Source organism: Francisella uliginis, assembly GCF_001895265.1.
In the GTDB taxonomy this organism is placed as follows: Bacteria; Pseudomonadota; Gammaproteobacteria; order Francisellales; family Francisellaceae; genus Francisella; species Francisella uliginis.
This window is the reverse complement of sequence record NZ_CP016796.1, coordinates 1,499,456-2,237,379: the sequence shown is the minus strand read 5'-3', so window position 1 is coordinate 2,237,379 and position 737,924 is coordinate 1,499,456. Positions and strand designations below refer to the sequence as shown.

Below are 737,924 nucleotides of genomic sequence, written 5' to 3'. Positions count from 1 at the left end.
GTGGATAATTCTGTTAATTAATTTGTTTATTTTTTGTTCAACCTCTTGTTTATTAACTTATTCACAAATATGTTGATATTTTTGTTGATAATTCTGATTATATTTTATCCACATTTTTATTCATATTCTTTTTATGTTCTTTTTACATCCTTATACATTCTTTTTCATCATCTTAAAAACCTTTTAAAATCGACTTTTTAGAGAGTTATCAACACTTTTTTATACACATAATAAATAATAATATAAAAAAAGAAAAATATACTTTATATAAATAGATAAAAGAAAAAAGTATGAAAAATATAAAAAAAAAATTTTTTGTTTATAATAAATGTTAATAAAAATTTAAAATCTTTTCTAAATGTCTTTAAATACAGAAATTTTTCTAAATATAAATAAATATGAACAAAGAATAGCAGTTAAAGAAAATAATATTTTAAAAGAAATATTAATAGAAAGAGATAATCAAAAAAGGATAGTTGGAAATATTTACAAAGGAAAAATAATAAGAGTCTTACCAGGCATGCAAGCAGCTTTTGTTGATATAGGTTTAGAGAAAGCTGGATTCTTACATTTATCTGAAGTCATTCCTTTAGAAAGAGATTACAGTGAAACAGATGAAAATTTTAAGTTAAAAAAATTAAATACTGAAGATATCAATAAATGGCTACGTGAAGGACAAGAAGTTTTAGTCCAAGTAGTAAAAGAAAGTATTGGTAATAAAGGAGTTAAATTAACTTCACATTTATCAGTATCTTCGAGATTTTTAGTTTTTTTACCAGATCTAGATCATATAGGAATTTCATTAAAAATAAATAAAGAAGAAGAAAAACAAAGATTGTTAGATTCTATTCAAAAAATAACACAAAGTGAAAATCCACGAGGTTACATATTACGAACAGCTGCAGAAGGAGCAAGTTTTGAAGAATTAGAAAGTGATATAAAATTTTTGAATACTTTATGGCAAGATATTTTAGATATTTCAAGCACTATTATAAAACCTGGTATTGTTTATGAAGACTTTAGTTTAATAATAAAGACGATAAATATTTTTGCTAATGATAATCCTAATAAGATTCTTGTAGATAATATTGACTCATACAAAGAAATTTGTCAGTTTGCTGATAAATATGTGCCTGGTTTAAGAGATAAAATAGAACTTTATCAAAAGCATAATATTTTTGAAGAATTTGATATAGAAAATGAGATAAATAAAGCTTTAAATAAAAAAGTTTATTTAAAATCTGGAGGTTATCTGATAATAGAACAAACTGAAGCAATGATAACCATAGATGTAAATACAGGAGGTTTTATTGGTACTAAAAATCTTGAAGAGACTATATTTAAAACAAATTTAGAAGCTACAAAAGAGTTAGCTAGACAGCTTAGATTAAGAAATCTAGGAGGTATAATTATAGTTGATTTCATCGATATGATGGATCAATCAAATAAAAATCAAGTTTTAGAGGCTTTAAAGAAAGAATTAGAACTTGATAAGGCTAAGACTAGTGTAAGTGATATATCAGAGCTAGGATTGGTCGAAATGACGCGTAAAAGAGTTCAAGAGAGCTTAGCAAGGACTTTATGTGAACCTTGTGAGCATTGTAATGGCAAAGGAAGTGTAAAAACGCTTCAAACTCTTTGTTATGATATTTTTAGAGAAATAAAATCTGAAGCTATAAATTATCCAAATTATAATAATTTTTTATTAATATCTTCGAAGAAAATAATTGATTATATTGAAAGGGAAGAATCTATATGGCTTGCAGAATTAGAGTTAGATATACAAAAAAATATTCATTTAAAAGCTGAAAATAATCATATATATAATCAATATGACATAATTCCATTAAATTAGAAAAAAATACAAAAATATTATTGACAGTATTCGAAAACGATATATAATACTTCTCATAGTCGCCGACTTAGCTCAATAGGTAGAGCAACTGACTTGTAATCAGTAGGTCGCCAGTTCGATTCCGGCAGTCGGCACCATAAATACGGAGTGGTAGTTCAGTTTGGTTAGAATACCTGCCTGTCACGCAGGGGGTCGCGGGTTCGAGTCCCGTCCATTCCGCCATATTCTCATTAAGGTCTATTTCTTAAAACTCAGTTTTCCCCTTTTTACTTCTGATACGATTTAGACCTTAATTTATTATTTTATATTTTATTCAAATTTATTTTTTATATGATGTATATCTTTATTAATAATTAGTAATTTAGCTTATAAAAGCTATATATGGAGTTTTTTTGAAATTTTTATACTAGACCATACATTATTATTGAAATTGAGCATGATGAAGCTTAAATAATGAAAAAATCTTTTATATATAATATTATTTATATACTTACTTTAATTATTGATATTTTCTATGTATCTGTGTACCATTACATAATTACAAAATATTGAAACTTTATTTTTATGACATCATCAGATAGTGGCTGGAAGGAATTAATGGAAATTCTCGCTCAAAATGAAAAATCTCAAGATATAGAAACTATCTGTGATTTTTTATTAACTAAAGAAGAAAAAGAGCAATTAAATAAAAGGGTATTGTTAACAAAAGAGCTTATAAAAAAAGATAAATCTCAAAGAGAAATATCGAAAAGTTTAAAAATAAGTATTTGTACTGTAACAAGATGCTCAAATGCTTTGAAAGAATGCTCTATAAAAATAAAAGAGATATTTGGAAAATAAAATTAAAAAATTAGTAGGATAAGTAATGTCAGATACAAAAAAATCTAAACAAGAAGGTCAAAAAGGCTTTTTAGTATCAAATATCCATAAAATAGATTACCAAGAAGATCTAAATAGATGTTTTGCTAATTTATGTACAGATAAAAAAAATACTATTTTATTAGAATCAGCAGAGATAGATACAAAAGATAAACTTAAAAGTATTTTAGTATTAAATAGTGCTTTGAGAGTTTCATGTATAGGAGATAAAGTTTTTATAAAGTCTTTATCTAAAAATGGCGAAGCTGCCTTAAAGACTATAAAAGATAGAGTAAAAAATACGATACAAGCTAATTATAGTAATACTGAATTAGTTTTAACTTTTGATACTAAAAAAGATAGTAATCTTAATGAACATGAGAATCTTAAAAAAGAATCTGTCTTTGATGGTTTAAGATTAATAAAAGAAAGTTTTAAGATATCTAATGAGTTTAGTATATTTTTAGCAGGACTTTTTGCATATGATGTAGTCGGTAATTTTGAATATATAGGTGATGTAAAACGTAAGAATAAATGTCCTGATTATGTATTTTATTTAGCTGATACTATTATGGTTAGTGATCATCAGCAGAAAGAAACTTTTATTCAAACTAATATTTTTAATGCTAATAATATTAATGAACTAGATAATGACATTAAATTTATCAAAGAAAATATAAATAATAATACTGATATAAAAATTGAGAAATTTAATAATCTAAAAGTAAAAGAATCAATAAATGATAAGGATTTTTGTAATATTGTAGATCAATTAAAATCTCATATTATAGATGGAGATATATTTCAGGTTGTACCATCTAGAAGTTTCTTTTTGCCATGTCAAAATTCTTTAGAAGTTTATAAAGAACTTAAACGTACAAATCCAAGTCCATATATGTTTTATATGCAAGATGAAGATTTTATAATTTTTGGTGCATCACCAGAAAGTGCTTTAAAATATCAAAAAGACACTAACCAAGTTGAAATCTATCCAATAGCAGGTACACGTAGACGTGGTAAAAATATTGATGGAAGTATTAATCCTGATTTAGATAGTAGAATAGAATTAGAACTTAGATTAGATACAAAAGAAAATGCAGAACATATGATGCTAGTTGATTTAGCTAGAAATGATGTGGCGAGGATATCAAAAACAGGTACTAGATATTTAGCAGATCTTCTAAAAGTTGATAGATATAGTCATGTTATGCATTTAGTTTCTAGAGTAGTTGGCCAGCTTGCAGATGATTTAGATGCTCTTCATGCTTATCAAGCATCTATGAATATGGGTACATTAACAGGAGCTCCAAAAATAAAAGCTATGCAATTAATCTCTGAAGTTGAAAAACAAACAAGAGGTGGATATGGTGGAGCTGTAGGTTATATAAATGGTTACGGTGATTTGGATAGTTGTATAGTTATTCGTTCTGCTTATGTTGAAGATAATGTTGCAGAAATCCAAGCAGGAGCAGGTGTAGTTTTAGATTCTATACCAATAGCAGAGGCTGATGAAACTAGAACTAAAGCACAAGCTGTAATATCAGCTATTAAAAATGTACATGGAGTGTAGCTAATGGCAAATATTATATTTATAGATAATTTTGATTCTTTTTCTTATAATTTAGTCGATGAGTTTAAAGTTTTAGGAAATAATGTTGAAGTATATAGGAACAATTTATATCTAGAAGTTTTACTTGATAAGATTAACTCTGTAGAAAATCCTATAGTTGTTATTTCGCCAGGTCCTGGTAGTCCAGCTAATGCAGGATGTATAGTAGATTTAATTTCTTTGATAAAAGGCAAAATTCCTATTATAGGTATTTGCTTAGGACATCAAGCTATAATAGAGGCTTATGGTGGGATAGTCTCTCATGCTAATGAAATAGTACATGGTAAGATAGCTAGAGTAAAACATAATAAACATACTATATTTAATGATCTAGAATCTCCATTAACTGTTGCAAGATATCATTCATTGGTAGGGGTAAAAGTCCCTACTGGATTAGAAATTATAGCAGAAGTTAATGATCTTGTTATGGCTGTAGTGGATGATAAAAATAAAGTTTGTGGTTTACAATTTCATCCTGAATCTATAATGACAATACATGGTTCTAAACTTTTAGATAATGTAATTAAATGGGTGCAGCAATGAATGACTTAAGAAAAATAGTTGATAAATTATATGATTCAAAAGATCTAACTTACCAGGAAAGTTATCAGTTATTTGATTTTTTCATTAAAGGTGAAATTGAGTTAGCTTTGCAGACTAGTATATTAACTGCTCTTAAATTAAAAAAAGAAACGCCTTTAGAAATAGCAGCTGCAGCTAAAGCTTTGGTTGATAATACAAGAGGTTTTCCAGAAATTAAAGAAGATCTTGTAGATGTAGTAGGTACTGGAGGAGATGGTTATAATACTATCAATATCTCTACAACATCAGCTATAGTAGCAGCTACAGCAGGTTATAAAGTAGCTAAACATGGTAGTAGAAGTGTATCAAGTAAATCAGGGTCTTTTGATCTTTTAGAGTCTTTTGGAGTAAATATAGAGTTATCTCCAGAAAAAACAAAAGAATCTATACAAATAAATAATTTAGGTTTTTTATTTGCGCCTTTTTATAATTCTGGGTTTAAATATGTAAAACAAGCTAGATCAGTTTTAAAAACTAGAACTATTTTTAATATTCTTGGGCCTTTAATAAATCCAGCAAAACCAAATAAAATAGTTATAGGTGTTTATTCTAAAGATTTAATTTTGCCAATGGCAAAAACTTTAATCAATTTAGGGATACAAAGAGCATTAGTTGTACATGGTAGTGGTTTAGATGAGGTTGCTATACATGGTGATACTAATGTTGCAGAAATTAAAGATAAACAAATAGAAGAATATATAGTTTCAACACAAGATTTTGGTATAGATAAATTTACTATAAAAGATATAGAAGGTGGTTTACCTGAATATAATAAAAATATAATAAAGCAAATACTTTTAGGTAAAGGTAAAGATGCTCATAATGCTGCAGTTGCTATTAATGTAGCTATGTTGATGAAGCTTTATGATAAAAACGATATTAAACAAAATACTCAATATGTTTTAGAGTTGATTAAATCTGGTAAATGTTTTAAAACTTTAGAAGATGTTATAAGTTTTGGAAGTAGGTCATGAAAAAAATAATTTATAGTTTATCTTTATTATTGTGTAGTCTAGGTTTCTCAGCTAATAGTAATTTTTTATACGATAAGGCTGTTTTTGCAGGCGGTTGTTTTTGGTGTTTAGAGTCAGATTTTGAATATATGCAAAAACATGAAGGCTTAAGTCATAATGGTATTATAAAGGTTGTTTCTGGATATGATGGAGGTCAGCAGAAAGATCCAACATATAGAAAAGTATCTTCAGGGACTACAAACTATAAAGAATCTGTAGAGGTAATATATGATCCTAAAAAAATAAGTTATAAAGAGCTTGTTGAATATTTTTATCGTCGTATAAATCCTACTGATTCAAAAGGTCAGTTTTGTGATAAAGGTAAGCAGTATCAATCTGCAATTTATTATATGAATGATAATCAAAAAGATATTGCTGAAGCAGTTACAAAAGAGTTAAAACAAGTATTTAATAAAAATAATAAAAAAGTATATACACAGATTTTGCCATCGACAAAATTTTATGAAGCTGAAAAATATCATCAAGATTATCATTATAAAAATCCTAAAAGATATTGTTATTATCGTACAGGTTGTGGGCGTGATCAGACAGTAAATAAAGTATGGAAAAATATAAACTGGAAATATAGTAATGTAGTACCTTTTGATATACCATCTAGCTATGCAGAATGTTTAACTAGATAAAAGCTAGTTAATTATAATAATTTTTATAAAATTGTAGGAAAATATGAAAATAGTAGGCGTATCAACGAAAGTTTCAAATGATAGAGATGACTTGCTTGAGCAAGCATGGGAATTGTTTTTTAATAGTGAAGTTTTAGAGTATCTTAATGGTCAAAATCTATCACAAGATATAATATCTGTTTATTATGAATATGAAGGCGATCACACAGCGCCATATACTTTGCTAATAGGTTATGAAGTAGATGATAATTTTGATGTGCCAACAGGCTTAAATTCAGTTAATATTGAGTTAAACCATGAAGTTTTTAGAGTAGAAGGAGATCTTCCTGATGCTGCAATAGAAAAATGGCAAGAAATTTGGAATGATAATTCTAAAAAAAGAGCTTATAAAGCAGATTTTGATAGGTATAATCCTATTGAAGATTTTGTAGAAATAAATGTAGAGTATATCTAATAAAATATAAATAAATTCATAAGTATAAAAAATAAACTTTTATATTTTTTTCGTTTAAAATATCACTAAAAATTAAATAAAAAGATTAATAAATATGGAAACTATATTAGCAAAAATTGTTGAAGCAAAAAGAAAATGGCTTTTTGCTAAAAAAAGACTCTTTCCTTTAGATGTTTTTAAAGATGAAGTTACTAAAACAGATAGAAGTTTTTATGATGCTTTGACTTCAGAAAAAGCTGTATTTATTTTAGAGTGTAAAAAAGGCTCTCCTTCTAAAGGTCTTATTCGTAAAAAATTTGATCTAAATGAAATAGCTTCAGTATATAAAAATTATGCAAATGCTATATCAGTATTAACTGATGAAGAGTTTTTTATGGGAAGTTTTGCAAATTTAGAAATTGTAAGAAATCAAGTAACACAACCTGTTCTTTGTAAAGACTTTATTATAGATGAATATCAAATATACTTAGCAAGACATTATAAAGCTGACGCTATATTATTGATGCTTTCTATTTTAGATGATTCTGAATATAGAAAACTTGCTAAAGTTGCTAATCGTCTTGGCATGGGGATACTTACAGAAGCTAGTAACGAAGAAGAGCTTCAAAGAGCTATAAACCTAAAAGCAAAAGTAATAGGTATAAATAATCGTAATCTTAGAGATTTATCTATAGACTTAAATACTACTCGCCTATTAGCTCCTAAAGTACCAAAAGGCACTATAGTTATATCTGAATCTGGAATTTATAAAAACCAAGAAATAAGAGAACTTAGAAAATTTGTAAATGGTTTTCTTGTAGGTAGTTCTATAATGGGAGAGCGTAATTTAGAACTAGCTGTTAGAAAAATAATATATGGTTTTAATAAAGTATGTGGTCTTACTTCAGTAGAAAATGCTCAAAAAGCTTATAATGCAGGAGCTGTTTACGGAGGATTTATATTTGTTAAAAAATCACCTCGTTATGTAGATTTTGACATGGCAAAATCTATAACAAAAAAAGTCAAACTAAACTATGTAGGTGTTTTTGCTAATGCTAGTATTGAAGATGTTGTAGATGCATCGTATAAGTTAAAGTTAAGTGCTGTTCAGCTTCATGGTAATGAGGATCAAGAATATATAAATATTTTAAAATCTAAATTACATAGAAATTGTCAAATATGGAAAGCTTATGGTGTAGATAAAACTATTCCTAACTTCTTAGATAATGTTGATTATCACTTATTAGATGCTCAGATAGATGGACAATCTGGAGGTACAGGAAAGACGTTTGATTGGGATCTTATAAAAGATAAAAATAACATAATATTAGCTGGTGGATTAAACTCTAAAAATATAGCTAAAGCTATAGAGTTAAAATGCTCAGCTTATGATATTAACTCTGGTGTTGAATCACAACCAGGTCAAAAAGATCAAAAGAAATTAAATGAAGTTTTTGAAGTTATTAGAAATTATTAAGATTTTATAGTTATTTTCTTAGAAGTATTATCTTTTTCTTTTTTAGGGATGATTAGGTTTAGTACTCCATTGGTATATTTAGCCTCTATATTCTCACTATCTATATTTTCTGGTAAGTTTATCGTACGTTGATACTCGCCGTAGTAACGTTCTTGTATATGATGTTTTTTATCTTTTTGCGAGTGCTCACGTTTAGCTTTTATAGATAGTCTATTTTTATCTAATTCAATATCTATATCCTTTTCTTCTACACCTGCAAGATCTGCATGAATATTATAAGCAGAGTCATCTTCAGTTATATCTAAATGGATATTTTGTAGATATTTTTCTTCGTGATATTCTCTAGGGAAACTAAAGAAGTTATCAAAAAGATCATTTATCGAATGTTTTAATTCAAATGGATTGTATCTGATTTCTTTACTCATATCTATTCTCCTTATAAATATTTGTTTTCGCACCTTTCAATTTTTAATATATGATCTGATTGTAGGATTTCAAGAAATAAATTTTAAATTAGATTGAGAATGTTTTACTTATTGCATAATAATTGCAACTATTCCTAGCGACTGCTATTCTAAAGACAAATAGAATTAACTTAAATTTATTATGTCTCAGCCTGAAATTAAATATTTAAAAGACTATAAACCAAGTAATTATCTTATAAATGAAACTCATCTAACATTTAATTTGGATGAGTCAAAAACAATTGTAACAGCAGATTTACATATTACTAAAAATCCAGCTAATAATGACAGCAACTCGTTAATTTTAGATGGTGAAGATTTAAAATTACTATCAATTAAAATAGATAATAAAGATTTATCAAAATCTGATTTTGATGTAAATAATAATCAATTAACTATCCATGAAGCACCTGAAAAATTTATTCTAAACACTGTAGTTGAGATTAATCCATCTGCAAATACCTCTTTAGAAGGATTATATAAATCAGGAGATGTATTTTGTACACAATGTGAGGCCACTGGTTTTAGAAAAATCACGTACTATCTAGATAGACCTGATGTAATGTCTTCTTATACTGTTAAAATTATCGCTAATAAACAAAAATATCCTGTTATTTTATCTAATGGAGATAAAGTTGATTCTGGAGATATTTCAGATACTTTACATTTTGCTACATGGAAAGATCCTTTTAAGAAACCTTGTTATCTATTTGCTTTAGTGGCTGGAGATTTAGCTAGTATTAAAGATACTTTTACTACTAAATCAAATCGTAAGGTTAATCTTGAGATCTATGCATTTAAACAAGATATTGATAAATGTCACTACGCAATGCAAGCTGTAAAAGATTCAATGAAGTGGGATGAAGAAAGATTTAACCTAGAGTATGATCTTGATACATTTATGATTGTAGCTGTACCTGATTTTAATGCTGGTGCAATGGAAAATAAAGGCTTAAATATTTTTAATACTAAATACATCATGGCTAGTGATAAAACAGCTACAGATAAGGATTTTGAATTAGTTCAAAGCGTTGTGGGTCATGAATATTTTCATAATTGGACAGGTGATAGGGTTACATGTCGTGATTGGTTTCAGCTAAGCTTAAAAGAGGGTTTAACCGTATTTAGAGATCAAGAATTTACTTCTGATTTAAACTCAAGAGATGTTAAACGTATAGATGATGTACGTATTATTAGAAGTGCTCAGTTTGCTGAAGATGCTAGTCCTATGTCTCATCCTATCCGTCCTGAGTCATACATTGAGATGAATAATTTCTACACTGTAACGGTTTATCATAAAGGTGCTGAGATTATTAGAATGATTCATACCTTATTAGGTGAAGAAGGTTTCCAAAAAGGTATGAAACTATATTTTGAAAGATATGATGGTAAGGCTGTTACTTGTGATGATTTTGTAAATGCTATGGCAGATGCTAATAATCGTGATTTTAGCTTATTTAAGAGATGGTATGCTCAGTCTGGTACGCCAAAAATTAAAGTTACTGAGAACTATGATATAGAAAGTCAAACTTACAGTTTAACACTAGAGCAAACTACTCAACCAACAGCCGATCAAAAAGAAAAACAAGCTCTTCATATACCTGTTAAAATGGGACTTATCACTCCAAAGGGTGAAAATATAGTAGAGCAGGTTATTGAGCTTAAAGAACAAAAACAGACTTATACTTTTGAGAATATTTCAGCAAAGCCAGTAGTTTCATTGTTTAGAGATTTTTCGGCACCTGTGAAGGTTGAGCATAAGCGTACTGAAAACGAACTATTACATATTGTCAAATACGATAATAATGCCTTTAATCGTTGGGATTCTTTACAGCAGTTAGCTACAAATATGATTTTAGCTAAATCTGATGTAAGTGATGAATTTTTGAATGCTTTTAAATCAATCTTACATGATAAAGATTTAGATAAAGCTTTAATTAGTGATGCTCTACTAATACCAAGTGAATCTACAATTGCTGAATCAATGCCTGTGATTGCGGTTGATGATATTGTTTTATCACGCAAAAAAGTTGTAAATCAGTTAGCAGATAAACTAAAAGATGACTGGCTAGCTATATATCAAAAATGTAATGATGATAAGCCATATAGCCTATCAGCTGAGCAAATAGCAAAAAGAAAGCTAAAAAGCGTATGTTTAAGTTATCTAATGAATGCTAATGACCAAAGTCAAGGTACTGAGTTAGCGCAACAATTATTTGAAAATGCTGATAATATGACCGATCAACAATCAGCATTTTCAGCATTGTTGAAATCTAACGATCAACAAGTTCGTGATAATGCTATCAATGAGTTTTATAACCGTTGGAAGCATGAAGATTTAGTTGTAAATAAATGGCTAGTATCTCAAGCTCAAATCTCTCATGAGTCAGCTTTAGATATAGTTAAAGGTTTAGTTAATCATCCTGCATATAACTTTAAAAACCCTAATAAAGTTTACTCGCTTATAGGTGGTTTTGGTGCTAATTTCTCACAATATCATCGTAAGGATGGTTTAGGATATGCTTTTATGGCTGATACAGTGTTAGAGCTTGATAAAATCAACCATCAGGTTGCAGCTAGAATGGCTCGTAATCTAATGAGTTGGAAGCGTTATGATAGTGCTAGACAAGCATTGATGAAAAAAGAACTTGAAAGAATCAAAGTATCAAACCCAAGTAAAAATGTCTTTGAAATCGTTAGTAAGAGTTTAGAGTTGTAGTTTTTTGTATATCTATTATCAAACTACTTTCTTAAAATGAATTATTAGATTATTTTTTTATAGGTAATCATTTCTTTTTTTAAATAAAATCAGGAGGGATATTAAAAATACTCTCTAATTTAGTTATTAAATTTTTATAAATTTGATTTGTTTTGCTTAAACTTATATCTAATACATTGTTATTTTTTTCTAAAAAAATCTTTAAGTCATCAACTTTTTTTATCTCATAATGTAAATCAAGCAATAATTCTTGGGAATATATTTCATGGTAAAAATTATCATCATTAATATATTTTTTAATTATATTAGTAACCAGAGATATTTCATTAATATCATTAATATGCTTTATCACGTTATGTTTTTCTGAAAAATGTGCGAATGATAATATTCGTAGAATTTTTAATGCTGCATATTCTTTATTATTATTTTGACTCATTAAGTTAGTTAATTCTTGACATAAACATATTAGATCATTATCAGAGAAATAATTAGATACATTAGTCCAAAAAGTACGTTGATACTCTAAATATTTTGCTATATGTTTACTATATTCTAATACCATAATAGCAATTTTGTTAAAATAAAACTCCTGATGACTATTGCTGGACACTACTTTTACTAAATTATAAAATGAGACTGCTTTACATAAAGATATAGTTCCTTTTTGCTCTTCATTTTTTACAAAAAAATAATCGTCCATTTTTTCTTTAGTAGAAGTGTCAAAAACTCCTTGCAATAACTCTTTCTTAGTAATTTTAGAGTAAGTATTAATTTGATTAAGAAGATTATCTATATAAGAAAAAGATATTTTCTGAATCAATATATTATCATTTAATCTTACAAATTGATTTATATATTTATTATCCACTTTTTTTGATATATATGCTTTAAAAGCTCCATTAAGATACATCCCTGAATCAAACTTATCTGCTTGTTTAAGTGCTTCAAGAAGTTCTATGTCTTCATCTTTATTTTCTTCATTATATTTACGTTTAAATAATTCAAAATCTTTCATAATATGCTGAATATTAGGGTACTTAAACAATATTTCATGTGAATCTAAATAGTTCTTAAATTGATCTTTTAGTTTTAAATATTTATAGCAACTCTTTATATCATATATTTCGGTTATATCTTTTGTAATTTCAATATGAGTTGTTATTAAATCTATAATCTCACATGAATTTTCTTGTTTGTATATATTTGATAAGATTTTCGTAAGATTTCTTAGATTGATAGGATTGCCCTTAATTTCATCAGAGAATAAACCTATAAACCTTATAAGGGAGTCTTTATTACTTTCTAATTTATTTATTAATAATTGTACTTTTTCCTTAATTTCAGATCTATCACTACTTATATATTTCACAATTGTATTATTAAGCACGCTTATTATTGACCCTAACAAAATCTGCTTTTCTAATGTTATTTCTATAGGATTATAATCAACTAATTTTTCTAAATATTCTGAGATAGTTTGTTGTTTAATTTTAATGTTTGTGATGTTACAAGCTATAACGACTCTATTCTTTTGCTTCAATTTTTCTATAATTCCAATAAAATCACCTACTAAATTTTCATTACTAGGAAACCTCTCTAGGTCATCTATAAATATTAATTTATTTTCAGGAAGTTTGTCTTCCCAGTTAGATAGTATATACCCTGATAATAAACCATTTAAAGATATCCATCTGTTAATAAAGCTAAAGTTAACTAATTTTGTTATAAATTCTTCTCTGCTATATGAAAAGCAACTTAGTCTTAATGGCTCTATTTCACCAGTATACTCTGGTATGTGTTCTTTAATATATTCCTTATCAAAATAGTATGTTTTTCCACTACCCCAGTCACCTAAAATTATTTCACAGCCATAGTATTCTTTCTTTAAACTCTTATTATTACAGATATATTTTTCTACATGGTATATTAAGTCTGTTATGAAGAAAAAAGCTATTAAAGATACAATTATGCTCCCTGTAATATCTATTAGACTTGTATGAAAATGTGATATCAAAATAAAAAATACTATTACACTTAGTATAAATGTAAGAATAAATATATGACATTTACAATATAGATATTTCCTTAATGCTTTACATATATCATTAAATCGAGATTCGCAGTTATTCATGTTTTTTATTTTCCTAATTGTATTAATGGTTTTATAATAAAAGTATCTAATATCTGTGACTTTCTATCAGCTTTTACAACCTCATAATCAATCTTATAACAAAACAATCAATAAAGAAAACTGAGGTTAAGTTTATAAAAGATGGAAGAGGATATAAGAGTTTATTATTTTTTTAGTGAATTATTATCATTCTTATCTAAATAATCATAATTATAGCTATAACAAACATCATTAAAATATATATCATTTGTAAATGTTTATGTGAAAATAATGCTGTTACTTTAACACCAATATTTACACCTATTAGGCTTGGTATAATTCCTGCAAAAACAATAATTAAGTTTAGATAACCAATACAGTATGGTGGTAAATTAGATGCGTGTAAGCCAAAAGCTATAAAGAAAATAGTCATTACTAAGCTTATAAAAAAAGTAATAACTGTAGATGTGCCAATAGCTTTGCGAATATCTAAACCACATTTTGTGAGTAAAGGAACAAAAAACACTGATATACCTGAAAGCATAGTACACATTCCAGCAATAAAAGCGCTTGTTATTTTTAATATTAATGGAGCTTGCCAGATTTTTAGTGAGGTTTTTGTTTTACGCCACATCCATATAGCCATAACTATAAGAAGGATAGCAAAAATAGTTTTTAGATTACTACTTTTTATTAGAGTTACTAAAAATACGCCAAAAACTCCTCCTAGAAGTATGCTAATAAGAGCCCAGCGCAAAGTGTTATAACAAATTTGTTTGTATTTATGTTGTTTAATGGTCGCAAGTAAACCAACTAAAACACCAGAGCTAACAGCACAAGCAATGGCTACCTGCATTAAATGATCATACGCTGGATAATAGTAATCCAAAAGTAGATAAAACCCCGGTACATTAATAAGTCCTGAACCACCACCAAAAACACCTGAGATAAAGCCTGAGAAGATTGTTATTAAAAAGATAAGAGTGATAAATAAAAGTAAGTTCAATGTCTGTATTTCCTCATTATTGTATAAGAAGAAGTTATAGTCAATCCGACTGTATTGTGTAATATTATGCAGTCATCCTGAACTTGATTCAGGATCTCTTCACTTTGGCTTGGAGATTCCGGATCAAGTCCGGAATGACAGGTTTTATTTTACTTGAGTCATTCGGATTAATTATAATTCTATTTATTGATGAATGTTTAAACAATATTTTTATTGCAACTAAAGAATTTATATAACTAATTAGTTTACAAAATATAAAAAGATTAAATTTTAAGAAAAATATAATATCTAGCTTGCACTAGGAGCACATCCAGGAATATTATGATAAGTAGAAGAGTTTGGAGATAAAGCTCCTATTGTCTGTTTGCCATCTGAGACAGAAACATAATATTTAAATTCATTATTTGATGTAGAACCTGTACAGTGTCGCCAAACAGCACCTGTCACAACTTTTTCAAAAGCATCTCTAGGAACTTCAGATGTGATTTTATATGTATATACACCATCTTTAGGGCCAGAGATTTTCGTAACAGTTGAATTTGTTATATTACTAGTAGCTATTGCTCCACATCCAGTCCATGTATCCTTCTTAGAAGATATATATTGGCAATGAGATCCATTATTTGTGGACATAGGAGATAGATTAACATTATAAGTTTTTATCTCATCAGGAGTATTTTTTGTTGTAAAAGTAGCTGTTAATTTACAAGTTTTAACTTTTTTAGGATCTTTAGGTATTGTTTTACAAGTTTCTAAAGAACCAGAAGTAACAGCTGGAGTATCTACATTTATACTAGGACGAGGAGCTTTTCCAGGGTTAGTCTTAGGATATCCTTGCATATCATTAATAGTTACAGAAATGGTGCTACCACTAGTTACATTACTAGTAAGAGTACCATCCTGAGCTAAGAAATCATCAAAAGCAAACGTATATACTATAGGATATTTTTTATTAGCACTTGATGTTGATGGTGTACATTCTTTTTTAGTAGCACTATCATAGCAAATTGAATGTATTACTTTAGAGTATTGGCTAAACCAAGGACCTTTATCTTTTAATTGACCATTTGCAGAATTATCTTTATATAAGATATCTTTGTTATCATTAACAAGTTTATTTAAAGATGACTTACTTATCGCTGTATCTTCTATTTTTGAGTTTGATACAGGTAATAACCCAGCAGAGAAAAGAGCTGATAAGCCTTCTGCTATTAGACCTTTAGCAGGATGATTATCTTGGATAGTATCAACTGTTGTATAAACTTTTGGTAATATATTGTTATTATCAAAAGGCCATTGTCCAGGACTAAAGAAGTCAAATGAACTAACGTAATCCATAGGAATATATTCATCTTGTAATTTAGCTTGATCACCTTTTGTAGGAGCTTTACATTTTGATAAGTCACTTAAGTCACTACAAACTTTTGGAATAAACTTCCAACAACTACTACTGTTTGCATAATCTCCATATATTGGCTTACCTTGTCCATCATAGCTAGTTATTTGTTTACTACATTTTGCATTACTTGATATACCATCAGCAAAATATACTACATTTTTAAAAATAGCTGTTTGTGGATACTTTGTACCACTATATAACTGGCTTACATCAAAGGCTAGTTTATGTTTACTCGCACTTTCATAATAGCTAATTAAGTTTTGTAAATAAAAAGAAGATCCACTAGGTGTTTTTATAGAATCTAGTAAGTAACTAGATCCGGTAACAGCGGGTTTATTTGCCATATTTTTTAAAGAACCAAGAGAATTGTCAGCTCCTGTAGAAGTAGCTATTCCTGAAGGACTAATAATACGTATTGTAGATCCAGAACTATCGAATATTAAATCTTTCCATGTGTCTAAATTGCCTGAAGAAACTCCTTTTGTGAAGTTTGCAGTTGCTTGATCCATAATCTCTTTACGACTCATTCCTAAAGGATATCCTGATTCTGTTAGATCTGTAGCTTTTATAGGTTTAGGATTTTGCATAGTTAAAGGTATACTAAAGAAGTCTACACTCGTAGGATCTATATATAATACACCTTGATCATTATAAGTAAGCTCAAATTTATCGTATACAACTTGAGACATATAGTAATTGCTATCGCTAGAAGATTTACTATAGAAAGGAGCATTTGTTGCAACGCCACCTAAAGGATGTCCAACAGAAACATAAACTCTTCCTGAAATAAAAGGTTTTGGAATTTTTATAGTAAAGTCACCAGAATTGCCAATACTTTTTCCATAATCTTGGAAATAAGCTTTAGCTAATAAAGGACCTTTCGTTAAGCTTCCATCATCGCCAACTTTATATATATTTGTACCATCTACAACAGTTATATAAGTATCTTCTGAGACATTAGAGTTATTTACTATTTTTAAAGGATACGTAGTAACTTTAGTAGTTTTAGCTTTTGATTGAATTGTTTCAGAAGGCTTTTGAACAGAAGCTAAATTTATTTGTTCTGCTTGGCTTTGTTCTTTTGGTTGGGAGTAATCATTTTTAAAGTTTTCTGAGTTTGTTGAGGTTTGATTTTTATGGTTTGATCCACAAGATGATAAGAGTGTTGCAGATATTGCAACGGTTAATCCTAAAGGTATTTTTTTCATAAATGCTCCTTATGATTGTGTCATATAAAAAAATATATGTGTTTTCAGTTTAGCATATTAAGTAAAAGATTTTCTTAAATTATGTAACAGTTTATAATAAATTATTGAAAACAAATTTTTTTGAAAAATGTCGATATCTATAATAGGAAGCGCTAATAGAGACCTTGTTGTAAAGGTTGATGAGCTTGCACAAAAAGGTCAAACAATTATAAGTCAAGATTATGAAGAGTTTTGTGGAGGTAAGGGTGCAAACCAAGCTGTAGCAGCAAGAAGACTTGGAGAAAATGTAAGCTTTATAACAAATCTTGGTAAAGATAGCTTTGGTGATAGACTTTTAGAATTTTATAAAGAAGTTGGCTTTGATATTTCAACGATAAACCAGGATTCTAACAGTAATACAGGGTTAGCTTTTATTTCTGTAGATAAAATGGGTCAGAATATTATCAATGTTGTAATGGGAGCTAATGCTAAATTAGATGAAAAAGTGATAGATAGACATATCCAAAAAATACAGTCTTCGAAAGTTATTCTAACACAGTTAGAAACACCACTAGAAACAATTGAATACTTAGCAAATAGGGTGACAAAAGATCAGATTTTTATACTAAATCCTGCTCCCGCTAGAGAACTACCAGAAGAGTTATTACAAAAAGTCGATATATTAACACCAAATGAGACAGAAGCATCTATTCTTTCAGGTGTAGAGGTTAAAGATATTGAAACAGCTAAACAAGCAGCAAAAGAGCTACACAACAAGGGTGTAAAAATTGTGATAGTAACGTTAGGTGAGAAAGGTGCTTTATTATCAAAGAATGCTCAAGATCAAAAAGTTTTTGCTACTAGAAAAGTTGATGTAGTTGATACAACAGCAGCAGGAGATACTTTTAATGGTGTTTTAGCTTTTTGCTTAGATAAAGGTTTTGCTATAGAAAAATCTATAGAAATAGCAAATACAGCTTCAGCATTAGCTGTAACTGTAGAAGGAGCAGAAAATTCAGCACCAACTTTAGATAAATTAAATACTTATTTAGAACAAAAAATATAATAAATGGAGATTTAAAATGGTTGTATTACACTCATATGGTGTTGCAGTATTCTTTTGTATAGTGACTATGCTATGTTGGGGATCATGGGCAAATACACAAAAGCTTTCGACAAAAGAATGGCCTTTTCAACAGTACTATTGGGATTATGCATTAGGAATTTTGATAGTTTCTTTGATATTAGCGATAACTATGGGAAGTTTTGGTTCAGAAGGTAGATCGTTCTTTAGTGATATATCTCAAGCATCACCAGCGAGCTTTTTCTATGCCTTTATGGGAGGTGTAGTTTTTAATCTAGCTAATATTCTTCTTGTTGCAGCAATTGATATAGCTGGAATGTCTGTGGCATTTCCATTAGCTATAGGTTTAGCTCTGGTTATAGGTGTTATTACAAACTATATAGCAACTCCATTGGGTCAACCTATAGTGTTATTTTTAGGTGTCTTAAGTGTGTTTGCAGCAATAATAATAGATGCCGTTATATATAAGCGTATTTCTGATAATAAAAACAAAAATATGCTAAAAGGATTTATAGTTTCGATAATCTCGGGTATTTTGATGGGCTTTTTCTATCCGTTGGTTATAAAGTCAATATCTAGTAATTTTGTAACTCCTCAAGCAGGTTTAATGACTCCTTATACAGCTAGTTTTATATTTGCATTAGGAATTTTTATATCAAACTTTGTTATCAATGGTTGGATGATTAAATTCCCTATTTCTGGTAAAAAGCTTAAGTTTAAAGATTATTTCTCACAAGGAACTCCATGGTTACATATTATAGGTATTTTAGGTGGTGTAATTTGGGGAATAGGATCTTGTTTGAACTTTATAGCTTCAGGTATTGCTGGACCTTCTATTTCTTATGGATTAGGTCAGGGAGCAACAATGATAGCAGCATTCTGGGGAGTATTTATTTGGAAAGAATTTGCCAAAGCACCAAAAGGTACAAATAAGCTGATTCTTTTGATGTTTATAACATATATATTAGGTTTAACTTTAATTGTTTTAGCTAGGAATATTTAAAAGTTAGAAACTTCTAAATACATTAACAACTCTACCAATAATTTCGGCTTCAGAAGGTTGCTTTATTTCATCATTATTTTGAAAATCTGAATTAAGAGGCATTAAACACAGTTTTCCATCCTCTATATATACAAGTTTAACAGTAGCACCATCTGAGTTTTTAGCGACTATAACTTTTCCAACTAGATTCATAATATTTATATCATTAGGATCAACAATAATAGTTTCTCCCTCATCTAGAGAATACTTAGCATATTTCTTATCAAGTTTTTGTTTATCACTATAGTCGTAGTTCATACTATTACCTTTAACTTCTAATAAGAAACCATTTTTAGGTATCATGTTAACAGGTAGGTTTATATATCTTATAGGGTCTATTTCATCAGATGATTGAGTAAATTCACCAGCTTGAACATATGATAATACAGGTGCTTTGATAGACATATTATCTGTATCTGATTCCTCTATACCTAATATTTTCATTACCTCTAAATGCGTATCATAAGCAGGAGAATTAACACCTGCAACCCAATGCTTAATAGTTCTTTCACTTTTACCTAATATTTCAGCTAGTTCTTTTTGCTTCATTCCTATCTTTTTAAGAGTAGGTTTTAGATCTATAGAATACTTAAACATAAATAACAACGTATTTTGGGTTTTATATAATTATAAGATTATTATTTGAAGCAATCAATAATGTAATTATAAAAAAGTGCAATTAATATTCACTTTAGCAAAAAATGTGATATATTTTAGATGTAAGGTGAAAAAATAAGGCACTAAAAAACAAGGAAAGCAAAATTAAATTATTCAAAAGTTCTTTGATTAAGTTATTTTCTAGGCTTAAAGAGTAATTTATAGAAGAGGAGTTACTTATGCGTAAATATTGTATAATTCAAGAGAATAATAAAGTAAAGAAATTATTATCAATAATAAAAACTCATTATAAAGCTGAGTATGGAGATTCTTTAATACAAGAAGTTAATCTTAGTCATGTAATTAACAAAATTTATAATGAAGATATAAAAAAGTTAGTTAAAGATCTTTGGCAAGATTTAGAGCTTAAACTAGGATATGAAATAAGACTGTTAGAAGTTAATAGTAAAGTTAGCATCCTACATAAGTTTAATAGAAGATCTAGAGACTTATGTTTTATAGTAAAGATCAGAGCAGATATAACATCAAAAGATATTATTGACTCTATATATAATGCTTCTGATTTCAAAGTAAAATTAAGAGCGATAGAAGTATAGTTTTTTAGTAGTTTTATTTATTAACAGTAAAAACGCTCACAAAACTTTTACCTTGAATATGATCACCAGTATCTGAAGTATTTTTTGTATTATCAGACTTTATATAGTTATCTAAGGATGCAGAATATATTTTAACTTTTGGTAATTTATTTATCACATTTGTAATCAATTCATTTTTAGCTTCATTAAAAGACATATATAAATTACCACAATTTATGTTATCTCCTTTAAACCATGGAGACTCTCGAGAGATTGATATTGCATAGATAAATGTTTTTGCATTATCTTTTTCTTCTACATATGGACCCATAAGTCTAAAATGATCTGCATATTCATTAAAATCTTTCTCAAATGTGAAAGGAACATCCTTTTGATTTGTGTTTGTAGGTGTTCCAGATAATTGAGGATATAATTTATTATCAAAATATACGCCATAACCACCGCTATGGTTTATAGAATCTGTATTTGAATATCCAAGCTTAGCAACCATATTGATTAGATAGTTATTTGCTTGTTTAGCATTTGTAAATCCATTTAACACAAAAATACTATTTATAGGCTCAACAGTATAGTTTTGAGGCTGAGATACTCCATTAATAATAAAGCTTTTTTCACCACGCCAATATACCCAAGCAGCAGCAATATTTTTTGGTAAGTCTTTTTTATCATAGCCTTTGGTATTTACCATCATCCATTTGCCAATAGATGGAAGCAATTTAGCCATACTGTTAGTTATAGGAGTGATTGTATATTCTTTATTAGTAGTTCTAAATGTAATACTATTTTTAGTAGGTTTTAGCTTGCTTTGAGAGTCATTTTTTATGTCTTTACTTTTCCAATTTGCAGTATCTTCTAGGTTTATCGGCTCAAAAGTCATACCACATGCTTTTAGATTATTACCAAAATGATTATTTGCATAACCAAGTGTAATAGATAGAATGAATAGCATCGATATAGTTAGTTTTTTCATTTTATAAGCTCCAATGGTTCTTTTTAAGTAATATAAATTATTATTTAAAAGCTTTTAATAAAAGGGTAGTTGTTGTTTTAACAAAATCATTCTCTTCTAAAATGTCTTTATCAAGCTCATATGAGCGCATAAATGGGGCTAGTGTTGCAGATGAAATAAATAAAAGAACATATTTAGCAGAAAAATCTTTTGATAACTGTCCCATTTCTTGGAAATATTTTATTTTCTCTTCTAATTGATCGAATGACGCGAAGTTTTCTTGGCTTTTAATTCCAGCTAAAGAAGAGTTTTTTTCTAAACGTTGCCAATCTAAGATTTTTAACATATCAGGATTGTTTGCATGAATTTTAAATCTTGATTCAACTAGTTTTTTCACAAAGCTATCAAAAGTATCTTGTTTGATACATTCATTTATAGAGGAAAAAGTCTCTTGATTTATCAAAGATTCCTTAACTGTTTTCCATAAATCAACTTTATTTGAGAAATAGTGATAGATTAAAGAGCTTTGTACATTAGCTTTTTTGGCAATATCTCTAATGGATGTGCCATTAAAACCATTTTCAAGAAATAAAGCTTTTGCTGATTTAATAATTTTTTTTAAAGTATTATTTGCCTTTGTTTCCATAGTTTTTGAAGTTTTAAATTCTAGCTTTTTAGAATTATATCAGAGAGTATATGCTACTTTCTATTGAACGATCGATCATGTGGTGTTATTATTATTGATCAGTTGTTCAATAATTTCAAGATTATAAGATTAATAGTTATGAGATTTGTTAGAAAAAAACCTTTAGGAACAAAAGCATTAACAGCTTTCTCGATCGCGATAGCTTGCGGGTATTTTTTTGGAGCTATGATGTTTACTCCATCACTACCTGCAATAGCAAACTATTTTGATACAAACTCTTCTTTAACTAGAATGACTGTCTCAAGTTTTTTTATTACAATGGCTTTGTCTCAGCTTATCTATGGTCCAGCATCTGATAAATATGGTAGAAAGCCAATTATATTGTTAGGAAGTATAATATTTGCTCTTGGATCATTATCATGTTTTGTATCACAATCGATTACTTTTTTAATTATAAGTAGAGCTATACAAGGTTTTGGTGTAGGAGCTTTAATTACTTTGGCAAAAACAGTTGTTCAAGATTCTTTTACAAAAGAGCAGTTTTTAAAAGTGGTTGCATGGATGAGTATATTTTTTTCAATGGCTCCAGCTATATCGCCAGTTATTGGAGGTTTTTTTCAAGTTCATTTTGGCTGGCAAGCTAGTTTTGTATTTATGTTTATTTTTGCAATTGTTTTGAGTATTTTTATTATTTTCTTATTTCCTGAAACAAATAAGGAAAAAAATCATAAAGCTATGCATATAAACCATTTAATCAGAAGCTATTTGACTATCACAAAAAATAAAATGTTTTGGACATATATGATTTTAAATATTTCAGCTTTATCTGGAGGAGTTATTTTTGATGTGATTGGGTCATTTATATTGATAGATGATTATCACTTGACCGCGGCAACATTTGGTATAATTTCGACTTTGTTAATGGTTGTAATGATTTTCTCACGTATTTTAATGTCAGCACTTATATCTTCAAATATAAAGAAAGAGATAATTTTATTATTAGGCTTATTTATGATGTCGAGCGCTTGTGTTGTATTAGGGATTTTATACTTATCAAATCTTATAAATTTAGTTAATCTTTTGATTCTTTTTGGATTATTTTGTTTAGGTTGTGGGTTTATTTTACCTATTTCATCTGCAAGTGCATTGAGTTTATTCGATAATATGAAAGGAATAGCAGGATCTTTTTATGGTTCTATACAGATGGGAGGAGTTTTTTTAGTAAGTATTATAGCTTCTAGTTTGCAGCCATCTATTGGGTTTATGTTAAGTATTTTAAGTATACTGTCTTTTATTAGTTTACTTATAGGTATTAAAACATTTTATAAACAGAGTGGTATATTTAATTTTAAGGATAAGACAACTCAGCTAATCTAATTTGGTTGGAGAATATTAATACTAATAGTTTTTTTCATAAGATATATTTAAAATATATAGATTAATAAGGATGTAGTAGGTTAGTTATGAAAACGCTAAATTTTGAAAAATTATACTCAGATTTTACAAGTATGTTTGATTTATGTAGATATACTGATGAATCTCTAGAGGAAGAAATTATTAGAAGGGTTAAAGAAGATAATATTACTCAAGGTATGTTTCTCTTTAGATTTAAGTTAGTGATATTTAAATTTGAAGTGGTTGATGATTCTATCGAGTATATTGGTTATGAGAAGTAAGCATAGATAATAATGTGACAGCTTTATATATTATTTTAGGAGTTTTATTTTTAATTTTTTTACCTCTATTATTTGTTATATTTCAACCTCTTATAGATTTGTATGATAAAACAGTAAAATTTTTATATAAAGATAGTTATGGTGATCCTTATAAAATGAAAGCTGGTGAATCTATTCAAAACTACAATAAAAGATTATCTGGATGTTATTGTCCTAGTTATCTTTCAAATAAAAGACCCACATTTACATTAAAAAGCTTTTGTCTCACATTCATTATAGTACTTTTACTGCTTAGATTTTTTTTTCATAATTTTATTTTCTTAAGCTGTAAAAGTTAATACCTGCGGTCATTCCCGCGTAGGCGGGAATCTCTCAAGTCGTTAGGAGATCCCCGTGTCAAGTACGAGGATGACAGTGTTTTTAGTTTATGTCTCTTACTTATGAATTTGAAGAATAGACCTCTTGCGAAATACTACTTCAGAGGCATTTTATTTCTAAGTAGGTATTTTCTTTTTAGAATCCGTTTTGTAAATTAACTATTCCAGCCACTAAATTAAACCTAAGATTAGCTTTTTTACCAAAACTTCTATAGGTTTCACCCAGTATACGAAACTTTTTAATTTCTGCAATTTTATGCTCAACATAAATCCTAATCTTACTAAGCCATTTATTATAATTCTTCTGCTCTATACTTAAAGAACCTCCTTTGGGCTTTTTATAGGGGAGTTTTACTTTAGTAGATTCATTTTGAATACCTTGGTAGCCATTGTCACAATATTTATCAACATCACGAGCTAATTTATCTGATTTTCTGCGAACAGTTATATCATGAACACTGCCTGGATAAACCTTCGAAACATTAACTATTTGACCTGCTTCACTGATAGCTATTTCTACTTTCTGTGTATGGCTTTTTTTCTTCCCTGAATAGTTAGCCTTTCTTCGTTTTAATTTCTTAGGTCTCTGGATTGGCTGTTCTGTTGCATCTATTAAAAGTCTTTCTACTTTTTGATTAGTCATGCTTCTATCTTTTTTTATATGTATTTCTTTAACTAGTAGTAACTCTACTCGTCTAATTAGGCGATTTACATTTGATTCATCTAATCCTATCAAGTAGCCTAAAAATTCTTGTGTCATATAGCAACGATAATATATTAAAACTAACAATAATCTATCTGCATGATTATCAACTTTTGGCTTTCTGCCAATCCTTGGAAATCCTTCATCTAAGGATTTTGAGGCATCGGTTAAGATTTTATTGAAATGTTTTAGTTTTAAACCTGTTAGTTTTCTAAATATTCTGGCTTTCTTTGACAATATTGCGTAGCTTATTTGCACTTTTATGGATCTCTTAAGCAATCTTTCTATATATATGGTGAATAATTAGTATTTCGCAAGAGGTCTAATGATTAAACATTGGTATTACAATAACTTACCGTAAAGGTGCAAGAATATATCATATAGAATTTTATGTTTTTATAATCAATCTGCTATAATTTCCATATCTTAAAATTTCAAAAATAATTTTCATGGCTGAAAAATATATATACTCAATGCATAGGGTTGGTAAAGTTGTACCACCTAACAAATATATCCTAAAAGATATTTCTTTATCTTTTTTTGATGGTGCAAAAATTGGTGTACTAGGTCTTAATGGTTCTGGTAAATCAACGCTACTTAAAATTATGGCTGGTCTTGATACTGAGATTGTTGGTGAAGCAGCTCCGCGTAAAGGTGTCAAAATAGGTTATTTACCACAAGAACCAAAATTAGATGAAACTAAAGATGTGCGTGGTAACGTTGAAGAAGCTCTTTCTCACTTAAAAGACATGCTTACTAGATTTGATGAAATCAGTATGAAATTCTGTGAGCCAATGTCTGATGATGAGATGGCGAAACTTCTTGAAGAACAAGGCGAGTTACAAAATGCTATAGATGCTGCTGGAGCATGGGAAATAGAGCGTAAATTAGAAGTTGCTGCAGAGGCACTTCGTCTACCAGCTTGGGATACTGATGTTACTAAACTATCTGGTGGTGAGGCACGTCGTGTTGCTTTATGTAAATTATTATTATCAGCTCCTGATATTTTACTTTTAGATGAACCTACTAACCATCTTGATGCTGAATCTGTTGCTTGGCTTGAGAAATTCTTAGCAGAGTATAAAGGAACTGTTGTAGCTGTTACGCATGATAGATATTTCTTAGATAATGTTGCTGAGTGGATTCTAGAGCTTGATCGTGGCGAGGGCATTCCTTTCAAAGGTAACTATACTGAGTGGTTAGAGCAAAAAGAGAAGCGTTTAGAAATGGAAGAAAAACGTGAAACTGCTCATCGTAAGGCTTTACAGCATGAATTAGAATGGGTTCGTCAAAATGCTAAAGGTCGTCAAGCAAAATCAAAAGCAAGACTTGCTAAGTTTGATGAGTTAAGTTCACAAGAGTTCCAAAAACGTAATGAAACTCAAGAGTTATATATTCCACCAGGAGAAAGACTTGGAAAAAATGTAATCAAGGTTAATGATATCGTTAAATCATTTGATGATAGATTGCTTATCGATCATCTAAATATGGAAGTTCCCGCAGGTTCTATCGTTGGTATAATTGGTGCTAACGGTGCTGGTAAATCAACTTATTTTAAAATGATAACAGGTCAAGAGACACCTGATAGTGGTAATATAGAGCTTGGTGAAACAGTTCATTTAGCTTATGTAGATCAATCTCGTGATGCTCTAGATGATAATAAAACAGTTTGGGAAGAGATTGCAGATGGCTTAGATGTAATCACTGTTGGTAAATATACAATTCCATCACGTCAGTACGTAGGTAGATTTAATTTCAAAGGTGCAGATCAGCAGAAATATATTTCTCAGTTATCTGGAGGTGAGAGAAATCGTGTTCATCTTGCTAAACTACTTAGAAGTGGTGGTAACGTTATCCTACTTGATGAACCTACAAACGATCTAGATGTCGAGACTTTAAGAGCACTTGAGGAGGCTATCTTAGCTTTCCCTGGATGTATTATGGTTATCTCGCATGATAGATGGTTCTTAAACCGTGTTGCTACACATATGCTTGCTTTTGAGGGTAACAGTGAAGTGATTTGGTTTGAAGGTAACTATGATGCTTATATCGAAGATAAGAAACGCCGTCTTGGTGACAAGTATGATGCTATTACGAAGATTAAATATAAAAAGATTTCTGTAGACTAATTTCAAAAATATCTAAACTTACTTATAAAATTATTAATAATTTTAGCTCCTGTTTTAACTTTTATAGAATTCTTTATATAAATCAAGGGAGAATCTCTTTATGAAAATACTTTTTTATTCTACAAAAAATATGATAAAGACTATTTTACAGCTCTAAAGAATAAGCATTCTTTAGAGTTTGTTGAATTTTGTTTGAGTAAACAAACGGCAAATATAGCTAAAGGCTACGATGCTGTTTGTATATTTGTTAATGACGTTTGTGATGCTGATATTATAGATAAACTATATAGTTTGGGTATTAAGGCCATTTTACTTAGATGTGCAGGGTTTAATAATGTAGATATTAATTATGCAAAAAAGCTAGGTATACAGGTTGCCAGAGTCCCAGCATATTCACCCTTTTCTGTAGCTGAGCATACATTAGCACTCCTATTATGCTTAAACCGTAAAATTCATAAAGCATATAATAGAGTTCGTGAGAGTAATTTTAATATAGAAGGGTTAGAAGGCTTTGATATTCACAAAAAGACAATAGGTATAATAGGTTTTGGTAATATTGGACAAGCATTTGCACAAATTTGCTCTGGTTTTGGGGGACAAATATTAGTCTATGATCCATATGTTGATAAGAAGAAAAGCCCACGTTATATAAGTTTGGTTGATGATAAGAAGGAGTTATTTGAAAAAGCTGATATTATAAGTCTTCACTGTCCATTAAATGATGATACTAAATACATTATTGATGAACATGCTTTAGATATAATAAAATCTTCGGCTTTTATTATAAACACTAGCCGTGGTGCTTTAGTTGATACTCAAGCAATTATTAAAGCGTTAAAATCAAAATCAATAGCTGGATTGGCTATTGATGTATATGAGTATGAAAAAGATTTATTTTTCAAAGATATGTCTAGTGAGATTATTAAAGATGATATTTTTGGAAGGTTATTAACTTTTTCCTAATGTTTTAATAACAGCTCATCAGGCATTTTTAACAAAAGAAGCTTTAGAAGGGATTGCAAATACGACTTTAAATAATGCATCTTTAATTGAAGAATCAAAAAGAGATTCTAATTTCGTTTAGGATTTTTTTTATTGTTGTATCTATAGCATCCTTTACAATATCAGAAAGTATCTCATCTTTTTCAAAGATTCTTTGACCCTCTACACCATAAAACTCAACATTACTAATATCCATTCCAATAGCATCAGCTAATGCTAAAGATGGAGCAACGCCAACACTATGTGAAGATAAAAAACCTCCAAAACTTAGAATATCTTTTGCTTTAAAGTAGAACTCTGTCCCGGGTGTAACTTTGGCATATACAGCATCTATAAGAATAACTTTGTCGTAGTTATTATCTAAATAAGTCAGTAAGTTTAATCCAGGTCTGTCAGCACTTTCTACAATTACATTTTGGATATTTTTTTCTTTTACAATTTCAGCAAGTTTATCTGCGACAAACCAACCAAATTGATCATCTGCAAACGGAGAGCCAATGCCAAGTATTAGAGTTTTTTGTTTCATTTTTTACCTTTTATGTATAAGTCATCCTGAAGTTGTTTCAGGATCTCAATATGATTTATACTTGTCGTGAGATGCTGAAATGAATTCAGCATGACGGGGTTATTTTAAGTTTGATTATTTTCTTTTTGAATAATTATTTGCAAATTTAAACATAAAAAACATACAGAAGATAGCAACTAAGCTAAATCCAATAATAGGAGAATTGTTACCGATAAAGTCTGTAATTAGATTAACTATTGTTATATTTGTATTTAGCAACCCTAGTAGTTCAACTAATGCGATAATATAAGCAGCAGCTACTACAATAGATAATATTATAATGTTATAACGATAAAATCTTTGTTCTTTTGTATTTATCTTCAAAACTTTTGACATTAATCCAGCATCGATAGAATCAACTATAATCATACCAAGAGCAAATGAGAAAGGTAGTAACATAACATACCAAATAGATAAGCCATTTAGCACATTAGCAGCAGCCATACCTAAAAGAGCAATCTCAGTAGCAGTATCAAAACCTAAACCAAATAGAAAGCCAACAAAATACATTTTATATGGTCTATCTATCACCTTTATTAAAGGTCTAAAAAACTTTGTTAATATTGAATTTGACGTGTGATCATGTGCAGAATAATTATTATTTTTTAGGAGATTCTTTAGAGATATAAGACTCATTGTTCCTGTTAGCAGGAGAAATATGGCTGATATAATAGTTCCAAAAAATGCGCCAATATCCAAAGCGCTAGTTTTTTCGATACTTGTAAAGCTAAAGCCGATAATTATTAGTAGAGTAAGCAAAAAGACAATTGTTGAATGACCTAGGGCAAAAAACAATCCAGTTTTAAAACTAGCTCTATTTTGAGTTATTAGTTGTCTAGTTACATTATCTATAGCTACTATATGATCTGCATCAAAACCATGTCTCAGGCCCAGCATAAAGGCAATACCAATCATACTAAGCATTTTGAGATCTTGAGCTGCTAGAAATAATAGTAATGCTAAGATTAGTAAAGAGAAAATGGTTATATTTTTTCTCATGATATTATCCTTGTATTTGATATAGTTTAATAATTACAGAAGCTCATACATAAAATCATTGTCATCCTCGTGCTTGACACGGGGATCTTTTGAATATTCTAGAGATTCCCACCTACGTGGGAATGACTGTAGGTATTAAATCAATAATTTACTAATGTATTTTGTCGTTAAAAAGTTAGATTGATTATAATATAAACTTATAAATCTTAATAACTTTAACAGAGCAAATTATTAAGCTAATTTTTATGTAGTGGCAGATCATTGATCTGCCAGTTATTTAGTATAATTACAGATAGACAGCACATTGTGCTGTCACTACAATAAATCATTATTTAATCTCTATCAATATTCAAAGTTAAGAAATGCGCAGAACAAGATATACAAGGATCATAGTTACGAATAACCATCTCTGCATGTAGTCTTATATCATCCTCTGGTTTATCTAAACCAAAGTTTTCTAGAGCCATGCGTAAGTCAGCTTCTATACAAGGTAGGTTTTGTGATGTAGGTGCTGAGATTCTGATTTTCTCAGCTAAGCCTTGATCATTAACCTTGATATGATCTATCTGAATGCCACGAGGAGCTTCTACAGCACCCCAAGCATCAGCAGCTTTAACTGTATAGTCAACACATGGAGTATCTGAATATGAGTAGTTCTCACAAACTTGCAATGCTCTTTCGATAGCCCAATATCCCTCAATAGCTCTAGCAACTACTGAATGGAACATATTTCTACTAGGCCATTTAACACCAGTAGCATGAGCCATCTGTTGAATATGTTTAGGTAGTTTGTCAAAGTTTAGGTTGATCCTAGAAAGAGGGCCTAAAAGTATAGGCTGACCATCAACAGTTGTAGAGTGAAGAGCTGTAGATTGCACAGCATGAAACTCTCTAAAATGATCATCATATTCACTAATATGGAATTTTTCACCATCACTAGTGATTACATCATCGCCAAACACAGGGTATTCAGTAGGGTGGGATAAACTTACCATCTTAAATGGAATAGTTGTATCTGGGAATGATAGTGTCGATACCCACTGAATTACATCTTTAGCTTCTTTTAGAGCATCTTTCAGTTTAGGGATTAATGCATGGACTTCTTTAACTAAAGGAGCTTTGTAGAATCCACCAACTTTCATACCATTAGGATGAACAGATCTACCACCTAGTAGTTTAAGAATATCATTACCTAGATGTTGTAGTTTAACACCACGTACAACTTCTTTAGGATAATCTTTTGCCATCTCGATAGCTGATCTATAGCCTAAAAAATCAGGTGCCGCTAATAAGTGCACATGTAAATAGTGTGACTCTATCCACTCACCTAAAAACATCAATAGACGCATATCATCTATCCACTGAGTTCTAGTAATATCAAAAGCAGTTTCATAAGCTCTTGAGAAGCCTGCTTGATATGCCAGAGGGCAAATACCACAAATACGTGCTACAGCATCAATAATAGCATTTGGCTCTCTACCTTCGAGGAATTTCTCAAAGTAACGTGGAGGCTCATAGATTCTTAGATCACATTTATCTATTTTGCCATCTTTAATTCTTAAATCTAAAGCACCTTCACCTTCAACACGGGCTAAAATAGGTACTTCTATAACTGTTTCTCTACTCATAACTATACTCCAGCCTTTTTAAATACATCATCTTGGCTACTGATAAATCTATATTTATCATGAATCTGTTTATCTGATAAGCCTAACTCTTTTAGTTTACGTGTCATTGCATCTAAGTTTGCATATTTTGATGCACCAAAGCAGCCATAGCAACCACGCCCTAGTTTTGGACATATTGCACCACAACCATCTGCAATTACAGGGCCTAAACATGGCTCACCTTTAGCTACCATTACACAAGTAACACCAGCATGCTTACAAGTTGTACAAACAGGGTCAACAACTTTCTCAGGTTCTACACCAAAGAGTAGCTGACGAATAGCTTTAAGTATTTGCTCTGTAGTTATAGGGCAACCAGATATCTCAAAATCAACATTTACATATTCTTTGATAGCTTTTGCTGTTGGTAGATCTTCATCTATGATTACTTGAGTCTCTTGCGGGTAAACAGCTTTTTGCCATTCTAGAAGTTCAGCATCATTTGTGAAGTTTCTTAGAGCCTGGATACCTCCAGCTACTGCACAAGCACCTATAGATATTACATATTTTGCTTTTTCTCTGATTTTTTCTAAACGATGAATATCATGATGAGTGTTTACACTACCTTCGATAAATGCAATATCTACTTCAGCAAATTCATCTAAAGGACCAGCTTCGGCAAAGTGAACAATATCAACCATCTCTGCAAGGGTAAGAAGTGATACAGCATCGTTAATTAGTGCTAGCTGACAACCATCGCATGAGCTAAACTTATGCACGGCTATTTTAGGGCGAGGAGCTAAATTTTTTAATTTATCTTGAGCGGACATAATTATACTCCTTTTATTTCTAATAGTTTCTTAACAGCTGGATAAGCGTATACAGCACCATCCTTACAGACAAACTCTTTACCCATTTGGCAATGACCACAGTGTCCGATAGCACATTTCATGCTACGCTCTAAGCTGACAAATATTTGCTCCTCTGGTACACCAACTTTAGCAAACTCTTTAGCAACATTTTTCATCATAATCTCAGGGCCAACACTCATTACATAAGTATTTGCATAATCAATGTCTAAATCTGGAATTGCTGCAGTTACAAAACCATCATACCACTTCCATGGACCATGAGGCTCGCCAGCTGTGGCGGCTAGAAGTACTTGTGTATTTGGCTGGTTATTCCAGTTTGTATATTTATCTTGGTAAATAAGTCCAGAAGTATCACGAATACCTTGTACGACATACACTTTGCCATAGCTATCTCTATCTTTCATAATCTCTTCTGTTGCTGCAACTAGAGGAGCATTACCAAGGCCTCCGGTCATGATTACAACATCTTTACCTTTAGCTTGTTCTACTGGCCAAGAGCTACCAAAAGGACCTCTGACACCGATAGTTTCACCAGTTTTTAGCTTGTTCATACCTTTAGTTATACGTCCAACTACTTGGATAGTATGCTCAAAGATATCATCAGCAAAATTTCTATCATTAACAATAGATATAGCTACCTCTCCAACACCATATAGATACAGCATATTAAACTGACCAGGGTGAAACTTATAATTTTTGCGTAACTCTTCATCTACAAAGCGTAAACGCAGGGTAAAAATATCATGATCATCTTGGATAAACTCAATTATCTCAGCTTCATGAGGTAAATAAGCATCTTGTGGGTATATCATAATTATTTCTCCTCACAAATAGCGTTAATTTCTTCTGTAACATCAATTTTTACAGGGCACCATGTGACACAACGACCACAACCAACACAGCCTTTAGTTTTAAACTGCTCTCTCCAAGTACCAAACTTGTGAGTTAGCCATTGGCGATATCTGTGTTTTGGCTCTTCACGGTATAGTTCACCATGAGTGTAGCTATGATCTAATCCAAAGCATGAGTCCCATTCACGCGTATGCTCACTTTCTTTACCATCTAAGCTCGGCTGCTCTTTTTCTGTATGGCAGAAGCAAGTAGGGCATGACTGCGTACAGCTACCACAAGATAGACATCTCTCTGCAACATCTTCCCACTGTGGATGATCATATGAGCTAGTTAGGGCTTTTTCTACTTGAGCTATTGGCGGTAGAGTTTTCTCTTGCATACCATACACAGCTTTTACTTTTTGTTCAGCTTGATATGTTTGAGCACCTGTTGCTGGCTCTAACTGTAGTGCTAATATTACTTGTCTACCTTTATCACTACCAGTCTCGATAACAAAACCATGATCAATCTCTGTCATAGCTAAATCAAAACCTTTGTCAGCTTCTGGCTTATCACCTAGAGCGATGCAGAAACAGTTACTATGTGCTGTAGTACAGTTTGCAGCTACGATAAACATAGCTTCTCTTCTAGCTTTATAGCGTACATCTTGATAGGCATTTTCAACAAATACTCTATCTTGAATTTCAATAGCTCTTAGATCACAAGGTCTAACACCTAGTACAGCATATTTTTTATTATTTAAACTTTGATTGAATGTTAGCTTACCATTCTCATCACGTGAAACTCTCCAGAGTGTTTCTTTCTCTTCAAAAAGCATCGGCTTAACAGATTGAACAGGTACGCTCCAACCAAAAGCTTTTTTTGCATCTGTTTTGATGACTTCATATTTTGCAGGCTCTTGTATATCTTCATAGCCCCATGGAAGTTCACTTGCATTATTTATATTGTCATAAACAATAGATTTATCTCTAACTGCTGGCGCCATAACTTCATAGCCTTGCCCTGAGAAGTAAGAAATCATCCTATCTAGATCATCATGTTTTAAGAAATAAAACTGACTCATGTTACTCTCCTTAACATATTCTTGGTAATTGCTCACCACTTAACCAGTCCACGCGTCTTTTACCACCAAATGTGGTTTTCATAAATACATGTGGCTGTTCACTTTTTCTTACGGTTGCTATCACTTGGGCATTTTCTCCTAATGGATGACCCCTTAAGCAGTCTAAAACCTTTTGAGTTTGACTAGGCTTACAAGCGATTAAAACTTTGCCTTCATTGGCGATATACAATGGATCTAAACCAAGTAGCTCACAGGCTGATTGAACTTCAGTTGATATCGGAAGTTTTGCCTCATCTATTTCAATAGCTACACTGTGTTGGTTTGCCCATTCATTAAGTGTTGCGCCAACTCCTCCACGAGTAGGATCACGCATAGTTTTTACTTTACAGTTATTTTTATAAATTGATTCGACTAAATCATCTAGAGATGTTGCATCACTTACTACTTGGCATTGGAAATCTAGACCAGCTCGTTGTGACATCACTGCGACACCATGATCACCTAGAGAGCCATTTATGATAATCTCATCACCATCTTTAAGAATATCTCTAGTGACAAAATCATCATGAATTACACCAACTCCCGTTGTATTGATAAAGATACCATCACCTTTACCTTTTTCTACAACTTTAGTATCACCAGTTACAATTTGGACATTAGCTTTTTTAGCAGCCTCTGCCATAGAGTCTAAGATTATTTTTAGATCTTTAAGAGGAAGACCTTCTTCCAAAATAAGTCCTACAGATATATATAATGGTTTAGCGCCACCAACCACTAGATCATTAACTGTACCATGAATTGCAAGGCTGCCAATATTACCACCACTGAAAAAATACGGTGTAATTACATAGCTATCTGTAGTCATCGCAATCTTACCATTTATTTGCGGTAGTACAGCTTGATCTTCTGCTTGAGCTAAATATTGACTATCAAAACTTTTTTTAATCATCTGCTCTATTAAATGATGCATAGCTTTACCACCAGCTCCCATCGCTAGATCAACAACACCATTTTTGATATTTAATTTCACAGTCATTTTAGTCTCCGTATTGGTAATGTGCCGCACAGGCACCTTCAGATGAAACCATACAAGCTCCCATAGGTTGCTCAGGAGTACAAACTACACCAAATAACTTACAATCTTTTGGCTCTTTTAGGCCTCTTAAAATATCAGGGCAAGCACATTGCTTATGCTCTAGCCCTTGCACCTCGGGTATTTGATAGTATTTTTCAGCATCAAAGTTTGCATATTCTTCTTTTATTTCTAAAGCACTATTTGGAATATATCCAAGTCCGCGCCATTCAAAAGTATCTCTAATTGTTAGGTATTGAGATATTAAATCTTGAGCAAGTTGGTTACCATTTGGCACTACAGCCCTTGTATACTGGTTTTCTACACCAGTTTTACCAGCATTTATCATCTTGATAAGCATTAGTACAGATTGCAGTACATCTAAAGGTTCAAAACCTGCGACAACCATTGGTTTTTGATATTCTTTAGTTACCTTATCATAAGCATTACTACCGATAATTACACTAACATGAGATGGACCTAAAAAGCCATCGATCTTAACATCTTCAGATAGGATAGCTTGCATAGCTATAGGTGTAAGTACATGATTACAAAATATTAAAAAATTATCTAATTTTTTAGCTATCGCGAGTTGTATAGCTACAGCAGTTGGGGGCGTAGTTGTCTCAAAACCAATAGCAAAGAATATAATCTTTTTATTAGGATTCTCTTCAGCTAATTTTAGAGCATCTTCTACTGAGTAGATCATGCGCACATCAGCACCACGCGCTTTAGCTTTGATTAGATTATCTTGGTGAGATCCTGGGACGCGAAGCATATCGGCATAACTACAAAATATTACATCTTTTTGTGATGCTAAAAATATTGCTTGATCAACTCTTTTAATCGGTAGTACACAAACAGGACAACCTGGCCCATGTATCATTTTGACATTTGCAGGTAATAGACTAGGAATACCATAACGGTGCAAGGCGTGTGTATGCCCACCGCAGAACTCCATCAGATTGTATTGTCTATTAGGGTCAACTTCTTTAGCGATTTGTCGTAAAAGACTTTTTGCAACTTTCGGGGCCCTAAACTCTTGTATGTAATCCATAACATCACCCCTTACTTATATTGTAACATTTCTTCAAAATCTTTGAGAGTCTGCTGGGCCATTTCTTTGTCTAATTTGCTTAATGCAAAGCCAACATGGATTATTACAAAATCGCCGATCTCAACACTATCAGCAAGTAGTGCTAGAGAGACTTCTTTTTTGACTCCGCCAACATTTGCTACTGCTTGATTTTCTGGTTTTATTTCTACAATTTCTGCAGGTATTGCTAAACACATTTTACTTCACCTTTTTTAAATTTTTTGGCACCAAGCCAAGCTTGTCCAAGACTTATACCACCATCATTTAGTGGTACTTTTTCTGAGATATATACATCAAAACTCATGCTTTTAAGTTGAGTGTAAACCTCAGTTAGTAGTAGCTTATTTTGAAAACAGCCACCACTGAGTATTATTGTTTTTATATTCTTCTCTTGAGCTGATTTACTAGCCCACTCTACTAAAGCATAAGCTAGGCTTCCATGCCATAAACTACTAGCTATAGATTTATCACTAGATTTAATAAGAGCTTTAAATAATTTTTCTAAAACTAAGCTATTATCATCAGATATTTTAAATAGATCTTTTTCAATGATTATTTGATTAGCTAATGACTCTAACTCCGTTGCACCCTGAGCTTCATAGCTATTTATGTGGCAAATATTAAGTATGCTTGAGATAGCGTCAAAGAGCCTGCCCATACTAGTAGTTTTACCTTTTGGTAATGAGTCATTTTGTAAAAGTTTAATAAGATTTTCAGCTTGTGAAAATTCCTTAAGATGATTAGGTATCTCAAGATCGTATTTATGACATAATGCTAAAGCCATACGCCAAGGCTCTTTGGCAACTTTGTCGCCACCAATATAGTCAATAGGGTCTAACTCACCAACTCGATTAAACTCTAAATTATCAATATCACAATGATAAAGTTCACCACCTCGAGCTAAACCATCTTCACCTAAACCAAAACCATCTAGTACCAAGCCTATAGCGTGACCTTCTAAATTATGCTCAGCAATTATAGCTGTTAGGTGAGCTTGATGATGTTGAATCTGATAAATCGGTAGATTAAACTTTTGCGCAAAATGCGTAGTATAAATATCAGGGTGTAAATCACAAGCAACACCATTAAACTTAAGTCCAAACATATTTTGGAAATGCTCTAAAGAATGCTCAAAAAATTCTATATTCGCTTGGCTATCCATATCACCGATATGTTGCGACACAAAAGCTTGATTATCTTTGATAAAGCAAAAAGTATTCTTTAAAAATGTTCCTGTAGCTAATATGTTTGGCAAGCTTTCAGATAACGGTATTGATTGTGGTACAAGGCCTCTGGATCTTCTAATAGGTAGATTTTTACCTATCACAGTATGAAAGACGCTATCATCACTTTTTATCGCAATATCACGATTATCTGTAACTATTAGATCAGCAATATCTTTAAGTTTTTCGTGAGCTTCATTATTATCCGCTATAATGCTTTCACCAGAGATATTTGCACTAGTGACTATCAAAGCTAAATTGTGAGATTCTTTAAGCCAGCTAGCTCCCTGAGGTTGGTTTAATAAATGATAAAAAAGGATATAATCAGAGCCAGTTGTTGGTAGCATAAAACCAAGCTGATTTATATTAGGTGCAATGGCCTTACTAAGATTGTTCATAGCATTTCTTTTAAGTAAAACTATTGGTCTAGCAGTAGAGTTTAGTAACTCAGATTGTTGTGTGGTAACTTCTGCAAAATGCTTTTGTATACTTTGGGTGTTTAGCGCCATTAAAGCAAATGGTTTATTAGGGCGATGCTTTCTTCTACGCAATTCTTCGACTGCTTGAGTATTTGTAGCATCTACAGCTAATTTAAAACCATTTTGACTTTTTATGGCGATGATTTTACCAGCTCTGATCGCCTGGGATATCTCTGCAAAAGAGTGTGATAGTTTTGGCCCACATTTAAAGCATGCAACGGTTTGAGCATGATAATGTCTATCTAGTGGGTTTGTATAGCTAGCTATACAATCATCACATAATGGGAAATCTTTATAAGTCGTTTTATCTCTATCATAAGGTAGGCTTTGTATTGTACTAAATCGAGGACCACAATGCGTACAGCTAGTATATGGATATAGATAGTAGCGACTTTGTGGGTTAAAAATATCATCTAGACACAAATTACAAATAGCTGTATCAGCTGGAATTTTAGTCGTAGAGCTACCTTGTAGAGTCTCTAATATTTTAAAATCTGTAAATTTTGTTTCAGTTTGGAAAATAGTTTTTTCAATAGTTTCTATACTAGCTAGTGGAGGTAGTTTTGCCTGCATATTAGTTATAAAACTATCCGCGATAGATTCATCACATTGTAGAATGATTTCAACACCATTAGGAGTATTTTGCACCGAGCCACACAAATCCATATCTTTGGCAAGGCGATAGATAAAAGGGCGAAATCCAACCCCTTGAACTATACCATTGACGATAATTTTTGTTATGGTTTGTTGCATTTTTCCTCTTGTGGTGATTTTTCATCATCAGCTATATTTTAAAATTTACTGTAGTGACAGCACAGTGTGCTGTCTTCTAAATAGTTGACAGATCAATGATCTGTCACTACATATAAAATTATTAGTCATACTACTCGGTCACTGAGTACATTCGACTACGCTCAGTAACCACGGAGTCGAAGTGTGACCGTAGTATCCATTGTCTTTTTAAAACTATCTCATTCCCCTCTTGAGAGGGGTGCCAACTTGTTGGCGGGGTGTGGTCACCTCTCTTTTATTAAGAGAGAGGATGGGAGAGAGTTTTTATAGACTCCTCCTAACCTCCTCTAGACTAAAGGAGGGACACTAGTCAAAAGTACTACCCCGTCAGTCTTCGACTGCCACCCCTTCGTACCAAAGGGGAATTAAAATTATGAATTCTTATAATTCTCAATATACTCTAAGACAATCTCATGATGATCTTTTGTTTTAAACTTATTAAAGACATGATTGATCTTGCCATCTTTGTCTATAAAGAAGCTAATTCTATGGATACCATCATATACTTTGCCCATAAACTTCTTCTCACCCCAAACACCAAATTGCTCAGCAACTTTGTGATCTTCATCACTTAGAAGTTGTATTGTTAGGCTATCTCGTTCTTCAAATTTCTTGAGGCGTTTTGGAGCGTCTGGGCTAATACCAAGAACCACAGTATCAAGCTCTGTTAATTTGTCGCTAATGCTACTTAGACCTATAGATTGAGTAGTGCAACCTGGAGTCATCGCTTTTGGGTAAAAGTAGATTAAGACATTCTTTTTACCTTTAAAGTCGCTTAAAGATACTTCTTCATTATTTTGATTTTCTAATTTAAAATTTGGAGCTAGTTGCCCTTGTTCTAGTGTTTTCATATTTTCTCCTAAGTTTTTTATTAAGAAGTTTTATCATATATTTGTTTGTTATCGATTATCAGTTTTTGTTATGTTCAATTACTTCTTACAATTAATAACGTTAAACGTAGATGCCTTAATTGTAGGTCTTATTCCACTACTTAAATCTAAAACTCCTTTCACATTTATAAAATCACCCTTATGACATGAGAAAGCATCTGTTCTATGTTCCATGCCTAGTATTATTAATGCTGAATCTGCGAAAAGATCTTCTGGTAGCTTAATAGATATATGTATACATTCGTATGTATGCAATTTAAATTCAGATACATCCTGAATAAAACCCTTCCAATTAACCTCTACTCCATTAAGACTCTTAGAAAAACGTCTTAGTTCATTGAATCTCCCATCTAATTGCTTAATTGCAAGGAAGTATTCTTCCATTGTAATATCTGTAGGATTTTCATATATCGAACTGATATCTATTCGCTTTTCACTTAATGTATTGGCTTTAGCTTTGGTAGTAGGTTCATCAATATTATTATATGTTTCTTCTATAGGAATGGTTTTCTTTTCTTCCTCTTCAAAAAAATCAACCTTTTTGTATATTCCTATAACAGCTCCTCCTACCCCTGCAAGAACTATAGTAACTAATGGCGTAAGATATTCTACTTTTATGTGCAACACATTTGCAATACCAAGTAATGTAATAACTACTATCACGACAAACAGCAGTAAAAATGTATAAAATAAATGTTTCTTCATTATGTAATCTTAATTTGCTCTTTTTTCATATTTTATTACCATAAGTTTTATTAGCTATTGCGATGCTAGTATAAAAAGTATTTTATAATCATTTTTATTTTAACGATCTCAACCAATCTAACCAGTTATCAAAACCAGCACCAGTTTTTACAGATAGTTCAAATATTTTCACATTTGAACGAATCTTTCTAATATTTGCGATACATTCCTGGATATCAAAATCTACATAAGGCGATAGATCTATCTTATTGATAACAACAACATCAGCATAATAAAACATATCTGGATATTTAAGAGGCTTGTCAGCTCCTTCAGTAGTTGAGATAACTGCCACACGATGTTTTTCACCAAGATCAAACATCGCTGGACATATCAAGTTACCAACATTCTCAATCATTACAAAACCATCTTTGATTTCACCAAGATGTTCAAAAGCATGACCAACCATGTGAGCATCTAGATGACAAGCTTTACCAGTATTTATCTGATAAGCTTTTGCACCAGCTTTACGGATTCTCTCAGCATCAAGATCTGTATGCTGATCACCTTCAACAACCGCGATGGGGTGGATACTACCAAGCTCTTTGATAGTTCTCTCAAGTAGAGATGTCTTACCAGAACCAGGACTTGAAACAAAGTTAAGAGCAATATTATTATTCTTAGCTAATATATCTCTATTTTGCTCGGCATATTGATCATTTGCATCTAATATCGCTTTTTCTAGTTTTACAGCATCCCCTTCATGACCATGATGATGGTGATGACTACTATCTGTTCCACATCCGCAAGTTGTACACATATTTTACTCCTTAATTAAAAACTATAGACTCTACGAGCATATCTTTGCCTTTGAGTATATCTTTCTCAAAACTGCCGCAATTTGGGCATTGCTCATATAGCTTAGTTAGTTCAAATTCATGTTCACAAGTTTTGCACTTTGCTATAGCTTGTTCATGTATTATTTCTAGTTTTGCTTGTTCTAAAATACTTTCTTTTGCAGCCACAGGAAACCAAAACTCAAAAGATTCAATATCAACACCAGCTATAGTGCCTATTTTAACTATGACTTTAGCTATCTGCTTTGAGCTATCTCTAGGTGTTTTCTCAGCAATACTGATAACACTTTGACAGAGTGAGAATTCATGCATTCTTAGACCGAACAAAATAAATACCTTATAAATATATTATAACATATACATAAATTAGATATCTAAATTTAACACGGGAACCCTTATTTCATAAGGCTTTGAATGATAATAATAACCATTTAGAAAAATAACAATGTAATTAATTTTCTATCTATATATAATAAATGATATACATAAGAAAACATTAGTTAGGATGATACATCAACTAACTTTTAAAGATAAAGTAAAAACAGTTTCTATAATAAATTTAGGGGCAGTTTTAGAATGGTTTGAATTTTGTCTCTATGGTTATTTAACAACCTACTTAACTCTACTTTTCTTTCCGAAAGAAGATCAAGTTGCAGCGATGATTACAGTTTTTGGTATCTTTGCGGCTAGTTATATTATGCGACCGCTGGGTGGTTTTGTACTAGGCTCTATTGGCGATAGGTTTGGTAGGCGCTATGCTATCAGACTAAGTATGATTTTGATGTGTATTCCAATGTTATTGATGACTGTTATGCCGACATATCAGTCTGCTGGGATATGGGCTATTTTGATTTTACTATTTGCTAGGATGTTACAGGGCTTTTCAGTAGGTGGTGAATATACAGGTATTCTTGTGGCTTTAGCAGAGAGTGCTTCTGAGAAATATCGTGGTCTGACAACTGCATTGGCTGGGTTAGCATCACAAATAGGTGTGATACTTAGTGCAACAACAGTAGGGATTTTATCTAGCTTATTAACCAAACAGCAGATGCTAGCTTATGGTTGGCGTATAGCCTTTTTTATAGGTTTAATTTTGGCTATTTCATCAACGATACTTCAGAAAAAAGCTAAAGAATCGCCATTCTTTAAAGAGATGAAAAACAGTAATAAAATTAGTGGAAGTCCCTTAAAAGATGCTATATGTGGACCTAAGATGCCATTAGTTTGGACTTTTGTCTTAACAGGATATGTTGGTATAGCATACTATATGATGGCGACATTTTTACCGAATATTCTTATTTCAGATAGAGGCTTTGATGTTAACAAGATCATGTTTATAACAGTTGCTGTATCATGTTTTTATGCTGCAGTGTCACCGCTATTTGGTTGGTTATCTGATATCTACGGCAGAAAACCTCTTCTTTATATACCAATTGTATTGTTGGCAGTATTTGGCTATCCAATGTTTATCTTCTTTAACAAAGGTGGACTAGAAAGTATATTAGTTGCTGAAGTAATATTAGCGATTATAATATCGGCAATGACAGCATCGTTCCAAATAACGGTTGCTGAGCTTTTCCCAACAGATCATAGATATAGTGGTATGTCAGCAGCCTATAATACTGGTAATGCTCTATTTGCTGGGACAACACCGATGATATGTGTTTGGCTTTCAGGAGTATTTAACTCAAGCTATGCACCAAGCTTTTATTTGATAATATCTTCTATTATCACACTTTTACTTATTTATAAAATGCCTGAAACAAGACATTCACAAGAGTTTGAAATCATATAGAAAGATCTTTAATTTGAAGCTGATTTACTTTGAATAAATTTATTTATAATCATTGCTATAAGTGTAATTATTGCCCCAGCAGTAAGTATATAAGCAGGAGCTAATTTATCACCTGAGAACTTAATTGCACTAATAACTATCATTGGGGTTAAGCCACCAAAAACCGCAAAGCCTATATTATAAGAAAAGCCTATTCCAGTATAGCGAACATCTTGCTTAAATAGATCAATAAGCATAGCAGGAATGTTACCCCAACAAAGAGCTGCTAAAATAGCACTGATAACGATAGCTACAAAGTAGAAATCTTGGTTATAAATATATGTATTGTATATAACGAAACTAAAAACACATGTAGCTATAATACTTGTAAGTAATATAAATGTACGGTTTATCTTGTCTGCAAAGAAGCCAACAAGTACACAAAATATTGAAAGAATAATTACTCCAAGACTATTAATCCAAGTGAAATTTTCTATATGTAAATTAAGTATAGTTGTAAAGTAAGAAGGTAAGAATAAGAATAAAGTCATAAAACAAAGAGCCCCGAATGAAACTATTATCGAAGCATAAATTAAGTTCCAGCGATGAGTTAAAAGTAATTTAGTTACGGGTAGAGAGAATTCTTCTTTTATAAAAGGATTAAACTCTTTGATATCTATCAACTGGCGTCTAAGGTAGTAAGCGATAAGACCAAATAATCCACCTATGATAAAAGGAATACGCCAGCCATAAGAGAGCATTTGCTCTTTAGTAAAGCACTCTAACAACAAACCTTTAACGATAAAGCCTATTGCTACACCAGAGATTAAAAAACAAAAAATTACACCTGTAACAAAACCTTTCTTTTCTGGAACTGCTTCACCCACATAAGTGATAGCACCTGGAATCTCACCACCTACAGATATACCCTGAGCTATTCGACAAAAAACTAGTAAAATCGGCGCGATAATACCAGCATGCTCATATGTTGGCAGAAATCCGATGATAAATGTAGATAATGCCATAATAAGAATAGAAATTGTAAAAGTCTTTTTTCTACCATGTTTATCGCCAAAATGCCCAAAGATAATTCCTCCAAAAGGCCTAGCGAGATATCCTACAGCATAAGCACTAAAAGCGAATAATAAAGATGTGATAGCTGACTCTACTGGGAAGAAAAGTTCTGAAATATAGCTTGCCAGAAGCGCATAGATAATAAAATCATAAAACTCAAGCATACCACCTAAGCTTGATAGGAAGAGTGCTTTACGTTGGTTCTGCTGTAACATATCTTTATTAATTACTCCTTTTAATTGTTTATTTCATTCTAGTTAGAATATTATCTTTTAATATTAATTGATGATATAAGGCTGCAGCTATGTGTAGCACAACTAACACCAGTAAAATAGTAGCAAATATATAATGATAACTAAATATTCTTGCACCTAAAGGAAAATCTGTCTTAAATATCTCAGGGAAAGGGATTATAAAAAATATTTTCCACTGATAGCCCATTAGCATTGAGCCAAGAAGACCAGATAATGCCATTCCAAGACTACTGATGTATAAGCCTAAATGGACAATCTTAGCTATTATGTGTTGTATAAGAGGTAAAGGAGGGTTGTAGCTAAGTTTTTTACTAAAGATTCTAGCAATCACTAGCATTATTATTACAAAGAGTGTTAGTAATCCAAAAGACTTATGTAAAGCTATTACCCAACTAAAATCTAATATTTCAAAAGCAAAGCCAAAACCTAGTATAAGTTGAACGATTATTAAAGTTGCTAAAATCATGTGTAGTGATCTTATAGAAAAGTTATATTTCATAATAAATAAAAATATTGTTGTAGTAATAGTTTTATATCACTTAATATTTTGAACTAAAAGAGATTTATTAGTTTTTCCAAATTTTTCTGAACTCTTTGATTATCTGATCATGACGCAAGAGGAAGTCTTTGGTATTATAATCTTCATCGAATTTTTGTGTTTTGACAACTTTTTTATCTTCATTGAGAATGATTTTGTTAGTTATGCTAAATAGCTTATCAGCAAGAGGCTTTATAAACTTGCTTGTCATAAAACTGCGATAATTTACTAGATATAGTTTTGTTTCATGTTCATTTACTGGCACAAAGTAGACACAGATTTTTAGCTTATCAGAATTATTTAAAAGCCAAAAGTTTGGTAGGATATATTTTAACATTAGGTGATTATTCTTTATTGCTTCAATATACTCAGGTTGAATATTTAGAGTTACATTTTCTGGAATCTGATATCCTCTACCAATCGATTTCTTATGTACTGTTGCTAGATGAGTATAATCTAGTTGATTTTCTATACAGTGACGGATATTGTTTTGCCAGATATCTGTAAGAAGAGAGTATTGAGCTTTGAAGTTATCGTGAGTTTTTTGAATAAATTCAAAAGCATAGCTATTATCAATTTCTTCATCAAAAATGTTAATCCAAAGCATATCAGCAACTACTTTGATTGGATATGTTTTTACTTTTAGTTTTGGTATTGCACCTTTTGTTTCGGGAGTATATATACAGCTACCATTACTATCAAACTCAAAAGCATGAAAAGGGCAAACTATAGCATTATTGCAGATTTTGCCAGAACTAAGCTCTGCTCCTCTATGAGGGCAGCGATTTTCCATGACAATAATGTTGTCTAAAGACTTCCAGGCAACGAGATTTTTACCAAACCTTTGTAATTTGATAGGTTTATTTTTGATCTCTTTTATATGAGCTATGGCATACCAAAATTTTGGAATATTTTTCATTGCTGTGAAAATATTTTTCTTATAAGTAGAATTATACCTTAAGCTATTAGATAATAAATAAGATCGAGATATATAAATAATCGAGTGATATGAGTACAAATTCTAATAATCAAGAACTAGTTGGTGGAATAATTTTATTTTCAGCTGCTATTCTTGCTATCTTAGTCAACAATTCCCCACTATCTTTATATTATGGGATGTTAGATACTGTTAATGTCAAGCTTGGTGTAGAGAACTTAGTTATAGATAAAAGCATTACTCACTGGATAAATGATGGCTTAATGGCAATATATTTTCTATATATTGGTCTAGAAATAAAAAGAGAAGTAATTACTGGAGTATTATCGCGACCATCTAGCATAATAACGCCAGCTATAGCAGCTTTTGCTGGGTTGATATTACCAAGTTTAATCTATTTGTTGATAAATTTTAATAATCATCAACTTCTTGATGGTTGGGCAATTCCATCAGCTACAGATATAGCCTTCACACTTGGAATATTAGCCTTACTTGGATCAAGAATATCTCCAAAGCTAAAGTTACTAGTAGTTACAATAGCCATTTTTGATGATATTGCTGCAATAGTTATAATTGCATTTTTCTATTCAAAATCGTTATCTTTGGTTTCTTTAGTATTAGGGTCTGTATTTCTCCTTATGATGATTTTTTGTAGTCTTGTTTTAAAAGTTAATAGAGCTTCAATATATATCGTTTTAGGTTTTTTAGCGTGGTTTTGTACAATTAAATCTGGAGTTCATGCAACATTAGCAGGCTTTGTTACGGCACTATGTATTCCTTATCGAGATGGTGACTCAGACTCGCCAGCTAAGTTTATGGAGGATTCTCTTCATTCGTGGGTTATTTATTTTATATTGCCTATATTTGCCTTTGCTAATGCGGGTATAAACTTCTCTGGTATAAGTTTTTCAATAATCTTTGAACCATTAACTTTAGGAATAATTTTAGGCCTATTTATAGGTAAACAAATAGGGATTTTCTCTATATTAGCTCTTTTCAAAAAACTAAAGATCTTTAAGTTAGGAGAATCTTTCTCAAATTTACAGTTATATGGAGTTAGTATATTGTGTGGAATAGGTTTTACAATGAGTTTATTTATAGGGACTTTAGCTTTCGATGATACTCATTTGTTAAACTCAATAAAAATAGGTGTGATTATTGGCTCAGTATTATCAGGAGTTACAGGCTATGTTGTTTTAAGATTTTTTGCAACAAGCCCTAAGTAATTTAAGAGATATTAATATTTTCATATATAATGAAGTTATAGCTTAAAAAAATAAACATCCTAAATGTTTGAAGGTATACAGCAAGATAAGTCTAAAAACTTTTGTTTAATGAGTTGGAATACATATAAGATAGATCATAAAGATTCTCAAACATTTAACTCATATATTAATCAGGTTCATGCTGAGCATGATATTGATATCTTTTGTTTACAAGAGGCTGTTCACCATCATGAGACTAGGTTTCCTGTCGATAAATTTGATATTAACTTTGCTTCAAATATTGTATTGCGTTCGCATAATTATGGTGTAGCAACAGTTAGTCACTATCCTGTGATAAAAAATGTCAGGATACTTACAACTCATAAAGAATCAGTTATAAATACTCATAAAGCATCTTTGATTACTCATTTTAATATTGATGATACAAAAGTTGTTGTGGTAAATATTCATGCGATAAATTTTAAAAGTAATAAAGTCTATGAGTATGAATTTGAAAAGATAAAAGAAGTAATAAACCCAACAAAGTATAAATATCCAATAATAATTGCTGGAGATTTTAATTCTTGGAATAGAAAAAGAGTTAAGTTTATAAAAGATTTTTGTCGTGAATTTAACTTTAAAGTAGCGTTTCTTGAAGAAGCAGAGCTAATTAAATCTTTTCAAAAGAATCATTTGGATTTTGTCTTGTATCGAGGATTAAAATTAGAAAAAGCATGTGCTTTAGATTGTCAAAGAATATCAGATCATAATCCAATTATTACTAATTTTTCTATTGAATAATTTAGCCACCAAATGATTTTGTTTTATCATTTATAATGTCATAGCACAGATCAGTTAGCTCAGCAACAGAGTACTTTTTAGGGTCTATTTGTTCTCCAAAAGACATTCTTGCTATACCAGGTTTGATAAAATCTCCTTTTTTACGTCCAAAGAAAACGCCAAAATTATGTGCCACAGGAATTATTGGAACATCTGTTACAGTAGCTAACTTCATTGCTGAGCGATGGAACTTAGGATACTCACCAACTGGAACTCTTGTACCTTCTGGGAATATAATAATACTAAGCCCTTTATTTTTAACTCTATCTTTACCATCTTCTAGAACTTTCTTGATAGCAGAAAGTCCTTTAGATCTATCGATACCTATTGCTTCAGCAAAATGATTAGTCTTACCAAAGACAGGCTTTTCTAAGAGCTCTTGCTTCATTACAAAACAGCTTTTGCGAATTAGCCCATAAAAAACAAAAGTCTCTAGCATTGATTGATGTTTTGAGACATAAATACACGGGTAATCTGGGATATTCTCTTTTCCTTCTATTTTTACATAGATTTGTAGCAGAATAAACACACCTAGCCTATATAAACATGACCATAGCCAACATACAAAAAGTCGTACCCTTAGCGAAGCCCCTAAAACACCAACAATATTCATTAAAATACAGCAGAAAGCTAATACAACATTAGCATATATTTTAAATACATGCATTCTTGCTACTAATAGCAGATGAATAAGTTTTTTCATCTTTTTTCCTTAACCTTTAACCTTTGAACTCTTTTGTTTTTTCGGTTATCACTTTGTGGCAATAGCTTGTAAGCTCTTTAGAGTTAAACTCATGAGGGTCAATTCTTTTACCAAAGTCTATCCTAGCAATACCCGGTTTGATAACTTGCCCCCATTTTTTTGGGAAAAACTTACCAAAATTATGTGCTACAGGAATAATAAAAGCATTCGCATCTGAAGCTAGTTTCATTGCAGAGCGTTGAAATTCAGGATACTCGCCAACTTCAACTCTTGTTCCTTCTGGGAATATCACAACATTTATACCATCAGCTAAGCTTTGTTTACCATCAGTAACAACTTTTTTTAGAGACTCTCTTGGTTTGTTTCTATCAATAGCTATACTTCCTAAGTTTTCCATTGCAGAGCCAAATATTGGAGCTTCAAATAACTCTTGTTTCATAATAAAGTGACACTTACCAACTAGTCCGTAAAACATAAAGGTTTCAAGCATCGATTGGTGTTTTGAAACATAGATGCAAGGGTAATCCTTATCTATATTAACTTTACCTGTAACACGAATATAAACCTGCAAGAATACTAACATACCTATCCAGTAAAGATAAGTCCATACATAGCATACAGCCATTCTCCATGATATAGGTAATTTGAAAAAAGTAAAAATATTTATAAGAATACTACAGCCACCAATTACAGCAAAAGAGTAAAGTTGAAAGGCTGTCATTCTTATCCACATCAGGGCGTTCCAAATCTTTCTAAGAAAAGATTTCATTGAATAATCTCCATATAATTTTTTATAAAAAAATAGCTCTACATAAATATAGCACCCAAAACTAAGGTACAATTTTATCTCCACTATTATACACTTTTTGAAGTCATCTGCCGATAGAAAAATCAATAGAAAAAATATAAAAGTTATCACCAGGTGTTGAAAGCATTAGACCTCTTGCGAAATACTACTTCAGAGGCATTTTATTTCTAAGTAGGTATTTTCTTTTTAGAATCCGTTTTGTAAATTAACTATTCCAGCCACTAAATTAAACCTAAGATTAGCTTTTTTACCAAAACTTCTATAGGTTTCACCCAGTATACGAAACTTTTTAATTTCTGCAATTTTATGCTCAACATAAATCCTAATCTTACTAAGCCATTTATTATAATTCTTCTGCTCTATACTTAAAGAACCTCCTTTGGGCTTTTTATAGGGGAGTTTTACTTTAGTAGATTCATTTTGAATACCTTGGTAGCCATTGTCACAATATTTATCAACATCACGAGCTAATTTATCTGATTTTCTGCGAACAGTTATATCATGAACACTGCCTGGATAAACCTTCGAAACATTAACTATTTGACCTGCTTCACTGATAGCTATTTCTACTTTCTGTGTATGGCTTTTTTTCTTCCCTGAATAGTTAGCCTTTCTTCGTTTTAATTTCTTAGGTCTCTGGATTGGCTGTTCTGTTGCATCTATTAAAAGTCTTTCTACTTTTTGATTAGTCATGCTTCTATCTTTTTTTATATGTATTTCTTTAACTAGTAGTAACTCTACTCGTCTAATTAGGCGATTTACATTTGATTCATCTAATCCTATCAAGTAGCCTAAAAATTCTTGTGTCATATAGCAACGATAATATATTAAAACTAACAATAATCTATCTGCATGATTATCAACTTTTGGCTTTCTGCCAATCCTTGGAAATCCTTCATCTAAGGATTTTGAGGCATCGGTTAAGATTTTATTGAAATGTTTTAGTTTTAAACCTGTTAGTTTTCTAAATATTCTGGCTTTCTTTGACAATATTGCGTAGCTTATTTGCATTTTTATGGATCTCTTAAGCAATCTTTCTATATATATGGTGAATAATTAGTATTTCGCAAGAGGTCTATTAATAATTTTGTAAAAAATAGGGTTAAAAATTTTTGTAATAATCAACTTATATATCTATGCAATAAATAGCAAGGACCATTAAGTCTTATAAGTTACAAAATGTTACATTTAATAAATATCTTGGATAAATTTGCATATTAATATAATGATCGCATTTGAACAAAAAGTAATTAAAAATGGAGATTTAAAATGAAAAAGATTAAAATTTTATTATGCGCTATTGTAATATCTTTACTTGTTGGTTGTAGTACCACACAGATGGCAATAACTGGATTAGTGTTAGCTGGAACAGCTGTTGGATATCTTGCATATAATTGGATGAAGGACCCTGATGCTTCTAATGCTTATGCAAAATCACCTGAAGCAGTTACTAAAGCGGTTAAGGAAACCCTTAGTGAAAATCAATATAGTATTATTAAAACAGATGATAATAATAAAGATAATACTTATATGATAGAGGCTGAAAATACTCAAGGTAAGAAGGTTAATATTGCGATTAGCCCTGTTGAAAATAATCAAAATGAAGCAAAAGTTTATATTAAAGGTGCTACACATGATGGTGTAACTAAAGCTGAATCACAAATTTTGATGAATAGTATTAGTGCAAAACTAATGTGGTAATATAAGTATCTGACTTTTTATAAAGCTCTAAAGTAACTAAGAATCAAGTGTTCTAAAACATTATAGAACGAGCTTTTATTGATCAAGCTAGGCTTAAATATATCTTAGCAGATAGTTGGTTTTGCTCTAAAGATAATATTAGTTTGATACTTGGCATGAAATCAAATAGAGTTGAGATTTTAAGTTATTATGTAAGCAAAAATAACTATTTTATTAAATTCTCGGAACTTGATATTACTGATGGAGAATCTTTAAAAATATGGCTTAAAGGTGTGAATTTTCTTCAACTTTTAACAAAAAAGTTTTCATAAACGAAAATAGCACAAAAGGGATTTTATATTTTTTAACAAATAACTTAGAAATAGATTCTAATCAGTTATATCATGACTATAAAAAAGATAACAAATAAAGGTTTATAGTTAATCCGAATATCTTTTGCAAAATAGAGCCTGTCATTCCGGACTTGATCCGGAATCTCTAAAGTGAAGAGATCCTTAATTAAGTTCAGGGTGACCTCATAAAACTACATAATACAGTCGGATTGACTATATCATAAATCAATTAAGCAAAACTTCTTCTCTGCGTCATCGACAAAAGTAGAAAAAACACAAAGAAATCATTAGATAATCTGAGTAATGAGAGTGAATTAGTATAATTTAAAAGGACTATTAAACCCAAAGTTACAAAATGTTACATCTGATAAATATTTTAGATAAGTTTATACATTAATATCATAAATATTATAAATAACTTAATAGAAAAAATAATGAGATTGAATAAACTTTTTCAAATGAGAGAAACAACAGTACCTCAATTTGAAGATAAGACTAAAGTTATAAAAGATAGTATTAATTACAATGTACCTTTTGTATTTCAGAACCATATTAATCAATGTGGAGATGCTTGTGTGTATATGTTACTTCTATATTATGGACTACCACATACTTCTACATTTGCTATAGAACGACTAGAACTTAATCCATCATTTCCTGGTTTACAAGTTTTTCGTATTAGAAAAAATGATAGAGGAGTTCTAAAAGGTTCTACCACCGATGATCTTGTGGAAAGGATGGATAATTTTATTAGAATTAAGGATTATGAAAATAAATATCTATGCAAAAAAATAAATGAGAAATACGTAGGACTTAAGACGAATAATAAATTTCTTAGTTGTTTTTATTTAAAGTTTAATAATAGAGATGAAATTAAAAAGCAATTAGAAACTTTTGGGCCTTTTATTATTCAGATTAATGAACTTCACTTTGCACTTGTTAAAGGGTTAGAAGAAAATAGTGTAATTATCCATGATCCTTGGAGAGGGGGAAATAGGAAAATGGATGTAGATAAATTCATAAGTAGGAAAGTAAATATAAATAAAGAATCTGAAGTAGTGCGTTTATCTTATGGCTTTTTAGATCTTTTTAATAATATACCAGATGAAGTAAAAACAGCTGTAAATTATCTAAAATTTAGGATACAGAAAGCAAATTCGGCATATACTTATAGGTCTAAATCCTCATATCCTAAATCCACTGACAGAAGTCTTAATAACGTTACTAACAAAGGAGTATTTAATCGACATGGCAATGATGGAGTAAAACGACTAGAACAAGTTTATGTTGAAATTATTGGAGCAAGAACTTCGTCGGTAATTTTTAATATATTGGGTCAATTATTTAGTAAAACTGGGAGTTTTGAGGGAATGTCTGGGAGTGTTCAATATCATACTCACTCAGGAGCCTCATATCTTATTAACGCTCTGTTTAGTTACTATAATGACGTTAATTTAGGTATAGCAAGTCATGATAATGATACATATATATTAGAGTTAAAATCAATATTAGAGTCTCATTTAGGAACTAACTGTTTTGGAAGTCAAACCACCGAGCATAGTAGAAGGAAATGTGGAGAAATAATAATAGAGTATGGTAGATATGCTATTAAGCGACAGCATGGTAGGTATACGGATAAGGAGCTTTTATCTATATTGAAAGGAATTAACGATCGTCAAAGCATTAATGATGCACGTATTATCGCTGAGAAAGCAGAATGTGAAAGCGAGAGGTTTTTTGATAAATATTCTGATAAAAATATTACTTCATGTGGAATTGAACAAAAAACAACAAAATGGTTAAAAGAATACTCTTATGATAGTACTCATATTCAAAAAGAGGCTAGATCTTTTAAAGGAAATCCTGAAGATATTAGTAACCCATCATTTCATTATATAAAATTTCTTGGCATAGAAAGAGTTCTAAACTATTATCATAAATATTTGAACCAATACTTTCTCTTTTATAGACTTACTAGTTATAAAGATGGCAAGAATCCATATTTAAACATTTATAAAGGCTTAGAGGGTAAGCTAATACAAGAAAGAGGATTTATGTCGGTAAGCTTACATCGTAGATTTTTGATAGATGGAGTTAATAATGCTAAGTCTTGTATTTCATATAATAAAATCGCAATAATAGGGAGAGGAGCATTAAATTTTTCTAAATATTCTGCATATAATAATTCAAGTGATCCTCGGTATGTGGGACAAGCAGAGTTTATTTTTCCAAGAAATACGGTTATGAAGATTTTATCAATTTGTAAAGTCAAGAATGATGTCCATATGATTTGTAAAATAGATGAGAAAGAAAAAACAAGAAATGGCAAAGAAACAGTTTTTGATTCATTTTCATTAGAAAAGATAGTTTAAATTAATATTAGGAGTTACTTTTTTTTGAAAATTCTTTAAGGTTGTTAGACATTAGTATCTTAATATCCAAAATAAGATCAGATATAACAGTTGGGAAGGACATATTTTTTCTAATATCCCATGAGGTTTTTAAAAAATTATAGTTTAAGGAGTTGTTATGATTAAAATTATTTCTAAAAAGGTCTTAGAGTTAGCTTTCTCAAAAGGAATTGATAATTTTATTGAGATTTATAAATTACAAGCAAATAAGAACTATGTAAGTGAAACTTTGGGAAATTTTGCTATGAACTTTAAAAGTGAAAAAGCTGTTCATACAAACTATATATCTGATTCTGAAGTAGATCATGCTAATCGTATTAAAGCTATTTTAAATAGGGATGATAATCATGATGACTTTTTTCACCGTTTTGGTACAAAGTTACAAGAGCTTGCTAAAGAAAAGTCTAATGATTGCTTTATTACTAGTTACTATTCATTTATCGTTTTGGCTGTTTTTCATTATGCTTCGGTAATTCAAAGTGAAGATAAGTATAATAATTACCTTAATTACCTTAATTACCTTAATACGAGGGAATTAATGTCTTATTACTTAACACCAAATACGCGTAAAAAAGAAGTTATCTTACCGCTTTATAATATAGTTGGTGGCGCATTGTGTAATATTAATACAGGTCATTCACTACTTGATAATACTGATCAGCTAATTCAAATAGATAATCATGTTTCAGATACAGAAAAATTATGGGCATTTTTATGTAGTGATGGATCACCAATGAAGGAAAAGGTAAAATCATTTGTAGATAAAGATACATTTAATAAATACTCTAATTTAAGTACAGCTCTTTTAGCCAAGAAAAAAAATGATAATCAGCAATATGACCAACAATTAAAAGCGGATATTCAAGGAAGAGTAAAAGAAGCTTTTGATAGATCTCAAACTTTACTAAAAAAATTTGATAGCATAGCTAATGCTATTGCAGCATATAATTTAAAATTTGATCAAAATACTTCAGGTTCTATACCAGGGAAAGATCTTGCTAAGAAGTTATCGAATAAGTATTCTTATGAAATGATAGATGTGCCTATAACTCAGTTTCTAGCTGGAGTAGGGTCGGGTTCTCTTGGCTGTTTAAAAACAATGTTTCCACCAGCTTTTATTACTACACTAGTAACGGAACTTGGTTTTAAGCTAATAGAGATTAGTATGCAGTCCAAAGGTTATGGTGTTATAAATAGACATGGAATAACAGGTCAGCTTAGATCGCATTTATTAAAAGATTATATTGATATGATTTCAGTGTTTATTAAAAACCATTATTATTATATTTTTTCTCAAAAGAGTCCTGATGCTGTTATGCGTAGTTCTCATGTCCTTATAGCAACAATTAATTTTTTTAATGATAGCTATGATGAGGCTATAAAGCTTTTACCAAATCAAAATCAAAATGGTAGTTTATATTATTATCTTGATATGTATGTTAAAGGTAATAGAACTAAAATTGAGCAGTGGAATAAATCTAAATTAGGTAGTATTTATAATTAGTTAACACCATTAAGTATTATTTCTCTATTAGTCTATTTGATTTTTCAGTTAATCTAAATTCATTCTTTCAACAAGTAGTATTAACGTAGACCAACAAAAACTTATTTATTAAATATTAAGTTACAAAATGTTACAAATAAGAAAAAATTTAGTCATGTTTTGAAGATATGATCTCAAGAGTTTATATAGCTATAAATTAAAGAATAAAACAAAAAACATACTTTAAAACTAAAAGGAGATATCTCTAGTGAAAGACTACTCTGTAATATACAAAAATTATCACAATGATACAAATAAGCTTTTATTAGATGATGCTTATGAAAAAGGAAGATTTTGTTTTTCACCTAAGTTTTTTAATAAAATTTTCTCTCAAAAAAATGGCAAATTAAGCTTAAAAGAAAATCTTTCACAGGCGGTATATTTTATAGAAATTATCATGTCAGTTAATGCTGGGTTTATTACTTATGAGGATTCGAACGGTAATATTAATATGGAATTTAATACAGGCAATAAGTTCGATAAGTATCCTTTGAGCTCTACGCTGATTCTTAGGCATGATATTTTACGTAAAGCAATGCTTACTTGTTTGGGCTTACTTAACTATTCTAAATCATATTCTGTAATAAGCTATTTTCATGCTATTTTAAAGGATATTTGTAGTAATTTTTACACCTGTGGAGATCTTAAAATCAAAGAGATCAATAATTCATTTAGGAAAAATTTAATTAACTTTTCGGAAAAATATTTATTTATTTCTCAAGATCATGTGGAAAAGTTTTTACTGCGTTGTGGTGAGATAGGTTGTGCCTATAAAAAAATACCTAACAGGATTATAAGAGAATCAAGCTTTGAGGGTAGAGTTTTTAGAACAGTTACAACTCCACTTAAGCCGATAGCCCAAGATTTAGATGGGATTAAATATGATAATTTAATGTATCTATCGAGACAAAAAGCTTCTGCTATTAAATCTCTTTTAGGTAATAGTCTTGATACGGATAATCAGATATTAACTTCTCAGGCAAGGAAATTTATGCCTTATAGCTTTCGTAATACTTATGTTGTTGAGGTAAAAGGTTTAAATAATATTTGCTATCATTTTGTCCTTACAGCTAGCCCAAGTCCTGAAGTTGCAAATATTGATACTAGTGACTGTACATTAAAGTACTATGAAAGGTTGGTTAATGCAATAAAGGATAGGTATAGAAATATATCAAACGCAAATATTCAACTAATTTCTTTAGTATCAGAGTCACAGCCAGGCAAATTATACATTGGTAGAGATGGTAATAGGGCTGCAAGAAAATTAGGAATAAAGCGAGCAAACTTTCAAGTGACCTATACAAAAGGGCGTGGTATGCGTGACGCAACAAAAGAGGTATTCAAGCACCAGGAAAATCAAGGTACTTATGTTAGCATCTTGCACTGTGAGAGTGGAGTTGATCGTGCTGGGACATTGCTTGAACATATTCTTTATAAATTGTCAGGAGATTCTTGGCAAATGACTGGAGGGATGGCCCATGGAGCTTTTAATGCGATGCTTTACAATCTACAGTTTGGCATGAAAGCAAAAGGGATAGGCTATCCAGACCTAGAACGCTGTCAGAAGCGATTTCAAGCAGTACTTTCTGACAAAAATAAAGAATTTATGACTATGTAAATTATTTCAAAGCTTAGTGTTATAGCATTCCTAAAAGCTTATTCTGTTTAATCTAATAAAATTTAAACCCAAAAAATTCTTTGATGTTACAAATTGTTACACATTGTAAATATTTCAGATAATTCCGTCTATTAATATTATAAGTATCAGAAGATTAAATAATTTATCAACGAGGTAAATAAGATGATGTTAGATTTAATAAACAAAGTAAAAAATGAAGAAGAAGTTTGCTATAGAGCAGAGGTAAGTGAGTTTGAGGCGATATATGCAGCTTTAGAAAATGAAGAGTATTTAAATGTTAAAGATTTATCTTTGGAGCAAATTGATAAAGGATGCTTAGATCCTCGTTATGTTATATATACTGAATTTGGTTACTGGTATGAATCTACTAGTTTTAATGTTAATAGTGAAATTCTTGCTGAAATAGTTCAGGTTCATCAGTTCTTCTTAGAAAAAATTGAAGAAGGAAAAGTTCGTCCTAAAGTTTACTTAGCTATTGTTGAATGGTTACATGCTAGTATGCTGGCTCATGCTAAGTTTATAAAATCAAATCCTGATATTTATTTTGAAGAAGATAAACTAGCATTAGATAATGCTTTTGAGGAGTATATATCATTCATTAAAGCAAACTTTACAGATATAAATATAACCCAGGTCTATCAACTTAAAGATGTATATAAAACTTTTCAGGTTATGCAAGAGGTTGAAGAGGTAGATGAAGTTGAGGCTGACCAATGCGATGAGATAAGTGATATTAAAGAAGATGAGAACCTTTCTTTAAGCTCTAATAGTATTTATGTAAGTGACGAGTGGAGTAAGCTACTACGTAATATAAAAATTTATCGTAAGCTTGTAAATGAAAAATCTTGGCTTAAAGCTGCGGTTGTTTATCAGGTTATTAATACAGCTTTAAAAGATTTTGATCCGACTAAATATTTTCCTGAGACATTTTATCCATACCTTAAAGATACAGCAAATGCATATGATCATTTAATGCATCAGCTAAGTTTGTCTAACCATCCATTATGGTTAATGTTATCGCAGATGTTTAATAGTGATCCAGAGAGTTTTAGTACAGATGAATCATTAGGTGGTATTAGAGAAATATTAGTTAGACAAATTAATAATAATCCTCAGGATGACTCTCAGCAGTATGAGACAACTATGAATAATGATGAGCAAGATCAATTAAATTGGTAGAATGTTATGTTAGATAATTTATTTTTCGATGAAATTAATTTTGATAAGTTTAACGATCTAGAGTTAGAGGAGCTTAAATCACAGCTTAACTATAACGCTCCTAGTAGTATTGAAGAACTTAAGTTTGCACAACAATATAATAAATGGCTTGCGAGTAAACAGATAGGAAAAATTGCTAATGGGCGCTTACAAGTCAGTATTACTCCTTTAAATGAAAACTTATCTTTAAATACTGAGAAAGTAAAATATTTACATACAAGTCAAATCAAAGATTTGGATATTGATTTTGAACTTTATGGGTTTAGTGGAGAGTTATCATTTAATGTTCCATATGATCTTAGCAAGGAGACTTTATGGAGTGATTTAGCTAATTACCAAAATAAGTTTGTAATTGAGATAACATATCAAGAGAGCTTAAAAGATAGTAGTAACTGTCAACCTAATCCGGATAACTGTTGGAGTGTTAAAGGTTATGTTGATCTTGCAAAAAATAATGCTATAGAGCTAATAGATCAAGTAAGTAAAGTTGATAGTTATGTTGGTGTTAGACATTATCTATCTTGCAAACTATTTTTTACAGATGCTTTTGCATTCATTGCTAAACAGCATTATCCAGTTAAAGTGTATCCACAGTCTAGTTATGTCGACGTGTTCAATAATATCTTTGAGAATTTTAAGAATTTATTAAGCATTAACGATATTTATATTAGTAAGGATGTTACAGTCTTTGATACTCAATATAATTGGATATGTGTAAATTGTGATTATCCAAGACGTAGTTTTTATGATTTCTTTTTTTATACACTGAGACATTATCAGTTGCAACTGATCTATAACTATTCAAGTACAGATCCTAGTTATAGTATTGTTGATTTAACTAAACCTGAAACTAAAGGAGACACTAGTCCTGAGTTGTCTGCAGGTATAATCAAAAAAATTATAAACCAAATAGGAAATTATAGCTTTAGCAATACCAATCTGATAAATCAGCATTGGGCAACGCAAGAAGAGTCTCCCGTTGACAGTATATACGCATCGAGTAAAAGTGTGTTAGCTGGAAAAGATCATATATTTGGTTATGCTGTAGCATCAACACAGCTTGAAAGTGCTAAAGAATTTTATACAAAAGAAATTGAGAATACAGAAAGAAAATTAAAATGTGTAAATCTTGAATGGCATCGTTTTCCTGCAGAATTTACTATATTGCCAAAAAGTAAATTCACTCTATCTAAGTCATATAAACAAATCCTGCCTCAGTTTACTCAAGATCTGGTAATCTCTAGAGCAAAAATATCATTTAAAAATTATAATAAGGTTGCTATATATGCAGGACAGACATCTGTATATACAACTTGTGCATCTGATAAAGATATATCTAGTATCGACTATCAATTAAACCAAGGTATCGATATTAAAACACAGGTATGCTCTATAGATGCTATAGCATTATCTTTTCCAGAGTTTAAGAAACCTATTAAAAATCTAAATATTTATGGTTGGATTGATAGTCAAGCTTCTGGTACAGAGACGACTTATTCTATTGTTGCAGCAGATCAAACGGACACTCAAAAGGATATTAATAAAGATATTGCTGCTGAAAAAACTGCCTTTTTAATGCATGATCATACTACTAAAGAACTTTCTTATATAGTGAAGTTACCATCAGCTTTAAATGGTAACTCTAGCAAGCCATCGTATATAACCTTACCGTATTTTGTGTTGCATGATCATCAGGTTATGCCTTTACGTAATGGTACTCCAGTGGCAATTAGTTTAGGTCAAGAAAATGGCTCTATTGATAAGGTTATGTGGCATAGCATGTTAGATCAATCTTTTAATAAAGATTCTCAAATCAATAAAATGACGTTTGGCACTAATGATTCAGCGGGAGTTGTTCATCAAGCAGAAAATAAGAAACTAAAAGAAGGTTCTTTAGAGATATTTTCACAGACTTCAAGTAATAAAACTCAAATTATATCTGATAAAAGTCAGATGTCTTTGGTTTATAGTGAGGAATAAAAAATGAACGCAATATTCGAAAAACAAAATATATTATCTATACTAGTTATAAGTGTAGTAGTTATAGCTATATTTATAATAATAATCAAAATGTATAAAAAGCTTATCCAAAGGTTACTTTTTTATAAAAAAGGCCTTGGTAAGATAAATGGCTTTTTTGCTAAATTATTTAAAGTTAATGCTCTTAATGAAATATATCTTGAGTTCTATCGATCATTAAGCTTATGGAAGAAGTTCAGACTATATTTTGCAAAGAAAAATATACTGATTGATAATTCTCTTAAAATAGAAAATGAGTTTGGAATTTATTTTAAATTAGAATCCAACCAGCTTAGGCTCTATATTAATCCTGAGAAACTACATGAATCAGATATCAAAGAAGCAGATATTTTATGCTTATTTAATAAAGTATTTAAAGGATGTATAAATCTAGTTGTAGTTAATGTGAACTCTAAATTAGATAAGACTAACTTAACTAATTTAATGGATCCTATGAATAAGTGTTTTACTTATATTTCTAAATATTTATCTAGTAATTTTAACTATATAGTAAATATAGTTGAGCAAGATGATAATGTTCCTTATAAGACATGGTGTGAATATGCGCAACTTACTAATATTACAAACTTTTGGTCAAATGAGAAACCTTCTTCATCATGGTTTGATCTTGTTACTAATAAATATACAGATAAACAACTTTACCTAAGTGAACAGCCATTTAGCTCTGAGCAGGTTAGGGATTTATATTGTTTTTTAAATAATTGCCTTAGTCATGAGTATTTTATTAACTTATTACAAGCAGAAATACCCCATAAGATAGCTAGATATAGAGGGTTTAGTATTGACCTTTTTAAAAGAAATAAATTCTTAAAGAGTAGGTTAATAGAAAAGGCTTATTCCACTCAGAAGCTTACAAAAAAGCTAAAGAAAATGATCTGTTTTATAACTATGTTTTTATTAACAGGATGTTTCATAGCTGGTTGGTATCAGGTTAAAAACAATATTAAAAATATAGCTAGCCAAATACCATTGACTTGTAAATATTCAGGATATTTAAGTGAGATTAACTTAGAAAACTACCATAAAAGCTTAAATGAAGTTTTTTACAATAGTTTGATTGTTGAGTTAGCTTACCATAATGCTGGAAAGAAACGCTTAGATAGACTATGGGAAAAGTTTATCTACAATCATGTGATACTTAGAGCATTATCAAAAGCTGATAATCCTATACAAAAATTAGCTTTAAATATTCTTCAAAACCAAATAACAGATCCAAATGTAAGAGAATTAATTTCGGATAATTTATGGTTATGGTCTAAAGTCACTAAAATTCCTGAGAATGTTTTGAGTGTATGGTTAGAGATTGATCATGAAAAGACTAATGCTAAAAGTGTGTATGATATATCTTTTGATGGCCAACAAGATAATAAAACAATTGAGTATATAGATAACTTTGTTATGCAGGTATCTGAGCAAAAAGACCCTCTAAAAGTCTCATTAGATAAAACAGTAACAAATAAAGCTTTAGAGTTAACACTATTAGATCAACTATTAAATGATCATGATTTAAATATTCATATACATGATTCTAAATTAAGTAATCAACTATCTCTTTCATATGAACAAAGAGTAGTTTTAAATCATTTTGTTACTTACCTAGAGCTTAGAAATACTATTGAAACAGTTGTAGATGAAAAAAGTATTCAAGATAAAGTAAATCAGCTATCTAATATTAAAAATAGTATAAAGCAATTAGCTAAAACACCATGGGATAAAAGATTAGCTAGTTTTATGCTACAGAGCATTAGCGATAAGTTTTATTTAAGCTCGCTTAAGGAACATAAATACTACTATAGTTATAATTTCTATCAAAAGAACATAAAACCTGTTAACTCAGAACTTGCCAATACTGTTAAGGCTTATACTGAGATAGGGGCTGATATTAATCCTATATATGCTGAGTTTAAGTCATCATTAGATAAATATATAAAAGCTTATAGAAACTACTATTATCAGAAGGCTACAGAAGCGTTTGAGGTTAACTCTAGAGATATTGATACTTTGATATTGAGACTAAAAAGAATTAATACATCATCAAATCTAGAGTCTTCATTATCGGCTATCCAAAAGAATGTTTTACAGCTTAAAGATGTATTTATGACTGAAAAAGGCTTTAAAGGGGTTAGTAACTTCTATAATGATATTAAAAGCTATAACAAGCTTATGGATAAGTATATTGATATATTAGATAAAGCAAAATCAAATCCAGAAGTATTAATAGATCTTTATCAAAATGATAAACATCCTTTTGAGAAAGATATGGACGAGTTTTTGAAATCTATCAAAGCGACACCAAAACTTGCGAAGCTTCTTTCTCAACCTGCGGTAGTTAGTGAACAAGTAACAACTGAGTTATTACAGCAGGATGTTCAAAAATATTGGAATACAAACTTACAAGCAACATATAACAAGATTTTTGACTCTTTCCCATTTAAAGAAAATTCTAGTAATCCGATAAGTGTCGATACTTTAACGAAAACTATTGGTAAAGGCGGTGAGTTTTGGAAGTCTTATGCAAAGATTGCACCTCTAATTAAAAACTATGATACAAATAAATGGCTTACTGATAAGCAGTTTAAAGAGTATCAAAAGATAGATGAGTTATCTAGACTTCTTTGGGATGCTAATGGTAAACCAAAACCTATAAAGTTTACTTTAAAAACATCAGAGTCTTTGCCAAGCTATAGCCATGTTGAAAGCTCTTGGATTTTCTTTAAAGATAAAAAAGTATCTTATTATGAAGGTGTTTTATCAGTAGGTAAAAATAGTATTTCTGATATTGGTGTTGGAGGAGTCAAACAAACTTTTGAAGTTCAATGGTGGCTAAACAAAGTTGCATCGGTTGCTCTAGTTAGTGATAAGAAAAATCTAATAGCTCAGCAAGCAAAAGAGGGTGACTGGTCTTTTTGGAAGCTGTTAAAATCAGCAGATCATAAAGGTAATACTTTTTCTTGGAATTTTAATAATAACGAGACGAAGGTTTCGTTTGATATAGATTATTCAAACATTTGGTTTAATTAAAAGACTATTTAGGTAGGTATGTATTATGAATGAATTATCATCGAATAAGAATATTACTGTAAAGGAGATGATGAGTGCTCTTAATCAGCTACAAACACAAGTAGAAAAAGATTTTAAAAACTATACAAGCTGTTTATATTCTTCTAAGATAAAAACTCATTTTCCTCATATGTTAACACCAACTTTTCAAGGGTGTTATATTAAAATTTCAGATTGCTATTTAGAGGATGATAGTAACTACATTGATATAGAACAGCAGGTTGGGATAGACATATTAGAACAACAACAGGTTTTATATTCATCAATGTCAACAAGGATACTACCTTTTGATGTAATTAGCGTTGAAAATCAATTTCATGGTGTTGAACTAACATTTGCAGCTAAATCAGAATACTTTAGCCTACAAGATAATAATTTTAGCTTTTGGCTACATTCTGATTATATGCCTATAGAACAGCTTGTTAATATTTATAGAAAATTAAATAACATAGATAAGCTTTCTTTGAAAATAGAATTTGCTGATGATTCTGTGCTTGATAAAAAGGTAGATATTAGTTGTGGTTATGATTATGTACAGCATTCTAATCAGAGGTTTCGTCAAAACTTAGCTGATCCTAGGCTACAGTTTAGAATCAATGTAAATTTACACCAACATTTCTCACAGAAGATCAAATCCATAAGGCTATTAGTACAAGGTTTTTCTATTGAAGAGCTGTATGAAGATCAATTAAATGATCTATTTCATACAAATTTAATACCCGTGGTTAATCAATACCAGACGATTAGTGATAGCTTTGTTATGGATGGCGACTATGAAGTTTATTGGCTAAATGGCAAAGAAAAAATAAATGCTGATTTTTATATTCATGAAGTACTAACTGTATATGCAGATAAGCAGCCTTTAGCACCTATAGATTATAAAGTGATTTATAAAGATGGCAGAGTTGGTTTAGAGTTTAATCAAATCTCCCAAGTTTTTAATAAAACTATTTCGGCAGATATATATGTTAGTCATAAGCTCGATCAAGCATTGATGAATAATTATCATAAAGCAAGAGTGAAATGGTTAAACCAAAATATATCTACATATAAGTTAGAGGTTAAGAGCTTAATTACAACTTCTGACTCTCTATATGAAGCTCATCTAATAGAGCCCTTATTGAAAATTCTTAAAATACCTCATATCCATAGATGGCAGCTACAAGATTGGAAGGGGTTGTTGAAATTTACAGATATATCAGCACTAGTCGATATTCAACCATGGCTTAATGACATAACTATAGATGAGCAAATGCAAACATCTTTGTATTTTAAAAGCGTTTCTGAAAATTATCATGATTGGGTTAGGTTTTATCTTAGACAATTAGAGGTATTTTTGCAAAAAAATACTAAACATAACTTTAGATTAAAGGGAGTTTTTCAATGATACCTTTTCCACGAAATTATAAAAATTGTATTCGCTATATAAATGAGCAGTATCCAAATTATAGGAAACATTTGCATGCAAACTGGAAGCAAGACAATGCTGTTTATATTATCAAGGAAGTTACAGTTGAAGACAAAGTAATAAATATTTGGATTAATATTTGGTTATTAAATAAAGATCCTAAGAACTTAGCAATACTTAAGGGTTGTTTAGATGTTGCTGCAACTAGAAGTCTCAAGAGTCAAATATTAGAAAAATGGTTAACGCTATATAATTATGCTCTTTATCCTGAGTTATTAACCTATCAAAGTAATATTTATCGTAATGGCGAGATCTTTTTTTCTAAAGATGATTATAGTAATAAATCTATTTCGGCTATAGAACAGTTTATTCGCCAGTCGTTAGGTAAATACAGAGTTAGTGTTGATCTAGAATATGTCAATAAAGTTAGAGGCAGTTTCTTAGGTGTTGCTAAGCTGAATCAGCCATTATCAAAAACTTATACAGAGAGGTTAACTACTATAAGTGGCAAGATTACTTTTAGGATGTTAACGCAAGAATCAAGAGAAAAAGTTAGCCAACTTTATGATGAAGTAATAGAAAAGCTCACAAATCTTGCTTTTGATCTTCATGTTGTTTTTAAGAATATTCTATTAGTAATTGATAATGGTTTAGAAACACTAAACTTAGGAGACACGCTAAATAGAAGAAGTTTATCAGGAAATTTTGCATATAAGGTTATAGAAAATGAAAAATATTAGAATAAAAAATACTTACTTAAAAAATATAAAACTAGCATTAATATCAGCACTATTTTTAATCCTTTCAGGATGTGCAAGCTCAAGTTTTAATTTAACAGTTCAACCAAATAAGCTAAGCAATGATGGTCAACCTTTTTATGTCATTGTTAAAAAAGAACCAATGTTTAGTTATTTAGATAGTGATGTTGATAGTGTATATGATAGTTATCTTAAAACGGATAGCAAGGATGATAGTATTTTGGTATATCCAAGTAAAGGTAAACAGTCTATACCTATAGAAAAATCAGAAAAAGAAGGTGTATCGGTATATTTCCTATTCAAGAAAAAACCAAGTGAGGGGCACTGGAAACTTTATATTAATCCAGATAGCCAAAAAGATAAAACAGTTAACATCTCAAAAAATAATGTAATGAAGGTGTCATAGAAGTTCTGTAGCCAGGTCAAAACAAAGTGATAATAGAATAGAGAGGCTTATGATAGTTAAACATACAGTTACTCAAAAAACATTTTAGTTTATTTCTTCAAATCAATATTAATAACTTTGCTAAGAATATCTTATCTATATACATCTTTATTTATAGCAAATGAACCTTATAAAGCTAACTTTACTAATATGTAAATGATAAAAACAAGATTTTTTATCAAAAATAAGAGAAAGTTACAAAATTTTACAAATGCTTAATATTTAAGACACATCTAGTGGTTATCTTAGTGCATAGAAACTTTAAAAGAGTTTTTAACTTAAACATAGACAATACACAAGGGGAGTTTAAATGAAAGTTAATCAAGCCATTCCAAAGTCTCGTATCACAATTACATATGATATGGAAGTTGAAGGAACTAAAAAGAAAAAAGAGTTACCTTTTAGGCAGCTATTAGTAGGAGATCTTTCTTTAGGCAATTCACAGGAAAGAAAAAAAGAGCTATCTAATCGTGAAATTTATGAGTTAGCAAGTCCAAACTTATCAGATGTAATGGAACCTATGGGTATTAAATTAGATATCAGTGTTCCAAATCATATCAAAGAAGGTGGTGAGGATATTAAAGTAAATTTAGATGTAAATTCTATGAAGGTATTTGATCCAAATACTATAGCTCAGCGTATTCCTGAATTAGCGTCATTACTTCAGGCTAAGAAGTTAATTCAAGAGTTTAGTTCAACTATAGATAACAATAGAAAACTTAGAAATTTATTAAATAACGGGATTAATAGCTCACAAGCTATAGAAAAGATTCAAGAAGAGCTTCCTTTACTTGAGTCATACCAACTTAATAAAGATCTTTGATAAAAGGGGAATTTAGAATGAGTGAAACTACATATAAATGTGCAGATATTCTTTCAGCTGCTGGTTTTGAAGAGAGTAATACTTTTGAGCTTATAACTCAAGATCAACTAAGTGATAACAAATCACAAGCTAGTTATGAATCGAGATTAATGACGGCATTATCGATATTACTTAGTAATAAGAAGGATGAGACTGTTATTGATAAAAACTTGATTCATCGAGTAACAGATATGATTGATCGTATGATTAATAAGCAGGTATCAGAAGTACTAGCTCATCCAGACTTTAAGAAATTAGAATCTAGTTGGAGATCTGTTCAAGAAGTTGCAAATAGTGTTAATTTTCAAAATACACAGCTATCTATTATGGATGTTGAAAAAGATGAGTTAGCCGAAGATTTTGAGAATAATAGTGTAGATGTATCTGGTAGTGACTTCTTTAAGAAGGTTTATGTTGCAGAATATGATCAATTTGGTGGAGAACCATATGGTGCATTAATAGGACTTTATGATTTTGATAAATCTCAAGAAGACATTGAGTGGCTTACTGTTATGGGGAAAGTTGCAGAAGCCTCTCATGCACCATTTATTGCAGCGGCATCACCGAAGTTATTTGGTTGTGAGACATATAATGATTTAAGTGAAATCAAAGATATAGATGGTTTGATGGCGCACCCTAGATTTGGGCGTTGGAATGCATTTCGTAAGACTAGAGCAGCTGGATATATAGGTCTAACACTACCTAACTTTATGTTAAGAGCACCATACGATCCTGTTAATAATCCTGCTAGTAAAGGTCCTTTGAATAACTTTAAAGAAGAGGTGAGCTTAACAGCTCCAGATCAAAGTTGTCTGTGGGGTAATGCATCAGTGCTATTTGCTAAGAATTTAGCTAGATCATTTGAGATTACTGGTTGGTGTCAATCAATTTGTGGCCCTACAAGTGGAGGTAAAATTGAAGGTTTACCAGTTTATAACTTTAATGAACGTGATAGTAATGCCTTTGTGTTGCCTGTGAACTTATTAATTCCAGACCATAAAGAATATAGCTTAGCAAAAGCAGGCTTTATAGGTTTGGTTTATGAGAAGAAAACATCAAATGCTTGTTTCTTCAGCGCACAATCACTAAAAGCTAGTGAAGAGTTTGAAGATCCAAATGATAGTGAAAATAGTCAGTTAATTACGAAGCTACCATATACATTTTCAATCTCAAAAATAGCTCACTATGTGAAATGTATGGCTCGTGATGAGATTGGTTCAGAGGCGGATGAAACAATTTTGAATAATAAATTAAACACTTGGATTAGTAAGTATGTAACAACTGTACCAAATCCAAATGCTTTAACAACCTCTTATTACCCGTTTAAGGCAGCTATGGTCAACGTTGGCAAATCCCATGGGATGGCTGGTTGGTATAACTGCAATATCGAAGTTCTGCCTCATATTAAATTTGAAGGCATGGATGTAACCCTTAAGTTAGACACAAGACTAGCTTAAAAAAACAATAACTAAAAAAGGAGAATAAATTATGAGACAAGTTGATGATTATGTTTCAATTGATAACGATAGATTAAGTGCTAACCTTAGCTCATTACAAAATGCACAATCTATTAGCCCAGATGTAGCAATGGAACCAAAGATACTTTTAGGAAGTAGCTTTGCTATTAAAGTAGCAGGTAAAGATATTACATTAACAAAATTTGCGGCGATGTATCCTGGAGGAGCTACTGAGCCTAATAAAGATATTGTAGCAACACTTGAAGATCTTTCTGTTGCTAGTGCTACTATTGGATCAGGTGGATCTAACTCGATGACTTTTGCTGTAACAGCAGATAGTTATGAAGCTATCACATCAGCGTATAAGCAAGCTAGAGCTGGACGTCAGATGCTAACTATTGAAGCAAAAATTGCTACTGATTCATTAGTAACAGGACAGTTTTACTTTAAGTCTGCATCAGGAACTACAGAAGGTAAGTGGGGAGATATTTTAACATTCCAAACAGAAGTGACATTCTTATCTACAGATGAGCCTTCAATTCAGTTAATAGGCGGAGGAAATGATAGTTCAAATGCGATTGGACTAATTACTCTGAATAACATCCGTGCTAGTAATAATTTTGATGTTTCATTAACAACAGAAAACTCTAGTGATAGTGCTAAAGTTGTTACATCTATTCTAGCTAATAATACAAGTAGTTAATTAAGGAATTTATAATGAGTCAAGTACACTGGAGTATGGGACAGGCGTTACTGCCTGAGCATTTCATCTTACAACAAAAGTATATGCATCAATTAAATGGTCATGTAAATAATGTAATTAATGGTTACGATGATGGTGTACTTGATATTGTTATAGATGAGAAGGCCTTATCCTATAATATTTTAAAAATAACTGATTTAGCTATATTTATGCCAAATCAGATATTTGTATCTTTAAAATTCAATGCCATATGTAATGCTTATGAGTTAGACTCAGAGCAAATTAGTGATGGTAAATTAAGCTTATATCTGACTTTAAAAGACAATCCAGATATACAGCTAAAAAATATTAATAATCATGATGTTGAGATAGAATATTATGAGTTTTTCTTAAGTGACTCTTTAGTAACTAATGCAGAGTATTCAGTAAAGCTATTTGAACTAAGTTATATAGAGGATGAACAAAAATGGCAAATTGATAGATATATTCCAAAATGTATACTTTTGCCACAACTGTTTGCTAAATCATTTTTAGGATCTACAAAAGATAAGCTATCTAATATTAGAGAAAAGTTACAGACTATTTGTATAAATAAGAATTTATATGATAGATATCAGTCAGTATATCTTAAATTGTCAGAGATAGAGTTTTGGTTAAATTTACAGCAGGCTGATAGTAGACCAATAAACATACAGGATTTACGAAATAATTTATATCAGTTGTATCAGTGTGCTTCACTGGTATGGGATAATAAAACTTATCTTTATGAGAGTTGTTCACAACCTTTACATGATTGTAATAAGCTCTTAGATCTAATAGATAAATATTTTGGGGTGGAGTTAAAGAATCCAAATATCCACACTTTAACTTATAAACAAGGAATATATCAGTCAGGTATCTTGGATGATGAGTTTTTCACATCAGAATCTAAATACTTGGTATATGAGAGTAATAGCTCGTCAATATCAGATAAGAAGATGTTAGTTAAAGGTTTTGCACCATCTAAAGCTGAGAATATTTTATTAAAGGCTTTACCGGGTGTTGAGATAAAAGCAGTTGATGAGAAAGTAGTTTTAGATAATTTTCCAAATGCTGATCAGGTATTTGAGATTATACCATCTGGAGATCAGTGGCAAGCTGTAGCAGATGAAAAGGTTTTGTGTTTAAAGATCAATTTATTAAATGATGAAATATCTCAAATATATTTAAGCTGTATATAAAAATAAAAACTCATAAATAAAAATTTTTTAACCCAAATTATCTTCTTTAACTGATCAAAATGAAATACTCTAAAATTTAATATATAATTGTCTTTATAAGGTATTGCCGATGATATTTATTAAAAGGGAGTTAATATGCATATCTTGATAGTTGATGATGATAAAAAAATCTGTTCAATGCTTGAACTTTTTTTTAATAAATATAATCATAAAGTAGATATCGTACATTCAGGTGAAGATGCTCTTAAACTTTTAGAACCTAGTCATGATCAATTTGATGTTGTTATATTAGATATACATATGCAAGGAATATGTGGCATTGAGACTTGTAAGAGGATTAGGCAGTTTTCTAATATACCTATATTGATGTTAACCTCATGTCAAGAAGATGTTAGCACGATATTAGCGTTGGAAATAGGTGCGGATGATTATATGACTAAGCCTTTTAATGCTATGGTTTTGCATACAAGAATTAAAAGTATTCTTAGAAGATCTCATCAGCAGCCTCAAGTTTTAACAGATAAAAAATTTATCAGCTATACTTTCTCAGATTGCACTCTTTACACAGGTACACAAACGTTAAAATATAAAGATGAAATGATTCCAATAACAACAGGTGTTTACAGGATTCTTAAATATTTTCTAGAAAATCCCAATATTATTCTTTCTAGAGATCAATTAATGGAAAGTGTACAAAACAGGTCTCTAGAAAGCTTTGATAGATCAATAGATATTCAAGTTTCAAGGGTAAGAAAAATACTTAAAGATATTGGTATTAATGATGCTATAAAGACTATACATGGTTCGGGATACATGTGGACTTTAGCAGTACATCAAAAGAGTGACTAATGAGATCTACGCTTAGAATAATATTAAAAAATAAAATTTTTAGATTACTAACTATACTCATATTAATATTACTTATTTTACAAATTGTTATAGCATCATATTCTCTAGCCAACATAGGCCTTAATAAGAATGTTAGAACTCTTTATAAAGAAAATATCAGCATGCTTGATATGGTTTTAGATTATAAAGGTGAGGTCTTAAAAGGAAATATATTTTTTGATTTTGAGTTTAATGATGCGATTGTATCATTTACAGAAGAGCCCTTATGTAAAAGACATTTGAACCGGGAGGATCTTAGTAGCTATCGTAATGTTGGTAAAGATATTAAGTTTCGTCTTTGGTATTGTGTCTCTATTAAAGGTTATAAAGGCAGATGGTTAAACTATACTATTAAGCCGTCTTTACCTGAAGAAAAAGTACTATTATTTACTAACCTAATAACGACAATAGTTATAGCTACTATTGTTATATTTTGTTGGCTCTTATTAAAAGTTATTATCCCGACGAAAAAACTTGAAGATAATGTCTATGAGCTTGGTATGTCTTTAGTAGAAAAAGAAGTCAGAGCAAGTGGAATTAAGGTACTAGGAAGATTTGCTAACTCAATAAATTTTATACAAAAGAGATTATTCAAAGCACTGAATACGAGAACAAAAATATTGTCGATGATAACTCATGATCTAAAGTCACCTATAGCACGTTTAAAGCTTAGATATGAATTAGGTCTAGTAGATCATAAAGACAATATCGACGATATTGAGCTATTGGAAAAGTTATGCCATCAAATATTGCTAGAGGCAAAAGATGATATGTTTAGTCATGAGGTGATAGAAGATGTGGATATTTATTCTTTATTAAAAAGTATCGTAGATAAGTATAATAATATAGATATAAATGAAATTGATAGTATCTACTTAAAAGGACGAAAACTATCTTTACATAGGGCCTTTGATAATTTAATTTCAAATGCAAAGAAATATAGTGACAAAATATCTGTTAATATCTTGAAAAAAGATCATTTTGTTGAGATAGATATTAGAGATTATGGAAAAGGTATAAAAGAGAGCGAAATTAAAAATATATTTAGACCGTTTTACCAGATCAATAGCATGAAGCAAGGTAATGGTCTTGGGTTAACTATAGTTCAAGAAATTATCAAAAATCATAATGGTTCTATAAGTATAAGTAATCACTATGATCCTCATGGAGTAATTGTTAATGTCCAGCTACCACTTTAGAAACACTATCTTGATACTAATGGTAATAGTCTTAGAAGCTATACTAGGTATGTCTCCTGAAATAATTAATTATAAACCTTTAGTCTTTGAAAATAGCTATCGATATTTTAGGTTTTTTTATTTAACGGCTACATTCTTTCCTCTTCTAATATTAGTTTTGCCTGTAGCTTCTTTCTTCTCTTATAGAAATTTAAATAAGATTATAGGAATGAGTTTTTTGATAGGCTCCTTTCTTTTTTTCATAAATGCGGTGTTTTTTTATTCTAATTCTATATTTAAAATATTTTTTGTTATTTTATGTTTTGCAATCTTGCATACAAGCATGTTTATGTTGCTATATAAGCTTATTCTAAGATTGAAAAACAAAATTTTTGTAGTGGGATTATTCTGTGGTTTTCTTCCTCTAAGAAATTTAGCTATGTTGGTGACATCATCATTGTTTGTCCATGATCCCGTATTAAGAAGTAGAATAGTAGTATACGGTATGTCTGCTATATTTATGGTATTTTTTATATTATATTCTTTTATTACAAAAAATGAGCCTGTTGAAAAACAAATAAGCTATAAAAATTTTTCTATTAGATTTTTTGTGTATTTGATAAATATTTTGAAACAATATTCTGTATTAAGCCTAATTTTTTATCTATTTATGTGTGGAGCCATATTTGGGCTGATACAACAATATATGCTACATTATGTTGTATTTAGTAATACATATGCGGTATTTAGTGATAATATAACTTTTAGTACTTTCTTGCTTTTACAGAAACTAATATATTTAATATTATTTTTATTAATAATATTAATCTCAGTGTTTGTAAGTAAGAGGAGATTTAATACGATATTCTTTTTTTCTAGTCTATTATTAGCTTTGAACATTATATTTATTCTTATTTTCGGTGGGGATAAATATCTCTTAAATAGATTTCTATTGGTTAATTTCATATGGTATTGTACATTTGTATTTTTTGTGATTTTAGTTAAATATATAGATAAACGGAATATTAATAAGTTTAATATAGTCTTAAGTTTAGGTTTTGTCTCATATTTATTTGGATTTATCAATTCTGATTGGATAAATATTTTGTTTGTAAGTAAGTATATGCAGTTATTAATGGCACTATTCATAATAATTTTCATATACCTAAAAATAAGAGATCGCTAGATTTTAGGCTATCAATAAAGCTAATATTCAAATTGATAGCAGTTTCAAGCTGATATAGTTAATCCGAATGACTTATGTAAAATAAAACCTGTCATTCCAGATACTGAATCAAGTTCAGCACAGGCTTTGATCCGGAATCTCCTAGCCAAAGTGAAGAGATCCTGAACCAAGTTCAGGATGACCGCATAAAAGTACACAATACAATCGGATTGACTATATTATTCATCATAATTCTTATCTTAGCCTAACGTTTTTACGAATTTTTACAAGTGAGAAATATTTAAGTTACTTTTTTAACGTATTCTTTTACATCTATTGTTTGTAGGTAATGTTGATTAATTATTTAACTATAAATAAAAAGATTGTTGGTAAAATTAGAATGCAGAAAGGTAAAAGAAATGTTAGTAAAGTCTATCAATGCTGATGTGAATATTATTCAACAAGCTATTGATTCATATATAGCAGATCACAATAAATCACGATTATGTAATTGGCAACTACTTCATCGTTACACAGCGGAGCAAGAAAAATTAGAGTTGTTTTCAAAATGGCTAGCTGATGTTGAAAGAGCAGAAATACTTTCAAAATGGTTACATATTGCTGCGTATTCACAAGAGCAGCTAAATGCTTTTTTATATAACTTTATGTACGTTAAGTCGGTATCTAGCCTATCTAGTCAACTATTAAATATTGCTTATAAAACACAGTCTAAATTTGTAGATATAAATACTATTAAGAAAGAAGCAAAAATTTTAATAGGAGGTTGTAATACAACTGGTTCTCTTAGGGCTTATATAAAGAAAGCTTATGATTCGATTAGTGTAGGTAGCAGATATATACAGAGAACTAAGTTTGATGATTTTTTTACAAGTTAGAGTCCATATGGCTTTTACTTTTTATTCAAGATCTGAATTATATAAAGCTTAAAAATATTAATAAATATAAATAAAGTAAGGAGAAATAATGATAGAAGAATATAAGTTAGAAACTAGAGAAAATCCTAGTTTTGATGATCTAAAGCTGGAAGGTGAATATGTTTGTTTAGAGATTATGTCACAAGAAAAGTTAGTCGAAGGCGTGCCCACTACATTATATAGGAAGTGTGGCGAGGGGCAAAGTCAGGGCGGAAAGAATAATCGCGGTAATGTAGGTATTCTTCCGGGTTTATATAATGATTCTAAAAAAAACAGATATTATATTAAAATACCAAAGGATCCTAAAGAGATGTTTTGTGAAATGTTTCATGGGGCATTAGTAAATCAACTTAAGCTAGGTGGTTATTTAAATATTGAAGAGCCATATATTTCAGGAGCCGAAGGCATAGTCGTTGAAGTTGAAGGATCAAAAAAATTAGCTTTAAGTGTTTCTATTTTGCCTGATTTTAATGAACTATTTGGGTATTTAGGAACTGCAAAAAGTAGTGGAAAAGAAAGAGATAATGTTAAGGAAATAACAAATAGAGGTATTTATAGTAAATTTGTGGAGGGGAAATTAAAAGAAATCCCCAATGATAAAGAAGTTATGAAAAGATCTTTAGCTCTGTGCATATTACAGTCAGTAGCTTTCTTTGGTGATTATAGCTTTCACTCAAGTAATGTTGCCCTGTATGATAAAGACAAAAAGGTTGCAAAAATAGATGGAGGGGCCGCATTTAGAAGCTTTGCTAAAAACTCACCTGTTAATATATTATTTCCTCATGAATATACAGGAATGGGTTTCCATAATACTATCCATAAAAACTATATAGATTATTATACTCGGATTCCTGGACTGAAAGAATATTTACCAGGCTTTGCCTCTTATTATATAAATATGATCAATGTAGGAAGAGATCCAATATGTGATATAGTTTTAGAAAGTATTCGTATAGTGAAAGAAACTTACGCTAAAATACCTAGTGAACAATGCCCTTTTAAAAATAAAGCTTTTTCTCAGTATTTTGGTATGGATTTAAGTATTGATGAAACCCTTTTAGCGAAGCAGTTTGAAGGAATAATATATCGAAATATAAAAGGTTTTCAAAGGATAAAAACAGATAAAAAACAAAATAATAGTCTTAAGCCTGTTATAAAAGAGCAAAATAGCATTTATAGCATTCAGGCTGCGATTCTTCAAATGGTTCTTTCTCGAGGAAAAGATGTGAGATCAAAAGAAGGAAATGTTTCTCAAAAGGATAGAATTAAAAATACTCTTATGGATAATTTTAAGAATAGTTTCGAAATTAAGGATATCGATTTTTTCCTATATTTACATTTGTTATGTACTCCTAGCAGATTTATTTCATTTTCTTCAAAAACAGCTGATACGCTAGCATCCGGATTAAGTAGGTTAGCTAAAAATGATCCAGCTAGAAGATATCTTGGTATATCTCCAGGTAATCAAAAGGTTTCTAGCTCAGATTTGATGAAATCTATAAAGAAGACTTATGAAAAGGAACTAAACGCACTAAAAAATAATCCAAAAATGTATCCTGAATACTTAATTAGGCTTAATGGAAATAGTAAGGTTTGGTAAATACCACTTCTACTAATATATTTGCTTACTCTATGATACATAATATTTATATATTCAAGAATAAGAAGGTTATTAATAGATTAAAAAAAATATAAGGATAAATACAAAATGTTAGATGATCATATAACTCCTAATCAAGATGTTATACAACAAGCTATTAATGCATATATATACAATAGACCTCTTGCGAAATACTAATTATTCACCATATATATAGAAAGATTGCTTAAGAGATCCATAAAAATGCAAATAAGCTACGCAATATTGTCAAAGAAAGCCAGAATATTTAGAAAACTAACAGGTTTAAAACTAAAACATTTCAATAAAATCTTAACCGATGCCTCAAAATCCTTAGATGAAGGATTTCCAAGGATTGGCAGAAAGCCAAAAGTTGATAATCATGCAGATAGATTATTGTTAGTTTTAATATATTATCGTTGCTATATGACACAAGAATTTTTAGGCTACTTGATAGGATTAGATGAATCAAATGTAAATCGCCTAATTAGACGAGTAGAGTTACTACTAGTTAAAGAAATACATATAAAAAAAGATAGAAGCATGACTAATCAAAAAGTAGAAAGACTTTTAATAGATGCAACAGAACAGCCAATCCAGAGACCTAAGAAATTAAAACGAAGAAAGGCTAACTATTCAGGGAAGAAAAAAAGCCATACACAGAAAGTAGAAATAGCTATCAGTGAAGCAGGTCAAATAGTTAATGTTTCGAAGGTTTATCCAGGCAGTGTTCATGATATAACTGTTCGCAGAAAATCAGATAAATTAGCTCGTGATGTTGATAAATATTGTGACAATGGCTACCAAGGTATTCAAAATGAATCTACTAAAGTAAAACTCCCCTATAAAAAGCCCAAAGGAGGTTCTTTAAGTATAGAGCAGAAGAATTATAATAAATGGCTTAGTAAGATTAGGATTTATGTTGAGCATAAAATTGCAGAAATTAAAAAGTTTCGTATACTGGGTGAAACCTATAGAAGTTTTGGTAAAAAAGCTAATCTTAGGTTTAATTTAGTGGCTGGAATAGTTAATTTACAAAACGGATTCTAAAAAGAAAATACCTACTTAGAAATAAAATGCCTCTGAAGTAGTATTTCGCAAGAGGTCTAATCAAAATAAAGCTAAGTTATCTGATTGGCAACTATTTCATCATCATGGTAATTCAGGTGTAGAAAGAGCAAGAATACTTTCAAAGTGGCTAAGTAAGGCTGCAAATTCAGGAGGGTTATTTACTTTTTTAGATAGATATGTTGAACAATCTAGAGATATCACAAATTATTTAATGGCTTTGGATGCTCAAAATATAACTAGATCCAAAAAAGATCAAGAACATATTAAAAAAGAAGCAAAAATACTAATTGGAGGTAATAATACAACTAGTTCACTAAGAACCTATGTAAATAATGCTTATAAATCAATAAAAAAGCGTGAAGAACAAAATACCAGTGTATTATTCAAAAGTACCAATATAGATAATGATCTCTTCACTTGTGAAGAAAGTCAATTAGGAGAAGCGCCCAAAAAAGTGTCTAAAACCTCAGCCCATGAGATTAAAGTTTATAGAGGTGATAATAATTTATTTTTTATGAAACCTTTTAATCAATCCTCTAGAGAATACCAAAAGAATATAGATAATGGTATTGCAGAGGTCGTTTATGCTCAAATATGGCGTTATTTGATTGGTGAGAGAGCTTCCGAATCAAGGCTTGTTACTAAAAATGGCAACATAATAGGAATTTGCTCTAAAGGTTTAAAAGGCTTTACAGAGTATGGAAAAATGACAAATCAAGATAAGCTTGATACAAAAGGTTTGATATCTATTTTAGTTTTTGTTTATTTACTTATGGAAGACGATTTTCATATATTTAATTATGGTCAAATGAGTTTTGAAAATGATAAAGACAAGTATTTTGGAAAAATTGATCATGACTATATAGTTGATAAATGGAATATTTTGAGTAAAGATAGTACTAAATTTAAGATATCTGAACTATCAAAAGTTTTAAAAAGTAAAAACTTAGCCTCTTTTATTAATTTATTATCAGCTAACTCTAGATTTAATCCTGCTAGTGGTAATGATTTCATGTTGCGAGCTGCTCATACTGCTCGTGCAAAAATGAGCTCTCGTAAAAAAACAACAACTTCAAGATCTCAAGCAGCATTCTTTAGGTCTAATTTAGCAACTAGAGATAATGTTAATGAGTTTGATAAAACTATAAATACTATTAAGCAGCGTTGTAATAATCTAGAAAATGACTTGAGCAAACCACTTAAGAAACAATTAGCTAATTTTAAAGGAAAATATCCAGGTGTCAAAACTGATAAAGCTGAACAAATATTAACTTTTTTTATTCAAAGAATGCAAACATTAAAAAATGAACTCAATTGATAAAAATATAAATTTGGCTAAGTTAGGTTTGATTCATATAGTTAACCTGAAAGAAACATGTCATTCTACGACTTGATCGTAGAATCCAATTTCAAAACCTATATCCTTAGAGCTTAAAAACTTTTATTTCTTAAAAAGATAGATTTATCTATTAAATCAACACTTTCTACAAGATAAATCTAAGCTCTTAATTTCTTTTTTTTAAAATTACAATTTTTTACAAACAAGAAATATTTTAGTTATATTTTACGAGTATTATTTTATCTCAAGTCATTCAAGACTCTTACATATAGGTTAGCGTTGAGTGATTAACAGGTTAAATAATCGTATGATTTTTAGTCTGAGTTTAATGTAAAAAATAAAAAGTTAAGGAGATAATACATGGAAGATATATCTTTTAAAATACAACTAGGAGTTATTTTACCAAAGATGACGGAGGAGATCTCAGATCCTATACTTAAAATTTTCGATGAGCTTGTTGGATTTATAAAGTCAGCAGAATCTAGTGATGAGAGTATAAATAAGGATGAAATAAAAGAAATCTTGATAAAAGATTTTGAGATTTTCTTGGATAAAAAAATAATTCCAGAATCAAAGCTTCTACAGGAAAGCTCTAAGGATCTAGAAGAAAATCCAGAATCAGAAAATGAGACAGAGTAAATAAGTATAATAAGTCAAAATTAATAAGATCAAAAAAGGGGAGTAGTTTATTTAAGTCTGGGAGGTTAATTATTATGGTGATTCAACTTATACCTCTGATCTGTATCGTTGGAGGAGCATTTTTTGGCTCATGTATAGTAGTGATAGCATGTATTGAGCTAAAAAATATCATTCAAAAAATAATAATAAAACCACTTAATAAAATGGTGAAAAACATATATAAAACTTAATAATCTAAATATCTATATTTTTAAGTTTAAGTTTAAGTTTAAGTTCAATCAGAGTTTAAAATATGAATTTTTTTGCAAGATTTTTAATTATATTACTAGAACTAAGTATTATTTTTCTAAGTATTTTAATTTATCTGGTACTGATGCCCAGTTATCAGCATCTTCACACGGATCACATTTCTCTACTATATTTGGCCAAGTATTAGCAAGCTCTCTATTTAGATCAAGCATTTGCTCTTCGTTATCAGTCAGATCATCACTAGATTTGATAGCTTCAACAGGGCACTCAGGCTCACATAAAGCACAGTCTATACATTCATCTGGGTTGATTACAAGCATGTTTGGACCTTCATAGAAACAATCTACAGGACAAACTTCGACACAATCACCATATTTACATTTGATGCAATTTTCAGTAACTACAAATGGCATTTTATTTAAATCCTTTCGTTTTTTACTTAATTTTTTTGAAGAAAACCCACAAATTATAGCACAGATAAATCAAAGGTAAATATTATTCGTTTTATAAGGAGAACTATCTTAATATTAGAAATATCTATAAACTAATGATAACATAGCTTCTAGAGATTATATTGGAACTAATAAATATGAAAGCTGAATTTGACCCAAGAAAATTAATTGCAGTTACAACAATATCTGTAGCTATTCTTTTCTTTGTTACTTATCTTGTATCTATAGCAGATCATCATAATACGCTATGTAATCCTTTTATATCTGGATGCTCAGATATAACTCATGCAGGTTTTACATCATATGAGAAATATATGCTAAAGGCTATTTTAATACCTACAGCAACGCTTATGGCAGTTATTTTCTTCTTTATACAGCAACTTTTGGTACATATAAGTGATAATAGTAAAGCTGTTATTAAGCAAGGTAAGGTTATACTATTTTTAGCTATAGTTGGCTGTATAGGATTAGTGATAGGTACATCAGTAATTGATGGGCAGAATACACCGATGCAATTTCACTTAAAGAGTGTCGCGGTATTTTTTGCCTTAATGACAGCATGTCAGGTTTGGTACACAGCTATTGAATATAAATATACTGATAAAATAAACAAACTACCTGTATTGCTACGTAGGTTAGCTATATTAGTAACAGCGATAACTATGGTTGTATCAATATTTATGACACCAACTCACCAAAATCAAAGTATTATCGAATGGTGGGGTGTTTATGCTCTTATATTTTGGTTCTGGACATTCTCTATTACAAAGAGGATCTAAAAAATATTACTTCCTCTTTTTTTCATAGCATTGATCATTTATAGTAACTAATACGTATTTTCTTTTTTTGATAGTTTTATAATGTCGATAAAGTCACTATTTAGCAATTCTAATCTTAATCAATATATTGATAACAACTCTGTAAAACTAAGTGAAGTGGCAGAGAAACTTTTTAATAAAGCTAAGAATGATGAGTTTAGTAATATGCTTAGCTCACCTAATCAGCTTCAATTGATAAATCTATTTATAAAGATGATTGGTGCTAAAAATATCTTAGAAATAGGGGTTTTTCGTGGATTTTCTACTTTAGTTATGGCTCAATCCTTACCAGCTGATGGAAAAATAGAAGCTTGTGATATTAGTTATGAGTATATCGAGCCATATAAACACTTTTGGCAAGAAGCAGGCATTGATGACAAAATTAATTTAAATATAGCACCAGCTATAGAGACTTTAGATAAGTTTATGAAACTAGACAAAAAGTTTGATTTTGCCTATATTGATGCTGATAAAGAAAATTATATAAATTATTACGAGAAAACCCTAGATTTAATGAATTCTGGTGGGATTATTGCTATAGACAATGTCCTTTGGTCTGGTAAAGTTGCTGATAGCTCAGATAATGATTCAAGTACAGTTACTATTCGTAAGCTAAATGAACTGATCCATAATGATAATAGAGTAGAGGCTTGTATTATTCCTATAGGTGATGGAGTGAATTTAGTAAGAAAGTTATAAACTATTTTGCTAAATCAATATGTTTTAAAGCATCTTTAGTTGCATTTATTGTTTCTTTTATATTTTCTCCTTTTGCTAAAACAACGCCCATTCTACGCTTGCCGTGTATTTCTTTTTTACCAAAAATACGTATATCAACATTTTCTAGTTCTAAAGCTTTATCAATACCCTTAATATTTGGGTTATTAGACTCTCCCTCAAGAAGTATTGCAGCCGAAGCAGATGGTTGTAATGTTTTTATCTGAGGTATGGGTAACCCAAGTATTGCACGTAGATGTAACTCAAATTCATTTATGTTTTGCGATATTAGTGTGACCATACCCGTGTCATGAGGACGAGGAGATACTTCATTAAAAAACACCTCATCACCTTTTATAAACAGCTCAACGCCAAAGATACCATAGCCACCTAAAGCATCTGTTATTTTCTTAGCTATTTGTTGCGATTTTTCTAAAGCTTTTTCAGACATAGTATGAGGCTGCCAAGAGAAACGATAGTCACCATCTTTTTGGATATGACCAATAGGGTCGCAAAAGGAAGTACCATCTTTGTGACGTACAGTTAAAAGTGTAATTTCATAGTCAAAATCTATGAATTGTTCAACAATTACACCTTTTGCATGCCCTCTTGAATCACTTTGAGCATAGTCCCATGCTTCTTCGATTTGTTTAGAATCTTTAACTATAGATTGTCCTTTACCTGATGAGCTCATCACAGGTTTAATAACATACGGAAGACTTATCTTTTTAACAGCATCTAGATATTCTTCTTCAGAATTCGCAAATGCAAATTTTGAAGTTGGTAAATCAAGGTCTTGTGCTGCCAGAGCCCTTATACCTTGGCGATCCATGGTTAGTTTAGTGGCTTTGGCACATGGGATGATATTAAAACCTTGGTTTTCTAACCTTATCAAAGTATCTGTATTTATAGCTTCTATCTCTGGGACAATATGTGTAGGAGCTTTATCTAAAATCAGCCTCTCTAGCTCACCACCATCTAGCATGTTTATAACATAGCTCTCGTGAGCTACTTGCATAGCCGGAGCATTATTATAACGATCAACGGCAATTGTATGTATACCTAATCTTTGAGCTGCTATTATAAATTCTTTACCAAGCTCACCAGAGCCTAGTAGCATTATTCTAATATTATTCATAAATTCTTCTTATAAAAAATAGTTGTTATTCATATAATATCTTTAATTTTTATTAATTTCATTTGCTAAGTATTTGGCTATATTATATTTGTTAAATTTTATTGCTAAATCTAATGCTGTTTTTCCATTTTTATTTTTTATACCTAAATTAGCTCCTGAATTAACTAGTGCTTTAACTATTTCTATATCCCCTATTCTTACTGCTTGCATTAGAGCAGTTTCATCCTCTGGACTTAGGTAGTCAACTTTAGCACCAGAATTAATTAGAGCTTTAACAATATTTGAATTTCCTTTTTTAGAACAAGCATTAGATAAAACACTTTCTTCTAATATATTTTTTGATATGGCATTCACATTAGCACCTGAGTTTATCAAGACATTTACTGTTTTTAGATTACCACTCGTTGTGGCGTACATTAAAGGTGTAAATCCGTCTTGATCAAATGAGTTTACATTTGCGCCATGACTAATTAATAAGAGCACAACATCACTATGGCCGCCTAAGCAAGCTAAAGCCAAAGAGTTGTTGTCAATTTTAGCTCCCATATTAATTAAAGTTTGAGTATTTTGAATATTACCAGCAAAGCTTGCATAAGATAAAGCAGTAGAACCAACAGTATTTTTGGCATTTATATTAGAGCCGCTTTTAATTAATGCTTTTATAGTTTCAGATTGCCCTTTGATTGCGCTAACTTTCATTAAAGGAGTTACCCCATGACTATCATAGCTATAACAAAAAGTAATGAATAAGGAAAAATAAATTGTAATAATAGTCTTTTTCATATTTAGAAATACTTTTTTCTTTTATTATTAATGATAAAGAAGAAAAAAGATTTTAGAAGAAGATTTATTTAGAGAAAACTATATTATTGTTAGTGTCGACATCAACAACGATTTTCTCTTCAGCTTTAAACTCACCATCTAGTAGTTTAAGAGCTAAAGGATTCTCTAAGTTGTTTTGGATAGCACGCTTAAGCGGTCTAGCTCCAAACACAGGATCAAAACCAGCATCAGCTAGTTTATCCATAGCATTTGGTGTGACTTCTAGAGCAATTTCCAAATCAGTTAAGCGTTTTTCTAAGCGCTTGATTTGTATCTTAGCTATTTCTGTAATCATCTCTTTATTTAGAGGTTCAAATACAATAGCATCATCAACTCTGTTTACAAATTCTGGTCTGAAGTGGCTAAGCACCATTTCCATTACAGCAGATTTTACTGTTTCATAGTCTTGGTCTTGCATTTCTTGAATCTTATGAGATCCAAGATTTGAAGTCATAACTATTACAGTGTTTTTAAAGTCTACTGTTCTACCTTGGCCATCAGTTAAACGACCATCATCCAATACTTGTAGTAGTATGTTAAATACATCAGCATGTGCTTTTTCAACCTCATCTAATAGAATTACTGAATAAGGCTTTCTTCTGACATGCTCTGTTAAATAGCCACCTTGCTCATAACCAACATACCCTGGAGGAGCACCAATCAATCTAGCTACAGAATGTTTCTCCATAAACTCAGACATATCTACTCTAAGCATTGCATCCTGGTCATCAAACAAGAATTCTGCTAAAGCTTTTGTAAGTTCTGTTTTACCTACACCTGTTGGACCTAAGAACATAAATGAACCTATTGGTCTATTTGGATCAGATAAGCCGGAACGAGATCTTCTAACAGCATTAGAGACTGCTTTTATAGCTTGATCTTGACCAATTACTCTTTTATGTAAGAAGCTCTCCATATTTAGAAGCTTCTCTTTTTCTCCTTCCATCATTTTAGATACAGGTATACCAGTAGCTTTTGATACTACATCTGCTATCTCATTCTCAGTAACAGATGTTCTAACAAGCTTGTTCTCAGAAGGTTCTGCCTCAGTTTCTTCTATTTGTTTTATTTGAGTTTCAAGTTCAGGTATTACACCATATTGTAGTTCTGACATCTTTGTCAGATCACCAGCTCTTTGGTATTTTTCTAGCTCAAACTTAGCTTTCTCAAGTTTTTCTTTAAGCTTACTAGCTCCTTGCATCTTAAGCTTTTCAGCTTTCCATAGCTCTTCAAAACCTTTATATTCAGATTCTAAGCCTTTTATTTCTTCTTTAAGTATTTCTAGGCGTTTTTTTGTAGCTTCATCTTTTTCTTTTTTTAGCTGCTCACGTTGCATTTTAAGCTGGATGATTCTACGGTATAAACTTTCCATTTTCTCTGGTTTAGAATCTATTTCCATACGGATTTGGCTACCAGCTTCATCAACTAGATCAATAGCTTTATCAGGAAGTTGTCTATCGCTTATATATCTATGTGATAAAGTAGCTGCACTTACAATAGCAGAATCTGTGATATTTACACCATGGTGCAGCTCATATCTCTCTTTTAAGCCTCTAAGTATAGCAATAGTGTCCTCAACTGTAGGCTCATCAACTAGCACTTTTTGGAATCTTCTCTCAAGAGCAGGATCTTTTTCAACATACTCGCGATATTCATCTAGAGTTGTTGCACCCACACATTTTAATTCACCTCTTGCTAGAGCAGGCTTAAGCATGTTGCCAGCATCCATAGATCCTTCGGATTTACCAGCACCAACCATAGTGTGTAATTCATCGATAAATAAGATTACATTACCATCTTGTTTTGCTAGTTCTTTTAGTACAGATTTTAAGCGCTCTTCAAAGTCACCTCTAAATTTTGCACCTGCCAATAGAGCACCCATATCTAGAGATAGGACTTTTTTACCTTTGATACCTTCTGGAACTTCATTGTTTATTATTCTTTGAGCTAGACCTTCAACAATCGCAGTCTTACCAACACCAGGCTCACCAATAAGAACTGGATTATTCTTTGTTCTACGCTGTAATACTTGTATTGTTCTACGAATCTCACTATCTCTACCTATAATAGGATCTATTTTTCCTTTTTTTGCTAGATCTGTTAAATCAACAGTATATTTATCTAGCGCTCCTTTCATATCTTCTTGATTTTGGTTACTCACTTTTTCTCCCCCTCTATAATCATCAACTGCTTTGGTAATTTTTTCTTTTGTTATATTAAACTTATTATATAATCCTGCCAGACTCTTATCTTCTATTGATGCTAATAAGAAAATCTCACTTGAGATAAACTCATCGCCATTTTTATTTGCTAGATCTTGCATTTTATGTAATGTAGTTATTAAATCTCTAGATGGAGATACTTGTGAATTACCTTCTCCTGATAATACAGCTACTCCATCGACAATATCTTTAACTGCTTTAGTAAAATCTTTTGAGTTAACTCCACAGACACTTAGTATAGATGTCACCACACTGTCATTTTGCTCTAATAGAGCTTTTAACAAGTGGGCAGATGTAAACTCAGTAGCCTTTTGCTGAAATGCATATGATTGAGCTTCAGCCAAAGCTTCTTGTAGTTTTATTGTGAACTTATTTATATCCATTACTTAATTTCCCCTTAATAAAAAATTATGTACTATATATCTAGGGGCGTTAATTATTTTTTCAAGGAATAAGTTATTTTTATTAGAAAAAATATACATATAAGATTATCTATATTGTTAGATAGTGTTGTTATAGATTTATTAAATTTATTTAAGTAATATTGTTGCAAATCTATTAAAATTCTAAATTTAATATGCCGATTGGTTTATAGAGTATATAACTTTTCTATACTCAAAATATCTTTTGTCTATGCTGAGTAAATTCTGTTTTAAAAAGAGAAATGTATAAATCTTTTTTGAAAGAAAATCTAAAAAAATATTAAAGATTATGGTGTGACTTTTGTTAATTTATACCATTTTGGTAAAATATAACTACAATACCAACATAAAAGGAGTCAATATGTCACTCATAAAAGATAGAGAAAAAGAGAAAGAAAATAAAGAGGCTCTACATTTAGATATTGATGAAAGTGTGGTTGCTGAGTTACAAGAATATCTAAAGTGGGCAAAGATTGAAGATAAATCTCATTTTATAGAAGAAGCCTGTAAGTATATATTCCAGACAGATAACGATTGGAAAAAATTTAAAAAAGATCACTTTGAAGCTACAGGTTCTCACCTTATCGATAAAATAGAAACTGATTTTGATATTACTAATCAAATGGTTAAGACTGTTGATTTAATCTGCCAATAAATTTATGAATTTTGTAAAATATAGCTATAGCAGTAGATATTTATATTTTAACAGTTATGGATTTTTTCTTTTTAGGATTAGAAGAATCATTAGGTAGTGATAATAAGTTTGTAAAGCTAAACAAGTTAGTTACCTTTGAAAAGTTTAGGAAAACACTTAAAGGTATCTATACTCAAGATATGACAAGGCAAGGTAGACCCGCCTATGATAGTATAATGATGTTTAAACTTTTGTTACTAGGGCAGTGGTATAGTCTAAGCGATAGAGAATTAGCATCTAGTTTAAGGCTAAGAATTGATTTCATGTATTTCACAGGTTTTACGCCAACGTCTAACTTACCTGATTATAGTACTATTAATAAGTTCAGAAACTTATTAATAGAAAAGAAAAAATATAAAAGGCTACTTAAAGAATTTAACAAACAGCTAGAAGCATTAGGCTTATCGATAAATAATGCCAAAGGTGCAATTATAGATGCTACCTTAGTTGAATCTGCAGGCAGACCTAATAAGCATATGGATAATCCAGTAGAAGATAGAAAAGAAGACAAAACCTCTATTCCTGATATTTCATATGGTAAAGATGTAGATGCAAGATGGATTAAGAAAGGTAATAAGAGTCATTATGGCTATAAAGTTTTTGCTAGTGTAGATGATAAGTATGGTTTCATACAAACAATACATACAGAGTCAGCAGAAGTCTATGAGGCTCATAGATTAGAAACAATGTTAGAAGATATTAACTGTAAACAGTTATTAGCAGATAAGGCATATGATACTGCTGCTAATAGAGAATTACTAAAAGCTAACAAAATTAATAATCGTGTACTTAAAAAAGCAGTTAGAAATAAACCACTAACTAAGAGACAAAAATTACGAAACATTCTTATATCTAAAGTTAGATATAAGGTTGAACAATGCTTTGGCACGATGAAAAGAAAGTTTAACTTTACTAGAGCTAGTTACTTCTCTACAGTAAAAGTAAATGCACAAGCTTTGTTAAAAGCTATATGTTTTAACGCATTAAAAGCTGTCAATTTAATGGCTTAACTAGGATAGGTGTATTCATATCGGTACAAAATGCCGATATGAAACACAAAATAAGGATTTTAAAGTCAGATTTCTCTAAAAATACTCAAGATTAAGAGACATGAAAAAGGTCTTAGATTAACTCAACAGCCTTTGGTTGGTGAGGATGAAGGTATGATTAACCTTGAAGATGAGCATAACTTAGGTAATCAATTACAGAAGAAAAATAAATAAAGATACTTTTTATTTTTTATAACTTGTTTGAGCCAGTAGCTAGTTTAGATTATGACTAAAACAAAATCTGTTTTGCTACTTTGTTGTTTTTGATTTCATTTCTTTAACAAAACAACTAAGTTGTTTAAGCATTTCATCTTTATCAGATAAATTATTTTGAATTATTTTGACTGTTGCAGATCCTGATATTGCTCCAGAAGCACCAGCCTTTATTGCTTTAGCTACTTGTTCTGGGGTTGAGATTCCAAAGCCAAGTATTGGTTCTGGAGCATTATATTCCTTGAGTTTCTTAAGCACATCTTCAACAGGCATATTTGCAACAGTCTCTGCTCCGGTTACACCAACCCTTGAAAGAAGATAAGTATAGCCACTACCAAGTTGAGATACCTGTTTTAATAAGTTTTTATCAGCATCAGGAGGAGCAATAAATATTTGCGAGATACCAATTTTTTCAGCAATATCACGAAACTCTTTAGATTCATGAGCTGGTACATCAGCTATAAGTATAGAGTCAACACCAGCATTTAGACATTTTTTATAAAAATTTTCTATACCGTTTGCATAGACAAGGTTTGCATATAAAAGTAGACCTATAGGAATATCTTGGTATTTATTCCTGATTTTAGTCAAAATCTCAAAACAATCATCAGGAGTAATGCCACTGTCTAATGCTCTGATATTTGCTTCTTGTATAGTTGGTCCATCTGCTAAAGGGTCAGAAAATGGTATTCCTAACTCTAGAGCATCGGCACCAGATTGAACTAAGGTATCTATGATTTCAAAGGATAAATCTTTATTGGGATCACCGATTGTTACAAACGGGATAAAAGCGCCTTCATTCTTAGATTTTAATTTCTCAAATAAATTATTATAACGACTCATTATTGCACCTCCCCTTTTTGTTTCAAAATATCATGAACTGTGAAGATATCCTTATCACCACGTCCAGAGAGGTTTACAATAAGTGTCTGTTCTTTATTAGGATTTTCAAAAGCAAGCTTTAGAGCATATGCAAGAGCGTGGGAAGATTCTAATGCTGGGATAATACCTTCTTTACGACATAGAAGTTTAAATGCATCTAGTGCCTCATCATCTGTAGCTGAGACATATTCAGCTCGTCCAATTGATTGTAAATATGCATGTTGAGGTCCAACAGAAGGAAAATCTAGTCCTGCAGATACTGAATAAGACTCTTCTATTTGGCCATTAGTGTCCTGCATTAGAGGAGCTTTCATTCCAAAGAAAATACCTGTCTTACCATGCTTGAGAGGTGCTCCATGCTGATTTGTATCTATCCCTTTGCCTGCTGGTTCTACTCCAATAAGTTTAACATTCTCTTCATCAATAAAGTCAGCAAATATACCTATAGCGTTTGAGCCACCACCTACACAAGCTATTATTGCATCAGGAAGCTTACCTTCTTTTGCTAAAATTTGCTGTTTAGTCTCTTCACCAATGATTCTTTGGAACTCTCTAACAATAGTAGGGAAAGGGTGAGGGCCTGCGGCAGTACCAAGTAAGTAGTGTGCTCTACTATAACTTTCAGACCAGTCTCTTAGAGCTTCATTACAAGCATCTTTTAGTGTTGCTGAGCCACTATGAACAGGTATTACCTCAGCACCCATAAGTCTCATCCTAAAGACATTTGGATTTTGACGCTCAACATCTTTTGCACCCATGTAAACCTTACATTTTAGATCTAATAGAGCACATGCTAATGCTGTAGCTACCCCATGTTGACCAGCACCAGTTTCAGCAATGATTTCTTTCTTACCCATTCTCTTAGCAAGAAGAGCTTGACCTAAAACTTGATTAGTCTTATGAGCGCCACCATGAAGTAAGTCTTCTCTTTTAAGATATAGTTTAGTTTTAGTACTTTTAACTAGGTTTTTTGTTAGTGTTAGAGCTGTTGGGCGACCTGCATACTCTTGTAGAAGTTCTTTAAATTCCTTTTTAAAAGCTTCATCATTTTGTGCCTTTATGAATTCTTGCTCAAGTTGCTCAAGAGCTGGAACAAGTAGCTGAGGCACAAACTGACCTCCAAATTCACCAAAATAAGCATTTAGTTTTGACATTATAAATATATAGCTAATTAATTTTATTGCTTATATTATCGCTAATATTTTGCTCAAAGGCTAGGGTAGATGATGTGCTAAGATTAAAATTATTTAAGTTTATAAATATCAGAAAATTTGTTCTTTAGGTACTCAATATAGTATTTTGCATTTAAGTATTCGCCACACATATTATGTATCACTTTATTGGCAGGTTTTAGACTACCAAACTTATGGATATTCTCATTTAAAAATTTAAGAACTAAATTTAGATTGTTTTCCTCTATTGCTTGATTAACATCAAACTTCTTATCCATATAATGGAATATCTGAGAAGCATAGGCACTACCTAGAGCATATGTTGGGAAATAACCAAATAATCCAGCAGCCCAGTGAACATCTTGTAATATACCATTAGTATAATTATCAGAACTAATTCCTAGGTATTTTTGATATTTATCGTTCCAAAGTTTTGGCAGTTCTTTAACAGGTATATCTTTTTCAAAAATTTCTTTTTCTATTTCAAAACGCACAAGTATGTGTAGTGAATAAGTTAGTTCATCAGCTTCTACACGGATTAGACTTGGACTAACTTTATTTATCGCTTTATAAAAATCATCAATATCGACTTTTTTGAGGTTCTCTGGAAATGCCTGTTGAAGGTCTGTATAGTTAGCCTTCCAGAAGGATTTATTTTTACCAACCAGGTTTTCATAAAAGCGTGATTGTGACTCGTGCACTCCTAGGCTCACACCTGTGCCAAGAATTGTATTATAAATATCATCACCAATATTCTGCTCGTACATTGCATGCCCTGTTTCATGAATCGTACTAAACAATGATGATGTGAAAAGGTTTTCTATGTAACGAGTAGTCATCCTAACGTCATATTTATTGAAATTTAGTGTAAATGGGTGAGCACTTTCTTTTAAAACGCCACTTTCAAAATTAAACCCTAGTTGTTTTGCAATTTTATGAGAATATTTTTTTTGCTTTTCAATATTATAGTTTTGATCAATATATGTAGTATCGACCTGCTTAGTTGATTTGATTTTCTCTAATAATGGCACTATATTTTCTTTTAGGCTATTAAAAAAAGGTTCTAACTTAGCAACAGTCATTCCTTCTTCATATTCATCTAGTAGTACATCATAAGGATGCTCAGAATATCCTATCCGTTTTATATATTTTTTCTGATAGCTTATTATTTTTTCTAGAAATGGTGCAAACATTTCAAAATTATTGTTTTCGCGAGCCTCTGCCCAAATGCTTTGTGCTTGAGATAAGAGTTTGTTGTATTCTACATACTCATGTTTTGGTATTTTGTTAAGCTTATCTTTCTCTTTAGTAGTTAGATATACAATTCTCTTATTAATCTCATCAAGTTCGGCATAATCTTTATTTAAAAAATCTAAACAGTTATCAAGCTCATTATTATTGACAGTCTCGTAGACCTTTTCACTAAGAAAACCAAGAACTTCTGATGTGGTTTTTATTGAGTTTTTGGGAGCCTCTGTTTCCAGGTCCCAGTGCATTAAAGAGATTGCGTGATTATAATTCTTCTTTTGAGATAGCTTGCTCTGAAGTATCTGGAGTTTGTTTTTGATTTCGCTCATTCTTTAACTTCTCCTCTTGCTTTCTTTCATTTGAGATAGTTCGTCTTAGTAGAGTATCATATATTGGTTTTTGATGATGAATATATGTCAGCATTGATGCACTAAGACAAGTTATCATAAGAGGTAGTAATAATTGGTAGTTCCAAGTCATTTCAATTACAAGAGTGATACCTGTTAACGGAGCTCCAACTGTAGCAGTAAATAATGCGCTCATTCCAGCAACAGCAAAAACACCAGCCTCAACATTATATTGAGGGAAAAGTTGATTTACAGCAAGCCCATAAGCAAGCCCAAAAATAGTGCCTAGTGCAATCATCGGAGCAAATATGCCACCTGTAACACCAGTACCATAAGAGAAAATTACACCAGCGAAACGCAATGCAAACACAAGAAGTAACATTTTAATAGAAAGGTTATAATCAAGAGCATTTGCTATAACCACATATCCACCACCGACAGCATTAGGAGCAAGAACCACTCCTGTACCAAATATTACACAGACAATTACAACAAGAGTCCAATATCTTTTCTTTGAGCCATTCGAGAAGAAGTTAGCAACTTTAATCAGAGATTTATTAAATAATAATCCAAAGTATCCAAAGACAATACCTAAAACAACAAAAAGCCAAAGAGTGTTTTGCGGTACTGAACTAAATGTTTCAACTCTTATAGCTGGTGGATTACCCATTATAGCTCTAGAGACAACAGTACTCATGATACATGCTACAATGACACATTTAATCGCAGATACACTGAATCTAAATTTTCTATTCATTTCCTCTATTACAAAGACTATTCCGGATAGAGGTGTATTAAAGGCTGCTGCTAGACCAGCGCCAGCACCAGCTGATATAACAGCATTAGCATATTTTTTAGTTAACTTAAATTTATCAACAAAGAATTGTGCGATGGCTGCTGCCATGTGAATTGAAGGTCCTTCTTTACCTAAGCTTAGACCAGAACCCAATGAAAAAAGTCCACTGACAAATTTTACAGGAACTACGCGTTTGCGTAATTTTCTACAACCTTTTAGAGTCCCTTCAACTTCCTGAATACCACTTCCACCAGCTTCTTTAGCAAATCTTTTGACAATAAGTACAGATATTATTACCATCGCTGTAGTGATTGATATCGATATTAAGACTTGTAGTATAGTATTACCACCACAAAGTGAAAAAAGCACTTTTTTATATGATGATATTAAATCTAAAAGTAGCTGAAAGGAAGTCGCTATCAAGCCAATCATAATACCTATAAGAGCACCAGATAAAACTAGCACCCAAATATGTCTGTTATTTGTGTAATATCTATCTAATACCTTATTGCTCATGGGAAAATTAAACTTGACATAACTATTGCCACAAATTATACATTTTTAAATCTAATTAAAAAGGAAAAGTTTAGGAAAAAATAAAACAATAGTTGATTAGTTGATATTTTTCGTTATTTCATTTGCTAAATCAGCAGATTTTTTCTCATCTCCTAAAACTCCATAGCGAATTTTTATTTCAGTTGTACGGTTTTTTATACTCGTTAAATCTATAGAGATATCACTACCTGTTTTAGAGTCAAAAGCCTTAGACCTCTTGCGAAATACTACTTCAGAGGCATTTTATTTCTAAGTAGGTATTTTCTTTTTAGAATCCGTTTTGTAAATTAACTATTCCAGCCACTAAATTAAACCTAAGATTAGCTTTTTTACCAAAACTTCTATAGGTTTCACCCAGTATACGAAACTTTTTAATTTCTGCAATTTTATGCTCAACATAAATCCTAATCTTACTAAGCCATTTATTATAATTCTTCTGCTCTATACTTAAAGAACCTCCTTTGGGCTTTTTATAGGGGAGTTTTACTTTAGTAGATTCATTTTGAATACCTTGGTAGCCATTGTCACAATATTTATCAACATCACGAGCTAATTTATCTGATTTTCTGCGAACAGTTATATCATGAACACTGCCTGGATAAACCTTCGAAACATTAACTATTTGACCTGCTTCACTGATAGCTATTTCTACTTTCTGTGTATGGCTTTTTTTCTTCCCTGAATAGTTAGCCTTTCTTCGTTTTAATTTCTTAGGTCTCTGGATTGGCTGTTCTGTTGCATCTATTAAAAGTCTTTCTACTTTTTGATTAGTCATGCTTCTATCTTTTTTTATATGTATTTCTTTAACTAGTAGTAACTCTACTCGTCTAATTAGGCGATTTACATTTGATTCATCTAATCCTATCAAGTAGCCTAAAAATTCTTGTGTCATATAGCAACGATAATATATTAAAACTAACAATAATCTATCTGCATGATTATCAACTTTTGGCTTTCTGCCAATCCTTGGAAATCCTTCATCTAAGGATTTTGAGGCATCGGTTAAGATTTTATTGAAATGTTTTAGTTTTAAACCTGTTAGTTTTCTAAATATTCTGGCTTTCTTTGACAATATTGCGTAGCTTATTTGCATTTTTATGGATCTCTTAAGCAATCTTTCTATATATATGGTGAATAATTAGTATTTCGCAAGAGGTCTCTTTATTTCAGCAGATATTTTTGAGTATGAATTTTCCTTAAGGGAGTATTTACTGTTACTTTGTATTGCTTTTATCGTAGCATTATATACAGTCCTTAAATCACGAGGAATTTCTATAATATAGTTGCCGTTTATATAATACACTGTTCCACCAGCAACAACTGCTGTACCAATTAAGACAACCGCTAATACACAACTATTTAGGCAACAAACAGTCAGTATAGATAATATTATTAGGCGAAATTTTTTGTACATTATATAAGTATTAAGCTTTTTGGTGTACGTTAGCTTGGATTTGATCCATTAGAGTAGATGACATTTGTTGATTCCCAAAAGTACCAAATTTAATAGTAACCTTTGAGGCATTATTTGTAAGTTTCTCTATTTCTATAGAGAAGCTAGTACTATCTATTTTTGTAGCACCTTCAATATCAGCATTATTATTTGTATTATCAATAGTTTTAGAAACTAATACAAAGTCATTATTTTCTTTTACTGCTTTTAAAGCCGCTTTGTAAACATCCTTATAGTCTCCTTGGATGTTCATAGAGTAATTTCCATCAATATATGCGACTGTTCCACCACCAACAGCCACAGCAGCAAGTATACAGCTGTTTAATGTTATTAAAGAGCAAGATACTAGTGATATGAAAAAGAGTTTTCTAAGGAGTTTCATTTTTTATCCTATCTTATTTTACATTCTTCTGAATTTGATCCATTAGGGTAGATGACATTTGCTGATCTCCAAAAGTACCAAACTTGATAGTGGCCTTCGACACATCATTAGTAACTTTCGTTATCTCTACAGAGAAGCTAGTACTATCTATTTTTGTAGCACCTTCAACTTCAGCTTTATAATGTTTACTATCGATAGTTTTAGAAATTAATACAAAGTCATTATTTTTTTTCACCGCTTTTAATGCCGCTTCATAAACTTCTTTGTAGTTCCCTTGCATATTCATAGAGTAGTTTCCATCAGTATATGCGACTGTTCCATCACCAACAGGTACCGCAGTGTGTACACAACTATTTAATGCTATCACAGAGCAAGAGATAAGTGACATCAAAAGAAGTTTTTTGAGGAGTTTCATTTTTTATCCTATCTTATTTTACATTCTTCTGGATTTGATCCATTAATGTTGCTGATGCTGCACGATCTCCAAAAGTACCAAACTTGATAGTAACTTTTGATGCATTGCTTGTAAGCTTTTCTATTTCAATAGAGAAGTCTGTAGTGTCTACTTTTGTATTACCTTCTATTGTTGCATCTGTTGGAGTAATGTCTTTTTTAGTAATAACATAATCATTGTTGTTTTGTACAGCTTCTAAAGCAGCGTTATAAACATCTTTTAAGCTACCGTCCATATTCATAGAATATTTACCTTGAACATAAGCAATTGTACCAGCTCCGGCTGCAGCACCAACGATAAGCCAACAGCCACTAAGTGAAAGTGCAGATGTTGCTAATAATAACGCTGTGAATGTCTTTTTTATTGTCATAACTCTATCCTTTATAAATTTTTATAATTAATCCATAAATCATAATATACAGCGTTTTAAAATTAGTCAATTACTTATAATACTTCACAAGGTTTTACTTCTATAACATATTGCATAAAAAGTTTCAAAAAAAATAATTCACAGTTATTATACTGTCCATATATTTATCTATTATCCTTAAATAAATGCTTCATATATTTGATTTTTGCACAATGATTGTTAATTTGTTGTGTACTTTTTTACTAGCAGGACTTTATGTGGTCGGTTGGCCTATTGGTATATTAGGTTTTATTATGAGTGCTAGTTTATTCTCAATTAGTGGATTGTATGCTGATGCAATATTACAAGTAGTTTTATTATTTAGCTTTGGCTATGGTTGGTATGCTTGGCAGAATAATACAGGTAGTGGTAAAGCTATAGTACATAGGCTAAACATTACAGGATGGTTAAAGGTTTTATTCTTTATCGCGTTATTTGGGATATTTGCTTCACAGTTACTTATAGTATACACAAACTCAACAACTCCATATATGGATGGATTTACTAGTACTGCATCATTGATATGTGTGTTTTTAGCAAGTAGAAAAATAATTGATAACTGGATAATTTGGATTTTTGTAGATTCTACTTACGTATTTTTATATATCTATAAGAGTTTGTTTTTTGCTGCGGTTACTACTTTTGTATATTTAATAGTGGCAATATATGGGTATAAACATTGGCAAAAGGCAATATTATAATATGTTATTAGATGCTCATGTCCATACAGATAAATACTCATCAGCTGATATTAAGAAAGTCGCAATTGAATGTGAAGCATATAACATAAAACTTCTATCTGTTGCGATGTGTATTCCATCATACGAAAAAATAAAAAGTTTAAGTGAAAAGTATAAGTTTATTATTCCTTCATTTGGGGTTCATCCTTGGAAAGCAGAGGAATACTCTAATAAACTACCTATTTTAGATAAGTACTTATCCGAAAGTAGGTTTATAGGTGAGATAGGTTTAGACAAAAGGTTTTTAGAATATGCATCTCCTTATGACGATCAGCTAAAAGTGTTTGAATACATTGTTTCTCACTCTGAGACAAAAAGTAAGCTTTTAAACTTACATACAAGTGGAGCAGAAACAGAAGTAGTAAATCTTTTAGAAAAATATAATTGCAGTAGGTTTATGGTTCATTGGTACTCTGGAAGTTTGGATATTCTAGATAACTATTTGTCTCTAGGAGGTTTCTTTTCCATAGGTGTTGAAGTTTTATTTAGTAAACATATTCAAGAAATAGCATCGGCTCTTCCTCTTGATAGGATTTTGATAGAAACTGATAATCCTTCAGCTTACTCTTGGTTGTTAGGAGAGGAGGTAAATGATGGTATGCCATCACTACTCTTTAAGGTTATAAATAAGGTTTGTGAAGTTAAAAAGATTACGACTAATGAGTTTATGGTTCAACTAGAAAAAAATCAAGCAAATATCTTAGCAACTACTACAAACTTGGTTGTCTAACTAGTTTTTTTGATGAATAATTTAACTACTTAGGTAAGTAGAATAAGAAGGTTGTTTATGCCGTTATATCCAGAAATTGAACCGTATAATGAAGAGTATTTAAAAGTCTCTGATACTCATACAATATTTTTTGAGGAGTGTGGGAACCCTGAAGGTAAGCCTGTTGTGTTTATTCATGGAGGACCTGGTGGAGGAATACAACCTAGTTATAGGCAGTATTTTAATCCACAGAAGTATCGTATTATTCTAGTAGATCAGAGAGGTTGTGGTAAAAGTACACCATTTGCAGACCTACATGAAAATACAACTTGGTACCTGATAGAGGATTTTGAGAAGATTCGGAAAAAATTAAATATTAGACCTCTTGCGAAATACTAATTATTCACCATATATATAGAAAGATTGCTTAAGAGATCCATAAAAATGCAAATAAGCTACGCAATATTGTCAAAGAAAGCCAGAATATTTAGAAAACTAACAGGTTTAAAACTAAAACATTTCAATAAAATCTTAACCGATGCCTCAAAATCCTTAGATGAAGGATTTCCAAGGATTGGCAGAAAGCCAAAAGTTGATAATCATGCAGATAGATTATTGTTAGTTTTAATATATTATCGTTGCTATATGACACAAGAATTTTTAGGCTACTTGATAGGATTAGATGAATCAAATGTAAATCGCCTAATTAGACGAGTAGAGTTACTACTAGTTAAAGAAATACATATAAAAAAAGATAGAAGCATGACTAATCAAAAAGTAGAAAGACTTTTAATAGATGCAACAGAACAGCCAATCCAGAGACCTAAGAAATTAAAACGAAGAAAGGCTAACTATTCAGGGAAGAAAAAAAGCCATACACAGAAAGTAGAAATAGCTATCAGTGAAGCAGGTCAAATAGTTAATGTTTCGAAGGTTTATCCAGGCAGTGTTCATGATATAACTGTTCGCAGAAAATCAGATAAATTAGCTCGTGATGTTGATAAATATTGTGACAATGGCTACCAAGGTATTCAAAATGAATCTACTAAAGTAAAACTCCCCTATAAAAAGCCCAAAGGAGGTTCTTTAAGTATAGAGCAGAAGAATTATAATAAATGGCTTAGTAAGATTAGGATTTATGTTGAGCATAAAATTGCAGAAATTAAAAAGTTTCGTATACTGGGTGAAACCTATAGAAGTTTTGGTAAAAAAGCTAATCTTAGGTTTAATTTAGTGGCTGGAATAGTTAATTTACAAAACGGATTCTAAAAAGAAAATACCTACTTAGAAATAAAATGCCTCTGAAGTAGTATTTCGCAAGAGGTCTATTAACAAGTGGATGGTTTTTGGAGGTTCTTGGGGGAGTACATTGGGTTTAGCATATGCGCAAACCTACCCAGAGGTTGTTACAGAGCTTGTTCTTAGGGGTATATTTTTAGGAAGGCATAAAGAAATATCATGGTTATATCAACATGGTGCAAGTGAAATATTCCCTGATATGTGGGAAAAATATATAGATCCTATCCCTGTAGAGTCTAGAGATGATTTTATATCTGCATATCATAGTATATTGACTGGGAGCGATGATGATCTCAAGAAAAAAGCTGCAAAAGCATGGAGTGCTTGGGAAGCATCAACTAGTAAACTTTATGTAGATAAAAAATCAATAGATAGATACTCAGGGGATAAGTTTAGTTTAGCCTTTGCAAGAATCGAGTGTCACTTCTTTAAGAATGGACTTTTCTTAGAAGAGGCACAGTTACTTAAGAATGCACATAAAATAGAAAATATACCTGGAGTTATTGTGCAAGGGCGCTATGATATGGTTTGTCCAGCGACAAGTGCTTGGGACTTACATAAGGCTTGGCCAACAGCTAAATTAGAAATTATTGCTGATGCAGGTCATTCTATTAGTGAGCCAGGTATTATTGAAGCATTAGTTAAAGCAACAGATAGTTTTGTTTAAAAACACTCAAATTAATCTTATATTATTATTGCTAGCCGTTTTTTTAAAAAAGCATCTTGTTATTCTCATGAGATATGCGTTGAAAGGGTACATATATATAGTTTGTCATAAGCTAAATTTAAGCTAGAAATAAAAAAACCGAAAAACTTTGATTTTTTTTAAGAAAGTACTTGCAATTATGAGGAGTGATGCGTATTATATGTCTTCACCGGCTGACGAGTGATGTCAACGGTAGGAAGCTAAGGCTTTTAAGATATTTAATAGATATATTATATACAAACACTTTGTTAAAGAATTTGAGTATCAGTAGTTAGAGTCAGAATTTGAGAATTAAACTGAAGAGTTTGATCCTGGCTCAGATTGAACGCTGGTGGCATGCTTAACACATGCAAGTCGAACGGAAACGATACTAGCTTGCTAGTAGGCGTCGAGTGGCGGACGGGTGAGTAACGCGTAGGAATCTGCCCATCTGTGGGGGATACCAGTTGGAAACGACTGTTAATACCGCATAATATCTGCGGATTAAAGGTGGCCTTTGTGCTGCCGCAGATGGATGAGCCTGCGTTAGATTAGCTTGTTGGTGGGGTAAGGGCCTACCAAGGCTACGATCTATAGCTGATTTGAGAGGATGATCAGCCACATTGGGACTGAGACACGGCCCAAACTCCTACGGGAGGCAGCAGTGGGGAATATTGGACAATGGGCGAAAGCCTGATCCAGCAATGCCATGTGTGTGAAGAAGGCTCTAGGGTTGTAAAGCACTTTAGTTGGGGAGGAAAGCTTATGAGTTAATAGCTCATGAGAAGGACGTTACCCAAAGAATAAGGACCGGCTAACTCCGTGCCAGCAGCCGCGGTAATACGGGGGGTCCGAGCGTTAATCGGAATTACTGGGCGTAAAGGGTCTGTAGGTGGTTTGTTAAGTCAGATGTGAAAGCCCAGGGCTCAACCTTGGAACTGCATTTGATACTGGCAAACTAGAGTATAGTAGAGGAATGGGGAATTTCTGGTGTAGCGGTGAAATGCGTAGAGATCAGAAGGAACACCAATGGCGAAGGCAACATTCTGGACTAATACTGACACTGAGGGACGAAAGCGTGGGGATCAAACAGGATTAGATACCCTGGTAGTCCACGCTGTAAACGATGAGTACTAGCTGTTGGAGTCGGTGTAAAGGCTCTAGTGGCGTAGCTAACGCGTTAAGTACTCCGCCTGGGGACTACGGCCGCAAGGCTAAAACTCAAAGGAATTGACGGGGACCCGCACAAGCGGTGGAGCATGTGGTTTAATTCGATGCAACGCGAAGAACCTTACCTGGTCTTGACATCCTGCGAACTTTCTAGAGATAGATTGGTGCCTTCGGGAACGCAGTGACAGGTGCTGCACGGCTGTCGTCAGCTCGTGTTGTGAAATGTTGGGTTAAGTCCCGCAACGAGCGCAACCCCTATTGATAGTTACCATCATTAAGTTGGGTACTCTATTGAGACTGCCGCTGACAAGGCGGAGGAAGGTGGGGACGACGTCAAGTCATCATGGCCCTTACGACCAGGGCTACACACGTGCTACAATGGGTATTACAGAGGGCTGCGAAGGTGCGAGCTGGAGCGAAACTCAGAAAGGTACTCTTAGTCCGGATTGCAGTCTGCAACTCGACTGCATGAAGTCGGAATCGCTAGTAATCGCAGGTCAGAATACTGCGGTGAATACGTTCCCGGGTCTTGTACACACCGCCCGTCACACCATGGGAGTGGGTTGCTCCAGAAGTAGATAGCTTAACGAATGGGCGTTTACCACGGAGTGATTCATGACTGGGGTGAAGTCGTAACAAGGTAGCCGTAGGGGAACCTGCGGCTGGATCACCTCCTTAACGGAAATACGAAAAAAAGAATAAGCTCTAATTACATGTTTAAATGATTTAGCTTAGTGTTTGTAGATAATATATTTTAGTGTAAATAAGATACGGGTCTGTAGCTCAGTTGGTTAGAGCGCACCCCTGATAAGGGTGAGGTCGGTAGTTCGAGTCTACTCAGACCCACCAGTATATTAGGTTTAGTTGGGGCCATAGCTCAGCTGGGAGAGCACCTGCTTTGCACGCAGGGGGTCAGCGGTTCGATCCCGCTTGGCTCCACCACTATTTTATTTGCATGATGATAGAGATATTTAACAATTTAGTATAGAAATAGACTTAAGAAAATAAGTGCAAGCGGTGGATGCCTTGGCATTCAGAGGCGATGAAGGACGTGATAATCTGCGATAAGCTTCGGGGAGATGGTAAATAATCTTTGATCCGGAGATTTCCGAATGGGGGAACCCACCTAACACAAGTTAGGTACTCACTCGACATAGAGTGTAGAGCGAACGAGGGGAACTGAAACATCTAAGTACCCTTAGGAAGAGAAAATCAATTGAGATTCCCATAGTAGCGGCGAGCGAAGTGGGAAGAGCCTGGTATGATTTAGCTGTAATTATAGTAGAACAAGTTGGGAAGCTTGACGATAGAGGGTGATAGTCCCGTATACGAAATAATCACAGTGGAACTAAGCATACGAACAAGTAGGACGGGGCACGTGGAACCTTGTCTGAATATGGGGGGACCATCCTCCAAGGCTAAATACTCCTGAATGACCGATAGTGAACTAGTACCGTGAGGGAAAGGTGAAAAGAACCCTTATAAAGGGAGTGAAATAGAATCTGAAACCGCTTGCATACAAGCAGTAGGAGCATTATTTAGTAATGTGACTGCGTACCTTTTGTATAATGGGTCAGCGAGTTACTTTTAGTGGCGAGGATAACTGAATAAGGGATCCGTAGCGAAAGCGAGTTTTAATAGGGCGACTAGTCGCTAGGAGTAGACCCGAAACCGGCGCGATCTATCCATGGCCAGGTTGAAGGTTAGGTAATACTAACTGGAGGACCGAACCCAATAATGTTGCAAAATTATGGGATGAGCTGTGGATCGGAGTGAAAGGCTAATCAAGCACGGAGATAGCTGGTTCTCCCCGAAAACTATTTAGGTAGTGCCTCGTGTATAACTCATTGGGGTAAAGCACTGTTTCGACGATGGGGGTTTTACGACCTTACTGACTCGATGCAAACTCAGAATACGATGAAGTTCAATCACGGGAGACACACTGCGGGTGCTAAGGTCCGTAGTGGAAAGGGAAACAGCCCAGACCGCCAACTAAGGTCCCCAAGTCATAGCTAAGTGGGAAACGAAGTGGGAAGGCCCAGACAGCCAGGAGGTTGGCTTAGAAGCAGCCACCCTTTAAAGAAAGCGTAATAGCTCACTGGTCGAGTCGGCCTGCACGTAAGATTTAACGGGGCTAAGCTATGCACCGAAGTTGCGGAATATATAGTATATATTGGTAGGGGAGCGTTCTGTAAGCCGATGAAGGTGAATTGAGAAGTTTGCTGGAGGTATCAGAAGTGCGAATGCTGACATGAGTAACGTAAAATAAGTGAGATTCTTATTGGCCGAAAACCCAAGGTTTCCTACGCAATGTTAATCAACGTAGGGTAAGCCGGCCCCTAAGGCGTAGCTGAAGAGTGAAGTCGATGGGAAACAGGTTAATATTCCTGTGCCGCTTATATGAACGAAGGAGGGACGGAGAAGGTTAGGTAGGCCTGGCGGATGGTTGTCCAGGTGAAAGTATGTAGGTAGAGATGTTAGGCAAATCCGGCATCTTGTTGATCTGAGATACGAGACGAAGTCAAACTTGTTTGACGAAGCTATTGATACCAAGCTTCCAGGAAAAGCTTCTAAGTATATTGTATAAGCGACCGTACTCTAAACCGACACTGGTGGGTAAGTAGAGAATACTAAGGCTATGAGATAACTCTGGTGAAGGAACTAGGCAAAATGACACCGTAACTTTGGAAGAAGGTGTGCCCTTGATGGTGATAAGACTTGCTCTTTGAGCTGTTGGGGGTTGCAGATACCAGGTGGCTGCGACTGTTTATCAAAAACACAGCACTCTGCTAAATCGTAAGATGAAGTATAGGGTGTGACGCCTGCCCGGTGCTGGAAGGTTAATTGAAGGGGTTAGCGCAAGCGAAGCTCTGGATCGAAGCCCCAGTAAACGGCGGCCGTAACTATAACGGTCCTAAGGTAGCGAAATTCCTTGTCGGGTAAGTTCCGACCTGCACGAATGGCGTAACGACGGCCACACTGTCTCCACCAGAGACTCAGTGAAATTGAAATCGCTGTGAAGATGCAGTGTACCCGCGGTTAGACGGAAAGACCCCGTGAACCTTTACTACAGCTTTGCACTGGACTTTGAATATTTATGTGTAGGATAGGTGGGAGACTTTGAAGCAGTCACGCTAGTGATTGTGGAGTCGTCCTTGAAATACCACCCTTGAATATTTAGAGTTCTAACTCAGGAGAGATTCGAGGACAGTGTATGGTGGGTAGTTTGACTGGGGCGGTCTCCTCCCAAAGAGTAACGGAGGAGTACGAAGGTGCACTCGGTATGGTCGGAAATCATACCTAGAGTATAAAGGCAAAAGTGCGCTTGACTGCGAGAGTGACGGCTCGAGCAGGTACGAAAGTAGGTCTTAGTGATCCGGTGGTCCCGTATGGAAGGGCCATCGCTCAACGGATAAAAGGTACTCCGGGGATAACAGGCTGATTCCTCCCAAGAGTTCATATCGACGGAGGAGTTTGGCACCTCGATGTCGGCTCATCACATCCTGGGGCTGAAGCAGGTCCCAAGGGTATGGCTGTTCGCCATTTAAAGTGGTACGCGAGCTGGGTTCAGAACGTCGTGAGACAGTTCGGTCCCTATCTGCCGTGGGCGTTAGAGATTTGAGAAGAGTTGCTCCTAGTACGAGAGGACCGGAGTGAACGAACCACTGGTGTTCCGGTTGTTTCGCCAGAAGCATTGCCGGGTAGCTACGTTCGGACGGGATAAACGCTGAAAGCATCTAAGCGTGAAGCCTCCTTCAAGATTAGATCTCTCTAGCTATGCTAGTAAGGAACGTTGGAGACTACGACGTTGATAGGCTGGGTGTGGAAGTACAGCAATGTATGAAGCTTACCAGTACTAATGATCCGAGAGACTTAAGTCTATTTCTATGCTGAATTGTTAAATATCTTTATAAAAAGATATATAACCCAAAACACAGTTTTGGCGATGATAGCTTGTAGGAACCACCTGATCCCATTCCGAACTCAGAAGTGAAACTACAACACGCCGATGATAGTCTGGCATTTGCCCAGGTGAAAGTAGGTAGTCGCCATCTTATTACAAATAAAAGACTTATCGTGATAAGCAATAAAAAAAGCCTCGCCCTAAAAAGCGGGGCTTTTTCGTTTCTAATACTTTATAAATTTATTAACTTCGATGATTAGTCTAAAATTCATAGTTTTTAATTCAGGTATATTATTCTCATCAATTTTAACGTAGATAAATTCTGCTTGTGTTACTAGCTCTCTCATGTAACTATTTTTCCTAATAACATAAGTTCTTAGATTTAACTTTAGAGAGGTAGTGCCAATGTTAATTAATTTGGCATAAGCTCTAACAACATCTCCAAGAGCAACTGGTCTTATAAAAACCATAGAGTTAATAGCAACAGTTATTGTTTTGCTTTTGGCAATCTTATAGGCAAGTATTGAGCCTCTTTGATCCATATGGGATAATATCCATTCTCAAATATATCTTCATTTACATTTGTATTTTCAGGGACTGCTAGTGTTCTTATAACTAGCTCTAAAATGCCTGACTAAAATATTTCTTTTATATGATAATGCATTTGCTAAACCCTTGGTACTTATCGTCTTTCAACTTTTAAATAACTACGGTTTAGCTATTTTCAATCTAATCTATATGTTTGTTTTGTACAGAACCTATTTTATTTGTCTTTTAAAATACAAAATTTTATGAAAATTTTATACTTTCTTTATTATTTCCTAATAGAACTTTTATACCACTACAATCTATAATCTATCACCTTTGAAAAATTGATATAAATTTAAAATATAAAAAGAGGCTGATATGATTTTTCTTTCTGCAGTTGTAATGATAACTTTAGCAGTTTATATGACTTTAACTCTTATCTTTCCAGATAAATTTTAATTGATAGGGGTAAGAGATGTATCTAAACTTTATAATATTTGCAATCTTTATAGTAATAATAGCTTTGCTAACAAAGCCATTAGGAAACTATATATTTAAAGTTTTTAATAATGAAAAAACTAATTTAGACTGGTTTGCTAGACCGTTTCAGAGATTATATTTGTTATTTTTGGGAGAAAGCTCAAGAAAAGAGCAAACAGCGAGAGCTTACTTTTTTAGCTTATTAAGTTTTTCAATAATGGCTTTTATCTTTGTTTTTCTAATACTAGTTTTACAAGGAGTTTTACCTTTAAATCCTCAAGAGATAAAAGGTATGAGTCTTTCTCAGGCGTTTAATACAGCTATTAGCTTTGTGACAAATACAAACTGGCAAAGTTACTCTGGAGAAACAGGTGTTAGCTATTTTTCACAGATGATAGCTCTTGCAGTACAGAATTTTGTTTCAGCAGCTGTTGGATTATCTGTAGCAATTGCTTTGATAAGATCAGTAGCTAGACATGAAACAGCAACAGTTGGTAATTTTTGGAATGACCTTGGTAAAGGCATATTTTGGATATTACTACCTATATCAATAGTTATTGCCGTTGTATATGTATTTCAAGGAGTGCCACAAAATATAATGGCATATTTACATGTTCATACTCTAGCAGGTAGTGAGCAAATCATTCCTCAAGGTCCAGTAGCTTCTCAAGAGGCGATAAAGTCACTTGGAACTAATGGAGGAGGTTTCTTTGGTGCGAACTCTGCACATCCATATGAGAATCCAACACTAATAACAAATTATATTCAAATGATCTCAATATTTGCGATACCTGCAGCTTTAACTTACACATTTGGTAAGTGGGTTGGAAATACAAAGCAAGGCTGGACGATCTTTGGAGTAATGTTAGTTTTATTTGTAATTTCTTTACTTATCATGACAATCTCAGAGCTTCATGGTTTAGATTTTCTTGATAGTAAGCATATCCAAGATATATATGGTCAAGTAGGACATTTATCTAATATGGAGGGCAAAGAAACTCGCTTTGGTATATTTAATTCAACTCTGTATAACACAGTATCTACATCAGCTTCAGATGGCGGTGTAAATAGTGTAGTGGATAGTTATTCTGCTATTGGTGGGATGATGGCTATGCTAAATATGGCAATAGGTGAAGTTATATTTGGGGGTATTGGCGCTGGTTTTTATGGTTTCTTTATGTTCTTAATGTTAGCTGTGTTTATTGGTTCATTAATGATCGGCAGAGCCCCTAGCTTCTTAGGCAAGCGTATAGAAGCCAATGATATGAAATGGACAATGCTTGCTTTATTAGTTTCACCATGTTGTGTATTGGTATTTACTGGTGTGGCGAGTGTTATACCAAGTGTGTATGCATCTTTAACAAATAGTGGTGCTCATGGCTTCTCAGAAATATTATATGCTTATATTTCAGGAGCAAATAATAACGGTAGTTCTTTTGCAGGGTTAGCAGCAAATACTAGCTATCTAAATATAACTATAGCATTGAGTATGTTTATCGGTAGATTTGGCATAATTTTTGCGGTGCTAATGTTAGCAGGCTCTTTAGTTAAGAAAAAGCGTAGCTCACAGATATGTGAAATTAGTTCATTAGATACGACAAGTATTATATTTTCAGTGTTGGTGTTTTTCACAATATTAATAATTGGTGGTTTGACAATATTCCCAGCATTAGGTTTGGGTCCAATATTAGATCAATTAAATCTAACTTATTTATAGGTTGAAGTTATGAGTACAAAAAAATCTCCGAGTCTATTATCAAAAGAGCTATTAGTACCAGCTCTATCAAAAACTTTTACAAAGTGTGATCCTCGCCAGATGATCAAAAACCCTGTTATGTTCTGTGTTGAGGTTGTTACTTTATTATGTACATTATATTTAATTACAGAACTTTTTTCTGGTCAAAGCATTGGCTTTACATTACAAGTAGTTATTTGGCTATGGTTTACAATATTTTTTGCCAATTTTGCTGAAGGTATTGCTGAAGGTAGAGGTAAAGCTCAAGCAGATACGCTAAAAGCAGCTAAATCAAAGCTCTTTGCTATGAAAGAAGATAGTGAAGGAAATCTTACAAAAGTAGATGCGGAGAGCCTTAAAATAGGTGATATTGTCTTTGTCGATACTAATAATTTTATCCCATGCGATGGTGATGTTATTGAAGGTATGGCAACAATTGATGAGTCAGCAATAACAGGTGAGTCAGAACCAGTTGTTAAAGAGGCAGGTTCAGATAATTCAGCAGTAACAGCTGGAACAAAAGTTTTATCTGATAGTGTCAAAATTAAAGTCACATCTAATCCTGGTGAAAGTTTCTTAGATAAGATGATTGATCTTGTTGAGAATGCTAAAAGACTTAAATCACCAAATGAAATTGCTTTGACTATTTTGTTATCAGGGCTGACGTTGATTTTTATATTTGCAATATGTTCTTTATATGGCATGGCAATGTATAGCAAGACTCAGTTATCAGCAGTAGTATTGATAGCTTTATTTGTGACTTTAATACCGACAACGATCGCAGGTCTGCTTTCAGCTGTTGGGATATCGGGTATGGATAGATTATTAAAGTTCAATATAGTAGCTATGTCAGGTAGAGCTGTAGAATCTTCTGGTAATATTGATTTATTGCTTTTAGATAAAACAGGGACTATTACATTAGGGAATCGTTTTGCGACAGATTTTATTCCATTAGGGGCTGCTTCTCCAGAAGAGCTTGCTCATGCTGCATGGTTATGCTCTTTAGTAGATGAGACACCTGAAGGTAAATCAATAGTTAAGCTAGCAGAAAAGAACTTTGGTTTTGATAAAAAGAAAGTAGACCTATCAGAAGCAGAAATTATACCTTTCTCAGCATATACAAGAATGAGTGGTATAGATTATCAAAACTTAGAGATAAGAAAAGGAGCTATATCTTCTGTGGAGAATTATTTAGAAGGTAAACTTGATAGTGGTTTAGCTGCGATGTTTAAAAAAGTTACAGAACAAATATCTGAGCAAGGTGGTACACCTCTAGCGGTAGCTCAAAAAGATAGACTTTTAGGAGTTGTACATCTTAAAGATATTATTAAACCAAAAATTAAACAGCGTTTTGAAGAGTTACGTAAAATGGGTGTGCAAACTGTAATGATTACAGGTGATAATCCTTTGACTGCCGCAGCTATTGCAGCTGAAGCAGGTGTTGATGATTTTGTTGCTCAAGCGTCACCTCAAGATAAGCTAGATTATATTATGAAGGCTCAAGAAGAGGGCAAAACTGTAGCAATGTGTGGCGATGGAACAAATGATGCTCCTGCACTTGCCCAAGCTGATGTCGGTATTGCTATGGCTACGGGAACCTCTGCAGCTAGAGAAGCTGGGAATATGGTTGATCTAGATTCAGATCCTAAGAAAATCATAGAAATCGTTAAAATTGGTAAGCAGATACTTGTTACTCGAGGAGCTCTAACAACATTTAGTGTGACTAATGATATTGCAAAATATTTTGTGGTAATTCCTGCATTATTCGTGACAGCTTTTCCAAGTTTGGGAGCTATGAATATAATGAACCTTCATTCGTCTACAAGTGCGATATTATCAGCTGTGATATTTAATGCTTTAATCATTATATTTTTGATTCCAATGGCATTGATCGGCGTGAAAAATGTAGTTGCATCATCGCAAACCTTATTACGAAAGAATCTTTTATTCTATGGTTTAGGTGGCGTAATAGTACCATTTATATGTATCAAGTTGATTGATATGTTTATTACAGCTATTCATTTGGTTTAAGTAAGGAGATTATAAGATGTTAAATTTATTTAAATCATTTAAAGCGATGCTTTTATTTACTCTTGTATTAGGAGTAGTATATCCATTTTTTATAATGTCAGTTGGATATACTGTATCAAAAGATACAACAACTGGATCTCAAGAATATTATAATGGTAAGCTAATTGGATCTAAGTTGATAGGTCAGGTTATGCCGACAAATTTATTCCAAACAAGACCATCAGCATCAAATGATAACCCGCTAGCAACTGGTGGAACAAATTATGCTGTTAATAATAAAACTCAGCTAAAAGATGTTAAAGAAAGAGTTAGCAAGCTACAAGCTAGATACGGATCTAAGACTATTCCTGAAGATATGGTCTTTGCTTCAGCTAGTGGTATTGATCCTGATATAAGTTTACAAGCAGCTAACTATCAAGCTGAGTATGTCGCTAAGAAAAATAACTTATCAATCAAACAAGTAGAGCAGCTAGTAGAGAAGAATACAACTAAGCATTTATTGGGAATAGATACAGTGAATGTTCTTAATTTAAATATTGATCTGCTTAAAATTCTAAATAAAAGAGCTTCTTAGTTATAGATTTTAATGATTGTGATGTAAATCATTAGTTAGTTTCTCTGCTATAATTTTCTTAGAAGCTTCTAAGCTTTGTCAAATTCACTTATAGAGACTTAGATGGATAATAAACAAAAAGTAGATGCGTTATTAAATTTAGCGAATAAAAGCCAAGAGTCAAAAAAAGGCAAGTTAAAAATTTTCCTTGGATATGCTCCTGGTGTTGGTAAAAGCTATGCAATGCTAAATAATGCAAAATCTCTACAGCGTGATAATAAGGATGTTGTAGTTGGTCTTTTAGTAACTCATGGAAGAGCTGAGACTCAAGCATTACTTGATGGTTTAGAGGTTATGCCTCTTAAAAAAATAAACTATCGCGGCAAGGTTTTTGAAGAGTTAGATCTCGATGCGATAAAGGCAAGAAAGCCAGATGTGGTTATAATTGATGAGCTACCACATACAAACTTTGCAACATCAAGAAATAAAAAGCGCTATATTGATATAGAAGAGCTTCTTGATGAAGGTATATCTGTTTATACAGCTATTAATATTCAGCATATTGCTAGTTTATCTTATGAAGTTACACAAATAACCCAGGCTAATGTAAATGAGATTGTTCCAAATGACTTTATACAATCAGCAGATGAGCTAGTTGTTGTAGATATTAGTCCTGAGGAGCTTATAAAAAGGTTAAAACAAGGCAAGGTTTATAAAAGTGATGCTATAGATAGAGCTTTAGAAAGATATTTCCAGTATACAAATCTAACTATACTTAGAGACTATACCTTTAGAATGGCAGCAAATCATGTTGGCCAAGATATTCAGCAATATCGTAAACTCTATCAAAATGGCAGTGCTATTGCTACATCACCATATGTATTAGTTTGTTGTGGTTATGATGAGGCTACTCCAAGCTTATTACGCAAGGGTAAGCTTCTAGCTACGACATTAAATGCTCGTTTAATGGCAGTTTTTGTGCAAAAGCCAAACAAGATAGCTACTAAGCTTAGTTTTGGCGTGATCAGGCGCTATAAAATGTTAGCAAGTAGTTTAGGTTATAGTATAGATCATATTTTAGGAGATAGGGTATCTGACGGGATACTTGAATATGCAAACTCAATAGGAGCTACAGATTTAGTTATCGGTAAATCTATACGACCAAAGTGGAAGGATAAGCTTTTTGGTTCGGTTGTTTATGATATCATCCGCAATAATAATGGTATGCAGATACATATCGTTTCAATCAATAAAAAGGATCATAAGCTTGAGGTAGCAACAAAAACTAAAAAGAATAAATTTAAGGATCTATTCGTTGATACATTAAAGTCTGCTGTTATAACGGCTTTTGCAGGTGTTATTATATTCTTTAGTTTAGACTTTGCTGGACTTGTGTCTCAAACACTTTGCTTTTTAATAGTAATAGCTGCATGTGCTTATCGATATGGTCTAGTATCTTCAATAGTAACATCATTAGTAGGATTTTTCTTATATACATATTTATATCTAGAGCCAAACTTTGTTTTACATATTTCTAGTTTAGCGGAGTTAATTACTCTGGCTATATTTATGGTGATAGTCGTTTCTTCGAGTCAAGTCATTTTAAGGACAAAAAGAGCATTTACACTTCTTAAAGAAAGAGAAAATAATATATCTATATTATATCGTTTTACCAAAATGTTTAACGAAAAGAATTTAGATAAAGATCTACGTTCGATTTTTTTACAAGCATTAGAAGAGTATTTTAAATGCGACTTTGTTTTCTTAAGTGTTTCAGGTTCTGAACTTGATTCTGCTGCATTTCCTCAACACCCAAACTTTAATCAAAAAGAATTAGCCGCTGCAAAATGGAGTTTTAAATATAAAGTTAGTTGTGGAAAAGGGACAAATACTTTTGCGGGTTTAAATTGGGCTATAGAACCATTAGTGATTGAAAATAGAGTTTTAGGAGTTATTGCAATATATTTAAAATCTGAGGAGACTATAGAGAGAATAGTTTCTGATAGCGTACTTTTGAGTAATATGCTTTCCCATATTTCGCATCTACTTCTTAAGAGAAGCTTAGAAAAAGAAGAGAAGAGGTCACTACTCTTAGATGAACAGCGCAAATTACAAAAATCAATGTTATCATCTGTGTCACATGATCTTAAAACTCCTTTAGCATCAATAATGGGGGCTTTAAGCAGTGTTAAATCTTTTAGAGACTCATTTAGCCAAGAGCAACAAGATGAAATGTTAGATCTAGCATTAACGGAGTCTAAAAGGTTAGATAACTATATTGATAATATCGTGCAAATGTTGAAGGTAGATTCAGGTAAACTTTCATTAAAGATCCAGAGTGTGAATAGTAATATTTTCCTTGATGAGATCAAAGGTATTTGCTCGCGTGTTTATGCAGCACAAAAATTTAAGTTTATAGCTCCAAAAGAGTCTTTTGAAATAGAGATGGATCCAATATTGTTTCAACAAGTTATCTTAAATTTAGTTGATAATGCCGTAAAATTTACAGCTGATTTTGAGAAAGAAATAGTCATTAGTTTAAAAAGAAAAAATGATAATTGTTGTCTTTTTGAAGTTGCTGATCAAGGTATGGGATTAAGTGAGTTTGATTTAGAAAAAATATTTACAATATTTCACCGAATAGAGAAAAAAGATAGTTATACTCATGGTAATGGTTTAGGTCTTGCTATATGTAAAGGCATAGTTTCAGCACATAATGGCAAAATACAAGCATATAGTGATGGAGAAGGTAAAGGAAGTGTGCTTAAAATAATCCTTTCTTTGGTTTCAAATATTAAAGATAATTGATACTAAATCTAAATATAAGGCATATATAGAATGGTACAAAAAATATTACTAGTTGAAGATGAACCTCAGATAAGAAAATTATTAGAAAAAACTTTTTTAGTTTTAGGGTATGATATCGAGTCTGCTACAACAGCAGGTGAGGCTAGTAAACTTTTAAATAGTTATATTCCTAATGTTATAATTCTTGATTTAGGTTTGCCTGATCAGGATGGCCAAGAGTGGCTCAGATCTATGCGAGTACATAACTCTACTCCTGTAATAGTAGTCTCTGCACGTAATGATACAGAAGAAGTTGTAAAGGCTCTTGAAAGTGGAGCCAATGATTATGTCAAAAAGCCATTTGATATGCCAGAGCTAATAGCTAGAGTTAGGCGGCAATTAATTAGTTTAGATAGTTCTCAGAAAAAATCTAATTTATTTAAGTTTGCCAATCTGACGGTAGATCTTGAAGATCATAAGGTTATGCTTGATGAGCAAGAAATTCACTTATCAAAAAAAGAATTTATGATTTTATCTCATCTAGTAAATCATGCAGGCAAGCTTGTTATGCAAAATACAATTTTAAATGAAGTTTGGGGTAACTGTTATGGAGATGGAGCACAGTATCTTAGGGTTTATATTGGACAACTAAGAAAGAAACTATCCGCATGTAAAAAGCAACCATTAATAACGACTGAAAATGCTGTGGGGTATCGTTTTATTGAGGCTGATTAATTATATATTAATAAAATCTTTTTGTTATTTTTTAATAAGTTTAACCTTTTATTGCTTATGTTTTTAATAAAAATTATTTTTGTTAAAAAGGCTTGTAAATGGTTATTTTTTGCATACTATGATAGTGCTAATAAACTTAAATTAAGGATGAGAAAATGAAAAAAATAGTTGTAGGATTAGGCTTAGCAATGGCTGCAGCAAGTGGTTTTAGTACGGTAGCTGTTAGTAGTGGTAGCTCTGTAGATATGAAAACTTCCGGATGTGGCTTAGTTGTAACAAATGCAGAAGTTGAAAACTATGGTAAAGACCAAGCTGAAGTTAAAATGAATATAAAAAATAATACTGACAATATGGTAACTATACAAAATGCTATTTCAAGTGTTGATACTAAAACTGAATTACATCACTTTGTAATGCAAGATGGTAAACATGTTATGAAACCAGTTGGAGAAATAGATGTTCCTTCTCATAAAATAGATAAGCTAGGTTTTCATAGAACTCATGTAATGTTAATTGGGTTGAAGAATGCTCCATTAAAAGTTGGTAGTACAGTAGACTTAACTTTACTTGAAAAAGGTAACTGTAGAATACCCGTTCATGCAAAAGTTGTAAAATAACTTGATCTTCGATTAAAATAATGAAAGTTAAAAACTCTTTTATTTATTATCGTAGAAAATTTTAAATATCTCTTAAAAATAATTTCCATTAAAATGAAAAAAATTATAATAGCGATACTAGTATTTGCTAGTCTTAGCATGGCATTTGCTAATACGGATGGTAGCGATACTTCTTTAACAAATACAGCTAGCTCTAATACTTCAGGTAAGAGTATTTTAACAGATGTTATAAATCCATTTGCAAATACTTGGTCATCTCTTACAAATGAAGGTGATACCTGGGGTAAGATGTATAATAGGTCGGGTAAGTGGCACCTTGGAGTAATGTTTGGCGGAATGTTTGGTGGATCCAATATGAAAATGCGTGGCCCTACTGGTAATGTAATGATAATGCCAGGTTATACTATTAATAAGTATCTTACAATTCAGTATAACCAGATGATGAGTTATGGAGGGACTTTTACTGGTATAGGAGAAGGAATTCTTATGATTCCTACTGGTACTATGATTATGCCATATGCTGCTGGTGGGGCAGGATGGTCTAATATGTCAGGAAATACCCAAGGTGCGTGGGATGTTGGAGGTGGTATAATGATTCCGTTATCTAAATCTGTCGATATAAATATCAGTTATAGATATATTCAAACCATAGCTCCGCTTCCTGCAGGAGGAATGGGAGGGATGATGATGAATCAACCTGATGCAAGGGCTCATATGAGTATGGCTTCTGGTGGTTTAGTTTGGTTTTTTTAATAAAAATTATTAAATTTTTTAGCTTGAATACTTGTATTTTATTAGCTCATTCTTCTTCGGACCAGAAATTTTCCATATAAATTCGATAGTATTGTCTAAAATATTTAATTCTACAGAATATAAATCATCTACACAGACATGTTGTTTTTCACTATACCAAGAATTTTTATCTTTAGGTATTAGATCAAATAGTGTAACGAGATTATCATAACCAAAACGTGCATGAAATAGTCTGATGCGCTTAGAGTCTATTTTCTGCCAGATGTATTCATTTTCGATCTTAGTTTCTCGCTTGGTACAGTTTAGTTTGAAGCGGCCTTGCTCTTTAAAGTATATTAAGTCTTGTTCTATTTTTATCGTTACACTACCTTTAGCGCTTCCATTCCAACCTGTTTGAGATTTTTCACCGCTAGATGATTCAAACTCAAAATAGTTTATTTTTACTAGTCGAGAAAATAATTCCATACTATTAAAATAGTTATTATGTCTTTTATGCTTATCATTATAGATGATATTTCTTTAGTTAGTAAAATAAGATATCATTGATAGTCTAAGTGAGGAATTATTTATATATGAATTCTAGATTTATTGGCTCAGTTTTTCTTATAATCGGTACAACTATTGGTGCCGGTATGTTATCGCTGCCTTTGATTGTCGCATCATGTGGTTTTACTACAGCAATTATACTCTTAGTTTTGTCATGGAGTGTAATGTATATTACGGCTATAAAGCTTTTGAATGTTTGTGCTGAGTATCCTTTGGGTGTAAATTTTACAACTATGATGCAGGAAAAAGCTTCAAAAATATATCTAGTCTTTTTTAGTATTATTTACTTACTTTTACTTTATTCTTTGTTAGCTGCGTATACTACTCAGGGTTCTTCGCTTGTCTCGATGATAGGCGATGTAAATGATCCAAATAAATCTCAAATTGGTGTATCAGCGATTATCTTTATACTAATTTTTGGTGCTTTTATGTTTAGCTATAAAGTTAGTGATTATGCAAATAGAGTTTTTGTTATTCTAAAGTTTATCTTTTTTATAATAGCTGTGGTAATTATGCTATTTTATATAAATGTAAAATATCTAGCTGCCGCACCAGCGAGTATATCTGCCTTTATTTTTGCTTGGCCTACTCTTTTACCTGCTTTTGGTTTTCACAATATCATTCCAGTTATATATGAGTATCAAAAAGGAGATGTTAAAAGTATTAGAAAAAGTATATTTATAGGTAGCGTAAGTGTTTTGGTAATCTATATGGTATGGATATGTTTATCTTTAGCACTTATTCCGCAACATGGTTTATATAGTTATCATGAACTTTTTACATCAGGAAATAATACTCCCGAGGGCTTAGCTGGTGAAATTAAAAGAGTATCAGGGTCAAATACTTTAGAGATCGCTTTAAACCTATTTATACACATTGCGATAATAACATCTTTTATAGGTGTTGGAATATCTTTGATGCATTATATACGCGACTTATTTGTTAGATATAATAAGCAGATTGGTAATTTTGCTATTGCATTTATATGTTTTGTCCCTCCGTTAGTATTTACAGTATTCTATCCTCAGGGATTCATCTTAGCATTACAGTATGCGGCAATATTTGCAGTTATAATATTTGTTTATACTCCAGCGTTTCTAAGTACAAGGAAAGATCTTAGAGTATATTTTTCACATATATATGTTGTATCTATGGGAAGTGCAGTAATTCTTTTTGAGATATTTAATTTATGCTTTAACCTAAATCCTTTTATCAATTAGCCTAACTCTGGCTGAAAACTTTATTTACTCCATATGGTGAAGGTGCGTCACTAATATCGACTTGGCTTCCTGATGAGCTTATTAGTGTTCTAAATCTGCTAGGATCATAGGTGACTTCTATATCATTTGCAGAGCTTAGGTTATATTGTCCCAAAGATGTATTTGTGATGAGACTACGGATATCTGCTGTAATATTGCCTGTAGCAACTTCTCTAGAGATAACAGCTATTATGTTCTCATCAATAGGTATAATATCTTCGATGTCACTAAGGCTATAAGTTTGAGTTGCAACTTCTGATAAAGTGTTATTAGTAGTATTTAAGCTATATATTCGTAAGGTTGAATCTATAAGGTTGGTAGTTCCAATAATAATAAAGACACCTGAGTTATTACTAATTAGTATAGGTGTTGTACTTAAGGTTGGTGTAGTACCAATTATTCCTGAAACATTAATACTTTGCGGATTAGTAAGATCGGCATTAAGTACATGTATTGTTGCAAAAATATTTGCTGTGCTTAATGGTATTAGGATAATTTTATCAGTTATTTGATTATTACTAAGTGACACTGGTAGCACAACAACATTTATTACAGGGTCAGTAATGCTAAATCCGCTTGATATTTCTTCAGGGCCAGCTTCTGATGTAAATTGACCATTGGCAAGAGATTTTAGCTCTAGATCTAAGTTGGTTGATGTTGTAGCATTTTGTGTCGTCACTAGATTCAGTGTACTACCAGATGTAGGTATAAAACTTACATTAACAAAAGCCAGCAAAGTGGTCGGTACACAAAGAAGAAGATATATTATACTTTTAGTAATTTTATAAGTATGTTTCATCTAAAGCATTTATAATTATAGTTTTATAAAATCATTTTAGCATATTTTTAAATATCTTAAGTTTTCAGTTACTTTAAAGTTTAATAATTGGTAAGGTTTAATAAAAAAATAAGCATTTTAATTATAATAGTTGATATAATTTAAACGATTAATAATAATTGAAACTATTTATTATTAACTTATATTTAGATTGAAAAGAGGTTTTTTAGAGTGGTTTTATCAAGACAGCGAGGATTTTCACTGATTGAGTTAGTAATAGCAATGTTGGTTATATCTATAGCTGTATTATCGTATGAAATTATTCTCTATAGGGCTCAAAGCTCCGAAAATTTGTTAGTAAATGATGCGGAGCTGGTTGGAACTGCGGATAATAAATTTAATGAGTATTTAATTACAGGAAATTTAGATACTACTGTAAATAGTGGGACATCAGTTAGCATCAATTCATCTGGAAATAATAATTGGGTTTTCCAAAGTGATAATGATACCGATTTAAGAATGAATATGGATTTATCATGATAGTTAAACGATGGGATCAGGGCGTATCATTAACAGAATTACTAGTTACTATAACAGTAACATGGATTGTTATGGTTCTAATAGTGCAGTCGTTTTATCAGATGCGAGAACAAAATATAAGATCAGTAGAAACACTACACACTCATACAGAAGCTGTGGAGGCAGATAATATTTTTAGAAACTTAATTGATGGTGCTTATATATCAGGGAATGCGACATATTCGTTTTGGAAATTATCATCATTTCAAATAAGTAGTGGCTCACAAATAAATCCTCTTGATTATCCAATAATCTATGCACAAAGAGAGCCATTGACTACGGGGTTTCCTAGTGATGCTCAAGCAGGCACCGATATACTTGTTGTACAAACTATAGATGATCCGCAAGTTCTTACAACAGCTATAATATCTGGAGCATCTTCATTTACACGCCCAGCAGATGGAGCACCAGCGATTACTGCTTCTAAGTATATGTTACTATCTAGTGAAAGTTATCAAAACTTAATAACTGCAGCTAGTGATGTAGCAAGTGGTACAACAACAATTAACTTAGCAACAGCAATTAATCAAAATTTTCCCGCTGGGGCTACATTATATACTGATTATATCGTTAGAATTATTTATATTGCAGAAGAAACTGATAATCAAGGTAATGTCGAAAATGATCTAGTTCAGTTAAACTATGATGGTACAGGAAATCCTATCCGAACTACTTTACTTTCAGGAGTCAGTGATCTACAGATTAGATATAATATTGGTGCAGGATGGCAAAGAGTTACGGCGAATGATCCTGACAGACTATGGTATAAGCAAATTAGAGGGCTAGAGTTTAGTTATAACTTAAATGGTCAAAATCATCAGGTAATAGTTGCCTTTGGTGGAATTGGGGATAATACAATTCCAGCGGCGTAATAGGGTTTTTGAAACTTGATATAAGTTTTTTGAATAATATACGACAGTAGAGTCTCTTTAAAAATTATCAAAGATAAAAAATGATAAACTAACTACTCAACTCAAAGTATAGTTAGTAAAATTTATTACAGTGTATTTTCTATATTTGAAGTATTTCATTATTTAAATTTTTCTCTTCATAGAGGATTGTTCAAAATTAATATGTCTTGTTAAAAAAAGATATTCTTATCAATTAAAAATTAATGTTACTATTTGAAAAAACTATCCTTTTGTAAATAAAAGTTATAAATCTGTAAGGTAGTTATATTTGGTAATTTACCTAATCTAAGAGTAGTAATTTGTAGGGAACATAAATATAAAACAAACTTAGATTTAATCAAGAGGGGACTTCATAGTTATGTCAAATCATTTTCAAGTATTCATTACTAGTATAGTCTCTTTAATTCAGTAGGAGCTGTAGATCTATGAAGATTCGAAATAATGATAATGGCACAGCACTTGTTTTAGCTATTGTTATAGCGATTATTTTTTTATCAATGGGTTATTTAGTTTATTCTTTGACCAGTTATAACCTATTATTGGCGCAACAAGAGAATCAAAGTTTGCAAGATCGTATTGCCTTTCATCAACAATTTGTAAGCACAGTCAGTGGCTCAACTCTAACATATAATAGTAATATTCCTCCATCTGGATCTACAGCAATTCCAAACAATCATACTACAGGAGCTGAAAATGCAAGGTTTGACTCATTTATAATTCCAGAGCCTGGAACTGCTATGAGAACTATAGACTACTATATGAACGTAGTTAGTGGTCAAATTGCAAAAACAGTACAAATAAAAGTACCTAGTAATAGGCAATCCAGTGCCGATAGAGGTCTAAATAAAACAAGTTTAGCTCTAAATATTCCAGCTATAAACTTTGACAATCTTCAGCCTCAACACTTCAACTCAGGTAGCGGAGAGCTTACAGATGATCGTATTGGCTATATTGGGGATGTTTCAATTGATAGTAACTCTGAGGTGCTGACTCTTAGCAGGCCAGGGTTTGCAGATGCTACATTAGATGTATCTAACGAACTAACTGATGGTGGTAGTTATGCTTTATCACAAGGCTGGCGATTAAATGATGGTAATTGGGAGGTTTCTCTAGGAGTCTATGATACATCTTCTAATAGTGCAAGTGGTTGTCTGATCATGACTAGCTTGGATGATTTTACTACTAATTTTAGTGCGCAAAGCTGTATTCCAATAGCTGAATCATTAACTATGCCAGACTATACATATACTGATTGTTTTGGCACATTTCCTATTTTAGATAAATACTCTGTTTGCTCTTCTGGTAATCAGTATAGTGCTGGTGATAGATGTAGAGAAAATGATACAATATATCAAGCACAATCAGATACTAGTGATACGCCGTCAAGAGATAGTGTTTCATGGCGAATTTATTATGCAAACTCTGATTGGATTCAGAAATATGATGGTAGAGCAGAATATCAAATTGGCGATAAGGTTCTCTTTAATGATATGCGCTTTGTTCGAATCTCTTCTCCGGGCCAAAACAGGATATCTCCTTTTCATAGACAGAATGGAGATGCTTGGAGAGTCGATGATATTTATTTATGGAATGATAGAATCACATATCAAGCTGATGATATTGTTATATTTGATTATAAATTTTATCGTGCAAGAAGGGGGAGTCAAGGTAGCCAACCGCCAAATTTCTTTGACTGGATTAATTTAGGCTTCCATAATGATAATAAGACAGCCTTAGATCATTTAAATACATGCTATACGACCGTAACACCAACTCAAGATTATATTAATTGTTTTGGAGTGTATCCAGCAGTAGATGGTAATGAAATATGCTCATCAAGCTCGGATTATAATCAAGGAGATCAATGTATTTTCGAAGGAGCGCTTTTGGAAAAGTGGAGTTGGCTAGGTGCTTGGCCTGGAGCTAATGTAAATTGGTGGAGGACGGTTTATCCTCGTTCTAATTGGGTTATGCCATATAGTCAAGACTTAAGATATGATATTGGGGATAAGGTGATTTGGCGTAATAAGCGCTTTGAGTTAGTTTCTAATACAGGTGCAGGGACTAATCCAGGAACTACTTCTTCTAGTGGTAGAGTTGTTTGGCGTGTGGATGACATATATGAGTGGGATCCAAATGTATATTCGTATCTGGAAGGAGATATTGTCATTCATAACAAAGGTATATTTTATGAAGCTAGAAGAGATACTATGGGAGAGGAGCCCAAAAGAAATCCTCTTGCTTTCGATCGCTGGAGGAGGATTGGTAAAGACTTTAATGGTAGCAAGTCTAAAGATTTTTTAGGGGCTTGTGATGATGTAGTACCATATACAGAGGAAACAAATTCTTTACTTCCTATTTTAGGACCAGATGTTAATTTCTTAAATCTAGGTTATGAACTATCGTTTAATGCTCTAGATTTGGATCCTGGAAATCCTGTTGCAGGGTATTCTCTAGATGATGGAGTATATGGTTTAGTAGATAGATATGATGGACGTAGGCAAGAAGCAATAATGAAAACTAATAGAGAAACTAGTGAAGAATATTTACTAACTAGGAACACTAGAACACCTGATAATTGGACTTATTATACAGTAAAAAGAAATATATTTGGTATTGTTACACTTACTCAAAATGCATCAGTAAGTAACCAGTTTTTAGATGTTAATTTTGATACTGTAGACTTTAATTCAGGAGAGTTGCTGTAAGTTTTTAAGAAAGTTAAGTTTAAAAATGATAAATCAATAACTAAAGTATATAATATACAATTAGGATTTTTATAAATATAAGATTTGTCTAGTTATGAGATTTGTAGATGAAGTAGTTGTTAAGCTTCAAGCAGGTAAAGGTGGTAATGGTTGCGTTAGCTTCCGTAGAGAAAAATATGTCCCAAGAGGTGGTCCAGATGGCGGCGATGGTGGCCATGGTGGTAGCATATACCTCAAAGCAGATGAAAATGTGAATACGCTAATTGATTATCGCTACAAGAGAGATTATCAAGCAGAAAATGGTCGTCCTGGAGAAGGACGTAACTGCTATGGTAAAGCTGGTGAGGATTTATACCTTACTGTACCTGTTGGGACAAGTGTTTTTGATGCTGAGACAAATAAGAAAATAGGTGAAGTTCTCAAGCATAGTCAAACCCTTAAGATTGTCGAAGGTGGTAAAAGAGGAATAGGTAATACTCACTTTAAAAGTAGTACAAACCAAGCACCTAGAAAATTCACACTAGGAGAAGAGGGTGAGTATAGAGAAGTTCGCTTAGAGCTAAATTTATTAGCTGATATAGCTTTATTAGGATTACCAAATGCTGGTAAATCAACCTTGATTCGTTCTGTATCTCAAGCAACACCAAAAGTAGCAGATTATCCATTTACAACTATGTACCCACATCTTGGTGTAGTTAAAGTTGGTGTAGACAGTTTTGTTATGGCTGATATCCCAGGAGTTATTGAGGGAGCTGCTGAAGGAGCAGGTTTAGGTTTAAGATTTCTGAAGCATTTAACTCGAGCTAGATGTGTATTACATGTGGTTGATATCTGTCCATTTGATGATTCAGATCCTGTTGAGAATTATTTTGCGGTTGAAAAAGAACTTGAAAAATATAGTCAAGAGCTTTTTGAGAAACCAAGATTTTTGGTTATAAATAAAATAGATCTACTAGCTGACCAGGTAGATGAAAAGTGTCAGGAATTTGTTAATAGTATTGGCTATAAAAATAAGTATTATGTAATCTCAGCAGCCATGAATAAGGGAACACAAGAGTTAGCTAAAAAACTAAATGAATTCTTACAAAAGCAAGAGTAAATATAGATGAAAATAAGAAATCTGATATTTGGTTCACCAATTCCTACAACTAAGCAGCATGAGCAGAAAATAGGGCTACTTTCAGGCTTTGCAATTTTATCCTCAAATGCATTGTCATCAGTATCTTATGCAACCGGAGAGGTATTTATAGTTTTAGCAATGGCTGGAGCAACTGCGGTTTCAAAGTATGCTATCGGTGTTGGGTTAATGGTAATATTATTAATATTGCTAATGGGATTTTCTTATGCACAAGTAATAAAAGCTCATCCAGAAGGTGGTGGATCATACTCGATAGTAAAATCTCATTTTAATGAAAAACTACTTTTACTGACATCTGCATCGTTAATAATTGACTATATACTTACTGTAGCAGTATCTGTATCTACAGCATCTGTTGCTATAAGTTCGGCCTTTCCTGCATTAAATAACTATATTGTTGAGCTAGCTTTAGTCTTACTTGTACTTTTGATGGTTATCAATCTGCGAGGAGTGAAATCAACAGCAAAAATCTTTGCATGGCCAACCTATATGTTTATCGCTTCAATACTTATAATGATAGTCGTTGGAGTTTATCAGTATAGTGATGGCTCTTTAGCAAAATTTGAGTATACACAGAACTATTTTAATCAAATGCATACCTCAATAGGTGTATTAACAATTACTCTAGTTTTAAGAGCCTTTTCATCTGGTAGTGCCGCTCTTACTGGTATTGAGTCTTATGCTAATGGTGTTTCAGCATATAAATCACCTGTGATGTCAAAAGCTATATTTGGTATTATTTTGATGACATTGCTATCTATAGTCATGTTTGCGGGTGTTACATTTATTGCTACTAAAACAAAAATTTATCCTGGTTTTTCAGAAAGTGTCTTATCTCAAGTTGCTCATCAAGTTTTAGGAAATGGTATTTTATATTATTTTCTACAAGCATCTACTTGTTTGATTTTGCTTATGGCTGCAAATACTTGTTTTACAGGATTTCCTACTCTAGCATCAATTATGAGTAAAGACCAATATCTTCCTGAGCAGCTTCAGCGTGTTGGGGATAGGTTCGCTTTTAGAAATGGTATTATGATGTTGACAGTATTATCAGCAGTTTTAGTAGTTATTTTTGAAGCACAAGTTAGTAAGCTGATCCCTTTATATGCATTTGGTGTATTTATAGCATTTACTCTTTGTCAGGCTGGTTTAGTTAAATTTTGGTATAGAAATAAGCGCCAGTACAAAAGTTGGGGTTTTAGAGCCTTTATAAATGCTTTTGGTTGTGTAGCAACATTTGTTGTATTAATAACAATTGTTGAGAGTAAGTTTTTTGAAGGGGTATGGATAGTAATAATTGCAATTTTAATTATTATGTTTGGTTTATACTCGATTAAAAAACATTATATAAAAAGAGAAAATAGCTTAGCCTTGAGTGTTGATGAAGCTATTGTAAATGCTTGTGTACATGAAAATGCAGAGCCTAAGATTGTACTTTTAGTCTCGCGTATCCACCGAGGTACAATAGAAGCATTAAGATTAGCGAGAAATATATCTGATGATATAACGCCAGTATTTGTTTCAGCTAATGAGAAAAAAATAGCTAAGATAAAAGCTCAGTGGAAAAATCTAGCATTTAAAGAAAAGCTTTTGATAATGCGTCCTGTGTATAACTCTTTTATTACTCCTGTATTACAAATTTTACATAAGAATGACTTAAGAAATCCTGAGCGAGGTTATTCTGTGGTTGTGATTCCTGAAGTTGTTAATACTAAATGGTGGCATTTCTTACTTCATAATCAAAATTCTCGTATGGTTAAGTTAGCGATTGCTGCAATGGATAAAAAAGATAAAAAAACTGCAACTAGAGTAGTAATATCAGTACCGTATAAAGCAGAGTAATAAATGGAAGCCTTCTTTATAAATTACTGGGCAATATCTAAAGAGTTTTGGAAAAGTAAAGCGGGTATTTTCGCATTATTCATACTTACTATATGTGTGATTTTTGAGTTTGCTAGTGTTGGTTTGAGTGTATATTTAAACCATTGGTACGTAGCCTTTTATAATGCTATTGAACAATATGACAAGTCAACTCTTATTCATGAGTTAATAGTTTTTTCATTTATTACCTCAGCAGTGCTAATAAATGGCTTTTTGTCTTATTTTTTTGGCCAGTATTTGATTATATTTATTCGTAAGCCACTAACAGAAAGCTACGTTAGTAATTGGCTAAACTCAAAGGCTTATCTAAACTACTCTCGAAGTTATGATAATCCCGAAGAGCGTATAAGCTATGATATTTTACATTTTATCTCTTTGTCAAAGGATCTTTTTTTAAAAAGTATCCATAGTATTTCAACACTTATTTCTTTTTCGATTATTTTATGGGGCTTATCAGGAGTTTTATCATTTTCGCTATATGGACATCAGTTTCATATCTATGGTTATTTATTTTTAGTAGCTATTACATTGGGTGTAATTAATGTTATATTTGTTTTCAAAGTTGGTAGACCATTAAAAAAACTACTATACAGTCAGCAGAAATATGAAGCTGATTTTAGATATGGACTCTCTGTTATTAGAAACAATAAAACTGCAATATATGATAATCAGTCAGAAAAAAGAGAGTTTATTACATCAAGAAGAAACTTAAACAAAATAGTCCAAAACTTTTATCAGGTAACTTTTAGAAAAGCTAAAATAGATATTGTGAGAAGTTTTTTCATTCAGATTTATTCTTTGGCAGGTATTATATTAGCACTACCAAGATATTTTGCTAGGAGCATTAGTTTTGGACAGGTAATGCAGGTTAACTCAGCATTTTATAATGTTATTTCACCAATGTTATTTTTAGTTTTTTGGTATGAAGAGTTAGCAGAATTAAGAACTAATGTTTCAAGGTTAGCGGAACTTAAGAAAACTATAAATAACTCTAAAGATGATAGTAATTCAAGGCACATAGATCATTTACAGCATAGCCTCTTGATTTTAGATAATCTATCAATAACTAAGGATAATGAAATTCTGCTCAAAGGGATTAGTATTTCTTTAGATATGCAAGATAGTATCTTTATACATGGAAAAACAGGTATAGGAAAAACTAGTTTACTAAGAGTTATAAATGGCCATAGTGATAATTTTAAAGGAAAAATTATCTTTAATAAAACACCTAGAATACTTTTTTTATCTCAAAAACCGTATTTTCCAGAAGATGATTTTAAGAGGTCTATATTTTATCCTTCCTTTTCAAGTATTCCATCAGATAGTGAGTTTAAGCAAATATTAGATTATCTTGGGGTTTCGTATCTGGAGAAGTTTATAGGGACTATACATGATTGGCGCAATGTTTTATCTTCTGGAGAACAACAGAAATTACGTTTCTGTAAAATATTTACTAAAGATTATGATTTAGTACTTATAGATGAAGCTACATCAAATATAGATTCTGAGTCTGAAAAGAGGATATATAATTTATTAAAAGATAAAAAGATAGCTTATATTTCAGTTAGCCATAATAGTAGGATTAAAGAGTATCATAATAAAGTTATTGAGCTAACTAATGATTAATTAGCAAATGAACAGCAATACTAGCAAAATAACCAATAGCAATAACCCACGTCCATTTTAGGTGACCCATAAAAGTATATTTGCCTTTTGATTTGCCCATTACAGCTACACCGGCAGCTGATCCTATAGCTAGAAGACTTCCTCCTACACCAGCTGTAAGAGTTATTAATAGCCACTGAGCATGTTCCATCACAGGATTCATGCTTAATACAGCAAACATTACAGGGATATTATCTACTATTGCTGAAAGTATCCCTATTATTGTATTAGCTTGTGTATGTGCCGAGAATATACTTGGAGCTATAGATTGCATATCTGTATAGATATATTGCGAAGCTATTCCTAGATAGCCAAGAGCAGCAAGCCCTTGTACAGAAACTAAAATACCATAGAAGAACAGCAAAGTATCCCACTCAGCTTCCTTAACCTTATCAAAAATATCAAAAGCATGAGGAGGCATTTTACGACCTTTAGGATTTCTGTTTTCATGAGCTATTTTTAAACCATAGAAATAGTTATAAATCATTACATAGCCAAAACCAGTCATCATTCCTAAAGATGGTGGTAAGTGAAGAATATGCTCAAATGAAACCGCTGTAGCAATTGTAAGTATAAATAGGATGATTACTGGTATAGCTCCGCGTTTTAGTTCAACTTTGTCTTCGACTATTGATTGTGCTTCCATTTTTGGTAAAAAGAAGCTCATAATAATTGCAGGGACTAAGAAGTTAACTAATGATGGTAAAAATATAGCAAAGAACTCAGTAAAGCCAACAACACCTTTTTGCCAAACCATCAATGTTGTGATATCTCCAAATGGTGAGAATGCACCACCTGCATTTGCTGCAACTACAACGTTCACACAGGCCATTGTAACGAATTTTTTATTATCCTTACCTATAGAGATAACAACAGTGCTCATAACTAAAGCTGTAGTTAAGTTATCAGCAACAGCAGATAAAAAGAATGAGATAATCCCTGTTAGCCAAAAAGTACCTAAAAAACCAAACCCAGCCCTAAGTAGGGAGCTCTTTAGCTTAGCAAAAACATTTCTATCTTCCATAAGGTTTATATAAGCCATAGCTACTAATAAGAAAAGTAATAGTTCACCATACTCGGTCATGATATGATTGAAGTTACTATGAACAATGTTATCAGCACCAATTGTTTCACCAACAATTGCAACTAAAACCCAAATTACACCAGCTGCAACAATTACAGGTTTTGATTTGTTAAGCTTTGTAAAATCCTCAGTCATTACTAATAAGTAAGCTAAGATAAATACTACGATAGCAGCTATTGCTAAAGGGTGGCTTGTCGCATTAACACTAATAGCATTAAGTGTTGATTCACTATCACTTGCAAAAGATAGCAGTGGGAGCATTAATATTGGTAAGGTTAGTATAAGTTTTTTGAGCATTATTTAAATTAGAGAAATTATTTATGACGGATATTATAACATTGTGAACTATTTAGTTAATAAAAAATAAATCATTACTTATTTTATGATGTATAAAACATGAAAAGTTGCTGTATACTAAATTAGTAAAATATTTTAAATATTCTGTTATAATACTCCGTTATTCAATAAAAATATCAATATCGAGGTTCTTATGTGGAAGTATTCTCCATTAAAGACAATTCTTATTTTAGGGCCTATGGTTTTTGCTTTTGCATTAGCTATGGATGTTTATATGCCCGTTCTACCAGAGATGCGTGAAGCGTTGAATACTACTCAACAAATGGTACAAGTTACATTATCTTTGTTTTTGGTTGTTACAGGTGTGGGACAGCTATTCTTAGGTCCATTATCTGATCAGCTAGGTAGATTTAAAGTTATTTTATTATCATCAATACTATTTGTTATTGGATCTGTATTATGCGCAGTATCAACTACTATTGATTTCTTAATATTCTCAAGGGTTATCCAGGGGTTAGGCTGTTGTGGTCTATCTGTGTGTGCTTTTGCTATTATTAGGGATGGTTTCTCAGGTAAAACAAGCTCAATGATATATAGTTTTATCAATGCAATAATATCTGTCTCACCAATTATTGGCCCTCTTATTGGTGTCCAATTAGCTACACATTTTCAGTGGGAGTCTGCATTTATTTTTCTAACTGGTTTGGCGATTATAGCTTTTCTAATCGTTGTTATCTTTGTAAAAGAGAGCTTACCTATTGAAAGACGTAAAAAAATGTCATGGGATGTCTTTGCAAGATATTTGTATGTTGGAAGGTCTCTACAGTTTTGGGCTTATTCTTTAACTGCAGTTTCGGGAATGGCATCATTTTTTATATTATTTTCGATGACCCCTTATATTATAGATTATCTTGGTTATCCAATTTCAAAAATATATGTTGTTTTTGGTTCTGCAGGGATAGCATTTTTAGTAGGATCGTTATTATCTGGGGCAATAGTTAATAAGCTTGGTGTTTATAATACAGCAATATTTGGAGTTGCTTGTGTTTTTGTCGCTGGTATAACATCTTTAGTTGTATATATGATCTATGGTTTGACACTTTGGGGGTTCTTTGCGCCTTGTTTCTTTGCTACTTTTGGAGCGGCTTTTACTACAGGTACAGGAGCTAGTGGAAGTCTAGAGCCATTTTATGAGATAGCAGGTGTTGCCGCAGCACTATTTGGAACTATGGAGTTTGCAATTAGTGGTGTTATAGGAAGTATAGCGATGCTTTTCCCAGCTACAAGCTCTTTACCTATAGCTGTTACAATGATCATTATGTCAATAATATGCTTTATACTTCTTTTTTTAATAAAAGGTAAAGTGAAATAATAAAATGTGACGATATATTTTTTATTTTAGAAGTTAATTATGTTGAAAGTTTTGAAAACTATCCTTACCACAGTTAAATCTATATGGAACTATTACTGGAATTGGTATATAGATTCTTGGAGAAGAATAGCTCCGGTAAGATACCTTGGTGTTTTTATAATGGTACTGATAATAATTTATCAAGTTTTCTTTAAAGGCGCAGTATAAATCAGGAATTTAATCTTACTTTAGATTCTTTATCATTAGGGCAAATTTCATATCTTCAGGTGAAACATTATCAAATTTGACTTTAGCTTGATAACCACTTCCTTTGGCTTCTTCCATATGATTGCCATCTTTATCAAGCATATTATCTAGGATGATTTCACGACTACCTGAAGGTAGCATTAACTCTATACTATCGCCGATTTTCATCTTATTACGTACATTTACATTGGCATAACCAGTATGCTCGTCAAAGTCAGTAATTTCACCAACGAATTGTTGCGTTGAACTACGAGAGTCAGAGTTTTCATACTTTTGATATTCATCATGAACGTGGCGACGATAGAAGCCTTCGGTGTAGCCACGGTGAGCAAGCCCCTCAAGTTTATCCATAAGGCTCATATCAAAAGGTTTACCTGCTAGTGTATCTTTGATAGCTTGATCATAAAGTTGGGCAGTTCTTGCAGCATAGAAGAATGATTTTGTACGCCCCTCAATTTTAAAACAATCAACGCCCATTTTTGTCATTGCCTCGACATGCTGGATTGCTCTTAGATCTTTTGAATTCATGATATAAGTACCATGTTCATCCTCAAACATAGGGTTATACTGACCAGGTTCTTTGTCATTCTCTATTAGCACAACTTTGTCAGATGGTTGACCTATACCAAGAGTTGATTGTACTTGTGTAGGTTCAAAATCACCCCAATCATTTTGTTTTGCTTCTGCAACTTTATAGTTGTTTCTACATGCGTTGTTGCATACGCCTTGGTTAGGGTCTCTATGGCTATAGTATCCAGAGAGTAGGCATCTACCAGAATAAGCCATACAAAGTGAGCCATGAACAAAAGTCTCAATCTCCATATCTGGGACATTTTCTTTTATCTCTGCTACTTCGCGTAGTGATAACTCTCTAGATAAAACTACTCTTGTGATGCCAAACTTCTGCCAAAATCTTACAGTTTCATAGTTTACAGCATTTGCCTGAACTGATAGGTGTATTTCTTGATCTGGAAAATGCTCGCGGATAAGCATTATCATACCAGGATCTGACATAATCATAGCATCTGGTTTTAATGCCATAACAGGAGCTATATCTCTTATATATGTTTTAATTTTTGCATTATGTGGAGCGATATTATTTGCGAGCATTATTTTTTTGCCTTGAGCATGAGCTTCATTTATAGCAGTTTCAAGAACTTCTAATTTTGAGAACTCATTATTTCTCGCTCTTAAGCTATACCTTGGCTGACCAATATATACAGCATCAGCTCCATATGCAAAAGCGTAACGCATAGCCTTCAATGTTCCTGCTGGAGATAATAGTTCAGGTCTTTTCATCTGTTTATATCCTTTGATTTAGTATTTATCAATTTAATTCTTAGACTGTGAATAATTTACATTAAGGATTTTAACTTTTTATTGTTTATCTATAAAGTTTTATTTTTTGATAATAGAGTAAATGAAAAGCAGTTAATAGATAGTAATACAAGTATAATATAGGTAAGCTAAATAGCCACTTACGCTTGTAAAGATAAAAGTTACTTTGGTTTTGACATTCATATTTCAAAGAGGTTACTAAAGCGTTATGATAATTTAGATATTCACTCTTGCCAACATTTCCTCTTAAGCCATATGACAGAGAAAACTTGATTAGGGTAGATAACGGGGTGTCATTGAATAGTATTTATAGTTATTATGTTTATCGAACGAAAGAGCATGATAAACTTAATATTATTAATCAACTTTTTCAGGATTCTTGATGATATACGATAGCAAAAAAGTAGCAAGATTTCTTTTGCTATGGTATCATGATATTATCTTTTGTCTGAAAATAGTAGACGAAACCTACTTCTTAAATTTATAGGGTCAAATATGAATTTCGAGCTTGCTAGAGAAAATATGATTAAGCAGCAAGTCCTTACAGAAGGGCTTTCTTTAGATGGTGTTGCTAACGTTATGGCAGATATTCCTAGGGAAATCTTTTTACCAAGACATTTAAAATGTTTAGCATATTGTGATACAGCATTAATGATTGAAGATAAGCAACTAAGAAGCCCAATGCTTACTGCAAGGCTTATAGAGGCTTTGGATATAAAGTCTAGTGATAATGTTTTAAAGCTTGGTTTGGAATGTGGTTATCCAGCAGCACTTTTAGCTAAGCTAGCTAAAAATGTTGAGCTAATAGATTATGATGAGCAAAGACTTAGTCAAGTCAGACGTCAGCTTGCAAATATTGGTATTTATAACGTTGAGTTTAATAGTGCTGAGTATCTTACAAATATTAAAAAGAATGAAAAGAAATATAACTGTATATACATATCAGGCATTGTCGAAGAAAGTGAGATCGATGATTCTTTACTTGAGCTTTTAGAAGTTGGTGGTAGGGTTGTTTTTGTCGTTCGTAATGATGTGTGTGATAAAGCTTATATTATAAAGAAAACAGCTAATGAGAAGTATCAAAAGAGCTTTCTTTTTGATACTTACAATAAGTAAAGAAATATTATGAAAAAGCTTGGTATATATCTTGCAACTTTTTTTAGCTTTTGTTTTGCCTTAGCCAGTGAAGATACTCCTGTGCCTAAATATAATGGTGCGGGTAGGCCTATAGGTACTGATGTAGCTTCAGATCCATATAGTGTTGAAAAGCAGTATGCAAAAGCTGATGAAATAAAGAAGGATAATCAATTTTATAACCTTAAAAAAGCTACAAAAGTTGCCATGGTTGGTCAAACTAAAGATAAGTTTTATAGTTTGATTGATATATATGAACTAGCAGCTAAGCATAATGCTGAGTATCAAGCAGCAAGATCAACATTTGCTGCGAACGTTGAGACTGTACCTACAGCTTTAGGTGCATTATTACCACAAGTTGATTTTCAATATAATCTAAGAAGAGATTTATATAATCAGTTTGGTGGCCAGGTTGACGATACCTCAAATCTTTTAAATTTTCAGGGATCGCAGGTACTTTTTGATTGGAGTAAATGGAAGACCTATACACAAGCAACATATTTGCAAAAATCTTATGCAATGATTTATGCAAAAGCCGAGCAAACCTTGATTGTGGATACTGTGACAGCATATTTTGAGCTTTTAAGAGCAGAGCAGGCATTACAGTTTCAGTTTGCAAACGAAGCCTGGAATAAAAAGTTATATTTAACGCAAAAATATCAGTACGAATCAGGAATGGTTTCTTATGCTGATTTTAAAACTACAGATGCTCAATACCGTCAGGCAATAGCTGATAGAGTCAATGCCCAAAGAAATTTAGTTAATGCGAAAGCTGTGATGGCAAAACTCATAGGTAAACGTATAAGTTCTATTTTGTATATCTCAAAAGATACTGAATTTGGTAATCCTGTTCCTGATGATATTGATTATTGGCTAAATACTTCACAAAAATATAATCTTGATATTGCTCAGAAAAAGTTTCAGTACAAAGCAGCAAGTGAAGGTGTCGGTATTGAATGGGGTAACTTTTTCCCTCAAGTTAACTTGACTGGTGGTATACAGATGCAAAGGAATAATCTTTCTGGAGATCCTGCACAAGTTAATAGAATTCCTAAAAAGTTTGATGTTGCTAGTATTGGTGGAAGTGTTAATTGGAATCTACTACGCGGTGGATCTGATTATGCTAAGCTTAAAAAAGCAAGTTATGATAATCAAGCGGCAGATTATGCTTTGCTACAAACAAAAAGGGAAGTTTATGCTGGAACTGTTGAGGCATATCAAACGGTCGTGCTAGATGCTGTGAGGATAAAAGCATATAGAGAGTCAGTATACTCAGGTATTGCATCAGTAAAAGCTATTTTAGAAGGCTTTGAGGCAGGAACTCAGACGATTGTTGACTTACTTAACCGTCAAGCAATTCTTGTCCAGGCACAACTTTCGTTTGCGGACTCAATATTTAACTATGTTGAAGATTATGTTGCCCTTAAACAATATCAAGGTGGCCTAACATACAAGGATATTGCCTATATTAACAATATATTAGGTAAGACAGATATAATATCTGAAATAGCAACGGAATAGGTTTATTATTATGTCCAAAGTCTCAGTTTTTATTTTAGACTTTGAAAAACATCGTATAGAACAAGTTGTATCATGGTTAGAAAAAAAAGTTGATCAATCAAAGCTTACAAACAAGCAAAAAATATTTTCACAATTTATCAGATATTTTGTTTTATCAAAAAAATTCTCTATAGAAAATCCTTTATTTGCGACAAACGATGGCAAACCTTATTTGTGTAATAGTAATATTCATTTTAATATTAGTCATACGGGTAATAAAGTAGTAATAGCCCTAGCAAATCAACAGATAGGTATTGATACTGAAGAGATAGCGCAAAAGCGAAAGGTTTTAAGAATAGCGAAAAGATATTTTAAACCTGATGAGTACCTTTCTTTACAAAAAAGTGATGATTTATATAGGGACTTTTATACATTGTGGACATTAAAAGAATCCCAAGTTAAGAGAAGTTCTCTTGGGATTGCAAAAGGTTTAGGTACAGCAACCTTTAAATTAATCAACGATAATGATTGGGTTAGTGAAAACTATCCTAATGATTTTATAACTTTCTACTATGATGAATTAGTAATATCAGTATGTTCTAACAATATTAAGAACGAGGATTATAGCTTGTTTGAGATAGTAGATTTTGAGTTTAAAGAAATAAAAAAATAAAGGGAGGAACTATGGCTTTACATGGTAAAAAAAATATAATGGATGACTTTGACTTTTTTGAAGAGTCTTTACCAAAAGTTAGAATCCCAGTAGGGTCACAGGATCCACTTCAAACATATCAAGAGATAAAAGATGAGTTAATGTTAGATGGTAACTCAAAGCAGAATCTAGCTACTTTTTGCCAAACTCAAGTTGATGATTTTTCACATAAGCTTATGGATGATTGTCTTGATAAGAATATGATTGATAAAGATGAATATTCACAAACTGCAGAGATAGAATCAAGATGTGTTAATATTTTGGCAAATTTATGGAACTCTTCAGCAGAGAGTGCTATTGGTTGCTCAACTACTGGTTCATCTGAAGCTGCGATGCTTGGTGGTATGGCAATGAAATGGCGTTGGCGTGATAAAATGAAAGCCCAAGGTAAAGACTGTTCAAAGCCAAATTTAGTTACAGGTCCTGTTCAAGTTTGTTGGCATAAATTTGCAAAATATTGGGATATCGAGCTTAGAGAAATACCTATGTCTAAAGAAAGTCTAATAATGACTCCAGAAGCAGTTATAGAAAGATGTGATGAAAATACAATAGGTGTAGTTCCGACATTAGGAGTTACATTTACAGGGCAATATGAGCCTGTTGAAGAGGTTTGTAAAGCTTTAGATAAGTTTGAGCAGGAAACTGGCATTGATATTCCCGTACATGTAGATGGCGCTTCTGGAGGCTTTCTTGCCCCATTTATAGATCCTGAGCTTAAATGGGATTTTAGGCTACCTCGAGTTAAGTCAATTAATGCGTCTGGACATAAATTTGGTTTATCGCCATTAGGTGTTGGTTGGGTTATTTGGTCGGATAAAAAGTACTTACCGGATGATTTAGTTTTCAATGTGAATTACTTAGGTGGTGATATGCCTACTTTTGCACTGAATTTTTCTCGACCTGGAGGGCAAATAGTTGCTCAATACTATAATTTTGTTAGGTTGGGTTTTGAAGGGTACAGAAAAGTGCATCAAGTTAGCTATGATGTTACAAAATATATTGCTGGACAGCTTGATGATATGGGTATTTTTGAGATTATTCATAGTGGTCAAGGAGGTATTCCTGCAGTGAGTTGGTCTCTTAAGTCTGATAAAGAGTATAGTTTGTTTGATTTGTCTGAAAAGATTCGTTCAAAAGGCTGGCAAATAGCAGCGTACTCAATGCCTAAAGACAGGCAAGACCTAGTTGTGATGAGAGTTTTAGTCAGAAGAGGATTTACTTTTGATTTAGCTCAGCTAATGATTAGAGATTTAAAAAAAGCGATTCAATCACTTGAAAACAAAGAATCTAATAATAGGTCTAGTTTTTCACACTAAATTTATAAATAAGAAATTGGATATTGTAGGGGTTTACAATTGAATACTATGAATATGAGCTTTTTTGCTCGAGTAGTCCACACTGTTGGCTTTGAGGTTTTTGGAGTTGTGATTTTTACTCCAGTTGCGGTTTATGTTTTAAATGAAAGTGTTTTTGATATTGGCTTTTTAGCTATAGTTATATCTTTGATAGCGATGGTATGGAACCTTATTTATAACTATATCTTTGATTTTATAGAAGGATTCTTTGGTGGTCATAGATCAAAAAGAAAATTATTTATGCGTATCATGCATGCTGTTTCATTTGAGCTTGGCTTACTGGTAGTAACTTTACCAATAGTAGCGTACTGGCTAAGTATGAGCTTATGGAAAGCTTTGCTTACAGATCTTAGTTTTGTAGTTTTTTATTTGATATATGCTTTTGTCTATAACTATCTCTTCGATAAGATTTATTTTGGCATAGTTCATGCCAAAAAGCATAGAGAGGCTAATTAAAATTAAATTAGTTGCAACAGAGTTGGTTAAATATTGTTATAATATTTGTGTTTAATAATAGGTTAAAATTATTTGGTGAATTATGTGTGGAGTAATTGGGGTTGCAGGACCTAATCAGGTCAGTTATGCGCTGTTTTATGGTTTAAGTCTTTTACAACATAGAGGTCAAGATGCTGCAGGTATCGCGACTATGGATCAAGGCCATTTCTTTATGCGAAAAAATACTGGCTTAGTTAGTGATGTTTTTACAGATGAGAAGCTTGAGAAATCAAAAGGTAACATGGGGATTGGTCATGTTAGGTATCCGACTGCGGGAAGTCTCGGAGCTGCAGATAGCCAACCTTTCTATGTAAATAACCCTCATGGTATTGTTTTTGCACATAATGGCAATTTAACTAATGTACCTGAGTTAGCAAAGATGTTACATGATATTGAAAGACGTCATCTAAATACAACTTCTGATTCAGAACTTCTGCTAAATTTCTTTGCTTGTGGTATGAATAAATCTAAAGGTTGTCCTACTACACATGCTGTATATAAGGCATGTGAGTTTGTTTTTAAACACGCTAAAGGTGGCTATGCTTGTACAGCAATGATTGCTAACTTTGGTCTGGTAGCATTTAGAGACCCGTATGGAATTCGACCATTAGTTCTTGGTGTTAAAGAATATGATAATGGTGAAAAAGCCTATATGGTAGCTAGTGAAAGTGTTTCACTTGATATTTCAGGATTTAGAGTGCTACGAGATGTAGAGCCCGGAGAAGTTATTATTATTACTGAAGATATGAAGGTCCATTCAAAAATATGTGCTAAGAAACCTATTTTAGCACCTTGCTTATTCGAGTATGTATATTTTGCTCGTCCAGATAGTATTATGAACGGGGTTAGTGTTTATCAAGCAAGAGTAGATGCTGGTAAAGCTTTAAGTAAAAGAATAATAGATGCTTGGAAAGATAAGGATATAGATATTGTAATTCCAGTTCCTGAGACTGGTAGGGCATCAGCTCAAGAGATTGCAACAGCGTTAAAAGTTGAGTATAGAGAAGGATTTGTAAAAAATAGATATATCGGCAGAACATTTATAATGCCTGAAAATGTTGATAGAAAGAATTTTGTTAGAAGAAAACTAAATCCAATTCCAGCAGAGTTTAAAGATAAGAATGTTTTACTTGTAGATGACTCTATTGTACGTGGTACAACATCTAAGCGTATTATCGAGATGATTAGGGATTTAGGCGCAAAATCAGTATATTTAGCATCAGTATCGCCAGCTGTGTGTTATCCAAATGTTTATGGTATAGATATGCCAGTTAAGTCTGATCTTATCGCTCATGGTAAATCATTAGAAGAAATTCGCCAGTGGATTGGTGTGGATGGGCTTATATATTTGCCACTATCAGATTTAAAAGAGATTGTTCAAAAGCAAAACCCTGATATTACTGAATTTGAAGATAGTGTTTTCTCTGGTAACTATATTACAGGTGATGTCGATGAAGCATACTTAGATGAGCTTGAAAGACATAGAAATGAATTAAAAGAGTTAGAAAAGAAATATAAAGGGTTTGATAGCTAATGATTAAGATTTTTAAGGGTTTAAGTGCATTATCTCCATTTAGAAGAGAAAAGGTTTTAGCAGATGCTAAAAGAATATCTAATAAAGTTGAGTCTATTTCTGCTGAATATATTCATGTAGTTGAAAGTTCTCAAAATCTTAGTGATAAGCAGATAGAGATTATAAGCTCATTGCTTAACTACAACAAAGAGTATGGTTCAGCAGAGCCAAAGGGACATACTTTTATTACAGCTCCTAGAGTTGGCACAATTTCACCATGGTCATCAAAGGCTACAGATATTATCAAAAATACTGGTATTGATGTTGTTAAAAGAGTTGAAAGAGCAGTTCTTTTTGGTGTCGAAGGTAAGGTCTCTGAAAATGAACTAAAGCAAATTGAGGATCTTGTCCATGATCGTATGGTTGAAGAGGTTTTTGTTTGTGAAAAAGATCTTCAGCGTTTATTTGATGTTACAGCTCCTAAAGAGTTGGAGTTTGTCAATGTTTTAGAAAATGGTGCCGAAGCTATCAAAGATGCTGATAAAAAGCTTGGTTTAGCTCTAAGTGAGCAAGAAATTGACTATTTAGCTGATGAATATACAAAGCTTGGTAGAAATCCTACAGATACAGAACTGTATATGTTTGCCCAAGCGAACTCTGAGCATTGTAGACATAAGATCTTTAATGCAAAGTGGACTATCGATAATCAAGAGCAAGATAAATCGCTATTTAAGATGATCCGCAACACTACTGAGAAATCCCCCAAAGGCGTACTTTCAGCTTATAAAGATAATGCTGCTGTGATAGAGGGTGCAACGGCTCAGAGATTCTATTCAAATACACAAACAGGAGTTTATAACTTCAATCAAGAAGAAGTTGATATCCTGATGAAAGTTGAGACACATAACCATCCTACAGCTATTGCACCATTTAGTGGTTCTGCGACTGGCATAGGTGGCGAGATTCGTGATGAAGGTGCAACAGGTCTTGGAGCTAAACCAAAAGCTGGTTTAACTGGTTTTACAGTTTCAAACCTAAATATTCCAGGTTTTGAACAGGCTTGGGAGTGTAATAAATACGGCAAACCTTATCATATTGTAACACCGCTACAAATTATGTTAGAGGCTCCGATAGGAGGTGCTCACTACTCCAATGAGTTTGGTAGACCTAATATAAATGGTTATTTTCGTACTTTTGAGCAAGAGGTGAATACTTCTGCTGGTAAAGAGATGTTTGGTTATCATAAGCCGATTATGATTGCTGGTGGTATGGGTAATATCAAGAGGATGCATGTTGAGAAGGGCGATATCAATGTTGGTGCTAAGCTAATCTGTCTTGGTGGTCCTGCAATGCGTATTGGTCTTGGAGGAGGTGCTGCATCATCTGTTGTATCTTCTGATGCTAATTCAGAGCTGGATTTTGCATCTGTTCAGCGTGATAATGCTGAGATGGAGCGTCGTTGCCAAGAGGTTATCGATAGATGTTGGCAAATGGGTGAGCATAACCCAATCACATTTATCCATGATGTTGGTGCAGGTGGTATCTCAAATGCGTTTCCTGAGCTTGTGAAAGATGGTAATGTTGGTGGTCACTTTGAGCTTAGAAAAGTAAATGTTGGCGAAGAGGGACTTTCTCCGTTAGAGATATGGTCAAATGAGTCACAAGAAAGATATGTATTATCAGTTGACCCTGAATCATTAGAGCTTTTTGAACAACTTTGTAACAGAGAAAGATGTCCGTTTGCAGTTGTTGGTGAGGCAATCTCTGAGAAGCATATTACGCTAAATGATGAATATTTCGATAATAAGCCAGTTGATTTACCAATGGGACTATTATTTGGTAATACACCACAAATGCATATCGATGTAAAAACTGTCAAAGTAGAGCAAGATGCTTTTGATACGAGCGCTATTAAGCTTGATGATGCGATTGAAAGAGTGCTAAAAGTACCAGCTGTAGCTTCTAAATCTTTTCTAATCACAATTGGCGATAGAAGTATTACAGGTATGGTTGCTCGTGATCAAATGGTTGGACCATGGCAAGTACCTGTGGCTGATTGTGCTGTAACAACTGCTACAGTAGATAGTCAAGCAGGTGAGGCTATGGCAATGGGGGAGAGAACTCCTGTTGCGTCTATTAATGCAGCTGCCTCTGGTAGATTAGCAATTGCTGAGACTGTAACAAATCTACTAGCTTCTGATATTGAAAAGCTAAGTGATATTCGCCTCTCTGCAAACTGGATGGTTGCTGCAAATCAGGGCGATGAAAACCAAAAATTATATGAGACTGTAAAAGCTGTCGGTATGGAGTTTGCACCAGAGTTGGGTATTGCAATACCAGTTGGTAAAGACTCAATGTCTATGAAAACAAAGTGGTCAGATAACGGTCAAGCTAAATCGGTAACATCGCCATTATCGCTAGTGATTTCAGGTTTCTCACCTGTGACGAATGCACGTAAGACTCTTACACCAGTCTTAGTTGATGATAATGATACAACTGTTTTACATATTGATCTATCAAATGGTGCAGGTAGACTTGGAGCTTCATGTTTAGCCCAAGCTTATAATCAAGTTGGTAATGTTGCTCCTGATGTTGAAGCTAGTAAAGTAAAAGTGCTATTTGAAAATATCACAAAGCTAAAAGCTGAAAATAAAATCCTAGCATATCATGATGTATCTGATGGCGGTGTATTTGCAACTTTAGCAGAGATGTCATTTGCAGGGCGTAAAGGTTTAGATATTAAATTACAAACTCAAGATATATTAGCAAAACTCTTCGCTGAAGAAGTTGGAGCTGTTATCCAAGTTAAAAATAGTGATATGGCACTAGTTGAAGAGATGTTTAAAGACACTCAAATTCACCTGTGTGCAATAGCTAAGCTAAACTCTAGCGACGAGTTAAATATATTTGCAAATGGTGAGAAAGTATACTCAAACACACGTGTGAATTTACAAAGATGGTGGACTGAGACTTCTTATCAAATCCAATCAATCCGTGATAATAGCGAGTGTGCGAAGCAAGAGTTTGATAGTATTTTAAATACTGATGATAAAGGTATCCATGTTGATGCGAGCTTTGATCTTGAAGAAGATATTACAGCTAGGTTTGTCAACATTGAGAAGCCAAAAGTTGCAATTCTAAGAGAGCAAGGTGTCAACGGTCAAGTTGAGATGGCAGCAGCATTTACTACAGCCGGTTTTGAGGCTCATGATGTGCATATGTCAGATTTACATGCTGGGCGTGTAACTTTGGCAGATTTCAAAGTATTAGTAGCTTGTGGTGGTTTCTCGTATGGAGATGTTTTAGGTGCTGGCGGCGGCTGGGCAAAGAATATCCTATTTACCGAGAAGCTAAGAGATGAGTTTAGTAAATTCTTTGGACGTGATGATACTTTAGCATTAGGTGTGTGTAATGGTTGTCAAATGCTTGCACAGCTTAAATCACTAATCAAAGGTGCTGAAAACTGGCCAATATTTATCAAGAATAAATCAGAGCAGTTTGAGGCTAGAGCTTCTATGATTGAGATTCAAGAATCTGATTCTATTTGGTTCGCTGATATGGCAGGCACAAAAGCACCAATTGCGGTAGCTCATGGTGAAGGTCGACCATTATTTGAAAATGACAGTCAGCAACAAGCTATGTTAGCAAGTTCGCAAGTAGCTCTTAAATATATCGATGGACAAGGTCAAGCAACAGAAGTCTATCCATATAATCCAAATGGTGCAGTAAATGGTCTAACAGCTGTCACAGCTCTAAATGGTCGTGTACTTGCAATGATGCCGCATCCAGAGCGTGTCTATAGAGCAATTACAAACTCGCATATCCCAGCAGAGTATGATGAGTATTCTGTATGGATGAGAATGTTTAGAAATGCTAGGAAGTGGGTTCGATAATTTAATGAATTTTAAAAAAGTATTGCTAACACCTTTTTATATTGTAGAAATTTTTACTTGGAGCAAAAGCTTTAAGAGAAATCCTATTATAGGAAGTTATTTGTTAAATTTTTTTGGTTTGCATATTTTTCGAGTATGGGTTTCTTACATATTTTTTCGATTAAGGTTGTTACAATTATTTTGGCTTTTAGATAAAGATAATAGAAAAGAGTTTAGGCAGAAAGGATATTTGTTTTTTGAAAATATATTAAATCAAAAAGACTATGAAATAATAAAGAAAATGGTTTACTCAGATAAATTCGGTGAACATTTTATTAAGGAAGGTTCAACTCTTGTTAAGAGGCATTATGTTTCATCAGAAATACTTAAAAAAATTGAGAATAAAAAGTTAAAAAAGTTACTGAAGTATATTTCTTCTGTAGGGTCATATCCTCTAATGGGTTTTGAGAGTGTATGTCAGTCAAAACAAAGTACTAAGGTTAAAGATACTCAATCTAATTGGCATAGAGATACTTTTCATCCTTGTGTAAAAGGTTGGTTATATTTCAATGATGTGGATTCTAATAATGGGAGCTTTGAATATTTAGAAGGTTCGCATAAGTTAACATTAAAAAGAATTATATGGGAATATAAAGAGAGTCTTTTGGCATGTAAGAATCATAGTAGGGGATATGATGGAGCTTTTAGAATAAGTGAAAATGATATCAAAAGGAGTTTTAAATTAAATAAAAGTGTAACTTGTAAAGTTCCTGAAGGAACATTAGTTGTAGCAAATGTATTTGGTTTTCATAGAAGAGGAGATGTTTCTTTAAGGGGGAGTGAAGTTTCTAGGTCAAGTCTATGGTTTCAAGCAAGATCATATCCATTTTCACCATTTCCACTAAGAGCTTTATCAGGAGTTAGGACTTATATAGCACAATCATATAGGAAAAGAGAATATAAGCAAAAGCTTAGTAAGCATAAAGGTGATTTATAGTTTTTTGTAGCTAGAATTTTATAAGTCATGAGTTTTTGTTAAAAGTCATTTGCTTAAGGTATTAGATAGGATTTAAACATACTTTTGAGACAAACTCGTAACACTGGCTTATGGGATATGCTAGAATATTTATAATTATTTTAAACGTTTAAAATGCTTATCTTATTAGTAGAGATATTAAAGTTAACCCTGAAGAGGGTAGAGTTTGGTAAGTGGTATTTGCAGAAATAGATTCTAAAAACTTATTTCTTAGATTCCGCGGTCAAGCCTGACGGAATGACATACCACTTTTAATACAGTTACACCTCTTCACCAACAGCGAAGGGGAGTTCTTATGATTAGAATCAAAAATGATAAGTTATTAGCAGAGATTAGTGAACTAGGAGCAGAAGTCAGAGCTGTCGTAAATATCGAGACAGATCATCAATATATGTGGTCTGGAGATGGACGAGTTTGGGCTGGAGTATCACCAGTATTATTTCCAGTAGTTGGTAAATCTCATGATAATGAAATCAAATACCAAGGTAGAGAATATCCTATGGGTAATCACGGTCTTGCTCGCCATACTGTATTTAACATTGTTTTACATAGTGAAAATAGTGTTATCTTAGCTATGGAAACTAGCAAAGATAATTACCCTTTTAGATTAAGGTTTGAGGTTACATATACTCTTGAAGCTAATAAACTTATCACTGAGTATAATATCATAAATCTAGATGATGGTGTTGCATCATGTGGGTTTGGAGCCCACCCAGCGTTTGCTTGTCCTTTTGATGATAAACATAAATTTAGTGATTATGAGATTACATTTTCAGAGCAGAAATTAGATTTCCATACTATTACATCAGAGGCCTTTTATACTGGAGATATTAAGCATTTCAAACTATCAAGAGTTGATTTAGATAATCATACTTTCGACAATGATGCTCTTGTGTATAGTGGCTTCACAGATAAAAGAGTTAGACTTGCTGAGAAAGATTCTAATCGTTATATCGAGGTGACTTTTGACGGTTTTGAATATCTTGGCTTATGGTCAAAACCAAAAGCTAATGCGCCATATGTATGTATCGAGCCATGGTGTGGTAGAAGTGATACATTAGGTATGGATCTTGATATAGAGTATCGTATAGGTAATGTTGATATTGAACCTCAGCAAAATTTTTCTCGTTCATATACAATAGAGTTTGGATATTAACCTTTATGAAAAGCGAAACAAAATCTAAAAAGGAGATGGTGTGTTAGCTAATACTATAGGAGTTGGTGGAGATGTCCTTGTGATTATTGCCTTCTTCTTATTACAAATAAATAAAGTTAAATCTAATGATTTAAGTTACTTAGTACTAAATATACTAGGGTCTTTTGGGGTTTTGTTTTCATTAATTTATCATTGGAATTTACCAGCTTTTATCATAGAAGGCGCTTGGGTGATAATTAGTGCTTACGGTATATATAACTATTTTAAAAATAAGAATATTAAATCTTCAGCACAAAATTAATTATTTTTATGGGAAATGTTTTGAAGAGTATCAATATAAGTTGCTTTTAATACATAATTATCATAATTGGGGTTACTAACAGGGATAAGTGAGTAGATAGCCATCTCTTTTTTTACAGTACCAATATTCTTACAGTCTGTTTCATCAGTGACTATTTTTAGTTTTCTCTCTCCAAGAGGGGTGATCGTTTCAAATATGATGTTTAAACAGTTTTCATATTTATGATTATTGATTTCGAAGCTAGGAATTTCCTTGTGGACAATTAATTTTTCTCTAACATCGCCGTATCGTTCTGGATGTTGCATGTCTACTTCACGATTCAAGCGTAATTTCTCAGGAAGTAGGATGCTACTGTCTTTATAGAAATTATCAGTAACTCGAATGGATCCTTTGGTAAAAAATGAATCATCGTTGATTGTATAGTACATATTATATTTACCAATCATCTTATCTTGTGAGTTAAAAATTTTGGTTGTATATAGGCATTTTGTTTTGTCTGAATTACAGCTTTCTATTGTAATATCTAAGAAGATTTTTTTCTTTGTTTTTAGATCAACTCTCTTGTAATGATATGTTGAGCCAACATTAGTAGAAACATAGTTACTAGCTTTGAAAATAGGGCCATTATATGTAGAGCAACTTGTTATGAGGCTAGCTAATACTAGTAAGGATAACAAGTTTTTCATTAGCTTATGATTTTTTTATTGATGATAGGATACTCTTATAAACTATAGGTGAGTTATAACCATGAGTTTCTTTAAAGTTCTCTTTTACTAATCCAATACCTTTACAGTAGATCTCATGGCTTATTGTGTCAATTGGCTTATTATCTATTTTAATACTTGTTTTAGTTTCAAGTTCAATACAGTTTTTATAACTTGTGCCATTTACATTTATTTCAGGGATTTGTTTCGTAAATTCATAAGAGTTTTTAAATTTGCCAGTTGCATTTGTACCATTATCGTTTCTTACCTTATTGAACACAATATTTGCAGGGAGCAATAAAGTTTCTTTTTCTGAGTTTGGGTATTTAATATAAACAGCACCGTCTTTTTTTATATCATATGAGTAGTCAGACTCTGATTCATCAAAACTCTTTTTAGTAGGGTGCTTTATTTTACTGACGTATTTACATAAGGTTTTATCGCTATTACAGTCTTTTATCTTAGTTTCGATTAAGAAGTTGTCATTATCATTTGCCTCAACTCTTTGGTAAGTATAAGTTGTTCCTGTCTTAGTTGAAATATAGTCGCTGCCTTTTAAATCTGAACTATAGCCAAGAGATATAGATGCAACGATCGCAGTATATATAAATATTTGTTTTTTCATACTAATTTCTTCCATAATTTATCTAAGTTTGACTTTATCACATTTGAGATAAAATCTGTATTTATAACTACATAAATTGGTCAGTAATATTTGCTTAATAAGTTTTTCTTATAAGGAATTTTTGGTTATAAATCATACTCAAGCTAGCTGTTGTCGATATGATAAATAGGTTGACAATATTACTCTATTTGAGAAAATTAAAGCATATTTAACGTTGGTTTAGATAGTTCAATTAGGTTTTAGTTGTATGCTGGTGCTTTAGGTTTTTTGATGACTAAAGTATTTTAGGTATGTGCTTGCTTATAATTTATCAAATAGGGATAGTGAAATGATAAAAAGATATGATGTGGCAGAAATTTCAAAAATATGGGCAGATGAAAATAAATATCGTAAGATGCTTGAGGTTGAGCTAGCTATTTTAGAAGCTTTAGAAGATAAAATGGTTCCTAAAGGTACTGCTACAGAGATTCGCTCTAAGGCAGAGATCAAGCCAGATAGAGTAGATGAGATAGAAAAGGTTACAAAACATGACATTATTGCGTTTTGTACTTCAATTGCAGAACAATTTACAGCTGAGACTGGTAAATTTTTCCATTTTGGTGTGACATCATCAGATATTATTGATTCAGCTTTAAGCCTACAAGTTCGTGAGTCTTTAGAGTTTGTTGTTAAAGATCTAGAAGCTCTATGTGATTCACTATTAGCAAAAGCACAAGAAACAAAAGAAATCATTACTATGGGAAGAAGCCATGGCATGTTTGCCGAGCCGATGAGTTTTGGTCAGAAGTTCTTAGGTGCATATGTTGAGTTTAAGCGTAGGTTAAAAGATCTTAAAGAGTTCCAAAAAGATGGGTTGACTATACAGTTCTCAGGAGCAGTTGGTAACTACTGTATCTTAACGACAGAAGATGAGAAAAAAGCAGCAGATATCTTAGGCCTACCAGTTGAAGAGGTTTCTACTCAAGTTATTCCTAGAGATAGAATAGCTAAACTTATCTCTATCCACGGACTTATTGCTTCAGCTATCGAGAGATTGGCAGTTGAGATTAGACATTTACATAGAAGTGATGTTTTTGAGGTTTATGAAGGTTTCTCTAAAGGGCAAAAAGGCTCATCAACTATGCCGCATAAGAAAAATCCAATCTCTACTGAAAACTTAACAGGTATGGCTAGAATGCTTAGATCGCATGTGTCAGTAGCTTTAGAGAATTGTGTATTATGGCATGAAAGAGATATTTCACATTCATCGGCTGAGCGTTTCTATCTTCCAGATAACTTTGGCATTATGGTTTATACATTACGTAGAATGAAAAATACAATTGATAACTTAGTAGTTCAGAAAGATATCATTGAAGATAGAGTTAGAAGTACTAGTGCATATTTATCAAGCTTCTATCTACATTTCCTAGTAGCAAATACGCCGTTTATGCGTGAAGATTGTTATAAGATTGTTCAACAGGTAGCTTTTGATCTTAAGTCAGGAGAGTCTTTCTCTAAAAAATTACAAAAAGTTATGCAAGATGAGCATAATATTATCCTTGATATTCCTGAGATGGATTTTGAAGGTATCAAAAATACTTATCTAAAAGAAATTGATAATGTTTTTGAAAGAAGTATAAAGTAAGTTTGTTAATCAAAATAAATAATAGTTCTTTAATATTGTTAATCTTATAAATTTAAATTCTATAATAATTTACTAGTAAGTTATAAAAATTAAAATCTCTTCAGAGATATAGCCGTTCTCCTTAGTAAAGATATTAGTTACTTATGCTTTTTATGATGTTCCCTGGTATGTTCTTTATGATCATGTTGCTTTGTTTTATGATGCTTATGACTTGATGGATCAGAATGAGTTTGTACTGAATGTTTATTATGGCTAGGATCTCCACCATGTTGCGTATGTGGGTGTGATTTTTGATGATCTAAATGATCTTTGTTGTGTTTGTGATCCTTATTATCGTATTTATTATCCATTGTATTTGATGTGGATACTTTAGTTTTTTGCATTTTTTCTGACATAATATTCAACCTCAAGTTTGATTAGTGTCAAATTAATGGTAGCAAATAGTCATATTATATGGAAGAATCTAGAGTATGTTTGGGAATCATTCTTAACAAAAATTAATTCTCTGAAGTAGACTTTTAAAAAATCTAGACTATACTAAAGAAGTATAATTCATGACTAGTATTTACTATGTTATATAAGCAAATAAAAACTGTATTAAAAATACCGAGACATACTGTGTATACTCTCATAATATATAGTATATTACTAGGCTTTTTATCTCTTACTATTCCAGTATCTGTACAAACCTTGGTTAACTTGGTTGGAGTTAGTTTATCTATTCGACCTGTCATATCGCTTATTACTATACTTTTTATACTTTTAACGGCAGCTTTTTTTGTAAGAATATTTCAGTTAAAATTAGTTGAAGATATACAGCGAAAAGTTTTTGTAGAAACTGTTTTAAGAATTGTTTCTGCTATTCATAGAGTTGACTTTGAGAAGTTAAAAAAGATAAATATTAGAGAAAAGATTAATAGAACTTTTGAGCTAAAGTTTCTGCAAAAGTCAGTTGCTGTAATTTTTATTATCCTACTTGATATTTTTCTACAAACTTTATTTTGTGTGATTATTTTGGCATTTTATCATCCTTTATTTTTATTATTTGATATTTTGCTTGTTACATGTATCTTGCTTACGATATTTATTCCATTAAGAGCAGGTTATGAGGCGGGCCTTAAAGAGTCTAATGCAGTATATGATGTTGTTTACTGGTTTGAAGAAAAAACAGCAGAATTTCTATCGTTTCGCCAGCTTCCTGAAGAAAGTTCTGTAAATAAAGTTGATACGAAATTATGTGATTATCTAGAAAGTAGGAAAGATTTCTTTAGTGTTCTTTTTAGGCAGCACGTTTATATTGGACTAACTTATATTTTTATCAATATTTTACTTCTAGGTATTGGGAGCTATTTGATAATAAATGGTCAGCTTTCAATAGGCCAGTTGATTGCTGCAGAGCTTCTGGTAAATATAGTTTTATTAGGATTATTAAAGTTTAGTCAATATTTATATGATTGCTATGGCTTTTTAGTAGCAACTCGAAAAGTTTTAGATCTTTTAGAAGTATCAGATCAGCAAGAAATTTCATCTGAGCATAAGAATGCTGAACTTACGGTAGATGTGAGATTATTAGAGGTTAACTTAGGGGATGGAAAGGAATACTCTTTTGACTTTAATCAAAATCATTTCAATAAACTTTCTTTATCAACTCAAGCAGCTCAAGCTTTATTAAACGCTTTCTTTGATGATACTTCAGATAATACAGTTAAGGTTAATGGTGTTTGTATTAGAAACTATAGAAAAGATCAGGTCAGTGATAATATCCATATTGCTAGTGGTATAGAAGTCGTTGCAGGTACTGTATTAGATAATTTATGTGATGATCTTTCTCAAGAAAAGTTAAAGTACTTAAGTGAATTGTTGGATGTGTTTGAGATTAGCTTTTTAGAGAAAGAATTTGAGAAGCGTATTGACTCTCAGACAATCAAATATAATATCGTTTTTGATAGTGAAGTTGTGCTTAAAATGAATATTGTAAGAGCAATTTTGAAAGATCCTAAACTTTTAGTGTTAATTGATACGTATGGTTTGGCTAGTAAAGATAGTGATCTTACAATCACACAAATTTTGGCAAAATTAAAAACACCAACATTAATAATATCTATCGACTAAAGGGGCGGTTACTTAGATGCAATTAAAATCATATTCAATGCTAAAAAAAGACCCTAGTTTTAAAAAAATAATTTTTTTAGTGTTATTAAGTATTTTTGCTGTTGGAGTTATTTTAGCGATGATCCCTTGGCAGCAAACAGTTGATGGCTATGGAGATGTTACTACTTTATCGCCATCAGAAAGACAACAAAACATTTCTGCTCCTATTGGTGGAAGATTAGGTAAATGGTATGTTTTTGAAGGTGATAGAGTTAAAAAAGGTGATCCTATAGTTGAAGTTTTGGATCTAGATCCTGAGGTTGTATCTAGACTTGAAGATGAAAAAGCTGCTATAGAACTAGGCATAAAATCTGTAAAGCTAGCTATTAAAAATACTAAAAAAAATATTGAAAGACATAAATATCTTGTAACAAAAGGTGCAAGTACTCAAAGAATTTATGAGCAAGCTCAGATGGAGATGGTTAACTATACCAAAGATCTTGCCAAGGCAAATGTTGATTTAGCAAAAGTTAAAGTTCAGATCGCACGTCAACAGAGCCGTTTAGTTAGAGCTCCAGCAGATGGGGTTATTGTTGATCGTATCCATGGAATTGGAGGAGTGATAGTTAAAGCCACAGATGTTTTAGCAACGATCGTGCCAGATAGTAAGTCTCGAATAACTGAATTATGGCTAAATAGTATGGATATTCCTCTTGTTAATATTGGTGATAAGGTGATGCTACAGTTTGAGGGCTGGCCAGCAATACAGTTTAGTGGATGGCCTCAAGTTGCTATCGGTACTTTTGAGGGGGAAATAATATTTATTTCACCACAGAATAATGCTCAAGGGCAGTTCAAAATTTTTGTAAAACAAAGTGGCAGCCGTGATTGGCCATCTCCAGAAGTACTTAGACTAGGTACAAAAGTTCATGGCTGGGTATTGCTAAATAATGTTAGCTTAGGATATGAGTTATGGCGCAGGTATAATGGTTTTCCAATAAACTTAAATAGTAGTGAGCTTCATATTGGTGTTGACAAGAGTAAAGTAGTAAAGAAGCCGACCACTCTCAAAGAGCAAATTAATAGTCAGCCATCAAATATAAAATAACTTTAGTATATCTTTCTTTATTTTTATGAGTATTTTATAATTTTAAAGGTATTTATTTCTAAAAATTTATTTAGGTGTTTAAATGGACAAAAAATTAGTAAAACATATTGCTAAGTTATCTAGTTTTGATTTAACTGATACTCAGCTTGAGCAATATACACAAGATCTTACAAATATTTGTGAGATTTTAGATACAGTCAAAGATTTTGATGCACAAGGTGTACAACCTATGGTTTCACCTATTAGTATGGATTTTAAATTTCGTGAAGATATTCCTCAAGATCAAGATAATAGAGCAAGTTTTGATAAATTTGCTTGTGAAGTTGTTGATGATTATTTCATGGTGCCACAGGTTGTTAAATAGGGTGAACAATGTCATATATTAAAAAATTAAGAACACGCCTAGATAATGGCGAGGTAACTTCGGTTGAGTTGACTAAGCAGTATATAGCTAAGATAAAAGATCAAGATAAACAAATAAACTCTGTGATCACTTTGTGTGAAGAGCAAGCTATAAAGGAAGCACAAGAGGCCGATAGTATCATATCTGAGGGTAAACAAGGGCTATTAACAGGTATTCCTATTTTACATAAAGATCTTTTTTGTACAAAAGGTATAAAAACTACAGCAGCATCAAAAATGCTAGATAACTTTATCGCTCCTTATGATTCTACAGTAACAAAAAACTGTAAAGATCAAAGCATGGTAACGCTAGGTAAGCTTAACATGGATGAGTTTGCTATGGGCTCTACTAATGAGCATAGCTATTATGGTGCTGTAAGTAATCCTTGGGACTTAGAAAGAGTGCCAGGAGGTTCTTCAGGAGGTTCTGCTGCTGCGGTGGCTGCTGGATTTGCACCGGTTAGTACAGGTTCTGATACAGGTGGATCTGTTAGACAACCTGCTAGTTTTTGTGGTTTGACAGCTATGAAGCCAACATATGGTAGTACATCTAGGTTTGGCATGGTTGCTTTCTCATCGTCTTTTGACCAGGCTGGGATCTTTGGGCACTACGCAGAAGATGTTGCTATTATGTTAGATACTATTGCTGGTGAGTGTGAGTTTGATTCTACCTGTGTTGGTGCAGAGGAGAGTCTATTTACTAAAGATTTAGAAAAAGATATTGCTGGGAAGGTAATAGGTATAGATGAAAGCTTGATTAAAGATTTACCTGTACAAGTTCAAGATGCAGTACAAAAAACTCTAGAAAGGTTAAAAGAGTTGGGAGCTGAGATTAAACCTGTAAAAGTACCAGACTTAAAGGAGGCTTTATCAACTTATTATATTATTACTCCAGCTGAAGCGGCAGCTAATTTGGCTAGATATGACGGTGTTAGATATGGCTATCGTAATCCTGAAGCTAAAGATCTAGAAGAGCTATATATAAAATCACGCACTGATGGTTTTGGTGAAGAGGTTAAGCGTAGAATTATGATTGGTAACTATGTATTAGCATCTAGTCAGTATGATTCATACTATAACAAAGCTCAGCAATTACGTAGAATGATGACAGATCAGATTAATAAAATATTCACTGAAGTGGATGCTATATTTATGCCAGCATCACCAAGTGAAGCCTTCAAAAAAGGTGATAAATTAGATCCTGTTTCAGCTTACTTATCTGATATTTACACAATTACTGCAAATATTTCTGGTTTACCTGCTATATCATTCCCAATTGGCTTTGCAAATGGTTTACCTGTAGGTGGTCAACTTATGGCAAAAGCATTTAATGATAATGTTTTAACACAAATAGTAACACAGTATCAAAAGCATTATAGTGTTGAAGAATTTATTTTAGAACAAGCGAGGATTTAATAGTGAATTGGGAAATGGTAATAGGACTAGAAGTTCATATTCAGTTAAGTACTAAATCTAAGCTGTTTTCAACTTCTGCAACAAAATATGGACAGCATCAGAATACACAAGCAGCATTTCTAGACTTAGGTCTACCAGGAACATTGCCTGTAGTAAATAAAGAAGTTATTCGTAAAGCAACAATGTTTGGTTTAGCTATTGATGCAAAAATATCAAAAAACAGCTTCTTTGCGCGTAAGAATTATTTTTATCCAGATTTGCCGAAAGGTTATCAGATAAGTCAGTCAACAAACCCTATAGTTCAAGAGGGTACTCTAGATATTGAGACTTCAAAAGGACAAAAAACAATCCGTATAGAGAGGGCTCACCTAGAAGAAGATGCTGGTAAATCTGTTCATGGTTATATAGCTGGAGAGACTGGCTTAGACTATAATCGCGCTGGTACCCCTCTTTTAGAGATTGTGACACATCCAGATTTTAGATCAGCTGAAGAAGTTGTTGTGTATCTGAAAAAATTACACCAACTAGTTAAGCACCTAGGAATTTGTGATGGTAATATGCAAGAAGGATCTTTTAGATGTGATGTGAACCTATCTATCAGACCAGAAGGTCAAGCAGAATTTGGTACACGTGCTGAGTTAAAAAATATTAACTCATTTAGATTTATCGATAAAGCTATTGAGTATGAGTTTGAGCGTCAAGTTGCTGTGCTAGAATCTGGTGGTGAAGTTATTCAAGAGACACGACTTTATGATGCTGATGCTAATGAGACTCGTTCAATGCGTGCAAAAGAAGATGCTTTTGATTATCGTTATTTTCCTGATCCTGATCTTCTACCTTTAATAATTACTGATGAGTATATTGAGAATATAAGAAAGCAGATGCCTCTTAAACCAGAAGAGCGAGAGGCAGTGTATCGCGAGCAGCTAGCAGATCAAGAAGTAGAATTTTTATTGTCAAATCTTGAAATAGCGGACTACTATGATAGGGTTGCATTGGTAATAGGACATAAACCAGCGTATAATTGGGTAACAGTTGATTTAATATCAACATTAAATAGAGCTGAAAAAGAGTTCACTGCTGATATTGTTCCAGCTGAAGTTTTATTAGATATTATTAGTAATGTGCAAAAAGATGTTATTTCACAGGCTAATGGTAAAAAAGTTATAGCTGATTATATTGAATCAGCTGATTCGGTAGAGGCTATTATTGAGAGGCTAGGCTTAAAGCAGGTTTCTGATGAGTCAGCTATACGTGAGTTAGTTCAAAATATAATAGTAGCTAATCCACAGCAGGCAGCAGATTTTAAAGCAGGTAAAACTAAGCTAATGGGCTTCTTTGTTGGTCAAGCTATGAAAGCGAGTAAAGGCAAAGCAAACCCTAAACAGGTCAACCAAATAGTTCAAGAAGAGCTTAATAAATAGGAAGAATGTATTATGAGAAATACAAATAAATTTTACTATGATCTTATGAAGTTAAATGTTTTAAGTAGTAGTTATGTTGATGATGCTTATAAAGCTGCTTGGGAAGGTAATGTTTATCCATTCTTTCATGATAGCAAATATGAGTTTCACTATGAAACTGCAAAGTATTTTGATAGGGCGGATGAAAAAACCATAGATAAGCTTTGTTCATTACTTGATGATTATATTGATGAGAAAGCAGATTTTACTGACTTTGAGAAAAAAGTAGAAAAAATAGTAGGTAAAGGAAATGTGTTTTATGTCCTAAATTATATTTTTAAAGCAGGACAATATAAGAAGCTTCTAGCAAATATCCAGTTAAATAAGATGCATTTTAGTCAGCATTTCATTGATCGTTTTGAAGCACACGGTTACTGGATTTAAAATCTAAATATTTTCTAAAAGTTTATATACACAAAAGCCTATTTTATATATGGATATATCTATTATGGCTAGATGGAGATTTTTTGTTGAATACTTTATGAATAAGAGTTGTATGTTAGTCTTTTTAGCAGATAAAAAGCAACTAAAAAACTAGGTACTGATATAGCTCCTCCTAGTATAAAGAGCATTGAATAACCAATATTAGCAGCTAAGAAGCCACTAATAGACATACCTAGAATGTATATAAGAAGCTCGACACATACTAATATTGTAAAATCTGTACCAGCTTGATCTTTTGAGCTAAATTTCATAAATATAGTATATAAAACAACCATCTCCATAAGCCGAGAAGCCATGTTTAATAAAATAACACCAAATATGATTATTTGATTATCAAGATTATATAAACTAATAAATCCTAAAGAGAAGTAACAAAATCCTCTTATTATGGCTAATAAAGTTAAAAGAGTAGTTTCTCTATAGAAATTAAATAAATAACTTATCAAAGCAGCTCCAAAAATTCCAATAATAGCACTACCAGTTCCCATTATTATGCCTATTGTACTTAGAGGGATATTCGAGTCTACTAAAAATGATGATTGCATACCCATTACTAGCCCCTCACAAGCTCGATAGCTCAGGCAGATAATTAAAAGTATTCTTGTTTCTTTTCTTTTGAAGAAAGACTTTATAGAAGGAATGCTATGTTGATAGTTACTATTTTTATTTTCTTTTATAGATAACATATATAAGCATATACAAACACTTATTAGAGCCATATATAATGTTATATTTTGCCAACCAAGTACTTTATATAAAGCAATTAATGATGCTCCACCTATCATACTACCTAAAGTAGTACCAATTACTCTATAAAAATTACTCCATTGCAAACTTCTAGTATCAGTTTGCTCAATTGAAAACCCATCTACAGCAATATCTTGAGTTGCTGCAATAGAAGATAGTAAAAAAGCAAAGACAAAAATATAACTAGTATAATCTTTAGGATTATAAGCAGAGAATATCAAAAATAGTAATATAGTAAAAAATTGCATCATTAAAAACCAACTTTTTCTTCTACCTATTCTATTTACGCATCTCTTATCAACTAGTGGAGCCCATAAGAATTTCACAACCCATGGCAGTAGCAGAATACTAAAAAGTCCAATTTTTTCTAAAGAAACACCTTCTGATCTTAGGATTGTAGGTAATCCAAAAGTACAGAAATATAATGAAATAGCTTGGGCTAGATATAGTGTTGTGATATCAAAACTTCTTTTTTTCATATTAGATTATCTTGCATTAATATTTGTCGAGCTTTTTCCCAGGCGGCACTAGAGTTGTTAGTTACTATACAACGAAAGGGCATTCCTTTGGTCATAGCTGGAGCGTTGATTTTTTTGATCATTATAGGATCTTGTGTGATCCGAATCATACCTAGACACCACTTGGCTAATTCAGGTTTTGATTCTTTAAACCATTTAGCTTGCTTTATTCTAGCTTTATGCTCAAATTGATAGTTTTCTGAGAAGGAACTAATTACTAAGAATTTTTGTTTTTTTCTAAGTATTTCATTACAAGTTTTAAGCCAGTTAATAGCATCTTTATAGGTTGGCGAGCTACCAAAGTGCATTTTAACTATCGGCCATTTTGAGATATCACATTTAATCATGATAGGTTACCTTCAATAAAAGTATCTTTAGAACAACTAAATAGATAAGCTTGTTTTTCTGGTAATGTTATTTCTCCTTGATTACTATATCCTATTTTTGGAGCTATTTTTTGAAAAGGAGTAACTCTAATATCTGGTTCAAAGATAACCTTAGAGGCATTGAGGTTAGAAAAACAATATTTACTAAGAGCTTTAACAAGAAGCTTAGAATATCCTTTACCTACAGCATTTTCAGGGCCTATTAAAAGGTGCCAACCATAGTCACCTTCTTTAGAAGAAAAGTAGTTAGCGATACGATCGTCTTTAACCTTATAAACTTCAGCATAAGCTATTTCCTCGCCATCTACTGATAGTATAAATAAGTTCTGGTTTGGCTTTGATAGCATATTGCAGAAGTGTTTTTTAAGCTGTGACTTTGATTTATCTAGACTCCAAAACTTTGCAACATGGGGTTTATTCATCCATGAATGAATAGTATCTAGATCTTTTTCTAGATGAAAAGCTCTTAATGAAACTCTGTCATATCTAAATATATCGTTATTTATATTTTCAAAGTTCTTAGTAAGAAAAAGTGGATTATCAAGTTGACCTGTCGATATAACTTTTGGTCTTTCTGAATAATCACTATATCCTACCTCAAAGATTCTTAATCTATTTAAGCAAAGTTTCTCAAATTTTGGCTTGTATAGATCAAAACGTTTAAAGCGAGAGTGTAGTTCTGGTTGGCTAAATTGATAACGCTGTATGCATTCATGTAATTTTTGATAAAAAGATAGCTCTGGATAGTTTACTTTGTCAGCAAGTATCGATGATATATACCTATAATGAACGACAAATAATCCTGTGTGGATAAATTGCAATAAATAATCATCTTCAACTTGAGGGATTGCGTCTTTTACTTGCTGTGGTAATGATGCTAATTCATCTACAGGATTTTGACAAATATTTATATCATCAACAAAATCCTTCATGGCTAAACCGACAGGAAGATTATTTTTAGTAATTAATATACTATTTTCGCCATGTGGTGAAAAAACCATACCGTATTTATATAAGAAATGTAGTAGTGCCGGAACTGTATTTTCAAAGAACATTTCTAACCACTGATCTATACTTAAACAAGATTCATTTATCATTTCACAAATAATGCTTTTATCATTATGATCTATATGAGTTAAAGCAGCCATAGTTATAGCATTTTCATTCTCTCTTAATCGAGTATGGATGCTTTCTCTCCAGATTGCTCCTAACTGTTCTGTAAAGTAGTATGGAGTTTCTGATATCTCTGAGTAGTAAGGATGTTTACAGTAAGCACTGGCTAATTCTCCGAGTAAGATAAAATTTTGATTAGCTAAGAATTGGTCTTGTTTTGCTATATTTTTAACCCATTCTGTAAGTATAGGAGCATTAACTGTTTGATCTTTTGGAAGCCCTCTATAAATTGCAGTATTTAATATATTTAAAGGAAGCTTTATACTGTGCTTTTCTGGGTGAGATATATTTGACATAGTTCTTATGGATTGCATTGCCAAATGTTGATCTGTTGATTTGCCAAGAAATATAATATCTTTATCAGCGATATATTTAGCAAATTGTTGCATTAGAGCATTTTTCCATTGCCATGGATGAACAGGTAAAATATAAAAATCATTAGGATCTTTATCATTCATTTTGATCTTTTTATTAAAACTTTCTAAAGTTTCTGAGTTAATCTCTTTATTTGTTATCTGTGAGTAGTTTAGATTTGATACGCATGAGAAGGTCACTAAATCTTTATTTATAGCTATCCAGGAGAGATTTATGATTTTTTGCATTTCAGGGGTATAGTTGGCATAGTCAGAGGCATTAAAACCAACACGTCCTTTATTTATGACAAACCATGGGTGACCTGTCATATTTCCTTCTATATATGCATAAGGAAGTTTATAAATATCTTTAGCAGAAGGTTTATCTTTGTCTAGGATAGCAATGTCAGCATATATGGTATTATTAAGCTCTTTTATAAAATGAGCAGTTGTTGTGGGATTAATTTTTGTTATAGGTAATGTATCTATAATAAGTTTTATTGCATCATTAGCAATTTCAGAGCTATTATTTTGATATCTTGTAACAGAGTTTTTATGGACAATGATGTTTCCATAAATTCTTTTAGATGCTTTAAACTTGTAATATAAAGAAGAACTGATTTCTAGAGTATAAAGTTCTTGATCTATATCTTTTAGTACTGGGTTAAAGATTCCTTCATAACTAAATTCAGAAATTATTTTTTCTAATAAGCGTGTACTAGCTACTTTGTAATGATTTATTTTTTTATTCATAGAGATAATCTCCTAGTATTTTTATGCGACTTTAATATTTGTTTTTTGAATTAAATATTTTTTTGGTATTCCAAAGCTTGAAAAAGCGTTGTTTAATGGAATTTTATAAGCTTCTTCATTAAGAAGTCTATTGGCAATTATGGTGTTTCTGTATGCACCTAACCCTAAGTCAGGTGTACCAACACCATGGGTATGCATTTCAGCGTTTTGGACAAAGATATTTAGATTTATTTCTTGAGTTATCAGTTTGTAATCTCTAGTTATATTAAGTTGATTATTTTCATCACGCTTAATAAATTTATTTATATTTTTAAGAGCATTATTTATATCTGTTTTATATCCGGTTGCTGCAATAACTCTGTCTGTTTTGATTGAAAAATCTTTGCCTTGTTGATTGTGATAAAAAGAACAATAAAGTTTGCTACTATTATTTACTGTTATTAATTCACTATTTGCAATAAGTTCAGCACTATTTTTGTTTTGAATTGTTTCTTCATAGAGAACATCGTAAATATCTGAAATAGTCTCAGCACTTATACCCTTATACAATAAATCTTGCTCTTTTAGAAGTTCTGGTTTTTTTGTATCACGAAGGTTATAAAAGTAATCAATATAATCTGGTGAGAAGTGCTCTAATCCAAGTTTAGAGTATTCCATAGGGAAGAAACCTTTACTTCTAGTTAGCCAGGTAATCTTTGTTGAATCATTTTTCGATTTCATTAAATCTAAAAATATCTCACCAGCACTTTGACCAGAGCCTATAAGAGTTACATGTTGATCTTTTAGAGTTTCATTTTTTATATTGAGATACTCACTACTATGGTGGACATTTTTTGTATTAGCAATATGGCAAGGAAGTTGAGGTGATGTCCCTAGACCAAGTACAATGCTTCTTGTTAGATATGAGCTTTCATTATCATATTTATCCTTAACTGTTACATTCCAAAATTCATTATTGGATTCTTTTAGATAATCTATATTTGTGACTTCGTAGCCAAACTTACAAGAATCACAGCTTTTAGCAACCCATGAGCAGTAATCATTATATTCTTGCCTAGGAATAAAAAAGTTCTCTTTGAAATAGAACTTATAAAGTCGGTTTTTTTCACTTAAATAGTTTAGAAAAGTGAACTTATTCGTTGGGTCAGCCATAGTTACTAAGTCTGCTAAAAATGGTACTTGTAGCGTTGTCCAGTTCATCATTAGTCCTGGGTGCCAGCAAAAGTTTTCTTTTTTATCAAAGAAAATACTTTTTATAGGTTTATCATTTAAAAGAGCGGCCAATCCTAGGTTAAATGGCCCAATTCCTATTCCAATAACATCATAAATCTTCATATAACCTCCTTAAAGGGATTATTATTAGTATTAACGTAAATTGATTGGCTTGTTAAAGGCGCTTGTAATTCATCAAGACCATTAAGCCTTGTACGTAGGTTAGCTTTTAGTGGTAATTGATCTAGGTTTAGAATTTTTTTTACGAATCTATTACAAGTTTGGTATTTATCTAAAAAACCGTTTAAAAAAGAGATAGTTATTTTTATTAGGTCTCTCTCACTAATATATCCAGTGTTAGCTATAGCCTCAATAACAGAGATAAGCTGGTTAACTATAAAGTAATAGCAGAAATGATGGTCTATAAATTCCTGAGATTCTTCACACAAATCACTAATATTGCCAAAGTTAGCTTTATTAAGTTCGGGGTGATCTTTTATATAGTAATATCCTTGGCTATCACGATAGTAGCTTTCAACAGGTAAACCATGTTCTAATTTAACGAGTAAGTTTTGCTGATGCGCCTCTAGAGCAATACCATATTTTGAATATAGCCAAAGTATAGGAGCAATAGCAACTGATAGATATGTTTCAAACCAGTAAATAGCAGCATCATAAGTAGGGGCATTATTATGTACACTAAAATATTGAATTAGTGAGCTTATACGTGTTCTTTCATTAAATGGGTTAGGTTCAGTTAAGCTAGCAATACATGCAATATCATCTTGAGGATTAAAATCTGCATTACGAATGATACATATGCTTGGATCAAAAATTTCATTATTGATTTTAATTGCTGAGTAAGCAGGATCTGTAATTAAATTAAAATATGGGAACTCTTTATCTAATATAGGTTTTAGGTGATCTTTATATAATCTGTGAACAGCTAAGCTTCGACTACATTCTTTGGCTAAATTTATTCTGACTGAATTTGTAATAGCAATACTTAATGAAAACTTTAACATGATATTAAGTTCTGGTGAATATAGAGTCCTAATTGATGTAGTTGGATAAAACCATGGTCCCATGACTCCAATATCAATTATTTTACTTTCAGCTTTATATTTTTTTATTTCATCTTGTTTTGCTAAATATTTTGCTTGCCAAGGATGTAGTACAAAAACCTCGTAGTTTTTATCTTGTTTTATTAGAATGTTTTCCTTTTCTAAGAAGCTTAGAAAAATATCGTTAACACTTTTATCAAGTAGGGAATGTGTTTCTAATATATTCTTATCAACATACATATAATGAAGTTGTAGCTTACCATTTGTTTCAGGGGAATATTTGATAAATTCGTCTGCTGAAAAACCTTTTCGACTTTTTGGATCAGGTTGTAGTCTGTGTCCTCTTATAAGATTCTGTTCATTTGCGAGAAAAGAGCTTTGGCAGCCAAAGAACTCATCCAGCTTATGCTTTCTGTTTTGTAATATAGCTGTAATATTCATTGTAGAGTCTGATATTCTAGCTATAAAATCTTTAGGAGCATTTAGTTCTTTAGTGATTAAGAGTACTGCTTCAAGAGGATCTAATTTTAACCTTTCTTGTTGCTTAATTAGATAGCAAGGAAGCTGCCATATTGGTGATTTTAATATTGGAGAAATTTTTACTGAGATTTCAAATCTTGATTCTATAGAGTCTAAATTTATACTAAACTGATATCCGTCATCTAAGTTTTTATCTAAATTATAATTATCAAACTCACGATAATAGCAGTTAAGAAAATTTTTTAGAGTGATCTCATTAGCGTATTTAATCATTTTTACTTACCTCTATTTGATTTTTGAGTAAATCACCATGTATTTTTATTTGGCTAAGGCAATCATTGATTAACTCTTGCGTGATCATTGGATTAACCAGGGTGATTTTTAAATAGATGTTTTTATTAACTTTTGTTTGTGCAATAGCAAAACTGCCACTATGAAATATAAACTTATGAATCTTACTATTAATAGAGTTTAGGTTAGATAAGCTTATTTTTTTATCAAAATACCTAAAGACAATGGTATTAAGGCTATTATTAAGATGTTGATTTTTTTCATATGCCAGTTTTAAGCTTTTATCGTTGCTTACTATTTCAATAGTTTCTGTAGTCGTTTCAATAATATGGTTTATCCATTTTGAAAATAGATCTGTACCACTACACTGTAATGATATAAAAATCTTAAGAGCATCAAATCGACGTGTTGTTTGGATTGATTTATCTACTAAATTTAAGCAATCAAAACCATCATTATCTGGATTAAGATAATCTGCGTGGTAGTTAAGAAGCTCAAAGTTTGATTTATCTCTGCAGAAAAAAGCACCACAGCTAATTGGTTGGAAAAAAAGCTTATGAAAGTCTATTGTCACCGAATCAGCTAGTTCTAAACCAGTAAGTCTATGTTTATAGTTATCAGATAGTATTAGAGCACCACCAACAGCAGCATCTGCATGTAACCAAATATTATTTTTATTGGCGATTTCTGCTATTTCTTTAATATTATCAATACAGCCAAAATCAGTGTCGCCAACTGTCGTAACTATGCATATAGGGATTAAATTCTGTGCTCTAAGGTTAGCTATTTTGGATGTTAAATCTTGTGTATCTAGCTGAAGATTGTGATCTGTTTTTATTGGCTCAATGGAGTTTTTGCCTAATCCTAATATAGATAAAGACTTATGCACAGAGAAGTGCGTTTTTTCTGTACATAATATCCGAAACCTGTTAGCAATATTTGGTAATCCAATATCTGCTATTTTATGATTTAGAATGCTCTCACAATAATAATCTCTAGCTAGAAGTAGCCCCATTAGATTTGATTGAGTACCGCCACTTGTAAATATACCATCTGATTTTTTGTTATTTGTATAAATTAGTGAGCTTAGCCAATTGGTAATGTTTTGTTCAATATATGTGGCAATAGGGCTTTGATCCCAAGAGTCCATAGACTGATTTAATGCTGAGATAAACATTTCAGCAACTAATGATGGTATCATTACAGGGCAATGTAAATGAGCCATTGATGTTGGGGAGTTTATATTTAGAGAGTTTCTAAAAATATCATTTAATTGATTCTCTATAATATTTTCTAGATTTTTAGGTCGTTCACCTATTTTGAAATCACTGACCATATTTTCAAATTGTTTAGCATTTTTACCACTAAAGATAGTATTGTTGTTTAGGTTGTTTGTGATTATCTCTAGAGCATTTTGAATATTGTGCTTATACGAGTTAATACTTTCATTAGAGTTGTTTAAGAAATACTTATTAAGATCTAAGCTCATAGATTCTCCTTAATAGAGCTTTCTAATATTTCTACTACTTGATCAATTTGCTCTATAGTTATAGTTAGAGGAGGCAGAAATCTAATTGTTCCGCCAAAACGTCCTCCAAGCTCAACAATTAAACCTTTTTCAAAACAAGTTTTTTTAATACTTAGTGCCTTCTCTCCATCTGCTGGTAGACTTCCAATTACATCAGGAACAAGTGAAGTATCAACAATCTCCATACCAATCATTAGTCCTTCACCACGAACATCGCCAATAATACTATATTTAGTTTTTAGGTCATTTAGCTTATTAAAAAGATATTTGCCTGTTTTAGTTACCTGTTCTAAAAACTCTGGGTTGTTTACTTTATTTAAAATGACGCTACCGGCAGCCATTGCTAAAACATTGCCACGAAATGTTCCAGTGTGAGCTCCAGGCTTCCAAGTATCTAGATGACTTTTGTAGAGTATTACAGATATAGGAAGGCCTCCTCCAAGTGCTTTTGATAGAACTATCACATCAGGATCAATCCCCGCTTTTTCAAAAGCATATAAGTATCCAGTTCTTCCTATACCACATTGGACTTCATCAACAATTAGAGGAATATCTAGCTCTTTAGTAAGCTCTCTTATCGCTTTTAGCCATTTTACTGGAGCTGGAATTACACCTCCTTCACCTTGAACTGGCTCTAATATAATTGCAGCTGGCTTTTTTATACCACTCTCTGGATCTTTTAATAGGCGAGAAATCATTTGTATATTTACATCAATGCTTTGCTCGTCTTTTAAGCCAAAAGGGCAGCGGTATGAATATGGATAAGGAAGAAAATGGGTATAAGGAGTAAGTCCATAGATATTCTCTTTCGGCTCTAAATTACCCATTAGAGATAGCGTCCCTTGAGTCATACCATGGTAAGCACCATGAAAGGCTATGATGTTTTCTCTACCAGTTGCAGTTTTACATAATTTTATAGCTGCCTCTACTGCATCAGATCCACTAGGGCTACAGAACTGAATTTTTGTTTTGCCATAGTAAGAGGAAGGTAGGCTATTTAATAGTTGATCCATAAAGCTATGTTTTTCTTCAGTAAGTAAGTCTAATGTATGTATTGGAGTTTCCTTATCTAGTGTTGAAAGAATAGCTTCTTTGATCTCTGGATGATTGTGTCCAAGAGCAATACTTCCTGCACCTGCTAGACAATCTATATATTGTTTTCCTTGTATATCAGTTAGGTAGACTCCATGAGCCTTTTTTATAACGAGTGGGTTTTTTCGTGGATAGCTTCTAGCATTCGATTCCCAGTTAGACTGATTTTCTAGCATTGATTGTTGAAGAAAATGATTCATTAAAATATCCTGTTAATTAATATTGATAATCATTATCATTTAGAATATATTTAAATGCAACCATTAATTACAAAAAAATAATTTTATGAAAAAAAATATTAGTGTTGCCAAGTTTGGGGGAACTAGTGTAGGGGATATTTTTGCAATACAAAAATGTATTAATATAGTAAAAAAGAATAATGATATAGCAATTGTTGTAGTAAGTGCTCAAGCAGGAGTTACTAATTTGCTCGATAAACTTTTAGCTAGCAATATTACTGATTATAAAGAAATTATAGTCAAACTGCATGGCATTATAGATCCTATTGTTAATGATGTTGGAAGTATTATAAAGCGCCATATAGAAGTTCTATTTAGTGAATTAGATGTTTTATGTCTGACACTATATCAAGCTAAATCACAAAACCTAAAATTACATGCGCAAATATTATCTTTTGGAGAGAGAGTTTCGGCATGCATCTTTAATCAGGCATTGAAGAATAATAATATAAACTCAGAATATATCGATGCAAAAAAAATTATAAAAACTCAAGGCTGTTATATTAAAGCAAAACCTATTCTTGAGAATATTGCTAGGCAGGCAAAGAAATATCTAAATGACACTATTAAGATATTTGTATTAGAAGGTTTTATTGGCTCAAATAGACAGGGTGAGACAACAGTTTTAGGCAGAGGAGGGAGTGATTATTCAGCGGCTCTTGTAGCTGAGGCTATTAAGGCAAATATGTTATATATTTGGACAGATGTTACAGGAATTTACCAAGCAGATCCAAAGCTTATACCTAAATCACAGGTAATAGAAAAAATAAGTTTTGAGGAAGCTATTGAACTGGCAAATTTTGGAGCAAAAGTTCTGCATCCAGATACCTTACAACCAGTGTTAAGAAGCAATACTAAGGTTTTTGTAGGTTCTACTTTTTGGCCGGATAAAGGTGGTACTTATATAGATAATGATAAAGTAAATAAGAATAGTATGATTAAGGCTGTTACCGAGAGGAGAAAGCAAACTTTAATTAATATAAAATCTTTAAATCAAGATATATCGAGTATAGCGAATCAGGTGTTTTTAGTTTTAAAAAAGTATGATTTAAATGCTGAGATATTTAAGTTAACAGCGACGAATTTTTCTTTTGTTATTACTCAGATTGACTATGTTATAGAGCAGTTGATACTTAAAGATTTAGCACAGTTGAGAGAAGTAGAGATAAGTTTAGAGCATAATCTACTTTTAACAGCTATTATTGGAAATAATTTAGATAAAATACCAAGTTTACTAAATAATATTTCAGAGCGTCTAAATCCTTTGAATATAAAATTATCCGGCTATGGAGCTACTGGAAAGAGTCTATATTTATTAAGTGATAACCACAATTGCCTAGAGATGGTATATAAAGAGTTATTTTAGGCAGACTATAAACTAAAACTATTTTTCTCGGCAAGACTTACATTTGACATAAAGGTTTAAGCTGTGATCTATTAACTCTGCGCCAAATGATTCAGCAATTTGTTTTTGAAGTTTTTCTATTTCTTCATTGTAGAACTCTTGAATTTCATTGCATTCGATACATATGATGTGGTCATGATGGCTCCCTTGATTTAATTCATACATAACCTGGTCGTTATCTAACTTAAGCCGACTTACTATTCCAGCTGATTCAAACTGTCCTAGAACTCTGTATACAGTAGCTATACCAGTACTACTTCCTTGAGATTTAAGTTCAGAAAATACATCATCAGCACTAAAATGTTTTTCAAGATTTTCTTCAAATAGTTTTAATATTTCTAAGCGGGGTTGGGTGACCTTAAAGCCAAACTTTTTTAGATCAAAATTTTTAGGACTCATTTTTTATATTTTATGACTATTTCTAGAATGAATTTTGACATAGTTCTTACCTTTAATGCAAATATTAAAAGTATTTTAGATGATAGATTTGCTTAAAACGTCATCGATATGCTTTGTTTTAGTTATAAGTTAGTATTTTGTGAATTATATGTTAATTCAATGTGTTGTATGAATTTTTTGGTTATACATCTAGTGTTAATGCGCTTCTAATTTTGTACTTAGGGGTTAATTATGCTATCATTGGCTTACTAATTATATTTATAAAATCCTTCTATGGTTACTAGTGTTTATGAGCAATTTGCTCCGATTTTGATATTTCTTATTATTGCTTTTGGGTTGGGTGCTACTTTTGCAATAGTTGGTAAGGTATTATCTACTATTGTTGGTGCGAATAATCCAGGAGAAACAAAGGGTGAAACATTTGAGTGTGGCTTCCCAACTTTTGGTGATGCTAGAGAAAAGCTAGATGTACGATTTTATTTGATTGCGGTGCTTTTCTTAGTTTTTGATTTAGAGCTAGCGTTTATTATTCCTTGGGGGATAAATTTGAGAGCTAGTGCTGGCTTTCCAGCTATTTCAGGGCACGCATTTGTGGCGATGATTATATTTTTAGTTGTGCTGTTTCTAGGTTTGATATATGCCTGGAAGAAAGGAGCTTTAGAATGGGAATAGGTAACGAAAATAAAGGGTTCATAACAGCAAGTGCAGATGCGCTTATAAACTGGGTACGAACTGGATCTTTATGGCCTGTTACAACAGGTCTAGCATGTTGTGCTGTTGAGATGATGCACGCAGGTGCTGCAAGATATGATTTAGATAGGTTTGGAGTTGTTTTTAGACCTTCTCCAAGACAATCAGATGTTCTTATCGTGGCTGGAACTTTATGTAATAAGATGGCGCCAGCTTTAAGACAAGTTTATGATCAGATGCCAGATCCTAAGTGGGTAATCTCTATGGGTTCTTGTGCAAATGGGGGTGGTTATTACCATTACTCTTATTCTGTTGTTAGAGGTTGTGACAGGATCGTTCCTGTCGATATATATGTTCCAGGATGTCCTCCAACCGCTGAGGCTTTAGTCTATGGAATCATACAGCTGCAAAACAAGATTGTTAGAACAAATACTATAGCGAGGAAGTAGTAGTGGGCGTTTCTTTACAGGACCATTTTAATAATCTAAATAAGGTTTTAGATGGTTTAGGTGTTAAAAGCTATATTGCTTATAATGAAATTACGATTGAGGTGAAAGATCAAAGAGATATTCATCTTGTTCTTAAAAAGCTTAAAAAAGGATATTCTTTTGAGCAATTAACTGATGTGACAGCTGTTGACTATTTGACTTATGGTCAGTCTGACTGGCAGGTTGGTAAAGTCGTGTCACAGCAGGGCTTTTCAAGAGCGCGTCAGCAAGACTTTAAAACTGCAGATGTTACGAATAGATTTGAGATTGTTTATCAGCTATTAAGTATGGCAAATAATGCTCGTGTTAGAGTTAAATGTAAGCTAAAAGACTCGCAAATTATCTTGATAGACTCTGTTAGTGATCTTTGGCCTTCAGCTAATTGGGCTGAAAGAGAAGTTTATGATATGTTTGGAATTTATTTTAACAATCATCCTGACTTAAGAAGAGTTCTAACAGATTATGGTTTTGTGGGGCATCCTTTAAGAAAAGATTTCCCTCAGACTGGTTATGTTGAAATGCGCTACGATGAGAATCTTGGTAAAGTTGTGTATGAGCCTGTAGAGATTGATGACAGAGTAAATGCGCCAAGAGTTATTCGTAATTAAATAAAACTGTGGATTTATGAAATGGCAGAGTATAAAAACTATACATTGAATTTTGGTCCAGTTCACCCGGCGGCACATGGTGTTCTTAGGCTTATTTTAGAACTTGATGGTGAAAATGTTGTTCGAGCAGATCCTCATGTAGGGTTGCTACATAGAGGTACGGAAAAACTTGCTGAGTTTAAGCCGTATAATCAAAGTATTGGCTATATGGATAGGCTGGATTATGTATCAATGATGTGTAATGAGCATGCTTATGTCATGGCAATAGAGAAATTACTTGAGTTGGAAGTGCCAGAAAGAGGTCAATATATTCGAGTGCTATTTGCTGAAATGACAAGGATTCTTAACCATCTTTTATGGGTTGCTGCCTGTGGTATTGACTTGGGTGCAATGACTGTTTTCTTGTATGCTTTTAGAGTTAGAGAAGATCTTTTTGATTGTTATGAGGCGGTATCTGGCGCGCGTATGCATGCAGCATACTTTAGACCAGGCGGAGTGGCAAGAGATTTGCCGACACAAATGCCTCAATATCAGCAAACTAGGTTTACTAGTAAAAGAAAAAATAAAAAGATAAATGCTAATAGACAAGGTAGCATGTTAGACTTTTTAGACTCTTTTGTTGTTGATTTTGAAAAGTCACTTGATGAGATTGATACTCTTTTAACAGATAACAGGCTTTGGAAACAAAGAACTGTTGATATCGGTGTTGTTACTGCTGAGAGAGCTAAAGAACTTGGTTTTACAGGTCCTATGCTTAGAGGTAGTGGTGTTGCTTGGGATATCAGAAAAGCTCAGCCATATGAGGTCTATGATAAGTTAGACTTTGATATTCCTGTGGGAGCTAATGGCGACTGTTATGATAGGTATCTTGTTAGAATGGCAGAGATGCGTGAGTCAAATAAGATTATGAAGCAGTGTGTTGATTGGCTAAGAGCTAATCCTGGTCCTGTAATTTCTGAAGATTTTAAAGTTGCTCCTCCAAAAAGAAATGCGATGAAAAATAATATGGAAGAGTTGATTCATCACTTTAAGCTTTTTTCAGAAGGGTATTGTACTCCAGAAGGCGAGGTTTATGTTGGTACTGAACATCCTAAGGGTGAGTTTGGGGTGTATATAAGATCAGATGGTGCGAATAAACCGTATAGGTTGAAAATGAGAGCTCCAGGTTTTGCAAATATTAGTGCAACGGATGAGTTGTTGGCGGGACATATGTTGGCAGATGCTCCAGCAATTATCTCAACAATTGATGTTGTGTTTGGTGATGTGGATAGGTAGAGGAAAGATGTCTTTAGTAGATTTAATATCGCCGCAAGCGAGAGAAGATATTGATAGGGTTTTAAGTAAATTTCCAGCAGATCAAAGAAGATCTGCTATTTTAGAAGGTTTACATATTTTACAAGACCAAAACGGTGGTTTTTTAACTGATGATTTACAAACAGCTTTAGCAGAGTATCTGCAAGTTAGCAAAGTTGACGTTTATGAGGTTGCTACATTTTACTGTATGTATGATCTTAAACCAGTTGGTAGGCATAAGTTAAACCTTTGTACTAATGTTTCGTGTATGTTAAACGGAGCGTATGATATCTTAAAGCATATTGAGGAAAAACTTGGCATTAAACCTGGCCAAACGACAAAAGATGGTCGTATAACTCTGAAAGAAGTAGAGTGTCAAGGTGCGTGTTGTGGTTCACCAATGTTAGAGGTGGATAAAGTTTTTTATGAAAATTTGACTATAGAAAAAGTGAATCAACTTATTGATTCTTTGGAGTAGTTGTAAATGGCTAATGAAGTTTGTTTTCGAACCCTGCATTTGGATGAGTCACACAGTTTAGAGTCTTACTTATCTGTAGGGGGGTATTCTTATTGGAATAGGATATTAACTGAAAAAATCCCTCCTGAACAGATAATAGAAGAGTTAAAAATATCTGGTCTTAGAGGTAGAGGCGGAGCAGGTTTTCCTACAGGGTTAAAGTGGAGTTTCATGCCACGTAATACACCTGGGCAAAAATATGTAGTTTGTAATTCAGATGAAGGTGAGCCTGGGACTTGTAAAGATAGGGAGATCTTAAGAAGAAATCCACATCAACTTATTGAAGGTATGGCTATCGCTGGTTATGTGGTTGGCGCTACAGCTGGTTATAATTATACTAGAGGCGAGTTTTATGAGCCGATAAGAAGGTTTGAAGATGCTCTTATAGAAGCATATCAAGCAGGTATTTTAGGCTCTAACATAAAATCATCAGGAATTTCATTTGATTTGTATTCTGCTGTTGGTGCTGGCGCATATATATGTGGTGAAGAGACTGCTCTTTTAAATTCTTTAGAGGGTAAAAAGGGACGTCCAAGATTTAAGCCACCGTTTCCGGCGTTTGTAGGTTTGTATGGCAAGCCAACAAATATAAACAATACAGAAACTTACGCCTCAGTCCCTGCAATATTGCAGCATGGTGGAGAGTGGTTTAAGAAGTTAGGTACTGAAAAAAGTGGCGGTACAAAAATGTTTTGTGTTTCTGGACATGTTAAAAAGCAAAGAGTGGTTGAGATTGGTTTAGGGATGCCTTTTAAAGAGCTATTAGAGATGTGCGGTGGCATGCGTAATGGCAATAAGTTAAAAGCTGTGATTCCTGGAGGAAGCTCTTCAAAGATTTTAACAGGCGAAGAAATGATGAATGCTAACATGGATTATGAATCTATAGCTGAAGCTGGTTCAATGCTTGGTTCTGGAGCTGTTGTAGTTCTAGATGAAACTACTTGTATGGTAAGAACTTTAGCTAGGTTGGCTGATTTTTATCATGAAGAGTCTTGTGGTCAGTGTACTCCATGTAGAGAAGGTACTGGTTGGTTAGCTCGTACATTACATAGGATTGTTGCCGGTGACGGTAGGCCTGAAGATATAGATAGTCTTGTAAGAGTTGCGACAAATATCGAAGGAAATAGTATTTGTGGTTTAGGTGATGCAGCAGCATGGCCAGTGCAAAGTTATATAAACAAATTTAGAGATGAGTTTGTATATATGATTGAGAATAATGGTAAAAGTATAGTGGATCAATAGTTGATTGAGGTAGTTCTGTGTCAGACAATAAAGAATCCAAAAGAATAAATATAGAGATTGATGGTAAGAATTATGAAGCCTTGCCTAATCAATCAATTATAGAGGTTGCAGATGAGAATGGTATTTACATTCCAAGATTCTGCTATCATAAAAAATTATCGGTAGCTGCCAATTGTAGAATGTGTTTGGTCGATGTTGAGGGTGCTAGAAGAGCATCTCCAGCTTGTGCGACACCTATTATGGATGGTATGAAGATTAAAACTCGTTCAGAAGCTGCATTAAAAATGCAAAAAGATATGATGGAGTTTTTGTTAATAAACCATCCTTTAGACTGTCCTATATGTGATCAAGGTGGCGAATGTGAACTTCAAGATATCGCTATGGGATATGGTAAAACAGCTTCTGAATATGTTGAAACAAAAAGAGCTGTGGAAGATCCTGATTTAGGTTCATTAGTGGCAACTGATATGACGAGATGTATTTTGTGTACGCGTTGTGTTCGCTTTGGCGAAGAGGTTGCTGGGGTTAAGGAGCTTGGTGTTATGGGTAGGGGAGACCATTCTTCTATCAGTACTTATATTTCAGGAGACATGGTTGATTCAGAAGTATCTGGTAATGTCATTGATTTATGTCCTGTTGGAGCTCTTACATCAAAACCGTTTAGATTTAAAGCAAGATCATGGGAACTTAAGCAATATCCAGCAATTTCAGCAGGTGATGCTTTAGCTACTGAGATAAATGCCCATGTTTATCAAAACAAGCTAGTTAGGGTTGTACCTCGAGAAAGCGAGACGACAGGAACATGGATAGCTGATAGAGATAGGTTTGAGTATGCTGGCCTATATAGTCAAGAAAGAATTCAGCAACCAATGATTAAAAAATCAGGTGGTTGGTCTAATGTTTCTTGGGAAGAGGCTCTTGACTTTGTTAAAGTGGCTATTGAAAAAACTAAAGAAAAAGATGGAGTTGATGCTATTTCGGCTATTATGTCTGAAGCTTCAACATCAGAAGAAATGTTTTTGATGAAAAAGCTATTAGCCTCTGTAGGATCAAAAAATATAGATGCTCGTGTGAGACAGTATGCTGATATCTCAGGAATTAGCTCTGGTAAAGGCCTTAGTTGTTCTTTGGATGATATCAGAGAAAGTGACTTTATATTAGTCTTTGGCTCTAATATTAGAAAAGAATATCCATTGGTTAACTTAGCTGTTAAAGATGCGGTAGATAAAAACGGTGCTAAAGCTGTTGCTTGGAATGTTTGTGATTATAGTTTTAACTATGACGTTAAGCAGGTCAGATTAGCTGCAGATAATATTCAATACATAGCTTTATCATTGCTTAAAGCAATTTTTGTCAGAGCAAATCTACCTTATGGTGATTTAGATGAGATATTAAGGAAGGTTGATCCTGCTGCAGAAATAAGAGAAGCTGCGGATAGAATAATAGCTGCGGAAAATCCAAAGATAATTATTGGTCAAGATATCGTTAACTCTGATGGCTTTGAAACTGTTTTTTGTGTCTTAGATGTTTTAGAGAAAGTTACAAATATTAAAGGCGGTGTTTTAGCGAGTAGTGTTAACTCAGTGGCTGCAGATAGAATATTAAGTTCTTCTAAATCGAAGTTTAGCACTTATAAATGTCTAAATGGTCAAACTAATACAAAACTTCTTTTAACAGCTCATACTGAGTTAGCTAAGGATAGCCTGTATGGTGAACAGAAGCTTAGAAAAGCTTTAGATGATATAGATATAGTTGTAAGTTTTACTCCATTTGCAGATAAATTTACTAAAGATACCTCAGATATAATTATTCCAATAGCAACTCATTACGAAACTAGTGGTAGTTTTGTTGATATGTTTGGTACTAAGAAGGACTTTAAGCAGGTTGTTAAGCCTTATGCTGAAAATAAAGAGTTGTGGAGAGTGCTAAGAGTGATTGGTAATCTTCTTGATCTAGAAGGTTTTGAGTATAACTCTATAGATGAGGTTTCTCAAGATGCTTATGCTAATCGAGCTAGAGTGTCTATAAATCATGTTACTCAAATATTAAATGCCAATCTTGACTATCAAAAAAATATAGCATTTTTAGCATCTAATCCGACTTATGGTTCTAGTAGTTTGCTTAGAAGAGCTGAGCCACTACAGCAAACAAAAGATGCTAAAAGATTTGTTGGAGTAAGAATATCTCAAGAACTAGCTGATGATATAGGTTTAAAAACTGAGTCAGGGACTGTTAGGATTTATGATATAGATAATGAGATAAACCCGGAAGTTGTTGTTGATGCAAGTTTGCAGGCTAAAAATATTATGATTCCAAGAAGTCTGTTTAAAGATTTTATGCTAGGAGATAGTGTAAATATCAAACTAGTAGAAGAGGAGAAGTAATATGATAACGTATATTTTATGGACTGTACTGTATACATTGTTAATAATAATTCCTCTAATATTAGTTGTTGCGTATTATACTTATGCTGAAAGAAAAGTTATAGGCTATATGCAAGATAGATTAGGTCCAAATAGGGTTGGTTCATTTGGTTTATTACAGCCAATATTTGATGCTTTAAAACTTTTCTTAAAAGAAATAATTATTCCAAATAAGTCAAATAGATATTTATTTTTTATTGCACCTATTTTGGCTTTTGCGCCAGCGTATGCAGCATGGGCTGTTATTCCTTTTTCAAAAGGCGTTGTGCTATCAAATATGAACTTAGGGTTGTTGTATATATTAGCAATGACCTCATTTTCAATTTATGGAATTGTAATAGCAGGCTGGGCGTCAAATAATAAATACTCTTTATTTGGAGCTTTAAGAGCAGGCGCTCAAGTTATATCATATGAGCTAGCTATGAGTTTTTCTATTGTGGGTGTTGTGATTGCAGCAGGTTCAATGGGAATTACAGGCATTATAGAGGCTCAAGCTGGTGGGATATGGCACTGGTACTTTATTCCATTGTTTCCGCTATTTATTGTATATTTTATTGCTGGTATAGCTGAGACAAATAGAGCTCCTTTTGACGTTGTTGAAGGTGAATCGGAGATTGTTGCTGGACATCATATAGAATATACAGGAGCTAGATTTGCTTTATTCTTCTTAGCGGAATATGCAAATATGATCTTAATTAGTATTTTGACAGCTATCTTGTTTTTAGGTGGTTGGAATTCTCCATTCCAAGCGACTCCTTTAGAGCATCTATTTAGCTTTGTACCTGGTGTTATTTGGTTGTTTGGCAAAACAGGTATCTTTATGTTTATGTTTTTATGGGTAAGAGCTACATATCCTAGGTATAGATATGACCAAATCATGCGTTTAGGTTGGAAGATATTCATACCTTTAACATTTGTTTGGGTAGTAGTTGTTGCTTGTATGGTTAGATTTGGCTTAGGGCCTTGGTGGTAAAAGGATAGTGATATGAGAAATGTAACAAATTTTTTTAAAACCTTTTTACTGTGGGAACTTCTAAAAGGTCTTAAAGTAACAGGTAAGCACTTTTTTACGCGTAAGGTTACGGTACAGTATCCCGATGAGAAGACTCCAATATCTAATAGATTTAGAGGCTTGCATGCCCTTAGACGCTATGAAAATGGTGAAGAAAGATGTATTGCATGTAAATTATGTGAAGTTGTTTGTCCTGCTTTAGCTATTACAATTAATTCAACAGAAAGAGAAGATGGCTCGCGTAGAACTTCTAGCTATGAGATAGACCTGTTTAAGTGTATTTTCTGTGGCTATTGTGAAGAGTCTTGTCCTGTTGATTCAATTGTTGAGACAAACATTTTGGAATACCATTTTGAAGAGCGTGGTGAGAATATTATGACAAAAGCTAAACTTCTTGCTGTAGGAGATAAATATGAGTCGCAAATAGCTGCTGATAGACTGCAAGATAAGGATTTTAGGTAAGAAAATGATTGTGACAGATATTTTATTTTATATTTTTGCATCGTTAGCTATTATTTCTGCATTAGTATTAGTGTTGGGGAATAACCCAGTTAACTCTGTAATTGCGATGATATTTACATTTATATTTACAGCAGCAGTTTGGATTATTTTACAACAAGTATACTTAGCATTATTGCTTATAGTTGTTTATGTTGGCGCTGTGCTGGTAATGTTCTTATTCGTAGTGTTTATGTTGGATCTACATGTTGAGAAAGAAGGGAGAGTCGGTAGATTTTTCTATGCTTTAGCTGCTGTGATCGTTTGCGCTATATTTGCGACAATTATTAGCTATGCTGTAACACATGTTTTTGCAGATGCTACTATGCAAGGTGGTGTTGGTGGATTGAAAGTGATAGGTTCAACTATGTTTAATAACAATAACCTATATGTATTTGAGCTTATAGACTTTATATTGTTAGCGGCTATGACTGCAGCGATAACTCTAACGTTGCGACCAAAACGTAAAGATAATAAAGCGGTTAACCCAGCTAAGCAGGTTAAGGTTAGAGCAAAAGATCGTCTAACTATGGTGAAAATGCCAAGTAATAAAGAGGGTGCGAAAGATGGGCAGTAGTATCTCAGTTTCAGTTACAGATGGATTAGTTTTTAGTACAATTTTATTCGTTATAAGTGTTGCAGGCATTATTATAAATAGAAGAAGTATTCTTATACTATTAATGTCTATAGAGCTAATGCTTTTAGCAGTTAATACAAACTTTTTGATATTTGCTAATATGCATCATCAAGCGATGGGTGGAGTTTTTGTGTTCTTTATAATGGCAGTAGCAGCTGCTGAAACGGCAATAGGTTTAGCTATTGTTGTTGCAATATCGAGAAAACGCAAAACTATTGATTTAAGTAAACTTAATACACTGAGAGGTTAATCAAGCTATGATAATAAGTAATCAACTAGCAGCTGTATTAATCGCAGTTATAGTTTTAGCACCTTTACTAGGAGCAATAATTGCTGGTTTTGGTGGTAAATCTGTTAAAAATGCAGGTGTTAATTTTTTCACAATTTTACTATGTGGACTTTCTTTTGTCCTTAGTGTGATTTTAGCTTGCGGTGTATTTGGTGGTTCTGAAGTCTATAGTGTTAGCTATTATCAGTGGGCTCCAGTTTCAAATATGTTTTCTTTTGATGTTGGTTTTACTGTAAATAGAATTACAGTATATATGATGTTAATAGTGACATTTGTATCAACATTAGTACATATCTATTCTATCGGCTATATGAAAGGCGAAGAAGGGTATGCGAGATTCTTCTCATATATCTCTGGCTTTACTTTTGCAATGCTATGTCTAGTTATGGGTAACAACTTCCTACTTTTATTCTTTGGTTGGGAAGGCGTTGGTTTATTCTCATATTTACTAATTGGTTTTTATTTTAATAGAGATAACGCTAATGTGGCAAGCTTAAGAGCTTTTATTGTAAACAGAATAGGGGATCTAGGTTTCTTATTGGGTATTGGAGCAGTAATTTTATATACAGGATCTGTAGACTATACAACTGTTTTTGCGGCTTTACCAAATATTGATAATACTCAAGTTGTACACTTTTTAGGAATGAGTTTTAGTCCTGTTACTTTAATGTGTGTGCTTCTATTTATAGGCGCTATGGGTAAATCAGCACAGTTTCCATTACACTCTTGGTTAGAAGGATCGATGGAAGGTCCTACACCAATTTCAGCATTAATACACGCTGCAACAATGGTTACAGCAGGTGTGTTTATGGTCGCTAGGCTTTCTCCAATGTTTGTCCTGTCTGAAGCTGCTTTAAGTTTTGTACTTATTATAGGTGCGATTACTTGTTTATTTATGGGCTTAATCGCTATTGTACAAACAGATATTAAAAGAGTTATTGCTTATTGTACGTTATCTCAACTTGGTTATATGATGGTTGCACAAGGTGCTGGAGCGTTCTCAATTGGTATGTTCCACCTTATGACTCACGCAATGTTTAAAGCATTATTGTTCTTAGCAGCAGGTTCTGTAATTATTGCAATGCATCATGAGCAAGATATTCGTAGAATGGGTGGTTTAAGAAAATATATGCCAGTAACTTACTTATGTATGTTTATTGGTGCATGGGCGCTTGCAGCATTACCACCATTTTCTGGTTTCTTCTCTAAAGACTTGATCATTGAGGCAGCCCACACAACAACAGTGTTTGGTCATCAGTTTGCATATTATATGGTATTAGCGTGTGCCTTTGTAACATCTTTTTATATATTCAGAATGTTCTTCTTGGTATTTCATGGTAAAGAGAGAATGTCTGATGAAGAGAAATCACACCTTAAAGAGTCTTCTTTAAGCATATTGATACCTTTAATCTTATTGGCAATACCTTCTGCTTTTATTGGTGAGTACTTCTTTACTAGTATACTATCGCAAAGTCATGGGTTATTTGGTGACACAATAAGCTCATATGCTCAAGCAGGGTTACATGGTATGTCTGTTACAGCTGACTTAGCAAATGAACCAGATACTTTAAATGCATTTACTTTTATCAAGCATTCAGTTTCAACTGTACCTTTCTGGTTGGCTATCAGTGCTTTAGTATTATCGTATGTGCTATATATATGGATTCCGAGCATTCCAAGAGCCTTAGCTAGTACAAAATCTGGTATCGGAATTGTTTATCATATTTTAGTAAAAAAATACTTCATCGATGCACTATATGATGTTGTTTTTGTAGCTATTTTCTTAGCTATTAGTAACTTCTTGTGGAAAGTTATAGATATATTCATCATAGATAAAGCAATTGTGCAAGGCACATCTAGCTTAATTTATCATACAGGTGATAGTTTTAGAAAAATTCAACGTGGATATTTATTTGACTATGCATTTGTATTGATGATAGGTGTACTGTTGTTTATGATTTTGCTGATTTTGGTTTAGGCAGGTTAGGGGTAAATTTGTATTATGAATTTAGGAAATTATTTATTAAGTTTGATAATTTGGCTACCAATTGTTGGTGGCTTTGTTGTCTTAGCAACAAAAACTAAAGAGTTAAATGGTGATGCTGCTCGTTGGGTTGCGTTAGTATTTAGCTGTTTAACTTTAGTGTTATGTGTGCCATTAGTAACATCATTTGACTATGGTAGCTCTGCTATGCAGTTCCAAGAGTCTGTTACATGGTTCAAAGTTTTTGGTATGCATGATGTTTATTATAGTCTTGGTGTTGATGGTTTTTCAGTATTGTTTATAGTGTTGACATGTTTTGCAACACTAGTAATTGTATTAGCTGCATGGACATCAATCACTACTAAAGTAAGACAATACATGGCGATATTTTTGATCACATGTGGTCTAACAAATGGTGTTTTCTGTGCTACAGATTCTATACTATTCTATATTTTCTGGGAGGCGTTGCTTATTCCAACGTGTCTAGGTATAGGTATTTGGGGTGGTAAGAACAAAGCATATGCTGCAGTTAAATACTTTATGTATACATTCTTCGGTTCGGTGTTTTTATTAGCTGCAATACTATATATACAGACAAAAGTAGCGGCATCACCTTCTGATATATTAGTAAGTGCAGATACTTACTCTATTCAAAACTTTATTGCTTGGGCGACACATTCTCAGGCGTTAGCAAGTGGGGTTAACTTTACTCTTACTGCACAGTGGCTTGTTTTTGGAGCATTTTTCTTAGCATTTGCAGTTAAGATCCCAATGTGGCCATTCCATTCTTGGTTACCAGATGCTCACTCAGAAGCCCCAGCTGGTGGTTCTGTTATACTTGCAGCATTGATGCTTAAGCTAGGTGCTTATGGTTTCTTAAGATTTGCTATACCAATGTTGCCAGAAGTTACAGCATCTCTAGAATATGCTCTAATTATATTATCGCTGATTGCGATAGTTTATGTTGGTATAGTAGCTGTAGCACAAACTGATGTAAAAAGACTAATCGCATACTCATCAATCTCACATATGGGTCTTGTTACTCTTGGTCTGTTTTCGATCTTTATTCTAAAAGATGCAGATACGGCTCTAGGAACAACTCATGCACAGCTTGCTATTCAAGGTGCAGTGTTTCAGATGATAGCTCATGCATTTTCATCAGGAGGTATGTTTATAGGTATTGGTTACTTATATTTGAGAATGCATACAAGACAAATCTCTGACTTTTCTGGTGTAGCTAAAACTATGCCAATATTTGCAACGTTTTTCTTACTCTTCTGTATGGCTAATGTTGGTCTACCTGGTACAAGTGGCTTTGTTGGCGAGTTTATGATTTTACTAGCAGTATTCCAATATTCTCCTTTAATAGCCTTAATTGCAGGTTTAACTCTAATAATAGCTCCTATATATACATTATGGATGTATAAGAGAGTTTTCTTTGGAGAGGTTGTATCTACGCAGGTGGCTAATCTTACAGATTTGAATAAGATGGAGTTGTTTGTATTTATATTGTTAGCGGTGCCGACTTTATTGTTTGGTTTCTATCCAGAGCCGATATTGCATCTTTCAGCTGCTGCATCGGCAAATATTGTTGGTTTATCTCTATAAGGTGGTGTTTTGATTATGAGTTTATCAATACTTTACATATTACCGGAAATATTATTAGCTGTTGGTATTATTGCTATAATGTTTTCAGGATTATTCCTGCATGGAAAAATAAGAAATATAAATTATATATTTTTCCAAGTATTTGCAGTGTTAGCTCTTATAGCAACATTTGCTAAAAGCTACTTGCTTCAGTCAAGTGGATCTGTGTTTGAAGGACAGGTTGTATTTAGTGGTTTTGCCTATACTTTACAAATTACGATACTAGTTCTATCTCTTTTTGTAGCATTGTACTCAAGAGACTATGTCAGAGATAGAAAGATATCTGATGGTGATTTTTATACTCTCTTGATGTTGTGTATATTAGGAGCTATGGTTTTAACAGCAGCACATAGTTTAATAACTATATATGTTGGTTTAGAACTTTTATCATTACCTTTATATGCCTTGATAGCAATTTATAGAAACTCAGGTGAAGGTCTAGAAGCTGCTATTAAGTATTTTGTGCTAGGTGCGATTGCTTCAGCTCTTTTATTATTCGGTATGTCATTTGTTTATGGAATGACTGGCCAGCTAGATATCTCAGGAATAGCTCATGCTTTAGAACATAATAACTTTACAGGCTTAGAGCAGAAGTTCTTGCTTGTATGTTTGGTAATGATGATTGCAACATTCTTATTCAAGCTTGGAGCATTTCCATTTCATATGTGGTTACCAGATGTTTATCAAGGTGCGCCAAATGCAGTAGCTAATATTGTTGCAACTATTCCTAAAGTGGCTGCTTTTGCAATGCTTGTAAATATTCTTTTCGTAGGTTTCCCTTCATTAAAAGACTCTTGGGTGTACCTGTTTAAGGTGATTGGTATCTTATCAATATTCTTTGGTAGCTTAGTTGCATTATCTCAAACTAATATAAAAAGACTACTAGGATATTCTACAGTCTCACAAATAGGTTTTGTACTTTTAGCTACAACGTTAAATCCTCAAGGATATGCTTTAACAGCAGCAAGCTTCTATGTGGTGGTTTATGTATTTACCGCATTAGCAGCTTTCGGTGTTCTTACAACTATTAGTGTTGGTGGTTATGAAGTCCAAACATTAAGAGATTTAAAAGGGTTTAATACGAAGAACTCTTGGTTGTCATTTATTTTACTTATAGTTCTATTCTCAATGGCAGGTATTCCTCCATTTGGTGGATTTATAGCTAAGCTATTTGTTGTAATGGGTTTAATAAATGATGGTAATTATGTCTTAGCATGTTTTGTGTTAATGATGGCGGTAATAGCATCATTCTATTATGTCAGAGTTATTAGAACTATGTATTTTGATGAGCCTGAAGATGATCGTAAAGTTGAGGCTTCTCTATCAACACTTGTTGCATTAAGTGTAAATGGTTTAGTTTTATTATTCTTAGGTATTATGCCTATGCTTCTTTTAGGTGTCCTTTCTCAAGTCACAAACGTCATATAAAATCTAATCATTATTGCCTATTTATTTCATAGCTCTTATACTTCTAATTATAAATAATTAATTTTTGTTATTATGAAGGAAATTTTAGGTCCAATTAATGATGTTATCAAAAACTCTAAAGAGAACATAGTTAATAAAAGTCTTAAAAGACTTGATGTTGTTAGTAGAGAAGAATTTGAGACACAAAAAAAGATATTGTTAAAAACAAGACAAAAACTTGAGCAGATAGAAGCAAAGTTAGATAAGCTTCTTGATGAGAAAGGCTAATATGTCATTAGCAATTTTAAAGAGTAGAGCTCAGCTTGGGATTGAAGCTCTGTCTGTTTCTATAGAAGTTCATTTATCGAATGGATTGCCTGGGTTATTAATTGTTGGCTTGCCTGAGGCAGCTGTTAAAGAAAGTAAAGATCGTGTCCGTAGTGCAATTATAAATTCAGGATTTAATTTTCCAAATAAAAGAATAACTATAAATTTAGCTCCGGCTGATTTACCTAAAAGTAGTGGGCGTTTTGATTTGCCAATAGCTTTAGGGATTTTATATGCTTCTGGACAAATTAATCCATCAAAGAATATTGAAGAATACGAATTTGCAGGAGAGCTATCTCTAAGTGGTGAGCTTAGAAAAATATCTAGCGCTATTTCAATGGCAATAAAATGTGTACATGATGAAAAGAAACTAATTATCCCAGCTCACAATGAAAAAGAAATTGCACTTGTTGAAGATGTAAAAGCTTATGCTTTAGATGATCTTAAGCAGGTCGTTGATTTCTTGTCTGGGGATATGGATAAACAAAAAATCGAGTTTGAGACAGATATCAATTTTGATGAGTTATACGAAGATCTGGAGGATGTTAAAGGGCAGTATCAAGCTAAGCGAGCTTTAGAGATAGCTGCTGCAGGTGGCCATAATATTCTTTTGGTGGGTCCTCCAGGTACCGGTAAAACAATGTTGGCAAGTAGGCTAAATTCTATTTTGCCACCACTAGATAAAAAAGAAGCTCTTTCATCTGCGATGATCGCATCAATTAAAGGAGAGTCTGGTATCGCAGAGAGCTTTTATAAAAGACCGTTTAGACATCCTCATCACACTTCATCAGGAGTATCTCTAGTAGGTGGTGGAAGTAATCCAATGCCAGGTGAAATTTCTTTGGCGCACAATGGTGTTTTGTTTCTAGATGAACTACCAGAATTTGATCGTAAAGTTTTAGAGGTTTTACGTGAGCCATTAGAAACAGGTATAGTAAATATCTCTCGAGCAAGATGTCAGGTTGAATATCCTGCAAACTTCCAGTTAATCGCAGCAATGAATCCATGTCCTTGTGGTTATCTAGGATCACAGTTTAAAGAGTGTACAGATTCTATGCAGGCGATTCGTCGTTATCAGAGTAAGCTTTCTGGGCCTCTTTTAGATAGGATTGATTTGCATGTTGAGGTTCTAGAGCTTTCTAAAGGTGATTTGACAAACCAAGACTTACGCGGTGAAAAGAGTTATGATGTAAGGCAGAGAGTTGAAAAGGCTCGGCAGATCCAAATTGCAAGGCAAGATAAAATCAATGCGATGTTAAGTAGTAAAGAGCTAGATCAAGTTTGTAGTTTAAGTAAGGAAAATAAAGAGATGTTATCGCAAGCAATAGAAAAGCTCGGTTTATCAGCAAGAGGATATTATAAAATATTAAAAGTAGCTAGAACCATAGCTGATATTAATGGCAGTAAAGATGTTGATAAAGCAGCTATACAAGAGGCGATAAGCTATAGGAAAATGGATAAGTTTATTAAATAGCTTTAATTATAAAGTAATTAAAGTACTCTAAAGCAAAATCACCCTATGTTTAGGCTGCTTTATTTTCTATAATAATCATCAGAAATATAATTAAGAGTTAGTTAGCGTCTTTGAGACTAAGAGGTATTATTTTATGAGAAAACTTTTTTTGGATGCATTTAATCAAGAGAAATTAGAGAAGCCTCCAGTATGGATTATGCGTCAAGCAGGTAGATATTTACCAGAATACAGAGCTGTTAGGTCAAAATTTGAGAACTTTATGGATATGTGCCGTAACGCAGAGGCTTGCTGTGAGGTAGCTCTGCACCCGTTGGATCGCTATGATCTTGATGCAGCTATTGTTTTTTCAGATATTCTGACAATTCCAGAAGCAATGGGAATGGATCTTAAATTTATTAAAGGTGTGGGGCCTGTATTTTCAGATCCTATAGAGTCAGAGAAAGATTTAGAAAAGTTAAGGTCTGTAGAAGATAGCGCTGCAGATCTAGAATATGTTTATAATGCTGTTAAAACAACAAAATCAGCAATAAACGTGCCTTTAATAGGTTTTACAGGTAGTCCGTGGACTTTAGCTGCATATATGATTGAAGGTTCAGGATCAAAACAATTTAATAAGTTGCGAAAAATGATGTACGCAAATCCTCAGTTAATGCATGCTTTATTGCAGAGGTTGGCAGATATCACAGTTATATACTTACTCGAGCAGCTTAAATCTGGAGCTAGTTCTTTAATGATTTTCGATACATGGGGAGGTATCTTACCTTTAGAGCAGTATAAAGAATTTTCTTTAAAGTATATGGAATATATTGCTAGTAATGTTAAGAAAAAAGTAGATGTCCCTATAGTATTTTTTACAAAAGGTGGAGCAAACTTTTATGACGAGCTAAAAGGTAAATCTTGTGATGGTGTCGGAGTCGATTGGAGTGTTACTATAAAACAGGCTCGCCACAGAATTGGTGTTGGCAAAGTTCTTCAAGGCAATTTTGATCCGGCTTTCCTTTATGGGACTTCAGATAGTATTAGACAAACGGTAAAAAAACATATGGAGTTTATTCAATCAGATAAGCTAAATAATTATATTGTGAATCTAGGTCACGGAATTTATCCGGATATAGATCCTGATAATGTCAAAGTAATGATAGATGCTATTAGAGAGTTTAGTATTTAGAAGAGAACTATTTGTAATAAGATCTATTAAAAGTCTTGACATAGTGAAAAACACTGTTATTATATAAGGTTATAGACGCGGGGTGGAGCAGCTTGGTAGCTCGTCGGGCTCATAACCCGAAGGTCGTTGGTTCAAATCCAGCCCCCGCTACCAATCAGGAATTTTTTTATAAAGGCCCTTCAAGGGCCTTTTTGCTATCTGAGGATATGCAAAATCTAAGGGGTGAAAATGTTACTAGATGATTTATATGATATAGTAGAACCCATCACAGCTGACTTAGGCTATATTTTGTGGGGAATTGAAGTTGTAGGAAGTGGTAAGGTTACTATACGTATCTTTATTGATCATGAGGATGGTGTTTCTGTTGATGATTGTCAAACTGTCAGTAGAGAAGTTAGTGCAATCTTTGATGTTGAAGATCCTGTGTCTGGGAAATATGTCTTAGAGGTATCTTCTCCAGGGATGAATCGCCAAATTTTTAATATAACTCAAGCACAAGCATTGATAGGTTTCAATGTAAAAGCTGTTACTTTAGCACCTGTTGAGTCACAAACAAAGTTCAAGGGTTTGCTAAAAGAAGTTAATGGTAATAATGTTATTCTAGAGCTAGAGAATAACAAAGAGGTGAGCTTTGATTTTGATGAGCTTAAAAGACTAAGAGTATCACCGGATTTTAGTTAGATAGAAGGAATTAGATATGAGCAAAGAATTATTGTTAGTATTAGAAACTGTAGCTAATGAAAAAGATATTTCAAAAGATCTTTTGTTTGAGGCTATGGAAGAGGCTTTGGCTATTGTAACTAAAAAAGAGCTTGATGAGCAAATGAATATCGAAGTTACTATTGATAGAGTGACAGGTGATTTTACAGCTGATAGAGTTTGGCATATTGTTTCTGAAAATGAAGACTTAATAGACTACTCAAAAGAGTTATATGAAGATGTTGCTCAAGAAAAAGGCTATGATGTTAAAGCTGGCGATGTAATTCGTGAGCCTGTAGAAGTCGATGGATATGGTCGTATAGCTGCAACTATGGCTAAGCAGATCTTAATGAAAAAAATCAAAAACTTCGAGAAAGAAAAGACAGCAAAAATTTATCAAGAGAAGATTGGCGATATTGTTTATGGTGAAGTTAAAAGAGCTACATATGAAATATTGATTATTGATCTTGGTAACAATGCTGAAGGTATCTTACCTAAGAAAGATCTTATAGCTAGAGAAAGATTCCGTGTGGGCGACAAGATTAGGGCGTGTGTAGAAACTGTTGAGCAGGATGAATTTGGTAAGCCTAATACTGTGATGCTAAGCAGAGCAAGCGATACAATGTTAAAAGCATTATTTAAGTTAGAAGTTCCTGAAGTTGAAGAGGAGCTTATAAATGTAGTAAATGTTGTTCGTGAGCCAGGATTTAGATCTAAAGTTACAGTTAAAAGTAATGATCAAAGAATTGATCCTTGTGGTGCGTGTGTGGGAGTGAGAGGTTCAAGGATTCATTCAATCATGAGTGAACTAAATGGTGAAAAAGTTGATGTTATACTTTGGGATGAAGATACTGTGCAATATGCAATTAATTCTTTATCTCCGGTAGATTCTGAGGATATCTTGGAAGTTAATGTTGATGAAGAGTCAAGCGCTATGGATATCGTTGTTAAACAAGAAAGCCTATCTAAAGCTATTGGTAAAAATGGTGTTAATGTAAGGTTAGCTAGTGCTCTTATTGGTTGGAGAATAAATGTCTTATCAGATACTGAGCAAGAAGAAAAACAAATGTCTATAGTAGAAAAATTTGTTGAAGTTTTAGATATAGATCATGATTTTGCTTTAGTGTTGATAGAAGAAGGTATTGAAACTCTAGAAGATTTAGCTTATTTAGATAGAGATGAGCTTCTAGAAATCGAAGGCTTTGATGAAGATGTTGTTGATGAACTTCAAGAAAGAGCTAAGGCTGCTGTTTTATCAAAAGCTTTAGGAGATGGAGAGCCTGCAGAAGACCTGCTTAATATGCAGGGTATGAGTCAAGAATTAGCAAATCAATTAGCTCAGAACAATATAGTTACTATGGAAAATTTAGCAGAATTATCAGTTGATGAGTTGCTTGATATTGTAGCTATGGATGAGAAACAAGCAACAGATTTAATTATGCAAGCAAGAGCTCCTTGGTTTGAGTAAGAAAGTACGCGTATAATATAGAGTACAAGGGAGAGGGAAATGGCAGATATTACAGTTGGGCAGTTAGCACAACAAACTAACAAAGATGTAGATACATTACTAAAACAACTTAATTCTTTTGGTATATCTAAATCTAATGAAAAAGATACACTTACATCTGATGAGATGAAAACACTTTTAGCAAAAATTAACAGTGTAAAAAGCTCATCAGCTAGAAAAAAAGTAACAACTATGAAGCTTGATGGTAAGCATAAAATAAATGTTTCGGTTAAACGTAAGAGACGTGTTGCTAAAAAGGTCGAAGATGTTAAGCCAGTTGTTTCAGATAATAACGTACAAGTTTCAGAGCAGCCTGTTAAAGATACTCAGTCAGTTGTGAGTGAGGTCAAAAAAGAACAGGCATCAGTTCCTGTAGAGGAGAAAGTTGAAAAAGAAATTGAAGCTGTTGCACAAGAGACTAAAAAGGCAGCTGTAAAAAGCAGTGGTTTTAAGATAACTTCAATGCCTGAAGTCGCTCCAAAACCAAGTAATCAAGATGAAGATGCTTCTAAAACAGAGACTGCTAGTAAACAACCAAAGAAAAAGCCTGCAAAGAAAGCTTTTTCTGACTCAAATACTAGTAACACTAAGTACAAGAGAGAAGAAGAAGAAAAGCGCTCAAAAGCTAAGAAAGCTAGTGGCAAAGGCTTTAAAAAGGCTAATCCTAGACAGCTATCTCAACTTACTGGTGATTTAGATTCATTTGATGAGTTTGGCTCTAGAAAAGGTAAGCTTAAATCTTCAAAGGTTAAGAGACAAGAATTTACAAAGCCTGTTGAAAATACAGTGAAAACTGTCGAAATATATGAAGGAATCACTGTTAGTGATTTGGCACAGAAAATGGCTGTTAAAGGTGCTGAAGTTGTTAAAATTCTGTTTAATATGGGTGTGATGGCGACTATTAACCAGTCATTAGATCAAGATACAGCGATCTTAATAGTTGAAGAAATGGGTAATAAATATACTCTACATAATGAAAACGCTTTAGAAGAAGCTGTTACAACAGTTGATAGAAGTGGTCATGAGCAAATTTCAAGGGCACCAGTAGTTACTATTATGGGTCATGTTGACCATGGTAAGACATCTTTACTTGATTATATTCGTAATGCTAGAGTAGTTGATGGTGAAGCAGGTGGTATAACACAGCATATTGGTGCATATTCTGTAAAAACTAAGAAAGGATCTTTGACATTCTTAGATACTCCAGGGCATGAAGCATTTACGTCTATGCGTGCTAGAGGTGCTAAAAGTACAGATATCGTAATTCTAGTAGTAGCTGCAGATGATGGTGTAATGCCACAAACTGAAGAAGCTATTCAGCATGCTAAAGCTGCGGGAGTGCCGATAGTAGTAGCTGTAAATAAGATAGATAAGCCTGAGGCTGATCCAGACAAAGTAATTGGAGAGTTAGCACAGAGAAACGTTATTCCAGAATCTTGGGGTGGTGATGTAATGTTTGCTAATGTTTCTGCAAAAACAGGCGAAGGTGTACCTGATCTTCTAGATGCTGTATTGTTACAGTCTGAGGTTCTTGAATTAGAAGCTTTCGCTGATGGTAATGCAGAGGGTGTTATAGTTGAGTCTCGTTTAGAAAAAGGCCGTGGCCCAGTTGCAACAGTGCTTATCCAAAATGGTAGACTTAATCAAGGCGACATTATTCTTTGTGGTAAAGAGTATGGTCGTGTAAGAGCTATGTATAATGATCTTGGTGGTCAAATCAATGTAGCTGGCCCCTCTACGCCAGTTGAGATACTTGGTCTTTCAGGTGTTCCAGCAGCTGGTGATGAGATGATTGTTGTTGAAAGTGATAAGAAAGCAAAAGAAGTTGCAACTCAAAGAGCTCAAAAGCAAAAAGAAGCTAAAATTGCTCAAGAGCAAGCTCTTAAACTATCTAACATGTTCAATAACATGGGTAAAGAAGGTGAGCAACAAATTCTTAAGATTATTCTTAAGGGTGACGTTCAGGGTTCTGTAGAAGCTATTAGAGAGTCATTAAATAAACTTTCAACTGAAGAAGTTAAAGTTGATATTATCGCTAGTGGTATCGGTGCAATTACATCGTCAGATGTTACTTTAGCAGTTGCATCAACTGCTGTGATCGTTGGTTTTAATGTTCGTGCTGATGGCGCTGCTAAGAAGCTAGCTGAGAGTGATGGTGTTGAGCTTCGTTACTATAATATTATCTATGATTTAATAGATGATGTTAAAAAAGCGATGACAGGCTTATTATCTCCAGAGATGAAAGAGCAAATTATTGGTATTGCTGAGGTTAGAGAGGTTTATAGATCATCTAAGTTTGGCTCAATTGCTGGATGTATGGTTACTGAAGGAACAGTTAAGAGAACTAATCCTATACGTGTACTAAGAGATAATGTTGTTATTTATGAAGGAAGCCTTGAGTCACTGAAAAGATTCAAAGATGATGCTACAGAAGTCAAAAAAGGTATGGAATGTGGTATCGGTGTGAAAAATTATAATGATGTTCGCGCAGGTGATCAGATAGAAGTATTTGAGGTTATCGAAGTAGCTAAGGAGTTATAGTATTATGGCTGCAGAAGGTAGAGTGCAAAGAGTAGCAAGTGAATTACAGAAAGTAATATCTTTATTGTTACGAACTAAAATAAAAGACCCTAAACTTGCTATGGCAACTATTACAGAAATAGATCTATCTAGAGATTTATCTTATGCAAAAGTTTACTATACATGTCTTGTAGCAGAAGATGGAGAGTATATCGCAAAAGCCTTTGAAAAATCGAAAGGTTTCTTCAGATCATCAATCGCCAAATCTTTAAATCTAAGAATAGTTCCAAATCTTAAGTTTATCTATGATAGTTCATTAGATTACGGTATGGAAATGGAAGATAAGATACAAAAAGCCTTAGATGCAGATTCTAAGATAATCAAGCAAGATGATGAGTCTCTTGAGGAAAATTATAAAGACAGCAACAAAGAAGATAAAGCTGAAAAATTGAGGTAGATTTTCTATGAGCAAGCTTACTGCCATTAGAGGGTTTAATGATATATTGCCTGAGCAAAGCCATAAATGGCAATTTTTAGAATCTAAAATAAAATCCATTCTTAATAGTTATAATTATGATGAAGTTAGACTGCCAATATTAGAAAAGAGTGAACTTTTTCATAGAAGTGTTGGAGAGACATCTGATATAGTTTCAAAAGAGACGTATGATTTCCTTGATAGAAATAAAGATAGTCTGACTTTGCGTCCAGAAGGAACAGCTGGGTGCGTAAGAATGGTCATAGAAAATAGTTTGGCTAATAGAGGACAAACACAAAAACTTTGGTATTGTGGTCCTATGTTTCGCTATGAGCGTCCACAAAAAGGGCGTTATCGTCAGTTTTATCAGCTTGGCGTAGAGGCTTACGGTTTTGAGTCTATTGCGATTGATTTAGAGATTCTTTCTGTGGCGTGGAATTTGTTTAGGAAGTTAGATATTTCAGAATATGTTACATTAGAAATAAATAGCTTAGGATCTAATGCGAATAGACAAGAATATGTTGAAGCACTTTTAAAGTATTTAGAACCTCACCATAATGAGCTAGATGAAGATTCTATTAAAAGATTAGATAAAAATCCTTTAAGAATATTAGATTCGAAAATACCACGGACCCAAGAGATTCTTAAAAATGCTCCAAAGTTGGTCGATTTTATCGACGATGACTTAAAGCAGAGGTTTCAGCAAACTTGTGAATACCTTGATGCCATAGGTGTTAGATATATAGTTAACTATAATCTAGTAAGAGGATTAGATTATTATAGTGGACTAGTTTTTGAATGGACTACTGATAAACTAGGTACTCAAAGTGCTATTTGTGCTGGCGGAAGATATGATAGCTTAATAGAAAATCTTGGTGGGCAAAAAGCAGGCTCTATAGGTTTTGCTATTGGGATGGAACGTCTATTGTTGCTTTTAGAAGAACTTGGTAAGTTACCAACCCCAAAAGATACTTGTGATGTTTTCTTTGTGTTAGATAAAGAACAGTTATACAAATCTTTTGCAATAGTTGAAGGTGTTAGAGCAGCTCTTCCAAATTTAAGAGTTGGTATGGATCTTAAGAGTGGTGGCTTTAAATCACAGTTTAAAAAGGCTGATAAGTCAGGAGCAAAAATTGCTGTAATAATTGGCCATGATGAGCTACAAAATGGAGTTGCTAGTATTAAATATCTTCAACAAGATCATCCTCAAGAACAAGTTTCATTGAGTGGATTGGTAAACTTTTTAGAAAGATAGGCATATGAAATTACATAATATAAAAGGTTATGCTTGGATTGTCGTCATTCTAAGTTCATTTTTGTTGATAGACAAATATATAATGAATGTTTCTCCTAGTTTGATCGCAAATGATTTAATGAGTAGCTTTTCAATAAATGCTACTGAAATGAGTGCGATGGTCTCTTTATTCTTATGGTCTGTAGTATTTTGTCAGTTTTTTATAGCTGGACCAATTGTTGATAGATTGGGCTTTAGGAAGGTCAGTTTCTTTTCTTTAATTTTGTCTGCTGTTGGTTTGTTGCTATTTGTTTTATCAGCAGATATTCATAGTTTTGTTTTAGGATGTGCTTCAAGATTAATGATAGGTATTGGTGCATCTTTTGCGACAGTAGGGTATATAAAGGCCGCAGCTGTGTGGTTTAGTCCGCGTAAATTTGCATTTGTGTGTAGTTTTCTTATGACTGCTGCAATGACTGGGGCACTATTGGGTCAAGTACCCTTGGCATATCTTATAGAGTTGACTGGGTCATGGCATACAGCGTTAGTAAGTTACGCTTGTTTTAGTGTTGTTATGGCACTGCTTTATTTGGCTTTAGTTAGAGACTATAACCCTCATGCATCACATGTTAATGAGAAAACTTCTGATACAGGGACTCTTGCAGGAATAAAGAAAGTTCTCTTAAATAAAAATAACTGGTACCTTACTCTATATACTGGTCTGACATTTACAACGATAGATGTTTTTGGCGGGATATGGGGTAACAATTATTTTAGAGAGTTGTATGGAATAACTTCAAAAGATGCATCTTTTATTGTATCTATGATGTTTTTAGGTCTTGCAATAGGTTCTCCAGTTATAGGAAAGCTTTCCGAAAAATTTGATAATAGAATTGGGATAATGGTTGTATTTCATATTATTGCGACTATTTCATTAGCAACTGTTTTGCAGTTTAAGCTTACTCCGGCTTTTTCTGGAGCTTTGCTGTTTATATTTGGCTTCTGTTTGGGTGTTTATATGCTTGCATTTGCTATAGGAAATAGAATTAATCCAATAGTTGTCGCAGCAACAGTAGCTGCTTTAATAAATACAGGGGAGCCATTGCTAGGAGCCTTATTTGATCCTCTTATTGGGCATATGTTAGATATGACATGGACAGGTCAATATATTGACATACATAATAATATTACTAACGTAGTATCAGAGGGAGCTCATAGATACTTTGGGGTTCAAGCTTATCATAATGCCTTTTTGATATTGGTTTTAAGTATGATTGTGTCATTTTTCTTATTGATCCTGGTTAAAGATAGGGAAGTTAAGTAAATGATGAATCTTAAAGAAATATATTTTGAAAAAGTTAAAAAGCTTAATTTAAAAGCAGATTCTTTGCAAATTGAGGCTGTAGATAATTTACAGAATATAGTTGACCAACTTCTTTCAAAAAAAGCCCCAAAAATTAGACTCTTTACTAAAGCTATTTACCCACCTATTAATGGTCTATACATGTGGGGAGGTGTTGGTAGAGGTAAAACATTTATTATGGACATTTTCTATAATAACTTACCTATAGAGAAGAAAAGGCGCCAACATTTTTCACATTTTATGAAAAATATTCATGCTCAATTAAGAAAATATCAAGGCAAGAAAAATCCAATATCAAAAGTAGCTTATGATATGGCTAAAGAAATGCAAATAATATGCTTTGATGAGTTTTTTGTTGAAGATATTGCTGATGCGATGATATTAGGTAGTGTTTTCACAGAATTATTTAAATTAGGGGTGGTTTTGGTTGCAACCTCTAATATAGAACCTGAAAATTTATACCGTAATGGCTTACAGCGAGAGTTATTCTTACCTGCTATTGATATTTTGCTTGAGCATGTTAATGTTCTAAATTTAGATTCTGGTATAGACTATCGATTTCGACTTCCAACAGATTATATGAACTATTTATACCCATATAATGAGCAAAATAGGAAGAATTTTTTTGACAGGTTTTTTATAAGAAACAAACATTTTGATAAAGATTCTAAGATAGAAGTCTTAGGCAGAACTATCCCAGTGTTACTTTTAAGTCATAGTGATGTTTGCTTTGATTTTAAGGTTATTTGTGGTAATGGTAGAAGTTCACAAGACTATATAGATATTTGTGAGAGGTTTGAGCAAGTATTTATATATAACTTAGTTGGGTTTGATGAATATAATGAGGATATGGCAAGACGCTTTATTGCCATTATAGATGAGCTTTATGATCAAAATAAAAAAGTTGTGATTTTGGCTAACTATGACTTTAAAGATATGTATAAAGGCGAGAGATTAAAATTTGAATTTCAGCGAACGATAAGTCGACTTAATGATATGCAAAATTCAAAATTTGGAGCCTCAGATGAGTAAGGTTCAATTTCTTGAGGTTTCTGAAGATGTTGATAGTCAGCGCATAGATAATTTCTTAATTGGACAGTTTTCAAAACTGCCTAGGTCTTTAATATATCGCTGGATTCGCAAGGGTGAATTGAGAGTAAATAAAAAGAGAGTAAAGCAAACTTATCGAGTCACTGCTGGTGATATTGTGCGTGTGCCTCCATTTAGCCTTGAAGATGATCAAAAGCAAATAAAAGTCTCACAATCACATCTTGATTTTCTTGAGCAGAGAATACTGTATGAAAATGATGATTATATCATTATAGATAAACCATCGGGAATGGCTGTGCATGGAGGTTCTGGAGTCAACTCAGGACTAGTAGAGCGATTAAGACAGTTACGCCCGAAAACTAGGCGTTTAGATCTGGTACATAGATTAGATAAGGAAACTTCTGGCTGTGTTGTCTTGGCCAAAAAACATAGCTCATTGGTATATTTTTTTGACTTATTCAAACAGCGAAAAGTTAATAAGATTTACTATGCTGTAGTTCATGGAAAATGGGATAAAAATATTAAAGATATAGATTTACCCTTAAAAAGAACTGAAACTAAGGATGGTCAAAGGCTAGTTAAAGTTGATAAGAAAGAGGGTAAAAGAGCTCTTACTAGAATTATATCTGTCAAAGATTTAGGTGATTATAGTTTGCTTGAGATTAAGTTAGAAACGGGTAGAACTCACCAGATTAGAGTACATACAAAAACAATGGGTAACCCTATTGTAGCAGATAAGAAATATGGCAACGCAGATAAAGATCAAAAACTAGCTACAAAAGGCATTGATAAATTGTTACTTCATGCTGGCAAGTTAGAGTTTTTTGATGAAAAGCAACAGCAGAAAATATCGGTAGAAGCTAAGTTAGATGATAGATTTAACAAGTTTCTATAGTATTTTAGTCTTTAGTGTCTTTAATCATAAGTAGTATTATCAGTGATGCAATCATACTAACAACAAGTGTTGTGAAAGCAAAGTGGTAAGAGCTTAGGTCAAAATATTTAATGTCAGCTGAGCTTGTATGTTGAGATACTATTTCGCCAGCCTTGTTGATATATTTTCCAGTCCAAGACCAGTCTAAGAAATACCCTATTAATGGATCAAATACTGCTCCTAAAATGGGTTCTCCAGTATTAATAAAAGCAGCAACAGTGGCAGTGATTACAACTGGATTAATACGATTACCTATGGCAAATGAAAGCATGTAGATCCCCAGGCATAAACCAAAAATAAATAATAATATTGCTGATATTGTGGCACTAGTCTTTGCTAGTAATACAAAGCTAAGAGCAATTGTTCCTATTATATGGAAAAATATCATCACACCTTTTCTAGTATTAAAAAGTTCTGATAATTTACCAATGATTGGAGACCCTATGGCCATACCAATAAAGATCATTGAGATTATACTAGCGGCTTCTTCTCTAGAAACATGATAAGCTTCACGAAAGTAAGCATTACCCCAAAAGCCTGCAAAAGCATCAACAGCTGTAAAGCTTAATCCAACATAAAATGTTAAAAGCCAATTATTTTTATTTTTAACCACTTCTTTTAGGGCATCTATAGTTCTTAGTTGATTGCTAGGTGAACTGGCTTCAGGTTGTTTGGGGTTGAAATCGCGAACAACAATATAATATACAACACCCATTAGTAAGCTAGCTACAGAAAATAACAACATCGCCATTTTCCAGTCGCCACAGAGGCTAATTAAGTATGCTAGAGGAGCTTGAGCACAGAGTGCGCCAATCATCGCCGCAGTAGCTAAAAAGCTCGCAGCAAAAGCAAATTTACGTGGTTCAAACCAGACTGAAACCGCTTTTAAATAGGAGATTGTTGCAAAAGAAACTCCTAGGCCTGTTATTATTCTAGCAATATAAGCCATGCTAAGGCTACCTAAATTAGCTGCTACAACAAACAAAATAACCCCTATTGCCGAAATAGTTATTGAGATGGGGCTAATAAGCCTAAAGCCAAATTTGTCAATAATTGGCCCAGCTAGAAAAAGTTGACAAATAATAATTGACCAGAAAAAAGCGGACCCTAAAGCACCTGTCTCTGTAGCGTTTGTGCCAAAGCTTGACATCATATCATCTGTAATAAGGCTAGGAAAAACTTGCATGACATATTTATCAAACAATAAGAAAGAACTTAGCACAATTATTATCCAAGCATACCCGCGTATGTTGTGTATTTTTTGCTCCATAAATCTATTAATGTATTATCAAGATATAAATATAAACTTTAATTTTAAGCTTGAAAGCATACTAATTCAAGATAAAGCTTTTTCTTTTCTAATATAATGATTTTTGTTATGATAAAACATATTTTATTAATTGATGTGTATATTATGTTATCAAACATAAAAATTGATGCTAAAAAATTTGTATTAATCCAAATGGTATTGCTGTTAATTGGCTATATTGTCACACTTTCATTTTTTAATTATATATATGCGAAATCTTTTCTTATGGGGGCTGTGACTATGTTCATAGCTAATTTTGTATTTTTTGGTAGGCTTTTTATCAATAAACAGTTTTCTCCAGGTGTTGAGATTGTTATATTTTACTTAAGTGAATTGCTTAAATTAAGTATTGTTGCTGTGATAACTATCATGTTAGCAATTTATGTGAAACCGAAATTATTTTCTTACATTTCTGGATTAGTTTTGTTACAATTAGTAGTATGTTTTGTGCCTATCTTGTTCAAAAAGACTAGATAGGTTTATTTTTGTGGTTTAAAATAAAGTAATATTAAATTTTATATTGGTGGAAAGTTTAATGGCAAATACAGAGACGGGCTCTCAAGTAGCTACTGAATATGTTCAGCATCATTTGCATCATTGGCAAATAAGCTTAGGAAAAGGTGCATTTTGGCAGCTTAATGTTGATTCGCTTTTAGTCAGCGCAATCTTGGGAGTTGTTTTTATTCTTGCAATGTTTTTGGTAGCAAGAAGAGTTCATTCAGGTGTTCCAGGTAAGTTCCAAAATATGGTTGAAGCTATATGGGAGTGGATGGATGGTCTAGTGGCTGAAAACTACCATCACAAGCGAGACTTTGTAACCCCATTAGCTCTTACAATCTTTGTTTGGGTGGTTTTGATGAATCTTATGGATCTTTTACCTGTTGATCTTTTTGGCTGGATTCTAAGCTTTTTCGCTGGTGGTCATGAACCTTACTTTAGAGTTGTTCCTACGGCAGATCCAAATGTGACATTTGCTATGTCTATAGCTGTATTTTTCTTAGTTATTTTCTATAACCTTAAAGCTAAAGGCTTTGGGTTAGCGAAAGAGATTTTAAGTGCTCCTTTTGGTATTTGGTTATTTCCTTTAAATATATTCTTTAGATTAGTGGATGAGGTTGTTAAGCCAGTTTCTTTATCACTACGTTTGTTTGGTAATATCTTTGCTGGCGAACTAATCTTTATTTTGATAGCATTGTTACCGTGGTGGTTCCAATGGACACTAGGTGGAATATGGGCTATATTCCATATATTGATAGTTTTAATACAAGCTTTTGTATTTATGATGCTAACTGTGGTGTATTTAAATATGGCTCAGGAAGCTCATTAATTTTTAATTAACTTAAAAAATAAATCTTTAAAAAAAACAGGAGAAATAAAAAATGGATATGTCTTTACAAGTATTAGGAAATTTAAACGGTTTGACGGCAATCGCAGTAGCTCTATTGATTTCTTTACCAGCATTAGGAACAGCTATTGGTTTTGGTGTTCTTGGTGGTAAGTATCTTGAAGGTGTTGCGCGTCAGCCTGAGCTTGGTGGGATGTTACTTGGTCGTATGTTTATTGTTGCTGCTTTCGTGGATGCGTTTGCTGCAATTTCAATAGCTATTGGCTTCTTAGTTCTTTATGCAAACCCTCTAGCAATCCCTGGTTTAGCAGAGGCAGCTCAAAAAGTAGTTGGTGCATAAGTAAAATATAAAATCATAAATTTCATTATCTAAAGGATAAGTAGATGGATATTAACATAACCCTAATAGGCCAAATGATAACATTTGCAATCTTTGTTGGTTTTACAATGAAGTTTGTATGGCCCCCACTACGTAAAGCTTTAGACGAGCGTAGAGAGAAGATAGCTGAAGGATTAGCTTCTGCTGATAGGGCATCTAGAGAATTAGAAGTTGCTAAGAGAAAATCAGCTGAAGTTCTACGTGAAGCTAAAGCAAAAGCTACTGAAATAGTGGAAAATGCTTACGTTAGAGCTCATAAGGTTGATGAGCAAGCAAAAGAAGAAGCTATTGCAGCTGCTGATAAAATTAAAAGTATGGCTATGGCTGAGATTGAACAAGAAAAAATTAAAGCTAGAGAAGAGCTTAAACAAGAACTTGTTAGTCTAGCTATGGCTGGAGCTAGTAAAATCATATCAGCAGAAGTTGATCAGAAGGCTAGTCATAAAATTTTAAAAGACTTTGTAGAGAAGGTATAATTTTAATAAGGTAGACACATGGTAAATCTAAGTGTGATTGCTAAACCATATGCAAAAGCTGCATTTGAGTTTGCAGATGAAAATAATCTACTACAAGAATGGTCTAAGTCGCTCAAATTATTTGCTGAGTTAGTTAAGGATAGTTCTGTCAAAGAGATTATATCCAGTCCTGTTTTTTCGCAAATAGAAATTATAAATGAGTTAAAAAATCAACTAGATGAAGGCTTTTTTAATTTTCTTAATTTAATCGCTGAGAATAAAAAATTATTAGTTTTGCCAGAAGTAGCAGAGCAGTTTGAAGCTATTAAAAATATCCAAAGCAATACTAAAACAGCAAATGTTACTTTAGCATATGCTGCTGATGAGGATTTGTTGGCTAGCTTAAAAGAAAGTCTAGAAAAAAGATTTGGCTGTACTATAGATGTTAAAGTGGATGTTGATCCTGCAATAGTTGGTGGAGCGATAGTTAAGGTTGGCGATACAGTTATTGATAGTTCTGTATCTGGTCGTTTAGAAAGTTTAAAAAGTATTTTGTTGTCATAAATTATAGGAAGTGAGCTTATGCAATTAAGTCCATCAGAAATAAGTGGTTTAATAAAACAAAGAATTGAAAAGTTTGATAATGCTATCGAACTTAAGTCAGAAGGAACAATCGTCAGTGTGGCTGATGGTATTGTTACTATATATGGTTTGAATGATGTAACTGCTGGTGAGATGATTAAATTACCAGGAGATGTTTACGGTCTTGCTCTTAACTTAAATACTGACTCTGTTGGAGCAGTTGTATTGGGTGAGTATGATCATATTAAAGAAGGTGATAAAGCATACTGTACAGGTAGAATTCTAGAAGTTCCTGTTGGAGAAGCTTTACTTGGAAGAGTTGTAGATGCTTTAGGTAATCCTATTGATGGTAAAGGTGAAATAGATACTGATCACTCATCTCCAATTGAGAAAATTGCACCAGGTGTAATTTGGAGAAAATCAGTAGATCAGGCTTTACAAACTGGTATTAAATCAATCGACTCAATGGTTCCAATTGGAAGAGGTCAAAGAGAGCTTATCATTGGTGATAGACAGATTGGTAAAACTGCAATTGCAATAGATACTATTATTAACCAGAAAGGAAGTGGTGTTAAGTGTATTTATGTTGCTATTGGTCAGAAAGCTTCATCAATTGCTAACATAGTTAGACAGTTAGAAGAGCATGGAGCTATGGAGCATACTATCATCGTTGCTGCGACTGCTTCAGATTCTGCTGCATTACAATATATTGCGCCATATGCTGGTTGTTCTATGGGTGAGTATTTTAGAGATCGTGGTGAAGATGCTCTTATTATCTATGATGACTTAACTAAGCAAGCTTGGGCATATAGACAGATTTCATTACTATTAAGAAGACCGCCAGGACGTGAAGCATATCCTGGTGATGTTTTCTATCTTCACTCAAGACTTTTAGAAAGAGCTGCTAGAGTAAATGAAGAATATGTTGAAAAGTTTACTGAAGGTAAAGTTAAAGGAAAAACTGGTTCTTTAACTGCATTACCAATTATTGAGACTCAAGCTGGTGATATATCAGCGTTTGTACCTACAAACGTAATTTCTATTACAGATGGCCAGATATTCTTAGAAACAGACCTATTTAACTCTGGTTTAAGACCGGCGATAAACCCAGGTAACTCTGTATCTCGTGTAGGTGGTGCAGCACAGACTAAAATCATCAAGAAACTAGGTGGTGGTATACGTTTGGCTCTAGCTCAGTTTAGAGAGTTAGAAGCATTTTCACAGTTTGCTTCTGATTTGGATGAAGCTACAAGAGCTCAGTTAAGCAGAGGTCAAAGAGTAACTGAACTTCTAAAACAGAAGCAGTTTTCAACACTATCTATCGCTTTAATGGCATTATCATTATATGCTGTTGATAATGGTTATTTAGATAGTTTAGAAGTTTCAGAGGTTATACCTTTTGAAGCAGCTTTACATGCTTTAGCTGAAGATAAGTATGCAGATGTAATCGCAGATATTAACCAAACTGGTAAATATGATGCAGAAACTGCAGATAAATTAAAAACTATTGTAGAAGATTGCAAAGCAAATCAAGCTTGGTAGGGGTATAGACTATGTCTAATGCTAGAGAAATAAAATCCAAAGTAGCCAGTGTTAAAAATACCCAAAAAATCACAGGTGCTATGGAACTAGTAGCTGCAAGTAAGATGAGAGGTGCTATTGTTAAGATGAATAACGTGCGCCCTTATGTTGAAAGTGCAAATACGATTATAAAAAATGTCACTGCTGCTAGTATTGATTATCCTAACCCTTATCTATTTGATAGAGAAGCAAAAAGAGTAGGTTATATCATTGCATCAACAGATAGAGGTCTATGTGGCGGCTTAAATATTAATCTTTTCAAACATGTTTTAAAAGATATTAAAAAACATCTTGATAATAGAGTAGAAGTTGATGTTTGTGTTGTTGGCTCAAAAGCTGAGACTTTCTTTACAAAATTAAAAGATGTAAATATTGTAGCAACAGCACATTATAATGATAAAGATCTTGATGGTAGTGTAAGAGCTATAGGTGGCGCTGTTAAGGTAATGCTAGATAAGTTTACAAATGGTGAGATTGATAGACTTTATATGAGTAGTAACGAGTTTGTAAGTACTATTAAGCAGAAGCCAAGATTACAGACATTGCTACCAATTCAAGATATCTTCTCAGAAGAAGAGATGAAAGCTAACAAAGAACAAGCATCTAAAGGCCACTGGGATTATATCTATGAAAGAGATATAGAAGAAGTTCTAAATGCTCTTTGTATTAGGTATATTGAAGCTCAGGTTCGAGGAGCTATATTAGAGAATGCGGCATGTGAGCAAGCTGCTCGTATGATGGCAATGAAAAATGCAACTGACAATGCTAGTGATATTATTGATCAGTTGAAACTAGATTATAATAAAGTAAGACAAGCTATGATTACACAAGAGCTTGCAGAAATTTGTTCAGGTGCGGCAGCAGTTTAGGAGAGGTAAATGAGTACAGGTAAAATTATTCAGGTAATTGGTGCTGTTATCGATGTGGAATTTTCTCGAGATAACACTCCAAAAGTATATGATGCTTTAAATGTAGAAGAGACTGGTCTAGTACTAGAAGTACAACAACAGATTGGTGATGGTGTAGTTCGTACTATTGCTATGGGATCAAGTGATGGTCTTAGACGTGGTATGGAAGTTAAAAATACTAATGCTCCTATTTCTGTTCCAGTTGGACAAGGTACTTTAGGACGTATTATGAATGTTTTAGGTGAGCCTATAGATGAGGCAGGGCCTATTGAATATACTGAGACAAGATCTATACATCAAGCCCCTCCAGCATATGATGAGCTAGCACTGAGCACAGAAATCTTAGAAACAGGTATCAAAGTAGTTGACCTTATTTGTCCATTCGCTAAGGGTGGTAAAGTAGGTTTGTTCGGAGGTGCAGGTGTTGGTAAGACTGTAACAATGATGGAGCTTATCAATAACATTGCTAAAGAACATAGTGGTTATTCAGTATTTGCAGGTGTTGGTGAAAGAACACGTGAAGGTAATGACTTTTATTATGAGATGAAAGATTCTAATGTATTAGATAAAGTATCTCTAGTGTATGGCCAGATGAATGAGCCACCTGGAAATAGATTAAGAGTAGCTCTAAGTGGTCTGACGATCGCTGAAGGTTTCCGTGATGAGAAACGTGATGTATTAATGTTTATTGATAACATTTATCGTTATACTTTAGCAGGTACAGAGGTTTCAGCTCTTTTAGGTCGTATGCCTTCTGCAGTAGGTTATCAACCAACTCTAGCAGCTGAAATGGGCGCGTTACAGGAGAGAATTACGTCTACTAAGACTGGTTCAATTACTTCGGTTCAGGCAGTATATGTTCCAGCGGATGACTTAACAGATCCATCTCCTGCGACAACATTCTCTCACTTAGATGCGACAATTGTATTATCGCGTCAAATCGCTGAACTAGGTATCTATCCTGCAGTTGACCCTCTAGATTCCACATCTAGACAGCTAGATCCATTAGTTGTTGGTCAAGAGCATTATGAAACAGCTCGTGCAGTGCAAAAAGTACTACAAAGATACAAAGAATTAAAAGATATTATTGCGATTCTAGGTATGGATGAATTATCTGATGAAGATAAGAAGACTGTAGATAGAGCGCGTAAGATCCAGAGATTCTTATCGCAACCATTCCATGTTGCTGAAGTCTTTACTGGAAATCCAGGTAAGTTTGTATCATTAAAAGATACTGTTGCTAGCTTTAAAGCTATTGTTAATGGTGAATATGATCATTTACCAGAGCAAGCTTTCTATATGGTTGGTTCTATACAAGAAGCGATTGAGAAAGCAAAAACTCTATAAGTAGGGTAAAAATATGACAAAAAATTATCTAAAAGTTGATGTTGTAAGTCCTTTAGGATCAGTTTTTAAAGGTGAAGCTGATATAGTTAGCTTACGTGGAACTGCTGGTGAGATGGGTATCGCTTATGGTCATACTGAGCTACTATCAACTATGCCTGCTGGTGTTGTTAATATCAGAAAGGATGAGCATACAGATGTGTTATATGTGTCTGGTGGGATTCTAGAAGTTACTCCAACTCGTGTAACTATTATGGTTGATGATATGGAAAGGGCAGAGAATCTTAATCAAGCAGAAGCTGAAAAAGCGAAAGCTCGTGCACAAGAAGCTCTTAGTAATCCTGATGCATCTAAGCTTGATATAGAGGCAGCAAATAAGAGATTGAAAGAAGCCGATGCACGCCTTAAAGCTCTTAATTCTTCTAAAGGTTTATATTATTCTAAAGATAGTTAATCTCAATCATATATACTTCTAACTTTTTAGTTCTTACAAATACTTTCTTAAATTTTTTAACCTAGCTAAATATATCTCAAAGTTGTATAAAGAATTATATAAAGATATAATCAATTTTACGCTATATTCTAGTTTTGAAAAATGCAGCTTAAGAAAAATGTCTATAAAATAATATTTTTATCTTTTATATTTTTTAACTTTCTTTTTGCCGAAGAGATAAATAATTCTAGTACAAAACAATTGAGTTCTAAAAATTCTATAAGTGATAATCACAATAATTTAGGAGCCCCTTTGCCAGATAAAATGATTGCTGGTTCTTTAGATATCCGTACTCCTAGTTCAATGAAAAGAGTAGATATAAAACAAGCGAAAAAAGATGGCTATAATGTTATAGTTTTGGCTTTTGGGGAAGTTCATGGGAATAATATAAATTTTTATTCTTCTAGTAAATCAACTAAAAATCTAGAGCATATTGTTGTTAAGAAGATTAGGCAAGCTAAAGAAATGCATATGAAAGTATTAATAGCAGTTGGAGGTCTTCCGAATACTTTTCATCCTGGCATAAAAGAAGGTCAAAAAGATCCTATGATTTTGGGAAGAGCAATGCCTGATAAGCAGATAAATAAGTTAGCTGAGAATATAGTTGCTTTTCTTAATAAATATAATATTGATGGTATAGTTTATAGCTTTAAAAAACACACCTCTTCTGACCTTATAGATAAACTTTCTACTAAATTAAAAAAGATAGATCCTAATGTAATAATTTCTGCAGCTCCTGATGTAAAAGATTATCAATTAGTAACAACAGGTACAAACAATGATTATGATAAAACTATACAAGATGGTAATATCGATTACATTATGTTGGTAGAGTTTAATACCTATCCTGAAAATGATCCAAACTTTATTTATGATAGTTATGCAAAAATAATTAAAAAAGCCAAGATACCTTTAAAAACTAAAATATCTATTGTTGAACCAACAACAGCAGTGGCTGGTGGTGTTGATACTATATATCATCCTTATGGGAGTTCAACAAAACCGCTTACTACTCAGCAAGCGATTAAATTAATCCTTCCGCAGCTTGAAAAGTTAAGATTTAAACCTAGGTTTGCAGGTGTTGCAGGTTGGTCATTAAATATTGACTATGCTAGTGATTTATATGGCAGTTATGAACACACTCCTGGGGCTTTTGCAAAGGATCTTAGAAGTTGTATTTACAAAAATATTTGTGCTCCTATGCAGAATAAAATGCATGGGCCAGTTATTGCCAGTTTTTTACCTCTTTGGGGTAAAAATAGCTCATATAATATTTTTGGTAAACAAATAACTTCTAAGCCTATAGATCTTCAGATACCAAAAGAAAAAGAGTATTGTGATCAATATCCTGGTGTTTGTAAGAATAATGTAATAATAGCAGCATACTTAACCTATAGTAATAGTCAGGGTTTCAAGTTATCTTTTAGTCAGGAGAATGGCAGTTCAAAGAAAATATATACACCAGAACAGTTGAAAGCTTTTGTCAAATATATGACTGCCAAAAATAAACATGTATTAATTTCTTACGGGGGTGAAAGATCTCATATAGACTGGAAAACGGTTGATTTTAGTTCTGTTGAAAATATAGTGCAAGATTATGGTTTTAATGGTATAAATTTTAATTTAATTGGTACAGAGATTCCAAAAAATCAAAAAATGGCAGCTTTGGCAGCTAAGAAGATAAAAGAATTATCTAACTCTCTAAAACAAAAAGTACCAAATTTTTGGTTAACGTTTTCCCCTGAATGGGTTTATATAGTTGCTCCAGTAGCGAAGAACAATAAAGACAGTATTTTTGTCAATCATGGTTATATTGATCTTCTCAAAAACATTGGGATTGATAATATAAATTATATATTTTTGAATACTTACGCTGAGAAAGTAGCAGATGGAATCCTTGGTTTTGATAAAGATAAAGATGGTAATTATTTAAAAATTACACCACTAGATGGATATGACAGGTTCTTAGCTTCATTAGCTTGGTCTTTAACAACAAAGAGTGGCTACAAGGCAAATTTGTCAAAATATAGTAAAATTGATCAGCCTATTAATATTCCTGCTGATAAATTAGTATTTGTGATTCCTGCTACAAAAGGAGCTGTTCATGGTGGGATGACATATATACTAACAAAACAGAATATTGATAATGCTATTTCTTTAATGAAAGAGCATGATGCATCCTTTGCAGGTTTTGCTATTTGGAGTATGGATTTTGATTCAATGAGCATTGCAAAAGGTCAAATTGCTGGTGGCTATACTCATGAGTCATGGGCTACAGTGGATGCTATAACAAATATTCAATTACCGAAAATCTATCATAAGACAATCATGGAAAAGAAGAGTGTACCGAAGGCTTCTTTATTAAGAAAAAGTAAACAGCAAAAAAGTATTAATACAGGAGTTATTAATTACCCTAAAAATATAGGTATGTATAATGAAAACACAGTAGTTAGCTATCAAGGCAAAAAATATAAATGTAATTCTAAGTTAGATGTTACGTTATGTAATGATAAAAGATATATTCCTGATGGTTCTTTAGGACATCTTGCTTGGCACAAATTGTATGATAGTCGTAAGAAGAAACAAATTACAAAGAAAAAGGAAGAATTAATTAATAAAATCTTTGAGTATCCTAATAACATTGGTAATTATAAGTCTGGTCAGGTTGTGAAAGTTGGTAGTAGAGAATATAAATGCTTGATAGGTAAACAAAAAGAATGTAATGATTTAGTATATTCTCCTAATGGTAAAAAAGGATATATTGCTTGGAGTATTATAAGTAAAACTTTAATTCAGTCTGATGATAATAGCTCTGTTGGACAGACTGTACCAAAAGGGGCTGACTTTATATATCCAAATGGAATAAAGTATTATAAGGGCGGTACGATTGTTGCAGCTAATGATCAACTTTATAGATGTAAAATGGGTCCAGAATCAAGTTTATGTGCTCAGAAGGTTTATAGTCCATTAGGTCAATATGCAGATGATGCTTGGATAAAATTAGAAAATTCTTGATTAACTTAAATAAGTTAATTTATATAAAGTTTATTTAACTGTGTCTATTAGCTCTTGAAGTTCGCCAGAATCTTTCATTTCCATAATTATATCACAGCCACCAACTAGCTCGCCATTAACCCAAAGTTGTGGGAATGTCGGCCAGTCAGCATATTTTGGTAAAATAGCTCTAATATCTGGATTTTCTAAGATATTTACAAAAGCAAATGGCTTACCGCATGATCTTACAGCTGTTGCAGCATGAGCTGAGAAGCCACACTGAGGTAAGTTAGGAGAACCTTTCATATATAAGATAATATCATTTTCTTTTATTTGCTTTTCGATTCGATCTACAACTTTTTGCTCTTCAGGTGTATACATTGTAAAGTTTCCTTTTGTTTATTAGCTAAGTAAGTTTAGAAATTTAGTTTAAAAGATGATAGCATATTATATTAAATTGGTATAGTATCAAAATGTTACAAATATTTAAAAAAAGTAAGTAAAAGGAGTAATAAAATGAAGTTTGAATTACCTAATCTACCTTATGCTAAAGATGCGCTAGAGCCTGTGATTTCAAAAGAAACTATAGAATATCATTATGGTAAACATCACCAAACATATGTTACAAACCTAAATAACCTAATAGAAGGAACAGAGCATTCAGGTAAAAACTTAGAACAAATAATCAAAACATCTTCAGGTGGTTTATTTAATAATGCAGCTCAAGTTTATAACCATACGTTTTATTGGAATTGCTTCTCTCCAAATAAAACTGAGCCATCTAGTCAGTTAAAAGCAGCTATCGTAGAGACTTTTGGTTCTTTTGATAAGTTTAAGGAAGAGTTCTCTAAAACTGCAGTAACTACGTTTGGTTCTGGTTGGGCTTGGCTAGTTAAGGATTCAAAAGGTAAGTTAGAGATCGTTAGCACAAGTAACGCAGGTTGTCCTTTAACTGATAACAAGCATCCTTTACTAACTTTTGATGTTTGGGAGCATGCTTATTATATTGATTACCGTAATGCTAGACCTAAGCATGTTGAGGCTTTATGGGATATAGTTAACTGGGAATTTGTATCTGAGCAATTTGCAAAATAAGATCCTATGTTCAAAGGTAAATTATCTCTAATTTCTTTCATTGCCGGAGTGTTATTAATATTCTTTGCAATGTTGATAGTAATACTATTTCCGAGTCTTAAAATTACTAAAACTACAATGAATGTAGTTTTGTTGGTTCTTCTTGCTCCTTGGGCTGTTTTTATCGTATCGATATTATTTGGTAGTAAAAAATAAAAATTAATTTATCTAAGATTAGCCATTAACTTTATTTTCTCTTTAAATAAGTAAATAATAATAGAAACTACAATTCCTACTATAAAGCTAAATATAAATAGTCCCTCCCAACGATAAAGGCTTTGGATATATCCAGCAAGAGGGCCTACTAGTACTCTTCCTAGCGAATCAATAGAGCTTAAGATTGCAAATTGAGTAGCTGAGAATTTCACATTAACAAGACTCATTATCATAGCAACCAATATGGCTGTTCCCATAGCGCCACAGAAGTATTCTACGGCTACTGAAGATACCATTAGATAGTAGTTCTTACCAACTATAGCTAGTAAAGCATAAGTTAAATTTGCACAAGCCATAATAATGCTAAAATATAGAAAGCTCTTATAAACCCCTATTTTTTTCGCGATTAATCCTCCCACAACTAGCCCAGCTAGGGAAGGAAGTAGTGCAAAAGCCTTATATGCTACAGCAATTGTAGTTTTATCAAAACCTAAGTCAACAAAGAAAAGAGAGTTTAACGAGAATGCAATAGCATCAGCTAGTTTGTAGGCGATAATAATAAGAATTATAATAAAAGCTGTATAAAATCCTTGTCGTGTAAAGAATTCAATAAAGGGAAATATAAATGCATCTTTAAAGCTTTTAGGAGTGTCTTGGTATTGGCTTTCTTTTAGTATAAGTGTGTAAAGTGGACATATTATAAAGAATGGTATTATCATTAGCCATGCCAAGTTCCAGTTATTGTTTAGTTTCTCTACGATGATTAAGATAATTGATCCTGTCACAAGCATACCTATACGATATCCCATTACAGCGACAGCATTTCCCAGTGCTCTTTCTGACTCTGTTAGAATTTCTGTTTGGTATGCATTTATGGCAATATCTTGAGTAGCTGAGGTAAAGCATATTAAAAAACCAATAAAAGCTATTATAAAAGGAGAATTTGCAGGAGAAAATCTACTCATAGCGGCTATTAGCAAGACTAGTATAATCTGTGTTAGAAGAATCCAGCCTTTTCGACGCCCAAATTTGGGTATTCTTATTTTGTCTAAGAAAGGAGCCCATAAGTATTTGAATGTATATGGCACAGCAATAAGCGTTAGAAAGCCAATATCTTTAGTTTCTATACCGTTGTCTTTATACCAAAGAAATAAAGATGATGCTGTAAGCATCAAAGGAAAGCCTGATGCATAACCTAGAATAAGCATGCTAAACATTTTAGCTTGCTTAAAAGGAGCTGTTAACTTTTGTGTTAGAGTCGGTTTATTAGTCATTTGAATTCATATTAGCTTATAGACAAACTAGTAGAAGCCTAATTTAAATTAAAGAAGAAGTAAAGATTTTCATTGTACCTAAGTAGATAAAAGATTTGTAAATTAGGTTATTTATTTGATACTAATCTAACTTCATATTTGTTAAATCCAGCATTTTTTATAGTAAAAGTTGCTGGAATAACTGATCCATTACTTAATTTAGCTTTTATCTCACAAGTTCGTAAGCCGTCTTCCATGCTAATCTCTTTCGATCTTAAGATGCTGATATTGGTATCAATACCGAAGAGTTTTTTCTCTACTTTTATAAGAATATTCTGCATGGTTTCTTTTGTTTTGCTATCTTGACAAGAGGCGACAGAAAAAAATCCAGGTAGTAGTCCAATACTAAATATTATAATAACTATAGCTATAGAGCTTATACTTTCAAAGAGTTTCTTACGCTTTGGATTAAATTTGGCTAGTAATTTTCTTTGTAGGTAAAAGGCTATGAGAAACATAGCCATAAAGAAAAGAGTATTCATATATTAAAGTTAATTTGGCTTAGAATTCTCTACTAGTTTCACCAGTATATAACTGTCTAGGACGACCAATTTTTTGTGCTGGATCATTAACCATTTCAATCCATTGAGATATCCATCCAGATGTTCTAGCAAGAGCAAAGATTGCTGTGAACATATCTTCAGGGATACCCATAGCTTTTAAGATAATACCTGAGTAGAAATCTACATTAGGGAAGAGCTTTCTTTGGATGAAGAACTCATCTTGTAATGCGATCTCTTCTAATTTCTTAGCAACTGTAAGAAGAGGATTGTCACTATTACCAAGCTTAGCTAAGATCTCTTCACAGTTTTTCTTCATAGCTGTAGCTCTAGGGTCTGTATTTTTATATACTCTGTGACCGAAGCCCATTAGTCTAAATGGATCATCTTTATCTTTAGCTTTAGCGATATATTTATCGATATTATCAATGCTGCCTATTTTAGATAACATCTTAAGAACTGCTTCATTAGCTCCACCGTGAGCAGGTCCCCATAGAGCTGTAATACCTGCAATAATAGCAGCATATGGAGATGTTCCTGTTGAGCCTGATAATCTTACAGTAGATGTGGAAGCGTTTTGCTCATGGTCTGCATGAAGCATAAAGATTGTATCCATTGCTTTTACGTGTAGCTCATCTGGTTTATAGTTTTCATCATCAGCAAACATCATATAAATAAAGTTTTCTGCATAACCATATTCAGGCTTAGGATCAAGTAGTTTTTTACCTTGATTATGTCTGTAAGCCATAGCTGCAATTGTAGCAATTTTAGCAACGATGTTTTTAGCAACTTCTTCTTGAGTTTCTTTTTGACCGTCTTTGATGTGTTCTGCTGCTAAAACGTTAACACCAGCGATTAATCCTGACATAGGGTGAGTATGTTTTGGCATTGCTGATATCGCAGCTTTAACATGCTCACATACAGTCATTTTAGAAATAATCTCTTTTCTAAAACCTTCTCTTTGTTCGTCAGAAGGAAGCTTGCCGTATATCAATGCATAACAAAGAGTTCTATAGTTTGATTTTTCAGTCCATTCTTCGATAGGATAGCCTCTATGAAGAAGTACACCTTTGCCTCCATCAATATATGTTATGGTTGATTCACATGCAGCAGTTGACATGAATCCAGGATCATAAGTAAAAACGCCATGTTTTACTAGTGATGAAACATCTATGCAGTCATTACCCAGGCTAGGAGAGTGTACTGGTAATTCTATATCAATGTTTTTTTCTGCATATTTAAGAGTTGCGTATTTGCTCATTAAAATTGGCCTCCAAATAAAAGAGTTGATCAAAAAAACCTCATGCAAATTGTGTTTGCAATATAAAAAGATACCTTGAAATTAAAATAATAAATAATACACATGGTATCACCACAAATGAAAATAATAAGCTAAAGATCGCTCTTTTGCAAATAAAAATAAGTATATATATTACTTAGTGATAATTATAAATATAATTTACTGCTTTTATTGGCGGATAAAATTAAAGTCAAAACTTTGCTTAAATGTTTGAATTTGATTCTACAAAAATATATTATTAATGTGTTGTATAACATTGGTTTGAGTCTGATTTATTTATATATAAAAAATTGCTTCGGAGGGACATCGAGCGTGAAAAAAATTACCAACATTGACCTAATGTCAATAAAATCGTATAACTTCCCTGTTACTGCGATAAGTTCTATACTGCATCGTATATCAGGGGTGATTCTAATAATTGCTATACCATTAGCTGTTGTGGGGATGAATTATTCTCTTGCAGGGCCAAGTGGTTATGAAAATACTGTGGCAGTCTTAACAAAAAGCTGGGTTAGTATATTTTTCTGGCTGTTTTTGTCTGCAATAACTTACCATGTATATGCTGGTATTAGACATATGATCATGGATATTGGTTTTGGTGAAAGCATGAAAGTTGCTAAGCTTACATCTTTAATTGTGATTGTTTTAGGTGTTATATCGGCTATTTTATGGGGGTGTTACTTATGGCTGTAATTTCATTAACTTCTTCAGGTATTAAGGACTTTTTTGTCCAAAGAGTTACAGCTGTAATAATTGCTGTTTATTTTGCATATCTTTTAATTGAAGCATTGTGTTTGTCTCATTCAGGTAGTTTAAACTATGATAGCTGGAGAGGGCTATTTATGGATGGGATGTTCTTTAGGGTTGCTACACTTATTGCTTATCTGGCGATGTTTTTTCATGCTTGGGTAGGAATATGGATTATTTGTGGTGATTACATTAAGTGTGCTTGGGCTTCAGCTCTAGTTATGCTGAGTTTTGTATTAGTTTATGTATTCTGCTTTTTTTGGTTATTCGCAGTTTTATTTTTCTATTAAGAGGTTGTTTTTATGAGTATAGCTACGCAAGAATTTGATGCTATTGTTATTGGTGCTGGTGGAGCAGGCCTAAGAGCAGCATTTCAATTATCCCAATCTGGGTTTAAAACTGCTGTTGTTTCTAAAGTTTTTCCTACAAGGTCGCATACTGTTGCAGCTCAAGGTGGTATTGCAGCAGCTTTAGGTAATATTAAGTTTGACGATGATCTTCCTTCAGATGATTGGAAGTGGCATATGTATGATACAGTAAAAGGCTCTGACTATATTGGAGATCAAGATGCTATTGAGTATATGTGCGAGCATGCGCCACAGTCTATTATAGAGTTAGAGCATATGGGTATGCCTTTCTCACGTTTAGAAGATGGTAAAATATATCAACGTGCTTTTGGTGGTATGTCAAGAAATTTTGATCCTGGCAATCAGGCAAAAAGAACATGTGCTGCTTCAGATAGAACTGGCCATGCATTACTACATACACTTTATCAAGGTAACCTAGCACATAAGACTAATTTTTATACTGAATGGTTTGCTGTTGACTTAGTCAAGGCAGATGATGGTAGTGTGTCAGGTGTTATTGCTTTATGTATAGAAACTGGTGAAACAGTATTCTTAAAATCAAAACTGACTATATTGGCAACTGGTGGAGCTGGACGTATTTATGAGTCTAGTACTAATGCTTATATCAATACTGGTGATGGTATGGGATTAGCTTTAAGAGCAAATATTCCTCTTCAAGATATGGAGTTTTGGCAATTCCACCCTACAGGTATTGCAGGAGCAGGTGTTTTAGTTACAGAAGGTTGCCGCGGCGAAGGTGGTATTCTGCGTAATAAAGATGGCGAAAGATTCATGGAGCGTTATGCACCTAATGCTAAAGATCTTGCTTGTCGTGATGTTGTATCAAGAGCATCACAGCAAGAGATAATGGAAGGTCGTGGTGATACATTTAGTGGCTCAAAATGTGTATGGTTGGATTTAACGCATCTTGGTGAAGATGTGATTGATGAAAGGTTGCCTACAGTTAGAGAGCTTGCTAGAACATTTGCAGGTGTTGATCCTGTAGAGAAACCAATCCCAGTTGTGCCAACATGTCACTATCAAATGGGTGGTATTCCTACTAATAAGCATGGTCAAGTTATCACACAAGAAAATGGTAAAGATAAAGTTATTGGTGGATTATATGCAGTTGGTGAATGTGCATCAGTATCTGTCCATGGTGCTAATAGATTAGGTAGTAACTCTTTACTTGATTTGGTTGTGTTTGGTAGAGCAGCTGGTATGCATGCTGAACAAAGCTTAAAAGAAGGCATGGCTCTAAAAGAAACTTCCCAGGAGAATATTGAAAAAGCAACAGCTAGAATCAAGAAGTGGGATTCTTCTGAAGAAAGAGGTTGTAAAGAAAAAATCTCTGAGCTTAGAAAAGAACTTCAGCAAGTAATGCAACAGTACTTCTCAGTATTTAGGCAAGAAAGCACAATGAAAGAAGGCTTAGATAAGTTATATGCCCTAAGAGACAGGTTAGAAAATGCTGTCCTAGAAGATAACTCAAGAGTATTTAACATGATGAGAATCGAAGCGTTAGAGCTTGATAACTTAATGTTAACAGCAGTGGCTACAGCAAAACTTGCTCTAGAGAGAACAGAGTCAAGAGGAGCGCACTCAAGAGTAGACTTCCCTGATAGAGATGATGAAAATTGGATGAAGCATACATTATACTTCTTGGATGATGATAAAACATCTTCACGTGGTGTGAATATGTCTCCAACTAAAGTTAAAGCTTTCCAACCAGCAGAACGTAAGTACTAATTATAAGGATTTAATATAATGGACGTAAGATTTAAAATTTATAGATATAATCCAGAAGTTGACAAAAAACCTTATTACGATGAATATACTGTTTCAGTAGAAAATGAAGGAGTTAAAGTTTTAACAGCTCTTGAGCTAATCAAAGAGCAAGATCCTACTTTAGCAATGAGAAGATCTTGTCGTGAAGGTGTTTGTGGTTCTGACGGTATGAACATCAATGGTAAAAACCGTTTAGCATGTATTACTTCTATTGGTGAATTAAGACAACCTATCAAAGTAAATCCACTACCTGGCCTACCAGTTGTTAGAGATTTGATTGTTGATATGAAGCAATTCTACAAGAACTATGAAAAAGTTAAGCCTTATCTAATCAATGATGATGAGCCGCCTGTTAAGGAAAGGTTACAGTCACCTGAAGATAGAGCTAAACTAGATGGTCTGTATGAGTGTATTTTATGTGCTTGTTGTACGACGTCTTGTCCATCTTTCTGGTGGAATCCGGATAAATTTATAGGTCCATCTGGACTTTTACAGGCTTATAGGTTTATAGCGGACTCTAGAGATACGGCTACTGAAGAAAGACTTGATGACTTAAAAGACCCATTCAGTTTATTTAGATGTAGAACTATTATGAACTGTGTTTCAGTTTGTCCAAAAGGTTTAAACCCAACAGAAGCGATTGGTAAAATAAGATCTGCATTATTAAAAAAGAATGTGTAAAAAATTAAAACCTGTATTTAGGTATTTATATGGAAAAAAAACAATCAGAATTTAGTCAATGGCTAGATACCACCCAGTTCTTTGGTGGTAACCTAGAATATCTTGAATCAATATATGATGATTATATTTCGGGCAACTATGATGGGATAGATCCTAAATGGTTGTCCTTTTTTGATTCTGTAGCTACAGCAACAGATACTGTACATAGAGATTTAGTCGATGAGTTTAAAAGCTTAGCTAAACATAAAACTGGTAGTACTATTGTTGTTGGTGAAAATGATATAACTTTAAAAGCGAAATCTTTGATTAAATCATATAGATCTCATGGCTATAAATCAGCAAATATAGATCCACTAGGTCTTACAAGATTTGAAAGAGATGCGGGTCTTGAATTATCAGCGCATGGTTTGTCTAGTAATGATTTGACTGAGGAAGTTAATTTAGGAGATTTTACTAACAATAAATCAATGCCTCTAAGTCAGGTTATTGAAAAAGCAAAATCTATCTACGAGTCAAGCGTTGGTTATGAATATAGATATATCGGCAGTAAGGAAGAAAAGCTTTGGCTACAAGATAAAATAGAAAAATCATCACCTACTAGTAATGATGAAAAAAAATGGATCTTACAACAGCTAGTTGCAGCGGAAGGCTTGGAAAAATATCTTGCTCTTAGATATGTCGGGCAGAAAAGATTTGGCCTAGAAGGTGGAGAATCTCTTATTCCATCATTGCAACATATTATAGAAAAGTCAGTTGCTAAGCATGAAACACGTTTTGTACAGTTAGGTATGGCACATAGGGGCCGCCTAAATGTTCTTGTAAATATTTTAGGTAAAAATCCTAAAGAATTATTTGAAGAGTTTGAAGGTAAGCAAAGTGAGAAAACTCTATCAGGTGATGTAAAATATCACATGGGATATTCTAACTATAGAAGTATAGATGGTAAAGAGGCAAAGATCGCTTTAGCATTTAATCCATCTCATCTTGAGGTTGTTGATCCTGTTGTTGAAGGTGCAGCTAAAGCTATCCAAGATAAGCTTGAAGGAAATGTGCATAATAAAGTTCTACCTATACTAATTCATGGTGACTCAGCTTTTTGTGGACAAGGTATTGTAATGGAAACATTTGGTTTTTCACTTACTGATGCTTATGGAACTGGTGGTACTGTACATCTTGTTGTTAATAACCAAGTAGGTTTCACAACAAGTAGTAAATTTGGTGTTAATAGAAGTAGTAATTACTCTACTGATATTGCTAAGATGGTTGATGCTCCTATTTTCCATGTTAATGGAGATGATCCAGAGGCTGTTGTTAGGGTTGCTGATATTGCTTTAGAATATCGCATGAAATTCAATAAAGATGTTGTTATTGATTTGGTTTGTTATCGTAGGAATGGTCATAATGAAACAGATGAACCTTCAGGTACTCAGCCAGCAATGTATGAAGTTATTAAAAAGCTTCCAACGACTCTAAAACAGTATGGTGAAAATCTTGTAAAACAAGGTGTTACTGATACGGATGTTATCACTAAACTTACAGCGAACTATCGTAGCAAGTTAGATGAAGGTAAAGTTACTGTTGATATTCTTGATAGAAGTGCCATTAAAGATAAATTAAAAGTTTGTGATTGGTTACCTTATGTAGGTAAACAAGAGACTGAATATGATTATAAGCCAATAGCGAAACAAACTCTTAAAGAGCTTGCACTTAAAATGAGTGATATTCCTGAAGAAGTTAAAGCTCAAATGCAGGTCAAAAAAGCTATAGCGGATAGAGTTAAAATGGCAAATGAAGAGCTTCCACTTAACTGGGGCTTTGCAGAATCTTTGGCATATGCGACAATACTTGATCAGGGATATCCGGTAAGAATTTCTGGTGAAGATAGTGGTAGAGGTACTTTCTCACATCGCCATGCTGTAGTTAAAAATATGGATACTAAGTCAGCATTAAAAGAATATGTTCCGTTAGAGCATATTAATGAAAAAGCTAGATTTGATGTTATAGACTCAACTCTTTCAGAATATGGAGTTCTAGGTTTTGAATATGGTTATAGCTGTTATAGTCCAGACTCTTTAGTAATTTGGGAAGCCCAGTTTGGTGATTTTGTAAACACTGCTCAGGTTGTAATAGATCAATTCCTTGTTGCAGCTGAAGAGAAATGGGGAATATTATCTGGCTTAACATTGTTTTTACCTCATGGACAAGAAGGCGCTGGTGCGGAGCACTCATCTGCAAGATTAGAGAGATTTTTAAGCTCATGTGCTAATAAAAATATGCAAGTTTGTACGCCAACAACTCCTGCACAAATTTATCACTTATTAAGACGTCAAGTTATCAGACCTCTTAGAAAGCCTTTGATAGTAATGACGCCTAAGAGTTTATTGAGAAACCCTATGGCAGTTTCATCATTAGATGAACTTTCTAATGGTAAGTTTGAGCCAATAATTGATGATGTAAATGCTAAAGAAGATAAGGTTAAAAAGTTAATATTATGTAATGGTAAAGTTTATTATGATCTTATGGCTAAAAAACAAGATAAATATGAAGATGTTGCAGTCGTAAGAATAGAAGAACTTTATCCAATTGCACATGAGGAACTTGCACAAATTTTCAATAAATATAGCAAAGCCAAAGATGTAATATGGTTGCAAGAGGAGCCACAAAATAAAGGGGCTTGGTATCATATAAGACACTTTGTAGAAAAATTAGTTCATGATGACCAAAGATTAAGATGTGTTGCGAGACACAGATCTTCAGCACCTGCGGTAGGTTACCATGCTTTATATGTTAAGCAACAAGAAGAAATTATAAATAGAGCTTTAGAAATATAATAATAAATTATTACTAGGAGTAAAAAATGGTTGAATTAAAAGTACCTATGTTCCCAGAGTCAGTAGCAGATGGCACATTAGCTCAATGGAATAAAGCTGAGGGTGACTTTGTAAATGAGGGTGATATCGTAGCAGAAATAGAAACTGATAAAGTTGTATTAGAAGTCCCAGCGACTGCTAGTGGTGTGCTAAAAGGTATTAAAAAACAAGAAGGCGATACTGTTCTTTCTGAAGAAGCTTTAGCAGATATTGATACTGATGCTTCTTCATCTCAAGAAACTAAAGGGGACGATGCCCCTCAAGCAGAAGCGCCTGCCCAACAAGCTGCAACAGGTGCTGAAATGGATGTTAAAGCTCCAGTTTTCCCTGAGTCTGTGGCAGATGGCACAATCTCTGAATGGCATAAGAATGAAGGTGATGCTGTTTCAGAAGGTGATATCATAGCAGAAATAGAAACTGATAAAGTTGTATTAGAAGTTCCTGCTACATCAAATGGAACTTTAACAAAGATATTAAAACCAGCAGGTGAGACTGTTCTTTCAGCAGGAATGATAGCTAAGATTACAGAAGGTGCTGTAGCTCCATCTCAAGCAGCTGAATCTAATGAACAGCAAGCACCAGCTTCAGGTGATAATGATCCACATTTAGTACCATCTGCACGCAAAGCATTTAATGCTAGTGGTTTAGATTCTGCTGCAGATATACAAGGTACAGGCAAAAAAGGGCGCATTACATCTGATGATGTTAAAAAAGCTGCGACAGCTCCAAATAATGCTGGGCAATCTGCTCCAGCTACGCAACAAGGCCCTAGATTTGAAAAACGAGTTAAGATGACTCGTTTACGTCAAACTATCGCAAATAGACTAGTACAAGTTCAGCATACAAATGCTATCTTAACTACTTTTAATGAAGTGGATATGACAGCGGTTATGGAACTTAGAAAGAAATATAAAGATGTATTTATTAAAGAGCATGATACTAAGCTTGGCTTTATGTCCTTCTTTATCAAAGCTGCAACAGAAGCTCTTAAAAAATTCCCTGATGTTAATGCTTCTATTGATGGTGATGAGATTGTTTATCATAACTACTTTGATATTGGTATCGCGGTTGGTACAGACAGAGGATTAGTAGTGCCTGTTTTAAGAGATACAGATAACAAATCTTTAGCTGAACTAGAAAATGATGTACTTGATAAAGCAATCAAAGGTCGTGATGGTAAATTAGGTTTAGAAGATATGCAAGGTGGTACGTTTACTATTACAAATGGTGGTACATACGGATCTATGCTATCTACTCCAATTATTAACTCGCCACAAAGTGCTATCCTAGGCATGCATAATATCGTTGAACGTCCTATGGTTGTAAATGGTGAGATTAAAATACGTCCAATCATGTATCTAGCATTATCTTATGATCATAGAATTATTGATGGTGGTACTTCTGTGAGATTCTTGAAAATGATCAAAGAATTGTTAGAAGATCCAAATAGAATTCTTCTTCAAGTTTAATTTTTCTTTTTTAACTTTTTCTAAAAGGTATTTTTCTATGAGTTTAGATTTTATAAAAGATAAGATTGTTGCTGTGCCTGATTTTCCTAAGCCGGGCATTATGTTTAGAGATATAACTCCCTTATTGGCAGATCCAAATGGTTTAAAGCTAACAGCTCAAGCTATGGCGGATGATTTGAAAAAAAAAGGAGTTAAACCGACGGTAATCGCAGGTACAGAAAGTAGAGGATTCATCTTTGGTGTTGCACTTGCTGAAGTGCTTGGATTGGGTTTTGTGCCTGTTAGAAAACCTGGTAAGCTTCCTAGAGAAACTCATAAAATAAGCTATGAGTTGGAATATGGTAGTGATAGTTTAGAAGTACATAAAGATGCATTTGTAGCAGGAGACAAGGTTCTCGTGGTTGATGATTTATTAGCTACTGGTGGAACTGCAAAAGCAACAACTAAGCTTATAGAAAAGACACAAGCAGAAGTGGCAGCTCTTATCTTTGTTATGGAGCTTGATGGCTTGGGTGGTAGAGAAGCTCTAGAAGGTTATAATGTTTCAGCATTATTAAAATTTTAAGAGGTGAGTTATGGCAAAGTACTTTGGTACAGATGGAATCAGAGGTGAAGTTGGTAATTCAACTATCACGGCTGAGTTTATGCAAAAACTAGGCAATGCTGTTGGCTCTTTAATTAATGATAAAGACTATCCAAAGTTTGTTGTTATAGGTCAAGATACACGTAGTTCAGGTAGGCTCCTTAAATTTGCTTTAGTTTCAGGATTAAATGCTGCTGGTATTGATGTGATCGATTTAGGAGTTGTTCCAACACCAGTTGTAGCATTTATGACAGTTAGACATAAAGCTACTGCGGGATTCGTAATTACTGCATCGCATAATAAGTTTACTGATAATGGTGTTAAGCTGTTTTCATCCGATGGTTTTAAACTTGATGATGCCTTAGAAGAAGAAGTTGAGGTTAAGATAGATAGTGATTTTATTTATCAACCTGAATATAAGTTTGGTAGTTATAAAGTTCTAGAAAACTCAACTGATGAGTATATGTCAGAGATGTATGAGCGTTTTGGAAGTTTAGTAAAATACAAAGGTAAAGTAGTTGTTGATTGTGCTAATGGCGCGGCATCATATAACTTTGAAGCTTTACTTGACAAATTTGGTGTTGATTATGTTTCAATTGCATCTAATCCAGATGGTGTAAATATTAACGTTGATTGTGGTGCTACTTGTATAGATAACATCAAGAAAGCTGTTAGAGAACATAAGGCTGATTTAGGTATTTCTCTAGATGGAGATGCAGATAGAATAATCATAGTTGATGAGAATGCTCAAGAGATTGATGGCGATGGAATTTTAAATATTCTCGCTCAACATAGTGATATCTGTGGAGGGACTGATGGTATAGTCGGTACTCAGATGACAAATATGAGTTATGAAAATCACTATAAAGCGAACAGTATTCCGTTTATTCGTTCTAAAGTTGGTGATAGATATGTCCTTGAAGATCTAAAAAAATATGGCTATAAAATTGGTGGAGAGTCATCAGGCCATGTTATTAATTTAAATTTTGGTACTACTGGGGATGGGTTATTTACTGCTATACAGCTATTAGCAATTTTCTCACAAACAGATAAACCAGTTTCTAAGTTTAAGTTACAAGGCGAGCTTATGCAACAAACTTTGATTAATGTGCCTTTGACAAAAAAAGTTTCAGCACAAGACTTAGAAAAAATGGCAGATGATGTTAAAGAGGTAGAACAAAGATTAGCTAGTAGAGGTAGGGTTTTATTAAGGCCTTCTGGAACTGAGCCTGTATTAAGGGTTATGGTTGAGGCTGATGATGAAGCTTTAGCTTTAAAAGAAGCAGAATATTTAGTAGAACAAGTAAAACAAAAGTTGGTGTAGATATGCAAAAATTAATTATGGGAAACTGGAAAATGAATGGTAATTCTGCAAGCATAAAAGAGCTTTGCAGTGGTATCTCTCAAGTGAACTATGATAGCTCAAAAGTTGGTGTAGCTGTTTTTCCATCAAGTGTATATATTAAAGAAGTGATTTCTCAACTACCAGAGAATATAGGCGTAGGATTACAAAATATTACTTTTTATGATGATGGTGCTTACACGGGTGAGCTTTCTGCTGATATGCTGCATGATGTTGGTTGCGATTATTTATTAATAGGACACTCTGAAAGAAGATCTTTATTTGGCGAGTCAGATCAAGATGTTTTCAAAAAGCTTGAGAAAGTTGTAGATACATCTGTGACCCCAGTAGTTTGTATTGGTGAATCTTTAGAAGACAGAGAAGGTGGCAGACTAGAGCAAGTCTTAGCAACTCAGTTAGAGCTAGTTTTAAGTAAGCTTTCTATCGAGCAATTAGCAAAAGTTGTTGTTGCTTATGAGCCTGTTTGGGCTATAGGAACAGGGGTTGTAGCATCTTTAGAACAGGTACAAGAGACACATCAATTTATCCGTTCATTAGTTGCTAAAGTAGATGAAAATCTTGCTAAAAATATGAAAATAGTGTATGGTGGTAGCCTAAAAGCTGGAAATGCTAAAGATATATTAAGTCTCCCTGATGTTGATGGAGGTTTAATTGGTGGAGCATCTCTTAAAGCTTCTGAGTTTAACGAAATAATAAATCAAGCAAATAAAATATGTACGGAATAATTTTAACTATAGATATTATCGCAGCTATTGCAATTGTTGTATTAGTTTTATTACAACAAGGTAAAGGTGCTAATATGGGCGTATCTTTTGGTGGAGGAGCTTCAAATACAGTCTTTGGAAGTAAGGGCGCAGCTTCTTTCTTATTTAAAATGACAGTGTTTTTTACAGCATTATTTTTTGTATGCTGTCTTAGCTTAGGATACTTAGGCAAAAGTTCTAATTCACCAGTTGCTGCTAGTGGTAGTGCTACTAGCTCTGAAAAGTCTATAGCGAGTCAATATGATCAATATCAGCAAGAAGTTTCTAAAGCATCAGGAACTAAGCAGGAAACTACTCCAAAAAAATAATTCCAGAAATTGATCTTTTGCACTGGTGGTGGAATTGGTAGACACGCCATCTTGAGGGGGTGGTGTCCGTAGGACGTGTGGGTTCAAGTCCCACTCAGTGCACCAAATATAATTTCTAATAAGTTTTAATAAGTATTAAAAACCCTTTAAAATCAATGCTTTCAGCTAGTTTTATGGTTTTATCTAGTCCCAACTCATATCAACAAAGCCCTTGTTAAAGTGTATCCTAGACTGTATCCTAGTTATATCTGATAGGCTAAAAAATCAAAACTGGGATACACTTAGATGGCTAAAAACCTTACGGCAAGCAAGTTACAGAGTTTGAAAGCAACTGGTAAAGACTATAGATTAAATGATGGTAACGGCTTATATATCAAAGTTAGTAAAGTTGGTAGTAAATCATGGCAATTTAGATATAAAGGTAAATGGCTAGGTATTGGAAGCTATCCCGCAATAAGTTTAAAACAGGCTAGAGATGAGGCTTTTAAATATAATCAAATGCTTTCTAGTGGAAAAGACCCTAAGCTAGAAAAAGAGAGAACAGAGCATATAAATGAGGGTATTTTTGAAGTAGTCGTAAAGAATGCTTTAGAGTCAAAGCACCCAAGTAAACCAAGTGGTTGGAAAAATGAGGGTGTATATAAAAGAAACGTGTCTATATGTGATAGGTTTTTGTTACCAAGTTTGAAGACATATAATATAAATGAAATAGTACCAAGACAATTAGCAAAGATATTAGAGAAAGAAACCCCAGCTAATCAAAAGAAAATAAAAACAATCTTAAACTTAATCTTTGGTTATGCAGTAGGTAAAGGCATAGCTAATTTTAATATTGTTAGAGATATTCAAATAGATACAGTTAAAACAGATGGTTATCAGTTTATAAATCCTATAGAAGACAAATATAATTTTAGTCAATTACTAAATGATATTGATAACTACAAAGGACAATATAATACAAAGATGGCTTTAAAGCTTGCCGTATTAATAGGTTTTAGACCAAGTAATATTGTAGAAATGAAGTGGGAAGACATACAGGAAGCTAAAATAAATAGTAAAAAAGTACCTTTTGTATTTATATCGGCTGATAGTATGAAAATGAGCAGAGATTTTAGGCAACCATTAAGTAAACAAGCTATAGAGATAATAGAGCAAATGAGAGCTTATAATGGTGGTTGTGAATACGTTTTTTATTCTACAAGCTCAAAGAGTAGGCATATATCTATAGAAAGCTTATCTAAGGCTTTAAGAGATACTTTAGGTTACAATGGTAAAGATAAGCCAAAACAGGATACACACGGCTTTAGAAAGTCAGTAAGGACTTATATTAGTAGCATTAGAAGTAAATATAACTGGTGTAGTGATAGTATCAGAATGGTATTAAGCCATAGTAAAGAAAATGCTATAGATAATATCTATGATAAAAATGATTTTCTATTAGAGCGTAGCCAAATGCTACAGCTATGGGCTGATTATGTAGATGATGTAAAAGCTAATAGTAATGTTATTAGTATGGAAGTAAGTTAGATTTTAAAGGTTAGCATTGTCTAGGGTAGCTCCCGAAAGAATACAGCCCAAGTATTTTGGCAATGCTTAATATTTTGGGGATACTTTGGGGGTATTGGTTTGAATAATGTAAAGTTAAGATTTTTACTATCAAAAAAATATTTGAATATAAAAGATATAAGAGAAGTTTTATTATTACATGATATAGATTTAGATATTGAGCAAATTATAGATTGGTTAGAGCAAAACCAAGAAATTTATTGTGATATTAATTGTTTTTTGTTAATGCTTAAAGAAACTGGTGGCGATATATCTGAAATATCTAAAGAGTTTATAGGGGTTGAACAGCCTATACAGAATATTAAAGGTTATGATATTAGCTTATTAATTAAGCAAACTTTAGCAATAGAAACGCAATCAGAATCAGAAACAGAGTGCAACTATCCACCAATGTTTAAAGAGATAATTTTAAGTGATGAAAAGGAGAAGTATAGCCAGTTTGAAAGTATAAAGTCTTTGCTTATTGGATCTATTTATACAAAATCTAGTTTTATCGAAGAATATTTAAATAACTTACAAGACCACCAACGAAAGCCAGCTACTAATCAAGATGATAACTATAGATACAGTGAAGCTTTGAAGCCATATTTAGATACAAATCACCCTAATTATTCTAGTAGATTAGCTATATGTATAGATGTATGGAATTACTTATTTTTAGATGATAACTATGATAAAAATGTTAGTATCAAAGAGAATCTTAAAAGATGGAATAAAAAGACTAATCAACAATTAGAAATATCAGATAATCTATTAAATGCTATGCAGTCTATCCTAAACTTTGATAATAGATTAGATAGAACGGGTAAATTACTTAAAGGTTATACCCCAAAAATACAAAAAAATTAAAATTTATATCCCCTATTAAAATATCTATATATTTCAATATATACAACTACTAATATCCTATTAAAACCCTAATCCCCCATTTAATCCCCCATTTCTAATGGTAATTTTCAAACTCAAAAAAGACCTTATTATTTATAGCAAGTTAACTAAAACCACTCAAAAAAAAAGAGGTTTTAAACGGTGCTAATCTTAATTGTCGACAATTATTAACAAATACCCTAGCTAGGTTAAAAGACAATAAATATAAGGAAAAAAATGAATAATAAAATTTTAAGATTAAAACAAGTAGTAGAAATGACAGGAACATCAAAAACGACTATTTATAGATGGATAAATGCTGGTACATTCCCAAAACCAATCAATCTAAGCCATGTTAGTGTAGGTTGGTTGGAAGCTGATATAAACGATTGGATACAATCCAAAGTAGAAGCTAGGGGGTAAGTAATGAATATCACTAAATTTAATGATTTTGTATCAGATATAGGATACTCATTACCTAATAGCTTTAATTATAGCATAGGTTTAAATGAGCTAGTTAGATTTAAAGATACGAATAAAAATAAAGATAATAAAGATTTATGGATAAAAAATATTGATAATAATATCTTTGTCTTTGTCTTTGTCTTTGGCGATTGGAAAACAGGCGAGAAGTATACTTATATAGATAATGACAATCAGTATAACTACCATGAGAAAAAGCAAAATAGTTATAAATTGCAGCAACTAAAACAAGCTGAATTACAAGAAAAGAAAATGCTAGCAAGTAAGTTGGAAAGTTACTATTTATCTTTAGCAAATGCAGATGATAACCACCCTTATTTAGTTGCAAAGAGAATAAAAAACCATGAAGCTATCAAACAGGATAATGATAAATTAATTATCCCATGTATTGGAATAGATGCACCTTTTAGGGGGAAGCTACAGAGTATACAAACAATATTACCTAATGGTTTTAAGCAATTCTATAAAGGTGCTAATGCTAGTAGTAGTTATCTACCATTAAACAATCCTAAAGATATAGATTGTTTTGTATTTGTAGAGGGCTTAGCAACTGGTTTAAGTATATTAAATAGGCTTAATTCTATTTCTACAAAAGGAAGCTTATATAACCAAGAGGTTAATAATGATATTTGTATAATAGTTTGTTTTAACTGTAATGGATTAAAACCTATTATTAGTTATTTCTATGGCTTATATCCTAGATCAGAGTTTTATATATTTGCTGATAATGATTTAAGCGGTGTAGGTATTCAAAAATCCAAAGAGGTTGCTGCAATAGTCCCCAATATAAATATCAATCCCCCACCGCTAACAGATGAGCAAAAACAAAGCGGTTTATCTGATTGGAACGATTATTTAGAATCTAGGAGGGTTATATAATGAATGTTTTAAAATATGCAAGTGATATAGCAGAGCCTAAGCCTTTAGCATTACCAATCGATAGAAAAGAACTACCAAAGTTTAATACTGATTGTTTACCAAAAGTTATAGCTGATTATGTAGATAATTTAGCAAATGCAATGCAACAGCCAAAGCAATATATAGCTACTTCATGTTTAGTTAGTATCGCTGGTTTACTAGGTAATAAAGTTTGTTTAGATGTTGATGATAGAAAAGCCTATCCTATTCTTTGGGGTATGCTGATTGGTGATAGTGGAACTGGTAAGACCCCTAGCATTAATGAACCTATGCAACCAATAAAAGAAATAGATAAACAGCTTTTAGATGATTATTTAAAAGACTATGCTGATTATCAAACATCACTAGAGTTATACGATATTGAGCTGAAGACATTAAAGGCTAATCTCAAAGATTGTAAAGATGAGCAAAAGCAGAGTATTAAAGAAGAAATAGAAGCCTTTAAGAAGCTAAAACCAATAAAACCATATTCTAGGGAAATATGTATTAATACAGCCACTAAAGAAGCTTTACTAAGTCAATTAGCAGATGACAGCCCTAACGGTTTAATATTAGAAATTGATGAACTTATGGACTTTATACAATCAATTATTAAAAGTGAAAAGATAGAAGACCATAAACTATATGTAGAAGCTTATAATAATGGAAACTTTAAAAGTAAAACTATATCTAGGGGAACTCAATATATAGATAATGTAACAATATCTATAATTGGCGGGGTACAAACTCAAAGGCTGATAGAGTTTACCAATAAATATAATGGTAGTGGCTTATTAGCAAGGTTTCAATTAATCCCTATTGCTGAAAAACAGCAAAGAATATATAAAGATACTAAATTAGATTTTGGGATAAAAAGTAAGTATATAAATTTACTTAATAAGCTAAAGAATATCCCGCAGAGGTTTAATATAGTTGATAATGAAAAAGTCAAAGCAGAGCCTAAAAAGTACAGTTATACAAGTGAAGCCAAGAGCCTATATATTGAGTGGTTTAATAATACTGAAAAAGTAAAAAATGAGAGTGGACAGAGTGATTTAATGATTGAGTATCTAGGTAAAGCTACTAATACTTTTCATGCTTTGGCTTTGATATATCACTTAGCAGATAACCAAGATAGCGACCATATAAGCAAAGAAGTAGTACAAAAGGTTATAACTACCTTAGATTATTTCTATGATTGTGCAGATTATTTATATGGTTATAATTTCAATAAATCGTTAGATTTAGCTAAAAAGATTGTTAATATCAAAACTAAGCTAAAAAAGAAAAATGGTTTTAGTATTGGCGATATTACTAGAAGTAAAAATAGCTTTAGAGATTTAGACAAAGAGCTAGTACAAGAGGCTTTAGATATATTAGAGCAATACCACCATATAAAGAAAACTGATAAACAAGGAATTAAATATACTAAATATGATTGGTTATAATATCTTTTTTCTAATTCTCTAACACAACCAACACAATTAACACAATCACCTTAGAAGCCTTTTAAAATAAGGCTTTGCGATGTATTAGACCTTTAACACACAAAATCATAAAAATAACACAAACTAAATTAAATAAATGCAGATTTGCATTATGCTTTATATACACTAATATAAAAGTGACCACTCAAACCCTTGTTATCTAAGCTTTGTAAGTATAAAGTGACCGTTTCTACAGTAAAAATCAGCACGTTAATTAATAAAAAGTGAAAGGTTAAAGCCTTGTTATATAAGCTTTATAGCTATAAAGTGAATAGTACTAAAATAAAAAATCAGCATTAAAAGAATTAGTAAAAATTTAGTATTAAAAGTGAACAGTAAAAAAGCAACACTAAAAAAGTTTATCCAAGCTTTTATATAAGCAAGTTTTAGCAATAATATAAAATAAAAAACAACAGTAAAATATATCTGATTAGTCCGAAATATGTCCGATACCAAAATAGGATATTAGTTTTTAAAAGTTGTGTTAAATATGCTTTTTTATGTGTTAGTAAGTCAATCATCTAAAAGCTATATATATCAATACTTCTAGCTATGATGTGTTAATTGTGTTGGTTGTGTTAGAGATAAATAAGGTGATAATATATACATAAGACTTATGTTTATGAGATTAATTAGTCTTTTTCACAGATTCCAAATTAAAGTTACTGTCATATATACATTTATTACTACTAACATGTTTAATAGTAACACCGAAAGGATTTTTTACTTTATAGGTATATATATATATAAATGTATTTTTTCCTGCCCATCCTTCAAATCTATTATCTCTACCGTAAACTATCTCAAAGCTATCTTCTACTATCGCTTTACTTTTATCTCTTTTTTCCACAAATCTTATACACGCCCATTTACTATCATCATATTTTTTATACAATTGATAATATTTTTTATATTCGGGATTATTTTTTCTAATTCCTGTTAGCTTTTTATATATTTCAGAAATAGCTCCATATTGAAAAGGTTTAAGTTTCTTTAGGGATTCTAATAAATATTTTTCTTGCTTTTTGATAGCTTTATTTTTGTTTATCTCATCTAATTCAAATCTAGTGACCTGTATTACTTTTCCATCTTCTTGTTTATAATTTACCTTTTGATTTCCTCTTATATAGCCAATAATTGTAATTACAATTAAAAATATAACGAGTATTGTGGCAAATTTTTTATAGTTAATGTTAAATATTTTTATTTTTCCTCCATGCTTTTGAAATTTCATCATACCCATAGGAGTCACTCCATCTTTAATAAGATCTTTTCTGAAGAAGACCATGTTCTTAAATTGTTTTGTACTCCCACAATTAGGGCATTTATCACAACTTAATGAAATTTCTTTTCCACAATCTGCACAGTTTACTAGTTTCATATTTTTTATAACCTTTTGCTTGAGCAAATAAATTAATACTATAATATCTTATGATATACAGTTTAAATTATATTTAAAGTTATGAATAATTTAACGACTAAACAATTATCTTTTATAGAGCATTACCTAGAAACTAATAATGCTACTGAGAGTTATAGAAAATCCTATAATTGTGAAAATATGAAATATAGCACAATATCAAACAATGCTTATAAGTTACTTAAAAATAACGATATAGCAACGAGAATTAAAGAATATTATCAAGAAATAGAAAGTAGTATAGTATGGAATAAATCACAAATGATATTAAAATTAAAAGATATTGCTTATAGTAATAATAGTACTAATAACGAAAAAATAAATGCAATTAAACAGGCTAGTACTATGATAGGTTTAGATAAAATACAGGTTGATAATATTTCTAGTGATAATTCTATGAATACAAAAGTTTTAACTCTTGATGATTTTTATAAAGATGTTGCAAACAAATAGCATAAACTTATTTTATTAGTTTTATTAAAAAATAGGGGTACTTTGCTTAAAGTGTATCCTAAACTGTATCCAAGAACCATAAAGATAATTTAATTTGTAGGCAAATAAAGGCTTTTATAGAATAATTCGCATCCCACTCAGCACCAAAAAAAGTATTCTTTAGAAAAAACTATATTATTTTTTTAATTTTATAACTAATATATAACTATGCTTTATTATAAAGTTAAAAATCTAAGATGAAAGATATTATTAGAGAAGTAGTTGATAAAAATGTTATAGAAGGGACAAGATATTTTATATCCTTAGTAGAATTAGGTTCATATACTGCTGTTAAGAATTTTTATTCTGTTGAGATTAATACTGTTAGAAGTAAGTTAGAGCTTTTAGAAAACTATTTGGGTGTTAAGCTGACTCAACCAAATAGTAATAAGATAGAGATAACAAAAGATGGTATGAAATATTATTCATCTTGTCATAGATTATACACAGATTTAGAGCATAGTATTTTAAGTGCGAAATATAAAGGGATAGATACTTTAGATTATATACGTGTTTATGGTACTAGATTTTTTATAAATTATTTATTACAAAATTTACCTGAGCTTGAACAAAGTAAAAAGTATACATTTTCTTTTGATAGCTATTTGTTATATCATACGCATACTTATTTTCATCATCTAAATAATTATGATATAGCAATTATAACAGCAAGAGATCTAGAAAAAATTGATCAAGATCGTTGGTTGATATGTGCAAGTGTTGACTCAGCTAGTTTGCCATCTAAACTTTATGCTGGAGAAGAGTTAATTAAAGAATATGATCTTGATAATGAGCCTAGAAATATACTTAAAGTTCCTTTTATATTTAGGAGAGACCGTTTAGAAGATCAAAGTTTAGATTTTAAGTTTGATGATGATGATAGTAATTTTTTAATTAAGAATATTAAGTATATTGTTGAAGATGATGCTCAAAAGCTGAAACTTATACAGAATAATTTAGGTGTAGGTGTTCTTGCGGATAACTATGATCAAATTTCAAAATTACCTTCTGTCAGAAAAATAAAAGGTATTTCTGCTAAAACTTTTTACGATAGACAAACTATTATTGTCTCAAAGTATTTAAAAGATAGAACGAAAATAATGAAGTTTTTAAAGGATCAAGTTGATAAGTATATAAGTTTGGTTTTAAGAGGAGAAATGTAATATCTATAAGACATTTTTCTATATGTTAATCTATGGAATTGATTTTTAAGATTTCAGATGTTACGCTCAAGTTATTAAATTTGCATAAAATAAAGAGTTAATATGAAGAGGATAGTTTTAAGTTTATTGGGTACTTTCTTATCAATGCCTATATTATTATCAACAGCTATAGCTGATGATATTCCACCAACAACAGCTGTGCCAATAAGTAAGGTTGTTGCTAATATATATTCTCAGGGATATGATGGAATTAATAAAATAAAGTATGATGATGGTGTTTATAAAGCAAAAGTCATTAATAAAGATGGTCAAGAGCAGAATTTATATATAGATCCAACAACAGGAGCTGTACCAGCCCAGAAATCTAAAGTAAAAGAAATAAATATGAGCCAAGCAATAAAAGCTGTACCTAAAGATAGATGTAAAACAATTACAGAAGTTAAAAATTCTAGAGGAGCTTTTAAAGTAGAGTGCTTAGACTCTAATAATCAAGAAGTTAATGTAGTTATTGATGCGATAAGCGGCAAAGTTTCTCAAGTCAGATATGATGATTAAATAAAAAGATTAATACAATCATTTAAGAATAAATATCCCTTCTGTGTTGGTTTGACGTGGTTATCTATAATTTCAAATAAGCCTTTATTTAAACCAACTTCTAGTTTCTCTTTAATAGTCTCTCTAGATAAAAATGTTTGTTTTTCAAATATATCTAAAGAGAAGCCATTTTTTAGTCTGAGTGTATTTAGCATAAACTCATAGATTAGCTCATGCTTTGTAACGATAGTAGAATCTTTTACAAAGTTTTTTGCCTGTGTGTATATCTTTGGATGTTTATGTTTCCAAGATCTTTTTATTTCTCGTGTTTTAAGATTTGTAACTTTGCTATGAGCTCCGGCACCGATACCAATATAGTCACCAAACATCCAGTAAGTAGAGTTATGTTTTGATTGTAGGTTGTTTTTTGCATATGCAGAAATTTCATATTGTTTATATCCAGCACTATCAAGAAGTTCTTTACCTGTTATTTCAATATTTTCTAAAGTTTCTTCATCTGGTAATTTTGGAGGTCTTGCTGCAAAGAGGGTGTTTGGTTCGATAGTTAGCTGATACCATGAAATATGTGTTGGTTGCATAGTTATGGCTTCTGAAATGTCAAAGATTCCGTCATCAAAGCTTTGATTTGGTAGACCATGCATAATATCTATATTAAAGTTTGAGATTTTTGATTCTTTTATTTCTTCGATAGTATTATAAACATTCTCAGTATTATGGATTCTGCCTAGAATTTTAAGCTTTTCATCTAGGAAGCTTTGGACGCCCAGTGATATTCTATTTATGCCAATATCTTGATAGCTTGAGATAGAACCTCTTTCTACTGTTCCAGGATTCATTTCTAAAGTTATTTCACAGTTACTACTAAGACTAGCATTTTTGTTGATATGCTCTAAGACTTTTCCAAGATACTCGGGTTTAAATAAAGAAGGTGTCCCACCGCCTACAAAGATACTAATTACCTCTCGACCTTGTAGATCATCAATATGACTATCAAAATCTGCAATAAGCTGTTTATAATATTGCTCTGATAAGTATAAATCATCTTTTATAGCATGTGAGTTAAAGTCACAATATGGACATTTGCGCACACACCAAGGAAAGTGAATATATATTGCTATTTGTTTATCTATTTCAAACATTATTATGCCTTAAAGATTAAGAATTTACTTACGATGAATGTGTAGATAGCAACTAGCCCCATAGTTATAAATAGAGCTAATAAATATTGTATTTTTAGAAGATGTAGGAGTATATAGTAAATGAATTCATTTAAGCATAAACCAATCATAACATTTATGAAAAATTGTGATGCAGCTTTTTTATGAGATTGTGTAGTCGTTGAGAACGTCAGAAACCTATGACCAAAATAACTAACATTAAAGGCAATTAAAAAAGCAAAGAAGTTAGCTACTAAAGGCCTAAAGATCTCCAACTCTACAAGAATCCATACGATAACGAAGTTTGTTATTGAGGCTAAAATGCCGACAAGAAGAAAGAAGGAAAGTTGTTTTTTTATCATTGCTTATGGAGTTTTATGTTTATTGTTTATATTATAACTATTAGTAATGATTTTATAAGAGAAAGTTGGAATGCAAATAATAAAATATCAATTAGGGGTTGTAGAAAAATTACCTTCATCAGCTAAATATATGATGTTCAATCTTAAAAAGGATGTAGATATAAACTTTGGTTTAAAAGTTTTGCAAAGATTTGTTGATGGTAAACGTGTCGTGGCAGGATTTGGTAATGATCTTTTGAAAATGTTTGATATACCTAAAGATGAAGATTATCAAAGAGTTAGGTTTAATAGTGAAAGAATGTCAGATGATGATGGATATGATTTAGTATTGTGGTTGCGCAATGATGATAGAGGTGAGTTGTTTCATAATGCTATAGATATTAGAAAAGCCCTTGGTGATTATTTTGATTTTGAGAAATCTATTTCAAGTTATACATATCATGGTAAATATGATCTTTCAGGTTTTGAAGATGGGATAGAAAATCCAAAAGGTGAAGAGGAAGTGCCAGCGGCTATAGCAACGAATGGCGATTTAGAAGGATCAAGCTTTTGGGTGCTTCAACAATGGCTACATGACTTTGACTGGTTAAACAGTGTTAGTCAAACACAGAAAGAAGAATGTATTGGCCGGTCACTAGATGATTCACATCAGTTCAAGGATTTAAAAGATTTTGCCCATGTAAAAAGGTCTGCAAAAGAAAATTTTGAACCAGAAGCATTACTTCTAAGAAAGTCGATGCCTTGGTCAGATGATAGCTTAAATGGAGGGTTTATGTTTTCGGCATTTGCTCCTTCATTTAGATCTTTTAATTTACAGATGGGAAATATGCTTGGTGGGAGCGATGGTATAGTTGATGGAGTATTTAAATTCTCTAAAATTATTAAAACTAACTATTTATGGTGTCCATCTTTTAAAAAGGGCAGATTAGATTTATCTTTATTTAAAAATTGATTAAGGAAAAGAAATGCAAAGAAAAGTATTTAAATGCTTATTGGTAATATTAATAGCAATTGGTTTAGTGGCTTGTGGTGAAAGCAAGAAAGAAACAAGTCAAAGTGTTACTTTTGCAGGCGATTATGCTAAGTCAGGATTTAAGCTAGGAGAGTATGTGTCGCAGCAAGGAGCTTTAAGCTTATCCGCGACCGAAGCAAAAATAACTTGTCCAGATGGATATGTTATTCCTTCTACTGTAAAGTTACCTAGCTTTCGCTCTAAACTGCCTCAAGCTACTTGCGATAGAAAAGGAGGTTGTCAAGCAGTTATGATACTACTTATGAATCCTAAAATTCTTACTGTTAAGAAAGTATCTATACCTGCTGATAAGCTAACCGATATGCAGGCAAATAATAAGGTAGCATTAGGAGCTATGTGCGTTAAAAAAGATCAGGTGGAGAATTGGGTTTAATTTGATAAAAGCAATATTGATAAAGCTAATTTGCTGCAACTTTATCTGCATCATCTGCATTTAACGCTAATATTTTTTGTGCTTGATGTGATAATAGCTTCTTAGCAGAGATATCAAAACCATATTCATGCATTAGATTTTCTAAAGAATTAAATGATTTAGTCTCATATAGTTTAATTTCTAGCTCAGTTATTTTATGAGCTTTTTTGAGAAAAGAGTTTATTAAAACCTCATTTTCTGTAATTGCATTAGTTGAGGCAAGTTTCATAAGCCAATAGCCAGGGTTATCTAAAAAACCATTACCTCCACGACCCCATTGAGCGCCTGTTTTGGCTTTTTTACTAGATAGTAAATAGACAACATCTTCAGGTTGTTGATCAAGAATTGCTAATATTCTTCCTGCTTGAGCTTGTATAATTTCAGCAGGTCTTATTTTAAAACCTAATTCGATCGCGATATTAGCAACTTCAGCTAGAGTTTTTGTGTTGTATAATTGTTTTTGTAAATCAGTATCGTTTGTTACTTTTGTAAAGAAACGTTTTAACTCTTCAGACATCATATAAGATTTTGGATAGTGCTTAATATTTTCCACCTCCAATTTCCATTCTTAGAGTTTAAGTCTTTAAATATCTTTTCAGAATAATTGTTAAATGTATATGAAATATTTAGCAATTCTAAAAAATGTAACTTGTTAAGTTATTATCATAAGGTTGGAAATAATGTTTTATTTTAAATAGCCTGATGAGAGTTTGAATTGAAAGCAAAGCTTTGAAGAGTTTTATTTTATATACAAATAAGCTTTTACAGGTTAAAATATACTTGTATGCAAAAAAATATGGTATCTACGGAGGTTAATAGCATGTCTGATATTAAAAATATCACTAAGCTTAATATAGAGGATAAAGGAAATAAATATTCTTTATATAGCTTAAAAAAACTTTCTCAAGAACTTGGTAAGGATGTAAATCGTTTACCATACTCAATTAGAGTATTACTTGAAAACCAATTAAGAAATATTGATGGTTACAAAGTAAAAGAAGAAGATATGAATAAGGTACTAAACTGGGATGCAAAAGCTAGTTCTAGACCTGAAATTCCACATATGCCTGCTAGAGTTGTAATGCAAGACTTTACAGGTGTTCCAGCAGTAGTTGATTTAGCAGCGATGAGAAAAGCTATCAAAGATGCTGGTGGAGATGCTGATAAAATTAACCCTCTTGTAGATACAGCAATGGTTATTGACCATTCTGTACAAGTAGATTATTACGGTACAAAAACAGCATTAGCACAAAACGTAGCTAAAGAATTTGAAAGAAATGGTGAAAGATATAGCTTACTTAAGTGGGCACAAAAAGCTTTTGATGATTTCACAGTTGTTCCACCTGGAATGGGTATTATCCACCAAGTAAACTTAGAGTATCTTGCAAAAGGTGCATTGGTTAAAAACATAGATGGTGAAAATATAATTTATCCAGATACTTTAGTTGGTACTGACTCTCATACTACTATGATCAATGGTGTTGGTGTTGTAGGTTGGGGTGTAGGAGGTATTGAGGCTGAAGCTGTAATGCTTGGTCAACCATATTATATGGTACTCCCAGATGTGGTTGGTGTTAAACTAACTGGTAAATTAAAAACTGGTGTAACAGCTACTGATTTGGTACTTGAGATTACAGAAGCACTTAGAAAACATGGTGTTGTAGGTAAGTTTGTTGAATATTATGGAGAAGGTTTAGAAAGCTTATCTCTTCCAGATAGAGCTACTATTGCTAACATGGCTCCAGAGTATGGTGCTACTATTGGTTTCTTCCCAGTTGATGAAGTAACACTAGACTTCTTTAACAATACAAATCGAGGTGAGCTAGTTGATGCAGCTCGTGAGATGTATAAAGAGCAGTTATTATTTAGAGAAAACCCAGTTGAAGAGCCTGAGTATTCTAGTATTGTAGAAATTAATTTATCAGATATTGAATCTAACCTTGCTGGTCCTAAGCGTCCACAAGATAGAGTTGCTTTCCATGATATGAAAAAAGCTTTTGAAGAAGCTTTAGTACATGAACAGGGTCTACATGGCTTTGGTTTAACACAAGAGCAGTTACAAAAATCTGCTGAAGTAAAAGGCCTTGATGAGACTATTACTCATGGTTCACTTGCTATTGCTGCAATTACATCATGTACAAATACATCAAACCCATCACTACTTTTAGGTGCTGGTTTACTTGCTAAAAAAGCAAATGAAAAAGGTTTAAAAGTTAAACCTTTTGTTAAGACTTCTTTAGCCCCTGGATCTCAAGTTGTAACTCAATATCTTGAGAAAGCAAACTTACTTCCAGAACTTGAGAATTTAGGCTTTAACCTTGTAGGTTATGGTTGTACTACATGTATAGGAAACTCAGGACCATTAGATCAACCAGTTATTGATGCTATTGATGAAGCAGATCTTGTAGTTGCTTCTGTAAGTTCTGGTAACCGTAACTTTGAAGGTCGTATTAATCCTTATGTTAAGGCAAACTACTTAGCATCACCAATTCATGTTGTAGCTTATGCTTTAGCTGGTACAGTTGATTTTGATCCTGTTGAAGATGCTATCGGTGTTGATGCTGAAGGAAATGATGTATATCTTGCAGATGTATGGCCAACTACTGAAGAAATTGCAGCTATTCAGTCTGATGTGATTAACTCAGCAATGTTTGAAAAAGCATATGCAACAGTACTTGATGGTACAGAAGATTGGCAAAAACTTGATGCTCCTGAAGGTAAACTATATGAGTTTGATAAATCTTCAACATATATTCAATGCCCAAGCTTCTTTGAGAAGTTTGCTGAAGGTAATGATAATTTAGATATTAAAGGAGCAAGAACTCTTTTAATGTTAGGTGATTCTGTAACTACGGATCATATATCTCCAGCTGGTGCGATACCTGAAGAATATCCTGCAGGACAATATCTAAAATCACATGGCGTTGAGAAAAAAGACTTCAACTCTTATGGCTCTCGTCGTGGTAACCATGAAGTTATGATGAGAGGTACTTTTGCAAATATCCGTATTCGTAACTTACTTTTAGATAATGTTGAAGGTGGTTTTACTAAGTATCATCTTGATGGTTCTCAACAGTATGTATTTGATGCGGCAATGAAATATAAAGAAAAAGATATTCCTCTTGTTATCTTAGCTGGTAAAGAGTATGGTACTGGTTCATCGCGTGACTGGGCTGCTAAAGGTACTTTCTTATTAGGTGTTAAAGCTGTTATTGCTGAGAGCTATGAGAGAATTCATAGATCAAATTTAGTGGGTATGGGCGTGTTACCTCTTGAATACGTTGATGGTCAAACTGCAAAAACTCTTGGTTTAGATGGTTCAGAAATGTTTAATATTAAAAACTTAAACAATATTCAACCTCGCCAAAGAGTTGTTGTTGAAGCTGTACACCCTGAGACTGCTCATACGACAACATTTGAAGCAAAAGCTCGTTTAGATGCAGATGTTGACGTTGATTATCTGAAAAATGGTGGTATTTTACAGACTGTTTTAAAAGATATGATGGATCAAAAAAAAAAGTCTAATTCAGTAGGTTCTGACTCATGTTCTGAAGGATCTTCAGATACTTCTTGCCCATTTGCAAAAATGGCTAATTTCTTTAAAAAAATATTTAAATAATTAATCTATTAAATTTCTTTAATTATCTATTTTTTAGTCTTTAATAGTGATAAAGTTTTATTATTACTATTAATTCAGATTTTATTTTCATTATGATAAGAAAACTACTAACTATTTGTGTGCAAAAGAAAGCATCGGACTTACATTTATCTTCTGGCTGCAGGGCTAAATATAGAATAGATGGTGATTTGATTGATATAGAATCAGCTCCAGTTTTGAATGATAAAATGATTTCTCAAATGCTTTTAGAAATAATGACAGATGATCAAAAAGAAGAGTTAGTCGACACTTATGAGTGTGATTTTTCTATTGATGATAAAGAAAATGATGCCAGATTTAGGGTTAATGCATTTTTTCACAATAGAGGATATGGAGCAGTCTTTCGTCGCTTAGAAAATAAAATTCCAACACTTGATCAATTTGGAGCTCCTAGGATTCTTAAGGAAGTGCAAGCTAAAAAAGGTGGTTTAATACTTGTAACAGGTCCTACTGGTTCAGGTAAAAGTAGTACTTTAGCCGCATTAGTTAATGAGATAAATCAAAAAGAGGACTCTCATATTTTAACTATTGAGGATCCAGTTGAATTTGTTCATGTTAGCCAAAGAGCATTAGTAAATCAACGTGAAGTAAAAAGAGATACTAAGAGTTTCAATGCAGCATTAAAATCAGCACTTAGAGAAGATCCGGATTGTATTCTTGTTGGTGAGATGAGAGATTTAGAGACTATTCGTTTAGCATTAGAAGCAGCTGAGACGGGACATTTGGTTTTAGGTACTTTACATACAATGTCAGCTATTAAAACAGTTGATAGGGTTATCTCGGTATTTCCTCCAGCTGAGCAAGAGTTAGTGCGTAATATGTTAGCTGAATCTTTACAGATTGTTATTTCTCAAAGACTACTTAAGCGTAAGGGTGGAGGACGAGTAGCTAGTTATGAAGTGCTTATCTCTAACTCAGGTATTAGAAATATGATAAAAGAGAATAAGCTTTCTCAGATATATACAGCATTACAGACTGGTACTTCAAAAGGTATGTCAACAATGGAGCATAGTATAGAGAATCTACTTAAAGCTGGAACTATAACACCAGAAGAAGCAGCTAAGTATATAGTTGTTAGATAATAAATTTTAGTAATGTAATTTTTCTTTCGTTTTCCCTCTGAATATATAGTAAGCATAACCAGTATATAGCAATAGCAACGGTATCATTATAATAGCTGGTATTAGTGTGAATAATAAAGTTGTATCGCTAGCTTGAGCTTGTAAGTAAGTTATCTTATAAGGGATTATATAAGGGAAGATAAGAGTCAACATGCTCATATAAGTAAATATAAAGATAGCAACTGCTAACCAGTAAGGTAAAGCATGGTTTTTCACCTCAACAGCTTTTATTAATATAAATGCGCTTATTAGAGTAAGTGCAAGTAGCTCTCCTAAAATTACCATTTTATAAAGATTATCAAAAGGAAGTTTAATGTATAATGGCGTAATTACTCCAATTATAAGCATCATAATAACTAGAATTTTAGAGCAGTTTTTAGCAAACTGTTTTGCTTTTGTAAATAGCTCGCCTTCAGTTTTTAGTATTAAGCGCGTAGCTCCTAATAGAGCATAACCAAAAATTAAAGTAATTCCTGTTACAGAAGAAAAACCAACATCATATAAAGCATTATGAGGAAATCCAACTATTAGCTCACCAACGATATAACCTTGTAGGAAAGTAGCTGCAAAAGAAGATATGAAAAATAGACGATCCCAGTTTTTGATACCTTTTTGTGAAGATTTTAGTCTAAACTCGAAGCATATTCCTCTTAGGAGTATCGTAACTACAAGCAAAATTGCCGATAAATATATTTTTGGAAAGATATATGCAAAGGCAATCGGGAACATACCATAAAAGCATGCTAGAGCAAAAACTAACCATGTTTGGTTACCATCCCATGTAGGTAATAAAATACTAGTTGCTATATCCCTTTGATGATCATCTAAAAAAGGAAATAATATTCCCATACCTAGAGCAAAACCATCTAAAATGACATATAAAAGTAGAGCGAACGCAATTATCATTAACCAAATTAGTGCTAAATCCATGACTTATTCCTCCTCGCTTACATTTTTTTCAACAGATTGAAAGTATGAGTAAGGCATTCTTTCTTCCCCTGGAGAATTTGGTCCACCCTTAATAATTCTGAGTAAATACTTGAAGTAAAAGTAACCAAATATAATGAAGTAAACAATTATTATTGATGTTAGTGATGCAAAAACTTGCCAGAAATTAATATCACTTACAGAATATTGTGTTCTAAGAATATTGTAAACAACCCAAGGCTGTCTACCAAATTCTGCGGTAAACCATCCTGTAATAATTGCAACAAAGCCTAATGGTGTTGCTAAAGTACAAAGTTTAAGGAACCATTTTGCAGAGTATACTTTTTTTCTTGCTAATAAAGTTGTACCGGCTAAACCAATTAAGATCATTAGAGTTCCAATACCAACCATTATTCTAAAGCTATAAAATACTACAGCAACGACTGGTCTATCTTTTTCAGGTACTGATTTTAAACCAATTAATTTACCATCAAGCTCATGGGTATTTATTAAAGATGCAAGTTTAGGGATTTCTATCGAGAATAGATTCTTCTCTTGAGATTCACTTGGGTATGCAAAAACTACAAAAGGAGCTCCTTTTTGAGTATTCCAAACCCCTTCTATAGCGGCAGTTTTTAGTGGTTGATTTTCATGTACCTCTCTACCAACATCATCACCAACCATAAGTTGACTCAAGCTTAATACTAGTATTGATATTACTGAAAACTTAACACAAGTCTTCGCAAAAGAGTGGTGCTTATCTTTTATTAGATAGTATGAGCTGACACCTAGTATAACCATTAGCGTACTCAGATAAGCTGCTAAAAGCATATGTATATATCTAGGGATCACGGATGGGTTAAATATCACGTGATACCAACTATAAACCTCAAATCTGCCGTTTATGTAGTTAACACCATCTGGAGTTTGCATCCAAGAGTTTGCTGACAATATCCAAAAAGCTGATAATGTAACACCAACAAAAATAGTGAAGTTTGCTAGAAAGTGTATATATTTGTTGATTCGTCCCCAACCAAAAATCATTATACCTAAAGCACCAGCCTCAATAAAGAATGCTGTAAGAACTTCATAAGTAAATAACGAGCCAAGTACAGGACCTACTTTTTCGGCAAAGCCTGCCCAGTTGGCACCAAACTGAAACTCCATAACAATACCCGAAACTACACCCATACCAAATGTTAGAGCGAATATTTTTGTCCAGAACTTGACTATGGATAAGTATTTATCGTTCTTTGTTATTAGCCATAGAGCTTCAAAGATCATCAGAAATGTCGATAATCCAATACTAAAGGCTGGAAATAGTATATGGAAGCTCACCGTGAAAGCAAATTGTATTCTTGATAGAATCTCGACCCAGTACATGAGAAAACCTCTTTTTTGTTTAGTTATTAAAATCTAGCCTCGTGGGCTAATGGTTTTCAGCTGGGAGGGCTAAATTTGTAACTATAGATTCTCATATTGTGATGGTATACTCAAGCAGGTTTCAATAATATTAATAAAATGTAATGTTCATTAGTATAGTTTTATCAATATAATTGTAAGTGACAAGAAGAAAGTATTATGAGGTACATGAAATGAAAATATTAATAGCAGGAGGTTCAGGATTTGTTGGTAGAGAGTTATCTAAGTATCTGAGTGTAAAGTATGATTTAACTCTTTTAACCAGGTCAGAAAAAAGAAACCTAGGTAATTATCATAATATGATTACATGGTCTAATCTGACAAAAGAGAATATTGCTAACTATGATATTGTGATAAATTTATGTGGTTATAATATTGGAGAAAAACGCTGGAGTAAGACTGTTAAAGAGAAAATATTAGCAAGTCGTATTGAGCCAACAAGTAAGTTGGTTGAACTTATCGGAGATAAAAATATTTGGCTAATGAATGCTAGTGCTATTGGATACTATAATTTCTCTAAACTAATCCAAGATGAGGATAATCATAATAGAGAATATGATAACTTAACATTTGGTCAAGAGGTTGTTGATAAGTGGGAGAAGTGTGTAGTTAGTTCTAAACTACAAAGATATACAATTTTCCGTTTTGGCGTAGTTATCGGCAATGGCGGAGCTTTACACAAGATGACTATGTCGGCTAAATTTGGTTTTATGACTATGTTAGGAAATGGGCATAACTATATGAGTTGGGTGAGTATTTATGATTTATGTAGAGCTTTTGAATTTGCGATAGATAATAAGTTTGATAATAAGGAAATATTTAATCTTACATCTCCGAATGTATGCCAACATCAAGTACTGATAAAGTTACTAAGAAAGTATTTAGCTAAAAAATATATTTTTAAAATGCCAACTTTTGCCGTTAAACTATTGTTTGGGCAGATGGGTGAAGAGCTATTGCTCTCAAGTCAAAATATAAAGCCAAATAAGCTGCTATCAAAAGGCTTTGTGTTTGAAGATCTAAAAATGCAGAAGGCTTTAGAAAGATATTTTTAAAAACTAACTATAAAGTAAAATATTTGTTATTAATCTACCGTTGGCTATCAGAATTGTAATCTGTAGGTATTTTTACAGTTACAGTAAGTCCTTTTTGGTTAGCATTATTTTTAGCATAAATTTTACCATGGTGGAGTCTTACTATTTCTGTAACTATTGCCAAACCTAGTCCACTACCTTCTTCACCAGTTCCAGTTTCACGATAGAATCTATCAAAAATGCGGTCAATATTTTCTGGAGGAACACCTATGCCACTATCTTTTATATCAACAGTTATGACATTACCCTCTTGATAAGAATGTATCTCAATATTTCCTCCGTTTGGAGTATATTTTATAGCATTTGAAATTAGGTTTTTAAATAGTATTCCAAGCAAATAGTCATTACTGTAGCAATAAATTTGATCCTTACATGGAAAGAATGAAACTTCAATATCTTTTTCAATTGCTTTGATAGCACTATCTGCAATAAATGTTTCAAGGGTTTTATTGATCATTAGTTTTTTTCCAAATGTGATTTGTTCATTTGGTTGAATTCGACTTAATGTTAATAGTTGGTCAATAATATGTGAATATCTATTTGTTGAGCTTTTAATTTTTACTAATTTTTGTTTAATTTCTTCAATATTATCTGAAGCAAGTGCAATTTCAACTAGTGTTTTGACTCCAGCAATAGGAGTTTTTAGTTCATGAGCTGCATCACCAGAGAAACGTTCTTCTCTTTCTAATATTTCATGGAATTTTTCAATAAGAGAGTTTATTTGCTCAACTAAAGATTTTATTTCATAGGGAATAATATCTTCATCAAGTTTTTCATTTTTACGAGGATTTATTTTTGCAACACGTTTGTTTATACGTTCAAGAGGGTGAAGGGCAGTTTTTAAAATATAATATATGAAGGCGATTAAAATGATGTAGGTTGAAGCTAATAGTATTGCAAATTTAAAAATTATTTGCCTAGAAACTTTGTCTTTAACATCATTGCTTGCAAATATTGTTATAATTTTGCCACTGTCTGTTTTTAGCGTGTAGGTATACCAGTGTCTTTGTTTCCCAGATGCACTACTGTAAAACCAGTCAAAGCCAGTTTTTGAGGCTATATTTTGATAATCCTTGTGGAAAATGGGAAGATTAGAGGTTTTTAATAATAACCTCTTATGCTTAGGATCATAAACAATAAATCCAGCACTTTCATTATGGTTTTTAATGTCTAGAAATGAAGAAGATATTTTATTAGCAATCATGTTTGTAGCAAATTTATCACGTTCTAAAGGGTATACTTTTAGGACTGTTTCGATAAGTTGAGCTGCAGATTTTAATTGATAGTCAAAAAGAGCATCATTTTGATGTTTAACTTGATAAAAGCTAAATATCGATATTACAAGCATAAACACAGCAAAAAAACTTGCGAAAGAAACTACTAAAAAACTTAGAATTGAGCCTTCTTTCTTATTTTTCATAAACATGCTATTTGTAGATTATTTATTTCATTGTTACATTATAAAGAATTTTGAAATTTATTATTAGTTTTATAGTTGTTATAATAATTTATAATGGTTAAAAAATAACGTAAGAGTGTATAGTTTTACTTAAATTTATATGAGCAAAATAGCTAAGCCTTTCTACACAAAATACTATGAGTGTGCAACTTTGTATTTTTATACAGAGGAAAACCTTAGGTTTGATCTTGTTATAACCTGCCCTCATGCAGAGCTTGGAAATAATTTCATCGAATTTGACTATCCTGCTATAAAGCAGCTAGTAAAATTAGAAAAAGAAGATTTTTATGACTTTTTATCTATTGAATATGACTTTGGAACATATTCTCTTAGCCATGCTATAGCTCAGAAATTGTATTCAGAATATGGCTTATATACTTTGATTATGGAGCCAACTTTTCCTCGCTCAATATTAGATGCTGGCAGATTATATCCAAACTGTTTAAGAAATATTATTGATTATGATCAGCATCCTGAGCTGAAAAAATCTTTAGTAAAACTCTATGATGAGTATATGCAAAAGCTTTGTCATGTTGTTGCAGTTGCTAAAAGCTATAATGCTATGTCTATAGACTTACACACAATGTCTAGTTATTCACCAAATGTTATCCAAGAGAGGTATTCTGAGGCAATAATAGAGACTCCAGAGACATTAAATGATTACATTGATTTATACAAAAAAGCACATATAGAGGGTGAAAAAAGAATAACAGAGCTTTTTACTGGAGATGCTCGTAATGGTATTTTTGCTTCTAAAGAACTACTAGAGTCTCTATCTTACGAGTTAGAAGCAATGGGTATAGATATCCAGTATGATAAACCATATATTCTTGCTGAACATTTAGTAGCACATTATCTTGTTTGTGAACTAGAAACTGTCTGCATTGACATACCTAAAGATCTTGTATCTAAAATAACAACAGATGATGAAAAATATGATATAGCTAATTTAGAAGTTGATCAAAAGAAATTAATATCAATGGCTGAAGCTTTTGCTAAGGCTATTGCCAGTACGCGTAAACAAAAACAATTAAAAGGTGCATAAGTTATGGCAATAAAAACAACAAACTCTATTTCTGAAAAAATTTGGGGCAAAAAAGCTATTCATATACCTAATACGACAGATATATATGGTGCAGATTTAGTTAGCTCTTTTGTGGATAAATATGTTACGCGTACATTATGCTTACTTGCGAAAGATCATAAAATAGTTTTACCTAAGAAAACCCAAGATGAAGTAGAAAAAATAGTTTCTTACTTTAATAAGATTGGCCTTGGTTATATAAATATGGATAACTTCATATTTTTACATAATGAGCACTATAGATTTTCAACAATTGTTATGAATTATGCTGATCAGATTTCAGAGTTTAGTGATCCTGAGTATACAAGTCTTGTACCTTTTACTTCAGCTACTGCAGTTGAATTACTAGGTATTAAATATAAGAAAGATTACGGATTGTCAGAAGCTCTTTCGCAATTTTTAAATGATAAGTCTTTCTTGAGACAAATGTTACATGATAAAGGTATCTTAGTTCCTAGTGTAAATATTATTTCTACAGTTTCTGATGAGGATTATGTTAAAAAAGCATTGAAAATATATCGTAAGTACGAAAATAAAGGTATATATGAATGTGCTGTAATTATGCCTAGAGCTTGTTCAGGATATGGTATTCATCGTTTTCAAAGTGAAAAAGAGTTACGAGAAATTCTAAAACTTATGCGAAGAGTAGAAATATTCATGATTGATCCATGGTTAGATAATCTTGGATCTCCTGCTTTTCAAGTTAGTATCGCGGATAAGAAAGAAGACGATATTTGCTTAGGACTTAGTGATCAAATGCTAGATGGCCAGACTCATTTAGGAAACAAATATAAGTCCGAATTTAGTGATGAGCCGGCTGTTATTGAAATGTGTGATGAGGTGACAGAGATCCTACGTGATATGGGCGTTAGAGGAATTGTAGGAGTTGATCTTTTGATACGTAAGATAGATGGCAAAATAGTCCCATATATTTTAGAGGTTAATGCTAGGCAGACTGGAGCAATATATGCAGGATTCTTAGCTTATGAACTACGTAATGGAGAAGAAAAACCATGGGTTGGGCATAATAATGTAGTTGTACCCAAAGGTTCAAGTATAGAGGATTATCATGAGTATTTAAAATCAAAAGATATAGATTATACTTATGGTGATAATGAAGGAGTTATTATAACTTGTATAGGAAACCTTGAATTAAACCATAAGGTAATGATTTTAGTTATTGCTGATACGGATGACCGTTTAAATGAAATTCTTGATATAGCAACTTCTTTTGAATAAATATTATCCCTATATAATTTTTTACTCATGATATAGTTTGAAAATAGTCTAGAGATGTATTTAGGTATTTTTCAATTATTTTATTGCTTGAAGAATACCAGTAATTATCATTTGTGTGCCAATAATTGTTAGTATCATTCCCATAAGTCTTTCAACCGCTTTCATGCCTCTATTTCCTAAAATGCGTTTTAGAAAAGGAGCAATTAAAAGAATTAGTAACGTAGAAAAGCAAGCTAAGCTTATTGATAACCAACTTAATAGTGCGCCTATAGAGTTATGCTGAGCTATGATCATTACCATTGCAATACTTGAAGGGCCAGCCATCAATGGTGTTGCTAATGGTACAATAAAAGGATCAGAGTCATCTTCTTGCTTCATATTTTCATTAGTAGGGTATATCATTTTTAATGCCATAATAAATAAAATCACACCACCTGAAACTTGTACCGCTGCAACTGAGATATTCATCAAGCTTAAAATAGTTTTGCCACAAAAAAAGAACAAACTAAGTATAAGAAAAGCAATTATCATTTCTCTGATAATTATCTTTCTTTGATCAATACTATTGTATTTTCTAAGTATACTTAAAAATATAGGAATATTTCCAATCCCATCTGTTAATAGAAATATTGTTACAAATATCGTATAAAAGTTCATAATTTATTCTCAATGTATTATAAAAGTTGATTTATCTATTAGCTTAAAGTTTTTCAGCGTTCAAGGTCAATATTATATATTCAAACGTTCTTAAATCTATTTTTCTACTTTATTAGAGTCACTTTTAAATACTAGTGACGTCATATTTATTTGAATGTATGTAATCTACCATATCATTTTTATTGATGCTACTTCCTTTAGCATGTATCGTTTATATTGCTATAAAAAAACATAAATTAATAATAGTTAATAGAGCATCAATCTTCTTGCTTTAGTTTTGGGAGAGTGTCAAAATTGAGAATAATTAGTATTAATGGTTTTAATAATATTATATGAGTAAAATATCTATAGGTGTAAGTAGCTGTTTAGTTGGCAATAATGTTCGTTATAATGGCGGAAATTGCCATAAATCATATATTACAGGAGTATATGCAAATTATTTTGATTACAAAGTAGTTTGTCCAGAAGTTGCTGCAGGATTAGGTGTGCCAAGGCCAACACTATTTTTAGTTGAAGATATAGAAAAAGATATTTTAGCTGTTAAAACTAATAAAACTCATGTTGATGTCACAGATAAACTTAAACAAGCAGTTGATAAATTAGTATCAAATTTAGGTACTGTCTATGGTTTTATTTTAAAAGCTAAGTCACCAAGCTGTGGAGTAGCAACTGCTAGAGTGTTTGATGAGAGTCATGGTTATACTGGTAAAAAAGCAGATGGCTTGTTTGCTAGAGCTCTTAAGCAGTATGATCCACTCTTACCAATAGAGGATGATGGTAAGCTTACAGATAAGACACTAAGGGACCATTTTCTACGTAAAGTATTTTGCTATTATGATTTAAGAACTACTTTTATGGCTTGTTCAAACATTACTGAAATGATGGAATATCATTCAAAGCATAAAATTTTACTGCGGATGCATAATAATAAAGTAAAAAAAGTTTTAGGTCATATGCTTTCTGAAGCTGGCAATAGAGCTGATATAAATGAACTTAAGCAAAAATATGTAGAGTTATTTATGCAAGCAATAGCATCTCCAGCTAAAAGAGGGGCTCATTATATGGCGTTGCAGAATGTTTTACGTGAGATAAATAAAAAACTTTCTAAATCTCAACGTCAATACCTCCAAGAGATATTAAACAAATACAAAGATTGTAAGGTTTCGTGGGATGTTCCTGTTAGTATTATAAAAATGTATCTTTTAGAAATTGAGTTACCTTACTTAAATAAGCAAAGCTATCTAAATCCTTATCCGGAAGAACTTATAATTTAAGCATTAATCTCTTTTGGAAGGAAGAAAGCAAAAGGTATACAAATTAGCAGTAAACCCGATAAAATTGCTATGATTATATCAAAAGATTGATTATAGGATAGTGTATGAGCTACTCCCTGTGAAAGAGAAAGTATATAGCCAATACCTGGCAATAGAATAACAGGTAATATATTATTTATCATATTTACACCAGCAGTGCTTGATGCTGAAGTACCAGGAGGCGATACGATTTTTGCTATAGCAAAAGTTATTGCTTGAGGACCAGCCATAATGCCTAAAGCTAAATATGAAACTATAAAAACATTTTTGCTCATAGGTATATACGCTATAGCTATTATTAGTAAGCCTGATGATAGCAAGCTTAGAATCAATAAAAACCTAAATCGATTAGTGTAAGCACTAATAATTCCAAATACTGCAAAGCCGATAGCAGCACCGGCGAATAAAAAACTATTTAAATGAGATGCTATTGATTGAGTAACATTTAGCTTAACTTCTATTAGGTTAACTCCCCATAGAGACCCAAGAACATTTATAGGCATAAAAATACTAGCACCGATTAAGCTAGCAATCCAAAACTTAGGATTCATTATTATTTTAAATAATTTTATAATAGTTTCAGAAAAACTTGCTTGACTGAAGTGTGTAAATTTCTCGACATGTTTTTTGTTGTCTTTGATGAAGATAACTATTAGTAAGAAAAGAACTACTCCAAAGTATGTGAAGATATCGTTACCTTGTTTCCAGCCAAGATTCTCTACTAAGTTTGAAAGAAATACATCTGTGAATAATCCACCAAGGATACCAATAACAGTTGTAAAACCTATAAATGTTGAGAAAAATCTCTGTGGTAACCACATACCAGCCATCTTAGCAGCACCAATAAAGCCAAATGCTGAACCAACTCCCATTAATATTCTGCCAAAAAAAGCGATTTCATAATAGTTAGTAGCAGAAAATAAATAGTTTCCTAGAACACAAAGAGCTGTAGCAATACTTATTACTACTTTACGGTTATATTTATCTAATATAACTCCCGCGGGAATTTGCATAATAGTATAAGAAATAAAATATGCTGAGGAAAGCCAGCCAATCTTGGCATCACCAATATTAAAAGCAGTTTTAAGGTCTTCAGCCATTACCCCAGGAGCTGCTCGAATAAAGAAATCATAACTATAATTTAAAGTTGCTATTAAACATATTACCCATGCGATAGTAATCAAGAGTTTTGATTTAGGTAAGTGTGATTCATCCATAAGAAAATCATTAATTTAATGTTTCAAAGATATTAGCATACCAAAGAAATATTAATTATTCAAAACAGAACTTTTATTTGGCTTGTATATATTTAAGATTTTTATATTAAGTAATGAATATTAGGTAATGTTTATAACAAAGACTAAATTTAAGAGAAAGATAAATTTATTAGTGGCTTGAGTCGTTTTCGCTAAGTTCATCAACTATTTTTTGCTGTTCGATATCTAGCTCAACAGATTTTGATTTATCACTAGCGATATACATATAAACAACAGGCAGTACAAATAGTGAGAAAATCGCCCCAACAACTAGACCACTTGAAATAACAACACCGATACAGTTTCTACTTACTGCACCAGCGCCAGAAGAGGTAACAAGAGGTATTACACCAACAACCATAGCTGACACAGTCATTAATATTGGTCTTAGACGTTGAGATGATGATGTAACAATTGCATCATATTTGTTTAATCTTTCATGCTTTTGTAAATGGTTAGCAAACTCAACAACCATAATACCTTGTTTTGATATTAACCCTATTAGTGTTACTAGACCAAGTTGGGTGTAGATGTTCAGTGAGGCCCAGTTCGCACCAATATATTGTCCAAAATATAATGGTATCAAGGCTCCTGAAATAGCCATTGGAATAGTTACTAAAATAACTAATGAATCTCTAAAGCTTTCAAACTGAGCAGATAATGCTAAGAAAATTAGTACAATTGCAAAAGCAAAAGCTACCATCATAGTACTACCATTTTCGACATATTGACGAGCTGAGCCAGAGAAGTTGTATGAGAATCCTGCAGGAAGTTCATCTCTAACAGCACTTTTAACATAGTCAATAGCCTGTCCTTGGGTAACACCAGGTGACATAACGGCAGAGATAGTAGCAGAGTTTAGTTGTTGGAAAGTATTTTGTGTTAGTGGTTGACCTTTTGTTTTAAATGTCATTAATGCTGATAGTGGAACTTCAGAGTTAAATAGGTCTGAAGCATCATCTGAGCGGATAAAGATATTTCCTAGTTGCTCTTGCGTTAACATCTCATTTCTAGCTAACTGAGGAATTACTTGGAAACTATAGCCTCTAAGGAAGAAATAATTTATATAGCCACCAGCATATGACGAACCAAGTGTTTTGGCGATATCAGCCATTGTGATTCCTAAGATTCCCGCTTTTTCACGATCTATGTCTATATCAACAATAGGGTTATCAAATTTAAGGTCACTTTGTGCAAAAACAAATAACCCACTCTTCATCATTTTATCAATCACTTTATTAGTTATATCATTTATAGCTTCATAATCATTAACACTTTGAATAACTATAGAAATTGGAGCTCCTCGAGGAATTCCTGGTAGAGAAGGCATTTGTTGTACATATGTTTGTATACCTGGTAATTCAGTCACCTTAGATTGTATTAAATTAGCTGCTTTTTGCTGTAAAATTTTTCTATCATCCCAAGGTTGCATAATAAATCCACCAAAGATTACATTAGAACCCATTACACCATTTAGGATAAAAGTATCTTGCTTACCAGGTATTTCATCTAGAGATTTGTTTAGTTCTTTACCAAAGGCTTCTAAATAGTTAATATTCGCAGAGGAAGGTGTTTGACCCATTACTGCGATAAACCCTTGATCTTCAGTCGGAGCCAGTTCTGACTTTATGCCTGTACCCATTATGAAACAGCTAATAAGAACGATAACTCCCATAATAGCAATAGCTGGCTTTATATCTAAAACAAATATAAGTAAAGCCTTATATTTTGCAGTTAATTTACTAAATACTGAATCTACAAATTTTACTAATTTAGTGCTCATCATTTGGCGATTAAGTACTTTTGAACACATCATTGGAGATAGTGTGTAGGCAACTACACCAGATATGAGTACAGCGCCAGCAAGTGAATAAGCAAACTCAGTAAATAATTGGCCTGTAAAACCACCCATCATTCCAATAGGGGCATATACGACTAATAGGGTCAGAGTCATCAATATTACAGGGTTAGCAATCTCTCTAGCACCTTTGATAGCTGCTGGGAAAGGATCCATTCCTTCTTCAATGTGACGATAAATGTTCTCAAGTACAACAATAGCATCATCAACTACCAAACCTATGGCAAGAATCATTGCTAATAAGGTTAAAAGATTTATCGAGAATCCCATCATACTCATTAAGAAAAAGGAGCCTATAATTGATAAAGGAATAGCTATTACAGGTACAACAATTGCTCTTAATGATCCCAAAAATAGGAACATCACGACAGATACGATAATAATTGCTTCAACAAGGGTGTGAATAACTTCTTCAATTGAGCTTTCAATATATAATGTACTATTATAAGCAATATTAACATCTAAGCCATTTGGTAAGGCTGCTTTAATATTAGGCAACTCTTTTACAAGGTTGGCAACTACTGAAAGGGGGTTTTCTTCAGGTGAAACTACAGCACCTGCAAGTACAGCGTTTTTACCATCAAAGTATACTGATGAGTTATAGTCTTGAGCACCTAGCTCTACTTTTGCGACATCTTTTAGTCTAACGACTTGATTATCACTTTTTTTGATAATAAGGTTCTCATAGTCCTGAGCCTTAGACATACTTGTTTCAGGATTTAATGTGTAATTTAGATATGGCCCCTGTATTTGACCACCAGCTGAAACTAAACTATTGGATTCAATTGCCTGAGATAGCTCGCCAGGAGTTATGCCATATTCCGCCATACGTGATTTATTTGGATATATACGCATTGCATAAGGTTTATTACCCCATACATCTATTTCTGATAATCCGCCTTGGGCAAGTAGTTTTGGTGTTAACTCAGAATTTATATAAGCTGATATTTCTGAAGTACTCATTGTTTTACTCGTGAAAGCAAGAATTAATGAGGGGAAGTTATCTGCTGGATTTAACTTAATTGCAGGAGAGTAAGCATCTTTTGGGAGTTTGTTAAGTACTGAGTTTACGTTTTGTACAACTTCAGATAAAACATCGTTAGAGTTATAGCCAAGTTTAACATATACAGTAATTGTACTAGTTCCTAAAGCCGACTCAGATGTCATGTAGTCGATACCTTTTGATGAACCAACAGCTGATTCTATTGGTCTAGTTACAAATGCCTGAATTGTTGCTGGGTTTGCACCAGGGTATGAAGTGGTAACTGTAATAGTTGCACTATCGATATAAGGGTATTGTCTGATTTGAAGACCAAAAAATGAGCCGACTCCAACAACAATAATCATAAAACTGATTGAAAGAGATAAGACAGGTCTTCTTATGAAAATATCAATAAGACGCATTATTACATTCCTTGCTTATATATATTATTGTCTAATTTTACGCTGTTGTTTAGCATAGCATCACTTCCTTTGTGGACCTTGTTTTGTCCTGAAGTAACTATTGTTGTGCCAGGTTTTAAACCTTCAACTAAGGCTAGGTTATTTCTTGTTTCTATAACTTTAATATTATTTTGTCCAACTTTATATAGGGTTTTATCTAAAGTAACAGTTTTCATACCGCCTTCTGCTGTAGATGTGTATGAGACTTTTTCTTTTTTACCATCTTTGTCTAAAACAGGTTTTAAAGTAAATACAGATTCACCATATAAGCTATACGATATTGCATTTCTTGGGATTACAATAGAGTCTTTCTTTATTGGTAGATTTACATGTACTGTCAAAAACATCCCAGGAACAATCTGGTGTTTAGGGTTTTTATATGTTGCTTGCACCATTATTGATCTATTTGAATCATTAATGAAAGAGTTAATAGCGGTTATCTTTGCGGTAAATTTTTTACCAGGATATGAGTCAGAATAGAAGTTAATATTTTGTCCCATCTCTATTAGGCTAACTTTGTTTTGAGGTACAGAGAATGTGATAAAAATAGGATCTATTTTTGTAAGTGTCGCAGCATTATCACCATTATTAAAATATTGCCCTAAACTTATATTTCTAATACCTATTTTACCATCAAAAGGCGCTTTGACTTCTTTGAAGCCAATTTGAGACTCAATGTTTTGTACTTGTGCTAAAGCTGCTAAATAGTCTGCATTGGCTTTATCTGCTGTTTCTTTTGATGTAGCTCTTTGCTCTACAAGTTTGTTATAACGATCTGTAGTAATCTTGGCAAGTTTTAGTTTTGAAAGGGCTTCTTCTAAATTTGCTTTTAATTGACTAGTATCTAGCTTGAAGAGTAAGTCGCCTTTTTTTACTTCTTGACCACTTTTGAAATTAATCTCGCTAACTATACCGCCAGATTGTGATGAAATTTGCGTTGATTGAATTGCTTGAGCTTCACCAATAGTATTAATAACTTGTTGCCAGTCTGACTTTTTGACAACTGTTGATGTAACAGCAACGGGTTGAGCTACATACGAAGCCATGCCTTTTTTGATCATGCTTTGTACAAATTCTGCAAAACCGAAGATTCCTCCAAATATTAGTAATGTTGCTAGAACCACCACTACTGAGGCTACATTTTTATTTTGTAACTTAGCCAGTAGTGTCCTAATTTTTTTTATTTGGAATATGAAATAAACAATTGCTAAAGTTAAACCTAATTTTCCTAAGATTAGCCACGCAATTACCGCGACTATTACACTGAAAATAGCGTAGTTTTTTCTATTAGCGTTAATTTTTTGTTTAATTTTTTCAAAAGTTTTTTTGAAGTCCACAATCTTATCTCACTATTTTTTAAATATTTTAATAAAAAGACCAATGCAGTTGATTACTAGTAAGCAACTAAAAAATAAAAAGCTATAAACAGCTAAACTATATCCAGATATCTCTTCTGAGATTTCTGAACAGCTTTCAACCGAACCTGTAATTGATTTGGTAACATTAAGTAAAAACGGATTGTCTATACCACCACATGAAGCAATATTCGTTGTTGGAGGTGTATTGAAATACTGTAGATATATTTGATCACCAGCCACATACAAAGCTAAAAGTATAATTACTAAAATTATTGTCTGTATAGCTACTGAAAAGGCCTTTGGTGACTTTTTAATCCATCCTAATACACTTAAAACCAATATACATAACACTGATAACTGCTGCAAAAGGCACATAGGACAAGGCTTCCACCCAAGAATGGCCATTGTAAAGACAACTGCACATAGAGTTAAAATACAAACTATGGTATTGATAGGGAAAATATATCTATCGATTTTCTTCATTCTGTCAAATATCTACTTTACAAAAAAGGTTTTCGTAATTGTATCACAATTTTAATTCGTTTTTTATAGTATCAATATAGAGATTGTTTAACGAGTTTTTTAAATCACTTTTATGAGTGTTAGCCACAATGTTTTTGACATTTAAATTGTTAATAAGGTCTATAGCTTTTTGTAATGATTTGTGACTTCTTAGAGTTTTTTTTGCTTTAGTAATGCTTATATATTTTATGTATACTTCAATGCTGTCTTTGAGTAAGATTTTATTTCTCAATAAGTTTGCATTCTTTATAAGATTGAAAGCTGTTGAAGCATTTATTTCATCTTCCAGTATCTGTTTGATACTAATAGCTGCATTTAATATTTTAAATTGTTCATTTGTTAATAGAAGTTCTTTTTTTAAGTGTTCTAGATATATCTTGGGAGTTTCTAAAAAGCATAAGGTGATTTTTTGTTTTGTATCTGAATTTATATAATTAGGGTTATTAAAAAAAGTAGTGTTAGGTATTGCTATAAGTAAGCTTTTTATAGTTGGAAGTGTCTTTTCTAAAGAGCTGAGTTCATCTAAAGTTTCAAAAAATATTTTAGGGTTTGTAAGAGCTTTAATAAACTCTATGTGCAAACGTTCTTTTGTAAGGTGACTCAATTCATCGGTTTTTGAAATCTCTTTTACAAGTTTTTTGGTTTCAGGAGCTATTGAAAAGTTGAAATGAGAAAACTGAGCTTTAAATCGAGCTAAACGAATGACGCGTAAAGGATCATCAATGAAAGCTTTGGATGTATGTCGCAAGATTCTATCTTTAATATCTTGCTGACCATTGAAAGGGTCTATTATATTGCCATCTTTACTCATGGCTATCGAGTTGATGGTTAGATCTCTACGCTTAAGATCATCTTCAAGAGTAATATCTTTTGAGTAGAATGTTTCAAAGCCATGATATCCTTTAGCAACTTTTTTTTCTGCTCTGGCAAGAGCGTATTCCTCTTTTGTTTTAGGATTTATGAATACTGGGAATGATGCATTAATTTTGATATATCCTGCAGATAACATTTGTTGTTCTGTGGCTCCAACAACCACCCAGTCTTTGTCTTTGTGAGGTAGCCCTAGTAGTTTATCTCTAACTGCTCCACCGACTAGATATATTTTCATCATACAGATAGTTAATTTTGCTTAGCTTTATATTAACAGAAAAAAGTGTATAATTATTTGTTACTTAATGTTGTTTTAGAAGCATCTTTTTTTAAATTATGGCAAATATGATTGATAAATTAGACCTTAAATCTCAAGGTCCAGGCACTCTTAGCGGCGAAATGTCGAGTAAGGAAAAAGTAACTACTCTTTATAAGAGGTTGTTAGGACAAGTTAGGCATCTATGGCACTTCTTAGTTTTAGCAGCTATAGGGAGTATATTTTTCTCAGCAGCTGATGCTTCAATGATATATCTTATAAATCCTATACTAAACTATGGTTTTGGTGCCGGTGGTGATGTTACTAAACAAAGTGCTAGTATCTTGATGTTGATGGGTGTTGGTATGGTTGGCTTATTGACACTACGCTCTGTAGGATCTTTTTTATCAAATTATTTCATAGGTTCATTAGGACAAAAAGTTGTCTACAAGTTTAGAAAAGATATCTACAAAAGATTTATGAACCTACCAGCAACCTTCTTTGATAAACATTCTTCTGGTCAAATTATTTCAAGACTTTTGTATAATGTTGATCAAGTTACAGAAGCTACATCAACAGCTATCATAACAGTAGTTCAGGATGGTACTTTTGTAATAGGTCTTATAATAGTAATGGTTGTATCAAGTTGGCAGCTGTCTTTATTTTTGATAATAGTTGGACCATTTTTAGGTATATTTATATCCTTAATAAATAAAAAGTTCAGATCTCTAAGTAGAAATACTCAATCATCTATGGGTAATGTCACTCATACGGCAGAAGAGACTCTTAGAAACTATAAAGAAATAAGAATATTTGGAGCGCAAAATAAACAGCAGAATAAGTTTTTCAAGAATCTTGATTATACTTATTCTCAGCAGATAAGAACTATTGCTCTAGACTCTTTGACGTCTCCTATTATTCAAATTATAGCGTCACTTGTTTTAGCTCTTTCATTATTTACAATTGCCATTTTTGGAACAAGTGATGGTGGTGGATCATCTTGGCTAACAGCTGGTTCATTTGCATCATTCTTTGCTGCAGCGGCAGCGATCTTAAAACCAATTAAGAATCTTACTAAAGTAAATGTGGTTATTCAAAAAGCAGTCGCAGCAACTGAAGATATATTTTATATTCTTGATTATCCAGCAGAAGAAGAGACTGGGACTAAAGAGCTTAAAAATGTATCTGGTGATGTAAGTATTAAGGATGTAAGTTTTGCATTTAGTACACTTAATGTTCTAAATGGTGTAAGCGTTGATATTAAAGCTGGTGAAACCGTAGCATTTGTTGGTAAATCAGGTAGTGGGAAAACTACGCTTACAAGTATTATCTCGAGATTTTATAATCAGCATCAAGGTCAGATCTCTATCGATGGTGTAGATACTCGTGAATTATCTCTTGAGAATCTAAGATCTCATTTATCAATGGTTTCTCAGAATGTTCATCTATTTGATGATACTGTTTATAATAATATTGCTTTTGGTTTATCAAGAGATGTTTCAGAAGAAGAAGTTGTTGATGTTCTTAAAAGAGCAAATGCATATGACTTTGTCCAAGAGTTACCAGAAGGTATGCACACGAATATTGGTAATAATGGCTCTAAGCTTTCTGGAGGTCAAAGACAAAGAATATCAATAGCAAGAGCATTACTTAAAAATGCGCCGATACTAATATTTGATGAAGCTACTAGTGCGTTAGATAATGAGTCAGAAAAAGTTGTCCAACAAGCACTTGAGAGCTTAACTAAATCATGTACAACTATAGTTATAGCACATAGATTAAGTACTGTTGAAAATGCTGATAAGATTGTTGTTATGGATGGCGGAAAAGTTGTTGAATGTGGCAAGCATGAGGAACTCCTAGAACAAGGAGGACTTTACAGTAGGTTATATCAATCAGGACTTGAGTAATTAAATGATAGATAAATTTTGGTATCAACGAAATCCAAGTTTATTAAGTTCTACTTTGAAGCCTATTTCTACGATTTTTTCTAAAATTGCTACTAATCGTAAACTTAAACAGCAACAAAATCAATACAAATCAAAAATACCTGTTGTTATCGTTGGTAATATATCTGTCGGTGGTACAGGAAAGACCCCCGTAGTTAGAAAGCTCGCCCAAGAGTATCTAGCGAAAGGTAAAGCCCCTGTAATTATTAGTCGTGGCTATGGTGCAAAAGCTGAAAGCTATCCATTTGAAGTTGATGTAGATACTCCAGCTAGTAAGTGCGGCGATGAACCTGCAATGTTGTATGATGCATTGAATGCTCAGGTTCCAATCGTTATATCACCACAGAGAGTAGACTCTGTAAAGTATATTGAAAAAAAATATCCAAATACTGATGTCATAATCAGCGATGATGGTTTACAGCACTACAAGCTTGCCAGAGATAAGGAAATAGTTGTTGTCGATGCTAGTAGAATGTTTGGTAATCAATTATGTATTCCTGCAGGGCCTTTAAGAGAGCCTGTTGAAAGGTTAAAATTTGTTGATGAAGTTATTGTTATTGGGAACTGCTCTGATGATGATAAAAACTATATAAGAAATTATAACCAAAATATTACTTCTGCTAAGATTGTAGCAACTGAGTTTGTAAACCTTATATCTGGAGAGAGAGTTCCTAAGGATAGGTTTTTAGATAAAAAAGTTGTAGCTGTTGCAGGTATTGGTAATCCAACTAAATTTTTTCAAACTTTAGTAGATAATGATGTAGACATCTCTGATAAAAAAATATTTAAAGATCACCATAAATTTGAACAAAAAGATTTTGCTGATATTGAAGGTAATCAAATAGTTGTTATGACGTATAAAGATGCTATTAAATGCAAATCTTTTGCTAAAGATAATTGGTGGTATTTGGATATAGAATTGCAATATAATTCTTAATATTACCTGTTTCTTGTATTTAGAGTGATTTGAAAAATAAAAAAGTTACGATCAGTTATTGGTTGAAATAGTCTTTTAGAAAATTATATTTAAGTGCACTTATAAATCATAAAGCTAAAATAAGCTATACATATATAATTAATAGGCTCAATCAATTTGCTATACTTTGTTATATATATTACTATTTATTTGATATAAATATTCTAATAAACCTTTATGCAAAAAATAGTTTTAGTCGATGGTTCATCTTATTTATTTAGAGCCTACCATGCCTTACCAAATCTCTCTAATAGTCAAGGAGAACCAACGGGTGCTATTCTTGGGGTAATTAATATGCTCAAGAAATTACCAGCCATATATGATACTGAATATGTTGCAGTAGTATTTGACCCTAAAGGTAAAAATTTTCGTCATGAGATGTATCCTGAATATAAAGCTAATCGTAAAGCGATGGATGATGAACTAAGGGTACAAATCCAACCTCTGCATGAGATTATCAAAAAGATGGGCTACCCACTTATTATAAAAGATGGCGTAGAGGCTGATGATGTCATTGGGACATTGGCTAGAGAGTTAGAGCATCAAGGTTATGATGTGATAATTTCTACTGGTGATAAGGATATGGCTCAGTTAGTTACTGAAAAAGTAGTGTTATATGATTCGATGAAAAATGTAACTACAGATATACCAGGAGTTTTAGATAAATATCAAATTAGACCTGATCAGATAGTGGATTATTTAGCTCTTATGGGAGATTCTTCGGATAATATACCTGGAGTACCTAAAGTAGGTCCTAAAACAGCAGTTAAGTGGTTACAACAGTATGAAAACATTGATGGCGTTATAGAGAATGCAAGTGAGATAAAAGGAAAGGTTGGAGAGAATTTACGTAATAATATAGAACTTTTAAAACTTTCTTATCAGTTAGCTACAATTAAATGTGATCTTAATCTTAGTTTGTCTATAGAAGATCTTAAGTGTCAAAAGGCAGATACAGAATATCTAACAGAAGCTTTTACTCGATATGGATTTAATTCGTTACTTAGAAATTTAAATGTAGAGGCTAAGCCTGCTTCAGACAAAACACAACCTAAGTCTATAGAAGTTGATTATAGAACTGTTACATCCGAACAAGAGTTGGATAATTTAATAGTGGAGCTAAAAAATAGTGATACTTTTGCTTTTGATACAGAAACAGATTCTTTAAATACTTATGAAGCTAATTTAGTAGGTTTATCTTTTTGTGCTATAGAAGGTAAGGCTTATTATATCCCAGTCCAACACAGGTATTTAGGTGTTCCACAGCAGCTGGAGTTAGATGTGGTTTTAGAAAACTTAAAACCAGTATTTGCAGATTCTAAAAAAGCTAAAGTTGCACATAATTTTAAGTTTGATGAGAAGGTTTTATCAAAATATGGAGTTGATATTAAAGGTCAAATTCATGACACTATGATTATGGCTTATGTGCTAAAAAGTAGTGGTAAGCATGATATGGATAGTCTTTCTAAAGAGCATCTCGATATTTCACCTGTTCCTTACAGTGAAATAGCTGGTACAGGTAGAAAACAGCAAACCCTAGATCAAATAGAAATTGAAAAGGTTGCAAAATATGCTGCTGAAGATGCAGATATTACTTTTAGGCTTTTTAATCATTTTGATGGTTTGCTTAAAAAAGAAAAAATTCTTTATAATTTATATTCTCAGGTTGAGATGCCACTTACCCTTATCCTTAATAATATGGAAAAGATAGGTGTAAAGATTGATGCTGACAAGTTAGTTGAGCAAAGTGCAAACCTTGAGAAAAGCATAGGTGAAATTCAAGAGCAGTGCTATGAACTTGCTGGATCAGAGTTTAATTTATCATCTCCTGTACAGTTAAGAGAGATTCTTTTTGAAAAGATGGAAATTCCACCAGTTAAAAAAACAGCAAAAGGTCAAGCTTCAACATCTGAAGAGGTATTAGTCCAATTAGCTGAAGAATATGAAATAGCTGCTTTAATTATGAAATATCGACACCTCTCAAAGCTAAAAAATACTTATACTGATAAGCTTCCTAAAATATTAGATAGCAATTCAAGAGCTCATACTTCATATAATCAAACAGGAACTGTTACAGGAAGGCTATCATCTTCAGATCCAAACTTACAAAATATACCAATCAAAAGCCCTGAGGGTCGTAAAATCAGACAAGCATTCATTGCTGAAGAAGGGTGTTGCGTAGTTGCTGCAGATTATTCGCAGATTGAACTTAGAATCATGGCACATTTATCAAAAGATGAGAATCTTCTAAAAGCTTTTAACGAAGGTCTAGATATCCATAGTGCAACAGCTGCTGAGGTTTTAGGTATCCAGCTGGATGAAGTTTCAAGTGAGCAAAGAAGAAGGGCAAAAGCTATAAACTTTGGCCTTATCTATGGTATGAGTGCTTTTGGTTTAGCAAAACAGCTTGAAATACCTCGTGGTGAGGCACAAGAATATATCGATGTATATTTTAACCGTTATCCAAAAGTTAAAGAATATATGACTACTGCTAAAGAGTTCGCTAAAAAAAATGGCTATGTTGAAACAATACTAGGTCGAAGACTATATTTGCCTGAAATTAGTTCAAGAAATGTGATGCAAAGAAATGCTGCTGAAAGAGCTGCGATAAATGCTCCAATGCAGGGAACGGCTGCTGATATTATAAAAAAAGCGATGATAGAGGTTAACACTATGATTTCTCAGGAGTATAATAGCGAAGTTAAAATGGTAATGCAGGTTCATGATGAATTAGTTTTTGAAGTTCAAAGAACTAAAGTTGAAGAGATTTCTGCAAAAATAAAAGAAATAATGGAAGGTGCTGTTAAACTTAGCGTACCTTTAGAAGTCAATGTTGATACTGGCGATAACTGGGATCAGGCACATTAATATATATTAGGATTTATTATGCTATTAGTAATGGATGTAGGTAACTCTCATATACACATTGGAGTTTTTGAGGGTGAGCAAATAGTTAGCCAAATTAGATACTCAACGTCATCAGTTGATTCGACTTCTGATCAGATGGGAGTTTTTTTAAGGCAAGCTTTGAGAGAAAACTCTGTAGATTTAAATAAGATAGATGGATGTGCGATATCTTCTGTGGTGCCACATCTAAATTATTCATTAGGCTCAGCTGTTATAAAATACTTTGATATAAAACCATTTTTTATTAGTATGGATAATACGGGTCTTGACATGTCAGCAGTAGAAGCACACCAAGTAGGAGCAGATAGAATTGCTAGTTGTATTGGTGCTATAGCTGATCATCCAAATAAAGATCTACTAATAATAGATTTAGGAACAGCAACAACTTTTGATATTGTTACTAAAGATAGAAAATACTTAAGTGGTTCAATTATGCCTGGTGTTAAACTATCCTTGAATGCTTTGTGCCAAGGAGCATCTCAACTATCGTCAATAACTATTGTCAAACCAGAAGTTGCTATTGGTTATGATACAAAAACTAATATTCGTTCAGGATTATACTATGGGCATCTAGGAGCATTAAAAGAGCTTAAGAATAAAAGCTTGGAAGAGTTAAGTGATAAGGATGTCTACACTATAGCAACTGGTGGTTTTGCCAGTTTATTTAAAGATGAAGGAATATTTGATGAAATATCTCCGGATTTAATTCTACGTGGAATAAGAATTGCATTTTTAGAGAATAATTAAAAAATCAAAAGGTTTTTAAGATGTTAAAAAATAAAAAAGTAGTTATTTTATTATTTGATTCATTTGGTATTGGTCAAGCGCCCGATGCACCTCAATTTGGGGATCAAGGGTCGGATACTTTAGGCCATATCGTTGAATATTTTAATAAAAATGGTATGAATCTTAAATTACCAAATTTATCAAAAAGAGGTCTTAAGAAAGCTGCTGAGCATAACAGAGGTGCTGCGCTGGCTCAAGATATCTCAATATCTGATAATATTATAAATTCAAAATTTGGCTATTGTGCTGAAATAAGTAAAGGTAAAGATACTCCTAGTGGACATTGGGAACTTGCAGGTGTGCCTGTTATGTTTGACTGGTATTACTTCACTGCAAAAGAGAATCAAAGCTGTTTTGATCAAGAATTCATAGATAGATGGGTTGAAAAAGCAGGTCTTAAAGATGGCTTTATAGATGCTGGTCATGCATCAGGGACTGAGGTGCTCAAAGAGCATGGTTGTGAAAGTTGTGTAACTAAGAAACCTATAGTTTACACATCAGCTGATAGTGTTTTCCAGGTAGCCGCTCATGAAGATTATTTTGGTTTAGATAAGCTCTTAGATATTTGTAAAATTGCGCGAGAAATTCTTGATGATATGAATATGAAAGTTGGTAGAGTTATTGCGCGTCCATTTATTGGTGAAGCTGCAGATGAATATGTTCGTACAGGTAATCGTAAGGACTTTTCTATTTTACCACCAGCACCAACTTTATTGGATAAATTAAAGCAGGCTGGAGGTAAAGTTGTCTCAATTGGTAAGATTGCTGATATTTATGCAAATCAAGGTATTAGTAAGCAACTCAAAGCAACAGGTTTAGAGGAACTTTTTGATAAAACAGTATCTGAATATAAGTTGGCACAAGAAAATACACTCATATTTACTAACTTTGTCGATTTAGATTCGAGTTATGGACATCGTAGAGATCCTAAAGGTTATGGTAAAGCTCTAGAATATCTAGATGCAAGAATTCCTGATTTAGATAATTTATTAGATGATGATACGATTGTAATATTAGCTGCAGATCATGGTTGTGATCCAACAGCTCCAGGTTCTGACCATACAAGGGAATGCGTGCCATTTTTACTTTGGGGTAAAAATATAGAATCTGAATTTATTGGCCAGAGAGATACTTTTGCTGATATTGGTGAAAGTATTGCTGATTTTATGGGTGTCGAATCATTAAGTTTTGGGAAATCAATATTTGAGAAAAACTATGACGAGTAAACAAAAAATAGTATCGCTTATAGATTTAACACTATTAGGTGATAGTGATACAGACAAAGATATACTTAAAATATGTTCTAAAGCTAGGAATTCTCTAGGGAATGTGGCTGCTTTGTGCGTTTATAAGGAGTTTATTCCGGTTGTTAAAAAAGAACTTGGAGCAGATTTTAAAGTCGCTACTGTGGTTAACTTCCCTAATGGTGATTCCAGTATAGAAAATACTCTTAATGAAACAAAGCAAGCTCTAACATTAGGAGCTGATGAAATTGATCTAGTTATAGATTATAAAGAGTACATTGAAAAGTCATGCTCAGAAAAGTCAAAGCAAATGGTTTCTCAGGTCAAAACTCTTTGTGAAGATAAGACTCTCAAGGTAATAATAGAGTCTGGAGAACTTCAATCGCCAGAGCTAATTGAAAAAGTATCTTCTGATGTTATAAATGCAGGAGCTGACTTTATTAAAACATCAACAGGTAAGTCTCGTGTCGGAGCAACCATTGAAGCAGCTGAGGCTATGTTGAAAACCATTAAAAAGTTAGATGAAAAAGTAGGTTTTAAAGCTTCTGGTGGAATAAAGAATTATACACAAGCAGTTGCATATGTTGAATTAGCTGATAAGATACTCAGCAGTAATTATATAAATCCAAAAACCTTTAGGTTTGGTGTAAGTAGTCTTTTAGATAACTTACTTAATCATAAACAAGAGTGTATAAATGATTATTAGAACTTTATATTTTGTTTTAGGTCTTTTCGTAATTTATCTTTTGGCATATATTTGGAGTAATAATAGACACGCTATTAGATATAAAAATCTTTTTATAATCCTCGTAGTACAGCTTCTTCTAGCAAAATTCATGCTTAGTACAACAATAGGTATTGATATAATCAATTATATTAATGAAGGATTTAAGGTTATACTTGCGAGTGCTCAAGTTGGTGTATCTTTTGTTTTTGGAAATTTAGCTGATTCAAAAGGATTTATATTTTTCTTTAATGCTGCTATGCCAATAGTACTAATGTCTGCGATTATTGGGATATTGCAGTATTTTAAAATTTTACAAATACTTGTAGTTGCAATAGGAAGTATTTTGGCAAAAGTCACAGGTATGGGCAAGCTAGAATCATTTAATGCTATTAGCTCTCTAAGTGTTGGTCAGTCTGAGAATTTTCTTTATTATAAAAAGATAATAAAATACTTACCTTCAAATGTACTTTATACAATGGCCGCTACGGCAATGTCTACAGTATCACTAGGTACAGCAGCTGCTTATATGACAATAATTAATCCAACTTATGTTTGTGTAGCTATAATTATGAACATGTTTGGAGCATTTTTTGTTTTAAATATAATAAATCCTTATGAAAAAACTAAAGAAACATCATATCAGTTTTTAACTGAGCAAGTTGAGGATTTTGAAAAGCAAAGATTCTTTGAGATGCTATCAGAGTATATCTTGGATGGATTTAAGGTTGCTATAATTGTCTGTGTTATGGTTATGGGTTATATAGCTTTTCTTAATTTGGCAGATGCTATTTTTTCTAGCTTATTTGGTATATCTTTGCGAGATATTTTGGGATATGTTTTTTATCCAATTGCGTGGGTTTTAAATATTCATGGTAATGAGGTGTTTTTATCAAGCCAAATTATGGGCACCAAGATAGTTACTAACGAATTTGTAGCAATGCAAGAGTTAGCTCAGCATGCAAAACAACTATCAGCTCATACAATAGCTGTAGTATCAGTGTTTTTAGTTTCTTTTGCTAATTTTGCATCTATTGGAATTATTATCGGTGCTATCCAAGCACTTGATAAGGATGCTTCAGTTAAAGTAGCAAGATTTAGTTTGAAGATTTTGTATGGAGCTGTGTTAGTTAGCTTTTTATCAGCAAATATAGTTGGATTTGTTATATCTGGAACATAGAGAGGTAGATGTGTTTACAAAAGTGATATTTTTTTTAATAGGGTTAGTAACTGTTTATCTCTTAGCATTATTATGGAGTAGTAATAGAAAAAAAGTTAAATATAAAAACTTACTTATTATTTTGGTTGTTCAGTTAGTTGTTTGTTATTTTATATTACAATCAAGTGAAGGTATAAAACTTGTATCGCTTATTTCTGATGGCTTTAATAAGATACTTTTACACGCTCATCAAGGGACAGCATTTGTTTTTGGAAGCTTGGCTGATACTAAGAAAAATGGCTTTGTTTTCTTCTTTAATGTTGGTATGCCGATAGTTCTTATTTCTGGAATAATAGGTGTTTTACAGTATTTCAAAATTTTACCATTTGTTATTAGAATTATAGGTTTTATTCTGACTAAAATTACAGGAATGGGTAAGCTTGAGTCATTCAATGCAGTAAGTTCCCTAACTGTAGGCCAGCAAGAAAACTTCCTTATATATAAGAAAATAATTGGCCACTTACCAGCTAATGTACTATATACAATGGCTGCCACAGCAATGTCTACAGTGTCACTGGCAATTGCTGGATCTTATATGTCAATTATCCAACCAAAATATGTATGTACAGCAATTGTTTTGAATATGTTAAGTACTTTCTTTGTGCTTCATATTATTAACCCATATGACAAAGATCCTAGTCTAGACTATGATAGCTTGCATCAAGATTACGAAGAAGAAAAGCAAAGCTTCTTTGAAATGTTATCAGAGTATTTATTAGATGGTTTTAAGATTGCTGTAATTGTTTGTGCGATGCTTATTGGCTTTATAGCACTACTGAATTTGGTTGATAGTATATTTCAAGGGGTTTTAGGTATAACATTTAGGCAAATTTTAGGTTATATATTCTATCCTTTTGCATGGGTACTAAATATTCACGGAAGTGAGATATTTCTATCAAGCCAAATTATGGGTACAAAAATAGTTACTAATGAGTTTGTAGCGATGCAAGAACTAAGTAAACATGCAAAAGATCTTTCAGAACATACTCAAGCTGTAGTTTCAGTATTTTTGGTTTCATTCGCTAATTTTTCATCGATTGGTATTATAGTGGGGGCAGTCCAAGCTCTTAATAAAGAAGCTTCGGTTAAAGTAGCAAGATTTAGTTTGAAGATTTTATACGGGGCTGTGCTAGTTAGTTTATTATCAGCTGTTATAGTTGGCTTTGTTATTTAAAGGTTTTGAAAAATGCAGAGTAAATTTATTGTAATAGAAGGTCTTGATGGTGCTGGTAAGAGTACAGCTATTGAGTTTATCAGAAAGTATTTACAAGAGAAAAAACTACCAACTGTGTATACTCGTGAACCTGGTGGGACAAAAATAGCAGAAGATATTAGAAATTTAGCATTAAAAAATTATAGTGATGAATCGGTGCATTCTGATACAGAACTACTTCTAATGTATGCAAGTAGATTACAGCACGTACATAGTTTAATAAATCCATCTTTACAAAAAGGGCTAAACGTTGTTTCAGATAGGTTTTACTGGTCAAGTATTGCTTATCAAGGTGGTGGTAGAGGCATTGATCTGAAAAAGATCTGGGCTTTAAATGATTATTTTCTTAAGGATTGTGAACCTGACCTAACCATATACCTTGATATTGATCCTATAACTGGCTTGCAAAGAGCTAATAAGGTAGGTAGCCCAGATAGAATAGAGCAGGCAGGCCTTGAGTTTTTCAATAGAACTCGCGAAGCTTTTAAGGTACTCGTTAAAGAATCTGATAAGGCGGTAGAGATTGATGCTTCTCAGCCTGTAACTAGTATTGAAAAACAAATATACCAAATATTAGATAATCATTTTAGTTTTTAAAATGAAATATTTTTAGTAAACTTCTTTAATTAAATTATTATATCAAATTATAAAAAGTAAGAATTGTTATGAGTGAATATTTAAATGAAATTGCAAAACGTAGAACTTTTGCAATTATTTCGCATCCAGATGCTGGTAAAACAACTATTACAGAGAAAATGCTACTTTTTGGAAATGCTATCAAAACAGCAGGGACTGTGAAGGCAAAAAAAAGTGGTGTCCATGCAACATCTGACTGGATGGAGATGGAAAAGCAAAGAGGTATTTCGATAACAACATCAGTGATGCAGTTCCCATATAACGATCGAGTAGTTAATTTACTTGATACTCCAGGGCATGAAGACTTCTCAGAAGATACATATCGTACACTTACCGCGGTTGATTCTGCATTGATGGTCGTTGATGCAGTTAAAGGTGTTGAGGATAGAACTATTAAGTTAATGAATGTTTGTCGCCTAAGGGATACTCCTATTGTAACTTTTATGAATAAGTTTGATAGAGATACTCGTGATCCACTAGAACTTTTGGATGAGGTTGAGGATATTCTTAAAATCAAATGTGCTCCTATGAATTGGCCTATTGGTATGGGCAAGTATTATAAAGGTGTCTATGATCTCTATAATGATGAGGTTACTTTATTTGAAACAGGTCATGGTCATGAGATTCATCCTTATAAAAAGATTAAAGGTTTGGAAAATGCTAAAGATGCTATAGGTTTAGATTTGTATGATGACCTTGAAATGGAAATTGAGCTTGTTAGAGGTGCAAGTCATCAGTTCGATGAACAAGAATTTCTAGAAGGTAAACTTACTCCAGTATATTTTGGTACAGCGCTAAGTAATTTTGGTGTCAAAGAAATGATGGATGGTTTTACAAAGTATGCTCCAGCGCCACAGCATCGTGAAGCTGATCAAAGAGATGTCCAAGCTGACGAGAAAAAACTAAGTGGCTTCGTTTTTAAGATTCAAGCAAATATGGATGAAAAGCATAGAGATAGAATAGCATTTTTCAGAATATGCTCTGGTAAATATGAAAAGGGTATGAAAATTTTTCATGAAAGAACAGGAAAAATGATGCAGATATCAAAAGCTTTGACGTTTATGGCTGGTGAAAGAGAGCAGGTTGAAGAAGGTTATGCCGGAGATATTATTGGTTTACACAATCATGGTAGTATCCAAATAGGTGATAGTTTTACACAAGGTGAAAAACTAAAGTTTAAAGGTATACCAAATTTTGCTCCTGAGATATTTAAGAGAGTTAAACTAAATGACCCTCTAAAAATGAAGGCATTACAAAAAGGTTTGGTACAACTTTCTGAAGAAGGTGCAACGCAAGTATTTAAACCTATCATCTCTAATGATTTAGTTGTTGGGGCTGTAGGTGTTTTACAGTTTGATGTGGTTGCTCAACGCTTAGCAACAGAGTACAATGTTAAATGCTCTTATGAGGGCGTAAATGTTGCTTTAGCGCGTTGGATATTTTGTGATGATGATAAAAAGCTTAATGATTTTAAGAAAAAATATGAAGTTAATTTATCATATGATGGGGCTGGCTATTTAACGTATCTAGCACCTACTGGGGTCAATTTACAGTTGGCTCAAGATAAAAATCCAGATATTATCTTCAGTGCAACAAGAGAGCATTAAAATCATATGCTTTTTAAGCAGAAAAAATATGCTATAATTTTTAAGTCTTTGTTTATAGGTTATTAGGGTGCTAAATGTTTAAAGGTATCAATAAAATTCTTATTGCTGGAGTTGCTTTGGTTGCAATACAGCCAGCTTTCTCAATGGAAATATATACTGTTAAGTCAGGAGATTATTTATACAAAATAGCAAAAACTCATTCAGTTAGTGGGATAAGCAATTCTGAATTAACGGATGCGATAAAAGGTATAAATAAATCAGAAATACCAGGAATTGTAGATAATCGCATACAAGTTGGTGATAAGCTAGCTATTCCGACTACAAAAGGTGAGGTCGAAGATGGTTTGACTTTGGTTAGGAATCAGATGATTCAAGGTTCATATAATCAATCAAATGATAACTCATCGTCTACCCCATCTATTTCAAGTAATGCTAGTAAAACTAGGCTTGGTGATAAGTCGATGATTTCTACATCAAAAGAGGTAACTACACCAGAGAATAATGCCATTAGCCAAGATAAAATACCTGTATTAGTTCCAGGAGAGAATGGTTCTGTAGATAGTAGTAGTGCATCACAAACATATAGCAATAGTTTAAATAGTGGTATTGACTCTGATAGTATAAATGAGACGGAGTCTTCTGATGGTAATGAAAATTCTGGATCTTTTTTCTCCTCTTTATTTAAGTTAATAGTTTACATAGCTATTTTGGCAGCAGTATTTTTCATAGCTAAAAAGTTTTGGGAAGGTAGAAACACTAAAAAAGAACAAGAATTAGAAATACTAGGTAAAAGAAAGAGAGATCATCTTATGTCGAGGATTTCTCCAGTTGTATCAGATAATGATTTTTATAAGTCTGATAATGCAGATCAACAGACCCCACAAGAAGAATTTGATTTTTTTGCGAATAACCAAGGATCGCCAACTGAAGATGATATAGAGTTAGATCAGCAAGAATCTAATATTAAAGAAGAATCTGAGGATCTAAATTCTAAAAATCCAGAAGGCAGTTTTCAAAGTCAAAAAAATGTGGCTATTAAGACTGAAAAAGGTGTAGTTTTTGAAACTTCTAGTGATGATGTGATTATTGGCAGTGATAATAATGAAATTGAAGAGATTGACTCTCAGGATCAAGCAGAACAAGAGCTACAATATATAGATGAGTTGATTGAGCAGTATTTAGATAGTGAAAAATATCTTGAGGCTAGTATAACTATACAAGATGCATTAGAGAAAAACCCAAATAATATTGATTTACGTTATAAGCTTTTAGAAGTTTATGCTCAGGCTGGTGATGAAATTGCTTTTGAAGGAGAGGTTCATTTTATTAAGTCTAAGAATATAGTTAGTATGTTTGATCCATTGCATCAAAAGATTGCCAAGCTTAGAGACAAATATTTTGAATAAATTTATTTAACATAATTTTAGAGAAAAAGATGCTTTTTAGAAAGAAAAAAAATGTCGAAAACAAAGATGTTTCTTCGACTCAGCCAGAAGACAATAATAAAAAAGGACTATTTTCAAGATTACAATCAGGGCTTTCAAAAACAGCAAGTAAATTTGGAGGCGGGCTAAGCACTATATTAATGGGACAAAAAGTTGTTGATGAAGATCTTCTTGAAGATATTGAAATGCAGCTTTTAACAGCAGATGTTGGTGTTGAAGCAACTGATGAAATAGTAGAGCATCTACGTGATAAAGTCGCAAGGAATGAACTACAAACAGCTGATAAACTTAATGAAATAATTCAGCAAAAACTAACGGAAATAATCTTGCCTTGCCAACGACCGTTAGAAGTTGATTCACAAAAAACTCCTTATGTAATATTGGTCGTAGGTGTTAATGGAGTTGGTAAGACTACAACAATAGGTAAACTTACTAAGAAACTTCAATCTCAAGGTAAATCAGTTATGCTAGCTGCTGGAGATACTTTTAGAGCTGCTGCTGTAGAGCAACTTCGTGAATGGGGCGATAGAAATAATACTCAAGTTGTATATCAGAAAGAAGGAGCTGATAGCGCTTCTGTGATCTATGATGCTATTAGTTCAGCTAGATCAAAAGAGGTAGATGTTGTTATTGCTGATACTGCTGGTAGATTGCATAATAAAGACAACCTTATGCAAGAGCTTAAGAAAGTTGTCAAGGTTATTAAAAAAGTAGATGAATCAGCGCCTCATGAGGTTATGCTTGTGGTTGATGCAACTACTGGAGGTAATGCTCTTAGTCAAGCGGAAGCTTTTCATGAGATAGTTGATCTTACTGGTATAACTATAACAAAGCTTGATGGTACAGCTAAAGGAGGAATTATCTTCTCAATAGCTAGAAAACTGAGGTTGCCACTTAGGTTTATAGGTGTTGGCGAGAAGATTGATGACCTTCAGGTTTTTAATGCAAAAGACTTTACAAGAGCTCTTTTTGACGCCAAGTAAATTGATATAAATATTTCTTAATTCAGTATAGTTTTTTATCTGTTGATTTTATCTAATAAATATTGCAAACTTTGATTAATTTTTTATTCCATATATTGTTTAATGAGAAGAGCAATAGTCTTACTTTTTATTCAACTGATTGCTTCTGTAGCTTTTTTTATAGCAACAGTAATTATAGCTAGATATCTTGGTCCAGAGGATTTTGGAGACTTTTCTGCTGCTTATAGTGTTGCATCAGTTGCTTATATAGTGTCCCTTTTAGGAGCTGATGTCATTGTAATGAATGTAATAGCTGTTTCTATGAAGTATCAAAAAAAGGGAGAAGTAAAAGCTTTTATAGTATATGTATTTATTATAGTTGCTATTTTAAGTATTTTTTATTACTTAGTCGCGGTATCTGCTTACTGGATATCAAATAATATATTTTTATTAAAATATAACCATCCAGTTTTTGTTGCTGTGATTTTTATTCCTGTTATGGCGTTGACATTTTTCTTTTATAGAGTGTTAATTTCATTTTCTAAGCCAATATTAGCAAACGTGCTTTTTAAAATACTTATAAACTTTTCTATGCTATTTTTAGCATGTTTGATGTTTTTAGTGCAGGCTTTTCGAAACTCTCATATGGCCGTAATATTATTTATGCTGGCTTGGATCATAACATTTATAGTAATGTTATTTATATTAGCTAAAAAAATGAAAATATTTGCTGCAAATAGGGATGAAATAAAATATAAAAATTGGCTTAATTCTGGACTTTCTGGATTACCTTACACTTTAGCACTATTTACATTGCCATATTTAGCAGTTATTGGAGCAGAGGTTTTCTTAACTAATGAGGATAGTGTTGGAATTTTTGCTACAGCGGCATCTTTTTCACAGGTGATTGCGAATAACTTTATAGCATGTATACAGTCTGTTGCCCTAGCCCCTATTGCAATAGCTATCTATAACAAGAAATTTTTTGATGTTAGAAAGGTTTTAGAGAAAAACCTTATTGTTACAGGTAGTTTGTGTATTTTGCTTATAGTCATCGTATTCTTTTTTGGCAAAGAGTTTTTATTAATTTATGGTGAAAAATATACAGTTGGAAGTAATATTTTAACTATTTTCATGATAACTCAGAGTATTGTTTTAACAGGATGCTTGGCAGCTCCAGTACTTCTTTATTTTAAGAAAAATAAATTTGTCTTTTTGAGCTCTATAATGCTTATGGTTTTTTTAATTATATTTATCAGTATGTTAGGGTATATATATCAAGAAGAGGGGCTTGCAATAGGTGTTTTACTCGCTGTATTTGTTATCTTTTTAATCCAAAACATATATGCATATAGACTAACATTTAAAAATTCATTGTAATATTATTAAAGATTTAAGCTTCCTAAGCAACTGTATTTTTTTAACTAAAGCAATATCTAAACGCTAGATTTATAAAGCTCTCTAATATATGATGGAAATGAGTGTTTTTTATCTCTTCTCCTTTAGAGAAGCGGTTTGTGCTGTTAATTTTAAATATGAGGTAATCTAATATATGTCGGGAATAAGTAAAGGAAGTATTCGAGCTCCTTTTTGGGTTTTATGGACTCTTGAGCTATGGGAGCGTTTTGGTTACTATGGTTTACAGGCAATTTTAGCAATATATTTCGCTAAACATCTAGGCTTTAGTGATGCAGATTCAATGTTGATTTTTGGATCATTTTCAGCATTTTTGTATGGGGGACCATTAATTGGAGGCTGGATAGGTGATAATTATCTAGGAGCAAAAAGAACAATCTTTATTGGAGCGGGGCTTTTAGCTATATCATATTTCTGCTTAAGTATATCTGCAAATTTATCAGAGATATTAGGCATTAGTGAGAAAGCAATGGTTATGTACGCATTAGCTGGTGTAGCTATTGGCGGTGGATTATTTAAAGCAAATCCAAGCTCTCTTATTTCAAAGTTATTTGATAAAGGCGATCCAGCACTAGATGGAGCCATGACTCTTTATTATATGGCTATCAATATTGGTTCTTTTATTTCGATGCTGCTTACTCCGATTGTTGCTGCTAAGTATGGTTACATGCATGCATTCTTCTGTTCAGCTTTTGGTATGCTTTTAGGCTTGCTTAGCTACACTATCTTTTATCCTAAGATTAAGCATATTATGACTGAAGCAGGCTCAAGGAAGATGAGTTACTCAAAGATGGTTGTTGTAATCGTTGGAGCTTTTGTTGCAATACTGCTAGTTGGAAACATTCTTGAGAACACTAACCTATGTAGAATTATTGTTGCTGCAATAGCTATTGGAGCGTTAATATACTTCTTTATGCAATTGTTTCAGCAAGACAAACATGAACAAAAAAGAATGATTGTAGCCTTAATATTAATTATTCAAGGTATAATTTTCTTTGTACTATATCAGCAAATGCCGACATCATTAAATTTCTTTGCGGTAAATAATGTTGATACACATTTTCTTGGGATGAATTTAGAGCCAGAACAGTGGCAGGTATTAAACCCAATAGTTATTGTTTTGATGTCACCAGTATTGTCTGTTTTATACAAGAAAGTTCCAGGGACACATGTGACAAAGTTCTGTTTTGGTATGACTCTTTGCGCGATGGCATTCCTGGTTTTATACTTCCCTCAATTTACTACTTCTAATGGTATTGTATCTGGATGGTGGCTAGTTCTTAGTTATTGGTTACAGTCTACTGGAGAGCTTCTTATCTCTGCTTTAGGACTATCGATGGTTGCAGAATTATTTCCAAGAAAAATGGGTGGCTTTGCTCAAGGTATGTGGTTAATTACAACAATGATAGCAGGTCCTATAGGAGGTATTGTTGGTGCCTTAACAGCTCCTGAGCCAGGTCAACATTTTACTAAAGTTGAAAGTATATCTGTTTATGGCCATGTGTTTTTAGTAATAGGCCTATTTGTAGCAGCTGTGGCTATTATCATGTGGATATCTCGAGGATGGTTGAATAAAGTTATTGAGAGTACACGAGCTCATGTTAATGAAACTTTACATAATCCAAATGAAGACTTCTTCTTAGATAAAAGTCACGAAATTTAATCTAGATATCTTTATTCTAATATTTTTTGTTAAAATATATTCAGTTATTTTTAAAATATAATTTCTAATGTCTAATAAATTTTTATCAGGATTAAATACTCAGCAGCAAAAGGCGACTTTATTAGAAGATCGTAACTCTTTAATATTAGCAGGTGCTGGTAGTGGTAAAACAAAAGTTCTCACATCTCGAATAGCTTATCTTTGTCAAAATAAAGGTGTAGCTATAGATAATATCTTAGCAGTAACATTTACTAATAAGGCAGCTAGAGAGATCCAACAGCGTGTTGAGAGTATGCTAGGTATATCGACATTTGGTATGTGGATAGGAACCTTTCATGGGATTGCACACAGATTATTACGTAAACATGCTCATGAATTAGGGTTAGATAAAAATTTTAGAATCTTAGATCAAGATGAACAAGCTCAACTTATAAAAAAAGTTATCAAAAGCTTAGATCTAGATGATAAAAAATACCCTCCTAAATTATTGCAAAATTTTATAAATAAGCAGAAAGATAAGGCTATACGTAGTAACAAGCTTGCTAATCAGTATGATGCAAACTACAGTCATATTTATAAAGCATATGAAGAGCGTTTGCTATTAGATAATGCTTTAGATTTTGCGGACCTTCTTCTATATTTGTATGAGCTTTTTTCATTAAATCAACAACTAAGAGAGTATTACCAAAGTTTATTTAAATATATTCTTATCGATGAGTTTCAAGATACAAACCAAGTGCAATATATGTGGCTAAAACTTTTGGCTACAGATAATAACTATACTATGGCTGTTGGTGATGATGACCAGTCAATATATGGTTGGCGTGGAGCGGTTGTTGATAATATTCATAATTATGTCAAAGATATAAATAATGTTGAGGTTATAAAATTAGAACAAAATTATCGTTCAACTAAGAATATCTTAAAAGCTGCAAACTCAGTGATTAAGAATAATGATAACAGGATGTCAAAAGAGCTCTGGTCAGCAGCCGAAGAGGGTGAGAAGGTAGAGGTTTATTGCGCAGTAAATGAGCGTGATGAAGCTAAATATATTATTGAGAAAGTTCGTAATCTACATTCGCAAGATGTCGATTATAGTGATGTTGCAATACTATATCGCTCTAACTATCTATCGCGTGTTCTAGAGGAGAGTTTTATATATGCAAGTATTCCTTATAGAATTTATGGAGGTTTTAAGTTCTTTGATCGAGCTGAGATTAAAGACGCGTTGGCGTATCTGAGACTTGCTGTAACAAATAATGATAATTTAGCCTTCGAAAGAATTATTAATACTCCTACTAGAGGCATAGGTAACAAAACTCTAGAAACTATTAGAAACTTTGCTCAAATAAACTCGATTTCATATTGGCAAGCTACAATTGAAGTAATTCAAAGAGAGCTTGTGACTAAAAGAACAGCAGGACTATTATTTAAATTCATAGAATTAATTAATGAGATATCTAGTCAGATTAGTGATCTAAGTTTGGATAAGTTACTTGAGTATGTTATTAATAAAAGTGGTTTGTTAGCTTCTTATGAAGAGAAAAATACCGAAAAAGATCGCCAAAAAATAGATAACTTAAAAGAGCTTATCAGTGCAGCCAAAGATTTTGAGCCTCAGATAGAGCTACTTGATGATAATACAGATATTTTACAAGATTTCTTATCATTTGCTGTATTAGAAGCTGGTGATATGCAAGCTGATGAGACTGTTGATAGCGTTCAACTGATGACTATTCATGCTTCAAAAGGGTTAGAGTTTAAATATGTATTTATGGTAGCTGCTGAAGAGGGAGTCTTCCCACCAAGCTCAATTATTAACGCAGAAGAAGCTTTCGATAGTAAGCATTCTAAGAAAATGCAGGAGAAATTAGCAGAAGAAAGAAGGTTATTTTATGTGGCAATAACAAGAGCTATGAAAGCTTTGACTATTAGTTATGCTCAAGTGCGTAATATATTCGGCCGTAGTAGCTTTCAGGTTAAATCTCGATTTTTAGCAGAGATAGATGACGAGCATCTAAGTGAAGGTAAGAGCCATACTATAGATAAACCAAAAGCTAAAGTACGACAAAAATCTAATTTTGGCGTTTCGGCGTTTGATTTTCTTAAATCTAATAGTGCTGCAGGTAGTAGCTTTAATCCAGGCGATCGCGTCTATCATAAGGTCTTTGGTAAGGGAGTATTTGTTAAGTCTCAAGCACAGGGTTCAAAAGAGTTTTTTACAGTCGATTTTGGTAGTGATGTAGGTCAAAAGATTTTATTAGCGGATATAGCAAATTTAGTTAAAGTATAAATACTAATTTGTCTATTAGAGACTTTAATTAGACATGAACAATTTTGTGATATTTTTACTAATTTATATTTGGGTTGATATTATAGTTAATCCGAATGACTCATGTAAAATAAAACCTGTCATTCCGGACTTGATCCGGAACCTCCTAGTTAAAGTAAAGAGATCCTGAATCAGGTTCAGGATGACCTCATAAATGTACACAATACAGTCGGATTGACTATATGTATGGTATCTTCTTTAGAAGATATAGCCTACTAGTTTTATATGGTTTGATTAATATTCTTAACCATTCTTTGTAGCACAATAAAAGCAAAAAGTAGGCATATTATAAATATTGCAGTTATACTGACACTTGCCTGGATATTCATTAGGTTACCTATATCTATAGATGATCCAACAACAAGCTGACCTATTTCAATAACTAAGGTTATAATCATATTTGTTAGAGCGACACCTATTGCTGCAAAGTCTTTAGGGCATATCTTATTGAAATAGTACCAGACCAAAACTTGTGATGCTGAAAACATACCAAAGATAAATGTAATTATTATCGCCGAGTTTTTAAATATTCCTAAGTTTATTAGTATACAAGTGATACCAACTCCAAGTATTGAGAGATTAATTATATTTTTACTATTAAATTTATTACAAAGTAAGGTTTTTATTGGAGAGAAGATAATCCAACCTATAAATATTGAAGTAATAAGCGTAGTTGAGAATATATCGCCAAAGCCATATGATTGCTTAAAGTATAAAACTCCATATTGAGAGGTTAAAACTACAGTTGGTACGTATAGTAGTCCTCCCCAAACAGCATTCTGCCAAAGGCTTTTGTTCTTTATGAGTTGTTTACTTACTTCAAATATTTGATCAAATCTAGGCATTAGAGAGATTGTGTATCTTTCTTTAGGTAGAGCTAAAAAGAACAATAGTGCTAAAGGGAAAGCTATAAGCCCAGAGTAAATAAAAATATTTATCCAAGAAGTGTCATAACTAGATATTAAAACACTAATATTTTGAGAAAAAGCAGCAGCTAATGTGCCTAATGAGATAACAACACTTGTAACTATAGAGAAATATTTAGGATTTAGGTTTTCTAGAGTTAATTTTAGAACGCCAATAAATGCAAATGATGATCCAATACCAACAAGAAGTCTACCAAAAAGAGCTAACTCATAACCGCCTGATATGAAAATGATATTTCCAATACCACAAGTTATTGTCGCAAATATAAGAATTTTTTTGCTTCCAAATCTGTCGAGTAATATTCCTGCAGGAATTTGCATCAGAAGGTACGTGATGTTGTAGCTAGAAACTAAAAATGAGAATCCAACATGAGTTGAAATATTAAAATACTGGACTATTTGTTCTTGATAAACACCGGTTAATATTCTTAGAAAAAATTCATAACAGTAAAAACTTATACCAATAGTTAGTATAAGTGATAGTCTGAGTTGTTGCATCATATTTTATAAAAAAGTATTTACTATTTTAAATCTATACTTTTGTGTCTAGTTTGTCTAATTAACTTTTTGTAATTGATTTTTTTATTATAGCTACAGTTATTAAAAATTAATCAAAATATAAGACTTTAGAAATGCAAAATTAATTTAAAGTTAGATGAGAGAAAACTAAGTAATTACTTGTAAAATAAAATACTTAAATCGCGGTTCATATCTGCACTATCTTATTTACATAATAAGAGTTTTAACGCATAATTTTCTAAATTAATTACTAATTTTTTAACGTATATGCAAAAAATAACAAAAGTTGGTTTTACTATATGGTTCATGTGTGCATTCTTTTATGCTCTTGAGTTTATTGTAAGAGCTTCTGGAAATTCCTTATATAACAGTTTTATCATTGCACCATATGACTTAAGCCCAGAGCAAATCAGTATTTTTAGTTCAGCATTTTATTGGGCATATGTAGCTTCTCAACTACCTGCTGGAATTTTGATTGATAAGTTTGGTATTAAGAAAATTATGTTAGTCAGCACTTTTCTTTTTTCTGTTGGTGTTTTTATTGCAACAAGAGCTACATCTCAAGAGTATCTAGTTTTATATAGAGTTTTGGCAGGTATTGGTGGCGGCTTTGCTTTTTTATGTGCATTGAAAGCAATAGCAATATGGTTACCAAAGAGAACATTTCCATTATTTACAGGTGCTACGCAAATGTTAATGTATGGAGCTGGTACAATTACAGGTTTACCGTTAGTTATTTTGGCAAACCATTATAGTGTCCAAGTAATTATGTCTGTTATTCTAATAGTTTCAATATTACTTTTTCTAAGTGTAGTATTTTTTATACCATCTAATGAGCTACATGATCAAAAAGATACGGATGAGCTAGCAGATACACATACAAAAATAGAAGATATCCCTATTGTTTTCAAAATTAAGCAGATTTTACTTAACGGATTTTTTTGCTTTACTATCTATGGCACGACAGCTTTATTTGCTGACTTGTGGAGTTATAGGTTCTTAAGCTTAGATGGGTATCCTACTGAGTATGCTGGATTAGCTTCATCAATGATATTTATTGGAATTGCAGTTTTTAGTCCACTTTGGGGAGTTATTGCAACTATTTTAAATAAGCAAAAAATCCTACTAACTATCGCTTCAGCTCTTGGATTTTTTATAGTTACAGCTATTGTGTATATGCATCTTAATCCAGTCATAATGTGTGTTTTATGTGTTCTGTGGGGAGGGATGCAGGCAGTTCATGTACTGAATTTCACAATATTGAGAGCACATATTAGTCCACTATATATTGCAACAGGTCTTGCTATGGTTAATCTTTTTATTCCTTTAAGTGGAGCAGTGTTACAGCCATTTGTAGGATATATGGTGTCATTTTTAGAAAAAGCAGGTTTTGGGCACTTATCATCTTTTAAATATGCTTTGTTAATTCTACCTATACTAATGCTGTTATCAGTTATATTGTCTCTTTTTATTAAGGAGAAAAAAGCTTAAAATGTATTTTAATCCGTTGTAATTTTTAAAAGGAATATTAAGTTATGTCAAAAGAGTTTGTTTTAGCTGTAGATCAAGGCACAACTAGTTCACGTGCTATTATTTTTGATAAAAAAGGAAATATAAAAAAGATCGCGCAAAAAGAGTTTACGCAAATATATCCTAAGAGTGGTTGGGTTGAGCATGATGCCATGGAAATATGGGGAACTCAAAGTGGGGTGATGCGTGAGGCTTTAGAATTTGGTCGAGTTAAGCCAGAACAAATAGCTGCTATAGGTATAACTAATCAACGTGAAACTGTTGTTGTTTGGGATAAGGAAACGGGTGACCCTGTTTATAATGCAATAGTATGGCAATGTCGTCGTACTTCAGACATTTGTGATGAAATTAAAAAAGAACCTGAACTAGTCAAGTATATAAAAGAAAATACTGGACTTGTTGTTGATGCATATTTCTCTGGAACTAAAGTTAAGTGGATTTTAGATAATGTTGAAGGCGCTCGAGAAAAAGCTAATGCTGGTAGACTCTTAATGGGTACTATAGATACTTGGCTTATTTGGAATCTAACTAGAGGTAAGGTTCACGCAACAGATTATAGTAATGCTTCACGCACAATGCTATTTAATATTAATACTTTAGAGTGGGACAAAAAAATCCTTGAGTATCTAGATATTCCTGAATCAATGTTACCAGAAGTTAAAAACTCTAGTGAAGTTTTTGGCGTGACAGATAATCATACTTTAGGCGGTGCTGAGATCCCTATAGCTGGTGTGGCGGGTGATCAGCATGCAGCTTTATTTGGACACTGTTGTTTTGATAAAGGTATGGCTAAAAATACTTATGGAACAGGCTGTTTTGCGCTGATGAATGTTGGCGATAAACCAGTATTTTCTGATGCAGGACTTTTAACTACTATTGCATGGGCAGAGGATGGCAAGCCAACTTATGCTTTAGAGGGAAGTGTATTTATTGCCGGAGCAGTTATTCAATGGATAAGAGATGGCTTAGGGCTAGTGCGTTCAGCTGAAGACAGTGAGTACTACGCAACCAAGATTGACTCCACAAATGGTGTATATCTGGTACCAGCTTTTGTAGGGCTTGGTACACCATATTGGGACATGTATGCACGTGGGACAATAGTTGGTATAACTAGAGATACTAAGCGTGAGCATATAATTAGAGCAGCGCTTGAAGCGATAGCATATCAAGCAAAAGATGTACTTGATTGTATGAAAGAAGATACAGGTCTTGATTTAGCAGGTTTGAGAGTTGATGGTGGGGCAGTACAAAATAATTTCTTAATGCAGTTCCAATCTAATATTTTACAATCTGAAATTTCAAAACCCAAAATTAATGAAATCACTGGTTTAGGCGCAGTTTTCTTAGCTGGTTTAGCTGTTGGTTTCTGGAAAGATAAAGAAGAACTTAAAACTATTCTAACAACAGAGAAAACTTTTGAACCACAGATAGGTCCTGAAACAGTAGCTCATGATTATAAAGGTTGGAAAAAAGCAGTTGAAAGAAGTAAGGCTTGGGTAGAATAATAACATGCAAGATAATTACGATATTATAATAATTGGAGGTGGTGCAACTGGTTTTGGTTGTGCTGTAGAGGCAGTTTCTAGAGGTTATAAAACATTGCTTTTAGAAGCACATGATTTTGGTAAAGGTACTTCTTCGAAGTCCACGAAACTTATTCACGGTGGTTTAAGGTATCTAGAGAATTTTGATTTTGCTTTAGTTAAAGAGGGTTTAGAAGAGAGATTTTCATTTTTACATAATGCACCTCATTTGACACATAGACAATCTTATCTTATACCGACACGTAGTTATTTTGAAACTATCAAATATACTATAGGTGTTAAGTTATATGAGTTTTTATCAGGTAAATACAAGATTGGTAAAAGCTATAATTTGAACAAAAAGCAAACTTTAGCAGAGTTACCAAATATCGAAGACTCGAAACTTAAAAAAAGTTTAGTCTATTATGATGGTCAGTTTGATGATACAAGACTTCTAGTTTCTTTAATGAGAACTTTTGAGGCAAAGGGTGGTGCAGCATTAAATTACCATAGAGTTGAAAAAGTATTTAGCTCAACAGATTCAAAATTAGATACTGTCAAAGCAGTTGATACTTTAAGTGGTGAGCAAAAAGAGTTTACAGCAAAGCATATTATTAATGCTACAGGCACATTTACAGATAAGACAATAGATCTTGCTAATCAACAGGATTCTCATAAGTACGTGTCAGTGGCACAAGGAACACATATTGTTTTTGATAGGAATAAGTTCCCTACCGAGCATGCAATTTTGATCCCAGAAACAGATGATGGTCGTGTACTGTTTATTTTACCTTGGCATAATCATTTGATAGTTGGCACAACTGATATTAAAAAAGAAGCTCCAAGTATTGAGCCAAGAGCTGAAAAATCTGAGATTGATTTTATACTTGAGACATTCAATCAGTACGCTAAAGAAAAAGCTACTGTTGCAGATATTAAGTCAGTATATTGTGGTCAGCGTCCACTAGTTTCACCAAAAAATGCTAAAAATACCGCAAAAATATCACGTAAACATGAAGTAGTCGAATCAAAAGATGGTTTGATTACAGTTGTTGGAGGTAAGTGGACTATCTTTAGAAGAATGGGGCAAGATGTTATTGACTATATTGAGTCTAAAAAGATAGCACAAAAGATATCAAAAACTTCTGATGAATTACTTGTAGATGCTATAGATTCTAAAGAAACTTATCCTTTGAGGGTTTATGGTAAAAATGTTAATAAGATTAAAGATATTCAAACAGAAATTGATAACTCTGAGTTACTGCATAAAGACCTACCATACTATCAAGCCGAAGTTATCTATCATGCTAGATATGAAAAGGCTAAGACTGTTGAGGATGTATTAGCTCGTCGAACTAGAGCAGCATTTTTAGATATTAAGGCTAGTCTTGCAGTAGCTCCTATAGTTGCAAAACTAATGGCAAAAGAACTTGGTAAAGATAGATCATGGCAAAATCAGCAAATAGAGGCGTTTAAAGAGTTTGCTAAAAATTTTGATGTTAATGAGTTATATAGGTAGAAGCTGAGTATGTTAGAAGCATGTATCGCAGAATTTATAGGAACTATGCTGCTTATCCTTTTAGGTAATGGGGTGGTTGCAGGTGTAGTTTTAAATAAAACAAAATCACATAATGGTGGTTGGGTTGTTATTACTTTTGCATGGGGGTTAGCAGTTTTTATAGGGGTTTTGGTTGCAGGACCTATTAGTGGAGCTCACTTAAATCCTGCGGTGACTTTAGCATTAGCTTTGGCCGGTAAATTTTCATGGACTTGGGTTATCCCATATATTGTCTCACAGATTCTTGGAGCAATGTTTGGTCAGCTTTTAGTTTGGACTATGTATTATCCTCATTACTCAGCAACAGATGATACCGATCTAAAGTTGGCAACTTGTTGTACTGCTCCAGCTATAAAATTTATCCCATCAAATTTAATTAGTGAGATTGTGGGCACATTTGTATTGATCTTTGCAATATTGACAATGCATGGGGTTGTGGTTCACTCTGGAGATTCTAGTTTAACTACTGCTTATCCTGTTGATATGGGAGCTCTAGGTGGGATTCCTGTAGCATTTGTTGTAATAGCAGTTGGGATGTCTTTAGGAGGTACTACTGGTTATGCAATAAATCCAGCTCGAGACTTCGGTCCTAGGTTATTTCATGCTATTATGCCAATACAAAGTAAAGGTTCTTCGCAATGGGGCTATGCTTGGGTTCCGGTAGCTGGTCCAGTGATTGGAAGTGTAATTGCTACAGCTTGTTATCTAGTATTAAAGACAAAAGGGGTTTTTTAGGAGAGTATATAAAATGTGTAATCTTGGCTTTGTTTTAGTGCCTCTTGCCGATCCTTTTAGACTGACAGGGCTGTTTATTTTGTTTTTGTGTTGGTATGTTCTCCGCCAAATCGTTATTAATCAAAAAAAATGGGATGCATTATTTTGGTTATTTTTTGCATCATTTTTAGTTAGTTTAGTCAGTTATGGATATCTAAAGAATCACCTTTATGCTGAGAATATTTTTTCTTATGATGTTATTATCTATTGTGCTGTAGTTATTGTTGTTTGTGGTTTACTTTTTTCAAAAAACAGGCACATCAATTTTGAAAATAACCTTATGAGTAAGCGAGCAATATTTCTATTTATAACATTTGTTGGCTTTGCACTTTTGTATGTTTTGACTTTAAACTTTGATTTTAATTGTAGTACTACTCCTTATTTGGTATTTATAATACTACTCCAAATAATTGTTTATCCTTTACTTTTGTTGTTTGGGATAATAGCTTTTTTATATCGTTTTTCAGCTTGTTTTGCTGTGTTTATGGCAGCTATGGCATTATTTTTGGTTGAATGTGCTTTATTTATAGTTGATTCTATAATTAATTCAGCTAGTTATGGGATATTGCTGACAAGGTTATTTTTCTGCCTGATATATTTTATTTATGGAAGTGTATCGATTTATATTCTAAATGAGTGTAGGATTTCTGTAAGAAAAAGTTAGTTATATAAATGTTTTAAGATTATTTATAATGAAGTATATTTTTTTATAGATAATCTCTAGTAAAACTAAAAGGAGCCTTTGAGGTATGTGTAAGTTAGGTTTTGTTCCAATATTGCTAGATGATCTTCTGAGACTACTTGTTTCAATTTTTTTATTTATTTGCTGTGCTATTCTGGGATATATCTTCACTAAAAAGAAATCGTGGGATATTCCTTTTTGGATATTCTTTGCACTATTTTTATTTAGCTTGGGTAGTTACGGTTATGTAGTCCATCATATTTATTTAGAAAATACTTTCTCGTATGATGGCTTTATATCTGGTGCAGCATTTATAACAGTCTGTGGTCTTTTATTCTCAAAGCATCGTTATATTGATTTTACTAACAAGCTTTTTAGTAAAAAAGCCCCCATATTATTTGCAACATTTTTTGTTTTTGCTTTCATTTATGTTTTAACAATAAGGTATGATCCTGAATGTCAGGTTTTTCCGCATGAATTATTTATAACAATCTTACAAATAGTTGTTTATCCTTTATTGTTATTATTTGGGATTTCAGCATTTTTATACAGGTTCTCTATTTGTATCTCTATTTTTGCTATTAGTATGGCATTATTCTTAGTTGAGAATGTATTATTTATACTTCATGCGTTGATTTCTAGAATAACGCATGAACAATTACTAGAAGAGGTTACTTGTGCATCTATATCTGTTATTTTAAGTATTATAGCTATATATATACTTACTCACTCAAAAAAAGTTTATAAGGAGAGACTAAATGCAAACAATTAATACAGGGGGATCATTTTTAATGAATGTTTTTATTGCAATAATAATTCTAGTAGCAGGCTTTTTTGCTTCAAAATATGTTAGATCTCTAACTTATGAGTTCTTAAAAGAATATGATAATACTGTATCACAGTTTCTAGCAAATTTAATATATGCAATATTTTTGATTCTAGTTGTTGTTATAGCGTTAGCAAAGCTGGGAGTTCCGATATCGCCTATAACAGGAGTTTTAACAGGTATTGTTTTTGGTATTTCAATGTCTTTGAAAACATCTTATAGTATAGTTGCTTCTGGTATTATGCTTGCTTTTAGTAAACCTTTTGAGGTAGATGAGAAGGTTGATCTTGGAGGAGTGACAGGTACAGTTAAATCTATAGGTTTTTTATATACTAAACTTGCCGATGAAAACGGTAATGAAGTTGTTATTTCAAACAGTATGGTTATGTCTAGAGTTATTACAAGATTTACAGAATCTGAAAAGTAATGCAAAAAAACTTTTTTTCTACAGATAAAAGCCTCTACCTATCAAATGGTCAAAAAATACTTCTTAATGATCAGCAATTAGAAGCAATTAATCAGATTAAGAAATTCTTAAAAAGTCAGGATAGTTATTTTTTACTTTCAGGGTTTGCTGGCACAGGTAAGACAACAGTTGTAAAAAAAATTCTTGATGAATATCCTAAAAAGTCAGTTGTTTCAGCACCAACGCGTAAGGCTAATGCTGTTATATCTCAAGCAACAGTTTCTCATGGCTACACAATACACTCGTTACTAGGATTGCAACCAGATATTAATCTTGAAAATTTCAATCCTAATGATCCTGTGTTTGGGCAGATAAAAAAAGCTTCGATAGGTTATTATGACTTTATAGTTATTGATGAAGCTAGTATGATTAATAAAGATTTGCTTGATCTTATTACTGAAGAATTGCGAAGTTCATCAAAAGTTTTATTTTTAGGAGATGAAGCGCAGATTCCTCCAGTTGGTGATAAATCAAGTCCAGTTTTTGATTTAAAGAATAGGTATAATCTCACTACTTTAATGCGACAGGGTGAAGATAATCCATTAGCAGAATTGAGTCAAAAGTTAAGAGATGCTGAAGAAGATCTTCCTCGTTTTTTAGTTGAACGAGAAACATTGTTAAATAACTCTGATGAGGGAGTTGTTTTTAAGTCATCTAATGAAAGCTTTCGTGAAGAGCTAAAACGTGTTTTTAGCTCAAACTTTGCGAAGACAGATCCTAATTATGCAAAACTAATAGCTTGGCGTAATAAAACAGTAATGCAATCTAACCTTATTATTAGAGAATTGGTCTTCGGGAAAGATGCAAAGCAACTTGAAAAAGGCGATGTTTTAACGGGATATCGCGCGGTCAAAGCAAAACAAAGAGATGCTTTTTTGATTAATAATGGTGTGGATTATAAAGTTGTAGATGTTTCTAAAAAAATGAAAAATGCTAATGGAATATATGGTTATGATGTAAAAGTATTAGAAAAATCCAGAATATTTAAAGGTTTTGATGAAAAAAATATGTTTATTGTGGATGTTCAGGATTCTAGCAATTTACATGATTATGCAGAAATTCATGATGCTTTACTAGCGCAAGCAAGAGGTGATAGGAAGTGGAGTGCTTACAATAGTTTTCGCAGAGATAATGTTTTGATGAAAGATATAGGACGTTATAGAGACGGAAGCCTGAGGGAGAAAAACTGCTGGATAAGGAAAGATTTGGATTATGGTTTTGCTATAACAGTACATAAGTCTCAAGGTTCAACATATAAGAAAGTTTTTGTCTTATTAAAAGATATCCTTTTAAATAAAAATATTGCTGAAAGAAATCAAATTTTATATGTTGCTATGACAAGACCACAAAAGTTATGTGTGGTGCTATAAAAATTTCAGTTTAGGCTTTACATTTGAATATGCTCATAGTAAGATATGCTTAGTTTTTTGTAAAAGTAATTTCTATAAAAAACAATTATAGAATTAAGTACAAAAAAACTTGATTTTTGCTCAAATAAACTTTATAGTTATCTAAAAGTTTTAGGGGAGGGATTCCCGAGCGGCCAAAGGGATCAGACTGTAAATCTGACGGCTCAGCCTTCGCAGGTTCGAATCCTGCTCCCTCCACCATGCGGGTGTAGTTCAATGGTAGAACTTCGGCCTTCCAAGCCGATAGTGTGGGTTCGATTCCCATCACCCGCTCCACCTAAATCTAAATTTTTATAATATGTGAATTAAAAGCTCGCATGGCTCAGATGGTAGAGCACTCCCTTGGTAAGGGAGAGGTCACCAGTTCAAGTCTGGTTGTGAGCACCATGATTATGGTTTTTTGTTTTTGTTGAAAAAATGGAGTAAAAAATGGCTAAAGAAAAATTTGAACGTTCGAAGCCGCACGTAAACGTAGGTACAATTGGTCACGTGGATCATGGTAAAACTACTCTTACTGCTGCTATCACTAAAGTTATGGCTGAGAAAAACGGTTCTGCTGCTAGAAACTTTGATGAGATCGATAACGCACCTGAAGAAAAAGCGCGTGGTATTACTATTAACACTTCTCATGTAGAGTATGAGTCTCCAAGCAGACACTATGCTCACGTTGACTGTCCAGGACACGCGGACTATGTTAAAAACATGATTACTGGTGCTGCTCAAATGGATGGCGCTATTCTAGTATGTTCTGCTGCTGATGGACCTATGCCACAAACACGTGAGCATATCCTACTTTCTCGTCAGGTTGGTGTACCATACATTGTTGTTTTCTTAAACAAGTGCGATATGGTTGATGACGAAGAGTTATTAGAGCTAGTTGAAATGGAAGTTCGTGAACTTCTTGATCAGTATGAGTTCCCTGGTGACGATACTCCAATCGTTATGGGCTCTGCTCTTAAAGCTTTAGAAGGTGAAGAGCAATACGTTGAGAAGATTGTTGAGCTAGTTGCTGCTATGGATGACTATATCCCTGCTCCTGAGCGTGATACTGATAAGCCATTCATTCTTCCAATTGAAGATGTATTCTCAATCTCAGGTCGTGGTACTGTTGTAACTGGCCGTGTTGAGCGTGGTGTTGTAAACGTTGGTGATGAGGTTGAAGTTGTTGGTATTCGTCCGACTCAAAAAACTACAGTAACTGGTGTTGAGATGTTCCGTAAGCTTCTAGATAGAGGTGAAGCTGGTGATAATGTTGGTATCCTAGTTCGTGGTCTTAAGAGAGATGATGTTGAGCGTGGTCAAGTATTATGTAAGCCAGGTTCAATTACTCCGCATACTAAGTTTGAAGCTGAAGTATATGTTCTTTCAAAAGAAGAGGGTGGTAGACACACTCCTTTCTTCAAAGGATATAGACCTCAATTCTACTTCCGTACTACAGATGTAACTGGTGCTGTTGAGCTTCCAGAAGGTGTAGAGATGGTAATGCCTGGTGATAACATTAAAATGAATGTTACACTAATCGCTTCTATCGCTATGGAAGAAGGTCTACGTTTTGCTATCCGTGAAGGTGGTAGAACTGTAGGTGCTGGTGTTGTTGCTAAAATTATCGAATAATAGGTGATTTTAATTTAGGTCAGTAGTTCAATTGGTAGAGCAGCGGTCTCCAAAACCGCAAGTTGGGGGTTCGAGTCCCTCCTGGCCTGCCACACATAATTAAGGCGGTGTTGTAGATTTTGCAACATCGCCTTTTTTATTTCTTGATATTATATTCTCTGTGTGTTATTTTATAGGCTACGTTTATAAATTCCCTATGTTTAAGTTACTCTTTTTAAAGGATTATTTTTGTGAAAAAGAATCAAAATTTTAATAATAATAAAGTTTGGATTAGTGGGGCGACAAAAACTGCTGAAGTAGAGAAGATCTCTAAATCCAAGAATACTCTTCTGTGGGTTGTAGCTGCTGCAATAATAGTTTTTGGTGTTGTGATTACTATGTATTCAGACATCTTAGGTGCTGCATATAGTACTTTTAATACACCGTTGGTTGTTGTTGTGGTTTTGCTTGCATTAGTGGTTGCAAGATTTACAAACCAAGGACGTCGTTTTTGGGCGTTTTTCCAAGCATCTAAGCTTGAGTTAGCAAAGGTTGTTTGGCCAACTCGTAAAGAGACTATGACAATTACGGCTATGGTTATAGCTGTTGTTATAATTTTTGCACTAATAATATCTTTATTTGGTGTTATATTTGAAAGTTTTATTCAATATTTTCTAGGTTAATAAAAAAGGTATAAGTATGCTTTGGTATGTTGTGCAAGTGCACTCTGGTTATGAAAAAAGAGTAAAGACTCAGCTTGAAGAGAATATTGAAATAGCGGGTCTACAAAAAAGTTTTGGTAGGATTTTGGTTCCTACAGAAAATGTTGTTGAAATGAGGGGTGGTCAAAAACGTAAGAGTGAAAGAAAATATTTTCCTGGTTATGTTTTGATTGAAGCAGATTTAACTACAGAAGCGTGGGATGTTATTAAGGCAGTCCCTAGAGTGTTGACTGTGGTTGGTTCAAGAGGTAAGCCTATTCCATTAAGTAAGCCTGAAGTTGAGAGAATTTTAGGATTTATGGAAGGTGGTGAAGCTGCGGTTGAGCCTAGATTAAGAAAATCATATCAAGTTGGTGAAGTTGTTAGAGTTCTTGAGGGGCCTTTCAATGACTTTACTGGAGTTGTAGAAGAAGTTAACTATGAGAAATCAAGATTGAGAGTCGCAGTATCTATATTTGGTAGATCTACACCTGTTGAACTTGAGTTTTCACAAGTTGAAAAAGAATCTTAAGAATTATCTTAAGATAGTAGGGAGCTTATTTTATATAAGTGTTATTAACCTAAATTGGAGAAAAAAATGGCTAAGAAAAAAATAGAAGCTATTATTAAGTTGCAAGTAGCAGCTGGAAAAGCAAACCCAAGTCCACCGATTGGTCCTGCATTAGGTCAGCACGGTGTTAACATCATGGGTTTCTGTAAAGAATTTAATGCTAAGACACAAGGTATGGAGCCAGGTATGCCAATCCCTGTTGAAATATCTGTATATAGTGATCGTAGCTTTACTTTTGAAATGAAGACGCCACCAGCTTCTTTCTTAATTAAGAAAGCGGTTAACGTTAAGTCAGGTTCATCAAACCCATCAAAAGATTTTGTTGGAACTATTACTCGTGAGCAATTAGAAGAAATTGCTAAAGTAAAAGATCCTGATCTAACAGCTGCTGATATGGATGCGGCTGTAAGAATTATTGCTGGTTCTGCTCGTAGTATGGGCGTAAAAGTAGAAGGGGTTGAGTAATGGCTAAAATTTCAAAAAGAATGAAAAATATTGCAACTAAGATAGATGCAGAAAAGAAGTATCCTGTAGCAGAAGCTTTTGAGCTTCTAAAAGAAGTATCTTCAGTTAAATTTGTTGAGTCTATAGACGTTTCGGTTGCTCTTGGTGTTGATCCGCGTAAATCTGATCAAGTTGTAAGAGGTGCTTCTGTACTTCCTAATGGTACTGGTAAAACTGTTAGAGTAGCAGTTTTTGCTAAAGGTCCAGCTGCTGAAGCAGCTAAAGAGGCTGGTGCTGATGTTGTAGGTATGGAAGATCTAGCTGATGACGTTAAAAAAGGCAATATGGATTTTGATGTTGTGATCGCTTCTCCTGATTCTATGAGAGTTGTTGGTCAGTTAGGTCAAATCTTAGGTCCTAAAGGTCTTATGCCAAACCCTAAAGTTGGTACTGTAACTATGGATGTTGCTAAAGCTGTAACAGATGCTAAAGCAGGTCAAGTTAGATATAGGGTTGATAAGGCTGGTATTATACATACTACTATTGGCAAAGTTAATTTCGACACAGATGCGTTAAAGCAAAACTTAGAACAGTTATTAACTGATCTTAAAAAAGCTAAGCCTTCAGTATCGAAAGGTGTATATCTGAAGAAAGTTTCTGTATCTAGTACTATGGGTCCAGGAATTGGTGTTGACTTTTCAGATTTAAATATATAGAATACTACTTTGCAATTTCTTTGGGTTGTATGAAAATACAACGATCAAAGACCGTAGGAGCTAGGCTCGCCTAGCTTAATAGTTATCCTACGCAGACGATGTTGACAACCTTTTTGGTCTAAATATCGTGTTAAATTAAATAAAGTGTAGACAATAAATAAGGAGTCGATATGGCACTTAGAATAGAAGACAAGAAAGCAATTGTCGCTGAAGTTGCTGAAAATGTCTCTACAGCATTGTCTGCAGCAGTTGCAGATTACCGTGGCTTGACTGTTAATGAAATGACTTCATTAAGAAAACAAGCGCGTGAGTCTGGAGTTTATTTAAGAGTTGTTCGTAACAACTTAGCACGTTTAGCAATTAAAGGAACTGATTTTGAGTGTCTTGGTGATGCTCTTAAAGGTCCTCTAGTTCTTGCTCTTTCTAAGGATGAGCCAGGTGCGGCAGCTAAGCTATTTAAAAACTTCCAAAAAGACCATAATGTCTTTGAAGTTAAAAATTTAGCTATGTCTGGTGAACTGTTTGGTCCTGAAAAGTTAGATGACTTTGCTAAGCTTCCTAGTAGGGAAGAGGCACTTGCTACATTACTTAATGTTATGCAAGCACCAGTTACTAAGTTTGTTCGTACTCTTAATGAGATTCCTTCTCAAGCTGTACGAGTATTTGCTGCTGTTGGAGATAGTAAATAATTGCACTGGCTTTTTAGAAAGCTGAAAAAAAGAATTAATTGTTAAATAAATAGGAGTTATAAAATGTCTATAACAAAAGAAGATATCCTAAATGCTGTTGCTGATATGAGCGTAATGGATGTATGTGATCTAGTTAAAATGATGGAAGATAAATTTGGTGTTTCTGCTGCTGCTGCTGTTGCTGTTGCAGGTCCTGCTGCTGGTGGCGAAGCTGCTGCTGCTGAAGAGAAAACTGATTTTGATGTAGTTTTAACTGATGCTGGTTCAAACAAAATCGCTGCTATTAAAGCAGTAAGAGCTGCTACTGGTTTAGGTCTTAAAGAAGCTAAAGCTGCTGTAGAAGGTACACCTTTCACAGTTAAAGAAGCTGCTGCTAAAGAAGAAGCTGAAGAGCTTAAAAAACAACTTGAAGAAGCTGGCGCTAAAGTTGAGCTTAAATAATAAAATTCTAAAAAATAATTTTTAGAAACTTAAGACTAGTGGTCAATTTTGGCCCCTAGTCTTTCTAGTATTGAAAGATACATAGATATTGGCGCAAATATACTCATATTTGCTTTTTATTTTGTGTAAACAAAATCTTAGGGATGTTTTTGATGTCTTACTCATACGCTGAGAAAAAAAGAATTCGTAAAGAGTTTGGGGTTCTTCCTCATATCTTAGATGTACCATATTTGCTTTCGATTCAGACAGAGTCTTATAAAAAGTTTTTAAATGCTAATGAAGCTAAAGGTAGGCTTCATTCTGGGCTTGAATTAGTGCTAAAGCAATCTTTCCCAGTAGAAAGTAAAAATGGTCAATATGAACTTCATTATGTTGATTACCAAATAGGTGAGCCTAGTTTCGATGAAACAGAGTGTCAAGTGCGTGGTGCAACTTACGATGCTCCGTTAAATGTTAAATTAAGGTTAGTTGTATATAATAAAGAAGCTCTTCCAACAGAAAAAATAGTAGAAGATATTAGAGAAGAGTATGTGTACATGGGTGACATTCCATTGATGACAACAAACGGTACGTTTATTATTAATGGTACAGAGAGAGTCGTTGTATCCCAGTTACATAGATCACCTGGAGTCTTTTTTAGTAAAGATGATTCAGAAGAAGGTGCATTTTCGGCACGTATTATTCCATATAGAGGATCTTGGCTTGACTTTGAGTTTGATGCAAAAGGCATTGTATGGGCTAGAATTGACAGAAAAAGAAAATTCTGTGCAACAGTTATTTTAAAAGCTCTTGGATATTCACAAGAGGAAATATTAGAGAATTTCTCAGATAGTAAAACTATCACATTTAATAGTAAAGGTTTTGCCCTTAAGTTAGATGATTTACCTAGCATGAAAGGTGAGCTTCTTAAATTTGATATCGTAGATGATCAAGGCAAAACAATAGTTAAGAAAAATAAAAAACTTACATCTAGAGATATCAAGAAAATCAAAGATGCAGAGATTGATTCAGTTGCTATAGATTTTGATCTAGTAAGTACTCTTAGAGTAGCAAAAGATATTGTTAATGAAGCTACTGGTGAAGTTATAGCTTATGCAAATGATGATGTTACAGAGAGCTTATTAGAGGCATGTGTTGGTGTTGGCATGCTTGAGCTAGATGTTATCGATTTTATAACTACTGAAAAAGGTAGATATATTTCTGATACTTTAAAATATGATTTAACAAAAAATACTGATGAAGCATTAGTTGAAATTTATAAAGTACTAAGACCTGGTGATCCTCCAGCAGCAGCTTCAGTTAAAGCATTGTTTGAAGGCCTATTCTTTATCGAAAGTAGATATAGCTTATCTGATATTGGTAGAATGAAGCTAAATGCTAGATTAGGCTCAGATAAAGTTTCTAAAGATGTTTATACTTTAGAAAATAGTGATATTGTTGGCGTATTAGAAGAGCTAATTAATATCCGTGACGGTAAAGGTAAAGTTGATGATATCGATCACTTAGGTAACAGACGTGTACGTTCTGTTGGTGAGATGGTTGAGAACCAATTTAGAATAGGTCTTTATCGTGTAGAAAAAGGTATCCGTGAAAGTATGTCTTTAGTACATAAGGATAAGCTTATGCCTAAAGATATCGTAAACTCTAAGCCGATTACAGCTGCGATTAAAGAGTTCTTTACATCTGGTGCGTTATCGCAATTTATGGATCAAGATAACCCATTATCAGAAGTTACACACAAGCGTAGAATTTCTGCATTAGGTCCAGGTGGTTTATCACGTGATAGAGCTGGTTTTGAGGTTCGTGACGTTCACGCAACTCACTATGGTAGATTATGTCCGATTGAGACTCCAGAGGGGCCAAACATTGGTCTTATCAACTCATTAGCTAGTTATTCTAGAGTCAACGATTTTGGTTTCTTAGAAGCTCCATACAGGAAAGTTGTTGATGGTAGAGTTACGGATGAAATCGAGTATCTATCAGCTATCGATGAAGATAACTATGTAATTGCACAAGCTTCTACTGAACTTGATAAAGATAATCACTTTGTTGAAGATCTTATTCAATGTCGTTCAGGTGGTGAAGCAATATTTACAGAATCTAGCAGAGTTCAATATATGGATGTTTCTGCTAAACAGATGGTTTCAGCAGCAGCAGCACTAATACCTTTCCTAGAGCACGATGATGCTAACAGGGTATTAATGGGTGCGAACATGCAACGTCAGGCTGTACCAACCCTTAAAGCAGATAAGCCTTTAGTTGGTACTGGTATGGAGAAGATCGTTGCTAGAGATTCTGGTAACTGTATCATTGCTAGAAATGCTGGTGAAATTGCTGAAGTAGATTCAAATAGAATCGTAATTAAGGTAGATACTGACAAGTCTAAAAACAATAAGTTAGTTGATATCTATAGCTTAACTAAATTCAAGCGTTCAAATAAAAATACTTGTATTAACCAGCGTCCAATAGTTAACGTTGGTGATAAAGTTGAAGCTGGTGATATTCTAGCAGATGGTTTTGCTACAGATTTTGGTGAACTATCTCTTGGTCATAACCTAATGGTTGCTTTCATGCCATGGAATGGTTATAACTTTGAGGATTCAATCTTATTATCTGAAAGAATAGTAAAAGATGATAAGTATACAAGTATACATATTGAAGAATTTACTTGTGTGGCTCGTGACACTAAGCTTGGCCCTGAAGAGATAACTTCAGATATTCCTAACGTAAGTGAGTCAGGTTTAGCTAAGCTTGATGAGTCTGGGATTGTACATATTGGTGCTAATGTTGAAGCTGGTGATATTCTTGTAGCTAAGATTACACCTAAAGCTGAGCAACAATTAACACCAGAAGAAAGACTTCTAAGAGCTATCTTTAATGAAAAAGCTTCAAATGTTGCTGATAGTTCATTAAGAATGCCAAGTGGTACTTCTGGTACGGTTATCAATGTTCAAGTTTTTGAAAATGATAAAGGTGGTAAGAGCTTAAGAGCACTTCAGATAGAGAAAGAGCAAATAGATAAAGCTCGTAAAGACTTTGATGAAGAGTTCGCTGTAATTGAATCTGTAGTTAGATCTTCAGTAGAAAATGACATTGTTGGTGCTAAGGTTCTAAAAGCTAAAGGTCTTAAAAAAGGTGCTGTTCTAACTAAGGAATTCTTAGAGAAACTTCCATTTGCTAAATGGTTAGAGATATCCTTTGAAGATGAGAAACTTAATGACAGAGTAGAAAAAGCTAAAGAGTATTATGACGAAGCAAAAATAGCTGTAGATGCTAAATTTGAAGTTAAGAAAAAGTCTATTACTCAAAGTAATGAACTATCTCCAGGTGTGCTTCAAACAGTTAAGGTTTTTGTTGCTATCAAGAAACGTATTCAGCCAGGTGATAAAATGGCTGGCCGTCACGGTAACAAAGGTGTGGTATCACGTGTATTACCTGTTGAAGATATGCCATATATGGAAGATGGTACTCCTGTAGATGTTTGTCTAAACCCTCTAGGTATTCCATCACGTATGAATATTGGACAGATTCTTGAGGCTCATTTAGGTCTAGCATCTTATGGCTTAGGTAAAAGAGTTGAGCAAACATTAGAGCAAACAAGAAAAGTAGCTGAGCTAAGAAAAACTTTAGAAGAAGTTTATAATAGTGTTGGTAATAAAAAGGTAGACCTAGAATCTTTAAGTGATGAAGAAGTATTAACTCTTTGTGAAAACTTAAAGGGCGGTGTACCAATTGCAACTCCTGTATTTGATGGTGCAAGAGAAGAAGATATCAAATCTCTACTAAAAATAGGTGGTTTTGCAAGTAATGGCCAGATGAAGCTTTTTGATGGCCGTACTGGTCAAGCATTTGATAGACATGTAACAGTTGGCTATATGTATATGTTGAAACTTGATCACTTAGTAGATGATAAGATGCATGCAAGATCAACAGGATCTTACAGCTTAGTTACACAGCAACCTCTAGGTGGTAAAGCACAGTTTGGTGGTCAAAGATTCGGTGAGATGGAGGTTTGGGCATTACAAGCATATGGTGCTGCTTATACACTAAGAGAAATGTTAACAGTTAAATCAGATGATATAGCTGGTAGATCTAAAATGTATAAGAACATAGTTGATGGTAAATTGACTATGAGTGTTGATGTTCCAGAATCATTCAATGTTTTAAGAAATGAAGTTAGAGCATTGGGCATAGATATGGATTTTGACCATTCATCTGAGGAAGAATAAGCTATCTTAAAAAGCTACTTATTTTTTGTTATTAAAATAAAAGTATAGGAGAGTTACCTGTGAATAACGGTATCCTACATCAAAATTACAATAGTAAAAAGTTTGATATTATTAAAATATCTTTAGCATCTCCAGAGGTTGTTCGTTCATGGTCTCATGGTGAAGTTAAAAAGCCAGAAACTATTAACTATAGAACATTTAAGCCAGAAAGAGATGGTTTATTTTGTGCTAAGATTTTTGGTCCTGTTAAAGACTACGAATGTTTATGTGGTAAATATAAGCGTTTAAAACATCGTGGTGTGGTTTGTGAGCGTTGCGGTGTTGAAGTTGAGCAAACTAAAGTAAGAAGAGAAAGAATGGGGCATATTGATTTAGTTTGTCCTGTTGTACATATTTGGTACTTAAAATCTCTTCCTTCAAGAATAGGTCTTTTCTTGGATATGCCTCTTAAGAATGTAGAAAAGGTTCTATATTTTGAGTCATATATTGTTACTGATCCAGGAATGACACCATTAGAGAAAAAGCAACTTCTTACAGATGAAGAGTATGCAGAAGCTCTAGAGAACTATGGTTATGAGTTTGAAGCATCTATGGGTGCTGAAGCTATTAGAGATCTATTATCAGATACAGATATTGAGTCTGAAATAGAAATATTACAAGAAGAATATGCACAAAGTAAATCTACAGCTAAGAAAGAAAAAGCAATCAAGAGATTAAGACTTCTTGAGACTTTCCAAGCTTCAGGTAACAAGCCTGAATGGATGGTAATGACAGTATTACCAGTTCTTCCTCCAGATTTAAGACCTCTTGTACCTATCGAAGGTGGTAGATTTGCAACTTCAGATTTAAACGATTTATATCGTAGAGTAATTAACAGAAACAATAGACTTAAAAAGCTATTAGATCTTAATGCTCCAGATATTATTGTTAGAAATGAAAAAAGAATGCTTCAAGAGTCAGTTGATGCATTATTAGATAATGGTAGACGCGGTAGAGCTGTGACTGGTTCTAACAAGCGTCCACTTAAATCATTAGCTGATATGATCAAAGGTAAGCAAGGTCGTTTCCGTCAAAACCTACTTGGTAAGCGTGTTGACTATTCTGGACGTTCTGTAATCACTGTAGGTCCATCTTTAAGGTTGCATGAGTGTGGTCTTCCTAAGAAAATGGCTTTAGAGTTATTCAAACCATTTGTATACTCTAAGTTAAGACTAGGTGGTCATGCTACTACTATTAAGCAAGCTAAGAGAATGGTTGAGCTTGAAGAAGCAGCAGTATGGGATATTCTAGAGATTGTTATTAATGAGCATCCAGTGCTTCTAAACCGTGCTCCTACACTACATAGATTAGGTATTCAAGCTTTTGAACCTAAGCTTATCGAAGGTAAAGCAATACAGTTGCATCCTCTAGTGTGTGCGGCATTCAACGCTGACTTTGATGGTGACCAAATGGCTGTACACGTACCTTTAACTGTTGAATCTCAGTTAGAATCACGTGTATTAATGATGTCTACAAACAACATTTTATCACCAGCATCTGGACAACCAATTATCACTCCTACTCAGGATATTGTATTAGGTTTATACTATATTACTAGAGAAAGAGAGGGTGCTAGAGGTGAAGGTAAGCTATTTGCTAGTTATGAAGATGTAAGCAGAGCATATAATTCAGGAACTATCGATATTCATGCTAAAATAAAGCTAAGAGTTGATAGACAAGTCTTTGATACTAAAGGTAATACTTATAATGAGAAAGGAGTAGTAAATACTACTGTTGGTAGAGCTCTTCTTCTTAATATATTACCTGAAGGCTTATCTTTCTCTTTACTAAATAAAGTTTTAGTTAAGAAAGAAATTTCTAAAATTATTAACCAAGCATTTAGAGTGTTAGGTGGTAAAGCAACTGTAGTTTTAGCTGATAAATTAATGTATGCAGGTTTCAAATACTCAACTCTATCAGGTATCTCTGTAGGTGTTGATGATATGACTATTCCTGATGATAAAGAAGCTAAAGTAGAAGAAGCTGAAAAAGAAATTAAGCATATTACAGAGCAGTATCAGTCTTCACTAATTACAGAGAATGAAAGATATAACAATATCATTAATATTTGGGGTAAAACTTCTGATGAGGTTGGAGCTTCGATGATGGATGCTATATCTAAAGATACAATCACTGTAAATGGTGAAACAAAAGACACAGAATCATTTAACTCAGTTTATATGATGGCTAAATCTGGTGCTAGGGGTTCTTATAACCAAATGAGACAGCTTGCTGGTATGCGTGGTCTAATGGCAAAACCAGATGGTACGATGATTGAAACTGCAATTACAGCAAACTTTAGAGAAGGTCTATCAGTATTGCAGTACTTTACATCTACTCACGGTGCTCGTAAAGGTCTAGCAGATACAGCTCTTAAAACAGCTAACGCAGGTTACTTAACTCGTAGACTAGTTGATGTAGCGCAGGATCTAGTTGTTATTGAAGAAGACTGTGGTACAGATGAAGGTCTAATGTTCTCAGCTATCGTTGAAGATGGTGAGGTTAAGGTTCCTCTAGTAGAGAGAGCTCTTGGAAGAACATTAGCAGCTGACGTTGTAACTGAGAAAGGTATTGTACTATTAGAGGAAGGTACTTTATTAGATGAAAATCTAGTTGAGCTACTTGATGATAATGGTATTGATATGATCAAAGTTAGATCACCAATTACATGTAAGACACGTAGAGGCTTATGTTCTAAGTGTTATGGTCGCGACCTTGCTCGTGAAAGACAAGTTAACGTCGGTGAGTCTGTTGGTGTAATCGCTGCTCAATCAATTGGTGAGCCAGGTACTCAGTTGACAATGAGAACATTCCATACAGGTGGTGCGGCATCTCTAGGTGTTACAGTTTCTGATATCAAAGTTAAAACTGCTGGTAAGATTAAGTTCAAGAATATTAGAACAGTAACAAATAAAGAAGGTCAAGAAATTGTGATTTCACGTGCTGGTGAAATTATCGTTTCTGATACTATGGGCCGTGTTAGGGAACAACATAAAATCCCTATGGGTGCAAATGTTCCTTTGGCTAGTGGTAAAACTGTAGAGATCGGTGATGTAATCGCTACTTGGGATCCACATGCTCAGCCATTAATCACTGATATTGCTGGTAAAGTGGTTCTTGAAGATGTAATAGATGGTATAACATCTAAGCATACTTATGATGATCTAACTGGTCAGCAAACTATTGAGATCACTTCTATATCTCAAAGAACAACATCTAAGAATTTAAAACCTGTTGTTAAGATTGTTGATGAAAAAGGTAATGAACTTAAGTCAATATCTTTAGCAGTAGGTGCAGTATTAAGTGTTTCTGATGATACTCAGTTAGAGGTTGGTGATGTTGTAGCTAAGATTCCTCTAGAAGGGTCTAAAAACAAAGATATTACTGGTGGTCTTCCACGTGTTGCTGAGTTATTTGAAGCTAGACGTCCTAAGGAAGCTGCTGTACTTTCTCCATGTGATGGTATGGTTAGACTTGGTAACAGAGATACTAAAGAAAAACAAAGAATTGAGATTTTAGATAAGAATGGTCATATTGTTGAAGAAATTCTATTACCTAAATCTCGTCATTTAGTTGTTTTTGATGGTGAAAATGTTGTTAAAGGTGATGTTTTAGCAGATGGGCCTACTGATCCGCATGATTTACTTCAGTATAAAGGCTTAGAAGCATTTGCTGATTATATATTGATTGAGGCTCAGTCTGTATATCGTATGCAAGGTGTTGTAATTAACGATAAGCATATTGAGACAATCGTTAGACAAATGCTAAGAAAAGCTATTGTAATTGATGAAGGTGATAGTAAGTTTGTTAAAAATGAAAATATCGAACTTGTTAGAATCTTAGAAGAAAATGATAATCTGCGTGAGCAAGAAAAGAGAGAGGTTGAGTTTGAGCTTGTACTTATGGGTATCACAAGATCTTCTCTATCTACGGAATCATTCTTGTCAGCAGCGTCTTTCCAAGAGACAACAAGAGTTCTTACTGAAGCTTCTATACATTCTCAAGTAGATCAATTAAGAGGTCTTAAAGAAAACGTTCTTATCGGTAGACTAATACCAACAGGTACTGGTTTAGCAGTAAGAAAAGAATCTAAGAAGATTGATAAAATAAGAGAAGAGCTTGGTGTTGAAGATGGTATAGCATTTACTGATGCAGCAGCAGCTTTCAATATTGAAGAAACTACTACTGAAAATATCAAACCTCAAGAAAGTGAAAAAGATATCAATGAAGATATTGAAGAGTCTTTAAGAAATGCTCTAGAATCATTAGACTTCTAAATTTGTTCTATATTACTTTCTATCTAAAATAAAATTTTATTATTCAAACATTTTAAATTATAATATAAGCCATATTGTACTTATTAATACTTGTGGTAAATGTTTAGTATGTTAGCAAAACTCTTCTGGCAGATATTTTTTGGAATAGTTATAATTCTCATAGTAGTGCTATCTATATTGAATACTGATAGAGTAAGTTTTGATTATATTTTTGGAACTACAACACTACCGCTTATTGTTTTAATGTCGATAGCATTTGTTCTTGGACTCATATTGGGATCATTTATAACAAAATTTATCCAAATAACTAAAACAAGTGGTGGCACTAAGAAGTAATGCTTGTTTTAGGTATCGAAAGTTCATGTGATGAAACAGGGCTTGCCATTTATGATTCATGTTCTAAAAGAATAGTTGCTGATGCTTTATATAGTCAAATAGACCTGCATAAGGAATATGGTGGAGTTGTTCCAGAATTGGCATCACGTGAGCATATTGCAAAGTTAAATGTTCTTGCTAAGCAATTGTTTCTAGAATCAGGGCTTAGTTTCGATGATATAGACTGTATAGCTTATACAGCAACACCAGGATTGGTTGGTGCACTTATGGTTGGTGCAACTTTTGCTAAGACTTTAGGCTTTATTCATGATATTGATACGGTGGCTGTTCATCACCTTGAAGGACATTTGCTTTCACCTCTTTTAGATACTGATAGTGAGATTGAGTATCCTTTTGTTGCTTTGCTAGTCTCAGGAGGTCACACTCAATTATTTGAAGTTAGAGGTTTTGGTCAATATAGCTTACTTGGAGAATCAATAGATGATGCTGCAGGTGAAGCATTTGATAAGACAGCGAAGCTCTTAGGTATGGCCTATCCTGGAGGAGTTGAAGTTGCTAATTTAGCAGATAAAGCAACAGATAAGAAAAAATATCTGTTGCCAAGGCCTATGAAAAATAAGCCAAACCTTGATTTTAGTTTTAGTGGCTTAAAGACAGCGGTGTTAAATACCTGGTATTCAGAAGAGGATAAATCTCAAGAAAATAAGGCAAATCTTTGTTATGCCTTTCAAGATGCAGCTATAGATGTTCTAGTCTCAAAGTGTAATAAGGCTTTGAAACAAACAAAAAATAAAAGATTAGTGATATCTGGTGGCGTTAGTGCAAATAAATTATTACGTCAAAGATTAGAAAAATTATCAAAAAATAATAGTTATCAAATATTTTTTCCACCAATGAAATATTGTACAGATAATGGTGCTATGATAGCCCTTGCTGGTGCTTATAGGTATGATAATAGCTTTAAGGATTCTAACTTAGAAATTGATGTTAAAGCGAGATCGCCAATTTAGGCATATATAAAGGGCTATCTAAAAATATCAATGTGTGGTATAATGCAATCGTAAATTAAAAAGTTTTCAACATTCACTTAAAGTGGATTCAATACAAAAAGGGATAAAAAGGTTCTAAATGAGTAATAAAAAAGAGATCTATGAAATAGATCAAACTATAGAAAAAGAAGGTAGCATCGTCTGGAAAAGTGTTTTTGGACTACTGATTATACCTTTGTTTGCCGCAATAGTGATACCGTGGTACGGTATGACATACGGCTTTGTAACATCTGATTATGTTTGTCTTGCTATATTTTATGCTATAACTGGTATCAGTATTACTATGGGTTACCATAGATTATGGTCGCATAAGACATATAAGGCTAATAAGTTTGTAAGTTATTTTTTACTAGTTTTTGGTACTGCGGCACTACAAAACAGTGTGATACAATGGTCTTCAGATCATAGAAAACACCATAAAGATGTTGATGACCCTGTAAAAGATCCATATGCAGCTACTAGAGGTTTTTGGTTCTCGCACTTTGGCTGGTTACTTAGACATAATACTGCTGATGTTCAAGAAATCCGTGGTGTAAATGATCTTCTAAGAGATAAAGCTTTGGTGTTTCAACACAGACATTACACTATTTTAGCAATATTAGCATGTTTCGGTTTGCCTGCTCTAGCTGGGTTTATATTTGGCTTCCTAAGTGGTCATACTTTTACAGCTGCTTGGCATAGTGCTGTAAGCTTCTTGCTTTTAGGTGGTTTCCTTAGAGTTATACTTGTGCATCATGCTACTTTCTGTATTAACTCTCTGGCTCATACCATTGGTAAGAGACCTTATTCTAGAAAGAATACGGCTAGAGATAGTTGGATCACTGCTATTGTAACAGGTGGTGAAGGTTATCATAACTATCACCATGCTTTTGCTGGTGACTATAGAAATGGTATTAGATGGTTTGATCTAGATCCTTCTAAATGGCTTATTGCTGGTCTTGCAAAGATTGGATGGTGTTATGATCTTAAAACGACTCCTAAGCACTTGATAGAAATTGCAAAGGCTAAAGTTAAATTAGATGAAGCTTTAACTAAAAAGAATAAGACTTTCCATCTTGGCATAGAAGAGAAATATACTAAGCTTGTTGCTAACGTTAAAAATATGTATAACGCTAAGCAAGAATATCTTAAAGCTAAGAAAGAGAATGTTCTATCTAAGGCTGATATTAAAGCTATCAAGTCAAAATATAAAGATCTAAAAATCGAGTTTGTTGAAGCTAAGAAAAATTATAAGGCAAGTACTTTAGCTTAATTAATCAAATATATCTAATTCACCTATCTATTCTAATTGTTATTTTCCTTCAATTTTAAATCCATTTTAATGTATCTGTTAAGTCTCAGGTACTTATGATGAAATGTTAAGATAAATATATGCTAAACTTAGTTCGCAGTATCATATATTGTTAGCTATTTATAAAATTAGCTAAGTATTAAAATGATTATTTATCCTCACTAATTTGGTTTTTGTAATACGATTATTTTGAGATTAGACATATAAGCTTTATATTTACCATATAGATATTATTGTATAATTTTAATAGAAGGTATGATTGTTTGATCTTTAGAAATTGGTAGCTTTATATTCTACGACTACTTAAAAGAAGCAAGAAGATATTGCTTAAAAGGATTTTTATACTAATTTCCAACATAAATTTATACATCTTTACTTTACATTCTATACTTACTTTTTAGCTTTAAATACTTGCCAATAGAGTCATGCTATTAGCTAGATATGGAAAGCCCAAATTAGACACAACTATTTTGCGATATTTGTACTAATTCGTATCAGGATTATATTAATAAATCAGTTATAGTAACTTATAAGAAAAAATAGAAATTAAATATTAGCTAGAGACTTAAGATTATCTGCCTTATCAATTTTTTCCCAACTAAACTCAGGAAGTTCGCGTCCAAAGTGGCCATAGTTTGAGGTTTTTCTGTATATTGGGTTCAGTAGATCTAAGTTTTCAATAATCTTACCAACTCTAAGATCAAAAACCTCATTAACAAGTTTTTCAATAGTGCCATCTGCGATTTTACCAGTGCCAAAAGTATTTACCATTAGAGATACAGGTTTTGCAACACCAATAGCGTATGCAACTTGGACTTCACATTTATCTGCTAGACCAGCGGCAACTATATTTTTAGCGATATATCTACCCATATATGCACCAGAACGATCTACTTTTGATGGATCTTTACCTGAGAATGCGCCACCACCATGATGAGCAGCACCACCATAAGTGTCAACAATAATTTTTCTACCAGTTAGACCACAGTCACCTTGAGGACCACCAATTAGGAATACGCCTGTTGGGTTGATATGGTATTTAGTATTTTTTGTAATTAGGTCAGCAGGAATGACTTCTTTGACAATTTCTTCGATTACAGCGTCGTGCAATTCTTTTTGAGAAATTGATTCATCGTGCTGAGTTGATAAAACAACCGTATCAATAAACTTAGGTTTGTTATTTTCATAAGCAAGTGTAACTTGAGCTTTTGCATCTGGTCTTAACCAAGCTAGCTTGCCTGACTTTCTAAGTTCTGCTTGTTTTCTCATTAGTAAGTGAGAGTAATAAATAGCTGAAGGCATAAGAGTAGGGGTTTCATTTGTTGCAAAACCAAACATTAGACCTTGATCGCCAGCACCAAGATCTTCTAAAGATCCGCGATCTACACCTTGAGCAATATCACCTGATTGTTTACCTATAGCATTAATTACAGAACATGTTCTACCATCAATACCTTTATTGGCATTATCATAACCTGTTTCTGTAATAACATTTCTAACTAGTTCTTCAATATCTACCCATGCAGAAGTAGATATTTCACCAGCAACTAGTGCCATGCCTGTTTTTACTAAAGTTTCACATGCTACACGAGCGTTTTTATCTTGTTTAAGAATTTCATCTAATATAGCATCTGAAATTTGATCAGCAAGTTTATCTGGATGTCCTTCTGATACTGATTCAGAAGTGAATAAATAATTTTTTGACATATCAATTGGTTCCCTTTTAGTTTGTTTAGAGCTAAAAGGCTTCTAGGAATTTTTAAAAAATTAGTAGAAACGCTTTAGCTTATTGTTTAATGTCGCAAGCAAGTTGTTTGTTAAATACAGCGACTTCGTGTATTATATATTTATGTTTATATCAAGTCAACTATTGACTTTTTAGTCGAGAGACTTTAAAGTATTGCTATTAAATTTTTGCATAATTTTTTGCTAAGTTTATGGCTGCTAGACTTAGCTAGTAAAGTTAAATATTTGAAAAGATTAAAAATATAAAACCGGAGAACAATAAATGGTAGTAATTCGTATGGCTCGTGGTGGAGCTAAAAAGCGTCCTTTCTATAGAATCGTAGTTGCTGATAAAAAAAGCCCAAGAGATGGTAGATTTATCGAAAGATTAGGTTTCTTTAACCCATTAGCTAAAGGTGGTGAAGAAAGATTAAAGCTTGACTTAGCTAAAGCAGAAGCTTGGCTTGCTAAAGGTGCTCAACCTTCAGATAGAGTAGCTAGCTTGATCAAAGAAGCTAAAAAAGCCGCTTAATAAAATTTCATAATAAAAATAATTATCTTTTATGTCACAGGATTTTGTAGAAATAGCTAAAATAGGTTCTACCTATAAGCTTGATGGTGAGCTTAACTTGTATCCTTTGGCAAATTCAATAGAAACTCTTTTAAGTTATGGTGATTGGTATATCCAGTTGCCTGCTAATAATGTTTGGCAACCACTTAAAGGCGAAGGTGTCTTAAGACGAGCTGATAAACTTTATATCAAACTAGCTAATATTGATGATGCTGAAATAGCAAAAAAATATGTAAATGCTTTGATTGGTGTTCCTAAAGAGGCTCTACCTAAGTTAGGTAATGGAGAAGCGTACTTTAAAGATCTTATCGGTTGTAGCGTTGTAAATACTAATAATGATTCTTTTGGTGAGATTATAGATATTATAGAAACTGGTGCTAATGAAGTGTTAGTTTGTAAAAAAGAATCTTCTGAGTATCTAATTCCTTATGTTAAGCAATATATTATTAGTGAAGATCTTGATTCAAAGAAAATAATTGTTGATTGGGAATACGATTATTAGTTAATAATTATTTCTTAATCAGATTTCGCTACTTACTGCGTAAGTATTAGCGACATACTTTTTTTCATGGCGGAAAAAGTATGCAAAACCGCTTCGCACTTCGCTATCGTATTTTAAAATCAATGAAAATAGAAAACTCGCTTTGCTCAAACAGTTCTATTTTCTAATTATTGATTTTATAAAATACTAATCGCTAATGTGCATTCGTTGCTATAAAGTGTATTTTATCGCTCAAGTATTTGTGTTTATTTGTTCTAAGTAATACAATTTAGTCTGCTTATAAACTTATTTAAATAGAATCTTATCTAATGGCTGAGTGCGGTAAATATTATAATCCTGAATATCCTAATACATCTAATGATTGGACTAGAAAATGGGATAAGAGTTGGTTGTTGGCTAAAGATAAGTATTTATTAAATTTTGGTAGTGAAAAAGAACGAAAAGATTCTTATAGGCATAGAATGTTTAGAGTTTTTGTTATGCTTTTTATTCCTCAAATAGGTTTTTGCTGTTACCATTTGGATTGAGCATATATACGGTTTTAATTAGTATTTTAGGATATATTATAGGATGTCGATTATACTTGTTATTGATATCTGCTTTTAATATACTTGTTTTTATAATTCTTCCAACTTATGTTTTATAGGAAAGATTATTTTAGAAAAGATGTAAGTCGAAAGCCTATAAAAATTTTTACATATTTTATATTTTTTACATGTTTAATGTCTTTTACTTTTGTATGGATAATGATTTTAATGATGGTGCTTGGTTTTATATTTAAAATTTTAGGTATCAATTAAGGATAAAAAATGAAATTTGGCATAATATCAATATTTCCAGAAATGTTTAAAGCAATAAATGATTTTGGGATTACAGCTAGAGCAGTTAATGATGCGAAGGTATCTATAGATTGCTTTAACCCTCGTAATTATACGACAGACAAGCATGCTACTGTAGATGATACTAGTTTTGGTGGTGGAGCTGGTATGGTTATGAAATATGAACCTTTATCAAAAGCTATCAAAGATGCAAAAAGTACTTTAGGTTGTAATACAAAAGTAGTATACTTGTCACCTCAAGGTGGTGTATTTAATCATAAGAAGGCTCTTAAGCTTTTAGAAAATGATTCACTAATACTGCTTTGTGGTAGATATGAAGGGGTTGATGAGCGCCTGATACAAGATTATGTCGATGAGGAAATCTCTGTAGGTGATTTTGTTTTAAGTGGTGGTGAGCTCCCTGCTATGCTTGTTATGGATAGTCTGATTAGGCTATTACCAGAAGTGTTGGGTAATAAAGATTCTGCGATTGAGGATTCTTTCTATGATGGTCTGTTAGACTACCCACATTATACAAAGCCAGCTGTTTTATCTGATGGTAATGCAGTTCCAAGTGTTTTGTTGTCTGGTAATCATAAGGAAATAGCAAAATGGAGGCGTAAACAGAAGTTAATAAGAACTTATGAGCGTCGTAAAGATTTAATAGAGTGCCTATGCCTATCTGAAGAAGATAAGCAAATTATAAATGATTATAAAATAGATAAGGTAAGCACAAAAGGAGAATAATAATGAAAAATAAATTTGTTGAACTAGTAGAGAAGTCACAAATCAGAACTGATATTCCAGAATTCAATCCAGGTGATTCTGTAACAGTTAACCTATGGATTAGAGAAGGTGATAAGCAAAGAATCCAGGCTTTCAAAGGTTTTGTTCTTAGAAAAAGAAACAGAGGTCTTCACTCTGCTTTCACTGTAAGAAAAATGTCTTCAGGCATGGGTGTTGAGAGAACTTTCCAAACTCATTCTCCATTGATCGATAGCATCAAAGTAGAGAAGAAAGCAGATGTACGTAGAGCTAAGCTATACTACATGAGAGGCCGTACTGGTAAAGCTGCTAGAATTAAAGAAAAAGTATAATTCTAGGAAAGTCAAAAAGTGTCTACAGTCGTTGATGCTTTTCTTGATAATCTTTGGCTTGAACATGGTTTGAGTCAAAATACTATCTCGTCATATCGTACAGATCTTAAATTTCTACAAAGTTATTTCTCAAAAGCTAACTTAGTTAGTTTGGACTTTGAGCAATTATATGCTTTTATTTCATATCGTTCTAAAAATGGTTATAGTAGTCGTTCTAATGCTAGAATGATATCTACTTTGCGTAAATTTTATGCTTGGCTAGTTAGATCTGGTCAAACTGAGAATAATCCTACTGCTAAATTAACTATGCCAAAATTAGCTAAGAGCCTGCCTAAGGATATGACAGAGGCAGATGTTGAAGCATTGTTACAAGCACCTGATTTAACACAAGATATTGGAATCCGAGATAGGGCGATGCTTGAGCTAATGTATGCAACGGGCTTGCGTGTTAGTGAGCTAATTGGATTAGATGTTGAAAATGTTGATATTAACTTTGGAGTGATTCAAGTATTAGGTAAAGGCTCAAAAGAAAGAATTGTTCCTATGGGGGAATATGCTTTAGAGTTTTTACAAAAATATTTTACAGAGTCTCGACCTAATTTGGCTAAAAATTTCAAAGAAAAAGCTATCTTTATTAGTCAGCATTCTAAAAGGATGACGCGTCAATCATTTTGGCATCGTATAAAAAGTTATGCTCTTATCGCAGGGATAAGTACACAAATATCACCACATACTTTAAGGCATGCTTTTGCTACTCATTTACTTAATCATGGTGCAGATTTAAGGTCTGTACAGTTACTTCTTGGTCATAGTAGTGTATCTACAACTACAATTTATACGCACATATCACAAAATCGTTTACAGGAAATATACCAAAGGCATCATCCAAGAGGATAAATAATTATTGATCTCAAAAATATCTTTTGTAATGATTACAAATATAGCTGGCTTATTATGAAAGTGTTATGTTGAATAAAATGCTTCATTTATAAGTATTTATAGCTTAAGATGATTTAAAAAATATTATAGGGATTTTACTTTAGTTTAACTGATAGGTGATATATTGAAACTCAGAAAGTTCTTTGCAGTAAATAGAGGTAAGCGCTTTTATCTATTGCATAGGTACACTCGAAGAAAGTTATCTAATCCTTTTATTTTAGTATTATTCTTGCTGATTTCCTTTATTGTATTTATTCCTGGAATAATTATGTTATTTACTCCCGGGCCTGGCTTGTTATTTATGGTAATAGCATTATTACCATTTATTGCGATAAGTAAAAGATTTGCCCGATTGCTTGATAAAATGGAAGTCTTTTTCTGGGCAAAGCTTAAAAATAAGTCGAAATAAACTACTTTTTTAAACCAGCTATTAGAGTTAATCTAAGAGATGCAACAATATTGTATTATTGTTATAATAGTTACTGAAATTTTAGTGTTTTCTCTTAAAATTAATGGAGTAGTAATGAATATTCGTAGTGTTGACTATTATGCAGATAATGCGCCCGAAGAGTTTACAAAATCTTTGAAAGAAACTGGTTTTGCAGTTCTTAAAACTCACCCGATTGATTGGAGTCTTATCCAAACAGTTTATCAAGAATGGCAAAAGTTCCTAAAATCAGGTGATGCTGAAAAATATATGTTTGATGTTGAGAAGCAAGATGGTTATTTTCCTAAAGATGTTTCTGAAGTTGCAAAAGGTGAGACTGTAAAAGATATTAAGCATTTTTATCATTTGTATTTTCCTAATGGCAGATACCCTACAGAAGTAAGTAACGCTGCTCGTGAAATGTTTGAAAAAATGATGGAACTAGGTGAAACACTTTTACAATGGATAGATGATCACATGGATTCAGCTGTGGCAAGTAAGTTACCGCAAAGATTAAGAGACACTGTTTCTTATGAGAATACACTGCTTAGAATTTTACATTATCCAGCTATGCAAGGTGATGAAGAGCCAGGAGCTGTTAGAGCTGCTGCGCATGAAGATATCAACCTAATTACTCTATTACCGATAGCTTCTTCACCAGGATTACAAGTTTTATCACCTGTAAGTAATCAATGGTTTGATGTGCCATGTGATAGTGAGTCATTAGTTATAAATATTGGTGATATGTTGCAAGAAATGACACATGGTGAATATATAGCAACTAAGCATAGGGTTGTAAAACCTGAGGGCGAAATCGAAAATTTAGATAGAATATCAACGCCATGTTTTATACATCCAAAATCTGAGGTTTATTTATCAGATAAATATCCACAAGCTGGAATGTTTTTAGATGAGAGATTAAGAGAGTTAGGTTTAAAATAAAGCTTAAAAATGACAAAGCAAAATATTATTTCTTTCTATGAGAGTGATGCTCATAGCAATCAAGTCAGAGAAATTCTTGAACAAGCAAAAAAAGTAATTGGTTCACAAAAATCTTTACAAAGTTATGCCGTAGTTTTAGATATTGACGAGACGTCATTAAATCACTATAAGTCACTTAAAGAAGTTGGTTTTCCTCAAGAGGAAAATCATAGTATTTGGGATGAGTTAATTGCAAAGATAGATGTTGAACCAATAAAACCAACTCTAGATTTTTATCGATATTGTATTGAGAAGGGTATTAAAATATTTTTTATTAGCGCTAGATTTGCAACTTATTTAGATGCTACAAAACAAGCATTACAAAATGCTGGATATATTGGTTTTGAAGAAGTTTTTGTTTTTCCGGAAGATATCTCAACATACTCTTCTGAGAATTTTAAAAATTTTAAGGCTGAAAGAAGAGCATATATAGAATCTTTAGGCTATAGGGTGCTTGTTTCAATAGGAGATCAATCTTCTGACTTAAAGGGTGGCTATACTTTAAATACTTTCCAGTTACCAAACTATCTATATGGTGAAAATTCTGTGTTTTAGTATACTGATTTCGATTTGAAAATTAAAAAGTTGCCCAAAAAAATTAAAATAGCACAAATTATTAAAATGACTAAGTGAATATTTTGGTCAAATAGCACAAATGCAAATAGTGGTCCCCAAATAATATAAGTAATATTTAATGACATTGCCAGAGTTACATTAGAATGTTTAAAAGCTTGCATATATGATAGATCAGCAATATATCCAATAATCCCAATAGCTAATATTAGAAGTAAGATATAGATGCTAACAGTATCTATAATTAAAAATGTAAACGGTAAAAAAACAACAATAGTTGAGATTTTACGTAAGAAAAGCAAAGTGTTAACCTCAACGTTTGCATTAAGAATTAGTTTATAGATCACACCTTCTAATCCCCAGAATATTGCGGCTAAGGTTGCAAGAAATAGGCCAGTTAAACCATTTGCTTTGTCCCCTAATTCATTAGTAGCTGTTAAGGCTATACCAATAGCTACGACTATAAACCCTATTATTTTAAGCTTTGTTAGCGACTCTTTAAGGAATATTCTAGCACCAATCATCCCTACTGCAGGATAACATGATGATATTATAATAGCTGTTCCTGTGGCAATATCTTTGGTCGAAAGCATATACATAGTCATTGCTAAACCACCTGAGAGAGGTATACAGCAGATACTGATTATTTGCCATAGTTTTAGGTCTTTTACTTTTTTTACGGATGATTTGGAAATAATTCCTATAGTTCCAGCAACTCCTAGATCATGAATTGAAGTCAGCCACATAGAAACTAAGAAAGTCATTGTTAATAAAGTATGAACTTGTCCCGCTAGAGTATAATCAAGTCCCCAGAAAATGCCTGATAAAGCGCCAAAAAGAAATGCTCTTTTCTTAAAATCCAAATGTAATAACCGATATTTGTAAAAATTTACAATACTTTAGCGAATTGAGGTAGTTATTACAAGTTAATAATTTATTTTATAGGTTTTTCATTAACCACTAATAGGTTCTTTTTGAGGCTCTATAAGAATTTCATTTAAAGCAACATTTTTTGGTTGATTCATAGCAAACACTATCGTTTCAGCTATTTGTTGAGGTGTTATGAAACACTTAGTATCATTACTTGCATATTTCTTAACAGCATTGTTCTCGGATGACATATTTTGTAGAGGTGTTGCAACATTACCCGGTTGGATATTTATAACTCTAACATCTTTATCTACTAGCTCTTGACGTACTGCCCTTAGAGTATATTCCATAAATGCTTTTGATCCAGAATATATCGCTAGGCCTGGAAAAGCTTGTCTAGCAGCATCAGATGTTATATTGATAAGCATTCCTTTATTTTTGATTAACGATGGTAGAATTGAGTAAAGTAGATTTGTAAAACCAATTACATTGGTATTTATAGTTTTCATCCACTCTTCATAGTTTCTATTTTCTATACATTGATAGTACATCACCCCAGCACAGTTGACTATATAATCAAATTCGCCAAAGGTTTCTATAGAATTAGTGATAAAACTCTCCACAGAACTTAGTTCTTGAATATCTACAGATTGATAAAAAACATTATCGCCTGTGATATTTGCCTCGCGACGAGAGCATAAAGAGATTTTCATTTCTTTAGTAAGGCATAGCTCAGCTATAGCTTTACCCATTCCACTAGATGCTCCAACTATTAATATGTGCTTATCTTTGAGTAGATTCATTATTTCTCCCTAGGAAAATTTTACTTATGTAGTTTTCGGTTATTTCTGGATAATCAATATTTATCTCTGACATTAGTGATTCATAATTTGATCTATCATATAAATTTATTGAAGCATCAATATTTGCATGATCAGAAGCTAAGTATTTAGCAGAGTTATCTGTAATTGATTTGCTCCAAGTCTCTGAAGGAATAATCTCGTAATTAGAGACTTTTGCTAATGTCTGTGCATTAAGGAAATTCTTGTTAGTTATATTGTAGATATATCTATCAGCATGCGTCTCTAAGACAAGATGCTCTATAATCTTAGAAATATGATCAACAGGAGTCATTTCTAGATTTATATCAGTTGGTATTTTTTGTTGTGAATTTACTTCTTTGATTAGTATCCAGTTTGTATCAGAGTCATTAATATAATTATTAGATACAGGTGAAATATTACCTAATCTTAGTACTGTAGCATTTAAGCCTTCTTTTACTGAATTATGGATTAGTTTTTCAGCGGCCCATTTAGTTTGAGAATAGCCAGATTGTAGTGAGCCTAGCCATTCGATATTTTGGTTTTCGCTAAATTTTTTATTTAGATGTAAAGGGAAAATGCCATTTGTAGATATATGGATTAAATGTTTTGCTTTGCTTATAGAGCAAAAATCAATAATATTTGCTGTTCCAATAAAATTACTATTTCTCAAAGCATTATACGGAAGCAATAAATTAACAGATGCAGCGGTATGAATTATAGTATCAATTTTGTTAGCATAATTTAGATATTTACCTGATTGCCAACCAAATTCTTTTGCTGAAATATCACCTACGAGACAAACAATTTTATGAGATTTTTCAATATTGAGTTTTTTAAGGATATTTTTTAGTCTAGTATCTGCCTGTTGTTGGTTATCAGCTCTAACTAAACAATAAATAGCTTCTATATTCTTATTAGCAACTAATGTTTTAAGAGTGTGAGATCCAAGAAAGCCTGTTACTCCTGTAAGAAGTATATTTTTACATGATTCCTTATGATCTTGTTTAAGATTTTGTATTTTAGGCTTTAAATCTGTAAATAAGTTATTAATATCATCTAGGATTAGCTTTGAGAGATTTTGTTCAGAATCATTAGAAGATTCTGATAATAAGTTATAGCTATTACTAAGTTGGCTTGCGGCAATAAAATCGGTTATTTTAACTTCAAAACCAAGTTCTTTAAGTTTACTTATTAGTAACATCGTTGATAATGAAGAGCCACCAAGCTCAAAAAAGCAACTATCTAAATTAATATCATCTTTTGAGATATTCAGGATATTTGCCCATAGTAATTTATAGTCATCTAATGATTTAATATTTTTTATTTCTTGCTCGACATAAATAGTATTATCTTCTAGATTTAAGCTATTTCTATCTAATTTATTTGAGTATCTATTTAGAGGGATCTCATCAAGAAGAACTATATGTTTAGGAAGCATATAATGTGCTAAGAAAGGAGAGATTTTATCAAGAAGTATTTTTGAAGGCTTATTATCTTTAAGTTGCCATTTTTCACGAAAACTTTGTTGTTTATCATTTGGTATTTCTAAATATGCAACTAGATATTCTGACATTCTTGTCTCACCAGTTTTATTTACAACACAATGCATGATATCAAGCTTATCTTTGATAACTGATTCTATAAAAGGTAACGAAAGTGTATAACCCCGTAGTTTTATAATATAATCACAGCGACCATATATTGTGATTAATTGACCATCGTCAGACAGTTTGCCATAGTCACCAGTCTTATATAGACGTTTACCAATAGGACTATTACTAGCTTCAATAAAACGCTCTTTATTTAAATCTGGCCTGTTTATATATTCATTAGCCAAGCCTATCGCGTGTATATAAACTTCTCCTTTATCGCCATTTTTGACCATTTGTTTATTATCATCTAAAACTATAGCTTCAACTTTAGGTAGCACATGTCCTACAGGTACAATTCCATCAGCTTCAAGATTTTTATCATTTATATGTAGTTTATATGTAGCTACATCGTGACATTCTGAGATTGAATAGAGGTTATAAATATCTGTTTCAGACATAAACTCTTCTAAATGATGTTGTAACCAGCTAGAGACAACTTCACCATTAAGCCAGCAAGTATCTATATTTTTAAATATTTCTTTAGCAATATCTTTTGATGTTGAAAGTAATGTTTCTAGATATGATGGCGTAAAGAGTATCTCATTGATTTTTTTATCTTTAATATATTGTGATAGTGCTTTGAAGTCATAGAGGATATCATCTGGAATTATATTAGTTCGACCACCTTTAATCAGAGGTCTAAAAGCTTCCCAGAGGTAATAAATATTACAGCCAATTGAGCTATTCTCATTATATGCTTTGACTGTTTCTCTAATCTCATAAGAAGATAATATTGCTCTATGGGATATTGCTATACCTTTGTTTTTCCCAGTAGTTCCAGATGAATATACCAACCAAAATCCTTTTTCAGAATCAATTAGGGGATGTTTAAATTTTTCTACATCTTTTGAGTTATATTGACTAATTATATAAATATAGTTAAAACATTCTGCAGTTTCTATATTAGGTATTTCATCACATAGAATTAAATCTGATTGAGTATCTTCAATAATATTTTTTAGTAAAGGTAGAGGGAAAGATTTGTCTAACTGAACACAGCTTGCACCAATACTAGAGATAGCTAAAAAAGCTATAATAATTTCATAGCGTTTTGAACTATATATGGAGATTATACTTTGAGATGTATATCCTTGATTTTGTAAATATTGTGCTAAAAATTTAACTTGATCAGCAGTTTGTTGGTATGTTAGTTCAGTATCAGAGTCTGTAATGGCAATATTGTTAGGGGTTAAGCTTGCCTGCCTAAAGAAAAGTTCACTTAGTGTAGAATTCACGATTTTATCTTTTTGAATCACTATTAATGATTCCAACAATAATAAATTATTTATGATGTGATGTATATCTTAGATGGTAAATTCAGTTCGTAGATATTACAAAATCTACTAGATGATTTTTCAATTATCTTGAAACTTTTAATATTAGCTATTAAATTATTCGAACTAGAAAGTTAACAAACTATAAAAAATTAGTTTAAAATAAATCTTAGGTAGAAGAAATATTTCTTTAAATAATGATAGATAAAAGTGGGTATAGAGCAAATGTTGCTATAGTTTTACTTAATAGACAAAATAGAGTTTTTTGGGGACAAAGAAAAAACAGAGCTTCGTGGCAGTTCCCTCAAGGAGGAGTATCTGTAGGGGAAACTCCTTTACAAGCTATGTATCGTGAGCTTCATGAAGAGGTTGGTTTGAGACCTCAAGATGTTGAAGTTATAGCTTCTACAAGGGATTGGTATAAGTATGATATTCCAGACTCATTACTTAGAAGTAAAGAACCTGTATGTGTTGGCCAAAAACAAAAATGGTTTTTATTAAGGTTAAAAAGCTCAGAAAATAATATTGATTTAGAAGCTAATGATTCACCAGAGTTTGATAACTGGCGTTGGGTTAGTTATTGGTATCCAATAAATCATGTGGTTTATTTCAAGCAGGAAGTATATAGAAAGGCATTGACTTATTTTAAAGAGTTTATTTAGAATCTTGTTGTCTGCCTTCGACAAAAGATTTTGCCCATAGGTAACAAAATGATCCGATATATGCTGATAAGATAACATCAGAAACATAGTGATCTAGAACAATAATTCTACTTACGGCAACAATAATTGCTAAAACTATAGCAATGATAGTAATATATTTTTTCTCAAAAAAATTTGCTATGGCAAGTAAACCTGCAAATGATAAAGTAGTATGTCCAGATGGCATTGAGTTGTATGCTTTCTTAAAAGAGAAAAAGTGAAAGCCATATTCATTCTTAAATAAAAGCATTTCAGGTCTATATCGAGCAAGTAAAACTTTTAAACCACCAGCAACTAAGATAGCGAGTATCAAAGAAAGTGACATTGTATATAGCTTGTTAGAAGTTTTATTACGTAAATATCTAATAATACATGCTACAGTGACGATTAAAGTTACTATTAGCCAAACTTTTGATGATGCTATCTGTGACATTAAAGAAGCTAACGTACTTATTTTAGTGCCAAAAAAATCACTTGAGTGAATTGCTGTAGTTACTTTTATATCCAAAAAGTTATAGCTAAGTACTACAATGATTAACGTAATAATCCCATATACAACAGTATTTTTTGCAAGCTTACAATCTAAACACTTCATAATTAAATTATTTAAAACCACTAGTTTAGTTGATACAGTATAATATTATCATAACTAATTTTGAAAACCTAAGATGTTCAAACAAGGTTGGTATAAAAAAGCCAAGCATATCGCGAGTAAAAATTTTAATAAGCGACCTAATAATATGGATATTAGTCTGGTTGTGGTTCATTGTATAAGTCTGCCAGAAGGAGAGTATTCAAATCACAATGTTGAAAATTTATTTCTTAACCAGCTAGACTGTGATTCACATAAAAGCTTTGCTGATTTAAAAGAAGTTGAAGTTTCAGCGCATTTTTATATAAAACGGACAGGTGAAGTTATTCAATTTGTTTCTGTAGATAATAGGGCGTGGCATGCTGGTATAAGTAACTTTCAGGGAAGACAAGGCTGTAATGATTTTTCTATAGGTATAGAGCTACAAGGTACGGACAAGACAGCTTATGAATTTGAGCAATATAGAAGTCTAAATGAATTGTTAGTGGATTTAAAAGAGACCTATATTGAACTCAAAGCTATTACCGGACACCAAAATATAGCTCCGGGAAGAAAAACAGATCCTGGCAAATGCTTTGATTGGGATAAAGTAAATGATTTAGATGGGGTTGATAAGTATTCTTAAAAAGGAACTATTACTGGTTTTAATTAGTTTTTAAATTTAGTTGGAGAGTATAGTGAATAGAGAAAAACAGTTGTTAAATTTATTACAACAGGAGGTAGTTCCAGCACAAGGTTGCACAGAGCCAATAGCTTTAGCTTATTGCGCTGCTAAAGTAACTCAAATTTTAGGAAATGTACCTGATAAGGTCGAAGTTTATGCTTCTGGGAATATAATCAAAAATGTAAAAAGTGTTACAGTACCAGGTAGTAGAGGTATGATTGGTATAGAAGCAGCTGTAGCTATGGGACTTGTTGCTGGCGATCCTGACAAAGAGCTTATGGTAATTGCAGATATAACAACTTCAGAACTTAAAAATGTCAAAAAGTATCTAACAAAGAAATCTGTAAATATTCATATGTCAGATAAAAAGATTAAACTTTATATTCAAATCGTGGGTTATTATGGTGAAGATAAGGCTATTGTTGAAATCAAATATACACACAGCAATATAACCCTAATTCAAAAAAATGAAAAAATTTTATACAAAGTTGATGATACTTCCAATAAGAAAAATCTAGTGGATGAGATTATAAAGACATTTTCTATTAAGGAGATATATGAGATTGCAGCTAGTATAGATGTTAATAAGATTAAATCCTTATTTGATCTTATTGTTAAGGATAATACAAAGATTTCTCAAGAAGGTTTAAATAATAGTTATGGAGCTCAAGCTGGTAGAAATATTAAATCAGCTATAGAGCTGGGGCTTTATGGTGATGATGTGCGTAATAATGCAGCCGCAGCGGCTGCAGCAGGAAGTGATGCTCGTATGGGAGGGTCTGCTCTACTTGTAATGACAGTTGCTGGAAGTGGAAATATTGGTATAACTATATCTATGGCTTTAATAAAATTTGCAGAGTTTAATAAAAAGAGCCAAGAAGAACTTTATAGAGCAATATTTTTAGCATCTTTAATAACTGTTTATATTAAATCTCGTATAGGACGGTTATCTGCATTATGTGGTCCAACTTGTGCTTCTGCTGGAGTTGCTGCAGGACTGGCTTTGATGTTAGATCAACCTTTAGAAAAAGTTAATAAGGCTATAATTAATGCTCTAGCTAGTATTGTTGGGATTATGTGTGATGGAGCAAACTCATCATGCTCAATGAAAATAGCTAATTCAATATATACCGCTTATGATGCTGTTAATGCCGCAGTGTTAGGAAATAGTGTAACAGCTTATGATGGTATAGTTGGTAAGAATGTTGAAGAGACTATTGAAAACATAGTCTATATAGCAACAGATGATGGTATGTCTAAGACAGATATAAATATATTAAATATAATGACTAAACAGAGATAGGCTTTTATTCTATTTCTGCTTTATCACCATAGTTTTCTAACCAATCACGGCGATCTTTAGATCTTTTTTTAGCTAAGAGCTTATCTAATATTTCAGTATCGTCATAAACATCAGATATGGTTAACTGTAACAATCTTCTAGATGAAACATCCATCGCTGATTCACGTAGCTGTACAGGGTTCATCTCACCAAGACCTTTAAAACGCATAATATTAATTTTGCCAGTTAGCTTAGAATTTTCAGCTAAAATAGTTTCTTTTTCATCTTCATCTAGAGCATAGAAAGTATTTTTACCAATATCAATTCTAAATAAAGGGGGTTGAGCTATATAAATATGTCCATTTTCGATAAGTTTTCTAAAATGCTTTAGAAACATTGCACACAATAAGGTAGCAATATGTAAGCCATCAGAATCTGCATCAGCAAGAATACATATTTTGTTATATCTTAACCCAGATATATCATCACTATCTGGATCAACACCTATTGCTGTTGCTATATTATGAACTTCTTGAGAATTCATGATCGTATCTGCATCAAGCTCCCAGCTATTTAGAATCTTACCCTTAAGAGGCATTACAGCCTGAAAATTCTTATCACGTGCTTGTTTTGCAGAGCCTCCTGCTGAGTCTCCTTCGACAATAAAAAGCTCCGTTGAATTTACATCAGAGCTAATGCAGTCTGTTAGCTTCCCAGGTAAACGAATAGATGTATTCATTATGCGTTTACGCGCAGTTTTTTTATCTGCATTAATACGTTTCTGTGCAACCTTGTTGATATTCTCTATTATTTGGCGAGCTTCTTCAGTATTTTGGTTAAGCCATATAGTTAGTAGATCTTTTACTGTTGTAGCAACGAATGCAGTTACATCTTTATTGGAAAGCTTCTCTTTAGTTTGTCCAGCAAACTGAGGATTTGTTATTTTTAATGATATAACATAGTTTAATTGAGCAAATGAGTCATTTGCCGTAATTTTGATATTCTTAAGCCCAAGAGAATTTTTTTCTATATATGTTTTAATGGCATCATAAATACCGTTTTTAAGACCTGTAACATGAGTACCATCTTGAGGTGTTGGGATTAAGTTTACATAGCTATTTTTTATAACTTCTGCAGGAGCATCGCACCAGCAAAATACAGCATCTAAAAATGACTCTCCATTTGAAAAATTATCTATCATAAAAGGACTATTAGGCAGAGTCTCGGATTCTAGCTTATGATCTAGATAACCTTTTAGGCCATCTTCAAAATGCCATACTAACTTTTCTTTCTTAACCTCATTAGAATATTTGATTGTAAGGGCCTTACAAAGAATAGCTTTTGCTTCTAATAAGTTTTTTAAAGCCTTAAGATTTACTTTTATATCATCAAAATATTTTTTATCTGGCCAAAATCTAATCTTTGTCCCAGTATTTTTCTTACCAACAGTATCAATAACTTCTAAATCTTTAGTTTTAAAACCATCTTGAAATACAATATGATAAAGCTTACCGTCTCTTTTTATCTCAGCTTCAAGCCTACTAGATAAAGCATTAACAACAGAAACGCCTACACCATGAAGACCTCCGGAGTGAGTATAGTTCTTGTTACTAAATTTACCGCCAGAGTGAAGCTTAGTCATAATAAGTTCAATACCTGACATTTTATGTTCTGGATGAATATCTACAGGCATTCCGCGTCCATTATCAGAGATTTCTATACTATTATCTTGATAAAGAGAGATATCTATTTTATTAGCAAAGCCTGCCAAGACCTCATCAACACTGTTATCTACTATTTCTTGGATAAGATGATTTGGGTTTTCTGTATTAGTGTACATCCCAGGTCTTTTTTTGACAGGATCTAGGCCAGTTAGTACTTCGATTGATTTAGCATTATAGTTTTGCATTAATATTAATTAGATCAATAAATTATATTTACTAGGGGGAATTTTATCACATAATTTACTTAATTCGTAAGCTTAGCAAAGTGTTAATAATTATTTCCTTAGGAAGTAGCAACTATAAGGTAAAAATACTATTAGTCCAATTAAAGGTAATAATATAAATGCAAGTGAAAGTGTAAACTCACTTCCTAGGCTAATTTGACTCATAATCGCTGTTGTAATTGATGCAATTCCCATTTGCATAAAGCCCATTACTGATGAGGCTGCTCCAGCTGTTGTAGTAAAATTCTCCAAAGCTATTGGTGTAAGTAGAGGCACACTGAAAGATACGCCGACAAAAGTTAATGATAATATTCCTGTTAAGGCTAGAGATAACTCTAGCCCTGTAAGCTTTTTAAATGCATAAACTAATAATATTCCTGATATTAAAGTACAAGTCATACCAAAATTAATAAGATGTTTATATGCTATTATGCGACTAAGTTTTGAGCAAACAATAGAGCCTGAAACAACTGCAATAACCATTAAAGTGAGTAAATATAAAAAATTCGATTTCTCTAGTTTTAATATATTTACAAAAATATCAGGAGCAGTAACAAGACAGGCATAGATAATACTGATATTAAGACCTAATACAAAAGTGGCAAAGAAGAATTGATGATCTTTAAATAATAAGAAATAATTTTTAAATAGAGATTTTATAGTTAATGCTTCATAGTTTTTCTCTCTAATAGTTTCAGGGAAAAATATAGCGACATTTATAAATAGTAGGCTTGCTGCAACTAATAACACCCAAAATATTATTGATGGACTTAAAAATACTCCAAGCACAGCGCCAAAAGCAGGAGCTAATGCAAATGCTATATTCATAATAGCAAAAACTGCTCCTTGCTCGTTAGTCTTAAAAGCATCTTTAACAGCAACTGTTGCAATAACACCCCCAGCAGCAGCACCAAAGCCTTGCAGAAGTCTTGCATATATTAGAGTATCAATATGTTCAGTAAATAAGCATATTATTGAGCTTATTATAAAGAAGCATGAACCAATTAACATTATTGGTTTTCGTCCAAACCTATCAGAAAAAGGCCCATATAGGATTTGGCTAATAGAGTAACCTAATAAGTATGAGGTTATTGTAAGTTGAACATGAGGATAATCAGTACCAAGAATTTTCTTTAACTCAGGTAGAGCTGGGGCGTAGATAGTATCACCAAATGGTCCTAATGAAACCATTAGGATTAAAATGAATATCGATGGTCTTATACCTTTATACATTAGTAGGTTTACCTTTGCTAAAGTCTCCTATTATTATATTAACTTTTAAGCCTTTTGCATCTTCTTTTTTAGATTTCTCAACTGCTTTTGCTATAGCTACTGGTGTAATTGATGATTTAATATAATCAGTATTATTACCTTTATCAACTTTATAATCGCCAAGAATACTTTCATATATAACTTTATCACTATAAGCATCAACTAGGTATGTTGTACCATTCTCAGCTTCAACTAGAATCCCTTGCTTTGTTGGTACTAATTGAGCAGAGATTCCTGTGCTAGGGAATAATGCGGGTGTTGGTGTAAGCTTGTATCTTCCCAGATATTCACCATTTAGTGAGCTAAAAAAGTGTAAATATCCTTGGTAATCAGCAACAACTATTAAGCCTTTGTAGTAAACAGGTGCAGTTATTTTACGCCATTTTAATGTATCTTGAGTCCAAACAGTTTCACCATTTTGTATATTATATGCCTTAAGTTGGCTATCTGCTTGAGTTGTAAAGATAACATTGTTATCAATGGCCATATTATTGATTATAGATGCTTTTTTTGCCCATAGCATTTTTCCAGAATCTTTATCTAAAGCTACTATAGCTCCTTGGAATGCTGCAAAAATTAAATAGTGATGATATAGCATTGGATTTGCTGTTATATCAACCATCTTATCGGCTGGAGAAGATCCATGAGCAATAGCTATTGGTATGTTGATAGTCTTATCACCACTTTTAACAGTAAAGCCAAGAACTGTACCAAAAGCAGATCCTATCATTACAGTATCATTTAGTACGATAGGGGAAGAGTTTCCTGGCAAAGTTAATTCTGGAATATTATTTGAAGCACTCCACTCCATCTTTCCGTCTTTAGCATTAAAGGCAGCGACTGAACCATCATGAGTATGAGTGTAAATATAGTTATCATAAACAGTTGGTTGAGCAAATAAGCTACTAGGAGCTTCACTAAGCCATAAAATCTTGCCGGTCTTAGCATCTAAAGCAGTAAGTTTGCCTTTAATTGAGCCAAAAATAACAGCGTTTGCGATGGTGTTTGGTTCAGCAGATAGACTTGAATTAGTATCTTTTTTCCATATTACATCACCATTTTTCATTGATAGAGCATATACCATACCATTTTCATTAGGGACAAATACCATACCATCTGAATAAGTTGGTGCTAAGTTATAATTGCCTAAACCGTTATCACCATTGCCTGTGCTTTCTTTCCATTTAACTTTGATGTGAACCTGCTTAGGAGGTTTTTCATCAAGTGGTGTTGGAGGTGGGACATTACTTTTAGAACAACTAGCTATTAGAAAAGATAATAGTAGAGGTAATGTTAAAAAATAAGATTTTTTCATTGTTTCTAATTTAGTAGTTATTTATTAGTTGGGTAATTACTTGTTTAAACTCAGCTGAGCTATCAGGATCTTGTAGGGCTTTATGCCAAGCATCTAAAGCTTTAGTCTTATCATTTTTTTGATGGTAAGCTTGCCCTAGTAGCATTAGAGGATAGGCTTTATCTCCTAATGATCCTAAACTTTGTAAAGTTTTAATTGCCTGGTCAGGTTGATTTGATGCAATATAAAGCCTAGCAAGTCTAGTTTTAGTAACGTTAGTCAAGCTATCATCAGGATTACCTTTGATACTCTGTTGCAGTACTTTTATCGCTTTTGGTAAGTTTGCGATATTCATACTGAAGTTACTAGTATCTAACTTTGTTGGAGTTATATACAAGTCGGCTAATTGCCAACTAGCAAATATACCAAAGCTAGTGTTTGGGTATTTATCTACAACTGATGTGAATTTATATATCTTTGTATTTGACGAGGTATCTGAATTTTTACTAGCAATTAAAGCCTTTTGATATGCATTAGAGGCTTCCAAAATTCTTTTATGGTTATTTGAATTATAAAACTGAAATATTATTACGCATATAATTGCAACAATAATTATACCAACTATTGTATATAGTGCTTGGTTTTGTTTTTTTGTTAAGCCTTTAATACTCATATTTATGTTTTATTTTTTCAATAAATTTTACAACATCTTAACATAAAAGTAGTAAACGTTGTAAGTTTATTAATCAGATTAGAATGTAATGTCTAATACTTTATGGTAAAATATATTTTTGTTTTTCTAAGTTAAATTATTGTAATACGTTTTTATTTTTAATATGGCATTAATATCTTTAGCAATTGATTATAAGAAGTCTCCGATAGAGATCCGTAGTGAGTTTGCACTATCTGGGTTAGATGTATCTATGTTGTATAGATCTATACTTGCTATAGATAATGTCACACACGCAGTTATTTTATCGACTTGTAACCGTACAGAAATATATCTAGAAATATCAGATCTAAGAGTAGTTGATGATGTTTTGCTGTGGTGGCAAGGGTATGTTAGAAATCCTGAATATAAGATAAAAGATTATTTCAAACTAAGACAAGGTACTGAGGTGATAATGCACCTTATGAAGCTTGCATGTGGCTTAGAATCTATGGTTTTAGGCGAGCCGCAGATATTAGGACAAGTTAAAGATTCATATACCTTAAGTAAGAAAAACCATGCCTTAGGTAAAGAGTTAGACAGGGTTTTCCAGAAAGTTTTTGCTACTGCAAAAAAAGTACGCAGTGAGACAAGAATAGGACATTGTCCAGTTTCGGTTGCTTTTTCAGCAATTACTTTGGCTAAAAAACAATTAGACAATATCTCAACTAAAAATGTACTTATTATTGGTGCAGGTCAAACAGGCGAGTTACTATTTAGACATGTTACAGCTTTAGCACCAAAACAAATCATGTTAGCCAATAGAACTATCGAGAAAGCAGAAAAGATTACTTCAGCTTTTAGAAACGCAAGTTCACATCCTTTGACAGATTTAGAAGAATTAGTTGAAAGAGCTGATATTATAATTACAGCTGTAAATGCGCAAGATTATATAATCTCAGTAAATGATGTTGATACTAAACCTAGAATTTTTATAGATATCTCAATACCGCAAGCACTAGATCCTAAGTTAGGTGAGATAGGTGAAAATGTTTATTACTGTGTTGATGATATTAATGCGGTGATAGCTGATAATAAAGATAAAAGAAAACATGAAAGCTCTAGAGCACAAAAGATTATTGTTAAATCACTAGAGGAATATTTAGAAAAAGAAAAAGCGATTATATCAAATAGTGCGATTAAAGAGCTCTTTGATAAGGCTGATGGTCTTGTTGACTTGTCTTTGGAGAAAAGTTTAGCAAAGATTAGAAATGGCAAAGATGCTGAAGAGATAATGAAAAGATTTGCCTATGAAATTAAAAAGAAAGTTTTACATTATCCTGTAATGGGTATGAAAGAAGCTTCTAAGCAAGGAAGAAATGATTGCCTTGTATGTATGAAACGTATGTTTGGTTTAAATGTGGAAAAGTAAATGAAAGATTCAATTAAAGCAAAATTACAAAGTTTGATTGAAAGGCATGAGGAAGTAAGTGCCTTATTAAGTGATGCTGATATTATTTCAGATCAAAATAAGTTTAGGGATTTATCGAGAGAATATTCTCAGCTTGAGCCGATAGTAAAAGCATTTAAAGATTATTCTCAAGCCCAAGAAGATAAAGAAGCTGCTCAAGAAATGCTAAATGAGAAAGATGCTGAGCTAGTTGAGATGGCAAAAGAAGAACTTAAATTAGCAAATGAAACTATAGAGAGTCTTGAAGCAGAACTACAAATCCTTCTTTTACCTCGTGATCCTAATGATGATGCGAATGTCTTCTTAGAGATTAGGGCTGGGACTGGTGGCGATGAGGCTTCAATATTTTCTGGTGATTTATTTAAGATGTATTCTAAGTATGCTGAGCAAAGAGGCTGGAAAGTTGAAGTAATTTCAGCAAGTGAAGGTGAGCATGGTGGCTACAAGGAAATCATTTCAAAAATTAATGGTGAAGGGGCATACTCACAGTTAAAATTTGAATCTGGAGCTCATAGAGTGCAACGTGTGCCAGCGACAGAATCTCAAGGTAGAGTACATACGTCTGCTTGTACAGTTGCGGTTATGCCAGAGGTTGATGAAGTAGAGGGAATTGATATAAATCCAGCAGATCTAAAGGTTGATACTTTTAGAGCATCTGGTGCCGGTGGTCAGCATGTTAACAAAACTGACTCAGCAATCAGAGTTACGCATATCCCAACAGGCGTTGTTGTAGAGTGTCAGGATCAAAGGTCTCAACATAAAAACCGTGCTGCGGCAATGTCAATGTTAAAATCAAGATTACTTCAGGCTGAGATAGATAAACAACAAAAAGAGCAGTCTGATACACGTAAAAGCTTAGTTGGTAGTGGTGATAGATCTGAGAGAATTAGAACATACAATTATCCACAAGGTAGGGTTACTGATCATCGTATAAATTTAACGCTTTACAAGCTTGATGAAGTAATGGAAGGTAGTTTAGATAGTGTTATTCAGCCTTTAGTTCTAGAATACCAAGCAGATCTTTTAGCAACAATGTCAGATGAGTAATTATACAATTTCATCTTTTATTTTTTCAGTAGTCGAGAATTATAGAACATATAGCTGTCATACTCGCGAAGGCGGGTATCTTTCTAATCTTGCTGATAATCCTAGAGATTCCCATTTGCATGGGAATGACTATATGATGATTGATGAATTAGCTATATTAAAAAATGATATTCAAACAATTGTTTGTGATATCTTAGATGTTGATAGAACTTATTTATATCTAAATTCGGATAAAGTTTTAGATGAAGGTGTTGTTGAAAAAATAAATACAAAAATTTATCGATATTTTGATGGAGAGCCACTAGCTTATATTTTGGGTTATAAATATTTTTGGGATCAAAAACTTTTTGTAACACAAGATACTCTTATTCCACGTGCAGATACTGAAACTCTAGTTGAAGCGATTTTAATTAATATATCAAATAAAAATGCCAAGCTAGATATACTGGATTTAGGAACTGGAACAGGAGCTATAGCTTTGGCGTTAGCATCTGAGTTACCAAATAGCTATATTATAGCAGTTGATTTTTCTCATAAAGCTTTAGATGTAGCTAAAAAAAATGCTAAAGAAAATAAAGTATCAAATGTTGAGTTTATCCAAAGTGATTGGTATCAAAATCTAGATAATAAGAAGTTTGATATTATAGTTTCTAATCCTCCTTATATCGATTTTTGTGATGATGATATTACCCAAGAAGTGAAAAAGCATGAGCCTCAGAGTGCGTTATTTTCTCAAGATAATGGTTTGGCAGATATCAAAGTTATAATTTCGCAGTCTCATCAATATCTAAATAAAAATGCTCGCATATATATTGAGCATGGATTTAATCAGGCAGATGATGTAGCAGGTATGTTCAAATCTAATCAATTTATTATGGTTGAAACAGTTAAAGATCTAAATGGAAAAGATAGGTGCACACATGCTATATTTAACAAAAAAACCTAACAGAAAGTATTTTTAAATTATTCTTAATATAGAAGTAATAGTTTTTTTAAGATTACTCAAAAGTATTTATTTATTGAGTCAAAATCGCTTAAATAAAAAAGCTCAGATGTGTTATATGATAAAATTTATATACACAAATTATAAGTTTGTTAGGTTAATTAGTACATGAAGAGTATAAAAAATAAAGGATTTACAATACTGGAGGTGTTAATATCATCTGCTTTAGCTATGTTCTTATTTTTTGCGGTTTTTTATACTATAGGCAATATAATCTCTAAAGCAGTTTTAATAGAGAATAAAGTTGAGTTAGCTGATGAGCTAGATGATAGAGTTAATGACTTTATGTTGACGGGGGCTTTTGATGATAGCTCTCTAGGGAATATTACTTTTTTGAAATCACTAAGTCCTGGTGCGAGTATATTGGAATTTGTTGCTACTAATCCTGATATGTCGCTAACTGTTACAAAAAGAGTCTATGCAAGTAACCCAGTTGCTGATGTAATTAACCAAGAGTTAGGACCATATATGCAAAAGGCTAATGAAATATACATAAATGCCGAAGCTACCGTAATAGATGATCCTTCGATAATTACGCAGATAGATTCTGCTAGAGATAGCTTACTATCTACTAGCACGCAGAAGCATTCAAGTAGTACAGGAGTATTATTAAACTTAAGTAACACTCAGATTAATACAACACAACCACTGGATAATCCTCCTTTTGATAAGAGTGGTCCATATGTAGTAATTGGTCCTAGTACTAATGCAGATATTACACCTTCTGGAGTAGTATGGCACTGTACAGCTTATAATTTTGAGGCAGAACTTTTACCCGCATGGTGTAATGTATAAGATATAATAAAAGAGGTTTAGATGAGATTAGAGTTTAAAAAAAGTATGTCTAGAGGTTTTACCTTAATTGGTCTTTTAATCTCTACAGCTATATCAATGATAGTTGTTGCTGCTCTAATATCTTCTTATATTACAGTAAAGAACGAATATAATTCACATAAGGATAAAACTGAGGTCGAGGTAAAAGAATTATTAGTAAAAAGTATTATCTATGATTTTGTTAAAGATGTTGGTTTTGCCTGTAAGTTTGGATACTTTAACCAAGACTATTATGACAGTACGGCAGATTCACTAGATAACTATTTTACAAGTAATTCAGCGATTACGATAGGCCAACTTCCTTTTCCAAGTGGATCAAGCTTTTCAGGAGCTTTGGAAAAAGATTGTAGTGGTGAATGTTTTCAGGCTGGTACTGACTATATTATGGTTAAAAAAGAAGAAAGCCATACAGAGCTTAACGCAATAAATGCCTTAGATACGAAACTTAGTGTTAATTCAATAAGTGATATTAGTGTTGGGGATTACTTACTTTTGTGTAATAAAAATAGTATCAATCTAGTTAAGGCATCTAGTATAAATACTAGTACAAATATAGTAGGCTTATCTCGAGCTCCTCAAAGTACAGACTACTATCCTGGTGATTATGTTGGTAAGTATTCTTTAGAAATACTTTATATAAGAGATACTGGTCAAAAAAATGATGATGGTCAAAATATATATTCATTATATGTATATATAAAAGGAAATTCATCAACTGGTAAATCTTATGAATTAGTACGAGGAGTACAAGATATGCAAGTTGAATATGCAACAATAAGTAATGGTAATGTTATTTGGAATAGTATTTCCACAGATACTGCTATAGATACTATAGGATATTCAGCAATTAAAGTATCGTTTAGTGTCGATGGTAGGAATTTTAGTAAGGTGGTTAATTTATAGGTTTTATATGAGATTTAAAAATATAAGAGGATCTTCACTTTTAGCGGTAATTATATTTGCCTTTGTTGTAATGGTTGTAATATCTGCTTTGGCATATACCTTTAACATTAGCTCTCTTTCTATAAAAACTCAAATAGATGAAACAGAAAATATAAATGTTCATGAGGGGTATTTTAAGAATATTATAGGTTCAGCAGACTTATCAGCAGACTCTGAAGCAACTATTGATGAATTTAAATTTCTCACGCAAGTTAACAGCATCACTCCAGGATTTAATTTCGAGAATGCTAACATAATGCTATATAACTCGACACCATCGATAATTAGTTATAATTTAACGCATCAATTTTTTGATGAAAATATTCATAGATATTCGCGAAATTTTATTTTTAATATTTTACCAAATATAACAATGACACAATATGAAGAAACTACAATTCCACTAAATCTTCCATATATCAATACTGATGCTATGAGCAATGCTTTAAAAAATTATAAACTAGGGTTTCAAGATAATAAAATAGCTATATATGGAGGATATATAGGCTATATTGAGAAGCCTCTATTTGATAGTGAGCCAGGCTCAGATGTAGAGGTTGAATGTAATATAAATATAAATGGAAATGGAAATGGAAATGGAAATGGAAATGGAAATGGAAATGGAAATGGAAATGGAAATGGAAATGGAAATGGAAATGGAAATGGAAATGGAAATGGAAATGGAAATGGAAACTCAGATGAGAGCGGTAGCTGCGAGGCAATGCATGAACATCATATACTAATATGTCATAATCCAGGTCAGCCTAGTGAAAAAACTATGAGCCTAGCTGGAGCAAGTTGGGGTGCTCATAAAGACCATGGCGATTATAGAGGTCCATGTCATGATAATCCAAGTGAAACATTAGTCATTAATGCTTATGGTAATGATTTAGATATTGGTTTTCCATTAGTTTTATCTCTAAGTGATTATAGGCTTAGTATAGGCTGGAGCCTTGTTGGTGGCGAATGGATTTTTCACTTAGTGATATATGATTTTGATAGAGCATATACATCGTCGACAACGTTATCTAACCTTCGTACAAATCCATCACAAGCTAGAGTAGATTTATCTAACTGGGTGGAAGTTCAAGGTTTAGAATTTGCTGATGGTGATATAGAACTGGTTAAATGGTATTACGATAGTGCTCAAGAGCTACCTAAGCTTTTGATCTTAGAGAAATTTCTTAGAGATGGTAATTATGAATTAGATGCATATAACACTACATACGATAGCTCTAGTAAAGTTTATACAGCTGTTACAACAGATAAATATACAGTTGGTAGTGATGATTTTGATAGTTCTGATATTCATATATCTATCCCAGATAGTTTGTTTACATTAAACCCAGGGGCTCCTTTAATTTTTGAACAAAGAAATGTCTTGGACTTTAATTTAGGAGGTGGTCATCTTTTTGGAGATGGTACTGACTCAACTAAAGCTACTTTAGCAGCAGATGTACTTGATGATCCTATTTTAGTAAAGAAAAATACATCTCAATTTTATATAATCTATTTTAATAATGATCATCTTTATATATACCTTTATAGCCAGGGCGTATCAGCCCCAACTTTAGTTTCATCACAAGACTTTCCAGGCGAAGTTATACAGAAACTTATTGTGAAGTTTGGCGCATTATTTATTGTTACAGATAAGAAAATATATGTTGAAGATATTTCATCAAGATCTTTAATAAGTTCTGTATCCACTTCATCAGGATCAAGTTTTCAGATAAATCGTGATGGAGATGGCAAAATTTATGCGATGAAAGACGGTTTACAGTGCAGTATTGATGGCAACTGTAATAATGCTCTTAGAATATATTTAGATACAGGATGTGCAAATTATACAAATGGCTGTCAAGAGATGGCAAAGTTAGATGGAATTGGTTCACACCTTAATGTAGTATATAAAAGCTTTGAGCATTAAAAGTTCAAAAAAAATAATATTAGTTATACTGATAATCTATAATATGTAAATATATGAAAACTAGGCTATTTATTTTATGATTTTTTATAATTCCTTATCTGGAAAAAAAGAAGAATTTAAGCCAATTGAGGCTAACAAGATTAAAATGTATGCATGTGGTGTAACAGTTTACGATGATTGTCACATAGGTCATGCAAGAACTTATATAGCTTTTGATGTTATTAATAGATATTTTAAATATCGTGGCTTTGATGTTACGTTGGTAAGAAATATCACAGATATTGATGATAAAATTATCAAAAGAGCAAATGAGAATAACGAATCTACTACTGAATTAGTTGATAGAAATATTAAAGCAATGCATGATGTGTTTGCAAGGCTAAATATCCTTGAGCCAACAAAAGAACCAAGAGCTACAGAAACTATCGCTGAAATGATCGATATGATACAAACTTTAGTAGCTAAAGGCTATGCGTATCAAGGAACGAATGGTGATGTGTTTTATCGTGTAACTAAGTTTGCTGATTATGGTAAGTTAAGTAAGCAGAATCTTGAAGCATTACAACAAGGCTCAAGAGTTGATGTTGTTGATGAGAAAGAAAACCCTATGGATTTTGTACTTTGGAAAATGGCAAAACAAGGTGAGCCTGCATGGGATTCGCCATGGGGTGCTGGTCGTCCTGGTTGGCATATTGAGTGTTCTGCAATGTCAAAAAAACTTCTAGGCGAGACTTTTGATATCCATGCTGGCGGTTCTGATCTTAGATTTCCTCATCATGAAAATGAAATAGCCCAATCTGAAGCTTGTAATGGTTGTACTTTTGCTAATTACTGGTTGCACTCAGGTATGGTGAAAGTTAATGCTGAAAAAATGTCTAAATCTTTAAATAATTTCTTTACAATAGTTGATGTGTTAGATGAGTATCATCCTGAGGTTGTTAGATATTTCTTAGCTTCTACAGTTTATAGAAGTGAGATTAATTACTCGGAAGAAAATCTTGATAACGCAAGGGCATCTATCGAGAGGTTATTTAATGCTTTAAGAGATGTTGAACCTATTGAAGTAAATCTTCCCGATGATGCTAGTCAGTATGAAGAGAAGTTTATCAAAGCTATGGATAATGACTTTAATACTCCAGAAGCATTAGCTGTTTTATTTAGCCTAGCTAAAGAAATAAACACACTTAAAACTACAAATAAGTACAAAGCTAGTGGGTATGCATATCTTTTGCGTAAGCTTTGTGATGTTCTAGGTATCTTATTTACAGATATAGAAGAGTATTTCAAACAAGATGATGATGTCGATGCTGGCGAAGTTGAGAAATTAATCACAGAAAGAGCCGAGGCAAAAAAGGATAAAAATTATGCAAGGGCTGATGAAATTAGAAATCAGCTTCAAGCACAAGGAATAATATTAGAAGATAGTGCAACTGGCACTACATGGAAAAAAGGTTAGTAAATGTATAGTCAAGAAAAACAACAAGATATTATAGATAATTTACATACAATAAGAGACTATATCCGTTGGACAATCTCGGAGATGACAGTAAATAATGCTTATTTTGGTCATGGTTCAGAGTCTATATGGGATGAGTCTGTGCACCTTGTACTTAGCGCTATTAATGTATCTCATGATATAGATAGTAATATGGTTTCCTCTAGACTTTTGACTCAAGAAAAACAGCAGATAATAGAATATGTTTATCAAAGAGCATGTCAGCGTAAACCGTTACCGTATATTCTTAAGAAAGCATGGTTTGCTGGTATGGAGTTTGATATTGATGAAAGAGTAATTATACCTAGATCTCCTATTGCTGAGCTTATACGTAATGATTTTGCTCCATGGGTTAGTGATATTGATGGTGTAAAAAATGTTTTAGATTTGTGTACTGGAAGTGGTTGTATAGGTATTGCCTCAGCAACTGTTTTTGAAGAGGCAGATATTACTTTAGTTGATATCTCTGATGATGCTTTAGCTATAGCGAACCATAATATAAGAAAACATCAGCTCACAGATAGAGTTAAAGCTGTAAAGTCAGACTTATTTAGTAATTTAAAGGGGCAAAAATTTGATGTTATCGTGTCAAACCCTCCTTATGTAGATAAAGAAGACTTAGATAGTATGCCTAAAGAATATCATTATGAGCCAAAACTAGCTCTTGAGGCTGGTGACGATGGTTTAGATCTTGCCAAGAAAATAATATTAGAAGCAGATCAGTATATGACGGAAAATGGTGTATTGATTGTAGAAGTTGGTAATAGCCAATATGCTTTAATGGAAATGTGTCCTGATATTCCTTTTACATGGTTAAGTTTTAGTGATGGTGGCGATGGTGTATTTTTACTAAATTATGATGAGTTAGTTAAATATAAAAATTTATTCAAACAGTATTTTAATAATCACAATCAATTAGGTAATAAAAGTTTTGTAATTTAATATAACTTTGTAGGGGTTGTATATGACAAGTAGCCCATTCAGAAAGATATCTTCTGATAAAACTGTTATCCTTATAATTTGTTTTTTTGGGCTTATGTCTCAATTTGCTACAGATAGTTTTACTCCATCTCTACCACATATTGCAAGCTATTTTGGTGCAATAGCTAGAGATGTTAAGCTTACCGTTGGGATATATTTCTTGGGAATGACATGCTCTATGCTTGGGTTTGGCTATCTTTCTGATAAATATGGCCGTAAGCCAGCACTTTTAGTAGGCTATGTGATTTTTTGTTTAGCAAGTATCTTATGTATGTTGGCACAAAGTGAGAATCAATTACTATTTTTTCGCTTTTTACAAGGTGTAGGGATGGGAAGCTCATTTGTATCTTTTAGAGCTATTATGAAAGATGTGTTTAGTGATAGTCAGTCGTTAGCTAAAGCAAGCCTTGTGATTACGAGTATTGTATCTTTGACTCCACCGTTAGCTCCAATAACAGGGGGCTTTATTCAGGAATATATTGGGTGGCGTGGTAATTTTGCATTGCATTCATTAATGGCAATTACTATTATATTTTTGATTATAAAATATTTGCATTTGGAAGCTATTCCAAAGAGTAAATATAAGCTTTTAGAGTCGTATAAGAGAATTTTGTCAAATAAAACATTCATTTTAAATGCTATTTGTAGTGGTTTGGCGTTATCTCTAGTTTTTGTATTTGCAACACTTTCACCATTTTTCTTTCAAGTGCGTTTAAATTTTTCAGCAGTTGAATTTTCATTTCTATCAGCAGTAGTAATTATTCCTTCAGCAATATTTCTTATTATTTTTAAAAATATAATAAGTAAATTAGATATGAATAAAGTGATACTTTATTGTGGATGTTTTTCAACATTTAGTGGTTTAGTATTAGCGTTATCATATTTTGTCTTTGGAGTAGATCCTTTAGTAATAGTTGTATTATGTGCATTAGCTTTTTGTGGTAATGTTTTTCAGTATACAGCTACTTATGTATGCGCATATAAAGATGTTCATACAGAGGTTGGTGTAGCATCAGCTATATTTGGTTTTATACAGATAATTGTTACCACACTAGCATCATCTATTGTTTCCTATGTGAATTTAAATAATCAGGTTATTTTCGGAGTATTGATGGCTATTCCACCATTTTTAATAGTTCTACTAAAAATAATTGATATTAAAACGTTATTAAAATAATAAGTCATAATAGAATAGGTTAAGATTTATATATTTCTCGAGTAAATCTTTTTTGCAAAGTATATTTATAACCAATACAATGGTTAATATTGTACTTTTGTAGGAATGAAATATGAAAAAATCAAAACTTATACTAACAGTGCTAGTTTTTGGACTACCTACAATGTCTTTAGCAACTGACTATGCAGCATTAGAAAAAGAGCTGAAAACAGCGGGATCTACTAGTTCGCAATCAAATTTTAGTGGTGGGGATTCTATGCAACAAGGCTTTGGACAACACAAGCAGCAAAATATAGGTAGGTCAATATATGATCAAAATAGAGGTGTTTCTCAAAGCCAACAAGGTTATGGTAGAGGTCAAGGAAATAATATAAGTACTACTGAATTTGGAGGTCAACACAAGCAGCAAAATATAGGTAGGTCAATATACGATCAAAATAGAGAGAGTATTTCACAAAATCAGCAAGGAAATAATATAAAAACGACATATTTTGGAGATCAACAAAAGCAACAAAACTCGAATAGATCAGTATATGATGAAAATAGAGGTATTTCTCAAAGACAGCAATATGGTAGAGGTCAGGGAAATAATATAAGTACGTCTGAATTTGGAGGCCAACGGAAACAACAAAATATAGGTAGATCAATATATGATCAAAACAGAGGAGTTTCTCAAAGCCAGCAAGGTTATGGTAGAGATCAGGGGATTAGGGGACAACAGAAGAAGCAAGATATGGCTAGATCAATATACAATCAAAATAGAAATATTTCTTAAAAGCAAATAATAAGTCTAGCTCAGCTTAGAAGTTAGCAGAGAAGTTTACCTAATCATTAAATAATCCTAGAGAAAGCTTATTTGAGCCGAATCAATAAAAGATTTAAGCCTGTTCAGATATAAAAACCATTACATTATCTATCTAATCGACAAATATGCATTATTTTGCAATGCTAAATCAAATTATTCAGTATTTATTTTGATTGGGGAATCTATTTTAAAGATGAAAGCTTAGTTACTTTATAACTATTACTTTTAAGCCATACGATAGTAAAAAATGCTTGAATAATACATAAAAAAATAGATAGGGCATACTTGTAATTAAGAGTATGGATTTTTATAGAATTTAAAGTGAATAAAAATTCTAAAGAAATGAGGACTTAAGATTGGTTATTTTTTAATAACTATATCAGGGAAGTGAGCCTTTACACACTTAGTATAGTCACCTGGAGTAAATGCTGAATACGGAGTTTGGTATCCTACAAGTTTACAAGCATATGACTTACCGTCAGGGTTGTTAGCATTGTAACTGAAGTCTTGTTCCCAATAGATCTTAGTAGCACCAGCACCTTCAGCATCAAACTGTTTCATACCTTTACATCCTAGAACCTCATCATTTGGTATATTTACGCCAAGTTGTTTAGCGAAATTGTCATAATAGTCAATGCGGTTTTTAGATTGAGCTACTTCAACACTTCCACCACACTCAACACCACCATTAATGATTTGGGTAGTTACACCGAATCCTGGAGTTAGGCCATTACTAATATCACGCTCGTTTGGCTGCCATGTACCATCTATTACATGAAGCATAGATGGTTTTGGTGGTTGAGGGTAAACAAAGAAGAATACAGCCGAAGCTAAATTCAACCATGTGTCAGCTACTAGTTCAGGTTTATCTAGTAATGTTCTCACATCTCCATATATCGCTTGAGAGAATGGACCATAATTATAGTTGTAGCTTAGCTGTTTAGCACCACGACCAAAGTAAGATTTATAATCACCATTTTCAAAAGTGCCGCAAGGCCATGTCTGTCCTTGCCATACATCAGGATTACACTCACCATTATAGCCGCCACGCATAGTCTCATCCCAGCCCATTTCACGAACATGAACTAGTCCTTGGCGCCACTCAGGTACATCCCAGTGAGCAGTATGTCCACCTGTCTCTTGTGTGAAATGAGCAAACATAGTAGCTAGTGACTTACGACAAATTGCATCAGAATCTCTACCATCAGTATATGTACCACAGAATGCTGGGAATTTTGCAACAGCTTTTAAGAAGTTCTCATAAGTATACTCAGGAGATCTTTTCGGGAACATATAATCCCAGTCAGCTTCAGAGATTATACTTTCAACACGTTTTACGTTCTCAGGGTTATTAGGGTTATTAGCTGAAACAGCTTCTACAACTTTATTATCTCTTGTTACGATAGATTTTTTAACTTCGCTCATAACAGGTCCACTAGTTAACTCTTCTTCTTTAGCATCTAAATCTGCTTGAGTAGTTGTATATGTATCTCCAGGAGTTGGAGTTGGATCAACAGGATCCGTAGGGTCAGTAGGATCAACTGGGTCGACTGGATCAACAGGATCAACAGGATCTGTAGGGTTGTATATTTCCCAAGCAGTTTCCCAAGCTGTTCCAGAGCCTGGTGCATAAGCCCATGCTGCTGAACTAGAGCACCAAGCACCTACTCCAGATTTACATTGGTATAGTTTGCCATTTGAAGATACTACATCTCCACTTTTATACTGTGTGCCAGCACTATATGCTTGATAATCACCACTTGGGTCAGTAGGCTCAACTGGGTCTGTAGGTTCGACTGGATCAGTAGGTTCAACAGGGTCAGTAGGTTCAACAGGGTCAGTAGGCTCAACAGGATCAACAGGTCCTCCATTACCAACATGGAAATTTATAACATCAAATACAGGTTTACTAGGGGAGAAACTGAAGCTAATAGGTTGGCCAGCTTTTGCTATAGTAGGTTGACCACTCCATTGTTTTGATGTGATTGAGACTGTACCACTACCTGCTTCTGTTAGAGTATGGTTTCCTATACCCCAAACACTACCTACTTTACCATCACTTAATTTAAAGCTAATAGGGTTAGTTTCTAAATTGGTATCTTTATCACATTTGAAAGTGATTTTTCCTGTCCAACCTGAGGTAACATCTTCTAATTTACAATCAGCAAAAGCTACTGTACTTATTAAAGACAGAGTTAAAGCTGTAATTGTTTTCATACGCTTATGTATCATTTTAATACTCCTTATTAATATACATTTATACTAATCGCCACTATGGGCATATTTTGAGTTTATATGCTTTTTTTACTAAAACAACAACTTTTGATATATAAAATAATAGCTTAATTTAGAGCAAATTTAATATTGTTAAAATTAACAGGCATAGTTAAAAAATAACAAGTTTGTATTAATATTTAGTTAGGCTTTTCTTTATTTGTGGTATGGATGACCTTCTAAAATTGTATAAGCTCTATATAACTGTTCTGCGATAATAATACGCACAATAGGATGTGGAAAAGTCATTTTAGATATAGATATTTTTTCCTTAGCTAGATCTTTAATACTTTGATGAATTCCATCTGGACCCCCGATTAATATTACAACATTTGGATTATTAAATTTCCAGTTTTGCATTTTATCAGCTAGTTCTTCTGTAGATATGATTTTAGATTTTACATCAAGAATCACTAAGTGATCAGAATTGTTGATCTTGCTTAAAATTATCTTAGCTTCTTGCTCCATCCAGATACTTGGATTACCTGTTTTAGTTCTTTTTGCTATTGGCAGCTCTATTAGTTCAAGTGGGATAGTTTTACTAAGTCTTTTTTTATACTCATTAAATCCATCTATAACCCATTTAGGAGGCTTTTCTCCGAGAGATATTATTTTTATTTTCATAGTTATCTTGTAAAGCAAATAAGATCTTTTTTAGATAGATCTTGGTTAAATTCATATCCTGCAATATTAAACTTTTTAATGCCACTAATATCTTCTATTTGATTCTCAAGGATAAATCTTGTCATTAATCCACGAGCTTTCTTAGCATGAATGCCAATAGTTTTAAATGTGCCATTTTTGTTCTCTTTAAAATCTATATCTAACCATTTAGCATTAAGAGTTTTCTTATCTATTGCTTGTGAATATTCATTCGAAGCAAGATTAATTAGAGTTTTATTTTTCTGTGTAGTAAAAAACTTATTCAATTGAGATGTAATTTTATCTTGCCAGTATTTGTGTAGAATTTTTTCATCAATCTTTATTTTTGTCCCCATTTCTAGTCTATAAGCTTGCATTAAATCAAGAGGGCGGATAAGGCCATATAGCCCAGAGAGCATTAGTAAATGATCTTGAGCATATTTGATTGTTTTAGTATCAAGAGTCTCAGCATCTAAACCCTTATAAACATCACCACTAAATGTGAAAATAGCAGCTTTTGAGTTTGAAGTATTATAGTTATCTGGATCAAAAATATTGTGTTTATCAAATACTTCTTGAGCTAATTTAGGACTAATTTTCATAAGCTTTTCAATTTCATCTACTTCGTAATGCTTAAGCTTATTAATCAAAAGATTTATCTGATCTTTAAATATTGGTTGTGTAAATTTGTATTTTTCTTTTAAAGAGTCAAAGTTTTGACTTTTTGCTGGAGATATTACTATAATCATCTTTCATTGGTTTTGTGAATGCTTTTGGCTTAATAATACCAATTTATATTAGATAATGGAATTTGCTTTGATGGCTTGTAATTTATAGATATATCTAGTAACATATGCATTGCTAACTTGGTTTCCACGCAATGGTAGGTTGTGAACCCCGCCAGATCCGGAAGGAAGCAACGGTAACAGTTGATCCATGTGCCGTGGCAAGGCTAAGTTAGCACTTCAATTATATAAAATCTCTTTTGGTATGTTTTTTTATAATAAAATTGTTTCAGTGTGTGATTTAATATAAATCATAAGAAATTATTTTTTATCATGAAATGAGTTTTCCTAAATTAGAAAGTATTATTAATTATGATATCGAACATGGTTTTCCTGGAGCTACTATAGGTGTTTTACACCAGGATAAAGAAGTTTATAGAAATACTTTCGGTTATGCTTGTCGGTATGACAAAGAGGGTAAAAAGCTTAGAAACCCTCAAGTTTTAGAACCGGATATGTTATTTGATATTGCGTCTCTAACAAAAATTTTTGCTACAACTTATGCGATTATGTATTTTTATCAACGCAACCTTATAAATTTAGATGCTTTAATCACTGAATATATCCCTGAATTTAAATTTACTAATACAAGCTATATTCCAAGTGTTCGTGATTTACTTAGCCATACCAGTGGAGTCGCGCCATTTTTTGATTTTTATAATAATCATACTGCTGGTTCATTATATAGCCAAGATCGTAATACAACTGTAGAGTTTCTAAAAACAAAAATGGCAATATTAGAGTCGCCACATAAATATTGCATATATAGCGATATTGGCATGCAGATATTAGGATGTGTAATTGAAGCTATTATAAAGCAGCGACTAGATATTTTTCTTGAAGAGAATATTTATTCCAAATTAGGATTAAAATCAACATGCTTTAACCCTTTAGAAAAAGGCTTTTCACCAGAAGAAATTGTCGCAACGCAAGTAGATGGACATTGTAATTTTGGTACAACAAACTTTAATAATATAAAAACAGATACTCTAAGAGGCTATGTGCATGATGAGAAGGCTCTATATTCTATGGCAGGAGTGGCTGGACATGCAGGATTATTTTCAACAGTTGATGATATAACTAAGCTAGCGCAACTAATATATAAAGATAATACTTTCTTCTCACAAGATATAGTTAAACTTTTTAGTCAGCCATGCGATACAAACGAGGCTTTTGCTTTAGGATTTTGGACTGCAAAAGGTCGAAAAAATAGATATTTGTTTGGGGAAAGATGTAGTAATCAAACAATAGGACATACAGGTTTTACTGGACAATGTTTTATTTCAGATCCTATGAATAAAATTACTATAATGATTATGAGCAATAGCGTACATAGTCCTATTATTTACCCTAGAATATTTGAGGGCAAAACATTTAGAACAGGTTTATATGGGCAATTAATAGATTCAATTTATGATGAGTTAGGAATATAGGAGATATTTGTGAATTTAAGTTTTAGATATAGTTTTAAATATATATTGACTGTGTATATTATAGCTGCAATATTAGGTGGTTATGCTTTGGCTATCGTCGGCGGAGTTGGTGAGGAGATTAGCCATAGCTTTCATTTGAATACTCATCAGTTATCAATACTACTTGGTTTAGTATTTCTAGGTGGCGTTTTTGCAAAAATTATTTGGCTAGCTACTGATTATATTGGGCGAAAATTTATGATTTTAATTTTTGTTATATTTTATATTATCGGAACTTATATCTTTGTAATAGCCCAAGGGTATGAGACTTTGATCATTGCAAGGTTAATTCAGGGAGGATCTATTTTATTAGGATCTTATGCCTTTCCTATATACATAACAGAAATCTCTCCAGCAGATAGGCGTGGTAGGTATGTGGCATTGTTTCAGTTGTTATGGACTGCAGGTATGTGTCTTTCTGGGGTTTTAATATTCTTATTCTACAAATCATTTGACTGGAGTGAGTATTTTTACATAACTTTGAGCATTGGTATTGTTTTATTAATTACTTCTAGCTTTCTGCCATCTAGTCCAACTTGGTTAGTACTTAAAAATAGAATTGATACAGCGTATGATGTTATTAAAAAGACACAACCTAATCTAACAGATAAAGAGATTAACAAGCATATAGAAGATATTAAGGTTAGTTTAAGAACGCATGCTCCTAAAACACTTATGAGCAAGATTTTTATAGGCAAAGATATCTGGCCTGTAGCGATAGTTACTATAGTTTTAATTTTAAACCAGCTTACAGGGATTAACTTTATAGTTTTTTCATCTGAATTGATAATCGCACCATTAACAGCAAGTAGTTATGTTGCTCATGCTGCTAACTTTCTTATCTTAACTGTTAACTTCATTATTACAATTTTGACGATATTTTTTATTGATAAGTGGGGTAGAAAAAAGGTTATCTATACAGGCTTAACAGTTGGTTTAATTAGCATGTTAGGACTAGTTATTTTATATAGTCTTCCTAATTTTACATACAACTATATATTTGTGATTCTTTTATTAACAACATGTATAGCAGGATTGGCATTTGGACCTTCTGGAGTGATTGTAACTCTTATAAATGAATTATTACCAAATAGAGTAAGAATAATGGGAATATTTATGGCAGGAGTTATATCAATGTTGTTTTCATTTTACTTTATAGGTTACTTTTTAAAAGTAGGGCAAAACTGGGGCTTTAATGTAATGTTTAGCTTGCTATTTATAAGTTCATGCATTTATTTTTGGATTGTTAAAAGATTCGTTCCAGAAACAGCTGGTAAAACTCTTGAAGAAATTGAGAATGAATTCGAATGATTTTTTATTTAAATTTAATTTAAATTTGTAATATTAATCGTATAGTTATAATGATAATTATGAATAGAAATCTTCTTGCTATTATTGCTATATTTTATTACTAATATTTTCTTGCCATTAGTTGTCATTATAGCTCTTTGGTTTGCTTGTTCTGAAACTGTAATATCTGTATTAGCAAACATTTTTTGTACAACATTAATTGGAGCTTGGCTTATAATAAATTCAATAAGACTTTGCTTAACACCAATATTCTTATTTGGCATTGGTAGGCTACTACTTTGTATACTTGAACCATCATAATCAAGCTTAAATAAAGAGCTTCCCCAACCTGATAAAGCTATCATTACAATATGCTTAGAATTAACTTCAATAACCATATTAGAGGTTAGATTCTTTTGTTTACCATTTTTATCATAATATGTAGCAGAGACTATTTGAGAAATTGTTTTATTAAGCCCTAATTGATCTGGTTGTGGTAGTGTTACTGTGTTATTTGGCGTGATAGCTACTTTTACATCTATTTTCTGTTTTGTCTGAAATAAAGAACAACTACTTAGAAAAAAAAATATAAAAAAAATCACTAAAATTCTATTTTTCATAATACTGTACCTTAATTGCTATAGGAGCTAATAAGAATGCCACTGTAATTCCAACTAATACAGTTAAACCAAAATATTCAATAGCTGGGGTATTACTTAGTGCTAAAAGTCCAAATGACAGAATGGTTGTGATAGCGGATAATGATAGGGCTAGCATAGTACTACTGAACCTATTATCACTTTCAGCTATAAATAAAACATAATCCATACTGATTCCCAAAACAAGAATTGTTGCAAGTATGCTAAATAATGTAAGAGGAATATTAAATAACCCTAAGAATGCCACAGACAGTAGACATGATAATAATGGTACTAATATATATACTAGAGATTTTTTAATAGAATATCTAATTGCTAGGCCTAGCCATAAAAGCATAAATACAACTACCATAATATAAGAGATAACATTGCGATAATGACCAAAAATATTACTTATTTGAGTTACCTTATCAATAACATAAACATCATCTATGGAGCTAAGTAAATTCTGTAGCTTAGAAATATCTATATCTTTTGAAAGTGTTATAGCTAAGGCTTTATAGCCATTAGGCTGATTTGCCAACCATAGGAATCTAATTTGTTTTGAGACAGGTTGATTTAACCAGCTAGATAGTTCTAAAGGTTTAAATTTTGTGGTTTTAATTTTATCTAATATCTCTGTTTGTTGAGCTTTTGAAAAACCTATTTGGCTAAGATATTCTGAAGGATACTTAGTTTTAATAAACCTCTGTATAGCGTTATAGTTTTGTTGTTGTTGCTCTATACTTGGAATATAATCGCTTATGCTAATTAGGGGATTTTTAATATTGATGAAATTCTTGCGAATAATATTTGTTACATTATCTGTTTTAGTTAGTAAAGTATTATCATTTTTAGCCAAAACGATAATATAGCTAAGACCCATATCACTACCAATTATGCTTTTAAGTTGGTTTTCTTCATTTTTAAGTTTTTTAGGAGTTGATTGCAGTATGTGAATATCATCATTAGGTTTTATTTTATAGAGTCCAATAATGGTTATTATGCATAGAACTACTAATATAATGATGATCTTTTTTGTACTAATGTTTTTACATATATTTAGATATTTATCTGTAAGCTTTAATAACGGAATACTCTTATGAGCTTTTGATCTGGTATTAATGATATAAGGGAAAAAGCATATTACAGTTAAGTATGATACACTCAAACCAACAATGCCAAAAATTGCTAGTTGATGTAGTCCTGGGAAGGGAGCTACAGATATAATTAAAAATGCAATAATAACGTTTAAAAGGCCTAAGGTTATACCTTTGAAAATTCGGTTTAGACCTATTTTAGGTGTCCAGTTAGCATCAGCTAATAATTTCTCGGAGTAGTAGAAAAAAGCATAATCTACAGATATCCCAATTAAGCTTGCGCCGAAAACTAGTGTAAATAAAAAAACACTACCAAATATATAGTGTGTAACAACAAATGCAGCGATAAATCCACAAGAGATTGAAAGGAGTGTGAAAAATAAAGGAGTAATTGATCTAAATGTTAGAATTATTAAAAGCAAAACACCGATTATTGAGCCTATGCCGATAGTGTTTATTTCATGATGAGCATCTTCGGCTCCAGCATTTGCATAAAATAGCATACCAGTTTTTAGCACACTAACTTTATTTGAAGATACTTGCTTGATGGCATTATTAATACTTTTAATGATTTCTGTTTGAGTTGTTAAAGAAAAACTTTGTCCTTTAATTTCAGCTTTAATAAGCACATAGTAATGATTATCTTTCTTGGCTACCAAGAAGCCTTCTTTAAGCTTCAGGTTAGAGCTTGGCTTAGGTAAATCAAAAAGATAGTTTTGATATGTAAAGAAAGGGTCGTTATTAAGTAAGCTATGATTAACAATGCCTGTTGGATTATATATATTAGCAAGAGCATTTTGGTACAATCTTTTATAGTCTTTATTAGCTAATAATTCTTTGTCTTTATTGCTGAGTAATTGTAGTCTATATGGGAAGTAAAATTTTGCCCAAGATAGCTGTTGGCTTTGGCTTACACCTGCATTAATGCTTGTGAAATTATTACTTTGTTGTAGTAGTTTACTAAATTTTGCTGCGGAGTTTATCGCTTCGGGTTGATCTTTTGAGCTTATTAAAAAGACAACATCATTACTTATTCTATTAGAGAATTTATCTGAGGCAGCTGTTAGTTGAGGCGATGTTTGTTGATTGGGTAATAGTGCTAGTATATTTGTGTTTAGATTTAAGCCTTTAGTTATTATAACAATAAAGAGAAACAAGCTACTTAGAACTATCAATCCCCAGATAATCAGACGAATTAAATATTTATTAACCATAACTATTACTGTGTTGTAATGTCAAAAAGTTTTATCTTTATTATATTATCTTGGGTGTCAGCAACTTCAATATTTGTAATATATTTACCACCTTTAAGAGTTATTTCTTTTATAGCTTTATTTAATGGGCTAGCTTTCGGTTTAAGAGAAATGCTCCACTTTTGTGTATTACCTTTGAAATTCGCATCAAAATATTCAGATATAGTTTTTGTATCACCTTTAAATACTGACATGAAAACACTTGTAAAGGTAAAAACTACAGGTTGATCTTCACGAGTAAGAATTGTTGGAGGATTATCCATAATAGTTTGTGTAAGCTTATCTTTGGACATTTGCATCGTAGTTTTTATTGGTTTTTGCTGTTGCCATAATAAAGAGCCGTCATTACTTAGCTTGAAAGTACCTGATGATTTAAGATTAGAGCTTAAACCTGATATCTGTCTAACTTGTATAAATTTACCTGAGATGTTTGTATCTTTAGTTAGCTGTTTTTCAACGGCTTGGAAGTTTGAACTATTATCTATATTTGAAGCAAATAATGGTATTACAATAACAAACAAAGCACTAATTACGGAAAATATTTTTTTCATTTTTTTATAATCTCTTTTATTTTTTGTTGCCATTGATGGGGCGTCACAAAGCAAGTTTCTCTTTTATCAATATCTACAGCTAGCTGAATTGTATAACCTTGACATAATTTTATTTTAGTTAAGCTATCTGTAATTGTATAGTTTATTTTTAGCCTATTCTCAAACTCAACTAAGTCACAATAAATATTAATTTCCTGTCCAAATTTTGCAGGTCTTATAAACTTGGCTTTCAGATCAACTATAGGCCAAGCAAAACCATCATTTTTCATGTCCATATAGTCATATCCGATTTCTTTGAGCATACTACATCTAGCCATTTCAAAATATTTGACATAATTACCGTGCCAAACAATCTCAAGCATATCGACATCAAAAAATGGAATAGTCATTTTGTAAGTATGTGTAAATAGGCTATCTTTAATCATTTATCTTTCTCCTTGATGCCAGAAATCAAAAAAATTAAACCATTGTTTGGGATATTTTTTACAATACAATTCGAGCATATTTGCGTATTTCTGTGCATACTTTTCTAGATCTTTTTGCTTTGTTTTTCTATTTAATACAATCCCATCTTGCTCGAATTCTTTGAAAATAAAGTCGAAGTTATTACGATCTATTTTTGGGCATAGCATAAAATATGTAGGACATTTTAGAATACTAGCTAATATAAAAGCACCTTGAGGAAAAAATGCGGTGTCATCTAAAAAAGATAAGCTAAGGTTTCTCTCAGGTTTAGTTACAGAAGTCCTATCAGCTGCAATAACAACAAACTCACCATCTGCTATACGTTGATATAACTCGATTGCTAAATTAGGAGTGACTTCTTGGATACATATCATATTTATCGAGTATTTAGGATTTATCTTTGTAAGAAGTTTATTAAAAGTAGGAGCTTGTTTACTAAAAACTAAAGCATTTATTTTCATATCACTATCAAAGTCAGCTAACGATCTTGCAACATCTAAATTACCTAAGTGGGCAGTAAAAATAACACCACCTTTTTTAGATTTGATTGCCTGGCTCATAACTTCTCGAGTTTCTTCAGTGAAGTTTACGTTGTTTATAGTGATTTTATTACTCCAAACGGCAATTTTATCTATTATCATCTCACCAAAAGCTAAGAAGTGCTTAAAGCTATAAAGCCATAATTTTGATGATTTTATGTTTTTATTAAGATGTTGAATATATTTGAAAGAGTAGCTACGAGCACTTTTATAGAATAAGAAATAGTAAATCATAACTACAGACATGATTAAGTAAGTAAGTCTACGACCAAAGATATGGAATAAAATAAGTGTGGTTCTAAGTCCAAATAAGCCACCAGCTTCTTTTATCTTAGTCCAATGTTTCACCTAATCTTTCTCCATAGTAGTATCGGTAGTCTAAGGATCATGCCAGTAACTAATTTTGTATGAGTCCATGATATTCTGACATTATCTTTAAACATTCTAAAATTAGAGTAGCCATCTTGTGGATAAATTACTTTAGTATTTATATAGATGATAGGTAATCCTAACCAATACATTCTTACAATAACATCTATATCAAAATCCATTTTTATAGAGAAAGATCTTTTTTTCATTAACTTTATATAAGCTTGTAATGGATAGATACGAAAACCACACATTGACTCTTTTAAGTTAAATGATAAAGTTTCTATAGCTACCCAGAAATTAGTGATTTTTCGACCATGAAGCCTACTTTTAGGGATGCTATCATCGTATATCGGCATACCTGATATTAAGGATTGGGGATTATTTTGCATTGCCTGAATAAATTTAGGAATATCATTAGAGTCATGTTGACCATCGGCATCTATTTGTAACATATGGGTATAGCCCATTTCAAAAGCTAAGTTAGCTCCATAGCTTACAGCTACTCCTTTGCCTTGGTTTTTGTCAAATGACTCTGTCAGAATGATGTTTTTAAATTCGTTAGCAATCTTTTTAATAACTTCTTTAGTGTTATCTTGGCTTCCATCATCTATAAGTATAATTGGTAAATTATACTTACTAATATTTTCTATAGTATTTGGTAGCTGCTTACCATGATTATAAACTGGTATAACAATACACAAATTACATGAACTGCTAGCTTTCATATTTTATTTTACCTAGTGATGCAGTTTGGCCTTTTAATAGAAATTCAAATGAAACTATATTGTTTTTATTTGAGAGTTTTATGTCTAAGTTATCATCTGGTAGGATAGCTTTTTTGAATTTTATTTGTGGAATGTTACCAAAAGATGATTTATCGATATTAAATATTTCACTTGCTAAGTTTATAACAAAATCTACTTGAGCTATGCCTGGTAAAATAGGTTGTTCTTGAAAATGACCTTTAAAGAAATCACATTCTTTAAGTATTTGTGCAGATACCAAAGTAGTGTGATCATCAAGAGTCGTTATATTATTTATTTTAAGATGTTTGTTCATAGTTAGTTAATTCCACCATAATCTTTAATAAAGTTTCTCATAGAAGTTTAAATATTGTCAAACTTATCATTACTTGGGGCCATCCTCTAAAACCTCGATTAAAAGTTCCTGTGTTCTTTTACCTTGTGAGTTAGTAGGTATAGCAGCTACAAAACGCCATTGTTTTGGTATAGTGGTATTTGGATAGTAGTTTAGTAGATAGGTCTTTATTTTATTAATTAATTTTTGTTTATTAAATTCTTTTAGAAAATCATTTCCTTTTTGGTTTAGGCATATTAAAACAGCTATATATTCGCGATAGCTTTGACGTTTAATACATGCACAGTCTTGTATTAACTCATGTTTTAGAAGTATATTTTGCATTTGTGAGAGTGATAAACGATTTCCTGCTATTTTAACAATCTTATCGGCTCTGCCTTTTAACTTGAATTTATCATTGTGCATCTCAACGATATCTGGCATCAATAGTTTTTCTTGATTAAAAAAAGGAGATTTAACAATTAGTTGATTAGAATCAGTACTAATATCAACATTATTAAAAGCTTGCCATAAGCTATTACTAGGTGGTTGCCGATAAGCAATCACACCAGTTTCACTGCTACCATAAGTCTCAAGAATAGGTATGTTGTAGTCGTTTTGAAATTGTATTGCGACATTAGTGGGTAGTTCACTAGCAGCCGAAATAATAAGTGAATTTGTAATAGGTTTATTAATATTACCTTCAAGGTGAGAAATAATCACAGGAGTAGTTACCAATATACTATTATCTTGACATAGTTTTTTGTGTATAACTTCGGGTATAAATAGTCGTTCTGTGTGGATTATTTTTTTATAGAGTAATGGCCATATCAAAGCCCAACTAAAACCATATAAATGTTGATGTGAAACAGTTGTATATACATTTGCTTCTTTGAGCTTAAAATTCTCTATAGCTTTATTTATAGAATATGATTCTTCCTCGATATTATTGATAGTTTTTGTGCAACTTTTATAGTTGCCAGTTGATCCAGATGTGAAAAATATAGTTTCACAGCCTTTTATGGTATAGTTTTTAGTAGTTTCTGTGGAGAGTTTTAGATCATCTTCAGTTACAAGAATATCGTATTGCTCAGCAAGATTTGCGATTGTTCCAGACTTATTGTTCGGTAGCATAAGGGTTGTTTTACCTAAATACTGACAAGCTATCCAAGAGCAGCAAAATAGGTAGATATCATCTATACATAAGGCAATTATATTTTTGCTTTTTAGTTTAGTATCAAAATGATTAGCTAATGAGTTAATATTTTTAAGAAACTCTTTTGCAGAGATACTCTTAGAGTTTTTAATAAATACAGTTTTAGAAAGATTTTGTGCATAAAAGTCTAATGCGGATTTAAGCGATTCTTTCAAAGTGTCTCCTAACAATAGTTCTAATGATAATTTCAATAAGCATCATTGATCCTATTAAGATATAGCTAATAAAACCATTGTATAGTGTCCATATCTTTATTGATCCTATTATAACGCTAAGAATTGAGATACTTGCATTTATAGCAAAAAATATACACCATGCAAAAGTTACATACCATGTATATTTTATAGCATACATTGGTAGAGGTTCTTTACTCATACGAATTGCAAGTTTTGTAATTAAACTTTTTTCTTGAAATAGTGAGTAACAAAAAATGCACAATAAACTGACATTTACAAAAACAGGGTATAAAAGCATAGCAGTAATATTATTTATCAAGATAGTTACTACTGCTAATATTATTCCTACAATGGTAATAAGTTTCCAAGTAATATTAGAATCTTTTCTTAATATCAATAGCCTTAATATGAAAATTAGAATAACAATTAAGCTAACATACTTAATTGATAATGAACTTAAGCCTGCAAAAATAATAAATGGGTAAAGTATAATTACTAATATGATAAAGAATTTAGCTAGGGATTTCATTGAAAAAAATCTAGTCCTGTCCTAAAGCGGCAACTATAGTATCTACAACATCTCCTACAGTGCGAACAGATTTGAATTCTTCTGGTTTGAACTTACGCCCAGTAAGATCTTGAAGTTGTACTATTAAGTCAACAGCATCGATGCTATCCAAATCAAGTTCTTCATATAACTTTGAATCCAGAGTGATTTCATCTTTATCTATTTCAAAAAGATTATGAAGAATATCTTGTAATTGTGTGAAAATTTTTTCTTTAGAAAAGCTCATTGATATATCCTTAAGATTGATTTTCTTCTACAAACTTTGCTAGAGAAGATACAGATTCAAAATGCTTCTTGATATCTTCATTAGCAACTTCAAGATTTATATTGTAACGCTTTTTCAAGGCTACACCTATTTCTAAAGCATCTATCGAATCTAGGCCTAAACCATCACCAAAAAGTGGCGCATCAGCATCTATTTCATCAGCTGTTACATCTTCAAGATTAAGGATTTCAATAATCATTTCTTTTATTTCTTGTTGCATATTTTTTTTAATACCTTTTTATAAAAAGTTCAGTTTAGTAGAGAGACTATGTTGTAAAAATTTAGTTAGTCTTCGAGCAGCTAGAGATGGTACACCTTCTGCCTCATCTAGGAATTCTTGAGGATTTACCTTATCTCCAACAATTACCTTAAACAAAGGTGTTGTCTCAGCAATATTATACCATTTGGTATTTTTTGTTAAAGTGACTGGATTACATGAAATATGTATCATTCTAATAGCAGTATTAGTTCTGATTGCTAACTGTGCAGCGCCCCGCTTTAGTTTTGGGGGAGTGTTCGGGCTAGTTCTAGTTCCTTCGGGAAACATTAGTAAGTTTCTACCTTCTGCAAATATTTCATTAAGACGACTAAAAGTTTGATCTGGATCTATATTAGGAATATATCCTGCTGTTTCTATTACATGTTTATAGTATGGATTTTGCCATAAGCTTAATTTGACAATATTATCACAAAGTTTTAGCTTGGATACTATAGCGACATAGTCAATCAAAGTAGGGTGGTTAGCTATAAAAATACAGCCTTTGTCTTGATGAAGTTTTTCAATACCTTCAAACTTAAATCTAATAATTCTAAAATGGTGAAGAATTCCAATAAAAATCTTAAAAGCAATATTTATAGTGTGTTGTGCATGTATGGTACGAGTATTTTTATTTTTTATAAAAATTCTTACTAAGGGAAAGTATATATAACCTAATATGGCACCAAAGAAACTAAAGATAAAAAAGCAAAATCCCGTAAGGATGGTACGATAAAGTTTATTTAAATATTTATACATAACTTAATTAAATAGTTTTTCTATAGATATGCTTGGTAATAGTAGAGGCTTACGCTTTTCATTAGTATACCAGTTTGCAAAGCTAATTGCAGATGGTAATTTGCTGTACTCTTGTAATAGTGATTTTTTATGGTTAGTTTCTATATTTAAGGCTGAACTTAGATTTGAAATAGGTTTTTTTGATATAATAAAACTAATGCCGTAAGCAAGATTATTAGTGATATCAAGTTCTTCAAAAATTTCTGGAACATTATCATCATAGCAGGTAAATAAGATATTGTCATAATCTTGCAGCTGGGTAACAGCATCAATTAAAGCCATTTCAAATGTTTCTGTTCCAGCGGCTATTGAATTAAAAGGAATTTTTAATTTCTGCTGAATTGACATAAGTCCAGTAGGAGTGTTGTGTACAGATTGTGAGAATGCATTTGGTGATAGAATCTCGCGATTAGATATATCTTTAAATATAGTAATCGTATTTGCAAGCTCGCCATGTTGTGATGCAAATACAACAGCATCTACTTTATGTTTATGAATTTGCGGTATAGATATTGATAAAGCTATTTTACTAGATTTGCTACATCTTCTTCTCATTGCAGGGGCAATGGTACTAGTATCTATATTGATATCTTGATTTATCATTTCACTGTATGATATCTCTTTAAAATCTAAGATATTACTTTTCCCTTGGGCTATAGCTGCTACAGAATCTATATAAAACTTCATTTAATATCTTTTTAATTATTTTTTACTAAAATCTATCACATTGTAATAAAAAAATGTATTATCCTTGCGATATTTTAAATACTAAATGCTGTTAATATATATTTAATATGTTTAAACTAGTTACTATTGTATTTGTACTTATAGCTTTAGGTATTTAAAAGCCAAAATTAGACATGAATAGTAATGGAATTTATCTTAACTCATTAGGTATTATTAACTGCTTAGGTACTTCTAAAGAAGAGATGATAAAATCATTACTTAGTAATAAAACTGGCTTAATAACAACAAAAGAACTCTTGTCTAAGCGTAAGACAAAAATTGGCTATGTAGATGATAAAGTTCTTCCAGAGATTCCTAAACGATTTAAAAAATATGAGTGTCGTAATAATCAGTTGGCTTTACATGCTTGTATGCAAATAGATGAAAATATAAATAAGGTTATAAATAAATACGGTGTAGATAGAGTAGCTATTGTTTGTGGTACTAGTACCTCGGGTATAGATAATGGCGAAAAAGCTTTAGCTGATAAGTTTTTGTTAGATAAGTTTCCTGAAAAATTTGATTATAAGCAGCAAGAAACTGCGGGTCTTAGTGATTTTTTAAGAGAGTATTATCAACTTCAAAGTGTTGCTTATACAATATCAACAGCTTGCTCATCAAGTGGCAAAGCATTTGCATCAGCAGCTAGACTGATAAAACAAGATTTATGTGATGCTGTTATTGTTGTTGGGTGTGATACTATTTGTGAAATGACATTAAATGGTTTTGACTGTTTGGATGCTATCTCACAAGAGTTATGTTTACCTTTTCATAACAAAAGAGCAGGTATAAACATTGGTGAGGGAGCTGCAGCTTTTATTTTATCTAAAGAAGGCTCAGAAATTTCACTATTAGGTGTCGGAGAGTCTTCAGATGGGTATCATATAACTGCCCCAGATCCTAGTGGAGAAGGTGCTAAGTTAGCTATGATTAGAGCGTTGGAGTCAGCTCATTTAACTAATGATGATATTGGTTATTTAAATTTGCATGGAACAGCAACTATATTAAATGATAGTATGGAAAGTAATGCTGTAAGAGATGTGTTTAATACGAAAATAGTTTGTAGTTCAACTAAATCTCTTACTGGTCACACATTAGGTGCAGCAGCTGCTACAGAGGTTGGAATGTGTTGGTTACTTTTATCAGATATTTATAATCCGCAAAAAAAATTGCCGAAGCAATATAGTTCAGATGAAGATATTATTCAGGATATTGGTATAATAACTAGTGATATTGGGTACCAAAAACCAAACTTTATGAGTAATTCATTTGCTTTTGGTGGTAATAATGTGAGTGTAATTATAGGAAAAAAATAAATGTATAATATTGCTGAATTAATTCCTCAGAAACCACCAATGAGGCTTGTTGATGAATTTGTTAGTTTTGAGAATGATACCGTTCACTGTCGGACAACGATAAATGAGAATAATATCTTTTTTGATAAAGATCTAAGAGGTATACCACATTGGGTTGCGATTGAGATAATGGCTCAAACAGCAGCTTCTTATGGTAAAGCTAGTAAATTTAGTTCAAATGATTGTGAAAACAATGAACCTTCGATAGCTTTTTTGCTTAGTGTGAGAGGTTATAAGACAGATGTTAAGAGTTATAAGCTAGGCAGTGTTCTAGAGATATTTGCTGAATGTATTATACTTGATAAAGGAACTGGAGTATTTAGTTGTAAAGTAGTGCAAGATGGCCAACAGGTTGCATCACTTACAATTAATGCCTATCAGCCTCAGAATTATAAAGATGTAGAAAAGGTTATTAGTAGAGAAATATAAAAGATGAAAAAGGTATTAGTTACAGGGGCTAGTAAAGGAATTGGTAAGGCTATAGCTTTAAAACTAGCTGCTGAAGATAGACATATAACTATACATTACAATACAGATAAAGCTAGTGCTGAAAGTGTTCGTGATAGTATTCTTGAGAAAGGATATCAAGCTGATATCATAAGCTTTGATATTTCTAATAATCAGCAAACAGAGCAAGTTATCACTGAGTATATTCAAAATTATGGCGCATTTTATGGAGTGGTAAATAATGCAGGTCTTTGCATTGATACTGCATTTCCTGCTATGACAAAAGATGAGTGGTCAAATGTTATAAATACTAATCTTGATGGTTTTTATAATGTTTTGAAACCTTGTATTATGCCAATGATACAGCTAAGAAAAGGCGGAAGAATTATTACTATGGCTTCAGTCTCTGGTGTTGTTGGTAATAGAGGTCAGGTTAACTATAGTGCTGCTAAAGCAGGTATTATAGGCGCAACTAAAGCTTTGGCCGTTGAATTAGCTAAAAGAAAAATAACAGTAAACTGTATAGCTCCAGGTCTTATTGATACAGGGATGACTGATGATATTGAACATTATGATGAAATTATTAAGCATATACCGATGAAAAGAGCCGGTAAGGTAGATGAAGTTGCAAGTCTAGCAGAATATTTAATGTCGGATGCTGCTTCTTATATTACTAGACAGGTGATTTCTGTAAATGGAGGGATTGCTTAATGCATAGAGTTGTTGTTACAGGTATGTCGGGGGTGACAGCTCTTGGAAACGATATCGATACTATTTTTGATTCATTGTTAGCAGGTAAAACTGCGATTAAAAGAATGCCTTGGGATGATATACAAGGTTTAAATACTAAACTTGCTGCTCCTATAACAAATTTTAAAACACCAAATTATCCACGTAAAAAAGTACGCGGCATGGGGTTGGTTTCAAAGTTAGCAACGGTCGCAACAGAACAAGCACTAGAAGATGCCGGTTTACTAGATCAGACAGATATTTTAACTAAGGGTAGAACTGGAGTAGCATATGGATCATGCTCTGGTAGCCCGCAGCCTTTGTCAGATCTTTTGATGATTCTGACTGATAAAAAGATTGGTAACGTAAATGCAACAACATATATCAAAGGTATGAGCCATACTTGTGCAGTAAATGTTGCCTTGTTTTTTGGGTTAACTGGTAGGCTGATTCCAACATCAAGTGCATGTACTTCAAGTAGCCAAGCAATAGGATATGCTTATGAGGCCATTAAGTATGGTATGCAGGATGTAATGGTTGCTGGTGGAGCAGAAGAGCTTTGTATAAGTCAGGTGGCTATATTTGATACATTATTTGCTACAAGTCAGATGAATGATACACCAAGCATTGCACAAAAACCTTTTGATAGAGATAGAGATGGTCTTGTTATAGGTGAGGGTGGTGCTACTTTGATATTAGAGTCTTTAGAGCATGCACAACAGCGAGGGGCAAAAATTTATGCTGAAGTTGTTGGTTATGGTACAAACTGCGATGCTCAGCATGTTACACAACCAACAGCTGAAAAGATGCAAATAGCTTTAAATCTTGCTTTAGAAGATGCTCAAATCACACCAGATATGATTGGTTATGTTAATGCACATGGAACATCAACTGAAATAGGAGATATTGCTGAGAGTATTGCTACACGTGAAGTTTTTAATAGAGATGTTAATATCAGTTCACTAAAAGGTTACTTTGGTCATACACTAGGTGCTAGTGGTTCTCTTGAAGCATTATTAACTATAGAAATGATGAATAGAGGCGTGTTTATCTCTAATGCAAACTTAAAAAATGTAGATTCCAGATGTGCTAGCTTAAATTATCTGGTAAATAATCAACATATTGATACAGAATATGTGATGACAAATAATTTTGCTTTTGGTGGAGTCAATACATCTTTAATCTTTAAAAAATTCTAAAGCTTATTAATACTATAACTTATATACGTGCTTAGTTTTTTACAAAAAAATACACTCTTAATTATAAACTTGATATGATATTTATTATCTAAATTAGGTATATAATTTAATAAGGAAATTAAAATATGAAGAGATTCTTAGTTTCATTGGTTGTAGCTGGCTGTTGTATCTTACCTTTAACAAGTTATGCATCAGATGATATTTATAATATGAGTATCGAGAGTGCTATGAAATTAATGCCAGAAAAAGTAAAAAATCAATTAGGTGATTTTAAATTTTATTTTGGCAAAGATTCTAAGCCACTTACAAGTTCAGTTGTTGGGACAATACATACTAGTAATAGAACCAATGGAGTTCTAAAAAGTTATCAAAAATCATGTAATTGGGCTTTTTACTCAGCATTGATCGATCTTGAGAAGCAGGCTAAAGCTATGGATGGAAAAGGTGTAGCAAATATTGAATCTAACTGGAAAAATAATCCAACATCAAGTAATGAAACTTATGTTTGTGCAAATGGTCTTATGATGTCAGGAGTGGCATTAAAAGGTGATGTTATAAAATAGTTTCTTATGAGCACAGTTTTGATAATGCTTTAATTCCTTGTTTAGGGTTTCTCACAAAAGGGTTGTTTTTGTCCCAAGCATAGCCTGCCAAAATTGCTATGATTTGTTTTTTTATATTTGCGTTACTATTTTTATAGAATATGATGTTTTGTAAGCTTCCATCATACCAAGCATTGACAAACTCTTTAAAAGTATTAATTCCTGTATATAGTTCATCAACAAAATCTTTTTGCCAATCGACATTTACTCCTTTTAAGTGGTTATCAAGAAGATTAGCTGCTAGAGATGCAGATTTAACAGCTATTGTGATACCTGATGAAAAGACAGGATCTAAAAATTCAGCAGCATTACCAAGAAGAGCAAATTTATCACCATAGAGTTTAGAAACATTTGATGAATAGCCCTTAATCGTTTGGACATCAGATTCGAATGTTGAATTTGATGTTAGATTTGCTAAATAAGGCATCTGTTTTACAAAATCCTTTAGAATCTGAGTATTAGTATGCTTAGTGTTAAAGTTTTCTGGCTTTGCAACTACACCAAGAGAAGCTGTGCCATCAGCAAAGGGTATTAACCAATACCAAATATCTTGATGCTCTGGATGAACACTTATTAGGATTTTATTTCTATCGAAGCTTTTATCATCAATATTATCTTTAATATGACAAAAATATGATTGTCTCATAGGAAAATTAGATGGTTTTTCAAGGTTAAGTAGTTTAGGTAATACTTTTCCAAAGCCACTAGCATCAAGTATAAAATTAGCTTGTACTATATATTGTTGTTGAGTTTCTAAATTTTTAACAGTTAGAAATACATTATCTATTTGTTCAGATATACCAATAACCTCTGTATTGTAGAATATCTTAGCCCCAAGATCTTGGCTTCTATCGGCTAATGCTTTATCGAAAAGATCCCTTTTGACCTGAAAAGTATCTCCATATCCAGCAGTAAATTTTTGGTTAAAATCTATGGATACTGCATCATTATTATTGTTAAAGGCAGCACCATTTTTATGTTGAAATATTGTTTGTTGTTTAATTACATCAAGCATGCCAGCTTCTTCAAAATATTGCATAGATTGAGGCAAGAGACTTTCACCTATGGAAAATCTTGGAAATATCTGTCTTTCGATAATGATTACATTATGACCTTTTTTAACAAGTAAAGCAGCTGCAATAGAGCCGGAGGGGCCAGCACCAATTATAGCAACAGTAGTTTTTAGATTATTTTTGAGCATTTGTGCCTTTAAATATATATTTACATTATTATTTTAGCACTACTATATATTAATTAGAAACTGTATGATTAATTAGAGTGGCACACCCAGAGGGACTCGAACCCCCGCATCCGCCTCCGGAGGGCGACGCTCTATCCAGTTAAGCTATAGGTGCAGCATCTATATAATATAAGCAAAAAGGGCAAATCTCTAGTAAGTAGTTAAAGTATTTATTATTTATAATGAAGTTTCACTAAATTTTGCAATAAATACTAATGTTTTAATTGTATTTCTAAGAAAAATGTTTGATATTTTATATATTCAAATTTTCTTAAAGTGGGTTATTTTATAATATGTGGAAACATACGCCATTAAAAACAGTTTTAATATTAGCACCTATAATTTTTTGTTGTGAGTTAGCTATGGAAGCATATGTCCCAGTATTACCAATTATGGGAAAAAGCTTACATACGACACAATCCATGGCTCAGATGACAATATCAGTGTTTTTGATAATCTCAGGAGTTGGACAATTAATTTTAGGACCATTATCTGATCAGATCGGACGATATAAAGTAATTTTTATGTCAGCGATATTATTTTTAATTGGGACTTTATTTTGTATATTTTCTCCTGGAGTAAAGTTTTTAATTTTCTCAAGAGCTATTCAAGCTGTGGGAGCATGTGGGTTAAGTGTAGTAGCTTTTGTCATTATTCGAGATGTTTTTTCGGGGAAGCAAAGCTCAATGGTATATAATCTAGTTGATGCGATAGTCTCAATGTCTCCTATATTAGGACCTCCAATAGGTGTGACTTTAGCATTATTATTTAATTGGCAGTCTATCTTTATATTTTTATTTATTTTATCAATAATGACGCTTTTGATAATTATATTCTTTGTTAAAGAAAGTCTACCTGTTGAAAGAAGAAAAAAATTCTCTTTTGATATTATTTATAGATATTGGACAGTATCTAAATCTTTACAGTTTTGGGCTTATTCAATATCTGCTGTATCTGGGATGTCAGCATTTTTAATATTCTTTACAATGATTCCATATATAATTACATACCTAGAAGATCCTTATACAAAGATCTATATTATGTTTGGGTTTACTGGTATAGCTTATTTGATAGGTGCAGTATTTGCTAGCTTTATTGTCAACCATTTAGGAGTTTTTAAAACCACTATAGTTGGTATTGTGTGTGTATTTGTTGCGGGAATACTTTCTTTGGCATCTTATGTAGGTTTTGGCTTAAGTCTTTGGATGTTTTTTGCACCTTGTTTTTTTGCAGCTTTTGGCTGTGCTATTGCCGCTGGTACAGGTGCTAGCGGAAGTATGGAACCATTTTTTGAAATCGCTGGAGTAGCTTCGGCAATGTTTGGCACAATGGAGTTATCATTAAGTGCTATAGTTGTAGGCATCGCAATGTCATTTCCAGCAACTTCAGCATTACCTATTGCTTTAACAATGCTGATTACATCATCTTTTGCACTATTCTTATTGCTTATATTGAAAATTAAGAAAAAAGATCTTGATTAATTCTTTTATGCGAGAATATCAATAATTGTAGCTACTTTTGTTGATTGATCCCAGTCTATAGCATGTCCTGAATTATTGAGATAAATTACGCTTACAGCATCCTTATTTTTTACAGAAGTAATAGTTTTTTGAATATTATTAATATGTTCTATTTGATCATTTTTTGATAAAAAGATTACAGTAGGAATTTTAATATTAATAAAATTGTTAATAGAAGTTTTATTTGAAACCCAATTGTTTCTAGCAATTTTTTGTTTTGCGTAAACTTCTTTGCTAGGGAAAAGTGTACTTATATTTGGGTTTATAAATCTAGACTTTTCATTATCCAATTTCTTAGGAGTATAATGATATAGGTTATTATTAAATACATAGTTATAGATATCATCATTATTTTTAAATTTTGGAGCTTTTTTAAATTTGGCATCATCTTTGACTTTTGTCGGAAGAGGAGGTGATATTAAGAAGATTTTTTTATATGACTTAGGATTATCAAAAGCTGTTTGAAGTGCTATTGTTGAGCCCATTGACCACCCTAGAAGATATGTTTCTTTTAAGTTTAACTTTTTGATAAAGGCATTTGTATCATTAGCTAAATCATTAATAGAGTAGCTTAAATTTGAACTATCTTGATCGGTATTGATACCACGATAATCAAGAATATAAAGGTTGTATTTTTGAGACAATTTATTTATAAAGTCTTTTGGCCAGAAGTTAGCTGTAGTGCCAATGCCTGTTAGCATGATTAAGTTAAGCTTGCTTTTAGAGTTGTCAACTTTATAGTAGTGGATATTATTTTTATTTACTTCTATCTGTTTGCTTTGGATATCTAAAGCAAAAAGTTTTACTGAGAAGAATATTAGAGTTATTGATATAAAAATAAGTTTTTTCATATTTAGTAAGGCCTTATATTTAAGTGGTTAATTAAATTTTAACAAAAAATAGAAAAATTTCTTGAAAAAGAATCTTTTGACTCAATATGTAGAACTGCAGGTACTTAGAACTTAAGATTGTTCTAAGATGCAGACAAATTCAAAAACTTTAAAAAAACAATAGTCAATTTAACAAAGGAGTAAGATTGTTATGAACATTCGTCCATTACAAGATAGAGTATTAGTACGCCGTGCAGAAGAAGAAACAAAATCTGCAGGTGGGATTATCTTAACTGGTAGTGCTCAAGAAAAACCAAGTGAAGGTGAAGTTGTAGCTGTTGGTAATGGTAAAAAGCTAGAAAATGGCACTACACTACCTATGGATGTAAAAGTTGGTGATAAAGTACTATTTGGTAAATACTCTGGTAGTGAAGTAAAAGCAGGTGATGAGACTCTTCTTATGATGAGAGAAGAAGATATCATGGGTATTATTGGATAATTGAAAATACTATAAAAGTAGTACGTCATTCCGTCATGCTTGACCACGGAATCTAGCAAACATCTTGTTCAAGATATTTGCTCAATTACTACTTAGGACTAAAGATATTGAGATTCTGAATCAAGTTCAGAATGACATACAAGTTTTGAAACATTAAAAGTTTAAAAAATTCAAAGGAGAAATAAAAATGGCGGCAAAAGAAGTTTTATTTTCAGATGAAGCTCGTGCAAAAATGCTTGATGGTGTTAATACTTTAGCTAACGCTGTAAAAGTTACTTTAGGTCCTAAAGGTCGTAACGTAGTTTTAGATAAGTCGTTTGGCGCACCAAATATTACTAAAGATGGTGTGTCTGTAGCAAAAGAAATCGAACTAGAAGATAAGTTTGAGAATATGGGTGCTCAAATAGTCAAAGAAGTAGCATCAAAAACTGCTGATGTAGCAGGTGATGGTACAACTACTGCAACTGTACTTGCTCAAGCTTTACTTACAGAGGGTCTAAAAGCTGTTGCTGCAGGCATGAATCCTATGGATCTTAAAAGAGGTATCGATAAGGCAGCTGCTAAGCTAGTAGAAGAGCTAAAAGTACTTTCTAAGCCTTGTTCGGATGCTAAATCTATCGAGCAGGTTGGTACAATTTCTGCTAACTCTGATGCTACAGTAGGTAAGCTTATTGCTGAAGCTATGGCAAAAGTTGGTAAAGAAGGTGTAATCACTGTAGAAGAAGGTAAAGGCTTTGAAGATGAGCTTGACGTAGTTGAAGGTATGCAGTTTGATAGAGGTTATTTATCACCGTATTTTGCTACAAACCAAGAAAATATGACTACTGACTTAGAGAGCCCATATATCTTACTTGTTGATAAGAAAATCTCTAACATTCGTGAATTACTTCCAGTATTAGAAGGTGTTTCTAAGTCTGGTAAAGGCCTTTTAGTAATTGCTGAGGATGTAGAAAGCGAAGCTCTAGCTACTTTGGTTGTGAATAATATGCGTGGTGTGGTTAAAGTATGTGCTGTTAAGGCTCCTGGATTTGGTGATAGAAGAAAAGCTATGTTAGAAGATATTGCTATCTTAACTGGTGCTACAGTTATCTCTGAAGAGTTAGGCATGAAGCTTGAAGAAGCAGGCATGGAGCACTTAGGTACTGCAAATAGAGTACAAGTAACTAAAGATGATACTACAATTATTGATGGTGCTGGTGACAAAGAAGCTATCTCTAGTAGAGTAGCTCAGATCAAAGCAAACGTTGCTGAAGCTACTTCTGACTATGATAAAGAAAAGCTTCAAGAAAGATTAGCTAAGCTGTCTGGTGGTGTTGCTGTAATTAAGGTAGGTGCTATTACAGAAGCTGAGATGAAAGAGAAAAAAGACCGTGTTGATGATGCTCTACATGCTACGCGTGCAGCTGTAGAAGAAGGTATTGTTGCTGGTGGTGGCGTTGCTCTTATTAGAGCTCAAAAAGCTCTTGATGGCTTAACTGGTGACAATGATGATCAAAACCATGGTATCGCTCTGCTTAGAAAAGCAATCGAAGCTCCTCTAAGACAGATCGTACAAAATGCTGGTGGTGAGTCTTCTGTAGTTGTAAATGAAGTTAAAGCGAAAGAAGGTAGCCATGGTTATAATGCAGCTAATGACACTTATGGTGATATGGTTGAGATGGGTATTTTAGATCCAACTAAAGTTACTCGTTCAGCTTTACAACATGCTGCTTCAATTGCTGGTCTAATGATCACAACAGAAGCTATGGTTGGTGAGATCAAAGAAAATGCTCCAGCTATGCCTCCTATGGGTGGCGGCATGGGCGGTATGCCGGGTATGATGTAAAATCATCGATATATTTCTATAAATTATCTTTCTCATATATAAATATTTTTCAATTTACCTATAATAACTTTTATTCAATTTACAAAAATAAGAGTTATTTATGGGTTCAGTCTCAACTGATAATAAAGTTTTAGGTTTAAAAGATGTAACAATAATGGCAGTTACCGCTAACTTTGGTATTCGCTGGATACCTGTTGCAGCCTGTTTAGGAGCTTCGGCAATATTCTTTTGGATACTTGGTGCGATAATGTTTTTCTTGCCACTTGTTGTGATCGCAGTTCAGTTATCTAAAAAACATCCTGATGAGGGCGGTATTTACTCATGGACTGTTAGAGCCTTGGGTGAAAAGGCGGGTTTTATGGTAGCTTGGCTCTATTGGGTTAATACCGTATTTTACTATCCTGCTGTACTTATTTTCTTAGCAACAAATTTTGCATACTTTATTGGTAGGCCTGATTTAGTTAGCAATCACTATTATATTACAATCGTAGTTTTAACTGCTTTTTGGTTAGTGACCATTATTAGTTTTTATGGTCTTAAAGCAAACAAGTATCTAGTCGATGTCGGAGGTGTTTTAGGTTCATTTTTACCTGCGATTGCGATTATTGTTTTAGGTTTTATTGCATATTTAATGGTAGGGCAAAGTGCTACAGATTTTTCTCTAGGGAATATAATACCTCATGATAATGTTTGGCATAACCTATCAACTTTGACAATTATTATGTTTGCAATGGCGGGGATTGAAATTATTCCAACTTTTGCAAATTCAGTAAAAGATGCTAAACGTAATTTATATTATGGTCTGATGATTTCAGCTTTTATTTTATTAGGGCTATATATATTAGGAACAGTTGCTTTAAACTTAGTTGCTTCACCTGATACGATAAATAGTGCTTCTGGGCTTATGCAGGCCTTTGAAGTAATAGGTAATAGGTTTGGTTGGGATTGGTTCCCAAGGTTGATGGCTTTTTTACTTACATTTGCAGAGCTTGCTGCAGTAAGTATCTGGCTTTTAGCTCCAGTAGTTATGTTTTTTAAATGTACACCCAAAGGTATACTTCCTGAGTGGTTGCATAAAACTAATAAGCATGATTCACCTAAAAATGCTTTAATATTTATGGGAATACTTGTAACATTGATAGTTTTATTGACCAATTTCTTACCATCAGTAAACCTAATGTATCAAGCTTTAATACTTATGGCTACGGTACTTTATTTTATACCTTATCTATATTTGGTAGTTGCTTACATAAAGCTTATGGATAAGAGTTATAAATATATTCTAGGTGCTTTAGTTTTCATATCAACTTCTTTAGGTATTATCTTTAGTTTTCAGCCACCTGGAGATCTAAAAGGATTTTATGATATTGCGATATATGAATTTGAGTTGATTTTAGGGCCTATTGTGTTTATTTTGATAGGGTGGTTATTATTTAAATTTAGAAAAGTAAAGTAGTATAACTAGTATTTGTTTTTATTGATCAATATTTTGCCAGAACTTTATCAAGAGTTTTGGTTGAAAGTATTCTTTTAAATATTGACATAATCCAAGTAGCTTTTGTTATATAGTATCTCGGCTTAGGTTTATTAGTATTAATTATCTTTTCAACTACTTTAGCAACTGATAATGCAGGTTCATTAAAAGGTATAGGTTTATTCTGTCGCACAAGAATTCTATCATAGTTATTTTTATGAGCAGAGTTTTCGTAATCAACATTTTTTATAGTTTTGATAGAGTTCTCTCTAAACTTACTAGTTACAGGTCCTGTGTTTAAGCTGGTTATAAATATATTTGAACCTTGAAGCTCTAAGCGCATTGTATCAGTTAATCCTTCAATAGCATATTTGCTAGCATTATAGGCACCACGATATTTCATTGAAACAAGCCCTAATACAGAACTATGTTGAATTATCTTACCATAACCTTGTTTGCGCATTATTTTCATCGCTTTTGTTGTTAGATAGTGAAGTCCAAAAACATTTGTTTCAAACTGTTCTTTTAGGAATTTCGTTTCAATATCTTCTATAGCACCTGCTTGACCATATCCTGCATTATTAAATACTATATCAAGGGTTCCACCGGTTTTAGCTAAAATATCATCTAAAGCGTCATCTATACTTTGATAATTAGTTACATCAATTAAATATGTTTCAAAGCCTTCAGAGTTTAGAGCATCAACATCTTTTTGTTTTCTTGCTGATGCAAAAACTCGATGGCCGAGCTCTTTAAGATGAGCAGCTGTAGCATATCCTATGCCTCCATGGGAGCAGCCTGTTATTAATATTGATTGTTTTTTCATATTTTAAGCTATTTATTTTATAACTACTTGCTAGTTTAGTTTAAAATAATAATTATGTAAAACTCTATGGTTAGTATTAAATAGTTTATCATGAACTATTCTAAAGCCCGTAAGCTTGTAAAACTAAAAAAATCTCTTGGTCAAACAAAAGGTCTTAGATTTATAGAAGAGAAATTACTTAATAAGTCTCTGTGGCGTTTAAGTTATGGTTCTGTTGCAAGAGCTTTAATGATCGGCTTATTCTGGATGATGATTCCTATGCCTTTTCAAATGCTGCCAACAGTTATTATGTGTGTTTATTTAAGGGCTAATATTCCTATAGCGATAGCATGTGTATGGATTAGTAATCCAATTACATGGTTGCCGATATATTTTGCTAATTATATTTTTGGTAGTTTCTTGTTAGGGTTAAATATTAACATAGTTGATTGGCAAGTTTATGCAAGTTATATTATGCAAAATGTTAGCCAATTTTGGCGCCCTCTATATTTAGGTAGTATTGTAGGAGGTCTTATATTAGGATTAACAGCTTTTTTATTAGTATATTTAATTAAATTTTTAAGGAAGAACTAGCTTTTTTTCTTTTTGAATTTATCTAAAAATTTTTTAAAAAGTCCTTTGTTTTCAATACTTGGTTCTTCAGGTGGTGTGAAGTTTTGTTTTTTCTTTAATATTTTGACTTCTACTTCTTCACACTCTTCAGGCTCTACATCTACATGATCGTCAGTACTTTGTATATGATGATCTTTAATATGTACATATCTATTGTCTTCAAGATTTAGATTTTTTTCATCTTTGTAGGATAATTCAAGATCAGCCGTTTTGGGAATATTTGATGGTTTTATTGAGAATTTATTTGGAGAAATTATATAAACGCCATTTTCATTTTTTTGGATGAATCCTTGATCTGCTAGTTCTCTACGGTATTTGTAAATTGTACTTTTAGAGACACCGAAATTATCTGCTAATTTAGCAGGACTAACATTATTCTCTATAGCTTTTAAAATAGCTTTTTTAATTGCTAGCTCTCTTGAAGCGGGGATTTTCATACTATAATGGAAACTCTCTGTATCTAAGGGGTTATTATAGCGTAGCTTTTGATGTTATACAACTTGTCCAGCTGCCCATCCTGAAGCCCAAGCCCATTGAAAATTATAACCACCGAGCCATCCTGTAACATCAACGACTTCACCAATAAAATAGAGACCCTTGATCTTGTTGGATTCTAATGTTTTTGATGATAATTCATCACAGCTAACTCCACCTAGTGTTACCTCAGCTGTGCGATATCCTTCGGTAGTTTGAGGATATACAATCCATTCATGTAAACTATTATGAGTAGTCTCTATATCATCAGTAGATAAGTCACAAGCTCTTTTACTGAGTAGTTTTTCTGTAAAAAAAGTTGAGATAAAGTTTTTTGGAAATAGCTCTGATAATATATTTTTTATAATAGACTTTGATCCTTGTGCTTTTTTTTGACTTAAGAATTCATTAATATGAGTATTTGGTGATAGATCAATCTTGATAGGTTCGCCAGTATTCCAATATGATGATATCTGTAAAATAGCTGGTCCACTTAGTCCTTTATGCGTAAAAAGAATATTTTCATCAAAATATGTTTTATCATTAGATACTCTACAAAAAATAGAAATTCCTTTTAGTTGGGCAAATTTTTTCTGATCTTTTTGATTGAATATAAATGGCACTAGACCAGCTCTTTGAGAATTTATTTTTAAACCAAATTTTTTCGCAACTTTATAACCAAATCCAGTAGCCCCCATTGTTGGGATTGATAGCCCACCAGTAGCAATAATAATAGATTCACTTGTGTAGTTATTATCTTGAGTAGTTATATAGAATAGATCGTGTTTTTTGACTATATTTTCTACTGTTGTATGCAGCTTTATCTGAGCATTATATTTTTTGCACTCAGCTAAGAGTATATTAACTATATCTTTAGCTTTATTATCACAAAAAAGTTGCCCTAGAGTTTTTTCATGAAAGGGTATTTGGTAATCACTTACTAAAGATATAAAATCCCATTGAGTATAGCGAGATAAGGCGGATTTCATAAAATGTTGATTATCTGCGATATATCTATCAGGCGCAATATTATAGTTGGTAAAGTTACAACGTCCGCCACCAGACATTAGTATTTTTTTACCAACTTTATTGGCATGATCTAGCACAAGCACGCTACGATTTCTCTTTGCAGCCTCAATAGCACACATAAGCCCAGCAGCACCTGCGCCGATTATTATTACATCGAGTTTAGTATTTTGTATAGTCATTATAGAAAAAAATATTTTGTATTATTAATTATCTAAAAGAAAGTATATCAGTTGTTTGAATTTTTTAGGAAAAAGAAATAAAAGAAAAGTTATTAATATCTACCTTGTTGGATCATAGCTTCAGCTACTTTTTCAAAACCAGCTAAGTTAGCACCAGCAACCAGGTTGTAACCAAGGTTGTACTTACTACTAGCAAATTTACAAGCATGGAAAATGTTTGCCATAATTTGTTGTAGTTTAGCTTCAACCTCTTCAGATGTCCATGCTAGACGAGCTGAGTTTTGCGACATTTCTAAACCTGAAACAGCAACACCACCAGCGTTTGCTGCTTTACCTGGAGCTAGGTTTACTCCTTTTTTCATTAAGAAGTCTATAGCTTCATTAGTAGTCGGCATGTTAGAAGCTTCAACAATATATTTAACATCAGCTTCGATAAGTTTTTTAGCTTCTTCAACATCTATCTCATTTTGAGTTGCAGCAGGGATAGCTATATCAGCTTTTATACCCCAAGGCTTCTCACCTGGGTGCCAGCTAGCATTAAATTCTTTAGCATAATCTTGCATAGTTTTTTCACCATTACGGATTTTTAGCAAGAATTCAATTTTCTCTTCTGTAGTAATACCTTCTGGATCATGTACAAAACCCCTTGAACCAGAGATAGTAACAACTTTACCACCTAATTGCGCAACTTTTTTACATACACCCCAAGCAACGTTACCATAACCAGAAGTTACTATAGTTTTGCCTTCCATAGTTTCGCCATCATGCTTAAGCATTTCATCCAAGAAGAAGACAGCACCGTAACCAGTAGCTTCTGGACGGATTAAGCTACCACCAGATTCTAGAGACTTACCAGTTAATACACCGTTTTCAAAACTGTTACGGATTCTTCTGTATTGGCCGTACATATAACCAATTTCTCTACCGCCTACACCAATATCACCAGCTGGAACATCAATGTTTGGACCGATATGACGTTGTAATTCCATCATAAAGCTTTGGCAGAAGTTCATGATTTCTTGGTCAGTTTTGCCTTTAGGGTCAAAGTCAGCACCACCTTTACCACCACCCATAGGAAGTGTAGTTAAACTGTTTTTGAAAACTTGCTCAAAACCTAGGAATTTTATAATTCCTGAATATACGCTAGGGTGGAATCTAATACCACCTTTGAAAGGACCAATAGCACCGTTAAACTGATATCTAAAGCCTCTATTTACTTGAACATCACCTTTTCTATCAACCCATGGTACTCTAAAAGAGATGCCTCTTTCAGGCTCAACCATACGTGCTAAAATATTTTCTTCAATATATTTAGGGTTTTGTTCTAGAGCTGGCTTAAGAGTAGAGAATACTTCTTTCACTGCTTGAATAAATTCTTTTTCGTGACCGTCTCTTTTTTCAACATCAGCAATTACGCTATCAATGTATTTTTGAGCATTCATTTATGCATCTCCTTTGTGATTTATACTTATTGAGATTACTTGTTCATTTTTAAATGAGCAAATACCCTACATGCTTGATATAACAATAATAATACTATATATACAAGCTAAACTTAATATCAATCTATGATAATCCTTTATTATTAAAAATCAAATAGTATAGCTTCATATATAAAAATAAAAACACATTTAAGTTAATAGTTAAATTGATTTTGACAACAGCTCATGTAAGCTTGACTTTATTCGTATCTCAATTATAATCTCAGGTTTTTTAAAAGATGTAAGTGCCATGAAGAAATTACTATATATAATTGGCTTTTATCTAATTGCACTTAATTCTGCTAAAGCTGTTAACAGTGATAATTTCCAATCATGGAATAATATTACAGTTCTTGGTAATCTTGGGTTTGTAGATGATCGTTACTCAAAGATTCTGTATGAAATAACTTATCAGGAACGTTTGGCAAATGCATCATTAACATCTTTTCAGACACTTTACCGTGGCGGCTTGGGTTATAGTTTAAATAGTAAGCATAGTCTTTGGGTTGGAGCAGACTATTTAGTAACAAGGAATTTAGTCCCTGAAGAAGTAAATACAAACGCTATCTGGCAACAGTACTTGTATAAGGATGATTATAAAGAGCTTAAATATCTTTTCCGCGCTAGATTTGAACAACTATTAATATCAAGTGCTAATTACTTAACTCTGCGTGTCAGGTTAATGATTCGCGGTTCATATCCAATCTCAGAAAACAAAAAATGGAGTATTATTGGTTTTAATGAGTACTTCCAAAACCTTAATGGAGATGGTGTTGTAGAGAATGCTTCATTAATCCAAAATAGAGCTTTTGCGGGTTTTGGCTATAGCGCTACTAAGAATACTAATATTGAATTAGGGTATATGAATCAGTTTATTCATAGTAGTCAGAGAAATGATTTTATGGCAAATATTTTACTAGTATCATTGGTGTTCAACTTTAATTAAAAAATTATAAAGATCTTATGATTTATTTTGTGAAAATAAAATCAAACCTTAAAAGACAGATTTAGAAATGATAGATATACAAAAGATAAAAAAAGCCCATCAACTTATCGTGGTTACTACTAATGACTGGCAAAGTGTAAAGGGTAAGTTGTGGTTTTTTAATAAAGATAAGCAGGGTAATTGGTTGCCGATTAAGTTAGCTATACCCGTTGTGGTTGGTAAAAAAGGCTTAGCATGGGCAGATAGTTCCTTTCAAAAAATAGCAAAAGCTTCACTAAAACAAGAATCCGACAATAAAGCTCCAGCAGGAATTATGAATATTGGTAAAATTTTTGGTTTTGAAAATATGGAACTGATTAATAAATCTGATTATGTGAACATAGCTACAGGAATAGAATGTGTCGATGATAGTAATTCAAAATACTATAATCAGATAGTTAATGTTAATGAAGTAAAAAAAGATTGGCAATCTTCTGAGAAGATGTCAGAGATATCTTTGTATAAGTATGGGGTTGAAATTCAGTATAATAAAAATCCTACCAAACCTAGGAGAGGATCGTGTATTTTTATGCATGAGTGGCGATCTCAAGAAACAGGAACAGAAGGTTGTACAGCTATGTCAGAAAAAGATATTAAAGACATTACAAATTTATTAGTAGCTAGTAAATCACCTATATTAATTCAGTTACCCCAAGATATTTATTGTAAACTACAAGAATCATGGTGTTTACCATGTTTGTCTTAAGGAAATTAAAATGAAAGATTATATTATTTTTGATAATGAAAGATTGATTGATTATATAAAGAATAACTCTTTAATAACACCTTGCTATATTTATGATACCAAGTTACTAGATGATACTTTTAGTAGAGCAAAAGTAGAATTGGAAAAAAAATTTAACAATGCTGAAATCCACTATGCTATAAAAGCAAACCATAATCCTGAAATCATTAGTTTTGTTAAAAAATATGATATGGGCATAGATTGTGTAAGTGGAGGCGAGATAAAAAGGGCTCTAGAACAAGGTATTGATCCAAGTCGTATTGTGTTCGCTGGGGTAGGAAAAGCAGACTGGGAAATTGAGCTAGCGATTGATTCTAATGTTTTTATTTTAAATTGTGAATCACTAGAGGAAATAGAAGTTGTAAATGAAATTGCTAGGAGCAAAGATAAGCAAGTAAATATCTGTTTAAGGATAAACCCAAATATAGATGCTCAAACACATCATTATATTAGTACCGGAGAATTTGATGATAAATTTGGTATTGCATTTGTCGATGTTCTTAAATGGTTAGAAAACGATTTTGCAAAGTTTAGTAATATTAATTTATTTGGCTTGCATTATCATGTAGGCTCACAAATTTTAAATTATCAAGTTTTCCAATCTCTGGCAATTACGACAAATGAACATATTAAGCTGTTACAACAAAAAGGAGTTAATATAGAGCATATTAATTTTGGTGGAGGCTTAGGCATTGATTATGAGAATCCCAAGCAAAATCCTATAACAGATTTTGAACACTTTTTTGCAAGCTTTGCTCAGTTCTTTGAATATAGTGATGATATTAAGCTTCATTTTGAACTAGGTAGATCATTAGTTGGTCAATCAGGAATACTTTTATCACAAGTATTATTTAACAAAACAACCCAAGAAACAAACTTTCTTATAATTGATGCTGGAATGACTGAGTTAATTAGACCTGCTCTTTATCAAGCTCAGCATAGGATAGTTGGCTTAGTCGATGATATACATAATAAGCAACACTATCACGTTGTAGGTCCTATTTGTGAGTCAAGTGATGTCTTTGCTAAATACTATCCTTTACCTAAATTAAAAAGGGGTGATCTAATAGCTATATATTCAGCAGGTGCCTATGGTAAAGTTTTATCCAGTGAATATAATTTAAGACCAGATGTTAAAGAATATCTTATTTAAGGTTTAATAATTTATGAGTTTATCTAATAAAAAGATTTCTACTTTATCGCTAACGATGTTAAATATCTCGGCGATAATTAGTTTAAGTTCCATCGCATATATGGCGACAATTGGCTTACAAAGTATTTTCTTTTACCTAATTGCTGCAATTACATTTTTACTGCCAACATCACTTATATGTGCAGAACTTAGCAGTATGATTACACAAAATAACGGTGGTGTGTTTAGTTGGGTCAAGGCTGGCTTGGGTGAAAAAGCCGGAGTGCTTGCAATGTGGCTAGAGTGGTTTAATAATGTGGTGTCATTTCCTAGTTCTGTAACGGCATTAGTTGCGACTTTCGCTTATATTGGCTTTCGAGGTTTTGCAGAGAATGCTCATACAAGTGTTTCCTTTTGGCTGGTAATGGTATGTGTATTTATCGCTATAAGTTTATTTAATTGTTTACCTTTGAGAAAAGTTGTTATTTTAAATATCGTTGGTGCGGTATTTGGTATGATAATACCCGGTATATTATTGATCTTGGGAGCAATTTACTTTTTAGTGACAGGTCAAAGTAATTTAGAGTATCATGGGGTTGGAGATATTTTACCAGCATTTTCTTTAGGAACTTATGCTTTATTAGTTAAAACTTTATCTTCATATTCAGGTATCCAATCGGTAGCTTTTCATATGACAAATATTGATAAACCAGAGAAGAATATTCCTAAGTCAATTTTGATAGCTACTTTAATAATTGTTTCTTTAACTATTCTAACAACAGTAGGCTTAAATATTATTATTCCTGTAAAAGATGTAAATGTCTTAAATGGTCTAATACAGGGTATTTCACAGGTTTTAAGTATTATTGGCTTAGGTGGTGTTAAACCTCTAATCGTTATAATGATAAGTATTGGGATGTTGGCAGCTTTAAGCACATGGGTTTTAGGTCCTGCTAGAGGTATGCAAACAGCAGCGGAACAGCAGCTTTTTCCGAAAATAATGGCCGGTAAAAACAGGTTTAATATGCCGGTTAATATGCTAATGATACAAGTATGTATAGTTATAGTATTGTCGACAGCTTTTTTAATAATGCCATCGGTTTATGCAGCTTTTGCTTTATTGATTGCGATTACTTCACAATTTACAGTAGTTACATGGATTATGGTATTTGTAGCAGCAATTAGACTTAGATTTACTCAGCCAGATACTCATAGAGTGTTTTATGTAGGTAAAAGAAACTCTAATTGGCTATTGGTAACTATGTCTTTGGTAGCAATATTTATGTGTTCTTTAGGCTTTATACTAGGATTATTCCCACCAGGGTTTTCACATGTTAAAGATATTTTACGCTATACTACTATTTTGATTATTGCAGATGTAATAATTATCGCAATTCCACTTGTGTGGATTTGGTTACATAGAAAAAGAATTGTGTAAAAATTGTAGAATTATTTTTGATTTTTTTATAGAATAATGATTATTATATGAATGTTTAAAATTATTTTAACTAATAACTTTAGCATCCTTATCACCTCCTTAAACTTTTTGAGAGCTTAAGGTTGTAGTAGTTGTTTTGATGTAAGGGTTTAACTACACACAACAGTTGTTAATCACTTGCAGCTGGCTGAGTTGGCCGACTCAGCCAGCACTTCAAAACTGAAGCTCGAACAGTAATGAAAACAAGGCATTGGGCTTTAAAAGCTTTAGTGAAATTTTATCAATTTTTTTCGGTTTTAAAATACTAAATAGTTAAATATTATTCTTGACTTTATAGAATGAATCTTAAGATGTAGATAGGGTAAGGATTATCCATATCCTTAATAAAAAATTTATTTTGCTAAAATTTCATCAGCAGCATTGTTTAGTTCTTTAACTGCATCCATTGATATTTGTAATTGTTCTCTTTTTTTATCAGAAATCTCAATTTTTGTAGGTCTTACACCATTTGCAGAGATCTCGGTAGGAACACCAATAAATAGATCTTCATCCAGAACGTACATATTTGCTTTGACTTTAGTAGCACAAAGTAAGATCATTTTTTTGTCTTTTAAATGGATTTTAGTCATTTGGATACTAGCAGCAGTTGAATTTAATTTTCTTGCTTTTTTTAATGAAAAGCTACTGGAGAGTGAAATGGTGGTTTTATATATTTTTTTCTAAAGTTAATAAAAATTCTTTCTTCTCTAATCCTCCTGTATAACCACCAAGTTTACCATTAGCATTAATTACTCTATGACAAGGTATAATTATAGGTAAGAGGTTCTTGCCATTAGCATTTGCAACAGCTCTAAAAGCAGTTGGTTTACCGATATTTATAGCTTCTTGTTGATAACTAATAGTTTTACCATATGGAATTTTTAATAGTTCTTGCCAAACATGTTTTTGAAATTCTGTACCTGTTAGTTTAAGTGGGATAGAGAATTTTTCTAAACTCTTATTGAAGTATTGATCTAACTCAAACTTAGTTTTTTCTAAGATATTATTTTTTTGAAAAGTGAGTTTTGCAGAATATGTTTTAAGAAGTTTTTCTATTGATTGAAGCTTTGAGTCTTTTATATGGCAGCAAGTATATAAATGTTTATTATCTGCTATAGCTATTATAGTCCCTATTGGAGTGTTTATTTCTTGTGCTGAAAAGCTATTTTTATAGTCATCTTTATTTATTAAAGCTAAATGATTCTTTTGTGTATCTTTGAGCATGCCTTTAGCCTATGTGAAGCTTTGATAGTTAAATATTAATTAACTTTATCGAGATTCTCTAGTTTATTAGGTGATTTGTCTTGATTGAACTGTTAGGAAGATTTATATTCTTATAGGTGATTTATAAATATAAGAGAAGGGTATAATGATGAAAAATTTTCTAAATAACTCATTTGTAGGGTTTGTGTCAGGCTTAATTAGCGCGATGGTTTTATATTTTATTTTTACCTTTGTTCGTCAACAAGGTATTGAGCTTGATGATCAGTTTAAGTATACGCTTTATCGATTAATGGTATGGGGAGGTGTATGGGCTATACTATTTGCTTTACCTTTATCAAAAAACATTCTTTTAAAAAGCTCTGTTATAGGCTTAGCTGTTATTTTCTTTAACTTTTTAGTTCTTATGCCATTATCAGGTAAGGGTATTTTTGCATCAAATGCAGGTGTGGAAGTTTTTGTTATGAATATTGTATTTAATTATTTATGGGCTTTATTAGCAGGTTTTATATATAAATCAGTAAGTCTTAAGTAGCTTTATAGCAAATAAAACTTATCAACATAATTTGAGTAATTATAAAGAATATATTTATATTCCTTGTTTTTCTTTAAATAAACCTTATATCTACTAATAGGTAAATTTTACAAAGATTAAATTTAATATATCTGTAAGTTCTTATAGATATATTTAGGAAAGTTTTAGGAGTTTAAAATATGGCGGATTATTATTCTTTACTTGGGGTAGGTAGGGATGCCTCAGATGCTGACTTAAAAAAAGCATATAGAAGACTAGCAAAAAAATATCATCCTGATGTTAATAAAGAGAAAGGGGCAGAGGATAAGTTTAAGGAAATCCAAACAGCATATGATGTTTTAGGTGATAAGGAAAGAAGAAAGCTTTACGATACATATGGTGAAAACTGGGATAAAGTTCAGCAAGGTGGTTTTGGCGGCGGCGGTCCTGGAGGAGGCTTTGGTGGTTTCTCTCAAGGAGGAGGATCTCAAGGCTTTAACTTCGAAGATTTAGGTGATATCTTTGGTGATCTTTTTGGTGGTGGCGGTCCTAGTGGCGGCTTTGGTGGTGCCCAACCAAGAGCTCGTAAAGGTGAAGATATAGATATATCATTACGTTTGAATGTTGAGGATGCTATAAAAGGTGGTAAACGTTCAGTATCTTATAGCTATCAAGAAGCCGGTGCTAACGGTATGCCTACTATGCAACATAAGAGTGTTGATGTAAATATACCACCAGCGATAGGTAATGGTAAAAAACTTCGCGTTAAAGGTAAAGGTGGTGCAGGTGTTGGGGCAAATGCTCCAGCGGGTGATCTATATATAAAAATAGAAATAGTAGATCATAAAAATTATAAGGTTGATGGTAATGATGTTTATGAGCATATAAATATCGCACCATGGGAAGCGGCTTTAGGAACTAGTTTAGAGATTGAAACACCTTATGGTAAGAAAAAAATGAAGGTTCCAGAAGGAAGTCAGTCAGGTCGTAAAATGCGTATAAAAGGCAAGGGTCTTGGCACTGGAGACTTCTATATAGTTTATGATGTTAAATTACCTCCTGCAGATACTGATGAGAAAAAAGAATTCTACAAACAAATGCAAGAAAAGATGAATTTTGATCCAAGAGCTTAATTATATCAATTCCAATACAAGTTCTACTTTCTCATTTTGCATTTCATAACATTTTCATACTTTTAATATTTGCTAATAGGCTTACTATTACCGACACATCAAGATCACAAATCAGACATAAACTATGTTATTATAAATATAGTCAATCCGATTGTATTGTGTACTTTTATGCGGTCATCCTGAACTTGGTTCAGGATCTCTTCACTTTGCCTAGGAGATTCCGGATCAAGTCCGGAATGACAGGTTTTATTTTACATAAGTCATTCGGATTAACTATATATTAATTTATATTGGTATTATCTTCCTTTTTGCCTTCTTCTATTTCCAAATTCAATTATAAAATAACTTGTGAGTATCAATAGACCTCCAATGATCGTGGATAAGTATATTTTCTCATCATTAATTATTCTACCAAAAATAGTCGCAAAGATGGGTTCAAATGAGAATATTACAGCTACTTCTGCCATGCTTAAATACTTTTGATAGGTATTTTGTAGGTAGTAGCAAACAATAGTTGTAATTGAGCAGAAGGCCAAAGAAACTAGTAAAATATAGTTTAATTGTAAATGCATAAAAGGTATATCTGAAATAAGGGGGATAGGTATGCCAAAGGCTATTTGTAGTATTATAAGTAAGCGTAAATCTTTGAATATTTCAGTATTGCCATCTTTTCGAGTTTCATAACTTAGATAAACTACAGATAAGGCATAAGCTAATGCACATAGTATTGACCAAAGATATCCAATAGTAAAGTTGTTGAAACTAGCTCCAGAAAGAGCATATATTCCAAATAGCGAGACAAATGATGCAACTACACTATAAATAGTTAAACGATCAAGTTTGAAAATACTACCAATAAACGGAATCATAATAACACTCAATGCAGTAAGAAAAGCAGATTCACTTGATGATACTGTATATAGGCCATGAGTTTGGAAGTAAAAGCTTAAACCTTCTAAAGAGCCAAAAATAGCACCGACTTTTAGCAGATATTTTTTATGTTTAAAGTTTGCTTTCATGATGATAGGTATAAAAAATAATAATGAAAGACTAAGTCTAAATGTTACAAATAATCCTGGGGAGATATAAGCTAGGGAAATCTTTATAAGAGGAAAAGTAGCTCCCCAAAATATAGTAACTATAAAAAGAGCTAATATAGCTTTTCTTTGAAGGCTCATATAAAAAATAAATCTTTAGAAAAAATATGCAGATAGTTTGCAGATATTATCCGCTAAGATCAAGAAAGAAATTATAGACTAGATAGATTGTTTTTTTAGTAATGTCTCATGTTTTTGCAATCTAGGTAGTCTTTGTTGCCCATATCAGTATCTAGCATTCCAGTATAACGTTCGAAATGAGCAATTCTACCCTGAGCTTTTGCCTCAGCGGTAGATGAACGGTCAGTATCACACTCTATACCACCATTAATGATATTGATGGTCATACCAAAACCAACATCACGACCTTTGCTTTTATCATCTGCACTAGGCTGCCATAAACCAGTTATAGCATCATGAGCAGATGGTTTAGGTGATTGGTGTGTCATCCAAAACCATAATGCAGATGTCCAGCCAATTTTGTTATCCTTAAGAACTAACTCAGGATGGGCAACTAGATCGACATTATTACCATTGGCAATGTGGCTATTATAGTAGTCTCCAAATAGTCCATAATTGTAGTTCCAAGAAAGTTGTATCATACCTCTACCATGATAAGATACTCCAGCTACAGAACGGTATGATGGACTAGTGTAATCACATTCTCCTGGATATTTAACACAATGCTGTTCTTCAGTGAAGCACAATCCCCAAGCCCATTGACCTCCATTATGTGCATTAGGCCATCCGCCAGTTGTTTCTTGTGATACATTTGCAAGGAATGCAGCTAACTCTCTTTTAGCAATTATAAGTTTATCATCTTGTGATAAAAGTTTACCATTAATTGAATCTGGTAGAGCATTAGGGTTAGCAAAAGCTGGGAATCCAGCTGCTGCTGCAATTAAGCCGTCATATAATCCTCTAATACCATCAGTTTTTGCCGTACAAGCACCATCTGTAGCGTTGGGGAACATAGCTTCAAATTCGCTAAAAGGTAGAAGCTCTTCTAATGTAGATCCTGTCTCTAGCTTTTCAACTGTTAAGTTGATACCTTGGGCACTCTGGTCTGCAACAAAAGATGTAGGAGATACTGATATGTCATATCCTTCGACAGAATCAACGACAACAGTCCATGTAGTACCATCTTTTGGAACTTGAGTATCAATTACAGAGTTATTGTTTATTGCTAATTCTTTAGACTCACCATTTTCATTAGATAAAGTTAGGGTTGTAGTGCTATCTTGAGGTAGCTGATCTCCATATACGTTTATAGAAATATTTGTTGTAGGTACAGCTTCTTTTGTGAAATCAACACTAATATTCGAAGAGTTGTGGTTATAAACAGTTATAGAATAAGGTTGACCAGGAGTATATTTATATCCATTCTCAGTAAACTCTGCTACCGTTAGTGTATAAGTAACACCTTCACTAGATGATGGTATATTATCCAAAGTTGTTGACTTGTTTATTTCAAGCTCACCACTACCAACAGAGTTACCTTCTGAGTCTGTAAGCGTATAGCTTGTAATAGGATTGCCTATAACATCTGCGCTAGCATCTATTCTAATAGAGCCTTCACCCTCTACAACAGGTACAGATTCTTTTTCAAAATTTATATTGATATTTGAAGAATTATGATTATAAACCGTTACAGGATATGTTTGATTTGGTGTATAAATATATCCGTCTTGAGTAAATTCAGTTATCCTTAAAATATACATGTTACCATTTTCAGATGATGGAATATCTTTTAAAGTTGTAAGTTTATTTACTTCAATATTTCCTGCCTTGACAATTTTCCCAGTAGAGTCTTCTAGAGAATAGTGAGTAGTTGGGTTGCCTATAACATCTGCTTTAGCATCAATATTAATAATACCCATTGCTTTATCATTTACAGCATCTTTCTCAAAGTTGATGTTAACATTTGATGTACTATTATTTTGAACGGTAACTGAATATGTAGCTTGACTAGGTGTGTAGTTATGCTCTCCTGTAGTAAAGTCACTGACAGTTAATGTATAGTTAACTCCTTCACTAGATGATGGGATATTGTTCAAAGTGATAGAGCTATTTATTTTAACGAAACCATCACTAACAATTTTGCCATTAGAATCTGTAAGAGCATATGAAGCAACCGTATTGCCTGAGACATCAGCTTTAGTATCAATTTTAACAGATCCCTCTTCTTGTTGAGGATTCTCATATTTGATGGAAACTGATTGATTGCTTTGATTACTAAGCTTAAATGCCGAAGGACTAGCAGAACCGTTAGCTCCATCAATAGCTGGAACTTTTATCGTAATACTCTCTATTGAGTTTTCTAGAGGTACTTCTAGATTGGTAGTAGAACCCCATTGAGCATTTGTTAATTCAGCTAATGCTTGACCATTAGCGTTAAGAATTAGAACGGTAGCTAATTTTTCAGAGTTTATAAAGTCAGGTTTAGCTGGAATTGCTACGGATACTGTTCCTTGATATGCTTCTTGGTTTACTACTTCCCAAGCAGATTCCCAATTTTGACCACTACCTGGTCTATACATATATGATGAACCAGAGCATCGTGAAGGAGATGTACAACGATAAAGCTTACCATTGCTTTTAACTATATCACCAGCACTATAGCTTTGTCCAACTACATAACTAGGGTAGCCTATTGGTGCAGGAGTTGGTGCAGGAGTTGGTGCAGGAGTTGGTGCAGGAGTTGGTGCAGGAGTTGGTGCAGGAGTTGGTGCAGGAGTTGGTGCAGGAGTTGGTGCAGGAGTTGGTGCAGGAGTTGGCGTTGGCGTAACAGGTTCATTTTCCGTAACAAACCATGCATCTTCACCATACATTCCACTTGGTCTATAAGCTGCTTGTTGGCACCATCCTGATGCTGGCCATGTTTTACACTGGTATGCTTTACCATTATCTGTTACTACAGATCCAGCAACGTAAGTTGATAGATCAGATTCTGACCATGCATCAGCTGCATTTGCTATAGAGAAAGATCCTATCCCTATTAGTGAGCATACTAAAAATGGAGTTAGTTTAAATTTACTTTTCATTCATTTACCCTTTGTTTATTAACTTATTCTAAATATCTTCAAAAAAATAAAATAACTTTATTAGAACCCTATATGATAACTACTTTTAGGAGTTTGTGTGTTTGTTAAATTTGATACATCTTGTTAATTTTTGATAGTTAAAAGGGTTGTTTATTAATGCATTAATATGTAATGTTCGGTTTTTTGAGAGGTATAGAGTAAAAAAATCAACTTAACATGAAATATAAAATTGAGTTTTGATTATGAACTTTAATGACTTTAAATATTTGTTATTGTTATAATTTAATTATTTTTATAAATTTTGTCTTTAAAGAGAGTTGTTGATGAAAGATGTCTCATTTGTGAAACAAGTAGGAGCAGTAGCTATAATAGCCGGCACTGCAGTGGGAGCTGGAATGTTAGGTATTCCTTTTGCAGTAGCAGCAGTAGGTTTTAACTATGCGGTGATGGCTTTATTCCTTGTTTGGATAATTATGTACGCAACAGCTCTACTAATCGTTGAGGCAAATATATCTCAGCCTTTAGGCACGGATATGGATTCGATTGCTAACAATATATTAGGTAAGCCCGGTAGAGTATTAAATTTAGTTTTTTATTTATTGCTTTTATATTCGTTACTTACTGCTTATATTTTTATGGGAGGTCAACTTTTTAAAACATATATATTTAGCTGGGTTGGATTGGCTAATGTTAATGTGGCAAAAGCTTTATTTTGTTTAGTTTTTGGTTTTTTTATATATAAAGGTATTCGAATTGTTTTTAGAGTTAATGAATTGTTTTTAAGCCTGAAAATCCTAGCATTTGTTTTGTTTATAGCCTTTGTTGCTCCGAGTATACAAGTTACTCTTTTAGAAGGAGAGTCATTAGGTGAAGGATATATTTGGTTTGCTATACCTATCCTTGTTACCTCATTTGGTTTTCATATTGTTATTCCAGCAATTAGAAATTATTTTGAAAATGATAGGGTTTTTAAAAGAACTATTGCAATAGGAGCTCTTACGCCTCTACTTATTTATTTAGTGTGGGTTGTGGCTACTTTAGGTACTGTGAGTCTATATGGTCAAGGAGGATTTATTGAGCTTAGTGCTACAGGAAAAACTCTAGCAGCAGCTTATGAAAATTTAGGCCAACATAGTTCATTAATTTTTATAAAATTATTTGAAAATTTTGCAATTATCACATCTTTCTTAGGTGTTGCATTAGCATTATTTTCTTTTAATAGAGATCTTTATAGCATTGATACTGAGAGAAAAATCAAAAAACTTTTAGTCCTTGTTATAACATTAGTGCCTCCGTTAATATTTGCAATGTATTTTGTGAATAGTTTTATAGCGGCTTTAGGCTATGCAAGTATATTTGTAGCTGTCTTACTAGTAGTTCAGCCAGCTATGATGGTTTGGGTAGTTAGAACAAAGCAGTTGAGAAATAACTTTATAAGTAAAATATACCTTATAATAATATTATTTAGCGGCTTGAGTATTATAGGATTGCAATTATTAGTAGCCTTTGATAGATTACCACATATATAATTTCATTAACTTTTAAATCTTTTAATTATTTTCTTATGAAGAAACCTAGCTTTGATATAAAAAAGAAACCTAATATGGTGAATAAATCTACCAACTATAGATATAAAAAAACTCCTAGCGTAGAGAGTTTTAGTGTTGAAAAACTTAATCAGTTCTCTGATGAGTTAGTTGAGTTATTTAAGCTTATTCAAGCTGTCAGACATGATAGGGTAAACCTACAAGAAGAATATAATCAATGTCGTCTAAAATTAAATAATGATAGGATGAATTTAGAGTCTGAGATTATAAAAATAAAAAAACATTATAATTCTAAAATATCAGCTTTGCAGGAAGAATATAATTCGGTAAAATCTAATAAAGCTATTGAACTAACAAAAGTTAGAGAAAACTAATAAATACAAAGTTAATCGGACAGTCGCGCTTTTATTAAGTGAGGAAAGTCCGGGCTTTATAGAGCAAGATGCCAGATAACATCTGGGAGGCGTGAGTCTACGGAAAGTGCAACAGAAAATATACCGCCTTAAATTTTTTAAGGTAAGGGTGAAAAGGTGTGGTAAGAGCGCACCGCACTGGTGGCAACATTCAGTGGCATTGTAAACCCCATCTAAAGCAAGACCAAATAGCGTTACTAATGCGTTGCTCGCGCAGTAACAGGGTAGGTCGCTTGAGTTTACTGGTGACAGTAAACCTAGATAAATGACTGTTTATTACAGAACCCGGCTTATAGATTGACTTTGTATTTTTATATAAAAAGTGGGTATTTATGCAGGTTATTGACTCTAAACTTTTAGACAGTGATGGTCGGATAAGGGATGAGCTCTTAATTTCTGAGCTTAAAAGCTTTTATAGTGATGATAAGTTTGGAATTATAGCTGCAGCATTAGAGCTCTTGAAAGTAAAAAATGCTGAGTCAATACGACATCCTACTGGGATTAACTCTTTCTTATATGCTATTGAAATGGCATATGTCTTATTTAAGATTAAGGCTGATGAAGAATCTGTTTCGGCAGGAATACTCTATGAATTATATAATTTTGGAGATATTTCAGATGAAGAGGTAGAGCAGACAACCAACGCAACTGTTGTTAAAATTCTACAAGGTGCTCGTAAGATGTCAGCGATTAGAATGTATCGCTCAGATAATATTTCTCTTGAGCAAATTGATACATTTAGAAAAATGCTATTGACGATAATAGAAGATGTAAGAATTGTGCTTGTCAAAATTGTTGATAAGTTATGTACAATTCGACACCTAAAATCTTTGAATGCTAAAACTCAGCGTGTCATTGCTCGTGAGACATTAGATATCTATGCACCCTTAGCGAATAGGCTTGGGTTAGGTGCTATAAAATGGGAACTTGAAGATAGAGCTTTTTTCTTTTTACAACAAGATCAGTATAAAGAAATTGCTAAAAAACTAGGGCTAACTCGTAAGCAAAGAGAAAGTTTTTTAAATGATGTTATAGCTCAACTAAAATTAGCTTTGAAAAAATATGGTTTAAATGATGCTATACAGGGAAGAGTTAAGCATATATATAGCATATATAAGAAGTTAAAAAAGAAAAATTATAAAAGCCTTGATGAACTATATGATATTACGGCAGTCAGGGTTGTAACAGATAGTGTTGATGAGTGTTATAAAGTTTTAGCAGAGGTTAATAATCTTTTTTCTCCGATACCAGAAGAGTTTAGTGATTATATTGCAAATCCAAAACCCAATGGTTATAAATCAATACATACAGTTGTACACTATCAAGATCAAAATGTCGAAGTACAAATTAGAACGCATAAAATGCATGAGGAGTCAGAGCTTGGTTTTGCTGCTCATTGGCGTTATAAAGAGGGAGTTAAGTTTGATGCTTCATATGAAGCAAGAGTAGCATGGTTAAGATCTCTACTAGAATGGGAAAGAGAGATTAACGATGATGATAGCGACATTACTAAAGAACTTAATAAGAGACTGTACATATTTACTCCAGCGAATGAGTTAATTGATCTAGCGGAAGGGTCTACTGTTTTAGATTTTGCTTACTCTGTTCATACAATGGTTGGACACCGTACTAAAGGAGCTAAGCTAAATGGCAAGATAGTCCCACTGACAACTAAGTTAAGCACAGGTGATAAGGTTGAGATTCTAACCCAGAAAGAACCAAATCCAAGTAAAGATTGGGCCTCTGAAGGGCTAGGATATTTATCTTCAGCTCGTAATAGGTCTAGAGTTATAAAATGGTTTAATGAGCAAAATAAAGAAGACAATATAGCTCTTGGTAAAGATAGACTTACTAAAGAGCTTAGAGGTTATGATCTTAAAGAAATTGATTTTATAGAAGTTGCCTCTAAGTTTAATATGAAGAGCAGTGATAGTTTATTCGCTGCTATTGAGAATGGCACAGTTAGAATCAATAGTATAGTTAATCATATTATTGATATTTATTCAGCAGAAGAAAAACTTATTAAGAAGCAATCTAGAGCTACAGTTGGCAAACCAAAAGCCTTAAAAATTCTTGTTTCAGGCTTTGATGGTATGAAATATGAGTTAGCTAAATGTTGTCAGCCGGTATACCCAGACCAGATACAAGGTTATATGAGTGTTTCAAAAGGAGTTGTTATTCATACATCTAATTGCCCTAATCTAAGACATTTAAGAGAAAAAAATCCAGAGAAGTTTATACATGTGGAATGGGAAAAAGATTAAGTTTTTAAGATGAATATACAGGCTTATGAGCTTGATTATTTACTGACTGCGCTAACCAGCCATTTTTAACGAAAAATGTAACTTCATTTACTGAGTGAATATCCATTCCACTAGATGTTTGTCCTGCAATACTTAGTTTAACCTCTCCAGGATTAGGTCTTGGTATATTCCATTGTCCTTTCTGATAGCTTGCTGGTATTGTTGAGCCATTTACTACAAATATAGGCTTATCATCCTGAGGAATTTCAGGTGTAGTTATTACAGGAATATTTTCTTCTTTATTAAAAATATTAGCATCTTGTTTAGGAGATATTATTTTGACTTCTAAATCACTATTTTGATTATCATTCCCAAGAGTTTGCATATTTTTTTCAGCTAGAGGAGAATTTGAAAGTTTTTGTACGTCAGATTGGTTGATATTCACAGTTTTTGAGTTGCTAGCAGCTTTGGCAATGCTTTTTTTACCTTGAGGATTTATTACGGTTGGCTTACCAACTTCTATAACTTTATAATCAACATTGCCACTTGGCTTTGTTTCTGAGAAAACTACATTCCCAGTTTCTGATCGCCAAGAGTAGACTTGAGATGTACCATCATTTGCAAAAACTAAAGTGGAGTATGTTGCAAATATCAAAGTTAAGATGGTTTTATTAAATTTTGACATTTATTAAGCTTTTGATGTAATACCTAACTTAAGTATATATAAAATTATTTATAATCAAAAGCATTTGTAAATGAATTTTACCTGCCAAAGACTTGTTTTCTGTTAAAGTTAGTTTCTTGAGTTGAGTTTATAGTTTTATGATCTTTAGTGCTGCCCCTGACAGCAATACTAACTGGTCCAGGATTAGGCCTGTTAACTTTCCATACACCATTTTCAAAGTGGGCTGGGGTCGGTATTCCATTTAAAACAAAAATAGGATGGTCTTCACCTGTAAGAGTAGGCTCTAAGACTATTGAAAGTTTTTCATTGTGTATAAATCTATTTTCTCCATTTGCAGGAGAAATTATTTTAACATTCAAAACTCCATTTGGTTTATTATCGTTAGCAGAGATGGTATTTGTCTGCTCTTGAATGTACATGTTATTTTGCTTAAGGGAAGCTAATTGTTTCTCTGCTGGGGATTTTGCGTCAACTTCATTTTTAAAATGTACCCCAACTTCTTCATATTCTTCTTCGAAAATAGGAGCAGTTTGTGAAAATACAGTGCTACCATCTTTTGCTTTCCAAGTATATATACTCTCATCTGCGTAGCTAATACTAATAATTAGTAAATTAACAATTATCAGTGTTGAAATATTTTTTAAATAATTCATATATCTTTAATTTCTAAAAAACTTTATATTTATCATTATATATGTTTTTATATTAATAATAATCATTTCATTGTTAAAACTTGTGGGAAAGATATGATTACTCTTGATTATGTGCTTTATGATTTTATATCAAACATTCTTTTATTTTGTTTTGCATTTTTTGCTTTTAAGCAAATAAGGTTTGCCTGGATTTTAGTTTTATGTAGTTTAGCAATAAAAGTTTTTATTTATGGCAAATATGGTCTATCAAGCTCTCTTATTTACTTATCTGCACAGATAATTGTGTCAGTCTTGGCTGGACTTGTTTGGTTTAAAAATCCTGAGTATGAAGCTGCATCGTATAATAAGCAAATAGTAGGTCTAGCAATATCTATAGTATTTGTAGTGGCATGGGTAATACTGATGTATACATATATAAATCCTGCAATAATTAACTATGAAGTTTTATTTAGTTTTGATTATTTATGTTATATGTTATTTGTCATAGGCTCTGTTTTAATTGCGTTTAGGATGTCTGGTGGTTTATTATTTATTGCCGTAGAATTTATTAGCTATGCTGTAAGCTATGCTAATTCAGCTATGGCTATTAAGTCAGCTCCTGCGCATATTCAAGAATTTATACCTTATTATTGGGCTTCAGCGGTATGTTTGTTTGTTGCCGGTATTTTACTCGTTACCTCTTATACAAATGTGAAGAGAAATAGGTACTTATAAACTATAAATATCAAATCTATTAGTTTTTCCTTTAAGCTGCGAAGAGGGCTTTTTATTACAAAGAAGTCCAGCATGTATAGGTCTTTTAACAATGACCTTCTTAGCTTTTTTTGTCTCAAGAATATTTTTTAGAAGTAGAGAGTTATGGTTTTCATCATTAAATGCAATTTCGTGTAGAACTTGCATACCTTGTTTGACTTTTGCACTTTTTCTACGAGGAGGAAACATTGGATCAACGTATATGCAATCAAATATCTGATTAGTAGTTAGTATATATTTATTGCTATCTAAATTAACTAATGTAATATTTTTTGCTATGTGTGAGATAGAGTCAACATGCGATGCTCTGCGTAAGGCATCATAAAGTAGCAAATATATATAAATATCTTTTTCTATAGAAGTAACTAGATGTCCTCTAGATGCTAGGGTAAAAGTATCTCTACCTAAACCGGCTGTTGTATCTAAGACTCTTAATTTTTCCTTTGAGCGTCCTTCTATGGCTTGAACAACACTACATTTTTTTGATTTTGGATCTATTCTATTAAGAATTTCATTACTGTTGAAATCAATAAATAGCTCTTGGTTTTTATTAGAAAGCTTTAGTATGTTATTATCATAATAAAGATATTTGTCTGCTTTTGAATGATTATATTCAAAGCTATTTTCTATAAGTTTATCAATATGGTTTATTGTTGACTGGTCGAGAATATTTACTATCATTATTTTTTCTTTGCTCGAGGATGAGTATTATCAAAAACATCTGCTAATTGTTGGAAGTTTAGGTGTGTGTAAATTTGTGTACTAGAAATATCAGCATGCCCTAATAAATCTTTTACCGCAAGTAAGTCTTTAGATGAATCTAAAACATGGCTAGCAAAAGAGTGTCTAAGCATATGTGGGTGTATATGTTTTGTCGCATATTTTTGAGCAAATACTTCTAATCTTTTTTGAATAGATCTATTTGTAAGGTGAGTACCATTTTGGGAAATAAAAAGATAATCAGATTGTGGGTTAAAAGAGCCTCTAATATCTAGCCATCTTTTTAGGCTTATTAGTGTTTTAGAACCAAAATATACTACTCTTTCTTTATCTCCTTTACCAATAACTCGAACACTTTTATTTCCCATATTGATATCTTTGATTTGTATTGAAGATAACTCACTAATACGGATACCACAGCTATATAGAAGGTCAAAGCTAGCAATATCTCTAGCTTCAAGATCATTGCATGGAGCTATATCAAGTAAATATGCTAATTCATCTATGTTTATTGCTTTAGGAAGTTTCTTCTCGCCTTTGGGTGCTTTTATACCTAAGGTTGGATTTTTTGCTATTACTTCATTATTTAACAAGAAATTGAAAAAGCTTCTAATAGAACTAATTTTGCGTTGTATAGTTTTACTTGAATTTCCTTGAGAATGAAGTTTTTTTATCCATATTGAGATATCATTGTAGCTTAGATTTATTATAGGTCTATCATCCAGAGAATTATTTAGTTGGATTAAATCTCTTTTATAGTTGTTAATAGTTTCTTTAGAGTAGTTTTTAAGGTATAAAAGGTTATTTAGAAAGTTGTTTATATGCTCTATATTAGACATGTTGAATAATTAGCTTAAATTATAACGCATAGTATAACTATTACACCAGATGTAAAGGAAATTAGCCATAAGCTTTTATACCTTGATACGCTATAGTTAAAAGTTTCACCAAGATTATTAATTTTAAGAGCCATAAGAGCAGGCATTATCATCAGTAGTACAGCAATTGATAATCCAACACACGTCATGGCATATATGAATATGTCAGGATCAAGTTGATTTATAATTAAAGGTACAGCAAATGTTAAAAGTGTAGCTATCGAATAACCAATAATTTTTTTTGCTTTATATAGCTTGTATGTATCAAGGTTAAAGTGGAATAATGATAAATTAACACTTAAAAAAGATGTCATAATTGCAACATATGTGAATATATGTAATACAGCTGATGTAACTGGGGTTCTGACTTTATCGCCTAAAGCCGTTAAGATATCTCCAATATTAGCTTTATCTACAGGAATATGATTAAATATCGAATCCATAAAACTTACAGGGCCATGCAAAGGTAATACACCTAAGATTGTAGAAACCCATATTATGTATAATATAAGAGGTATAATGCTGCCAATTATAATTATCTTTTTCATATCTTTAGCGTTTTTATTAAGATAATCAGATAAAGCAGGTACAATGATATGAGAAGTAAAGGAAGTTGTAAAAACAGGTATTGCAATAACAAGTGATGCTCCAAGATCAACAGGAGCTACAAATAGGTTCTTTGCTTCTATATATTTATTAAAAACAACGCACAATATTACTAGGACAAGTATTTTTAGGATTATGAAAAATCTATTAGCATAATCAACAAACCTTGTTCCAAGTACTACAATGCTTCCAAAGATAATTACAAAAAGTAAAGAGGATATGTTCTCATTGATGTTTGGAAATGTTGTTGATAAGGATGATGCCGCAGCAGAAATATATGCTGTACTTATAAAATACATTAACACAAGAAAGGCTATACTAGCAACAACGCCGCCAGCTTTGCCGAGATATTTCTCAGCGATTGTTTTAAAACTGCTTCCATAAGGCATAGAGCAAGAAATATCCGCTATAACAATAGCAGTATAAGTCATTATGCTCCATACTAAAATTATAAGTATAGAACCAATTACAAAACCAAGTTTTGCTGTGATTATAGGTAAAGCTAAAATGCCGCCACCAATCATAGTGCCGACGATAATCATTATAGATCCTAGAATCTTGATAAAACTGTTTTGTGAGTTATTCATTTATATATTCTTAGTCGTTATTAGTGAGTTGGTTGCTCAGTTTGTTGAGCTTTTTTCTGCATATAAATTGCATCGAAATTAATTGGTGCTAAATTTAAAGGTAAAAAACCACCTTTCATAATTGAAGAGTCAAGAACTCTCTTAGCATAAGGGAATAATGTATTTGCACAATATGTATTAAGTACTGATTCAATTTGATCTTCAGGCATATTAGTTATTGTGAATATCCCTGCTTGAGTAACTTCAACGATATATGCATTTGCTTCATTGTTTTTTGTCGTTACAGTAACAGTTAAATCAAGCTCAAAATTCTCTTGGTCAAGTTTTTTAGTATTAATGTCTATATTAAAGTCAGAATTTGGATTCCATTGATCTTTGAAACATTCTGGTGAATTAATAGTTTCAAGAGAAATATCTTTTGTGTAAACTTTTTGAATTAAGAATGAAGGTTGGTTTTCATTGTTTTGCATAGTTTTTCCTAGAAAATTTATAAGTGTATATCTCAAAAATTATAACAAATTAGAAAAGCTTATGTAATAAATTAAGATTTTTTTAGTTCAAAAAGCTCTGTACACGACAAAAAAAGTTGAGTTAGCTGACTAAAGCCTTATATATTCATTATTTGGAACAGATGAAAAAGCACCTTAATCAGCTAACAGGAAGTTTATCTAAAATATTTGATTGGCACAAGTCAAGAATAGATTGCTAAGGCTGTTGAGTTAATCTAAGACCTTTTTCATGTCTCTTAATCTTGAGTATTTTTAGAGAAATCTGACTTTAAAATCCTTATTTTGTGTTTCATATCGGCATTTTGTACCGATATGAATACACCTATCCTAGTTAAGCCATTAAATTGACAGCTTTTAATGCGTTAAAACATATAGCTTTTAACAAAGCTTGTGCATTTACTTTTACTGTAGAGAAGTAACTAGCTCTAGTAAAGTTAAACTTTCTTTTCATCGTGCCAAAGCATTGTTCAACCTTATATCTAACTTTAGATATAAGAATGTTTCGTAATTTTTGTCTCTTAGTTAGTGGTTTATTTCTAACTGCTTTTTTAAGTACACGATTATTAATTTTGTTAGCTTTTAGTAATTCTCTATTAGCAGCAGTATCATATGCCTTATCTGCTAATAACTGTTTACAGTTAATATCTTCTAACATTGTTTCTAATCTATGAGCCTCATAGACTTCTGCTGACTCTGTATGTATTGTTTGTATGAAACCATACTTATCATCTACACTAGCAAAAACTTTATAGCCATAATGACTCTTATTACCTTTCTTAATCCATCTTGCATCTACATCTTTACCATATGAAATATCAGGAATAGAGGTTTTGTCTTCTTTTCTATCTTCTACTGGATTATCCATATGCTTATTAGGTCTGCCTGCAGATTCACTAAGGTAGCATCTATAATTGCACCTTTGGCATTATTTATCGATAAGCCTAATGCTTCTAGCTGTTTGTTAAATTCTTTAAGTAGCCTTTTATATTTTTTCTTTTCTATTAATAAGTTTCTGAACTTATTAATAGTACTATAATCAGGTAAGTTAGACGTTGGCGTAAAACCTGTGAAATACATGAAATCAATTCTTAGCCTTAAACTAGATGCTAATTCTCTATCGCTTAGACTATACCACTGCCCTAGTAACAAAAGTTTAAACATCATTATACTATCATAGGCGGGTCTACCTTGCCTTGTCATATCTTGAGTATAGATACCTTTAAGTGTTTTCCTAAACTTTTCAAAGGTAACTAACTTGTTTAGCTTTACAAACTTATTATCACTACCTAATGATTCTTCTAATCCTAAAAAGAAAAAATCCATAACTGTTAAAATATAAATATCTACTGCTATAGCTATATTTTACAAAATTCATAAATTTATTGGCAGATTAAATCAACAGTCTTTTGCTTTAGCAATCTATTACTTGGACTAATATCAGCTCAAACTGTTAATCTATCGAAGATAGCTAGATACTTTAAAAATAATAATCTGATAGAGTCAAACTATAGAAGAATCTACCGTCTTGAAAATCAAGCACTAAATTGCATATTTTGCTTAACCATAGCATTGAGAGTTACAAGCATTTTTCTCATAACAGCAACTATAGCAACCTTTTTGATTTTACCATTTTCTAATAAACGATTATAAAAATCCTTCATCCTAGAGTTAAACCTAGTAGCTACTAATGCAGCCATATACAATGTTTTGCGTACTTTAGAGCGACCATACTTAATTGCAGAATAGCCGCTTTTCATACCACTCTGATTTGTAATAGGTGCTACACCAACTAAAGCAGCTATTTCTTTATTGTTAATTCTGCCAATTTCAGGTAAATCACATACAATACAGCAGGCAGTATTTGCACCAATACCAGGCATCGATGTTAATATGTCAAACTTGTTAGCTAGTACTTTATCTTCATTTATGATTGCCATCATGTGTTGCTCTATTTTCTCTATCTCTTTCTTCAGGTATTTAAGCATTCTTTCACTCGATGATTTCAAGATTTTATCTTTAACCAAACCTAAACGACAAGCCTCTTGATGATGAGTCTCTTTAAGCTGACCTAGGCGAGAGCTTAGTGCATTCAACTCTAGATCTTGATCGCTAGGTAAGCCTCGTATATCATCGTCTTTAATAAACGCACCATAAGCCTTTAGTACTTTTGCATCTATAGCATCAGTTTTTGCTAAACATCCCATGGCTTTAGCAAATGAAACCACCTTGTTAGGGTGAGCTATGTGGACTTTTATGCCAAAGCTTTCTAAACATTTTGCTGGCAGAACTTCATAACCTCCAGTACTTTCTAATACTGCTAAAACAGCTTCGTTTTCTTCAAAATGCTTTTTTATGAAAGAGTTGATGCTACTCTTTTTCATGGCTATACGCTTAACTTTGCCTTTATCGCCATAGCAAACATCTATCCACTTTTTTGATATATCTATTCCTAAATACTTTATTGTTTTATCTGTCATGTTTGGTATCCTTTTTATTAGGCTCATAATCGCGGGATTGTACATTCGGTCTTTGATGACCTTTCTACCGTTCGCGTTTTAAAGTCGTGATTGAGATGAGCTTTTTGATTCTCACGGTTTTCAATAACCAATCCAAGGTCAAAGTCTCATCTCTTTCTTATATTTTATCAAGGATGATAGAATACAAGATTAATCACTGTTTATAAGATACAATCCAAAACTTCTTCAAGGAAGTAGAGTTTGATATTAATGATATAGCCCAATTCAGTATACAACATCTTTTATCAACTAAAGATAAATTATATCTAATTCTTGATAGGACAAACTGGCAGTTTGGAAAAACAGATATAAATATTCTAGTTCTATCAGCTGTGTATGAAGGTATAGCAATACCATTATATTATGATTTATTAGATCATAGAGGTAATTCTGATTCTGGATTTAGAATAGATTTAGTCAAAAAGTTTATTGCTAAATTTGGTAAACAACGTATTGGTTGTATATTAGGAGATAGAGAGTTTATAGGTCAAGACTGGTTAAGTTGGTTAGAATCTCAAAGTATTGATTATGTTGTTAGAATCAAAAACAACCTTATGACAACTAACACTAGAGGTTTCAGCGCTAAGGTCTCAACACTATTTGATGACTTAACTGTTCATGAGCATAAGGATCTTAGAGATCAAAGAAGTATTTGTAACCAAAGTGTTTATCTATCTGGCACTAGATCGCATACTGGTGAACTACTTATTGTAGCTAGTAATTCCAATAGTATAAAGAGACTGATACCTATTTATGGTATGAGGTGGGAGATTGAAAATTTATTTCAAGCTTTTAAGGGCAGAGGATTTAATCTAGAAGATACTCATTTGACTGATACTAATAAAATATCAAAGTTAATAGCTTTGATATCTATAGCCTTTGTATGGGCTCATAAGGTTGGAGAGTATAAAGATGCTAAAATAAAACCTATTCCTAGAAAAAAGCATGGAAGGTTGCAGAACTCTTATTTTAGGTATGGTTTGGATATGATTATTAATGCAATTCAAAAGATAGCTTTCTCTGTAAAAGACTTTTCTCTTTGCTTAAGAGTACTCAATAAAACAAATAAGGAACTCAAAATATGAAAATCATCGTGTACAGAGTTCAAAAAGTATATTTAATGCTTCAACAGGAGTTATATTGTTAATATCAATATTATCAAGTCTTTCTTTTAATAAATCTGATTGATTTGAATTATCGAAGTTTAAACAGGCTTGAGTCTGGTCGATATCTTTTATAATAGGTTGCTTGTTTTCGAGTTTATGTAAGTTTTGCTTAGCAGATTTTAGAACATCTGAAGGAATACCTGCTAATTTAGCAACTTGTATTCCATAAGATTTCTTTGCAGCACCTTCTACAGCCTTGTGCATAAAGTAAATATTGTCTTTGTATTCTTTAGCTTCAAAATGAATGTTTTTTATATTTGAATATTTATTTACAAGTTCCGTAAGCTCGAAATAATGAGTTGCAAAAAGTGTAAAGGCACCTATTTTGGCAAACTTTTCAGCACAAGCTTCTGCTAATGATAAACCATCAAAGGTACTAGTTCCTCGACCTATCTCATCCATTATGACTAAAGAATTGCATGAAGCGTTGTTGAGGATATAAGCTGTTTCTGTCATCTCAACCATGAATGTAGATCTGCCACTTGAGATATCATCTGAAGCACCTATTCTTGTATATATGGTGTCAATATTACAAATATCTGCATAGCTTGCTGGTACAAATGACCCTAAATGCGCTAGAAATATTAACTGAGCAACTTGGCGCATATATGTCGATTTACCACCCATATTTGGACCTGTAATTATTTCAAGCGTATGAGTATCTTTTGTTAGAGAAGTGTCATTTGGGATAAAAGGTTCATCAATATTTTGCTCTATAGCAAGATGGCGAACCTCTTTGAGATCTAATTTACCATGATTGTTAAAGCTTGGTTGCTTAAGGTTTAGTTTGATAGCTCTTTCAGCAAAATTAGCTAGAACGTCTATTTGGGCAATATTCTCGGCGGTCTGTTGAATTTGGCTGTAGTACTCTAACACTTTTTTTAGTAGAGAGTCATAGATTAGTTTTTCTCTAGCTAGGGCTTTTTCTTTTGATGAAAGGATTTTATCTTCAAAGTCCTTTAGCTCTTCTGTTATGTAACGCTCACTAGCCTTTAATGTTTGTCTTCTAGTATATTCAGTAGGAACTTGATCGGCATATTGTTTAGATAGTTCTATATAGTAGCCATGCACACGGTTATAGCCAACTTTAAGAGTGCTAATGCCTGTTTTTTGCTTTTGTAATTGCTCAAATTTCAATAAGAAATCATAAGAGTTATCTTTTATGCTTTTAAGTTCATCAAGTTCTTTATCAAAGCCTTCTTTAATAACGCCGCCATCGCGGATAGTTACAGGAGGATTATCTATAATAGCCTTATCTAAAAGTTCTACCAATTGATCAAGTTGATGTACGCCATTATTTAAGTTTTGTATTTCATTAGTCTTTTTTTCAGATAAAAGTGCTTTGAGTTTTGGCAACTGTTTAAGTGAGCTTTGTAGTGAAACTAAGTCTTTAGGTTTTACAGTTCCTAAGGCAACACGTGAAATTATTCTTTCAATATCACTAATATAGCTAAGAACTTCTTGAAGCTTTAAGAAATGATGGTTCTCTTTAAAGCTATCAATAATATTATGACGTGAGTGTATTTTACCTAGATCTTTAGTAGGGTTTCTAAAATATCTTCGTAGTAGTCGACTACCAAGGCTTGTTTTACACTTATCAATAATATTTAGTAGGCTACTTTTGGAGTTATTATCAAGCTCAAGATTTATTCTGCTATTAATATCGATATTTAGTATTTTCTCATCTTCGTTAAAGCTAATATCTGTGATATGTCTCGGGGTATCTTTAAGCGTGCTAGCAAGATATCCAAGTATTGAGCCTATAGATACTATCTGCTCAGCTTTGTACTGCTTTAAAATATTGGTTGCTAAACTTACATCAAGAGAGTCTGAAATATGTTTTTTTGCTTCAAAGTTGCTAAAGAACCATTCTTCTAAAACTTTAATAGGTTTTTGGAATATATCTTGTTCTTTAAGTTCTTTAGAATTAGTAATAATTTCTTGAGGAGAAAGTTTTAAGACCTCATTTTTTAATTCAATTAAATTGTTTATTTTATTTAATAAGAATATTTTACCTTGAGTGTAGCTAGTATAAGCTAGATGATATTTATTGTTTTTTACAAAAACACTTAGCAAAATACTATCTGTATTAGTATCTAGGAAAGCTTCTTCAGAAACTGTTGCTGGTGTTATTATCCTTACAACTTGTCTTTCTACAGGTCCTTTGGAGCTATTAGGATCGCCTATTTGTTCACATATTGCTATAGAAAGTCCTTTTTTGACAATTTTTGCAATATAGCTCTCTGCCGCGTGATAAGGAACACCAGCCATTGGTATTGGACCACCATTAGATTTACCACGAGCTGTTAGTGTTATATCTAAAAGATCAGCAGCTTTAGTGGCATCATCAAAGAATAGCTCATAAAAGTCTCCCATACGATAAAATAGTAGTATATCCTGGTATTGGGCTTTGATTTTCAGATACTGTTGGATCATAGGTGTATGATGAGAAATATCTTGCATAAAATTAATCTAGAATATTTTCTATGTGAATGATTATATTACATATGCTGAATATAACAAACTTAGAAAATCATCCGTTGCTATCTTTTTTATTTTATTAAAATACTTTAGAATATCATGTAGCTATTTTTATGAATTGATTTGCATTTGAAAGGAGAAAATAGAAATGAATTATTTAGACTTTGAGTCAAAAATTAAAGAAGTTGAAGATAAGATTACATCTTTGTCACATGTTTTTGAGGATGAAAAGACAGAAGGCGAGCTTAAAAAACTAAATAAAAAGAGACTTGAGTTGATGGAATCAACTTACGCTAAACTTACGGATTGGCAAGTAGTACAATTATCACGTCATCCTGATAGACCTTATTTTAAAGATCTTTTACCATTAGTTTTCACTGATTTTCAAGAGCTTCATGGTGATAGAGCTTTTGGTGATGATTTAGCTGTTATTGGTGGTCTTGCAAAGCTAAACAATGTCCCTGTAATGGTTATAGGCCAAGAAAAAGGTCGCGATACTAAGAGTAAAATTAAGCATAACTTTGGTATGATGCATCCTGAAGGGTATCGTAAAGCCCTACGTTTAATGAAGTTAGCAGAGAAGTTTAATATGCCTGTTATAACTTTCATTGACACTCCAGGCGCTTATCCAGGTATCAAAGCTGAAGAGCGTGGTCAAAGTGAAGCTATTGCTAGAAACCTTTTTGAAATGAGTGCATTGAAGGTTCCTGTAATTTGTACAGTAATTGGTGAAGGTTGTTCTGGTGGTGCTTTAGGTATAGGCGTTGGTGATAAGCTACTTATGCTTCAATATAGCTATTTTGCGACAATTTCTCCTGAGGGTTGTGCTTCAATTTTACATAAAACAGCCGAGAAAGCTTCTGAAGTTACACAAATGATGAATATAACTTCTGATCGCTTAAAAGAGCTTGAAATAGTTGATGATATTATTCCTGAGCCTTTAGGTGGAGCTCATAGAGATTATGATTCAACAGCTACAAACATAAGAAAAGCCCTGGCTGCCGAGTTAAAGGAGTTGTCAGCTATGTCTGTTGAGCAGAGAAACTCAAAAAGATACGATAAGCTAATGTCTTTCGGTCGATTTAAAGAGGCCTAATCTATAAGCTAAAATGATTTATGAATTTACAAGCAGTAAAATCACAAGCAGGATTTGGTATAGTAGAATCAATGCTTGCTGCAATGATTTTATTGTTTGTACTCTCTTCAGGTTTTCTTCTTTTAAATAGTGTCTTAGTTAATATAACTCTTGAAAATAAAAAAGATGAGATTGCTACAATTCTTGATGAAAGAGTAAATATTTATCGCCTTACAGGTGTTTTTGATGATTCTAAAACTAAAGATGGTATAGAATTTAAGAAAACAGTGGTGCTAGAAGTAGAAAAACAAGCAAAGCCAGTAGAAGAGAAAAAGTCTGTGGATAGATTTAATTCTTATAGTATTGCAGATATCAAAAAATTAGCTGAAAAAGCCGATAAAAAAGCACAAAAGAAAGCTGCAAATAATGTTAAAGTAATCTATAAATTAATTAATATAGCTGCTTTTGATGATACTATGGGAGTCGCTGATAGAGTCAAAATTATACAGCGAGAGGTAAAGCAAAGTGATAGTCAGAAAAAGCAATAAAGTATCTGGCTTTACCCTGCCAGAGCTAATGGTATCAATGGTTATAGCAGCAATAGTGATGTCTATGGCTCTAGGTATTTATATCAATATGAAGCAACAATATTCAAAGCTTAATGAAAAACATAGAATAAATTCTGACCAGTTAATGGTAAAGCAAATATTTTATAATTCTATAGGTCATGCAGGCTATATCACAAAATATGGAGATTTGCACCAACAGTTTGTGGATAACTCCGGGGATAACCTTGGAGATATTTTTGGGAAAATGGGGATTATTACTATAGGTAAGGCTCCCATTGAGGGAGTTTCGAGTCTACCTGAAGGTATGACCTTGTCTTTTGATGCTTGTAAACAACGAGAAAGTGATCAAGAAGATTTGAAGAGTATGGGTCTTGATAAAGAGATACATTGTGTTGAACCTGATACAGACTATCTTGTAATCCAAAGAAGTAGTTTAAATTCGAGTTTAAAGACTAACTCATCGAATAATATCTTTAAGGTTAATAACTTTCAAAAAAATATATCACCAGAAAGAGATATATCAATAGATGATTATTTAGTTTTATGTAACGCTTTTGAGTGTGATCTTGTCAAAGCAGGAGCTGTAACCGGAGATTTTGTCTCAACAACTACCCGTATAGAAAACAAATTTAAAGTTGGTGATTATGTAGGTAAGTATGTTTTAGAAATTTTCTTTGTTGCTGCTAATGGGGAAAAAGATAAAGATGGAAAAGAGCTCTACTCGTTATATGAGTATATAAAGCAAAACTCAAATGACTCATCAATGTATGAATTAATAAATAATGTTAGTGATTTGAAAATTGAATATGTCTTAAACTCTGATGTTCATAGAGGTAGTACTGAGCTAAATTGGCAACAAATAAAAAAAGAATCTATCAATGTAAGAAGTGATACAATTGCGGCATTAAAGATTTCTTTTAAAGTTTCTGGTCAACCGACTAGTAAAATATTTTTAGTAGGAGATGCATAGGTGCAAAAGCTACATAAAAGTTTAAACTCTAAAAGATCAGGTTCGGCATTATTAATGGCATTGATATTCTCATTTGTTGTTATGGTAATGTTAACAGGTCTTTTATATTCATTTAAAATGGGTTTGCTTACTACCAAAAGTATTATTAAAAACAGTAATGAGAAGGTGCTTGGTGAGACTTATATACTTAATGCTAAGGATGATATAGACTTTACCAAATCAAATGAGTTTGTAATAGGGGATAGCAAATTTGAAGTAGTTGTTAATGGTGATGATATATCATCCTTTTTCCCTAAAGGTAATAATGCGGAACTTTTTCAATCACAAGAATATAATAGTTATAAAGCTATATATAAATCATTGAATTTAGGAGCTGCTGTAGATTTAAAAGAAAGAATTATTTATAACGCGTTAAGCGCTAATCTTTATCAAAATTTTGGTGGAGAGTTTATAGCAATAAATGTGCCAATGATAAATACAGCAGCTATCACTGATTATAGAGCAAGAACGTATCGTTTAACTAATGATGGGACTATGGAGGATACAGCTAAAGGCTTTATTGGTTTCATTCAAAAGCAAAATAAACAGATAAATATATTTACTGAAAAAGCTAAAGTTGGTGTTCCTATTCCAGATTCTATGGGCGTTAATTACAAGGTTAAAGTTGGTTGGAATTTAGAAAAAGGTGAGTGGACTTTATATCTGCTTTTATATGATACTGATAAGCTATTTACTACGCACTTTCCATTGAATGATATTTTAAATGAAGATGTTAAAGGATTAGCCCCAGATAATGAAGAGTTAGGTAATGATATAGGTCAGTGGAAGGCTGTTATTCAAAAAGGTAGTAGAGGATCATCAGGAGGTCAGTTTCTTAAAGATAATATCTTTGATGTTGCATGGTATTTTGATGAAAATGATGAACCTCCTCAATTGATGTTAGTTCGAAAAGCGGATAAAAAGAAGGGTAATAGAGAAGTGCTGGAGGTTTATTCTTCAAAGTATTCAAGAACAAATGAAAACTATACCCTTAAGTTGGTAGATACATTAGCATTTAAGGCAAAATTAAGCGATAAAAATATTAAGCTTTTAGTACCAGATACTGCTAATAATCTTAATGCAAATATGATTCTTATCTTTCATCCTAATAGCCAAAGTAAAAGCCTTATGGGAGTAAGTGATTTTAACTACAATGGTGATCATAGGGTTGGTAAAAGCTTAGATACTTATATTGATGGTGAGACATTTGGTAATCCTGTTATAATCTCAAAAGATGAAGACTCTATGTATATTATAACATTTGAGCCAACTAAGATTCATAGGTATGAATATGTCAAAGGTTATGGAGGCTTTGAGACTCTTGATTATGGTTCGAATGGTTTAGAAAAAGAGTTTGATTTTGGAGGTAGTAATAATATGGTCGTAAATACCACAAAATCAGAAAATAATGAACAATCTGGCGATATAATTCAATTGGTTGTGCCAAAATTTGGTTATTTATTTGTCTTTACAAATAGCAAAGTGATGCAGTTAAACTACGACTTAGATATACTTCAAGAAGTTAATATTAGTAGTTTTGAGGCTCCTCAAATTCTAGCTGATTTTGATGCTGTCAAAAATACTGTAAATAGAATATATATTCAATCGAACGCCTTAATTTCAAAAGTGCAAGAAATCAGAGATGCTCTTGGGGATGAAGATGAACCTGAAGATGAGAATGAAATAAAAGATCAATTCCAAACTCAAGCTAATAGTTTTTCAGATACTGATGAAGCAGACGATGAAGAAGATGAAAATGTTGTTGGAGAACCTGTATATTTGGATAGCAGATATCTTTATCCATTAGGAATAGTTAAAAAGGTAATATTATGAGTATATTAGATAATGTAAATACTGAAAGAAGAAATAAAAAAAGTTTTAATCTTGACTCGATGCCTATTTCAGAGTCTATTAGTTTAATGATAGACGAAGAATATAATGTTATAGAAGCTCTAAAAGAGCAGCATGCTAATATCGTAGAGGTGATTACAGAAACTTCACAAACTTTGAAGAATGGTGGAAGGATAATATATGTAGGCGCTGGAACAAGTGGGCGACTAGGCATATTAGATGCTGTGGAATGCCCGCCGACATTTAGTGTTGATTATAATACTGTTGTTGGCCTTATAGCTGGTGGAGAAAAGGCTTTTATTGAGGCTCAAGAGGGTGCTGAAGATGCTCCTGAATTTGGAAAAAACGATCTAAAACAGATAGGTTTAACAAATAACGATATTGTTATTGGAATAGCTGCTAGTGGTAGAACCCCTTATGTAATAGGAGCATTAGAGTATGCTAATGCCATTGGAGCTCAAACAGTCGCAATTAGTTGTACAAAACAGGCAAAGATATCACAATATGCTAAACTTCATATAGAAGCTGTACCTGGCCCAGAAGTTTTGACTGGCTCAACAAGACTAAAAGCTGGAACAACACAAAAGCTTATTTTAAACATGATATCAACGTTATCTATGGTATCTGTAGGAAAGGTTTATCAAAATCTAATGGTGGATGTTAAGTCGACAAATGAAAAATTAGTTGAGCGTTCAAAAAAAATTATATGTGAAGCTACAGGTGTTGATTATGATATAGCTCAAGATTTTTATAATAAAGCTAATAAATCGGTTAAATTAGCAATAGTTATGATATTAAATGATTGTGATTATAATCAAGCTTTGGCAATATTAAAGAATAACAAAAATTTTATAAAAAGCTAAGATGAGAGTATTAGTATTATTTATAAGTATTTTAATTAGTTTGAATGCATATTCTTCTGTTTACCAAACCGAAGAGGGAGGTGTTCCAGATTTTTCTAATATTAAGTCAAAAGACTCTAAAAAACTTAATATGCAGAATGATCCTATATCTGTTGTAAGTATGAGTAATGTTTCAAAAAACTTATATAAAAGATATAGCTATAATCAACAACGTCCTGATTATTATGTGCCAAGAGGACAAGATACTCTTCAATCGTCTTTCCCAGAGCAGTATACAGATAATTATTATGATTTTTATGGTCGTAATCATCATTATGAGAGCCTGATGTCATCGACAGAAAGCTTCCAAAACTATGCGTATAATGGCGCAAATAATTCAAGATTACGAACTAATTACTAATTAAAGTTTATTTTATCTCAAGCCTTGAGTTCTTATTAGTTTTTTATAAAAGAGGTTGTATGAAAAAAATATTTTTATATGTGATTATATCTTTATTTCTTCTACTATTATTAGTTTTTATATTAATGTATTTCGAGGCAGGAAATAGTCGTTACGAAAAACGACAATGTGAAGTTATAGCTAAAAATATGAATACAGTTTCAAAATATGAGGATGGAATCTGTTTCTTAAAAATGAATGATATTTATATTCCTAAGGATATGATAAAAGAGATGTTTCTATAATAGTGGATTTATCAGAGATCTATTAGTTTAATGGCTTAAAAATTCTATTCTTATCTCGGTCGATAATTATATTTAAATGTTTTATAGTTTAGATATATCCGTTTATTTTAAATGAGATGTTGTGATTAATAGGTGTAATAATCATCTTATTCAGATATTCTAAATATAGGTTTTTTACATAAAGGTAAAGTTATGAAAAAAATATTTTTATATACAGCTGGTCTTGCTTTAGCTATTTCAAGTTTTGCAGGTGAGTGTCATCCACAAATAAATTCCAATGAGCAAAATTTTGTAGTTGGCTATGGAAGTTTAATGAATGATTCATCAAGGATGAGAACTAATCCAAAAGCTAAAAATGTTTATCCAGTAGAAGTTAAAAATTTTGAGAGAGTTTGGGGGCTAAGAGCTGGAGGGTCTTATAGAACAACTGCTCTTTTAGTTGTACCAAAGCAAGGAGCGCACTTAAATGCAGTTTATTATCCAGTTAATTCAGATGGGATGAAGTCAGCAGATAGTAGAGAAGTACACTATTGTAGATATAAAATCCCAACAAGTGATATACAATCATTGGGTCTAAAAAATCTACAAGAAGGTACTTACTGGATATATGCACAGCAACCAAATGCGATTAAAAAGCCTAGTCAAGAATTCCCTATTATTCAGTCATATGTTGATTTATTTATAACAGGCTGCATGCAAATACAAGATCGTTACTTGATAAAAGGTTTTGTTAAGGAGTGTATTGAGACTACTAAAGATTGGAATAATAATGCTTGGATTAATGATAGAGTTAATCCACGTAGACCAACTGATTCAACACCAGGGGCGATTCAGGTTGATAATTACCTAGTAAAATATCTTGGTAAAGCATACTATAATCATAAGTATGAGTAGGAAAGAATGATTTTGTCTACTTGTTTGCAGTATTAGCAGGTTTTTTAGTAAGATTGTGAGGGTAGATTGTATTTACAACTATTTTTAGAGTCGACCCTTGAGCTAATATTGAAAGGATTACAACAGTGTAAGTAATACTCACAATAACATGTCCCTCATCTGGTAGTGAAAGTGCTAATGCAAGAGAGATTCCTCCTCTTACCCCAGACCATGCAACTAGTAGATTATCTTTTGCTGAGCCTCTGGTTAGTTTTTTATCAATAGCTGTGATTGGTATTGATATACTAATTAGTCGTGCAAAAGTTACGATAAATATGCCAGCAACACCAACCCAGAAAGCTCCCATATTAAACGGAATACTAGTTAATTCTAAACCGATAAGTATAAATAAAAATGAGTTAAGCATATTATCGATAACCATCCAAAAATTGTCTACCTTATCAACTTGTTCAGGATAGTTCTTTTTACAATCAGATAGGTTATTGCCAATATATAAACCTGCAACAACCATGGCAATTGGTCCTGAGACATGCAAGCTGTGTGCTATTACATATCCCATGCTAGCTACAGCAAGAGTAACAAAGATAGATGTCTCTGAATCTCTATTAGTTTTTAAGAAAATAAGGGCAACTTTAGCGAAGATATATCCAAGAAGAATACCTCCACCAGCTTCGGTAGCAATCTGCTTAGTAATTAGCCAGATATAAGTATTAATGCTATTATTACCACTTAGGGTATGACCAAACTCACCGCCACTACCAAAGAAGAAAATATTCGAAAGTACAACAAAAAGTACAATACCAGTAGCATCATTAAATAACGATTCTCCAACCACACGAGTCTTTATGCGTTTTGGTATTGATTTGTTACCAGCTAATGTACTAATTACCGCTATTGGGTCAGTTGGTGATATCAATGCACCGAAAACTAAACAGTATCCAAAGCTTATATCAAAATTAACAAGCAAGCAGAATCCATATATTAAAACTGCCGTAGTAAGAGCAGATAGAAGTAAACCTATGCTTGCTAAACCAAAGACTGCTTTAAGCTCTTTTTTAAGATCAATCATATTAAAGTGTAGTGCATTGGCAAATAGTAAGAATGATAGCATTCCATCTAAAACTGTTGATTTAAAATCAAAACTTGATAGCGCAACTACAAGAAAGTTTGTATCACTTAAAAACGATGCACATAGTGCGGAAAATGTTATAGAAAGAATTGTTAAGCCAATGGCTTTAGGCAGTTTTAAAAACTTAGTATTAATATAGCTCATTAACGCTGCTACAACAGTTAATAAACTAAATAAAAAATATTCACTCATAATAAATGTCCTCTATAGACCACAGCTATATTCCCAGCTGCATGCCTTTGATAGCTCTTCTAAAATATTATTTTGTATAAAAAAATCATCTTTTAAGTTATTAAACTGATGATTATTAAACATAAAACTATTTGTCTTATTTTCTAGTTCAGTTACTTTTTTAATATCTTGCTTTGATATTTCTATAAACTCATTTTGTGTCATGTGAATGCAAGGTTGGCACTCTAAGCTATGATTAACAGGTTTAAATGGTAAGCGTTTGGTTAGTTTTAATATCTCATTATATCGTTTATCTAGAAGAGGGTAGATTAAAGCTCTATAATCATATTTTTCTTCTTCATCAAGATTTTTTAATAATTGTGATACTTTTGATAGGTCTTTACGATGGCTTAGTAGAATGTTTGCTTCACCATTAGGATCAAGTTCATCAATTTTATTTAACAAAGTTATACCTTTTAAGAATCCTGCACACCAACTAAATTGTTGTGATGGAAATTGCTTTCGTGCTAAAACTAGCTCCTGGAAAGTGTTTTCAGACTTTAGATGAAAATATTTTATATTTTCTTCTTTGAGCCAACTAAAAACCTTATTTAAATATTTATTCCAATTATCTGAAGCAAAACCAGTATCGACAGATAGAACGCAAAAGTTATCTGCTAAGTTCTGTTTTGCCCAACATATAAGCCCTAAAGAATGTATGCTGTAGTTAGCAATAACTATATTATCTAACTTTTGCATTGTAACCTACATCCCTATGATATCTTTGATTTCTTTAAGTTTATTAATAGCAGAAGGACGAACTTTTGCTGCGCCTTGAGAAAGTATATCATCAACAATTTTAGGGTTGTTTATATAGTATTCGTATTTTTGACGCGCTTCAGTTAAGTATTCATTTACTTTTTCAAAAAGAATTTGTTTAGCATCTCCCCAGCCAAGACCACCAGTTAGGTATTTATCTCTTAATGAAGCTATCTCGACATCTGTGGCAATACTTTTATATATTGAAAAAACTGTACAATTATTTGGATCTTTCTTTTCCTCAGGTAATTGAGAGTTTGTGATAATTTTCATTATTTGTTTTCTCAATTTCTTCTCTGTTGAGAAGATGGGAATAGTATTATCATAGCTTTTTGACATTTTACGACCATCTAAGCCTAATATCGTTTGGCTATCTTCATTCGTAAGAGCTTGAGGTGCCTTAAGAGCAGGCTTTTTATAAATATGGTTAAAACGATTTGCTATGTCTCTTGCAATTTCAATATGTTGGATTTGATCTTTACCTACAGGTACTAGGTCTGCATCAAACATTAATATATCAGCGGCCATAAGAACAGGGTAGTTAAAAAGCCCCATGGTTATGCCTTTATCTGGATCAACGTTTTCTTCTTGTAAGTTCTGGTCAACTAAAGCCTTATATGCATGAGCACGGTTTAGTAGTCCCTTTGCTGTTGTAGTACTAATTATCCATGTCAGCTCCATGATTTCAGGAATATCTGATTGACGATAAAAAGCAGCTTTTGCTGGGTCAAGTCCAAGAGCAAGCCAAGAAGATGCAATTTCATATATATATTGCTGGCGTAATTTCTTGTCCCATAATTTGATTAAAGAGTGCTGATCAGCAATAAAATATAGACATTTAAAATCTTCATTTTTAACCATGTCAATTGCTGGTTTAATTGCACCAATATAGTTTCCTAGATGAGGTGTTCCCGAAGGGGTAACTCCTGTTAAAATTATTTTTTGCGACATTTCAAGATTCCGTATTATAAAAAGAAAATATTAAAAATTTATCCAAATAAAATTTTATCACATTAAGAATCTTTTAATAAGAGAATTTATGAAAAAAGTGGAGCGGGAAACGAGGCTCGAACTCGCGACCCCAACCTTGGCAAGGTTGTGCTCTACCACTGAGCTATTCCCGCTTGAAACTATGGCACACCCAAAGGGATTCGAACCCCTAACCGCTCGGTTCGTAGCCGAGTACTCTATCCAGTTGAGCTATGGGTGCAAAAGTGAGATGTATTATAAATGCTTGTTATTAATTAGTCAAGTTAGTTATGTCATTAATTGTTTCAATTAACTTATTTTCTAACTCTTGATCACTTAAGTTTGTATTATCAATTACAAAGTCAGCAATCTTTTCTCTTTCAGTATCAGATATTTGAAGATTTATAAATGCAACAGCTTGCTGTCTATCTTTACCATCACGCTCCATAAGCCTTCTAATTCTAGTTTCAAGATCTGCCTTGATAACTATTACTTTCTTTAGATAGTCATAATGACGGATGTTATATGGGCCTAAAAGAGGTATATCTACTATAGTCATAGATGTTTCAGATTCTCTAACTTGTTTTTTTATCTCTCTGTTGATGACAGGATGTAGATAATCTTCTAACCATTTTTTAGCTTCCTTAGATTCAGTAATGATAGCACGTAACATTGCTCTATTTATTTGCTTATTTACGACTATATCACTGCCAAATTTCTCAGATATTTTTTTTATTACAGATGCTTTTTTAGTAATCTCTCGGCTTATGGTATCAGCACACACTACATTTAAATCCATCTTTTCTTTTAAAATTTTTGTAGCTGTTGATTTACCGCTAGCTATGCCGCCCGTTATACCAATAGGAAAAGTTTTTATTACACTCATTACATTAATAACTTAAGTAAACAAATTATCTGAGGACAAATTTTAATATTTTTTTTAGAAAAAGTCACATTTTTTTGATTAAAAACGATTTTAACTCTAAAATACAGCTAAATTTTTAGTTAATTAATAGAATATTTTGACATTAAAAAAGGTTATTTCAGATAAAATTAGACAAGCTAAGCAGATTTCATTTAGAGATTTTATGCAATTGGCTCTTTATTATCCAGAGTTAGGTTACTACTCTGGATCAAAAGACAAAATCTCATCTCAAGGAGATTTTATTACAGCAACAACACAAAGCTCACTTTTTGCCAGAACATTTGCAAGACAGTTTGCTCTAGTGTTATCTGAGCTTGGTGATAATACCTATATTATAGAGTTTGGAGCTGGTAATGGTAAGTTTGCTGCTGATTGTATGGATGAGTTAGAAAAGCTAGGGCAGTTGCCTAGTCAATATATAATTATTGAACTAAGTAATGACTTAAAGTTGAGACAACAGGAGTATATTAAGAAAAATATACCTAATTTATACGATAGGTTTAATTGGTTGTCTGAATTACCTAAGCAAAAAATAAAGGCAGTAATTTTTGCTAATGAAGTTTTAGATGCAATGCCTGTAGATGTTTTTAAATCAAATGAAGGTCATCTTTTTCAGCAAGGAGTTGCACTTAATGGTAATGATGATTTTGAATTTGTAAATATGTCGAAAAATGATAGTCGCTTTAATTCAGAAATTAGTAGGATTTTAAATGATGGTGTGACCTTTGAAGATGATTATACTAGTGAGGTTAATACATGGATACGGCCATGGGTTAAGGCATTAAAAGATAGCTTATCTCAGGGTATAGTTTTCTTATGTGATTACGGCTATCACCGCGCAGAGTACTATTCTAAAGAAAGAACTATGGGAACTTTGGCCTGTTATTATCAGCATAAATTTAATTTTGATCCATTTATTAATATTGGCGAACAAGATATCACTGCACATGTTGATTTTACAACTGTTGCTGAGGTTGCAACTGAAGAGGGCTTTCAACTTGATGGCTATATGACTCAGGCAAATTTTTTAAAAAGAGCAGGTATATCAGAGGTTTTCACTGAGCTTTCTAAGAGCTTAACTCCAAAAGAGCAGTTAAGGTATAGCAGCGACATGAAGGAGCTTTTATTGAATGATAAGCTTGCAGAAGTGTTTAAAGTTATAGGGTTTTCTTTAAACTTTGATTTTGTTATGGATGCTTTTGATAATAATGATAATATTGACTATATGCTGTAGTAAGATCTAAATATCTAAAATACTGAATAATTTCTTGTCTAGTTTATGTTAAAATTATTTTTAGATTATAGCGTTATATATAGAATAAAATTTTTATGAAAAAAGTTGCAATAGTAGGTTATAGCTTTATTTTGCCTAAGGGTATTGATAATGATGAAAGTTTGTGGGAAGCCTTAGAGCAAGGGCAAGATTTAGTCTCAGAAATTCCAGATTCTAGATTTGATAAAAGAAAATTTTTCCATCCATCTCGTAAGAAAAGTGGAAAGTCTTATACTTTTTCAGCAGGAGTTCTGCCAGATATTGATCAGTTTGATCCATCTCTTTTTAATATTAGCTCTAGAGAGGCTAATCAAATAGATCCGCAACAGCGATTATTATTAAATCATACCTACTTTGCATTACAAAAAGCAGGCTACTCTCCAGAGCAATTCTCTGGTAGTAATTGTGGTGTATATATAGGTGCATCAAATATTGACTATACATATTTTGCTGTTGAAGATTGTCATAAAATGACCTCTTATGCTATGACAGGTGGTGCAAAAAGTATTATAGCAAACCGTATATCTTATAGCTTTAATCTTAAAGGTCCTAGTATGGTTATTGACACTGCGTGTTCATCATCGCTAGTCGCTTTAGATCTGGCTGTGAAGGCTATACAGTCAGGTCAGCAGGATACTGCTATTGTTGGGGGTGTTAATGCTTTGTTACATCCTATGGCATTTGTGGGTTTCTCTAAAGCATATATGATGTCACCTACGGGGCGTTGTCGAAGTTTCTCAGCAGATGCAGATGGTTACGTCCGCTCTGAAGGCTGTATTGTGTTTGTTATAAAAGACTATCAAAAAGCACTTAAAGATGGCGATACTATTTACGGCCTTATAAATAAAACAGGTAGTAATAGTGATGGTAAAACATCAGGATTACCTTTGCCTAGTTTTGAAGCGCAAAGAGATCTGTTAAACGAGATCTACTCAGATACGGATTTAAATAAATTAGCATATTTAGAAGCTCATGGCACAGGAACTCCTGTAGGTGATCCATTAGAAATACAAGCTATAGCTGATGCTATTTCGCTTAAGAGAAAATCTTCTTTAGTTACAGGGTCTATTAAGTCGAATATCGGGCATTTAGAACCAGCCTCAGGCCTTGCGGGTGTATTAAAAGCTCTAATGGTGTTTAAACATAATAAAATTCCGGCAAATGTTCATTTTGATAAACCAAATCCAAAACTTAAATTGGATGATAATCAAATAACTATTCCTAATAAGACACTTCCAGTTGATATAACTCCAGAAAGTTTAATTGGGGTTAACTCTTTTGGCTTTGGAGGAAGTAATGCTCATGTATTATTACAAGCGCCATCTTCTGATAATTCTATAAAACGTAAATACCTAGATAGCAAATATTTACATGATAAACTGATAATAAAAAGCCATTTAGCTGAGACATTAGAAAAACAAAAGAACGCCCAAAGAGCGCTTGTTGATAATGAGGATGATTATCAAAAATATGCTTTAGTTTCTAAAGCTAATCGTGGTTATAAAGGCTTTTATACTATTTATGATAATTATGAGGATTTTCAAAAAAATAAGAGTCAGGATTATGAAGTAGACTTTCAAGCACGAAAAGTAGCTTTTGTTTTTTCAGGTAATGGCTGTCAATACTCGGGAATGTTAAAGGTTCTAAATGATTCTGATGAACTTTCAGTGTATTTTAAGAATGTTGTTGATGATTTATATTTAATTAGTCAAAAGAGTTTAGAGGATTGGTTAATAATAGATCAAGGATCTTATACTGATACAACAATAGCGCAACCAGCTTTATTTATTTTTCAGACTACTGTTGCAAAATATTTTTTAGATAGCGGGATTAGAGTAAATAATGTTTTAGGACATAGTATAGGTGAGTTAGCAGCAGCTTATGTGGCCGGACATATTTCACTTAGTGAAGCATATCAGCTAGTTATTGCTAGAAGTCAAGCACAAGAGACTACTAAAGGTAAAGGTTCAATGCTTGCAATCAATACTAGTGTTAATGATTTTGAGCAATTACAGAGAGAATTATCCTTACAGAATTTAGATATTGCTGCGATTAATACAAAAGACTCTTTAACAATAGCAGGAGAGTATAAAGATCTTGATATTTTGAGAGAGTATTGTGAAAAGCAGCAAATCTTTTGTCGCCATATAGATGTTGATTACCCCTTCCATTCATCATTTATGAATGATGATGTAAAGGAATTGTTCTTACAAGAAAATCCTAATTTGGATAGTACTACGGTGGATAATAATATTGAATTTATTTCAGCTGTTCTGGGTAAAAAGGTAAATCCTGAAATATTAAAGAATAGTAGCTACTGGTGGGATAATATTGCAAAACCTGTCAATTTTAACGCAGGAGTTGAAAGCTTGCTTTCAAGTGGTATAGATGTATTTGTTGAAATAACACCAAAGAGTGTTCTTAAGCATTATATTAGTGAAATATCACAAAAAAATAAGTCAATTTATTTAAGTGCTGTCAGAAATAATAAACTAGTCTTAGATGAGGTTATTCAGCGCTTATATCTTACTGGAGTTCCTTGGCATAGTAAAGTTATTGAATCTGAGAATATTCCTCTTGTTAAGTCTGAACTTAATTTACAGAGATACTGGTTTGAGATGAATAAAACCATTACATCAGAAGTTGATCATACTTTGATAGGTTGGCGAGTTAATGATAAGACAAATACATGGGTAAATCATATAGACTATAGTATAGCTACTGATTTTCAAGGTCATCGAATTCATGGAACTAGTGTATTACCAGCATCAGCATGGTTAGAGATAGTTTATCAATTAGTTAAACATGTTGAAAATTTGGAAAATGATGAAGTAGTTATATTAAAAGATGTACAGATTTATGCGCCATTATTGCTTCAAGAAGATGATATGAGAACACTGGTTAGTAGTTGCGATGCTGATGGTGTTATTACTATAAAGAGTTTATCTCAATATGGTGAAAATGAAACTATTCATCTTAAATCAAGATATCTACTACAAAATATTCAATCAAATTTTACTTTAGATACTAAAGATGATTTTAAAGCTGAGATTTTATCTGTTGATGAGCATTATAATAACGCAAATACTATTGGATTAAGTTATACTGAAAAGTTTCATATAATTGAAGAGTTAGAGGTTTCTGATGATATTGCGGTTGCATATTTTAATTTAGATAAGCAAACAAAGGATTATGCACTATCTCCTTTTGCTGTAGATGGCGGATTTCAGGCTATTATTTCAATCTTGTCTAAAAGGTTTAATGATGTACAAGCTTTATTTTTGCCTGTAGGTTTTGACTTTAATTACATTTTAAAGCCATATCAGTTTATTAAAAAAGCATTTATAAAACTGAAATATATAAGTGAAAATCTTATTGTAGCAGATTGCTATTACTATGATGTTGATAGTAGTTTAGTTAGTATAGTTAAAGGCGCAAGGTTTGAAAGTGTCGCTAACCAAAATATGACATTACTACCGAGTGATTGTTATATTGAGGATTTAAAGCCTTTACATAAAATTCAAGCAAGATTTTGTAATCAGCCTAAGTTATCCAATCAGTTACCGGACGAGCTATCTTTTGAAGAAGAAAAAATAATCGTAAGTTTCTTACGTCTATTAATAGTAAATAAAGCATACAATCTATATTTGGAAAATCCAAATTATCAATACTCCCGTGAAATAAAAGAGTTATTAGGCTCTTATTTAAATGAAGATAATACTTGGGAAAGTTTAGCTTTTGTTGATGAAATATACGAGATATTGCAGCTAGTATTTGTCGAATATCCAAACTTACTTAAGCTTTTATTACAGTTTTATACCAGAAGTCTACAACTAAATATTCAAACACTTTCTTTTGAAGAGTCGTTAGATGAATTAAATAGTTTTTGGCTAACATACTTAGGTTTGAATATTCAAAAAAGAGTTAGAGATACTATCAATGATCTGACTAATAGCTATGAAATAAATAAAATTCCACTGAAAATATTGGTAATTGGAGATGGTTTACAAGTAGAAGTATTAAAATCTTTAGATATGTATACTCTTGATCTTAGTATCAAAGATAGTTGGGCTGATCTTTATGAAGAACAAAATAATTATTATGATGGTGTTTTTGTTGAGAGTGCTCCAACTTTTATAAAGAAAGATTTCGTTGATTTATGTATTAGTAAACTTAAGCCTGGTGGAGTAGCAAAGCTCTATCTATGGTTGGATAGTTTAGAAGGGCAATTATTGCTAAACATGCTTAAGCCGGTTGTTAAGTGTATAAAGAAAAATGTTGTGGCAAATATTATTGATCATGCTAATGAGTATGATGCAAAAGTAGTTCAAAATGTTTTTAACCAAGAGATTCTTTTACAAAAAGATTTAAAAACTGAAAGTTTCGAATCATCTGAATTTAAACCTTTACAATGTCAGCTATCTTGTTACGGGAGAAAGCCAGTAATTATTTTTAGTGAGAACAGTGTAGGCTTACCATTAGTGGTTAGTGTCGATAAAAATATTTCTCAGCAAGATATTTGGAATATATTACAAGAAATATATAAATCTTCAGCAAAGGTTATTTTAGTTATACTTGAAAGTGATTGGGAAAAAGGAACCTTAACTTCTTCAATACATCAGTCATTACTGGCTACATTAAGAGTTGTTATAAATGAGAAGACATCGACATCAATAACTAGAATAGTTACTGATAACTTAGATTCTCAACAGGATTTGAGTTTTATTTTAGGTAATTATCAGGGACAAGAACTTTTCTTTAGAAATAATGTTTTATATAGTCATGAGATTGCACCATTAAATAATGTATCTTTAGATAAGGAATATAAGCTAAATATAGCCCATAGAGGCTCTTTTAATCATCTTGAATGGCTTGAGAAAGAAGATGCCATTTGTGGTGAAAAAGATGTACGTATTAAAGTGCATTATACAGGACTAAACTTTAGAGATGTAATGTATGCATTAGGCTTAATACCTCAAGAGTCATTGGAATTTGGCTATTTGGGTGCATATCTTGGTATGGAGTTTAGTGGCGAGGTTATTGAAGTTGGAGATGAAGTTTCTCAATTTAAGTTAGGAGATCGTGTTTTTGGTTGTGCTAGACAAAGTTTTTCAACAGAGTTAATTGTTGATAGTAACTATATAAGTCACTTACCTAAGCATTGTTCTATGCAGCAGGGCGCAACAATATCTGTGGCATTTATGACAGCTTATTATGCAATAAGTAGAGTCGCAAAAGCTCAATCAGGACAAAAAATACTTATACATGGTGCTGCCGGAGCGATTGGTCTGGCAGCTATTCAGGTTGCTCATCTTTTAGATCTTGAAATACATGCAACAGTTGGGTCTCAGCAAAAGCGAATATTACTTGAGTCGTTAGGTGTTGAGAATATTTATGATTCAAGAAGCACAGACTTTTTTGTTCAGATGAATCAAAAAGAGATTCAGATGGATATTGTTCTTAATTCACTTTCTAGTGATTTGTTAGAGGCAAGCCTTGCAGTGTTAGCACCTTTTGGACACTTTATAGAGCTAGGTAAAAGAGATATTTTTGAAAATAACACTTTGGCAATGAAAGTATTTCGCAATAATATTACATTTTCTGGGATTGACTTGGATCAGCTAATTAAATACAAGCCACAAGTAATTCAACAAATGTTGTCAGAATTGACACAATACCTCGATGAACAAGCTTTTGTAGCTTTACCATACCAAGAATTTTCAATGTCTAAAATTCAGGAAGCTTTTCGCTGTATGCAGCAGTCTCGACAGCTTGGAAAAGTTATTGTTAATATGCAAAATAAAGAGTCTATTAAAATAGATCAATGGTCTTCTGAATATGCTGCTATAAAAGGAACATATTTGGTTACAGGTGGAACTCAAGGGTTTGGTCTTTATACAGCTAAAGAGTTAGCAAAGCATGGTGCTGAACATCTAATATTAGTTAGTTACAGTGGTAAAATTACTCCAGAAAATAAAGAACAACTAGATGAATTAAATATTACTTATGAAACTCATGCTGTAGATGTAAGCAAAGAGTCATGTGTTAAAGAATTCTTGCAAGACTTATATCGTAATGATGTTGATCTACAAGGGATCATTCATGCTGCTGTGGTATATGATGATCAAGCATTAGATACTTTAACAAAAGATTCATTTGATAAGGTTTTTGATGTTAAGGCACAAGGTGGATTTTGGCTTGATAAGTTCTCACGTGTATGGGATCTAAAACACTTCATAGTTTTCTCCTCAATTGCTGCAACCGTTGGTAATCTTCATCAGGCAAATTATGTTGCTGCAAATGCTTATTTAGAAGGATTGATTGCTCAAAGGCAATTACAGAAGTTAGCTGGTCAATATATTGCTTGGGGACCTATTGCGGATGTTGGTTTGCTCACTAGAAATGAGTCTCTAAAACAGATAATGTCTGGAAGTTTAGGCCTTGTACCTTTATCTTTATTTGATTGTCAACATGTTTTAAATCAAGCTCTGAATGATGCTAATCAAAGCTTTGTAGCTACAAAATTAGAAGGTAATAAGTTAGCAAAAGCATTACCAATATTAAAGACTTCTCGTTATCACCAGTTCATTGATGAAATACAATCAGATTCTGTGACAAGCTTAGATGCGAATATGCTACGCCAAATGTCCAAAGAAGATGCTCAGATATTAATCCAAGATAATGTCATGGTACAAGTTGCTCATATTTTAGGTATTAATAAATCAGCACTAGATTTATCTGCAGATTTGAGAGACTTAGGTATGGATTCTTTAATGGCTTTTGAACTTGCTGTGAATCTGGAAGATAAATTTACAGGTGTTGCAATATCAGCAATGTCTATGGCTCAATTAAAAACTTCACAAGATATTGTGCAGATGATTGTGCGTAATATATATGGTGATGATAAAAATCAAGATGCTGATAATACTATAGAAATAATTAAACAAAGACATGGTGAAGAATAAGTGACAAAAAAATTATTTAATAACTTATCTAAGATTAAATCAAAAGTTATGGAAGCTGATAGTGTTACTCATAACACATCAACAAAACATAATAACTATGATTTTAAAAAACATCCGTTATATCAAGAGTTGAGTTATGGTCGTCAAACAGCCGAAAGGTTTAAGATAACCGATCCACTATATCGTAAATATAATGGGTTAGCGAATAACTATATTACTCAGCAGGATAGAAAGCTAGTTAATTTTGGCTCTTATAATTATTTAGGTTTAAATGGACACCCTCAAACTGCTAACAAAATTTCAGATATTATCAAGAAAGAAGGTACATCTGTGTCAGCAAGTCGGATTGTAGCAGGTCAAAGACCTATTCATGGACAATTAGAAAGTCATATAAGTCAGTTATACGAGACAGATGATGCTGTAGTTTTTGTTAGTGGTCATGCGACTAATGTTTCAGTTATTAGTTGTTTAACATATGAAAAAAGCTTAATTTTATATGATCAACTAGCTCATAATAGTATTATGCAAGGAGTTAAACTCTCTAATGCTAAAGCTATTGGCTTTCGCCATAATGATATAGGTCACTTAACACAGTTGTTGCAACAAAATGTACATAAGTATGAGCAAATATTCATAGTTATAGAAGGCTTATATAGTATGGATGGGGATATTCCAGATCTTCCGGCTATTATACGACTTAAAAAAGAGTATGGTGCTGTACTAATGGTTGATGAAGCTCATGGGTTAGGTGTGTTAGGTCAAAAAGGCAAAGGTGTTTTTGAACATTATGATTTATCTCCCAAAAGTGTAGATATCTGGATGGGGACATTGAGTAAAACATTGTGCAGTTGTGGTGGTTATATTGCTGCAAACCAAACTATTATTGATATATTACGCTATTATGCTCCTGGATTGGTTTATAGTGTAGGTTTATCACCATGTGATACTGCAGCTGCATTAAGTTCAATAAAGCTTATGCTTGATGAGCCAGATAGGGTTGTTAAGTTGCAAAAAAATAGTGAGTATTTACTTGAAGAATTTCAAAAATCAGGGCTTAATACTGGGGGTGCTATCGGTAGAGCTGTAATACCGGTTATTATTGGGAGCTCAAGGAAAGCGGTTATTTTATCAAATAAGTTATTTGATGATTATGCTATTAATGCTATGCCAATAATGTACCCAGCTGTTGAGGAAAAAAAAGCGAGATTGCGTTTCTTTGTTTCTAGTGATCATACTCAAGAGCAGCTAGATAATACAGTTAAAGCTTTGAAGGAGTTGATTTAGTGTCAAAAGATAAAGTAATCTTTTTTAGTCATGATAGTATCTTTGCGCGTTTAATGTTAGATTATTTGCTTTCTCAAGAAGATATTGAAATAGTGGGAGTTGTTTTATCAACTTGCATTATGAGGCGCGGTAAAATGCAAATACTTGATTATTGGAGGCTGTATAGAACTTGTGGTTTGGGTTATATTCTATACTTGTCATATGCAAATATCTTGTATCCCATATTAGGCCAGTCAAAGTTTCCAAGTATAAAAAAACAACAAAAAAAATATGGTTTTAAAATAATAAATACTCTAGACGTTAATTCGTCAAGTGTCATAAAACAGCTGCAAGTTTTAGACTCTGATTATTTCGTTTCAGGACATTTTAATCAAATTTTTTCTGAAGATTTATTAATGCTACCTCATAAAGATGCTATTAATATTCATCCATCACTTCTGCCTAAGTGGAAGGGGGTTGATCCTGTTGTATCTGCAATAGCTAATAATGATCATAACTTTGGTGTTACAGTACATCAGCTAACTAAAGATGTTGATCAAGGTGGTATTTATGAGCAAAAAAAATTATCTGCCAAAAAAAATAGTTTACTTGAAACTTATACGAGTTTATTTCAGTTAGGTATAGAAACTTTCGTTAAGGTTAGAGACCAGAGCAGTTTAAGTGAACAAAATAAGAACCAGGGGAGTTACTATTCCTGGCCTAGTTCTCAAGATTTTAAAAAATCAAGGATTTATTTTAAAAGCTGATACTGATCTAAACTAAATTTAAGTAAATTTTCAACATCAATATCTTGTTTACTCTTATAGTAATTATTGTTTTCTCCAAAAGAAATAAAATAATCTGTTTTATAGTAATCAGTTTGAGATAGATTATACTTTGATATGCTTGGCTTATGATCACCGTACCATATTAGAAGAGTGTCCTTATTAGAGCTCTTTAGTAATGATTTTAGCATTTCATTAGCTTTAAAATTTAAGTCTAAATATGTATCTACTTCATCATTTCCTGATTTTGCCTGATATTTTTTTGGATCTTGGCGAGGTAATGTGTATGGACCATGTCCTGCAATTGTTATTACAAAAGCAAATAATTTTCTATCTTTATTTATTTTTAAAAAATCATGTACAAATTCATTTAAGTCTGAGTCTGAAGTAAATATATCAGTTTTTTTAAATACTGATTCGTCAATAAACTCATCGAAGCCAAGATGATTAAAAACCTTATTACGATTAAAAAAAGCTTTTTTAAAAGGATGAATAACTACACAGTAGTACCCATCATCTTTTAGCTGTTTTATATAACTATTAGAGATATGTTTATATATTTTCCTATAAGGATTAAAAGAGTGATGTTTTAGTTGATCGGGTGAAACCCCTGTCAAGAAAGAAAATTCTGAGCGCATAGTATATGCTCCATAACAAGGAACATTTAATTTTCCTTGTATAGCCTTATCAGAGGCTGGGTAGTCAAATAATTGATTTGTTACTATAAAAGATTCAGATTGAATAGCTAATATAGTTTTTGGTTTTTTACTATCTAGGTTTGATATTTTAGGATTAAACTTTCTAGGTGTTCTTTGACTTGCGTAAAATAAAAGGCTCATAATTAAGCCTAGATCTTTAATATTTTCTTTAAAGGAATTATTTTTATATAGCGTTTTGATTATTAGTGTTGCCAGGCTTAGTAATAAGAATAAAATTAAATTAGTTATAAACGTTGTGTAGTTAAAAGGGTCTCTCCATAAATAACAAAGATAAACAATAACTATTGAAGTAAGAGTTATTGTAATAGCGATCAAAAAGAACTTTACAGTCCCTACAAAAGGAATATAAAATTTAGGGAAACGAAATACCTGACTATAGAGAAAAATATCTTCATAATGAAAGTGTTCCTTTAAGATTTTACGTTTTGTTATATCAATCATGATGACTATACTCAATAATAATATTATTATGCATAAGCTTAAAAAGTCATTTAATATGATTGAATCGATAAGTGTATATAGCCAGCAAATGGCTAATGTATTGTAAAAACTACGAGTGGATAAACCATTAATACTTAAATTAATAAGCAGTAATAGACAACCAACTATGATTATATCTAAGTTATTCTCTACTAGCATATACATATTATTTTCTACCATATCCTGATTTAATCATAAACCAATCAGCTATTTTATATGGAAGAATACTTTGTATTCTTATTGCAATTTGTAGGATAAAAGGAAAACGGATATAAGCTTTTCGAGCATTTATTTTTTTATAAATATATCTGGCGGCTTTCTCTGTAGATATCAGAAACGGTTTGGGCCTTATAAACTGCTCACTCATATTAGATTTAACAAATCCCATTGTAATTACAGAGATATTAATATTAGTTTTATAGCAATATTGTCTTACAGACTCTGCATATACTCGAATACCAGCTTTGCTTGCACAGTAAGATGGAGAGTATCCCATACCGTAGTATGAGGCTAAAGAAGAAAAATAAACAATATGTCCTATATTTCTTTCTAACATTTTTGGTAATAGATAGTTTGTTACAGTAATAGCACCGTTTAGATTCGTTTTTAATAATTTATCACAATGGTATAAGTCTTCAAATTCATTATTATTTATAAGTGATGTTATACCTGCTGCATAAATGCATAAATCAATTGGGTGTTTTGATAAGATTTTTTGTAGTATATCAGATAAGTTTTTTGTATTAGTCACATCACAAGGAAAATAGCCTATTGAGCCTACGCCAGTTTTTTGGCACTTATCTTGTACTTCTTTTAGACTTTCTTCATTGCGTGCGATAAGAATTAGATTATTACCTTTGGTAGCATAGTTTAATGCTATATGCTTGCCTACTCCGCGTGATGCCCCAACAATAAGTATGTTCATTATAAATTTACTTCTAATATTTTTTGAGTTACAAAAGGTATGGCAATACTTATTCCATGTTTACTATAAAAGCCACCATTAAACTGATTTTGATCTAGTAAATATTTTTTAAAATCATGAACTAGTTTTGGATTAGGTTTTTTAGGATTTTTCCAAAAGTTTTCTAATGGCTGCATATCTGTTAGACCTTCAAAGTTATATATTGCATTACCCAAGGCTTTTGTAGGCTTTCCATGAGATAATGACTGTAACCCCACTGTACTATTTATTACTATAACTCCTTTTGATTGATCAATAAGTGTTGGTAAGTGTCCTCCATCTAGTACTAGAACTCTTTTTTTTAAGTGTTTTTCCTTCTTAAGTTTTTTCTTAATATACTTTACGCTATCAACTATTAAAGTGTCAAAGGGGTGAATCTTAAATACTAAGTATATTTCACTAGATGTGTGTTGGTCAAAATTATTGATGACTTCATCTATCATTTCTAAAGTTGAGCTATACCTTGAGTGCTCTATTATCTGGAAATCATGACTTAATTGGAGGGGCACTAAGAAAAATTTTTTATCTTTTAAGTATTCTAACTGCTTAGGTAGATAAAATCTTGTTGTTATTTCTTTTTTACTAAAACGTCGTATCCAACCTATGTATTCTCTATATATTTTTGCTTTTCTATGATGTCTGTAGTTCCTAAAATAGAAAAAGTTTAAAATATTTATAACATGATAGTTTAAGTCCCACTTTAAACGTGTAAACAAAGAGTTTTGGACTCTTATTAATGGGTATTTTCTAAGTGGCTTGTATGATTTATAGAATTCTCTGTTTTTTGGGGTTTTACTATAGTTATTTGCGCCAGAATTATATTCTAATGTTATTGTATTTGGCCTTATATACCCTTCCTCAAAGATCCAGGTGTTAATACCCATGGATTTAGCTACTTGTATTGCCTTAATGTGATAAGGGCGACAATCTCCTAATAATAAGATATCTGTTATATTTGAAGCTCTTAAAGTATTTCCTATAAAATCTTCAAAATTTGTAAGTGTACCTTTATAAGGTATTAGTGCAAAATCCCACCATAAACTGTCACTATTGCATAATTGTAACTTGTAAATTCTACTATAACCTTCTCGGCATAGTTCATGAGCCAACTCATTAAAGAAAGGGGATATAGGTCCTTGCAGAAATAAGAAACTTCTTTTAAATGGAATTTTTGTATGCATCATCTATAACTATATAAAATCTTTTAGAGAACTTAAGAAGTGATATTAGTATTATTGTAGCATTTTTATTTTATTTGTTTTGAAATTATTTAATAAATATGAGCATGTTTGTTGTAAATAAAGATTTGAAAAAAGACAGATTTTAAGAGATAATGTCAAATCGATTTTTATTTAATAATTCTATTTTGTAAGAGTATGAAAGAAGTTATTTGTCTTAAAAAAAATATTATAATATTTTTTATTTTTTTATTTTTTACGCTGTCACAAGCTAATGCTGATGCCTTAACTAGTGCTGGCGCTTCTGCGAATTCGCTTACTGGACAGCTTGATTTTGGTCAAGGTGGCAAGTATCCTAATGCACAAAAAATGTCTTCTGGATCAACTGCTGGCTTACAAAATGCAGGTTTAGCATCAGTTACGGCGATGGATCCTGGACACAGGATAGAGGATAAGGATGGTAGTCAGTTTTCTAACAAGGTTATAAATGAAGACAATATTGGTCAACTAATGCATTTGAATGTATTTGGGGCTAATTTATTTAGTAATCAATGCTTAGGATTACCTCAGATTGCTTTATTTAATCCAAATTATGTGATAAGTATAGGAGATAAGATATCATTATCTTTATGGGGGGCTTTTGAGTATACAGCTGTTGTTGAAGTTGATAGTCAAGGTAATATATTTATCCCTAAAGTAGGTCCAGTACACGTTGAAGATATTCCTAATAAAGAGCTTAATAATGTTATAAGTACAGCGTTGAAGAAAACTTTTGAGAAGAATGTCACAGCATACGCTCATTTAATGAGTGCTCAACTGGTACAAATTTTTGTATCTGGATATGTAGCAAAACCAGGTTTGTATGATGGTATGTCATCGGATTCCATACTTTATTTTTTATGTCAAGCAGGAGGAGTCATACCATCTCAAGGTAGCTATAGAAATATTGATTTGGTTAGAAACGGTAAAGTGATATCGCATATAGATTTATATAATTTTTTATTAGATGGTGTTATGCCATTTTCTCAGCTTCAGCAAGGAGATAGTATAGTTGTTAGACCTAAGGAATCATCTATTAGTGTTATAGGTCAGGTTAAGACGCCTGCTCTATATGAGCCTAAAGATGGTAAGTTTGATTTATCTAGTTTGATTAAGCTAGCAGGAGTTAAGCCTGATGCAACGTATGCGTTGATTGAAGATAATAGAGGGTTAAATCCTACAAATAAATATATTCCATTGAGTGATGTTGCAGGTCAAACAATAGAAGGTGGTGAGGATGTTACATTGACATCGGATCAAAATATTAAACAGTTAACAGTTTCTGTAAGTGGAGCTATTTTAGGGCCACATCAGTTTGTTGTTCCTTTAGGGACTACATTGGAAGATGTGGTTGAGAAGTTGAAATTTAGGTCAACGGCAGATGTTAATAATTTACAGTTGTTTAGAAAGAGTGTAGCTGCGGCACAGAAGGCTGCTATAGATGCTAGTTTAAATTATCTTGAGCAACAAGCATACACAAAGAGTGCATTGACGAAAGATGGTTTAGCGATGCAACAGCAATATGCTGGCTTAGTATCTACATTTGTAGCAAAAGCTAAGAAAGTTCAGCCGAAAGGTCAGGTTATTGTTGGGCCTAAGGATAAATGGGCGCAAATAGCGTTACAGAACAATGATGTTATTAATATACCAAATGAGAATCAAGTTATTACAATTAGCGGCCAGGTTATGGCGCCTATGGCGATTAATTATAATAAGAAGTTTGGTATAGAAGATTATATAAATGCAGTTGGTGGTTATACTCCGAGTGCTGAGACAGGGTATGTATTATTGCTACATGAAGATGGCACTGCTGAGAAGGTTAGTATGGGTATGTTCTCATCATTCTTCTCACATTCTGTGGCGGTTAGGCCTGGGGATCAGATAATAGTTCCTAATGAGGGTATGTCTGAGGCGTTGCCTATAATGGCGACAATAGCGCAGATAGTATTCCAGATAGCGTTTGCTGCTAGAGTATTTATTGCTCCTGTGTAACCTATATAATCTTTATAGCGCTTAATATTTATTGTATGTGATAAGTATTTTCTCTAAAATATCTTTAATTTTTAAAGTAAGGTTATTGAAATAAATTTATGAAAAAGAGAATTTTTTTATCTATAGGCTTGTTAGTAAGTTTTGGTTCTTTATATGCAAAAGAGTTGTATTCACGAAATTGTGACTCTATTCCTGAAGATATTCCCATCTATAAAGGTATCGATAAAGGTAATTGGAATGGTTACTCAGAAGGACAGTTTATTAAGTTTAAAGATAAAATATATGAGCTTAAAGGAGATTGGTGGACCAGCAAATCTCCAGAAGAAAATAAATATTGGATGTTTTGTAAGAATATTGATAAGCCAGTACTGTTAATTACAATGCCTCAAAAACCATCATCTATTAATACTCGAGTAAAACCATTCGTTACTATTTATGAGAATAATACTCAGATTGCAAAGCTAGATAGTGTTGGGTGGGGCGATTCTACTAAATTAAAAGTTGAGCCTGGAACTATTAAAGTAAATGTAGCAAATATAGGATCAAATATAGGATATTCGTATCCATCTGAAACTAACGTTAGACGTGAAGGAAAGAAAAGTATAAATGTTTATTTTAAAAATATTGATGCTGGTTCAGTTAATATTAATGCTAAAATCAAGCTATCTTCAGGTTCTAGTCTAAAGTATGTACCTTATACTATTAAAAATATATCTGGAGATATAGTATCTAAAGGCAAACTAGCTTTAAACTCTAAAACACTATTAAGTGATCTTCCTGTAAAATCAAATAAGGGGACTGAATATATTATACAAACTGGCAAAGTTGTTAATGGGGGAAAGCTTATTAAGGCTCTTCCTAAGACTGTCGTAATAAATAAAGATAAAACTACTAATGTTAATCTTGATTTTGAAAGTTGGTCAACTGCTACAGAAAGAGTTGATATTGCAGTTTCAGATCTACCTAAAGGCAAGCAAGCAACTTTAGATCTTATAAGTAAAGAAGGAGATATTAAAAAGATTAAAATTGAGAATAATGGAACTCATACAGTACTACTGCCTAAGGATAATACTTGTTGGAAATTGTTAGTAGATAAAGATCTTCAGGGACATAAAGTAAATGTTACACCAAATTCTTTTGTGACTAATAAAAGTTGTTTGAATGGTAGGCTTAATGTTTCATAAAGTGATTTTATGTAATTATCCATTCATAATTACTTTCATCACTAAATATCTTTTTTAAAAGTTCAGTGTTCATCTCATGTGAAGTACTGTATGTTTCAAAATATCCTTGAATATGTCTTGAGCCACATAGCATTAAGTCTCCTACTAGATCCATCACTCTATGTCTAACATGCTCATTATTATAGCGTAATCCACCTTTTATAATAGATCTGTTTTTTGTTAGTAGTATGGAGTTTCTCCAGTTAGCTCCTTGAGCACAAGGTGTATTTGAGAATTTAGTTAAAACTTTTGCTAACATACCTTTGTATAATGGGCCAAATGTCCTAGCATCAATGCACTCATCAATTAATAGTTTGGGACTGATTTCATTGTTATAGTTTTGATAGCCACACTTTGGCTTTATTTGTAAGTTAATTTTGAAAGTTTTGCTCGGGCAGGTCTTTATGTAGCGGTTATCTTTTCTATACGCAATTGTTTTTTTTATTTTTAATATCTTTTGAGGAGCATTGGGGAATGAATTCATTCCCGCTGCTTTAATGCTTTTGTATAAGTCTATGCAGCTTCCATCTAATAATGGTATTTCTGAATCATTGGTATATATATATGCATTATCTATTTCAGCAGAATATAATGTAGCTAATAAGTGTTCAACTGTACGAATATAGATATTTTGGTTATATGCAAGACAAGTGCATAGTGGTTTATGAAGTACTTGTGCATAATTGGTTAGTATTTGTTTGCCTTTTACACAAAAAACTATACCTGTATTTATAGGGGCAGGAGAAATAATTATTTTATTTTTCTTACCATTGTGTAGACCTTTACCTTCAAGGAAAACTGGATTTTCTAAAGTGTTTTGCATATATGTTGAGGGTTACCTATTTTCAATTATTATTGTCAATATCATACGACCTAAACCATATAATGCACTTAATATCAAAAAGATTGTTATTAAGTTGTATATGGTTGATGGATATTGAGGGTAGTCGGGTAAGGTTGGTTTTACTATATCTACTAAGTAACTCTGCTGGCTTTGGCTGTCAAGTTTGGCCATTTCAAATGATTGTAATGCGGACTGATATTCGGTCATTGTGAACTCAGCATTTAGTTTTAGCCACTGATAATTTGAAACAAGATCTCCTAATTCTGATTTTTTATCTTTAGGATCTTCAGCTAAGAACTCAGTTTTTTCGCGATCTATTTGTGTCTTTAGTGCTAAAATTTCTTGCTCAGTAGCTTTTATTTCACTAGATTCTGGGTTCATATATGATTTTAGGTTTGTTAGTTTTGTTTCTGCGGTAGATAACCTGCCTTTGAGGTCAGCAATAACCGTACTTTTTGAAGTTACAGAGTTCTCAGGGTCAACAAATCCTTTCTTATTTTGAAATTCAATAAGTTGGTCTTGAGCATCAAGAGCTCTTTTCTTTATCTCATCAAGTTGTTCACGGTTAAATTTCATTCTGTTTTCTGCAAGAGTATGAGATATATAGTCTATAGCATCTTGACTTCGTTTGACAATATCGCTTAAAATTTTTTTAGCTTGTATGGCTGTGAAACCTTGTACATTAATAGTTATAGCATTTGATTGTTCATTATAACTTGTTGATATCATTTTATTATAATACTTTAGAAAATCCTGATCATCTGCATCATTAGATAGTCTTGAGAAGAAATCAATTTTATTGCTTTGATACATTGCTTTTAGGTTTAGGTCTTTTTGCAGGAAATATAGCATTTGTGAAGATTGAATATAGTCAATTAATAAATAGCTATGCACATTGTTTGGACTACTTCCTGCACCTATTAGGCTTGTTAAAGAAGAGTCAACGGGTGCTGCAGTATTGTTTTGATTAAGAGAAACCATAGCAGTACTTTCATATCTTGGAGTTGCTAGGAAAAGATAGTAAAAAGCAAATACCATAGTTGGTATTATTACTATTGAAATAAAGCTATGCTTTTTAATAAATCTTAAAGTTATATTACTGGTCGTTATTAAGAGTTTAGTCTTATTTATAAAACTTTTTCTTAATGATTTAGTTTTGAAAAGCTTACTTAACCTCTTGTATATAGTAATTACTTTCCTTTGATATATATATATTATTTTTTGTATACTTAATTTGCTCATTTTCTATATGCTATCTTATTGTAAATTATTTTTGGTATTCATTTATTGCATCATCTATATTTTCATAGATGGATATTTTTCCATCTTTTAACAGAACTCCGATGTCTACATTTTTTTTAAGTTCACTCATGCTATGGGAGACCATAATTACACATGAAGATTTTCTCTTTTTATCAAACTCTTTTTTTGCTTTTGCTTTAAATTTAGCATCCCCAACGGCTGTTACTTCATCAACAAGATAATAATCAAAATCAAAAGCCATCGAGAGTCCAAAGTTTACTCTATTTTTCATTCCAGAGCTATATGATTTTACAGGCATATCAAAGAAATCGTCAATTTCTGCAAAGTCATAGACAAAGTCGGCTATGCGTTTAGCTTCTTTAATATTCTTGCCATGTATTTGACATACAAATTTTATATTTTCTCTAGCAGTTAGGCTACCTTGGAATCCAGCGCTTAATCCTACTGGCCAAGATATACTACTAGTTGTTATTATCTTGCCAGCATTAGGTAATTCTATACCTCCTAGAAGACGCAGTAAGGTAGACTTTCCAGCCCCATTTGCTCCAAGTAAACCAATGCTTTTCCCTGAAGGAAATCTATAACTAACATTGTCTAATATATAATGTTTTTTCCCTTTTATATTGTAAAACTTAGTAGCATTTTTTAACTCTATCATTTTATTACCTTGAGCGATCGTTCTTTAATACATTGTTCCTAGCAACATAGTAAAATAAGGTGCCTAAGAATAGGTAAGCTATTGAAAATGTTATTGTATAATTATAGCTTAAATACTGAGGTAAATTATTTATATCAAAAGCAGATCTTATTATCTCAATACATTGAAATATTGGATTAAAAGAAAAGTAATAAGCAGCTTTTTGTGGAAGATCATTGAGGCTAAAAAAGACTCCTGATGTGAAATATAGAAACCTAAATAAAATACCTAAAAACTTATTTAGGTCTATGTAATAATAATCTAATATTGCAAATAAAAGAGAGAGTCCTAATGACATCATTATTAATGCAAAAAAGGAGAAAAATATTCTAAATGGATAGTAGATAGTTATAGTTTGATTTAGATATAGTGTCATTAAGCAGCCGCATAAAATGAAAACAGAAAAAGTTATAGCACACTCTAAAAGAATTCTAGCGATAATTGTATCTATTATTTTAACCTGCCTATATGATAGTAGTCCTTTATTGGAAGATATTGATTTTGAGCAAGCTATAACAGATTTTTGCAAGAAGTAAAATGGGATTATGCCTGTCAGAAGAAAAAGTACTATAGGTATGTTTCCTGTTGAACGCCCCATCCAGTAGAAAATAACAAAAAAAATTCCCACTTGTAATATTGGTTCTATTATTATCCATGCGTAACTGAAATAGCTATCGCCGAACTTTGTTGTTACTTCGCGGTTTAGAAGAGCCCAGATGACATTTTTATGTTGAATTAAGTTTTTTTTTAGTTCTGACATGTTGGTATTTAATCACTTACTTTTTAATAATGTTAAATTATGTTGTTGTTAAATTATTTTTAAATTGAATTTACAAAAACTTTAAGTAATAATATACTACATATTTTATTATTTATCTATAGCAGAAGTTCTTAGGATTCTATGACTAGAAAATTAGTTTTAACTTTGTTTTTTGTTTTTGCTGTTGTGGTAATCTCTTATGCTGCTTCAGATCTTACCATTCCAGGTATGGGAGAGTTTGATACGCTTGCAGCTGATGGGGCTGGTTTGCCAGATTCAAAAAAAAATCCTCCTAGGTCAATGGATGCAGGTTTAGCATCAGTTACGGCGATGGATCCTGGACACAGGATAGAGGATAAGGATGGTAGTCAGTTTTCTAACAAGATTATAAATGAAGACAATATTGGTCAACTAATGCATTTGAATGTATTTGGGGCTAATTTATTTAGTAATCAATGCTTAGGATTACCTCAGATTGCATTATATAATCCCAATTATCTAATAAGTATAGGAGATAAGATATCATTATCTATATGGGGAGCATATGAATATACAACAGTTGCTCAAGTGGATAGCCAAGGTAATATATTTATTCCTAAAGTTGGTCCTGTACACGTTGCGGATGTTCCTAATAAAGAGCTTAATCATGTAATAAGCGCTGCTTTGAAGAAGACATTTGAGAAGAATGTCACTGTATATGCCAATTTAATGAGTGCACAACCTGTGCAGGTTTTTGTGTCTGGTTATGTTGCTAAGCCTGGTTTGTATGATGGTATGTCATCAGATTCGGCACTTTACTTTTTATGTAAGGCTGGAGGTATATTAACTAAACAGGGTAGTTTTAGACATGTTGATTTAGTTAGAAATGGTAAAGTTATATCGCATATAGATTTGTATAACTTTCTATTAGATGGTGTTATGCCATTTTCTCAGCTTCAACAAGGTGACAGTATAGTTGTTAGGCCAAAAGAAGCATCTATCAGTGTTATAGGACAGGTTAAGACTCCTGCTTTATATGAACCTAAAGATGGTAAATTTGAATTATCTAGTTTGATTAAGTTGGCTGGTGCTAAACCTGATGCTACTTATGTGCTTATAGAAGATAATAGAGGTTTAAATCCTACGAATAAATATATTCCGCTTAGTGACGTTGTAGGTCAAACAATAGAGGGTGGTGAAGATGTTACGTTGACATCGGATCAAAATATTAAACAGTTAACAGTTTCAGTTAGTGGGGCTATTTTAGGGCCACATCAGTTTGTTGTTCCTTTAGGCACTACATTGGAAGATGTGGTTGAGAGGTTGAAGTTTAGATCAACGGCAGATGTTAATAATTTACAGTTATTTAGAAAGAGTGTAGCTGCAGCACAGAAGGCTGCTATTAATGCGAGTTTGAATTATCTTGAACAACAGGCATACACAAAGAGTGCATTGACAAAAGATGGTTTAGCGATGCAACAGCAGTATGCAGGCTTAGTATCGACATTTGTAGAGAAAGCTAAGAAAGTCCAGCCGAAGGGTCAAGTTATAGTAGGACCTAAGGATAAATGGGCACAGATAGCGCTACAGAATAATGATGTGATTAATATACCAAATGAGAATCAGGTAATTACAATTAGTGGCCAAGTTATGGCACCTATGGCGATTAATTATAATAAGAAGTTTGGTATAGAAGATTATATAAATGCGGTTGGTGGCTATACTCCGAGTGCTGAGACTGGGTATGTGCTATTGTTACATGAAGATGGTACTGCTGAGAAGGTTAGTATGGGAATGTTCTCATCATTCTTTTCGCATTCTGTGGCAGTTAGACCTGGAGATCAGATAATAGTACCAAATGAGGGTATGTCGGAGGCACTACCTATAATGGCTACGATAGCACAGATAGTATTCCAGATAGCATTTGCTGCTAGAGTATTTATCGCGCCTATTTAGGGTGAATGAAAAGGATGTTGTATGAGAAATCGAAGACAAGTTATTAGATATGAATCAAAAGATATAGATCAAGTTGGTAAGTATAAATCGAAGAATGTGAATAGATTGCTGATAGTGGGTCATCAGTTATCTGGATACGAGAGAGTTGAGAGGTTGCTTAATAGTGGTGGTATGGTTAAGGCAGCTGATCTTAGAAAAGAGCAGCTCAGGGCAACAGAGATTTCAAAGGTTATTAAGAAGTCTAATAATGTTAGTGAGCAATCGTATGATCAACTAGAGGTGGCTCCAGTGTGGAATAATTTGGCACTGGATCTTATGATGAGTAATATGGATAATAAGCTGTGGGGTTGGTCTGACTCTGATGCCGTATCAATATTGAACTATTGGAGGGAGGTAGACCCAAATTTGGCTTTTATACTTGTGTATAATTCACCACAGAGTTTTATCAAACGATTACTGAATGGTGTTGCTGATATTTCTAATAAGTTATTACAAGATAAGATATCTGATTATATTAAGTATAATGAGGCTCTACTACAGTTCTTTTATCAAAATATTGAGGAGTCAATATTGGTAAGTTCGGAACAAGTTAGTTGTAATGCTAAGGAGTATATTGAGCAGTTAGAGAGTCAGCTGTCACTAGTAAATATCTTATCGACTGACGCCGTAGTAAATGTAGATGACAAAGAAAAAAAGAGCTCAGGTTATGATGAGGTTAGTGATTATCTAATTGAACAGTTAATCAAGAAGAATACACAACTTACAGATATGTTTGATGAGTTGCAATCTGTAGCTGTACTGCCACAAGATTATGTGGGTTATGACAATAATGATAATCAAGAGTGTATTGTTAATGCTCTAATTAAAAGGAATAGTGATATTAAGGTTGTTAAAAACCTCGAGGTAAAATGCCAGCAAAGTGAAAAGCAACTACAAGTATTAAATGTTGAAAACTCTAGTATAAAAGAGCAGAAAAATAAGATAGATATGAAGTTGAAGCAGGCTGGTGATGAAAATGAGATTCTGATGGAAAGCTTATTTCAAGGACAGGAGGAATTGGAGAAGTTATATAAAGATAAAAATGTGGTAAAATCACAGTTACAGAACTTAGAGAAACAAAAGAATGATATTGAAAAAAGGCTAAATAATGTTGTAGATCAGACAAAACTATTAACAGAGCAAAATAAAAAGATAGATGAAGCTAGAAAGAATTTAGAAATTGAATATAAGCAAAAAAATTCTGATCTGGAGCAAAAAAATTCTGATCTGGAGCAAAAAAATTCTGATCTGGAGCAAAAAAATTCTGATCTGGAGCAAAAAAATTCTGATTTGGAGCAAAAAAATTCTGATTTGGAGCAAAAAAATTCTGATCTGGAGCAAAAAATTAAACAGCAAAGTGATGTTTTAGACTCTAGAAATAAGTTAGAAGAAAATGTGAGAAAATTAGCAGAAGAGAATGATTCACTGTTGTGTCAAATTCTTAGTATGCAAGAAGAGCTCGAGAAAGCTTATCTTACTGGTAAATTAACAAAAAATAAGCCAGTTGAATCAACTTCTATGTGTTATGGTGCTGCGAATAGATTTAAAGGTTATCTTAGTTATAGGTTAGGTGTGGTGATAATGGCTAATTATAATAGTGTCTCTGGTTGCTTTAAGTTGCCGTTTAAGCTCTTAGCAGAGAAAAGACGTTGGACAAGAGAACAAAAAGGTAAACCTAAACTTCCACCACTTTATACTTACGCTGATTACTATGAGGTTGAAAAACTAAAGAAGCATCTAACTTACCATCTTGGTAATGAGATTATGCATTGTTTTATGACGCCATTGGGCTTACTTACATGGCCTTTTGCAGTAAGAAAAGCTTTTAAAAAATATGTTAAGGGTAGAGAGTGATGTTTAAGAGTAAGATTGGATATATACTTCCTTATTTATGTAATCAATTTGAACCGTCAGATATTATTTTAATAGAATCAGATGTCTCTAGTTATATTGATGTATTAAATAATTATGATGCTAAAATTCATTATATTTCTAATAAAGTGAAAAATCGTCTTCCAAATAGTTGGAGTGACTACGAGATTATCTTATCGAATAAAGGGGGGGAGGTTGAGTTTTATGAAGTAGACATTAAGCATTTGAGTTCTACTATATCTCCTGAGATTTTAAAAAGTATAACGCCTGATATTAAGGTTCAATCCGTCAGACGATTGCATTCTAAAAGTTTAGGTGGTTTTTTTCAAGAAAATACTCGTAAGGGTGGGTCTAAATTTTTAATTGTCGATCAGATTGGAACTCTAGATAAAGTAAAAGATCTTGATTTAGATCAATTGGGCATAACAGTAATAGCTGCGAGAGTTGTGAAAAGAGGTATTCCAGAAATTTCTGAGGATGAACTATCAGTTTATCTAAGAACAAAAAATTTTAAATTGGTTACTTTTTTAGAAGATCATTTTTGTGCAATGGGCATGGCTGTATATGTTAGGGATTATAAAAAAGAACTTAATGAGACTAGAATCCAATTGGAGAATAAAAACAAAGAGCTTCAGCAGCAAGTTTTATATATTGAAAATGAAAAGAAGACAACAAAATCTATTTTAGAGCAAGCTAGTGATATTGTTTCTAAAAGACAATTGTTATTAATTTGTTTAGCTGAAATTGCACAGTATAGTCGTAACTATGATGAAGCTATTAGGTATTGGCAACAAGTGGCTTCTAGTTTGGAAGAAAATATGCCTCAATTTTTTTATGAAAGACTTTCTCAAGCTTACAAAAGAATTGGAGCATTTCCAAAAGGTACGAATGAAGAGGAATTTGTAAGAGGAACTGATGATAGATATAAAGTTTTACAAAAAATTCATCAGATTTTGAATCCTAAGTTATATTTGGAAGTGGGTGTTGAAACTGGTAGGAGTTTGGTTTTAGCTACATGCAGATCAATAGGCATCGATCCTATGCCAAGGATATGTCATAAGTTGGAGGCTAATCATGAAATTGTTCAGAAAACAAGTGATGTTTTTTTTGCTACTAATGCGAATGAAATATTAACTAAGTCTATTGATTTTGCTTTTATCGATGGAATGCATTTGTTCGAATATGCTTTAAGAGATTTTATAAATATTGAAAGATATTCTACAAAAGATACGGTAATTGCAATTGATGATATTTATCCAGGGCATCTTGCTCAAGCTGATAGAAGTAGGAGGACGAGGAATTGGACGGGAGATGTGTGGAAACTGTCGAGTATAATAGAAAAATATAGACCAGATTTGGAAATAATATATTTGGATGTTTACCCGACAGGATTGATGGTTGTAAAGAATCTTAATTGTCAAAATATGATTTTAATAGAAAATTACAAAAAAATAGTTGATGAATATATGAATAAAATAATAAATGTTGAAAAGTATATAAATAGAGAAGGATGTGTTTCTCCTGATATTTATTTTAAGGAGGATTTGTTGTTATGAGTTTATTGAAGAAAGCAAATATGGAGCTTATGGAAGGCAATTATGAGAAAGCTTTATCATTATATAGGCAGCTTAAACAGCAGGAACCATTTCTATCAACCATTATTAATTCTAACATTAAAATCGCTGAAGGAAGACTATTTCAAAAAACTGGCTCAATAAATGAACATATAACAAGTAATACTCATATAATCAATACAACAGAAGAAAATTGTGTTAATAATGTCAGTATTACTGAAAAGATTAGGGTGTGTGCTATTATTCCGGGTGGAATTAAGAAAGGTGAGGCTTCATCATATATAAGAATTATAAGTCCACTAACACTAGGGTATATTAAACATAAGGTTGAGTTTGATGTGCTAGAAGATAAATATAATTTGTCAGATATTATCGGTTACAATGTATGTATAGTCCAAAGATATGCTGTTACAGATTATTCAAAGGCTGTTGAACTAGTATCTTTTTTAAAAGCAAATAATATTCAATTGATTGTTGATGTTGATGATGCTCTAGGAAATACAACTAGGCATAAAAATAGTCAATATATCCAGAATCTTTCAAAAATAATTAAGTTTTTGTTGAATAATGCGGCAGTTAATTGGTTTTCTACTGAAAAAGTTAAGAATTTCTATAAGAGTACTTGCAAGAAACAATTGGTAATACCCAATGCACTTGATCCTAGGTTTTGGCCAAATAAATTTTCAGCATCCCAGAATATAGAAATAAAAGATAAAATAAAGTTTTTATATATGGGTACTAGAACGCATGAAGATGATTTTTATAGTTTAGCTTATCCAGCATTTGAAAAATTATATGAAAAATATCCTGATAAGTTTGAGGTTTCTGTACTAGGAGGGGTGTCTACTGAGAAAGAAAATTCTTGGCTTAAGTTTATTAAATTTTCTGATAAGAATATTTCTTACTACGATTTTATGAAAATAATGGATAAGCTAACAGGTTATCATGTTGGTATTGCTCCATTAGTAGATGATGATTTTAATATATGTAAAACAGATATAAAATTTTTAGATTACTTGGCTATTGGTATATTACCAGTTTTATCAGAATTAACACCATATAGTGGTGAAAAAATTGGGGAATATTCAGTAAGAGTTAATAATAATAGATGGTTTGAAGAGCTTTGTAATATTATTGAAAACAAAAATTTGATTTTAGATAAGTTAAAAGGTTCTAGAGCATACGTTTGGCAAGAACGCTCAATAGAGAGTATAGCTATTCAACAAATTCAATCTATGAATTATTCCAAAGAAATTGTTAAAAATAGTGGTTTATTTGATCAGTCATTTTATCTTGATGAATATGTTGATATTGCTAAAGCTAAAGTTGATCCTATATTACATTACTGTAATTTTGGCTGGAAAGAGAATAGATTACCAAGTTATAAGATAGATGTTTACTGGTATCAGGAGGAATATTTACAAAACTCTATTCATGATATAAATCCTATATTACATTATGAACTTATAGGTAAGAAGAAAGGTTATAAATTAAAACCAGATTACCCAAAGTTAAAGAAAAAGATAGTATTAAAGGAAAATCCTAAAAGAATTTGTCTTTTTGCAGGTTATGATAAAGATGGTGTTATTGATGAGAGTGTAATTATTTTTATAAAAGAACTTTCAAATTATTGTGATGTTTATTTTTTAAGTGATAGTCAGCTTCAAGATGAACAAATTGAGAAGTTGAAGCCTTATGTTAAAGGAGCTTGGGCATATAGGCACGGAGAATATGATTTTGGTTCTTATAAAAGATTAGCTAAATATCATATAGGATGGAATGAGATAGAAAAGTATGATGAGTTATTGTTTGTAAATGATAGTAGTTACCTTATAAATTCTCTTGATGAAGTGTTTAAAAAAATGGATTCGAAAGAAACTTCATGGTGGGGTATGCAAGCAACAAAGGGGTTATATGCTACAAGGAATAAACCTTCAAATAAATTCAAAAAGGAAATATTGATTTCAAAAATAAAGGAAAATTATTTAAAAGATTATTTTCAAGAGAATTTGTTTGATTTTCATATTGGTTCATACTTTTTATCATTTAGAAAAAATGTTATAAAAGATAAAAAGTTTCAGAATTTTATTAACAATATATCTAAACAAAAAGATAAAAAAAGATTGATTATGAAATATGAGATAGGTCTTACTAAATATCTTATATCAAGCGGTTACGATTTTGAAACTTTTATGGATCATTTATATCCATTTCAGCCTGTGTATACAAATAATATTTATAAAATGATTAAAAAAGGTTTTCCTTTTTTTAAAAGATTTTTTTTGACAGAAAATCATTATAAAGAAAAAAAATTATACACATGGGAGGATGAATTACAAAAACTTAGACCAAGCTTGGATATTGCGCCTATTAGAAGTAATGTCTATAGAGTAGCTGATGCATCAAAATTATATAAAAATCTTAATATTGATAATTATGGAGAACTTTTTACTGATGTTGAATTTTCTGAACTAGATAAGAAATCTAAAGTTAAAAAAGGGGTATGGATATTTCCTGTGTGTGCGTATAATCATGGCTTTGATGATAATACCAGAGCAGTTTTTGAAGAGGTTAAAAATGACAGTAAAATAAAAAAAATAATACTTTTTAGAAGTAGGCATGTAAATGTGGACGGTACTAATGTTGAAATTTTACCTCTTTATAGTAAAAAGTCTCAGGAATATTTATTAGTTTCTGAGTTTTTATTTGTTAAGCATTCACCAGTTATTAATATTCCTTTTCCATTAGATGACAAAAAGCATAAGTTCATAAATCTTTGGCATGGAATACCTTTTAAAAGAATAGGTGTTGCTTCTCTGGATACACAGAGCAAATTAGACAGCATAATTAATGTTCATAATTCTAAGTGCTATGCTGTGATATCGTCTTCGGATATAGATAGGTTAGCAATGTCTGCTAGTTTCTATCCTTTAAAGTATAGTGATATTTGGTTAACAGGTCTGCCGAGACATGACTTTATTATAAAGCAAGAGAGTGATTTACCTAAAGAGCTTCGTGATGATATATGTAGACTTAATAGGATTTTAGATGGCAGAAAGCTGATATTATATGCTCCAACATTTAGAAATGCTCAAAAAGAAGCTTACTATAACTTTTCTGAAGAAGAAAAGAAAGTTTTGTATAAATATTTAGAAAAAAATAATCTTGTCCTAGGGATTAGAGAACACATGGCTGATACATCTAATAGTTATAGTTCACAATTAGTAAACTCAAATGTGATTAATATGGGGAGTGCCAAATTTGAGACTATAGAGCCTATATATAGAAAAACTGATTTATTAATAACAGATTATTCAAGTTGTTTTGTTGATTTTATGCTGACAAATAAACCAATGATAAGTTTTGCATATGATTATGAAGCTTATAGAGAAAAGGAAAGAGGAACGTTTTATGATTTGAACTTTGTATTTCCTGGTGATATTTGTGATAATGTAGAACAATTAATAGAATCTTTGCAGAAGTATCATTATAATGGTTATAAGCCAAATGATAGTTCATATTTTATTAAAAAGCAGATCTTTCATAAATTTACAGATGGTAAAAGTTCAAAAAGGATTGTTGATTGTATAAACCAGATAGAGAGATAGTAAATGAAAAAGAAAAGAATTATTACTTATGGAACTTTTGATATGTTTCATATTGGACATTTAAGACTACTGGAGAGGCTTTCTAGAATGGCTGAAGAAGTTATTGTAGCAGTGTCTACTGATGAATTTAATCAAAAAAAAAATAAAAAAGTTTTAATCCCATATGAGCAAAGAGCTGAAGTTGTAGAAAGTATAAAATTTGTTAAAAAAGTTATTCCTGAAGAAACTTGGGAGCAAAAGATTGAAGATGTTCAAAAGTATAATATAGATATTTTTGCAATAGGTGATGATTGGAAAGGAGAATTTGACTTTCTAAAAGATTTTTGTGATGTTTGTTACTTAGAAAGGACAAAAAATATCTCTACTACACAGCTCAAAAAATCGTTGACATCTTTTTTATCAATTCCTAAAAATGAGATAATTAATGCTCTTAGTGTTTTAGAAGTGCTAAAAAAAGATTTAGAATAATAGATAAAATTTGTAAAGGGTGAAAGGAATAAGTATATGAAAGGGATAATATTGGCTGGTGGCAGTGGTACGAGGTTATATCCAATAACTAAAGGTGTGAGTAAGCAATTAACTCCGATATATGATAAACCATTGATTTACTACCCATTATCTGTGTTGATGCTAGCTGGTTTGAAGGAAGTTCTAATTATTACTACGGAGGCTGATCAACCTAGTTTCAAAAATCTTTTAGGAGATGGCTCAGATTTGGGTATTAAATTAGAATACGTAATACAACCTAACCCAGATGGTTTAGCTCAAGCATTTATATTAGCAGAAAAGTTCCTAGCAGGTGATGATGCTTGTTTGATCTTAGGAGATAATGTTTTTTATGGCCATGGTTTGTACAAGCTGCTTACAAAGGCTATTGTAAATGCTAAAGATGCAAATGTAGGTACAGTTTTTGGTTATAGAGTAAATGATCCACATAGATATGGGGTGGCAGATTTTGATGCTGATGGTAATGTTGTAAGTATTGAAGAAAAGCCAAAAAATCCAAAATCTAATTATGCAGTAGTAGGATTGTATTTTTATCCGAATGATGTCGTTGAAAAAGCAAAAATGGTTAAACCATCAGAGCGTGGAGAGTTAGAAATATCTAGTTTAAATCAAATATACCTTGAAGAAAAAAGACTAAAAGTTAAAACTATGGGCAGAGGGCATGCATGGTTGGATACAGGTACGCATGAGAGTATGCTTGAAGCTAGTAACTTTATTCAGACTATAGAACATAGACAGGGTTTAAAGGTAGCATGTCTTGAAGAGATAGCTTATGAAATGGGCTATATTTCAAAAGAGAAACTTTTAGAATTAGCGCAACCTCTTAAGAAAAATCAGTATGGCCAATATCTTATAAGAAGAGCAGAAGAAGGGACTATAGAGCGATGAATTTTACGCGTACAGCTATTGCAGATATAATAATCTGTGAGCCAACAGTTCATGGAGATGATAGAGGATACTTTGTTGAAACTTTCCGTGAGGATAAATTGTTTGACTTTTTAGGTTATAAAATTAATTTTTGTCAGGATAATGAGTCAAAAAGCTCCTATGGTGTAATAAGAGGCTTACATTATCAGTTGGCTCCACATGCACAAACTAAGCTTGTAAGAGTTATACAGGGACGCGTTCTTGATGTGGCGGTAGATATTCGGAAAGGCAGTCCTACTTTTGGTAAGCATGTTGCAGTTGAGTTAAGTGCTGAGAACAAAAAGCAATTACTAGTCCCAAGAGGTTTTGCTCATGGTTTTGTGGTATTAGAGGATGATACTATATTTGCTTATAAGGTAGATAGTTACTATTCACCAGAATGTGATAGAGGTATAGCATTTGATGATAGCGATATTGCTATAGATTGGCAAGTTCCAAATTCAGATTTAAGATTGTCAACAAAAGACAAGGCACAGCCTAAGCTTTCACAAACAAAAGATTTGTTTGAATATGGTGTTAATTACTATAAATAAGATAAGTTGGAAATGATGTATGAATGTTCTTGTAACTGGAAGTAATGGACAGCTAGGATCTGAAATTAAAGAGCTTGCTCAAAGCCTAAGAATCGAAGAACAAAAATATAAGTTTTATTTTATTTCTAGAGATTTTTTAGATGTTAGTGATAATGAAGCTGTAAAAGAATTTATTCTGAACAATAATATAGATGCTATTATTAATTGTGCAGCATATACGGCTGTTGATAAAGCAGAATCAGATTATGAAATGGCTAATAAAGTAAATCATCTAGCTGTTGTAAATATGGCTAAAATTGCGAAAGAGCATAATTTGAGATTAATACATATATCTACGGATTATATTTTTAATGGTGAAAGCTTTAAGCCTTATCTTGAGAACGATAAAACAAATCCGCAGAGTGTTTATGGCTCTACTAAGTTAGCTGGTGAGATGGCTATACAAAGTATAAACCCAAAGAAATCAATAATTATTAGAACTTCTTGGGTGTATTCATATTTTGGTACTAACTTTGTCAAAACTATGTTGCGTTTAGGTAAAGATAAAAATTCTTTAGGTGTGATTTTTGATCAAGTAGGCTCTCCTACTTATGCTAAAGATTTAGCTATGACTATACTAAAAATATTGCCTAAGCTTGATAATGAAAGTGTGAAAATATATAACTACTCTAATGAAGGAGTATTAAGTTGGTATGATTTTGCTAAAGAAATTATGACGTTAGCAAAATTGAATTGTGAAATTAATCCTATTGAAACAATAGATTTTCCAACACCTGCAAAGCGACCACATTATAGTTTATTAAATAAGAAAAAGATAAAACAGCATTTTGGAATATCTATTCCATATTGGAAGGATTCATTAAGTGACTGTATAAAAAGACTACAAAAGGATTTATAAAAAAATGTTTAATAATACAAATAAAACAATATTAGTTACAGGCTGTGCGGGATTTATAGGGGCTAATTTTGTACCATATTTTTTAGATAAGTATCGGGATTATAATATTGTAAATATTGATTTGCTAACCTATGCTGGTGATTTAGCTAATTTGACAGAGGTTGAAGATCACCACAGATATAAGTTTATTAAAGGAAATATTTGTAATAGGGATTTAATTGAGTTTATTTTTGAAGAATATAATATTCGTGGAGTGATACATTTTGCAGCCGAATCACATGTAGATAATTCTATTAAAAACCCAGGTCTATTCGTACAAACTAATGTAAATGGTACTTATACATTAGTAGATGTGGCTAAGAAATATTGGATGGAAAAGCCATTTAGATATAAGGATGGATATGAAGAGTGTAGATTTCATCATATCTCTACTGATGAAGTGTATGGAACACTTTCAGATGATCCAAATGATTTATTTACAGAAGCAACACCTTATGCGCCTAACTCGCCATACTCAGCATCTAAAGCATCTTCAGATATGATTGTTAGATCGTATGTGGAAACATTTGGTATGGATTGTGTGATTACAAACTGTTCAAATAATTATGGTCCTAAACAACATGATGAAAAATTAATTCCAACAATTATTAGAAATGCTTTAAAAGGTAATCCAATACCAATATATGGCGATGGTAAAAATATCCGTGATTGGTTGTATGTGTTAGACCATTGTAAAGGGGTAGATTTAGTATACCATAATGGTAAAAAGGGAGAAACATACAATATCGGCGGTAGAAATGAGAGGACTAATTTACAGATAGTAGATAGAATATGTTCTATACTTGATGAGCGCGTACCTAAAACTAAGTCATATAAAGAACAAATTACTTTTGTCGAGGATAGAGCTGGGCATGATAGACGTTATGCTATAGACGCTACTAAGCTTGAAAAAGAATTAGGTTGGCAGGCAGATGAAAACTTTGATACTGGTATTATTAAAACAATTGATTGGTATTTACTTAAATTTTTATATAGGTAAAAATGCATTATTTTTTTGTAGCATGTAATAAAAATAGCCGTTTATATATGAAGGATCCATCTTTTATATATAGATGCGAAAATTTATCGCTAGCTTTGGAAAGTATTGGGTCAAAGGTTACAATCTGTCATATAAGTGAATTACCTTTCTTATTAAATAGCAGCGTTGATGTTATAGTTTTTCATAGACCGTCATATTCGTGGAAATTATCTTTGGTTGTTAAAATCGCTTCAAAAAAGAGAACTCTTTGTATCGCAGATTTTGATGATTTAATTTTTGACTATACTTGGGCAAAATATAGCCCCGCGGTGATTAATGGAATCTTATCCTTAAAAAAAGTAAGAAAAATGTATACGAGAAATAAAAAAGCTCTTCAACTTTTTAAAATATGTACATTTTCAACAAAACCATTAATGGATAAGTGTGACTATATCTTTCCAAAGATCAAAAAATATCTTTTAACGAATAGTTTCCACTATAACTGGTTAGGCAAAAGCTTTGAAGAAAGTAAGTTAAGAATTAAGAAGATTACATATTTTCCAGGAACGAAAAGCCACGATAAAGATTTACTAATCGTGGAGAAAATATTAGCCGATTTTATTAATAAATATAGTGATGTCGAATTGCATATATGTGGTGCAATTTGCCAAACTCAAAAATTAATGCATAAAAGAATATTTTTCTATAATAAAGTGTCTTTTGGTGAATATTATAAAAGATTTAAAAATATATGGTTGAATATAGCACCATTAGAAATTACTCCTTTTACTGAATGTAAATCAGCTTTGAAAGTTATAGAGGCAGCATATTTTAATGCACCAACATTATGTTCAGACATTTGGGATAATAGGAGGTTTGTAGATAGCGGTGCGATTATAGCAAAAGATTTGAGTGAATGGAAAACTCTTTTAGATATGCTATATAAAGATAAAAGATATTATAAGTATATAGTAAATAATCTTAGGAGTAAAATAATAGAAAAGGCAAATATCTATAGTGTTGCTACATCTCTAAATCGTTTTGTATCAAAAGAGCTTAGTATGAGTAAGTATAAAAAAGGTAGAGAAAAGTATTTTCACAAGATAGCTGTAAATAAGAGAAATGCTGGGGAGTATAGTTTAAAAACATTAGAATTGTATAAAAAAGCATATATCCATAGAAAATCATTTAATAGGTATATTGATTATTGTGTTTTTCGTAGAGATCTTGGTTACCACCTTAATGAAAGGCAGTATAATAATCTTGTTAAGAAAAATTATAAAATTAATTATAAATATGATCAAATTGTAAGAGATTTAAAGAATGAATTTGAGAAATGTATGAATGAAGAGAAAAATATTAATTTTCTAAATGATATTTCTTATGCTAAAAACATATGTGTGGTGGGTAATGCATTAATAAAAAAAGATTTAAATGAATATATTGATGCACATGAGTTTGTGATAAGGTTTAATGATTGGTTTGATGGTTTCAATAAGTTTAGGGGTAATAAAATAGATATATGGGTATGTTCACCAGCCTTCAGAGATAGAGATCTATCTAGAAGTTCAAAATGGAGAGTTATAAGTGGGCCTCAAGTTTTGTACAAAGAAAGTGTAAGAAAACTTTTTTTAGGCAAGAAAAAGTTAAATACAATAGACTTTCCATTATATGTTTGGAAATATCTAGTTAAGCTTTGTGGTTCTCCTCCAAGTTCTGGTATTATGATGTTGTATTACTTATTTTGTATACGAGGTAGTTGGAATGAGATAAGTGCTGTTGGATTTGATTTGGATTTAGATAAAGAAAGCTACCATTTTTCGAGTGCTGAATATATGCCTAGTGAGAGACATAATTGGGTAAGAGAAAAAGAGATTTTAAAAAGCTGGCAAGGAAAGGGGCTACTTTTTGTATGAAATATACCACATCATCTAGCCTTATAGAAAATGTAAAAAATTTTTTATATATTAAGAGGTATATTTTTTTTAAAAAAGATCACACTTGTTTTTATGGCTGGGGTCGCAAAAAATCAGGGCGTAAGGCTGTAGAACTAGCAAAAAAACATAATTCCTCATATGTTCTCTTAGAAGATGGTTTTATTCGCTCTGTAGGACTTGGTATTGATAATAGTTCTAGCTTTAGTTTAGTAGAAGATGATGTGGGTATTTATTATGATGCTACAGTACCAAGTAAATTAGAAAATATTTTAAATTCTTATGATTTTTTAGCAGATAATGCTCTTATGACAAAGGCTAGAGAAGCGATATTTTTAATAAAAAAGTATAATATTTCTAAATATAACAATGCTCCGGATGTGGATCAGAGTTTTTGCGGAAGATATGGGTTGAGAAGTAAAGAGATTCTGAATCAAGTTCAGAAAGACATGGTGCGCAAAAAAAATATTCTCATTATAACTCAAACAGCTGGAGATAGTAGTCTTGAATATGGCTTAGCCAATCAGTTTACTACTGATTATATGATTAGAGAAGCAATCGAAGAAAACCCTAATGCTAAAATCTATCTGAAAGTTCATCCAGATGTTTTAAGCGGTAAGAAAGGCTCAGATATAAGAGTTGATAATATAAGTAATAGAGTGACTATTATTTCAGAAAATGTAAATCCAATATCTTTGCTTAAATATTTTGATAAAGTTTATACAAAAACTTCAGGGATGGGGTTTGAGGCTCTACTTGTTGGCTGTGAATGCGTGTGTTTTGGGATGCCATTTTATGCTGGTTGGGGAATTACCAATGATAGAATCACTTGTGAGAGAAGGAAAAGAAAATTATCTGTTGAAGAAGTTTTTGCAGCGAGTTATATTTTGTATACAAGATACTATAATCCATATTCTAAGAAAGAGAGTGATATTATAGATACTATAAAAACTATTTATAAATATAGGTCATTGAGTTTGAAAAGTGATAAAAAGGTTTATTTATTTGGTTTCTCTAAATGGAAACATGATTTTATTTTATCATTTCTTAAAGAGTATAAATCTGAAAATGTGTTTTTCATAAATCCTTCATTTTCTTGGCTATCATCTTACAGAAAAGCTATTCGAAGAGGTCTTGATAAAGAAAGTCAGATATTTATTTGGGGGCGAAAAAGCTTTCCAGAAGTGGAAGAATTTGCAATAAAAAATAAAATTAATATTACCCGAGTGGAAGATGGTTTTATTCGTTCTATAAGTATAGGGTCTAATTTTACTAGGCCATATTCTTTAGTTTTAGATGATGCAGGAATATATTTTGATGCGACTAAGCCTAGTAGGTTGGAAAATATTTTAAATACCTATGATTTTGATGACGAGATTTTGAGCCAAGCAGGACGTTTGCACCAAAAAATATTGCAAAGTAAGCTTTCTAAATATAATAATACATCACATAAGAGTTTAGATTTGCCATATGATAAGATTAAAATACTTGTTCCTGGTCAAGTTGAAACAGATGCTTCTATTGAGTATGGTGCAAAAGGGATGACTAATCTTGAGTTGCTTAAGAAAGTTAGAAGAAATAATCCAGATGCATATATTGTCTATAAGCCTCACCCAGATGTTTTAAGCAAAAATAGAAAAGGGGATGTCACAATCCAAGAAGCTAAAGTTTACTGTGACTCTATAATCAGTGATGTTTCTGTAGCATCTATACTCCAAGCAGTTAATGAGGTGCATACTATGACGTCTTTAGTTGGTTTTGAAGGATTATTATACGGGAAAAAAGTAGTCACATATGGTATGCCATTTTATGCAGGATGGGGATTAACTAAAGATTTCCGAACTGAGCCTAGGCGTAATAGAAAACTTACTCTTTCTCAGATGATCGCAGCAGCTTATATCTTGTATCCTAGGTATATAAGTCCTAAAACATTACAATACTGTTCTCCAGAGATTCTTATAGATGAGCTGACTCAAGAAAAGCATAGATTGGATAAAAGTTTTTTCTATAGAATGCTACGGACAAGAGTTTCACTGTGGAGAGTTTTTACCAGGTTTTTGTTTGGAGCAAAATAACCTATAAAAAGCTTTAAAAAAATATGAATTGTATTCGAGAAGCTCTTATATAGTTGATGTTGCTTACCTATTGACTTATAATCAAACAAATAAGTTTTTAATTTCGTTAATATTCGATTAATTCGGAGGACAAAGGATGTCGGATTTCACTAAAGATATTGATGCTTTGGAAACTCAAGAGTGGCTTGAGGCTTTTGAAGATGTCGTTAAAAGAGAAGGTGTTGATAGAGCTAAGTTTCTATTTGAGCAGCTTTTAAACAAAGGTTCTGAATTAGGCATTGAAAATGCTTACTCAACAGCTAAGGTTAAAAAGTATATTAACTCGATTGATGTTAGTGAACAGCCTAGTTATCCAGGAGATATGGAGCTAGAAGAAAAAATTGAAGCTGTTAATAGATGGAACTCAGCAGTTATGGTTGCTGCAGCTAATAAAAAAGATGGTTCAATAGGTGGCCATATTGGTACTGGTGCTGGTGCTATGACTCTTTATGAAGTTGGCTTTAACCATTTTTGGAAAGCTCCAAATGATAATCATGCTGGTGATCTTATATTCTATCAAGGACACCTTTCACCAATTGTCTATGCACGTTCTTTCCTAGAAGGTAGAATGACAGAAAAGCAATTAGAGAACTTTAGAAGACAGGCTTTTGACGGTGAAAACTCAGTATCTTCGTATCCGCATCCACATTTACAGCCTACATATTGGCAGTTTCCAACAGTTTCTATGGGCTTAGGACCTCTTCAAGCTATCTATCAAGCTAGATTCATGAAGTACTTAGAAGCTAGAGGGTTAGCAGAAACTGCAGATCGTAAAGTTTGGGCATTTTGTGGTGATGGTGAAATGGATGAGCCAGAATCAATGGGTGCTATCACTAGAGCTGGTAGAGAAGGCCTAGATAACCTTATTTTTGTTATTAACTGTAATTTACAAAGATTAGATGGTCTTGTAAATGGTAATGGTAATATCGTCGAAGAGCTAGCAGATGCATTTATGGGTGCTGGCTGGGATGTTATTAAAGTGCTATGGAGTAGTGATTGGGATAAATTACTACAAGATCAAAAAGGTGGTAAAAAGCTTGCTCAGAGATTAAGCGAGCTAAATGATGGTCAATTCCATACAATCAAAGCTCACGGCGGTGCGGAATGTCGTAGAGTTGTATTTAGTGGTGATGAAGACCTAGAAGCTTTAGCTAAAGATATGTCTGATGATGATATTCAGGCGTTACGTCGTGGAGGACATGATCCACTGAAAATTTACGCTGCTTATAAAAAAGCAACAGAAAATATGAATGGGCGTCCAACTCTTATTTTGCCAATGACTGTTAAAGGTTATGGTTTAGGTGAGTGGGGTGAATCTAAAAATATTGCTCATAATGTTAAGAAACTTGATACAGATGCACTTGAGCATATTAAAAATAGATTTAATGTTCCAGCAACAAAAGATGATGTTGAGAATTATAGACTTATTAAATTAGCTGAAGATTCTCCAGAGATGAAGTATCTTCATTCTAAAAGAAAAGATTTAGGTGGTTATATTCCTAAGAGGGTCGAAAATAACCAGGCTTTAGAAATTCCTAGTTATAAAGAGTTTGCTAAGAACTTATTAGATGATAGTGGTGATAGAGAGTTTTCAACTACTACTGCTTTTGTTAGGATATTGTCACATCTTGCTAAAGATAAAAAGGTTGGTAAGCATATTGTACCAATTACAGTTGATGAGTCACGTACATTTGGTATGGAAGGTTTATTTAGACAGTTAGGTATATATAATCCTAAAGGTCAGCAATATGTGCCAGAAGATAAAAAGCAAGTTATGTTTTATAAAGAAGCTATAGATGGTCAAATTCTTCAAGAAGGTATTAATGAGCAGGGCGGCCTAAGTTCATGGTTGGCTGCAGCTACTTCTTATAGTGTGCATAAAGTACCTATGATTCCATTTATGATCTACTACTCAATGTTTGGTTTCCAAAGATTTGGTGATCTTGCTTGGGCTGCTGCTGACTCTATGGCAAAAGGATTTTTACTTGGTGGTACATCTGGACGTACAACATTAAATGGTGAAGGTTTACAGCATGAAGATGGACATAGCCATATTCAAGCAGGACTTATTCCTGGTTGTATATCTTATGATCCTACATATGCATATGAGCTAGCTGTGATTATGGATGATGGTTTGAAGAGAATGTATGTGAATGGCGAGCATGTTTTCTACTACATTACTGTAATGAATGAAAACTATTCTCATAGAGCTATGCCAGAAGGTTCTGAGGAAGGTATTCTTAAAGGTTTGTATAAATTAGAAGATAGTAAGCCAGCAGACAAACATGTTCAGTTAATGGGTTCAGGTACTATCTTAAGAGAAGTTGAAGAAGCTTCTAAAATGTTAAAAGAAGAATATGGTATAACTTCTAATGTTTGGAGTATGACTTCTGCAAATGAGCTTTATAGAGAAGCTAAAGATGTAGCTAGAACGAATATGTTAAAACCAGCTGAGCAAAGAAAAGAAAGCTATATTGAAAAATGTTTCAAAAATGAGCAAGGTCCTGTTGTTGCATCTACAGATTATATTAAGCTATATACTGATCAGCTTAGAGAATTTATACCACAAACATTTGTAAACTTAGGTACAGATGGCTTTGGTAGATCAGATACTCGTGAAGCACTAAGAAGCTTCTTTGAGGTGGATAGATATCATGTGGTTGTGGCTTCGCTATATGCTTTATATTTAGATGGTAAGGTTAAAGCTAGTGAAGTTAAAGAAGCAGTTAAAAAATATAATATAGACCCAGAGCGCGTAGCTCCATTATATAGCTAATCGGTAAGGAGATATAAATGTCTGTAGAGATAGTTAAGGTTCCTGATATTGGGGATTATGATAGTGTAGATGTGATTGAAGTAAATGTTGCTGAAGGTGATGTTATTGCTGAGGAAGATTCTTTAATTACATTAGAAACTGATAAGGCTAGTATGGAGGTTCCATCTCCAGTAGCTGGTAAAATTGTTAAGCTAACTGTAAAAGTTGGTGATAAAGTTTCAGAAGGTTCGGCAATTATGGAAGTTGAACTTGAAGGTTCGGCTGATACAGCAGAAGACAAACCTGCGCAACAGACAGAATCTGCACCAGCTTCATCAGGTGCTACTGAGACTGTTGATGTTAAAGTTCCTGATATCGGCGATTACGATGCAGCTGAGATTATTGAAATATCTGTGAAAGTAGGCGATGAAATTGCTGAAGAAGATTCTTTAATTACGCTAGAAACTGATAAAGCTAGTATGGAAGTCCCATCATCGGCTAGTGGTAAGGTTGTTGAGATAGCTGTAAAAGTTGGTGAGAAAGTTGGTGAAGGTGATTTGATACTTAAAGTTGAAAGTGGTGCAAGTCAATCAGCTTCTGCTTCTACTTCTACTCAAGAGCAAACTCAACAGTCTTCAGCACCTGCACAAACTTCTGAAGAAGTTGTAGATGTAGAAGTCCCAGATATTGGTGATTATGATAGTGTTGATGTTATTGAGGTATCAGTAGCTGTTGGTGATAAAGTTGAAGAGGAAGATTCATTAATCACATTAGAAACTGACAAAGCTAGTATGGAAGTACCATCTCCAGTATCAGGTGAGGTTACAGAAATTATTACAAAGGTTGGTGATAAAGTTTCTCAAGGTAGTTTAATCCTTAAAGTTAAGACTCAAGGAGCTGCACCAGCGCCAGCTCCTAGTCAATCAGCTAAGCAAGAAGATCCTAAGCAAGACTCTAAGCCTGCTCCGACTCCAGCACCAGCTCAAAATAGTATTAATGAGTATGAGGTAGATAACTCAAATGCTCATGCTTCTCCAGCTGTTAGAAAGTTAGCTAGAATTTTAAATGTTGATTTAAGCAAAGTAAAAGCTACAGGTCGTAAAGGTCGTGTAACAAAAGAAGATTGTTATAACTATATCAAACATGCTGTAACACAAGTTCAAACGGGTAAAGTTGCTGCAAGTGGAAGTGGTTTAGATCTTTTAGATGATCCTGTTATTGATTTCTCTAAATTTGGTGAGATTGAAACTCAGCCTTTAACTCGTATTAATAAAATTAGTGCGAAAAACTTACATAGAAACTGGGTTAAAATTCCGCATGTAACTTTCTATGATGATGCTGATGTTTCTGATCTAGAAGAGTTTAGAAAGTCTAAAAAAGCATTTGCTGAGAAAATGGGTGTGAAAATTACTCCATTATCATTCTTGGTAAAAGCTGCAGCGGTAGCTTTACAAGAATTCCCAAGAATGAACAGTTCACTTTCAAATGATGGTGAGAATTTAATTCTTAAAAAATATTATAATATTGGTTTTGCTGCAGATACTCCAGCAGGATTAATGGTTCCAGTTATCAAAGATGCTGATAAGAAAGGTATTATTGAAATATCAAAAGATATTATGGAACTAGCAGGTAAAGCCCGTGATGGTAAGCTAGGCTCAAAAGATATGTCTGGAGCTACATTTACTATCTCAAGTATAGGTGTGCTTGGAACTACAGCATTTACACCAATCATTAATATGCCAGAAGTAGCTATTATGGGTGTGTCGAAGACTGCTGTTAAACCAATTTGGAATGGTAAAGAATTTGAACCTAGAACAATGCTACCTTTATCTATGTCTGCAGATCATAGAGTTATTGATGGAGCATTAGCTGCTAAGTTCTTAACAAGATATAGTCAGATTCTATCTGATTTACGTGAAATTATAATGTAAACACGGAGTTTTATAAAATGAGTGATATTAAAACACAAGTTGTAGTTTTAGGTAGTGGTCCTGGTGGATATAGTGCAGCATTTAGAGCAGCTGACTTAGGATTAGAAGTTGTTTTAGTAGAGAAATATGAAAATATTGGTGGTGTATGTCTAAATGTTGGTTGTATTCCATCAAAAGCACTTCTTCATATTGCTAAAGTTATTAATGAAGCAAGACATTTAGCTGCTGATGGTATCATCGAAATGGGTGATATGAAAATCAATAAAGACAAAGTCCTTAAGTATAAGAATGATGTTGTAAGCAAGCTTACTGGTGGTTTAAAAGGTATGGCTCAGATGAGAAAAGTAAAAATCGTACAAGGTTACGGTAAATTTACATCTGATAAAGAGCTTGCTGTAGAAGCTGCTGATGGTAAGGTTACAAAAATCGCATTTGATAATTGTATTATTGCTGCTGGTTCTAGTGTAATTAATCTACCATTTGTTCCTGAAGATGAGAGAATTATCGACTCTACAGGTGCTCTTGAAATGAAAGAAATCCCTGAGACTATGCTTGTAGTTGGTGGTGGTATTATTGGTCTTGAGATGGCGCAAGTTTATTCTGAGCTTGGTACTAAGATTACTGTTGTTGAGTTTGCTGATCAGCTTATGAACGGTGTTGATAAAGACATGGTTAAAGCTTATGAGAAAATGAACAAGAAATATGAAGTTCGCCTAAAAACAGGTGTTACAGCTATGGAAGCTAAGAAAGATGGTATCTATGTAACAATGGAAGGTGATCATTCAGCTAAAGATGAGCGTTATGATAGAGTGCTTATGTCTATAGGTCGTAAACCAAACGGTAAATTAATCGATGCTGAAAAAGCAGGTGTTAAAGTTGATGAAAGAGGCTTTATCGCAACTGATAAGCAGATGCGCACAAATGTGCCACATATTTTTGCAATTGGAGATATTGTTGGTCAACCTATGCTTGCTCACAAAGCTGTACCTGAAGGAAGAACAGCTGCTGAAGTGATTTCAGGTTTAAACCATAGTTTCGATCCTTTAGTAATTCCTTCAGTTGCTTATACTGATCCAGAAGTTGCTTGGGTTGGTGAAACTGAGACTTCTGCGAAAGCTAAAGGTATCAAGTATGAGAAGGGTGTATTCCCATGGGCTGCTAGTGGTAGATCACTAAGTATTGGTAGATCAGAAGGTATGACTAAGGTTCTATTTGATGAAAATCATAGAATTATTGGTGCTTCTATTGTTGGTACTAACGCTGGTGAACTTATTTCTGAAGCAGCACTTGCTATTGAAATGGGTTGTGATGCTGAAGATATTGCTCTTACAGTTCATCCACATCCAACTCTTTCTGAGAGTTTAATGATGGCTACAGAAGTATTTGAAGGTACTGCAACAGATCTTCCTCCACAAAAAAAGAAAAAATAAATCCTTTTAAACTATTTTCTTAATTTTTATCTCTTTAAAATTATAAAGTCTCACGATATTCTTAATAAACAAATCTAAAACTATTTATTACCTATTTATGAAGATATATAAATGTTGCTATATCCTGATTACATTTTTTCTTTTTGGCGTAGCTTTTGCTAATACTGAAGCTAAATCGCCACCAAATAAAACTGCTGAACAAATGCAACACTACATTGATACTAGTAAAGATTGTATGATTGTACAAAATAAGAAACAAATTGTATTAAAGTGTGGTGATAATATGATATTTGTAACATCTGAAGGTGTTGGAATTAAAACTCCAGGAGTATATAAGTTTTGGAGATAAATAAATCTTATATATTTATCAATGTCTTAATAGCCATAAAAGTAAGTTATATATTTCATTTTATAGGTATGCTTCATGATCTTAATAAAATAAATAACAATAAAATAAAGATGTGTTAAGTTTGATTAGCTACTTAATATAGTTTACATATATCTATACTTTATATTATTTAGATAATGTTTTTTCAAACCTATTGCATTCCATCCCACAAACAATTATAGACTGTTATTTGAATTATTATAATTTTCTACAAAATAAGAGATATGTGTTAGATAGTTTAAAAGAATTTATTTTCTTTATTTTCATAAGAACCTTCTATTGGTATGGTTATTTAGGTGTTTAGATATGTCTAAATATAGGTAAAAATAATAAAATATAAAAAACTTCAATTTTTTTTAAGAAAGTACTTGCAATTATGAGGAGTGATGCGTATTATATGTCTTCACCGGCTGACGAGTGATGTCAACGGTAGGAAGCTAAGGCTTTTAAGATATTTAATAGATATATTATATACAAACACTTTGTTAAAGAATTTGAGTATCAGTAGTTAGAGTCAGAATTTGAGAATTAAACTGAAGAGTTTGATCCTGGCTCAGATTGAACGCTGGTGGCATGCTTAACACATGCAAGTCGAACGGAAACGATACTAGCTTGCTAGTAGGCGTCGAGTGGCGGACGGGTGAGTAACGCGTAGGAATCTGCCCATCTGTGGGGGATACCAGTTGGAAACGACTGTTAATACCGCATAATATCTGCGGATTAAAGGTGGCCTTTGTGCTGCCGCAGATGGATGAGCCTGCGTTAGATTAGCTTGTTGGTGGGGTAAGGGCCTACCAAGGCTACGATCTATAGCTGATTTGAGAGGATGATCAGCCACATTGGGACTGAGACACGGCCCAAACTCCTACGGGAGGCAGCAGTGGGGAATATTGGACAATGGGCGAAAGCCTGATCCAGCAATGCCATGTGTGTGAAGAAGGCTCTAGGGTTGTAAAGCACTTTAGTTGGGGAGGAAAGCTTATGAGTTAATAGCTCATGAGAAGGACGTTACCCAAAGAATAAGGACCGGCTAACTCCGTGCCAGCAGCCGCGGTAATACGGGGGGTCCGAGCGTTAATCGGAATTACTGGGCGTAAAGGGTCTGTAGGTGGTTTGTTAAGTCAGATGTGAAAGCCCAGGGCTCAACCTTGGAACTGCATTTGATACTGGCAAACTAGAGTATAGTAGAGGAATGGGGAATTTCTGGTGTAGCGGTGAAATGCGTAGAGATCAGAAGGAACACCAATGGCGAAGGCAACATTCTGGACTAATACTGACACTGAGGGACGAAAGCGTGGGGATCAAACAGGATTAGATACCCTGGTAGTCCACGCTGTAAACGATGAGTACTAGCTGTTGGAGTCGGTGTAAAGGCTCTAGTGGCGTAGCTAACGCGTTAAGTACTCCGCCTGGGGACTACGGCCGCAAGGCTAAAACTCAAAGGAATTGACGGGGACCCGCACAAGCGGTGGAGCATGTGGTTTAATTCGATGCAACGCGAAGAACCTTACCTGGTCTTGACATCCTGCGAACTTTCTAGAGATAGATTGGTGCCTTCGGGAACGCAGTGACAGGTGCTGCACGGCTGTCGTCAGCTCGTGTTGTGAAATGTTGGGTTAAGTCCCGCAACGAGCGCAACCCCTATTGATAGTTACCATCATTAAGTTGGGTACTCTATTGAGACTGCCGCTGACAAGGCGGAGGAAGGTGGGGACGACGTCAAGTCATCATGGCCCTTACGACCAGGGCTACACACGTGCTACAATGGGTATTACAGAGGGCTGCGAAGGTGCGAGCTGGAGCGAAACTCAGAAAGGTACTCTTAGTCCGGATTGCAGTCTGCAACTCGACTGCATGAAGTCGGAATCGCTAGTAATCGCAGGTCAGAATACTGCGGTGAATACGTTCCCGGGTCTTGTACACACCGCCCGTCACACCATGGGAGTGGGTTGCTCCAGAAGTAGATAGCTTAACGAATGGGCGTTTACCACGGAGTGATTCATGACTGGGGTGAAGTCGTAACAAGGTAGCCGTAGGGGAACCTGCGGCTGGATCACCTCCTTAACGGAAATACGAAAAAAAGAATAAGCTCTAATTACATGTTTAAATGATTTAGCTTAGTGTTTGTAGATAATATATTTTAGTGTAAATAAGATACGGGTCTGTAGCTCAGTTGGTTAGAGCGCACCCCTGATAAGGGTGAGGTCGGTAGTTCGAGTCTACTCAGACCCACCAGTATATTAGGTTTAGTTGGGGCCATAGCTCAGCTGGGAGAGCACCTGCTTTGCACGCAGGGGGTCAGCGGTTCGATCCCGCTTGGCTCCACCACTATTTTATTTGCATGATGATAGAGATATTTAACAATTTAGTATAGAAATAGACTTAAGAAAATAAGTGCAAGCGGTGGATGCCTTGGCATTCAGAGGCGATGAAGGACGTGATAATCTGCGATAAGCTTCGGGGAGATGGTAAATAATCTTTGATCCGGAGATTTCCGAATGGGGGAACCCACCTAACACAAGTTAGGTACTCACTCGACATAGAGTGTAGAGCGAACGAGGGGAACTGAAACATCTAAGTACCCTTAGGAAGAGAAATCAATTGAGATTCCCATAGTAGCGGCGAGCGAAGTGGGAAGAGCCTGGTATGATTTAGCTGTAATTATAGTAGAACAAGTTGGGAAGCTTGACGATAGAGGGTGATAGTCCCGTATACGAAATAATCACAGTGGAACTAAGCATACGAACAAGTAGGACGGGGCACGTGGAACCTTGTCTGAATATGGGGGGACCATCCTCCAAGGCTAAATACTCCTGAATGACCGATAGTGAACTAGTACCGTGAGGGAAAGGTGAAAAGAACCCTTATAAAGGGAGTGAAATAGAATCTGAAACCGCTTGCATACAAGCAGTAGGAGCATTATTTAGTAATGTGACTGCGTACCTTTTGTATAATGGGTCAGCGAGTTACTTTTAGTGGCGAGGATAACTGAATAAGGGATCCGTAGCGAAAGCGAGTTTTAATAGGGCGACTAGTCGCTAGGAGTAGACCCGAAACCGGCGCGATCTATCCATGGCCAGGTTGAAGGTTAGGTAATACTAACTGGAGGACCGAACCCAATAATGTTGCAAAATTATGGGATGAGCTGTGGATCGGAGTGAAAGGCTAATCAAGCACGGAGATAGCTGGTTCTCCCCGAAAACTATTTAGGTAGTGCCTCGTGTATAACTCATTGGGGTAAAGCACTGTTTCGACGATGGGGGTTTTACGACCTTACTGACTCGATGCAAACTCAGAATACGATGAAGTTCAATCACGGGAGACACACTGCGGGTGCTAAGGTCCGTAGTGGAAAGGGAAACAGCCCAGACCGCCAACTAAGGTCCCCAAGTCATAGCTAAGTGGGAAACGAAGTGGGAAGGCCCAGACAGCCAGGAGGTTGGCTTAGAAGCAGCCACCCTTTAAAGAAAGCGTAATAGCTCACTGGTCGAGTCGGCCTGCACGTAAGATTTAACGGGGCTAAGCTATGCACCGAAGTTGCGGAATATATAGTATATATTGGTAGGGGAGCGTTCTGTAAGCCGATGAAGGTGAATTGAGAAGTTTGCTGGAGGTATCAGAAGTGCGAATGCTGACATGAGTAACGTAAAATAAGTGAGATTCTTATTGGCCGAAAACCCAAGGTTTCCTACGCAATGTTAATCAACGTAGGGTAAGCCGGCCCCTAAGGCGTAGCTGAAGAGTGAAGTCGATGGGAAACAGGTTAATATTCCTGTGCCGCTTATATGAACGAAGGAGGGACGGAGAAGGTTAGGTAGGCCTGGCGGATGGTTGTCCAGGTGAAAGTATGTAGGTAGAGATGTTAGGCAAATCCGGCATCTTGTTGATCTGAGATACGAGACGAAGTCAAACTTGTTTGACGAAGCTATTGATACCAAGCTTCCAGGAAAAGCTTCTAAGTATATTGTATAAGCGACCGTACTCTAAACCGACACTGGTGGGTAAGTAGAGAATACTAAGGCTATGAGATAACTCTGGTGAAGGAACTAGGCAAAATGACACCGTAACTTTGGAAGAAGGTGTGCCCTTGATGGTGATAAGACTTGCTCTTTGAGCTGTTGGGGGTTGCAGATACCAGGTGGCTGCGACTGTTTATCAAAAACACAGCACTCTGCTAAATCGTAAGATGAAGTATAGGGTGTGACGCCTGCCCGGTGCTGGAAGGTTAATTGAAGGGGTTAGCGCAAGCGAAGCTCTGGATCGAAGCCCCAGTAAACGGCGGCCGTAACTATAACGGTCCTAAGGTAGCGAAATTCCTTGTCGGGTAAGTTCCGACCTGCACGAATGGCGTAACGACGGCCACACTGTCTCCACCAGAGACTCAGTGAAATTGAAATCGCTGTGAAGATGCAGTGTACCCGCGGTTAGACGGAAAGACCCCGTGAACCTTTACTACAGCTTTGCACTGGACTTTGAATATTTATGTGTAGGATAGGTGGGAGACTTTGAAGCAGTCACGCTAGTGATTGTGGAGTCGTCCTTGAAATACCACCCTTGAATATTTAGAGTTCTAACTCAGGAGAGATTCGAGGACAGTGTATGGTGGGTAGTTTGACTGGGGCGGTCTCCTCCCAAAGAGTAACGGAGGAGTACGAAGGTGCACTCGGTATGGTCGGAAATCATACCTAGAGTATAAAGGCAAAAGTGCGCTTGACTGCGAGAGTGACGGCTCGAGCAGGTACGAAAGTAGGTCTTAGTGATCCGGTGGTCCCGTATGGAAGGGGCCATCGCTCAACGGATAAAAGGTACTCCGGGGATAACAGGCTGATTCCTCCCAAGAGTTCATATCGACGGAGGAGTTTGGCACCTCGATGTCGGCTCATCACATCCTGGGGCTGAAGCAGGTCCCAAGGGTATGGCTGTTCGCCATTTAAAGTGGTACGCGAGCTGGGTTCAGAACGTCGTGAGACAGTTCGGTCCCTATCTGCCGTGGGCGTTAGAGATTTGAGAAGAGTTGCTCCTAGTACGAGAGGACCGGAGTGAACGAACCACTGGTGTTCCGGTTGTTTCGCCAGAAGCATTGCCGGGTAGCTACGTTCGGACGGGATAAACGCTGAAAGCATCTAAGCGTGAAGCCTCCTTCAAGATTAGATCTCTCTAGCTATGCTAGTAAGGAACGTTGGAGACTACGACGTTGATAGGCTGGGTGTGGAAGTACAGCAATGTATGAAGCTTACCAGTACTAATGATCCGAGAGACTTAAGTCTATTTCTATGCTGAATTGTTAAATATCTTTATAAAAAGATATATAACCCAAAACACAGTTTTGGCGATGATAGCTTATAGGAACCACCTGATCCCATTCCGAACTCAGAAGTGAAACTATAACACGCCGATGATAGTCTGGCATTTGCCCAGGTGAAAGTAGGTAGTCGCCATCTTATTACAAATAAAAGACTTATCGTGATAAGCAATTCAAAAAGCCTCGCCTTAAAAAGCGGGGCTTTTTCGTTTCTAATACTTTATAAATTTATTAACTTCATAACTACTTTTAAATTCGTAACTTTATAGCTAAAGAAGTTTCTATTCACCATAATTACTAATAAATTGATAACTTCATTAAACTCTATTAAAAATGTTTGTAACTATTCCTAAAATGATTTGTCCAGTTTTTCTATTTCGTAAATATTACTAGTCTTTTGCTAAAAAAATTAGTATGCTATGGAATGTAAATCATTACATTTATAAACTTATCTGAAGGAGAGTTAGTATGAGAAGAAATTTAATATCAACAGCCTTAACAATGTTATTATTAAGTCCAGTTGGAGCTTTTACAGCTACAACACTTCAAATAAAAAATGAAGTCAAAGACGTTCATATTGGTACAATTAGTAATGTAGATGGAGATTGTGCCTTAAATAGTAATGATGGTACGAATGTAGAAGTTACATGTAATGCTAATATGTTTTCTAATAGCATTACTTTCCCATTAGTTAGTCGTGATGGCAATAATATAGCATTTATTAGTGCTTCAAATCCTTTATTTGGATCTGCTAAGTTTGAATTACGTGATCCTAAAAATAATGAAGTTTTATCCACTTGTGATTCAAGTGGTGAATGTGAAATAGCAAAACCAATAAATGTTCAAAATACTTCTGGTAATTATTTAGTTTCTAAAGATATACATGGTGAAAATGTTATCTTAATCAAAAATATTGATCAGTAAAATATCTAAATTAAGTTAACTTTTATTATCTAGTTTATGTTTTAATTAACTTCTAGTTGAAATATTCATTCTCATTAGGGTTATTTCGTACAACAACGTTATTATACATCACAAATGATGGCTGTTGTTTTTTGTTATCTTGTTTATTTATATTTTTAGCTTCAATTTGAAGATTACTAACCTCTTGTTGAAGTGATTTAATAATAGAGTCTACTGATCTATTAGGGTTAATATTTATATTAGGTGCTGCGTATGATTGTATACTTAGCATTAATAACAAGGTAATTTTGAAAACTTTATTTGCTCTAACCATAATTTATCATAGTATAGTTACTATATTATAATATTACTCTTTTGAGCATTTAACGCAAGTAAACAAGATAAAGAAGAAATATTAGGCCGATATAGGTTAGCGGAAATGCAGCTCTTGAAAAGATATCTACACCTTTAGCTAATGATTGCTTGTTTGTTTTGACTAGCCAATATACTATTAAACTCTCTAATACTGTAGAGAATAATATGGAGAAAGATAGTAATAAGAAACCATCAGTAAAAGTTAGATAATCAATATCTGGCATTTCTCCTTCAACTAAAAACTGATAAGCAATTACAGAAAGTATACCAATAAAAGAAATATTCAGTCTATCAGATAGAGCTTGTGTATCCATCCAAAAAACTGCCCACATTGCTAAAACTAATAAAGATAGAGGAACTAATACTTTTAACAATATATTTACAGGTTTTCTTTCTAATGAGATGTTAAAATCAAGCATAGATATTTTACTTGGTTTACCATAGTACTGTTTGACAGGAGTACTACTTTTTAGGTTAAAGTTTATAAGTTGCCATTCTGCAATATTAACATTAGGGTGATCTTTAATATAGTCTTTAACTGTAATTTTATAATCAGGATCTACTTTTAATTGAACTTCATTTGCATTGTATCCAAATGGAATAATATGAGCACTAAGTTTTTGTTTATCAAAAGGAAATTTTCTAAGTTGCATAGGTGTTTCTAAAACTAGAGTTCTTTGCTCTGTATAAAGCACATCACCATTAGGATAAATTCTAAGCTGCCTAGATTTTATTTGAGGATTTCCTATTTCATTTATTATAGATACTTGTGGTCTCCACCCTTCGAAAATTTCATCATGCTGGAAGTCTCCCTGATAAATTTTATATTCGGTATCTTCTTTTTTTGAGTCAAATGCTAATCTTGGATCATGCCATTTAAACTTAAATATAGTATCAGCTTGAATTTGTTCATTTACTTCATCAAGATTTTGAATATCTGTAATAAAAGCTGTTGTGTATACAGTCGTTGGCTTTTCCGGAGGTGTGCTACCATATGAAAATGCATTCATCGATAACATAATTAGCATAATAAATATTAGAGAGTTAGATAGTTTTAGCATCTTATGCCTTGTCTTAGAACCTAATATATAATATCAATATTATACTTGATTTGTATATTTAGGTCTAACTTGTAAAAACTTAATAAAAATAAGTTATCTAGGAAGTCATATATTAAATTATGTTTTTATGATAAAGAAGATGATTTTTATTTCTTTAGAAGACAATAAGTTGAATAAGATTTGTAATTGCTACTATAAATGGCTTCATAATATAGAACAATAAATTTGAGCCATTGAAAGGAATAATAATTAAGGCAAGTAAAATAAAAAAGCCATATCTTTGTATACTATTGTATTTGAATGCTAAAGACTGTGGTAGAAAAGCTGTCACTATCTTACTTCCATCTAGTGGAGGAATTGGTATTAGATTTAAAATCATTAGAACTATATTTATCATAATACCGTAAAAGGCCATGCCTTGTATATATGGGTGTAAGGTTATATATTTTGCTACTACAGCCCATAATATAGCCATTATAAAATTTGCTAGAGGGCCAGCTAGAGCAACTAGAGCCATATCTTGTCTAGGTTTTTTTAATTTATTATAATCTACAGGCACGGGTTTAGCCCATCCAAAAATAAAAGGGAATCCCGCAGCCATTGAAGATAATAACATCAATCCTGGAATAGCTATAGTTCCAATAGGATCTATATGTGAAACAGGGTTTAAAGTAACTCTACCAAGGTTATATGCTGTATTATCTCCTCTTATTTTTGCTATAAGTCCATGAGCAGCCTCATGCATAGTTATGGCAAATATCAATGGAATTCCTGCCATTAATAGAGTTATTAGAATGTGATTTATGTCCATGTTCAGTAGTTAGTAGTTAAAGTATTATGCATATGATTATAGTAGCTATAGTTGTTAATATGAAGAACTAATAAATGATTTTATAATTTGTAGACCTCTTGCGAAATACTACTTCAGAGGCATTTTATTTCTAAGTAGGTATTTTCTTTTTAGAATCCGTTTTGTAAATTAACTATTCCAGCCACTAAATTAAACCTAAGATTAGCTTTTTTACCAAAACTTCTATAGGTTTCACCCAGTATACGAAACTTTTTAATTTCTGCAATTTTATGCTCAACATAAATCCTAATCTTACTAAGCCATTTATTATAATTCTTCTGCTCTATACTTAAAGAACCTCCTTTGGGCTTTTTATAGGGGAGTTTTACTTTAGTAGATTCATTTTGAATACCTTGGTAGCCATTGTCACAATATTTATCAACATCACGAGCTAATTTATCTGATTTTCTGCGAACAGTTATATCATGAACACTGCCTGGATAAACCTTCGAAACATTAACTATTTGACCTGCTTCACTGATAGCTATTTCTACTTTCTGTGTATGGCTTTTTTTCTTCCCTGAATAGTTAGCCTTTCTTCGTTTTAATTTCTTAGGTCTCTGGATTGGCTGTTCTGTTGCATCTATTAAAAGTCTTTCTACTTTTTGATTAGTCATGCTTCTATCTTTTTTTATATGTATTTCTTTAACTAGTAGTAACTCTACTCGTCTAATTAGGCGATTTACATTTGATTCATCTAATCCTATCAAGTAGCCTAAAAATTCTTGTGTCATATAGCAACGATAATATATTAAAACTAACAATAATCTATCTGCATGATTATCAACTTTTGGCTTTCTGCCAATCCTTGGAAATCCTTCATCTAAGGATTTTGAGGCATCGGTTAAGATTTTATTGAAATGTTTTAGTTTTAAACCTGTTAGTTTTCTAAATATTCTGGCTTTCTTTGACAATATTGCGTAGCTTATTTGCACTTTTATGGATCTCTTAAGCAATCTTTCTATATATATGGTGAATAATTAGTATTTCGCAAGAGGTCTTGTAATAATGTTGAGCTATAGATAAACTGAGTTAAAGTTACTACTCTATTGTTTTTATGACAGTATGATAAGTGTATTGTTATAGTCTACTATGTTTTAAAAGTAGTACTTGATCAAATAGCTTGTATGCACGCTATTTGCTAGATTGTGTGGTCAAGCCTGGCACAATGACGTACTACTTTTATATGGTTTTAGCTATAATATTTATTATTTAATGATATTATTCAGACAAAACTATTTATAAATATAGTTGAGTAAAATGAATAAATCATAAGCTTGCCATTTTTATTAATTCTAAGTTAATTGTACTTTATTTAATTTTTTGTTATAAGTTAGTAGATTGTTGAGCTTTTTTGTAATAAAAGTTTTTAAAAGCTTAATTTTTGCTGTATAAAAACTTGTTGTTATAAATAAAAAAGGTAATATTTTTGTTGGGGGGAGTCATTTGCTTTTTAATTATAAATTAAAGGAGGCTCAATTTTATGGCAAATCAATATTCGGGGAACTTTGAACAAATAGTTGAAGATAAATTTAAGTGTTCAGCACGAGAAATGCTATTGAAATGTCAAAGGGAAGGTTTAAGTTATCAAGATGCGGAAAAAGTCTTAGGCTTTAAGCATGTAACTATTAGGAAATGGGCAAAAAGATTTGATATTAAGTTACCTCCACGATTTAGAATGAATGAGGATAGTGCGGATCTTAATAAAGAAGTAGCTTATGTTAATGAGTGTAAGTCGGAAAATCTAACGAGAACAAATATATTTAGTCGCTGTTGGATAAATATGAGTCTTTATTCAACTATAAAAGCTAAATCTTGATTAACTTGTATAGCTAAATCACTCTTATCAGATTTAAATGACACTTTTTCTCCTGGTGTTAGAATAATGACAGTTGAGCCGTAGTTGAACCAGCCTATAGTGTCACCTTTTTTAAATTTGATATCAAACTCACTACCTTTGTAATCCCATGTTTGGACATTTCTATAATAACTAGGAGCAACTTTACCATGCCATACAGTTTCTATGCCAGCTACTAAAAGAGCTCCAACAAAGATTACAGCAACTTCGCCAATTTGTGTATCAAAATAACAAACCAATCTTTCATTTTTGGCAAATAGGTTATCTATTTTACTTGTAGTTAATTTATTAACAGAATAGAGTTTACCGGGTATATAAACCATTTTTGTCAATTTACCGTCTATAGGCATATGAACTCTATGATAATCTTTAGGCGATAAGTATATTGTTGCAAATTTTGTGAAATCTGTTTGAGAACTATTTGCTATCAATGATTCTAAGGTAAAAGTTTTTCCTTTCGCTTGGATAAGGGTGCCACTTTCTATATTTCCAAATTCACTTAAAACACCATCGGCAGGAGATGTTATAATTTTTGGATCTTCGCTTAGAGGTCTTACATCATCTTTTAACTCTCGTGTAAAGAAGTCATTAAATGATAAATAGTTATCTGGATTAGTTTCTTTTGCTTCATCAATGTTTATTTTAAATTTCTTTATGGCTAAGTTAATTAAGTAGTTTTTTATAGCTTTATTTTTTGATTCAGCAAGTCTACTTACTAAACGTGATGTTAAACCATGTGGTAGTAAATATTGTAAAAATATAAATAAGTTATCTTTCATTATGTTTACTCGTGTTTTATTACTAAAAGCTTTTTATATATTAGTATATCACTGTGTTATAATATTTAGCTAACTTAATCAGTCAAATCATATGAATTTAAAATAATGAGAAATATATCTAAAACACTTGTGATATTAGGTTTTGCTTTTTTATTACAAGATTGTTCAACGAATAAAGTTGATAACGATTTTTCATATGAAAACCTTTCAGAAACTGTAAGCGGTGCGCCATTTAGGAATAGAAAATACGACTATGCAAGAGCTCAAGTAAGTGAGGAACCATCTTTAAAAATACCAACAGGCTTGAATGGTAATAAAATAAAGCCAGCGCTTAAACTTCCAGAAGGTAATAATAATTATGCCAAATCACAGGTTAGTGAAGCTCAAAAAGAGATGTTACCTCCTAACTATTCTGATAAGTTTAACATGTCGAAGATTATTGATGATCAAATTGCTAAAGTATCGATTAGTGTTCTTTATGATGATACTGGAGCATTGAAATTAGTATTTAGAGAACCTATAGCTATAACTTTAAATTTACTTGAAGAGTATTTTAAAGATAGACCAAAAGATTATAAACTACTGTCAGTGGATGATGAGATATTAGAGGGTAATCTAATAAGGGTTAAAGATATCAAAAAGAATCTAATATTTGTTATTAAAGCTCGTAAAGTTGATGATTTATCTAGTTTAGTAAAAATAAATGCAGTATTTACAGGTGATGGTAAAACCCAAGCACCAGATCATATAAATGAAAGTGTTAAACTATTGACTCAAATACGTAAAGCATTAAATGATACTAAACTTAAGAGTGATGCTAATATTAAAATAGTCAAACAGACAGAAGCTCAGCTAGATCCATCAGTGAAAAGTACAAAAGATAATAAAAATAGTATGAGTGGCATTTCGGGTTCTTCTAAGAAGAAGAGTAGTTTTGGTTTTGGCTCATATGATAGAACAATGAATAAATCAAACGCACAACAGCAAGAATCTCAATCATATCAAGACTATACTCAAATGACAGCACCGTCAGATAGCAAGGTTTATGATAGTAATACACAAGCTCAAGTATTAAATACATAGGTAATAAAATGTATAATATTTCAGTATTTATAGGTAGATTTCAGCCTTTTCATAAAGGACATTTACATAATATTTTAGTAGCTCTTTCAAAAAGTCAGAAGATAATAATAAATGTTGGTAGTTCTTTCAATGCGCCTAATATCAAAAATCCTTTTTCTTTTGAGCAAAGAAAGCAGATGATAAAAGAGGATTTAAAGGCTTCAGGGGTCGATTTATCTAGAGTTATGATAGAACCTTTAGCAGATTTCTTCTATGAAGAACAAAAGTGGGAAGAGGCTTTACGTAGAAATGTTGCTAAACATGTAAAACAGTATCAGACAGTTGCTATTGTTGGGCATATGAAAGATGACTCTAGTTACTATCTTGAAAGTTTTCCAGAATGGGGTTTTATTGCTGTTGATAATTATAAAAACTATAATGCAACAGATTTTAGGTTAGAGTTTTATAAAGGCTCTATTAAAGCTGATTACATGTGCAGTGAAGATCCTAATGTAGCTACGTATAAATTTCTTAGTGATTTTATGAAAACACAAAGCTATTATGATTTGGTAAAAGAAAATAATTATGTTATAGAGCACAAGAAATCATGGAAGCCTGCTCCATATAAACCAATTTTAGTAACAGTAGATGCTCTAGTCATAGTAAATGATCATATACTTTTGATTCAGAGAGATGGTTTTCCCGGTAAAAATCTTTGGGCATTGCCAGGAGGATTTTTAGATTATACTGAAACAGTATCTCAAGGAATTGTTAGAGAGTTATTTGAAGAAACAAATATTGATTTAACTATTGAGCAGTTAGCTATAGCAAAAAGGCAAGAAAAGGTCTTTGATTATCCTTCTCGATCTGTGCGAGGTAGAACAATTAGTCATGTGGGATTATTTATATTTGAAAAATGGCCAAGTTTACCTAAAGTAAAAGCAGCTGATGATGCAAAGAATGCTAAATGGCTACCTATAAGGTCAATTATTAATGATATGTATGATAGAATGCTAGAAGACCATTATCAAATTATAACAGTTTTATTAGAAAACTGTTGTATGAATAAAGTGTAGGGAGATTTTTATATTATGAGCTTATCAGTTGTAATTTTAGCGGCAGGTAAAGGTTCTAGAATGAACTCAAACAAACCGAAAGTTTTACAAACACTTGCAGGAAAACCTCTTATAGAGCATGTTGTTGAATCTGTTGAAAAATTAAATCCTGATAACATTGTTGTTGTAACAGGACATTTAAAAGAGCAGGTCGAAAATATATTAGATGGTAGAGATATAAAATTTGTATATCAAGAGGAACAGTTAGGAACAGGCCATGCTGTCTTACAAACATTACCACACTTAAAAAGTCAAAAAGTCTTAATATTATATGGAGATGTTCCTTTAATATCTCCAGAGGTCCTAGATAACCTTGTTTCTACGACTCATGACTATGATCTTGGAGTATTAACTGCTTTTGTTGAAAATCCAAAAGGCTTAGGAAGAATTGTGAGAGATAAATTCGGTTCGGTATCTGAGATTGTTGAAGAAAAAGATGCAAATGATGTGCAGCGCCAGATAAAAGAAATAAATACGGGTATTTATTGCGCACATAAAAATCTTTTAGAAAAATGGTTACCTAATTTAGAAGCTAATAATGCCCAAAAGGAATATTATTTAACTGATATTGTTACGTTTGCAAAGAATGATCGTTTATCTATAAACGTAACTCATCCTATTGATGAGTTTGAAATATTAGGTGTTAATGATAGGCAGCAGCTTGCAGATCTTGAGAGAACTTGGCAAAGAACTATAGCTGATAGAATTATGGCTAAAGGTGTTAGCATTGCTGATCCAAGTAGGTTTGATGTCAGAGGTGATTTGGAGGTTGGTAAAGACTGTTGGCTTGATGTTAATGTCATTATCAAAGGCGATGTGAAACTAGGTAATAATGTTGTTATTGGCGCAAATTGTATTTTAAAAAATTGTACCATTGAAGATAATGTTAAGATTAAAGCAAATACTATGGTGGACGGCTCTATTATAAGGAAAGGAGCTATTGTAGGTCCATTTGCTAGAGTTAGACCAGACTGTGATATAAAAGAAGAGGCTGTTATCGGTAATTTCGTTGAGACAAAGAAAACTGTTCTTGGTAAAGGTTCAAAGGCTTCTCATTTAACTTACCTTGGCGATAGTGAAATAGGGTCTAACTGTAATATAGGTGCTGGAGTTATTACTTGTAATTATGATGGTGTAAATAAACATAAAACGGTGATTGAGGACTATGCTTTTATTGGTTCTGACTCTCAACTAGTCGCTCCTGTGAGTATAGGCCAGGGTGCTACTGTTGGTGCTGGATCAACAATTGCAAAAGATGTTCCGGCTGATAACTTAGCAATATCGCGAGCTAGACAGCGTCATATTAATAGTTGGGAAAGACCTGTGAAAAAGACTGATAAATAGTATAGGTAGTGGGATTTTATTATGTGTGGAATAGTTGGTGCAAATTCAACAAGAAATGTTACAAATATTTTAATAGAAGGCTTAAAGAAGCTTGAGTATAGAGGCTATGATTCAGCTGGACTAGCTATAATTGATAATAAAAAAGATATAGATATATGTAAAGAAGTCGGTAAAGTTATTGAACTTGAAAAATCAGTGCGTGCCTTGCCAGATTTCAAAGGAAATATAGGTATAGCACATACTAGATGGGCAACTCATGGCAAACCATCAAAAGAAAATTCTCATCCTCATGCATCAGAAAAATTTTGTATTGTACATAATGGTGTTATAGAAAACTTTTCTGAGCTTAAAAATTCATTAATAGCAGATGGTTATGGCTTTAAATCAGATACTGATACAGAGGTTGTAGCTCATTTGTTAGATAGAGAGTGGAATGCTCAAGAATCTATAATAGATAATATTAAGCGTATTATAGCTTTATTAAAAGGTGCTTATGCTCTAGCAATTATATCGCAAAACTTTCCTGATAAAATTGTAGCCGTACGTTCTGGATCACCGTTAGTTATAGGTGTTGGTATTGATGAGAATTTTGTATCATCTGATGCTTTATCCTTATTACCAGTGACAAATAAGTTCTCTTATCTTGATGAAGGCGATATTGCGATAGTTTCTAAAGAGGATGTGGAAGTTTTTGATATTCAGGGAGCTCCAAAAAATCTTGAGGTTGAAGAATATAATTACTCATCATCAAGCGCTTCAAAAGATGGCTATAAGCATTACATGCTTAAAGAAATATATGAGCAGCCTGAAGCTGTTTCAAATACAATTTTAGCATCATTAAAAGATGATAATGAAATCAGCTTAGAGAATTTTGATAATAGGGCAAAAGAGTTATTTGAAAAGACTAAGCATATATGTATAGTTGCATGTGGTACAAGTTATAACGCTGGTATGACAGCCAAATATTGGATAGAAAAGTATGCAAAAATCCCATGTAGTGTTGAAATTGCAAGTGAGCTTAGATATCGAGATAATGTTGTCGTAGATGGCTCTTTATTTGTGAGTATATCTCAGTCAGGTGAGACAGCGGATACTTTAGAATCACTTAGAAAGAGTAAAAAACAAGGTTATGCTGGAAGTATGTGTATATGTAATGTACCAAACAGTTCACTTGTAAGAGAGTCTGATATTGCATTTATGACAAAAGCAGGTGTTGAGATAGGCGTAGCATCTACAAAAGCATTTACTACTCAGCTAATAGCATTAGCAATCTTTACATTAGCTATGGCTAAGCTTAGAAAGAGTCTAACAGATACAGAGATTACAAAATATACACAAGAGCTAAAAAATACTCGAGCTTTAGTTATGGGTGCTTTGAAGCTAGATTCTGAGATAGATGAAATCAGTGAGTATTTCTCAGATAAAGAGCATACGATTTTCCTTGGAAGAGGCTTATATTTTCCTATAGCTGTAGAAGGTGCTTTAAAGCTTAAAGAGATCTCTTATATTCACGCAGAAGCCTATCCATCTGGGGAGCTAAAGCATGGCCCATTAGCTTTGGTTGATAAAAATATGCCGATAGTAGCGGTAGTACCTAATGATGAACTGTTAGATAAAACTCTTTCAAACCTTCAAGAGGTTCATGCAAGAGGTGGTAAGTTAATTCTTTTTGTTGATAAGGCAATTAAAGATAGGGTTAATTTTGATAATAGTATTGTATTAGAGTTAGATAGTGGCCATGATTTTAGTGCACCAATAGTATTTACAATACCTCTTCAGCTTCTTTCATATCATGTTGCTATAATTAAGGGGACGGATGTTGATCAACCAAGAAATTTAGCTAAGTCCGTAACAGTCGAATAATCTTCATCATTATAAATATATAAAGTTTAATCCTTATGAATAATCTTTTGCTAAAGGAAATATAAAAAACTTTAGTACTATATGTTTTAATATAGAAATAGATAAAAAGTAGTTGACTCTATGGACTTTAATGAATCATTATCTTATAAAAATATTAGCCTGCAAATACTGCGCCGAGATGACTTTGATAAATTGTTTGAGGTAGCTAGTGATCCTAAAATCTGGGATCAACATGATGATAAGTTAAGATATAAAAGGGAAGTGTTTAAGAAGTTTTTTGATAGTGGTATAAGTAATCCTCAAAATTGCTATTTGATTTACTACAAAGGTGAATTAGTAGGTTCTACAAGATATTATGAGTACGATTCTGTTGCATCAACAATAAAAATTGGCTATACATTTTATGCAAAAAAATATTGGGGAACTAGCCTAAATAAGAAAGTTAAAAATTTAATGCTTAGCTATGCTTTTAACTTTGTTGAGACTGTATTTTTTGATGTTTGGATTGATAATTTTCGCTCTCAAAAAGCCGTCGAAAAATTAGGAGCTAGTCTTTATAAGAAAGATAGTTTACGTGAAAGATTTGTTTTTAAACTAACAAAAGAAGAGTGCCTGTTAGACCTTAAAAACATAAAGTAACAAACTTCTATTCTAAAAGATTATTTTTACTGTAAACTTTTTAGTAACATTATTATTTGAGTAATTACTTATGAAGCGTGATTTACAAAGTTGGCTGTATGAATACTCATTAAGTCATAAAAATGTTGTTAATCAAAAAATTCATACTATTTGTGTACCAGCTATTACTTTTTCAATTATTGGGATACTATACTCAATTAGCTTTTGGTTAGCTTTGATCTTGATAGTATTATCATTATGTTTTTATTTTTCATTATCTTTTAGATATGCTCGAGTTATGTCAGTGGCCAGTCTGATAATGCTTGGTGTAGCTATTGTTATTCCAAATATTTTATTGATTTCGATACTTATATTTATCATTGGTTGGGCTTTGCAATTCTATGGCCATCATCTAGAAGGTAAAAAACCATCTTTTTTAAAAGATATTCAGTTTCTATTAATAGGGCCTCTATGGGTTATACAGAAGTTTGATAAATAAAGTATATGCAATCTAGAATAAGTCGATTTTTCTAGATATGGAGTAATATTTGATCTATGTTGAAATAGAAATTAGAAATAAATTCTTAAGAAAAAATATTAGTGAATAAGAAGTAATTAACCAAAAGCTCTTCTTTGAGCAATTCTAGCTCTTTTTACAGCAGCTCTCTTAGCTATTTTTCTTTTTTCAGTTGGCTTAACGTAATGCTGTCTATCTCTAAGCTCTTGCTTGATTCCGGCTTTTTCGCAAGCACGTTTAAAGTTTCTTAAACTAATGTCAAAAGGTTTACGCTCATCTACTCTAATACTTGGCATTATAGTACCTCGATATTTATAGCTTCAGGGCCTTTTCTACCTTCTTGAGTTTCAAAAGTAACTTGTTGGCCTTCTAAGATTGTTTCGCCATTTAGTTTTGATATATGTACAAATACATCTTTACCGCCATTTTCAGGAGTTATAAAACCAAATCCTTTTTGGTCATTGAAAAACTTTACTGTACCTTGTGATTTATTATCCATTTTTATTCTCTTTAATTTTTATTTGGTTAGTTCTGTATAGCTTATTAAAAAGCTATTAATTTATTATGTATGGATTTATATGTGAATGACAATTTAAGAGATTAAGCAAAAACTGAAATTAATATAATGAAAATTAAATTTTTTGAAAATTTTCTTATCCTTACACGGTTAGTGTAGTATAAAAATGTTATAAAAGATATAGTTAGGTATAAAATATTTATTATAAGTATATGTATGCTTAATCAAGCTTTATTCTTTTTGCCTTAAGGAGCTCACTAGAGCTTTGCCATTGCTTTACTCGAGGTTCTAAACTTTGTATTTTTTTATTAAATTCTGATTCAAGATTTATATCATATAAATTAGCAATTTCAAGTACACATACCAAAACATCAGTTAACTCTGATTTGATTTTTTCATTATCAGAAATTTCTTCGTAAATTTCTTTTTGCATGATTTCATTAGCTAGCTCACCGACTTCTTCTGTAAGAGCAATAAAGCTAGCTAATCTTGGGTGAGAAATATTTTTAAAAAGCTTGTCTATAGTTTGTTGAGCTTCTTTGATTTGCATATGATTTGAGAATTAAATTTTATATTATTATTTATTCTACAACACTTATGTCCACAGAAGGGCGTAAAGTTGAACAAACAGCTAAAGCTTCGTGTACTGGATGGTTAGCAAATTTTTCAAAAGGAGCATCAGCACCTGCTTTAGTATTAATGCATGGGATAGTTTGTTGCATCAAGTTGTAATCAAATCTAGGTGCCCATTTACGTGAACCAAGTCTAGCAGTTGTTGAACAATTATCAACCATATGAGCAACACCTTTGAAGTGCATGTATGGATTTAGTGAATCTACAGCTTCAATAATAGACTCATTAACAATTTCAGAGTAAGCATGACCTTTTTGAGCTAAAACATCAGATTGGGCCATTATACAAGCAATATAAACACCAGCTGTAATTGGATCAATAGGAGTTGTGTGCTGATCACGTTCAGCTCTTACTTTTTCACCAACTTTCCATAGTTCAGTTTTATCAATTTTACCCATTGGTAAACGATCATGACGTGCGCCAGCCATTACAACTGAGCGGATTTCATTACCGCTTTCAACATCTTCATAACATTCAATTAAGATATCAAATAATGGAGTGTAAGCAGCATTATATGCATTCTCAAACTTTTGCTTGTCTTCAGCTGTTTCTAAACTTTCGTATACTTTTTTCATTCCTTGCGTTGAGATGATTTTAGAGATAGGTCCAGTAATTGCCTCAGCAGTACGACGGAAAGCTTCTTCTTTGTCCATACCATTATCAGTGAAGTAACGATAAAGTACTTCAATAATTCCGTGTACACCACCAAGTAGCACACCTCTTTCACCAAAGATATCAGAACGATATTCCATTTCCATAGTTGTTGGGAATACAAATGGAGCACCACAAGCTATAGCCCAAGCTAGAGCCTGTTCAGTTGCTTTACCATTAACATCTTGATAAACACCAATACTACTATTTATACCAGCACCATTTACTGTTTTACCCTGCTCGTATAGACGACGAACAGAAGGTCCCATACCTTTTGGACACATAGCAACAATATTTATATCGTCTCTAACTTTGTAATTAATACTTTCAATGAAACCAATTAAAAAACCGTGAGAAAAACCTAGAGTTGCACCAGGTTTAACAGCTGCAAAAATTTTATCATAAAGTTTAGCTTGAGCTGCGTCAGATATTAAGATAATAGCCATGTCTGATTCTTTAATAACATCAAACATTTCACCTAGAGTACCATTTTCTTTAGTAAAGCCAACAGCTTCTGCTTGTTTTTCTGAGCTTGAACCAGCACGTAAGCCAACTTTAACTTTGATATCAGTTGCTTCTAAAGAGTCGCGTAAGTTTTGTGCCTGCGCTGGACCTTGAGATCCCCAGCCAATTACACCAATCTGCTTAATTCCTTCAAATGCTTGAGGTAATTTTTCAAATAGATGACGACCACCAGCAACGATAGTTTCATTATGTCCGCCTAGGTTATATTCTTTAACTTCAAAAATATTGCTTTGAATTTTCATAACATTCTCCAGTATTTAGCTTTTTTATTATTTATCTAACTACAAAGTTATACAAAGAGTTGCTTGAAATAAAGTGAAAATTTTGCAACTATTTATTGCAGATAGTGCAAGAAAAGATGAATATGATTGATAAAAAAAAATTAAATGCCTTTAAGATTCTGGCTGAGACTCTACATTTTGGTAAAGCAAGTGAGAAATGTTTCTTAACACCGTCAGCCTTAACCCGCCTTATCCAACGTATTGAACAAGAAATGGAGGTGGTACTTTTTGAAAGAGATAATAGAAATATTAGGCTAACAGATGCAGGTAAAATTTATTATCAGTTTGCTAAAGAAATGTTACAAAAATATGAAGATCTAAATTGTATACTACATCCTAAAAAGGGCCAGGTAGTTGGCGATATTAGGCTATCTTGTACCGTGACGGCATCATATGTGGTTTTACCAAATATCATTAAGAAGTTGCATATTAATTATCCAGGTATAAAGATACAGCTAACTACAGGTTCAATAAAAAACTGTACTAGCCATCTTGAAGAGGATGCAACAGATGTAATTATAGCTATTTTGTCAAAAGATATTCCTAGTAATCTTTGTGTTAAAGAAGTCTTAACTACAAAAATGGTAATGATTGCTCCTGCTGTAAAGAAAGTTAATAGTTTGAAGCAGGCAATTGAAAAGATACCCTTTATAAAGCCAGCCCACTATATTGGTGGTAGTAATTTAGATGAATGGTTTCGCAAGCAAAAATTAAAACCTGAAGTATATGGTGATGTTGATGGTAATGAGGCTATTTTGTCATTGGTATCATCTGGTATAGGAACTTCTATCGTGCCTGAGGTGATACTAAAACATAGTCATTTATCTAAATCTGTAAATATAATAAAAACTCAAGGTCTACCAGATATATCTGTTGGAGTAGTAATGAGAAAAGAAGCATTAGCCTCACCAGTGAAAAAAATATTTTGGGAATTTGTTGAGAAGCAAGATGTGATCAAGATTTAGGATTATTGAAAAAGCTCCAAAGATAATATATTGCTTAGATTTTTCTTCATATAAGCATTGCTGAACTTTTATGTTTCAATACTTTTATACATACTTTTTTTAGCATCTGTATATTCATTATATGATAGTTTATAATATCTAATTAGATTTTTTGAAAAGTTTAGTATTGTAAAATGAGTGAAATAATTATAAAAACACCTGAAGAAATTGAAAAAATGCGTGTTGCTGGGAAATTAGCAGCTGAAGTTTTAGAGATGATTACTCCATATGTGAAAGAAGGTATCACAACTGGAGAGTTAGATAAGATATGTCATGATTATATTGTTAATGAGCAAGATGCGTATCCAGCGCCGCTTAACTATCATGGTTTTCCTAAGTCAGTATGTACATCTATTAACCATGTTGTTTGTCATGGTATACCCGCTGATAAAAAGCTTAAGAAAGGTGATATTTTAAATATCGATGTGACGGTTAAAAAAGATGGTTATCACGGTGATACTAGTAAGATGTTTATGATTGGTGAACCGTCTGTAATGGCTAAGAAATTAGTTGAAGTTACACATGAATGTTTATGGAAGGGTATTGAAGTAGTCAAGCCAGGGAATCATTTTGGTGATATTGGTGCAGTTATCGAGAAACATGCTAAAAAGTTTGGTTATTCGATAGTTGATGCTTTTTGTGGGCATGGTATTGGAGCTAGTTTTCATGAGCCACCTCATGTTATGCATCATGGTAAAGCTGGTACTGGAGATGAAATAAAAGAAGGTATGATCTTTACGATCGAACCAATGATAAATATTGGTAAAAGAGCAGTTTCAGTTTTAAAAGATGGTTGGACAGCAGTTACTAAAGATAGATCTCTTTCTGCTCAGTGGGAGCATACTATATTAGTGACTAAAGATGGTTATGAAGTTTTGACTTTAAGAGAAGAAGAAAAAGTATAAGATGTCGCAGAAAGTAACTCAAAAGCTCGTTAATCAAAAATGTGAATTATTAAAGTCACAGAATGAAGATATTACGGTTAATAAGGTCAGAAAGCTTATTGGCGGTAATATTTCTATTATTGATTTGGTAGAGAAAGTTACTTTGTATAAGCAAGATAAAAAAAATGCTCTTGCTAAAGCTGAATCAGAAGAGCAACCACTTCAAGATAAACCAGGAGATCAGCTATTAGATATTATTCAAACGACATTAAAAGAGTATTCAATTGAAGAAAATCAGGTGGCTTTTAGCTTACGTAGTAATCTAAAAAAATACATTGATCAGCAAGTATCTGAAAAATCTAAAAAATTAAAGCAAAAGCAAGTCGAAGTATCAAATAAAAATGATAGCTTAGAAATATCTAACTTAACGTTAAATAGACGCTATAATGAGCTTCTTGAAAAATATAATGAGCTTAAAGAAGAGTCTTATAATTTAAAGCAAAACTATAACTCAAAATCTATGCGTTTTATTGAAAAAGAAGCCGTAGAAAAAACTCTTTTAGCATGGGAAGATTTTAAAGATATAAAAGAGCAAATTTCAAGTTTAGGTGCTTATGCAAAGGTAGCTGTATATGACAAAAGAGGAGTTATTGCTATAAAATTCCCAGCTACAGATTTTTTGACTCAAGAATGTCGCTCAGGTGTTAGCAGATACTTAAAAGCTAAAACAACCTTCGATTATTCTATTCAGGCGTGGATTCTTTCGGCATTTACAGATATTCTAAAAACATTAGACTTTCTCAAGAGAAATAAATTTGTTTTTTCAAAAGAGCTAGAGACTATAGCTTATCATCGTAAGAAATCTTTAGATTAAGTTAGTTATAGCAAACTAGTATAGAAACTATAGTTGATATATAATTTAGGGATAAATTATTAATATTTTTCTGAGTAAATGGATTTATTCTCAAGTTTAGAAAACAAGCAATCTGTAGGAGAGTTTTCAGAACAGGCATATCTAAACTATTCAATGTATGTAATATTAGATAGGGCATTACCACATATATCTGATGGTTTGAAACCTGTACAAAGACGTATTATCTACGCAATGAGTGAAATTGGCTTAAGTCATTTGTCTAAATATAAAAAGTCAGCACGTACAGTAGGCGATGTATTAGGTAAATACCATCCTCATGGTGATAGTGCATGTTATGAAGCAATGGTTTTGATGGCACAAGATTTCTCTTATCGTTATCCTTTTATTGATGGTCAGGGTAACTGGGGATCAGTGGATGATCCAAAATCATTTGCGGCAATGCGTTATACTGAGTCACGTTTATCTAAATATGCCGTTTTGTTATTAGATGAGCTTAAAAAAGGTACTGTTGATTGGGTTAAAAACTTTGATGGTACTATGGATGAGCCTAAGCTTTTACCTGCTCAAGTACCAAATATTTTACTAAATGGTGCTATGGGTATTGCAGTGGGGATGTCGACATATATACCACCGCATAATATCACAGAGATTATTAATGCTTGTTTACACTTGTTGTCAAATCCTAAGTCCTCAATAGAAGATGTCTTAGAGATTGTTGAGGCACCAGATTATCCAGGTGGTGCAAATATAATTAGTACTAGAGAAGAAATAGCGGATGTTTATAAATCTGGTACAGGCTCAATCAGACAGCAAGCAGTATATGATTATGATAGTAATGGTAATGTTGTGATTACAAAGCTACCTCATCAAGTATCAAGTGCCTCGGTTATGGAGCAAATAGCAAATCAGCTTAAGCAGCAAAAAATTACCTGGATTAAAAATATTCAAGATGAATCTGATGATAAAGAACCTGTTAAGATAGTTTTATATTCTGGAACTACAAAGAAAAATATTAAGAAAATAATTGGACACTTATTAGCAACGACTGATCTTGAGAAAAGTTTCCGTGTCAATATGAATATGATCGGTTTAGACTATAAACCTAAAGTTAAAAACCTCTTAGATATTTTAACTGAATGGCTTGAGTATCGTAGACAAACTTTACGTAGAAGGTTACAAACTAGTCTAGATAAGGTACTTGCACGCTTACATATTTTAGAAGGTTTACTTATAGCATTTTTAAATATAGATGAAGTGATTGAGATTATCAGAAACTACGATGATCCAAGTATTGAGATGCAAAATAGATTTTCTCTTTCAGAAATTCAAGCTGAAGCAATCTTAAATATAAGGCTGCGTAAATTAGCAAAAATTGAAGAAATTGAGATTAAGAAAGAGCAAAAAGAATTAGCTAAAGAAAAAGAACTTTTAGAGGGGTATTTAAATAGCGAAATTAAGTTTAGAAACTTAATGAAAAAAGAGTTTAAGCAAATCTTAAAAGATTTTGGTGATGATAGGCGCTCTAAACTTATACACGTAGAAAAAGCCCAAGCATTAGAAGAAAAAGATCTAATACCTAGTGAAAAAGTTACAGTAATTTTATCAAAAGCTGGCTGGGTTAGATGTGCAAAAGGTGATAATGTTGATCCTAAAGGTTTGAATTATAAGCCAGAGGATAAACCTTTTCTTGCTGTTTCAGGTAATAGTAATATTAAAGTGGTATTTTTTACAAAGCTTGGTAAAGCTTATTCGATGTATATCGATAAATTCCCTTCAGCTAGAGGTTATGGCGAACATATAACTACATATATTCCATTAGATAAAAAAGATGAAATTATCAATATGGAATTTGTTAATATAGCTTCGCATTTCTTAATTGCAAGTGTTAGTGGTAAAGGCTTTGTTATTGCTGCAGAAGATCTTATAGCAAATAAAGTTACTGGTAAAAATATCTTTGATGGTGATGATGTATTTAAATTTATACCATTTGCTGAAAATTTAAAGATGCTTGGTGTAAGTTCTAATGGTCGAACAGTCATCCGAGATTTTGCTAATTTTGCTGTACTTAAAAAAGGTAAAGGTAAAGCGATTATTAGACTTGATAAAAAAGATAAGCTTAAGTTTGTAGAGCTGTTAAGTTCAGAACAAGAAGTTATCTTAAACGCAGGTAAGAGATTTATACGTATAGATAATAAAAATATGGAGACATATTTGACAGATAAACCTTCTGGTGGAGGAGTGCTTTTACCTCAAGGATTTAGAAAAGTAACAAAAATAGAGATAGAAGGTTAATAAGAATGAAAAAAATAGCAATTTTAGGAGCTATGGAAATAGAGATCCAACCAATATTAGCAAAGTTAGATAATTATGAAACAGTTGAATACGCGAATAATAAATATTATTTAGCAACATATAAGGATAAAGAACTTGTTATTGCTTATAGTAAAATTGGTAAAGTATTCTCAAGCCTAACAGCAACTATAATGATTGAGCATTTTGGTGTCCAGGCTTTACTCTTTACAGGTGTTGCTGGTGGCTTACAAGATTTAAAAGTAGGTGATATGATTGCTGCAACTGCTACTGTACAGCATGATGTTGATATTACAGCATTCGGTTATCCTCACGGTAAGATTCCTATATCAGAAGTAGAGATTAAAACTTCAGATATGATTCTTAGATATGCTAAAGATGTTGCGAAAGACCTTGGACTTGATCTTCATACTGGAATTATAGCAACAGGAGATCAGTTTATTAGCTCAGCAGAGAGGAAAGATTTTGTTGTTAATGAATTTGATGCAAAAGCAATAGAAATGGAAGGGGGCAGTGTCAATCTTGTATGCAATGAAATGAAAATTCCAAGTTTAATTTTAAGAAGTATTTCAGATACTGCAGATGGTGATGCTCCAGAAAATTTTGATGAATTTGCGAAAAATGCTGCGCAAAAGTCAGCAAATTTTGTTATAAATTTAGTTGAGAGGATATAAAAAGGAGATTAATTTGTGTTTTAAAAAGCTTGTTATTTGTAGTGTTAGTTTTTTCTGGATTTTATCTTACGGTCTAACAGATAGGCAAATTAATGATGTAAAACGGCAACTTAAACAAATACAGCAGAAACAAAACAACAATTATTTACAGACTAAATCAAGTTTAAAAGATATCAACCTAGATAGTTATCTTAAATATAAAGATATATCACAAAATCCAGAAGTATTCACACAAGAACAAATTACTAATTATATAAATGCTCATCAAAATGAGTACTGGGCATCTGCTTTATGTGATGATTTAGCTATACATTATGCTAAAAATAAAAACTGGAAGCTATTTAAAAAGTTTTATGATGGTAACTTAGAAACTGATGGTAAGTGTTGGATAGCTCAAGATAGTAAAGATGATAAATTTAGGCAGAATGCTATTATAGATTTTACTAAATTTCAAAAAGATCAGCCACCGTCAGCTTTAGAGTGTACAGATATTAGTACATACTGGAAAGGTTATTCAAATAAAGGCAAAGGTTGTGTTATAGATAAAGCTTATACTTTAGCTTTTAGTGATAGTTTTGATAATGCTCTAACATTACTTAATAAACATGTTAAACAGCCATCATATAATGATTATATAAATGCCTGGAAAGAGGTTACAAATAATCCTCAAAATTTAGATGAGTTTATTGCCAAATATCATGATTATCCTAAGTTTAGTGAGGTGTTGATAGAGATATCAGAAGATTTAACAAAACATAATCCACAGAAATATGCAAAAATATGGCAAGGATTAAAAAATACAAAATATTTAGATACTAAACTTTATAGCCAAGCTGTATTACCTATAGCTGTTAGCTTAGCTAAAAATCATGATACAGCTTCAGAGCAATGGTTTTCAAAAGTTGATAGTAAGTATTACAGTAATGATGCTTGGCAATGGTTATTAAGGGCAGACTTATATAATTCAGACTTTAAAAACTATATTAAAACATACCAAAAGTTACCTAAGCATTTACAAAAAGAAAGTGTCTGGAAATATTGGTTAGCATATAGTTATGCTAAAAATGGCTATAAGCCAAAGGCCAATGCTATTTATCAAAAACTTGCTAATAAAAAAGGTTTTGATTATTACGTTTTATTATCTGCAGATGCTCTAGGTCAACCATATGATTTAGGTTCTAAAAAAGCAGCTATAATATCTAAACCGAAGTATTCTGAACTATTAAAAGACAATAGTGTTCATCAAGCAGTAGCTCTTTACAATGCAAAGAAATATAAAGATTCTACTAAATTATGGCGTTGGATTATTAGGCATAAATTTAATAGTAAAGATAGATTTCAAGTTTATGATCTAGCAGAGTTAGCAGCATATAATAAAATGCACTATCAAGCTATTTTTGCTATGGGTATGTTAGGGGCTAAGAGCCGTTTGGAGCTTTTATTTCCTGATCCATTTGTAGATCTTGTAAGCCAACAGTCAAAAAAATATGATTTAGAAGAGTCTCTAATATTTGCAATTATGCGTAGAGAATCTTTATTTTATCGAGAGGCTAGTTCATCAGTAGGTGCAAAGGGGTTGATGCAAGTTACAAATTCAACAGCAGGTTTTATTGCAAAAAGATATAGACTAACTGATTTTGAAGAGCAACAAATATATAACTCTACTGTTAATATTAAAGTAGGTAGTGCTAATTTGGACTTTTTGGCAGGATTATTTAAAGATAATATAGTTTTAAGTATTGCTGCTTATAATGCAGGTCCAGGAAATGTTGCAAAATGGTTAACTGATAAAGAAATTCCTGCAAAACAATGGATAGAGAATGTCCCATTTGTTGAAACTAGAAACTATCTAAGACATGTTTTATCTAATATGGTAGTTTATGATAATTTGGTACTAAAAAATGACAATGTAAGGTTAAGTGATCTTTTGCAAACTAAGTTATCAGATAAACTTAGCTTTAAGAAGTAATCTAGTAATATTTGATTTTAGTATTATCTTTTTGCTTTTTACATAAAGAATATACAATCAGTGATCTTATTATTTCAATAATACAAATTATTAGTAAAGTAGGATCTAATAAATAATTCCAAATATTAGCTTGTAATATATTAGTAAATAGCATTGTTGATGATACAACAATTATGATGTTAAATAGTATAAATCTTTTAGATATAGATAATAGTACTAACGCATAGATGAAGATAAAAGGTGTAACTATATATGGACTAAAACCAAAATCATAAAGTTTATATGAAGATATAAAGAATAAGCTATAAAAAATAATTATAATTGGAAGAAAAGCTAAACTAGTATATGGAAAAATAGTATTTTTATCATTGATAAATATTGATGTGATAATAAAGAATAAAAGTAAGAAAGTTGAAAGACTAAAGTAGCTTGTAACACCTAGAGTAAAATAATATATAGTTTCATTATCTATAGTTACATTTATTAGATTGAAAACTAATAAAATAATAACAATTACTATTAATGTTTTCTTTTGTAGAAAACCAAATATTCTAAGAAAAAAATATATTGTAAAAAGATTTGCTGCTATAAGGTTATAATAATTAAGCATCAGTTTTTTCTCCTTGAATCTCAACAACTCTTATTGTTTTCTTTAACTTATCTGAGAATGATAAAATAATACTATTTTTATAAAAAGTAAAAGCTGGGTAAGATAGCTCACCTTTGGCCTTATTGGGAAAAGTATATATATTTTTCCAATCTTGCGAGTTATCTGATTTATAGGCTAGGCTAAGATTCGATCTACCAGAGCTAGCATTATTGTAAGCTAGAAGTATGCCATTTTTAGTTTTTATCGCAGCGATTCCTGAGTCTGGATTATTAAGTTTTGTAGGTTTTACTGTAGTCCAGGTTTGTCCACTATCTTGAGTTTGATTTGTGTAGATCTTTTTAATGGAACTATACATTTGTCTATAGAAAGCTAAAGCATGTGTTTTTGATAAAGGTACTACAGTTGGTTGTAAGTTTACGCCATCATTAGTCATTTCTGATACTTTTATAAGATGGCCTTCACCATCAAAAATAAACCATCTTCCATTGAGATTGTTAAACTCCTTATATACAGGCACTGCAAAATTACCATTATCTAATTTAATAGCAGAACCTCTAGTAAGAGTACTGAAGTTAAAAATAGGAGAAGCAATAACTAGTTTAGGTTTGCTCCAAGTTTTACCTTGATCTGTTGAATACATAGTATTTAAAGAAGATGTAACCCAGCCACCGGTAGATGAGGTGAAAATTAACCATATTTTTTTACCTTGGGCATATATGATAGGGTTGCCTAAGTGATGAATATGTTTTTTAAATATAGACTGAAATTCTTGGCGATTCATAACAGATCTTGTTTTAGAGAATTTCCAATGACCATCTATTTTCTTAGCTGTTGCTAGCATTATGTTTGTATTTGGAGCTGTCTCATGGTCACCACTATACCAAGTCACAAAAAGAGTATTTCCAGATGTTGTTACCGATGATGCATGGTTATATTTTAGATAATCTAAGTTAGCAATAGTCTTTACACTTATATCTTTTGAGATCTCTTTATTTGTTGGAGTTGAGATTGAAAAATGATAACTATGCTGATTATTTAAATTATAAAAAATAATCATTAAGATTAAATATATAAAACCAAATAGAACAACTAAACTTAGCTTGTTTTTCATATTTTAAAATCAATTTAAATAATATCTATTCCTATAATTGTAATCTAACCTAAGGTAAATGTACTAATTTTTAGTATATTAGATGTTTAAAACTTTAAATTTCAATAGGCTAGAGAGTTTTTAAAATATAATTTGCTAGCATATTATTTATAATGGTTAGTTTTTTAGCTTTAATAATGTTAGTATTTTTAGCAAAATAAATTTCTAATAATAAGTTATTGTGATTAATAAAAAGTTTGTAACAAGTTGTTTGTTATTTCTGTCTGTAGGTATTGGGTATAGCCTTACTACAGAGCAAGTTCAAGTTTCAAAAAAAGCATTGAAAGATTTAGAAGCAAAGAATTACAAGTCTTACTATTATCTAAAATCTAAGCTTAAAAATACTAGTATATATCCATATTTTCAGTATAAAGAAATCAGTAGTGATCCAGAAATTTTTAAACAAGATACAATTGATGCGTATTTTAAACAAGATAATAGTAAATATTGGCAAGATAAGCTTTCTGATGATTTAGCAGAATATTACGCACAAAAGCAAGACTGGAAGCTCTTTAAAAAGTATTATAAAGGAGATCTTGGTATCTCAGGTAAATGCTGGAGCATGCAAGCTGAATATGATTCAGGAGACAAGACGCAAGCATTAAAAGAGTATGGTAATATTTGGCAAAATCGTGTCTATATGCCTTCTAGTTGCTCAGTGATGCAAAAATATTGGGATAAATCAGACTATAAGCCAAAATCTTATTTAACAAACAAAGCTTATACTCTTGCATTTGCTAACAAGTTTAGTGATAGCTTGTGGTTGTTAAATACTTATGTTAAAAATAATGATGATTATGTTCGTTATATTACAGCATGGAAAGAGGCTACAAAAAATCCTGCTAAGTTAGATCAGTTTATAAATAGATTTCATAATTATAGACATTTTGACAAAATATTTTTTGATATATCAAAAGATCTTATCCGAAAAGATCCAACAAAATATGCAAAAATTTGGGACAACTTAAAAAACAAAAGATATTTAAGTAAAAAAGTTAAACAAGAATGTATATCTGTAATAGCTGTTAGTTTTGCAAGATCACAATCACCAGAAGCAAAACAGTGGTTAGCAAGAGTTGATAAACGTTATTTAGATGCTATAGCATGGGAATGGTTATTAAGAGTAGATTTGTATAATAATAATTTTGCAGGTTATATAAAAACATATTACCAGTTGCCAAAAAAATCTCAACAAGATGATGCTTGGAGATATTGGTTAGCATATAGCTATGATAAGCAAGGACAAGCTGCAAAAGCTAAAAAGATATATGAAGAGCTAATTAAAGAACCTTTAAATTATTATTCATTCTTAGCTTCTGATAAACTCAATAAGCCATATAACTTTGGTAATAATACTGCTGACAAATTAAGTAATAGTGAGACTAAAAAATTATTATCTCAAGATGCTACTGAGCAAGCTATTGATTTATACCAGATGGGTCAATATAAAGACTCTACAAGTATATGGCGTTGGAGCATAAGAAATAAATTAAAAGCAAACCAGATTACTGAAATTAAAGAGCTTGCACGTTTAGCTGAAGATAAACATATGTATTATGCAGCTATATTTAATATGGCTGTAATTGGTAAGTATGATAATATCGATATGCTTTTCCCTAAGGCATTTATAAGTATTGTTGATAAAAATACTAAGAAGTTTGGTATTGATAGAGATCTTGTACTTTCAATTATGCGTAAAGAATCTTTATTTAATATAGAAGCTGGATCTTGGGCTGGTGCAAAAGGTTTAATGCAAGTTACTGAACCTACAGCTAAATTTATTGCTAAAAAATATAAATTATCTTTAGCTGGGGATAAATCTAAAGGGATGAATAGTCAGATATTTATTCCTCAGAATAATATTAAGTTAGGTACAGCAAACCTATATTTCCTAGAGAAGTTATTTGATAAAAATACAGTGCTTGGAATAGCTGCATATAATGCAGGACCTGGTAATGTAGCTAAATGGTTGAACGAAAAAGAAGTTCCGGCACCAATTTGGATAGAAAATGTTCCATTTGGTGAGACTAGACATTATATAAGAAAAGTACTAATGTATATGATAGTTTATAACAACTTTGTCTTTAAAGACAAAAAGAATCATATTAGTACATACTTAGATTATAAATTATCTGAAAAACAGAGCTTTAGAAAATAAATCTTAAAAAGAGTACTGTAAACCTGATGTTACAAAGTTTTGTGACTCTCCCGAAAAAGAAATTGTATACGTATATGTGACCTTTAAACTGAGATTATCAACATATTTGATGGGAAACATTAAACCTACTGGAAATACAGCAAAACCTCCCCAAGTGTCATCTGTTGCTAAATAATCTTTTGGAGCATTTTGTTGGTTTTCTATTCCATTAATACTTGTATGACCAAGACCAACCCCAGCCGCTGCATATGCTGTTACATAATCGTTTATCTTATAGTAATATTTGGCAGCTCCAGCAAAGTAGTTATTATTCTGAGTTGTATTATATTCACTAACTAAGAAGTTCTGATAAACAAACTCTAAAGCAAAAGACTCTGTAAATCTATAGCCTAAGCTAGCTACTATTGTTGCACCACCTTTAGCCATATTTGTCTGTTGTCCCCAACCACCATTGACACTAATATATGCCATAGGCTTAAATGTCTTTTTTGTAACATCATCAAGATCATTAATGTTGTAGTAGTTTTTAGGTAGCTTATAAAGACCTTTTGCATCTTTTTCAACATGCTTTGTATCATTGCCTAGTTTTTTAGCATCAGTATTTATATCAGAGTCTATAGCTGCTACAGAATCAGCATCGCTAATTAGTGGTAATGCAAAAAAAGATAATATTATTAAAGAAAGCTTTTTTATATTCATTATTTTAAAGGCTAGTAATCTTAGATATAGTTAATCCGAATGACTTATGTAAAATAAAACCTGTCATTCCGGATACTGAATCAAGTTCAGCACAGGCTTTGATCCGGAATCTCCTAGCCAAAGTAAAGAGATCCTGAATCAAGTTCAGGATGACCGCATAAAAGTACACAATACAATCGGATTGACTATAGAAAAATCGTATGCCAATTATTTAAAAATATATTATGATAGCATAAATTAAAAATTAATTAATAGGTAATAATGAGTTATGAGGAATGCCTTCTTTACTTTTTATTTATATCAATTGTTTGCGAAGGAGCCAGTTTAATTCCCATTTTTTCAGCTATATCTAATACATCTATTATGAATTGCTCACGTTGCTCTAGCTCTTCTCCCCAGTCTTGAGAAACAAAAAATACATATATTAAAATCTCAATGGATGACGGTTTTAGATCGTTTACTCTTATATAATATCCCTCTTTTCTCATATATGGAGTATCTTGAACTAATTTATCTAGAGCATTTATATATGATTTAAGCTTATTTGTTGGGGTAGATTCATCAACTTCAAGCATAGTTGTATATCTACGATACTTTCTTTCTCCCATATTATTTATTTGTGACGTAACAAATGCAAAGTTGGGTATTATAAGAGCAGAATCTTCAAAAGTTCTAATAATAGTGCTTCTTAATCCTATCTTTTCTACTATTCCTTGCTGATCTTTTATTATTACCCAATCACCGATTTTTATAGGTCTTTCAGCGGCTAGAATAATTGAGCCAAAAAGGTTTTCGATTGTATCCTTACCTGCTAATGCTATAGCAAGTCCACCAATACCAAGTGCAGCTAAAAAGTGGAACATATCAATACCAAGCTGCTCTATTATATATCCGGTGATAATAAGTATTATGATAAGGTTGATGACCTTGTTAGCAATAATTATAGCAAAAGAAAATCTTGCCGATTTGTCCGAATCTTGAGCTTTTTTATACGATGAAATAATAAATGAACATAGAACGTTTAAGATCTCAGTACATAAAAACATTGTTATAATGCCATATGTAATTCTAAATATTAAGTCAAAATAGTAGCAAGCATTTTCAAAAACTATCATTGAGTTGAAGAAGAAAAAATATGCGATGTGTATTGATATTATTAGTGATGTTGCAATAGTTAGTTTTTTGATGGTTTTATAATCCTTATTCTCAAAGATATTTCCAAGGATTCTAAATACAGGATTTAAAATCTTAAAAAATATTTCATAAGTTAGGTATAAAAGCATTATTGATATTATAAATATAATGACTATATATGTTGATTGCCCATATTCTTTAAGAAGGACAGGTATATTCTCCCAGATATCTTGTTGTAGACTATTACTTATAGATGTTCTTACATTGTTATTCAAATCATTTAAGAAAATACTTATACCATTAATTTGAGCATTTTTTGTAAAAATCCAGTTATCAGTATTCTTACTATTATTTTTAACATTTTCTAAATATATACTATTGCCTGATTTAGGTGAGGTATATATCATTACCAAATTGCTACCGGGTAGAACTTCACCTGGTATATTTCTAATTGTGATTTTTGCATTTTCAAAGACTTTATTCATAGCGAAAGCTATAAAAGTTGCATATTCTTGTCTGATATTCTGAGGAATCCAGCTGATATTCATGGTGTCAAGAGCATCTTTTGTGGTAAATTTATATGTTTGATTTTCACCAAAAACAAATCTCATATATGACAAAATAGGCATTGAAATATTTCTTATGTTGTCTTCAGTAGAATTTTTTTCATTCTTATAAATATTAAATTTTTTATGTGTTTCTGGGTTTGTAAAGTTTTTCTGAGTAAAGTACCAGTCGCCATCATTTTTTTTAGCTAAGTAAAAAGTCTGCTTATTGCTACCTTTGCCTAGGGTTAGATTTAACTTATTTGTGCTTGTATTATTTGGAATATCTTTAAGTCTAAAATCAGTTTTAAGTAGAGCCACAAGCATTTTATCAATATTAATATCTTGTTCGCTAATTGTGTAATCATTTATTTTTACAGTTTGGGGTGAGATGCAATTTATTACATCATAATAGTATTTATGAGATCCCATCCATAAGCTTAGAGATTTATAGTAAAAATTTGCAAAGAGACCTCGAGGAGTATCATTGTGGAATTTTGTAATTTGATCTTTATTCAGGAATCCTAATGATTGATATTCAAAGGTTTTAAATTGTTTGCTGGATAGGTATGTAGCAGTTGTAAAAGGTTTAATATAAACAAATAAACATATTATAAAAAGAACTAAAAATATTAATTTAGAAAACTTTAAAGTAAGAGTATATTTTTTATTTGTTAACATATCTTATATCTTGGCTAACTACATTTATTGATTTTAAAGCAATAAATTTAGCTATTCAATTGTTTTTAAATCAGTTATTTAACTATCGGATGAAGTAATATATAAAGAGTTGATTATTCTAAAGCTAAGCTTATTGTAAAATGATAAGATTTTCTAAATCATTTATAATAACCTTTAAAGCTAAGTTTTATAGGTAAGTTATGCCTAATAAATTCTTAGAAATATTACGAATTGTTTATTTATCTGTATTAATTTTTAAAATAAAGAAAGTATAAATATGTTTAGAAATATTAAAAAAGAGAACTTACTGGCATATTTTCTAACATATGTTGGTTATATGACGCTAACTATATCAATGTCATTAATATCTGCCTTATCAACTAGCCTAGATATTTCTGAGGATGAGGCTCAAATGGCGATGAGTTTATCATTTTTTATGTTTAGTCTCTCGGCAATATTATTTGCAACTCTTTCAGATATATTTACAGCAAAGAAAGTACTATTTTTATCGCAGAGTTTATCAATATCTGGTTTAGTGATTTTAGGTATAGCAAATAATATTGATGTTACATACATAGGTTTTATTTGTTTGGGACTTGGTACAGGTTGTTATTCATCTATTGCTAGAGCTTTAATATCACGTAGTGCTGATGATATTACTCAGATGAAAAAGGCATATGCTATATTATCTACAATGATAATAGTTGCTCCAATTGTGAGTACTTATTTAGTTTTATGCATACTATCTATTTCATGGAGGCTTGCTTATTTTATTATGGCTCTAATAGAGGTTGCATTGTTTCTTTTTTCTATAAATATATTAAGAATAGATGCTCAAAATCAGGTTTTAATTCCAGCATCACAAATTCTATCAGGTTTTATTCATGCTTTATCAAAACCTAGATATTTGTTGAATGTCATGATTGCTGCAATACTTTTTTCTTTCTATCTTGGGGTCTTGATGAGCTCTTATAGGGGACTATTGGTAGATGAGTTAAGTGTATCTATTAATGTTTTCACAGTCATATTTTTATTAGCATCTGTTTTTTATATTTTAGGGATAATTAGCTTTCGAATGAAAGCTAGCTCTGCACATAAGAAACGCTATAGGCTTGGAGTCTTAGGACTGGCCTTTATCTTTATAATCTCATATAGCTTTTTAAAAGTATCATTATATAGTACTGTAATATCACTACAGTTGATATGTTACTTTTTAGGTTTCTTTGTACCTTTAGCAACAGGTGCAGCGATGAGTGATATTACCAAGAATCATGGTACAGCAGCAGCTATGGTAACATTCTCGGTTGGGTTTTGTATGTCTATATGGGGGTTCATAAAAGCACATATAGGTATGTCAAACTATCACTTAATTCTTTTAGCTTTATGGGTATGCTTTAGTTTAGCTCTTTTATTAAAGATTATTGTAGTTTTTATCGTTGATAGAAGAAGATAAAGTTTATTAAATTACAAAAAACATCAATATCGTAAAGTGATATGATTTTCTAAGCTATTTATAGTAATATTTGTAGCTAAGTTAATAAAATAAAATAGAATCAATAATGATTTCTCATCTTAGAGTCCATACAGGATTTTCTGTTGTTGACAGTACGGTACGTTTAGGGGATCTTTTTTCTCGTGCAAAAGATAAAGATATTGCTGCAATAGCGCTTACAGATGTTTGTAATTTATTTGCGGCGGTGAAGTTTTATAAGCAAGCTTTAGGAAGTGGTGTTAAGCCTATATTTGGTGTTGAGCTAAAAATTGATACTGAACTAGGTGTTTCTGATTTGATACTTTTAGCTGAAGATAACGATGGTTATCAAAACATAGTTGATCTAGTATCAAAAGCTTACCAAGAAGCTGATAGAGTAGGCTCAATACCACTTATCCCCAAAAGCTGGCTTAAAGAATCTAACCTAGAGAATGTAATATGCCTAAATGGTGGTCAACATGGTGAGCTTGGTAAGGCAATCTTAGCTAAAGATGATACTAAAGTCCAAGAGATTATCGCCGAGGATATAGCAATATTTGGTCAAGATAATTATGTTATTGAAATTCATAAGTTAGAGTATGAAAACGAAGGCTTGTATAATGAAAAGGCTCTTGAACTAGCAACTAAGCATAATCTAATTGCAGTGGTGACAAACCTTACAGTATTTATGGAGTCAGATGATTATGATATCCATGAGATTAGAGCTTGTATCAACGAAAAAACTACAATTCTTGATGAGTCACGTAAATCAAGATTCACACGACAACAGTATCTAAAATCAGCAGATGAAATGTATGAGACTTTTAACTCTTTATCAGTTTTGGTTGATAATACATTAGCGATTGCAAAACGTTGTAATGTGACATTTGATTTAGGTAAACCTTGCCTACCTACTGTAGATATTCCAGATGGTTTAACTGAGAAAGAATATTTCTCTAAACTATGCTATCAAGGCTTAGAAAATCGTTTAGAGAAAGTCTTAGCAAATAAACCACAGGATAAACACGATCATATTATAAAAGTCTATAAAGATAGATTACAAAGAGAGATTGATATTATCTGTGATATGGGATTCCCAGGCTACTTCTTGATAGTAGAGGATTTCATCAGATGGTCAAAAGAAAATGATATACCAGTTGGTCCAGGGCGTGGTTCTGGTGCTGGTTCACTAGTGGCATATTCGTTACTTATTACAGATATTGATCCTTTACCGTATGGACTACTTTTTGAGAGATTTCTTAATCCAGAAAGGGTATCAATGCCCGATTTTGATATTGATTTTTGTATTCAAGGTCGAGATAGAGTTATCAAATATGTAGAGCAAAAATATGGCAAACAAAGTGTTGGTCAGATTATAACTTACGGTACTATGGCGGCTAAAGGTGTTGTGCGAGATGTAGTGCGTGTAATGGGTCAAAGTTTTGGTTTTGGTGATAGGATTGCCAAGCTTATCCCTGAAACTCCTGGAACTACATTTAAAAAGATTCTCCATGAAGGTGAACCTTTATATGATGAGATGCAGGCAGATGAAGATGTTGCTGAAATTGTTGAGAAAGCTCAAAAGCTAGAAGGTTTACCACGTAGTTTAGGTAAGCATGCTGCAGGTATTGTAATATCACCAACTGTAATATCAGATTTTGCTCCGATATATTGTGAGGATAAGGGCGGTGATATTGTAACTCAGTTTGATAAAGGCGATGTTGAGGATGTTGGTCTTGTTAAGTTTGACTTCTTGGGATTAAAAAACTTAACGATTATTAAAAATGCTATTGCAAGTATTAATGCTAAACGACCTAGTGATGAGATTCCTTTAAATATCTCAGATATTCCTCTAGATGATGAAAAGACATTTAAGCTCTTACAAGCAGGTAATACTACGGGAATATTCCAGCTAGAGTCACAAGGGATGCGTCAGATTGTCAAAGATCTTGGCACTTCTAATTTTGAAGAGATTATCGCCCTAGTAGCACTATATCGTCCAGGTCCGATGGAGAATATTCCAACATTCATTGATCGTAAGCATGGTAGAAAAAGAACTACATATTTACATCCACTATTAGAAGAAGTTTTAAGAGAAACTTATGGTATTCCGGTTTACCAAGAGCAGGTAATGCAGATGGCGCAAAAGCTTGCTGGCTATACTCTTGGAGCAGCAGATTTATTACGTCGAGCAATGGGTAAGAAAAAGCCAGAAGAGATGGAGCAACAGCGTAAAATCTTTAAAGAGGGTGCTGCAAAATATCATAATATAGAGGCTGGCCTTGCTGATGAGATATTTGACCAAATGGAAGCTTTTGCTGGTTATGGATTTAACAAATCCCATGCTGCTGCATATGCTTTAATTGCTTATCAAACTGCTTGGTTAAAGGCGCATTATCCTGATGAGTATATGGCTGCTTTAATGTCAGGGGATATGGGTAATACTGACCAGCTAGTTAAGTTTATCTTAGATTGTAAAAACATGGGCATCACAGTTTTATCACCAAATGTAAATAAGAGTGTTTATGACTGTATAGCTATCTCAAAAGGTACAATTTTACTTGGCTTAGGAGCTATTAAAGGACTTGGTGGTGAGGCTATTAAAAGTATCCTTACAGAGCGTGATGCTGAAGGAGAGTTTAGTTCTATATTTGATCTGACGCGTAGAGTAGATTTGCGTAAGGTTAATAAAAAAGCTCTTGAAGCACTTTGCTTTGCAGGAGCTATCAAAGATATATCTAGAAATAGAGCTACAGCATTTAACTCCATTGAAAAAGCTATCAAAAATGCTGGTTATGTCAATGAAATGGCAGCGGCTGGACAAAATGATTTATTTGGTTTTACAGAGCAAGAGAGCGATACTGATAATGAGTTAGAAAGGGAGTGTATATCTGAGGAGTGGAGCCTAAAAGAACTGCTAATCAATGAGAAGAAAGCTTTAGGGATGTACTTTTCAGGGCATATTATTGATGAGGAAAGTCATTGGCGTAATCATGTTAGTTTTAGTGATTTGCAAAAGATCCAGCAGCCTAATATGGATGGTAATTCTGTGAGAATTATTGCCAGTATGATAACTCCAGCTATCCGTAGAAAAACCAAGACTGGTAGAATTCTATATATTATCAATATTGATGATGAGTTTGATAGAGCAGATTGCTTAGTCGGTGAAGATGTATTTGCTCTAGTAAAAGATAATATTCAAGTTGATGATATTGTTGTTGTAGAGGGTAAAGTTAGTCGTGATGTTCAACGAGAGTGTAATAAACTAAGTGTTGATAAGGTTCAACCGATATCACAATATATTGATGAGAACTTTAGTAAAGTTGAGCTAAATCTTAGAAGTAAAAATGTAAACCCTACAAACCTTAAAAAGGTTTTAGATAATCTAAAAACAAATATAGCATCAACTGATATTCACAAAGAAAATGTTTTAGAAATAACTGTTTCTCTAGATGATGTAGAAGGTAAGTTTGATTACTTACAAAAGCCTTTTTCTATTTATAAGTTTGTTAATGATATTAGTAGATTAATAGCTGAGGGTAGTACGGTTAGTTTGAGTGGGGTTTAAATTATATTAAAGTCACTATAAATTTATTTTATGATCTAACTAAAAGCTTTGAATATTGATGACTAAATAAAGATTTGTCTTTTATCTTATTAGACATTTTATAATAATTCCTTACTCCTAAAATCGGCACAAATACCTCAACATAGAATGTTAGTATGCCAGCAAGTGACATCGCAATTAGAAACATGTTTTGTGATAGGCACATTAAAACAAGTGGAGGCAAGTAAGTGCAAATTAGAACTTTAAGATAAGCATTTTGCCCTAAAGCATCTTTTAGCGCATCAATTACACCTATTGAGATACAGCAAAAAGAGCCTATCATAGATATTAATTGAAAAGCACTTAACATATTACTAATAGTATATGATTGAGTAAAAAAGCTAATACTATTATTAAAAGCTACAAGTTGATTTTTACTATTATAAATACTTAACATCCCATGACTACCTTTCGCAGGTATCGTAAAGAATATTGCTAAGATCCATGCTAGATAAATAAAAGCTATTAATGTTGTGCTAAAAATAAGTAAAAAGATGAATGACTTATATGAAATATTCTGATTATAAAATTTTACTAGGCTTGGAATAATAAAGTGGTAACCAAAAGCATTAAATAGTACAAATAAGAATGAAAATGCTCCTATAGATTCAATAGGGTAACCATCAACGTTTATAGAAACTTTTTTTGTCGTATAAATGATCAGAAATATAGCTATGATAATAAGTGAAAGCTTAGCCGTAACAAATAACACATTACTTTTAATCACAAGTTTAGAGTTATATGTTGTAATCCCACCTAGTATGAAGATAAGAGTTACCCCAGATAGTAAATAACTTAAATTACTATTTTGTGGGAAATATAAGCTTATAGATGAACTAATCCCTGATATATAAGTAGTTAGTGATAAATATAAGATTAATAAGTAGCTACCAAAAACACTAATCTTAGCGCCCTTAAAATTTAGAAATTTAGTAGACAAAGAGTAGTATGTGTTATGTTTAACAGGCATATTATATGAGATTTTTAATATACATAATCCTGTAAATGTCATTATTAACCATACTAAGCATATTGCTAATAGGCTTCCTACAAATCCTAAGTTAACAGCAGCTATAGGTAGGCCAATAATACCACCGCCTATAGTTGAACCAATAATCAAAAATATACCTACAAACTGCTTCATATTTCATTTATTTGAATAATTATTCTGTAATGGTAATTTAAAAACTACTGTATTGGAATATTTTTATGATTAAAATATGATATTTAACAAAGTTATTGTTGGAGGTTCGTTATGTATGAGGATATTTCTTCAATGAATAAAAATTCGAAAAATTGATAATTATATTTATACTAAATATAGGTTATAAGATTTATATAAATGCTACATATTAAATCTATATTTGTGTTTGTTAAAAATTGTATCTGATAAAACTATTTAATTTGATTATCTTGATGATATTATTGAAGTCAAATGATAATTTAGTATAAAGTCACTTAATATATTCTTTATCTAGAAAATATATCCTAATCGAGGTATCAAATGAATTCACAATTTATACAATATAATGATTCTAATAATGAAGTTCTATATCAAAAGTGTAAGCTTGTAACAGATATTAAAAGTGCTGAAATACAAGAAATTATTACAGAAATGCATCAAAAGATGAGTGGTAATGGGATTGGTCTGGCGGCTAATCAGATTGGCTATCCTTATCAAATATTTATGCTTGAATTTGATAGCTCTAACTCTAGATATCCTGTAGATTTTGCAGAAGTTCCATTCCAAGTATTTATAAACCCAAAAATAACAAAAGCTTCTACTAAAAGAGTTAGCTTTTGGCATGGTTGTTTAAGTGCTCTAGGTGAGAAAAGAGGCAAGCTTGCTACATACAAAGAAATTGAATATCAGGCATATAATCAATATGGTAAGAAAATAACTGGTAAGTTGGATTCGATTGCTGCAGTAATATTTCAACATGAGTTTAATCATTTGCTTGGCTCTGTATATGTTGATTTTGACACTGAATATATGGATAGTGAAGAACTTCAAGTAAAGTTTGCAAATGGAGAACTTCGTCCATACGAGGAGTGCAATGAAGAAACTCCTTTACTATTAGAAAAATATCAAATAGGTAATGCTGTCTAAATGATGTTAGTTTTTATTAAAAAAATTTTTAGTTGTTGACTTATAAATTAAGAAGAGTATCATAACACCCACTGACGATGATAGCAGTCTGGAACCACCTGATCCCATTCCGAACTCAGAAGTGAAACGGGCTCACGCCGATGATAGTCTGGCATTTGCCCAGGTGAAAGTAGGTAGTCGTCAGACCTTTTTCAAACTCCTTCCCAACATATTTTTATATTTTAGAGTTTTATAATATATCTATAACTAGCACACTATAAATCTGTCAGATTAGGATGTGCAAACTTAATCACGTAAAATTTATATTTCCAAAGGCTGTTGATTTAATCATTATTTTTATAAAATCAAGTTGGCTGAGCGGAGTCGAAGCCTTATTTTACTTGATTTATAAAAGTCATTTTGACAAGCTCAATGATCTTTTTAACATTAAATCAACAGTCTCTTCCATTTATTTTATAAATTCATTGTTTTTATTGCATATGTCTGCTGCCTAGAGTTAAGTGATACATAGACGCTCTTTTAAAGCTCGTATATCATCTCCCAAAATTATATAGTCAATCCGATTGTATTGTGTACTTTTATGCGGTCATCCTGAACTTGATTCAGGATCTCTTTACTTTGGCTAGGAGATTCCGGATCAAGTCCGGAATGACAGGTTTTATTTTACATAAGTCATTCGGATTAACTATAAGTCACTATTGTAATGCTACATATTAGCGTTAGACCATCTATTTTAGCTCTTAAAAATCATCTTATGCAAAATTGCACAGCAGTGTTCATTTTATAGTATTCCAGAGAAGAGTTATGCCTCTTATAATACTCACTATCAGCTAACAAATTGAAAAATGAAAAGAAAATAAAAAGGAGAAATAAAATGAAAACAATAAAGAATTTAAAGAAACTAACATCACAAACATTAGCAACATGTAGCATCCCACCGTGTGGCGGCTAATAAATAAGCGATAGAGATAAGATTTAAGATAACGATTAAAGAGGAGAGACAAAATGAAAACAATAAAGAATTTAAAGAAACTAACATCACAAACATTAGCAGCATGTAGTATTCCACCATGTGGCGGTTAATAAATAAGCGATAGAGATAAGATTTAAGATAACGATTAAAGAGGAGAGACAAAATGAAAACAATTAAAAACTTAAAAAAATTAAAATCAAAGACATCATTATCTTGTAAAGCTTGTGGAATGATGTGTGCAGCTTAATAACTATAGTTACAAAAATTGGTAAATAATAAGGTGATAGTATGCAAGAAATTAAACTTCCATCAAAGACAGATATTCTAAATTGGGATAATGAGTCAGTAGTATTAAGAGTTATGAAAGAGCTAAAAATGAATAGAGCACAAGCTAAGCAATGGTTTACAGATTTTATGTGTTGGCTTTATTCTGCACAAAGATGGCGTATCGAAAAACAAAAGTCATTTATGATGGACTCAATGAATTACTTAGATGAAGTTTGGCATGCATATATTTTACATACACGAGATTATTTAGCGATGTCAAAAGAGTTATTTGGTATCGAGTGTGTTCACCATAATCCAGAAAATCCATTTAAAGGTGAACCTATGGATCCGGAAGCCTTTGAGCAGCAGCTATTATTTTTAATGGATGATTGGGGTGAAGAGTATATTGATCGAGTGTGGGCATATGGTAATGATGTTGCAGAGGCTATTTAGATAGAAACTAATCCTAGGAGAGTAAAATGAGTTTAAACTATACTATACTTTATCATGATACTAAGAGAACTAGCTATACAGATGACTTAGTTAAAGGTATTTTAGATTATATACAGAGCCCATTAACTATAGAGAAATTTTATCAAAGAATATTTGAGCTGAAGTCAGATCATATTGTTTTTATAGATGAAAAAGAGACTCCTGTTGGATATGTTTTAGTTAAGAATATAGATAATAGAAATTCTCAATGTGAGTTACATCTGCATGCTTTTAAACCAAAGTATAGAATGCCAATGATGATGTTTATTTATAAATATAAGTTCACTCAGACAGTATTTTATAAGCTATATACTAATATTAACACTTTTCATTTATTCCCTTCGAAAACGTTGATTAAAAATGTAAAAAATAATTTTTTAACGCGTTTGTTTCAGTCATGCAAAGATATGCGTTTAACGAAACATCAATTACCAGAGTCAATAATAAGCAAAAGACCAGATATCGGAGCATATTTTATTTTATCAAGAGGCACTAGAAATGCGTAATTGGATCTTAGCTTTATTTATTGTTTTGATGTGTTATTTTACTGGGACCTTTGTAGTATTAGAGGGATTGTTTATATATCGATTAGTTAAGTTCTATAGAGCGGCTTTTATAGTCTATTTTTATCGATTAAAGCTTGCTGTTACTAATATTATAAATTTGTCTAAGAGGTTTTTTTTCTGTTTTTGAAGTCGCTTTCTGAAGTTAATTTTTAATAATAACAAACAAAAGCTCGAATAAGTTGATATTATTACTCTATATAGCCTTTTATAGTTTATATAGTGATGAAGAAAGTTTACGATAATTTATATTTTTTTAAGACATTAATAAACAGTGGTTCTTTTTCCCAGGCAAGCGCAGTGCTTGGAATAGCTCATACCACTATTTCAAGACAAATTTCGCAACTTGAAGATCAAATCGGTAAGAAATTAATAACACGCTCAAATAAAGGTATTGAGTTAACTTCTGCAGGTAGAATCTTATATAACTCGACATTAAACCATCTTGAGAGTATTGATAAAGCATTAGATGATGTAGAGGGAAATATTAGTAACCTTGATGATGAGAATATTCCTATCAAAATATTTTTATCTATTGGTTTCTCATACTTTTTTATTTATAACATTTATCCTAAGTTAAAAGAAAAAATTCCAAATATTAAAATTGAATTATCAACATATACATTTAATATGATGGAGCGTGAAATCCTTAAGCTTAAAAACTTTATTCAACATTTTGATATTTGTATAACAGAAGATTTGTTCTTTCATGCAATAAACCCTGATCACTGGAATATTGTTACACGACGTTCAGATATTATGAAGATTTTTGCTTCTAAAGAATATTTAAAACAGCATGGTGAACCAAAGAAATTAGAAGACCTGAAAGATCATAATTGTTTATATACAAATCTTTGGTCAAAAACTCGCTGGAATCTGCTTGATGATGATAATAAAGAGCATTCTGTTGTAATCAATGGTAACTTTGCCACGGATGTATTAGTTCAGTTAAGAGATCTTGTACGTTTAGGTTATGGAATAGGGTTGCTTCCTGAAAAATATTTTGATGAGCCAAGTGAGGAAAACTATGAAATAGTCAACTTACTTCCTGAATATAAAACTCGACCATTTGATACTATTGTATTAACAAATATTCATGCTCAAGATGTTGAAAAAGCCAAACAAACAGGCAAAGCTATAAAAGATATTTGTATGGAAATTTTTCAACGTTGGTAAATATCGTTTAGTTGTTAAAGAAAGGGTACTATTAAATTGTTTAAATACAGTTAGTATATTTTACGGGATTTATTATCTAGATGTCGCATAGAGTTATAGCGTGTGGGGCAACATCTGATTTATAAAATTAATACTAACTGTATTTAGAACATCGTCTCTAAGATTAATAATGATATACCTGTGTAAGTTATAACTAATCCTCCTAAGCAGATACAAAGATAGTTAAGTTGAGGTCTAAAAAACATTTTTATCCTATATATTGATTTTTTATCTAAAAATAATCTTTGCCACTATTATAAGATAAAAAAGAGCTATGGCAATTATGTAAAATTAACAAGGGCAATTAATTTTTAACAAAGGTTGCCAAAATTTAAATTAAATAAATATTTGGCAATTATTTTTGAAATGTTTTTTCAGAATCTAATATGTTATCCTATACTACAATTTTTCTGATTAAAAAATTAAATGTTTAGAAGTTTACCCTTATTTATTGGTTTGAGATATATTCGCGCTAAGAAGCGTAATAGGTTTATATCTATTATTTCAGCGATATCGTTTTTGGGAATATCCTTAGGTGTTGCGGTTTTGATTACAGTAATGTCTGTTATGAATGGTTTTGATCAGCAGATTAAAAGCAGAATTTTAATGATGGTACCACCATTAAAGGTTTATGAGATGGGTGGCAAGCTTGAAGATTGGCAGTCACTTTCAAAAAAAATATTAGCAGACAACCCTAAGGTTACAGCAACTGCACCAATAGTTGAATCTCAAGGATTACTTAGTGCTAATGCTGGCGGCAGTACTACGGCATTTGTTCAGATTCAAGGCATAGAACCAAAATATCAAACTAAAGTATTACCAATTAAAAAGCATATTGTTGAAGGGAATTTGTCATCTTTGGATGATGGTAAAGGATATAATATAGTCTTAGGTAGTGTCTTAGCAGGTAATTTAGGAGTATCTGTAGGAGATAAAGTTACTCTCATAGTACCTAAAGTCAGTCTAACTCCTGCAGGTATGATCCCACGTATTAAGCAGTTTACAGTAACAGGTATCTTCTCTGTGAGTTATCAGTATGATGCTTATTATGCGATGATTAATATCAAAGATGCTCAAAAAGTTTTTGAAACTGGAAATACTATTACATCGTTACAGTTAGGTACCAAAAATGTCTATGATGCTCCAGCCATTAAAAATAAGTTAAATGATGGTGGTTTATCATCATATTATTTCACGCGTGATTGGACAGATGAAAACAAATCATTTTTTGATGCGTTGAAGATGGAAAAAACTATGATGTTCTTTATATTGCTATTGATAATAACTGTAGCAATATTTAATTTACTGTCATCTTTGGTAATGGTCGTTACAGATAAGCGTAGCGATATTGCTATTTTAAGAACTATGGGAATGTCATCACGTCAAATTATTACAGTATTTATATATCAAGGTTTTATAATCGGTCTGATAGGTACAATTATTGGCGTATTATTAGGAGTGATATTATCAACTTATGCTACAGAGATCGTTAATTTTATCCAGCATGTTACAGGTAGACAGTTTTTAAGTGCAAGTGTTTATCTAATTGATTATATTCCATCAGAGCTAATGTTTTCTGATGTTGTTAAAGTAACTTTAGTTTCGATGTTTTTAAGCTTTTTAGCAACATTGTATCCAGCTTGGAGTGCTTCAAGAGTTCAACCAGTAGAGGCCTTAAGATATGAGTGATATTGTTTTAAGCTGTAAGAATGTTTCAAAGAAATATACTGAATTTAAGAATGATATAGCTATTCTTAAGGATATTAATCTTGAGATTAAAAAAGGTGAGAAGGTTGCTATATTAGGTCTATCAGGTTCTGGTAAAACTACTTTATTAAATGTACTTGGAGGATTAGATAAATGTAATTCTGGTGAGGTGCATTTAATGGGTGAAAGATTTGATAACCAATCTGTGAATAAAAGAGCGATAATGCGTAATAAACATTTAGGTTTTATATATCAATTACATCATCTTTTACCTGAGTTTACTGCTATTGAGAATGTTATGATTCCATTAGCAATCACTAAAAAATATAATAAAAAAGATTCAATAAAACGTGCTCAAGAAATTCTTGAAAAAGTCGGTCTAGATCATCGTGCGAATCATAAACCGGCAGAGCTATCAGGTGGAGAGCGTCAAAGAGTTGCGATTGCTAGAGCATTAGTAACTAATCCAAATTGTATTCTTGCAGATGAACCAACTGGTAATCTTGACAGTCAAAGATCAGAAAGCATTTTTCAATTAATGCAACAGCTAAGTGATGATTTTGGTACTAGTTTTGTGATTGTCACACATGATGAAAAATTAGCTCAAAGAATGAATAAAATCTATAGGCTAGTAGATGGCGAGATAGAGCTGGTTGAAAACTCTAAATAACTTTATTTTTTCTCTTTCTTTAATAAAAAAAATCATTTTTAATTTACTGACATTTAGTATACTGCATTAGTAGGTGGTTATATTTCTATAGGCTGTGTAAATTATGAAAACAGTAGTATTTGTCTACAATGATTCTTTAAAGTCATATAAAAAAAATTTTTTATTAAAGATCGAAAGAGATCTTAAAGGATATCAATATAATACTTTGATTATTGATAATATGTCAGAGGTTGTTGAGATACTTGAAGAGAACTCAAGAATATGTTGTATTGTCTTAGATAGGGCAAGCTTTAATGTGGAGGCTTTTCATAATATTGCGCATTTAAATACAAAACTCCCCATATTTGTTGCCTCTGATTATAATCAAAGTATCAAACTTAATCTCAGAGATTTTAATCTAAATATCAACTTCTTACAGTATGACGCTTTAGCTGGTGAGGACTCTGATTTTATTCATAAGACTATTACAAATTATTTTAATGATATATTACCGCCATTAACTTATGAGTTATTTAAATATTCAAGAGATTTTAATTCATCATTTTGTACACCGGGACATCAGGGTGGCTATGGTTTTCAAAGATCTCCAGTAGGTGCTTTGTTTTATGATTTTTATGGTGAGAATATTTTTAAAACTGACCTATCTATTTCAATGAAAGAACTTGGTAGTTTGCTAGATCATTCAGAGGCTCACAAAGATGCTGAAGAATACATCTCAAAAGTTTTTAAATCTGAAAGGTCTCTTATCGTAACTAATGGCACATCAACAGCAAATAAAATAGTAGGAATGTATAGTGTTGCTGATGGCGATACTATTTTAGTTGATAGAAATTGTCATAAGTCGATAACTCATCTTATGATGATGGTTGATGTTAACCCTATATATCTTAAGCCAACTAGAAATGCTTATGGCATAATTGGAGGGATACCTAAAAGTGAGTTTCAAAGAGAAACGATTCAAGAAAAAATAGATAATAGTAATATTGCAGATAAATGGCCTGAATATGCAGTTGTTACAAATTCAACTTATGATGGAATCTTATATAATACTGATACAATACATAATGAATTAGATGTTAAAAAGTTACATTTTGATAGTGCTTGGATTCCTTATGCAATATTTCATCCGATATATAAGCACAAAACTGCAATGCAGATTAATCCTAAACCTGAGCATATAATTTTTGAGACACAATCTACACATAAGCTTTTAGCCGCATTTAGCCAATCATCTATGCTTCATATCAAAGGTGATTATAATGAAGAAGTTTTAAATGAAGCATACATGATGCATACTTCAACATCACCGTTTTATCCTATAGTCTCAAGTACAGAAATGGCAGCCGCTATGATGGAAGGTGAACAAGGCTATAATCTTATAGACAAAACTATCAATTTAGCGATAGATTTTAGGCAAGAGTTAGTTAAATTAAAGTCTGAAGCCAATGGTTGGTTTTTTGATGTTTGGCAACCTGATAATATATCAAACAAAGAAGCTTGGCTATTAAGAAATGCTGAGAAGTGGCATGGTTTTAAAAATGTAGATGGTGATTTTTTATCACTAGATCCTATTAAAATAACTATTTTGACGCCAGGTATAAAAGATAATGATGTCCAAGACTGGGGTGTTCCGGCAGATGTTGTGGCTAAGTTCTTAGATGAGCATGATATTGTTGTTGAGAAATCTGGACCTTATTCTTTATTGTTTATCTTTAGTTTAGGAACTACAAAAGCCAAATCTGTAAGACTTATATCTGTGCTAAATAAGTTTAAACAGATGTACGATGAAAATACTTTGATAGAAAAAATGCTACCAACTCTATATGCTGAAGATCCAAAATTTTATGATGGTAAAAGGATACAAGAAATTAGTGAACAGTTACATCAATATATGAAAGATGCGAATTTACCAAACCTTATGTATCATGCTTTTAATGTTTTACCAGAACAAAAACTAAATCCGCATAGAGCTTTTCAAAAATTATTAAAGGGTAAAGTTAAAAAAGTTCCTTTAGCTGATATATACGAGCATATTTGTGCTGTTATGGTACTTCCTTATCCGCCAGGAATTCCAGTAATATTCCCAGGAGAAAGAGTAACAGCAGAATCAAAAGTAATTCTAGATTTCTTATTAATGTTAGAAAAAATAGGTTCGATGTTACCAGGATTTGATACGGATATTCATGGTCCAGAGAGAGCTAAAGATGGTAAGCTATATATAAAAGTTCTTGATGAACAAGAATAGTAAATTTTTTTGAGAAAAAATGCTTATAAAAGTGCATAAAAAGATGTATAGTGTCTTTTGTTAGAGTTCAAATTTAGTGGGTAATTTCTTATGTTAAAAACTCCTCTTTACGAAGCGCATGTAGCTGCTAATGCTAAAATGGTTGATTTTTCTGGTTGGTCAATGCCAATTAACTATGGCTCACAGATTCAAGAGCACAATAATGTTAGAGAAAATTGTGGTGTATTTGATGTTTCACATATGCTTGCTGTAGATATCAAAGGTAAGGATGCCGAAAAATTCTTACGCCATATGTTAGCAAATGATGTGGCTAAATTATTAAGCAATAAAGCGCAGTATGGCTGTATGCTAAATCATGAAGCTGGAATTGTTGATGATTTAATTACTTATAAAATTGATGAAGAAAATTTTAGAATCGTTGTAAATGCAGGTAATAGAGAATCTGATGTAGCATGGTTTAGAGAAAATGCTAAAGATTTTGCTGTTGATGTAACTCCTCAAGAAGATTTAGCTATAGTAGCAGTTCAAGGGCCAAAGGCAGCTGAAATAGTTGAGCATGTAGTAACATCAGATATTGCTGAACAGTTAGATCATCTTAAGCCTTTTTCATTTAAGTTTTTTAGTAAGTGGATGTTTGCTCGTACAGGTTATACTGGAGAGGATGGTTTTGAGATAATGCTTCCTGCAGATCAAGCTGTAGAATTTTGGAATAGCTTATTAAAATATGGAGCAACACCAGCGGGCCTTGGTGCTAGAGATACGCTTAGATTAGAAGCAGGTATGCACTTATATGGCTCAGATATGGATAGCTCAACAACACCTTTAGAAAGAGGTCTTGGCTGGAGCGTTGACTTATCTGATGAGGATAGAAACTTTATAGGTAAAAAAGCCTTATTGGCTAAGAAAGCAAAAGGTATAGATACTAAGTGGGCTGGCATAGTTCTTAGATCAAAAGGTGTTTTAAGATCTGGTCAAGAGATAGTTTTTGATAATGGTGAAAAAGGTTATATTACAAGCGGTAGCTTTTCACCAACTTTGAAAATTGCTATAGCTTTGGCGTATGTTCCTAAACAAGGAAGTAATCCTAAAGTAAATATACGTGGTAAAGAGTTAGACGTTGAGATTGTGAAACCTAGATTTGTCAAAAATGGTAAATCTTTAATATAGATTATATAAAGTACTCATGTCATTTTAGCTAAGTTTTAGAGTGACAATAAATTTTAAACTATTAGTATTGCAAGTTTTAAGTAAAAAATTAAATTGGTTAATTATTGGAGGTAAAAAATGTCAAATATTCCTAATGAATTAAAATATACAAAGTCACATGAGTGGATCAAAGTAGAGGGTGATGAAGTAATAGTAGGTATTACAGAGCACGCTCAGTCATTACTTGGAGATTTGGTATATGTTGAGCTTCCTGAGGTTGGAGAAGAGTTCTCAAGAGGTGATGATACATGTGTTGTGGAGTCTGTGAAAGCAGCATCAGATGTGTATTCTCCACTTGATGGTGAAATTATAGAAGTAAATGAGTCTTTAGTAGATGATCCTTCGCAAGTAAATCATGCACCATACAAAGATGGTTGGTTATTTAAACTAAAAATCTCTGATGAGTCTCAGCTAGGTGATTTATTAGGTGCTGAAGATTATGCAAAAAATATGCAAGACTAGACTAGTTTCTATAACACTATAAAGTCTTACTAATTTACTCTTTTAAGAAATTCTTATACAAAGGCATGGAGGAAGTATGTCTTTTATACCACATAAGTCTGAACAAATTAAAAAAATGCTGGATACTATAGGAGCAAGCTCTGTAGATCAGTTATTTGATGAGATTCCTGCTCAGCTAAGAGCCAATGCTCTAAAAATTCCAGACGGAATCAATGAAATACAATTAGCAAATGTTGCAAGAAAAAGAGCTAATAAGAATCACCATAATACTAACTACATAGGAGCTGGGGCATATAGTCATTATATTCCTTCAGCGATATGGGATATTGTAGCTCGTGGAGAATTTTATACAGCATATACACCATATCAAGCTGAGGCTTCTCAAGGTGGTCTACAAGTTATCTATGAATTCCAAACCATGATGGCAGGACTAACTGGTATGGATGTATCAAATGCATCTATGTATGATGGGGCAACTGCATTAGCAGAGTCTGTACTTATGGCGATTCGCTCTAATAAAAAGGCAAAATCACAAAAAGTCCTAATAGCTGAAGCGTTACATCCAACGTACTTAAATGTACTAGAAACAATTACGAAGCATCAAGGTATTGAGATTGATGTTGTAAACTTGGACTCTAAAAATGGTAAAACAGATATAGCAAAGCTAGCTGATTTTGCTGATACTCAATATGCTGCGGTAGTTGTCCAAAGTCCTAATTTCTTAGGTCAACTTGCAGATGTTGATAGTCTGACAGATTGGGCGCATGAACATGGAGCTTTAGCTATAGCTGTAACTAATCCAATGTCCTTAGCAATCTTAAAATCACCAGCTGAATGGGGTGAAAAAGGTGCTGATATAGTCTGTGGTGAGGGTCAGCCTATGGGTGTGCCTTTAGCTTCAGGCGGTCCATATTTTGGCTTTATGACTTGTAAAATGCCTCATGTGCGTCAAATGCCAGGTCGTATTGTTGGTAGAACTGTTGATCTAGATGGTAATGAAGGTTTTTGCTTAACTCTACAAGCTAGAGAGCAACATATTCGCCGTGCAAAAGCTACTTCTAATATCTGTACTAACCAAGGTCTTATGGTAACAGCTGCAACTATTTATATGAGTTTGCTTGGTGCTGAAGGTCTAGAAAGAGTTGCTAGTGTATCTCATGAAAATACAACAAACCTAGCAAATGAGTTATCTAAATTAGATGGTGTAAGTATTAGGTTTGATAAAGCATTTTTTAATGAGGTGGTTATTGATTTACCTGTAAACGCAACAACTTTCGTAACAGAAATGGAAAAAGAAGGTATTGATGCCGGATATTTCTTGGGTGAATATAGTAACGACTTAGAAAAATCTATTATGATTTGCGCTACTGAAATTCATACACAAGAAGATCTAGATGAATATATTGCAGCGACTAAGAAAGTTCTAGCTAGGTTAGGAGGTTAATTAAATGGTTATTTTTGAAAAAACTAGAGGTGTAAACTCACCAGCTGTAATGCCAAGTAAAAAAGGTGATACTTCGGATATTCCAGCAAATATGCTTCGTTCTAAAAAACCTATTTTGCCTGAACAAGCTGAGTTAGATGTTGTTAGACATTATACACAACTATCACGTAAGAATTTTTGTATAGATACAAATTTTTATCCACTAGGTTCTTGTACTATGAAGTACAATCCTCGTGCAGCACATAAGTATGCTTCGCTACCTGGTTTTTTAGAAAGACATCCGTATGCAAGTACACAAAGTGCTCAAGGTACTCTAGAGTGTTTATATGATCTACAAGATTTGATAAAAGAGCTAACAGGTATGACTGGTGTTTCACTTGCACCTATGGCAGGCGCTCAAGGTGAGTTTGCAGGTGTAGCTATGATCAAAGCTTATCATCATAAACGTGGTGATTTTGAGCGTAATGAAATTATTGTGCCAGATGCAGCTCATGGTACAAACCCAGCTACTGCAAAAGTGTGTGGCTTAAAAGTTATCGAGATTCCAACTAAGAAGTGTGGTGATATTGATATCGAAGCTCTTGATAAAGTGCTAGGACCAAAAACTGCTGGTATTATGCTTACAAATCCATCTACTGTTGGGGTATTTGAAAGAAGTATAGCTGTGATCGCAAAGAAAGTTCATGAGGCTGGCGGTTTACTATACTATGATGGCGCAAACCTAAATGCGATCATGGGTAAAGCGCGCCCTGGAGATATGGGCTTTGATGTTTTACATATGAATTTACATAAAACTTTTGCAACTCCTCATGGTGGTGGCGGTCCAGGTGCTGGTCCAGTAGCTGTTAATGACAAATTAAAAGAGTTTTTACCTGTACCAATGGTTGGTAAAAAAGATAATAAATTTGTATGGTTAGAGGAAAAAGATGTACCTAATACTATCGGTAGACTATCTGCGTTTAACGGTAATATTGGGGTGTTACTTAGAGCATATATTTATGGCGCAATGTTAGGTGGTAATGGCTTAACTGAAGCATCTGAAATAGCAACTCTAAACGCTAACTATATGATGGTGCGTTTAAAAGAAGAAGGCTTTACAATAGCATATCCTGATAGAAGAGCATCTCACGAGTTTATTGTGACATTAAAACCTGAATTTCAAAAGTATGGCGTGACAGCTACGGATTTCGCTAAGTGTTTGATAGATAGAGGCGTGCATGCTCCTACTATGTATTTCCCATTGCTAGTACCAGAATGCCTACTAATAGAGCCTACTGAAACTGAGAATGTTGATAGTATGGAGAAGTTTATCCAGGCAATGGTTGAGATTAGGAATATTGCAAAACAAAACCCTGAGTATCTTAAAAAAGCACCATATAGTTTACCATCTCGTCGTTTAGATGATGTCAAAGCAGCCAAAGAGCTTGATATTGTTTGGCAGCCTAAATAATAACCATCAAAAATTATTCCCACCATCATGTTTGATACGGGGATATATATAGTTAATTCGAAAGAAAAATGTCATTCTACGACTTGATCGTAGAATCCAAATTTAAAGCTCATAATAATTGGATCCTATGGTCAAGCCATAGGATGACAAAAATGGTTTCAAAAGTTATTAGAATTAGCTATATCTTAAAAGTAAAGTATTAAACTTTGTTTTTCGTTTAAGTCATACAGGTTTCGTTGCTTACTTCGTAAGCTATAACGACATACTTTTTGTATAGCAAAAAAAGTATGCAAAATTGCCTAGCACTACGCTGCCGCATTTTAAGCCAATGAAAAAATAGAAAACTCGTCCAATTGTATTGAACTCGGACAATTCTATTTTTAATTCATTGTCTTTAGTAAATGCTAATCGCTAATGTGCAGATATGATAATAAATACTAATGGAACTATCCAAAAATATCTGATTCTATTTTTTGATGAGAGTTTTTTTAGAAAAGTAAACTACATTTTCATATCAAATAATCTATAATCTTAATAATATCTTTTAGATTTTATAATTTTGAATGACAACTCAGCAATATCTCGAGCAACTTAACAAACGCTATAAAACTGGTATATCTCGTGAACATACATACCGCAAGGATTTAGAAGATTTGCTAGTATCTCTAGTAGCCGATATAGATGTCACAAATGAGCCGGCAAATGTTACAGACTGTGGTAACCCTGATTATGTGATTACCAAAAAAGATATACCAATTGGTTATATCGAGGCGAAAGATATTGGTAAAGATTTAGATTCAAAGAACTACAAAGAGCAGTTTAGTCGCTACCGCAAGGCTTTGGATAATTTGATTATCACAGATTATTTGCGTTTTCAGTTCTTCAAAGAGGGTGAGCTAGTTACACAGATTGAGATTGCGACTATTGAAAATGGCGAGATTAAACCAATCGTTAGAAACTTCCAACAGTTTGAAAATCTAATCAAAGATTTCTGTACATATATAGGTCAAACTATCCGCTCGCCGAAGAAATTAGCGGGGATGATGGCAGGTAAGGCAAGATTATTGCAAAATACATTAGAAAATGCACTAAACAAAGATATCGAAGATGAGCAAAATAGTGGGCTAAGATCACAATATGAAACTTTTAGAAATATTCTAATCCATGATTTGACACCAAAGGGCTTTGCGGATATTTATGCTCAAACGCTAGCGTATGGGATGTTTGCTGCAAGGTATCACGATAAGGTTTTAGACACTTTCTCGCGTCAAGAAGCAGCTGAGAAGATACCCAAGACAAATCCATTTCTAAGAATGCTGTTTGACTATGTCGCTGGTACAAATATTGATGGCAGGATTAAGCATACAGTTGATAACTTAGCGGATGTTTTCCGTGCGGTAGATTTACGCAAGATACTTTCAAAATTTGGTAGAAGTACCAAAACCCAAGATCCAATAGTGCATTTTTATGAGGATTTTCTATCTGAATATGACTCAAAGCTTAGAAAGGCAAAGGGAGTTTGGTATACACCTCAACCTGTAGTTAGCTTTATCGTAAGAGCAGTTGATGAGGTGCTAAAATCAGAGTTTGGACTAAGCCAAGGGCTAGCAGATACTACCAAGACAAAGATACAAATTGACAGTCAAACAACTGATAAAAGATCAAAATCTGGCTATAAACAAATAGAAAAAGAAGTCCACAAAGTCCAAGTTCTAGATCCAGCAACTGGTACAGGGACATTTTTGGCAGAGGCGATTAAGTTTATTTACAATAACAATTTCAAAGCTATGCAAGGTGCTTGGAGTGGTTATGTAGAGGAGCATTTGATACCTAGGTTAAATGGCTTCGAGCTACTGATGGCAAGTTATGCAATGGCACATCTAAAGTTAGATATGCTTCTAACAGATACCGGCTATAAGCCAAAATCTACCCAAAGCCAACGCTTCCATATCTATCTGACAAACTCACTTGAGGAGCATCACCCTGATACTGGGACACTTTTTGCTAACTGGCTAAGTAATGAAGCCAATGAGGCAAACCAAATCAAAAAAGATACTCCAGTAATGGTAGTGATGGGTAATCCGCCGTACTCGGTTAGCTCTAGTAATAAAGGCGAATGGATACAAGACCTAATTAAAGACTATAAGAAAAACCTTAATGAAAGAAAGATAAATTTAGATGATGATTATATCAAATTTACTCGTTATGGACAGCATTACATAGATAGAACAGGTGAGGGTGTATTAGCGTATATATCTAATAACTCTTTTATAGATGGTATAACTCATAGGCAGATGAGAAAGTCACTATTAGAGAGCTTTGATAAGATTTATATCATAGATTTACATGGTAATTCTAAGAAAAAAGAAATTTGCCCAGATGGCTCAAAAGATGAAAATGTCTTTGATATTATGCAAGGCGTATCTATCAATATTTTTGTTAAAACTGGAGCTAAGAAAAAAGGCGAATTAGCTGAAGTCTACCATTATGATTTGTTTGGTAAGAGAAACTATAAGTATGACTTTTTAAATCAAAATGATTTAAAAAATATTTCATGGAATAAATTAGAATATAGTAAGCCAAATTATTTTTTTGTGAAAAAAGATTTTGGTTTGATTAAACAATATGAGAGAGGGTTTAATGTAAGCTCATTATTTAAAGTTTATAGTTCAGGCATTGAAACCCAACAAGATAAGCTTGCTATAAATATGAATAAAGCAGAACTTATTAAAGTGTGTCAAGATTTTAAAGATTTAGATCAGGCAGCAATTAAAGCAAAATATGAAATAGTAGATAAGAGAGATTGGACTGTATTAAATGCAAAAGAAGATATAAAAGCAAATGGATTACATAGCATTGCTAAAATCGATTATAGAATATTTGATAGTAGATATTGTTATTTATCAAAATCATCTAAAGGCTTTAGTGCTTATTCTAGATATTCTACTATGAAACATTTACTATATGATAATATTGCTTTACTTGTACCTAGACAAACATCTCAAGACTATAGACATATTTTTATAACTAAAAAACCTGTAGATGGAAATACCTTATCAACTGCAAAAAAATTTGGTAGTGCACCAATTTTTCCATTATATCTCTACCCAGATGATGACTCACTAGATTCTAGCAGAGTACCAAATTTAGATATGAGTATTGTTAAAGAGATTGAGAAGAGCCTTGGCTTGGAGTTTGTTGCTGAGAAAACACACCATTCAAGTTTACTGAGCGGAGTCGAAGTGTTGAATGGTGATTTAGGTACTCAATCATGTAATAACGGCACTTCGACTCCGCTCAGTGACCTATCTAAAACATTTGCCCCAATAGACATACTCGACTACATCTATGCGGTACTTCACAGTCCTAGCTACCGTGAGAGATACAAAGAATTTCTAAAAATAGATTTCCCACGCGTACCATATCCAACTATAGATACTTTTTGGCAACTGGTAGAGCTAGGCGGACAACTTCGCCAAATTCATTTATTAGAGTCGCCAGTAGTTACAGGTTACATTACAAGCTACCCGATAGATGGCGATAATATTGTCGATAAACCAAGCTATAAAGATGGCAAAGTTTACATCAACAAAGGGCAGTATTTTGATAATGTCCCAGAAGTAGCTTGGAATTTTTATATTGGTGGTTATCAACCAGCTCAAAAATGGCTCAAAGATCGTAAGGGTAGAGAGCTAGGCTTTGAAGATATCTTACATTATCAAAAGATAATTCTAGCACTTACTGAAACTGATAAGTTGATGAAAGAGATTGATAAGGTTTATAGTGTGGCTTAGATGATAAGAAATATTTTCACAAGCTCGGCTATATTATTTTTTTGTACTATTTTAGCAAAACAATCATTTGGATATGCGCATACTCATTTAATGCTAGAAAATAATTGTAGTACAGATGCTATCTTTACTATCACAGATAAAGATAGTGGTTATAGTTTTAAGAAGGTTATTAAACCTTATCAGTATTATGTTACTAAAGAGTTATCTAATGATAATTTTCTACTCGCTACAACCTCAAACTATAATATAAATTTTAAGTCAAGAAATTCATACGGTTCTGTTAAATATGAATTATCAAATGCATTCTTTTATTTCGGTGAGAAGGGCGCAAATAAAGCATTATTTAAAGATGCGATTGGTAATATAGAGGTAAATCACAGATTACATAATGATAATTATGAATACTATTGGACTAATTATTCCGTCAACATAAAAACATTCATCAATGGCAGCTTAATTACGCCAAGCTTTACAATTTCAGCATGTCATAAAGAAATAGATACCTTTGATAGTTTATTATTTGGTGTTAAAAAAGTTTTAATATTTGGTGATAGCTTAAGTGATAAAGGGAATCTTTATAAATATTCATTACAATTGTTACCAAAGTCAACACCATATTATAGAGGGATGTTTTCTAATGGAGAAGTATGGTCAGAACAATTTGCAAATAGGTTATATCTAAATAATATTTCTGTTAATAACTATGCTGTTGGGGGTAGTTCAGTTATAGTATTTCCAGATTGGGCTGATAATGATACTCCATATGTGTTAGGTGATCAGGTTGGTTTATACCTTAATTTAGATTCGAATGAGAATATTAAAGATAAACTAGCAATATTTTTTGTAGGTGGAAATGACTACTTAACATCTAATCCAAAAATGGAAGATATTGATAATGCTGTTAAGCAAGTTACAGATGGCATTATATCTGCTATTGAGAGGGTTGGCGTAAAAAAAGTGGTTATTATAGGTTTGCCAGACCTTAGTATAACTGGTGAGTCTAAGTCTCTAAAAAATCAAGATGTCTTGAAAAAGATATATATAAAGCATAATGAAATTTTAAAAGCATATGCTAATAAACATAATATGAAATTTATAGATATCGCACCAGTATTTGATGAAATGATTAATAATACGAAGAACTTTAATAAGAAATATCATGCAAATATAAGCCTGAAGCATATCAAAGATTCATGTTGGTTGGGAGGGTATTTTTTATCTGAGAAAGCTAAAATAAACAAAGCATATAATGATTTAGAAAATAAGGATAGTTCTAGAGTTAAGATGACTGAGCTACTAGACCAACCTTCGATGCAAAGTATTATAGATGCAGGTTATACAGGAAGTATGTGTAATAATCCGCAAAACTATGCATTTTGGGATCATGTTCATCCTACTTACCAAATCCATCGAGCATTATATGATCATATTGTTAAAGAACTTGGGGCAAAATCTTACACAAAAGAAATTATGTAAAAATTTCTGAAAACTATCTCGTAAAAGTAATTATTTTCACCATATTTCTCATATATTATCAGTTATATAAAGCTATTGAAACGTAGGTTTTAAGGTGACAAGAGTAGTTTTATTTGTAATACTGTAAGTATATTCGTTATAGAGGATTTAATTGATGAACGAATTTAAATATAGTCTGCAAGATCTCAAAGAAAAGATCTTTACTCAAAAATATAATAAATATGCTCCTCAAAAAGGAGTACACCTATATCACTTTCCTGGTTCACTTTATTCACAAATTGCTAGACAAGCATTAGCTGAGAAAAAAGCTAAATATGAGAGTCATATCATCTTAATAAATAATGCTTATCAGCAGTATGAACCTGAGTTTGTAAGAATCTCACCATTTTGTGTTGTGCCTATTCTTGTTATAGATGGCAAAGTGACAAATGATGCATATAATATTGCTAAATTTGCAGATAAATATTTTTCTATACATGCTTCACTCTTTCCTACAGATAAACAACTACAAAAAGAGTTTGGATATTTGCAAACACTAGTGGATAAAATCAATGCTGAAGCTTTAACTTATGGAGATGTGTTGGTTGCTAAAAGGCCTTTTATGTTTAGGTTTCTTTCTAAAAATGGGCATCAGCATAAGATCGAAATTTTAGAGAAGAAAGTAAAGGAGTATTCAGGAGATCCTTTTTTAAGGCGAGCGTTTGAAAATAAGCTTAAAACAGTTTCGAAAACAAACAATATTGTCCATAATCCAGAGTCAATGGTGCAAATTTTACAAGGCACAAAAGAGGCTATAGCTAAGTTAAATGAGTATTTACAAAGTCATGATGGTAAGTTTGCTCTAGGTAAAGATTTCTCTGCGATAGATATTTATCTTGGAGTATTCTTATGGAGATTAGACTTTTTAAATCTTAGTAAATATTTGTGGGGCGATAGCCAGTGTATAAAGCGATATACAGAAACTCTTTGGAAGAGAGAATCATTTAAAGAAGCTGTTATTAAACCATGGAAGCAAATGAAAAAAGATATCCTTATTCCAATGGTTATTTCAAAATTCAAATCTAAATTAGGCTTTAAATCTTAGGCTTTCGATCTTATTGGCTTGAGAAGAATATATTTTTTTCATAGACTGATCTTATATCTGAGTGATTTTGTGCGAGTCTGAGTTGGTGAAAGATTGGAATAGTCTAGAAAAAGAGTATCAAAATAGAGTTAGCTCTATAAGTAAGTTTTTAGATGGTAAAGTTTGTAAGAGTAATGATTGTATATCACTATTAGAGAGTGCTATTTTACCAAGAGATAAAGTTTGTATTGAAGGAGATAACCAAAAACAAGCAAGTTTCTTGGCCAAGTCATTACTGGCTTGTGATGTTTCAAAAGTTAATCATCTTCATATGATACAATCTGCTATTTCATTACCACAACACTTGGATATTTTTGATAAAGGAATTGCTTCAAAGGTTGATTTTAGTTTCTCGAGTCCTCAGTCAATCAGACTGTCGCAGATGATTAAAAATGGTAAGATTGAGATAGGTAATATCCATACTTATAACGAGCTATATGCTCGAATGGTAATGGATCTAACACCAAATGTGGCACTTATTGTTGCAGAGCAAGCAGATAGAGAGGGAAATCTATATACTGGAGCAAATACTGAAGAGACTCCAGCTATTGTTGAGGCAACTTCATTCAAAAAGGGCTTGATAATAGTACAAGTTAGTAAGATTGTTGATAAGCTTCCACGAGTTGATATACCGGGTGATTGGATAGATGTGATTATAGAATCTCCCGAACCATGTTATATTGAACCACTATTTACTAGAGATCCTGCTTTGATAGATGAAATCAAAATTTTAATGGCAATGATGGTTATTAAAGGCATATATGCTCCATATCAGATTAATCGACTTAATCATGGTGTAGGCTTTAACACCTGTGCTATAGAACTTATTTTACCTACATATGCCGAATCATTAGGATTGAAAGGTAAGGTTTGTAAACATTGGGTAGTTAACCCTTTGCCAACATTGATTCCAGCAATTGAAGCGGGATTTGTGGAGTCTGTCTATTGTTTTGGTGGAGAATTAGGGATGAATGATTATGTCAAAGCAAGATCCGATATATTTTTTACAGGTAGGGATGAGTCACTTAGATCAAATAGGTTATTTGGTCAATTAGCTGGACATTATGGAAGTGATGCTTTTAATGGGGCGACTTTACAAATAGATTTACAAGCAAATAGTTCAACGGCAACAAAAGGGCGTGTAGCTGGATTTGGAGGAGCTCCAAATATGGGCTGCGACTCTTTGGGTAGGCGACACTCTTCTTATGCATGGTTAAAAGCAGGACAAGAACGAACACAAGCAACATCTAACAATATGCCACGTGGAAGAAAATTAGTTATACAAATGGTCGAGACATTTCAGGGTTCTGGTAAACCAACATTTGTTGAAAATCTTGATGCTTGGGATTTACAAAAAGAAATGAAAGCAGATTTACCTCCGGTAATGATTTATGGTGATGATATATCGCACGTTGTTACAGAAGAAGGTATTGCAAATCTTTTGATGTGTAGGAACACAAATGAGAGAGAGCAGGCAATTCGAGGTGTAGCAGGTTATACGCCAGTTGGATTAGCAAGAGATAAACAAAAGGTTGCTGAGCTAAGAGAAAGGGGAGTGATTCAGCGCCCAGAGGATTTAGGGATAAAACTTAGTGATGCAACTAGGGATTTGCTGGCGGCTAAATCTATACGTGATCTTGTTGATATTTCAGGAGGCTTATATAAAGCACCAAGTAAATTTAGAAACTGGTAGGTGAAATAGATATGCAAAAATTAAATTATATATTTGAATCTACAAATTCAACAACGAAAGGCTTAGCTTGTACTGTAGGTGTTGTAGGATCTGGAAATTGTGAAGTGTTAGTAGATAAAAGTAAGCAAGAAGGCAAAGTAACATTTGATATATTTACATCAGTGGATGGATTTGAGCAGTTATGGCAAGCAGTATGTACAGATTTTGTTGATGAGTATAGGCCAGAAGCATTAAGTTTTAGAATAAATGATAGTGGAGCAACACCTGCTGTTGTAGCTCTTAGGCTAAGACAAGCAATTGAAGTATACTATAAACAAGAAGTTCCAAAAGGTAGTAATTATCTAGAGCTTGATGCTAGAAGTAGAATAGCTTCTCTTTTTGATAATTTTGAAGAATTTAAGTGTAAAGGAGATTGCTATAGTAGCCATCTTAACGATCTCGGAATAACTGGTGAGCATGATGATGGTATTGTTTTAGGTAGGGCTAATTTAAAAAATAAAGAAGTATTCGTTGCTGCTCAGCAAAAAGATTTTATTGGTGGCGCTGTTGGTGAGATGCATGGTGCAAAGCTAAATGCATTATTTAAAAAAGCTGTGAAAGAAAATATTGAGGCAGTTATTTTACTGATTGATAGTGGAGGTGTTCGTTTACATGAGGCAAATGCCGGGGAAATTGCCATATCAGAAATTATTAGATCCATATTTATAGCGAGAAAAAATGGAGTTAAGACAATTGGTGTAATCTGTGGTAAAAATGGTGCCTATGGAGGCATGGGAATTATTGCTGCAACGCTAGATTGTCGAATTGTCTCTGAAGTATCTCGTATAGGAGTCTCAGGAGCAGAGGTTATTCAAGCAGTTAAAGGGATTGAAGCATTTGATGCTAATGATCGGGCTCTTGTATGGAGAGTTTATGGAGGTAAAACACGTTATCTAAATAGTGAAGCTGAACTTTTTGCTGATAATAATATAGATACGATTAGAATGAGAATCGGCGAAGCGCTTCAAAAAGAGGCTAGGTTAGATTTAGAAGTAGTTAAAGCTGAACAAAAACTGCTTAAACAAAGATTGTTAGACTCTGGAGATTGTAGAGAAGAAGCTGAGTATCTTAATGTAAATAATTATGATGAGTTGGCTGATAAGATTTTTGATATGAATTATAGTGATTTTCTAAAAATAGCTGAAGATATCAAAAGGAGTTGATATGAAAACAGATGATTTTTTAAATAGTGTGTTTGTTGAAGGTTGTGACTATAAAACTACTGATGGCGTTGTGTTTGGTCAAGCTATTTTAGATGGTAAACCTGTTAAGATATTGGGTGTTGAAAATGATACTTTCTTAGGTGTTAAACAAGCATTATTAATGGCTGAGAAGATTATTGAAATTATTGAAGAGGGTGAGCAGACTCCTATATTTATGCCTGTTGATGTTGCGGGACAAAAGCTAGCAATGCAAGATGAGTGGTTAAGTATGAATCAATACTTTGCTCATCTTTTAGAAACTTTAGAAGTAGCTAGAAATAGCGGTCACTCTTTGATATCTACAGTATATAATCAGGCAATTGGTGGTGGTTTTATTGCCTTTGGGTTAATGTGTGATCAAATCTATGCGCTTCCAGAAGCTAAAGTAGCAGTGATGTGGTTAGAAGGAATGGCTAAAGTTACAAAAATTCCTCAATCAAGATTAGAAGAGCTTAGTAAAACTTCTGCAGTATTTGCTCCGGGAATAGAAAATTTTAAAAACTTAGGTGGTATACATAAGGTTCTGGAAATTGAAGAAGTTGCAGAAAACTTAAAAAAAGATTTATATCTTGATTATGAGGCTGATGAGCGTGCAAAACTAGGTTTTGAGCGAGGAGGGAGGAAGTGGGCTTTACCTGTGATGGAGCAGATATTAAACAGCTAGAAAGTTTACTAGATCGTCATAATATTGCTTATGTGAAACCTAATGCTACATTTAAGCTAGATGATTTTTATAAAAATAATTTAGGTATTGTTAAAGCTTGGGTTGGAAACTCTTATCCATTAATTGTAGCAAGACAAGATAATGTTCAAAATGGAATTAAGCTTGCTGTCTCTACACTAGAAAAAAGCCATAAAATAAAAGCGGCAATGCTGTTTGAAAGTACTGATATTATTAAGATACAATTACCACCAACCTTAAGAGAAATATCTGAGTATTTTGGATGGCAGACTAAAGCTTTTGATCAAAACGAAATTTATGTTTATGGGTCTTATGCTATTAGTTATTTGACTAAAAAAGAACTTTTTACAGAAACTTCAGATATTGATATGCTTTTGATATATGGTGGACAAACTTTATTCTTTTTAAAAGGTCTTCTAGAGAGTCTTCAAACATGTCTAAGCTGTAAGGTTGATATTGAAATACGCTTTAATAATATTGGAGATATTAACCTAAGAGAGCTAATTAGTGATAAAACTAATGATTTAATATGTAAGACAAAATCATCAATATGTGTTATCAACAAAGCAAAATTATATGAGCTTGAGCCGACCTTGTATGAAAACTGATTATAAAAAAGTTGCTGGCTATGCTGTAAAGGCTCTTTTTTTAGAGTTAAAGAGCTATCCTAAGCCTGGTTTGGTTAGTTTTGTGGATAGTGGTGCCCATACTGATATGGATGCTAATACTTTCTATAAAAGTCTATTTGCTTTAAGGAATTATTTTTCACAAGTTGTTAGATATGGAAATAAAGGGTGTGACTTTTTTGCGCTTAAAAAATTAGCAATACAAGCTGAAAATACAATGTTACGAGTGACTAATGGTATAAATACTCACAAAGGAGCAATATTTGCCTTAGGGCTTATGAGTGCAACACTTGCATCTTTTGATGAAATTATAGGTTTGTCAGATTTAAAAGAGAATTTTATTTTACAGTGGCAAAAGCCGTTACAAATGCATGATACATTGATATCTAAATCACGTCAGCAGCAAAGAGAAAAATATAATATTAAAGGGGCTAAAGATTTAGCAATAGATGGTTATTCTATAGTTTTTGATTATTTTGATGAATTTATTTATGACTATAAACATAATAGCTTAGATATGGCTGTTATCAATGCTTATGTGTATCTTATGCAGAATATGGATGATACAAATATTTTAAATAGGTGTGGCTATGATACTCTTATATATGCAAAAAATCGCTCAAAGGATTTATTAAATTGTCAATCAACAGAATTATTGAACAAGGCAGTTTCTGTGCATAGAGAATTCTCTTCGGCAAATATTAGTCCAGGAGGGGTAGCTGATATGATAGCTTTACTATTGTTATTAGGACAGTATTATCATAAGGACTTAGTATGGCGATAATGTATGCTTTTAGTGGGCAAGGTTTACAAAATGCAGATATGTTTAAACTTTTATCCGGGGATGAAAGAGGCGTTACTTTTTTAGAGGAAGCATCAAAGCTAGTTGATATAAATCTTCTAAACAAGAATGAATTTAGTAAGTATTTATTTGATCAAAAATTTGCCCAATTATTTATAACTATACTGTCTAAAGGAGTTTTTGATTTATTGTCTATGAAGTCAGATAGTGGTCTTTGTGGCTATAGTTTAGGTGAGGCTATAGCATTTATTTGTTCTGCTAATTTAAGTTTAGATAAGGCTCTAGAGTTAGTAACAATGCGTGCAAGGTTTATGCTTGAAGCGATAGATAATGATGAGAGTAAATTTTCAATGGTATCAGTCAAAGATGGTCTTGATATTTCCCAAATCAAAGAAGTCGCAAATAAGTATAAATGTGAGCTTGCTATTTGTCTTTCAGATACTCATGCTGTAATTGCTGGATCAAATAAGGAGCTTGAGGTATTTGCAAATGCAGTTAAAGAGTTAGGAGCGAAGTTTGTTAAAAAAGTTAGTGTAAATGTTCCATCTCATACATATTTTCTAAAAGATGCGACATCTAAGTTTGCTAGTTATCTTAAACAGTATGATAATTGTTACCTTCGATACCCAATTATAGATTCTTTGAGCCTTAGTAAAAACTATACTTCAGCATCAGCTACAAGTTTTTTGGCAAAAGAGTTAAGTACAACTCTACAATTTGGTAAACTTTCTCAATGTGTATTTGAATATGGTTATTCTAATGTGGTTGAAATTGGACCAGGTTTTGCTCTTAAAAATATCTTTAATTCACATAATACCTATACTAATTGCTTAAGCTGTAATGATTTTAGTAGCATAGAAGGTATGAAAAAATATTTAGAGAATGTTCAATAATAATCTAAATTATAATTATTTCTAGATTATTTTTTTGGAAAAAACTTTAAAAAAGTGTGGTATAACTATTTGACAATAGTATCTCTAAAGACTAAGCTAAATAGTATGAAAGAAATTTCATATAGACTTATAAGCTAAGGCTTATAAACGTGTTGATTTGGTAACTCAGCTTGCGGACACGAAAAATAATCTGCTAAAAGGGTGCTGGATATCAATCCTCCATTCTCAGATTTTCTCCCAAGCTAAAGAGTTTTATAAATAGGAGAAAACTATGAGTAAATATTCTTTAGAAACTTTAGCGGTACATCGATCTATTCCAGAAAAAAGTGGTTCTGTACAAACACCGATACATCAAACATCTAGCTTTGTATTTGAAAGTACAGAGCATGCAGCTAAGCTATTTGCACTAGAAGAATTTGGTAGTATATATTCACGCTTAACGAATCCTACTGTAGATGAATATGCTTCAAGATTAGCCAATTTACATGGTGCAACTGGAGGGTTTGCTTGTTCATCAGGTCATGCTGCACAGTTGTTGATACTTTTGAACTTACTTCAAAGTGGAGATCATATTGTTGCTTCAAAATATTTGTATGGTGGATCTATAACACAACTAACACATACATTTCCAAGACAGTTCGGTTGGCAGTCAACTCTAGTTGATATAAATAAACTTGATGAAGTCAGAAATGCTATTCAAGATAATACAAAAGCATTGTATATTGAGTCGCAATCAAATCCATCAGGAGTTATTGCTGATATAAAAGCTCTTGCAGAGATTGCTCATGAGGCTGGTATTCCACTCATTGTAGATAACACTGTTGCTACACCTTATTTACTCAACCCAATTGAGCATGGTGCTGATATAGTTTCTTATTCTTTAACAAAATATTTAAGTGGTAATGGTTCTATAGTTGGTGGGGCAGTTGTTGATAGTGGTAATTTTGACTGGACAGCAAATGATAAATTCCCTTTATTATCAGAACCAGATTCATCTTATAATAATATCTCTTTTGCTAAGGCATTTGGAAAACTTGCTTTTACTGTTAGGGGATTAGCTGTAGGCTTACGTGATATTGGAGCTACACTTAGTCCACATACAGCATTTTTAGCAATTCAGGGTTTAGAAACTTTAGGTGCAAGACTAGATAGACATGTTAAAAATGCTGAAATAGTCGCGAAGTTTTTAAATGCTCATCCAAAAGTTAAAAAAGTAAATTATGCAGGTTTAGTAAACTCACCATATAATCTTCTAGCAAATAAATACTTCACGAAGGGGTTAGTTGGGCTTTTGACAATAGAATTAGAAAATGGTTTTGAAGCAGGTAAGAATCTTGTGGAGCAAACAAAGCTATTTACTCATTGTGCAAATATTGGTGATGCTAGAAGTTTGATAATCCATCCAGCATCTACAACTCATTCTCAATTAAGTGAAGAAGAAAAATTACAGTCAGGGATTTCTAATGGTTTAGTTAGATTATCTGTAGGTTTAGAAGATCCTAATGATTTGATTGAAGATTTAACACAAGCTTTAGAGTATTCGGAGGTGAATTATGACGGTCAATGTCAAAAAGTCATTTAATTACTTCAGTGATTTGAAAGTTAATTTCTCAAATCAAATTAGTTTTAAAAGTACTGGTATTAAACATCTTCGCATAGCTGTTGTTAATCTAATGCCAACTGTCAAAGAAACAGAAAAACAATGGAAAGATGTGCTTTCTCAGAATAGTTCTACGATTGTTGATTTTGTCTTCTTTCATTCTTTAGTAAGGCCTAGTACTCGAGTCCAGAAGAGTCATTTAGAGAAGAATTATTCCAATTGGCAAGATTATGATTTTGCCGAGTTAGATGGGATTGTTATTACTGGAGCACCAGTAGAACTATTAGCGTTTGAAGATGTAGATTTTTATGAAGAAGTTTGTGAAATTATCACAAAAAGTCTTGAATATGATTTATCTGTAATGCTAGTTTGTTGGGCTGCTCAAGCAGGTCTAAATTACCTGTATGATATTCAAAAAGAATGTTTAGATCATAAGTTATTTGGTGTCTATGAGCATAAACCTATTAAGCATGATCATCCATTGCTAAAAGGTGTAGAGGGTCAACTTAAAGCTTGTGTATCAAGACAAACAACAATAAAAGATAATAATGTCTTAAAATATACTGATGTTATCTTAGCATCGCCTATAGATGGTTTGGATTGTTTGGTTGATAAAACTCATAAAATCACATATATGCTTAATCATTTGGAGTATACGCAAGCTACTTTAGAAACTGAATATTTAAGAGATAAGGCTGCAGCTGAAAATATAACAAAGCCTTATGGCTATTATAATGATAATGGAAATATAGATTACTCTTGGCAAAATGATAGAGTAGCTTTTTATTCTAATTGGTTGGATACCTTAAAAGAAAATAAATCTTAATCCTTTATTTATCAAAAATATCTTTATGTAAATAATTTTCTGATTTGGCAATAACTGTTGATACAGCAAGATCACCGGTAATATTTACAGCTGTTCTAACCATATCTAATATCCTATCTATACCAATTATCAAAGCTATACCTTCAACAGGAAGTCCAACTTGCGATAATACTAAAGTTAAAGTAATAAGACCTATGCTAGGGATTCCAGCAGTTCCTATTGAGCTTAATGTAGCAGTTAATATAACTGTGATATATGCAGAAAGACTAAGGTCAATATTATAAATATGGGCTATAAATACTGTAGCAGCCCCTTGCATAATAGCAGTACCATCCATATTTATAGTTGCCCCAAGAGGGATTGAAAAGCCACATATTTGTCTATCGATACCAACTTTATTTTCTGCAGTATCTAAAGTTAAAGGGATAGTAGCATTACTACTAGCAGTTGAGAAAGCAAAAAGTTGAACAGGTAACAATTTACTAAAAAATTTGATAGGGTTTAATCTTGCGAGAATTCCTATTAAGATTCCATTTGTGATAAAAAGATGAATAATCAAAACTAGCAGTACTGTAAAAAAATAACTGAAAATATGTAGAAATTTGCTAAATTCAGTCGTTATAACTAGTTTTGAAATTAGAGCAAAGACACCGTATGGGGTAAGATTTATGACAATATTTGTTAGTGACATAATTACATTGTTTATATCTTGAAACCACTGGTTTATCCTTTGTCTAGAAGGCTCTTGTGTAAGGCTTATAGCTAAGCCAAATAAGATAGCAAAAACTATTATCTGTAATAGATTACCTTGTTCAAATGATTTAAAAGGATTTTCAGTAAATAGCCCTAAAATTGTCTGAGTTAAACTTTGAGCCTGACCTGTATTATAGTGTAAATCTGTTGTGGCTATATTTGCTCCAGCACCGATATTGAATAATAACGCGATTGAAATAGCTAATGAAATTGCTATAGCTGTTGTCATTATATAAAGACAAATGGCTTTACCACCAACTCGGCCAAGGATTTTTGGATCAGATATATTACTTGTACCACAAATTATTGATACTAGAACTAGTGGCACAACTAGCATTTTCATTAAGGTAATGAAAATTGTACCAACGATATCTAAAATACCGTTTACAAGGTATTGTCTAACCCAAAAGACATCAGAAAAAAAATGAAATATTGAGCCGAAAATAGCCCCTAAGATCATAGCTAGAATAATATTGCGAGTAAGCTTTTTATTCATAATTTATATCCTATCTTTTCAGTTAGAGTTTAACATTTAAGGATAAGATTTGCTATGATGTCTATTTTTACAATCCCCAAGCAGCGATTATATCCTCTTCAGAGATTTTCTTTTGATTGAGGTTTTCAAAATAAATCATATATTGCTTTATAAGTTGGGCAATATACATATCTTCACCTGAGATATAAAAGATACTGTTTTTATTACAATATTCTAGTAGATGATTTTTCTTATTATCCTTTTCAGGCATAGCATGACAAAATACTATTTTTGTATTCTTAACCAAATCTATAAATTGAGTATTTTGCTCTAGATTAGGCGATGATGAAATAGGAGTTGCATCAACTACTAGATCATAAGGCCCTTCAAAGTGGGGGATGTTTTCTATACCCAGCTCTTTTCTTTTTTGAGCTACTTTTTCAGCATTTCTACCGATGATAGTTACTTTGATACCTAAATCTTGCAGTACCTTAAAAGCAACACCAGAGACACCGCCATTACCGTAGATTATAGCAGTTTTGATATCTTGTTTAGATTCTTTTATACCTTTAGCTAAAGCTGTTTGTAAACCATGACAATCAGTATTATAACCATAAAGCTTGCCATCTTTATTAATAATAGTGTTTACAGCTAGAGTCTTCTGAGCAAGAGGCTCGACATAATCTAAGAAAGGGATTACCTTTGATTTTAGACCATTATGAGCTGTAACAGTGCCACCATTTATAAAAGGTGCTTTAATTGTATCAGTATAAGTCTTTGCTGAGATTTCTCCCTCAAATGTGAAGTAGCAAAGATTTAGCCCTAATTTTTGAATAGCTGTATTATGCCTAGTTATCGAAGAGTTACTACCTGATGTTGACAGTAACAGTTTAGTTTTAGTATTTATAGGGGTTTTAAAGATATCTAACATATATTTTAACCTATGATTTATTAACTATGGATAATCATTAATGAATGAGACCTTAAGCTTGGAAGTTCACCAACACTAACCTTTTGTATAGTTTCTGTACCTGCTTGCTTATGATTAGCAACAATATGCCACTCTTTACTATCAGGTTTTGGTAAAAGATCATTTATATCATAATTATCAATAGCTGTCGCATTATAGACAATAACGATATCTTTCCAACTATCACCATTAGCATAGTTTTTAAAGTGAGAAATGATAACTCCTGATTTACTATCATGATGGGCAGTTGTTATATTTAGGTTTTTATCAACAATTGCTCTATCATTTATTCTAAATGCAGGATGTTCCTTACGTAGCTTTATCAATCCTTTAACATAGTCAAAGAAATCTTTGTAATGTAGTTTATCAGACCAGTGAAAAGCATTTACATCATCGCCACTTTTATAACTGTTGTGATCACCTTGTTTAGTTCTTAGAAACTCTGCACCACCATGGATAAATGGTATTCCTTGGGCAGTTAAGATTATTCCTAATGCTAGAGCGTTTTGACGCACAAGAGTACTTTGGAAAATGTCACTAGGTATATTCTTTCTATAGCTGTTTGTTGCGATATTATGATTTTGACTCTTTTCTATTTGATCCCATAATGTATAGTTATCATGCGCATCAGCATAATTGACAGATTCGTTTGGTTTAGCGGTTAAGTTATGGATGGAGCCTCTTAGACCTTCAATAACATTACCTATATTTCCAGGGCAATGAGGATTGCCATTTATAAAGCCGTTACCAGGATTATTGTTACCACGAATAGCATCCCTAAAGGAATCGTTAAAGACTGAGAAATCTTGGTTTCTTTGCGTGCCTCTGTGAGTACCATTTGTTAGAGGTGAATTATCAGCTTTCCATGGCTCACCATATATTATTACATTTGGATCAACTTGTTTTGCCCTTGTAACTATATTTTTTATAGTATCTAAGTCAATCAGCTCCATTAGATCAAAACGAACCCCATTTATTTTATAGTTTTTGATCCAATGCACGACAGAATCTTGAACAAATTTACTTACCATAGGGCGTTCAGTCGCTAGTTCATTACCACAACCTGAGCCATTAGTGAAATTACCTAGCTCATCAGTTCTAAAATAGTATTTAGGTACAATTTTATCTAGATTTGATGTGTCAGTCATATGGTTATAAACCATATCCATCACAACACCAATACCTTTTTGATGGAATTTTAGAATCATTTCTCTAACACCCTTAATCCTTTGAGTAGGGTCGTAAGGGTCTAGTGAATAGCTACCATCTGGGGCATTATAGTTTTTAGGGTCATATCCCCAGTTTCTATTGTCTTCTTCATCAATTTTTTTCTCATCAACCGAAGAAAAATCAAAAATAGGTAGTAGATGTACATGTGTAATACCAAGCTCTACTAAACTATCAATTCCAGTTGATACTTGTTTATCACCATCGGTATAAGTAGTGTTTTCTTCTACAGCACCAAGGAATTTGCCACGAAGTTTTTCATCTATACCACTTTCAGGACTTATTGTAAGATCACGAAGATGTACTTCATAAAGAATAGCATCATTTTTGTTTGAAACATTCTCAGATTGGTCTTCTTGCCACTTCTCAGGCATTAGCTCAGAGCTATTTAAATCTACTAAAAAGCCACTGTCACCATTTATACCTAATCCACAAGCATAAGGATCGACAGCGTATGTTATTCTTGTATAGATGTTGCCTCTAGGGTCTAAATCATCAAAATATAACCTATATAAATAGTACTTGTTTTCATAGCTGCTACGATTTATTTCTACATGATGAGTTCCATATTCCGGTTCTGGAATTAGTTCATATGAGAAGTCAGGTTGCTTTTTGTTATTAGCTAAGTCTTGATTATATAAAAGAACTTCAACTTTTTTTGCAGTAGGTGCCCATAGTCTTAGAGATATTGTATTTTCATTAAAGATTACTCCCATATCATTTTTAGGGTAATGAAATTTATCTAAATAATTTCTCATCAATACCTTTGTTGGTAAAAAAGTATTATTTGCACGGATTTCAATTAGATCTGAGCCTTTTATATTTTCAGGAAGATTTGTAAATACTATCTGCTGAGCCTTTTCTTTTATGATAATATCAACATTATCAACTTTACTAGAGTTTAACCATAGTTCAAAAAGTGTTCCAACTTGCGGCTTATCAGATAAGTAAGCTTTGATTTTATCACTCTCATCCATTACAGCATATTCTATTCTAGGGTTTGTTCTATTAACCACATCTACAAGAGAAGTATAAATATGAGCATCACCCTGAATAATATAGTAGTTATTATATTGTTCAGATATATCAAAGGAGTTAGTTTGTTCGCTCCATTCATTATGCCAGTTTATTCCCCATGTTTTTTTTCTTGCAATAACGTTATCTTTATCGCACAGAGCATAAACTCCAAAATCACTTCGACTAGACAAAAATACTATTTCAGTTGATTGATCTTCACTATAAGTCCATAGATCCCAGCTAAAGTTTTCTCCATGATATTGACCATCTTTCTTAATAAAATGTACTAAGGCTCCTTGGCGTTTTTCTCTAACTATTTCAAAACTTTTTTCAGCAGTAATAGAAGGATCTTGTTTACTAAAACATTTAATGTCAATTTGAGATATTTCATCACTTATGTTTGGATCAACAAAAAGCTTGTTATCCGTTATGTGAATTTGATGCGTTTTGGGAAAGATTTCCCATTCGACATCTACAATCTTACAACGTTGGCTAACTGATTTAGTAACAGCGACTAAATCAACTTTATAACCTAAAGCTATAAAATTTTCAGATGATTTAATTTCTAGTTTATTTGAGTTAACAAGCCAGTTGAAACTTAAAGGGATAAAATCATTATCATTTATTGAAACTTTAAACTCATTACCATTTAAATCAACTAATATAAATGAGTACTGGTTTGTTCCTGGAACAAGATTTTCTATAGAAAATATATCTTTAGCTAGCCATAAACTGCCATCATCGTTATCTATAGTCCAATTAAGTTTAAGATCTTCTTGCTTTTGCCAATTGTTAAATTTCCCGACAACATACCCATGTAAAAATCCATTTGCTTGTATTCTAAATCTAATACTATTTGTTTCATAATCTAAGTTAATATCATGGGCAACATTTAGTAGACTAAAGTTTCCATGTTTATCTTGAATCCAGATATTTTGATCTATTGTTTGCATATAATATAATTCTCTTTCAATTAAAATATACGAATAATTATTCTTTTTATGAAGCTACCGGTTTTAGGACTAATGTAGCCATTGGAGGTATTTTGATACTCACTCTTTGATCGAATCCATGTGAACTTTCTTGTTCTGTAAATATTTTATCTTCGATAATCTGTCCAGAACCACCAAATTTATGCTCATCTGAATTAAATACTTCTTTATACGAGCCTGCTTTTGGAACACCTAAATGATAATCGTAGTATACCTCAGGTGTGAAGTTACATACAAAAATTAAATGATTACCAGCTTTATCACTTCTCACAAAAGATAAGATGCTTTGTTCAGAGTTATTTGCATCTATCCATTGGAAACCTTGATGATCATAGTCACATTCCCATAATGCTGTTTCATGGCGATAAAAATCATTTAACTCTTTGAAAAATGTTAATGTTTGTTTATGAGAGTCATACTCATCAACAACTTGCCATTGTAACTGCTCATACTCACGCCACTCAACAAACTGTCCAAATTCGCTACCCATGAAGATAAGTTTTTTACCAGGATGACCTATCATGTAAGTCATGTATAAGCGTAGGCCGGCATATTTATTCCACAAATCTCCCCACATCTTATTAATTAGAGACTTCTTGCCATGAACTACTTCATCATGAGATATTGATAAGATAAATTTCTCTGAGTAGTGGTATACCATTGAGAAAGTAATTAAATTGTGATGATATTTACGATAAACCGGATCTAATGCAATGTATCGTAACGTATCGTTCATCCACCCCATATTCCATTTGAAATCAAAACCAAGACCGCCATCTTCGACAGGTGTTGAGATATCTGGCCAAGATGATGATTCTTCAGCAATTGTCAAAACACCTTTGCATGTGTGTTTAAGTACGCTATTTAGCTCTTTTAAGAATGCTATGCCTTCTAAATTTTCATGACCACCATATATATTTGGCTCCCATTGACCATCTTCTCTATCATAATTTAGGTATAGAATGTTTGATACCGCATCAACACGAATTCCATCAATATGGAATTCACTTATCCAATACATTGCATTTGATATAAGAAAGCTTTTAACTTCATTTCGGCCTAGGTCAAAGTTTTTTGTACCCCAGCCTTTATTTTCTGCTTTATTATAGTTTTGGTATTCATAACAGGGGCTACCATCAAAGTTTATTAAACCATGTTGATCTTTACAAAAGTGTCCCGGAACCCAGTCTAAAATTACACCAATATTTTCATTATGTAATTTATCAATAAGAAGCTTTAGGCCCACGAGATCTCCATGGCGACTATTAACTGAATAAAATCCAGTAGGTTGGTATCCCCAAGATGCATCTAAAGGATGCTCGTGAAGTGGCATAAATTCAACATGGGTATATCCCATTTCTTTAACGTATTTTGGCAGGGTTTTAGCTATTTCATCATAACTCATAAACTCACCATCTTTAGTTTTCCAAGATGCTAGGTGTAATTCATAAGTGTTTATTGGAGTTTCGTAATGATTAGTTTTTGCACGCTTTTTAAGCCATTTATCATCACTCCATTTATATTTTGTTTTTGTATTGATAATAGAAGCGGTATTTGGTCTTAATTCAGAAAAAACAGCATAAGGATCACTTTTATGGACTTCTTGATTAGTGTGTTTATTTGTAACAACAAATTTATATTTGTCACCATTTTTTGCTTCAGGTATGAAAATACTCCATAGTCCAGATTCACTAACGGGTTTCATATAATATTTATCATTTACTCCCCACAGGCTGAAATCACCAATTACACAAATGCTTTTAGCATTAGGAGCCCATGTTGTAAACCTGATGCCTGTAACTCCGTTTTCTTGAGATTCGTGAGCACCCATAAAGTTATATGCGTAGATATGCTTACCTTCATGAAAGTAATATCTATCTAAATCGCTTATGTTTGTGTTTGTGTCAAAATCTTTTTTTAATTTTTTCATAAAAGCTCCTAATAAAATAATTCAAAACCAACAGCACCTTTTATAAAAAATAAGGTCTACTCAGTAAGTTTATAAATATCACTATTTTTATACTAACAAATTATTAACAGCTATAGTATTACTAAGTTTATATCAGCTTGATAAATTAGCTAAATTCTCTAAAAAAAATCTATAAATAATAAGTTTATTAATTATTCTAAATTGAGAAAGATAGTGGTAAGATGAATAGCATATTAGTTTTATTTATGGAATGTTGATTATGTATTAATCAATAACAAAACACTAAGGTAAAATAAAAAAATGGCAATTCAAACTGTATCGACAAAACCGTTTGCTAATCAAAAACCAGGAACATCTGGGTTACGTAATAAAGTCAAAGCTTTTAAGCAGCCTGGATATCTAGAAAATTTCGTTCAATCAACTTTTAATTCCTTAGATAATATAGCAGGAAAAACCTTAGTAGTAGGTGGAGATGGTAGATATTACAATAAAGTTGCAATACAAACTATTATCCGTATAGCAGCAGCTAACAAATTTGCTAAGATAATAGTTGGTCATAATGGTATATTATCAACTCCTGCAGCTAGTTATGTAATCAGAAAATACAAAGCTTTTGGTGGAGTTATCCTATCTGCAAGTCATAATCCTGGTGGGCCAAACGGTGACTTTGGTATAAAATATAATATTTCAAGTGGCGGCCCAGCACCGGAAAAAATCACAGAAAAAATTTATCAAGAAACTCAAAGTATTGATAAATATTATATAAGTGATGCTAGTCAAGATGCTATTGATTTAAGTAAAGTTGGTACATATGCAATAGAAAGTACAACTGTAGAGGTTATTGATTCAGTAGCTGATTATGCTGAATTAATGCAACAAATATTTGATTTTGATAAAATTCGTGATCTTTTCAAAAAAGGCTTTAAAGTTCGTTTTGATTCTATGAGTGCTGTTTCTGGTCCGTATGCAAAATATATTTTTGAAACTGCATTAAATGCTCCTGCTGGAACTGTTGTTAATGCAGAACCTCTAGAAGATTTTGGAGGTCTTCATCCTGATCCTAATCCAGTAAACGCTGCAGATTTAGTAAAACATATGCGTGGTGGTGAATATGATTTCGGGGCAGCCTCTGATGGTGATGCAGATAGAAACATGATCGTTGGTAAAAAGATTGATGTAGCACCTTCAGATAGTTTGGCTATTATGGCTGCTAATGCTAATCTTATTCCTGCATACTCGAAAGGTCTTAAAGGTGTTGCAAGATCTATGCCAACATCGGCAGCTGTCGATAGGGTGGCAGAATCTTTAAATATTTCTTGTTATGAGACTCCTACAGGTTGGAAGTTTTTTGGTAATCTTCTTGATGCTAATGAGATTACTCTATGTGGTGAAGAAAGCTATGGAACAGGTTCTGACCATATTCGTGAAAAAGATGGTGTTTGGGCTGTTTTATATTGGTTAAACTTAGTAGCAGCAACAAATAAAAATATAGATGATTTAGTGGCTGAACATTGGCAAAAGTTTGGGCGTAACTTCTATTCTAGACATGATTATGAGGCGATTGATATTGAAATTGCTAATGAAATTATGACTTCATTAAGACAAAAAGTATCACAGTTACAGGGAAGTAAACTTTGTGGTCAGATCGTAGAAAAAGCGGATGATTTTAGTTATAAAGATCCAATTGATGGCTCAGTTTCAAATCACCAGGGTATAAGAGTTATTTTAGAGGATGGCTCACGTATTGTATTTAGACTATCTGGTACAGGAACACAAGGAGCTACTTTAAGGGTATATTTAGAGAAATATGAAGCAGATGTTAATAATTTTGACATCCCAACACAACAAGCCCTAGCAGAGCTAGTAGATGCTGCAGAGAGTCTAACAAATATTAAATCTTTAACGGGAATGAAAGAACCAACTGTTATAACATAATTCTTAAGAAAAATATTAAACAAAGGAGTTAATAATATTATGAAAAATCCTGATACTTCACCAAATCATCAGTTGTATAAAAAAGCTATGGCGCTAGTTTTAGCAGGAGGCCGTGGCTCGCGTTTATATAATCTTACGGATACTCGTGCAAAGCCTGCAGTTTATTTCGGTGGTAAGTTTAGAATTATAGATTTTGCTTTATCAAACTGTTTGAATTCTGGAATACGTAAAATTGGGGTTGTGACTCAATATAAATCACACTCTTTATTACGTCATTTACAGCGTGGCTGGGGCTTTTTAAGAGGTGAGTTGAATGAGTTCATAGATCTGCTTCCAGCACAGCAAAGAGTAGATGAAGAGCATTGGTATAGAGGTACTGCTGATGCAGTTTATCAAAATATTGATATTTTACGTTCATACTCTCCAGAGTACGTCGTTGTATTGGCAGGTGACCATATCTATAAAATGGATTACTCTGTAATGTTACGTGATCATGTGAAAAGTGGTTACAAATGTACAGTTGGGTGTGTTGAAATCCCTAAAGAAGAAGCATTTGCATTTGGAATAATGGGTATTAATGAAGAGCGTGAAATAACAGGCTTTGTTGAGAAGCCACAAGAGAATGCTCCAACAATACCAGGCGATTCAGATAGATGTTTAGCAAGTATGGGTATTTATATCTTTAATTCAGACTATTTATATGACCTTCTTGAAGAAGATATAAAAAACGGCACATCAAGCCATGATTTTGGTAAAGATATAATCCCAAGAGCAGTAAAAGAACAACAAGCTTTTGCTCATCCATTTAGTATGTCATGTGTACCTAGAGGTGATGATGTTGAACCGTACTGGAGAGATGTAGGTACAATTGATGCTTTTTGGGCAGCGAACCTTGATTTAGCAGCAAACATGCCAGAGCTAAACTTGTACGATAAGGATTGGCCTGTTTGGACAGCTCAAGAGCAACTACCTCCAGCAAAATTTGTTCCAGATCAAAAAGGTAATCATGGTATAATTACAAATACCTTAACATCTGGCGGATGTATTGTACTTGGTTCAGAGCTTTCTAAGACACTAATGTTCTCAAAAGTTAGAATATCATCGTATTGTAAAATTGATCAGTCGGTTATAATGCCTGATGTTGTGGTAGGAGAGAATTGTCGTTTGAAGAAAGTTGTAATTGATAAAGGGTGTAATATTCCTGCTGGAATGGTGATTGGTGAGAATCCTGAAGAAGATGCAAAAAATTTCTTTAGAACTGATAAAGGTGTAGTTTTAGTTACTAAGCCTATGATTGATAAGTTAATAAAAAAATAAATTAATTGAATATAAGAGAAAATCATGCGAGTTTTACATGTCTGTAGTGAATTATATCCACTGCTAAAAACTGGAGGCCTTGCAGATGTTACAGCTGCATTACCTCCTGCGTTATCAGAAATAGGTGTTGATAGTAGAGTATTAGTTCCTGGCTTTCCAGCATTTATGAATAGTGTTGAAGAAAAAGAACTTTTAATAGAGCTATCAACTAAATTTGATGATCAAGTATCTATATTTCTAGCAAGAATCCCTAATACACAAATCAAAATATATGTGATTGATGCTCCTAGTTTATATGATCGACCAGGAAATCCTTATACTGATAAAGATAATAAGGAATATGCGGATAACTATAAAAGGTTTGCTTTATTAGGTTGGGTTGCTGCTGAGTTAGTAAAAGGTCTTGATTGTCAGTGGATTCCTAATATAGTGCATGGGCATGATTGGCATTCAGGACTAGTTCCTGCATATATAAAAGCAGCTGAAATTACAACAGGTATAAAAAGTGTAAAATCTGTTTTTACTATACATAATTTAGCATATCAAGGGCTTTTCCCCACAGATATTTTTCCAGAGCTAGGATTACCTAATGATTTCTTAGGTATGAATGGTATGGAGTTTTATGGTCAAATTTCTTTTCTGAAAGCAGGTTTACATTTTGCTGATAAGATAACTACTGTTAGTCCAACATATGCAAAAGAAATTCAGTCACATGAACAAGGCTGTGGTTTAGATGGGCTATTATCTAAAAGGAAAAATGACTTATATGGTATCTTGAATGGAGTAGATCCTAATGTTTGGAATCCACGTATAGATCCTGTTATAAAAAATAAATATACTAAAGAGTCTGCTGCTATTAGTAAAGCAAAAAATAAGTCATTCCTACAGAAATCAAAAGGTCTAAAGGTGCAAAATACTGCGCCTTTATTTGGTTTAGTAAGTCGTTTAACGGAGCAGAAGGGATTACATCTTGTTATTGCTGGATTAGAGGAAATCATCTCTAGAGGTGGCCAACTTGTCTTACTGGGAAGTGGTGATCGTATTTTAGAAGATGAGTTTAAAGCTATAGCAGAAAAATATCCTGAATCTGTATCTGTATATATAGGTTATGATGAAAAATATGCTCATGAAATTGTTGCAGCCTGTGATGTTATTTTAGTTCCTTCTCGTTTTGAACCGTGTGGTTTGACACAGCTTTATGGATTAGTTTATGGTACTTTACCTCTTGTTCATAAGGTCGGAGGTTTAGCAGATACTGTTACAGATACATCTTTAGAGAACTTAGCAGATAATACTGCTACAGGTTTTGTATTTGAGAAATTTACAGTGGAGGATTACAAACGAGCTATTCGCAGAGCTTTTGCACTATATGATCGCAAAGTTGATTGGCGAAAAGTTAGAAAAATAGCAATGCAACAAGATGTTAGTTGGAACGCAGCTGCTGACAGACTACATGGTATTTATCAACAGTTAATCAAAGAAATAGACTAAAAAAATCTCATATATCTTGTATAGAAAATGTTTTAATGACATTATATTGCCTAATTAAATCAATATTTTTAAACTAAAGTAAATTTCTTATTAAAGGTTTTATTAAAATGAATGAAAAAAATCAAATTGAACTATATCTTGAAAAAATACTAAATTGCGATGTTAGCCAAGCAAATGATCAAGATTTATACTATGCTTTGCTAAGTTATGCTAAAGAGCAAACAGCAAAGCTTCCTGAACAAGTCTATAAAAAGAAAATCTACTATATTTCTAGTGAGTTTTTAATTGGTAAAATGCTAATTAGTAATCTAATTAATCTAGGTGTTTATGATGACGTTTGCCGCATATTAAAAGACAGTGGCAAAAATATTGTACAAATTGAAGAGTTTGAGCCTGAACCATCTTTAGGTAATGGTGGTTTAGGAAGATTAGCAGCATGTTTCTTAGATTCTATAGCATCATTAGGTATTCCTGGAACAGGTATCAGCTTGAATTATCACTATGGTTTATTTAAGCAAAAGTTTAAAAATCACAGCCAAAGTGAAAAGCCAAACCCTTGGATAGAAAAGTTAGGCTGGTTAAATAAAAAAGATGTTAGCTATAACGTAGATTTTAATAACTTTAGTGTTGAGTCTCAGCTATGCGAGATTGATGTAGTCGGTTATGCAAATAATTTTGTAAATAAATTATGCTTGTTTGATATTACTAGCGTTGATCCTGATGTTATAGAAGATGATATTACATTTGATAAAACTGCTATTGAGAAAAACTTGACACTATTCTTATATCCAGATGATAGTGATGAAGATGGGCATCTTTTAAGAATTTTCCAACAGTATTTTATGGTTAGTAACGCTGTGAGTTTAATTTTCTCGGATATTACTAAAAATGGTTACTCATTAGAAAGTTTACCAGAGCACGCTGTTGTACAAATTAATGATACTCATCCAACTTTAGTTATTCCTGAATTAATTCGTCAATTAATAGCTAATGGTATCGATATAGATAGAGCTATAGAGCTTGTTAGTAAAACAGCTGCTTATACGAATCATACTATTCTAGCTGAGGCTTTAGAAAAATGGCCTTTAAGTTACTTAGAGAAAGTTCTATCTAAAGAAATGATAGATATTATCAAGTATCTAGATAAAAAAATTAAAGAGCAATACACAGATCATGAACTTGCTATAATAGATGAAAATGATTGCGTTCACATGGCGCATATTTGTATTCACTATAGCTTTAGTGTAAATGGTGTTGCAGCACTTCATACTGATATTTTAAAGAATTCAGAACTAAAACATTTTAATGATATATATCCAAATAAATTTAATAATAAGACTAATGGTATTACATTTAGACGTTGGCTATTACAAGCAAACCCAGAATTAGCATCTTATCTAAAAAGTTTAGTAGGTGATAGTTTCATTCAAGATTCTAAGCAATTAGAGAAGTTATTAGCATATCATAATGATAAAAATGTATTAGCTAAGCTTGATGAAATCAAAAAAACTAAAAAAGATCAGTTTGTAGAGTTTGCAAGTTATTACTCAGGTGTTGATCTATTAAAAGATGGTATCTTTGATGTTCAAATCAAACGTATTCATGAGTATAAGCGTCAACAGATGAATGCTTTATATATTATTCATAAATATCTTGAGATTAAATCAGGCCTATATCCAAAACCTAAGCGTCCAATTAACTTTATTTTTGGTGGTAAGGCTGCTCCTGCTTATACTATTGCTAAGCACATTATTCATTTGATTTTATGCTTACAAGAGCTGATTAATAATGATGAGGAAGTTAATCAATATATCCGTGTACTTTTTGTTGAGAACTATAATGTTAGTGTTGCTGAGAAATTGATTCCAGCTACGGATGTTTCTGAGCAAATATCTTTGGCTTCTAAAGAGGCTAGTGGTACAGGTAATATGAAGTTCATGCTAAATGGAGCTATTACTCTTGGTACTATGGATGGTGCTAATGTTGAAATAGCTGAGTTAGTTGGAAGTGCTAATATTTATACATTTGGTAAAGATAGTGATACGATTATTGATTTGTATAAAACTAGTGGTTATAAATCGATAGATTATTATCACAACCCAGTTATTAAAAATGTTGTTGATTTTATAATCTCGCCAACTTTATTATCTATTGGTGATAAAGATAAGCTAATTCCTTTATTTAATGAGTTGATAAGTAAAGATTGGTTTATGACTTTGATAGATTTAGTTGAGTATATTAAAGTTAAAGATCAAGTGTTTAGAGATTATGAAGATCGTGAGCATTGGTTAAGAATGAGTTTAGTAAATACAGCTAAATCTGGTTTCTTTAGTTCTGATAGAACTATTGGCCAATACAATAAGCACATTTGGAAGATATAGGTAACTATATTTTAATAAACTACTGTCATACTACGGCTTGACCGTAGTATCCATCCTCATTGACTGAATTATCAATGGATTCTATGGTCGATGCCATAGAATGACAATTTATATTGGAGTTTTTTGTGGAAAAAACTGGAGTCTTATTAGCGATATCAAGTCTTCCTAGTCACTTTGGTATTGGCGACTTAGGTAAAAATGCTTATAAATTTGTAGATATCTTAAAACAAGCAAATATTAAGATATGGCAAGTATTACCGCTTACACCGTTAGGCTATGGAAACTCACCATACCAATCTAGCTCTTCATTTGCTGGTGATGAAATATATATAGCTATTGATAGTTTAGTTGAGATAGGTTTACTAGATAAATCTGATATCAAATATTGTAATGCTGATTTAGATAAAGTTGATTACGAAGTAGTTAGGTTGCATAAAGATAAATTATTGCAGAAAGCTTTTGAAAACTTCAAAGCATCTAACGATGAGAGTCTTAAACTAGAATATAAAAAGTTTATTGATGAAAATAGTTGGGCATTAAACTATGCTATTTTTAAAGCTTTTCGAAAAGCTAATAATAATCAAGCTTGGAATCTTTGGCCACAAGAGTATAAAAATTGGATAAAGGATAAATCTATAGAGCTTGAAGAATATCAGTCAGATATTGATTATGAACTATTTTTACAATATGTATTTTATAAGCAATGGTTTAAGCTAAAAGAATACGCCAATCAAAATTCTATACAAGTCATGGGAGATTTACCTATTTATTTAGGTTTTGACTCTGCGGATGTATGGGAATATCAAGATGTATTTTTATTAGATAAAGATCAAAATCCAACATTTGTTGCTGGAGTTCCACCAGATTTCTTCTCTGCAACAGGACAGTTATGGGGAAATCCATTATACGACTGGGATAGATTAGAAGAGACTGGCTTTGAATTTTGGATAGAACGTTTAAAAGGAAATTTTAAGCTATTTGATATTGTTAGGATTGATCATTTTAGAGCCTTTGATACATATTGGAAGATTCCAGCAGGTGCTGAGACAGCTATCAATGGTGAATGGATAGAAGCTCCAGGATATAAGTTTTTTGATACTGTTTTTGAGAAATTACCTAATGCAAATATTATTGCTGAAGATCTTGGAGATTTACGTCCTGAAGTATTAGAGCTACGCGATCATTATAATTTAAAAGGGATGAAGGTTTTTCCTTTTCACTTTGATCTGAAGACTGGTAGTTTTATTGAAGATGCAAATATTGTTGCTTACTCAGGAACTCATGATAATAATACGCTAAAAGGTTGGTATTTTGATGAGCTAAATAGATACCAAAGAAAACTTTTAAAACGTTACTTTAGAGCTAATGATAGAAATATTTTTAGAAAAATTATTAAGTATTTGCTTCATTGTGACGCTAAATATGTAATATTGCCAGTGCAAGATATTCTTGAGTTAGATAGCAGTGCTAGACTAAATACTCCTGGTACAGTTGGCTCGCCAAATTGGCAATGGAAACTAGTTGATTTTGATGGGTTGTACCAATTTATATCTAGATTAGATTAATAGCCTCTTTTGCTTAAATATTTTATATATAGATGGGATTATCATATATAACCTATATGTAGTTAGGGCTGAACTATTGTAAGATAATTTGAATGCGTAGAAATATATAATTATAATTGGAGTTATACGAGAACACACGAGAGTAATTATGTTTAATAAACTAAAAACGTTTTTTTCAAAGAGCGAAAGTAGCCCTCAGGAGGTAGTCTCAACAGATGTACCTATTCAAGAATACTTTAAGGCCGAGGTAGAAGACTCTCCATATCTTAAGGAAGATTCTTATGATTTAGTAATGAAGCACTTGAATCATGAGATCAATATTACAAAAACAGAAAATAAGCTTAGTTCTGATGAAAAGAAAGCTCTAGGCTTAAATCCAAGGCAAGTTATAACAAAAGAGGTTGTCCAAGTTCTTAACAAGGATGGGTTAAAACTTAGTAACCCTAAAGCAGTTCTTTCTGATATTTACTATAAAGCTGCAATGGCAAAGTCCCGAGAAGATAGTTTTGCCAAAGCCTCTCGTATAGGGATAAAGAAATTTACTCTACTATTGGCTGGTGACGAGAGTGAATGTGCTTGGTGTAAAGAGAATTCCAATGTTCAGCTTGGTACTGACGCTCTTGAGGTTTTTAACAAAAATTGTTCTTGTATTCCATATAGCAAAACTATAATTCAGCCTGTAATTGAGTTCTAAATACGTATAACAAGTTGTAGGGACAGGCAATGCGTTAAAACACACGAAATCTTAAACGTGACAAATTATCCAAAAAGTAAGGAAAGAGTTAGTTATAAATAAAAATGTCATGCTGGATTTATTTCAGCATCCCTCTCTATAAGTATTGATTTCATTGAGATCCTGAAACAAGTTCTGGATGGCTTAGTTATATTTACATATATACTTTTTTGGATGGTATCCAATATTTGCTATTGCTTATATATCAAAAAAGCTTAAATTAGTTCAAATAAGAAGATGAAAATTAATCGGGTGATTATATATAAATAGGTAGGTCAATTGTATACTTTAATATTTCTGCACCAAAAATCTGATTAAATATAGGAACTGATGTAAGATTTCCTCTTAAAGGAGAAATATATTCTAAAAATATTTTTTCAGGAATAAATAAAGATAAGTTAGTTAGGCTATTAGCTTGTTTTAAGTCGATAGTATCTTTTAACTTTCTTTGCCATTCTGCAAATGCTGTTGCATAGTCACCCTTAGACTCATGTAATTCTCCAGCAAGAATATATGCTTCACATAATGCAAATATTGAGCCTTGACCTGCTAGTAATGAAGGGGCACTTGAAGCATCTCCTACTAAGGCTACTCTACCTTTATGCCAATTTTCCATTTTCACCTGGCCAACACTATCAAAAAATATATCATCAACGTTGTTAATACCTTTTAAAGCCTCATGTACTTTACCATCAAAGTCTTTAAATAATGATAATAGAATCTCTTTTTTCTCTTCTAGTGTTTCTGGTTTCTTTGTAATCAGAGATTTATCAAACGCAAAAGTAACTATAGTTTCTTGATTACCTAAGGATATTAATGAGACTTGTTTATCTTTATCTAGATATAAATCATAAGAGTTATTAGTATTTAGTTTAGAGCTATAGCTATAGAATGAAGCTATACAAGTTTCTATATCAACTTCATTATATTCATCTTTATCGAAAGCTATAGAGCGTGTATGAGAGTGAAAACCATCTGCACCTATAAATATATCAAAAGATTCTTTTTTACCATCTGAGCGTTCTATAATAACTGAGTCACTATTTTCTTCAAAGGTAACGATGTGAGTGCCAAAAACCACATTAGTTTTCTCAAGATTACCATAAATTATAGAAAGAAGGTCAACTCTTTTAATACTGATAAATTTGCCATAATTATTTTTTATTATTGATGAAATATTTATAGGAGTAGATTTTTTATCTGTATTGTCATGACATTTTAAATACTTTAATTCGATAGCCTTTTCTTTTATGTTATATAATAACCCCATTTTTGTTAATACTTCGTATCCAGATCCCCAGGAATTAATAAGATATCCTTCGGTTGGTAGTTTTTGCTTTTTTTCAAAAACAGTTACTTCAAAGCCATACTTTTCAAGCCACCAGGCTAGAGATAATCCCGCAACTCCTGCGCCATTAATAGCTATTTTCATAAAATTATATTTCTTATATTTTAAAAATTATATAATAGCAATTTTATATGACAAACAAGATAAGTAAAGTAAATAAAAGCGACTATCTCTAAATAGATAGTTAATAGATCCTTTAGTAGAATAAGAAATTTTATATATTAAATTCTTATAGATAATGCAAGATAGATATTTTTATATAATATTTATTAACACCCAAATATGATAGAATCTTTTACAAATTTATAGTTATGTGAAATTTTTAATTAGTATGCTTACATTTCAAGAGATTATTTTAAAGTTACATCATTATTGGGCATCTAAAGGATGTGCTATTATTCAGCCATTAGATATGGAAGTAGGTGCTGGTACCTTTCATCCAGCTACAACTCTACGAGCGATAGGTCCAGAGCCATGGACAGCGGCTTATGTTCAACCATCTAGAAGACCTACAGATGGTCGCTATGGTGAGAATCCAAACCGTACACAGCATTATTATCAATATCAAGTTGTGATGAAGCCATCACCAGATAATATTCAAGAGCTATATTTAGGTTCACTAAAAGAGCTAGGAATTGATGCTTTGGAAAATGATATTCGTTTTGTTGAGGATAACTGGGAGTCGCCAACATTAGGTGCCTGGGGACTTGGCTGGGAAGTATGGTCAAATGGAATGGAGATCACGCAATTTACATATTTCCAACAAGTTGGTGGACTTGAATGTAAACCTGTGATGGGAGAGATTACATATGGTCTAGAGCGTCTTGCAATGTATATACAAAATGTTGATAGTATGTATGATTTACTTTGGGCAAATACTCAAAATGGGCCTTTATACTATCGTGATGTATTTCTACAAAATGAAGTTGAAATGTCAACTTATAATTTTGAAGAGGCAAATGTAGAAGAGCTATTTAAACAGTTTGATTTGTTGGAAAAAGAAGGCTATCGTTTAGTTGAGAAGAATCTTCCTATTCCTGCTTATGAATTTGTATTGAAAGCTTCACATACTTTTAACTTGCTAGATGCTCGTCATGCAATATCTGTTACAGAAAGACAGGGTTATATTTTGCGAGTTAGAAAGTTAGCTTTAGAAGTTGCTAAAGAATACTATAATGCTAGAGAAAGGTTAGGTTTTCCAGCTTTTAAAAAGTAATTTTCTAATCTGTCATACTACGGCTTGACCGTAGTATCCATATATCTGTTAAAATTTGAATAGATTCTATGGTCAAGCCATAGAATGACACGTTGGGTTGGTTAACTATGAGATCTATCAGTCAAATATTGGAGTTTCTTGGTATTCAATACTTATCTAAAAGTGATTTTCAAATTGAGTCACTTTATCTAGATAGTCGTAAATGCGATAGTCAATCAGCTTTTGTCGCGCTAAAAGGTCAAACAACAGATGGAAATAAGTATATTGAAACTGTTATTTCTAAAGGAGTTAATTTAGTTTTAACTGATAGTATTGAATTTGAGGATAGGGATAAGATCTTTTGTGTCGAGGGTTTAAAGAATAAGCTAGCAAGTTTAGCTATATGGTTTTATGACTACAAAAAGCCAAAAAATATCATAGGTATAACTGGTACAAATGGTAAGACTTCAATTTCTAATTATATTGCACAACTTTTAGATTTAAATGCTCAGAAATCATTATTATTAGGCACAAATGGTAATGGTATTTATCCCAACTTAAAAGAAAGCTCTCATACTACACTTGATATCCTGTCGCTGTATCAAACAATAAACCAATATGGTCAAATAAATAGCTATTATCCAGAGCAATCCTACTGTCATCCTGAACTTGATTCAGGATCTCGCCAAGATAAACCAAAACTACCTCCGCAATCCACCCCTTCATACTTCGACTCCGCTCAGCAATCTGAAGGAGAATTAATGAATCTAGTAATGGAAGTATCTTCCCACTCATTAGATCAGAAGCGTGTTAAAGGTTTAGATTTTGATATTGCGGTGTTTAGTAATCTTAGTCATGAACATCTTGATTACCATAAAACTATGCAGAGTTACTTTGAAGCAAAAGCTAAACTATTTCAGTTTGAGAGCTTAAAAAAAGCAATTATAAATATAGATGATGCTTATGGTCAAAAGCTTTGTGATCTTTGTAGTTGTGAAGTTATAACAGTGAGTATGAGATCAAAACAAGCAGATGTTTATTTGAAAATAAAAACTATTGAAAATATGCAAACAAGTTTTGAGTTGTATGCTTCTCAGAAATATCTTGGGACTTATCAAACAGCTCTAGTTGGTGAGTTTAACCTAATGAATTTAGCTTTAAGTTTTGCTGCTTTAGATGGATATCTTGTTAGAGAACAACTTTTAGAGAATATAGCTAATATCCAGCCTGTAAAAGGGCGTATGGAAGTTATCCAGCTAGATAATGGAGCTAAGGTTATAATCGATTATGCACATACCCCTGATGCTCTAGAAAAAGCTTTGCAAACACTACAAAATTATTCTCAAAATACTTTATGGAGTATCTTTGGTTGTGGTGGAGATAGAGATACCACAAAGAGACCTGAGATGGCTAAAATTGCTGAAAAATATGCTGATAAGGTTATTGTTACAGAAGATAACAACCGATTTGAAAATATAGATAATATTTTTAGCGATATAAAAAAAGGCTTTAATAATGTAGATCAGCATAAGTTTATTCCATCGCGTAGGGATGCTATCAAATATGTAATTGAGAAATCTAATGCTGGCGATATTATTCTTTTAGCTGGAAAAGGTCATGAATGCTATTTAGATAAAAATGGCGTCAAAGAATATTTTGATGAACGAGAAGTTGTCAATAAGTATAAGTAATGCTTTTTGTTTTTAGTCTAAGATTTCTTTATAATGATTTTTATATATAGCTTTTCTCTAATAGATAATGCTTAAAACATTAACTTTGTTATTTTCTAGCTTATTGATTCTATCTGGTTGTAGCTCGGTTAGATTTAGCTCAACTCCCGGGAGTTTTGTAACTTTAGACTCTGAGAAAGTTAATTTCTAAATGGTATTTATTAGTAGCTTATTTTAAACTTAAGGATTATGTGTTTCTATAAGATATAATGTTAATGGAATATAGATATTTTGAAATTTGGGATAAGTTTATCCTGACACGAGATAAGTTATTTTCGGATATTAAATTTAAAAATCAGAAAGAAAAATTTATATTAGTGTTAGAGGCACGAATTAATTCTTTAACTGAAGAACTACTTTTCCTAGCTAGAAACTCAAGATATACTTCAAGTCAAATTCTAATGAGAAGCACAATTGAGACATATATAGATTTAAAATGCTTAGTTCAAGACGATTCTTTTATTGATGTTTTAATACAATCTGAAAGAGAATCTGAAAAAAAATATTTAGAAAATTTTAGTCCAAATAATAAGTATTATGGATTACAGTTTGAAAATGATGTTCAAAATAGGTTAAAAAAGCTTTATAAAGATAACGACAAGTCAAAGCATATTAGAATATATCAAAAGTTTGAGAAAGTGGGCGAGTTGGATTTTTATAGAACAGTTTATAATTATTTATGTCGACATACTCATGGCAATATTACGGCGCTTGCGTCTAAACACTTTGAGGATGATAAAATTAAATTAAATAGATCTTTAATAAGTAACTCTGAATTTACATTTATATTATCTTCATCAATAAATACAGCTATAGCATCGACACTCGAAGTTTTAGAAGAGTTTAATTTTAAAGCAGAAAATACTATATTATTTAGGGAATTTATTGATGATGTTAATAAACTTGCAAATATAGATAGTAATAGTAACAAATAATACTATTTTTGATAAAATTACAAATTAATGATTTTACAACTATTTACTCATTATAGGATATTAAATGATCAAATCACTAAAACAGCTAGCGATACAAGCAGGCTTAGAATATATCGGTGAAGATATTTTAATTCAAACAGTAGCTATTAACTCAAATGAAATAAAACAAGATGCTTTATTTGTAGCGATTGTAGCTAGTCGTGATGGACATGAATTTATTCCAAGTGCTATTGAAAATGGTGCTAAAGCGCTTTTAGTTTCAAAAAAACAAGACTTAGATATTCCGCAAGTAGTTTGTGCTAACACTATCAAAGGTTTAAGAGCTTTAGCAAAAGAATATCGTAAATCATTAAAGATGCCGATAATTTCTCTAACAGGAAGCTGTGGGAAAACAACAGTAAAGGAGATGATTGTAACTCTTTTATCTGGTAAAAAAGTGCATTTCACTCAAGGTAATTTTAATAACTATCTTGGTGTGCCAATGACAATATTAGAAACATCACAAGATGTTGATTTTGCAGTAGTTGAAGCAGGTACAAATGTTGGTGGTGAGATAAAAGCAGCTGCTGATATTATTCAACCAGATATCGCTATGATTACAAATGTTGGAGCAAGCCATTTAGAAAATCTAAAAACTTTAGATGGTGTGATGATAGAAAAGGGCGAGCTTTTGAAGGCATTACCTAGCCATGGCTATTGTGTAGTAAATCTTGATGATGAAAGAATTCCTACTTATGTAAATAAGTTGGACTGTCATAAGATAACCTGTTCAATGAGTAATAAATCTGCTGATATTTTACTTCTAGATTACCAAGTATCATCAGAGTATTATGATGTTAAAGTTAGAATATTTGATAAAGAATATAACTATAAGTTACCTAATATTGGTAAGCATAATTTACTGAATAGTATATTAGCTATAGCGAGCGTAGTTGCTACAGGTATTGAGCCAGCTGAATTTTTATCAAATACTCAAAAAATCAAGAGCTACAAAGGACGATTTACTAGTGAGAAAATAACTGATAAATTAACTTTAGTTGATGATACTTATAACGCTAGTGTTGCTGCAATGAAAGCTGCTGTTGATGATTTGACTGATTTTCAAGGTAAGAAAATACTTGTTGCAAGCTCTATGAGAGAGCTAGGTGATGAGGCTGAGAATTATCATAGACAAATGGGGCAGTGGTTAAAGCAAGCAAATTTAGATAGGGTATATCTATTTGGAGATAGTCAGCTAATGAGTTGTGTACTTAAGCAAGCGAATGATCATAGAGTAAGTTATTATGAGTCGAAGGAAAACTTAAATAATGACTTGCTAAATTTTATAAAAAAATCTCAGCTATCTGAGGCTAAAATAATAGTCAAAGGTGCTAGAAGTTATAAGATGGAAGAAGTAGTCGCTTTTATAAAACAAAATATAGGTTAATTTTATGAGAAAGATCTTTTTTGCAGTAGTATTTATTTTTTCAGGATGCTTAGTTTTTGGTAATAGTATTGTTAAATATCCATTATTTGAATCTCAGCAGCTGTGTGATAGTGTAAAGCCATTCTGTGGTGATAATTGTACTAATAGCCCATTTTATCCAACATTATGCAAACCTACAAAACACGGTTCAGCTTGGTCAGGAGGAGGTGCAACTAGTGAGACAAAACAGTTATACTGTGCTAATGCTACATATGCTAACTGTCACTATTCAGGACCGCTATCTCCAACTGGGATAAATCCAAATAATCAAGCGCTACCATGTAAGGTTTCTAAAGATGGTAAAACTGCAAATTGCCGATGTAAGGTATTTAAAGGACCAAATTATGTGAATATTGATGGTATTATGAACCTTGGGGTATATTATCAGACTGTAGCAGTATGTGGCAAAGATGGCTCTAAATGTAAAAATCTATCAACCTGCAAACCAGATGGCAGTGGTAAATGTAAAGGTGTAGAAGCACCTGTATGTAAGTATATAGCTAAACAAAATAGTAATGATGATAGTATTTCTTTCATACCTGGAGCAGATCTAATTTCTACATATGGTTTTGCTATGAATAAAGATTATGATATTGCTAAGCCAGGTCAAGGAGTTAAGTGCCAAAATATCGATGTAGCTGGTTGTATGACACAGCCTTGTAAGTATGAAAAGGGCTCAAAAGAGTATGCGACTTGTAGTTGTCCTATTACAAAAATGAAATCTGTAGTATTAAGTCAAAAAGGAGTTTCTTGTAATTTACCAAAGGGGTATGTTTGGGAGTAGTTTTATTAGATCTTAGTTTTGATTATATTTAAAACTCTTCTTAGAGGTTCAGCCGCGCCCCAAAGTAGCTGGTCACCTACTGTAAAACAATGAAATATATCATCAGCTAATAAAGATGATTTAATACGTCCAATAGCAATATCAAGAGTTCCAGAAGTTGCCTGAGGTGTTAGATCTTTTAAAGTATCTTCTTTATTGTTCTCAATTACCTTAACCCATTGATTACCTTTAGAGATTTTCTCTTTAATTTCTTCGATAGTTAGCTTTTCCTTAAGCTTTATCGTTAGTGCTTGTGAGTGAGATCTTAGACTAGGCACTCTGACACATACACCATCAACGGGAATAGTTTTTTTAGTATCAAGGATTTTATTAAGTTCAGTTGCTGCTTTATATTCTTCTTTAGTTTGACCATTATCCATAGCAACATCTATCCAAGGCAGAAGATTATAAGCAAGTGTTTGTCCTGTCTTTTGCTGAGGTATTAGATTATCATCTTTTGATAGTTCGCGTAGAGTCTTTTCTCTTGTTAGGATATCTTGGTTTAAATCATCTGCTTTATTTAGTAAAGAAGCTTGTTCTAATAACTCCTGCATTGCTGCAGCACCTGAACCTGAAATAGCTTGGTAAGTACTAGAGTTAACCCATTCAATAAGATTTTCTTTTAATAATCCTGCAATTGCAAGAGACATTAAACTAACTGTACAGTTACTGCCAATAAAATCTTTTTTACCATCACGTATAGCATTAGTTATTTGGTCTTGATTTAAAGGATCTAAAACTAGAGTACTATTCTCATCTAAACGCAAAGTAGATGCAGCATCTATCCAAAAACCTTGCCAACCACTAGCTCTAAGTTTTGGATGAATATCTTTAGTATATTCACCACCTTGACAGCTTAATAATATGTCCATTTTGCTTAGCTGTTCAATATCAAAAGCATTTTGTAATACCCCATATTTTTGCATAAATCCCGTTGGATTTTGTCCAGCCTGAGATGTCGAGAAAAACGTTGGGGATATGTCATTAAAATCTTTTGATTCAACCATCCTAGACATCAAAACAGAGCCAACCATTCCTCTCCAACCAATAAAACCAACTCTAAGCATAAAATCCTCCATAATTACTAGTGATAAAACTTAATGATCAAGTATAATACAAAACTAACTAATTTAATATTTGTTAAAGCGAAAGGATAAGCATGATAGTACATAAGTTTGGAGGTAGTAGTCTCGCTACAGCAGAAAAAATAAAAAATGTATCGAATATTATAGATTGTAATGATGAAGCAGTGGTGGTTTCAGCATCAGCAAAAACTACTAGTAATTTACAAAAGGCTATAGATCAAGCAATAGTTGGTAATGACTATGATGAGACTCTTAATACAATTTTAGATCATCATCGTGAAATTATCGGAGAATTGATCCCAGAAGATGAAAATCTAAAAGCTTCAATAGTTGCAGATTTACGTAATATAAAACATATTTTAAGTACTATTACTATTACAAACTTTTGTGCAGATAATTTAAGATTTTTTATTTTAGGTTTTGGTGAAATATGGTCAGCGAGTATTTTAACAGCATATTTGAAATCAAAAGATAAAGATGCATTTTTTATAGATGCTTCGAAATGTTTGATTGTTAATGATAGTCATTCTCCTGTTACTGTTGATTGGCAATCAAGTTTAGAAAAACTAGATGCTATTAAAAAACAAAACCCTGCAAATGTATATGTAATAACAGGATTTATAGCTCAAAATAAATATGGCAAAAGAACTATTATAGGACTAAATTGTAGTGACTATTCAGCAGCAATTTTTGCAAAAATGTTGCAGGCTAGTAAATTATATATTTGGACAGATGTAGCCGGTGTTTATAGTGCAAATCCGCAAGTTGTGCCAGAAGCAAAACCATTAACTCAATTAACATATAAAGAAGCTCTAGAGTTAGCATATTTTGGTGCCTCAGTAGTACATCCTTTGACTATTGCACCAATGGCTCTAGAAAAAACTCCTATATATATAAAAAGTAGTTATGCACCAGATGAAAGTGGTACAAAAATAAGTGCAGATAAAGATGAAAATCAAGGACTTATAAAAGGTTTAACTAGTGTGCCAGATGTTGCTATTGTTAGAGTTCAAGGTGCTGGTATGATCGGAGTCTCTGGCATCTCTCTTAAAGTGTTTAAAGCTCTTGATAAAGCTAAGATATCTGTGATGATGATATCTCAAGCAAGCTCAGAATATACTATATGTTTTGCAGTTGAGAACTCAAGTAGTGACCGAGCAATAGAGGTTTTAAGAAGTGAGTTTGAAGAAGAGATAAGAAATAATCTTATTGAAGATATTATCGTTGAAAAACATTATTCTCTAATCACTGCAGTTGGTGAAGGTATGAAGTCAATAACAGGCTCTTTATCAAAGCTAGTCAACTCCCTTAAATTAGCAAATATAAATATACATGCCATTGCTCAAGGATCATCTGAGAGAAGTGTTACTTTTGCTGTTAAATCAGAAGATGAAGACCGTGGTGTCCAAGCGATGCATCGCCATTATAATACTATAAGTGATGATATTGCTATTGTGGTAATTGGTGCTGGGAATATTGGTAAAGAGTTTATCAAGCAGATGAAACAAACTTATCAAAAATGGTATGAAAAAGGTATAAACCTTGTACTTATCGGTGCTACTAACTCTAGACAGATGAGAGTTGTATATGAAAACTTACTATTTGAAAATATCGATAATTTGCTTGAGGAAAATGTTGAGCCAGTAAATTTAGAGAAATTAGCAGAGTTTATGTCTCGTGCCTCAGCAGTTAAGAAAATTGTTATAGATGCTACAGCAAGTGAAGCTGTTTCGAAAAGTTATACTAATTTCTTACAAAAAGGTATTAGTGTTGTAACACCGAATAAATATGCAAACTCTGGCAATTATGAGTTCTATCAAGAGTTAAGAAAAACAGCTAATAAAAGTGGCTCGATGTTTTTTTATGAGACAAACGTTTGTGCAGGTTTACCACTTATTACTACTTTACAAAATATGGTGCAAAGTGGTGACCAAGTTAAATCTATCAGTGGTATTTTCTCTGGGACATTAAGCTATTTATTTACTCAGCTAAATAATGGAGTAATATTCTCAGATGCTGTAAAAATGGCATATGATGCTGGTTATACAGAGCCAGATCCGCGTCAAGACTTATCTGGTATGGATGTCGCGAGAAAAACTATCATTCTAGCAAGAGAGATAGGTTTAAATCTTAGTCTAAATGATTTGACTATAGAGAATCTAGTTCCCCAGGAGCTAAGAGATTGTAGTGTTGAAGAGTTCTTTGAAAAGCTACCAACATTTAATGACCAGATAATGAAGCAAATAAATGATAAAAAACAGGATCTTGCAGGCGTTCATTATTTAGGATCTATAGAAAATGGAAATGCAAGTGTAGGTATTCAGGCTTATGATGAAACTAGTCCTTTTGCTAACGTTAAAGGCACAGATAATATCGTAATGATAAATACACAAAGATACACTCAACCAATGGTTATCCAAGGAGCTGGTGCTGGTATTGAGGTTACTGCTGCAGGTGTTTATGCAGATGTTATAACTGTAATAAGAGAAAAATAACTATGAAACTAGCTAATATAAAGTCTGCGAAAGCTTTTGCACCGGCTACTAGTGCTAATTTTGCGGTTGGCTATGATCTTTTAGGTTTTGCTCTAGAAGGCGTGGGCGATACTATAGAGCTTATTAAAAGGGATGATAATAACTTAGTTATAAAGCAAATAACTGGTACAACAGGAGCCGATAAGCTTCCATATGATAGTGATAAAAATGTTGCTACAGCTGTTATTAAAAAATTCCTAGCTGATAAAGATATAAATATAGGCTTTGATGTTTATATTAATAAAGGGATAACTCTTGGATCAGGTATGGGAGGCTCTGCGGCATCTTCAGTAGCAGCATTGGTGGCTATGAATGCTTTTTTTGAAAAGCCATATACTTATGATGAGCTAATAGATTATGCTATCTATGGGGAAAGCTTAATAACTGGTGCTTTTCATGGTGATAATGCAGTGCCTTGTATGTTTGGTGGTTTAGTTTTATTACAAAGCTCAAAACCATGCAGAAAAATACAATTACCAATTGCTGATTGTAAAGTTGCTATTGTATGTCCTGATTTATCAATTGAGACAAAACAAGCCCGCGAACTTTTAAAAGAACCATATAGTTTATCAACAGTTGTTGAGCATAGCGCGTCTTTAGCAACTGTAATAAGTGCTTTATATACGAAAGATTTAGATTTATTAAGCAATAACTTAAAAGATATACTTATTGAGCCAAGAAGAGCAAATTTAATCACAGGATTTTATGATGTCAAAGCTGCCGCATATGAAGCTGGTGCGCTTGGATGTGGGATATCAGGTTCTGGTCCTACAATGTTTGCACTGGCAACAGAAGATAATATTGCAAAAGTTGCTCAATCTATGCAAAATAAATTTAATGAATTTAATTTAAAATCTGATAGCTGGATTAGCTCTATGAGTGAAAAAGGCGCATATTTACTAGAGAAGAAATAATAAAGGTTATATATGAATTTTATTAGTACAAGAGATAAAGATATTAAAGTTTCACTAAGCGAAGCTATGCAGTCAGGTTTAGCTCCAGATGGTGGATTATTTGTCCCAGAAAGGTTCCCAACAGTTGATTGGCAGAATTTTGATAAAAATATAAGCTATGCTGAGTTTGCGGCAAACACATTAAGAGAGTTTTTTGAGGGTGATGAGTTAGAAAGTTCATTAGACAAAATTTGTAAGAATGCATTTACTTTTGCTGTGCCAGTAAAAAGATTGGATGATAATACTTCTGTTTTAGAACTTTTTCATGGTCCAACTTTGTCATTTAAGGACTTTGGTGCAAGGTTTTTAGCAAATTGCTTAAGTTCTATAGATAGTGATAAACCTTTTACTATTTTAGTTGCGACTTCTGGTGATACTGGATCTGCTGTGGCAGCGGCATTTCATGGTAAGAGTAATATCAGAGTGGTAGTAATGTTTCCTCAAGGTAAAATTTCTCAAAGACAGGAAAAACAAATAACTTGTTGGAGTGATAATATCCAAGCTGTAGAAGTTGAGGGTGTTTTTGATGACTGTCAGACATTGGTAAAAGAAGCATTTAAAACATCTTGGTGGACAGATAAGACAAAATTAAATACATCAAATAGTATAAATATAGGTAGATTGTTACCGCAATCAACTTATTATGCATATACATCTTGGCAGTATTTCTTAAAAACAGGTAAAAAAGCTAACTATATCGTACCATCTGGAAACATTGGTAATATAACAGCTGCTTTTTGGGCTAAACAAATGGGCTTTCCTATCGATGAAATATCAATGAGCTTAAATGCAAATGATACTGTCATAGACTATTTAAATACAGGTGAATTTAATCCAAGAGCAAGTGTTGAGACTTTAGCAAATGCTATGGATGTAGGTAATCCTAGCAACTTTGAGAGATTACTATATTTACTAGGTAATTATGAGAATTTCAAAAATAATGTAAAGGCTACGTGTGTATCAGATTCTGAGATAAAGGATGAAATAAAGCAAGTTTATAAGCAATATAACGAAGTTGTTTGTCCTCATACAGCAACTGGCTTTGTAGCTAGAAAGCAAAGTGATAGCAACAAAGATTATATAATTGTAGCTACTGCACATCCTGCTAAGTTTGAATCTGTAATTGAGCCAGTATTAAATATAGAAGTTGCTCCAACAGAATCTCTACAGCAGCTATTGGATAAAGAGCAGCACAAAGTATCAATAGATAAATCCATGAGTGAGCTCTGTGAAGTTTATTCAAAGGCTTTTGATGTTTAGTTTAATTCAGTAAAATATATAAATTACGACTTATTCGTAGAATCTATTTGAAAACTATAATTTAATATTATCAATAATAGAAAGAATTCTATAAAAAATCATTGTCATCCTCGCGGTCACTGAGCGTAGTCGAATGTGGACACGGGGATCTCCTGACTATTTAAAAGATTCCAGCCTTCGCAGGGAACGATTGCGAGTCATTAAATCAACACTTTTGAGACATGTGATCAAGAACCTGTTTTTTTGAAGAAGATAGATTTACCCAAAATATAATCCAAAGAATAAAAGAGGCTAAAATTGCAACTAAGCCAATTAAAGGAATCATAGATAAGAAGCTAATACCAAAGTAACAATAAAACAAAGTTGGGTTGTAAATTGCCGTTGCACCGGTATTCTTAGAGAAAGTTTTTGCCTGTTCAGATATTTTAGTAACACAAACGATAATAGCTACCATATTCCATAATGGTACTAGTTGAGTCCAAAACCAAGCTCCACTAATTTTATCTGTTTGATTTGCATCACTATAAGCATTAGATAAGCTTTGTTGCGACATAATATATCTAACAGAAATAAATATGTAAATAGCAAAGAAGATTAGAAATATTATTATAGGAAGCAGAATCGCTCCAGCAGAATTTTGATAGTTATTATAATCTGCAGCCATTGCGATAGATGATAGTCCAGTTAGACTAGAAAAAATGATTAGCAAATTTTTAAACATTACCTTATTCCTTATTTATCATAGTATTTAGTTGATACTAGTTACTTGAGTAATATCTCCATCTTTAGATATTTTTATATAATTACCATTTTTAAACCAATCTCCTAATACATACCTAGTATACTCATCAGCAATATGTATTGCCATTTTATGCGTATGACCATGGATTACAATATCACAGTCTTTGCGATATTTATTGATGCCTTTAGTAGTTACATCAATATTAGGCTTTTGTGTATTTTTAGAATAGCTATGGCCACGAGCTGTTTTAGCTAATCTTTGGCGAAAAAATAATGGCAGTCTTAAAAATATAAATTGTAAAACCCTATTTCTAGCTAAAGATCTATAAAACAAATAGCTTTTATCATCACCACACATGCGATCTCCATGAGCTAAAACTATTTTTTTATTAGCGATATCTAAATAATAAGGATCTTTGATTAATTTAACACCAGTTTGTTGAGTGAATTTCTTACCAATTAGAAAATCGCGATTTCCATGCATAAAAAAGATTTCTAAACCTTTGTCATGTGCTTGTTTTAGGTATCCCGTAATTTGGTGATAAAACTCATCTGTATGATCATCACCTATCCAATAATCAAAAAAATCACCGAGAATATAAAGACAATTATTTTCAGATGAGATACTTTCTATGAACTTTTTAAATATCTCAGCAGTTTCAGTATGAGAAATATTTAGGTGTAAATCTGCGATTATATATATATCTTTATTATGAGCCATACTTTTCACGATAATCTTTAAATTTGTTAATCATTTCTTGATCAAGATTTTCTTTAACGTACTCAAATATAGTTTCAAAATTTGTTACTGCTAGTACTGGTATATTAAAGTCTTGAGAGATTTTTTTTGTTGCTGAGATATCACTATCTTTAGCTTTTTCTTGGCGGTCAATAGACAATATAACGCCAGCAATTTTTGCGTTTATTGTTTTAAGCTTATTATATGATTCATAGAATGCTGTGCCAGCTGTCATTACATCATCTACTAATAAAACCTTTTTATCTGTCATATTAGCGCCAACAAAAATACCACCTTCGCCATGAGCTTTTGCTTCTTTACGGTCAAAGGCATAAGGGATATCTATATCATATTTAAGAGCTAAAACTGTTGAAATAGCAGCGACCAAAGGTATTCCTTTGTATGCAGGACCGAATAAAATATCATATTTAATATTACTTTGAGCAATTTTCTGGGCGTAATAATCTGCTAATGTTGCAAGTTGATTACCAGAGTTAAACAAGCCAGCATTAAAAAAATAAGGACTTATACGTCCTGATTTTAGAGTGAATTCTCCAAATTTAAGAACTTCACTTTTAAGTGCAAACTCTATAAACATAATTCATCCTTAGAATACCAAAATATTGATATAAGTATAAATAATAATTTACATAATACCAAGATAATCTATATCACAACAATTGTTGCTTAGACTAGAAACTGTATAAAAAACTACAAGTATATTTAAAATTTATAAACTGTTATAATTTAGCTAATTGAAAAATCTTTAAAATGATTAATGTCAAAACATATTCATATCTTAGGTATCTGCGGAACCTTTATGGGATCTCTTGCAGTTTTAGCAAAACAAAAAGGTTATAAAGTCACAGGTTCTGATACTAATGTTTATCCTCCGATGAGCACTTATCTTGAGTCCCAAGGAATCGAAATATTACAAGGATTTGATTGTTCACAATTAGATATAAATCCAGATGAAATTATTATTGGTAACATTATGACTAGAGGTGTGCCAATAATAGAAAGAATCCTAGAAGAAAAATTAAATTATTTCTCAGGTCCTGAGTGGTTATATCAAAATATTCTTAAATATAAAAAAGTTATTGCGATAGCTGGAACTCATGGTAAAACCACTACCACAACGATGACTATAAAGATACTTGAACAAGCAGGTTTAAATCCTAGCTTTTTGGTTGGTGGTGTTAGTAGTGATTTTGGGGTTTCGTCTCGTTATACTGATTCTGAATATTTCGTTATTGAAGCAGATGAGTATGATACAGCATTCTTTGATAAGCGTTCAAAATTGATACACTATGATCCGAGTATTTTAGTTATAAATAACATTGAATATGATCATGCTGATATTTTTAAAGATATAGATGCGATATATTGGCAGTTTCATCAGCTTATTAGAAAAATGCCAGCTAATGCCAATATTATTTATAATGCAATAGATAAAAATGTACAAAATATTATAGCAATGGGCTGTTGGTCTAGAACTACAAAAGTTAATTCGCCTGAAGATATTCATATTTGTGAGAATTTACCTGATTTTTCTGAGTTTAAGCTAAGTAATAATAAGCAAGGTGTAGATATCTCGTGGGGATTAATAGGTCAACATAATGCATTAAATGCTATGAGTGCTTATGCTGTAGCAAAACAGCTAAATATCTCAGATGATTATATTAAAGAAGCTTTAGCGAGTTTTAAAGGTGTCAAAAGGCGTTTAGAAGTTTTATCTAACAAAGATAATATTACTTTGTATGATGATTTTGCACATCACCCAACATCTATAAAGCTAACTATAGAAGCTGTGCGTAACAAAGATCCAAAAGCTTATATTTTAGCTTTAATTGATCCTCGTTCAAATACTATGAGACAAGGTGATAACAAAGATAATCTTCCTATGGCAATAGTTGGGGCAGATCAAGTACTTTTATATAATCACAGCCTATTAAAATGGGATGCTAAAGAGCTTTTGAAAAACTCGAATAATGTTAGTTTTATGACTAGTGTGGAAGATTTTATTAAAAATATTAAAAACTTAATAACTAAACATCAAAATAGAAATATTCAGATTGTTATGATGAGTAATGGCTCATTTGATGGTTTAAGAGAAAAGCTAGTTGAGCTTGTGGAGGCATAAGTGAGTAGTTTAATTTATGGAATACATGCGGTAGATAGTTTGGTTGAGTCAAATCAAGCTAAAGAAGTGATTGTATTTAAAAAACAAAATGTCAATCATAAGATTGAAAGTATTATTGCTAATGCTAAATCAAAAGATATTAAAATCACTTTTGTTGATAATTTTAAAGCATTACCTAGCCGTATTAGAAAAGATGTTAATCATCAAAATATTTTTGCGATAGAAAAAAACAATTTTAAGACTTATTCAGAAAAGGATATCGAAAGTTTAATTCCTAGTGATAAAAATGCTTTTGTTCTAATACTAGATAGTGTTCAAGATCCTCATAATTTTGGAGCTTGTATTCGTAGTGCCCATTCTGCTGGAGTTGATTTTATTATTGTACCTAAAGATAATAGTGCACCAATAAATGCAACAGTTAAAAAAGTTGCTTGTGGGGCTGCTGAACATACAAAAATAATTGTAGTTACCAATCTAGCTAGAGCAATTGAAAAACTAAAAGAGCAAGGTGTTTGGATTATTGGTTTAGCTGGTGAGGCAGACGAGAGTTTATATGATATGAACTTAAGTGATTCTATCGCGATAATTGCAGGTGCAGAAGGTAGCGGTATGCGCCAGCGAACAAAAGCAAGTTGTGATTTTTTAGCTAAATTACCAATGTTTGGTGAGGTTTCAAGCTTAAATGTCTCAGTAGCTACTGGTATAGCCTTATATGAGACTGTAAGACAGAGGATTTAACTATCGTTAGGTTCTCTTGAAAGCTTTGCTAAATACAATATAGCTATTGTAATTAGTATAATAATTAACTGTTGTATGGGAAGGTTTGATAATAGCTTATGTCCAGCCGAAAGGCTCATTATAAAGTTTGCAAATCCTGCTAATGAGAATTTAAAGAAGTTATTTAGCGCTGTAGCAGCTCCAAAGTTAACAGAGACTAGCTGTAAAGATTCGCTTAATAGTGATGTTGAGCTTAAACTTACGCCATAACATATAATTAGCATTAAAATCATAAAAATGTATGCATGGTTAAATCCAGTATAATTATGTATCAGCATCATTAATACACCAGTAAGGGAAATGCTAAGTCCAGCATATGAAAATGCTTTTAGTGGGAAGGATTCACTAAGTTTTTTTAAAGTGAAGTTTGCTAAGACTAATCCTATTACAGTTATAGCAAAGTAGAGCATATATAAAACATACCCAGTATTATAAACTTTTAGATAGATTATTGAAGATGCTCCAACATAACTAAAAAAAGCAGCAAATAATAGTCCAGAACAGAGAGTATATGCTATAAATTTTATATTTTTAAAATGACAGAAATAAGCTGTGAATAATTTTTTTATAGATTTTTGTCTTTGTTCAATAGGATGTGTCTCGGGCATTATACTACAAAGAGCTAGTAGCACTATTCCAAAAATAAATAAAAAGTAAAATGAGCTTTGCCAACTTGCTGTTAGAACTATCAATCCAGTTCCAATCATGGGTGAAATCATAGGTGCGATTAGCATTATTATTGATAGGCTTGCTATAGTTGTTGTCAATTTTTTGCCATTATAGCAATCTCTGGCTATTGCTAATGCTATTACAGTTCCTGATGAATCTGTCAGACCTTGGATTAGCCTAAATATTGCAAGCTGTGAGAAGCTTTGGCTATGAGCACATAGTAAAGTACTTATTATGTACAGTGACATTCCTAAGATTAGACAACGCTTTCTGCCATATTTGTCAGATAGAGATCCCCATAAGAGCATACCGATTGAGAATCCTATGAAATATGTTGTAAATGTAAAAATTACATCATTAGGGTGAATATTGAAATGTTTGGCAATATTAGGAATTGCTGGAGCATAAGTGTTTACAGCAAAAGGAGGTAACATTGCTAAAAAAGCTAATGTTAGTAGAAATATTTTACTATCTTTTTTTACCATTATGAAAGAAACCCTTAAAGATCTACGAAAGTGATAATTTAACAGCTAAGTATTTTAGCAAACAAAGCTATTAAAGAAAGGATTTTATTTTAGCATGTTGATTATGTAAGTTTAGCTGTAGTTATTCGATATCAAGAATTTTCTTTATGTTAAAATATTAAGATAAATTTTATACTGCTTCTCAGACTTTATGCAATTTGCTTTTTTAAATAGTAATAAGTATGCGAAAATTAACGCTCTTAAAGCATCTATTGCTGTGATGCTAGGATATTCACTTGGCCGTTTTTTAGGTGATGCTTTAGATATTCAAAGAATGTATTTATGGATTGTAATAACCATATTAGTTGTTATGTCAACTCAGCCAAACTTAGGGGGAGCATTAGATAAGGCTCTTATGAGGTTTTTAGGTACAGTTGTTGGAGCTATAGTTGCAATAATAATTACAGCAATAATTCCTGTTGGATTTTCTCAGGTAACATTAGTTTTACCATTTATATTCTTAGCAGTTTACGTTGCAGGGGCTTCGAAATATAGCTATGCAGGAACTTTAGCTGGAATTACTCTATTAATTATAATTTTAAATCAACAACCTAGTTTGCAAACTGCTATATATAGAGCGGTAGAGATATCTTTAGGTATAACAATTTCCTTAATTGTAAATAGATTTATCTTGCCTATAAGGGCTGAGACTAGACTTAAAGAGAGCTTTGCCAAAACAATTTATCAAATACATGATTTTTTTGATATTCTTTTTATCGAGCGTAATCATTCGCATAGGAAGCTTAGAGAGAGTATTTTTCATGAGTTTGCTAAACACCTAACTCTCATTAAAGAGTTAAAGTATGAAAAATCTGCTAAAAATGTCCGTGAATTTGAAAAAATGAGTCTTTATATACGTAGGCTATATAGATATATGATTGTTATGTATGAATATATAGAAGCATCATTTGATCCCAAAACTATAGAAATTTTAGATAAAGAACCTGCATTTTTTGAGTTTAAGAAATATATTATGCAATCTTTAACAGATATTTCTAATGATATTAAAGCTAGGAAAAGAATAAGTTATACGGAGTTATTACGCTTTGAGAAACATATATTACCTTTATTAAAAGATGTGGATATTTTAAATCACAAAGATGAAAGTTTTACTTTTTATATCAATATGTTTCTTAATGCTCTAAAAAGGTTATCTTTAGAATACAATTATATTTTACAAATTTCAAAATATTGATTAAATAGAATCTTTAGGATACTATGTAGCCTTGAAATTTTATCATTACATTTTTATTTATATGAGGTTTAATATATTATGAATCTTCACTCAAGGAATGTTTTAATTCCGGTGCTTATAGTAACAATTATTGTTGATATTATGGGGGCTGGCTTAGTTTTTCCAATAATGCCATCTTTATTCTTTGGTAAAGCATGTATCACATTTGGCGACCCTGGTGGGAACTTCCAAAACTGGTATTATTCAATAGCTTTAGCTTGTTGGCCATTAGGCCTACTTATAGGCTGTCCGATAATAGGGGAATTATCAGATAAATATGGTCGTAAAATTATATTAACAGTCGCACTATCAACAACATGTATTTCATATATGTTATCGGCATATGCGATATATTCTCATGATTATTTACTATTTATTTCAAGTAGGTTTATTAGTGGTTTAGCTGGAGGAGCTTTTGAGATCGCTCAAGCAGCAGTTATTGATATATCCTCAGAAGAAGAAAAATCCAAAAATCTAGGGTATATTACAATGGCAGCATCTTTAGGTTTTGTAGTTGGGCCTATTGTAACTAGTTTTGTTTCAGTCATGAGTATTAATCACATAATACCATTTATATTTGCAGCTGTACTATCTCTTATTAATATTGTATTTATTACAATAATTATGAAAAAAGATCTGCCTAAAAACCCTGGTTTAGTAATTGAACTAGGAACAATATATAAAACTATATCGTTTTTATTATCAGATAAAAGAGTTAGGCTAATAGGAGTCGTTTATTTACTTATACAATGTGCTTGGGGATTCTATGGTCAAGGTGTGGCACTCTTCTTAAACTTAACTTACAATTATAGTATATCAATGACAGGTCTTTTCTATGCTGTTATGGGATTATCTACAGCTATTGCAAGTATAACAATTCAGCCTAAAATTTTTGCTAAATCAACAAAGCAAGTTGCTTTTGTCAGATCGGCTGTTATTTGTGGTATAGGTTTTGCGCTAGTTTCTATTTTAACTAGCCAAGGAGTACAATGGTTACTGGCTGTAGTGCTATCTGCTGCACAGTTAATTTGTTATACAGCATTGTTATCAATGATATCTGCGGCAGTTACGGATAAAGAGCAGGGTAAAGCAATGGGTGCAGCAGGAGCAGGATTTGGATTAGCTTGGTTCTTAAATGACATTATGATGGGGCATTTATCAGCAATATCGCCATCATCACCTATATCATTTGGTTCAATTATGTACTTTAGTGCCGCAATTATTTTTGTATTTTCTATTAAAATATTGCGTGAAAGGGTAAAATAATAGCCAATCTAATTAATATTGTGTTATTTTCTTAAATGCAGTTAATATCTTTAAAAAATATAAGTCTTAATTTTGGTACACATATAGTCTTAGATCAAGTTGATCTTGATATATCAAAAGGGCAAAGAATTTGCTTAATTGGTCGTAACGGTACTGGTAAATCATCTTTATTAAAAGTTATTGAAGGAAAGGTTACTCCAGATGATGGTGAAATTATAGTTCATAATAATGCTAGGGTTGCTAGTATGATCCAAGAGGTTCCTAGTGATATTGATGGGAGTATTGGCGATGTTATACTTCAAGGTTTAGGAGATCTCGGGAATAAGTTAATCTCATATCAGAACGTTTTAGAGTGTAATCCTCAGTCATTAGAGTTAGAATCTCTACATAAATATATAGATGAAAATCATGGTTGGGGTTATCTTAACGATACAGAAGTTTTGGCATCTAAACTTAGCCTTGATTCAAAAGCCCAATTTAAAGATCTTTCAGGTGGTATGAAAAGGCGAGTAATTCTTGCTCGAGCATTGATAAATAAACCTGATTTATTACTTTTAGATGAGCCGACAAACCATCTTGATATAGATTCTATTAAATGGTTAGAAGAATTTTTAGCTAATTTTGGTGGAGCTATACTCTTTATTACGCATGATAGAAAATTTTTAAATAGTGTTGCAAAAAGTATTATTGAACTAGATAGAGGACATTTATATTCTTTTGATGGGAACTACACTAAGTTTTTAGAGAAAAAAGAGCAGATTTTAGATGCGCAAGAAAAGGCTAATAGTGAGTTTGATAAGAAGCTAGCTCAAGAAGAAGCATGGATTCGTCAAGGTATAAAAGCTCGACGAACTAGAAATGAAGGACGAGTTAGAGCCTTAGAGCAAATGAGACGTGAGCGTAAACAAAGACGTGAAGGTGTTGGTAAAGCTGATATTAAAGTTGCTCAAGCTGAGAAATCTTCTAAGAAAGTTATCCAAGCAAATAGTATTGGTTTTGAGTATCAAGGTAATTACCTTTTTAAAGATTTCTCAGCGGAGATTCACAAATCAGATAAAATTGCGATAATAGGGCAAAATGGCTGCGGAAAAACTACTCTTTTAAACTGTTTATTAGGCGTTGAGAATCCAACTCAAGGTGATGTGGTATTAGCAGATAATATTAAAATAGCATATTTTGATCAGCTAAGAGACCAGTTAGATGAGAGCTTAAGTATTATTGATAATGTTAAAGAAGGTTCTGATTTTCTTAATATAAACGGTAAAGAAACTCATGTAATAACATATCTACAGAAATTTTTATTTACACCTGAGAGACTACATTCTCCGATTACACACTTATCAGGCGGAGAGAAAAATCGTTTATTATTAGCTAAAATCTTATCTAAGCCTAGTAATGTTATAGTTCTTGATGAGCCTACTAATGATCTAGATATTGAAACATTAGAAATTCTAGAGGAAATGCTAATAAACTACCAAGGTACTGTAATTTTAGTTAGTCATGATAGAGAATTTATAAATAACGTAGCAACAAGCTCAATAGTATTTGAGCAAGGTCAATTAAACGAATATGTTGGTGGCTATGATGATTGGTTATCACAACAAAAGCAAGTTGAGCAAACCAAAGCTCCTAAGAAAGCTGATGAGCCAAAAAATAAACTAACATATGAGCAACGTAAGCAATTACGAAACCTGCCTAATCAAATAGAGAAGTTAGAAAATAATATCTCTAAGATAGAGGCACAAATGGGTGAGTTAGATTTTTATCAAAAATCTCAACAAGAAATAACAAAAACTCAAAATCAATTAGATCAGCTCAATCAAGAATTAGAAGAAAAATACACACTTTGGGAAGAGCTTCTAGAGCTTGAATAGATCTCATCTGAAAGTATGCAATATTCACTTTATAAGAGTTTATATGTTATTATTCTAAGTAGTTTAGTTCAAAAACAGTATTAATGAAAACTTATAAACGTGACATTCATGATCAAGTAGAAGAAAGAAAGGTTCTATCAATAACGGCTTTAGCAGAATTTGCTGAAAGATATGGATACTATGTAGTTCAATCTTTGTTGATATTCTTTTTAATTGAAAGGTTTGGTATTTCGCAAGAGACATCAGCTTCTTTAGTTGGGACAACTTTAGCAATGATTTATATTTCGGCAATAGTTGGAGGATATATCGCGGAGAGATTTTTAGGATATTATAGGTCTGGTTTACTTGGTTCTGTTATGATGCTTTTAGGCTTTTTTCTTTTAGCTTCAACAACAAGTGAGAGCGCATTGTGTTTGGGGTTAAGCTTTATATGTATAAGTAGTGGGCTTATCAAATCTAATATGGCTGCTTTTATTGGTAGATTCTATGATAGATCATCTTTTGATAATTCTCGCAGAGATTTTGGATTTAATATTTTCTATATGGGTATAAATCTTGGTGGTTTCTTAGGTCTTGTATTAGCAATGTCACTTAAAGATCATTTCGGTTATGGGGTAGCGTTTTATAGCAGTATGGTTGTGAACTTTGTGATGCTTATATTTTTATCAATTGGTTATAGATTTATAAACAAACATATGATGGAGGTACAGATAACAATTACAACTATAGTTAGAGTAATGTTGATCTTGTTTTTATATATAACCTTATTGTTTTATGTTTTTAATTCACCAGATGTTGCTAACTTTTCTGTTTTGGCATCTGTAATAATTTCTTTATTTGTTTTGCTTTTTTCAGTTCGTAAGAGTAGTTGGAATAGAGTTTTTGTAGCAACTATATTCTTTTCTTTATCAATTGTTTATTGGGCTTTATATTTTCAAATGTTTATAAGTTTACTTTTATTTACAGAGTATGCTGTAAAAGAATATTTGTTGAATTCTAGTCAATTATTGAGTGTGGTATCTGTAACAATTCTTCTTTTCGCTGTAGTTATGGGTAAGCTTTGGATATTTCTAGGCCGTAAGGGCTATATGACTAATGATATTGATAAATTTAACTTAGCTTTTGTAATAATGACTGTAAGCTTCTTGGTTATTTTAATGTTTATTCATGCAACGCCAGTAGCTACAAAGGTCAGTCCATTTGCTTTTATTGTAGGATATTTTTTAATCGGAATATCAGAGTTATGTTTGTCTGCTATTGGCTTGTCACTAATTACAAAAATAGCCCCTAAAGGTTTTGTGGCTTTATATATGGGAATATGGTTAATTACTCTAGGAGTAGGAGGCAAGCTAGGAGGATTAATTTCTAGTTATTTCTATATTCCAGAAAATAATGTAGTTTTAGCAAAAACAAATATTGCTGATGCTCTTGATACATTTGTAGTAACTGCAGTTATTGTATCATTATCAATTTTATTAATTAGGAAATATGTCAATAAGTATGTAGGGTAAGTATAATTTATATTAATTATAACTATTTAGTTTCCCAAGTATTTCTAAGAGTTACAGTTCTATTGAAGACAAGTTTATTTTTTGAGCAATCTTGATTATCAGCTATAAAATATCCAGTTCTATTAAATTGAAAACGCTCTTCAGGCTTTACATCTTCAAGAGATTTTTCAACCTTAGCATTATTTATAATCTGTAAAGATTCTGGGTTAATAATATCTTCAATTTTATCGAAGCTACCAGGGTTCTCATCATTAAATAAACGGTCATAAACTCTTACTTCTGCGTCTAAACAATTGTTAGCATCAACCCAATGGATTATACCATTTGGTTTTTTACCATCTTTTGGTTTTTTGCCACCTAATGTTTCTGGCAAGTATGAACATTTTAGCTCAGTAACATTCCCAGATTCATCAGTTATAACCTCAAAACATTCTATTACATAAGCATTTATTAGACGAACCCTACCATTTGGACTAAGTTTTTTCATACCTTTTTCTAGCTCAAACACAAAATCATCTCTTTCGATAAAGATTTCTGAAGATATTGTAATATCACGACGACCAAAATCAGGATTTTGAGGATGATTTGGTACGTTTAGTTCATGAGTTGGTATATCTGTAATAGTTACTTTTATAGGATCTAGGACAGCATTTTTTCTTAATGTGTTTTTATTTAGATCATCACGAATAGATTCTTCCAAAACAGATACATCTATTACAGAGTCTTGTTTTGATATTCCGACTAACTCACAAAAGTTACGAATTGATTCAGGAGTATATCCTCTACGACGATAGCCTTTAATTGTTGGCATACGCGGATCATCCCAACCATTGACAAGCTTATTATCAACTAAATATTTTAGCTTTCTTTTACTCGTGATTGTATAATTTAAATTAAGCCTTGAAAACTCAATCTGTTGCGGCTTGGTTTCAAACTCTGTTTCAGAGACTATCCAATCATAAAAAGGTCTTTGATCTTGAAACTCTAAAGTACATAAAGAGTGTGTTATACCTTCAATAGCATCCTCTAATGGGTGGGCAAAGCTATACATTGGATAGATACACCATTTATCACCAGTTTTAGGATGATTTGAGAATTTTATTCTATATAAGGCTGGGTCTCTTAGGTTTATATTACCTGAAGTCATATCTATCTTAGCTCTTAATGTCTTGCTTCCTTCAGAAAACTTGCCGTTCTTCATTGCTTCAAAAAGCTCTAGGTTTTCTTCAACAGAGCGATTCCTATATGGACTATCTTTTCCAGCTTCTTTTAGTGTCCCACGATATTCTCTAACTTCTTCAGCTGATAAGTCACAAACATAAGCCTTGCCTTTTTTAATAAGTAATATAGCTAGCTGATACATTTTATCAAAATACTCAGAAGCAAAATGAGGCTCGTTCTGCCATTTAAATCCTAACCACTGTACATCTTCTTGAATAGCATTTATGTACTCGATGTCTTCTTTATCTGGATTAGTGTCATCAAAGCGTAAATTACATTTACCATTAAACTCTTCTGCAATACCAAAATTTAGGCATATAGATTTTGCATGACCTATGTGTAAATATCCATTTGGTTCAGGAGGGAATCTAGTTAGTACATCAAAAATTTTCTTGGTACCTAGATCTTTTTTTATAATATTTTTTATAAAATTAGTCTTGTTTTTCTTATTCTCATTACTCATGATTTTTTATCTAGAAATAGTTGAGTTAATAAATTTATTAATAGTTTACTTTATTCATAAAACAATAACATATTTTTTTGAAAAAAAAGTATATACTGGCTATAATTTTCACTTAAAAGCTAATCGTTATTTAAGCTAGGGAACTTTGCTAATGGATCCTTCCACCGTAGATGATAATAAATATTTATATACTGCAAAAAATGTATATCGAAATCTATCTTTAGATCAACTTGCAAAACATGCTAAAAAAAGTTGTGGTTTTGTACAGCATGAAGGTAAGGCTCTTGTTGTAGATAGTGGTAGTATCAAAGGAAGACTTCCTGATGATAAGTATATTGTAGAAACCAAATATGCGAAAAAGAATGTATGGTGGAATGAGGAAGGCTCTGATAATAAAAAGTTAAAAAGAAAAAATTGGAAGCTTATTAAGCAAAAGCTTTGTAATGATGTCTCACAGAAAGATTTGTTTGTTGTCGATGGTTTTTATAATCATGATGAAAAAAATAGGATTGCTGTTAGGCTAATAACGACTGAAGCTTCAGCTGCTTATTTCTTTAAGTTAGTTACAATACCCAATAATTGTGAGCAAAATAAGCTTGAGCCACAATGGGTTATGATGCATTCTCCAGAAACAGAAATTGAAAATTATGAGGAGCTTGAGTTAAATTCATCAAAAGTTGTTGCTACAAACTTAAAACAACGTGAAAGTATACTTGTTGGAACCTATTATTTAGCTGAGATAAATAAGGTGCTTTTATCTGTTATGAGCTATTATTTATCTTTAAATGATATTGGTGTTTTTTATTGTGCAGTAGGCGTTGATGAGCAAGCAAAAAGTAGTATGTTTTTTGGGCTATCTGGTAGTGGTAAAACGACATTAGCCTTGGACAAGCACAAAACTCTTGTAACCAATGAAGCTGTTGCTTGGACAGAAATGCGTGGTATATATAGTTTAGAGTCTGGGCTAACTATTAAGTCTGCAAGCTTCAAAAAAGATGATCCGCGTATTGTTGACTCGTTAAAAGGAGATCTTTTAATAGAAAATCCTAATTTTGATGAAAATCAAAGTATTATATTTGGTCAGAAGAGTAAATCTCAAAGTAATACTTATGTAACTTTCTCGCGAGAAAATTTTGATAGTGTTGTAAATACTGATAATCCTAGCACAATAATATTTCTTGTTAAGGATGCAAAAGGTATCCTACCAAGAGTTGCAAAATTAAGTAAGGGTCAGGCAATTTACTATTTTTTATCTGGATATACATGTACGTCAACTGGTGTCGAGTCAGGTGTTACAGAGCCTAAGCCAGAGTTTTCAAGTTGTTATGCGCAGCCATTTTTATTACTTAGACCAACCAGATATGCGAGTATTTTACGTCAAAGATTAAAACATAGTAATGCTAATATCTATATGGTTAATGTTGGTTGGATTGATGGGGATTATAAAACAGGTAGAAGAGTTCCTACTGAAGAAACAAAGACTATCGTTGACTATTTATTAAACAAGCCAGAAAATGTGAGCTTTAAATTTGAAAGGCAAAAATATTTTAATTTTAAAGCATTAACTTCAATCCATGATAATAATGAAGTGTTTCATCTAAATAATATTTGGGATGATAAATCTGAATATAAAAAGCAATACAAGGCATTAGCAAAAAGTTTTATCAAAAACTATACTCAATTTGAAAATGATGAATTTGCATTAAAATATAAGAAATTTGAACCAGATATCTAATAGTTAGTTTTGCTGGCTATATGAAAAATACTCTTTATTTATTATAATATCTTTAATGTGTATAAATTTCTAAAAAAATGTTAATTTATCTTTTTAAGTGGCTTAGTCATTATTTCAGTGGCTTAGAAGTATTCAGTAGTTATATTTCTATCAGAATTATTATGATTTCTATAACATCTTTACTGTTGACTCTCTTTTTGGGAGGACCAATGATTCGTTGGTTGCAAAAAATGCAGATAGGTCAAGTTGTCAGAGATGATGGTCCAGAAAGTCATTTTTCTAAAAAGAATACACCAACAATGGGAGGTGTATTAATACTATCATCTATAGTTATATCCTCACTATTATGGGGCGATTTATCAAGTATTTATTTATGGATCTTAATATTAGTAGTAGTTTTTTTTGGAGCTATTGGTTTTATTGATGATTACTTAAAGTTAGTGCTTAAGAATCCTAAAGGACTAAGAGCAAAACACAAATTTGCATTGCAAACAATATTCTCAATTATATTAGCTGTAGTTTTATTTTATCTTCTATCAAAAGATGGTCAGATGAGTTTATCTATACCATTTTCTAAGAGCTTATATATACCAATGGGAATTATTTTATTTATAGTTCTAACATTTTTTATTATTAATGGTAGTAGTAATGCAGTTAATCTGACAGATGGTTTAGATGGTTTAGCCATAGTTCCAGTTGTGCTTGTGGCTATGGGACTAGGAATATATGCATATATTGAAACTAATAGCACTTTAGCTAATTATCTTTTATTTAGTTATTTAGGTAATCCAGGGCTTGCTGAGGTAGCAATTTTCTGTGCAGCAGTTTGTGGTTCAGGTCTGGCATTTTTATGGTTTAACTCATATCCTGCTGAGGTTTTTATGGGTGATGTTGGCTCATTAACATTAGGAGCAGTTTTAGGGGTTATAGCTATTATGATTCGCCAAGAGTTGATATTTTTTATAATGGGTTTACTTTTTGTAGTAGAAGCTTTATCTGTGATGTTACAAGTAGGTTCATATAAGCTTAGAAATGGTAAGAGAGTCTTTAGAATGGCACCAATCCATCATCATTTTGAGCTGAAAGGGTGGCCTGAAACAAAGGTCGTAGTGCGTTTCTGGATAATATCATTAATACTTTTTTTAATTGGTTTAGCTGCTATTAAGGTTCGATGATGTTTAGTTTTCATTTTAACGACGTTAAAATCTCTAAATTACTAATGGTTGGGTATGGAGTTACAGGAAAGTCTGTATGCGATTTTCTAGCAAATTTTATTGATATTGAAGTTGACATATCACAGAGTGATGAGGATTTTGGTCATTACGATTTTGATAGCTATGACCTAATAACAGTTAGTCCAGGAATACCTCTCAATAAATCTCCATATAGAGTATTATCTAAATATAAAGATAAGATTGTTAGTGATATTGATATATTTTATCAATATATTAAAAATACAAAAGCTAAGACTATTGCAATAACTGGCTCAAATGGTAAGAGTACAGTAGTTACTCTACTTGATTTTATACTTAGAGAATTAGGTTATAAAAGTATTTTAGTTGGTAATATTGGGACACCAGCACTAAATAAAATAGATGAGAAATTTGATTACTGTGTTATAGAGGCATCAAGTTTTCAAATAGATATATTTCACTCTGTAAAATTTGATATTGGCTGTGTTATTAATGTATCACCAGACCACCTAGATAGATATGCAAGCTTTGGTGAATATAAACAATCAAAGTTGAATTTAGCAAATTTTAGCAAAGATTTCTTTGTATATGATGTTCATAATAATGGTATTAAATATGCAGGAGAATATGAAATAGTAAGATCAAGCATATATAAAAATGCTACAAAGTTATTAGATATCTCTGAAACTAATTTATTTGGTGAACATAACTTAGAGAATATTATTGTTGTTTTAAACATATTAGATAAGTTAGGTTTAGATATTTTTAAAGCGGTAGGTGCTATTAAAAAATTCAAAGGCTTAGCACACCGTTGTAAGATTGTGAAAAACATAAATGGAATAACGTATATAAATGACTCTAAAGGTACAAACGTTGGTGCTACAGTAGCAGCACTTAATAGTATAACTAGTACCAAAAGCATTATATTATTATTAGGTGGCGTAGCTAAGGGTGGAGACTTTAGCCTTATGACAGAGTCATTAAAAAAATATGTCAAATATGTTTTTATATATGGACAAGATAAGGAATATATAAAAGAGTCTATAAAAGATACTTGTAAATACGAACTATGTGATAATATGCATCAAGCTTTTGAGTTAGCTAGTAGAAAATCACAAGATAGTGAAATAGTTTTATTATCTCCAGCATGTGCAAGTTTTGATGAGTTTGATAATTATGTAAAACGAGGCGAAGCTTTTGAAGATTATGTTAGACAATTAAAACATATAGGAAGCTAGAAGTGTTATATAGGTTAAAACTTCTACTAAGTAGAAAAAATGTCAAAAGAGAACGTGTAAGGGCAAAGCTTGAAATAGATATTTCGATAGTTTTTATAATGCTAGGGCTACTTACTTTCGGTTGGGTTATGGTTACTTCAGCATCGATGATTGATGCATTATATGACTTTAATGATCCTTATCATTATTCTATAAGACAGGGTCTTTTTGCAATTATCTCGATATTTTTGTTCCTACTGGCCTTGCTTGTACCTACGAAAAACTATGAAAAAAATTATAATGCATTTTTCTTTATAATGCTTTTAATTTTAGTTGCGGTGCTTGTTCCGGGATTAGGTAAGAGTGTTAATGGAGCTAGACGTTGGATACCTCTTCTAATTATCAATATTCAGGTTGCTGAGCTAGCAAAACTTTTAGCAATTATATTTTTCTCTGGCTATATTGCTACAAATTTAAAAAATATGGGGAATTTTAAGGAAGGTATTCTTACTCCAATATCATTATTAGGGTGTATTGCTATACTTTTATTAATGCAGCCAGACTTTGGTTCTACTGTTGTAATATCAATGTGTGTTATGGGAATGTTATTTGTTTCGGGTAATAAAGTACGTTGGTATGGATTACTTTTGGTAGCAATGGTTTTGATGGCTTCAATGTTGGTTATTATTTCTCCATATAGGATGCATAGGATTACCGGTTTTTTACATCCATGGGAAAATGCAAATGGCTCGGGGTATCAGTTAGTTCAAGCACTTATTGGCTTTGGTAGAGGAGGCTGGTTTGGTGATGGTTTAGGTAATGGTATACAAAAACAGTTTTTCTTGCCGGAGGCGCATACCGACTTTATCACTTCTGTAATAGCAGAAGAGATTGGTGTTTTTGGGTTGATGGTTTTATTATTGGTTTATTTATTTATTGCCTTTAAAGCTATAAATATTGCTAAATTAGCTTTTGAATTAAAAAGATATTATCAAGCCTTTTTATCTTATGGGATAGGCTTTTGGATTAGTTTCCAAGTTTTTGTAAATGTTGGTGTAAACACAGGTTTATTACCAACAAAAGGTTTAACTTTACCTCTAATAAGTTATGGAGGAAGTAGTTTATTGATAATGTGTTATACTTTGGGCATCTTAGTTAGAGTTGACTTCGAAAACAAGCTTTTAGCGGATACAATAAATCCTAGATATGTATATAAGAAAGTTAAATAATTTAAGATTTACAGTTTTATATTATTCTCATTTTGATCTCTTATAGCTTGTTCTGATTTAAAGTATTTAAATTCATTGACTCTAGATTTTGATATAGGATCATTTTCATCAATATCTATAGCAGGGTGGCACATTATTAGTCCACCATCTTTAATTTCAGCATAAGCTTTTAGCATAACTTTTCTAAAGTCTTGATTGCTATTCTCAAGTGAATATATTCCGGAAAAGCTGGTATTATGTTTAATGTTATTATCTACTAATAGTTTGTTGAATTTCTTAGCACCACTACGATAAATTATTAATGATTTAAAATCTGATTTGTCCATATTTAGGGTTGAGCGAATATATGTTTGTTTTTCAAACATATTAAAGTCTTTATATAAATCTATGACAACTTTTCGAATAATAGGGAAGTGATGTACATGCTGGTGTCCATCAATAAAATCTGGTAGGCCTCCCCATTGATCTATAAAATTATCTATCTGAGCTTTTAGCTCGTTATAAACATCAGTATATTTTATTGATCTAAGCTTTGATTTCGCTAGTAATTTAGATAATGGTAAAAACTCTTTATTTTTACTTATAGAAGTAGCTTTTGTAAAAGGTGCTCCTTCAGTTAGATTCAGATGTATCCCAACATGAATGAAATCACTATATATTTTTTTTAAATTAGTGATTCCATATTTTAAAGCAGGCATATTTGACATACAACTTGTAGCGTTAATAATTTTTTTTTCTAATAGATCAAGAATGCCTTTATTGACATTATCACTTAGACCAAAATCATCGGCGCAAATTACTATTTTTTTAGACATGATAAAATCACTTAATATTGTAAATATTATTGGTTACTAGTATATATTTTATACTTTCATAGTTATAATAGCATCTATTAAGACTTAATATATTTTGTATTTAAAATGACAAATAGAAATATTGAAAATCCCCATCTTTATGCTGTAATACCAGTTTATAATGAAGAAGCTTTAATAGGATCTTTCTTAAAAGAGCTAGCTGTTAAACTTAGAGAAATCTCATCAAACTACAAGATAGTTGTTGTTGATGATGGCAGTGCAGATAATTCTAGAGAGGTTATCCAGGGGTTAGTAGGTGAGTTAAATATTAAGCTTATTAGTTTTTCTAGAAACTTTGGTCAAGAAGCTGCTATTACAGCTGGGTTAGAAGCTTCTAAGGAAGCAGATGCTGCTGTTATTATGGATTGTGATTTTCAGCACCCGATAGAAGTGATAGACCAATTCTATGAGAAATGGTGTGAAGGCTATTCTAATGTTTATGGGATAAGAACTAGGGATGATCAAAGTAAAACTAGGAGCTTTTTATCAGAAACATTTTTTAAGTTCAGTAAGAGTATGATGGGTGTTGATATTCCAGCTAATGCCGGATATTTTAGATTATTAGATAAACAGTGTATTAAAGCTTTTAATTCATTATCAGAAAATAATCGCTTTATTAGAGGTCTTTTCTCATGGATAGGTTTTAAAGGTTATGCTATACCATTTCAGGTTGCCGATAGGAAGGATGAAACACCTAGTAGATGGGGGTATAAAAAACTTTTCAAATTAGCATTTACTGGGATTTTCTCATTTTCATCTGTTCCGCTTAGAATGATATCTCTTATGGGGATGATAATTTCTATATTTGCATTAGCATATGGTTTGTATACGATTTTAGCTAACATACTCTTTGGTGTTGGTGTTAGTGGTTGGCCAACTATTGTGGTAAGTATTATGTTCTTTAGTGGTGTCCAGCTTATTTCACTGGGAGTTTTAGGGGAGTATATCAGTCGTATATTTGATGAAGCAAAAAATCGTCCTAAATATATTATTGATGAGGATGAGAGCCGAAATATTTAATTATTCTAAGTAAAACTTCTTTCTTGATCTCTTAAATTTTTCTTATAATTTTAATAAATAGCTTATTGTAAAAAGTAGTTAATAGGTTTGTCTTTTAAATTCTTATCAAAATATATTTTCGTTACCCTATATGAAATGATTGCTAGATAAAGTATAAGGGTAGATTTCATAGTCAAGCTATAGAGTGATAAAATGATCTAACAATATAGTTTTATTATTATATAGTCAATCCGATTGTATTGTGTACTTTTATGCGGTCATCCTGAACTTGGTTCAGGATCTTCACTTTGGCTAGGAGATTCCGGATCAAAGCCTGTGCTGAACTTGATTCAGTATCCGGAATGATAGGTTTTATTTTACATAAGTCATTCGGATTAACTATAGTTAAAATAGATCATATAAAATACGCTTAGTTTAGTATTACAAAATGAGAAGTGTTTGTTGTATAAGAAATTGAATTAGTCATTACTTATTTAAGAGAGAAACAGGAATAAATCCAGCATAATTGTTTGAATAATTATTTATTTATTTATTACCTTTACCACAACATTTTTGTTATATCTTCCCTTAACTTTGAAGTCTATATTAGGATATTTTTCTTTAATTTTTTGTAATTGCTTCTCTTTTGTAAAAATAACAATATCTTTTTTAGTTTTTAGAAGTTCACTAAATTGGGGATAAGTTATTAAATATTTAGGCCATTTGCCATCATGAGATTGTTGGTATTGTTTAATGCCATAATGGAATTCTCTTGCCCAGTTATCAATTTCTGGTCTATAAGTTTTCCAATTATAAACAATATAGATATTATCATTTAATAGTAGTGGTAGATCCTCTTCATAGCCTTTTTTCTTTATCTCTTCTTTTAGTATAAAGTGTTTCGGTTGAGGTCTATTATAGTAGACAAATATAGTGTCTTTAGGTGAGTCTTTTATCACTTTTTCAACTAAAGGTTCAGATGTTCTAAGATCAAAATAAGGAATGACTAATTGGCCTAAGATATTAAGCACCATAAGTGCTGAGATTATTAGTATAATTGCTTGTTTGACTTGACCTTTTATCGATAATCTTAGGCTAAATGCAATTGCAAAAGCACATAATGCTACTAGTAAAATATATACGGTTGAAGCGTGAGTGTCTAAGAATAGGTGTTGTACTATTGGGAATATAGCAACCACAATACCTGTTATTAAGAAAAGTGTGCTAGCAGCTATATGCATTTTTTTGAAACTATTTACTTTATCGTTATCTTTAATTATTTTCTCAAATGATAATGCCATTAGTAATGATAATGGTCCAAAAATAGGCAGGATATAGCTTACGATCTTTGAACTAGGAATTGAGAAGAATATTAGTATAAGTAAGCACCAAAGAGCTATTAAAAATGTAGTATAGTCTTTTTTTCTATTTTGCCAAATAGTTTTAAAACCTTTAGGTAGTCTATTAAGTAGTAAAATGCTAAATGGTAAAAATACAGCCAATATAATTACAAAATAAAACCAAGGTCCAATAGCATTATTAAAGCCATGTCCAACAAAACGATAGAATTGTTGGAAATAGAAGAAGAAATATAGGAAGTCAGGGTTTTGCTGTTGAGCTAAAACTAACCATGGAGTAATAATAATTACAAATATAATAGCTCCTGTTGGAATATATAATTCTTTTATCCTATGCCAATTATTTGTTACAAGCATCCAGACAAAAACAGTCATGCAAGGAAAAGCTATAGCCATTAAGCCTTTAGTTAGAAATGCTAATGCAGATACAAAGTATGCAGCATACATGAAAAAGCGTTTTTTATTTCCTATTGGCTGTTTTAAGCTAACTAAACATAGAAAGAATGCAATCCAAAGTAGGTTAGCAACTATAAGATCCATATTTGCATAGTGTGATTCAAAGAAATATAAGACATTAGCAGCTAATATAAAACTAGCTAAAACACCAGCAAAACGCGAATAAAAATATCTGCCAAAAGAATATATTGATATGCATCCTAATATACCTAAAAGTGCTTGAGGTAGACGAATAGCCCAAGCATTTATACCAAAAAAGTGCATTGAAGTGGCTTCCATCCAGTAATAAAGAGGTGGCTTATCTAGAAAAGGAACACCATTAATTAAAGGAGTAACCCAGTTGCCAGTACTTAGCATTTCTCTAGCAATCTCAGGATAACGTCCTTCATCTGGAATACTTAAGTGTCTATGGCCAAGAAATACAATAAAGTATATTGCATAGATTACTAATAAGATTAAGATGTCATAAGCGTAAGAGTTTTTAAATTTATTCATTTAAGTTTTTTTAAAAAAAGATAAATTAATGACTTAATGTATCTCTTAATTATATTTTTTTCAAGGTGATTGTATTAAATAAAGATTAATACTAGAAACTATAAATTATTGTAAGAACATTGTTTTATAAGTGTTAGATCTCATTAAACTGTTCAGGTTTTTCTTCTTTACCTTCAAATAAAAATTTTTGCATTTCTTGTTGTAGGAACTCTTTTGCCTTTGGATCCATAAGATTAAGGCGATATTCATTTATTAAAATAGTCTGATGCGAAAGCCATGCTTGCCAAGCTTTATTTGATATTTCAGCATGTATTTTTTTACCTAGCTCACCTGGTAATGGTTGAAATGGTATAGCATCTAATTCTTGGTTATATTTTTTACAGAAAACAGTAGTCATTTTTTTCTCCTTTGAAATTTTTTTAAATACATCTTTTAGGCTTTGGTAGACCTGCTAGTTTGGCAGCTTGCACGGCTGGAGAAACAGGAAACAAAATTTGTAGATATAGACTATTGCCTATTTTTTCCCCATATTCTTCTTTTAATGCTTTAACAAGTTCTCTAATTGCTGGAGATTTTTTATTTTTTTGATAAAAACTTCTTAAAAAATTAATAACCAACATATGATTCTCAGATAAATCAATATCTTCACTTGCTGCTGTTAATTTACAAAAATCCATATCCCAACTTTCAAAATCTATCAAAAAGCCTTGTTTGTCTATGTTGTAGTTATCCACAAATATGATAAAATTTGTTACTAGTTTTTACTATCTGACAATTATAGCAAATAAGGATAGTTGTTTTAATCTATAAAAAGGCATATTCAATGAAAGTTACTTTATATACTACAAAATATTGTCCATATTCTCTTAGAGCAAGAATTGCCCTAGCAGAGAAAAAAATGAGCATGGAAGTTGTTGAAGCAGGTGATCTATCACCAGAAAAACTAAAGAAAATATCTCCAAATGGTATTTTCCCAGTCTTAAAAGAGAAAGACTATAGTATAAATAATAGAAAGGCTCTTTTGATATATATAGATGAGAGATTTCCAGCACCTGGATTGCTACCAAGTTTAGTTAATGAGCGTATAAAAATCCGTTTATCTTTAGATAAAATAGATAATGAATGGTATCCAGTGCTTGATCAGATTAGAAAAAATAGATCAGATAAAGAGCAATTAAATATACTCTTTAAAGAGTTAAAAGAAAGTCTTCTAACTATTGAAAAAGCTTTCAGTGAGTTTGACTATTTTATATCTTCTAATTTTACTTTAGCAGATTGCTATATTGCAGCATTAATAATCTGTTTAGAGGCGGAAGGTTTTATTATAGATGAAACATTTGGTGCTATACATGATTATAAAAAAAGAGTGTTTGCGAGAGATTCTGTTAAAAAAGCTAATCTAAAAGGCAATGCAAATGAGTCATTGTTAAAGACTTTAAGAGCACACAGGTAAGGTAAAGTTATATGTGGTATCAAGGTTTTGTAAGTTTTGTTTTTTTTGCTCTTAGCGTATTACTTATTGTAGTTGCTGTTGTTTTTATTATAGGTAGTTTTTTCTCGCTATTAGCAAAGGCAAAGCAAGAAGTTGCTAAGTTGACAAAAGGTAAGCTAGAGATTAATAAAATTGGTAAAGATTATAAAGAAACTAAAAAAGAAGTCTTAGAAACATTATTGGATAAAAAAGATTATAAAAACTATCTTAAAGAACAGAAAAAACTAGATAAACAAGACGATAAGCCTGAGAAAAAAGTTTTTGTAATTAATTTTAAAGGCGATATACATGCTTCACAAGTTGAGAATCTGCGTAAAGAAGTATCTGCTATCTTAGCAGTAGCAAAATCAAGTGATGAGGTTATTGTTAGAATAGATAGCCCTGGTGGGGTCGTAAATGGTTATGGTTTTGCCGCAGCACAATTAGAGAGAATCCGCCAAGCAGGTATTAATTTAACTATATGTATCGATCAAGTTGCTGCAAGTGGTGGTTATATGATGTCTGCGGTTGGACATAAGATAATCTCAGCACCTTTTGCAATAGTTGGTTCGATAGGAGTAGTTGGAACTATTCCAAATATTAGAAATTTGCTTGAAAAAAATGGTATCAATGTTGAGATGCATACTTCTGGGGAGTATAAACGTACATTAACATCTGTTGGTGAAAATACTGAAGAAGGGCGTAAGAAGTTCAAGCAGGATCTAGAAAATATTCATCAATTATTTAAAAAACATATTTTAAATTATCGTCCTAATCTAGATATGCATAAAGTTGGTACGGGAGAGTACTGGTTTGGTAAGGATGCTCTTGAGTTAGGCTTAGTTGATGAGATTCAGACTTATGATGATTATTTGATAAGTTTACTTAATAAAAAATATGATGTATATGAGGTAAGTTTTGTTAAAAAGAAAGATAAAGGGTTGTTGAAGTCTAAACTTGCTATGATCAAAAGAACTCTAACAAACTTCTTATACGCACGTAAAATATTGTAGGTCTAAAGTGTTTTCTTTAAATACACATCAGAAAATCTTAGACAATTTTCTTGAACAAAAGTCTAAGCAGATGTTGCATCATGCATTTATCTTTAGAGTTAAAGATGCTGTACTCTTAGATAGTTTTATAAACTCTCTATGTCAAGTGTTGTTAGCTCAGAAGGTTGATGATTACAATGAATCACCGTATGTAACAATAGCAAACTCAGAGAATAATGAGATTAGAGTTGCAGAAGTTAAGAAAATAATAAAAAATTGTGAGCTAACAGCACATAATAATTTAGCTAAAATTATTATAATTCCAGAGCTTGGTTTTTTAAATGAATCTGCCACAAACGCTATTTTAAAAACACTTGAGGAGCCTGCCGAAAATACATTCTTTTTAATGTTTACACGTAATTATAATAATATTTTAGCGACTGTAAAAAGTAGATCTTTAACTTATGATATAAGCTTTGATGAGGATGATAAATACAATTATTTAAAGTACACATTTAATATGTCAAAAGATGCTATAGAAAAATCTTTATTGATGGCTAGAGATGATATTAATATTATTGCTAAGATTAAGTTAGAGCAACATTTTTGGCAAGTTAGAAATAGTTTGATGAGGGTTTTAGTAAACCAACTAAATCCTAATGTATTTCTTAAAGAGGTTAATCCTAACTTTAAAGATACGCTTTATTGGTTAACAAGCTTAATTGTTGATGTGTATTATTATAAGCTTGACGATCAAGCTCAAAATATAGCTAATTATGATAAGCTTGCAGTTGTTAAATATCTTGCGGCTAAATTTACAGAAGATGAAATATATAAGTTATATCAAAAAACATTAGAAGCTAATGATTATTTTCTTAATTTTAAAAACGTTGATAAAGAATTAGTTTTAGAAAATTTAATATTAAAAATTATAAAGTAGGTAAAAAATGGAAGTAAAACAGCAACAAAAATTAAAGGCTCAAGCTCACAGTTTAAAACCTGTAGTTTTGATGGGAGAAAAAGGCCTTACTGAAAACGTAATGCTAGAGATCGATTTAGCTTTAGCATCTCATGAGCTTATAAAAGTAAAAGCAGGGCGTTTACCAAAAGAAGAAAAACAACAAATTGCCGCTGAGATTGTTAAAGCAACAAAATCAGAGCTAGTGCAAATAATAGGTAATATTTTAGTCCTATATAGAAAAAATCCTAATAAAAATAAAAAATAGGTTTAGATATGAGTTTTCCAATATCACGTCCGCGTAGACTGAGAGTGTCGCAAAACATTAGAGATATGGTTGCTGAAACAACTTTAAATGTTGATGATTTGATGTATCCAATATTTGTTGTGCATGGTGAGAATATCAAAAAAGAAATCTCAAGTATGCCAAATCAATATCATTGGTCTATAGATATGCTAGATGAACTTGTTGAGAGAGTTCTAAAATCAGGTATAAAAAGTGTCATGATATTTGGAGTACCAAAATCTAAGGATTTAGTTTCATCTGAGAATTATGATTCAAATGGTATCACGCAGCAAGCAATTAGAAAGATTAAGCACCTTGCTCCAGAGTTAGTTGTTGCAACTGATGTATGTATGTGTAGTTTTACACCTCATGGACATTGTGGAATCTTAAATGAAGATGAATATGTTGATAATGACAAAACATTAGAAGTTTTAGCAAAAACTGCAGTATCTCATGCAGAAGCTGGTGCTGATATCGTTGCACCAAGTGGCATGATGGATGGCATGATTATAGCTATGCGTCAGGCTTTAGATGAAGCCAGATTTGATACTGTAAGTATTATGTCATACTCAGTTAAGTATGCCTCAGCTTACTATGGACCATTTAGAAGCGCTTGTGACTCTTCTTTAAAAGGGGATCGTAAAACCTATCAAATGGACTATCGCAATAAAAAAGAAGCTATTCGAGAAGCCGTCGCTGATATAGAGCAAGGTGCAGATTTTATTATGGTTAAGCCTGCATTAAGTTATCTTGATATCATAAATGAATTAAATCATATAGTTGATTTACCAATTGCAGCGTACCATGTAAGTGGTGAATATGCGATGATAAAAGCTGCTGCTCAAGCTGGGTTAGTTGATGAGAAAGCTATTACAATTGAAACATTAGTATCAATGAAGCGTGCTGGAGCAAAAACTATACTTACTTATACAGCATTAGATGTAGCTGATTGGATTAAGTATTAATCAAAATAAATTGTAATAAAAACCGTTTTGTATAGAATCTTAGACAAGAAGCCATTGAATTTTTATAAGCTAATAGTGAAAAGATTTATTAAACTTTTTTCTTTGATAATTTTAGCTACAGTTGCTTCAGCGTGTGCGATTATTACATACGATGATTTTGTCTATTTAGGTCATCCTGCAAAACTGCCTGAATATCAGATTTATTATGATAAAACCCAAAATCTTTACTTATTTATAGATAAGCATAGTTGTTTTGATAAAAGTGTTGAGGGGGCAGGAACATGTATAGCAATGGATCAGCAGGAAGCTGATATTTTTGTTAAAAAGTTTCTATCTAAGATGCTTGATACGGAAGATAGACTAGAAGAGCAAGATAAACGAAAAGTTATAGCAGGGTTAAAAAATATAATAAAAACGTAGTTAAACGTCCGGTTAAGTTTAATCTTAAGTATCGACCTGTGAAACAAATTAATGCATACGGTAAAAAAGAATATCACTTAGTACCCAAGAAATATAATGTAAAAGTCAATTTGATACTTATGCTAGATAACTCAAAGCAGGGTAATGATGTTCGTGTATTATATTCGCTAAGAATGCCGGCAGTTATTAAAAATCAAAAGACATCAACAAAGCCATTTTTAATAGATCCAGAATATTTAGAGAAAGTAGTGAATCAAAAGGCAGTAAAAAACTTTCAAGATTTATATAGTAGGAGTTTAAAAAGGAAAGAAGAAAGAGAAACTAGTTTTGAGCACTTTTTGCGTGATGAGTTACATATATAGTCAGATATTAATATTTAAGCCTAAAATAAATTGTAAAAAAAATAAATTTATATAGAATTTTACTAATTAAGTTATAAATTTTACTAAGTATCTGTGAATCGAATAATCAAACTTTCAACTATTATATTTTTAAGTATTATGGCGTATGCTTGCGCAATAATTTCAAAAGACAATTTTGTGTACTTAGGTCATCCAGAATCATATCCTGATTATAATGTTTATTATGATAAATCAGAAAAAATGTATCTTTTTATAGATAAAGATGGTTGTTTTGACAAATATGTAGATGGTCCAGGGACTTGTTTAGCTCTTAATCATAAAGAGGCTAATAACTTTGTTGAAAATATCTTGCCAAAGATGCTTGATAGACGTAGTAAAATCTTAGAAGAAAGTAACAAAGAAAAAATAATAACATATCTGAAAGAATCTAATAGAAATGCTGTTACAAAAGTAATTGATACGACAGGTATTAAGTTCACTCCAGTTAAAGATATTGAAGTAGATGGTAAAAAACAATATCACTTGGTTTCAAGAAAATATAATGTAAGGGTTAATCTAAAGATTATATTAGATAGATCTAAACAAGATAATGATCTAAGAGTTTTATATTCTCTAAAAATTCCAGGTGTTATAAATATGCCATATAAATCTTTAAAACCATTTATGCTTGATCCTGAATTCTTAGATAGAGTAATGAATAAAAAATATATTAAAGACGCTGAGCAAAGAGAAAAGAATAATTTAGAGCAGCGTAAAAAAGAAAAGCAGAAGTTTAAGGAATTAAATAATTACTTAGATAATAACTTAGAAGTTAAATAATTTATATGATAAATATAGCTTTATATGAGCCGGAGATACCGCCAAATACTGGTAACATTATTAGGTTATGTGCTAATGTCGGTGCTAATTTACATTTGATAGAGCCTTTAGGGTTTAAATTAGAGGATAAGCAGCTAAGAAGAGCAGGCTTGGATTATCATGAATTCGCGAATCTTAAGATTTATAAAAACTTCGATGAATTTTATGCAAAAAATAAATCTAAAAAGATCTGGGCATGTACTACAAAGGCTAAGCAATATTATCATCAGGTAGCTTTTGACTGCGATGATATCTTACTCTTTGGCCCGGAGACACGAGGACTTCCTAGTGGTGTTTTAGCATTGCTAAAAGAGACTCAGCTTAAGATTCCGATGCATAAAAATAGCCGTAGTTTAAATCTATCAAATTCAGTAGCTGTTATATTGTATGGAGCTTTAGATAATATAGGTTTTGATAAATTAGGTTTGTTATAAAAACTTATTTTAATTTAAAAACATCGCAAGTATTTTTATAAGTTTGTTTAGCTACTTTTTCATAATCCTCATTTCTTAATTGTGCAAAAAATTGTGCAACATATTTAACATACTCTGGATAGTTTGGTTTGCCCCTATATGGTACTGGAGTAAGATATGGCGCATCAGTTTCTATAAGAATTCTGTCTAAAGGAAGTTTTTTAGCAGTTTCTTGAATATCTTTGGCATTTTTAAAAGTTAAGATTCCGGAAAATGAGATATACATCCCCATATCGATAGCTTGTTTTGCCATATCATAATCTTCGGTGAAGCAATGTAGAATACCACCACACTTTTCAATATTTTCAGATTTTAGGATATCTAGAGTATCTTGCTTAGCTGCTCTAGTATGAACAATTATAGGTTTTGCTACTTCAATAGCTGCTTGAATATGGTTTATAAATTTAGAGATCTGTTTAGGTTTTGTTTCTTCGCCATTATAGTAGTAATCTAGCCCAGTTTCTCCAATTGCAACACACTTGCTATGACTAGATCTGACAATAATTTCTTCAGTACTAGGCTGATGGGAATCTAATTCACTAGGATGAACTCCAACAGAGAAATACACATCATTGTATGATTCAGCTATTTTTTGAATATCATCGATTTCATGCCATGCTACAGCAATTGAAACGATTTTGTCGATACCTGCATTTTTAGCATTTGTGATGACATTATCAAGACTTGTATCTTCTAGTTTTAAATAATTAAGATGGCAATGTGAGTCTATTATCATTTTTGACAAAGTTTTTTTAAAGTTGTTACAGATTATAGCAAAAATTTTGTTTAATATATCTGTTGATATGCTTGATAAGTAGTTTTGCTAAAATGGTGCTATTATATATTCTAGATTATTATGAGAATAGGTTATAGCAAGAATTTAGCAGCAATGAATAATAGAGATGTAGGCAGTAATATTTATAATATTTCCCCTAAGTTTTGTGAGAATGAAATTTTCATAGATCTTTTAAAACAAGATAATATCCATATCGAGAAAATTATTTCTTATGGACAAATTACTGATATCGAGAGTCCGTATATTCAAGATCATGATGAATGGGTTTTGATATTAAAAGGAAATGCAAAGCTTAAGCTAGAAGCTAAGGAACATAATCTTGATGAAGGAGAGTATCTACTAATCCCTAAAGGTACTAAACACTGGGTTACTTATACTGCGAATCCAACTATATGGTTAGCTATACATTTAAAAGGAAAATAAATAGATGCAAGAATTTTTTGCGAATCATTTTTTTGTATTGTGTTTTTTTATAATACTAATGGGCTTTTTAGCTAGCTTTATTGATGCTATTGCTGGTGGTGGTGGGCTGATAAGTATCCCAGCTTTGAGTATGACTGGCTTACCAATTGTTATGGTTTTAGGTACTAATAAACTCCAAGCTAGTATTGGTACAGCAATGGCAACATTTAAATATTATAAAAATGGGTTAATAAATTTCAAAACAGTGTTACGAGGTTTGATTGCTGGGTTTATTGGCGCATCTCTGGGTACGATATTGGCTGTTGTGATCCATAATGATTTTATGAACAAACTTGTTCCGATACTTTTAATTGCCGTTTTCATTTTTAGTATTGTAAATAAGAATCTTGGAGTTAATCAAGGCAAAAAGAAAATGTCAGAAGTAGCATTTTTTACATTATTTGGATTTTTATTGGGTGCGTATGATGGCTTTTTTGGTCCAGGAACAGGAAATTTTTGGATTATTGCAATAGTATATTTTCTTGGCTATACATTCTTACAAGCTTCTGGATATGCCAAAGTATTAAATTTAAAGAGTAATGTATTTTCACTTATTATATTTATTTTATCAGGACATGTGAATTATGTATTTGGATTCTTAATGGCTATAGGAAGTTTCTTTGGTGGAATTGTAGGATCTAGGATGGTTATATTAAAAGGATCAAAGCTTGTTAGACCAATATTTATAGTAGTGGTTGGTTTAAGTATCATTTTTATGATAAAAAACACATATTTCTAAAACACTAATTTCTATTAAAGACCTTAACAAAAATTAATTTATAAAATCAATAAAACTATAAAACCATAATGATATAATAGTTCTCATATTTTGTAGTTAAAATAAACCTTAATCATATGAGTGAAAAAGCATTAGAAATAAAAAATCTGACTAAGATCTATAAGGGTGGTTTAAAAGCTGTCGACGAAATTAGTTTAGATGTTAAAAAAGGAGATTTTTTTGCTCTTTTAGGTCCAAATGGGGCAGGTAAATCAACAACTTTGGGAATGATCTCTTCTCTTGTAAATAAAACATCTGGGCAAATTAAAATATTTGACCATGATATTGATAATGATTTTATAAGTGCTAGAAAGCATCTAGGAGTTATGCCTCAAGAGATAAACCTTAATCTTTTTGAAAAGCCAATTGATATATTAATTACTCAGGCAGGATTTTTTGGTATCTCTAAGAAAGAGGCTGTACCTTATGCAGAAGAGCTACTTAGAAAAGTCGATCTATATGACAAAAGAAATACTCAAATAAGATTCTTGTCAGGTGGGATGAAAAGAAGATTGATGGTCATCAGAGCATTAATACATAAACCCAAATTACTAATATTGGATGAACCGACGGCGGGTGTTGATGTTGAGCTTAGAAACTCTTTATGGGAAATGATCATGCAGTTTCATAAGGAAGGTTTGACTGTAATTTTGACTACACATTATCTCGAAGAGGCTGAATCTATGTGTAATCGTATTGCTCTTATCCATAAAGGTAAAGTTCATGTAAATACAGATATGAAGACTTTCTTAAAATCAGCAGACAGGCATACATATATATTTGATTTAAAAAATAAGTGTCAGCAAGATATTAAGCTTATCCTTGGTGATGTTAAATTAGTTGATGAATATACATTAGAAGTTGAAGTTTCAAAAGGTGTTGTTCTAAATGAAATATTCTCAGAGTTGACAAATAAATATCATTTAGATGTTTTAGATGTGCGTACTAAAGAAGCAAAACTTGAGAAATTATTTATCGATGTTGCAAGGAATAAATAGGTAAATTTATGAATTTAAAATATTATTGGATAACGTATGTAACGATCTTTAATCGTGAGTGTAAAAGAGTATTTAGAATTTGGCCACAAACATTATTACCATCAGTAATAACTATAATTTTATACTTCTTGATATTTGGTAAAGTAGTTGGGTCACGTATAGGTACTATGGGTGATGGTATTACATATATGCAGTATATTACGCCAGGGCTGATTATTATGGCTGTGATCCAAAACTCTTATGGCAATGTTGTAAGCTCTTTCTTTGGGATACGTTTTAGTAAAGCTATTGAAGAACTGCTAGTTTCTCCTGTAAGCAACCATGTAATAGTTTTAGGCTATATTTCAGGAGGAATTTTTAGAGGGTTTATTGTAGGTATATTAGTAAGTATTGCAGCTTTTGCCCTAGGTGGATTTAGTACTATTCATAGCATATTTTTAGTGTTAGCAGGATTTATATTTTGTGGGGCATTATTTTCACTCGGCGGTTTGATAAATGCAATATTTTCACAAAAATTTGATGATACTACGATATTTCCAACATTTATATTAACTCCACTTATCTACTTAGGAGGAGTTTTCTATAATATAAATAGTCTTACTGGTTTCTGGCATTTTATATCGTCATGTAATCCATTATTTTATATAGTTGATTTTGTTAGATATGGTTTTATTGGTGTTTCGACTGTGAATCCATATTTTGCATTTGCGGCAATTATTATCTTTACATTCTTATTATATTATCTTTGCTGGTATCTATTAGAAAAAGGTATTCGTTTAAAATCTTAGAATATTTTTTATCAAAAAAATCAGATATTAACATTTATTGGTTAATTTATTTTTTGTTTTGTTATACTAGTTTTAATAAAATTTTTTTGAGCAAAGAGAATGTTTGCATATCAAAAAGTAGCTATTATTGGTAAGCATTATAAAGAGGATGTTAGTCAAACTGTTGAAATGCTATGTAATTTCCTTGCGGAAAAAGGCTTACAAGTAATAGTTGAGACAGAGACTGCTGAAGATGTTCGTTTAAAAAACATTCAAATAGCTAATTTAAAGAAGATAGCTCTTGATTGTGATGTTGCGATAGTAGTTGGTGGCGATGGTAACTTTTTAAAAGCATCTAGAGTTTTAGCTTTATATAGTAATATACCTGTTGTAGGGATCAATAAGGGCAAATTAGGTTTTTTAACAACTATTGCTCCTGATGATAGAACTTTAAAAGATGATCTTTTGCATATTTTACAAGGAGAGGTTTCTGTTTCTAGTGTAAGTATGTTGAAGTGTCAGGTTGATGATAATTTACGTACTCCTTTAGAAGCATCTATAGCACTTAATGAAATAGCGATAACCTCAAGTAGGGGACTAATGTTTGGTTTAAAGGTTTATATCGATGGTAGATATGCTTTTGATCAACGTGGCGATGGACTTATTGTAGCAACTCCTACAGGTTCTACAGCACATGCTATGGCTGCAGGAGGTCCAATTCTTAATCCTAATCAAAATAGTATAGTTCTTGTACCAATATGTTCACATTCGTTAAATAGTAGACCTTTGGTAATATCAGATGAAAGTGTTATAGATATTTATATAACAGAATATAATAACCCTGAGCCTGTCTTAAGTATAGATGGCAGACATGATACTATTTTAAGTTCTTATCAAAAAGTAACTATTAAAAAAGCTGAAAAGAAAGTTACAGTTTTACATACAAAAGACTATAACTATTATGATACCTTAAGACACAAATTAGGTTGGGGTAAGGTTTTATTCTAGAAAAGCTCTAGTAGAATAATTATCACAAAAACTGTTATAAATACTGCTGAAATAAACTCAAGCTTTTTAATATTTCTAAAGAAAATTTGTCTAAGTTTATTGTTACCAAAGAAAGTAGCCACTATACAGAACCAAATAAATGTTGAAAGAGCTATACATATCCAAATACCAATTTTGTCAAGACTAGAAAGCTCATCAACTAGACTTAACATTGAACTAAAAAAAACTAACACTTTTGCATTAGCTAAATTAGTAAAGGCACCATTTAGAAAAAGTTTAAAACTTGGAGGTGTATCAAAGGTATTTAGATTTTTAATATGTTCATTAGCATTTGGATTTAAATCTTGCTGTTTTGTAAATATGCTTTTATATAAATTAAAAGCTAGATAGGCTAAATATATAGCACCAACTAAGATTAAGCATTTAAATAATATCGGCTCTTTGTAAAGTAAAAATGATCCAAACCAATAAACTATAAATGTATTTAGAAGTATTCCAGATGCTACTCCAGCAGCAGTATAAATGCCTTGCTTTTGGCCAAATTTAATTGAGTTACTAATAGTTACAAAAAAATCAGGTCCTGGAAGTACAAGACAACTAACCTGTAAAGTAAGAATTGTTAAAAATATTAACATGGATATACTCTTATTTTTATTTTAGTTGATATAGAATAGTATTAATAAAATTGTAAATCTAGAAAAATGTACGACAAATCTAAAGAAAATTTACGCCAAGTAAAAAGTTATGTACAAAGAGCAGGTAGAGTAACAAAGAAACAACAACAAGCTCTTGAAAACTATGCTGAAAAATACATGATCGATTATGATCAAAATAAACAAATAGATTTTTCAGAGATATTCTCAAATAATAACCCTGTAGTTTTAGAGATTGGTTTTGGTATGGGTGGGTCATTAATCCAAATGGCCTTAGAGAATCCAGATAAGAACTATCTAGGCATAGAAGTACATAAAGCCGGTGTTGGAAATATTTTATATGAAATAGAGCATCAAAATATATCAAACCTTATGGTAATGAGTCATGATGCAGTTGAGATTTTAGAAAATATGATTGCTGATGAGTCTCTATCTGGAGTGCAAGTATATTTTCCTGATCCATGGCATAAGAAAAAACATAATAAGCGTAGATTAGTTAATCAATCAAATATAGATCTTTTTGCTAAAAAGCTTAAAGCTGGCGGAGTATTTCATTATGCTAGTGATTGGTTGCCTTATGCTGAAGATGTTTTAGAGCTGCTTGAGAATGATGATAAGTATCAGAATATGTATACTGGATTTGCACCAAGACCAGAGTGGCGACCTTTAACAAAATTTGAAAAAAGAGGTCAAAACTTAGAGCATCAAATATCAGACATACTTTTTGAAAAAGTTTAGGTTAAAATTTAAAACTGTAGTGGTTGAACATAGTTCAGCCTTTTTAAATAAAGGAAATAATAGTGAAAATAGCCAGATATAAAAAAGGTTTTATAAAAGCTAGCGAATATAATAGTAAATTACACTTTGGCAATATTTTCTGTCCAGATTGTGGTAAGGCTAAATTAAAATTGATTCGTAAAGCCAATCAAGATTCATATTTTGCGTTTATTAAAGGTGAGGATAATCATGATGAGTTATGTCCTAGATCTAGTAAACCAATAGTAAATGATAAGATAAAAGAGCTTGTTCTAAGTGACTCAAAAAAAGATATGAGTAAGCTTAACTTCTTAGTTAATAAAAATCTTGAGAGATATATAAATCTTCTGACAAAAGTTGAAAATGATGGCGTGCTTAAAAAAGAAGATGAATTAAATCTGATGCCTTTTAAAAAGCAACAGTTAGCTGAAAATCGCACTAGAGAATATTCAAAACAAGATATCTATACTATAAATGGCTTAGAACTAGCTGATATAGATATACAGAATATCAATAATAAATACTGTATTGTATATGGGGTTGCGGGAATTACTGTTTCAGGTATTGGTGATAGTAAAAAGCTTCTTTTTAAAGTAGATCAAGATTCAAGATTTTCAATATTTATAGCACCAAATCAAGTTAAGTATCTAGATTTTGATAAAAGTAAAAGAGCTAAGTTTGCCGTCTTTGGCAGAATCAAAAAAACAGATAAATTCTTAAATATTGAAATACGTTCAACAAGAGATCTCGTTATAAAGGATTAGTTTATGAATATAAATATTCGTTATGAACAGTTAAAAGATCAGGAGTCGGTTTATCAGCTTATTGCTTCATCTTTTGAAACTGATGATGAAGAGAAATTAGTTAGACTATTGCATACTGATCATCAAAGTTTAATATCTTTAGTTGCTGAGATAGATAATACAATTGTAGGTCAGATAGTTCTCTCTAAAATGCAAGTAAAAGCCAGCAATATAAGTATATTTGGTTTAGCTCCAATGAGTGTGGCGCCAGAGTATCAAAATCAAGGAATAGGCACAAAACTTGTTGAAGCAGTTATAAGAGAAGCTAAAAAAAATAATATTGATGCAATATTTGTTTTAGGTCATCCTAGTTATTATCCTCGCTTTGGTTTTAAGCCAACAAGCGAGTATGCAATAAAATGTCAGTATGATGTGCCAAATGATGTCTTTATGGTTTTAGATCTAACTAATAAGCTAGAGTTTTTAAAGGGTCAAACAGTTTATTATGCAAAAGAATTTGGCGAAGTTTTTTAGCTTTTCTTTAAATTTTCTCTAAGTTTGATTGTGTAGTTTGAGATCTATTCCTCATCTTCTGAATAATGTTTATGTTTCTTGCCTATTTTTTTGAAAAAAGGCCATCTGTTTGAAGTTAAAATAATAATACAAAGTATAGTTGCTGCTATAGGTAGTAAAAACATCTCAAAAGCAATAGCTAAACCAATTGAAGCCATAATCCATACTGTTGAAGCTGTTGTTATTCCTCTAACACGATTACTATCTTTGAAGATAATACCACCACCAATAAATCCAACTCCAGTCACAATTTGAGCAGCTATTCTTGTAGGATCAGCTATACTTTCATAGTATGCTCCTCCCATTGCATGAGTTGAAATAATTCCAAATAAGCAAGATCCAACACAAACTAATGCATAAGTTCTTATACCTGCGGATGATCCATAATGTTGCCTTTCAACTCCTACTGCAATACCACAGAAGGCTGCAACAGTAATTTGCATTATTTCAAACACTCGGTAGACCTCCATAATATTATTTTGAATGGGTTTATATCTATAAGTCTAATTATAGCATATGCTGATATTTCAATTTTATGTCATATTAGCAAATTAGGTATGAAGTATCTAAATAGAAGATTGAAAATTCTTACATATATCATTGAATTCTAAATTAGATTTTGCTAATATATGTGTATTGAAGTTGATCAAGGCATATAAAATATGGATTTAATGCAAATGAAAGATAATGCTAGTAAAGCATCATCATTATTAAAGGCTATTTCGCATGAATCTAGACTATTAATACTATGTCTACTTTTAAGAAAAGAAATGACAGTTGGAGAACTAGCTGAATACTCTGATCTTAGTCAATCAGCATTTTCTCAGCATTTATCTGTGTTAAGAAGTAAAGGATTGGTTAAATTTAGAAAGGAGTCACAGAATGTTTACTATAGCATCAAAGACCCAGCTGTTAAGAAAATATTAGAAGCTTTATATAGTATATACTGTGGTTAAAAATTTACGGAAAATATTAGAAAAAACTAAATTAGATAAATCTAAAGGAGAAGTAAAATGCATCAAGTAAAAAATATATCAGTTAAAGAATTTCTTGATTTGAAGAAGAAAGATAAGGTTAAATTAATTGATATTAGAACAGCAGGTGAGCATAACAGAGAGTGTATAGACTGTGCTGAGAACATCACAGTTGATGAAATTTATGATGCAGATATTCAACCAGATGAGATTGTCGTGCTTCATTGTCAATCTGGGAACAGAACTAATCAGGCTGCTACGAAAGTTAAAGATTTAAATGCAAAGGCAGTTTATTTATTAGAAGGTGGTATCAATGCATGGAAACAGCATAAACAACCAACCCAAAAAAATGTTAAAGAACCGTTACCAATTATGCGTCAAGTACAGATTATAGTAGGTTTTATGGTACTTTTAGGTGTTGTGCTTTCGTTCACAGTATCACAATATTTTGCAATTTTAAGTGGCTTCTTTGGCGCAGGGCTTTTATTTGCAGGATTATCAGGAACTTGTGGACTAGCAATGATGCTAGAGTTTTTACCATATAACAAAAGAAAATAATTATAAGTACAAAGGAGCTTATTATGGCTAAGAGATATCTAATAATTGGTGGAGTTGCTGCAGGGGCATCAGCAGCTGCTAGATTAAGAAGATTAGATGAGTCAGCAGAGGTTATTATGTTTGAAAAAGGCCCTAATGTATCATTCTCAAACTGTGGTTTACCATATCACCTTGGTGGGCATATTGAGCCAGCTGAGAAGCTAGTTTTAATGACACCAGAAAAATTTGATAAGCAATATAATATCGATGCTCGTACAAATTCTGAAGTTATAGATATTGATAAGTCAAATAAGCTTGTTACAGTTTTAAATCTTCAAACTAATGAAAAATATACAGAAAGCTATGATAAGTTAATTGTAGCTGTCGGGGCTAAACCAATAGTACCTCCATTTGAGGGACTTGACTCGATAGATCATTTTATTCTAAGAAACGTGGTAGATGTTAAAAAGATACATCAAGCAGTTTTTAATACTAATGAAACAGTCAAGGATGTAACTGTTATTGGAGCTGGATTTATTGGAATAGAGGTCGCTGAGAATCTTAGAGAAAGAGGTTTTAATGTAACTATAGTTGAGATGGCTAACCAAATTATGCGTCCTTTTGACTATGAGATGGCTAAATTCTTAGAAAAAGAATTACTTGACCATGATATTAAACTGATGCTATCAGAAAAAGTTGTTGGTTTTGAGTCTGATAAAGTCTTACTTGAATCAGGTAAAGAGATTAAATCTGACTTGGTAGTTTTATCTATAGGTGTAGCTCCGGATACTAAATTTTTGAAAGATGTTGGAATAGATCTAGCTAAAAGCGGTCATATTCAAGTTAATGAAAACTATCAAACATCAGATAAAGATATCTATGCTGCGGGTGATGCTATTTTAGTTAAAAATGCTTTGACTAATCAAGATTTTAATTTGCCATTAGCAGGGCCAGCGAATAAACAAGGTCGTTTAATAGCTGATCATATAAATGGTAAAAAGGTTGTAAATAATGGTTATATTGCTTCATCAATAATACAGGTTTTCAACTATACTGGTGCAAGTACGGGTTTAAATGAGGCTTGGATTAAGTTTCATAATCTAGATATTGACTATGATTATACTTATGTAGTGCCTGTAGATAGAGTAGGTATTATGCCTGGTGTTAAACCGATATTTATGAAAATTATGTTTGAGAAAAATACTGGTAAATTATTAGGTGCTCAAGCAATAGGTCAAGGTATCGTTGATAAAAGAATGGATGTGCTTGCTACAGCTATCAAAGCAGGCATGACAGTAGAAGATCTTCAGGATCTTGAGCTTTGTTATGCGCCACCATACTCTACTGGCAAAGATGCTGTAAATCATGCCGGTTATGTTGCTAGTAATATTTTAAATGGAGATTTTAGACAAGTACCATTTACTAAAGTAAAAGATTTGATTGAGGAAAATGCTCAGATTATTGATGTAAGAAATCCATCAGAGATAGCTAATGGTATGCTAAATGGTGCAAAAAATATTCCAATGGCTGAAATTAGGGACAGATTAGCAGAGATAGATAAATCAAAGCCTGTATATGTACATTGTCGAACTGGTCAACGTTCTTACAATGTTGCATTGATGCTCCAACAGCAAGGTTTTGATGTTTATAATATCGCTGGGGGATATATAATGATTTCATATTATTATGATACTATTGAAAAACTGATTAAAGAAAACACGCCTTTTAATAAGGCAAATTTTAACTAATATGGAGAAGGAGAAAATATGATTTTTAGACAGTTAATCGATAGAGATACTTATACTTACACTTATATTCTAGGGTGTGAAGAAACTAGAGAAGCAGTAATAATAGATCCTGTAAGATTTAACATTAAGCAATATATTAAACTTTTAAAAGAGCTTAATCTTAAACTTTTATATGCAATCGATACTCACGTTCATGCTGATCATGTAACGGCTGCAGGACTTTTAAGACAAGAAACTGGCTGTGGTATTGTACTTGGTGGGGAAACTAAAGCAGAGCATACAACTAAAAAAGTTTTTGATGGAGATATTATCGAGTTTGGTAATTATCAGATAAAAGCTATCTACACTCCAGGACATACTGATGATTCGTACTGTTTTATGACAGAAAACAAACTATTTACAGGTGATACATTGCTTATAAGAGGATCAGGAAGAACAGACTTCCAAAATGGTGATTCTTATGCTGCTTATGACAGTATTATGAACAAACTAATGACATTACCGGGTAATACTATTATCTACCCAGGTCATGATTATAATGGTTTAACTAGTAGTAGTGTTGCTGAAGAAAAGAAAAATAATCCAAGATTACAGGTTAGCTCAGCAGAAGAGTATGCAAAATTAATGGATGATTTAAAATTACCAGCGCCAAATTATATTGATATTGCGGTGCCAGCTAACTTAAAATGTGGTGTAGAAGAGTAGTAATAATATGGTTTTAATAATATTTGGTTTTATTTGTGGTATTGCACTAGGCCTTACTGGAGGAGGAGGCTCTATATTAGCAGTTCCTCTATTAACATATGGTGTTGGTTTAGATTTTCACAGTGCAGTCACTATATCTTTACTAGTGGTTGGTTTTACAGCAGTATTTGGTATTGCGGTAAACTATAGAAATCAGGATATTCACTATATTGCAGCAGCTGTGATGATTATTACTGGCATAATCTTTGCTCCTGTTGGAAGCTATATCTCACAAGCCCTATCAGATAGTTTATTAATGCTTAGCTTTTCAGTACTTATGATTATAATAGGTATTTGGAGCTTAGTAAAAGCTAAAGTAATGTCTAGTTCTGATAAGTCTGTGTGTAAGAGTATAGGGCCTAAATGTATCATTGCTTTATTAATAAGTGGTGGTATCGTAGGTACTTTGACCGGCTTCTTTGGTGTTGGAGGTGGTTTTTTGATAGTCCCAGCATTGGTCTTTATCACGGCTATGCCAATTAAAAGAGCTATTAATACATCATTATTAGTTATATTTGTTGTATCAATATCTGGCTTTGCATCACATTATGGACAGACAAGCGTAAACTGGTATATTGCTAGTATGTTTATAATTGGTGGGGCTATAGGTATGCTTATAGCAAATAAAATTAAGAAAAAGCTTAATGATAAGGTTCTACAGACTATATTTGCAATAATGCTTGTTGTCTTAGGATTATTTATATACTTTAGTAATTAGTCTATCTAGGTTAATATTTACCTAAGATTTAATTGTTCTTATATCGTATTAATGAGTTATTCAAATAAACCTACTTTAATATTTTTACATGGTTGGTGTTGTCAGTCGTCAGATTTTAATGCACAAATTGATTTTTTTAGTAAAGACAGCAATGTAGTAGCTCCTAATTATTCTGAAATAATTTCACAAGGAATAGACAGCGTAGAAGAAGTAGTTACATACTTATATGATCAATTATCTAGATATAAAGATATTGTATTTATAGGACATAGTATGGGAGGTTTTTTGGCTCTAAAGTTAGCTCTAACTGATTTGGATATTAAAAAAGTTATAGTAATTGATACTACGTTAAAATCAGAATTTACATTAGTTGAGGAGGATTTTTTAGAAGCTCTTGATCGCAAGGATGCTCAAAAAGTTCTATCTGATGTTATAAAAAATAACATGATAGATAAACGTTTCGATAATTATAGTGTCATGCAAAATAAAGCTCATCAGATGTTAAATTATTGGCAAAGAAAACCAAAGTCTTTTAATAAAATTCTTAGAGAAGCATTTTTTTCTGATAAGAAGTCTTTATTTTATAAACTAAATACACCATTTTTATATATAGCAAGTGCATCACCAAGGACATCTGAGAATAATATCTTATGCTTGTATGATAAGGCTAAATATATTCAACTAAACTCAGGACATTTTATTATGCTAAATGCTGTGGATAAGATTAATAATCTTATAAAAGACTTTTTGTAGTTAATAAATATTTATATAATCTACGAAAGTAATATGAAATTGTTATATGTATTTATAGTTTGATGTAAAAAATCTAGTCTAGTCGCATTATCTATAGTATTTTGAATTTTTGAGAATAAAATTTTGAGGATGAATAAGTTATGGCAATGATCACAGATCAGGTTTTAAAAGAGCAATTAGAAAGAGGTGTTTTATTAGTAGATATTCGTAGTTATCAAGAGTACCTAGTTGATATTATCCCTGGAGCTATTCATATAAGTGAGTTTCTAGTTGATTACAATAAATATAAGCATCATAAAAGTGTAGTTATATATTGTGAAACTGCAAATAGGTCAAGTAAAGTACATAGTTTCTTTAAAAATCTCTTTGATGATGCTAACTGTTTATTAGGAGGCATTTCAAGTTGGCGTGAGAATGGAAATAAGACTATTGTTCCTCCTGAACTTGAATATTTCGATTTTGAGAAAGTGCTATTTTTTAATTATGCGGCGACAACACCTGTGTTTCATGAGGTTGTTGAAGAGATGCAAAAATATATGGAAATTGATACATATTTTGCCAATCCTGCTTCAACACATTATCTAGGAAGACTAGCTAAGAAAAAGATTGATGAGGCTCAAAAGATTATCTCTAAATTTATAAATGCTTCAAGTGGAAATGTTGTCTGGACATCAGGAGCCACAGAATCAAATAATCTAGCGATCAAAGGTCTTGTTGAGGCAAGTCAAAAAGATAAAAAACATATAATAACAACTTCAATTGAGCATAAAGCGGTTTTGGATGTTTGTAAGTATTTATCTAATAAAGATACTTCAGTTAGTGTTAGTTATCTAAGCGTTGATAAGCATGGACGTATAGATTTAGATGAACTATGTAGTCTAATAAATTCTGATACTGTACTGATTTCTATAATGGCAGTAAATAATGAAATAGGCGTGGCAAATCCTTTAGAGGAAATTGGTAAAATTGCTAAAGAGAAAAATATTATATTTCATGTTGATGCGGCTCAAGGTATAGGTAAAGTTGAAATTGATGTGCAAAAAATGAATATTGATTTGTTATCTATGTCAGCGCATAAATGTTATGGGCCAAAAGGTATAGGTGCGTTGTATGTTGCCGATGGGGTAGAGCTAGAAGAACAAATACACGGTGGTGGGCATCAAAATGGTATGCGTTCTGGAACATTATCGACTCAACAGATTGTAGCATTTGCTTCAGCAATTGAACTACTTAAAGAAAAAACAGATTTAGCTAAATTGAAAAAGTACCGAGAGACTGTTGTTGCATGTTTAACAAAGTTTGATAATGTTACAATCAATACTCCTTTAGAGCAAAGTTATGTTGGTATTCTAAGTGTAACGGTTAAAGGAGTTCCTGGAGATATTTTATTTACTTTGATGCCAGATTTTGCATTATCTATGAGCTCTGCTTGTACTGCAAATGCAGATAAACCATCACATGTACTTAGTGCTATTGGTCTAGATAAAAAGCAAGCTGCAAATACACTAAGGATATCATTTGGCTGCTTCACAACTGATAGTGATATTGGGAGGCTTGTAAAATCACTAGAAAAAAATATTACAGTTCTAAGAAAGATCGATAAATTTAATTAGTTTTTAACCAACCTGTAATACTTAATCTTTTATTTTTTGTAAGTACTGGTAAGACCTCATGCTCTATTATCTTACTATCAAAAAGTACAATCTTACCATTTGTAGGAAAGATTTCTAGATTCTTATCATTTAAATATAGTTTTAGTTGTCCACCAAAGCTTGGTTGCCAGACTTCATTAAGATAGCAAACTATAGATATGGTTCTTCTATCATCATTTTGGAAAGTATCGATATGTTTTTTATAAAACGAGCCTTGTGGATAGATTGCATAATGGAACTCTTTTGTAACAATACCAGCAAAGCAAGTTTTATTTATATATTCAATAAAACCGTTTATTTTGGTAAAAAATGATTGAGCATATTTTTTTTCATCTAGCCAAAAAATGAAATCATTACGAATAGATCTTTCAAGACTTTCGTTTAAACGATTGCCTATTGCTGATTTCCTAAAAGAGTCAGCTTGGTTAAGTTTATCTAACTCAGATCTCAAAAATATTGTCTCAGAAATATCTAACCAGTTGTCAATTATGCAATAGCCATCATTTAGATAATTAGCTATGATCTTTTCATAAAAAGGATTTGCTAGAGGTAAATTAGACAATTCATATGTCCAATAAGAAATAGTGAACGAATTATATACTAAAAATCAAAAATCAGTTATCTATTTTTACTATAAAATCTTCTAAGTACTCATCAACATCTAGCTCATATTCTGAAATTGCAAAATGTTTAGCAGATTTTTTTTCTTGATGCATTTTTTCTGTTGAACCATCGTTATTTAAGTGATGCCAATCTGGTAGGTCTTTGCCTTCAAATAATAGCTTGTAACTACAACTATTTGGTAACCACTTATGTGCATGATTTTTTAGTTGTTTATAAGTTAGATTTATACACTCCGGTACAAGCTGTTTTCTTTTGTCATACATACTACATTGACATTTATTAGTATCTAAAAGCTTACAACTAACCTTAGTATAATATACTTCATCAGTTTCATCATCTTGAAGCTTATTTAAGCAACATAAGCCACATCTATCACAAATAGACTCCCATTGCTCACTTGTCATATCTTTTAGATCAATTTCTTGCCACCACTTATACATATTTTTTACTGATAGGTTATAATAGTTATTTGCGAAATAATAATATCTTAAATTATCTAAAAAAACATCAAAGGAATTTATGAAAACTACTGCTAGAGCTAGAAATAATGCTCGACTATACACTGTACAAGCGTTATATCAAAAAAAAGTTAATGATAATACTTTTGCTGAGCTAAAAGTACAATACTATGCCGATAATGCTGGTCGCCATCAAACTGATTGGGAACTTTTTTATAGACTTGTCGATGCTGTCGAAGAAAACCAAAATACAATCGATAGCTATATATCAGATAACTCGGATGATGGAATCGATTCTATTAATTATGTTGATTATGCTGTCTTACAAGTTGCTATAGCAGAGCTTATAGAGTGTTTAGAGAACCCATATCAAGTGATAATAAAAGAATATGTTGAGATAGCATATAGCATGGGTACTGAAGAGGGGTATAAGTTTATTAATGCTGTTTTACAAAAGCTAGCTAAATCTATTAGAGATGCAGAGTAAAACTATCTTGAGAAGCTAAGAAGTTAAAAGCTTCACGGTGTTCTTGTTGATCTTTTTTGTTTAAAGTCGCAGTCAATATAGCTTCTTTATATTCTTCATGAGTTATAATGTCGCCATTGTAATTTATAATCATACTATCACCAGAATAATTAACATTAGGATCTTTGCCAACTCTATTGCATGCTATTACAAAAGCTTGGTTTTCTATAGCTCTAGCTTTGAGCAATGCTTGCCAATGTTTACGCCTAGATTCTGGCCAGCATGCGACATTTAGTAGTATGTCATAATCATTATTATTACAATTAAATACTGGAAAGCGTAGGTCAAAACATACTGTAAGTAAGATATTAAAACCTCTATAGTTTATAATCTTTCTTTTATTACCACTAGAATATTTCTTATCTTCTCCTGCATGAACAAATAGATGATTTTTATCATAAGTATAGATTTCTTGTTCAGGTGTTACAAAATAGAGTCTATTTGCTATCTTAGTGTCTGTAAATGTAGCAGCACTGCCAACAAGAGCATAGTTTTTGCCTTCTACTTGTTTAGACATCCAGTCGATAATATCTTGTTGCGTACTAGCTTCATTAGTTGGGTTCATTATAAACCCAGTATTAAACATCTCTGGTAAAACAACGACATCTGTGTCGCTATCTATTTGATTTAATTTTTCTTCTAAATTATTATAGTTTTGTTGCTTATTATCCCAGATAATATCTGTTTGAATTATGCTAACTTTTAAATTTGACATTTTAAAACCTTAAATAGATACGTTGAGCTTAATATTTAAATTTTAGCATTTTTTAAAGCTTTGATTACTATATTTAACTACTAATTCAAAGTTATGGTACTAAGTTGCTTTTAAATTAGGATTTAGTATTTTTGTTTTGGCTATAGCTTTGGAACTAATATATGGGTGTTGGACTATTCAAACGTATTAACGAGATAACCTAAGTACCTTGATGACAACGATCATTTAAATCTATTTCGTTACGGTTGCTTAGGTTATAACTAAAGTTTTACACTCTAGTTTGACCTCTTAGTTAAAATTATACTGGAGATTTAACTTACAATTCTGGATTTGATCCAGAATCTCCTAGCCAAAGTGAAGAGATCCTGAATCAAGTTCAGGATGACCGCATAAAGTACACAATATATTCCGATTGACTGTATTACAATAAATAAAAAAATTGCTAATAGTGAGGTAATGGCTGTAGAAGATGACAATGATCTTTCTGATTTTATTGAGAGTATTGTCCAATGATTCAAAAGATAAAACACAGATATCAGTGAAATATGGAGATAATAGGGATATATTAAGATCCTCTGCATTAATTCAACCATATAGGAAAAGCTTAGTAAAGCGTAATTATTTTACCAATAGCTATTTTGTAAGCTGATTTGATCTATTAAAAATATTGACAAATAAAAATTCTAGTAAGATAATCAACTCATTATAATTTTAAGTATAAAAAAATGAGACTTATAAGATCGAAGTTTAATGTAATAGCTTTGACTATTATTTTGGCGATATTATCGGGATGTTCTACTTTTGGTGGCAGCAACTTTAATGATGGATACTATACAACTGCTCTGAACCAAAGCTTTGGCAATGTTTATAAAGCTTCTCTAGAAGCTCTAGAGAATGGTCAAACCTATGATTTAAAAGGTAGTCCATATGATATCAGAATAAATAAAAAGCTTACAAATACTGCTGTAATAGCAGCAGAAAGTGATAGCGATCCTACGGATTTTGTTGAAATTGCTATTCAGAAGAAATCTCAAGATAAGACAGAGTTGTCAATAAAATATGGCAGTGAAGGTAATGCAATTAGATCATCAGCTTTAGTCTCTATTATACAAGAGAATATTAAGGATAATTAGTATTTGCTTTTATATTGACAAATAAAAGATCTGATAAGATAATTAAAATTATTCTAATTATATACTTCACGAAATGAAAAATATTAAATTAAACCTTAGATTATTAACTTTAGTTATTATTATGACTTTAGTTTCAGCATGTGCGACTAACAATATAAAGTACAATAATAAGGGTTACTCTGTAGTAAATGTTCACAAGAGTCTAAGTGATGTTTATAATGAGTCATTGAGATTGATAGAGACTGGTCAAGCACCTAGTTTAGCGGGTGAAACTTATGCTATAAATACAAATCAAAAAAGTAATACAAAAGCTTTGATTTTAGCAGTTAATGATAATGCCCCTAATGACTTTATAGAAGTTGTAATGCAAAAGACATCGCAAGATACAACAAGGCTAGCTGTTAAGTATGGTAAACAAGGAAACTCACTTAAATCAGCGACATTTATAAGTTTGATACAAGAAAAATAATATTAATCTCAACTAATTATCAACTATATGAAATATAGATAAACCAATGAATTTAGGAATTGGTTATAGTATTTAGTTGCGATAGGTCTTAAAATTAGATTCTACGATCAAAGCCTGTGCTGAATTTGATTCAGTATCGTAGAATGAAATATTTCTTTCGGATTATTATATTTGCGCTAATATTTTAGCACCTTTAATTATTTCAGCATCTTTCTTTGCAAAGCAAATTCTTAAGAATTTATGCTGAGGAGTCTCAAATAGTGTTGACATTGGTACAACTCCAACACCATATTCTTTAATAAGTCTAGTTGCAAAAGTGTGATCATCTTCATTACTTATTTCACTATAATCTATCATTTGGAAAGGAGATCCTTGCCATTCTAGAACTTTGAATCTTGATCCTTTCATATTTTCTCTAAGTAGAGCATTTTGTTTTTTATATAGCTTATGTAAGTTTTCATAGTATTCAGGGTGTTCTAAAATTCCTTCAGCTAATGAAAGTTGTAGAGGGTGAACAGCTGAAAACGTTGAAAATTGTTTTATAGCTAAGACATTTTTTATAATATCTGCGGGAGCAATCATCACACCTTGGCGCCAACCTGTGACATTATATGTTTTACCAAGAGATTGTAATACTACTAACTTATCTCTTAGTTCAGGTATCTCTATAGCACTTGTGAAGCTGTCACCTGCATAAATATGTTCATAAACTTCATCAGATATTACTAGAATATCTTTATCTTTGACTATCTTTGCAATTTCTTGATACTCACTTTTTGATATTATAGTTCCCATAGGGTTATGTGGTGAGTTTAAGATTATAATTTTTGTTCTATCAGTAATTGCATTTGCGATAGCCTGTACGTCAATATTACCATTTGGGAGTAATTTTAATCTTACACATTTACCTTGGTTAAACTTTGTAACACCAGCATAAGTATCAAATATGGGATCAAACATTATCACTTCATCACCAGCGCCGACATATGTTGATATTGCAGTGAATAGGCCTTCTTGAGCACCGGCCGTGATTATCACATTATCGATATTTATGTCTGTGTTGTAGCAGTGTTTAGTCTTATGTACTATTGCTTTACGTAGTGTCATAGCACCTGGGATTGGGGCATATTGATTTTTGCCTTTTTTCATATAATAGTTTGCGCGATCAATTAGCCATTCTGGAGTATCAAAATCAGGAGCTCCTTGTGTAAAATTAGCTGCTTTATATTCAGCTGCCATTATCGAGAACTTGCCGTATACAGATGGAGAAGTATCAATATATGGTTTTGGTTGTATCATATTTATTTCTCTTAGATATAAAAACACTAGCTAAATTATAGTATAAATTTTGCCAGCATACTATTTTAAAAAGTTGATAAAGCGTCTATAAGGAATTAAATAAAGATTTTATGCTAGTATATTAATTAATTGCTCAATAGTTATTTCTTGTTTTTCTTGAGTCTTGCGGTTTTTATATTCTATTAGCCCTTGTTCTAGTAGTCTATCACCAATTACAACATGATGAGAATAGCCAACAAGATCAGCATCAGCAAACATCACACCAGGTCTTGCACCACGATCATCTAATAATACATCAATTCCTTTTGCCGATAATTCTTGATAGAGTTTATCAGCAACTTTTTTAACATTTTCTGATTTGTTGTAATTTATTGGTAGTATAGCAACCTCAAATGGAGCTATAGACTCTGGCCAAACGATACCTTTATCATCATGTGATTGCTCTATTGCTGCTGCCATAACGCGTGAGACACCAAAACCATAACAGCCCATCAATATAGGTTTAGGTTTACCATCTTGGCCAATTACAGTTGCATTCATTGGTTTTGAGTAGACATCTCCAAGCTCAAAAATGTGACCAACTTCTACACCATTTGTTAATTCTAGAGTACCTTTGTTATCAGGAGAGATATCTCCAGTAACTACATTTCTAATATCAGCAACTTGATAGTTGGTTACATCCTTATCCCAGTTTACATTTGTATAGTGATAATCATCTTCATTAGCGCCACAACATAAATCTGATATTACTACAGCACTATAGTCAGCAATTATCTGAATAGGGCAGTTGTATATACCAAGTGAGCCAGGGTTTGCATTGAAAAGCTCAAAAATCTCTTCACGTGAAGCTAAAGTATATGGAGCAGATATTTGATCAAGCTTATTAATCTTTGTTTCGTTAAGCTCATGATCACCCCTGACAACTAATGCAAAAAAGTTTCCTTCTGCATCCTTAACAACCATCGTTTTTATAGTTTGCTTAATATCAAATTTCATTTCTTTACAAAGTTTCTCTATAGTTCTTATTTTGGGGGTGTGAATTTTCTCTATAGAGTTTTGCGAAGCCTCTTTTTTACTAAGGTCTGGCTTTGCATAAGTAGCTAGTTCTATATTTGCAGCATAATCGCTATCATTACTATAACAAATAACATCTTCACCAGCATTTGCTAGTACTTGAAACTCATGACTGTTATCGCCACCAATAGCGCCAGTATCTGCTTTTACAGGACGATATGCTAAACCTATTCTATCTAAGATATTACAATAGGTCTGAAACATTGTTTTATATGTATTATTTAGACACTCGTTATTCTCATGAAAAGAATAAGAGTCTTTCATAATAAATTCACGTGCACGCATTACTCCAAAACGAGGACGAATTTCATCTCTAAATTTTGTTTGAATCTGGTATAAATTCAAAGGAAGCTGTTTATAGCTTTTAATAGTATCTCTAGCCATATCTACTATAGGTTCTTCATGGGTTGGTCCATAGCAAAAGTCTCTATCGTGTCTATCTTTTAGTTTTAAAAGTTCTGGTCCAAATTTATCCCAACGATGAGTCTCTTGTAAAAGCTCAGATGGTAGTACGCTTGGTAGAAGTAGTTCACTAGCTCCAGCTTTATTCATTTCTACGCGAATAATTTCTTGGATTTTGTGTAATACTTTCAATCCCATAGGCATCCAAGTATATATACCTGAAGCAAGCTTCTTTATAAGGCCAGCTTTTAACATATATTGATGGCTAATAAGTACGGCTTCTTTAGGAAGCTCTTTAGTAGTAGCAATAAGAGTTTGTGTTGCTTTCATAAGGTCTATAATTCTATAAATCAAAATATGAGCTAAATTATAGCAAAAAAAATATTATAAAATACAAAAAATGACTTTAGATAAGGGAAAGTAAGGAGATATGAAAAAACTAAAAGGAGTCTATATCTAAAGTCATTTTTATGAGTATAAAAGTTACACGTTCATTATGAAAATATTAATGTTTGTAGCTTTTGAAGGTTATAATTTTATGTTAAAAGAAAAATAAGTCAACTATCAATATGTAGTAATTATATCGAAAACTATTTAGCAAAAAGATCAAATAGCCAGTAACTAGTTGGATCCGATGGGCATAAATGAGGTCCGCATTCAATGAAAACATTTATCGTATTTGCTAAAGTCAAAAGTATGATTAAAGTAATAGCTATTTTTGAAATAATACTTATATTTTTCTTTATTCTATTTTGATTTGGTGTTGCAAGACTACAAACTATTGCATATAGAATAAATATTATACTTACGATAAAGTTCCAGGTATACATATGTAAAGAGAATATGGCGTCTCCGTAGCTACCTGTTCCAGGAACTATATGTAATAGAATCTGAGTTGTAGCCATAGCAGCATTTAATAACGCAGCTAATATTACAAAAATATAATGCTTATATTTATTACCATGAATTAAATTTAGTATTAATCCAAAGCTTATTAGGCTTAGAGCCATTCTTTGAAATACACATAATGCGCAAGGTAGTTCTTGAGAAAATATTTGATAGTAAAAAGCCATAATTAATATTATAGATATACCAACTAGAGCTGAACTATCAAAAAAGTCTAAAATATCTTGTTTCATTATTCTATCTCCTATAGTTGAATATTTATGTATCTGATAGTGTGAGGGATAAACACTATTAATAATAAGGCTAAAGAAACAAAAAAAAGTATTTTGGAGATTTTATATTTATCTGTAATAGCGAATATAAGACTTAGTAGTGTTGTTGAAAATAGACCTCTTGCGAAATACTACTTCAGAGGCATTTTATTTCTAAGTAGGTATTTTCTTTTTAGAATCCGTTTTGTAAATTAACTATTCCAGCCACTAAATTAAACCTAAGATTAGCTTTTTTACCAAAACTTCTATAGGTTTCACCCAGTATACGAAACTTTTTAATTTCTGCAATTTTATGCTCAACATAAATCCTAATCTTACTAAGCCATTTATTATAATTCTTCTGCTCTATACTTAAAGAACCTCCTTTGGGCTTTTTATAGGGGAGTTTTACTTTAGTAGATTCATTTTGAATACCTTGGTAGCCATTGTCACAATATTTATCAACATCACGAGCTAATTTATCTGATTTTCTGCGAACAGTTATATCATGAACACTGCCTGGATAAACCTTCGAAACATTAACTATTTGACCTGCTTCACTGATAGCTATTTCTACTTTCTGTGTATGGCTTTTTTTCTTCCCTGAATAGTTAGCCTTTCTTCGTTTTAATTTCTTAGGTCTCTGGATTGGCTGTTCTGTTGCATCTATTAAAAGTCTTTCTACTTTTTGATTAGTCATGCTTCTATCTTTTTTTATATGTATTTCTTTAACTAGTAGTAACTCTACTCGTCTAATTAGGCGATTTACATTTGATTCATCTAATCCTATCAAGTAGCCTAAAAATTCTTGTGTCATATAGCAACGATAATATATTAAAACTAACAATAATCTATCTGCATGATTATCAACTTTTGGCTTTCTGCCAATCCTTGGAAATCCTTCATCTAAGGATTTTGAGGCATCGGTTAAGATTTTATTGAAATGTTTTAGTTTTAAACCTGTTAGTTTTCTAAATATTCTGGCTTTCTTTGACAATATTGCGTAGCTTATTTGCATTTTTATGGATCTCTTAAGCAATCTTTCTATATATATGGTGAATAATTAGTATTTCGCAAGAGGTCTAATATTAAGAAAATCATCTTATTTCTCCGAATTAATTAATTTAATAAGAGGGATTATATTCTTAATACTAATATAAATTAAATCAAATTATTTTTATTAATATATAAGTTTTGTTGATGAATACTATGTAAACATACTTAGAGCTGTTTAGAATTCATAAATTTAGAGATAAGAAAGGAGGAGAAAAATATAAACTACTAAACAGCTCTAAGTCAAAACTTAATGTGTAGTATATATGAAAAATTTTTTCTGAAAATTGTTGGCTCCCCGAGACGGACTTGAACCGCCGACCAATTGATTAACAGTCAACTGCTCTACCGACTGAGCTATCGGGGAGTAACGAGATGTATTATATGATTGATTTTATATGCTGTCAACATTTTTTTGGGAATTTTATGAATTTTTATAAACTTTTATATAACTAGACATTTATGTTAATATATCCGCTAAGTTTTGGGCTAATTTATTTTTAATTAAAATGACTAATCAAGTTATACAAAGACAGCAAGATTTAATAGATGAATTATCTTTTTTCGATGATTGGGAAGATAAATATGATTATATTATTTCATTAGGCAAACAGTTGCCAGAATTTCCAGAAGATAAGAAAACTGACGATAATTTAGTTAGAGGATGTCAGTCTCAAGTCTGGTTTGATAGCAGTGTTGATAATGGTAAGTTAAATTTCATCGCAACTAGTGATGCGTTGATCGTTTCGGGACTTATAGCAACCTTGTTACAAGTTTATAATGATGCAACTCCTGCTGAGATCCTAGAGTCAAATACTGATTTTATCCAGCAGATCGGCTTTGGTAATAATTTAAGCTCAAATAGAGCTAATGGTTTGAAGTCAATGCTTAATTATATATATGCAACAGCAACTAAAAATCAGTAAATGGAAATACTTGTCTGCAGACCAGAAAAAGATGCCTCTGATTTAGTAGAGTTATTTTGTTCTAAAGGGTTTACGGCTACAGGTTTGCCGACTATAAAGATCTCCTATAAAAATATATCTGAAGAAATCTATCAGTACAGTACAATTATATTTACGAGTAAATATGCAGTACAAGGTTTATTTAAACTGTATTCTCCCAAACTATTTATAGGTAAAAAAATATATGCAGTTGGAGCTAGTACTGCTAGTTTTCTTAAAACTTTTGGCTTAAATGCTGAATATCCTCATACTAAATATAACTCGCAAGAATTACTAAAATTAATTTTGCAAAATGATATATCAAAACAAGATTTTGCGATTGTCTCTGGTGTTGGTGGTAATGATCTTTTAGTAAAAGAACTTTCTAAATATACAAGGTGTAGTAAGTTTGAGGTTTATGAGAGAGTTTTTGAGGATGTTGATTATCTATGTGATAGGTACCTACAATCTTTTTCACAAAAGGATCCTGATGTTATAGCTGTAACAAGTTTAGATGTATTTAAGTCATTAATTAGAATTTTTGCAAAAACATCTGCTCCAAAGGATGCAATTGTTACCATAACTAGCTCAAAGATGCTAGAATTTGTAAATAAGCAGGGCTTTAGAAACACTTTAAAGCTTGAGAAAATAAATAACGATTATATTTTTAGGAAAATATTGGAAATTACAGAGGCTAGTAGAAATGTCGGCAACAAAAAATTCTCACCAGCAAAGTAGTGATGATAAGAATACTATTGCGCAAAAAAATAAAACTAAAGATAAAAGCTCAAAAGCAGTTATTTCTAAACTTAGTTTTGTAGTGTCGTTGGTAGCTGTAGGTATGGCTGGTTATGTAACAATTGATTCAGTAATCAAGTCTAAAAATGCTAATAATGAAGCGCATCAATATACTGTTTTAGAAAAACAGTTAGCTAAACTTAAACAAACTCAAAGTGACCAAGATGCTATTCTTAATGATGTAAGTAGCCAAAACGATTCACAGCAGAACAGTATAAAAGCTATTCAATCTCAGCTTTCAACTGTAAATAGTCAGTTAGCGACTCCTGCAAAAGATTTATACATGCAAATGAGTATAATAAATATTCAATCAGCAATTGATTATTTAATTTTGGCAAAAGATGTTGTGGCTTTTAGTGGGGATGTTCAGAGAGCAAATGATTTAGTTGATATAGCTTTTGATAAGATTGAAGCAAGTAAAGTTGCGAATATAAGTGCAAGTGATCGTCAAAGTATCAAAAATACTTTAAAAAATTATGCTTCTAAAGAAGATGTTATAAAAGAGTTTACTAATATTGAGCAGCAGTTTGGTAAATTAAAATATATTACACCAAATACGGTTGATTCAGTAAAACCTAAGCAATCTAAAAATAAATACATGAAGCTGCTAAGTTCAATTGTTGAAATTCAAGATATTCCTAAAAACCAAACTCTTGTATCAACTAAACAAGCAAAACAATTTATTTCAGATAATTTATACCAGTCTTTAATTTCTTTACAAACAGCGATGTATACGAATAATGAAGCTGATATTACACAAGCTAAAACGAATATCACAAATATTTTGAAAAAATATTTTATACAAGATAAGAATGCAAAAAGCTTAGAAAAAACTATACAAAATATTCATGCTCGAAAAACTAAAGATTTAGATAATTCTCTTGATAAGGTTATTAACCAGTTATCGAGCCAGCAAAATGAGCTTTTAACTAAAGAATCAGTGCTAAAGGTCACTACAAGTAAAAAAGGAAAGTAACAAATGATAAATATTATAAAGCTTATAATAGCGGTTATCATAGCTACAGTGGTAGGTATTTGGGCTACCAAATATCATGGTTACATTATGCTTGTTTTATCTGATAAAACTATAAAAATGAATCTAGTAGCATTTGTTTTTGGGCTGGCAATATTGTTTTTCTTAATAGTTTTTGGCGTTAGAATAATTAAATTGAGTCTTAGTTTTCCTTACTTATTGTTTAGCTGGCTTTTTGGCTTATTTATGGTTGATAAGCAAGAGAAGTTTATTGATATAGTCGCTGATGTTTCGTTGCAGAACGATAAATTAATGCAACAGTTAAGTGTTTCAAGTTTAGCTAAGTTGACGCCCAAATATTTAAGAGATTACATTTTATTCAGAAAGTTTGAAATAATAGCAGCTACAGAGAATGTTAAAGAGCTAGAAAAGTCTTTAAAACAAATAGATAGCAAAACTATTACATATAAATTTTTTGAAGTATATAAATTTTATCTAGTTCAGAAGTTTAGTGAAGCTAAATCAAGAGCCTTAGTCTTATTAGAGTGCAATAATAATAGATTTATGCCAAATATTGCTAACTTGGCTGGTAATGTAGCTCTGGCTGATAAAGATGATACCTTTGCATTGAAAGTTTTAGAAAAATACGATGCTTTTTTAAAAGCAGATATTGAAGAAAAACTAATTATATTAGCTCTAAGACGAGCAAAAGATTTTGATAAGCTATCAGATATTTATAATAAAGCAGATACAACACCAACCTTAAGCAGAGTTTATTTAGAACAGTTAGTAGCTTTAAATGAAATGACTTTTGCAGAGAAGTTTGCCAAAAAACAATTTAATAGCTCTAATATGTCTTCGGAGATGTTAAGATTCTATGTTAATGCTTTCAATATGCCTGTTTCTAGATTAGTTAATAAAGTTCTTGATAGAACTAATAACGATTATCACAGTATTATTACACTATTAGAGTTAGCAGTAGTTAAATCAGATAACGTTAGCTTTAAGATGATTTATGACTATATTGAGAGAAATATTAAAGATTCACTATCTATGTTGGATTTAGAAAGATATTCTCATATTTTATGTAAATTTTTTATAAAAAATGGTGAGATTGCAGGCATAGATTTATCAGAGGCAAGACTAGTTTATAGAAATAACTAATTAAGAGGTTATGTATGCAAGTTAAAAGATGGTTTTTAAACAATAGTTTGAGAAATTATCAATATCTTTTATATGATAATGATAACGCAATAATTATTGATCCTTTAAAGGCAGATATTTTTGATGAATTTATTAAGCAAAACAATCTACAACTTAAGGCAATACTTATAACGCATAAGCATGGTGACCATATTGCTGGAGTTAAGAAATTAGTTGAGCTTTATCCTCATACAAAAGTTTATGCATATACTGATAATGATTTATTTAAGCCAGATGTATATGTTAAAGAAGGTGATGTGATCGACTTAGGTTTTACTAGTTTTAAAGTTCTATATACTCCAGGTCATATATCAGATCATGTTAGTTTCTTATTTGAAAGAGAAAAAGCTCTATTTTGCGGTGATACTTTATTTAATGCTGGAGTAGGAGGTGTTCACGCTCAAACAGCAGATGTAAATGAGCTATATGAGTCTTTAGTTAAAATTATAAATTTAGATGCTGATATTAAGCCGTACCCAGCACATGATTATTGGCAAAATAATTTAGATTTTGCATTAAGTATCTTACCTGAAGATGATAATTTTATATATTATAGAGAGCGAGTGGCTAATTTGGCAGCTGAAGAAAAGCCTGTAGTTGATTTAGGCGTAGAGAGTAAACTTAATATTTTTATTAGATCTATAAATGATGACAGACTCACAAAGGCTTTGCCAAAGTATTCATTAGGTAAAGAGATGTTTATCAAATTGCGAGAGTTAAAGAATAATTTTTAATATCTATCTATTATTTTAAGTATCTTTATTAGAACTATCTTTTTTATCAGTAGATGCTTTAGAGTCTTTCTTATCATCTTTTGGTTCAATTTTAGTACGGCTGACCTCTCTAGGGAATCCACCATTTAAGCCTATTCTTTGAAGCTTAATAATATCTGGAGCCATAGCACGCTTACTGTCATATGGACCTATATACATTCTAATCCAGTTTCCAACACGTTTAAATTTAGGATCTAAACCATCTTCTTTCATTTTTTTAACATACCATGAGGTTTCATTCATATGTCTGAAAGAGGCCACTTGGTATATATATGTGTATTTATACTGTGCTCTTTTGGCTTCAGGCTCTACATTTACACTAACACTATCATGTTTAAGATTGTCATAAAATGTAAATACCATTTTTCCACTTGGAGTATCTTCAGAAAAGTCTGGCTTTTGATCACTATTGGCTTTTTGATTTTGCTCGGTATCTTTTGAAGTATCTTTAGTTTCTTTTTTATCTACTTGCTGTTCTATCTTTGCTTTTTCTTCAGCTTTGATTTTTTTCAAATGTTTATTGATAAGTTTTGAAGCAACAGCAACACTTAAAAGGCATACGACAGCAACAACAAGAAGCTTTTTTTTCTTGTTTAATTTAGGCTTTTCAGGTTCTTGCTGAACATTATTTTTTTGTTTTTTAGGTATATCTAGTTTTGATAGATCTTTCATAAGCTTATTTTGGCAACAAATTTTTTATAAACTAAACTATGGTTTAATTTATTAATGTTATACTAATGAAAGATTATAATTAATAGTAGTATAAAAATATATAGGGTTTTGTTATGAGCTACCATAAAAATGATAAATTTATTATTAAAGGTTTTCATGAGAGCTGTCCAAATGCTTTTAAAGATAAGATAATAGCAATGGGAGTAATAGAAGGTCAGCAGATGACAGTTATAAATAGATCAATCTTTGGCGGACCGATAGCATTTGAAACAAATTGTGGAATTTTTTCATTACGCAAAAAAGATTTAGATTTTTTAAAATTAGAAAAAATAAACTAGAAAAGAGGGTGAAATGAGTTTTAAGAAAATATTTTTGGTAACATCAATATGTACAGCTACTTTAGCGACTACAAATTTATATGCTGCTGCAGTTGTACCTTCGCATAAAACAACTACGCAAGATAGTAGCGTCATAAAAAATACTATTATTAGTAATTTAGATTCTTTATTTCCTTTTCAAACCCATATTACAGTAGGTAAAGTTGATAAAGATAGTAACGGTGATATTACTGCTTCAGATGTTTTGATAGTAAGTAGCGGTGATAAAAATCCTAATGTATCTATAGACAAGCTTGTAATTAAAGGTTTAAAAGTTAATCAAAAAATTAATGATGATGTATCTATTAAGATAGAAGGTCTAAGAGTTACAAATCTAGCATCTTCTGTTGCAAGTAGTAATGCGGTTAGTGCAAAAGTTAACCCTAAGAAGCTATCAGGAGATGATAATCTTTATAAAATTGCTATGAATGCTATAGGTAAAGGAGTTTATAATCTTGATATTGATTATGATCATAGTGATAGTACATTAAAATTTGATCTTGATTCTACAGTCAATAAAAAACCTTTTGTTAAAGAAGATTTTGAATTAACAAGTTTTGACTTATCAGATACTGCTTTTGATAATGACTTTTTAGCAAGTCTAAAAAACAAAGTAATGAGTTCAAAAATAAAGGATCTTGATTTTGATGCTAACTTTACAGAAGTTTTGAAAGAAATAACATTACAATATTTAGGTAAGGACTATAAGCAAACCCCTAATTTAGATATCAATGGTTCGCTAGGTAAAAAACCTGGAGAGCTTGAGCTTAATGTTGATGGTAATTTAGGCTCGCAAAGCCATGTTAAGTATAATGTTGTGGTTGATGGTATTGATCTGGAAAATACTCAGATAAAAGATATAATAAATGGATCTAACGCATTTTTGAAGAATGCATATATCCAGACAAATACAGCAGATGTAGCAATCCAACTAAACTTTGATAAAGATTCCTTTGCTAAAAAATCACCAGCTCAACAAGTCCTAGATCTTCTAGGTAAAAAGCAATTAAATATAAAAATAACTTCTGATAGTAGCTATAAAGATTCTAAGTATAATAATAACTTTAATTTACAAGCTGAAGGTTTAGCTAAGTTAAGTGCTAGTACAAAGGCAATGGTTGATGGTAAATTAAGTTTATTACCATATCTTGGAGTAGTAAATAAAAATCAAAAAGATTTATATAACTGCAAAAATCAACTATGTTTGACAGATATTGATTTTAGTTTCGCAAATAATGGTTTGTTGGAAAAAATCGCAAGATATACTAATAAAGATCCAAATACAACTCCTCAACAGATACTTGGATCATATGGGGCTTTATTACAGCTTTTTGCAGTACAGCAGCAAGATCAGTTCTTAAGAAAAACATTATCATCTTTTGCAATGTTTTTACAAAATCCTAAGAATATAAGTATCCATGCTAAGGCAAGTAAACCAGTTAATCAAACTGCATTGTTGAATATGTTGGTTGATGATACAAAGTCTCTAAAAAAACATAACCCTGTAAAAACTAATGGTGGGAGAGTTAACTTGAGTAATTCACCTAATATTAAGTTAATAAATGATATCCAAAAAGTATTTAAAATAACTTTTGATGTTAATAGTTAAGCTAATAATAAAATAAAGAAAATATTATAAAGATTTAGTACAGATCAGTGTTGACAAAACTTTAAAATAAGGTAATATATGTCTCTATAAAGCGGGAATAGCTCAGTGGTAGAGCACAACCTTGCCAAGGTTGGGGTCGCGAGTTCGAGCCTCGTTTCCCGCTCCACATACTCTTGCATGTGTGGCTGAGTAGCAAAATGGTTATGCAGAGGCCTGCAAAGCCTTGGACGCCGGTTCGATTCCGGCCTCAGCCTCCATACTGCCCGGGTGGTGAAATTGGTAGACACAAGGGACTTAAAATCCCTCGGAGCTTAACCTCCGTGCCGGTTCGAGTCCGGCCCCGGGCACCATTTTATTTTTCATAATACTTATTTACAAGTTACTCTCATATCAAATTGAAAGTATTTTGTATTTGTCTATAAATATAAAGATTTATCTGTAAAGAAATAATAAATTAATTATTTGAGATACGAGTCTAATTTAACTTATCTATAAGATATTTTTATGGGTATGTTAAGAACTATATATTTTACTATGTATCGTTTTTGAATCATAATAAGGATATGAATTTAAAACCTTATAAAGAGTGATCAAAATGAAAAAAATACTACCAATAACATTAACAGTATTAAGTTTAAGCTCTACTAGTTATGGCTATGGCTTTGCAGATGAAATATCTAGTGAATCTTTTCCTCCTCCAGTAATGGAATTAGCATAATGATACATTTAAAATGTGTAATCTATACCTTATCTTAGATTGTTATTCTTAATAAATAATTTTTGAAAATATAAAACTTTAATACAAAATAAAGCTGTTAGAATATAAAATATAAAAACGATTTTAATTCTTATATAAGATAGGAAGCTATGATTAAAAAATTAATATGCTATGTGTTTATTTTTCTTATATTATTTAACTATGGCTTTTCTAGTGAGAGCACAGCTAAAGTATCTGTAAATACTATAAGTTCCTCTGAAAACACACAAACTAATGATAGTAGTACTTTAAATAATATAATTATTACACCTGTTAAAGATATTAGTATTGGCGCAGCATCCTTAATTATGGCTCCAATAGGTGCATTTGTTGGTTTATTTAAAGGTGTTACAATGTCGCAACAGATTCTTTATAATGGTGAGCATCATTCTGGCGATAGTGATATAGTTAATATCGTTGTAGCTCCTCTTGCTGCAGTTGGTTTTGCTATAGGAGGTGCAGGTTATATGGTATTTAAACTTCCTCAGGAAACAGCAAAATCACTTAGTAAAAAAGATGATTAATTGATGATATTCTAAATTTGGTAATAACTTTCTAATTTACTACTTGTTTTAGATTATTGATAATAGTATTTTTGTTATCAGTACTATACATAAGCTATATAAATAATGAAGTTGCATAAATATATATTTTTACTATCAACTATAGTAATGTTGCCTCTATCTAGTTTTGCAGATGGTAATTTTTGTAATGTTTATATAAAGATTAAATCCAGTGTTTATAATGATGCAGATAGAGTAGTATTTGAGATGGTTAATACTAAAAAAGATCAAGAATATAGGAATATTGCTTTTGATGGGCAGTCTAGAATCAGTTTAGGTGAAGTTACATGTGGGGGTAATTATAATATTTATGTGACTCCTTTACCTAGCCCAAGACATGAGGCGCCAAAAAAACATCAAAAATTAGAATATGTAAATAATCCAGTAGCCTTAAATCATGATATTGATATTTCTTATCCATCTAGCTTTAAAACCTTAGAATAAGTTCAGCTAGGCTTAAAATTTATATTAATTTTTCTTTTCCTTTATTTTTTTCAAAAATAATTCAATTTGTTCTAAATATTCTAAATATATTTTTTCTTAATATTTTACAGTTCTCAGAGAAATCAGTAATTAAAATTTTAACCCGTAATAAATATTTAATCATTTATTCTTAAAAGCCTTTGTTTTAAAGGTTTTTTAAATCATTTTCTATGTAATTTTATTTGTGAAATAAGTTTAGTTTATTGTCTTTTGTATCTTTGTTTTTTAAGTTATATGAATAATATATGAATATTAATTTCTTTTTAATTTAAGTTAAATTGAATTTATTTTTTTGTAAAAGTTATTATAATATGAAACAATTATTATCATAAGATGAAGAAAAACTTACAATATTAATAAGTTAAACTTACATAAAGATTAAAAATAACCTATTTAAATATGAAGGGGGAATTGCATATGAGTAAAGATGTTTCGATTGCACCTAAAGAAAGGATTAATATCGTCTATCGTGCGGCAACCGGAGATGTTGAGGAAAGTGTTGAACTTCCAATGAAAACCTTAGTTGTAGGTAAGTTTAAATCAGGGCAAGATAATACTCCTCTTTCTGAGAGAAGTGTTATAGATGTTAATAAAGATAATTTTAATGATGTTTTAAAAGAGCAGCAATTAGATTTATCTATTAATGTGGCTAATAAATTAACTGGTGAACAAGATGATGAAGAAAATCAACTCCCTGTTAATTTAAAGTTTGAATCATTATCTGATTTTTCACCTGATGGCATTGTGAAACAAGTGCCTAGCCTAGCAAAGTTAATTGAATTAAGAAATGCTCTAAAGACTCTTAAAAGTCCACTAGGAAATGTTCCAGAATTCAAGAAAAAGTTAGCTGCAATTATGAAGGATCCTACAGCAAAAGAACAGTTAATAAAAGAATTAGCTTATAAAGAAGGGGATAAGTAGAATGTCTGAAGTGAAACAAAAAGTCTTGGAAGAATCTAAAGTTGATTTAAATGAAGGGCTAGTTTATGAGTTACTTGATGTATCAAACCTATCTGCAGAAGAAAATACAGCAAATATTGCTAAGCTTGGTCTAAAAGCATTAGTCGATGAAATTTGCAAACCTGAATTTGAAGATGAGAAAATTTCAAGTTTACTGATTAATAGAATGCTGGCTGAGTTAGATAAGAAAATATCTAAGCAAGTTGATCAAATATTGCATAATGAAGAGTTTCAAGAGCTTGAATCAACATGGAGGTCACTAAAATATTTAGTTGATAATACTGATTTTAGAGAAAATATAAAAGTCAATATTCTAAACGCTACTAAAGATGAGTTAATTGAAGATTTTGAAGATGTTCCTGAAATAACAAAATCAGCGTTATATAAGCTAGTCTATACAGGAGAATATGGACAGTTTGGTGGTCAACCATTCGCATCAATTGTTGGTAATTATAGCTTTACTCAAAGTGCTATGGATGTTGGGCTGCTTGAGAATATAGCAAGTATAAGTGCAATGTCTCATGCACCATTCTTGTCATCTGTTGCTCCGGAATTTTTTGGAATAGACTGCTTTACTAAGTTGCCTAACTTAAATGATCTTAGTAGTATTTTTGAAATGCCACAGTATACACAGTGGAATAGTTTTAGAGAGTCAGAGAATTCTCGTTATGTGGGTCTTACTTGTCCTAAGTTTTTATTAAGACTACCGTATAGTGAAGATACTGTAAAAACTAAAAGCTTTGATTACACTGAAGATGTTTCAGAGGGACATAATAAGTTTTTATGGGGTAATTCATGTTTTACTTTGGCAAGTAGAGCTCATGATAGTTTTGCAAAATATCGTTGGGCAGCAAATATTATAGGGCCGAAAGGAGGAGGAGCTGTAGAAAATCTTCCAATCTATAACTTTAAATCTTTAGGACAAACTCAGACAAAAATACCGACAGAAGTTTTAATTTCTGAGAGAAGAGAGTATGAGCTTTCAGAGTTAGGTTTTATAAGTTTGGGAATGAGAAAAGGTAGCAATAGTGCGGTATTTTTCTCAGCTAACTCATGCCAAAAGCCTAAAGTTTTTCCAAATACTGAGGAAGGCAAAGCAGCTGAGACTAATTACAAGCTTGGCGGCCAGCTTCCTTACTTATTTATTATATCTAGACTTTCTCATTATATAAAAGTTTTACAAAGAGAAAATATTGGTAGCTGGAAAGAAAAAAGTGATTTAGAGAAAGGATTGAATGATTGGATAAATCAATATGTTGTAAATATGGAGAATCCTTCAGCAGATGTTAAAAATAGATGTCCTCTTAGAGAGGCATATATTGGAGTGTCTTCAGTAGAAGGTGAGCCTGGCTGGTACAGAGTCAAGCTCAATATTAAGCCTCATTTTAAATATATGGGTGCTAGTTTTACTTTATCTTTAGTTGGGAAACTAGATAAGCAATAAATCAATCGTAAAAAGGAGAAATAAAATGGCAAACTTTGCATTTTTAAAATTATCAACAGAGAAAAATGGTGCAATCAGTGATCCTATGCAGGTAAAACCTGAGTTTAAAGATCAGATATTGGTTCATAGATTTGAGCAAAATATTTCAATGGCTGTTAACTCGCAAGGTGTTCAAGGTGGAACGGGTTCAATAGCTAAACCGGCACCAATTAAATTTAGAACACATATGGGCTCTTATGAAGCAGAATTAAAGCAAGCATGTTTATCAGGAGATAATATAACAGAAGCTACTTTTTCATTTCCTATCTTGGATAAAACCGGCCAACAGAAAACTGTTTATGTAATTAAAGCTACTGGTGGGATAGTATGTAATGTAAAAAGAGTGCTGCCAGATATGCATGATTCTGATAATGCATCAAAGCCAGTTCGTGTAGAAGTTGAAATGTCATATGAGAAGTTAGAAGAGCAAGATACAGTTCATAACAAACAAATGAGTTATGACTGGAGAACAATTTAGGTTTTTATGCATAGACTTAGACTTCTTGAGAGATTTAGTGCATGGGAATCAGGCAAAGTCTCTCGTTTTAAAGAGTTTAGTGAGTATGATCTGATGGAGTCAATAATAGATCATATTAGTTTTATTCTAAATACTAAGCAAGGTAATGTTAAATTATCTGATAATTATGGTGTTCCAGATTTCCATAATCTGGAATCAAATAAAATAGAGTCAATAATTAAAGATGTTATCACTATATATGAGCCAAGATTTTTGGTAGATAAAGTAATTAAGGGTGAGTCAGATTTAACTGATTCATCTAAGTTGAAACTCTCAATTGTGGGTAAGATTCGTGGTTCAAATAATCCTTTAGTTATTACTACAGTATTAACCCCAAATGGAAGAGTTACAGTTTCTTTATAAGATTTAAGGAATATTATGAAAGTTGAAATACCCGATCACTTTCTTTTCGCAAAAAAAACAACTTGGAATAAAGAAAAGTTCTTTTTGAATGTTTCTATTTATTCAGGTTTTTATCTAGATAGTAACGAATGGTTAGACAAGCAAGATCTAAGCAATATACTAAAATGTTTTACAGAAAATAATATTATATTTGATAATGGTATTTTAAGAAAATATCAAGAGTATTTTATATACTGTGATGATCAGAATATAGAAAACTATAGTTTTAAAATTTTAGAGTCAGAAAAATCGGCACTAAAGCAGGATTTCTTACCGCTAAACCCAGGTAGTGAAAACTATGAGAAGCCCAAAGGAACATTTGATAAAAAATGGCTTGCTGAAAGATGGCCTGCATTACCAAGTGATTGCGATAAAACTGCTTTTCAATTAGCGCCGAAAGATCAACAGTTAGAAGATGAGCTTAAATGGGGAGAATCTTTTTATATTAAAGATGATTATGATACTGAGTATAGAGCTTATTCACTGCCTGAGAAAAAGATACAAGCATTTTATAAAGAGATAAATACAGATAAAAGTAAAGAGCTAGATCTCAAAGCAGATGTATTATGGGTTTTTCCATTTAAGAATGTGGCATTGGTTATTTCACATAGTCAACTTGAAGTATTGGACCAAGAAAACTCTAATATAGAAAGCATATCTATAGTAGATCCTTATAAAGAAGAAAAATCTAAAGAAGAAAAGCTGGCTAAGGTAGAAAAAAAACTAGATATTAAAAAGCCAGAAATAAAAGAGAAAATAAAGAAACCTGAGGTTAAGGTCCCTTCAGATTTTGCAGAAGCCAAGAAAAAAGCAGAACAAAAAATAGCAGAAGTAAAAAGCAAATATGCTGAATATATTGAAAAACATAAGTCATATAAGCCACCTCAAGAGATTCAAGATATAATGGATGGTAAAACCCAAGGAAAGTCAATCTCTGAGGCTATAAAAGGCCTAGTTGACAAAAAAATATCAGATTTAAATAATAAAGTCTCAAATGTTGATTTGCATAAAAAAATAGCAGATATTCAAAATGCCAATACAAGCATTAAGGAAAGTGCAGCAAGATTGCCACAGATGATTTCTGAACAGTTCAAAAAATTAAAAGCAATACTCCCTAAAGATAAGTTAAAAGAACTTCCTGAAGATGACTTAAAAAAAAGTGCTGATAGAATTGCAAAAATGATTTTAGATTCTGATTCTGAGTCAGAAAAAGTTGATGCGGAAAATGAAGTAGATAAGGATTGTGTTGGTAGGGATTTTTCAAACCAGGATTTAAGAAGCTATGATTTTTCTGACTGTGACTTGACAGGTGCTAACTTTGAAAATGCTAGATTAGAAAATGCTATTTTTGATAGAAGTATAATCGATAAAACTAATTTTAGAGATGCTAAGTTAACAGATGTGTCTTTTGAAAATCTAAGTATTTTATCATCTGATTTTTCAAGTAGTATTTGTGAAAATTTAAATTTAAAAAGTATATCTATTAAAGATAGTAAGTTTATAGGATCTTCTATGACTAATGCTAAGTTTGAAAATCTCATAATTAAAGAAACAGATTTGTCAAATATTACAGCATATAAATTAGACCTCTTGCGAAATACTAATTATTCACCATATATATAGAAAGATTGCTTAAGAGATCCATAAAAATGCAAATAAGCTACGCAATATTGTCAAAGAAAGCCAGAATATTTAGAAAACTAACAGGTTTAAAACTAAAACATTTCAATAAAATCTTAACCGATGCCTCAAAATCCTTAGATGAAGGATTTCCAAGGATTGGCAGAAAGCCAAAAGTTGATAATCATGCAGATAGATTATTGTTAGTTTTAATATATTATCGTTGCTATATGACACAAGAATTTTTAGGCTACTTGATAGGATTAGATGAATCAAATGTAAATCGCCTAATTAGACGAGTAGAGTTACTACTAGTTAAAGAAATACATATAAAAAAAGATAGAAGCATGACTAATCAAAAAGTAGAAAGACTTTTAATAGATGCAACAGAACAGCCAATCCAGAGACCTAAGAAATTAAAACGAAGAAAGGCTAACTATTCAGGGAAGAAAAAAAGCCATACACAGAAAGTAGAAATAGCTATCAGTGAAGCAGGTCAAATAGTTAATGTTTCGAAGGTTTATCCAGGCAGTGTTCATGATATAACTGTTCGCAGAAAATCAGATAAATTAGCTCGTGATGTTGATAAATATTGTGACAATGGCTACCAAGGTATTCAAAATGAATCTACTAAAGTAAAACTCCCCTATAAAAAGCCCAAAGGAGGTTCTTTAAGTATAGAGCAGAAGAATTATAATAAATGGCTTAGTAAGATTAGGATTTATGTTGAGCATAAAATTGCAGAAATTAAAAAGTTTCGTATACTGGGTGAAACCTATAGAAGTTTTGGTAAAAAAGCTAATCTTAGGTTTAATTTAGTGGCTGGAATAGTTAATTTACAAAACGGATTCTAAAAAGAAAATACCTACTTAGAAATAAAATGCCTCTGAAGTAGTATTTCGCAAGAGGTCTATTATTTATGGATACTTGTAGCTTTAACAGTTGTAATATCTCCTTAGCAGAGCTTAATCAATGTAGCGTAGATTTAAGTGTATTTAATAAAGTTGTATTTGATAAAGTTAAAGCTGAGAAAATTATCATAAATAATAGTAATTTTATAAATAGTAATATTGAATTTGTAAACGTACCATCAAGCTCTTTAGAAGGAGTTAGTTTCTCTAGCACGAAACTATTGAGTAGCAATTTAAGAAGCGCATGCTTAAAGAATATTAGTATTAGGAAAAGTTCTTTTTATGATAACGATTTTAATGAGGTTATAGTATCTGGTTTTCAAGTTAATGATTCAGAGATTATAAATAATAATTTTGAGCAAGCGAATTTTCATCAAGGTATAAAAGTTTCTAACTCAACTTTTAAAGATAACACTTTAGAAAGTGTTGAAATGAATAGTTCAATATTTAAACAGTGTGATTTGACAGAACAGAGATTTAATAAGGTTCTAGCAAAAAAAATAATCTTTTCAAAATGTAATTTATCGAGATGTTTAGTTGAGAATTCAAACTTGCTTAAAGCTAACTTTTATCAATCAAACTTAAGTAAGGCAGTATTTACAGAATCAAACCTATATGAAGCTGACTTTTATCAAGCTAAGTTGGCTCAAGCTGTTTTTGATAGAAATTTAGTTAAGAGTAATTTTGAAACTGCTAAAAATGCACAAAGTGTGAGGGAAACAGATGACTCAAGAGCATAATAAGCAAGATAATATATTCTCTGATAATGAGAGCATAAAAAATCAAAAGATAGATTCACTTGTATTAAATGACATAGATTTTGTAGCAAAAGTAATATCTAAAAGTACTATATCTGGTTGTCGTATTTCAGATAGTGATTTTCAAATGACATCTTTTAAACAGATAGGGTTTGAAAATTGTATATTTGAAAAGTGTGATTTTTCAAAAGTAAGTTTTTTAGATTGTGAGTTTAATAATGTTGATTTTATTGAATGTAGCTTTGTTAGTGCATCATTGAAATCATCATCTTTTATGAAATCTAAGATCCAAAATAGTGATTTATCACGTTTAAATGCGAATGATATTGAGTTTACTCAAAGTAGTATGAGTGATATTAAGTTTACTAATGGGAATCTAAAATCTAGCAAAATTGATGACTTTAGTTTTAATGATTGTAAATTTGATAGTGTAGTTTTTAGTAATTCATCTTTTAAAGATTGTAGCTGGAATAGAGTATCTTTGATCAGTAATAATTTTTATATGTGCAAATTGATGGCAAATGATTTTTGTAGAATTTCTAAGTTTGAGAAAAATTCATTTGTTCGTGCAGATCTTACAAAAGCCAATTTATCAGATATAAAAGGAAATTATCTTAATTTTTATCATGCAAATCTTACACAAACAAACTTAAGTGGAATCAAATCACATTATTGTCAATTTTCTAATGCTCAGATTGTTAATGCAAACTTGGAGACGAGTGATTTTTCATTTGGTAATTTTAATGAAAGTGATCTGTCTTCATCAAGTTGTAAAGATTCAATATTTCACTGTTCGAATATGAACTATAGTAAGGTTGAAGAGACTGATTTTTCTAATAGTGACTTAAGTTATTGTGCTTTTCATGATACTAAAGGTAAGGCAAACATGGCATCAGCAAAGACAAATAATATTAAATATACTGATGAGTTAAAAAAACAGGCAGAGGAGTGGCAGATAAATGGATAATTTAGATGCGAAAGTTCATTATTTTGATGAGAGTTTAATCAAAAACTCTGAAGATATAGCAGTAATAACTAGGATTGAAGCTGATAGTTTTATAATAAATGTTGATGGAGTTTTATATAGTGCAAAAAAAGCTTTTAGTTGCTTTATCGAACCTATAGAAGATGATCTTGTACATATTAAATACTTAAAAAATCAATTTTATATTTTTGCAGTGGTTGAGAGACAAAACCCTGTTGATGAAGTAAATATCAAGTTACCAGATAAGACATCTATCAAATCTAGAGAGAAGCTTAGTTTTGAGGCAGCATCAATATCTAACATTTCTCTAGAGTATGATGTTGTTGCTTCAAAAATGCTAACAGCAGTAGATAATATGAAGATTTTTGCTAAAAGCATGTATGAGCAAAGTGATTTCAAACAAATCAAATCAAATCAGCTTCTAAAAGAAATAGCAGATTTAGAACAGAGTGTGATAGAGGATCTAAGGTTGATAGTCAAAAGTCACTACAATGCACAGGCAAAAAGCATCAATTTAGTATCTGATGATGATACTAATATTAATGCTAAAAGTGTCTCTATATGCTAGCAAGATAATCTGAGGAGAAGAATATGTTTTATCTAATCGTAGCCGGTGAGGGTTTTTCAATGGGAGATGCAGATATTTGTAAGACTCCTCCAGAAGGAGAACCTATACCGTACCCAAATATGGCACAGTTATGTCAGATGGAAGGCTTTGCTGAGAATTTCACAATAGCTGGTCAGTTTGTAGGAACTCTACAGTCAACAATACCTATGTCAACAGGTGATGAAGCAGGTGAGCTTGGTGGAGTGATTTCTGAGGAAGAGAGTGGTGAGTGTAAGCCCATGGAAGGATCAGAACTTGTGTTAGTCAATGGAGAACCTGCTCAACATACTGGTGTTGCGCAATCACATAATAGTATGAACTATCCTGAAGGAGCAGTGCCGATCCCTCCTCAGTTAGTAACATCATGTCAAATGTAAAGAGGGTTTAAGTATGAAAATAAAGTTAAAAGTTAATGGTGTCAATGATGATACTATAGCAGTTCTTGATTATGCGTATGAATCAGAAATATCAAGTCCATATACATGTGAAGTAAGTTTTTCATCATCTAATAGTAGTTTAAATAGCAGTGATTTTATGTATCAACAAAGTACACTAGAAGTTTCTTTTGATGATGGAAGCTCTGCAAATAATATATATGGAATAGTTACAGAGTTTAATCAACTTGATGAGGTAGGTGATTCATATGAATATAAAATTATCATAGAACCAGAAATAGTTAAACTAAAGAACCAAAAAGCTACAAATGTCTTTTTGAATATGTCTATTGATGAAATAGTAAAAGAATGTTTTGCTAAAGCAAATTTAATATATTATAAAATTGAGTTAAGTAATCCCGACCAATATCCTAAGCGAGAATTTGTATTTCAATATCAAGAAACATATTTTGATTTTATATCTAGGTGGCTAGAATATGAAGGTATTTACTACTACTTTGATTTTGAAAGCGTTGATAAAAAGAGTAGTAATAAACATAAAAGTAATAAACATAATTTCATAATCCTTACAGATCAGTCTAATTCAGCCAAAGTTATACCTAGTAATAATGAAGGGACTCTATCTTATGATAAAAATGCTCTAATATCAAATAATACATCTACGAAAAATTATGTTATGAGCTTTTTTGCATATACTAGTACAGTGCCAAAAAAGTTAACACTAAATGGTTATGATTATGAAAATGATTCACAAACTATGTCTCAGACCAAGCAAATATCAAGTACAGGACTAGGTGATGTAACTATTTTTGATGAGAATGCAATTGATGATGATAGTATTAAAAGGATTATTAATATAAGGTGTCAAGGTATGGCATGTATGGAGCATGTTTTTATGGGAAGCACTAACCTTTCTAACATGAATGTTGGGCGTTATTTTAAATTAACGAACCATTTCCGAAAAGATTATAATAATAGTTATTTTATTACAGCAGTTAGTCAAACTTTTTCTCAAAGAGCTTTGTTTCTATCAAAGTTCTCAAATGAAAATGAGAAAGGTGATGATATGCAATTAGTTACTACAGATTTTAAAGCAATTCCTTTAAAAACTCAGTATAGACCACAATTATTAACTCCTGTAAAAAAAATTGATGGAGTCATCCCTGCGATTATTGATTCTGAGAAAGATGATGATAGCCTATATTTAGATGATCAAGGTAGATATAAAATAAAATTTTTGCATAGTGATGATGAACCTGGTAAAGGATCGGGTTGGATACGTAAGGTTGAATCTTTTCTTGGTAATAAGTTAGGCAGTAAATCTGACTATAAGTCTGATAAAGAGTCGAAAAATGAGTATGGGACAAGCATACCCCTACATAAGGGTGTAGAAGTATCTGTCGGATTTGAGTATGGTAATCCAGATAAACCAATAATAGTAGGTGCGGTGCAAAACTCTAGTCATGGAAACCTAATAACTGAAAAAAACTCAGATCAAGGATATGCGTTTAAAAGTGCTCAAGGTAATTTTGTTGAGTTTAGTGATGAAAAAGGTGAAGAGTATGTCAAAATATACAGTCCTTTTGGTGAATCATTTCATACTGTTGGTTATACTGACCTAGATAAGTATTGGGACAATAGTATTGACTGGATATGGGGAGGAATACCGGAGGGGGGAAAACCTGATGAAGAAGAAGTAGCAAGCTTAGACTACTCTGAGAAGGCAGGAGTAACTATAGCAGGAAGTAGTTACAGTAATATAATAGGAGATAGTTTCTCTGTAACACATGGTGACTCATATACAGCAACTATGGGTAAATTTGATATAGATTTACATCTAGGGGCTGGGATGAATGAGTTTAATTTAGTAGGTGAAAAAGTGGATGTGACTGCAGCATCACTTATGCTTGATTCAACAAATATTATAGGGGCTGCTGCAGAAATAAATAATTATGGGGGTATTAGGTTTGAATCTGAAACTGCAATCAAAAAATACACTTTTGAAAAATATACATTTCCAGTGGGACATTTAAAAGAGGCTCCAGATGTTATAGAAACTGTAGAAGGCAATCATATAGAGACAGTCGGGGGTAGTTACACAGAAACTGTAACTAAAAATTATAATACCTCAGCTGGTCAAATGATTTATTTTGGAGCTAAGCGAATAAAGTTGCAATACAGTATATCCGAAAATTTACCGCCAGGTTCAGTGTCTACATCTATGTATCCTAATATTGATATAAAATCAAGATCTGTCGGTATAACGGCAAATAGATATGAAAGTAGGGGATTATTATCATTTATAGATGTCTCAAAGACGCAAATTATGCTGCGATTTGGTAATAATTCAATATATCTTAATGAAAGAGGTATACAGTTAGCTTCAGGGCCTACAGTTGGTATTACTTTAACCCCTAATGGTATTACAACATCAGGAATAACAGGTCACAATTTAGCTGGCCAAAATGCCGAAGTTGCTCAAGGTCTAGCACAAGTAGAAGCAGAGCAAGAAGCTGGATTAGCAGAAGAACAAGAAAACAGAAGTTTTGCCGCTAAGTGTCGAGCATTAGCAACATCAGTAATTGCTGGTATAGTAGGAGCTTCTGGTTAATGATTTTAAAACTAGAAGATCGATAGCGAAAAATATAAGTCTTTTAAGATAAAAATATTTGTTGTATTTAAATTCAAAGTAAGTAAATTATATAAAATATAAATTAATCTATACTTTATTTTAAGTGATGGTTATTTAATGTACTTGTAATAATAAATTAATTTGTTATTATGAATTTAAGTAATATAAATTAATTTTAAATTCAATATTTGTATGGCAAAATTTCAAGATATTTATAAAAAAGAGCTACGAAATATTAAGGATTTGAGCAAAGAGTTCTCAAAAGCTCATCCTAATATAGCTCCTATGCTTGGAGATAGATCAACAGATCCAGATGTCGAGAGACTACTAGAGGGATTTGCATATATATCCGCCGAAATCCAAGAAATAATTGATGATCAATTGCCAGAGTTTAGTGGTGGCTTAATTAAGAAGTTTTTTCCACATTATTTACGACCTTTGCCTAGTACAACTTTAATGCATTTTAAGCCTAAGGTAAATTTAAATGAGATATTTACTATTAAAAAGGGGACTTATTTTGATTCTATTCCAGTCAATGGGACAAGATGTAAGTTTAGGTTATGTCAAGATTGTACTCTAAGTCCAATTAAAATTAGTGATATTGGGTTGGTCAAAAATACTAATCAGCAGTCGTATATAGAGCTGAATTTCTCAGCTGGAAAAACTAATTTAGTAGATGTATGGCAAGATCAGTTATCTCTTCATTTAGGAGGTCAATATCAAGATGCTGTATATCTATATTATTTACTATTAAATAAAGTTGATAGAGTAACTCTAAATTCAGATGGAAATGTTAAAGAGCTAACAAAACAAAATATAGTTGCAGATGGGTTTTCTGATTCAGATGCTATTTTAGAGTACCCAAGTAATGCAGATACGACTTTTAGAGTGCTACAAGAATACTTCTTACTACCTGAAAAATACTTAAGAGTAAAATTAGAGGATTTAGGTAAGCAGTGGTTTGGCGGTAAAAAAGAAAAAGATTTTAGTTTGAGGTTTTATTTAAACTGTAAAGAGTCTGAGCTTCCTAGTTTAGCTGATGATTCTTTTCTTTTACATACAGGCTTGGCTATAAATGTATTTGACTATGATGCTAAACCAATTGATCTTGATGATACAAATTATCAATATAGAATAATGCCAGATTCAAACTCTGATCATAAACATTACTTTATCTATAATATAAAAGATGTTCAAAGCTATGAACAGGGTACTGTTCTTGCAAAAAAATATGTTGACGTAGAAAACTTAAATGAAGCTAACTTTGATAAACCTTGCTATGAAATAACAAATAGAACAGCTATAGACGGTTCTGAATTAGCATATTTTATAACTATATTGAATGATCAGAAGACTCAGCTAACAAGCCAAGAGACTTTATCAATATCATTAGAATGCTCAAATGGTTCACTACCAGAATATCTACATAAAGGTGAGATCAATTCTAAGAATAGTAGTTTCTCAAGTTTGGTTGAATTTGAGAATGTCTATACACCTACAACATATAAAAATCCACCTCAAGATAATGATTGGATGTGGCGTTTACAGTCAATGTTGTCTTTAAACTATCTATCTATAATCGATGCAGATAATCTAAAAAACTTATTAGAATTTTATCTATTTATTAATAGAGGTAAAGATGATGTTCTAACTAATAGGTTCAAATCACAAATTAAAGGAATAGAAAAGTTAGAGCTTAAAGAGCAGAGCTATATGATCTCAGGGGTTCTACTTAGAGGTAGCTGTATAGATTTGCATGTTAATGGTGTTAGTTTTTCATCAGATGCAGAGATTTTCTTTTTTGGTAATATGTTGAATGTTTTTTTCTCAATGTATGCAACCTTAAATTCTTTTACGAAACTACAAATAATTAATACTTTATCTGGAGAGGTTATTAAATGGCCAGCAATGATGAACAGCGAATCTTTAGAGAAATAGAATTATTTGTAAGCAATAGCTATAAATATAATTTCTATCAAGCTATTCGGTGGTTAAATGGGATATCAGGTATTGCAAAAAAAATAGGCATGCCTGCTTTAGATATTAAAGTGACTCCACATTTAAGCCTAGAATTTGCTGGTAATGATATTAAGTCAATATCTTTTGATAAGAGTAAATATCAGATTGAGATAGTAGTTACTTTCATGGGATTGTATGGAACAGTTTCACCATTACCAACTTTTTATACAGAGAATCTAATTGTAGAAGTTAATGATAGCGTAACTGTTAATAAAGATTTTTTAGATATTTTTCATCAAGTATTTTATAAAAAAATATATTCAATATGGCTTAAGTATAAGCTTAATCTCATGACATATGAGAATAAGTCTCCTAGCTATATCGAAAAAACATATTCATTAGTTGGTTTAGGTGATAAAACTCTTAGAAAACTTGTACCAAATAGTATTGGTCTAGTTAGATATGCTGGACTTTTTAGTAAACGTTCAAGATCTCTTAAGGGCTTACAAATAATGCTTAGAGATTACTTCAATCTAGATATGAGAATCTCAAATTTTAAGACAATACAGTATCTAAGTGATGAGCAATATGTGAGTTTAGGTTATAAAAATAGTAGCTTGGGTAGCGATATATATTTGGGTAGCTATGTTAAGGATTTTTTCTCAAGTATAAAAATAGATATCTTAAATATTTCAGCTAATGATCTTGCATCATTTAATTATGGTGGAGAAAACTTAAGAAAATTAGGCTTCTTAGTCAAGTTTTATTGTTATTCACGAGTTAGATGTTTCGTGAGACTACATATAAGCAAAGATGAACTTAAAAAAACACAAAAAGAACTTATCTTAGGTGTAAATAGTTGGTTTGATTCGCAAGAAAATGAATTTTATAAGACAAAATATTTCATGATTTAATTAGGAGAATGAAGTTAAATGATTAGAAAAATACTAAATAAAAGTGTGGTTTTACTATTGGTTTTATTACTAAGTAGTTGCGCTACTACACAAAATCAGTGGCCATATAAAAAAGATGGCATAGTTTTGAATATTTCATCAGAAAAAACTCTAAATGTGTATAACGGCTATAACCATAGCTTGACTTTAGGAGTTCTTCAGACTTCTACAAGGAATAAATATACTGAACTTATGAATAGTGAAAAAGGTTTGTCATATCTGCTGTCAAATGAGATGAAAGATAAAACAGAGACAGGATTTGATCGCATATTTATAGAGCCTAATACTACAAATAAAGAAGTAACTCTAGATAGACGAGAAAATACACAGTATATCTATTTAATCTTTGGATATGCTGATACTAATCAAAAAGCAAATACACAAGTTATTACTATCCCAGCTGATAAGACTTCGGATGATTTGGTGATTAATATGAAGCTAGGATCAGATGCTCCAAAGAATATAGAGTATAGTCAAGATGGGACTTTTGTTCGCTGGGTTAAAAAAACATTTTAAAAGAAAAGAGGGATTGATAAATGAGTTTCTTAAGTAAAGTAAGTTGGGAGCAAGGACTATTTTTACAGCCTCAACATTTTCAGATGTCAGATATGTCAAGTGAGGCAGCTTTATCAAGATATATTAATTTAGTAGATAAGGATTTCTGGGGTGTTGATAGTTTTAACATAGATGAAAATGCCTTAAAAGATGAAAGGATCCGTGTAAATTCAGGAACAGTATTTTTAAAAAGTGGAATATTACTTGAAGTCGGTGATAATGCAGTAGTTGTATCAAGATCCTTTGATGATAAATGGTCTGATCGTTCTGAAGATTTAAATATCTATATGGGTGTTAAAAATGTTAGTAACAGTGCCAATGTGACTACAGTTGAATCACTAGATAACTTAAAAAATGTTCAAACGAGATTTGTTAATTTAAGTGAACCAGGTTTAATAAAAGATCTATATTCTAATGGCCCAGATGCACATGTTAAAAGGTTATTCTATGTGATTCAAATATGGTTTGGTGACGAAATTGAATTAGCATCTGATTTCGAGTTGATACATGTTGCCAAGGTTCGGCAAGCAGGTAAAAAGATTATATTAGATAACCAATATATACCTCCAAGCTTGCATATAACTAGTTATGATAGGTTATTCTTATTAGCTAAATCGATACGAGATGATTTAAAAGCCAGAGCTAATCAGTTAAAAGCGCATAGATTACAGGCAGAATCAGACGATGATTCCTTAGGTCAAGATAGAAGATGGACAAATTTATTAGCACTACAGACTTTTGATAAATATGCTATCTTGATTAGTCATTTGTTAAATACGGATTGTGTGACACCTAAAAGGCTATTTGAAGTGTTTTTGCAATTAGTTGGAGATCTAAAAGCTTTTTGTTTAGATAACATTGTTGCAGATCTTGATTTAGATGATGTTGATTTTATTAAATATGATCATACTAATTTAACAGAAAATTTTGATTCTTTGAGAGAGTTGATATTTAAACTATCTGATGTAATAACATTTACGCCTAGCCAGTATTATCAATTGAAGTATATGAATGGTTTTTATTCAACAAACTTACCAACAAGTGCATTTGCACCTAGGACAAATTATTATTTAAGACTATCTACTAGAGGTAGCTTTAACAAAGTAGAAATCTTAGATGTTGCCTCTCAAGTCAAAGTTGGATCATTGACAAATATTAATCATATTGTTGAGCATTCATTAAAAGGGGTGTCTTTTGAAGTATTATCAGAGCCTCCTTATGGTGTTCCAAGTGATTCTTCGTGTATATATTTGCATTTAGATTCAGCTAGTGATAGCTGGCGAGATATCATGGTGTCTCAATCTATCGCAGCTTTCGGTGAAGGGAAAGCTGATGAAATTCAAATTGATTTTGTATCTGTGAGGTTTTAGTAATGAGTTTAATGTCAAGCTATAGTGAAATTATTTCTTATGTTATAGCTCTAAAAAACAATAATTTTAAAGATTTAGATATATCTAAGTTTAGAGAAAACTTAGATCTAAAGTTTGAAGAAGCCAAAAGAGAAATTTTAATAACTTATAAAGATGAAGACTATCAAAATAGTCTTTTTGCGATATGTGCGTGGATAGATGAAACTGTTCTTTGTTCTAGTTGGAAAGAGAAGTCTGAATGGAAAAAAGCCATGTTACAGCAAAGCTTTTTTGGAACTGCTGAAGCAGGTGAGATTTTCTTTGAAAAGTTAAGTAATACTCCACCTAATAATATAGAAGTTTTAGAAGTCTATTACTATTGTATGAAGTTAGGTTTCCGAGGTATGTTTTACAGGCCAAATGATATTACGATATTAAATGAAAAGATAAAAAAGATCTATAAATTAATCATTGATGAGTATGATGGTGAATTTGAAAAACCTTTAAATAGCTGTGCTTTAACCCCAATTTATAAAACTACAAAAAATGAACAAGTTAAGAAAAGTAGTAAAAAATTAAAACCAAAAAAAATTGGTTTATGGTTAATTCCAATCGCTCCATTTGTAATAGTATCAGTTATTTTTAATGTAATTGTAATGGTTTATTTTTAGTAAAAGGTTTCACAGAGATATATTATGTTTGAAAAAAGTAAAAAATACATTTTTATTGTAGGTTTAGTAATATTATTTTTATTGAGCTTTTATTTATGCTTAGTTTTTGATATTAGTTTTTGGTTTGGCTTTATTATATTTGTAGCTATTTTAGTTGGTACATTTGTTATTAACTGGTTAGTTAAGTTAATAATAGCTAAATATAGAATATATAAAAAAAATGCTGATGATATTAAACAATTCTCTAGACATTCTTTATTGGATAGTTTTAATTCGGCTATTGATTATTCAAAGAAATATTATACTCTTCATAAAAAAAGACAATCATGGTTTGTAGTTTTTGGAGGCACAAAAAGTGGTAAATCAAGTTTATTTAATACTGGAGGAAAAAGTAATAATTCTTATGGATATTGCTGGAGTAAAGAGAATCTGACAGCTACAGAAATAAATGGGGACATCTTTTTAGATAAGCCTTCTAGAGCATCTATTCTTTCATGTGAAGTTTTATTGAATAATATTCGAAGAGCTATTAGGTTAAATAAGATCAATTTTAAAGGTTTTATTATAACTGTTTCAATAGAAGATCTACAGAGAGAAGATGAATCTCTATCAGCATATGCTGCAAAGATTAGATCAAGAATTGATCATTCATTTTATAAATTAGGATTGAGATATCCAATATATGTATTGATAACTAAAGCAGATAAACTTCAAGGATTTGAATCTTTTTCTTTAGGACTTCCTGAAAAACTTACTAATAATGCTTTTGGCGAGCTATTTAAAGAAGTCGATCAAATTAATAAATCTAGTAATAATATTGTTCAACTATGGGTTGAAAAGCTTATTAAAAGAATCAAAGTCTTTAATACTGTTAGTTTACAGACAAATGGATCTTTACTGCCGAGAGCTTTGTTATTTGAGAAGAGTATTAAAAAAATTGAAGATAAATTACAAACTTTTACAAATGAACTTATTAAAGAAAAGCAAGATCAACCATCTAAAGATAAGCCACTATTAAGAGGAATGTTCTTAACTAGTTCAAATAGTTTAGATATTAATAGGAATATAGATAATGGAACATTATTAGAATCCGTAGGGCTTAATATTTATACTAGATCAAATAACAAAAAGTTATATACTCAAGATCTTGTAAATGATGTGCTTGCTTTTGATAATAATTTGTATAAACCACTTCATAAAAAATTAAAAAGAATAGAAAGTTATAAGAAGATGTCATTCTTTTCATGGTGGAGTGTTTTTATAGCTATAACTATATACTTGGCTTTCGCTTATACTCATACTCTAAGAGTTTTTAATCAAATTGAAGTTTCAAATGCTCTTGAGAATAAATCTTTTAATAAAGATTTAACAAACAATTTTGAAGTTATATCACGTATTGATAAAAATATAGATAAAGTTAAAGAGTTAAAACAAGATTGGTTTTTCTCTATATGGCCTTACGCTTTACCTTTTGATTATATTATTGATAAATTTGAGAATAAATATGTATATGATTTTAATAACCATATACGTAATCAGTTAATTCAGTCAACAGCCGGGAGTGTAAGTTTATCTTTACAAGAAAAATATAAAAATCATTATGGAAATGTTGTCAGAAGACTACTTGAGTCAAAAATATTAATTCAGGAAAAGTTAGAAGGAAATACTTCGAATTTTGATTCATTAAGAATGCCTAGTGTTTTAATGGGAGCAACATTTGATAACAATAGTTATGGTAACTTATACAAAAAATATATTAAATGGAATGATGATAAAAAACAGCTTGTAGAAATAAAAAATCAAGATGAACAGTTTTTAAATAGTATGGATATATCTAATCATTCATATAATTGGCTTATATTATGGGCAAGTCAGTCTAAAAGCATAGCTCCTATACAGCTCTCTAATTTTTGGTCTGAGTATGATGGTCAAAATATACCAGAGATTCAAAGTGCATTTAATATAGCTATGTTACCAAATATTAATAAATTTGTAGCAAATATTGATAGATACACAAGTCCATCTAAATCAGGAACTTATTCGCAAAAATTCTTTGCAAGCTATAGTTTAGCTGCATATAAGGCATGGAAGGATTTTACACGAGAATTTACAGCTAATGATAATACAGTTCCAACAGAAAGTGCTTGGTATACTATTTTAGAGCAAAATAGCTTTGATGGTTTTTATCTTAATTATGCTAATAAATTAGCAACAAATTTTGATTCGGATCTATTTATTGATAAACCAGAATGGTTAAAACTATTTGTAAGACTAAACAAGTATTTTTCATTATCAAAAGTCATTGTTGAAAGGCAGGTTCAGTTGAATAAAGATAGCTGGATTAGTAAAGTAGTTAGTGAATTAAATACTTCACCAGAAGAAATAGATAAGCAAAAGCATATTCCAGGTTATAGTCAAAAAGTCCTAAGTGCGGTTAATCAGTATCTTATGAGTGTGTACTCATTACAGAGTCAAGCTGTGACATTAGGAGATCAGTCTGCTTTTCAAACGATGTTTTCTCTAGCAGCTAATAAGAAAGATAGTGCAATACCTGCGGTAAAAGATACTCGTTTAGCATATACAAATTTTGAAAATTTAAAGACAGTTGTTAATACTGATATGCCGAACTTATCTATTAACTCAAATAATGTAACATGGAACTTTTATAAGAATAATTTAGATTTATTGTTATATGGAGTATCAAAAAAAGCAGCATGTCATATTCAATATAGATGGAATGAAGATATATTGAAAAAAGATAAAGTATCTAATTCAGATACTATTACTCAACTATATAGTAGAAAAAGTGATGTTTTCAAATTTATGCAGAAATATGTATATCCTTTTGTACAGTATAATGTTGCTACTAAATCATTTGCTCCGAAAGAAATATATGGACAAAAAATTGAATTCTCTAAAGCAGTATATCAGTATTTGAATAATGAAGTTTATTATAAAAATATTGTATATATAGCACATAATTTAGAGAGCTCTCTAGAGAATCAAGGAAACCAAACTATGATTCATACAGATCCTGTAAGTGTTAATAAAGATGCAAAAGTTTTACCTTACTCTACAGTTTATAGTTTTGTATGTAATGGTAAGAAAGAGACTTTTACAAACTATAACACATCTTATGATTTTGCTATACCTAGTAAGGTTTTAAGCTGTAAATCTATCTCTATTCAAGTTAACTTTAAAGGGGTTAATAGCTTCTCAGCAACTAAAACTTTTTCTGGGAAATATCCAATCTTGGAGCTATTAGCTGATTTAAATAAAAATGGAAATTTAGTAGTTAACGCAGATTCATTTGCAGATCCTGCTAATGAGCTAGAAGCATATGGAATAACAGATGTTACAATACCAATATCACTAAAAGATGTGAAATTACCAACTATGATCGAGAAGTATAAAAAGAATAAGAAACTTTTAATGGAAAATAATCTTCAAGATCAGAACTTCGATGTAAGTTCATGTTGGAAGTAACATATTATCAAATGGTAGGTCAGAATGGATTTAATAAAATATAAAGAGCTTATCTACCCAAACTTAGAAGAGCAAGATCCTTTAAGTAATAGCTGTAGAAATGGTGATAATTTTTTACAACTAAAAAAGATCTTTTCGAAGTTAAATGATCCTAATGCCTCTAATACTATTATAAATTGGACTGAGGTGTGTGAGCTTTCAACAAAAATTTTAGCTAATGAAAGTAGAGATCTACAAGTTGCATGTTACTTTTGTGCAGCAGCAATGCATAAGTTTGAAATAAAAGGTTTAAATATTGGTTTAGAATATATTAACCATCTTATAGTCAACTATTGGGAAAATATTTATCCACCAGTTAGTCGTATTAATGGTCGTTGGCTAGCTATTGATTGGCTGATTGAAGAAATACATTCTTATCTTGATTCTCTAGGAAGTAAAACATTTATTGAAACAAATGCCTTAGTTGATCAGCTAAAGATTCTTGATAGTAACATGGTTAAGCTTGATAATGAAAATCAGAGTTTATTCTTTCTGATAAAAAAATCTCAGAAGTTTATACATATTGAGGAAAAAACAGAGTCTAAAAATGAGAATGATATTGATACTATTACGGAGAATAACTTAGCTGTAGAAAAGCCAGATGATGTTATAACATCTATAGATAAGGCATATGAGCAAATAAATTTAAGTTATGAAATACTTGATAGAGTTAGTTTATATTTTTCTTCAGTGAAGGATCTTAATCAAGAAGCTAATATAGAAAAGTTTAGAGTCTTAATTCAGTCTGTTTGGCAAACGATAAGGCAAATTCCAGAGTATGATGATAAACAAAACACTCAATTAAGCTATCCTCACGAATCAAATATAGAGCAGCTTAATGCTTTACTTAATTCAAATAATTATCAAGGTATAGTAGATATTTGTCAGGATTGGGTTCGTGAATATCCATACTGGTTTGATTTATATAGAATAATTTATAATTCAATGATGAGTTTGACAAACTATACTAAGGTGGCAAACTAATACAATCTGAAATTAGAGCTATTGTTTTTAGATTTCCAGAGCTTGTTGATATTAAGTTTTCAAATGGTAAGCAACTCATAACTCAAGAGACCTTTAAATGGATTATGAAAGGTTTGGATAGCATTTTTGGTAAGGTTAGAGTTAAACAAGACAGCTCTCACAAGAGCACACAAGTAGATAGCTTCAATGAAAAACTAGCAGAGTTAGATAAATATTTTGGTGACGAAAAACTTTCTAAGCTTCTAGACTTAGAAAAAAATACTAAAGATATTACTAGGTCTCAAAAGATTCTTTTACAGGTAAATATATTACAAGAGCTTCTAAAGCAAGAGAAGGATTTTGCCGTGCTGAGAGGGTATGCAGATTTACTTTTGGAAGAGTTTAATTATTTCCATATAGATGAGTGGGATTCACAACTAGCTAGCAAACTATTATATACAGTTATAACTATTAAAAGAAAGGTACAGGATAATTGTGAAGACTTATATAAACAGTTATGCAAGATTGATATTGAAAAAGCAATCAAGTTAGACTCTTAGAGTATTTGTGAATATAATTGAAATAAATAATTATTAAAAGGATTCTCATGCATATAAGTGAACGTAGAAAATGGTATATTGGTTTAGGCATTTTCGTAATAATAGTTTTAATATCTCTTTCTTTGTTTCATGCTTCGATATGGTTTAGTATTGGCTTTATTGCAATTTTAGTAATAATCGCTGGATATGATCTTTCGCAAAAAAAGCATTCAATTTTAAGAAACTTCCCAATACTTGGACATATTCGTTATATTTTAGAGTTTTTACGTCCGGAAATTCAACAGTATTTTATTGCAGATAATGAAAGTGAGAAACCTTTTAATAGAGAACAACGTTCTACTATTTATCGTCGTGCCAAAGGGGTTAATGATACAGGAGCCTTTGGTACAGAGAAAGATATCTATAAAATAGGATATGAGTGGGTGACACATTCACTAGCACCCAAGCATTTAGGTGAAGTTGAAACTCGAGTTAAGTTTGGTGGTCCTGATTGTAAACAACCATATATGGCATCACATCTGAATATTTCTTCGATGAGTTTTGGAGCATTATCTGGTAATGCTATTATGGCTTTAAATAAAGGAGCAGAGCTTGGAGGCTTTTGTCATAGTACTGGTGAAGGTGGTTTGACAGACTACCATTTACAAGGCGGTGATCTTGTATATCAAGTTGGTACAGGATACTTTAGTTGTCGTACTGAAGATGGTAGATTTTCACCAGAGAAGTTTGCTGAAAAAGCAACCTTAGATAATGTCAAAATGATAGAAATTAAACTATCTCAAGGTGCCAAGCCATCTCATGGAGGTGTTTTACCAGCTGCTAAGATTACACCTGAGATTGCTAAAATTAGAGGTGTACCTATGGGTCAGGATGTATTATCTCCTCCTGGACATAGTGCTTTTTCGACGCCAAAAGAGTTTTGCTATTTTATTAAAGAGCTTAGAGATCTATCAGGAGGAAAGCCTGTAGGATTTAAATTGTGTATTGGTAGCCATGTTGAATTTCTTTCTATATGTAAAGCGATACTGGAGACTGGTATAAAACCAGATTTTATAACAGTTGATGGTGCAGATGGTGGGACGGGAGCCGCTCCTGTAGAGTTTGCTAATCATATAGGTATGCCTCTAGAAGATAGTGTAGTCTTTGTTCATAATGCATTAGTTGGATGTGGAATACGTGATGATATTCGTATTGTAGCAAGTAGTAAAGTTGCTTCAGGTTTCGATATGGTGAGATTATTTGCTATGGGTGCAGATACTTGTAACTCAGCTAGAGCTATGATGTTGACTGTTGGTTGTATTCAGTCTCGTCAATGTAACAACAATACTTGTCCTGTTGGTGTGGCTACTCAAAACCCACGTTTAGAGAAAGCTCTAGTTGTAGATGAGAAAAAACATCGTGTTCATAACTTCCATAAAGCAACTATTAAATCATGTGCTGAGATTATTGGAGCTATGGGCTTAACCTCTGCTAAGGATGTTGGTCCTGAAAATCTAAAAAAACGTATATCTGTAAATGAAGTTAAATCATATGTTGATTTATATGACTTTATCCCTGAGAACTGTTTAGTCGAAGGAAATATTCCAAAAAGTTTCCAAAGATCATGGGAGAAAGCACAAGCATCTTCATTTTAAATAATCTAATCATATACAAAGTATTTTGTTAAAATACTTTGTATAAATATTCTTATCTAAGAAAAATGTCACTATATACCTATCCGTCAAATAAGCTAGAGTATTTGGTTAGAGTTTTATCTAAGCTATTAGATCTTGAAGAAAAAGATTTATTTACACCAACACAATTAATAGTTGGTAGCCGTGGTATGCAACATTGGTTGAGTATGCAGTTAGCAGAAACGCGTAATATTGCTATGAATCTCAAGTATGACATGATTAATGGTTATATTTTAGATATTTGCTATGAGCTAACTAATAAATATGAGTATAAAAAAGCATATACGAAAGATATACTAACTTGGCGAGTTTTTAAGCATTTGGATGATATTGGTAATGATAAGCTTAAAGAATATTATAAAAATAGTGATCTAAAAAAATATCAATTATCAGCAAAAATAGCTGAAGTTTTTTCAAAATATCTAGCTTATCGTACTGATTGGTTAGAAGCTTGGGAACAGAATAAATTTATAAATCCTGTTAAAGAAGAGACTGATGAGCTTTGGCAAATGCAACTCTGGCAAAGACTGGTTACAGAAGCTCCAGCAACACCACATAAAATACAAGCCCAAGCATTAGAATTATTAAGTAAAGAAAGTTTAAAAAATATAAAAGTTCCTAATAGCATCTATATTTTTGGGATAAATAGTATTTCAAAGAAAAATCTTAATTTTATATTTGCATTAGCTAAGCATATTGATGTGAATATTTTGTATATTAATCCATGTAGTGAATATTGGTATGATTTAAAGAAAGATAAAGTTTCTGCTTGGTTAGATAATGATGATTATGAAATACAGCCTCTTTTAGCAAACTTAGGTCAGCAGGGCAAAGAATTTTTTAATGAGTTATTAGATAATGAAGAAAAGAATGAGTTAGCAGTATTTGAGAAGTTTGATAAGGATTATTTGAATTTTGAAAAACTTGAAGATAATAATCAAAGCCAACTAGTTAGTCTACAACGAAATTTACTTGAACTTAATTGTCAAAATTATGCACAGCAAAAAGATACTTCAATAACTATTAACTCTTGTCATAGTCCACTTAGAGAAGTGCAAGTTTTGCACGATAGGCTTTTGGATATGATAAAGGATAACCCAGATATTAAACCTCGCGATATTTTGGTAATGTGTCCAAATATTGAGGATTATTCACCATATATTGATAGTGTATTTTCGAGGTATGCTGAAGATAAAAAGCTACCATGTTCAATAGCAGATAGAACGTTACTTGACTCGGAACCATTAGCTGCTAGTTTTATAGAACTTCTACAGTTGCCAGAGAGTGATTTTGAGGTTAATAAAATATTAGATTACTTATCAGTTCCAGCAATACAGCATAAATTTAAAATCTCAAATGAACAGTTAGAAACTATACGCTATTGGTTAAAAGAGGCGTGTATCCATCATAGTAATGATGGTGAGACATTCTCATGGAGCTGGGGGCTAAAGAGGCTAATGCTTGGATTTAGCTATAGTGATGAAAACTATATTATTGATGATAGCTTGATGACTGTACCTATTATCGAGGGTAGTGAGGTAGCTGAATTAGGTGGGCTATATGAGTTATTAGAGCTTTTAGCAGCATACTCAGAGGAATTGCTTGAGACAAGAAGCCTTGAGGATTGGCATACTTATCTTTTAGAGATGTTTGATAATGTTTTTGATATCACACAAGAAGAGCAATACATAGCTAAAAAAATAAAGGATATTATAGCTAAGACAATTGAGACTGCTAAAGAAATATCTGCTGATATACTTATTGATTTATATACTATTAGATATTGTTTAATCTCACAGTTATCTGAGCCAATTATTAATAACCACTTTCTTAATGGAAAAGTTACTTTCTGCTCAATGACGCCAATGCGAAGTATTCCTTTTAAAGTTGTGGCGATGCTTGGTTTGAACAATGGTAAATTTCCACGCCAAGAGTCAGCAATCAGTTTTGATTTAATGGCAAGGCTAGGAAGAAGAGCTTGTGATAGAACTAAACGAGATGATGATAGATACTTATTCTTAGAAGCAATATTATCAGCACGAGATTATTTATATTTTAGTTATCTTGGTAGAAGTGTTAAGACTAATGTTGAGCAACAGCCTAGCTTAGTTCTTAAAGAGTTAATTAGTTATTTGAGAGCAAATTATAATTGGTATACATTTGATGATGAAATTAAAGACAAACAGAAACCGAAATCTGAAAGAAAGAATATAGTTAGTGATATAAAAGAGTATCCATTACATGCTTTTAGTCCAAAATGCTATTCCGACGAGTACAGAAGTTATGATAATGCGTGGCTTAATTTATTACAGGCAGAGCCTAAGGTTTTTTTTGATTCTAGTAGGTCACTGAGTACTTCGACTCCGCTCAGTGACCTTGTTCAGGGTGACAGTTGTAGTAAATTACCACAAAGTCTAACAGTATCTAAATTACTTAAGATTTTTGAAAATCCTTTAAAAGCTTATGCAAACTATAGTTTAGACTTATATCTTGAAGATAATTTTGAAGAGCTAGAAGATAGCGAGCCTTTTGATATGGATAATCTTGAGAAGCATAGTTTAAAGCAAGACTTATTTGATGTTTTAAGAGATGGTGGAGATACAAATAAAACAAAAAAGGTTGCAAAATTAAGTGGTAAATTTCCAGATTCTGTATTAACTAATGATGAGATTGCTTTAGAAGTTGAAAATATTCAAAAACTATTAGATTCGATGGATTTGGCAAGTTATGAGAGTAAATATTTTCAAAAAGAAATACTTGGGTTAGAGTTAGAGACAAACTGTTATATTAATGGTAATCAAGTCTTACTATATACAACTTCTACTTTTAGTATAAAACATAAGTTTGAGTTATATTTGACAGCCTTATTAGTAGCATATCATGAGCAAAAAGATATTTTTGCTATTTATCATTATTTGGATAAGAATAAAAAGACAGATACTTTTGAATTACCTCAAATTTTATACTCTAATGCAAAAGAGAAATTAGGGTATTATGTCAGAAATGCTATGCAAATAGTAGACCAACCAAAGCTTGTTTACTTATCTTTAGCAGAGGCTTTACTAGCTGATGGAGAGAGTTATGGTAAGAAATATAAAAAGTCAGATAAACAAAAACAAGAGGCTTGGAATAAAGTTATTTCAGATGAAAATAATTATAAGTCACTTGATAAAGATAAGTATTTTAAGCTTTTTTATAATGAGTTTCCAAAAGTTGAGGATTTTGAAGGGGAAGAAATTTATAGAGATTTTTTTGAGGTTATAAATGAAAATTAAAGATAGATTTCGCAAAACACCGCCACTATATAAGAATATATACATCAGCTTTGAAATTGCTATAGCAGCATGTATATGTTTTCTATTTGGCTTTTATGTGTCGGATGTATTACATAGTGGTCAGTCAATTATTGGTGGTTTTTGGTGTTTGATTACAGTCTCTACAATCTTGCAGTTAAGTATAGAGGATTCTTACTCAGCAGCCTTTCAGATATTGGTTGGGTCAGTAGTTGGGGGAGTTACAGCTTTTATTTTTACATCGATCTTTGGGTATTATTATTTAGTTATGATTTTTGCTGTTGCCATTAGTGTTTTTATTACAGCAGGGATTGGTCTTGAGAATGCTGTGAAAATGAGTAGTGCAAATGCTGGCGTAATTGTTGCTTTAGGATTATATCAACCTAGTTACTCGCCATTTGTAAATACTGGCTTGAGATTGATAGAGACTTTTAGCGGTACTGCAATAGCGTTATTTTTTATATTTATTAGTCGAATTTTTAAGGTAAGATCTGACGAATGAAAAATTTAGATGCAGATAAAATAACCCTACAAGGTCGCCATATTATTGAGGCAAGTGCTGGTACTGGTAAGACCTTTAATATCACTAAGCTATATATCAGACTTTTGTTAGAGAAAAAGCTACTACCTAGCAATATTCTTGTGATGACATTTACCAAAGATGCAACCCAAGAGATTATTGGTAGGGTTGAGGGCGAGATTAGAAATGTATTAGCTAGCTATACGGATGAGAAAAAAGAATCTGATAGTGAAAATTATAAACATTTAAAACGAGCATTACTTGAGATCGATGAAGCAGCTATATTTACAATACATGGTTTTTGTAAAAAAGTCTTGAGTGAACAAGCTTTTGCTAGTGGTATGGAGATGGATGTCTCTATGGAGGTTGATACTTCTGATATTTTGCAAAAGGTTGTTGAGGATTTTTTTAGAAAGCATATCAATAAAAATAAAACTAACTTTGGGTATCTCAAAGCATATAATCTTCACACGCCAGAGAAGTTTTTAGATAGAAATGGTTTATTGAATATTATTAGATCTAATCATCAAATAGTTGTCGATAAACCTATTAGTCTAGATGAATTTAATATCCGTAAAAAACAGCAACTAGATATTTTTATTAATAATCAAGATATTGTTGATGACTTTTTATCTAAATTAGGAAAATGTGAGCCTGAAGGAAAGCGTGTAGAAGAATATCATAAAATTTTAGATTGGTTAAAACTAGATAATGAAACATCATTTCCAGATGATATATCTATAATTACAAATGGTAATAAGATTAAAGGAGTTAAAGTAAAACCAATATTTGTTGGAGTCAAGGAGCTAAAAGAATTACAACTAGAAATTAGACAGCAAAAATCAGCTCAATTTATTAAAGAAATATGCCTAAAAATCCGTCAAGATTTTGCAAAAGCTAAAGAGCAAAAGGGTGTTCTAGATTTTGATGATTTAATTGCGAAGCTTCGTCAAAGTGTTAAAAAATCTCCAGATTTAGTAAAAACTTTACAAATACAATATCCTGTAGCTCTTATTGATGAGTTCCAAGATACAGATGCTCAGCAGTATGAGATCTTGGATACTATTTATCCTTTGAAAAATATTAGTCATCCCGATCTAGCTGACAACAGTCATTCCGGACTTGATCCGGAACCCCTCAAAGATGGGGATAATAGTGAGACTCTGTGCTTCGACTCCGCTCAGCAAACGGTTCAGGATAACAGTAAGCTATTGCTGCTAATGATAGGCGATCCTAAACAGGCTATTTATGGTTTTAGAGGTGGGGATATCTTTACATATCTAAAAGCTAAAGCTAGTTGCCCAGAAGAAAATAAGTGGAGTATGGATACTAACTGGCGCTCAACTGGCGAGATGATAAAAGCCTATAATCGTCTTTTTTATAAAGAGGATTATGAATCTAAGGATGAGGGAAAGCTTGGAGAAGATATTTTTAGTAAAGGTATTGGATATCAGATAGTTAAAGCATCACCGAAGGCAAATGAAAAAGCTAGAGATTTTGAAGATGGTTTAAAACCAATGAACTATTTCTATTATGATATTGAACAAGATGATAAAAAGCCTGATATTGATAACAAATTATCAGCATGGACTGCTAATGAGATTGTCAGGTTATTAAACTCTAAAAAAGTAGCAGAAAATGATATTGCTATACTGGTTGAAAATGGTACTCAAGCTAGAGAAATCCAGCAAGCTTTGAGTAATAAAAAATTAAGTTCAGTTTATCTAAGTCAAAGAGATAATGTCTATCATAGTCAAGAAGCCACAGAAATATTAGCTGTAATGGAAGGAATTCATGAGTTTGAGAGTAAATCATTACTTAAAAAAGCGTTATCAACTAGTCTTTTAGGCGGTAGTGCTGATAAATTTATAAAATATACAGACGATGATATTTCAGCATGGGATGAGGAAATAGAAAAAGCTAAAAGTCTACGCATGAAATGGCATAAGTATGGTTTTATGGCTTTTATAATGCAACTAATTCATGAAAGTTTTAGTCAAAGAGATGCTTCAAAAGAAAGGACTATCACAAATATATTACACCTAGCAGAGCTTATAAAAGTTGCTGAGAATAAATATAAACATCCGAATCAACTTATTAAATGGTATCGTCAGCAGATTAAAAGTTCATCAACAGCAGAAGGCGAGCTTAGACTAGAAAGTGATGATAATCTTATCAAAATAATTACAATACATGGATCAAAAGGACTTGAGTATTCAGTTGTGTTTATACCGTTTGCAAGCTATATAAGTTCTAAAAAACTTAACTTAAATAATGCTAATAAATATTACGATGATAACCTAAAACAAACTGTTTATAAAATTGGTAAAGATGATACGACTAAAAAGCTAGTTGAGCAAGAAACTATACAAGAGCTAATGAGACTATTCTATGTTGCAGTAACTCGTGCTGAGCATAGATGTTATATTGGAGTAGCTAAATACTCTAATAGTGAGAATTCATCTCTAGCACAGTTTTTAGGATATGAGAAAGATAATGATTGGCGAGAAAAAGTACAAAAGATTACAGCTGATTCAGATAATCAAAGTTTACTTTTAGAGATAAATAATTTTGAAAGCTTAGAACTGAAAAATATAAATAAAACTGAAGTTAATCAGCATCTTAAAGCTAATGATATAGAAAAATTAAAAGATGATAATTGGGAGATGTTATCTTTCTCAAAAATATCTAAATCAAAAGCACAAAATACAGCTTTAGAAAAAGAAAATGATGAGTCAGAAGATAATGAAGTTCAAGAACCACAAGATGAGTTAGCGTTTAGATTTACAGCTGTAAAAGGGGCTGATATAGGTAATATATTACATAATGTTTTAGAGCATACTGATTTTAGTACAGGTCTAGTTGATGATACTCTCTTGCAAGAGCAAATGGATTGGTATAGGGTAGTTGCTGCAGAAGATTTTGATAATTTAAAAGCTTGGTTAGAAGAGTGTTTAGTTGCAGAGATTAGGCCTATAAAAAATAGTAACACCTCAGAATTTGGTTCAAGATTGCTAAACTCTAATGAAGATATTCAATATAGCTTATTTGATAATAGCGGTGAGGTGCCAAAACAATCAAAGTATAATGCCTATGATAAAAGCTTTTGCTTAAAAGATATTCCAAACTCAAAAACTCTCAAAGAAGCAGAATTCTACTTTCCTATTACTAATGAGCAACTCTATAAAAATAATATTATTAAGATCTTAGAAGAATATCGTAATAGCTCAATAATGGTTGATGAATTAAGTAATTATAAAATCTTTGGTATGCTACATGGTTTTATAGATTTGATTTTTGAATATGATGGTAAGTTTTACGTTGCCGATTATAAATCAAATTATCTTGGAGATAAATTAGAAGACTATAATCAACAAGCTATGCAGGAGAAAAACCAAAGTAGTTTTTATGATTTACAGTATCTAATATATAGTGTTGCATTAAATAAATATTTAAAACAAAATATTCCAAATTATAATTTTGAGAAACATTTTGGTGGTGTATATTATTTCTATTTACGTGGTATGAAAAATGGTTATGGAATATACCAAGCTAGTCCATCTTTTAAAATTATTAGTAAATTATCTAATTTATTAGATGGAGGTCCTAATGTATAAGACTTTCCATAAAGCTAAAGAGAGGTTAGCAAATATACAAGCTGTAGATTTTTTCTTTGCTAAGGATGTATTGGCTTTATTTAGGAAACAAAATTTAGGTCAGCAAATAAAAATTAATCGTCATTCCGGACTTGATCCGGAATCTTTAAAAGATAGTCAAGATCAGAAAAGTAATAAGATCCTGAAACAAGTTCAGGATGACAGTTGGTGTATTGATAATAATTCATTAGATATGGTGCTATTTCATTTACTAATGGAGCTTATGTCAGCTTATAGTTATGGACATAGTTGTATTAAGATAAAAGACTTAGCAGATAAAACTATTTTTGCTTCTGAGGAAGGTGATGAAGAGTTAAAAGAAGGGTATAAGCTACCTAGTTATAAAGAGCTTATAGATATTTTGGACTCTATAGATTATACCAAGCTACCTATTTATTTTGCTAAAGAGTTTGATTCTTTATATATCAAAAGACTCTGGTGTTATGAGAAAGAAATTGCAGAATTTATTAGACAAAAAACTAGTAAAAACATAGCTTGCTGTGATAATGTTAAACTTAATGAGATTGTATCTAGACTGTTTGAAACTACTGAAGAGATAGATTATCAAAAACAAGCTGTTTTAAATAGCTTTAACTATGACTTTAGCATAATTTCTGGAGGACCTGGAACAGGTAAAACAACTACTGTAGCAAAGTTACTATTAGCTATGCAAATGTTTAATGATAAACAGCAGAAAATAGCGCTTTTAGCACCGACAGGTAAAGCAGCACAGCGGATGACAGAATCGTTAAGGAAAACTTTGGCTAGTGGTTTAGATCTTTCAGTTATTCCCGAATTTAGTCAGGATTCTCTTAGCTATTTAAAAGAATTAGAAGCCCAAACAATACATCGCTTTTTAGGCTTACGACCAAATTCAAAATATATTAAGTATCATAAAGAAGCAAAAGCTCCTTATGATGTGATTATTGTCGATGAAGCATCTATGCTAGATATAAATATTTTCATCAAACTTATACGAGTCATTAGTGAAAATACTAAATTAATATTATTAGGTGATATTAATCAATTACCATCAGTAGAAGTAGGAAGCCTTTTAGCAAGCTTAACTATTGATATAACTGGAAATATACCAAAATATACAACCAAGCTTCTAAAGAACTATCGTTCACAGCAAAATATAAATAACCTTGCAAATAGTGTATTGATGGGTGAGGTTTTACAAGCAGAGCATGAAGGTGAAAATATTAACTTTTATGATTCAAAAGATATGGATAAGCTCCTCAAAAGTTATGCAAATAAATATAAAGCTTTAGAGAAATGTAGCGGTTACAAAGAAGCTTTAGGAATTTTAAGTAAATTTAGAATATTAGTAGCAAATAAAAATCTAGATATTGGTACAGATAGGCTAAACCAGAAGATTGAAAAATTATTAGGTAAAACAATAGATTCTAACTATAAAGCCAGACCTATTATGATAACGCAAAATAGCTATTCATTAGGTTTGTTTAATGGAGATATTGGCATTATTTGGCCAGACTCAAGTGGTAAGCTTCGAGCATATTTTGATGGTAAAGATGATAGGGTGTTTTCTTTGAATATGCTTCCTAATTATGAAACAGTATATGCAATGACAATTCATAAAACTCAAGGCTCAGAGTTCGATGAGGTAGCTATTATATTACCTGATAATGATAATGAAGCTTTAACAAAGCAACTTATATACACAGCGATAACTAGAGCTAAGAGAAAATCGGACATAGTTAGCCAATTAAAGATATTCAATAAAGTTATAAAAAAATCAGTAACTAGAAATTCAAATATACAACATCTAATAGAGTGAGAATTTACTTATTCATCTTGTAAATTATTTTTAAACCATGAAGTAATAAGTCTGAGATAATCAGATCAAAGTATTTTTCGCTTTCAAATAAGTGAGCATAACCACCTGTAGCTATTAATACAGGAGAGCTTTTGGAAAAACTTTCATTAGATATACGACTAACTATTTCTTTGATGGCACCCAATTGTCCATAGACTAAACCAGATTGGATTTGTGAGATAGTTGTCTTACCAAGAGCAGAGTCAGGTTTTGATATTGTGACATCAGATAGTTTTGCTGTCTTTCTAGATAAGCTATCCATTGATAGGCTAATTCCAGGTAAGATCGCACCACCAATATAAGCTTTGTTATCTGAGATAGCACAGATAGTAGTAGCAGTACCAAAATCAACGATAATAATATTTTTTGCAGGAAAATGCGACATTGCTGCAACTGAATTTGCTACACGGTCTGCACCTAAATCTAGCGGGTTTTTAATACTAAGTTTGAGTCCTGTTTTTATTCCAGGTTTTAGCTCAAGAGGAGTGATTCCTAAATACTTTTTGCATGCAGAGTTAACAGAATACTCTAAATGAGGAACTACTGAAGATAGCACAACTGCTTCAATATCTTCGATATCTAGCTTTTTTCTTTCAAAAAATGAAAGTAAAAATATGCCTAAAGTATCAGAAGTACATGGTGTAGTTGAGGGATATCTAAAGTTATATTTGATCTCATCACCTATAAAAACTCCACCAAATATATGTGTATTTCCGATATCAATGCATACTATCATATTTTATTCTCCGTGTTTTAAATCAACTAGCCTTGGCTCAAGTGTTTCTTTGCTAGGATTAATCTGTGCATATGAGATTATAAAAAGTTGATCTCCTATTTCACATTTTCTCGCAGCTGGGCCGTTTAGCGCGATAGTTTTACTATTAGCTTGTCCTTTTATTACATATGTTTCTAGGCGTTCACCATTGTTTAGATTTACAACCTGAACCTTCTCATTTTCTACAATATCAGCTTGTTTCATTATCTCACTATCGATAGTTATACTTCCAACATAAAATAGATCTTTACCTGTTACTGTAGCATATGAGATTTTTGATTTTAACATTGAAATTAGCATGATGGTCCTGTCTCCTTTAAAAAATTATCAATTAAACGTACTTTATTGACATAAAATGCTAAAAAGATTCTTTTATCTACTTCTTTTATATATTCTGGTCTTGCTCCTGTAGCTTCAATTTTCTTACTGAGATCTTCTAAGTTAGAAAAATTATCTTGTTTTATGATGTTGTAGATCACTTTAGTAATCTCGATATCCGAGGTTGATAGGTTTTTGTTTCTTGAGCTAAGAGGCAGTCCAAAGTCTTCTCTAACTATTGAACAACCAATTACCTTAGTATCAATAAAAAAATCTTTTATAAGTTGCCTAATTAAAGCTAGTTGCTGATAGTCTTTTTCACCTAAATATAAATTATTCGGCTTAACTATTTGTAAAAGTTTTAGAACTACAGTTAACATACCACTAAAATGTCCAGGGCGTGCTTTACCCTCTAAAATATCAGCTATTTCAATATTAGGTAGTATCTTAAGAGAATCGCCATCTGGATAGATATCTTTTTGATTAGGATTAAATAATATATCTACCTCTAGAGACTCTAGTATTTTTATATCTTGCTCTAAATTATTAGGGTAAGTTTGAAAATCATACTCATTATTAAATTGTGTCGGATTTACAAAAATACTAACTATAACTAAATCATTTTCTGCTTGAGCTTTTTTAATTAAGCTAATATGACCACTATGTAAAGTACCCATAGTAGGAACAAAACCAATCTTTTTCTCGCTACTAAAGCTAGACCTTACTAGCTGAAAATTTTCAATATTATTAGCTATAATCATAAGTGTGCTCCTTACTTGGGAAAATACCTGCTTTTGTTTCTTCAACATAAGAGTTAATCGCTTTATTAAAAGCTTGAGATGCATCCATATATTTCTTTACAAATTTAGGTTGAAAATCATTGTTCATTCCTAGCATATCCTGCAAGACAATAACTTGACCATCAGTATCTGAACCAGCGCCTATACCTATTGTTGGGATATTTAAAGCTTGTGTTATTTTCTTAGCAACTTTAGCAGGGATACATTCTAATACTATTGAAAAACATCCAGCTTCTTCTAGTTGTTTTGCCTCATTTAGTAGTTTTATAGCAGCAACTTCAGTTTTACCTTGGACTTTAAATCCACCTAAACCATTTATGAATTGTGGAGTTAAGCCAATATGACCCATTACAGGAACACCAGAATCAACAATATATCTTATAGTATCTAAATTACCAGCTGCACCCTCTAATTTGACTGCTTGGGCACCTGAGTGTATCAGAGTTGCTACAGATTGTATTGTTATCTCAAGTGACTGTCTATAGCTTATAAATGGTAAATCAGCAATTATAAGCTTATTTTTAGCTCCTTGAGCTACTGCTTTTGTCATAAATTGCATATCAGATAAAGTAGTATGAGTAGTATTTTCTTTACCAAGCAAAACCATACCACCACTATCACCAACAAGAATACAATCAATGTCAGTATTGTTGATAATATTCGCAAAAGAGTAATCATAACATGTAATCATGGATATTTTTTGCTGCTTTATTTTAGCTTTTTCGAAGTCTAAAATTGATTTCATATTTTATCCTTAGTTGTAAATTGATTAACAATAGTCTTAAAGAAGTTATAAAAATCATCATCTTTCAGAGCTTCAAGATCTTTTTGTAAAGTTACCTTATCTCCTCTTGAAATCGGTCCAGATATGGCATGATGATCTTGCTTGATGTTTTTAAATGTCCTATCTAAGTAAGGAATTAGATGAGTTTTGTTAATGTTGAAGCGAGACTCCATTTCAGTACAAAACTTTTTCCAGATTAAAGCTGTAACATTATTCGCTAGAACACACATTGCGTGATAATAAGGCTTTTCTTCTTTATCTATAGAGAAAGACGGATTAGGTAGTCCAGGTAAAAGTTTACTAAACTTTATATCTTTATTATCTATAATAAATGGGACAGATTTATATACTTCTAGTGTGTATAAGCATTTATCAGGAAAGCTCTGTAGTGGATGAGCACCAATTGCATTCTCAATGCTTAGCGCGCCAGAGAAATGGACGATAATTAAAGAGTCTAAGTTGTTAGAAAGATTATTTTCTATGAAACTCTCTATTTGATCATCTTTAATTAAAACTAAAACATGAGTAGCTCTATCGAGTAGATTATTTAATCTAGATATATCTTCTTTACGAGACCATTGTTCAAAATCTAATTTTAAACATTCGAAATAGTAGCATATGTGAGATGCTACATTGCCGTCGCCGACAATTACATACTTAGGTACCTGTTGCATAAATCAAGTCCATTTTTTTAAATTAATTCTTTAACTATTATTGCCTATAAAATTAGGTCAATATCGATGCTAATCATAAGTACTGTTACCTGATAATGTATACAGTCTCATTTTCACAACGTGAATTTATATCATATGGTTAGTTTGATGACAATGTTTTTAATACCAACAATAAGAGATTTATATTTTATTTTATCTAAAATATTTGATTGATTTTGCCTTATGCAAAGTAATTAAATAGTATAAAATATCCCTTATAAAATAACTTATAGACCATTCTTATTTATATGAATGTTAATGATTTTCTTTCTATAAAATATAGTGACCTTAGTCAGGCAGAATTAAAAGTAAATATTGATAAACTTGCAGATTTTCTTAATCATCAAAGCTATCTGTATCATACTTTGGATAAGCCGATAATTTCTGATTCTGATTATGACAAGCTTTTTAAATTGCTTCAAGATTTAGTTGATGAGAATCCTCAGCTTAAACCTATAAATTCAGTCCTTGATCGAGTTGGTGGCGAGGTGTTAGCTGGTTTTGAAACTATTAAACATAAAAAGAAGATGACTTCTTTAGCCAATGTTTTTAGTCTTGAAGAACTTAAAGATTTCTATGAGAAAATTGAGTATGACGTTGAGCTTGAGTGCGAACCTAAAATGGATGGTTTAGCTATTAGCATTTTTTATAAAAATGGTGAGTTTGATTACGCTGTAACGCGTGGCGATGGTATTCAAGGTGAGAAGGTCTCTGAAAATGTTAAAACCATTAGAAATATTCCACTTAAACTAAATACAGCAAATCCACCTGAAGAGTTAGAGGTTCGAGGTGAGATTATATTAGATAAGCAAAGTTTCTTAGCTCTTAATGAGTATATGCAGGTTAATGAAAATAAAACTTTTGCAAATCCACGTAATGCTGCTGCTGGTAGTATTCGGATGTTAGATTCTAGAGTTGTAGCAAAGCGACCATTAAAACTATATAGCTATGGCATAGGTTATTTCTCAAATGACTTTACCCATCCAGAAACACAGTTTGATTTAATGAATCAGTTAAAAGATTTTGGCTTTACTATTAGTGATAATATGTTTTTAGCAAAAAATTTTGCAGAGCTTGAAGAGTATCATCACAAAATGAGTCATCAACGTGCGGATTTAGCTTATGATATTGATGGCTTAGTTTTTAAAGTAAATAATATTAAATTACAAGATGCTATTGGTTATACCGCAAGAGGTCCTAAGTGGGCTATTGCTTACAAATTTCCAGCAGAAGAGGTTGAGTCAGAGATTTTAAATGTAGAGTTTCAAGTTGGTAGAACAGGGGCTATTACTCCTGTAGCTAGACTTAAACCAGTTGCTGTAGGTGGTGTGATAGTCTCAAATGCAACCTTGCACAATATCAATGAGATTAGACGTAAAGATATTCGTGTAGGTGATAGGGTAATAGTGCGTAGAGCAGGGGATGTTATCCCTGAAATTGTTAAATCATTAGTGCAATATCGTAAATCAGATGCTAAAGTAGTAGAAATGCCATTATGTTGCCCAGTATGTAACTCATCGATAGAGAATATCAATGATCAAGCTATATATCGTTGTACAGGTGGTTGGCATTGCCAAGCGCAAACTACAGAACGATTAAAGCACTTTGTATCACGTAAAGCTATGGATATTGATAAGCTAGGAGCAAAATTAATAGAACAGCTAGTTGCTGCAGATTTGATTAAATATCCTGCTGATATCTATAAGCTTAATTTTGAACAACTAATTAACTTAGAAAGAATGGGAGCTAAATCATCACAGAATGTTTTAGATTCTATTGCTAAAAGTAAGACTCCAAGTTTAGCAAGATTTATTTTCTCTATAGGAATCAAAGATATTGGTGAAGTCTCATCAGAAGCATTAGCAAATCATTTTGGTAGTTTAGATAGTTTCAAAAACTCAACTATTGAAGAGCTAGTGGAAATTAGTGATATCGGTGAGATTATGGCTAATAATATCGTTTCTTTTTGGCAAGATTCACTGAATATAAATATTGTTGATGATCTTCTAAGTGTTGGAATTGATATACAAAATCCTGAGAAAGTAGAGTTAGAGAATAATGATAATTTTGCAGGTAAAACTGTAGTTATTACAGGTACTTTTGAAAATTATAATCGCACCGAACTTACTCAGCTTCTAAAATCAATCGGCGCAAAAGTCACTTCAAGTGTTTCTAAAAAAACAGATATGATAATTTGTGGTGATAATGCTGGTAGCAAACTTACAAAGGCACAAGATTTAGGTGTTGATGTTATTCTTGAAGAAGATTTAAAGGAATTATTATAAAATGATACTTCGAGAAGCTTATGAAAAAGACTTTGATCAGATGATAGAAATATGGGAAGCATCAGTTCGAGCAACGCATGATTTTTTAACAGAAAATGATATATTGAGTTTAAAGAAACTAATAAGGTCAGAGATTTTTTATTTAGATAGTATTAATATAAAAGTACTTGAGAAGGGCGATGAAATACTTGGGTTTATTGGTACAGCAAATGATAATATAGAAATGTTATTTATAGCTCCAAGCTATTTTGGCAAAAGAATCGGTAAATATTTACTTGATTACGCTATTAATGACAGAAAATGTACAAAAGTTGAGGTAAATGAGCAAAATCCTAGAGCTATAAGCTTTTATAAAAAGTATGGTTTTGTGATTAAATCTCGATCAAAGGTTGATCATCAGGGTAATCCGTTTCCAATTTTATACTTAGAGTTAAAGAATGCTTAGAAAAGGTGATGTACTATTTATTTCTGATAGTTCTGAGAAAAATATATCTGAATTATCAAGAGGCTATGCTCAACATAGCTATTATCATTGTGCTTTGTATATAGGATCTGGAGAAATTATTGAAGCTGTAAAGGTTGGTGGGGTAATTAAGGCTAATATATCTAAATATTTAAATAAAAAGATTCTTGTTGCACGAGTAAATGAAGGTGATAGTTTTTTAGATAAAGTTATTTCACAAGCAAAAGACTTTATAGGTTTTAGCTATAATGATTTATTTTTGCCAAACATAAAAAGAAAGCTTTATTGTTCAGAGTTAATTCATGAAGCGTTTAACTTAGCAAGCAAACAACAATATTTCACGCAGCATAAACTTAATTATATTTCTGAAAGAGACTTTAGTGTTTCACAATATTGGATAGAATTTTATAATCAGTATGGCCTTAAAGTTCCACAAGGCCAACCAGGATCTCATCCAAATAATTTATCTTTAGACAAAAGCTTCTACAAACGATTTTTCTTAGAACCGTAATAATAGTTTACAACCTCTGTACTTTATCGTAGAATTACTTCGAAATTATATTTAATAAAACTACTTAGCTAAAGGATTGAAATGCAAATAAGAAAGGCAACCTCAAAAGATTTTAAAGATATGCTAATTATCTGGGAAGAGTGTATATCTAAAACTTGTCAATTTCTTACAACTAGTGAGATTAACAAAGAAGTAGAAACGTTAGAAGAAAAATATTTTAAAGATCCTAATGTTAAATCTTTTGTACAAGTTATAGATGATGAGATAGTTGGTTTTTCATGCATTCGTGAGAAAGAACTTCTATTTACTCCGATAGACCCTAGATACTTTGGTAAAGGTATTGGTGAAACTGTAGTTAAATACTTATTTGAAAAATATGGTATTGAAACAGCCTATGTATATTCAAACGATATGCATTCTTTAGCATTTTATACAGCTCTAGGATTTGCTATTGAAGATAAAATAGAAGATATTTTCTTTGATAATGGCTATCAACTAAATAAATTAAAACTAACTGTATCTCCTAAAGAAGCAGCTGAAAAAATAGCTGCTAAAAAGAAGAAGTCTTTGTAATTAAGCAATAGTAGAAACCGTCACATTTTTCAATACTTGGCAATATTTGATAACCATATTCAGTTTTATATTCTTCAAGCATGCTTATTTCGACAATTTGAGCATTATGATTTTTCGCTAAGAAGTCTTTTATTTGATCTTGATTTTCTTGCTTTAAAATTGAGCAAGTTACATATAGAAGTAAGCCATTATCTTCTAAATTATTATCCCATATATTTTGTAAAATCTGAGCTTGTAGCTTTGTAATATCATTTACATCATTATTACTTCTTAGTAATTTAATATCAGGATTTCTTCTTATTGTTCCTAAAGCTGTACAGGGAGCATCAAGAATTATTTTATTAAATTTACCATGAAATGTTTTTGTAAGATCTTGCTTAACAATTCTTACACTATTATTAGGAGATATTCTATTTAAGTTTTCTTTAAGAAGCTCTAAGCGCCTATCTAATATATCTATAGCTGTAATATCTGCCTTAGGAGCCAGCTCTGAAATATGTGAAGTTTTCCCTCCTGGGGCAGCACATGCATCTAAGATTTTGTCTTCATTTTGAGGGTTAATTATCCAGCCTGCATATTGAGCAGATAAATCTTGAACTGTAAAATAACCTTTTTGAAAAAGTGTATTACTTTCTACAGCTATTGGTTTTTTAAGTTTTATTGAGTTTTTAAGTTCATTCTGTGACACATAAGGGATATTACTTTCATTAAAGTGTTCTATAACTTTAGTAGGGTCTTTTGAGCTATTTAAACGCACAAACATATCTGCTTTTGAATTACTAGCTTGTATAATATCTAGATAGCTATTAGGATACTGTTGTTTTAGTGTATTAATAAGCCATTCGGGCATATCATATTTCTTATGGTTATTATATTCTTCAGTTAGACTATCTATATTTCTAAGGACTTTTCTAAGAACTCCATTAACTAATTTCTTCGCCCAAACTATTTTTAGTTTTTGGCACGCTGAAACTGTTTCATTAATGCTTGCATAATGTGGTTGATTAATCTCAAAAATCTGGAGAATCCCAAGCATTATTAAAATCTTAGCTTTTTGTTTAGTTTTCTCTGAAATATAGGACTTTAGAATTTTCTCTAAGGAAAAGTAATTTCTAAAGAATTCATAGCATAGAAGCTTAACAAAAGACTTATCTTGATCAGATATATCTAAGTTTGAAAGTTTATGTTCGATAGTTAAAAGAGAATATTGCTTATCTAGAATATCTAAGATAACTTTAGCTGCTATAGCTCGAGTATTCATTATTGTTTAATATGTTTTGCTAACAGTTTGATAAGTTTAGGTTGAACTTTTTTATTACCAGCAACTATTAATCCAGAGCTTAGATTATTTGTACCATGGATATCTGTAACAATAGCACCAGCTTCTTTCATGATGATATAACCAGCAGCTAGATCCCAGATTTTTACATTACCACAAGCCCATAAACCATCAATATAACCAGCAGCTACATACGCCATATCCATAGCGATACTTCCTGAGTATCTATATCCTGATATTACTTGTTGTAATTTTATGATCTCGGCAACATAGCTATCATTAAATATTCTACGTGAGTATTTAAGAGAAGCTGAGATAAGTGTGTCAGTTAGGTCTCGACTTTGTGCTACACGAATTTTCTTACCATTTAAAAGAGCACCTTGACCCTTATAAGCACAAAACATTAGATCTAAGAAAGGGTTATAAATAACACCAAGAACAATATCATCATCCTTTTTTACACCTATAGAGATACAGCAATGTGGTAATCCATGGACAAAATTGTTTGTACCATCAATAGGGTCGATAATCCAAGTGAAACGACTATCTTTATTACCAAATTCACCGTTTTCTTCAGTTATAAAGTAATCATTAAAACCAGATTTTTTAATATTATCAATAATAAAGTTTTCTACAGCAACATCAACATTTGATACAACAGAGTTATCAGGTTTTTTTGAAATTTTTATAGTACTAGGATCATTTTGGGCTTGAAGAATGATTTTTCCAGCTTTTCTAGCGATAGTTGTTACAACATTAAGAATGGGTTTCATAGTGTAGATTTTGTAAAAATAATTATTTTTTTATATGATACCTTATTTAAGAACAAAATAGGATAGCTTTAGGTAAATAAGATGTTATATTATGCTAGTTATGCCATATGTTATAGCTATACCACCAAAGAATAACCATGCAAATAGTATTAGAGCTAACACTAGAGGTTTGATTCCAGCTTGGATGAATTTAGATACATGTGTCTCTAATCCTAAAGCTGTCATTGCCATAGCTAATAAAAATTGATCAGCTAGTCTAATGCTATTTACAGTTGTTACAGGTAAAAGATCTAAAGAGTTAAACCCAGCAACAATAATAAATCCTATAGCAAACCATGGGATTATTTTTTTGATAGATCCTTTTTCTGGTTTAGTACCAATTTTTCCAGTAGCAGTAGCCGCAGATTTTGCTAACCATATGCCTATGATTATTAACATAGGAGCTAACATCATAACACGTATCATCTTAACAGTTACAGCAACTTCTTCAGCATGAGCACTTACACCACTACCAGCAGCTACAACTTGGGCAACTTCATGTATAGAACCTCCAGCAAAGATACCATATTGAGCATCAGTCATATGCCCTAAGAGACCAGCTTTCATAAGAATAGGATATAGAAACATAGCTGCTGTACCAAATAGTACTACTGTACCAACTGCCATAGCTGCTTTATATGGTTCTGATTTTAGTGTGCCTTCTGTCGCTAGTACAGCTGCAGCACCACAAACAGCACTTCCAGCTGCAACTAAGATAGAACTATCTCTATCTAGCCCAAAGAATTTAGTTCCTAAAATAATACCTAATATTAATGTAGAGACTAGCATAATTATTGAAACAGATAGTCCTGCTAAACCTACCGAAGCAATAAGTTGAAAAGTTAAGTTAAAACCATAAAAGATAATTGCAAATCTAAGTATCTTTTTAGCACTAAAAACTATGCCTTCTTTCCATTGATGTATTATTTTAGCTGCTGGAGTATGTGTTAAAGCCATACCTAAAACAATACCTATAATTAAAGGACTAATTCCAAGATCTTCAATCACTGGGATTTTAGCAATAAAGTATGCTATAGCAGCAAGAGCTGCTACTAAAAGCACACCAAATATCATATTTTGTGTAAAGTAGTTTTTCATAGTTATTTCTCTATAATTGTTGATAATCTTGTATAAACTATACAATGTTTTTATAGAAGTTCATAACTAAAACAATTGATATGTCTTATTAGGAAAATTAATGATTGATATTTTTAGATAGATTTTTTCTGCTCTTTAGAAAAGATAACAGCCAATATTACAAGTATAAAAGATATTATATAGAAGGTCACTACAGCATGCATTACACTTGTCAGGCCAAAATATTTGTTAATAAATGCACCAGTAGTAGTAGAAAGGGCAGTACCTGTTGTACCAAAAAGTAAAATTGTTGTAATCAAAGTAGGAGGAGCATTTTCTATTTGGAAGGTTCCATAAGCTAGTAATCCTGCATAAATGTAGCAGTTAAATAGGCCAAATACTATAGCAGACTTTAATACAATATCCATACTAGGGATATAAAGGATACACGATAAAGCGACCAACCCAATTAGCATAAATGTTGGCAGGATATATTTTAAAGGAACAACTCTTGTTATAAGAGGACTTATAAATAAGCCAACACATTGCGCCATCCAGAAGTAAGATAATGGTTTGTTAGCATCAATAGTTCCCCAACCTAAGATTTCTTGGAAATAAGTTTGTGCATAACTAGTCATAGTTAGCTGAGCTAGCAAAAATAAAAATGCTGCAAAAGCTATGCAATATAAACTAAAGCTCCATGTTGAAAAGCTTAAGTTTGATTTAGTACTTTCATTTGTTTTATGTCTATTTAATATAGTAAAATCAGCGAACATAGCTAGAATAAGTATAATGATAGCAGTGATTTGTAAAATAGAATATATTGTATACCATTGAAAGTTTTGCGTTATTAGATAGGCTGCAAAAATTGGTGTTAAGGCACCACCAAAACTAAAGAAAAAGTCTGTAAAGATTACATTCATAGCTCTTATTTTATGATCATTATAAATACGTACGATCATGTAACTACCAATAGCCATAAATAAACCGCCAGTGATACCTACACTTGTTAAAAGTATTTTTAAGGTAAACATTGAAGGGTCTATGCTTGTAATTGATGATGATATAACACCAATGCCAACGGCAGCTATAAGTAGCAGTTTTATAGAGAATTTAGTCATTAAATAACCAATTACTAATATAGCAAACCACATTGCCACATTAATAAAAGTAAATGCAAAACCAATATCGCTATCATGAAAATATTTTGATAGTGGTTGCATTACTGACCCTGTTACTAAAACAACATTAGCTGTATAAAAGTAACAAAGATAGCAAATTAAAGTTATTAATAGCTTATTTTTTAGAGGTGTTGTATTCTTTATTGTATTTTCCATTATGGTTTCTAGGAAAGGTGATATCAAAACGTTATTTTCACACATGCTATTATTTTTAGCAAGAGGCTTATTTGGTATTCTGTTATAGAAATTCTTTTACATTTTAAATAAGGTTATATTTTATGGATTTTGCAAAAGTAACTTGGCAAGAAAATACACCTAAATCAGATATTTTTGATGATTTTTATTTTTCTAGTGATTCTGGAGTAGAGGAGAGCACATATAATTTTTTAGAACATAATTTCTTAGAAGATAAGTTCAGTTCTTTAAATCCTAAACAAAAGTTTTGTATTTGTGAGACTGGTTTTGGCACAGGACTTAATTTCACTTTAACATTTAATCTTTGGCAAAAAGTGGCTCCTAAAGATGCTCAGCTAGAGTTTATTTCATTTGAAAAATATCCTATGGATTTAGAAGATATTACAAAAGTATTAAATAGTTTTGAACAGTTAAATAATTATGAAAGATTTCTAGAGTTATATAAACCTCAAAAAGGTCTAAATAAAATTAGTTTTGATAATATAGTTTTAAAATTGATAATAGATGATATTAATAGTATTGAGCAATATAGTTTTTCTAAAGTAGATTCATGGTTTCTAGATGGTTTCGCTCCAGCTAGAAATATTACAATGTGGAGTGATAATTTATTCAAGAATATGGCTTTACGTTCTAATCTAAGCTCTTCATTTGCAACTTTTACAGCTAGCTCTCAAGTTAGAAAACAATTGCAAAAATATGGCTTTAAAGTTAAAAAAGATAGTGGTTTTGGTAAAAAAAGAGAAATGATGTATGGATTTTTTAATTCTTGATTGCATGTTTAACAGCATCAAAACTACTAAAACTATATTTAGCAATGTTATTTATATAAAAAGGATCATTTTTAATAAATTCTTTGATTTCTCCTATATCTCCTATTGCTAAAATAACTCCTCCTGTTTTAGGGATTTTAGGCCCTGATGCTAGAAGGATACCTTTTTTATAACCTACATCTAAGAAATCTCTATGAGATGGTCTAATTTTAGCTACTTCATTTTCATTCACTAGATAATGTAGGTCAATAATATGAATTTGCATATTTTTCTCCTGGGCATAAAAAAAGCCACTAGGGTGGCTTTTAAAAGATTGTTCAAAAAATTAATTGAATATTAGACTTTTTTGAAAATTACAGAACCATTTGTACCACCAAATCCAAATGAATTATTTAGTACATAGTCTATTTTCATTTTCTTAGCAGCATTAGCAGCATAATCTAAATTACAACCTTCATCTAGATTTTCTAGGTTAATTGTAGGTGGAGCTACTTGGTCTTTAATTGCTAATACACTAAATATAGATTCAATTGCACCAGCTGCACCAAGTAAATGTCCAGTCATAGATTTAGTAGAACTCATTACAAGATCTTTTCTATATTGACCAATCATTTTCTCAACAACTTGACTTTCTTGAACATCTCCTAGAGGAGTTGATGTACCATGAGCATTAACATAGTCAATAGCCTCAGGAGTTTTATCAAGATCAGCATCTGCTAGGGCATTTTGTACACATCTTTCTTGTCCAGCTGCATATGGCATAGTCATATGATATCCATCAGCAGACATACCAAAGCCAACAACTTCTGCGTAGATTTTAGCGCCACGTGCTTTTGCTTTTTCATATTCTTCTAGTACTACAACACCTGCACCGTCACCTAGTACAAATCCATCTCTATCTTTGTCCCATGGACGAGATGCACCTTGAGGATCATCGTTTCTAGTAGATAATGCTCTAGCAGCAGCAAAACCGCCCATACCAATAGCATTACTAGCTTTCTCAGAACCACCTGCTAGCATAGCATCAGCATCACCACTAGCAATCAATCTAGCTGCCATACCAATATTATGAGTACCTGTAGTACATGCAGTAACGATTGGTACGTTAGGACCTCTTAAACCATGATTTATGGAAATAATTCCAGAAAGCATGTTTATAATAGATGAAGGTATACAAAAAGGAGAAATCTTTGATGGTCCTTTTTTATCAATAGTTGCTTTAGTACCCTCTAAAGTTTCTATACCACCGATCCCAGAACTAACACAAACTCCAAATTTATAAGAGTCTTCTTCAGATACTTTGTCTATGCCAGCATCTTTTAAAGCTTCATTAGCTGCTGCGATACCATAGTAGCAGAAAGGATCCACTCTTTTTGCATCTTTTTTTCCTACAAGCGCATTTACATCAAAATCTTTAATTCTTGCTGCAAATCTAACTTTAAACTCGCTAATATCTGGCGCTGGAGTATCAAAACCAGTTATAGTTTCTACACCACTTTTACCAGCTAGAATATTAGCCCAAGTCGTAGGGACATCATTTCCTAAAGGTGTTACCATACCAAGGCCAGTAACAACTACTCTACGATTAGATTTCATAATTTAAATTAACCTGTTTATATACTTTTAGAAAAAGCACGGATTACTCAATCCGTACGGACTATGGGATAATTTTAGATTAGTTTACTTTAGAGTCGATATAGTCGTAAACATCTTTAACAGTTCTGATTTTTTCAGCATCTTCGTCAGGGATCTCAGTATCAAATTCTTCTTCTAGAGCCATAACTAATTCAACTGTATCTAGAGAGTCTGCACCTAAATCATCAATGAAAGAAGCTTCCGGTTTAAGATCTTCTTCTTTAACACCTAGTTGCTCAACAATGATAGAGTTTACTTTAGCATATACTTCGTTCGCGCTCATCTTTTTTTCCTTCTTATTTTTGTTTTAAAAATTAAAAACTTACATTCATTCCTAATAATATTATTTTTTATTCATTTTTGCAATATTTTTCCAAAAATTAAGCCATATACATGCCACCATTGACATGAAGAGTTTGTCCTGTGATATATCTAGCATCTTCTGAAGCTAAGAAAGCAACAGTGGCAGCTATATCTTTAGGTGCCCCCATTTGACCTGATGGTATTTTTGTTGCAATAAACGATTTTTGCTCATCTGTTAGCTTATCAGTCATATCTGTTGCGATAAAACCTGGAGCTACAACATTGACAGTTATATTTCTACTAGCAACTTCATAAGCTAGTGATTTTGAAAAACCAATTACACCAGCTTTAGCTGCACAGTAGTTTGATTGTCCTGGGTTACCAGCAGAGGCAACTACAGAACCAATAGAGATAACTCTTCCCCATCTTTTTTTCATCATTCCGCGGATACACTCTTTTGTCATACGGAAGATAGAACTAAGATTAGTGTTTATAACAGCATTCCACTCATCTTCTGACATTCTCATCATTAGATTATCACGAGTAATACCTGCATTATTTACTAATACATCTATGGCTAATTTTTCAGCTTTAATTTGAGCAAAAAAATCCTTGATGCTATCAGCATCAGAAATATTTAGTACCATACCTTTAGCACTGTAGCCTTTTTCTGTCATAGATTTCTCAAATTTTTCTGCAGAAGCTTGAGTTGTTGCTGTTCCTATTACCATAGCGCCTTTACTTGCTACAGTATTAGCTATTTCAAAGCCAATTCCTCGGCTTGCACCTGTTACTAATACGACTTTTTCATTTAAAGACATTTATATCTCCTATTTAAATGTTTTCTAAACTGTCTACTGTGTTTGTATCTTTGATAGTTAATGATTTATCTATTCTTTTTATAAGTCCACATAATACTTTATTTGGCCCACATTCAATTACTTCAGAAACTCCAAGATTAACTAGCTCTTCTACTGATTGTGTCCATAGTACTGGCTTATATAGCTGTTTAATAACTGCTGATTTTATTTCTACTGGATTATCGTGTGATTTTGCATCAAAATTTTGTACAACAGCTGTAGTAGGCTCTTTGAACTCTACTTTATTTAGTTCTGTTTCAAACTTATCAGCAGCATCTTTCATTAGTGAGCAGTGAGATGGAACACTAACTGCTAAAATTTGAGCACGTTTAGCGCCTTTTTCTTTAGCTATCACATTAGCTTTTTCTACCGCAGCTTTCTCTCCTGAGATAACTACTTGGCCAGTTGAATTAAAGTTAGCTGCTTCAACAACTCCTATATCAGAAGCTTCTTGGCATGCTTGGACTACATCTTCATTTGCAAGCCCTAATATAGCACTCATTGCACAATCTTTGTCAGTTACAGCGCTCTGCATTAGCTTACCTCTTGTAGATACAAGCTGTAAAGCATCCTTATATGAGATACATCCAGCAGCCAGAAGGGCAGTGTACTCGCCTAAGCTATGTCCTGCGAAGTACTCTACATTAAGATCAGGTTTTTGTTCTTTTAGAACTTTGAAGATGGCGTAGCTTGTAGCTAATAATGCAGGCTGTGTAAATTCAGTCTTATTTAAAGCATCTTGATCATTTTGAACTATATCCCATAGATCGTAGCCAAGATGTTGTTTTGCCTCATCTATAGTGTTTTTGAAAGTTTCAAATTTTTCATAGTAATCCTGAAGCATTCCTAGCTTCTGTGAACCTTGACCTGGGAAAACTATAGCTATTTTTGACATAATAAAATCTCCTTGTTAGACAAAAGTTATTAAATGCTCTTAGATTATATTTTTGCGATAAAACCACCCCAGACGAATCCAGCACCAAATGCTTCAGAAATTATCGTATCTCCGGGTTTAATTTGATTATTTTTTACAGCATGATCTAAAGCTAAAGGGATAGATGCTGCTGATGTATTACCATGGTCTTGTAATGTTGTTACAACTTTAGACATTGGCATATTTATTTTTTTTGCTGTTGAATTTAATATTCTAAAATTTGCTTGGTGAGGAACTAGCCAATCAATATCACTAGGTTCTATACCAGCTTCTTTTATAAGCTCATCAGCTAGAGAAGATAGTCTTGATACAGCAAATTTAAAAACCTTATTACCTTCCATAATTAAATATGGGTCAATATCAATATTTTGACCTCTAGAGCTTGGAAGATTATTTGGTACATTTAGCATATCTAGGCAAGAACCATCTGTAAATAATAAAGATGAGAGGATCTTATTTTCTTGGCTTGCTGAAACAACTACAGCTCCAGCACCATCACCGAAAAGCACACAAGTAGAGCGATCACTCCAATCTAAAACACGTGTCATCTTTTCCGCGCCAATTACTAATATATTTTTTGAACTAGAACTTTCTATATACTGTTTTGCAATATCAAGAGCATAAACAAAACCACTGCAGGCCGCAGAAACATCAAAACAACGAACTTTGAAATTTGTTATTTTTAGGTTCTGTTGAACAATAGATGCCGTTGAGGGCATTATAAAATCCCCCGTGCTTGTGGCAACTATTATTGTATCAATTTCATTGGCATCTAAGTTTGCTGCCTCAAGAGCTCTCTTTGCAGCTTCAGTAGCCATGTAGCTGGTGGTTTCTTTTTCATTTGCACAATGACGTCTTTCTATTCCAACTCTTTGTTTTATCCATTCATCTGAAGTATCTACAAATTTACTTATATCTTCATTAGTTAAGATTTTTTCAGGTAAATAGCTTCCTGTACCTAGTATTTGTGAAAACATTATATAGTTATACCTACTTTAGTTAGATTGATAACAAAAAAAACATCCAAAGCTAAACTTTAATAGCTGAGGACTTAAAAATTATTGTATCATGAATAAAAAGATTAAAGAACTTTTTCTAAAGATTCTTGAATTGTTTTAGGAATATTATATTTGATTTCTTTGATTGCTTCATAAATTGCTGTTTCAAAAGCATTTGCACTAGCGCTACCATGGCTCTTTACAACAATTCCTGTTAAACCTAATAATGAAGCCCCATTAAAGCTGTCTAGATTCATGCCTGTCTTCATTTTCTTAAATAATGGTAATGCCATCACTACAGGAACTTTCATTAACCAAGAAGTTTCTCTTATAGATTTTTTTATTAAAGATTCAATAAGCCTTAAGCTACCTTCCATAGTCTTTAAAGATACGTTACCAACGAAGCCGTCACAAACAATAACATCAGTAGAGTCATCAAAAATGTATTTACCTTCGATATAACCTTGGTAATTGATGAAGTCGCAACCTTGAAGTAGTTTAGCCGCATTTTTGATATTGTCTAAACCTTTCATTTCTTCTTCACCAATATTTAATAGTGAAACTCTAGGTTCAGCAACTCCTTTTGAGCTGGCAGCTAAGATTGATCCCATGATCGCAAATTGGAAAAGTTGCTCAGAAGAGCAAACAACATTAGCACCAAGGTCAAGCATATAAGTTTTGCTTAGTTGTCCAGTTTCTCTATTGTACGCAGGAAGTGCATATACGATAGCAGGACGATCAACACCATTGACAGTTTTTAAAACGAATTTTGATGTAGCCATTAAAGCGCCAGTATTTCCAGCGCTGACACAAGCATCAACTGTACCATCTTTGACAAGGTTTATAGCTACGCGCATTGATGAGTCTTTCTTTTTTCTAACAGCGATAGAAGGAGATTCATCCATGGCAACTGTTTCACTGGCATGATGGATAGCTACTCTTTGCAAAACTGGTAGTTTTATTTTTTTTACCTTTGAGTATCTGTCTAAAGCTCTTTTAACTTTGTGATGGTCACCAACAAGTACAATCTGTAGGTTAGAGTCTTTCTTTACTGCTTCAAGAGCTGCAGGGATTGTAGTATTTAAACCGTTGTCACCACCCATAGCATCTATAGATATTTTATAACTCATGATAAATAAAATTTCCTATATAGATAATTAGTCTTGCTTATTAAAATATTAAATCTAATAAACGGATTATGAAGTAATTTACGAAATATTAGTCTTCAGATTTTGTGTCTACAACTTTTTTACCTTTGTAAAAGCCGTTAGGTGATACGTGATGTCTTAAGTGTAACTCACCAGTTGACTTATCAGTAGATAAAGTAGGAGCCGTTAAAGAATCGTGAGATCTTCTCATATCTCTTCTTGATCTGCTTTTTTTAACCTGTTGTACAGCCATTTTAGATAACCTCTTATTTTATATTTATTTTATTGAAAAAATATGTCACTTTAAGTTTTTAAGAACCTCAAAAGGATTCCTTTTTTCTTTTACAACATTTTCTTGTTCGCTATAGTATGAATGTTTTTTTACTTTTTTACAAGTGTTAGAATCTTTTTTTGGCACTAAAGGTAGATCTAAGATGATTTCTTCTTTCAGAATACCGCGCAAATCAATGACTGAATCTTCGCATATAAAAGGCTCGTTAAGACTATCTACTGCTAATCTGTCATCCTCAACTATTATTACACTATTTGACACCTTAAAATCATAATCAAAAGGTTCTAGAGTATTTTGACAAATAAGTTTTATTGTTCCCTTAATGGTATATTTAATACAAGGATAGTTTTTCTCTTCAAAAAAAGAAAAATCGCCTATGAAAGTATGAGTTTCATCATATATTAGATCTGAAATTTGTTTAACATCATCGATTATTATTTTGTAGTTTTCTAACTCCCTTTTTTGCTTAGAATATATGGTGTGATTTATTTTATAAAAACTATCTTTCATTTTTTAAAATCATAAGCTTTAATTACAATATTCTAGCGTGATTTCTTGTTTTATGAAAGTCTCTACTGTATTATCGTAATAATTATGTTTTTGTATTTTTAACAATCACTAATAAAGGGTCAAATACTAATGTCTTTATCTATTTCGCAAGAATTTTCAAACGCTATAAGATTTTTGTCTATTGATGCAACTTTAAAAGCTAAATCAGGACATCCTGGTATGCCTATGGGCATGGCTGATATCGCAACAGTTCTATGGACAAAATATCTTAAACATAATCCTAAAAATCCAAATTGGATAAATCGTGATAGATTTGTACTTTCAAATGGTCATGGTTCAATGCTCTTATATTCATTATTACACTTATCTGGTTATGATGTATCAATTGATGATATAAAAGATTTTAGGCAACTTCATTCGAAAACTCCTGGTCATCCAGAATATGGTTATACTGCAGGTGTTGAGACAACTACTGGACCGTTAGGTCAAGGTGTTGCAAATGCTGTTGGTATGGCTCTAGGAGAAAAGCTTTTATCGCAAAGATATAATACGTCTGAGACTAAAATTATAGATCATCACACTTATGTATTTTTAGGTGATGGTTGTCTAATGGAAGGTGTTTCTCATGAGGCATGCTCTTTGGCTGGAACTTTAGGTTTAAATAAACTAATAGCTTTTTGGGATGATAACAGTATTTCTATTGATGGAGATACTAAAGGATGGTTTACAGATAATACAGTTGAAAGATTCGAGGCTTATGGTTGGAATGTTATCAAAGATGTTGATGGCCATGATTTTGATTCTATAGAGCAAGCTATTATTGATGCAAAAGCTGAGCAGGACAAACCAACTTTGATATGCTGTAAAACAGTTATTGGTTTTGGCTCCCCTGAAAAAGCAGGAACAGCTTCAGTTCATGGTTCACCTTTGAGTGATCAAGAGAGAGCTTCTGCTGCAAAAGAGCTAGGATGGAGCTATGGAGCATTTGAAGTACCTGAAGATGTATATAAATATTGGGATGCAACAGAGAAGGGCCATGTTTTAGAAGAAAATTGGCAAAAAATATGGGATTCCTATAAAGATAGTCCTAAATTTGAAGAATTAAATAGAGTTTTAAATAAAGAATTACCTTTTGAATTGGGTACAGCTGTTAACGAATATATTAGCTCTCAGTTAGCAAACCCTGTAAAAGTAGCTACACGTAAGGCTTCTCAAATGGCATTAGAAGTATTATGCAGTAAAATGCCAGAAATGTTTGGTGGATCAGCGGATTTAACGGGATCAAATAATACTAACTGGAGTGGTTCTGTTTGGTTAAATAATACTGATGAAGGGGCTAACTATCTTTCTTATGGAGTTAGAGAGTTTGGTATGGCTGCTATTATGAATGGCTTAAGCTTATATGGTGGATTAAAGCCTTATGGTGGTACATTCTTAGTATTTAGTGATTATTCTAGAAATGCTATTAGGATGTCTGCGCTTATGAAGCAACCAGTAGTTCATGTTATGTCACATGACTCTATCGGTTTAGGGGAAGATGGTCCAACACATCAGCCAATAGAGCATGTACCAAGTCTAAGATTAATACCAAATCTTAACGTTTGGAGACCTGCAGATACTATTGAGACAATGATTGCTTGGCAAGAAGCAGTTAAATCGAAAGATACGCCAAGTGTGATGGTTTTAACTCGTCAAGGATTACAACCTGCTGTTGAAAACCAAGAACAAGTTATAAAAGTCTCAAAAGGTGGCTACTTAGTTAAAGAGCATTCTGATGCGAAAGCAACAATTGTTGCTACTGGATCGGAAGTCGAATTAGCTATAAATACAGCGAAAGAGTTTGAGAATAAAGGTATAAAGATAAATGTAGCTTCTATACCTTGTGTAGAAGTATTTGACTCACAAAGTCAAGAATATAAAAAATCAGTAATCAAAGATGACATCCCTGCTGTTTTTGTAGAAATGGCACAGCCTGATATGTGGTATAAATATATGCCAAAAGCTGGGGGTGAGGTAAAAGGGATCTATAGTTTTGGTGAGTCAGCGCCAGCTGCAGATTTATTTAAACATTTTGGCTTTACTGTAGAAAATATCAGCAACATTGTTGCTAAATATGTGTAATAACTTTCGCAAGATAATATCTTAAGGAGATTAATATGAGAGTTGCAATTAATGGTTTCGGTAGAATTGGTCGTTTAGCTTTTCGTCAAATGTTTGATAAGGACGGAATTGAAATTGTTGCGATTAATGATTTAACAAATCCAAAAATGTTAGCACATTTATTAAAGTATGATTCTGCTCAAGGTAGATTCTCAAAAGCGGCTGTGACATCAGCAAAAGAAGATTCTATAGTTGTAGATGGTAAAGAAATTAAAATATATGCAGAGAAAGATGCAGCTAACTTACCATGGGGTGAGTTAAATGTAGATGTTGTACTAGAGTGTACAGGTTTTTATGTGTCAAAAGCAAAATCACAAGCTCATATAGATGCTGGTGCTAAAAAAGTAGTTATTTCTGCTCCTGCTGGAAATGATCTACCAACAGTAGTATTTGGTGTTAACCATGATATATTAAACTCTGATGAGAAAATCATATCTGCTGCATCTTGTACAACTAACTGTTTAGCTCCTATGGCTAAAGGTTTACATGATTTAGCTACAATTGAAAGTGGTTTCATGACTACTATCCATGCTTATACAGGTGATCAAAATACTTTAGATGCTCCTCACGCAAAAAATGATTTTCGTCGTGCAAGAGCTGCTGCTGCAAATATCGTGCCTAATTCAACTGGTGCAGCTAAAGCTATTGGCTTAGTTATTCCAGAGTTAGCTGGTAAGCTAGATGGTGCTGCACAACGTGTTCCTGTACCTACTGGTTCTTTAACTGAGCTTGTTGCTGTAGTATCTAAAAATATTACTGCAGAGGATGTTAATGCTGCAATGAAAGCCGCTGCTAATGATTCATTTGGTTATACTGAAGAAGAGCTAGTGTCAAGCGATATTATAGGTATTTCAGAAGGTTCATTATTTGATGCTACTCAAACTAAAGTTACTTCACTTGGTGATAAGTCATTGGTTAAAATTGTATCTTGGTATGATAATGAAATGTCTTATACAAACCAAATGGTTAGAGTCGTAGAATATTTTGGAGCTTTATAAATCTGGAGTAAGTTATGAATTTTCTAACTTTAAGAGATGTTGATTTAAAGGGTAAAAGAGTTCTTGTTCGAGTAGACTTTAATGTACCTGTCAAAAATGGCAAAGTTACAAGTAAAGTTAGAATAGAGGCCGCGATCCCAACAATTCAATATATTTTAGATAAAGGTGGGGCTGTTATTTTAATGTCTCATCTTGGTCGTCCTACTGAAGGTGAATATGATCCTCAGTTTTCATTAGAGCCTGTAGCAGAAGCATTATCTGGAATTATTAATAAGCCAGTTAAATTTGCTAAAGATTGGCTAAAAGGTGTTGATGTTGAAGCTGGTGAAATCGTTATGTGTGATAACGTCCGCTTTAATAAAGGTGAGAAAAAATCTAATGAAGAGCTCTCTCAAAAGATAGCAAGTCTTGGTGATGTTTTTGTTATGGATGCTTTTGCTACGGCGCATAGAGCACAAGCATCAACCTATGGCGTTGCTGAATTTATTCCGGTAGCATGTGCAGGGTTGCTTTTAGCTAAAGAGATTAGTGCTTTAGAAAAAGTTCTCAAAGCTCCTAAAGAACCAATGGCTGCTATAGTTGGAGGTTCTAAGGTATCTACTAAGCTAATGGTTTTACATAATTTACTAAAAAAGGTAAAGATCTTAGTAGTTGGCGGAGGTATTGCAAATACTTTTTTAAAAGCTCAAGGTTATGATGTTGGTGCTTCATTATATGAGGAAGATCTTGTTATTGAAGCTAAAGAAATTATAGCAGAAGCTAATTTAAAAGGTATTATCATTCCAATACCAAGAGATGTTAGGGTAGCCAAGAAATTTGATGAAAATGCTGAGGCTGTAATAAAAGATGTGCATGATATTGCTCATGATGACATGATTTTAGATATTGGTCCTAAGTCAGAAGAATATATAACAGAATGCTTAAAGCAAGCAAATACTATTCTTTGGAATGGTCCTGTAGGAGTTTTTGAATTTGATAACTTTGCAGAAGGCACTAAAGCTCTATCATTAGCTATAGCAGACTCAGATGCTTTTTCAGTCGCTGGTGGCGGTGATACAATTGCTGCGATAGAGAAGTTTGATATAACGAATAAAGTCTCCTATATATCTACGGCTGGTGGAGCATTTTTAGAGCTTTTAGAAGGTAAGAAATTGCCTGCGGTAGAGATGCTGATACAAAAGGCAAAAAAGTAACGTAAAGGTTTATTATATGAGAAGAACAAAAATCTTAGCCACTCTTGGTCCAGCAAGTGAATCTAGAGAAGCTTTGACAGAAATGATTAAAGCAGGCGTTAATGCAGTAAGATGTAATTTTTCGCATGGTTCTGCAGAAGATCACCGTAAAAGAGTAGATTTGATTCGTCAAATAGCAAAAGAACAAGATACTTATGTTGGTATTTTAGCTGATTTGCAAGGTCCCAAAATTAGATTATCAAAATTTAAGAAAGGTTCTGTAGAGATAAAAAAAGGACAGAAATTTACTCTTGATGCGGACCTGGGTCTTGAAGATGGCGATGAGAATTCTGTGAGCATTGATTATAAAGAGCTAATACAAGATGTAAAAAAAGGCGACATTTTATTAGTTGATGATGGTAAGATCGTTTTAGAAGTTGACTCTGTAAAAGGAAACAAAGCTGTTACTAAAGTTGTAGTAGGTGGTAAAGTTTCTAATAATAAAGGAATCAATAAAAAAGGTGGTGGACTAACGGCACCTGCTCTTACAGATAAAGATAAGGAAGATATTAAAATAGCAGCAATGTTACAAGTAGACTTCTTAGCCGTATCATTTGTCAGAGATGGTAAAGATATGGAATATGCACGTCAACTTGTAAATGAAGCTGGCTGGAAGCCTGCGATGGTTGCTAAGATTGAAAGAGCAGAAGCAATTTTAGAAGATAATCTAAAAGGAATCGTTGATGCTTCTGATCTTGTAATGGTAGCGCGTGGTGATTTAGCAGTAGAGATTGGTGATGAGAATGTTCCTGCTGCGCAGAAGCTGATAATCACAACAGCGCGTCAGAATGAAAAAGGTTCTATTACAGCTACACAAATGATGGAGTCAATGATTGAAAATTCTTCACCAACACGTGCAGAGGCCTCAGATGTTGCAAATGCTGTATTTGATGGTACCGATGCTGTGATGCTTTCAGCTGAAACTGCTGTAGGTAAATATCCTGTAGAAACTATTGAAGCAATGTCACGTATATGTAATTCTGCAGAGCATAGTAAGTATAGTCATATGGTTAAAAAACCTAAGATTGGTAGTTGTGATCGTGTTGATCAAGCTGTATCAGTAGCTGCTGTAAAGATTGCTAATGAAATCAGTGCGAAAGGTCTGATAGTCTTAACGGAAGGTGGTAACACTTCTCGCTGGATGTCACGTATAAATAGTGATTTACCAATTTATGCGTTATCACGTAATGCTACAACACTTGGGGCTATGACTCTATTTAGAGGTGTGGTACCAATATTTTTTGATTCAACTAGAATGTCTAAACTATATGTAAATAGATCAGCATCTATGGAATTAGAAAGTAGAAAACTAGCTAAGGATGGTGATGTTTTTGTTCTAACTAGTGGCGATAGCATGGGTGTGCATGGAAGTACAAATAAAATTAAAGTAGTAGTTGCAGGTCAAGTAAGATAAGGAGATAAAACATGGCTTTAGTTTCACTAAGACAATTGTTAGATCATGCTGCAGAGCATGGGTACGGACTGCCAGCTTTTAATGTAAATAACCTAGAGCAGGTTAGAGCTGTTATGGAAGCTGCAGACAGAGTAAATTCACCTGTTATTTTACAAGGATCTGCAGGTGCTAGAAAATATGCGGGTGCGCCATTTATTAGGCATTTAGTTTTAGCTGCGATAGAAGAGTATCCACATATTCCTGTATGTATGCATCAGGATCATGGTACGTCTCCATCAGTTTGCCAAAGATCTATTCAGTTAGGTTTCTCATCTGTAATGATGGATGGTTCTTTAAAATCAGATGGTAAAACTCCTTCTGATTATGAGTATAATGTAAATGTTACAAAGACAGTTTCTGATATGGCTCATGCTTGTGGTGTATCTGTTGAAGGTGAGTTAGGCTGTCTTGGATCATTAGAAACAGGTCAAGCTGGTGAAGAAGATGGTGTTGGTGCTGAAGGCACTTTGTCTATGGATCAACTATTAACAGATCCTGAAGAAGCTGCTGATTTTGTTAGAAAAACTAAAGTAGATGCTTTAGCTATCGCTATTGGTACTTCACATGGTGCTTATAAGTTTACTAAGCCACCTACAGGTGATGTTTTATCTATCAAGAGAGTAAAAGAAATTCATGCAAGAATTCCTGATACTCATTTGGTAATGCACGGTTCATCATCTGTACCACAAGATTGGTTAGAAGTGATTAATAACTATGGTGGTGCTATGGGTGAAACTTATGGTGTACCTGTAGAGGAAATCGTTGAAGCTATCAAATATGGTGTACGTAAAGTAAATATTGATACAGATTTGCGTATGGCTGCTACAGGTGCAGTTAGAAGATTTATGGCTGAGAATCCTGCAGAATTTGATCCACGTAAATATAATGCAGTTGCAAAAGCAGCAATGTCAGAAATTTGTCAGGCTAGATATGAAGCATTTGGAAGTGCTGGTATGGCTAGTAAGATTAAGCCTATCTCACTTGAAACAATGTTCCAAAAATATGAAGCTGGTGAATTAGATCCAATTATCAAATAAAATATCTTTCTAAATTTTTCTTTAAATATTTTTCCAAATTTATATATAAAATACAGCTTATATTTATAACACAGTTGATTTAATCATAATTTGGCTTTATAAATAAGAAGATTCTACAAAAAATCATTGTCATCCTCGTGCTTGACACGGGGATCTCCGAGCTATTTAAGAGATTCCCACCTTCGCGGGAACGACTGCAAGTCATTAAATTAACAGGCTTATTATTTTTATAAAATTAAGTTGGACAAGCTGAGTAGAAGGCTTATTTTATTTGGCTTATAAAAATTATTTCGAAAAGTTTGATAATTTTTTTAGTAAACAGTCTTTAATTTTTATTTTATAAGTTAATTTATATCTTTATATTATACATTTTGATAAAGCTTGTAGTTACTCCATTTGTCCAACCAAAACCATCTTGAACAATATACTCACCACCACCTGCATTTGTTTTTGGATCTATAACATCATATTTTTCACGAATCTTGCCAGTCTCATTAAACTTCTGATTAACAGTGTTTACAAATCTTTTAGCTATTATTTCAGCAAGTTTATCAAAGCCATAATTTCTTAAGCCTATAACAGCTTCAAAATGTAAAGGAGCCCAGCCATTTGGAGAGTCCCATTGTTGTGATGTATGTGTAACAGTTGTGATAAGTCCATGCTCTGTAAGAAATTGATTCTCTATGATATTAGCTACTTGTTGAGCTTGTTCTTTTGTTGCTATATTTAAAAATAATGGAGTTACTCCCGCTAAGCTTGATATGGTTGTAAGGTTGTTGGTAGTATGATTTAAATCATAAAAGAATCCTTTATCATTATCCCAAAATCTATTTTGGACAAGTTCTTTTCTTTTTTCTGATAATTTAAAATATTTATTAGCCTTTTCTTGATTTGAAATTTCTAAAAACCATTTTCCAAGTAGGTGCTCAAGTCCATATAAATAACTATTTAAATCCACAGGTAAAATATCTGTTGTTTGAATAGTATTAAAATCATCTTCTTTGGCAAACCAGCGACTAGAGAAATCCCAGCCAGATTCGCAAGCAGCACGAATATTACGATAGAATTTTGGTTTATCATTGATGTTTTCTGCATGCTCAATATCTTCTCTATATGATTCTGGCCTTGGTGTTGCAGAGTCATCCCAATATCTATTTAAACCATTTACATTTCGCTGAGTATTCATCCAAAATGAATATTCTTTTTCTAGAGGTGTTAAGTATTTATTAATTGCAGAAATACCTAGCTCTTGATATAAGATATTTACAATTAAATAGAACAATGGTGGCTGAGAGCGAGTTAGATAATATTTTCGATTGGCATTTGGCACAAATCCCACAGTATCTATAAGGTATGCAAAGTTATCGGCGATATCCTTAATCATTTCGATCTCATCATCTTCACGTAGACCTTCACAAGTAAAATAACAATCCCAATAATAAACCTCTCTAAATCTACCTCCTGGGATTATATAAGGTTTTGGTAGTGATATAAGAGAGCTTAAAGAGTTTTGCTGATCAGAAGATTGATGTAAAAAACTCCACATTTGTTTAATATATTGTGATAGTGATATTTTTTGATTACTATCAAAAATTTTTTCTGATACAGGAGGATAAAAGTTATCTTCAATAAATGCTTTAAGATCAAAATCTTTTGAGTTTTTTAAGTTCTCATATTCTTTTAATATTTCATCAGGAGATTTTTTAGGTGTCATATCGACAAAATATTTAGAATCATCAAAACAAGGTTTTAGTTGAACTGCTTCAAAAAGGTCGCCAGATAGTTGGATTAGAGGTTTATTTGACATGCTATTTATTCCTATGAAGTTTTGCATATGGAGGGATTAATAATACTAAAAGAGCTATAGGTATCAATACACAGTAAAATGCTGTAACGCCACCAAAATGAGCAAATATTTCACTAATTATTCTTGAGCCGATAGTACCACCTAAGGCAGAAAATATAATTATCAAACCGGCCATGGCACTTTGAAGCTTTTCTGGTTGGCTACTAAGAATACTAGAGCATAAAGTTGGATATATTGGTGCCATGAAAAAGCCAATCATAGGGAAAAGCAATGATATAACTACAGCAATAAAAGTATCTGTTTCTTTAGGGTTGATTAACTTAGATAATTGTAGTGTAAATACTATTAGTATTGCACAGCAAATTAGACCTAAAAGGATAACCTTTTTCCAGTCAACTTTCTTCATAATAAAACCAAAAGTGATTCGGCCAGCAGCTATACTCAAGGCAAATACACTTGCCATAAACACACTAGTAGAGGCAGATAAATGAAGAACTCTGGTATTGAATGTTGGTAGCCACGATTGAACACCTTGTTCAATAAATACATAGAAAAAGACACTAATAATAAATAGCATAACTATTGGCAGTTTTATAAGCTTTAGCATGCTCAAGGTATCTGCTAAAAAGTTAGAGCCTCGAGATATTTGAACAGCTGACTCATCAAGTTTTGTAAATAGCAGTAGTAAAAATGCAATTATACATAAAGCTATAATTAGCCAGTATGTACCAAGCCAATTGCCAAAATGTATAAATATACTAAATATAAAAAAGCATAATACTACACCTATTTGAAAGACACCTTCTAATAAGCTCATAAGACTGGCATGTGCTTTTGAATCATCAGTAATTAAACCAACAGTCGAGTATACAGAGACTTTAATTAGTGCAAAAGCTACACCGATTAATACAAATAGTATTTTAGTAATCAAAAAACTGTTTAAGGTTGCCATTGCAATGCAACCTATAGTAATTATTGCGAGTCCTGTAAGCATAGCATTTTTATAACCAAACCTTGGGATAAAGGAACATACAGCGAAAGAGACTACAGCTATAGTTAGATCTTTACATGCTTCAAGAATACTTGCTTGAACATCTGTGACATGATAATGAGTAACAGATTGTAGTATAACTATACCAACGCTATTTAATAAAATGGCACTAATAAAGAATATAAGAAAAAGAGAGAGTTTTAGTTGAAAATACTTCATGACTATATAAAAAATAGTTATTTGTTATTTAAGAATAAACAAACTTATATGTCTAAACAAGTTTAAGGATTGAGTTTAAAGCTTTTTTAGGATGTAATTTATTTAGTAAGTATTTTGAATATGGAAGATTTTATATGGATGATTATAAATACTGTATAGGAATAATGTCAGGAACATCTTTAGATGGTATTGATGTGGCTTTGTGTAAAATTAAAGGGTATGGATTAGATACTGATATCAAATTGATTAAATTTGAGACATATCCATACTCAATAGATGTATTAAAGGATATTAAGCAATCTTTAGATTTATCAAAAAGTAATGCCCAACTTTTATGTAGCCTTAACTTTAAGCTCGGTAAAGAATATGCCAATGCAGTAAAAGAGTTAGTTAAGTCAGCAGATCTGAAATTAAAAGATATAGAGTTTATAGCTAACCATGGTCAGACAATCTATCATCAAGCAGTATGTGAAGGTGACTTTATTAAGTCTTCATTGCAGTTAGGCGATGCTGCGACAATTGCTTATGAGTGTCAAACAACAGTAGTATCAAATTTTCGTGCAGCAGATATAGCCGCAGGAGGTGATGGTGCGCCATTAGTGCCGTACGTTGATTATATTTTATATCGAGATAAAAATAAGTCACGAGCCTTACATAATATAGGAGGGATTGCTAATACAACAATTATTCCCAAAAATGCTAATATTGAAGATGTTTATGCTTTTGATACTGGGCCAGGGAATATGATGATAAATAGAGCAGTAGAGGTTTTATTTGCTAAAAGCTATGATGAAAATGGCGATATTGCTAAAAACGGTAAACTTATTTCAAATATGTTACAGGAGCTTTTAGAAAATCCATATTTGAAACAAGAACCTCCAAAATCTACAGGTAGAGAACTGTTTGGGATTGAATATACAGATTTTATTATCGAAAAATATAAAGGAAATTCTTCTGAGGATATCGTACATACATTAACTATATTTACTGCTGAAACTATTTCTAGAGCATACAAAAATTTTGTTTTGAGTAAACATAATCTAGATCAGATAATCTTTACAGGGGGAGGGGCTTATAATAAGTTTCTAATAGAGTCTATAGCAGAGCTATTAGATATAGATGTACTAACATTTGAAGATGTTGGTGAGAATAGTGATGCAAAAGAAGCTATAGCATTTGCTGTATTAGGGAATGAAACTTTTAATAAAAACTATAATAATATACCTGCAGCGACAGGCGCAAAAGAGAAAGTTATACTTGGACAAGTAAATTATTTTAAGTAAATGATATTTATTTAATTGTTATTTAAAAAAAACTTTTTAAAAAAATAAGTTTATGTCAGAATGGATTTAGTATTAAGGGATTAAAGGTGAGTATATGGCTGAAGATATCAATGATTTGTTGTATGATACTGATGATTTAAAAAAAGAAAAAGTAAATGGAGGCTTTTTTGATTTTATAAAAGCATGGTTTTATAATGATGTTGAAAGACATATGTTTTTTGAGGATGAGATAATTGTAGCTCAAAAACTCAAAATGATAGATGTCATGGCTAATACTTACGCAGTAGAGAGAAAAAAATATTTTGAAAAGTTTTTAAAAGATTCTCATAAGCAGAAAAGCATTCTTACAAGAATAAAAGATAGAGATTTTGCTTTTTATAAAGATCCTAATAGAGTTAAACTTTGGAGTAGTATTACTGATACTGAAGTATATAATTTTTTCATAAAGTCTAGTGTTAATCAGATGTTGGGTGGGGGTAATATAGCTCAGTTAACTTCACTGCCAAAGTTTAAATTTAATGCAAAACTAACAGCATCAGTTAATACTAAAAATGCATCTGCAGCTGCTAGTCTTGCAGCTGCAGGAGAGAAGAGTTTCGCTGGGAGTTCATGTATAAATCTATGGTCCAATCTTCCTGTTTATGCTAGTGGTAGTCGAGAAGTTAAATCATTTATTCCTCTTTACTTGAGAATGAGTGGAAAAGCATCTTCATCTTTATTTAGCTATGATGTTGATATTAGTGCAAGCACAAATAAATTGAACTTTACAGACTCTAAGTCTTTAGAGCTGTTGGATAACTTTAGAGGAAATATTAACCTTAAAGTAGTTACAGCTAAAGGATCTAGAGAGGCAAAAAGCTTTGTTTATACTCCAAGGTTTAAGGAAGATTATAAGCTTTTAAATGATTTAGGTTTTGTCTTAAATACACCAGAAGGTTCTTATAGATATCTAGTTCCTAAAACTAGAGATGGACTTGATTTAATAAGAGAGTATACATATCCAGAAATAGAACAAATATATTTTGGTAGGAGCGCTTTATCAGGATACTCAAAAAGTAATTATGAAAAACAAAGTTTAGGTGCTGATAAAGATGGTGATGGTTTAATGGTTCTTGGAACTAGCTCTAAAGACTATGAAAACCCTTTAATTCAGATTAAAACCTCAACTAATACCGCAAGTTTTGATCTTCTTTCGGGGGAAATAAAAGGAAAAATATTAGCTGATGATTTAATAGGTTTTTCAGATGCTAAAGGATCTGTAAATAAGTTTAGGAATCAAGTTGATTCTGTTATCAAAAAAAATGTTAGTGAAAGTTTTAAATCTCCTTTTAAAATACCAAACTTATCTGAATTTAGTGATATGGAAATTAAGGCAAGATTTGGTCTATATTCTAAGCAGTCAGCCTCTAAGTTAAGGACTATGAGGATATGTATACCAATGACTACAAAAATGTTAGATTTAAATCAGACTGAAGGTTCATATAATATAAAGTCAGGCATGGGACACTCTATGTCTAAAAGACATGAGTTAAAAGGAGCAATATCATATAAATCAGGAATTTTAGAAGATTCTGCACAAAGATTATTTACTGGTGATAGTCTGGATTTGAAAAATCAGGGACTTTCTGCAGCTAAAGATTTAACAAAAGATTATGTTGATTTTGGTAATTATGCAAAAGATAAAGCAGGCTCGTTAATGGAGAGTGCAGCAAATGCTGCTCAGGAAGACTTTAACTTTGCTAAGTCAAGCGGAACAAGTGCTTTTAACAGCATGCAAGACACATTGTCTGGTATATATGATAAAGGTAGCACTTTTGATTCAATAATAGATTCTCTGAATGAGGTCTATAAGCTTAAAGGGGGTGGTCTGACAAATGTTGATACAAATGATATCCTTAATGTTTTATCACAAAACTCATCTTTAGCAGGTTTATCGGGTAGTGCTGGGGCTGATCTTAATGAGCTTAAATCTAAATTTAAAGATATTGCTTCTATAGATATAAAAAAGAAAGCTGCAGAATCTGTTCTTTCAACTAGCTATCAACAGTATAATCCAAGTTTTGATAAAGCTAAAATATTTAATGATCCTGATTCATTTTACGTTCAAGATACTTTAGTTAATTACTCTCAAACCTTGAAGAAAGAAGAATTTAAAGATCAGATGTCAACAATAAATATAGTTGAATTTGATGATAGTAGTGACTTATCTATATTATTCAATCTTTGTAATATGATGACTAATGAGTCAAAGAAAGATGAAGCAAAGGATTTCCTAAGCACGAAAGAAAATGCAAATAAAACAAAAGAGTTTATAGAAAATTTAGAAAATACTGTTACTGTAATAAGCCCAGAATCAAATATTAGCTATACATCTATTAATGTGCTTTGTGATAAAAGGATAGGTGATGTTATATCAGAAAATGAAAATGCTTCATCTGTTTCTTTAGGATCAACAGTTAGTTTAGCTGGCTTTAATAGAATGTATTCATTGGATTCAAGAGTTTCAAGAGTTGGTGTGTCCCCATTAGATGAGCTATCAAGTTTTTCGGCTAAAAAGAATAAGTATAAAATAACATTTGAGGAATATTTTGTTAAGCTAGCAATCCAAAGATATATGGAGTTTATGATGGTAGATGATGAAGCTGACTTTATAAAATCCTTTATATCTCCAATGATGGAATGTCAGAAAAAATTGCTAGATAACTTAGTTTTATTAAATAAGGACGCTAAATGGAAAAGTAGTTCGTCTTTTAAGAGAGCTTTTTCTAGTAGTAGTTTTAGCTTTACTGGATGGTTAAAAGAGAGGTTACCTGGATTTGATTTTGAGCTTTCTCAAGAGTATGCATATTTTACAGGCCTAATTATAAACTTCTCAATAGAGGAAGATAATTCATCTTCAGAAACTGTAGTTAAACTATGTAAGATTATAAAATCTCTAGATAGGTTAGTAAGAGGTTTTTATTTGTTGCTAAGAAGAATGGCTAAAAGTAGAAACGGAAGAGTTGGATCTCATGATGTCTCAGAAAGCCATCTAAATATGGTTAAACAAATCTTAAGATCGTTATGTGAGCCTTATAAACTCTTTAGGCAAAAAGTAAGTGAAGATTGCGAATTATTGTCTGCTTTAGTAAACATGTTAAATTTTATGGATAGTTTTGTCGAAGTCCAAAGATTATGTGCTTCAATTTGTATTCCAACTAGTGCTTTCTTTACTTTGGTTAATAATAATAAAGATCTGTTAAAAGATATTTGTTATACCGTAGAAAAAAGTGGAGTAACAGGCATAGTATTTGAGTCAACCTTTGGTTATTCTTCTGAATTTTTTAAGGAAGGCAATGAAATGAAGCTTGGTATAAAAAGTACTCCTGTAAGAAGTAGCGATGGCAAAGTAAACGAGTTTACAAGCATTGATAGAGCTGCTAATACTGAGGCTGTCTTACAGAGTATTTATAACAATATTATTTCTCTTGATGAACATAATCTAGAAAGACAATTTAGAGGCTTTAGGATTTTGAAGCAAGAAAACTCTACAAATACAGATAAAACTGGCTTTAATATTGGTTTAGCATATGATCCAATATCTAATGATGTATCTGTTGATATTACTAAAGATAATGAGAATTTATACTCGTATAGTAATCTCAGTAAAGATGAATATGTTAAAAAGATAAAAAATATAGTTGAAGCTAAAGTTGCTTTAAATCTTGGTTTCGAACATGAAGAAATTAGGAGTTCTCAGGGCTTTAGTGTGTTGGCAACTGTTCCTGCAAAGGGATACTCTATTGATGATTTAAATAGAATATATAGACCAATAGTTTGGGTATAAGTATAAAAACCTATTGTTTTATTTTTTTTATTGATGTATGTTGCTATTAGGGATCTTAAAAAAAAGGAGATAGAATGGCGAAAAATAAAATTCCAAATTCAAGGCTAATGATAAATTATGAGACTCAAGTAGATGGTGTTCTTAAAAAGAAAGAATTACCATATAGAGTTTTGGTAGTTGGAGATTTATCAAAGGGAAGGTCTGATGATGCAAAAAAAGAATTTGCAGATAGACAGGTCAGAAGAATAAAAAATGGTGTTGATAGAACATTGGATGACATGAATATATCTTTTGATTTTGAAGCTCCAAATTTTGTATCTAAGGATCCTAGTAATCTCAAAGTTGATTATAAAATACAGAGTATTAAAGATTTCAGACCAGATGCAGTGGCAAAAAAAGTTCCAGAAATTAGAGCTCTGCTAGAAATGAAAGAAATACTTGCCTCTTTTGCTAAAGATATTGAGAACAATAGAAATCTAAAAAAAGTAATTGACATGATTTTTTCTAATGAACAAGAGTTAGAGGCTTTGAAAAAGAAGATTCCTGCATTGGCAAATTATTCTATAAAAGACTCTAGTGATACAGTTGATGCTTACTCTAGTGAACCTAGCGATTCAGAAGAAGCAGACAATAAATAAAATAAGAGGATTTTTTATGTCAGAAAATAAAACAAACCTTACAGAAGAACTTTTAAATAGCTTTGGAGGATCAACAGAAGTTGAGGGAGTTCTTAAAAATATAGATTTTAATGTATCTGATGATGCCTCTAAGGTACTGTCTCTATCAGGTGACTATAATGCTAGAAATCTTATGGCTTTATCTCTAGTGTTAGCAAATAACAATGATATAAGTAATTATAATCAAAAATATATTCAAAAAGTTATCACGGTTATTGATAAATTAATAGATTTGCAAGTAAATTCAATAATTTCAAATGATGAATTTAAAGCTTTAGAACAAGAGTGGCTAAAAGTTCAGGAGGTTTGTCAGGAAGATTATGATAACGTTGAAGTAAGTATTCTTGATGTTAAAAAAGAAGAGTTACAATATGATTTTGAAAGAAATCTCTATGATATATCAAGTAGTGACTTTTTTAAGAAAGTATATGTTGCTGAATTTGATCAATATGGTGGTGAACCATATGGTGGTATATTAGGTCTTTATGATTTTGAGAATACTACTAATGACATTATTTGGTTAACAGGAATGGGTATGGTAGCTAAAAATTCACATGCGCCATTTATTGCCTCTATAGATAAGTCATTCTTTGGAGTTGATGATCTTTCTGAGATTACTCAGATAAAGAGTTTTGAGACTCTCTTAGAGCATCCTAAATATAAAGAATGGAATGATTTTAGAAATCTTGATGTTGCAGCATATATTGGTTTGACAGTAGGTGATTTTATGTTGCGTCAACCATATAACCCTGAGAATAATCCTGTTCAGTATAAGCTTATGGAAGGCTTTAATGAATTTGTTGATTATGAAGATAATAAAAGTTATTTGTGGGGACCATCATCTATTCAGCTAATTAAAAATATGATGAGATCTTATGATAAGACAAGATGGTTTCAATATATTAGAGGCGTAGAGAGTGGAGGATATGTTCGCAACTTAGTTTCATGTGTTTATGATAATAAAGGAGTTTTAGAAACTAAACCTCCTTTAAATGTCTTATTCGCTGACTATATGGAGCTTTCTTTGGCTAATGTTGGCTTGATACCATTTGTTGGTGAGAAAGGTACAAATAACGCTTGTTTCTTTAGTATAAATTCAGCAAAAAAAGTTGAAGAATTTGTTGATGATTTTGATTCGGCAAATTCAAGATTGATAGCAAATCTATCATATACTATGTGTATATCGAGAATTTCTCATTATATAAAATGTGTTATTAGAGATAAGATAGGAAGTGTTGTTGGAGCAGAGCAAATTCAAAGTATTTTATCTGATTGGATATCAGGATTTGTAACAACTGTATATCAGCCAACTCCTTTAGAAATGGCAAGATATCCATTTAGAAATGTTTCTATTGAAGTTAAGAATATTCCTGGTAAGCCAGGCTGGTATTCATGCAAGATAAATGTAATACCTCATATTCAGTTTGAAGGAATGGATACTTCAATGACTATAGACACAAGGTTGGAACCAGAGTTATTTGGCTCTGTTTAATATTAACTAAGGAGAATATTTATGGGACAGGTAAAAAGAGAAGATGTTTTAGAAAGAAGACCAGTAAGTATTGCAACTAATCCAGCAAGCTGTATGGGAGCACCATCTGGAGCTGATAATGATAGTCGAATATTTTTAGATTCACTGAAAATTGGAGATCAATCAATTCCACAAAATATTGTAGGAGTAGATGGAGGACAAAACTCTAGTGATGTTGGCTCTACAGTAAATGCAGCTGCAATTGTTACCCGTATGAGACTTGTTCCAGGTATGAATGTAAGAATTTATATTGAAGTCTTATGTCTACTTGATTCTGATCAAAGAAGTAAGATCACAGGTGCATTATTTAATGCAAAGAAAAGATCAGAATCAAGAAAAGGTTTTAAAATTGAGCTTGGAAGCTCTAATAAAAACCAGGAGTTTAAGACTGATGGTAAATGGGAGAAAATGTTAGATCTATCTAGTTTAGAGTTATATCCTTCTAGTAAGTTCCACTATGAAGTCTATACAGATGAGCAAGCTGATGACGTTAATGATGGAGGTTTAGCAGAAACGTATATTTCTCTAGAAGGCCTTACTACAGATAAGCAGCTACTTGATTGTGTTCATGATATGAGTACTGAGAAAGGTCAAATTGTACTTAATTATAAAAAAGGTGGATAAATAAAAATATGTTTCTAGAAAGGCTATACTGGGAAGATGGTATGAGGCTTGATAGTGAAGTTCTTGACAAGGCAAGCTTAGCTCTTATAGAAAGATCAACAGAATTAAACCATCTTCCTTTTAATCTTAATAAAGGAATTATTAGTTTTAATATAGATAATGAAAGTCTAGCATCTAATCTTATACTTATAAAAGATTTAAAATTATATATTGATGGTAAAAAATTGATTTTTTTTGATAAAACTTACCCTTTATCATTACAACTTCCCTTAGATGAATTTCATGATGAAGTTCCTGTTTTTGTAAATGTTAGAGATAGAGTAATAGAAAAAGAAGGTCATAAATATATCTATGATAAATTATCACTTTCATTAGAACATGATTACAGTGCAAAATATAGTCTTCAAATTGCTTTATTCAAATCTGAAAAAGGGAAGCTTTCAGCTAAAAATTATGACTTTCCTTTGTTGAGTTTAGATCATTATTTAATGCAGGAGCTTTTCATAAAATTAAATAGGTTAATATCTGAATTAAAAGCATTTAATCGATTAGTTTTCTCGACTTCTAGATCTTATGCTTCAATTTTATTGAGCTTTCGGATAAATAAATTGGAAAGAAATTTAGAATTTGCTGAATCAAATAGACTAAATAGCGACCCTTTGCAAATTTTCAATGAATTGCATGATGTTTATAGTTTGATTCAGTTAAATCTTGATAAGATCGATAAAGTTGAAAATATAGTATATGATTTTAATAGGCCTATCACTAAGTTAAATCTCTTAATAGATAGATTACTAAGTCTTTGTGAGCATAGAAAGATAAATAATTTTGTTAGATTTGAGTTGCAAGGACAGAAGTATATTTGCGAAAACTTCCCAGAAGAGTTCTTTGTTGCAAATAGGTATTATCTTTTCGTCAAAAAGAAATCAACAGCTCCAGCTACTTTAAAATTTAACAATAAAGATTCTCTAAGAGTTACTAGTATAAGTAGAAATAGAAATATTGTAACATTATCACTCTCTGGAGTTAGGCTTTTAGATGTGAATCATTCAACAAATTTTGCTGTAAATATTGATAATATTGATGCTATATATGAAATACAAAAAGGATCTGAACTAGATTTCATAGTAGCAGATAGAAGCGCGGTTTTTTCTGCATTTAATGGTAGTGAAAACTTTGACTTTTTTATAGCATTTACTTAAAAATATGTAGAAATAGATGCTCTTATTTCCTATTTATATACTGCAATTACCTAGATATTGAATATTACTTTTAGGATTTTCTATAGATATTTTAAGTTCCATTTTGATTAATTTATTTTTTATTTTTTTTTCGAAGTCTAGTAGCTGAAGTTTTATGTTATCTATTACTGTTTCATTTCTATATAAAAGAATTAAATTGATTTTTATTAAATATATAAATGAAGGAATGTGTCCTCCTAAAAAAATAAGTCCTATATCATCATGACCTACTGAAGAAGGCTTTCTCTTTATATTTATTTTTTTCTTCTCATAGTTTATAACTGTACAGTAATCTTCGGAGAATATTTTATATAAGTGGTTTATTATCTTTTCTAGAGTGTAAGGGGTAGCTGCATGGACATATGGGTTATGCTGAGTCAGTTGATATAATTTTTTAGTTCTTAACGTATATCTATAGAGCATTATTTTTATACCATCTTTTAGGACTGAAATAGCTCTATTATTATTGTTTTTAATATATTCTTGGTATTTAGTCTCTAGGTTTGAAAATAACTGTAATTTAAATACATTTATTTCTATATATACTATTTCGTTGATATTGGAAATATTTAATATAGTAGAATTTGAGACACTATTCATTAATATTGGTATAAATTTTATATTTTTTATTTCTAATTGATAACTAGCTAGAATACTTAAAAGGTTATTTAAGGAAAGTTTGTGACATATGTTGTTTAGGTTTTCTATATTTTTAATTTCAGTATTTTTTTCTATAAACATCATAAGTAAAGCTTAAAAATCAAATAGTTTATTTAAATCATCATCTGTTTCTTCTTGAGGAGAGCTGTTAGTTTCTTGATTTTCTACTAAATTATTATTAGTACTATCTCTGTGGTTTATCTTTATATCTTCTTTATTGGCGTCTTGATTGCTTATAATTTTATTATCTTCTCGATGTTGTGTTTTTATCTCTGACGATGTTTGATAAAAATGTTCTTTTGCTATGTTAGATCTTGAATTTAGAAAATTATTTTCAGGCATTCTTTCAAGTGTATCTAAAAACTTATTATAGTCTATATTATACATTTTGTTAGCTATACTCCATTGAATACTTGATGAATAAAGATCTATATTCTTATGGATATCGCCAATAATTGGAGATATTTTTTGATATAGTGGGAAAAAAATTTCAGGAAAATATTCTTTGGGATCAAAATTAGCTAGTAAATTTTGTACATCATCATAAACGATGGATGTTTCAAATATTCTTTCGCTATCTACCAAAGCTTTTAATACTTCTATTTTTTCCACTAAGGTTGTCCATTTATCAGAATGCTCTATATGACTATTGTTAGAAGATGACTTTTTTTTATTTAGTTTTTTAGTATTAAAATCTTTATCAACGCTTTCTATTTCTTCTTCTGGATCATCTTGTTCTTCTGCTAGAAGTGCAGTTTTAATTTTTTTTAGAGTATTATTTAATTGTTGCTCTAAATCCGTATCATAGTTTAAATTATGTTTTTTACAAAAATCTATTATATCCTGAAGTAATTCTATGATTCTTTCTATAGACGATAAAGGTAAATCAAGGTCATTCTTCATTTCTGAAAAATTATTTTCTATTAGAGCTAAAAATTTATTGATACCTTTTTCTGATAATTCTTTTTTTTGACTTACATCTTTAGGACTAAGCTTTTCAAAATGTAAATTTAAAAAAGAAAAATAGTCATTAATAATTTTAGGTATTTCTTTGAGCTCAGATAAGTTTAAGCATATTTCAGAATTTAATGATAAGAAGAAATTATATATATCTATACTCTTTGTATTCTCAGTATTATCATTTAGACTTTCTATAAAAGCCTCATATTCGGCATTTTCATACTTAGATTGAATCTGCATGTTAGCTATGGGATTAACTCTATCTAAGACTATTAAATCAATATTCTCTAATATAGAAATAAATTTGTTCATAACAATGTCCTTATGTTTTACCAACTTAAGAAAATCACTAAACTTATAATAAATAAGCCTAGTGGAACACCAAATCTTAATAATAATTTCAATATACTTCTATATCTTTTTAAAGGAGGGCTTCTATTAATTGATGTATCAATCAAATCTATAGAATTATCTTTTGAAAATTTTTCTAGGTACTTATCAATTTCTTTTTTATAAGTAAGAAATTCACTACTATAACGATTTTCATAGTATTTACCATAAAAATCATTATGTAAAATAATTGAGATAGTTTGATAACACACTTGTGGATATATATTATCTGATAAAAGATTGTCTATTATTTCAAAAACGTATTCACCACCATTTTCTCTATCATAATACTCAAGGTGTAAGAGGCTCCAAGATACATTATTATTTAAATCTTCCATAATAAGCATTAACTTCTCATCAACGTATGCAAGTACTGGAAATACTATGTATTTACATATACTTTCGCTATATTTTTCTAAAAGTTCTTCTTGAAGAAAAAAAATCTTTTTCCTTACATTGTTACGATAATAAGCTATTTGTTCATTATCAATATTAGTACTATTAGTAATATCTTGAGTATCTTTTACTATATCTAAAATGATTTCTATTTCTACAAAGTCCGCCATTTTTTTTATCCTTATCTAGAGTTTAAAATAATCTTTCTTATAAAGCTAAAAGTATTTTGATTAATAAATTTACATATAATTTCTAGAAAAAATTCTAAGAAATATTTATATTTTTCATTATATTTATCACTGGTAGTTACAACTAGCTCATTTGTAAATTCATTTAGTTCTATATTTTTTAATAAGCTTGATAATAATGATATATCATCGTTATCAACTTTTAAAAGCTTTATAATTGCTAGAAATGTTGTTTTTGAATAAATATTTTTAGAGATTATCATATCTACTATATTAAATAACATAGCATCAGTATTCCGATTATAATTATTTATCGATTTATTAATAATAGTTGGTGATATGTTACAACTAATCGATGTTATTACATTTGAGTTAATTTCAATAAGATCAGAAATATCTGTAACTTGCGTCCAGGTAGAATATGTATGTATTTTTGTCTCTGATATTTTATTATTAAGTTTAGGAAATACAACGTTATAGTTAAGAGATTGTGAATTTCTATTAAAATAGTATTCATTTTGTCCTTTGAAAAAGAAACCATTGAACTGACATGGCTTATTGTTTTCATAAATAGAAATAACTTCAATTGCTTGAGCATCATCTTTTTCATAATGCTTGAGTTTACTATTAGATAAGTTAAGCATAGCAAAAGTTGCATGTGAGTAATCATTAAAACTATTAAATATAGGTACTAAATTTACTCTAAATAAAGAAGATAAACTCTCCTCATCATAGTTATCTGTTTTAATTTCAAAGAAAAAATCCAACTTTTCAAGATTACTAGATCTATATTTAAATAAATCTTTGATTTTAATATTAACTCCATATAATAAGCTCGGAGAATGTAAATTAAGAACTAAATTTTCAGTAGGTTTCAGCTGCAGATTAACAGGTTCTACTTCTATATCTTTCGTAGTGTAAGTGTAGTTTGAGAATTTAACCCTAGCTGAATTATTGCTTTCAATAATTTGTTTGAAAATATACGCTGCAAAAAAAGGATCTTCGTCACATAACTTAGGATTTAACCATATAGTCAAGTAATCATATTCAAAGTTATTTTCAAAGTTTAGAGAGATATTTATGGATGTATCACTGTTTTTTACAGTTTTAATTTCTTTTATAGGGACTATTATACTTTCTGATTTAGTAGTGTATGTAAGAGTTTTATTAGTTCTTTTATCTTCAATAAAGAAATATTCCTGAGGACGTATATAATAACCGTTATGACCTTTATCTTTTATTTCCAATAAACATGACTTTGGTAAGAAATAATAAAGGTTACTATAATATTTAAATAATAAACTATTGCTATATTGGACAATTCTTTCATCAAATTCGTCTTTTATATCGTCACCTATTTTTTGGAATATTCTTTTAAGTATTGTTGCATCATTTGAGCCTAATTCATTTTCTTTATTATTCATAAAACTTCCTATGATGTTTTTGCATTTATTTGGCCACTGTTGATGAAGTTTACTACACCGCCTGGGGCGAACATACACATAGCTTTACTATTCGTTGTTGTAATAGGGGCATTTTCAAAAAATGTTGTAGGATTTGTTGGAATGAAAGGTGAGAGGTTTGGTATACACACCCAAGGAAACATAAAAGGATTCATTGTAGGATTTACTGGATTAGAGCATCCTGCAAAAGGTAAAATATTTGCACCAAGTTTAGAATCTGTTATATTTGAAGCAGGTAAGCTACCTGCCAGTGTTTTCATTCTGATGCTAAAATATGCTCCTGGAGCCAAGCTAAATGAGCATTTGATTTGGGCCCCCATACTTGGAGTAAGAGTTGAGCCACTACTTGATAAATTTAGTTTAGTTGGAGTCAATAATGTTTTTATATTATTTAACTCAGATACTAAATTTGCTATTGAGCTTTGCATATTACTATCATTACTTTGACTTATTTCATCTAAACGCTTTAATGAGTCATCTATAGTACTAAGCATATTTACACCTTCCAATATGTTTCCTGGATATTTTTAATATTATCAATAGTTGGGTTATTTGTAACCTTTTTAATCATTAAAAAATAATTATGTGAAATAGGGGGGAGATTATCTATACCTATCAATATTGGAGTATGATAGTAAGTTTCACTTAAAATTTTAATAGAAAGATTTTTTGCGTTTTCTTCAGCTTTTTTAAATTTGTTGTTAATAATACTTTTATTGATATCTTTTAAACTTTCTTCAAAATTAACGTCTTTATTATTTTGCTGATTCCTAGTCATAATTTCTTTGTAGCTTAAAAAGTTTTTTCTATGCATAAAACCCGAAAGCTGATAAACATCAGAAGAATCATCGAAGTTACTGTCTTTGATAAGTTGTTCTTCTTTCTCTTTTAATATTAAATAATTTTCTCTTATTAAAGAACCTATTTTAATAATACTAGTTATATTTGTATTTAAAGTTTGAGAGCTTATTGATATTTTTTTTGAGATTTCATTTTTTATGGTATTAAAATATTTTTCAAACTTTATGAAAGGTTCTAGTAACTTTAGATCATTCTTTATAAGCAGAATATTTATAGATGTAGCTACATTTAATAATGTCCAAAAATAATTATTTGCTACTTCTGTTAATAGTTTTGAAGGGGAGTTTTCTAAGATTATTTCGGTATTCTCTCTATTATCATAGTTTATGAAAAAATTATTATATATCTCAGGCTTTTTATTTAGTTTGTCATAAAGAGCATTTTCATCAAATATTAGATTAGGAAGATTTATTAAATCTTTGATTGAATCTTGTAAGGTCTTTGGTTTTTTAAAAATATCTGAGTCTTGATCTTTTGGAAAAAAGATTTGATTTATAGAAAAATCTGAGAAGTACTGGGATATAGCAAAGAGTTGGAAATCAATAAAGTTTATTAGAGGTGGTATGCTTTCAACACTATAATTTTCTTTTATAATACTGCTTAAGGTACATATTTTAGGATTTCTATTTAACTTATTATCGATAGTATTTAATTTTTTTATATCTTGAGTATGAGAAAAATAAGCTTTTATAAGTAATATATCACTTTGAGATAGAGAATTTTCTTTATAAAATCCATTTTTAATTAAATATGCTAATCTTAATATATTTAATATAGGGTTTTCATTCAAAGAAATTAGTTTATTAGAGTCTTGAGTTTCCTTAAGGAAAGTTTTGAGTTTTCTAAAGAAGTCTTCATAATTTTTAGTTAGTGAGCTATTTTCTGGGTTTTCAATAGTTTTTATATATAAAGCTATTAAATTATCTGTAGTTGTAAAAGATATGTTATTTTTAGCTAATTTAGAAAATAAGTCTAGCGTTAAATCATTAATGTCTTTTGTTTCTATGTCTAATATTTTTTCTAGAAAATCTTTGTTGATCGTTTCTTTATAATCTTTTAATAATCTTTTTAGAGAAAGTAGTGAGCTAACTATTCCATTATATTCTTTTAAGTTATTTATTTTTGCTATATTTTCATAGATTAAATAACTTAAGGAAGTAGTTCTAGAAGAAAGATGATAACTGGTTGAGTATTTTATTTCTTCTAAAACAAAAGTAAGATTATAAATATCTATTTTTCTAAAGTTTTTTCTAGAGGTAAGTTTATTTATAATAGTTTCACAGCTATCTATCTTGTTTAATATAAAGTCTTTTTCCTCATTATAATAAAGATGTATATTTGTGAGTAAGGTTTTAAAATTATTATATGATTCAGACATATTACCCTACCATTGTGGCTGCAGAGCCTTTTATACTAGCTGTAGCATTTCCTTTTATATTAACGTTAGTTCCTTCTGCATTTAAGCTAACATCGGCTTTTATACTATTATTTAAGCTTTTCATTCCAATATTTTGAGAAGCTTCTATATTTATGCTATCAGAGCCTTTAATATTAATGGTGTTAGATTCAATCGAAATACTAGAATTATCCATTATAATAGTTGAATCTCCTATTTTTATGACAATCTTATCATCATTAAGCATAATGCTAGACTTCTTTGTACCTAAAACTATTTCTTTTTCAGAGATTGAAATCTTTGAGTCTTTAACATTTTGTGTGATTTCTTTGTCTGCTGTTGACTCAATCGACTCGGTTGCTTGAGTTGTTATTTTACCAGAAGATTCCAGCTTTGTTGAACAACCTTTAGAATCATCTTTAATATCTACAAATAAGCCTTTGTCCTCTAAATTAAAAATATGGTCTGCTTTTGACATAATAAGTCCTTTTAGTCTTTTTCTATACTTTTATCATTTACAGTAAACTTATTTGCGCTATCAGAGCTTATTAAATACTTCCAGTTTTCCACTTTTGTATTTGGTAAGATAAAGTAAACAGCATAATTTTTATTTTCTTGATTTAATTCAAGCTTATTCTCTCCAGTCTTGAGATTAATTATTTTAATATTATCATCATATATTCTTTGAGTAACTGATTGGTATGTATCTGAGTAGAAAGTGCTTTTATTAGGTTGAGATTCTAGAACTACTTTTGTTTTGGGAACATTATTTTCTACATATAGGCCATCACTTGCACAGCCAGTTATACCTAAAGCTACAACAGTCGCTAATAAAAGTTTTGATAAATTATTATTGTACATTACTATCTCCTCATTTTGCCCATCCTAAGGTATCGACAAAATTTGATTCTATTTTGAAACTAACTGGATATTCTTTACCTTTATGCTGAACTGTCCAAGTACATATATTTTCTTGGTTACATTTAGCATCTTTTATTGCTTTCAAAATGGACCATTCACCTTGATAACTAATTTGATCAGTACTACCGTCATTAAATTCTATAGTTATTGTAGTAGATGGTTTTGAAATCCAACTATATAGAAGCTTTGTGCTATCTATATAGTTTATATTTAAAGAATTTACAAAATTTTGCTTATCTAAAATAAGGCTGAAAAAAGTATAGTTATTATCTTTGTTCTGTATTGGAGTTACTTTAAATTCAATAGGTTTAGGATTTCTTTTATTATCCCATAATAATTTATTTAGATTATAAATTTTATTAAACTTATTAACATAGTCTTTCTGTTCTTTTGTTGTTAAATCATTACTATCCCATCTATTTTTTGTTTTATCATATGTAAGTAATGGTTTTAAATACTTAATGAATCCTGAGTATATATAGCCATTATTATCAAGATCTTTTGTTATTAACTCATCTGATACAACTTTATTACTATTTTTATTAAAAGGAAATTGTGAGTTTATTTGCTCGTATTCTAAGTTAACAGTATTATCAAGATTAGTTATAGCATCTTGTATAGCTATAGTTTTTATAGCCTCGATAGCAAAGTCAAGGTGTTTTTTAAGAAGGATATATAAGTTATTATTTTGCGGGCTGTTTATTTGTGAAAGATCAGAATAAACTTTATTTAAAGGTTTAAATCCTTGTTTTATTTCGTTATAAGTTTTGACATATCCTTTTTCTCTTATTAAATTATTAAGCTTTTTAAAAATACTCTTATAATTAGTGTATTTTTTTGATTCAAGATAGTCGTTATTTTCTTTGAAATAATTATCTATAGATATCCATTGTGAAATATCGTTATTTTCTTTTTCATCTTTTTTATTTAAGCTTGTTATTTTCTTATAAAATTGCTGAACTTTAGTGATTTTTTTAGATTTGTCTTTTGTTTCATCATCTTTTATAAGATCAGTATTTGAACTGTAGAATTCAATTAAATTATTAAAGGAAGCGTCATTTGAAGACATTGATAATAAGTATAGATTAAGAGAGTCTTTACTAGATATATTTTTACTGAATTGACGATCATCGTTGTTTAGCTTATTAATCATCTGATTGTAGGCATCAATATATTTAGCATTATAATTCTTAATAGAACTATTATAGATTGCAATTAAAAAGTCAGGTTCTATATTGTAATTAGTTTTTAAATTATTAATTAGCTTATTAAATTTTTTAGTTACAGGATCTATATTATCTTTTATATATTCTTTTGAATATATAGGAGATATTTTAATTTTTTTACTATAGAAACTAGGAGTAAATACCATGTAAAGTTTTTCATTTACCGGACTTGTTAGCGGGAGTTCTTTCTTATTATATGTTGTATTAATAACACTATTAAGAGTGTAGTTTATTAGTGAAAGAGTTATTGTTTGGGCTTGTTTACTATTTTCATCAGAAACTTCTTTGGCATTTTTTTCTAAAGACTTTATTATGTAATCAATATGGCTTAACATATCACTAAAACTATCAAATTTTTTATCATTTTCTTCTTGATTAAATATTAAAGATACATTTTTTGTGATCGAATCGATATATGATGAGTTACAAAGCTTTTTCGAAGAGCTATCAAACTGATCTTCATACATTAAAAAAATATTATTTACTTGAGCGGGTATGGCATAATTATTTCTTAAAGCAGGTATTGCATTGTCAATAGTACATTTATATAAGTATCTAATATAAATATCATTTATGATTTTTGCTCTTTGAGTATCTGAAATCCCTAGATATTCAGCATTAAAGCCTCTAGTGCTTATATAACTCTCAGACTCTTCTCCTACTTCTATAAGGTGATTACTATAGAGATTATTAGCTCTCTTAATAACTTGCTTCATAACCTCTGTTTTTGTATCACTACTTACATATTTTAGAACTATCTTTAATTGTTGCTCAGATAGATCGGTTAGGCTGCTTATTATTTTAAGCATATCATCAACATCAGAGCTTGTGTAATTGTTGCTCAGATACTCAAAAAATATTAAAAAAGCAGTCATTATTGATAAGTTTTTTGTATCATTATATTTTGCTTGAATTACTTCTTTTAACAGGATATTAGCATATTGTTCATATATGTAATGATATTTTATTTCTTTAGGATAGATACTATCTAACAATAATGCATTATCTACCTTGTTTTCTAAGCTTTTAGCTATTTCTTGCGGCTTTTCATTAGATAAATTTTTTAAGCTTTTAATAGAAATCTCTCGTTTTAAATCAATTTGTTGAAATATGTTTACAATAAAGATCAAACTAAATAATAGCGATATAGAATTTATAATAAGTCCTTTTGGAGAGCTGCTAAAAAATATTGTTTCTACTTTTGCTGTTACATTATCCGGTTTATTTATACTAAAGTTAAAAAATATTTCTTTATCAATATTTTTAAAATCAGGATAGATGTTTTTTAAGCATTTTCTAATTTGATTGAATGTTTTGACACTAAAGTGTTTATCATATATGTTACCTTTTGAGTTAAGTATTTTTGATAGAATTGTTTCGTCTACTTTTTGATTAATATTGTCATCTTTTGTAAGTTTAAATATACTTTTTTTTCCAATTGAGTTATTAAAACTATTAATTTCTTCTACAAGTGAGTTATTATAAAAAGAGACTACTAATGTTTTAAGTCTCAGCTTTGACAATTCTTTGTAGTTTTCTTTAACTCTATTATCTTCGTAAAAATGAGGGTTTGATATATCAAAACAATAGTTAAGTTTATAAAAATGAAGATTAAGTTTCTTTTTAAGCTTTTTAAGATTACTAGTGCTATTATTACTGAATAGAAGGGACGTATTATTCTTATCTATAGCTACCAATGGAAAGTCTTCATTATCAATAATTTCACATCCTGGTTTTAGCTTGACTATATAGTCTCTAGCAGCTAAATAGTCACCATAGAAAATATGAATTTCACTTAATTTATTTTTTATTTTGTTTCTTTTTATTAGCGGTTTTGCTTTTTTAATTAATCCTGATATTGATTTTTTATTATTACTCTTAGATTTGTTGCGCCATTTTTTTATAAAAAAGGCACTTATAAGGATAACTAGAATAATCGTTATTATAGTAATAGAAATTATTGCTATTTGATGATTTTTTATAAAATTCATATTAATTTCCTTTTGACTTATATCTTAGAAAAATTCCTTTTTTATTATTTATCAAAAAAGAACTTTCATTAGCTTCATTTAGTTGAGTTAAAGAAAATGTTTCATCGTCATTTGCTTGATTATATGCCATTTCACAGTTTTCTTTAGCTCCCATAAGCTGTCTTTGTAGTTGCTGTTTTTGACCTTTCTCTGTTGATATGGCTGAATTTGAGATAATTTCCAATATCTCTGCCTTAACCATTGATAGAGCCTTAATCATGATAATATCATCATTTCTTAAAGGTATAAATTGATTATTGCTAGAATTTATATTTATTTTTGATGGTATATATATAATTGGTTTTTCTGATGATTTAGGATTTAATATTTCTTTTGCTATTTCAACAGAATAAAGAATATCAGGCTTACTATTTAGTATTAAAGAAGCTCCTTTTTCTCCAGATTCTTGAAATTCAGAGAAAGAACTTTCTTCAGACTTATAGTTTTTGAAAAACTTATATGCTTTTTTAGAATCTTTGTTAACATTTTCTCCAATAGTCACTTTTCCTATAATATTAAAACTCTCAAAACTTTTAAATCTAGGATATTCTGAATACAATTTATCATAATCTTTCATGGAATAAATTATTTCATTTCTGTGTGTTAGGCTTTGGAATTTACAACAAGATATTTTTTCATACACATCTGATTCTGAATCACTTTTGTAGTGGAAGCTTGATAAACGATCATATAGTCTCTTGGTAGAATATTTGCTTCTTTTAAGTGAAAATGTTCTTTTATTTATAAAGAAATTTTTTAAGACATCTGATCCTAAAATGTAGTTATTTTGATTTTCTAGCTTTTCTAGGCAGATTTCACTATTGATAAATGGCAGAGTATTTGTTGAAGAAATCTTAACCTTGAGTCCTGAGCTTTCAGTCTCTTCAGTTAAGCTTTCATGAGCATGGTAGAATATTGGCTTTATATCATCTTTATATATTGAAGAAAAAGGTTTTATGGATGAATCTGGAGAGTTTTTTTCTTTTTTCTTTGCGGTACTTAAAGTAATATCTGGTATGATGCAATTTTCTTTTATTCGAAAGCCGGGTTTTTTTGAGTTTAGGGTTTGACCTTTTAAACAACTTAAATCATAAGATGATAGTTTATTTGTTACATCATCATCAGTATTTGAAATATTTGTTTTTAACGAATCATCAATGTTATCTGTGATGTAATAAGTTACTTTCCCATTTTTTTTATCGCAGAAATATTTTAAAAAACATTTATTTTCATATAGCTGTTCAATAAAGAAGTCGTAAAAATTTCTTCCAATTGTCGATACGAAAACTTGAGCAATACGATTTTTTAGCTTATCACTTTTGTTAGAGTTTAGCGTTATTAGATTATCAAAAAAGAAATTATCTTTAAAAATATCATCGAGGCTCTTGTTTATATCTATATATGTTGGCTGATGAAGTTTCCATAGGGATTTTAATGGATCATGGAACTTTAATTTAAACTTTTTTACACCAGATAAAACTTTTTCATCATCTTGCGAGTATATACTATACTCATATTTTTCTTTTATATTGATATGATCAATAACATTACCAATAACCATAAAACGTGTTGATCTTTTATGATAATCTTTTTTTGAATCTTTTTTAAAGAAGTTAAAAGAATCATTTATTTGTATATCAATTAGTAAAGGCTGTAGGGGAGTTAACAAAAAATCAAAATCTTTATGATTTTTAGGGTAAGCTAACTGAAAAGTTAGTGTTCCATCTATACCATAGATATACTCTTTAATATTTAAAGATTGTATATGAAGGTTATTTAAAGCTAATGATTTTTGTTTGAAGATTTCCTTATGCTTTGAAGAATGAAAGCTTATATCCTCTGTACTAAAGTCTTGTGAAATAGGCTTTATATTTATAATAATATCCTGCTCTTGGAGTAGGTTGTTGTAAGCAATATCTTTAGAAAGTTTATTTTTTACCTTATTAAGTTGATGTATTAAATTTGATTTTTGTAACTCACTAGATTTTTCTATACAACTATCCATGATATTCATAAGAGTGTTTACTCTACTTATGTATGTCTCAGATAAATCTAGAATGAGCTTATTTGAGCAAGCTTTTTTTATAGTGTCTATAGCAAAAAAAAGTTTTTCAGAATCTTTGTAGCCTGATGAAAAATATTTGATATAAATATCAATTTTTCTTTTTAAATTAGCAATATTATAAAATTTTTTATATTTTTTGTAATCTAGATCAGATAACACTCCATTTTTGTATAAAGTTTTAGTAGTTGTAAGTTGAGTTTTTATTAGTTTAAAATCGTTATATTCTGAGCTTATAAGATATTCATTAATTTCCTGAGTAACATCTGTTAGAGACTGAATGTTTTTAGTGTTTTTTAAATCAGAAGCTAATCTATATATATAGCTATGAATGTTTGATTCTGAAATATTTTTTAGTAGTTTCATTTTCACTATATAATATTTGATATGATTTTATCATTATAAAATATTTTGTTTAGGAGATAAAACTAAATATGCAGATATACATTTTCTAATGTATGGCTAGTATTCTTAATAAGAAAATTTATATTTATAAAAGCTAAAAGTTAGTTTATTTAGTCTTTCTGTCCATAATGCTTTTTTGATATAATTAGCTAGTTTGAATTTTTAGTTTTAAGATTTATGAAAATAGTAGAAGTTAAGCACCCGATGGTTCAGCATAAACTTGGCCTTATGAGAGCTGCTGGAATAAGTACACAAGAGTTTAGAAGATTAACTAAAGAGATTACAAGTCTTTTAACTTATGAAGTAACATCAAGTTTTGATTTAGAAAAAATACAGATATTAGGTTGGCAAGGTAATAATATCGAAGTAGAGCAAATAAAAGGTAAAAAGCTAACGGTAGTTCCTATTTTGCGAGCAGGTCTGGGTATGATGGATGGCGTTTTTGAGCATATTCCAGCAGCTAAAGTAAGTATGGTTGGGATGTATAGAGATGAAGAGACGGCTCAGCCAATACCATATTTTTCAAAGCTTTGCGATAAGCTTGACGAGAGATTAGCTCTTATTGTGGATCCTATGTTAGCAACAGGTGGTTCAATGATAGAGACTGTTGCTTTGTTGAAAAAAGCAGGTTCAAAAAATATTAAGATTATTGTTTTAGTGGCTGCTCCTGAAGGAATACAAGCATTAGAACAAGTTCATCCTGATGTTGAATTATATACAGCATCAATAGATAGTCATTTAAATGAAAAGAAATATATCATCCCTGGTCTTGGAGATGCTGGAGATAAAATATTTGGAACCAAATAGAATTAATAGTAAAAGCCTTTTACATATATTCTTAGTTTACACATAAAGTGAGGTGCTAAATTTATTTTAGTATTTTACATTATCTTTGTTTTTTCTAGATTTTCCAAAAAAGCTTTAGATGAAAAAATTAATTTAAAATCTAAAATATATAGTTTAAATCATTAAATGTAGTACGTCACTCCGCTAAGCTTGATTAAGTAGTACTTTGAACATTGTAAAATATAGATAAATTTGATAATTATAAGTTTATTAAAAAAGAGATATAAGACAAATGTTAGAAAGTTTGGAATTTTAGTTATAAGCTACATTTTTGACGCCATCAACCCATGTCCATCCTTGATAAGAATCAGAGTTCATGATCCAAGTCATTAAACCACCATATTGCTCATAATTACCAAGACCGCCGTTTGTAATATCTGTAGTGATATCAGTTGGATGGTATAAGCCAGAACCTGAACAAGAAGCATCTGCTAAACATAGACCTTGTTTATATTGGGCATCTGTAACTGAAGGACCTCTATAGTTAGGTACTCCAAGAACAATTTTCGTATTTGAAGGTATTGTTAAGTTTTGATCTGTTAATCCAGGCATAGATTTTTGAGCTTCTTGGCCTAATAACTTAAATGTCATGCTTAAGAAACCTACATCTTGACCTTTTTTACCATCAAAGATTGCACCGCCATACTGATTATATGTTTGTATAAATACGGCATCAAAATGTATTTTATTCATAAAGTCCTGAGTATAGAATGGTTCAGCAAACTTGGCGTAACCACTAGCCCATTGTCCAGAACCATACCAGCCACTTATTTGAGGTGCAGCAGTTAGGAACATATCTTTACCTGTTATCTTCTTATATTCAGCTCTTGTAGCTTCGATATAACGTAAGAAGTTATCATCATCTTTAGCTGATCCTACTGGATGCTCAACATCAATATCTAAGCCATCAAAGTTATGTTCAGCAATGAATTTACCCATAGCCTTACCAGCTGATACAGCTTTATCACCACTCATATCAGGCATAAAGAAGTTAACTCCGCCGCCAATAGCGACTAAGGCAATACCGTTATTTTGGTGAATAGTTTTCATTTGATTTGGTAAATCTGCTAATAATGATTTATCCCATTCTAGCTTCATACCATCAACTTCAAAGTCACTATCAAAGAATACAGTTCCATCATCATTTTGACCAATAAATGAATATACTAATACATTGTAACCATGATGAAGTGCTTCAGATATCATATGATTAGTTGTATTAGGCTGTGTTTGCCACGGAGCATCATATCCTCTAACATAACCAACAACAACTCTATTTGGCCAGTTACTATCAGATGAAGTATTTTCTGTGACTTTTACAGCTAGCTGTTGACTATCTTGATTTGCTGAGAAAGAAGATGGAGATACAGAAAGTGTATACCCAGCCATAGCAGCAATAGTAGCAGTCCACACAGCGCCGTCTTTTGGTAATTCAACAGCCACTGGAGAGTTACTATTTAGCACAACTTCTTTAATATCACCTTTATCATTAGATAAAGTTAGAGTTGTATCTTTGCCTTCTGGCAATCCATCTACAGAAATAGATACATTTTCTGTAGGTATAGCTTTTTTATCAAAGTTAACATCAATACTTGATGTGTTGAAATTACGAACAACTACTGAATAAGTTTTAACAGGAGTATAGTTATATCCATTTGTAGTGAAACCACCTAAAGTTAGAGTATAAGCAACTCCATTTTCAGATGATGGAATATGATCTAATGTAAGAGGTTTGTTTATTTCAAGATTACCGCTACTGATAACATTTCCATCTAAGTCAGTAAGTGTATATGATGTAGTAGTATTTGCAGTAACACCATTAATATCTGTATTGATTTTGACAGAGCCTTCTTCCGCAGGTTTTGGTGCCGAGTATTCAATTGATACAGTTTGTGATGCATCCTTAACAAGAGTGAAAGAAGCAGGGCTTGCTGATCCTAGAGCACCATCAATAGCCGGTACACTTATTGTAAGATCAGAACTATCGCCGACAGCTACTTCTAGATTTGTAGTAGATCCCCATTGAGCATCTTTAGCTTCTGCAACTTTTACACCATTTTTAAGAATTTGTACATCTGCTAATTTACCTTCAGTAATATAGCTAGGTTTAGCAGGAAGAACAATAGATACAGTACCTTTACCTTGTTCTGCAACAGGACCTTCATTTTTCCAAACTCCCCATTGTCCTGAATTACTAGGATTTTCGCCTCGCGTCCACCATTTAGCTGTATATAAGTTGCCATCATATATTGCTTGAGATGGCTTACTACTATCACTTGGGTTATAAACAGTATTAGCATCCCACTCTTTAACTGAGTCGCCTGGAGTTGGAGTTGGAGTTGGAGTTGGAGTTGGAGTTGGAGTTGGAGTTGGAGTTGGAGTTGGAGTTGGAGTTGGAGTTGGAGTTGGAGTTGGAGTTGGAGTTGGAGTTGGAGTTGGATCATTGCCAACAACATCCCAAGCATCACTACCATAAGTTCCACTTGGCTTGTAAGCAGCTATTTGGCACCATCCTGAAGCAGGCCAGCCTTTACATTTGTATGTTTTACCATTATCAGTAACAGTGGACCCTGCGACATATGATGATAGATCATTAGTAGACCATGCCTCAGTAGCATTAGCCATTGAAAAAGATCCTATACCTATTAAAGCACATATCATAGTTGGTGTTAACTTTAGTTTATTTTTCATGAGTTATTCTCCTTATGAAGTTATACTAAGAATTTAAGATATTTTGTTTCTTATTTTAATTATATGAATGTAAAAATATTATTAGCAAACAAAAAAACTTAAAATAGCGTTTTATTATGATTTCACTAAATGAAACTTTTACTATTTGTTATAAAAGGTTTATTTTGTCTTTAGTGGGCTTAATAATAACTTAAAGTTATGATTGTGAATATATGCAAAATTTAATAGGACTTATTAGATTTTGATAAATAATTACGTAGTGATTTATAGCTGTTATAATCTTTATTTATTTATATTTTTTGACTATACAGATGCACAAAAAAATATTTTTACTATCTCTGCCACTAATATTTTCTAACTTAGTTTTGCCTATGATAGGTATTGTTAATACAGCCCTTATTGGACATCTTAATGATAGTAGTTATTTAGCAGCGATAGGGTTAGGGGTTTCTATTTTAAATGTGATCTGTTTACTTTTTGCTTTTTTTAGAATAGACCTCTTGCGAAATACTAATTATTCACCATATATATAGAAAGATTGCTTAAGAGATCCATAAAAATGCAAATAAGCTACGCAATATTGTCAAAGAAAGCCAGAATATTTAGAAAACTAACAGGTTTAAAACTAAAACATTTCAATAAAATCTTAACCGATGCCTCAAAATCCTTAGATGAAGGATTTCCAAGGATTGGCAGAAAGCCAAAAGTTGATAATCATGCAGATAGATTATTGTTAGTTTTAATATATTATCGTTGCTATATGACACAAGAATTTTTAGGCTACTTGATAGGATTAGATGAATCAAATGTAAATCGCCTAATTAGACGAGTAGAGTTACTACTAGTTAAAGAAATACATATAAAAAAAGATAGAAGCATGACTAATCAAAAAGTAGAAAGACTTTTAATAGATGCAACAGAACAGCCAATCCAGAGACCTAAGAAATTAAAACGAAGAAAGGCTAACTATTCAGGGAAGAAAAAAAGCCATACACAGAAAGTAGAAATAGCTATCAGTGAAGCAGGTCAAATAGTTAATGTTTCGAAGGTTTATCCAGGCAGTGTTCATGATATAACTGTTCGCAGAAAATCAGATAAATTAGCTCGTGATGTTGATAAATATTGTGACAATGGCTACCAAGGTATTCAAAATGAATCTACTAAAGTAAAACTCCCCTATAAAAAGCCCAAAGGAGGTTCTTTAAGTATAGAGCAGAAGAATTATAATAAATGGCTTAGTAAGATTAGGATTTATGTTGAGCATAAAATTGCAGAAATTAAAAAGTTTCGTATACTGGGTGAAACCTATAGAAGTTTTGGTAAAAAAGCTAATCTTAGGTTTAATTTAGTGGCTGGAATAGTTAATTTACAAAACGGATTCTAAAAAGAAAATACCTACTTAGAAATAAAATGCCTCTGAAGTAGTATTTCGCAAGAGGTCTAATGAGTATGACTGGATTAATAGCTCAAAATATTAATAATGTTGAAAAAATGTTTAGCATTGTTTTAAGAGCGATAATCATTGCCAGTATTATTGCAATAATTATTTTTATACTAAAGCATACTATCTTAAATTTAGTTCTAAGCATAATTCATACAGGTAACGGGGTAGAAGACTTATTTGTTAGATTTTATAATATTGCGATATATGTATTTTGGTTCGCTTTATTAAACTTTATCTTTTTAGGTTTTTTTATTGGTATTGGTAAGACAAGAGTAGTTTTATATAGCTCTTTGATTCTAATGATCTTAGCAACTAGTTCTAGTGCTTTTTGGGTTGTATTTATGCAGTATAATGTTGTAGGAGTCGCTATTTCTTTAGTTGTTGCATACTGTTTTACAACTATTTTTTTATTTACAAAAACTTACAGGTTCTTTGTGAACAAAGGAGTATTGATAATACAAGTTCTTAAAAAGTTTGACTATCTTACAATTAGTGAATATATACCTTTTTTAAAACTTAATACTAATATCTTTATACGTTCATTATGTTTGTTATTATCAATGAACTCCTTTTATATATTTTCAGCGCAATATGGTAATAATGTTTTAGCTGCTAATACGATTTTAATAGAAGTAAGTTTATTTATAGCAATGTTTCTTGATGCATTAGCTAATACTACAGAATCATTAGTTGCTCAAGCTTATGTGGATAATAATCAAAGCATTTTTAAAGAGGTTGTTAGTAAAACATTATTACAGAGTTTGATATTAACTTTTGTTTTAGTCCTTATTTATACTTGTTTTAAAGATCATATAATTAATATATTTACATCTTTAGAGGATGTGAAAGTTCAAGTAAATAAATATATGTTGTTTTCTATATTAATTCCACTTGTCGCTAGTTTTAGCTTTTGGATAGATGGGGTTTTTGTAGGTTTATTAAAAACTGTTGCTATGAGAAATGCTATGATTTTAGCTGCTTTAGTTTATATTTGTTTTGTGTTTTTACTCCAGCCTTTTGAAAATTATGGCTTATGGGCAGCTTTGATATTATTCTATATAGCAAGAACCTTGTTTTTATTACCACCATTAAAAAAATATTTAGATAAAGGAGTTTGATAAATGCCTCATATAGTATTAGAAATACCTAAAAAATTTAACATCGAGTTAGCTAAACAGATAGTAGATATCTTACAGCAATATTTAACTAAAGGTTTGCCAACAAGCTTAGAATCATTTAAAAGTCGTGTTTATAATTATGAATACTGTAGTGTTGCAGGTGGTAGTGAGAAAGAGCTTATTCATCTGCAAATAAAAGTTTTAGCAGGGCGTAAGCAAGAACATTTAAACACTCTATCAACTAATTTGAGAAATAAAATTTTAGAGATATTAAATGAATGCGTTAATATGGATAAATATGCTGTTACCCTTGAAATATCTGAGCTTTCTTCAGCTTATGCCCGTTAAGTATTTGAATATCTATAGCATTATTATTAAGATATATAAAAATTTCTAAAAAGACTATTAAATGAAAGAATATAAACGACTTCTGTTCTCAACTTTGGGAGCAGCTTTTGAATATTATGATTTAGCAATATACTCAGTTTTTGCTGTGACGATAGGTAGTAAGTTTTTTGATGAAAGTAGCTCTATTAGTAATACATTATTAGTTTTTCTTGTTTATATAGTTGGCTATATCGTTAGACCTTTTGGAGCCTGGATATTTGGCCATATCGCTGATAAAAAAGGAAGGGCATTTATATTACGTTTAAATATGTTTTTATTGTTTTTTTCAACAATAACTTTAGCGTTTCTGCCAACAATAGCTAGTATAGGAGTGTTAGCAACTATATTATTTGTATCTCTTCGTTGTATCCAAGCCTTAGCAATGGGGGCAGAAATACCAGTATCTGTTGTTTATATAGTTGAAAACTATCCAAAAAGACAAGGTTTTGTAACAAGTATGGTATTTTGTTGTCTCAGCTTGGGAATTATGATGACATCATTAGTTTTATTTCTGTTAAATCATTTTGCTAGTCAAGCTTTTATCCAAGATTATGGTTGGAGAATCGGCTACTTTATAGGAGCATGCTTTACTTTTATTTTATTTTTCTTAAGAAAAAGTATTGTAGATTTACCTCAAGTTAAAGAAGCTATAGCCAATGAGCAGGGTAAAGCCTCTTCAAGAGGAATATTTATTACAAAGATAATAATTGGGATAGCTCTTGTTGCAGCTATAGCTATGCTTTTTACACAGTTATATTTATTTTTACCATCATTTCATCAGATGTATATAGTTTCTAAATTTGATTTATCTGATATGTTGTTAACTGGATCTATAATAATGGCGATAAGCTGTCTAGTTGGAGGTTTCATTAGTGATTATGTATCTAAAACTAAAATGTTGGCTTTTTTGATTATAATCTCAATGGTTGTAACGCCTGTTTTTTATAAAAATATGATTGAAGGAAAAGACTTCTTTGCTTGCTTTATAATATTATCTATAGTTATGGGATTCTTTGCTTCAACATATAATGTCATAATAACTAACTTCTTTAGATTAGAGTATAGATGTAGAGGTTATGGAATATCTTATAATTTAGGATATCTGATATTTTCAGCTGGAGCACCTGCATTAACAATATCACTAATTTCAGCCACTAATAGCTTATTGGTTCCTATATATATGATAATTGTTGCAGGAGCAGTTTCTTTACTAGGTATTGGTGGAGCTAGTTACTTTATGAGAAAGGCTTAAATATCATAGAAGAAGGATCTGATTTAAATTGGTTATAAAGTTCAATTATATATCTATCAGTCATTGATGAAATATAGTCACAGATAATTCTAGCTTTGGCTTGAGCATTATGAGTATTATAAAATATAGCACCAATATCATCTGGTAGAAGACTCTCATTTGTATCAGAGTTAATCAAAATATCAAAAATTTCAGAAATAATTTCTCTACCTCTGTATCTTAGAACATTGAGTTTTGGCGATTTTATAATTTTAAATAAAATATATTTTTTTAGGACTTCAACCTGTTTTCTAATTTCATCATTTAGATAAACTTTAGAGATAATAGGAGCTTTTTGATTAATATCAATTTCAATATTTTGAATACAGCTATTAACCAGCTTTGATGTTAATTTTGTACGCAAAAGACTATTGTTCGCAATGTTTTTAGAAATTTTATAGATATCTCTACAATCAGAGTTGAAATCTATATAATCGGAGAAAATATTCATTAAGATATTTTTGATTTCATCTTTAGATATTTTTAGATCTGATGGCATAGCATTAAAAATCTTCTTAAGAAGTCCATCATCAATACTAGCCATAGATAGCGGATCTATAAATCCTCCCTTAAGAGCATCTTCGACATCATAAGTAGAATAAGCAATATCATCAGCTACATCCATAATGTAGCATTCAATAGTTTTGAAATTACCTTTTGTAGACTCTAAATCGTATGGCTCTAGTAGTTTTTGTTTGATATCTTCAACAAGTCTAGACTCTTCGTTATAATATCCTTTTGTTAGATGTTCAAGATCACTTGGTATTAAATTATCATACTTTATAGTTGCTGCAAGAGTTCTATAAGTTAGGTTAAGACCAAAGCTTTGTTTTTGATCAACATCTTTTTTTGCAGTATGAGAAATTAAGCGAAGTGTCTGAGCATTACTTTCAAAGCCACCAAAATTGTGCATTTTTTTATTTAAGGCAACCTCACCATTATGTCCAAAAGGAGGGTGACCAATATCATGACAAAGAGCAGCCGTTTCGATAAGGTCGTAATCAAGGTTAAGATCATGTTCAGCATTTAGTTTAACTGCTATAGATTTGGCTATTTGGGCTACTTCTAAAGAATGAGTAAGTCGATTTCTAAAAAAGTCATTTTCAAAACTTGGAAATATTTGAGTCTTCGCTTGTAGTCTTCTAAATGATGAAGAGTGTACAACACGCGCATAATCTCTACGAAAAGGCGAGAAGTTTTCTTTTTTAGCAATATCGTTATTTTGTCTTAGATAATCATTTTCATGATAAAGATTTATAGGCATATGAAATTTAATAAAATACTATGTTTATAGTTACATATTAGATTAAATAAACATAGATGCAAAGAGAGTAAGTTACAGTTTTCTATCGTTTTTTCATTAAGTTCTGGATTTTTAAAAAAGTTATAAGGATCATTGTTTGTAATTTTGATGTTAAAACTAACTCTTTCTCGAAATTTCTTAAGTCACTCACTTTTAGGTTTGAGATTTCAGAACCATATCTATGCCTTAATATGTTTTCTATTTCTTGCTTGGAAGTTTTATTGGTAATTTTTTTATCTAAGAAGTTTCCTAAAGAGGTATAACCATTTTGGTAAACTATAAATATATTTGTTTGTCCATTAAACTGTAAGCTAACATTATATAATGGAGATAATGAGTTTTTTATGTTATTGAATCTGACAGGTATAAGTTTGGTACTTAAATAGTTAGGAGACCATTTGCTTATATCTTTTCTTACTATATATTTTCCAAAGTTCGTTGATAAAACAATCTCTTTTTTTGATTTTGAAATAATGGATTTGTTTATATCAAACTTATATTGTAATAAATCAGAAATATAATAATTTACAGGTGAATACTCTTTTTTAAATATTCCGAAAGAGTCTAGGACTAAAGGATTTTCGTCAAATGATTCAATTAAGAGATAATTTAAGTAGTTTATCCTTATGTATATTTTATAGATTGCAACTCTTCTGTCTTTCATATTCTCTAAACAGATACTTCCAAAATATCTATCTTTATAATTAAAATCTCTTATTGGACTAAAGCTGCCCCTTATTTTAATTTTATTTTTAAGAGAGAATGCTCTAGCAGCATATCCTAGAGAGAGAAAAGATATAGTTAAGGATAATATAGTTATTATTTTATTTAAATCCATTTTAATAGCTTAATCATTAATGAGCGTAGTAATTTTAGAATATCAGAAAATATTATATGAGGAGGATATTATTTATTAGAATTACTCTTGAACATCAAATCTGCCAAGCATCATAACCTTATGCCAAGCTTTAGCAAAGTCATTAACAAATTTTTGTTCATTACCATTTTCAGCATAAACCTGAGCTACAGCTTTAAGTTCTGAGTTTGAACCAAAGATTAGATCTACAGGAGAAGCAGTCCATTTTTGCTTACCAGTTTTTCTATCTATGCCGATATATTCTCCAGCATTTTTATCAGATTTTTTCCACTCTGTAGACATATCTAACAAGTTCACAAAGAATTTGTTATTAAGCTGACCTGGAGTTGCTGTAAATACACCTTCTTGAGAATCATCGTAGTTTACATTTAGAGCACGCATACCACCAACTAATACTGTCATTTCTGGGACATTTAGATCAAGCATACTTGCTTTTTCAACTAAAGCTTGAGGTAGGTCATTATTTGCTATACTACCATCTGTGTAGTTTATAAAGCCGTCAGCTTTAGTTTTTAGATAATTAAATGATTCTACATCAGTTTGGGCTTGTGTAGCATCTGTTCTACCTGGAACAAAAGGTATCTCTATAGTGTAACCAGCTTGTTTAGCTGCTTGTTCAATACCCATATTACCACCTAATACTATTAAGTCAGCTAGAGAAACTTTAGTACCATCTTTCTTAGTATTATTAAAGTTAGCTTGAATTTCTTTAAGTTTAGTAATAACAACTTCAAGTTTAGCTGGCTCATTCATTTGCCAATCTTTCTCTGGAGCTAAAGCAATCCTTGCGCCATTTGATCCGCCTCTATAATCAGTTTTACGATATGTAGAAGCAGAATCCCAAGCAGTTTTTATAAGCTGTTGGTTAGTAAGTCCAGAGCCTATAATATCTTGTTTAAGCTGTGCTATATCTTGAGTTGATACTTGTTTGTAGTCAGCTTTAGGAACAGGATCTTGCCAGATAAAGTTTTGTTCAGGAATCCAAGGGCCTATATATCTAGATTTAGGACCCATATCTCTATGGGTTAGTTTAAACCATGCTTTAGCAAACTCTTCTTTAAATTCTTCTGGATTGTTATAGAACTCTTGAGCATATTTATTAAACTTAGGATCTTCTTTTAGAGCAAGATCAGTAGTAAACATTATAGGCTTATGTTTTACTCCTGGTTTATGGGCATCAGGAACCATATTTTCAGGTTTAGCATTTGTTGCAACCCATTGATGAGCCCCAGCAGGAGATAATGTTTTTTCATAATCTAGATTATATAAGTTATTTAAGAAATCATGATTCCAATATGTAGGTGTAGAAGTCCAAGAACCTTCAAGGCCACTACCCATAGTATCATCGCCTTTTCCAGTGCCATAACTGTTATGCCAGCCAAAACCTTGTTGTTCGATTGGCGCTTTATCTGGAGCTGGACCAATATCTTTTTTGACATCTTTAGAAGGTACTGCACCATGAGTTTTACCAAATGTATGACCACCAGCAATTAAGGCAACAGTCTCTTTATCTGTCATACCCATACCACTAAATGCTTGACGAATTGCTTCACCAGCTTTTTTAACATCTGGCTCACCGTCAGGACCTTCTGGATTTACATAGATTAGTCCCATTTCCGTAGCAGAGAATGGTTTAACTAGCTTACCATCTTTGACATTGCTAGAAAGCTCTTCCGGAGATAATCCCCAGTTAGTATCATCGCCTTGCCAATCATCTTCTCTACCAAATGCAAAGCCAATAGGTTTCATTCCCATAGACTCTAAAGAAACTGTACCAGCTAGAACAAGTAAATCAGACCAAGATACAGCATCCCCGTATTTTTGTTTGATTGGCCACAGTAGCTGTCTTGCTTTATCTAGGTTTACATTATCTGGCCAACTATTTAAAGGTGAAAATCTCTGCTGGCCACGATTAGCGCCACCACGACCATCAGATACTCTATATGTACCAGCATCATGCCAAGATAACCTAATAAAGAAAGGCCCATAATTACCAAAGTCAGCAGGCCACCAATCTTGTGAGTCAGTTAGAAGCTCTTGTATATCTTTTTTTAGTTGCTCTGTATCAAGTTTTTTAAAAGCTTCACGGTAACTATAATCTTTAGCCATTGGGCTATCTATAGTATTTAAGTTACGTAAAGGAGATAGATTTACACTTTGAGGAGATAGGCTACCTCTGTTTTCCGCGAAAGCATTACTACCAGATAGTAACATACCAGACATTCCTACAGCAGTGACAATTTTTTTTACCATGGTCAGTTCCTTTTATTGATTTAGGTTTTAGCTTTGATCTATCCAATAATTAGATAAATCTAATGCTTGCTATAGTAAATCCGAATTTCTTTTAAAACTATTTTGTCATCCTATGTCTTGACCATAGTATCTACTCACTATGAGTCTTATAAAACTAGATTCTACCAAGTCGTAGAATGACATATATTTCGGATTAACTATATGTTTAGGCTATTAAATATTTAAAATAAATTAAGCCTATAGATCGATTCTATTTAAACTTATAAATTGAGTCAAATAGTAATTGGTTATGCATATAATAAATATTTCTTATATAGGGTTTATATAGTTTCACAGGAAAAAGTTGTGTGATAATATATGTCTATTAAATATTAATTAATAAGCTTATTAAATATTATGTTATACAAAGATATATTAGCAATGCCAAAGGCTGAACTTCATCTTCATATAGAAGGTACACTAGAGCCTCAGATGATGTTTGAACTAGCACAAAGAAATAGGGTAAGTCTTAAATACAGTTCAATAGATGAAATTAAAAGAGCGTATAACTTTAACAATCTCCAAGATTTTTTAGATTTATACTATCAAGGTATGTCTGTGCTAATAACAGATCAAGACTTTTATGATTTAACATATGCGTATTTAATTAGAGCAAATCAAGATAATGTAACACATACCGAGATATTTATAGACCCTCAAGCTCATTTAGAAAGAGGAATAGCTTTATCAACTGTATTTAGTGGTGTGATTCAAGCTATTAAACAAGCTGAAAAGGATTTTGGTATAAAAGCTAGTATAATAGTATGCTTTTTGCGTCACCTATCTGAAGATCATGCTCTACGCTCTTTTGAAAAAATAATGAATTTTCGTGAGAATTTTATAGGTATAGGCTTGGATAGTAGTGAGCTAGGTAATCCACCATCTAAATTTAAAAGAGTCTTTGAGCAAGCAAAAAAAGAAGGACTATATTTAGTTGCGCATGCTGGTGAAGAGGGGCCTGTTGAGTATATTTGGGAAGCTATAGATATATTAGGTATAGATAGGATAGATCATGGTAATGCAATTTTACATGATGAGACTTTAACACAAAGAATTATAAAAGATGATATCGCTTTGACTATGTGTCCTTTATCAAATAAATCTTTAAAAGTTACAACTGATTTATCTAAACATCCTGCAGCTAAGCTTTTAGAAAAGGGTGTCAAAGTAACTATTAATTCAGATGATCCAGCATACTTTGGTGGTTATGTTAATGAAAACTATAGACAAATAGCACAAGCGTTAAATTTATCTGAAGCTCAAATTATTAAGCTTATAAATAATAGTTTAGAGGCTAAGTTTATTTAGGTTTGAGGTTATGCAATTAAAAATATCAGATGCATTTAAAGAAGATGACTTTTCTTTTAAACGAGAAACTATCGGTGGATTAACAACCTTCTTATCAATGATGTATATAATCATTGTTAATCCAGTAATATTATCTCAAGCTGGGATACCCTTTGCTGGTGCTTTAACGGCTACAGTAGTTGTGTCTTTTATCGGATGTATACTAATGGGAGTATTTTCAAATAATCCTATAGCTATCGCTCCAGGTATGGGTATTAATGCATTTTTTACTTATACAGTAGTTCAACAAATGCATGTAAGTTGGCAAGTTGCATTGGGTGTTGTCTTTTGGTCAGGGATTATTTTTACAATTTTATCAGTAACCAATATTAGAACAAAAATCATCAAAGCTATTCCCAAACAGTTAAGATATGCAGTTGTCGCAGGTATAGGGTTATTGATAGCTTTTTTAGCATTAAAGTCAGCAAATATAGTAGCGCCTGATCCTGTTAATATTATTAAAATGGCTAATTTAAATATCTCATTTGTTTTATTTATACTTGGGTTGTTATTTATAGGGATATTAACTTATTATAACTACTCCTCTTCGCTGATTTTAGGAATTGTTGGTATTACTTTTATTTATTTGCTACTAAGTTTATTTTTTCCAAGCTTAGGGCTTTCTATTAAATTTAGTGGTATTGTTTCTATGCCAGATTTTTCAGTATTTGGCCAGCTTGATTTAGTAAACTCATTATCCATAGCTCTATGGCCTGCGATATTTGCTTTTATATTTACAGTGTTATTTGATAGTTTAGCTGGTGCTATTGGTATTTGTGAGGCTGGAAACCTTTTAGATGAAAAAGGTGAACCTAGAAATTTTAAACAGATATTAACTGTTGAAGGTATATCAGGAATATTATCAGGAATATTTGGTACTAGCTCGGCAATAGGTTATATCGAGTCAATAACTGGAATTAAGGCAGGAACTAAAACAGGGTTTGGGGTTATTGTAACTGGTTTATTATTTTTACCATTTTTATTTTTGTCACCATTATTATCTCTTGTCCCTGCAGTAGCAACAGCTCCAGTGTTATTTATTGTTGGAGTACATATGGTTAGGTTAGTAATAGATATTGACTGGGACAATATACCAGAAGCAGTGCCAGCATTACTGACTATGTTTATAATTCCTCTAACAGGGTCAATAACTCATGGGGTGATATTAGGGCTAATTTTATGGACAGCTTATAAGATTATCATATCAGGTTTAAAAGATATTAGTTACACTTTAATTATATTGAATTTACTTTCTATGGTTTTATTAGTTATAGAGGTATTTTATTAACTTTTAGCTAGTAATTATAAACTTTCTAATAACTCTCTTTCAAAATTATGAGCTAGAGATTTTTGAGACTCTTTTAATGAATTGATAAGTATTGAAAAAGCATATTGATTATTGTCTTTAATAAGGTATCCAGATAATGCTATAGCAGTGGTTTGAGTTCCTGTTTTTGCAAAAACTTTATCTTTAAGTTTGTCGCCTTTGAAGTTCTTTAACGTGCCTGTTTCACCATATATTGGTAGCATATTTTTAAAAAGTTTATAATTTTTATCTAAAGACATTTTATAAAGTAGACTTGTAAGGAAGTTAGGAGTTAAAAGATCATTACCAGACATTCCAGCTCCGTCCTCCAACTGTATGCTATCTGTGTTTAATTTAAGTTTGTTTTGTAATATTTCAAATACAGCATTTTTTCCAGATACGATGCTACCAACATTATTATAATAGTAGCCAATAGTTCTTAATATCGTTTGAGCATATAAGTTGTCTGAAACGACTAGCATATGCTTTAATAATATATCTAATTTGGCAGAATTATGTTCAGCTAATAAAGTAGTGTTATTAGGAAGTTTTGAGGTAATTCTTATATTATTGATCGTAGTGATGTTTAGCTTCGATAGTTCTCTTAATATGGCTTTTTGCATCACTGATTTTGGATGTTGAATAGCAAAGTTAAAAGTATAGTTATTTTTAGGTAAACAGCCTGAAAGAGTTAAAGTTTCATAATAGTTATAGCCATTAAATTGGCATGTTTTTAGCTGTTGTTTAGTAGCAATAAAGAGATTATTTTTAAATTGTAATGGTTCGCCAGATATTTGTTCAGTATTAAAGCCTTGCTTAATAGGAGTTAATTTTAATATTACAGAATTTTCATTAAGATTATATATAGAACTTGGGGCTCCGTAAGCAAAGATTGCACTAGATTGACTTTCATTTATAGAAGTATTGCGACCAGTGAAAAACTTATTAACAAAATAGACTTGGTTAATCTTATTTATTTCAGAAGTCTTTAATGAGCTTAATAGATTTTGTAAGTCTTTAGTAGTAAAACTAGGATCTCCAGAAAAAACTATATATAGATTATTTAGAGTATGATTTTGAGATTTATCATAATAAAGTTTAGTTTTATATTTAAAATTCTTCCCTAGGTATAGTAAAGCAGTAGCTCCGGTTACAAGTTTAGTATTACTTGCGGGGATAAAGTTTTTATCAGCATTTTTAGAATATATAGTTTTACCATTATTTAAGTTTATAATTTTAACACCAATTAGAGCAGAGTTAAGCTGGTTGGTTTTTACTGCTTTATCAAAGGATTTATCAATCTCTGTAGAATTTAAAGAGTATGATGTTGATGAGAGAAGTATTGTAAAAGTTATTAGAATTTTTAATAGATTATTGAAAGTCATTTAGGAGTATAAATTTAGTCTGTAGAAACTTTATTATAGCCAAGATTCCAACATATTCCTAAAAGAGCTATAGCAATAACACATGCACTTAATAAGAATACAAATACCGCATTCCAACCTAAGAATGTAGCAATAAAGCCAATTACAGCTTGAGCACCAACAGTGCCTAGGAAATAACCGAATAATCCTGTAAATCCAGCAGCTGTTCCTCCTGCTTTTTTAGGTACAAGATCTAGAGCAAGTATTCCAATTAAGGCAACAGGACCATATATTAATATTCCCATTGCAGATAATGATGCCCAAAGAATTACAGGAGTGTTGCTATACCAATATACAAGTAATGCACAAATAAATAAAAACATACAGATTACACTCATTGGAGCTCTACGACTACCAAAGAACCTATCTGTCAACCAGCCAATGATTATAGTTCCTGGAATTGCAGGTAGCTCAAACATAGCATAAGCAATAAGACCATCTGATGTTGATAAGTGTTTTACGTGAACTAGATAGTAAGGAGCCCAGCTTCCAAGACCGTATCTTGCACAGTATACAAAAGCATTTGCAGTTGCAATCAACCAAACCCATTTATTATTTAATACATATTTAAAGAATATTTCTTTAGCTGAAAATTCTTTTTCATGATGAGCTTCTGCTGTGGTGTAACCCTTGTATACTTCAATAGCAGGTAAACCTAGAGATTGTGGAGTATCTGCACCAAAGATTAATACTAAAATTCCTACTGCTATACATAAAGCACCTGCAACATAAAAAAGTCCATGCCAGTTGCCACTAAATAAAAATAATCCAATAGGAACAACAACAATTGCTAAACATCCAGCTCCTACATTATGAGCAGTATTCCAGATTCCCATTTTAGTACCGCGCTCGTTAGCACAAAACCAGTGAGTCATAATACGTGCACATGCAGGCCACCCCATACCTTGAGCCCAACCATTTAGGAACATCGCTATGAACATAACAAGAACACCCAGAGAAAGTAAGCTAGGTAATAGTAGGTTAATAAAACCTGTTACAAATAATCCTATAGCTAAAAATACTTTGGCATTACTTCTATCAGAAATATTGCCCATAAGAAACTTACTGACACCATATGCAATACCTAAGCCAGCACCTATTAGTCCTAGTTCATCAGGAGATAGCGTTGTGATATATTGTTTAGATACATCAAAACTACTTCTACCAAAGTAGTAGGTGAAATAACCTATATAGGCAACTAGAAACATTCTCAGTCGCCAGTGAGGGTATAATTTTTGTATTTGCTCCTTAGCTAATAAAGGCAGCGCTTTTGCAGGTTTTAAAAAATTCATAAAGTTATCTATATCTTTGGTTTATTTCATTATTACGTAGCAATTAGTTTAGTTTAAGAATTTTTATTCCTCAATAAAAATTTACTTAGATGATAAAAATTATAAACTAATACTTTTTATATTGTTTTTGGAAAAGGCATATTTGGATAAGCCGGCGGTAGATCAAGACCTTTTGCAGCTTCAACACCCCTTAAAATATCAGGTCTATCAGTAATCATGCCATCAACTCGCCAATCTATAAGCTTACTTGCAACATTATAATCAAAGTCAGTTCCTTCGTCTTCAGTCCAGCTCCATGTTACAACTTTTATACCAAGTTTATGAGCCTCATTAAGGTCTGCTTTCGTTAAGTCTTTTTCATAAGGTTCCCAGAATGTGCCACCTAACTTTTTAACCATTTTGGGATAGTCGTAATTAAAGTCTTTGGGATTAAGAGGGGCTGTCCATTTTTGGTAATTTTTCATTGTTCTTGCTTGTTTAGCATCCATAGGTTCAGTTGTATGGTCAGTTAGATAAGCTGTTTGAACTTTAGGATTTAGTTTTTGAAGATCTACCAATGCTTGCCATTCAAAAGCTTGTACTTCAACACTACTGGAAATACGGCTTTTTACCAAGACTTTATTCAAAGCTTCAGCCATCTCTTGAGCTGACCAGCTTATCTTGGGATTATAAGGATCTGTTTTTATTTCTATTTGTAAACGAACACGGCTACCAACGTTTGATTTAACATAGTCTATTACTTGCTGTAGTGTGGGTATATGTACATCTGGCATCCCTACATGGTTTGGGTACATCTTTGCAGTTGGCGAGTTTGGTTTTATATAGCCAACAGTGTATTGCTTTAGTTGAGCTAGAGTTAGATCTTTAATTGGAATTGCTTTTTTGATCCAGTTGCCATTTTTATCTTTAGTTAAATCAGGATTTAGAGTTAAGTCATGAGTTACAACAAGGACTTTATCTTTAGTCATATTAATATCTGTATCAATTACATCAACACCAACACGCATAGCATCAGTATATGCTGGAAGAGTATCTTCAGGAGCTAGTGGACGTAATCCCCTATGCGCATAAATATTTACAACATCAGCAATAGCAAAATTTATACAGCAAACTAGGGCAGCTGTAGCAATTATTTTTTTAAGCATTAATTTAAGATCCTCATTTTTTAATTTCCAAATAATTACTTAATTTGCTAGAAATAGCAATAGCTATGATTTAAATTTCATTTTGAAATTCAATTAATTTATAATTCAATAATATTCTCTTAATAAAAATTAAAATGTCTGATAAAAGAAAAGTTATAATAATAGCTTTACTATTAATAATATGTGCTTTAGGAATAGTGTATTATTTTTTGAGATCTGAAAATAAAATAATACCTGGATATGTAAGTACAGATATTAGATATATATCATCAGATGAGAGTGGTAAACTTTTAGAATTAAAAGTTAAAGAAGGTCAAAATATTAAAAAAGGTCAGCAATTATTTGTATTAGACTCATCAAAAAATCAAACTCTTTTAAAATCAAATAAATTTTTACATCAAGCATCTGAGGCGATATCAGATAATTTATCAAAAGGTAAAAGACAACCTTATTTGGATAAGACTAAATTTGATATAAAAACAGCAAAGGCAAATTTAGAGGTTGCAAAAGAAGAATATGTTCGTCAAAAAGCTTTGTTAAAGGATGATAGTACCTCTAAGAAACAATTTGAACAAGCTAAAGGAAAACTTGTTGAAGCAATAAACCAAGTAAGAAATCTTGAAATAACGCAAGTTATGAATAAAATGCCAGCACGAGAAGATTTAGTTGCAGCAGCTAATTATATGTCAATGTTTGTTAATAGTAATTCAAATTACTTACAACAAAAGATAGATTCTGCAGATGTAAAAGCTTCCCAAAATGGCTATGTTTATCAAATTCTCTATAGAGTTGGTGAAGAGGTTAGAGCATATAACCCTGTTATAACAGTTATCAATCCTCAAGATGTATATGTGGTTTTTTATGTATCAAAGCAAGATTTAGCAAAAGTGCATATAAACCAAAAAGTTAGTATTGAAAATACTGATGGTAAAAATATTCAAGCAGAGATAAGTTATATATCAAATAAAGCGGAATATACACCTCCATTACTATATGGTATAAACTCGGATTCGGAAATATCTTTTGAAGTTAAAGCTAGAGTTCAATATTCACCCAAAAGCTCATTAATCCATATAGGTGAACCTGTGAAGGTAGAGTTACAATGAACCAAAGCTTAGAAGATAACTTTATTATTGATGTAAAAAAACTAACTAAAGTTTATGGTGAAAAGACTGTTGTAGATAATATATCTTTACAAGTAAGAGAGGGTGACATTTATGGTTTTTTAGGGCCTAATGGCTCAGGTAAAACTACATCGATAAGAATGGTTTGTGGTTTGCTGCCAATAACAAAAGGAGAGGGAACTTGTCTTGGTTATGATATTGGTACACATGCTAGTGTTATCAAGCAGCAAGTTGGTTATATGACACAGAAGTTTACGTTATATCCAGATCTAACAGTCAAAGAAAATCTTAAAATTTTTGCTAGATTGCATAGTTTAAAAAATATAAAAGAAGCTGTAGATAAAACTATAGAGAATCTTCAAATGGGTAAAGCAAGAGCAAATCAAAAGGCTTATGAGCTTTCAGGTGGTTGGAGGCAAAGACTAGCTCTTGGGGTGGCAACAATTCATGATCCTAAACTTTTATTGCTAGATGAGCCAACTGCTGGAGTAGACCCTAAGGCAAGAAGAGAGTTTTGGGATTATATCTCAACTTTATCTAGTAAAGGCATAACTACATTGGTTTCCACTCACTATATGGATGAGGCAGAAAGGTGTAATAAACTATCCTATATTGCTTATGGTAAATTACTATCTAGTGGTACACAAAAAGATATAATAGATAGCTGTGGTATTAAAACATATAACATTTCGGGTAAAAATGTCTATAGAGTTGTTTTAGAATTGCAGGATAATGAAAAAATTGAACAAGTTTCTATGTTTGGAAGTAGTGTGCATTTAAGTGTTAAAAATAATGTAGATGTAAAAGATATACAAAAAGAATATAGTGAGTTTGAATGGCATAAGATAGATACATCTTTAGAAGATGCTTTTATATTTTTAATGAAAAGCCAACAGGATAACTTTGCATGAAACATTTTGATATTAATAGGTATTATGCAATTTTCTTGAAAGAAGTTATTCATATGCTTAGAGATAAGGTGACTATTGGACTTGTCATAGGTATCCCTTTGATTCAAGTAATACTTTTTGGCTTTGCTATTAATATGAATCCTAAGCATTTAAATACAGCTCTTGTTAATAATGATAGAACACTACAAACAAACTATCTTATAGAGAAGATCAACAATACAAAATACTTTGATATTAAGTATCAAAACCTTTCACGGAGTCAAGCCATGACTCTAATGCAAAAAGGGAAGGTTCAATTTATAATTGATATTCCTCCAAACTTTACAAAAGAGGTTTATCGAGGACAATCACCAGATATTCTAATAATAGCTGATGGAGCAAACTCTGGTACAGGGGCGGCGCTCGATGCAATAAATAAAGTTAAATCCATATATAGTCAATATTTTTCAAATAAATCTCAAGTTCAGCAAAAGCAGCCATTTAATTTTGTAATTCACAATAAATATAACCCAGAGAATAAGACGCAAAATAATATTGTTCCAGCCTTAGCAGGAGTCATCTTAACAATGACTATGGTTATGGTCACATCTTTGACTATTACTAGAGAGAAAGAGTATGGTACGATGGAGTCTTTACTTGCAACACCTGTAACTTCTCTAGAAATTATATTTGGTAAAATAACTCCATATATAGTTGTGGGTTATATCCAACTGCTACTAATTATATTTTTTGCTAAAGTAATATTTAGCATAACTATTGTCGGTAGTATTTTGTTATTACTTATAGCTACGTTTCCTTTTATTATAGCGAATCTTTTGGTTGGGATAACCTTCTCAACAGTTGCTGATACACAGTTACAAGCAATGCAGATGACATTTTTCTTTTTCTTACCATCGATATTATTATCAGGGTTTATGTTTCCTTTTGAAGGGATGCCTGAGTGGGCTCAAGTCATAGGTAATATCTTACCGCTTACTCATTATTTAAATATAGTTCGAGGGATTTTATTAAAAGGGGCGGGCTTTCTTGATATTTTAAATAGTATATATCCTCTTTTAATATTTATGGTTGTCGTAGCAATTATTTGTCTAAAAAAATATAAAAATACAATTTAATTCATTTAAGTAAAATTTTGTTCTACTTAAATAACAACTACTTTTATGGTATCTTTATAGCCCTAAACTTTAACTAAATAATAAAAATATAGGAAGTAAATTGTTAGATTATAAAAATACCTTTATCGGTAGGAATATAAAAAGTGATGTGCTATCTGGTATCGTAGTAGCAGTTGCTCTAGTACCTGAGGCGATAGGTTTTTCTTTGTTAGCTGGTGTTTCACCAACTGTTGGTTTATATACAGCGTTTATACTTGGTTTGATTACGGCTTTAGTGGGTGGTAAACCTGGTATGATCTCTGGAGCTACTGGTTCAGTTGCAGTTGTTCTAATTGCTCTAGGAATACATATACATGAAATTATTCCAGCGGATATTTTGCATAGTATGACCAAAGAACAAACAAGTATGTATATTTTGCAATATATATTATTATGTACGATTATGGCTGGAGTATGGCAGATTTTAATTGGTTTATTTAAACTTGGTAAGTTTATTCGGTTAGTTCCTCAGCCAGCAATGTATGGTTTTGTAAATGGACTAGCGATTGTGATTGCAATGGCACAGCTTAGATTTTTCCATGATGCAAATATATGGATGTATATTTTAGTTGTTATTACGATGGCAATTGTATATTTTGTACCTAAAGTTACAGATAAAGTTCCATCAGGGCTTGTGGCTATTATATTTGTAACAATAGCTGCGATAGCATTTAAATTACCAGTTGAGAATATTGGCCAATATCAAGATATTTCTGGAAGCTTCCCAACCTTTGCTATTCCTGATTTTCATTTAACATGGGCATCTTTCTGGATTGTATTGCCTTATTCTGTGTTGGTTGCATTAGTAGGTCTTATAGAATCATTACTTACATTATCAGTTTTAGATGAAATGGATGGTAAAAGAGGTAGTGGAAACCAAGAGTGTGTAGCTCAAGGTGTTGGTAATATTACTTGTGGATTCTTTGGCGGTATGGCTGGTTGTGTAATGATTGGTCAATCTATAATTAACTTTACAAATGGTGGTAGAGGGCGTTTATCATCATTAACTGCTGCAGTTTTGCTGATTAGTTTTGTAGTTGTGTTATCGCATTGGATATCATTGATACCATTGGCTGTATTAGTGGGTATTATGTTTATGGTTTGTGTTAATACTTTTGCTTGGGAAAGTACTAATAGACTTCGTTTTATGCCTAACTCAGACAAATTTGTTTTAATTATCGTAACTGTTATTACTGTTTATGCTGACTTAGCTGTAGCTGTGATTTCTGGTGTGATCGTATCAGCGTTAGTATTTGCGTGGAAAAATTCTCAAGTAAGAAGTAGAACACACCGTGAAGAAGATGGTACAAAAGTATATGAGTTTTTTGGTCCACTATTTTTTGGTTCAACAACATCTTTTATGAGCCTATTTGATATACAGCATGATCCTGATAATATTGTCTTAGATTTTGCTAATTCTAGAGTTATGGATGTCTCAGGTACAGAGGCAATAGATACTATAACTAAGAAGTATCTAGACTTAGGCAAAAAAGTTACCTTACGACACTTAAGTGAAGATTGTCGTGATATATTGAAAAATGCAGGACCATACTGTGTTTTTGAAGAGGTAGATCCAACATATAAAGTAGCGAGGAATACATAGAATGGAAAAGACAAAAGTTAATACTACAAATGCTCCTCAGGCAATAGGTTCATATGAACAAGCTATAAAAGTAGGTGGTTTCGTTTATACTTCTGGTCAGATTGGCCTAAGACCAGATGGTACTATGTCAGGTGAGTGCATAAAAGAACAAACAACTCAGGTTATGCAAAACTTAAAGGCTGTATTAGAAGCAGCAGGATCAAGTCTAGATAAGGTTATTAAAGCAACTATCTTTATCAAAGATATGGCAGAGTTTAAAACTATTGATGAGATCTATGGTTCTTTCTTTGATGGTAACTTCCCAGCTCGTTCATGTGTTGAAGTTGCTAGACTGCCAAAAGATGTGCGTGTTGAAATAGAAGCTATTGCTATAGCTGATTAATCATATAAATCACTAAATTTTTCTAAACTTAATTTTCCTTAATATTTTAAAGTCTTAAAAACCATTTCAAATTTTGTTTATAATTTAGATATTTAGTTTTTTAATAAGTTCAAAATGAAAAAAATATAGATAAAGCTATACAAATTCTTATAAGTAAAAAAAATGCTAAACATATTTTAGTTCTTAATCTTCCAGATTTTAGTAAAGCTCCTAGATATTTTAATGCTTCTAATAGTAAGCGCACTGAAATATATAACAAAGTTGTTGAAACAAATACTAATATTGAAAAAGTTGTTTCTAAATATAAACAACAATGTATAGATATTAAGATTATAGATTTTTATAGTTTATTAAATAAATTAATAGAAACCAAAAAATATATAAGTGATAAACCATGTTTAGATATTCAGCTAAAAACTGATAAATTAGATTATTTACTTGATTATGATAAAACGGCTAATTGCCATAAGAATATCGATAAATATATTTTCTTTGATAACTTACACCCTACAAATAGCGTTCATAAAAAAATAGCCTTTTTAGCTAGTCGAAACTTCTAGTGAATTTATCTATAATAAATTAGATTTACTGCTTCATCAAAAATGATATAAAAAAAGAAATTTCGTTTTTTGTATTCGGTAGTAAAATTAGAAAAATAAGTGGTGGGTTGTACAGGATTCGAACCTGTGACCAATTGGTTAAAAGCCAACTGCTCTACCGACTGAGCTAACAACCCGAGGAATGTTGATTATTATACTTATCCTATTTTCTGTGTCAACACTTTTTGCTGTTTTTTTCGATTTAATTCTAAAATTTCTATAGGATGCTTAATTGTGTGTCCTTCGATACGCTTAACCTGGCATCTACAAGAGAATCCTGTTGCTATAGAATTTCTAATTCCAGACTGTTTTATTTTATCTTTCCAGCTTAAATTATAGATCTGTTTTGAGTCATCCACATGTTTAGATTCATGACCAAAGCTACCTGACATACCACAGCAACCAACATTGGCAATTTTTGTATTTATACCGAAGTGAGTGAAGATTTTTTGCCAATCAGTTGTAGTAGCCGTAGATAGGGATTTTTCTGTACAGTGATTAAATAGATTAAACTGATTATCTATCATATTGTTCATTTGTGGCAAGTCTTCTAGTTTTGTAACTAGCCACTCTTGAAGCATTTTTACTTTAAATCTTACTTGATCGCCACAAACCTTACGATATTCATCGCGATAGACTAAAGTCATAGCTGGATCAATACCGATCATCTCAACTTTAGTTCTAGATATTTCATTATAAAGCTTAGTTGCTTTTAAGGCTTGTTTCTTAAAATATCTTAAGAAACCTTTAACATGAGAAGGTTTACCATTTATTTTAAAAGGAGCAAAATAAACTCTAAACCCTAAGGCTGTTAAAAAATCATATAAAGTCAGCACTATATGGGTATCATATAGTGATGTGAAAATATCTTGGACTATACAGACAGTTTTTTTCCTTTGTTCAATTGACAAGTTATCAAGTTCTTGAATACTAAACTCAGGAGCATTTCTTTGCTTTAGCTCAGATCTTAAATTTAAGGAACTTATTAAGGGAGTATCAGCAAACCCAATAGTGTTTGCTAAGCCAGCTCTAACAAACTGTATATTAAATATATCATTGAAGATTTTTGGCATATATAAATTTATCTTCAAGATAGATTCACTATGCTTAACAAAGTAATCTAAGGCTGGTCTTTTATATCTAGAGTGATAATTTGCTAAAAACTGTGATTTCATAGTAGGGATATCAACTTTGATAGGGCAGCCTGTGATGCAGGCTTTACAACCTAAGCATTTATCTAAAGAATCATAAACTTGGTGTGAGAAGTCATTAAGAGTATCTTCAGCTCTTTCATAACCAAAGCTATCTTCTTTATCGATAGTAGAATAACCTTTTGCAGCTAACTGGTTTAGCCATTCACGCAAAACTGCAGATCTTCCTTTAGGTGAATATAACCAGTTCCTACTAGCCTTAGCTGAAGGGCAGATAACCGTGTCTAAATTATAATTTAAACATTGAGAGTTACCATTACAATTATATGCACCAGAGAATTGTTGACGCATCTCTTTTGGAACTTGTTCATCTAAATACCCTCTAAAAGGACCATCAACTTTTACTAACTGATCTTTACTACCGTTAGGTACAGTTATCTTACCTGGGTTAAGTTGATTATGCGGATCAAAAGCTTTTTTAATGTGGCCTAAAGATTCATAAAGCTCTTCACCAAAATAATCTTTTAGATGCTCACTTCTATGGCCATGGCCATGCTCAGCACACAAGACACCACCGTATTTTCTAACAAGCTCGCTAACTTTTTCTGTTATTTTTGCTACTTTTTTATAGTCTTCTGGTGAACTCATATCTAGAGCAGGGCGGACATGAAGACAACCAACATCGACATGACCAAACATGCCGTATTTAACACCATAAGAATCTAATAGTTTTGTTAGTTCAGCTATATAATCTGCTAGTTTTTCAGGGGCAACAGCTGTATCTTCTATAAATGGAATTGGTTTACGATCGCCTTTCATTGCACCAAGTAGTCCAACACCTTTTTTGCGGAGTTCCCATAGGCTATCCATTTCTGTAGGGCTTTCTGTTAGATGAAAGACGGCTTGTTTCTCGAGTAGGGTTCTTTCTAGTTTTGCTGTTTTAGTATCTAGTTCATGTTGAGAATCAGCAATAAACTCTACAAGGTTTACCGCAGCAATATTTATAGAAGTACTTTTCTCAAGCATGTGTTTTATTTTATGATAAATCTCATCATCTTTGGCTATTTCAATGATATTGTTATCAATAGTCTCTATGGCAGATGGATTTGAAGATAGTAAATCTCTAGCAGCTTTTAGAGCTTTATTAAAACTATCATATGAGATACTAAATAGGGCTTTATATTTTGGTTTTTTGGTAAGTTTGAGAGTCATTTCTGTAACAAAGGCAAGAGTTCCTTCTGAGCCAGAAACTAAATAGCTAAGATTAATAGCATTATCATCTTTATCATAAGTTTTCGCTAAATTATAACCTGTTAAAAATCTACTTAACTTAGGTGATTTTTCTTCAATTAGGCTATATTTATCTATGATTTGTTCAACAACCGTTGTATAGATATTTTTTTCAACTTCATTTAGGTTATCTTCTTCTAGCTCATTTAGCTTTATTTTTTTTGTCGTAAGCTTTTGTCCATTTACTAATGTACATCCTAACTCTAAAACATGTTGGCTAGTGCGACCATATATTCTTGAACCCTTACCACAAGCATCGGTATTTACCATGCCGCCTAATGTTGCTCTATTACTAGGTGATAAATTAGGTGCAAAAAAGTACTCCGTATCTACCAGTGCATCATTTAATTGATCTAGGACAACACCAGGCTCTACTCTGACAAATTCTTTTTCAATATTTATTTCTAAGATTTCATTCATATAACGGCTTGAGTCTATTATAACTCCAGCACATAACGAGTGTCCTGATGTACCTGTTCCTCCGCCACGAGGTGAGAATTTTATTTCTTGATACTCTTTTTTACTTGCTAAAGCAAAAACTCTATTAACATCCCATTTGTTTTTTGGGAAAACTACTAGCTCAGGAACAATAAAATACACACTGTTGTCCATAGAGGTTGATATTCTTGAAGCATAATCAGAGTGAATGTCACCCTCAAACTTCATTTTTCTTAGCTCTTCAGAAAAAGTGTCTATTAAAACATTTAGAGTACATACTTGATCAAGAGTTGGTAGTTTATTTTCTTTTGTAGATTCTTTCATAGAGATTGATATAAATAATAAAGCTATCAAAGATTATATAAGAAAATTTCAACTACATAAATAACAAAGTTAAAACAGAAGATTGTAAAAAAGTCAGTAATTTGAATTTGTAGCACTATTTAGTTATTATAAAACGATAATAAAATTGTAAAAAACAAATAAGGAATATAAAACTTTTGTTATGATTGAACGAATTTTTCGTACTTTAAAAAACTCTTTTGGTAATATCATCGAATGGTATGATTTCTCTTTATATGGATATTTTGCAACAATAATTGCGGCTCAATTTTTCCCAAAAACTAATGCTTGGGTTGCTTTAATAGCAACTTTTGGTGCATTTGCTGCAGGATTTGTAGCAAGACCGATTGGTTCAATAATTTTTGGTAGGCTTGGTGATAAATTAGGTCGTCATTATGCGATGAATATTGCTATTGTCTTTATGGCAATACCAACAATTATCATGGCTTTTTTACCAGGCTATAGCAGTATTGGGATTTGGGCTCCAATATTACTAGTTTTAGTTAGAGTTCTTCAGGGATTATCAGCTGGTGGACAATTTGGTAATCTAATGACCCTAACAGCTGAGCAACAAGCTTATACAGGCTTTAACTTAGCAGTCGCATATTCAACAGCAGTTGTTGGTTTTTTACTAGCATCTGGTATTAGTTATTTAACCTTAAATCTTCTACCTGAGTCATTACAATATTATGCATGGCGTATTCCATTTGCTTTAGGTTTCTTCCTACTGCTGTTTCACTTTTTTATAAAAGAAGATGAGAAGGTTGAAAATACTGAAAATAACTTTAAAGTTGAACCTGTTCGAGATCTGCTTAAGCATTATCCATGGCGTTTAACATTAATTATATGCTTATCAACTACAGCTATGGTGCTTTACTATCTAGATATAACATACATGGTAACATACATGGAAACAGAGCTTAATCTCAGTCTTTCCACAGCATTAGCAATAAATACTGTGAGTATAGCTATTATGTGTGTTGTTATGCCTTTAGCGGGATACTTATCTGATATCTTAGGGCGTAAGAAAACACATATTGCTGGTTATGTGATATTGTTAGTCCTGAGTGTGCCAATGGTTATGTTAATGCAGCTTAAGAGTATTGCGTTAGTGACCGCTATGGTTATCGCAATGGCTGCTTTGACATCGATAATTCAGGGTGTATCAACTCCTTATTATACAGAGATCTTCCCACCTAGAGTTCGTGCAACAGGTTGCTCTATTGGTTTTGGATTTGGCGCATCTCTATCTGGATTTGCTCCAATGATAGCAACGATTATTATGGGCTGGTTATCTCCAACAGCAGGCTTGTGTATACTTCTTTTAGCTGTAGGTGTGATTGGTTTGATTATTGCTATTATTATTCCTAATCAGCAAGTCGAAGTTCGAAGGTTAAACAGTATAGAAGAAGTGCTAGCAGGTTAAAAACTTAGCTACTATCATAAATGTATAAAACAACAACAGATTAATGATCTGTCATCACATAATAAAATGTAATTCTCTAATTTTATTAATTATCTTTCGTTTGATGGATCCTCAATGAGGTAATTATTATACTATTGTAAACTAAACATATATCGAACTTGATTCAGTATTATCTAATAGTATATATTTTAGTCACTAGAAACTCGTATCTTTTGAATTTTTCGTAGCTTTACTATGGTATCTTCTTGAAAAAGTATTATGGAAGTTAGAAAATAGTTAAAACTTTGATATCAACGCAGACAAACTTTAAATATAAAGTTATAATTAGCTCTGTATAGAAAAATGATTTCAAAAGTTAAAACTTTTCGAGGATAATTATGAAACAAACGACTCTATTAGTAATTCTTGATGGCTGGGGTTATAGTGATAGTGATTATTTTAACGCTATTAAAAATGCAAATACTCCAACTTGGGACAATATTTGGCAAGAATTTCCAAAAACTCTTATTAATGCATCTAGCTTATCAGTAGGGCTTCCTAGAGGGCAGATGGGTAATTCTGAAGTAGGACATGTAAATATAGGTTCAGGTAGAGTGGTTTATCAAGAGCTTACAAAAATTGATAAAGCTATCGAAGAGAAAACTTTTGGTGAAAATAAAGCCATTTGTGATGCTGTTGAAAATGTTAAACAAAATGATTCAAGCTTGCACTTAATGGGACTACTTTCTCCTGGAGGAGTTCACTCTCATGAAGAGCATATCTTTGAGATGATAAAGATAGCTAAACAGAAGGGTGTTAAAAGAGTTTATCTACATGCATTTTTAGATGGTAGAGATACTCCTCCTAGATCTGCAGAGGAGTCTATCAAAAAAGCTGATAAATTATTGCAAGATTTAAATTTAGGATATATAGCTAGTGTTTCTGGTAGATACTATGCTATGGATAGAGACAATCGTTGGGATAGAGTTGAAAAAGCTTATAATGCTATAGCAAATGCTGAAGCTGAATATATATATAGTAACGCCTTAGAAGCGTTAGAACAATCATATGCTCGTGACCAGTCTGATGAATTTGTCATACCAACTTGTATTAAAAAAGATGATAAGTTAGTCAAGATCAAGGATAATGATAGTGTTATCTTTATGAATTTTAGAGCTGATAGAGCTAGAGAAATTAGTCATGCTTTTGTAGATAAAACTTTTGATCACTTTCTAAGGTCAAGACATTTAAATATTAATTTCACAACACTAACAGAGTATGATTCTAAACTTGAGTGTGCTGTAGCATTCCCTCCAGAGCAGCCAGTTAATACTTTAGGTGAAGTGTTAATGAAAAATCATAAAACTCAGTTAAGGATAGCTGAAACAGAGAAGTATCCTCATGTGACATTCTTTTTCAACGGCGGTAAAGAGGATCAATTTGAAGGTGAAGATAGAATCTTGATTCCATCTCCGAAAGTGGCTACTTATGATTTACAGCCTGAGATGTCAGCTCCAGAGGTTACAGATAAGTTAGTTGAAGCTATAAAGAGTGGTAAATATGATTGTATAATGTGTAACTATGCTAACTCTGATATGGTTGGACATACTGGGAACTATGAAGCGGCTATGACAGCAATTGAGTATCTTGACCAATGTTTAGCTAAATTAAAAGATGTAATACTTGAGCATAATGGTAATATGTTTATTACAGCTGATCATGGTAATGCGGACATGATGCTAAATCCAGAAACTCAAAAACCTCATACGGCTCATACAACAAACCTTGTACCATTTGTATATGTGGGGCATAAGGAAGCAGAAGTAGCTATAGAAGATGGTAAGCTTTCTGATATTGCACCAACAATGCTTAATGTGATGGATATACATCAACCTGCTGAGATGACAGGTAAATCTATTTTTAAATTTGAAAAATAAGGATTTTATAAAAAATGCTTGATGCAAAATATATCAAAGATAATTTACAAGATGTAGCCGAGAAACTTGCAACAAGAGGTTATAAGTTTGATGTTTCAGAGTTTGAGGCAAAAGAAGCAAAAAGAAAGCAATTACAAGAGAAAACTCAAGAACTTCAAGCTGACAGAAATACTATATCGAAAGAGATTGGTAAGAGAAAGGCTAAAGGTGAAGATGCCAGTGATATTTTCACAAAAGTTAATGAGATAAATGAAGAGCTTAAAATAGTTGAAAAAGATTTAAAAACTTTGCTTGAAGATATTAATCAAACTTTATTAGGTATGCCTAACATTCCAGCCGATGATGTACCTGTAGGTAAAGATGAAGATGAGAATGTTGAAATAAGAAAATGGGGCACACCACGTGAATTTCATCCTGAGGCTAAAGCAAAAGACCATGCAGATATTGGTGAAATACTTAAAATGATAGATTTCAAAGCAGGTGCAAAGATCACAGGTAGCCGTTTTGTTGTTTTAAAAAGTAAAATAGCTAAATTACATCGTGCTCTAGCTCAATTTATGCTTGATATGCATACAGAAAAGCATGGTTATGAAGAGGTTTATGTACCATATATGGTAAACGATGATAGCTTGTATGGTACAGGTCAGTTACCAAAATTCTCTGAGGATCTTTTTAAGTTAGAAGGGGACTTTGAATATAGTTTAATACCTACAGCTGAAGTGCCTGTTACAAACTTAGTTAGAGATGAAATATTAGATACAGAATCTTTACCGAGACATTATACTGCTCATACTCCTTGCTTTAGAAGTGAAGCAGGATCATATGGTAGAGATACTAAAGGAATGATTCGCCAACATCAGTTTGAGAAAGTTGAGCTAGTACATATTACAACTCCAGAGAAAGGAGAAGAATCTCTAGAGCTTTTAACTTCACATGCTGAGAAAGTATTACAAAAGTTAAATCTACCTTATAGAGTAATGAAGCTGTGTACTGGTGATATGGGCTTTAGTGCTAAGAAAACTTATGATTTAGAAGTTTGGCTACCGTCTCAGAATACTTATAGAGAAATTTCTTCTTGTAGTTGGTGTGGTGATTTCCAAGCACGTAGAATGAAAGCTAGATACAAAGATCCATCAATGAAAAAACCAAAATTGGTTCACACTTTAAATGGTTCTGGCTTGGCTGTTGGTAGAACTTTATTAGCCGTTATAGAGAATTATCAACAAGAAGATGGTTCTATTATGGTTCCTGAGGCACTTATAAATTATATGGGTGGTGTTTCTGTTATTAAGTAATGAAATAATAAGTATACTTGTAACACTTATAGTTGCAATAATGCCTCTGATTATTGCAATTATTTTGAGATCGACTTATTTTAAAGAAAAATTTGATAAACATAGCTTTGATAAATACAAATATGATGAGCTTGAAGCTACATTTGAATATTGTCTAAATAAAAATAATCCAAATTCAGTCAAAAAAATAAAAGCTTATAAATATAAACTTTTATTTGATATCGCGAATATTCGAAAAATCTTTGTACGTATTTATCTTATTAATTTTCTTACTGATAATGAGATTAATTCATTGTTTTTATTAGATCTTATCAAGTTAGGTAAGGAAAAATGGGTTATATTGCCTATTATAAGAAAGTCTAGCGTAATTAAGTTAATAAAAATAACTATGATTTTAGGTGCATTAACTATTTTTATAATATTTATGGTTTATTTATATTATATATTTATTAATTCTCTTAATATTAACTATTATATTTTTATAGTGGTTTTAGCCGTTTACTTTTTAACAATATTAACTTTAGTATCATCATTAATATTTTTGTATTTTGAAGTTATGAAGTATGTTTTAATATCTTTATATGTTGTTTATAAAGTTAAAAGAAAATCATTAGTTTTGAAAAGAAGGTTTTATGAGAAAAATGATTATAAAGAACTTCAAGAATATTTTTAATAGGTATTCTTAATGTTAAATATTTTTAAAACAATAAAACGACAGATCTACGTGTTGGAAAGTAAACTTTGGTTTAATCCTTTTGCCTACTGTATATTAGCTATATTAGCTATTTATATATGTTATCTAATACAGCAATTAAATATAAATTTTTATTCTGAAAGAATTAGTATAGACACGGTAAATGCATTACTTTCTATTATAACAAAAAGTATGCTCGCTGTTATCGTTTTTACTGTAGGTGCAATAGTCACAGCATATAACTCAGCAAGTAATTCAGGTACTCCTAGAATTCTCGCAATATTGTTTAGAGATCGAGCTTCTAATAAAGCAACATCAAGTTTTATAGGGACCTTTATCTATGGAGTTATTGCAACTATTGCAATAAAATCAGGAGTCTTTGATAAAACAGGAGTTTTTTTAGTTTTTATTTTAACTATTTTTGTCTTTGTATGGGTTATTTTCACTTTTATAGTATGGATAGATAGTATAGCTAAGTTAGGTCAGGTAAGAACTTTATTAACAAAAACAGAAAGTCAGGCTTTAACTACCGTAGAAAAATATATAAAAAACCGATACCAAGGATGTAATAAGCTAATAGTAGATAAAATGCCTAAGAAATCTATACCTATTCTTGCAAGTGATTATGGATTTCTTAACGATATTTCTTTTGAGAACTTAAATGAGTTTTGTAAAAACTTAGGTGCAAAAATTTATATAGTAAAATATAAAGGAGAGCATTTAGCTAGTTCAGAGGTAATGGCTTATATTAAATGTTCTAGGACTCTAACTGAAGATGAGTTAGCTAAACTATCATTTTGCTTTATAATTTCAAATGAAAAGAATTTTAGCGAAGATCCTATCTTTGGTATTGAAACACTTAGTGAGATAGCAGCAAAGGCACTAAGTCCTGCAACAAATGATCCTACTACAGCTATAAACGTTATTGATACGATAAATAGGTGTTTAAACTGTCTTTTTGATTCAAATATTACAAATAAACAACAAATAGTATATAAGAACCTATATATTAAAGATATTTCAATAGATAGATTTGTTAGGAGTGGCTTTGAATACATAAGAATATATGGAAGTAGTAATCTATTGGTAGCAAAGCGAATACAGAAAAGCTTACTACATATTTGTAAACAAAGTAATGATGAAAATTCTAAAGTGATAGCGAGTTATATGGAGAATTGTTATAAACAGGCTAATTCAGAGTTAAAATATACTTTTGAAAAAATGGAGTTACAGGAGTTTATAAAAAGCTTAAAATCTCAATAAATAAAGCTAGTTATTTTTGTTTAAAAAAAACAATAATGATAATATTATATTTTAAGTTTTGTATATAAGAAGAGAGGGATATGCATTTAGCAGGCATAGAAGCAGGTGGTACAAAGTTTTTTACGACTATTGGTGATATTGATGGTAATGTTATAGAGCGTCATCGTACAGATACTACAACTCCAGAGCAGACGATGTCTGAAGTTTTAGAAATTTTAAAAAGCTATCAAAGTGAGTATGATATACATGCGGTAGGTGTTGGATGTTTTGGACCGATTGATATTAACACTAAATCTGAAACTTATGGTTATATTACAAATACTCCAAAAATTGCTTGGCAAAATTTTGATATAGTTAGTGCTATAAAATCAGTTTATTCAGGACCTGTTGGCTTTAATACAGATGTTAATGCAGCAGCTATTTGTGAACATATTTGGGGATGTGCGAAGGATTTAGAAAATCTTTTGTATTTAACAGTAGGTACAGGTGTTGGTGGCGGTATAATCTGTAATAATCAGCTAGTTCAAGGAGCTATGCATCCAGAAATAGGTCATTTAGTTATACCTCAAAACCCAGATGATGATTACGCCGGGTGTTGTCCTTTTCATGGAAACTGTGTTGAGGGGTTAGCATCTGGTACAGCAATAAATAAAAGATGGCAAGTTGACACTGCAGCGAAGCTAGCGGATGATCATATTGCATGGCAGTTTGAAGCAGAGTATTTAGCAAAAGCCCTTGTAAACTATATATATGCTTTTTCCCCTGAGAAGATAATTCTAGGTGGTGGAGTTATGCATAAAACTATACTTTTTGATATGATACGCAAAAATGTAGCACAATATTTAAATAGTTATCTTGATTATCCAGCCTTGAAAGATATGGAAAATTTTATAGTTCCAGCATCATTTGGTGATAATACTGGTGTTAAGGGATCATTAGCTCTAGCTTTAGATACATTTAATAACTCTAAATAAAAAATTACTCTTATATTCTTAGGCTTTTACTGTTATTATTTTCAATAAATTTAATTTCTAGCCAAGAAACATTGATAAAAAAAGTACTTTCTAATCGTATATTATCAAAATCTTTACAAACAATGGTGGTCCAAGCATTAGGTCAGGCTTGTGCATTTATTACGGCTATACTTTTAGCTAGACATTTAGAAGTTAGTGATTATGGATATTATATTTTTGGAGTTACAGTCGCGACGATTCTAGCAGTTGTTGCTACGATGGGAGCTGGTGGAATACTTGCTAGAACTTGGGGTAAATCTGACTTAACAGGATATGAGAGAGATAAAGAAACGTTTTTAGTACATAACTGGTACTTTAAAAGAGGTTTTGCTTTTATTATTGTAATGATTGCTGCAATTATTTTTTATAATCATTCTGAAAATAATGATAACTATATAGAGAACTTCGCATTATTATTTGCAGTGCCGTTCTTTATGGCAAATATATTTCAATCTTTTTTTGTAGCGAAAAGAGCTGTTGTTATTGCTAATTTACTACAACTTGGGCTAAGAATGATAATGCTGTTTCTAACAGTGTTTTTTATGCTTTTCTATATAGCAAATACAGCTATGTTAGTTGGTTGTATGATGATTTTTATGACTGTATATATAACAAAAGTTTGGCTTTTACAAACATCAAAATATTCTTTTGAAAGTTTAAAACCAACAGGGAGCAACCTATCTTTTGCTCTTATGCAATGGGGACTCTTATTATTATCGCAAGTTGATATTTTAATTCTTAAAGGCTTATCAACATCATCGGATGTCGCATTCTATGGAGTAGCTTTGCAATTAGGTGCGCTCGTTAGTTTTGTTTTAAATGCGGTTAACTCAAATGTTTTATCACAGATCGCTGATGATTATAAAAACTGTTCTAGAGAAGAGTTTCAGATAAAAATAACTTCTTATACACGGATTATATTTATTTTATCTATATTTGCTATAGTTGGACTTATAATGTGTGGTTATCCTATAACTTTGCTTTATGGAAATGAATATGTAATTTCATATTTTATATTCTGTATTTTAATGGTTGGCCAAATTGTAAATATTCTTTCTGGATGTGTTGCGACAATACTTAATATGGCAGGCTTTGAAAAAACCACATGCTTTGCTTTTTACATAGCGCTAGCAGTTAATATTATATTTGGAATTATTTTTACTATTTATGGAGGAGTCTATGGTTTAGCTATAGCATCTAGTTTATCTATGATATATTGGAATATACATCTTCTTTATAAAGTAGTTACGAAGATTAAAGTTAATCCAACAATTTTTATATTTAAATAGAATCACTCGACAGAGTCACTATTGTCTTGGGCAGCATTATTTAATTTTTTTGAGATATCATTTACAGCTGAATTAACACTATCTTTTGCTTTGGCTACCTTTTCATTTTTCATGTTAGATACCAAAATCAAAGAACCTACTATTAACAATAAAATAATGAGAGGTATATTTAACTTTCCAATTATTTTTTTGAGATGTTTTTTCATAGTAGAGTTACCTTTTAATTAATGATTAAAATCAAAAAGGGGCTGGCTTAGTTTTATCCTTACCATTATCAAAGCCTTTTTTAAAGTTCTCAACTTTATTCTGCGCACTTTCAGTTGTCTTATTAATAGACTTTGATGCTTGGTTAGCCTTATGAGAAATTGTCTCCTTAGCTTCATTTGAGCTATTAATTACAGCTTCAGATGCTTTAGAAAATTCATTTTTGATTCTATTAGAAACTTGACTCATATACATTGATGATTGTTGAGCTTTATTCTTTAAAACTATTTGAGTTTCATTAGCCATTGATTTGACTGATTTAGAAGTCTTTTTATAATATTCATGCATTGTATCTTGAGAATCACTAATTGCGCTACCTAACTTCTCACCTGCATTATACGATGAGCTATTTTGTGGTTGCATAGCAGGAGTATCATTTTGTAATGCATTTGCTATCAATGGTATTGCTGTAAAGGCTAATGCCGCAAGTTTTATATATGTTTTTTTCATTAGTCTTTCCCTTAAAAGTTAATTAATCCATTCCATGAGCCGCTTGTGCGACATTGTTTGTATCTTCACCGTCAACTTGATTGTCAATTCTATTAAGCTGAGCTTTTGCATCTTCAGCTTGAATATCATTAGCTACTCGACTAGTTTGGTATGTCTGGTCAGGTTCTATTGGTGATGAGTTAGAAGTATAAACTTTTTGTTGATGTGCTTGGGATAGTAAAGGAAAACTTATTAATCCTAATGCCACTAGGTACATATATTTGTTTTTCATTTCTACCTCACTTATTTTTAATCTCTCAATATGAAAATTACCATAAAAGTTAGAAATTTGCTATATTTTAAAACGCTTATATAGTACTTATACATAAAGTTTACCTATTGGTTATGATATAATTTACGCAGTTAAAATTTATGAAAAATTCTCCATAATGCTTTCAGATGCTTCAAAAGAAGATAAAAAATCAGCTAGAAGTTGGCTTAAAGAGGTAGCTGTTCCAGCTAAAAGATGGGTTAGGTTAACAGTATTAATAGCTTTTTTAAGTGGGATGTTACTAATTGGTCAGTTATATTTACTTGCTCACATCTCATATGATGCTTATTTGCAAAAATCAAGTTTAGGGCAGTTAAGTAGTTATTTCATAGCAATAGTTTTGATTGTCATTATCCGAGCGGGATTAAGTTGGTTAAGAGAAATAGTTAGCTACAAAGCAGCAGTAATTGTCAAAAAACAGATTCGTGAAGATATCGTTGTACATATAAATAAGCTTGGTCCAATACAGTTAAATAAAACTTCAAACGCTAATATAATAAGTAGTGCAATGGAGCAAGTTGAAGGTTTAACAGGATTTCTAACGAAATTTTTGCCTCAAATAACACTTTCTGGACTTATGCCTTTAGCTATATTGGTGTTTATATTTCCTCAAAGTATTGTATGTGGGATTCTTTTATTAATATGTGCTCCATTAATTCCACTTTTTATGATAATTGTTGGTTTAGGTGCAGAGTCAGAAAACCAAAAACATTTTAAAACTCTTGCTCGAATGAGTATGACTTTTTTAGATACTTTAAAAGGGCTTACAACATTAAAGCTCTTTAATAAAAGTAAATCTCATAGTCAGAGAATCTATGAAGCCTCTGATACCTATAGAATTAGAACTATGAAAGTTTTAAAAATTGCTTTTTTATCATCAGCTATTTTAGAACTTTTTGCAGCCGCTTCAATTGCTTTGGTAGCTATATATTTAGGTATGGGTTTTATAAATGCTGGAGCGGATAATAATATTTGGTGGGCATTACATAACTTAAATCTTCAAGGAGCATTATTTGTTCTTTTATTAGCGCCTGAATTTTTTATGCCATTACGAGAGTTAAGTACTCATTACCATGCTAAAGCTGAAGCTGTTGGAGCTGCATTAGAGATATCTAAGATTTTTGAAATGCAGCCTTCATCAACAGAGAGTAGTACGATATTTAATGATAAAGTTGATAGCGTAAATATACAAAATTTAACAGTTAAGTATAGTGATAAAGTAGCAATAGATAATATCTCTTTAGATATAAAAACTGGAGAGAAAATTGCGATTGTTGGAGCTAGTGGTGCTGGTAAAACTACTTTAATAAACACTCTTCTTGGCTTTATTGAATATCAGGGTAATATTTTGATTAATAATGATATTGACCTTAAGAAAATAGAGGAAAAATCTTGGTTAAAGAATATTTCTTGGCTTGGGCAAAACTCTTCTTTATTTAAAGGCTCTATTAAAGAGAATTTACTATTAGCAAATGCAAATGCTACAGATGATGATATTAATAAAGCGATTATAGATACTGATCTTAAAGGTTTTGTTGATTCATTAGATAAGGGTCTTCTAACACAAGTTGGTGAGCAAAATATTGGTATATCAGGAGGGCAAGCACAAAGACTTGCTTTAGCTAGAGCATATTTAAAGCCTCATGATATTTTGATTTTAGATGAACCTACGGCAAGTTTAGATAAAGTTAGTGAAGAGAAAATTATTAATTCGCTAATACAAAACTGGCAAGATAAAACTGTTATTATGTTGACTCATAAGTTAAGTTTCCTAGAGTGTGTTGATAAAATAGTTGTTCTAAATGATGGACAAATATCCGAGATAGGTTCTTTTGATGAGTTAGTTAGTAATAAAAATAGTGACTTTTATCACTTCTATAAAAATGAGGTGACAGTATGAAAAGTTTAATTCCTTTTATAAAATTATTTAGAAATCAAACTCAATGGATGCTGTTGGGTACATTATTAGCATGGTCCGCGATACTTATGGGTATTGGATTGATGTCATTATCTGGTTGGTTTATCTCATATACTGGCTATCTAGCGACAACAACATATGCTATAGCAACATCATTTAATTATTTTTACCCTGCAGCAGGAGTACGTTCTTTCTCTCTAGGTAGAATTGTAAGTAGATATGGTGAGAGAGTTTTAACTCATGAGGCTACTTTTAGAATTTTGACAGATGTTAGGGTTTGGTTTTATGAAAAATTAGAGCCTTTAGCTCCATCTCATTTATATAAATATAAAAGTGGTGATTTACTTACAAGATTAGTCAATGATATCGCAGCTTTAGATAATTTATATGTGCGTATTTTATCACCAACAGTGGTATTTATTTTGGCATCATTTACTATAGCAATATTATTTTGCTTTTTTAGTTTTACTTTAGCGCTATTAACTCTTTTAGCGTTGCTATTTATAGGTTTTATTATTCCTTTATTTAGTAGTCTTCTTGCTATGAAAAAATCATATAATCTTAATAGTATTAGTGCTGAGTTAAAAACAGATATTACAGAACACGTAAACTCTCTTGCTGAGCTGAAAATATTTGATCTAGAAGGTAAGCATTTTGAAAAAATAAGACAGCAAAATTCAAACCTACTTAAGCAAGAAGAGAAAATTAGCGTTATAAGTGGTTTTGGCAGTGCTTTAATGACTTTAGCATTAGGTTTAACAGTAGTTATGGTTACTGCATTTGCAGTTAAGTTAACTCAACAAGGGTATATAAATGGAGCTTTTATTGCTTTAATATTTCTTGCAGTTATAGCAGCTTTTGAGTCGATTATGCCATTACCACTAGCATATCAATATTTAGGTAAAACTTTATCTGCTTCAAAAAGAATATTAAATATTACAGATGCAAAACCAGATGTTGAATTTTTAGATAATAAGTTAGATGTTAGTCAATTTAATATTAGTTTTAAAAATGTTTGTTTTGGCTACACTTCTGAACAGCCTATACTAAAAGATTTTTCTCTAGAAATTCTAGAAAATCAAAAAGTTGCTCTTTTTGCTCCAACTGGTAGAGGTAAGTCAACGATTATAAACCTATTAGCTAGATTTTGGGATATTAATAACGGTGAAATTCTTATTGGAAACAAAAATATTAAAGAATTTGGTGAAGATCAACTAAGAAACTTAATGACTATTATAAATCAGTCACCACATATCTTTAATACAACTATTCGAGAAAACTTATTACTTGCTAAATCTGATGCAACGGATGAAGAGCTTAAATCAGCGTTAGAAAAAGTCCAGTTAAAAGATTATTTAGAGTCATTACCAAAAGGTTTAGATACATGGACAGGGGAGCTTGGTAGGCATCTATCTGGAGGGCAGCAAAAACGTCTTGCTCTTGCTAGAGCATTTTTACAGGATAAGCCTATTTTAATCTTAGATGAACCTACTGAAGGCTTAGATAAGCAAACAGAAAAACTTGTGTTTAAAAACCTATTAGAGCTTATGAATAATAAGACAGTTATTTTTATTACACATAATGTAAATCTTTTAGAAGATTTTGACCAAGTTATAAGATTTTAAAATTATCAGATTAAATAGGGCTAATATGAAAAAACTAATAGTTTTGCTATAAAAAGTCTTTATTTTTGAAAAACTATATTTTTAGCTTAATTTTATTGTTATATTTAGCAAGAAGAGAAATTAATAAGATTATGTGATGGATAAAGAGAACTCCGAAGAAGCCAGTTTTAAGTCAAAAATTAAAAAAAAATCAGTGCAACAATACTTAGATGAAGAACCTGTATGGCCTGATGGTACTAAGGTTAACCTTATTCCTCTTTCTAGTATGCAGTGGTTTATTTGGTTATTAGCTACAGCTGGAAAATTCTTTGAAGGTATGATTGTTTTTATGACAGGTATTGCTCTTCATCTAATAGCTTATGATTTTCAACTTAGTAATACTCAAAATGGTTTAATAGGTTCAGCGACTTTAGTCGGAATACTTATTGGCGCATCTTTACTTGGAAGTTTATCTGATAAATATGGTAGAAAAAATATGTTCATTATTGAAATGATTATATTTTTAATATGTATTATAGGTATATGTTTATCGAGTAGCTTTATAGTTTTATTCATAATGCTACTAATTGCAGGTATAGCTTTAGGGTGCGACTATCCAACTGCTCATTTAATGATTTCAGAGACTATTCCAAGTAGAAATAGAGGAAAGCTAGTTTTAGGAGCTTTTGCCTTTCAAGCTGTTGGAGCTCTTTGTGGTACTCTTATCGGTTGGTTTGTCCTAGCTGAAATGCCTTCAGTTAATGCATGGAAAATCATGTATTCGATAGCAATTATCCCAGCAATTCTGGTAGTAATTGGAAGATTTTTTATCCCTAAAAGTCCACATTTTTTAGTAACAAAAGGTGAGTACAAAAAGGCCGAAAGAGCATTAACATTTTTACTAAATAGACGCCCAAGATATCCTAAAGTTATTAGAATTAAGAAAAAAGATCCTAATGCCATTACAGAGATAGAAAGAGGTAGCTCGTATAAATCATTATTTACAAAATATAGGAAACAAACTATTTTTGCATCACTACCGTGGTTTATACAAGATCTTGGGACTTATGGTATCGGAGTATTCTTGCCACTAATATTAACGGTAACAATAGGCTCAAAAGTTGATGTTAAATCTGTTAATGATGTAATCAGTAATGAGATACTAGCGGCAAAAGGTTCGGCATTTATTGATGTATTTTTCTTCTTAGGGATTGTCTTTGCGATATTTTTATCTGATTACTTAGGGCGAGTAAAATTACAAATATTTGGGTTTATCGGTTGTGCTGTTGGTTTAGCTATAGCAATTGCAGGTCATATGACAGATAACAATATGGTACTTATATTTTTAGGGTTTATTATCTTCCAGTTTATGACAAATATTGGACCAAATGCGCAAACTTATGTAATTGCTGGAGAAGTGTTTCCGACACATGCTAGAGGTAAGGGCGCAGGGTTCGCGGCATCTTTTGCAAAAATTGGAGCTATTATCGCAGCATTTTTATTTCCTATACTAATCTCTGTTATCGGGGTTGATATGTTATTAGTGATTTTAGTATTTACTTCTATATTAGGGGCTATAGTAACCAAAAAGTTTGGTATTGAAACTAAAGGTATTGACTTAGAAACTATTTAAATTAAATCTATCCTAATAATTTAGCTCTTTTCTTAATTTATCTATATTAAGTTGACCTTGCCATTTAGATATAATTATTGTTCCTATTGAGTTACCGATCATATTTGTAATAGCTCTACCTTCTGACATAAATCTATCTATCCCTAAGATAATTACAATTCCAGCTACTGGTACAACTCCAAGAGCACTAAGGGTACTTGCTAAGATTATAAAGCCACTGCCTGTGACTCCTGCAGCTCCTTTTGAACTAATTACCATAATCAAAAGCATAAATATTTGTTGGCTTAATGTAAGTTCAATACCAAGTGCTTGGGCGATAAATATAGCAGCTAAAGATAAATAGATGGCTGTACCATCAAGGTTAAATGAGTAGCCTGTAGGTATTACAAGACCAACAACTGACTTGTTACATCCTAAATTTTCTAATTTCTCCATAAGGTTTGGTAGCACAGTCTCAGATGATGATGTTCCTAAGACAATAAATATTTCTGTTTTTATATAGGTTAAGAGTTTAAAAATACTAATACCGCAATATAATCTAAGTATAATTCCTAAAAAAACAATCAAAAATAAAAAACAGGTAATATAAAAGCATAGTAATAAACCAAGCAAACCTAGTAATGTATCTGCACCATATGTTCCTATGGTATAACCAATAGCAGCACAAGCAGCAATAGGAGAATAGTGCATGATGACATGGATAATTTTAAAAAAGACTTTTGAAAGACTCTGTATTGCATCCAGTATAGTTTTGCTTTCATCTCCATATAAGACAAGTCCAACAGCAAATAATATTGAAACAAAAAGAACTTGTAGAATATCACCATCAGTAAAAGCACCAGCAAATGTGTGTGGAATAATATTCATAAAGAAGTCTTGAATATTTTCAACATGCTCAACATTGCCCATATATGATTTTGCAGCACTAGCATCTAAGGAGTTTGGATCAATGTTCATACCAAGTCCAGGATGAAGCATATTGGCAGTAATCATACCGATAATTAGAGCAACTATAGTCATAGAGAAGAAATATAGCAGAGCGATTCCACCAATCTTCCCGACAGTTTTAAGATCCTTCATCGCTGCGATGCCTGAAACTAAAGTTAAGAATATTATAGGTGCAATCATAAGTTTAATGAGTTTAACAAAAACATCAGCAAAAGGTTTAAGAGATATTGCAATATTCGGTGTGAATATACCAAGTAAAATTCCTATAAATATTCCTAATAATACTTGGGCATAAAGGTGACGAAATATCTTCATATCTTTGAATTAATATATTTGGACTAATTAAACTATATATGAAGTATTTGTATTATGTAAATTAAAAAAACACTAAAACTAGAAAAATAATTTTAGTAAATAGAGTATAAGGTTATATAAAACTTTAAAGGAGTACTATTAAGCTAGAACAAAGCTATCAGGAAGAAGCTTTTCTATATCTGTTTCTCTAATATCTGATTGGTCTAAATTTGATAAAATAATAGGGCAATCCTTATCCATTAGCTCTGCGATAACTTGGCGACAAACTCCACAAGGTGTTGAGGCTTTTGGTGTATCTGTTACGATAGCTATCATAGTGATATCTTCTTTAGTGAATCCTTGGCTATATGCACTAAATAATGCTGAACGCTCAGCACAGTTAGATGGACCATAGGCACAATTTTCAATATTTGCTCCTAAAACTATTTGACCATTTTTCATAAGTAAAGCAGAGCCAACTTTGAAATTTGAGTATGGAGCATAGGCATTATGAAAAGCTTCTATTGCTTTTTCAATGAGATTAAGTTTAGTTTCTTGTTTAACCATCAGCTTGTCTTTTGCTAAAAAGGACGTTCAGTTTATACTATTTTTATTTAATATTGTAGTTTTGTAAAGTTTTGAATACTTGTTTATCTACAAATAAAATTACTCTTTAAGTTTTTTTGTCGCTAATTTTAATGTGTTAAAACTATAATTAGTTACAAATTATTGAGCTAAAATGATTCAAGAATACTTAATATAAAATCCACATTTTAAGTGTTTTATGTATATAATATTGGGTATTTTCTTATTAGAGTATTTAGATTTATAAATGACAAAAATTCAATATGCTAATTTTGCGACAATAGAGAGTTTTCTATTATGTGAAACTCCTGATCAATGGATTAAAAG

General features: G+C 32.0%; 632 protein-coding genes, 20 tRNA genes, 7 rRNA genes, 2 other RNA genes, 6 pseudogenes and 1 riboswitch (1 of these 668 cut by a window edge). Of the genes and pseudogenes, 446 read left to right on the top strand and 221 right to left on the bottom strand.

Features of this window, described 5'->3' with window-relative positions; all coding sequences use genetic code 11:
• The first annotated feature begins 358 nt into the window (after positions 1–358).
• The 10 genes from F7310_RS10375 to trpCF all read left to right on the top strand — a co-directional run bounded on the left by F7310_RS10375 (position 359) and on the right by trpCF (position 8,471).
• Positions 359–1,855 carry an Rne/Rng family ribonuclease gene (locus F7310_RS10375; RefSeq protein ID WP_072713494.1) on the top strand — a complete coding sequence of 499 codons (1,497 nt, stop codon included), beginning with the start codon at positions 359–361 and terminating at the stop codon, positions 1,853–1,855.
• 61 nt (positions 1,856–1,916) lie between these two features.
• A tRNA-Thr gene (locus F7310_RS10370) sits at positions 1,917–1,992 on the top strand.
• A gap of 7 nt (positions 1,993–1,999) precedes the next feature.
• Positions 2,000–2,077 (top strand) — tRNA-Asp (locus F7310_RS10365).
• 342 nt (positions 2,078–2,419) lie between these two features.
• A complete protein-coding gene (trpR, locus tag F7310_RS10360) occupies positions 2,420–2,695 on the top strand; it encodes a trp operon repressor (RefSeq protein ID WP_072713493.1) in 276 nt (91 codons plus the stop codon).
• Positions 2,696–2,720: 25 nt separating this feature from the next.
• Positions 2,721–4,283 carry an anthranilate synthase component 1 gene (locus tag F7310_RS10355; protein WP_072713492.1) on the top strand — a complete coding sequence of 521 codons (1,563 nt, stop codon included), beginning with the start codon at positions 2,721–2,723 and terminating at the stop codon, positions 4,281–4,283.
• 3 nt (positions 4,284–4,286) lie between these two features.
• The gene (locus F7310_RS10350) at positions 4,287–4,865 is read left to right on the top strand and encodes an aminodeoxychorismate/anthranilate synthase component II (protein WP_072713491.1); all 579 of its coding nucleotides are present in this window, start codon (positions 4,287–4,289) and stop codon (positions 4,863–4,865) included.
• Positions 4,862–5,878, top strand: a complete 1,017-nt coding sequence (trpD, locus tag F7310_RS10345; RefSeq protein WP_084645238.1) for an anthranilate phosphoribosyltransferase — start codon at positions 4,862–4,864, stop codon at positions 5,876–5,878. The genes F7310_RS10350 and trpD overlap by 4 nt, the downstream gene beginning before the upstream one ends.
• The gene (msrA, locus tag F7310_RS10340) at positions 5,875–6,561 is read left to right on the top strand and encodes a peptide-methionine (S)-S-oxide reductase MsrA (protein ID WP_072713489.1); all 687 of its coding nucleotides are present in this window, start codon (positions 5,875–5,877) and stop codon (positions 6,559–6,561) included. The genes trpD and msrA overlap by 4 nt, the downstream gene beginning before the upstream one ends.
• A 43-nt stretch (positions 6,562–6,604) precedes the next feature.
• On the top strand, positions 6,605–7,015 hold the full coding sequence (locus tag F7310_RS10335; protein ID WP_072713488.1) for a GyrI-like domain-containing protein: 411 nt from the start codon (positions 6,605–6,607) through the stop codon (positions 7,013–7,015).
• 94 nt (positions 7,016–7,109) lie between these two features.
• Positions 7,110–8,471: a bifunctional indole-3-glycerol-phosphate synthase TrpC/phosphoribosylanthranilate isomerase TrpF gene (gene trpCF, locus F7310_RS10330; protein ID WP_072713487.1), complete on the top strand. Its 1,362-nt coding sequence runs from the start codon at positions 7,110–7,112 to the stop codon at positions 8,469–8,471.
• Here trpCF and F7310_RS10325 read toward each other — a convergent pair.
• Positions 8,468–8,896 carry an Hsp20/alpha crystallin family protein gene (locus F7310_RS10325; protein WP_072713486.1) on the bottom strand — a complete coding sequence of 143 codons (429 nt, stop codon included), beginning with the start codon at positions 8,894–8,896 and terminating at the stop codon, positions 8,468–8,470. The two genes, trpCF and F7310_RS10325, sit on opposite strands and share 4 nt — an antisense overlap.
• A gap of 181 nt (positions 8,897–9,077) precedes the next feature.
• Between F7310_RS10325 and pepN the strand changes: the two genes are divergently transcribed.
• On the top strand, positions 9,078–11,654 hold the full coding sequence (gene pepN, locus F7310_RS10320) for an aminopeptidase N (RefSeq protein ID WP_072713485.1): 2,577 nt from the start codon (positions 9,078–9,080) through the stop codon (positions 11,652–11,654).
• Positions 11,655–11,733: 79 nt separating this feature from the next.
• Here the strand turns inward: pepN and F7310_RS10315 are convergent, their stop codons facing one another.
• The 3 genes from F7310_RS10315 to F7310_RS10305 form a co-directional block, all read right to left on the bottom strand.
• Positions 11,734–13,668, bottom strand: a complete 1,935-nt coding sequence (locus F7310_RS10315) for a hypothetical protein (RefSeq protein WP_145951756.1) — start codon at positions 13,666–13,668, stop codon at positions 11,734–11,736.
• 313 nt (positions 13,669–13,981) lie between these two features.
• Entirely contained in the window at positions 13,982–14,770 is a 789-nt protein-coding gene (locus F7310_RS10310; RefSeq protein ID WP_072713483.1) for a sulfite exporter TauE/SafE family protein, read from the bottom strand.
• Between the two features lie 288 nt (positions 14,771–15,058).
• A complete protein-coding gene (locus F7310_RS10305; RefSeq protein WP_072713482.1) occupies positions 15,059–17,377 on the bottom strand; it encodes a beta-1,3-glucanase family protein in 2,319 nt (772 codons plus the stop codon).
• 127 nt (positions 17,378–17,504) lie between these two features.
• Here F7310_RS10305 and rbsK point away from each other — a divergent pair, with 127 nt between their 5' ends.
• On the top strand, positions 17,505–18,422 hold the full coding sequence (rbsK, locus tag F7310_RS10300; RefSeq protein WP_072713481.1) for a ribokinase: 918 nt from the start codon (positions 17,505–17,507) through the stop codon (positions 18,420–18,422).
• 16 nt (positions 18,423–18,438) lie between these two features.
• Entirely contained in the window at positions 18,439–19,443 is a 1,005-nt protein-coding gene (locus tag F7310_RS10295) for a GRP family sugar transporter (protein WP_072713480.1), read from the top strand.
• A gap of 3 nt (positions 19,444–19,446) precedes the next feature.
• On the opposite strand, the gene F7310_RS10290 is transcribed toward F7310_RS10295, so the two are convergent.
• Complete coding sequence (locus tag F7310_RS10290) at positions 19,447–20,079, bottom strand: LexA family protein (RefSeq protein ID WP_072713479.1); 633 nt, start codon at positions 20,077–20,079, stop codon at positions 19,447–19,449.
• 239 nt (positions 20,080–20,318) lie between these two features.
• On the opposite strand from F7310_RS10290, the gene F7310_RS10285 reads away from it, so the two are divergent.
• A complete protein-coding gene (locus F7310_RS10285) occupies positions 20,319–20,696 on the top strand; it encodes a hypothetical protein (RefSeq protein WP_072713478.1) in 378 nt (125 codons plus the stop codon).
• A gap of 13 nt (positions 20,697–20,709) precedes the next feature.
• Here F7310_RS10285 and F7310_RS10280 read toward each other — a convergent pair whose 3' ends face one another.
• On the bottom strand, positions 20,710–21,666 hold the full coding sequence (locus F7310_RS10280) for a hypothetical protein (RefSeq protein WP_072713477.1): 957 nt from the start codon (positions 21,664–21,666) through the stop codon (positions 20,710–20,712).
• 40 nt (positions 21,667–21,706) lie between these two features.
• On the bottom strand, positions 21,707–22,291 hold the full coding sequence (locus F7310_RS10275; protein ID WP_072713476.1) for a TetR/AcrR family transcriptional regulator: 585 nt from the start codon (positions 22,289–22,291) through the stop codon (positions 21,707–21,709).
• A gap of 138 nt (positions 22,292–22,429) precedes the next feature.
• Here F7310_RS10275 and F7310_RS10270 point away from each other — a divergent pair, with 138 nt between their 5' ends.
• Both F7310_RS10270 and F7310_RS10265 read left to right on the top strand, forming a co-directional pair.
• Positions 22,430–23,668 carry a Bcr/CflA family efflux MFS transporter gene (locus F7310_RS10270; protein WP_072713475.1) on the top strand — a complete coding sequence of 413 codons (1,239 nt, stop codon included), beginning with the start codon at positions 22,430–22,432 and terminating at the stop codon, positions 23,666–23,668.
• A gap of 86 nt (positions 23,669–23,754) precedes the next feature.
• Complete coding sequence (locus F7310_RS10265; RefSeq protein ID WP_072713474.1) at positions 23,755–23,967, top strand: hypothetical protein; 213 nt, start codon at positions 23,755–23,757, stop codon at positions 23,965–23,967.
• Positions 23,968–24,480: 513 nt separating this feature from the next.
• Here F7310_RS10265 and F7310_RS10255 read toward each other — a convergent pair.
• Complete coding sequence (locus F7310_RS10255; RefSeq protein WP_072711046.1) at positions 24,481–25,305, bottom strand: transposase family protein; 825 nt, start codon at positions 25,303–25,305, stop codon at positions 24,481–24,483.
• 191 nt (positions 25,306–25,496) lie between these two features.
• Here F7310_RS10255 and ettA point away from each other — a divergent pair, with 191 nt between their 5' ends.
• The gene (gene ettA, locus F7310_RS10250) at positions 25,497–27,176 is read left to right on the top strand and encodes an energy-dependent translational throttle protein EttA (protein ID WP_072713472.1); all 1,680 of its coding nucleotides are present in this window, start codon (positions 25,497–25,499) and stop codon (positions 27,174–27,176) included.
• Positions 27,177–27,257: 81 nt separating this feature from the next.
• On the top strand, positions 27,258–28,139 hold the full coding sequence (locus tag F7310_RS10245) for a 2-hydroxyacid dehydrogenase (protein ID WP_236939908.1): 882 nt from the start codon (positions 27,258–27,260) through the stop codon (positions 28,137–28,139).
• A gap of 94 nt (positions 28,140–28,233) precedes the next feature.
• Here F7310_RS10245 and F7310_RS10240 read toward each other — a convergent pair whose 3' ends face one another.
• From F7310_RS10240 to hypA, 14 genes are all read right to left on the bottom strand, one after another.
• Entirely contained in the window at positions 28,234–28,704 is a 471-nt protein-coding gene (locus F7310_RS10240) for a hydrogenase maturation protease (protein ID WP_072713471.1), read from the bottom strand.
• Between the two features lie 114 nt (positions 28,705–28,818).
• Positions 28,819–29,742, bottom strand: coding sequence for a HoxN/HupN/NixA family nickel/cobalt transporter (locus F7310_RS10235; protein ID WP_072713470.1), 924 nt, complete (start codon positions 29,740–29,742; stop codon positions 28,819–28,821).
• A gap of 332 nt (positions 29,743–30,074) precedes the next feature.
• Complete coding sequence (locus F7310_RS10230; RefSeq protein WP_072713469.1) at positions 30,075–31,370, bottom strand: Ni/Fe hydrogenase subunit alpha; 1,296 nt, start codon at positions 31,368–31,370, stop codon at positions 30,075–30,077.
• Positions 31,371–31,372: 2 nt separating this feature from the next.
• Positions 31,373–32,179 carry an NADH-quinone oxidoreductase subunit B family protein gene (locus F7310_RS10225; RefSeq protein ID WP_072713468.1) on the bottom strand — a complete coding sequence of 269 codons (807 nt, stop codon included), beginning with the start codon at positions 32,177–32,179 and terminating at the stop codon, positions 31,373–31,375.
• Between the two features lie 2 nt (positions 32,180–32,181).
• A complete protein-coding gene (locus tag F7310_RS10220; protein ID WP_072713467.1) occupies positions 32,182–33,033 on the bottom strand; it encodes an FAD/NAD(P)-binding protein in 852 nt (283 codons plus the stop codon).
• Between the two features lie 2 nt (positions 33,034–33,035).
• Positions 33,036–34,136 carry a 4Fe-4S dicluster domain-containing protein gene (locus F7310_RS10215; RefSeq protein WP_072713466.1) on the bottom strand — a complete coding sequence of 367 codons (1,101 nt, stop codon included), beginning with the start codon at positions 34,134–34,136 and terminating at the stop codon, positions 33,036–33,038.
• A gap of 10 nt (positions 34,137–34,146) precedes the next feature.
• Positions 34,147–35,172 carry a hydrogenase expression/formation protein HypE gene (gene hypE, locus F7310_RS10210; RefSeq protein ID WP_072713465.1) on the bottom strand — a complete coding sequence of 342 codons (1,026 nt, stop codon included), beginning with the start codon at positions 35,170–35,172 and terminating at the stop codon, positions 34,147–34,149.
• 1 nt (position 35,173) lies between these two features.
• Positions 35,174–36,265, bottom strand: coding sequence for a hydrogenase formation protein HypD (gene hypD, locus F7310_RS10205; RefSeq protein WP_072713464.1), 1,092 nt, complete (start codon positions 36,263–36,265; stop codon positions 35,174–35,176).
• 11 nt (positions 36,266–36,276) lie between these two features.
• Positions 36,277–36,501 carry a HypC/HybG/HupF family hydrogenase formation chaperone gene (locus F7310_RS10200; RefSeq protein ID WP_072713463.1) on the bottom strand — a complete coding sequence of 75 codons (225 nt, stop codon included), beginning with the start codon at positions 36,499–36,501 and terminating at the stop codon, positions 36,277–36,279.
• A complete protein-coding gene (gene hypF, locus F7310_RS10195; RefSeq protein WP_072713462.1) occupies positions 36,492–38,759 on the bottom strand; it encodes a carbamoyltransferase HypF in 2,268 nt (755 codons plus the stop codon). The genes F7310_RS10200 and hypF overlap by 10 nt, the downstream gene beginning before the upstream one ends.
• Before the next feature lie 410 nt (positions 38,760–39,169).
• Positions 39,170–39,649 (bottom strand): thioredoxin-dependent thiol peroxidase, encoded by a 480-nt coding sequence (gene bcp, locus F7310_RS10190; protein ID WP_072713461.1) that lies wholly within the window; start codon positions 39,647–39,649, stop codon positions 39,170–39,172.
• Positions 39,650–39,727: 78 nt separating this feature from the next.
• Entirely contained in the window at positions 39,728–40,393 is a 666-nt protein-coding gene (locus tag F7310_RS10185; protein WP_072713460.1) for a hypothetical protein, read from the bottom strand.
• 94 nt (positions 40,394–40,487) lie between these two features.
• Positions 40,488–41,192 carry a hydrogenase nickel incorporation protein HypB gene (hypB, locus tag F7310_RS10180; RefSeq protein ID WP_072713459.1) on the bottom strand — a complete coding sequence of 235 codons (705 nt, stop codon included), beginning with the start codon at positions 41,190–41,192 and terminating at the stop codon, positions 40,488–40,490.
• A 10-nt stretch (positions 41,193–41,202) separates the two neighbouring features.
• Positions 41,203–41,541, bottom strand: coding sequence for a hydrogenase maturation nickel metallochaperone HypA (gene hypA / locus F7310_RS10175; protein WP_072713458.1), 339 nt, complete (start codon positions 41,539–41,541; stop codon positions 41,203–41,205).
• Between the two features lie 193 nt (positions 41,542–41,734).
• Between hypA and F7310_RS10170 the strand changes: the two genes are divergently transcribed.
• Positions 41,735–43,024: an MFS transporter gene (locus tag F7310_RS10170; protein WP_072713457.1), complete on the top strand. Its 1,290-nt coding sequence runs from the start codon at positions 41,735–41,737 to the stop codon at positions 43,022–43,024.
• Positions 43,025–43,032: 8 nt separating this feature from the next.
• Here the strand turns inward: F7310_RS10170 and F7310_RS10165 are convergent, their stop codons facing one another.
• The 3 genes from F7310_RS10165 to F7310_RS10155 all read right to left on the bottom strand — a co-directional run bounded on the left by F7310_RS10165 (position 43,033) and on the right by F7310_RS10155 (position 45,788).
• Positions 43,033–44,292 (bottom strand): MFS transporter, encoded by a 1,260-nt coding sequence (locus F7310_RS10165; protein WP_072713456.1) that lies wholly within the window; start codon positions 44,290–44,292, stop codon positions 43,033–43,035.
• A gap of 28 nt (positions 44,293–44,320) precedes the next feature.
• Positions 44,321–44,830: a cytochrome b gene (locus F7310_RS10160; RefSeq protein WP_072713455.1), complete on the bottom strand. Its 510-nt coding sequence runs from the start codon at positions 44,828–44,830 to the stop codon at positions 44,321–44,323.
• A 67-nt stretch (positions 44,831–44,897) separates the two neighbouring features.
• Positions 44,898–45,788 (bottom strand): Rieske 2Fe-2S domain-containing protein, encoded by an 891-nt coding sequence (locus tag F7310_RS10155; protein ID WP_072713454.1) that lies wholly within the window; start codon positions 45,786–45,788, stop codon positions 44,898–44,900.
• 89 nt (positions 45,789–45,877) lie between these two features.
• Between F7310_RS10155 and nhaA the strand changes: the two genes are divergently transcribed.
• A complete protein-coding gene (gene nhaA / locus F7310_RS10150; protein WP_072713453.1) occupies positions 45,878–47,032 on the top strand; it encodes a Na+/H+ antiporter NhaA in 1,155 nt (384 codons plus the stop codon).
• 63 nt (positions 47,033–47,095) lie between these two features.
• A complete protein-coding gene (locus tag F7310_RS10145) occupies positions 47,096–47,812 on the top strand; it encodes an endonuclease/exonuclease/phosphatase family protein (protein ID WP_072713452.1) in 717 nt (238 codons plus the stop codon).
• A 1-nt stretch (position 47,813) separates the two neighbouring features.
• Here F7310_RS10145 and F7310_RS10140 read toward each other — a convergent pair whose 3' ends face one another.
• The 3 genes from F7310_RS10140 to F7310_RS10130 all read right to left on the bottom strand — a co-directional run bounded on the left by F7310_RS10140 (position 47,814) and on the right by F7310_RS10130 (position 50,373).
• Entirely contained in the window at positions 47,814–48,554 is a 741-nt protein-coding gene (locus F7310_RS10140) for a lysophospholipid acyltransferase family protein (RefSeq protein WP_072713451.1), read from the bottom strand.
• Positions 48,555–48,570: 16 nt separating this feature from the next.
• Positions 48,571–49,323, bottom strand: coding sequence for a lysophospholipid acyltransferase family protein (locus F7310_RS10135; RefSeq protein ID WP_072713587.1), 753 nt, complete (start codon positions 49,321–49,323; stop codon positions 48,571–48,573).
• A 225-nt stretch (positions 49,324–49,548) separates the two neighbouring features.
• Positions 49,549–50,373, bottom strand: a complete 825-nt coding sequence (locus F7310_RS10130; RefSeq protein ID WP_072711046.1) for a transposase family protein — start codon at positions 50,371–50,373, stop codon at positions 49,549–49,551.
• A gap of 258 nt (positions 50,374–50,631) precedes the next feature.
• Here F7310_RS10130 and F7310_RS10125 point away from each other — a divergent pair, with 258 nt between their 5' ends.
• The 23 genes and pseudogenes from F7310_RS10125 (at position 50,632) to F7310_RS10020 (ending at position 78,992) form a co-directional block, all read left to right on the top strand.
• Complete coding sequence (locus tag F7310_RS10125; protein WP_072713450.1) at positions 50,632–51,063, top strand: DUF3568 family protein; 432 nt, start codon at positions 50,632–50,634, stop codon at positions 51,061–51,063.
• A 26-nt stretch (positions 51,064–51,089) separates the two neighbouring features.
• Positions 51,090–51,460 (top strand): annotated as a pseudogene (locus F7310_RS10870) (IS701 family transposase); the annotation flags it as partial.
• Positions 51,461–51,853: 393 nt separating this feature from the next.
• The gene (locus F7310_RS10120) at positions 51,854–53,767 is read left to right on the top strand and encodes a cysteine peptidase family C39 domain-containing protein (RefSeq protein WP_158513259.1); all 1,914 of its coding nucleotides are present in this window, start codon (positions 51,854–51,856) and stop codon (positions 53,765–53,767) included.
• Positions 53,768–53,924: 157 nt separating this feature from the next.
• Complete coding sequence (locus F7310_RS10115) at positions 53,925–55,310, top strand: hypothetical protein (protein WP_072713448.1); 1,386 nt, start codon at positions 53,925–53,927, stop codon at positions 55,308–55,310.
• Between the two features lie 247 nt (positions 55,311–55,557).
• Entirely contained in the window at positions 55,558–56,967 is a 1,410-nt protein-coding gene (locus tag F7310_RS10110) for a hypothetical protein (protein WP_072713447.1), read from the top strand.
• Between the two features lie 186 nt (positions 56,968–57,153).
• Positions 57,154–58,167, top strand: a complete 1,014-nt coding sequence (locus tag F7310_RS10105) for a type VI secretion system protein IglI family protein (protein WP_072713446.1) — start codon at positions 57,154–57,156, stop codon at positions 58,165–58,167.
• Between the two features lie 6 nt (positions 58,168–58,173).
• The gene (locus F7310_RS10100; protein ID WP_072713445.1) at positions 58,174–60,186 is read left to right on the top strand and encodes a hypothetical protein; all 2,013 of its coding nucleotides are present in this window, start codon (positions 58,174–58,176) and stop codon (positions 60,184–60,186) included.
• A gap of 3 nt (positions 60,187–60,189) precedes the next feature.
• Positions 60,190–63,267: a hypothetical protein gene (locus F7310_RS10095; RefSeq protein WP_072713444.1), complete on the top strand. Its 3,078-nt coding sequence runs from the start codon at positions 60,190–60,192 to the stop codon at positions 63,265–63,267.
• A gap of 25 nt (positions 63,268–63,292) precedes the next feature.
• On the top strand, positions 63,293–64,693 hold the full coding sequence (gene iglH, locus F7310_RS10090; RefSeq protein WP_072713443.1) for a type VI secretion system baseplate subunit TssF/IglH: 1,401 nt from the start codon (positions 63,293–63,295) through the stop codon (positions 64,691–64,693).
• Positions 64,690–65,454 (top strand): hypothetical protein, encoded by a 765-nt coding sequence (locus tag F7310_RS10085; protein WP_072713442.1) that lies wholly within the window; start codon positions 64,690–64,692, stop codon positions 65,452–65,454. Before iglH (F7310_RS10090) ends, F7310_RS10085 begins: the two co-directional genes overlap by 4 nt.
• Positions 65,441–65,878, top strand: coding sequence for a type VI secretion system lipoprotein IglE (gene iglE, locus F7310_RS10080; protein WP_072713441.1), 438 nt, complete (start codon positions 65,441–65,443; stop codon positions 65,876–65,878). The genes F7310_RS10085 and iglE (F7310_RS10080) overlap by 14 nt, the downstream gene beginning before the upstream one ends.
• A gap of 349 nt (positions 65,879–66,227) precedes the next feature.
• A complete protein-coding gene (gene tssB, locus F7310_RS10075) occupies positions 66,228–66,740 on the top strand; it encodes a type VI secretion system contractile sheath small subunit (protein ID WP_072713440.1) in 513 nt (170 codons plus the stop codon).
• Between the two features lie 17 nt (positions 66,741–66,757).
• The gene (gene tssC, locus F7310_RS10070) at positions 66,758–68,236 is read left to right on the top strand and encodes a type VI secretion system contractile sheath large subunit (protein WP_072713439.1); all 1,479 of its coding nucleotides are present in this window, start codon (positions 66,758–66,760) and stop codon (positions 68,234–68,236) included.
• Between the two features lie 31 nt (positions 68,237–68,267).
• Entirely contained in the window at positions 68,268–68,939 is a 672-nt protein-coding gene (locus tag F7310_RS10065; protein ID WP_072713438.1) for a hypothetical protein, read from the top strand.
• A gap of 14 nt (positions 68,940–68,953) precedes the next feature.
• Complete coding sequence (gene tssK, locus F7310_RS10060) at positions 68,954–70,159, top strand: type VI secretion system baseplate subunit TssK (protein WP_072713437.1); 1,206 nt, start codon at positions 68,954–68,956, stop codon at positions 70,157–70,159.
• Positions 70,160–70,294: 135 nt separating this feature from the next.
• On the top strand, positions 70,295–71,008 hold the full coding sequence (locus tag F7310_RS10055) for a response regulator transcription factor (RefSeq protein ID WP_072713436.1): 714 nt from the start codon (positions 70,295–70,297) through the stop codon (positions 71,006–71,008).
• Complete coding sequence (locus F7310_RS10050; protein WP_072713435.1) at positions 71,008–72,246, top strand: sensor histidine kinase; 1,239 nt, start codon at positions 71,008–71,010, stop codon at positions 72,244–72,246. Before F7310_RS10055 ends, F7310_RS10050 begins: the two co-directional genes overlap by 1 nt.
• On the top strand, positions 72,227–73,411 hold the full coding sequence (locus tag F7310_RS10045) for a hypothetical protein (protein ID WP_145951753.1): 1,185 nt from the start codon (positions 72,227–72,229) through the stop codon (positions 73,409–73,411). The genes F7310_RS10050 and F7310_RS10045 overlap by 20 nt, the downstream gene beginning before the upstream one ends.
• A gap of 398 nt (positions 73,412–73,809) precedes the next feature.
• A complete protein-coding gene (locus F7310_RS10040) occupies positions 73,810–74,286 on the top strand; it encodes a hypothetical protein (protein WP_072713433.1) in 477 nt (158 codons plus the stop codon).
• Between the two features lie 88 nt (positions 74,287–74,374).
• Positions 74,375–75,925, top strand: a complete 1,551-nt coding sequence (locus tag F7310_RS10035; RefSeq protein ID WP_072713432.1) for a hypothetical protein — start codon at positions 74,375–74,377, stop codon at positions 75,923–75,925.
• 243 nt (positions 75,926–76,168) lie between these two features.
• Positions 76,169–76,993, top strand: coding sequence for a transposase family protein (locus tag F7310_RS10030; RefSeq protein WP_072711046.1), 825 nt, complete (start codon positions 76,169–76,171; stop codon positions 76,991–76,993).
• Positions 76,994–77,225: 232 nt separating this feature from the next.
• Complete coding sequence (locus F7310_RS10025) at positions 77,226–78,332, top strand: hypothetical protein (RefSeq protein ID WP_072713431.1); 1,107 nt, start codon at positions 77,226–77,228, stop codon at positions 78,330–78,332.
• A gap of 381 nt (positions 78,333–78,713) precedes the next feature.
• Positions 78,714–78,992, top strand: coding sequence for a hypothetical protein (locus F7310_RS10020; RefSeq protein ID WP_072713430.1), 279 nt, complete (start codon positions 78,714–78,716; stop codon positions 78,990–78,992).
• A 338-nt stretch (positions 78,993–79,330) separates the two neighbouring features.
• On the opposite strand, the gene fdxA is transcribed toward F7310_RS10020, so the two are convergent.
• The gene (gene fdxA / locus F7310_RS10015; RefSeq protein WP_072713429.1) at positions 79,331–79,654 is read right to left on the bottom strand and encodes a ferredoxin FdxA; all 324 of its coding nucleotides are present in this window, start codon (positions 79,652–79,654) and stop codon (positions 79,331–79,333) included.
• A 176-nt stretch (positions 79,655–79,830) separates the two neighbouring features.
• Between fdxA and F7310_RS10010 the strand changes: the two genes are divergently transcribed.
• Both F7310_RS10010 and F7310_RS10005 read left to right on the top strand, forming a co-directional pair.
• On the top strand, positions 79,831–80,472 hold the full coding sequence (locus tag F7310_RS10010) for a hypothetical protein (RefSeq protein WP_072713428.1): 642 nt from the start codon (positions 79,831–79,833) through the stop codon (positions 80,470–80,472).
• A gap of 81 nt (positions 80,473–80,553) precedes the next feature.
• Positions 80,554–81,210, top strand: coding sequence for an O-methyltransferase (locus F7310_RS10005; RefSeq protein WP_072713427.1), 657 nt, complete (start codon positions 80,554–80,556; stop codon positions 81,208–81,210).
• A 1-nt stretch (position 81,211) separates the two neighbouring features.
• On the opposite strand, the gene purT is transcribed toward F7310_RS10005, so the two are convergent.
• The 3 genes from purT to clpB form a co-directional block, all read right to left on the bottom strand.
• Positions 81,212–82,366, bottom strand: coding sequence for a formate-dependent phosphoribosylglycinamide formyltransferase (gene purT, locus F7310_RS10000; RefSeq protein WP_072713426.1), 1,155 nt, complete (start codon positions 82,364–82,366; stop codon positions 81,212–81,214).
• 42 nt (positions 82,367–82,408) lie between these two features.
• Positions 82,409–83,149 (bottom strand): ankyrin repeat domain-containing protein, encoded by a 741-nt coding sequence (locus tag F7310_RS09995; RefSeq protein WP_072713425.1) that lies wholly within the window; start codon positions 83,147–83,149, stop codon positions 82,409–82,411.
• Positions 83,150–83,213: 64 nt separating this feature from the next.
• The gene (gene clpB, locus F7310_RS09990; protein WP_072713424.1) at positions 83,214–85,793 is read right to left on the bottom strand and encodes an ATP-dependent chaperone ClpB; all 2,580 of its coding nucleotides are present in this window, start codon (positions 85,791–85,793) and stop codon (positions 83,214–83,216) included.
• Between the two features lie 400 nt (positions 85,794–86,193).
• Here clpB and F7310_RS09985 point away from each other — a divergent pair, with 400 nt between their 5' ends.
• Positions 86,194–86,487 carry a hypothetical protein gene (locus F7310_RS09985; protein WP_072713423.1) on the top strand — a complete coding sequence of 98 codons (294 nt, stop codon included), beginning with the start codon at positions 86,194–86,196 and terminating at the stop codon, positions 86,485–86,487.
• Between the two features lie 56 nt (positions 86,488–86,543).
• Complete coding sequence (locus F7310_RS09980) at positions 86,544–87,536, top strand: IS5 family transposase (protein ID WP_072712481.1); 993 nt, start codon at positions 86,544–86,546, stop codon at positions 87,534–87,536.
• 288 nt (positions 87,537–87,824) lie between these two features.
• Here F7310_RS09980 and trpA read toward each other — a convergent pair whose 3' ends face one another.
• From trpA to F7310_RS09930, 10 genes and pseudogenes are all read right to left on the bottom strand, one after another.
• Positions 87,825–88,631, bottom strand: a complete 807-nt coding sequence (trpA, locus tag F7310_RS09975) for a tryptophan synthase subunit alpha (protein WP_072713422.1) — start codon at positions 88,629–88,631, stop codon at positions 87,825–87,827.
• Positions 88,631–89,824, bottom strand: a complete 1,194-nt coding sequence (gene trpB / locus F7310_RS09970) for a tryptophan synthase subunit beta (protein WP_072713421.1) — start codon at positions 89,822–89,824, stop codon at positions 88,631–88,633. The genes trpA and trpB overlap by 1 nt, the downstream gene beginning before the upstream one ends.
• Positions 89,825–89,913: 89 nt before the next feature.
• On the bottom strand, positions 89,914–91,419 hold the full coding sequence (locus F7310_RS09965) for a carboxypeptidase M32 (protein ID WP_072713420.1): 1,506 nt from the start codon (positions 91,417–91,419) through the stop codon (positions 89,914–89,916).
• Positions 91,355–92,749 carry a H(+)/Cl(-) exchange transporter ClcA gene (gene clcA, locus F7310_RS09960; RefSeq protein ID WP_072713419.1) on the bottom strand — a complete coding sequence of 465 codons (1,395 nt, stop codon included), beginning with the start codon at positions 92,747–92,749 and terminating at the stop codon, positions 91,355–91,357. The genes F7310_RS09965 and clcA overlap by 65 nt, the downstream gene beginning before the upstream one ends.
• Before the next feature lie 96 nt (positions 92,750–92,845).
• Positions 92,846–92,977: pseudogene (locus F7310_RS09955) on the bottom strand (DUF3568 family protein); the annotation flags it as partial.
• A gap of 79 nt (positions 92,978–93,056) precedes the next feature.
• Positions 93,057–93,881, bottom strand: a complete 825-nt coding sequence (locus F7310_RS09950; protein WP_072711046.1) for a transposase family protein — start codon at positions 93,879–93,881, stop codon at positions 93,057–93,059.
• A gap of 45 nt (positions 93,882–93,926) precedes the next feature.
• Positions 93,927–94,202: a DUF3568 family protein gene (locus F7310_RS09945; protein WP_072713418.1), complete on the bottom strand. Its 276-nt coding sequence runs from the start codon at positions 94,200–94,202 to the stop codon at positions 93,927–93,929.
• A gap of 10 nt (positions 94,203–94,212) precedes the next feature.
• Entirely contained in the window at positions 94,213–94,623 is a 411-nt protein-coding gene (locus F7310_RS09940; RefSeq protein ID WP_072713417.1) for a DUF3568 domain-containing protein, read from the bottom strand.
• A gap of 13 nt (positions 94,624–94,636) precedes the next feature.
• Entirely contained in the window at positions 94,637–95,038 is a 402-nt protein-coding gene (locus tag F7310_RS09935; RefSeq protein ID WP_072713416.1) for a DUF3568 family protein, read from the bottom strand.
• A gap of 13 nt (positions 95,039–95,051) precedes the next feature.
• Positions 95,052–95,447: a DUF3568 family protein gene (locus tag F7310_RS09930; RefSeq protein ID WP_072713415.1), complete on the bottom strand. Its 396-nt coding sequence runs from the start codon at positions 95,445–95,447 to the stop codon at positions 95,052–95,054.
• 185 nt (positions 95,448–95,632) lie between these two features.
• Here F7310_RS09930 and pnuC point away from each other — a divergent pair, with 185 nt between their 5' ends.
• From pnuC to rrf (F7310_RS09880), 10 genes and pseudogenes are all read left to right on the top strand, one after another.
• Entirely contained in the window at positions 95,633–96,187 is a 555-nt protein-coding gene (gene pnuC / locus F7310_RS09925; protein WP_072713414.1) for a nicotinamide riboside transporter PnuC, read from the top strand.
• A gap of 1 nt (position 96,188) precedes the next feature.
• Positions 96,189–96,956 carry a TatD family hydrolase gene (locus F7310_RS09920; protein ID WP_072713586.1) on the top strand — a complete coding sequence of 256 codons (768 nt, stop codon included), beginning with the start codon at positions 96,189–96,191 and terminating at the stop codon, positions 96,954–96,956.
• A 57-nt stretch (positions 96,957–97,013) separates the two neighbouring features.
• Positions 97,014–97,313: pseudogene (locus F7310_RS09915) on the top strand (alpha/beta fold hydrolase); the annotation flags it as partial.
• A gap of 66 nt (positions 97,314–97,379) precedes the next feature.
• Complete coding sequence (locus F7310_RS09910; RefSeq protein ID WP_072711046.1) at positions 97,380–98,204, top strand: transposase family protein; 825 nt, start codon at positions 97,380–97,382, stop codon at positions 98,202–98,204.
• 46 nt (positions 98,205–98,250) lie between these two features.
• Positions 98,251–98,901: pseudogene (gene pip / locus F7310_RS09905) on the top strand (prolyl aminopeptidase); the annotation flags it as partial.
• 332 nt (positions 98,902–99,233) lie between these two features.
• A 16S ribosomal RNA gene (locus F7310_RS09900) occupies positions 99,234–100,767 on the top strand.
• Between the two features lie 94 nt (positions 100,768–100,861).
• Positions 100,862–100,938 (top strand) — tRNA-Ile (locus F7310_RS09895).
• Positions 100,939–100,955: 17 nt separating this feature from the next.
• Positions 100,956–101,031: transfer RNA gene (locus tag F7310_RS09890), tRNA-Ala, on the top strand.
• 52 nt (positions 101,032–101,083) lie between these two features.
• A 23S ribosomal RNA gene (locus tag F7310_RS09885) occupies positions 101,084–103,970 on the top strand.
• A 58-nt stretch (positions 103,971–104,028) separates the two neighbouring features.
• A 5S ribosomal RNA gene (gene rrf, locus F7310_RS09880) occupies positions 104,029–104,144 on the top strand.
• Together the 16S, 23S and 5S rRNA genes with 2 tRNA genes alongside form the textbook arrangement of a ribosomal RNA operon.
• A gap of 73 nt (positions 104,145–104,217) precedes the next feature.
• On the opposite strand, the gene F7310_RS09875 is transcribed toward rrf (F7310_RS09880), so the two are convergent.
• Entirely contained in the window at positions 104,218–104,535 is a 318-nt protein-coding gene (locus tag F7310_RS09875) for an acyl-CoA thioesterase (RefSeq protein WP_084645234.1), read from the bottom strand.
• Positions 104,536–104,996: 461 nt separating this feature from the next.
• On the opposite strand from F7310_RS09875, the gene kdpA reads away from it, so the two are divergent.
• From kdpA to F7310_RS09840, 7 genes are all read left to right on the top strand, one after another.
• Positions 104,997–106,718 carry a potassium-transporting ATPase subunit KdpA gene (gene kdpA, locus F7310_RS09870; protein WP_072713413.1) on the top strand — a complete coding sequence of 574 codons (1,722 nt, stop codon included), beginning with the start codon at positions 104,997–104,999 and terminating at the stop codon, positions 106,716–106,718.
• A gap of 9 nt (positions 106,719–106,727) precedes the next feature.
• The gene (gene kdpB / locus F7310_RS09865) at positions 106,728–108,767 is read left to right on the top strand and encodes a potassium-transporting ATPase subunit KdpB (protein WP_072713412.1); all 2,040 of its coding nucleotides are present in this window, start codon (positions 106,728–106,730) and stop codon (positions 108,765–108,767) included.
• A gap of 16 nt (positions 108,768–108,783) precedes the next feature.
• Positions 108,784–109,341 carry a potassium-transporting ATPase subunit C gene (locus tag F7310_RS09860; RefSeq protein ID WP_072713411.1) on the top strand — a complete coding sequence of 186 codons (558 nt, stop codon included), beginning with the start codon at positions 108,784–108,786 and terminating at the stop codon, positions 109,339–109,341.
• Positions 109,342–109,443: 102 nt separating this feature from the next.
• A complete protein-coding gene (locus F7310_RS09855) occupies positions 109,444–112,128 on the top strand; it encodes a sensor histidine kinase (protein WP_072713410.1) in 2,685 nt (894 codons plus the stop codon).
• A gap of 30 nt (positions 112,129–112,158) precedes the next feature.
• A complete protein-coding gene (locus F7310_RS09850) occupies positions 112,159–112,842 on the top strand; it encodes a response regulator transcription factor (protein ID WP_072713409.1) in 684 nt (227 codons plus the stop codon).
• Between the two features lie 155 nt (positions 112,843–112,997).
• Positions 112,998–113,459 (top strand): copper chaperone PCu(A)C, encoded by a 462-nt coding sequence (locus tag F7310_RS09845; protein WP_072713408.1) that lies wholly within the window; start codon positions 112,998–113,000, stop codon positions 113,457–113,459.
• Between the two features lie 93 nt (positions 113,460–113,552).
• Positions 113,553–114,212: an outer membrane protein gene (locus F7310_RS09840; RefSeq protein ID WP_236939871.1), complete on the top strand. Its 660-nt coding sequence runs from the start codon at positions 113,553–113,555 to the stop codon at positions 114,210–114,212.
• A gap of 18 nt (positions 114,213–114,230) precedes the next feature.
• On the opposite strand, the gene F7310_RS09835 is transcribed toward F7310_RS09840, so the two are convergent.
• Positions 114,231–114,677: a DUF6314 family protein gene (locus tag F7310_RS09835; RefSeq protein WP_072713407.1), complete on the bottom strand. Its 447-nt coding sequence runs from the start codon at positions 114,675–114,677 to the stop codon at positions 114,231–114,233.
• 107 nt (positions 114,678–114,784) lie between these two features.
• Here F7310_RS09835 and F7310_RS09830 point away from each other — a divergent pair, with 107 nt between their 5' ends.
• Positions 114,785–115,978 carry an amino acid permease gene (locus tag F7310_RS09830; RefSeq protein ID WP_072713406.1) on the top strand — a complete coding sequence of 398 codons (1,194 nt, stop codon included), beginning with the start codon at positions 114,785–114,787 and terminating at the stop codon, positions 115,976–115,978.
• Between the two features lies 1 nt (position 115,979).
• Here the strand turns inward: F7310_RS09830 and F7310_RS09825 are convergent, their stop codons facing one another.
• Entirely contained in the window at positions 115,980–116,816 is an 837-nt protein-coding gene (locus F7310_RS09825) for a hypothetical protein (protein ID WP_072713405.1), read from the bottom strand.
• Positions 116,817–117,026: 210 nt separating this feature from the next.
• Between F7310_RS09825 and F7310_RS09820 the strand changes: the two genes are divergently transcribed.
• From F7310_RS09820 to F7310_RS09795, 6 genes are all read left to right on the top strand, one after another.
• On the top strand, positions 117,027–117,335 hold the full coding sequence (locus F7310_RS09820) for a type II secretion system protein (protein WP_072713404.1): 309 nt from the start codon (positions 117,027–117,029) through the stop codon (positions 117,333–117,335).
• Entirely contained in the window at positions 117,332–118,246 is a 915-nt protein-coding gene (locus F7310_RS09815) for a hypothetical protein (protein ID WP_072713403.1), read from the top strand. Before F7310_RS09820 ends, F7310_RS09815 begins: the two co-directional genes overlap by 4 nt.
• Positions 118,247–118,710: 464 nt before the next feature.
• Positions 118,711–120,993, top strand: coding sequence for a hypothetical protein (locus F7310_RS09810; protein ID WP_072713402.1), 2,283 nt, complete (start codon positions 118,711–118,713; stop codon positions 120,991–120,993).
• 94 nt (positions 120,994–121,087) lie between these two features.
• Positions 121,088–122,092 (top strand): Obg family GTPase CgtA, encoded by a 1,005-nt coding sequence (cgtA, locus tag F7310_RS09805; RefSeq protein WP_072713401.1) that lies wholly within the window; start codon positions 121,088–121,090, stop codon positions 122,090–122,092.
• 6 nt (positions 122,093–122,098) lie between these two features.
• Positions 122,099–123,973: an APC family permease gene (locus F7310_RS09800; protein WP_072713400.1), complete on the top strand. Its 1,875-nt coding sequence runs from the start codon at positions 122,099–122,101 to the stop codon at positions 123,971–123,973.
• A gap of 3 nt (positions 123,974–123,976) precedes the next feature.
• Positions 123,977–125,638, top strand: coding sequence for an ABC transporter ATP-binding protein/permease (locus F7310_RS09795; RefSeq protein WP_072713399.1), 1,662 nt, complete (start codon positions 123,977–123,979; stop codon positions 125,636–125,638).
• Here F7310_RS09795 and nhaD read toward each other — a convergent pair.
• Complete coding sequence (gene nhaD / locus F7310_RS09790) at positions 125,628–127,058, bottom strand: sodium:proton antiporter NhaD (protein ID WP_072713398.1); 1,431 nt, start codon at positions 127,056–127,058, stop codon at positions 125,628–125,630. The two genes, F7310_RS09795 and nhaD, sit on opposite strands and share 11 nt — an antisense overlap.
• Positions 127,059–127,251: 193 nt before the next feature.
• Between nhaD and F7310_RS09785 the strand changes: the two genes are divergently transcribed.
• A complete protein-coding gene (locus tag F7310_RS09785) occupies positions 127,252–128,430 on the top strand; it encodes a multidrug effflux MFS transporter (RefSeq protein WP_072713397.1) in 1,179 nt (392 codons plus the stop codon).
• Between the two features lie 222 nt (positions 128,431–128,652).
• Here F7310_RS09785 and trhP read toward each other — a convergent pair whose 3' ends face one another.
• Entirely contained in the window at positions 128,653–129,975 is a 1,323-nt protein-coding gene (gene trhP / locus F7310_RS09780) for a prephenate-dependent tRNA uridine(34) hydroxylase TrhP (protein ID WP_072713396.1), read from the bottom strand.
• A 534-nt stretch (positions 129,976–130,509) separates the two neighbouring features.
• Between trhP and F7310_RS09775 the strand changes: the two genes are divergently transcribed.
• The 10 genes from F7310_RS09775 (at position 130,510) to F7310_RS09730 (ending at position 143,088) form a co-directional block, all read left to right on the top strand.
• The gene (locus tag F7310_RS09775; RefSeq protein ID WP_072713395.1) at positions 130,510–131,130 is read left to right on the top strand and encodes a protein-L-isoaspartate O-methyltransferase family protein; all 621 of its coding nucleotides are present in this window, start codon (positions 130,510–130,512) and stop codon (positions 131,128–131,130) included.
• Between the two features lie 9 nt (positions 131,131–131,139).
• Positions 131,140–132,669, top strand: coding sequence for a TolC family protein (locus tag F7310_RS09770; RefSeq protein ID WP_072713394.1), 1,530 nt, complete (start codon positions 131,140–131,142; stop codon positions 132,667–132,669).
• Between the two features lie 10 nt (positions 132,670–132,679).
• Complete coding sequence (locus F7310_RS09765) at positions 132,680–133,321, top strand: 4'-phosphopantetheinyl transferase family protein (RefSeq protein ID WP_072713393.1); 642 nt, start codon at positions 132,680–132,682, stop codon at positions 133,319–133,321.
• Between the two features lie 11 nt (positions 133,322–133,332).
• A complete protein-coding gene (gene gad, locus F7310_RS09760) occupies positions 133,333–134,676 on the top strand; it encodes a glutamate decarboxylase (protein WP_072713392.1) in 1,344 nt (447 codons plus the stop codon).
• A gap of 39 nt (positions 134,677–134,715) precedes the next feature.
• A complete protein-coding gene (locus F7310_RS09755; protein ID WP_072713391.1) occupies positions 134,716–135,171 on the top strand; it encodes a PACE efflux transporter in 456 nt (151 codons plus the stop codon).
• Between the two features lie 82 nt (positions 135,172–135,253).
• Entirely contained in the window at positions 135,254–136,744 is a 1,491-nt protein-coding gene (gene purF, locus F7310_RS09750) for an amidophosphoribosyltransferase (protein ID WP_072713390.1), read from the top strand.
• Positions 136,744–140,616, top strand: a complete 3,873-nt coding sequence (gene purL, locus F7310_RS09745; RefSeq protein ID WP_072713389.1) for a phosphoribosylformylglycinamidine synthase — start codon at positions 136,744–136,746, stop codon at positions 140,614–140,616. Before purF ends, purL begins: the two co-directional genes overlap by 1 nt.
• A gap of 166 nt (positions 140,617–140,782) precedes the next feature.
• Positions 140,783–141,592: a phytanoyl-CoA dioxygenase family protein gene (locus F7310_RS09740; protein WP_158513258.1), complete on the top strand. Its 810-nt coding sequence runs from the start codon at positions 140,783–140,785 to the stop codon at positions 141,590–141,592.
• A gap of 334 nt (positions 141,593–141,926) precedes the next feature.
• Positions 141,927–142,787 carry an aldose 1-epimerase family protein gene (locus F7310_RS09735; RefSeq protein WP_072713387.1) on the top strand — a complete coding sequence of 287 codons (861 nt, stop codon included), beginning with the start codon at positions 141,927–141,929 and terminating at the stop codon, positions 142,785–142,787.
• Between the two features lie 40 nt (positions 142,788–142,827).
• Positions 142,828–143,088 (top strand): CBU_0592 family membrane protein, encoded by a 261-nt coding sequence (locus tag F7310_RS09730; protein ID WP_072713386.1) that lies wholly within the window; start codon positions 142,828–142,830, stop codon positions 143,086–143,088.
• Here the strand turns inward: F7310_RS09730 and F7310_RS09725 are convergent.
• Both F7310_RS09725 and F7310_RS09720 read right to left on the bottom strand, forming a co-directional pair.
• A complete protein-coding gene (locus F7310_RS09725) occupies positions 143,085–143,774 on the bottom strand; it encodes a hypothetical protein (RefSeq protein ID WP_072713385.1) in 690 nt (229 codons plus the stop codon). The two genes, F7310_RS09730 and F7310_RS09725, sit on opposite strands and share 4 nt — an antisense overlap.
• A 4-nt stretch (positions 143,775–143,778) precedes the next feature.
• Positions 143,779–144,417, bottom strand: coding sequence for a hypothetical protein (locus tag F7310_RS09720; RefSeq protein WP_072713584.1), 639 nt, complete (start codon positions 144,415–144,417; stop codon positions 143,779–143,781).
• 328 nt (positions 144,418–144,745) lie between these two features.
• Between F7310_RS09720 and purB the strand changes: the two genes are divergently transcribed.
• Positions 144,746–146,041, top strand: a complete 1,296-nt coding sequence (purB, locus tag F7310_RS09715) for an adenylosuccinate lyase (protein ID WP_072713583.1) — start codon at positions 144,746–144,748, stop codon at positions 146,039–146,041.
• 137 nt (positions 146,042–146,178) lie between these two features.
• Here purB and F7310_RS09710 read toward each other — a convergent pair whose 3' ends face one another.
• A complete protein-coding gene (locus F7310_RS09710) occupies positions 146,179–146,436 on the bottom strand; it encodes a hypothetical protein (protein ID WP_072713384.1) in 258 nt (85 codons plus the stop codon).
• Between the two features lie 175 nt (positions 146,437–146,611).
• Between F7310_RS09710 and F7310_RS09705 the strand changes: the two genes are divergently transcribed.
• The 6 genes from F7310_RS09705 (at position 146,612) to F7310_RS09680 (ending at position 152,905) form a co-directional block, all read left to right on the top strand.
• On the top strand, positions 146,612–148,153 hold the full coding sequence (locus tag F7310_RS09705; RefSeq protein WP_072713383.1) for an ATP-binding cassette domain-containing protein: 1,542 nt from the start codon (positions 146,612–146,614) through the stop codon (positions 148,151–148,153).
• 16 nt (positions 148,154–148,169) lie between these two features.
• A complete protein-coding gene (locus F7310_RS09700; RefSeq protein WP_072713382.1) occupies positions 148,170–149,240 on the top strand; it encodes an HlyD family secretion protein in 1,071 nt (356 codons plus the stop codon).
• A gap of 82 nt (positions 149,241–149,322) precedes the next feature.
• On the top strand, positions 149,323–149,604 hold the full coding sequence (gene gatC / locus F7310_RS09695; RefSeq protein ID WP_072713381.1) for an Asp-tRNA(Asn)/Glu-tRNA(Gln) amidotransferase subunit GatC: 282 nt from the start codon (positions 149,323–149,325) through the stop codon (positions 149,602–149,604).
• A gap of 8 nt (positions 149,605–149,612) precedes the next feature.
• A complete protein-coding gene (gene gatA, locus F7310_RS09690; RefSeq protein WP_072713380.1) occupies positions 149,613–151,058 on the top strand; it encodes an Asp-tRNA(Asn)/Glu-tRNA(Gln) amidotransferase subunit GatA in 1,446 nt (481 codons plus the stop codon).
• A gap of 2 nt (positions 151,059–151,060) precedes the next feature.
• Positions 151,061–152,482 (top strand): Asp-tRNA(Asn)/Glu-tRNA(Gln) amidotransferase subunit GatB, encoded by a 1,422-nt coding sequence (gene gatB / locus F7310_RS09685; protein WP_145951751.1) that lies wholly within the window; start codon positions 151,061–151,063, stop codon positions 152,480–152,482.
• A 12-nt stretch (positions 152,483–152,494) separates the two neighbouring features.
• Positions 152,495–152,905 (top strand): hypothetical protein, encoded by a 411-nt coding sequence (locus F7310_RS09680; protein ID WP_072713379.1) that lies wholly within the window; start codon positions 152,495–152,497, stop codon positions 152,903–152,905.
• Positions 152,906–153,000: 95 nt separating this feature from the next.
• On the opposite strand, the gene F7310_RS09675 is transcribed toward F7310_RS09680, so the two are convergent.
• Genes F7310_RS09675 through F7310_RS09645 form a run of 7 tightly spaced genes read right to left on the bottom strand, consistent with a single transcriptional unit; the run spans position 153,001 to position 162,762 of the window.
• The gene (locus F7310_RS09675; protein ID WP_072713378.1) at positions 153,001–154,191 is read right to left on the bottom strand and encodes an MFS transporter; all 1,191 of its coding nucleotides are present in this window, start codon (positions 154,189–154,191) and stop codon (positions 153,001–153,003) included.
• Positions 154,188–154,577 carry a hypothetical protein gene (locus F7310_RS09670; protein ID WP_072713377.1) on the bottom strand — a complete coding sequence of 130 codons (390 nt, stop codon included), beginning with the start codon at positions 154,575–154,577 and terminating at the stop codon, positions 154,188–154,190. Before F7310_RS09670 ends, F7310_RS09675 begins: the two co-directional genes overlap by 4 nt.
• Positions 154,574–156,895 carry a GNAT family N-acetyltransferase gene (locus F7310_RS09665; protein ID WP_072713376.1) on the bottom strand — a complete coding sequence of 774 codons (2,322 nt, stop codon included), beginning with the start codon at positions 156,893–156,895 and terminating at the stop codon, positions 154,574–154,576. The genes F7310_RS09670 and F7310_RS09665 overlap by 4 nt, the downstream gene beginning before the upstream one ends.
• Before the next feature lie 21 nt (positions 156,896–156,916).
• Positions 156,917–158,230, bottom strand: a complete 1,314-nt coding sequence (locus F7310_RS09660; protein WP_072713375.1) for a lysine N(6)-hydroxylase/L-ornithine N(5)-oxygenase family protein — start codon at positions 158,228–158,230, stop codon at positions 156,917–156,919.
• Positions 158,227–159,924: an IucA/IucC family protein gene (locus tag F7310_RS09655; RefSeq protein WP_072713374.1), complete on the bottom strand. Its 1,698-nt coding sequence runs from the start codon at positions 159,922–159,924 to the stop codon at positions 158,227–158,229. Before F7310_RS09655 ends, F7310_RS09660 begins: the two co-directional genes overlap by 4 nt.
• Positions 159,917–161,431: a pyridoxal phosphate-dependent decarboxylase family protein gene (locus F7310_RS09650; protein WP_072713373.1), complete on the bottom strand. Its 1,515-nt coding sequence runs from the start codon at positions 161,429–161,431 to the stop codon at positions 159,917–159,919. Before F7310_RS09650 ends, F7310_RS09655 begins: the two co-directional genes overlap by 8 nt.
• Positions 161,428–162,762, bottom strand: a complete 1,335-nt coding sequence (locus tag F7310_RS09645) for a diaminobutyrate--2-oxoglutarate transaminase family protein (protein WP_072713372.1) — start codon at positions 162,760–162,762, stop codon at positions 161,428–161,430. The genes F7310_RS09650 and F7310_RS09645 overlap by 4 nt, the downstream gene beginning before the upstream one ends.
• 85 nt (positions 162,763–162,847) lie before the next feature.
• On the opposite strand from F7310_RS09645, the gene F7310_RS09640 reads away from it, so the two are divergent.
• Complete coding sequence (locus F7310_RS09640) at positions 162,848–164,167, top strand: aspartate kinase (protein WP_072713371.1); 1,320 nt, start codon at positions 162,848–162,850, stop codon at positions 164,165–164,167.
• An 18-nt stretch (positions 164,168–164,185) separates the two neighbouring features.
• Here F7310_RS09640 and F7310_RS09635 read toward each other — a convergent pair whose 3' ends face one another.
• Positions 164,186–164,605 carry a Fur family transcriptional regulator gene (locus F7310_RS09635; protein WP_072713370.1) on the bottom strand — a complete coding sequence of 140 codons (420 nt, stop codon included), beginning with the start codon at positions 164,603–164,605 and terminating at the stop codon, positions 164,186–164,188.
• 273 nt (positions 164,606–164,878) lie between these two features.
• Between F7310_RS09635 and ndhC the strand changes: the two genes are divergently transcribed.
• The 26 genes from ndhC (at position 164,879) to F7310_RS09505 (ending at position 192,052) form a co-directional block, all read left to right on the top strand.
• Positions 164,879–165,277, top strand: a complete 399-nt coding sequence (gene ndhC / locus F7310_RS09630; RefSeq protein WP_072713369.1) for an NADH-quinone oxidoreductase subunit A — start codon at positions 164,879–164,881, stop codon at positions 165,275–165,277.
• Positions 165,268–165,744, top strand: coding sequence for a NuoB/complex I 20 kDa subunit family protein (locus tag F7310_RS09625; protein ID WP_072713368.1), 477 nt, complete (start codon positions 165,268–165,270; stop codon positions 165,742–165,744). The genes ndhC and F7310_RS09625 overlap by 10 nt, the downstream gene beginning before the upstream one ends.
• A gap of 2 nt (positions 165,745–165,746) precedes the next feature.
• Positions 165,747–166,391: an NADH-quinone oxidoreductase subunit C gene (locus tag F7310_RS09620; protein WP_072713367.1), complete on the top strand. Its 645-nt coding sequence runs from the start codon at positions 165,747–165,749 to the stop codon at positions 166,389–166,391.
• Between the two features lie 21 nt (positions 166,392–166,412).
• Positions 166,413–167,666, top strand: coding sequence for an NADH-quinone oxidoreductase subunit D (locus tag F7310_RS09615; protein WP_072713366.1), 1,254 nt, complete (start codon positions 166,413–166,415; stop codon positions 167,664–167,666).
• A 7-nt stretch (positions 167,667–167,673) separates the two neighbouring features.
• Entirely contained in the window at positions 167,674–168,162 is a 489-nt protein-coding gene (locus F7310_RS09610; protein WP_072713581.1) for an NADH-quinone oxidoreductase subunit NuoE family protein, read from the top strand.
• A gap of 6 nt (positions 168,163–168,168) precedes the next feature.
• On the top strand, positions 168,169–169,443 hold the full coding sequence (nuoF, locus tag F7310_RS09605; protein ID WP_072713365.1) for an NADH-quinone oxidoreductase subunit NuoF: 1,275 nt from the start codon (positions 168,169–168,171) through the stop codon (positions 169,441–169,443).
• A gap of 17 nt (positions 169,444–169,460) precedes the next feature.
• Positions 169,461–171,827 (top strand): NADH-quinone oxidoreductase subunit NuoG, encoded by a 2,367-nt coding sequence (gene nuoG, locus F7310_RS09600; protein ID WP_072713364.1) that lies wholly within the window; start codon positions 169,461–169,463, stop codon positions 171,825–171,827.
• A 1-nt stretch (position 171,828) separates the two neighbouring features.
• Positions 171,829–172,839, top strand: a complete 1,011-nt coding sequence (gene nuoH / locus F7310_RS09595) for an NADH-quinone oxidoreductase subunit NuoH (protein ID WP_072713363.1) — start codon at positions 171,829–171,831, stop codon at positions 172,837–172,839.
• Positions 172,840–172,851: 12 nt separating this feature from the next.
• Positions 172,852–173,340 (top strand): NADH-quinone oxidoreductase subunit NuoI, encoded by a 489-nt coding sequence (gene nuoI, locus F7310_RS09590; RefSeq protein WP_072713362.1) that lies wholly within the window; start codon positions 172,852–172,854, stop codon positions 173,338–173,340.
• A gap of 4 nt (positions 173,341–173,344) precedes the next feature.
• Positions 173,345–173,953: an NADH-quinone oxidoreductase subunit J gene (locus F7310_RS09585; protein ID WP_072713361.1), complete on the top strand. Its 609-nt coding sequence runs from the start codon at positions 173,345–173,347 to the stop codon at positions 173,951–173,953.
• A complete protein-coding gene (gene nuoK / locus F7310_RS09580; protein WP_072713360.1) occupies positions 173,943–174,263 on the top strand; it encodes an NADH-quinone oxidoreductase subunit NuoK in 321 nt (106 codons plus the stop codon). The genes F7310_RS09585 and nuoK overlap by 11 nt, the downstream gene beginning before the upstream one ends.
• Before the next feature lie 7 nt (positions 174,264–174,270).
• Positions 174,271–176,280: an NADH-quinone oxidoreductase subunit L gene (gene nuoL, locus F7310_RS09575; RefSeq protein WP_072713359.1), complete on the top strand. Its 2,010-nt coding sequence runs from the start codon at positions 174,271–174,273 to the stop codon at positions 176,278–176,280.
• A 24-nt stretch (positions 176,281–176,304) separates the two neighbouring features.
• Complete coding sequence (locus F7310_RS09570; protein WP_072713358.1) at positions 176,305–177,894, top strand: complex I subunit 4 family protein; 1,590 nt, start codon at positions 176,305–176,307, stop codon at positions 177,892–177,894.
• 15 nt (positions 177,895–177,909) lie between these two features.
• Complete coding sequence (locus tag F7310_RS09565; RefSeq protein WP_072713357.1) at positions 177,910–179,361, top strand: NADH-quinone oxidoreductase subunit N; 1,452 nt, start codon at positions 177,910–177,912, stop codon at positions 179,359–179,361.
• 72 nt (positions 179,362–179,433) lie between these two features.
• Positions 179,434–179,628, top strand: coding sequence for an accessory factor UbiK family protein (locus F7310_RS09560; RefSeq protein WP_072713356.1), 195 nt, complete (start codon positions 179,434–179,436; stop codon positions 179,626–179,628).
• Position 179,629: 1 nt separating this feature from the next.
• Positions 179,630–181,141, top strand: coding sequence for a YifB family Mg chelatase-like AAA ATPase (locus F7310_RS09555; protein WP_072713580.1), 1,512 nt, complete (start codon positions 179,630–179,632; stop codon positions 181,139–181,141).
• Between the two features lie 133 nt (positions 181,142–181,274).
• Entirely contained in the window at positions 181,275–182,309 is a 1,035-nt protein-coding gene (gene hemE, locus F7310_RS09550) for a uroporphyrinogen decarboxylase (protein ID WP_072713355.1), read from the top strand.
• A gap of 76 nt (positions 182,310–182,385) precedes the next feature.
• Positions 182,386–182,462, top strand: a tRNA-Met gene (locus tag F7310_RS09545).
• A gap of 75 nt (positions 182,463–182,537) precedes the next feature.
• Positions 182,538–182,990 (top strand): ribosome maturation factor RimP, encoded by a 453-nt coding sequence (rimP, locus tag F7310_RS09540; protein ID WP_072713354.1) that lies wholly within the window; start codon positions 182,538–182,540, stop codon positions 182,988–182,990.
• A 16-nt stretch (positions 182,991–183,006) separates the two neighbouring features.
• Positions 183,007–184,476, top strand: coding sequence for a transcription termination factor NusA (nusA, locus tag F7310_RS09535; protein ID WP_072713353.1), 1,470 nt, complete (start codon positions 183,007–183,009; stop codon positions 184,474–184,476).
• A gap of 39 nt (positions 184,477–184,515) precedes the next feature.
• On the top strand, positions 184,516–187,056 hold the full coding sequence (infB, locus tag F7310_RS09530) for a translation initiation factor IF-2 (protein WP_072713352.1): 2,541 nt from the start codon (positions 184,516–184,518) through the stop codon (positions 187,054–187,056).
• 4 nt (positions 187,057–187,060) lie between these two features.
• Positions 187,061–187,492, top strand: a complete 432-nt coding sequence (rbfA, locus tag F7310_RS09525) for a 30S ribosome-binding factor RbfA (RefSeq protein ID WP_072713351.1) — start codon at positions 187,061–187,063, stop codon at positions 187,490–187,492.
• 7 nt (positions 187,493–187,499) lie between these two features.
• Positions 187,500–188,765: a histidine--tRNA ligase gene (gene hisS / locus F7310_RS09520; protein WP_072713350.1), complete on the top strand. Its 1,266-nt coding sequence runs from the start codon at positions 187,500–187,502 to the stop codon at positions 188,763–188,765.
• 4 nt (positions 188,766–188,769) lie between these two features.
• Positions 188,770–190,068 (top strand): MFS transporter, encoded by a 1,299-nt coding sequence (locus F7310_RS09515; protein ID WP_072713349.1) that lies wholly within the window; start codon positions 188,770–188,772, stop codon positions 190,066–190,068.
• A gap of 3 nt (positions 190,069–190,071) precedes the next feature.
• A complete protein-coding gene (gene zapE, locus F7310_RS09510; RefSeq protein ID WP_072713579.1) occupies positions 190,072–191,139 on the top strand; it encodes a cell division protein ZapE in 1,068 nt (355 codons plus the stop codon).
• Complete coding sequence (locus F7310_RS09505) at positions 191,132–192,052, top strand: RluA family pseudouridine synthase (protein ID WP_072713348.1); 921 nt, start codon at positions 191,132–191,134, stop codon at positions 192,050–192,052. Before zapE ends, F7310_RS09505 begins: the two co-directional genes overlap by 8 nt.
• 4 nt (positions 192,053–192,056) lie before the next feature.
• Here F7310_RS09505 and F7310_RS09500 read toward each other — a convergent pair whose 3' ends face one another.
• Positions 192,057–193,361: an MFS transporter gene (locus tag F7310_RS09500; protein ID WP_072713347.1), complete on the bottom strand. Its 1,305-nt coding sequence runs from the start codon at positions 193,359–193,361 to the stop codon at positions 192,057–192,059.
• Positions 193,362–193,505: 144 nt separating this feature from the next.
• Here F7310_RS09500 and F7310_RS09495 point away from each other — a divergent pair, with 144 nt between their 5' ends.
• From F7310_RS09495 to F7310_RS09450, 10 genes are all read left to right on the top strand, one after another.
• On the top strand, positions 193,506–193,877 hold the full coding sequence (locus tag F7310_RS09495; protein WP_145951750.1) for an ATP synthase subunit I: 372 nt from the start codon (positions 193,506–193,508) through the stop codon (positions 193,875–193,877).
• Positions 193,878–193,935: 58 nt separating this feature from the next.
• A complete protein-coding gene (gene atpB / locus F7310_RS09490; protein ID WP_072713345.1) occupies positions 193,936–194,727 on the top strand; it encodes a F0F1 ATP synthase subunit A in 792 nt (263 codons plus the stop codon).
• Between the two features lie 52 nt (positions 194,728–194,779).
• A complete protein-coding gene (locus F7310_RS09485; protein WP_013922329.1) occupies positions 194,780–195,085 on the top strand; it encodes a F0F1 ATP synthase subunit B in 306 nt (101 codons plus the stop codon).
• A gap of 44 nt (positions 195,086–195,129) precedes the next feature.
• Positions 195,130–195,600, top strand: a complete 471-nt coding sequence (locus tag F7310_RS09480; RefSeq protein ID WP_072713344.1) for a F0F1 ATP synthase subunit B — start codon at positions 195,130–195,132, stop codon at positions 195,598–195,600.
• A gap of 18 nt (positions 195,601–195,618) precedes the next feature.
• Positions 195,619–196,143, top strand: a complete 525-nt coding sequence (locus F7310_RS09475; protein WP_072713343.1) for a F0F1 ATP synthase subunit delta — start codon at positions 195,619–195,621, stop codon at positions 196,141–196,143.
• 18 nt (positions 196,144–196,161) lie between these two features.
• Positions 196,162–197,703: a F0F1 ATP synthase subunit alpha gene (gene atpA, locus F7310_RS09470; RefSeq protein WP_072713342.1), complete on the top strand. Its 1,542-nt coding sequence runs from the start codon at positions 196,162–196,164 to the stop codon at positions 197,701–197,703.
• Between the two features lie 11 nt (positions 197,704–197,714).
• The gene (locus F7310_RS09465; protein WP_072713341.1) at positions 197,715–198,611 is read left to right on the top strand and encodes a F0F1 ATP synthase subunit gamma; all 897 of its coding nucleotides are present in this window, start codon (positions 197,715–197,717) and stop codon (positions 198,609–198,611) included.
• A 9-nt stretch (positions 198,612–198,620) separates the two neighbouring features.
• Positions 198,621–199,997, top strand: coding sequence for a F0F1 ATP synthase subunit beta (atpD, locus tag F7310_RS09460; protein WP_072713340.1), 1,377 nt, complete (start codon positions 198,621–198,623; stop codon positions 199,995–199,997).
• A 13-nt stretch (positions 199,998–200,010) separates the two neighbouring features.
• Positions 200,011–200,448, top strand: coding sequence for a F0F1 ATP synthase subunit epsilon (locus tag F7310_RS09455; protein WP_072713339.1), 438 nt, complete (start codon positions 200,011–200,013; stop codon positions 200,446–200,448).
• Positions 200,449–200,589: 141 nt separating this feature from the next.
• Positions 200,590–203,502 carry a glycosyl hydrolase family 18 protein gene (locus F7310_RS09450; RefSeq protein WP_072713338.1) on the top strand — a complete coding sequence of 971 codons (2,913 nt, stop codon included), beginning with the start codon at positions 200,590–200,592 and terminating at the stop codon, positions 203,500–203,502.
• 30 nt (positions 203,503–203,532) lie between these two features.
• Here F7310_RS09450 and grxD read toward each other — a convergent pair whose 3' ends face one another.
• The gene (gene grxD / locus F7310_RS09445; RefSeq protein WP_072713337.1) at positions 203,533–203,862 is read right to left on the bottom strand and encodes a Grx4 family monothiol glutaredoxin; all 330 of its coding nucleotides are present in this window, start codon (positions 203,860–203,862) and stop codon (positions 203,533–203,535) included.
• A 135-nt stretch (positions 203,863–203,997) separates the two neighbouring features.
• Here grxD and F7310_RS09440 point away from each other — a divergent pair, with 135 nt between their 5' ends.
• Positions 203,998–204,576 (top strand): superoxide dismutase, encoded by a 579-nt coding sequence (locus tag F7310_RS09440; protein ID WP_072713336.1) that lies wholly within the window; start codon positions 203,998–204,000, stop codon positions 204,574–204,576.
• Between the two features lie 6 nt (positions 204,577–204,582).
• A complete protein-coding gene (locus F7310_RS09435; protein WP_072713335.1) occupies positions 204,583–204,771 on the top strand; it encodes a hypothetical protein in 189 nt (62 codons plus the stop codon).
• A gap of 8 nt (positions 204,772–204,779) precedes the next feature.
• Here the strand turns inward: F7310_RS09435 and F7310_RS09430 are convergent, their stop codons facing one another.
• From F7310_RS09430 to F7310_RS09420, 3 genes are all read right to left on the bottom strand, one after another.
• Positions 204,780–206,045, bottom strand: a complete 1,266-nt coding sequence (locus F7310_RS09430; protein WP_072713334.1) for an AmpG family muropeptide MFS transporter — start codon at positions 206,043–206,045, stop codon at positions 204,780–204,782.
• Positions 206,046–206,152: 107 nt separating this feature from the next.
• Positions 206,153–206,566, bottom strand: a complete 414-nt coding sequence (locus F7310_RS09425) for a hypothetical protein (protein ID WP_072713333.1) — start codon at positions 206,564–206,566, stop codon at positions 206,153–206,155.
• A gap of 19 nt (positions 206,567–206,585) precedes the next feature.
• A complete protein-coding gene (locus F7310_RS09420; RefSeq protein WP_072713332.1) occupies positions 206,586–207,845 on the bottom strand; it encodes a citrate synthase in 1,260 nt (419 codons plus the stop codon).
• A gap of 351 nt (positions 207,846–208,196) precedes the next feature.
• Between F7310_RS09420 and sdhC the strand changes: the two genes are divergently transcribed.
• The 16 genes from sdhC (at position 208,197) to F7310_RS09340 (ending at position 224,065) form a co-directional block, all read left to right on the top strand.
• A complete protein-coding gene (gene sdhC / locus F7310_RS09415; RefSeq protein ID WP_072713331.1) occupies positions 208,197–208,577 on the top strand; it encodes a succinate dehydrogenase, cytochrome b556 subunit in 381 nt (126 codons plus the stop codon).
• A complete protein-coding gene (sdhD, locus tag F7310_RS09410) occupies positions 208,553–208,921 on the top strand; it encodes a succinate dehydrogenase, hydrophobic membrane anchor protein (protein WP_145951749.1) in 369 nt (122 codons plus the stop codon). Before sdhC ends, sdhD begins: the two co-directional genes overlap by 25 nt.
• 12 nt (positions 208,922–208,933) lie before the next feature.
• The gene (gene sdhA / locus F7310_RS09405; protein ID WP_072713329.1) at positions 208,934–210,727 is read left to right on the top strand and encodes a succinate dehydrogenase flavoprotein subunit; all 1,794 of its coding nucleotides are present in this window, start codon (positions 208,934–208,936) and stop codon (positions 210,725–210,727) included.
• An 18-nt stretch (positions 210,728–210,745) separates the two neighbouring features.
• Complete coding sequence (locus tag F7310_RS09400) at positions 210,746–211,447, top strand: succinate dehydrogenase iron-sulfur subunit (RefSeq protein ID WP_072713328.1); 702 nt, start codon at positions 210,746–210,748, stop codon at positions 211,445–211,447.
• A 29-nt stretch (positions 211,448–211,476) separates the two neighbouring features.
• Entirely contained in the window at positions 211,477–214,278 is a 2,802-nt protein-coding gene (locus tag F7310_RS09395) for a 2-oxoglutarate dehydrogenase E1 component (protein WP_072713327.1), read from the top strand.
• A 26-nt stretch (positions 214,279–214,304) separates the two neighbouring features.
• Positions 214,305–215,786, top strand: a complete 1,482-nt coding sequence (gene odhB, locus F7310_RS09390; protein WP_072713326.1) for a 2-oxoglutarate dehydrogenase complex dihydrolipoyllysine-residue succinyltransferase — start codon at positions 214,305–214,307, stop codon at positions 215,784–215,786.
• A 37-nt stretch (positions 215,787–215,823) separates the two neighbouring features.
• Entirely contained in the window at positions 215,824–216,351 is a 528-nt protein-coding gene (locus F7310_RS09385) for an adenine phosphoribosyltransferase (protein WP_072713325.1), read from the top strand.
• Between the two features lie 10 nt (positions 216,352–216,361).
• A complete protein-coding gene (gene glmM, locus F7310_RS09380; RefSeq protein WP_072713324.1) occupies positions 216,362–217,693 on the top strand; it encodes a phosphoglucosamine mutase in 1,332 nt (443 codons plus the stop codon).
• A gap of 2 nt (positions 217,694–217,695) precedes the next feature.
• A complete protein-coding gene (tpiA, locus tag F7310_RS09375; RefSeq protein ID WP_072713323.1) occupies positions 217,696–218,457 on the top strand; it encodes a triose-phosphate isomerase in 762 nt (253 codons plus the stop codon).
• A complete protein-coding gene (gene secG, locus F7310_RS09370) occupies positions 218,445–218,804 on the top strand; it encodes a preprotein translocase subunit SecG (RefSeq protein WP_072713322.1) in 360 nt (119 codons plus the stop codon). Before tpiA ends, secG begins: the two co-directional genes overlap by 13 nt.
• A 19-nt stretch (positions 218,805–218,823) precedes the next feature.
• Positions 218,824–218,909: transfer RNA gene (locus F7310_RS09365), tRNA-Leu, on the top strand.
• A gap of 180 nt (positions 218,910–219,089) precedes the next feature.
• On the top strand, positions 219,090–220,331 hold the full coding sequence (locus F7310_RS09360) for a tyrosine-type recombinase/integrase (protein WP_072713321.1): 1,242 nt from the start codon (positions 219,090–219,092) through the stop codon (positions 220,329–220,331).
• A gap of 99 nt (positions 220,332–220,430) precedes the next feature.
• Positions 220,431–221,219: a hypothetical protein gene (locus tag F7310_RS09355; protein WP_072713320.1), complete on the top strand. Its 789-nt coding sequence runs from the start codon at positions 220,431–220,433 to the stop codon at positions 221,217–221,219.
• Positions 221,220–221,474: 255 nt separating this feature from the next.
• The gene (locus F7310_RS09350) at positions 221,475–221,660 is read left to right on the top strand and encodes a helix-turn-helix transcriptional regulator (protein ID WP_072713319.1); all 186 of its coding nucleotides are present in this window, start codon (positions 221,475–221,477) and stop codon (positions 221,658–221,660) included.
• Positions 221,661–221,663: 3 nt separating this feature from the next.
• Complete coding sequence (locus tag F7310_RS09345) at positions 221,664–222,599, top strand: primase/helicase family protein (RefSeq protein WP_072713318.1); 936 nt, start codon at positions 221,664–221,666, stop codon at positions 222,597–222,599.
• Entirely contained in the window at positions 222,599–224,065 is a 1,467-nt protein-coding gene (locus F7310_RS09340) for a DUF3987 domain-containing protein (RefSeq protein ID WP_072713317.1), read from the top strand. Before F7310_RS09345 ends, F7310_RS09340 begins: the two co-directional genes overlap by 1 nt.
• Positions 224,066–224,732: 667 nt before the next feature.
• Here the strand turns inward: F7310_RS09340 and F7310_RS09335 are convergent.
• Positions 224,733–225,485 (bottom strand): hypothetical protein, encoded by a 753-nt coding sequence (locus F7310_RS09335; protein WP_072713316.1) that lies wholly within the window; start codon positions 225,483–225,485, stop codon positions 224,733–224,735.
• Positions 225,486–225,566: 81 nt separating this feature from the next.
• On the opposite strand from F7310_RS09335, the gene F7310_RS09330 reads away from it, so the two are divergent.
• The 3 genes from F7310_RS09330 (at position 225,567) to F7310_RS09320 (ending at position 227,734) form a co-directional block, all read left to right on the top strand.
• On the top strand, positions 225,567–225,977 hold the full coding sequence (locus F7310_RS09330) for a terminase small subunit (RefSeq protein ID WP_072713315.1): 411 nt from the start codon (positions 225,567–225,569) through the stop codon (positions 225,975–225,977).
• A gap of 236 nt (positions 225,978–226,213) precedes the next feature.
• Positions 226,214–227,179 carry a LysR family transcriptional regulator gene (locus F7310_RS09325; protein ID WP_072713314.1) on the top strand — a complete coding sequence of 322 codons (966 nt, stop codon included), beginning with the start codon at positions 226,214–226,216 and terminating at the stop codon, positions 227,177–227,179.
• A gap of 144 nt (positions 227,180–227,323) precedes the next feature.
• Positions 227,324–227,734: a PepSY domain-containing protein gene (locus F7310_RS09320; RefSeq protein WP_414654041.1), complete on the top strand. Its 411-nt coding sequence runs from the start codon at positions 227,324–227,326 to the stop codon at positions 227,732–227,734.
• Here F7310_RS09320 and hemW read toward each other — a convergent pair.
• Together hemW and F7310_RS09310 are read right to left on the bottom strand one after the other, a co-directional pair.
• Entirely contained in the window at positions 227,731–228,873 is a 1,143-nt protein-coding gene (gene hemW, locus F7310_RS09315; protein ID WP_072713312.1) for a radical SAM family heme chaperone HemW, read from the bottom strand. The genes F7310_RS09320 and hemW overlap by 4 nt on opposite strands.
• 2 nt (positions 228,874–228,875) lie before the next feature.
• Complete coding sequence (locus F7310_RS09310) at positions 228,876–229,253, bottom strand: GtrA family protein (protein WP_072713311.1); 378 nt, start codon at positions 229,251–229,253, stop codon at positions 228,876–228,878.
• 70 nt (positions 229,254–229,323) lie between these two features.
• Between F7310_RS09310 and F7310_RS09305 the strand changes: the two genes are divergently transcribed.
• Together F7310_RS09305 and F7310_RS09300 are read left to right on the top strand one after the other, a co-directional pair.
• Positions 229,324–230,205, top strand: a complete 882-nt coding sequence (locus tag F7310_RS09305; protein ID WP_072713310.1) for a Dyp-type peroxidase — start codon at positions 229,324–229,326, stop codon at positions 230,203–230,205.
• 13 nt (positions 230,206–230,218) lie between these two features.
• Entirely contained in the window at positions 230,219–230,659 is a 441-nt protein-coding gene (locus F7310_RS09300; protein ID WP_072713309.1) for a hypothetical protein, read from the top strand.
• Positions 230,660–230,684: 25 nt separating this feature from the next.
• Here the strand turns inward: F7310_RS09300 and F7310_RS09295 are convergent, their stop codons facing one another.
• Positions 230,685–231,251: a Nif11-like leader peptide family natural product precursor gene (locus F7310_RS09295; RefSeq protein WP_072713308.1), complete on the bottom strand. Its 567-nt coding sequence runs from the start codon at positions 231,249–231,251 to the stop codon at positions 230,685–230,687.
• Between the two features lie 267 nt (positions 231,252–231,518).
• On the opposite strand from F7310_RS09295, the gene acnA reads away from it, so the two are divergent.
• Positions 231,519–234,317, top strand: coding sequence for an aconitate hydratase AcnA (gene acnA, locus F7310_RS09290; protein ID WP_072713307.1), 2,799 nt, complete (start codon positions 231,519–231,521; stop codon positions 234,315–234,317).
• Between the two features lie 92 nt (positions 234,318–234,409).
• Positions 234,410–235,438 (top strand): type IV pilus twitching motility protein PilT, encoded by a 1,029-nt coding sequence (locus tag F7310_RS09285; RefSeq protein ID WP_072713306.1) that lies wholly within the window; start codon positions 234,410–234,412, stop codon positions 235,436–235,438.
• A gap of 6 nt (positions 235,439–235,444) precedes the next feature.
• On the opposite strand, the gene F7310_RS09280 is transcribed toward F7310_RS09285, so the two are convergent.
• Both F7310_RS09280 and F7310_RS09275 read right to left on the bottom strand, forming a co-directional pair.
• Positions 235,445–236,407, bottom strand: a complete 963-nt coding sequence (locus tag F7310_RS09280; protein ID WP_072713305.1) for a cytochrome d ubiquinol oxidase subunit II — start codon at positions 236,405–236,407, stop codon at positions 235,445–235,447.
• Positions 236,408–236,410: 3 nt separating this feature from the next.
• On the bottom strand, positions 236,411–237,787 hold the full coding sequence (locus F7310_RS09275; protein ID WP_072713304.1) for a cytochrome ubiquinol oxidase subunit I: 1,377 nt from the start codon (positions 237,785–237,787) through the stop codon (positions 236,411–236,413).
• 212 nt (positions 237,788–237,999) lie between these two features.
• Here F7310_RS09275 and F7310_RS09270 point away from each other — a divergent pair, with 212 nt between their 5' ends.
• The gene (locus tag F7310_RS09270) at positions 238,000–238,881 is read left to right on the top strand and encodes a TIGR01777 family oxidoreductase (protein ID WP_072713303.1); all 882 of its coding nucleotides are present in this window, start codon (positions 238,000–238,002) and stop codon (positions 238,879–238,881) included.
• A gap of 34 nt (positions 238,882–238,915) precedes the next feature.
• On the opposite strand, the gene F7310_RS09265 is transcribed toward F7310_RS09270, so the two are convergent.
• On the bottom strand, positions 238,916–240,346 hold the full coding sequence (locus F7310_RS09265; protein ID WP_072713302.1) for a sensor histidine kinase: 1,431 nt from the start codon (positions 240,344–240,346) through the stop codon (positions 238,916–238,918).
• A 133-nt stretch (positions 240,347–240,479) separates the two neighbouring features.
• On the opposite strand from F7310_RS09265, the gene F7310_RS09260 reads away from it, so the two are divergent.
• Both F7310_RS09260 and F7310_RS09255 read left to right on the top strand, forming a co-directional pair.
• On the top strand, positions 240,480–241,424 hold the full coding sequence (locus F7310_RS09260; RefSeq protein WP_072713301.1) for a hypothetical protein: 945 nt from the start codon (positions 240,480–240,482) through the stop codon (positions 241,422–241,424).
• A gap of 3 nt (positions 241,425–241,427) precedes the next feature.
• On the top strand, positions 241,428–242,702 hold the full coding sequence (locus F7310_RS09255; protein ID WP_072713300.1) for an ATP-grasp domain-containing protein: 1,275 nt from the start codon (positions 241,428–241,430) through the stop codon (positions 242,700–242,702).
• A gap of 75 nt (positions 242,703–242,777) precedes the next feature.
• Here F7310_RS09255 and F7310_RS09250 read toward each other — a convergent pair whose 3' ends face one another.
• On the bottom strand, positions 242,778–243,359 hold the full coding sequence (locus tag F7310_RS09250; RefSeq protein ID WP_072713299.1) for a MarC family protein: 582 nt from the start codon (positions 243,357–243,359) through the stop codon (positions 242,778–242,780).
• A gap of 332 nt (positions 243,360–243,691) precedes the next feature.
• On the opposite strand from F7310_RS09250, the gene F7310_RS09245 reads away from it, so the two are divergent.
• Complete coding sequence (locus tag F7310_RS09245; protein ID WP_072713298.1) at positions 243,692–244,633, top strand: YbgA family protein; 942 nt, start codon at positions 243,692–243,694, stop codon at positions 244,631–244,633.
• Here the strand turns inward: F7310_RS09245 and F7310_RS09240 are convergent.
• From F7310_RS09240 to F7310_RS09220, 5 genes are all read right to left on the bottom strand, one after another.
• Positions 244,630–245,889 carry an MFS transporter gene (locus F7310_RS09240; RefSeq protein ID WP_072713297.1) on the bottom strand — a complete coding sequence of 420 codons (1,260 nt, stop codon included), beginning with the start codon at positions 245,887–245,889 and terminating at the stop codon, positions 244,630–244,632. The two genes, F7310_RS09245 and F7310_RS09240, sit on opposite strands and share 4 nt — an antisense overlap.
• 169 nt (positions 245,890–246,058) lie before the next feature.
• Complete coding sequence (locus F7310_RS09235; protein WP_072713296.1) at positions 246,059–249,190, bottom strand: efflux RND transporter permease subunit; 3,132 nt, start codon at positions 249,188–249,190, stop codon at positions 246,059–246,061.
• A gap of 2 nt (positions 249,191–249,192) precedes the next feature.
• Positions 249,193–250,566 carry an efflux RND transporter periplasmic adaptor subunit gene (locus F7310_RS09230; protein WP_072713295.1) on the bottom strand — a complete coding sequence of 458 codons (1,374 nt, stop codon included), beginning with the start codon at positions 250,564–250,566 and terminating at the stop codon, positions 249,193–249,195.
• A gap of 12 nt (positions 250,567–250,578) precedes the next feature.
• Positions 250,579–251,070 carry a disulfide bond formation protein B gene (locus F7310_RS09225; RefSeq protein ID WP_072713294.1) on the bottom strand — a complete coding sequence of 164 codons (492 nt, stop codon included), beginning with the start codon at positions 251,068–251,070 and terminating at the stop codon, positions 250,579–250,581.
• A gap of 43 nt (positions 251,071–251,113) precedes the next feature.
• Positions 251,114–252,217: a CCA tRNA nucleotidyltransferase gene (locus tag F7310_RS09220; RefSeq protein WP_072713293.1), complete on the bottom strand. Its 1,104-nt coding sequence runs from the start codon at positions 252,215–252,217 to the stop codon at positions 251,114–251,116.
• Positions 252,218–252,315: 98 nt separating this feature from the next.
• Here F7310_RS09220 and msbA point away from each other — a divergent pair, with 98 nt between their 5' ends.
• The 15 genes from msbA to F7310_RS09145 all read left to right on the top strand — a co-directional run bounded on the left by msbA (position 252,316) and on the right by F7310_RS09145 (position 273,275).
• Positions 252,316–254,145 (top strand): lipid A export permease/ATP-binding protein MsbA, encoded by a 1,830-nt coding sequence (msbA, locus tag F7310_RS09215; RefSeq protein WP_072713292.1) that lies wholly within the window; start codon positions 252,316–252,318, stop codon positions 254,143–254,145.
• Positions 254,146–254,149: 4 nt separating this feature from the next.
• Complete coding sequence (gene lpxK, locus F7310_RS09210) at positions 254,150–255,121, top strand: tetraacyldisaccharide 4'-kinase (protein WP_072713291.1); 972 nt, start codon at positions 254,150–254,152, stop codon at positions 255,119–255,121.
• 216 nt (positions 255,122–255,337) lie between these two features.
• Positions 255,338–258,028 carry a DNA polymerase I gene (polA, locus tag F7310_RS09205; RefSeq protein WP_072713290.1) on the top strand — a complete coding sequence of 897 codons (2,691 nt, stop codon included), beginning with the start codon at positions 255,338–255,340 and terminating at the stop codon, positions 258,026–258,028.
• An 18-nt stretch (positions 258,029–258,046) separates the two neighbouring features.
• Complete coding sequence (locus tag F7310_RS09200; RefSeq protein WP_072713289.1) at positions 258,047–258,814, top strand: type III pantothenate kinase; 768 nt, start codon at positions 258,047–258,049, stop codon at positions 258,812–258,814.
• A 20-nt stretch (positions 258,815–258,834) separates the two neighbouring features.
• Positions 258,835–260,079 carry a phosphopentomutase gene (locus F7310_RS09195; RefSeq protein WP_072713288.1) on the top strand — a complete coding sequence of 415 codons (1,245 nt, stop codon included), beginning with the start codon at positions 258,835–258,837 and terminating at the stop codon, positions 260,077–260,079.
• The gene (gene deoC, locus F7310_RS09190; protein ID WP_414653973.1) at positions 260,042–260,803 is read left to right on the top strand and encodes a deoxyribose-phosphate aldolase; all 762 of its coding nucleotides are present in this window, start codon (positions 260,042–260,044) and stop codon (positions 260,801–260,803) included. The genes F7310_RS09195 and deoC overlap by 38 nt, the downstream gene beginning before the upstream one ends.
• Positions 260,793–262,001, top strand: a complete 1,209-nt coding sequence (locus F7310_RS09185) for a NupC/NupG family nucleoside CNT transporter (protein WP_072713286.1) — start codon at positions 260,793–260,795, stop codon at positions 261,999–262,001. The genes deoC and F7310_RS09185 overlap by 11 nt, the downstream gene beginning before the upstream one ends.
• Before the next feature lie 10 nt (positions 262,002–262,011).
• A complete protein-coding gene (locus tag F7310_RS09180; protein ID WP_072713578.1) occupies positions 262,012–263,214 on the top strand; it encodes a NupC/NupG family nucleoside CNT transporter in 1,203 nt (400 codons plus the stop codon).
• 12 nt (positions 263,215–263,226) lie between these two features.
• Positions 263,227–263,850 carry a dTMP kinase gene (gene tmk, locus F7310_RS09175; RefSeq protein ID WP_072713285.1) on the top strand — a complete coding sequence of 208 codons (624 nt, stop codon included), beginning with the start codon at positions 263,227–263,229 and terminating at the stop codon, positions 263,848–263,850.
• 68 nt (positions 263,851–263,918) lie between these two features.
• Positions 263,919–265,496, top strand: a complete 1,578-nt coding sequence (locus F7310_RS09170; RefSeq protein ID WP_072713284.1) for a peptide chain release factor 3 — start codon at positions 263,919–263,921, stop codon at positions 265,494–265,496.
• A 74-nt stretch (positions 265,497–265,570) separates the two neighbouring features.
• The gene (locus F7310_RS09165) at positions 265,571–266,902 is read left to right on the top strand and encodes a LysM peptidoglycan-binding domain-containing protein (protein ID WP_072713283.1); all 1,332 of its coding nucleotides are present in this window, start codon (positions 265,571–265,573) and stop codon (positions 266,900–266,902) included.
• A gap of 29 nt (positions 266,903–266,931) precedes the next feature.
• Positions 266,932–267,924: a signal recognition particle-docking protein FtsY gene (gene ftsY, locus F7310_RS09160; protein WP_072713282.1), complete on the top strand. Its 993-nt coding sequence runs from the start codon at positions 266,932–266,934 to the stop codon at positions 267,922–267,924.
• Positions 267,925–268,026: 102 nt separating this feature from the next.
• Complete coding sequence (locus F7310_RS09155) at positions 268,027–269,283, top strand: oligosaccharide flippase family protein (protein ID WP_072713281.1); 1,257 nt, start codon at positions 268,027–268,029, stop codon at positions 269,281–269,283.
• A 172-nt stretch (positions 269,284–269,455) separates the two neighbouring features.
• On the top strand, positions 269,456–270,982 hold the full coding sequence (locus F7310_RS09150; RefSeq protein ID WP_072713280.1) for an oligopeptide:H+ symporter: 1,527 nt from the start codon (positions 269,456–269,458) through the stop codon (positions 270,980–270,982).
• Between the two features lie 67 nt (positions 270,983–271,049).
• On the top strand, positions 271,050–273,275 hold the full coding sequence (locus F7310_RS09145; protein ID WP_072713279.1) for a UvrD-helicase domain-containing protein: 2,226 nt from the start codon (positions 271,050–271,052) through the stop codon (positions 273,273–273,275).
• 260 nt (positions 273,276–273,535) lie between these two features.
• Here F7310_RS09145 and F7310_RS09140 read toward each other — a convergent pair whose 3' ends face one another.
• On the bottom strand, positions 273,536–274,738 hold the full coding sequence (locus F7310_RS09140; protein WP_072713577.1) for an MFS transporter: 1,203 nt from the start codon (positions 274,736–274,738) through the stop codon (positions 273,536–273,538).
• Positions 274,739–275,026: 288 nt separating this feature from the next.
• Here F7310_RS09140 and F7310_RS09135 point away from each other — a divergent pair, with 288 nt between their 5' ends.
• The 24 genes from F7310_RS09135 (at position 275,027) to F7310_RS09020 (ending at position 299,864) form a co-directional block, all read left to right on the top strand.
• Positions 275,027–276,250: an MFS transporter gene (locus tag F7310_RS09135; RefSeq protein ID WP_072713278.1), complete on the top strand. Its 1,224-nt coding sequence runs from the start codon at positions 275,027–275,029 to the stop codon at positions 276,248–276,250.
• 44 nt (positions 276,251–276,294) lie between these two features.
• Complete coding sequence (gene glpK / locus F7310_RS09130; RefSeq protein WP_072713277.1) at positions 276,295–277,794, top strand: glycerol kinase GlpK; 1,500 nt, start codon at positions 276,295–276,297, stop codon at positions 277,792–277,794.
• A 4-nt stretch (positions 277,795–277,798) separates the two neighbouring features.
• Positions 277,799–279,331 (top strand): glycerol-3-phosphate dehydrogenase/oxidase, encoded by a 1,533-nt coding sequence (locus F7310_RS09125; protein ID WP_072713276.1) that lies wholly within the window; start codon positions 277,799–277,801, stop codon positions 279,329–279,331.
• A 9-nt stretch (positions 279,332–279,340) separates the two neighbouring features.
• The gene (locus F7310_RS09120; protein ID WP_072713275.1) at positions 279,341–280,105 is read left to right on the top strand and encodes an MIP/aquaporin family protein; all 765 of its coding nucleotides are present in this window, start codon (positions 279,341–279,343) and stop codon (positions 280,103–280,105) included.
• A 13-nt stretch (positions 280,106–280,118) separates the two neighbouring features.
• Complete coding sequence (locus tag F7310_RS09115; protein ID WP_072713274.1) at positions 280,119–280,808, top strand: hypothetical protein; 690 nt, start codon at positions 280,119–280,121, stop codon at positions 280,806–280,808.
• 85 nt (positions 280,809–280,893) lie between these two features.
• Positions 280,894–281,598, top strand: a complete 705-nt coding sequence (locus F7310_RS09110; RefSeq protein WP_072713273.1) for a hypothetical protein — start codon at positions 280,894–280,896, stop codon at positions 281,596–281,598.
• On the top strand, positions 281,585–282,079 hold the full coding sequence (locus tag F7310_RS09105) for a mechanosensitive ion channel domain-containing protein (protein ID WP_072713272.1): 495 nt from the start codon (positions 281,585–281,587) through the stop codon (positions 282,077–282,079). The genes F7310_RS09110 and F7310_RS09105 overlap by 14 nt, the downstream gene beginning before the upstream one ends.
• Complete coding sequence (locus F7310_RS09100) at positions 282,079–283,488, top strand: ATP-dependent DNA helicase (protein WP_072713271.1); 1,410 nt, start codon at positions 282,079–282,081, stop codon at positions 283,486–283,488. Before F7310_RS09105 ends, F7310_RS09100 begins: the two co-directional genes overlap by 1 nt.
• A gap of 155 nt (positions 283,489–283,643) precedes the next feature.
• A tRNA-Tyr gene (locus F7310_RS09095) sits at positions 283,644–283,728 on the top strand.
• Between the two features lies 1 nt (position 283,729).
• Positions 283,730–283,803, top strand: a tRNA-Gly gene (locus F7310_RS09090).
• A 35-nt stretch (positions 283,804–283,838) separates the two neighbouring features.
• Positions 283,839–283,914, top strand: a tRNA-Thr gene (locus F7310_RS09085).
• A gap of 42 nt (positions 283,915–283,956) precedes the next feature.
• Positions 283,957–285,141, top strand: a complete 1,185-nt coding sequence (tuf, locus tag F7310_RS09080; RefSeq protein ID WP_072713270.1) for an elongation factor Tu — start codon at positions 283,957–283,959, stop codon at positions 285,139–285,141.
• A 16-nt stretch (positions 285,142–285,157) separates the two neighbouring features.
• Positions 285,158–285,233 (top strand) — tRNA-Trp (locus F7310_RS09075).
• 138 nt (positions 285,234–285,371) lie between these two features.
• Positions 285,372–285,803, top strand: coding sequence for a preprotein translocase subunit SecE (gene secE / locus F7310_RS09070; protein WP_072713269.1), 432 nt, complete (start codon positions 285,372–285,374; stop codon positions 285,801–285,803).
• Positions 285,804–285,819: 16 nt separating this feature from the next.
• A complete protein-coding gene (nusG, locus tag F7310_RS09065) occupies positions 285,820–286,353 on the top strand; it encodes a transcription termination/antitermination protein NusG (RefSeq protein WP_084645230.1) in 534 nt (177 codons plus the stop codon).
• A 66-nt stretch (positions 286,354–286,419) separates the two neighbouring features.
• Positions 286,420–286,857, top strand: coding sequence for a 50S ribosomal protein L11 (rplK, locus tag F7310_RS09060; protein ID WP_072713267.1), 438 nt, complete (start codon positions 286,420–286,422; stop codon positions 286,855–286,857).
• Positions 286,857–287,552 carry a 50S ribosomal protein L1 gene (gene rplA / locus F7310_RS09055; protein WP_072713266.1) on the top strand — a complete coding sequence of 232 codons (696 nt, stop codon included), beginning with the start codon at positions 286,857–286,859 and terminating at the stop codon, positions 287,550–287,552. The genes rplK and rplA overlap by 1 nt, the downstream gene beginning before the upstream one ends.
• 170 nt (positions 287,553–287,722) lie before the next feature.
• The gene (gene rplJ, locus F7310_RS09050) at positions 287,723–288,241 is read left to right on the top strand and encodes a 50S ribosomal protein L10 (RefSeq protein WP_072713265.1); all 519 of its coding nucleotides are present in this window, start codon (positions 287,723–287,725) and stop codon (positions 288,239–288,241) included.
• A 63-nt stretch (positions 288,242–288,304) separates the two neighbouring features.
• Positions 288,305–288,682 (top strand): 50S ribosomal protein L7/L12, encoded by a 378-nt coding sequence (gene rplL, locus F7310_RS09045; RefSeq protein WP_072713264.1) that lies wholly within the window; start codon positions 288,305–288,307, stop codon positions 288,680–288,682.
• A gap of 152 nt (positions 288,683–288,834) precedes the next feature.
• A complete protein-coding gene (gene rpoB / locus F7310_RS09040; protein WP_072713263.1) occupies positions 288,835–292,911 on the top strand; it encodes a DNA-directed RNA polymerase subunit beta in 4,077 nt (1,358 codons plus the stop codon).
• Between the two features lie 59 nt (positions 292,912–292,970).
• Positions 292,971–297,227: a DNA-directed RNA polymerase subunit beta' gene (rpoC, locus tag F7310_RS09035; protein WP_072713262.1), complete on the top strand. Its 4,257-nt coding sequence runs from the start codon at positions 292,971–292,973 to the stop codon at positions 297,225–297,227.
• Positions 297,228–297,326: 99 nt separating this feature from the next.
• Positions 297,327–297,563, top strand: coding sequence for a lipopolysaccharide assembly protein LapA domain-containing protein (locus F7310_RS09030; protein ID WP_072713261.1), 237 nt, complete (start codon positions 297,327–297,329; stop codon positions 297,561–297,563).
• Positions 297,563–298,573 (top strand): tRNA (adenosine(37)-N6)-threonylcarbamoyltransferase complex transferase subunit TsaD, encoded by a 1,011-nt coding sequence (gene tsaD, locus F7310_RS09025; RefSeq protein WP_072713260.1) that lies wholly within the window; start codon positions 297,563–297,565, stop codon positions 298,571–298,573. The genes F7310_RS09030 and tsaD overlap by 1 nt, the downstream gene beginning before the upstream one ends.
• Before the next feature lie 118 nt (positions 298,574–298,691).
• Positions 298,692–299,864 carry an acyl-CoA desaturase gene (locus F7310_RS09020; RefSeq protein WP_072713259.1) on the top strand — a complete coding sequence of 391 codons (1,173 nt, stop codon included), beginning with the start codon at positions 298,692–298,694 and terminating at the stop codon, positions 299,862–299,864.
• Between the two features lie 585 nt (positions 299,865–300,449).
• Here F7310_RS09020 and metK read toward each other — a convergent pair.
• Entirely contained in the window at positions 300,450–301,610 is a 1,161-nt protein-coding gene (metK, locus tag F7310_RS09015; protein WP_072713258.1) for a methionine adenosyltransferase, read from the bottom strand.
• A gap of 301 nt (positions 301,611–301,911) precedes the next feature.
• On the opposite strand from metK, the gene rpsP reads away from it, so the two are divergent.
• From rpsP to F7310_RS08970, 8 genes are all read left to right on the top strand, one after another.
• On the top strand, positions 301,912–302,160 hold the full coding sequence (rpsP, locus tag F7310_RS09010) for a 30S ribosomal protein S16 (protein ID WP_072713257.1): 249 nt from the start codon (positions 301,912–301,914) through the stop codon (positions 302,158–302,160).
• 31 nt (positions 302,161–302,191) lie between these two features.
• A complete protein-coding gene (gene rimM, locus F7310_RS09005) occupies positions 302,192–302,701 on the top strand; it encodes a ribosome maturation factor RimM (RefSeq protein WP_072713256.1) in 510 nt (169 codons plus the stop codon).
• A 308-nt stretch (positions 302,702–303,009) separates the two neighbouring features.
• Positions 303,010–303,228, top strand: coding sequence for a hypothetical protein (locus F7310_RS09000; RefSeq protein ID WP_072713255.1), 219 nt, complete (start codon positions 303,010–303,012; stop codon positions 303,226–303,228).
• 282 nt (positions 303,229–303,510) lie between these two features.
• Positions 303,511–304,266 (top strand): tRNA (guanosine(37)-N1)-methyltransferase TrmD, encoded by a 756-nt coding sequence (gene trmD, locus F7310_RS08995; protein WP_072713254.1) that lies wholly within the window; start codon positions 303,511–303,513, stop codon positions 304,264–304,266.
• Between the two features lie 2 nt (positions 304,267–304,268).
• Complete coding sequence (gene rplS, locus F7310_RS08990; RefSeq protein WP_072713253.1) at positions 304,269–304,616, top strand: 50S ribosomal protein L19; 348 nt, start codon at positions 304,269–304,271, stop codon at positions 304,614–304,616.
• A gap of 18 nt (positions 304,617–304,634) precedes the next feature.
• Positions 304,635–305,513, top strand: coding sequence for a site-specific tyrosine recombinase XerD (xerD, locus tag F7310_RS08985; RefSeq protein ID WP_072713252.1), 879 nt, complete (start codon positions 304,635–304,637; stop codon positions 305,511–305,513).
• A 565-nt stretch (positions 305,514–306,078) separates the two neighbouring features.
• Positions 306,079–306,924, top strand: a complete 846-nt coding sequence (locus F7310_RS08975) for a 2OG-Fe(II) oxygenase family protein (RefSeq protein ID WP_072713576.1) — start codon at positions 306,079–306,081, stop codon at positions 306,922–306,924.
• Positions 306,925–306,933: 9 nt separating this feature from the next.
• Complete coding sequence (locus F7310_RS08970) at positions 306,934–307,518, top strand: HAD family acid phosphatase (RefSeq protein WP_072713250.1); 585 nt, start codon at positions 306,934–306,936, stop codon at positions 307,516–307,518.
• Here F7310_RS08970 and F7310_RS08965 read toward each other — a convergent pair.
• The 3 genes from F7310_RS08965 to F7310_RS08955 form a co-directional block, all read right to left on the bottom strand.
• Positions 307,515–308,399, bottom strand: coding sequence for a DMT family transporter (locus tag F7310_RS08965; protein ID WP_072713249.1), 885 nt, complete (start codon positions 308,397–308,399; stop codon positions 307,515–307,517). The genes F7310_RS08970 and F7310_RS08965 overlap by 4 nt on opposite strands.
• A 90-nt stretch (positions 308,400–308,489) precedes the next feature.
• Complete coding sequence (locus F7310_RS08960; protein WP_072713248.1) at positions 308,490–309,209, bottom strand: SDR family oxidoreductase; 720 nt, start codon at positions 309,207–309,209, stop codon at positions 308,490–308,492.
• Positions 309,190–312,117, bottom strand: a complete 2,928-nt coding sequence (locus tag F7310_RS08955) for a non-ribosomal peptide synthetase (RefSeq protein ID WP_236939869.1) — start codon at positions 312,115–312,117, stop codon at positions 309,190–309,192. The genes F7310_RS08960 and F7310_RS08955 overlap by 20 nt, the downstream gene beginning before the upstream one ends.
• A gap of 236 nt (positions 312,118–312,353) precedes the next feature.
• Between F7310_RS08955 and F7310_RS08950 the strand changes: the two genes are divergently transcribed.
• The gene (locus F7310_RS08950) at positions 312,354–312,818 is read left to right on the top strand and encodes an RNA pyrophosphohydrolase (RefSeq protein WP_072713247.1); all 465 of its coding nucleotides are present in this window, start codon (positions 312,354–312,356) and stop codon (positions 312,816–312,818) included.
• On the opposite strand, the gene F7310_RS08945 is transcribed toward F7310_RS08950, so the two are convergent.
• A complete protein-coding gene (locus F7310_RS08945; RefSeq protein ID WP_072713246.1) occupies positions 312,811–313,452 on the bottom strand; it encodes a phosphatase PAP2 family protein in 642 nt (213 codons plus the stop codon). The two genes, F7310_RS08950 and F7310_RS08945, sit on opposite strands and share 8 nt — an antisense overlap.
• A 73-nt stretch (positions 313,453–313,525) precedes the next feature.
• On the opposite strand from F7310_RS08945, the gene ampD reads away from it, so the two are divergent.
• The gene (gene ampD, locus F7310_RS08940; RefSeq protein WP_072713245.1) at positions 313,526–314,074 is read left to right on the top strand and encodes a 1,6-anhydro-N-acetylmuramyl-L-alanine amidase AmpD; all 549 of its coding nucleotides are present in this window, start codon (positions 313,526–313,528) and stop codon (positions 314,072–314,074) included.
• Between the two features lie 52 nt (positions 314,075–314,126).
• Positions 314,127–315,416, top strand: coding sequence for an L-cysteine desulfidase family protein (locus tag F7310_RS08935; protein WP_072713244.1), 1,290 nt, complete (start codon positions 314,127–314,129; stop codon positions 315,414–315,416).
• A 4-nt stretch (positions 315,417–315,420) separates the two neighbouring features.
• Here F7310_RS08935 and parE read toward each other — a convergent pair whose 3' ends face one another.
• From parE to F7310_RS08915, 4 genes are all read right to left on the bottom strand, one after another.
• The gene (gene parE / locus F7310_RS08930) at positions 315,421–317,304 is read right to left on the bottom strand and encodes a DNA topoisomerase IV subunit B (RefSeq protein ID WP_072713243.1); all 1,884 of its coding nucleotides are present in this window, start codon (positions 317,302–317,304) and stop codon (positions 315,421–315,423) included.
• A 90-nt stretch (positions 317,305–317,394) separates the two neighbouring features.
• Positions 317,395–318,576 (bottom strand): multidrug effflux MFS transporter, encoded by a 1,182-nt coding sequence (locus F7310_RS08925; protein WP_072713242.1) that lies wholly within the window; start codon positions 318,574–318,576, stop codon positions 317,395–317,397.
• The gene (gene bamB, locus F7310_RS08920) at positions 318,569–319,930 is read right to left on the bottom strand and encodes an outer membrane protein assembly factor BamB (RefSeq protein ID WP_072713241.1); all 1,362 of its coding nucleotides are present in this window, start codon (positions 319,928–319,930) and stop codon (positions 318,569–318,571) included. Before bamB ends, F7310_RS08925 begins: the two co-directional genes overlap by 8 nt.
• A 10-nt stretch (positions 319,931–319,940) precedes the next feature.
• On the bottom strand, positions 319,941–320,576 hold the full coding sequence (locus F7310_RS08915) for a YfgM family protein (RefSeq protein ID WP_072713574.1): 636 nt from the start codon (positions 320,574–320,576) through the stop codon (positions 319,941–319,943).
• A 169-nt stretch (positions 320,577–320,745) separates the two neighbouring features.
• Here F7310_RS08915 and F7310_RS08910 point away from each other — a divergent pair, with 169 nt between their 5' ends.
• The 10 genes from F7310_RS08910 (at position 320,746) to F7310_RS08865 (ending at position 332,210) form a co-directional block, all read left to right on the top strand.
• Positions 320,746–321,990 (top strand): glutamyl-tRNA reductase, encoded by a 1,245-nt coding sequence (locus F7310_RS08910; RefSeq protein ID WP_072713240.1) that lies wholly within the window; start codon positions 320,746–320,748, stop codon positions 321,988–321,990.
• Complete coding sequence (prfA, locus tag F7310_RS08905; protein ID WP_072713239.1) at positions 321,991–323,076, top strand: peptide chain release factor 1; 1,086 nt, start codon at positions 321,991–321,993, stop codon at positions 323,074–323,076.
• 133 nt (positions 323,077–323,209) lie between these two features.
• Entirely contained in the window at positions 323,210–324,022 is an 813-nt protein-coding gene (gene prmC, locus F7310_RS08900) for a peptide chain release factor N(5)-glutamine methyltransferase (protein WP_072713573.1), read from the top strand.
• 165 nt (positions 324,023–324,187) lie between these two features.
• Positions 324,188–324,874, top strand: a complete 687-nt coding sequence (locus F7310_RS10730) for a type II secretion system protein (RefSeq protein ID WP_236939867.1) — start codon at positions 324,188–324,190, stop codon at positions 324,872–324,874.
• A gap of 21 nt (positions 324,875–324,895) precedes the next feature.
• Positions 324,896–325,816, top strand: coding sequence for a prepilin-type N-terminal cleavage/methylation domain-containing protein (locus tag F7310_RS08890; RefSeq protein ID WP_072713238.1), 921 nt, complete (start codon positions 324,896–324,898; stop codon positions 325,814–325,816).
• Between the two features lie 7 nt (positions 325,817–325,823).
• Positions 325,824–327,782 carry a hypothetical protein gene (locus tag F7310_RS10725; protein ID WP_236939866.1) on the top strand — a complete coding sequence of 653 codons (1,959 nt, stop codon included), beginning with the start codon at positions 325,824–325,826 and terminating at the stop codon, positions 327,780–327,782.
• Positions 327,783–327,858: 76 nt separating this feature from the next.
• A complete protein-coding gene (cysS, locus tag F7310_RS08880; protein WP_072713236.1) occupies positions 327,859–329,238 on the top strand; it encodes a cysteine--tRNA ligase in 1,380 nt (459 codons plus the stop codon).
• Positions 329,239–329,241: 3 nt separating this feature from the next.
• Positions 329,242–330,219, top strand: a complete 978-nt coding sequence (gene prmB / locus F7310_RS08875) for a 50S ribosomal protein L3 N(5)-glutamine methyltransferase (protein WP_072713235.1) — start codon at positions 329,242–329,244, stop codon at positions 330,217–330,219.
• A gap of 22 nt (positions 330,220–330,241) precedes the next feature.
• Positions 330,242–331,435: an MFS transporter gene (locus tag F7310_RS08870; protein ID WP_072713234.1), complete on the top strand. Its 1,194-nt coding sequence runs from the start codon at positions 330,242–330,244 to the stop codon at positions 331,433–331,435.
• A 112-nt stretch (positions 331,436–331,547) separates the two neighbouring features.
• Complete coding sequence (locus F7310_RS08865) at positions 331,548–332,210, top strand: hypothetical protein (protein WP_072713233.1); 663 nt, start codon at positions 331,548–331,550, stop codon at positions 332,208–332,210.
• A gap of 390 nt (positions 332,211–332,600) precedes the next feature.
• On the opposite strand, the gene F7310_RS08860 is transcribed toward F7310_RS08865, so the two are convergent.
• The 3 genes from F7310_RS08860 to yaaA form a co-directional block, all read right to left on the bottom strand.
• Positions 332,601–334,472 (bottom strand): chitinase, encoded by a 1,872-nt coding sequence (locus F7310_RS08860; RefSeq protein WP_236939865.1) that lies wholly within the window; start codon positions 334,470–334,472, stop codon positions 332,601–332,603.
• A gap of 198 nt (positions 334,473–334,670) precedes the next feature.
• Positions 334,671–335,138 (bottom strand): 23S rRNA (pseudouridine(1915)-N(3))-methyltransferase RlmH, encoded by a 468-nt coding sequence (gene rlmH, locus F7310_RS08855; protein ID WP_072713232.1) that lies wholly within the window; start codon positions 335,136–335,138, stop codon positions 334,671–334,673.
• A gap of 2 nt (positions 335,139–335,140) precedes the next feature.
• On the bottom strand, positions 335,141–335,905 hold the full coding sequence (gene yaaA, locus F7310_RS08850; protein ID WP_072713231.1) for a peroxide stress protein YaaA: 765 nt from the start codon (positions 335,903–335,905) through the stop codon (positions 335,141–335,143).
• A gap of 115 nt (positions 335,906–336,020) precedes the next feature.
• Between yaaA and ffs the strand changes: the two genes are divergently transcribed.
• The 3 genes from ffs (at position 336,021) to F7310_RS08835 (ending at position 338,724) form a co-directional block, all read left to right on the top strand.
• An RNA gene (gene ffs / locus F7310_RS08845) (signal recognition particle sRNA small type) lies at positions 336,021–336,117 on the top strand.
• Between the two features lie 102 nt (positions 336,118–336,219).
• Positions 336,220–337,374, top strand: coding sequence for a serine hydrolase (locus tag F7310_RS08840; protein ID WP_072713230.1), 1,155 nt, complete (start codon positions 336,220–336,222; stop codon positions 337,372–337,374).
• A 9-nt stretch (positions 337,375–337,383) separates the two neighbouring features.
• Positions 337,384–338,724 (top strand): MFS transporter, encoded by a 1,341-nt coding sequence (locus tag F7310_RS08835; RefSeq protein WP_072713229.1) that lies wholly within the window; start codon positions 337,384–337,386, stop codon positions 338,722–338,724.
• Between the two features lie 14 nt (positions 338,725–338,738).
• Here F7310_RS08835 and F7310_RS08830 read toward each other — a convergent pair whose 3' ends face one another.
• The 9 genes from F7310_RS08830 to F7310_RS10720 form a co-directional block, all read right to left on the bottom strand.
• Complete coding sequence (locus F7310_RS08830) at positions 338,739–339,323, bottom strand: DUF3261 domain-containing protein (protein ID WP_072713228.1); 585 nt, start codon at positions 339,321–339,323, stop codon at positions 338,739–338,741.
• A complete protein-coding gene (locus F7310_RS08825; protein ID WP_072713227.1) occupies positions 339,313–341,655 on the bottom strand; it encodes an MMPL family transporter in 2,343 nt (780 codons plus the stop codon). Before F7310_RS08825 ends, F7310_RS08830 begins: the two co-directional genes overlap by 11 nt.
• A gap of 5 nt (positions 341,656–341,660) precedes the next feature.
• Positions 341,661–342,245: an outer membrane lipoprotein carrier protein LolA gene (locus tag F7310_RS08820; RefSeq protein WP_072713569.1), complete on the bottom strand. Its 585-nt coding sequence runs from the start codon at positions 342,243–342,245 to the stop codon at positions 341,661–341,663.
• Positions 342,242–342,670: an acyl-CoA thioesterase gene (locus F7310_RS08815; protein WP_072713226.1), complete on the bottom strand. Its 429-nt coding sequence runs from the start codon at positions 342,668–342,670 to the stop codon at positions 342,242–342,244. The genes F7310_RS08820 and F7310_RS08815 overlap by 4 nt, the downstream gene beginning before the upstream one ends.
• Complete coding sequence (locus tag F7310_RS08810; RefSeq protein WP_236939864.1) at positions 342,671–343,597, bottom strand: LpxL/LpxP family acyltransferase; 927 nt, start codon at positions 343,595–343,597, stop codon at positions 342,671–342,673.
• Positions 343,594–344,346: a glycosyltransferase family 2 protein gene (locus F7310_RS08805; RefSeq protein WP_072713225.1), complete on the bottom strand. Its 753-nt coding sequence runs from the start codon at positions 344,344–344,346 to the stop codon at positions 343,594–343,596. The genes F7310_RS08810 and F7310_RS08805 overlap by 4 nt, the downstream gene beginning before the upstream one ends.
• Positions 344,336–344,680, bottom strand: coding sequence for an ApeI family dehydratase (locus F7310_RS08800; RefSeq protein WP_072713224.1), 345 nt, complete (start codon positions 344,678–344,680; stop codon positions 344,336–344,338). Before F7310_RS08800 ends, F7310_RS08805 begins: the two co-directional genes overlap by 11 nt.
• A gap of 69 nt (positions 344,681–344,749) precedes the next feature.
• Positions 344,750–346,069, bottom strand: a complete 1,320-nt coding sequence (locus F7310_RS08795) for an AMP-binding protein (protein ID WP_072713223.1) — start codon at positions 346,067–346,069, stop codon at positions 344,750–344,752.
• Positions 346,053–346,289 (bottom strand): COG4648 family protein, encoded by a 237-nt coding sequence (locus tag F7310_RS10720; protein ID WP_236939863.1) that lies wholly within the window; start codon positions 346,287–346,289, stop codon positions 346,053–346,055. The genes F7310_RS08795 and F7310_RS10720 overlap by 17 nt, the downstream gene beginning before the upstream one ends.
• Positions 346,290–346,344: 55 nt before the next feature.
• On the opposite strand from F7310_RS10720, the gene F7310_RS10715 reads away from it, so the two are divergent.
• The gene (locus tag F7310_RS10715; RefSeq protein ID WP_236939862.1) at positions 346,345–346,575 is read left to right on the top strand and encodes a hypothetical protein; all 231 of its coding nucleotides are present in this window, start codon (positions 346,345–346,347) and stop codon (positions 346,573–346,575) included.
• Positions 346,576–346,629: 54 nt separating this feature from the next.
• Here F7310_RS10715 and F7310_RS08785 read toward each other — a convergent pair whose 3' ends face one another.
• Genes F7310_RS08785 through F7310_RS08770 form a run of 4 tightly spaced genes read right to left on the bottom strand, consistent with a single transcriptional unit; the run spans position 346,630 to position 348,664 of the window.
• Positions 346,630–346,884 carry an acyl carrier protein gene (locus tag F7310_RS08785; RefSeq protein WP_072713221.1) on the bottom strand — a complete coding sequence of 85 codons (255 nt, stop codon included), beginning with the start codon at positions 346,882–346,884 and terminating at the stop codon, positions 346,630–346,632.
• 10 nt (positions 346,885–346,894) lie between these two features.
• A complete protein-coding gene (locus F7310_RS08780; protein WP_072713220.1) occupies positions 346,895–347,143 on the bottom strand; it encodes a phosphopantetheine-binding protein in 249 nt (82 codons plus the stop codon).
• An 18-nt stretch (positions 347,144–347,161) separates the two neighbouring features.
• Complete coding sequence (locus tag F7310_RS08775; RefSeq protein ID WP_072713219.1) at positions 347,162–347,938, bottom strand: lysophospholipid acyltransferase family protein; 777 nt, start codon at positions 347,936–347,938, stop codon at positions 347,162–347,164.
• 3 nt (positions 347,939–347,941) lie between these two features.
• Entirely contained in the window at positions 347,942–348,664 is a 723-nt protein-coding gene (locus F7310_RS08770) for a beta-ketoacyl synthase chain length factor (RefSeq protein WP_072713218.1), read from the bottom strand.
• A 173-nt stretch (positions 348,665–348,837) separates the two neighbouring features.
• Between F7310_RS08770 and F7310_RS08765 the strand changes: the two genes are divergently transcribed.
• The 5 genes from F7310_RS08765 to F7310_RS08745 all read left to right on the top strand — a co-directional run bounded on the left by F7310_RS08765 (position 348,838) and on the right by F7310_RS08745 (position 352,996).
• Entirely contained in the window at positions 348,838–350,019 is a 1,182-nt protein-coding gene (locus F7310_RS08765; RefSeq protein WP_072713217.1) for a beta-ketoacyl-ACP synthase, read from the top strand.
• A complete protein-coding gene (locus tag F7310_RS08760) occupies positions 350,020–350,487 on the top strand; it encodes a hotdog family protein (RefSeq protein WP_072713216.1) in 468 nt (155 codons plus the stop codon).
• 3 nt (positions 350,488–350,490) lie between these two features.
• Entirely contained in the window at positions 350,491–351,216 is a 726-nt protein-coding gene (fabG, locus tag F7310_RS08755; protein WP_072713215.1) for a 3-oxoacyl-ACP reductase FabG, read from the top strand.
• Entirely contained in the window at positions 351,216–352,433 is a 1,218-nt protein-coding gene (locus F7310_RS08750; RefSeq protein WP_072713214.1) for a beta-ketoacyl-ACP synthase, read from the top strand. The genes fabG (F7310_RS08755) and F7310_RS08750 overlap by 1 nt, the downstream gene beginning before the upstream one ends.
• Before the next feature lie 125 nt (positions 352,434–352,558).
• Positions 352,559–352,996 (top strand): excinuclease, encoded by a 438-nt coding sequence (locus F7310_RS08745; RefSeq protein WP_072713213.1) that lies wholly within the window; start codon positions 352,559–352,561, stop codon positions 352,994–352,996.
• 4 nt (positions 352,997–353,000) lie between these two features.
• Here the strand turns inward: F7310_RS08745 and F7310_RS08740 are convergent, their stop codons facing one another.
• Both F7310_RS08740 and F7310_RS08735 read right to left on the bottom strand, forming a co-directional pair.
• Positions 353,001–354,236: an NAD(P)/FAD-dependent oxidoreductase gene (locus F7310_RS08740; protein WP_072713212.1), complete on the bottom strand. Its 1,236-nt coding sequence runs from the start codon at positions 354,234–354,236 to the stop codon at positions 353,001–353,003.
• 78 nt (positions 354,237–354,314) lie between these two features.
• Positions 354,315–354,390, bottom strand: a tRNA-Arg gene (locus F7310_RS08735).
• Between the two features lie 178 nt (positions 354,391–354,568).
• Between F7310_RS08735 and F7310_RS08730 the strand changes: the two genes are divergently transcribed.
• Positions 354,569–355,756, top strand: a complete 1,188-nt coding sequence (locus tag F7310_RS08730; protein WP_072713211.1) for a multidrug effflux MFS transporter — start codon at positions 354,569–354,571, stop codon at positions 355,754–355,756.
• Between the two features lie 5 nt (positions 355,757–355,761).
• Here F7310_RS08730 and F7310_RS08725 read toward each other — a convergent pair whose 3' ends face one another.
• Positions 355,762–356,646, bottom strand: a complete 885-nt coding sequence (locus F7310_RS08725; RefSeq protein WP_072713210.1) for an alpha/beta fold hydrolase — start codon at positions 356,644–356,646, stop codon at positions 355,762–355,764.
• Positions 356,647–356,836: 190 nt separating this feature from the next.
• On the opposite strand from F7310_RS08725, the gene F7310_RS08720 reads away from it, so the two are divergent.
• The 3 genes from F7310_RS08720 to F7310_RS08710 all read left to right on the top strand — a co-directional run bounded on the left by F7310_RS08720 (position 356,837) and on the right by F7310_RS08710 (position 360,405).
• Positions 356,837–357,124, top strand: a complete 288-nt coding sequence (locus tag F7310_RS08720) for a co-chaperone GroES (RefSeq protein ID WP_072713209.1) — start codon at positions 356,837–356,839, stop codon at positions 357,122–357,124.
• Positions 357,125–357,311: 187 nt separating this feature from the next.
• The gene (gene groL, locus F7310_RS08715) at positions 357,312–358,949 is read left to right on the top strand and encodes a chaperonin GroEL (RefSeq protein ID WP_072713208.1); all 1,638 of its coding nucleotides are present in this window, start codon (positions 357,312–357,314) and stop codon (positions 358,947–358,949) included.
• Positions 358,950–359,049: 100 nt separating this feature from the next.
• Entirely contained in the window at positions 359,050–360,405 is a 1,356-nt protein-coding gene (locus tag F7310_RS08710) for an APC family permease (protein ID WP_072713207.1), read from the top strand.
• Between the two features lie 25 nt (positions 360,406–360,430).
• Here the strand turns inward: F7310_RS08710 and F7310_RS08705 are convergent, their stop codons facing one another.
• Positions 360,431–361,249 carry an SDR family NAD(P)-dependent oxidoreductase gene (locus tag F7310_RS08705; RefSeq protein ID WP_072713206.1) on the bottom strand — a complete coding sequence of 273 codons (819 nt, stop codon included), beginning with the start codon at positions 361,247–361,249 and terminating at the stop codon, positions 360,431–360,433.
• Positions 361,250–361,339: 90 nt separating this feature from the next.
• Here F7310_RS08705 and F7310_RS08700 point away from each other — a divergent pair, with 90 nt between their 5' ends.
• A complete protein-coding gene (locus F7310_RS08700) occupies positions 361,340–361,822 on the top strand; it encodes a DUF2062 domain-containing protein (RefSeq protein ID WP_072713205.1) in 483 nt (160 codons plus the stop codon).
• On the opposite strand, the gene F7310_RS08695 is transcribed toward F7310_RS08700, so the two are convergent.
• The 3 genes from F7310_RS08695 to gdhA form a co-directional block, all read right to left on the bottom strand.
• Entirely contained in the window at positions 361,819–362,298 is a 480-nt protein-coding gene (locus F7310_RS08695; protein WP_072713204.1) for an HTH domain-containing protein, read from the bottom strand. The genes F7310_RS08700 and F7310_RS08695 overlap by 4 nt on opposite strands.
• A gap of 54 nt (positions 362,299–362,352) precedes the next feature.
• Positions 362,353–363,543 (bottom strand): BaiN/RdsA family NAD(P)/FAD-dependent oxidoreductase, encoded by a 1,191-nt coding sequence (locus F7310_RS08690; protein ID WP_072713203.1) that lies wholly within the window; start codon positions 363,541–363,543, stop codon positions 362,353–362,355.
• A gap of 92 nt (positions 363,544–363,635) precedes the next feature.
• A complete protein-coding gene (gdhA, locus tag F7310_RS08685) occupies positions 363,636–364,985 on the bottom strand; it encodes an NADP-specific glutamate dehydrogenase (protein ID WP_072713202.1) in 1,350 nt (449 codons plus the stop codon).
• 289 nt (positions 364,986–365,274) lie between these two features.
• Here gdhA and F7310_RS08680 point away from each other — a divergent pair, with 289 nt between their 5' ends.
• The 4 genes from F7310_RS08680 (at position 365,275) to F7310_RS08665 (ending at position 369,324) form a co-directional block, all read left to right on the top strand.
• Complete coding sequence (locus F7310_RS08680; RefSeq protein ID WP_072713201.1) at positions 365,275–365,970, top strand: DUF2490 domain-containing protein; 696 nt, start codon at positions 365,275–365,277, stop codon at positions 365,968–365,970.
• A gap of 148 nt (positions 365,971–366,118) precedes the next feature.
• Complete coding sequence (locus F7310_RS08675; RefSeq protein WP_236939907.1) at positions 366,119–366,715, top strand: L,D-transpeptidase family protein; 597 nt, start codon at positions 366,119–366,121, stop codon at positions 366,713–366,715.
• A 10-nt stretch (positions 366,716–366,725) separates the two neighbouring features.
• Entirely contained in the window at positions 366,726–367,907 is a 1,182-nt protein-coding gene (gene lysA, locus F7310_RS08670) for a diaminopimelate decarboxylase (protein ID WP_072713199.1), read from the top strand.
• A 13-nt stretch (positions 367,908–367,920) separates the two neighbouring features.
• Positions 367,921–369,324 (top strand): APC family permease, encoded by a 1,404-nt coding sequence (locus F7310_RS08665; RefSeq protein WP_072713198.1) that lies wholly within the window; start codon positions 367,921–367,923, stop codon positions 369,322–369,324.
• Positions 369,325–369,716: 392 nt separating this feature from the next.
• Here F7310_RS08665 and F7310_RS08660 read toward each other — a convergent pair.
• Positions 369,717–369,968: pseudogene (locus F7310_RS08660) on the bottom strand (malate dehydrogenase); the annotation flags it as partial.
• 61 nt (positions 369,969–370,029) lie between these two features.
• A complete protein-coding gene (locus F7310_RS08655; protein ID WP_072713196.1) occupies positions 370,030–370,587 on the bottom strand; it encodes a methylated-DNA--[protein]-cysteine S-methyltransferase in 558 nt (185 codons plus the stop codon).
• 148 nt (positions 370,588–370,735) lie between these two features.
• On the opposite strand from F7310_RS08655, the gene F7310_RS08650 reads away from it, so the two are divergent.
• Together F7310_RS08650 and F7310_RS08645 are read left to right on the top strand one after the other, a co-directional pair.
• A complete protein-coding gene (locus tag F7310_RS08650) occupies positions 370,736–371,119 on the top strand; it encodes a membrane lipoprotein (RefSeq protein ID WP_072713568.1) in 384 nt (127 codons plus the stop codon).
• A gap of 179 nt (positions 371,120–371,298) precedes the next feature.
• Positions 371,299–372,231 carry a DnaJ C-terminal domain-containing protein gene (locus tag F7310_RS08645; RefSeq protein ID WP_072713195.1) on the top strand — a complete coding sequence of 311 codons (933 nt, stop codon included), beginning with the start codon at positions 371,299–371,301 and terminating at the stop codon, positions 372,229–372,231.
• A gap of 296 nt (positions 372,232–372,527) precedes the next feature.
• Here F7310_RS08645 and F7310_RS08640 read toward each other — a convergent pair whose 3' ends face one another.
• Together F7310_RS08640 and F7310_RS10415 are read right to left on the bottom strand one after the other, a co-directional pair.
• The gene (locus F7310_RS08640; RefSeq protein ID WP_072713194.1) at positions 372,528–373,409 is read right to left on the bottom strand and encodes a DMT family transporter; all 882 of its coding nucleotides are present in this window, start codon (positions 373,407–373,409) and stop codon (positions 372,528–372,530) included.
• A gap of 95 nt (positions 373,410–373,504) precedes the next feature.
• Complete coding sequence (locus F7310_RS10415; protein ID WP_084645223.1) at positions 373,505–376,372, bottom strand: glycoside hydrolase family 19 protein; 2,868 nt, start codon at positions 376,370–376,372, stop codon at positions 373,505–373,507.
• A gap of 323 nt (positions 376,373–376,695) precedes the next feature.
• On the opposite strand from F7310_RS10415, the gene F7310_RS08625 reads away from it, so the two are divergent.
• The 4 genes from F7310_RS08625 to F7310_RS08610 all read left to right on the top strand — a co-directional run bounded on the left by F7310_RS08625 (position 376,696) and on the right by F7310_RS08610 (position 380,596).
• Positions 376,696–377,901 carry an amino acid permease gene (locus F7310_RS08625; protein ID WP_072713193.1) on the top strand — a complete coding sequence of 402 codons (1,206 nt, stop codon included), beginning with the start codon at positions 376,696–376,698 and terminating at the stop codon, positions 377,899–377,901.
• A 35-nt stretch (positions 377,902–377,936) separates the two neighbouring features.
• The gene (locus F7310_RS08620; RefSeq protein ID WP_072713192.1) at positions 377,937–378,293 is read left to right on the top strand and encodes a hypothetical protein; all 357 of its coding nucleotides are present in this window, start codon (positions 377,937–377,939) and stop codon (positions 378,291–378,293) included.
• A 7-nt stretch (positions 378,294–378,300) separates the two neighbouring features.
• Positions 378,301–378,641, top strand: an RNA gene (gene rnpB, locus F7310_RS08615) — RNase P RNA component class A.
• Positions 378,642–378,664: 23 nt separating this feature from the next.
• Positions 378,665–380,596 (top strand): RelA/SpoT family protein, encoded by a 1,932-nt coding sequence (locus F7310_RS08610; protein ID WP_072713566.1) that lies wholly within the window; start codon positions 378,665–378,667, stop codon positions 380,594–380,596.
• Positions 380,597–380,600: 4 nt separating this feature from the next.
• Here F7310_RS08610 and F7310_RS08605 read toward each other — a convergent pair whose 3' ends face one another.
• Positions 380,601–381,260, bottom strand: coding sequence for a DUF4124 domain-containing protein (locus F7310_RS08605; RefSeq protein ID WP_072713191.1), 660 nt, complete (start codon positions 381,258–381,260; stop codon positions 380,601–380,603).
• Positions 381,261–381,337: 77 nt separating this feature from the next.
• Positions 381,338–381,913 (bottom strand): DUF4124 domain-containing protein, encoded by a 576-nt coding sequence (locus F7310_RS08600; RefSeq protein ID WP_072713190.1) that lies wholly within the window; start codon positions 381,911–381,913, stop codon positions 381,338–381,340.
• A 93-nt stretch (positions 381,914–382,006) separates the two neighbouring features.
• On the opposite strand from F7310_RS08600, the gene F7310_RS08595 reads away from it, so the two are divergent.
• Entirely contained in the window at positions 382,007–382,627 is a 621-nt protein-coding gene (locus F7310_RS08595; RefSeq protein ID WP_072713189.1) for a hypothetical protein, read from the top strand.
• Here the strand turns inward: F7310_RS08595 and F7310_RS08590 are convergent.
• The 6 genes from F7310_RS08590 to F7310_RS10705 form a co-directional block, all read right to left on the bottom strand.
• Positions 382,622–383,347 carry a class I SAM-dependent methyltransferase gene (locus F7310_RS08590; protein WP_072713188.1) on the bottom strand — a complete coding sequence of 242 codons (726 nt, stop codon included), beginning with the start codon at positions 383,345–383,347 and terminating at the stop codon, positions 382,622–382,624. The genes F7310_RS08595 and F7310_RS08590 overlap by 6 nt on opposite strands.
• Positions 383,347–384,225 (bottom strand): site-specific tyrosine recombinase/integron integrase, encoded by an 879-nt coding sequence (gene xerA / locus F7310_RS08585; RefSeq protein WP_072713187.1) that lies wholly within the window; start codon positions 384,223–384,225, stop codon positions 383,347–383,349. The genes F7310_RS08590 and xerA overlap by 1 nt, the downstream gene beginning before the upstream one ends.
• Before the next feature lie 14 nt (positions 384,226–384,239).
• A complete protein-coding gene (locus tag F7310_RS08580) occupies positions 384,240–385,457 on the bottom strand; it encodes an amino acid permease (protein ID WP_072713186.1) in 1,218 nt (405 codons plus the stop codon).
• A 20-nt stretch (positions 385,458–385,477) separates the two neighbouring features.
• Complete coding sequence (secB, locus tag F7310_RS08575; protein WP_072713185.1) at positions 385,478–385,927, bottom strand: protein-export chaperone SecB; 450 nt, start codon at positions 385,925–385,927, stop codon at positions 385,478–385,480.
• Positions 385,928–386,297: 370 nt separating this feature from the next.
• The gene (locus tag F7310_RS10710) at positions 386,298–386,831 is read right to left on the bottom strand and encodes a transposase (protein WP_236939860.1); all 534 of its coding nucleotides are present in this window, start codon (positions 386,829–386,831) and stop codon (positions 386,298–386,300) included.
• On the bottom strand, positions 386,816–387,289 hold the full coding sequence (locus tag F7310_RS10705; protein ID WP_236939859.1) for a transposase: 474 nt from the start codon (positions 387,287–387,289) through the stop codon (positions 386,816–386,818). Before F7310_RS10705 ends, F7310_RS10710 begins: the two co-directional genes overlap by 16 nt.
• A gap of 69 nt (positions 387,290–387,358) precedes the next feature.
• Here F7310_RS10705 and F7310_RS10865 point away from each other — a divergent pair.
• Positions 387,359–387,484 (top strand): annotated as a pseudogene (locus tag F7310_RS10865) (IS4-like element ISLpn9 family transposase); the annotation flags it as partial.
• A 14-nt stretch (positions 387,485–387,498) separates the two neighbouring features.
• Here the strand turns inward: F7310_RS10865 and F7310_RS08560 are convergent.
• Positions 387,499–388,443: an IS110 family RNA-guided transposase gene (locus tag F7310_RS08560; protein WP_072711322.1), complete on the bottom strand. Its 945-nt coding sequence runs from the start codon at positions 388,441–388,443 to the stop codon at positions 387,499–387,501.
• A gap of 212 nt (positions 388,444–388,655) precedes the next feature.
• On the opposite strand from F7310_RS08560, the gene F7310_RS08555 reads away from it, so the two are divergent.
• Positions 388,656–389,567 carry an IS4 family transposase gene (locus F7310_RS08555; RefSeq protein WP_084645155.1) on the top strand — a complete coding sequence of 304 codons (912 nt, stop codon included), beginning with the start codon at positions 388,656–388,658 and terminating at the stop codon, positions 389,565–389,567.
• 3 nt (positions 389,568–389,570) lie between these two features.
• On the opposite strand, the gene mutS is transcribed toward F7310_RS08555, so the two are convergent.
• Positions 389,571–392,111, bottom strand: a complete 2,541-nt coding sequence (gene mutS / locus F7310_RS08550) for a DNA mismatch repair protein MutS (RefSeq protein ID WP_072713184.1) — start codon at positions 392,109–392,111, stop codon at positions 389,571–389,573.
• Positions 392,112–392,277: 166 nt separating this feature from the next.
• On the opposite strand from mutS, the gene F7310_RS08545 reads away from it, so the two are divergent.
• The 8 genes from F7310_RS08545 to F7310_RS08510 all read left to right on the top strand — a co-directional run bounded on the left by F7310_RS08545 (position 392,278) and on the right by F7310_RS08510 (position 399,074).
• Complete coding sequence (locus F7310_RS08545; protein WP_072713183.1) at positions 392,278–393,225, top strand: acetyl-CoA carboxylase carboxyltransferase subunit alpha; 948 nt, start codon at positions 392,278–392,280, stop codon at positions 393,223–393,225.
• 20 nt (positions 393,226–393,245) lie between these two features.
• The gene (locus F7310_RS08540) at positions 393,246–393,752 is read left to right on the top strand and encodes a pilus assembly protein (protein WP_072713182.1); all 507 of its coding nucleotides are present in this window, start codon (positions 393,246–393,248) and stop codon (positions 393,750–393,752) included.
• Positions 393,730–394,743, top strand: coding sequence for a PilW family protein (locus F7310_RS08535; RefSeq protein ID WP_072713181.1), 1,014 nt, complete (start codon positions 393,730–393,732; stop codon positions 394,741–394,743). The genes F7310_RS08540 and F7310_RS08535 overlap by 23 nt, the downstream gene beginning before the upstream one ends.
• Positions 394,744–394,797: 54 nt before the next feature.
• A complete protein-coding gene (locus F7310_RS08530; protein ID WP_072713565.1) occupies positions 394,798–396,615 on the top strand; it encodes a hypothetical protein in 1,818 nt (605 codons plus the stop codon).
• Positions 396,612–397,496 (top strand): N-acetylmuramic acid 6-phosphate etherase, encoded by an 885-nt coding sequence (gene murQ, locus F7310_RS08525; RefSeq protein ID WP_072713180.1) that lies wholly within the window; start codon positions 396,612–396,614, stop codon positions 397,494–397,496. The genes F7310_RS08530 and murQ overlap by 4 nt, the downstream gene beginning before the upstream one ends.
• A 1-nt stretch (position 397,497) precedes the next feature.
• Entirely contained in the window at positions 397,498–397,896 is a 399-nt protein-coding gene (locus F7310_RS08520) for a hypothetical protein (RefSeq protein ID WP_072713179.1), read from the top strand.
• 59 nt (positions 397,897–397,955) lie between these two features.
• The gene (locus F7310_RS08515; RefSeq protein ID WP_072713178.1) at positions 397,956–398,180 is read left to right on the top strand and encodes a hypothetical protein; all 225 of its coding nucleotides are present in this window, start codon (positions 397,956–397,958) and stop codon (positions 398,178–398,180) included.
• Positions 398,181–398,372: 192 nt separating this feature from the next.
• The gene (locus tag F7310_RS08510; protein WP_072713177.1) at positions 398,373–399,074 is read left to right on the top strand and encodes a gamma-glutamylcyclotransferase family protein; all 702 of its coding nucleotides are present in this window, start codon (positions 398,373–398,375) and stop codon (positions 399,072–399,074) included.
• A gap of 16 nt (positions 399,075–399,090) precedes the next feature.
• On the opposite strand, the gene F7310_RS08505 is transcribed toward F7310_RS08510, so the two are convergent.
• The 6 genes from F7310_RS08505 to coaE form a co-directional block, all read right to left on the bottom strand.
• Positions 399,091–400,395, bottom strand: a complete 1,305-nt coding sequence (locus tag F7310_RS08505; protein WP_072713176.1) for a cation:proton antiporter — start codon at positions 400,393–400,395, stop codon at positions 399,091–399,093.
• A gap of 12 nt (positions 400,396–400,407) precedes the next feature.
• The gene (locus F7310_RS08500) at positions 400,408–401,133 is read right to left on the bottom strand and encodes a hypothetical protein (protein WP_072713175.1); all 726 of its coding nucleotides are present in this window, start codon (positions 401,131–401,133) and stop codon (positions 400,408–400,410) included.
• 6 nt (positions 401,134–401,139) lie between these two features.
• Positions 401,140–402,144 (bottom strand): tryptophan--tRNA ligase, encoded by a 1,005-nt coding sequence (gene trpS, locus F7310_RS08495; RefSeq protein WP_072713174.1) that lies wholly within the window; start codon positions 402,142–402,144, stop codon positions 401,140–401,142.
• A 98-nt stretch (positions 402,145–402,242) separates the two neighbouring features.
• A tRNA-Gly gene (locus tag F7310_RS08490) sits at positions 402,243–402,317 on the bottom strand.
• A gap of 9 nt (positions 402,318–402,326) precedes the next feature.
• Positions 402,327–402,403, bottom strand: a tRNA-Arg gene (locus tag F7310_RS08485).
• A 30-nt stretch (positions 402,404–402,433) separates the two neighbouring features.
• Positions 402,434–403,048, bottom strand: a complete 615-nt coding sequence (gene coaE / locus F7310_RS08480) for a dephospho-CoA kinase (protein WP_072713173.1) — start codon at positions 403,046–403,048, stop codon at positions 402,434–402,436.
• A gap of 136 nt (positions 403,049–403,184) precedes the next feature.
• Between coaE and F7310_RS08475 the strand changes: the two genes are divergently transcribed.
• The 4 genes from F7310_RS08475 (at position 403,185) to F7310_RS08460 (ending at position 413,355) form a co-directional block, all read left to right on the top strand.
• Positions 403,185–404,321 (top strand): class I SAM-dependent methyltransferase, encoded by a 1,137-nt coding sequence (locus F7310_RS08475; RefSeq protein ID WP_072713172.1) that lies wholly within the window; start codon positions 403,185–403,187, stop codon positions 404,319–404,321.
• A gap of 95 nt (positions 404,322–404,416) precedes the next feature.
• The gene (locus F7310_RS08470) at positions 404,417–411,325 is read left to right on the top strand and encodes a type I polyketide synthase (protein WP_072713171.1); all 6,909 of its coding nucleotides are present in this window, start codon (positions 404,417–404,419) and stop codon (positions 411,323–411,325) included.
• Positions 411,326–412,609, top strand: a complete 1,284-nt coding sequence (locus F7310_RS08465) for an aminotransferase class I/II-fold pyridoxal phosphate-dependent enzyme (RefSeq protein ID WP_072713170.1) — start codon at positions 411,326–411,328, stop codon at positions 412,607–412,609.
• On the top strand, positions 412,609–413,355 hold the full coding sequence (locus tag F7310_RS08460; protein ID WP_072713169.1) for a formyltransferase family protein: 747 nt from the start codon (positions 412,609–412,611) through the stop codon (positions 413,353–413,355). Before F7310_RS08465 ends, F7310_RS08460 begins: the two co-directional genes overlap by 1 nt.
• On the opposite strand, the gene F7310_RS10525 is transcribed toward F7310_RS08460, so the two are convergent.
• The 3 genes from F7310_RS10525 to F7310_RS08445 form a co-directional block, all read right to left on the bottom strand.
• Positions 413,340–414,212 (bottom strand): LTA synthase family protein, encoded by an 873-nt coding sequence (locus F7310_RS10525; RefSeq protein ID WP_158513257.1) that lies wholly within the window; start codon positions 414,210–414,212, stop codon positions 413,340–413,342. The genes F7310_RS08460 and F7310_RS10525 overlap by 16 nt on opposite strands.
• A gap of 526 nt (positions 414,213–414,738) precedes the next feature.
• On the bottom strand, positions 414,739–415,497 hold the full coding sequence (locus F7310_RS08450; protein ID WP_072713167.1) for an SDR family NAD(P)-dependent oxidoreductase: 759 nt from the start codon (positions 415,495–415,497) through the stop codon (positions 414,739–414,741).
• On the bottom strand, positions 415,497–416,720 hold the full coding sequence (locus tag F7310_RS08445) for a capsular biosynthesis protein (RefSeq protein ID WP_236939858.1): 1,224 nt from the start codon (positions 416,718–416,720) through the stop codon (positions 415,497–415,499). Before F7310_RS08445 ends, F7310_RS08450 begins: the two co-directional genes overlap by 1 nt.
• A gap of 192 nt (positions 416,721–416,912) precedes the next feature.
• Here F7310_RS08445 and F7310_RS08440 point away from each other — a divergent pair, with 192 nt between their 5' ends.
• A complete protein-coding gene (locus F7310_RS08440) occupies positions 416,913–418,745 on the top strand; it encodes a polysaccharide biosynthesis/export family protein (RefSeq protein WP_072713166.1) in 1,833 nt (610 codons plus the stop codon).
• Positions 418,746–418,843: 98 nt separating this feature from the next.
• Positions 418,844–419,929 carry a hypothetical protein gene (locus tag F7310_RS08435; protein WP_072713165.1) on the top strand — a complete coding sequence of 362 codons (1,086 nt, stop codon included), beginning with the start codon at positions 418,844–418,846 and terminating at the stop codon, positions 419,927–419,929.
• 7 nt (positions 419,930–419,936) lie between these two features.
• On the opposite strand, the gene lpxC is transcribed toward F7310_RS08435, so the two are convergent.
• The 4 genes from lpxC to F7310_RS08415 are packed head-to-tail and all read right to left on the bottom strand — an operon-like array spanning position 419,937 to position 423,532.
• On the bottom strand, positions 419,937–420,791 hold the full coding sequence (gene lpxC, locus F7310_RS08430; protein ID WP_072713164.1) for a UDP-3-O-acyl-N-acetylglucosamine deacetylase: 855 nt from the start codon (positions 420,789–420,791) through the stop codon (positions 419,937–419,939).
• A 12-nt stretch (positions 420,792–420,803) separates the two neighbouring features.
• Positions 420,804–422,054 carry a KpsE/RkpR family capsule polysaccharide export protein gene (locus tag F7310_RS08425; RefSeq protein ID WP_072713163.1) on the bottom strand — a complete coding sequence of 417 codons (1,251 nt, stop codon included), beginning with the start codon at positions 422,052–422,054 and terminating at the stop codon, positions 420,804–420,806.
• A gap of 25 nt (positions 422,055–422,079) precedes the next feature.
• Entirely contained in the window at positions 422,080–422,733 is a 654-nt protein-coding gene (locus F7310_RS08420; protein ID WP_072713162.1) for an ABC transporter ATP-binding protein, read from the bottom strand.
• 4 nt (positions 422,734–422,737) lie between these two features.
• On the bottom strand, positions 422,738–423,532 hold the full coding sequence (locus tag F7310_RS08415; RefSeq protein WP_072713161.1) for an ABC transporter permease: 795 nt from the start codon (positions 423,530–423,532) through the stop codon (positions 422,738–422,740).
• Between the two features lie 141 nt (positions 423,533–423,673).
• Here F7310_RS08415 and F7310_RS08410 point away from each other — a divergent pair, with 141 nt between their 5' ends.
• The 21 genes from F7310_RS08410 to F7310_RS08310 all read left to right on the top strand — a co-directional run bounded on the left by F7310_RS08410 (position 423,674) and on the right by F7310_RS08310 (position 453,221).
• On the top strand, positions 423,674–425,467 hold the full coding sequence (locus tag F7310_RS08410; RefSeq protein WP_072713160.1) for a polysaccharide biosynthesis/export family protein: 1,794 nt from the start codon (positions 423,674–423,676) through the stop codon (positions 425,465–425,467).
• Between the two features lie 21 nt (positions 425,468–425,488).
• Complete coding sequence (locus F7310_RS08405; protein WP_072713159.1) at positions 425,489–427,360, top strand: coiled-coil domain-containing protein; 1,872 nt, start codon at positions 425,489–425,491, stop codon at positions 427,358–427,360.
• Positions 427,360–428,934, top strand: a complete 1,575-nt coding sequence (locus F7310_RS08400) for a class I SAM-dependent methyltransferase (protein WP_072713158.1) — start codon at positions 427,360–427,362, stop codon at positions 428,932–428,934. The genes F7310_RS08405 and F7310_RS08400 overlap by 1 nt, the downstream gene beginning before the upstream one ends.
• Positions 428,931–432,560, top strand: a complete 3,630-nt coding sequence (locus tag F7310_RS08395; protein ID WP_072713157.1) for a CDP-glycerol glycerophosphotransferase family protein — start codon at positions 428,931–428,933, stop codon at positions 432,558–432,560. Before F7310_RS08400 ends, F7310_RS08395 begins: the two co-directional genes overlap by 4 nt.
• 3 nt (positions 432,561–432,563) lie before the next feature.
• On the top strand, positions 432,564–433,028 hold the full coding sequence (locus F7310_RS08390; RefSeq protein WP_072713156.1) for an FAD synthase family protein: 465 nt from the start codon (positions 432,564–432,566) through the stop codon (positions 433,026–433,028).
• A gap of 36 nt (positions 433,029–433,064) precedes the next feature.
• Positions 433,065–433,955, top strand: coding sequence for a glucose-1-phosphate thymidylyltransferase RfbA (gene rfbA / locus F7310_RS08385; protein WP_072713155.1), 891 nt, complete (start codon positions 433,065–433,067; stop codon positions 433,953–433,955).
• On the top strand, positions 433,952–434,527 hold the full coding sequence (gene rfbC, locus F7310_RS08380) for a dTDP-4-dehydrorhamnose 3,5-epimerase (RefSeq protein WP_072713154.1): 576 nt from the start codon (positions 433,952–433,954) through the stop codon (positions 434,525–434,527). The genes rfbA and rfbC overlap by 4 nt, the downstream gene beginning before the upstream one ends.
• 19 nt (positions 434,528–434,546) lie before the next feature.
• On the top strand, positions 434,547–435,425 hold the full coding sequence (rfbD, locus tag F7310_RS08375) for a dTDP-4-dehydrorhamnose reductase (RefSeq protein WP_072713153.1): 879 nt from the start codon (positions 434,547–434,549) through the stop codon (positions 435,423–435,425).
• 4 nt (positions 435,426–435,429) lie between these two features.
• The gene (gene rfbB, locus F7310_RS08370) at positions 435,430–436,464 is read left to right on the top strand and encodes a dTDP-glucose 4,6-dehydratase (protein ID WP_072713152.1); all 1,035 of its coding nucleotides are present in this window, start codon (positions 435,430–435,432) and stop codon (positions 436,462–436,464) included.
• 47 nt (positions 436,465–436,511) lie between these two features.
• A complete protein-coding gene (locus F7310_RS08365) occupies positions 436,512–438,359 on the top strand; it encodes a hypothetical protein (RefSeq protein ID WP_158513256.1) in 1,848 nt (615 codons plus the stop codon).
• Positions 438,356–440,452, top strand: coding sequence for a capsular polysaccharide biosynthesis protein (locus F7310_RS10700; RefSeq protein WP_072713150.1), 2,097 nt, complete (start codon positions 438,356–438,358; stop codon positions 440,450–440,452). Before F7310_RS08365 ends, F7310_RS10700 begins: the two co-directional genes overlap by 4 nt.
• A 136-nt stretch (positions 440,453–440,588) precedes the next feature.
• Positions 440,589–443,267, top strand: coding sequence for a pyruvate dehydrogenase (acetyl-transferring), homodimeric type (aceE, locus tag F7310_RS08355; protein ID WP_072713149.1), 2,679 nt, complete (start codon positions 440,589–440,591; stop codon positions 443,265–443,267).
• A 17-nt stretch (positions 443,268–443,284) separates the two neighbouring features.
• Positions 443,285–445,177: a pyruvate dehydrogenase complex dihydrolipoyllysine-residue acetyltransferase gene (aceF, locus tag F7310_RS08350; protein WP_072713148.1), complete on the top strand. Its 1,893-nt coding sequence runs from the start codon at positions 443,285–443,287 to the stop codon at positions 445,175–445,177.
• Positions 445,178–445,194: 17 nt separating this feature from the next.
• Complete coding sequence (gene lpdA, locus F7310_RS08345) at positions 445,195–446,607, top strand: dihydrolipoyl dehydrogenase (RefSeq protein ID WP_072713147.1); 1,413 nt, start codon at positions 445,195–445,197, stop codon at positions 446,605–446,607.
• A gap of 97 nt (positions 446,608–446,704) precedes the next feature.
• Positions 446,705–446,956, top strand: a complete 252-nt coding sequence (locus tag F7310_RS08340; RefSeq protein WP_072713146.1) for a hypothetical protein — start codon at positions 446,705–446,707, stop codon at positions 446,954–446,956.
• 569 nt (positions 446,957–447,525) lie between these two features.
• A 16S ribosomal RNA gene (locus F7310_RS08335) occupies positions 447,526–449,059 on the top strand.
• A gap of 94 nt (positions 449,060–449,153) precedes the next feature.
• Positions 449,154–449,230: transfer RNA gene (locus F7310_RS08330), tRNA-Ile, on the top strand.
• Positions 449,231–449,247: 17 nt separating this feature from the next.
• Positions 449,248–449,323 (top strand) — tRNA-Ala (locus tag F7310_RS08325).
• A 52-nt stretch (positions 449,324–449,375) separates the two neighbouring features.
• Positions 449,376–452,262 (top strand): 23S ribosomal RNA (locus F7310_RS08320).
• Between the two features lie 58 nt (positions 452,263–452,320).
• Positions 452,321–452,436, top strand: a 5S ribosomal RNA gene (rrf, locus tag F7310_RS08315).
• A gap of 329 nt (positions 452,437–452,765) precedes the next feature.
• On the top strand, positions 452,766–453,221 hold the full coding sequence (locus F7310_RS08310; protein ID WP_072713145.1) for a hypothetical protein: 456 nt from the start codon (positions 452,766–452,768) through the stop codon (positions 453,219–453,221).
• 52 nt (positions 453,222–453,273) lie between these two features.
• Here the strand turns inward: F7310_RS08310 and F7310_RS08305 are convergent, their stop codons facing one another.
• The 4 genes from F7310_RS08305 to F7310_RS08290 form a co-directional block, all read right to left on the bottom strand.
• Positions 453,274–453,534: a hypothetical protein gene (locus F7310_RS08305; protein WP_072713144.1), complete on the bottom strand. Its 261-nt coding sequence runs from the start codon at positions 453,532–453,534 to the stop codon at positions 453,274–453,276.
• Between the two features lie 49 nt (positions 453,535–453,583).
• Positions 453,584–454,636, bottom strand: a complete 1,053-nt coding sequence (locus F7310_RS08300; RefSeq protein ID WP_072713143.1) for a ligand-gated ion channel — start codon at positions 454,634–454,636, stop codon at positions 453,584–453,586.
• 154 nt (positions 454,637–454,790) lie between these two features.
• A complete protein-coding gene (locus F7310_RS08295) occupies positions 454,791–455,447 on the bottom strand; it encodes a site-2 protease family protein (RefSeq protein WP_072713142.1) in 657 nt (218 codons plus the stop codon).
• A 149-nt stretch (positions 455,448–455,596) separates the two neighbouring features.
• Complete coding sequence (locus tag F7310_RS08290) at positions 455,597–456,421, bottom strand: transposase family protein (protein WP_072711046.1); 825 nt, start codon at positions 456,419–456,421, stop codon at positions 455,597–455,599.
• Between the two features lie 548 nt (positions 456,422–456,969).
• Between F7310_RS08290 and fevR the strand changes: the two genes are divergently transcribed.
• A complete protein-coding gene (fevR, locus tag F7310_RS08285) occupies positions 456,970–457,305 on the top strand; it encodes a transcriptional regulator FevR (protein ID WP_072713141.1) in 336 nt (111 codons plus the stop codon).
• On the opposite strand, the gene asd (F7310_RS08280) is transcribed toward fevR, so the two are convergent.
• Entirely contained in the window at positions 457,278–458,123 is an 846-nt protein-coding gene (gene asd, locus F7310_RS08280; RefSeq protein ID WP_072713140.1) for an archaetidylserine decarboxylase, read from the bottom strand. The two genes, fevR and asd (F7310_RS08280), sit on opposite strands and share 28 nt — an antisense overlap.
• A gap of 105 nt (positions 458,124–458,228) precedes the next feature.
• Here asd (F7310_RS08280) and F7310_RS08275 point away from each other — a divergent pair, with 105 nt between their 5' ends.
• The 6 genes from F7310_RS08275 (at position 458,229) to F7310_RS08255 (ending at position 464,624) form a co-directional block, all read left to right on the top strand.
• On the top strand, positions 458,229–459,206 hold the full coding sequence (locus F7310_RS08275) for a hypothetical protein (protein ID WP_072713139.1): 978 nt from the start codon (positions 458,229–458,231) through the stop codon (positions 459,204–459,206).
• Between the two features lie 8 nt (positions 459,207–459,214).
• The gene (locus tag F7310_RS10495; RefSeq protein WP_145951747.1) at positions 459,215–460,261 is read left to right on the top strand and encodes a bifunctional nicotinamide-nucleotide adenylyltransferase/Nudix hydroxylase; all 1,047 of its coding nucleotides are present in this window, start codon (positions 459,215–459,217) and stop codon (positions 460,259–460,261) included.
• Between the two features lie 15 nt (positions 460,262–460,276).
• Positions 460,277–461,644: a bifunctional UDP-N-acetylglucosamine diphosphorylase/glucosamine-1-phosphate N-acetyltransferase GlmU gene (gene glmU / locus F7310_RS10490; RefSeq protein ID WP_145951746.1), complete on the top strand. Its 1,368-nt coding sequence runs from the start codon at positions 460,277–460,279 to the stop codon at positions 461,642–461,644.
• A gap of 21 nt (positions 461,645–461,665) precedes the next feature.
• Positions 461,666–463,507, top strand: coding sequence for a glutamine--fructose-6-phosphate transaminase (isomerizing) (glmS, locus tag F7310_RS08265; protein WP_072713138.1), 1,842 nt, complete (start codon positions 461,666–461,668; stop codon positions 463,505–463,507).
• Positions 463,508–463,627: 120 nt separating this feature from the next.
• Positions 463,628–464,146 carry a GNAT family N-acetyltransferase gene (locus tag F7310_RS08260; protein WP_072713137.1) on the top strand — a complete coding sequence of 173 codons (519 nt, stop codon included), beginning with the start codon at positions 463,628–463,630 and terminating at the stop codon, positions 464,144–464,146.
• Positions 464,147–464,216: 70 nt separating this feature from the next.
• Positions 464,217–464,624, top strand: a complete 408-nt coding sequence (locus F7310_RS08255) for an Mpo1 family 2-hydroxy fatty acid dioxygenase (RefSeq protein WP_072713136.1) — start codon at positions 464,217–464,219, stop codon at positions 464,622–464,624.
• A gap of 116 nt (positions 464,625–464,740) precedes the next feature.
• On the opposite strand, the gene rpsU is transcribed toward F7310_RS08255, so the two are convergent.
• The 4 genes from rpsU to F7310_RS08235 form a co-directional block, all read right to left on the bottom strand.
• Positions 464,741–464,938 (bottom strand): 30S ribosomal protein S21, encoded by a 198-nt coding sequence (rpsU, locus tag F7310_RS08250; protein WP_072713135.1) that lies wholly within the window; start codon positions 464,936–464,938, stop codon positions 464,741–464,743.
• Positions 464,938–465,141 (bottom strand): cold-shock protein, encoded by a 204-nt coding sequence (locus tag F7310_RS08245; RefSeq protein ID WP_072713134.1) that lies wholly within the window; start codon positions 465,139–465,141, stop codon positions 464,938–464,940. The genes rpsU and F7310_RS08245 overlap by 1 nt, the downstream gene beginning before the upstream one ends.
• 238 nt (positions 465,142–465,379) lie before the next feature.
• Entirely contained in the window at positions 465,380–465,709 is a 330-nt protein-coding gene (locus F7310_RS08240; RefSeq protein WP_072713133.1) for a MazG nucleotide pyrophosphohydrolase domain-containing protein, read from the bottom strand.
• A gap of 31 nt (positions 465,710–465,740) precedes the next feature.
• Complete coding sequence (locus F7310_RS08235) at positions 465,741–467,210, bottom strand: ketol-acid reductoisomerase (RefSeq protein WP_072713132.1); 1,470 nt, start codon at positions 467,208–467,210, stop codon at positions 465,741–465,743.
• Positions 467,211–467,332: 122 nt separating this feature from the next.
• Here F7310_RS08235 and ilvY point away from each other — a divergent pair, with 122 nt between their 5' ends.
• The 6 genes from ilvY to F7310_RS08205 all read left to right on the top strand — a co-directional run bounded on the left by ilvY (position 467,333) and on the right by F7310_RS08205 (position 474,964).
• On the top strand, positions 467,333–468,214 hold the full coding sequence (ilvY, locus tag F7310_RS08230) for an HTH-type transcriptional activator IlvY (RefSeq protein WP_072713131.1): 882 nt from the start codon (positions 467,333–467,335) through the stop codon (positions 468,212–468,214).
• Between the two features lie 173 nt (positions 468,215–468,387).
• On the top strand, positions 468,388–469,158 hold the full coding sequence (map, locus tag F7310_RS08225) for a type I methionyl aminopeptidase (RefSeq protein WP_072713130.1): 771 nt from the start codon (positions 468,388–468,390) through the stop codon (positions 469,156–469,158).
• A 1-nt stretch (position 469,159) separates the two neighbouring features.
• Positions 469,160–470,011: a hypothetical protein gene (locus tag F7310_RS08220; RefSeq protein WP_072713129.1), complete on the top strand. Its 852-nt coding sequence runs from the start codon at positions 469,160–469,162 to the stop codon at positions 470,009–470,011.
• Between the two features lie 78 nt (positions 470,012–470,089).
• Positions 470,090–472,303, top strand: coding sequence for a DNA topoisomerase IV subunit A (parC, locus tag F7310_RS08215; RefSeq protein WP_072713128.1), 2,214 nt, complete (start codon positions 470,090–470,092; stop codon positions 472,301–472,303).
• A gap of 5 nt (positions 472,304–472,308) precedes the next feature.
• Positions 472,309–472,995 (top strand): 5'-methylthioadenosine/adenosylhomocysteine nucleosidase, encoded by a 687-nt coding sequence (locus tag F7310_RS08210; protein ID WP_072713127.1) that lies wholly within the window; start codon positions 472,309–472,311, stop codon positions 472,993–472,995.
• A gap of 13 nt (positions 472,996–473,008) precedes the next feature.
• Positions 473,009–474,964, top strand: coding sequence for a lytic transglycosylase domain-containing protein (locus F7310_RS08205; RefSeq protein ID WP_072713126.1), 1,956 nt, complete (start codon positions 473,009–473,011; stop codon positions 474,962–474,964).
• Between the two features lies 1 nt (position 474,965).
• On the opposite strand, the gene F7310_RS08200 is transcribed toward F7310_RS08205, so the two are convergent.
• A complete protein-coding gene (locus tag F7310_RS08200) occupies positions 474,966–475,574 on the bottom strand; it encodes a hypothetical protein (protein WP_072713125.1) in 609 nt (202 codons plus the stop codon).
• Entirely contained in the window at positions 475,567–476,685 is a 1,119-nt protein-coding gene (locus F7310_RS08195) for an exo-alpha-sialidase (protein WP_072713124.1), read from the bottom strand. The genes F7310_RS08200 and F7310_RS08195 overlap by 8 nt, the downstream gene beginning before the upstream one ends.
• Before the next feature lie 220 nt (positions 476,686–476,905).
• On the opposite strand from F7310_RS08195, the gene F7310_RS08190 reads away from it, so the two are divergent.
• On the top strand, positions 476,906–478,882 hold the full coding sequence (locus F7310_RS08190; RefSeq protein ID WP_084645219.1) for a lytic transglycosylase domain-containing protein: 1,977 nt from the start codon (positions 476,906–476,908) through the stop codon (positions 478,880–478,882).
• A gap of 3 nt (positions 478,883–478,885) precedes the next feature.
• Here the strand turns inward: F7310_RS08190 and F7310_RS08185 are convergent, their stop codons facing one another.
• Positions 478,886–479,581, bottom strand: a complete 696-nt coding sequence (locus F7310_RS08185) for an outer membrane protein (RefSeq protein ID WP_193790879.1) — start codon at positions 479,579–479,581, stop codon at positions 478,886–478,888.
• Positions 479,582–479,865: 284 nt separating this feature from the next.
• Positions 479,866–481,941: a mechanosensitive ion channel family protein gene (locus F7310_RS08180; RefSeq protein ID WP_072713122.1), complete on the bottom strand. Its 2,076-nt coding sequence runs from the start codon at positions 481,939–481,941 to the stop codon at positions 479,866–479,868.
• Positions 481,942–482,218: 277 nt separating this feature from the next.
• Here F7310_RS08180 and F7310_RS08175 point away from each other — a divergent pair, with 277 nt between their 5' ends.
• A complete protein-coding gene (locus F7310_RS08175; RefSeq protein WP_072713121.1) occupies positions 482,219–483,394 on the top strand; it encodes an MFS transporter in 1,176 nt (391 codons plus the stop codon).
• Between the two features lie 106 nt (positions 483,395–483,500).
• On the top strand, positions 483,501–486,980 hold the full coding sequence (gene dnaE / locus F7310_RS08170; protein WP_072713120.1) for a DNA polymerase III subunit alpha: 3,480 nt from the start codon (positions 483,501–483,503) through the stop codon (positions 486,978–486,980).
• A gap of 28 nt (positions 486,981–487,008) precedes the next feature.
• Here dnaE and F7310_RS08165 read toward each other — a convergent pair whose 3' ends face one another.
• On the bottom strand, positions 487,009–488,163 hold the full coding sequence (locus F7310_RS08165) for an aromatic amino acid transport family protein (protein WP_072713119.1): 1,155 nt from the start codon (positions 488,161–488,163) through the stop codon (positions 487,009–487,011).
• Positions 488,164–488,523: 360 nt separating this feature from the next.
• On the opposite strand from F7310_RS08165, the gene F7310_RS08160 reads away from it, so the two are divergent.
• The 23 genes from F7310_RS08160 to F7310_RS08050 all read left to right on the top strand — a co-directional run bounded on the left by F7310_RS08160 (position 488,524) and on the right by F7310_RS08050 (position 516,579).
• Complete coding sequence (locus F7310_RS08160) at positions 488,524–489,129, top strand: peptide deformylase (RefSeq protein ID WP_072713118.1); 606 nt, start codon at positions 488,524–488,526, stop codon at positions 489,127–489,129.
• A gap of 70 nt (positions 489,130–489,199) precedes the next feature.
• Positions 489,200–489,315, top strand: a 5S ribosomal RNA gene (gene rrf / locus F7310_RS08155).
• Between the two features lie 1,075 nt (positions 489,316–490,390).
• Positions 490,391–490,822 (top strand): glycine-rich domain-containing protein, encoded by a 432-nt coding sequence (locus F7310_RS08150; RefSeq protein WP_072713117.1) that lies wholly within the window; start codon positions 490,391–490,393, stop codon positions 490,820–490,822.
• A gap of 26 nt (positions 490,823–490,848) precedes the next feature.
• Entirely contained in the window at positions 490,849–491,367 is a 519-nt protein-coding gene (locus F7310_RS08145) for a hypothetical protein (RefSeq protein WP_072713116.1), read from the top strand.
• A gap of 282 nt (positions 491,368–491,649) precedes the next feature.
• A complete protein-coding gene (locus F7310_RS08140) occupies positions 491,650–492,600 on the top strand; it encodes a LysR family transcriptional regulator (protein WP_072713115.1) in 951 nt (316 codons plus the stop codon).
• 465 nt (positions 492,601–493,065) lie between these two features.
• Entirely contained in the window at positions 493,066–494,328 is a 1,263-nt protein-coding gene (locus F7310_RS08135; RefSeq protein ID WP_072713114.1) for a lipoprotein-releasing ABC transporter permease subunit, read from the top strand.
• Positions 494,321–495,016 (top strand): lipoprotein-releasing ABC transporter ATP-binding protein LolD, encoded by a 696-nt coding sequence (lolD, locus tag F7310_RS08130; RefSeq protein WP_072713113.1) that lies wholly within the window; start codon positions 494,321–494,323, stop codon positions 495,014–495,016. The genes F7310_RS08135 and lolD overlap by 8 nt, the downstream gene beginning before the upstream one ends.
• 103 nt (positions 495,017–495,119) lie before the next feature.
• Positions 495,120–497,261: a lysine decarboxylase LdcC gene (ldcC, locus tag F7310_RS08125; protein ID WP_072713112.1), complete on the top strand. Its 2,142-nt coding sequence runs from the start codon at positions 495,120–495,122 to the stop codon at positions 497,259–497,261.
• A 90-nt stretch (positions 497,262–497,351) separates the two neighbouring features.
• Positions 497,352–498,428: a glycine cleavage system aminomethyltransferase GcvT gene (gene gcvT, locus F7310_RS08120; protein ID WP_072713111.1), complete on the top strand. Its 1,077-nt coding sequence runs from the start codon at positions 497,352–497,354 to the stop codon at positions 498,426–498,428.
• A gap of 117 nt (positions 498,429–498,545) precedes the next feature.
• Entirely contained in the window at positions 498,546–498,929 is a 384-nt protein-coding gene (gene gcvH / locus F7310_RS08115; protein WP_072713110.1) for a glycine cleavage system protein GcvH, read from the top strand.
• Between the two features lie 76 nt (positions 498,930–499,005).
• Complete coding sequence (gene gcvPA, locus F7310_RS08110) at positions 499,006–500,373, top strand: aminomethyl-transferring glycine dehydrogenase subunit GcvPA (RefSeq protein WP_072713109.1); 1,368 nt, start codon at positions 499,006–499,008, stop codon at positions 500,371–500,373.
• A gap of 4 nt (positions 500,374–500,377) precedes the next feature.
• Complete coding sequence (gene gcvPB, locus F7310_RS08105) at positions 500,378–501,823, top strand: aminomethyl-transferring glycine dehydrogenase subunit GcvPB (protein ID WP_072713108.1); 1,446 nt, start codon at positions 500,378–500,380, stop codon at positions 501,821–501,823.
• Between the two features lie 563 nt (positions 501,824–502,386).
• Positions 502,387–505,617 (top strand): type ISP restriction/modification enzyme, encoded by a 3,231-nt coding sequence (locus F7310_RS08100; RefSeq protein WP_072713106.1) that lies wholly within the window; start codon positions 502,387–502,389, stop codon positions 505,615–505,617.
• A complete protein-coding gene (locus F7310_RS08095; protein WP_072713105.1) occupies positions 505,618–507,093 on the top strand; it encodes an SGNH/GDSL hydrolase family protein in 1,476 nt (491 codons plus the stop codon).
• Between the two features lie 154 nt (positions 507,094–507,247).
• A complete protein-coding gene (locus F7310_RS08090; RefSeq protein WP_072713103.1) occupies positions 507,248–508,177 on the top strand; it encodes a glutathione S-transferase family protein in 930 nt (309 codons plus the stop codon).
• Between the two features lie 85 nt (positions 508,178–508,262).
• Complete coding sequence (gene mdcA, locus F7310_RS08085) at positions 508,263–509,909, top strand: malonate decarboxylase subunit alpha (RefSeq protein WP_072713101.1); 1,647 nt, start codon at positions 508,263–508,265, stop codon at positions 509,907–509,909.
• Between the two features lie 11 nt (positions 509,910–509,920).
• Complete coding sequence (gene mdcD, locus F7310_RS08080) at positions 509,921–511,111, top strand: biotin-independent malonate decarboxylase subunit beta (RefSeq protein ID WP_072713100.1); 1,191 nt, start codon at positions 509,921–509,923, stop codon at positions 511,109–511,111.
• Position 511,112: 1 nt separating this feature from the next.
• Positions 511,113–511,814 (top strand): biotin-independent malonate decarboxylase subunit gamma, encoded by a 702-nt coding sequence (locus F7310_RS08075; protein ID WP_072713098.1) that lies wholly within the window; start codon positions 511,113–511,115, stop codon positions 511,812–511,814.
• Positions 511,775–512,440, top strand: coding sequence for a phosphoribosyl-dephospho-CoA transferase MdcG domain-containing protein (locus F7310_RS08070; protein WP_072713096.1), 666 nt, complete (start codon positions 511,775–511,777; stop codon positions 512,438–512,440). The genes F7310_RS08075 and F7310_RS08070 overlap by 40 nt, the downstream gene beginning before the upstream one ends.
• Positions 512,430–513,242, top strand: a complete 813-nt coding sequence (locus F7310_RS08065) for a triphosphoribosyl-dephospho-CoA synthase (RefSeq protein ID WP_158513255.1) — start codon at positions 512,430–512,432, stop codon at positions 513,240–513,242. Before F7310_RS08070 ends, F7310_RS08065 begins: the two co-directional genes overlap by 11 nt.
• Positions 513,233–514,153 carry an ACP S-malonyltransferase gene (locus tag F7310_RS08060; RefSeq protein ID WP_072713093.1) on the top strand — a complete coding sequence of 307 codons (921 nt, stop codon included), beginning with the start codon at positions 513,233–513,235 and terminating at the stop codon, positions 514,151–514,153. Before F7310_RS08065 ends, F7310_RS08060 begins: the two co-directional genes overlap by 10 nt.
• Before the next feature lie 139 nt (positions 514,154–514,292).
• Positions 514,293–514,371: riboswitch (SAM riboswitch) on the top strand.
• A 53-nt stretch (positions 514,372–514,424) separates the two neighbouring features.
• The gene (locus tag F7310_RS08055) at positions 514,425–515,735 is read left to right on the top strand and encodes an O-acetylhomoserine aminocarboxypropyltransferase/cysteine synthase family protein (RefSeq protein WP_072713091.1); all 1,311 of its coding nucleotides are present in this window, start codon (positions 514,425–514,427) and stop codon (positions 515,733–515,735) included.
• Positions 515,707–516,579: a homoserine O-acetyltransferase/O-succinyltransferase family protein gene (locus F7310_RS08050; protein WP_072713090.1), complete on the top strand. Its 873-nt coding sequence runs from the start codon at positions 515,707–515,709 to the stop codon at positions 516,577–516,579. Before F7310_RS08055 ends, F7310_RS08050 begins: the two co-directional genes overlap by 29 nt.
• Before the next feature lie 4 nt (positions 516,580–516,583).
• Here the strand turns inward: F7310_RS08050 and F7310_RS08045 are convergent, their stop codons facing one another.
• From F7310_RS08045 to glgB, 4 genes are all read right to left on the bottom strand, one after another.
• Positions 516,584–517,828: a dicarboxylate/amino acid:cation symporter gene (locus F7310_RS08045; RefSeq protein ID WP_072713088.1), complete on the bottom strand. Its 1,245-nt coding sequence runs from the start codon at positions 517,826–517,828 to the stop codon at positions 516,584–516,586.
• Positions 517,829–517,895: 67 nt separating this feature from the next.
• Positions 517,896–518,738 carry a shikimate dehydrogenase family protein gene (locus F7310_RS08040; RefSeq protein ID WP_072713086.1) on the bottom strand — a complete coding sequence of 281 codons (843 nt, stop codon included), beginning with the start codon at positions 518,736–518,738 and terminating at the stop codon, positions 517,896–517,898.
• Positions 518,739–518,758: 20 nt separating this feature from the next.
• Positions 518,759–521,974: a type I pullulanase gene (gene pulA / locus F7310_RS08035; RefSeq protein ID WP_072713084.1), complete on the bottom strand. Its 3,216-nt coding sequence runs from the start codon at positions 521,972–521,974 to the stop codon at positions 518,759–518,761.
• A gap of 46 nt (positions 521,975–522,020) precedes the next feature.
• Positions 522,021–523,943, bottom strand: a complete 1,923-nt coding sequence (gene glgB / locus F7310_RS08030; RefSeq protein ID WP_072713082.1) for a 1,4-alpha-glucan branching protein GlgB — start codon at positions 523,941–523,943, stop codon at positions 522,021–522,023.
• Positions 523,944–524,243: 300 nt separating this feature from the next.
• On the opposite strand from glgB, the gene F7310_RS08025 reads away from it, so the two are divergent.
• From F7310_RS08025 to F7310_RS08000, 6 genes are all read left to right on the top strand, one after another.
• Positions 524,244–525,878: an alpha-D-glucose phosphate-specific phosphoglucomutase gene (locus tag F7310_RS08025; protein ID WP_072713081.1), complete on the top strand. Its 1,635-nt coding sequence runs from the start codon at positions 524,244–524,246 to the stop codon at positions 525,876–525,878.
• Between the two features lie 39 nt (positions 525,879–525,917).
• Positions 525,918–527,195 carry a glucose-1-phosphate adenylyltransferase gene (gene glgC / locus F7310_RS08020; RefSeq protein ID WP_072713079.1) on the top strand — a complete coding sequence of 426 codons (1,278 nt, stop codon included), beginning with the start codon at positions 525,918–525,920 and terminating at the stop codon, positions 527,193–527,195.
• A gap of 24 nt (positions 527,196–527,219) precedes the next feature.
• Positions 527,220–528,686, top strand: a complete 1,467-nt coding sequence (gene glgA, locus F7310_RS08015) for a glycogen synthase GlgA (RefSeq protein ID WP_072713078.1) — start codon at positions 527,220–527,222, stop codon at positions 528,684–528,686.
• Between the two features lie 107 nt (positions 528,687–528,793).
• Positions 528,794–531,067, top strand: a complete 2,274-nt coding sequence (gene glgP, locus F7310_RS08010) for a glycogen/starch/alpha-glucan family phosphorylase (RefSeq protein ID WP_072713076.1) — start codon at positions 528,794–528,796, stop codon at positions 531,065–531,067.
• Positions 531,068–531,192: 125 nt separating this feature from the next.
• Positions 531,193–532,632 carry a 4-alpha-glucanotransferase gene (malQ, locus tag F7310_RS08005; protein WP_072713075.1) on the top strand — a complete coding sequence of 480 codons (1,440 nt, stop codon included), beginning with the start codon at positions 531,193–531,195 and terminating at the stop codon, positions 532,630–532,632.
• Positions 532,633–532,780: 148 nt separating this feature from the next.
• Positions 532,781–533,326: a hypothetical protein gene (locus F7310_RS08000; protein WP_072713073.1), complete on the top strand. Its 546-nt coding sequence runs from the start codon at positions 532,781–532,783 to the stop codon at positions 533,324–533,326.
• A gap of 295 nt (positions 533,327–533,621) precedes the next feature.
• On the opposite strand, the gene F7310_RS07995 is transcribed toward F7310_RS08000, so the two are convergent.
• Positions 533,622–534,797: an FAD-dependent monooxygenase gene (locus tag F7310_RS07995; protein ID WP_072713071.1), complete on the bottom strand. Its 1,176-nt coding sequence runs from the start codon at positions 534,795–534,797 to the stop codon at positions 533,622–533,624.
• A 247-nt stretch (positions 534,798–535,044) separates the two neighbouring features.
• On the opposite strand from F7310_RS07995, the gene glyQ reads away from it, so the two are divergent.
• From glyQ to F7310_RS07970, 5 genes are all read left to right on the top strand, one after another.
• The gene (gene glyQ, locus F7310_RS07990; protein WP_072713070.1) at positions 535,045–535,929 is read left to right on the top strand and encodes a glycine--tRNA ligase subunit alpha; all 885 of its coding nucleotides are present in this window, start codon (positions 535,045–535,047) and stop codon (positions 535,927–535,929) included.
• Positions 535,930–536,036: 107 nt separating this feature from the next.
• The gene (locus F7310_RS07985) at positions 536,037–537,599 is read left to right on the top strand and encodes a Mur ligase family protein (protein WP_072713068.1); all 1,563 of its coding nucleotides are present in this window, start codon (positions 536,037–536,039) and stop codon (positions 537,597–537,599) included.
• A 254-nt stretch (positions 537,600–537,853) separates the two neighbouring features.
• A complete protein-coding gene (locus F7310_RS07980; RefSeq protein WP_072713066.1) occupies positions 537,854–538,573 on the top strand; it encodes a DUF5677 domain-containing protein in 720 nt (239 codons plus the stop codon).
• Positions 538,574–538,637: 64 nt separating this feature from the next.
• Entirely contained in the window at positions 538,638–539,999 is a 1,362-nt protein-coding gene (locus F7310_RS07975) for a UDP-N-acetylmuramoyl-tripeptide--D-alanyl-D-alanine ligase (RefSeq protein WP_072713065.1), read from the top strand.
• A 4-nt stretch (positions 540,000–540,003) separates the two neighbouring features.
• Complete coding sequence (locus F7310_RS07970; protein WP_072713063.1) at positions 540,004–540,822, top strand: hypothetical protein; 819 nt, start codon at positions 540,004–540,006, stop codon at positions 540,820–540,822.
• A gap of 5 nt (positions 540,823–540,827) precedes the next feature.
• Here the strand turns inward: F7310_RS07970 and asd (F7310_RS07965) are convergent, their stop codons facing one another.
• Entirely contained in the window at positions 540,828–541,928 is a 1,101-nt protein-coding gene (gene asd, locus F7310_RS07965) for an aspartate-semialdehyde dehydrogenase (protein ID WP_072713062.1), read from the bottom strand.
• A 92-nt stretch (positions 541,929–542,020) separates the two neighbouring features.
• On the opposite strand from asd (F7310_RS07965), the gene thrA reads away from it, so the two are divergent.
• From thrA to thrC, 3 genes are read left to right on the top strand one after another with little or no spacing between them, the layout of a single operon-like run.
• Entirely contained in the window at positions 542,021–544,441 is a 2,421-nt protein-coding gene (gene thrA, locus F7310_RS07960) for a bifunctional aspartate kinase/homoserine dehydrogenase I (RefSeq protein WP_072713060.1), read from the top strand.
• Positions 544,442–544,443: 2 nt separating this feature from the next.
• Positions 544,444–545,394 (top strand): homoserine kinase, encoded by a 951-nt coding sequence (locus F7310_RS07955; protein WP_072713059.1) that lies wholly within the window; start codon positions 544,444–544,446, stop codon positions 545,392–545,394.
• Between the two features lie 12 nt (positions 545,395–545,406).
• Positions 545,407–546,693 carry a threonine synthase gene (gene thrC, locus F7310_RS07950; protein WP_072713057.1) on the top strand — a complete coding sequence of 429 codons (1,287 nt, stop codon included), beginning with the start codon at positions 545,407–545,409 and terminating at the stop codon, positions 546,691–546,693.
• 205 nt (positions 546,694–546,898) lie between these two features.
• On the opposite strand, the gene F7310_RS07945 is transcribed toward thrC, so the two are convergent.
• Genes F7310_RS07945 through pyrE form a run of 3 tightly spaced genes read right to left on the bottom strand, consistent with a single transcriptional unit; the run spans position 546,899 to position 548,771 of the window.
• A complete protein-coding gene (locus F7310_RS07945; RefSeq protein ID WP_072713055.1) occupies positions 546,899–547,414 on the bottom strand; it encodes a hypothetical protein in 516 nt (171 codons plus the stop codon).
• A 27-nt stretch (positions 547,415–547,441) separates the two neighbouring features.
• Complete coding sequence (locus tag F7310_RS07940; RefSeq protein ID WP_072713053.1) at positions 547,442–548,155, bottom strand: UDP-2,3-diacylglucosamine diphosphatase; 714 nt, start codon at positions 548,153–548,155, stop codon at positions 547,442–547,444.
• Positions 548,145–548,771 (bottom strand): orotate phosphoribosyltransferase, encoded by a 627-nt coding sequence (pyrE, locus tag F7310_RS07935; protein WP_072713051.1) that lies wholly within the window; start codon positions 548,769–548,771, stop codon positions 548,145–548,147. Before pyrE ends, F7310_RS07940 begins: the two co-directional genes overlap by 11 nt.
• A gap of 180 nt (positions 548,772–548,951) precedes the next feature.
• Here pyrE and mpl point away from each other — a divergent pair, with 180 nt between their 5' ends.
• Positions 548,952–550,316 (top strand): UDP-N-acetylmuramate:L-alanyl-gamma-D-glutamyl-meso-diaminopimelate ligase, encoded by a 1,365-nt coding sequence (gene mpl, locus F7310_RS07930; protein ID WP_072713050.1) that lies wholly within the window; start codon positions 548,952–548,954, stop codon positions 550,314–550,316.
• Positions 550,317–551,054 (top strand): 23S rRNA (guanosine(2251)-2'-O)-methyltransferase RlmB, encoded by a 738-nt coding sequence (rlmB, locus tag F7310_RS07925; protein WP_072713048.1) that lies wholly within the window; start codon positions 550,317–550,319, stop codon positions 551,052–551,054. It abuts the gene before it with no gap.
• Here rlmB and F7310_RS07920 read toward each other — a convergent pair.
• The gene (locus F7310_RS07920; protein WP_072713046.1) at positions 551,051–552,247 is read right to left on the bottom strand and encodes a multidrug effflux MFS transporter; all 1,197 of its coding nucleotides are present in this window, start codon (positions 552,245–552,247) and stop codon (positions 551,051–551,053) included. The genes rlmB and F7310_RS07920 overlap by 4 nt on opposite strands.
• Before the next feature lie 190 nt (positions 552,248–552,437).
• Here F7310_RS07920 and F7310_RS07915 point away from each other — a divergent pair, with 190 nt between their 5' ends.
• From F7310_RS07915 to F7310_RS07900, 4 genes are all read left to right on the top strand, one after another.
• Positions 552,438–553,481 carry an FUSC family protein gene (locus tag F7310_RS07915; protein ID WP_072713045.1) on the top strand — a complete coding sequence of 348 codons (1,044 nt, stop codon included), beginning with the start codon at positions 552,438–552,440 and terminating at the stop codon, positions 553,479–553,481.
• Between the two features lie 78 nt (positions 553,482–553,559).
• The gene (locus tag F7310_RS07910; protein WP_072713044.1) at positions 553,560–554,786 is read left to right on the top strand and encodes an MFS transporter; all 1,227 of its coding nucleotides are present in this window, start codon (positions 553,560–553,562) and stop codon (positions 554,784–554,786) included.
• Between the two features lie 35 nt (positions 554,787–554,821).
• On the top strand, positions 554,822–556,660 hold the full coding sequence (locus F7310_RS07905) for an ATP-binding cassette domain-containing protein (RefSeq protein ID WP_072713042.1): 1,839 nt from the start codon (positions 554,822–554,824) through the stop codon (positions 556,658–556,660).
• 83 nt (positions 556,661–556,743) lie between these two features.
• Positions 556,744–558,171, top strand: coding sequence for a peptide MFS transporter (locus F7310_RS07900; protein WP_072713041.1), 1,428 nt, complete (start codon positions 556,744–556,746; stop codon positions 558,169–558,171).
• A gap of 22 nt (positions 558,172–558,193) precedes the next feature.
• Here the strand turns inward: F7310_RS07900 and F7310_RS07895 are convergent, their stop codons facing one another.
• A complete protein-coding gene (locus F7310_RS07895; protein ID WP_072713039.1) occupies positions 558,194–559,855 on the bottom strand; it encodes a glutamine--tRNA ligase/YqeY domain fusion protein in 1,662 nt (553 codons plus the stop codon).
• A 151-nt stretch (positions 559,856–560,006) separates the two neighbouring features.
• Between F7310_RS07895 and F7310_RS07890 the strand changes: the two genes are divergently transcribed.
• The 4 genes from F7310_RS07890 (at position 560,007) to ftsW (ending at position 565,229) form a co-directional block, all read left to right on the top strand.
• On the top strand, positions 560,007–561,590 hold the full coding sequence (locus F7310_RS07890; RefSeq protein WP_072713037.1) for a phosphoenolpyruvate carboxykinase (ATP): 1,584 nt from the start codon (positions 560,007–560,009) through the stop codon (positions 561,588–561,590).
• A gap of 77 nt (positions 561,591–561,667) precedes the next feature.
• Entirely contained in the window at positions 561,668–562,765 is a 1,098-nt protein-coding gene (gene mraY / locus F7310_RS07885; RefSeq protein ID WP_072713036.1) for a phospho-N-acetylmuramoyl-pentapeptide-transferase, read from the top strand.
• Entirely contained in the window at positions 562,765–564,021 is a 1,257-nt protein-coding gene (gene murD, locus F7310_RS07880) for a UDP-N-acetylmuramoyl-L-alanine--D-glutamate ligase (protein WP_072713034.1), read from the top strand. The genes mraY and murD overlap by 1 nt, the downstream gene beginning before the upstream one ends.
• A 2-nt stretch (positions 564,022–564,023) precedes the next feature.
• Positions 564,024–565,229 carry a putative lipid II flippase FtsW gene (gene ftsW, locus F7310_RS07875; protein WP_072713032.1) on the top strand — a complete coding sequence of 402 codons (1,206 nt, stop codon included), beginning with the start codon at positions 564,024–564,026 and terminating at the stop codon, positions 565,227–565,229.
• Between the two features lie 8 nt (positions 565,230–565,237).
• Here the strand turns inward: ftsW and naxD are convergent, their stop codons facing one another.
• Positions 565,238–566,044 carry an N-acetylhexosamine deacetylase NaxD gene (gene naxD, locus F7310_RS07870; RefSeq protein WP_072713031.1) on the bottom strand — a complete coding sequence of 269 codons (807 nt, stop codon included), beginning with the start codon at positions 566,042–566,044 and terminating at the stop codon, positions 565,238–565,240.
• Positions 566,045–566,149: 105 nt separating this feature from the next.
• On the opposite strand from naxD, the gene F7310_RS07865 reads away from it, so the two are divergent.
• Positions 566,150–567,103: a glycosyltransferase family 2 protein gene (locus tag F7310_RS07865; RefSeq protein WP_072713029.1), complete on the top strand. Its 954-nt coding sequence runs from the start codon at positions 566,150–566,152 to the stop codon at positions 567,101–567,103.
• Positions 567,104–567,624: 521 nt separating this feature from the next.
• On the opposite strand, the gene F7310_RS07860 is transcribed toward F7310_RS07865, so the two are convergent.
• The 3 genes from F7310_RS07860 to F7310_RS07850 form a co-directional block, all read right to left on the bottom strand.
• The gene (locus F7310_RS07860; protein WP_072713027.1) at positions 567,625–569,391 is read right to left on the bottom strand and encodes an ArnT family glycosyltransferase; all 1,767 of its coding nucleotides are present in this window, start codon (positions 569,389–569,391) and stop codon (positions 567,625–567,627) included.
• Positions 569,392–569,524: 133 nt separating this feature from the next.
• A complete protein-coding gene (locus tag F7310_RS07855) occupies positions 569,525–569,788 on the bottom strand; it encodes an oxidative damage protection protein (RefSeq protein ID WP_072713026.1) in 264 nt (87 codons plus the stop codon).
• 22 nt (positions 569,789–569,810) lie between these two features.
• Entirely contained in the window at positions 569,811–570,125 is a 315-nt protein-coding gene (locus F7310_RS07850; protein ID WP_072713024.1) for a TusE/DsrC/DsvC family sulfur relay protein, read from the bottom strand.
• Between the two features lie 89 nt (positions 570,126–570,214).
• Between F7310_RS07850 and sspA the strand changes: the two genes are divergently transcribed.
• The 9 genes from sspA (at position 570,215) to F7310_RS07805 (ending at position 576,137) form a co-directional block, all read left to right on the top strand.
• Positions 570,215–570,844 carry a transcriptional regulator SspA gene (gene sspA, locus F7310_RS07845; protein WP_072713022.1) on the top strand — a complete coding sequence of 210 codons (630 nt, stop codon included), beginning with the start codon at positions 570,215–570,217 and terminating at the stop codon, positions 570,842–570,844.
• Positions 570,845–570,855: 11 nt separating this feature from the next.
• The gene (gene sohB / locus F7310_RS07840) at positions 570,856–571,875 is read left to right on the top strand and encodes a protease SohB (RefSeq protein ID WP_072713020.1); all 1,020 of its coding nucleotides are present in this window, start codon (positions 570,856–570,858) and stop codon (positions 571,873–571,875) included.
• Between the two features lie 7 nt (positions 571,876–571,882).
• Positions 571,883–572,794, top strand: coding sequence for a DNA polymerase III subunit delta' C-terminal domain-containing protein (locus tag F7310_RS07835; RefSeq protein ID WP_072713019.1), 912 nt, complete (start codon positions 571,883–571,885; stop codon positions 572,792–572,794).
• Between the two features lie 7 nt (positions 572,795–572,801).
• Entirely contained in the window at positions 572,802–573,080 is a 279-nt protein-coding gene (yhbY, locus tag F7310_RS07830) for a ribosome assembly RNA-binding protein YhbY (RefSeq protein ID WP_072713017.1), read from the top strand.
• 8 nt (positions 573,081–573,088) lie between these two features.
• Positions 573,089–574,063, top strand: a complete 975-nt coding sequence (gene hemB, locus F7310_RS07825; protein WP_072713015.1) for a porphobilinogen synthase — start codon at positions 573,089–573,091, stop codon at positions 574,061–574,063.
• 75 nt (positions 574,064–574,138) lie between these two features.
• A complete protein-coding gene (locus F7310_RS07820; protein WP_072713014.1) occupies positions 574,139–574,483 on the top strand; it encodes a hypothetical protein in 345 nt (114 codons plus the stop codon).
• A 38-nt stretch (positions 574,484–574,521) separates the two neighbouring features.
• Positions 574,522–574,845 (top strand): hypothetical protein, encoded by a 324-nt coding sequence (locus F7310_RS07815; protein WP_072713012.1) that lies wholly within the window; start codon positions 574,522–574,524, stop codon positions 574,843–574,845.
• Between the two features lie 93 nt (positions 574,846–574,938).
• Positions 574,939–575,664, top strand: a complete 726-nt coding sequence (locus F7310_RS07810; RefSeq protein ID WP_072713010.1) for an FTN_0109 family protein — start codon at positions 574,939–574,941, stop codon at positions 575,662–575,664.
• A 5-nt stretch (positions 575,665–575,669) separates the two neighbouring features.
• Positions 575,670–576,137: a tRNA (cytidine(34)-2'-O)-methyltransferase gene (locus F7310_RS07805; protein ID WP_072713008.1), complete on the top strand. Its 468-nt coding sequence runs from the start codon at positions 575,670–575,672 to the stop codon at positions 576,135–576,137.
• Between the two features lie 4 nt (positions 576,138–576,141).
• On the opposite strand, the gene F7310_RS07800 is transcribed toward F7310_RS07805, so the two are convergent.
• Complete coding sequence (locus tag F7310_RS07800; RefSeq protein WP_072713007.1) at positions 576,142–576,912, bottom strand: TatD family hydrolase; 771 nt, start codon at positions 576,910–576,912, stop codon at positions 576,142–576,144.
• A gap of 120 nt (positions 576,913–577,032) precedes the next feature.
• On the opposite strand from F7310_RS07800, the gene F7310_RS07795 reads away from it, so the two are divergent.
• From F7310_RS07795 to F7310_RS07775, 5 genes are all read left to right on the top strand, one after another.
• Positions 577,033–577,395 carry a cupin domain-containing protein gene (locus tag F7310_RS07795; RefSeq protein WP_236939856.1) on the top strand — a complete coding sequence of 121 codons (363 nt, stop codon included), beginning with the start codon at positions 577,033–577,035 and terminating at the stop codon, positions 577,393–577,395.
• Positions 577,396–577,399: 4 nt separating this feature from the next.
• Positions 577,400–578,173, top strand: coding sequence for a TSUP family transporter (locus F7310_RS07790; RefSeq protein ID WP_072713005.1), 774 nt, complete (start codon positions 577,400–577,402; stop codon positions 578,171–578,173).
• Between the two features lie 116 nt (positions 578,174–578,289).
• Positions 578,290–579,210 carry an ABC transporter ATP-binding protein gene (locus F7310_RS07785; protein WP_072713004.1) on the top strand — a complete coding sequence of 307 codons (921 nt, stop codon included), beginning with the start codon at positions 578,290–578,292 and terminating at the stop codon, positions 579,208–579,210.
• An 8-nt stretch (positions 579,211–579,218) separates the two neighbouring features.
• Positions 579,219–579,998 (top strand): ABC transporter permease, encoded by a 780-nt coding sequence (locus F7310_RS07780; protein ID WP_072713002.1) that lies wholly within the window; start codon positions 579,219–579,221, stop codon positions 579,996–579,998.
• A gap of 99 nt (positions 579,999–580,097) precedes the next feature.
• Positions 580,098–580,985, top strand: a complete 888-nt coding sequence (locus F7310_RS07775) for an NAD(+)/NADH kinase (protein ID WP_072713000.1) — start codon at positions 580,098–580,100, stop codon at positions 580,983–580,985.
• On the opposite strand, the gene F7310_RS07770 is transcribed toward F7310_RS07775, so the two are convergent.
• Positions 580,982–581,620, bottom strand: coding sequence for a LysE family translocator (locus tag F7310_RS07770; protein ID WP_072712999.1), 639 nt, complete (start codon positions 581,618–581,620; stop codon positions 580,982–580,984). The genes F7310_RS07775 and F7310_RS07770 overlap by 4 nt on opposite strands.
• A 66-nt stretch (positions 581,621–581,686) precedes the next feature.
• Between F7310_RS07770 and trmB the strand changes: the two genes are divergently transcribed.
• From trmB to F7310_RS07755, 3 genes are all read left to right on the top strand, one after another.
• Entirely contained in the window at positions 581,687–582,376 is a 690-nt protein-coding gene (trmB, locus tag F7310_RS07765) for a tRNA (guanosine(46)-N7)-methyltransferase TrmB (protein WP_072712997.1), read from the top strand.
• A 62-nt stretch (positions 582,377–582,438) separates the two neighbouring features.
• Positions 582,439–583,158: a hypothetical protein gene (locus F7310_RS07760; protein WP_072712996.1), complete on the top strand. Its 720-nt coding sequence runs from the start codon at positions 582,439–582,441 to the stop codon at positions 583,156–583,158.
• Positions 583,159–583,161: 3 nt separating this feature from the next.
• Positions 583,162–583,671, top strand: coding sequence for a GNAT family N-acetyltransferase (locus F7310_RS07755; protein WP_072712994.1), 510 nt, complete (start codon positions 583,162–583,164; stop codon positions 583,669–583,671).
• Positions 583,672–583,715: 44 nt separating this feature from the next.
• Here F7310_RS07755 and F7310_RS07750 read toward each other — a convergent pair whose 3' ends face one another.
• Complete coding sequence (locus F7310_RS07750; protein WP_158513254.1) at positions 583,716–584,165, bottom strand: MgtC/SapB family protein; 450 nt, start codon at positions 584,163–584,165, stop codon at positions 583,716–583,718.
• A 207-nt stretch (positions 584,166–584,372) separates the two neighbouring features.
• Between F7310_RS07750 and F7310_RS07745 the strand changes: the two genes are divergently transcribed.
• The 7 genes from F7310_RS07745 to F7310_RS07710 all read left to right on the top strand — a co-directional run bounded on the left by F7310_RS07745 (position 584,373) and on the right by F7310_RS07710 (position 590,797).
• Positions 584,373–584,666 (top strand): ArsR/SmtB family transcription factor, encoded by a 294-nt coding sequence (locus tag F7310_RS07745; RefSeq protein ID WP_072712991.1) that lies wholly within the window; start codon positions 584,373–584,375, stop codon positions 584,664–584,666.
• Between the two features lie 57 nt (positions 584,667–584,723).
• Positions 584,724–585,242, top strand: coding sequence for a rhodanese-like domain-containing protein (locus F7310_RS07740; protein ID WP_072712989.1), 519 nt, complete (start codon positions 584,724–584,726; stop codon positions 585,240–585,242).
• A gap of 23 nt (positions 585,243–585,265) precedes the next feature.
• Positions 585,266–586,969, top strand: coding sequence for an FAD-dependent oxidoreductase (locus tag F7310_RS07735; protein ID WP_072712988.1), 1,704 nt, complete (start codon positions 585,266–585,268; stop codon positions 586,967–586,969).
• Between the two features lie 18 nt (positions 586,970–586,987).
• Positions 586,988–587,674, top strand: a complete 687-nt coding sequence (locus F7310_RS07730) for an MBL fold metallo-hydrolase (RefSeq protein WP_072712986.1) — start codon at positions 586,988–586,990, stop codon at positions 587,672–587,674.
• A 7-nt stretch (positions 587,675–587,681) separates the two neighbouring features.
• Positions 587,682–588,431 (top strand): sulfite exporter TauE/SafE family protein, encoded by a 750-nt coding sequence (locus F7310_RS07725; RefSeq protein ID WP_072712984.1) that lies wholly within the window; start codon positions 587,682–587,684, stop codon positions 588,429–588,431.
• Between the two features lie 51 nt (positions 588,432–588,482).
• The gene (locus F7310_RS07720) at positions 588,483–589,184 is read left to right on the top strand and encodes an alpha/beta fold hydrolase (RefSeq protein ID WP_072712983.1); all 702 of its coding nucleotides are present in this window, start codon (positions 588,483–588,485) and stop codon (positions 589,182–589,184) included.
• 140 nt (positions 589,185–589,324) lie between these two features.
• Positions 589,325–590,797, top strand: coding sequence for an aminotransferase class V-fold PLP-dependent enzyme (locus tag F7310_RS07710; RefSeq protein WP_084645215.1), 1,473 nt, complete (start codon positions 589,325–589,327; stop codon positions 590,795–590,797).
• Here F7310_RS07710 and F7310_RS07705 read toward each other — a convergent pair.
• Together F7310_RS07705 and F7310_RS07700 are read right to left on the bottom strand one after the other, a co-directional pair.
• A complete protein-coding gene (locus F7310_RS07705; protein WP_072712981.1) occupies positions 590,790–591,398 on the bottom strand; it encodes a 2OG-Fe(II) oxygenase in 609 nt (202 codons plus the stop codon). The genes F7310_RS07710 and F7310_RS07705 overlap by 8 nt on opposite strands.
• Before the next feature lie 52 nt (positions 591,399–591,450).
• Complete coding sequence (locus tag F7310_RS07700) at positions 591,451–591,900, bottom strand: YcgN family cysteine cluster protein (protein ID WP_072712979.1); 450 nt, start codon at positions 591,898–591,900, stop codon at positions 591,451–591,453.
• Between the two features lie 79 nt (positions 591,901–591,979).
• Between F7310_RS07700 and nusB the strand changes: the two genes are divergently transcribed.
• Positions 591,980–592,405 carry a transcription antitermination factor NusB gene (gene nusB / locus F7310_RS07695; protein WP_072712977.1) on the top strand — a complete coding sequence of 142 codons (426 nt, stop codon included), beginning with the start codon at positions 591,980–591,982 and terminating at the stop codon, positions 592,403–592,405.
• Here the strand turns inward: nusB and F7310_RS07690 are convergent.
• The gene (locus F7310_RS07690) at positions 592,389–593,159 is read right to left on the bottom strand and encodes an amidohydrolase (protein WP_072712976.1); all 771 of its coding nucleotides are present in this window, start codon (positions 593,157–593,159) and stop codon (positions 592,389–592,391) included. The genes nusB and F7310_RS07690 overlap by 17 nt on opposite strands.
• A 725-nt stretch (positions 593,160–593,884) precedes the next feature.
• On the opposite strand from F7310_RS07690, the gene F7310_RS07685 reads away from it, so the two are divergent.
• On the top strand, positions 593,885–594,292 hold the full coding sequence (locus F7310_RS07685) for a DUF3568 family protein (protein WP_072712974.1): 408 nt from the start codon (positions 593,885–593,887) through the stop codon (positions 594,290–594,292).
• A gap of 73 nt (positions 594,293–594,365) precedes the next feature.
• Positions 594,366–594,761: a DUF3568 family protein gene (locus tag F7310_RS07680; protein ID WP_072712972.1), complete on the top strand. Its 396-nt coding sequence runs from the start codon at positions 594,366–594,368 to the stop codon at positions 594,759–594,761.
• Positions 594,762–594,926: 165 nt separating this feature from the next.
• Here the strand turns inward: F7310_RS07680 and F7310_RS07675 are convergent, their stop codons facing one another.
• From F7310_RS07675 to F7310_RS07655, 5 genes are all read right to left on the bottom strand, one after another.
• Positions 594,927–596,060, bottom strand: coding sequence for an aminotransferase class I/II-fold pyridoxal phosphate-dependent enzyme (locus F7310_RS07675; protein WP_072712971.1), 1,134 nt, complete (start codon positions 596,058–596,060; stop codon positions 594,927–594,929).
• A 108-nt stretch (positions 596,061–596,168) separates the two neighbouring features.
• Positions 596,169–597,866 (bottom strand): proline--tRNA ligase, encoded by a 1,698-nt coding sequence (locus F7310_RS07670; protein WP_072712969.1) that lies wholly within the window; start codon positions 597,864–597,866, stop codon positions 596,169–596,171.
• A gap of 260 nt (positions 597,867–598,126) precedes the next feature.
• The gene (locus tag F7310_RS07665; protein WP_072712968.1) at positions 598,127–598,675 is read right to left on the bottom strand and encodes a disulfide bond formation protein B; all 549 of its coding nucleotides are present in this window, start codon (positions 598,673–598,675) and stop codon (positions 598,127–598,129) included.
• 211 nt (positions 598,676–598,886) lie between these two features.
• Entirely contained in the window at positions 598,887–599,711 is an 825-nt protein-coding gene (locus F7310_RS07660) for a transposase family protein (RefSeq protein ID WP_072711046.1), read from the bottom strand.
• 326 nt (positions 599,712–600,037) lie between these two features.
• Positions 600,038–600,113 (bottom strand) — tRNA-Asn (locus tag F7310_RS07655).
• Between the two features lie 142 nt (positions 600,114–600,255).
• Here F7310_RS07655 and F7310_RS07650 point away from each other — a divergent pair.
• Genes F7310_RS07650 through F7310_RS07630 form a run of 5 tightly spaced genes read left to right on the top strand, consistent with a single transcriptional unit; the run spans position 600,256 to position 604,398 of the window.
• Complete coding sequence (locus F7310_RS07650) at positions 600,256–600,672, top strand: SufE family protein (RefSeq protein WP_072712966.1); 417 nt, start codon at positions 600,256–600,258, stop codon at positions 600,670–600,672.
• A complete protein-coding gene (locus tag F7310_RS07645) occupies positions 600,673–601,428 on the top strand; it encodes a uroporphyrinogen-III synthase (RefSeq protein ID WP_072712964.1) in 756 nt (251 codons plus the stop codon).
• On the top strand, positions 601,394–602,464 hold the full coding sequence (locus tag F7310_RS07640; RefSeq protein WP_072712963.1) for a hypothetical protein: 1,071 nt from the start codon (positions 601,394–601,396) through the stop codon (positions 602,462–602,464). The genes F7310_RS07645 and F7310_RS07640 overlap by 35 nt, the downstream gene beginning before the upstream one ends.
• 3 nt (positions 602,465–602,467) lie before the next feature.
• Positions 602,468–603,625, top strand: coding sequence for a heme biosynthesis protein HemY (locus tag F7310_RS07635; RefSeq protein ID WP_072712961.1), 1,158 nt, complete (start codon positions 602,468–602,470; stop codon positions 603,623–603,625).
• 14 nt (positions 603,626–603,639) lie between these two features.
• On the top strand, positions 603,640–604,398 hold the full coding sequence (locus tag F7310_RS07630; RefSeq protein WP_072712959.1) for a hydroxyacylglutathione hydrolase: 759 nt from the start codon (positions 603,640–603,642) through the stop codon (positions 604,396–604,398).
• 15 nt (positions 604,399–604,413) lie between these two features.
• On the opposite strand, the gene F7310_RS07625 is transcribed toward F7310_RS07630, so the two are convergent.
• Positions 604,414–605,109: an SPOR domain-containing protein gene (locus F7310_RS07625; protein WP_072712958.1), complete on the bottom strand. Its 696-nt coding sequence runs from the start codon at positions 605,107–605,109 to the stop codon at positions 604,414–604,416.
• 113 nt (positions 605,110–605,222) lie between these two features.
• Between F7310_RS07625 and F7310_RS07620 the strand changes: the two genes are divergently transcribed.
• The 32 genes from F7310_RS07620 (at position 605,223) to recD (ending at position 641,646) form a co-directional block, all read left to right on the top strand.
• Entirely contained in the window at positions 605,223–605,447 is a 225-nt protein-coding gene (locus F7310_RS07620) for a FeoA family protein (RefSeq protein ID WP_072712956.1), read from the top strand.
• A gap of 13 nt (positions 605,448–605,460) precedes the next feature.
• On the top strand, positions 605,461–607,095 hold the full coding sequence (locus F7310_RS07615; protein WP_072712955.1) for a hypothetical protein: 1,635 nt from the start codon (positions 605,461–605,463) through the stop codon (positions 607,093–607,095).
• 91 nt (positions 607,096–607,186) lie between these two features.
• Positions 607,187–607,261: transfer RNA gene (locus F7310_RS07610), tRNA-Gly, on the top strand.
• Between the two features lie 17 nt (positions 607,262–607,278).
• A tRNA-Cys gene (locus tag F7310_RS07605) sits at positions 607,279–607,352 on the top strand.
• A 4-nt stretch (positions 607,353–607,356) separates the two neighbouring features.
• Positions 607,357–607,445, top strand: a tRNA-Leu gene (locus F7310_RS07600).
• Positions 607,446–607,690: 245 nt separating this feature from the next.
• Positions 607,691–607,813 (top strand): hypothetical protein, encoded by a 123-nt coding sequence (locus F7310_RS10810; protein ID WP_257786351.1) that lies wholly within the window; start codon positions 607,691–607,693, stop codon positions 607,811–607,813.
• Positions 607,814–607,962: 149 nt separating this feature from the next.
• The gene (locus F7310_RS07595; RefSeq protein ID WP_072712953.1) at positions 607,963–608,376 is read left to right on the top strand and encodes a hypothetical protein; all 414 of its coding nucleotides are present in this window, start codon (positions 607,963–607,965) and stop codon (positions 608,374–608,376) included.
• A 105-nt stretch (positions 608,377–608,481) separates the two neighbouring features.
• Positions 608,482–608,859 carry a hypothetical protein gene (locus F7310_RS07590; RefSeq protein WP_072712952.1) on the top strand — a complete coding sequence of 126 codons (378 nt, stop codon included), beginning with the start codon at positions 608,482–608,484 and terminating at the stop codon, positions 608,857–608,859.
• A 456-nt stretch (positions 608,860–609,315) separates the two neighbouring features.
• On the top strand, positions 609,316–609,819 hold the full coding sequence (tssB, locus tag F7310_RS07585) for a type VI secretion system contractile sheath small subunit (RefSeq protein ID WP_072712950.1): 504 nt from the start codon (positions 609,316–609,318) through the stop codon (positions 609,817–609,819).
• Position 609,820: 1 nt separating this feature from the next.
• The gene (tssC, locus tag F7310_RS07580; protein WP_072712949.1) at positions 609,821–611,302 is read left to right on the top strand and encodes a type VI secretion system contractile sheath large subunit; all 1,482 of its coding nucleotides are present in this window, start codon (positions 609,821–609,823) and stop codon (positions 611,300–611,302) included.
• 25 nt (positions 611,303–611,327) lie between these two features.
• Positions 611,328–611,819, top strand: a complete 492-nt coding sequence (locus tag F7310_RS07575; RefSeq protein ID WP_072712947.1) for a type VI secretion system tube protein Hcp — start codon at positions 611,328–611,330, stop codon at positions 611,817–611,819.
• 6 nt (positions 611,820–611,825) lie between these two features.
• Positions 611,826–612,221, top strand: a complete 396-nt coding sequence (tssE, locus tag F7310_RS07570) for a type VI secretion system baseplate subunit TssE (RefSeq protein WP_072712946.1) — start codon at positions 611,826–611,828, stop codon at positions 612,219–612,221.
• 15 nt (positions 612,222–612,236) lie between these two features.
• Entirely contained in the window at positions 612,237–613,883 is a 1,647-nt protein-coding gene (locus F7310_RS07565) for a DUF2169 domain-containing protein (RefSeq protein WP_072712944.1), read from the top strand.
• A gap of 26 nt (positions 613,884–613,909) precedes the next feature.
• A complete protein-coding gene (locus F7310_RS07560) occupies positions 613,910–614,734 on the top strand; it encodes a transposase family protein (RefSeq protein ID WP_072711046.1) in 825 nt (274 codons plus the stop codon).
• A gap of 65 nt (positions 614,735–614,799) precedes the next feature.
• Positions 614,800–615,531, top strand: coding sequence for a pentapeptide repeat-containing protein (locus tag F7310_RS07555; protein WP_072712943.1), 732 nt, complete (start codon positions 614,800–614,802; stop codon positions 615,529–615,531).
• Positions 615,515–616,516 (top strand): pentapeptide repeat-containing protein, encoded by a 1,002-nt coding sequence (locus F7310_RS07550; protein ID WP_072712941.1) that lies wholly within the window; start codon positions 615,515–615,517, stop codon positions 616,514–616,516. Before F7310_RS07555 ends, F7310_RS07550 begins: the two co-directional genes overlap by 17 nt.
• Positions 616,509–617,102, top strand: a complete 594-nt coding sequence (locus F7310_RS07545; protein ID WP_072712940.1) for a DUF3540 domain-containing protein — start codon at positions 616,509–616,511, stop codon at positions 617,100–617,102. The genes F7310_RS07550 and F7310_RS07545 overlap by 8 nt, the downstream gene beginning before the upstream one ends.
• Before the next feature lie 23 nt (positions 617,103–617,125).
• Positions 617,126–617,518, top strand: coding sequence for a DUF4150 domain-containing protein (locus tag F7310_RS07540; protein ID WP_072712938.1), 393 nt, complete (start codon positions 617,126–617,128; stop codon positions 617,516–617,518).
• A 13-nt stretch (positions 617,519–617,531) separates the two neighbouring features.
• Positions 617,532–620,147: a type VI secretion system Vgr family protein gene (locus F7310_RS07535; RefSeq protein ID WP_072712937.1), complete on the top strand. Its 2,616-nt coding sequence runs from the start codon at positions 617,532–617,534 to the stop codon at positions 620,145–620,147.
• Between the two features lie 213 nt (positions 620,148–620,360).
• Positions 620,361–622,106 carry a type VI secretion system baseplate subunit TssF gene (tssF, locus tag F7310_RS07530; protein ID WP_072712935.1) on the top strand — a complete coding sequence of 582 codons (1,746 nt, stop codon included), beginning with the start codon at positions 620,361–620,363 and terminating at the stop codon, positions 622,104–622,106.
• Positions 622,067–623,041, top strand: a complete 975-nt coding sequence (gene tssG, locus F7310_RS07525; RefSeq protein WP_072712934.1) for a type VI secretion system baseplate subunit TssG — start codon at positions 622,067–622,069, stop codon at positions 623,039–623,041. Before tssF ends, tssG begins: the two co-directional genes overlap by 40 nt.
• A gap of 18 nt (positions 623,042–623,059) precedes the next feature.
• Positions 623,060–623,596: a type VI secretion lipoprotein TssJ gene (locus F7310_RS07520; protein ID WP_072712932.1), complete on the top strand. Its 537-nt coding sequence runs from the start codon at positions 623,060–623,062 to the stop codon at positions 623,594–623,596.
• Positions 623,597–623,616: 20 nt separating this feature from the next.
• Entirely contained in the window at positions 623,617–625,005 is a 1,389-nt protein-coding gene (gene tssK / locus F7310_RS07515; protein ID WP_072712931.1) for a type VI secretion system baseplate subunit TssK, read from the top strand.
• A gap of 2 nt (positions 625,006–625,007) precedes the next feature.
• Complete coding sequence (gene icmH / locus F7310_RS07510) at positions 625,008–625,655, top strand: type IVB secretion system protein IcmH/DotU (RefSeq protein WP_072712929.1); 648 nt, start codon at positions 625,008–625,010, stop codon at positions 625,653–625,655.
• A 24-nt stretch (positions 625,656–625,679) separates the two neighbouring features.
• Complete coding sequence (locus F7310_RS07505; RefSeq protein WP_072712928.1) at positions 625,680–629,141, top strand: type VI secretion system protein; 3,462 nt, start codon at positions 625,680–625,682, stop codon at positions 629,139–629,141.
• Positions 629,142–629,165: 24 nt separating this feature from the next.
• Entirely contained in the window at positions 629,166–630,164 is a 999-nt protein-coding gene (locus tag F7310_RS10770; RefSeq protein WP_072712926.1) for a TssA family type VI secretion system protein, read from the top strand.
• Positions 630,164–630,703 (top strand): type VI secretion system domain-containing protein, encoded by a 540-nt coding sequence (locus tag F7310_RS10765; RefSeq protein ID WP_145951741.1) that lies wholly within the window; start codon positions 630,164–630,166, stop codon positions 630,701–630,703. Before F7310_RS10770 ends, F7310_RS10765 begins: the two co-directional genes overlap by 1 nt.
• 47 nt (positions 630,704–630,750) lie before the next feature.
• Entirely contained in the window at positions 630,751–632,337 is a 1,587-nt protein-coding gene (locus F7310_RS07490) for an FMN-binding glutamate synthase family protein (RefSeq protein WP_072712923.1), read from the top strand.
• Between the two features lie 65 nt (positions 632,338–632,402).
• Complete coding sequence (gene recC, locus F7310_RS07485) at positions 632,403–635,651, top strand: exodeoxyribonuclease V subunit gamma (protein WP_072712921.1); 3,249 nt, start codon at positions 632,403–632,405, stop codon at positions 635,649–635,651.
• Positions 635,641–636,171, top strand: coding sequence for an FUSC family protein (locus tag F7310_RS07480; protein WP_072712920.1), 531 nt, complete (start codon positions 635,641–635,643; stop codon positions 636,169–636,171). The genes recC and F7310_RS07480 overlap by 11 nt, the downstream gene beginning before the upstream one ends.
• Entirely contained in the window at positions 636,168–639,806 is a 3,639-nt protein-coding gene (locus tag F7310_RS07475; RefSeq protein ID WP_072712918.1) for a UvrD-helicase domain-containing protein, read from the top strand. Before F7310_RS07480 ends, F7310_RS07475 begins: the two co-directional genes overlap by 4 nt.
• Positions 639,799–641,646 (top strand): exodeoxyribonuclease V subunit alpha, encoded by a 1,848-nt coding sequence (gene recD / locus F7310_RS07470; RefSeq protein WP_072712917.1) that lies wholly within the window; start codon positions 639,799–639,801, stop codon positions 641,644–641,646. The genes F7310_RS07475 and recD overlap by 8 nt, the downstream gene beginning before the upstream one ends.
• Positions 641,647–641,650: 4 nt before the next feature.
• Here the strand turns inward: recD and F7310_RS07465 are convergent, their stop codons facing one another.
• From F7310_RS07465 to F7310_RS07445, 5 genes are read right to left on the bottom strand one after another with little or no spacing between them, the layout of a single operon-like run.
• Positions 641,651–642,421 carry a type III pantothenate kinase gene (locus F7310_RS07465; RefSeq protein WP_072712915.1) on the bottom strand — a complete coding sequence of 257 codons (771 nt, stop codon included), beginning with the start codon at positions 642,419–642,421 and terminating at the stop codon, positions 641,651–641,653.
• 3 nt (positions 642,422–642,424) lie between these two features.
• Positions 642,425–642,760: an aspartate 1-decarboxylase gene (panD, locus tag F7310_RS07460; RefSeq protein WP_072712914.1), complete on the bottom strand. Its 336-nt coding sequence runs from the start codon at positions 642,758–642,760 to the stop codon at positions 642,425–642,427.
• Positions 642,754–643,539, bottom strand: coding sequence for a pantoate--beta-alanine ligase (gene panC, locus F7310_RS07455; RefSeq protein ID WP_072712912.1), 786 nt, complete (start codon positions 643,537–643,539; stop codon positions 642,754–642,756). Before panC ends, panD begins: the two co-directional genes overlap by 7 nt.
• Positions 643,526–644,323, bottom strand: a complete 798-nt coding sequence (panB, locus tag F7310_RS07450; protein WP_072712911.1) for a 3-methyl-2-oxobutanoate hydroxymethyltransferase — start codon at positions 644,321–644,323, stop codon at positions 643,526–643,528. Before panB ends, panC begins: the two co-directional genes overlap by 14 nt.
• Entirely contained in the window at positions 644,320–645,036 is a 717-nt protein-coding gene (locus tag F7310_RS07445) for a DUF2520 domain-containing protein (protein ID WP_072712909.1), read from the bottom strand. The genes panB and F7310_RS07445 overlap by 4 nt, the downstream gene beginning before the upstream one ends.
• Before the next feature lie 287 nt (positions 645,037–645,323).
• On the opposite strand from F7310_RS07445, the gene ligA reads away from it, so the two are divergent.
• The 4 genes from ligA to F7310_RS07425 all read left to right on the top strand — a co-directional run bounded on the left by ligA (position 645,324) and on the right by F7310_RS07425 (position 648,907).
• Positions 645,324–647,360, top strand: a complete 2,037-nt coding sequence (gene ligA, locus F7310_RS07440) for an NAD-dependent DNA ligase LigA (RefSeq protein ID WP_072712908.1) — start codon at positions 645,324–645,326, stop codon at positions 647,358–647,360.
• A gap of 1 nt (position 647,361) precedes the next feature.
• Positions 647,362–647,805 (top strand): GNAT family N-acetyltransferase, encoded by a 444-nt coding sequence (locus F7310_RS07435; RefSeq protein WP_072712906.1) that lies wholly within the window; start codon positions 647,362–647,364, stop codon positions 647,803–647,805.
• The gene (locus tag F7310_RS07430) at positions 647,798–648,334 is read left to right on the top strand and encodes a YiiX/YebB-like N1pC/P60 family cysteine hydrolase (RefSeq protein ID WP_072712905.1); all 537 of its coding nucleotides are present in this window, start codon (positions 647,798–647,800) and stop codon (positions 648,332–648,334) included. The genes F7310_RS07435 and F7310_RS07430 overlap by 8 nt, the downstream gene beginning before the upstream one ends.
• A gap of 81 nt (positions 648,335–648,415) precedes the next feature.
• The gene (locus tag F7310_RS07425; RefSeq protein ID WP_072712903.1) at positions 648,416–648,907 is read left to right on the top strand and encodes a GNAT family N-acetyltransferase; all 492 of its coding nucleotides are present in this window, start codon (positions 648,416–648,418) and stop codon (positions 648,905–648,907) included.
• Here F7310_RS07425 and rsmB read toward each other — a convergent pair.
• From rsmB to tsgA, 4 genes are all read right to left on the bottom strand, one after another.
• Positions 648,885–650,168, bottom strand: coding sequence for a 16S rRNA (cytosine(967)-C(5))-methyltransferase RsmB (gene rsmB, locus F7310_RS07420; RefSeq protein WP_072712901.1), 1,284 nt, complete (start codon positions 650,166–650,168; stop codon positions 648,885–648,887). The genes F7310_RS07425 and rsmB overlap by 23 nt on opposite strands.
• Positions 650,168–650,959, bottom strand: a complete 792-nt coding sequence (locus F7310_RS07415; protein WP_072712900.1) for an inositol monophosphatase family protein — start codon at positions 650,957–650,959, stop codon at positions 650,168–650,170. Before F7310_RS07415 ends, rsmB begins: the two co-directional genes overlap by 1 nt.
• An 84-nt stretch (positions 650,960–651,043) precedes the next feature.
• The gene (locus F7310_RS07410) at positions 651,044–652,096 is read right to left on the bottom strand and encodes a YeiH family protein (RefSeq protein ID WP_072712898.1); all 1,053 of its coding nucleotides are present in this window, start codon (positions 652,094–652,096) and stop codon (positions 651,044–651,046) included.
• Positions 652,097–652,209: 113 nt separating this feature from the next.
• Positions 652,210–653,412, bottom strand: coding sequence for an MFS transporter TsgA (gene tsgA, locus F7310_RS07405; protein WP_072712897.1), 1,203 nt, complete (start codon positions 653,410–653,412; stop codon positions 652,210–652,212).
• Between the two features lie 122 nt (positions 653,413–653,534).
• Between tsgA and mnmC2 the strand changes: the two genes are divergently transcribed.
• Positions 653,535–654,221 carry a tRNA (5-methylaminomethyl-2-thiouridine)(34)-methyltransferase MnmC2 gene (gene mnmC2 / locus F7310_RS07400; protein WP_072712895.1) on the top strand — a complete coding sequence of 229 codons (687 nt, stop codon included), beginning with the start codon at positions 653,535–653,537 and terminating at the stop codon, positions 654,219–654,221.
• On the opposite strand, the gene F7310_RS07395 is transcribed toward mnmC2, so the two are convergent.
• From F7310_RS07395 to F7310_RS07355, 9 genes are all read right to left on the bottom strand, one after another.
• Entirely contained in the window at positions 654,211–654,486 is a 276-nt protein-coding gene (locus F7310_RS07395; protein ID WP_072712894.1) for a YciI family protein, read from the bottom strand. The two genes, mnmC2 and F7310_RS07395, sit on opposite strands and share 11 nt — an antisense overlap.
• Positions 654,487–654,557: 71 nt before the next feature.
• Positions 654,558–655,817: a beta-ketoacyl-ACP synthase II gene (gene fabF, locus F7310_RS07390; protein WP_072712892.1), complete on the bottom strand. Its 1,260-nt coding sequence runs from the start codon at positions 655,815–655,817 to the stop codon at positions 654,558–654,560.
• Positions 655,818–655,896: 79 nt separating this feature from the next.
• On the bottom strand, positions 655,897–656,139 hold the full coding sequence (acpP, locus tag F7310_RS07385) for an acyl carrier protein (RefSeq protein WP_004287370.1): 243 nt from the start codon (positions 656,137–656,139) through the stop codon (positions 655,897–655,899).
• A 97-nt stretch (positions 656,140–656,236) separates the two neighbouring features.
• Positions 656,237–656,980 (bottom strand): 3-oxoacyl-ACP reductase FabG, encoded by a 744-nt coding sequence (gene fabG / locus F7310_RS07380; RefSeq protein ID WP_072712891.1) that lies wholly within the window; start codon positions 656,978–656,980, stop codon positions 656,237–656,239.
• A 13-nt stretch (positions 656,981–656,993) separates the two neighbouring features.
• A complete protein-coding gene (fabD, locus tag F7310_RS07375; RefSeq protein WP_072712889.1) occupies positions 656,994–657,914 on the bottom strand; it encodes an ACP S-malonyltransferase in 921 nt (306 codons plus the stop codon).
• Positions 657,915–657,958: 44 nt separating this feature from the next.
• Complete coding sequence (locus F7310_RS07370) at positions 657,959–658,930, bottom strand: beta-ketoacyl-ACP synthase III (protein ID WP_072712888.1); 972 nt, start codon at positions 658,928–658,930, stop codon at positions 657,959–657,961.
• A gap of 104 nt (positions 658,931–659,034) precedes the next feature.
• Entirely contained in the window at positions 659,035–660,081 is a 1,047-nt protein-coding gene (gene plsX / locus F7310_RS07365; RefSeq protein ID WP_072712886.1) for a phosphate acyltransferase PlsX, read from the bottom strand.
• A gap of 88 nt (positions 660,082–660,169) precedes the next feature.
• Positions 660,170–660,352, bottom strand: a complete 183-nt coding sequence (rpmF, locus tag F7310_RS07360) for a 50S ribosomal protein L32 (protein ID WP_072712885.1) — start codon at positions 660,350–660,352, stop codon at positions 660,170–660,172.
• Positions 660,353–660,397: 45 nt separating this feature from the next.
• Positions 660,398–660,901, bottom strand: coding sequence for a YceD family protein (locus tag F7310_RS07355; protein WP_072712883.1), 504 nt, complete (start codon positions 660,899–660,901; stop codon positions 660,398–660,400).
• 129 nt (positions 660,902–661,030) lie between these two features.
• On the opposite strand from F7310_RS07355, the gene tkt reads away from it, so the two are divergent.
• From tkt to fba, 5 genes are read left to right on the top strand one after another with little or no spacing between them, the layout of a single operon-like run.
• Entirely contained in the window at positions 661,031–663,022 is a 1,992-nt protein-coding gene (gene tkt / locus F7310_RS07350; protein ID WP_072712882.1) for a transketolase, read from the top strand.
• A 35-nt stretch (positions 663,023–663,057) separates the two neighbouring features.
• Positions 663,058–664,059, top strand: coding sequence for a type I glyceraldehyde-3-phosphate dehydrogenase (gene gap, locus F7310_RS07345; RefSeq protein WP_072712880.1), 1,002 nt, complete (start codon positions 663,058–663,060; stop codon positions 664,057–664,059).
• A gap of 14 nt (positions 664,060–664,073) precedes the next feature.
• Positions 664,074–665,252: a phosphoglycerate kinase gene (locus F7310_RS07340; RefSeq protein ID WP_072712879.1), complete on the top strand. Its 1,179-nt coding sequence runs from the start codon at positions 664,074–664,076 to the stop codon at positions 665,250–665,252.
• Positions 665,253–665,268: 16 nt separating this feature from the next.
• Positions 665,269–666,705, top strand: coding sequence for a pyruvate kinase (gene pyk, locus F7310_RS07335; RefSeq protein ID WP_072712877.1), 1,437 nt, complete (start codon positions 665,269–665,271; stop codon positions 666,703–666,705).
• A gap of 11 nt (positions 666,706–666,716) precedes the next feature.
• Entirely contained in the window at positions 666,717–667,781 is a 1,065-nt protein-coding gene (fba, locus tag F7310_RS07330; protein WP_072712876.1) for a class II fructose-bisphosphate aldolase, read from the top strand.
• A 349-nt stretch (positions 667,782–668,130) separates the two neighbouring features.
• Here fba and F7310_RS07325 read toward each other — a convergent pair whose 3' ends face one another.
• Together F7310_RS07325 and F7310_RS07320 are read right to left on the bottom strand one after the other, a co-directional pair.
• Positions 668,131–669,588, bottom strand: coding sequence for a trehalase family glycosidase (locus tag F7310_RS07325; protein WP_072712875.1), 1,458 nt, complete (start codon positions 669,586–669,588; stop codon positions 668,131–668,133).
• Between the two features lies 1 nt (position 669,589).
• The gene (locus F7310_RS07320; protein ID WP_072712873.1) at positions 669,590–670,798 is read right to left on the bottom strand and encodes an MFS transporter; all 1,209 of its coding nucleotides are present in this window, start codon (positions 670,796–670,798) and stop codon (positions 669,590–669,592) included.
• A gap of 134 nt (positions 670,799–670,932) precedes the next feature.
• On the opposite strand from F7310_RS07320, the gene anmK reads away from it, so the two are divergent.
• The 6 genes from anmK (at position 670,933) to tssK (F7310_RS07290) (ending at position 679,941) form a co-directional block, all read left to right on the top strand.
• Positions 670,933–672,081: an anhydro-N-acetylmuramic acid kinase AnmK gene (gene anmK / locus F7310_RS07315; protein WP_072712872.1), complete on the top strand. Its 1,149-nt coding sequence runs from the start codon at positions 670,933–670,935 to the stop codon at positions 672,079–672,081.
• 94 nt (positions 672,082–672,175) lie between these two features.
• Complete coding sequence (locus tag F7310_RS07310) at positions 672,176–675,907, top strand: Pathogenicity determinant protein D (protein WP_072712870.1); 3,732 nt, start codon at positions 672,176–672,178, stop codon at positions 675,905–675,907.
• Positions 675,908–675,981: 74 nt separating this feature from the next.
• Positions 675,982–676,545, top strand: coding sequence for a type VI secretion system contractile sheath small subunit (tssB, locus tag F7310_RS07305; RefSeq protein ID WP_072712869.1), 564 nt, complete (start codon positions 675,982–675,984; stop codon positions 676,543–676,545).
• 16 nt (positions 676,546–676,561) lie between these two features.
• Entirely contained in the window at positions 676,562–678,076 is a 1,515-nt protein-coding gene (tssC, locus tag F7310_RS07300; RefSeq protein WP_072712867.1) for a type VI secretion system contractile sheath large subunit, read from the top strand.
• A 21-nt stretch (positions 678,077–678,097) separates the two neighbouring features.
• Positions 678,098–678,739, top strand: coding sequence for a type VI secretion system tube protein IglC (gene iglC, locus F7310_RS07295; protein WP_072712866.1), 642 nt, complete (start codon positions 678,098–678,100; stop codon positions 678,737–678,739).
• 8 nt (positions 678,740–678,747) lie between these two features.
• Positions 678,748–679,941, top strand: coding sequence for a type VI secretion system baseplate subunit TssK (tssK, locus tag F7310_RS07290; RefSeq protein ID WP_072712864.1), 1,194 nt, complete (start codon positions 678,748–678,750; stop codon positions 679,939–679,941).
• Positions 679,942–679,974: 33 nt separating this feature from the next.
• On the opposite strand, the gene iglJ is transcribed toward tssK (F7310_RS07290), so the two are convergent.
• The 10 genes from iglJ to F7310_RS07240 are packed head-to-tail and all read right to left on the bottom strand — an operon-like array spanning position 679,975 to position 692,899.
• The gene (gene iglJ, locus F7310_RS07285) at positions 679,975–680,721 is read right to left on the bottom strand and encodes a type VI secretion system baseplate protein IglJ (RefSeq protein ID WP_084645213.1); all 747 of its coding nucleotides are present in this window, start codon (positions 680,719–680,721) and stop codon (positions 679,975–679,977) included.
• A gap of 12 nt (positions 680,722–680,733) precedes the next feature.
• Positions 680,734–681,912 carry a type VI secretion system protein IglI family protein gene (locus F7310_RS07280; protein WP_072712861.1) on the bottom strand — a complete coding sequence of 393 codons (1,179 nt, stop codon included), beginning with the start codon at positions 681,910–681,912 and terminating at the stop codon, positions 680,734–680,736.
• Between the two features lie 17 nt (positions 681,913–681,929).
• Positions 681,930–682,556, bottom strand: coding sequence for a DotU family type IV/VI secretion system protein (locus F7310_RS07275; RefSeq protein ID WP_072712859.1), 627 nt, complete (start codon positions 682,554–682,556; stop codon positions 681,930–681,932).
• Positions 682,557–682,567: 11 nt separating this feature from the next.
• Positions 682,568–683,998: a type VI secretion system baseplate subunit TssF/IglH gene (gene iglH / locus F7310_RS07270; RefSeq protein WP_072712858.1), complete on the bottom strand. Its 1,431-nt coding sequence runs from the start codon at positions 683,996–683,998 to the stop codon at positions 682,568–682,570.
• An 8-nt stretch (positions 683,999–684,006) separates the two neighbouring features.
• Complete coding sequence (gene iglG / locus F7310_RS07265; protein WP_072712856.1) at positions 684,007–684,531, bottom strand: type VI secretion system PAAR-like protein IglG; 525 nt, start codon at positions 684,529–684,531, stop codon at positions 684,007–684,009.
• A gap of 2 nt (positions 684,532–684,533) precedes the next feature.
• The gene (locus F7310_RS07260) at positions 684,534–686,276 is read right to left on the bottom strand and encodes a hypothetical protein (protein ID WP_072712855.1); all 1,743 of its coding nucleotides are present in this window, start codon (positions 686,274–686,276) and stop codon (positions 684,534–684,536) included.
• A 1-nt stretch (position 686,277) separates the two neighbouring features.
• Positions 686,278–686,772: a type VI secretion system tip protein TssI/VgrG gene (gene tssI, locus F7310_RS07255; RefSeq protein WP_072712853.1), complete on the bottom strand. Its 495-nt coding sequence runs from the start codon at positions 686,770–686,772 to the stop codon at positions 686,278–686,280.
• Between the two features lie 11 nt (positions 686,773–686,783).
• Entirely contained in the window at positions 686,784–687,155 is a 372-nt protein-coding gene (gene iglE, locus F7310_RS07250; protein ID WP_072712852.1) for a type VI secretion system lipoprotein IglE, read from the bottom strand.
• 10 nt (positions 687,156–687,165) lie between these two features.
• Entirely contained in the window at positions 687,166–690,432 is a 3,267-nt protein-coding gene (locus tag F7310_RS07245; protein WP_072712850.1) for a hypothetical protein, read from the bottom strand.
• 1 nt (position 690,433) lies between these two features.
• Complete coding sequence (locus F7310_RS07240; protein WP_072712849.1) at positions 690,434–692,899, bottom strand: pathogenicity determinant protein PdpA1; 2,466 nt, start codon at positions 692,897–692,899, stop codon at positions 690,434–690,436.
• A 216-nt stretch (positions 692,900–693,115) separates the two neighbouring features.
• Here F7310_RS07240 and upp point away from each other — a divergent pair, with 216 nt between their 5' ends.
• Positions 693,116–693,745, top strand: a complete 630-nt coding sequence (gene upp / locus F7310_RS07235; RefSeq protein WP_072712847.1) for a uracil phosphoribosyltransferase — start codon at positions 693,116–693,118, stop codon at positions 693,743–693,745.
• Between the two features lie 291 nt (positions 693,746–694,036).
• Here the strand turns inward: upp and F7310_RS07230 are convergent, their stop codons facing one another.
• Positions 694,037–696,475 (bottom strand): glycosyl hydrolase family 18 protein, encoded by a 2,439-nt coding sequence (locus F7310_RS07230; RefSeq protein ID WP_072712846.1) that lies wholly within the window; start codon positions 696,473–696,475, stop codon positions 694,037–694,039.
• 559 nt (positions 696,476–697,034) lie between these two features.
• On the opposite strand from F7310_RS07230, the gene F7310_RS07225 reads away from it, so the two are divergent.
• From F7310_RS07225 to F7310_RS07210, 4 genes are all read left to right on the top strand, one after another.
• Complete coding sequence (locus tag F7310_RS07225; RefSeq protein WP_072711046.1) at positions 697,035–697,859, top strand: transposase family protein; 825 nt, start codon at positions 697,035–697,037, stop codon at positions 697,857–697,859.
• A gap of 65 nt (positions 697,860–697,924) precedes the next feature.
• Entirely contained in the window at positions 697,925–699,037 is a 1,113-nt protein-coding gene (locus F7310_RS07220) for an MATE family efflux transporter (protein WP_236939855.1), read from the top strand.
• A gap of 3 nt (positions 699,038–699,040) precedes the next feature.
• Entirely contained in the window at positions 699,041–699,385 is a 345-nt protein-coding gene (locus F7310_RS07215) for a tautomerase family protein (RefSeq protein WP_072712842.1), read from the top strand.
• 61 nt (positions 699,386–699,446) lie between these two features.
• Complete coding sequence (locus F7310_RS07210) at positions 699,447–700,676, top strand: MFS transporter (RefSeq protein WP_072712841.1); 1,230 nt, start codon at positions 699,447–699,449, stop codon at positions 700,674–700,676.
• Here the strand turns inward: F7310_RS07210 and dgt are convergent.
• The 3 genes from dgt to katG form a co-directional block, all read right to left on the bottom strand.
• Positions 700,660–701,979, bottom strand: coding sequence for a dGTP triphosphohydrolase (dgt, locus tag F7310_RS07205; protein ID WP_072712839.1), 1,320 nt, complete (start codon positions 701,977–701,979; stop codon positions 700,660–700,662). The two genes, F7310_RS07210 and dgt, sit on opposite strands and share 17 nt — an antisense overlap.
• Positions 701,980–702,061: 82 nt before the next feature.
• Positions 702,062–702,856 (bottom strand): hypothetical protein, encoded by a 795-nt coding sequence (locus F7310_RS07200; RefSeq protein WP_072712838.1) that lies wholly within the window; start codon positions 702,854–702,856, stop codon positions 702,062–702,064.
• 81 nt (positions 702,857–702,937) lie between these two features.
• Complete coding sequence (gene katG / locus F7310_RS07195; RefSeq protein ID WP_072712836.1) at positions 702,938–705,148, bottom strand: catalase/peroxidase HPI; 2,211 nt, start codon at positions 705,146–705,148, stop codon at positions 702,938–702,940.
• Positions 705,149–705,544: 396 nt separating this feature from the next.
• Between katG and F7310_RS07190 the strand changes: the two genes are divergently transcribed.
• Together F7310_RS07190 and F7310_RS07185 are read left to right on the top strand one after the other, a co-directional pair.
• Positions 705,545–706,495 (top strand): adenosine deaminase, encoded by a 951-nt coding sequence (locus tag F7310_RS07190; protein ID WP_072712835.1) that lies wholly within the window; start codon positions 705,545–705,547, stop codon positions 706,493–706,495.
• Between the two features lie 10 nt (positions 706,496–706,505).
• The gene (locus F7310_RS07185; protein WP_072712833.1) at positions 706,506–707,822 is read left to right on the top strand and encodes an NCS2 family permease; all 1,317 of its coding nucleotides are present in this window, start codon (positions 706,506–706,508) and stop codon (positions 707,820–707,822) included.
• A 14-nt stretch (positions 707,823–707,836) separates the two neighbouring features.
• Here the strand turns inward: F7310_RS07185 and dacB are convergent, their stop codons facing one another.
• The 3 genes from dacB to F7310_RS07170 form a co-directional block, all read right to left on the bottom strand.
• On the bottom strand, positions 707,837–709,225 hold the full coding sequence (gene dacB / locus F7310_RS07180; RefSeq protein WP_072712831.1) for a D-alanyl-D-alanine carboxypeptidase/D-alanyl-D-alanine endopeptidase: 1,389 nt from the start codon (positions 709,223–709,225) through the stop codon (positions 707,837–707,839).
• Positions 709,226–709,239: 14 nt separating this feature from the next.
• Positions 709,240–710,556 carry an MFS transporter gene (locus tag F7310_RS07175; RefSeq protein WP_072712830.1) on the bottom strand — a complete coding sequence of 439 codons (1,317 nt, stop codon included), beginning with the start codon at positions 710,554–710,556 and terminating at the stop codon, positions 709,240–709,242.
• Between the two features lie 116 nt (positions 710,557–710,672).
• On the bottom strand, positions 710,673–711,701 hold the full coding sequence (locus F7310_RS07170) for a glycerophosphodiester phosphodiesterase (protein ID WP_072712828.1): 1,029 nt from the start codon (positions 711,699–711,701) through the stop codon (positions 710,673–710,675).
• A 134-nt stretch (positions 711,702–711,835) separates the two neighbouring features.
• Between F7310_RS07170 and F7310_RS07165 the strand changes: the two genes are divergently transcribed.
• The 6 genes from F7310_RS07165 (at position 711,836) to F7310_RS10860 (ending at position 717,435) form a co-directional block, all read left to right on the top strand.
• A complete protein-coding gene (locus F7310_RS07165) occupies positions 711,836–712,807 on the top strand; it encodes an HlyD family secretion protein (RefSeq protein ID WP_072712826.1) in 972 nt (323 codons plus the stop codon).
• Positions 712,804–713,736, top strand: coding sequence for an ABC transporter ATP-binding protein (locus F7310_RS07160; protein WP_072712824.1), 933 nt, complete (start codon positions 712,804–712,806; stop codon positions 713,734–713,736). The genes F7310_RS07165 and F7310_RS07160 overlap by 4 nt, the downstream gene beginning before the upstream one ends.
• Positions 713,733–714,851 carry an ABC transporter permease gene (locus F7310_RS07155; protein WP_072712822.1) on the top strand — a complete coding sequence of 373 codons (1,119 nt, stop codon included), beginning with the start codon at positions 713,733–713,735 and terminating at the stop codon, positions 714,849–714,851. The genes F7310_RS07160 and F7310_RS07155 overlap by 4 nt, the downstream gene beginning before the upstream one ends.
• Positions 714,852–714,951: 100 nt before the next feature.
• Complete coding sequence (locus tag F7310_RS07150) at positions 714,952–716,493, top strand: SulP family inorganic anion transporter (RefSeq protein ID WP_072712820.1); 1,542 nt, start codon at positions 714,952–714,954, stop codon at positions 716,491–716,493.
• Position 716,494: 1 nt separating this feature from the next.
• Positions 716,495–716,875: a RidA family protein gene (locus F7310_RS07145; RefSeq protein WP_072712819.1), complete on the top strand. Its 381-nt coding sequence runs from the start codon at positions 716,495–716,497 to the stop codon at positions 716,873–716,875.
• Positions 716,876–717,000: 125 nt separating this feature from the next.
• A complete protein-coding gene (locus F7310_RS10860) occupies positions 717,001–717,435 on the top strand; it encodes an SGNH/GDSL hydrolase family protein (RefSeq protein WP_145951764.1) in 435 nt (144 codons plus the stop codon).
• A 100-nt stretch (positions 717,436–717,535) separates the two neighbouring features.
• Here F7310_RS10860 and F7310_RS07135 read toward each other — a convergent pair.
• Positions 717,536–717,611: transfer RNA gene (locus F7310_RS07135), tRNA-Lys, on the bottom strand.
• 21 nt (positions 717,612–717,632) lie between these two features.
• A complete protein-coding gene (locus F7310_RS07130) occupies positions 717,633–720,677 on the bottom strand; it encodes an FAD-binding and (Fe-S)-binding domain-containing protein (protein WP_072712817.1) in 3,045 nt (1,014 codons plus the stop codon).
• 181 nt (positions 720,678–720,858) lie between these two features.
• Here F7310_RS07130 and F7310_RS07125 point away from each other — a divergent pair, with 181 nt between their 5' ends.
• The 7 genes from F7310_RS07125 (at position 720,859) to F7310_RS07095 (ending at position 729,591) form a co-directional block, all read left to right on the top strand.
• Positions 720,859–722,121 (top strand): MFS transporter, encoded by a 1,263-nt coding sequence (locus F7310_RS07125; protein WP_072712816.1) that lies wholly within the window; start codon positions 720,859–720,861, stop codon positions 722,119–722,121.
• A 377-nt stretch (positions 722,122–722,498) separates the two neighbouring features.
• Positions 722,499–724,037: a 2,3-bisphosphoglycerate-independent phosphoglycerate mutase gene (gene gpmI, locus F7310_RS07120; RefSeq protein ID WP_072712814.1), complete on the top strand. Its 1,539-nt coding sequence runs from the start codon at positions 722,499–722,501 to the stop codon at positions 724,035–724,037.
• 14 nt (positions 724,038–724,051) lie between these two features.
• The gene (gene serS / locus F7310_RS07115) at positions 724,052–725,332 is read left to right on the top strand and encodes a serine--tRNA ligase (protein ID WP_072712813.1); all 1,281 of its coding nucleotides are present in this window, start codon (positions 724,052–724,054) and stop codon (positions 725,330–725,332) included.
• A gap of 40 nt (positions 725,333–725,372) precedes the next feature.
• On the top strand, positions 725,373–726,005 hold the full coding sequence (locus F7310_RS07110) for a hypothetical protein (protein WP_145951739.1): 633 nt from the start codon (positions 725,373–725,375) through the stop codon (positions 726,003–726,005).
• A gap of 12 nt (positions 726,006–726,017) precedes the next feature.
• Positions 726,018–727,289 carry a DUF2254 domain-containing protein gene (locus F7310_RS07105; protein WP_072712810.1) on the top strand — a complete coding sequence of 424 codons (1,272 nt, stop codon included), beginning with the start codon at positions 726,018–726,020 and terminating at the stop codon, positions 727,287–727,289.
• 80 nt (positions 727,290–727,369) lie between these two features.
• On the top strand, positions 727,370–728,263 hold the full coding sequence (locus F7310_RS07100) for an ROK family protein (protein WP_072712809.1): 894 nt from the start codon (positions 727,370–727,372) through the stop codon (positions 728,261–728,263).
• A gap of 71 nt (positions 728,264–728,334) precedes the next feature.
• Positions 728,335–729,591: a lipopolysaccharide biosynthesis protein gene (locus tag F7310_RS07095; protein ID WP_072712807.1), complete on the top strand. Its 1,257-nt coding sequence runs from the start codon at positions 728,335–728,337 to the stop codon at positions 729,589–729,591.
• A 2-nt stretch (positions 729,592–729,593) separates the two neighbouring features.
• On the opposite strand, the gene F7310_RS07090 is transcribed toward F7310_RS07095, so the two are convergent.
• The 3 genes from F7310_RS07090 to F7310_RS07080 are packed head-to-tail and all read right to left on the bottom strand — an operon-like array spanning position 729,594 to position 730,576.
• Positions 729,594–729,797 (bottom strand): hypothetical protein, encoded by a 204-nt coding sequence (locus F7310_RS07090; RefSeq protein WP_072712805.1) that lies wholly within the window; start codon positions 729,795–729,797, stop codon positions 729,594–729,596.
• A gap of 31 nt (positions 729,798–729,828) precedes the next feature.
• Positions 729,829–730,305 (bottom strand): hypothetical protein, encoded by a 477-nt coding sequence (locus tag F7310_RS07085; RefSeq protein WP_072712804.1) that lies wholly within the window; start codon positions 730,303–730,305, stop codon positions 729,829–729,831.
• 22 nt (positions 730,306–730,327) lie between these two features.
• Complete coding sequence (locus F7310_RS07080; protein WP_072712803.1) at positions 730,328–730,576, bottom strand: hypothetical protein; 249 nt, start codon at positions 730,574–730,576, stop codon at positions 730,328–730,330.
• Between the two features lie 157 nt (positions 730,577–730,733).
• Here F7310_RS07080 and cydD point away from each other — a divergent pair, with 157 nt between their 5' ends.
• The 3 genes from cydD to F7310_RS07065 all read left to right on the top strand — a co-directional run bounded on the left by cydD (position 730,734) and on the right by F7310_RS07065 (position 735,770).
• Entirely contained in the window at positions 730,734–732,515 is a 1,782-nt protein-coding gene (cydD, locus tag F7310_RS07075; protein WP_072712802.1) for a heme ABC transporter permease/ATP-binding protein CydD, read from the top strand.
• Positions 732,512–734,158: a heme ABC transporter ATP-binding protein/permease CydC gene (gene cydC / locus F7310_RS07070; protein WP_072712801.1), complete on the top strand. Its 1,647-nt coding sequence runs from the start codon at positions 732,512–732,514 to the stop codon at positions 734,156–734,158. Before cydD ends, cydC begins: the two co-directional genes overlap by 4 nt.
• 136 nt (positions 734,159–734,294) lie before the next feature.
• The gene (locus F7310_RS07065) at positions 734,295–735,770 is read left to right on the top strand and encodes an MFS transporter (RefSeq protein ID WP_072712800.1); all 1,476 of its coding nucleotides are present in this window, start codon (positions 734,295–734,297) and stop codon (positions 735,768–735,770) included.
• 12 nt (positions 735,771–735,782) lie between these two features.
• On the opposite strand, the gene dctA is transcribed toward F7310_RS07065, so the two are convergent.
• Entirely contained in the window at positions 735,783–737,033 is a 1,251-nt protein-coding gene (gene dctA, locus F7310_RS07060; RefSeq protein ID WP_072712799.1) for a C4-dicarboxylate transporter DctA, read from the bottom strand.
• A 138-nt stretch (positions 737,034–737,171) separates the two neighbouring features.
• Positions 737,172–737,579, bottom strand: a complete 408-nt coding sequence (cdd, locus tag F7310_RS07055; RefSeq protein ID WP_072712798.1) for a cytidine deaminase — start codon at positions 737,577–737,579, stop codon at positions 737,172–737,174.
• Positions 737,580–737,844: 265 nt separating this feature from the next.
• Here cdd and F7310_RS07050 point away from each other — a divergent pair, with 265 nt between their 5' ends.
• Positions 737,845–737,924: the start of a MiaE family protein gene (locus tag F7310_RS07050; RefSeq protein ID WP_072712797.1), read on the top strand. The gene runs 532 nt beyond the window's last position; only the first 80 of its 612 coding nucleotides appear in the window; its start codon is at positions 737,845–737,847; the stop codon falls past the right edge of the window.

Bases quoted from the DNA above. Each gene is read 5' to 3' on its own strand.
- F7310_RS10375 (WP_072713494.1), top strand. From the start codon at position 359: ATGTCTTTAAATACAGAAATTTTTCTAAATATAAATAAATATGAACAA.
- trpR (WP_072713493.1), top strand. From the start codon at position 2,420: ATGACATCATCAGATAGTGGCTGGAAGGAATTAATGGAAATTCTCGCT.
- F7310_RS10355 (WP_072713492.1), top strand. From the start codon at position 2,721: ATGTCAGATACAAAAAAATCTAAACAAGAAGGTCAAAAAGGCTTTTTA.
- F7310_RS10350 (WP_072713491.1), top strand. From the start codon at position 4,287: ATGGCAAATATTATATTTATAGATAATTTTGATTCTTTTTCTTATAAT.
- trpD (WP_084645238.1), top strand. From the start codon at position 4,862: ATGAATGACTTAAGAAAAATAGTTGATAAATTATATGATTCAAAAGAT.
- msrA (WP_072713489.1), top strand. From the start codon at position 5,875: ATGAAAAAAATAATTTATAGTTTATCTTTATTATTGTGTAGTCTAGGT.
- F7310_RS10335 (WP_072713488.1), top strand. From the start codon at position 6,605: ATGAAAATAGTAGGCGTATCAACGAAAGTTTCAAATGATAGAGATGAC.
- trpCF (WP_072713487.1), top strand. From the start codon at position 7,110: ATGGAAACTATATTAGCAAAAATTGTTGAAGCAAAAAGAAAATGGCTT.
- F7310_RS10325 (WP_072713486.1), bottom strand. From the start codon at position 8,896: ATGAGTAAAGAAATCAGATACAATCCATTTGAATTAAAACATTCGATA.
- pepN (WP_072713485.1), top strand. From the start codon at position 9,078: ATGTCTCAGCCTGAAATTAAATATTTAAAAGACTATAAACCAAGTAAT.
- F7310_RS10305 (WP_072713482.1), bottom strand. From the start codon at position 17,377: ATGAAAAAAATACCTTTAGGATTAACCGTTGCAATATCTGCAACACTC.
- rbsK (WP_072713481.1), top strand. From the start codon at position 17,505: ATGTCGATATCTATAATAGGAAGCGCTAATAGAGACCTTGTTGTAAAG.
- F7310_RS10295 (WP_072713480.1), top strand. From the start codon at position 18,439: ATGGTTGTATTACACTCATATGGTGTTGCAGTATTCTTTTGTATAGTG.
- F7310_RS10290 (WP_072713479.1), bottom strand. From the start codon at position 20,079: ATGTTTAAGTATTCTATAGATCTAAAACCTACTCTTAAAAAGATAGGA.
- F7310_RS10285 (WP_072713478.1), top strand. From the start codon at position 20,319: ATGCGTAAATATTGTATAATTCAAGAGAATAATAAAGTAAAGAAATTA.
- F7310_RS10280 (WP_072713477.1), bottom strand. From the start codon at position 21,666: ATGAAAAAACTAACTATATCGATGCTATTCATTCTATCTATTACACTT.
- F7310_RS10275 (WP_072713476.1), bottom strand. From the start codon at position 22,291: ATGGAAACAAAGGCAAATAATACTTTAAAAAAAATTATTAAATCAGCA.
- F7310_RS10270 (WP_072713475.1), top strand. From the start codon at position 22,430: ATGAGATTTGTTAGAAAAAAACCTTTAGGAACAAAAGCATTAACAGCT.
- F7310_RS10265 (WP_072713474.1), top strand. From the start codon at position 23,755: ATGAAAACGCTAAATTTTGAAAAATTATACTCAGATTTTACAAGTATG.
- ettA (WP_072713472.1), top strand. From the start codon at position 25,497: ATGGCTGAAAAATATATATACTCAATGCATAGGGTTGGTAAAGTTGTA.
- F7310_RS10240 (WP_072713471.1), bottom strand. From the start codon at position 28,704: ATGAAACAAAAAACTCTAATACTTGGCATTGGCTCTCCGTTTGCAGAT.
- F7310_RS10235 (WP_072713470.1), bottom strand. From the start codon at position 29,742: ATGAGAAAAAATATAACCATTTTCTCTTTACTAATCTTAGCATTACTA.
- F7310_RS10230 (WP_072713469.1), bottom strand. From the start codon at position 31,370: ATGAGTAGAGAAACAGTTATAGAAGTACCTATTTTAGCCCGTGTTGAA.
- F7310_RS10225 (WP_072713468.1), bottom strand. From the start codon at position 32,179: ATGTCCGCTCAAGATAAATTAAAAAATTTAGCTCCTCGCCCTAAAATA.
- F7310_RS10220 (WP_072713467.1), bottom strand. From the start codon at position 33,033: ATGATATACCCACAAGATGCTTATTTACCTCATGAAGCTGAGATAATT.
- F7310_RS10215 (WP_072713466.1), bottom strand. From the start codon at position 34,136: ATGAGTCAGTTTTATTTCTTAAAACATGATGATCTAGATAGGATGATT.
- hypE (WP_072713465.1), bottom strand. From the start codon at position 35,172: ATGACTGTGAAATTAAATATCAAAAATGGTGTTGTTGATCTAGCGATG.
- hypD (WP_072713464.1), bottom strand. From the start codon at position 36,265: ATGGATTACATACAAGAGTTTAGGGCCCCGAAAGTTGCAAAAAGTCTT.
- F7310_RS10200 (WP_072713463.1), bottom strand. From the start codon at position 36,501: ATGTGTTTAGCAATACCTGCAGAAATTGTAGAAATAAAACCAGAAAAT.
- hypF (WP_072713462.1), bottom strand. From the start codon at position 38,759: ATGCAACAAACCATAACAAAAATTATCGTCAATGGTATAGTTCAAGGG.
- bcp (WP_072713461.1), bottom strand. From the start codon at position 39,649: ATGAAAACACTAGAACAAGGGCAACTAGCTCCAAATTTTAAATTAGAA.
- F7310_RS10185 (WP_072713460.1), bottom strand. From the start codon at position 40,393: ATGAAGAAACATTTATTTTATACATTTTTACTGCTGTTTGTCGTGATA.
- hypB (WP_072713459.1), bottom strand. From the start codon at position 41,192: ATGTGTACAACTTGCGGATGTGGAACAGATAGTAGTCATCACCATCAT.
- hypA (WP_072713458.1), bottom strand. From the start codon at position 41,541: ATGCATGAATTCTCACTCTGTCAAAGTGTTATCAGTATTGCTGAGAAA.
- F7310_RS10170 (WP_072713457.1), top strand. From the start codon at position 41,735: ATGATACATCAACTAACTTTTAAAGATAAAGTAAAAACAGTTTCTATA.
- F7310_RS10165 (WP_072713456.1), bottom strand. From the start codon at position 44,292: ATGTTACAGCAGAACCAACGTAAAGCACTCTTCCTATCAAGCTTAGGT.
- F7310_RS10160 (WP_072713455.1), bottom strand. From the start codon at position 44,830: ATGAAATATAACTTTTCTATAAGATCACTACACATGATTTTAGCAACT.
- F7310_RS10155 (WP_072713454.1), bottom strand. From the start codon at position 45,788: ATGAAAAATATTCCAAAATTTTGGTATGCCATAGCTCATATAAAAGAG.
- nhaA (WP_072713453.1), top strand. From the start codon at position 45,878: ATGAGTACAAATTCTAATAATCAAGAACTAGTTGGTGGAATAATTTTA.
- F7310_RS10145 (WP_072713452.1), top strand. From the start codon at position 47,096: ATGTTTGAAGGTATACAGCAAGATAAGTCTAAAAACTTTTGTTTAATG.
- F7310_RS10140 (WP_072713451.1), bottom strand. From the start codon at position 48,554: ATGAAAAAACTTATTCATCTGCTATTAGTAGCAAGAATGCATGTATTT.
- F7310_RS10135 (WP_072713587.1), bottom strand. From the start codon at position 49,323: ATGAAATCTTTTCTTAGAAAGATTTGGAACGCCCTGATGTGGATAAGA.
- F7310_RS10130 (WP_072711046.1), bottom strand. From the start codon at position 50,373: ATGCAAATAAGCTACGCAATATTGTCAAAGAAAGCCAGAATATTTAGA.
- F7310_RS10125 (WP_072713450.1), top strand. From the start codon at position 50,632: ATGAAAAAGATTAAAATTTTATTATGCGCTATTGTAATATCTTTACTT.
- F7310_RS10120 (WP_158513259.1), top strand. From the start codon at position 51,854: ATGAGAGAAACAACAGTACCTCAATTTGAAGATAAGACTAAAGTTATA.
- F7310_RS10115 (WP_072713448.1), top strand. From the start codon at position 53,925: ATGATTAAAATTATTTCTAAAAAGGTCTTAGAGTTAGCTTTCTCAAAA.
- F7310_RS10105 (WP_072713446.1), top strand. From the start codon at position 57,154: ATGTTAGATTTAATAAACAAAGTAAAAAATGAAGAAGAAGTTTGCTAT.
- F7310_RS10100 (WP_072713445.1), top strand. From the start codon at position 58,174: ATGTTAGATAATTTATTTTTCGATGAAATTAATTTTGATAAGTTTAAC.
- F7310_RS10095 (WP_072713444.1), top strand. From the start codon at position 60,190: ATGAACGCAATATTCGAAAAACAAAATATATTATCTATACTAGTTATA.
- iglH (WP_072713443.1), top strand. From the start codon at position 63,293: ATGAATGAATTATCATCGAATAAGAATATTACTGTAAAGGAGATGATG.
- F7310_RS10085 (WP_072713442.1), top strand. From the start codon at position 64,690: ATGATACCTTTTCCACGAAATTATAAAAATTGTATTCGCTATATAAAT.
- iglE (WP_072713441.1), top strand. From the start codon at position 65,441: ATGAAAAATATTAGAATAAAAAATACTTACTTAAAAAATATAAAACTA.
- tssB (WP_072713440.1), top strand. From the start codon at position 66,228: ATGAAAGTTAATCAAGCCATTCCAAAGTCTCGTATCACAATTACATAT.
- tssC (WP_072713439.1), top strand. From the start codon at position 66,758: ATGAGTGAAACTACATATAAATGTGCAGATATTCTTTCAGCTGCTGGT.
- F7310_RS10065 (WP_072713438.1), top strand. From the start codon at position 68,268: ATGAGACAAGTTGATGATTATGTTTCAATTGATAACGATAGATTAAGT.
- tssK (WP_072713437.1), top strand. From the start codon at position 68,954: ATGAGTCAAGTACACTGGAGTATGGGACAGGCGTTACTGCCTGAGCAT.
- F7310_RS10055 (WP_072713436.1), top strand. From the start codon at position 70,295: ATGCATATCTTGATAGTTGATGATGATAAAAAAATCTGTTCAATGCTT.
- F7310_RS10050 (WP_072713435.1), top strand. From the start codon at position 71,008: ATGAGATCTACGCTTAGAATAATATTAAAAAATAAAATTTTTAGATTA.
- F7310_RS10045 (WP_145951753.1), top strand. From the start codon at position 72,227: ATGTCCAGCTACCACTTTAGAAACACTATCTTGATACTAATGGTAATA.
- F7310_RS10040 (WP_072713433.1), top strand. From the start codon at position 73,810: ATGTTAGTAAAGTCTATCAATGCTGATGTGAATATTATTCAACAAGCT.
- F7310_RS10035 (WP_072713432.1), top strand. From the start codon at position 74,375: ATGATAGAAGAATATAAGTTAGAAACTAGAGAAAATCCTAGTTTTGAT.
- F7310_RS10030 (WP_072711046.1), top strand. From the start codon at position 76,169: ATGCAAATAAGCTACGCAATATTGTCAAAGAAAGCCAGAATATTTAGA.
- F7310_RS10025 (WP_072713431.1), top strand. From the start codon at position 77,226: ATGGCTTTGGATGCTCAAAATATAACTAGATCCAAAAAAGATCAAGAA.
- F7310_RS10020 (WP_072713430.1), top strand. From the start codon at position 78,714: ATGGAAGATATATCTTTTAAAATACAACTAGGAGTTATTTTACCAAAG.
- fdxA (WP_072713429.1), bottom strand. From the start codon at position 79,654: ATGCCATTTGTAGTTACTGAAAATTGCATCAAATGTAAATATGGTGAT.
- F7310_RS10010 (WP_072713428.1), top strand. From the start codon at position 79,831: ATGAAAGCTGAATTTGACCCAAGAAAATTAATTGCAGTTACAACAATA.
- F7310_RS10005 (WP_072713427.1), top strand. From the start codon at position 80,554: ATGTCGATAAAGTCACTATTTAGCAATTCTAATCTTAATCAATATATT.
- purT (WP_072713426.1), bottom strand. From the start codon at position 82,366: ATGAATAATATTAGAATAATGCTACTAGGCTCTGGTGAGCTTGGTAAA.
- F7310_RS09995 (WP_072713425.1), bottom strand. From the start codon at position 83,149: ATGAAAAAGACTATTATTACAATTTATTTTTCCTTATTCATTACTTTT.
- clpB (WP_072713424.1), bottom strand. From the start codon at position 85,793: ATGGATATAAATAAGTTCACAATAAAACTACAAGAAGCTTTGGCTGAA.
- F7310_RS09985 (WP_072713423.1), top strand. From the start codon at position 86,194: ATGTCACTCATAAAAGATAGAGAAAAAGAGAAAGAAAATAAAGAGGCT.
- F7310_RS09980 (WP_072712481.1), top strand. From the start codon at position 86,544: ATGGATTTTTTCTTTTTAGGATTAGAAGAATCATTAGGTAGTGATAAT.
- trpA (WP_072713422.1), bottom strand. From the start codon at position 88,631: ATGAGTCGTTATAATAATTTATTTGAGAAATTAAAATCTAAGAATGAA.
- trpB (WP_072713421.1), bottom strand. From the start codon at position 89,824: ATGTCAAAACTAAATGCTTATTTTGGTGAATTTGGAGGTCAGTTTGTG.
- F7310_RS09965 (WP_072713420.1), bottom strand. From the start codon at position 91,419: ATGAGCGAAATCAAAAACAAACTCCAGATACTTCAGAGCAAGCTATCT.
- clcA (WP_072713419.1), bottom strand. From the start codon at position 92,749: ATGAGCAATAAGGTATTAGATAGATATTACACAAATAACAGACATATT.
- F7310_RS09950 (WP_072711046.1), bottom strand. From the start codon at position 93,881: ATGCAAATAAGCTACGCAATATTGTCAAAGAAAGCCAGAATATTTAGA.
- F7310_RS09945 (WP_072713418.1), bottom strand. From the start codon at position 94,202: ATGTACAAAAAATTTCGCCTAATAATATTATCTATACTGACTGTTTGT.
- F7310_RS09940 (WP_072713417.1), bottom strand. From the start codon at position 94,623: ATGAAACTCCTTAGAAAACTCTTTTTCATATCACTAGTATCTTGCTCT.
- F7310_RS09935 (WP_072713416.1), bottom strand. From the start codon at position 95,038: ATGAAACTCCTCAAAAAACTTCTTTTGATGTCACTTATCTCTTGCTCT.
- F7310_RS09930 (WP_072713415.1), bottom strand. From the start codon at position 95,447: ATGACAATAAAAAAGACATTCACAGCGTTATTATTAGCAACATCTGCA.
- pnuC (WP_072713414.1), top strand. From the start codon at position 95,633: ATGCTTCATATATTTGATTTTTGCACAATGATTGTTAATTTGTTGTGT.
- F7310_RS09920 (WP_072713586.1), top strand. From the start codon at position 96,189: ATGTTATTAGATGCTCATGTCCATACAGATAAATACTCATCAGCTGAT.
- F7310_RS09910 (WP_072711046.1), top strand. From the start codon at position 97,380: ATGCAAATAAGCTACGCAATATTGTCAAAGAAAGCCAGAATATTTAGA.
- F7310_RS09875 (WP_084645234.1), bottom strand. From the start codon at position 104,535: ATGGATCAAAGAGGCTCAATACTTGCCTATAAGATTGCCAAAAGCAAA.
- kdpA (WP_072713413.1), top strand. From the start codon at position 104,997: ATGTATCTAAACTTTATAATATTTGCAATCTTTATAGTAATAATAGCT.
- kdpB (WP_072713412.1), top strand. From the start codon at position 106,728: ATGAGTACAAAAAAATCTCCGAGTCTATTATCAAAAGAGCTATTAGTA.
- F7310_RS09860 (WP_072713411.1), top strand. From the start codon at position 108,784: ATGTTAAATTTATTTAAATCATTTAAAGCGATGCTTTTATTTACTCTT.
- F7310_RS09855 (WP_072713410.1), top strand. From the start codon at position 109,444: ATGGATAATAAACAAAAAGTAGATGCGTTATTAAATTTAGCGAATAAA.
- F7310_RS09850 (WP_072713409.1), top strand. From the start codon at position 112,159: ATGGTACAAAAAATATTACTAGTTGAAGATGAACCTCAGATAAGAAAA.
- F7310_RS09845 (WP_072713408.1), top strand. From the start codon at position 112,998: ATGAAAAAAATAGTTGTAGGATTAGGCTTAGCAATGGCTGCAGCAAGT.
- F7310_RS09840 (WP_236939871.1), top strand. From the start codon at position 113,553: ATGAAAAAAATTATAATAGCGATACTAGTATTTGCTAGTCTTAGCATG.
- F7310_RS09835 (WP_072713407.1), bottom strand. From the start codon at position 114,677: ATGGAATTATTTTCTCGACTAGTAAAAATAAACTATTTTGAGTTTGAA.
- F7310_RS09830 (WP_072713406.1), top strand. From the start codon at position 114,785: ATGAATTCTAGATTTATTGGCTCAGTTTTTCTTATAATCGGTACAACT.
- F7310_RS09825 (WP_072713405.1), bottom strand. From the start codon at position 116,816: ATGAAACATACTTATAAAATTACTAAAAGTATAATATATCTTCTTCTT.
- F7310_RS09815 (WP_072713403.1), top strand. From the start codon at position 117,332: ATGATAGTTAAACGATGGGATCAGGGCGTATCATTAACAGAATTACTA.
- F7310_RS09810 (WP_072713402.1), top strand. From the start codon at position 118,711: ATGAAGATTCGAAATAATGATAATGGCACAGCACTTGTTTTAGCTATT.
- cgtA (WP_072713401.1), top strand. From the start codon at position 121,088: ATGAGATTTGTAGATGAAGTAGTTGTTAAGCTTCAAGCAGGTAAAGGT.
- F7310_RS09800 (WP_072713400.1), top strand. From the start codon at position 122,099: ATGAAAATAAGAAATCTGATATTTGGTTCACCAATTCCTACAACTAAG.
- F7310_RS09795 (WP_072713399.1), top strand. From the start codon at position 123,977: ATGGAAGCCTTCTTTATAAATTACTGGGCAATATCTAAAGAGTTTTGG.
- nhaD (WP_072713398.1), bottom strand. From the start codon at position 127,058: ATGCTCAAAAAACTTATACTAACCTTACCAATATTAATGCTCCCACTG.
- F7310_RS09785 (WP_072713397.1), top strand. From the start codon at position 127,252: ATGTGGAAGTATTCTCCATTAAAGACAATTCTTATTTTAGGGCCTATG.
- trhP (WP_072713396.1), bottom strand. From the start codon at position 129,975: ATGAAAAGACCTGAACTATTATCTCCAGCAGGAACATTGAAGGCTATG.
- F7310_RS09775 (WP_072713395.1), top strand. From the start codon at position 130,510: ATGAATTTCGAGCTTGCTAGAGAAAATATGATTAAGCAGCAAGTCCTT.
- F7310_RS09770 (WP_072713394.1), top strand. From the start codon at position 131,140: ATGAAAAAGCTTGGTATATATCTTGCAACTTTTTTTAGCTTTTGTTTT.
- F7310_RS09765 (WP_072713393.1), top strand. From the start codon at position 132,680: ATGTCCAAAGTCTCAGTTTTTATTTTAGACTTTGAAAAACATCGTATA.
- gad (WP_072713392.1), top strand. From the start codon at position 133,333: ATGGCTTTACATGGTAAAAAAAATATAATGGATGACTTTGACTTTTTT.
- purF (WP_072713390.1), top strand. From the start codon at position 135,254: ATGTGTGGAGTAATTGGGGTTGCAGGACCTAATCAGGTCAGTTATGCG.
- purL (WP_072713389.1), top strand. From the start codon at position 136,744: ATGATTAAGATTTTTAAGGGTTTAAGTGCATTATCTCCATTTAGAAGA.
- F7310_RS09735 (WP_072713387.1), top strand. From the start codon at position 141,927: ATGATTAGAATCAAAAATGATAAGTTATTAGCAGAGATTAGTGAACTA.
- F7310_RS09725 (WP_072713385.1), bottom strand. From the start codon at position 143,774: ATGAAAAACTTGTTATCCTTACTAGTATTAGCTAGCCTCATAACAAGT.
- F7310_RS09720 (WP_072713584.1), bottom strand. From the start codon at position 144,417: ATGAAAAAACAAATATTTATATATACTGCGATCGTTGCATCTATATCT.
- purB (WP_072713583.1), top strand. From the start codon at position 144,746: ATGATAAAAAGATATGATGTGGCAGAAATTTCAAAAATATGGGCAGAT.
- F7310_RS09710 (WP_072713384.1), bottom strand. From the start codon at position 146,436: ATGTCAGAAAAAATGCAAAAAACTAAAGTATCCACATCAAATACAATG.
- F7310_RS09705 (WP_072713383.1), top strand. From the start codon at position 146,612: ATGTTATATAAGCAAATAAAAACTGTATTAAAAATACCGAGACATACT.
- F7310_RS09700 (WP_072713382.1), top strand. From the start codon at position 148,170: ATGCAATTAAAATCATATTCAATGCTAAAAAAAGACCCTAGTTTTAAA.
- gatC (WP_072713381.1), top strand. From the start codon at position 149,323: ATGGACAAAAAATTAGTAAAACATATTGCTAAGTTATCTAGTTTTGAT.
- gatA (WP_072713380.1), top strand. From the start codon at position 149,613: ATGTCATATATTAAAAAATTAAGAACACGCCTAGATAATGGCGAGGTA.
- F7310_RS09680 (WP_072713379.1), top strand. From the start codon at position 152,495: ATGAGAAATACAAATAAATTTTACTATGATCTTATGAAGTTAAATGTT.
- F7310_RS09675 (WP_072713378.1), bottom strand. From the start codon at position 154,191: ATGAAAAAAAGAAGTTTTGATATCACAACACTATATCTAGCCCAAGCT.
- F7310_RS09670 (WP_072713377.1), bottom strand. From the start codon at position 154,577: ATGATTAAATGTGATATCTCAAAATGGCCGATAGTTAAAATGCACTTT.
- F7310_RS09665 (WP_072713376.1), bottom strand. From the start codon at position 156,895: ATGAATAAAAAAATAAATCATTACAAAGTAGCTAGTACACGCTTATTA.
- F7310_RS09660 (WP_072713375.1), bottom strand. From the start codon at position 158,230: ATGAAGATTTATGATGTTATTGGAATAGGAATTGGGCCATTTAACCTA.
- F7310_RS09655 (WP_072713374.1), bottom strand. From the start codon at position 159,924: ATGATTAAATACGCTAATGAGATCACTCTAAAAAATTTTCTTAACTGC.
- F7310_RS09650 (WP_072713373.1), bottom strand. From the start codon at position 161,431: ATGAGCTTAGATCTTAATAAGTATTTCTTAAACAACTCTAATGAAAGT.
- F7310_RS09645 (WP_072713372.1), bottom strand. From the start codon at position 162,762: ATGAATCATTTTCTTCAACAATCAATGCTAGAAAATCAGTCTAACTGG.
- F7310_RS09640 (WP_072713371.1), top strand. From the start codon at position 162,848: ATGAAAAAAAATATTAGTGTTGCCAAGTTTGGGGGAACTAGTGTAGGG.
- F7310_RS09635 (WP_072713370.1), bottom strand. From the start codon at position 164,605: ATGAGTCCTAAAAATTTTGATCTAAAAAAGTTTGGCTTTAAGGTCACC.
- ndhC (WP_072713369.1), top strand. From the start codon at position 164,879: ATGGTTACTAGTGTTTATGAGCAATTTGCTCCGATTTTGATATTTCTT.
- F7310_RS09625 (WP_072713368.1), top strand. From the start codon at position 165,268: ATGGGAATAGGTAACGAAAATAAAGGGTTCATAACAGCAAGTGCAGAT.
- F7310_RS09615 (WP_072713366.1), top strand. From the start codon at position 166,413: ATGGCAGAGTATAAAAACTATACATTGAATTTTGGTCCAGTTCACCCG.
- F7310_RS09610 (WP_072713581.1), top strand. From the start codon at position 167,674: ATGTCTTTAGTAGATTTAATATCGCCGCAAGCGAGAGAAGATATTGAT.
- nuoF (WP_072713365.1), top strand. From the start codon at position 168,169: ATGGCTAATGAAGTTTGTTTTCGAACCCTGCATTTGGATGAGTCACAC.
- nuoH (WP_072713363.1), top strand. From the start codon at position 171,829: ATGATAACGTATATTTTATGGACTGTACTGTATACATTGTTAATAATA.
- nuoI (WP_072713362.1), top strand. From the start codon at position 172,852: ATGAGAAATGTAACAAATTTTTTTAAAACCTTTTTACTGTGGGAACTT.
- F7310_RS09585 (WP_072713361.1), top strand. From the start codon at position 173,345: ATGATTGTGACAGATATTTTATTTTATATTTTTGCATCGTTAGCTATT.
- nuoK (WP_072713360.1), top strand. From the start codon at position 173,943: ATGGGCAGTAGTATCTCAGTTTCAGTTACAGATGGATTAGTTTTTAGT.
- nuoL (WP_072713359.1), top strand. From the start codon at position 174,271: ATGATAATAAGTAATCAACTAGCAGCTGTATTAATCGCAGTTATAGTT.
- F7310_RS09570 (WP_072713358.1), top strand. From the start codon at position 176,305: ATGAATTTAGGAAATTATTTATTAAGTTTGATAATTTGGCTACCAATT.
- F7310_RS09565 (WP_072713357.1), top strand. From the start codon at position 177,910: ATGAGTTTATCAATACTTTACATATTACCGGAAATATTATTAGCTGTT.
- F7310_RS09560 (WP_072713356.1), top strand. From the start codon at position 179,434: ATGAAGGAAATTTTAGGTCCAATTAATGATGTTATCAAAAACTCTAAA.
- F7310_RS09555 (WP_072713580.1), top strand. From the start codon at position 179,630: ATGTCATTAGCAATTTTAAAGAGTAGAGCTCAGCTTGGGATTGAAGCT.
- hemE (WP_072713355.1), top strand. From the start codon at position 181,275: ATGAGAAAACTTTTTTTGGATGCATTTAATCAAGAGAAATTAGAGAAG.
- rimP (WP_072713354.1), top strand. From the start codon at position 182,538: ATGTTACTAGATGATTTATATGATATAGTAGAACCCATCACAGCTGAC.
- nusA (WP_072713353.1), top strand. From the start codon at position 183,007: ATGAGCAAAGAATTATTGTTAGTATTAGAAACTGTAGCTAATGAAAAA.
- infB (WP_072713352.1), top strand. From the start codon at position 184,516: ATGGCAGATATTACAGTTGGGCAGTTAGCACAACAAACTAACAAAGAT.
- rbfA (WP_072713351.1), top strand. From the start codon at position 187,061: ATGGCTGCAGAAGGTAGAGTGCAAAGAGTAGCAAGTGAATTACAGAAA.
- hisS (WP_072713350.1), top strand. From the start codon at position 187,500: ATGAGCAAGCTTACTGCCATTAGAGGGTTTAATGATATATTGCCTGAG.
- F7310_RS09515 (WP_072713349.1), top strand. From the start codon at position 188,770: ATGAAATTACATAATATAAAAGGTTATGCTTGGATTGTCGTCATTCTA.
- zapE (WP_072713579.1), top strand. From the start codon at position 190,072: ATGAATCTTAAAGAAATATATTTTGAAAAAGTTAAAAAGCTTAATTTA.
- F7310_RS09505 (WP_072713348.1), top strand. From the start codon at position 191,132: ATGAGTAAGGTTCAATTTCTTGAGGTTTCTGAAGATGTTGATAGTCAG.
- F7310_RS09500 (WP_072713347.1), bottom strand. From the start codon at position 193,361: ATGGAGCAAAAAATACACAACATACGCGGGTATGCTTGGATAATAATT.
- F7310_RS09495 (WP_145951750.1), top strand. From the start codon at position 193,506: ATGTTATCAAACATAAAAATTGATGCTAAAAAATTTGTATTAATCCAA.
- atpB (WP_072713345.1), top strand. From the start codon at position 193,936: ATGGCAAATACAGAGACGGGCTCTCAAGTAGCTACTGAATATGTTCAG.
- F7310_RS09485 (WP_013922329.1), top strand. From the start codon at position 194,780: ATGGATATGTCTTTACAAGTATTAGGAAATTTAAACGGTTTGACGGCA.
- F7310_RS09480 (WP_072713344.1), top strand. From the start codon at position 195,130: ATGGATATTAACATAACCCTAATAGGCCAAATGATAACATTTGCAATC.
- F7310_RS09475 (WP_072713343.1), top strand. From the start codon at position 195,619: ATGGTAAATCTAAGTGTGATTGCTAAACCATATGCAAAAGCTGCATTT.
- atpA (WP_072713342.1), top strand. From the start codon at position 196,162: ATGCAATTAAGTCCATCAGAAATAAGTGGTTTAATAAAACAAAGAATT.
- F7310_RS09465 (WP_072713341.1), top strand. From the start codon at position 197,715: ATGTCTAATGCTAGAGAAATAAAATCCAAAGTAGCCAGTGTTAAAAAT.
- atpD (WP_072713340.1), top strand. From the start codon at position 198,621: ATGAGTACAGGTAAAATTATTCAGGTAATTGGTGCTGTTATCGATGTG.
- F7310_RS09455 (WP_072713339.1), top strand. From the start codon at position 200,011: ATGACAAAAAATTATCTAAAAGTTGATGTTGTAAGTCCTTTAGGATCA.
- F7310_RS09450 (WP_072713338.1), top strand. From the start codon at position 200,590: ATGCAGCTTAAGAAAAATGTCTATAAAATAATATTTTTATCTTTTATA.
- grxD (WP_072713337.1), bottom strand. From the start codon at position 203,862: ATGTATACACCTGAAGAGCAAAAAGTTGTAGATCGAATCGAAAAGCAA.
- F7310_RS09440 (WP_072713336.1), top strand. From the start codon at position 203,998: ATGAAGTTTGAATTACCTAATCTACCTTATGCTAAAGATGCGCTAGAG.
- F7310_RS09435 (WP_072713335.1), top strand. From the start codon at position 204,583: ATGTTCAAAGGTAAATTATCTCTAATTTCTTTCATTGCCGGAGTGTTA.
- F7310_RS09430 (WP_072713334.1), bottom strand. From the start codon at position 206,045: ATGACTAATAAACCGACTCTAACACAAAAGTTAACAGCTCCTTTTAAG.
- F7310_RS09425 (WP_072713333.1), bottom strand. From the start codon at position 206,566: ATGAATACTCTTTTCTTTATGGCTATGTTTCTCATAGCCTTTTACCTA.
- F7310_RS09420 (WP_072713332.1), bottom strand. From the start codon at position 207,845: ATGAGCAAATACGCAACTCTTAAATATGCAGAAAAAAACATTGATATA.
- sdhD (WP_145951749.1), top strand. From the start codon at position 208,553: ATGGGGGTGTTACTTATGGCTGTAATTTCATTAACTTCTTCAGGTATT.
- sdhA (WP_072713329.1), top strand. From the start codon at position 208,934: ATGAGTATAGCTACGCAAGAATTTGATGCTATTGTTATTGGTGCTGGT.
- F7310_RS09400 (WP_072713328.1), top strand. From the start codon at position 210,746: ATGGACGTAAGATTTAAAATTTATAGATATAATCCAGAAGTTGACAAA.
- F7310_RS09395 (WP_072713327.1), top strand. From the start codon at position 211,477: ATGGAAAAAAAACAATCAGAATTTAGTCAATGGCTAGATACCACCCAG.
- odhB (WP_072713326.1), top strand. From the start codon at position 214,305: ATGGTTGAATTAAAAGTACCTATGTTCCCAGAGTCAGTAGCAGATGGC.
- F7310_RS09385 (WP_072713325.1), top strand. From the start codon at position 215,824: ATGAGTTTAGATTTTATAAAAGATAAGATTGTTGCTGTGCCTGATTTT.
- glmM (WP_072713324.1), top strand. From the start codon at position 216,362: ATGGCAAAGTACTTTGGTACAGATGGAATCAGAGGTGAAGTTGGTAAT.
- tpiA (WP_072713323.1), top strand. From the start codon at position 217,696: ATGCAAAAATTAATTATGGGAAACTGGAAAATGAATGGTAATTCTGCA.
- secG (WP_072713322.1), top strand. From the start codon at position 218,445: ATGTACGGAATAATTTTAACTATAGATATTATCGCAGCTATTGCAATT.
- F7310_RS09360 (WP_072713321.1), top strand. From the start codon at position 219,090: ATGGCTAAAAACCTTACGGCAAGCAAGTTACAGAGTTTGAAAGCAACT.
- F7310_RS09350 (WP_072713319.1), top strand. From the start codon at position 221,475: ATGAATAATAAAATTTTAAGATTAAAACAAGTAGTAGAAATGACAGGA.
- F7310_RS09345 (WP_072713318.1), top strand. From the start codon at position 221,664: ATGAATATCACTAAATTTAATGATTTTGTATCAGATATAGGATACTCA.
- F7310_RS09340 (WP_072713317.1), top strand. From the start codon at position 222,599: ATGAATGTTTTAAAATATGCAAGTGATATAGCAGAGCCTAAGCCTTTA.
- F7310_RS09335 (WP_072713316.1), bottom strand. From the start codon at position 225,485: ATGAAACTAGTAAACTGTGCAGATTGTGGAAAAGAAATTTCATTAAGT.
- F7310_RS09330 (WP_072713315.1), top strand. From the start codon at position 225,567: ATGAATAATTTAACGACTAAACAATTATCTTTTATAGAGCATTACCTA.
- F7310_RS09325 (WP_072713314.1), top strand. From the start codon at position 226,214: ATGAAAGATATTATTAGAGAAGTAGTTGATAAAAATGTTATAGAAGGG.
- F7310_RS09320 (WP_414654041.1), top strand. From the start codon at position 227,324: ATGCCTATATTATTATCAACAGCTATAGCTGATGATATTCCACCAACA.
- hemW (WP_072713312.1), bottom strand. From the start codon at position 228,873: ATGTTTGAAATAGATAAACAAATAGCAATATATATTCACTTTCCTTGG.
- F7310_RS09310 (WP_072713311.1), bottom strand. From the start codon at position 229,253: ATGATAAAAAAACAACTTTCCTTCTTTCTTCTTGTCGGCATTTTAGCC.
- F7310_RS09305 (WP_072713310.1), top strand. From the start codon at position 229,324: ATGCAAATAATAAAATATCAATTAGGGGTTGTAGAAAAATTACCTTCA.
- F7310_RS09300 (WP_072713309.1), top strand. From the start codon at position 230,219: ATGCAAAGAAAAGTATTTAAATGCTTATTGGTAATATTAATAGCAATT.
- acnA (WP_072713307.1), top strand. From the start codon at position 231,519: ATGTCTGATATTAAAAATATCACTAAGCTTAATATAGAGGATAAAGGA.
- F7310_RS09285 (WP_072713306.1), top strand. From the start codon at position 234,410: ATGATAAGAAAACTACTAACTATTTGTGTGCAAAAGAAAGCATCGGAC.
- F7310_RS09280 (WP_072713305.1), bottom strand. From the start codon at position 236,407: ATGGATTTAGCACTAATTTGGTTAATGATAATTGCGTTCGCTCTACTT.
- F7310_RS09275 (WP_072713304.1), bottom strand. From the start codon at position 237,787: ATGTACTGGGTCGAGATTCTATCAAGAATACAATTTGCTTTCACGGTG.
- F7310_RS09270 (WP_072713303.1), top strand. From the start codon at position 238,000: ATGAAAATATTAATAGCAGGAGGTTCAGGATTTGTTGGTAGAGAGTTA.
- F7310_RS09265 (WP_072713302.1), bottom strand. From the start codon at position 240,346: ATGTTTATGAAAAATAAGAAAGAAGGCTCAATTCTAAGTTTTTTAGTA.
- F7310_RS09260 (WP_072713301.1), top strand. From the start codon at position 240,480: ATGAGCAAAATAGCTAAGCCTTTCTACACAAAATACTATGAGTGTGCA.
- F7310_RS09255 (WP_072713300.1), top strand. From the start codon at position 241,428: ATGGCAATAAAAACAACAAACTCTATTTCTGAAAAAATTTGGGGCAAA.
- F7310_RS09250 (WP_072713299.1), bottom strand. From the start codon at position 243,359: ATGAACTTTTATACGATATTTGTAACAATATTTCTATTAACAGATGGG.
- F7310_RS09245 (WP_072713298.1), top strand. From the start codon at position 243,692: ATGAGTAAAATATCTATAGGTGTAAGTAGCTGTTTAGTTGGCAATAAT.
- F7310_RS09240 (WP_072713297.1), bottom strand. From the start codon at position 245,889: ATGGATGAATCACACTTACCTAAATCAAAACTCTTGATTACTATCGCA.
- F7310_RS09235 (WP_072713296.1), bottom strand. From the start codon at position 249,190: ATGCGTCTTATTGATATTTTCATAAGAAGACCTGTCTTATCTCTTTCA.
- F7310_RS09225 (WP_072713294.1), bottom strand. From the start codon at position 251,070: ATGAAGAAAATCGATAGATATATTTTCCCTATCAATACCATAGTTTGT.
- F7310_RS09220 (WP_072713293.1), bottom strand. From the start codon at position 252,217: ATGAAAATATATCTAGTCGGTGGAGCAGTTAGAGATAAACTACTAGGG.
- msbA (WP_072713292.1), top strand. From the start codon at position 252,316: ATGGCAAATATGATTGATAAATTAGACCTTAAATCTCAAGGTCCAGGC.
- lpxK (WP_072713291.1), top strand. From the start codon at position 254,150: ATGATAGATAAATTTTGGTATCAACGAAATCCAAGTTTATTAAGTTCT.
- polA (WP_072713290.1), top strand. From the start codon at position 255,338: ATGCAAAAAATAGTTTTAGTCGATGGTTCATCTTATTTATTTAGAGCC.
- F7310_RS09200 (WP_072713289.1), top strand. From the start codon at position 258,047: ATGCTATTAGTAATGGATGTAGGTAACTCTCATATACACATTGGAGTT.
- F7310_RS09195 (WP_072713288.1), top strand. From the start codon at position 258,835: ATGTTAAAAAATAAAAAAGTAGTTATTTTATTATTTGATTCATTTGGT.
- F7310_RS09185 (WP_072713286.1), top strand. From the start codon at position 260,793: ATGATTATTAGAACTTTATATTTTGTTTTAGGTCTTTTCGTAATTTAT.
- tmk (WP_072713285.1), top strand. From the start codon at position 263,227: ATGCAGAGTAAATTTATTGTAATAGAAGGTCTTGATGGTGCTGGTAAG.
- F7310_RS09170 (WP_072713284.1), top strand. From the start codon at position 263,919: ATGAGTGAATATTTAAATGAAATTGCAAAACGTAGAACTTTTGCAATT.
- F7310_RS09165 (WP_072713283.1), top strand. From the start codon at position 265,571: ATGTTTAAAGGTATCAATAAAATTCTTATTGCTGGAGTTGCTTTGGTT.
- ftsY (WP_072713282.1), top strand. From the start codon at position 266,932: ATGCTTTTTAGAAAGAAAAAAAATGTCGAAAACAAAGATGTTTCTTCG.
- F7310_RS09155 (WP_072713281.1), top strand. From the start codon at position 268,027: ATGAGAAGAGCAATAGTCTTACTTTTTATTCAACTGATTGCTTCTGTA.
- F7310_RS09150 (WP_072713280.1), top strand. From the start codon at position 269,456: ATGTCGGGAATAAGTAAAGGAAGTATTCGAGCTCCTTTTTGGGTTTTA.
- F7310_RS09145 (WP_072713279.1), top strand. From the start codon at position 271,050: ATGTCTAATAAATTTTTATCAGGATTAAATACTCAGCAGCAAAAGGCG.
- F7310_RS09140 (WP_072713577.1), bottom strand. From the start codon at position 274,738: ATGCAACAACTCAGACTATCACTTATACTAACTATTGGTATAAGTTTT.
- F7310_RS09135 (WP_072713278.1), top strand. From the start codon at position 275,027: ATGCAAAAAATAACAAAAGTTGGTTTTACTATATGGTTCATGTGTGCA.
- glpK (WP_072713277.1), top strand. From the start codon at position 276,295: ATGTCAAAAGAGTTTGTTTTAGCTGTAGATCAAGGCACAACTAGTTCA.
- F7310_RS09125 (WP_072713276.1), top strand. From the start codon at position 277,799: ATGCAAGATAATTACGATATTATAATAATTGGAGGTGGTGCAACTGGT.
- F7310_RS09120 (WP_072713275.1), top strand. From the start codon at position 279,341: ATGTTAGAAGCATGTATCGCAGAATTTATAGGAACTATGCTGCTTATC.
- F7310_RS09115 (WP_072713274.1), top strand. From the start codon at position 280,119: ATGTGTAATCTTGGCTTTGTTTTAGTGCCTCTTGCCGATCCTTTTAGA.
- F7310_RS09110 (WP_072713273.1), top strand. From the start codon at position 280,894: ATGTGTAAGTTAGGTTTTGTTCCAATATTGCTAGATGATCTTCTGAGA.
- F7310_RS09105 (WP_072713272.1), top strand. From the start codon at position 281,585: ATGCAAACAATTAATACAGGGGGATCATTTTTAATGAATGTTTTTATT.
- F7310_RS09100 (WP_072713271.1), top strand. From the start codon at position 282,079: ATGCAAAAAAACTTTTTTTCTACAGATAAAAGCCTCTACCTATCAAAT.
- tuf (WP_072713270.1), top strand. From the start codon at position 283,957: ATGGCTAAAGAAAAATTTGAACGTTCGAAGCCGCACGTAAACGTAGGT.
- nusG (WP_084645230.1), top strand. From the start codon at position 285,820: ATGCTTTGGTATGTTGTGCAAGTGCACTCTGGTTATGAAAAAAGAGTA.
- rplK (WP_072713267.1), top strand. From the start codon at position 286,420: ATGGCTAAGAAAAAAATAGAAGCTATTATTAAGTTGCAAGTAGCAGCT.
- rplA (WP_072713266.1), top strand. From the start codon at position 286,857: ATGGCTAAAATTTCAAAAAGAATGAAAAATATTGCAACTAAGATAGAT.
- rplJ (WP_072713265.1), top strand. From the start codon at position 287,723: ATGGCACTTAGAATAGAAGACAAGAAAGCAATTGTCGCTGAAGTTGCT.
- rplL (WP_072713264.1), top strand. From the start codon at position 288,305: ATGTCTATAACAAAAGAAGATATCCTAAATGCTGTTGCTGATATGAGC.
- rpoB (WP_072713263.1), top strand. From the start codon at position 288,835: ATGTCTTACTCATACGCTGAGAAAAAAAGAATTCGTAAAGAGTTTGGG.
- F7310_RS09030 (WP_072713261.1), top strand. From the start codon at position 297,327: ATGTTTAGTATGTTAGCAAAACTCTTCTGGCAGATATTTTTTGGAATA.
- tsaD (WP_072713260.1), top strand. From the start codon at position 297,563: ATGCTTGTTTTAGGTATCGAAAGTTCATGTGATGAAACAGGGCTTGCC.
- F7310_RS09020 (WP_072713259.1), top strand. From the start codon at position 298,692: ATGAGTAATAAAAAAGAGATCTATGAAATAGATCAAACTATAGAAAAA.
- metK (WP_072713258.1), bottom strand. From the start codon at position 301,610: ATGTCAAAAAATTATTTATTCACTTCTGAATCAGTATCAGAAGGACAT.
- rpsP (WP_072713257.1), top strand. From the start codon at position 301,912: ATGGTAGTAATTCGTATGGCTCGTGGTGGAGCTAAAAAGCGTCCTTTC.
- rimM (WP_072713256.1), top strand. From the start codon at position 302,192: ATGTCACAGGATTTTGTAGAAATAGCTAAAATAGGTTCTACCTATAAG.
- F7310_RS09000 (WP_072713255.1), top strand. From the start codon at position 303,010: ATGGCTGAGTGCGGTAAATATTATAATCCTGAATATCCTAATACATCT.
- trmD (WP_072713254.1), top strand. From the start codon at position 303,511: ATGAAATTTGGCATAATATCAATATTTCCAGAAATGTTTAAAGCAATA.
- rplS (WP_072713253.1), top strand. From the start codon at position 304,269: ATGAAAAATAAATTTGTTGAACTAGTAGAGAAGTCACAAATCAGAACT.
- F7310_RS08975 (WP_072713576.1), top strand. From the start codon at position 306,079: ATGAATATTCGTAGTGTTGACTATTATGCAGATAATGCGCCCGAAGAG.
- F7310_RS08970 (WP_072713250.1), top strand. From the start codon at position 306,934: ATGACAAAGCAAAATATTATTTCTTTCTATGAGAGTGATGCTCATAGC.
- F7310_RS08960 (WP_072713248.1), bottom strand. From the start codon at position 309,209: ATGAATCTACTCAAAGATAAGCACATATTAATAGTTGGAGCATCTAGT.
- F7310_RS08950 (WP_072713247.1), top strand. From the start codon at position 312,354: ATGATAGATAAAAGTGGGTATAGAGCAAATGTTGCTATAGTTTTACTT.
- F7310_RS08945 (WP_072713246.1), bottom strand. From the start codon at position 313,452: ATGAAGTGTTTAGATTGTAAGCTTGCAAAAAATACTGTTGTATATGGG.
- ampD (WP_072713245.1), top strand. From the start codon at position 313,526: ATGTTCAAACAAGGTTGGTATAAAAAAGCCAAGCATATCGCGAGTAAA.
- parE (WP_072713243.1), bottom strand. From the start codon at position 317,304: ATGCAAAACTATAATGCTAAATCAATCGAAGTACTAACTGGCCTAGAT.
- F7310_RS08925 (WP_072713242.1), bottom strand. From the start codon at position 318,576: ATGTATAAAGGTATAAGACCATCGATATTCATTTTAATCCTAATGGTT.
- bamB (WP_072713241.1), bottom strand. From the start codon at position 319,930: ATGAAAAAATCTTATTTTTTAACATTACCTCTACTATTATCTTTTCTA.
- F7310_RS08910 (WP_072713240.1), top strand. From the start codon at position 320,746: ATGGCATTAATATCTTTAGCAATTGATTATAAGAAGTCTCCGATAGAG.
- prfA (WP_072713239.1), top strand. From the start codon at position 321,991: ATGAAAGATTCAATTAAAGCAAAATTACAAAGTTTGATTGAAAGGCAT.
- prmC (WP_072713573.1), top strand. From the start codon at position 323,210: ATGATGATTGATGAATTAGCTATATTAAAAAATGATATTCAAACAATT.
- F7310_RS10730 (WP_236939867.1), top strand. From the start codon at position 324,188: ATGAAGAGTATAAAAAATAAAGGATTTACAATACTGGAGGTGTTAATA.
- F7310_RS08890 (WP_072713238.1), top strand. From the start codon at position 324,896: ATGAGATTAGAGTTTAAAAAAAGTATGTCTAGAGGTTTTACCTTAATT.
- F7310_RS10725 (WP_236939866.1), top strand. From the start codon at position 325,824: ATGAGATTTAAAAATATAAGAGGATCTTCACTTTTAGCGGTAATTATA.
- cysS (WP_072713236.1), top strand. From the start codon at position 327,859: ATGATTTTTTATAATTCCTTATCTGGAAAAAAAGAAGAATTTAAGCCA.
- prmB (WP_072713235.1), top strand. From the start codon at position 329,242: ATGTATAGTCAAGAAAAACAACAAGATATTATAGATAATTTACATACA.
- F7310_RS08870 (WP_072713234.1), top strand. From the start codon at position 330,242: ATGACAAGTAGCCCATTCAGAAAGATATCTTCTGATAAAACTGTTATC.
- F7310_RS08865 (WP_072713233.1), top strand. From the start codon at position 331,548: ATGAAAAAATCAAAACTTATACTAACAGTGCTAGTTTTTGGACTACCT.
- F7310_RS08860 (WP_236939865.1), bottom strand. From the start codon at position 334,472: ATGATACATAAGCGTATGAAAACAATTACAGCTTTAACTCTGTCTTTA.
- rlmH (WP_072713232.1), bottom strand. From the start codon at position 335,138: ATGAAAATAAAAATAATATCTCTCGGAGAAAAGCCTCCTAAATGGGTT.
- yaaA (WP_072713231.1), bottom strand. From the start codon at position 335,905: ATGATTATAGTAATATCTCCAGCAAAAAGTCAAAACTTTGACTCTTTA.
- F7310_RS08840 (WP_072713230.1), top strand. From the start codon at position 336,220: ATGAGTTTTCCTAAATTAGAAAGTATTATTAATTATGATATCGAACAT.
- F7310_RS08830 (WP_072713228.1), bottom strand. From the start codon at position 339,323: ATGAAAAATAGAATTTTAGTGATTTTTTTTATATTTTTTTTTCTAAGT.
- F7310_RS08825 (WP_072713227.1), bottom strand. From the start codon at position 341,655: ATGGTTAATAAATATTTAATTCGTCTGATTATCTGGGGATTGATAGTT.
- F7310_RS08820 (WP_072713569.1), bottom strand. From the start codon at position 342,245: ATGAAAAAAATATTTTCCGTAATTAGTGCTTTGTTTGTTATTGTAATA.
- F7310_RS08815 (WP_072713226.1), bottom strand. From the start codon at position 342,670: ATGATTAAAGATAGCCTATTTACACATACTTACAAAATGACTATTCCA.
- F7310_RS08805 (WP_072713225.1), bottom strand. From the start codon at position 344,346: ATGAAAGCTAGCAGTTCATGTAATTTGTGTATTGTTATACCAGTTTAT.
- F7310_RS08800 (WP_072713224.1), bottom strand. From the start codon at position 344,680: ATGAACAAACATCTTAAAATAAATAATATAACGACTCTTGATGATCAC.
- F7310_RS10720 (WP_236939863.1), bottom strand. From the start codon at position 346,289: ATGAGTAAAGAACCTCTACCAATGTATGCTATAAAATATACATGGTAT.
- F7310_RS10715 (WP_236939862.1), top strand. From the start codon at position 346,345: ATGCACAATAAACTGACATTTACAAAAACAGGGTATAAAAGCATAGCA.
- F7310_RS08785 (WP_072713221.1), bottom strand. From the start codon at position 346,884: ATGAGCTTTTCTAAAGAAAAAATTTTCACACAATTACAAGATATTCTT.
- F7310_RS08780 (WP_072713220.1), bottom strand. From the start codon at position 347,143: ATGCAACAAGAAATAAAAGAAATGATTATTGAAATCCTTAATCTTGAA.
- F7310_RS08775 (WP_072713219.1), bottom strand. From the start codon at position 347,938: ATGTATAAATATTTAAATAAACTTTATCGTACCATCCTTACGGGATTT.
- F7310_RS08770 (WP_072713218.1), bottom strand. From the start codon at position 348,664: ATGAAGTTTTATATAGATTCTGTAGCAGCTATAGCCCAAGGGAAAAGT.
- F7310_RS08765 (WP_072713217.1), top strand. From the start codon at position 348,838: ATGAATAGTAATGGAATTTATCTTAACTCATTAGGTATTATTAACTGC.
- F7310_RS08760 (WP_072713216.1), top strand. From the start codon at position 350,020: ATGTATAATATTGCTGAATTAATTCCTCAGAAACCACCAATGAGGCTT.
- fabG (WP_072713215.1), top strand. From the start codon at position 350,491: ATGAAAAAGGTATTAGTTACAGGGGCTAGTAAAGGAATTGGTAAGGCT.
- F7310_RS08750 (WP_072713214.1), top strand. From the start codon at position 351,216: ATGCATAGAGTTGTTGTTACAGGTATGTCGGGGGTGACAGCTCTTGGA.
- F7310_RS08745 (WP_072713213.1), top strand. From the start codon at position 352,559: ATGAAGAGATTCTTAGTTTCATTGGTTGTAGCTGGCTGTTGTATCTTA.
- F7310_RS08740 (WP_072713212.1), bottom strand. From the start codon at position 354,236: ATGCTCAAAAATAATCTAAAAACTACTGTTGCTATAATTGGTGCTGGC.
- F7310_RS08730 (WP_072713211.1), top strand. From the start codon at position 354,569: ATGTGGAAACATACGCCATTAAAAACAGTTTTAATATTAGCACCTATA.
- F7310_RS08725 (WP_072713210.1), bottom strand. From the start codon at position 356,646: ATGAAAAAACTTATTTTTATATCAATAACTCTAATATTCTTCTCAGTA.
- F7310_RS08720 (WP_072713209.1), top strand. From the start codon at position 356,837: ATGAACATTCGTCCATTACAAGATAGAGTATTAGTACGCCGTGCAGAA.
- groL (WP_072713208.1), top strand. From the start codon at position 357,312: ATGGCGGCAAAAGAAGTTTTATTTTCAGATGAAGCTCGTGCAAAAATG.
- F7310_RS08710 (WP_072713207.1), top strand. From the start codon at position 359,050: ATGGGTTCAGTCTCAACTGATAATAAAGTTTTAGGTTTAAAAGATGTA.
- F7310_RS08705 (WP_072713206.1), bottom strand. From the start codon at position 361,249: ATGAAAAAACAATCAATATTAATAACAGGCTGCTCCCATGGAGGCATA.
- F7310_RS08700 (WP_072713205.1), top strand. From the start codon at position 361,340: ATGAACTATTCTAAAGCCCGTAAGCTTGTAAAACTAAAAAAATCTCTT.
- F7310_RS08695 (WP_072713204.1), bottom strand. From the start codon at position 362,298: ATGAAAATCCCCGCTTCAAGAGAGCTAGCAATTAAAAAAGCTATTTTA.
- F7310_RS08690 (WP_072713203.1), bottom strand. From the start codon at position 363,543: ATGACTATACAAAATACTAAACTCGATGTAATAATAATCGGCGCAGGT.
- gdhA (WP_072713202.1), bottom strand. From the start codon at position 364,985: ATGAATGCTCAAAAATACATTGATAGCGTAATTGCTGATGTTGAAAAA.
- F7310_RS08680 (WP_072713201.1), top strand. From the start codon at position 365,275: ATGAAGAAATTACTATATATAATTGGCTTTTATCTAATTGCACTTAAT.
- lysA (WP_072713199.1), top strand. From the start codon at position 366,726: ATGAAAGATTATATTATTTTTGATAATGAAAGATTGATTGATTATATA.
- F7310_RS08665 (WP_072713198.1), top strand. From the start codon at position 367,921: ATGAGTTTATCTAATAAAAAGATTTCTACTTTATCGCTAACGATGTTA.
- F7310_RS08655 (WP_072713196.1), bottom strand. From the start codon at position 370,587: ATGCTCAAAGATACACAAAAGAATCATTTAGCTTTAATAAATAAAGAT.
- F7310_RS08650 (WP_072713568.1), top strand. From the start codon at position 370,736: ATGAAAAATTTTCTAAATAACTCATTTGTAGGGTTTGTGTCAGGCTTA.
- F7310_RS08645 (WP_072713195.1), top strand. From the start codon at position 371,299: ATGGCGGATTATTATTCTTTACTTGGGGTAGGTAGGGATGCCTCAGAT.
- F7310_RS08640 (WP_072713194.1), bottom strand. From the start codon at position 373,409: ATGAGCCTTCAAAGAAAAGCTATATTAGCTCTTTTTATAGTTACTATA.
- F7310_RS10415 (WP_084645223.1), bottom strand. From the start codon at position 376,372: ATGAAAAGTAAATTTAAACTAACTCCATTTTTAGTATGCTCACTAATA.
- F7310_RS08625 (WP_072713193.1), top strand. From the start codon at position 376,696: ATGAAAGATGTCTCATTTGTGAAACAAGTAGGAGCAGTAGCTATAATA.
- F7310_RS08620 (WP_072713192.1), top strand. From the start codon at position 377,937: ATGAAGAAACCTAGCTTTGATATAAAAAAGAAACCTAATATGGTGAAT.
- F7310_RS08610 (WP_072713566.1), top strand. From the start codon at position 378,665: ATGCAGGTTATTGACTCTAAACTTTTAGACAGTGATGGTCGGATAAGG.
- F7310_RS08605 (WP_072713191.1), bottom strand. From the start codon at position 381,260: ATGTCAAAATTTAATAAAACCATCTTAACTTTGATATTTGCAACATAC.
- F7310_RS08600 (WP_072713190.1), bottom strand. From the start codon at position 381,913: ATGAATTATTTAAAAAATATTTCAACACTGATAATTGTTAATTTACTA.
- F7310_RS08595 (WP_072713189.1), top strand. From the start codon at position 382,007: ATGATTACTCTTGATTATGTGCTTTATGATTTTATATCAAACATTCTT.
- F7310_RS08590 (WP_072713188.1), bottom strand. From the start codon at position 383,347: ATGATAGTAAATATTCTCGACCAGTCAACAATAAACCATATTGATAAA.
- xerA (WP_072713187.1), bottom strand. From the start codon at position 384,225: ATGTCTAATATAGAGCATATAAACAACTTTCTAAATAACCTTTTATAC.
- F7310_RS08580 (WP_072713186.1), bottom strand. From the start codon at position 385,457: ATGAATAACTCACAAAACAGTTTTATCAAGATTCTAGGATCTATAATG.
- secB (WP_072713185.1), bottom strand. From the start codon at position 385,927: ATGCAAAACAATGAAAACCAACCTTCATTCTTAATTCAAAAAGTTTAC.
- F7310_RS10710 (WP_236939860.1), bottom strand. From the start codon at position 386,831: ATGGATAATCCAGTAGAAGATAGAAAAGAAGACAAAACCTCTATTCCT.
- F7310_RS10705 (WP_236939859.1), bottom strand. From the start codon at position 387,289: ATGGATTTTTTCTTTTTAGGATTAGAAGAATCATTAGGTAGTGATAAT.
- F7310_RS08560 (WP_072711322.1), bottom strand. From the start codon at position 388,443: ATGACAGATAAAACAATAAAGTATTTAGGAATAGATATATCAAAAAAG.
- mutS (WP_072713184.1), bottom strand. From the start codon at position 392,111: ATGCAAGATATTTCTCATCATACACCTATGATCCAACAGTATCTGAAA.
- F7310_RS08545 (WP_072713183.1), top strand. From the start codon at position 392,278: ATGAATTATTTAGACTTTGAGTCAAAAATTAAAGAAGTTGAAGATAAG.
- F7310_RS08540 (WP_072713182.1), top strand. From the start codon at position 393,246: ATGAATTTACAAGCAGTAAAATCACAAGCAGGATTTGGTATAGTAGAA.
- F7310_RS08530 (WP_072713565.1), top strand. From the start codon at position 394,798: ATGGCATTGATATTCTCATTTGTTGTTATGGTAATGTTAACAGGTCTT.
- murQ (WP_072713180.1), top strand. From the start codon at position 396,612: ATGAGTATATTAGATAATGTAAATACTGAAAGAAGAAATAAAAAAAGT.
- F7310_RS08520 (WP_072713179.1), top strand. From the start codon at position 397,498: ATGAGAGTATTAGTATTATTTATAAGTATTTTAATTAGTTTGAATGCA.
- F7310_RS08515 (WP_072713178.1), top strand. From the start codon at position 397,956: ATGAAAAAAATATTTTTATATGTGATTATATCTTTATTTCTTCTACTA.
- F7310_RS08510 (WP_072713177.1), top strand. From the start codon at position 398,373: ATGAAAAAAATATTTTTATATACAGCTGGTCTTGCTTTAGCTATTTCA.
- F7310_RS08505 (WP_072713176.1), bottom strand. From the start codon at position 400,395: ATGAGTGAATATTTTTTATTTAGTTTATTAACTGTTGTAGCAGCGTTA.
- F7310_RS08500 (WP_072713175.1), bottom strand. From the start codon at position 401,133: ATGCAAAAGTTAGATAATATAGTTATTGCTAACTACAGCATACATTCT.
- trpS (WP_072713174.1), bottom strand. From the start codon at position 402,144: ATGTCGCAAAAAATAATTTTAACAGGAGTTACCCCTTCGGGAACACCT.
- coaE (WP_072713173.1), bottom strand. From the start codon at position 403,048: ATGAGTGTAATAAAAACTTTTCCTATTGGTATAACGGGCGGCATAGCT.
- F7310_RS08470 (WP_072713171.1), top strand. From the start codon at position 404,417: ATGAAAAAAGTTGCAATAGTAGGTTATAGCTTTATTTTGCCTAAGGGT.
- F7310_RS10525 (WP_158513257.1), bottom strand. From the start codon at position 414,212: ATGAGCCTTTTATTTTACGCAAGTCAAAGAACACCTAGAAAGTTTAAT.
- F7310_RS08450 (WP_072713167.1), bottom strand. From the start codon at position 415,497: ATGAACATACTTATTGTTGGGGCATCACGCGGAGTAGGCAAGCATATA.
- F7310_RS08445 (WP_236939858.1), bottom strand. From the start codon at position 416,720: ATGATGCATACAAAAATTCCATTTAAAAGAAGTTTCTTATTTCTGCAA.
- F7310_RS08440 (WP_072713166.1), top strand. From the start codon at position 416,913: ATGAAAGAAGTTATTTGTCTTAAAAAAAATATTATAATATTTTTTATT.
- F7310_RS08435 (WP_072713165.1), top strand. From the start codon at position 418,844: ATGAAAAAGAGAATTTTTTTATCTATAGGCTTGTTAGTAAGTTTTGGT.
- lpxC (WP_072713164.1), bottom strand. From the start codon at position 420,791: ATGCAAAACACTTTAGAAAATCCAGTTTTCCTTGAAGGTAAAGGTCTA.
- F7310_RS08425 (WP_072713163.1), bottom strand. From the start codon at position 422,054: ATGAGCAAATTAAGTATACAAAAAATAATATATATATATCAAAGGAAA.
- F7310_RS08420 (WP_072713162.1), bottom strand. From the start codon at position 422,733: ATGATAGAGTTAAAAAATGCTACTAAGTTTTACAATATAAAAGGGAAA.
- F7310_RS08415 (WP_072713161.1), bottom strand. From the start codon at position 423,532: ATGTCAGAACTAAAAAAAAACTTAATTCAACATAAAAATGTCATCTGG.
- F7310_RS08410 (WP_072713160.1), top strand. From the start codon at position 423,674: ATGACTAGAAAATTAGTTTTAACTTTGTTTTTTGTTTTTGCTGTTGTG.
- F7310_RS08405 (WP_072713159.1), top strand. From the start codon at position 425,489: ATGAGAAATCGAAGACAAGTTATTAGATATGAATCAAAAGATATAGAT.
- F7310_RS08400 (WP_072713158.1), top strand. From the start codon at position 427,360: ATGTTTAAGAGTAAGATTGGATATATACTTCCTTATTTATGTAATCAA.
- F7310_RS08395 (WP_072713157.1), top strand. From the start codon at position 428,931: ATGAGTTTATTGAAGAAAGCAAATATGGAGCTTATGGAAGGCAATTAT.
- F7310_RS08390 (WP_072713156.1), top strand. From the start codon at position 432,564: ATGAAAAAGAAAAGAATTATTACTTATGGAACTTTTGATATGTTTCAT.
- rfbA (WP_072713155.1), top strand. From the start codon at position 433,065: ATGAAAGGGATAATATTGGCTGGTGGCAGTGGTACGAGGTTATATCCA.
- rfbC (WP_072713154.1), top strand. From the start codon at position 433,952: ATGAATTTTACGCGTACAGCTATTGCAGATATAATAATCTGTGAGCCA.
- rfbD (WP_072713153.1), top strand. From the start codon at position 434,547: ATGAATGTTCTTGTAACTGGAAGTAATGGACAGCTAGGATCTGAAATT.
- rfbB (WP_072713152.1), top strand. From the start codon at position 435,430: ATGTTTAATAATACAAATAAAACAATATTAGTTACAGGCTGTGCGGGA.
- F7310_RS08365 (WP_158513256.1), top strand. From the start codon at position 436,512: ATGAAGGATCCATCTTTTATATATAGATGCGAAAATTTATCGCTAGCT.
- F7310_RS10700 (WP_072713150.1), top strand. From the start codon at position 438,356: ATGAAATATACCACATCATCTAGCCTTATAGAAAATGTAAAAAATTTT.
- aceE (WP_072713149.1), top strand. From the start codon at position 440,589: ATGTCGGATTTCACTAAAGATATTGATGCTTTGGAAACTCAAGAGTGG.
- aceF (WP_072713148.1), top strand. From the start codon at position 443,285: ATGTCTGTAGAGATAGTTAAGGTTCCTGATATTGGGGATTATGATAGT.
- lpdA (WP_072713147.1), top strand. From the start codon at position 445,195: ATGAGTGATATTAAAACACAAGTTGTAGTTTTAGGTAGTGGTCCTGGT.
- F7310_RS08340 (WP_072713146.1), top strand. From the start codon at position 446,705: ATGAAGATATATAAATGTTGCTATATCCTGATTACATTTTTTCTTTTT.
- F7310_RS08310 (WP_072713145.1), top strand. From the start codon at position 452,766: ATGAGAAGAAATTTAATATCAACAGCCTTAACAATGTTATTATTAAGT.
- F7310_RS08305 (WP_072713144.1), bottom strand. From the start codon at position 453,534: ATGGTTAGAGCAAATAAAGTTTTCAAAATTACCTTGTTATTAATGCTA.
- F7310_RS08300 (WP_072713143.1), bottom strand. From the start codon at position 454,636: ATGCTAAAACTATCTAACTCTCTAATATTTATTATGCTAATTATGTTA.
- F7310_RS08295 (WP_072713142.1), bottom strand. From the start codon at position 455,447: ATGGACATAAATCACATTCTAATAACTCTATTAATGGCAGGAATTCCA.
- fevR (WP_072713141.1), top strand. From the start codon at position 456,970: ATGGCAAATCAATATTCGGGGAACTTTGAACAAATAGTTGAAGATAAA.
- asd (WP_072713140.1), bottom strand. From the start codon at position 458,123: ATGAAAGATAACTTATTTATATTTTTACAATATTTACTACCACATGGT.
- F7310_RS08275 (WP_072713139.1), top strand. From the start codon at position 458,229: ATGAGAAATATATCTAAAACACTTGTGATATTAGGTTTTGCTTTTTTA.
- F7310_RS10495 (WP_145951747.1), top strand. From the start codon at position 459,215: ATGTATAATATTTCAGTATTTATAGGTAGATTTCAGCCTTTTCATAAA.
- glmU (WP_145951746.1), top strand. From the start codon at position 460,277: ATGAGCTTATCAGTTGTAATTTTAGCGGCAGGTAAAGGTTCTAGAATG.
- glmS (WP_072713138.1), top strand. From the start codon at position 461,666: ATGTGTGGAATAGTTGGTGCAAATTCAACAAGAAATGTTACAAATATT.
- F7310_RS08260 (WP_072713137.1), top strand. From the start codon at position 463,628: ATGGACTTTAATGAATCATTATCTTATAAAAATATTAGCCTGCAAATA.
- F7310_RS08255 (WP_072713136.1), top strand. From the start codon at position 464,217: ATGAAGCGTGATTTACAAAGTTGGCTGTATGAATACTCATTAAGTCAT.
- rpsU (WP_072713135.1), bottom strand. From the start codon at position 464,938: ATGCCAAGTATTAGAGTAGATGAGCGTAAACCTTTTGACATTAGTTTA.
- F7310_RS08245 (WP_072713134.1), bottom strand. From the start codon at position 465,141: ATGGATAATAAATCACAAGGTACAGTAAAGTTTTTCAATGACCAAAAA.
- F7310_RS08240 (WP_072713133.1), bottom strand. From the start codon at position 465,709: ATGCAAATCAAAGAAGCTCAACAAACTATAGACAAGCTTTTTAAAAAT.
- F7310_RS08235 (WP_072713132.1), bottom strand. From the start codon at position 467,210: ATGAAAATTCAAAGCAATATTTTTGAAGTTAAAGAATATAACCTAGGC.
- ilvY (WP_072713131.1), top strand. From the start codon at position 467,333: ATGATTGATAAAAAAAAATTAAATGCCTTTAAGATTCTGGCTGAGACT.
- map (WP_072713130.1), top strand. From the start codon at position 468,388: ATGAGTGAAATAATTATAAAAACACCTGAAGAAATTGAAAAAATGCGT.
- F7310_RS08220 (WP_072713129.1), top strand. From the start codon at position 469,160: ATGTCGCAGAAAGTAACTCAAAAGCTCGTTAATCAAAAATGTGAATTA.
- parC (WP_072713128.1), top strand. From the start codon at position 470,090: ATGGATTTATTCTCAAGTTTAGAAAACAAGCAATCTGTAGGAGAGTTT.
- F7310_RS08210 (WP_072713127.1), top strand. From the start codon at position 472,309: ATGAAAAAAATAGCAATTTTAGGAGCTATGGAAATAGAGATCCAACCA.
- F7310_RS08200 (WP_072713125.1), bottom strand. From the start codon at position 475,574: ATGCTTAATTATTATAACCTTATAGCAGCAAATCTTTTTACAATATAT.
- F7310_RS08195 (WP_072713124.1), bottom strand. From the start codon at position 476,685: ATGAAAAACAAGCTAAGTTTAGTTGTTCTATTTGGTTTTATATATTTA.
- F7310_RS08185 (WP_193790879.1), bottom strand. From the start codon at position 479,581: ATGAATATAAAAAAGCTTTCTTTAATAATATTATCTTTTTTTGCATTA.
- F7310_RS08180 (WP_072713122.1), bottom strand. From the start codon at position 481,941: ATGTTAACAAATAAAAAATATACTCTTACTTTAAAGTTTTCTAAATTA.
- F7310_RS08175 (WP_072713121.1), top strand. From the start codon at position 482,219: ATGTTTAGAAATATTAAAAAAGAGAACTTACTGGCATATTTTCTAACA.
- dnaE (WP_072713120.1), top strand. From the start codon at position 483,501: ATGATTTCTCATCTTAGAGTCCATACAGGATTTTCTGTTGTTGACAGT.
- F7310_RS08165 (WP_072713119.1), bottom strand. From the start codon at position 488,163: ATGAAGCAGTTTGTAGGTATATTTTTGATTATTGGTTCAACTATAGGC.
- F7310_RS08160 (WP_072713118.1), top strand. From the start codon at position 488,524: ATGAATTCACAATTTATACAATATAATGATTCTAATAATGAAGTTCTA.
- F7310_RS08150 (WP_072713117.1), top strand. From the start codon at position 490,391: ATGCAAGAAATTAAACTTCCATCAAAGACAGATATTCTAAATTGGGAT.
- F7310_RS08145 (WP_072713116.1), top strand. From the start codon at position 490,849: ATGAGTTTAAACTATACTATACTTTATCATGATACTAAGAGAACTAGC.
- F7310_RS08140 (WP_072713115.1), top strand. From the start codon at position 491,650: ATGAAGAAAGTTTACGATAATTTATATTTTTTTAAGACATTAATAAAC.
- F7310_RS08135 (WP_072713114.1), top strand. From the start codon at position 493,066: ATGTTTAGAAGTTTACCCTTATTTATTGGTTTGAGATATATTCGCGCT.
- lolD (WP_072713113.1), top strand. From the start codon at position 494,321: ATGAGTGATATTGTTTTAAGCTGTAAGAATGTTTCAAAGAAATATACT.
- ldcC (WP_072713112.1), top strand. From the start codon at position 495,120: ATGAAAACAGTAGTATTTGTCTACAATGATTCTTTAAAGTCATATAAA.
- gcvT (WP_072713111.1), top strand. From the start codon at position 497,352: ATGTTAAAAACTCCTCTTTACGAAGCGCATGTAGCTGCTAATGCTAAA.
- gcvH (WP_072713110.1), top strand. From the start codon at position 498,546: ATGTCAAATATTCCTAATGAATTAAAATATACAAAGTCACATGAGTGG.
- gcvPA (WP_072713109.1), top strand. From the start codon at position 499,006: ATGTCTTTTATACCACATAAGTCTGAACAAATTAAAAAAATGCTGGAT.
- gcvPB (WP_072713108.1), top strand. From the start codon at position 500,378: ATGGTTATTTTTGAAAAAACTAGAGGTGTAAACTCACCAGCTGTAATG.
- F7310_RS08100 (WP_072713106.1), top strand. From the start codon at position 502,387: ATGACAACTCAGCAATATCTCGAGCAACTTAACAAACGCTATAAAACT.
- F7310_RS08095 (WP_072713105.1), top strand. From the start codon at position 505,618: ATGATAAGAAATATTTTCACAAGCTCGGCTATATTATTTTTTTGTACT.
- F7310_RS08090 (WP_072713103.1), top strand. From the start codon at position 507,248: ATGAACGAATTTAAATATAGTCTGCAAGATCTCAAAGAAAAGATCTTT.
- mdcD (WP_072713100.1), top strand. From the start codon at position 509,921: ATGCAAAAATTAAATTATATATTTGAATCTACAAATTCAACAACGAAA.
- F7310_RS08075 (WP_072713098.1), top strand. From the start codon at position 511,113: ATGAAAACAGATGATTTTTTAAATAGTGTGTTTGTTGAAGGTTGTGAC.
- F7310_RS08065 (WP_158513255.1), top strand. From the start codon at position 512,430: ATGAAAACTGATTATAAAAAAGTTGCTGGCTATGCTGTAAAGGCTCTT.
- F7310_RS08060 (WP_072713093.1), top strand. From the start codon at position 513,233: ATGGCGATAATGTATGCTTTTAGTGGGCAAGGTTTACAAAATGCAGAT.
- F7310_RS08055 (WP_072713091.1), top strand. From the start codon at position 514,425: ATGAGTAAATATTCTTTAGAAACTTTAGCGGTACATCGATCTATTCCA.
- F7310_RS08050 (WP_072713090.1), top strand. From the start codon at position 515,707: ATGACGGTCAATGTCAAAAAGTCATTTAATTACTTCAGTGATTTGAAA.
- F7310_RS08045 (WP_072713088.1), bottom strand. From the start codon at position 517,828: ATGAATAAAAAGCTTACTCGCAATATTATTCTAGCTATGATCTTAGGG.
- F7310_RS08040 (WP_072713086.1), bottom strand. From the start codon at position 518,738: ATGTTAGATATCTTTAAAACCCCTATAAATACTAAAACTAAACTGTTA.
- pulA (WP_072713084.1), bottom strand. From the start codon at position 521,974: ATGCAAACAATAGATCAAAATATCTGGATTCAAGATAAACATGGAAAC.
- glgB (WP_072713082.1), bottom strand. From the start codon at position 523,943: ATGAAAAAATTAAAAAAAGATTTTGACACAAACACAAACATAAGCGAT.
- F7310_RS08025 (WP_072713081.1), top strand. From the start codon at position 524,244: ATGGCAATTCAAACTGTATCGACAAAACCGTTTGCTAATCAAAAACCA.
- glgC (WP_072713079.1), top strand. From the start codon at position 525,918: ATGAAAAATCCTGATACTTCACCAAATCATCAGTTGTATAAAAAAGCT.
- glgA (WP_072713078.1), top strand. From the start codon at position 527,220: ATGCGAGTTTTACATGTCTGTAGTGAATTATATCCACTGCTAAAAACT.
- glgP (WP_072713076.1), top strand. From the start codon at position 528,794: ATGAATGAAAAAAATCAAATTGAACTATATCTTGAAAAAATACTAAAT.
- F7310_RS08000 (WP_072713073.1), top strand. From the start codon at position 532,781: ATGTTTAATAAACTAAAAACGTTTTTTTCAAAGAGCGAAAGTAGCCCT.
- F7310_RS07995 (WP_072713071.1), bottom strand. From the start codon at position 534,797: ATGAAAATAGCTATTAATGGCGCAGGAGTTGCGGGATTATCTCTAGCC.
- glyQ (WP_072713070.1), top strand. From the start codon at position 535,045: ATGCTTACATTTCAAGAGATTATTTTAAAGTTACATCATTATTGGGCA.
- F7310_RS07985 (WP_072713068.1), top strand. From the start codon at position 536,037: ATGAGATCTATCAGTCAAATATTGGAGTTTCTTGGTATTCAATACTTA.
- F7310_RS07980 (WP_072713066.1), top strand. From the start codon at position 537,854: ATGGAATATAGATATTTTGAAATTTGGGATAAGTTTATCCTGACACGA.
- F7310_RS07975 (WP_072713065.1), top strand. From the start codon at position 538,638: ATGATCAAATCACTAAAACAGCTAGCGATACAAGCAGGCTTAGAATAT.
- F7310_RS07970 (WP_072713063.1), top strand. From the start codon at position 540,004: ATGAGAAAGATCTTTTTTGCAGTAGTATTTATTTTTTCAGGATGCTTA.
- asd (WP_072713062.1), bottom strand. From the start codon at position 541,928: ATGCTTAGAGTTGGTTTTATTGGTTGGAGAGGAATGGTTGGCTCTGTT.
- thrA (WP_072713060.1), top strand. From the start codon at position 542,021: ATGATAGTACATAAGTTTGGAGGTAGTAGTCTCGCTACAGCAGAAAAA.
- F7310_RS07955 (WP_072713059.1), top strand. From the start codon at position 544,444: ATGAAACTAGCTAATATAAAGTCTGCGAAAGCTTTTGCACCGGCTACT.
- thrC (WP_072713057.1), top strand. From the start codon at position 545,407: ATGAATTTTATTAGTACAAGAGATAAAGATATTAAAGTTTCACTAAGC.
- F7310_RS07945 (WP_072713055.1), bottom strand. From the start codon at position 547,414: ATGTTTAAAAATTTGCTAATCATTTTTTCTAGTCTAACTGGACTATCA.
- F7310_RS07940 (WP_072713053.1), bottom strand. From the start codon at position 548,155: ATGGCTCATAATAAAGATATATATATAATCGCAGATTTACACCTAAAT.
- pyrE (WP_072713051.1), bottom strand. From the start codon at position 548,771: ATGTTTATAGAGTTTGCACTTAAAAGTGAAGTTCTTAAATTTGGAGAA.
- mpl (WP_072713050.1), top strand. From the start codon at position 548,952: ATGTCAAAACATATTCATATCTTAGGTATCTGCGGAACCTTTATGGGA.
- F7310_RS07920 (WP_072713046.1), bottom strand. From the start codon at position 552,247: ATGGTAAAAAAAGATAGTAAAATATTTCTACTAACATTAGCTTTTTTA.
- F7310_RS07915 (WP_072713045.1), top strand. From the start codon at position 552,438: ATGCAATTTGCTTTTTTAAATAGTAATAAGTATGCGAAAATTAACGCT.
- F7310_RS07910 (WP_072713044.1), top strand. From the start codon at position 553,560: ATGAATCTTCACTCAAGGAATGTTTTAATTCCGGTGCTTATAGTAACA.
- F7310_RS07905 (WP_072713042.1), top strand. From the start codon at position 554,822: ATGCAGTTAATATCTTTAAAAAATATAAGTCTTAATTTTGGTACACAT.
- F7310_RS07900 (WP_072713041.1), top strand. From the start codon at position 556,744: ATGAAAACTTATAAACGTGACATTCATGATCAAGTAGAAGAAAGAAAG.
- F7310_RS07895 (WP_072713039.1), bottom strand. From the start codon at position 559,855: ATGAGTAATGAGAATAAGAAAAACAAGACTAATTTTATAAAAAATATT.
- F7310_RS07890 (WP_072713037.1), top strand. From the start codon at position 560,007: ATGGATCCTTCCACCGTAGATGATAATAAATATTTATATACTGCAAAA.
- mraY (WP_072713036.1), top strand. From the start codon at position 561,668: ATGTTAATTTATCTTTTTAAGTGGCTTAGTCATTATTTCAGTGGCTTA.
- murD (WP_072713034.1), top strand. From the start codon at position 562,765: ATGTTTAGTTTTCATTTTAACGACGTTAAAATCTCTAAATTACTAATG.
- naxD (WP_072713031.1), bottom strand. From the start codon at position 566,044: ATGTCTAAAAAAATAGTAATTTGCGCCGATGATTTTGGTCTAAGTGAT.
- F7310_RS07865 (WP_072713029.1), top strand. From the start codon at position 566,150: ATGACAAATAGAAATATTGAAAATCCCCATCTTTATGCTGTAATACCA.
- F7310_RS07860 (WP_072713027.1), bottom strand. From the start codon at position 569,391: ATGAATAAATTTAAAAACTCTTACGCTTATGACATCTTAATCTTATTA.
- F7310_RS07855 (WP_072713026.1), bottom strand. From the start codon at position 569,788: ATGACTACTGTTTTCTGTAAAAAATATAACCAAGAATTAGATGCTATA.
- sspA (WP_072713022.1), top strand. From the start codon at position 570,215: ATGAAAGTTACTTTATATACTACAAAATATTGTCCATATTCTCTTAGA.
- sohB (WP_072713020.1), top strand. From the start codon at position 570,856: ATGTGGTATCAAGGTTTTGTAAGTTTTGTTTTTTTTGCTCTTAGCGTA.
- yhbY (WP_072713017.1), top strand. From the start codon at position 572,802: ATGGAAGTAAAACAGCAACAAAAATTAAAGGCTCAAGCTCACAGTTTA.
- hemB (WP_072713015.1), top strand. From the start codon at position 573,089: ATGAGTTTTCCAATATCACGTCCGCGTAGACTGAGAGTGTCGCAAAAC.
- F7310_RS07805 (WP_072713008.1), top strand. From the start codon at position 575,670: ATGATAAATATAGCTTTATATGAGCCGGAGATACCGCCAAATACTGGT.
- F7310_RS07800 (WP_072713007.1), bottom strand. From the start codon at position 576,912: ATGATAATAGACTCACATTGCCATCTTAATTATTTAAAACTAGAAGAT.
- F7310_RS07795 (WP_236939856.1), top strand. From the start codon at position 577,033: ATGAGAATAGGTTATAGCAAGAATTTAGCAGCAATGAATAATAGAGAT.
- F7310_RS07790 (WP_072713005.1), top strand. From the start codon at position 577,400: ATGCAAGAATTTTTTGCGAATCATTTTTTTGTATTGTGTTTTTTTATA.
- F7310_RS07785 (WP_072713004.1), top strand. From the start codon at position 578,290: ATGAGTGAAAAAGCATTAGAAATAAAAAATCTGACTAAGATCTATAAG.
- F7310_RS07780 (WP_072713002.1), top strand. From the start codon at position 579,219: ATGAATTTAAAATATTATTGGATAACGTATGTAACGATCTTTAATCGT.
- F7310_RS07775 (WP_072713000.1), top strand. From the start codon at position 580,098: ATGTTTGCATATCAAAAAGTAGCTATTATTGGTAAGCATTATAAAGAG.
- F7310_RS07770 (WP_072712999.1), bottom strand. From the start codon at position 581,620: ATGTTAATATTTTTAACAATTCTTACTTTACAGGTTAGTTGTCTTGTA.
- trmB (WP_072712997.1), top strand. From the start codon at position 581,687: ATGTACGACAAATCTAAAGAAAATTTACGCCAAGTAAAAAGTTATGTA.
- F7310_RS07755 (WP_072712994.1), top strand. From the start codon at position 583,162: ATGAATATAAATATTCGTTATGAACAGTTAAAAGATCAGGAGTCGGTT.
- F7310_RS07745 (WP_072712991.1), top strand. From the start codon at position 584,373: ATGGATTTAATGCAAATGAAAGATAATGCTAGTAAAGCATCATCATTA.
- F7310_RS07740 (WP_072712989.1), top strand. From the start codon at position 584,724: ATGCATCAAGTAAAAAATATATCAGTTAAAGAATTTCTTGATTTGAAG.
- F7310_RS07735 (WP_072712988.1), top strand. From the start codon at position 585,266: ATGGCTAAGAGATATCTAATAATTGGTGGAGTTGCTGCAGGGGCATCA.
- F7310_RS07730 (WP_072712986.1), top strand. From the start codon at position 586,988: ATGATTTTTAGACAGTTAATCGATAGAGATACTTATACTTACACTTAT.
- F7310_RS07725 (WP_072712984.1), top strand. From the start codon at position 587,682: ATGGTTTTAATAATATTTGGTTTTATTTGTGGTATTGCACTAGGCCTT.
- F7310_RS07720 (WP_072712983.1), top strand. From the start codon at position 588,483: ATGAGTTATTCAAATAAACCTACTTTAATATTTTTACATGGTTGGTGT.
- F7310_RS07710 (WP_084645215.1), top strand. From the start codon at position 589,325: ATGGCAATGATCACAGATCAGGTTTTAAAAGAGCAATTAGAAAGAGGT.
- F7310_RS07700 (WP_072712979.1), bottom strand. From the start codon at position 591,900: ATGTATAAGTGGTGGCAAGAAATTGATCTAAAAGATATGACAAGTGAG.
- nusB (WP_072712977.1), top strand. From the start codon at position 591,980: ATGAAAACTACTGCTAGAGCTAGAAATAATGCTCGACTATACACTGTA.
- F7310_RS07690 (WP_072712976.1), bottom strand. From the start codon at position 593,159: ATGTCAAATTTAAAAGTTAGCATAATTCAAACAGATATTATCTGGGAT.
- F7310_RS07685 (WP_072712974.1), top strand. From the start codon at position 593,885: ATGAGACTTATAAGATCGAAGTTTAATGTAATAGCTTTGACTATTATT.
- F7310_RS07680 (WP_072712972.1), top strand. From the start codon at position 594,366: ATGAAAAATATTAAATTAAACCTTAGATTATTAACTTTAGTTATTATT.
- F7310_RS07675 (WP_072712971.1), bottom strand. From the start codon at position 596,060: ATGATACAACCAAAACCATATATTGATACTTCTCCATCTGTATACGGC.
- F7310_RS07670 (WP_072712969.1), bottom strand. From the start codon at position 597,866: ATGAAAGCAACACAAACTCTTATTGCTACTACTAAAGAGCTTCCTAAA.
- F7310_RS07665 (WP_072712968.1), bottom strand. From the start codon at position 598,675: ATGAAACAAGATATTTTAGACTTTTTTGATAGTTCAGCTCTAGTTGGT.
- F7310_RS07660 (WP_072711046.1), bottom strand. From the start codon at position 599,711: ATGCAAATAAGCTACGCAATATTGTCAAAGAAAGCCAGAATATTTAGA.
- F7310_RS07650 (WP_072712966.1), top strand. From the start codon at position 600,256: ATGACTAATCAAGTTATACAAAGACAGCAAGATTTAATAGATGAATTA.
- F7310_RS07645 (WP_072712964.1), top strand. From the start codon at position 600,673: ATGGAAATACTTGTCTGCAGACCAGAAAAAGATGCCTCTGATTTAGTA.
- F7310_RS07640 (WP_072712963.1), top strand. From the start codon at position 601,394: ATGTCGGCAACAAAAAATTCTCACCAGCAAAGTAGTGATGATAAGAAT.
- F7310_RS07635 (WP_072712961.1), top strand. From the start codon at position 602,468: ATGATAAATATTATAAAGCTTATAATAGCGGTTATCATAGCTACAGTG.
- F7310_RS07630 (WP_072712959.1), top strand. From the start codon at position 603,640: ATGCAAGTTAAAAGATGGTTTTTAAACAATAGTTTGAGAAATTATCAA.
- F7310_RS07625 (WP_072712958.1), bottom strand. From the start codon at position 605,109: ATGAAAGATCTATCAAAACTAGATATACCTAAAAAACAAAAAAATAAT.
- F7310_RS07620 (WP_072712956.1), top strand. From the start codon at position 605,223: ATGAGCTACCATAAAAATGATAAATTTATTATTAAAGGTTTTCATGAG.
- F7310_RS07615 (WP_072712955.1), top strand. From the start codon at position 605,461: ATGAGTTTTAAGAAAATATTTTTGGTAACATCAATATGTACAGCTACT.
- F7310_RS10810 (WP_257786351.1), top strand. From the start codon at position 607,691: ATGAAAAAAATACTACCAATAACATTAACAGTATTAAGTTTAAGCTCT.
- F7310_RS07595 (WP_072712953.1), top strand. From the start codon at position 607,963: ATGATTAAAAAATTAATATGCTATGTGTTTATTTTTCTTATATTATTT.
- F7310_RS07590 (WP_072712952.1), top strand. From the start codon at position 608,482: ATGAAGTTGCATAAATATATATTTTTACTATCAACTATAGTAATGTTG.
- tssB (WP_072712950.1), top strand. From the start codon at position 609,316: ATGAGTAAAGATGTTTCGATTGCACCTAAAGAAAGGATTAATATCGTC.
- tssC (WP_072712949.1), top strand. From the start codon at position 609,821: ATGTCTGAAGTGAAACAAAAAGTCTTGGAAGAATCTAAAGTTGATTTA.
- F7310_RS07575 (WP_072712947.1), top strand. From the start codon at position 611,328: ATGGCAAACTTTGCATTTTTAAAATTATCAACAGAGAAAAATGGTGCA.
- tssE (WP_072712946.1), top strand. From the start codon at position 611,826: ATGCATAGACTTAGACTTCTTGAGAGATTTAGTGCATGGGAATCAGGC.
- F7310_RS07565 (WP_072712944.1), top strand. From the start codon at position 612,237: ATGAAAGTTGAAATACCCGATCACTTTCTTTTCGCAAAAAAAACAACT.
- F7310_RS07560 (WP_072711046.1), top strand. From the start codon at position 613,910: ATGCAAATAAGCTACGCAATATTGTCAAAGAAAGCCAGAATATTTAGA.
- F7310_RS07555 (WP_072712943.1), top strand. From the start codon at position 614,800: ATGGATACTTGTAGCTTTAACAGTTGTAATATCTCCTTAGCAGAGCTT.
- F7310_RS07550 (WP_072712941.1), top strand. From the start codon at position 615,515: ATGACTCAAGAGCATAATAAGCAAGATAATATATTCTCTGATAATGAG.
- F7310_RS07545 (WP_072712940.1), top strand. From the start codon at position 616,509: ATGGATAATTTAGATGCGAAAGTTCATTATTTTGATGAGAGTTTAATC.
- F7310_RS07540 (WP_072712938.1), top strand. From the start codon at position 617,126: ATGTTTTATCTAATCGTAGCCGGTGAGGGTTTTTCAATGGGAGATGCA.
- F7310_RS07535 (WP_072712937.1), top strand. From the start codon at position 617,532: ATGAAAATAAAGTTAAAAGTTAATGGTGTCAATGATGATACTATAGCA.
- tssF (WP_072712935.1), top strand. From the start codon at position 620,361: ATGGCAAAATTTCAAGATATTTATAAAAAAGAGCTACGAAATATTAAG.
- tssG (WP_072712934.1), top strand. From the start codon at position 622,067: ATGGCCAGCAATGATGAACAGCGAATCTTTAGAGAAATAGAATTATTT.
- F7310_RS07520 (WP_072712932.1), top strand. From the start codon at position 623,060: ATGATTAGAAAAATACTAAATAAAAGTGTGGTTTTACTATTGGTTTTA.
- tssK (WP_072712931.1), top strand. From the start codon at position 623,617: ATGAGTTTCTTAAGTAAAGTAAGTTGGGAGCAAGGACTATTTTTACAG.
- icmH (WP_072712929.1), top strand. From the start codon at position 625,008: ATGAGTTTAATGTCAAGCTATAGTGAAATTATTTCTTATGTTATAGCT.
- F7310_RS07505 (WP_072712928.1), top strand. From the start codon at position 625,680: ATGTTTGAAAAAAGTAAAAAATACATTTTTATTGTAGGTTTAGTAATA.
- F7310_RS10770 (WP_072712926.1), top strand. From the start codon at position 629,166: ATGGATTTAATAAAATATAAAGAGCTTATCTACCCAAACTTAGAAGAG.
- F7310_RS07490 (WP_072712923.1), top strand. From the start codon at position 630,751: ATGCATATAAGTGAACGTAGAAAATGGTATATTGGTTTAGGCATTTTC.
- recC (WP_072712921.1), top strand. From the start codon at position 632,403: ATGTCACTATATACCTATCCGTCAAATAAGCTAGAGTATTTGGTTAGA.
- F7310_RS07480 (WP_072712920.1), top strand. From the start codon at position 635,641: ATGAAAATTAAAGATAGATTTCGCAAAACACCGCCACTATATAAGAAT.
- F7310_RS07475 (WP_072712918.1), top strand. From the start codon at position 636,168: ATGAAAAATTTAGATGCAGATAAAATAACCCTACAAGGTCGCCATATT.
- recD (WP_072712917.1), top strand. From the start codon at position 639,799: ATGTATAAGACTTTCCATAAAGCTAAAGAGAGGTTAGCAAATATACAA.
- F7310_RS07465 (WP_072712915.1), bottom strand. From the start codon at position 642,421: ATGATAGTATGCATTGATATCGGAAATACACATATATTTGGTGGAGTT.
- panD (WP_072712914.1), bottom strand. From the start codon at position 642,760: ATGCTAATTTCAATGTTAAAATCAAAAATCTCATATGCTACAGTAACA.
- panC (WP_072712912.1), bottom strand. From the start codon at position 643,539: ATGATTATAGCTAATAATATTGAAAATTTTCAGCTAGTAAGGTCTAGC.
- panB (WP_072712911.1), bottom strand. From the start codon at position 644,323: ATGAAATCAATTTTAGACTTCGAAAAAGCTAAAATAAAGCAGCAAAAA.
- F7310_RS07445 (WP_072712909.1), bottom strand. From the start codon at position 645,036: ATGCAACAGGTACCTAAGTATGTAATTGTCGGCGACGGCAATGTAGCA.
- ligA (WP_072712908.1), top strand. From the start codon at position 645,324: ATGAATGTTAATGATTTTCTTTCTATAAAATATAGTGACCTTAGTCAG.
- F7310_RS07435 (WP_072712906.1), top strand. From the start codon at position 647,362: ATGATACTTCGAGAAGCTTATGAAAAAGACTTTGATCAGATGATAGAA.
- F7310_RS07430 (WP_072712905.1), top strand. From the start codon at position 647,798: ATGCTTAGAAAAGGTGATGTACTATTTATTTCTGATAGTTCTGAGAAA.
- F7310_RS07425 (WP_072712903.1), top strand. From the start codon at position 648,416: ATGCAAATAAGAAAGGCAACCTCAAAAGATTTTAAAGATATGCTAATT.
- rsmB (WP_072712901.1), bottom strand. From the start codon at position 650,168: ATGAATACTCGAGCTATAGCAGCTAAAGTTATCTTAGATATTCTAGAT.
- F7310_RS07415 (WP_072712900.1), bottom strand. From the start codon at position 650,959: ATGAAACCCATTCTTAATGTTGTAACAACTATCGCTAGAAAAGCTGGA.
- F7310_RS07410 (WP_072712898.1), bottom strand. From the start codon at position 652,096: ATGAAAAACTACTTTACACAAAATATGATATTTGGTGTGCTTTTAGTA.
- tsgA (WP_072712897.1), bottom strand. From the start codon at position 653,412: ATGGAAAATACAATAAAGAATACAACACCTCTAAAAAATAAGCTATTA.
- mnmC2 (WP_072712895.1), top strand. From the start codon at position 653,535: ATGGATTTTGCAAAAGTAACTTGGCAAGAAAATACACCTAAATCAGAT.
- F7310_RS07395 (WP_072712894.1), bottom strand. From the start codon at position 654,486: ATGCAAATTCATATTATTGACCTACATTATCTAGTGAATGAAAATGAA.
- fabF (WP_072712892.1), bottom strand. From the start codon at position 655,817: ATGAAATCTAATCGTAGAGTAGTTGTTACTGGCCTTGGTATGGTAACA.
- acpP (WP_004287370.1), bottom strand. From the start codon at position 656,139: ATGAGCGCGAACGAAGTATATGCTAAAGTAAACTCTATCATTGTTGAG.
- fabG (WP_072712891.1), bottom strand. From the start codon at position 656,980: ATGTCTTTAAATGAAAAAGTCGTATTAGTAACAGGTGCAAGCCGAGGA.
- fabD (WP_072712889.1), bottom strand. From the start codon at position 657,914: ATGTCAAAAATAGCTATAGTTTTCCCAGGTCAAGGTTCACAGAAGCTA.
- F7310_RS07370 (WP_072712888.1), bottom strand. From the start codon at position 658,930: ATGTTTTCACAAATACTAGGTACAGGAAGCTATTTACCTGAAAAAATC.
- plsX (WP_072712886.1), bottom strand. From the start codon at position 660,081: ATGAGTTATAAAATATCTATAGATGCTATGGGTGGTGACAACGGTTTA.
- rpmF (WP_072712885.1), bottom strand. From the start codon at position 660,352: ATGGCTGTACAACAGGTTAAAAAAAGCAGATCAAGAAGAGATATGAGA.
- F7310_RS07355 (WP_072712883.1), bottom strand. From the start codon at position 660,901: ATGAAAGATAGTTTTTATAAAATAAATCACACCATATATTCTAAGCAA.
- tkt (WP_072712882.1), top strand. From the start codon at position 661,031: ATGTCTTTATCTATTTCGCAAGAATTTTCAAACGCTATAAGATTTTTG.
- gap (WP_072712880.1), top strand. From the start codon at position 663,058: ATGAGAGTTGCAATTAATGGTTTCGGTAGAATTGGTCGTTTAGCTTTT.
- F7310_RS07340 (WP_072712879.1), top strand. From the start codon at position 664,074: ATGAATTTTCTAACTTTAAGAGATGTTGATTTAAAGGGTAAAAGAGTT.
- pyk (WP_072712877.1), top strand. From the start codon at position 665,269: ATGAGAAGAACAAAAATCTTAGCCACTCTTGGTCCAGCAAGTGAATCT.
- fba (WP_072712876.1), top strand. From the start codon at position 666,717: ATGGCTTTAGTTTCACTAAGACAATTGTTAGATCATGCTGCAGAGCAT.
- F7310_RS07325 (WP_072712875.1), bottom strand. From the start codon at position 669,588: ATGTCAAATAAACCTCTAATCCAACTATCTGGCGACCTTTTTGAAGCA.
- F7310_RS07320 (WP_072712873.1), bottom strand. From the start codon at position 670,798: ATGAAGTATTTTCAACTAAAACTCTCTCTTTTTCTTATATTCTTTATT.
- anmK (WP_072712872.1), top strand. From the start codon at position 670,933: ATGGATGATTATAAATACTGTATAGGAATAATGTCAGGAACATCTTTA.
- F7310_RS07310 (WP_072712870.1), top strand. From the start codon at position 672,176: ATGGCTGAAGATATCAATGATTTGTTGTATGATACTGATGATTTAAAA.
- tssB (WP_072712869.1), top strand. From the start codon at position 675,982: ATGGCGAAAAATAAAATTCCAAATTCAAGGCTAATGATAAATTATGAG.
- tssC (WP_072712867.1), top strand. From the start codon at position 676,562: ATGTCAGAAAATAAAACAAACCTTACAGAAGAACTTTTAAATAGCTTT.
- iglC (WP_072712866.1), top strand. From the start codon at position 678,098: ATGGGACAGGTAAAAAGAGAAGATGTTTTAGAAAGAAGACCAGTAAGT.
- tssK (WP_072712864.1), top strand. From the start codon at position 678,748: ATGTTTCTAGAAAGGCTATACTGGGAAGATGGTATGAGGCTTGATAGT.
- iglJ (WP_084645213.1), bottom strand. From the start codon at position 680,721: ATGTTTATAGAAAAAAATACTGAAATTAAAAATATAGAAAACCTAAAC.
- F7310_RS07280 (WP_072712861.1), bottom strand. From the start codon at position 681,912: ATGAACAAATTTATTTCTATATTAGAGAATATTGATTTAATAGTCTTA.
- F7310_RS07275 (WP_072712859.1), bottom strand. From the start codon at position 682,556: ATGGCGGACTTTGTAGAAATAGAAATCATTTTAGATATAGTAAAAGAT.
- iglH (WP_072712858.1), bottom strand. From the start codon at position 683,998: ATGAATAATAAAGAAAATGAATTAGGCTCAAATGATGCAACAATACTT.
- iglG (WP_072712856.1), bottom strand. From the start codon at position 684,531: ATGCTTAGTACTATAGATGACTCATTAAAGCGTTTAGATGAAATAAGT.
- F7310_RS07260 (WP_072712855.1), bottom strand. From the start codon at position 686,276: ATGTCTGAATCATATAATAATTTTAAAACCTTACTCACAAATATACAT.
- tssI (WP_072712853.1), bottom strand. From the start codon at position 686,772: ATGTCAAAAGCAGACCATATTTTTAATTTAGAGGACAAAGGCTTATTT.
- iglE (WP_072712852.1), bottom strand. From the start codon at position 687,155: ATGTACAATAATAATTTATCAAAACTTTTATTAGCGACTGTTGTAGCT.
- F7310_RS07245 (WP_072712850.1), bottom strand. From the start codon at position 690,432: ATGAATTTTATAAAAAATCATCAAATAGCAATAATTTCTATTACTATA.
- F7310_RS07240 (WP_072712849.1), bottom strand. From the start codon at position 692,899: ATGAAACTACTAAAAAATATTTCAGAATCAAACATTCATAGCTATATA.
- upp (WP_072712847.1), top strand. From the start codon at position 693,116: ATGAAAATAGTAGAAGTTAAGCACCCGATGGTTCAGCATAAACTTGGC.
- F7310_RS07230 (WP_072712846.1), bottom strand. From the start codon at position 696,475: ATGAAAAATAAACTAAAGTTAACACCAACTATGATATGTGCTTTAATA.
- F7310_RS07225 (WP_072711046.1), top strand. From the start codon at position 697,035: ATGCAAATAAGCTACGCAATATTGTCAAAGAAAGCCAGAATATTTAGA.
- F7310_RS07220 (WP_236939855.1), top strand. From the start codon at position 697,925: ATGACTGGATTAATAGCTCAAAATATTAATAATGTTGAAAAAATGTTT.
- F7310_RS07215 (WP_072712842.1), top strand. From the start codon at position 699,041: ATGCCTCATATAGTATTAGAAATACCTAAAAAATTTAACATCGAGTTA.
- F7310_RS07210 (WP_072712841.1), top strand. From the start codon at position 699,447: ATGAAAGAATATAAACGACTTCTGTTCTCAACTTTGGGAGCAGCTTTT.
- dgt (WP_072712839.1), bottom strand. From the start codon at position 701,979: ATGCCTATAAATCTTTATCATGAAAATGATTATCTAAGACAAAATAAC.
- F7310_RS07200 (WP_072712838.1), bottom strand. From the start codon at position 702,856: ATGGATTTAAATAAAATAATAACTATATTATCCTTAACTATATCTTTT.
- katG (WP_072712836.1), bottom strand. From the start codon at position 705,148: ATGGTAAAAAAAATTGTCACTGCTGTAGGAATGTCTGGTATGTTACTA.
- F7310_RS07190 (WP_072712835.1), top strand. From the start codon at position 705,545: ATGTTATACAAAGATATATTAGCAATGCCAAAGGCTGAACTTCATCTT.
- F7310_RS07185 (WP_072712833.1), top strand. From the start codon at position 706,506: ATGCAATTAAAAATATCAGATGCATTTAAAGAAGATGACTTTTCTTTT.
- dacB (WP_072712831.1), bottom strand. From the start codon at position 709,225: ATGACTTTCAATAATCTATTAAAAATTCTAATAACTTTTACAATACTT.
- F7310_RS07175 (WP_072712830.1), bottom strand. From the start codon at position 710,556: ATGAATTTTTTAAAACCTGCAAAAGCGCTGCCTTTATTAGCTAAGGAG.
- F7310_RS07170 (WP_072712828.1), bottom strand. From the start codon at position 711,701: ATGCTTAAAAAAATAATTGCTACAGCTGCCCTAGTTTGCTGTATAAAT.
- F7310_RS07165 (WP_072712826.1), top strand. From the start codon at position 711,836: ATGTCTGATAAAAGAAAAGTTATAATAATAGCTTTACTATTAATAATA.
- F7310_RS07160 (WP_072712824.1), top strand. From the start codon at position 712,804: ATGAACCAAAGCTTAGAAGATAACTTTATTATTGATGTAAAAAAACTA.
- F7310_RS07155 (WP_072712822.1), top strand. From the start codon at position 713,733: ATGAAACATTTTGATATTAATAGGTATTATGCAATTTTCTTGAAAGAA.
- F7310_RS07145 (WP_072712819.1), top strand. From the start codon at position 716,495: ATGGAAAAGACAAAAGTTAATACTACAAATGCTCCTCAGGCAATAGGT.
- F7310_RS07130 (WP_072712817.1), bottom strand. From the start codon at position 720,677: ATGAAAGAATCTACAAAAGAAAATAAACTACCAACTCTTGATCAAGTA.
- F7310_RS07125 (WP_072712816.1), top strand. From the start codon at position 720,859: ATGATTGAACGAATTTTTCGTACTTTAAAAAACTCTTTTGGTAATATC.
- gpmI (WP_072712814.1), top strand. From the start codon at position 722,499: ATGAAACAAACGACTCTATTAGTAATTCTTGATGGCTGGGGTTATAGT.
- serS (WP_072712813.1), top strand. From the start codon at position 724,052: ATGCTTGATGCAAAATATATCAAAGATAATTTACAAGATGTAGCCGAG.
- F7310_RS07110 (WP_145951739.1), top strand. From the start codon at position 725,373: ATGCCTCTGATTATTGCAATTATTTTGAGATCGACTTATTTTAAAGAA.
- F7310_RS07105 (WP_072712810.1), top strand. From the start codon at position 726,018: ATGTTAAATATTTTTAAAACAATAAAACGACAGATCTACGTGTTGGAA.
- F7310_RS07100 (WP_072712809.1), top strand. From the start codon at position 727,370: ATGCATTTAGCAGGCATAGAAGCAGGTGGTACAAAGTTTTTTACGACT.
- F7310_RS07090 (WP_072712805.1), bottom strand. From the start codon at position 729,797: ATGAAAAAACATCTCAAAAAAATAATTGGAAAGTTAAATATACCTCTC.
- F7310_RS07085 (WP_072712804.1), bottom strand. From the start codon at position 730,305: ATGAAAAAAACATATATAAAACTTGCGGCATTAGCCTTTACAGCAATA.
- F7310_RS07080 (WP_072712803.1), bottom strand. From the start codon at position 730,576: ATGAAAAACAAATATATGTACCTAGTGGCATTAGGATTAATAAGTTTT.
- cydD (WP_072712802.1), top strand. From the start codon at position 730,734: ATGCTTTCAGATGCTTCAAAAGAAGATAAAAAATCAGCTAGAAGTTGG.
- cydC (WP_072712801.1), top strand. From the start codon at position 732,512: ATGAAAAGTTTAATTCCTTTTATAAAATTATTTAGAAATCAAACTCAA.
- F7310_RS07065 (WP_072712800.1), top strand. From the start codon at position 734,295: ATGGATAAAGAGAACTCCGAAGAAGCCAGTTTTAAGTCAAAAATTAAA.
- dctA (WP_072712799.1), bottom strand. From the start codon at position 737,033: ATGAAGATATTTCGTCACCTTTATGCCCAAGTATTATTAGGAATATTT.
- cdd (WP_072712798.1), bottom strand. From the start codon at position 737,579: ATGGTTAAACAAGAAACTAAACTTAATCTCATTGAAAAAGCAATAGAA.